Genomic DNA, 922,746 nt, shown 5'->3' on the forward strand with positions numbered 1-922,746 from the left:
GCGCAACCATTCCCTATTACCTGGACCCCGCGACGGACTTCAAATCGTACCTCGAGCGGTACATCACGGGCGCGCAGGCGCGCTCCGCGACGCCGGTGCTGGTCACCCCGCCCCCGCGGCGATCGTGCTCCGGGGACAGCCACGAATTCGGCAACGGCCTGAGCGCCTATGCGAAGGCGATGCGCGAGCTCGGGGACGAGCTGGACGTGGCCGTCATCGATCTCAACGCGAAGACGCTCGCCCACTTGAACTCGATCGGATGCGTGGCGGCGGGCGAGGACTTCTTCCTCGTCCGGGCGGACGGCTCGGTCGACGGCACCCATTTCAACGAGACCGGCGCCCGGGTCATGGCGGGCCTGGTGGCCGACGGCACCGAGGACGCCGGCCTGACGCTCGCGCGGTACCGGAAGTGACGGGACCGACGCGCCTGTACAAGCAAGTTCGCATGGAAAGTTCCTTTCAGAGCACGCGGAACGCGAGGCGATCCGCGAAAGGTCCTCGGCCTCCAGCGCCGGCGGCCCAGCGGCCGGTGACGCTCGGAGACCGAGGATCAATGAATGACCTCCATGGTTGCCCGAGCCGCTCGAACCCAATCACGAAAGCGACGGGCGCCGCGTATTCCCGGTGGGTTGGAGTTTTGCATGCGAGCGTCACGCGCGACGGCGCCTGGGCGACGCCGATCTGGGCATCCGACCTACGTCAGGACAGCGCGCGGATATCCATCGTGATGTCGCCCATGACGTCCGCGTAGCGGAGCGCGATGTCCTTGGCGTCGTCCAGAGACGGCACATCGACGATGACGTACCCGCCGATCAGCTCCTTGGCTTCGGCGAACGGCCCGTCGAACACCTTGTGCTTGCCGCCGGTCGACACGATCCGAGCGCCCTTCGCGCTCGGCTGCATTCCCTCGGTCGCGAGCAGCACGCCGGCCCGGGTCATCTCCTCGATGAGGCCACCCATCGCCGCCATCAGCTCCGGCGCGGGCGGCGCGTCGCCTCCCGCCTCGTCGTGGCAGTGGACCGCCATGTACCGCGTCGTCGTGAGCCCCTCGGGCTTCGGCGCCACGCCGAGATCCCACATCTCCGTCACAGGCCGGATGTCGATGTCGACGTCGCCGATCAGGGCGGCGAACCGCGACACCCAGCCGATCGCCTCGTCGAGCGACGTGACGCGGAGGACCGCGAAGCCGGCGGGCACCGCCTTCGCGCCGCCGAAGGGCCCTCGGGTGACGGTGCGCCGGCCGCCGGCGAACTGGAGGCGAACGCCCTCGGAGCTGGGGCGGAGCCCATCGCCGCCGCGCAGCACCCCCGTCTTCACCAGGTCCCCCATCATCTGCCCCACACGCGCGATGAACTCGGGGCTCGGCATCGCGCCGGCTTCGGTCTGTGCGTTGGTCCTGTGCATGATCATGAAACGCATGTCCACATTCTCCTTGGTATGGGCCGACAGGGAGCTCATGAGCCGCCGCCGTCCAGCTCGACGCTCTTCTCTCGAGGTCTCCCGGAGCGGTGGCCCTCACGCGCCGGCGTGCTCGCTGCGGCCGTGCTCGTTCGTGCCCTCGCTCCGGTCCCTGGCGCTGTCTGCTCGTGTACTCTTCCCACGGGGTCGTTACCGGGAGGAAGCCCGGCGTTCAGCAGGGCGACGAACGGAGGCGCGCCGGATCGACACGCGGGAGCATTTTTTTTTCGTGCCGCCGCGGGGACGCGCCCGGGCGCGCCGGCCGTCCCCTCACGGGCCGCGCGCCTCCACGGCGGCGCTGGCCGCGGTCAGGCCGCCAGCCGATGCTCGATCTCGATCGGCGTGAGCGGCGGCGGCTGCTCGTCGATGACGAGCGCGCTGCCCGGGTGCTGGCGGACGAGCTCCTCCGTGGACTCGATCGCTTCCTGCATCGTGCCGTACGGGAGCGAGCGGGTGACGTATCCCTCGGCCGCGACCACCCAGCCCCAGCCGTCGGGGTCCGGCATGACGTGGTATGTGAGCCTCTGTGTCATGGTGTGTCCTCCCTCCGGGAGGGTGAGCTCGGCGCGCGCGAGCAGCAAGAGGCCTTCGCTCGCGAAGGCCCTACCCGTGCCGGCGCTGCATCTCCTTGAGGGCGAGCTTCGCGATCGCCCTCAGGGTGTCGAACACGCCGCGGCCGCTCGCCGCCGCGGCCTCGAACTCGGGCGCCCCGTCCGGGTTGAGGAGCTCCCGGAGCTCCGCGACATCGGCGATGCCGTCGAGATCGCGCTTGTTGTACTGGATGACGAACGGCAGCCGGCCGGGCGAGCGGCCCTCCTCGGCGAGGTTGTCCCAGAGGTCCGCCATCGACTCGACGTTCGCGTCGAGCCGGGCGCGCTGCGAGTCCGCGACGAACACGACGCCATCCAGCCCCTTCAGGATGAGCTTCCGGCTCGCCCTGTAGAAGATCTGGCCCGGCACCGTGTAGAGCTGAAGGCGCGTCCGGAAGCCCGACAGGCCCCCGAGATCGAGCGGCAGGAAATCGAAGAACAGCGTGCGATCACTCTCGGTCTTGAGCGAGATGAGCCGCCCCTTGGCGGCCGGCACCGTCCGGTCGTACACGTATTGAAGGTTCGTCGTCTTGCCGCAGAGACCGGGCCCGTAATAGACGATCTTGCAGTAGATCTCCCGGCTCGCATAGTTGATGAACGCCATCGGCGTGCTCCTCCAGAGTCGACGTTCGAGGGGAGGCAAGGCCCGTCCCCGCATTGAAAACGAAGGCGACCGTCATTCATCGCCTTGGAAGCGATGGAGACCGTCGTGAAGCGCATTGGAAACGAAGGCGATCACCGGCCGCCGCCCGACGCGGCGGCCGTGGTCGACTCCTGCGCTGGGAGGGAGGCGGCGGCCGCTCTCCCCACGATTTCATGCGCCGCGCCGGGGGCGCCGCGGCTCGCCCACGGCGCGCCGCGCGGCGCGCCCCGCTCGCTGCTCCCCGGCGCTACGTCACGCGCGGCCGGCGGCGAGCGGACGCGCCGCCGCTGCCGCCGCGAGCGGCGCCGCGCCGGTGGCGATCACGAAGACGCGTCGGCGATCGCGTGGAGGGCCGCCACGAAGCCCTCCAGGGAGGCGTCGCGCGCGTCGCTGTGCTTCACCAGCCGCTCGTTCACGGCGATGAGCTCCACCACGTCCGGGCTCGCGCCCGGGACCCGCCGGAGCTCGTGCACGGCGCGGCTCACCCGCGACGGCGGGTCGAGGCACGCGAGCGCCGACAGCGCCGCCGTCGCGCCCGCCTCGCGGCCCGCCGCGAGCGCCTCCCGCGCCATCCCGAGCAGCACAAGCGCGAAGGCGACCTGGATCGCCTCCAGAAAGCCGCGGGAGATCTCCTTGCCGCCCTGGCTGGCCTCGCTCCACGCGAGCGTCACGAGCTCGCCTATCTCCGAGAAGGCGCGCCTCGACATCAGCGTGGAGAGCGTCTCCAGGCCGTGTTTGTCCCACGCCGCCCGCGTCGTCAGCTGGCGCGCGAGCCAGGAGAGCACGGCATACGCGTCGTCCCCCGCCCGGATCGCGCCGAGCGCGATGTCCATCAGCGCGGCCCGCGCCACGCCGTGCGCCTCGAGCCAACCGAGCAGGTTCGCCCGCTCCGCGCCCCGCGGCGTCCGGCGTGCCTTCTCGAGGATCGCGTCCCGGAGCGCCGGGGGAAAATGGAGGATATCGACGCTCCAGTCCTCGTCCGAGCCGCGCGCGCGCTCCATCGCCAGCGCGGCCAGCGCGTCGTCGTCGAGCGAGAGCGCCCCGGCCCGCCTCGCCGCGAGGATCTTCGGGACCGGCAGATCGCGCAGCGCGGGGCGCTCGCCGTTCAGGCCGTCGAGCTCGTCCCCGTCGAGCAGCGGCGGCAGCCCCTTGTGGACCTTGGGCGCGAGGATGAACCCCGAGGGCCACTGGACAGGCTCGCGCCGGCAACGCTCGAGCACGCGCTCGTAGATCGCCGCCGGGACCTTGCCGCGCACGAGATCCGACAGCTCGATCCACTCCTCCTCGTCGAGCACGAGGCGCGGCACGCCCAGCACCTCGTGCTGGAAGTGCGCGGGATCCTGGATCGCGAGCCGCGCGAGCTGCCGGATCACCGGCCCGCTGAAGCCGCTCTCGCAGCGCGCCCTCCAGCGCAGGAGATCGGATGTCCCGAGCTCGTCGATGTGCTCGGACAGGAAGGCATGATCGTCTGGCTCCAGCGACGGCTGACGGAGCACATGAAAGAACGCGACGGGACGGGCACGGCCCCGGTGCGCGCGCACCAGGGCCTCAATCTCCGCCTTTCGCATGGCGTGACCTCATCACCCGAGACCCCATGTGGGATCAGGGACACTCTCAGGTCCATCGTCGCCAGGCGCGAGCGCGGCCCGTCATGACTCGTCGGTCGGTGGAATGACGGATCCTGTTCCTGACCGGTATGCCCAGGGTAGCGCCGGCGCGCCCGCTGTCAACGCGCTCGTCGCTACCCTCGCTACTCTAGCTACTCTCGCTACTCGATTACTCGATGCGCTGCCCCCGCCGCGGCTCCCGGCCGCGCGCGGGCGGGTCGACGTCGCGCGAGAGCGGCAGCTCGACGGAGAAGGTCGATCCCTCGCCGATCTCGCTCGATACGCTCACCCGCCCTCCGTGCGCCTCGACGATGGTGCGCGTGATGTAGAGGCCCAGCCCGAGCCCGCCGTAATGACGCGACGAGACGCCCCGGCGATACCGCTCGAAGACCTGCTCTCGCACGTCGGCGGGGATGCCGATGCCATGATCGGTCACCGAGAGCCGGGCGGTCTCTCCGTCCGACGCGATGGTGAGCTCGAGCGGCTTGCCCCCGCCGAACTTGATCGCGTTGCTCAGCAGGTTGGTCACGACCTGCTCGAGGCGCTGCGCGTCCCAGCGGCCGACGACCGGCCCGGCGGCGCGCACGTCGAGCGCGCAGCCCGCCCGCGCGAGCTGGTCGTCCAGGTACGTCGTGACCTCTCCTACGATCGCGCGGAGATCGATCTCGATCGGATCGAGCTCCAGGCGCCCCGCGTGGATGCGGGAGACGTCGAGGAGCATGTCGACGAGGGCGACGAGGCGCTTGGTCTGCCGCTGCGAGAGATCGACCGACGCGCGCGCCCGCTCGATGCCCTCCGCGCCGCGCGAGAGCTTCTTCTCCATCGAGTGGACGGCGAGCTGCAAGCTGGTCAGCGGCGTCCGGAGCTCGTGCGAGGCGACGGAGAGGAACTCGTCCCGCGCGCGGACGGCCTCCTCCGCGCGGGCGCGCGCCCGCTGCTCGTCCGCGAGCAGGCGGTCCCGCTGCTGCTCGGCCTGCACGCGCGTCGTGACGTCGCGGAAGCTCCAGACCCGCCCGACGATGCGCCCGCTCACGCGCTGAGGCTGGGAGTAGCGCTCGAAGACCCTCCCGTCGTCGAACGTCAAGGTGTCGATGCCGCTCGCCTCGCGGGGGTCGTCGACGCTCCTCGTCATCCTCGCTTCCTGGAGGAGCTGCTCGGAGTCCGCGAGCTGATCGAGGCAGAGCGCCAGGCGGTCGTCCTGCGAGAGGAGCACCTGCTCGGGGATACCCCACATCTCCCTGAACCTGCGGTTGTGCCGCACGGGGCGGCCCGCGTCGTCGACGACGAGGATGCCGTCCGCCGTCGAGTCGAGCGTGGCCTCGAGCAGCGCGTGCGAGTGGCGCAGCATCTCCTCGGCGCGCTTGCGCTCGGTGACGTCCGTCGCGATGCCGCACACCGCATAGGACCGCCCGTCCGGATGGCGCAGCGGGAACTTGAGGGAGAGGAAGGTGTGGATGCCGTCGGGGGCCGCGACGTACTCGTCCCTCTCGATGGGGTGGTCCTCCCGCAGCGCGGCGAGATCGTTGGCGCGCACCGCGTCGGCGATCTCGGCCGGGAACAGCTCGTGGTCGGTCTTGCCGAGGATGTCCTCGCGGCTCACGTGCACGACGTCCTCGTAACGGCGGTTGATGAGCAGGTACCGCCCGTCCGGGGCCTTGACGAACACGACGGCGGGCGTGTTGTCGAGGATGGCCTGCAGGAGCGCGTTGCTGTCGTGCAGGGACGCCTCCGCGCGCCGGCGCTGCGCGTTCTCCTGCTGGAGCTCGCCGTAGAGCCGCGCGTTCTCGAGCGAGATGGCCGCCTGCGACGCGAGGACGTCGAGGACGCCCAGCTCCGCGGTGGAGAAGGCGCCCGGGACCAGGTTGTTCTCGAGGTAGAGCAGGCCCACCGCCTCGTCCTGGCGCACGATGGGCACGCCGAGGGCCGAGCGCCGGCGGCACGACGCGCCGCCGAAATAGGGATCCATCGCGAACCGGTGGGGCACGGCCGCGTCGGCGATCGCGATGGGCTTGCGGGCGCGGACGACGGCCGTGCAGAGCGACAGGGGCACCTGCGACGGCGCCGCGAGGTGGCCGGCGGGGCCGAAGGCGTGCTCTCCGTCGCCGCTCGCCTCCACCAGGACGAGGCCCTCCGGCGATGAGAGGAGCAGGCAGCCGCGCTGCGCGCCCACGTGCTCCATGGCCACGAGCAGGAGCCGGGCGTGCAGCTGGGGCAGGACCAGCGCGCTCGAGATCTCCTGCGAGGCCTTCAGAATACCGAGCATATCCAGGTATTTGACGTCGCCACCCCCGGACGCGGGCCGCCGCGCGAGCTCGGGGTGCTGCTGGAGCAGGGCGCAGACCTTCGCCCGCGCGCCCCAGGCCTCGTAGCTGTCGCGGGCGCGCGCGAGGTAGGCGCTCGCCGCCGTGTCGAGCCCCCGCTGCTCGTAGAAGCGCGCGCAGAGCTCGCTGGCGAGCGCCTCGACCTCGATGAACCCGCCCGCGCGGGCGCCGTCGAGGGCCTGCTCGTACCCGCGCTCCGCGGCGAGCTCATCGCCCGAGAGGCGCGCGAGCTCGGCCGAGACCAGGGCCGCCTGGTGTGCGAAGTTCTCCGGGGACGCGTCCGCCAGCGCCGCCAGGTGGGCGAGGTGCGCGCGCACGGCCTCGAGGCAGGCCGGCGGGGGCGCGCGGGCGTGGCCGGCGGAGCGCGCGAGCGCCGCGTAGAAGTGGACCTGGGCGGCGCCGAGGAAGCGGCGCGCGGCGCTCAGCAAGGCGCCCGCGCGCTCCGCCGCCCCGGCGGCCTCGGCCAGATCGCCGAGGAGCACGCGCGCCTGCAGTTCGAGGAGATGGCCATAGAACGCCCTGATCGGCGCCCTCCGCGCGAGCTCCTCCGCGGAGCACCCCGGAGGGCGGCCGGGCGTGGATGGGTCGCGCAGCCGCGCGAGCAGCCGCAGCTGATCGCGGAAGATGTCCTGGTCCACCGGGACGCAGGTGCGCTCGGCGAGCGCGAGGCGCCGCGAAGCCTCCTCGGCGACGTCGTCGAGGGAGTCGCCGACGAACAGCCGAAACGCGATGAGCTGGTGGCCGAAGTAGCAGGAGAAGGCGTAGTTGCCGGCGGAGATCGCCGCGTCCAGCTCGCGCCGCGCGAGCTCCAGACAGCGTCGGACAGGCATCTCCAGGTAGCCGAGCAAGACGATGAACGTGAAGCTCGCCCTGGGCCTGTAGGGCGAGAGCTCCTCGCGCTGGGCGAGCCGGTAGCCCGCCTCGCCGAAGGCGAACGCGTCCGCGGGGCGCCCGCGCCGCTCGGCGAGGACGAGCCCGAAGGTCGCGTAGGCGGCCGCGGAGCTGCTCGTGTTCCCGTGCGTCAGCGAGAGCTCCACCGCGGCGCTGGCGGCGGCCGCCATGACGTCCCAGCTCGCGTGGTAGGCGGGCTGATACAGCGTGGCGGCGAGATCGCAGACGGCCCGGGCCCGCGGGTCGGTCATGGGCGGCAGGTCCGGGAGGGCGGCGATGGCGAGGGCGCCGCCCTCGAGGCGATCCAGGACCGCCGCGACGGCGGCGTCCACCGCGGCGGCCTCCGGGTGGCGCGGCAGGGGGAGCCCGCAGTTGCCGAAGCCCGCGACGCAGCTCTCGACGGCGGCGTCCATCGCGCCTCGCGCGACCTGGATCTCGGCGAGCAGGGCGTACACGGTCGCGGCCACGCAGCGCCCGGAGGCGCGCTCGCACAGCGACGCGCAGATGCGCTCCGCGGCCGCGAGCTCGCCGGTCGCGAACCGGCACTGGGCCAGCGCGAAGTCGAGCTCGAACGCGAGCCCGGCGCGCGCCGCCTCCCCCGGCGCGCCCGCGAGCAGCTCGGCGCCCAGCAGGAAGAACCCGATGGCCGCGGCGTGGTGGGTCGCGGCCTGCGCCTTCCGGCCCGCGCGCAGGTTGAGCTCGGCGGCCCGCGTCCGCTCCTCCGGAGACGTGATCCGCGGCGCGCCGCGGGTGATCTGGCGCACGATCTCGAAGAGCTGGGCCTCGACGCGGTCGGGCGGGAGGCCGTCGAGCAGGGCGCGCGCGGCGGCGAGGTGCGCCTCGGGCCGCTGCTCGGCGGGGGTGAGCTCGTAGGCGACCTGATGGATGCGGTCGTGCAGGAAGCGGATCTCGCGGTCGATCCGGGCGATGAGCCGCAGGGCGAAGGCCGCCTGGAGGCGCTCGATGACGGCGTCTTCCGGGCAGCCGAGGAGGAGCGCCAGCGTCGTCAGATCCGCGGCGTCGCCGAACACGGCGAACCGCCGCAAGGCGTCCTGCGTGCCCGCGTCGAGGCCGCGGAGGTTCGCGGCGATGATCTCGGCGACGTCGTCCGAGCACCTCTTCGCCCGGATCTTCTCGAGATCCCACCGGAACGCTCGGGCGGTCGTCGAGAAGCGGATCAGCCCTTCCTGGTGGAGCGTGCCCGCGAGCTGCGCGACGAACAGCGGATTTCCCCCTGTCTTCTCGTGGAGGCTCGCCGCGAGCGGGGCGACCTCCTCCCGGGGGGCGCGCAGCGAGTCGGCCACCCACGAGGTCACCGCGTCGGCGGACAGCGGGGCGATCGCGATCTCGGTCACGGCGACGTCCTGCTCGCGGAGCCGGCGGATCATCCGGCGCACCGCGTGGGAATCGGGGACCTCGTTGCTCCGGTACGCGCCGAGGATCAGCGTGTGGCGGACGCCGGGGTCGGTCGCCCAGCGCTCGACGACCTTCAGCGTCTCGGCGTCTGTCCACTGGAGATCGTCGAGGAAGACGATGAGCGGCTTCCCCGGCCGCGCGAGCGCGACGAGGAGCTGGCCGAGCGCCAGCTGGAACCGCGCCTCGGCCTCGGGGGGCGGGATCTCGGGCGGCGGGCTCCGCTGGCCGAGGATCCGGGCGAGCGCAGGGAGCATGCCGGCCAGCAGCGGCGCGTTCGCGCCCAGCGTCCCCGCGAGGCCGCGCTGCAGCTCCGCGCGCGACGCCTCGCCCTCTTCGAGGGCCTGGACGAGTGCGCCGTCCAGCGCCGCGAGGAGCGCCTCGCACGGGGCGTGGCGCGGGGCCGCCTCGCACTTGCCGCCGGTGAAGCGCGCCGCGGGCGCGCGGACCGACTCGCCCAGGCGATGGACGAGGCGCGTCTTGCCCACGCCCGGCGGGCCTGAGATCAGGACGAGCTCCGTCCGGCCATCGCGCCCGACGCGCGCCACCGCGCCCTCCAGCCGCGCGACCTCGCCGGCGCGGCCGTACAGCCCGGGGGCCAGCCGCAGAGGCGGCGGCACGTCGGCGAGGCCCGGCTGGAACGGCGCGATCCGCCCCTCCGTCCGGAGCGCCTCGCGGCACCGGACGAGATCGTGCTGGAGGCCGGCGGCGCTCTGGTACCTGTCCTCGGGGAGCTTCGCGAGCAGCTTCAGGACGAGCTCGGCCACGGTCGAGGGCAGCCCGGGCACGGACACGAGCGGCGACGGGGGGACGACCGCGGCGTGGCAGTAGAGCCATCCCAGCAGATCGTTCGCGGAGAACGGCAGCCGTCCGGTGAGGAGCTCGAACAGGATCACCCCGAGCGAGTAGAGGTCCGACCGGTGATCGATCGCCACGCCGAGGCGCCCGCCCTGCTCGAGCGACAGGTACGGCCAGGTGCAGGGGGACGGACGGGCCGATCGGGGGCTACACCGGCCCGGCGAGAGCGACCAGGGGCTGAACCCGGTCAGCTTGATGGCGTCGCCGGGCAGGAGCATCACGCGGTGCGGGGTGAGGCCGAGGTGGACGATCTGCCGCCCGTGGATCGTCGCCAGCGCCCCGGCGATGCCGGTGGAGAGCCTCAGGAACCGGCGGAGATCCATGGGGGTGCCCATGAGGCGGGCGAGCGGCGTCGCTCCGCCGTCCTGGAGGACGAGCGCGGGCTGGCCATGGAACGTGCAGATCCGCGCCGCCTCCATGGCCACGTCGCAGCCGACCAGCCGCGTCGCCTCCAGCTCGCGCCGCAGCGCCTCGTACTCGGCCGTCGAGGGGTGAGCGACCTTCAGGGCCTTGACGAGGACGCTCCGCCCCGCCGGCTCGCGCGCCCGGTAGAGCGCGAAATCCGGCCCTTCGTCCAGCACGGCCTCCGCGAGGTATTCGGTCGCTGTCTGCATGGCTCTGGCGTGCTGGGCGTGACACACGTCTCCGGGGCGCGGCTGCGCTCGAAAGCGCCTGCGCTGCGCTGCCGACCGACAGGCAGGATCGGTACCAGCGGTGAGCGGTCGGCGCCACGGCGGTCCAGGCGTCCGATGATCGGCTCGACGCGCCGGCCGCGGCGTGGCGGCCGGCCAGGGCGAGCCGCGTATATCGCAGCGCAGCCGGACGCTGTCTGCCGAGCTCGGCCTTGAGCGGACCCCTCACCGTATCGTCCGCTGGCGCGCGAGAGCGCGAGTGATGGGGGGAGAGACGACGGGAGAGGAAGCGGGGGAGACGTCAGGCCACGAGGGCCCCTGGCCCCGCGGGAACGCGCGAACTCGAGAACAGCGCGTTCATTCGTCCGCGGTCGTCCACGGTCGTCCAGGATGTCATCTGCTTGCGTCATCCCGCAATCGATTGCGCTTCCATTCCAGTCGTGCCAACTCCATTGAAGGGGACGCGCCGGACCTCTCAGCTGAAACCAGCGGCCAGGTAGCAGCTCTTTTTGGCGGTGCAGCTCGAAGGGGAGACGGCAGGTCACGCTGGCGTACAAATTGCGAGCCTTCACGCCAGACGCCCACGCTGAATGCGCCTCCGGCCCTCCGGGGGGCAAGCGCCGTGGAAGGATTCGTTCTTCATGAAAGCAAGGTTGGGAACAGCCATGATCGATCAACGACGAGCGGTCAACCGCAGGATGTTCTTGCAAGGGATGACCCAGTTCGCCTCGGTGGCCGCCGCGGCGCCCGCGCTCGGTTCGGACCCATGGAGAGGCGCATGCTCGACGACGCTCACCGCGGGGCGGCCCGAGGACGTGAGCATGAGCTCGGAGCGGCTGGAGGACGTCTTCGCGCGGATCCAGCGCCGCGTGAACGACGCCCTGTTTCCCGGCGCCACCGCGCTTGTCGCGCGGCGCGGGGTCATCGTGGGTCACCGGGCCTTCGGCAGCAAGGTCCCGGGCGCCGACGAGCCGGTGACGCTCGACACGATCTTCGATGTCCAGTCGATGAGCAAGGTGCTCTCGACGGCGGCGGCGGCCCTCGCGCTCGTGCAGGAGCGCGTGATTCGGCTGGACGCGCCGGTCGCCAGGTACCTGCCGGAGTTCGCCGCCAACGGAAAGGCGGCCGTCACCGTCTACGACATGCTCCGTTACTCGTCCGGTCTGCCGCTGGACAACCAGTGTTTGGATGAGGACGTCGAGACGGCCTGGTCCATCATGGCCGAGACGCCGCTCGAATACGCGACGGGCAGATCGGCGCTGTACAGCGATCTCACCTACCGCCTCCTCGGCCGCATGATCGAGGCCGCCGCGGGGGAAGATCTCGACGCCATCGCGAGAGAGTGCGTCTGGCGTCCTCTCGGCATGAGCGACACGATGTACAACCCGCCTCCGGAGCTCGTCGAGCGCGTCGCGGCCACGGGGTACTCCGCCCGCCGGGGGTGCCTCGTGCGGGGGCAGGTGCAGGACGAGCAGGACTTCGCGCTGGGCGGCATCGCCGGCTGTGACGGCGTGTTCACCACCGCGCTCGATGTCGCCGTCTTCTGCCAGATGATCTTGAACGGCGGCGCCTATGGCGGCGCAGAGGTCCTGCGGCCCGATCTGGTCCGGCAGATGAAGAAGAACAACACGCCCTACGTGACGGAGGCGGAGACCGACACGTCGCCCATCAACAACCTGCTCCTCGCCCCGAAGGGCCTCGGGTGGGAGATGCGGACGCGGCGCTTCTCGAGCGGCGGCATGCGCCTGTCGCCGCGCGCCTTCGGCAAGGCGGGCGGCGCCGGCACGTTCATGTGGGTCGATCCGGATCTCGAGATCATCGGCGTCCTCCTGACCAACCACGGGCTGCCGCAGCCGTTCGACGAGCTCGGCTGGAACCGCATGCTCGACAACGTCGGTTGCACCGAGTTCTTCGACGGCATCATCAACGCCGTGCACCGCTGAGCGCCGTCGCGGGCGAGCGGCCGCCGCGACAGGCGAGGATCTCGGGCGAACGCCACGCCTCCAGGTCGTTCAGGCGGCTTCCACGGGGAGCGGCTCCTCCGGCTCGACGGCGGCGGCGGCGGCGAGCGTCCGGCGCAGCAAGGGGCCGATGGTCAGGCCCTGCACCACGATGGAGACGACCACCACGACATAGGTGATGGTCAGCACCATCTCGCGCTCCGGAACGAGCGTGCCGTCCGCGAGCTTCCCGGGGATGGAGAGCGCGAGGGCCACCGAGACGCCGCCGCGCAGGCCGCCCCAGGTGAGGATGCGGATCGCCCCCGGGGTGAAGACCCTGCGCCTCTTCATGAGGCTCACCGGCAGCGCGACCGCGATGAACCGCGCGAGCAGCACGACCGGAAACGCGAGGAGCCCTGCGAGCAGCGACTGGGCGTCGAAGGCGACGATCAAGAGCTCGAGGCCGATCAAGACGAACAGCACCGCGTTCAGGATCTCGTCCATCAGCTCCCAGAAGTCGTCCAGGTGCTCGCGGGTCTTCTCGCTCATGGCGCCGGCGCGCGCCTCGTTCCCGATGAAGAGCCCGGCCACCACCATGGCGATGGGGCCGGAGACATGGATCGCGTACGCCAGGGCATAGCCGCCCGCCGCGGTCGCCAGCGAGAGCAAGACCTCGACCTTGTAGTCGTCGACCTGCCGGAGCATGGCGAGCGTCACGAAGCCGAGCGCGAGGCCGTACAGCACGCCGCCGATCGCCTCCTGGACGAACAGCAGCGAGAGCCGCTGCAGATCGAGGCCCGACGTCCCCGACGCGATCTCCAGGAGCCCGATGAACGCCACCACCGCCACGCCGTCGTTGAAGAGCGACTCTCCGGCTATCTTCATCTCGAGCTCCTTGGGCGCCCCCACGTGCTTGAGGACCCCGAGCACCGCGATGGGATCGGTGGGGGAGATGAGCGCGCCGAAGAGCAAGCAGTAGACCGGCCGGATGTGCACGCCCATCAGCGTCATCAGGGCGTAGGTCATGCCGCCCACCAGCACGGTGGACATGAGCACTCCCCCGGTGGCCAGGATGCCGATGACGACCCGCTGCTTCTTCAGATCCGCCAGGTTGACGTGCAACGCGGCGGCAAACAGGAGAAAACCGAGCATCCCCTGCATCAACGTCTTGTTGAAGTCGATGCCATGGAGGTGCTCCTTCGCCTCGGCCTCCACCTCGGGAAACAGCTCTCCGATGGCCACCATGACGAGGGACGTCGTCATCGCGATCAGCATCAACCCGATCGTGGTCGGCAGCTTGAGGACCCGATGGTTGAAGAAGCTGAAGATCGCAGCGAGCGAGAGCAGCGCTGCCGAGACTTGGAATAGATCCATGCTCCCAGGCTTACAGGCGGACGCGCGCCGGCTCGAGCGAGGCGCGGAGACGTCCGGATAAAAAGTTGCACGTCAAAGTTTCACCGAGGGAGAAGGAAATCCAAGCCGACTCGAAATGTCAAGCCTCGATCGCGGGACCTGCGCCGGGCTGCTCGAAGGCCGGGGGCGCGACAGAGAACCCCGCCCTGTCGAGGCGGCACGAACGACGCTACTCCTTCCGCTGCAGCCGGCCCGAGCGACCTTCACGGCGGCATGCGCCTGTCGCCGCGCGCCTTAGCGCGCCTCGTCCCTTCCCGGACGTCTGACGACGTGTGTAGACCTCCCGCGGACGCTTTACACCGTCCTACCGAGCGGCGAAATGTGCGTGTTGCTGCGGCAGCTTCACCTCCAGCCTGGTGATGAGACGTGCGCCTCGTCGGCGCCTGCGGCGCCGTTCGCGCCTCCGAACCTGTGGTCGGCGCCGCAACCGCGCGCGGTGAGCGCCGTAGATGGGTCGTCGGCCGCGGGGCGATGGCGGTCCTTCGATATTGCCGGTATCCTGCTGTGCAATGGCTCGTTTCCTGTAAAGGCATCATCTGAACCCGAAGAATCACGGTGTGCGTCTCGCGAGCCGTGCGACGCTGGCTCACGACGTTCCCGTGGGGAGGAGAGCATGAGCGAATCAGCAAACATCGATGACCCGGGCGCTGCCGCGCACACAGGGGAGATCTCGCGCCGCTTCTTCTTGCGGGCGTTCGCCGGGGGTGTGGCGGCCCTGTCGGGCGCATGTGATGGGATGGCGCCGGTCGATGCGCCTACGGCGGAGGCGCTGTCGGAGCTCACGCGGGCGAGCGGGGGTCAGCTGGCGGATCTCATCCGCCGGAAGCGGGTGTCGTCGCTCGAGGTCGTGGAGGCGCACCTGGCGCGCATCGCGAAGATCAATCCGCGGCTGAACGCCGTGGTGAAGCTCCGCGCCGACGAGGCGAGAGCCGAGGCGCGGGCGGCGGACAAGGCCCTGGCGAGAGGCAAGCCGCTCGGCCCGCTGCACGGCGTGCCGATGACGATCAAGGATTCCATCGATACCGCCGGCGTCGTGACGACCGGCGGGACGAGCGGGCGAACGAATTTCGTTCCGGCGGAGGACGCCACCGTGGTCCGGCGCCTCAAGGAGGCGGGGGCGATCCTGCTGGGCAAGAGCAATACGCCCGAGATGACGTGGTCTTACGAGACGAACAACGCCGTGTACGGGCGCACCAACAATCCGTATGGCCTCGACCTGTCGCCGGGCGGCTCCAGCGGGGGGGCGGGCGCCATCGTGGCCGCGGGCGGCTCGCCGTTCGACGTGGGGAGCGACACCGGCGGGAGCATCCGCGTGCCGTCGCATTTCTGCGGGATCGCCGGGCTCAAGCCGACCTCCGGCCGCATCTCGCGGACGGGCCATATCGTCCCGGCGGAGGGGCTGCTCCAATCGTTCACCGTGCTCGGGCCGATGGCCCGCTCGGTCGACGATCTCTGGCTGCTCTTCAGCGTCCTGGCGGGGCCCGACTGGCGCGACGCGGCGCTGATCCCGGCGCCGCTCGGCGACCCGAAGCACGTGCGGCTGAGGGATCTGCGGATCGCGATGCACACCGACAACGGGATCGCGGCGCCGGACGCGGCGGTGCGCCAGGCGGTGGTGGACGCGGCGGCGGCGCTGGAGGCGGGCGGCGCGCGGGTGGAGTCGAAGAAGCCCGACGCGCTGAGCGACGTGCTCACGATCGACGCGGATATCTTCCGGGCGGACGGCAGCGCCTGGTTGAGGCGGCTCCTGGATCTGGCCGGGACCACGGACCCCGGCGCCGAGGTGGACGCCGCGCTCGCGAGCGAGCCGCTGTCGAGCGGTGAGCTGACCGCGGCGGTCGAGCGGCTGGACGCGTGGCGGGGGCGGATGCTCGGCTTCATGAAGGATGTCGACGCCATCGTCTGCCCGCCGTGTGTCCTCGAGGCGCTGCCCCACGATGCGTGGGTCGAGCACGGGGCCTACGCAGGATTCAGCTACTCGTTCGCTTACAACATGACAGGGTGGCCGGCGGTCGTCGTGCGCGCGGGCACCTCGTCGCGAGGAACGCCGGTCGGCGTCCAGATCATCGGCCGCCCCTTCCGCGAGGATGTCGTCCTCGCCCTGGCCGGCCACATCGAGCGGGAGCTCGGCGGCTACAGAGCGCCCGCGCTCTGACGGGAGCGCGGTCCACGCTGCCGCGGCGGGCCGGGTGGCCTCCGCGGGCTCCAGCCCGACCCGTGTCGGGTTTCCGCATGTCTCGACGGGGCTTGTCCCGACGACGCTCCGGACGAGGGGGACGCGGCTATCGGGGGACCAGCACCGACACGCTGTGGGCCGGCATCGCGTAGGTGAAGGCGTTCGTGGCGCGCGGCGCGATCGGATCCGCAGGCACGAGATCGGCCTTGGTGGACGTGAGTTGCCACGCGTCGATGGCCGTGTAGCTCTCGTGGGCGGCGAGGGTCACCGCGGCCGTGAGCGGGGCCGCGGTCTTGTTGATGGCGACGAGGACCATGCGGCTCGGATCGGCCTCGTCGATGCTCGCGTACACGGTGGCCTTGGCGACGTCGCTCGTCTCGGCGCGGACGGACGTATCGCCGAAGCGCGCGCCCTGCCCGTCGTAGCTCGTGAAGGCGCGCACGCCGGCCCGGAGCATCGAGACCTCTTCGCCGGGATCCCAGATCGTCGCGAGGAACACGCCCTCGCGGCCGAAGACGCCGAGGGCGTCGGCCTGCGCGATCGCGCCGGAGATGTGGTTGCCGCCGCCGTAATTGTACTCGGTGATGCCGATGGCGGTGCCCGGGTAATGGGCGTCGATGAGCCCCTGGAGCCAGGGGATGAGCGTGATCGGGCCCTGCACGACGTCGTTCGCGATCCAGCTGTCCTCGACGAAGGTCGGGTCCCAGAGCGAGCGCGGCGCCTGGACGCGGGCCTCGACCGACTCGGGGGAGGCGTCGGAGCCCGTGATGCGCTCGCCGTTCGCGTAGATCTCCGTGTACCAGTGCAGGTCGAGCACGTCGACCAGGCGGCGCCCCTCGCTCATCTCGGCGGCCTTCATGGCGTCGAGCCAGTGCTCGATGAAGTTGCCGTCCGCGTCGGGCGCGTCCTGGAGGCTGACATAGCCCGAATACCCGTAGGAGACGAAGCCGGTGACGAGCGCGTTCGGCGCGACGTCCTTGATCGCGGAAGCGAATTCGATGTTCTTGTCGACGAGCTCGGCGTAGCGCACCGGCTCCGGGTGGATGCGCTCGTGGGTGTGGTTCCAGAGGTCGGGCTCGTTGTCGAGCGAGAACAGGACGCTCGCGACGTCGCCTTCGAAGGCGTCGGGGAAGGCCTGCTTCATCCAGGCGACGAACTCGTCCTGGTACACGGCGTTGTCGTCGAGATCGGGCGACGAGGAGAAGGGAGCGCCCTTGCGCGCGATCGTCGGATGAAAGCGGGTCTCGAGGTAATTCCGGGTCTGATTGACGTCGCCGCCGCCGTCCTTGTCCGCCGCGACATACCCGCAGATGGGGATGGTCGCGATGAAGGCGGCGCCGTGCGCCAGCGCGCCCTCGGCGTGCATGCGCACCGCCTCCCCGGGGACATCGCCGTTCGGGCTGTTCCCGGCGAGGTGCGCGTCGTTCTGGTGCATGTAGTCCGAGCCGGCGTTGGAGGCGTTGTTCTCCCAGTTGTACGCGGTCATGCGGTTGCCGCCCATGCGCACGACGGTGGTGCCGCGCTGCTCGCCGTCCAGGTCTTCGGCCCAGTTGGCGCCATAGATGAGCCGGCTGATGGGGCGCACATCCCGATCGGCGCGCACGGTGAAGGTGACATCACCCGGCCCGGGATCACCGGGCTCGACGAGGTCCGCGGGAGGATGGCCGCCCGACCCGCCCTGACCGCTGCTGGCCGTGCCGGCGCCGCCGCCAGCAGCGCCGGCGCCAGCAGCGCCGGCGCCGCTGGCCGCGCTGGTGCCGCCGCCCGAAGCGCCGGCGCCGCCGCTGCCAGCAGAGGGGGTGTCGGCGTCGTCGCCGCAGGCGAGGAAGGCGGCAGATGCGAGGAGGAGCAGCGTGGCGTGCAAGACGGGAGCATGTCGAGAGAGCATGCGGTGCATGGTAGTCCATCCCTCCGCGGGATCGCGGCGCGTGCTGGCGTGGTCAGACCTGGATGCCCGCGAGCGGCGACGTGACCCGCCCCGCGTCGACGCCGAACTCCGTCACGTTCAAGCCCATGATCTGGGCGATCGTCAGGAGCGCCTTGCTCAGGTTGTCGCCGGGGAAGTTGCGGTGCTCGTCGCCGCGCAGCCGCCCTCCGGCCTTCCCGGCGAAGAGCACCGGCCATTCCGTCCTCGTGTGCACCTTGCCCCACGCGGTGTCGGACGTGACGTACACGAGCGAGCTGTCGAGCAGGTTCGAGCTGCCGTGCGGCGTGCTCTTGAGCTTCGTCAAGAACTCGTTCAGGCAGCGCATCGTGTACATCACGCCCTTGTCGACGCGAGGCTGGCTCGATTGATCCCCGGCGTCCCCGTGGCAGATGGTGTCGTGAAAGTCGTCGTTCATGTCCTGCGCGAGGTGCCGGTAGTAGACGTGCGCGGCGGGCAGCGAGAACATGAACGAGAGCACGCGGGTCCTCTCGCAGGCGAGCGCGAGCGCCGAGAGCTCGACCATGGCGGAGTTCACCGCAGGGGGCGCCTCGCTCTGCGCGTCCTTGCCGACGGTGGGGGCCGTCGGGCTCTTGCACGCCGACGTCGAGCCGCCGCCGGACGGCATGCTCTCGAGGCGCTGCTCGATGGCCCGGATCGACTCGAGGTGCTCGTCGATACGATGCCTGTCGGCCGCCCCGAGCCGCTGCTTCAGGCTCGCGCCGTCCTGCATGACGGAGTCGAGCACGCTCTTCCGGACGTTCGCGAGCTTCGCGGCCTGCTCCGCGCCGTCGTCGCTGGGCTCGGGCAAGCCGTTCATGAACAATCGGTTGAACACGGCCTTCGGATCGAACTCCGCGTTGTTGCGCGCGTTCGGCCCCCTGTGCGAGACCGTATGCAGCGAGTCCTGAGGGCCGTTCGGCGTCGCCGGCGTCACCCCCACCTCGAGAGAGCGGTACGGCGCCCCCTCCGAGATGGCGTTCGCGACGACCTGGTCGATGGACGCGGCCCGCACGGCGTTCCCGCTGAGCGGCGCGCCGGTCGTGGCCCCCGCCGATCCCGTGGGGTGCTCGACGCCGGAGACCACGAGCTTGTTCTCGAGGCCGCTGATCACCGTGAGATACGACTTGAGGTCCGCGAGCGGCTGGAGCTCGGGGCTGAGGTCCCAGGCCTGACCGGAGCCCGTGCGCGTCGGCTTCCAGCGACCGGGCAGCGTGCCGTTCCCGAAGAACCACGTGACGTAGAGCGGCGAGACCGGGGTCTTCGTCTGGGCGTGCGCCGTGCCGCTCTCGTTCAGCATGATCTCCAGCAAGGGGAGCGGGATGGTGACGGCAGCGCCCGTCGCCAGAATGCCCCGGAGAACAGTTCGTCGGCTCAAAGCTTTGTTCGTCATGGGGGTACCTGCGATCAGGGTTGGGGGGCGACGGACGAGAACGCGTCGTTGGTCACGACGTCGAGGACCAGCTCGCGCAGCTTGTATCCCGACCCTTCGAAAGAAGCGGTCAGCGCGTCCAGCACGCGCTTGTCCACCTTTCTCTCCTCGTGACCCGCTGCATACATGTAGTACTTGCGGACGAGGCACTCCGCGACCGAGGCGCTCTCGCTGAGGGTCACGCCGAGCGCGCGCGCGTCGGCGACCGGCACCCCGTCGAACTCGCCGCTCGGGTCGATCGGCAGGCCGTGATCGGTCGTGCGGAAGCGGCCGATCGCGTCGAAGGTCTCGAGCGGCAGGCCCAGCGGGTCCATGAACGAATGGCAGCCGGCGCAGGCGGGCTCGGTCCGGTGGATCTCGAGGCGCTGACGCTTCGTCAGGGGCTTGTCCGCGGGCGGCTCCGGGAGCTCGAGGGCGACGTCGCCGGGGGGCGGCGGGATGGGCGTGCACATGAGGGCGTCACGCATGAACTTGCCGCGCAAGGTCGGAGAGCCCTCCTTCTGGTTCGCGAACTGCGAGAGGAAGCCCGCTTTGCTGAGGATCCCGACGCGCGGGCCGTCCGCGGGCAACGAGCGGACCTCGAAGGCGGCCGAGCCGAGGCCGGCCGTGTCGAGACCGTAGAGCTGGGCGAGCTCGGTGTTGACGACGGCCTTCGTTGTCGAGAACAGCTCGAGCGCGCTCGCCTGATCGTCGAACGCGAGCACCTCCCAGGTGCCTCGCATGTCGCGGATCATCGCCGCTTGCAGCGCGGGGCTGTACTCCGGAAAGAGCCCCGCGTCCTTTGCCTGCGTGCTGATCCGATCGAGCCGCATGTACTCCTCGGCGAAGGCGCCGACCGCCTCGCGCCCCGCGGGCGCCTCGAGCAGCCGCGTCGCCGCCGCGCGGATCCCCTCCACCGTTCCGAGCGCCCCGCTCGCGGCCTGATCGAGCAGCTCCTGGTCTGGCAGGCTGTTCCACACGAGGAACGCGAGCCGGGACGCCATCTCGTAGCCCGTCAAGCGAAGCGAGCCGTCGGCGCTCGGAGCGCCGAGCTCCGGGCGATACAGGAAGTTCGGAGACGTGAAGAGGGCCACCGTCGCCCAGCGGGCCCCCTCGACGGCGCTCTCGAGCTCGGCCGCGGCCTTCGTGGCGACGGCCGCGAGCCGGTCGACCTCGGCGGCCTCGAGCGGGCGGCGCCACGCGCGACGCCCCTGCGCCTCGATGAAACCGCGCACGCACGCGTCGTCCTCCGCGCCGCTCGGCGCGCAGCCGATGAACTGGTCCCGCCTCGCGGGATCCGCGAACACCGCGTCGACGGCGCCCTCGATGGCCGCGTGGTACTGCTCGACGCCGCGCTCCGAGGTCACGACGGTCGCGGCGCCGATGACCGCAAAGTTCCCGTTCCAGCTGTCGGCGTCGAGCTGATGGATATCGACCTCGACGCCCAGCATGTCGCGCACCGCGTTGCGGAACTGCGTTCTCGTCAAACGGCGCAGCATCCCGGCCGCGGGTTGGAACTGCGGCGGGTCCGAGCCCGTCGGTGATCCGTCGCCGCCGACATCCGGGTCCGTCGGTGATCCGTCGCCGCCGACAGAGGATGACCCAGCGCCCTCCGTCGTGTCACCCAGCGCGCCCGTGCACGCGGCCGCGAATCCGAGCGCGCAAACGGCGGCGACTTCTCTTGAGAAACGGAGCTCGTGCCAGGACGGCTTCTTCATCTTGCTCTCCGATGATGCGACGGGGTGACCCGGCGGACCGTACCGAGGATTCCTCGACCCCCGTCGAATCGACGCGGTCTGTGGCGTCCTCCGGTGGCTCACCCTCGGTAAGAACACCAAGCACCATCGCTCGGCCATCGCTCTCGCGGGGGCCGGGCGAACGGAGCTCCAGAATCGACAAGGACTCGATTGGTTGACGAAGGGCGCGGCGCGCAGGGCGACCCGCTCATGCGCGAAGCAAAAGGATACCGCTTGAACCAAATGTGAACGATCACATGGCCGAGGTCAACGCCAATCGACCGGTCCGCGCAACTCCGCGAGGCCGAGGGAGGGCAGGGCTGGCGAGCTCCTCCGGGCTCCTCCGGATCACTGCGTCAACAGGGCGGGCGCCGGCCCCCTTGAGCCGCCAAGACGTCACAAGACACCAACGGAAATCTCGGCGTCCCACGGCGCCTCGGCGGTTCCATCCGTCCGGCAGGGCGGGGGAACTCCCCACCACGCGCCGACGGGCGCGGGCGCGCCGTGCCCCCTTCAGTCGGGATCGAGCGCGTATACGGCCGTGGTCGTCTTTCGCCCCGTCAGGTTGCGCTCGCCCAGCGCGCGCAGCGGGAAGGCGTCGCCGGCGAGGTTCCGGGTCGCCTCGGAGACCAGCACCTGGTTCGGCGCCGCGATCGCCTCGAGCCGCGAGGCGACGTTCACCACGTCGCCTATCACGGTGTACTCCATCCGCTTGTCGGAGCCGATGTTGCCGACGATGGCCTCTCCGGAGTTCACGCCCACGCCGAGGCGGACCTCGACGTCGTACCGCTCGCGCCACTCCTCGTTCGCCGTCTCGAGGAAGCGCATCATGTCCTCCGCGGCGGCGAGCGCGCGCCGCGCGTGATCCTCCTGCGCGATCGGGGCGCCCCAGACGGCCATGACGCAATCGCCGATGAACTTGTCGACCGTGCCCCCGTGCCGGAACACGATCTCGGTGAGCATCGAGAAGAGCTCGTTGAGGAGGGCGACCATCCGCTCGGCGTCGCGCGACTCGGCGAGCGGGGTGAAGCCGACGACGTCGGCGAAGAGCACCGACACGGCCGCCCGCTTGCCGCCGAGGGCGAGCGGGTGCTCGCCCCGCACGATCGCGTCGACGACGGCCCTGTCCATGAACCGGCCGAGATCGCCGCGGAGCTTCGCCTCCCGGGCGATGTCCGCCTCGCCCTGCTCGAGGTCCTGGGCCATGCGGCCGAGGGAGGTCGTGAGCTCGCCGATCTCGTCGCGCCGCCCCCGCAGCGCGTCGCCGAGCGCGATGTCGCGCCAGCGCCGGGCGCCGATGAGCCGCGCCTGCGCGACGAGGTGCAGGATCGGGCGCGTCACGTGGCGGGCGGTCACGAGCGCGAGGGCGAGCGCGAGGACGAGCGCGCCCGCGGCGACGGCGACGCCGCGGCGCCGCATCTCGTCGAGCGCGGCGAAGGCCTCCGGCTCGGGGCGCCAGATCGCGACCGCCCAGCCGAGGTCGGGCACCGTCTCGATGGCGCCGATCATCCGCTGGCCGCCCTCGTCGTGCGGGGCGAGCACGCTGAGCCTGTCGTTCAACCCCGCGCCCGGGGGGAGGTTGTGCCAGATCGGCAAGGACGAGACGTCGCTGCCCGGCGCGACGCCCGGCACCCCGAACGCCGCGATCGCCTGGCGGTCGTGGCCCGCGATGAGCAGGCGCACCGCGCGGCTCCCGAGGCGGCGCCCGGCGATCACCTCGAGGTCGAGCCCGAGCATGTCGAGCGGCACCTCGGCGACGACGTAGCCGGCCGGGCCGGCCGGGGGAGCCGGCGCGGCGCCGGCGCCCGCGTCGGCGGCGGGCCGCACGCGGGCGACGAGGAGGCCGCGGGCCGGCCCGACCACGCCGAAGCCGACGCCGCGCTCGTCAGCGAGCTGGCGCAGCGCTGCCGGCGCTGCGGGGACGTCGGCGTCGGACGACGCCTTGCGGATCAGGGTGCTGATCCCCGCGCCGGGCACCTCGAGCCGCACCGCGTCGACGAGCCCGCGGGTCGCGACGAGGGCGCGCACCGACGCGACCGCGTCCTCGTCCCGCATGGCGCCGCCCGCGGCGTGGCCGAAGATGGCCGCCGCCGCGACGGCATCGCTCTCGACGTCCCGGACGAGCTGGATCGAGGCCGAGGCCACCTCGGAGAGGATCGCCGTCTGCAGTCTCTCCTCGGAGGTCCGCACGGCGCGCCGGTTCACGTCGATGAGGAGCGTCACGGCGACGGCGACCGGGACGAGGCCCATCGCCGTGAAGAGCGCGATCGCCTTCGTCTTGAGCGAGAATTCCCTCACGCGGAGGCCTCCGCGGGCGACGCGTCACTCAAGAGGACCGTCCTTCCAGCCGGCCGCGCCCTCGTCGGTGCGCTTGCGGATCTGGAACTCCACCCTGCGGTTCTTGGCCCGGCCGTCGCGGGTGCGGTTGTCGGCGAGGGGGCGGCGCGCGCCGAAGCCGCGCGCCTCGAGGCGGCGGGCGTCGATGCCGTGCGCGGTCAGCCACGCGACGACGGCGAGCGCGCGGCGCTGCGACAGGCTCAGGTTCGCCTGGGCGGCGCCCTGGTTGTCCGTGTGGCCGTCGACCGCGACCCGTGCGATCTCGGGGTGCTCCTCGAGGACGGCCGCGACCTCGGAGAGCAGCTCGAAGCTCTCCGGCTCGATCTCGGCCCGGCCCGTCCGGAACTGGACCTGCTGCAGGATCACGATCTGCGAGCCCTCGATGCGTACAGCGAACGGGCAGCCGTGCGTCGCGCGATCCTCGCTCGGCTTGCCGCGCTCGTAGGGGCAGGCGTCCGCGGCGTTGGGGATGCCGTCGCCGTCCGTGTCCGCGGGGCACCCGTGCCTCGACGCAGGTTGGGAGCCGGCGTTCGCGGCGGTCTCGGCCGTGATCCCAGACCCCGCGCCGCCCGGTCCCGCGTCGGCGGCCGCGCTGCTGACCCCCGGCACGTCCGGGCAGCGATCGTCGACATCGTAGATCCCGTCGTCGTCCCGGTCCGGCGGGCAGCCGCGGCGGAACGCCTGTCGGGCGCCCGCCGCCGCGGCCGGCGGGCGCGCCTCGCCGATGACCCGGGGGCAGGCGTCCTCGGCGTCGGGGACCGAGTCCCCGTCGAAGTCGGCGGCCGGAGGCGCGGCCGGCGCCGCGCCGCGCGCGCCCTTCGTCCCGGTGGACGCGCCGGCGACGGCCGAGGGGGCGGGGGCAGGGGTCGCCGGCGGAACGACGTCCGCGGCGACGCCTATCCCCGCGAAGAAGCGCGCCTTCGGCGTGCCGGGGAGCCGCCCGAAGCCAGGGCCCGCGCCCGCGTCGAGCGTGAGGGGGCCGAGCGACCAGCGCGCGGTGAGCAGGAGCTCGGCCCCCGCGCGGCCCGGGACCTCGAGCGCCGACCCCTCGCCGGCGGCGGCCCAGACGGAGAGCTCCGACCCGAGCTGCAGCGGCCCTCTGCGGACGCCCGCGCCCGCGGAGAAGAGGACCTCGCTGCCCGTCAGGCTGTCCGCCGAGGCCTTCTGGAACCGGCCCCCCGCCGAGGCCGACCAGCGGAAGCCGGGGTGCTCGGCCCCCACGATCACCCGCGGCGCGTAGCGCACGGCGCCTGCGCCGGCGAACGCCGCCTCGTCCCCCGTCGGCAGCCAGACGGAGAGCCCGAGCGCCGCCGCCGGCCGGAGCCCCTCCTGGGGCAGGAGCGTCACCCTCCCTCCCGCCTGGAGATCGCCGAGCGTGGCGCCGCCGGCGGGCGCCGTGACGCGGATGCTGCCGAGCGCGCCGGACGCGCCGCCCTGGTCCAGCACGAACGGCGCGTCGAGATCCAGCTTGATCCGGCGCAGGAGCTCGACGCTCGCGAGCGCGTGGAGCATCGCCTGCCGGCCCACCCACGTTACCGACCCGGCAGGCGCAGTCCCGCGCAGGCTGAGGGGTTGATGAGAATAGGAGAACAGAAGTCCGACCGCGGGCCGGAGCTCCCCCGATACGCCCGCAGAAGGGACAGTGGATAGCCCGTCGCCCGCGGGCGCGGGAGCGAGCCTGTCGAGCGCTGTGGCCTCCTGCGCTGCGGCCGTCATGGAAGCCGTGGCCGCGGCGACGAGCAGCGGGGAGGCCAGGAGGGGCGCGATGACGCGCGCCGGCCAATACGCCATCGGTCTGCTCGTATCCTATCGCCTGGTCCCTTGCAACGCCGATCTCGATCCGGTAGCGTGCCGCTGCCGTGGTACCGTCAAATGGCCAGTCCGTCGCTATCGCGGTGCTCCTCGGCTGCGCCACCCACGCTGCGATCCACGTTGGATACGTCGGCGTGGCGAGCGCCAGAGAGCCGACGCCCGGATATCCGGAGGCGGTCATTCAATGGGGCGTGCAGGCGGGAGAGACGTGCGACGACATCGCGGCGGTCCTCTACGGCTCGTCCAGGCATGCAGGGCTGATCCAGCGGTACAACCGCGTCGCGTGCGGCCCGGGCACGACGCTCGCCGAGGGGCTCACGCTGGTCCTCCCGGCCGAGGTGACGTCGATCCCCGACGCGAAGCTCCGGTCGATGCACCCGGACGTGCGCGCGCGCCCGGCCGGCGGCGCCTGGTCGCCCGCGGCTCAGGGGATGCCCCTGCTCACGAACTCGAGCGTGAACACGCTGGATGAGGGGAGGGCAGATATCGAGTTTGTGGATCGGACTCGGGTGCTCCTCGCGCCGAATACGCTCGTCGTCATCTACGGCACGGCGAGCCGAGCGCGGGTATCGAAGACGCCGCCCGCGGCCGTCGAGCTCGCGGACGGCGAGGTGAAGGCCGCGCTCGCCGCGCTGCGGGGCCAGTCGGTCGAGGTCGCCGCGAGCGGGGGCGGCCGCGTGAGCGCGTCGTCGCGGGACACGGTGGTGCAACGGCGCGGGGAGCGCACGACGATCGCGGTGTTCGACGGCAAGGCGGGCGTCACATCGGGCGGCCTCTCCGTCGTGGTCCCGAAGGACCACGGCACCCGGTTCGTGGGCAAGGCGCCGCCCGCGCGCCCGCGCCCGCTGCCGGCGCCGGTCGAATGGACGACCGCGGACGCCGCGCAGATCGCGCTCGCCCCGGAGGGGCTCGGCGTCCTGTCGGCGTCGTGGAAGCCGGCGCCGGCCGCGGCCGGCTACCGCGTCGAGATCGCGCGCGACCCGGAGTTCAACGATCTCATCGCCCGGGAGGAGGTGAAGCCGGACGTGCTGTCGTTCCGCGCGGAGAAGATGCCGGCGGGCGCCTATTTCCTCCGGGTCCGGGTCGTCGATCGCGAGGAGTACCTGGGGGTGGGCGCGGTGCGCAGGTTCCACCTCGTCGCCGCGCGGGCGGCCGGGGGCGTCGTCCCGGCGGCGCGGGAGATCACCGCGAACCCGTACGGGATCATCGAGCTCACGCCGTCTCCCGCGCTCGAGCTCTCGCTCGACGACGGCCCGTTCGGCCCCGTCCCCGAGCGCATCGATCTGCTCCAGCGCGCCCCGCGCGTGCTCCGGCTGCGCGAGCGCGGCAGCGCCGCGGCGGAGCGCGGGCACGACGCGGCGACGTCGCTCCCGGTCCGGTACACGAAGGTGGGCGCGGTGGTCTCGGCCGCGCGCGGGGTGACCGCGGCGCCGGGCGGGCCCGCGCTCGAGGCCCGGGTCGAGCTCGAGGGGCTCGCCGGGGTCGACGTCGCGCGGCGGGTGGCGCCGCGGCTCTTCGCCCACCTGCCGGGGGGGGTGCGCTCCGTCGCGCTCGCCGGCGGCGATCGCGGCGGCGCCCTGACGGCGCGGATCCCGCTGCCCCGGGAGGCGCTGCGCCCCGGCGAGCCGCTGCGCGTCCGGCTCGACGTCGCCGACGGCCGCGGCGGCGTGATCGGGACGAGCGACGCCGAGCTGCCCGCCGCGCCCGAGGCGCCGCGCGCCGCGCCTCCGCCTGCGCCCCCGGCCGCGCCCGTGCTGGGCGCGTACCTCCCGCTCCTGCCGATGTCCGGGGTGGCCGACGGGCTCTGGCTCGCGCCGACGCCGCCCTCGGTCGCCGCCGTCGGCGCGGCCGCGGCGCGCTCCGGGGGCGGCTGGGTCGCCGCGGGGCAGGTGCGCGCGAGCGGCGCGATCGGCCCGCTGGGCCTCGACGTCGCGCTCCGCTCGAACCCGGCCGGTGCGGGGGATGGCGCGGGCGCGGGCAGCACCGGCTGGTTCGGCGCGCGCGCGCGCGTCCTGCGCCTCGGGCGCTCGGAGCTCGAGCTCGGCCCCACGCTCCGCCTGGGCGTGCCCATGGCCGACGGGAGCCCGCCGCTCCGCATCGAGCCCGGGATCGCGTTCGGCGGCGCCGCGGGCAGGCTCACGTGGGTGGCCGATGTCGGGGCCCGCATCCGCGCCTCGGGCGACGGCGCGGCGGTGGGGGCGGGCGACGGCGCGGGCGCGGCGGCGGGCGGCGAGCCGGCCACGCCGGACGTGCAGGGCTTCCTGCTGGCGGGGGCGACGGCGGATCCGGCGCCGTGGCTCCGGCTGCACGGCGCGCTGGATCTGCACCTCGTCCACCGGCAGATCAGGGCGGACGACGTGCTCGGCGGGCTCTCGGCGGGCGTGGAGGCGGGCGGCGCGCTCTTCGGGGCGCTGTCGGTGCGGGTGAGCCCGTGGCGCGACGAGGGCGAGGGCCCGGTGACGGCGCAGATCGCGGTGGGCTTCCGCGAGGCGTCGCCGTGAGCGCGGGCGACGGCGAGCGCCAGCCGCCCGACGGGGACCCCGAGCGCACCGTGCTGAAGGGCCAGCGGGCGCCGGACGGGCGGGCGCCCGCGCCTCGACAGCGCGCCGACCGCTTCGCGGCCGCGGAGACGCTCCCCTCGGAGGAGCCCGGCGCGGGCGCGGCGCAGCGGGCGCGCGCCGGGCGGGTCCTCGGCGGGAAGTACAACCTCGTGCGGCTGCTCGGCGCGGGCGGGATGGGGGAGGTCTACGAGGCGGAGCACGTGCTCCTCGGCGTTCCGGTCGCGGTGAAGACGATGCACCCGCACGTCGCGATCCTCCCGGAGAGCCGGCGGAGGTTCTTCCGCGAGGCGCGCGCCGCGTCGCGGCTCGTGCACCGGAACGTGGTCAAGGTGCTCGACCTCGGGGGCGACGAGGACGACGGCGACGGCTCGATCTACCTCGTGATGGAGCTGCTCAAGGGGCAGTCGCTCGGCGCGCTGCTCCGCGCGTCGCGCGAGCTGCTGCCGCTCGCGGAGGTCGCGGCCCTCTTCGCGGACATCCTCGACGGCGTGGGCGCCGCGCACGCGAGCGGCATCGTCCACCGCGACCTCAAGCCGGAGAACGTGCTGCTCGCCGAGCAGGACGGCGGGCGCGTCGCCAAGGTCGTCGACTTCGGCCTGGCGCACCTCGACGACCCGCTCGACGCCGGGCCGACGCTCACCTCGAAGGACATGGTCGCGGGCACGCCGGAGTACATGAGCCCGGAGCAGTGCCGCTCGCTCGCGGTGGGCCCGAGCACCGATCTGTACGCGTGCGGCTGCATCCTGACGGCGCTGTTGCAGGGAGGGCCGCCGTTCGTCGGTCTCCCTGCGGTGGAGCTCATGGCGATGCACATGTTCTCGATCCCGCCGCCGCTGCGCCGGCCGCCCGGGGCTCCGCCGGTCCCGCCGCTCCTGGAGCGGCTCCGGCTGGATCTCTTGGCGAAGCTGCCCGAGAAGCGCCCGGAGAGCGCCGCGGCGGCGCGGTCGCGGCTCGACGAGGCGATGTCGCGGGAGGCCGAGGCGCGGCGGCTGCCCGCGCGCAAGGCGGACGCGCCGCCCGGCGACCGGGCAGAGCGGGCGCAGGCCTGGCCGGACGGCGAGACCGCGCAGCTCGCGCCCGCGCCGGAGCGCACCATCGCGCTGCTCCGGCTCGCGCCGGCGGGGCAGGGGCTCAGCGAGGCGTGCGAGATCGGGCTCGACGCGCAGGGGATCCACCTCGCCGAGGTGCCGGACGCCGCCGCGCTGCTCGAGGCGGGGCTCGGCGTGGCGGTGATCGACGCGGGCGCCGACGTGGAGGGCGCGTGCGCGCTGCTCGAGGCGCTCGGCCGCGCGGCGCCCGGCGTGCGCACCGTCGTGTGCGCGTCCGGGCTCTCCTCGGACCGGATGAACGCGCTCGTGGCGGCGGGCGCCGCGGACGTGGCGCGTTATCCGGTCGCGCCGGACGCGCTGTCTCGGAAGATCGCGCGGGTGGTGCGCCGGGGGCGCTAGCCACCCTCGCCGCGCCGCTTTCCTTGGCGCCTTTGCCGACTCCGCGCTCTGTCGCCGGTCGGAGACGCGGCGACCCGGGGGCTCAGCTCGTTCACACCATCGGGCGCGAACGGCTCGAGCGCGGTGCGTGAAGGGCAGAGGCCAAGCCGCTCGTCAGTTTGCCCCTTTCTCTGTTCTCTTCTCGTCGGCCGCTTCGAAAAGACGAATCTGGTCGGCCTGGGCTCTCTTGAATGAGGGGCGATCCGTCACACGGGTTACATAGGCCTCGGTCGCCGGCCGATCGCCGAAAGCGCGGACCTTCGGGACCCGTAGCACATCCGCCATCAGCAGGTCTGCGACGGTGAAGCGGCCGGCCGCGAGCCACTCTCGCTCGCTCAGCACCTTTTCGAGCTGGTCGAGGCGCTTGCCCATCCATCCGGCGAGTCGATTGTCCTCATCGCCGCATATTTCCAGGAACCACCATGGTACGGTGACCATCTCGATCGAGTTGAGCGCGGCGATCGTCCATTGCAATGTTTCCGCCTCTCCGGCCGGATCAGGCGGCATCAGCTTGTCGCTTTTCCGGGCCAGATGCAGCAGCCCCGCGCCGCTTTCGAATATATCCAGCTCTCCGTCGTTCAGGAACGGAGCTTGGCCAAACGGCTGGCGCGCGAGATGATTGGTCTCGCGACCATCGAACGGGATCGTTTTGACCACGTAGATGAGGTCGGCTTCCTCACACGCCCATCTCAGCCTCAGATCACGCACAAAACCACGAGGGCCTTCAGGCACCCAGTCGTAGGTCCAGATGATCAGTTCGCTCATCGCAGCAAGTCTTTCCTGGTTCGGTCGGCTGGGAATGCCCGTCAACGTGGTGTGAGCAGTATTGCACGGCCGAGTGAACTCATTGGATCTGTTGGTTTTATAGGCGGATCAGTGGATCGTACTTTTTGTACGTTGTGTCAACTGCCGGTCGTTGGCAGAAAATTCTTGACAGGTCGGAATGGCTTTGCGCGGGCTACCCTCGCACAGATCGCATCCCCTTCTGCTTCATGTCCGACGAGCACAACGGGGTAGCGACGGATGAGGACGGCGATGTCCGCCCCGAGATCACGCGCTGCTATTCCGGCTTCCACGAGGCATCTTGGGAGAACGAATAGGCGTTTGCGGAGCTGCGCCGGGACCTCGCCGCCGCTGCTGCTCAGGCGCAGTCCGGCAAACGCCTGTCTCACCGGACGTTGGCACATACAGGAGCCTGTCTCACCCGGCATTGGCACAGATTGGTCCGTGGAAGTGGCCCAACGTGGTGCACCAAAATCAACTTCCTTCCCCCGAACGCGCCGAGACCTGCGGGCACCGACTTGGACTCACCGCGAGGGCGCGCGCAACATTGGCAGATTATTCTGCCGTCGTGCTCGAACGTACCGCGACAGCAATGTCTCGGGGCGCGCGCGGTTCGCTGAAAGCACCGCGTGAACGCGAGCTTCAGCGCCTGGCACGTCGTTTGCCATTGGGTTCGCACAGGTGAGGGCTCGCGCGCGCAGGCGATCGTGCCTCGCGCTCGCGACGAGAGGAGCGAGCAGCGCGATGAATCGGCGGATCGCAACGTGGTGGTGCGTCGTGGTGTGTTCGATGGGGGTTTTGACGGCGCGCGGGGCGCGCGCAGAGGAATCCGCGCGCGCTGCGCCGCGAGAGGAGACGGCGCCGCGCGACGAACCCGATCGCGCGGTGCTCGGCTCGGCGTTCGTCGATCCCGCGGGGTTGTTGCTGTTCGGCCCGCGTGTGGGCGCGGAGCTCGGCGGTGAGCGCTGGACAGTGGGCGCGAGCGCGCGCGTTTTCCACTGGGGTCTGCTGAGCCGCGCGTTGTTCCTCGAGGAGGGGTGGTCGTTCGCTTTCAGCTATGGAGTCGCGCTGCGCGGGCGCTATTATCTTCAGCCCGCGCAGCGCGGCCTGCACCTCGGCGTCGCGGTCGAGCTCCTGGGCAGCAACGTCGAGCACGCCGCGGAGCGCATGGTGACGCGCTCGTTCTACGGCGTGCCGCACCTCGAGGTGGGGTACCGCTTGCCTTTCGGCAGCTTCTACGTCGACGGCAGCGCGGGCGCCGGTTACGCCTTCCAGCTCGCGTCCCACATCGAGGATCTGCCGGGCGGCAGCTCTGCGCAGTTTTACGAGCCCGTCGACGAGAGCAACGTCTACGCGACGGCAGCGCTCGATCTGGGCCTGCGCTTCTGAGGGAGCTCGTTGAAACAGGTCGACGTGGACCGGCTCGAACGAGACGCCGAGCTCGTAGGCGACGGCGCGGACCTTGCGGCAGCTGGGAGGAAACGCGAAGTCGTACAGTTTCATGGTAATCACAGCCTGCGGGGCGCGGGTGAAGCGAGACCCCCGCTGGTGCTCCGGACACCGAAGAATGCGCTTGCCAGGCCGATCTGTGAGGGCATCATGGCCACCTGATCCCCCGGATTCGCCCCGAGGGCCGCAAGCATGCCTTCGCAGACCCTCTCGACCAAGCTCGCCCCGCCGGCCGGTGAGCAGCCGAAGGCACAAGCCATGGAGCCCTGGCTCTTCCCGGTGTTCTTCCTCTCGGGCTCCGCAGCGCTGGTGTATCAGGTCGTCTGGCAGCGCGCCCTCTACGCGATCTATGGCATCGACATCCTGTCGGTCACGATCGTCGTCACCGCGTTCATGCTTGGTCTCGGCCTCGGCAGCCTCGCGGGTGGGGCGCTTTCCCGCCGGTACCCGCAAGCTGCGGTGACGCTGTTTGCGCTCTCCGAGCTCGGGATAGGCCTCTACGGCGCGCTCAGCCTTCACCTCTTCGCCCTCGTTGCAGAGGTCACGCACGGCATTGGCCATGTCGCGACGGGTGGGGCGGCCTTCCTGCTCGTGGCGCTCCCGGTCATGCTGATGGGAGCCACACTTCCCCTCCTGGTCGCGCACGCCACGTCGCGATCGCGCAACGTCGGTCGCTCGCTGGGTAACCTGTACTTCACCAACACGCTGGGCGCTGCGTTCGGTGCCTTTCTGGCGGCGCGCTACCTGCTGGGCGGGCTGGGCCTCCGGGCCACAGCGGAGGTCGCCGCGGCGCTCAACGTATTTCTCGGTGTGCTCGTGATGGTTCTGCGCCGGGGGCGTCGCGGCGAGCCATGAGGCTCCTCGTTGCCGTCCTCGTCGCCACGTTCGGCGGTTATCTCGCGCTCTCGCACGAGGTCCTCTGGGTCCGGGTCTACGGCTTCACGACCGAAGGCGCTCCGGACGCCTTCGGCTTTCTGCTCGCGGCCTACCTCGCCGGTCTGGCCGGCGGATCGCTCCTCGCCGGTCGCTACTGCCGGAGCGCGGCGGCGCAGCGCTCCGGACAGCTCTACCGGGTGGGCGTGGTGATCTTCGCCGGGGCGCTCGCGGCCTTCCTCGTGGCCCCCGCCGTCGCCCACCTCGTCGGCCGGGGTGTGGAGCCGGCCTCGACGCTGCCTGTCTTCGCGCTCGCCAGCGCCTGCCTCGGCGCGGGGTTCCCGCTCCTGTGCCACTTCGGGATCCCCGCGGACGAGCTGGCCGGCGCGCGGCTTTCCTACGTCTATGTCGGCAACATCGTGGGCTCGACGCTGGGCAGCCTGGTCACCGGCCTCGTGCTGCTGGATGTCTTGACTCTGCGCGAGCTGAACGTGGCCCTCGCGATCGCGGGCGCCGCGATCGGCGTGATGCTCATGCTCTCCGCGTCGACGACGGCGCGCTCGCGCGCGTTCAGCGGCGCCATCCTGGCCGCCGCCGTCGCGTCCTTCGTGGGGTCGGCGCCAACGCTCTACGGCGACCTCTACGAGAAGCTCCTTTACGGGGAGGAACACCGCGAACACGGTCGCTTCGCCCACGTCATCGAGCGTCGCGAAGGTGTCGTCACGGTCTCCCGGTCGGGCGCGGTGTACGGCGGCGGATCCTACGAGGGCATCACCAACGTCAGCCCGCTGCCTGAAAAGGACGAGAACCGGGTGCTGCGGGCCTATCTGGTGTCCGCGTTCCATCCCCGGCCGCGCGACATCCTCATGATCGGCCTCGGGTCCGGCTCCTGGCTTCAGGTGCTGGCGAACGACCCCGACGTCGAGCACCTCACCGTGGTCGAGATCAACCCCGGGTTCGTCGAGGCGGCGCGGCGCGCGCCCGTCGTCGCGAGCGCGCTGGACAACCCGAAGGTGGAGCTCCTCATCGACGATGGCCGGCGCTACCTGGGGCGGACCTCGCGGCGCTTCGACGTCATCGTCGAGAACACGATCGTGTACTGGCGCTCGTATGCCTCGATGTTGCTCTCCCGAGAGATGATGGATCTGTCCCGCCGGCACCTGAAGCTGGGTGGTGCGCTCTACTACAACACCACGATGTCCACCGCGGCTCAGAAGACCGGGGCGACCGTATTCCCCCACGCCCTCCGCTACCAGAACATGCTGATCGTGAGCGACGGTCCGATTGCCATCGACCGCGCACGCTTCGAGAGGAAGCTCGACGCCTGGCGTGTCGACGGCCGCCCCGTGCTGCCCGCCGGCAGCGGCGCCGCGCAGCTCGATCTGCTGAAAGAACAGGACTGGCGCGGCGGGCCCACCTGGGAAGGCCGGGAGTCGATCCTGCTGCGGACGCAGGATGACCCGATCATCACCGACGACAACATGGCGACCGAATGGTGGGCGTTCGGCACGTACCCCTAGTACTACAGCCGTACTTGGTCCGAGGTGCGGCTGTAGACATCAAAATCGTCGAGAAATCCGTGCCCGTCCGCCCGTCTACAGCCGCAAATGGACCGCAAGTACGGCTGTAGTACTAGAGGACCGATCAGGTTGATTTTGCGATAATTCCGGTCGCTTCGATGCAAGGCTCGATGGTTTCGTCGGGCCATGATCTCGTCCGCGTCCGGAGGTGCACGGATGGAACGATGGTTGCCGCCGGTGGAGCTGTCGCGGCAAGAGCAGGCGCTGATGAAGCGGCTGACGCGCGTGAGAGCACTGTTCGGCTTTCTCAGGCTGCACCGGCACGAGCTGTTCGATGAGACGTTCCAGGAGCAGCTGGAGGGCATGTACCGGACGACGGGGGCAGGCGAGGCGCCGCATCCACCGGCGCTGATGTGCATGGTCACGCTGCTCCAAGGCTACGTCGGCGCATCGGATGCCGAGGCGGTGGAGTTGTGTGTCGTGGACCTGCGCTGGCAGATGGTGCTCGGCTGCCTGGCGCGGTGACGCCGCCGTTCTCGCAGAGCGCGCTGCAGGCGTTCCGAGAGCGGATGGTCGCGCACGAGATGGACCGGATGCTGCTGGAGCGGACCGTGGCGCTTGTTCGGTCCGGCGCGATGACGGAGGGCGAGAGGCGTGCGGTGTCCAAGGCGCTGCGCGTGGCCATCGATAGCCGCCCTTTAGCGGGGGCCGGGCGGGTTGAGGACACGATCAACCTGCTCGGCCACGCTGCACGCAGCATAGTCCGCGTCGTGTCGAAGATCACGGAGCGTCCGCCCGAGGAGATCTGCCGCAAGGCGGGCATCCCGCTGCTTCTGGCTCCCAGCATCAAGGCCGGGCTCGACCTGGACTGGAGCGACCCGAAACAGAAGGCGGCGGCGATTCAGATCCTGGAGCGGCAGGTCTCGTCGTTGCAGCAGTGGGTCGACCGCCACATGGACGACGTCGTCGAGCAGCCGCTTCGCATCTATCTGGATGCGGTCACCCAGGTTCGAGACCAAGACCTGGAAACAGTCGAGGATGGGACCGTACGCATCCGGCAAGGCGTTGCGCCTGACCGCCGTGTCTCTATTGAAGACGCTGAAATGCGCCACGGCCGCAAGAGCCGCTCGAAGCGGTTCGACGGCTACAAGGAGCACATCGCACGCGACCTTGACCTTCCCATCATTGTCGCCTGCGCGGTCACGCCCGCGAATCGGCCCGAAGAAGAGGGAGCCTCGCCGATCGCCAAGGACATTCAGCGTCAGCGGCTGCGCATCGTCGAACTCCACATCGATCGCGCCTACGTGAACAGTCCCGTCGTTGATGACGTGCTCCGCGCGAAGGGCCGGGTGTTCTCGAAGCCTTGGGGGCAGCGGGCTCGCAGCCCCGACTTGTTCAGCAAGCGCGACTTCAAGATTGACCTGCGTACCAAGACGATTACGTGTCCGGCAGGGCAGGTCGAAGTGTTCGAACCGGGCGACACGGTCGAGTTCGATCCTGAGGAGTGCGGCGCGTGCCCTCTCCGAGCCAAATGCACTCAAGCCGCGTCGGGACGAGGCCGAACCGTGTCCATCGCCGAGGACGAGGCGCTGCAGCGCAAGTTCCGGAAGCTGCAGCAGACCGGGCCAGGACGCGCCGTGCTCCGGCAGCGCACGGCTGTGGAGCATGCGCTCGCCCATATCGCGGCGCGGAAAGGACACAGCGCGCGCTACATCGGCGCCAGGAGAAACCTATTCGACCTCCGGCGCGCAGCCGCCATCCAGAATCTCGAGGCCGCCCAGCGGCTCATCCAGGAGGCGGCATAACCTATCGAAACTAGACGATCTTCAACATGTTTGTCGTCCTAGTACTACAGCCGTACTTGCGGTCCATTTGCGGCTGTAGACGGGCGGACGGGCACGGATTTCTCGACGATTTTGATGTCTACAGCCGCACCTCGGACCAAGTACGGCTGTAGTACTAGGTTGCGACATCCTCGAAGAACAGGGCGCGCCAGACGCAGCCAGCCGGGCTCATGTCACGAGCCCGTCCTGAAACGTGATGCTGCCGAGCACGAAGGTCTGCTCGGTGTACCGCCTGTCACTCGTTCCAGTTCTTCCACTCGTTCCAATTCTTGGACTGAGTCTGCCACACGCCCTTGTTGTTGTAGTCGCCACCGTCTTTGAGGAACGCGTCCTTGCGGGAGTTCTCCCCGCCGAGGTGCCAACGCATCCAAGCAACGTTCGCTCCGGCGCCGTCCCAAGGCCCCGAGCCGTGACCACCGCCCTTCATCTTGCCGAGCCAGACTGGCCCCTTGTTGCCGGCGTTGTTGAAGTCACCCTCGGCGTTGGGCGCCTCTTGACCCGTTTCACCGTAGATGATGCCGACAGGGATCTTGAGATTGACGAGGGCGTTGTGCTCGAAGGAGCCGCTGTTGTTGAGCAACGCGGTGGAGACGCGCTTATCGGTTTGAGCCGCCGCTTCCGACGACAGCCCGCCCATCGAGTGCCCGAACACACCAACGCGGTCGAGGATCAAGCGGCCGTACATGGGGCTGTTCTGATCGGCGTCCTGAGCCTCCAGCCAATCGATCGCCGCCGACATGAGCACGGCGTTGCCCGTCGACTCTCGAATACCGACGAGGACGAAGCCGTGCGAGGCCATGCGCGTCAGCAGCTGTAGGTAGTCGCGAGGAGGGGTACCTCCGCCCGGACCCCAAATGGCCACCGGGTGCTTCTTGTTGGGCTCGGTGGTGAGCGTCGTCGGCCTGACGAGAATGTGGCCACCGCCGCTGAACGAGAGGTCCTGAACCGTCGTCTCGAGCGGTCCGTTAGCGTTCACATTGTCACCCGCCAGCACCACTTCGGGCCCATTGACCTGGCCGCCGCCGCCGCCGTCGCCGCCCGAGCCTCCGTTCCCGCCAGACGTCTCCCCGCCGCCGCCGGCAGGCGCTCCTCCGCTCGTGGCCGAGCCGGAGGCGTCGGACCCTCCGGCCGTGCTCTGCGAGCTACTCGAGCCCGAAGGCAGAGGCCCTCCGGTGGTGCTCGCCTGCGCGCCGCCCGAGCCGCTCACGCTCCCTCCAGCGCCCGCAGGGGCTCCGCCGCTCCCCCCAACGTCGCCGTCGTCATTCGAGCCGCCGCAAGCGCCGACGATCATGCCCAGCGCGGCCAAGGTGAAAGCCAAACTCGATCTATTTTTCATAACAACACCGTATTCCCTCGAGCGATCGAAGAAATGCACTCCATTCGCGTCTCTCCGCGGTTCGAGTCGCTGGTAGCCTGGTGTGCCCCCGAGGCGTCGCCCTCGACTCGACCCACGCTATAAATCTTTATCGCAGCCCGGATGCGGCAGCGCCCGGCCCGGCGCCGGCCGGGCGAGGTTGCGAGATGCAATCACGACGCGGGGCGAGCGCAGGGCTGCCTGAGCCGACGGCAGAATACCCAGCTTGAAGTCGAAATGGTCCAGGTTGAACAGCCGATGGGACCGGTTCCCCGCGAACCGCAGGCAAAGGTCGTGCAAGCCATCGGCCGGTGTCATGGAACAATTCGATGTTTATCTGACCTTGCGATCCTCCCGCGGTGCTGACGGGGCACGTGTACACGGGTCTTCGGGCGCCCACGGACCCAGGCGGCACGCCGTCGATCGTCGAAGCAAAAGGATGCCCCTCAAGGAGGAAAGTGAACGTTCACATTCCCGATGTCAATTCCAATCGACCGGCCGCGGCTGTGCTCGATGCCGAGGGAGGACGAGGCGGGCGGGCCTCCCTCGAGGCGCCGCGCCGGGTCAGGGCTCGTTCGGAGCGCCGCGTTCGGAGGGCGTGCGGCGCAGCTGGCGCGCGGGGACATCTCGACGGTAGCTCACGGTGGTGATTTCGCTCACAGCAAGTCAGCTGACATGTTAATTTTATTGGATTATTTCACGGGCGAGATTCACAGGGCAGATCATGTCCACTCGACCGACCCGGAGGCGGGAGAGGCTAAAATTTCTTGACATCCGCAAAGGCGCTTGGCAGTTCCTGCCCGCCGGAGGTCTCGAGGTCGACCGCGCCCGGCCAACGAGGCGACGCGACGAGGCGGAGGCGCTCCCGCCCGCTGCGCGCGGAGCCCCGGAGGCGACGCACGCTGCTCGTGCGGGCCTCGATGATCAGCGAAGAGTCGAGGTGCGCCGCCCGCCGATGATCAACGTGCCAGGTTCACCAGGTGACGCGGTAGGTACAGGAGTCGGCGCCGCGCTTCCGCGACGGGCGGGACTCGTCGAGCACGACGTCGATGCGCGGCCTGACCCCGCGCGACGCCGCTCGCCGCGCCGTGCCGAGCAGGACCCCACGATCGAGCTCCGAGGGATAAGGCGTATCGCAGACCATGATGATCTGGTGCTTCTCCGGATGACAGCGATAGTGGCCGATCCCCTCCCGCATGACGCCGGTCGCCGGATCGAACATCACCTCTCCGTCGAGCCTGTGATTCATGTGGTATGCCACGTCGATGAGCTGGAGGGCATCCACCATGGTCGGCGGCATGGCCGGCCACACGGCGTGATCCACGATCGCCTTCCCGATGCCGAGCAGCGTGTGGTCCCCGGTCGCCTGGGCCACGCCCTTCAGCAGGTCGAGGAGCATCTGGAGAGGGTACCACTCGCTCGCGACCAGCTCGGACACGCCCAGCGTCGAGAGCACCTTCTTCCCGATGTCTCCGTGCGCCCCGAGCGCCGTGGCGACCGACGCGAAGGTGGCCCCGGGGCCCTCGAGCCCGGGATGAGGAGAAACGTATTGAACCATATCCGATGGTGGTTGAGGCGCTCCTTCCGCCGATGACCGACGATATCGAACATCGCGCGACACCGCAAGACGCCCTGCTCCTCGCCCGGCTGCCTGCCCGCACGCGCGTTCGCGCTGCTGTCGTCGGCGTGGACGTGGAGGTCGATGTAGGAGGACGACCCCGTCCACCCTCGCTGCCGGCGAGGACGATCTCCGGCGCGGGGCCTCAGGCGACCAGGGGCCGCGAGATCTCGCCGGCCTGCTTCGCCTGGACGATGGCCCGAGCGAACCACAGGTACTCGTCGAGGAACCTGTCGGCCGCCTTCGCGACCTGCTCGCTCCTGAGCTGGAGCGACTCGTCGAAGGCGCTCTGGACCTCCGGGACGAGCAGCTTGAGGGGCAGCGGGAACGCTCCCAGGCTCAGGATCACGTGCTGGAGCTGCGTCGAGGCGTTGATGCCCCCGAGCTTCCCCGCGGAGACCGCGACCACGCCGATCGGCTTCTTGTCGAACTCCTCCCAGAAGTAGTCGAGGGCGTTCTTCAGCACGCCCGAGAAGCTCCCGTGGTATTCCGGCGTCACGAACACGAGCGCGTCCGCCCTGCGGAGGCGCGCGCTCAGACCCTGAACCGTCGCCTGGAGCTGCGGGGGGCGACCCGACCGGTCCTCCAGGATCGGCAACGGCGTCTCCGCCAGATCGATGAGATCGGCCTCGGCGCCCCGCTCCCGGAGCTTCCGCTCCAGGTGATGGGCGATCTTGTGCGACTGTCTCCCGCTCCTCACGCTGCCGGTCAAGATGGCTACCTTCATGGTGGTGCTCCCCGGGAGGACGTTCTCCCGATGGGACGAGGGTAAGCCCGGGATGTCCGCCTGCTGGAGGCGGCGCCAATCCATTGGACAATGGTCAATCCGTCGTCAGGGGTACGCCCCACGCGGGCGCGCGCGCCGCGGGCCGCGCCGGCGCGATGCAGCGTGTGCATGAGGTCCATGGCGCATATGAATTGGTGCGCGCCTCACGAGGAAGTAGATCCCCCTCGCTGAGAACGGGACGAGCGTGCCACTCAGCGGTCCTTGCTCGTCGGGCGTCAGATCCTTGCTCGACGCCGGCCAGGCATCGAGACGTCGTCATCGGGCCCGCCCGGTGATCCCCGCTCTGCCTCGAACACTTGGGAGCTTGTCATGAGAGCGAACCACTTCATCATTGCTGCTGGCTTTTTGTCCGTGGGGGCCGCCGCGGGGTGCGCGGCGCCCGCGCCCGCCGGGGAGGAGGCCGCCGGCGAGGCCCGCTCCGAGGTCATCTATGGCCAGGACGACCGAGAGGAGCCCTTCACGTACGCGGATCCCGCCTGGGCCGCGCGGGCGCTCGACTTCACCGTGGCGCTCGTCCCCGCGTCGGCCGTCGACGACTCGGACCCGAACGACATCCAGATCGCCGGGCCCACGTGGGCGGGGCGCGACGGCGTGTGCCCCGACGAGCGCTTCGCGTCCCAGCCGGCGCTCGCCGACTGCAGCGGGACGCTGATCGACGAGGACCTGGTGCTCACGGCCGCGCACTGCATCAACAACTGCAACAATAGCCGCTTCGTCTTCGATTATGCGATGACGCCGTCCGGCCAGCTCGGCCAGATCACCAGCGATGACGTCTACAGCTGCGTGGATTTCGTCAGCTATTACCAGGACCGGCGGGGAGCGGACTACACGGTCGTGCGGCTCGATCGGCCGGTCGTGGGGCGGACGCCCGCCGCGGTGCGTCTGTCGAGCGATCCCCTGGCCATCGGCACGCCGCTCGTCGTGCACGGCTTCCCCCGCGGGTTGCCGCTCAAGCTGGCCGACGGGGCCGCGATCCGGAGCAACGCGCCGAGCCTCGACTTCTTCGTCGGCAACCTGGACACGTTCGTGGGCAACTCCGGATCCGGGGTGTTCGACCTGAACACGAAGGAGCTCGTGGGCATCCTGGTGCGCGGCGAGCGCGACTTCGTGCAGGACGGCGACTGCGTGCGTCCGTTCACCTGCGCCGACGACGCGTGCCGCGGCGAGGACGTGACCTATGCCTTCCGGGCCATCCAGGCCATGTGCGAGCGCACGGCCTCGGACCTGTGCTCCTGCGGCGACGGCGCCTGCGGCCCGCTCGAGAGCCCGGCGTCGTGCGCGAGCGACTGCTCTTGCGGCGACGGCGTCTGCAGCAGCGGCGAGAGCACCACGTCGTGCCCGGCGGACTGCCAGCTGGAGGTGCTGTACGACTCCCACGCGCCGCAGCCGAGCTGGGTGACGCCCGGGATCCAGGTGCGCAACACGGGGAGCGAGAGCGTGTACCTCGCGGGCTCGACCGTGCGGTACTACTTCAGCCAGGAGCCGCCCGGCTCGCTCGAGGCGACCTGCTGGGGTTGCTCGAGCGAGCTCGAGATGAGCTTCCACGAGGTGCCCGGCGGCGGCTGTGCGGGCGCGACCCATTACCTCGACGTGCGCTTGCCGTTCCTCTCGGTCGATCCCTCGTCCACCACCGACCGGTTCAAACTCGCGTTCCACGCGTCGAGCTGGCAGCCGTTCAACCAGTCGAACGATTACTCCCACGCCGGGGGCAGCTGGAACTGGGCGCCGAACCCGAAGATCACGATGTACCGGCTCGGCTCCAGGGTCTTTGGCGACGAGCCCTGCCCGGGCCTCTTCATCCCGCCCGCCCGCTGACAGCGGCTCCTCGTCCGACCCGCCTACTGCTGAGGAGCGCCTTGTCACGGCGCTGCGACGTCGAGCTTCGTCACGATATTTCCGCCCCAACCGGTCGAATTCACGGCGCTGGCGTCTTGCCCCACAATGGCGACGTTTCCTTCAGGATCCACGGCGAGGCCCTGCACTCTGCTGATCTCGAGGCTGAGGATGTGGTGCCACGAGATATGCCCATCCCTGTCGAGCCGCACGACGAACTGCCGCTCAGGTTCGTCCTCTGCGCCGAGCGCCGTGCCGTCGGCGTCCAGGGTACCGGTGACGCTGCCCGCAACGAAGGTGTTCCCGAGGGCGTCGACGCCGAGGCTCACGGCTCTGGATGCGAGGCTGCCCTCGATGAGTCGGCTCCAGAGGTGGCCTCCACGAACATCGAATTTCGCCACGAAGGCATTGTCGGATGAACAATTCGCGCCAACCAGCGGTCCGCCGCCGAAGTCAAAGTCGCAGTGCGCGTTCCCGGCGAGGATCACGCTTCCGTCTCCGTCCACCGCGACGCCAGCAAGGCCCTGTTGGGAGTCCGAGGCTGATCCATGATGGAGAGGAGCCGTCAATTCCTGACTCCAGAGATCGTTTCCCGAGGCGTCCAGCCGCGCGAGGAGGAACCGCGCGAGTTTGCCTGATCCGTCTTCGACGATGTCCGAATCGTCGGCCGCGAGCACAATTTGCCCTGAAGTGTCGACGGCCATGATGGCGCCTGGCGTGTACCTGCCGCTGCCGCGGGGGGAGAACTTGCTCCAGACGAAATGTCCCATCGCATCGAGCTTCGCCACGTAGCCGCTCGTCGGGTCGTAGTCATTCTCTATCCGCGGTAGCAGACCTCCCCCGAGATCGAGGTCCCCGTAGTATCTTCCCATGAACACCACGCCGCCCGTCGCCGGATCCACCGCGATGGATCGGATGTTCCAATCTGCTTGATGCCCGGCGTTGAGGCGCTTGCTCCAGAGGGGGTTGCCGGCGCTGTCGAGCTTGTCCAGGAACATGTCGAACCAGGACGAGGTCGAGCGCCAGCGTACGAGGAACATGTTGCAGTCCGCGTCGAAAACGATGTGCCTGCCGGCCTGCGGGTTCGAATCATCGCCGAAGAGCTTGCTGAGGGTGTGGTTGCCCGCGGCATCGTACTTTGCCAAGAGGGCGTCGTCGTATTCCGAGGACCCGGGCATGTCGACGTCCGACACCGTGTACCCTGTCATGCCGAGGTTGCCGGATGGATCAAAGGCGATTCCAGTGATCGCCAGCGGAGAGGTGCCGCTCGTCGCCGCCCAGTCGTCCAGGCTGAAGGGATGGGAGGCCACCGGCGCGCCGCACCTGCTCGACGAGCCGCCCGGGCCGCCAGCGCCGCCAGCGCCCGAGCCATCCGGGTCGAGCGGCTGCTGGTCGGGGTCGAGATCACCGATCGGCACGCGAACGATGCCGCACCCAGACGTGGTGGCTGAGAGAGCGACCGGGAACCACAACAAGGAGAGTGCTAGCCGCGAAAGTCGCATGATCGAGGATCCTCCACTGCCCGGCGATCTCTCTCCCGGCGCTTTTGATCATGGAATCGTATTCGAACAGCGACCCACCTTGATCATGCGCGGCGCCTGAGCGGAGCGCGGGCTCCGCGCGACGAAGGCGCACGCGTGCGACGCGGCCTCCGCGACGTGCCCTCCGGCCACGAGGGCGTCGACGCGGAGGACGTCGCGCTCGATGGCGAAGCTGCCCCCTGGAAAGCGCGCCGCGTGCTCGGCGGTGAGGCGAAGGGCGAGCGGAACGTCTCCACGCTGGAGGGCCGCTCGTGCGGCGTCGATGAGCCGTAGCTCGTCCGACAGGACGAAGGTGGGGGCCGCGGGGGGCGGCGCGACCTGCTCACCGCGGGGTTCTCGTGGAAGGGGGTCGACGGCGGGGACGGCCGTCGCCGCAGGAACGGATGCGGGGACCTGGCGCGCGAACCCGATCCCCTGGGGCGCGGGCGCCACGTTCGTGGTCGACGCCGCTGCGCGCGGGGCGGGCTCCGCGGCAGGGGCGACGGCGGGCTCCGCCTTCGCAGGCAGGGCGGGCTCCTCCTGCGTGGCCTCCTGCGTGGCCTCCTGCGTGGCCTCCTGCGTGGGAGAAGCGGCCGCCGGCGCCACGCCACCGACCTCCGCCGCGCGAGGCGGGCGAACGGGGGCTGCGGACGCGACGGCGTCCGTGTGATGGGTCGCCGCCACGTACGCGCCCCCGAGCACGAGGGCGACGGACGTGACGCCGATGGACGCGACGAGCGCCGCCTTCAGGCCGAGCGCGTGAGCGGCCTGCGCCGCGATCCCCCCGCTCGCCTTGGCCGCACCGACGCCGAGCTTCGTCGTTGCGACCGCGGTCGCGGTCCCCGCCGCGGCAGCCGCGAGAGCCTTCGCGCGGAGCGAGGAAGGCGCCTTCGCCGCCCTCCCGGCGCGCAGAAGCGCGCGGTCGAAGTCGTCGTACGAGCCGCTCACCGCCGCCTCCCGCCGCTCACCGGCAGACCCCTCTTCAGTTGCTCCGTCGCTCGCTTCCACGCTTCACGGGCGCGGCGGAGTCGCGACGCCACGGTCCCTGGCGGCAAGTCCAGCAGATGGGCGATGTCCGCCATCGTCTCTTCTTCGATCTCATGGAGCACGAACACCGCGCGAAGCCCGTCGTCCAGCGCCTCGAGCGACGCGTCCAGCAGCCTGCGCGCGCGCGCCTCGTCGAGGCGGCTGTCCGGTTGCTCGCCTGCCGGCGCGGAGGGCTCTCCCGTGAGCTCTTCGTGACGTGCTCGCCGGGTTCGCTCGCGGCGGACCATGTGAACCGCGACCGAGACGAGGTACGAGCGCTCTTTGCCGGGAAGGATCGCGTCGAGGCGCGACGCCGCCACCACGAACGCTTCCTGCGCAATGTCCTCGGCCGCCGCCTCGCCCACGCCCATCCGGCACGCGAATCTCCACAGGAACTCGAGGTGCGACGCGAGCTCTTCGAGGCGCGCCTCGCGAGCGACGTCGGTGGTGGACTCACCGGGGGAACGCGCCTGCGCGTCGACGAGTCCGCCCAGAGGGCGAGCCAGGCGGATGGCGGTGGAACCGGGGGCGTCGTCGGTGGTGGTGATCACGAGGGGCTCGTCCCAGGCGATCCACGAGGTCCCCGTTTTGATCACGGAAAGAGCACCCCGACGGAAAGCGCAGCGTCAAGCCGCACGGCGGGAGCCTGATAGGCCGTCCCGCCGTGCACGTAGTAGAACTCGTCCCGAAGGAGGGGCAGCGCGGCCCCGACCTGCCATTCCACGAAGGACCATGCGCCGAGCAGCGCGCGCATCCGTGCGCCGGCGCCAGCCTCGATCCACGGGCGCCATCGGCTGTCGACCTTCGGCGCTCCCTCCCCCGAGGCGAGCAACGCGCCCACATCGAGCATGATGTAAGCACTCACGAAGACGTGATCGCCGAGGGATGCGCCGAGCGGCGCCAGCGAGGCACGAACGGTGAGCCAGGTGAGGTTCACCGCCGCTCCTCCTCCGAAGACGGTGCGCGGCAACGTGGCCCCCATGCCGAGCTCGGCCCATGGCAAGAACAGCCGACCCGATGCGAACCCGCCCGAGAGCCGCGCTCCTGCCGGCCCTTCGTGGAGCGGCGTGGCGACGAGGCCGAGCGCCGTATACAGCTTCGTCGCGGGTGTGGTCTCGCGAGCCGTGGTTCGCGACGATCTCGCCGGCGGCGCTGTGGAGGTTGCGCTGAGCTCGCGGGCTGTGTCTTGCGACGGTCTGGCCGGCGGCGTCAGGGAGGGTGGCTCGGCGCGGGGAGCTTCGACCGGGGCCAGCTCGTCCTCGCCGGCCATCGTGACGACCAGCCCGAGCGCAGAGACGGCTTCTGCGCAGGAGTCTGCCACGATCGTGCGCGCTTCGATGGCGCCGTGCGCGCCTTCTCCCGTGATCACGAGCGTCACCGCGCTCGGCGGCTCCGCTTCGCGCACATGGACCCGGAGCCGTACCGGGGAGTCGGCGTCCACGTGCCCTCCGCGCAGCGCGGCCGCCGCCCGCACCGCGTCGAGCGTCACGCAGCGCTGCTCATCGAGCTCCACCGCGGCCCCCACGTTCGCGGCGTGGGCGGCCTCCGCTCGTACCAGGACGAGCCATCCCACGACTGCGATCGCGCCCTGGCGGACGGCATTGCGGAGCGCGCGCACCCGACGAGGATCGCTCGGCGGGGCGGAGACTTTCTGAGGTCGAGGTGCCACGCGCCCGGAGGATAAGACGAACAACACCGCTCTTGCAGCATCGGGCGTTCGGACGGCCTCTCGATGTTCGTGTTCTCACCCGCGAACGAGGCAAGCGCGCGCCATCGCGCAGCTGGTTCAACGGTCCGGAACCTGACGACGATCCGAACAACGACCCGCCGGTGAATAAGGCCTTGTCTTGCACGGGTTGTCACTCGCATTGACGAGCCGCTGACAAGCGGCTCCGACGCCAGCGGCGGACGCGCGGGTGCCCGGGCGGGCGGGGCTTGGCGGCCGACCGAGGTGCGGCGGATGGAACAGGAACACGATCTCGCCGGTGGCCGCGACGCTTGACGACGGGGGGCCGGTCTCGATGTTGCGCGCATGGGGCGACCATCCACCGGGCGACGTCCGCAGTTCCCTTCCACCGTGCCACGACCGGTCCGGGCGCGCGCCGGGCGCACACCGACGGAGCGGACCCCGCTGGCGATGCGGACCTTCGGCGTCGGCGTCGACGAGCCGACGAGGGCGCACGTGCGCCAGACCCTCGGGGCGAAGCTCGGGCGGTTCGCGCGCGACATCGAGCGGCTCACGGTGCGCTTCACGGACGTGAACGGGCCACGCGGCGGCGTCGACGTCGCGTGCGACGTGAAGGTCGTCCTGAGCGGGCACCCGAGCGTCGTCTACCAGATGCGAGGTCGAGAGCCGCGCGAGACGATCGACAGGGCCGTCCCGGGGATCGTACGGGCCGTGCAGAGCGCCCTCGAGCGCGCGCCGCGCGCCGCGTCGCGCGCGCCGGCGCGCGGCCCGAAGCCCACGGCGCGAGCGGCGAAGCGCAGCGCGGCGGCTCCGGCGCGGCGCAATCATCCATCACCCGAGGGCAGCTTCATCGGGCGGCGCGTGGGGCGCAGCGAGGAGAACCTCGAGCGCGCGCTGGAGCGGCCCGAGAAGTCGCGGCGTGACGTTCCCGTCGACACGGCCGCTCCGGGGCAGAGCGCGACCGACCGGAAGGCGGGCGGCGGCTCGACGGCGCGGCGCAACACGATGCGGAGGACACGGAAGGCCACCGCGACGCTCGAAGACTCGGCGCAGGACCGCCCGTCGCGCAAGTCGACGCGCAAGAGCGCCAATCGCGCGAAGCAGGGCTCGAAGCTCCAGCGGCGCGCGGTCCGGCAGGCGACCAGCCCGAGCACCAGGGCCGCGAAGGCCACCGCCCGCTGATCACGCGGTGCGCTGCTGGCCGCCCTCGGCCGTGAAGCCTCCCGCGAGCGCCAGGCACAATGTTCTCGCCGGCGCGCTGGCACGGGCGATGCTCGAGGCGGACGCGGTCCCGGCCACCTGGTCCTCGCGCGGCGGGTGACCGACGGGACACGCGTGCTCCACGAACCAGAGAGGTCTCCCATGGTTGCTCCGCTCGGAGAGTCCACGAGGTCGCTTCGCTTTGCGCAGGTCGACTTTCACACCGTGCGCGAGAACCGCGGTTGGTTCCTCGCGATCGGCGTGGCCACGATGGTGCTCGGGGTGCTCGCGTTCGTCATGCCGTTCGTCGCCTCCCGGGTCACCGCCATCGCCCTCGGCTGGTTGATCGTGCTCGCCGGCGTGGCCGAGGGCTGTCACGCCATCCAGAGCCGCGGCTGGGCCGGCGCCCGCTGGGAGCTCGTGAGCGCCCTGGTGCAGGTGGCGTTCGGGCTCCTCCTTGTGGTCGCCCCGATGACCGGCAAGCTCGCGCTGATGGTGATCGCCGCGGCGTACTTCATCTCCGAGGGCGCGCTCAAGCTCATCCGCGCCTATCAGCACCGCGGGCTGCGGGGCTCGGGATGGCTCGTGTTCGACGGCATCCTCGCGTTTGGGCTCGGGATGCTGATCATCACCGGAGGCGTCACCACGGCCGTGCGGGTGCTCGGCTTGCTCGTCGGGATCAGCCTCCTGACCGGCGGTATGTCGATGATCCTGATCGCGCTGGGCGGCGCTCGCGTGCTCGACACGCGAGCGTGAAGAGGCGACCTCCGCGCCGCGCAGAAGGGCACACCCCTTGCTCGGGGCAAGGAGCGCGGGGAGCGCGAAGGGCAGGTTGGCAAACCGGACACACTCTTTGATCATGTCGCGTCATGTCGCAAGCAAGGAAGCTCATCCAGGATCTCGCGGCAGGACGCTACGACGCCCGCCTGCGAGGAACACGGAAGGTGTGCGCCGTGCAGCTCAGCGAGGACGAGCGCGTCGTCGTGGAGATCGCCGACGGGTCCTTCGGAATCGCGCCCGAAGGCGCGATCGAGGACTGCCAGCTCTCCTGCTCGCTCGACGATTTCCTGCGGATCTTTCGCGGTGAACAGAACCTGATCACGGCGATCATGCAGGGCCGCGTCGGCGTGCGAGGAGACCTGGGCGTCGCCCAGATGTTTCAGAGCGTCTTCTCCCCGGGAGATCAACAGGCTCCGGAAGCGACGCGCTGAGCCACCGTCATCGGAGGGGGCCCATGGAACGGCAAGTGAGCATTCTGGACGGCGGCACGTTCGTCGTCAGCGATCTGCGCGGCAACATCGAGCACTCCGTCAGCCGGCCGCTCGGCCTCTTTCACCTCGATACGCGCTTTCTCTCCGAATGGATCCTGACGATCGACGGCGTCGTCCCGGCCGCGCTGTCCACCGACGACGTGCAGTACTTCCAGGCCCAGTTCTTCCTCGTCCCGAGGCCCGCCGCGATGTACGTCGAATCGACCCTCTCGATCGTCCGGAGCCGGTTCGTGGGCGACGGCTTCCACGAGGACCTCCTGCTCATGAACCACGGCAAGCTCCCCGTCGAGCTCGAGGTCCGCATCCAGGCCGGCGCCGATTTCGCCGACCTGTTCGAGGTCAAGGACATGCTCCCGAAGAAAGGGGAGCGCTATCACCGCATCGAGGACAATCGGCTCGTCCTCGGCTATCGACGCGAGCGCTTCGTGCGCGAGACGTGGATCTCCGCCTCGCAGCCCGCGCAGATCGATCCGAGCGGCTTGACCTTTCGGGCGAGCATCGCGCCGCACGGCCGCTGGAGCACGTGCCTCGACGTCGTGGCGGCGATCGACGGCCTCGAGGAGCGGCACACCCGGGTGAAGTACGCCCACGGCGAGAGCCACGCGCGCCCGAACATCGGCATCAGCCTCGAGAGCTGGATCGACCACGCGCCGCGGCTCCTCACCGCGAACGAGACGCTCGCCCGGACGTACGAGCGGAGCCTCATCGACCTGGCCGCGCTGCGCTTCTTCTCCAAGCTGATGCCGGACGCCGCCATTCCGGCCGCCGGTCTACCGTGGTTCATGGCGGCCTTCGGCCGCGACAGCATCATCACGAGCCTGCAAGCGCTGCCGTTCGTCCCCGAGCTCTCGCGCTCCACGCTCCGCTACCTCGCGCGCCGCCAGGGCAGCCGCCGGGACGACTTCCGCGACGAGGAGCCGGGAAAGATCCTCCACGAGGTTCGCTGGGGCGAGCTGACCGCCTTCGAGGAGCGGCCGCACTCCCCCTACTTCGGCTCTGCCGACGCGACGCCGCTCTTCCTGATCCTGCTGGACGAGTACGAGCGCTGGACCGGCGACGCGGAGCTCGTCCTGTCGATGGAGCACACCGCGCGCGCCGCGCTTCGATGGATCGATGAGTGGGGGGACCGCGACGGGGACGGCTATGTCGAGTACGACACGCGCAACCCCGAGACCGGCCTGGAGAACCAGTGCTGGAAAGACTCGTGGGACTCGATCGTCTTTCATGACGGATCGCTCGCGCGGCGGCCTCTCGCGTGCTGCGAGATCCAGGGCTACGTCTACGACGCGAAGGTGCGCGGCGCCCGGCTCGCGCGCGAGTTCTGGCGGGACCCCGAGCTTTCGGCGCGCCTCGAGCGAGACGCGGCCGAGCTGAAGCGTCGATTCAATCAGGACTTCTGGCTCGACGATCGCGGGTTCTTCGCGCTCGCGCTGGACGGCCAGAAGCGCCGGGTCGACTCCTTGACCTCGAACATCGGTCACTTGCTCTGGAGCGGTATCGTCGAGACATCCAAGGCCGAACGCGTGGTGGAGCACCTCCTCGGACCGCATCTGTTCAGCGGCTGGGGGGTGCGCACCATGGCCGACGACGAGGGCGGGTACAACCCCATCGGATATCACGTGGGTACGGTCTGGCCGCACGAGAACTCGCTGATCGCGCTCGGGCTCCGGCGTTACGGCTTCAGCGTGGAGGCCGGGCGCGTCGCGACGGGCAACCTGGCCGCGGCGCCCTTCTTCCACTACCGCTTGCCGGAGGCGTTCGCCGGGTATCCACGAGAGCTCACCAGCTTCCCTGTCGAGTATCCGACCGCGTGCAGCCCCCAGGCCTGGGCCACCGCGGCTCCCTTGCTCTTTCTGCGCGTCGTGCTCGGGCTGGAGCCGATGGGCAATCGCCTGTTCGTCGATCCGGCGGTCCCCGCCGAGTTCGGAGAGATCCGGCTGCTCGACATCCCCGGGCGCTGGGGCAGGTGCGACGCCTTCGGTCGAGCGCGCCCTGAGTCGGGGCTCCGCGCGGCGTGAGTCGCCATGGCGGCGGCCAGCTCGTGGCCGTCGCCATGGATTCGCGGGATCCGCGCAGGCAGCGTCAGGCCGCGCTGCGCGCCGCGGGGGGGCGCTCCGGCGGCGCCATGAACTCGGGACCCACCGGGTCACGCACGGCGCCGGTGAGCACGGCGTCGATGTGGGCGCGGGCTTCGTCGTCGAGGCTCCATCCCATCACCTCGTTGATCGGCGTGAGCTCCTCCGGCCGTCGAGCCCCCCAGAGAGCCACCGAGACACCCGGGTGGTCGAGCACCCAGCGCACCGCGAGCGCGAGCACGCCCCGAGCGTAGCGGCCGCGCGCGAACCGATCGAGGCCCCTCACCGCGTCGAGGTACTGCGCGAAGCGTGGAGGTTGAAACTTCGGATCGGTCTTCCTGAGGTCGTCCCCCTTGAACTCGGTCTTCTCGTCGATCGCGCCGCTCAGGAGCCCGCGGCAGAGCGCGCCGTAGGTGAGCGTGGCGACCCCGTTGTCGCGACACCAAGGCAGGATGTCCCCCTCCGCCTGCCTCTCGAAGAGGTTCAGCGGCGGCTGCGCCGACGCGATCGGCGCGACAGCGCGGAACCGCTGCATGGCGTCGATCGAGTAATTGGAGACGCCGATCGCGCGGATCTTGCCTTGACGCTGGAGATCGAGGAGGGCCTGGGCCGTCTCTTCGTAGGGCGTCTGTGGATCCGGCCAGTGAACCTGATAGAGATCGATGTAGTCGGTGCGCAGACGCACGAGCGAGAGCTCGACCTCCTCCAGGAGCTGCTTGCGCGTCCCGTTCCGGAAGAGCGCGTTGCCGCGTCGCTCGAGGCCCCCTTTGGTCGCGAGGACCACCCGCTCGCGCTGGCCCCGCTCGGCGATGGCCCGTCCGACGACCTCCTCGGAGTGCCCGAACCCGTAGGCCGGCGCGGTGTCGATCAGGTTGATCCCGAGGTCGAGCGCCGCGTGGATCGTGCGGACCGACGCGTCGTCGTCGGCGCCGCCCCATTGATACCCGCCCATGGCCCAGGTCCCGAGGCCGACCCGGCTCGCGGGGATCGGCACGTCACGAATGTTCGTTTGCTCCATGGTGCTCCTTCTCCGTTTCTTCCGATCGCCGCCGGCGCAAGACGACCCGCGCGGGAGCCCCGTCGAGCCCCTCCAGGCGTATCGGCAGGGCGACGAGGTCGTACGAGCCGGGCTCGACGCGCGATAGGTCCAGCCCTTCGATGATAACGACGCCCGCCGCGAGCAGGACCCGGTGCGTCTCGGCCCCGCCATCCATGCCTCCGATCGACAGGTAGTCGATCCCCAGGGCCCAGACGCCGCGCTCGACCAGGTGATGGGCCGCCTCCGGGGACAGGTACGTGTAGTCGGAGCGAAACCGCTCTTCGCTCCAGCGCCGGGAGTTCTTCGTCTTGAAGAGGAGTCGATCGCCGGGGTGGATCTCGACGGGCTCGAGGTGGGCCGGCTGGATGCTATCGATCTCTCCGAGGTCGAGGACGCGCGCGAGGCCGATCAGCCGGTCGAGCGGGACGCGATCGATCCCCGCGGCGCGGACAATGAAATGAACCGGAGCATCCACGTGCGTGCCGGTGTGCACGCCGAGCGAGAGGCGTGAGACGGTCGCGGGATCGCCGCGCTCGAGGTGCTCCGTCTGGACGATCTCTACCGGAGGATTGCCCGGCCAGTGCACCATGCCGTCACGGATTGGCACGCTCACGTCGACCCACGGCTCCTGGGCCTGGTTCGGGGCTGATTGTCGCATGGACGCGTCCCTCCACCCCATCCCCAATGCATCCGCCGTACCCGCCGGCGCCGGCGAGGCGGCGGCCTCAAGCGGCCATGAGGTTCACGGGCGACATCGGCTCCTGTCCGGACAGGACGCGAACGACCTCGCTCGCCGCGAATCGTCGGACGAACTCGATCGACTCTTCCGAGTAATAGGCAGCGTGGGGAGAGATGACGACGTTCTCGAGCGAGAAGAGCGGGCTCGTCGGCCTCCAGTCCCGGCGCTTCGCCGGCTCCTCGGCGAGGTCGTCGAGCCCGGCCCCCGCGATCCACCCCTCCTCGAGCGCCCGGTACAGAGCGCCGTCGTCGATGATCGGACCACGGGCGGTGTTGACGAGGATCGCTGTCGGCTTCATGCGCCGGAGCTCGCGTTCCCCGAAGAGACCACGGGTCCCCTGGGTCAGCGGCGCCTGGAGGACGAGGTAGTCGGAGCGCTCCAGGAGCTCGTCGAAGGACACGGGATCAGCGCCGGCGGCGCGGATCTCGCCCGCGTCGAGAAAGGGGTCGTGCGCCGTGATGTGCACACCGAAGCTCGCCATCCTCGCGGCGACGTTTCGGGCGATCGCGCCGAACGACAGGAGCCCCAGGGTCGCGCCCCGCATCCGGTGGATCGGCCGGCCATCCTGCCAGGACCAGGATCCGCCGCGCGTGGCGCGATCGTACGCGGGCAGCTTGCGGGCGAGCGTGAGCAAGAGCGCCACGGCGTGGTCGGCGACCTCGTCGGCGCACCAGTCGTTCGGCGCGTTGGTGACGCGGATCCCACGGCGGGTCGCCGCCGCGACGTCGACGGTGTCGACGCCGGTGCCGTACCGAGCGATGACCTGACAGCGCCGGAGCCCCGAGATGGCTTGCCCCTTGACCTCGGCGTACTGCGTGAGCACGCCGACGGCGTCGCGCGCGACGGCCACGACGTCCTCCTCGGTCTTGCACTGCGCGGCGACCAGCTCGAAGCCGGCCGGCTCCACGAGAGAGCGCTCGATGTCGACGTCGCCGAAATCGTAGTCCAGCACGACGACCTGCCCCGTCCGTTCCATGCTCATGGTCCTTACCTCCGTTCCCGTGCCGTTCAGTGCGAGTGGCGAGGCAGCCCGCGAAGCTGAACGAGGTGTTGGTACCGAACGGCCGGCTCGAAGCACGCGCCCGTGGACAGGGGGCCGACCGCGTTCCGGTAGATCTCCTGCCATGGCGTCTGGCTCTCGAGCTCCGGCAGCTTCAGGGACCTGCGGCGCTGCTCGATCTCGTCGTCGGAGAGCAACACGTCCACGCGACGCCGGCGCAGATCGACCCGGATGCGATCCCCCGTCCGGAGCAGCGCGAGGCCGCCGCCCACCGCGGACTCGGGCGACGCGTTCAGGATCGAGGGGCTGTCCGAGGTGCCGCTCTGGCGGCCATCGCCGAGCGTCGGCAGGGATATCCCCGCTCGCACCAGCGCGTCGGGCGGATCCATGTTCACGACCTCCGCGGAGCCCGGATAGGCGATGGGCCCCGTGTTGCGCATGACGAGGATGCAGCGCTCGTCGATCCCGAGCGACGGATCGTTGATGCGAGCATGGTAATCCTCCGGCCCCTCGAAGACGATGGCCCGCGCCACGAAGACATCGGGATTCGCGGGGTCCGACAGGTAGCGGTCGCGGAAGATCTCTCCGATGACGCTGCTCTTCATGACGGCCGAGTCGAAGAGGTTCCCGCTCATGACGAGCAGGCCGGCGGCGCGGAGCAGAGGATCTTCGTACGACCGGATCACGTCGCGGTTGGCGACGGCGGCGCTCGCCACGTTCTCCCCCACGGTTCGTCCGGACACGGTGAGCGCATCCCCGTGGAGACGGCCCGCGCGGAGCAGCTCGTTCATGACGGCGGGCGCCCCTCCCGCGCGATAGAAATCCTCTCCCAGGAAGCGCCCGGCGGGCTGGCAGTCGACGAGCAAATGGACGTCTTGCCCGACCCTCTGCCAATCGTCGTTCGTCAAGTCGACCCCGACGTGGCGCGCGATGGCGTTCATGTGAATGGGGCAGTTGGTCGACGCGCCGATCGCCGAGGCGACCGCGATCGCGTTCTCGAACGCCGCCTTGGTCATGATCGCGCTCGGCGTCAGGTCCTCGTGCACCATCTCCACGATCCGGCGCCCGGTCGCGTAGGCCATCTGCGCCCGCTCCCGGTAGGGCGCCGGGATCGCCGCGCATCCGGGCAGCGACATCCCGACGGCCTCGGCGAGGACGTTCATCGACAGGGCCGTTCCCATCGTGTTGCAGTGTCCCACGCTGGGCGCCGCCGCGGCGACCATGTCCATGAACTCCCTGTAGTCGATGCTGCCGGCCGCGAGGAGCCGGCGAGCCTCCCAGATTACGAGCCCCGAGCCGGCGAGCCTCCCGCGGTAATATCCGTTCAACATCGGCCCGCCCGAGAGCACGATCGCGGGCAGGTCGACCGTCGCCGCCGCCATCAGGCAGGACGGCGTTGTCTTGTCGCAGCCGGTCGTGAGGACGACGCCGTCGAGCGGGTATCCGTGGAGCACCTCCACCAACCCGAGGTACGCGAGGTTCCGGTCGAGGGCCGCGGTGGGCCTCTTGCCTGTCTCCTGGAGGGGGTGCGCCGGGAATTCCAGCGGGATCCCGCCGGCGTCACGCACGCCCTCCTTGACCCGGACGGCGAGGCTCAGATGATGGCGATTGCATGGCACGAGGTCGCTCCCCGTCTGGGCGATCCCGATGACGGGGCGGCCGGACTGGAGCTCTTCACGGGTCAGCCCGAAGTTCAGGTAGCGCTCGAGGTACAGCGCCGTCATCTCCGGATTGGTCGCGTCGTCCCACCACGCCTGGCTCCTCAGCTTTCGCTTCTGGTTCATCGCTGTCCTTCCCGGCTCCCGGTTCCTGGGCGAGGGGGCGCCACGGCCTACCCGGCAGCCCGAAGCCCTTCATCGCGCGCCGCCGTTCCGGCCTCCGCGATGTGGATCACCGTCTTCGCTCCACCACCCCCTGCGCGCAGCCAGGCCGGCGCCTCGTCGAGCGAGATCCGCCGCGCGATCACCCGGCGCGCGGCGTCAGGAAACAGGATCAGGAACTGCTCGAGCATCCGGACGGCTGCCTCGTAGGACTTGCGGCCGGCGTTCACGGTCCCGAACATCAGCTGGTTCTGGAGGACGAAATCGCGCATCAGACCGGATGTGTCGAAATCCATCGCGGGCCCCGGCGCAGGGATGCCGGTGAGGATGAACGCGCCGTTCGCCGCCAGCGCGGGGAGGGTCTTGAACGCGAACGCCGGCACGCCGACCGCTTCGACGATCACGTCGAACCGCCCGTGGCGCCTCACAAGCCCCGCGACGTCGGTGGACTCGCTCGATACGTAGTCGGCGCCGATGCTGCGCACGAAGAGCGCTTGATGGCCGTCCGCCGGCTCCCTCGAATACACGACCGTTCGATACCCGTTCGCGACCAGCCCCATCGCCGTGAGCACGCCGATCGGTCCGGCGCCGAGGACCAGGCCCCGCGGTGCGTCGTCCTCCCAGGGCAGGCGCGTCAGGGCGGCGTCCAGCTGGGCGAACGCTTTGGCCACGACGCTCAGCGGCTCGACGAGGACGCCGAGCTCGCCGACCCCCGGAGGGACGGGGACGAGGTAGCGCTCCTCCTCGACGAAGAGCTCGGTCATGAAGCCGCCCGCCCCGGAGATCCCGCGCTCGATGAACTCGCCCGTCGCGCAGAAGTCCTGGTGCCCGACGCGGCAGGCCGGGCACTCGATCCTCGTGCAGGGCCGGCGCACCGTCGGCACCACGAGATCTCCGGGACGAAGGCGAATCATGCCCTCACCCGTCTGCACGACCTCGGCGAGCGCCTCGTGTCCCAGCACGAGCCGGTCCGTCCCTGCCGGGGCGGACCCGTACGTGAACGCGGCGATCTCTCGGTCGGTCCCGCACAGTCCGACCGCGAGGGTGCGGAGCAGCGCGTGCCCGTTCGCCAGCCGCCGAGCCTCCGGTCGGTCTTCCTCCTCGACGAGACACACAACCCTCTCGGCCATCAAGGCAGCGACCGACTTCACACGTCCCCTCTTCCTGCGAGCACCTGCTCGCTCGTCGTCGTGCGTGCCAGGCAGGGCACGCCGGCGCCGGGTCCCATGGGTCGTTCGTCCGGGGGCGGCAAGCCCGTGGCGAGCACTCGCCGGGGACCTACCGCTCGAGAGAAGGCGGCCGCGTCCCGGCGGGCGCGGGGGCGGTGAGCTCTCCCGTGTGATCGCGTTTGACCGGATTCGACCTGACTCGGCTGGCCGCTTGCTGCCGGCTCTCCACGAGATGCATTATTGGACGGGCAGCAACGGGGCCACGCCGCGGTTCTTCACGAGCACGACAAGGAACTTCGCGGGCTTCTTGGTGCTCGCGTTCCGGCCGACGGTGTGGATGTCGTTGGGCCCCTCGTAGAAGGTCTGGCCCGGGGTGAGCGTCACCTCCTTGCCGCCTTTCACGCCCATCACGATCGAGCCCTCGAGGACGTAGATGAAGCCGTGGGCGTCGTGACGGTGCACCGGATCGGCGGCGCCGGGGGGGTAGTCGACGAGGAGCATCATCAGCTCCTTGCCTGGGATGTTCGCGAGCTCCTTCGTCAGGAGCGTCGTGACGACCGGCTCGGGCGCGGCGACCGCGGGGCGGGCGAGCAGGCCCACCGCGACGGCCGCCACGGCGGCACTGCTCTTCACGAACCGCGACGTGCGAGAGGCGAAACGGAGATTCTGGAGCATGGGATCCTCGTGGTCGGTCAGGGAGACTCGTCGATCGCGAGCGCCTTCTGCGCGGCCGTGTCGGCGCGCATGCGTTCGCTGAAGCGGAGAAGCTTGAGGGCAGCGAGGAACCGACGCGGCGTGAAGATCGGCTTGAAGGCCCTGTGCATACCGGCATTGAGGAACGCTGCCCAGCGCATCACCTCGTCGCGAGCACGCGGCGTGCCGTCGCGGAGGAGCCGCGTGTCGGGGAACGATCGGCGCGTGAGCACGCGCCGCGCATGTGAAAGAGCTTCACCTGCGCCGCCAGGCACCGGAGCCGGAGAACGATCCCATCGAATCATGACGGGCTCGTCGCGCGCCCGAGCCATGAATGCGCCGCGGGGGCCCGGTGCTCCGCGCTCATGGCACATTTCCGTCAATGGTGGCGCAACCTTCGGCGCGCGTGACGGTGTGGACTCGATCCGCGCGGCTTCGCCGGGCGCCAACCCTCACCCCAGGGCGTCGCCTGAGCATATACTCGGTGGCGGAGGTTCGGTCATGCCGGTGCGTGGCACGCGGGTTTGGTATTGGGCGCCGATAACGGCGGCAGCGCTCGTCGCGGCAGGCGGTCCATTGGCTTGCGGTAGGGTGCTTCTGGACGATCCAGGCGCCGCGGGCGGCAGGGAAGGGGGAAGCTCCTCCGAGGTCGGCGGTTCCGGGGAGGCCGGGAACACGGCGTCAGGAGGAGGTGTTGGAGCGAGTGGCGCGGGCGGGACCACGGGCAACGGCTCCGGCACGGGTGGCCCGTTCGGCTCGACCGGGTCGAGCGACGGCGGCGCGGCAGCGAGCTCGGGCGGCATGGGCGGCGGGGCTCCGGAGGGAACCGGCGGGAGCGCGGGGGCGCCCGCGGAGCTGGACTGCGCCACGGCGCGGCCCATCTCGAGCTCGCTCGATCTGAAGTACCAGGTCGACGTCGACGAATTGCCGCTCATCTCGGAGGTCCAGGGGGACCTGACGCTCAGCGAAGGGGTGAACCGGCTGCACCGCCTTGGCTGTCTACGGCGCGTCACGGGCACGCTCACCGTCCGGTACACGCGTAACCTGCCCACGCTCGAGGGGCTCGAGCGGCTCGAGTCCATCGCGGCGGGGTTGACGATCGTGAACAACGATACGCTCGCGAGCATGGCGGGGCTTGAAGGCCTGAAGGTGGTGGATGGCTCATTGAACATCCATTCGAACCTCCGCCTCGCTGACCTGGGCGGACTCGAGAGTCTGACGACGGTGCGCCATGGCATCCAGATCGAGAACAACCCCGTCCTGGCGAGCCTCGCCGGGCTGCGCAACCTGACCGGCACGGGCGCGGTGGCGCTCAAATCCAACCCGGCTCTCAGGAACTTGCAGGGCCTCGACGGCGTGAGTGAGCTCGCCAACCTGCTCGTCATCGGCAACGCGAAGCTCGAGAGCCTCGAGGGGCTCTCGGCGCTCGAGACGATCTACCAAGATCTCACCATCGGGAGCAACGACGTCCTCACGTCCATCGATGGACTCTCTGCGCTCCGGGCGATCGAGCAGAATCTCACCATCTCGAACAACCGGGAGCTCACGAGCCTCGATGGACTTTCTTCGCTCGAGCGGATCCACTACGGTCTCGAGATCACGACGAACCCGAAGCTCCCCACCTGTGAAGCGGAAGAGCTCCGTGAGCGGACCGGCGTTCCACGAGCGTCCGTGATCAACAACGACGACTCGGCGACGTGCCCCTGACCCGGGGCGTGGCGCGCCGTTGCGCGCGGGGCTGCGCAACTGCGCGGGCGTTCGCTCGACGCGCCTGGTGAGCGAAGGGCACCGCCGCGCCGTCTACCTGCGCAGGGGACGTTCCTGCCGGGTCTTGCCCGTCAGCGCGCCGTCCTGCGCCACCACCGCGTCGCCCAAGCTGGCTGACCGGCATCGCTTTGAGATCTGTTTAAGGAGCGTCCCCGCACCCCGCTCCCATCGTTCCTCCGTACGGCGAAAGCGCCCGCCGAACGGAGGACCTCATGCCCCGCTCCATTGTCGCTCCTTTCCTCTATGCCGTCGCTCTCCCCGCCGCCCTTGCCGCCTGCGGCTACGTCGAGATCGCCCCGTACGGCACCTCGGGTGGCAGCTCAACGACTGCGCCCGCCTCGCGACGGGCAAGGTCGTCTGCTGGGGCAGCGATGGCTCCTCCTCGCACGCCGAGCCGGTCGAGGTGCCCGGGCTCGACGATGCGATCCAGGTGAGCGCCGGGTACTCCCGGTACTGCGCGCTCCGGCAGGGCGGCAGGGTCGTCTGCTGGCGGTTCTCCGCGGGGGCGAACCGTCGCGATCTGTCGCGTCCCCGGGGATTGGGGGAGAGCGTGACGACGCCTCGCTCGAGCCCAGGCGAGGTCTGAGGTAGGCTTCCCCGCCCATGAGCCTGCTGCTCTCGATGACCTCTTGCCCCAACTGCGGCGCGCCGCTCTCCGTCGAGCCGGGGCTGCGCAACGTCATCTGCATCTTCTGCAACACGAGTCTCTTCGTCGAGCGGCCCGCCACCGGCGCCGCCGTCGCGCAAATCAGGGCGCAGAGCGTCTCGAAGGACGACATCGAGCGCGTCAAGCAGCTGCTCGTCGACGGCAAGCGCGACGAGGCCATTGCCCACTATGCGCGGGCAGCGTCCGTGTCCAGAGACGAAGCCGAGCGGGCCGTGGAGAGCGTGTTCCTCTCGGCCTACTGGACGCTCGTCCGTCACATGCCGATCAACGGCTTCGGCTTCTTCCTCCACGCGGTCTTCGTCTTCGGGGGCGCCGGGATCGCCGCCTGGGCCGCAACACAGGCGGTCGAGTCGCCGGCGTACCTGGCGCTCGTCGCGGCGGGGGGCCTCTTCGCGATTCTACAGCTCGCGCGGTTCCTGCGGCACCTCGCCTCCACCCTGGTCGCATCGTTCGGCTCCCTCGGCCGCGGGCGCGTCCTCCGTTGCTCGGTGGTGCGGGAGTTCGTGAAACAAAATGGCTTCCTCGTCGTGGTCGTCTTCGAGGTCGTCCCCGACGACGGCAGTCCGGCCTTCGTCGACCAGGAGACCCTCCTCGCCGGCGAGGAGTCTCTTCGGAAGCTCTCGCCGGGCAACGTCGTCCGCGTGCGCTTCGATGGCGCTCGCAAGCGCGTCTTCCCGACCACCCCCGTCGCCGTGCTGGCGACGGGGGTCTGACGCGGGGCGATCGCCGAAGAGCCGCACGGGGTACGGGCGCGCCCTGCAGCACCTCGGCGTGCTGGAGAAGGCCGAGCTCGTGATCATCAAGCGGGAGGGACGCCATCGCTGGAACTACCTGAACGTGCTCCTCATCAAGCGGATCCACGACCGGTGGATCAGCCCCCACGCCACCGCCGCGGTCGATCTCCTCGAGCGGCTGAAGCGCGATCTGGAGACGTGACGCGGGAGGCCCCGCGTCACGACGGCGGGACGACGGCGGTGGCGGGCGTAACCACCACCTTCCCCCGCGCGCGACGGCTCTCCAGATAGCGGACCGCCTCCGGTACCCCGCTCAAGGGATAACGCCGATCGAGCACCGGCCTGACCGTGCCCGCTTCGATCAGCTTCGTCAGGGCGATGAGATCGGCGGCGCTCGGACGCGACGCGTGCACCTTCATCGCCTTCGACCCGGACCATCGCCCCAGGAGCGCGACCCGCAGAAACGCCCCGGTGGTTCCTCCGACGAGCACGTACGTGCCGCCATCGCGGAGCACGCGCCGGTAGTCCGAGACGGATCGGTAAGCCGCCGCGTCCACGATCAGCTCGTACTCGTGCCCGCTCCGGGTGACGTCCGCGCGCGTGTAGTCGACGACGTGATCGGCGCCCAGCGACCGCACCAGCTCGAGGTTCCTGGTGCTGCACACCCCTGTCACCTCCGCGTTCAGGGCCTTCGCGATCTGGACAGCGAACGTCCCCACCCCTCCGGAGGCGCCGTTGACGAGCACCCGCTGCCCGGCCCGAGCCCGCCCGCAGTCGCGGAGCGCCTGGAGCGCAGCCAACGCCGCCAAGGGGACGGCCGCAGCTTCCTCGAAGCTCACGTTCGACGGCTTGGGGGCCAGCGCCTGCTCCGACGTGCAGACGTATTCCGCAAAGCCTCCCCACCCGTGAGCGGACAGATCCCCGAACACCTCGTCGCCCACCCGGAACCGGGTCACGTTCTTCCCCACCGCCTCCACCCGACCGGCGATGTCGGCGCCGGGCACCCGGTGCTTCGGCGCGAAGAGCCCGAAGCCGAGAAACCGAACGAAGAACGGATCCGCCCGCATCATGTGCCAGTCGGCCGCGTTCACCGACGCGGCCTCGATCCGCACGAGCACACCGTCGTCCCTGAGCGCGGGCATGGGGATCTCCTCGAGCCGCAGGTTGTCCGCCGAACCGTATTCGTACTGAACAATCGCCTTCATCGCATTCTCCCGGGGCGAGCCCCTTCGCCGCCCGCTGCGATGGTGGTTCCGGACGCCGGACGCCGCCGCTCCACGCAGGAGCCTTTCAGCTCCCAGCGGGAGGACCGTGCCTCGAGCCGGCCCCTGGCAGCGCCTACCTCTCGTGGCGATGCTCCCCGCACGCCCCCTCGCCGTCCGCGGCAGCGAGCGTCGCCCCCAGGGCGCTCAGCCCACCGTCGACGGGGGCACGCCGAACCGCTTGCGGAACGCGGCCGCGAACTTGCTCGGGTTCTCGTACCCCACCCGCTGCGCCACCTCGGTCACGTTGCACGCCCGCTGGCGCAACAGGCGATGGGCCTCTTCCAGCCGGTGGTTCCGGAGGTACGCGAAGACCGGCGCGCCGAAGAGCGCGCGGAACCCCGCCTTGAGCTTCACCTCGTTCAGCCCGGCGTGCCGGGCGAGCTCCGGGAGCGTCGGCGGGTCCACCATGCGCGCCAGCAGGGCGTGCCGCGCCCGCTCGAGCCGCGCGACGTCGTGCTGCGAGAGGAGCGGCGACGCTGCGCTCTCGCTCTCCTCCAGCTGATCGACCATGGCCGCCATCAGCTCGAGCCCCTTGGCCTCCAGGTAGAGTTGCCGGGAGAGACCCCTGGCGTCGCAGGCCAGGATCTCGTCGAGCAGCCGGTACAGGGTCGGCGACATGGCGTGCGTCGCGCGCGGGTAACCCCCGGTGTGGGCCACGATCCGCTCGAGGGGCGCAGGCAGGACCTGCGAGCCCAGGAGCTCGCGGAGCCGCCATGCGTCGATGGTGAGGCAGAGGCTGTCCTGATCCTGACCGAGGGTCGACTCGTCCCATTCGCACACGAGCTTCAGCGGCCTCTTCACCTGGCCGATGCGGAATATCCCGCCCCCGAGGAGAAAGCCGTCTCCCTCGCTGCTCCTCACCCGCATGTGCGGTCCCCGCGACAGGACGAACTCCAGCCCCGTCGGCGCGTGGTCGATGACCATCCCCGACGCCCACGCCCACCGGTACCGGGAGGCGGAGAGGGAGATGCCGGAGCGCAGCGTGGAGGCGCTGATGAGGCCCGTGTTGCCCTGCAGGTCCCAGCGCACCTGGCGCTCGAACGGGGTGGGCGTCTCGATGGGTGCGGCGCCCTGGAGGATCCCCGCCGCGAACGTCTCGAGATCGCGCTCGCTTCCCTCGATCCTCATCGCCTCCATGCGGACGTTTTAGCACGCGCCGCGCCCGGCTGGCTGCCGGCGAGGGACCAGCTCACCCTCGGTCCTCGGGCGATGCGCTGACACGCCGCGACCGCGTGGGCGCCCGGGCGCTCACGGGGGAGCCTGCCGGTGCTGGATGGCGTGCTCGGCCGCCATCCTCTGGCGGATCGCCTTCGGGCGCCGAGGGGGCGATCTGTGCGATCGCGGACGGGCAACCTTCGCTCGCCGGGCGTGCTCAGCCCGCGCTCCGGAAGATGACGGCGGTCCCGAGCGCCGCGCTGGCTGGAACGAAGATGTCCCCGGAGGCCGACTCCCTCAGCGGGAAGCCGTTCTCCTCCAGCAGCTTCCGCGCGGCGCCGACGTCCCGCACCGCGACCGCGTAGGCCACGAAGGCCGGGAGCGCGGGGGCGCGCTCCCCCGGCAAGATCGCCTCCAGATCGGAGTCGGCGACGAGGGTGATCCGGGAGCCTTCGAGATCCAAGACGCGCGTCGGTCCGTCGGCGCGGGCGCTGCGGCCAGTGTACTTCTCGTAGCGGCGCTCGACCTCGGGCAGATCAGCTTCGGCCACGCAGAGCACGGAGTCGACGAGGTCCACCGCGCCGTTCGGATGATCCATGTGCAGCTGCGTCTGCAGCAGCTCCGCCTGCAGGTCCTCCGCCATCGCGATCCTCCCCTCGGGGACGCGGCCTGACCCGGCCTCCTCCGGATCGCCGCTGTCGAGCTCGAGCAGGCGGATCGGCGCCATCCGGAGCCCCTCCGCGGTCTCCACCGGCCGCTGCACGGTGTTGACGCCCCCGTGACGGACGCCCTCCGCGCTGAGGCGGCCGGCGAGGGCGGCGGCGTCGGGCGCGCCGAGCACGAGGATGTGCAGGCCCTGGAAGCGCGCGAGGCACGCGGCGATCCTGGCGACCGTCGCGCGGATGGCCTGCATGATCCGCGGCAGGTGCTCGGGGGGAGCCTGGAGGGGGATGATCTTCGCGCCGGCGGGGATCCGGGCGGAGCCGTCGTCGCTGACGCAGGTCATCAGCTCGACAAAGCTGCGCGGGAAGTCGGCGTGGGTGTTCGCCGCGCCGAACGGCCGGGGAGGCTCGCCCTCCGCGGGCGACAGCGCGGGGTAGGCGGGCGGCGACAGATGAAAGCCGAGGCGCCGGTAGAGCTCGAGCCCCTCCTCCATATCGCTCACCACATGGCCTACGTGATGCAGGTGATTGATGTCACGACTCATTCCAGATCACCTCCCGTTCAGATCGCCGTGGAAGACGTAGCCGGTGTGCAATGGTTCCATGAACATCTTGACGAGCGAGGCGCTCACCTGGGCTCGCCTCTCGCCGTTGTCGAGGCCGCGCCCCACGCAGCCCGAGAACGCGACGTAGATCGTGCCCCGGCCGGCGGCGTCCTCCACGATGAGCAGCGCGTCGGCGGGAGGGGGAGCGGGCGGGTGCAGGCACATCTTCGGGTCGGCGTCGGGGTTCGGGCCGGCGGGCGCCTGGTTCAGCGCGGCGGCCAGCGCGGCGGCCTCAGCCCCGGAGAGGCGCGCGGAGGACTGGAGGGCGTCGCCGTGCTCGCCGTAATAGCAGACGGCGATCGAGGTCGGATGGGCGGGCGACAGCGCCGACCGCGCGCCCGGGTGCGTCGCCTCGGGGCGCCTCGACGGGGGGCGCCTGTCGGGGCAGCCGTTGTGGTCGACGCCGGCGAGCTGCACGCTGTCGAGGATCCGGCGCGTGACCTCGGGGTCATGGGTCCGGACGGAGATGAGGATCTTGCGCGAGGGGATCCTCAGCCAGCCGAAGTAGCGGCCGTCCGCGCCCCGCCCCTCGATGCGCTCAGCGCTCACGCCGCCTAGCGACACCTCGCGGTGCGCGAACGCGGGGTCGGCCCCCACGGCGCTCGGCGCGTCGAGCCCGATCTCGGCGACCTCCTTGGTCGGCTTCTCCGGCGTGAGGCACTGGCGCTGCGCCCCCATTCCACGGACGACCGTGGGCCTGTCGCTCATGTTGCAGCCGTAATCGTTGACGGCCCAGTGGGCCGAGACCGAGATCTGCACGCCGAGCGAGCTCTCCTGCCGCCACGCCGCCGGGGCGGCCGGCGGCGGGGGCGTGGCCGGAGCGGCGCTGGAAGGCGCCGGTGCGGGGCGCTCCGGGGGGCGCTCCGGGGCCGGAGAGGCGCCGCAGGCGGCCGATGCAAGCGCGATAAATGCTGCCGCGAGCCCCCGCCGCGTCAAGGAGACCGAGGCAGGAGCGTACGGGCCCCCGATGCCATGACAGATGCATCGACGAGGAGGTCCCGCACGCCGCAGCTCGCGCCAGCGCGGCGGACCGCACGCCAGCGCCGCGGCGCTCACGCCCGCGCGAGGCGACGGCGATGACATGCAGAGGATGCATGGCGGACATGCGGATCCCGATTTTGAAAATGTATTTACAATGCTCCAGATGTCCGTCGGATCCTCCGGGGATTTTGGGCGGGCGTGACGACGGATCGCACCGCCTCGGGAGGCATGGGCCCAACGCGGGCCCAAGGGCCAAACCCCGGGCCTGGGGAGCTCGCCGTCCCGGAGCCGCCCTGCCGGCCCCGGGACGGCGAGCTCCCCGTCCGGGCCCACCGTCCAGCTCCGCCCGTCAGAAAAACCTCGTGATCACGAGGCGTTAGTGTAATTCAAAAAAGATCGCCCCGCGTGTCGATCGCGTGGTCGCCCGTTCGTCGTGACGGTGGAGGCGGGGCCGAGCGGTCGACGCCGCCGGGGCGCTCCTCTTCGAACCGGAAGGAAACTCGACGATGCGATTCATGATCACCGCGGCACGGGCGACCGACGACGCGAAGCACGACGCACAGGCAGCGGAGGATGCGCCCCCGGACGAGGAGCTGTTCGCCGCGTACATGAAATACAACGAAGACATGCAGAAGGCCGGCGTGCTGGTCGCGTCCGAGGGCCTCAATCCCGCCGGGGCGCGCGCGCGCGTCGGGATTTCGGGGGGGAAGCGCGTCCTGCTCGACGGGCCCTTCGCCGAGTCGAAGGAGCTCGTCGGCGGCTTCTACCTGATCGAGGTGGGCTCGAAGGAAGAGGCGATCGCCTGGGCGCTGCGCTGCCCCGTCGGGCTCGGGAGCGCCGAGGTGCTCACGATCCACCAGATGACGGAGCTCTCGGACATCCCGCCGCGGTTCAGGGAGATCATCGCCGAGGTGGCGCCGACGTGGAGCGTGTCCTTCTCGAGGGCGCAGTAGGCCGGGCGGCGGTCTGGGCCGATGGGCGTTCGATTTTTCTCCCCCGCGTTTTTTTCAGCGATGAGTTTCCTCGGGCAGCGGGGTCTATGGGGTACAGCCGGTCGGGATCATGACGCCGGCTGTCGCCGGGGACGGCGGCGGCGCTCGGGGCATGCGGCCTTCGTCGCCGCCGCGACCGGGAAGAGCGGTTCGAGCCGCCGGATGAGACGCTGCACGAGCTGTCACGAAGGGAGAAGGAATATGGTCATGAAGCGCGTCTTGATCGCGATGTGCCTGTTCGTCGCTGCATGTGGGGGTGAGGAGGACGACGCGCCCGTCGCGTGGGAGGACATGAGCTTCGATCAGCGCTTCGCGTTCATGGAGGATGTCGTCCTGCCGGAGATGAAGGAGACCTTCGTCGCGTTCGACGCGAAGTTCGAGGGAATGACGTGCGTGACCTGTCACGGCAGCGGCGCCGCCGACGGGACCTTCGCGATGCCGAGCCCCGACCTCCCCCCGCTCCCCGCCACCGAGGAGGCGTTCGCCGAGTACGTGAAGGATCCGGAGATCGAGCGGTGGGGCACATGGATGTTCGAGACGGTCATGCCTCGGATGGCCGATGTGCTGCAGATCGCCGCGTACGACCCGATGACCAACACCGGCGACTTCTCGTGCAATGGCTGCCACACGCTTGAGGGAGTCGAGCAGTGAAACCGCCGGGCACGCCGCCGGCGGAGATGCAAACGTAGCGGATGGGTGGGTCTCGACGTCGAGCGTGAAAGGTGAAAGGCTCCGGCGGCGACAGCTCAATGCGCTCGGCAGGCAGATGCTCGGGCAGCTTTTGCCCTCCGCGCGGGCGGATGTGACGCCCCTTGTCCCCGCCTCCGGATGAGCTGCCCGGCGCTGTCCGGGGCAAACGGTGATCACGTGATCACGAGGGGCGGTGAGCGTGAGCGCCGAGGAGGCTCCGGGTGAGCGGCCCCCGTCGACGAGCAGCTCGTGCAGCGCCTCCTTGAGGTGCTCCTCGTCGACCGCCGTGCCGCGCCCCGCGTCGCGCGCCGCCCACCGCCTCGGCGCCCCGCAGAGTTGCTCTCTCGCACGCTCGATCTCCTGTACCCTGCGGGCATGCGACCTTTGGTCCAGGGGCTCGCCTCCGCCCTCGCGCTCTCCTGTTCCAGCGGCACCTCGACCGAACACGCTGCTCCACCTCCCACCGCCGCTTCCACCCCTGGCACCAGCCCGACCATGACATCGAGCACATCTACCTTCGTCGATCTCGTTCTGACCCTTCCCACCGGGCTCACCCTCCAGGCGGATACCCGCGAGGAGGTCTCCTCCCTCATCCCGGGGAGCCCCGCCGTGGAGCACTTCCGGAGCTACCAGGACGCCTCCGGACAGGGCCTCTATTTCTTTGCCTGGGAAGGTGCACCCACGCGCGACCGAGGCCCCATGAAAGCCGTGGAGACCTGGAAGGTCCAGGTGGGCGCCGCCGATGCCACCGTCAGCCGCACCAGCCACTTCTTCGGCCATGAAAGGGAGGTCCTCGTCGCCCACGTCGAGGGGCCTCCTCCCGCGCGCCGCAGGTACATGATCTACACCACCCGCCTCGACCGCGCCGTGTTCGATGCCCTGCTCGCGGCCATCCGTTTCTCCCCCAGGTGATCGGCGATGCCCGAGATGCGAACGGAAGATGCGCGCGCGTTCCACGAACACGGACCCAAACACATGCGGAGAGCGGCGCACTGGCGGCCGTGGCGAGGATGGGATCCCCATCGGCGCCACCGCCAGGAGCACGCGCCGGAGCAGGCCGCCGTCCTTGCCCGTGGTCGCGGTGCTCACGAGGACCGTGCCGGGCTGGACCGTGCGGGGCGTCGAAGCCTGCATGGTCAACCCCGGACCAAGGCCCGGACAACCCTCGGCGTGGCTTCGGCAACGCCGCGCGCGTGGGGGAGCGCAGCGTGCTACAGAACCGGTCATGAGCGGCGATCGCGAGCAGGAGGCGGGGAGCTCGGCCTCCGGGACGGCCGCGCGGCGCTCCGGCTGGGTGGAGGCGAGCGACGTCGAGCGAGAGGTCAAGGCACCAAAGCCGATCCACGCCTTCGGTCACGTCGTCGAGCTCATGGTCGTCCTTGGCGTCGTGTGGGGCATCGTCTCTGTCCTTCTGCGAAGCTGCCAACTCGTTGATTGGTGAGGTGTCGCCCAGGTTCGTCCCTGGTTCGCCGCTCCCGCGCCTTCCGATCGGCTGCGCCCTGACGCTCCCGGCCCGCGGCGCGGCGCCGGCCAGGGCGCCGCGGTAGCCGGCGCGCCGGCGAGCGGTGGTGGCCGGCGTTGCCGCCGTGGCGGCCGGCGTGCCCGCCGTGGCGGCCGGCGTTGCCGCCGTGGCGGCCGGCGTTGCCGCCGTGGCGGCCGGCGTGCCCGCCGTGAGCGCCGGCATGACTGGCTGGACCGGCGCCGCGCTACCCGTGGGCGGGGGCCTGGTCAGGGGAGGCGGCGTCGGGCGTGGCGCTGCAACTGCTGAGGAGCGCGGTGAGGGCGGCGCAGGAGGCGGCGGGGCGAAGGTGGCGGTGCATCCGCGCTCCCTACCAAGAACCGCGGGCCGGAGTCCCCTGCGGGGCGCTGTCGCGCAAGTTGCGCAAGCTCTACCCCATTTGAGCAAGCCCCTGCCCGATCCGGACCGCCCGGGGACCGCGGAAAGGCGTGAACCCCGCAAAAGCCGCGTGGCCCGACTCCTGCCAAGGGAACCACGCCTCCGCAACACGGCGACGGACCCCCGATGGCGCGTCGCCGAGGCGTCCTCGACACGGCGATCGCCGCGTCGAGCAACGCGTCGATCCTTCGCTTCGACGCTGCGCATGTCGCCGCCGCGGAGGGAGGTGCTCGTGCATTGCAACCGCCTCGCCGGGAACGGCGCGGCCCCACGGAGAGACATCATGAACGTTCAGCGTCGTATCAACAATCATCGATTCGCCTCCGCGCTCTGGCTCGCGCTCTCGATGGCCCCGTTCGCCGCGGGCTGTCAGGTGGAGGTGGCCGACGAGGCCGTCGAGCCGATCGCCTCCGAGGCGCAGGAGGCGAGGGCAGGCGGCACCATCTCGGTGGCCCTCTGCGGCGGCCTGCTCGGCCTCACCTGCAAGCCCGGCTTCTTCTGTGATTACGAGATCGATGCCATGTGTGGCGCGGGCGATCAGTGGGGCGCCTGCACGCCCATCCCGAAGATGTGCACGAAGGAGTACGACCCTGTCTGCGGCTGCGACGGCAAGACGTACGGCAACGAGTGCGCGGCGAACGCGGCGGGCGTGTCGGTGGCGTCGCTCGGCGCGTGCGGGGCTCCCGAGGAGCAGGCGTGCGGCGGCATCGCCGGCCTCGCGTGCGAGCGCGGGTTCTTCTGCGACTACGGCCCGGAGGCCCAGTGCGGCGCGGGCGATCAGACGGGCACCTGCGAGCGCATCCCGGAGGCGTGCCTGGACGTGTACGACCCGGTCTGCGGCTGCGACGGGAAGACGTATGGCAACGCCTGTTACGCGAACGCGGCGGGCGTGTCGGTTGCGTCGTCCGGCGAGTGCGGGGATGTCGGGGAGCAGGCGTGCGGCGGCATCGCCGGCCTCGCGTGCGAGCGCGGGTTCTTCTGCGACTACAGCCCGGAGGCCCAGTGCGGCGCGGGCGATCAGATGGGCACGTGCGAGCCCACCCCGCAGGCCTGCCTCCATGTGTACGATCCGGTCTGCGGCTGCGACGGGCGGACGTACAGCAACGCCTGCACCGCGAACGCGGCGGGGGTGTCGGTGGCGTCGCGCGGCGCCTGCGACGCGCGCCTGTGAAGCGCGGCGCCTGCGACGCGCGCCTGTGAAGCGCGGCGCCTGCGACGCGCGCCTGTGAAGCGCGGCGCCTGCGACGCGCGCCTGTGAGTGGGCGCTTTGGGCACCCTCTGCCACACCGGCGGTGGAGCGGATGATCCGATCGACGCACAGCAGGGCGTCGGCCCCTCGATTCTCCTGAATCGAGGGGCCGACTGCGCCTCGCACCGCGCTGAAAGCCAAAGAAGCGCACGCTCGCGCACCCGTCGCGCCACCTCGCTGTCATCGTCCTTTGAAGGCGGCGGCGCATCGTGGAAGCGCACGCCCATGGCGGTCTTCTCGAAAACGCCGTCGATTGCCAGCGTGTGAAAATGGACGTGAACGTTCAAGCTCGAGCCGAATCTCTGAAGGAGGGTGGCGGGTCTATCTGCGGCCCGCGCGACCGCCGAAGCCCGCGCTGCGCAGGTGCAGCGCGGGCAGCGCGGCCGGCTGCCTGGTAAACTCGCAGGCGATGGAACTCACGCCCGCCTTCACTTATCCCGCGCAGGTGCCCGTGCTGCTGCGCCAGCAGGGCTATGCGGTGCTCAGCCCGCAGGGCGTCGCCGAGCTCACGGGCTGCGACCTGGGCGAGCTGCATGCGCTGCGGCCCTCCTGGGACGACCTGCCGCCGGACCGCTACCTCAAGGACGGCGGGCGCTACCGCAGCCGGCGGCACTCGTGCTTCGTGGTCGAAGGCGGCGCGGTGCGCCAGGCGCCGCGTCGCGCGCACTGGCAGCCCGTCGAATACAACGCGCTGCACGGCGGCATGCAGCGGTGGTTCGAGCCGATGCAGCCGCAAGTGGTGGATCCGCCCGCCTGGGCGCGCCTGCTGCGTGCGCTCGGGCAGGTCGCTTCCGGCCGCAAGGGCGAGCAGCCCTGGTTCGTCGAGGCGCACCAGTTCCGCATCGATACGCAAGGGGGGATCGGCCGCCCCACGCCGGAAGGCGCGCACCGCGACGGCGTGGATCTCGTGGCGGTGTTCCTCGTCGGGCGTGAGGGCATCAAGGGTGGCGAGACGCGTGTCTTCCAGGCGGACGGGCCCGCAGGCCAGCGATTCACGCTCACCGAGCCGTGGAGCCTGCTGTTGCTGGACGACGAGCGCGTGATCCACGAGACGACGCCCATCCAGCCCGCCGGCGAGCTCGGCCATCGCGACACGCTGGTGCTGACGTACCGCGCGGGCGGCTTCCAGGGCGCCTGATCATGCTCTCCCGACGCACCTGCGCTGCCGTCCTCGCCTCGCTCGCCGCGGCCCGCTGCGTCCCCGCCCCGACGCTCGCCCCGGCTCCGGCTCCGGCGGCCGCGAGCGGACCTCCTCCCGCTGCCCCTCACCGCCCTCCGCCCGAGGCGACCACCGCCAACGCCGGCGCGGCGCGCTGCCAGCTCCGCGGCCCCTCCGATCTTGGCGCCCTGGCCGCCGGAGGCGCCTTCGCCCTGGGCTTCGGCGACCGCGGCGGGCTCGCGGTGTGGGCCGGCCCTGGAGGCGCACGCGCGAGGCCGCTCACCGCATTCGCGGAGCCGGTGGGCGCCGAGGTCGCGCTCGCCTTGCCGAAGGACGCGGCGCCGCGGGAGGTGGTGCCCGTCGCCGGCGGCTTCGTCGTGCTCGCCCAGCGCCTCGCGGTGCGCCCGCTCGCCTGCGCGTCGCGCTGCGTCGACGCGACCTGCTCCTCGTGGCCGGCGGGCACGCCGCAACCGCACGTCTGTTCCCGGCCCTGCTGGCGCCCGTGTCCCGGGCTCGAGCCGGTTGGCCTCGTCGCCCAGCGCACCGACTCCGCAGGATGTGCTCTCGGCGCGTGGGTGCCTCTCCAGGGCGGCCCCTTCGACATCGAAGCCGTGATCCCCGGGACGGACCGCGCCTTCGCGCTCGTCACGGGCAAGGACTTCATCTCAATCCACGTGCCGGCCGCACGCGCGCCGGCCGTGCGCTCGTGCGCCGCACGCGCGCCGGCCAGCGACGCTCTCGAGGTGACAAGGAGCGAGCTGCCGGCCGCCGACTACGCGCTTCCCGTGCGAGGCTCCGGCCCGCCGACCCTCCTGCTCCTCGACGAGGGCGGCGCGCTGCGCGTCGTCGGCCCCGGCGGCGTGCGCTCGGTACAAGGCAACTTCACCGACGCGCTCTCCGGGCGGCTCCTCGACGCCCGCCTCCAGGCCCGCTGGGGGCCCGACGGCAGGATCCACGTCGCGCGGCAGGTCTGGCTGATCTCCATGGATACCGTCCAGTACGCCGTCCTCGACGCCATCGACGCTCCCGGCGCGGCCAGCGCCGGCGGCGCCCTCGACCACCTCGCGCTGCGCCTCGACGGCGCCGCCGAGCGCGGCGCGCTCCGGACGCCCTTCGCCGAGTACGTCGAGCCACACGGCGAGCGCGGGCGCTTCCGGCGGCGAACGTGGCTCCATCGCACCGTCGGCGAGGACATCGACCTGCGCGCGGCCGATCCGGACGCCAGCGACGCGCGCGCGCGGGTCGCCTGGTCCGGCGAGGCCTTTGCGATCACCTACGCCGTTCCGCGTGGAGGCGTCGCGGCGCTCCGGGCCGTTGCCGCCGACTGCTCCGGCGCCAGCGCAGGCGGCAATACCGCGGAGACGCAGGCTACGCAGGACTGACCAGGACCCGAATCGACGGCGCCCTCCGCCCGCTCCGCCCGGGTCCGAAGTCCGGCGTGGGCTCGATCCGCCGGACGTGGACCGTCGCCTCGACGTGCGCGCCGAGATCGTCACCCTCGCTCCCGGAACGCTTGCAGCGGCACCACGGGTGCGCTGGGCGGCAGCCCGTCCTCGTCCTGCCCCGGCCGGACCGACGAGCGCAGGAAGCCCCGCGACGTCCGCCATCGCCTGCAACGCGCCCTGGCCGAACACAAATCCTCCCGTCGCCGGCCGGCGAAGACGCGCCGGCTCGATCCGGTTTTGTTCGGCGCTCCAGGAGCTGCACTGACACTCTCACAAGAACCGTCTCAGGGGGGCCAGCTCACGATCTGCGCGAGCATGCGCTCCTCGGGAACGACGTCGCGGCGAGGTGCCGGCAGCGCGCCTGGATCATCCGAGGCGCGCGGCCGCCGCAGGCGCTCGAAGGCCGCGAACGCCTGCGAGCGGTTCTACGAAACGCGCGCCGGATAACCACTTGTTGAACGAAACCGCGCTTCGCGCGGTAGCAGTCAAGCCGCGAGCTCTTACTTGAGCCCAGGTGATTCGTGCAGCAGCGTTCCGAGCGCATCTTCTGGAACGGTGAAGTCGCTGCCGGACTCTGACGGTCTCCACCCTCGCTGCAATGCATACTCGATGACCCGTCGTACGAGAGCCGATGAGACGACGGTTTCTTGATGAGGGGTGAGCAGGGAGACGACGCCGTTCCCGCAAGGAACGGTCACCTCAGCGTGGTGGATGGGCGTGCGATAGACCGGCACCCACGCGAGCAGCTTCTGACCACGACCGCCTTCATGCTGAACGACGAGGGTGAGCCTGCGGGCCCTGAGGACATCGTCCCATGCGGAGGCGTTCTCAATCCAACGCTCCGGCTCGGTAACGAGCCATCGGTAGCGCTCGTCGTCGATCACAATTGTCCGGGCTCGGCGAGGAAGACCCATGCCTGCGAAGTCTACTCGAACAGGCTGCGTCGCGCCCGAGGCTTGAAACAGCGGCGTCCTCCCTGGACGGTCGAGCCGCCAAACACAAACCGCGCGTCCGCTGGCGCCGACTGGATCTCGATCAAGCCGGCGCGATCCCCAGCCACCGGCACCGCGGCAGCCAGCTGGGCCTGCTTCGACGCGCGCGCCCGCTTCGGTGACTGTCTGCGCTCGAGACCGGTTTCTCTGGCTGGATTTCCGACGTGCGGAACGATGGAGCCATCGCTCATCTCGCGCTCCGGCGCGATCCTGTTGAAGCGGTCGGAACCGAACGTCCCTGAGCGTCAGCGAAGGACACCGCGGCCCGCCTACCTGCGCAGGAGGCGCCCCTGCCGGGTCTTGCCCGTCGGCGCGCCGTCCTGCGCCACCACCTCGCCGGTGATCAGGACGGCGCGGATCCCCGACGGCGGCGCGTCGGCCCGCCGCGGCGTCGTGTTGTCCGCCACCGTGGCCGGATCGAACACGACGAGATCCGCCCAGTGCCCGGGCAAGATGCGCCCCACGTCGCGGAGCCCGATCCGCTCGGCGGGCAGCGAGGTCATCCGGCGCACGGCCTCCTCGAGCCGGAACAGGCCGACGTCGCGGCTGTAGTGGCCGAGCACCCGCGGGAACGTGCCGAACGACGCCGGGTTGTGCTGGCCGCGCCGGGTGAGGATCGCGTCGGTCTCGAACGCGCAGAGCGGGTGCGAGAGCACGGCCCGGAGCGGCTCGTCGTGCGCATCGACGCCCGAGTACGTGTTCAGGAGGACGCGCGCCTTGCCGTCGCTCACGCGGGCGACGTGCACGTAGGCGTCGAACTCGCTCCCGCCGAGGCGCCCCGCGATCGCCTCGAAATCGAGCCCCTCCAGCGCCGCGAGCTCCGGCGCTCCGCCCCAGAGCAGCCGGATGTCGGCGTACGAGAGCCCGAGGAGCCGCCGGAACATCGCGAACTCCCGCCGGAGCCGGCGGAGGACGGCCGGGTCGTCGATGCGGGCGCGGAAGTCGTCGAGCACCCAGGCGGGGAAGAGGGCGTTCACCGTGGTGTTGCCGACCGTGTAGGGGAACGCGTCGAAGGCGGCGTCGACCCCCCTGTCCACGGCCCGCTCGATCGCGCGGAGCACCCAGGGCACCGTGGGCCACGTCCGCCGGCCGATGAAGATCTGGTGCGAGAGCTGGATCTTCGCGCCGCTCTCCTCGGCCAGGCCGAGCAGCTCGCGGACGGAGCGGAGGTTGTGCGGCGGGCCGAGGAGCAGCGGCCTGTAGAACGGCGATATCCATGTGTAGGCCCGGCCGTGGACGGTGAACACGCCTCCTTCGTCCGCCACCGCCCGGAGGAGGGTCAGGAGCTCGTGCCTTCGCGCGAAGACCCCGGGCGTGTAGGCCAGCCCGGCGGAGAGCCCGAACGCGCCCTCGCGGAGCGACGCGCGCGCGAGCGCGCAGAGCGCGTCCATCTGCTCCTGGCTCGGGGGAGCGGCGCTGTTGCCCATGACCGCCTGGCGGAGCGTGCCGTGGCCGACCAGGAGCGCCGCATTGACGAGCAGCCCGCCGGCCTCGAGGGCCGCCAGCAGCTCGCCCATCGAGCGCCACCGGTAGGCGAGCGCTCCGTCCTTCAGGATCTCCGCGGAGTGCTCCACCAGCGGAATCGACGCCTCGGTGACCGGGGCAGGGGAATGACCGCAATTGCCCGCCACCACGGTCGTGATGCCCTGGGCGACCATCGGCGCGAGGACGTCCTCGTGGTCGGGCAGCGCGAGCAGCCAGTCGACGTGCGAGTGGATGTCGATGAAGCCGGGCGCGACGGCGAGCCCGCTGGCGTCGAGCGCCCGCCCTCCCGCGAGCGCGCCTGGCCCGGCGATCGCGGCGACCTTGCCCTTCTGGATCCCCAGGTCCGCCACGAAGCGAGGCTGGCCGCTGCCATCGAGGATCGTTCCCCGCGAGATCACGAGATCGAAGTCCATCGGCACGCCTCCTCGAGGAGCTCGCTCGCCGGCCACGCGGGACCGTGGGAAGCCCACCGGACCGGGGCACGGCCGTGGAGCGGAGCATGAGCTCCGCGCGGGCCGCGCGCCCCCCGATCCGGGCTCCGTGGAGCTCGCGTCCCGGCGGCCGCGCCCTTCGGGCCGCTGCCCTGCCAGCATGAGCCCGTGTGCTCGTCCGTTCGCGCTCGCGCCGCGCGCCCGTCGCATGAGCCCGCCGGTGTGCAGCCCGAGCCCAGCGACCTGCCCCGGCCGGGTCCAGGCCGCGTCGCGCAGTGCAGTTCGCTCCGGGCGACCCCGCGAGATCGCCTGGCCCCGCGATTGTATCCGCGGCTGTCGCAGTCCTGCTGCGGGTCGACTCGACCCGCGAGAGACGGGGGGAGTCCATGGATCGAGCAGCGAGCGCGCCGCGAGGCGGGCGTCTCTCTCTGCGCCCGCTCGCCGAGCGGCCGCGGTGCAGCATCGTCATTCCCTGTTACAACGAGGAGCGCTACATCGAGGACGTCCTCCGCTGCGCCCTCGAGCAGCGTTATCCTCCAGAGCTCCTCGAGATCTTCGTGGTCGACGGCGGCTCGACCGACAGGACGCGGGAGCTCGTCGGCCGCGTCGCGGCGGAGGATCCACGGGTGACGCTCCTCCACAACCCCGACCGGATCCAGGCCGCCGCGATGAACATCGGCATTCGCCGGGCGCGAGGTGAGGTGATCGTCCGGATGGACGCCCACGCCGACTACGCCGGCGACTACGTGGCTGCGTCGGTCGCGGCGCTCCGGAGGACCGGCGCCCTCAACGCGGGCGGCGCGGCGCGGCCGCGCCACCGGAACGGCTTTCAGCGGGCGCTCTGCGCCGCGCTCTCGAGCCCCCTCGGCGTGGGCGGCTCGGCGTACCGGGACCCGTCGCGCGAGGGGTTCGTCGAGTCGGTGTTCAACGGGGCTTTCCGGCGCGAGGCGTTCGAGATCGCCGGCCTCTACGACCCGGCCGCCATCACCAACGAGGACGCCGAGCTGAACCAGCGCATCATCGAGGCTGGCGGCGCGGTCTACCTGTCCCGGGAGATCGTCGCCTATTACTACCCGCGGTCGTCGTTCGCCGCGCTCTTTCGGCAGTATTTCGCGTATGGCAAGGGGCGCGCGCGCACGCTGCTGTGCCGCCGCAGGTTCCTGTCGCTCCGGCCGGCGCTGCCGTTCTGCATGGTGACGGCCGGAGCGCTGCTCGCGCTCGCGTCAGCGCTCGCGCCGGCGGTCCGGCCGGCGCTGGCGCTCGCCTCGCTCGCCTATGCCGCGCTCGTGATCGCGGAGTCGCTCCGGCTCGCGCGGCGCGCCTCGCCGCGCGATTTCCCCCTGCTGTGCGCCATCTTCCCCGCGGTGCACGCCGCGCACGGGCTCGGGTTCTGGGCCGGCCTGCTCCGCGGCGCGCGGGACGGCGCTGGCCGGCGCGAGGCCGAGCGCCTTCCGGCGCCGTGAGCGCGAGCAGCGCGGGTGATCCCCGGGTTCAGCGGCCCGGACGCGGCACGAGCGGCGGCGCGGCGCGTTGATCGCCAGCGTTCGCTTTGGTATGTTCGCGCCGTGAGCGTACGCGGGACGTCGTTTGCATCGTTCTCCTCGGTCGCGGCCGAGCTCATCGAGCTGTCCCGCTTTTGCCATGAGCGCGGCTGGACGCCGGCCACGAGCGGCAATTTCTCCGCCCGGCTCGGCGACGGCTCCCTCGCGATCACGGCGTCCGGGCGGCCCAAGGGCGCGCTCGGCGTGTCGGACATCGTCGTCGTCAATGCGGACGGCCGCCTGACCGGGCCCTCGCCGGCCCGCCCGTCGGCCGAGACGGCGCTGCACTGCCAGCTTTACCGGCACTCCAGCGAGATCGGCGCCGTCGCGCACACCCACTCGCGGGCGGCGACGGTGCTGTCGCGCCGGTGCGCGCAGGAGGGATACGTGACCCTCTCGGGCTACGAGGTGGCGAAGGCGCTCTCCGGGATGACGACGCACACCGCCACGGTGCTCCTCCCGGTCTTCGTCAACACGCAGGACATCCGGAGGCTGGCGGAGGACGTCGATGCGTTCATGTCGGCGCATCCGCCCGTGTACGGCTACCTCATCGCAGGTCACGGCCTGTACACGTGGGGGTCGGACATCGCGAGCACCATCCGCCACATCGAGGCCATCGAGTTCATGCTGGACTGCGCGCTGCTGGAAGGGGGGCTATCATGAGCCGATTGCGGGTTTACCGGGAGAGCGACCCGACGAGGGCCGACGAATACACGACGCTCGAGGACATCGCCCGCGTCGCCGCCGAGGCGCAGATCCGCTTCGAGCGCTGGTCCGCCGAGCGCCCGCTGCCGCCGGGGGCGGCGCAGGAGCAGGTGCTCGAGGCGTACGCGGGGCCGGTGAAGCAGCTCTCCGAGGCGTGCGGGTTCGTGACGGCGGATGTCGTGTCGGTGTCGCCGGGCACCCCCAACCACCCCGAGCTCAGGCGGAAGTTCCTGGACGAGCACATCCACACCGAGGACGAGGCGCGCTTCTTCGTCGAGGGGCGAGGGCTGTTCTGCATTCATCACGGCGAGCGCGTGCTCTCGTTCCTCGTCGAGAAGGGTGATCTCATCAGCGTACCGGCCGGGACGCGGCACTGGTTCGACATGGGGCCGGAGCCCTCGTTCACCTGCATCCGGTGGTTCTCCGACCCGAAGGGGTGGGTCGCCGAGCACACCGGGTCGGACATCGCGTCGCGCTTCCCGCGGCTCGAGGCGTGAGCGTGGCGGCGCTCCCTGCGCGCGCGGTGCTGGTCGACATCGAGGGGACGACGACCGACGTGCGCTTCGTGCACGACACGCTGTTCTCCGTGGCGCGCCGGGATCTGGCCGCGTACGTCGCGGCGCACGCCGGGGGCCCGGAGGTCGAGGCCGCCCGGCGCGCGGTCGCGCGCGAGCGGGGCGAGAGCGAGCAGGCGGTGAGCGACGGCGAGCTCGCGGCGGCGCTGCTCGCGTGGATCGACCAGGATCGCAAGGAGACGACGCTGAAGGCGCTCCAGGGCAAGATCTGGCGCAGCGCCTACGAGTCGGGGGGGCTCCGGAGCCACGTGTATGCGGACGTGGAGCCGGCGCTGCGGAGATGGCGAGACCTCGGGGTGACGCTCGCCGTGTTCAGCTCCGGGTCCGTCGAGGCGCAGCAGCTCCTCTTCCGGCACACGACGGCCGGCGATCTCACCGGCCTGTTCACGGCGTTCTTCGACACGACGACCGGGCCGAAGCGAGAGGCGGGGGCCTACCAGCGGATCGCGGAGGCGCTCGGGCTGCAGCCGGGAGAGGTGCTGTTCCTGTCCGACATCGTGGCCGAGCTCGACGCCGCGGCGGCCGCCGGCATGCGCACGGTGCAGCTGCTCAGGCCGGGGACGGCGCGGGACGCGGAGAGCCGCCACGCCGTCGCGGAGCGCTTCGACGACATCGCGCCGTAGCTCGCCCGGCGGCGGCTCGTTCCGCTTGGCGCGCGAGTGACCTCGCTGACATCCTTGGCGCGCATGCTTCACGGCAGACTGCTCGCCGGCCGGTTCGAGGTGGTCGAGCTCGCGGGAACGGGAGGGATGGGCGCTGTCTACCGGACCGTGGACCGCGCGAGCGGCGATGTCGTCGCCGTGAAGCTGCTCGGTGAAATCGACGCGCAGGCGGCGGCGCGCTTCGGTCACGAGGCGCGGGCGCTCGCCACGCTCGATCACCCGCACGTCGTGCGTTACGTGACGCACGGGGTGGCGCCCACCGGGGAGCCTTATCTGGCGATGGAGTGGCTCTCCGGGGAGAGCCTCTCGGCCCGGCTGTCGCGGCGACCGCTCGACGTGGAGGAGAGCGTCGCGCTCGTGCGCGCGGTGGCGGACGCGCTCGGCGCGGCGCACGCGCGCGGGATCGTCCACCGCGACATCAAGCCGAGCAACCTGTTCCTTCCGGACGGGGCCGCCGACCGGGTGAAGGTGCTCGACTTCGGCATCGCCCGGCTCTCGGGCGCTTCGGCGCGGCTGACGCGGACGGGGGCCCTCGTGGGCACCATCGGCTACATGGCCCCCGAGCAGGCCAGCGGGGAGCGCGCGCAGCTCGACGCGCGCGCGGACGTCTTCTCCCTCGGGTGCGTGCTCTTCGAGTGCCTGACGGGCCGTCCGGCGTTTCACGGGCGGCACTTCATGACCATCCTGACCAAGCTCCTCCAGGAGGAGCCGCCGCGGGCGAGTGCGCTGCGGCCCGAGGTGCCGCAGGCGCTCGACGAGCTCCTCGCGCAGATGCTGGCCAAGCGCCCGGAGGGGCGCCCGGCCGACGGCGCGGCCGTGGTGCGCCGCCTCGACGCGCTCGGCGCCTCGACGGCGGGCGGCGCTCGCTCCAGCCTGGCCGCCGTCGAGCTCGTGACCGCCGCGGAGGTGTGGCTCTGCTCGATCGTGGCCGTCGGGCCGCCGGACGTCGGCGCGCCGGCGTCGACGGAGATCGTGCCCGCCGGTCGATCGCAGCGGAGCGCGGTCGCTGCCGTCCGGCGCGAGGCCTCGCCCCTCGGCGCGGTCGTGCAGGAGCTGGCCAGCGGGGCGGTCGTGGCGATCCTGGCGGCGGGGGCGGGCGCGGGCAGCGCGACCGACCAAGCGGCGATCGCGGCTCGCTGCGCGCTGCGGATCCGCGCGTCGGTCCCCGGAGCCAACGTCGTGCTGGTGATGGGGCGCGGCGAGTCGACGGGGCGATCGCTGCTCGGCGAGGTACTGGACAGGGCGGCCCTGCTGCTCGACGACGCGGCCGCCCGGGGCCGCCCGGGCCGCCTTCGCGTCGCTGTCGACGCCGTGACGCGGGCCTTGCTCGACGCGCGTTTCGAGGTCGCGGAGCAGGACGGGCTCTCCTGGGTGGAGGCGGAGCGCGAGGTCGCCGACGGCGCGCGCAGGCTGCTGGGCAAGCCGAGCCCCTATGTCGGGCGCGCTCGGGAGCTGCGCAGCCTGCTCGATCTCGTCGAGGAGAGCTTCACCGAGCCGCGCGCCACGGTGGCGCTCGTGACCGCGGCCGCGGGGGTGGGCAAATCGCGCCTGCGTCACGAGCTGGTCCAGGCGCTGCGGCCGCGCCATCCCGAGCTCGTGCTGGGCGTCGGCAGCGGCGACTCCATCGGCGCGGGCTCCGCGTTCGCGATGCTCGCCGGGTCGCTCCGGGGCGCGCTCGGGATCGCGGCCGGCGAGGCCCCCGAGGCGCAGCGGGAGAAGCTCGCGCGGGCCGTGGGCCAGCTGTTCGCGGGGGAGCAGCTGCAGCGCGTGGCCTGCTTCCTCGGCGAGCTGCTCGGCGTTCCTCTCGCCGACGGCGGGCCGATGGTGCGGGCCGCGCGGCAGGACCCGGCGCACATGGCCGACCGGATCCAGGAAGCCTACCTGGACTACGCGCGCGCCGTGACGAGCGCGCGGCCCATGCTCGTCGTCCTCGAGGATCTGCACTGGGGCGATGCGCCTTCGGTGAAAATTTTCGATCACACGCTACGGGCCCTCTGCGAGCGCCCGTATGCGGTGCTCGCGTTTGCGAGGCCCGAGGTCCACGAGCTCTTCCCCCGGCTCTGGATCGAGCGAGGGCTGACGCAGATCCGGCTGCGCGAGCTGTCCGCGCGGGCCGCCGAGCAGCTCGTGCGCGGCGCGCTGGGCGCGTCGGTCGCGCCGGGGACCGTGGCGGCGATCGTGGATCGGGCCGCGGGAAACGCCTTCTACCTGGAGGAGCTCGTCCGGGCCGTGGCCGAGGGGCGCGGCGGTGCGTTGCCGGAGACGGTGCTGGGCATGGTCGAGGCGCGCCTCGCGGCGCTCGATCCCGAGGTGCGGCGGCTGCTCCGGGCGGCGAGCGTCTTCGGGGATGTGTCGTGGATCGGCGGCGTGAGCGCGCTCGTCGGCGCGCGCACCCTGGCGTCGGGGCCGAGCGACGCGGACGCCTTGGCGGAGCTCTTCGATCGCGAGATCCTCGAGCGCCGCTCGAGCTCGCGCTTCGCGGGGCAGGAGGAGATCGCGTTCCGTCACGCGCTCCTGCGGGAGGGGGCTTACGCGATGCTCACCGAGCGCGACCGGGCGGTCGGGCACAGGCTCGCCGGGGAGTGGCTGCTCTCGGCCGGAGAGCAGGATCCGATGGTGCTGGCCGAGCACTTCGCGCGGGGCGGGGACGGGCCGCGCGCGGGGGGGTTCTACCTGCGCGCCGCCACCCTGGCGCTCCACGGGGCGGACGTGCAGGCGGCGCTCGCGCGGGTGGAGAAGGGGATCGCTTGCGGGGCCGAGGGCGAGCGGCTGGCCGAGCTCCACCTGCTCCGGATGAACGCCTTCACTTGGACCGACGACGCCGCGCGCGCCCACGCGAGCGCGCTCCAGGCGCTCGAGATCGCCGCGCCCGGGAGCCTCGCTTCCTGGCGTGCCCTGAGCGGCGCGATGTACTGCGTCGCGCTCTGCGACGACCGGCGGGCCGTGGAGGTGCTGATCCCGCGCCTCCTGGCCGAGGAGCTCCCCGTCGACGTCCTGAGCCCGGAGCTCGCGACCCGGATCGTCTTCAGCCTGCTCTGGGACGGGAGGACGGCGCTGGCGGAGCGGATCGTGCGCCGGCTCGAGCACGTCATCGCGCCGGCCGTCGAGGGCGATCTCCATGCGGCCCTCTGGATCGAGCTCACCCGCGGCTTCTGGCGCTGCCATGCGGCGCGGGACCTGTGGGGAGCGCTCCAGGCGAACCTCGCCGCGGCGCGGCGCGCCGAGTCCCTCGGCAGCGGGCTGTTCGTCGCCTGGGCGTGGATGCTGGTGGCGATCGATTACACGAGGCTCGGCGACATGGCTGCCGCCGATGGGTACCTCGATCGCGTGCTCGCGACCGAGGGCCTGCTCGACTACGTGTTCACGACCTCGGTGACGTGCCGGATCCTCTCGCTCCTCGAGCGGCGCAGGATCACCGAGGCGGTGGAGATGTCCAGCAGCCTGCTCCAGCACATGCTCGCGCGCGGCCATCGCAGCCGGAGCGTGATCCCGCGGCAGCTCCTCGCCGAGGGGCGGCTGCTCCTCGGCGATCTCGCCCAGGCGGAGGAGGAGCTCTGCGCGGCGGGGGATCCGGCGGTGATGGCGCCCTTCGCCGGGGCCGTGCATCTCTCGTTGTTCGCCGAGATCCGGCTGCGGCAAGGGCGGACGGAGGAGGCCTGCGCGATGGCCGGCGAGGCGCTCGCGCTCCAGCGGCAGGCCGGCACGGTCTTCCTGATGCGGCAGGAGGTGATCCCTGCGCTGTACGCCGAGGCGCTGCACGCGAAGGGCGACGCGGAGGCGGCGCGCGCGGTCGTCCGCGAGGAGCGCGCAGCGCTGCTCGCTCGCGCGGGCAGGATCGAGGAGCCTGCGCTCCGGAGGAGCTTTCTCGAGAACGTATCCGCGAATGCACGGACTTTGGCGCTCGCGCGGGCGTTGCTCGGGGAGTGAGCTGTCAGCAGGCTGCAGCGGAGCCAGCGGGGGAGGGCGTGCTGCGCGGGGGGGCGGCGGGGCTGTCCCACAAACTCGCGCCTTTTGGGGGGCTATTGCCTTGTGTGCGGGAGGCGAGATCGGGGGGCGACCGGCTGCGCTGCGGGCCGGCGCTCGGGGTTTGTGGGGGGCCTGCCCCGCCGCCCCCCCGCGCAGCACGCCCTCCCCCGCTGGCTCTTTCCAGGGGGGCCGCCAGATCGAGGTGCTGTAAAGTGACGCGCGGTTGGGCGCGTGAAGAGGGATGGAGGCATGAAGGAGCTGGAGAATTTGAGACCGCCTGCGGTGCTCGAGGAGATCGAGCGGGCCACCGCGGAGATCGGGTTTGCCATGGCCAGTGACAGGCAGACGGGCTCGATGCTGCGTACGCTCGCCGCCGCCAAGTCGGGCGCTTTCCTCGAGCTCGGGACCGGCACGGGCATTTCTACGTGCTGGATCCTCGATGGCATGAATGCCAGCTCCACGCTCGTCTCCGTGGAGCACGACGAGAAGGTCCAGGCCGTGGCACGCCAGCACCTCGGAGGTGACCCCCGCCTCACGCTCAAGAACATGGATGGCGAAGCCTTCTTGCTCTCGGTCCGGGGGCAGCAATTCGAGCTCGTCTTTGCCGATACATGGCCGGGCAAGTACTACGCACTCGACGAGGCGCTGAGCCTGATCAAGCCCGGCGGGCTCTATGTCATCGACGACATGCTCCCTCAGCCCAACTGGCCTGATGACCACGCTCCCAAGGTGGCAGCGCTGATCGCCGCTCTCGAGCGACGCCAGGATCTCGTGCTGACCAAGCTCTGCTGGTCGTCAGGGCTCATCATCGCGACCAGGATCGGTCGCGGCTAGAGCGACAAACCGGTTGAAACCCCAGAAAAGAGCAGGAATTTGAACCGCCAAGCGCGCCAAGGACGCCAAGAACAAAACACAATCTTGGCGTCCTTGGCGCCTTGGCGGCTCATTTCTCGCTCGATCAACGTGATCGGTGTCCTAGAGAACGACGGCCCCTCTGAGGAGCTGCCGGCAGGTCCAGCGACGGCTGTCACAGCAATCCTGCGCCGGCCCAGAGCCCGGGCTCGTACGCCACGAGCGCGTCCACGTCGTCCGAGGCGAGCACGAGGAAGCTCAGCGGAGAGAAGCCGAGGAACAGGTGCGAGGTGATCGGGAGCTGGATCCCCCACCCGAAGCGAGCGCCGAAGGCGCCCACGCTCTCGAAGTAGGGGGAGTCGAAGAAGATGCGGTGGTAGCCCGGCGTGATCCCGACCGACATCTCGACGTGCGACCCGACCCCCATCACGAGCCGGAGCGGCACGCCGACCGCGAGCTGGTTGACGTCGGTGGTCGAGACGGTCCGGAACTCGGCGCCGACCTCGAAGCGGCGCGTCTCGCTCAGGCGGAGGCGCGCGAGGACGTCGAGATCCACGGACATCCCGTCCTTCACCGTGAAGCGCCCCGGCACGAAGTAGCCGGAGATCCCGAGCGAGAGCGCCATCCGCCGCGCGTTGGCCTCCGCCTGATGACCCGTCGCGGGCTGCTCCGCTGCGGGCCCCGGCGACGTATCCGGGGTGCGCCGCTGCGGCTGCGCGGCAGCCGCGGGCGAGGGAGGGGGGGCCGCGGGGTATCCGCCCGCCGGCGGCGGGTAGGGGTAGGCCGGGGGAGGGCCTCCCGCCGGCGGCGGGTAGGGGTAGGGCGCGGGGTATCCGCCCGCCGGCGGCGGGTAGGGGTAGGGAGCGGGGTACCCGCCCGCGGGCGGCGGGTAGGGGTAGGGCGCGGGGTACCCGCCCGCGGGCGGCGGGTAGGGGTAGGGCGCGGGGTACCCGCCCGCCGGCGGCGGCGCGTACGGCTGGGCCGCGGCCTCGCCCGCGGCGAGGCTCACGGAGGCGAGCGCCACCAGCGCGGGCGCCACGGCGGCGGCGCGCCGCGCGCCGCGGGCCCGACGCGCCAGCACGACGGCCGCCGCGAGCCCCAGCAGGAGAGCAAGCGAGACGAGCTGGCCGGTGCTGAGCCCCCCGTACACGCCACGCCCGGCGTCCCCGCGGAGGAGCTCGATGAAGAACCGGCCCGCCGCGTAGAGCGCGAGCCATGTCCCGAACGCGCGCCCGTCCCGGTGCCCCCGGACGAGCCAGAGGGCGGCGAGCGCGCTCGCCATCGCCCCGAGCGCCGCCTCGTAGAGCTGCGTGGGGTGCACGGGCAGGCTCGGCGCGCCGAGGGGCACCCAGCCGGCCGCCGCGTGGTCCGCCGCCGCGGGGCTGCCGGCGGGGAACCGGACGCCCAGCGCGCCCCCGGTGACGCGGCCGTAGTCGCACCCCGCGAGGAAGCACCCGGTGCGCACGCAGGCGTAGGTGAGCCCGAGCCCTGGCACGAGCCGGTCGAGGAACGGGAGCACGGCCGCGCCGCGGCGGTGGAGGACCAGGCCGGCCACGGCGACGCCGGCGATGAGGCCGCCATAGGCCGCGCGGCCGGCGTGGAGCATCGGACCCCACGAGCCCCTCGCCACCGCCTCGGGCGCGGCGCGCAGCGCCTCGAAGACGTAGCCACCCAGGAGCGCCGCGACGTAGCCCGAGAGGAGCGCCCGGCCCTCCACGGCCACATCCCCCCGATCCCGGCGAACGAGCCAGAAGAACGCCGCGGCCCCGAGGAGCCCCGCGAGGGCGACCATCATGGTGTAGGTCGGCGCGAGCCACGGCGGCAGGCCGTGGCTCGCGAGCCAGAGCACCACCGCCCGGTTCAAGGCCGCCTCCGGATGTGCAGCAGCATGTAACCCGCCGGCAGGAGCAGCCAGAACGCGGCGCCGAGGGGCACGGGCGCGCGCGGGAGGCCGCCTGCGGGATCGCGCCGGCCGGCGCTCAGCCTGCAGCTCGAGTTGCTGCCGGTGGAGGGATCGCCGTCCTTGCAGTTCTGGTTGCAGTCGCTGCAGTTCTGGTTGCAATCCCTGCAGTTCTGGTTGCAGTCGCTGCAGTTCTGGTTGCAACCCGCGACGTCCTCGTTGCAGCTGTCGCAGCCGCCGCAGCTGCCGCAGCCGTCGCTGCTCGACGTGCCGCTCGGCGCGCTCGGGGTGACGGCCGGGACCGTCGGGCTGCCGTACTGGAGGCAGCGATCGAGCACGGCCATGCAGCCCTCGTCCCCGGCGAACGCGAGGGCGCCGTCGCGCCCCGCGACCGGCAGCGCGGCGCACGCGCCGCTGCCCGCGGAGAGGACGCACTCCTTGACCCCGTCGATGCTCAGCAGCGCGAGGATGCAGAGCGCCTCGGCGTTCAGCGCCCCGGCGTTGACCCAGGAACACTCCGCCTGGGCGTCCGCGAACGCCGGGTCGGTGCGGTCGTGCTCGCACTGCCCGGCCACGGCGCAGGTGCATACGTCCCGCACCTCGGCGGCGCACGCCGCGACGGACGAGGGGAGGTGATAGGGGTTGAAGCGCACGGATCGCGGCTCGCTCCGAGGCCACGCGGGCATCGCGGCGCCGCCCGAGGGCGTGGGGAGCGCGGGCGCGTCCTCGGGCGAGAGGGCGCTCAGCGCGACGAGCCACGCGGCGTTGACGTAGACGGTGTGATCCCGGGCGATGACGCCCGCGGGCAGGCCGGTGACGCGGACGAGGGCCTGCGCGTCCGCGCGCCGCGCGAGCTCCGCCAGGATCTCGCCCGCCCGGCCGCCGAGCGCTGCGTCCTCCAGCGGCGCGGTCTCCGGCGACGCCGGTGGCCCCGCGAGGGGAGGCACAGGTCGATCGAGCGGCGCCTCGGGCTCGTGCGCACCCGCGATGGGCGTGACCGCGCGGAGCACGAACCCGTCCTCGGACGGCTCGAGCGCGCCGAGGACGATCGCGTCCTTCCCCATCTCGTCCCGCGCCGCGTCCGCGCTGCGGACCAGCGCGGGGACGCTCGCGATCTCCGCGCCGTCGATCGCCGTCTCGTCCCCCGGCTCGCCGTGCGCCTCCTCCAGCCGCACCGCCACGTCGCGCAGGACCTCTTCCGGCAAGGCGGCGAGGACCTCCGGCGTGGCGCTCAGCGCGTCGCGCAGCGGCAGGTCGTCGTACGGCGGTGTCTCCGCGGCGCACGCGCCGAGCGCCGGGAGCGCCAGCAGCGCGACAGCACGGAACATCGTTCTCTCGATGAAGGCCTTGGTTCGCATGCCCCTCCCTCGAACCCATCAGGCGCGCGAAGCCCGACACGGTGCGCCCTGCTCGATCGAGCGAGCGCGCATCAGGCGGGCGAGGCGCCTGCGACCACGGTACCAAAAGATCTCCCCGCGAAGATCGCCGTGATTCAGGGGGGACCGATGGAGCCCTGTGTGCGAGCCGGTGCTCGGTGTTCCCGCCATGGCGTCCATCCCGCAGGGAGGGGGGCTCAGCGCTCGACCCGCCGGCGCGACCGGCCGCGCTCGGTTCGCCGGTGCACGCACCGCGCGGGCGCAATGTCGCCTGGAACGCGGCTCGCGCCGGGGCTCTGGGAAAGCGCCGTGCGCATCCGGGAGCGGCGGGGAGACACCCTCGCTCTCACGGCGCGCGACGTTGACGTGAACGAAGGTGTCGAATCGAATCCCGCAGGGTCGTCCTCGTGCTGATGGCGAGTCCCGTCCTGCAATCGCCGCCCCGCACCCGCCTCGTGGAAGAACACGACCACCCCGCTGAAGCGCGGGAACCTCACCTCGCGGGCAGTCGCCATGGTACACGGTTCTCCGCCGGCTCAGGTCGCTTTTCGAGCGTGCCACGCGCGATCGAGGCAGGTCGGCATGGCGCTCGGGGCACCCGACCCTGATCGGGCAACGACGACGAACCATTCCAACGAACGGAGAGATCGATGATCGGATATGTCACGCTGGGCACGAACGATCTGGAGCGCGCCGCCCGTTTCTACGACGCCTTGCTGGGCGAGCTGGGCGCGACGCGGCTCTGGCAGCTCGAGCAGATGATCATCTGGGCGGTGAAGCCGAACGCGCCAGCGCTCGCCGTCACCCTGCCCTTTGACCGCCAGCCGGCCACGGTTGGCAACGGGGTGATGGTCGCGCTCGTCGTCGATAGCCCGGCCAAGGTGGACGCGCTCCACAGGAAGGCCCTGGAGCTGGGCGGCAAGGACGAGGGCGCGCCGGGGCCGCGCGGACAGAGCTTCTACGGCGGGTATTTCCGCGACCTGGACGGCAACAAGCTCAACTTCTTCACCATGGTGCGCTGAGCTCCACCGCCGGCCCCTCGTCCGCAATCGGCCCCGCGCAGCGCCGCGAGGCGGCCGTCGCGCAGCGCACGGCGCCACCCGGTGGCGTGATGAAGTGGCGGGAGAATAATTTATTGACGCAGCGTCGCCTTTCCGAGGGCTTTCGCTGCGCCGACCGGCCTTCGAGGTGCGCCCCGTGCCTCAGCGTGACAGGCGCGCCGTCAGGTAGTGGCGCATGGACATCGGCGCTCGGCCGAGCAGGCGCTCCAGGGTCGGATCCACGGCGGCGAACTCGCGCTCTCGGCTCGCCGCGAACATGCCCAGAAACAGGTCCGCCCGTTGTTCGGGGACGCCGTGAGACACCATGTCTTCTCTGAACGCTCGATCGCTGACGGTCACCCGCGTGATCGAGCGCCCGACGAGCTCCGAGGCGATCGCCGCGATGTTCCCGAGATCGAGGGCCGCGGAGGCGGTGAGCGGCGGTGTCACCCCGTCGAGGCGCGCCTCGTCGGTCAGCGCGATCACCGCCGCGTCGGCCAGGTCGGCGTGCTCTGTCCACGAGACCGGGCCGTCCTCTGGCGCGACGAGCTTGCCCGTCTCGAGCGCCCGCTCGAGGAGCATGAGCGCGGACGCTGCATAGAACCCGTTGCGGAGCGAGGTGAACGCGACCCCTGACCTTTGCAGCGAGGCCTCGGTGGCCGCGTGGTCGCGCATGGGCTCGAAGCGGGACGCCGGGTTCGAGCCCATGTGGCTCGTGTAGAGGACGCGGCGGGCGCCCGCCGCGCGCGCCGCTTCGAGCGCGGCTTCATGCTGGCGCACCGCGGCCTCTCCTGTGCTGTTGATGGAGACGATCAGGACATGCGAGGCGCCATCGAATGCGTGGCGCAGGCTCGCGGCGTCGTCGAAGGCCCCCCGGCGCACGCGGACGCCGCGCTCGGCGAGCGCGCTGGCCTGCTCCGGGTCGCGGACGCTGACGCCGAGCCGGGCGGCGGGCACGCGCTGAAGGAGCCGCTCCATGATGGCTCGGCCGAGGTGACCGTTGGCTCCAGTGACGATGATCATGACAATCTCCTCCTGCGCTCGGCGCAGCGACCCTGCGCGGTCCTCCCAGGCATCACGCGGGCGCGGCGCACCGTGCTCCGCGTGGCCCGGTGACGATGGGCTTCTTCACGTCGTCGAGCCTAGCGGCGGCCACCGGAGCGCATTAGTGTGCCTGGAGGGAAGGAACTGTTGCCGTGGACGCACGAATCGATCTGGACCTGAACGACGCCGCGCTCCTCGTGCGCGTCGTCCGGACGCGCAGCTTCTCGGCTGCAGCCCGCGAGCGCGGCGTGCCGGTCTCCACGGTGAGCCGGCGCATCGCGCGGCTCGAGTCCGCGCTCGGTGTCCGGCTCCTCGAGCGAACCACGCGGCGGCTGGACCTGACCGAGGCCGGGCGCGCGTACTTCGGCCACGCCGAGCGGGCGATCGACGACCTCGCGAGAGGCACGCATCATGTCCGCGAGCTCCAGAGTGAGCCGCGCGGGCGCGTGCGGATCGTGGCGCCGGTCGCCCTCGGCGCCGCGGTGGCGAGCGCCGTTTGCGCGTACCTCGCGAAGCACCCCCGCGTGTCGGTCGACCTCGAGATCGATTCACGCCGGGTCGACCTCCTCGCCGGGGGCTTCGACATCGCGATCGTCCCGGGCCACGTGGACGACACCACCGACTTCGTGGCGAGAGAGCTCTGGCGGGCGACGCGGAAGCTGCTGTATGCGAGCCCGAGTTACCTCGAGGCGCGGGGCGTGCCCCAAAGGATCGAGGATCTCGCGCGTCATGATTGCATCGCGGTGCACGCGACGGACGGAATGGCCACGTGGACGCTCGGGCAGGGGCGCCGGAGGCGACGCGTCGCCTTCGAGCCCCGCTTCTATGTGAGCGAGTCCTCCGCCGCCTACCGCGCGACGCTCGCGGGCGTCGGCATCGCGATGCTCCCGGAGGTGTTCTGCGCCGAGGACGTGGCCGCGAAGCGCCTCGTCCGCGTCCTCAAGGGCTACGAGGCCGAGGCCGGCGGCGTCAGCCTCCTCTATCGCGCGCATCGCGCCCTGACGGCCGCCGTCCGGACCTGCATCGACCACCTCCTCGGGGAGCTGCCGGCGACCGACCCGGCGCGCGCCGGGCGCGGCCGCCGCGCGTAGGGGCGTCTTTGACCGGGGGCAAACTTGCGAAACCGACGCCGATGTCGGCCGTAGCTGGACCTGACGGCACGATCGCTCGCCTGGGCGAAGGAAGCCGCAAGGGAGGAGTCCATGATCCATTCCAGAGTAGGCCTGGTGTTCTCGCTCTCGACGCTCGCCCTCGGACTTGTGCAAACAGGTTGCGGGAGCCCCGACGTCGAGCCGCTCGATGACGTTTCGTCGACGTCCGAGGCGCCCGCCGCGCGTACCGGGTTCATCGCCCTGACCCCGATCTCCGCGGACAGGACGCCAGTCCTCCATCACCTCGCCGGCGAGCTCCAGGCGACGCCGGCGCAGGGCGCTCTGGACGCGCTCCGCTCCGGCGACGCCGAGCGCAGCGACCTCCTTCGCCGGACGGGCGCGGTGATCGCCGACATGGACGAGCTCCGTGAGGCGGATCTCGCGATGTACCGGTCGCTGGTCGAGGCCGCGAGCGAGGCCGGGGTCCCGTTCGTCTTCGAGAATGTCCGCGATTCGGCGCGCATGGCCGCGGTGTTCGGCTACGGCGTCGCGGGCGACGTGGCGATCGTGGAGCCATCGCGCGGGGGAACGAAGTTCGACATCAAGCTCTACGGGAACATCGAGACGACGCCGGTGAAGTCCCCCTCCGCCACGATCAAGGTGAGCCACGAGGCCGTTACCTTGTTCCCCGAGGAGCTGGCGGCGCGCGCGCCGGACCGTGAGCACGCCGGACAGGCCGCGGAGGGCGCCCCGCCCACGGCCGGTCCGTCACGCGAGGACGTGGCCACGCAGGTGGCGGCGCGCATCCGCACGCTCGCGGCCGCGCCCGTCGTGCAGCCGTTCGCTCTCTCCGTCGCGAGCTCGGCCCCCCCGGGCACCTACCGCCAGTTCATCGTCAACGGCTCCGCGTGGTGGACCGTTCCCGGCACCTCGCAAGTCGCGACCCTGGATCTGAGCTACGAGGTCGAGCTCGTCGCTTCGGCCACGCCCGACAACAAATTCATGGTCGTCACCGGCGTGGGCGCGGGCGCGAACCCGGGGCCGCTGAACACGAACGACAAGTTCAACCGGGGCTATTACCAGCAGCAGTTGGACGTCCGGGTCGTGCCTGGCAGCACGGCGCTGAGCCCGTACGCCCACGTGCCCAACTCCCCGAACGGGCAAAACTCGTTCACGCGCTCCGTCGGCTGCAGCGTCGGCGCGCAGGGGGGCACCGACGCGGCCAGCGCCAGCTTCTCGTGCAGCTTCCAGGACAGCGCCACCGTGTCCTTGTCCGACTTCACCGCGATCGATCAGAGCACGGGGCGGACGTCCGCCTGGAGCTACCGGATGACCTCGGCGCAGGGCTATCCGTACTGGAACCCCGTCGACCTCGTCGACGATTGGACCGGAACGCTCCACACGCTGCCGTTCCTCGCGGTCTCGACCCTCCAGCCGACGTATCAGACCGTCTATTCCGCGCCGAGCGCGTTCAACGGCAAGGTGCCCCTCTCCGTCACGCACACCCAGGTGCTCCAAGGGATCTACGTCGATTGGTACTTCTTTTACGCAGAGGCGCATCCTCAAGGCTACTCTGTCGCCGCCGAGCTCGCCACGACCGTGGACTTCGGGAGCGTGAGCAGCACCAACCCGGCGGTGACCTTCACCAACCAGAACAGCGGCCTCAACATGGACGTCTATTACTCGGAGACGACGCCGCTCTCGCCGATCATTCAGTGGCCTGCGACCGGCGGTCCCAACCAGAGCTTCGAGCTCATCCCGACGGGAGACGCCGATGGGAGCGTGTTCATCAAGCCGAAGCACAGCGGGCTCTGCTTCGACATCCCTTACTCGAGCCTCGAGGACGGCGTCGGGCTCATTCAATACACCTGCACGGGCAACCCCAACCAGAAGTTCGTCCTGCGGCCGGTGGGCGCTTATCGGTCGATCATGAACGTGAACAGCCAGAAGTGCCTGAGCGTCGAGGATGCCAGCACCGCGGGCTATGCGCGCATCGTCCAGGAGCCCTGCAACACCGCGCTCCCTGAACAGCTCTTCCTCCCGCGCTGAGGAGCGCGCGCCCCTTGCGACATGTCCGCGCAGGATGGCCTCTCCGGGCGAGATTGGCTCGCGCCGGAAGCGACGGATGAGTCGCTCCCGGCGCGCACGGGGTTCGTTCACGGCGTCGGGCAGGAGCTGTCGGTGCAGGCCGCGCCGCCGGCGCAGCCGCAATCGAGGTTGCCGCCGCAACCGTCGGCCGACCTCGAACACGGCCCCGGCGAGATCCGTCGCGGCCGAAATCGACTCGAAGCGCGCCTTCCGCCGCGCGAGAGAATCCATGATGAATTTGATGCGCCTGTAACCTGTACGTGGCGCGCGCCTCGGCTCGGCGCTGGCCGCTCGAGAGATGATGGGGTTCCCGCGTCGGCTCCCTGGCGTTCCGCTGCATGGACCATTGCGTGAAGGTCGGCGAAATTTCCGAGTCCACGGGCAGTCCAGTCTTGACCCCAAAAAATGACGGCTTCACATGGTGTGGAAGGCGCTATCGAGCGTTCCATTCAACACCCGTCGGTCACCGGCTCCAAGGGGGGAGCGCATGCCGGATGATCCATCACCATTCGAAGCAGTGAAGTAGGTTTGATGCTATCTCACTCACAGGCGGGCACCGGCCGTGCTCAGCCGATGGATGCGGGAGGCAGCATGCCGCTGAACAGCTATGGTGTATTGAAGGGTACAGTGATCGATCGGCGTTTCGCGTCGGGAGCGAACCCGCACTACCAGATCCACGTCGTGGACGACACGATAGACTATCGCATCGCGGTGAATGTGCAGTCGCAGGACGGCTCCCAGGTCGAATATGTCGTCAAGTCCCATTTTGCGCACCCGCTGCTTCGAGATCTCCACGAGCTGAAGCCGGGCTTCCATCCACTGGAGAGCAAGCCGGGCGGGCTCGGGCTCGACTTCATCCGGGGAAACCTCCTGGATCGGACGGAGTTCGTCCCGCTGCCATTCTCCGCCCCGGGCCCTGACAACGACCTCAACGAGAAGCTCGACCACTACGTGCAGCGGGCGATGGCCGACGAGACGGCGCTCCTGTACGCCTTCGGGGAGCGCTGGGGCCCGGAGAACGGGAAGAAGGACAAGATCTTCGGCTTCCTGCCGGGAAACGGCATCCACGATATCCACATGAACCAGGGCAACGACGCCCGCTTCAAGAAGGACGACGGTGTCTGGCAGGACGGCGGCCTCCTCATCCACTTCCCGCGTGGGGACCAGTGGGTCGCGATCTTCCTGAAGTTTCAGACGCAGGCGTGGCACACCGACGACAAGACAGGGCACACGCTCGACATCCCGGTATCCGGACCGCCGTCGGACGTGGCCGGAGGAGGCGGTGGGCTCCCCACGGTGGAGCAGCCCGACGGGATCGTGCGGATCGTCGCCGCCCTCGTGAACGACACGCGCACACCCGAGCGAGAGACCGTGACGTTGTTGAATACGTCGAACCGGAAGATCGACCTCGCTGGCTGGTCGCTGGCCGACAAGGCCAAATCGAAGATGGCGCTCGCCGGAGAGCTTCAGCCCGGCGGGCTGACGACGGTCGTCGTCCAGGCTCCGATGGTCCTCTCCAACAAGGGCGGGCTCATCACGCTGCTCAACGCCGAAGGGCTGAAGGTCGACGGCGTGTCCTATACGAAGCAGCAAGTGAGCAATCCGGGTTGGACGATCGTGTTTTGATGCCACGCGGTCCTTCGCACGTGGCGAGCGTCAACGAGGCTGTTACCAGCCGTCCATCGGATTGACGCAGCGGCGCGCGGAGGGCGGAGGGAGCGCCGTTCAAGCGTTCTTCCGCCGCACCGCCCCTCCGGTGCCGTTGACATGCCGAGCAGCTCATCGTAGCCCTTGATCCGGGCGTGCGTCGGTGCGAAACCTCGACCGCCTCGACTCACCATGGCGGGTTGCGCGCGGAGTGGCATCGGCCGAAGCGGCGCTCGCGCAGGATGACGGCAGCGGCAAGATGCTGTCGGTTTACTCCATCGACCTGAGCCGGTGAGCGCTTCGCGTCCCGTCCGGCTCGCTGTGCTTGTCGGCGGCGTCTTCGTGCTCGGCGGCGGCGCCGCCCTTTGTCTTGGAGGGCTGCGCGAGGGCGGTCATCCCGAGGCGGATCGCTTCACGGCCGCCGCGGCGCCCTCGCCGCCGTCGCGCCCCGGGGCGCCGCCCCCGAGCGGCATGGAGGCGCGGGCGCTCGGCTTTCGCCTGCTCACGCTCGCGGATCCCGGGGAGGTCCTCGCCGGGATGGATTCACTCGCGCGGGCGGCCGAGCAGGGAGACGTCGAGGCGCAGGTCTCGCTCGGAAGGATCTACCTGAAGGGGCTTCTGTCGGTCCCCAGGGACGCGGCGCGCGCCCGCGCCTGGCTGCTGCGAGCCGCCCCCTCGCACCACCCGAGCGCCGCGTATTTCCTCGGCGTGATGAGCCAGAACGGCGATGGCGTGATGGCGGACCCTGCGGAGGCTGCGCGCTGGTTCGAGATCGCGGCGCGCGGAGGATCGCCGGACGCGATGTTCCTGCTCGCCAATGCCTATCGCGCGGGCGCGGGCGTGCCAAAGAATGACGAGAAAGCCGTGGAGCTCTACGAGAGCGCTGGCGAGCAGGAGCACCCCGCGGCGCTCCAGGCGCTGGCGATGGCGTATCGCTATGGTGAGCTGGGGCTCGAACCCGACGAGGCCGAGAGCCGCCGGTACACGATGGAGGCCGAGCACGCCATCCAGCACCGGCAGGCTCCTCCGTGATCGGTCATCAAGCCCAGGCCAGGGAGATTCCCGCTCGCCGCCGCCCGGCGCGGCGGCGTCCGGCGTTGCACCGCTCGGCGCGGCGCCCCGACGGCACGCCCATCGCTTGACGCCCGAGCCCCACGGCCGTGCCCGGCGGCGCCCGCTGTGCACGGCGTGGCCATCGCCCTCCTGGGCCACGGCCTGAACCCGCGGCGCGGCGCGTGGCATCCTCCGTGCTCTCGCCGCCGCCGAGGCGCTGGCGCTCGTCGCCGCGCCGGTCAGGAGCTCGCATGCCGCTGCGGATCGAGGACTATGCGTTGCTAGGGGACACACAGACAGCGGCGCTGGTCGGACGCGATGGCTCCATCGACTGGCTGTGCCTGCCGCGCTTCGATTCGGCCGCCTGCTTCGCCGCCCTGCTCGGCACGCCGGAGCACGGCCGCTTCCGGATCGGGCCGAAGGACCCGGCGCCCCGCGTCGCACGCCGCTACCGCGAGGGAACGCTCGTGCTCGAGACCGAGTTCACCACGGCCGAGGGCGCGGTGCGGCTCGTGGACTGCATGCCGCTGCGCGGGAGGGCGCCGGACGTCGTGCGCGTCGTCGAGGGCGTGCGCGGCCGGGTCCCGGTCTCCATGGAGCTCATCATTCGCTTCGACTACGGCTCGATCGTGCCCTGGGTGCGGTCGAGCGGCGGCGCGCTGCGCGCGGTGGCCGGGCCCGACGCGCTGATCCTGCGCGCGGGGGTGCCGGTCCACGGCGCAGGGCTCACCACGATCGCCGAATTCGATGTCCACGAGGGCCAGCGCATCCCCTTCGTGCTCACGTGGCACCCGTCGCACGAGCCGCCGCCCGAGGCGATCGACGCCGAGCGCGCGGTGGAGCACACCGAGGCGTGGTGGCGCGCCTGGTCGAGCCGCTGCGCCCACACGGGACCATGGAAGGAGGCGGTCGTCACGTCGCTCCTCGCGCTCAAGGCGCTCACCCACGCGCCCACGGGCGGGCTCGTCGCGGCGCCGACGACCTCGCTCCCCGAGTGGATCGGCGGCGTGCGCAACTGGGACTACCGCTACTGCTGGCTGCGCGACGCGACCCTGACGCTCTACGCGCTGCTGCTCGGCGGCTACAGCGAGGAGGCCGCGGCCTGGCGCGACTGGCTCCTGCGCGCCATCGCGGGCGACCCCTCGAAGCTCCAGATCCTCTATGGCATCGCGGGCGAGCGGCGGCTCCGCGAGATCGAGCTCCCCTGGCTGCCGGGATACGAGGGCTCGCGGCCGGTGCGCGCCGGCAACGCCGCGGTCGAGCAGCTCCAGCTCGATGTCTACGGCGAGGTGATGGACACGATGTACCAGGCGCGCCGATCCGGCCTCGCCCCGGAGCCGGAGGCCTGGCGCCTCCAGCGCAAGCTGATGGACTTCCTCGAATCGAGCTGGCGCCGGCCCGACGAGGGCATCTGGGAGGTGCGGGGCGGGCCGCGCCCCTTCACCTACTCGCGGGTGATGGCCTGGGTCGCGTTCGATCGCGCCGTGAAGACCGTGGAGCAGCTCGGGCTGGACGGCCCGGTCGATCGCTGGCGCGCGCTGCGCGAGGCGGTGCACGCGGAGGTGTGCGAGAAGGGGTTCGACCCGGGCCGCGGCACGTTCACGCAATCGTATGGCAGCCAGGAGCTGGACGCGAGCACGCTGCTCATTCCGCTCGTGGGCTTCTTGCCGTCCGGCGATCCGCGCGTCGCGGGCACGGTGCGCGCCATTGAGCGCGAGCTCGTGCGCGGGGGCTTCGTGCTCCGCTACTCGACCGGCCCAGGGAGGACGCCCGACGGCCTGTCCGGCGCCGAGGGGGTCTTCCTCGCGTGCAGCTTCTGGCTCGCGGACTGCTATGCCCTCATGGGCCGCGCCGGCGAGGCGCGGGCGCTGTTCGAGCGGCTGCTCGCTCTGCGCAACGACGTCGGCCTGCTCTCGGAGGAGTACGACCCAGGGAGCAGGCGGCTGCTCGGGAACTTCCCCCAGGCGTTCAGCCACCTTGCGCTGGTCGGCTCCGCGTTCAACCTGACCCCGGGCCGCTCCGGTCCCGCGCATCAACGATCCCGTTGACGCTCCGAGGAGAGGAAAGGAGAGCTGGATGCTTGCGCAACTCCGGGGACAGGACCTCCACGGACGGCGCGACGTTGGTGCCCTTGGCCTCCAGGGTCCGCACGAAGCGAACGATGTCGAAGTCGCCCTCGCCGGGGAGGGGGCGGCCGTCGAGGCAGTCCTCCTGGAGGTCGCCTCGGGGCGCGGACTGCCCGTCGCACAGCTCCACGCCCGTGATGTGCCGGATGGCTCATTGTGGCGCAAGCTGGTCCGATGGATCGGCTGCACATGGCACGCCTCGGAGCGCAACGACGTGATCTCCGCGGAGGCGCTCTGGCACGCAGCCTGCTCAGACCCGGCGTCATGCGAACAGCGACGTTGTTGACGGCCGTGGGGTTGTCAGCCCTGGTGGGGTGCAGCTCGGGCCGGGGCGGGAACGCGGGAGGGGGCGGTTCGGGCCAGGGTGGGGGCGGCTCGGTCGAGGCGCCCGTCGAGTGCTTCGAGGTGAAGCCCGGCTGCGTGGTGCCCTCGGAGGTGACGCGGATCGAGAATCCGGACGTCTCGGCGGAGGATCGGGGGTCGCTCTCGCGCAATAACGCGAGCTTCGCGCTCGACCTCGGCCGCGCGCTCCACAGCTCGACGACGAACGTCGTCTACGCGCCTTTCAGCATCTCGACGGCGCTCGCGATGACGTACGCGGGCGCGCGGACGACGACGGAGCAGGAGATGGCCGCGGCGATGCGATTCGAGCTCCCCCAGGAGCGGTTGCATCCGGCGTTCAACCACGTGGACCTCCAGCTCCGGAAACACGCCGAGGAAGGCGGCTTTCGGCTCCACACGGCCAACGGGATCTGGGCGCAGATCGATGTCCCCCTCGAGAAGCCGTTCTTGAATGTGCTCGGCGAGAGCTACGGCGCGCACGTGCGGCTCGCGGATTTCGTCACCGCCACGAAGGAGGCCGAGGGGCTCATCAACGCGTGGGTGAGCCACCGGACGGAGGGCAAGATCCCGAAGCTCCTCGATGAAGACGTGACGCCGGAGACGGTGGCCGTGCTCGTCAACGCCGTCTACTTCCACGCCCAGTGGAAGACGGCGTTCGTGAAGGACGCGACGCAGCCGGGGACGTTCCTGCGCGGCGACGGCTCGAGCGTCACCGCCCAGATGATGAACGGCAGGCATCAGGGGAGCTACGGCGACGGCGACGGCTGGGAAGCGGTGGGGATCCCGTATGCGGGGTCCGCCGTCTCGATGTTCCTCGTGCTGCCCGCCAAGGGGACCACGGACGCGTTCGAGGAGTCGCTCGACGGCGCGGCGCTCGAGGCGATCATCGACTCGACCTACCAGCAGCCGGTCGACATCACGATGCCGAAGTTCTCGTTCGGCACGTCCACCTCTCTCAAGGGAGCGCTCATGGATCTCGGCATGGAGGTCGCCTTCGGCGACGAGGCCGACTTCACGGGCATCGTCGCGGGCATGAAGCTCTGGATCCATGAGGTCATTCACGCGGCGAGGATCGACGTGGACGAGGCCGGGACCGAGGCAGCGGGGTCGACCGGGGTCATCCTCAATTCCTCGGGCTCGGGTCTGCCGGCCGCGCCTGCGGCGATCGTCCTGGACCGCCCGTTCTTCTTCTTCATCCGCGACGCGTCGACGCAGGCGATCCTCTTCGCGGGACGCGTCAACGACCCGACGGCGCGCTGAGGATCGGGGGAGAAGGAAGTCCAAACGTCTCGGAGATGGCAAGCCCTGAGTCGATGTCGTCCAGCAGTTCCTCCCCGATCGCGGCGTTGTCCGTATCTCGTGCCGGCAGGGTGAGCAGCGCGAAGAATGCCTGATAGTGGAATCCTGGGGCGGAAGCCTCCGCGGAGTGCCTTGCATTCTGGCTATCTCCGGCCGCTCTCATTGTCCTCTGCCTACCGCGATCAGCCCTCTGTGGCTGTCCAGCGAAGGCGCGGAGAACGCGCTGAAGCCGCTCCTCGAAGAGGCCGTCCCGCTCCGTCAGGAAATCGTGGGCGCTCCAGAACGTCCAGTCCCGGCGGCGCTCCTCGGCCGTTCGGGTATCGGGCACTTCGACGTCTCCAGGATGGCCGTACAATAACCCGTCGAGGAAGTTCCAGGCAGCGATGTCGTCCAGCGCTACGGCCGTCGAGGCGCGAGCGTGGGCAGCTCCGCGATGTGCGGGCTCTTCAGCATGCCATTGCCCGGCTCGAGGAGCAGCGCCCGCGCCTCGCCGGCGCGCGTCTCGTCGGGTACGTTCATGAAGGCCCGCACCGCGTAGAACGCGAGGTCGTCGCAATGCTCGGCGAGCGGAGAGACGCGTACGAGGCGCGTGGCCTCCACGCATTGAACGGCGCGCGCGAGGTACCACTCGCCCGCGCGTGCATACGCGACCGAAGGAGGCACATCCAGCGTCTCCGGAAGCGTGCATCCACCCCCGCGTTCCACGGCGCGCTCGATCTTGTAGAGCAGATAGCACTCGCTCGGGTGACGCCGGTCTTCGCCGCGCTCGCAGTAGTGGCGCTGGAGGATCGGCAAGCGACTGACGAGCTCGTCATGACAGCTCGGCCGGGGAGGGTCGATCTGGCTTCCAAGCAGGTTCAGGCCCGCGAGGTAGAGCATCGCGGCGACGATGCCGGCGTCCTCGCGGGGGTGCGCGATCGCGATCTCGCCGGCCACCCGCGTGGCCTCCGGCCACTCTCCAGCGCTCCACAGCGCGCGCGCCCGCGCCAAGGCGCGTAGGGCCGGGTCGTTCTCCTGATCCGGGCGGGCGGCGAGGAGGCGATCGGCGTCCACGAGGAGCTCGGTCTGCTCCTTGGTCGGGCGGATCGGCCTGGTGTTCGGGGTGGTGGCGGGCAGCGGGAGGTCGGTGCAGCCCGCCGATGGAAGGGGCTCGGCGGCGGGAGGTTGGGGCGGTGGCGTGGCCTGCGTGACACGGCGCAGGTCGGGGCCACGCCATGGCTGGACGGCAGGCGGCGCGGGCGCGCATGCGGCGATGGAGGCGAGCAGCAGGCGGGCAAGGAGGGGGCGCGGTGAGATCGGCACGAGCGTTCGTCCCGTGTGGGAGGGCACGGCTTGGGTTGCCGGCAGCGTCGCGACGGCGCGGGGCGCGCTCGTCCGAGGCTCTCGATCACCGAGCGAGCCAGGCGCTGACAGGGGCGATGACGCGCTCGCCGAACGCCTCCTTGTCCAGCGCAGCGCCGAGATCGACGCGGAGATAGCGGTAGGTGCAAGGGCGCCCGCCGGCGTCGAGCTCGTGATCGTTTCCGTCGTAGATGGTGTCCTCCTGCCCGCTCAGGGACGACCAGATCTGGTTCCACGGCAGGTTCCGCACGGAGGAGCGCATCAGGCTGATCTGCAGCTCGGAGCCCGCCGCTCGCGCGTCGCCGAAGCGCGTCGGATCCGGCTCCCCACCGCCGTCGCGCGTGAAGCCCGTGTCCGACACCACCTCGAGGACCACGCTCCGCGAGGTGCTGGCCGATGACTGCCAGACGAGCTGGAGGCGATACCCGGGCAGGAAATCCCAGGCCCAGTACTTGCGGCGAAAGAACTCCGAGGTCGATTTCGGGTGACGCGAGAACAGGGACGGGTCCCAGCGCTCGAACGCGAGCCCGATGCCCGCGAGCGCGTCGGACAGCTCGGACAGCCGATCGAAGACGCTGCGCTGAACCTGGTAGACGAGCCGATAACTCTGCCTCACGAGCGCCATGTCCATGCCGCCGTCCCCCGCGGTCGTCTCGAGACTTCGAGGCGTCGCGGCGGCGGCGGGCGGGGCGGGCGGGGCGGGCGCCGCCTCGGTGAGGAGCGAGCGGTGTGCGACCCGGGTGACGGGAGGGACCATCACCTCGACCTCGTCGGCGAGGAATGCGAGGGGCCCGGCGGGGGCGGGGGACGGGGCGGCTGCCACCTCGAGGCGCGCGGTGGGCCGAGGGGCGCCCGCCATGAGCGGCGGCGGCGTGGTGGGCTCCCGGTTCCCGGCGGTCCCGAGCGCGTGGACGAGCGCCACCAGGGGATCGCCGAACTCCTCGAACGTCAGGAACTCGATGCAGCTCAGGTCCCTCAGGCGCCGCTGGGTGTCGCGCAGCTCGCGCGCCCGGACGAGCATGTAGTGCGGCCCCGCGGCGCCGCCGAAGGCCTCGTGGACCCACGCGATCTGGTTGCCGAACATCGCGTCGTCGAGGCTGAAGCCGACGAACAGGAACGTGCGCGCCGCAAGGAGGTGCCGCAGCGCCTGCAGCGCGCCGCGGTAGCGCACCTCGTCCTCCTGGCTCGGGTACAGCTCGCGGTAGCCGTCCGGCGTCAGGATCAGCCGCTGCGGCTGCTGGATGAAGCCGTGCAGGTGCCAGACCGTCGGGCGATCGATCTCGTCGCGCAGCATGGCGGACAGCTCCGCCGTCGCGTCGACGCTGATCTGCACGAGATCGTTCGGATCGTCGAGCGCGTAGCGGAGGATCTGATCATAGTTGGTCGTGATCACCAGCCTGCTCGGCAGCTGCCAGACGGCGCGCGCGAGCGACAGAGATCCGGTGTCGATGCGATTGCCCGGCGGATCCAGCACCTGGCGGAGGTAGCGGTACCAGCCCGCCCCCATGCCCTCGCGCGCGTGCCGGGCCGCCTCGAAGTAGTCGGGCATCCGCTTCTCCAGCAGCCCTTCCACGACGTTGGCCTCGGGCCGCTTGCCGTCCTCGCGGAGGCGCGCGGCTGCCCCGAGGAGCAGGTCTCCCCAGCTGGGGAACATCCGCTTCCCGTTCCGGTCCAGCGCGGCCATGGACACGCCGGCGCCGACGAAGGGCACGACGAACCGGTCGCGCAGCGCGTCCTCTAGCGTCTTGGGAATCGCGATCACGGCGCGCGATGTTGCCGGTTCCGGCCCCGCGCGACAAGCCGTGGGCGCGTCGGTGCCGCGCGCGGCCGCCGCTCAGCTCATTTCGAGGAACGGCCGATCGGGATCCTCCAGGGACCCAATGATCTCCCACGTCACGGAGACCCTCAAGGATCTCCATAGCGAGCCCAGTACCTGTCGATGGCGGTCTTGATCTCGTCGAACGGAAAGTCCGCGCCGTGGGCCTGCTGGAAGGCGACGAGGAACGCGAGGATCGCGGCGCCTTCAGCGCGGGTGACGCCGTCGAAGCGCTCGTGGAAAATGGCCGCGGGGTCACCGGAATCGAACCACTCCAGCTGCTGCTCGCGGAGAGACTCGACCATGTCCACCGGAAGACCGAGCGCCGATGGAGGCCGAGCGAGGCGATCGAGCGCCTCCACGACGTCCCCGCGGGAAGGTTCGGTGAGGGCACCCAGGAGCTCGGAGGCAAAGACGCTGACAGCGTCATAACGTTCGAGGGATGCGCTCAGGAACGCCGGCAGAAAGTAGAGGAACGCCTCCGACGTGAGCAGCCATAGATTGCCTTCGACGACGGTTCGCAACTCGTAATCCGTGAGCTCCGTCGACCGCCTCGTCGCGAGGAGCTCGCGCAAGCGGTCGCTCTCGTGACGACCATCCGTGGGTCGCATGAGCCGATCGGCCGAGGGCTGGACCCGCAACGCGAACGCATCGAAGAACAGCTCTCTGAGGTTCATGTCACAAGTACCTCGCTGGATCCCCTGCGCTCGATGCGCCTTCAGGCGAGCGCCCCCTGGAGGACGCGGAGCAGCGCGCCCAGCGCCGCCGCCGCCTCGACGATGACGGCGGATTCCGCAGCGGCGGCGAGCAACGCGGCGATGACCTCCACGAGCGCGATGAGCGCTGCAACGAGCGCGGCGATCAACGCGAGGGCCACGACCGTGGCCACTGCCATGGCCGCTGCCGCGATGACCTCACGCGCACGTTCAACGACGACCGCCATGGCCGTGACCAGCGCCGGCGAACAGCCGGAGGTGGAGAAGAACTGCTGGCAACGGTTCACCATGTTGATCTTGTCTTGCACCTGCTGGCGATGACCGGTGTCTCCGCCCCGGAAGCAGGTGGTATCCAGCGCGATGCGTGAGGCGATTTCCGCAGTGATGGCGGCGATCTTGAGCGCCAGTGTGAGACAGTTGTCACGCGCGGAGCAGGCGCCGAGCATGCCCACAACCGCCTTGGCCGTCTCGACCGAACCCCGCAGCCCGAGATACTGTGCCCAGCCGCAGTCACCCGGTGGCGTCATGCCGTCACCCGGCCAACGTTGCACCAGGTCACCGGCCATCTCCGCGCGCGACTCGATGCTCAGGGCGTGTCGCCCGCCGTCCTCACCCGCCGACTGGCGTTGAACGCGCGGCGCTTCCCCCTGCTGCACGACGTGGGTCAGCTCGTGAGCGAGCAGCTGGCGCCCTGCGTACGTGTGGGGACGATATTGGTCCCCTCGGAAGACGATATCGCTGCCTCTCGTGAATGCGTAGGCTCCGACCCTGCGCGCTGCTGCGTCCGCCGACAGATCGGTGTGGATCCGTACCCGGCTGAAATCCGCGGCGAAGCGAGGCTCGAAGAACGCCCGTTGCTCATTCGTCAACGGCTGTCCGCTGCCAGTCACACGCGCTGCAGCCCCTACGTCCGGCGCTGCGTCGGCGTCCGCCGAGAGCATGGGCTTGGTCTGGATCGGCTTCTCGTCGTCTTCTTCCGCGCATTCTGCACATTTACGTTGAATCGCGGTAGGTAGCAGGCCGACTTGCGTCGGCTCCTCCATCCTCATCACCTTCTCGGCCACCTCGTCCGCCTCGCGCTCGCACGGGTCACCCGGGGAGCTGATGGTCGCCTTGCGCTGGATCGGCAGCGGGGCGATGCGGGCGAAATCGAACCGGGGACCGGGCGCGACAGGCGGAGATGCCTCGCCCGCCACGCCTGCCTCCGAAGCCGGGCGCTCGACGCGTGACCAGAGAGCGCTCGCGGGAGCGGGCGAGCTCGCCGCGACGTGGCGCCTGTTCTCTCCGGTCATCTCGGACGAAGCCGCCGCTTCGGCGCTGGTCGACGTGGCCGACCTGAACCAGAGCGGGTTCACCGGCGGGGCATGCGCCGGGCGCTGCGACGCACGCTTCGGGGCTGGAGAACGCGCCAAAGAAGGACTCGGCTTCCGATCGAACGTGAACATGAGGGAGCTCACCTCGTTGCGGTTGACCGGAGTCTACCACCTCGTGGTGGGCGTGCCCACCGCGACGCGCCTGCCGCGAGCGTGAGATCGCGGGCCGCAGTCGGCTCCGCGGGGCCGAGATGCCCCCAGCCCCCGCAGGGCCGCGGTCACGGGTGCCCACGGTCACCTGCGCCACGGCTCGTGTTCGCTCAGCTCAGCTCATCTCCAGGAACAGCCGATCCGGATCTTCCAGGTACCCGATGATCTCATATGCAAAGGCCGCACCCACGTGCCCATCGATGATCCGGTGGTCGAACGACAGCGACACCAGCATCACCTCGCCGATCACGATCTGCCCGTCGCGCACCACCGGCTTCTGCTTCATCTGGTGGATACCCAGGATCGCGACCTCCGGGAAGTTCAGTATCGGCGTCGCGAACAACCCCCCTTGCTGGCCGAGCGACGTGATCGTGAACGTCGAGCCGCCGAGATCCTCCGGCTTCACCCGCCCCGACTTCGTGTCCTCGCCGAGCCGCGCGATCTCCTGCGCGATCTCCAGCACGCTCCGCCGATCCGCGTCGCGCACCACAGGCACGATGAGCCCGGCCTCGGTCGCGGACGCGATGCCGATATGATAGCTCTTCTTGACGACGATCTCCTGCGCGGCCTCGTCGAAGGCGCTGTTCAGCATCGGGTGCTTCTTCAGCGCCGCGACGACGGCCTTCACGAAGAAGGGCAGGAAGGTCAGCTTGACGCCCGCCTTCTCGGCCAGCGGGCGCAGGCGCGCGCGGCGCTCCTTCAGCGCGGAGACGTCGCACTCCTCGACGAAGGTGAAGTGCGCCGCCGTGTGCTTCGATCGCGACATCGCCTCGAAGATCCGCTTGCGCACGCCCCGCAGCGGGATGCGCTCGTCGCCCGGCGCCGAGGGCAACCCCCGGCCGCGCTCCCCCTCGGGCCGCGCCGCCCCGTGCCCCGGCTCCTCGTCCAGCTGGCCGGGCCCCGCCGCCGTCGACTTCGGCGCCGCCTCGGGCAGCGCCGGGGCCGCCCGCCTGGGCGCCGCCTCGGGCAGCGCCGGGGCCGCCTCCTCGGGCGCCTCGAGCGCCCGCACGTCGTCCTTCGTCACGCGGCCCGCCGGGCCGGTCGGCGGCACGCGCCGCAGGTCGACCCCGAGGTCGCGCGCCAGCTTGCGCGTCGCGGGCGTCGCGAGCGGCTTCTCGTTGAAGTAGGCCGCCGCGCGCGCCCCCGCGCCGATGCTGCCGTTCGCCCACGCCGACCGCGCCGGCGCCACCAGGTTCATCCCGGGGAGGTCCTCCCGGATGTCGCCGACCGCCGTCGCCGCCGGCTCGGCAGCCCCGGACTTCGCGGCCGCCGCCGCCCCCGAAGCGGGCGGCGTCGCCGCCGCAGGCCGGTCGTCGACGTCGAACACGACGAGCACCGAGTGGACCGGGACGACCCCGCCCACCTTGCCCCGCGTCTCCACGATCCGGCCCGTGCGCGGCGACGTGATCGTCACCGTCGCCTTGTCGGTCATCACCTCGACCATCGGCTGGTCCTCGGCGACCATGTCGCCCGGCGACACCAGCCAGGTCACGATCTCGCCCTCGGTGACGCCCTCGCCGATGTCCGGAAGCCTGAACTCGTACTTGCCCATGCGTCAGTACCTCGCCGTCTCCAAGATCGCCGGAAGGATACGATGGGACAGAGGGAGATACTCGTTCTCGAGGGTGTACGGGAACGGGGTGTCGAAGCCCGTGACCCGGACCGGGGGCGCCTCCAGGTGGAGGAACGCCTTCTCGTTGACCAGCGCGACGAGCTCGCCCCCGAGGCCGCAGGTCTTCGGCGCCTCGTGAACCACGATGAACCGGCCCGTCCGCTTCACCGACTCGATCACCGTGTCGATGTCGAGCGGCCACAGCGTGCGCAGGTCGATCACCTCGCACTCGACGCCCTGCGCGGCCGCCTGGTTCGCCGCGTCGAGCGCCTCGTAGAGCATCGCGCCCCAGACCACGAGCGTCACGTGCCAGCCCGGCCGGACCACCTTCGCCTGGCCGAGCGGGACGGTGTACTCGCCCTCGGGGACGTCGCCCTTCGCGGCGCGGTAGATGCGCTTCGGCTCGAAGAACAGCACCGGATCCGGATCCCGGATCGACGAGAGCAAGAGCCCCTTCGCGTCGGCCGGGTTCGACGGGCACACGACCTTCAGGCCCGCCACGTGGATGAACTGCGCCTCGGGCGACTGCGAGTGGTAGTGCCCGCCGCGGATGCCGCCGCCGAACGGCGTCCGGATGACCAGCTTGGACGGGTACTCTCCCCCCGAGCGGTAGCGGTACTTCGCCAGCTCGGACACGATCTGGTCGTACGCGGGATAGATGAAATCGGCGAACTGGATCTCCGGGATCGGCACGAGCCCGTAGAGCGCCATCCCGATGGCCGTCCCCACGATCCCGTTCTCCGAGAGCGGCGTGTCGATCACCCGGTCGTCCCCGAACTCGTCGAACAGGCCCTGGGTCACGCGGAACACGCCGCCGACCTTGCCGACATCCTCGCCGAGCACGACGACCCGCGCGTCCCGCCGCATCTCGTGGCGTAGCGCGTCGTTGATCGCCTGGACCATGTTCATCTGAGGCATGCTCTTCGTCTCCGTCTCTCGGCCAACAGGTGGGGGTACAACCTCACCGGCGCCCCGGCCCCCCGGGGGTCCCGCCGATCACGGGCAGCGGCGCCACCCCCGCCGCGCCGCCGTCCGGCGAGCCGCCACGCCGACGCCGCCGTCCGCGCGGCCTAGTGGCCGCCGTGGCCCTTGGGCCTCGGGCCCGCCTTGAGCTGCTCCCGCTGCTCCACGAGGTGCCAGGGCGGCTCCGCATAGACGTCCTCGAACATCGAGTCGAGCGGCGGCGGCGGGACCTTCTCCGAGACCGCGATGCACGCCTTGACCTCCGCGTCGACCGCCGCCTCGATCTCGCGATCCTGCGCCTCCGTCCAGCCCTGGGTGCGCTCGACGTGCCGCCGGAGCCGCGCGATCGGGTCGAGCCGGCGCCACGGGTCGAGCCATGCGTCGGGGCGGTACGCCTTCGGGTCGTCGCTCGTCGAGTGGCCCGACAGGCGGTACGTCATCGCCTCGATGAGCGTCGCGCCCTCGCCGCGCGAGGCGCGCGCGATCGCGTCGCGCGTCACCTTCACGACGGCGAACACGTCGTTGCCGTCGACCCGCACCCCGGGGACGCCGTAGGCCGCGCCCTTGCCCGCAAACGTGTTGCTCGACGTCTGGCGCTCGGTCGGCACGCTGATCGCCCAGCCGTTGTTCCGGCAGAGGAAGATGACCGGCACCTTGAACACGCCAGCGAAGTTCAGGCCGCTGTGGAAATCCGACGAGCTCGTCGCGCCGTCGCCGAAGTAGGCCAGCGTGACGAGCTCGTCGCGCTTCAGCTTGGCGGCCCACGCGAAGCCGACGGCCTGGGTGATCTGCGTGCCGATGGGCGAGCTCACCGAGCCGAAGTGGCCCTCGCGGTAGGTGTAGTGGTCCGGCATCTGCCGCCCCTTCACCGTGTCGTTCGCGTTGCCGAACATGTTGTCGATGTACCGCTGGAGCGGCAGCCCTCGCCAGAGCGCCGCCCCGAACTCGCGGTAGCACGGGAACACCCAGTCCTGGGGCCGCGTCGCGGACACGCTGCCGAGGACCGTCGCCTCCTCCCCCTGCGAGCCGATGTGGAACCCGATGCGCCCCTGGCGCTGCAGCGCCACGAGCCGCTCGTCGAGCAGGCGCGTGCGCATCATGGCCTTGTAGAGGGCGATCACCTCCGATGGCTCGAGCTTCGGATCGTGCGCGGGGTCGAGCGAGCCGTCGTCGCGCAGGACCTTGATCACGTCGTCGGCACACGTATCGAGCGGGTGCCGCGCGACGGCAGCCTGCGGCTCGAGGCTTGCCCCTGAGACGTTCGGCGGGCGGTCGGTGGAGTACGTCGCGGTGCTCATCGGTTCGCGGGACACTAACCAAAGGCGCTGCCCGAGACCAGTGCCCAGACGCGGCGTACGCTCATTCGCTTTACGCGTGACGTTGAGGTGACGTTGACTCGTCGCAGCGATCAGGCTCGGGGTTTGACTCGCCGCGGCGAGCTCGAACCCGCTCGCGCCCTGATGCGCGTCTCCCGCCGTACGCGGCGGCGCTGATGTCCACGCTAGACGTTCACGGGCTCGGCTGCCTGCGCGAGGGCCTCGTCGACGGCGGCCACGTCGAGCTTGAAGCCGCGCGCGAGCTGCTCGAGCACGCCGTGCTCGTGCGCGCTCACGCCGCCGGAGGCGTGCGCCATGGACGCCGCCACGCGGAGCACCTCGCGCTGGTGCTCGGTCCGCGCGATCGTGCGGGCGACCATGCTGATGCGCTTCTCCAGCCCGTCCTCGGCCAGCATCTCGCCGAGATCGGCGAGGAGCGCCTCGATCTGCTTCTCGTGGACGAGGTTCTGGCAGGCGCCGGTGACGATCGCCTGGAAGCGCCCGCGCTCCTCGTCGTCGAAGTGGCCGTCGGCGTTCGCGACGAGGAACGCGGCCTCGATGATCGTCTCGAAGAGCGCCACCGCGGCGGGATCGAAGCCGGTGGGCATCGTGATGTCTTCGATGGGAGGGCGCGCGCTGTAGGCCCTCGCGGCCTGGGCCAGGATCGACGCCACGCGCACGCGGGGCGCCTCCGAGCCGAGGCGCGAGGCGCCGGGAGTGATGCCGCCGGGGCGCCTGTTGATGGGAGCGGACATCGTGGTGTTGGACCCTCCTGCCGAGCAATACGCTCGGCCAAACGCCGAGAAGCGTCAAGGCGCTTGCTGAGCGGCGCTCTAGCGGCGGATGAGGGAGGCCGCGGGGACGAGCCGCGCGGGGCTCGCCGACGCCGGCGCCGGGGCGACGGGCGGGCGGGGCTCGTCCGGGTCGAGCTCTGCGGTGAGGCGGGCGGCCTCGCGGCGCGCCACGGCGAGGCGCTCCTCGAGGAGCGCCTCGACGGCCGCCGCGCCCGGCGAGGCGGGCAGCGCCGCGCCGCCTCGGTCCATCAGGCTGCGGACGAAGACCTCGGCCGCCTTGTAGCTCGACCGGACGAGCGGCGCGCTGGCGGCGTAGAGGAAGCCCATCTCGAGCGCTGCGCGCTCGAACGCGGCGAAGGTCTCGGGCTCGACGAAGCGCTGCACGGGCGCGTGCTTCGAGGAGGGGCGGAGGTACTGGCCGATCGTCACGATGTCGACCCCGGCCTCGCGCAGGTCGCGGAGCGCCTCCAGGACCTCGTCGTCGGTCTCGCCGATGCCGACCATGATCGAGCTCTTGGTGAGCCGCCGCGGCGCGGGCGCGCCGGCCTCCGCGGCGTCGGCGGCGAGGCGCCGCTGGCGCTCCTTCGCGCGCCGGAGCACGGCGAGCGACTGGTCGTAGCTCGACCGGACGTCGCGGATGACGCGCGTGATGCGGCGGACGACCTCGACGTTGTGGGCGAAGACGTCGGGCCCGGCGTCGACCACCATGTCGACGGCGCTCATGTGGCCCTGGAAGTCGCCGACCAGCGTCTCGATGAGCAGGTCGGGCCGGAGGGCGTGCAGGCGGCTCACCGTGCGGGCGACGTGCTCGGCGCCGCCGTCGAGCAGGTCGTCGCGGTTGACCATCGTCATCACGACGTACTGGAGCGAGAGCCGGGCGATGGCGCGGGCCACGTGCTCCGGCTCCCGCACGTCGACCGCGCCGCGCGGATCGCCCGTCGTGACCGCGCAGAAGCGGCAGCCGCGCGTGCACACGTCGCCGAGGAGCATCACCGTCGCGGTCCCCTCGCGCCAGCACTCGCCGACGTTCGGGCAGCGCGCCTCCTCGCAGACCGTGTGGAGATCGAGCTTGCGGAACGTCTCCTTGAGGTGGTGGTACGTGTCACCCCCGGGAGCGCGGACCTTGAGCCATTCGGGTTTGGGCGAGAACTGCGCCATCAGGGGTGTCCTTAGCCCATGCGGCGGGGGAGCGCGAGGGGGAGGCGCGCTAGCCGGCCGGCGCAGCCGGCGGCACGGAGCGGCTGATCTCGCGCGTCGTCAGCTTGCCGCGCTCGGTGAAGACGGCCGTGACGAGCTCCGCGGGGGTGACGTCGAAGGCCGGGTGCCGGACGGGCACGCCGGGCGGGACGACGCGGCGGCCGCCGACGACGGCGAGCTCGTCGCGGCTCCGCTCCTCGATCGGGATCGACGCGCCGCTGTCGGTGGCGAGGTCGATCGTGCTCCACGGGGCGGCCACGTAGAACGGGATGCCGTGGTGGCGCGCGAGGCAGGCGAGGCCGTAGGTCCCGATCTTGTTCGCGACGTCGCCGTTCCGCGCGATGCGGTCGGCCCCGACGACCACGGCGCCGATCTCGCCCTTCTGCATGAACCACGCGGCCATCGAGTCGGAGATCACCTCGACGGGGATGCCGTCCCGCTGGAGCTCCCAGGCGGTGAGGCGGGCGCCCTGGAGGTACGGGCGGGTCTCGCACGCGAGCACGCGGAGCGCCTTGCCCGCCTCGATGGCGGCGCGGATCACGCCGAGCGCCGTGCCGTAGCCGCCGGTCGCGAGCGCGCCCGCGTTGCAGTGGGTGAGGACCGTGCCCGACTCCGGCAGGCGCGCCGCGCCGGCGCGGCCCATCTGGTGGCAGGCGGCGACGTCTTCCCGGTGGATCTCGCGGGCGAGCTCGGCGAGCTCCCGCGCGCGCTCCTCGCCGCGGCGCCCGGCGTTCTGCAGGGCCGCGGCGATCGCGCGCCGCACCGCCCACCCGAGGTTCACGGCGGTGGGCCGGGTCGAGGCGAGGTGCTCCCCCGCCGCCCGCATCGCGGCGACGTAGCTGGAGGCGCCCTCGTCGCGGGCGGCGCGCGCGGCGAGCGCCATCCCGTACGCGGCGGCGATGCCGATGGCCGGGGCGCCGCGGACCGCCATCGTCCGGATGGCCTCGGCGACGCCGGCGGAGTCGGTCAGGGTGAGGTAGCGCTCGCGCTCGGGCAGCTCGCGCTGCTCGAGGAGGAACACGCGGTCGTCGCCCTGCGCCAGCTCGACGGCCGAGTAGTCGGCGCCGGAGAGGGCCGCGGCCGGCTCCCAGGGCGGCGCCGCCCGCGCGCCCTCGCCTGGCCTCGGTGTCTGCTCTGCTTCGAAGCTCGTGCCCATTCAGCGCCTCCCGTTCGAGCGTGACGGCTCCCCTGGCGATCCGTCGTCCGGCCCCCGCGCCTCGGCGCTCGCGGCGAGCCGGCCGCGGATCTCCTCCGCGACGGTCGCGAAGTCCTCCGCCGCGTCGGCCTTGCGGCCCGCAAGGTAGGCGCGCAGCGCGTCGGCGGCGAGCAGCGCGAGGCTCGCGTTGATCCCGCGCGCCGTGAGCGCCTCGATCACGTCGCCGTTCTTGAGCAGCGTCTCCAGGTCGTCGAAGACCGCGGCGAGCTCTGGCCCGGGATCGACGCCGCCGCCGGCGGCGGGTCGCGTCTTCTTGTCGTCCTCGCGGGTCACGGGTCGCGCCTCATGGTTTCGTGCTGGTCGCCTTGGGGATCGCGGTGAAGGGGAAGTGCGGCGGCTCCACGCCGGGCACGCACTGGTACTTCGAGAAGTCGGTGACGCCCTCCTCGCGGAGCAGGGCCTCGTCGATCCACGCCTTGCCGCGGCGGGCCGACGGCTCGCGCGAGAGCAGCGCGAGCGTCGCGTCGGCGAGGATATCCGCCTTGCGCCAGAGCTCCGGGCCGCCGAGGCCGAAGTTGATCGTGGCGAAGCTCTCGATCGCGGTCGCGGGCCAGAGGGCGTGGGCCGTGATGTTGTGCTCCGCGTACTCGCCGGCGATGGCGTCGGCGATCATCGTCATGCCGAACTTGGAGACCGCATAGGCCCCGTGGTGGGCGCAGGCCCCGGCGTCGACGGGGGGCGACATCATGATGATGTGGCCGTATTTTTGCGCGATCATCTGGGGGAGGACGGCCTGCGAGAGGGCGAACGACGCGCGCACGTTGATGCCCATGATGAGGTCGAACTTCTTCATGGGTGTGTCCACGACGTCGGCCCACCAGAGCGCGCCCGCGTTGTTGATGAGCGCGTCGATGCGCCCGAGGCGCTCGACGGCCGTGGCCACGGCGCCCCTGCAGGCCTCGTCGTCGCGGACATCGAGCTTGATGGGCAGGGCGCGGCGGCCGAGCTGCTCGACCTCGCGGGCGACGTCGTGGATCGTGCCCGGGAGGCGCGGGTTCTCGGCGACCTCCGTCTTCGCGGCGACGACGATATCCGCGCCTTCTCGCGCGCAGGCGAGGGCGACGGCCCGTCCGATCCCGCGGGAAGCTCCTGTGATGAAGACAACGCGGTCCTTGAGGCGCATGGTCGGCGGTCATAGCACAGGAGCCGCCGCGGGTGCGGCCTCGCGGTTCGCAGTCGAGCGGCCGTGCTGCGGGGTCGCCGCGTGATCATCAGGGCGTCAGGCCGTCGGGCCGTCAGGCCGCCTTTCCACGAGCGCGGCAGCCGGCATGCCGGGCGGATGAGATGGCGCGCGCGTACGGCGGGAGGCCACATCCACCACCACCCCGCGCATGACGCAGGGACGAGCTCTGCCGCGGACGTGAGCGGGCGAGGGCGCTCAGGCGAGCGGCGTGGCGGTGTGGCGTGGAGCGGGGGAGTCGCGCGGAATTTCATGGGCGTTCGATTGACCTGCTGCTGACATGCGGCCTGTGGCGGCGCGCGTCGACGCGCGATCCACGGCGGGCGGAGGCGGAGGCTCCCAGGGTGTCGTCGCCCCCACGGGCTTCCGATCGCGGTCTGTCGCCGGACACGGATACCCACCCTTCGGACCAGGGGAGATGTTGTGTCCTGATGGCTCCATGTCTCACACCGTCCTTGCGTGAAGAAATCCTGTGTCGCCGAGCTCCGGGAAGCTCGGTTTCATGGGTCTTGAAAAGATCCAGCGATCCGGCGGCAAATCATGCGTGCCAGCGTGTTTCGTATCTGGACATGCCAGCGGTCAGGTGACACCGTGTCGTGAGCGAATCGAAGGGAGGCGCTGCGCTGCGTGGGATCGCGCTGTGCGCTACTCCGCCCCCTGAACAACGCTGTACTGGGGTGGCCCGTCGAGGTGTCGTGTGCCCCGGCGTACGTGCTGGCGCGAGCCGCGACGCAGGGGCGGGCCGAGCTCGGACGGGCCCAGAGAACCAAGGAGCATGCATATGAGCGCTTTGCACAGGACGCTTGTCCTCGCCTTCATCGCTGGCTGTTCTGCAGTCGGCTGCCTCGCCTCGACCGAGGTCGGCGAGGAGCCGTCGGCGGAGCTGTCGGACGACCAGTCCTCGCCGCTCGCGGGGGCGGTCTGCGATACCGCGCCGGAGGGCTCGGATGTGGAGCTCTCCTGTCCTGCCGGCGAGGTCATCACGGCGATCCAGTTCGCGAGTTATGGCAGGCCGCGCGGCGTCTGCGGCGGCTACGCGGCCACCTCGTGCAACGCGCCGACGTCGAAGGCCGTCGTGGAGCGCGCGTGCCTCGGAAAGGCGAGCTGCGCCGTGCGGGCGAGCAACGCGACCTTCTCCGGTGATCCGTGCAGGAGGACCGCGAAGCGGCTCTACGTGCAGGCGGCGTGCGGCCCCGCGACGCCGGGCAGCGGCGCGAGCGGCTCGACGAGCGGCGCGGGAGGCGCGGGAGGCGCGGGAGGCGCGGGCGGCGCGGGCGGCTCGACGAGCAGCACCGGGAGCTCGGGCGGCTCGACGAGCGGCACCGGAGGCGCGGGCGGTTCGACGGGCGGTGAGGTCTGCGGCAATGGGGTTTGCGGCGCGGGCGAGGACTGCTCGAGCTGCTCGAGCGACTGCGGCGCATGCCAGATGTGCAGCGGCGCCGGGCCCAGCACGACTCCGCTCGACACCGAGGAGCAGGCGTTCCTCACCATCATCAACCAGTATCGCGCGCAGAACGGCCTCGGGGCGCTCTCGGCCTGCACCTCGATGAACCGCGCCGCTCAGGGGCACAGCGAGGACATGCGCGATCAGAACTATTTCTCGCACACGAGCCTCGACGGCCGGACGCCCTGGACCCGCATGTGCAACGCCTGCTACGAGCTCGGCTGCGGGGGCACCGCCATGGCCGAGAACATCGCCGCTGGCAACTCGACGGCCCAGGCGACGTTCACCCAGTGGAAGAACTCGGACGGCCACAACAAGAACATGCTCGGCTCCGCCTACAAGGTCATCGGCATCGGGCGGGCGACCGGAGGCGGGACCTACGGGTCCTACTGGACCACGGTGTTCGGCGGCAGCTCCGAGGCGAGCTGCAAGTAGGCCAGGCACCCGCGGCGGCGGCCGCCTGCTCGCAACAGCGTGTCACGCGTGAGGCGTTCTGCCATGGCGTGGCGGCGCGACCCGGGAGCCGAGATGGCCTGGGCCGCGCCGCGCTCCGCGGCCGGAGAGCAGCGGCCGAGTGGCGGCCTGCTGATTGCTTCACACCGGGACGGTGGAACAGCAGACCTCCGCGAAAACACATGTCATCTATCTCCTTGGTCCATACCGAATTCCCGGCTTCCACGGAGAGCGCAACGTGCGTGTCTACCTGCCCGACGAGGGGGCGCGTGACGGGCGGCCATCGCCTGTGCTCTTCCTGTTCGATGGGCAGAACGTCTTTCACGACGACCCCTCCTACAGCGGAGGGTGGCACCTTCACGAGGCCGTCCGTGACCTCGCGGATCGAGGTCTCGAAGCGCCGGTCCTTGTGGGGATCGATCACGGCGGGCCCGAGCGGCTGACGGAGCTGTCGCCGTTCCAGGGCGACGGCAGCGAAGGAAAGCTCGACGGTCTTCTGGGCTGGCTCACCTCCGAGATCGTGCCGGCCGTACAGGAGCGCTTCGCGGTGAGGCGCGACCCGGCCAGCACGGCGATCGGCGGCGCATCCATGGGGGGCCTCGCCGCGCTCTATGCTCATTGGCGTTGCCCCGGCGTGTTCGGGGCCGCGCTCTGCATGTCGCCATCGCTCTGGTTCGCCGAGCGCAAGATCTTCGACGTCCTCGCATTTCTGGCCGTCCCGACGAGCTCGAGGCTGTACGTCGACGCCGGCGCTCAGGAGGACGGGGGCTCGGTGCTGCGCGACGCCGCGCGGCTGGTCGAGCAACTTCGCCAGCAGGGTTACAGGGAGGACAACCTGCTGTTCTGCCTGGACGAGGACGGGACCCACTCCGAGGACGCGTGGCGCCGGCGCGCCCCGGGGGCGCTGCAGTTCCTGTTCACCGGGGCCGCCAGGGAGCCGCAGGATGGCGTCGGAGCGCCGGAGGGATCGCAGCAGGCCGCCTGATCTCCTGCGCTTCGGCGCTCTTCGCGCCGGCGGGCCAGGCCCGACCGTCCCCTACCGCCGCCCCTTGCTCCGCTTGCGCGTCCCCTGGACGATGCGCGCCGCATAGCGCGGTATCGGGGCGGTCGCGCCGAGCGCCGCGGACAGGCGGTCGACCTCCGCATCCGAGAACGATGTCTTCCGGAGCGCCGCGATCGCGTCCGCCACGACGTCGCGCGACTCGGGGCGCTCCGCCTGCGTCTTCTCCTCGAGCCAGCGCACGACCTCGGGGAAGCGGCCGGCGAGGGCCGCGATCTGCGCGGGCATCCCCTGCCGGAGGAGGCGCAGCCCCTGCAGCCGCTCGTCCGCGCGCGGGGAGCGATCCGACAGCACGAACGCCTCCTCGAGGCGCTCGACCACCTCCGCGCCCGCCGAGAGCCTGGCGAGCAGCGTGCGCTCGGCGAGCGCCTCGAGCGCGACGTACGCCTGCAGGTAGCCGTCGGTCCAGGACGAGAGCTCGCCGACCACCGCGTCGCCGCGCGCCGCGATGACGGCGCGGAGCGCCGCCACCACCCCGTCGCGCACGACGCGCCGCGGGTCCTCGGCCAGCTCCTCGAGCGCCTCGAGCGGATCGAGCCCGCCCTTCCCGCGGCGCCCGCCGCCCGCGCGCGGCGCCTGCCCCGCTCCGCCCGCCCGCGCCGCGCCCTGCACCGCGAGCGACGCGAGCGCCTGCGCCGCCACGATGAGCGCGTACTCCTCGGCGGTCGCGCAGAGCGCCCGCACGAGCCGCTCGGCCGGCGCCCCGCGGTCCGCGATCGCCGCGCCGACCGCCCGCGCGAGATCCATGTTTACGCGCGGCAAGGGGGCGTTCGGCCCGAGGTCGGGGCCTGGCGCGCGCACCCCGCCGCGCCGGGCGGGCAGCCCGGAGCTGCGATCGAGCAGCGCGAGCAGCTCGGCCGGATCGCCGAGCTGCACGGCGCGCTCGATCGCCGCGTCGATCTTCGGGTTGCGCAGCGCGCCCGGGGGAGTCGCCCCCCGGCGCATATCCGAGGTGTCAGCCATTCAGAACCCCAGGGAAAGACCGACCTCCGGGGAGAGGACGGTGGTCACGGCAGGCAAGGTGAGGCTCGTGCGGAGCGCGAGGGCCTCGATCGGCGCATAGGCGACGCCCGCGCCGACCGACGCGAACCCCTGGCCCGCTTGTGCGTGCGGACATCGGCGCGCAACGTAGCCCACCGGTGTGTCAGCGAGCGCCAGAAAAGCTTGGGGACGGGAAGCCCGCTCACCCGATCCTGGAACACGCCACACGCAGGAGGGACAAATAATCCACAGGTTGTTCCCAGGTTGTGGAAATCCCGTGGGACCCTGGCAACTCCGCGGAGCTGCCCGTCCTGCGCCGATCGCGGGGCGGCAGCCCCTCCAAGCCCCGGCGCCAGCCGAAGCCAGCCCGGGCATGGACGCGCCGCCCACACCGATGCAACTGATTTTTCTGCGATTTCTGGCGCTCCGTGGCCCGGCGCGCCTCTCAATTTCCGGGCGCTAAACTCCCTCCTTCGGAACCAATCTGCAACCCAAAAATCACGTTCCCGAGCCCGGTTTGACAGTCCACATGCTTGTCCACAGATTGGCCACCTGATGGCCCCAGACGGCGCGCAGGTTTCGTGTCGGATGGGGGGCGCCGGGCGAGTTCTCGCTTGTCTTTCGGGTGGCGATCGACATGCGATTGACAAGCTCGCGATGACCTGGGTGGGGGAGGCAGCGGGCGCCGGGGCTCGGCCGGCCGGAGCGCCCGGCGAGCGGTCCATCCGGCGGCCGTCCGGGTGAGGCGGCCGGCTCGGCTCGCTGCGCGCGACGTCGCTGGGCCGCGCGGCGCCGCGCCCGGCGTGCTAGCGGGTGCGCATGCGCGTTCCGGAGATCCCCGAAGAGACGGCGTCGCCCCTGCGCGCCGGCGACCCGCCGGCGCAGGTCGCAGGGCACCCGCTGATCCGGAGGAGCGCGCGCGTCCCACGCTGGCGCGCGCGGCTCGCCGACCACGACGCGGCCTCGCTCGCGGAGCTGCTCCGCCGGGCCGGCGGCACGGCGTCGGCGGCGCGCGCGGTCTCCGGCAAGGTGGTGCGCCACGCCTTCGGCGCCGAGCCGGGCGCGCCTGCGCCGGCCTGGGACGCGCGCGCGCTCGCCGCCCTGGGCGTGGGGGCCTGGGCGCACGAGGCGCTGCTCGCGCTCGATCCGGCGCCGTCGCTCGAGATCGCCGAGCGGGCGCCGGCGCAGGACGACACGCTCCGGCTCGTCCTGCGCGCGGGCGACGGCGCGCTCATCGAGTCGGTGCTGATCCCGGGGCCCGCCCGCACGACGCTCTGCGTCTCGAGCCAGGTCGGCTGCGCCCGGGCCTGCTCGTTCTGCGAGACGGGGCGGCTCGGGCTCGAGCGCCAGCTCGCCGCCGGCGAGATCGTCGATCAGGTCCGGATCGCCCGGGCGCTCGCGGCCGAGCGCGGCGGCGCCCCCCTCAGGAACCTCGTCTTCATGGGGATGGGCGAGCCGTTCGATAACCTCGGCGAGGTGCTGAAGGCCATCCGGCTGCTCACCGATCCGCGGGCCTTCCGGTTCGCGCCGTCGCACGTCACCGTGAGCACCGTCGGGGTGGCGGACAAGATCGAGCCGTTCTTCCGCGACGCGCGCGCCGAGCTCGCCGTCAGCCTCAACGCCCCGGACGACGCCCGCAGGCAGGCGATCATGCCCGTGAACGCGCGCTTCTCGATGGCGGCGCTGAAGGAGGCGATCGCGCGGGCGCTGCCGCCGGGGCGGCGCGTGCTCTTCGAGTACGTGCTCTTCGATCGCTTCAACGACGCCCCGGAGGACGCGGATCTGCTCGCGGCGTACGTCGCCGGGCTCCGGTGCCGGGTGAACGTCATCCCCTGCAACCCCGGCCCGGATCCGGCGCTGCGCCCGCCGTCCGCCGCGCGGCTCGACGCCTTCGTGGCGCGGCTGTCCGGCCACGGCGTGACGACGCTCGTGCGGCGGCCGCGGGGGCGCGACGTGGGCGGCGCCTGCGGTCAGCTCGCGGGCATGGCCCGCCTCAGGCAGCCAGAGCCAGCGTGAGGGCGGCGCCGCGGGCGAGCGGGGCCCCGACGCGGAGCGCCCCATGGCCCGCCGCGAACGTACGGGCGATCTTCCCCGAACGCTGGTCCATCCGGACGAGCACCGCGCGCTTGCCCGTCTCGCCGGTGTGCCCGAGCGTCGCGAGCAAGGAGAGCAGGTCGGTCCATACCCTGTCGCGCCAGCGCCTCAGCAGGAACATCACGACGCTCGAGACGGCGCGCTCCACGTCCCGGCTGAAGGTCGCGGTCCGGGCGAGCGGGCAGCGATAACGAGCGCGCAGGATCGCGAAGATTTCCGGCATCGCCGCCGCGAGAATTTCATTCACAAGGTCGTGGTCGTGACGGTAGCGGTCGAGAAGCCGGGCGTCCTGCGCCGCGCCGTGCTGGACGATGTTCCGGTAGAGCCCGAGGGCCAGGTCGTAGTTGATGTGCGCGTTGATGCCGAGCAGCCCGTGCACCGCCGCCGCCGGCCCGCCCGCGCTGGCGCACTGGAACGCGACGTCCCACGCCTCGATGCCCGTCGACCGCCCGTCCAGCGACGCCGCGAGGGCCGTCAGGTAGTACTCGCAGAAGATCCCCGCCAGGCGCGAGATCCACGCCGGCTCGAGGAACCGGCCATCCGATCCGTCGACGATCGCCTCTTTCACGCGGCGCGTGATCACGGCGTAGACGTCGGGGAACACCGCCCGCGGGTCGTTCCTCTCGCGCAGCCGCGCGGCGACCGTCTCCAGCGCGATCAGCGCCTCGGAGACGTTCGCCGGCGTCATCGTCACGCCCTGCAGGACGGGATGACGCGCGGTGGACACCGCGGGACGGGACGCAGCCAATGACCGCGTCTGCTTGCTCCTCATCGCCAGGGGTCGATCCGAAGTAAGGGTCTTCATGGCTGCGCTGAGCGAGCGAATTCAAGGATCGTGCCCGTATGTCCGGTCCGCAGTCGTACACAGCCACAGGATGTATGAGCGCGCGCAGCGCGGAGCTCGAGCGCGCGATCGGCGCCTGCATGCTCGTTCGCCTGCTCTCCCTTCACGTCGGATTTCCCGCGAATACAGAGGAGAACGTTCGCCCGTCGGTCCAGGGCGAGGGGGCGAGGCTCCGGTGGCGCCACACGGCTACCAGCGGCGGTCTCGTCGGGTGGTGCCCGCGTCGACGTCGTGTCCCGACGCGGTGAGAGCGCAGGCCGGCGCACCAAAGTGCCCCATGGGGCAGATTGTGACGCGCGGACGGGTTCCCTCGAGGCAAAATAAGGAATCCCCCGACGCCGTGCACACCTTGGCAAACCGGGTGCGGCGGTGTGTGCTGGACTGCGCGGGCGTTTTCGGGTTTCGGCCGGCCGGGTGATGCGCCGTATCCTGGCGCGGAGCGCTCCGCGCCTGCGCGCGGCCCTCGACGCCGCCTGGCGGCGGCGAGGGCGGTTGCGCTCCTCCGCGGATGGCCCTGCCGAGCACCATGAGCTTCCTCAAGATCGTCTGTTCCGAGCCCAGAAACGACCTCGCCTCCTTCCTCCAGTCGCTGCCGATCGAGCCCGCGGGGCCGGCCATCGCGCTCGTGATGGGCACCGCGGATCTCGCCTATCCGCTCGTGGCCGCGCGGACCTTCCTCGCGTCGGCGAGGGAGGTGGGCGCGTCGCACCTCCTCTGGGTGGCGCCGTACTTCCCTCCCTCGAGCCGGGTGGGGCAGCAGATCCGCGACGCCGAGGCGTCCGTGCGCGCCTCCGGCCAGGCGGTGACCACGGTCTGGCACGGACCTCTGCTGAGCGCGCTCAACCTCTGGCGCGAGGACATCCGGCTCCGCCGCACGCTGCCGCTGCCGCTGGGCGGCGGCGCGTTGCCCTGGGTGGCGCCCGCGGACGTGGCCCGCAGGGCGATCCGCGCGCTGGAGCAGCCCGCCGCGCCGGCGCCCGTCGTGTGCGGCCCCGCCGCGTGCTCGGGCGCCGAGGTGGCGGCCGCGCTCTCCCGCGGCCTCCGCGCCGGCCTGACGAGCGAGCGCTTCGCCTGGCGCCGGTTCGAGGAGATCGATCGCGACCACGACCGCAAGCTCAGCGAGGATGAGCTCCTGCCGTACCTCACCGGCCTCGGGATGCGGGCCGACGAGGCGAAGGCGCTGCTCCTGGCCGCGGACACGACCGGGGACGGGACCATCGACTTCGAGGAGTTCACCGCCGGGCTGCGGGGGCGGCTCGACAACCTGGTCCAGCAGCTGCTGCGCGAGGACTCGTTCGAGCTCCGGTACGTGGACACCCCGGCCGATCGGGCCGCGGCGGCGCTCGTCCAGGCGGGCCTGCGGAAGGCGGCGGCCGAGGCGCTGATCGAGGGCTGGGCGAGCCTGGCCAGGGAGGGGATCCCCGCGGACGTCCGCGGGTCCGACGAGGCCTGGCTCGAGCTGCCGCCCGCGAGCGTCGATGCCTGGGCCGAGCGGCACGCGCTCGATTTCGTCAACGTCCACCTCCTGCCCGGGCAGGGGCTGCTCTCCCGGCGCGAGGGGGTCGTCGAGAGCAGCGCCGCGATGGGCGCCCTGGCCGGCAAGGAGGCCGCGATCTCGAAGATCGTCGACGGCGCCGGCCGAATCCTGTCGCTCTCCCGCGCGCTCGACGGGAGCGGCGTCTCGGCGCGGTGGCTCGACGCGCCCATGGAGAGCCTCCGGTGGGTGCCGTGCGGGGATCGCGACAAGCGCCGCGCGCTGCTCCTGTCGAGCGGGCAGCTCACGGGGCTGCACGTCGAGGGGGAATGGAACGACCTCCCGTCGGCGATGCGGCTGCTCATGGCGCGCGGCCCGCTGCCCGGCTGGCAGCTCACGACGTTCCGGGAGCTCGGCGAGCTGAAGATCGATCAACCCGCGGCGCTGTTCGAGCCGAACGAGGTCGTGTGCAACTGCGCCGGGGTCAAGCGCGGGCAGATCACGAGCCTCATCGAGGCCGGGTGCGCGACGCCCGCCGAGCTGTCGGAGCGGACGCGGGCGGGCCAGATCTGCGGCGGCTGCGCCCCGGCGCTCGCCGAGATGTTCGGCGGATCGAGCCTCCAGCAGGCCGAGGTGAAGGCCGCGCGGGAGCTCTCCCCCGGGATCTTCCAGATCACGCTCTCGCCGGTCGGCGGCGCGCCGGCGGCGTCGGTGCCCGGGCAGCACGTGCTCGTGCAGGGCTACCTCGATCGGCGCTGGGTGGCGCGCGCGTACACGCTCTCGGCGCCGGCGCGCGCCGGCGGCGACTACGAGATCACGGTGAAGCGCGAGGAGCTCGGGGTGTTCTCGCGGTGGCTGTGCGAGCGCGCCGCGGCCTCGCTGCTGCGCGCGTCGGCGCCGAAGGGCAGCTTCGTCCTTCCGGCGCCGCCCGTGGAGCGGGTGGTGTTCCTCGCGGGCGGGATCGGCGTCACGCCGGCGATGGCGATGCTGCGGGCGCTCGACGGCAGGGCCGGCCGCCCCGACGCGCGGGCCTTCCTCCTCGACTGGTCGGCGTCGCGCGCCGCGGATTTCGCCTATTTCGAGGAGGATCTGCGGGCGATCGCCGGCCGTACGCCCGGCGTCGCGTTCCGCCTGCGCGCGACGAAGGCGGAGGGGCGGCTGTCCAGGGAGCAGGTGGCCGAGCTGTATCCTTACCGGCCGGGATCGCGGGCGCTCGTGTGTGGCCCCGATGCCTTCATGCGCGACGCGCAGGAGCACCTGCGCGCGGTGGGCTGGCCGCCGGACGCCATCCAGCGGGAGCTGTTCAGCTCGAACGTCGACACCGCCGGCGAGGTCCGCCCGACGCCGCTCCGGCGCGCCGGCGCGGCGCGGGCGGCTGGCGGCGTGTGTCCGGTCGAGCACGGGTCGTTTCACGTGACCCCCACCGCGCCCGAGGCGGTGCCGACCGAGGCCGAGGCGTTCCTGCGCCAGTGCTACGCGGAGCTCGGGGTGCCCTCGGCGGTGGAAGAGCGCTGGCAGGAGGTGCGGGCGAGCCTGGAGAAGCACGGGACGTACACGCACCTGCCCGACGAGCTCGCCTATGGCGCCCGGCTCGCGTGGCGCAACAGCTCGCGCTGCATCGGGCGCTTCTTCTGGTCGACGCTCCACGTGCGCGATCTGCGCCACCTGAAGACGGAGGAGGAGATCTTCCAGGCGCTCGTCGAGCACCTCGATCTGGCGACCAACGGGGGTGACATCCGGGCGACCATGACGGTGTTCAGGCCGGGTGAGCCGCGGATCCGCATCTGGAACGGCCAGCTGGTCCGCTATGCGGGCTACCGGCTCCCGGAGGGCGGCATCCTCGGCGATCCGGGGAACGTGGAGCTGACGGACCAAGCGCTCGCGCTGGGCTGGCCGGGCGGGGAGCGGACGCGCTTCGACCTGCTGCCGCTGATCATCCAGATCGGCGAGGGCCGGCCGAAGTGGTTCGAGCTGCCGCGGGAGAAGGTGCTCGAGGTGCCGATCGAGCACCCGCGGTATGCGTGGTTCGCCGAGCTCGGGCTGAAGTGGCACGCGCTGCCGGCGGTCTCCAACCTGGCCCTCGATCTCGGCGGGATCCAGTACACGGCGGCGCCGTTCAACGGCTTTTACATGGGCACCGAGATCGGCGCGCGCAACCTGAGCGACGTGACGCGGTACGACCAGCTGCCGCTCATCGCGGATCGCCTCGGGCTGGACCGGACGCGCAGCGACACGCTGTGGCAGGACGCCGCGCTGGTCGAGCTGAACGTCGCGGTGCTGCACTCGTTCCGGCAGGCCAAGGTGCGGATGATGGACCACCACACGCTCTCGGAGTACTTCAAGAAGTTCGAGCAGCAGGAGCGGCAGTGCGAGCGCCCGGTGTACGCGGACTGGACGTGGATCGTCCCGCCGATGTCGGCGTCGACCATGGCGGTGTTCCACACCAACATGGAGAACAAGATCCTGAAGCCGAACTACCTGTATCAGGACGATCCGTGGAAGGAGCGGAAGGGGTAGCGGCGAAGGCGGGCGCATCCACGAGTCGCCTGAGTTCCTCCCTGGCTGAGAGAGGTCGTGCCGAGACGCCCGGCCCCCGGAGGGGGTGCTCGTCGCGCGGGCGCGGGGTGGGGCCCCGCCGAGCTCGCCTGAGCCCTCTCGCGTGCTTCGGCGTATGGTGGAACTCGAAACGGGAGGCAAGCGCGCAGCCGCCCGACCCCGACGGGACGAAGAGCCGTCCCTACCGCGACCGTTCAGAATATCCTATTGAGGGCGCGTCAGCTGCCAGTAGCCATCCAGCTCGCTGGACATGAAGGAAATGCGACGGTCGCTGCCGCACAAAGTCTCCCATCTGTTTTTTACCCTATCGGAAATGGTCACGTGATTCCAGACGGTCCGATCCAGCAGGAACCGTCCACGGGCAATTGCGGCGCTGATGGTGTCGTAGCCATGCGCCCGGATCACGCGGCGAGCGCTGTCAAAGTCTATGAGAACTCGTTGCTGCGGAAGATTCGCCCCGATCGCGAGGCTGATGATGCGATCCGCGCACTTCACTACCTGTTGAAGACGTCCACCCCGATCATCTCGCTCGTCATCGAAAATGATGACATAGCCGTCGAAAAGGCTCTTGGTGACCTCTCCCCCGTGCTTGCTTACTTCCTCTGCGATGATCAGGTCGTATTCGCGGAGGCGTCGCTCTTCCGCGGTGCCAAGCTTCGTATCCTCGAGATCTGTTATTATCACGTAAGCGTTAAATTGACGGTCATTTCGATTGATAGGCAGCCACGTCCATCGTCGGTGCTTGGCCTCTCGCTCGAGGGGCTCCAGTCTGTTGACTAGATCTCTCGTCTTCTCGGGAGACATCGGCAGGCCAGAGGTGACTTCGCCATTCCTCCCTCGGATCAGCTTATACGCTTCTCTGAGGTCCGTGGAAGGATTCCTGATAAAGCATTCTTCAAGCTCGGGCTGGTCATGATCTAGGACGTGGATGAGCACCGCGGTCATGCTCTTGTCAACAGCTCGCTGAATGTGCTCTTGCTTTCTCTTCAGATCAGATCGGAACTTCTGCCAGCGCTTCAAATCTGCAAATGACCTCAAGAAGTAGGTGTACTTGACGCCGGTGGCAAGGTTCTGAACCATCGTGCGTTGAATCTCCTCATGCTTGTCGCCGAGGAAGTTTGGCGTTACCACCCAGAACGCCCTCAGGGAGGGATCTACCGCAGCCTTACGGGTTCCATCCTCCCAATCCGCGAGCTCTGGCACTGTCTTGAACGGCCCCAAACGCGTCGCCGGTGTCTTCCATATACCCACTGATTCCTCGACGATTACCTTGACCCTTACGTCGGAGAGCGCGCGTCCAGTCGCTTGAGCAAGCTTTCTCTGGAGGCGCAGGCGCTTCGCATTCAGCTCTTCCCGCTCTGGAATCTTTGGAGCGAAGCTGTTGGAGCGGTACGCCCATATGTCTGAACGCTCAAACAAGAACCAGCCGCCGATGTCGATGCCATTGTCGCCGCATATCTTGACGATGGCGTCCAGCGAAAGGGGCTCCCTCTTGTCGTCGGCGCCCTTCAAGATGTCGACCATGTAGTGAATCTCGACGCGGAACGATGTCTTGCGGGTGTCGAACCGTACCGCTCCTTGTAGTCCCTTCAGCTGAGGGGAGTCTGATCCTTCAGCGTCGTCTGACACGACCGCCACCACGCGCTCAAGCTCGACGACGATCCCTTTGATGTTCTCGAGCTCCGCCAGCGTCTCTTCTACCAGCGTCGCGATATCGTGCTTGTTGTCGTCGAGAAGGCTGGTCGTAAAATACTCCAAGGACTCCTGGTCGACGCCGGGCGTATGAATCTCATAGGTGTCCTTGAGCTCGTCTCTCTGGGGGCCTCTGGAGAACCGCGACACGCGCGTGATCTTTGTGGGTATTTCGCGCTCGTTGAAGCGCTGCGCCCACGCCTCAATCAGCGGCAGCGCTGTGCCCCCATCGATATGCAGGTGCATCGTGCCTATTCTTCGAAAGAATCCTTCGTAGAATAGCCTCTTGTTTGATCTGTGACGCATCGCGGGAGCCGCGAGAGCGCTGGTGTCCCTGTCGGGAGGACTCTGTTCTTGCAAGGTTGCGGACACCACGACGCCGGCCGCCGGTACGGCGGTTTCCTCGGGCGACATAACCAGGCGAATTTTCGTCGCGTCTTCTCCCTTGCGAACCAAGAGCCTCGGGATGTCCGATGAATTGGCTGGCGCGTCTGCGCTCAGCTCGACCTGGGAGAGCCCTAGCTCGAACGCTTCCGCGACAGTCCTTCCGAAGGCCAGCGCCTCGTAGAAGCCCGCTGCAAATGCGATCGCAGACGCGTCGGGCACCGCACGCGACATCCCGACAACACACGGGATCCACTCCACGATCGCTTGGGCCTGGACCTCCGAGTAACAGGCGTTGAGCACCACGCAGCAGATCTTGTCTTTGAGTTGCTTGAAAACCCGCGAGAGCGTCGCGGGCGGGATCGCGCGACGGCTCCGGTCTGCTTCGTTCAGAAATACCAGCTCGCCGGTCATCGACCCGTGTCCACTAAAGTGGACGACTTCGGGGCGGGCATCCATGAGCTCATAGGGAAGATCTATGGCGCGTAGCGCGGGAGCCACTTTGATGTCGAACAACTTCCGGTACTCCGCCCGCCGAATACGCTGGCCGATCTGCCGTAACTCTTCGTCGAGCTGTAGCGCGGCTGTGTCCGACGGGTTAGCGGACAAGAAGAGGATCTTGGTGACCGTCGACGTGCGCATCGACTCCTCCAATTCACGTGGCATAGCGCGCGGGATGCGTAGCCATGAACGTGGCCGAATCGCGGAACAAGGAAATCCGAAAAGTCTCGTCGTGTCAAGCGCGTCGTCGGACTATCCGGTGGATGCGGGCACCGATTGCTCGCCGGGTACTACAGTCGTACTTCGGCGAGGCAGTCGGCCCCATCCTGCCGCCGCAGGCCCCCCCAGGTCGGCGGGGCTCGTGCATGGCCACCGCCGAGAGCGTGACGTCTGCGACCAGGCCGCAACTGGCGTTGCAGATGGTGCAGCGGGCCCTGGAAGCAGGCATGCCTGCCGCCTAGTGCTCTGATACGATTCTGTTGAACCAATCGGACACGAAGATTCGTTCGGCGTCGCGAACGGTGAACGTCCAAGCGCTCTTGCGGCGAGCTCGGTCCGCAGCGGCGTTGATCGTTCCTAGATCGACGGCCGGACCGACGTCTTCGGCCTGGGCGCCACGATGTTTCGGCTGCTCTCCGGTCGCGCGATCCACGGCCACGTGGCCGATGCGCGCCTGCTCATCGCCGCGGCGACGGAGCGGGCGCCGTCGCTCGCGCAGTGCGCGCCGGACGTGCCCTCGGAGGTGTGCGACGTCGTGGATCGCGCCCTCGCGTTCCACAAGGTCGAGCGTTACCCCGACGCCGCGACGATGCGCGCCGACGTCCGCGCGGCGCGGGCGGACCGCCTGCCGCCGTACGTCGTGGCCGTCGAGGAAGGGCGGATCCCGGCGGGGCCCCGCTTTCTCGTCGCTGAGGGAGCCCACCTCGCGAAGGGCGCCCTGCGCGTCAGCGGCCGCGGGAGCAGCGGAGCCGGCCGTTGTCGTTCTCGATGTCTCCTCTGCACCTCCTCCAGTCCACCATCCGTGTATTGTGGAAGTTGCCCCTCCGATCCTCGCAGCGGGCGAACAGCGTGCCTCGCTCCGTCCGGACGTTCCTGCACGTCTGGAGATAGGAGCCGCGTGGCGGACGATCCCTGTCCTGGGCTTGCGCCACATCGCTGCTGGACAGCACGGCGGACAGCGAGAGCGCGCCGAGGATCAGCGCGCCGAGCGTATTCTTCATGGTTCCCCCCTGGCACATCGCCCCGCAGAGCGATGCAGTTGAGGGTTTTCTAGGGCGCGCGCTCCGGAGGCGCAATCCGGCTGGAACCGCGGCCTTGAGCCAGAGCCAGAGCGTTCGAGCCGCAGAGACACCGCGGTCGCAGAGGGGAGCGGAGAGCCGGAGGGCTGGTCTTTCTGTGCTCTCGAAGCCCTGATTCTCTGTGTCGCCATGGATCGAGCGCTCTGCGTCTTCCAGCGAATGTCGGCCTGCTCCTGCTCTGGCACGCGGGCGGCGCACGCAGATGCCGCGTCTATCGCGCTGGCATGTGATATGGCGAGATGGCTAGAGCGACAAACGGGTTGAAGTTGCCTGAAAGGCGCGGAATTTCGAACCGCCAAGACACCAAGAGCGCCAAGAAGAGAATTTTCTCTTGGCGTCCTTGGTGCCTTGGCGGTTTATTTCTCGCTTGATCAACGTGATCGCTATTCTAGAAGGGGCACGGAATGACGACATCGCGCAGATCCTGGTCGGAGCCTGGCCTCCGCGCGCAGCTCATGGCGCTCATGGACACGGTGTTCCCCGGTCTGGTGCAGGTCATCGAGCGGGCGCGCGCGCTCGGCGCCGCCTGGGAGGACGTGACCACGCCGTTCGTCGCCTCGGCGGACGGCGCGCCCGTGAGCCAGGTCAGCGTGCTGTGCCTCGCCATGGTGCTGGAAGGGAGACCGACGGACGTGGGCTGCATCCACGCGGTCTGCACGCACCCGGCGCACCGCCGGCAGGGGCATTTCGCGTCCGCCATGCGGGCGGCGCTCGTGTTCTGTGACGAGCGGTACCCGGCGGCGCTGCTCTGCACGGCGCAGCCGGAGCGCTACGAGCCGTTCGGCTTCCGGGTCATCGACGAGCACAAGGTGGTCGCCGGGGCCGCGCCGCGGCTCGACCGGCGGGCGATGCGGCCTTTCCGGCTCGCCGACGAGGAGGATCGTGCGATCTTCCGGCGGCTCGCGTCGCGCCGCGCGCCTGCCTCGACGAGGCTGGGGGTCACCGGTCCGGCCGCGGTGTTCGTGGTCAACGAGCTGGATCGGCCGCTGTTCTACGCCGAGGATCTCGATGCCGTCGTCTCCCTGGAGATCGCCGGCGACGTCCTGTGCCTTTACGACGTCGTGGCCGCGGAGCTGCCGCCGCTCGACGAGATCCTCCGCCGGCTGCCGGCGCCGGTGCGGCGCGTGGAGCTCTTCGCGTGCCCGGACGCGCTCGGCGTGGCGGGGACGGCGGAGCCGCACGTCTTCGTGGACGGGGACGACGCCGTAGGCGGCGCGGGGCGGTGCGGCTGATGGTGCGCGGGCCCTTTCCGGAAGGGCCGCTGATGCTGCCGCGGCCGTTCCGGTGCTGAGGAGCGCCGGCGGCGGCGCTCAGCGCAGGGCCTGCTGTGCGCTGGACGCCGCGAGCGCCTGACCGAGCCACCGCTCCAGGGTCGCGAGGTCGGCGCACGCCTCGATGTGCGCCGCATCCTCCGGGGTGAGCGCGAGCTGCCGGTGCGCGAGCACGCGGCGCAGGGCCGCGCGCGCCTCGTCGAGGCGACCCTCGAGGCGGCCTTCATGGCGGCCTTCGTCGACCAGACGCTGCTTCATCTTGGGATTGGCCGTGAGCAGGACTTCCAGGATGCGGTCCTGGCGCGCGTCGATCTCGGGATCGCCGGTCCTGGCGAACCGCCACAGGAGCTCCTCACGGGCCGTCGTCGACATGGGCAGGTACTTTAGCATGGACAGCACCCATTCAAGCGGCCGGCGCGGCGCCACCCAGCGGGCGAACTCGTCGAGCGGCTGCCCCGAACGGGCGACCAGGAACGGCACCAGCTCGTCGCACAGCGGGAGCTCGTTCGCCGCCACCCACACGAAGCAGCGCCCCAGCGGCTCCACCGCGTAGCAGCCAGGCGCGAAGCGAACGGGATGGCGCGCCTGCCTCAGCCACTCCGGTACGTGCGGCGCCGCCAGCCAGAGCGGCGTTTCACCCGGCCAGGACGGAGCCCGCTCCTCGACCCGCTGCACCTGCCTGGCCTGCCGCCGAAGCAGGGCCCGCTCCACGGCGGTCATGTCCAGATGGTCCCCCGCGAGCTTCAGCTCCAGCACGATCTCCTCGTACGCCTGCGCCGCCGGCCACGGGGGCGGCAGGTGCGCGAGGAGCCACGGGCGGTGAATCGCGAGCAGACCGTCGGTCTGCACCTTCTCCAGCCGTATCTCGGGTGGATCTCGCCACATCACGGCTCCTGCCGTGACCCGCTCTGTCTCTTCGGCAAACGTCCGCTTCGCGAACAGGTCCGGCTGACCCATCGTGTTGCGGGAGGTAGCAGACACGGAGCGCTGCAGCCAACGTCCTATGCAGGCGGCAATCGCACGGATCGCCGTCCGAGGACGATCCTCGCGATGCCGCCGCTCGAAGCACGATGAAAGGTGCAATTCTCGAACTAAAACCGAGCTGTCTCCGTAAAGCACCTGGCAGGTGCGTTGCAGCCGGTATCTCGCCGTCAATGGCCTCGCGGATCCGCTGAGAGCATGTTATGCACGAGGGCGTGCGCGTCTTCTTCACGATCGCGATGTCCGTCACGTCGGCTGCCGCCGGCTTGAGCAGCGCCGGTTGCGCGGACGAACACGTCCCCGCCTCAGGAAGCCAATCCGGCGGCGGCGGGGGTCTCGGCGGCAGCGGCCTCGGCGGCAACGGTCCCGACAGCGGCCCCGGCGGCAACGGCCCCGGTGGCGGGGGCCTCGGCGGCGGCGCGGAGGCGTCGTCCGCAGCCAGCAGCGCAGAGGTGTCCAGCTCGGCCGGCGCCGGGGGAGGGGAGGAGGGGCGGCTCGACAGGTTCGGGATAGCGATGCTGCGGCCCACGCTGCCTTCGGGCAAAACGTGGTTCTCGACCTGGGACAACGGCGTCGCGCGCACCTTTTCGGGGATCGACCCGGCCGATGCCTGGTTCGACGCCGACCACGGCGATGCGTCCTATGACACCGACGGCCAGGGCATTCTCAAGATCAGCGGCCGCGTCCCGCGGATGTACGTGCACGACCCCGCGCTCGCCGACTCGTGGCGCGACGTCGAGGTGACGATGTATTTCCTGCGGGCAGCCGACGACGGGACACCTTATGGCGGCCTCGTCGCCATGACGCGCACCAACCACGGCACGATCGGCGACGAGGACGTCAATAAATGCGACACGCGCGGGATCGCCGCCCGTATGCGCTACGACGGCAAGGTCGATTTCGAGAAGGAGACGAATCACCCCGCCTCCTCGGCCATCCTCGGCAAGACGTACTGGGAAGGCGGCATGCCGGAGCAGGTATGGATCGGGTACAAGCAGCTCGTCTACGACCTGCCGAACGGCGATGTGAAGCAGGAGCTCTGGATCGACGAGACCGACGGCGCGAGCGGAGGCACCTGGGTGAAGATCCACGAGCACGTCGACCAGGGGACCGACTTCGGCGTGGGAGGCGAGCCCTGTCGGCCGGGCATCGATCCCGCAATGAGGCTCACGCGGGCGCCGACACGGGAGGGCTCGGAGACCGGCAAGCCCAACATCAGCGTCTATTTCCGGAGCGACGGGGTAGGCCCCGACGGGCTCCTGTACAAGAAGGGCAGCGTCCGCGAAATCGTGCCCTGACGGCGCCCGCGCACGAACGCATGAGCGCACGAGCGCGCGATGGAGAGCGCGAGCGGCCGGTTCCTGCGGGAGCGCCGGGGTGGCTGGGATATGCTCGGCGGCGGATGTCCAGCTCGCCGCCGAATCCCTCCGGAACCCCGCTCGGGCAAGGCGCCCGCCTCGGTCCCTTCCGGCTCGTCCGGCAGCTCGGCAGCGGCGGGTTCGCGCCGGTCTGGCTCGCCGAGGAGATCTACGAAGGCAGGAAGCTCCGCGACGTCGCCATCAAGCTCTTCTTCGTACCCGAGCAGCTCGCGGGCTCCCCCGACGCGACGGCGGCGTGGCGAGACACGATTCTCGACGAGGCGCAGGCGCTCTGCCGGGTCGAGCACCCGAACGTTGTGCGGTTCTATTCGTTCCAGCGCGACGACGCCCTCGGCGTGGTCGGCCTCGTGATGGAGTACGTGGCCGGCACGAGCCTCGATGAGCTCGCGCGCGAGGCAGGCCGCCTCCCCGAGCGCGCCGTCCTCGAAGCGGCGTCCGCCGTCGCCTGGGCGCTCTCCGCGGTGCACACCGCCGGGCTCGTCCATCGGGACATCAAGCCCGCCAACGTCGTCCGCGGCTCGGGCGCCTACAAGCTGATCGATTTCGGGATCTCCGGGGGAAACGCGCGGAGCTGGGTCGAGCGGGGGCTCGCCGCCCCCGCCGGGGCGCCGCCCACCGTGGCGGTCGACGGATACTCCGGCACGGTGCTGGCCGAGGAGCCGGCGGGCGCGACCGTGACCTTGAGCGTGCCCGCGGTCGCCGGCGCCGTCCGGGAGCTGGGCTCCGTGCTCGCGGGCACACCCGGCTACATCGCTCCAGAGTGTGCCGTCGGCCAGTCTGCCACGCCCGCCAGCGATCTCTACGCGCTCGGCGCCCTGATCTTCCGCCTGAGGACCGGCAGCCTCCCCGCCGAGCTCGAGCAGCGCAGCGGGGAGACCGCGCACTGGCTCCTCGTGCCGCGGCGACCGGCTCCCCCGCTCGAGGCGCTCGTGCCCGATCCGACGACGGCGACCGGCCTCCTCTCTCGCCTCACGGCGACGCTGGTCGCCCTGGATCCTCAGAGCCGCCCCCGGCACGCCGATCAGGTCGCGCGCGAGCTCGATCGCATCCTCGCCGCGCTCGATCCCGAGCTCGCCCCGCCAGGGAGCAAGGAAGGGTCGCAGCCGCCACATCGCGGGTCCGACCTGTCCGCGCGGCCGCCGCCCGAGGATCGCCCCGCGCGGCCCTCGCCGGAGGATCGCCCCGCGCGGCCCCCGCCCGACGGCCGGCCGCCGCTCCTCGGGCGGCGAGCCGAGCTCGACGCGATCGCGCGCGCTGCGCAGGCCGCGCAGGAGGGCCGCGTGCGCGGGATCGTGGTGGGCGGCCACCAGGGGATCGGGCGCAGCCGGCTCCTCGACGCCGCGGTCGAGCGCACCGGATGGGACCTGCGCCACGTCGTCCGGCTCCGGTGCCTGCCCGAGCGACGGAGCCCGTTCCATCCGCTGCGCCGCGCCGCCGAGGAGCTCGGCGAAAGCGACCTCCCCGAGCTCCGCGCGCTCCCCGCGGCGCTGGAGCGGGCGCTGTCTCCGGCGCTGCTCCCCTCCGCGGACGAGGTCGCGCACACGGTCGAGGCCATCGAGGACGCGCTGCTGCGGGCGAGCGCCCGCGAGCCGCTGCTGCTCCTCGTCGACGATCTGCAGTGGGCCGACGCGGCGACGCTGGAGCTGATCAAGCTGCTCCTGCGGCGCGCCGCCGCGGAGGGGCAGGGCCGGCTGCTCGTGGTGGCGGCCGCGCGCAGCGAGCCGAGCCGGCCGGCGCCCCTGCGCGCCCTGCTGGGCGAGGTGCGGGCGCGGGTGTGTCCCGGGGTGACCTACCTCGGCCTCGCGCCGCTCGACCCCGAGGCCGCCGCCGAGCTCGCGCAGGCGGTGGGCCGCGGCCTGCATCCAGAGGGCACGCAGGGCGGGGCCGCGGCGCTCGTTGTCCCGCTCGCCCCGCTCGCGCCCGCGCTGGAGCGGGCCGTGGTCGCGACGTCCGGAGGCGTGCCCTTCTACATCGTGCACGCGCTCATGGCGTGGCACGAGAGCGGCGCCCTGGCGCTCCGCGACGGGACCCTCTGCGCCGCGGACGACCGGGCCCTGCGAGGGGAGGTCCCCGGCGTGGCCGATCTGCTCGAGGCCCGGGTGGCCTCGTTCGCCGCCGACAGCGCCGCCGAGCGCAGCGCCCTGCGGACCCTCGCCGCGGTGGCGCTCTGCGGCGGCGGGCTCGGCGTCGACGTGCTCCTGCGCGTCGTGGGGGACGACGAGCGCGCCGAGGCGGCGCTCGAGGCGCTCGGCGGGGCGGGCGTGCTGACGGCCGCCGGCGACGCGCAGGAGTACAGCTTCCCGCAGGAGATGCTGCGGCAGGCGGCGCTCCACCTGACGCAGCGGCGGCCGTGGTTCCAGCGGCTGCACCGGGCGCTGCTCGACGCGCTCGCGGAGGGCGCGCAGGGGCGCGTGGACGCGGGGCTGCTCGGCGCGGGCTACGAGCGGCTCGGCGCGGTGGCCGAGGCGCGCCGCTGGCTCGGCCGCGCGATGGCCGAGGCGGCCGCCGCAGGGCTCTTCGAGGAGGCGGCGGCGTTCGCGGATCGGCTGGCCGCGCTCGCGGCGGATCCCGAGGCGCGCGCCGGCCTCGAGATCGACGCGGTCCGGGCGCTCATCCAGGGGCGGAAGCTCGAGGAGGCGAGCCGGCGGCTCGCGCGCCTCCCGGAGCACGCCGTCGTGGCGCGCGGCGGGCCGCTCGACGTGCGCCGGCGCATCCACCGGCTCGAGGTGGCGCGCGGGCTCAGCGAGGCGGGGGCCGACGATCCGGGGCTGCTCGCCGACGCGGACGCGCTCGGCGAGGCCGCGCTCCGCTGCGAGGCGCGGATGGCGCTCGCGGGGGTCGCCGCCGGGGATCGCGCGATGGAGCTCGCGGGCGAGGCGGTGGAGCTCGCGGCGGGCGCGGGCCCCGCGGCCGAGCTCGCGGCCCGCGTGCTCCGGTGCGAGCTGAACTACGCGCAGAACCGCCGCGATCACGAGCTGCTGGAGCGCGATCTCCAGCGCGCGCTCGCCATCGCGGCGCCGCTGGCCTCGGCGTGGCACAGGGTCCACATCGGGGGCGATCTCGCGGTGCTCGAGGCCGAGCTCGGGCGGACCGGCGTGGCGATCGACCGGCTGCGCAGGCTCGTCGCCGAGGCCGAGCAGCAGGGGATGCGGGGCCAGCTCCGGCTGCTCCTCCAGAACCTCTCGGCCTTCCTGATGCGCGAGGGGCGCGCCGCCGAGGCGGCGGAGGTCGCGCGGCGGACCGCGGAGCTCGCGGCGCAGGACGGGGACCCCGCGCTCCGCGCGGCGGCGCTCTCGCTCCTTTCGGCGGCGCTCACGCGGGCGGGCCGGCCCGCCGCCGCGCTGGAGAGCGCGGATCAGGCCGAGCAGCTCCAGCGGGCGCGGGGGGACCGATACCACGCGCTGACGCTGCTCCGGCGCGCCGAGATCCAATGGGAGCTGGAGCGGGTGGGGGACGCCCTGGAGGACGCGGTGGAGGCCCGGCGCGTGGCCGAGGAGCACGGCGACGACAGCATCGCCGCCGGCGCGCGCCTCTGGGCGGCGCTGCGCCGCGCGCAGCTCGGCAAGCTCGAGGCGGAGCGCCGGCGGCTCGTCGGGGAGGTGCGCGCGTCGAGCCCGCGCGTGATCGGCCTATTGCGGGGCCTCCTGCCGGAGATGGCGGCGTGGCTCGACGAGGGGTGATCGCATCGCCGGCTCGGGCGCCACGGGCGGATCGAGAAGGCGCGTGACGACGCAATGGCAGACGAGAAAGCGCCGGAGCGCGAGCACAACCAGGGCGCGAGAGCAGACGGAGAACGAAGCTCCGGCGCCGCCCGCCGCGTCGCTGCTTTCGCCGCCGCGCTCCCCCGATTGACTCTCCACGATGACCTCCATAGCGTCTCCAGCATGGATTTCCCGCTGGCCAATCTGTTCTTCGTGCCTTCCGAGGATGCGACGGCGTTCGGCCGGCGTCTCCGTGCTGCCGCCCAGCAAGCGCCGATCGTCTTCGATACCGCGTTCGGGATGCCGATCCTGCTGCGCAAGTCTCACATCACCACCGCATATCGCGACACAGCGACCTTCTCGACACGCATGTTTCAGGCCGGCATCTTGAACGGCGGTCTCGCTGCTATGCAGGGAGACGAGCACGCCAGGATGCGGCGCGTCTACAACATGTTCTTCCTCCCCCGCGCCGTCTCGCAGTACGAGGAGAGATTCGTCCGGCCGATCAGCGAGCAGGTCGTCGATCGGCTCGCGGGCAAGCCCCGCGTCGATCTGCTGGAGGACTTCGCGATGGAGCTGCCGCGGCGGGTGATCGGCGAGCTGTTCGGCTTCCCGGCGGAGAAGCTCCACGAGACCGACGAGCGCGTCCGGGCGATGCTCCGCGGCCTCGTCCGCATGCACGACCCCGCCGCCGTGGCCGAGAGCCAGAGGGCCTACGGGGAGACGCTCGGGTTGATCACGGAGGTCGTCGAGCGCGAGAGCAGAGACACCAGCGACACGTTGCTCGGCGAGATCCTCCGCACCCTGAAGGCAGAGCACATGGACACGATCGAGGCCAGCCGGCAGATCGTGCTGAGCCTGATACTCGGCGGCTATGAGACGACCAGCTGGCTGGTCGCCAACACCATCCATGCCCTGCTCGCGCACCCGGACACGCTGGCGCGGGTCCGGCAAGATCCTTCGCTGCTGCCCGCCGCGATCGAGGAGGGGATGCGCTGGTGCCCGAGCTCCTTTGGCGTGCTGCGAATGGTCGAGCGTGACGTCCGGCTCGACGATCAGGCGCTGAGCGCGGGAACGGTCGTCTGCCTCGCAGGCATCGCCGGCAACTATGATGAGACCGCCTATCCCTCGCCCGAGGTCTATGACATCGATCGCAAGCCGCTGCCCGCAGCGAACGTATTTGGCGGCGGCGCCCACTTTTGCGTCGGCGCGCCGCTCGCGCGCATGGAGGCGCGGGTAGGCCTCCAGGCGCTGCTCGCGCGCTTCCCGGGCCTCCGCGCGGTCCCCGACGAGCGGCCGACCTTCATGTATGGCGCGAAGGACTCCGTCGCGCACGGGCCGGACAAGCTGCCTGTGCTCCTGCACTGAACCCGGCCTGGAGCCGATCGAACGACCCTGCACGGGCTCCTCGCGCGCACGCGGCGCAAGCAGGCGTCGCCCGCACCTTCGTCGCGCGCTGCCTCCGAGGTCGCCGGGCGACACGCGAGGACGTCAACGACCTCGAGGAGCGGCTGCCTTCCTCGAGGCGCTGCACCAGCTACCTGAGCACGAGGGCGAGGTGAGCATTGCCCACGATATCTTCGAGATGTCGATCGAGGACGTGGCCGAGCAGCAAGACGCGCCGGTCCCTATGTCTCAGGAAGGTTGTCGCCTCCTCGACCTGGCAGTTACCGCTCGCTCACGCCAGCGCGTCGGCGCGCTCACCACGAGAAGCGCAACGTGACCTCATCCGCGTCTGGCGCGTCGAACGACCAGCCCATCTGGGTTGCGTCGACCTGCTTGCCGATCACCTGCTCCAGCGCGCGGCCGGCGAAACCGACGCACAGCGGTCCGAGGTGCTCGAACCCTGCGACCTCGGTCACGAGCAGCGTCGCCTCGTTCCGCTCGATCTGCGAGCAATCCACCCGCAGCGTCCCGCCGACCATATCCTGCGCCCAGAAGTCGGGGAACTTCCGGAGGAAGAGCCGAGCGTTCATCACCCTGAGAAGCAGCTTCATCAAGGTGTTCGCTTCCTTCTCGAAGACCGTCCGGCCGCACCTCACGACGTCCAGGTAGCTCTGCGATGGCTCGTTGTGGACCTGGACGATGCCGCGCAGCACCTCGACGTAATAGGCGCGAGGGTACCACGCCGTGCTGGACATGGTGGCCAGCGCCCTCCTGAGCTCCTGAGAGAGCCCGTGACGAACCCGGCGGACCCCAGCCTCGTCACACAGCACGTCCGAGTAGGCTGCTGCATTGAGAATCAGAGAGCCCCGGGTCATCGGTTCTTGCATACATGCGCTCTCGTGGAAGATATCGCTGACACAGCAGAAGAAGAGAGCGACGGGTCGCCTCCGTCAAGGCGGCTCGAGCGCGTAGGTAAAGGAAGCCGGATCGCAGCGCGAGGAAGTGTGGCGCGGCACACCGAAGTGGCGGGCCTCGCCGAGCGCGGAGAAAGTCCTCGGCAAGATCGAGGCGGAGCGCCGGCGGCTCGTCGGGGAGGTGCGCGCGTCGAGCCCGCGCGTCATCGGCCTGTTGCGAGGCCTCCTGCCGGAGATGGCGGCGTGGCTCGACGGGGGGTGATCACTTCACGGCTTGGGGGCCGTCGTGCCCGGGTTGTAGTGCACGATGATGCCGCGGTCCTGATTGCACTTCTGGGCCTTCTCGTCCCACACGCAGCCCTCCGGGCACGGCTGCACGCTCGGATCTCCCGTGGGGCAGATCTCGGCCTCACCTTCCTTGGCGGCGGGCTGCTCGGGCGCCTGCGCGCCTCCGCAGGCAGAGAGCACCCAGGTCAGGACGGGGAGCACCAGAACGATCGCCGATCGACGCATGCAGACCTCCACGAGCCCGCGATGGGTGGGCTCCGGCGTCGACGTCTACCAATTCCCAGCCCTGCGGGGCCAGCGCTTCCGCGCGGCCAGGACGAGCGCCGCGGCGAGCGCGGCGAGCGCAGGCGGAGCGCTCGGGCCGCCCTCGCCGGCCGCGCAGGCGCACCCGCGCGGGCTTGCTGCCACGCGCGCGAAGGACGGCGCGACCTGCCTGCCGTCGAGCGCGGCGCCCTCGCCGGAGGTGATGAAGCCGGCCCACGCGTGCGGGTGCGGGCGCTCGCGCCGGATCTGGAGCTGCGCCGACCGCAGCGCCTCGCTGCGCCCTCCGCCGCGCGCGAGCGCCGCGTAGTACGACGTCATGAGATCCCGCGTCGCCATGTCGCCGACCTTCCACAGGCTCATCACCTGCGTCTCCGCCCCGGCGAGCAGCAGCGCGCGGCGGAGCCCGTAGACCCCGTCGCCGCGCGGCACCTCGCCGAGGCCGGTCTCGCAGGCCGAGAGCACGACGAGCTGGGTCCCGTGGAGGTCCAGCGAGGAGATCTCGAGCGCGGTCAGGATGCCGTCGTCCTCGTCCGAGCTGCTCCGCCGCGCGTTGGCCCCGGCCAGCGCCAGGCCCGAGCGCAGGAGCGGGTTCTCGCGAAAGGCGCGGCCCTCGATCTCGGCGCCGCGGGTGTTCCCCGGATCGGCCGGAGAGCCCTGGTCCGGGAGGAAGAAGCCGTGCGTCGCGATGTGCAGCACGCGCGGCCGCTGCGCCCGCTTGAGGGCCTCCTCGGTGGCCGACGGGCCGGTCAGGACCGTCGCGCTGGCCAGCGCGCTCCGCACCGCCTCCGCCTCGCGCTCCGTGCCCGGCAGGGGCGGGAAGCGCGCCCCGGCGAGCTCGGCGGAGCGCAGCCCGCGCGTGGCGCCGTCGTCCGGCGCGAGCTCCGAGAGGCTGCCGAACGCGGGATCGGCGATGACCAGCACGCCTCCACGCGGCGCTCCGGCTCGCGGCGCCACGGTGCCCGCGGCGCGCAGCAGATCCCGCCCGCTGGTCAGGTAGGTGAACGAGGCGCGCTCGATGAGATAGCCGCCCTCCTCGTCGACGAGCGCGGCGAACGGGACGAGGTTCAGCGCGCCGTCGGGGCTGAGGAGGACCCAGCGCGCGGCGCCGAGGGCGCCCCGGATCGGCTGCATCACGAGCGCGTCGAGGCGGCGCGCGCGCTCCCGGGGGTCTCGCTCCGGGTTCGAGAGATCCCGCGAGAGCTCCGCGGCCGCCGCGTCGATGGCGGCGGCGTCCCCGAGATCCACCCCCGTGACGTCCCCGCGCCGCCCGACGACATAGGCCGCGTAGCGAGGCTTGCCCCACGTGGGCCTCACCGGCGGCCCGAACGCGTCGTGGGGCCGGTACTGGACGATCTCGACGAGCGCCGCCCCGTCCGGGATCGCCGCCTGCACACCCTCGACGGTGATCGGCGGGTCCTTCGCGTCCGCCGGGCGCGCGGCGCGCGTCCGCGCGGCGAGCTGGAACTCGAGCCGCTGGTGCTCGGCCTCGAGCTGCTGCACCTCGCGCTGGTGCTCCTCGGCGGGGATGTCGATCGGGCCGCGCGTGATCGCGGTGGACAGCTTCGCGTCGAGCTGCGTGAGGGCGTCGAGCAGCGCCCGGCCCTCGGCGTCGAGGCTCCGCCGCAGCGACGCGAAGCTCTCGGCGATGGCGTCGAGCGCCAGCCCCTTGCGCCGGAGGATCGACCGCAGGGCGAGCCGCGCCGCGGCCTGGTCGCGCGGGGCACCCTGGAGGTGCAGCGAGAGGGTCGCGTCGGTGTCGCGCTGGACGAGGCCCATGTAGAGGCGCTTCTGCCGCTCGGAGCCCCTCGCCAGGTTGGCCCGGGCGCTCCGGTCCTGGAGGCCGGCGGCCCGCTCGCGCGTCCGCACGGCGACGGCGGTCCGGCCCTGCGCGACGTACAGGTTCGCGAGGTGCCCCAGCGCGCGGACGATGGCCGGGTGATCCGGCGCGAAGAGCCGCTCGCGGATCACCAGCGCCTGGAGGAGCAGCGCCTCCGCGCCGGGATCGCCTTTGCGGGTGAAGAGCACGCCGAGCTCCTCCATCAGATCGGCGCGCACCGCGCTCTGCGCCGGGAGCGCGGGCTCGAGCCACGGGCGCAGGTCGAGGAGGCGCCGCTCGGCCTCCTCGACCTGCCCGCGCCGCAAGCTGAGCTGCGCGGCGCGCAGATCCGGGAGCGCGTAGACCCACGGCGCGCCGTCGCCGGCCTTGCGGAGGAACGAGCGCATCGTGTCGAGCATCTCCGCGAAGGAGCGCAGCGCGCGCTGCTCCAGGTACAGCCGCGCGAGCGAGTCGAAGGCATAGAACTCGCTCCAGCCCTGGAGGAGCGGCAGGGCCCGCTTCAGGAGCTCCTCGGCGCTCTGGAGGTCCCCGAGTTCCAGGTAGACGTTGGCGAGCTGGGCATGGAGCATCCCTTCGGCGTTGAAGGAGGGCTGCTCGCGCGTCAGCTCCCGCACCAGCAGCGCCTCGGCGCGCGCGTGGTCGCCGTAGGCGATGTAGAAATCCGCGAGTCCTCTATCGGACTCGGAGGTCGCTTCCAGCAGCGCAAAGTACCTGTCGGCGAGGGCGGCGGCCTCGGCCAGATCGTCTCTCTCGACGGCCGCTCTCCAGCGCTCGTGGGCCGCGGCGACGTCCTCGCTCGCCGGCTCGGCGGGGCTCGGCTGCGCCGCGATCGGCGCGGGCCGGGCCGCCGAGACGAGCGCCGCCGCGGCGAGCGAGAGGAGCCGCCTGCGGCGGCGTGCGCCGCGCGACGTCGGCGACCCGGGCGAGGCGCGTTCTACCGAGCGGCGGGGGCGAGGATCGACGTCGCGGTCGGCGCGCTCGGGGCGGCGGGGTGGCATCGCGCAGCAGCGTAATCTGCCCCTGCGCGCCTCGTCGACCGTTCGGCTAGGCTCGCCGCCCTCGTCGCCCATGCTCCGCTCTCGACTGATGATCCTCGCCGCCGCGGTCCTCTGGTCCACCGGAGGGGCGGCCATCAAGCTGATCTCCCTCGACGGGTGGCAGGTCGCCTCGGCCCGCGCGTTCATCGCGGCGCTCGCGCTGGGCCTGGCCATGCCGGCCGCGCGCCGCCTCCCCTCGTGGCGCACGCTCGGCGTCGCGGCGATCTACGCCGCCGTCATGGTGCTGTTCGTGCAAGCCACCAAGCTGACGACGGCGGCGAACGCGATCTTCCTGCAGTCCACCTCGCCCGTGTACGTCCTCTTGCTCAGCCCCTGGCTGCTGGGCGAGCGGCCCTCGCGCGGCGAGATGATCGCGGCTCCCATCTTCATCGTGGGCCTCGCGCTCTTCTTTCTGGACCAGCTCTCGGCGGGGCAGCTCCTCGGCAACGCCCTGGCGCTCCTCTCCGGGCTCGCGTTCGCGCTGTGCATCATGAGGTTCCGCGCCGCTCCGGACGACAACCCCGCGGTGCTCGTCTGGGGCAACGTCCTCGCGTGGCTCGGCGCGCTGCCGATGGCCCTGGGCGGCGCGGCCCGCCCGGGGCTCGTCGACCTCGGGCTCCTCGTGTTCCTCGGCGCGGTGCAGATCGGCGTGGCGACCGCCCTGTTCAGCCGCGGCATGCGCCACACGCCGGCCGTGGAGGCCTCGCTGCTGGTGCTCCTGGAGCCGGTGCTCAACCCCGTCTGGGCGCTCCTCCTCGTCGGGGAGCGCCCCGGGATCTGGTCGACCGTGGGCGGCGCCGTCCTCCTCGGCGCCACCGCCTGGCGGGTCCTGCTGGCGGCGCGCGCCACGCCGCAGCAAGCGCCGGCGCCGAGCAGAGGAGGATGAACGCCGACGCGTGAACGCCGACGGGAGGGAGGAGGCTCGAGCCTGGCTGGATCAGGCCCGCCGCGGAGCGCGGCGAGCCGCTGGGACGGCGTCGCGGCCGCCTCGCGCGGCCGCGGCGCGCCTCACTTCGCTTCGACCTTCACGTTGGCGTTCGCCTTGAAGCTCGCCTTCCCGCCCGCTCCGCCGCCGTCGTCGTCCGCGGGCACGGTCGCCTTCAGCTCGAACGACGGCGGGGTGTTGGGATCGCACTCCGGCGGCGGCCCGAACCCGTCGGCGTTGAACTTCCACGACAGCGACCCCGAGGCCGAGGGATCCTTCCGGATCGCCTTGATCTCCACCTCGTGCTCCCCCGCGCGCGCCGGCGTGCAGTACGAGAGCAGGTAGAAGCGCTTCATGTGCGCCTCGATCTTCGCCGCGATCTTGTCGAACGACTCCTTGACCTTCGCCTGGTCCGCCGCGAGCTCCGTCCCGTCGCGCCCGATCTCGTCGAGCCGCGCCTTCTCGATCTCGGCGCCGACGCCGACGACGAAGATCTGGTAGTTCTCGTACTCTTCCTTCTTGAGCTCGTTCAGCATGTCCTCGCGGCTCACGCGGTTCGCGCGATCGGTGCCGTCCGAGAAGACGACGAGCGTGCCGAACTTGAGGGGACGACGGTCCTTGTCGAGCTGCTTCTTGAGCTCCCGGATGCCCTCCACCACGCCGCCGTGGAGGTTCGTCGACGTGTCCTTCGGCTTGTAGCTCCGGAGCCCCTCGAGCCCACCCTGGACCGAGCCCTGCGCCTCGGTGAACGGCACCACCGAGTGGATTTTTACCTCTCCGTCGAACGCGTAAACGCCGACCTTCTGGCTCTTGCCCACCCGATCGCTGAACGACTGCGCGGCGTCGACGAGGGCGTCGGCCTGACCCGACTCGGTGATGCTGCCGCTCATGTCGACGAGCAGCATCGTGTACATGACCGCCGCGACCTCGGGGTTCTGGATGGTCTGCTTGCTCTCGAACTTCGAGACGAGGTCGCCGTCCTCGTAGATCTCGAAGTCCTCGGCCGTGAGGCCGCCCACCGGCTCGTCCTCGCCGGCATCGACGCTGAAGAACACCCAGACGTTGTTCGGCTTCTTCTGGGCGGAGTTGATCCGGGTCACGCGCAGCCCGCCGCCGCACGCCACGCTCGACAGAGCGAACAGGGCAGCGAGCAGGATCCGGAACGCTGGAGAACAAAGGAGGATTTTCACGCGCGCGATTAGCGCGCATCGGACGCCGCGATGTCAATTCGATGCCGCAGGCGGCCCTCCCCGCGGCCGCGCCGGCGGGCGGGCACGGCCGCACGGCCGCGCCGGCGGGGAGGGCGGCGCCCCACCCGAGGCGCTGCCCGCGCGGCCGCCTCGCCGATCGTGCAGGGAGGCGCTCGCGCTGGTTTACTCCGGGAGGGAGACCGCCGTACATAGGCCCGCGCGCCTCGAAGACCCCGCGCGTCGCCCCCGGGCGCTCAGCGAGTTGGTCTCCCCGGGCCGATTTCCGTTACCCTGTCGCCGCATGGCACGCATCCTGATCGTCGAGGACTCGCCGGCAATGCGAGCGTACATCCGCTCGACGCTGGAGGACCGCGTGCTGGGGCTCGCGGGCGACGTCGACATCGTGGAGGCCGTCAACGGCTTCGACGCGCTCCGGCTCCTGCCGCGCGGCGCGTTCGACCTCGTGATCACCGACATCAACATGCCCGACATCAACGGGCTCGAGGTGATCCGCTTCGTCCGGCAGAGCGACCGCTACCGGCACGTCGCGATCCTCATCATCTCCACGCAGGCGACCGAGCGCGACATCCAGCGCGGGCTCCGCCTCGGCGCCGACCGCTTCCTCCCGAAGCCGTTCACGCCGGAGGCCCTGCGCGACGCGGTGGTCGCGAGCCTCGAGGCGCGGGCCGAGGCGCCGCAGGCCGGCGCCTCCCCGTCCGCTGACGGCGCCGCCGGCGCCGACGATCGCGCTTCCGCTGCCTTCCCGCGCGCGGAGGAGCCCGCGGCTCGCACCAAGCAGCCCGGCTCCGGCGAGGGAGGCGGCGGCTGATGGTCGAGAGCGGCGATCGGGCGCGCGAAGAGTTCTTCTCGGAAGCGCAGGAGATCGTCGAGGGGCTCGGGCGCGACCTCCTCGCGCTCGACGAGGCGGTGCGGACCAACAAGGTCGACCCCGACGTCATCAACGACGTCTTCCGCGCCGTGCACACCCTGAAGGGGCTCGCCGGGCTCTTCGGCGCGACCCGGATGGCCACCCTCTCGCACGAGCTCGAGGAGCTGCTCGACAACCTCCGCCTCGGGCGCATCGAGGTCAGCGCGTCGGTCCTCGACCTCCTGTTCCGCAGCGTCGAGCTCTACGGGCGCATCCTCCAGAACGAGAAGGACGGGCGCGACGCGCCGATGCCCGAGGTCGACGACCTCCTGCGCCAGCTGCACCAGGACGCGGGCCCGAGCGCGGCCGGCCTCCCCGACGACAACTACGATCTCGATCCGGGGCTGCTCTCCGTGCTCACCGAGTACGAGGAGCACCGGCTGCGCACGAACATCGCGAGCGGGATGACCCTGTTCCGGCTCCGCGTGCAGTTCCACCTCGCCACGATCGATCAGGCCCTCGACGACCTGAAGATCACCGCGAAGCCGTACGGCGAGATCATCACCTACCTGCCGACCGGCGCGGGCGCGGATCAGGACTCGATCGAGCTCGACATCCTGATGGCCTCGCGCGCGCCGCTCGAGGAGCTCCAGCGCGCGCTGCACCAGGCCGGCGCCGCCGTCGAGGAGATCCCCCGGCGCAACAACAACGGCCACGGCCGGGTCGCCCCGCCGGGCATGCCGTCGATGTCCGCGGCGCTCCGGGGCGGCGCGCCGACCGGCGTATCGCGGGCCGTCGACCTGACCGGCTCGATGTCGGCGGCGAGCCCGCCGTCGAGCGCGCGCGGCAACCGCAAGGGGGAGCTCAGCTCGATCCGCTCCGTCGCGCAGACGGTGCGGGTCGACATCCACAAGCTCGATCGGCTGATGAACATCGTCGGCGAGCTCGCCCTCGTCCGCTCCGCGCTCGGCCGCCTCGTCGAGCGGCTCCGCGCGGCGCCCACCGAGCGCGAGCTCTCCCTCGACCTCCACAGGCTCCAGCGCACGTTCGACCGGCACCTCGCCCAGATGCAGGCGGGCATCCTCGAGGTCCGGATGGTCCCGCTCGGGCAGGTCTTCGACAAGCTCGCGCGCGTCGTCCGCCAGATCAGCCGCGACGCCGACAAGCTCGTGAACCTCGTCATCACGGGCGCCGAGACCGAGGTCGACAAGCTCATCGTCGAGGAGCTCAGCGACCCGCTCATGCACATGATGCGCAACGCCATCGACCACGGCATCGAGTCGAAGAGCATGCGCGAGGCGGTGGGCAAGCCGGCGGTCGGCACGATCGCGCTGAACGCCTTCCAGAAGGGCAACCACGTCGTCATCGAGATCGAGGACGACGGCAAGGGCATCGACGTCGACAAGCTGCTCGACGCCGCCCTGCGCCGCGGCGTCATGACCCCGGAGGACGCGCGGACGACGAGCTACCGCGAGGTGCTGAACCTCATCTTCCAGCCGGGTATCTCGACCAAGACCGACGTCAGCGAGCTCTCGGGGCGCGGCGTCGGGATGGACGTCGTGAAGACGAACATCAGCAAGCTCGGCGGCGTCATCGACGTGCACAGCGAGCCCGGCATCGGCACCAAGATGACGGTCACGCTGCCGATCACGCTCGCGATCATCAGCGCGCTCATCGTCCGGGTCGCCGACCGGCTGTTCGCGATCCCGCTGACCAACGTGCAGGAGGCGGTCGCGCTCGACGAGGCCACGGTGCGCCAGATCGACGGCCGCGAGATGATCACGCTGCGCAACAGCACGCTCCAGCTCTGCTACCTGGCGCGGCTCTTCGGCCTGAACGAGGAGGAGGAGCTCAGCGCGCGCATCGCCGGCCTGCTCGGCGGCGCGCGCGGCGGCTCGGCGGCGCGCGCCGCGGTCGGCGGCGGGCGCCGGGGCGACGGCGGCCGCGCGACGCTCGGGCTCCAGGGGGGCAGCAAGCGCAAGTACATCGTCGTCGCGTCGGTCGGCGCGCGCAGGCTGGGCCTCGTCGTGAGCACGCTCATCGGGCAGCAGGACGTCGTGATCAAGGCGCTCGGCCCGTCGCTCTCCTCGGTGCGCGGCTTCTCCGGCGCCACCGAGCTCGGCGACCAGCGCATCGCGCTCGTCCTCGACGCCCCCGCGCTCATCGAGGAGATCCTCCACGGCGGGGACCGGCAGCGCAGCGATCCGCGGAGCACCCATGGCTAACCTCACCCGAAGGCCCGCCCGGATACCGGTCTCGAAGCGGAACTCGCGCGCGCAGGCGAGCGGCCCGCGGACCGAGTACCTCGCGTTCACGCTCGCGGGCGACACCTACGCCGCGCCCGTCTCGCTCGTGCGCGAGATCCTGAAGCCGCCCCCGCTCACCCCGGTGCCGCGCGCGCCGGACTCGACGATGGGCATCGTCAGCGTGCGCGGGCAGCTCGTCACCGTCATCGATCTCCGGCGGCGGATGCGGCTGCACGAGAGCGCGGCGCAGCGGCGGGCGCGCATCCTGCTCGTCGACGCGGCGAACGGCGAGACGCTCGGCCTCTTCGTCGACGAGGTCCAGCAGGTCTACCGGCTCGCCGACGCCGAGATCGAGCACGCCGCGACGGCGCTCGGGGGGGACGTGGCGGGCTACATCGCCGGCATCGCCCGGCCCATGCACGGGGCGAGCGCGTCGGATGGCACCCAGGGCGAGGCGCAGCCGCGCGTCATCATCCTGCTCGACCTGCAGGCCATACTCGCGTCCTAACGGACGATTCGTCCGCGCCCGGGCGGCTCGTAGAGCCCGGGCGCTCGGAGGCTCAGATGCCGTTGACTGGAGAGCGCAGCCGTCCCGACCCGCAGAAGAGCCTCGTCGGCTTTGTGGTCGGCGACGTCCACTACGCGATCGACATCACGCGGGTCCGCGAAATCGTGAATCCGCTCGAGGTGACCACGCTGCCGCACACGCCCCCCGAGGTCGCCGGCGTCGCGAACCACCGCGGCGAGGTGGTGCCGGTCATCGAGCTCCGCGTGCGCTTCGGGCTGCCTCCGGTCGATCCGACCCGCAGCACCAAGTGGATCCTCGTCGACGTGGGGACGCATACGGTGGGGCTCGTGGTCGACGCGGTGACGGAGGTCTTCGGGACGAGCGGCGATTACCGGCCGACGCCGCCGGTGGGCGGCAGCAGCGATCTGCGCGGCATCACGGGGGTGACGACCCACGACGAGCGGATGATCTTCGTGCTCGACGTCGGGCGCTTCATCGAGCTCGCCCTCGCGCTCGCCGCGTCGGGCGCCCTCCTGGAGGCCCCGTGAGCCGCGCGTTCGACGATCCGGGTCCGTTCGAGGGCCCGCGCGCGGGCGACGCGGGCTCCTGGCCGGCCGAGCCCGAGTCCATCTCGCCCAGCGTGCGGAGCACGCCGATGCCGATCGCGGTCATCGCCGCGGCGCTCTCCGCGGACGACGCCGAGGAGCGCCGCCAGGCGGCCGCGCGGCTCGGCAGGGCCGACGTCGTCGAGGCGTTGCCGCTGCTGCTCCGCGCGCTCGGCGATCCCGACTGGCGCGTCCGCAAGGAGGCGACCTACGCCTGCCACCGGCTGATCCAGGCCGCGCCCGCCTCCGCGCCGGCGCAGGCCGCCGAGGGGGAGCGGCCGGCCTCACCCGGCGCCGGCGTGGAGCGCGAGCGGCCGTCCGCCCCGCAGCTCCTCGTCGCGGCGCTCCTCGACGCGCTTCAGAAGAGCGAGGACGTCGGCCTCAGGAACGCGGCGATCGAGGTGCTCGGCTACTGCGGCCGCGACGCCACGCCGGCGCTCGTCGACGCGCTCGGCGCGCTCGCGGGGGACGAGCGCAAGCTCGTCGTCGACGCGCTCGGCCGCACGCGCGACCCGGCGGCGCTCGATCCGCTCTACGCGGCGCTCGCCGAGCAGGACGACAACCTGCGGCAGAGCGCGATCGAGGCGATCGCCGGGATGGGGCTCATCGCGCGCGAGCGGGTGACGGACATCCTGTACGAGCGGCTCTCCGATCGGGATCGTTTCGTGCGGCTGACCGCGCTGAACGGGCTGAACGGGCTCGAGGCGCCGGTGCCGTGGCGGGTGCTCTCGTCGCTCATCGACGACCCGATCCTCCGGCCGGCGGCGCTGGTCGCCGCGGCGCTCGCGGAGAGCCCGGAGGCGCCGCGGGCGCTCTGCGCGGCGCTCGCGACGGCGCGGGGCGGCGCGTTCGCGCAGCTCGTCCGGGCGCTCGCGCGGCTCGCCGAGGGGCCGCTCGCGTCGCACGCGGTGGACGCGCTCCGGGCGGCGCCGCCCGAGGTGGGCGCGCGCCTCGTGCAGGCCGCCTCCGCCGCGCCGGGCTCGGTGGGCGCGGAGCCCCCGTCGTGGCGCGGCCTCGGCGCGGATCCGGTGAGCGGGCGCGCCCAGGCGCTCTTGCTCGCGGCGATGGCGCGCGCCCCGGGCGCGGCCGACGCCGCGGTGCAGGCCATGATCGAGCCCGCGCTCGTCGAGACGGCGCAGCGCGCGCTGGGGCTGCTCGGCGCGGAGGCGCTGCCCTCGGTGCTCTCCTACCTCGAGCGCCACATCGATCCCGACCCGGATCTCTGGGAGGGCGTCGACGACGCGACGGCCGCGCTCCTCGACGGCGCCGTGGCGATCGCGGAGCAGGGCGGGCGCGAGGGCGCGCTCTCGGGCGAGCGGCCCGCGATCGACGCGACGCTCACCGAGCTGCTCGGCGCGGTGCGGCGGTCGGTCCGGAGCCCCTCGACGCTCGTGGCGACCAGCGCGCTCTACGGGCTCGCGAAGATCGGGGCGGCGGTCGACTTCCCGCTCATCGTGTCGCAGACGCGCGCGATCTCGCTGCCGGTCGCGCGCGCGGCGGAGAGCGCGCTCGCGGGGCTCACGGAGCGCTACCCCGAGACGGCGCGCGAGCTCGCGCGCGGGCTCGCGCTGACGGAGGAGACCCACCTCGCGGCGGCGATCGTGATCGAGGCGCTCGGCGACGCGGAGCCGGAGGAGATCGCGTTCCTCACGAGCGCCGCGTCGGCGGGGGACGTGCGCGCGCGCCGCGCGGCCGTGACCGCGATCGCGGCGGCGGCGGGCGTCTCTGCGCTCGACGTGCTGAGCCTCTCCCTGGCCGACGAGGAGCGCGAGGTCCGGCTCGCCGCGGCGCGCGCGCTGGGCCGCCTGTACGCGTCGCTCACGGACCGAGCGAGCGACGAGCGGGCGCGCGCGCGCGAGCTGCTCGGGCTGGTGCGCGCGTCGGGGGAGCCCGATCTCATCGCGGCCGCGGCGCAGGGGGGCGCGCCGTTCCGCTCGGATCCCCCCTGGAGCGACGCCGCGGAGCGGCTGAGCGCGCCCGTGGCGATCGACGGCGGTGAGGCCCCGGCGTCCCCCTCGGGGATGACCGGCGGGCCGCCGTCGGGGAAGGTGCTGTGAACCGGCGGCGGGACGACGAGATCCGCCTCTTGCCTGACGAGTTCCAGAGGCTGCGTGACCTGTTCAACAAGCACTGCGGGCTCCAGTTCGGGCCCGAGGCGCGCACGTCGATGGAGCGCCGGCTGCGCGAGCGGGTGGTCGAGCTCGGGCTCTCGTCGTTCGCGCAGTATTACGAGTACCTGCGCTTCCACAGCCGCGGGCGCGCCGAGCTCGACGAGGCGCTCGAGCTCATCACCGTCAACGAGACGTATTTCTTCCGCGAGGACTACCAGCTGCGCGCGCTCATGACCGAGCTCGTGCCCATGATCGTCAAGGCGGGGGGCGCCAGGGGCCGGCTGTCCATCTGGAGCGCGGGCTGCTCGACGGGCGAGGAGGTCTACTCGATCGCGATCGCCGCGCGGGAGTCGGGCGCCGCGGAGCGCCGCGAGGTCCGCATCTTCGGCAGCGACATCTCCCGCCGCTGCGTGATCGCGGCGCGCAGGGGGGTGTACGGCGCCTCGTCGTTCCGGGCGACGCCGCCCGAGCTCAAGCGGCGCTACTTCGTGGAGCGCCCGGACGGGTTCCACGTGGCGGACGAGCTGCGGACGCTCTGCCAGTTCGGCCACCTGAACCTGCTCGACTCGTCGCGCGCGGCGGTGGTCGGGCGCGTGGACGTCATCTTTTGCCGCAACGTCCTCATCTACCTGGACGAGGAGTCGCGGCGCCGCGTGATCGACATCTTCTACGAGCGCCTCTCGTCCGGCGGGTTCCTCCTGCTGGGCCACTCCGAGTCGCTCCTGAACGTCACGACCGCGTTCGAGCTCGTGCACCTTCGGGAGGATCTCGTGTACCGCAAGCCGGCGGCCACGCTGCGTCTGGGGATCCCGGAGATCTCGCCCGATCGGGGCGGCCCGGAACGGGGCGGCGGGGAGGAGGGCGGATGAGGCGCCGACGAAGTCGAGGCTGCGCAGGCGACGGTTGGTCCCATGGCGCTCCGGGTGGGGTAGAATGAACCTCCGGCGGAAGGTTTTGCGCTCATGACATTCGCTCCCCTGCGCGTGCTCGTCGTCGACGACTCCGCGTACAACCGGCGCAACATCGCCGAGATCTTGAGCGGAAGCGACGAGATCGAGGTCGTGGGCAAGGCCGGTGACGGCGACGACGCGCTCCGTCAAGCCGCGCAGCTCCGGCCGGACGCGATCACGCTGGATCTCGAGATGCCGCGCATGGACGGCTTCACCTTCCTCCGCATCCTGATGGCGAGGCAGCCGACGCCCGTCATCATCGTCTCGAGCTACAGCCACAAGGAGAACGTCTTCAAGGCGCTCGAGCTGGGCGCCGTCGACTTCGTGGCCAAGCCGGACCGGCAGTTCACGGCGGACGCGCAGATCCGGCGGGAGATCATCCAGAAGGTCCTGCTGGTGCGCTACCTCCGCCCCCGCTCTCCGATGCCTGCCGCGCCGGCCCCGGCGCGGCCGGCGCAGCCTGCGTCGCCGCGCGCGGTGCAGGAGTCGTCGCGGCTCGGCGTCTCGCTGCGCCACCTCGTGGCGGTCGGCTCGTCGACGGGCGGGCCCACGGCGCTCCTCGAGATCTTCAACCGGATCCCGGATCGTTTCCCCGGCGCGATCTTCATCGCGCAGCACATGCCGGACAAGTTCACCCGGACGTTCGCGGAGCGGCTCGATCGGAAGGGCGGCCTCCGGGTGGTCGAGGCGCAGAACGGCGAGCAGGTGGTGGCCCGGAAGGCCTATGTGTGCCCGGGTAGGATGTGCATGGAGATCGCGGTGACGCCGGGCAGCGGGGTCGGGTTGAGCGGCGACATCCGGATCCGGGTGGGGGCGCCGGCGCCTGGGGATCGGTACGTTCCGAGCGCGGATCGGCTGCTCCGGAGCGTGGCGCAGGTGGGCGGCAGCCGCGCGGTGGGCATCATCCTGACGGGGATGGGCGACGACGGGGTGAACGGCGCGCGGGCGGTCCGCGCGGCCGGGGGCACGGTGGTGGCCGAGAGCGAGGACTCGGCGGTGGTCTACGGCATGCCCGGGGCTGCGGTGCGGGCCGGGGTCGTGAACGAGAGCCTGCCCTTCACGGCGATCGGCGATTTCATCGCGCTGCTCTCCTAGCGGCGGTCACCCGCTTCGGATACGGGCCCATCTCGACGTTTTCGGTGCTCAGCGCACTGGAGTGCGCTTCCGCGCCGAAAACGCCGATCTGGGCCCGTCTCCTGTGCGGGTGACCGCCGCTCCAGAGCAACAGGCGGATTGAAATATTCTGTGGAGGAAAGAATTCGAGCCGCCAAGGGCGCCAAGGGCGCCAAGAGAGAGCACAAAATCTCGGCGTCCTTGGCGCTCTTGGCGTCCTTGGCGGTTCATTTCTCGGCTGATCCATGGGATCGGCGCTCCACGGTGGGCCGGGTTCCGGTGGGCTGCCAAAGTTGACCCCTCGGGCGCATCGTGAGACAGGTCGGTCCCTGACATGCGGATCCGACGCGCCGCACGCAGGCTTGTATGTCTTGGCTGGTTGGCCGCCCTCTCGGGCGTCGCTTTCGACGGCCTTGCAGCGCCTCCTTCGGAGGCAGCAGCGCCTGCGGCCGGTGCGCCGAAGGCCGACGCGGCGAAGGCTGAGCCGGCAAAGACCGACGCGGCGAAGGCGGAGCCGGCGAAAGCTGAGCCCGCGAAGGCGGAGCCGGCGAAGGCCGACGCGAAGAAGGACGGGTCGGCCGAGGGCAAGGCAGAGAAGCCGGCGCCGGTCAGGGTGGCGGCCGTGTCGGGCGGGAAGGGCGGCGCGAAGAGCGCGGCCAAGGCGCCGGCGAAGGCCGCCGCGCGATCGAAGCCGTCGAAGAAGGGCGGGGCGAAGATCACGCGCAAGCCGGGGGAGCCGGGCGCGCCGGACGAGGCGGCGCGGCGGGTCATCGCCGGCACAGCGACGCCAGCCGGGGCGAGCACCGGCGAGTCGCCCGAGCTCCGCACGCTGCGCGCGATCGACCTGGCGCTGTTTCCCGGCGCCACCCCGAGCGCCGGGCCCGCGTGGCCGGTCGACGGCACGCTCCTGCTCGGCGCGGGCGAGCCGCGCCTCGAGGTCTCCGGCCTGCCGCCCGCGGGCCTGCCCGCCCCGCCGGCGGAAGCGGAGGAGACCCGCGACATCTCCTGGCTGCGCCAGCTCGAGCTGCCCGAGATCCCGGTCCGCTGGGACGGCCGGGTGGTGCGTTACCTCGAGTACTACAAGGACGACCCGCGCGGCCGCTCCGCCGTGGTCATGTGGATGAAGAAGAGCGGCCGCTACGGCGCCGCCATCCGCCGCGTCCTCCGCGAGCAGGGGCTGCCGGAGGATCTGCTCTGGCTCTCGCTCGTCGAGAGCGGCTTCGACCCGACCATCCACTCCCCGGCCGGCGCGGCAGGCCTCTGGCAGTTCATGCCGGAGGGCGCGCGCATCTATGGCCTCACCGTCGACCGCTGGGTCGACGAGCGCCTGGATCCAGAGCGATCCACCTTGGCGGCGGCGCGGTACCTCTCGGATCTGCGGCGGCGCTTCGGCGGCTGGGAGCTCGCGTTCGCGGCGTACAACATGGGGTACGGAGGGCTGCTCGCGTCGATCCGGAAGTACAACACGAACGACTTCTGGGAGCTGTCGCGGCTCGAGGCGGGGATGCCGCTCGAGACGGCGCTCTATGTGCCGAAGATCCTCGCGATCGCGATCGTGGCGCGGAACCCGGCGGTGTTCGGCTGCGACGACGTGGAGCTCGATCCGGCGGTGACGTTCGACAAGATCTCGCTGGGCTCCGGGGTGTCGCTGCAGGCGGTGGCGGCGGCCTCGGGCGCGGCGGCGCCGGAGATCGAGGCGCTCAACCCGCAGCTCGTGGCGAAGCGCACGCCGCCGTCGCCGGTGGACGCGAAGGAGCAGGCGCGCTGGGAGGTCCGGGTGCCCGCGGGGGCGGGGGCGCGCGCGGCGAAGTCGATGCCGAAGCTCCTGGAGCGCGAGCCGAAGCTCGAGCGTTACCTGGTCCGCTGGGGCGAGTCGCTCGACGACATCGCGACGTTCCGGCGGACGACGCGGTGGACGCTGCAGACGTTGAACGGCCTGCGGGCCGGCGAGCCGGTGCGTCCCGGGGCGCTGCTGTTCGTCCCGGCGGCGGAGGGCGTCGGGGCGGCGGCGGCCGAGCACCTGCTCGCGAGCGGCGCGCCGCTGTCGTCGGAGGGGAAGCCGGTCGTGGTGGTCCCGGCGCAGCGCTTCTCCTACGAGGGGCGCCGGCGGGTGTTCTATCGGGTGGTCGCGGGCGACGCGCTGCGGGATCTGGCGGCGGTGCTCTCGGTGACACCCGACGAGATCTGCCGCTGGAACACGCTGGCGCCCGGGGCGTCGCTCCATGAGGGGATGACGCTCCAGCTGTTCGTCCCGAGGTCGCAGCGCCACGACGGCGTGTTCTTGCTCGACGAGAGCGGCGCGCGCGTCATCGAGGTCGGCTCGGAGGAGTTCTTCGCGCACTTCGAGGGGCTGAAGGGGCGGAAGCGCATCGAGATCGCGGTGCGAGAGGGGGATTCGTTCAGCAAGATCGCGAGCCGGTACGGCCTCAGCGTCGGCAGCCTGGAGCGGATCAACCAGCGCTCGCGGCGGAGCCCGCTGATGCCCGGGGATCGGCTGGTGGTGTACGTGCCGACCTCGCGACCGGACGACCCGGCGCCGGTCGAGCCGCGCGAGGATGAGGTCCGCGTGGCGTCGGCTCAGGCCGCGGGCGCGGTGGACGACGGCGACAAGGCGGCGGCCGAGCCGGTGAAGCCGGCGGTGCTGCTGACGCCCGTGGCGCCCGTCGAGGCGGGCGCGGGCGAGGGGAAGCCCGGCGGCGCGGGGCAGGCGGGCGCGGGCGACCTGGCCGGAGCGAGGCCGGAGGAGAAGAAGGCCGCCGAGGGCGAGAAGAAGGCCGCCGGGGGCGAGAAGAAGGCCGCCGGGGGCGAGAAGAAGGCCGCCGAGGGCGAGAAGAAGGCCGTCGAGGGCGAGAAGAAGGCCGCCGAGGGCGAGAAGAAGCCGGCGGCGGGCGGAGTGGACGACAAGAAGCCCGCGGGGCGCGCCGCCGCCGAGCCGCAGCCGGCGGGGCGCGCCAAGGGGGCGCAGGACAAGGAGACGCCCGCGTCTGGCGCTGGCACCGCGCTGTGAGGTCCGGGTGAGCTCGGGCTGCCAGGGGGCGAGACCCCCCGCGTCGTGGTCTCAGGTCTTGCCAGAGGGCGTCGCCCCGGTCTCGTCCCGCCCGTGGACGCCGGCGGGCGGGCTTGTCGCCTCCACGGCGGTGAACGGTTCGATGATCTTGTAGGCGTGCGACGCCCCCTTGGGGACCGTCCAGGAATCGCCCGGCTCGAGGCGCACCATCTGCCCCTCGATGAGCAGCTCGGCCCGTCCAGCGATGACGAACCCCACGGTCTCGTAATCCCGCGCGGTCGGCTGTTTGGCGTCGCCTGGCGGCTCGCGTTCCCAGAGCCGCATCGAGACCTGGATCCCGGAGGCCAGGTATTTTTGTCCCATCTGGCCTGTCGGAGAGCGGCCGGAGGAGACCTTCATGACGGTTGTGTCGCTCATGTGCGCCTCGCTTTCCTCCTGGAGTGATCCGTCGGATTAGGCGACGAGCGTGGGTCCGGTCCTGGATGGATCGAATCGGGCTTCTCCCTCTTTCCTCGTCGGTTTTCTTCGTGCGTTCGTCCTTGCAGGGAACGTATCGCGCCAGGGAGAACTGCTGTAGGATGCCCCGCATAGGAGGCTGTCCCGTGGACCTGGGGACCGGATGTCACGTCGCACGGGCGCGGGTGGATGACGGATCGCGCGGCGCGAGCGCTGGGCGGTGGGGGCGTCGCGGGGGCGCCGTGGCTCGCCTCGCGCTGCTGGTCGCGGCCGTCCGTGCGCGCTCCGTGACGGGGGGGCGTGCCGCGCTTCCGGAAAGCCGATGATGCCCTCGCCGAAGAGCTCGACATTGCTCGCGTCCGGTGTGCTGATCGACAAGAAGTACCGGCTCCTGCGCCAGATCGGCGAGGGGGCGATGGGCGTGGTCTGGGCGGCGGTGAACGTGGCGACGGCCCGCGAGGTGGCGCTGAAGCTGATCCACCGGCCCGAGACCGAGTTCCGGCTGCGGCTGCAGCGCGAGGCGCGCAACTGCGGGGCGCTGCGGCACCGGAACGTCATCGACATCTACGACATGGGGGAGACCGAGGCCGGGGAGCCGTTCCTGGTGATGCAGCTGCTCACGGGGGAGACCGTGGCCGAGCTGCTCGCGCGGCGGCGCCGCCTCGACCCGCCCGCGGCGGCGTCGATCGGGCGAGACGTGGCGAGGGGGCTCGCGGCGGCGCACGCGATGCACATCATCCACCGCGATCTGAAGCCAGCGAACATCTTCCTGCACCGCGAGCCGGACATGGACGAGCCGGTGGTGAAGGTGCTCGATTTCGGGGTCGCCAAGAACCTCTCGGTCAACGACGGCCTGCACACGGTGCAGGGCGGCGCTGTCGGGTCGCCGCTCTACATGAGCCCGGAGCAGGTGAGGGCCGAGCCGAACGTCGATCACCGGGCCGACATCTGGGCGCTCGGCGTCGTGCTGTTCGAGATGCTGACGGGCATGCGCCCGTTCCAGGGGGACGCGCAGGCGGTGTTCATGGGGATCTTGACGGGCGAGATCCCCACCGTGTCCAAGTACCTGAGGCGGGTGGACCAGGGGCTCGTCGACCTGATCGCCCGCTGCATGCGCAGGGATCGCGCGGACCGGATCGGCTCTGCAGCGGAGGTCGCGGCGCTGCTCGATCGGTACGCGGAGCGCGGCGTGGGGTCGGGCAGGGACGCGGCGCTGCGGCAGTCGTCGCCGGAGGGGCGGGGGGCGCCGGACGAGGACGTGGACGGCGGCTGGGAGGAGTCGCAAGGCGGCACCGTGGCGCTTGCGGCGCAGCCTGGGTTGGCGCTCGCGGCGCAGCCTGCGTCGGTGGCGTACCCCGCGTCGGTGGCGAACCGGTCGGGGAGCGTCGAGGGGGGCGCGGGAGCGCTGCCGCTGGCGCTGCTCGGTGGGGGGCCGCGGGCCCCGGTGCCGGTGCAGGAGTCGCCTGAGGCGCACAGGTCGTCGGGGCCGGGACAGGGGGCTGCGGGGCCAGCGTCGGGCATGAGCCGCGCGGCGGATGGGGGGCCAGCGTCGGGCGCCGGCCCTGCGGCGGGCGCGGTTCCTCGGCGTCCGGGCAGCTCGGGCCAGCACCTGGCCGCGGCGTCCGTGGTGCGCGCGCTGCGGGACGAGGACGTGGCGACCTTGCCCCTCACGCGGCGGAACGCGGAGGCGGCCGGGGCCGCTGGGCCGCGCGCCGGGTCGGGGACCTATCCGGCGGCGGGGCCTGCCGCCGCTGCGCCCCGGCCCCCGTCGTCGTCGGTGGCGGCGTTTGCAGCGCCGGAGCCGTCCCAGGCGAGCGCGGTGCAAGCCGCTCCGGCGCAGCCTGCGCCCGTGGCGGCGCCGCAGCAGGGCTCCTGGGCGATGACGGTGCGCATGAACGCGCCGCCGATGCCCGAGGCAGGGGCGGGGCCAGGTGGCCTCGGCCCTGCCGGCGCGCTGCCGCCGGGAGGCATCGCCGCGCAGCCGAGCTGGAGCTCGGCGCCGGCCGCGTGGCCCGGCCCGGAAGCGGGCGCGAGCGCCTCGGACTCCAGGTCGGGCGCGACCACGGCGACGGGCGCGCCGCGCCAGGCCGGGAGCTCGTCGACGACCCCGCTCGTCTCCAACCATCCGTCGGTCCATCAGGTCGGGGGGCACCAGGCCCAGGACGCTCAGGAGCGGGCCCCGCACGGCGGCGAACCGAGGCGCAAGCGTACGGCCGCGACGCTCGCGATCGTGGCTGCTGCGCTGTCGCTGATCGTCGTGGGGATGCTCATCTCGCTGAGGTCGCCGGAGACGTCGTCGGCCGCGCCGGAAGTGTCCGGGAGCGCGATGCCGTCGGTGGACCGCGCCGGAGGAGACACGGTCGCCGCGCCGGAGCGCGGGGGAGCGCCGCCGCGGAACGCGGAGCCCCCGGCGCCGTCCGCGGACGCGCCGCCGGGCTCCTCGGCGTTGACGCCGCCCGTGCCGCCTGCGCCGAGCGCCCCTCCGGCGAGCAACACCGCGGGGGCGTTGCCGGCGGGCGACGGCGCAGGTGCGTCGGCGCCTGACGGCGGCGCGGGCGCGGCGCCGGGGACGGCGAGCGACGTGAAGCCGGGCAAGTCGGCGCTCGCGGCGCCTCCCGCGACCTCGCAGCCGGCGACCTCGCAGACCGCGAAGGCTGCTCCATCCGCCGCCTCGTGCGAGCACCTCAGGTTCTTGGACAGGAAGAAGTGCGAGGCGAAGCGCAAGAAATAGACTCGGCCTCTCCGCGGCCCGCGCCGCCTCTTCCGAGATGTCGCCACGGTCGCGACGCGACTCCTGGGTAGCGGCGAGGTGGCGGCGACGATCACGCGCGTTGAGCGCGTGCCCGCACCGGGAGCGCCGGAGCCGGCTTCGCGCTCTGCGAGCCCGGTCAGCAGCTTTTCTTGACGGTGCGTTGCCTCACCTGCGACACTTCTCCGAAGCACCGTCGACCTGCTGCCACGTCCGTCTTCCAGCGAGACCACCCCATGCAGTCCCCTTCGGCTCCTGCCGCGCCGCCGCCAGGTGCGCTCATTTGCGGCAAATACCGCCTTCTCCGGCGGATCGGCGAAGGGGCGATGGGCGTCGTCTGGGCGGCGCACAACGAGGCTACGTCTCGGGAGGTCGCGCTCAAGCTGCTGGTGCGGCCCGACCCGGAGCTCCGCGTCCGGCTGCTGCGGGAGGCGCGCGCTTGCGGCGCCGTGAGCCACCGGAACATCGTCGACATCTACGATGCTGCCGAGGCGGAGAACGGCGACCCGTTCCTCGTCATGCCGCTGCTCTCCGGCGAGACGCTCTCGTCCTTGCTCAAGCGCAAGCGCAAGCTGGAGATCCACGATGCCTCGCGCATCGCCCGGGACATCGCGCGCGGCCTCTCCGCCGCGCACGAGCGGGGTATCATCCACCGCGATCTGAAGCCGTCCAACATCTTTCTCCACACCGAGCCTGGCGAGGGCGATGCCATCGTCAAGATACTCGACTTCGGCGTGAGCAAGTTCCTCGCGGGTCCTCAACAGGTGAAGACCGCGACAGGCATCCTCATCGGGTCGCCGGCGTACATGAGCCCCGAGCAGGTGCGGGCGCAGAGCGATATCGACACGCGCGCGGACCTCTGGGCGCTCGGCGTGGTGATGTTCGAGATGCTCACGAGCAGGCGGCCGATCCAGGGCAAGGCGCATGAGCTCCTGAGAAACGTGCTGGACGGCGAAATCCCGGCGGTGTCCCAGCTCGTCTGGCAGATCGATCCCGGCCTCGATGCGCTGGTGACGCAGTGTCTCCAGCGCGATCGCGAGAAGCGACCGCGCTCGGCGGCCGATGTCGCGGCGGCGCTCGAGCCGTTCGTCACGCCGCCGGCGCCGCAGCGCGTGCCCTCGAGGCCGGGGTCGTCGCCGGAGCTGCGGCACGAGATCCCGCAGCAGCTCGGGCGAGGGTCGTGGGGTGAGGCCGCTCCTGGGCGGTCGCCGACGCCGGCGACCGGGACGCCGCTCCCGGCGGCCATGGCGCATCTGCAGGCCCCGCAAGGACACCCTCCTGGGCGGTCGCCGACGCCGGCGACCGGGACGCCGCTCCCGGCGGCCATGGCGCATCTGCAGGCCCCGCAGGGACACCCGAACACGCCGGTGTCGGGGCCGCGCGGGGCGGTCGCGTCGCCGGGGCAGCCGGCGGCGGGCGCGTGGCCGGGGCAGCCGGCGGCGGGCGCGTGGCCGGGGCAGCCGGCGGCGGGCGCGTGGCCGGAGCAGCCGGCGGCGGGCGGGGCGGCGACGCCGGGGCATCGGGAGCGGATGGCGAGCAATCCTCTGGGGGACCGCGGGACCATCAAGATGTCACCGGAGCAGGCGGCCGCCTATCGATCAACGGCCAGCGCGTCCAGCGCGTCGCTGGCGCGTCCGGCCGCTCCCCTCGGAAAGGCGCTGTCGCTCGGCGGCACGGTGCCGCTCGATCCGCTCCCCGAGCCGAAGAGGCCGCCGCCTGCGCCCGCCCGCTCGCCTGTCGTGTGGATCGCGATGGCCGTGGTCGCGGCGGCGCTCCTCCTGGGGATCGGCATGGCCGCGGGGTATCTCTTGCGCCGCAGCGAGGTGGAGCGCCCGAGGGATCCCGGCGGAGAGCGTGCTACCTTCCGCGCCGCCCTCTCGTTTGCGCTAGGTAAAGCGACCTCGCCCATCGCGGCGACGCGCCTCGACCCACCCTGCTGAGCTCGATGTCCACCTCTTTCACGCAGATCGCTGCCGGCCTGGTGATCGCCGAGAAGTACAAGCTGGTGCGGCGGCTGGGCGAGGGATCCATGGGCGTCGTGTGGGCGGCGCTCAACCTGTCCACGTCGCGTGAGGTGGCGTTGAAGCTGATTCACCGCCCGGACGCCGAGCTCCGCCGGCGGCTGCAGCGCGAAGGGCGCAACGGCGGGGCGCTGCGGCACCGCAACGTCATCGACATGTATGACATGGGGGAGACCGAGTTCGGCGAGCCCTTCCTGGTGATGCAGCTGCTCACTGGAGAGACGCTCGCGGAGCTGCTCGTGCGCAGGCGGCGGCTCGACGCGGACGTGGCGGCGTCGATCGGGCGAGACGTGGCGAGGGGGCTCGCGGCGGTGCACGCGCTGCACATCGTCCACCGCGATCTGAAGCCGGCGAACATCTTCCTGCACCGCGAGGCCGACGCGGACGAGCCGGTGGTGAAGGTGCTCGATTTCGGGGTCGCGAAGAACCTCGCCGTGAACGACGGCATCCGCACGGCGACGGGCGGCGCGGTGGGATCGCCGCTCTACATGAGCCCGGAGCAGGTGAGGGCCGAGCCGAACGTCGACCACCGGGCCGACATCTGGTCGCTCGGCGTGGTGCTGTTCGAGATGCTGACAGGCATGCGCCCGTTCCAGGGGGACGCGAGGGCGGTCTTCACCGGCATCCTGACGGGGGAGATACCGAAGATCTCCCGGTACGTGCGGCGGGTGGACCCGGGGCTCGTGGAGCTCGTGGCGCGGTGCATGGCGCGCCACCGGGACGAGCGGATCGGGTCGGCCGCGGAGATCGCGGACCTCCTCGACGGGTACACGGCGTCGGGGGCGGGCGCGAGGGCGAGCTTCGCCGTCGGGGGCGGGGGCGCTGGGGGCGGCGGGCAGGTGGCGGCGATGGAGGCGCCTGCATTTGCCGGCGGGGCGGCGGCAGGGGCGGCGGTGTCGCCGACGGGGAGCGGGGCGCCGGTGGCAGGGGCGGCGGTGTCGCCGACGGGGAGCGGGGTGCCGGTGGCAGGGGCGGCGGTGTCGCCGACGGGGAGCGGGGCGTCTGCGCCGGAGTGGAACGCCGAGCTGACCCAGAGGCTCGAGCCGGAGGCCATGGCGAGCGCCGAGGCGGCGCTGGGCGCGTCGCCCGCATGGGGCCACGGTGAGCCGGGGAAATCGACGACCGCGCCGCTCGTGCCGGGCCCGGAGGCAGGTCGAGGTGCGCAGCCGTCGCCCTGGGCAGCGCGCGCAACGCCGGTGCCTCTGCAGGCGCCGCAGGCGCCGCCGCGGCGGCAGGCAGGCTGGAAGCGCCTTCCAGGCCCGGCCATCGCGGCGCTCGCCGCCGGCGCGGCTGGCCTGGTGGGCGCAGCGCTCTTCGTCGCGTTGCGCTCGCCGGCGCCCGCGGAGAGCGCAGCCGGGATCGAGGCGCTGCCGGAGGCCGGGATCGAGAGCGCCGCGAGCGCGGCAAGGCCGCCGGACCCGCCGCCCCCGCCTGCGACCGCTGCGCCTCAGGCTTCGGTGGCGGCTGAGTCGCCCACGGTGGATGAGCCGGTGGATGCCGGCGGGGCGAACAGCGCGCCGGACGCGGGGCCGGCGGGCACGGAGCCGGCGTCGGTGGAGCGGAGCCAGCCGGCGGTGGAGGCGCCGAATCCACCGGCGGCGGCGCCGGCGGTCGCGGCGTCGCCACCTGCTGCGGCGCCCGCGCCGGCGCGGTCGGTGGTTGCGGCGCAGCCCAGGATCCAGCCTTCGGCGCAGCCTGCGCCTGCGCCGCCGCGGCCTGCGCAGACAACGACGGTCCGGCGGCAACCCGTCGATCCGTGCGCGGGCAAGACAGGGTTCATGCGGACGAACTGCCTGCGGGACCAGGCGAAGAAGAAGGACCCCTACGCTCCCTGAGCGGTGTTGCGCGCGGGGGAGCCAGGCATCCGAGGAACTGAGGGCGCATCTCGCCTTCGGCAGGACAGCAGACCCGAGCTTGGCGAGCCCTGGCTATTGGCCGGCCATCTTGGGCTTTGAAAAAGCGGTCGTAGGCGTCGGACGATCGGTTCGAACGTTCGAAGATCGGTGGAAGGCTTCAGAAATCGGTCGGAGGCTTCGAACGACCGGTGCGAGGCGTCCAACCATCGCGGCCCCGCAGCCAGAAATCGAGGCGGGGTAGCGGACGGAAGTTATCGATGGCGCGCATCCCTGGAACCAGGGCGGGTTTCAATCGAACGATGTGCGATGTCCCTGCGAGGCCGTCGAACGTCTGTCGGAGCAGACCGAGGCGGAGATGCCGGCGGGGCATCACGGCCCTGGCGCAGGTGGTGGAGACGCGAAGTCCAGGAGCGGGAGCGCTAGCCCTGCGTCGCCGTCCTGCGCGACGGCGCTGCCTTCGCCGCCGACGCCGGCCGGGCTGAGCTCGATTGTGGCGCCGTCGAGCGACGGGATGGTGTCCGACGTGCCCAGGAAGGCGATGCCGAGGGAATGGCCGCCATGACCGCCGCCGCCCTTGCCGCCGGTGCCGCCCTTTCCTCCCCGCTCGCCGGCACAGGCATCACGCACGAAATTGGTATTGTCATCGTTAAAGATCTGGCCCTTTCCGCCCGACCCGCCGTTCCCACCCAACCCGCCGGTCTGGCCGGTGTTGCCGTGGCCGCCTCGGCCGCCCTTGCCGACGATCAGGCGGACCTCATGGAACGTGAGTTTTGCGTCGAGGCTCACCAGAGCGATGCTCGACCCCCCTGGAGCGCCACCCTTGCCGCCTGCACCGCCGCAGCCGCCAGCGCCGCCGTTGCCGCCGCTGGCGCCGCCGTCGTTGGTTCCAGGGCACTCGGTACTCCCGCGGGAGCCTCCGCCACCCCCGCCGCCCTGGGCGGTCTTCCCGCGTTGGCCATCACCGCCGGGTGTACCGCCGTAGCCGGTGCTGGAGAGCTGGCCGATGCCGCGTGCCCCCGCGCCAGGTGTGCCAGGGTCGCCGTCGCTACCCCTCCTGCCCGCGGTGCACGTCGCGGTTGAACTATTGTATCCCCCGGCGTTGTCGTTGTTCTTCTCGTCTGGATAACCTATGTCACCGGAGGTCCCGCGGGCATCCCAGCCATTTCCTCCCCGGCCGCCGCGCGAGTCGTCGGTGGTATCCTGGGTGGTGCCGCAATCGTTCGTCTCCGGCTGTGCTGTTGCCACCAAAGTTGCCGAGCAAGCGGGATTGCCGTCGCTGCCGTCGGGTGCCTGTTCGCGCGGCGAAGGAGGTGCGGCCCCCGAGGCCCCGGCAGCTGCATCCCCTGCCTCGAGCACACACCGGACCAGGTCGACCTTGCTGCTATCGGCGATCGCTGCGATGGCGGAGGTCCCCGCGTCCGCCTGATCGATCGACGGAGCGACGATATGGAGATCCTCCAAGTGTACCGTGCCGCCGACGACGCGCATCGTCAGCGGTACCGCGCCGGGCGTCGCACTCAGCGTGGTCTTCGGTTCATCCCCCCACCGCCAGTTCGCGGCGCAATCGAGCGCGCCAAAGACGGTCACGCTCGAAGTCACCGTGAGCGTTTCCTTGAACTCCTCGGCGCACGCGTACACGCGTCGCGCGCTCTCGTCCTCGATCTGCGCGGCGCGCGCGATGGCCTCGGCGAGCGTCTTCACCGGCGCCTCGGGCGTCCCGCTCCCGCCGTCGCTCGCCGTGGCCGACACGAACACGCCGCAGCGCGCGTCGGCGGTCCAGCCCTGGTCGCTGGGCACGCACACCAGGGGCGGCGGCCCTCCCCCTGCACCTCCTGAGCCTGCGGCACCCCCGGTTCCAGCGGCGCCGCCCGCCCCTGCTCCGCCGGTTCCGGCGGCGCCGCCCGCCCCGACGCCGTCGTCTGCCTCGCCACCCCTCCCGCCTTCGTCTCCACATCGATGCAGCTCGCTGCAGTCGGGGCCGAGGCAGCTCGTTGTCTGGCTCGCCACCGCGAACGACGCCAGGACCAGCGTCGAGGCCCCGCGCGCAGCCAGCCGTATCCCTCTCTTGATGGGTCGGTTCATGGGTTCCTCGACTCAGAAAGCGCCGCCGGCGACGATCCCGCCGCCGCCTGGCAGCACGAGCGGTGCGAGGCGCACCTGGTGCTCCGGCTCGCTCGGCGCTGCAGCGAGCCAGACGTAGCCGAGCGTCCCGATCGCGCTGGCGCCTGCGCCGATGAAGCTCCACAGAGCCAGGTTGCTGAAGAGATATTGATCGTCGACCAGCGAGCGCAGCTCGCCGCACTCCTGCGTCTGGCTGAAGCCAGCGGGGTACCTGCAGTCGACGGCATCGCCCTCCATGGCATCGACCACGCGCCACTGCCGCTTCGCGTCGCTCGCTTTGCCGTTGGCGACGAGCGTGAACACGACGCCCGCGACCACCCCCGCGCCCGTCGCGGCCCCGCCGCCGACGAGCGCGGCGCCGCGCACATCCATCCCTGCGTCTTCGCGCGCGTGGCGCGAGGTGGCTGGCGTCGCGACCGCCGGCGCGGGGGGCGGCGCCAGATCGAGGGTGACGCGCTCTTTCCCCCCCTCGCTCAACCGGATCGTCTTCGTCACCGGGCGCTGGCCCCGCACGGTCGCGGTCACCGTGTGCTCGCCGGGGTCGCGCTCCACCGGCCCGGTCTGGACGACGCGCTCGCCGTCCAGCGTCACTTCCACCGCGCCCGGCGCCACGCCCGCGACCGCGATCTCCAGGGTCGGGATGCGGGATGCGAGCGCGGTGAGCTCGACCCGGGCCTCCGCCTGGGCCTGCTGGAACTCCTGCGGAGCGCTGGCGGCGAGCGGCTCGTCCACGACGCGCTGGTAGAGCAAGCGCGCCTCGAGCAGGCGGCCAAGCCGCTCGCAGGAGCGCGCCGCGAAGAGCAGGAACGGCGGCGCGTGGACCTGTGCGTCGGCGTCGCGGAAGGCTGCGAGCGCCTCCTCGTAGCGGCCGGCGTCGAAGTGCTCCCAGGCCTTGTCGGCGAGCGCTCGGGCCGCCGCCCTGGTCTGCGCGGTTGGCGGGGCCGGCTGGGAAACCGCAGTGGCCGGCACGGCCGGGAGCGCGAGCACGAGGAGCAGAGCCAGGCGGAGTCGTCGGCGGGATCGCATGGCGGAGAGGTGCATGGGAGCCGTGGGCGGTCGAGTTGAATTTCAGCGTGTTGAACAGGGCCGTCGGAGCTCTGCGCGGATGAGGGCAGAGGGCAGAGCGAGGCGGAGATGCAGGCGGGGCCTCACGGCCCTGGTGCAGGTGGTGGAGACGCGAAGTCCAGGAGCGGGAGCGCTAGCCCCGCGTCGCCGTCCTGCGCGACGGCGCTGCCTTCGCCGCCAGCACCGGGTGTGCCTAACTCAATGATGGCGCGGTCGAGCGACGGGATGGTGTCCGGCGTGCCCAGGAAGGCGATGCCGAGGGAATGGCCGCCCAGACCGCCGCCGCCGTCGCCGCCGTTGCCGCCGTTGCCTCCCCGCCCGCCCCCACAGGCATCACGAACGGAATTGTTGGGGCCAAAAATCTGGCCCTCCCCGCCCCTCCCGCCGTTTCCACCCAACCCGCCAATCTGGCCGGTAGCGCCGTTGCCGCCCCTGCCGCCATCGCCGGCGATCAGGCGGACGTCCTGGAACGTGAGTTTTGCGTTGAGGCTCACCAGGGCGATGCTGGACCCCCCTGGAGCGCCGCCCTTGCCGCCTGCGCCACCGCAGCCACCAGCGCCGCCGTTGCCGCCGCTGGCGCCGCCATCGTTGGTTTCAGAGCATTCGGTACTCCCGCGGGAGCCTCCGCCACCCCCGCCGCCCTGGGCGGTCTTCCCGCGTTGGCCATCACCGCCGGGTGTACCGGCGTAGCCGGTGCTGGAGAGCTGGCCGATGCCGCTTGCCCGCGCGCCAGCTATGCCAAGGTCGCCGTCGCTACCCTTCCTGCCCGCGCTGCACGTCGTGGTTGAACTATTGTATCCACCGGCGTTGTCGTTGTTCTTCTCGTCTGGATAACCTATGTCACCGGACGTCCCGCGGTCATCCAGGCCATTTCCTCCCCGACCTCCGCGCGAGTCGTCGCTGGTATCCGTGGTGGTGCCGCAATTATTCGTCTCCGGCGGTGCTGTTGCCACCGCGGCTGCCGAGCAAGCAGGATTGCCGGCGGTGCCGTCGGGTGCCTGTTCGCGCGGCGAAGGAGGTGCGTCCCCCGACTTCCCGGAGGAGGCATCCCCTGCCTCGAGCGCGCACCGGACCAGGTCGACCTTGGAGTGATCGGCGATCGCTGCGATGGCGGAGGTCCCCCTGTTTTCCTCGGCGATCGACGGAGCGACGATATGGAGATCCTCCAGGTGTACCGTCCCGCCGACGACGCGCATCGTTAGCGGCACGGCTCCGGGCGTCGCCCTCAGCGTGGTCTTCGGTTCATCCCCCCACCGCCAGTTCGCGGTGCAATCGAGCGCGCCAAAGACGGTCACGCTCGAAGTCACCGTGAGCGTTTCCTGGAACTCCTCGGCGCACGCGTACACGCGCCGCGCGCTCTCGTCCTGGATCTTCGCGGCGAGCTCGATGGCCTCGGCGAGCGACTTCACCGGCGCATCGGGCGTCCCGTCGCCGCCGTCGCTCGCCGTGACCGACACGAACACGCCGCAGCGCGCGTCCGCGGTCCAGCCCTGCTCGCTGGGCACGCATACCAGGGGCGGCGGCCCTCCCCCGGCACCTCCGCTCCCCCCAGCACCTCCGCTGCCGCCCGCGCCCGCGCCCCCGCTCCCCGCGGCACCCCCGGTCCCTCCGGCGCCCACGCCTCCCGCTCCCCCTGCGTCACCCCCGCTCTCGCTGCAGAACATGGGCTTGTGCTTGCAATCGTCGTGGTTCGAGTACGGGAAGCAGCCAGCCAGATCGAGGCCGGCGGCCGTCGTTCCGAGGACGAGCAACGCGGCGGTACGGGCAGTCCGAGGCATCAGCCATTCTCCATCGTCTTGAGTTCAGGTCCCGGTCGTCAGAACGCCCCACCCACCGAGAGACCCACATCGTTGATTCCCACCCTGGGCGTCACCTGCACGCGCGCCTCGGGGCCGCTCACGAGGGCATAGATCAGCGTTCCGAGGCCGACCGTCCCGGCCCCCGCGAAGCTCCAGAACGCCACGTTGCTGTAGAGCGCGCTCTCGTCGACCGCTTGGCTTTGCTTTGTACACGACGCTGGAGCGGGCCGGGCGGTGCACGGGTTCCGATCTCCGGCGAGCAGCGCGGTCTTCTGCGTCTCGGCATCTCCGGCCCTGTTGTTCGCGAGCACCGTGAAGAGCACGCCCGCCGCGGCGCCAACGCCGGTCGCGACCCCACCCGTGACGAGCACCGCCGTCCTCCCGCTGCCCCGCGGCACCTCGGGAGCCGGCAAGCCGATCTGCTCCGCGCCGGCGCGCGTCGCGTCGGGCGCCGGGGTGCGCTGCAGATCGAGGACCACCGCCTCCGTCCCGCCCGCGGTCGCCTCGACCGAGCGCGTTTGCAGGACATACCCGTCGAGCTTCGCGCTGACGTCGTGTCGGCCCGGATCGAGGAACACGGGATCCGCGAGCGGCGCTCGCCCGACGATCGCCCCGTCGACTGTCACCTCGGCCCCGTCCGGCGCGACGCGGACCGTGACCGCCGCGACCTGCGCCCGCGCCTCCTGCAGCGACGCCTCCGCGCGCTGCCGCTCCTGGACCTTCGTCTCGGGGGCCTCGCGGAGGTAGCGCGTGAGGTACTCGGCCGCATCGCGGGGCTTGCCCACCCGGAGGCAGGCCACGCCCAGGTTCGAGGCGATCTGGTAGTGCGGCTTCAGCCCCCACGCCGCGAGGAACGCCGCGTGCGCGTCAGCCCACTTTCCCGCGTTGGCCGCCTTCACCCCGTCTTCGAAGAGCTGGCGCGCCCTGTCCGTCAGCGCGTCGCTCTCCTGCGCCTCGGTCCGAGGGGGCGCCGGCTGTGCTCCGGCGGCAGGTGCCAGCAAGGCGACGGCGATGCTCAAGGTCCACAGCAGCGGGCGGTTCGTCGTCATAAGGAGTCCAGCGGTGCTCCAGGGAGCTGCGGTTCGGAAGACGCGTACAGCCGTACTTTACCCACCCTGGAGCACGAACCGTACTTCTTCCGCGCCGTGACGGAAGCTTTTGTCCACCCGTTCCACGCAGGGCGTGATGGTGCAGCGGCTCCGCGGCGCGCCGCCCTGCCGCCGTTGCTGCGCGGCGACGGCCTCGGCTCAGGGGCTTCCCGGGAGGAGCAGCATGCTCTCGGAGCGCCGGAGACCGCTGCTCCCCTTCCTTCGACTTCCCTCAGATCCCCCAGCGCGGCTTCGCTTGCTTCGACGTCTGCGGCGGGCTGGGGGTTGCCGGCGGAGACGGTCGCCGAGGGGGCGTGCTCTGGGGGGCGGGGCCGCTCGGGGGCTGTGTGCCGGCGGGTGACCCAACAGGGCCGCGATCGTCGCTCGGCGCGCCCGTGCGACCCGCTGCCGGCGCGCCGGCGCGAGCGGCCGCCGGTTCACTGGGCGGCGTGGGGTCTTGCGCTGACGGCTCTGAGGCGGTGTCCGAACCCGCATCCGTCGCCGGCGCAGACGGCACCACGAGAGGTGCAGCGGTCGACGTCTCTGCAGCAAGGCGACTCGCAGGGGACGCGGACGGGGCGTCGCGGGTGGTGATCTCCGGGCCGGAGGCCGCGAGCTCGGCGGTCGCCGGGGCGTCTGCGGGAGACGGAGCCTCGGCCTGCCCGCCATAGTACGCTCCGAGCGTCACGCCGAGCCCGCTGACGGCAGCCGCGGCGCCCGCGGCGATGAGCCATGTCGTCCACGCGACCGAGCGCCGTCCGCCGGACGGTCTGGCGGGATCGATCGTGCCGGTCAGCGTGCCCGCCGAGACAGAGCCCGCCAGCGGCGCCGGGGAAGAGGCGAGCGGCCCGCCGGGGGTCGTGCCGCCCGGACCCGGCGGCATTCCGGGCAGCGGCGTCGCCGCCCCTGGAACGAAGCCGGTGGGGGGCAGGGGGAACGGTCCGTGCGCATCCGAGACGGACGACGCGAACCGCGGCGCGCCGGCGATGCGCGCGAACTCGTCGACCAGCTCGCGGACGGTCTGGAACCGGTGGGCCCGATCGCGCGCCAGCGCCCGGTGGAAGAAGGCGTCGATGGCCGGGGGCAGGCCGGGGGCGAGCTGGGTCGCGGAGGGGATCGGGTCGACGAGGATCCTCGTCATGACCTGCGCGAGCACATCGCCGGGGAAGGGGAGGTATCCCGTGACCATGCGGAACAGGATGACCCCGAGCGCCCAGAGGTCGCTGCGCGCGTCGACGTCGCGCTCGGCGCGGAGCTGCTCCGGGCTCATGTAGTGGGGCGAGCCCATGACCTCGCCCGTCGTGGAGGCGTCGGCGACGAGCTTCGAGGTGGTCTCCTTGGCGATGCCGAAGTCGAGGAGCTTCACCATGTCCTCGTCCTCGCCGTCGACGCGCGCGAGGAAGAGGTTGGCGGGCTTGAGGTCGCGATGGACGAGGCCGGCGTCGTGCGCGCTGCGCAGGGCCTTGCCGGTCTGGGCGAGGATGCGATGCGCCTCCAGCAGCGGGAGGCGGCCGCGCCGCAGGAGGCGCGCGTTGAGGTCCTCGCCCTGGAGGAGCTCCATGACGAGGTACGGGACGCCCTCGTGAATGCCGAAGTCCTGCACCTTCACGACGTGCGGCGTCCTGAGCAGGGCGGCCGCGCGCGCTTCGCGCTCGAAGCGGGTGCGGAACGCGGGCGAGCTGGCGTAGGCCGGGTCCATGAACTTGACGGCGACCGGCGTGCCGAGCTGCAGGTGGTGCGCGACCCAGACCGAGCCCATACCGCCGCGGGAGAGCGGGCGCTCGAGGCGGTACTTGCCGATGAGAACGGAGCCGGCGCCGAGATGCATGGGCGGGAGTTCGGGAGGAGGGAAGAGGCTAGCGGATCCGGACGCGGGGGAGGAAGAGGATGAAGGCGAGCGAGGGTGGATCGGATGGCGGCCGCTGGCGGAGGGAGGCGCGGGGCAGGCGGCAATGCTGTGGCGACCGGGATTCTCCCGATGCGGGCATGGTGGACGGAAGCTCCGGCGCGCGGCCGATGCTGAGGTCAGGGGTGCTGACGACGTGCCTGTGCTCCTCTCGGTGGAGCGGTGACACATCTGGAAGCGGGCCGCGCCGAGCGACGCCGCTGGCGGGATCGCGGGGTTATTGGGGGAGCGCGAGACGCACGAGGGGCCATCGATGGGGCCATGGCGTCACGGGGAGGCGAAATCGAGCGTCGGCTCCTTGGCTCCGGGGGCGCCGTCGCCGCTGTTCCCGTCCCCCTCGCCGCCGAGGCCGGGCTCGCCCAGCTCGAAGCGGAGGTCGTTCGCGTCCATGGGCGGCGGCTTGTCGCGAAAGGCGATGCCGATGGAGTGACCGCCGCGGCCGCCGCCGCCGCGGCCGCCCTGACCACCCTGACCGCCGCGGCCGCCGTTGCAGGCGTTGTCAAGGCCGGAGGAGTCCGGCGGTGGCGGTGCCACGCCCCCCACGCCGCCGTTGCCGCCGTCGCCGCCGGGCTGTCCTGGAGCGCCGTCGCCGCCCTTGCCACCGCGGCCTGTCTTCATGGTGACGTCGTGGAGCTGGAGGGTGGAGTCGAGGCTGATGAGCGCGATACTGGCGCCGCCGGCGCCGCCCCCGAGACCGCCCTTGCCACCGCAGCCGCCCGCGCCGCCCGAGCCGCCGCTGGCGCCGCCGACTCCCTTGGCATTGGGGTCGGGGCAGGAACGCCCGGGGGAGCCACTGCTGAGAACACCGCGAGCGCCACCGCCGCCACCGCCACCCTGCGCCGTGGTTCCGGGCATGCCGGAAACGCCGGATACGCCGGTGTAGCCACCTTGTGAGAGGGTGCCGAGAGCCGTGGCCCCGGCGCCTGGCCCGCCGGGCATGCCATCTGCGCCGGCCTTGCCGGGGGCGCAGAGAGTTCCCCCTGCCGTGTGTCCGGCTCCTCCATTGGTCGAGCCTCCCGGCGTGCCATCGCCGCCGCTGCCACCGCTGTTCGGCTGTCCTACTCCGCCAGCGCCGCCGACGGAGACCTCGCCCCCATCTTCGCAGTTGTTGACTGGCTCGGCACCGCCGGCGGTAACAGAGGCCATGCACCCAGCTTCACCTGGGTTCCCATCGTCACCGCGCGTGGCGCTGTTCGGGTCCTGGCTTTGAACGGCGCCAGGCGCGGCATCACTTGCCTCAATCGTGCAGCGCGTCAGCGAGACCGTGATACCATCGGCCACGGCCGCGATGGACGACGCTCCGGATGTCAGAACCGATTCAGCAAGGACATGCACGTCCTCCATCCGAACCACTCCGCTCCCGCGCATCGTGAGAGGGATGGTCCCAGCCTCGGCCGTCAGCGTCGTCCGCTTCTGCTCGCCGATCCATCCCCAGCCGTTCTCGCAGTCGAGTCCACCGAACAGCGTCACATTCGCCTGGATCTCGACCTTCTCTTCGAACGTCTCGGCGCACGCATACACGTTCCTCTTCGTGGCATCGGGGAGGGCGGTCGCGAGGGCGATGGCTTTCCCCAACGACTTCACCGACGCGTCCGGCGTCCCGGCGTTCTCATCGGCTCCATCGACCCTCACGAAGACCCCACACGACTCGTTCGCCTCCCAGCCTTCGCCCCCCCCTGGCACACAGTGCGGCGATGGATCCGGCGGCCCTCCTGCCGTTCCGTCCGACTGGCAGTCCTCCCGCAGCTCATCACTCAAGTCAGTGCACGGGGGGTGGTTGCATTGAGGCCCTATCGCTCCCATGGCCATCGTCCCCAGGAAGATCGCAGCAGCAAGATGGGCGCGACGACGCATAGTACGGCCTTCTCCGTTCGAAGTACGTAAGCTCAAAACCTTCCGCTGAACGAAAGCCCGGCAGTGCCCGGTCCGAGGAACGGCGCCACGTGTGTGCCCGGGACCGTCTTCTGAGGCTCAGCGTTCATCGTCACCAGCCCGTAGACCAGCGTGCCAACCCCGACCGTTCCCCCCGCCACGAGACTCCAGAATGCGACGTTGCCCAGGTCGATCTCGTCGTACACTGCGTCTTTAAGGTCGCTACACCTGGGAACGTCCCCCTCGGGGCATCTCTTCTCGTCGCCCCATTGGGCTTTCAGCTCGTTCCTGACCTCTTCCGCGTGATCGGCTCGATTGCCGGTGAGCACCGCGAAGACCATGCCTGTCACGATGCCGGCGCCCGCCACGACCCCGCCCGCGACGAGCAACGGCGTCCGCAGCTCAATTGGCGTCTGGAAGTTGCTGTGCGGCGTCCTCGCTGCCGGAGACGGAGATGCGTCTGGGCGCCCTTTCGCGGTCGGGGCAGGCGCCCGCTTGTCTTCCGGTCGTTCAACGATCGGCAGCGCATCGATCGCAGCCTGATCGAGCGCGATCCGTTCTCTCGCTCCCTCGGTCAGGTGAACCGTCTTGGTCAAGGAACGGCGCCCGGGCGTGCGGACGACCAGAGTGTGATCGCCGGGATCGCGCTGCACAGGGGTAGCGAGCTGGATGGGGAGGCCATCGAGCGTCAACTCCAGCCCGGCAGCAACAGTTCCCGTGACGGTGATTTCCACGGTCGGGGTGCGTGCTTCCAGCTCGGCGAGCTCCTTCATCGCGCTGCCTTTCGCCTCCGCGAAAGCAGACGGAGCGCCGGGCGCGAGCTTCTCGTCCACGACGAGCCGATACACATCGCGCGCCTCGAGGAAGCGGCCGAGCTTGACGTAGCAGCGCGCCACCATGAGCAGGAACGGGGACGCGTGCGCTTTCGCCTCGGCCTGACGAAACGCGAGGAGCGCCTCGGCGTATCGCTGCGCCTCGTAGTGGGCCCATCCCTGCTCGGCGAGCGCGACGGCGGCTGCCTTGCTCTGTGCCAGCGCAGGACCGTCCTGCGCCGCCGCTGGCGAGGCGCAAAGTGCGCTGAGAAGTAGGCACACTCCGGTCGAGCGACATCTCATCGCATTCTCCAACTCAGGAAGCACTTCTGTGGATGGTGAAGTCGTGTACCTATACGCTCCAGGCGATTCGGTTCTCTACGTTGATGCGTCCAGGCTTGATGCTGATGCGTCATGTAAGGGCAGACAGTGCAGTGGATATCTGGCCATGGACATCAGCGCGCTCGGAGTGGGACGATGGCGATGTTTGCGAGACTACGTCGGGCCGCCAAGTTCCATCATCGCAGTGACTTTCCTGCCGACTGCGTGTCATCATTGGAGGCTAGCGATCGAAGCATCACCACACGCCATACCTAGTTCAAAGGTCAAATGGCCCGTGGGTTCTAATCATCTGATTGAGAGGTGGTCGAGCAAGGCGTATTTTTGGCAAAATCCCAGCACTCTTGGACGAGGCCGTTTGCACCTGATGCACCGTTGTTCGGAGCAGTGCCCGCCCCTGGGCCGCCCGTACCCGCATCGCCGGGGGTGAATGAGCCTGGGCTGATTACCCGCAACTCTTTCCCGCGGAAGGCGATGCCGAGCGAGTGACCGCCATGGCCACCGCCGCCCGGGCCGCCATTGCCGCCCGGCCCACCGCGCCCGCCCGCGCAACTCTCCTTGGCATCACCCCACCGTTCCCCAACGGCGCCACCTAAACTCCCGTTTCCACCTAGCTGGCCTTCTCCTCCGGGGCCGCCGTTCCCAGCATCACCAGCAACAAGGCTTACTCCGTCGAGAGAGACCGTCGCATCGACAACAACAAATGCGATGCTGGAGCCTCCGGGATGCCCCCCGTCGCCCCCTTGACCCCCACAGCCCCCGCTGCCACCTGCGCCGCCGCTGGCGCCGGGCAGCAAGACCTTGACGGTACCTGAACACGCCGCAGAGGTCCCCCTGGCGCCGCCTCCGCCGCCCCCGCCTTGACCTGGCTTGCCCGTGCCACCTTGCTGTGCGAGCACCCCGGTGTAGCCATTCGCATCGACGGTGCCCAGGCCTTCGGAAGGACCGGCTGGCTTACCGGGATCACCGGCGGCGCCATTCTTACCATCAGTGCACGACTGGTCAGCCGTTTCTTTGGTTCCTCCTGCTCCTTCGGCCGGCTCGGATGTGGCCGGCTTACCGGACGTGCCGTCGCCGGCATCGGCGCGCTCGGGATTTGTAGTAGTACCCATCACGGTACCGCCATCGCCCCCTTTCCCTCCTTCGGATTCCCCACCCGCACACCGTGTGATTGGACCCGCTGGCCCACCGTGCGTAGCTCCTGGGCTGCATACCGCCAGCCCCGGATCGCCATCAATGCCGTCAAGCGTCGAATCGTGCGGGATGGTGCGCGCCTGCGCTCCACTCTTGGCATTGCCGGCCTCGAGCCTGACGTTAACGATGTCGGCCGTCCCGCCGTTCGTCAGCAGCGCGGTCGACGACTTCCCCGGAGAGTCGGCGTCCGCAGCGACGACGTTGACGTTTTCGATCCGATTGTCGCCGCCGTTCAGCGTGAGGGCAATGGCGTCAGCCCCTCCCCGGAGCGTCGCCTGTGCGTCGCGTGACCATGTCCAGGCTCCGTCGCAGGCCGTGAAGCCGCCGTAGATCTTCACTCCGTCAGTGAAGGTCACGCCGGCCTGCTCAGCATACGTCTCTCCCATCTCGCCGCAGACATAGACCCGCTTCGGGCGCTTGGCGGCGGCCTCGGCGAAGGTCTGGAACGGCTTCTCCTTGCTGCCGGTCCCACCGGCGGCCGCGCTCGACCTCACGAAGACTCCACAGGATCCATCGGGCGACAACTTCTTGTCGGCGAGATCACAGTTTTTCACCGGGTCGGGTTGGCCACCCGTACCACTTCCGGTGGTGCAGCCAGCAGGGTTTTCGCACCCCGCGGCTGGATCATAGCTGTCCACGCATCCGACCGTCTGGGCGCCCATGGCTGCTACCGCCAGAAAGAGCACAGCAGCGAGACGGGCACGATGACACATTTTGAATCTCCTCTGTTCCACGTACCCCAGCTCAGAACGTTCCGCTGATCAGGAGCCCGGAAGCCCCCGTTCCCAGGAGCGGCACCACCTGTACGGTTGGACGGGATTCGGCCGGCTTCAACGTCACGAGCCCGTAAACAAGCGCGCCAGCGCCAATGGCCCCGCCCGTGACGAAGCTCCAGAACGCCGCATTCGTAAGATCGACCTTGGCGAGGACCGTGTCCTTCAGCTCTGCGCATTTCGACCGGTCGATGTCAGGGCACAAGGCGAACCCGTCACCTTCCGTGACCAATTCTTGCCTCATCTGCTCGGCGTCACCCGCCCGCCCGTTGGCCATCACCGTGAGCACCACGCCCGCCGCTACACCCACGCCGGCCGCAAGCCCACCGCCCACGAGCATCGCCGTCCGCACCTTGTCGCGCGGCGTTTCCAACCTCGGAGGAATCGACGCGTGGACGCTCCCTCCGATTTGGGCGGATGGCACTCGCTCTAACTGCACCGCCACCGTCTCCGCACGGCCCGCCACCGCCGCGATGGGATGCGTCGCAGGCGCGTATCCCTCGAGCTTCGCCCCGATCTCGTGCTCGCCCGGTGCCAAGAACACCCGATCCGCGAGCGGCGCCTTGCCCACGACCGCCCCGTCGACCGTCACCTCCGCCCCTGCCGGCGTCACCTGCACCGTCACGGATGCGACCTTTGCGAGCGCCTCCTTCAGCGACGCCTCCGCGTTCTGCCGCTCGTTCACCTTGGTGGCCGGCGCCTCGCGCAGATACCGCGACAGGTACTCTGCTGCGTCGCGGTACTTGCCCAGCTTGAGGCACGCGACCCCCAGATTCGACGCGATCTGGTAATGTGGCTTGATCGCCCACGCCGCGAGGAACGACGCGTGCGCATCGGCCCATTTCCCCGCCGCTGCCGCCTGTCTCCCCTCTTCGTAGAGCTGTCGCGCCTTGTCCGTCAGCGCGTCGGTCTCGCCGGCGGCGGCCGCGGTGGACGGCTGCTGCGCGCCCGCAACCTGCGCCGTCAACGCCACGGCCACGCTCCAACTCCACAGAAGCGGTCGCTTTCTCATCGTCGGAGTCATCAGAACTCAGGCTTCCCTTCGGGGAGAGGCGGCACGGCAGTGCTCGAGGGCGGCACCTTACCCCCTCGGGGCTTCGGGTCCAAGCGCCCCGGCGCAGCCCCACCTGCCTTGGTGTTCCTCGTTCGCCCCGATGGCTGCGTCTTCGGCTGCGGCTCATCCTGCTGCGGCTGCTCCTGCCCCGCCTGCGGCTTCGCCGTCGCCTCCGGCCGCGCCGTCGTGGCGGGCGAGCCTGTCGTCGCCGCCGCGCCGGCCTCGGCGCTCGGCCCTGGCGCCGCCGCGCTCCCCGCGGGCGGCGCCACGCCCGGCCCCGTTGCCTCCGGCGTTGCCGTCCCCCCGCCGGGCGCCCCTTGCGACACCAGCACCGCGACCATCCCCGCCACGGCCACGAAGCCGAGCCCCGCGACGGCCCAGATCCACGTCCGCGACGACGCCGGCTTCTCCACGATGACCGGGATCTCGTCGCGCTCCTCCCCGCCGACGCCCGGCAGCGGCGCCGCCGCCGGCGCGCTCCACGCCCCGCCGCTCGCCGCCCGCCCGGCCCCGCTGCTCGCCGCCTGCGCCGGCACGGCATTCCCCGCCGCCGCCTGTCCCATCCGCACAGGCCCCGTGCCCCCGGCCTCGATCCCCGCCGCCAGCGCCGCGCTCCCCAGCAGCTTCTCCGAATCGATGACCAGCGTCCCCTTCGGCCCAACCTGCTGCGACACCGGCCCCGCCGGCCCCGCCACGCCCTTCTGCGACGGCGGCATCGACCCCGGCGCCCGCCGCTCCTGCAGCGCCACCCCCGGCATCGCGCCCGCCACGCCCACCGGCCCCGTCCCGCCCTGCTGCGCCGCGAACCGCTCGCGCCATCCGCCGCCGAACTGCGGCTTCTCCTCCACCTCGGCCAGCGGCCGCGCCCCGAACATCCTCCGCGCGATCTCCCCCTCGTCCTCCGAGACCTCCTCGATCCGGAGCAGCACCCCGTGCCGGTCCTCCATCGTGACGTCCCGCTCCCTCACGAAACGCACCGATACCCCGCCCGGGATATCCGCCTCCCGCCCGCTCGTGATCGACGTCCACTTGATGTTCGACCGGTACAGCACCGTCGCGATCCGCGCCGCCGCGTGCGCGATCGCCCCGAAGGGCTCATCCGGCTTGTGGACGATCACCACCCGCTTCGGCTGCGCCCCCTCGTCGGCCACCCAGTCCCACGTCGCGCCGCTCCGCCGCAGGTACGGCAGATCCCCGAACTCCTCGACATACCGCTCCAGCACGTGCGCCACACGCTCCGGCGCCTCCCGCACCGCGCCCGTGTACTCGCGGTAGAACATGCCCGCCGACGAGTTCAGCTCCGTCGCGTTCATCACGTGCCGGTAAAACGTCGCCGACGCCTCGAGCAGCGTCGCATACCCGAGGTCCCGATCCACCGCGACGATCCCGTGCGCGAACGGCGGGTTCCCCCGCCCGGCATGGTCGACCGCCCCGCCGATCCGGAAGCCGAAGATGAGCCCCACCGCCCCGTGGCCAGGCTCGTGCTGCGTGTCATCCCTCGATAGATTGCCAATCGCGAACGCGTGCGTCGCCCCCGTCGCAGGCTCGATGTACTTCATCAGCCGCGCCAGGTGGCTGAACTGCGTCGTCGTGAGGGGCCCTTGCGGCACCTCCGGGCAGTACATGAAGTCGATCTGGTGCCCCGGGATGTTCCCGTGCAGCACGTGATACCACGCCGCGTCCGCCGGCGCGCGGTACCGCGGGATCACATACCCCGAAGCGCCCTCGCTACCGTACATTGGGCCTGACCTGCTGCGGCACCGGCGGGGCAGGGAGCGCCGCGGTCCGCGCCAGCGCCGAATGCCCGCTGATGTCCTGCTTCATCCGCTGCAGGAGCTGCGGATCATACGCGTTCTTCGGGAGGATCTTCTCCACGAAGTGCGAGAACAGGTGATGCGTGCTGTGCCCGTAGCTCGCCGACCCGACGAGCACGCGAATGTCGATGTTGTTCTTGTACCGCTCCAGGCTGTCGATGAGCGTCTTGTAATACCCGCGCGCCTCCCGCTCCACCTCGGCCGGCGTCCCGGACAGAACATCGGACTTGTTGATGAAGAGCACAACCGCCTTGCACGAGGCCAGCGTCTTCGGGCTGAAGAAGAACTGCAGCGACTGCGGCTGAAACTCCCGGAGCTGCTCCTGGATCCTCGACGGCTCGATCTTCTGACCGTCCTTGCCCGCCAGATCCACGACCATCAAGAGCCCATGGATCTCCTCCATGATGAGCTCCTGCTGCGCATCCACGATGTGCTCGCCGCCCCAGTCGCCGATCTCGAACACGTGCTCCGTCAACACCTCTTTCGTGAGGACGTGGCTGACGGTCCGCTCGTAACGCTCGATCTTCGTCCCCTGCAGCGTGCCCAGATCCACGAGCGGATTCGCCCACTTGAGCGTGAGCGACGTCTTGCCGGTCCACTTGATGCCGAGCGTCAGGATCTTGTACCGCTTCTGCGTGATCTTCGGCCGGCTCTCGAGCTCGCTCTTGTACCAGTCGATCTCCTTCTGCTGGGCGTCGAGCCAGTCGACCTTCTGGCGATCGTCGCTCCTCGCGATCTCGAGCGCCTGCTGGAGCTGCCCGTACTGCGACCGCATCTGATCCAGCTGGCCCTTGGCCTGCCGGAGCGCCTCGATGTGCTGGTTCGCGTCCTGGAGCTGCCGCTTCAGCTGCGTGGCCTGCATCAACAGGAACACGGCGCCTGCGCCGCACGCCACCGCGATCAACCCGAGCACTATCGGTAGAACAACCTGCATGGCTTACAATCCTCGCGCCCCGCCGGGCGGGCTATCCCACCCTGTCCTGTCCCGCGCGGCCGGAAGAACGGCAAGCGCGGACCGGCCTGAATCCTGAGAAACGCATCAGACCACGGCTCGCCGCAGCGTACAAGTCCGAGGTAATCCCCAGCACGAGCCATTACTTCATCGTCCGCCACCGGACGCCACCGGACGCCATGTCCCCATACACAGGACCCGCGCCCTCGCGCCGCTCCCGCTACCGGCCTGTCCCGATCACCTCGCGCCACCGCCCTTGCGGGTCACCCGCGGCAGCGCCGTCCTCGTCTCCGGCGCGAGATCCAGCGTGTCCCGCTCCCCGGCCGCGAGCCGCAGCGCGCCCGCATACGCGATCATCGCCCCGTTGTCCGTGCAGCTCGCGAGCGGCGGCACGAACAGCGCGAGGCCCCGCCGCTCGCACGCCGCGGCCATCTTCGCGCGGAGCCCCTGGTTCGCCGCGACCCCACCGCCGAGGACCACCCGCCCGATCCCCTCGGCCCGCGCAGCCCGCACGGTCTTCTGCACGAGCGCGTCGACAACGGCCCCCTGGAACGCCGCGCACAGGTCGCGGAGCGCCTGCCCCTCCGGCCGCCCCCGCTTCGCCACATGCCGTGCGACCGAGCTCTTGATGCCGGAGAAGCTAAACTCCAGCGACTCCTTGCGCGCCATCAGCGCCGGCACCGCGTCCGCCGCGGCCGCCGCGTCGCCCCCGGCCGCGAGCCGATCGACCACCGGCCCGCCCGGATACCCGAGGCCGAGCAGCTTCGCCACCTTGTCGAACGCCTCGCCCGCCGCGTCGTCGCGCGTCGCGCCGAGCTCCCGGATCGCGCCGAGCGCCGGGCCGTCCACCCGGTAGATGGCCGTGTGCCCGCCCGAGGCGAGCAGCGCCACGTACGGGAACGACGGCCGCTCGCGCTCGTCGGAGAGCGGCGCGCCGCCCCGCCGCAGGAACACGGCGAGCAGGTGCCCCACGAGGTGATCGACGCCCACGAGCGGCTTGCCCGCGGCCCACGCGAGCCCCTTCGCGGCCTGCAGGCCGACGAGCAGCGCCCCGGCGAGCCCGGGCCGCGACGTCACCGCGATGCCGTCGAGATCCGCCGCCGAGACGCCCGCGCGCGAGAGCGCCTCGCGCACCACCGGGACCACCGCGCGCGCGTGATCGCGGGCCGCGACCTCGGGCACGACGCCCCCGTAAGGCGCGTGCAGCGCCACCTGGCTGCGCACGACGTCGGAGAGGACGTCGCCGCCCTCGGTGACCACCGCCGCCGCCGTCTCATCACACGATGTCTCGATCCCTAGAACCCGCATGTCCCTGTCCGCCGCGTCAGCCTGAAATTGCCAAACACCTGCCGCTGCCCCGCCGCATCCGCCTCGTCCGGCGCGAGCGGCGCCCGGCCAGGCCGGAGCAGGCGCACCTCGACCGACGCGTCCGTGCGCAGCGATAGCACCGCGAGCATGGACTCCGCCTCCGGCTCCGACACGTCGACCGCGTAGATCGCGTTGCGCTCCCGGCCCTCCCCGAACTCGAGCCGCGACAGCGGGTCGTGGGCGAGCGCGCCGATCGGCCGCAGCGGCGCGCCGTCGAGGAGGCGCCGCTCGGCCGTGGCCCCGTCGGGCGCCTCGTAGGTCCACAGCGCGCCGGGCGGCTCCGGCCCGTCGAGCGCGTCCGCGTCGAGCGTGAGTCGCATCTGCACCCGCGGGCTCAGGCCGGCGCGGAACGCGCCGCCCAGCGTGATCGCGCCGCAGTACGCCTCCCCGTCGGCCGTCGAGAACCGGCTCAGGTCGTCGCAGCCGGCCGCCCCGCCGGCGCTCATCGCGCCGGCGAGGGCGAGCGGCGCGAGCCGCAGCGCGCGGCGCCGCGGCCCGGGCGGAGAGGCGCGGCTCAAGGCGCGGCGCTCCGCATCAGCTCGGCCGCTGTCTGGCGGACGCGCGGCTCGGGATCGCTCGCCGCGAGCTGCCGGAGCACCGGCGCCGCCGCCGCGCGGTCCGCGGAGGCGAGGGCGCGGGCCGCCGCCTCGCGCACCAGGGCGTACGCGTCGGCGCGGGCCGCCTCGCCGAGCGTCTCGGCCACCTGACTCGGCCTGCCGCCGCCCGCGCCCCCGCCCGGCGCGCCGAGCCGGCCCAGCGCCTCCGCCGCGCGCACGCGCAGCGGCCAGCTCGACGAGGTCCGCAGGAGCTCCGAGACGGCCGCGATCGTCGGCCCGTGCCGGACCGCGCCGAGCGCCGCGAGCGCCGCGCGCCGCACGCTCTCCTCGGGATCGCCGAGCGCGTCGACGACCGCGGCCTGCGCCTCGGGCTCGGGCCGGGTCGCGAGCAGCTCGACCGCGCGCGTGCGCACCTCGATCGCCGGGTGCCGCACGAGCGCCACGAACCCGCTCACGACCGCCGCCGCGATCCCTTCCACGGCGGCCTCCACCTGCCGCCTCGGCTCCGGGGCGAGCGCCGCGCGCCCGTCCGTGAACGGCGCGAGCCCGAGCGCCGCGACGCCCTCGCCGGCGCCGCGATCGCCGCCTGCCCCGCCCGACACGGCCGCGCCGCGCGACAGGATCGCGTCCGCGACGACCAGGGCGCGCTCGGGCGACGTCGCGACCGCGGCGACCGCGGCCTTCTGCAGCGCCGGGCCGAGCGCCACGAGCGCGGCCGCGCGATCCTCCGGGCCGGGCGGATCGGGGTCGAGCCCCGCGAGCACGCCCTTCACCGTCAGCGCGCCGTCCGGCACCGGCAGCGGCTCGCGCGTGCGCGGGTACGCGCGCCGCGTGAGCGCGACCGCCGCCGACACCGCGGCGGCGCGCAGCCCCTCGTCCGACGAGAACGCGCCGGCCGCGATCGCCTGGGCGGCCCCGCCCGCGGCGACCGCCTCGGCCTCACCGGCGCCGCCGCCCCTGGGGTCCGCGCCGCCGCCGCCGAGCCGCGCGAGCGTGATCAGCGCCGCGCGGCGGAGCTCCGGCTCGCTCGAGTCGGCGAGCGACATGAACAGCGCGGGCCCCTCGCCGCCGCCCGCGAGCTCGCCCAGCGCGCGGACCGCGGCGGCGCGCGGCACGGAGCCGGCCTCGGGCGCCCTCGCGACCGCGGACAGCGCCGCGGCGTGCTTCCGGTCGTGCGTCAGCCCGAGGCCGACCGCCGCGAGCGCCCGCACCTCCGGCGCCGGCGACGACAGCAGCCGCGCGAGCAGCGCCACCGCCTTGGCCGCCGGCCGCCCGCCGCCCGCCGCGAGCCGCGCCACGCCCCAGGTCGCGGCGACCGCGACCGCGTCGTTCGGCAGCACGCTCGCCGCCGCGTCGCGCGGCGCGAGCATCTGCTCGTAGCGCTCCAGCATGGCCGGGTCGCGCAGCGCGCCGCACGCGATCATCGCGCGGGCGCGCAGGCCCTTGTCGGCCTGGCCGACCGCGAAGTTGTAGAGCGCCGGCCCGGCGCCCTTGTTCTCGACGTAGGCCAGCACCTCGATCGCGATCTTCTGCTGCGACTCCTTCTCGTCCGCGAGCGCGTCGAGCAGCGGCTTCACCGCGCGGGCGCCGATCTTCGCGAGCTCCGCGCGCGCCGCCGCGCTCGCCGCGCGGCCCTCGCCGCGGACCTTCTGCATCAGCGGGAAGGTCATCGCGCCGTAGAGCTCCACGAGCAGCCGCCGGTAGAGCGGCTTCTGCGGGTTGCCGACCGCGACCGGCAGGAGCTCGCGCTCGAGCACCTCGAGCGAGCCCCTGCCGAGGTTCACCTGCATCGACATCCGCGCCGCGCGCGCGACGAGCTCCTCGTCGTTCGACGCCCTCACCACCCGGCGGAAGAGCCGGTCGGCCTCGTCGGCCTGCCCCGCGGTGAGCAGCAGCTCGGCGAGGTCGAAGTACACCGGGAACAGCCGGTCGTTCTTCGCGAGCGCCTGCCGGTACTCGGCGATCGCGCGCGGGAAGTCCTGCCGCCGGCGGTACATGTCGCCGAGCTTCTGGTGGCCGCTCGCGTCCTCGGGCGACAGCTCGACGGCCCGCGCGGCGTACCGGATCGCGTCGTCGTCGCGGTACAGCTCCGCGGCGTACTGCGCCATGCGCTGGTAGAACTCGCGGGCCCGCTTCGGGTTCACCTCGACGAGCTTGCCCAGCACGTCGATCGCGCCGAGGAGGTTCTGCTGGAGCACGAGCACGCGCTCCAGCGCGAGGAGCGAGTCCTCGTCGCCCGGCGCGGCCTGGACCAGCCTCCGGAGCGTGGCCTCGGCGTCGGGCAGCCGGTGCAGCTTGCGCTGCACCTCCGCGAGCAGCCGCCCCGCCTCCAGGTCGGGCGGCGCCGCGTTGAAGCGCGCGCTGAGCGGCGCGACGCGGCTCGGCAGCTCGTGGGTGAGCGACCAGAGGCTGACGATGTGGGTGCGCGCCTCGCGCGCGAGCAGCTTGTCGTTGCGCGCCCCGGCGAGCAGCTGCTCCCAGAGCTCGCGCGCCTCCGCGTAGCGCGGCCCCGCGTTGCCGAGCGCGCTCGCGGTGCGCTCCAGCGCGATCGCGAGCGCCTTCTTGTAGCGGCTGTTCGCGGGCTCGAGCTGCGCGGCCTCCCGGAGCGCGGCGAGCGCCTCCGCCACCATGTCGTGGTCGAGGTACACCTCGCCGAGCGTGGCCGCGGCGCGCGCCCGGCTCGGCACGACCTGCTTGATGCGCGCCCAGGTCTCCAGCGCCTTCTTCTTGTCGCCGGCCTGGAAGTACCGGTCGCCCAGGTCGACGAGGTGGCTCGGATCGCCGCCCGCGGCCGCGGCGAGCCGCTGGAGCACCTTGAGGGCCCGGTCCTTCTCCTCCACCCGCTCGTAGAAATCGGCGACGGCCGCGAGCGTCTCGGCCTCGTCCGCGACGCGCCCCTCGAGCTGGGTGAGCAGCGCGAGCGCCTTGGGCCGGTCGCCCCGCTGGATGAGCGTCTCGCACAGCTCGAAGACGAAGTCCGCGTTGCCCGGGGCCGCCTTGATCAGGAGCTCGTACTCGCGGATCGCGGCGTCGAGCTCGCCGGCGGTCTGCAGCAGGTGGACGAGCCGGAGCCGCGTGTCGATGTGCTTGCCGTCGAGCGCGAGCGCCTTCCTGTAGATCCCGATCGCCTTGTCGACGTCGCCGGTCTCCTCGTACAGGGCGCCCAGGGTCGCGAGCCGCTGGAAGTCCTGCCCCTTCTCGGCCTCGAGGATCGCGATGAGCTCCGCGAGCTTGCCCTCGGCGCGGAACGCGTCGGTCATGATGAGCAGGATCTCGGCCCGCACCCCGGCGGCGCTGCCGGCGATGGCGAGCGCCCGCTTCAGCACGGCGAGCGCCTCGTCCATCTTCTTCTGCCTGGCGAGCGACTGCCCGAGATCGCGCAGCGCCGGCGCGAGCGCCCGGTTGTCGCCGGCCGCGGCCTTCACGAGCTCGCGGAACTCGGCCTCGGCGCGCGCGTGGTGCCCGCGCGCGGAGAGCTCGCGCCCGAGCTCGGCCTTCACGAAGAGCGAGCCCTGCGCGTTCTTCACGAGCGCGTCGTGCTGCGCCTTGGCCGCCTCGAAGTCGGAGAGGTCGAGGCAGAGCGCGAGCAGCGTGCGCCGGGTCTGCTCGACGTCGGCGGGGACCTTGAGCAGCGGCAGCGCCTTCTCGTAGTGCCCGCGCGCGCGGGCCTTGTCGCCGCGATCCGCCTCGAGCTGGGCGAGCGCCAGCATGGCCGCCGGGTCCCCGGGCCGGTCCGCGATGGCGGCCTCGTACGTCTTGATGGCGTCGTCGTAGCGCCCGTCCTGCTTGTAGACGCCGGCGAGCACGACCTTCGAGGCCCAGGCGTCGGCCCCGGGCTGCGCGGCGCGGCGCTCGAACTCCTCGACGAGCTTCTTCAGGTTCCCGTCGCGCTCGCGGTAGAGCTGCGCGAGGCGCTGGAGCGGGAAGGGCGCGCTCGGCTGGCTCATGACGATGGCCGTGTAGCGCGCGATCAGCGCGTCGCTCGACGGGCCGCCCCGTTTCCCGTCGCCGGTCTCGGCCGGCTCCGGCTTCGCCTGCGGCGGCTTCGCGGGCTGCGGCCGCGCGGCGGGGCCAGGCTTGCCGCCGCCGGGCTTCGGGGCCTTCGGCCTGGGCCGCTTGCCGCGGCCGGACGGATCGAAATCCGCGGCCTCGGCGTGCGGGATCGCGAGCGTCGCGGCCGCGGGGATCAGGACCGCGAGGCAGCCGGCCAGAACGTGGGATCGCACCTGGGTAGGGTAGACCGACCGTGCGCGGCGGGCCACGCGGAGCAGCGGCGGCGCCGGGAACGGGCGCGATCGGGGCGGCGCGGACGCGGGACATGCGAGGCCGCTGAGCTCAGCTGGCGACTTTCCAACCGTTCCCGCGGCCGCGCCGCTTCGGAAAGACACTGAACATCTCCGCGCTCTGCCCGGATGAGCGGCGACACTGCGAGCACATGCTCCTCGAGAGATCTCGGAGGAAGACTGCCGTGGCTCGCTGAGAGGGCTGTCCGATGACGTCGCGCGCCATCACGGCCGCAAGGCGGTCATCGTGAACGACGACGACGACACCCCCCATCCAGTCCGGTTACCTGAGCGGCTTCCTGGACGAGGTGACGCTGTTCTTCCGGAGCTTCTTCTCTGCCGGCGCCAAGGACCGACGCGCGTCGGGCCAATCGACTCGGGCAGACGTGGGGTACATCGTCGTTCGTATGTGGTGAGGCGCACAACCTCGGATCCGCCCTCGCCGCGAGCTCACCGCGCTGCGGTCCCTGACGTTGCCTTGCTTACAGCACAATTTGCTGAAGGGGAGCGCTGCAGTTCTGGATATCCTCGGTCGCTGCGATGAGCTCGTCCGAAGCACCCCACAGGCGAGCGCTGCGGCTCTCTGAGTCGTCTCAGGGGTACCGCTGATGCGCGCTGGTGACATCGTCGCCGACCGCTTCGAGATCGAAGGGCACGCGACCTCCGGCGGCATGGCGCAGATCTTCCGCGCCCGCGATCGGCTCACGGGCGAGCCGGTCGCGCTGAAGATCCTCCAGCGCACAGGCCCGCAGGAGTCGCACCGCTTCCGCCGGGAGGCCCACGCGCTCGCCGCGCTCCGCCACCCCGGCGTCGTCGGGTACATCGCCCACGGCACGACCGAGGGCGGCGAGCTCTACCTCGCCATGCAGTGGCTCTCCGGCGAGACCCTCGCCGAGCGCTTGCTCCGCGAGCCGCTCGCCGTCCCCGAGAGCCTCGCGCTGGGCGTGCGCGTCGCCTCCACGCTCGGCGCCCTCCACCGGCTCGGCATCGTCCACCGCGACCTCAAGCCGAGCAACCTCCTGCTCGTCGGCGGCTCCATCGACGACGTCACCCTGCTCGACTTCGGCGTCGTGCGCGTCGCGGAGGGAGGCCAGGAGCTCACCATGCCCGGCGTGATGCTCGGCACCCCCGGCTACATGGCCCCCGAGCAGGCGCGCGGCGAGGTCGCCATCGACGCCCGCGCCGACGTCTTCGCCCTCGGCTGCATCCTCTACCGCTGCCTCACCGGCCGGCCCCCGTTCGTCGGCAACGACGGCCTCTCCGTGCTCGTGAAGGTCCTCCTCGAGGATCCGCCGCGGCTCCGGGAGCTCCGCGGCGAGGTCCCGGCCGCGCTCGACGACCTCGTGACGCGCATGCTCGCCAAGGCCCCGCGCGACCGCCCCCGCGACGGCGCGGCCGTGGCCGCCGAGCTCGGGTCGCTCGGCGATCTCGCGCCAGGCTCGCGGCGCGGCCTCCCCCTGCCCATCGGCGGCCCGACGCCCGAGCTGACGACCGGCGAGCGCCGGATGATCTGCCTGCTCGTCGCCCGCGACGGCGCGCTCGACAGCGACGCTACGCGGTCCGAGGGCGAGGACGCGCTCCGCGTGCGCGCGCTCAGCGCCCTGGCCGAGCGCCACCAGGGCCGCCTCGAGATCATCGAGGCGCGCTCTCCCGTCGTCGTGCTGTCCGGCCCCGTCGCGCCGACCGACCTCGCCGCCCGGGGGGCGCGGTGCGCGCTCGCGATGCAGGTGCTGCTCGGCGGCGCGCCCGTCGCGCTCGTCTCGGGGCGCGCCGAGATCACCGCCCGCTCTCCCATCGGCAAGCTCATCGATCAGGCCGCCGCGCTGCTGGCCGCCGACGAGGCGCGGATCGGCGTGGTCCGCATCGATGAGGTCACGGCCGGCCTGCTCGGCGCGCGGTTCGATCTCGGGTCGGATCACGCGGGCCACCTCCTGCGCGGCGAGTGCGACGACCTCGAGGCGGTGCCGCGCCTCCTCGGCAAGCCGACGCCGTGCGTGGGCCGTGACCGCGAGCTGTCGCTCCTGGAGGCGACCTTCGCCCAGTGCATCGAGGAGCAGACCCCGTCCGCGGTGCTGGTGACGGCCCCCGCCGGCATGGGCAAGTCGCGCCTGCGCGTCGAGCTGCTCCGGCGCCTCCGGGCGCGGGACGAGCCCATGGCGGTCTGGATCGCGCGCGGCGACCCCATGAGCGCCGGCTCTGCCTTCGGCCTCCTGGCCCAGGTGCTCCGCCGCGCGCTCGGCGTCGCCGACGGTGCGCCGGCCGCGGCGGTGCAGCGCAAGATCCGCGAGCGCGTCGGTCGCCACGGCGAGCGCGGCGCCCACGTCGCGCCCTTCCTCGGCGAGCTCGTGGGGACGCCCTTCCCGGACGAGGCCAGCGAGGCGCTCAGGGCAGCGCGGCGGAGCTCCGTGCTCATGGGCGATCAGCTGCACCTCGCGTGGGAGGAGTTCCTGCGCGCCGAGTGCGCGGCGCAGCCGGTGCTGCTCGTCCTCGAGGACATGCACTGGGGCGACCTGCCCACGGTCGGCATGATCAACAGCGCCCTCCGCAACCTGCGCGACGCGCCTCTCATGGTGCTGGCGCTCGGCCGGCCCGAGGTGCGCGAGATGTTCCCGAAGCTGTGGGCCGGCCGCGGCGTCCAGGAGATCGAGCTCACGGGGCTCTCGCGCCGCGCCAGCGAGCGGCTCGCGCGCCAGGCGCTCGGCGGCGCCGTCACCGAGGAGATCATCGGCACGCTGGTCGAGCGGGCCGACGGCAACGCCTTCTTCCTGGAAGAGCAGATCCGCGCTGCCGCCGAGGGGCGAGGGGCCGCGCTGCCGGAGACGGTGCTGGCGATGGTGCAGGCGCGGCTCGAGGCGCTCGATCCCGAGGCGCGGCGCGTGCTCCGGGCGGCGAGCGTCTTCGGCCAGAGCTTCCGGCCCGCCGGCGTCGCCGCGCTGCTCGGCGGCGCCGACGCCGAGGTGGCGGTACGGCTCGCCGAGCTCGTCGAGCGCGAGGTGATCGTCCCGAGGCGGCCGCCTGGCCGGGGCGGCGCGCCTGGTGAGGGCCTCTCCTCCACGTCGTCCGCGCGCGGGGGGCCCGAGCGCGAGGCCTCGCCGGCGTGCCGTGCCGGGGCGCCCGAGCCCGGCCCTCCGATCGAGGCGGGCGCGGACGACGCCGAGCACAGCTTCCGGCACGGCCTTGTGCGGGAGGCGGCGTACGGGGCGCTGACGGAGTACGACCGGCGGCTCGGCCACCGGCTGGCGGGCGAGTGGCTCGAAGGGGAGGGGAAGGGCGACGCGGCGCAGCTCGCGGAGCACTTCGAGCGCGGCGCCGAGCCGGGGCGCGCGGCGGCGTGGTACCGGCGCGCGGCGGAGCAGGCGCTGCGCGGCAACGATCTCCTCGCCGCGATCCGCCACGCCGAGCGCGGCCTTGCGTGCGGCGCGACCGAGGCAGAGGCGGGCGGGCTGCTCCTCGTCGACGCGGAGGCCCGCGTGTGGCGTGGCGATTTCGCCGTCGCCGAGCAGCGCGCGCTCGACGCCGTCGCGCTGTTCGAGCCGGGCTCGCCGCCCTGGTACTCCGCCGTGACCTGGGTGGTCACGGCCGCTGGCAAGCAGGGGGCCTTCGATCGCGTGGAGTCCTGGGTAGCGACGGCGCGGGGCGCGTCGCCCCGCGAGGGCGCGCTGACCGGGAGGGACATCTGCCTCGTCGAGGGGGCCAACTGGCTCGCCTTCGGCGGCCGCTACGCGGTGGCGGACGGGATCATCGAGGCCCTCGAGCGCAGCGGGGAGGAGGAGCGGCCGCTCGACGTCGAGGTGCTCGCCAGGCTCTACGAGGCGCGCGCCATCCGCACCATGACCTCCGGCGATCTCGGCGCTTGCCTCGACGGCATCGAGGCGGCGCTCGAGGTGTTCGAGCGGAGCGGCGATCGCCGCAACGCGTGCTCGCTGCGGGTGAACCTGGGCGCCATCACCATGGAGCTCGGGGACTACGAGGGGGCCGAGGCCGCGCTGCGCGCCGCGCTCCGCGCGGCGGAGCAGATGGAGCTCACGGATCTGGCCGCGGTCGCCCGCACCAACCTGGGCAACGTGATGAGCGCCCGCGGCAATCTCGACGAGGCCCGGCGGGTCCAGGCCGAGGCGATCGCGACGTTCCAGCGGCTGGGCGATCCGCGGGCCGAGGGGATCGCCCGCGCCTACCTGGGGAAGGCGGCGCTGCTCGGCGGCGATCTCGGCGCCGCCGAGGCCGAGGCCCGCGCGGCCGCGGAGCTCCTGCGGAGCGCGCCGCCGATGCGCGCGGCGGCGTGGGCCCTCTGCGCGCGGGTCCTGCTCCGGAAGGGCTGCGCCGAGGAGGCGCTCGCCCTCTCCGGCGACGCGCTCTCCCTCCTGGAGTCGCTCGGCGCGGTCGAGGAGGGTGAGTCGCTGATCCGGCTCGTGTGGGCCGAGGCGCTCTTCGCGAGCGGCCGGCAGGCCGAGGCGCTCGACGCGCTCGCGCGGGCACGCCACAGCGTGATGTCCCGTGCCGGGCAGATCTCGAATCCTCGCTACCGGGATCGGTTTCTGTCTGCGCTCGACAACGGCGAGACGCTCGCGCTCGCGGCGCGCTGGCTCGGCGACAGAGACGTTCCATAAACTCGCGCTCCGTCGCACGTGGGATTCCCTGCTCGCGGCTCTTCCAGGAGCCGTGTGTTGCCCACGAGCGCGCCTGAACGACCGCTCTCTCTCCGTTCTCACGACGTCACCGCAGGCGCGGAATTTTAGGGTTCCTCCGGAAAAGTCGTTGAGGAAACTCCTGATGCGTGTTTCAGTTGTGTGGAGGGGGCTATGCAGGACCGTTTCAAACTCGCAATCTCGTTCCTGGGCCTGGGCCTGTCGTGCGTCGGTCTCCCGGCTTGTAGCGGCGAGGCTGACCCCCTGGAGGCAGCCGGCGGCACGGCGGAGCAAGAGATGGTGACGCGGAATGCGTTCACGAAGGAATCGCTCGTGGAGAGCGCGTTCGCGACAGACACGCTTGCTACGGAAGCGCTCACGGGCAACCCGCTGACGAGCGACGCAGTCGCGAGCAGCAGCGATGTCATGAGGGCGCTGCGCGATCCTCTGGCTCGCGAGTTCTTGACGTACGTGGCGAGCTGCGCGCTCCCGGAGGGGCAATCCGTGCAGGTTTCGCTGGACGGCGAGACCTATACCTTCGGAGGGAGCATCGGTCTTTCCCCCGAGTGGGGCCGAGCTCATGGTCAGTGCAACGCCCGCTGTCAGGGGTGGCTCTCCGCCTGCATGCTGGCCAGGATCAACCATGTCGGGGAGAGCGTGCCCCTCTCGATGCGCGGCAAGCACAAGGCCCTTGACTCGGATCAAGCGGAGCGGGATGCCTTCCCTCGGCGGGAGGCGGCCTATTTCGGCGACCTCTTCGCGCCGGAGCAGCGCCGGTTCGCGTGCAAGTCGCCCGGCTCGACGCTCATCAGCCGCGTGTGCGGCGGGACGGGCGTCGACACGCAGGGCTGCATCGTCGACGTCCTCGGCGACTGCGACGACATCTGCGGCGCTCCGACGTCGGACGGCAGCTTCCCAAACTGCGTTGGTGGTGGCCATACGACGCCGACGACGGTGACCGTCTTCCGGGAGTAGCGGGTCCGGGTTTCCGTCGCGTGCGCCTCGTCGGTGGCGCGCGGTGCGGCCGCGGGCTCCTCTCGGCTGCGCTCACCAACGCGTGATTTTCCGGCAGCAGCAGCCGAGTCGGCCCCTGACCTGCGCCGCCGCGCGCCGGCGCGGCGCGCGTTCGCCTCGGGCTGGCCCGCTGCGGGCGCCTCCCCGCGACGGCTCGCCGCTTTCGTACTATGGTCGCGCCGCCATGGAACGAAGGCTGCCCGCTCCGCTCGCCTGCCTGCTGCTCGCCGCCTGCGCCTCCTCCGAACCCCGACCGAAGGAGCCGCTCGGCCAGATCCCGGAGGCGACGACCACGGCGAAGCCCGAGTGGCTTCCCTTCCGCATCCGCGCCGGCAAGAGCGTCGCCGCCGATCCGCGCGAGAAGCACTTCGCCGAGCTCCGGCAGCTCACCTTCGGCGGCGAGAACGCCGAGGCCTACTGGTCGCCCGACGGCAGGAAGCTCGTGTTCCAGTCGACCCGCGACGGGAACACGTGCGACCAGCAGTACATCCTGGATCTGGAGAGCGGCGAGGTGCGCCGGGTCTCGAACGGCCAGGGCAAGACCACCTGCGGCTACTTCCTCTTCCCCGCGCCCGCGACCTCCGCCCAGGCGCGCGTCCTGTTCGCCTCCACACACGCCGCCGGCGAGGCGTGCCCCCCGAAGCCCGACCACTCGCAGGGGTACGTCTGGCCGCTCGACGAGTTCGACATCTACACCGCGAACGCCGACGGCTCGGAGCTCCGCCCCCTCATCCAGGGCAAGGGCTACGACGCCGAGGCGACCGTCGCGTTCGACGGCTCGCGCCTCGTGTTCACGAGCACGCGCGACGGGGACATCGAGCTCTACACCGCGAAGCTCGACGGCTCGGACGTCAAGCGCATCACGAGCACGCCCGGCTACGACGGCGGCGCCTTCTTCTCCCCCGACGCGACCAAGCTGGTCTGGCGGGCGAGCCGCCCCACCGGACCGGCGCTCGACGACTACCGCGCGTTGCTCGCCAAGGGGCTCGTGCGCCCCAGCGCGCTCGAGATCTTCGTCGCGGGCGCCGACGGGCAGAACCCGCGCCCGGTGACGAGGAACGGCCGCGCCAACTTCGCGCCCTACTTCCTCCCGGACTCGCGGCGGATCCTCTTCGCCTCCGATTTCAGCACCCCCCAGGGCGCCCGGGGCATGCCCAACTTCGACCTCTACCTCGTCGACTCCGACGCGCCCCCGGCGGCGGACGGCGTGCCGCCCGTCGAGCGCGTGACCTTCTACGAGGGCTTCGACAGCTTCCCGATGTTCTCTCCGACCGGCGAGCACGTCGTCTTCGCCTCGAACCGGCACGGCGCGAAGCCCGGCGAGACCAACCTGTTCGTCGCCCGCTGGGTCGAATGACCGCGCCGCCGTCGCGGACCCGCGCACCGCTCGCGCTCGCGTCGGCGTGCGCGCTCGCGGGCTGCTCGGGCGCCCCGGCGCAGCCGCCCCGCGCTGCCGAGGCCACCCTCCCGTCGACGGACGCCGCCGGCGCGGCCTACACCTCGCCCGCGCGCTGGAGCTACCATCCGGCGGCGCCCGACGCCGCGGTCGCGTGGGCGCCGTTCGCCGGCGCCGGCTGCGTCGTCGTCGCCCAGGGAGGGCAGCGATGGACGGTGACGCCCGATCCACGGACGTCCACGCCGCCGAGCGCCGCCGGGCCCGCTGCGCAGGCCGCGCGCTGCGCCGGCCAGGGCAGGACGAGCGCCTCGCCCGCGCCCGAGGAGCTCACCGCGATCGTGCGGCGCTCGCCGGCCTCCTGGATGTTCGTCGGCGCGAGCGGCGCGATCTACGAGGCCTCCTCGCCGCTCGGCCAGCTCACGCGGGCGCTCTCTCCGCCCGAGCCGCTCCTGCAGGTCGCGGGCGCCGGCGGCTCGCTGATCGGGGTGACCCGGGGCGGCGGCGTGCTCCGGTGGCGCGAGGAGCTCGGCTGGAAGCCGGTGCTGCTCGACGGCGCCGCGGGGCAGGGCGGGGCCCCGCCGCGCGCCTTCGGCGTCGCCATGGCCGACGGCGGCCGCGCGCTCGTGCTCGCGCTGCCGGAGGCGCTGTTCGCCAGCGAGGACGGCGGGGCCACCTGGTCGCGCGCGCCGCTCCCGACGATGGGCCTCTCGCGGGTCGGCGCCCTCGGGGGCGAGCTCCTCGCCGAGGGGCTCCTCGCGTCGGCGACCTGGGATCCACGGCGCACGCCCGCGTTCTCCCGCAGCACGGCGACGCTCCCGCGGGCCGACGTCGAGCTCGACGTGACGGCTCCGCGCGCCCCGTCCGCCTCCGCCGTGTCGATCGGGCGGGCGGCGATGAGCGGCGATCGCTACGTCGAGGCGGTCCGCCCGGAGGACGCCGGCGCGCCGTGGCTCCTCGCGAGCGGCCCCATCGAGGGGCCGCTCAAGGAGGCGGCCATGCCGGGCACGGGCGACTGCGGGAGCATCAAGCTCGGCGCGAACGGCCGGCACGTCGTCGCGGTGTGCGCCGAGCCGGACGGCGATCGCGTCGTGGCGCGGGTGCTCCGCAGCGACGATGGCGGCGGCGCGTGGTCGCCGGCCGCCACGCTGGAGACGCCCGACATCGACCAGGTCGGCGTCGCGGTGGCGCCCGATGGCGTGGCGCTCCTGACCGGCGTCTGCAAGCCGAGCGACGGCGCGGACAGCTGCAAGCCGACCGCGCCGCTCCTCCTGTCCCACGACGGCGCCCACGACGACGATCGCGCCGCGGTCGCCCTCACGGCGGCCCCCACGCTCAGCGCGCCCGCCGTGCTGCCCGCGTTCTCGGCGGACGGGCGCTCCGCGTATTTCCTCGGCTTCCGTGGCAAGGACGAGCGCCTCGCGCTGTTCGTCTCGCACGACGGGGGCGAGACCTTCGCGCCGCGCCCGCTCGACGCGACCGCCGCGCTGCCCGCCCCGCAGGCTGACGGCGCCGAGGACGAGGACGAGGAGGGCGGGTCGGGCGACGGTCCCTCGCCGGAGGGGTTCGACGTCGTCGAGGAGAGCGCCCTGCGCCCGGCGGAAGACGGCGCCGTCGGCCTGCTGCTCTCGGAGCGTGGCTCGCTCACGTACCTGACCGCCGACGAGGACGGCCGGGTCCTCACGGCGACGACCCCGCCGGCGGAGGGCGCGGCGCTCGCCGGCTTCGGGCGGCGCGTGCTCGCGCTCGCGTCGCGCGCGCGAGACAGCGGCGATGACGTCGCGGCGCTCTGGGAGTCGCTCGACGGCGGCGTGAGCTGGGCGGAGCTCCCGGAGATGCCGGCGCTCTCGCGCGAGGTCTCCGAGGCCCAGCTCGCCATCACATGCGGCGGAAGCGGCTGTCTCTTCGGCGACGTGGCGACCCGCGTCGGCTGGGGCGGCCAGGCCGACGGCGCGCTGCCGCGCGCGCCGGATCCGGCCCCGCGCGCGCAGCCTTCCGCGCGCACGCCCATCGTCTGCGAGACGCTGCCGTCCTCGAAGTGGACGCGCGTCGACCATGTCGACTCGAGCGGCCTCGGCCTGCCCGACGGCGACGAGCTCTTGCGCGGCCGGTCGGTGTGGTCGTTGCTCACGCGCGCCCCGAGCGGCGCCGTCGACGTCGTCTCCGCGATGCTCCCCGAGTCCGGCGCCGGGGAGGCGCGGGTCGTCACCCGATCGCTGCTGCCCGCGGTGCCGGCGGGGCTCGGGCGAGCGCGGGTCGCGACCAACGTCACCTCCCAGATGGAGGGTTACGCCGTGGCGCGCCTCCGGATCCCGGGCGGCGCGGCGGCGCCGGGGACCCCGATGCGCAACGTCGAGGTCGCCTGGGAGAACTGGATGGATGGCACCTCGGGCCGCGGCACGATCCCGGACGCCGGCCCGTTCGAGCTCGGCGACGTGAAGGTCGTCCCCGACGCCGCGCGAAAGCCGCGCGCGGGCGCCCGGCCGCAGGCCGGCCCGGGGGGCGCGGCCTCGCGCCGCGCGCCGCCCCCCGACGACTTCTTCGATCCCGCGCTCCTGTCCGTCTCGCTGCGCGGGCTCTTCATCCGGCCGCACTCCGGCAGCGCTCAGTCGGCGCTCACGTTCTTCTACGAGCCGCCGGGAAAGCTCCAGCGCTTCGACTTCCCGTCCTGGCCCGCGTCGGGCCTTCACGGCAGCCTCGACGTGCGCGCCGATGCGGTCCTGGCGGACGGCCAGCCCGTCGGCGTGGGGATGGTCCGGCAGGCGTCGAGCGGCCCGATGGTCGGGATGCTGCTCGCCCACCGCCCGGCGCCTCCCGCCGGCGCGTCCGCCGCGCCGGGCCCGGGCGCCGCGTGGGCGATCGACGCCGTCTCGGTCGCTCCGCCGGCGGACCGCGATCGGATCGTGCACACCGACTGGACCTACGCTGGACGGTCGATCGGCGTGGCGACGCTTGTCGCCCACCCCGGGCACGCGGCCGCGTGGTCGATCTTCCAGCCCTTCCGCGGGGATGGCACGCTCGGCCCCGCGCTGCCGCTGCCGACGCCGTTCGACCTCGGAGACGCGCCGCGCCCGTGCTCTGCCGCCGAACGCGCGGCGACCGCGCGCCAGGAGGCGCCGCTCTTCCTCGGCAGCACGGCCTTGTTCCCGGGCACACGCCACCCCGTGCTCGTCGTGGACGCCGCTGGTCCCTCCAGCCCGCCCGAGGTCACGGTGCTCCTGACCTCCACCACGGTGCTCCACGGTACGCCTGCCGCGCCGTGTGTTGCGGGCTGGGACGCGCGAGCGATCGGGCGGGCGCCCCGCTCTGCGATCATCCCCGGCGATCTCGCCCAGGCGTGGTTGTTCCGGGCCGCGGCGGGCTCGGCGGCCGCCGTGGGCGGATCGAGCGGCCCGGCCGTCGAGCTCCGCCCGATGGTGTGCCGCTTCGATCCCGGCGCGGAGGTCCCGGAGGCGGTATGGAGTGAGCCGGGCATGGCGCGGCCCGCGCGTTGAGCGACGGCGGAAAAGCAAAAACGACGAATGAAACGAAGCTGACGGTGAGATGAAACGATCCCGGATCCTGGCTCGCGGTAACCTTCTAGCGACTCGCGTGTGCGCTTCGGCGCTTGCGTTCGCGGTCCCTGCGGCGATAGCCTGGCCTGCCTAAACGGGAGGCGGCATGATCCGGAAGCGACGGCGGTTCGAGCTCAGGAAGACGCTGTTCCTGCTTCCGAACCTGATCACGCTCTCATCGATCTTCTGTGGCTTCGACTCGATCCGGCGCTCCGCGACCGCGCAGTCGGAAGATGATTTCTACCGCGCCGCGCTGCTGATCGTCTTCGCGATGTTCTTCGACACCCTCGACGGGCGTGTCGCGCGGATGACGAAGACCCAGAGCGCCTTCGGCCTGCAGATCGACTCGCTGGCCGATATCGTCTCGTTCGGCGTGGCGCCGTCGATGCTCGTGTATCAGTGGACGCTGCACCGCTTCGATCTCGCGGGGCTGCTCGTGTCGTTCATCTTCACGGCCTGCGGCGCGGTCCGGCTGGCGCGCTTCAACGTCCTCTCCATGGGGGAGGCGGGCAAGCCCACGAAGCCTTCGAAGTACATCGTCGGCCTCCCGATCCCGGGCGCGGCGGGCATCCTCGTCTCGATCGTGGTCGCGAACCACGCGGCCGCCGGCGAGATCGGCGGCGAGCGCTACGCGTCGGCGATCCTCGCCACCACGACCATCTTGTCGCTGCTGATGGTCTCGACCATCCGGTTCCGCTCTTTCAAGGATCTCCGGCTCAACGTCCGGACGGTGCTCTTCGTGGCGTTCGCTATCGGGTCGAGCGCGGTGATCTCGACGCAGCTCCAGCCCGCGTTCGTGCTCGTGTGGTTGCTCGGCTTCTACGTGCTGCTCGGGATCTTCGAGTCGCTCTGGCACCTGCCCGCGCGGCTCCGCGGCCTGCGTCGGGACTCGGTGCCTCCGCCCACGGTACCCCCTGCGGCCTGAGGCACCTGCGGCCGGCGCCTGCGGCCTGAGGCGCCTGCGGCCTGAGGCGCCTGCGGCCTGAGGCACCTGCGGCCTGAGACACGTCGGCTCGGGCTCACCCCTGGTGGCCGGCATCTCGACCCAACCGCTCCGGCTCATTTTTGAGTAGACTGCGTGCGATGAAGAACCGCGTGTTCTTTCCGCAGGCCGCGCTCGACGACTGGATCGCGAGCGACCGCGTCGATCTGAACAACGACGAGCTTCTGATCAAGACCGAGGGCCGCCGCTACAAGATCATCGAGGCGATCCGCGTGCTCCGCGAGGTGACGGGCTCGGCGGACATCCACGAGGTCCTCGGCAGGGTCAAGACGCGGGCGTTCCTGCGGGAGCTCGGGGCGGAGATCCTCGAGGGGTCCATGATCATCGGCGACAACGCCTACGACGTGATCCCGGGGTTCATCGGCGCCCCGGTGGGCACGTTCGCCGAGCACCGCAAGGCCGCCCCGGCGGGGACCGCGACCAGCAGCAGCCCGACGAGCGACGAAGAGCTCCTGGCCGCGTTCCTCACCAGCAAGATGTAGCGGCGCCGCGCCCGGTCGCTTCCGCGCGCCACACCGCGGTGGCGAGGCGCTGCCGATACGCCCTCTCGCGCCCGCCTCTCCCGGTCCCGGCGCATCCGCGCTGTCAGGCCTCGGCCTACGAGAGAGTACGCTCCCGCCTCTGCGGCCGGCGGGCCATCCCCGGTGAGGCAGGCTATAAAGGGGGCCATGCCCGAGGTCATCTCCGGGATCAGCTTCGCGCTCGCCCTGCTGTTCTACAGCGTTGCCAGCGCGCTCTTCTTCCTCGACGTCGCCCGCAGCCGCGCCCGGCTCCCCTCCACGGGCGACCTCGCGGGCCTCTTCGGCGCGGGGGCGCGCGTCCACGACCCCGGCGCTCGGCCGAGCGCTGCGGTCGCCGCGTCCGCCTCGCGGCACGCGCCCTTGCTGCTCGGCCTGGGCGCCCTCGGGCACGCGACCTACGTCACGCTCGCCAGCTTCGTCGCCCGGGTCTGCCCTGTGCACTCCGTTCATTTCATGCTCTCGGTCGCGTCCCTCTTCGCGATCGCCGTTTACCTCGTCGCCCGCCATCGCTTTCGCATCGACGCGCTCGGGCTCCTCATCGGGCCGCTCGGGCTCGCCTTCCTGCTCGGCACGTTCTTCCTCGGAAAGCCGCACCCCGAGCCGAAGCTCAGCCCGCTGTTCATCGCGGCGCATGTCATGGCGAACCTGCTCGGGATCGCCCTCTTTCTGCTCGCCGGCGCCTCTGCCGCGCTCTACCTCGTCCAGGAGAAGCGGCTCAAGCGGAAGCGGCATCTCGAGCGCATGGGCAACCTCCCGCCGCTCGACACGCTCGACCGCGCCGTCCATCGCTTCCTGAGCGCCGGCTTCCCCTTGCTGACGCTCGGCATCGTCACGGGCACGTACTGGGCGCACCGGCTCGAGATGGGCAACGCCGACGAGGTGATGCGCGCCATCTTCGGCTACGCCACATGGCTCCTCATCGCGCTGGTGCTGCTCTTGCGCGCCGCCGCCGGCTGGCGCGGCCGCCGCGCGGCGTACGGCACCATCGCGGGGCTCGCCTGCGCCGGGGCGGTGCTCGTCATCTATCTCATCCGTCCCGCCGCGGGGCTCGGAGGCTAGCGCAGGTGATCTTCGTCGGGCTCTCCCACAAGACCGCGCCCATCGAGGTGCGCGAGCGGCTCGCGATCGGGCGGGATCGGCTGCCCGAGGTGCTCGCGCGCCTCACGGCTCACCCTGCCATCGGCGAGGCGCTCGTCCTCTCCACCTGCAACCGCGTCGAGATCTACGCCTCACCCCGGCAGCAGGCGCCCGCGCCGCCCCGCCCCGGGAGCGCTCCGCCGCCGTCCGACGAGGAGCTCTCGCGCAACAACGAGGCGCTGCGCGCCGCCGTCGCGACCCTCGTCGGCCTCGGCGGAGACGCCGTCCGGGGCCACCTCGCGGGCCGCGTCGGGAGCGATGCCGTCCTCCACCTCTTCCGCGTCGCCGCGTCGCTCGACTCGATGGTCGTCGGCGAGCCGCAGATCCTCGGACAGATGAAGGAGGCCATCGAGGTGGCCCGCGGGGCGAAGACCCTCGGCGCCCGGCTCGGCCGCGCGGCCCACCGCGCCATCAAGGTCGGCAAGCGCGTGCGCACGGAGACGGCGATCGGCGCCGGGCAGGTCTCGGTCTCCAGCGTCGCCATCGATCTCGCCCGCCAGATCTTCGCCGATCTCGCCGGTCACACCGCGCTGCTCATCGGCGCCGGCGACATGGCCGAGGCCGCCTCGAAGCTCCTCGTCCGCGCCGGCGCCCGCCTCATCGTGGTCAACCGGAGCCCGGACCGCGCCGCCGCGCTCGCCCGCGAGGTCGGCGGCGAGCCTCGCCCCTGGGCCGACCTCGAGCGCTCCGTCATCGACGCCGACATCGTGATCTCGTCGACCTCGAGCCCCAATTACGTGGTCACGCCCGACCTCGTCCGCCGAGCCCGCAAGGCCAGGAAGGGCAGGAGCCTGTTTCTCATCGACATCGCGGTCCCGCGTGACATCGACCCCGCCGTCAACAAGCTCGACAGCGTGTACCTCTACGATGTCGACGACCTCTCGCAGATCGTGGCGGAGTCCGTCGAGGGGCGCGCCGCCGAGGCGGCGCGGGCCGAGGCGATCGTCGCGGACGAGGCGCAGGCCTTCGAGGCGTGGACGCTCGAGCGCGCCCTGACGCCCACGATCGTCGGCCTGCGGGCCCGCACGCGCTCCATCCTCGTGGCCGAGGTCGAGCGCAGCCTCTCTGGCAAGCTCCGGCACCTCGGCGTGGCCGAGCGCCAGGCCCTCGCGATGATGATCGACGCCGCCACGAACAAGCTGCTCCACGTGCCCACCACCCGGCTCCGCGCGATGGCCAGCGATCCTCGCGTCGCCGAGCACGTCGACTCGCTCCGGGAGCTGTTCGACATCGACGGCGCGCCGCCCGAGAACGCCGCCGCCTCGGCGCTCGCCGAGGGGGAGCTGCGCGGCGCGGTGGACGGGCCTCCCACGCCTCGCTCCGCCCGCGGGGCAGCGCCTCCCGCCTCCGGCGCTCGAGGCGGCGGCTCGCCCCGGCACGCCGATCCGCGCCCCCAGCCTGCAGAGGACAACGGCGTCTACGCGCGGCAGCCCGGCGGGCGCCCCGCCGAGGCGGGCGTCATGGCCGTCGCGAATCCAGCCGCGGCCGTGAGCGCAGCTGGGCTAAAGGGAGCGTGATGCCCACGGAGCTCACCCTCGCCACGCGCCGCTCGGCGCTCGCCCTCGCCCAGTCCCGCGCCTTCGCTCGTTCCCTCGAAGCTGCGGTGCCCGATCTCTCCCTGCGCGAGCTCGAGGTGGTGACCTCGGGCGACAAGACGCAGGATCGCTCGCTCCAGGACATCGGCGGCAAAGGGCTGTTCATCAAGGAGCTCGAAGAGGCGCTGCTCGACCGGCGCGCCGACTTCGCGGTCCACTCGATCAAGGACGTCCCCGCCGAGATCGCCCCGGCGCTGTGCCTCGCCTGCATCCCCGCGCGGGAGGACCCTCGCGACGCGCTCGTCACCCGGAGCGGCGCCTTGCTCGCGGAGCTGCCGGCGGGCGCCCGGGTCGGGACCTCGAGCCTCCGCCGGGCGGTCGCGCTGCGCGAGGCGCGCCCGGATCTCGTGATCGAGCCGGTCCGTGGCAACGTCGACACCCGGCTCCGCAAGGTGTTCGACGGCGTGTTCGACGCCGTTGTGCTGGCGCTCGCCGGCCTGAAGCGGCTCGGCCTCGAAGCCCGCGCCACGGAGGTGCTGTCGCCCGAGGTGTCGTTGCCCGCCATCGGACAGGGCGCGCTCGGCATCGAGTGCCGCACGGCCGACGACAGCGTGCGTGACGTCCTCGGGACGCTCGCTGACGCCGAGACCACGATCTGCGTCTCTGCCGAGCGAGCCGTGATGGCCGCGGTGGAAGGCAGTTGCCGGACGCCGGTGGCCGCCTATGCGGTGCGGGACGGCGGCGCGCTGTGGCTTCGGGCGCTCCTCGCCGAGCCCGACGGCTCCCGGTTGCGAAGGGCGGAAAGGCGCCTGTCGTGGCCCGGAAACACGCTCGAAGCCGAGCGCCTCGGGGCGGACCTCGGGGCGGAGCTCAAGAAGGGTTGAGGCGTGTAACTCGACTGGAAGGCTGCCACGTCCAGAACATCTTCTAGAATGGAATTGACAAGGGATCTCCGTACCACGCCGGGATGAACGGCGGTTTCCCGCCCCCAGCGCTCCATGCCGGGCTACGTCGCCCTCGTCCTCCACGCTCACCTGCCGTACGTGCGTCACCCCGAGCACGCCCGCTCCCTGGAGGAGCGCTGGCTCTTCGAGGCGCTCTGGGAGTGTTATCTCCCCCTGCTCGGGGTCCTCGATCGCCTCGCTGCCGACCGCGTCGTCGCCCCGCTGACCCTCTCCGTCTCGCCGTCGCTCCTCGCGATGCTGCGCGACGAGCTGCTCCTTCGCCGGTTCGAGGACCACCTCCGCCGGCTCACCGCGCTGGCGGCCCGGGTGGAGGCCCGCTTCGCCGGGAGCGGCTTCGCCGAGGCCGCCGCGTTCTACCGCGCGCGGCTCGCGGACGCGGCGAGCTCGTGGGAGGCGCTCGGCGGCGATGTCCCGGGCGCCCTGGTGCGCCACGCCGGGGCGGGCCGCGTCGAGCTCCTCACCACGGCCGCGACGCACGCCTACCTACCCGGACTGCTCGCCACGCCGGCGTCGATCCGGGCGCAGCTGCGGCTCGGCCGCCGCGCCTTCGCGGCCTTCACCGGCGCGCCCGAGCCTCGCGGCCTCTGGCTGCCCGAGTGCGCTTACGCGCCCGGCCTCGACGCCGATCTCGCGGCGGCGGGCGTCCGCTTCACCGTGCTCGACGCCCACGCGCTCACGCTCGCCGCGCCGCCTGCGTCCGCGGGCGCGTCCGCCCCGGTGCTCTCGCCTGCCGGCCTCGCGTGCTTCGGGCGCGATCGCGACAGCGCGCGCGAGGTCTGGTCGCGCGACGCCGGCTATCCGGGTCACCCGGTGTACCGCGAGTTCTACCGCGACGTCGGGCTCGACCTGCCCGAGCGCGAGCTCGAAGGGGAGGTCGGTCCCGACGGCACCCGGCTCATGACCGGCCTCAAGCTCCATCGCGTGACGGGGCCCGGCCCCGACAAGGCGCCGTACGACCCGGCCCGCGCCTCCGCGCAGGCGCGCGCGCACGCCGCGGATTTCGTGGCCCGCCGCGAGGCCGCGCTCGCGTCGATCCGCGGCGTGAACGCCCCGCCCATCCTGGTGGCCCCCTACGACGCCGAGCTCTTCGGCCACTGGTGGCTCGAAGGGCCCGAGTTCCTCGAGCACGCCCTGCGCCGCCTCGCGGCCTCGGATCGCGCCGTTCCGATCGCGCTCGGCGCATACCTGGAGCGCCATCCGCCCGTCGAGGTCGTGGAGCCTGCCGCCTCGACGTGGGGCGAAGGCGGGTTCGGCGCATTCTGGACGGGCCCGAGCGCGTCCTCGCTGTGGCGGCACGCGCACCACGCCGAGCGCGCCGTGCTGGGCGCGCTCTCGCGTTTCCGCCACGCGGGCGGCCTGCCGGGCCGCGCGCTGGACCAGGCGATCCGCGAGCTCCTCCTCCTTCAATCGAGCGACTGGGCCTTCATGATGTCGGCCGGGGAGATGGCTTCCTATGCCGAGGCGCGCGCCCACGCCCACGCGACCCGCGCCCGCCGCCTCGCGTCCCTGGCCCAGCAGCCCACGGCTTCGCCCTCGGACGTGGCGTGGCTCGACGCGCTGTGCGCGCTCGACCCTTTCCTCGTCGAGCTCTCGGGCCCTGCGCTCCGAGGCGCCTTCGACCCGTGGCGCTGAGCCGGCGTTCCTCCGCGCCGCTCGCCTCCGGATCTACCGCGCTCCAGGGGCAGATCTCTTTCCGGTAAAGAAGGATTAAGTTGTGTTAAAATGTTGTGCGAAGGTACTTCGCATGATCGCCGACCGTCCTCGCCACGGCGGTCGACTCCGTGGGAGGGCGTGTGCGCCCCGCGGCGGTGCCCTGGGCGCCTCTTTTCGGGAGGGTGACCCGCGATTCACCCGCCCATTTCATCGCCGGCCGCCGGCAGCGCGACCCGGCGCCCATCTCCCAGCACGTTTTTCGCGGCCATGGCGGCATGAAGTGCGAGAGGGACGGAGACCTTGTCCGGAACACCCCCTTGATGACCGGCCGGTCAGCACCCTAGTGTGTTGCCCGCCAGCTTTGCTCCTGGACCGCACCGGCAGGCGCTGGCAAAGAACCGGTCGGACTCCCCATGACACATCCTCCTTGCGGACCCGAGCGCCGTTTCGCTCGATGGGCTCTCGGCGCTCGTAGCGCCGCATCGAATCACTCCCGCGCCGCCGTCGTCGCGGCGCTGCTCGCTGCGCTCGCGGTGCCCACATTGACCGGGTGTCGCCGCCCCGAGGCGGACGCGCAGCCGTCGCCGGCGCGCGACACCGCCGCGCCACGCCAGAAGCCCGCGGTGCGCTTCGGGAAGGTGACCGTGCGCCCGCTCGCGCAGACGCTGGACATCAGCGGCACCCTGGTCGCCGACGAGACGAGCGAGGCGGCGACGCAGGTCGGCGGCTTGGTCGTGAGCGTCGCGGTCGACGTGGGCGCCCGGGTCAAGAAGGGCGATCCGCTCGTCGTGCTCGACGCGCGCAACGTCGCCCTCCAGTCGCAGGCCGCGTCCGCGGCCGTCGCGCAGGCGCGGGCCAAGCTCGCGCTGCAGGACGGCGCGTCGCCGAAGGGCATCGATCCCGACCAGGTCCCGGAGGTCCGGGCCGCGAAGCAGAGCATGGAGCTCGCGAAGTCCGAGGCCGAGCGCGTGAAGCAGCTCTACGACCAGGGCGCCGTCCCCCAGTCGACCTGGGACGCGGCGCGCACGCAGGCCCAGAACGCGGCCGCGCAGTACGAGGCCGCGGTCAACGGCATCCGCGCGACGGTCGCGGCGCTCACGTCCGCGCAGGCGCAGGCGGGGCTCGCCTCGAAGGCGGTGTCCGACACGACGGTGCGGGCGCCCTTCGACGGCGCGATCGCCGAGAAGCGGATCAGCGTCGGCGAGTACGCCAGCCCGGGCCGCGTCGTGGCGGTCGTGGTCCGCGACAACCCGCTGCGGCTGCGCATCGACGTGCCCGAGGCGGACATCGCGCACATCGAGGTGGGCAAGCCGGTCAGCGTCTCGGTCGCCGCCTTCCCCGACCGCCTGTTCCCGGGCGTCGTGAAGCGGATCGGCGCGAGCCTGAAGGCCTCGTCGCGCACCCTGCCCGTGGAGGCCGAGTTCGACAACAGCGAGGGCAAGCTCCGCCCCGGCCTCTTCGCGCAGGGGCAGCTGACGCTGACCGGCGAGTCAAGAACGGCGATCCTCGTCCCGGAGTCGGCGGTCGGCACCTCCGGGACGAGCGCCCGCGTGTTCGTGAAGTCGGGCGATCGCGTGACGGAGCGGCTCGTCAAGCCTGGTCGCAAGGTCGAAGACCTCGTCGAGGTCGTCGGTCCGCTCTCGGAGGGGGATGAGGTCGCGATCGACAAGGTGAGCGAGCTGGCGGACGGCATCGAGGTCGCGGCGGCGCAGTGAGCCGAGCGCACGCGCGCCTCATTACTGAAGAAAGGTAGCGACCATGCAATGGCTCGCGGCAATCTGCATCCGTAGGCCGGTCTTCGCCTCGGTGATCGTCCTGCTCCTGACGGTGCTCGGGGCGTTCTCCTACTTCGGCCTCGGCGTGGACCGGTTCCCCAAGGTCGAGTTCCCGTTCATCGTCGTGACGACCGTCCTCCCCGGCGCCGCGCCCGAGGAGGTCGAGACGGAGCTCTCCGACAAGATCGAGTCGGCGGTCAACACGATCAGCGGCATCGACGAGCTGCGCTCGGCCTCGGTCGAGGGGCTCAGCCAGGTCATGATCTCCTTCCAGCTCGAGAAGGACGTCGACGTCGCCGCGCAGGAGGTGCGCGACAAGGTCGAAGGCATCCTCGCGGATCTGCCGGAAGGGATCGACCCGCCGGTGGTCGGCAAGCTCGATCCGGACGCCGCGCCGATCCTCACGCTCGCCGTCTCGTCTCCGAAGGCGGACGTCCGCTCGGTGACGGAGTTCGCCGACAAGACGCTCCGGCGCGAGCTGGAGTCGCTCGCCGGCGTCGGACAGGTGCTGCTCATCGGCGGCCGGAGCCGGCAGATCAACATCTGGATCGATCCGGAGAAGCTCGAGAAGTACTCCCTGACCGGCGGCGTTGTGGCCCAGGCGCTGGCGAGCCAGAACGTCGAGATCCCGGCCGGCCGGATCGAGCAAGGGGGCAGGGCGCTCACCCTGCGGACGCGCGGCCGCGTGCAGTCGGTCCAGCAGATGGCGGACATCGTCCTCGCGAACCGCGACGGCTACTCCGTCCGGCTCGGCGACGTCGCGGAGGTCCAGGACGGCATGGCGGAGCCGGAGTCCGCCGGCTTCCGCGGCCTCGATCCTGCCGTGCTCCTCAGCATCCGCAAGCAGAGCGGGACGAACACCGTCGAGGTCATCGACGGGCTGAAGGCGCGGATCAGCGAGGTGGAGAAGCGCCTCCCCGAGGGGTACAGCATCGCCATCGCCCGCGATCAGTCGGAGTTCATCAAGAACTCGGTCCACGCGGTCAAGGAGCACCTCGTGCTCGGCGCGGTGCTCGCCGCGATCATCGTCGCGCTCTTCCTCGCGAACGCCCGCAGCACGCTCATCTCGGCGATCGCCATCCCGACGAGCATCATCTCCACGTTCGCCCTGATGAAGGTGGCGGGCTTCACGCTCAACGGGATCACGCTCCTCGCGCTGACGCTGGCGGTCGGCATCGTGATCGACGACGCGATCGTCGTCCTCGAGAACTGCTACCGCTGGATCGAGGAGAAGGGCGCGAGCCCGTGGGAGGCGGCGCTCCAGGGCACGAAGGAGATCGGCCCCGCGGTGCTCGCGACGACGCTCTCGCTGGTCGCCGTGTTCCTCCCCGTCGCGTTCATGAGCGGCATCGTCGGCCGCTTCCTGAACTCGTTCGGCCTCACCATGGCGTTCTCGATCCTGGTCTCGCTGATCGTGAGCTTCACGCTGACGCCCATGCTGTCCGCGCGATGGCTGAAGAAGCCGGAGAAGCACGACGCCGGTAGCTCCAAGGAGTCGCGCTTCTACGGGCCGATCGAGCGCGGCTACATGGCGATCCTCCGCTGGTCGATGGCGCACCGCTGGGTGATCGTGCTCGCCTCGCTCCTGGCGCTGTTCTCGATCCCGGTGCTGGGGGGCATGGCCAAGTTCAACTTCCTCCCGATCGAGGACGAGTCGCAGTTCCAGGTCAGCATGCGCGCGCCCGAGGGCGTGAGCCTCGACGGGACGCGCGTCATCGCCACGCGGATCGCGTCGGACATCGAGAAGCTCCCCGGCGTGCTCTACACGCTGACGACGATCGGCGACGATCCGCAGAAGACGCCGAACCTCGCCACCATCTACGTGAAGCTCAAGCCGGCGGATCAGCGCGCGCTGTCGCAGCAGGACCTCATCGATCGCGCTCGTCGCGAGCTCACGCCGCAGTTCGATGCGGAGAAGCTCCGGGCGAACATCGGCGTCGTGCCCGCCTTCTCCGGCGGTCAGAGCACCCAGATCGCCTATCAGGTGCAGGGCCCCGACCTCCAGAAGATCGGCCACTACTCCGACGCGCTGCTGCAGAAGCTCAAGGCGATCCCGGGCGTCGTCGATCCGGACACCTCGCTGCTCGTGGGCAAGCCGGAGATCCGCGTGGTCATCGACCGCAAGAAGGCCGCCGATCTCGGCGTTCAGGTCGGCGACGTGGCCAGCACCCTGCGGCTCCTGGTCGGCGGGTACAAGGTGTCGACCTACAACGAAGGCGGGGAGCAGTACGAGGTGCGCGCGCGCGCGCTGTCGAGCTTCCGCTCCGACAAGGAGGGCCTCGCGAAGATCACGGTGCCGTCGACCAAGCTCGGCGCCGTGACGCTCGACAACGTGGTGTCGTTCACCGAGGGGACGGGCCCGTCGCGCATCGAGCGGTACAACCGGCAGCGGCAGGTCATGCTGACCGCCAACCTCGAGGCGGGCTACTCGCAGCAGACGGTCATCCAGGAGCTCGACAAGGCCGTCGCGGAGATGAACCTCGCGTCCGGCTACTCCGCTGGCCCCGTCGGCGCGTCGAAGGAGCTCATCAAGATGATGAAGAGCTTCCTCGTCGCCCTCCTCCTGTCGCTGGTCTTCATGTACCTCGTGCTCGCGGCGCAGTTCGAGTCGTGGCTGCACCCGATCACGATCCTCCTGTCGTTGCCGCTGACGGTGCCGTTCGCGTTCATCGCGGTCATCATCTTCCGGCAGTCGCTCAACATCTTCTCGCTGCTCGGCATCGTCGTGCTGTTCGGCGTCGTGAAGAAGAACTCGATCCTCCAGATCGATCACACGATCAAGCTGCGCGAGCATGGCTTGCCGCGGGCGCAGGCCATCCTGGAGGCGAACCGCGACAGGCTCCGGCCGATCCTGATGACCACGCTCGCGTTCGTCGCCGGCATGATCCCGCTCGTCGTCTCGAGCGGCGCGGGCTCGGGCACGAACCGCGCGACCGGCTTCGTGATCATCGGCGGGCAGACGCTGGCGCTCCTCCTGACGCTGCTCGCGACCCCGGTCGCCTACTCGCTGTTCGACGACGTCTCCTCGTGGCTCAAGCGGATCCTGCCCTTCATGCGGGGCAACGACGATCAGGGCGAGCCGCGCGGGGCGGGGGAGGGCGGCGTCGCTCCGGCGGGGGATGGGGTCGTCGCGGCGGGGCACCGCGGCGCCGCGGCGCGCGCCGCCGTCGCGCACGACGCGGGCCGGCCCGCGTCGGCGCAGCTCGACTAGCGGCACCCCGACCGCGCTCCGGGGCCGCGGCGCGCCGCGCCCGGCCCCCTTCGCTACCGCGGCGAGGCGCCGCTCACTGCGCTTCGCCGTGGACCTTGCGCAGGATCACCTCGAGCAGCCCGTCGAACGCGTCGCGCATCGCCCAGGCCTGGGCGGCCTCGTCGTCGAGGCCAGCCGCCTTGCGCCGTCCCTCGACGAGCGCGTTCCTCGGGCCCCTGCACGCAGGGCCGAGCCGGCGCTCCATGTCGAGCGAGGCGCCCGCGTAGACGTGATAGCAGGACGCGAAATCCCCCTGGTTGTAGAGGGGCGAGCCGACCTGGATCGCGCCGTCCATCGTGCGCGCCAGCACGAGCAGGTCCCCCTCGGTGCAGCCGCGGAGGATCGCGAGCGCGTGGTGAGGCACCGAACGCTTGACCGCCGGCAGCCCTTGCTCTTCCTCGGCCGTCTCGGCCGCGAACGTCGAGAGCGGGACGGGATCGGGGCGCACGAGCAGCCGCTTGAGGTAGTCGGCGGGCACGCCGAAGTTGAGGTTCTGCCCCTGCGTCGAGACCGCCGCGGCGACGCCGATCACCTCGCCGTGGTCGTTGAACAGCGGGCCGCCCGAGGAGCCTGGCGCGATCGGCGCGGAGATCTGCAGCAGCGTCAGCTCCGGATCCACGACGCGGACGGCGCTCACGAGGCCGTTCGACACGGTGTCCGCGAGGCCGAGCGGATGGCCGATCGCGACGACCGGATCGCCGGGGCGGACCGCGCCGCTGTTGCCGAGGGAGAGCAGCGGGAGCCTCCGAGGCGCGTGGATCCGGACGATCGCGAGATCTCGCGCCTCGTCGAACGCGAGCACCTCGAGCACCGGGTGCTCGCTCTGATCGGAGAGGACGACCTTGAGGTCCGGCATCCCGGCGACGACGTGGAAATTCGTCGCGATCCAGCCGTCCTCGCGGACGAGGAAGCCCGCCCCGAGCGAGCCGTCGCCGCGGATCGTGACGACCGCCGGCATGGCGCGCGCCGCGATCTGCGCTGGCGTCATGGCCGCGGGCTGTGACGCGGAGATCGCCGGCTGGCTCGCCGAGCTCGCGGTGCAGCCGAGCGCCGCGAGCGCCGCCGCGGCGACGAGCGCCGAGACGCGCGGCCAGACGCGCCGCCGCGGGGGGCGGGGGCGCGATGGAGGAGCGGCGGAGGAGGGCCGGTCATCGTCATGGAGCTCGCCTGGCAGGCTGCGGTGGTTCATGTCGCTCCCCGAGGCCGCCGCGTGAGCGGCCTCCCAACAGCAAGCGTAACGAAGACCCGACGGATCGTCTCGCGCGCCCGGAGAAAATCCGGTCGTGGCCGCATATGCTGTCGCGGTGAGCCAAGACCACGACGCGCGCGATCCCATCTTCGCCCTCAGCGACGAGTTCGTCGAAGCCTTCGCTGCCCGCTGTCCTGCCCATGCCACCCTCGCGGGCATCCCCTGCGACGAAGGCGCCTGGAACGACTGGAGCCCGAGCGGCGCCGCGTCCTGGGCCTCCACGGTCGCGTCCTTCCAGGAGCGGCTCCGCTCGCTGCCGCCGCCGCGCTCCGGGGCGGAGGCGCGGTGGGGTCGCCTCGCACGCCGTGTCATGGCGGATTACCTGGATGAGCGGCTCGACGATTTCCGTCACGGCGAGCACCTGCGCGATCTCAACAACATCGAGTCGGCGTTCCAGCACCTCCGGATGGTCTTCGACCTCATGGATGTCCACAGCGCCGCCGGCTGGGAGGCCATCGCGTCGCGCCTGGAGGGCCTGCCGCGCGCGTGCGACAGCTACCGCGCTTCGCTCGAGGAGGGGCGACGGACGGGCCAGGTCGTCGCGCGCCGCCAGGTGTTCGCCGTGATCGAGCAGGCGCGCTACCAGGCGGGCGACGCGTCGTTCTTCCTCACGCTGCCGGCCGCTCACGAGGCGTCGGGTTGCGGCGCGGGCGCCGGCCGCGCGCGCGTCGCTAACGGCGTCGAGCGGGCGCGCGCCGCGTTCGGCGCGCTCGCCGGCTACCTGGAGCAGACGTACCTGCCGAGCGCGCGCGCCGCGGACGCCGTGGGAGAGGAGCGCTACCTGCGCCTCGCGCGCCGCTTCCTCGGCGCGAGCATCGACCCGATCGAGACCTACGCCTGGGGGTGGTCCGAGGTGCACGCCATCGAGGCCCAGATGGCGCGCCTCGCCGGCGAGATCCTCCCCGGCGCGTCGCTGCCCGAGGTGATCGAGCTGCTCATGACCGACCCCGCCCGGTGCGCGCAGGGCGCCGACGAGTTCCTCCGCATCATGTCCGAGCGCCAGCGAAAGGCGCTCGCCGATCTCGACGGCGTCCATTTCGACATCCCGGCGCCCATCCGTCACATCGAGGTGAAGCTCGCTCCGCCGGGCGGCGCGCTCGGCGCCTACTACGTGCCCCCGAGCGACGGCTTCAAGCGGCCCGGCACCGTCTGGTATGCGCCCGGCGCGAAGCAGGCGTTCCCGCTCTACGAGGAGATCACCACGGCGTACCACGAGGGCTTTCCTGGCCATCACCTGCAGTGCGCGCTCCAGGTGCACCTCGATGACCGGCTGAGCCGACTCCACCGCTTCCTGGTGACGAACTCCGGCCACGCCGAGGGGTGGGCCCTCTACGCCGAGCAGCTCATGTACGAGCTCGGTTATTTCGAGCGCCCCGATTACGTGCTCGGGATGCTCGCGGGCAAGCTGACGCGCGCCTACCGCGTCGTCCTCGACATCGGCATGCACCTGGAGCTGCCGATCCCCCGGGACGCGCCGCTCCACGCCGGCGAGCCCTGGCGCTACGAGATCGCCGTCGAGTACCTCCACCGCCGGGCCTTCCTCCCGCTGGAGCACGCGCACAGCGAGGCGACGCGCTATCTGGGCTGGCCGGGGCAGGCGATCTCCTACAAGGTCGGCGAGCGCGTCGTCCTGGAGCTGCGCGACACGCTGCGGCGCCGCCACGGCGAGGCCTTCGATCTGAAGGCGTTTCACGCCAGGGTGATCGGCTCCGGGTCGGTCGGGCTCGATCACCTGCGCGAGATCGTGCTCGACGACGCCGCGCCCTGAGCGTGCGTCGGACACGCGCTCGTCGGACAAGCGCCGCCCGCCCGCTTCGCGCCTCGACGCGCGGCCACGCGCGTGCCAATCGACGCGGGTGAGCGCTCCCCCAGCGAACGAAGCCCCCGAGGCGCGGCCGGACGGCTCGGACCTCTGCACCGCGTGTGGCCTCTGCTGCACGGGGCTGCTCTTCGACGTCGCGCCGCTCGAGGAGCACGAGCTCCCGCGGGCCGAGAAGCTGCGCCTGCCGCTCGCTTGCAATCGGTACCACGACGCCTTCAGCCTGCCGTGCCCCTGCCACCTCGACCGGAAGTGCACCGTCTACGAGGCGCGCTTCTCCGTGTGCAGCAGCTACGAGTGCGGCCTGCTGCGGCGCTGCAAGGCGGGCGAGGTGCCGCTCGGCGAGGCGCTGTCCCGCGTCGAGCGCGTGCTGCGCCTGACGGACGACGTGCGCGCGCGGGTGCCGCCGCTCGTGCCGCCGCGCCCGCTCTGGGACGAGGCCCGCGAGCACATCCGCCGGCGTGACGCCGAGGACCCGTCGCCCGCGTGGCAGGGCGAGCGCGGCGCGCTCGTCGCCGCGCTCGGTGAGCTCCGGATCGCGTGCAGGGAAGGGCTCGATCCGTAGCGCCGGCGCCTCGCGAGGGCCGCGGGAAATGGTCTTTCCCATGTCGGGGTCCAATCCGCGGGGCGCTCCAACGTGCTTTGGAGATCTCCCTCGCTCTGTCCTGCAAAGATCTCCAGGGCCCCCAGGACATCGACGAGCGCGGAGACTCCCATGCTTCGTCCAGGCCGAGCGTGATCCGCCCTCGGCTGCGCGCGCCGCGCCCTCGTCGACATGCTTGTCTCGGCCTCCCGGCGGCCGGCTCCACGCCGTATATACGACCCATGGAACCGACGAGCCGCCGGCTGACCAACAAGTATTCTGCCATCGCTGCAGTGATCAGCTTCGTCACTCAGCCCATTCCCGGCGCAGATGAGTTGATCGTGGTTCCCATTCATTACGCCTTCTCCGTGTCGCTGACCCGGCGCCGGGGCGTGCCGCTCCGCAGGGCTCCGTGGCTTCAGGTGAGCAAGATCATCTGGGGTGGAGCGGCCGTAAGGCTCTTCGCCAACTTCACGCTCGGCCTCGTCCCGGTCGCCGGTCTCTTCTCCAATGCGGTCACCGCCGTCGCCTTGACGGAGTTCCTGGGCCGCTACCTCGACGCCGCGCTGAGCAGCAAGGCGCCGCCTCCCGCGGTCTCCCTCAGGGCCATCCGGGATGCCCTGCGGAGCCCAAGGCGAGCGCGGAGCGCTCAGCGGTCGTGGCTCAGGATCCGCCGCGCCGTCCGCGAATCCGTCCCTGCGCCGACTCCTGGTTGAGGCGCCTTGTCCCGCTGGACGGGAAGCTCGGAGCTCGCGCGGCCTCGGGGCGCCCGGCGGTCGCGACGCGGTCCACGGCCAGGGAATCCGCGGCGCCGGGTCATCCGCCGCACCCTCGCCCTCCTGCGCGCCGCGTTGACGAGCGCGTCGCCTGCGCGCCCGCCGTGGAGCCGCCTCGGCCCGCCCGCGCGCGGCGGTCTCGCCTGGCGTCTCTCCTGGCGATCGCCGCCCAGATCGAATAGATCCCCGGCCATGCTCTCCGAGACCCGCGAGAAAGTCCTCGACATCAAACGGCGCTTTGAGGCGCTAAGGGGGCATCTTTGACGTCCCCAAGCTCGAACGGATGCTCCAGGATCTGACCCAGACGACGCTGTCGTCGGGGTTCTGGAACGATCAGGAAAAGGCCCAAGCCGTCCTCCGCAAGCGCGCCCAGGTCGAGTCGAAGCTCGAGGTGGCGCAGCGGCTCGGCCGCGAGATCGAGGATCTCGCGGAGTACCTCGAGCTCGGCGCTGCCGAGGGCGACGAGGGTGTCATCGCCGACGCCGACGCGCAGGCCGACGCCATCGCCGGGCGCCTGCGCAAGGTCGAGCTCGATCGCATGCTGTCCGGCCCCGCCGACCGCGGCAACGCCATCGTCAGCATCCACCCGGGCGCCGGCGGCACCGACGCGAAGGACTGGGCGTCCATGCTCCTCCGCATGTACCTGCGCTTCTGCGAGCGCCGCGGGTACAAGACGGAGATCATCGACTACCAGGACGGCGACGAGGCGGGCATCGACGCCGTCACCCTCACGGTGAGCGGCGACGCCGCCTACGGCTATCTGCGCTCCGAGGCCGGGGTCCACCGCCTCGTCCGGATGAGCCCGTTCAACGCCGATCACACCCGCCAGACCGCGTTCGCCGCCGTCGAGGTCACCCCGGACAGCGACGACGAGATCAACATCCAGGTCAACGAGAAGGACATCGAGATCACGACGATGCGCGCCGGCGGCAAGGGCGGGCAGAACGTGAACAAGGTCGAGACCGCCGTTCGCCTGCGGCACATACCGACCGGACTCAACATCGTGTGCCGCGCCGAGCGCAGCCAGCACCAGAACCGCGCGATGGCGATGAAGGTCCTCAAGGCGAAGCTGTACGAGATGGAGCTCCAGAAGCGGGAGGCCGAGGTCCAGGCCTACAACGCCGCGAAGAGCTCCATCAACTTCGGCAGCCAGATCAGGAACTACGTCCTCGCGCCCTACCGGCTCGTCAAGGACGTGCGCACCTCCACCGAGGCCACCGACGTGGACGCCGTCCTCGACGGCGATCTCGAGGGCTTCATCGAGGCCTACTTGCTCGCCGCGGCCGGCGGTTCGCTCAGGAAGGGCGGCTCCGTCGCGGAGGACGACGCTCCGTGAGCCAGCAAAAAGACAGACCGAACGACAAGAAGACCGAGCGGCTCGTGAAGGAGGCCGCCGAGGCCGCGCGCGCCGAGGAGACGCTGATCGCCACGCGCAAGGCGAAGGCGGCCCGCCTCCGCGCGCGCGGCGACAACCCGTTCGCCAACGACGTCACGGAGGGCGAGCCGCTCGTCGAGCTCGCGGCCGTCCGCGCCCGCTTCGACGGGGCGCGGGCTGCGGCCGAGCCGAGGCCCGAGGGCGCGGCGCCCGAGCGATCCGCCTCCGCCGCGGCGGATCGCTACGATCCGGCGCGCGTCGAGCCGGTCCCGTTCCGCGTCGCGGGCCGGGTCCTCTTCGTGCGCTCGTTCGGCGGCGTCACCTTCGTCCGGCTGCGCGACCGCACCGGCGAGCTCCAGCTCTACTGCGAGCAGGGGAGCCTCGCCGATTTCGAGCGGCTGGAGGACATCGATCTCGGCGACTTCGTCGAGGCCCACGGCGTCGCGATGGCGACGCAGAAGGGCGAGCTCTCGATCCGCGCGGGGCGCCTCCGGCTGCTCACGAAGGCCTACCGCCCGCTGCCGACCAAGACGAGCTTCAAGGACGTCGAGTCGCGCTACCGCATGCGGTACGTCGATCTCGTGGCCAACCCGCACGTCGCGGGGGTCTTCCGCGCCCGCACCGCGATCGTCGCCGCGCTGCGCGGGTTCCTCGACGCGCGCGGCTTCCTCGAGGTCGAGACCCCGACGATGCACACGCTCGTCGGCGGCGCGGCCGCGAAGCCGTTCAAGACCCACCACAACGCGCTCGACCTCGAGCTCTTCATGCGCATCGCGCCGGAGCTCTTCCTGAAGCGGCTCGTGGTCGGCGGCTTCGAGCGCGTCTACGAGATCGCGCGCTGCTACCGGAACGAGGGGCTGTCGACGCGGCACAACCCCGAGTTCACGATGCTCGAGTACTACCAGGCGTACGCGACGTACGAGACGCTGATGGACGCCACCGAGGCGATGCTCCGCCACGTCGACGCCCGCCTCGCCGAGCGGCTCCCGGCCGAGCACGCGGCCTGGGCCGCGCAGCGCACGTACTCGCTCGAGCGCTTCGAGCGCGTCCCCATGGCCGAGGGGATCGCCCGCGCCCTGTCGAAGTCGGGCCTGCCGGCCGACGTCCCGCAGCGCGTCGCCGCGGACGACGCCCCGATCAAGGAGTGGGCGAAGGCGGCGAAGGCGAGCGGGCGCGAGATCGACTGGACGAACTTCCGCGCGGGCGCGAAGAAGTGCGAGTCGCCGGGTGAGCTCGTCTTCTGCGCCTACGAGTACGTGGTCGAGCCGTTCCTCACGAGGGACTACCGCACGGAGGCGGGCGACAAGAGCGTCCCTGTCTTCATCATCGACTATCCCTTCGAGGTCTCCCCGCTCGCGCGCAAGAAGGACAGCGATCCTTCGCTGGTCGACCGCTTCGAGCTCTTCATCGACGGCCGCGAGCTCTGCAACGCCTTCAGCGAGCTCAACGACCCCGAGGACCAGGACGCGCGCTTCCGCGCGCAGGTCGAGAAGAAGTCGCGGGGCGAGGAGGAGACGATGGATTACGACGCCGACTACGTCCGCGCCCTGGAGCACGGCCTCCCGCCGACGGCGGGCTTCGGCATGGGGGTCGATCGCCTGACGATGCTCCTCACCGGCGCGACCTCCATCCGCGACGTCATCCTGTTCCCGCTCCTCCGTCCCGAGACCGACGCGTGATCGAGCTCTCCAGGTCGTTGCAGGCCGCGCTCCTCGCCGCCGTCGCTCTGGGCATCGTCCTGCTCGCCTGGCGGGGCTACACCCGCTTCGACAAGAAGGGCGAGCTGGAGCCGCGGCGCCCCGGCGTCGTGCGCGTCGGGGTCGTGGTCGCCCTCACGGGCGCCAGCCTGCTCGCGCTCACGCTCGTCGCGTCCAGCGGGCGCGCGAAGGGCCTCGCGCCCATCGGCGCCTTCTTCGCGAGCAATACGGAGAGGATCGCCCCGCTCGTCGCCACGCTGATCGTGGGGGGTGCCCTTCGGCTGTTCCGGGCCAGGACGGCTGCGGACAAGGGCCGGTGGCTCTCCGGCAGGTGGGGGGCCAAGGCCCGCGTGGGGCTCCGCGTGCTCGGCGCGATGTCCCTGCTCGCCGCGCTCGCGATCGTCGTCCTCTGGGTCGCGGTCCTGCCCATCCATCCGACCTTCAGGTGGATCCTTGGAGGCACCCTGTTCGGCGCGGGCGCGGGCTATCTGGTCGCAGGGAGCCGCCCCGTCCGCAAGGGGCTCTATCGCGCGCTCGGCTGGTGGTGGGGCGCGCTCGTGGGCGTGGCGTTCGGCGTCACCGCGACGCTCACGGCCAGGATGCCCGTCGGGAAGGGCGCGTCGTTCAATTCGACGGATCAGATCATCCGCTTCACCGCGCTCGTCTCGAGCGTCGTCTTCCTGTTCTTCGTGCTGTCGGCGCTCCTGCCGCTCGCCCTCGACGCGCTCGAGCGCCGGAGCTTCGTGCCCCACGTGGCCGCGCGCCACGTGCGCGCCTCGAAGAGCGGCTTTCTCACGGTCATCTCGGTCCTGTCGATGGCCGGCGTCGCGGTCAGCTCGTGCGCCCTGTGCTCGGTGACGAGCATCATGGGCGGCTTCGGCGCCGACCTGAAGCGCAAGATCCTCGGCAACAACGCGCACATGGTCGTCGACGCCTCCCGCCCTGGCGGCTTCGGCAACTGGGACGACAAGCTCACCCAGGTGCGCGTCGCGCTCGCGCCCTACGGAGGCGCCGCGACCCCGGTCGCGGCCGGCGAGGCGATGGGCTCGAGCGCCTCGAACACCGCGGGCGCGCTCGTCCGCGGCATCGATCCGGACACCATCGGGCAGGTCATCGACCTCGCCAAGAACATCGAGGTCGGCAGCTTCGACTACCTGCGCGATCCCGAGAAGCTGACGAGCCTGCCTCCCGAGGAGATCATCGGTCGAGGTCCGGGCGGGGAGCCGTACTTCAAGGGGCCGGACTTCCGCCAGCCGACGGACGTCGACCCGTCGGTGCGCGACTACCTGAAGCTGCAGACGCGCGTGTACCCGGGCGTCATCATCGGCCGCGAGCTCGCGAAATCGCTCCACGTGCTCGTCGGGGACGAGGTGACGCTCCTTTCGCCGATGGGCGAGCTCGGCCCCACCGGCGTGATGCCGCGCTCCCGCAAGTTCCGCGTCGCGGCGATCTTCTATAGCGGCATGTACGAGTACGACGTCACGCACGCGTACGTCTTGATGGAAGAGGCGCAGAGGTTCTTCAGCCTCGACGACAAGATCACCCACATCGACATCCGGGTCCCGGATCCCGAGCGGGTGCAGGAGGTCCGCCCGGCCGTGGAGGCGGCCGTCGCCGCGAGCGCCGCGCTCGACGAGGCGCCGGAGGGAGGCAAGCCGCCGCCGCAGCTCCGCGTCCGCGACTGGATGGAGATGAACAAGAACCTCTTCAGCGCGCTCAAGCTGGAGAAGATAGCGACGTTCATCATCCTGTCCATTGCCATCGCGGTCGCGAGCTTCTGCATCGTCTGCACGCTGCTCCTCATGGTGACCGAGAAGGGCAAGGAGATCGCCGTCCTGAAGGCGCTGGGCGCCTCGGACAACGCGGTGATGCGCGTGTTCATGCTCGAGGGCGTGATCATCGGCGCCATCGGCACGATCTACGGTGTCGGCACCGCGCTCGCGGTCTGCACGGGCCTGTACTGGTTCGGTGTCCGGCTCGATCCGGACGTCTATTACATCGACCGGTTGCCCGTGAACGTGAACCTCTCCGACTACGCGATGGTCGCGGTCGCGTCGATGCTCATCTGCACCATCGCCACCATCTACCCGGCCCGCGCCGCCTCGAGGCTCTCTCCGGTCGACGGGCTCCGCTACGAGTAATCACTCCATGTCCACTCCGCTCGTCGTCGTCGAAGACCTCCGCAAGACGTTCGTTCACATGGGCCGCGAGCTCCACGTGCTCTGCGGCATCGACATCGTCATCAACCAGGGCGAGGTCGTGGCGTTCGTGGGCCCCTCGGGCGCCGGCAAGAGCACGTTCCTCCACTGCATCGGCACGCTGGACCTCCCGACGAGCGGCCGCATCCGCCTCGGCAACGACGAGCTCACCGGCCTGCCGGGCTCGCGGCTCGCGGCGATCCGGAACCGGACGATCGGCTTCGTCTTCCAGTTCCACCACCTGCTCCCCGAGTTCAACGCGGTCGAGAACGTGATGATGCCGGGCCTCATCCAGGGGAAGACCCGCCGCGAGATGGAGCCGCTCGCGCGCTCGCTGCTCGCCGAGGTCGGGCTCGCGGCGCGCGCGACGCACCGGCCGGGGGAGCTGTCGGGCGGCGAGCAGCAGCGCGTGGCCCTGGCGCGGGCGCTCGTCCTGTCGCCGAAGCTCCTCCTCGCCGACGAGCCGACCGGGAACCTCGACACCGCGACGAGCGACTCGATCCACCAGCTGTTCTTCGAGATGAACCGGAAGCACGGCACCACGGTCGTGGTGGTCACGCACAACCTCAGCTTCGCCGAGTCGATGCCGCGCGTGGTGACCATGCGCGACGGGACGATCGAGAGCGATCGCATCGGCAGCGAGCGCGCCGCGGCCCTCGGGTACCGCGACGGCTCAGCCGGATAGCCGCTCGCTCAGCAGCTCGGCCGCGCGCAGCGACATGGCCATGATGGTCATCTGCGGGTTCACGCCGAGCGACGAGGGGATCGCGCTTCCGTCGCACACGTAGAGCCCGGCGACGTCGTGCGCCTGGTGGTCCGGCCCGAGGCACGATGACCGCGGATCCACCCCGATACGGCACGTCCCGAGCGGGTGGAACGCGGCCACGTCGAGGTCCCCGGCCTGGATCTGCCGCGCCTTGAGCCGCTCCAGGTCCGCGGGGCCGTTCACCTCGTCGCAGCCGGCGACGAGCGGCAGGACGCGCTGCGCCCCCGCGGCCAGGAACACCTCGCAGAGCAGCTCGACCCCGCGCTGCATCCTGGCGACGTCCTCCCGGTTCATCGTGTAGAGCACGAGCGGCGTGCCGCCGATCCCGGGCCTCACCTCGCCGCGGCTCGTGTCCTTGATCATGAACCCGAACGTCGCGAGGTGCGGATACCGCTCCATCAGCTCCGTGTAGCGATGTCCCGTCCAGGGCACGGCCAGCGCGGCGACGTCGAACGGGAGCGAGCCTCCCTCGAACATCAGCCCTTCGTCGGCGAAGTGGTCGATCTGGTAGCCCTGCGGGATGCCTTGCCACTGATCGATCCGCTCATCGAAGAGCGCCATCACCTTCGACGCCGGGTGGATCGAGAGGTTCTTTCCCAGCGCGCCGCTCGACAGGCACGCTCCGCTCCGGCGCAGGAGCAGCGGCGTCATCAGCGCGCCGCCGGCCACGACGACGGCCTCCGCCCTGACCACGAGCCGCGGCCCCCGCGCTGCGCCGCTCGCCGCGCGGCCGCCGTGGCCTCCGGCCCTCGTGTCGCCGCCGAGCACTGCGGTCGCCCCCCGCGCGCGGCCCGCCACGATGTCGATCGTCCTGACCCGCGCCGCCGTGATGAGCTGCGCGCCCCGCTTCAGCGCCTCGGGCACGTAGCTCACGTCGGTCGAGCGCTTGGCCCCCGTGGGGCAGCCGAAGCAGCAGATCCCCTGCCCATCGCAGTCCGGCGCGTTGCGCTGGAGCGGCCCGTGCCGCAGCCCGAGCCGCTCCGCCCCGCGCCGGACGATCGGCCCGATCGCCCCGAGGTGAAGCGGGTCGGCCGGGGCGACCTGGAGCATGCGCTCGACGCGCTCGTAATAGGGAGCGAGCCCGCCGGACGAGAACTCCGCAGGGAGCCCCATGCCGTCGCGCCACGACGCGAAGGTGCTCTCCGGAGCCCGGTAGCAAGTCCCGGAGTTGATCACGGTGCTCCCTCCGACGGCGCGCCCGGCGAACACCGGGATATTCACGTTGCCGAGCGTCATGTCGAGCCCGTGGTCGCGGTACATCTCCCGGTAGGCGCGCGCGGGCCGTCCGGTGAAGCTCGAGCGGCGGTGGAAGTCGCCCTCCTCGAGCATGAGCACCGCATGTCCGCGCGACGCGAGCTCGTAGGCCGCGGCCGCTCCGCCGGCGCCGGTCCCGATCACGAGGACCTCGCACTCGAGCTCCAGGTCCTCCTCGACCTCGCGCCCGTCGGTCACCTGCGCGAGCCAGCGCGGCGCCTCGTCGCGCACCGTGGGCAGCTCGTAACGGCAGCCGACGTGCTTGAACATCTCGGGCCGGTCGTAGTGGACGAACCGGAGCGGCGTGAGCGCGGCGCGGAGCAGCGAGCGCAGCGTCCGCGCCCGGCTCTGCTCGAAGCCGCGGAGCACCTCCATCCGCTCCTCGAGCGGCAGCGCCGACAGCGGCCTGAGCCGGAAAGGAAGGGGAGCGAGCTCTATCGCCCACAGCGCCGCGCGCACCCCCTGCGCCAGGTGCGGCGGGATCGAGCCGAGCCAGGCCGCGAGTCGGCTGGCGGTCGCGGCGCCCGCGCCGTCGAGGAAGCGGCCGGGCGGCATCGCCGCCTCGGCGAGCGCGGCGGCGATGCGCATCTCCCGCCCAGAGAGCCTGGCCTCCGCGCCGCCCTTTGCCCCGGGGGCCCTCTCCGCGCCGGCATCCTCCCTCGGTGTCCCGGGCCAGCGTTCCCTCCGCTCCAGCGCGGGCAAGCGCCCGAAATCGAGGTCCAATCCAAGGGTCATGGTCCTCCGAACCGCTCGTGAAAACTTCTGTTAATTCTGTAGCAACAGAATCGTCACGGCGCAAGGCGGCCTGATCCGGTGGACGTGGCGCGCAGGCGGGCTGAGCCGCTGCTCTCGCGTGCTGGACATGGCGCAGGCGGGACGATCCGCTGCTCTTCCGCGCGCTGGACGACGCGGAGCACACGCGCCCTGTCACGGCATCGGCAGGACCCAGATCGGCGAGCGAGGCTGGAGCTCGAGGTGCTTCCAGGCGTCCACGGCGATCGCCATGCCGAGCTCTCCCTCATCGCGGAGGCTCGCGGCGACCGCGCGGAAATAAGGGGCGTCTGGGCGCTCGATCGCGAGGATGCCCTTCGGATCCGACGGGCTCGGGGTGAACGGGCGGCCCGCCTTCGCCCGGCGCGTATCGCTCACGAGCGAGATTTCGTCCATGCGGGCGGTGAAGTGCGGCCCTCCGTCGAACGGATCGACCCTGTGGGCATAGCGGAAGCCGACGCGGCGGAGCAGCTTCTCCACCCCCCGGGTCTGCGCCCCGACCTTCCCGATCACGCGCTGCGCGTCCTCGGGCAGCAGCGAGGCGTAGATGGTCCCCTCCGGGAAGAGCCCCTTGATGAACTCCTTGTTCTTCTTGGAGAGGAGATCCGCGTCGGCATAGCTCATGTCGGTGAACTTGCGCCCGAGCGCTTCCCAGAGGTGGCTTGTCCCGTCCGGCTCGAGGGGGGGCATCAGCTCCGCGAGGATCTCGTCCTGGAACAGCGCGGAACGCGCGGCCATGTAGAGGAAGCGAACATAGGAGATCATCGTGCCGAGCCGCTCGGGCCCTTGCCGGTACTCCGGCATGAGCACGAGCCCGCCGATCTCCGTGGGGCCGTTGTACGAGTAGCCGATGCGCAGCACGGTATGATGGAAGTGCTTGTCGATCGTGGCCGAGTACTTCTCCTCGTCGAGCACGTCGAAGAAGATGTAGGGGACGCCGCGCCGGCCGAGCTGCGCGATGATCATCGACGTCCCGACGATCATGCCCTTGTCGCCCTTCGTCAGGTCGACGAGGACGAAGACGTATTGGCGGAGGCGGGGATCCTGGATCGCCCCGTTGAAGCTCCTGTGGCTCTCGGCGACGATCTCGTGGATTGCGTCACGGTTGTTCGGCAGGTTGACCGAGTTCAGGTGGCGCGCGACATAGAGGAGCTGTTCCTCGTCGCCGGTCACGGCTGCGCGTATCTCGAACGAGACCATCGCCGGAAGCCTACGCGTGGGGCCCGTCCTTGGCCATTGCTCCGGAGGCCGCGCGCGCGGCCCAGAGCGGCGATCGCCGCGCGCCCTGGCCGGCCGGGCAGCGCGAGCCTGGCGCGGGACGTCGCGCGCGTCAGCCGAGCTGAGCGCGCGACGCTTCGTCCGTGGCGTCGGGCGGCGGCTCCGCGCGTCAGCCGAGCTGAGCGCGCAGTGCTTCGTCCATGGCATCGAGCGGCGGCTCCCGCCCGGTGTACAGCCGGAACTGCTCTGCTGCCTGGTGGAGGAGCATCCTCCCGCCGTGAACGGCGGTCGCTCCGCGCCGGCGCGCCGCCGCCACGAGCTCCGTGATCATCGGTTTGTACACGATATCCATCACAAGGAGACCTTCCCGCAACACCTCCTCCGGGACAGGGCTTCGTGCATCGACCTCGGCCATGCCGAGCGACGTGGCGTTCACGAGGACGCCGTGGTCGGGCGACAGCGCCGCTGCGTCGAGCGGCACGGCCGCCCCGCCGACCGCCGCCGCGAGCTGCCGCGCCTTCTCGAGATCGCGGTTCGCCACCGTGACGCTGGCGCCGCGCTCCGCGAGCCCGAACGCGACCGCGCGCGCCGCGCCGCCGGCGCCGAGGAGCAGCACCCGCGCGCCCTCGAGCCGCGTCACCTCCTCGAGCGCCCGCACCGCGCCGATCCAGTCGGTATTGTAGCCCCTGAGGCGCCCGTCGTCGTTCACGATGGTGTTGACCGCGCCGATCCGCTCGGCGACGGGATCGAGCTCGTCGAGCAATGGAATTACCGCCTGCTTGTAGGGCATCGACACGCCGAGGCCGCGGATCCCGAGCGCGCGCATCCCGCGCGTCGCGCCTTCAACATCGGTCACCGCAAAAGGGATATAGGTAAAATCGAGTCCCAGCGCGCGGTAGCCGGCGAGGTGCATGGCGGCCCCTGTCGTTACCGGATGACGCGACATTGATCCGCAGAGTGTGAGGCGGCCCAGAGCTTGGGAGAGTGGTGCAGTCGATGAAGTGCAGCCGTGCATGCAGCGAAGCTGGCTTGTCTCGCGCGCGGATGCTAGCCCCGCCAGAGATGAGCGAGCCCAGCGTTCCCCGGCCGGCGGTGGAGGCCGCGGCGGCGTGCCTCCAGCCTGACAAGGCCGGACTTTTCATGCTTCGATCCGAGCGCGCGCTCGCGCGGCGCGCCTACCAGACGGTCGCGCCGTTCGGGCGGAGCCTCCTCAAGATCCTCGCGGCGCTCGCGATCCTCACGCTGGGTCGCTCGACCCTCGCGGACCAGTACCACGTGCCCACCGGCTCGATGTGGCCGACGATCGCCCCGGGCGACCGCATCCTCGTCGACAAGGTCGCCTACGGGCTCCGCGTCCCGCTCACGGATCATTACCTCTTCGAGCGCAGCGGGCCGAGCGCCGGCGACGTGGTGCTCTTCGCGGATCCGCGCGGCGGGTCCACCCTCCTCGTCAAGCGGGTGATCGCGCTCCCGGGCCAGACGGTGATGCTCCGGCAAGGCGTGCTGTACGTCGACGGTGCGGCGCAAGCCCTCGAGCAGCTCGGGGACGGCACGAGGGTGGAGCACCTCGGCGGCGTCACTCACGCGGCCGGCGAGCCCGACTTCGACGCGTTCGGTCCGGTCGTCGTCCCGCCGGACCACCTCTTCGTGATGGGCGACAACCGCGCCGCCTCGCTCGACAGCCGGGCGATGGGGGCTGTGCCGAGGGAGCTGCTGCGCGGCCGCGTGCTCCGCGTCGTCTATCACCATGACGCCGCGGGCTTCGATCTGTCCCGCGCGCTGCGGAGCGTCGACTGAGCGGCTGCTCTAGGCTTCCCCGCTTGCCACCATCTCCCTGAGCTCATCGCCGCTCAGGGTCTCGACCTCGTAGAGCCGGGCGGCGACGCGCTCGAGCGTCGGCCGGTGCCCCTGGATCAAAGCGCGCGCCCGCGCCTCCGCGTCCGCGAGGATCCGCGCGACCTCCGCGTCGATCGCGCGCGCGGTCGCGTCGCTGCACTCCCGCGGCCCTGCGCCGGACGGCATCGCGCCCTGCGCTTCGCCGAGGAACGACAGCGGCCGGCGCGGCTCGAGCGCCGAGAGCCCGAGCCCCTGGCCCATCCCGAGCTCGCGCACCATGCGACGCGCGAGCTCGGTCGCGTTGAGCAGATCGTCCTGCGCGCCGGTCGAGAGGTCTCCGACGGCCTCCTCCTCGGCGACGCGCCCGCCCAGCAGCACGACCAGCCGATCGAGGATCTCCTGCCGGCTCCACAGGTAACGATCCTCGCGCGGCTGCTGGATCGTGTACCCGAGCGCGCCCGGCCCCCGCGGCACGATGGACACCTTGCGCACCGGATCCTGCGTCGGCAGCAGCGAGGCGGTCAGCGCATGCCCCACCTCGTGGTAGGCGACGACGAGCTTCTCGCGCGCTCCGAGCCGCCTGCCACGGCGCTCGAGCCCCGCGAGCCCGCGCTCGATCGCCGCCTCCAGATCGCCGTGTCCCACCGCCTCCGCGCCGCGCCGCGCGGCGAGCAGCGCCGCCTCGTTGACGATGTTCGCGAGGTCGGCGCCGACGAGCCCCGCGGTCTGCGCGGCCACGGCGTCGAGATCCGCGCCAGGATCGAGCGCCACCTTCCTCGCGTGCACCGCGAGGATCTCCTTCCGTTCGGCGAGGTCGGGCCGGTCGATGTGCACCCGGCGATCGAACCGCCCTGGCCGGAGCAGCGCCGGGTCGAGGATCTCGGCGCGGTTCGTCGCGCCGATCACGACCATGGCCGTGTGCGCGTCGAACCCATCCATCTCGGTGAGGAGCTGGTTGAGCGTCTGCTCCCGCTCGTCGTGGCCGCCGACGGACCCGCCGAGGCCGCGCACCTTGCCGACCGCATCGAGCTCATCGATGAACACGAGGCAGGCCCCCTTCTCGCGCGCCTGCGAGAAGAGGTCGCGCACGCGCGCGGCGCCGACGCCGACGAACATCTCCACGAACTCCGACCCGCTTGCGCTGAAGAAGGGGACGCTCGCCTCTCCCGCGATCGCCCGAGCGAGCAACGTCTTGCCCGTGCCGGGCGGCCCCACGAGGAGCACCCCTCTGGGCATCCGCCCGCCGAGCTTCTCGTAGCGCTCGGGCGCTTTTAGGAAGTCGACGATCTCGCTGAGCTCCGTCTTCGCCTCGGCGTTGCCGGCGACATCGCGGAACGTCGCGATCGCGCCCCGCTCCTCGTAGAGCCGCGCCTTGTGCTTGCCGAAGGCGGTCGCGGCGCCCGAGATGGTCCCTGCCGTCGTCGCGCGGCGCGACGCGAGGTGGCCCATCGCCGCCAGACCGGCGAGCGGCAGCAGCAGCCAGAGGTACGGCGGCAGCCCCAGCTCGTCCGCGACGCGCGTGTACGGGATCCCTCGCCGGTCGAGATCGGCGAGCAGATCCTTCTCGGTCTGCTCGATGCGCCCCGTGCGGTAGCTCTGCGGCGCGCGCGCGCTCAGGCCGGACACCGCGCGTCCGATGTACATGTCGTCCCGGATCTCGATCTCGGCGAGCTCTCCGCGCTCCGCGAGCGAGCGGAAGCGCGCGTACGGGATCCGGTCGTCGGACGCCGCCATCACCTGAAGCAGCAACGCCGAGCCGAGCACCAGGACGAGAACAATCCAGAGCGACCGCATGCTCCCGCCTCCGCACGGACAGGCGAAATGGCCGGCGAGGCCGACCTGTCGTCACGGTGCGCCCTGCACGGAGCCTGCCAAGACGGCCCGTGCACCCTCGCGGCAAGCGCGGCAAGCGGACGGGGCGCTCGATCCGCGGCGCAGCGCCGAGCGCGCCCGGCGCGGCATGGACGCCCGGCGCGAGCCGATCAACCCTCGCTCCATGGGGAGAGCTCTTTTCTTGATCGTGGTCACGGGTCCGTTGTCGACGTTGCTGCTCGGGTGCGGAGGGGCCTCGCCGCCTCCGATCGAGCAGCCCGAGCCAGCGCGGTCGGAGGAGCCGTCGCTGACGGCCGAGCCCACGAGCGATGCCGCCCAGGGCGCCGAGGCGCCGGAGGCAGACGCGGAGCCCGGCGCCGCGGCGCCGGCGCCGCCGCGTCGCGACGACTCGGTGCCCGACGACTACGCGCTCATGCATGGCGACTGCGTGGATCTGGGCAAGCGGCTCACAGTGCTCACGCGCTCGGAGCAGGTCGCGGCGCTCAGCGCCAAGCTCACGGCGGAGCAGCGGGGCGAGACCGAGAAGAAGATCGACGCCGTCGCGGCCACGCTGGGGGAGCAGTACGCGCAGTCGTGCGAGCAGAACGTCGGCAAGAGCGTGGATCCGAGGTCGCTCAAGTGCGCGTTCGACGCGCGGACCGTCAAGGCGTTCGAGGCATGCCTCAACGCGCCGCCGCCGTCCAAATGACGCACCGGCGACGCGGCGAGCGGCGGATGACGGCGCGCTCGGCGGAGATATAATGGCCGTCTCCCATGGACGCTTCGCTCCTCGATGACCCCTGGATCGCCGCTCAGGTCGACGCCGCCGTGGCGCCTTACGTGGGGCGCCTGCCCGCGCACGAGATCGCGTGGATGCGCGAGCAGCTCGTGGAGGTCTTGCTGCACGACGAGGAGGCGAGCCGCCTCCTTCGGCGCGCGCATCCGCGCGAGGTCGACGAGAGCGGCGAGCGGGCGTTCGGGGTGCTCGGCGCAGCGGGGCGCGCCAAGGCGGGATAGCGGTGCGCACTCCGGAAGACCGGCTCCTCGCCGAGGGGCTCGACCTGCTTCAGCTGGTCGCGAAGCGCATCGCGCGCCGCCTGGGCCGCCGCATCCCGGTGGAGGACCTCGTCGCGCTGGGGCACCCGGCGCTGCTCGAGATCGTGCGGACGCACGATCCGAGCCGATCCACCTTCGAGGCCTACGCCAAGCGGAAGCTCCGGTGGGCCATCTTCGACGGCGTCCGGAGGGAGACGCGCTGGCGTTCCGCGGCCGCGCGGGCCAGCGCGCTCGCTGCGTCGGCGCGCTTCGCGGAGGGACGCGGGGCGGACGACGACGCCGACGCGCCTGCCACGCAGGAGGCCTACGCCGCGCGGCTCGGCGATCTGCTCGCCGGGCACGCGGCCGCGATGGCGCTCGGCCTGCTCTCGAGTCACGGGGACGTCGCCGCCGTCCCCGACGCCGCGGACGACCCGGAGGAGCGCGCCTCTCGCGCCGAGCTCGCGCAGGCCGTGCGCCACGCCGTGCGCGAGCTCCCGGAGCGCGAGCGCACCCTCGTGGAGCGCCACTACTTCGAGGACGAGCGCTTCGATCAGATCGCGCAGGATCTCGGGATCAGCAAGAGCTGGGCGAGCCGGCTGCACAGCCAGGCGATCGAGCGGCTGTGCGAGCTGCTCCGCACAGCGCGCTGAGGCGCGGGCGCCTCGCCGCCCGCCGGCGCATGCCGGTCAGCGCTGCCGGCTCTGGAACGAGCGGAGATACGGGGCCCGCTCGTCGTCGCTGACCGGCTCGTTGCTGATCACCCGGTGGTCGCGCGGCAAGAAATACACGAGCCGGACCGTCATGTGGTCCTTCGCGACGGTCAGCTTCCCCTTGCGACGGAGCTCCGCGGCCTCCTGGAAGCTCTGCGCCTTCGGATCGTAGGCGATCATGTGCAGATCGGACCCGAAAGGCGCGGGCAGCTCTTCCACCTCGACGATCTTGTAGATGCGGATCCCTCCGCTCTGCTCGGCGGCTGCGACCACGGCGCCGATCACCAGATCCTTGCCCGTCGGATCGGAGGTCTCGGGCACCGGGGGGGTGCGGTCACATGCAGGCGCGAGCGTCAGGATGCCGGCGCACACGGCGGCGAGCGCGATCGACCTCATGGGCGCTGAATAACATCGATGCCACCCGGCGCAAGCGGTGACCGCGCTGTTGCCCGGGTTGCGTTTTTGCGCGGGTTGCGCGGGTTGCGCTCTTACGCGGGTTGCGTGGTTGCGCAGTTGCGCGGTTGCACGGATTGCGCCGGGGCCTGCAGGCCGGGTGGGGGTCGCGGGCGTTGGTGGCGCGCTGCGACGTCGTCCGCCGCCTCGCGGCGGGGTCGTGGTAGACGGCGCGTTCGACACGGTGATCGGGAGCGATCCCTGGAGGAGTGCGATCATGCGACTCGAGGACACGAAGTTCGTCGTCACAGGTGCTGCCCAGGGGCTGGGTCGCCACTATGCGCTGCGGCTCGCGGAGCTCGGGGGCCAGGTCGCCGCCGGCGACATGAACGAGGAGGGGCTCGCGTCGCTCGTCGAGGCGAGCAAGGGGCTCGCCGGCAAGGTCCACGCGCGGGCGGTCAACGTGGCGGTGGAGGCCGAGGTGGAGGCGTTCGTCCGCTTCGCGCACGAGGCGATGGGCGGCCTGAACGGCCTCGTGAACAACGCGGGCATCCTGCGGGACGGCCTGCTCGTCAAGAAGGACCGCCAGACGGGCGCGGTCGTCAAGCTGAGCGCGGCGCAGTGGCAGGCCGTCATCGACGTCAACCTGACGGGGGCCACGCTCATGGTCCGCGAGGTCGTCGCGAAGATGATCGAGACCGAGCAGAAGGGCGTCATCGTCAACATCAGCTCCATCGCGCGCCACGGCAACCGCGGCCAGTCGAGCTACACCGCTGCGAAGAGCGCGCTCGCGGCGAACACGAAGACCTGGGCGCTCGAGTTCGCGCCGTTCGGCATCCGCGTCGGCGCCGTTGCGCCTGGCATGATCGAGACGCCCATGACGCAGGGCATGCACCAGAAGGCGCGCGACGCCTTGGTCGCCATGATCCCCGTGGGCCGCATCGGCGTACCCGAGGACATCTGGCAGGCCGTGCGCTTCGTGATCGAGTGCGAGTACTTCAACGGTCGCTGCATCGACGTCGACGGCGGCCTCACGATGTGACGCCGCCGCGCGGCCGACCGCCCCGCGGTGGGCGTGCGTTCGCGCCTCGCCTCCCGGCCGCGCTCGCGCGGCGTCGTCTTCCGCCGGTCTCACCGCCTGCATCCCTGCCCGATCCCTCTTCCATCGACGCTCCTCTGACGCTCGACCGACCGAGCGCTGCTCGGCGCGTTCGATCGCGCGCTGCTCGGCGTGCTCGAGCGAGCGCTGCTGGCTCGATCCACGGGGATTTCCGACCTCGATCCGACTCGGTGATCCGCCCAGGCGACATTCCCCTTGACGCTCCGATATTGAAAGCTATGTTCAATATCAATCCCACCCGTTACGTAGCCGGGGGTCTGCATGTACGTCTGCCTCTGCATGGGCGTCTGTGATCGAGAGATTCGTGAAGCGATGAGCGAGGGCGCCTGCTCTGTTTCGCAGGTCATGGAGTGCACGGGCGCCGGTACGCGGTGTGGCTCCTGTCGGCCGACGATCGCCGAGCTTGTCGGCGAGCGCGATGGCGCCTCGACGCCGCGTCGCCTGGTGATGGCGCCGGTCTCCAGCGCAGCTTGATCCTCCGGATTGACCGGCAACAGCCTCGATGCCCTGGTTTCCGTCGGAAGCGACGGCGGTGGCGCCTGTTTCCTTAGAAACTTCTTGCGCACCTCCGCGGACCTCGCGCATTTGTGCGGGGCGCTGGCGTCTTAGCCGGCGTCCCCCGCCTGACAGGGGCGGGGTCCGCATGACAGGCATGAGCGTGAGAGGGGTCCGATGAAGGGTGCAAAAGACGTCGTTGATGCGTTGAACGAGGTGCTTGCCGGAGAGCTCGTTGCGATCAACCAGTATTTTCTGCACGCGAAGATGTGTTCGCACTGGGGCTTCGTCACGCTCGCTGCGCACGGGCGCGCCGAGTCGATCGACGAGATGAAGCATGCCGATGCGATCATCGAGCGCATCCTCTTCCTCGATGGGCTGCCCAACCTGCAGCGCCTGGACACCCTGCACATCGGGCAGAGCGTGCCGGAGCAGCTCAAGAGCGACCTCGATCTCGAGTACCACGCGGTCAAGCGGCTCAACTCGGCGATCGCCCTCTGCCGCGACAAGGGGGATCGCACCAGCGAGGATCTCCTGGCCAAGATCCTCGAGTCCGAGGAGGAGCACATCGACTGGCTCGAGACGCAAATCGGGCTGATCGAGAAGCTCGGCGAGACCGCCTACCTCGCCCAGCAGATCCGCGAGTAGGGTAGGGTGAGGGCCGTCCCTCGCGCAGGGAGCGTTCCCCGTGCACCTTCTGGCGGCGGAGGTCGTGCTTGACGTACGATGCTCTGGACGCATGTCCAAGGGCGCCGCGGACGACCGTGCTCGCGCGCTTACGCGCCAGCGCGGCACGTCGGTCGTGATCGTCGCGCCGCGCTCGTTTCCCGGAGGAGGATGAGCGCGGCGGGGGAAATCCATGTCGAAGATTCTTGTCGTCGATGACCAGCGGAACATGCGGACCACGCTCGCGATGATGCTGCGTGGCGCCGGGTACGAGGTCGATGAAGCCGCGGACGGCAGCCAGGGCGCCGATCTGGGCGCCAAGGGGGCGTACGACGTCGTGCTCACCGACCTCCGGATGGGCGGCTTCGACGGGATCGGCGTCCTGCGCGCGGTGAAGGAGTCGAACGCGAACACGGAGGTCATCGTGATGACCGCGTACGGCACCATCGAGAGCGCAGTGGAGGCGATGCGGCTCGGCGCGTTCGACTACATCCAGAAGCCGTTCTCGGAGCAGGAGCTCCTCGTGAAGGTCGAGCGCGCGATCCAGAACCGGAAGCTCACCGGCGAGGTGCAGCTGCTCGCCAGCGAGTTCAAGGAGCGTTACCGGTTCGAGAACATCGTCGGCCGCTCGCAGGCGGTCCGCGAGGTGCTCGGCCGGATCGTCAAGGTCGCGCCCACCGACGCGACGGTGCTCATCACCGGCGAGAGCGGCACCGGCAAGGAGCTCGTCGCCAAGGCCATCCACGCCAACAGCAAGCGCGCCGACCGCCCGTTCGTGCCGGTCAACTGCGCCGCCATCAGCGAGACGCTCCTCGAGAGCGAGCTGTTCGGCCACGCGCGAGGCTCGTTCACGGGCGCGATCTCGGCGAGGAAAGGGCTGTTCGAGGAGGCCGACGGGGGCACGTTCTTCTTCGACGAGATCGCCGAGACCCCGCTCACCTTCCAGGCGAAGCTGCTCCGCGCGATCCAGGAGAACGAGATCCGCAGGGTAGGCGAGAACAAACCCATCCACGTCGACGTGCGCATCATCGCCGCGACGAACCAGGAGCTCCTGACCGCGGTGTCGGAGAAGCGGTTCCGCCAGGATCTCTACTACCGGCTGAACGTCGCGCGCTTCGTGCTCCCGCCGCTCCGCGCGCGTCGCGAGGACATCCCGATCCTCTGGGAGTTCTTCCTGGAGAAGTACAACCGCAAGATGAGCTGCCGCGCCCGCGCCGCGGACGGCGTCATCGAGGCGCTGACGCAGTACGACTTCCCCGGCAACATCCGCGAGCTCGAGAACATGGTCGAGCAAGCGGTGGCCCTCTCCGGCGGCGGCGTCATCAGCGTCGACGACGTGCTGCCCGCCGCGGTGCAGCCGAAGCGCGCGCCCGAAGCCGGCGGCAGGCTGCTCGCCGACGTCGTCGACTGCGCCGAGCGCCAGGCGATCGAGGCCGCGCTGCGGGAGTGCGACGGCAGCCGGGAGCGCGCCGCCGAGGTGCTCGGGATCAGCGCGACCACGCTGTGGCGCAAGATGACCCGCCTGACGATCACGTATCCTCCGGGCTGAAGCGGCGCCGGTCTGTCGAGCGCCTCCCGTCGCCCACCGGCCGGGCTCAGCAGCCCGTTCCCACGGCACACAGCGACCTCAGGCGGACCGCGCTCGACAGGCCGTGCTCCCTGGGCACCGCGACCTGCTGCCCATCGAGCTCAGCCTGCATTCCTCCGTTCGGGTCGTATGGATGTGGCCGCTCGATCCGAGCAAACCACCTGACTCAGCAGCAAATCAAGGGAGCTAGCCCACGCGAGCTTGCATATTTGCAATGATGCAGCGTCGGGATTTGCCTTAGTGCAATGAGGCGCCTGATGTAGACTGTGCTCTTCTGTTTCACTTTAGCGTCGGCAACCGCAACGCGTCGATTCGGGAACTTGGCCCGGTGATTGCTAGACAGGTAGGCGTATTGGATGGCGGCGCTCGCCGCAGGAGGACGCTTAATGGCCCGCATGCTGATCGTGGACGGTGAGAATTCCCAGCGTCGCGCTCTTTCGGCAGGGCTAAGCGTCGAGGGGTTCGAGGTCGTGTTCGCCGCCTCGTTCCAGGATGCGCTGCTCACCCTCGGCTCGTCCCCGATCGATGTGGCGATGATCGATCTGATGATGCCGGACCTGAACGGCCTCGAGCTCGCGCGGCACATCCGGCATGCGTTCCCGAGGGTGCGGGTCGTGCTCTCCAGCGCGTATCACCTCTCTGCGCGCCAGGTCGAGCGCGCCGACTGCGGCGCGGTGGCCTTCGTCCCCAAGCCTTACCAGGTGGGCGAGATCTGTCGCTTCCTCCGCGCCAAGACGAACGTGCTCACGCCCGCGTCGTGCTAGTAGCGCGGCGTGCGCTGCGAGCTGCTCGACTACGAACTCCCTGAGGCGCTGATCGCCTCGCGGCCCCCCGAGGAGCGCGACGGAGCGAGGCTCCTCCTGGTCGATCGCGGCCGCAGAGCGGGCGAGGTGGAGCACGCGGCGATCCGCGATCTCGACCGGTACATCGAGCGCGGCGCGCTCGTCATCGTCAACGACACGAAGGTCGTCCCCGCTCGTCTGTTCGGGAGGAAGCGCGGCACAGGCGGGCAGGTCGAGCTCTTCCTGCTGCACCGGCTGGACGGGGCGCCGGCCGGCGCGGAGGACCTCGGCGGAGGGCCGCAGGAGAGCGCGCCGCGGTCCGAGCGCTGGCGGGCGATGGGGCGCGCCTCCAAGCCGATACGCCCGGGATCGGTGCTCGATATCGAGCGCGACGGGGCGCTGGTCGCGGAGGTGCTGGAGCGCGCCGAGGACGGCGTGCTCACGGTGCAGCTCTCCTCGCCCGCGGGGCTGTCCGTCGCCGCCGCGATCGACGCGTACGGGCACGTCCCGCTCCCGCCCTACCTCGGCCGCGGCGACGACGCGTCCGATCGCGAGCGGTACCAGACCATCTTCGCCCGGGTCCCAGGAGCGGTCGCGGCGCCCACGGCGGGCCTCCACCTCTCGCCCGGCCTCGTCGAGCGGCTCCGCGCGAACGGGGTCGAGATCGCGAGCGTCACGCTGCACGTCGGCCTCGGCACGTTCCAGCCGGTCACGGTCGACGATCTCGACCTGCACCCGATGCACGCGGAGGTCTACTCGATCCCGGACGCGACCGCGGGCGCGATCGCGGGGGCGCGCGCGCGCGGCGCGCCGGTGATCGCGATCGGCACCACCGTGGTTCGCGCGCTGGAGTCGGCCGCCGATCCGGCCCGCGCAGGCCTCGTGCGGGCGCAGTCCGGGGAGACGCGCCTCCTCATCCAGCCGGGCTATCGGTTCCGCGTCGTCGACGCCCTGCTGACCAACTTCCACCTGCCGCGCTCGACGCTGCTCGCGCTGGTGTTCGCCTTCGCCGGACGCGAGCGCACGCTCCTCGCGTACCGCGCGGCGATCGACGCCGGCTACCGCTTCTACTCGTATGGTGACGCCATGTTGATCCGTGGGGTGGACGCGCCATGAGCCGGACGCCTGGCTTCTCCTTCTCCGAGCTCGCGAGGGACGGGCATGCCCGGACGGGCGTGCTCTCCACGCCGCACGGCGACGTGCTGACCCCGACGTTCATGCCGGTCGGCACCCAGGGGAGCGTGAAGACGCTGACCCCCGCCGAGGTGGCCGCGACCGGCGCGAGGATCGTCCTCGGCAACACGTACCACCTGTGGCTCCGCCCTGGCCCCGAGCTCGTCGCGCAGCTCGGCGGCCTGCACGCGTTCACCCGCTGGCCGCACGCGATGCTCACGGACTCCGGGGGCTTCCAGGCCTTCTCGCTCGCCGAGCGGCGCACCCTCGTCGAGGACGGCTTCGTGTTCCGATCGCACCTCGACGGCGCCCGCAAGGCGCTCACGCCCGAGGTCGCGATGGAGGTGCAGGGGCTGCTCGGGGCCGACATCGCGATGCAGCTCGACGTGTGCCCGCCAGGCGGGGCGCCGCGCCCGGAGGTCGAGGAGGCGTGCCGCCTGACGACGCGCTGGGGGAAGCGCTGCCTCGCCGCGAAGCGCCCGAGCCAGGCGCTCTTCGGCATCGTGCAGGGCGGCACCTCGGTCGCGCTGCGCATGGCGCACGCCGATGAGCTCGGCGCCTTGCCGTTCGACGGGCTCGCCCTGGGCGGCTTCTCCGTGGGCGAGCCGATCGCGATGATGCACGAGGTCGTCGCGCAGATCGGGCCGCACCTCGACCCGACGCGCCCCCGCTACCTCATGGGCGTGGGGACGCCGATCGACCTCGTGCACGCCATCGGCGCCGGGGTCGACATGTTCGACTGCGTGCTCCCCACCCGGAACGCGCGGAACGGGCAGGCGCTCACGCAGCACGGCAAGATCGTCATCAAGCAGGCCCGCTACAAAGAAGATCGTTCGCCGCTCGATCCGACCTGCGCTTGCCCGACCTGCACCGGCGGATACAGCCGCGCGTACCTGAGGCACCTCTACATGGCCGGCGAGATCCTGGTGCTGCGCCTGCTGACGGAGCACAACCTCCACCTCTATGGCCGCCTGATGCGAGAAGCGCGGGCGGCGATCGCCGAGGGGAGGTACGCGGCGTTCGCTCGCGCGTGGCTCGGCGCGAGCGACGCCGGTAATGCAAACGACGCGAACGAGACGGTGGGCGCAACCGAGTCGACCGAGTCGACCGAGTCGACCGAGTCGACCGAGTGACCCTACATCGTCGCCATGGCCTCTTCGATGCGTTCGCGGAGCGGGCGCAGCGGGCGCCGTCGCGCCGCCGGCGCATCGCCCGCGCTGCCCGGAGGGTTCCGGAGTAACATGGGCGGATGGTGAGCTCTCGCCTCTGGCGTCGGGACGCGCGCTCGGATCCGCGCGCATCGGGCGGCGTCCTGGCCGCGCTCGACCCGGCCGTATGCCCGAGCCGCCGGCGCACGAGCCCGAGCCGCTCGTGTCGGTCGGATGGCCGCCTTCGCGCGCGGGTCGCGTGCTTGCCCGCGCATTCCTCGTCCATTAGCCTTCGAACTCGGCCCGCGGAATGACGCAAGACGCCAACAAGAAGCCGCTCGGACGCATCCTCCTGCAGCAACGGGCGGTCACCCAGCCCCAGCTCGAACAGGCGCTCCTCGAGGCGCGCGCGAAGGGGGTGCCCCTCGCCACGAACCTCATCGAGAGCGGCACCGTCTCCGAGGTCGCTGCGCTGAAGGCCCTCTCCGAGCAGAGCGGCGTTCCCGGCATCGATCTCAACCAGGTCTGCATCAAGCTGAGCGACCTCTCCATCCTCCCCCGCGAGATCGCCGCCAAGCACAAGCTCCTTCCCGTGCTCGTGCGCGAGGATCGCATCCTCGTGGCCATGGCCGCGCCCGCCGACAAGAAGGTGATCGACGAGCTCGAGTTCGTGACCGGCAAGCGCGTCTTCCCGTACATCGCGCTCGCGGGCCCCCTCGTGCGGACCATCGCGGCCGCCTACGACATGAAGGAGCAGGGCGAGCCGTTCTACGTGGGCGCCAAGTGCCCGCCCGAGGTGCTGAAGCGGGCCGGGCTCGGCTCCACGGCGTCGTCCGCCTCCGAGGCGCCGCCCGCGCCCCCGCCCGCCCCTTCACAGCCTGCGCAGCCTGCGCCGCGCCGGCCTGCGTCCGCCGTGCCCCCGGGGACGGCGGCCCAGGCCCCGGTGGCCCAGGCTCCTGCGGCGCCTGCTCCCAGCGCCGCCCCGCCGCCGCCGCGGCCCGCGCCGGAGCGCCCGCGTGACGACGCGGAGATCTCGTTCGCCGATCTCACCGACGAGCCGAGCCCGCCTGCTGCCCCGTCGCCGGCCCGGCTCTCCTCGGCGGGGCCGCCGCTCGTCGTCGACGACGCCATGCGGAGGGCGGCCGCGGCCGACGAGCTCACGGACACGGATTTCGGCACCGCTGACCGCGATCTGTCCGTCGTCGAGTCGCTCCCGGGCGCAGGCAAGGCGCCGCAGGGCGATCAGACGACGATCCTGGTCGTCGACGACGAGCCGGAGATCCGGAAGCTGCTCCGTCGCATCTTCGAGGAGCGCGGGTACCGCGTGGAGGAGGCCGATCGCGGGCTCCTCGCGCTGCGCATGGTCAAGGAGAATCCGCCCGACGTGATGATCCTCGACGCCATGCTGCCGGAGGTGCACGGCTTCGACATCGCCCGCCGCATGAAGGGCACCCAGCGCTACGGCCACATCCCGATCATCATGATCTCGGCCGTCTACCGCGGGTGGCGGTTCGCGGAGGACCTGAAGTCGAGCTACGGCGTGGAGGCCTACATCGAGAAGCCCTTCCGCGTCGCCGACGTCGTCGCCGCCGTGGAGAACGCGCTCCAGGCGCGCTCGATCCGCGGCGATCAGGACCGGATCTCGGCGGAGGCGGAGCGCCTCCTCGCCGCGGGGATCGCGGCGTATCGCGCGGGCGATTTCGACAAGGCCGTGCGGCACCTGCGCGAGGGCACGGCGATCGACCCGCTCGCGTACCGGCTGCACTTCCACCTCGGCCTGCTCTACGGCAAGCAGGGGCAGCTCTACGACGCCATCCAGGAGCTGGAGACGGCGCTGCACATCAACGGCAAGCACTTCCCCGCGCTGAAGAACCTCGCCGTGCTCTATCAGAAGGCCGGGTTCCGCAACAAAGCCATCGAGACCTGGGAGCGCGCGCTGGGCGTCGCCCCCGATGACCCGACGCGGCAATCGATCAAGGAGCACTTGCTCGGGCTGCTCTGAGCGCCTAGCCCATGTCGTCTGGGGCCAAGCTGTCGTAGACTGCGCCATTCCACCGGCAGGCGCGTCCTTGGATGAAATTCATCTGCGATAACTGCAAGGCCAAGTACCAGATCGGTGACGAGAAGGTCGCCGGCAAGATGGTGCGGATGCAGTGCCGGCGATGCGGGCACCTCATCCAGGTCAGCGCGAGCGTCACCGAGAGCTCCGTGGCGCGTGCTCTCCCGGTCGAGCCGCCGCGCGAGGCGGGCGACGAGGCGCACGCCGCCCCTCCGAGCGACGAGGCGCCGGCGGTGGACGGGGGCGCGGCGAGCCCGTTGAAGCCGCCGCTGGCTTCGTCGCTGGGCCAGGGCGCCGCGCCGGCGCCGCCCCGGCCGACATCCCAGGCCCTGCCGCGCCCGGCGGGCGCTCCTCGACCTCCGGTCGCGCCGCGCGCTGTCCCCGGACCGGCGTCGAGCCCGCGTCCGGCGACCGCACCGCAGGCGGCCCCTGCAGCCCGGGCTGTGCAGCCGGCGCCCGCAGCGCCGGCTCGTTCCCCTGCGCCTGCCGCCAGGGCGGCGGAGCCCACGCCGCCGGCGGGGGCCGCCGGCGCGTTCACGCGCGCGATGTCCAATGACCGCCCGCTCGGGAAGGCGCCGGCCGTGCGCGCCACGTCGAGCGAGGACTGGTACGTGGGGGTCGGCGGCGTCCCGCTCGGTCCGGTGCGGCTCTCGGTCATTCGCGACAAGGCGCTCGCCGGCGCGGTGGACGGCGAGTCGCTCGTCTGGCGCGAAGGCTTCGATGAGTGGCAGCCCCTCAAGAACTTCCCGGAGCTGCTCGAGATCGTCACGCAGGCTCAGTCCACCCGCCTGTCCCCGCCCGCGCGTCGCATCAGCACCACGGGCTCCTCTGTCGGTCAGCTGCAGGCGTCATCGGCGAAGGCGCCCGCCTCGTCGAGGGTCCCTGCGCTCGGGGGGGCCGCGCCCGCGCGCCCGGCGACGCGCGAGCCGGAGCCTCCTGGCCTGAACGAGCAGGCCCCGGCGGTCGCCGCCTTCACCGCGGCGGGGACGCCCGCTGTGTCGGCCCCGCTGCCCGCGCCGGTCGCGTCAGCTACGTCCGTTGCGTCCGTTGCGTCAGCTACGTCCGTTGCGCGCGTCACCCCGGTCGCGCCAGCAGCGAGCGCGCCGGCCGCATGGCCAGGTGCGCCGGCAGGCGCCGGGCGGACCCACGCCGCGGGCGCTGCGCCGGTGGAGGTGCTCGCCGATCCCTTCGCGGCCGATCGGACGGCCCCCGCCGCGTTTGCGCCCGGAGCCGAGCTGGCCGCGTCCGCCTCGACCGAGCTCGCCCGTGGGGCCGGCGGCCTGGGCGGGTCGCCGTCTGCGGCGTCGCCCGCGGGTGGCCTGGCCGCTGGGGTAGCGCGCTCTGCGACGGCGCCAGCAGGCGGAAGGCTGACCGCGGGGGGCTCGCCCGCCGCGGCAGGGGCCCTCTCCGCCGCGGAGCCCGCACCTCTGGTGGCCACGCCCGGCAGCCTGGTGGAGACGGTCGCGCCAAGGCGGAGATCGGGCATGAGCCCGCTCGCATACGCCTTCATCGCCATGGCCGCGGCGTTCGGTGGCGTGTCCGCTTTCGTCCTGCTCTCCCCGAAGCCGCAGCCCGTGCAGGTCGTGACCGCCCCCGCGCCGCAGAGCCAGCCGGCCGATTTGCCCACGGCGGCCCCGCCGCCGCCGCCGCCCGTCGAGCCGGACGCACCTGCACCGGCCGAGACGGCTTCCGCCCGGCCAGAGGTCGCTCCGACGGGCAAGGCGGGCGGCGTCGCGAGCCAGCGCCCTCCGCCGGACAAGCCGGTCGCTCCATCGGCCTCGGCTCAGCTCGACCGGTCCGGGTTCGGCGCTGGGGTCCCCGGCCCCTCGTCAGGGCCGGGCAGCCAGGGGGCCAGCGCCAGTTTGACCCCGCTTTCCCAAGGGGAGATCTCCGGCGTCGTCGAGTCGAACCGCCCCAGCGTCCGCCGCCACTGCTGGCAGCCCGCCCTCGACGCGCGCGCCAGCAACGCGGCCAGCACCGCCAGGGTCTCCGCTTCGGTGGTCATCGCCGCGTCGGGCGCCGTCCAGTCCGTCTCGGCCGGCGGCTCGGAGAAGGATTACCCCGGCCTGGCGAGCTGCATCGCCTCCCGGATCAAGTCCTGGCGGTTCCCTCCTTCCTCGGGTTCCACCCCCGTGACGATTCCGTTCGTCTTCGCCGCGCAGTAAGCCCGCTGCTCAGCGAAGAGGCACCCCTGCGGCGCGAAGGCCGCTCGATCGGGCGCTTCGCTTTACGTCTGCCCAGGCAGGCGGTAATCGACGCGCTCATGGCAGAGCGCAAAGTCCGAATCCTCGTGGCGAAGCCCGGCCTGGATGGCCACGACCGCGGCGCCAAGGTCGTCGCCAGGGCGCTCCGCGATGCGGGCTTCGAGGTGGTCTACACGGGCCTGCACCAGACCCCCGACATGATCGCCTCCGCCGCTGTGCAGGAGGACGTCGACGCCGTGGGGCTGTCGATCATGTCCGGAGCGCACAACACCCTCTTCCCCGCGGTTATCGAAGCACTCCGGAGCCGCGGGGCCGAGGACATCGTGGTGTTCGGTGGGGGCATCATCCCGGACGAGGACATCGCGCGGCTCCAGAACGCCGGCGTGAAGGGCGTCTTCACCCCCGGGACGACCCTGAAGAGCATCGTGGAGTGGGTCCAGACCAACGTGACCCCCCACAGCTGACCGCCGCCGCGACGCGCGTCCCCACTCTCCCCCACCGCAGCGCGCGTCCCCGCTCTCCCCCACCGCGGCGCGCGTCCCCACTCTCCCCCACCGCGCTCCTTCCCCGTCCTGTTTCGCCTCAGCCGCAGGCTCGCTGAGCCCGTCCGGTAACCCGGCTACGCACCCGTTCGCCCGGCCGCGAATCGACGTGCTCAGGGCGGCGATCCGTCTTGCTTGCTTTCCGTCTTGCCAGCGTCCGCCCGACGCGTTCCAGCCTACCTCCGAGCGGCTCCCCACTTCCTCCCACGGCACTTCCCGGAAGCCATTTGTCGATAAATCGCGCTGTTTTGTGAGGTGCGACCTTGAGGGTTTATGTCCTACATAGGTGGCGGATGAGGTCCAGAAATCTCCCAAACTGTTGACACTCGGCACCTCACTCCGTAGCGTGGCGGAGCTTCGTGGGAAGAAGTGGCAGAGAATGTCACGACGCGGCGTGCGCCCGGTGGAGCAACGCGTCGCCAACCCCTCGGCGGGACGGACCAGCCGGAGCTGGGGTCGATGAGCACGATGTTTCGCGGTCACTTCGAGCACGCGATCGACGCGAAGGGGCGCACGAGCCTCCCTTCGCGCTTTCGGGACGTGCTCGCGGCCGCGAACGACCTGCGGATGGTCATCACCCCGGCCCTCTTCGACCCCTGCCTGCACGCGTATCCGATGAAGGCCTGGGAAGAGCTGGAGGCGAAAATTGCAGCACTTCCACAATTTGATTCGAACGTGGTCGCCTTCCGACGCCGTTACCTGTCCGCGGCCGTCGAGTGCGACCTTGACAAGCAGGGCCGGATCCTCATCCCGCCGTCCCTCCGCGAGCACGCGGACCTCACGAAGGACGTGCTGTGGGCGGGCATGGGCCAGACGATCGAGCTCTGGTCGCAGGAACGGTGGAAGGCCGCTCAGCAGATGAGCGAGGTCGAGCTTCAGAGCTTCAAGAACGCAATCGCGGAGCAGTTCCGCCTATGAACGTCGTCAATGTAGTCCCCATGCACCTGCCTCCTCCGCCGCCGCGCCCGCGCGGCGAGCAGCACGTCTCCGTCCTCGGCCGCGAGGTGCTCGCCGCGCTCTCGCCGGTCAGCGAGGGCGTCTACGTCGACGCCACGCTCGGCGCCGGCGGCCACACCGCGACGATCCTCGAGACGCCGGGCGCCCGGGTCATCGGGATCGATCGCGACGAGCGCGCCCTCGCCATCGCGCGCGCCCGGCTCGCCCGCGCGGGGGATCGGGTGACCTACGTTCACGGCGAGTTCTCCGAGATCGAGCGGCACCTCGCGGCCCTCGGCGTCCCGCAGGTGGACGGCCTCCTGGCCGACATCGGCGTGAGCTCCATGCAGCTCGACGACCCGGGCCGCGGCATGAGCTTCCGCGCGGAGGGGCCGCTCGACATGCGGATGGACTCGAGCCGTGGCGAGACGGCGCTCGAGCTCATCGAGCGGCTCAGCGACGAGGAGCTCGCGGATCTCATCTACCGCTACGGCGAGGAGCGCCGCAGCCGGAGGGTCGCGCGGTGCATCAAGCAGGCGGCCGACAGCGGCGAGCTCGTTACGACGCTCGACCTGCGGCGCGCCGTGGTGCGCGCCGTCGGGCCGGCGCGCATCGGCGGCGTCGATCCGGCGACGCGCACGTTCCAGGCGCTGCGCATCGCGGTGAACGGTGAGCTCGACCAGCTCGAGGCGCTGCTCGAGGCGGCGCCCAGGATCATCGCGCCGGGCGGCGTGCTCGCCGTGATCTCGTTCCACTCGCTCGAGGACCGCATCGTCAAGCGCGCGCTGCGCGAGCCCGAGGTCTGGGAGCCGCTGACGAAGAAGCCGGTGACCGCGGGCGACGACGAGGTCGAAGGCAACCCGAGGGCCCGCAGCGCAAAGCTCCGCGCCGCGCGGCGCGTGGGCGGGGCGGAGGCGCTCGCGTGACGCAGCAGCGTCCGTTCCTGATCCTGTGGACGCTCGCGGTGGCCGCGACGGTGGCGGCCTTCGTCGTGCACCTCGCGCTGCGAGGGCGCACGGTCGATCTGGGCTACAAGCTCGGGCGAGCGCGCGCCGAGCAGGCGCGGCTGCGCGAGGTCAAGCGGGTGCTCTCGCTCGAGGCGGCCAGCTACGAGACGCCGCAGCGCGTGGAGATGGTCGCCCGCTCGCTGCTCGGCATGACGCCGCCCCCGCCCGAGCGCGTGATCCCGGTGCGGGGCTACTCGGCGCCGGCCGGCGAGCGCGAGCCCGAAGGCGAGGAGTCCGGCAGCGCGCCGCCGAGCGGAGGGCGGCCGTGAAGAACCTCGATCCCCGGCGCGCGCGGTGGATCCGCATCCGCATGGGGCTGCTCTGCGGCCTCATGGCGCTCGGCCTGGGCGGCGTCGTGTCCGGCGCCTACCGCATCGAGGTCGAGGACGGGGACGCGTGGTACGACCTCGCCGAGCGGCAGCGCCAGCGGCGGCTCCACATCACGCCGAAGCGCGGCACCATCTACGACCGGAACGGCGCGCCGCTCGCGGAGAGCGTGGAGGTGCCCAGCGTCTCCGTGGACGCGGTCGAGATGCTCCGCGGCATCGAGGAGAAGTACGTCCCGATGCGGATCCAGCAGTACGCGGAGCGCATCGCGCAGGCGCTCTCGCTGCCGCTCGAGGACGTCGTGGAGAAGCTCGGCCGGCGGCGCCGCTTCGCCTGGCTCAAGCGCCGCATCTCCGAGCAGGAGGTCGAGAACGTCCGCGCGCTCGGGGACAGGACGCAGCGCTACCCGGTGCGCGGGCTCGTGATCGAGGGCGAGGGGCGCCGCTTCTACCCGAACCGCGAGCTCGCCGGCCCGCTGCTCGGCTTCGTCGCCACCGACGGCGAGGGCAAGGAGGGGATCGAGCTCAGCCTGGAGCACGAGCTCCGCGGCAACGCGTCCGAGGTGCGTGGGCTCCGCGATCGCTCGGGCCGGCTCATCTTCTCGGAGGGGATCGAGGACGAGCAGGCGCTCGCCGGGCACAACGTCCACCTGACGATCGACAAGGGCATCCAGTTCACCGCCGAGCGCGAGCTCGAGGCGGCGATGAAGACCTACGAGGCGCTCGGCGGATCGATCGTGGTCGTCGATCCGGAGAGCGGCGAGATCCTCGCCATGGCGAGCGCCCCGGGCTTCAACCCGAACGACTACTCGCAGAGCGATCCGGGGGCGCGGCGCAACCGCTGCGTCGTCGATCGCTTCGAGCCCGGCTCCACGATGAAGGTGTTCGCCATCGCGAGCGCGATCGCGGCGAAGAGCGTCTCCCCCAGCGCGACCATCTACTGCGAGGAGGGGAACATGGCGATCGACAACGTCGTGATCCACGACACGCACATTCACAAGTGGCTGACGGTGCCGCAGATCCTCGCCCAGTCGTCCAACATCGGCACGGCGAAGATCGCGCTCGGGCTCGGCGAGCAGCGGCTCTACGAGGGCTTCCGGCGGTTCGGCTTCGGGGACCTGACCGGCGTGCCGCTGCCGGGCGAGTCCGTGGGCGTGCTGCGGCCGCGCGGCCGCCCCTGGGTCCAGGTCGAGACGGCGGCGGCCTCGTTCGGGCAGGGGATCAGCGTGACCACGCTCCAGCTGGCGATGGCCACGGCGGCGATCGCCAACCACGGGCGGCTGCTCGAGCCGATCCTGGTCAAGCGGGTCACCGACGGCACGGGCGTCACGCTCTCGGAGCCGTCGCCGCGCGTGCGCCGCGACGCGGTGCCGGCGCCGATCGCGCGGATGATGTCGGAGATGCTCGTCGCGGTGACGGAGGGGAACGGGACCGGCGTCGAGGCCGCGATCCCGGGGTTCCGTGTCGCGGGGAAGACGGCCACCGCGCAGAAGATCGATCCCGCGACGGGCAAGTACACCGACACCCACTACGTGGCGTCGTTCGTCGGGTTCGTCCCGGCCGAGCGGCCTCGGATCGCCATCGCGGTGGTGCTCGACGAGCCGATGGGCGGCACGTACGCCGGCGGCTCGGTCGCGGCGCCCGTCTTCCGTCGGGTCGGTGAGATGGCGCTGCGCTACCTGGGCGTTACCCCGCGCGGGAGCGTGCCGATGAAGCTGTCGGAGATCCGCGAGCAGTCCGGCGAGGACCTCGCGGCGAGCACCTACCAGGTGCTGAGCGAGGCGCGCGCCGCGGCCGCGCCGATCTCGACGGGGGTGGTCACGCCGTCCGCGCCGCTCAAGGCGGGGGAGCTGCGCGTCCCCGATCTGACGGGGCTGCCGCAGCGCGAGGCCGTGAAGAGCGCCGCCGCGCTCGGGCTCGATCCGAGCGTCGAGGGCACGGGGCGGCTCGCGCGCCAGGAGCCTCCGCCCGGGACCGTGCTGCCCAAGGGAGCGCCCCTGAAGCTCATCTTCGAGCCCCCCACATGACGGAGCACGATCACAAGGAAGCCAGCCTGGCCGAGGTCGAGCTCGCGCTCCGCCTCGGCGACGTGCTGCGCGAGATCCCGGGCGCCGCGCTCTCTCCGGCGGGCGCCGAGGACATGGTCGTGACGGGCGTGCACCTCGACTCGCGCAAGGTGGGGCAGGGGGACATCTTCGTCGCGCGCGCGGGCGCGCGCGCTCACGGCGAGCGCTTCATCCCCGAGGCCGTGGCGCGCGGCGCGCGGGCGGTGATCGTCGCCCGCGGGAGCGCGGCCGACACGCTCGGCGCCGCGCGCGTCGAGGTCCCCGACGTGCCGCTCGCGCTCGCCCAGGCCGCCGCCGTGGTCTACGGACACCCGACCTTCACGCTCGAGGTCGTCGGCATCACCGGTACGAACGGCAAGACGACGACGGCCCACCTCGTCCAGGCCTGCATCGATCGGTGCGGCGGCCAGGCCGGGATCGTCGGGACGCTCGGCTACCGCTTCGGCGATCTCGATGTCCACGCCTCGCACACGAGCCCCGAGGCGGACGAGCTCGCCCGCGTCGCCGCCGCGATGGTCGCCCGCGGCGCGACGCACCTCGTGATGGAGGTGTCGTCGATCGCGCTCGCGGCGAAGCGCGTCGACGCGGTCCGGTTCCGGATCGCCGTCTTCACGAACCTCACGCAGGATCACCTCGACTACCACGGCACGATGGAGGCGTACGCGGCGGCGAAGGCGCGCCTGTTCGTGGATCTCGGCCCCGGCGCCGCGGTCATCAACGTCGACGATCCCTTCGGGCGGCAGCTCGTCGAGATGCTCGCCCCCGGCGGGCTCTCGCGCCCGACCGCGGCGACGCTCGCGCGCTACTCGGCGGAGGTGGGCGCGGGCCCGGACGCCGCGGAGATCGCCCCCGTCGAGCTCGCGCACAGCGCGAGCGGCACGTTCATCCGCGCCCGCACGCCCGCCGGCGAGGTCACCATCCGCTCCCACCTGCTCGGCGCGCACAACGCGTCGAACCTGCTCGCCGCCCTCGCCGTGGCCTACCTGCTCGGGTTCGACGTCGGTGACGCCGCCGCCGCGCTCTCGTCTCCGATCCAGGTCGCGGGCCGCCTGGAGCGCTGTGATGCCCCCGGCGCCGACGACGTGATCGTGCTCGTCGACTACGCGCACACGCCGGACGCGCTGGCCCGCGTGCTCGCGAGCGTGCGCGCCCTCGGCGGCGGGCGCGTCCTCTGCGTCTTCGGGTGCGGCGGCGACCGCGATCCGCTGAAGCGGCCGCAGATGGGCGAGGCGGTCGGCCGCGCCGCCGACGTCGCCATCGTCACCAACGACAACCCGCGGAGCGAGGACCCGCGCGCGATCGCCGACGCCATCCTGCCGGGGCTCGCCGCCGGGCGTGCGCGCGTCGTCGTCGAGCTCGATCGGGCGCGCGCGATCGAGCGCGCGGTGCTCGACGCCGAGCCGGGCGACGTGGTCCTCATCGCCGGCAAGGGCCACGAGCCGTACCAGATCATCGGCGGCGTCACGCTGCCGTTCGACGATCGCGACGAGGCGCGGCGCGCGCTCGCCGCGCGGCGCGCGCGCGCCCTCGGCGAGCGGCCGTCGCACGGAGGTGCGGGGTGATCTACGAGCTCTTCTACCCGCTCAAGTTCCACTACGGCTGGCTGAGCTGGCTCAACGTCCTCCGCTACATCCCGTTCCGCACGATCATGGCGACGATCACCGCCATGGTGCTGACGTTCGTGCTCGCGCCGTGGTTCATCCGCGAGCTCCGGCGCAAGCAGATCGGGCAGGTGGTCCGCGCCGAGGGGCCGGAGACGCACAAGATCAAGGCGGGAACGCCGACGATGGGCGGCGCGCTCATCCTGCTCTCCCTGCTGCTCCCCACCGTGCTGTGGGCCGACCTCAGGAACCCCTTCGTCCTCGCGACGACGGCCGTCACCGCGGGCTACGGCGTCATCGGCTACCTGGACGACTTCCTCAAGATCAAGCGGCGGAACAGCGGCGGCCTGCCCGGGCGCTACAAGCTCATCGGCCAGGTGCTGATCGGCGGCGCGGCCGTGGCCTACACGTTCCTGCTCGCGTCCAAGCTCCCGCCGGACTGGGCGGAGATCAGGACGCGGCTCGCGATCCCGTTCGTCGCGTTCTCGAAGTACCCGATCGAGCTGCCGCTCTACGTCTACATCCCGTTCGCCGTCTTCGTCGTGGTCGCCACGTCGAACGCCGTGAACCTCACCGACGGCCTCGACGGCCTCGCGATCGGCCCGGTGATCATCAACGCGGGGACCTACCTCATCCTCGCGTACATCGTCGGCGCCTCCATCGCGAGCTTCTCGCTCGCGACCTACCTCGACATCCCGGCGATCGCGTCGGCCGGCGAGCTGTCGGTGTACTGCGGCTCGGTCATCGGCGCGGGGATCGGGTTCCTCTGGTACAACACGTACCCCGCCCAGGTCTTCATGGGGGACGTCGGGTCGCTCGCCCTCGGAGGCGGGCTCGGGATGCTCGCCGTCTTCACCAAGAACGAGCTCCTGTCGATCATCCTCGGGGGGATCTTCTTCATCGAGACGGTCAGCGTCATCACGCAGGTCCTCTCGTTCAAGCTCACCGGCAAGCGCGTCTTCTTGATGGCGCCGATCCACCACCACTACGAGAAGAAGGGGTGGGCGGAGCCCAAGATCATCGTCCGCTTCTGGATCATCTCCATCCTCCTGGCGCTGGTGTCCCTGGCGTCGATGAAGCTGCGGTGAGGGCATGATGGACGTCCGCGGGCGAACAGTGATCGTCGTGGGGCTCGGCCGGAGCGGCGTCGCGGCAGCGCGCCTCCTGAACGCGCGCGGCGCGCGCGTGATCGCGAACGACGGCGCGCCGCGCGAGCGGCTCTCCGCCGCGGCCGCGGCCCTCGAGGGCGAGGGCGTCGTCCTCGCGCCGGGAGGGCACGATCCGGCGCTGTTCGACGGCGCCGACCTCGTGGTCGTCTCGCCGGGCGTGCCGTCGTTTCCCGCGCTCGACGCCGTCGCTCGCTCCGGGCGCGAGGTCATCGGCGAGCTCGAGCTCGCGTCGCGCTTCGTGTCGGCGCCCGTCGTGCTCGTCGGCGGGACCAACGGCAAGAGCACGACGACGGCGCTCACGGGCGCGATGCTCGAGCGGGCCGGCCTCCGGACGTTCGTCGGCGGCAACTTCGGGACCCCCCTCGCCGAGGTCGTCGACCAGACGTGGGACGTCCTCGTCCTCGAGATCTCGAGCTTCCAGGCGGAGCGCGTGCCGACGCTGCACGCGCGCGCCCACGCGCTGCTGAACATCACGGACGATCACCTCGACCGCTACGCGAGCTTCGCGGCGTACGCCGACGCGAAGGGCAACCCGTTCGAGCGCATGACGCCCGACGACGTCGCGGTCGTCCCCTTCGGCGACGAGCTCGTCGCCCGCCAGGCGGCGCGCGGGCGCGCCCGCGTCGTGACGTTCAGCGCGCGCGACGCCCGCGCCGACGTGAGCGCCGCGGGGGGCGCGATCGTCGATCGCGTCACCGGCGCCCGCTACCCGCTGGATCGCGTGCGGCTCGCGGGCGCGCACAACCTCGCGAACGCCTGCGCCTCCGCCGCGCTCGCCGCCGCGCTCGGCGCCCCCGCGGCGGCGATCGGCGACGCGCTCTCGAGCTTCGAGGGGCTCGCGCACCGGACCGCGCTCGTCGCGGACGTCGGCGGGGTCCGGTATTACGACGACTCGAAGGGGACCAACGTCGGCGCCTCCGTCGCCGCGCTCTCCGGCCTGATCGAGGCGAAGGCCGTCCTGATCGCGGGCGGGCGCGACAAGCTCGGCGACTACGCCCCGCTCGTGTCCGCGCTGCGGGAGCGGGGGCGCGCCCTCGTCGTCCTCGGCGAGGCCGCGGACCGCATCGCCGCCGCGGCCGCCGGCGTCCTGCCGATCGCGCGGGCGGGCTCGATGGCGGAGGCGGTCCTCGCCGCGCGCTCCCTCGCCCGGCCGGGCGACGCGGTGCTGCTCAGCCCCGCGTGCTCCAGCTTCGATATGTTCCGCGACTACAAGGACCGCGGCGACGCCTTCGTCCGCGCGGTGCGCGAGCTCCAGGGAGCTGCCGGCGGGGCCGCCGGGGAGGTGGCGTCGTGACGTCGTGGAGCAGCGCGTTCGGCGCGCGCGCCGACGCACCCAAGAACCGGCACGTCGGTCCCCCCGACCAGGAGAAGGCGGCGCCGGGCGGGATCGCGGCGGCCGCCGAGGCCTTCTGGAAGGTGCGATCGAGCCCGTCGGGCCCGGTCGACGCGCTCCTCGCGGCGGTCGTCACGGCGCTCATCGGCTTCGGCGTGGTGATGGTCTACAGCGCCAGCGCCGTCGAGGCGACGGTCCGCTACAAGGACGCGCAGTTCTTCCTCAAGCGTCAGGCGGTCTACGCGGTCCTCTCGATCGCCACGATGTGGATCACGAGCCGCATCGATCACCGCCGGCTCAAGGTCCTCACGTACCCGGTGCTCATCACCGTCACCGGGATGCTCGTCGCCTGCGTGGCGGGGCTCGGCCACAAGGCCGGCAACGCCTACCGCTGGATCTCGCTCGGCCCTGTCCACGTGCAGCCGGCCGAGGTGGCGAAGCTCGGGATCGTCCTCTGGCTCGCCTACTCGCTGTCGAAGAAGGCCGAGCGCATCAAGTCGTTCTCCGTCGGCTTCCTCCCGCACCTCCTCGTCGTCGGGCTCTTGATGCTCCTCTGCCTCAAGCAGCCCGACTTCGGCAGCGCGGTCGTGCTGCTCTTCCTGACCTTCACGCTGCTGTTCGTGGCGGGCGCGCGCGTCCCGTACATCGCCGCGTTCTCCATGCTGCTGGCGTTCGCCGGCGCCGCGCTCGTTCGCTTCAGCGGGTACCGCTACGCGCGCTACCTCGCGTGGATCGACATGGACAACAACCGCGCGGACCTCGCCTACCAGCCGTTCCAGTCGGTCATGAGCTTCGGCTCGGGCGGGCTCTTCGGCCTCGGCCTCGGGCGAGGGCTGCAGGTGCTCTACCTGCCGGAGGCGCACACCGATTTCGTGTCCGCGATCGTCGGCGAAGAGCTCGGCTTCGTCGGCATCGTCGGCCTGTGCGCGGCCTACCTCGTCATCGTCTCGCGGGGCGTGAAGATCGCCCTCGAGGCGGCCGACGACTACGGCAGCTTCATGGCGTTCGGCATCGCGACGCTCTTCGGGGTGCAGGCGATGACGAACCTCGCCGTCGCGATGGCGATCCTCCCCACGAAGGGGCTCACGCTGCCGTTCCTCAGCTATGGCGGCTCCTCGTTGCTCGTGAACGCCGCGGCCGCGGGCATCCTGCTCAGCATCAGCCGATCGCGGACCGTCGTGGCCCCCGAGAAGCGCGGCGAGGCGGGCGCTTCGCCCGTCCCGCACGCGCCGAGCGCGTCGGCCGTGGTCGCCGCGTCGGCCGAGGAGGGCGGCGCATGGTGACCGTGCTCATCGCCGGAGGCGGCACCGGCGGCCACGTCTTCCCGATGATCGCCGTGGGCGACGCCGTCCGCGCCGCGGCGCGCGACGAAGAGGCGCGCGTCGTCTACGTCGGCACCGCGCGCGGCATCGAGGTGCGCGTGATGGGCGAGCGCGGCGACAACCTCGAGCTGCTCCACGTCCTGCCGCTCCGCGGGGGCGGCCTCTCCGGCTTCGTGCGCGGCGCTGCTCGCGCGGGCAGCGTCCTCCCGGAGGCGAGGCGGCTCGTCGAGCGGCTCGACGCCCGCGTGGCGCTCTCGCTCGGCGGGTACGCCGGCGGACCGGTCTCGCTCGCGGCCCGCTCGCTCGGCGTTCCGGTCGCGATCCTGGAGCCGAACAGCGTCCTCGGGCTGTCGAACCGGCTGCTCGCGCCCATCGTCGATCGCGCGTACGTCGCCTTCCCGGAGACGGCGCGCGCGCTGCGCCCGAGCACCGTGCGCCTCTTCGGCGTCCCCCTCCGGCGCGCCTTCGCCCGCGCCCCGTACGCGCCGCGCGAAGGCGCGCTCCGCCTGCTGGTCCTCGGCGGCAGCCAGGGCGCGCTGGCGCTGAACGACGTCGTCCCCCGCGCGATCGCGCGGGGCCGCGAGCGCGGCGCCGACCTCGAGGTGGTTCACCAGACGGGCAGGGATCGCGAGGCCGCGGTCCGGGCGCTCTACGCCGAGCTCGGCCTGGCAGGGCGCGCGCGCGTCGTCCCGTTCATCGACGACGTGGCGGAGGCGCTCGCCGCGGCCGACGTCGTGATCGCCCGCGCGGGCGCGTCGACGCTCGCCGAGCTCTGCGCGGTCGGGCGCCCTTCAATCCTGATTCCGTACCCGTTCGCGGCCGACAACCACCAGCTGAGGAACGCGCAATCGCTCGAGCGGGCCTCCGCCGCGGTGGCGATCGCCCAGGGCGACGCCACCGAGCTGCGCCTCGCCGACGAGATCGCCCGGCTCGCGGCCGCGCCGGCGCTCCGGGCCCGCATGGCGGACGCGGCGGCGGCCTTCGCCACGCGGGACGCCGCGGCGCGCGTCGCCGCCGATCTGCTCGAGCTCGCGCGGGCCCCGCGCCACCGCGCGCTGCGCTTCCCCACCCTCGGAGGGCGGGCGGCGCGCGCTGGCGAGGCGCAGCGCGGCGCCGTGACGAACCAGGCTGCGCCGCTCGGCGCTGGCCTCGGCTGGGAGGAGGCAGGCTGATGTTCCGCGGTCGCGTTCGCCACGTCCATTTCGTCGGCATCGGGGGCGTCGGGATGAGCGGCCTCGCCGAGATCCTGCGCTCGCTCGAGTTCGAGGTCTCCGGCTCGGATCTCAAGGAGAGCTCGACGACGCGGCGGCTCACGTCGCTCGGCGTCCGGATCGACATCGGCCACCGCGCCGAGAACGTCCGCGGCGTCGATGTCGTCGTCTACTCGAGCGCCATCCGCCCCGAGAACCCCGAGCTCACCGAGGCGCGCGCGCTCGGCACCCCGGTGATCGGGCGCGCGGAGATGCTCGCCGAGCTGATGCGCGTGAAGTACGGCGTCGCGATCGCGGGCTCGCACGGCAAGACCACCACGACCTCCCTGGTCGCCACCGTCCTGCGCGCCGCCGGCCTCGATCCCACCGTCGTCGTCGGCGGCAAGATGGCGGCGCTCGGCACGAACGCGCGGCTCGGCGCCGGTGACCTGCTCGTCGCCGAGGCCGACGAGAGCGACGGATCGTTCCTGCGGCTCACCCCGACGATCGCGGTCGTCACCAACATCGACCCCGAGCACCTCGATCACTACGGCACGCACGAGCGCATCAAGGACGCCTTCGTCGAGTTCGCCGCGCGCGTCCCGTTCTACGGGCTCGCCGTGCTCTGCCTCGACCACCCGCACGTCCAGGATCTGCTCCCGCGCATCCCGCGCCGCCACGTCACGTACGGCGTCTCGCCGCAGTCGGACTACTCGGCGCGCGGCATCCAGTTCCGCGGCCTCGAGACGAGCTTCAACGCGTACCGCCGGGGGGAGCCGCTCGGCGGCTTCACGGTGAAGATGCCGGGCGCGCACAACGTCCTCAACTGCCTCGCCACCATCGCGGTCGCGGACGAGCTCGAGGTGCCGCTCGACGTCACCAAGCAGGCGCTGGCCACGTTCGGCGGCGTCGCTCGCCGCTTCACCGTCGTCGGGTCGATCGGCGGCGTCACGATGATCGACGACTACGGCCACCACCCGGCCGAGATCCGCGCCACCATCGACGCGGCCCGCCGGGCGTTCCCCGGCGAGGATCACCGCGTCGTCGTGGCCTTCCAGCCGCACCGGCACACCCGCACGCGCGATCTCTTCGACGAGTTCACGCGGGCCTTCAACCAGGCCGACGTCCTGCTCGTCACGGACATCTACGCCGCGGGCGAGCCGCCGATCCCCGGCGTCACCGCGGAGCGCCTCGTCCAGTCGATCCGGGAGCACGGCCACCACGACGCGCGCTTCATCGCCGACAAGACCGACCTCCCGGAGGCCCTCGAGAAGATCGCCCGGCCCGGCGACGTGGTCATCGCGCTCGGCGCGGGCGACGTGAACGCGTGCGTGCGGGGGCTCAAGGCGCGGCTCGAGGCGAAGTCGCCGCCGCAGGAGGGCAGCTCATGACCGAGCGTCCCAGCGCGCCCCCGCCGAACCGCCGCCGCTCGATGCCGTCGGTGCCCGCGGCGCCGCCGGTCCGGGCGGCCTCGCGCGGCTCGAAGCCCGAGCCCGTGGCGGCGGTGCCGCCGAAGAACGAGCGCGTGCGCGCGCCGACCCCGTCGTCGCACGAGTCGCCGGCCCCGCCCGCGACGAGCGTCTCCGTGCGCCCGCCGCGCCCGACGGCGAAGGACGGCGCGCCCCCGGCGGCGCGCCCTCGGCGGCCGATCGCGCGCCACCTCCGCGCGCTGCAGCTGCTCGCGGGCGCCGCCGTCGTGCTCGTCGCCTCGACCGCCGTCGCGTGGGGCGCGCGCCGCTACATCGTGTCGAGCCCTCGCTTCGCCGTGCGCACGGTGCTCGTCGACGGCGTCCAGCGCCGGACCGCCGAGCAGGTGGCCAGCTCCGGCGGCATCGAGGTGGGCAAGAACATCTTCACGCTCGATCTCGATCTCGCCGGCGCCTCGATCGCCACCGACCCCTGGATCGAGAAGGCGACGGTCACGCGCAGGCTCCCCTCGACGATCCACGTCGACGTCGTCGAGCGGGAGGCGCAGGCCCTGGTCGCCATCGGTGGCGATCTCTACCTCGCGACGCGCGACGGCGAGCTCTTCAAGGAGCTCGCCGGCGACGACCCCGTCGACCTCCCGATCGTCACGGGGATCACCGGCGAACAGGTGGCGCGGGATCGCCCCGGCGTCGTCATCGCGGTCCGGCGCCTGCTCGACGTGGTCGAGGACCTGGAGCGCGCCGGCGTCGCGCGCCGCTATCCGACCCAGGAGCTCCACGTCGAGCGGGACGGGTCGATCGTCGTCACCATCGGGAAGGAGGCGATCTCGCTCCACCTCGGGCAGCCGCCCTACCGGGACAAGGTCGCCCAGGCGTCGCGGGTGCTCACCGAGCTCGCCCAGCGAAAGGCGAGCGCGTCGGTGATCTTCCTCGACAACGACGCGCACCCCGAGCGCGTCGTGGTGAGGATGAGATGAGCGCGGTCGGGCACGCTCTCCGCGCCGGCGATCGCCGAGCAAAACTTGGCCGGTGCTGCTGGCTCATGGCAGCGTCGTGCCCGCCTTACACGCGTATGGGGCCCGTCCCCGCATGAGGTGGTGCACGCAATGAAGAGCCGGATGGAGACTACTGAGATCGTCGTCGGACTCGACATCGGGACGACCAAGGTCTCGGCGGTCGTTGGCGAGATCGACGCTGATGGGATCACCATCCTCGGGGTGGGCAACGTCCCGTGCCGCGGCCTGCGGAAGGGCGTGGTGAGCAACATCGACTGGACGGTGCGCTCGATCGCCGAGGCGATCGAGGCCGCCCAGACGATGGCGGGCGTCGAGATCCGCACCGTGTATGCCGGCGTCGCGGGCAGCCACATCCGCTGCCAGCAATCCGACGGCGTCGCCGCGGTCTCCGGCGGCGAGGTCACGCGGCTGGACGTCGAGCGCGTCCTCGAGGGCGCGCGGGCCATCCCCGTCGACGCCGATCGTCAGATCCTGCACGTCCTGCCGCGCGAGTTCACGGTCGACAACCAGGACGGCATCCGCGACCCGGTCGGGATGAGCGGCGTCCGGCTCGGCGTGAAGGTGAACCTGATCACCGCCGCGACCTCGTGCGTGCAGAACGTCGTCCGCTGCGCGGAGCGCTGTGGCCTCACCGTGGCCGACGTGGTGCTGGAGCCGCTCGCCAGCGCCGAGGCGGTGCTCTCCGAGGACGAGAAGGAGATCGGCGTCGCCATCATCGACATCGGCGGCGGTACGACGGACCTGCTCCTCTACGTGGACGGCGGAATCGCGCATGCCAGCGTGATCCCGGCGGGCGGCAACAACGTGACGGCCGACATCGCCGCCGGGCTGCGCACGCCGATGGGCGAGGCCGAGCGCCTGAAGCGCAACGCCGGCTGCGCCCTGGGCCGAATGGTGGGCGACGAGGAGGAGATCGAGGTCCCCGGCGTCGGCGGGCACCTGCCGCGCAAGGCGGCGCGCCGCGTCCTGTCGGACATCATCGAGCCGCGCGTCGAGGAGATCTTCGCGGTCATCCGCAAGCGGATCGAGGACACCGGGATGCTCGAGCAGCTCTCGGCCGGCGCGGTGGTCACCGGCGGCGGCGTCCTCATGGAAGGGATGACGGAGTTCGCCGAGGAGATCCTCGGGATGCCCGTGCGCCTCGGCGTGCCGGTCGGCGTGCGAGGCATCACGCAGCTCGTGGCTGGCCCGCAGTACGCGACGGGCGTGGGCCTCGTTCAGTACGGCGCCAACGCACTCGCGCAGGCGCGCGCGCTCACGCCGGTGACGCTCGACGCCGGCCACGCCGGACGCGCGGAGATCCGTCGCGAGAAGCTCCGCGAGCGCGAGTCGCGTCGAGATGTCATCGAAGAAATGCCGATTGAAAAGAGGTCGAGCGGGAGGTTCTGGAACTGGCTTCGAGCAGCATTCTAGGCATGACGTGGCAAGAGAAAGTTGTTAGAGAATTGGGTTTGAGAGGGTCCGATAGCGCACTGGCGATCCCTCTTGAATTCGAAGTCAAGAGGGTTTGAAGCGCGGTGTTCGAAGGGGAAGAGGCGCCCCTCCGAATGCCGTCCGGAGCGAGGACGTCCTCGCGCACTGAGGGTTCCGCGCCGCTCGACCTTTGCGGGGGTCGGCGCCGGGCCGAGCGGCTAGCTGTACTTCCCCGGGAGGAGTTCATGAGTTTCTCCATCGAGTTTGCCGACGAGCACACCGGGTACGACGCCCGGATCAAGGTCATCGGTTGTGGCGGTTCTGGCGGCAATGCAGTCAACACGATGATCAACTTCGGCCTCGAGGGCGTGGAGTTCATCGTCGTCAACACCGACGCCCAGGCGCTCGGATCGAGCCTCGCCCCGACCAAGCTCCACATCGGGGCGAGCGTCACGCGCGGTCTCGGCGCGGGCGCCGATCCCGAGAAGGGCCGCAAGGCGGCGCTCGAGGACGTGACGCGCGTCAAGGAGTGCATCCAGGGCGCCGACATGGTGTTCGTCACCGCGGGGATGGGCGGCGGCACGGGCACGGGCGCCGCGCCGGTCATCGCGCAGCTCGCGCGCGAGGAGGGCTGCCTCACCGTCGGCGTCGTGACGAAGCCGTTCTTCTTCGAGGGCAAGCAGCGCTCGCGCCGCGCCGAGCTCGGCCTCGCGATGCTCGCGGAGCACGTCGACACGCTCATCACGATCCCGAACCAGAAGCTCCTCTCGCTGGGCGACGAGGATCTCTCGTTCGTCGAGGCGTTCCGCAAGGCGGACGAGGTGCTCTATCAGGCGATCAAGGGCATCAGCGATCTCATCACGCAGAACGGGATCGTGAACGTCGACTTCGCGGACGTGAAGACGGTGATGTCGAACATGGGCCGCGCGCTCATGGGCACCGGCTGCGCGAAGGGGCAGGGCCGCGCTCGCCTCGCCGCCGAGATGGCCGTCAGCTCGCCGCTGCTCGACGACATCTCGGTCGAGGGCGCGACCGGCGTGCTCATCAACATCGTCGGCGGCCCCGACATGCGGATGCGCGAGATCGAGGAGGCCGCGACGCTCGTGCAGGAGCAGGCGCACGAGGACGCGAACATCATCTTCGGCGCGACCATCGACGAGAACATGGGCGAGATGATCAAGGTGACGGTCATCGCGACCGGCTTCGACCACCTCGTCGCCGAGGTCCCGCAGCAGCTCGCGAGCGCCGCGCAGCCGCGCGCCACCGCGCACTCCATCGGCGCGTCGCTCGCCGCGGCGGCCGGGCCGATGTCGGGCCGCTCCGCCCCGAGCGCTCCTCCCATGCCCATGACGCAGCGCCAGCCGCACCGGCACGAGGAGGTCGCGTATCCGACCACCCGCCGGCCCGCGCCGCAGGTCCAGGCGGCAGGCGGCAGCCCGCGCGACCGCGCGAGCTTCGTCCCTCCGCTCGACTCCGACTGGGACACGCCCGCGTTCCAGCGCCGGGGCCAGTAGCAGCACCGCCGCCCACGCGGAAGAACTCCCGGTGCGCCGCCACCGCGGGCGTTCACGCTGTATTACGCGTTGACAGGCGCGCACGACGACTTATGGTCAGCCGGCGCCTGTGCCCGCTGTCGGGCAGGATCGACGCGGCGGTCCACGATTCATGAGTGAAAAGCGCGACTTCTACGAAGTTCTTGGCCTCGCGCGAGACGCGACGCCTGACGACATTCGCAAGGCCTATCGTCAGGCTGCGTTGAAGAACCACCCCGACCGGAACCCCGGCGATGCGTCGGCGGAGGCCCGCTTCAAAGAGGCCACCGAGGCGTACCAGGTCCTCTCCGATGAGGAGAAGCGCAGTCGGTACGACCAGTTCGGGCACGCCGGCCTCGAGGGGATCGGCGGCGCGGCCGACGGCGACATCTTCTCCCACTTCCAGGACATCTTCTCGGAGTTCTTCGGCGGCTTCGGGGGCGGGCAGCGCCGGCGGCGCGGGCCCGCGCGCGGCCAGGACATCCGGGTTCAGCAGCGGCTCTCGCTGCGGGACGCCTTGCTCGGCTGCAAGCGGGAGGTCGTCCTGCGGACGCCGGTGGCGTGCGACGACTGCTCCGGCTCGGGGGCGAAGCCAGGGACGAAACGCAAGCCGTGCGGTACGTGCGGCGGCGCCGGGCAGGTCTCGACCTCGCGCGGGTTCGTGATGTTCACCCAGACCTGCCCTGAATGCTCGGGCGAGGGGTCGGTCGTCAAGACGCCGTGCGCCACCTGCAAGGGGTTCGGGGCGGTCGAGAAGACGCGGAAGGTCGTCGTCAATTTCCCGGCCGGCATCGACGGCGGCCAGCGGCTCAGGGTGCCGGGCCAGGGCATGCCGGGCGCCCAGGGCGCGCCGCCCGGCGATCTGTACGTCGACGTCGATCTGGCCGCGGACGAGCGCTTCGAGCGCGACGGGCTCGACCTCATCACGCGGGCGCCCATCTCCTTCGCCGACGCGGCGCTCGGCAGCACGGTCAAGATCGACCTGCCGGACGACACGGTCGTCGACGTCGAGGTCCCGGCGGGCGTGCAGCCCGGCGAGGTGATCTCGGTCAAGGGCAAGGGCGCGCCGCGGATCGATGGTCGCGGCCGCGGAGCGCTCCAGGTGGTCATCCAGGTCGAGGTGCCGCGGAACCTGTCGCCCGCAGCGCAAGAGCTGCTCCGCAGGTTCCAGGACGAGGTCGCCAAGCACCAGCCGGCGGCGAAGGCGGCGACCGCGTAACAGCGCCGACGCCCGGCGAGCTGGCAGGATTTCTCGCGAAAGGCGCGAGCCTACGCCGCGCTCAGCGCGTCGTGCCGATCCAGGCGCCCGCGCACGCGAGGCTGAAGGCGATGGGGGCCAGCGCGGCCGCGAACACGACGGCGACGGGGGCCGCGAGGCCGAGCAGCACCAGAGAGCCCAGGATGGCGAGCGCCGCCGAGGCAGCCGGCTCGAGGACGCTGCCCGTCGACGAGGCCCGGGCGACGAGATAACCGGCCAGGGGGAAGGCGGCGATCGCCGCTGCGACGAGCAAGAGGAGCGGCGCCGCCGCGGCGGCCGAGGCGTCGCCCCGGTCCACCGCCGCGAAGTCGACGCCGAAGCGATGGCCGAGCGCGATCGCGATCGCGAGCGCGGTCGTCATCACCCCGACCGTGACGAGCGCGCCGAAGGCGATCCACGTGAGCGTCACCGGTCGTTCGGTGCGCCTGAGCGCCTCACGCAACGTTCCGAGCGACGGCGGAGCGATGCGGGGGAGGAAGCGGCGCTCCCTGCGCTGCGAGCTGTGCGGCGACGCGCCTCGGCGGAGCAGGTCGCGGGCGGCGAGGAAGGTCACGAGGCCGGTGCCGAGGAGCACAGGCGCCGCGATGACGAGCGCGACCGGGCGGCACGCAAAGACGATGTAGTCGTAGGCGCCGTTGAGCACCATCGCGCCGAGCCACGCGGCGTTGAAGCGGCGGCCGCCGAGCGGCCGCGTGCGCTCGCGGCCCAGCGCGTAGCCCCAGAGCGAGGCGAAGAAGAGGTGCGCCGGCACGGCGAGGAGGGCCCGCGCGATGTCGAGCGGCTCCAGCGGCCGGCCCCACAGGTACACGGCGTTGTGGGCCGACACGAACCCGAGCGCCGCGGCGGCCGCGTACACGAGCCCGTCGAACGGCTCCTCCACGGCGCGCAGCCGCGCGATCGGCGCGACGGCCGCCACCTTGAGGCCCTGCTCCAGCGGCGCCGTGACCACGAAGATGTAGACGAGCGTGACGGCGTCGAGCGCGCTGGCGGACTTGTCGAGGCCTTGCCAGCGCTGGAGGAACGTCTCGATGAGCAGCGCCGGCACGAACGCGAGCGCGCCGAGCAGCGCCGTCCCCACCGCGAACCGGCGCCTGCCATAGAGGCGCTGCGACCAGACGAGGAGCGCGGCCAGCCCTCCGAGCGGCGCTGCGACGGTGGCGAGCCAGAGGAGCGCGGCGGCGGCGTTCATGGGCGCGAGGGGCGGGGCGGTGGAGCTGGCTTCGCTGCGGCTAGAAGTGGAGCCCGGCGACCGCGGTCAGGGCGAGCGCCGAGCCCACGCTGGAGCCCTCGGCCGCGAGCAGATCGGCCTTGGCTTGCTGGGGCGCGGCGGCTCCGCCCTTGATCCCTTCGATCGCGGCCGCGGAGAGCCCCGGCCTGGTCAGCGCCAGGAGCTCCCAGCTCGCGTTCGCGCCGATCGAGAAGACCGGCGACAGGTAGAGGTCGAGCCCACCGGAGACCCTCCCGTAGAAGCCGCGGATCGCGATGGCGTCGGCCGCGCCGCTCACCGCGCTCTTGACGCTGCCGAGGCCGGCGTAGCCGAAGCCCAGATCGACGTGCGGGTCGAGCTTCCCGAGCGGCAGGTGCATGCCGACCTCGCCGCCCAGGGTGAAGAGCTGCCAGTCGCTGAAGAACCCGACCCGCCCGCGGGCGCCCAGCGTGAAGTACAGGAGCCGGACGCCGGCCCCCGCGCCGATGACGCCCCCGTTGGCCGCGCTCGAAACGAACCCGGCCGTGAAGTCGTCCTCGTCGATGTTGAACGTCTGGAGGCCGACGTTCTCGTAGCCTCCCTCGACGTTCAGCCAGACGATCTCGAGGCCGCGCCCCGAGTCCCGCTCCTTGGCCTCGTCGAGGCGCTGCTCTGTGCCGTCGGGGGCGGCGGGCTCCGGCTCGGGCGTGGTCATCGGAGGGGGCGGCGCCAGGCCTCCGGCCTGCATCGATGGATCGTACGGGTTCGGCTGCGCGGCCGCGGCGCCGGCGGGCGAGGCGGCGCTGGCGCCGACGCTCGGCGACGTCCCCGGGAGCGGCTGCCCCTGCTGTGCCAGGGCCGCGGACGTCATGGAGGCCGACGTGAGAACGGTGAGCAGGCAAAGCGCGCGACGAGCGATCATTCGTCCTCTTCCTGGCTGTTCCCGTCGAGCCCGTCGGTTCGACCCTTCGATTCCAGGGTCTCGGCGTCCCCTGTGGATGAGACGGGCGGGCCAGGCACCCGGTAGCCACCGTCGAGCCAGTGGCCGAGGTCCACCAGCTTGCACTGGGGCGAGCAGAACGGAAAGACCGGGTTCTCGGGCCTGGGCCCCGCCGACTTGCGGCAAATCGGGCACCTCGCGCCTGCCAAAGCTCCCATGCGGCGTAACGTAGCAGCGTCCACTGCGGGCATGTAGCCCGCGCTCGGTGAGCCGTGGACCCGCGCTCGCCGGCATGGGCCCGCGCTCGGCGGGCGTGCGGCCAGCGCTCGGCGCGTGTGTCGCCCGCGCTCGGCGCGCTGGGCCGAGGTCGCCGGAGCGATGCCCGCTCAGCGCGCCGGGACCGCGAGGTAGCGGGGCGCCCCGTGGCGCCGTACCCGCAACAGGAGATCCTGGTGTGCCGCCGCGCCCAGGCGCGCGGTCAGGTCGGCGCCGCCCCGCACCGGCGCGCCGTTCAGCTCGAGCACCACGTCGCCCACCTCGAGGCGGCCAGCCGCGGGGCTCCGAGGCGCGATCGACTCGATGCGCGCTCCTTCCAGGGCGTCGCTCGCCAGCACGCCGAACGGCGGCTGCTCGGCGCCCCTCGGCGCGCGATCCTCCAGCGCGCGCCAGCTCGACGACGGCTCGCGGGGGGCCGACGGATCGAGCTTCATCGTCGCGCGCCGGTCCGCGCCGTCGCGCTTGTAGACGAGCTCCACCTCGTCTCCCGGCTTGGCTCGCCGGAGCATGCGCGCGAGCTCGCGCGCGTGCTCGACGCGGCGCCCCTCGACCGACGTGATCACGTCGCCCGGCCTGAAGCCCAGCCGCGATCCGGGGCCCTCCGGCTCGACCTCCGTGATCAGCGCGCCCATCCGCCCTGGCAGCCGGAGCACCCGCGCGAGCTGCGAGGTCACCTCCTGGAAGCTGATCCCGATGCGCCCCCGGTCCACGCGGCCCGTCTCCCGCAGCTCGGGCAGGATCTCGAGCACCTCGTCGATCGGCAGGGCGAAGCTGATGCCGCGGCCATCGGCGTGGATCGCCGTCGCGATGCCGATCACCTGCCCCGTGGCGTCGAAGAGCGGCCCGCCGCTGTTTCCCGGGTTGATGGCGGCGTCGGTCTGGAGGAAGCCGTCGAGGTTCCCCGTGCCCATGGGCCTCGACGTCGCGCTGATGATGCCCCGGGTCACGGTCGGTCCGAGCCCGAACGGGCTCCCGATCACGATGACGCCGTCGCCAGGCCGGACCGGCGCGCTCGATCCGAGGGAGGCGACCCGCAGCGACCCCGCTCCGAGCAGCTTCAACAGCGCCACGTCGAGGGTCGGATCCCGCCCGACCACGGTCGCCTCGAAGGCGCGCTCGTCCGAGAGCTGCACCTCGATGCCGAACGCGTCGCCGATCACGTGATCGCTCGTCAGCACGAGCCCTTCTTCGGCGATCACGAACCCGGATCCGATCGCCCGCTCCACCCGCTGCGCACGGCCCTCGAACGGGAGCGCCGGGCCCGCGCGCCCGTCTGGAAACGAGGGCGCGCGCAGGGTGGTGATGGTCACCACCACCGGCCGCACCTGCTCGATCAGCGCAGGCAGGGGCATCGCGCCGCGGGCCGCTGGCGGCTCGGGCGGCGATTCCGCGCGCGGGACCGAGCACGGCGCGCTCACCGGGCCGCGGGGCGATGGAGGGGGCGAGAGCGCGGCTGCCCGGTCGTTGCAGGCAGCGAGCGGTGCGGTCCCGAGGAACCCGACACACGCCCATGCGGCAGCGCGGAGCCGTCCCACGGCCCGGACGTAGAGCCTCGAGGCGCGACCGCAAGCGCGCAAGGACCGGCCGCTGGAGAGCGCTCCGCGCCGCGGCCGAGCTGCTCCGGGGTCCGGACGAGGCGGCGCGCGCGCGGCTCGCTGGCCGCTCAGCCAGGAGGCGCGCCTCGCGCGGCCTCCGTGCGCACCACCTGGACGACGACCTCCACCAGGCGACCGCCGGGCTGGACGAACGTCGCCTTGCCGCGCCCCCCTTCGAAGCGCCACGCCAGATCGGCAGGAGCGCCCGTCTCTCCCGCGCCTTCGCCGACGCGGACGACGGCGCTCACCTCCAGCGTCTGCTTCCCTGCCGTCACGGCGCCCCGCGCCACCGCGAACGTCCCGCCGCCGAGCAGCGCGATCGTCCGCTTCGCCAGGTTGCTCAGGTGTCGCGCGGGCTCTTCCCCTCCGGGCTCCGGACGCCACGTCGCGATGTGCCCGGCGTCGTCGATGTCGATCACGAAGCGCGCCTTCCCCGCGCTTCCGGGCGGGAGCGTCGCCCAGATCGGATCCGCCTGGCACGCGGGCGGGATGGCCCTCGTGAAGGCGCGCCCGAGGTTGCGCACAGCGCTGGCGCCGGCCGCCCCGAAGTCGCCCTCGCCGTCTTCTCCGGCGCCAGCGCTCGTCCGCGCGGCGGCGGAGCGCGCCGGTGCGCCGGCTTCCCCGTTCGCCGCGGGCTCCCGGCGTCGCTCTGCGGGCCGCGGCGTCGCCTTGGGCCGGGGCGCCACATTCGGCCGAGCCGCCGCCTGGCCGCGCGGCGCGGCCGCCACGGGCGGCGCCGGCTCGCCGCCGGCCTCAGGAGGGCGCTCTGCCGGCGCCGTGGGCCGGCTGGCATCGGCCGGAGCGCGCGCCGCTGGCATGCTCGTCGGCTCGCCGCGCTCGCCGGCCTCGTCGCGCCCGCCGCGAGCGTCGCTCGGGCGCGCCGCGCCACCGCTGCCCGGCAGCGCGGACGTGAGCCCGGTCCAGAGATCGATCGGCTCGCGCTCCGCCGCTGGCTCGGCGGGATCGCTGGCGGGCACCTCCGGCCCGAGCCGCGCCGAGCTCCACGCGCCCAGATGGACGAGCGCCGATACGAGGAGCGCCGGCAGCATCGCTCGTTGATCGCGCATCGGCTCGCACCCCGCCCTTCGGCCCAGTCGGACGCGCAGCGGCCCCAGCGCCTCGCCGAAGCTCGTTGCCCTTGGCCCGAGGTTCTGCCAGACAGCATCGCGGCTGCAACGTTCCCGAGCGCGCCTTGAAGCTCCTCGCCCTCTCGACCTCGACCCCGCGCGGCAGCGCCGCCCTCTTCGAAGCTGCGGACGTGGACCTGCACGCCGTGGCGGCGGCGTCGCGCGGCGGCGCGCGCTCCACCGCCGGCCTCGCCGCGGCGCCGGCGGCCGGCGCGCGGCTGCTCGCGGCGACGACCTACGCCGACCTGCACGGGCACGCGGAGCGCATCTTCGGAGCCGTCGACGAGGTGCTCGCCGCCGCAGGCCTACCGGCCGCGGCGGTGCAGGCGCTCGGCTGCGACGTGGGGCCCGGCTCGTTCACCGGGGTCCGGGTGGCGGTCGCGGCGGCCAAGGGCGTCGCGCTGGCGCTGGACGTCCCGGTCGCCGGCGTCACCTCGCTCGAGGCGATGGCCGCCGCCGCCTTCGCTGCCGGCGCGGCGAGCCCCGGCGATCTCGTGGTCCCGCTGATCGACGCCAAGAAGGGCGAGCTCTTCCTGGCCGCCTTCGACGCGCCCGCGGCGGCGCCTTCGATCCCGCCGCGCCACCTGCCGCGCGACGCGGCGTTCGATGTCGTGGCCGAGCTCGCCGCGGGGCGCCGCATCGTCGTCGTCGGCGCCGTCGCCGAGGAGATCGAGGCGCTCCGGCCGCTCGCCGCGCGGGGCGACGCCCTGGATTTCCCTGACGCGGCGTGGATCGGGCGCCTCGCGATCGACCGGCTCCGGGCGGCCGCCGCGGGCGGCGAGCGCGGGCCAGCGGCGGCCCCGCACGATCCGGCGCTCCTGGAGCCGCTCTATGTGCGCGCGCCGGACGCGAAGCCGGCCGAGCTGGGATACACTCCGCCCCGATGATCAGCTCGCCTGAAGGGGACGGCGTCGCACCCGACGCGGAGCGCGAGGCCTCGAGCCCCAGCGACGCGGAGCGCGCTCCGTCGCCCGCCGCGGCAGCGGACTCTGCTCGTTCTCCCTCCGCCACCGCCGCGCAGCGCGACGAGCCCGCCGCCCTGTCCGCCCCCGTGGAGTCGGCCGAGCCGGGGCCCGATCCCGAGCGGCTCCGCGCCCGGTTCGGCCGCCCGTTCGAGGCCGGTGACGTCATCTTCCGCGAGGGTGAGCCCGGGACCGAGGCGTACCTCCTCGAGGAAGGGCGGGTCCGGCTCATCAAGAAGGTCCGCGGCGCCGAGCGCAGCCTGATGGTCCTGAAGCCCGGCGATCTGTTCGGCGAATCCGCGCTCCTCGGCGGCGCGGCGCGCTCGTCGACGGCGATCGCGCTCTCTCGCGGGGTCGCGCTCGCGCTCGATCAGGGCACGCTGCAGAACCTCGTCGAGCGCAACCCGGCCGTCGCGATGCGCATCATCAAGCAGCTCGTCGGTCGGCTCCGCGACGCGGAGGACCAGATCGAGATCATGATGCTCACCGACACGCAGTCGAAGGTCGTGAACGCGCTCCTCAAGCTCGCGCAGCACTCGCGCGCCACCGGCGGCGCCGCGTCGAACGGGGCCTCGTTCGCGATCTCGCCGATGGAGCTGTCCACCCGCGTCGGCCTCGACGTCGACACGGTGAAGCGCGCCGTCCAGCAGCTCCGGGAGGGCCAGTACCTGCGCGTCGCTGACGAGCGCCTCGAGATCCCCGATATCGAAGCGCTGCGGAGGTTGTTCGGCCTGCTGGGTCTCAAGGACGAGATCCGTGGCGAACAGTGACGAGCAGGAACCGCCTGCGCCACCATCCTACGCCGACCTGACAATTGCTGGAAGCCGAATCGGGATCCTGAGAACGCGCCGCGTCTTCCAGGGAGATTCGCAGGTTGACGTGACAAGCGGCCTGGTTTACTCAGGGTTCCCCGCAGGGCAGGCGAAGTCCCGTCCTGACAATGTGCCGCGCCGCGGCATCGATCGGCAGCGGATTCAAGATCGCACATGACCTCGCAGCGACACAGGACAGCAGCGACCCGCGCGGGGTGCATCCGCGGCGCGGCTGCTGTCCTGTCGATGGGGTCGCTGTTGTCGTTTGCGTCCGTCGCGTCGTTTGCGTCCGTTGCGTCCGTCGCGCCTCTCACGCTCGCGTCGTGCGGCGGCGCGCAGCCCTCGGCGCAGACGAGCGACGCGCGGTCGCTCGCGGAATATGATCTCGCGCGCGACGCGTTCCAGCGCGGCCGCCTGCGCGAGGCGCTGGCGCACGTCGAGCAGGCGCTCTCGCACGACGAGGACAACGCCGAGGCGTCCTATCTCGGCGCCTTGATCCTGCTCGGCTTCTGCGCGGGTGATGCGCAGTCCAGCGACTGCCGCTTCGACAGCGCCGAGAAGATGGCGCGGCGGGCCCTCGAGGCGAACCCGGAGATGCGGGACGCGAAGAACGCGCTGGGCGTCATCCTCGTGCATCAGCGGCGCTACGACGAGGCGATCGCGGTGCTCAAGCCGCTGACCGAGGACATCCTGTACGCCTCACCGGAGAAGTCGTGGGGCAACCTGGGCTGGGCGTACCTGCTCAAGGGCAGGAACGACGAGGCGATCGACGCGCTACGCCGCGCGGTTGCCGCGCAGCCGCTCTTCTGCGTGGGGCAGTACCGGCTCGGCCTCGCCTACGAGAAGCGAGGCGAGCTCGATCTGGCGCGCGAGGCCCTGACGAGGGCGGTCGAGACCGACCAGCCGGAGTGCACGCGGCTGCAGGACGCGTTCGACGCGCGCGCCCGCATCGCCGAGAAGAGGGGGCTCGTGGACGACGCGCGCGCCGATCTCGAGCGGTGCCGGGAGATCAACGCGACGACGGCCGTGGGGCAGCGCTGCGCTGCACAGTTACAGACGTTGCAATAGGGCCTCGGCGCGCCGCTCTACGAGAAGTACAGAGGGGTGCGCTAGGGGGTTGAGCAACGGTTCTCAGGGTGAGTAGAGTGACGACCGAATGACGATGGGTGGAATGGGATGGAGTCGATCGGACGCTACCTGAGACGCACGCGTGAGGCCCGAGCCATGAGCGTGGAGGAAGTCGCCCGCGCCACGCGCATCCCGGTGATCTCCATCGAGCGAATCGAGGCAGATCATTTCGACGACCTGCCCGGCGAGGTGTTCGTTCGGGGGTTCTTGAAGGCGTATGCTCGCGCGGTCTCGCTCCCGATGGAGGAGGTGTTGGCCCGATACACGGCGAGCCGCCGGATCGCGCTGGTGACACCGCTGCCCATCGCGGCGCCCGCGCGCCGCACCCAGAGCAGGCGCTTCGGGGTCGCGATCGCGTTCGTGTTGCTGCTCATCCTCTTCACGCTGGCGCTCAGCATCGTGCTCAGGCCCCGCGGCCACGACATGCCGCCGGAGCTGTCGGAGGGCACGCTCGCGAGGGCTCGTACCTCCCTCTCGGCCTGAGGGCCAAATTTTCGCCGGGCGCTCGCGCGCGGTTCGCGCCATAACCGCCGGTACCTGCCATGCCTCGATCGGTTCGCCCGCGGACGGAGCGCCTCCGGACCGGGGCGCTCCTGGTCCGGCGTGTACCTTTCGGTGAAGCCGACCTCCTGGTCGGGCTCTTCACCGAGCAGGGGGGGCTCATCTCTGCCACGGCGCGCGGCGCGCGCCGCTCGGCCAAGCGCTTCCCGGCGCTCGAGCCGATGCACCTGCTCCGCGTGACCCTGGAGATCCGTCCGGGCGCGGAGCTCGCCCAGCTCACGGAAGCGGCGATCGAGCGCCCGCGCCTGCGCCTCGCGGCGGATCTCGGGCGCCTCGAGGTGGCCGGGCGCGCGCTGCGCTGGGTGCGGGAGATCGCGCCGGCGCACACCGCCGAGCAGGCGGCGTGGAGCGAGCTGAACCAGCTGCTCGACCGCCTCGACGAGGTGTCCACGCCTCCTCCCCAGGCGCTGCTCGCGGAGACAGGCCTGCGCCTGCTCGTCGCCTTCGGCTGGGGCCTCGAGCTCACGCAGTGCGTCCGTTGCGGGCGCGCCTGCGACACGACGCAGTCGGCCTGTGCCGACCCGGCGCGCGGCGGCCTCGTCTGCCGGGCCTGCGGCGGCGGACCCGTCGTGCTGCGGCCGGAGCCGAGGGAGCGGCTGCTGGCAGCGATGCTCGGCGGCGCGCCGATCCCGGAAGAGGACGTCCCGCTCGCGCTCGACCTCGTCGAGGGCGCGCTCACCGCGCACGCGAGCGGGAACTAGAGCGGCGGGCACCCGCGTCTAGCGGTTCGGAGTCACGCCACGGCTCGCCAGAAGCGGGTCATCGCGCGCGGTGCTTCGGGCGGCCCCTCGATCTCCACGTAGGGCCGGCCTGGCGCGGCGCGAGGGAACGAGAAGCTCCCGGTGTTCGCGTAGCCGTCGCCGAGCGCCTCGCGGTGCGTGTGGCCGAAGACGACCAGCTTCGCGCCGGTCGCCCTCGCGACACGGCCGGCGCTCTCGGCCAGGCGCTCGGCGACCGTGCCGGCGTAGCGGTTGTGCCCGCTCGCCCAGCTCGCGCCCATCAGCAGCGCGCCGAGCCCGAGCGCCGCGGCGCCGGTCCCCCGCGCGCCGAGCCCGAGCGCCGCGATCCCGGCGCCCATCGACAGCGTCGCGATCACGCGATCGAAGTACAGCCGCGTGAACGTGCGCGCCGCGCTCTCCAGGGTCGGCGTGGCCCCGAGCCCGACGAGCGCGTCGGCCATCGCGCGCGGCACTTCGAGCTCGTGCGCGAAGCGCTCCATGGCCGCGGCGCCCACCGTGGCCTCGCCTCCCGCGCGGTAGAGCGGTCCGCTCTTCAACATCGCGCCGAGCGCCGCGTGGAAGTAGCGGTAGATGACGTAGGGCGCGCGAGGGCCGTACCAGGTGAACGCCGACAGGAACAAGCTGAGCGGCGTCTGATCGTTCGCCTGCAGATAGCGGTGCGCGCCGGTCGGCGCGATGAACTCCTCGACGAAGTGAACGCCGAGGCTGCGCTCGCCGACCACGAGCGGGTGAGCCGGGGCGTTGTCCGGATCGTACAGGTGGCCGTGCTCCAGATGGATCGCCCCCTCTCGGAAGAACCAGGGCGTCGTGCGGATCCGCGACCGGGGCTCGCCGGTCACCTCGAGCGCCTCCGCCAGCGCCACGGGGAAGTCGGGCGCCCCGACCTCGGCGTCGTGATTGCCACCCGCCAGCCAGAGCTCGCCGCCGCGGTCGAGGTGCTCGGCGAGCGCCGCCCGCGCGGTCGGGTGCGCGAGCAGCGCCTCGCGCAGCGCACGCGGCCGGGGCATCCAGGGCGACTCGGAGGAGAGATCGAACAGATCGCCCGCGACCACGATGCGTGCCCCCCGGTGGGCCTCCACGAACCGGGCAAGATCGGCGGTCACGTCGCGCGGCGTCTGGCGCACGAGATGGAGATCGGCGAGCACGACCGTGCGGCGCTGCGTCATAACCTTCCTTATCCATCACGTCCGTCCGGGCGCTGCAACTCGCCGCCAGCCGCGCGATCTCGGCTGGTGGCCATGTGGAGGAGGGCCGCCCACCGGGCTCAGCGCTCGTCTGTCGCATCCGTGACGGTCGCGTCGCGGCCCGATGTCGCCGCCGGGACGCGGCGCTTCATCGCTTCATCGCTTCATCGCTTCATCGCTTCATCGCTTCATCACCGTTACCGTTGCCGCGCGGCCCTGGCACGGGCTCGACGCCTGCGCCGCTGCGTCCCATGCAAGCGGGCATGGAAGGCTCGGCGCGGACGCGACCCTCGGCCCAGCGGGCGAACGGTGGACTGCTCGCAGAGATCACCCGTGCCCTGACGGGCAAGGACATCGAGGCCCTCTCCCGGATCTACGCGGAGGACGCCGTGATCGAGGAGGTGAGCAGCCGCGATCCGCCGGCCCACCCCAGCGTCACCAGCGGGAGGCACGCGATCCTGGAGCGGCTCAAGAGCGACCTCTTTCGCGATCCGATCTCGGGCTGGGAGCGCCAGCTCGACTCGATGGAGATCCTGGACGGAATCGAGACCGACGAGGGGCTGGCGTACACGGAGGTGCGCGTCTATGTGGCCGGCGATCGTGTCGTCGCGCAGCACCTGGCCCGCAAAAAGAACGGACTCATCGGCCACGATCGTGTCGTCGTCGCCTGGGACGCGGACTGAGCCAGCGCCAGCGAGCGGCGGCCCTCACGCGCCTGCGAGGGCTGCGCTGCTCGCGCGGCGCCGATGCTGCGCTGCTCGCGCGGCGCCGACGCTGCGCTGCTCGCGTGGCGCCGATGCTGCGCTGCTCGCGCGGCGCCGATGTAGAGTAACGCCGTGACCACCGCCGTCCTCCTCAGCTGCCACGGCACCGTCGAGCGGCTCGACGATCTGCCCGCATTCGTCACCAACATCCGCCGCGGCAGGCCGGCCCCGCCGGAGGTGATCGACGAGGTCCGCCGCCGCTTCCAGGCGATCGGCGGCTCGCCGCTCATGCGCATCACGCAGGCCCAGGCGGACGCGCTCGCCGCGAGGCTCGGTCTCCCGGTCGCCATCGCCGGGCGCCTCTGGCACCCGTACCCGGCCGAGGTGCTCGGCGCGCTCCACCGCAGCGGCGTGAGGCGCGTCGTCTCGCTGCCGCTCGCGCCGCAGTCCGTCGACGTCTACCACGCCGTCGTCCGCGACGCGGCCGCCGAGCAGGGTGGCATGGAGGTCCGGTGCGTGCCCGCGTGGGGGCTCGAGCCGGCGCTGATCGACGCCTTCGTCGAGGTGATCGACGAGGCGCTCGCGCGCATCCCCGAGGAGGGCCGGGCGAAGGTGGCGGTGATCCTCTCGGCCCACAGCCTCCCGCAGCGGATCATCGCCGCCGGAGATCCGTACGAGCGCCAGTTCCGCGCGATGGCCGCCGAGGTGGAGCGCCGCATCGCCGCCCGCGGGAACCCGGTGCTCGTCGCCTTCCAGAGCCAGGGCATGACCGGCGACGCGTGGCTCGGTCCGGATCTGCGGTCGACGTTCGACGGCCTCGTCGCGCGCAGCGTGCGGGAGGCGCTGATCGCGCCGATCGGCTTCGTCGCGGATCACGTCGAGACCCTCTACGATCTCGACGTGGAGGCGCAGGTCTTCGCCCGTGAGGCGGGCCTCGCGCGGCTCTCCCGGGCGCCGGCCGTGAACACGCGGCCGCGCTTCATCGACGCCCTGGAGGCGCTCGTCCGGCGCGAGCTCGCGCAGGCCGCGCCGTAGGCGGCGCCGCGCCGGCTCAGCGCTCGCTGATGCGGCGCTTGCGCGGGAGCCTCGATACGCTCGCGCGGAGGAGCCCCGGGGCGTGCCTCGAGAGCGACACCCCGAGCTTGCCGTGGGCGGTGACGATCACCTCGGCGCGCCGCGCGATGATGCCGTCCATGATCTGTCGCGCCGCCGTCTGCGCCGGCATGACGAGCCAGCGCGGCACGGGATCCGGGGCGCCCTCGTGCAGGTTGCCCGCGTTGTCGATCCGGCGGATCTCGCTCGCCACGTACCCCGGCGCGACGTGCGTGACCGCGACGCCCTCGGCGTGGAGCTCCGCGCGCAGCGTCTCGGCGAGGGCGCGCACTGCGAACTTGCTCATCGTGTAGGCGCCCACCGCGGGGACCGCGAGGTAGCCGAGGACGCTGCCGACGAGCGCGACGCCGCCGCGCGATCGCTTGAGCTCCGGCAGCGCGGCCTTCACGGTGCGCAGCGCGCCGAACACGTTGGTCTCGAACTGCCGGCGGAAATCGTCGAGCGCGAGCTGCTCGACGCGCCCCGCCACGCTGAACCCGGCGTTCGCGACGGCGATGTCGAGCCGCCCGAACGCCTCGCTCGCCTGCGCGACGGCGCGCTCCACGTCGCCGTCGCGCGTGACGTCGCACGGGGTCGCGAGCGCCTCGCCGCCGGACCGCCGGATCTCCGTCGCGAGCGCCTCGATCCGCTGGGCCCGCCGCGCCGCGAGGACGACCCGGCCGCCACGCCGGGCGACCTCCCGGGCGAGGGCCTCGCCGATCCCCGACGACGCGCCCGTGATGAGAACGACCCGCCCGGCGAGCTTGCTTGCCATGGACGCCCGCATACCACGATCGCGGGAGCGCGCGCCCTGGCGCGCCCGCGCGCGCTCGCTCATGCTCGGCCTTTCGCCGTTCGGTCGCACCGGTGGTGTCGGTTACGATGGCCTGACCCGGCTCGACCGGGCGCCGCGTCTCAGCGTCTCAGCGTAGGTTTGCGTTCGTCTTGCGTAGGTTTGCGTAGGTTTGCGTTCGTCTTGCGTGCGGTCGTGCACGATTGACGAACGGTCGCGCACGGTTGCGCACGGGGTGACATGCGAAGCCACTCGATCCGCCGCTCTCTTGCCGCTCTCCTCGTCGCCGCCGCCTGCGCGGCCACCGCTCCCGCCTCCGGCGAGCCGTCCCCCTCGCTTTCGCGCGCGGAGGCGCTCCTTGCGCAGGGCGACTACGCGGAGGCCGAGAAGGTCGTCCTCGGCCTCCAGGGCGGGAAAGATCGCGCCGCGGCGCTGCTCGCGAAGGCGCGGATCGAGCTGCTCACGGGCCGCTACGACGACGCGGCGAAGACGGCGAAGGCCGCCGCCGCGCTCGGCAAGGAGGCGCGGATCGCCGCCGCGCCGCTCCGGGCCGAGGCGCTCGCGCGCCGCGGGAAGATGGTCGAGGCGATCGCGGCGGTGCGCGAGGTGGAGCGGGAGGACGAGGCCCGCCGCGCGCGGCTCGTGCTCGGCGAGCTCCTGATCGAGTCGGGCAAGCGGGGCGAGGCGCGCGCGCCGCTGATGACGATCATCGACGACTACAACGACGACAAGATCACCGCGAGCGACGCGGAGGGGCTGTCGCTCGTCGGGCGCGCGGCCCACCTGCTCCGGAGCGCGCGCGACGCGAACGACGCGTTCAACGCGGCCGAGAAGGTCGGCGGCAAGCAGCGGGTCGAGACGTTGCTCTGGCGGGCCGAGCTGTTCCTCGACAAATACGACCCCGGCCACGCCGGTCAGGTCGTGAAGGAGGCGCTCAAGCTCGCGCCGAAGGATCCGCTTTGCCGCGTCGCCATGGCGCGCGTCAAGCTCGAGAGCGCGATGGACTTCGGCGGTGCCGACAGCGAGGTCGCGCAGGCGCTCTCCGTGAATCCGAACCTCGCCGAGGCGTATTTCGTCCGCGCCGGGCTCGCGCTCCGCGACATGGACATCGACGCCGCGGACGCCGCGGCCGACCGCGGGCTCAAGGTGAACCCGAACGACCTCGCGCTGCTCTCGATCAAGGCGGCGGGCCGCTTCCTCGCCGACGACGCGGCCGGCTTCGAGGCCATCAAGGCGAAGGTGCTCGGCCTGAACCCTGAGTTCTCGCGGTTCTTCCAGATCGTCGGCGAGTTCGCGGAGTGGGAGCATCGCTACGACGACATCGTCAAGATGATGGGGGAGGCGACGCAGGTCGATCCGAACGACGCGAAGGCGCACGCCACGCTCGGCCTGAACCTGATCCGCGCCGGCGACGAGAAGAGCGGCGTGCTCTCGCTCCAGAAGGCGTGGGACAAGGACCGCTTCAACGTGCGGGTCTTCAACACGCTGAACCTCTACGAGAAGGACATCGCGACGCAGTACGTGACCGTGGAGGGGCAGACCTTCCGCGTCCGCTACCACAAGCAGGAGCGCGCGATCCTCGAGCGGTACGTGCCGCGCATGCTCGAGGAGGCCTGGGGCTCGATGGTGAAGCGGTACGGCTTCACGCCGAAGGTCCCGGTCTCGATCGAGCTCTACGCGTCGACGGAGAACTTCAGCGTCAGGACGAGCGGCCTGCCCAACGTGGGCATCCAGGGCGTCTGCTTCGGCCAGACGCTCGCGGCGTTGAGCCCGGCGGCGGGGGAATTCAACTGGGGGAACGTGCTGTGGCACGAGCTCGGGCACGTCTTCGCGATCCAGCTCTCGAAGAACCACGTCCCGCGCTGGTTCACCGAGGGGCTCAGCGAGTACGAGACGATCGTGCGGCGGCCCGAGTGGCACCGCGAGGAAGATCCGGCGCTGTTCGCCGCCCTGAAGGGCGGGAGGATCCCGGCGGTCGAGGGGTTCAACCGGGCGTTCACGCACGTCGACAACATCGAGGACGTGACGATGGCTTACTTCGCGGCGAGCCAGATCGTCGTCTTCATGGCGGGCGAGTTCGGCTTCCCGAAGGTGGTCTCGATGCTGCCCCGGTGGGCCGCGGGCAAGCGGACGCAGGAGGTGGTGAAGGAGTCGCTCGGGATCAGCGCGGAGGAGCTCGACCGGCGCTTCCGCGCGTGGCTGAAGCCCCGCCTCGAGCGCTACGAGAAGCAGTACGTCCCGGATCTGCACGCGCCGCCGCTCGACGAGGCGCGCAAGGCGGCGGCGCGCGCCCCGAAGGACGCGAAGCGGCTCGTCGAGCTCGCGCTCGCGCTGTTCGAGGACGGGCAGCGCCAGGAGGGCGAGGCGGTGCTCGCCGAGGCGCTCCGGGTCGACCCGAAGCAGCCCGACGCGACCTACCTCAAGGTGCGGGCGGCCTTCGCCGAGAAGAAGCCCGACGAGGCGGCGAGGCTCTTGAGCAAGATGATCGCCGACGGGCACGACGGCTACGTCGTGCGGATGAAGCTCGCGGATCTCGCCGAGCTGAAGAAGGACGCGGCGAAGATGAAGGCGAACCTCGAGGCGGCGTCGCGCCAGGATCCCACGCAGGCCGAGCCGCTCCAGGGGCTCTACGATCTCGCGCGCCGGCAGAAGGACGCGGCGGGCGAGCTCTCGGCGCTGCGCCGGCTCGCGCTCCTCGACCAGCACGATCGTCGTGTCTGGCGGCGGCTGCTCCGGCTGCTCGTGGAGCGCGGCGCGTGGGAGGAGGCGCGCAAGGTCGGCGAGGGAGCGATCTTCGTCGACGTGGCGAACCCGGAGATCCACCGGCTCTATGCGCGGGCGCTGGCCCGCACGGGGCGGCACGTGTCGGCGATCTACGAGCTGAACAGCGCGCTCCTGTCCGGGCCGAAGCCGGGGGACGCGGCGGAGATCTACGGGGAGCTCGCCAAGGCGTACGCGAAGATGAAGCGGGACGACTACGCGAAGCAGGCGCTCGAGTACCAGAAGACGATGAAGGGAGCGTCGCCGCCTGCGCCGCGGGCGATGCCGGATTGAGGTTCGGGGCTTGGGGCGAGGTGTGAGCGGGGAGGGGAGGGCGGAGATCCCGGCTGCACGCGCCGGAGGGGGTCTCCGCGCGGCAGGGCGCGGGGGGGCGCTCGGCCATCCGCCGAGGCGGGAGCGCGGAGCTTGCGCTGAGAACACCGCCCGGCATGTCTCCCTTCGGGCCTTGCCACCTGGGACGTTTCGTCGCGCGCCACACAAGGCGCGCCTGAGAGGTGGAGCCCGCTGGGACCCTATGGCACCTCGGTCGGTGCTCGCCGCGCCCACCCGCGCCCTGCCGCGCGGAGACCCCCTCCGGCGCTCGCGTGGTGCCAGGTCAAAATCGCCGCGCGCTGGGTGAAGATGCGCGGGGTCCGCCCCGCCGGCGAACCGGGAACGGTTAGGAGGAGGCAGCGGAGAGCCTTCGGCGAACCGGGAACGGTTAGTGAGGAAGCAGCAGGAAGCCCTCGGTGAACCGGAAACGGTTAGGAGGAGGCAGCTGGGGAGCCCTCGGTGAACCGGAAACGGTTAGGAGGAGGCAGCTGGGGAGCCCTCGGTGAACCGGAAACGGTTAGGAGGAGGCAGCTGGGGGCCCTCGGTGAACCGGAAACGGTTAGGAGGAGGCAGCTGGGGAACCCTCGGTGAACCGGAAACGGTTAGGAGGAGGCAGCTGGGGAACCCTCGGTGAACCGGAAACGGTTAGGAGGAGGCAGCTGGGGAGCCCTCGGTGAACCGGAAACGGTTAGGAGGAGGCAGCTGGGAGCGCTCGGTGAACCGGAAACGGTTACGGGGAGGCCGCTGGGAGCCCTCGAGGAACCGGAAGCTGCGCCCCCTGCTTCCGTACCGCGCGCGCAAGGAGGGGCGCCTTCCGCGCAAGGCCCTCCAGGCTGAGCTCACCCTCGCAGTACATCCGGTACCACTCCTGCCGGAACGAGACGACGTTCTCGCCGTCGCCGAGCTTGAGCCGCTTCAGCATCGTCTGCGCGCGATCGCGGACCTCCGGCGGGCAGCGGTCGGTCAGAACCATCTGGCAGGACGGCAGGATGATCTCGAACCAGCCGTCGCCGACCTCGAACGGATCCAGGACCTGATCGGCGCGGAGCGCGCTCTTGCTGCTGTTGATCCATGCCGCGGCGTACCGAAAGTTGGTCCACTCATAGGCGAGGCTGGGATCTTCATCTCGCGAGACGAAGTGGTCGATGGTTCCTGGCGTCGAGAGCCACATCGCCGTGTAGCCGCATAGATCCTTGAAGGCGGCCCGCAGATCGCGCGCAGCGCGGCGCCAGTACCCCGGCGTGCTCCTGGCGCCGCCCCTGGCGAGCCAACGCTGGCCGGGTTGTCGGACGTTGATGTTGAAGTCCGCGGGCTCAGGCGGGCGCTCGAAAGGGATCATGCGCCGGCCTGCTCCCGGCGCACGATCCAGCGCGGCCAGAAGCGATCCTGATCCGGCAAGAGGCGCACGAGCTCCCGATGGATCTCCTCCTCGCTCCGGAGCCCCTCCGGTAGCGCGCCGGTCTCGCCGCGCATGAGCGCCTCTGCAGCCTCGATGGCGCGCTCCGCCTCGATCGAGCGCCCCTGCTCCAGGCCGAACACCGGCGATGTGAGCCAGCCGATCGCATCGCCGCGCTTCGCCCATGGGAGCTCGCGCACGGTCACGTCGGCGCCGTCGAGCTCGAACACGAACAGCTTGTCCCTGGTCGGCTTGAAGTGCGGCTCCATCGATGCGAGCACGAGGGGCGAGTGCGTCGTCAGCAGCACCTGCGGGCGCATCGACGGGGAGAGCCCGCTCAGGGCACCGAGGAGCGCGGGGACGATGTGGCGTTGCCACCTGGGGTGCAGGTGCGTCTCGGGCTCCTCCATCAGCACGACGATGCGATCCGAGGGCTGCCAGCCGATCAGGCGTGACGCCTGCACGTGCTCCGACCAGGACCACGCGATGAGGTAGGAGAGCGCGAGGATCCGCTTCATCCCGGCGGACGCGTGGACGATGGGGATCGTGCCGTACGGAAGCTCGACGGTCGGGAACTTGCGCACGTCGTCAAGGTAGAGCCGCACCGGCTTGCCGGGCTTCATCGTCTCCTCGGGATGAGAAAGCTGATCGAGCACGCGGCAGAGGAGCTCGAACGGGTGAGCCCCGTCGTTGTCCGCCGCCTCGAGCTGCCACGTCACCCAGTCCTGGACGAGCCCGTTGCAGACGGGTTTGCCCTCGTGAACGAGCCCGTCCCAGAGCTGTCTTTCCTCGAAGAGATAGGGCTGGGGATCGGGCGAAGGCGATGACGAGAGCCGGTACAGAGCGCTGCCCATCGAGGGAATATTTCGACAGGGATCCCAGACGGAGCACGCGCCATTCGTACGGACGTGGAGCACGGGGACCAGGCCGCGCACCCACGAAGAGATGACCACCCCGGAAGGAGTATTGGTCCAGCTTCGGCCCATGTCGCGGCCGAACCTGTCGCGCCACTGTTGAGCAACACGATCGTACTTGCTTTCGAACTGCTTGAACTTGGTGCCCGGCTCGGCTTCCCCGGAGATGCGCGCGCTCGCTTCCTTACCCGGCTGCGGCAGCACGGGCCGCTCCGTCCACGTTCCGGTGAGCGCCCACCAGGCGACCTCCAGCACGAAGCTCTTACCGAGCCCGTTGTCGCCGGTGAGCACGTTGAGCCGCTCGCCGAGCTCCAGGTCGAGCCGGTCGGCCGGCCCCACGCCTTCCACGTGCAGCGATCGCAGCATCGTGGTTCCGCGTACCACACCCGCCGCGGTCCAGGCCATCGCGCTGCCTGTGCGCCCGTCCTTCGACGCCCGTAGCGCCGAGGGGAGGGTCTGCGCGGCGGCCGCGGGTGGGCGCGGCGAGCACCGACCGAGGTGCCATAAGGTCCCAGCAGGCTCCACGTCTCAGGCGCGCCTTGTGTGGCGCGCGACGAAACGTCCCAGATGGCATGGCCCGAAGGGAGACATGCCGGGCGGTGTTCTCAGCGTAAGCTCCGCGCTCCCGTCTCGGCGGATGGCCGAGCGCCCACCCGCGGCCGCCGCGCAGACCCTCCCCTCGGCGCGGCCCCCCGGAAGGACCGCCTCCCTCGGCGCCCTATTCGTCCTCCGCCTCGCCCTTGTCCCCCCGCAGCCCGAGCGCCTTGAACTTCTTGTACAGGTGGCTCCGCTCGAGCCCGAGCCCCCGGGCCGTCGCGGCCATCTGCCCTCCGTGATGGCCGAGCGCCTCCTCCAGGATCGCCCGCTCCGCCTCTTCCGCGAGCACCCGGAACGGCACCCCCGGCCGGAAGAGCCCGCCCTTCATCGCGGCCTGCTGCCCTCCGAGGCAGACCTTCACGTCGCCCTCGTCGATCGTCTCGTCGGGCGTCAGGATCACCAGCCGCTCGATGATGTTGCGCAGCTCCCGCACGTTCCCCGGAAAGCTGTAGGCGACCAGCACGCCCATCCCGCCGTCCGTGAACGCCATCCCGGGCCTATCGTTCGCCTGCGTCGCGAGCGCGAGGAAATGCCGCGCGAGCTGCGGCACGTCCTCGCGCCGCGCGCGCAGCGGCGGCAGCGACAGCGGCAGCACGTTCAGCCGATCGTAGAGATCCGGCCGGAACTGCCCCTCCCGGCACGCCGCCTCGATGTCGCGGTTCGTCGCGGCCACCACGCGCACGTCGACCTTGATCGTCTCGTGCCCGCCCACGCGCTCGATCTCCCGCTCCTGGAGCACCCTGAGCAGCTTCGCCTGCATCGCGAGCGGCATGTCCCCGACCTCGTCGAGGAACAGCGTCCCGCCGCTCGCGCGCTCGAACTTGCCTCGCCGCTGCTTCGTGGCGCCCGTGAACGCGCCGGCCTCGTGCCCGAACATCTCGCTCTCGATGAGCTCGCTCGGGACCGCGGCGCAGTTCATCTTCTCGAGCGGCCCCCGCGCCCGCTTCGACGCGCCGTGGATCGCGCGCGCGACGAGCTCCTTGCCGGTGCCGCGCTCGCCCGTCACGAAGACCGTCGCGGTCGCCTTCGCCGCGCGCGCGATCTGCTCGCGCAGGTCGAGCATCGCCCGGCTCTCTCCGATGAGCTCGCCGACCTGGCCGGTCTGCGTCCGCAGCGCCTTCGCCTCGGCCTCGGCGCGGACGAGGCGCAGGGTGTTCTCGAGCACGAGCAGCAGCCGATCGGTCGAGAGCGGCTTCTCCAGGAAGTCGATCGCCCCGAGCCGCGTCGCGCGGACGGCGGCGTCGACCGTCGCGTGGCCGCTCATCATCACGACGGGCAGCTCCGAGCCGGAAACGCGTATCCGCTGGAGCAGCTCCACGCCGTCACCGTCGGGCAGCGAGACGTCGAAGAGCGCGATGTCGTAGCTCCGCTTCGCGAGCTTTTCTTCGGCCACCCCGACGCCGCCGGCGACGTCGACCGTGTAGCCCTCGAGCGACAGCGCCTTCTGGAGGGTCGTCAAGATCGCCCGCTCGTCATCGAGCACCAGCACATGTCCGCGCGGCATGTCTGCCACCGTAGCGCGGAACCGCCGCGGCCGATGCCCGCGCTCCGGCGGAGCGCGGCAGCGGGAAGCGGGACGCGGGACGCGGGACGCGGGACCAATGACGCCTGCCCAGCTTCCGCGACGCTCCACGTCGGCGCGCGTGGAGAAAGGAGGATCCGGCTTGCGCGCGCTATGGTAGCTTGGCCCAGGATGTCTCCCGACGGTCTCGCGACGGCGGAAGGAGATCTGGAGCGGACGCCGTTCGCTCATCTTTTCGTCTATGCCGTCGAGCATCGGCTGACCGGCGCGCTCATCCTGGTGGAGCCCACGGGCGCCGATCACACGCTGCGGATCGTCCGGGGGAACCCCGTGAAGATCCGTCCGAGCGACGGGTACGCGCGGCTCGGGGAGATCCTGCTCGAAGAGGGGGTGATCACCGCCGAGATCCTGGCCGAGGCGCTCGCGACAAGGGGCCTCCTGGGGGACGTGCTGCTGCTGTCGGGGTGCGTCGACGCCGCGACCATCGACTGGCTCGCCCAGGTCCAGTTCGTGCGGCGGATGGTGCGCCTGTTCGATCTGCCCCCGGAGACGAAGTACCGCTACTTCGACGGCCTCGACGCGCTGGCCGAGTGGGGGGGAGATCCCGCGAAGGTCGATCCCCTCGCGCTCCTCTGGGCGGGGCTGCGCGATCACGGCGAGCGCTCGACGCGCCTCCAGCGGACCCTGGAGCGGATCGGGGCCGTGCCCCTCCGCCTGCACCCCGCCCTCGAGCCCGGCCGCTTCGGCTTCCGCGAGGGCGAGCTCGCGGTGATCGAGGCGCTGGAGAGCTCCACGCCCACGCTCGCCGCGCTCCTCCGATCCGGGGTCGCGCCGGAGCCGACCGTGCGCAAGCTCATCTACGCCCTCGCGATCACCCGCTACCTCGATTTCGGGACGGGCGTGCCCGTGGGCGCGGAGCTCTCGTCGAGCGTGCCGCCCGCCAGCGCGGCGAGCCTGTCGCTCGGGCGCGTGCAGCTGCGCGCGACCGTCCATCGCGTGGGCGCGGCCGCGCCGGATCCGGCCGGCGACGGGGAGCGCGCGCCGGTGCTCGCGCGCGGCCGCCGCCGGGATCGCCCTTCCTCGGAGCCGTCGCCCATCTCGATCGTCGCCGGCGCGTCACCGCTCAGCGGAGGCTCGCTCTCCGCGGCGGTGGCCGCCGAGCTCGCCAGCGCCGCCGGCCTCGACGTCGGCCGCGCGGCGAGCGAGCCGTCCGAGACCGTCCGAGACCGCGAGCCGTGGGGATCGCTCGCTCCGGCCGACGAGGGCGCTGGCGGTCCGCCGCGTCCCGAGGACCCCTGAGGCGAGCCACCCGCTATATAGGCCGCCGCGATGCCTGCGCCCGCGCGACGCCTGCTCCCCGCTCAGGTCCACCTCCCCTCCGGCGGCGTGGCGCGCCTGTCGGACGCCGCCGCGCGCGCTCGCGCTTCGTCCGTCTTCGGCGCTCCCGCAGGCCGCGGCGGCGAGCGCGCATCCCTCGGCAGGTGCGCGCTCGACGTGCAGGTCCTCGCGGGCCCGTCGGTCCTGGCCGACGCGCGCGGCGCGCCGCTGGATCCTCTCGGCCTCCCGCTCACCGACGCCCATGTCCTGCGCGCGCTCCTCGCGTCTGCCGGCGTCGTGCCCGAGGCGCCAGGCGCCTACACCTGCGAGAACTGCAGCGCCCCGTTCGAGGTCGCCCCGTCGGGCCTGCTGGAGATCGGGCCGTTCACCGATGGCGAGCTCGACGATCCCGAGCTCGATCGCCCGTTCGACTTCGGCGTGTCGCACCCGATCCCGGCGCTGCGCGTGGGTCGCTCCGTCTGCCGCGCCGTGCGGCTCGTCGAGCGCACCGTCGAGGAAGCGATGCCGCTCCTCCGCCTGCCCGACGACGGCGTCCTGCGCGTCACGCCGTCGCTGGTGGTGGCCATGGGGATCGCGGCGCTCGGCCGCGAGCGCCGCGCGCCGGTGATCGCCGACGCGCTCGCCAGCGCTCCCGACGAGGCGTGGGCGGCGATCGTCGACCTCTACCACGAGGCGCGCTACCCCGCGCGGCTCCTCGCCGTCTACCGCTGCCAGGGCTGCGGCGCCCGCAACGATCTCGACGTGCCGCTCGATCGGGAGCTCGCGCGCGCCCCGCTGCGCGCTGCTGGAGTGGACGGAGCGGACACGGACGAGCTCGGGGAGCCCCGCCCGACGAGGCCAGGGGCGAGGGCTCGGGCGAGCGCCTCGAGCGCCTTTCCGGATCTCGACGGCTTCGAGGCGCGCGTCCGCGCCGCGGCGGGGCGCATCTACGAGGCCCGCGGCGTGCGGAACATCGATCTCTTCATCGACGCAGGCGTGCCGGCCTGCGACGACGGAGGCGAGCCGCTGCTCGGCTGCTACACGCCCGGGACACCCGCGGATGCGCTCGGGATCGCCCATCCTCCGGAGATCAGGATCTTCTATCGGACGTTCCGGTCGGAAGCCCGCGAGGATCCCGGCTTCGACATCGACGCGGAGATCGAGGAGACGATCGACCACGAGGTGACACATCACCTGCACCATCTGGCTGGCAGCGATCCGCTCGACGACGAGGAGCACGAGCAGATCACGCGCGAGGAGCTGCGCCGGGTGGGCCACGCCGAGGCGGTGCGGCGCGCCCGGCGCGGCGCCCTGTCGGACGTCGCCGGCTTCGTGCGCGCGACGTGGCCGGCCTGGCTGATCGCGGCCGTCGGAACGGCCCTCGCGTGGTGCGCAGGCGGGCGCTGACGTCCAGCGCCGCGCGGGGCAAGCGCGACCGTGCGCCCGCCGCTTTCTTCGAAGCGGGAGGATGAGCTGTCTATACTGCCGGGACAGCAAGAAGATGTGCCGGGGAATACCGGCTCCTCGAGCGCGCTGTGCTTTTGCCGAGGATCGTGAAGACGAAGAGCTCGCCGGCCCGCACGGCCGGGTCCACCAAAGCGCCACGTCCAGCCAAGCGGGGTGGCGGTGCGCAGAACCGCCGGGGAAGTCCGGATGCGGTCGAGAAGCGCCGGGCTGCGCGCCGGTTCAACGAGCTGCTCCTGGGCGGCGGCGGCCGCGCCGGAGACGGCCGTACCGAGCGCCGGCGCCGGCGCCTGCTCGCCGAGCTGGCCGAGGGGGTCGCGCGGCGAGGCAAGCGCGCGCTCAAGCCGATCGACGTGCTGTCGCGCGTCGAGGAGCTCCTGGCGCTGGGCGAGCCGCTCGCCTCGATCCGCAAGGCGTACCCGCCCCCGCCCCCGGTCGAGGTGACCGCCGAGCTCGTGGAGGGCCTGAGGCACCTCCACCGCGCCTACGGTTTCTCCGCGGACGTGTACCGGTTCGTCGGGCTCGACGCGCACGCGCTGCGGAAGGCCGGGGTGCTGCGGGGCGGCGAGCGCGGGGACGAGCGCGGGGACGAAGAGGGGCGTGTCCGCCGAGGCAGCGCGCCGCGGGGCAGCTTGACCTTGCCTGCCGGCGCGGGGATAACCCGCTCCGATGCGCGCGAGAACGCTGAAGCTCCCCCTCGGCGCGGCCGCCATGGCGGTCGTGTGCGCGGCGTCGACCGGCCTGTCGCTCCGCGCTGAGGCCCAGCCAGCGGCCGCCGCGGACGCCCCGGTGGCGCGCGTCGGCGACGCGGCGATCACGGCGTCGGAGGTCGAGCGCAGGCTCGCGCAGGTCCCGCCGTTTCAGCTCCAGACCTTCGGGCGTACCCCGGAAGAGATCCGGAAGAACTTCGTCAACCAGGTCCTCGTGCGCGAGCTGCTCCTCGCCCAGGGGGCCGCCGCGCAGAAGCTGACGGAGCGCGCCGACGTGCAGGATCGCGTGCGCGGCGTCCTGCGCTCCGCGCTGCTGCAGCGGATCCAGGCGGAGGCGGCGGCGAGCTCCCCGGTGACGGACGAGGAGGTCCGCGCCTATTACGAGGCCCACCGCGACAGGTTCAGCTCCCCGGCGATGGTGGCGCTCTGGCGCATCCTCGTCGCGACGCGCGGGGAGGCCGAGGCGATCCTGGCCGAGCTGAAGAAGGACCCGTCACCCCAGCGTTTCAAGGAGATCGCCCGCGAGAAATCGCTCGACAAGGCGACGAGCATGCGCGGCGGCGATCTCGGCTTCGTGGCGTCCGATGGCACCACGTCCGAGCCGGGGCTGAAGGTCGACCCGGGGCTCCTCTCGGCTGCCGCCGGGGTGAAAGACGCGGAGCTCGTGCCCGAGCCCGTGCCCGAGGGCGATGGCTTTGCTGTGCTGTGGCGGCGCCAGAGCAGGAAACCCGTGAGCCGCTCGCTCGAGCAGGAGGCGCCGTCCATCCGTCAGATCCTCGCGCACGGCAAGGCGGAGGCGCAGGTGAAGCAGCTCCTCGATCGCCTGCGAGCGCAGGACGTCTCCGGTCACGCCCCCGAGATCGTGGACCTCATCGACATCACCTCGACGGGGGATCTGCAGCCGAAGAGGCGCCCGGGCACCCTCGCGAGCGGTCGGCGTCCGGGCGCGCCTCCGCCGTCGCCCGTGCCGCGTCACGACATGCGCTGAGTCGGCCGGCGCGCACGGATGGGCGCTCGACACCCGCGGGCGCAGCGCCGCCGAGGGCGACACCCCCGAGGGCGCTGACGGCGTGTCAGCTGAAGGCGATGGCGAGCGCGATGGCGGCGAAGCCGGAGGCGATGGTGAGCGCGAGCGCGGCGATGCTCCCGGCGCGTCGAGCGCGCTCCGCCGCGTCGGGGTGGAGCGCGTAGACGCCCAGGAGCAGCGCCATGGACGCCTTGCCCGGTACCCGGAGCGAGGCGGAGAGGACCTGCTCGGCTCCCTTGGTGCCGCCCGTGATGAGCATGGCCAGCGCGCCGAGCGGGCCGGCCATGAGATCCCAGCCGCACGCGTAGAGCCCGAAGCGGAGCGCGCGCCGGCGCTCTGGCCGCGCGCCCTGGCGCCGTGCCCCGAGGTCGAGCGCGGCGCCGTGCAAGGTGTGCGCGAGCACCATCCACACGGTGACCGCCGGAACGCCGATCGCGAGCCACTGGAGGGCGCTCGCGCGTGCGGCCGGGTTGCGAGCCAGCTCCAGCGCAAGGCTCGGCAGCGCCAGCGCGATGAGGGGCAGGAGGGCGGCGATCATCGACAGGATCGCGAGCGTCTCCGCCAGCAGGGCGAAGCGCATGGCCGCGGGGAGCGCGCCGTCGGGGATCGTCGCGAAGAACGTCTCGGCTCCCAGCGTGGTCGCCCTCGAGGTGGCCCAGAGCCGCGACCAGACCCCGCCGATCGGGCGCTCCCACGGGACGATCGCGACGACCCCCGAGCCCTCGTCGCTCGCCGCGGAGCACCCGGCGCAGTCGGGCTGTCCGCAGCACGCGCAGAGCACCGCCGCGGGGACATCGAACGTCTCGTCGTCCCGCGAGAGCTCACGGCGTACGCTGGCAGATCGCTTGGCCATTGCGCACCTTCGAGCAGCGGACAAAGGCCACTCCCATCAAGGTTACGTCGCACGGGCGAGCCTGTCGACCCGAGATGCCACCTGCCGCGCGCTGCTCAGTGCAGCACCTCGTCGCCCCGCCGCCGCTGCCCCGTGGGGAGGTCGTCGATCCTTCCTCCGAAGAACGCGGCGGTGAACAGCGCGAGCAGCGCGATCGCCCCGGTCGCGTAGAGCCCGTAGCCCCACGTGAAGCGGACGGGACGGAGCAGCGTGCTGCCCGGCGTGAACATCAGGCGCATCGCGACGGTGACGAGGGCGACCGCGGCGAGGAAAGCGACGGCCACGCGGGCGCCGCGCATCTTGTGGATCGACCTCCGGGTCAGCGCGAGCGGGATCATCACGAAGAACGCGACCGCCGGGGCCCACATCCAGCCGAGCCGTCGCGCGAGCCCGAAGCCGCTGAGGTCGCGGAGCTCGGGGGCCGTCTCGTGGATCCACGGCGCGAAGAACGCCGCGAGCCCGAGGAGCGCGAGCGCGAGCAGGGCGCCCCGGCCGCGCCCGGCGTAGGTCCACGGGAGCGGTTCCATGTGCGGCGGGAGCGGCTCGTCAGGCTCTTCTTGGAGCGCGTCGTACGAGGGGGGAAGCTTCGCGAGCGCCTCCAGCCGGAGGCCGCAGGCGGGGCACGTGGACGCCTCTTTCGCCTCGAACATCTCCCGGCAGAAGGGGCAGGCGTGAAGCCCGGTCATCGAGGCGGGAAGATAGCGCACGGCGAACGGCGCGCGGGGCGGGGCCGCATTCCGGGGTTCCACCGGGGCGGGGCTTAGCCCATAGTTGCGTCCCATGGGCAAGCGTGATCGGCTCTCGGACGATGAGATCGCCGGGTTCGTCGCTGCTCACCCGGGCTGGGTGCGAGCGGGCGAGCAGATCGAGCGGAGCTACTCGTTTCCGGATTACGGGACCGGCGTTGGCTTCGTGATGAAGGTCGCCCTCCTGGCCGAGCGGCGCGATCATCACCCGGAGATCGTGCTGTCGTGGGGCAAGGTGCGGGTCGCGTGGTCCACGCATGACGCTGGCGGTCTGACCGCGCTCGACCTGGAGCTGGCCGAGCTGACCGACCGCTTGAGCGCGGGCTGACGCTGCGCGTGGGCAAGGTGCAGGGGATGCTCCCGAGCGAGCTGCTGCAACGTCTGGATCTGGGGCTGGAGGGGGACCTGCCGCACCTCGAGGAGGCGCTGACGCATCCGAGCTTCTCGAACGAGCAGCGAGGCGGCCGGCGCGTGGACAACCAGCGCCTCGAGTTCCTGGGGGACGCCGTGCTCGGCCTGTGCGTGACGGAGCTCCTCATGGAGCGCTTTCCGGGGGCGAGGGAGGGGGAGCTCTCGATGATGCGCTCCGCCCTGGTCAACACGGACGCGCTGGCGGCGTGGGCGCGAGGGATCGAGCTCGGCGCTGCGCTCCGGGTCGGGCGCGGCGCGGAGGTCGCCGGGGAGCGCGACCAGACGAACGTGCTCGCCGACGCCACCGAGGCGCTCGTCGCGGCCCTGTACCTCGATCGCGGCTTCGAGAGCGCGCGGGCGCTGAGCCGGAAGATCGCCGCGAGCCCGCTCGCGCAGCTCGCGAGCGGCAGCCTGCTCGGGCGTGACGCGAAGAGCGAGCTGCAGGAGCGCGTGCAGGCGCGCGGCGCTGCGTCGCCGCGCTACCGCCTGATGGGCACGGAGGGGCCCGACCACGACCGCGCGTTCCTCGTCGCCGTCGAGGTCGACGGCCAGGTCATCGGCACCGGCCGGGGCCGGTCGAAGAAGCTCGCGGAGCAGGCGGCCGCGCGCGCCGCGCTCCTCTCGTGCGCCGCGCCGGAGCCCGCGGCCGCCGCATCCGATGGACGGGCAGCCGCCGAGACCCTGCGAGGTGCGCCCGAGGGCAGGGGGGGCCCGCCATCCGGCGCGGCATCCTCCGAGCAAACCGTGAACGACCGAGGACCCAGTCGATGATCCGTCACCTGATGCTTGCTTTCACTTTCGCGCTCTGCTCGCTCTTCGTCGCGCTGCCGGCCTGGGCCGGGAGCTACCTGGACAGGGCGAGCCTGCTGCTCGACGAGGCGCGCAGGGAGGGCGACATGCTCCTGCCCCGGACCCATGACAAGGAGCTCGTCATGGTGGTGCATGCGCTCGCGGAAGCGCGCGCCCTGGTGGCGCGCAAGATGGAGTGCCCTAGCTCCGTCTCCAAGGCGCACCCGCACCTCCTGCTCGTGCTCGAGAACAGCGAGCGCGCCGCCGACGCGGCGGCTCAGGGCAACTTCAAGAAGTTCATGGAGCACCTCACCGTGGCGCGGAACGAGGACCGCGCATTCCGCGCGCTCCTCGCCGAGCTCGGCTACGCGCTGCCCGATCTGAGCGCGAAGCGCTGAGGAGCGCAGCGAGCCGCGTCCGCTCGAAGCGGGTCTGCGCCGGGGGGCTCGTGGCGAGCGTCCCCGGCGCAGCGGGTCTCAGAACATCGCGCCGAGATCGATGCCGAGGGTCCACTGCGACCCGAGCCCGGCGAACTTGTTCTCGCCGTCGATCTCGTTCGCCGCGCCCTGGTTCGCGTCCTCGGGGCTCACGATGTCGGTGATGAAGTGCGCGCCGAGCTTGACCATCTGGAACCGCAGCTGCGCGCCGAAATGGAGCCGGTGGCGGTTCATGCGCACGGCGTCGAACACCACGGTGTTGTTGAAGTCGGCCTGGGAGCCGCCGTCGCACACCGGCTGGCCGTCGTGCGGGAGCGGCTTGCCGTCCTGCCCCTGCACCGGGTTGGCAGGCGAGTTCACCCCTCGGAAGTTGCAGAAGTTCACGGCGTCGGTGTTCGGGGTGAGATCGATGAGCCCCGAGTCTCCGAAGATCCGGAGCCACTGGTAGCCGGCGTAGGGGGTGATCACGACCGTGCCGGCGATCGGCAGGGGCTTCGAGATCACCGCGTCGGCGCCGGCCACGGTCAGCTGGAACTCCTCCGTCCCGGTGACGCTCCGGACGCTGCCGCCGACGGCGAGCTCCGGGAGAATCGCGGGGAGCCCCCGGCGGAACCCCTCGAACAGCGACCAGCGGACGTCCGCCCCCGCGCTGACGAGGCTGGTGTTGGCCAGGAACCCGACGGCGCCGGTGAGCTCGAACCCGAACGGAAAACCCTTGCGGACCTTGAGGGAGTAGTGCTGCAGGAAGGAGTCCGGGCTCCGGTTCTCGATGGAGAAGTTCTTGCTGGTCGGATCCTGCGGCCCCTGCGTGCCCTGCTTCCAATAATCGGCGTCGCTGTCAATCTTCGTGTAGTTGGCCTCGATGCCGATCTCGAACCCGCCGTAACCCGTGGTCCGCGCCGAGTGCATCGCCGACGGCGCCACCGCGAAGCCGTACTGCGCGATGAGCTTGGCGAACGCGGCGTCGTCGGTCAGGCAGCGTTGATAACGGGAAGCGGGGTTGTAGTAGAGGCCACCCGCCGGCCCCGTGATGCGGCAGGGCACGGCGGCGCCGCCGAGGCTCGGCTCCGGGTCGCGCACGAGCCGCGCGAGCGCCGGATCCATGACGTCGGCGGCTGCGAGCGAGGAAGACGCCACTCCTGCGAGGGCAATAGCCGAAGCGATCCAGCACGATGCGCGCATTCCGTGTCTCCGAGGCGGGAGGCTACGTGTCCGCTCGTACAGCCGTCAAGCGAACAGAGGGGCCTCCGTCCGTTCGGTTCGCGTTTTCCGCGCGACCGCGTGGGCCGGCTATCTGTCGAGGCGGCGCTGGCGAGCCAGGCGGCGCGCGCGATCCCTCGCTCGGGGGTTGCGGCGCGCGGTCGCGTCGCGGAAAGAGAGGGCGTGCTCAACGATGGTCGCCCCCGGCTCCGTGCGGCGCCGCTCGATCCGCCGTTCCGGATCGTGCTGGTGGAGCCGGAGATCCCGCAGAACACAGGCAACATCGCGCGGCTCGCCGCTGCGACGCAGAGCCCCTTGCATCTGCTCGGGAGGCTGGGGTTCCGCATCGACGAGCGGAGCGTCCGCCGCGCGGGGCTTGACTACTGGCACCTGGTCACGCTCGAGCAGCAGCTCGACATCGCCCACTTTCGCCACCATCACCCGAACGCTCGGCTCCGCCTCTTCAGCGCGGTGGCGCCGCGGAGCTACCTCGACGCGGACTTCCGGCCGGGCGACGCGCTGGTGTTCGGCAAGGAGAGCGTGGGCCTCGACCCCGAGCTCCTCGCGCGGATGCCGGACGACGTCTTCGGCATTCCCACGCTGGGTCCCGTGCGCTCCCTCAACCTGGCCAACGCGGTGTCCATCGTCCTGTACGAGGCGCTCCGCCAGGTGGGCGCGCTCGCCAGCGCCGCGCCGGGGTGACGGCGCGTGCGCGCAGGCGCGCGCGACATCCGGGGAGAGCGCGATCCGCCGCAACGTCACCCTGGGGGCCGGCGGCCGCGCGCCGTGGACGTCGGCGACGCGTCGTTCTAAGGAGAGGGCCGCATGGTCATGCACCGGCAACCCGCGCGACAGGACGCCCGACGGCCGGCCGCGCGCTTCGTCCAGGCCGGCGTGGCGGTCGCGCTCTCGGTCGCGGCGCTCGCCTCCGCCGGATGCAGCAGGCGGCCTCCGAGCGGCACGCCCGACGGCGCCGTCCGGGAGCTGGTCGCTCGCCTGCGCCAGCTGCACGGCGACCCGGCTGACGCCAAGGCCGCCTTCGAGCTGCTGTCGCGCCGCGCTCGAGACAACCTCGCGTCGCGCGCGCAGCGCTACAGCGCCGCGACGGGCAAGGCGATCGCGCCCGAGGCGATGATCACGCCGTCCCGCTTCCGCTTGCGCTTCGAGCCGCAGCGCTACTCTGCGCAGATCGCCGGCGCCCATGCCCTCGTGGACATCGCCGGCCTGCTCCCGGGAGAGCGCGTCCAGGTGCCCTGCGTCTACGAGGACGCGGGGTGGCGCGTCGATGTGGCGCTGCCCGCGCTCCCTCCCGTGCAGAAGCGACCGGGCAGCGATCTCTGAACGCGCCCGCACCGATGGTGCACGGCGTTTTTGGCCCACAAAAGCCCGGAGGCCGGCAGTGCCGGCCTCCATCGGCAGCGGCCGCAGGGCCGCTAACCATGAGGTAACGCCTTAGTTGGCGAGAAAGATCGCCTCGATCTCGGTCTTCACCTGCTCTTCCGTCTGACCTCGGGCGATCGCGATCTCCTTCACGATCAGCGTCCGGGCGGTGTCGAGCATGCGGCGCTCACCGAACGAGAGCTGCTTGTCCGTCTTCAAGCGATAGAGGTCGCGTAGCACCTCGGCGACGTCGTAAATAGAACCCGTCTTGATCTTGTCCATGAAGCCGCGGTACCGACGGTTCCAGGTCTGATTGTCGAACGCGATGGTACGCTCGCGGAGGATGTCGAAAATTTCCCGGATTTCCTGTTCAGAGATGACCTGGCGAAGGCCGACCGCGCTCGCGTTGCTGACTGGAACCATGATCTTTCGATCCGTGTCCAAGATGCGGAGAACATAGAATCGCTGACGGTTGCCAGCGATGTCCTTCTCCTCGATGTTGACCACCTCGGCCACGCCTTGGGCCGGGTAGACGGCTTTGTCGCCCACCTTGAACTGGATCTCCGAACGAGCCTGCATATCGTCTCCTTTGCCTTCCACCCCGCCGTCCTTTTAGTTTTTCGTCTGCCTCCCGAAATCCCTTCGAGGGGCGTACGCTGCACATGCGGTTGAACCTGGACCCGCAGAACCGACACACACCGTCACGCATTCCGAGAAAAATTCCGAGAAAAGAGCCATGAGCCGCCGCTCGAGACCGCTGTGCGAGAAGCAGGAACGCGAGCACCCTCCATGACCCGCGAGAGGTCGGTGCTCTGGCGTGCACGGCGGAATCTTGACAAGCGGCGGTGGAAGCGGACGGTTGCGGGCGGAAGGGATTGAAGTTGGGGGAACGGCCCTCTTGAAAAAGGGCCGGTTTGCGCCAGGCGCGCGCACTCTAGTGAGCCGGCCGAGATACGTCAACGAAAATCCCCGGGGTTGAGCCATCGTGGCGTGATCACTCTGGTTTTTCCTCGGGGTCGGGCGGGGTGACAGTGTGTACCGATGGAGGCATCGGCGTGGGTGCGCGCCGGCTCACCCGCCTAGTTTAGGGCAGAGCGGGCCTCTCCGGGAGAGGTGGCGGACCTGACCTGGGTGGGATGACTCGAAAATGTGACGGACGCGACGGACGTCGGGCGTTTCGTCCGTCCGGCCTTCAAACGAGCCGGGGTGCTCAGGCGGCGCTGAGGCGCTCGGCGAGCCCCCAGCGGACGCCGCGATCCGAAGCGACGAGATCGACAGGAGCTCCGGCGAGCCGCGAGGCCCACGCGAGGATCTCCTCGATGAGCACGCTGCCGGCCACGATGACGTCCGCGCGCGCCGGATCCAGCGCGCGCAGCTGCCTGCGCGCGGCGAGCGGCAGGGAAGCGAGGCGGGACGTGATGTCCAGGATCTCTGCCCCGGATACCCGCGCGCCATGCACGCGGGCGCCGTCGTAGGGGGCCACGTCGCGCACGAGCGCGGCGAGGGTCGTCACCGTGCCCGCGACGCCGACCAGGGTGGGCGCCGCGAGCTGGGGCACGGCTGGAAGCGTCGCCAGCGCCGCCCGGACGTCGGCGCGGACGGCCTCGAGGTCCGCGGCGGCCGGCGGATCCGTGCGCACGTGGCGCTCGGTCAGGCGGACGCTCCCCACGTCGAGGCTCACCGCCTGCTCCACCGCGCCGCCGGTGCTGCCGACGATGATCTCCGTGCTACCGCCGCCCACGTCGACAACGATCGTGGGACCGCGGGCCGGCAGGTCGAGCCCCGTCAGCGCGCCGGCGTACGTGAGCTCCGCCTCCTCCGGCCCGGAGATCACGCGCGGCGCGACGCCGATGAGCTCGCGGGCGCGGGCGATGAACGTCTCGCCGCCGGCGGCGTCCCGCATCGCGCTGGTGCCGACGGCGTCCACGCGCTCGACCCCCCGGGACCGGAGCTCCTCCCCGTAGCGGGCGAGGCAGGCGAGCGTGCGCTCCACGGCCTCGGGCGCGAGCGCGCGCGCAGCGTCGACCCCCTGGCCGAGCCGGGTGATGGTCGCGCGCTCGACGAGCGCGACGAGCTCACCCCCGCGGCGCTCGGCGATGAGCAGGAGGACCGAGTTCGTGCCGATGTCGATGGCCGCGACGCGCATGCACCGAGCCTTACTGGGTGAGCGTCTTCAGGTCGAGCATCTCCTCGACGTTCGGCAGCACCACGAGCTCGCAGCGCCGGTTGGCCTGCTTGTTCTCCGGGGTGTCGTTGGGCTTCACCGGGTCGGTGTCGCCGTAGCCGGAGGCGCTCCACCGCTCGGGCTTGAGGCCGCCGCCGCCCTTGTCCTCGGGCTGGAGCAGGAACGCCAGCACCTCGCGGGCGCGCATCACGCTGAGCCCCCAGTTGTCCTTGAAGCGGCCGCCGGCGAGCGGCGCGTTGTCCGTGTGCCCGGCGACCTGGAAGGAGCGCGCCGACAGGCCGGAGTCGTTGCGGATGACCTCGGCCACCTTGAGCAGGATCTCCTGACCCTCCTTCTTGAGCGTCTCCCGTCCCGAGTCGAAGAGGACGTCGCCGGGCAGCTGGATGACCATCCGGTTGTTGCGGACGGTCACGCTGAGCCCGAGCTTGGTGAGCGCCTGGAGCTTGTCGCGCAGCACCTCGAAGCGCTTCTTGATGTCCTCGAGCTGCTGGGCACGGCGGCGGAAGTCCTCGAGCGCGCGCGCCTGCTGCTCGAGGTTCGCGTTCAGGTTGGAGATGTCCACGCCTGCTGCCTTGAGCTGGGACTTGAGCTGCTCGATCCGGGCCGCCGCCTCGTCGAGCTCGCTCTTGGCCTTCTTGTTCTGCGCCTGCTCGGCGCTCAGCTGGGTCTTCAGGCCCTCGATCTCGCGGACCTTCGCCTGCATCTCCTCCTCCGAGTAGCCGCACCCGAGCGCCCCCGAGCCCGCAAGGAGCGTTGCGCCAAGCAACAACCACGACGTCGAGCGACGAACCAACATACCTTTCCTCCTAGAGCAGCCTAGAGCAGCGCGGCGCTCGGCCGTGAGGGGCGCCGCGCAGGCGGCGCGACCGTAGCGAGGCGAATGGCGCCGCACAAGGCTCTCTAGAGCCTGCGCAACGCTGGAGCTCCGTGCGACCATGAGCGCACCGGCGCCGTTTGCCGCGCCATGCAGGCGCGCGATCGCCAGGAAGGAGCGCGAAGGGCCAAGACAGACATCACGTCAACTGTCAACAAAAATCAGTCGTACGGTTCGGTCTGGTTGCTTCACCACGGCCTGCTCCGACGTTTACCCTCGCAACGCTTGCGGACCAGTTTGCCTGGAACACACGGGATACATCAGTTTAGGGCCTGCAAGATTTTCCTTGACCATCACCATGCGTGGCAATATACGTCGTGCAACATCTGTTGCCTCGGTAAGGAAACTGTAGCGGAGAGGACGTTCGGCGATGTCCGCCGTGCCGTGCCGGGGCGAATGCAGGAGGATTTCCAATGGCTGCTAAGAAGACCGCGAAGAAGCCTGCGAAGAAGGTGACGAAGTCGGCCAAGAAGCCGGCCGCCGCGAAGGCCGGGAAGGTCGCGAAGAAGCCGGCGCGGAAGGCAGCGAAGAAGGCCGCCCCGAAGCGCGCCGCCGCCAAGAAGACCCCGAAGCGCGCCGCCGCCAAGAAGCCGGCCGCGAAGAAGGCCGCTCCGAAGCGCAAGGCGAAGGCCGCCGGCAAGCGGGCGGCTGCGCCGAAGAAGGCGGCCGCTCCTCGAGGGCGCGCCGCCGCCAAGCGCGCGCCGGCCAAGGGCGCGAGCACCCGCGGCGCGCGCAAGAGCACGCCGGCTCCTGCTCCTGCGAGCACCGGCCCGTCCGACGAGTCGGAATAAGGCGACACGGCAGCGCCTCGGGTCTTCCAACAGAACGAGGCGCAGCGAGCCGACCCGCCGGTTGCGACCAGATAATCCGTCTTACAAGACCATCGGGGGGTGAGGACGCCGCGGATCCGGACGCGCGGGTCCAGGCTGGAGGCGCGCGCGGGTGGACGATGTCCCCGCGGCTGCGCCGCCGCCTGGGGCCGAGGTGGCCGGCATTGGCGTGCGGCGCGCTGCGCCTGTTCGCCCGGGTGCCGGAGCGGCGGGTGAGGCGCGTGCGCCCCCCTCAGAGACGGCGGATTGCAGGGGGGCTTCCAGGATCTGCGAGCGGCGCTCGAGCCCTCGCTGCGCTCTGAGGACGCGGCGGCGCGGCCCGCGAGGGGCGCTCAGGTGCGCTCGCCGAGGTAGAGCCGGAGAGCGCGCGCGGCGCCCTTGCGATCGAACGGGACGCCGGCGAGGTCCTCGCGTTTCGAGATCTGCTCGAACAGCTTCATCAAGAACTCGAAGAACGCCTCGCACTCGCGGATGGCGGCGTCGAGCCGCTGCGGATCGAGGAGGTCGCTCTCCTCGAGCGCCGTCATCGCGGAGACGAACGCGTCGACGTGGGGGTAGTCGCCCACCCGGAGCAGCGGGTAGCCCATCGCCCGGAAATACGAGAGAAACTCGCGCACGAACGCGAAGCTCGCGATGCCGGTCCATCGATCGGGCGCCGGGCCGGTGTTGCGCGCCTTGCTCGCGAACGCGCGCGAGATCTGGGCGAACATCCACACGTCGCGCCGGAGGCGATCGCTCGTCGCGCGCCGCGCGGCCTGATCGTCGAAGACGCGGCCCTCCTCGAGCTTCGCGCCGAGCGACCTGCCGAGGAACAGGATCGCGTTCTGCAGCGCGGGGCGGAGGCCGTGCGAGACGGCGCGGAGGCGGACCCGGTACTCGGACTCGCTCACCAGCGCGTCGGCGGGCGGGAGGTCGTGCTCGAAGGCGCGGCGCATCTCGAGCCGCAGGTTCGCGGCGAGCCCGCTCAGCGCGGCCTTCGTGGAGAGGAGGCGGTGCCCCTCGGCGGCGAGCTCGTCGTGGCGCGCGACGATGTCGCTCGCGGGCACGCGCAGCAGATCGCGCTCGAAGCTGTCCGCGAGCAGCGCGCCCGCCCGGCGCCGGAGGTAGTTCGAGAGCGCGCGGGCGTCGCTGCGCAGGACCGCGAGCACGAGGTACCCGCGCCCCGCCACGCGGTGATCCGAGTGATCGAGCGCGATGGCGTCGAGCAGGCGGAGGTACCTGAGCATCCTGAACAGCGCGAGGAACGTGAGCGCCACGAGCCGGTGCGCCTGTTCGCCGGGCACGCGGTGGATGAGCTCGAGCACCTGCGTCGACGGGATGCGATCGAACTCCGGGCGAAACTCGAGCGCGTGGAGCGGGTTGAAGAACGTGCTCTGGGCGATCTCGCGCATCGCCGTCGCGAGGTGGGCGTAGAAGAGCCTGAAGCTGACCCTCGGCAGCCGGAGCAGCCCGCCCGCGACCTCGATGAGGTTCGTGAAGCCGTGCCGGAGCACGAAGAGGCTCGACTCCGGCGACTCCTGCGCCATCGTCGCGTGGAGGAGGCGCGTGCGCGCCGTGTCCTCCGGGAGCACCGTCTCCAGGTAGCGCTGGAAGACGAAGGCGCGATCGCGATCGCCGAGCATGGTGCGCGTCAGCTGCACCACGCGCGCCATGCCGTCGCGGGCGTGCTGGAGGTGCTCGCGGAAATCGTGGCTGACGATCGTCTGGCGCCGCCCGGCGCCCGGGTGGTTCCGCGGGTTCGCGAAGCAGGCGACGCCCTTCAGGAGGATCTCGAGCTCGAAGAGCGTCTCGTCCTTCTTGTCGGCCGCGAGGCGCGCGAACCAGGCCTCGCGCGCTTGCTGCTGCTCCCGCCTCAGGCCGCGCGTGTCGCGGAGCAGCTCGGCGTAGGCGTTGCGGCCCGGGTGGCCCGAGCCGCGCAGGATCCCCGAAGCGTCGCTCGACACTGGCGTGCTCCTCGCAGGCGGCGGGCTGCTAGTAGTTGCGTCGCTTGAAGTCGAAGGGGTAGGTCAGCACGGTCTCCTTGCCGCTCGGCGAGCGCGCCCAGGTGATCGACTTCGCGAGCTCCTCCATGCAGGACTCGACCTGCGGCGCGGTCACGTCGCTCTTGTCGCGCACGATGCTCGCCTCCTCGAAGGTCCCGTCGGGCTTCAGCTTGAGCTGCCACGTGATCCTGCCCTGCGCGCCCGGGTGCTTGCGGGCGTAGAGATCGAAGCAGCAGCGGAAGCCGTCGCGCCTCGCCTTGATCGCGTCGACGAGCGGCTGCAGGCGATCGCTCGATCCGGCGTCGGCGGAGGTCGTCGCGTTGTTCATCACGACCCCGCCGTCCGGCGGATCGTTCGTGATCTCGGAGGCGATGACCTTGCAGTCCTCGACGGTCTCGGGGGCCTTCTTGCGGCTCGCAGGCCGGTCCGGCTGCGCGGGCGCGGCGGCGCCCGGGTCCGCGGCGCCAGCGGCCGTGGCGCCCGGGTCCGCGGCGCCAGGGGACACCGGCTGCGAGGCAGGAGGCGGCGAAGGCGGCGGCGCGCTGTCAGGCGGCGAAGGCGGCGGCGCGGCGCCGCTCGAGCAGGCCGCGAACAGGGCCGCGGCGAGGAGGACTCCGGTGAACACGGCGCTGGCAGTGGCGCAGGGACGCATGGCGCGCATACTAAACGGTTCGGCTGAGCGGAGGCGAGGCGCCTTGCGTTTTTCTCCCCTCGCGCTGGCAATCTGGGCTCTCCTCGACGGCCGTCTTGAAGATCCCGCTGTGCTTCACCGTGGCCGCCGCCGTCGCCGTCCTCGCACCGGCAGGCTGCGATCCCATCGCGGAGCCGCAGCTGTGCGGCCAGATCCCCCAGGGAGGGTGCCCGGTCGGCCGGGGGGGCACCTGCGACGATGCCGCGTGTCGTGCGCTCTACGACTGCGTCGAGGGGGCCTGGACGGAGGCCGCGGCCTGCGATTCCGCCGGTGAGCCTGCCGGGGACGGGGATGCGGGCGGCGGCCCCGGCGCGTGCGAGGTCGTGACGCTCGATCGCAGCGGCGAGGCCGCGGGTTGCTCGCCCGCCCTGCAGCAGCCGGACTGCCCGGCGGACGCCGCGGAGACCTGCGTGGATACCGCGTGCTGGACCGGCTGCATCGACTTCTTCCTCTGCACCGAGGAGGGGTGGAGAGCGATCGCCTACTGCGACGAGCAAGGGCGCGTGAACGTGGCGCCGTGAACGATCGGCTCGTCGGCGCCAGCCCTCGGCGCCGAGGAGAGACCCACGGGGGAGCGCGTCAGCCGGCCCTGAGGAAGGGGCTCCACTCGTCGAACGAATGCGGCAAGCCGATCAGGATCTGCATCGTCGCCGACCACCGCGGCGGCAGAGGCTGGCGGATGAGCCGCATGCTGGCCTCGTCCGGCGTGCGCCAGCCCTTGCGGAGGTTGCACGTGCGGCACGCGGTCACGAGGTTCTCCCAGGTGTCCTCGCCGCCGCGCGACCGGGGGAGCACGTGGTCGATGTTGAGATCGCGGACGGGCGGGCGGCGCGCGCAGTATTGGCACTGGTGCGTGTCGCGGAGCATCACGTTCTTCCGCGTCAGCCGGATCGTCGGGCGCCGCATGCGGTCGTACCGGCGGAGGTGGAGGACGCGCGGCACGCGGAGCGAGCCGCCGACCACGGGGAGGCCATCGTCCTTCTCGCGCACCGGCAAGCTCCGCCACGCCGAGAAATCGTGGAGATCGCCGACCTCGTCGACGGCGAGGGCGGCCCCGCCGAAGAGCAGCAGGAAAGCGCGACGCGCGGTCGTGATCTGCACAGGCTGGAAGAAGCGGTTCACCACGAGGACCGGGAGATCGAGCGGCTCGGTCCTACGCTCGCAGCGGAACCCTGAAAAACCGTCGCCGAGATCGAGCTCCTCGTGAGGAGAGCCCCCCGGGACTGTAGCTACCCCGTCCGGCACGCTGGGCAGTGTAGCAACGAAAGCTCCGGTGAACATCCGGCGCTGCACGGCGGCGTTTCTGCTGGATCTCTGCCATTGCCGCGCGGCGGATCCGGCGCGACGCCGCGCCCTGAGCCGTCAGGGCATCGCCTCGAAACCCCCCGCGCCCGCCCCGTCGAAGCTCGGCGCGCCGGAGCCCGGGCGTCATGGGCGAGGCGCGCCGCGCTCGACGTTCCGCGCGGATCGCTTTCGATCGGGCGCCGTATTCGCTAAGACGCGTCCATGTCGAGGGACGGTCGTCTCCTGGGTCGAGCCGCCGTGGTGGGGAAGCAGGTCGGATGACGGAGCAGCGCGAAGGGGTGGGGCCCGAGCGGGCGACCGGCGCGGAGCCCCCTGCCGGCTCGCCATGGGATGATCCGATCGAGAGCGCGCCGCTCGTGTTCCTCGATCTCGAGATGACGGGCCTCCGCCCCGAGAGCGATCGCGTGATCGAGGTCTGCGCCGAGCGGACGCGGGGGGATGCGTGCGAGGACGCGATCACGTCGCTCGTGCGGCCCGAGCCGGGCGTGTTCGGCAACGCGCACGTGCACGGCATCGATCCGCGGGAGCTCGCGGGCGCGCCCACGTTCGCCGAGCTCTGCGATCGCATCGACCAGGTCACGGAGGGCGCGGTGCTCGTCGCGCACGCGGCCGCGTGGGACGTGGCGTTCCTCGAGGCCGAGCTTGCGCGGGCGGGCAGGGCGAGGCGCCTCCCGCACTACCTCGACACGCTCGTCCTCTCCCGCCGGGCCTTCGCCCTGCCGAGCCACAGCCTCGCCTCCCTCTGCAGGGAGCTCGGCGTGCACCGCGAGCGCGCTCACCGCGCCGAAGACGACGTCCACGCCCTGCGCGCCGTGTTCCGCAAGATCGTGGAGGTCCTCGCGCCGCGGACGCCGCGCGACCTGTGGCACGTCCGGATCGGCGAGCGCCACGCCCGCCCGGCGCTGGTGGCAGCGGCGGTGCGCGCGGCCGAGCATGCCGCCACCGTGCGCGTGAGGTACCGTCCGGCGCGCCGGGGGCCGGAGGAGCTCGTCGTGTGCGTAACGGGGGTGCGAACGGACCTCGACCCACCCCGGGTTCTCGGCTATCTGCTCCCGTCGCGCAGCCGTCGCGAGCTACGGGCCGATCGCATCCTGGCGATCGAGCCGATTTCGCCGGGAGAGCTCGGGCCGGACGGCGTGCCGCAAAGGGCCTGAGATCCACGTGCGAATCCACTCGAACCGAACCTCGCCGACGAGAAGCTCCCTCGCCGTCCGCCTCGGCGGCCTCCTGACCGCGACCTTCCTCGCCTCGTGCTCGAGCATGATCGGCCCGGAGTCCGCCCGCCCGCCGGCGGCCGAGAAATGGCTCGCCCGCGCTCGACAGGAGTTCCAGTCCGCCGACGTCGAGAACGCGCGCGATGCGGTCTCGAGGGCGCTGACGATCGTCCCGACCGACACGGAGGCCCGGCTGCTCGCGGGGCGCATCGCGCTGGCCCGGCTCGATTACGCCGAGGCGCTGCGCCTCCTCAAGGGCGTCGCCGGCTCCGAGGCCGCGGGGCTCCGCGGGCGCGCGCTCTGGTACAAGGGCGATCTCGACGCCGCCGCCGACGAGCTCGAGGCGATGCTCGACGATCCCGATGTCGTCGACGAGTGGGCGAAGTCGATCGCCAAGCTGGCGAGGCGCGGCGCGGGGCGCGCGCCGTTCACGGTCTCGGGCGCGCTCCTCGCGGCGATCGAGATGCAGCACGTCAGCCCCGCGGCCCCGTTCTTCGTCGTCCCGCTCGAGATCGACGGCGAGTCGGCGCTCGCGATGGTGTCGACCGGCACGGGCGAGGTGGTCCTCGACAGCAGCACGCGCAAGGAGCCGAGCTGGGTCTCCCTCCGCTTCGGCAAGAAGCTCGAGATCAACGACGTGCCCGCCCTCACGCAGGACCTGTCGGGCGTCTCGAAGCAGATCGGCGCGCCGGTCAAGGCGCTGCTCGGGGTGAACCTGCTCCGCCGCCTCAACGCGACCATCGACTACAGCGGCTGGCAGTTCGTCGTGCGCAGCTTCTCCCCGCCGGCGCCGCCCGACGCGACGCGCGTCGACGTCGCCTTCATCAAGGGCGGCGGCATGGTGCTGCGGAGCAGCCTCGGCCCCGACAAGTCGGTCCAGGGGCCGCTGCTCATCGACACGTCGATGACGTTCCCGATCGCGCTCGACAAGGAAGGCTGGAAGAAGGCCGGCTTCGAGGCCGATGGGTTGAAGCGGGTCGAGCAGGATCCGGAGCAGAAGCTGAAGCAGGGCGTCGTGCCGATGCTGCGGCTGGGCGCGCTGGAGATCCCCAAGGTCCCGGGCGTGTACGGGGCGCCGCTCCAGGCGGTCGAGAAGCAGCTCCAGCTCGATCTGGACGGCGTGATCGGCGCGGGGCTGCTCGCCTACTTCCGTGTCACCTTCGGCGACGGCGGTCGGCTCATGTGGATCGAGGACGACACCGCCGTGAACAAGGTGCTCCGGGGCGGCGCGCCGGCGCCCGTCGATGAAGGGCAGGCTCCCGCCGCGCCGCCAGCAGACGGCGCCGGTCCAGCAGGCGTGCCCGGCTCCCCTGCGCCCCAGGGGCCCGCGCTCCAGGCGCCGCTGACCCCCCCCACGGCACCCCCCGCGGCCGCTCCGAGATCGACTCCGCCTGCGGCCGCTCCGAAGTCGGCGCCGCCCGCGGGCGCTCCCAAGCGGACGCCGGACCAGTGAGCATCATGTCCAAGGATCTGTTGGCGGTTTACGCGGGGAGCTTCGATCCGATCACGTTCGGTCACCTCGATCTGATCCAGCGGGCGTCGAAGCTGTTCGGTGAGGTGATCATCGCCGTCGGCCGGCATCCGACGAAGCACCCGCTGTTCACGTACTCGGAGCGGCTGGAGCTGCTGCGCCAGACCACGAGCGAGGTGACGAACGCGCGGATCGACTCGTTCGAGGGGCTCCTCATCCAGTACTGCCAGCGCGTCGGCGCGCGGGTGATCGTCCGCGGCCTGCGCGCGGCGACCGACTTCGAGTACGAGCTGCAGATCGCCCACGCGAACGCGGACATGCTCCCCGGCGTCGATACCGTGTTCCTGCCGACGCGCACCCACTACGGCTTCGTCTCCGCGTCGCTCGTGCGCGAGATCGCGAGCCACGGCGGCGACGTCAGCCACTACGCGCCCGCCGCCGTCTGCGACGCGCTCCGGGCGAAGTTCGGCGCCGCGAAACCCTGAGCGCCCGCGCGCTCAGTAGGTGCCGAACGGGGTCGGCATCAGCAGCAGCACGAACAGGAGCAGCGTCACCACGGCGATCACCTTGCGCGCCGGCGACAGCTCGCCGGCCTCCGTGGGAGGGTGCTCCCGCCCACCGACGTGCAACATCAGGTGGACCAGGCCGAACCACGTGAGCCACGGCATCCCGTTCGCGACCGCGGAGATGAGCGCGTCGGACAGCCCCTCCGCGATGAAGTGGCGCGTGAAATAGGCGACGTTGCCGACGAAGAGCGCGAGCATCAGCCAGTGCGCGGCGCGGCTGTAGCGGTCCTGCTCTTTGCCGAACAGCGCGTACGCGACGTGCCCTCCGTCGAGCTGGCCGACGGGAAAGAGGTTGAACGCCGTGATGAGCAGCCCGGCCCACCCCGCCATCGCCGTGGGGCCGAGGAAGACGTCATGGGTCTCGGGGATCGGGCCGACCGCGAGCCGCCTCAGCAGGAGATACAGGAGGCTGCGCCCCTCCTGCAGCGCAGGTCCGGAGCTCGCGTGCACGTCCGAGTGCATGAGGCCCACGAAGAGGACCGGGAGCGCCACCGCGAGGCCGGCCAGCGGCCCGGAGGCGCCGATGTCGAGCAGCGCGTTCCGCGACTTGATCCTGCCCTTCATCGAGATCACCGCGCCCATCGTGCCGAGCGGGCTCACCACAGGGAGCGGGATGAAGTAGGGGAGCGACGCCTCGACCCCGTGCGCGCGCGCCGCGAAGTAGTGCCCGAACTCGTGCGCGAGCAGGATCGACAGGAACGGCACCGCGAACGGCCACGCCTGCGGCAGCGCCTTCACGAACGAGAGCGCGCTGTCGTCGTCCGGCGTGATCGGGGTCCAGAGGGTGCCGGCGACGAACACCGAGACGACCGTCAGGCAGAAGAGCGCGAGGTTCTTCTGCCATCGCAGCGGGGGCGGGCGCGCAGCGGCTGCTGCGCTCGGCTCTGCGGAGCTCGTCGCCGCGGGCGTGAGCTCGGCGTCGAGGTCGAGCGTGCTCGGGGTGGAGGATCGACGGTCGTCGGTCATGCGGCGCCTAGCGTGGCCGCCTCCTCGTCGCCGCTCAAGCGATCCACGCGCGCCTGCGCTCAGGGCGGGCAGCTCGCCGCGCTCTGGGAGCGCGCACGCCGCGCTGCTGGGCGGCGCGCGGCCCTGCGGTGGCGGTGTGCTGCTCGTCTGGGGCCCCGGGACCCTCGACCACGCCCGCTGCAGGCTCGACGAGGTCTGCGCGCACACCGATGACTTTGCGCGTCATCTCGCTGCGCCACGGTCCTCACTGTGGCGTCGGCTCGGTCGGTGGAAACGGTCGCGGCCGGAGCGCTGCGCTGCAGCGGGGCGCGCGACGCGGCCGCCCGATGGTACGGGCGCGAACCTCTCCTGGCTGCGCGCAGGCTGGCCAGCGCTCTCTTCTGCGCCGCCGTCGCGTCCGTGTGCCCTCCGTGCCCTTCGGCAGGCGCGACTGCGCTACGATCGATCCCATGCCTCCCGCTCGCGTCGCCGCTGAAGCGCTCGTGGGCAAGCTCCTCTGCGACAAGTACCGCGTCGTTCAGCTGCTCGGCAGCGGCGGGGTCGGGCACGTCTACCTCGCGGATCGCGTCGGCAGGCCGCGTGAGGCCGCGACGTCGCGCGTCGCGGTCAAGGTCCTCCGGGCAGAGCTCCGCGACGATCCGCTGCTCGTCGCGCGGTTCGAGCGAGAGGCCGGCGCGGCGTCGCGCGTCCGTCATCCCAACGTCCTCTGCGTCGATGCGCTCGAGCGCGCCGGCGACGCGCCGTGCTTCGCGATGGAGCTGCTCGTCGGGCTCGATCTCGCCGACACGCTGACGTTCACCCGAGCGCTCGTCCCGTCTCGCGCGGTCCGGATCGCCGCCGACCTCGCCTCGGGCGTCGACGCCGCCCACCGCGCCGGGGTGATCCACCGCGACGTGAAGCCGGAGAACGTGTTCCTCGTGCACGCGGCCGACGGGCGCGAGATCGTCAAGCTGCTCGACTTCGGCTTCTCGTGCATCCAGGGCCAGGGCGCCGAAGGCGCGCTGCTCCCCCGGGTCGTGGGGACGCCGGAGTACATGGCGCCCGAGCAGGCGCAGGGCGCGCCGGCGGCGCCCGCCGCCGACGTCTACTCCCTGGGCATCGTGCTCTACGAGATGCTCGCGGGCCGTGTCCCTTTTCAGGGCCCGTACCCGGCCATCGCAGAGAAGCACGGGCGCGAGCCGCCGCCGCCGCTGCACCGGGTACACCCGGGGCTGCTCATCTCGCGCGAGCTCGACGCCGTCGTGCGCAAGGCGCTCGTGAAGGACCCCCGCGGCCGGTTCGCCTCCATGGCGGAGCTGCGGCACGCGCTGCTCGCGACGCCCGAGGCCCGCGCCGGGACCTCGTCCGCCGTTCCGCCCGACGCCGGCGCGCCGCCGCCCCCCGGCGCCGGGCACTGGGGCACCAAACCGTGAAGCCCGCTCGCTCCGGAGGCTTCCGTCGGCCCCCCTGCGCCTCGGCTTTGCTCTCACGGCGAAGCCCTGCTAGACGGCCGTTACCATCTCTTGTTCCGGGCGACAGCCGGATCCGCTCGTCAGGTCGACACCGGCCGCGGCGAGCGAGCCGGCGTGGTTCGGAGGTCCGCGGGCGCGGGCCTCATCTGCGCGGGTCGGTTCTCCAGCGAGTGCTGGAATCCCAGAATCGCGCGCCAGTCGTCCTCCACTCCCTCCAGGCTTTGCCTGGCGCTTTCTCGGTTGCTGACTATGGGTCGCGCGACCCCATCACCTGATAACGGCACAGCGGCGTTTCACGACGCCGAACTCCCGATGTACGAGAGCCGCAGCGCCTCCGGGCCACGCGCTGGGCCCGAGGGCGAGCTCATGCCGACGGATACAGGCGCCCTCGACGAAGATCCGTTCCGCGTCGAGCTCGTCGACGAAGACATCCCCACCCCGCGGCGCTACCAGGTCGTCTTCGACGAGGCGCGGATCGATCCGGACGTCCAGAAAGTCGTGCGACGCCTCGTACGCCACGGCTTTCAAGCCTACCTGGTAGGCGGCTGTGTGCGAGATCTGCTGCTCGATCGGCGCCCGAAGGATTTCGACGTCGCCACCAGCGCGCGGCCGGAGGAGGTCCGCGAGCTGTTCCGCAACTCGCGCATCATCGGCCGGCGGTTTCGCCTGGTGCACGTCCTCTTCCAGGGCGGCAAGGTCATCGAGGTGGCGACCTTCCGCCGCAACCCGAAGGAGGACTCCGACGACGGGAGCGAGCTGCTCATCCGCAGCGACAACGCGTTCGGCGTCGCGCACGAGGACGCGCTCCGCCGCGACTTCCGGATCAACGCGCTCTTCTACGACGTGGAGGCGCGGCAGATCCTCGACTGGGTCGGCGGCATGGAGGACGTGCGCCGCCAGGTGGTCCACACGATCGGCGATCCGGAGACGCGCTTCCGCGAGGATCCGATCCGCATCCTGCGCGCGCTCAAGTTCGCTGGTCGGCTGGGCTTCGCGATCACCCCCGACGTCTACGATGCGGTCGTCTACTGCCGGGACGCGCTCGCGCTCGCGGCGCGCCCGCGCCTCTCGGAGGAGATCCTGCGCCTGCTGCGCGGCGGCCAGGCGCGCCGCACGATCTACCTCGCGTGGGAGACCGGGGTGCTCGACGTCCTCCTGCCGGAGGTCTCGGCGCTGCTCTACGACGATCGCGGCGACGACGGCCCCGGCCAGCGCCTCTGGCGCGTGCTCGACTACGTCGACCGGCGCACCGCGGCGGATCGCCCGCTCGACGACACGGTCCTCTGGACGCTCTTGCTCCTCGAGCCGATGAAGGAGGCCTGCGACGGCGTCCGCGACCGCGCGGCGGCGGTCGCCGATTTCCTCGAGCCTCTCATCGACCGGCTGGCCATCTCCCGCCGCTACGCCGACGGCATGCGGCGCATCGTCGCCGTCCTGCCGAGGCTCGCGGGGGGTCGCGCTGGCCGCTTCGCGCGGACGGACATCTTCCAGCCCGCCCTCGACGTGCTCGCAGCCGAGCTCACCGCGCGCGGAGAGTCGACGGAAGCGATCGACCGGCTGCGCTCCGCCCCGCACCCGCGGCGCCAGCACGCCGACGCCGCGCAGTTCCGGCGCTGACGGGTGATCGACGTGGGCGACGTCGGCGCCGCCGGCGCGATCGACGGTGGCCGCCGGGCAGGTAGCTGGCGGCAACCGACCAGCCGCCGTGGAACATCACCGGGGTTTCTGGTTTCATAAGAGGCCCCTGATGTCCTCTCCGGCCGCACGCCTGCGCCCTGCTGCTCCCCCGGCTGTCCCCGTGTCCAGGCGCCGGTTCGGCGGCTCGGCGCGCACCCTGCTCGTGTTCGCGCTCGCTTGCGCCGTGTCGCGGCTCGCCGACGCGCAGGCGTCGCTCCTGCACGAGTTCATCGCGCCGGATCCCGCGGAGGACGTGTCGCTCGCCACGACGACGCTCGACGGCGGGCTCCCCGCGGCGATCCAGACGCCGAGCGGCCTGGCCACGGCGCCCGATCCGCAGCGCCCGCCGTCGAACCAGCAGCAGGTCTACAGCAACGTCGGATCCGACGCCGGCCCCGACGCGTCCTACGAGCCGGATCGAGACACCCGCCGGCCGAACGTCGAGCGCTACGACGATCCGTTCTCCCCCGCGACCGCGCCGTTCAAGCGGCTGCAAGCGTACGACGCCGTGAGGGCGGACTACTCGCTCGTCGTCCGAGATCGGAGCCTGAAGACCGTCAAGGCGGACAGCGCCGTCTCTGCGGGCGACGAGGCGTTCTACGGGGACATCGCGGTCGATCTCGTGCCCAACGAGCCGGTCCGGATCCCGACGGTCGGGCCGGACACGCGGCTCGTGCGGATGCACGTGAACCCCGACACCCCGGTCGTCGTCCTGCGTGACGGCGCCGACAACTGGTTCGTGCGCGGCACGAAGAGCGCGCGCGTCCGGCTCATCGTGCAGCTCGCCATCGCCCGCGCGACCTTCGGCAGCGAGTTCGCCGACGTCGGCTGGAGCAAGCTCGAGCCCTTCCGCGGGCCGCAGGAGGCCTCCCACGAGGCGGCGTTCAGGCAGGTCGCTCAGGCGATCGGCATCTCGTCCGCGATGCGGCCGCGCGACGTCGTTCAGAGGATGGTCGAGTACTTCCGGTCGTTCGCCCCGTCGGACGACCCGCCCAAGGGGAACGGCGACATCTACCTGGATCTCGCGCTCTCGCGAAAAGGCGTCTGCCGCCACCGCGCCTTCGCGTTCCTCGTCACGGCCCTGCACATCGGGATCCCCGCGCGGATGGTCGTCAACGAGGCGCACGCCTGGGTCGAGGTCTTCGATGGCTCGCTCTGGCACCGCATCGACCTCGGGGGGGCCGCCCTCAACATGGACCAGGAGGTCGATCCGAGCCGCCCGCCGCATGTGCCGCCGCCGGATCCCTACAGCTGGCCGGAGCAGCGCGACTCGGGCCAGGATCTCGCCGACCGCACGCGCGCCGAGCAGGCGCAGCCGGGGCCCGCCGGCCCAGGGGCCGGGAGCAGCGGCGCCGCCGTGCCGCCGCCCCCTGCGCCCACGCCCGCGAGCGATGCGGCCGGGCGCGCGGCGGAGAGCACCGACGTCATCGTGACCGCGCTGGACAAGGACATCCGCCGCGGCTTTCCCCTCCACCTTCAGGGACAGGTCAGCAGCGCCGGGGCGCCGTGCGGGCACGTCCGCGTCGACGTGATCCTGACGGGGACCGCGGCGCCGCAGGGCGTGACGGTCGGCTCGCTGTCGACCGACGACCGCGGCCGGTACGACGGGGCCGTCGTGATCCCCGGCGATTTCGCGCTGGGCGAGTACGACCTCGCGGTCGCGACGCCGGGCGACGTCCGCTGCAAGGCCGGCCGCACGGAAGCCGCCGCCCCGTGAGCGACGCGCCGGCATGCGCCCTCTCGCCCCCGCGCGTCGCGGTGGGCGCCGTCGTCATCGATCGCCGGCCGGATGCGCCTGACGCGCCGCGCGTGCTCGTCGTCAAGCGCGCTCGTCCTCCCCTCGAGGGCGCCTGGTCGCTTCCGGGTGGGCGCGTGGAGCCCGGAGAGCGGCTCGCGGACGCCGTTGCCCGCGAGATCCGCGAAGAGACGGGCCTCGACGTCCGCGTCGGTCCCCTCGTGGAGGTCGTGGAGATCGTGGCGACTCCCTATCATTATGTGATCCTCGATTATCTGTGCGAGTCGATCGGAGGCGCCCTCTCTCCAGGAGACGACGCCTCCGAGGTGGCCCTCGTGCCCGTCCCCGAGCTGCCGGCCTACGGCCTGACCGACGTCGCGCTCCGCGTGATCCATAAAGCCCTGGCGATGGCGGCCGCCGGCTGAAACGGCGCGATCCAGGGAGCCCCCGACTTGGCGCGGCCATGGCGCAGGTGGGATGTCGCAGAAAGGGCGACTCTCCCTGTAGAACTTCCATTGTTGGACAGTAGCAACGTTATTTTGCTGCCCTGGCGCTCACGACAATCGCCGGTGGCAGCGCTAGGTTGGATGTGGGGGCAGGGGTGAGCGCTGGTCCGGCGATCACGAGGGGATTGGTGGTCGTCGTGGTGGCGACCCTGGTCTCTTCTCCTCTCTGCTTCGCGCTGCCTTGCAACGATGGCGCTGGCCTGTTCGCGCTGCCCGCGCCGCGCGCCGCGCGCGTCTCGCGCGTCGCGGCGCCTCCCGGCGTACCCGAGGCCTCGGGCTGGCTCCCGGCGCGGGTCGCGCGCGCCCTCTCAAGGACCGTCTCGTGGGTGGCGCGTTCGGGTGTCGCCCCGATGTTCCTTGGTCTGCACGGGTTCGGTGTGACCGTGTCCGGCGAAATGTGATGAACGCGGTTACCGCGGCTGCAACATGCGATTCGCTGCTCTGCTGAGCGATCGGCGATCACGGCGAGCGCTGGTCGCGCCCGTCGGCTCGAATTCGCGCTGTGTGGTGACCGCTGAGTCTGGATTGCGGCGCTTCTGGAGACATCGTAGACCGGGGAGTCTATGAGCCCGACGCGGAGAGCGAGGAAGGAGGAGCAGAAGGAGGAGCGGCGGCGGTTCATCATCGACGCAGCCTGGCAGCTGTTCCAGGAGACCCCCTATCCCGAGGTCACCATGGCTCAGGTCGCCGAGCGCACCAGGCTCGCCAAGGGCACGCTCTACCTCTACTTCACCACGAAAGAGGAGCTCTTTCTCGCGGTCGTCGATCAAGAGCTCGCGAAGTGGTTCCACGATGTGGATATCCATCTGACGCATTTCTGCGCCTCCCGCGGTGACGCGAGCGCGGCGGGCCCTCGGCCCTCGCGGGCCCGCCGCGGCGCGCCCGGGGCGCCTGCCGAGGACGCGCCGGCGAGCGTCGCCTCGATCCTGTCGACGACCCTCGCCGCGCGCGACGCGATGACACGGTTGCTCGGCATCCTCCACAGCGTGCTCGAGCAGAACGTCAGCTACGAGGCCGCGCTCCGCTTCAAGCTCTCTCTCCTGGGTCACGTCGAGCGCACCGGGGTGCTGCTCGAGCGGTGCCTGCCGTCGCTCGCTCCCGGCCACGGCGGCCCGACCCTCATCCGGATGTACGCCCTGCTCATCGGGATGCGCCAGGTCTGCGATCCCAGCGACGTGATCCGCGATATCCGCAGCCGCCCCGATATGGGCCTCTTCCGGATCAACTTCGGCGAGGAGATCCGGGCGTCGTTCGCGCTCCTCCTGAGCGGCGCGAGCGCGCCGCCGCTCGCGCCCGGGCGGCTCGGCGCCCCGGCGCTCGGCGGGTTGAGCTCAGCGGAGCGGCGCCGCCCGGAGGGGTGAGAGGCGCGCGTTCACCACGGATCCCGCGCCGACATGGGCGGCAGGTGATCGGCGAACGGCTGGTTGAGGATGCGGGCGATGACGGACTTCCACGTGGTCATGTCGTTCTCGAAGTCCTCATGCCGCCGCGCCTCGGAGCCGTGGGGAGGGGGCCTCGTGTTGGGCCCCTTGATCCACTCCGCCCTCGGAAACACGACGGGCCGGTCGTCCTTGGTCTCCGTGAGCAGCGAAAGGACGTCGGCGTTCTCCGGATCGAGGAGCCCCGCCTCCATGCCGAGCAGCGAGACGCCGCTCGTGCCGGGCACCCGCGGGCGCCGCTCGAGGGCGTTCGACACCAGGTAGAGGAGCGACCTGCCGTACACCTCGCAGTGGTCCTGGAGCTCCGCTTCGTCCGTGAGCGTGAACAGGGCGAACCGGCGCACCATGCCGCTCTTGATGGGCGGCATGTACGTGTCGCGGAACGCGTCGATGGCGCTCGCAGGCGCGAGCAGGGAGAGCGACTCGATGGGGAGCCCGAGCCCGAGCTGACCTCGCATCGGGCCGCCCTCGATCTTCTTGCCCTTCTCCGAGGTGACCAGCTGGACGAGCGGCGCGAGCAGGAACGTGCCGCTCGAATGGGCGACCAGGTGGAGCTCGATCTTCGGATCGCCGTCCATCAGCGACGCGAGGCGGCCGATCATCTCGCGGACGCCGCCGTGGTCGGCGTCCATCGTCGCGTCGCCCGCGGCCAGCTTCATGCGGTCCCACTCGGCCTTGCCGCCCATGCGGCGGACGAGCGGCTCGAGGGCGTCGTCGCGCCGATCGATCATGAACCCGAACGCCCTGGGATCGTAGCCGTCGTGGCGGCGCCCCTCCGTGGCGCGATGGAGGATCTCGAGGAGGCGCGGGTAGTGGTCGGTCTCCCAGAGGAGCTCGATGGGGTAGATCTCGTGCCCGAGCAGCTTCGGCCGGAGGCGTGACATCCGGTTGATCGCGTCGATCTGCCGGCGCAGACCGCCGCTCGCGATCAGGACGAGCCGGCGGCGCTTCCATGTCGCGGTCGCGCTCAGGAAATCCTCTTCCATGATGATACGGACGTCATCCGACGACGTGCCGTAGGCGCCGCGCTGCTGGAGCTGGCCGTGCATGTCGACGCTGATGAGGTGCGGACGCAGGCTGGCGAACGTCCGGCTCGTGGACGTGAGCGGGCGGAGCGAGCGCGCCTGGTTCAGGCGGATCGGGACGCCGAGCCGCCCGACCCACGCGTCGAAGCCGTATTGAAGCCAGTCGTCGTAACAGAGTCGACCGAAGCCGCCCTTGCCCCAGCCGACACCCCACGAGTTCTGCAGCCAGAAGCCCTCCGCGTCATACCCGATGATCGCGAACGCGTGACCTCCCCAGGGGGCGATGAAGGGGTTCGTCTTGTCGACCGTCGGGATGATGCCGTTCCCCTGGGTCCCATAATACCAGCCGTTGAACGGGATCAGCGCCGAGGCCGCGATGATCCCGACCTCCGCGAGGGCGCTGTGCATCGCCGGGAGGTCCCTGTGGTTCACGCGTTGATACAGGCCGAGCGGCCGGAGCATCGCGTCCACGGCGCGCTCCGGCGTGAGCGTGCCGTGGAGATCGTTCGCGTCCCACGGCCAGTGCTCATAGGAGCAGATACCGTGTTTGTGCCAGCCCTTCATGGCGCCCCTCAGGCTGGATCCCCTCGCGTCGTCCTCGCCGGGGTACTCGTCGTAGCGGCGCGCCATCGTGTACACCATGTTCTGGCTGACGAGGCTGCGGTCCGGCGAGACCCGGCGTCTGCGCAGCAGGTAATGCGCCACGGTGGCGACCGTGAAGCCGGTGCAGCCGTTGTTCTTGCCCTGGTCGAGCACGGGCACGCCGTACTCCACGAAGCGCTCCGGGGGCATGATCGGAGGCACTTCCACCATCGTGGGGCGATAGAGGGTGTCGCGGAAATCGAGGACGTCAGCGCGCGCGTCGGTCGTGATGTCCCCGTGACGCCCAGCGAAACGCTCGGAATCGATCATGGTTTCTGATCTCGTGAAGTCGCTGAGTGTCGCACGGGCGGCGCGCGGGGCAAAGTCGGCGCCGCCCGCCCTCCCTCGGGCGAGGCTGCTCGTGCTAGCGTCGCCCGGGGCGGCGCCGCCAGCGCCGTCCGGAGGTGGGATGAGCGAGGACAGCCGCGCAGGGGGAGGCGAGGGCGCGCAAGGCGCCATCGAGGCGGCGCTCGAGGCCGAGGTGCTGCGGCGGCTCGCGTCGTTCCGGGCGCGGCTGGGGCGCGAGCTCGGCGCGCTGTTCGATGAGCTCGCCGCGCGCCTCAGGCTGTTCGAGGGGGAGCCGGGCGAGGGCTACTTCTCGCACCCGACGGCGCTCCCGGTGCTCGAGCTGCCGCTCTGGGTCGCGACGCGCCCCGGCGGGCCGGCGCTCGCGCTGGACGCTGGATCGTCGGCGCTTCCGCCGCTCGCCATCGACCTCGCCGAGGCGGCAGCGGTCGGGTACCTGCACGTCCGGATCGAGGACGACCTGCTGGACGAAGGGGTCGGTGAGCCTGGAGCGACGGTGCTCCTGTCCGGGGCGTTGTTCGCTCGCCACCAGGCGTTGCTCGCCCGCTCGCTGCCCGGCGGGAGCGCGTTCTGGGACCTCTTCGAAGAGGTCTGGCTCGGGTATGGCGAGGCGATGCTCCTCGAGCGGCGGCTCCACCGCGCTGCAGGCCCGCGGGACGGCGCCACGTTCCGGCGGGTGCTCGCCCGCTCGCGCCCGCTCGTGCTCCCGGCCGCGGCGGCCCTGTTCGCGCTGTCGCAGGCCGAGCACCTGGACGCGCTCGAGGAGTTCGTTTCCGCCCTTGTTGCAGCGCATCAGCTGTTCGCGGACCTGCTGCACGCAGAGAAGGATCGTGGGTTCGGCAACACAACGTATGTGCTCTCCCGGCTCTGGGCGCTCGCCGAGGCGGACGCGGCGTCGCCGAGCGGGGCCGACGTTTCCGACGGCGGGCCTTGTCGCGCTCAGGAGATGCGCAGCGCGGCGGCCCTGCGCGCGCGGCTGTTTGCGCGCGGCGGCTTCGACGCCATCCTGGAGGAGGCGCGTTGTGAGCTGGCTCGCGCCGAGGTCGCCGCGGCGGCCCTCGGCCTACCGGAGGCTGCGCGGTTCTGCAGGGAGCGCGAGCAGTACATGGTCGCGATCCAGCGGCGGGTATTCCTCGCGTTCTTCAGCGCGCTCGCCGGCGAGCCCGCCGTCGCGCCGCGGTGAACCGGTGTGTCGTGCGCGGACGCTACACTCCCCGAGGACGCGCGGACGCCCCTGCTTGTACTTGCTCGCCGTTTGGAGGTCTCCTAGCCTCCCGAGCGAGAAAGCGAGGAGTCGTGACGTCGAAGAAATCAGAGGCAGAGCTCATCGGTCGTGCCGTCGTGGATTCGAGCTTCCGCCAGCAGCTCCTTGCCGATCCCGAGCGCACCATCGAGGCGGAGGGGTACGACGTCGGCGCGGAGACGCTCCAGCGCATCCGGGATGCCGCGACCTCGACGCCCGAAGCGGTCGATGCGGCCATCTCGGCCGCGGCGCGTGAGGGCGGAGTCGGTATGTGACGCTGTCCCCTGCTGGAGGGGTGACCGCCGTCTGGCCATGGCTCGACCCGGGTGACCGGGCTGTGTGCGAGCGCGCCTGGTCGGCGCACCTGTCATCCGAGGGGGCGCTTCAGCGCGGTGAAGCGGCGTGGGGAGCGCTCGCGCTCGAGCGCAGCGTGGGCACACCGCCGGGGTACAGCATCCCGTGGGCCAGCTGGGCGCTGCGGCTCTGCGGGCGGGTGTCCGCGCGCGACGCAGCCGCGGACGCCGCCGTGGCGGTCGCCGCGGTGGCCGCCGGGGGCATCGAAGGCGCTCCTGACGCGCTCGCGCGGGGCGCGCTCGCCGCGCGTCTCCTCGCGCGGCACGCGGATGACGCGCGCGCGCACGGGTGGCTCCTGGGCCTGGCCGACCTGGCGGAGGCTTCATGGCGCGAGAACCCGGTGATCGAGATCGACGGCTCCGGCGTCCTGGCGGCGCCCGCCGCCGCCGGCGCGCGCGAGGCCGTGGCCCTCTGGACGGCGCCCGCGCTCGTCGCGGGCGACGATCTCGCGCCCGCCCGTCGCTTCGGAGAGGCCGTGGCCGAGCCGATCTGGCTGCTGGACGGGCTCGTGCGCCTCTGGATCGATCCGATCGCGCCTGACCTCGCGGCGCCGACGCTCACGCCGCTCTTCGCGCTCTGGCTGCGCGGCGCGGGGCTCGCTCCGCCGCTGCTCCGCGCGCTCTCGGGCGAGCGCGCGTCCCGCGTGCGCCGCGGCGAGATCCACGGCCTGCTCGCGACCCGCCCGTACCGCGCCGCGCTCGCCGCGCGCATGCAGGAGACGCTCGCGTCCGCCCGTGAGGTCGTGGCCACGTCTCCTCGGACGAGCCCGAGCGCGCGCGGCCTCGCCGAGGCGCAGCGCGAATTTCTCGAGGCGCTCGGCGAGCGCCTCCGCTTCTTCGAGGGGCTGATGTCTTTCCGCGATCTCCTCGGCCCCGGCGCGTCGCTCGGGCCGCCGCGCGCGCTGGGCGAGCCGGCGCCGCCCGACGAGGCGCGCGCGGATCTGCAGGCGGCGGTCGCGTTCCTCCTGGACGCCGCGCCGTGGCGCGAGTCCTGGGAAGTGCAGCGCTTCGGCGTGCTCGGGTCGAGCGAGCAGCCGGTCGGGCACTGGTTCGTCCGGGCGACGATCCTGAGGGCGCTGCTCGAGATCGGGGAGGTCGGGCGCGACGTCCGCGCCGACGCCGCTGCGTTGCTCGAGGAGATCCCGGCGGGAGAGCTCCGCTACTTCACCGCGTTCCGTGACGTCCCGCCGGACGCCGACCTCCTCGGCGTCGTGCTCGAGCTGGTCGCCGAGACGGGCGCCGCGAAGGAGCGGGCGGAGTCGTGGATCGAGGTCATGCTGGCCAACGTGGGTGACGACGGCGTCGTTCCGACCTGGTTCTACCGCGGGCCCGCGGGGCCGACCACGCCGGGCGTGGCGTGGGCCGGCGACGACTGCGCGACCGTCCGGCTGAACCTGCTCGTGGGCCTGCTCTCGTTCGACGCGGAGCGGTTCGCGCGGCTCATCGACGCGAACGCGCGGCGCGTGCTCGACGCCGCCTCGGAGGGCGGCTTCGAGGGCGCTTGCTTCTACGACGCCTCGTACACGGACCTCGCGTTCCTCCGCTTCGCGCGGCTCTACCGGGGGAGGGCGGGGGGCGCGCGGTGGGCCGACGAGGTCGCGGCGGTCGAGGCCGCGACGCTGTCGCGGATGCTCCGATCGCAGCGGCTCGACGGCGGCTCCGGGGCGCCGCTCTGCACGGCCGCGTGCCTCGAGGGGGCCGCGATGAAGGAGCGGCCCGATCCGCTGCTCCTCGAGCGAGGGATGCGCTACCTCGGCGAGCGCCAGCTCGTGGACGGCTCCTGGCCAGCGGAGCCGCTCTACCGGGTGCCCATGAAGCGCGGTCGCGAGGGCCACCACCAGGGCAGAGCGCTGACGACCGCGCTCTGCGCGCGCGGGCTCGCCGCGGCGCGGTCCCGGCTGCGGCGCGCAGGGGGGCGGCGCACATGAGCATCGAGAAGTCGCCCGAGATCGTGCGGATCATGGAGGCGCAGGAGATGCGCGGCGAGCAGATCGTGAACCACATCCGGTTCGCGTTCGCGCTGCTCAGCGCCGCCACGCTCATGCACGTGTGGACGATCAACACGCCGGCCGCCAACCAGATCTTCGCGATCCTGACCGGCGGGTACCTCGCCTACTCGCTCGTGCTCTACGCGTTCTTCCGGCTGCGCCCCGGCGTCTACGCGGGCTGGCTCAAGTACGTGAGCATCTTCGTCGACCTCGCGCTCCTGACGCTCACGGCCCTGGGGAACGCGAGGAACCACTCCGGGATCATCGAGTACTTCACGAGCTACCTCGCCACCGTCTACGTGCTCTGGAACCTGATGTCGGGCTTCCGCTACAGCCTCGCGGCGTGCCTGTACTCGGCGGGGCTGTCGGCCCTCTTCAACTCCGTCGTGCTCGCCGTCACGGTCGGCTCCGGCGCGATCCCGATCAGCCCGGTGTCCGTCTACGGAGAGAACGCCATCAACATCGCGGACCAGTGCCAGCAGATCCTCTTCATCGCGCTCCCCGGCGTCGTCGCCGGCATCATCGCGCGGATGTCGCGCAACCTGGTCGTGCGGGCCGAGGTGGAGTCCATGGCCCGCCTCCGGCTCGAGCGCGAGAAGCAGGAGCTCGGCCGGTACCTGTCGAAGGATCTCGTCGACTTCGTCCTGTCCGATCCGAGGCGGCTCAAGCTGGGAGGCACGCGGCGGCACGTCTCGGTGATGTTCACCGACATCCGCAACTTCACCCCGCTCACCGAGTCGGTCGAGCCGGAGGCCGTGGTCTCGTTCCTGAACGAGTACTTCACGGAGATGGTCGAGATCGTGTTCCGCTACGGGGGCACCCTCGACAAGTACATCGGCGACGGGCTGATGGCGGTGTTCGGCGCGCCGCTCTCCGTCGAGGACGCGCCGAAGCGCGCCGTGATCGCGGCGATCGAGATGGTCCGGGCGCTCGAGCGCATGAACCAGCGGAAGCTCCTCGGCTGCGGCGAGATCCAGATGGGCGTCGGGATCGCGACCGGCACCGTCATCTCCGGCAACATCGGCTCACTCCAGCGCATGGAGTACACCTGCATCGGAGATACAGTAAACACGGCCGCGCGCCTCGAGCAGTTCAACAAGGAGCTCGGCTCCAAGATCATCATCTGCCAGACGACGTACGCGACCCTCGACGACTGCGTCCCGGCGCAGCCGACCGGCGCGCTGAGCATCCGGGGCAAGAGCCGCCAGGTCCACCCCTACATCGTGGACCACATGGAGCTGTCTCCAGCGCGCCTGAGCGAGCTCCGGAGAGAGCTCCTCTCGAGGGCCCGCCCCATGGAATCGATGCCGCCGCGGGCGCCGGCCGCCCTGCGCGGGAAGGAGTAGCCGGAGGCTCGCGGCGCGCCGCGCGATCGGGGCGGGGGGGTCACGAGGGCGTGGCGCGGAAGCGCCGGACGCGCGCCGAGCCGGGGCCGCCGTCCTGCGTCGACAGGCCGAGCGCCGTGCGCGCCGGCGCGTGGAGGCGCTGGAGGACGCGATCGAGCAGGCGGAGTGCGCCGTCGCTCATCTTCACGCCGCGCGGCGAGCGGTAGCCGAACGCGACGCCGTCCACGACCTTGTAGGCGTTCTCGGTGGGTGAGGCGGGGCGCATCTCGACGACCAGCGCGCCGTCGCGCGTCTTCATGATGACGACGATCTCGCCCGGGCGCGCCGAGGCCTCCACGAACGTCCACCCGCCGGAGGTCGCCTCCTTGATCCCGAGCTCGAGCACGCGCTGCAAGTCCTGGCCCGCCGGCGCGAGCGTCGTCGCGCCTTCGACCCGGATCTCGGCGCCCGGCGGGACCACGCCGCTGCCGAGCGGCATCGCGGGCCGTCGCATCTCCCGAGGCCCGGGGAACGACCACATGTCCGGCGTGATCTCGCCGCCTTCGCGGTAGGCCATCTCGATGAGGCGGCTGCGCTCGCGAGAGAGCGCGTCCTCGGACCAGCCGAGGCAGGAGCGCATCATCAGCGTGAAGGGGTCGAAGCGGAGCTCGAACGAGGCGGGCGCGCGGACCATGAGGTCGTCCGGAAGGACGAGGCTGTGGAAGATGCGGACCTTGCACGGGAGCTCGCGCGCGCGCTCGAGCGTGCGCCGGAACGTGATCGGACCGTCGCCCGGGAGGCCGAGGAGGATGTCCACCTCGATGTCCGTGAACGTCGAGAGCTCCTCGATCACCTTCGCGAACCTCGACTCCCTGAAGGGGCGCTGCGTGCCGTCGCCCGTCTCCTTGTTGAGCGGCGGCAGCCGCGCGTCGAGCGACACGCGCGCGACGCCGCGGAGGAACTCGAGGTGCTCGTCGTGCACGTGCTCGGGATCGATCGATGCCGTCAGCGTCGCCTGCTTGAAGAAGCCGACCTGCTTCTCCGCGGCCACCAGGTTCCGGAACGCCTCCGTGCTCAGGTTGAGCGGGGCGTCGACGATCTGCGCGCCCGGCGCGCCGGCGGCGCGGAGCGCGCTCAGCTCCTCGACGAGGTAGGCCTCGGAGAAGACGCCGCCAGCGTCGCCCGTGGAGACGCCGCACGTCGCGCAGCTCATGCCGCCCCCGCGGCAGATCTCGAGTGGGACGATGCGATCGGTCGGGAGCAGCTTCATCCGGATCGGCGAGGGGAGCGCGTCGGGCGCCACGTAGAGGGGGTCGCCCGTCGAGACCCAGCCGCCGGCGGTGGACACGTGCAGCCCCGGCACGGCGCGCAGCGCATCGGGAGAGCGCTCGCTCAGCCGGACGATGTCCCGGAACGTGAGCTCGTTGCCGTGCACGAGGGCGTCGATGCAGGCGGTGGCGTCGCGCCAGGGCGCGAGCGCGAACATCGCGGGGCGCGCGAGGGGCCCCCAGAGGGCGATCGTGCGCCCCGGCCGGTTGCGCTGCAGGTGGCGCGCGATCTCGATGAACGTGGGGAACGACCAGACGTGCGCGGCGAGGCCGACCACGTCCGCGTCCACGGTCTCGACCTCCGCGACCCACGCGTCGAGATCCCTCGTCTGCGCGTCGATCACGTGGATCGGCACGCCGGCGAGGTCCGGATCGGCGAGCAAGGAGGCCTCGACACGACGGACTCCATGGCTGGACGGCGCTCCCCCACCGTCCGGCATGGTTGGCTCCATCGCGAGTAGCGCGACGCGGCGTTCGCCAGGCATCCATGAGAGTCTACCAGGGTGTCTCCCCTGTCGGGGAGTCCGTTCGCGCTCTCTGTCTGCTCTCACTCCCCGCCCCCCGGTCGGTTCCTGGCGCCCGGAGTTGCTCCTTCTGCCCGGAGTTGCATCCGGCGCGCAGTCGGGCTTTCATACTGCCCTGGGCGGGAGAGGGGGAACGGAACGTACCGGATCGGCAGACAGCGGCCGACTGTCGGGCTGCGCACTTGGTGGCGTGTCGTACGTGTGGCGCACCGCGGCGAGCGCTCCGGTGTGTCCGGGCGATCCGTCATACCTACCGGGAGCATCACCGAGGTTGCTCGCGCTGCGCTGGCTGCTGGCCAGCGGAGGCTCGGGCAGCGTCGAGCGCCCATCCCGTCCTCCCCACCATGGGGAAGAGAGGGCGCGCTGCCCTGGCGAGCGACCCCCGCTACTGAAGAAAGCCGAGGGGAGCCATGTGTGGCAAGCACGTGATCCTGGTTGCGGAGGACGACGTTGACACCGCGACGATGCTGGAAGAGCTCCTGACCCTGGAAGGGTACGAGGTCGAGCTGACCGCCACCGCGCGCGCGGTGCTCGATGCGCTCGCGGAGCGGCGCTTCCACGCGGTCCTCCTTGATCTGACGATGCCAGGCATGACGACGGACCGGTTCGTCTCCGAGATCGAGGAGCTCGGTACGCCCTCGCCCCTCATGATCTTCTCCGCCCGCCTCCCCCACGAGATGCAGGCGATCGCCGAGCGGCTGCACGCGGCCGCGCTCATCCCGAAGCCGGTGGACATCGACGTCCTGCTGGGCACCCTCTCGAAGGTGGTGCTCGGCTCGCTCGGCTCGCTCGGCTCCACTGATATCGACCGTTGATGCTGCCCGTTCGGACCGCAGCGCGAGCGCCTCGGTCCGTCGTTCCGGCGGACGCCGGGCTGCTGCGCCCCCCGGCACCGGTGGTAGGATCGCCGCTCATGACGTGGTGGATGGCGACCAAGCCGCGCTGCGCTCACCCTGGCTGGCCGCAGAGCGGGCACAGAGCGGCTTCGCCGGAGCGCCACCGTGCTGTAACATCGGGCTCGGCCGCCGACGATCGATCGCCGTGATGCGTACGCCCGTTCCCGCCTGCCAGAGCTGCCGGCTCAACCAACGTCGACCCCGGCGTGGTTGGTTGGCCGCGCGGGCGACGCGGGAGCGGGCTCCGAGGCGCCTTTGCGGCGCTGATTGCCGGAGAGAGACGTAGAGAGACCTTCATGAGCCCCCTTCCTCGCAGAAAGAGCCTCATCAAGCGGAACCCGAGCAGGGATTCAGGGCTTTCCCTGTTTCGCCGTGACGTCAGGCTTTCGCATAGTGGTTGATGCACCGTGCCTGCCACTCCCTTGAAGAGGATCCTCGTTGTCGATGACGATCCGGATATTCGAGAGACCCTCGCCGAGCTCCTGCAGGAGGAGGGGTACGCCGTCGCGTCGGCGGCGCACGGCGGCGAGGCGCTCAGCGCGCTGAGAACGGATCCGAGACCCGGGCTCATCCTGCTCGATCTCATGATGCCGATCATGGATGGCTGGCAGTTCAGGGCGGAGCAGAAGAAGGATCCGGAGCTCGCCGCGATCCCGGTGGTGATCATCTCGGCGACGGGCCGCGACGAGTTCGTGTCCTCGCTCGGCGCGGCGCAGTTCCTCAAGAAGCCGATCAACCTCGAGCAGCTGCTCGCCGCGGTCGAACAGCACTGCCGGTGACGGCGCGCCTGTTCGTCTACGGCACGCTGATGCGCGGCGAGCGCGCGCACGCGCTGCTCGGGCGCGCGCTGTGCCTCGGGCCCGCCCGCACGGCCCCGTCGTTCGAGCTCGCCGATCTCGGCGCTTACCCGGCGCTCGTGCGCGGGGGCTCGGTCGCGGTCCTCGGGGAGCTGTACGAGCTGGACCCGGAGGCGCTGCCCTCGCTCGACCTCTACGAGGACTGCCCCGACCTCTTCAGGCGTGAGCCGATCGAGCTCCATGGAGGCGCGCTCTGCGAGGCCTACCTGATGCCCGCGGGGCAGGCGCTTGGGTGGCCTCGGATCGCCACGGGGGACTGGCGGACACGGCGGCGATGAGCGCGTCAGCCGGGGCCGGCGCGGCGCGCTGGCCGCAGCCCGGGTGGACCGGCCGGGTCGATCTCGGGCGCCGTCCTGTCCTCGACGACGAGCAGCAGGGCCGGGAGCTCGCCCTCGTCGGCCTGGAGCCGGAAGGCTGAGAACGAGAGCGTCCTGCGGCCGGCGTGCGCGAGCACGGCCTCGAGGCGGAAGTCGACGAGCGCGGCGCGGCGGTGGAGCACGTCCCGGAGCTGCTGCTCCAGCTGCGGGGTGTTCCATCCGGCATCGATGGCCGAGAGCGATCGTCCCTCGATGTCCCCGAGCGGGACCATGAACTGCTCGCAGTAGCGCCGGGTGACCGCCCGGATCCGGAGCTCCCCGTCGAGCAGGAGGAACGGATGGCGCAGCACCTCGAAGACGGCGGAGAGGCCGTCGCGCGCGCCCGCGAGCTCGCGCGCCGCGCGCCTCGGCGCCTCGCTCTCCAGCCAGCAGATCACCGCGCCGTCGACCTCGTCGTCGGTGGTCCGGGAAGGGCGCGCCCGCATGAGATAGCTGCGCCCGTCGCGGTCCTCGACGCGCCGTTCGACGGTGCTCATCGTGCCGAGCACCTCGGCGACGACCGGCGCGATGTCGGCCACGCTCCTCGACTTCACCTCGAGGATGGACCTGCCCACGTCGCTCGCGGCGAGGCCGAGCAGCTTGTCGGCGGCGCCGGCGATCCGGCGGATCCGTAGGTCCGCGTCGACCATCAGCATCGGGATGTTCATGCCGCCGAGGAGCTTGCGCAGCTCGTCGTTGGCGAGGCCGAGCGCGACGTTGCTGCTGCGGAGCTCCTCGTTGACGGTCGTCAGCTCCTGGTTCGCCGACTCGAGCTCGTCGTGGGCGCCCTCGAGCGCGTCGTTCACCCTGTGCAGCTCGTCGTTGCTCGCGAGGATCTCGTCGTTCGTGCACAGCAGCTCTTCGTTCGTCGCCTCGAGCTCATCGATGAGCGACTGGAGGTACTCCCTCGTGGTCACGAGCTCCCTGCGGAGCTGGACGATCTCCAGATCCTTCTGGGCGTCGCTCGGGGCGGGATCGCTGCCCGGCCGGTCCGGCCGCGCGGCGCCCGACTCGGAGAAGGTGACGAGGAAGCAGCGCCCTTGCGGGAGCCGCACCTTGAGCGGCCAGACCTCGACGTCGACGTACCGGATCTTCTCGTCCTGCCTGACCTTGAGCTGCTCCTTGCGGGCCATCGCCCCCGAGTTCATCGACGCGTCGATGGCGGCCCGGATGCCGAGGACGAGCCCCTCTCGGGCCATCTTGAAGAGGTGGAGGCTGGCGTCGCCCGGTGACGGCTCGAGGTAGGGCCCCGTCTTGCCCCGGAACTGGACGATCTGCATCTCCTCGTCCACGACCACGCCGGCGGGGGCATAGCGCGCCATGACGATGGCGTCGGCCTCCTTGCGCACCGCATCCATGCCGAACCCCTCGGGCTCCCGCGGCCTCTCCGGCGCCAGCGCGACCACCGGCGCGCCGGGCAGAGCAGGCGCGGTGAGGGCGAGCGGGTGGGCCGCCTCCGACGCGGCGCGCTTGCAGAAGATCCTGTGGGTCCTGTCCACGACCCCGAACAGATCGGGCGCCGTGGTGAGGCTCTCGGACGAGCCGAGGAGCAGGAAACCCGTGGGCTTGAGGGCCTGGTGGAACGTCTGCAGCAGCCGGCGCTGCAGGCTCGGCTCCAGGTAGATCATCAGGTTGCGGCAGCTCGTGAGATCGAGCTTCAACAGGGGCGGGTCGGCCGCGGCGTTGTGGCGCGAGAAGATGCACAGATCGCGGACCGATTTGTTGACCTGAAAGCCGCCTTGTACCCTGACGAAGAAGCGGCGCAGCCGGCTGGGAGAGACGTCCATCGAGATGCTCTCGATGTAGATCCCGGACCGCGCCTGCTGGATGGCGGCCTCGCTCAGGTCGGTGCCGAAGATCTGGATGGCATGATCGGTCGCGTCGGCTTCGAGGAACTCGAGCAGCGAGATCGCGAGAGAGTAGACCTCCTCGCCCGTCGAGCAGCCCGGCACCCAGATGCGAACAGGGGAGTCCTGCGGCCTGCTGTGCATGAGCACCGGGAACACGTGGGTCTTCAGCGCGGCGAAGGCGCCCGGATCGCGGAAGAACGTGGTGACCTTGATGAGGAGGTCCTGGTAGAGATCCTCGATCTCGCCGGGGTGCGCCCTCAAATGATCCAGGTAATCCTGGAGGGTGGCGAGCCGATGGAGCGTCATTCGCCGCTGGATGCGCCGCCTCAGGGTGCTCTTCTTGTACTGGCTGAAATCGACGCCCACCGCGGCGTGGAGCAGCCTGAGGAGCTTGCTGAGCTCGGCGTCCATGCCGAGGGGCGCACCCTGCCTGAGCCATGGAGCGAGCACGTGCCCGGGGCGACCCATCCGCACGAGCTCCGCCGCGATCTCCTCGACGCTGAGGACGAAGTCGACGCCTCCCGCCGCGATGGCGCTCCGCGGGAGCGCCGGCCGCTCCGCGCCGCGCGGGTTCTCCGCGAAGGTGACCCCGCCCTCGGCCTTCACGTCCTTCAGCCCCAGCGCGCCGTCGCTCCCGGCGCCGGACAGCACGACGGCCACCGCGCCCGACCCCAGCTCGCCCGCGAGCGAGCGCAGGAAGAGATCGCCTGGGCCCGGGCTGCCCTCGCCCCGCGGCGCGAGCTCGACGCGGAGCCCCGCCAGCGTCGCCTGCGCCTCCGGGGGCAGGACCTGGACGCGACCCGGCGCGAGCTTCGTCCCCGATCGGAGCTCGGCCACAGGGAGAGGGCTGCTCTGCGCCACGAGCTCGAGGAGGGGGAGCTCCCCTGGATCTGCGCTGTAGATCAGGACGAGAGAGAGGCTGGTATCTCTGCTCGGCAACCGCCGGAGGAGCTCCGCGATCGCGCCGCGCCCGCCGGCCGAAGCGACGACACAGACGACGGGAAAGCGCAGCTCACCCTCGGCGCGCGGCCCGCCCGCTGCGGCGCTCTCGCCGGCGTCCTCGGGCGGGACCGGCGTGCGCCCCGGCGCGGATGCCCTGCCGGCCTGGGGCGCGGCGTCGCTCGGGCCCGGTGCCCCGAGTTGCGTCCGGCGTGACTTCTTCTGTTCGGGCATTGTTGGCTTGAACGGTTGGGCGCTCTCTCACGCGTCTCGCGGCGGCGAGAGCCTGACAGGGACTAAGCCAGGGTTCCGGTGGGCGGTCGTTCAACGATGGCTGTCGTCGTCCATGTCGCGCATGGGACACGGCGCCGCACGGTCATCTCACCCTATCAGCGCGCGCCTTCCAGGCGCTTCAGGAGTTGCTCGAGCCGCTCGATGATGTGTGCGGATCGGTCGGATACCATTCGGGCAGAATCGTTGAGCCTCGTCAGTGTCATTTCATCCATCCTCCCGCCGGGCTGGAGCCTGGTCATGGCCTCCAGCGCGGCGTCGTGGCGCGCTCGGGCGACCTGGGCTGCCGCCATCGCGCGGCGCAGGCGTGCGCGCGGCGGCTCCAGGCTCTCGACCCCGGACCACCTCCTCTCCGGTGAGACGTGCCGCGCCTCGCCCTCGGCTTGCGCCAGGTGAGCGGCGGGCGCCGCGAGCAGCGCGGGAGCCTGCGTTCCTCGCAGCGATCGATCCGCCTCGTCGTTCCCGGCGTCCTGCGTGCGCTCCGTGCGCTTGCCATCGGTCGGAAGGCGGAGGTTGACGCTGATCTGCTGATCCTCCGCGGGCCCCCCGGCGTCCTCCCACCCCCGTTCGTCGACGATCTGCTTCGTCGCGTCGTTGACGAGGAAGACCTGATCGGCGTCGTGGAACCGCTCTGCCCGCAAGGCCTGCAGCGCAGACCGGGCGGTCTCGAGCGAGCGGATGTGCTTCGTGAGCGCGAGCCGCCTGCCCCGGAAGCGAACGTAAATGCTGTAGCTGGTCTGGGGCGCCATCTCCATCGCCTCGTGGGCCCGGTCGCGTCATGCGGTGTCTGCGCTCTTCTGGATAGCAGCTTCCGGGGTGCAGCTCGCCATGGCGCCGGGCCGAGCGGGCGGGCCCCCGCTCCATGAGACTCTCACGGATCTCGCGCCGTGAGCCCAGGGCGCGAGTTCTCGGCGCGCGTGCTGCTAGCGGTCTCACGCCTCCGGTACCGCCGTCAGCAGCACCAGCCTCCCGGCGGTCTGCTCGGCTGTTCTGCAGGCGGTGCGCACGAGCTGCCACTCTGCCTTCACGAGCTCCGCCATGAGCGACCTGTCCTGACACAGGGCTTTGCTCAGCGACTCCTCGGCGTCTTCGCCGAAGGACAGCACGCGTATCGCGATGGCGAGCGCAAAGTCCTTGGTCAGCCGGACGCGCAGGTCGACGTCCGGCGTGGAGACGTGGAGCGCGTGCTCGGCGAGGGCGACGTCGATCCTGTCCGCAATCGACCTTGCGGTGTCCGCGCGCCACTGGATCGAGCGGCAGGTCTGCCGGAGCAGCTCCTGGATTAACCGTCTATCACGACCCGTCTGGTTGCCCATTCCGCCCCCCTCGACAGTTCCGTTCTTCTGCGGAGAGCCGTCCAGAGAGTGCCTGCGACCCGCCAGAGCGCGCGACGGTCAGCCTGGCGCGATTGAACGAGCAGGACCGCTGCGCTCCTCCCGAGTTGCCCGAGCGGTTCCCCCTCCGGCTCCCCGCTCCACCCCCTCACTGTCCCGCCGAAAATCCCGTTGACTGCTAGCTGTAGCTCAGCTGCTGCCCGACCGACCGCTAGGGCGATATGGAATCGCTCGTCAGGGATTCCCTGTAAGCGGCCCTGGCACCGCTGAGCTTCCGGCCGTCTTATTAAGGCAAAGCCCTACACCCAGGTTATCTAGGTGACCTAGTTCACCTAGATAACCTGGGTCACCTAGGTTGCCTTGGCCTTGGAGCGCCGGCGCTCGCTGCTCGACGCTGAGGCAGGCGGCGGGTCGGCGGTCTGCCGCGCGCTGCGCGGGGGGGCTTCCATGACCGACAGGTCAGCGACGGCGCGCACCTCCGGGGCGAGCAGGCCGTGCGTGAAGAGCTGGAGCACCTGCGCGGCCCAGGCGGCGATGTCTGGCCTGGACGGCGCGTCGATGAGCTTGCGCACCAGGCGATCGAAGGCGCCGGAGATGAGCGCGGCGATCACGCTGGGCTCCAGATCGCGCCGGTAGAGGCCGATGTCGATCGCGTACCGGACGCGGCCCTCCACCTGCCGCGCGACGCGCTGGGCAAACTCGTCGATCAGGTAGGCGTACGGGGTCCCACCGCCTCCCGCCAGCATCATCCTGAGGAGCGCCCGGTTCTGCCAGCAGAACTCGAGCACCTCGAGGTCGTGGGCGAGGACCCGCTTGAAGTACTCGTTCACCGACGCTCGCTCGGCCTCGAAGACGATGGGCGGCGGCTCCACGCAGTCGGCGAGGCGCGCGATGAAGGTCTCGACGATCTGCTTGAAGCAGTCGTCCTTGCTCTGGAAGTGCAGGTAGAACGCGCCCTTCGAGACGCCTGCGCGCTCGGTGATGTCCTCGACCCTCGCGGCGGCCAGGCCGCGCTCGGTGAAGGCAGCCTCGGCGGCGCGGAGCAGCTCGATCCTGGCGCGGCGATCGGCAAGGCGGGGCATTCTGACTGGTCGGTCAACGTCGGAGGACCGGGGCACTATGGGAAGGCCGCCGGAAGCCGTCAAGACGCTCGTCGGCCGCGCTCCTCGCGACGCGGCGCGTTCGACCGCGCCGCGTCGCCCATGGCACGAGCGATGCTGCTGAGGCGGTCATGACGACCGTGGCGAGACGAAATGCAGCAGGGCGCGGCGTCGGCGAGGCGACGGCGGCGGCCCTCGTCCCCAGCCCTCCTTCGTTGCCGAGCCTGCGCGAGGCCGCCGCGCGGTGCCGGGCGTGTCCGCTCTGGGAGCGCGGGACGCAGACGGTGTTCGGCGAGGGCGCGGCGCGATCGGACGTGCTCCTCGTCGGCGAACAGCCGGGCGACAAGGAGGATCTGGCCGGCAAGCCGTTCGTGGGCCCGGCGGGGCAGCTGCTCGATCGCGCGCTCGAGGCGGCGGGGATCGAGCGGCGCCGGGCGTACGTGACCAACGTGGTGAAGCACTTCAAGTGGGAGCCGCGCGGCAAGCGCCGCATCCACATGAAGCCGGACGCGCGCGAGATCCGCGCGTGCCTGCCGTGGCTCGCCGCGGAGATCGCGGTGGTGCAGCCGGCGATCGTGGTATGCCTCGGCGCGACGGCGGCGCAGGCGCTGCTCGGCGGCTCGTTCCGGGTCACGCGCGAGCGCGGCAGGATCGTCGCCTCGCCGCTCGCGCCGCGCGTGCTGGCGACCGTGCACCCCGCGTCGATCCTCCGCGCGCCGGACGAAGCGACGAGGCGAGCCGAGCTCTCCCGCTTCATCGAGGATCTCACCGTGGCGGCGCGCGCGCTCGGCTGAGCCGGCGCGTGCCGCCTCCTCGCGAGGCGCGCTCTCGATGGAGTAGGATCCGCCCGCGATGACGATGAGCCCACGACCGGTCCCTGCCGCAGGGCGCCCCGCGTCCTCTCCGATGGCCGAGCGCGCCCACCTGGGGAGCTCGAAGAAGATGTGGCCGCTGATGCTGGCGGCGCTCGGGGTCGTCTACGGCGACATCGGGACGAGCCCGCTCTACGCGATGAAGGAGTGCTTCAGCCCCAGCAGCCCGCACCACGTCGCTCCGACGCCCGAGAACGTGCTCGGGGTGCTCTCGCTGATGTTCTGGTCGTTGATGATGGTGGTGACCGTCAAGTACGTGACGTTCATCACGCGGGCCGACAACGAGGGCGCGGGCGGCATCCTCGCGCTGCTCGCGCTCGTCCCGAGCGGCGATCGCAAGGGCGAGGGCCGCGGCCTCCTCGTGCTCCTCGTCCTCGTCGGCGCGGCGCTCCTCTATGGCGACGGCGTGATCACGCCTGCGATCTCGGTGCTCTCGGCCGTGGAGGGCCTCGAGGTCGCGATCCCGAAGCTGGACCCTGCCGTCGTGCCGATCATCACCTGCGGTGTGCTGCTCGCCGTGTTCCTCGTGCAGAAGCGCGGCACGGCCGGGGTCGGGTCGATCTTCGGGCCGGTGACGCTCGTGTGGTTTGTCACGCTCGTGCTGCTCGGGGCCAAGGAGCTCATGCGCAGCCCCGGCGTGCTCCGGGCCGTCTCACCGACCTACGCGGTGAGCTTCTTTGCCGAGAACCAGCTGCATGGCTTCCTGATCCTCGGCGCGGTCGTCCTCTGCATCACGGGCGGCGAGGCGCTGTACGCCGACATGGGGCATTTCGGCCGCGTGCCGATCAAGTACACCTGGTACACGATCGTCTGGCCCGGGCTGCTCATCAATTATTTCGGCCAGGGCGCCAAGCTCCTCGCGGACCCCACCGGGGCGGCGAACCCGTTCTATGCGCTCGTCCCGTCGTGGGCGCTCTACCCCACGGTGGCGATCGCCACAGCGGCGACGGTCGTCGCGTCCCAGGCGCTCATCTCCGGGGCTTTCTCGCTGACCCAGCAGGCGGTGCAGCTCGGGTATTTCCCGCGTGTCACGGTGGTCCACACGTCGAAGGACGAGGCGGGGCAGATCTACATCCCCGAGGTGAACAGCGGGCTCCTGATCTCGTGCATCGTGCTGGTCCTCTCCTTCAAGAACTCGAGCGCGCTCGCGGCTGCCTACGGCATCGCCGTCACGGGGACGATGGGGATCACCACGGTGGTCTATTACGTGGTCACCCGGAAGACGTGGGGTTGGCCGGTCTGGAAGTCGCTCCCGCTGGCCGGGCTCTTCCTGGTGATCGATCTCGCGTTCTTCGCGGCGAACAGCGCCAAGTTCTTCCACGGGGGCTGGGTGCCCATCGTGATGGGCGCGGCGATCTTCACGGTGATGACGACATGGAAGACGGGGCGCAAGCACCTCGCCGCGGCGATCAAGTCGGCGATCTTGCCGCTCGATATGTTCCTCGAGGACGTGAAGCGTGTGAAGCCGCACCGGGTGCGCGGGACGGCGGTCTTCATGGCGTCGAGCCCGGAGGGCACGCCGCCGATCCTGCTGCACCACGTGAAGCACAACCAGGTGCTGCACGAGCAGGTGGTGCTCCTCTCGATCCAGGTGACGAACGTGCCGGAAGTGCCGGCGGAGCGGCGCACGACGGTGATCCCGCGGGGGGAGGGGATCTACCAGGTCACGGCGTGTTACGGCTTCATGCAGACGCCGAACGCGCCGTCGGTGCTCGAGGGGTGCAAGCGGCACGGGCTCGACATCGATCTCGGGAGGACGAGCTATTACCTCGGCAGGGAGACGCTGCTGACGACCGGGCGCTCGAAGATGTCCCGGTGGCGCAAGGGGCTGTTCGCCTTCATCTCGCGGAACGCGCGGCCGGCGACGGCGTACTTCGGTCTGCCGCCGAACCGCGTGGTCGAGCTCGGAATGCAGGTCGATTTTTAGGGCGGGCGCGGGGCTCAGGGCCCCGTGTACCGGGCGCGCGGCCTCAGCATGTACCCCGCTTCCCGCTGCTCGAACGCGTGGGCGATCCAGCCGGCGGCGCGCCCCACCGCGAAGAGCGCCGCCGCCGTGCCGGCCGGCAGGCCGAGCGCGGCCGCGATCGCGACGAGGCCCAGGTCGAGCGACGGCGGATCGAGGCCGGCGTCGCGCAGCGCGTCGACGAGCGCGAGCACCGTGCGCAAGGCCGCGCTCTGCGGGGCGAGCGCGCGGGCCGTGTCGAGCAGCAGCTGGGCGCGGGGGTCGCCCTCGGGGTAGAGCCTGTGCCCGACGCCGGCGATGGGCTCGCCGCGGCGCAGCCGCTCGTGGACCGCGGCGGCGGCGCGCTCGGGCCGGCCTGCCTCGGCGACCAGGGCCTCCACCCGGTCGGTCATGCCGCCGTGCCTCGGGCCGGAGAGCGCGGCGAGCCCCGCGCTGACGCAGGCGTAGAGGTCGGCGCCGGTGGAGGCGGCCACCCGGACCGCGAACGTCGAGGCGTTCAGCTCGTGATCGGCCGAGACCAGGAGCGCGCGGTTCACGGCGCGCTCGGCCTTCTTCGAGGGGTTCGCGCCGAGGGCGATGAGCAGCCGCCGCGCCGCCCCGTCGGCCTCGAGGGCGTCGGTCGCCCTGCGCGCGTCCCGCCCGAGGCCCACGAGCGCCGCGAGCGATCGCACAAGGGCCCGCGCCCGCGCGCGCTCCGCGTCGCCCGTGGGGATGCGCCCGTCGCCCGAGGGCGCGCCCACGTGGCGGGTCGCGTCGTGCGCGCCGAGCGCGGGCACCACGAGCGCGAGCGCGACGAACGGCGGCGCGCCCTCCGGCAGGAGCGCCGCGAGCTTGGCCGGGCGGACGCTCAGCCGGCCTGGCCGCGCCGCCGGCGCGCCCTCCGCCGGCAGCTCGCCGGTCCAGAGCAGCTCGGCGACCGCCTCGAAGGGCACGTCGTCGAGCGCCAGCGCGACCGCCTCCTTGCCCCGGTAGACGGGCCCGCGCGGGCCGATCGCGGTGAGCGCCGACTCGAGCACCGGCTCGCCCCACCGGAGCGCCTCGGCGGCGACCGGGCCGTGGCCGGCGCGCGCGTCGTGCCGCGCCTTGAGCCGCTCGATGTCCGCCCGGAGGTAGAGCCGCGCGCGCCCTCGCCCGCCGGGCACCCCCCGGAGCACGCCCCGGCTCGCGTACGCGTAGAGCGTCTCCCGCTTCACGCCGAGCAGCTCCGCCGCCTCGGCGCCGGTCACGTACGCCGAGGGCCGCTGATCCGAGTCAGGTAGATCCACCATGAGCGCCCATCAACGTTGCATCCATCCTGTCTTCCGATGCACGAGGCGCCGGCGTCGCGCGCGCCGGTGACATCGGCGACGTCGGCGACGTCGCCGACATCCATTCCTCCTAGCACCGCCCTCCTCGGCTTCCTCCGGGATTCTTCCTCGACGCGCTTCGAGGCCGTGCATGGTTGATTGTACAATCAAGGTTGATCAACCTCGTGCGGTGCCCAAGATGTCGTCAGCGGAGGTGATCGGGATGAGGGATGTGGCGGCGCCGCTCGCGAGCGGCCTGGAGGGCGTGGTGGTGGCGGAGACGCGGCTCTCGGAGGTGGACGGAGAGCGGGGGAGGCTCACCCTCGCGGGCCACGACGTGGAGGAGCTCGCCGGCGGCGGCGGGGTGACCTTCGAGGACGCGTGCGGGCTGCTCTGGGGCGGCGCGCTGCCCGGGGCGGCGGAGCGGGAGTCGCTCCGGCGAGCGATCGCCGAGGGGCGGACGAGGGCCTTCGCGCTGCTCGGGCGGCTCGGGGACGCGCTCCAGGCGGGCGACGGGATGGATGCGATCCGCGCCGCGGTCGCGCACCTCTCGGGCGACGTCCCGCCCGCGGCGATCGCCGGGGCGGTGGCGACGTTCGCGGCGGCGTGGGCGCGGCGCCGCGCGGGGGAGGCGCCGGTCGCGCCCGATCCGGCGCTCCGGCTCTCGGCCGACTACCTGCGCATGGCGCGGGGGGCTGCGGCGAGCGAGGCCGAGGCGCGCGAGCTCGACACGTACCTCGTGACGGTCTCGGATCACGGCATGAACGCGTCCACCTTCACCGCGCGCGTGGTCACCTCGACGGGGTCGGACGCGATCTCGGCGGTGGTCGCGGCGATCGGCGCGCTGAAGGGGCCGCTCCACGGCGGCGCGCCCGGACCGGTCCTCGACATGCTGGACGCGATCGCGGCGAAGGCGGGCGAGGGCGGCGCGCCGCCCCCGGGCTGCGCCGAGCGCTGGATCCAGGCCGAGCTCGCGGCGGGCCGGCGGATCATGGGCATGGGCCACCGGATCTACCGGGTGAGGGATCCGCGGGCGGCGGTGCTCGAGCGGGCGATCGAGCGGCTCGAGCGGACGGCAGGCGGCGCGCGGAGCGCACGGCTCGCGCTGGCGCGTGAGGTCGAGCGGGCGGCCGAGGCCGCGCTCCGCGCGCGGCACCCGGATCGCCCGCTGCGCGCGAACGTCGAGTTCTACACGGCGGTGCTGCTCGACGCGCTCGGGCTGCCCCGCGCGCTCTTCGCGCCGACCTTCGCGGTGGGCAGGGTCGCCGGCTGGTGCGCGCACATCGACGAGCAACGGCGCGCGGGGCGGCTCATTCGCCCGAGCTCACGCTACATCGGGGGCGTCCCCGGAGCGGCAGCTCCGCCGCATTGAGGCGCCGGGCCCGCCGCGCGCGGCGAGGCTGCTTGCAGGAGCGCTCGTCGTCGCCGCCGGCCACGAGGTCGACCTGCCCCGGTCGGACTTATTGAAGAGTCCGTGACGGCATTCGCTTCACCCCCGTCGTCCTGCCATCCTCTCCGCACAGAAATTGCCGGAGAGGCCGTTCCACAGCCCTGGAAGGACAAAAGGAGAACGCGCCGGGCGCGGGTAGGACGTTGTTCGTCCTGCAAAGTTGGCAGCCTCGCGGGGGCACTGTTATCGTGTTCAGTATGTCGTCCGCCGCTCTTGCCGCTCCGCTTGCCCGGGACCTCCTCCGCCATACCCTCCCCGAGTTCGAAGCGCGCGCCAAGACGCTCCCGCTCGGCCTGCGGGAAATCAACGACGCGCTCCCGGAAGGGGGGCTGCCGCGCGGGGGGGTGGTGGAGCTCGCCGCGCCGCGGGGGCTGGGGCGCTCCACCTCGCTCGCCCTCTCCGCGTGCGCGTCGGCGCAAGCGGAGGCGCGGCTGCGCGGGACGAGCGCGACGGCGGGGGCGTGGTGCGCGTGGATCGATCCGAGCGGCTCGCTCTACGCGCCGGCGGTCGCGCGCGCGCAGGTCGATCTGAGCCGGCTGCTCGTGGTGCGGCCCCCGCCGGAGGTGCTCGCGAAGGTCGCGGTGCGGATGGCGATGAGCCGGGCGTTCGCGGTGCTCGTGATCGACGTGGCCGGGGTCCCGGGGGCCTTCGGGCAGGGCGCGGGGAAGGGGGAGCGGAGCGCGCCCGGGGCGGGGCGCCGCGAGGAGGACCTCGCGCGCTGGGTCAACGTGGTGCGCAAGCTCGCCCTGGCGATCGAGGGGAGCGACGGGACGATCCTGCTCCTCACCGATCGCCAGGCGGCGCGGCCGATGCCCTTGCCGGTCGCGATGCGGCTGGAGCTCGAGCAGGTCGCCGAGAACCGGTTGATGGTCCGCGTCGCCAAGGACCGCCGAGGGCGCGTGACCTCGCCGACGCCGGTGGTGCTCGGGGAGCGGCCCGGGGACAGGGCAGAGCGGACGGCGGGCGGCGAGCCGCGGCCCGCGCTGTCGCGGGCATGAAGGAGGAGGGGCGATGGCGGTGAGGCGCATTGTGGCGATCGTGCTCCCGCAGCTCGCGTGCGAGCTGGTGAAGCAGCGCGGGCCGGTCTCGCCGAGCGGGAAGGCGCCGCTCGCGGTGATCCTCGGGGGCGAGGAGGACCGCCGCGCGGCGCTCGCGCCGCAGCCCGAGCGCGAGCCGCAGGCGCCGGCGGCGGTGATCGACGTGGTCGACGACGAGGCGAGGCGGTACGGGGTGAGGCCGGGGCAGAAGGTCGTCGAGGCGGCGGCGCTGGTCGCCCACCTCGCGATCCACCGGGTGACGTTCGCCGAGATCGACGCGGCGCTCGGCCGGGTCGCCGAGGTGGCGCTCGGGCTCGGGGCGACGGCGGCGATCCAGCTCGGCGAGCAGGGCGCCCCGCGCGCCGGCGCGGCGCGGGCGAGCCGCGCTCCCGAGCGCGCCGCGAGCGAGGCGCGGAGCCCGTGGGGCGACGGCCCGTACGACACGGTGTGGCTCGACATCACCGGGGCGTCGCACCTCGTCGGCGGCGAGGAGGCGCTGCTCGGCGAGCTCGGCGAGCGCGTCGCGGCGCTCGGCCACCGGGCGCGGCTCGCGATCGCCGACGGGCCGCGGCTCGCGCAGGCGCTCGCGCGCTTCGGCGCGCACGCGGACGGCGGGGGAGGGGCGGAGGCCCCGATCGCGCCGCCAGGAAAAGGGGCGCAGGCGATCGGGCCCTTGCCGGTGCAGGCGCTCCCGGTCGAGCGCGAGGTGGCGAGCTTCCTCGTCCGGCTCGGGGTGCTCCGCGTCGAGGATCTCGCGCGCCTTCCGCGGGCGCAGGTGGCGGCGCGGCTGGGGCCGCGGACGGCCGACGTGATGGAGCTCCTTGCCGGCCGCGATCCGGTGCCGCTCCTGCCGTTCGAGGTGCCCCGGCTGCTCGAGGAGGAGGTGCTCTTCGACGAGCCGATCGAGAGCGCCGAGTCGCTCCTGTTCGTGCTGCGCGGCATGACGTCGCGGATCGCGTCGCGGCTCGCCGCGCGCGGGGAGGCGTGCGGGCGGCTCAACGTGGCGATCGCCTACGATCGCTCGATCGCGCGGCTCCGCCTCGGCGAGCGCGAGGACGACGGCGCCGCAGCGCTCCTGGAAGACGACGGGCGCGGCCCTTCGCTGCGCTTCCACGTCGACATGCCGGTGCCCCTCTCGGACGCGGGCGATCTGCTCCGCCCGCTGAAGGCGAGGCTCGAGCGGATCGAGCTCGCGGCGCCCGCGGTGGGGGTGCACGTCATCGCCTCGCGCATCGCGCGGGCCCGCCGGGTGCAGCTCGATCTGTCGCGCGACCGGTCGGTCGATCCCGACAGCTTGCCGGCGCTCCTGGCCGAGCTCTCGGCGGAGATCGGCCAGGAGCGGGTGGGCATCCTGGAGATCGCCGACGCGCACCGCCCCGAGGCGCGCTCGCGGCTCGTGCCGGCCTCTGGCGAGGCGGCCATGACGCGCGCGTCCGCCGCGGCCCGCGCGCGCGCCGTGGCGGATCGGGGCGCGGCGGAGCAGGCGGAGGGCGCGGACGCGCCGGCGCTGGAGCCCGCGCGGCTCCTCGCGCAGCCGATCCCGCTCGGCCGGGTGGGGCGCGGGGCGATCGTGGCCGTCGATCGGCACCTCTACGCGATCGAGCGGCTCTCCTTCGTGATGCGGATCGACGCGGTGGAGTGGTGGACGCCCACGCCGGCGTCACGCGATTACGCGCGCGCCTGGCTCGTCTCGGGCTCTCCGTCCGGCAAGGCCGCCCCGGCGCGCCTCGGCGAGCTGCGCCCTCCTCGAGACGGCGCGAGCGCGAGCTCCTGCGGCGAAGCGTGGATCTACGTCGACCGCGCGACGGGCGAGGCCTTCCTGCAGGGGTGGTGCGAGTGAGCGCCGGCGCGTCGGTCCCGTTCGTGGAGCTCTGCGGCCGCTCCTGCTTCTCTTTCCTGGAGGGCGCCTCGCACCCCGAGGAGCTCGTGCACCGCGCCAAGGAGCTCGGCCTCGAGGGGCTCGCGCTCTGCGATCGCGACGGGATCTACGGCAGCGTGCGCGCGCACACGGCGGCGAAGAAGGTCGAGCAGCGGGTGATCGTCGGGGCCGAGCTGACGCTGGGCGCGCCGCGCGGGGGCGCCGAGCGCGCGCCGGAGGTCCGGCCGTCGGTGGTCCTCCTGGTCGAGGACAGCGAGGGTTACGCGAACCTCTGCCGCCTGCTCACGATCGCGCACGCCGAGTGCGAGAAGGGGATGGCGAGCATCTCGGCGGAGGCGATCGCGGCGGCGCAGCGGGGCCTCTCCGCGATCGTGCCGCTCGATCCTCTCGTGCCCGCGGGCGTCTCCGGCGCGCTCCTCGGCACGCTGCGCGACGCCTTCGGCGAGCGCGCGCTCGTCGCGACATGGAAGCACCTCGACCGCCGCGACGGCGAGCGCGTCGCGGCGGCCCTCGCGGCGGAGCGCCGCTACGGCCCCTGCGTGGTGGCGACGGCGCGCCCGCTCTATCATCACCCGTCGCGCAAGCCGCTCGCGGACGTGCTCGCGTGCATCCGGACCAAGACCACGCTCGATCAAGCGGGGACGCGGATCGCGCCGAACGCGGAGGCGTACGTGCGCTCCGGCGCGCAGATGGCGGCGCTGTTCCGCGATCATCCGGCCTGGGTCGCGCGCACGGTGGAGGTCGCGTCCCGCTGCCGCTTCTCGCTGTCCGAGCTCCGCTACAGCTTCCCGAGCGACGCCCTCTGCATGCCGGGGGAGACGTCGGATCAGGCGCTGCGCCGCCTCACCGAGGAGGGCTGCCGCGACCGTTACCCGGAGGGGGCGCCGCCTCCGGTGCGCGCGCAGATCGAGAAGGAGCTCGCCTTGATCGCGAAGCTCGGCGTGGCGCCCTATTTCCTCAGCGTGCAGCAGGTCGTGAAGATCGCGCGCGCGCGGCAGATCCTCTGCCAGGGCCGCGGGAGCGCGGCGAACAGCGCGGTGTGCTTCGTGCTCGGCGTGACGGCGGTGGACCCGGCCCGGTCGAGCCTGCTGTTCGAGCGCTTCCTGTCGGAGGAGCGCCACGAGCCCCCGGACATCGACGTCGATTTCGAGCACGAGCGCCGGGAGGAGGTGATCCAGGCGATCTACGAGATGTACGGGCGCGACCGGGCGGCGATGGTCTCGGAGGTGATCGCCTACCGCGGCAAGAGCGCGCTCCGCGAGGTGGGCAAGGCGTTCGGCTTCTCGGCGGATCAGGTCGATCGGCTGAGCGGCCTCGTGCATCACCACGAGGCGGACATCACCGAGCAGCGGGTCAGCGAGGCGGGCCTCGATCCGGATGACGTGCGCGTCCGGCAAGCCGTCATGATGGCGAGCGCGCTCGAGGGCTTCCCGCGCCACCTCTCGATCCACGTGGGCGGCTTCGTGCTGTCGTCCGAGCCGCTGCACAAGGTGGCCCCGGTCGAGCCTGCGCGGATGGAGGGCCGCACGGTGATCCCGTGGGACAAGGACGATCTCGACGATCTCGGCTTCTTCAAGATCGACGTCCTGGCGCTCGGCATGCTGACGGCGATCCGCAAGGCGCTCGGCTTGATCCACTCGGACCGGTACGCCGGGCTCGCGGGTCCCTTGGTCCACACGGCACGGGACCCCGCGTTCGCGGGTCCCTCGGTCCACATGGCACGGGACCCTGCGCCCGCAGGGGTCTCGTTCCATGCGGGCCGAGGCGCCGCGTTCGATCCGATCGCGGCGCTCGCGCAGATCCCGCCGGAGGACCCGGCTGTCTACGAGGCGATCGGCCGGGCCGACACGGTGGGGGTGTTCCAGATCGAGAGCCGCGCGCAGATGGCGATGCTCCCGCGGCTGAAGCCGAACAAGTTCTACGATCTGGTGATCGAGGTGGCGATCGTGCGCCCCGGGCCCATCCAGGGCGGGATGGTGCACCCCTACCTGCGCCGGCGGACGGGGCAGGAGCCGCCGGTGTCCCCGCACCCGTGCCTGGATCCCATCCTGGAGCGCACGCTCGGCGTTCCGCTCTTCCAGGAGCAGGTGATGCAGATCGCGATGGTCGGCGCGGGCTACACGCCGGGCGAGGCCGACCAGCTGCGCCGCGACATGGCGGCGTGGAAGAAGCACGGGCGCCTGGAGCGGCACCGCGGGCGGCTCATCCAGGGCTTCGCCGAGCAGGGGATCTCGGCGAAGTTCGGGGAGATGCTCTACCAGCAGATCCAGGGCTTCGGGGAGTACGGCTTCCCGGAGTCGCACGCGGCGAGCTTCGCGCTCCTCGTGTACGCGTCGGCCTGGCTCAAGGTCCACCACCAGGCGGCGTTCACCTGCGCGCTGCTCAACGCGCAGCCGATGGGGTTCTACAGCCCGTCGGCGCTGGTGCAGGACGCGCAGCGGCACGGCGTGGAGGTGCGGCCGGTGTGCGTGGTGCAGAGCGCGTGGGACGCGACCCTGGAGCCTTCCGCCGAGCCCTCGGCGGGCCCGGCGCTGCGGCTCGGCATGCGGCTCGTGAAGGGGCTCGGCGAGGCGGCCGTGGCGGCGATCGTGGCGGCGCGCGAGGAGGCGCCGTTCGCGAGCCTCCCGGATCTCGTGAGGCGCACGGAGCTGAAGAAGAACGAGGTGGAGGCGCTCGCAGAAGCGGGCGCGCTCGCCGCGCTGGTGCCTGCCCGGAGAGAGGCGCTCTGGCGCGCGCGCGCCCCCCGCGTGGAGGGGTTGTTCGAGGGCGTTCCGATCGAGCAGGACCGGGACGTCGGGCTCCCTCCGCTCAGGCCGCTGGAGCAGCTCGCGCTGGACTACGGGCGCGTGGGTCTGTCGCTGCACGACCACCCGATGCGGCACGTGCGGCGGGCGCTCAAGCGGCGGCGCGGGGCCGGGCGCGTGCGGACCGCCGAGGAGATCAAGGCCGCGCGCGACGGGGAGAGCGTGCGGGTCGCCGGGATGGTGGTCGGACGCCAGCGGCCGGCGACCGCGAGCGGCGTGACGTTCATGACGCTCGAGGACGAGACCGGCGTGGTCAACGTCATCGTCCAGCGGCAGGTCTTCGCGGAGTACGAGCACGTGGCGAGGAACGCGGCGCTCCTGCTCGTCGCCGGGCGGATCGAGCGGCAGGGCGAGGTCGTCCACGTGCTCGCGCGCGAGCTCGATCGGCTGGAGCTGCCCAGCGGCGAGGAGATCGCGCTCAAATCGCGCGACTACCGGTGAGCGCGCGCCGGCGCCGCGCTCCCGGAGCGCGGGGCGATCGGCGGCGCGGCGCGTGAGGAGAGCGCGCGCTCGTCAGAGGGGCGGCGACGACCTCGCCGACGCGAGCGCGCTCGTCAGCGAGCGGCGACGACCTCGTCGACCAGCGAGAGCAGCGTCGCCGCGTCGAACGGCTTCAGGAGCAGCCGGGCGTTGACCTGCTGCAGGAACGCCTTGCTGCGCTCCGTGAAGGCGCCGCCGGTCAGGAACACGACACGGCGCTGCTGCTCGGGCGCGTGCTCGGCGAGCGAAGTGTAGAAATCCATCCCTGTCATATCGGGCATCATGAGGTCGCACAGGATGGCGTCGTAGCGCTCTCCGGCGCGGATCCGGCGGAGCGCGTCGCGCGCGCTCGCTGTCGCGGTCGTCTCGTGCCGTGGCTCGAGCGTCCCCGCGATCGCCCGCGTGAGCAGCGGCTCATCGTCGATGATGAGGACCCGCTGCCGCTGCGCCGCCTCCGGCGCGAGCGCGTCGAGGCCGCCGTTCTCGCGCGGCCACCTCGACGCGGCGGAGCCGGGCGCAGCGGAGGCGCGCGCCTCGCTGGCCGCGGCGGCGGGGAGGAGGAGGCGGAACGTGCTCCCCTTGCCGGGGCGGCTGTCCGCCTCGATCCGGCCCCCCAGCGCCGTGACGATGGAGTGGCAGATCGCGAGCCCCAACCCGAGCCCTTCGCCAGCTTCCTTGCTCGTGTAGAACGGCTCGAAGATCCGAGCGAGCGACTCCGGCGCGATCCCCGCGCCCGTGTCGCGCACCTCGACGACGACCGACCCCTCGGCGTCACAGCGCGTCGAGAGCTCGATCTCGTTCTGCTCGGCGAGCCCCTCGGGGATGGCCTGCGCGGCGTTCACGATGAGGTTCAGGAAGACCTGCGCGAGCCGCGGCTCGTTCGCCTGGACGGGCGGCACCTCCTGGAAGCTCCGGACGACGCGGGCGCGGTGCCGGATCTCGTGCATCGCCATGTGGACGCAGGCGTCGAGCACCCGCCGGGGGTCGACCGGCCCGCGGCGGTCCTCCTCGGCGCGCGAGAAGCTGTGGAGATCGCGCACGATGAGCCGCACCCGCTCGGCGCCCTCGCGCGCGTCCTCCAGCAGGCTCAGCACGTCGGAGAGCTCGCTCGATGGAGCGCGGCCGTCGCCGTGAGAGCGCGCCCAGGGGCCGCCGCGCGCCGCGCTGTTCCGGCGATCGAGCGAGCCGATGCGCCGGATGGCCGCGTCGACGTTCGTGATGACGAACGCGAGGGGGTTGTTGATCTCGTGGGCGACGCCGGCGGCCAGCGTGCCGACGCTCGCCATGCGGCCGGCGCCGATGAGGCGGGCCTGCGTCTGCGCGAGCGCCTGGCGCGAGGCGGCGTCGCGCGCGGCGCGCTCGCGGACGACGGAGAGCCGGGCCCGGGGGCCCGCGCCGCCACCGCCCGCGAGCAGGAAATCGCTCGCGCCGGCCGCGAGGATGCCGTCGATGTCCCCGTCGCGCTCGGTGATCGCGAGGACGAACACCGCATCGCCGCCGGGCTGCGCCCGCACGCGGCCGCAGAACGCGGCGGCGCTGGCGGGCTCGCTCCAGTCGACGGCGAGCACCGGCGGCGCCTCGCCCAGGCACCGCTCCAGGGCATGCGCGGGGTCGGAGGTGACGCCGACGTCAGGCACGTGGCGTCGGATCAGCGCTTCGAATCGCTCGCTCGCCGCGGCGCGCCCGCGGAGGAGCAGGATGGCGGCCGGCTCCGCGCAGCCCATCGACGTCCTCTCAGCTGTCCTTCGAAGGCCCGTTTCAGGTGTCCTTCGAAGATCCTTTACCGCATCTCCATCCCGGCGTGCAGGCATGGTGATCCGTTCCGCTGCGCCTGCCAGGCATCTCGCCGCGTCGCCGGTCTCCGTCGAGCCGCTCGCCAGCCCGTCGGCTCGCCCGCTTCGCGCGGCTATCGAGGGCCGGACGTAGCGTCGTCGTCCGGATCGCCGTCGTCGGCGACCCTCGTCGCGCCGTCCGTGAGCGGCGGGTACAGGCTCTCGACGAACTTCCCGGAGAACCGCCCCGCGAGGTGTGCATCCATCCGCGCCATCGCCTCGCGCAGCCGATCGATCTCGTCCGAGAGCGCTGCCTTGAGCGGCTGGCGCTGCGCCTGTTCCATCCAGGCGAGCTCCACGAGCGCCTCCTCAAGGTGCGCGCGCGCCGCACCGCCCGCCTCGCCCGCGTCGGGTTCTCCGACCAGGTACTCCGCGACGCGCACGCGCCCGCGGTAGCGGACCCGCGTCCGCTCGAGGAAATCCCGGTACGGCTTCACCGCCCCGCTGAGGGCCTGCACCGCCGCCGCGAGCGCGCTCGCCTCGCCCCGGAGCGCCTCGCGATCGGCGCCGGAGAGCGCCGTGTTGTGCTCGACGTGGGCCTCGAGCGTCGCGAGCACCTCGCGGGCCCAGCGGAGGTGCCGGAGCCCCGAGGCGCTGCGCGACAGGCGCCGCCCGAACCCCTCCCCCGCGCTCACGCCACCGCCGCCGCCGGCGCCGCCTCGCGCTCCGGGCGCTTCGCCGTCTCGTTGATCTTCACGCTGACGAGCTTCGAGACGCCGGGCTCCTGCATCGTCACGCCGTAGAGCACGTCGACCGACTGCATCGTGCGCTTGATGTGCGTGATGAGGATGAACTGCGAGTGGCTCGTCATGCTCCGGATCGCCTCGTTGTAGCGGGCCACGTTCGCCTCATCGAGCGGCGCGTCGACCTCGTCGAGGATGCAGAACGGCGACGGCTTGAACTGGAAGATCGCGAAGATGAGCGACACCGCGGTGAGCGCCTTCTCGCCGCCGCTCATGAGCTCGATGTTCCCGAGCTTCTTGCCCGGCGGCTGCGCCAGGATCTCGATCCCCGTCTCCAGCATGTCGTCGGGGTTCGTCAGCCGGAGCTCCGCCTGGCCGCCGCGGAACATCTTGGGGAACAGCGTCTTGAAGCGCGCGTTGATGCCGTCGTACGTCGTCTTGAAGAGCCGCTTCGACTCGCGGTTCATCTGGGCGATCGCCTTCTCGAGGTCGTCGAGCGCCTTCTCGAGATCCGCCTTCTGGCCCGAGTAGTACGTGTACCGCTCCTCGGCCTCGGCGTGCTCGCGCACGGCGTCGAGGTTGACGGGGCCCATGCGGTCGAGCAGCTCCGTCAGCTCCTGGATGCGCGCGCGGTGCGAGGCGTCGGCGGGCGGCCGCTTGTGGTAGTCGCCGACCACGCGGGCGAGCTCGAGCCCGCGGAAGCGCTCGCGCACCCCCTCGATGAGGTGGTCGTGCTCGACCCGCAGCCGCTCCAGCGCGAGCTCGTGCTTGCGGAGCCGCTCCGACACCTCGGCCAGCTCCTGGCGCAGCCCGCGCAGGTCGGCCTCGCGCACCCCGTGCGCCTGCCGCGCCTCGTCCAGCGAGCGCCGCGCCTCGGTCAGCGCGGCCTGCGCCGCGTGCGCCTCGGCGACGGCGCGGACCAGCGCCTCCCGCGCGATCATGATCGTCGCCGCGGCCTTCCCCGCGCCCACGGCGCTCTCCGTCCGCTCCTGGTCGAGCCGGGCGATCCGGCCCCGGAGCTCGTTGCACGACCGCGTGAGCCGCTCGACCGTGCCCCGCGCCGCCGCGGCGCGCTCGCGCACGCGCGCGAGCTTCACCTTGCGCTCGGTCACGACCGACTGCTGCCCGAGCACCCGCTCGCGCCACTCGGCCGCGACCTGCTCGGCGTGCTCGAGGCCGGCCGCCGCCGCCTCGCGCGCCGCCCGCCCCGCCTCGAGCTTGTCGCGCGCCGCTTGCTGCTCGCTCCCGCCGGCGTCGAGGTTGTCGGCGAGGTCCTCGAGCTCGGAGCGCACCACGCCCTCGCGCTTCTGCGCCGCGGCGAGCTGCTCCTCCGCGCGGCGGAGATCCTTCTCGGCCGTCACGAGGGCGAGCTCTCCCTCGTGCGCCTCGCTCCGCGCCCGCTCCAGCGCCGTCCCCACCTCGGTGATGCGCAGGCGGAGCTTCTGCTGCGCGTCGAGCAGCGCCGTCACCTCCTCCGACTTGGTCGCGACGAACTCGTGCAGCGCGCGCATCTCCCGCTTCTGCTCGATCATGCCGGCCGCGACCGCGTCGCCCGAGCCGCCGCTCACCACGCCGTCCTCGCGGAGGACGGTGCCGTCGAGCGTCACGAGCGTGCACCCCGCGCCCTCCGCCGCGAGCCGCGCCGCGACCTCGGCGGAGGCGACGACCACCGCGTCCCCCACGAGCGCGCGCGCCAGCGCCTCGTCCTCGGGCGCGAAGACGAGCCGGTCCACGAGCGGCCCGAGCACGCCCTCCCCGCGCGGCGGTCGCCGCGTCGCGCCGGCCACGAACGAGGGCCGCGCCGCGATCACGCTCGCCCGCCCGCGGTTGTTCTTCGACAGATCCGCGAGCAGCGCGATCCCGCGCTCGACGTCGCTCACGACCGCGCACTGCAGCCGGTCCCCGAGCAGCCCCGCGAAGGCCGCGGTCAGCTCGGCCGGCGCCTCGATCCGGTCGGCCACGAGCCCGAGCAGCGCCGGGTCCTTGGTCTTGAGGAGGTTCTTCACCCCGGCGCCGACGCCCTCCAGCCGCGCGTGCAGCTCCTCGAGCGCGCGGAGCCGGTTGCGCCGCTGCCCGAGCTCGTTCTTGGCGTGCTCCACGGTGCGGTCGCTCGAGACCGCCTGCTCGCGCAGGGACTTCATCTCGACATCGAGCCGCGACCGCTCGTCTGCCGAGATCCGCTTCCCCTCGGCGAGCTCCGCCACGTTGCGCGTCAGCGACGAGCGCCGCCGCTCGAGCTCCTCCGACTCGTACATCAGCCGCCCGAGCTCGTCCTCGAGCTTCGCGCGCCGCTGGCTCATCTCCGCCATGCGCCGATCGAAGCCGGCGAGCGACGCCTCGGCGGCCGCGACCGCCGCGGTGGCCTCGGCGGCCCGCCGGCGCAGGGCGCCGACCTCGTGCTCGGCGGTCCGCTCTCCGTGGCGCAGCTCCTCGAGCCGCTCGTGCTGTTCGAGCGCGAGCTCGCTCTCCCGCGCCTCTTCCTCGTCGACGCCGGCGAGCTGCGCCTCGAGCTGCGCCTTCTCTGCGCTGAGCTCCTCGACCGTCTTCTCGAGCTCTCCCTGCTCCTTGGCCGCGGTGACGAGCCGCTCCTCGAGGTGCCGCAGGCGGTCGCGCGCCCGCGCGATCTCCGCCTCGTGGGTGCGCACCTGGTTGTCGGCCGCGAACGCCTCGTTCTGCGCGCGCTCGGCCCGCTCCTCGCAGGCGAGGGCCTCGAGGCGGGTGACCTCGATCTCGGCCTCGCGCGCCGAGAGCGCCGTGCGCGACGCCTGCTCGCGCTCCGCGTGCGCGGCCCTGCCGAGCGACTCGTGCTGCGTGAGCACCGTGATCTCGAGGAGCTTGTGCGACGCCTCGTGGAGCACGAGGTCCTCCAGCTCCTTGCGGTAGTTGACGTACCGCTCGGCCTTGGCCGCCTGGCGCTTCAGGGACGCGAGGTTCCGCTGGATCTCGGAGACGATGTCCCCCACGCGGAGCAAGTTCTGCCGCGTCTGGTCCATCTTCTGCTCGGCCTGCTTCTTCCTTGCCTTGTATTTCGTGATGCCGGCGGCCTCCTCGATGAGCATCCGCCGGTCCTCGGGGCGCGCCGAGACGATGAGCCCGATCTTTCCCTGCTCGACGATGGAGTAGGCCTTCGTGCCGACGCCGGTGCCGAGGAAGAGGTCGGTCACGTCCTTGAGCCGGACCTGGGTCTTGTTGATGAGGTACTCGCTCGTCCCGTCGCGGAAGAGCCGGCGCGTCACCGCGATCTCGGCGTAGTCCCGGTACTCCAGCGGCAGCTGCGACGCCGCCGTCGGCTCGCTGTTGTCGAAGGTGAGCGTCACCTCGGCCATCCCGTGCTGGGCGCGGGTCTCGGAGCCGTTGAAGATGACGTCCGACATCGACTTGCCGCGCAGGTGCTTCGCGCTCTGCTCCCCGATCGCCCACCGGATGGCGTCGACGATGTTCGACTTGCCGCAGCCGTTGGGACCGACGATGCCCACCACGTCCGTGTCGAAATGGACCACCGTCCGATCGACGAACGATTTGAACCCGCTGATCTCGAGCTTACGAATGCGCATGACGTCCCCGGAACCGGCCGGGCGGGCTTAAACGTATCGTCACAGCACGCCACGTACCGTCACAACTGGCGTCTCGGGGTCTACGTGGGCTGGCGCCGCGCGGCAAGAGCGGAATCCTGGCTCCTCAACGCGCACCGAGGACCAGGTCTTGCGCATCCCGCTGGTACAGCGATGTCCGAAGCGCAAGGTGTGCTTTTGGCAGCCGCCTTGACAGGTGGCTAACGTGGCCATACTCCTCGGGTTGTTCCGAGGAGTAGAAACGTCATGCCCACTTACGAGTACGCCTGCACATCTTGCGCGCATGAATGGGAGGCCGAGCAGTCCATCAAGGAGGCCGCGCTCTCGGAGTGCCCGTCGTGCCTCAAAGCGACAGCCCGGCGGCAGATCTCGCGCGGCACGGGCTTCATCCTCAAGGGCAGCGGCTGGTACTCCGACCTCTACGCCTCGGGGTCGAACAAGCCGCCCGCGAAGTCGGACGGCGGGTCGGGCAGCTCCTCCGGGTCGGAGGGGGCGAGCTCGGACTCCGGGTCGAGCAGCGCCTCGCCGGCGAGCGGCAGCACCAAGAGCGACTCCAGCGCGTCGTCCGCCTCCTCCGCGGCGGCCTGACGCCAGCTCGGCGAGCAGCGACGGGGGGGTGGCCAGCGCGGCGCAGCGCGCGGTGGCGCCGTCGTGGTGCGCCGGCAGCGCTGCGTGCCCACCGGCGCCGGGCGCGGTGCTAGGGTGCCCTGGATGGATGAGAGAAAGCGACTTGAGGAGCTCCGCCGGCAGCTCACGGAGCTGGATCAAGAAATCCTTCGCAGCATCGAGCGGCGGGCTCGCATCGCGCACGAGCTTGCCAAGCTGAGGACGGGCACGGCCCGGTTCGCCCCCACGGCCGACGCCGCCCACGTGCAGGCGCTCGAGCGCGCCGTGACGCCGCCGTTCCCGCAGCGCGCGGTGCGGCCGATCTTCGTCGCCATCGACGCGGCCTCGCGCGCGTTCGAGGTCGCGCCCCGGGTGGCGTACCTGGGGGCCGAGGGCGACTATGGCTGGACCGCGGCGCACGATCACTTCGGGATCGGAGGCGAGTTCGTCCGCGCCGACAGCCCCCTCGCCGCCATCGAGGAGGTCGCGCGCTCGCGCGCTGACTTCGCGGTGATCCCGTACGAGTCGCTCAAGGAAGGGCCGATCTTCCCGACGATCCAGGCGATCGGCGGCGCCGATCTCAAGGTGGTCGGCGAGCGCCAGCTGGTGCAGGCGCTCGACCTCGTGAACCGGACGGGCAGCCTCGCCGACGTCGAGCGGGTGTACTCCTCGCCCCAGGATCACGTGGCCTGCGTGAACTACCTCGAGCTCCAGCACCCGCGCGCGCTGGTGCTCGACGTGCGGGGCCCGCAGGCCGCCTGGGATCTCGCGGCGGAGAACGAGGGCAGCGCCGCCATCGTCCCCCGCGGCTTCGCGGGCGGGCAGGAGCTCAGGGTCGCCCGCGAGAACGTCGGCGACGAGGGGGAGCTCCGGATCCGCTACGCGGTGCTGTCCCGGCTCCCCTCGCCGCGCTCGGGCCACGACGCCACGGCGATCCTCTTCAGCGTCCACGATCGGCCCGGCGCGCTCCACGACATCCTCCAGCACTTCAAGGAGCGCAGCTGCAACCTCCGGCGGGTCCACTCCCGCCCCGTCCCCGGCGAGGGCTGGGACTACGTGTTCTACGTGGAGGTCAGCGGACACACGACCGATCGGGCGCTCGTCGCGGCGCTCGAGGGCGTGAAGCGCGAGACGAAGATGCTGAAGATCATCGGCTCCTTCCCGCTGGAGCGCCCCGACCCGCCGCACGAGCGAGCTTGATGGCGAACGAGATCATGCGGACGCTGTTTCATTCCCGAGGCGCAGCCGCCCTGCGCCGCGCGGCGGGCGCGATCGCGATCGCGGCGCTCGCCCTCCAGGCGCTCGGCGGCTGCGGCGGCGCCGACGACAGCCTCGCGCTGGTCGGCGGAGAGAAGATCGACGCGACGGCGATCGATCGCGACCCCCTGGCCGTCCTCCCGAGCGGCGCGGTGATGCTCGGTTACCTCGACGCGGCGGCCATGTTCACGTCCGCCCTGGGAGGCGAGGTCAACCAGATCGTCACGAGCCTGCTCCCGCTGGGCCCCGAGTCGAACTTCGTCCCGTCGCGCGACATCGTGAAGGTCTACGGCGGTCTCTACGCCATGCAGGGCGCGGACTTCTGCGCCGTGATGCAGGGCAACTTCGACGTCGACGCGATCCGCCGCTCCGCCGACGCCAGGTCGGTCACCGTCATCGGCGCGCCGCTCGTGAAGACGCGCTACGCGGACAACGATCTCTTCACGGCCGGCAACGTCGGCTTCGTCGTGCTCACGCCGCACACGATCCTCACCGGCAACGAGACCGGGATGCGGCGGGCCCTCGATCGGCTCCGCTCCGGCAAGCTGACGCGCTCCGTGCCTTCGTGGATGGTCGAGCTGCTCGGGACCAAGGGCGCGTCGTTCGCCGTGGCCGGCGATCTCTCGAGCCAGGCGGCGGTCGCGTCTGCGGCGGGGCAGTTCCCCTTCCTCGCGGGGCTCCAGTACGTGCGCGTCATCGGCAACTTCCAGCCGCCCGGGGTCAACTTCGCCGGCGCCCTCACGTACACGGACCCGCAGAGCGCGGCGAACGGCGCCGTCGCGCTCCGCAACCTCGAGCAGATCGCCAGGATCGCGACCCTGCTCTCCTCGTGGGGCTTCGGCTACGGCTCGGTCCCTCCGATGCAGGTCGCGCAGCGCGAGAGCGACGTCGCGTTCACGCTGCCCCTCGGCGAGGGGATCGTGCGCATGCTCCTCCGCACGGTCGCCGACACGGCGCGGAGCGTGGCGCTCGTGCGCTGACTCAGGCCTTGCGGAGCGGCGCGCGCGAGGGCGGCGCGGCGTGGGCGGGGTCGTCCGGCCACGCGTGCTTCGGGTAGCGGCGGCGGAGCTCCTTCGCGATGGCGGGATAGTGGCGCGCCCAGAACCCCGACAGATCGGTCGTGACCTGCACGGGGCGCTGGTTCGGCGCGCACAGGTGCAGCACGACAGGCACCCGTCCACCGGCGACGCGCGGCCCCTCCGCCATGCCGAAGAAGTCCTGCAGCCGGGACGCGAGCGACGGCGGCGCGCCCGCCGTGTACTCGAGGCGCGCCCGCCGGCCGCCGGGCAGGACGATCGACTCGGGGGCGAGCTCGGCGAGCGCTCGCGCCTTCGCCGGGCCCAGCGAGGCCTGCACGGCGCTCGAGAGATCGGCGTCGCGGAGCTCGGCGAAGCTCCTGCGCCCGTCGCAGAGCGCCTCGAGCGTGGCGAGCACCGCGTCCTCGTCCACGTCCGGTAACGCTGCGTCGGGGCAGTGCGCGCGCACGAACGCGACCCGCAACAGCCAGCTATCGAGGGCGTCGCCCTTCACGAACGCTCGCCACCCCTTCGCCCTCGCCTGCGCCGCGAGCTCCCGCGCCGCCGCTTCCGCCAGCGGACCGCCGGCGCCGGCGGCCGGCCGCGCCTCGTCGAGCACGAGGGCGTCGTACGACAGCCGGCGAACGACCTCGACGCGCTCCGCGGCGGCGTTCCACGTCGCCTCCGTCGTGTCCCGGATCGCGTCCGTGAAGAGGTCGAGCAGCCAGTCGGCCTCGATCGCGCTCGCCGCCCGGACGACCGTGCGCGCCGAGCGCCCCTCGCTGCGCTCCTCGATGTCGACAGCGACCACGAGATCGACCTCGTCGATGACGCTCGCCTCGGAGAGCGCGGCAGTCCCGCCGGCGGCGAGCACGACCTCCCGTCCGGTCCGACCCGTTGCGCTGGTCGGCCGGCGGAGGCGCCCGACCCGGTCGGGGTATCCGGAGAGGATCGCGATGCGCTGGGCGATCTCGCGCGCCTCGACGGTCTCCGGCGGCGCGGCGCTGCGGTGATCGGCGAGCCGCGAGAGCTGCTTGCGCGTCCGCTCCACGGTGAGCGCGCGCGCCGGGTCCACGCCCAGCCACCGCAGGCGGTCCGCCGCGAACCGCGCGCGATCCGCCTCCTCGAAGGCCTGGAGCGCGGCGAGCAGGTCGGAGCTGTGCCGCGCGTCGCTCCTCCGACCATGGGGCTCCCGCGCGCCCGACGGCGCGCCGAGGTCGCGCTCCGCGACGAGCGCCGCGAGGGTGCACCCGTCGCCGGCGACGCCGCGCCGCTCGGCCTCGACGATCATCCGCGCCTGGCGCGGGTGCGCCGGGAAGCGAAGCATCCGCCGTCCGGTCGGCGTCACGTGCCGCCCCTCGTCCAGCGCGCCGAGCCGCACGAGCAGCGCCTCGGCCGCGGCGAGCCCGGCGGCGGGCGGCGCCTCAAGCCACCCGAACGCCTCGAGATCCGTGACCCCCGCGGCGCAGAGCTCGAGCACCGTCTCCGCGAGGTCGAGCCGGCGGATCTCGGGCGCCTCGTGCTCCGGCCGCGAGGCGAGATCCCCGCGCGTGTAGAGCCGGAGGCAGCGGCCGGGCCGCGTCCGCCCGGCGCGCCCCGCGCGCTGCGCCGCGGAGGCGCGGGCGATGGGCGCGACGCGGAGCGTCGGCAACCCCGACCACGGCGCGTGCGCGGCCACGCGCGCGAGGCCGCTGTCGACGACCGCGACGACGCCGTCGATGGTCACGGAGGTCTCGGCCACGTTGGTCGAGAGGATGATCTTTCGCCGATCCGCGGGGCGCACCGCGCGATCCTGCTCCGCCGCGGACAGCGAGCCGTGGAGCGGAAGGAGCAGCAGGTCTTCGCTCTTCGCGATGGCTGCGCACGCGTCCATCGCCCGCCTGATCTCCGCGGAGCCGGGGAGGAACACCAGCACGTCACCGTCGAGCCCCTCCTCGATGAGCTGCCGCACCGACGACGCGACAAGGCTCTCGAGCGTCCTGTCGCCCCAGTGCGCCGGGCCGCGGCGGTCGCCCGCGGCGTGGGTCGACGCGCTCACCCGGGCGCTCGGCAGGTACTCGATCGCGACGTCGAACATCCGCCCCTCGGCGCGCAGGGTCGGCGCCACCGAGGCTCCGGCCGACGTGGTGTCGTGGCCGCGCTCGGCCTCGGCCGCCGGGGCGGGCTGCGCCTCCGGCCCGCCGAGGAACGCCGCGATCGGCCCGGCGTCGAGCGTGGCGGACATCACCACGAGGCGGAGATCGGGCCGCGCGCCGCGCTGCAGGCGCCGGAGCAGCGCGAGCGCGACGTCGCCGGCGAGGTGCCGCTCGTGGAACTCGTCGAGCACCACGGCGCTCACGCCCCGGAGCTCGCGATCGACGAGGAGCCGCCGCGTCAGCACGCCCTCGGTCACGAAGCGGACGCGCGTGGCCGGGCCGGACGCCTCTTCGAAGCGCATCGTGTAGCCCACGGTCTCGCCCACGCGCTCGCCGAGCTCTTCGGCCACGCGCCGCGCGGACAGGCGCGCCGCGAGCCGCCGCGGCTCGAGCACCAGGATCTCGCCGCGCTCCGCGAAGCCCGCGTCGAGCAGCGCGCGCGGCACGCGCGTCGTCTTGCCCGCCCCGGGCGGGGCCTCGAGCACCACGCTCGGGCGCGCGCGCAGGGCGGCGCAGAGATCGGGGAGGATCGGATCGATCGGCAGCGGCTGCATGGCTTCGGCGTTCTCCGCGCGACGGGCGCGCGGCAGCGGAGCCTAGCAATCCTTGGCGCGCGCGGACCTGTGATACTCGTCGAATTGCCGTGAGCGCATCGACCGATCCGACCCATCTTTCAGCGACCGCGCTCGCCACGCTCCTTTCGGCGCGCGAGATCAGCTCCGAGGAGCTCACGCGGGCGCACCTGGCGCGCATCGAGGCGCTCGAGCCGCGGCTCCGCGCCTTCACCCAGGTGCTCCGCGACGAGGCGCTCGCGGCCGCCCGCGGCCTCGACGAGGAGCGCCGTCGCGGGGACGTCCGCGGCCCGCTCCACGGGCTCCCGATCACCGTGAAGGAGTCGCTCGACATGGCCGGCATGGCCTCCACGCTCGGCGTCGCTTCCCGCAAGGGGCACCGGGCGACCAGCGACGCGACGGTGACCGCGCTGCTCCGGCGCGCGGGGGCCGTGATCCTCGGGCGCACGAACGTCTCGCAGCTGCTCCTGTACAACGAGGCGCGCAACCCGCTCTTCGGGCAGACGGCGAACCCGTGGAGCCTCGATCACAGCCCGGGCGGCTCGTCCGGCGGCGAGGCGGCCGCCATCGCGGCGGGGATGTCGCCGCTCGGCATCGGCACGGACATCGGTGGCAGCATCCGCGTCCCCGCGCACTGCTGCGGCATCGTCGGCCTCAAGCCCACGCTCGATCGCTGGACCAACAAGGGGAGCAACACGGCGCTCCTCGGACAGGAGGCGATCCGCGCGCAGATCGGGCCGATGGCCAGGAGCGCCCGCGACGTCGCGCTCGTCATGTCCGAGCTCGATCCCGCGTCGATGGCGGAGCTCGACGTGCGCGTGCCGCCGCTCCCGATCGTCGAGCCAGGGAGCGTCGAGGTGGCGCGCCTGCGCGTCGGGTTCTACTGCGACGACGGGCTGGTGCCTCCCTCGACCGCCGTCGCCCGCGCCGTCACGAAGGCGGCGTCGGCCCTGCGCGCGCGCGGCGCGACGGTCGTGCCGTTCACGCCGCCCGGGATCCCCGACGCGGTCTACGCGTACTTCGCGGCGCTCTCGGCGGACGGCGGCGCGACGGCGCTGTCGCTCCTCGACGCCGGCGAGGACGGCCGCGAGGGGACGGACATCGACGTCTCGCTCCGCTCGCTCCGCACGATGGCCTCGCTCCCGCCGCTCGCGCGCCGCGCCGCCGCGCGCGTCGCTGGTCTCGCGGGCGAGCGGCGGCTCCAGCGTCTCCTCGAGGTCACCGGGCCGAAGTCGGTCTCGGAGTTCTGGCGCACCACGCACGCCCTTCGCGAGGCGCGCGCCGCGATCGCGTCGGCGATGCGCGCCGAAGCGCTCGACCTGCTGCTCTGCCCGCCGTACGCCACGCCGGCCCTGCCGCACGCCGCGTCGCGCGACTTCGTCCTCGCGGGCAGCGCCGCGATGCTGTGGAACCTCACGCAGTTCCCGGCCGGCGTCGTCCCCGTGACCCGCGTGCGGCCCGAGGAGGCGCGCCGCGAGCGGCCGCGCGACCGGCTGGAGAAGCGGGCCGCCGAGGTCGATGCGAAGAGCGTGGGCCTGCCCGTCGGCGTGCAGGTGGTCGGCTTCCCCTTCACCGAACACATGGTGATGGCCGCCATGATCGCCATCGAGGACGAGCTCGCCGGCGAGGCCGATCGGCCCGTCACGCCTGTCTCACCGCCCTCGCTCGCCGGATGACGCGGCGAACGCCGGGAGCCGGCTGACCAGGACGACACCGGAGCTCGATGACGCCGCCGCGCGGTCGCTGTCCGGCGCATCCACAGTCGACAAAAGCTGAAGCCCTACAAAGCCGAAAGGTCCGCCGGAGAACCTCTCCGCCGGACCAGTCGGGGCGAGTGGATTCGAACCACCGACCCCTTGACCCCCAGTCAAGTGCGCTAACCAGGCTGCGCTACGCCCCGAGCCACTCCGCCGCCACGTTTCGGTGCGGAGCGAGGGCGCACCGTAGTCGAAGCCTTGGGAATTGCAAGGGCATCGCATCGAGGATCGCAGACGCGCTCCAGACGGGGCGTTTGGCGCTGGATGCAGCCGGGCGCGGGGCGCGGATCGTCCGACGAAAACGCCGGGGCTCTCCGTGCGACGTCGCGGGCGCGCGATCCGAGCGGCGCCATCAGATGCCGCGGAGCGCGGCAGCGAGGCCCTGCGCCGTGCTGTCCGCGACGAGGATCCCGTCGTCGCTCCTGGCCCATGCGACCACGTCGCCCGCGTCGCAGGCGATGACCGGCACGCCGAGCGCGCGCGCCTCGCGGATCACCGTGGGGGCGGCCTCGTGCGATGAAGGGTGCAGCAGCACGTCTGCTGCGCCGATCCATGCGAGCGCTTCCCTCCGCGGGAGCGTGCCCGTGAAGCGCACCGCCGCGTTGCCGTCGCTCGTCGCCGTGACGCCCGCGCCGCGCGAGCTCCCTGCATCGAGGTCGCCGCGGCTCGCGAGGCGCTCGAGCGCGCCGCGCTCTGGACCGTCTCCGACGACGACGAGGCGCAACCCGGGTCCAGCGGCGCGCACCGCCTCGATCGCGAGCTCGACCCGCTTCGTCGGGATCAGCCGGCACGCGACGACGGCGAGGCGCTCGCCGGGGCCCTTCACGATCTCGCGACGGAGCGCGGCAGCGCGCCCCGCCACCGGCGGCAGATCGAACACGGGGGGCTCGACGCGCGAGGCGAGTTCCAGCGCGCGCGCCTGCTCCGGAGCGAGCGAGCCTGCGAGCGCGTCGCGCAGCGCGCGCGCCGCGAAGACGAGGCGCGCGTCGCGCCGGAGGAGCGCGCTCACCACCGCGGCGCGAGCCGCGCGCGGCGCGCGGAGCAGGAGCCGGACGTCGGCGCCGTGCGCGTGCACCTCGAGCGGCGTGCGCGGAAGCGCGAGCAGGAGCGGCCACGCGCACGGGATGATCCAGTGCGCCACCGCGCGATCGACCGGCCCGATCTCACGGAGCCGCTCGAGCACGCCGGCCGCGAACGGCGCCACGGAGAGCAGCCGCAGGGGCGACTCGCGCGCGCGCGCCACGGCGCCGGGCCACGCGAACAGCGCGCCCCCGCCTGCCCGATGGACGACGAGCCGGCCGTCCCGCGAAGGTGGATCGAGGATCGAGCCCCCGGCGGCGATCACGCGGACCTCGGCGCCGCTGCGCGCGAGCGCCTCCGCCGACGACCGCACGAAATGGCCGGAGGGATCCTCGTCGCTGACAGGATAGGACGTCGTGACCACCACGGCGCGCATCGGGACCTCACCAGGCTGGGCGCGGCGCGGGCACCGCCTTCGCGTCGCTCAGGCGCGCAGCCGCGGTTGCATCACGCTGCCGGGGCAACTGCTGGACGAACAAAATGACAAGACGCAGAGCACGCCGCGGACGCTCGAATCAAGCGTCCGTGTGCGTCTTCTGCGTCTTGGCCGGCTGCTCTTGCGCGAGGTGGGGTCGCTCTAGGCGACCATGTCCATCTTCGACCGCTTCCGGCGGCGACGAGCGGCCTCCGAGGCCTTCTTCCGGCGCTTCACGGACGGCTTCATGTAGTGCCGACGGCGCTTCAGCTCGCGGAGGATCCCCTCGGCGGCCATCTTCCTCTTGAGATGTTTGATGGCGCGCTCGATACCCTTGTCGCCCACGGCGACCTCGAGCGGTTTGCACTGAATGGCGTCTGTCGGCATGTCTCGAAGCGTCCTCTGCTGGGGAAAAAACTGGCCCACTCGGCGGGCGAAATGCAAGCCGGCGGGGGCCGGCAGCGCGGGGCGCGCACTATGGCAGAGGCCTTCTAGCCTCGCAAGACCTCCCGGTCGTCGCGCAGCACGACGTCACGGCGCGCCGTCCGGGCGGTTTCGCCTGTCCCGCCAGGCCCGCCTGATTCGTCTGATCCGTCTGATTCGCTGATTCGTCCTGCTCGTCTTGCTCGTCAGGTTTCGCCGGAATCCGCAATTCGCGCCAGATTTCTCTGGCTGTCCGTCGGTAATTATTAGGTCTTGCACCTGAGAAACTTTCTAAGTACACATCTCGCTGTGGCCACCTCCCGGACAGGTGCTGCAAAGGGGGCGGCGTCCCGCGATGTCCGGGGGCGCGCAGTCGGCCTCGAGCGCAGCGTGGTCGCGGAGGATACCCGGATCGCCTCCATGCTGGCGTGCGTGCGAGCGTCGGGGCTCAAGCTGACGCCGCAGCGCCTGGCGATCGTGCGCGAGCTCGCGGCGGATCCCACGCATCCGACGGCGCAGGAGCTGTTCGAGCGGCTCCGGCCGGCGCTGCCGACCATGAGCTTCGCCACCGTCTACAACACGCTCGACGCGCTGGCGTCCGCGGGGCTGTGCGCCGCGCTGTCGCTGTCGCCGGGCGCATCGCGCTTCGATCCGAACATGGCGGCGCATCATCACGCGGTCTGCGATCGATGCGGGCTCGTCCGCGATGTGCCGTGCGAGCCGCCCGCTCCATCCGCCGAGCGCTCGGACGAGATCGCCCCCGCGCCTCTCGCTGCCGCGCCCGGCTTCGAGGTCCGCGCCGTCGAGCGGATCTACCGGGGGCTCTGCGCTGCCTGCGCGAAGGGCGCCCGGGGTGGCGAAGGCGCGCGCGGCAAAGCGCGAGACGCCGGGCGAAGCGCGGCGAACAGTCGACTCCACCCTGCGGGGGATCGAGGGGCGCGGCGCCCTGGACGTGTCTAGCGGATCCACCGCGCCGCCGAACCGACCCGCGCGGGCACCAGGGACTCATCATCCCAGCCGTTCAACCGAAGGAAGGAGAGCGAACCCATGACAACCAAGCAGCTTACGGGCACGAAGACGCACCAGAACCTGAAGGACGCGTTCGCCGGGGAGTCGCAGGCCAACCGCCGCTACCTGTACTTCGCAAAGGTCGCCGACGTCGAAGGTCGCCCCGATGTCGCCGGTCTCTTCAAGGACACGGCGGACGGCGAGACCGGCCACGCGCACGGCCACCTCGACTACCTCAAGCAGGCGGGCGACCCGGCGACCGGCTTGCCGATCGGCAGCACGGAGAAGAACCTGAAGGCCGCCGTCGCCGGCGAGACCCACGAGTACGAGACGATGTACCCGGGCTTCGCGAAGGAGGCCCGCGACGAGGGATTCGAGGACATCGCGGAGTGGTTCGAGACGCTCGCGAAGGCCGAGAAGTCTCACGCCGGGCGCTTCACGAAGGCGCTGCAGTCGCTCGACTTCTGAGATCGACGACGCGAGAGCGCGAGCGCTCCGGGGCGCGCCGAGCCGACGGCGACTCGACCCGGGGCGCGCGCGCCATCGCGGCCCCGACGGCCGTCCGGCGCCGGGCCGCGCGGCGAGCCGTCCCTTCGCGCCGTACCCCATGTTGACGATGTTGAGAGGAGCCGACCAGTGAGCGTCATCCGGCGTGCACCAGACCGTCCACCGGCGACATCGCCGAACGACGAGCGATATCTCGAGCCCCGCGATCTCGAGGCAGAGCTGCGGCGGACGTTCCAGATCTGTCACGAGTGCCGCATGTGCGTCGGGTATTGCGGCTCGTTCCCCGAGCTCTTCGCGCGCGTCGACAGGGACATCGAGGCCGGCGTCGCCGAAGGCGCCGAGGCCCTCACCTACGATGACTTCAAGGCCGTCGGCGACGAGTGCTGGCAGTGCAAGCTCTGCTACATCAAGTGCCCGTACACGGCCGACGAGCACGCCTACGAGCTCCTCGATTTCCCGCGCGTGCTCGCGCGAGAGCGCGCGGTGCGCGCCCAGCGGGAGGGCATCCCGCTGGTGGACAGGATCCTCGGCGAGCCGCAGCTGATCGGCGAGCTGGGCTCCGGCGCCGTCGCGCCGCTCGCGAACCTCGTGCAGGCGAGCCGCCTGCTGCGCAAGGTGCAGGAGAAGGTGACCGGGATCTCGTCGGAGTTCCCGCTCCCGGAGATGGCGCGCAGGCCGTTCTCGTCCTGGTTCGCGGAGCACGGCGCCGCGGCCGGCGCCGGCAAGCAAGGCGACGTGGTGCTCTTCGCGACCTGCTACGGCGAGTACAACACGCCCGCGGTCCCCGAGGCGGCGGTCCGCGTCCTCGAGCACAACGGCTACGCGGTGCACGTCCCTGGCTGCTCGTCGGCGGACGATCCGCGAGACACCCCTGCGGGGGCGCTGACGTGCTGCGGGATGCCGAACCTCGACGGCGGCGATCTCGCGGCCTTCACCGCGAAGGTGAAGCACAACGTCGCGCTCCTGCTCCCGCACGTGCGCCGGGGGAGGAAGATCGTCGTGATCGGCCCGACGTGCGGCTACACGATGAAGAAGGAGTGGCCGGAGTACCTGCAGACGGCGGAGGCGCGCGAGGTCGCGGCCGCGACGGTCGACATGATGGAGTTCCTCGTCCTGCTCGGCCGCGAGAAGAAGCTCAACCGCGAGTTCAAGAAGGGGCTCGGCACGATCGCGTACCACGCCGCGTGCCACCTGCGCGCGCAGAAGATCGGCTTCCCGGGCGCCAGGGTGCTCGGCGTCGTCCCCGACACGGACGTGCGCGTCATCGAGCAGTGCTCGGCGGTCGACGGCACGTGGGGGATGAAGGCGGCCCACTACGAGACCGGGCGCAAGTACGCGTCGAAGCTCGTGCGCGGCGTCGCCGGCGCGGACGTCATCGTCAGCGACTGCACCCTCGCGGGTCTCAGGATGGTCAAGGAGAACGGCGCGAAGGTGCTGCACCCGGTCGAGGCGCTCGCCCACGCGTACGGGCTCGGCCCGACGCCGTGAACCTCGGTCCGACGTCGTCAAGGAGAGGAGCGTCATGCGTCCCATCGATCGCAACGAGGTGCTCGGGATCGGCGAATACGAGGCGATCCGCGAGCGATTCCGCAGCCGCATCATCGAGGAGAAGCGGCCCCGCCGCGTGCGGATCGGAGACCACCTGACCGCGGTGTTCGAGAACCGCGACTCGGTGCTCTTCCAGATCCAGGAGATGCTCCGCACCGAGCGCATCACGAGCGAGAGCGGCATCCTTCACGAGATCGAGACGTACAACGAGCTCATCCCGGGCGCGGGGCAGCTCAGCCTGACGCTCTTCGTCGAGATCCCCGATCGAGCGCTGCGCGACCGGATGCTCATCGATCTGGTGGGCCTCGAGGACGCCGTGTCGATCGAGATCGACGGCGTCGCCGCGCGGGCGCTCGGCAAGCGCGAGGGATCGATGGAAGACCGCACGACGGCCGTGCATTACCTCAAGGCGGATCTCCCGGCCGAGGCGCAGGCCGCGATCAAGGCGAGGAAGGCGGCGGTATCGCTCGTCGTCGGGCACCCGCGCTACGCGGTGAAGGCGCCGCTCGGGAGGGCGACCCTGGAGAAGCTCGCCGAGGACCTGTCCTAGCCGCGATGGTCTCCCTCGATCGCCCGATCAAGTTCGAAGACGTCGACGCCGCGAACATCGTCTTCTTCGCGCGCTTCCTCAACTACGCGCACGAGGCGATGGAGCGGTTCTTCGCGCCGCTCGACGGAGGCTACGCAGGGCTCATCCTCGAGCGGCGGATCGGGCTGCCGGCGGTGCGGGTCGAGGCCGACTACGCGGCGCCGGTGCGTTACGGCCAGGCGCTCCGGATCGAGACGTCGGTCGTCCGTATCGGCCGGCGGAGCGCCACGCTCCGGTACCGCATGCACCGCGCCCATGACGGCGTGCTGTCGGCGGAGCTACGGCACACGGTGGTGACCACCGACCTCGTGCAGCTGGTGTCGGTCCCGATGCCGGAGGACGTCCGGGCCCTGCTCGGCGCTCACCTCGATCTAGAGCAGGCGCCCTCCAGCGCCGGTCAACCGGCGTGAGCGCTCGGCCGGCGCGCCCGCGGGCGCGGGCACGGACGAGGACCGAACCCGAGGCGAAGGCGCGATCGCTGCTGAAGCGGCGCGTCGAGCTGACGCTCCTCCGCGACAGGGCGCATTACGACGCGCTCGTGATGGGCGCCGTCGCGAACGCGCGCGTCTCCGTGTGGATCGCGACGGCGAACGTGAAGGAGCTGCGCGTGGAGGCGCCCATCGGATCGAGGGCGCGGGCGCGCGGCCGGTACATGTCGTTCCTCGACCTGCTCGACGCGCTCGCCGCCCGGGGGGTCGAGCTGCGCCTGCTGCACGCCGGGGTCCCGTCGCGCGCCTTCCGCGCCGAGCTCCGCCGGCGGCCCCGGCCGCCGATCGAGATGCGGCGCTGCCCGCGGGTCCACCTGAAGATGATCGCCGTCGACGGCGCGCTCCTCTACCTCGGCTCCGCCAACCTCACCGGCGCCGGGCTCGGGGCGAAGGGCGAGGGGCGGCGGAACTTCGAGGCGGGCGTGCTCACCGACGACGACCTCCTGCTCGACGAGATGCAGGCGACGTTCGAGGCGATCTGGACCGGCGCCGAGTGCAAGGGCTGCAGGCTCCGGCCGCTCTGCCCGGGGCCGCTCGACCAGCTCGACAAAATTCCGTTGCGCTGACGGTCCCGATGGCCGATGAGCAGCGCATGAGCACCGCGGGACCGGACCCCTCCGACCTCGATCGAATCGCCAACGCCGCGCTCGCGCGTGTGGAGAGCGGGATGCTGCTCGGGCTCGGCACCGGGCGGGCGTCCGAGGCCTTCATCCGCCGCCTCGGGGAGCGCGTCCGCCGAGGGCTCCAGATCAAGGGCGTCGCCACGTCGGAGCGCTCGGAGGCGCTCGCCCGCCGCGAGAACATCCCGACGGTGTCGCTCGAGGAGGTCGAGCGCCTCCACGTCGCCGTCGACGGCGCCGACGAGGTGACGCCCGATCTCGGCCTCATCAAGGGCCTCGGCGGCGCGCTCCTCCGCGAGCGCGTGGTCGCCTACGAGGCCGCGCAGTTCATCATCCTCGTCACCCCCGAGAAGCTCGTCGAGAAGCTCGGCTCGCGCGTGCCCATCCCCATCGAGGTGGTGCCCTTCGCGGTCACGACGGCCACGCGGCACCTGACCGCGCTCGGAGGCAAGCCGTCGATCCGCAAGAACGCGGACGGGTATCCCTTCCAGACCGACAACCACAACTGGATCCTCGACACCGCGTTCGGTCCGATGGACGCGCCCGCAGCGGTCGACGCGCGCATCCGCAGCATCCCCGGCGTCGTCGACACGGGGCTGTTCCTCGACATGGCGACCCTCGTGCTGGTGGCGGACCCGGGCGCCGTCCGCGAGCTGACGCGGCAGCGCTAGCTCCGCGTCTCACGGATCCCGTCGGGGATCGCTGGCACGCGAGGCCAGGGAACACGGCCTTCGGGCGGGCGGCGCCAGCGCGGCGCCCGCCCATGGCGGGATTGATGACAGGCGGAGCTAGCGCGCGTGGCGATCGAGCCTGCGGGCCAGGTCGTCCAGCGCGAGGTTGCCCGGAGCCCCGAGCGACACGCGCGCGCGGAGGCTCGCCGCGGCGTCGCCGGCCGGCAGCGCCGCGATCTCGGCCGCGACCTTGCGGTAGGCCTCGCGGAAGGGGACGCCCTCCACGGCGAGCTCGACGGCGCGATCCGTGGCGAAGCACTCCGGCGTGATCGCGCGGGCCATGCGCTCCCGGTCGAACGCGAGTCCCTCGACGAGCCGCGGCAAGAGGCGCGACGTCGCGAGCGCCTCGTCGAGCCCGCGCATCGTGGGGCCCTTCGTGAGCTGGAGATCGCGGTGGTAGCCCGACGGGAGCGCCACGATGGACTGCACCTCGGCGAGCGCCCCCTGGACGACGGAGCACGCCGCGCGCATGAGCTCGACGACGTCGGGGTTGCGCTTCTGGGGCATGATCGACGAGCCGGTCGTGAACGCCTCCGGGAGGCGGATGAACGCGAGCTCGCTCATCGCGAACAGGCTGAGATCCCACGCGAGCCGGCGGCTCACGGCCATCACCTGCCACGCGGCGGCGAGGATCTGCGCCTCGATGATGCCGCGCGACGTCTGGGACGCGAGCGGGTTCAGCGCAACGCCGGCGAACCCGAGCTCGCGCGCGACGCCGACGCGATCGAGCGGGAGGTTCACGCCGAAGCCCGCGGCGCCCCCGAGCGGGCAGCGATCGACGAGCGCCCGCGTCGCGCGCACCACGTCGATCGCGTCGGCGAGCCCCTCGACGAACGAGGCGGCCCAGTAGCCGACCGACGACGGCACCGCCCGCTGCAGGTGCGTGTAGCCGGGCATCGGCGTCTCTGCCTCGCGCCTGGCGAGATCGAGCAGCGCGCGGGCGCCCGCCGCCGCGTTCTCGGCGAGCTCGTCCAGCGCGTCGCGCTCGTACAGGCGCGTGGCGACGAGCACCTGATCGTTGCGGCTCCGGCCGGTGTGCACCTTCTTGCCCGCGTCGCCGATGCGGGCGACCAGCGCGGCCTCGATCGCGCTGTGGCCGTCCTCGTCGTCCTCGGTGAGCCGCAGCTCGCCGGCCTCGTTCTGGGCCGAGAGCACCTCGAGCTCGCGGACGAGCGCGTCCCGCTCCGCCTCGCTGAGCACGCCGATCCGCGCGAGCCCGCGGACGTGCGCGATCGTGGCCCGCAGGTCGTACGCGAGCAGGCGCTGATCGAGCTGCCAGTCGTCGCGCGAGGTGTAACGCAGCATTTGGGCGTCGGTCGCGCCCCCTTTGTCCCACAGTCGTACGCTCATTCAGCTCCCCAGGCTCTCGTCCACGAGAGCACGGATCTCGGCAAGCTTCTTGGCCTTGCCCTCGTCCAGCGATCGCGGCTTCGCCGCGCCGGCCGCGGGCGCGAGCTCTCGCTCGAGCTCGCGCAGCTCGTCCTCCGCCGTCCGCGCCGGCCGGCGCCTGCCGAGGCCGAGCGCGCGGGCCAGCCAGCTCCTCGACTCGCCGATCGCGTAGTCGTCCGCGGCGATCCGGTCCGGCGCGGCGCGCAGCATGCGGACGAGCGCGGCGTTGGAGCTGGCCCAGACGGCGGACTCGTCGAAGTGGGCGCGCGGCGTCACGTCGAGGTGCCGCGCGGCGATCCGATCGGGCACGTCGTGCAGCCGGCAGTAGACGGCGAGCGCGAGCGCGAGCTCGTCGACCGGCATCTTGGTCGCCGAGTGCACCTGCACGCCGCCGCAGCCCTTCGCGTACAGGTAGGAGCCGTTCGTCGCGAGGACGCCGAAGCCGAGCAGCACGGCGGCGAGATCCACCGCGGGCTCGCGGTCCGACGGCGCGAGCGCGTCGAAGGCGCCGGCCTCGCTCAGGAACATGTACGCCACGGCGCGCACGAACGCCGTCGTGAGCACCGTGGGGTTGCGGAGCTCGCCCGCGGAGAGCGCGACCCGGTACCCGCCCTCGCCGCGCGGGGCGACGCGCTCCAGCTTCGTGTCCAGCGCCATCCCGCCGCATGCGCCGCTCGAGCAGCTCACGGTGCTGGCCTGCCCCTCGGGGGTGACCACCGCGAGCTCCACCGGGACATCCTGGAGCCCGGCGTGCTCCTGGACCCGCAGCATCAGGGCGGCCACCGTCCTCGGCGAGCCGTCGAACGCGTCCGGGAAGAACTCGGCCGTCGGCTGCACCAGCCCGCGCACCGGCTCCGCGCCGTGCTGGAGGAGCGTTGCGGTCGTACGAAGGATCCAGCGGATCTGCGGTTCGTCCGGGAGGTCCATACAGCTACTGTATGCCACCGCTGCGCGGCGGTCGCGCGGTAGTTCCCAGGTAGCTTCAGCAGAAGGCCGGCCGGGCGGCAACGCCCGGCTCGGGGACGCGAATTTTGGCGTTTTTTTGTCCATGCCACTTCCTTTTCGACGGCGGTCGGCGACCGCGTAAAGTTGTGCCCCCATGACGGAAGAGGCGAAGGGCATCTCCGAGAGGAAAGCGGATCACATCGAGCTCTGCGCGACCGGCGACGTCGGGTTCCGCGCCAAGACCACGCTGCTGGAGCAGGTCGAGCTGATCCACGACGCGTTGCCGGAGCTCTCCCTCGACGCGATCGACACCTCGGTGCTGCTGCTCGGGAAGCGGCTCCGCGTCCCGCTCCTGATCGCGGCAATGACCGGCGGGACGGAGCGCGCGCACGCGATCAACCGGGAGCTCTCGCGGATCGCCGAGGAGCGCGGGTACGGCTTCGGGCTCGGGAGCCAGCGGGCGATGCTGAACGGCGACGCCTCCGCCACCTACGAGGTCCGCGCGCACGCTCCGACCACCCTCCTCCTCGGGAACATCGGCGCCGTGCAGGCGCGATCGCTGTCGACGGAGGCGGTCGCCGATCTCGTGGCCCAGGTCGGCGCCGACGCGCTCTGCGTCCACATGAACCCCGCGATGGAGCTGGTCCAGCCGGGCGGCGACCGGGACTTCGCCGGCGCGCTGGACGCGATGGGCCGGCTCGCGAGCGGCCTCAGCGTGCCGGTCGTCGCGAAGGAGACCGGCTGCGGGATCGGTCCGGGGACGGCGTACCGCCTGGTCCGGGCGGGCGTCCGCGACCTGGACGTCTCCGGCGCTGGAGGCACCTCCTGGGTCGCCGTCGAGGCGGCCCGCGCCGAGGGGGCGGCCCGCTCCCTCGGTGAGGCGCTGCGCGAGTGGGGGGTGCCCACGGCCGCCTCGGTGCTCATCGCCCGCGCTATCCGTCCTCGCTTCAAGACGATCATCGCGACCGGGGGCATCACGAGCGGCCTCGACGTCGCTCGAGCGCTCGCGCTCGGCGCGCATGCGGCCGGGATTGCGCGCCCGGTCCTCCAGGCGTTCGTCTCGGGGGGACGGGACGCAGCGGTGCGGTACCTCGAGAGCGTCGAGGCCGAGCTCCGGGCGGTCATGCTGCTCGTCGGCGCGCGCGACGTCGCGTCGCTCCAGAAGGCACCCGTGCTGCTCGGACGGGAGCTGCGCAGGTGGACCCGGTTGCTGAAGCAGATGAAGCGGATGGAGAGGGCGTAGTCGTGGCGGTCGGGGCAACGGGGGTAGGGGGGCCGAGACGGCGGGGTCCGGTCCCCGGGGTAGGGACGGCGGGGCCGAACCGACGTTGTCGGCGGGGACGGCAAGGCGCCCAGCGGTCGCTGTCCTTGGCGGGGGCGCCGGGCACGCCTCTGGCCCGCGCTCGACGCTTCCGTCCGGTCAGCCCCGCATGATACGGTCCGAAGCTCTGGAGAACCCCGGGATAAAATGACGGAGAAAAAAGGGCGTCCGAGCGATCGTCCCCCCGAGGACCTGAAGAAGGAGCGCGATGCCTTCATTCAGCAGTTCTTCCGCAAGGGGGCGCAGCTGACCGAGGAGCTCCTCCGCGAGAACGAGCGCCTTCGCGACAAGATCTCCGAGCTCGAGTCGGAGAACGGCAAGCTCCGCGCGCACCTCGCGAGCGACTCGGCCATCCGCGATCTGCTCCGCAAGATCGAGGAGCTCGAGCAGGAGAAACGCGACCTTGTGACGCAGTCGGTGCGGATGGTGGCGGCCTCGGACCGCTTCAACAGCCGCTACTCGGAGGCGGAGGGAGAGCTCGCGAACCTCGCGAACCTGTACGTCGCGCTGTCGCAGCTGCACGCGGCGCGCAACGTGCGCCATGTCCTCCGCAACCTGAAGGAGCTCCTGGCGCAGTTCCTCGGGGCGGGCGCCTTCTCCGTGTACCTGGCGTCTCCCGATGGTAAAGAGCTCGTCTCGATCGCGAGCGAAGGCGTCGCGGTCGAGGAGATCGCGCGGATGCCGGTGACCGAAGGCGTCGTCGGCCAGGCATTCTCGAAGGGGGAAATCTTCTTCGACGAGACCAAGGACGTCTCCAAGGGGAGCATCGAGGATCCCGCTGCAGTGATCCCGCTCGACTTCAACGGGCGCACCGTGGGTGTCATCGCGATCTTCAGCACGCTCCCGCAAAAGACGGAGTTCGTGAACGTGGACACCGAGCTCTTCAAGCTCCTCGGGGCCCAGGCCGCCCCCGCCCTCATCAACGCGCGGCTCTTCACCGACGCCGGCCGGAAGGTGCCTGGCGTCCAGGCATTCCTGGACCTGGAGGACTGATCATGGCCGAGTACTCGTGTCTGATCGTTGAAGACTCGCCCATGATGCGGCAGCTCTTGGTCTTCGCGCTGGCGCGCGTGAAGAACCTCCGCGTCACCGAGGCAGACGATGGCGTCGACGGTCTCCGCAAGCTCGCCTCGACCAAGTACGACGTGATCATCACCGACATCAACATGCCGATCATGGACGGGCTCAAGCTCGTCAAGCGCGTGCGCACGGATCCGGTCCACAAGGACACCCCGATCATCATCATCACCACCGAGGGGTCTCAGGAGGATCGTCAGCGCGCGTTGCAGCTCGGCGCGAACGCGTACATCACGAAGCCCATCCAGGCCCCGCAGGTCATCGCCAAGGTCAAGGAGCTCCTCAAGATCGACTGAGGCGCGCGCCGGCGGCCGCGCCCCGTCGCCCGCGTCCTGCGGGCGCGCGATTCCATGCACCGGCCGCTCGGGCGGCGCGGCGCCCCGCCGCGGCCGTGCGGGTCGGCGCTGCGATGAAGCCGCGCTCCGCTCTACGGCTTCGGGCCGAACTTCAGGAGCACGCGGTTGCGGCCGGTGCGCTTCGCCTCGTAGAGCGCCTCATCGGCCGCCGCGATGAGCTCCATGCCGGTCTGCACCGCGAGCTCGGGGTGCGCCGCGACGCCGACGCTGATCGTCGTCGGCATGCGAACGCCCTCGTGCTCGAAGACCGACCCCTCGATGAGGAGGCGCAGCCGCTCGCCGAGGATGCCCGCGTTCTCGAGCCCCACGCCGCGGCACAGGATGCCGAACTCTTCACCGCCGTAGCGCGCGAACACGTCCTCGGTCCGCACCGTGTGGCTCGCGATCTTGGCGATCCTCGCAAGCACGTAGTCGCCGGCGAGGTGCCCGAAGGTGTCGTTGATCCTCTTGAAATGATCGACGTCGAACATGAGCAGCGACAGGTGCGCGCCGTGCCGCCGCGCATAGGAGACCTCGGTCTCGAGCCGATCCAGGAAATACTTCTTGTTGAAGGCCTTGGTGAGGGCGTCGCGCAGCGCGGCGTCGTACATCTGCTGCTGAAACGACTCATCCAGGTGGTCGTGGTAGGTGAACTTGAGGATGGTCGTCGAGCCCAGGCGGATCTTGTCGCCGTCGTGCAGGGCGACGCGCGTGATGTGCTCGCCGTTCACCATCGTCCCGTTCGAGCTGTTGAGATCCTCGATCAGCACCTGGCTGTCCATCTGGAGGAGGCGCGCGTGGCGCCGCGAGATGCCGTCGTCGTTCAGCCGGATGGTCGCCCCGGATGCCCGGCCGATCACGATCTCGGCGCCCTCGACCCGGTACATCTCGCCGACGTTCGAGCCAGCGAGCACGATGAGGTAGGCGCGGTCCTTCGGCGAGCGCGCCGGGATCTCCTTGTGGAGTTCCCCAACGTTGGCCACCCGCGTGGCCTCGAAGTCATCGTCGGGGAGGTAGCTGCCCATGCTCCCTGAGGATGATCCTAAATCCTTGAAATAGGTTCAAGCGGGAGGGCATGGCACAGGCGATGTTCCCTGTCGGGTAGGGTGCGTGACGGAGCGTCATGCGTTTCGCGCGTTTCGCGCGGCTCGAGCGTTTTCCGCCCTTGCGCGCGCTCCCGACGGAGCGCTCCCGCGCACCTGCGCGCTCACGCAGCCCTGCCGAGCGGCACCACGAGCTGCTCGACCCAGAGCTCGCCCGCCCGGAGCTCGACGAACGTCGCGTCGGCGTGCCCCGCGCCATACGCGGAGACGGCGCCGCTCCGCACAAGCTCGTCAAGCTCGCCATGCTCGCCAGGCGCCCGCGCGCCGGCGCGCACGTGATCGACGGTGCCCCGCAGCGAGCACGGCGCTTCGCCCACCGAGCCGACGTTGATGATGCGCACGCCGCCCACCATCCGATCGAACGGGACGTGGGAGCCACCACAGATCACGACATCCGCCGGATCGTCGCCGAGCAGGGAGAGCACCTCCTCATCGGTCATGTCGTGAGAGATCGGCTCGAGCGGATCCGCCGGGGAGCCGTGGACCAGGACGAGCTCGCCGCCGTCCTCGAGCGGCAGGCGGTACGTCGGGGCGAGCCGCGCCAGCCGCGCAAGGATCAGCTCGCCGAGCTCGGTGCGCGTCTGGGACAGGCGATCGAGCCGCGCTCGCTCGTGCTCGCTCCGCGCCCTGACCTTGTCGAGGTCCAGCGTCGCCAGGGCGCGATCCGATACGCCCTGTACGCAAACTGCCTTGGCCTGGGTGAGCCGGCGCCACGTCTCGAGCGGCTTCGGGCCGGGAAAGCAGAGATCTCCGGCGACCAGGAGCTGGGTGTACCCTCGGCGCTCGGCCGTGGCCAGGACCGCCGCGAGCGCGTCGGCGTGGCCGTGAATATCCGAGACGCAGAGCAATCGCACCCGGCGAGCATAGGATCTGAGAGCGACGCCGCCAAGGCGCGAGGTGGGGCCAGGTGGCGATAAACCGGCGGTCGGGCCCTGCGGAACCGCCGTTCACGCCCCCACGGTCTTGCTAGCCTCCCGCCATGCAACAGGTCTCGAGGCTCCTGGAGATCGCGAGCGCGATCGATGAGCAACGCGTGAAGGACCGCGCGGAGCGGCTGTCGTCTCGGCTTCGTCCCGGGACGATGGCCTTCGCCATCGCGGCGCTCCTGACGGCCGCCTACCCCGCGATCGGGGCGATCATCGAGGCGAATCCGGACATCGTGGAGCGGCTCGCGGCGGAGGGCCACCAGACGGCGCGCGATCGCGCCACGTACCTGGCGCGGATCCGGAGCCGCGTCGGCGACGTCTCGGACACGGACCGCGTCCGGCGGGAGCTCCGGCGCGTGGCGCGCGAGGAGCGGATCCGCGTCGCGCTGCGCGAGCTGCTCCCGCCGTCGGCCGGCGGCGCGGACATCGACGTCACCGCGCGCGAGCTCACCGCGCTCGCCGAGGCCACGATCGAGGTCGCGCTCGCCGAGGCCGTCTCCGCCGTGACCGCGCGGTTCGGAGAGCCGCGCACCGCGACGGGCGCTCGCTCGAAGTTCGTCGTGCTCGGGATGGGGAAGCTCGGCGGCGACGAGCTCAACGCGGGCTCCGACGTGGATCTGATCTACCTCTACGACACGGACGACGGGCACGTGGGCCTGCCCGGCGATCGCGCCGTCTCGGTCACCCTGCACGACTTCTGGGCCCGCGTCGCGCGCCGCCTCACGTCGACGCTCGAGGAGGTCACGGAGGACGGCTTCGTCTGGCGCGTGGATCTCCGGCTCCGCCCCGAGGGCCGGAGCGGCCCGCTCGTCAACTCCCTGGCCGCTGCCGAGCGCTACTACGAGTCGTTCGGCCGCCTCTGGGAGCGCGCCGCGCTGCTCCGCGCCCGCGAGATCGCCGGCGACCTCGACTTTGGCGCCGAGGCGCTCGAGGTGCTCGGCCCGTTCGTGTGGCGGCGCCAGGTCGATCCGCAGCTCGCCGTCGACATGATCGAGCTCGTCGATCGCGCTCGCGCGGAGCTCCCGCACGACGCGTCGCGCGACCTGAAGCTCGGCCCGGGAGGGATCCGCGAGGCGGAGTTCTTCGTGCAAGCCCTGCAGCTCATCTGGGGCGGGCGCGAGCCCCGCGCGCGCGCGCAGGGCATGCTCGACGGCCTGCGGCGCCTGCGCACCCTGGGGTACGTGACCGACCGGGAGGGGCGGGAGCTCGTGGAGGGCTACCTCGCGCTCCGGCGCGCGGAGCACGCGGTGCAGTCCGCGACCGGCGTGCAGACGCACCTCCTCCCCGACAGCGAGGCGGAGATCGCGCGCCTCGCGCGGACGCTGCGCTTCGAGGACGCCGCGGCGTTCCTGGCCGACACCGCGCAGCGCCGGGGGCGCATCAAGGCCCGGCTCCTGTCGCTCCTGCCGAAGGGGAGCGCCCGGCCGTCGCGGTGGATCGACGCGATGGCCGCGCTCGACCACGGCGATCGCGACGCGTTCGCCGAGGCGCTGGCGAAGCACGCCGTGCTCGTCCTCGGCGGCGAGCCGGCGGCCGCCGCCGGCGGCGCCGCGCCCGAGCTCGCCGCGCCGCCGGAGCCGCACGCCTCGCTGACGGCGCGCTTCCGCGACGTCGCCGACGATCTCTTCGAGCTGTCCCGCCACCCGGACGGCCTGCTCGGGGCGCGCAGCCGCGAGGCGTCCTCGTCCCTCGCGGAGACGCTGCTCGCCGCGGTGGTCGACGCCGCCGATCCGGAGCAGGCCGCGCGCTTCCTCCGGCTGTGCTTCTCCCGCATCAGGCACTCCTCCGTCTACGCGCGCATGCTCGGCGACGAGCCGCGCGCGCTCCGCAGGCTCGTCGAGGCGCTCGGGTCGAGCGCGTTCATCGGCGACGCCATGGTGAGGTACCCCGAGCTCGTCGACGCCGTCCTGTTCGCGCGCGGCGCGCCGAGCGCCGAGCTGATCCGACACACGATCGAGGCCAGCCTCAGCGAGGCGTCGCCGGACGAGGATCCGGAGGAGGCGCTCATCGGGGCGCTCCGGCGCGCCAAGGCGCGCGTCACCATCGAGGTCGGCCTCGCCGACCTGAGCGGCGAGGTCGGCACGCGCGAGGCGACGCTCGCGCTCTCGGATCTGGCCGACGCGTCGCTCGAGGCCGCGACGCGCTTCGCGCTGGGGACGCCGCCGGGCGAGCCCGTGCGAGGGCTCGCCGTGATCGCGATGGGCAAGCTCGGCGGCCGCGAGATCGGCTACGGCTCGGATCTGGACGTCTTCTTCCTGTTCGACCCGGCGTGCGCGCCGCCCGGCGAGCAGGGGGCCGCGTCCGACCCCGGCACGTACTACGCGCGACGCGCGCGGCAGATCATCCGGCTCATCTCCATGTCGCACGCGGCGGGCCCAGGCTACGAGCTCGACACGCGCCTGCGCCCGTCGGGCAGCCAGGGGCTGCTCGTCACGTCCGTCGACTCGTTCGCTCGCTACCACGGCATCCGCGGCGCCGACGCCGCTTCACCGGCGCCCGCGGAGCCGGAGTCGTCGCCCGGCGCGCGGCACATGCGCGCGGCGATCTGGGAGCGGCTCGCGCTGATCCGGGCGCGCGCGTCGGCCGGCGATCCCGAGCTCGGGGCGGAGGCGATCGCCATCGCGCACGAGGCCGCGTACCTCCAGGCGGACGACTTCGATCGGATCGCCGAGGAGATCCACCGGCTCCGGCTGCGCATGGAGCGCGAGCTCTCGCACGAGCGCCGCGGCCGCCGCGACTTCAAGCTCGGGCGGGGCGGCCTCGCGGACATCGAGTTCGCGGTGCAGCTCCTGCAGATCCGGCACGGCGCCGATCCGCGCGTCAGGACCACCGAGACGCTCGCGGCGATCGACGCGCTCGCCGCGGCCGGACACCTCTCGGCCGGGCACGCCGAGACGTTCCGGGACGGCCACGCGTTCCTGCGCAAGCTGGAGCAGCGGATCCGCATCGTGCACGCGGACGCGTCGCAGCTCCTCGAGGAGGACGCGCCCGGGGTCCCGACCCTCGCGCGTCGGACGGGCATCCGGGGCCGCACCGCGGCCGAGGCCGCGCGCGAGCTGCTCGCGCGCTACGGCGCGATCACCGAGCGCGTACGCCGGGCGTACGAGGCCATCGTCGCGGGCAGCGCGGCGCCTCTCGGTGAGGCGAGCGAGGCGCGAGAGGCGAGCACGGCGAGCGCGGGGGAACCGGGGGAACCGGGGGAACCGAGGGAACCGAGGGAACCGAGCGGAGACGAGCGCTGAAGGTTGCCGTTGACCCTTGTCGGACGCGGTGGAATGCCAGGCGTTCCGATGACCACCCAGAGCGAGCAGAGCGCACGCCCGTCCGTCGGGCACCGTCATGTCACCGGGACGAGCTCCCTCGATAGCCTCGTCGGCGCGCACCCGGGTACGCTGAGGCAGTTCTACGAGGCAGGGAAGCCGGCGGATCCGGCGGAGCTCGGCGATCTACCGCGAGGGCGCCTGCTTGCCCTGCAGCCGACGGCCGGGATCCACCTGGCGACCCGCCCGCTGATCACGGCGCTCGCGTCGCGCTGGATGCCCTGGAAAGGGAACGAATTCGATCATGGCGGCAACTCCGGCACGAACGTGGTCTTCGGGAGCCGGATCTGCCGCTTCAAGGCGCAGCTGATCCCTTCGGAGCTCGACGGCCAGCCGACGCTCGCGCTGACGTATGGCGAGAAGGCGTTCGGCAATCCCTGGCCGGTGAGCGCGGTCAAGGACGAGCTGCGGACCGTGGAGCCCGGGCTCGCGATCGGACCGATGCTGCTGAAGTGGCACGAGCGGTGGCACGCCGTGCTCTGGTTCGGGCTGACCCGCGTCGATCCTCAGTAATCGGCCGGACGGGCCCGAAGTGGGCTCAGGCGGGCCGGAGGCGCGAGCGGCGCTCGTCGCGGGGCCTCGCTCGCGGCGCAATTGCGCGACGCGCGAGGCCAGAGCGCAACGCGCTCGTCGCGAATCATCGATCCGTCAATCCTTCTTGTCATTGCGTCACGCACCATGTCGGACGCACGGAGATCCACTGTCCGGGCCGTCCGACCGCGCGACACGCATGTCCTTCGCGGACGCGGTAGTCAGAGGTATCAGGGCTCGCCCTAATAACCCATCGCTCCATTCCTGCTCTTTGCTGGACATACTTCCCGATTTCTACAGTCTGGCATACGATAGAGACTGGGCGGCAGCAGAGCACCTTTGCTCGCGTCGCCGGGAGGCTCGAAATGGTGACTTGGTCGGGCAAGGCGGGAGTCTTGATGGCTGCGATCGCTGTAGCACCGGGCGTCATGGCTGGCTGCTCCTGCGGAGATACCGGGGGCACGGCGCCTGTAGCATCCGGCGGCGCGGGGCCTGGCGGTGGCGGTGGAATCGGCGGTGGAATTGGCGGTGGCTTCGGCGGCTTCCCGGCGATCGCCAGCGGGGGCGGTGTCGGAGGCGAAGGCGACTGCGAGGGCCTCGAATGCCAGCAGGTCGAATGCGAGAACGGGGCGAAGACGACGGTGAGCGGCACCGTGTACGACCCCTCGGGCAAACTGCCGCTCTACAACGTGATCGTCTACGTCCCCAATGCGCCGCTCGAGCCCATCCCCGACGGTGCGACCTGCGATCAGTGCAGCGCGACGCTCTCCGGCTCACCGCTCGTGACCGCGCTGACCGATACGGAAGGAAAGTTCGTCCTGGAGGACGTGCCGGTCGGCGAGAACATCCCGCTCGTCGTGCAGGTGGGCAAATGGCGCCGCGAGATGACGCTCCCCGTGGTCGAGCGATGCGAGGACACGGCGACGGACGCCGGGATCATCCGGTTGCCGCGCAACCAATCGGAGGGGCACATCCCGAAGATCGCGCTCACGACGGGCGGCGCCGATCCGCTCGAGTGCTTGCTGCACAAACTCGGGATTGATGAGAGCGAGTTCACGCCGGAGACCGGGACCGGGCGGATCAACCTGTTCGCCGGCCGCGGGGACGTCGATCACGAGGTGACGACGCGCTATGCGGATCGCCTGAATCAAGGCGCGGAGTTCACGCCGGCCACGAGCCTCTGGGGGACCGTCGACGCCCTGAGCCAGTACGACATGGTGATCCTCGCCTGCGAGGGCGACCCGCACCAGGAAGACAAACCCGGGCCCGCGCGCCAGGCCATGTTCGATTATACCTCGCTCGGCGGGCGCGTGTTCGCGTCCCACTGGCACAACGTCTGGCTGAAGCGGGGGCCGGCGCCGTTCCCGGACACGGCGGTCTGGGACAACGACGTCACGGACCCGGAGAGCCCTCTCACCGCGCTCGTGGACACCACGCTCCCGAAGGGGCAAGCCCTCGCGGAGTGGCTCGTCAACGTCGGCGCGTCGGACGTGCCCGGCCAGATCGTGATCAACGGCGCGCAGCATACGGTGAGCGACGTGACCGAGGACGTCTCGACCCGGTGGATCTACTACGACGAGCCCGAGCCGGCGGGGGTCCAGTACTTCACATTCAACACGCCCGTCGACGTCCCGGAAGATCAGCAGTGCGGGCGTCTCGTGTTCACGGACATCCATGTCTCTGCGGCGGACCTCACGGGCCCGCCCTTCCCGGAGGGGTGCTCCACGGAGGAGCTGAGCGCTCAGGAGAAGGCGCTGCTCTTCATGCTGTTCGACCTGTCGTCCTGCATCGTGCCCGACGACGAGCCGCCGCCGATCCCCATCCCGCAGTGACCTGCCTCCCTCGCGTCCCTGGCGTCCGCCGCGCCGCCGGCGCCCGCGCGCCGGCCCCGGAGCCCCGCCGGCGCTGAAGGACGCATGTCGGTGTTCTCCTGAACTACGTCGTCTCCATCCCGAGCTGCCCCGCAAACGATCCTTGATGAGGGGCGGAGAGCGTCCTCTCCGCTCGATCCGGCGAGCGCCGCGCGTCATCGGGGGTCGCCTTCGTTCCTCTCCGGGATGTCCTGTTGCTATCCGCCTCGCCTGAGCGCGGGAGACCACGAGCCGGGGAGCCTCTGTGCTCCATTGCGCGCGCCGGCGGCGGGACACGCTGCCGCGCTGCGCAGCCATTTCGACGCGCCGCGCTCCGCGTGCGCCTCGGAGATATCGATTGAGCGGTCGGAGGCGTACGAAGACGTACGAAGACGTACGAAGACGACAATCATGACGACAGCCGAGACAAGAGGCTGTCGCGGTGGGAAGCACCACGCAGGTACGGAATGTCATCCATGCATGGTCCGGGGATCCTGCTAGGATGAATCTCGCCCGCAGTGCGGGGTTACATCCAGAGCCTGGGTCGCTGGTCTTCGGCTCGGCAGAAGGAACATTCCTACGATGGTCCAGCATCGCCCTAAGCCAGCGGCTGCATGTCGGGCCATCGAGCGTTGGCTTCGCGAGGGCGGTCGTGCTCCTCGGTTGCGCGGGGCGTCGCAGGAGACCGGGCGCACGGAGGCGCTTCCGCTGCAGGGCGAGATGGGGGGGATGCGCGGAGTGATGGAGGGCGATGAAGTTCAGGTCTGTCCTGCGCCGCCGCCGCCGTCCTCGCGCCGGTACCTGTTCAGCCGGCGCGGCGACGCGGGCTGCCCGCTCTGCGCGCGGCGCGCGCGGTCGACGATGCCAGGCCTCGGCGGGGCGCCGTATCCCTTCCTGACCGCCACCTGGGTGGTCCTCATGGTCGGCGAGCCCTTGCCGTCACCGCCCTGATTACGCCCGGCGCGGCGTCGTGCGCGTCGGCCGCGCTGCAGCGCCCGGGCACGGCGTCGTGCGCGGCAGAGCGGCTGACGCGCACGACGCTGCGCTCCGGGAGCGTTCGTCGCCAGCGCGGCGGAGCGGGCGCGCGCCCTCCTCTCCCGTTGGCAGCGACGGTGGCTGGCGCGCCGTTGCGCCCGGAGGTGGGGGCCTCGCGCGGAGGCTCGACGGCCGAGATCTGCCGGCGGCCTCGTGGGATGCTTGGGATGGGAAAGGTGCGGCTGGGCGCTCCGCGGCGAGCGGCGCGCCCGACGCTGCAGCTCAGCTGGCCGCCGACCGCTTGCCGGCGGTCGCGCGCTTCTGCCCCGCCCTCTGCGCGCCCGGCTGCGCCGCCTTCGTTCGCCGCGCGGCTCCGCGCCCGACGCGGGCGCTGGCCGACGGCTTCCTCATCGCTGCTGCGCGCTGCGGCGCCGCGCGCTTCGCGCCCGCCGCGCGCGTCGTCTTGCGCCCGCCGGCCGGCGTCGCGCCCGCCGCGCGCGTCGTCTTGCGCCCGCCGGCCGGCGTCGCGCCTGCCGCGCTCCGGCCGCGTCTCGCCGCGCTACCGGTGGCGGTCCGCTTCCTCGTCGTGGCCGCCCTCTTGGCCGCGCCGCTCTGCTGCCGGCTCGTCTGCCCGGCGGTCGCCTTCCTCAGCGCGCTGCTGGTCTTCTTCTTCTCCGCCGCCGCGGTGCTCCGCGCCGTGCCCGGCCGCGCCGCGGCGCTCGCTCCTGACTTGCTCGCTCCCTTCTTCGCCCGGGTCACCCGCCGGGTCGACGCAGCGGCCATCCGCGCGCCGGCAGCGGACTTCGTCCGCCTGCGCGGAGCCTTCCGGCCCGCCTCGCCCTGGGATATCGCGGGCGCAGCTTGCTCGCGCTCGCCGCTCTGGACCCGCTTCCTCTGCTTGGACGTATCCTTCGATGTCTCGCCTCTCGGCATTGAGCCCTCCCCCCGAGCTCTCTCGACATGAGCTCGCTCGTGGACTCATGGTGCCACAGCCTTCCCTCTTTCCCGGTCGGAAAGTCGGCGGGAAGCACCGGAATCGAAATCAGGATCCGCTGTAGCCAACCCCGGCGGAGGCGCCTATTGCGCGTCAGGCTCTCGGCAAATCCGCGCTCCGGACGCGCGCGAGGCCCGCTCCCCTCGCGCCGCCATCGCGCCCCGCGCCGCGCGTCAGAAGCAGGTGCCGCCGCCGCAGCTCCTGCCCACGCAGCGCAGCAGCTGCAACGTCTCCGGGCTGTGGATGCACTGGAATCCGCAGACGGCGGGGCCGCTCCCCTCGTCGAGGCAGCCGAAGAAGCACGCGACGTCGTCGGCGCAGGTGGGGCTGAGCAGGCACTGGCTCAGCTGCGCGCAGCAGCGCTCGGCCACGCATCCTCCGCAGCCCGTCCCGTCCGATGGGCAAGCGGGGCCGCCGCAGAGGCCGTTCTGGCAGCTGCCGTTGCAGCACTCGCCGGAGTCCGCGCACGGCTGGCCGTCGCGCGTGCACGGGGGCCGGCAGACGCCGTCCTCGCACGCGCCGCTGCAGCACGCCTCGCCGGACGCGCAGCGGCTGCCGTCTGCGGCGCACTCGGCGCAGACCAGCCCGCAGAGCCTGGGGACCTCGCCGACGCAGATCTCGTCCCAGCTGGTGGTGCAGCAGAACGGGTCGAACCGGCAGAGCTCGGCCGCGCACCCGCCGCAGTCCGCGGCGAGCGGCGCGCCGATCTCGCAGGGCGCGTGCGAGCACGCCGCGCCCCCGCACACGCCCTGCGCGCAGACGCCGGAGCAGCACGCGTCGGCCGAGCCGCACGCGACCCCGTCCGAGCGGCACCCGCCGCAGATGCCCGCGTTGCAGCGCCCGGTGCAGCAGTCCGCGCTCTGGCCGCACATGGAGCCGTCGGCCGAGCAGCCCTGCCCGCAGAGCCCGCCGGCGCACAGGCCGGCGCAGCAGTCGCCCGGGGCGGCGCACGGCGCGCCGTCCCGCGCGCAGCTGTCGCCGCCGCAGATCCCCTGCGCGCACGCGGCGCTGCAACAGTCCGCCGCGCCCTGGCAGGGGAGCCCGTCCTCCCGGCACACCGGCGGGTCCGGGGGCGGCGCGTCGGGGGCGCCCCCTGCGCCCGTGAGATCGGGCAGCCCGACGAGCTGCTCTCGGGAGCCGCACCCGACGGCCAGCGCCGCGAGGACCACGAGCACGAGGAGCACGAGGAGGGAGCGCGCTCGGAAAAGCACGGCGCGGAGGCTACCACGGCGGCAGTTCACGACGGGCGGGCGTGGCGGTGGGGCAACGGCGGGGACGTGGGGAAGTGGAGATGGAGATGTCGAACGGAAGCGGGGAAGCGGCGCCGCCGGGGCGGGAGACCTCGGCGGCCCGCCGAACGTGCGGACCCGAGGCCGCTTCCGATGCTACACTCGCGAGCGTGTCGTTGAAGATCGACCAGGATCACGGGCGCTTCCGTCAGATCGTTCGCGGCCGCATCCGCGAGAACCTGCGCAAGTACATCTCGCAGGGCGAGCTCATCGGACGAAAGGGGAAGGACCTCGTCTCGATTCCCATCCCTCAGATCGACATCCCGCGCTTCCGCTTCGGCGACAAGCAACGCGGCGGCGTCGGGCAGGGCGACGGCAACCCCGGCGATCCCGTGGGGGGCTCGGACGACAAGCAGCCCGGCCAGGGGCAAGCGGGCAGCGGCGAGGGGGACCACCTCCTCGAGGTCGACGTCACGCTCGAGGAGCTCGCCGGCATCCTCGGCGAGGAGCTCGAGCTGCCCGACATCCAGGACAAGGGCAAGAGCAAGATCTCGAACGCCCACGATCGCTACTCCGGGATCCGCAGGGTGGGCCCCGAGTCGCTGCGCCACTTCAAGCGGACGTACCGCGAGGCGCTGAAGCGGATGATCTCGAGCGGGACGTTCCGCCCGTCGGCGCCCGTCGTCGTCCCCGTCCCGGACGACAAGCGGTACCGCTCGTGGAAGACGATCACCGAGCCCGTCGCGAACGCGGTCATCATCTACATGATGGACGTCTCCGGGTCGATGGGCGACGAGCAGAAGGAGATCGTGCGCATCGAGTCGTTCTGGATCGATGCGTGGCTGACCCGCCAGTACAAGGGCCTCGAGTCGCGCTTCATCATCCACGACGCGATCGCCCGCGAGGTCGACCGGGACACGTTCTTCCACACGCGCGAGTCCGGCGGCACGATGATCTCGAGCGCCTACAAGCTGTGCTCGCAGATCATCGACAACGACTACCCGCCGGACGAGTGGAACATCTATCCGTTCCACTTCTCCGACGGCGACAACTGGTCGATGGACGACACGCTCTCCTGCGTGGACGTGCTCAAGACCCAGATCCTGCCGCGGGTCAACATGTTCGCCTACGGGCAGGTCGAGAGCCCGTACGGCTCGGGCCAGTTCATCAAGGATCTGAAAGAACACTTCTCGCAGGACGATCGGGTGGTGGTGAGCGAGATCAGGGACAAGGACGCCATCGTGGGCAGCATCAAGGATTTCCTGGGGAAGGGGAAGTAGAGCGGTATGAGCAAGTTCGCCCTGAACACCGCGCTTCCCCGCTACCTGCGCACCGAGAAGGAGCGCATCGAGAAGATCGCCCAGGACTACGGGCTCGACTTCTTCCCCGTCATCTTCGAGATGCTGACGTACGACCAGATGAACGAGATCGCCGCGTACGGCGGCTTCCCGAGCCGCTACCCGCACTGGCGGTTCGGCATGGAGTACGAGCAGCTCTCGAAGAGCTACGAGTATGGCCTCTCGAAGATCTACGAGATGGTCATCAACAACAACCCTTCGTACGCCTACCTCCTCGAGGGCAACTCGCTCACCGACCAGAAGCTCGTCATGGCGCACGTGTACGCGCACGTCGACTTCTTCAAGAACAACTTCTGCTTCCGGTCCACCGATCTCGACCATCGCGGCCCGATCCTCGACCCGGTGCGGAAGAGCGAGGCCTACGATCCGGACCGCAAGTGGATCGACAAGATGGCGAACCACGGCGCGCGCGTGTCGCGCCACATCGAGCGCTACGGCATCAACAAGGTCGAGGCGTTCGTCGACCACTGCCTCTCGCTCGAGAACCTGATCGACCCGTGGGCCCCCTTCACCGGCCGCCCTGTGGCCAAGGAGGACGAGGAGCCCACGGAGGAGCCGATGGACACCTACAAGCTCCGGGCCAAGGAGTACATGGACTCCTTCATCAACCCGGAGGAGATCCTCGCGGCGCAGCGGAAGAAGCGGCAGGACCAGAAAAAGCCGGAGCGCAAGGTGCCGGAGCGCCCGGAGCGCGACGTGCTCAAGTTCCTGCTCGACCACGCGCCGCTCGATCGGTGGGAGCGCGACGTGCTCGAAATCATCCGCGAGGAGACCTACTACTTCGTCCCGCAGCGCCAGACGAAGATCATGAACGAGGGGTGGGCCTCGTACTGGCACTCGAAGATGATGACCGAGAAGGTCCTCGATGCGTCGGAGATCATCGACTACGCCGAGAACAACGCCGGTGTCATGGCGACGGCGCCGGGGCGCTTCAACCCCTACAAGGTCGGCGTGGAGCTCTATCGCTACATCGAGGAGCGATGGAACAAGGGCCGCTTCGGCCGCGAGTGGGAGGAGTGCGCGGACCTCGACGCGAAGCGCACGTGGGACATGCGGCTCGGCCTCGGCCGCGAGAAGATCTTCCAGGTGCGCGCGCTCTACAACGACGTGACCTTCATCGACGAGTTCCTGACGCCGGAGTTCGTGATCGAGCAGAAGATGTACACGTTCGGCTTCTCGGGGCGGAACGACAGGTTCGAGATCGAGAGCCGCGAGTTCAAGGAGGTGAAGGAGAAGCTCCTCTTCCAGCTGACGAACTTCGGCGACCCGTACATCCGTGTCGTCGACGCCAACTACGGCAACCGGGGAGAGCTCCTGCTCGAGCACGTGCACGGCGGCTTCGACCTCCGCGCCGACTACGCGCGCGAGACGCTCGTGGCGCTCGTCCGGTGCTGGAAGCGGCCGGTCGGTGTGGCGACGAAGATGGATAACAAGCCTGTGCTGCTCCGGTACGACGGCAAGGAGCACGCGATGACCCCGTACAAGCTGTGAGCGCCTGCGGAGCGATCCGCCGGCTCGGCGTCCTGCTCGCGCTCGCCGGCTGCGCGCCGGCGGCGCCAGCGTCGCGCTCACCGGCGCCGCGACCATCGGCGGAGGCCCCTGCGCCGCCCGCCCGGCTCGATCCGACGGCGAACGCCGCGCCCGCGCCGCCTCCGGGGAGCGGCGCGGCCCCGGGCGCGGCGGGCGCGCCGGTCGGCTCGGGCGTCCCGCTCGACGCGCCGTCCACGAGCGAGGCCGCGGCGGCGAGCCCTCCTCCGCGCGTCGCGCGCGGCACCGGCACGCCGGCGGACAGGAAGCTCGAAGAGGGCGACGCCGCCTATGCGAGCGGCGATTTCGTCGCTGCCGAGAGGGCCTATCGCGCGGCCGCGCAGCTCGACAGGAAGGACGCGGCGGCGATCGTCGGCGCCCAGCGCGCGGCGATCGCCAGGGCAGGGGTGTCCACCGACTACAACGGGGCGCCGGGCGACAGGACGCTGCTCGCCGCGCTCCCGGAGCTGAAGCGCGCGGTGACGCTCGAGCCTGACCACGCGCTCGCGCACCTCGAGCTCGGCCGCGCGCTCCTCGTCCTCGGCCGCGCCGATGCGGCGCTCGGTGAGCTGACACGTGCCGCGGAGCTCGCCCCGAGCGACGCCGAGGCGCACTCCGCGCTCGGCGTCGCGCACCTCGCGCTCGGCGACTTGCAAGACGCTGTCCGCGAGCTGACGCGGGCGGCGGAGCTCGCCCCCGGGGACGCGGAGCGGCAGGCGAACCTCGGGACAGCGCTCCTCGCCGCGGGGAGGACGGCCGACGCGATCCGCGCTTACGAGCGCGCCGCGAGGCTCTCGCCGGCGGACGCGCGCCTGCAGAACGACCTCGGGACGGCGCTCCTCGCCGCGAACGATCCCGCGCGCGCCGTTCCGCACCTCGAGGCGGCTGTGGCGCGCGACCCGGCGCGCGCCACCTACCGATCGAACCTCGGGTATGCGCACCACCTCCGCGGCGACCTGCAGAAGGCGACCGCGCTCTACCGCGAGGCGCTCAAGCTCGACGACAGGCTCGGCAGCGCCTGGATCAACCTGGGCAACGCCCTTGCGCAGTCGGGCCAGCTGAAGGACGCGCGCGCAGCGTACGAGAAGGCGCGCGCCATCGATCCCACGGATCCGCGCGTGAAGGCGGTGATGGACGAGCTCGACGCCATCGAGCGGCGCGGCGCTCCGCCGCGGTGACGCTGACGCGCCGGGCGCGTGCGCCTCAGCGGCGCTGCGCGGCGCGAGCCCGCGGTCGGGCGCGCGCTGCGCTCGGAAGGCGGCGCGCTGCCGCGCCGGACAGCGCGGCGGTGAACACACGTGGCCCGCGCAGTTGATTGTCAAGCTGAATCGTTGCCGTGTCCGACCCCGCGTGCCGCCCAGCCGCCCGCGCCGGAGGCGAGGGCGCTCCTTGGCCGAGCGGCGCCCGGCAGCAGGATCGGGCGCTGCAGGACCATCGATGTCGTGAAGCGCTCCCGGACGCGAGACGACACCCGACGCCGGCCGCGGGCGCTCGTTCGTCGCGGCGCGGCCGAGAGACGCCGACTTCCGCGCGATGGGCCGCATACCGAATCCGCGTCCGAGAGGCGGACTCGGGTCCGGCGTGCGATGGGCTAGGCGGTAGGTGGGCGCACGGATCTCCTTGCACTCCCGCGGCGACTCTCGGGACCGAACGATGCCTGAGCGCGCCTTCGCCTCGCGCAGGAAAGGGTTGACAGAAGCGACGCACGTTCGATTACCTCTCTTCTGCAGCTCCAGATGCTCTGATGGTCAACCACTGTGCGCTCGATCAAGACGAGCGGGTGTACATGTGGTTCGTATTACAACCAAACCCCCTCCGCAGCGAGTGCTCTGTGGACAAAATGTCTGGCGGCCGTGGTGACTCCATGACGTCGCGTCCGGAGAGGAGCGGAGCTCATTTCGCCCGGATAAGTGCGAAACGAACGAGCCGAGCCGCAGGCTGCTGGAGACTGTCCCACATCGATTTACCTGACCGTAAGATCAGTGTAGATCGAAAAATGCGATTCGTATTACAAAAATGTTGCGACGTGGTGGCATGCCTGGTGCAACCGATCGGGCGGGCGCTGACGTTTCTGCCGTCTGAAGTCCCGATGGGGCTCGCTGGAAACCTCGCGATGCACTCGACGGGGCACCCCGAACCCGGGTAACCTCGTTCGTGCCTCACTCGTCAACCAACCCCCGAGGCTTTGATGTCCGTTTCCAAGCAGGCCGACATAGCCCCGACGTTGAGACCGCCGCCGGCTCCTTTGGCGGACGGTATGATCATCTCCGCGAACTTCTCCGTGGGTGGTTTCAGCAAACGTTGGAACCACTGTCATCAGCTGGCCAACTTTCTTGCGCGATATGCCAGTGCCAACGAGGACGACCCCGAGCGTCATGCAACCTTGTTGTCGACGTTCTTCAACGAGCTGCTCGAAGCCGTCTTTCGGAATCACGGGCCATGCGGCGAAATACAGATACGGTTCCGGAAGAGTCAGAGTCATATCTTCGTCGAGGCCGAGGTTCCGGTCAACGAACAGAGCGCGAAATTCTATAATCACGCAGTCCAGCTGGTCAATCAGCCCGATCCGATGTCCTGGTATCGAGAGCAGCTCGAGAACGACGTCCCGGACGATGACGCGCAGGCGCTTGGGCTTCTGGAGCTCGCGGTCGTGTACGGCTCCAAACTCAGCATCACCGAACCCGCTGGCGGGGGCCAGCTTGTGCTGGCCATTCAGTTCCCGTTCACTGAGGTAGACGAATTATGACTGCTTCGATCGGTCGCGAATCCGTCGTGCCGCCTTCCTCCTCGAGCGGCCTCCCGTCGTGGCGCTCGCAGGTCACGTTCAGCATGCGCGTCGACCAGACGGATCAGGAGGTCGCGCTGTCAGGCATGTTGCGGCCTTTTGGCGCCGATCAGATGAGGGCCATCCGCGGTACGCTGGAGACGGCAGCGAAGAGCGCGCGGGGCGAGTTGTGCTTGGACTTCAAGCGTCTCAAGTACATGAACAACGTCGCGTTCCTCGAGATCAACAGGTTCGTTCGCTGGGCGGTCGAGGCGCGTCCCAACCTCAAGATTAAGCTCATCATTTCGAGCGTCATCCCCTGGGCTATCCGCAAGTTCCAGGTGATCGCGGAGATCTATACCAACGTCTCTGTCGAGATCTACGACATGGCGTTCTATCCGATCCAGCGCATGCTGGAGGACGCCGAGTTCATCGACGTGCTCCGGCTGCAGGAGCGGATCATCTGGGAGCACGAGCGCAAGATACTGCCGCACCACGGGCTCATGCCGGGGATGAGGATCGCGGACATCGCCTGCGGGCTCGGGTACTTCGCGGTGATGCTCCAGAAGGACTTCAAGCCCGAGTACTTGGTCGGCGTCGATCACTCCCGCCCATCGCTCCGCTATGCGCAGGAGATGGCGAAGCGGCTCGCCATGGAGGACGTGGAGTACCAGTACGGCGATGCCGCGACGCTCCTCCTGCCGGACAACTCGTTCGATTTCGTGGCATGCCGCCTCGCGCTCCAGGTCTTTCACCAGCCCGAGATGATCATGCAGGAGCTGTATCGCATCTGCAAGCCGGGTGGACGCATTTACATCACGAACGAGATGATGTCGTGCAACTACGGGTGGCCCGACCACGAGCTCATCCGCGCGACCTACCAGCGCATCCTCGAGCTCGGCAAGATGGTCGGCATGGATCTCGATATAGGGATGAAGACGCGGCAGGTGCTGACGGACGCCGGCCTCGAAGACCTCAAGATCAACCTCATCGACATCACCAACATGAACACGGACTGCTACGACTTTGCCCGGGTCGTGGAGAGCTGGATCAACGGGACGAGCCAGATGGCGGCCACCGCGGGCACCCTTCCGGAGTTTCACCAGGAGATCTCGGCCGGTCTCAAGGTCCACATGGCGACCATCACCAATCCGAAAGGACTGGCGTCGTGGCCCATCTACGCGGGCTCGGGCCGCAAGCCAGTGAAGATGATGTAGGACGTTTCGTGGAACCGTGGTCGTTTCAGTGGGAGATACTCATACGTGACCTCGCCTGCTGATGAGACACGGAAGGAGCTGCGGCGGCGTGGCTTCTTCTTTGGACTCAAAAAGTTCAATACGAAGTTCATGCTGGTCACCGGGTTCAGCGTGCTGCTCGGTGCCCTCCTGAACGTCCTCGTAGCTCGGCAAGGTCTGCATGAGCTCAGTCAGAAGTCCGCCCGCGAGATTGAAGGCGGGCTGAACGAGGCGAACCGCGAGTACCTGACGAACCACCTCGGCGACACGGCGCAGCAGGTCAACCTGAAGCTGGGCCACGCCTATGCCGATCTCAGGATGCTGGCCGCCATCATGCAGACGATGGTGGACCAGGGCGACCAGCTGGACGAGCTGCACAAGAAGGTCGCCAGCACGGATTTCTTCCGCGACAAGCTCGTCTACAACTCGAAGAGCAACTGGTGGCAGAACGGCCCGGACGAGCCGACCGTCGTCGGCGTCTGGGGCTACCTCGGCAAGGACGGCCAGATTCTGCCTGACGTGCAGCGAGCGGTGGACAGGACCGCGCTGCTCGACCTCATCCTTCCGTCGTTCCAGAAGTACGGGGCTGATAAGCTCCAGGTCTATTACGCCGACAGCGCGGAGCAGCCGTTCGTCCGGGTGGCGCCCTACCTCGACATGGGGGGCACGTTCGATAAGCTCTATCCGGGGCACAACGAGAAGAGGTGGTACGACTTCTTCTATCCCGGCCTCGTCGAGAGCTGGAGCGAGTGGCTGAAGGAGCCTGGGGGGCTGGAGAGCCGTCCCGTTCAGACGACGGTCACGGCGCCCTACGACGACGCGGGCGGCGGCGGCATGATCATGACCGCGTTCCATCCAATCTGGAGCAAGGGGCGCGACAAGTTCGCGGGCGCGCTCGGGCTGGACCTGACCCTCGCGCAGCTCGTCGCGTCGATCAAGGACGTCCGCCTGGCGAACGCCGGCTTCGCCTTCCTGACCCAGGCGGACGGCAACGTGCTCGCCGTGAACGACCTTGGCGTCACGACGCTGCGCCTCCGGGCCGAAGGCGGCGCGGGGCAGAGCGAGGGGGTGGGTGTCCTCCAGCGCCGGCTCAAGGACAGCAGTGACCCTGCAGTTGCGATGATCGCGCTGCCCAGCGACGATAACGTAGATTACCATGAGCGGATGATCGCCGGAGAGGCGTACATCATCGCTCTCCAGCGGCTCGCTCCCGTGAACAGCTGGGCTGGTCCAGGCGCGCGGATCGAGTCGCAGCAGTGGACGCTCGGGTTCGTCGTGCCGAAGAAGGAGCTCTACGCGTCGCTCCTCGCATCGCAGCGTGCCATCGAGGAGAGCCGGACCAGCATCGTCACGAAGCAGATCCTCGTCACGATAGCCTCGTTCCTCGCGCTGATGCTCGGCGTCTACCTCGTCTCCCGCAAGATGACGGGCGCCCTCGTCGCGCTCTCGACCGGCGCGACGCGGATGCGGGAGGGCGACTACGGTGTTCGCATCGACGTGAACTCGGCGGACGAGATCGGGCAGCTCGGCGTCGCGTTCAACGACATGGCGAGCGAGATCGAGGCCTACACGAACAACCTCGAAGAGCTCGTCGGCGAGCGGACGCGGGCACTCGAGAAGGCGAACGAGGAGATCAGCGAGCTGAACGCGAAGCTCGCGCAGGAGAACATCCGGCTCGGCGCCGAGCTGAACGTCGCGCGGCAGCTCCAGCTCATGGTGCTCCCCGCGCCGAGCGAGCTCCAGGAGATCCCGGGCCTCGACATCTCGGGCTACATGGCCCCTGCCGACGAGGTCGGCGGGGACTACTACGATGTGCTCCGGAGCGATGGGCTCGTCAAGATCGGCATCGGCGACGTCACCGGCCACGGGCTGGAGAGCGGCGTCCTGATGCTCATGGTCCAGACGGCCGTCCGGACGCTGCTCGCGGCAAACGAGCGGGATCCGAAGAAGTTCCTGAGCATCGTCAACAAGGTCATCTACCAGAACATCCAGCGCATCCGGTCGGACAAGAACCTGTCCTTGACCCTGCTCGACTACAGCGACGGCGAGCTCCAGCTCACCGGCCAGCACGAGGACCTGATCATCGTCCGGAAGGACGGGACCCTCGATCGTGTCGAGACCATGGGGCTCGGGTTGCCGATCGGCATCGACCTGGATATCAGCGATTTCATCGGTAGCATCGAGGTGAAGCTGCAGCCCGGGGACGTCGTGACGCTCTTCAGCGACGGCATCACCGAGGCGGAGGACTCTTCAGAGGAGCAGTACGGAATCGACCGGCTGTGTCAGGTGATCTCGCGAAACCACCAAAGAACCTCGCGGGAGATCAAGGACGCTATCATCGAGGACGTCTTGGCGCACGTAGGCTACAACAAAATCCATGATGACATCACTGTACTTGTCATTAAGAGGGTATGAGCAAGGGGGAGACTGGGCATTACCATGAGCGAAATCATCGGCGTCTACTCTTTAGACGATTCGTTCAGCGAACACATGTCGCTGACGTTGTACCCCGACTCGTTCGCGGTGAGATGGAGCCTTTGTAACCTGACGGCCAATTTCATGGCCGAGTACTTCGGCGAGCTCTTTCCGGAGATAGACGGCGAGGACAGGCTCATCAGCCGAGACGAGGTTTCCGGCGCCATCGGGTACGTTCTGAACGAGCTGGTTGAGAACGCCGTCAAGTTCAATCAGCACGGTGACATCACCGTGACCGTGGGTATCGGGCGTGAGGACCTGGTGTGCCTCGTCAGCAACCAGATCACGAACGCCGCCGTCCCCTCGCTTCGTGAGAAGCTCCTGGAGCTCACGCAGGAGGACCCTGGGGAGCTCCTGCGTCGGCAGGCGGAGGCGAACGCCGAAGACGCGGAGAACGCCGGGTCGGGGCTCGGGTATCTCATCATCATGAATGATTACGGTGTCAGTCTTGGTTGGAAGCTGGACCCGATCTCGGTCAACAGCTTCAGCATCAAGACGATGGCCAGGATTCCTATTTTGAATGAAAGGTCGAGAATGGAAATCAAAGGTGGTAACTACCGGGTTTGGTACGATCCCTCTGAGGTGGTGGTGTACCTGGAAGGAATCCTTCGTCTTGGCGGCACCACCGAGTACGCCCCCATCGAGGAGCTGCTCGACAAGGTCCTGGCCACGAACCCTCCCACCATCACACTCGACGTCAGGGCGCTGAACTTCCTGAACAGCTCCGGGATCAACGTCCTCTACAAGTTCGCGATCGCCACCAGGAAGAAGGGCGAGCTCCAGCTCATCGTCCGCGGGTCGAAGTCCATCCCGTGGCAGGGGAAGTCGCTGCCCAACCTCAAGAAGTTCAATCAGAACTTCGAGATGATACTCTGTGATTGAGATCGGATGGGTTCGTCCGTCCAACCCGAATCGCGTCCAGGTCGAGCCATGACTGCACCCAAGGACATCAGCTCGATGCACTCCAGAGGCTTCCTGCAGAAGCAGAGCAATCTGGATGCCATCAGGGCGATCGTGAAGGAGCGGCAAGCGTGGAACACCTTGCTCCGCGAGGAAGGGAACTTCACAGACTTCATGGAGCGTTGCAGTGCGCTGCTGGAGTACGTCGACAAGCTGAAGCTCGACTTCGACGACCTCTCCCTGGTGCACGAGGCGATCCTGGAACACGCGACCAGCATCGAGAACGAGCTCGAGGGGTACAACCGGGCCATCGACGACGATCTCGCGGTGGCGCGGCAGGTCCAGCGCGCCCTGCTGCCGGAGGCGAGCGGGGCCATCGCCTCCTCGTTCGACATGGCCATCTTCCACAAGCAGCTCGCCCAGGTCGGAGGAGACTACTACGACTTCTTCTACCTCCCCGGCGAGCGCCACGCGATAGGTGTTTACGATATCTCAGGCCACGGAGTATCGTCGGCGCTCATCATGGCGTTTCTGAAGGCGCAGTTCGCCCACGCTACCAAGCGGCTCGACAGCCCTGGGGCGATCGTGGACTGGGTGAATCGGAGCGCCTACTCGTTCCTCCGGGAGGTTCGCCGGTACGCGACGGTGAACTTCGTCATGTTTACTGACCGATTCCTCCGCTACGTCTCGGGCGGAGGGTACGGGCTCCTGGTCCGTCGCGGTACGCCTCGCTCGTTCAACCGGGTGAGCAACTTCATCGGTCTGCGCATCAAGCCATTTCACGAGTTCGAGCTGCCGTTCGAGGAGGATGACGTCCTCGCCTTGTACACAGACGGGATGTTCGAGGCGCAGGACGCGAGCGGGGAGATATATTCCGTGCAACGTCTCAACGAAATCGTCGTCAAGCACAGCGAGGAACCGGTGCAGGTGATCCTCGACCGGTGCATCGAGGACTACACGCGGTTCCGGGTGGCGGACGCCGACGACATCACACTGATCATCCTGCGAAGGTGCGCCTGATGAAGCCCGAGAAGAATCATTCGCAGACGTCGGTCGGTGCATCGATATATATCTCTCCGATCGATCACATCACGGGCGACGTGGCCGGCCTGCTTGCGAACTTTTTGGACGCGCTTCTGGTGAGGTTCTATCCCAGACGGATCTGCCAGAAGGTCAACGTGGTGGTCACGGAGCTGGTCACCAACGTGCTCCAGCACGGGACCGAGCGTGAGAGCGAGGTGCGGCTCGATCTGAGCATCGATCCGGATCGATTGCTCATCAAGGTATCCAACCGCGTTACGCCGGAAGAGTACCGGACCGTCAAGGCGGTATTCGACGAGATCTTCGCCGCGGAGGACCCGAGAGAGCTCTTTGCCAGGACGGTGCGCGAGCGGCGCAACGATCGACGCAGGGGCGGTCTAGGGCTCATTCGGTTGACCGCCGAGAATAAATTCCATCTCTCGACGCAGTACGTCGATGGAATCCTCGTCGTCCAGGCTACTTTCCCTTGAAAAGGCTGCGTATGTTTTCCACGAAAGGTCGCGTATGAAGGCTCTCAGCTATGGAGAAATCACGGATGGCGGGCTGAGCGTCTTTCAGTCGGTCGCCCGGCTCGATGACGACAACCGCCTCGTCTTGACCTTCGAGGGCGCTATCCGGATCGACAACCCGTACCGGTACCTGTCGAGCTACCTGGACGAGCTGGCCCGAGTCCTCCCGCAGCACCCGATCACGTCCACGGTGATGGATTTCGTGAAGATGCGGTTCTGCAACTCGAACGGCTTCTACGTCATCATGGATATCGTGGACGCCGTGTACAACCTGGTGCCCGGCCGGGTAACCGTGCGGCGGATCCTCGACGATGACTGGCAGCACGAGACGCTGCCCATCCTGCTCAACCTGAACGAGGAGCACGTGGCCGCGCGGACGACGTTCGAGGACGTCAAGGAGACCTAAGCGTGGGGGTGTGGGCTGGGGAAGGCGACCGGCGATGGGCACACCTGCGAACGAAGCGGACGTAGAGAGGTTCTTCGCTGTCTGTCCCGATCCGCTGTGTGTTCTGCGGAGCGATGGATCGTTCCTGCGCGTGAGCGGCGCCTGGGAGCGGACGCTCGGCCTCGGGACCGAGGATCTCGTCGGCCGGAGCCTCCTCGATCTCGTTCACCAGGACGACGTCGTCGCGACCCGGGAGCAGATGGAGCGGCTCCGCCAGGGGCCCGTCACGCTCGGGCTGGAGAACCGGTGCAGGAGCAGGAGCGGCCTCTACGTCTGGCTGTCGTGGTCGATGCTCTCGGTGCCGAGCGAGGGGCTCGTGTACGGGTGGGCGCGCAACGTGGGCAAGCAGAAGCGCCTGGAGCGGGCGCTGATGCAGCGGATCGAGACCAAGATGCTGGTCGCGTCGATCTCGGCCCATTTCATCAACGTGAAGCTTTCGGACGTCGACCGCGGCTTCCACTTGGCGCTCGCGGAGCTCGGCAAGGCGCTGCGCGCCGACAGGACGAGCCTGTTCCTCCTGGCGGAGGACGGGCGGCGGTTCCTGAACACGCACGAGTGGTGCGCCGACGGGGTGCCGTCGCTGCGCGCGGAGCGGGGAGTCGTGTCCAGGGACGTGTATCCGTGGCTCGTCGAGCGGCTGTTCCGCCTCGAGGTGTGCGACGTGCCGCGCGTGGCCGATCTGCCGGAGGAGGCAGCGAGCGAGCGGCGGGCCTTCACGGAGCTCGGGATCGCCTCGTTCGTCCGGATGCCTGCAGCGTACGCGGGGCGGCTCGTGGGCGTCGTGGGGCTCGACGCGGTGCGATCGACCCGCGCGTGGGACAAGAGCGTCCGGGCGCTGCTCCAGGTCATCGGTGAGATGTTCGCGATCACGCTGGAGCGCATGCGCGCCGAGGAGTCGCTGCGCGAGGTGGTCGAGCAGCAGGAGTCGATGCGCGCGGTGATCTCGCGGCAGGAGTCCGCGATCGAGACGCTGTCGACGCCGATCATCCAGGTCTGGGACAGCGTGCTCGTGCTGCCGCTCGTCGGCAGCATCGATCGCCACCGGGCGACAGAGATCACGGAGAAGCTGCTGCGCACGATCGTCGAGACGAAGTCGCGCTACGCGATCGTCGAGGTGACGGGGGTCGAAGAGGTCGACTCCACGACGGCGCAGCACCTCATCAGCATGCTCCAGACGATCGAGCTGCTCGGCGCGCAGGGGGTCGTGGCCGGGGTCCAGCCGCAGGTGGCGCAGACGGCCTCGTCGCTCGGCGTCGAGCTCTCGTCCGTCCAGGTGCATCGGGACCTCCAGGAGGCGCTGAGGTGGTGCATCCGGGAGCTCCGGTCAGACCGGGCGACAGGGAAGCGGCGGTAGATCCGACTTCGCGCCGCGTTCTCCCACCACCGAACGTTTACGTGGACGTTTACGTGGTCGTGGTCGTGGTCGTTCACGGCCTGTCGTTGACGACCACGGCGACGACCACGACCACGTAGACGTCCACGACCACGCAAACGTCCACGTAAACGTTCACGACCACGTAAACGTCCACGTTGGTGACCGGGCTTGCGGTGGGGCAGCGCCCGCTCGGTTGGCGGGGGGCGCGGGAGCTTGACGCACCCCCCGGGAGCGAATATTTCGTACACGAAGCATCGTGACAGCGACCCTGCCGCCGCCCGAGAGGCCGGAGATCGACGCCATCGTGGAGATGATCATCTATCTCTACACGGAGTCGCGCAGGCTCACGAAGGGCATGGCGAGCGGGTTCGGCCTCACCGGGCCACAGCTCACCATCCTCAAGCTGCTCGAGTCGTTCCAGGATCTCTCGCTGTCCACGCTGTCGGAGCGCATCCGGGCGCAGAACAGCACGGTGACCGGGATCGTCGATCGCATGGAGCGAGAGGGGCTCGTCCGCCGCGAACGCTCGAAGGCCGACCGGCGCGTCGTCCACATCCGGCTCAGCGAGAAGGGGGCGCGGCTCGCCCGCGAGATCCAGGTCGAACCGATGGAGATCTTCCGGAGCGCGCTGCTCAGCTTGAGCTCGACCGATCTGCGCGATCTGCTCCGGATCCTGACGAAGCTGCAGAAACAAGTGGTCTCGCGGGTCGGACAGGGCCGGACAGAAGAAGAGCGACGGCGCTGAGGAAGCGAAAGGGAGGCAGGGGGCATGAGAGAGAAGCCGACGTTCACCGGGGAGCCGAGGGATCCGAACGGACGAGATCCCGATATCTGCGTGGTGACCTGCGCGCTGTCAGGGGTGCTCGCCAGCCGTAAGCAATGCCCCGCCATCCCCTATACACCGGTCGAGATCGCCGAGGAGGCGAAGCGGGCCTACGACGCGGGGGCGGCGGCGGTGCACATCCACGCGCGCAACGACGACGGATCACCGACGTTCTCTCCGGCCGTGTTCGCGCGGATCAAGGATGAGGTGCGCCAGCGCTGCCCGGTGATCCTGAACTTCTCGACGGGCACCCTCCTCGACGACGTGAGCGAGCAGTGCGCGACCCTCCGGGAGAGCCGCCCCGAGATCGCGGCGCTCAACATGGGCACCATGAACTACTCGAAGTACTCGCGCGCGCGGAAGACCTTCGATTTCGATATGGTGTTTCCCAACACGTACGCGAAGATCAGCAAGCTCCTTGGCGCAATGAACGAGGCCGGGACGAAGCCGGAGCTCGAGTGCTTCGATACGGGGCACACCCAGGGCACCTGGCCGCTCGTCGACATGGGGCTGCTCAAACCCCCGCTCCAGTTCTCGTTCATCGTCAACGTGCTGGGCGGCATCCCCGCGCACGTGGAGTCGCTCCAGCTCCAGACCAGGATCATGCCTCCCGGCTCGGAGTGGGAGGTGATCGGGATCAGCCACGGGCAGTGGAGGATGCTGGCGGCGGCGCTCGTGCTCGGCGGCAACGTGCGGTGCGGGCTCGAGGACCACTTCTACCTGCCGAGCGGCGAGATGGCGCGCAGCAACGGAGAGCTCTGCGAGGTGGCCGTGCGCATGGTGCGCGACGTCGGCCGCAGGCCGGCGACGGTCGAGGAGGCCCGGCAGATCCTGGGCCTTCACGACGGCGGCGTGGCAGGAGGGGCGGCCTCGTGACGGAGCGCGCGTACACGGTCATCCAGGCCTTCTCGGCGGGGGGCGTCCTCCGGCTCACGCTGAACAACCCGTGGCGCAAGAACGCCATCGGGCCGGCGATGGTGAGCGAGCTCCTCGACGCCCTCGCGGCGGGCGCGGCGGACGAGGCGGTGCGCTGCGTGGTCCTGACCGGCGCGGGCGACGCGTTCTGCGCGGGCGGGGACTTCGCGCAGATCGCGGGCGCCGAGGGGGCGCCGCCGCCCGAGATGAAGGGCGATTACGCGGACCTCCTGCTCGCCTTCGCGAACTCTAGCAAGCCGATCGTGGCGCGGGTGAACGGCCACGCGCTGGGCGGCGGGCTCGGGCTCGTCGCGGCGTCGCATTTCGCGATCGGCGCCCGCGGCGCCAAGCTCGGGACGCCGGAGATCAACGTCGGCCTGTTCCCGATGATGATCATGGCGGTGCTCCAGCGGCACGTGAGCCGGCGCAAGCTGCTGGAGATGATGCTCCTCGGGCAGCGCCTCGACGCCGACGAGGCCGCGCAGTGCGGACTCCTCAACAAGGTGGTCGAGCCGGGCGCGCTCGACGCCGCGGTCGACGAGGTGACCTCCGCCATCGCCTCGAAGAGCCCGATCGCGGTGCGCCTCGGCCTCGAGGCGTTCGCGGCGCAGGACGATCTCGACCTCGAGTCGGCGCTGCCGCTCCTGCGCGAGCGGCTCGCCGGCTGCCTCGCGACGGACGACGCGCGGGAAGGGCTCCTGGCCTTTCTGGAGAAGCGAAAGCCCCGCTGGTCGGGCAAGTAGGCGCGCCGGGGCGCGCAGGGAGAGGTGGCCCGTGAACATGCGAGAGCTCGTGAAGGACCTCGAGGCCCGCCGGGAGCTGGTGCGGCGGATGGGCGGCGAGGAGCGCGTGGCGAAGCAGCACGCGCGCGGGAAGATGACGGCGCGGGAGCGGCTCGCGGCGTTCTTCGACGACGGCGTGCACTTCGAGGTGGGGATGCACGGCACGCAGATGGGGCTCGCGGCCGGGCCGGACGGGAGCGACCGGCCGCCGGCGGACGCGGTGGTCTGCGGGTTCGGCAAGGTCGACGGGCGGATGGTCTGCGCGGCGGCGTACGACTTCACCGTGAAGGGCGGCAGCATCGGGCAGACGGGCGAGGAGAAGGTGACCCGCCTGCGGCAGATGGCGCTCCGCGGCCGCTGGCCGATCGTGTGGTTCATCGACTCGGGCGGGGCGCGCATCGATCCCGGCTCGATGCACCCGGACAGCATCTCGCTGTTCGCCGGCTCTGGGCACCTGTTCCGCGAGCAGGTGCACATGAGCGGCGTCGTGCCGCAGGTCGCGGCCATGGTGGGGCCCGGCGCCGCGGGCACGGCGTACATCCCGGGGCTCGCGGACTTCGTGCCGATGGTCAAGGACGTCGGCTCGCTCGCGCTCGGCGGCCCGGCGCTCGTGCGGGCGATGACGGGCGAGGACATCTCCGAGCAGGAGCTCGGCGGCAGCAAGGTGCACACGACGAAGAGCGGCGTCGGGGACGCGGAGTACCCGAGCGACGCCGAGTGCATCGCCGCGGTGAAGCGGTACCTGTCGTTCTTCCCCTCGAGCTGCGACGAGGAGCCGCCGCGCCTGCCGGTCACGGATCCGATCGACCGGCGGGAGGAGTCGCTGCTCGACCTCCTGCCGGAGAGCCCGCGGCGCGCCTACGACATGCTGAAGCTGATCGACGCCATCGTCGATCACGGCGAGCGGTTCGACCTGAAGCCGCGGTGGGCGCGGTCGATCATCACCTGCCTCGCGCGCATCGGCGGCCAGCCGGTCGGCGTCGTGGCGAACCAGCCGACCCAGATGGGCGGCATCCTCGACGTGGACGCGTCGGACAAGGCCGCGCGCTTCATGCAGATCTGCGACGCGTTCAACATCCCGCTCGTGTTCCTGCAGGACGTGCCGGGGTTCATGATCGGCTCGAAGGTCGAGCACGAGGGGATCATCCGCCACGGGGCGAAGATGCTGCACGTCATGGCGGCGGCCACGGTGCCCAAGATCACGGTGGTCGTGCGCAAGGCGTACGGCGCGGGCTACTACGTGATGTGCGGGCGCGCGTACGAGCCGGACCTCATCGTCGGCTGGCCGACCGCGGAGATCAGCGTGATGGGGCCGGAGGGGATGCTCGGGATCGCGGCGAGGAAGATGTTCGGTGACGCGCCGCCGCCGCCGGAGGTGAAGCAGGGGATGGTCGACGCGATCCAGAAGAACATCGACGTGATGAAGGTCGCGGGCTGGGGCCTCATCGACGACGTGATCGATCCGCGGGACACCCGGAGGGCGATCGCGTGGGGGCTGGAGCTCGCGCGGAAGAAGCGGGTGGAGCGGCCGGAGAAGAAGCGGGGGATCCTGCCGGTGTAGGGAGCCAGGGACGGGGTGCTCGGCCTCAGGGGGTCCCAGCCGCGCCTCGGCGCATCCCTGTCGTTACTCGTCGTGAGCCTCGTGTTCCGGCGCCTGGCTGACCTCGGGCTTCGGCGTCGGCACGGCTCGCGGCGCGGCCGCGTAGAACGGCTCTGGTGCGCTCTTCACGCGAAGGAGCGTCGTGTTCTTGGCGGGGACGACGGCGGTATACGCATCCAGGCCCAGCGCGGTGCCCGGCTCGTTCGCGTGCAGCGTGGCCGTGACCTCGTAGAGGCCCTCGCGGTTGAACGTGTCGGCGGGGCAGACCTCCCGGAGGAGGAGCGAGACGTCGGCCGATGCGCCGGGCTTCAGCGTCCTGAAGAGATCGCGCGGGATCGCCCCTGTCGGCGGGGCCGCCGTGCATATCGTCTCGCCGTTCGGGCCGGCCACGTGGAACTCGAGCATCCGAGACCGGATGGCGACGGTCATGGGGCGCCTGCCAGCGTTCTTGGCGCTCACCCGGACGACGATCGAGCGAGGGCTCGCCGCGTCGGACCAGGGCTCGCTCGTGAGCTCCAGACGAGGCGCGTTGGCGTCCACGATCGGCTTGCTCGGCGGACCGGCGCCGTGGCCCTTGTCCGGCGAAACGCGCTTGTCCGGGGACTCGCCAGCTGGCCTGTCCGCGGACGTCTGGGCCGCTTTGTCGTCCGTGGGGTGAGCCGCTTTGTCGCCCGTGGCCTGAGCCGCCTTGTCGCCCGTGGCCTGAGCCGCCTTGTCGCCAGGAGACTGAGCCGTCTCGTCCGCCGGAGAGGCTGGCTCGGCGCCGCCGGCATCGTCCGCGGCGGCCTCCTTCGGGGGCAGCCCGTAGCTCAGCACGACGGTGGGCGCCGCGAGGCCGGGCGCAGGGGCGAACGCCGGCGGCTGGTCCGTCGACTCCGCAGCGAACGGCGCCGCCGGCGGCTTCTTCGACCACTTGGGCGGCGGACCCCAGCCGTACCAGGTCCTCACCACCGAGCCGCCCGCGAGCGCCGCCTCGTCCTTGCCGAAGCAGAGCAGGCGCGGGTCGAAATGCTCCATGTACGACTGACCGGGCGCCAGCAGCAGCGCGCGCCGCTCCGGGAAGCCGCTCGGCTTGAGCCCCGCGGGCGCGGCGCAGCGGACCGTCTTCTTCGTGCGCTTGTTCGGCGTGTCGACCTCCAGGCGCAGCAGCCGCACGTCCGCCGGGATGCGCATCGGCCGCACCCCTTCGTTGTCGATCCGCAACGTCCATGGCCCGTGAGGCGACGGCGCGATGAGCCACAGGCGCGCCGGAGCAGGCGGCAGCGGCGGGGACTCGGGCGCCTTCTTCTTCGCGCTCGCCTTGGGCGCGCCGACGCTCGCCTTGGGCGCGGCGACCTTGCTCCCGCCGGGCGGCGGAGCGGCGCCAGCCTTCGGCCCCTCCGCGGGCACGGCGGAGCCCGGCCGTTCGGTCTGCTGCGCGGGGCTCGACTTCTCCTCCGCGAGCGCAGGGCTCGACGCGAGCCCCATCACGGCCGCTGCAACAGGAGCGATCGAGGTGAACAGACAGGCGATCCGGACGAGACGTGTGCGCATGGAGGATCCGTTCGGGAGCGAACGCTTCCGCTTTCTTTCCGGGGGCGTCAACCTTAGCGTAGCCAGCGAGCCTGGCCTCCTCCGGAGCGCTCAGGCGCTCTCCCACCGCTCGAAGCGTGGTCATGCGCGGCCTGTACGCCATCGTCGACACCGACTCGCTCGCGCGCCGCGGGCTCGATCCTGCGGCGTTCGCCGAGGCCGTCCTCGACGCGCGCCCCGCGGCCATCCAGCTGCGCGACAAGCGGGGCGGGGCGGCCCAGACGCTCTCGCTCCTCCGCGCGATCCAGCCCCTGGCCGCGCGCGCGGGGGTGCCGCTGTTCGCGAACGACAGGGCGGATCTCGCGATCCTCGCCCGCTGCGACGGCGTGCACGTCGGCCAGGACGACCTCCCGGTGGCCGCGGTTCGCAGGCTGGCGCAGCGCGCTTCCGTCCCGCTGCGCGTCGGGCTCTCGACCCACACGTCCGCGCAGATCGAGGCCGCGCTGCGGGCGTCGAGCGAGCTCCGCGACGCCAGGGATTCCGGCGATTCCCTCGAGCGCCTCGACTACGTCGCCATCGGGCCGATCTTCGCGACCTCGAGCAAGGAGCGCCCCGACGCCGTGGTCGGCCTCGAGGGGCTCGCGTCGCTGTGCGCCCTGGTCGAGCGGGTGCGTCCCGGGCTCCCGGTCGTGGCGATCGGCGGCATCTCGCTGGAGAGGGCGGCCGAGGTGGGCGCGCGCTGCTCCGTCGCCGCGATCATCGCCGCGCTGCTGCCGGATCAGGGCACGCCCGCGCCGCGCGCCCTCGAGGAGGTGAGCGCGCGGGCGCGGGCGCTCCAGCAGGCGCTCGCGCTGGCGGGCGCGCGCGCGGCGCCGGCGGACAGGGGCGCGCGATGAGCCTCACGCTGCTCGCGGCGGCCGCCGCGGTGGCCGCGACCGTGGGCTACATGGCGTCGCGCCGCGAGCGGGAGGCGCCGGGAGGGAACGGCGGCGAGCGCGCGCGAGGCGCGCCGGCGGCGCCCCCGGGGGACGCGCCGTGGCACGAGCTGCCGCTCGCCCTCGGCGACGTGGTCCTCGCCGGGAGCGAGGAGCGCTGGCTCTCGGGCGCGATCGTCGCGCGCGAGCGGGGCGAGATCGTCGCCGCGGTGTTCCTCGCGCCCGAGGGCGGCGCGCACGGGGCGGTCGTGGCCTTCCCCGCGCCTCGGCGCGAGATCCTGTGGCTCGCGCCCGCGGCGGCCGATTCGCCGGACGAGCCGCCGGCGACGCTCGAGATCGCGGGCGCGACCATGCGGCGGCGGGCGCGGCTGCCGGCGGCGCTCGAGCGGTGCGGGCAGGGCGCGCCCCCCGTGGGCGACGCAGGGATCATCGCCCTCTACGACGGCCCCGGGCGCGACGCGGCCGTGGTGCTCGCCAGCGAGGGGCGGATCCACGCGTGGGCCGGGCGGCGCATCGAGGACGGCGGATACGAGCGGCTGGGCGGAGGCGGCGAGGGCTGACGCCGGCCCGCGCGGCCACGCGGGCGCGCGGCGCCTGTCAGCCGACGACGCTGCGCAGCTCCGCGATCAGCGACGCCATCGCGAGGCTCGGCGAGGCGTTGCGCTCGAGCTGCGCCACGGCGCGGGAGACCGCCGCGTAACGCCGGGCCGACAGGCCTGCGTGGCGCGGATCGGACGCGACCGCGGCGCGGGCCTCGCGGGCGAGCGCGGCGCTCAGCGCGCGGAGGTCGTCCTTGAGGGCGCCCTTGTCGCGGTCCACCGACTCGGCGAACGCGACGGCGGGCCCGAGGTCCCGGGCGGCCGCGGCCTCGAGGACACGCTTTACAAAGGCGTCGCGCGAGGCGGTCTGCTCCTCGTCCGCGAGATCGAGCGCCGTGGACGCGCTGCCGGCGGCGAGCTCGACGGCGAGGTCGTGCCGCCCCTCGGGCACGCCGCGATCGCGGAGGATGCGGCGGATGAGGGCCTCGGAGAGCGGGGCGAAGCGCACGGGCAGGGTGCGCGAGCGGATCGTGTTGAGCAGGCGGTCGCCGCGCGAGGTCAAGAGGATGAAGTGGGTGCCGGGCCGCGGCTCCTCGAGCGTCTTGAGGAACGCGTTCGCGGCGCCGACGCTGAGGTCCTCGGCGTCGCGGACGATGAACACCCGAGCGCGCCCCTCGTGGGGCGGGTAGGCGGCGCGGGCGAGCACGATGGCGCGGACCTGATCGACCGAGATCTCGATCAGCTCGTCGCGGCTCCGGCCGATGACGGCGGCGGGGTAGAAGTTCTTCGCGACGATCTGCACGTCGGGGTGGAGCGGCGCCGCGGGGCGCCCGTCGGAGCGCGCGGCCGCGCGCCGGCACGCGTCGCAGCGCCCGCAGCCGAGCGGGTCGCCCCCCGTGCAGACGAGCGCCTGGGAGAGGGCGACGGCCGCGAGCTCCTTGCCGACGCCCGGCGGGCCCTCGAAGCGGTAGGCGTGGTGCACGCGGCCCGCCTCGAGCGCGCGCACGAGCGTGCCGACCGCGGTGTCCTGGCCGAGGATGTGGGAGAACGGCACGGCCCGCTATCTAGCACGACCGGGGGTCGACCTGGTCCCGGTCCGCGCAGCGCGCGAGGCCGCCCGGTGGCGGCTTCCTTCCCGCGCGCCATCCCGCGCGTGATGGCGTCCTCCTCATCGTCATTGCGCGCGGCGATGATAGGTTGCCGCGCATGCGCGTCCTCGTGCTCGGCGGCACTCGATTCATGGGTCATTTCCTGGTCTATCGCCTGCTCGCGGCGGGCCACCAGGTCACGCTCCTGAACCGCGGCGCGACGCCCGACGCGTTCGGCGATCGCGTCGCGCGGGTCCGCTGCGATCGCGCGGCCGGCGATCTCGCGCAGGCGCTCGGAGGTCGCGAGTTCGACGCCGCGGTGGATTTCACCGCGTACACGGCCGCGGACGGCCGCGCGGCGGCCCAGGCGCTCGGCGGCGGGCGCATCGGCCACTACGTGATGATCAGCACCGGCTCGGTGTACCTCGTCCGGGAGGCGTGCCCGCGGCCGTCGCGCGAGCGCGACTACGACGGCCCGCTCCTCCCTGAGCCCGCGGGCGAAGAGGACCGCGCGGCGTGGGCTTACGGCGTGAACAAGCGCGGCTGCGAGGAGGAGATCGCCGCCGCCTGGCAGAGGGACCGCTTTCCCGCGACCGTCCTGCGCATCCCGATGGTGAACGGGGAGCGCGATCCCTACCGCCGCCTCGATCGGTACATCGTCCGCATGCTCGACGGCGGTCCGCTGCTCGTCCCGGACGGCGGTGGACACGCGGTGCGGAACGTCTACAGCGGTGACGTCGTCAGGGCGATCGTGAAGCTGCTGCTCGTGCCGTCGACCTTCGGCGAGGCGTACAACCTCTGCATGGACGAGACGCCGACGCTCACCGAGCTGCTCGAGCTCATCGCCTCGCAGCTCGGCGCGCCGGCGCGGCTCGCGCCGATCCCGTCGGCGGCGATCAGGGCCCGCGGCATCGATCCGGTCGCGATGTCGCCGTTCAGCGACCGCTGGATGTCGATGCTGGATCCGGCGAAGGCGAGGGCGGAGCTCGGCTTCCAGCACACGCCGCTCCGGCGCTGGCTGGAGACGGTGATCACGTCGCTGCTCGCGAACCCGCGTTCCGAGCCGCCGGACGGCTACGAGAAGCGCGCCGAGGAGATCGCGCTCGCGGCGGAGCTCGCCGGCGCGGCGGGGGGTGGAGGGCGCTGACCCTGCGCGGGGCGCCTTCGCCCGCGAGCGGATAGAGAGGCAGGCGGGCGCCCTCGTCGAACCGGCGTCCGCTTGCTGCGAACCATCGGACGGAGGGAGATCTCGCGATGCAGGAGTTGCAACCCAAGCGGGTCCTGGCGGCCATCGACGCCTTCCTGAGCACGCCGCTCGACGCGGCGCTGTCGCGGCACCGTGAGGCCGATCCGGCCGAGCGCGCGCTCGCGCTGTTCCACGAGGTCGCCGCCGCTGTCCCTGCCTATCGCCGCTTCCTCGCGGAGCACGGCGTGGACCCGGCGGCGATCCGGACGCCCGCGGATTTCGCGACGCTTCCGGTGATCACGAAGCAGAACTACGTGCTCCGGCACCCCATCGCGGATCTCTGCCGCGGGGGGCGGGTCGAGCCGTGCGACATGATCGCGGTCTCCTCGGGTTCGACCGGAAAGCCGACGTTCTGGCCGCGCTCCGTCACGGACGAGCTCCCGGTCGCCCGGCGCTTCGAGCAGGTGTTCCACGACGGCTTCCGGGCCGACACGCGCCGCACGCTCGCGGTCGTGTGCTTCGCGCTCGGCTCGTGGGTCGGCGGGATGTACACCGCCGCGTGCTGCCGTCACCTCGCGGCGAAGGGGTATCCGATCACGGTCGTCACGCCGGGCAACAACAAGGACGAGATCTTCCGCGTCGTGCAGGATCTGGGGCCGGCGTTCGAGCAGGTCGTCCTGCTCGGCTATCCGCCGTTCCTGAAGGACGTCATCGACACCGGGCGTGCCCGGGGCGTCGACTGGGCGCCTTTCCGGATCAAGCTCGTGATGGCCGGGGAGGTGTTCAGCGAGGAGTGGCGGACCCTGGTCGGCGAGCGCGTCGGGTCGACGTCGCCCTGCTACGACTCGGCCTCGCTGTACGGGACGGCGGACGCCGGCGTGCTGGGCAACGAGACGCCGCTCAGCGTCGCGATCCGCCGGTTCCTCGCGGGGAGGCCGGACGCCGCGCGCGCCCTGTTCGGGCAGGACCGGCTCCCCACGCTGGTGCAGTACGACCCCGCGGAGCGGTTCTTCGAGCAGCGCGACGGGATGCTCCTCTTCTCGGGCGACAACGGCGTCCCGCTCGTCCGTTATGCGATCCTCGACAGCGGGGGCATTACCTCGCACGCGGACATGATGGCGGCCCTGGCCGGCTTCGGCTTCGACCCGCGGCGGGAGCTCGACGGGGAGCGCGGGGCCAGGGAGCTCCCGTTCGTCCATGTGTTCGGGCGCTCGGATTTCACGGTGTCGTACTTCGGGGCGAACATCTATCCCGAGAACGTGGTCGTGGGCATCGAGCAGCCCGGCGTGAAGGAGTGGGTGACGGGGAAGTTCGTGCTGGAGGTCCGCGAGGGCGCGGACAGGGATGTGGTCCTCTCGGTGGTGGTCGAGCTCGCGCCGGGGGAGGGGGAGAGCGAGGCGCGGCGCGAGGCGGCGGCGCGGTCGATCGAGGAGCACCTCGTCCGGCTGAACAGCGAGTTCAGGAGCTACGTGCCGGCGGGGAAGCGGGCGCCGCGGGTGACGCTGAGGGCGGCGGGAGATCCGGAGTACTTCCCGCTCGGGGTGAAGCACCGGTATACGCGCAAGCCGGGGGGGTGAGGGCATAAGCGGTACAGGCACCTCGCGTCGTTCTCTGCACAATTCCTGAACTGTGCCTGGAACACCTGGGCCTGCGGCCGGGCCGGGCTGTGTTCATGTTTCGTTGCAAAGCGCCCAACAGAACGCCGCTACGTCGGGAAATCGCTCCGATGCCTCGAACTCGATGGCTCGCTCAAGCACCTTCCTCACCGCATCGCTGCACGGAAGCTGCTCCAGCACCCGCGCCGGATAGCGCATCATGATCGGTGGCAGCTCCGCTCCGTGCAGACAGAACACCGCCGTCATGCCGAGCCCGTACACGTCTGCGCGCGCGTCTGCGTCCTGCGGGCGGTGCATCAGCTCCGGCGCCGCATAGAGGAACGTCCCCAGCGCGCCGCTCCTCGTGCCGCCCGTCGTGTCGCGCGCCCAGACCAGATCGAAGTCCGTGATCCGGGGCAGCCCGTCCGCGTCGAGCAGGATGTTTGCCGGCTTCACGTCCCGGTGCACGAGCCCCCTCCCGTGCGCGAACGAGATCGCCTCTCCAGCGCGGAGGAGCATCGGTATTACCCGCTCTGCTGGCAGCCGCTTCCCGATGACCGCGCTGTGCACGTCCTCGCCATGGACGAGCTCCATCACGAAGTAGTGCCAGCCGCTGTCCTCGCCCTTGGGATCGAGCATGCGCACCACGCCGGGGTGGTCGAGCTCGGCCATCGCGCGCGCTCCCCGGAAGAACCGCTCCCGGCGGATCTCGTCGCCCGCGAGGTTCGGGTGCAGCACCTTGATCGCCACGGGCAGGTCGCCCCGCCCCGCGTCGAGCGCGCGCCACACGGTCGCGAACCCCCCTCGACCGATCCGCTCGAGCAGCAGGTAGCGGCCTTCGCCGAGCTCCTCGCCCACGTGCAGCTGGCCGCCTTCCCGGCGTTTGCGCCGGAGGTCGAGGATCTCCCCGTCCACTTCCGCCGTGCTCGCACCGGCGGCCTGGAGCTTCACCCTGCGCTGCTGCGCTGCCGCAAGCCTCTTGTCGATCGCGCGGATCGCGTCCTCGGCCTCGCGCAGGGTGGAGGCGAACGTGCTGGGCGGCTCTGGCTTTTTGACCGGTGCCTCCGGCCGCGCGCTCGCAGCGGCTTCTTCCACCGTCGCGCGGATGCCTCGGACGACGTCCCTCCACGCTTCATCCGGGTTGGCCCAGCTCGTCACCGCCCCGCCGTCCCGCGGCAGCGCCTGGAGCTCCGAAAGAGCGGTGCCCTCCAGGTCGCACGCGCGCACCAGGATGGGCACCACGCGCGCCGCCCCGCTGCGATGCCGCTCCAGCGCTCGCCCGAGCTCTCGCTCGTAGCAGCTGTCCGAGGCGAGGAACGCCTCGCTCACCAGCAGCAGCACCACCTCGGCGGCGGAGAGCTCCGCCGCGATCGACTCGTCGAGCACCGCGCCAGCGCCGAGCCGGCCGCGGTGCCAGGTGCTCACCAGGCCCTGCCGCTTGAGGGAGGCGAGGTGCGCCTCGAGCGCTTCGAGGTGCGACCGATCCGCGGGGGCGTAGGAGATGAAGACGTGGACCGCCATGCGCAGAGGAGCGTCGCTGCGGCGGCGAGCTCGCTCGCGTCTCGGCCGCCCGCTCCGCGCCGATCAGGCTATCAGACGCGGCGCTGCTCCTCGACAGCGCGACGATGGCTCGTCCGCGCGGCGGTGAGGCGCCCGCTCTCTCTCGCTGGTAAAGGGCTGCCCAGCACCCATGCTCAACACCTCCCCCCCGCTCATCGTCCTCGGCTGCGGCTTCACCGGCGCGGTGGTCGCCGGCCTGCGGAGGGCGTCCGGCGGCCGCGTCGTCGCGACGACGCGCTCGCCGGAGCGCGCCGCGGAGCTCGCGCAGGCGGGCATCGAGGTGAGCGTCCTCCCGGCGCTCACCGCCGAGGCCGTCGACCGGCTCGTCACGGACGGCGCGGACGTGCTCGTCGCCTTCCCGCCCGACGGCGCGACCGACGCCGCGATCGCGCCTTCGCTCCGCCGCGCGCGCGCGATCGCGTACGTCTCGTCGACCGCCGTGTACGGCGACGCGAGGGGGCGCATCGACGAGGCGACGCCCACGTCGGCCGACGGCCCCCGTGCGGCGGCGCGCCTCGCGGCCGAGGACGTGTACCGCGCGCGCGGCGCCGTGGTGCTGCGCGCCGCGGGCATCTACGGCCCGGGCCGCGGCTTGCACCAGCGGCTCTTGCGCGGCGACTTCCGCATGACCGGCGAGGGCGATCGGCAGGGCAGGAACGTCGTCTCGCGCATCCACGTCGAGGACCTCGCGCGCCTCGCGCTCGCGGCGCTGGAGCGCGCCGATCGCGCCGCCCCCGGCGAGGCCTTCCTGGTCGCAGACGACGCGCCCGTGCCGCAGATCGAGGTCGTCCGCTGGCTCTGCGCGCGGCTCGGCCTCGCGCTGCCAGCCGGGGCGCCGCGGGAGGATCTGCACGAGACGCTCCGCCACGATCGCGCCGTGGACAACGCGAAGATCAAGCGCGCCCTCGGGATGGCGCTGCTCTACCCGAGCTACATCGAGGGGTTCGAGGCGTGCCTGGCCGTCGAGGCCGAGGCGCCGGCCCCCGCCGCGGGTGAGCGCGCCCCGCTGCACCGCGGGTGAGCCGCGCTGGCATCGCGGGTGAACCGCCGCGCGGCCGCGCCGTTCGCCGCCCGCGCTGTCACGCCTCGTCGTCCGCGCTGCCTTGCGGCGGCTCCTGCGGCTCCGTCGCGTCGAGCCGGTCGAGCTCGCGGAAGAGCGCGTCCAGATCGAGCGTCAGCCCCTCGCAGCCCGGAACCTCCCGGAGCACCCCTCCGGGCGCGGTGAGGCGGCGCTGGTAGAGCCCGCCGCGCGCGAGCTCGTGGATCTCCAGCGTGCGGAGCTGCGGATCGAGCACCCAGTACCAGCGCACCCCGAACGCGGCGTACTCCTCGAGCTTCTCGACGCGATCGCGCCGGCTGTCCCGCGGCGAGGGGGAGACGATCTCGACCATGAGGTCCGGCGGTATGCCGACGGCGCCACGGGCCGGGGGCCTCCGCGACGTCGGGAGGAACGCCGACACGTCGGATTTGCGCCCGCGCCGCGGCTTGAGCGCGTACTTCACCTCGGAGCCGAAGACGAAGCCGCCGCGCGGGATGAGCCAGGCCCGCAGGGTGTGGATGAGCCAGGCGACGGCCAGCTCGTGGACGCAATCGGGCATCTCTTCCTCGACCAGGCGGCCATCGATGAGCTCACCGGCTTCGTCTTCCGGCAGCGCTGCCCACTCCGCGACGGACAAGAGGCGGGCTGCCTGGGGCTCAGGATACGGGCGCTGGCTCACGCCTGGAAAAGTACCATCACCGCGCGCCTCGTGCCGGGTCATGCGCGGGGTCGCGGGGTCACGCGGCGCGGCGACGCACGATGCCCAGCGAGGCGTCCATGCCTGCCGTGAAAATCAGGCATCGACGGACGGGATGGCCACGACTAGGGTCGAGGCTCTTGGAGGATCGTTGGATGAAGCTTGGGTATTGGATGGTGCTTGCACTTGCGGCTGCCGCGGTGGGCGCGGGTTGCGGTGATGACGAAGGCGCGAGCAGCGGCGTCGGGCCAGGCGGCTCGGGCGGGGCCGGCGCTGGAGGCGCTGGAGGCGGAGGCGCTGGAGGCGGAGGCGGAGGCGCCGGAGGCGCCGGCGGAGAGGGTGGCACGAGCGACGGCGGGAGCGGCGGGCAGCCCCCGACGCCGCGGTGCGAGCCGTCCGACCCCGCGCTGGCCGATCGCGACGCGGACGAGCTGTACGCGGCGGAGGAGGTCCCGCGCTTCGACTTCTACCTTCCGGAAGAGCGCTGGGCGGAGCTCAAGGAGAACGCCCGCGACGAGCGGTATGTCGAGGCCGAGGCCTGCTACAAGGGCAAGAGCCTGGGCGTGGTCGGCCTGCGGTTCAAGGGCGGTTACGGCACGCTCGACATGTGCTTCGACGGGGAGGGGAACCTCACCTGTCCGAAGCTCAGCATGAAGGTGAAGTTCGACGAGTACGTCGGCGGACAGCGCTTCTACGCGCAGAAGCGCCTGAACTTCCACTCCATGATCTGGGACCCGACGAGGCTCCACGAGCGGATCGCCTATGGCCTGTTCCGGGAGATGGGCGTCGCCGCCCCGCGGAGCGCGTGGGCGACGCTGCGCGTGAACGGCGAGTCGCAAGGGCTCTTCTCGATGGTCGAGGACGTGGACGGCCGCTTCCTGGACCACCACTTCTCCGAGGCTCCGGACGGCGATCTCTACAAGGAAGCGTGGCCGATCTCGGACGACGCCGGCTACTTCGCGGAGCGGATCGAGACGAACGAAGACGTGGCCACGCACGAGCGATTCGTCGCGTTCTCGACCGCCCTCGCGTCCGCCGAGGGCGCGGAGCGGCTCACCGCGCTGTCGGAGTGGACGGACATCGAGCAGCTGCAGCGCTACATGGCCGTCGACGAGACGATCGTGAACTGGGACGGCGTCACGACCTACTACGCCAACGAGGCGGGCGCCGCGTTCAACCACAACTTCTACTTTTACGACGAGCCGTCCTCGGGCAAGTTCCACCTCATCCCGTGGGATCTCGATCAGACCCTCGGCCCCAGCACCTACTTCGGCCACGTGCCGCGATGGACGGAGACGCCGGCGGACTGCAGCGCCGTGGTCCCGGTGTTCATGGGCTCCGAGCACGTGCGCCCGCCGGGCTGCGACGCGCTGTTCGCCGCCTTGAACCAGGACGCGGCGGGCTACAAGGCCGCGCTGCAGGCGCTCTATGAGGGCCCGTTCAGCGAGGGGCGGCTCGAGGAGCAGGTCGACAAGTACGCGGCGCTGATCCGCACCGCCGTCGAGGAGGACCCGCTCGGGCCCGGGCTCGCCGGGTGGGAGCCCGCGGTCGAGCGCCTCAGGAACGAGCTGCCGATCCTGCGAGAGCGCCTGGGCCGCTTCGCCGACGGCACGCCGCTCGCGCCGTTCTCGTTCACCGCGACGGGGATCAACGACTTCGAGGCCGCGGACACGCTCGGGCTGTACGTCGGGACGGTGCTGTCCACCAACAACGCGTCGAGCGCCGTGCAGGGCCTTTCGCAGGAAGATCCGCTGAACGGCGCACAGAGCATGCTCCTCCGCTTCGACTTCCGCGACGAGGCGTCTCCCTGGGGGCAGTACGTCTACTTCGGGGTGCCTCTCGCCGAGGGCATGATCGACGCGACGGCGCTCGAGGGGGTCCGCTTCTGGGCGCGGGCGGAGGCGGCGCGCGGGATGCGCTTCGACGTCGAGAGCCCGGCGCAGAGCGAAGGGCTCACGGGCGTTCGCCACGGATGGGACGTGCGGCTCACCGCGGAGCCGACGCTGATCGAGCTCAGGTTCGCCGAGATGGCGCTCCCCGGCTGGGCCATCGATCAGGGGCGCGACCCGGGCGACGACGTGAACGACGTGCTCCGGTCGATCGTCGGCCTCTCCTTCAGCGCGGAGATGAACGGCGTCCGCGCGAGCGGCTTCCTCGGCAAGGACAAGGTCGACTCGGGCACCATCGAGATCGACGACGTCGAGTTCTTCGGGCCGACGTCCGAGTCACCCTGAACGACGGATACGGAGGCCCGGAGCCGAGCGCCCCGGGTCTCCGCCCCTCCTGCGGCGCAGCCCGAGGCTCACGGCGAGGAGCAACGCGGCGACGCCGCCGGCGGACGGCGCGTCGCCGCCGAGGCTGCAGCTGCAGCCCGCCGACGCCCCGCTCCCGCTCGCGTCCCCGCCCGCGCCGGTGGAGGGAGCCCCACCCGAGCCTGAAGCGGCGTCCCCGCCCGCGCCCGATCCGGCGTCGCCTGCGCCGACCGAGGCGGCCGCGTCGAGCGTCGGACCCGCCGCCGTCGTCGTGGCAGGAGCCGGCGGCTCCTCCGCGCACATGCCGGCCACGCACCGCTCGCCCGCGGGGCACACGACGCCGTCGCAGAGGTCGACGCACGCCCCGCCACGGCACGTGGTGCCCGCGCCGCACGCGACGTCGGCGCACGCGGCCTCGACGCACCGCCCGGTGTCCGCGGCGCAGCGGTCCTCCGACGGACAGCCCCGGCAGCCGCACTGGACCACGCAGACGCCGCTCTCGCACACCTCGCCCGCGCCGCACGTCACGCCGTCGCACGGATCCAGGCAGCGGTCGCCGCGACAGGTCTGGCCGTGCGGGCACACCACGCCGTCGCACGGGGCGCGGCACACGCCATCATGGCACACTTGGCCGACATCGCACTTCGCGTCGACGCACGCCTGCTCGACGCACAGGCCCTCCACGCACACGAGCCCGGGATCGCACGGGAACTCGGCCGAGCCGCAGCGGTTCACGCAGCGGCCGCGGCTGCACACCTGGTCCTCCGGACACGGCGCCTCCTCGTCGACGATGTCGTCGCAGTCGTTGTCGATGCCGTCGCACTGCTCGGTCTGGCTACCAGGCTCGACGATCGGCGTGCAGATCGCCTGTCCCTGCGCGTCGCAGTCGGAGATGCCCGCGCGGCACGCGCCCACGTTCTCTTCGACCTCGCACGGCCGGCCGGCCGCGGGGCACGTGATGCCGGAGAAGCGGAACAGGAAGTCCTCGTAATCGAGATCATTGCCGTTGACGCCCGCGCTGCCGGCGGCGTTCTGGAAATCGAGATCCTCGAACCCCAGGTAGAACGTGTTGGCGAGCTGGTTCGACCTGTAGATGAGATCGGAGTACCAGGGCCCCGGATTCTCGCACGCCGTACACTCCACGTTGAACCGGTGCTCGGTGTAATGGTACTGCGTGGCGTTGCCGTTGCCGGTGCCGTTCGGGTTGGGGATCAGCACGAAGCCGATGAGGCCTCCCGCGTAGGCGGGGTTCTCCCGGATCGAGACGGCCGTCAGCTCGCGCTGCTCGGGGGACGGCAGGGAGCCCGAGAACGGAAAGAGGATCTGGATATCGCTCTCCGGCGCCGGCGTGCTGAGGTTGTCTCGGGTGTCGAGCGGGACGTACAGCGGCGGGTCGCCGCTGTCGCGGCCGTCGTCGACGTTGTACCAGCCGACCGCGAAGTTGGCGCCGCCCCCCTTCTCGATGTACTTGCCGCTGAACTCGCAGAGCGGCGAGAACACCTGGGGCTCCACCGCGGCGTCGGCCACGACGTCGATCATCTCGTCGAGCATGTCGTTCTTCGCCGAGCCGTTCAGCAGATCGCTCAATCGGCTCGTGATCACGGGGACGACGGTGCCGTTCGGCTGCACCACATCCGCGCGCGCCGCCCCGCCCGTGCCGAGCGCCACGAGGAGGGCGACACGCCACGCGAGAGAAGACGGTTTGTTGGGGGTCGACCAGCGCATAGGGCTTCTCCTTCCGACAGGACACGTGAGTCCGGATCGTAAATTGGACTCGAGTTTTGCTCTCCTGTCCAGACGACGCGCGCGCCCGCTCGAACTCGATAACGACGGATGTGGAGGACCAGCCCACGTGAGAACACTTCGTGTCTGTGCGCACGAAGACGGGCAATCCACTTTTTCCAGTGCGCTGGATGACGGGTGATGTGATGACGAGGCGGCGCACGGCGCCGGCTCTGCGACGCCGTCAGCGTTCTTCCGCGTTCTTCAGCGTCTTCCGCGTTCCGCGAGCCAGTGGCCGATCGAGCCGGCAGGCTCCGCCGTGTCACGATGCGCCGACGGCGGCGGCGCTCACGCCGTGCCGTCGACGCGCGCCGCGCCAGCCGTCCGGGCCGAGGCCGCTCAGCCGTCCTGCTCTGCCGGTTCTTCCCGCTTGCGCGCGAGCGCCGCGAGCTCGCGGACGAGCTCCGGCACCCCCTCGCCCGTCGCGGCGCTGATGAGGTGGAGCTTCACCTTCGCCTTCGCGAACCGCGCCTTGAGCTTCGGGTAAGCGTCGCGCACCTCGGTCAGATCGGCCTTCGTCAGGACGACGATCTCCGGGCGCTCCGCGATCTCCGGGCTGAACTTCTTGAGCTCCTTGCGGAGCGCCCGGTAGTCGGCGAGCGGCTCGCGGCCCTCGCCCGGGTCGAGCGTCACGAGGTGGAGGAGCGCCCGCGTCCGCTCCACGTGCCTCAGGAACTGGATGCCGAGCCCGACCCCCTCGCTCGCGCCCGGGACCAGCCCGGGGATGTCCGCGATGACGAAGCTCGATCCGCCCGCCCGGACGCCGCCGCCGATCTCGACCATGCCCAGGATCGGGGTGAGCGTCGTGAACGGGTAGTCGCCGATCTTGGGCCGGGCCGCCGAGACGGCCGCGACGAAGGTGCTCTTGCCGGCGTTGGGGAAGCCGAGCAGGCCGACGTCGGCGAGCACCTTCAGCTCGAGGCGGAGCTCGCGGGCCTCGCCCGGCTCGCCCGGCTCGGCGCGCCGCGGAGCCCTGTCGTGCGGCGACTTGAAGTGCAGGTTGCCGCGGCCCCCCTTGCCGCCGCGGGCGACGATGACCCGCTGGCCGTGCTCGGTCACGTCGGCGAGCAGCTCGCCGCTCTCCGCGTCGAAGATCTGCGTCCCCACGGGGAGCTTCTCGACCCTGTCGGCGCCGGCGCGCCCGTGGCAGTCGCTCCCCATCCCGTGCTCGCCCCGGTCGGCCTCGAGCGTGCGCGCGTAGGTGAAGTCGAGTAGCGTGGACAGGCCTCCGTCGCCCACGAAGACGACGTCCCCGCCGCGGCCGCCGTCTCCACCCGCGGGGCCGCCGAACGGGATGTACTTCTCACGACGGAATGCGATCGCTCCATTGCCGCCATCCCCGGCGATCACCTTCAGACGGCACCGATCGACGAACCGCATGACGGCGGCTCATAGCATACAATTTAGGAAAGACCCCAAAGCGGAAGGGCGCCCCGCGCATCGGGCCGCCCGCCGGACCGCTCGCCCAGGAGACCCCAGGTGCCCGCTCGAATCCTGATCGTGGACGACAACACGAGCCTCGCCGGAAACCTCCGCGAAGTCCTGGAGGGCGCGCGCGAGCTCGACGTGGAGGTCGCCCTCGCGCCCGACGGCAAGCAGGGGCTCGCGGCCGCCCGGCGCGACGGGTTCGACGTCGCGGTCGTCGACGTCAAGCTCCCGGACGCGAGCGGCCTGGAGCTCATCGCCCCGCTCCGCGCCGCCGCCCCCCACGGCGAGATCGTCCTCGTCACCGGCTTCGCGACCGTCGACGCCGCCATGGCCGCGCTCCGCGCCGGCGCCTTCGCCTTCATCCTCAAGTCGTTCCGCCCCGAGGAGCTCATCTCCACCGTGGCCCAGGCGATCGAGAAGATCTCGCTGAAGCGCGAGCGGGAAGAGCTCGAGCGCCGGTACCGGGCGATCATCGACGCGGCGGACGTGCTCATCCTCGGCCTGAACGCCGGCGGCAGCGTCGCGCTCTTCAACCCGCGCCTGTCCGCGCTGACCGGCGTGTCCTGCGACGCCGCGCTCGGCATGGCGTTCTGCGAGGCGCTCGTCGACGAGCCCGATCAGCGCCGGTTCAACCAGTCGTTCCTGAGCGTGGTCGAGGGCGACGCCGCCGCCGAGGTCGAGGTCGGCGTCCGGGACGCGGTGGGCGCGATCCGCCGCGTGCGCTGGCACCTCTCCGGCGTCCGCGGCGGCGGGCGCGGCGGCAGGACCGACCTCGTCTACGGCATCGGCATCGACGTGACCGAGCGGCGCGCCCTCGAGCGGCGGGCCGCCGACGCCGAGGCCCTGAACGCCATGGCCCCGCTCGCCCTCGGGCTCGCCCACGAGATCAGGAACCCGCTGAACGCCGCGGTCCTCGAGCTCCACCTGCTCAGCCGCGGCATCGACCGCCTCTCCGACGAGGCGATCCGCGAGCCCATGAAGCGGCGCGTCGGCATCGTCGAGGCGGAGATCGCCCGCCTGGGCCGGCTCCTCGGCGAGTTCCTCGAGCTCGCCCGTCCGCGCGCGCCCCACCGGGAGCCCGTCGATCTGGCCCGCGTCGTGCGCGACGTGCTCGACCTCGAGGAGGAGGCGTTCGCGAGCCACCACGTCGAGGTCGTCCGCGATCTCGCGGACGACTGCTTCGCGCTGGGCGACGTCGAGAAGCTCAAGCAGGTGGTCTTGAACCTCGTCGTCAACGCGCTCGACGTGATGCCCGACGGCGGGGTCTTGCGGGCGTGCGCGTCGGGGGATGCGCACGAGGTGTGGCTGTCGATCGGGGACACGGGGCCAGGGATCGCGCCGACGATCCTCGCCGAGATCTTCGATCCGTTCTTCACCACGAAGGCGGCGGGCACGGGCCTCGGGCTCGCGATCGTCCGGAAGATCGTCGACCAGCACGCGGGCCGCGTGGATGTCGACGCGCACGCCGCCGACGGCACGACGGTCCGGGTGAGGCTCCCCCGCTTCGTCCCCGAGCCCGTCGAGCGCCCGATCGGCTCGTCACCCCCCCGTGGCGCTGGCGCCTGACGGGGCCCGGAACGCGCACCGCCGAGCGGCGTTCACCCCACGATGCGCATGGGGGGCTTGAGCGGGAGGGGGGGCTTGGAGCCAGGGGCGGAGGGGATCGCGGAGGGGGCGGGCTTGGGCACCTCGCCCTCGAGGGCGGCGAGCGCGACGAACAGCCGGTCCATGCCGTAGTCGAGGGCCACCTCGCGCTGGAAGACGTGGGCGACCTTGATGAGGCGCAACGACGTCTGCTTGCCGAGGTCGATCTCGCGCTCGAGGAACGCCTCGAACGAGCCGTAGCCCTTCGCCTGATACAGCTCCTGCTGCTGGATCTCGGCGAGCACCACCCCGATATCGAAGAACCCCTTGTCGAGCCGCTTGCGGAGCGTGCGGATCTTCTGGGTCTGGTTGTGGAGCTCGGCGATCTTCGCCTTGATCTCCTCGGCGCCGCTCGGCACGCGGATGGTCGCCCGGGCGCTGCCAGGGGGCGCCGGCTCCGCGGCCCGGGCCCGCGCCTCGGCGGCGTGCTTCGCGGCGTGCCGCGCAGCCCAGGGCGCAGCGCCACGGAGGCCGAGCTTACGCTTCGACGCGCTCGACGCCGATTTCGAATCTTCCTTGATTACCGGATTCACGGGCTTCGCAAGCTGAGCTTCTGCGCCCCCCTTGCTGCTCGAAGAGGCCTTCTTCTTCATACCCGTCGCCTTCTCGGAGCTGCCCTGCTTTGTGATCTTCGGCATGTCGCTGCGTCCCCCGCTGGGTACGAGATCGTCGCGGCCCTTCGCCTCAAGCGCGCGCCGCCCGCGCGGCGGTAAAGACCCGCACGGCTGTCAAGCCCAATTGGCTCACCAGGTCGTCGCCTTACCAAAAAATCGACCACCCCGTCCACTAAGTTTCGGGGAGGCTCCTCGCTTTCCCGAAGGGCAGCATGACCCAAGATCGGTCCGAGAGCCAAAACCAGCGAGCATCGCACGCTATCGGTCCTCCCGGAAAGCTGGTCGTCGGCCGGAGCCCCTGGGTCGCGCCGGCCACATCGGTCCACAATCGCCGACCCCGGCGGGCTCGGCGCTGTGGCCCGGCGAAGGCCGCCTCCGCGACGCCTGTCGCGCGCTGGCCGCCTGCCGGGCGGTTGGTCATCCATCATCAGCCATCCCGCGCGACCCCGCGTCATCCCGCGCTCCAAGCGCAGGGGTGGGTCGTGGTAGATCCCGGTGATGACCTCTCCGCCCGCCGGTCGCGGCCCCACCGATGACGCCCCCAAGGCCGTGGTCGCTGATGCGCCGCGTCGTGCGAGCGAAATACCGCGAGGCGCGGCGAGCAGCCGGATTGCCGTGGTGGTGAACGGCAACGCCAAGAGCGTGACGGCGGAGGTGATCGAGACGCTCGATCAGATCCTTGACACCGGGGATCTGTTCGTCTCGCGGCGGGTGGAGGAGAGCGAGGGCATCGCGCGGATCCTGGTCGACCGGGGTTACGGCACGATCCTCACGGGCGGCGGCGACGGGACGTTCACGGTGGTGGTGACGGCCGTCGTGAACGAGGCGAAGCGGCGCGGGCTGCCGCTGCCCCGGTTCGGGCTGCTGCGCCTGGGGACGGGCAACTCGCTGGCGTGGGTGCTCGGCGCGTCCGGCGGCGCGGGCGCGAAGCCCGGGCTCGCGGTCGACCTCCAGCGGCTGCGCGCCGAGGCCGGGAGCCGGAACCTGCGGCTGGTGGAGGCCGAGGACATCCTGTCGCCGTTCTGCGGCTTCGGGATCGATGCGGTGATGCTCCGCGACTACAACGCGGTGAAGTCGGCGCTCGCGCGGGGCCCGCTGAAGCGGCTCGCGCCGGGGCCGGTGGCGTACGCCGTCGCCGCGACGACGCGGACGATCCCGAGCTACCTCGTGCGGCGAACACCGCACTGCCGCATCATCAACGAGGGCAACGACGCGATCCGCGTCGGCGAGAAGGGGGCGATGCTGGGGGCGCCCATCAAGAAGGGCGGCGTCATCTACGAGGGGCCGGCGAAGATCGCGGCGCTGTCGACGATCCCGTATTACGGCTTCGGCTTCCGGATGTTCCCCTATGCGGACGATCGCCAGGACCGGATGCAGCTGCGCGTGTCGGTGGTCTCGCCGTTCACGTTCGTGCGGAACTTCTCGAGCATCTGGAGCGGAGAGTACGACGACCTGGAGACGGTGTTCGATTACTTCGTGGACGAGGTCACCATCGAGATGGACCCGGTGACGAGCTTCCAGATCGGCGGCGACGTCCGCGGAGAGCGATCGCGGGTGCGCGTGCGCCTGACCGAGCCGATCCGGATCGTGGATTTCTACGCGCCGCCGCGCGGATGAGGCTCACCCGCCCGACTGGGCGCGAGACGACACGGATTGGACCAGAGTGGCACGACTCGCCTCGTGCTCATGGCGCAGGGTGGCACGTTGGGGCGCTTCGGGGACTCCTGGTGCCATGACTCCCGGGGTTTTCGCGGGATGAGCGGGGGGCGAGCGGCTGGCGCAACGCTTGCTCCGGGTCTGTGCCATGAACATCAAGCTGACCATTCTTCGCTCCGGTTCGGTGGGAATTGCCTCGCTTGCGCTCCTCCTCGGCGTGGCGTCGATCGGCGCTGGATGCGCCGCGCAGGTGACAGAAGGGGAAAGTGGTGAGGGCACCGACGAGGGCGCGCTCGAAGGCGAGGAGCTCGAAGGCGAGGAGGCCGAGGCGGCCTGTGAGATCGGCGAGTCGCGGAGCTGTACCGTCAACGGGACGCAGGGCTTCGAGCAGTGCGAGAACATCGACGATGTGGCGACCTGGACCGGGTGCCAGGCGGGCGGCGGCGCCGCCAGCACGCCGCTCGTGCTCTCGTTCGAGGAGCGGCCGGTCGAGTACGTGACCGCGATGAGCGGCGCCTTCGATCTGAGCGGGCTCGGGGCCACGATCGCCACCGACTGGCCGACCGCGGCGACGCCGTGGCTCGCGCTCGATCGGGACGGCAACGGGGCGATCGACGGCGGCGAGGAGCTGTTCGGCTCGGCGACGGTGCTCTCGAGCGGCGCCCGCGCCGACAACGGGTTCACCGCGCTCCGCGAGCTCGACACCGACGGAGACGGCCGGATCACGGCGCGGGACGAGGCGTGGTCGCGGCTCGTGCTCTGGAGCGACCGCGACGCGAACCGCGCGTCGAGCGCCGGCGAGCTCGAGCCGCTCGCGTCGCGCGGGCTCGTCGCGATCGAGCTCTCGTATGGACGCGATCGGCGCTGTGACGCGCGCGGCAACTGCGAGATCGAGCGGGCCTCGTTCACGTTCTCGGAGGGCGCCTCGACGCGGACGGGCGCCGTCGTCGACGTGCACCTGCGCTGGCAGTGACGCCGCCGCGGGGGGCGGCGCGGCGCCGCCGGGCGATCAGTCGTAGTACTCGTTGCCCAGGTGGGTGATGAGGTCCTCCCCCATGAGCCAGCGCATCGTGTTCTTGAGCTTCATCGACTGGATGAAGAGATCGTGCTCCGGGTACAGGGCCGGCGCGGTCATGGGGCTCTTGAAGTAGAAGCTGAGCCACTCCTGCGTGCCGCGCAGCCCGGCGCGCTGCGCGAGATCGAGGAGGAGCGCCAGGTCGAGCACCAGGGGCGCGGCGAGGATCGAGTCGCGGCAGAGGAAGTTGATCTTCACCTGCATCGGGTAGCCGAGCCAGCCGACGAGATCGATGTTGTCCCACCCCTCCTTGGCGTCGCCCCGAGGGGGGTAGTACTCGATCCGCACCTTGTGGAAGAGCTTGCCATAGAGCTCGCCGTACACGTGCGGCTGGAGGATGTGCTCGAGCACCCCGAGCTTCGAGACCTCCTTCGATCGGAACGCGTCCGGGTCGTCGAGCACCTCGCCGTCGCGGTTGCCGAGGATGTTCGTCGAGAACCACCCCGCGACGCCGAGCATCCTCGCCTTGAGCCCCGGGGCGATCACCGTCTTCATCAGGGTCTGGCCGGTCTTGAAATCCTTGCCGGCGATGGGGACCTCCTGCTTGCGCGCGAGCTCCCACGCGGCCGGGAAATCGACCGTCAGGTTCGGGGCGCCGTTCGCGAACGGGACGCGCTCCTTCAGGCAGGCCCACGCGTAGATCTGGGAGCTCGAGATCGCCGGGTGGTCCTCGGCGAGGCCCGCCTCGAAGCGCGCGACGGAGGAGTGGACCTCCGCCGGCGCGATATAGACCTCGGTCGATCCGCACCAGACGGCGACGGCGCGCGCGGCGCCGCTGTCGCGCAGGAAGTCGCGGATATCCTCCCGGACCTGCTCGACCATCGCGGCCTTGCTCGCGCCCTTCTTCACGTGGTTGCCGTGGAGCCGCCGGACGTACTGCGGGTAGAACACCGCGGGCATCGGGCGGATCCGCTCGAGCTCCTCGCGGACGGCGTCGAGGTGGCGGTGCTCGAGCACGTCCGCGTGCCGCGCCGACTCGTAGGCGTTGTCGGGGAAGATGTCCCACGCGCCGAACACCAGCTGATCGAGCGCCGCGATCGGCAAGAATTCCTTGATCCTGGGCGCGCGTTCGTCGGTGCGCCGGCCGAGCCGGATCGTGCCCATCTGGGTGAGCGACCCGATGGGCGCCGCGAGCCCGCGCCGCGCGAGCAGGGTGCCCGCGATGGTCGTCGTGGAGACGGCGCCCAGCCCCGGCAGCAGGACCCCGAGCTTGCCCTCCGCGGTCTTGATCTCTTTCGGCTGCTTCACGTGATGTGTTCCCCCCGTGGTCGTGGGCGCTCGCCGGGCGAGGGCGGACATCCGCCGGCGCCGTGGGCGCGGCGAGCGCGATGTCGGTCGAGGCCGCGCGGCGCTGCGACCCGCCGGGAGCATGAAGCTCGAACGCCGCGATCACCACGGGCCGGCGCGCGCGTGATGGCGTTTCCCGCGGGCGCCCTTCGCGCATTTCCGGCGCTCCCTTCCTCTCGGCGCCTCGGACGGCGGCATGAGGTGCTGGCACGAGGCGGGGTGTTCGCGACGCGCCGGGCTACCCCGGCGGGCGATCAAGGGGAGGGGCGCGGGTAGCCGGCGGCAGGGGTCATCGCCTCGATCCAGGCGCGGATCGCGGCGACGGCCTCCTCGTCGACGCGCCGGGTCGCGAGCGGCGGCATCTGCTCGGGCGGCGCGCCGGGCGCGTCGCGCCGGGACATGCTGCGGAGCACGGCGCTGCGATCCGGATCGAGGGGCCTCAGCCGGTCATAGCGGGCTCCCGGCGGCGCTCCGGGCGGGCGGACCTTCGCGGGCTGGTTGATCGCCGTCTGGTAGACGCGCGTGCCGGGCACGTCGCCCACCCGGCCGGCGGCGTCGATGTCGAGGCGCATCTCGAAGTGCGTCGCGACGCCGAGCGGGTGGTGGCAGGAGACGCCGCAGTTGACGTGCAGCAGGCCGAGGGCGCGCCGCTCCGTCGCGGTCCCGGGCACCTCGAGCGCGGCCGCGTCGGGGAGCGGGCCGCCCGAGGTCGTCGACAGGAGGCCGCGCTCGACGAGCTCGGCATACGTCAGTCCGCCGGCGCCCCGCGCGGCGAGCTGGATCGCCTCGAATCCAAGCGGGTTGTCGGTCTTGCCAGCGTGGCAACGGAGGCAGTCGACCTGCGCCGGGATCGCGTAGTCGGCGGCGCCGGGGACGTGGGGGACACCGGCCTTCACCTGCGTCGCGCTCGCTCCGTCCTCCGACCAGACGTAGGTGGCGCGCGTCCAGCGATCCTCCGCGGTCTTCCACAGGAACCTCGTCTCGATACGGCGGCTCGCGCCGGAGACGGGCAGACGGAACTCCTTCCACAGCTTTGTGCCGACAGGAAAGATCCAGTCGTTCATCCGGGAGGCATCGATGGTCGCGCCCAGAGGGAGGTAGATCCAACGCGTCTTCTCGGCGCCGTCGCTCCAGAGCTCGAAGGCCGGCTTGAACTCGCGGACACCCGCCGCGATCGTGCGCGCGCCGGGGTCGCTGTAGAGCCCGGTGCAGCGGAGATCGTGAGGATCGGTGTCGCCGTCCTTGCAAAGCGGCAGGCCTCCGCGCGCCTGGGCCGCGCCTTGGCCGGGGCGATCGCCTGTGCCGGCCGCGCGCGTGGTGCCCGCGGCCGCCGGGACGGTCTGGGCCGGTGCGGTGGGGAGAGGTTCCGGCCGGGGCGCCTCCTGCGCGCCGCAGCCGCCGCAGCCGGCCAGCAGCAGCGACGCGGCCACGGCTTGCCAGGCGCGGCCTCTCGTGGTGAAGGTGGAGAGGGAGGTGCCCGCTTGCCCGAGAGACCGAGCCACCGGCGCGTCGTGGGGCGCGCTGCCTATCTGACGAGAGCGTGCCATCGGACCGCCTGGTACCTCCTGCTGGCTGGCAGTGTAGCCGCCTGCGACAGGCGTGTGCAGGTCGCGGGGCCGCCCGAGGAGCCTCGCGAGGGCGGCCCTCCCGGCCAGGCCGCGGCGGGGAGCCCGGTCCAGGTGGCTCAGGGGAGCACGGGGGCGCCTGGCGCGGCGCTCGCCGCGCAAGACACGCCGGCCGCGCAGGGGGCGCCCGCCGCACAAGGCGCCCCCGCGGCGCAGGGGGCGCCCGCGAGCGCCGCGGAGCTCGCTCGCCCGGCGAAGTGCGGGGGCGTCCCGCAGCTCAAGCTCACCATGGTGGCGAGCGGGCTCGATCAGCCGACGTATGTCGCCGGGCCGCCCGGCGATCCGTCGCGCCTCCTCGTGCTCGAAAAGACCGGGGTCGTCCGGCTCATCAAGGGCGGCGCCGTCCAGCAGGCGCCGTTCCTCGACGTGCGATCGCGCGTGTTCTTCCCGGCGCCGAACGCGGAGGGCGGCCTGCTCGGGCTCGCGTTCCACCCGGACTACGCGAAGAACGGGCGCTTCTGGCTCCACTACTCGTCGGCCCCGCGCGGCAACGTGGTGATCGAGGAGTGGAAGCGCGCGGCGCAGGGCGGCGACTCCGCCCATCCCGAGCCGGTCAGGTCGCTGGTCGACGTGAAGCACGGCGCCTGGAACCACGTCGGCGGGATGCTCGCCTTTGGCAAGGACGGCTATCTCTACGCCGCGATCGGCGACTCCGCGCGATCGCCGAGCCCGGCGGCCGATCTCACCTCGAAGCTCGGCAAGATCCTCCGCATCGACGTCGATCAGCCGGGCAAGGCGCCGGCGGGCAACATGACGAGCGGTGACCCGATGATCTGGGACTACGGGCTCCGGAACCCGTGGCGGTTCAGCTTCGACCGGCTCACCGGGGACATGTACATCGGCGATGTCGGCCAGAAGAGCTGGGAGGAGATCCTGGTGGAGCGCCCTGGCCAGGGCAGGAACGATTATGGCTGGGAAGCGATGGAGGGCGCCCACTGCTACCCTCCTGGCGCGACGTGCAAGCCGCGCGGCGTCCCGCCCGTGGTGGAGCACCCGCGGAGCGAGGCGGGCTCCATCGTCGGCGGCTATGTCTACCGCGGGGCGAAGATCCCGTGCCTGCGCGGCCGCTACCTGTACGCCGATTACGTGACGGGCCGCTTCTTCTCCTTCGTGTGGGACGGCAAGGCAGCGACCGATCCCGTCGAGCTGACCTCGGCGTTGAACCCGAATGGACTCCCGTCCTCGTTCGGCGAGGACGCGGCCGGGGAGGTTTACGTGGTGATGTTCAACACGGGGCGCGTCTACCGGCTCGATCCGGGGTGAGGTGGCTCCACGGCCGCCGGCGTGCCGCCCGCTTCCTCCGGGACGGGCTGTCGACCTGGCGGCGACGAAGGGCTCCGCCGCAGCGCCGCGTCGAGGAACTCGCGCACGTCGCGCTCGAGCCGACGGTGGAACGCCTCGCGATCGAACCCGGCGCGATCGATCGCGGGCAGGAAGTCCGGGCGCCGCATCTGGGGAGGAAACGGGCTGAGGAACGAGTGATGGTTCGCGTTCTCGACGACCTTGAACGTGACCCGGGCCGGGTCGGGGACGAGGTCGAGGACGAGCTGCCCCTGCCATCTCGGCGCGATGCGGTCGTGCTCCGCCACGAGCAGGAGGATGGGCGCATCGACGTCCTTCAAGGCGTCGTTGGGCACGAACCAGCACGCCGCGGGGGCCATCAAGACCAGCGCCTTGACGCGCGGGTCCTTCGTGACCGCGACCCTCTGCCCCGGCCCCGTCCAGGGCTGCCCGCCCGCGAGGGCGAGCGCGGTGTAGCCGCCCATCGAGTGCCCGATGACGGCGATGTCGTCGCCCAGCAGGCGAGGCCCGAGCTCGGCGTCGGAGAAGACAGCGTCCACCGCCAGCCGGGCGTGCCGGGGCCGGCGCTCCAGGTTCTCGACCGCCTCGGTCAGGGACCGATCGTTGCGGTTGTCCCCGGGGTGCTCGGGCATCGCGACGACATAGCCGCTCTGCGCGAGGTGGGACGCGAGCGTCCGATACGCGAGGGGCGTCCCGCCGCCGCCATGCGAGATGAGCACGAAGGGGAAAGGGCCGCCGTGCACGGGCGCGTTCCTGGCGACCTCCAGCGAGTAAGGCCCCATCGATACGACCTCGGCAGGGACGTGCGTCGGGTACATCACGAGGACCGGGAACGAGAGGTCGTTCACCGGATCTCGAACGGTCAGACTGCGGCTGCCAACGGATCGACTCATGCTCGTTTCTCCGGACGGTGTCGGGGGGACGGGAAGACCAGGGACGATGCCTGCCTGGCTATCAGAAGCTCACTGGCGCGACCAGGCCCACGTCGATGATTCCGCCGTTCGGAGCCGCCACGCGGGTTCGTGGTAGCGTCGTGTGCTCCGATCGTCGCGGAAGGGGGCGCAGTCGCGTGAAAAGGGGCGGCTCCAGTGCGCACGAGCAAGAGATCGAGATGGAGCGCGCACGCGCACGGGAGACGGGGGACGCAATCCAGGTCATGAACGCTTACGAAATTTTCAATTACTCCCTGGCTTTCGCCTCTCGTTTAATTTTCGCTGAAGAGGGTCTGCTGAATCAGGGGATTCCTTAGCGTAAGCGTAAAGACCGCTCGGCGGCGTGGGACGTAGAAGCTCGCCATGGAACGGCGGGCTCGCGGCGGGTGAGCGCGCGCCGTGCTACCGTCGCTCGCGGCGGCTCGCGATCGGAGCCGCGCCGCGGGCCGTGGAATGAAGGCACGAGGCACACGGGGGCGCTGGGAGGGGATTGCCATGCTCCGGGTTCGACCCGCGATGCAGCGAGGAGCGCGATGACGCGCGTGGAGAGCTGGTTCGGCATCGCGCGTTCGCTCGCGATGTATTACGGCGTGCCGCTCCGCGCCGGCCGGATGGCTCGCCTTTACGGGCAGTTCGTGACGCCGGGCTCGCTCTGCTTCGACGTGGGCGCCCACGCGGGGAATCGCATCCGCACGTTTCGCCGTCTCGGGGCGTGCGTCGTCGCCGTCGAGCCTCAAACCGCGTTCGTTCGCCTGCTCCACGGCTTCTATGGGCGTGACCGGGACGTCGTCGTCCTGCACGCCGCGCTCGGTCGGGCACCGGGACGAGCGCGCCTCTTCGTCAGCGAGCGAGCACCGACGGTCACGACGCTGTCGCGCTCCTGGATCGACAAGGTACGGAGAGATCCGTCGTTCCGGGGCGTGAGATGGGCCGAGGGCGCAGAGGTCGAGGTGCGCACGCTCGACGCGCTGATCGACGAGTTCGGCGTCCCCGCCTTCGTGAAGATCGACGTCGAAGGCTTCGAGGCCGAGGTCCTCTCGGGCCTCTCGAGGCCGCTGCCCGCGCTCTCCTTCGAGTACCTGCCCGCCGCGCGGGAGATCGCGCTCGAGTGCGTCGAGCGGCTCTCCTCGCTCGGAGAGTACCGCTATAACTGGTCCCGCGGAGAGAGCCTCGTCCTCGGCGAAGCGGCGTGGCTCGACGCGGGCGGCATCCGCCGCTTCCTTGCGTCGCTGACCCTCGGATCGGGATCGGGCGACGTCTACGCCCGCCTCGGTGGCTGGACGCCTTCATCGCCCGCACCCGCGCCGACGAGCTCATCGTGAGCTCGCCGATCTTCGAGCAGCGTCGACATCCCTCATGACCAGCACGTCCGACGGCTGTCCGGAGGTGGTGGAGGACCTCGGTGGAAGTCCGGCGGGCTTGCCCGGAGGTGGTGGAGGACCTCGGTGGAAGTCCGGCGGGCTTGCCCGGAGGTGGTGGAGGACCTCGGTGGAAGTTCGGCGAGCTTGCCCGGAGGTGGTGGAGGACCTCGGTAGAAGTCCGGCGGGCTTGCCCGGAGGTGGTCGACCACCGTCCCGCGAACGAGCCGGACGGAGAGCGCTGCGTGCCGAGGCAGCGCTTCACCCGGCGCGGGCGAGCTCGTCGCGCACCGCCGCCGTGAGCTCGAGCGAGCGCACCCGCGCGGCGTGATCGAAGATCGGCGAGCTCACGATGAGCTCGTCGGCGCGGGTGCGGGTGATGAAGCCGTCCAGCCACCGCCGCACGGTCTCGGGCGAGCCCGCGACCGAGCAGGCCAGCGCCTGCTCGAGACCGGCGCGGTCCAGAGGGCTCAGGTCGCGCTCGAAATCGTCGACCGGCGGAGGAAAGGGCCCCGGCCGGCCGCGGCGCAGGTTGACGAAGGCCTGCTGGAGCGAGGTCCACAGCCGACGCGCCTCCTCGTCGGTGCCGGCCGCGACCACGTTGATCCCCAGCATGACGCGGGGCTCTGCGAGCTCGTCCGAGGGGCGGAACTCCCTGCGGTACAGCGCGATCGCCTGCGTCATCTGGCCCGGCGCGAAGTGCGAGGCGAAGGCGTACGGGAGGCCGAGCGCCGCGGCGAGCTGCGCGCCGAAGAGGCTGGAGCCGAGGATCCAGATCGGCACGCGGAGCCCGGCGCCGGGGACGGCCTGAACCAGCTGGCCAGGCTCCGCCGGGCGGAAGTAGCCCATCAGCTCCAGGACGTCCTGGGGGAAGCCGTCCGCGTCGCCGGCCAGGTTGCGCCTGAGCGCGCGGGCGGTGACCGGGTCGGAGCCCGGAGCGCGCCCGAGGCCCAGATCGATGCGCCCAGGAAAGAGCGACGCCAGCGTGCCGAACTGCTCGGCGATCACGAGCGGCGCGTGGTTCGGCAGCATGATCCCGCCCGCGCCGACGCGGATCGTCGAGGTGCCGGCGGCCACGTGCGCGATCACGATCGACGTCGCGGCGCTGGCCACGCCGGCCATGTTGTGGTGCTCGGCCAGCCAGTAGCGGTGATAGCCGAGCCGCTCGGCGTGGCGCGCGAGATCGAGCGCGTTGCGGAGCGCCTGCGCGGCGTCTCCGCCCTGGACGATCGGAGCTAGGTCGAGAACGGAGAAGGGAATCATGTTGGACACCTCGCCAGACTGTTGCACGCCACGGACGGTTGCGGCAGCGCCCGGGGACCGGCGCGGCTCGTGCGCGGTCTCCGCGCTTGATCACAGCGAGGAGGCGCCCCCGCCAGCGCGCGCCCCCGCCGGCGCGCCCCGCGGCGCGTCGCCCCGCGGCGCTCGAGCCGTCTGGAACGCCATGACGCGGCCGCGCCCGCTGTATTACGCTCGGCTCGTGCGCCGTTCGTCCTCGCCGCTGCGCCGCCTGCCGCAGGTCCTGCTCGTCGTCGCCGCCTCGGCCGCCGCGGTCGCGTGGCCCGGGGGAGCGGCCGCGACCCTCTGGCCCAACGTGCCGGAGCAGATCGCGCGCGCGCTCACGTCGGGCGACGCCCTGGAGCGGCGCCTGGCCGCGACCCGCGTGGGCGAGCTCGCCCCGGAGACGGCGATCAGGCTGATCCAGCGGGGCATGAGCGATCCGGACGTCGAGGTGCGGCTGCACCTCGCCGGGGCGGCCGTGCGCCTCCGGATGCCGCGCGCGGGGGACCTCGTGATCGAGTGGCTCGGCGAGGGCGACGCGCGCCTGCGGCTCGCGGCCTGCGACGTGATCCGCGCGGCGCCCACGGACCGCTCCGTCGTCGCGCTCGGCCGGGTGCTCGGCGATCCCGACCCGCACGTCCGCCTCGCCGCCGCGACCGCGATGGGCGCGGCGGGGCTCCCGGACGCTGTCTCGCCGCTGCTCGGCCACCTCGACGACACCGCGCCGGAGGTGCGCGCGGAGGTCGCGCGCGCGCTCGGCCGGATCGGCGACGCGCGCGCCGTCGTGCCGCTGATCGGCAAGGTGCAGGACTCGGTGCCGGAGGTCCGCAAGGCCACGGCGCGCGCGCTCGGAGAGCTCGGGGACCCGCGCGCGGTCAGCGCGCTCTTGCTCGCGCTCCAGGACGCATCCCAGGACGTGCGCGTCGAGGCGGTGACCGCCCTCGGCCGGCTGCGCTCGGACGACGCGACGTCGGCGATCGCCGATCTCGTCACGGCGTCGCCGGGGGCCGCGGGCGCGTTCCCGGGGGCGCGGCCGTCCGACAGCGCCACCTCGAGCAACGACGTGCGGGAGGCGGCGCTCCGGGCGCTCGGCCGCATCGGCTCCGACGCGGCCGTGAAGGCGCTGCTCGCGGCGCTCGCGAAGGACAACCCCGCGGCGCCGCGCTCCGCGGTCCGCGACGCCCTCGTCAGCGCCGGCGCCGCGGCCGTCCCCGCGCTCGTCGCCGCGCTCGCGGCCGCGCCGTCGGCCAACGCCGCGGCGGGCGCCGCCCTCGTGCTCGGCGAGCTCAAGGCCAGGGAAGCGCTGCCCGCGCTCGCGCGGGGGATGCAGCGGGGCGTCGTCCCGCTCCGCCACGGGCTGCGCGCCCTCGGCGCGCTCGGCGATCCCGCGGCGCTGCCCGGCGTGCTGGAGCTGCTCGGCGACGGCGACCCCGCGGTCCGCGCGGAGGCCATCCGCGCCGCGACGGCGCTGCTCGATCCAGCGCGGCCCGACGGGCGCGCGGTGGACCCGGCGCGCGCCCTGCTGGTCGACCCGGCGACCGCGCCCGACGAGAAGCTCGCCCTCGTCCAGCTGCTCGGGCGCACCGGGTCGCCGCGCGCGCAGGCGGCGCTGCTGCCGCTCGCCAAGGCGCGCTCCACGCCGCTCCGCCTCGCCGTGATCGAGGCGCTCGGGGCCGCGCGCGCTGCAGGGCAGCTCGGCGCGGCCGTGGACGCCGCCCTGCTCGCGGCGCTCGACGACGAGTCGGCCGACGTGCGGCTCCGGGCGGCGATCGCGCTCTCCCGCGTCGCCGGCCCAGGGAGCGCCCGGCCGCTGCTCCAGCGCCTCACGGTCGCGGCGGAGCAGGACCGCGGCGCGCTCGGCATCGCCCTCTCGGGCGCCCTGTCGCGCGCGGACGACGCGGGCGGCGCGAGCGGCGCGAAGGCCGCGCGCGACGCGAGCGGCAAGGGCCTCGTCCACGAGGTCGCGGCCGCGATCGCGAGCGCGCCGGACGCCGCGCGCGACGCGCTGATCGAGGGGCTCGGCCGCATGCCGGGGCAGGCCGCGGGCGCCGCGCTCGCGCGGATGGCCTCGGCGGCGCCCATCGACGATCGCCGCAAGATCGCCGAGGCGCTCGCGGGGCACCCGGAGGCCGCCGCCGCGCTCCGCAAGCTCGCGGGTGATCCGGATCCCGGCGTCCGCGCCAACGCGGTCTGGTCGCTGGGCGCGGCGGGGGACAAGGACGCGCTGCCGCTGCTCGTGCCGCTCCTCAAGGACCCGGACGTCGCCGTGGCGGGCAACGCGGCGGGCGCGATCGGGCGCGCCGCCGGCCGCGCCGGGCAGCCGGCCCGCGCGGCCGCGGCGCTCTGCGCGGCGCTCCCCGACGCGCGCCCCTACGTGCGGGCCAACGCGCTCGCGGCCCTCACCGTGGCCGGCGCCCGCTGCGACGGCGACGCGGCCCGGGACCTGCTCGCGCGCGACCCCGCGGAGGCGGTCCGCCTCGCGGCCGCCGACCACCTCGCGCGGAGCGGCGCCGACGACGATCGCCGCGCGCTCGCCCGGTGCGCCGCCGAGGACAGGAACGCCGCGGTCGCCGGGCGCTGCGCCCGCGCCGCGCCGCCCCGCGCGCCGGCCGCCGGCGCCGAGGACGTCGTGGTCTTCGTCGTCCCGTTCGACGCGGGCCGGGGCGGCTCGGTCCGCGACGCGCCGGCCCCGCGCGCGCCCTTCGCGCTCGTGCGCGCGGACGGGCTCATGCGCCTCGGCGTCGCGGACCGGCGCGGAGAGCTCTTCGAGCGCGGCGCTCCCCGAGGGCCGATCCGCCTCACCGTACCGGCCCCGCTCGTGAAGTGAGCCCGCGCCCGCCGCGCTGAGCCGGACACCATGCGAACCCGACCCGACGTCGAGCTCCGGATGTCCAGGACCGTGCACCCGGGCGACGTCGTCCTCGTCGAGCTGGTGCTCCGCTGCCGCGGGAGGACGCCGGTCGACGCGATCGAGCTCCACTTGGAGGGCATGCAGGTCGCCCGCGTCGAGGAGCGCGTCCTCGTGCCGCCCCACTTCCTCTCGCTCGTCGCCCGCGTCTCGGGGCCGACGACGCTGCCGGAGGGGGAGCAGCGCTACCGCGCGAGCTTCCCGGTCCCGGCCGACGCGCCCTGCTCGTACCTCGGCACGCGCGCCGAGATCCGCTACGGCATCACGCTCTCCATCGCGATCCCGTGGTGGCTCGACGTCCAGGAGTCCTACGAGGTGCTCGTCACGCCCCGCCCGGTCACGCGCCCGGCCCGGTCGCCGGCCGCGGGGACCACGGCGCGCGGCGACAGCCCCTTCGTCGAGGTCTCGCTCGACGATCGCGTCTTCGCGCCGGGCGACGAGATCTCGGGGGCGGTGGCCCTCGGCAACGTGCAGGGCCGCGGCGTGCGCGGGATCGAGATCTCGCTGGTCGGCGTCGAGCGCCTCCTCAGCGCCGACCGCTCCGCGCCGAACCGCGCGACCGAGGCGCACCGCTTCACCGCCTTCCGCCGCGCGGACAGCCGCGACGAGGGGCGGGAGCTGCCCTTCCGGTTCAGGATCCCCCGCTCCGTCGCGCCGTCGTTCGACGCCGGCTGGGTCGCCCTCGTCTGGGGGCTCGAGGTGCGCGTCGATCTCGCGCGCGCGGATGGCGTCGTCCACACGACGCCGCTCGTGCTCGGCGTCTTCGACAGCCCGCCCGGCCTCGGCGCGATGCGGCGGCAGATCGGCTCCGGGAGGTGGCGCGCCGTCTGGGAAGCCGTCGGCGCGCGCCACGGCCTGTCCCTCGACGCGCTGGAGCTCCGCCTCTCGGGCACGCTCTCCGGGGCCGCGGCGTCGGTGTGGATCGACGCCGGCTCGTCGTCGAGCGGCGCGCTCGTGGGCGAGCTGCGCTGGCCGTCGTGGGGGCTCGACCTGGAGGTCGGCGTGAAGCGCTTCCTGCTCGCGCTGTCGTCCGAGGACGACGAGGGCTTCGGCCGCCGTTACCGCGTGCGCGGGCGCGATCCAGGCCAGGTGCGCGCCGTGGTCGCGGGGCCGCTGCGCCGGGCGCTGCTCGCCTTCGACGACGTCCGGCTGGACGACGAGCACGTGTCGGTCCGGTCGCGGACGCCGGGCCACGATCAGCCCTGGCTCGGCGCGTTCCTGGAGCACCTCGCCGCGCTGGCGGCCGAGATCGGCGCCGCGAACGCGCGCATCCCGCCGCCCACGCCGATGGCGGGGATGCGCGCGGCCTGGGAGCGGTTCGCGGCCGAGGTCCACGGCCGCTTCGAGGTGGGCCGCATGCGCATCCGGGACGCGCAGGTCGACGGCGCGACGTTCCACGTCGACACCTGCTTCGAGCGCGGCCCCCACCCCGAGCGCTCCGAGATCACGCTGGTGGTCGATCCGCCCCTCGACGCGGCGCTCGATCCCGACGATCCCGAGCAGCTGCGCGCCGCCCCGCCCAGGGCGCGCGAGGCGGTCAAGGGCCTGCGGGCCCGCGCGCGCGCTCTCCGGATCGCCCCGCACGCCATCGTGATCACGCTGCCGGCCCCGCTCGAGGACCCCGCCACCCTGCGCGATCTGCTCGGCGAGCAGCTGCACGTGGCGGCGCTCCTGCGCGGCCCGCGCGTCGCCCGCCCGTACCGCTGAGCGGCGAGGAGCGGGCGCCCGGGCGGGGGCTGCGGCGACCGCGCTGGAGCGCGCGGCCCATCCGAGGACGCGCGGGTCGGAACGCGAGCGCGGGAAGGCGAAAGCGCGGAACCGGGAATCCCCTTACGCGGCGCGCGGCTCGCTGATTTCCACACAAAACGCTGGCGGATCCGGGCTAGAGTCCCCGCCCATGCTCGACAAGCTTTCTCGCGAAGAACGCCTCCAGCTGATGAGGTTCATCTGTTCGTTCGCCTGGGCCGACCTCCAGGTGCGCGACCAGGAGCGCGCGTTCGTGCGCAAGATGATCCTGCGGCTCCACCTGGACGCGGAGGAAGCCAAGCAGGTGCGCGGCTGGCTCGAGGTGCCGCCCGCGGCCGACGACGTGGATCCGATGAAGATCCCGCGCGCGCACCGGCAGCTCTTCCTGAACGCCGCGCGCGAGATGATCTCGTCCGACGGCGAGATCGGCGAGGAAGAGCGCGAGAGCCTGAGCCTCCTGGATCAGCTCACGCGCTGAAGCGGGCGGGGGGGCGACGGATGACGAACGACGGACGGACGATGAGCCGGTGAGCGGTGGAACGATGAGCACGATGGCGCAGGGAGGGGCCGGCGAGGGCCGGACCCCGGCGGAAATGGGAGCGAGCTCGGCCGAGAAGCCTTGGGTCGGCGTGATCATGGGCGGCAAGAGCGACTACGAGCACCTCGCCGTCACGAGCGAGCTGCTCACGCAGCTCGGCATCCCGCACGAGGTGCGCGTCGTCTCGGCGCACCGCACGCCGGACCGGATGTTCGAGTACGCGAGCACGGCCGCGGAGCGCGGGATCGAGGTGATCATCGCCGCCGCCGGGGGCGCCGCCCACCTGCCCGGGATGGTCGCCGCGAAGACGGTGCTGCCCGTCATCGGCGTGCCCATCCCCGCCACGGCGCTGAACGGGATGGACGCGCTGCTCTCGATCGTCCAGATGCCGAAGGGCGTCCCCGTCGCCACGATGGCGATCGGCAAGCCCGGGGCGGCCAACGCGGCCCTGTTCGCGGCGGCGGTCCTGTCGGGCAAGCACCCGGAGCTCCGCGAGCGCCTCGCCGCCTTCCGCGGCGCCCAGGAGGCGGCGGTGCTACGCGACTCGGTCATCGTCTAGCTCGTCAGGCCTCGTCAGGCCTCATTTCGCTCCCCCTCGACCAGGTCCTCCGGAAATGCCCATCGCTCCCGGCTCCACGCTCGGTATCCTCGGTGGCGGCCAGCTCGGCCGCATGACGGCGCTGGCCGCCCGCACGCTCGGGTACAAGGTCCACGCCCTCGATCCTGACCCGGACTGCCCGGCTCGTTCGGTGCTCGATCGCTGCATCGTCGCCTCGTTCGACGACGTGGCGCAGGCGGCCGAGCTCGCGTCGCAGTGTGACGTGGTGACGCTCGAGATCGAGAAGGTCGCCACGGACGGCCTCGTGGCCGCCTCCCGGTTCGCGCCGGTGCGCCCGTCGGCCGACGTGCTGACCATGGTGCAGGATCGCGGCGTCCAGAAGGGCTGGCTCTCGCGCAACGGCTTCCCGGTGGGGCCCTTCCGCGAGGTCGCGACGAGCGAGCAGCTCCTCGAGGCGACGCGCGCCATGGGCGGGGCGTGCTTCGTGAAGTCGTGCGTCGGCGGGTACGACGGCCGCGGCCAGCTGCGGCTCTCGGGGGACGCGCGCTTGGACGATGGCGGCGGCGCCGGCGGCACCGGCGGCCTCGAGCGCGAGGCCGCGTCGCTCTTCGCGTCGCTCGGCGGCCAGCGCTGCGTGGTCGAGCAGGCGCTCGACCTCGAGGCCGAGCTCTCGGTGCTCGTCGCGCGGAGCCCGAGCGGCAAGCTCGCGGTCTACCCGCCGGCGCTGAACCACCACGTCGACCAGATCCTCGACTGGTCGCTGCTGCCGGGCCCGCTCTCGGCCGCGGTGACGGGGCAGGCGGTCCAGATCGCGCTCGACCTCGCGGTCGGCCTGCGCGTCGAGGGGCTGCTCGTCGTCGAGCTCTTCCTGCTCAAGGACGGCCGCCTGCTCATCAACGAGCTCGCCCCGCGGCCCCACAACAGCTACCACGCCTCCGAGGTCGCCTGCGCGACGAGCCAGTTCGAGCAGGCGGTCCGCGCCGTCTGCGACCTGCCGCTCGGCTCGGTCGAGATCGTCCGCCCCGCGGCGATCCTCAACCTGCTCGGCGACGTGTGGCTCGGCGGCGCGCCGCCGCCGTTCGAGGCCGCGCTGGAGATCCCGGGCGTCCGGCTCCACCTCTACGGCAAGCGGGTAGCCCGCCCCGGCCGCAAGATGGGCCACCTCTCCGCCACGGGCCGCACGCCGGAGGAGGCGCTCGTCGCCGCGAAGCTCGCGATGGCCCGGCTCTCGGCGCAGGCCGGGCTGCCGCTCCCCGGGCGCTGACGCGCCGCCGGCGGGCCTCCGCCGGCGCACGACGCTCTCCACGGCCGCCGATTTGTGAGCCGCCGATGAGCCGCGGCGCAACTGCTCACCCGGGACCAGCGTGACGGGTAGGGGGTGGTCCTACTTGCTCATGCTTGGCTTCGCTTCCCGCGGCTCTGGGGCTCCGCTGTCGTGTGACGCGACGGCGGCACCGGGGCCGCGTGCAGTGTGCTCGGCAGAGTCAATCGTCTTCACTGCCAGTGCGGAGCGCGCTCACGGCGTCTTTGTCTTCATGGCGACCAGGCAGCAGCTGATCCGACAACACCCCATCCCAACTCCAACGATCATCTCGTAAGAGGCGCCGCTGTGGCATGTTCACATCTCATCGGCTCGCGACCGTGGAGACTCCGGCCGTGCCCCTGCTTGCAACCCTGTCGATCATGGGCGGCGGCGACCGCCCGCGGAGAAGCAAGTCGATGAAAAGAATCTCATTCATGGTGTTCGCGTGTGTGGCGGGCGGGCTGGGCAGCGTGTCGTGCGGGGGGGCGGACGCGGGCGACGGCGCCGCGCAGGGGAACGAGCCGCAGTTCTCGGTCGACGCTCAGGGCGGCGTGTTCACCTCGGACGACGGGTTCAAGATCGACGTGCCGCCGGGCGCGGTCAGCGCGGCGACCGACATCACCATCGAGCGCGTCGAGGGCGCGCGCGAGGGCGGGGTGGGGCCCATGTACCTCCTCGGCCCGGAGGGGCAGACGTTCGACAAGCCGATCACGCTCACGCTGCCGATCACCGTCGAGCTCGAGGCGGAGCTCGGGGAAAACACCCTCCTCGACGCCTATGTCTTCACCGCGCCGGCCGGCTCCGATGACTTCACGCGGCTCGGGCGTCATGACGCTTCCCCTGCCGGCGTCATCACGGAGACCCCTCATTTCTCCCGCTTCCAGGCCGGGATGGTCCCGCCGGCGGTGATGGCGAGCCAGCACGCCTACCCGATGGCGCTCGCCGCCGACGAAACCTACCTCTACTTTGCGAGCGGCGGCACCGAGGCCAATGCGCCCGCGGACTCGAACGACGGCTACATCTATCGCGTCAAGCCGGGCACGACCGAGGTGGAGGCGATGACCCCCGCGGATCCCGACCCCAAGGCGCTGTGGGTCAACGCCTCCCACGTGTACTGGGCGAGCGGCGGAGACAACGATCCGGTCATCCCCTCGGCGCTCAAGCGCGTCGACAAATCGACCCTGGGGATGGAGACGCTTGTCGAGATCGGCTACGTGCTGAGCGTCATCGGAGACGAGTCGTCCGTCTATTTCGGCGATGGCGACGGACACAACATCTACAAGATGCCGCTCGACGGCGGCGAGCCCGTCGTCCTCGCGGAAGGCGCCGGGGCGCCGGAGCACCTGGCGCAGGACGCACAGAACATCTACTGGACCGGCGGCGCCACGACGAACAAGGTCTACAAGGTGGCGAAGGCGGGCGGGGACGTGACCGTCATCGCCGAGAACGAGGGCGAGCCGGCCGGGATCGCGGTGGACGCGCAGTTCGTCTACTGGGCCAACGCCGGCGACGGCGGCGTGTACAAGGCGCCGATCGCCGGAGGGGCGAAGACGCTGATCTACCAGGGCGGCTCGATGGCGGGGCTGGCCCTCAGGGGCTCGACGCTCTTCTCGACGGACATGAGCCGGAACCGCAGCGTTCAGGCCCACGATCTCGTGACGAACCAGACCACCGTGCTCGCGCTCGGCCAGCACTTCGCCTGGCGCATCCTCGCCCCGGAAGGTCAGGACGTGTTCTGGACCAACGGCGGTGACTACCGCTTCGAAGGCGAGATCGTGTCCTACAGCGCTCCTTGAGCGCGCGTCCGGCGGCGATTGCGGGCAGCAGGGGCGAACGCGGCGGAGGGAGCCCGTTCGCCCTCACCGCATTGCACCGGAGGTGGCCTCGAGAGCCTGTGGCGAGCGCTCCCGAGCCCGCTCGCCAGGGCGCGCTGCGCCGCCCCTCCACGCCGGCGTTGGCTGCTTTGCGCGTTGACCGTGTCCGGCGTCCTGGCGTAGTTCTTCTCATTCGATGCAGATCACGCTCCCGAGGGCCCGGCTCCAGGTCGCGCTGCTCGCCGTGATGGCGGTGATCGCGGGCGCCGGGCTCGGCGTCGAGGTGCTCAAGCCGCTCCTCCACCTGAGGAGCCAGAGCGGCGTCGTCCCGTTGTTCTCGCTGAGCTACGAACAGAATGTGCCCACGTGGTACACCTCGTCACTGCTGTTCGTGTGCTCACTCACGCTCGCTGTCATTGCCGTCGGCGCGCGGGGCACGGGCAAGTTCGTGAAGCACTGGTGGGGGCTCTCCGCGGCGTTCCTCTACATCTCGCTCGACGAGGTGGTCGAGATCCATGAAGCGGCGAGCTCCTGGCTCGATCTGGGCGGGATCCTGTACTTCAGCTGGGTGATCCCGGCGGCCGCCGCGGTGGCGGTGTTCGCGGTCGTCTACCTCCGGTTCCTCTCGCACCTCCCGCGAGATACGCGGAATCGATTCCTCCTCTCGGGCGGGATCTATGTCACCGGCGCGCTCGTCCTGGAGCTGCCGCTCGGGTACTGGACCGAGCGGGCCGGGAGCGACAACCTGATCTACGCGCTCATCGACTTCGTGGAAGAGTCGATGGAGATGCTCGGCGTGAATCTCTTCCTGCTGTCGCTCGTCGATCACCTCGCCGTGCAGGGGTGGACGATCGGCTTCTCGCCAGCAGCACCGGAGCCGCGGCCCGCGGCGCTCGAGCATCCCACATGAGCGCACGGGCCGAACCCGCGTCCGCTGCGCTGCTCGGTCTGGGCCGGGCCGCGTACATCGTCGGCCCCTTGTATGACTGGGCCTTCTTCCTGCTCCCGCCGCTCTTCGCGCTCGCCGCGGGCGCCCTGATCGCGGGGACGCCGTTCGCCGACGCGACGTTCAGGCTTCATGGGGAGAAGGTCACGTGGGCGGGGCTCTTCATCGGCACGCTCATCCACGGCCACCTCGCCGCGGTGCTCCTCCGGAGCCACGGCAACGCGGATGTCTTCCGGCGGCACCGGCTCCGCTTCCTCGTGGCGCCGGTCGCCCTGTTCGCCGCGATGATGCTGTCCATGTGGGCCGTCGCCTGCGTGTCGGTCCTCGTGGTGTTCTGGGACGTCTACCACTCGGCGCTCCAGACGTTCGGCCTCGGGCGCATCTACGACGCGCGCGCGGGGAACGCGCCGGCGCTCGGCCGCCGGCTGGATCTCTGGCTCAACCTCGTCCTGTATGCCGGCCCCATCCTTGGCGGCGCGACGATGCTCCTCCACTTCCAGAGCTTCGACGCCTTCGAGGGCGTGGGCCCCGCCTTCTTCACCGCCGTCCCCGCGCTGATGACGTCGAGCCACCGCGTCATCAGCTGGGCCGTCATCGCCGCGGGCACGTCGTACCTGGTCTATTACGCGCTCGCTTACCGCGCGATATGCCGGCGGGGCTATCGGGTGTCGTTCCCCAAGGTGTGGCTGCTCGTCAGCACGGGCCTCTGCTCGATCTACACGTGGGGTTTCAACCCCTGGGGACAGGCCTTCTTCATCATGAACCTGTTCCACGCCGTGCAGTACCTGGCGCTCGTCTGGTGGTCGGAGGGCGGCCGCCTCCGCCGCCGGCTGCGCCTCGACGCGCTCCGGGCCGGAACGCCGATCGCGGTGGCGCTCTTCCTCGGGGGCGTCCTTGTGTACGGGGTCTGGGCCGAGCTCGCGCCGGCGGACGACCGCGCGCTGTGGTCGATCACGCAGACCGTCGCGCTGATGCACTTCTGGTACGACGGCTTCATCTGGTCCGTGACGCGCAAGCAGGTATGAGGCGATCGCGCCTTCGAGATGTTACCAGAGAGGGGTGTATGCGAATCCAACGTTGTCTCCGGTCCATGGTCGTCGCGCTCGGGGTCGCCTCCGCGGCGCTCGTCTCGTCCGCTTGCAGCAAGTCACCGCAGATCACGGCGGAGAGCATGGAGGACAACTGGGCGCTGACGGAGCAGCACGAGCCCGGGTCCGTCGTCATGACGGTGGCCCAGGACGGGCAGGTGACGGCGCTGGTGAAGGATCGCGACGGCAAGCCCATCGCGGCGGATGTGTCGGGCAGCGTCTCGGTCAACGTGCCTGGCAAGGGCGGAGCCCCCATGAGCGCGGCGCTCGTGCCGGAGCCCAAGTCGGGGGGCGTGCTGCTCGCCAAGCTCCCGCCGCTCGAGGACGACCTGACCGAGGTCAGCTACGAGCTCAAGGTGAAGGGCGAGCCGTTCAAGGGGGTGCTGCACGTGCCGCGCGGCGGGACCCGGGAGCTCCAGGAGAGCGCCAGGGAGCACCAGACAACCCAGCTCGACGGGACCAAGGGGCCGAACGGGGGCGTGCTCCAGCCGGTCGGAGACGACATCGTGGAGATCGTCGCCGACAAGGAGAGCGGCGATCTGCGCGTGTACGTGCTGGATCTCAACCTCAAGCCGGTGCCGATCGGCGAGCGCGAGATCAAGCTCGCGATCCAGACGGCGTCGGGGCCTGACGTCATCGTGCTCGCGCCCGGGCCCGATCGGCTCTACTTCACCGGCAAGCTCGACGTGAAGGTCAATCCGACCAAGATCACGGTGGTGCTCAAGGAAGGCGGGCACACGCACGTGGTCCTCTGCGGTTACCGTCCAGGCGCGGTGATCGTTGCCGGCCCGAGCGCGCCCGTGATCGGCATCCTGGTGGCGACCACGTGGGCCGTGAAGGTCGACGTCAAGCCGACCGTGGTGGTGCACGACGACGATGACGACGGCCGAGTCCTCGTCATCCACAAGCACAAGCACAAGCACAAGGGCAAGGGGAAGGGCAGGTGGCACTGGAAATGACGGGGGAGGAGGGCGCCGCGCTCGGACGGGGCGCGCCGACGCGGTAAGGTGGCGGCGCGGCGCGCCCGCGCCTCACCCGACGGAAAGCCCTCTCCCATGACCGAAGCGCCCGAGCTCCCCGACCTCTCCCCCGACGACTGCCACCCCCGGGCCGCCGCTGCCCTCGCCGACCCGTTCTTCTGGTCGCTCACCGACGAGACCGCCCCGTTCGGCAACGAGACCGCGCACGAGACCCTCACCGCCTTCCGCGACTTCCGCGACGAGCACCCGAAGAAGAGCCCGATAGAGCTCCTCGACGCGCTCCTCGAGCGCTGGGAGGTCGGCAATGCCGGCTGGGATGCCGTGGACGCGGCCGAGGTGGAGGCGCTCGGCGAGGAGGACGAGTACGGCCTGCTCACCCGCGACGAGGCGATCCTCGCCCTGGCCTTCAGCCAGATCGTCGTCGAGGGCAGGCTCGATCCGGAGGTCCGCCGCCGCGCGCTGCTGGCGCTGGCCCGGCAGGCGCTCCCCGCGCTGCTCAGCGCGTACGAGGGGCGCGCCCTGGAGAGGGCGCTGCGGATCGACAGGATGAGAGGCGTGCTCTCCGCTCGCTGGGATTAGAGCGACGGTCACCCGCTTCGGATACGGGCCCAGATCGGCGTTTTCGGCGCGCAAGCGCACTCCGGTCTCAAGATCCTACACATCTCGCTTGATGTGTGCTGGGCGACGTGATCAAAGCTGCGGATGGGTTCACCTGCAGCAGAGCACGCAGCGGCACTCGCCGAGGAGATGAGCGACGCGCACTTCGGCGATGCGCGGCTTTCGAAGCGCCAGACCAAGCTGGTGCAGAAGCTGGCGCAGGCGCCGGACAAGAGCTTCCCCTCGCTCTTGTCCGACAGCGAGCTGGAGGCGGCGTACCGTTTCTTCGGCAACGACGCCGTCACGCCCGCGGCGATTCTGGCTCCGCATGTGCGCGCCACCCTCGCGCGCATGGAGGCCGAGCCGGTCGTGCTCGCCATCCATGACACCACGACCCTTTCCTTCCGCTCGGACGGCCAGCGGCAGGGGCTCGGACGGCTGCGCTCCTCGGGGCAGACGTTCTTCGCCCACTTCACGCTGGCGGTCAGCGGCGATGGAACGCGCCGCCCGCTCGGCGTGCTCGATCTGAGCACGCACGTGCGCGACGACGGCACGACGGACAACGAGCACGACCGCTGGGGAGAGCAGGTGGAGCGAGTCGCGGTCTTGGGCGCTGCGCCGCACGATGTGGTGCACGTCATGGACCGCGAAGGCGACGACTACGGCCTGTTCGCGCAGCTTCTGAGCGCAGGGCATCGGTTCGTGATTCGGCTCGCGCACAATCGCCTCGTCGAGGCTGACGCCCTCGGAGCGGAGGCCAAGCTCGAGCAGGCGCTCGCGCATGTTCAAGCGGTGGCCGTGCGCGAGGTAGAGCTTTCGCCGCGGCCGGCAGGCAATCGCAGCCCTCAACAGAAACGGCTGCATCCTCCGCGTGCAGGACGCTTGGCCAAGCTCGCCCTTGGAAGCACGCGCGTGACCCTGCGGCGACCGAGATCCCAGCCGCGCGAGCTGCCTGCGACGCTCTCGTTGCGGGTCGTACGCGTCTGGGAGATCGAGCCGCCGCCGGGCGAAGCGCCGGTCGAGTGGGTGCTGCTCACGAGCGAGCCGGTCGAGTCCGTCGAGCAGCTGACGCAGCTGGTCGACTGGTACCGGGCGCGCTGGATGGTGGAGGAGCTCTTCAAGGCCCTGAAGACCGGATGCGCCTACGAGAAGCGCCAGATCGAGGACCTGCACGGCCTGCGCAACGTGCTGGCGCTCTTCGCGCCCATCGCCTGGCAGCTATTGCTGCTGCGCAGCGAGGCTCGGCGCGCTCCGGAGCAGCCCGCGACCGCCGTGCTCACGCCCACCCAGCTCGAGGTGCTGCGGGTCTTCGCGCGCAAGCCCCTGCCCGAGAACGCCACGGCCCGCGATGCCTTCCTGGCAATCGCCGGGCTCGGCGGACACCTCCGGCGAAACGGCGAGCCCGGCTGGCAGACCTTGGGCCGTGGCTACGAGCAGCTGCTCACCCTCGTCCAGGGCTGGAGCGCCGCGAGGGAGGTGGGGAAAATATGATCAATCCTGAGACTCCGGTGCGCTTGCGCGCCGAAAACGCCGATCTGGGCCCGTCTCCTGTGCGGGTGACCGCCGCTCTGCTGCCGCTCTGCTCTGGATGGTGCAGAGGTGGGCGGAAACCGCCGTGGAGCGGGGGGCAGGTTCGTGCGCTACGGGAGCGCCCAGTCCTGCGCGTCCTGCCGGCATCCAGGCCCGCAGTCTTCGCCGTTCGGGTACCATGTCCGGTACGCGGGGGTGAAGCTCCGCTCTCCGAGGAGCGCGCCGTCCCGCCGCACGACGACGTCGACGCGCGCCGGCGTGCCACGAATCGAGAGCTGCTGGGTGAACTGCCCGGGGGCCGGGACGCAGCTCTGGGAAACGGCGTCGCCGCGCCTCGTCTCCGTGCAGATTTCCACCGCATTGACCGAGACGCTGACGGTCGGGCTGCACTGGACGAACACGCCGCTGCCGCCGACGTTCGGTGTGTTCGTCCAGCTGTAGGCGCACGACACCGCGTTGCCATCCACCGCGAGCTCCAGCGTGTACTCTCCCGCTGCCCAGCTCTTGTTCGCCGTCGCGGCGGTGATGGTGAAGGTGTCGCTACAGGCCATCTCGGTGCATTGCTTCTGGTTCATGATGCAGCCGGGCATGGCGGAGGTCATGGCGAATCCGGCGGCGAGCGCTGCGGTCGTGCGCGCGCGAGACCCGAGCGGGACGAGGGAAAAAAGAGACAAGGACATGGGGGGGCATCCTCTCTACGGCGGAACCGCCGTCGATGAACGGGCTGGCGTAGCAATGGGCAGGCCGCCTGCGCGGGCGCCAGAAGGCGGCTCTCCTGACGCCTTGTGCCAGGCGCCCGCCGAGCGGCATGACAGGTGTGTCAGGGCAACGAACCCGCGGCTCGGCGGATGGACGCCCCGGCGCCGCTGGCGCAGCGCGCCTCCAGACCGCGCGGCGGCGCTTCGAAGGGGGCTCCCGCCGGTGCGGATTCGGGTACCGTCAGGCCTTCAGCTGGTCGCGCGTCCGAACGCGAACGCCCGTCCTGCCAGGAGGTTTGCACATGAAGAAGACCTATACAGGGAGCTGTCACTGCGGCGCGGTCCGCTTCGAGGCCGACATCGACCTGAGCGCTGGAACCAACAAGTGCAACTGCTCGATCTGCACCAAGACGAGAAACTGGAACGTGATCCTCAAGCCGGACGCGTTCCGGTTGCTCGCGGGTGAGGACGCGCTGAGCGACTACCAGTTCGGCATGAAGGTCGGGCACCACCTGTTCTGTCGACACTGCGGCGTGCGCTCGTTCGGGCGCGGGCATGTCGAGGAGATCGGCGGCGACTATGTGGCGGTCCAGCTCGCTTCGCTGGACGACGTGGATCTCGCGGAGCTCATCTCCGCGCCGATCCGGTACGCCGACGGACGCAACAACGACTGGGGCGCGCCGCCGGGAGAGACCCGGCACCTGTGACCGTCGCTGCCGGTGGCTGCGGCGGACGGAGGCCCATCGACGGAGGCGCCGCCGCACGCCGGCGCCCCCGCCGCGCCGTCTTCACCCGTCTTACTTCGCGACCTCTCCCGTCTTCAGATCCAGCTTGAGCTCCCGCACCACCTCCGGCGTGGCGCACACGATCTGCGGCGTCGAGCCCTGCACATCGGTCTTGATCCGCTCCTCCAATTTCTTCGCGAGATCCCAGGTCGGCACGAACGCGGCGAAGAACCGCTGCCCCATGTCGCGCGTCACCACGAAGCGCGCCGGCGAGAACTCCGTGCGTCCCTTGAGCGCCTTGCGCGTCAGCGGGAAGTCGTAGTCGTCCGGCGCCGTCTTGCTGAACGTGTAGAGCACCACGAGGTTCTGCGGGCACTTCGGCCCGCCGGGCCTGGGCAAGGTCCGGTTCTCCTTGGGCTTCGGCGGCGGCCCCTTCTGGAGCTGGATGGTCCCAGGCGCCGCGCCCGCGGCCTCGCTGGCGCCGCCGTGCTTCAGGATCGCCCCGCCGGCCGCGACCCACACCGCGCCGTCGCTCCCCACGGCCACGTCGCGGGCCTTCACCCCGTCGGGCAGCGGCGCTTGCTCCCAGGCATCTCCCTTGCGCGCGAACAGCGCGCCGTCCGTGAGCGCCCACAGCGTCCCGTCCGGCGCCGCCGACGCGGTGAGCACGCGCGCGCCCTTCGCCGGCGGGTCGATCTTCTTCACCTTCCCGCCCTGGTAGCGGAGCACGCCCCCGTCCACGATCCACGCCTCGCCGTCGCCTGGGCCCGGCAGGATCAGCGTGCGCACATCGTCGGCGCTCTGCTCGTCGGAGGGCGCCGGGATGGGCAGGATGGTCGAGCGTTTCTCGCCCGGCTTCCAGACCTCCAGGGCGCTCTCCCCTTTGCAGTTGAGCCCGTAGCTCAGCGCGGTCCCATCGCGCGTCGCCCCGAATGCCTCCGGGCGGACCTCGGTCTCCGAGTAACGCGATGCCCCTTCGAAGTCGAACCCGCGGCACTCCCCCTTCCTGGGCGCCGGCGTGATCGTCAGCCCCACCCTGGGCCCGCGCAGCGTGACGAACCGCGAGGGCCCGATCATCGTCGGCCCCACCAGCCCCACGAGCGAGCTGCCCATGCTCGCCACCCCGGTGAACCACTGCCCCGCGTCGCTCACGCGCTGCACCCAGCCCTTCGCCCCCAGCGCGTAGTGCTCGGCGACGCCGGTGCGGCCCGTCGTGCCCGTCGCGATCAGGTCGAGCTGGTCGGGATAGCGCCCGTGGACGCCGATCACGGACACCCACCACCCCGGCAGATGCAGCCGCTTCGGGAACTCGATCTTCCCCTCCTTCAGCACGCCGACGGCGGCGGCCACGGCCTCCTGCTCCCCCTCGAGCATCGTCAGGTTGGAGGTCGACACGAGCAGCGCCCCCTCCACCGGGTGCAGCCGCAGCTCGACCTCCTCCGGGATCTGCGCCACCGGCGCGAACGCCGACTTCGGCGGCGGCTCCGGCTTCGCCTCCTCGTCCGCCTTCACCCCGCCCGGCGCGCCCGCGGTGCTCGATGCGCCCGCCGCGCCTGCCGCGCCTGGCGCCTGCGCCACGGCCTCAGCGCGCGGCCCGTCCGCGGCCTGCGGCGCAGGCGCCGGTGCGCACCCTGCCATCGCCATCACGAGCCCGCCCAGCCCCCTCCACGCCCTTCGCCCGATCATCGCCCGTCCTCCTCCTGGCACGGCCGCGCCGGACTGCCGCGCCGCGCTCCCATGCTCTCATCCTCGACCCGCCGGCTGCCCGGCCGCTCACCACCCCGGACCGCGCGCCGCGCCGGCCTGCTCCCCCTCGCGCCGATCCCTCGTCCGCTCATGGCGCGAGCCTCCCCGACGCGACCCGGATCTCGCCCTCGATCTCCGCGTCGCGCAGGTCCACCCCGTTCGGGTGTGCCACCCTCTGGTAGGCCACCTGCCACGCGATCGTCCGCGCCTCGCCGGCGGCCCCGACGTCGAGCTCCACCGTCACGGGCTCCGCGTGCACCCGGTCGTCGCCCACGAGCTTCCGCCCGATCACCCCGGGCCGCAGCGCGAAGTGCCGCGTCAGGTAGCGCTCCGCCTGGCCCAGCACCAGCTCGTCGGGCCCGAGCGCCTCGGCCGACACCTCGAGCCTCCGGAACAGATCCCCCGTCGGGAACGCGTGCCCCGCGTTCGCGGGCGCGAGCGTCACCGCCACGCGCGTCGCCGAGAGCCGCCGCGCCGTCACCGCCACGGCGCTCCGCACGAGCGCCTCGTCCCGCGATCCCGCGAACCCGTGGCCGCGCCGCCCCCCCGGCCCGCGGGGCATGTGGCACGCCGCGCAGGGCCGGTCCGCGGCCGGCGACGCGCGGTGCTCGATGACGGTCGACTGCATCAGCTCCGCGGCCGACCGCCCCCGCGCCGTGGGGAACGCGAACTCGTGGCAGGCCGCGCATGCGTCCGCGCCCCCGAACCGCGCGTCCCGGATCACCGCGTGCGGCGCCGCCGGCGGCGCCCCGCGCCCCGCCCACGGCGCAGCGAGCACCGGCGCCACCGCCTGCGTTGCGAGCTCGCCCTCGCCGTCGGTCGTCACGTGGCACGTCACGCACCCCACGCCGAGCGCCCCGAGCGCCTCCGGCTCTGGCTCTTCCGGCCTCGCCTCGGGCGCGTGGCACGCCCGGCAGAACGGCATCGGCTCGATCGCGAACGCCCGCCGGTAGGCCGGCTCGGTGTTCGCCCGGTGGTGGAGCGACGCGCGCCACTCCCGCGCCACCTCCTCGTGGCACCCCTCGCAGGCCCGGTTCGCGATCACCGCCGCCCCGAGCCGTGCCCGCGCCGGCCTCGGCATGGGCACCCGCGCCGCCTCCGCGGCCCCGGGCAGGGCGCTGCCGGCCGGCGCCTCGACGCCACCCGCGGGCCGCGCGGGCGCGTCCGGCGCGGCAGCGCACGCGCCAGCGAGGGCGCCCGCGACCAGCAAGCCGAGGCCAGGTGCACAGCGCTGCACAGCGATGAGTGCGACTACAACACTCCCGACGCTGCGTCTGCCCGGATCTCACGCCCATCGCGAGCATGGCGCGCGTCGACGGCGCGTGCGTGACCACGGCGCCCGACGCGCACCTCTGCGCGAAATGCGGCGACGGCGCCTGCGGCGCGGGTGAGAACGACTGCAATTGCCCGGGCGACTGCGGTGGATCCCGGCCCTGAGCGACGATCGGATCATCCGGCATACAGGCCGCGCGCGCGGCCGCACAGGCGCACGAGGCCGAGCAAGCCGTCGATGGTCGGCGTCGGCACGCCGGTCAGCTTGCCTATCTCGTGGACCACGGTCACCAGCGCGTCGATCTCCAGCGACTTGCCGGCTTCCGCGTCCTGCAGCATCGATGTCTTGAACGCGCCGAGCCTGCGCGTGACCTCCATCCGGTCTTCTCCGCTCTGCGCGATCGGGCAACCGATCCTCTCGCCGATCGCCGCCGCTTCCTGCATCGCCTGGAGACAGAAGCCGCGCACCAGCGGATCGTCCAGTATCCGATCACACGTCGCACCGGTGAGCACCGACACCGGGTTCATCGTCATGTTGCCCCACAGCTTGTACCAGATGTCGGTCCGGATATCGGCGCTGGCCTCGGCCTCGAAGCCGGCGCGCCGCAGCAGCTCGACCAGCGCGCCCACCCGGCCCGAGGGGCCGCCGGCCGGCTCGCCGAGCAGCAGGCGGTTGCCGAGGCCGACGCGCACCAGCCCCGGTTCCGGGCTGGAACCCGACAGATGCACGACGCAGCCGACCACCTGGCGGAGCCGGATGGCGCGCGGCACGACGTCGCCCGGGTCGAGCGAGCGGAGCCGGGCGCCGGCATACGGCACGTTCTCGGGCGCGAAGAACCACCACGGCACGCCGTTCATCGCGGGGACGACGATCGTGTCCTCGCGGAGCAGCGGCGCGACGCGCGCGGCGACGTCGGCCAGCGCGGTGGCCTTGACCGCGATGATCACGACGTCCTGCGCGCCGAGCGCGGCCGGATCCTCTGCAGCGCGGATCGGCACGCGGGTGATCTCTCCATCGACCTGCAGCAGCAGGCCGCGCCGCTGCAACGCGGCGAGGTTCTCGCCGCGCGCGACGGCGCTGACGTCGCAGCCGGCCGTGGCCAGCCGGGCGCCGAGCAAACCGCCGATGGATCCGAAGCCGTAAACAGCAATCTTCATGATGTCCGTGCATCCTATCGCCGTGGACCGCCGGCTGCCTCCTCGCCCGCCGCCGCCGTTCACGGCGCACCGCGGCGCGCCGGTCCTTGGCCTGCGCGGAGCGCGCGATCGAGGCGCTGCGCCGCTCGGCCACCTCGGCCCTTGCGGCGGGAGGCGAGCTGACGATGATGAGCGGGCCCGATCGGCACACCAGCCGGGGGCGCGTGGAGGCTCTTGCTTATGAAGGTCAGGTACTCGCTCGTCGTTTCTTGGATCGTGCTCGTTGCGGCGGCTGGCTGTGGCGGCGGCGACGACGACCCGCTCCAGTCGGAGGGCGGGGGCGGAGCCTCCAGCGGCGCTGGGGCCGGCGGGTCGAGCGGCTCCGCGGGCAGCGTGGGCGCCACGAGCTCCAGCAGCACCAGCGCAGGCAGCGCGGGCAGCACGGGCAGCGCGGGCGCGGGCAGCGCTGCGGCGACGAGCGGCAGCGGGGGCGACGCGACGGGGAGCGGCAGCGGCGGGGCCGGGGCGGGCGGCGCCGGGGCGGGCGGCGGTGAGGACGTGTCGGCCGTCTGCCCGGGCGGCCCGTACGCGGCCGATCCGGTGCCGGCGAACGGCAGGCCGCAGCTGGTGAGAGGGGGGTTCACGTACGTCGAGGGCCCGGTCTGGGTCGCCGAGCTCGGGGCGCTGTTCTTCTCGGAGATCAACATGCAGGCGCAGAACGCTCCGCCCCTCAACGGTCCGAAGGCGAAGATCCACAGGCTCACGCCGCCGGGCGCGTTCGAGGTGTTCGTCGAGAACAGCGGGACGAACGGGCTGGGCCTCCACAGCGACGGGAACCTCATCGCATGTACCCACGACACGCGCAGCATCTCCGTGTTCGATCTCGACACGAAGGCGCGGCGCGAGGTCGCCGGCTCGTACATGGGCAAGCGGTTCAGCTCCCCGAACGATGTCGTCGTGCGGAGCGACGGCAACGTCTACTTCAGCGATCCCGATTTTCAGCTCAGCGGCGGCAGGCCGGAGTTGCCGACAGCAGCTTACCGCGTGTCCCCGTCCGGCGCGGTGAGCCTCATCGGCACGCTGGAAACCCCCAACGGCGTCGCGCTCTCGCCGGACGAGAGCGTGCTGTACGTGACCGAGTTCACCCCCGGCCGGATCCGTCGCTATACGCTGAGCGCCGACGGAGCGCCCGGCGCCTCGTCCGAGTTCGCCGCGAACCTGCCGAAGGCCGACGGCCTGGGCGTCGACTGCGCGGGCAATCTCTACATCGGGTGGCGTGACGGCCTCGAGGTCGTCGCGCCGAGCGGCGCGAGGCTCGGCAGGATCACGGGGATGGGCGAGGTGTCGAACGTCGCGTTCGGCGGGGCCGATCGAAAGACCCTTTACATCACGGCGGGCGCGTCGCTCTACGCGATGGAGATGAACGTCCCCGGATATCCTTACTGAACTTCGCTGGACGCAGACCGCCGGTGCTCGGCCGCACCGGCGTTCCAGCCGCGAGCGTCCGGCGGCTTGTCCCCGCGCGCGAGCACGCACTCCAGGAAATCCGCGATGGATTCACGGACGCGGAGCTCTCAGCGGGTGTTGGCGCTTGACCGGCCTGGCGGTCCGGCGTAGGTCACGACGTTCGAGAGCTTGAGCCGGTGTGCATGGGAGTGGTTGTCGCCGAAGCGCTCGCCGCGCAGCACATTGAGCGCGACGCTGAAAGCAGCCTCGCCGCAGCGCTCGCCCTGGCGACCACGCTGCACGCGCCGGGGCAGCGCGAGCGCTATCGGCGTCTGCTCGACTGCGCGATCGAGCAGGCGGATCGCGCGCTGGCCGCCGCCGAGCAGGAGCGCGCCGCTCTCCAGGAACATGAGGTCGCCGCAGGAAGAGAGCGAATCCTCGCGACGGCGGTGGGCGCCCGTTCGACGCTGGCGAGGGCCCACGCGGCGCGGGCGGCAGACGCGCTCCACGGAGCGGGCCAGCTCTCGTTGAGCGCGCAGCGCGCGCCGACGCGCGACGCCTGCGACGACGGCTGGCGGCGCGTGGAGGCGATCGTGGCCGGCGCAGAGGCCTCGGCCCGCGCGGCCGCGATCAGCGCCTCGGAGATCGAGGGCGGCTCTCCGCGGTCCAAGGTCGCCCGCGCGGCGCGCGCGGCGGCTCAGGAGGCCGAGGTCGCCGCCCGCGCGGCGCGCAGGATCATCGAGGAGCGAAACCACGCGTATACGTTCCACACGGACGGCGGCTTCTCGTTCGGCGAGGGGTGGTACGTCGCCGCGGCCGCCGTCCTCGCGGGCACGGCGATCCAGGTCGAGCCAGGCAAAGCGGGGACGGCGCAAGCCGAGGCGTTTCTCCGCGATGCAGGCCTGAGCGATCACCTTCAGGCGTACCGCTCGCGCCCGCGCGCGGTGAAGCAGACCACGGAGATCGTCGCCCGCGCGTTCAAGGTCGATCCGTCCTCCGCCCAGGGGAGGCTTCGCGCGGCGTTTCTGGCGGACGCGCCGGTTCCGGGAGCCGTGATCGCCTGGGTCGATCGTAGGCTCGCGGAAGCGCGGGCGGGAGCGTCATGCCGGAAGAAGGTGCTGCTCTGGATCCGCGAGGGGACCCACCACCCGCACCGCAACACGACGCTCGCCGAGCTGCTCGAGCTGACGGACCTCGTTCAACGCACGGGGCTCGTGCCTGTGCTGACCGGCGACGCCCTTCGAGACGCACGCGTCCCCGAGGGCGCGATCGACATGACGCTCTTCTGGAAGGACCCGACCTTCCGGCAGCTCGACATGCGCCGGGCGCAGCTGCAGTTCTTCGAGCACCTGAAACGAACGCACGGCCTCGTCGGCCAGCTCGGCGTCACGACCGCAGGCATGGACGGGCCCGCGCTCATGGGGCTTCCCACGATGTACCTCACCGAGGCGTCGAACGTGCGTATGCGGGAGTGGGTCGGCGCGGTGCCGGGATACCAGGAGATCGTGCGCGAGGGGGGATATCTCGAGCGCGTCCGCCATGTGTTGTCCGAATGGGCCGCGGCTCCGTAGGCGAGGCGTCCCCTCGAATTTTTCGGGAAGATTCACAGGGAGGCGGGGAGGCGGGGATAAGGAGAGTAAAAAATCAATCTCCCCGTCTCCTCGTCTCCCTGTTCAATTCCCCATGAAAATGCCAACAAGGTGAGGGGATCTGTCAGGAGGCGCCGCCAGCGCCGCCTCCGCCGCCGGTGCCTCCCGTGCCGCCGGTGCCGAGCGGGGTGTCGTCGCCGCTGCAGTCCTGATCGATGCTGTCACCTGCCACGTCCGTCGCGCCGGGGTGGATGTCCGGATTGCCGTCGTCGCAGTCCTCCTCGGGCCCGTAGCCCTCGCATGTCGCCTGGTAGCCGTCGCCGTCGCTGTCGGTCGCGGGCTCGTCGCACGGGGGCATGCCGTAGCAGGCCATCAGCGTGACAGCCATCATGCCGCCCGACGCCGCCGCGAGCAGCCGGCCCGCGATCCCGTGGCGCGCCTGCGCGCAGCTGGCGCGCTCGGCCGCGGGCGTCGCGCCGCAATGCGGGCAGGCGGAAGCGCCGGGGGGCAGGAAACCATCGCAGCAGGGACAAGCGCCGAGGGTGAGCATGAGGATCTCCGCCTTTGGGCCATGAGGCCGAGCCCTGGCTCACCTCGGAAGGCCGAGCCAGGGAGGTCAAACCGTCCCATTCTATGGCAAGCCGCCTCGGCGACGCACAAGGAAAATGAAGGGGAGTGGCGCAGCGCCCAGCGTGCGCGTGCTCGTGCTCGTGCGCGTGCGCGTGCACGTGCGCGTGCACGTGCGCGTGCACGTGCGCAGGTCATCATCCATCCCCCGCGCGATCGAAAGTGCACCGGAGAGCAGGAGCCGGCGGCGGAGTTCGCGGTAGGCTCCGGCATGGCCCTGCGCCGTCTCGATGTGGTCCCCGGCGAGTACTTCCCGGCGTACGTGGTCTGGGAGCTGACGCTCCGCTGCGATCAGCCCTGCCGGCACTGCGGATCCAGGGCAGGGGCCGCGCGGCCCTCGGAGCTCGGCACCGACGAGGCGCTGGGCGTGGTGCGGCAGCTCGCGGCGATGGGCGCGCGCGAGGTGGTGCTCATCGGCGGCGAGGCCTACCTGCACGACGGCTTTCTGGAGATCATCGCGGCGCTCAAGGCCGCGGGCGTGCGGCCGACCATGACGACCGGAGGGCGGGGGATCACGGCGGAGATCGCGGCGCAGCTGAAGGAGGCCGGCCTGCACAGCGTCTCGGTCAGCGTCGACGGGCTGGAGCGCGCCCACGACCTCATCCGCAAGGCCCCGGGCAGCCACGGGAGCGCGCTCGCGGCGCTCGGGCACCTCCGGAGCGCGGGGCTGCTCACCGCGGCCAACACCAACCTCAACCGGGTGAACCAGGGCGACCTCGAGGCGCTCTACGACCTGCTGCGGGAGCAGGGGATCAAGGCGTGGCAGGTGCAGATCACCGCGGCGCTCGGCCGCGCGGCCGACCGGCCGGCGATGCTGCTCCAGCCCTACGATCTGCTCGACGTGCTCCCGCGCATCGCCGAGCTGAAGCGGCGGGCCTTCCGCGACGGGATCACGGTGATGCCCGGCAACAACCTGGGCTACTTCGGCCCGGAGGAGGCGCTCCTGCGCTCGCTGCGCGAGGGCGGCCGCGACCACTTTCGCGGCTGTCAGGCCGGGAAGCTGGTGCTGGGGATCGAGTCCGACGGCGCGGTGAAGGGCTGCCCGTCGCTCCAGAGCGACGCCTACGTGGGCGGCGACCTGCGCGGGCGCGCGCTCCAGGAGATCTGGGACGAGGCGCCGCGCCTCGCGTTCACGCGGGCGCGCACGGCCGACGATCTCTGGGGCTTCTGCCGGAGCTGCGCTTTCGCGGAGGTGTGCATGGGCGGGTGCACCTTCACGGCGCACGCGCTCTTCGGGCGGCCGGGGAACAACCCGTACTGCCACTTCCGCGCGCGCACGCTGGCCGCGCAGGGCAAGCGCGAGCGCCTCGTGCCCGCCGAGCCGGCTGCGGGGAGGCCGTTCGACAACGGGCTGTTCGAGCTCGTGCTGGAGGATCTCGACGGCCCCGATCCCGGGCTCGATCCCGCGGAGCAGCTGGTCCAGCTCACGCGCAAGCCGCGGCCCTCCAGCTGAGTTTGCTAAGGTTCCGACATGGTCCGACCGGTCACCCGCCGAGCCTTCCTCCACGCCAGCTGCTGCGCTGCGGGGATTGCCGCCTTCGATGGAATCGCCATCGAACCTTCCTGGCTCGATGTCGCCGAGCACGATGTCCCCATCCCCCGGCTCCCGGCCGCGCTCCAGGGGTTTCGGATCGCTCACCTCTCTGACATCCACCTGCGCGCGCTGGGCAGCGTCCACGAGAAGGCCATCGAGGCTGTCCGTGGGCTGGCGCCTGATGTCGTCGTGCTGACCGGCGACGCGATCGAGGGCGAGGGCTCGCTCGGCGCGCTGGAGGAGCTCTGCCGCAGCCTCGCCGCGCCGGGGCGTGAGGTCCTCGCCACTGTCGGCAACTGGGAACACTGGGGGCACGTCCCCTTGCAGAGGCTGAGCGAGGTGTACGCGCGCGCCGGAGCCAGGCTCCTCGGGAACGAGTCGGTGCTGCTGAAGCGCGGCGTCTCCATCGTCGCGACGGACGATTTCTGCAGCGGGAACGCCGACCTGCGCGCCGCCCTGGCGAACGTGCCGTCCGCTCCGGCTCGGCTCTTTCTCACGCACGCGCCCGGCGTCTTCGAGACGCTCCCTCCTGGCGCGCCGCGCTTCGATCTGGGCCTCGCGGGGCATACGCATGGAGGACAGATCCGAGCGCTCGGAACGGCGGTGTGGGTTCCGCCTGGATCAGGCCGATTTCGCTCGGGCATGTACGACTCGGCCCATGGCAGGGTGTACGTGAGCCGCGGTGTCGGCACAAGCGTCCTTCCTGTGCGGTTCACATGTCGGCCAGAGCTCCCCGTGTTCCGGCTGATCGCCGGGTGACGTCCTGCCCGACGACGGATGGACGACCCGCGCGGCACGTCACCCCGGAGCGTCATGCCGCCGCTCGTCCCGCCTTCGCGCCAGCTGCGAGCTCCTCGCCCTGGCTGCTCGGGTCGGGCTCTGTCCCGCCCGTCTTCCTCAGCGCAGGTGTGCCATGGGGCTGCAGAAAGACGACGCAAACTCGACGTCCTGAATCTGCTCGACGCCGACACCCTCCCCGTTGCGCGGCTGGCCCAGGGACTCCGGGCGCACCCAGCACATCAGCGTGTACTGGCCCTCGAACTCCGCCGAGGCGTCCTGAGGCGAGATGTTCGCAATCCCGCTGACGGTCCGGTTGCTCTCCAGCGAGAAGGACAGCGTGCCGGATTCCGAGTACCGACGCTCCCCGGCCTCCTGGAGGGTGACTGTCCCCATTCCCTCCGACAGCGGCTCGATGCGCAGCTCGACGGTCGCCCCGGAGACCTGTTCAAGGGAGAGCCCGAAGGTCGCAGACCACTCCCGTCCGTCGGCTGCCCGGGCGCCGATCGAGGCTAGTGCCGTCGGCCCGCCGTTCTCGAAGAGCTCAAGGCGCATCGGACCCCCCTCGAAGAGAGAGCCATCGCGCATGGTGACGCGGAGATCGGTCGGCTCCTCATAAGGTGGCTCCCCCACGGGATCAGGAAGGTCGCCGAAGCATCCGAGCGACGAAGCGCTGGCAAGAAGGGAGACCGCCACCATGACTGGGGACTTCAAGCGAGTGCGCATGCGTCACCTCCGCAACGAACCTCGTTGTGCGCCAATGGTAGCATTGGTCGCGATCGCTCTCGATCGGCAACGTCGTCGGATTCGTGCACCTAGGGGAGAAGGAAATCCGAGATGACCGGGGGGTGAACCGCCCGGGGGCCGTCAGTCGCGCTTCGGTTCTGCGGAGAGCGCGTTCAGGCGGCACGCGACCGACAGCGAGAGCCCTACCTCCAGCAGCGAGATCGGCCGCTGCTCGATGGCCCCCGGCGGCGCGCAGTCCACCAGGAGGAGCGGCGCCGACGCCGCCTGCGCTGCCTCCGCGAACGATCGCGCCCTCCGGAGCCATTGCTCGGTCAGCTGCGCGCGGTGCCCCTCAGGCTCCTTCACCTCGGCCCGAAGCTGCCCGAAGGTGGCCCCGCGCCGCCCGTCCTTCGCCGCCTGCACCGCGGCGCTCACCTCGCGCCTGACCTGCGCCACGGCCGCGGCCAGCCGGCTCCTCGCCCAGAAGTCGAGCTCGGGGGCGAGGCGCACCTCGATCACGCCGTCGACGGCGGCCGATACGGCGTCGCCGTCGCTCTCCGCCTTGTCGGTGAAGACCGTGCTGAATGACGCGCCCAGCATCTTCACCGTGGATGCGCCGCCGGTCGCCTCCTTGAACTGCCGCTCCAGGTTCTCCACCGCGGCCTGCGCCGCGGTGAGGGCGCGCTGCGGATCGGCGTCGGTCTCCTGGAGCGCGAAGCCGAGGACGAGCACGTCGGGGCGGACGACCAGATCGGCCTGGACCGAAGCCCGGCTGGGCAACGCCGGCGCGGGCAGCATGCTGGGCATGCTCGCCGACGTGGAGCCCAGGCTCGCCGCGTAGGAGGGAGAGAGGGCCGCGCCGGGCGCCGCCCCGGATGCGCCCCCGCAACCGGCCAGCAGGGCGAGGGCGAGGGCGAGAACCGCGGTTCGCATCGGGGGCCGACGCTAACACGCGCGTCGAAACACAGCAATCGTACGGCCGGGTTGGATCTGCTGTGCACGATCTGGAAGGCGTGCCGCCGTGTCATCCGCGATGTCGACGCGGACCTTCGGCACGGGAGGCGTGAGGCGAGCGCATGGCGCGTGCGTGCGCCGGGTCATCGACGTGGAGCTTGCTGCCTTTTATCCCGCCCGCCCGATCACCGTGGGGCCTTCTGGGCATATAGGACGGCCACTTTCTGACGCCTGCTGCAGGCACCGCCAAGGGGTTGCACCCCTGGGATGGAGGATTTTTGTGATGAACAGGGCACGCGGTTCGACCGCCGGCATATTGCTCGCGTTTCTCCTGGTGGGGTGTGGTTCTTCGAGCGGCCCGGAAGAACCCGAGAGCTCGGGCGGCCCGGGTGCGGGGGCGGGCAGCAGCGGGAGCGGGAGTGGAAACGCGAGCAGCAGCGGAGACGCGAGCGGGAGCGGAGACGCGAGCGGGAGCGGGAGCGGGAGCGGGACGACAGGCAGCGGCGCGGGGACGGGCGGTTCGGACGGTGCGGGCGGCGATCCGGGCGGAGGCGGCGGCGGCGGCTCGTCTTCCGGTACCGGTGGCGGTGAGCCCGACGTGGTCGAACCCACGTTGATCACCTCGGGCGCGAACGAGTACTGGAAGATCGGGACGCCGACGGAAGTGACGAGCGGCAATGCCGACGTGACCGTCGACGATGCGGCAACGCAGCAGCGTTGGGATGGCTTCGGCGGCTCCTTCAACGAGATGGGCTGGAACATGCTCTCGATGCTCGGCGAGGCCGAGCGGCAGCGAGCCATCAAGCTTCTCTTCGACAAGAGCGAGGGCGCAGGGTTCGTCTACGGGCGCATCCCCATGGGGGCCAGCGACTATGCGATGGACCGCTATAGCCTCAACGAGAAGAAAGATGATTTCACGATGGAGAGCTTCTCCATCGCGCGGGACAAGGAGAAATTGATCCCGTACATCAAGGCGGCGCTCGCCGTGAGGCCCGGCCTCCACCTCTGGGCCAGCCCCTGGACGCCCCCCACCTGGATGAAGAGCAACGGCGCCTTCGATGGTGGCAAGATGAAGGACGACGCGAACACCCTGAAGGCGCATGCCCTGTACTTCGCGAAGTTCGTGGAGGCGTACGCCGCGGAGGGCATGACCATCGAGGCGGTCCACCCCCAGAACGAGCCGACCTACGAGACGAGGTATCCGAGCTGCGGGTGGACGGGGCAGCTCATGGCCAAGTTCATCGGCACCTACCTCGGACCGACGTTCGAAGAGCGCGGGATCAAGGCGCAGATCTTCCTCGGCACGATGTCCAACGACGCGGCAGACCCGCAGATCCTCAGCGCCGTGACCGGCGATGCCACCGCGATGAAGTACGTCAAGGGCTTCGGGCTGCAGTGGAACATGCGGGGCAGCGTGAACGGCCTGAAATCGCGGAATATGCCGATCGTGCAAACGGAGCACCAGTGCGGCAACTACAACTGGAACCCTCCGGGCGTGCCGGTGTTCAACCCGGACACGGCGGCGAACGATCACGCCTACGGGCAGGAGAGCTGGGGGCTCATCCGCGACTGGATCAAGGCGGGGGTGAACTCGTACAGCGCCTGGAACATGGTGCTGGACCCGGTGGGGAAGAACATCGACTCGCAGCGGCCGTGGCCCCAGAATGCGCTCCTCAACGTGAAAGCCGACACGAAGGAGCTGGTGCTGACCCCTGCCTACTACGTCTTTCGCCACGTCTCGCAGTACGTCGATCCTGGAGCGATGCGCGTCAACACGACCGGCGGCGACGCGCTGGCGTTCAAGAACCCGGACGGCAGCATCGTCACGGTCATCTACAACTCCGGCAGCTCCGCGAAGACGACCACCCTCGGCGTGGCCGGCAAGAAGCTCCAGTTCAGCGTTCCTGCCCGCGGCTGGGCCACCGTCAACTGGAAGTGAGGCGCGGGCGACCCGGCCCGGGTCGACCCATCGCGGCCCGGACCTGTCGACAGCCTCCCGGGAGAGATGAAACTCAAACCGGAGGGTGTCGACAGCCTCCCGGGAGAGATGAAACTCAAACCGGAGGGTGTCGACAGCCTCCCAGGAGAGATGAAACTCAAACCGGAGGGTGTCGACAGCCTCCCGGGAGAGATGAAACTCAAACCGGAGGGTGTCGACAGCCTCCCGGGAGAGATGAAACTCAAACCGGAGGGTGTCGACAGCCTCCCGGGAGAGATGAAACTCAAACCGGAGGGTGTCGACGCTCCGGAGCGCCGCCGCGCTCGGTCTTGCGAGCCTCCGGCCCCGGGGCGTTATGATCGCCCTCCATGGACGCCGCTTCCTTCCTCGCCGACATCGAGCCGCTGACCCATTACGACCGCGTCCGACGCGTGGTGGAGCTGGGCCGCGCCGCCGCGCGCGGCGACGCCGGCGCAAGCGCGCTCCTTGGCGCGCTCTGGAGCAGCGCGCAGCCCTACGAGCGGCTCCTCGCGCTCATGAGCGTCTACGGCTCGGGCGACGGCGCGCGCGTCGTCGCGGCCGTCTCCGATCCGTCCCGCTCCGTGCGGCGGCGCGCAAGCCGCATGGTCGCCCGCTTCTGCGACGACGCGCAGGCGCTCGCGGCGCTCGGCGCCCTCCTCGAGCGGCGCACCCTCCGGCGCACCGTCGCCCAGCTCGCGCGGCGCAAGCGCCAGGCCGCCGTGGACGCCTTCCTCGGCGCGCGCATGCAGGCGGGGCGCGATCCGCTGATCGTGGATCTGCTCCCGTTCGGCTCCGAGGCGCTCGTGTCGGCGCACCGGCGCGCCATCGACGAGGCGGGCGGCCCGAGCTGCATCGATCGGCTCGGCGTGAGGCACCCCGCGGCCGCGGCGCGCTGGTTCGGGGAGGCGATCGCCCGCTCCAAGTCCCTCGACGTCCGCCTGCGCTACCGCCTCGCGCCGCTGCTCGTCCCGCTCGCCCGGCGCGCGCCCGACGCGGCGCTGCCGCTGATCCAGGCCCTCTTCGAGCGCGGCGAGGAGCCCTCGTTCCTCGCCGGCTCCCTGCACCTCCTGGCCCGATCGCGCCCGGCCGCCACGTTCGACCTCCTCAAGGTGCGCCACGAGAGCGGGCGACCCGCGCGGCCGCCCGGCGTCTTCGGTGTGGTGCGCTTCGACAAGGGCGCGCCCGCCCTCGGCGCCGAGCGCCTCGATTACCTCATCCGCCACGCCTGGGGCGCGCTGAGCGACGGCAAGCTGGGCCCGCGGTGGTTCCTGCGGCTCGGTCCCGACGACCAGAAGGCCGTGCTGCGGGCCTTCCTGCTCGGAGGGGCCGGGGGCTACGGCGCCTTCCTGTTCCGCTACGTGAAGGCCGAGTCGGCCAAGGAGCAGGTGCTCCGGGAGCGGGCCTTCGTGCGCTGGTCGTGCGCGGCGCAGGCCACCGACGGCACGATCGCGCCCGATGTGCTCGACGCGCTGCCCCGCGACCTGCGCGAGCGCGAGGCGAGGCGGCACCTCTCGAGCTGCCCGTCGCTCGTCTCGAAGCCGGACCGGCGGATGAGCTACGCGCGCCTCCTGTCGTTCGCCGAGGCCAGGGAGGTGCTCGCGCCGCTCCTCGGGCACCCGGAGGGCGACGAGCGGGCGAAGGCGCAGGCGCTGCTGATCGCGAGCGTCCTGCACGACCGGGGCGCGCTCGCGGACGCCCTCGCGAACGTGCGCGCCCGCAAGTTCGAGCAGGATCCGGTGCGGCGGGCGATGATCGGCGCCCTCGCCGCGCTGCCCCTCGGCCGGTTCGCGCAGGAGCACCTGGAGGCCGCGGGCGCCGTGGCGCAGGACGCGCTCGACGCCGCGGATCTGTCCCACGCCACGGCCTCGGCCGTGGAGCGGCTCGTCGTCCGCGTGTTCCGCGTCGACGGGGCGTGGGGGGCGCGCTGGCTCACGAAGATCCTCGCGGTGCGCGGCTCGGTCTCGACGGAGGGCCTCGGGGAGGAGCTGACCCCGGCGGAGGCCGAGCGGCTTACCCCGGCGCTCGCGCAGCTCGCGGGCGCATGGTGCACCGGCGAGCGGGCAGGGGCGGTGCTCTCGCTCGCGCAGAGCCTCGGCATCCGCCTCAAGGTGGTCACGCCGCTCCTCGAGGCGCTCGAGCGGCTGTCCCGCGAGCTCCCGTTCGTCGGCGTCGCGGCGGGCGCGCTCGGCCTCCTGCGCGCCCACGACAGGCCGCGGTTCGCGCGGCTCGTGCCCGCGCTGCTGCGCGAGGACAGGAGCTTCGTGCTGATCGCGACCGTCGCCCGGCACGTGAGCCAGAAGCGCCAGGATCTCCTGGACCCCCTGCTCGACCGGGCGCAGCCCATGACCGGCAGGTTCGCGACGGGCAAGACGCGCTGGGTGCTCGACTTCGGCGGGGGCCACGGCCGCTGGACGGCGAGGCAGCAGGAGAAGTACGCCGCCGGCCTCCGCGCGCTGCTCGGCGACGAGACCAGCGATGTCCCCACGCTGCGGTTCGCGATCTCCGCGCTGGTCCGGCTCGCGTACGCCGACGCGTCGGCGATCACCCCGTTCGCCTCGGATCCGAGGCCGCCCCTGCGCGAGATGGCCATCCGGGGCCTGCCCTGGCTCGACGCCGGCCAGGGCGTCCCCGTCCTGATCGAGTGCCTGGGCGATGATCGCGCGCGCTGGGCGATCTACGCGCTCCGGAAGGCCTTCTCCGAGATGTCCCGGGAGCGGGTGCTCGCCGAGCTCCGGGCGGTGCCGACAACGAAGGTGACCGTGGCCAAGGAGGTCGTGCGCCTGCTCGGCGAGCTGGGCGGCGACGACGCCTACCGGGACCTGCTCCGGCTGGACGCCCCGAAGACGCACCGGGACGTGAGGATCGCGCTGCTCCGGGCGCTCTGGGACCACCTGGACAAGCCCGAGACCTGGGACGTCTTCGGTCGCGCCGCCCGGGATCCCGACTGGATCGTGGCCTCGAAGCTCGCGGACATCCCGCTCGGCAGGCTATCGACCGAGGCCGAGCGGCGCGTGGTGGACCTGCTCGCCGCGATCCTCGGGCGGGCCGAGCCGGAGGCGCGGCTCGACCTGCTCCGGCGCGGCGCGTACCTGCCGCTCCGGGACGAGGCGCGGTCGCTCTTCCGCCGGCTGCTCGAGCACATGGCCGCGCCCGCGCCCGAGGAGGCGGCGGAGGCGCTGTCCGCCGTGCTCGCGAGGATGCAGCCGGGCGAGGTCGCGATCGTCGTCCAGCGGCTCGCGGAGCTCTTGCCGCAGCGCCGGCACCTCATGGCGTTCCTGCCCGCGCTCTCGGCGCGGCTCGGCCCGTACGCCGCGAAGCACTGCGTCGCCGTCGCGGAGGGGCTGCTCGCCGCGCTCGAGGCGGACGCCCTGGCCGTGCCCCAGTACCTGGGGCTCGCGGCGCGCCTGCTCCCGTGGAAGGCGCTCGGGCAGGCGCTCGCAGAGCTCGGCCGTCGGGATCTCTTGCACCACGACGCGATGGTCGCCGCGATGTCCGCGGTGCGCGGCTGCGTCCACCCGTCGCAGCTCGAGCAGGAGCTCCGGGAGAGCCCGGATCCGCGGCTGCGTCGGCTCGCGCTGGAGGCGCTCGTTCAGGCGGCGTCGCCGAAGAACGGCTGGACGGCGGAGCGGCGCGAGCTGCTGGCAGAGCGCTACCGGAAGGACCCGTCCCCCGCGGTGGCGGGGCCGGCGTCGTTCATCATGCCGCCGTGAGCCGGCTGCTCCTCGGTTCGGCGCTGCCTGCGGCGGGCGGCGTCGGCCTCTGGTCAGAGACGACCTGGTTCCGCATGTCAGAAGTCCCGCCAGAGCGGTGCCTGGTCGCGCATCATGGGATCACACCGGGTCGAGCCTGGCGAGCATCACCGAAGTCCAGAGCGACATCCGGTCGAGCCTGGCGAGCGTCACCGAAGTCCAGAGAGACACCGGGTCGAGCTTGGCGAGCGTCGGCACGCCCCCCGACGGCCGTTCAGCGCTCCTCGACGAGGAGAATCCGGTGCACGAAGAACGGCGCGTGCTCCTTCACCCGCGCATCGGAGAGGGTCCGGAACGCCTCGGCGTCCGCGCGCTCGCGGAAGAGCCCGTGCTCGTTCAGGCGCGGCCCGTAATCCCGGCGAAGCGCTGTCACGTCGGTGTCCGGCAGGAACCCGCAGTTCGACAGCCCGCTGATCAGTCCGCTGTCGGCCACGTCCCAGCCGAGCAGCCTCCACGCCGGGTCGATCTCCGCCGGCTGGCAGGGGATCTCCAGCGCCCGCGCCCGTTCGTCGTGCTCGCTCACCGCCAGCGCGATGATCGCCGCTGCTCCATCACAGCGGCGCCGGAGCGCACCGAGGTCCGAGAAGTAGTCGGGGGCCAGGCCATCCGTGGTGAGGGCCGCGGGGACCGCCGGCCAGACGAGCCGATCCACCGACAGCACGCGCGGCAGGTCGGGTCGGAGCAGGTAGCGCTCGCGCCGGTCCTGGGTCCACTGCGGGTCTTCCGCGTCCAGGCGGAGGCGCGCGTCGAACCCATAGAGGACCACCGGGCTCAGCATGGCGCTCCTGGCACCCCGATCCCGCAGCACCCGCCGAACATCCGCCTCGGCCCGAAGCATTGGCAGGTGACCGGGTTCTGGTTGTAGACGTAGTAGTGCCAGTGGTCGCCCGGGCACGGGAAGTGGGGTGTGCTGGGAGGGACACGGTCGATCTCCGGCCCCGGCGGCGCCGGGCACGGCGGGCATGTCCGCGTCGCCGCATAGATGCCCACGCCGACGACGATGGCCCCGAGGATGACCCAGCCGATGGGGCCGGCCTCGACAAGAACGAGCGCGCCTGCCTCGGCCTGCCGTTGGATCAGCTTCGCCTGGGCGCTCCCAGGGCCGATCGCCGTGATCGCGCCGGCGCTCTCTCCCCCATCCACGATGCTCGCCGCCACGCGATCCGCCTCGCGCTCCAGCGGGTCCTCCGGCGTGGAGACCTCGACGCCCTTCCGCTGCATCTCGCGCTGGGTCTCGCCAGGCTCCGCGACCGGGGCGCCGCCGGCGGCTGTGGTCTTCGCCTTCTGCTGCTCGGCCGCCTCGTGAATCTTGGCGATGACGGCCGCCTTCTGCGACTCCGTGCCGCTCGCCCGGACGTTGCGCAGCGCGTGGAGGGTGCCTGCCGGGCTGGCCCCGTCCTGCCCCGTGGAGGCGCTGCTGACGCGCCCCTCGAGCACCCGAATGACGTCATCGAGCTCCCGATCCGACGCCGAGGGCGCGGCGGCCTCCGGCGCCGTGTCGCGCTGGAGCGTCCCTCCCCCGATCGACGCGGCCCCGCCCTGCTGCACCACGTGGGTCAGCTCGTGCGCCAGGAGGCGCTGGCCCTCTGCTGTCGACGGAGCGTACTGCCCATCTCCGAACACGATGTCGCTCCCGATGGTGTACGCCCGCGCCTGCACCCCACGTGCGGCCGCGGCCGCCTCCGTGCTCCGATGGATGCGCACCTTGCTGAAATCGTGCCCGAACCTGGGCTCGAAGTGGGAGCGCACCGCGCTCGGCAGGGGCTCCCCGCCGCCCCGGGTGACCTCCACCGCCCTCTGGGTACCCAGCGCCCCTTCCTCGCCCCGGCCGTCCTTCGAGCGCTGGAGATTCTTCTTCTCGTCTTCCTCGCACTCCGCGCACTTCCGCTGGAGGCGCCCCGCCGGCGGGGCGGTCGCGGGCTGGCCGCCGATCGCCCGCTGGAGCGCCATGCCCTGCGCTTGCGGCACGAGCGAGATGCGCGTGAAATCGAAGCCGCAGGATGGGCTCACCGGGGGTGCCTTGGCGGCATATCGAGGCGTGGGCTCCGAGGAAGTGAAGCGAGCGGCAGACGGACTCCACTTCTGGGCGAACGTGAACATGGGAGCTCCTTGCTCGTCTCGGATCCGCCTTCGCGTATCTGTCAGGCCGCGGGCACGGAAGGTTGTACGCCCGCCCGGCGGGGGCGGCAACAGCGGCCGCGCTTCGCCCGCGCCCGAGGAGGCGGCGGAGGCGCTGTCCGCGGTGCTCGCGACGATGCAGCCGGGGGAGGTCGCGATCGTCGTCCAGCGGCTCGCGGAGCTCTCGCCGAGGCGCCGGCACCTCGTGGCGTTCCTGCCTGCGCTTTCGCAGCGGCTCGGCTCGTACGCCGCGAAGCACCACGTCGCCGTCGGCGAGGGGCTCCTCGCGGCGCTCAAGGCGGACGCCCTGGCCGTGCCCCAGTACCTCGGCCTCGCGTCGCGCCTGCTCCCCTGGAAGGCGCTCGCGCAGGCGGCGTCGCCGAAGAACGGCTGGAACGCGGACCGGCGCGAGCTGCTGGAGCGCTACCGGAAGGACCCGTCCCCCGCCGTGGCGGGGCCGGCGTCGTTCGTCATGCCGCCGTGAGGCGGAGGGCGGCGGGCGCGCCGTCTGGCAGGGCTCACCTCACGACGACAGCGCGGCCATCGACGGTGTAAATCACCGCCTCTGCCCCGGCGACGTTGGCCTCCGGTGACGTCTGTTCGATCGGCCGGCGACGAGCCGCCTTCTCCTTCGTCGAGCGCACGAACGGCCAGAAGAGCTGCTCGGTCCAGGGCTCGACCGGCGCGCCCTCGGGGAGCCCGAAGCCCTCCTGGCGCGCGTGCGGGATCATGAGCGTCCCATGGATCCAATCGAAGCAAATGAGGGCGGCGCCATAGTTCTTCGTGGCATTGCCGAAGCGGCCGACCCCGTGGTGCACATGGTGCGTGTCGGGCAGCGAGACGATGCGCTCGAGGATCCGCATGACAGGGCGCGTGGAGCGGCTCCGCTGGAGGTGCAGGTCCCAGCGGAGATCGCTGTGCTCCGCCAGCACGATCATCGTCCTGAAGGCCAATCCCACGATATAGGCGCCAGGGTGGCCGAGCCAGACGACGAGCGGGGCCATCCACGTGCCCGGCAACAGGACATGCCAACTCCAGTTCTCCCGGTACGTGACCGCGATGTTCATGTTGCGCGGCACGTGGTGCGGCTTGTGGATCCGCCAGAGCCAGGGCAGCTCATGGCTCTTGCGGTGTACCCAGTAGATCCCGTATTCATCGAGGAGCACGTAGATCGGGAACACCAGCCAGGAGCTCACGCCGGCGAGCGCGCCCTCGGAGGCGGGCCAGAGCGCCCCGAGCGCCCAGGTCACGGCGACGAAGGACGCGCCGCGGATCACGAGGTAGGCGCCGACGGACACGAGGCTCGCGCCGAGCTCCCGCATGGTGAGCACGCCTGTGCGCCGATACAGGCCGAGCGCGAGCTCGAGGGCGGCAAAGAGCGCGAGGAAGACGAGGACGAACACCGTACCGTGGAGCATGAGAGCTCTCCTTTCGAGCGTCGTGGCCTGGCTCAGGCGACCGCAGCGGCGGCGCGAGCCACCGAGCCGCGGTCCAGGAATCTGTCGTGATGCAAGTGCATCCGCGGGATCTCGCCGCGCAGCACGTCGAGCACGGCATCGATCATCCCGGGCGGCCCGCACACGTAGGCCGCGCAATCGGCGTGGCCCGCGGCGACCTCACGCAGGTGGTCGGTGACGTGCCCCTTACGCCCTGTCCAGCTCGAGCCTTCGGGCTCGTGCGAGAGCACGGGGATGAAGACGAATCGACCTCGCCATCGCGCCTTGATGGAGGCGATGGCGTCGAGCGCATAGAGATCCTGCCGGGTGCGCGCGCCGACGACCAGCGTCACGTCGCGGGCGAGCCCATCCGAGACCCCCTGCTCCAGGATCGCCTTGATCGGAGAGAGCCCCGTGCCTCCTGCCACGCAGAGGAGCGGCCGATCGGCCTCGTGATAGCGGAAGCTGCCGTGGGGCCCCGAGAAGCAGAGGCGCGCGCCCGTGCGATCGGCCCCGAAGAGCCAACCGGTGAAGGCGCCGCCCGGCACGTGGCGGATATGAAAGAGCGCCCTGCGCGGCGAGGCCCGATCCGGCGCCTCGGCGAACGAGTAACAGCGCGGCTCGCCGAGCCCCGGGACGCCGGGGACCGTGAGCTGCGCATACTGCCCGGCCACGTAGCGGACGTCCGAGGCGAGGTCGACCTCGAGCGCGAGGACGCTGGGCGCGAGCCGCGTCACGCGCGCGACGCTCGCGTCGATCTGCGCCGGCGCTCGATCCGTCGAGCGCCCGCGGCCCACCCCCGGGACCTCGACCGCCACGTCCTCCGACACGGCCAGGCTCTGGCAGGCGAGCACGAAGCCGGCAGAGATCTCCTCGGGCGCGACGTGGCGCGAGATATCGCTCTTGAGGCGGATATGCCCCTTGATGAGGCGGCACTTGCACGTGCCGCACTCGCCCACGCCGCACATGTGTGGAAGCGGGATGTTCCCGCGCACGGCTGCGCTGAGCAGCGTTTCTCCTGCCTCGATACGGGCCGAGCGATCGCTGCCCAGGAGTTGGAGGGTCCCGGCTCGACCCCTCGTCCGGCCGCCGAATGAGATGGCTTTCACGATGTCGTGGCTCCCTGTTGCACGTGGCTTCATGGAGGCGGCAACCGAAAAGCCCAATCAGCAGATGGTATGAGGCAGATTGCCGGCGTGAATATTCCGCGGAATCCATGGCCGCCCGCCTCTATTCCGGCCGAGCCCGCCCGCATGGGACGCGTCAGACGCGGCCGCAGAGCTCGATGAGGGATCGCCGGAGCCACTCGTGGGCCGGGTCGCCGTCCTGACAGGCATGCCACATCATGAACAGCGGGATCGGCTGGATGGGGAGCGGACAGCTCACCACCCGCACGGGGAAGTGCTGCTCGAACAGCCGCGCCAGGGGGAGCGGCAACGTGCAGACGAGGTTCGACTGCGAGACGATGAACGGCATCGAGAGATAGCGGGGGACCTGCACCCGCACGCACCGGGCTCGCCCAACGGCGGCCTGGATTTGCTCTGCCAGGTTGGTCTGGCCCTCGCGCGGCTCGATGATCACGTGCTCGAGCGCCATGTACTCGTCGAGGGTCAGCGAGGGTCCGACGGTGGGATGATCCTGGCGCACCAGAGTGACGAACTCGAGGTCGAGCACGCGCGTTCGCCGGAACTCCTCGCCCGGGATGGCGATGTGATCCAGGACGAGCTCGATCTTGCCGAGCCGCATCTCGTTTTGCAGCGAGGTCCCGGGCTCGCGACAGAAATCGAGCCGGACGCGGGCGCCGAGCTGCTCGAGCCACTGCAGAAAACGAGGCAAGAGGAGGGCCTCTCCGATGTCGGTGATCCCCAGCCTGAAGGTACGGCTCGCCGTGCAATCGAAGGCGCCGGTGTGGGCGAGTGATGCCTGGATCAGGTCGAGCGCCTTGCGGATCGGGCCGGCGAGCGCGAGGGCGCGCGGCGTCGGGGCCATCTCCTTGCCGCGGCGCACGATGAGATCGTCGTTGAACAGCAGGCGCAGCCGGTTCAGCGCGCTGCTCACGGCCGGCTGGGTCATGCCGAGGCGCTCGGCCGCCCGCGTCACGTTGCGCTCGGTGAGCACGGCGTCCAGCACGGTGAGCAGGTTCAGGTCCACGGCGCGCAGGCGAGGCAGCGGCGGTGCGTTCATGCGGGGAGGGTAGCGCTGCCCCGACAGACACCCGCCGCCGAGGGCCCGAGCGGCGTGCGTGTACGGTCCATGAGGGAGATCCCCGAGACCTCTTGGGCACCGGGAGGTAGCGGCCGGCGCCTACGGTGGCCCGGGCGCGGCCTCGATGCCGCCCTGCCCGACGCCCGGGGGCGGCGGCATCGCCGCGGCCACAAGGGCCACGCGCGCCCCGCGCGAGAGCCCGAGGGTCACCCGGGTCCCCGCGGGCACGCGGAGCAGGGGCCCGACCAGATACCCCAGCTTGCCGGTGACATCGTGGCCGTCCACCGAGACGATCACGTCTCCCACCTGCAGGCCCGCCGCCGCGGCCGGACCGTCGCGGCGCACCTCGACCACCTTGTGCGGCCGCATGGCCACATCCATCGGCGACCGGGGCGGCTCGACCGCGAACCCGAGATCGCCGGGAGGCTCGTCGTGCTTCATCCGGCGCTTCGCCATGAACAACCGCCCGACGTCGGTCTCCGCGCCCGGCTGCACATCGACAGGGATCATCGCCGCATCGAACGCCGAGCTCATCGGATCCGCGGGCATGAGCATGAGCGCGAGGGGACCTCTGGGCACGCGGTCGAGGTGAAAATGACCCGCTCCGTCGGTGACCTCGTGCTGCTGCACCGGCGAGGGCGCCATTCCGCCGGCGCGCGGGTACGCGTGCACCGTCACCCCGGCCATGGGCGCGCCGTCCTCCAGGGACACCACCTGACCCCGGAGCGCGACGCGCCCGGCGAGCGTGAGCACCACCCCGCTCCGCTGCTCCCCCTGCGCCAGCGTCACCTCGCCCGTGGCCGTCCCCTCCGGGGCGTCGGCTGCAAGTTCGTACCTGCCCGCCGGCAGGTCGCTCATCGTCCAGGCCCCGTCCGTGAACGAGAAGGACTCGTTCCGGAAGAACGGCACTTCGCGGCCCGTGACGCGGATCGTGAACTGATCGGGCGGCGCGCCGCCGGGGCTGGAGACGGCGCCGGAGACGGTGCCTGTCTCCTGGATCGTGAGCGTCACGGTGCGGCCGACCTCGACGTGCTCGACGGCGGCGCGGCCCCCTCCGCGGCGCTGCGCCTGGACGGTGTACGTGCCCCGGCCCAGGTTCCCGATCACGAACTCCCCGTCGGGATCGGTGAGCACCGGCGCGTAGGGCCCCATGCTCTCCGGCGGCGGGGGCGGAGGGGCCGGGGCGCCCGGCTCGCCCGCGCCCTCGGGCTCCCGCTGGACATTGACGAACGCGTCCGCCACCGGCCTGCTGCTCCCGTCGACGACGCGCCCGTGGATCTCGCCGTTCTGGCGCTCCACGACCAGGCTCACGCGCGCGGCCGCCCCTGCCTTCACGGTGACCGCGACCCCGGGGTCGCCGCCGCCGGCCTGACCTGGCGCCCTCATGGGCATACCCCCCTGCATGGCCCAGATCCGGTATGCGCCCGGCGCGACCCCCTTGATCACGAATGTCCCGTCCGCGAGCGACTTTCTCGGAGGGCCGCCCCACCCGGGCTGCTGCGCGCTCAGCATGACGTCCGCGCCTGCAACGGGACGGCGGTCCTCGTCGGTCACGGTGCCCTCGACGCGACCCCCGCTGTCCATCACGAGGGTGATCTCGGGAGCGCCCTCATCGACGAGCTCGACCATCACCGGTTCGGGCGGAATGTGATCGTTCGAGTGCGCCATGACCCTGTGTTTGCCAGGGAGGAGCCCCCGGAGCACGAAGCGGCCGTCGTCATCGCTCTGCCCGACGGGGCCGGGCTGCATCGGCTGCATCCCCCCCATGTCGGTCGGGCTCGCGTGGACCATGGCGCGCACGGGCTTGTCGTCGCGGTCCACCACCCGGCCGCGGAGCGACAGCCCGGCGCGGACGGTCCACACGAGTCCCTCGATGTCCGCCTCGCCGACCTCCACGGCGGGGTAGGCCGGCTCCGACGCGTGATCCTGGCAGAGCACCACCACCTGGTACGAGCCGGGCAGCACCCCCTCGAAGCGCGCCGAACCGTCGGCTCCGAGGACCGTCGGGAGCCAGCCGCTCCCCTCGTGAAACAGGGTGACGGAGCCGCTCGCGCAGGGCCCGCCCCCGGGCGCGACCTCCACGCGGCCGGCCACGCTGCTGGCGGGGTGCATCTCGATCACCACCTCGCTCGCGGTCTGGCCGATCCCGAGCACCACGCTCGCGCGCGCCTGGCCATGGCCGCCCGCGGCGCGCGCCGTGGGCTTGTACCGCCCGGGCGGCAGGCCCGGGATGCGGAAGCGCCCCTCCGCGTCGCTCGACACGGGTTTCACCTCCCCGGGGCCCCACCGCTGCGCCATCCCGGGACGGACCGTCGCGCCGGCGATCGGCGCGCCCGACCCCGCCTCGACGACCCGCCCCTCGATCACCGAGCCGGGCGTCATCGAGATCTCGAGCGGCGGCCCCGGCGCCATGCCGTGCTGCGACCCCTCGGCGTACCCGTCGGCGGTGGCGCGCGCCAGGCAGTATCCCTCCTCGGTCCACGCGGAGAAGGAGCCATCCGCGTCGGAGCGGGTCACCGCGGCGCCCTGGTGCGACCCCAGGAAGCCATGAATCATGACGAGCGCCCCGGCGATGGGCCCGCCGCTGACGTCCTTGACGTGGCCCCGGACCTCGACGCCGCCGCGGACGAGCGTCAGATCGACGCCGGTGCGCGCCTCTCCCTGGCGGAGATCGAGCCAGCGGGCGCGGTCCGGGGCAGGGGAGGTGTAGCTCGCCGGGCGGTGGCCCGGCGCCGAGGCGAAGATCGTCCAGCGCGCGGGGGAGAGATCCGCGATCTGGTAGCGGCCGTCCTCTCCTGCGGGCGCGCACGTCGGCTCGCCCAGATCGAACGGCGTCAGTCCGCTCGCTCCGCCGCTCGCGCTGGCGCACACGAGCGCTCCGGCGACGGGCGAGCCGGCCGCATCGGCGACCCGCCCCGCGATGCTCCCGAGCGTCGGCGGCGGCGCGTCCCTCGCGCGGAGGCGCCGCGCTCCCCGCGTCGAAGCGGCGCTCGCCGGAGGCGCGGGGCCTTCCGCCGGCGCGTCTCCGGCGCGGAGCCACAAGAAGAGGCCCAGGATCCCCGCCGCCGCCAGCCCGAGCACGGCAAGGGCAAGCCACCGTCTCGCTTCCGCTCTCTTCATGGCCTGACTGCCCCTCCTTCGTCCATGGCCCCCTGCCGCCGGGATCATTAATCCATCGCGCGCACGCGCGGCGGGGCCTCGTCCCGGGGAGCAGGATGACGGCGCGTTAGTACCTCGCGCTCGCGCCGCCGTGGCGGGGCCGGCGCCGTTCGTTATGCCGCCGTGAGGCGGCGCGCGGCGCTACGGCGAGCTCGAAACGCCATCTCCCTCGAATTGGTCCCATCCCTCGGGGGGGTCGGGGATGCCGAGCGCATCGAGCGCGTCGCGCGCATTTTTCTGGATCGCGGTCGGTACGGTCGTGGCGGGCGTCCAGGCGGCGAAGAGATCACGGAGCTTGAGGGCATAGGGTTCGGCGTTGATCGTGCCTTGATTCCCCTCCGCTTGAGGGGATTGCTTCGTCTCCGCGATCACCTCGAGATAGGCATCGATGCACCGGAGCACTTCTTCACGGCTCGGAAGGCTCTTCGCCCTGGCGATGACCCGGGGCGCAGCGAAGGCAGCCATCGTGTTGGCGAACCCCGCGGTCACCGTGGCGTGCTTGCGTGTGCGGTCCATCATGGCCTGGAGCTGCGCGGGGGCGGGGTCGACACGCGCGGGCGCTCCTGCCGCTCCTCCTTGAACGGTCTCTCCGCCTCGGCTGCCCGTCGCCTCTCCCGCGCCGTTCGCGCTGCGCGATTCGGGCGGCTCAGCCGCGGCCGGCGAGCTGTCGCCAGGGGCTCTGCACCCTCCCGCGAGCACGGAGAGGGCAGCGGAGAGCGCGGCGGCGCCGGCGATGTTCATCGAGTACGTGGTCGGCATGAGGGGCTCCCGGATCTGACTCGCGTTTCGCTCTTTTTGTGGGGAGTCAGCGGACGTGAGCCTCAAAATTTGGCCGAGATCAAGACGTTCGAGCGAATTCCTACCAAGTTCTTCCCCGGCCGGAGAGGTGGAAGATCGGCCGCCCGTCGCGCGCTCGAAGCCGAAACCAAGGCTTTCCATAGGCCACAAGAAGGGCGAAACCCGAGTCTGAATCAACGCTTGGATTGTTTCGGCGGCCACTGGCCTTTGAGGATGGCCGGCACACCCTCCGGCCAGAGAAGCGAGTCCTCGTACTTGATCCCGTCTGCCTCCGGGTCTTCGTGTGCATCCCACCCGCACGCGGGCGGCTTGATTCCTTCATGTTCGATGAGAGCCCGGGAAATGTCCACCATCTCCTGGGCCAAATCAGGCTGCGTCCAGTGCTCGAAGAGCTCGCGCAGTCGCATCGCGAGCGGCAGGCGGCGCTCGTAGTGTACGGGTTGAAACTGCGGCGCCGTGTGGTGGCCGCCCTTCTTCACGTAGGAGATGTAGAGGTCCAGCATGCGCAGGATGTGCTCGCGAGGAGGTACGCGGCTGAACGTCCTGTAGATGCGCGGTGAGGCGAACGCCCATATCCAATAAGTGGCGTTGATGGCGTCGGCCGTGTCCTCGGTGTTCTCTCTACCCTCGCCGCTCATAAGTGTTAGTGTATCTTTCTCTTCTTTTTTTCTTTGAGGTGGTCTTCGTTTTTTTTTTTTTTGCTTACCAGTAGGTGCAGTGCTTTTCGCCGGGCCCAAAGTGCGAAACCAGGATGAATGCTCCAGCGACATGGTTGCCGTGCTTAAGGCAGCCGTAAGCACACACGGACTTGAAGACGAGGTTTCCGAGCCCCCACGGGCACCAGGGGCATGCGCCTTTGTCGCAATATGTCACCATGCAGAATGCCTGCTCGCCGTTGCTCAACGGACACTCGGTGGTCTGGGGGCACGAATACGGCTCATCGAAGCACGCGAAGTTAGGGTAGATCCCGTCGTTCGCGGCCAGCGTGACCGCCTCCGGCGTCTCCATCCAGGTGCGCGCCGCGTCCCAACCGGTCAGTGCGTACTGCTCGGTCAGCGATGCGATCGCCCCTTCATCCACGGCCGCTGGATCGAGCACCTGGGATTCGACGAGGCTCGCGACCATCACCGCCGCGTAGGAGGTCGCCATGGTCTTGAGAGCGAGCTCCTGGGGATCGACATTCAGCAGCTCCTCGTACGCCTGTTCCTCCGGGGACAGCGGCTCGTCGTCGACGCCATCGGTCGCCGAGCCGCCGCCAGGCTCACTGTCCTCGTCAGGGCGCTCCGCCGGGTCGTTCTCCGCGGGCTCGTCCTCTATCTCCTCTCGATCCGCCGGTCGTAGGTGGATGGTGCACGCCGGAACCAGCACGGCAAGGATCCCCCCGGTCATCCCAAGCGCGAGCGCTCGACGCGTCCGCACGTGCATCTCGTCCTCCTCAGGGCGGCGGACTCTATCGAGGCTCGCTGAGCGCGTCCATGGACGCCGCTCCCGACGGACGTGTCAGGGGTCTCCTGAATCTCCGCGCCTCTTCGTCGCCGAGCGCGTGAGTAGCGGGGCCGGCGCCGTTCGTCACGCCGCCGTGACGCGGTAGATGGCGGGCGGGCCATCCACCGCAGCTCCTCACTGGCAGGCGGTCCCGTCGGCCAGCGCCGCGCACTCGTCCGGGTTCTCGAACGCGCGGCTCACGTGGAGCAGCCGGCAAGCGACCGTGTCGCCGCCCTCGGCGCTCGCGACGGAGTAGCCCGAATCGTGGGCGGCGCCCGTCATCGCGCTGCACTCGTCCTGGCACGCCGCGCCCCAGCCCTCGTACGCCTCGCCGAGGGTCGGCTTGCAGGCCGCCTCGAACAGCGTGCAGTACGACACGCAGTTGCCCGTCACGCCCGAGCCCGGCTCGTCGGCCCCGCAATGGCCGTCTCCGCCAGGCCCCGTGTGCGGGCAGTGGGTGGTCGGCGCCAGCATGGCGCTGTAGGCGTGGTACTTGCGGCAGCCCACGGTGTTCTCGGTCCGGTCCTCCGTCGTGCCGGGAGGGAGCGCCAAGCAGACAAGGAGGCATTGCGTTCTCGACTCGTAGACGGCCAGATCACCCGTGCACGACGTCATGGCCGCCCGGCAGAAGTCCTCGCAGCTCGGCGTCGTCCCTGCCGGATCGCCGCAGGGCTGCACCGGCGTCAGGCTCGCGTGCGGGCAGTGCTCCTCGGGGTCCACCGTCGCGGAGCTCACGTGCACGAGGCGACACTGCAGCGTGTCGCCGTCGTGGTTCTCGATGACGTCGAACGTATCCACTTCCTTGAGCCCGGCGCACATGGCGACGCACTCCTCCTCGGTGGCGACCTCGAGCGTGCACGCCGCGGCCCGCAGCGCGCAGTAGCTCTCGCAGTTGCTCCCGCACTCGCCGTCGCCGCCCGGGCCCGCCGCCCGACAGTGCACCCCGACCTCGCCTGTGGCGCCGGCCAGCTCCGCCTGGCGGGCGCGGCACGCGACCGTGTTGCCCACGGGCTCCAGAGGATCGCCCGCCGGGAGCAGCGCGCACACGCCCTGGCAGGTCGCCAGCGTGGCGTAGACCTGGTGCTCTCCCGTGCAGCTCTCCATCACGTCGGCGCAGTACGACGCGCATTGCTCGCTCACGGGCGCCTGCCCGCCCCCCGTGTCCGAGCTGCCCGGGTCGAAGGAGCGGTCCTCGATGCCGGCGATGGCCTGGCAGCCGAGCCACGCGAGGCTCGAGAGCGGGGCGAGCAGGGCGAGCGACAGGAGCCCTGTCATGCGTCTCATTCGAACGTACCTCCCACGCGCAACCCGACGTTGCGCGCGTCCACGAACGCCCCCACCTGGACGGGCGGGGCCTGCCTCGGCGCGACGACGAACACGAGGACGGCGCCGCCGATCGCCGCCGCCGCCCCGAGCCCGAACGCGACGTTCGACACGGTGGCGGCGCTCTTGGCTTCCTCGGTCAGCGTGACGCCGCGCTCGTCCTCACACGTGTTGCCGCCCTTGCAGTAGCTCTCCGCGTCGCTGTTCTTCGAGATGGCCTTCACGCCGAAGAACGTCCCGACGCCGAGCCCCACGACGCCCGCGCCGCCCACGACGAGGCCAATCAAGCGCGCCGTGTCGCCCCCGGACGCCGCGGGCGCCGGCGCAGGCGCAGGGGCGCCGCGCGCCGGCGCAGGGCCCGCCGCCTCGGGAGGCGGCGCATCGCGGGGCGCAGGCGGCGGCCCCTCGATCCGCTTGAGCGCCGGGACATCGACGCTCGCAGGGCCCTTCTTGTCGCCCCCGAGCTTCACGGTCGCCGTCCAGGTCTCGTGGCCCGGGGCGCTCGCCTCGATCGCGATCTCGCCCGGATCCACGGGGATCGCGACGCCGAAGACCGCGGGATCGACCGCCTTTCCGGCGGAGCGCACCTTGAAGCCCTCGATCGCGAGGTTCTCCGCGGCGACGCCGATGCTCAGCTTCGACAGGCCCGGCTCCAGCCGGGCCGCCCTCGCCTGCGCCTTGCGGGCGCGGTCGGCCTGCCCCGCGGCCTGCGACTCCGACATGGCCTGCCGGAACGTGGCCCAGGCGCTCGCCGTGCGGCCGGTGTTCTCGTAGCACTCGGCCAGGTAGAGGAGCGTGCCGATGCCTGGATCGATGCGCTGGCTCTGCTCCAGCCTCGGGCACGCCTCCGCGCTGCGCCCCTGCTTCATCAGGTCGAGCGCCGCGTCGAAGAGCGCCTCCGCCGTCGCCTTGTCGGCGGCGCTCGGCTCCGCCCGCGCGGGGAGCCCCCCGGCGAACAACGCCGCGCACAGACCCAGGCCGACGCAGTGTGCGATGCTTCGCTGACGACGTTTCGTACGCCTCATACGTCCCGTGTTCTCCTCCAAGCTGGCCACGACGAGCCTCGGGGCCGTCGCCGGATCGACGCGAGCGCCACGCTCAGCGCCGCCCGCCGAAGTCGCTGATCGAATTGCTCCGCGTCGGCTCCGGGCGCGCCCCCGCGTCGGGCTGCGCGCGCCCGACGGGCCGGGCCGTGGCGGTCGCCCGAGGCGCGCTGGGCTGCGCGGCGAGCGGCGCCGCCGGGCCGGAGGACGCCGTCGGCGGCGGCGCGGGCGCGCTGGAGGAGGCCGCAGGCGCGGTCGGGGCTGGAGAACCGCCGGCCACCTCGGGCGCGGCGCCGGTGGCGCCGGGAGCCTCGCGCGCGTCGCCCTTCACCGTCGCCTCGGCGGCGGGCGCCGCCGTGGCCTCGGCGGTGGGCGCAGCCGTGGCCTCGGCGGTGGGCGCAGACGCGGCTGCGGGGGGCTGTCCCTGGTCGGTGGCGAGCCCGGAGCGCAGGAAGAACAGGGCGCCGAGCGAGGCCCCTACCAGCAACGCGCCGGCGGCGATGGCCAGGGCGACGCGGGCCCCGTTGCGGACCGTTCGCACCGGATGGCCCGAGTTGCTCCACGAGTTGACCGTCGGCCCCGTCTCCGCGTTGGGCGAGGGCGGCACGAAGGACGGCGTGCCCGGCGCGAAGGGCGGCGTGCCCGGCGCGAAGGGCGGCGTGCCCGGCGCGAAGGGCGGCGTGCCCGGCGCGAAGGACGGCGAAGACGGCGAGGCCGGCGCGAAGGGCGGGCCCCCGTGCGGTATGGACGGGCGCGATCCGGTGCCCTGGGCGCCCCCGCTCGGCACGCCGGCCTGGAGGAGCGACGGCCGCGCGAGGTCCGAGGAGCTGCCGAGCATGCGGCGCGCCCGGTCGACGTGCATGTGGCCCGTGGCGGGGCCGAACGGGAGCAGCGCGGCCGCCAGATCGCCGACGTTCGTCCACCGCTGCTCGCGCTCCTTGGCGAGGCAGTGCATCACCACGGCGTCCAGCTCGCGCGGGACGTCGGGGCGCAGCTGGGCGACCGGTGCAGCGTTCTCGTAGAGCAGCGCGTGGAAGAGCTGAGCGACGGAGTCGCCGTCGTACGGAGTCCGCCCGGTCAGCATCTCGTACAGGATCACGCCGAGAGACCAGATATCCGCGCGCGTATCCACGTCCCGCGCGGAGCGCACCTGCTCGGGAGACATGTAGAGCGGCGACCCGAGGAGCGACGCTGTCTGGGTCAGCGCGACCTGGTCGCGCGATATGCCGAGCAGCGACTTCGAGATACCGAAATCGAGGACCTTGATGACCCGATCGCCGTCGGGCCGGAGCGAGAGGAACAGGTTGGCCGGCTTGAGATCGCGGTGCACGATCCCCGTGGCGTGCGCCTCGGCCATCGCGTCGAGGGCCTGGAGCATGTACCCGACGGCCTCCATCACGGGCAGCGGACCGCGCGCCCGGATCTCGTGGGCGAGGTCGTTCCCCTCCAGGAACTCCATCACCATGTAGGGCATCCCGCCCTCCAGCGAGCCGACATCCAGGACGCGCGCCACGTGCTCGCTCTTGATCCTGGCCAGCGCGCGCGCCTCGCGCCGGAACCGCTCCGCCGGGTCGCCGCCGTCCGACCGCAGCGAGTGCAGGAACTTCATCGCGACCCGCTGCTCCAGCTCCAGGTGCCACGCGGCGACGATCGTGCCCATCGCACCGGCGCCAACGATCTGCTCCACGCGGTACTTGCCCGCGAGGACGTCGCCCACAGCAACGGGAGCCATCGCCATGGGCCCTAGGCTAGCCGAGATCCACGAGATCACATACTTCGGCGCGCCGCGATCTGCGCGCAGGGCGGAAATCCCTCGTCGACGCTTCCGCTGCGGCGGCGCCGTGCGTCGGGGCGCGTGGTGGGCAGGCATGACACCCGCGCCGGCGAGATCTCACCGGCGTTCCAGCGCGACGCCCTCGACGCAGCGCCAGCGCTCGGTCTGCCCCGCCACGGCCCACAGCTCGAGCCGGTCGGCCCACCACACCTCGTGGGCGAGCGCAAGCACCCGGGGATCCGCGGCGAGCTCCTTTCGGCGCGCGGCCGGCAGCTCGCCGTACACGAGGCTCACGTGCGGGCGAAAGGGGGCCTCGTTCGCGTTCGCGCCGAGCGCCGCCCCGGCCGCGCGGCGCAGCGCCGCGAGCGGCTCGGACGGCGTCACGTCGAGGAACACGCACTGGTGGCGGGTGCCGCCGGTGGCGGGGCCGCGCGCCTCGAGCGCGACGGGGCGGAGCGCGCCGCCGTCGCCGCGCAGCCCGCCGAGCTTCGCGGCCAGCGCGCCGCCGTCGCCGCGCAGCCCGCCGAGCAGGGTGAGGTGAGGCGCGAACGCCGGGCCCCCCGTCTCCCGGGCGAGCGCCTCGATGAGCTCCTCGAGCCGCGCGGCCGGCGCTCCGCCGGGGATGAGCCACAGAGCGAACGCCGTCTCATGCGCCATGGCCGACACCCTTTGCGCCGCCGCGCCTCGCGGGCAAGCCGCCGGGCGCCGGAGCTCGCGTGAGCGCCCCGTCCGGCTACGGCCCGCTCAGGGCGTGCGCCGGGTGGCGGCTCGCGGCGGATGGCTCGGATCGAGCAACGAGACGCTCCTCAGCCGAGCGCCGCGCGCAGGCTCCGGTAGAACGCGTCCGCGGCCCCGCCCTCGGGGATGCCCGCCGACCCGCCATCGTTCAGCTCCACCAGCATCCAGCCGCCCCCTTCCTTCTCGGCGACGTCGGCCGCGTAGAAGCGACTGCGCACGCGGCCGAGAACGGGCGCGAGCACGTCGGCGCTCGGCGGCTCACCCGGATAGTCACCGTCGGCCCAGTACGGTGCCGCGTAGAACGGCCGGCCGTCGAGCACGAAGAAGCGATGCTCGTTCACCAGCGGCAGCCTGCTCTTCGGGTGCAGCCCGATGCGTCGCAGCTCGACGAACTCCCGGAAGACGAGCCCGCCGACGACGTGGTCGTCCTGGAGGCGGAGGAAGTTGCCCACGACGCGCCGCACGTTGGCCTCGTCGTCCGCCGCCGGGATGAAGCAGGCGTCGAACCACTCGTGCTTGCGGGACTTCACATAGTCCTTGAGGATCACGGCGCCCGCTCCGAACGCCTCTCGCACGTGAACGACGACGGCCTCGAGGTCGAACGTGGAGCCCGGGATCCAGATCGACCGCGCTGTGTGCTCGGCGCCGCCGATCGCCTCGTACCACTCGGGCAGGTGGTAGCAGTGCTGGTACGCCGCCGGCTCCGTGATCAACCGCCGGCCGCGCGCGGCGACGACCTCGCTCATGCATCGGTAAGCATCGAGGCCCAGGATCCAGCCGCGGTAGAGCACCTCGCCCGGGCCTTCCGGCACCCGGCGGAGCTTCACGTCGCCGCCGAGGAACACCTCGAGGTCGATGAGGCCGACGTCGAAGCCCGCGCTGGCGGCATGCCGGGCTTCCTCCTCGAAGGCGCTGTCCGGCGCGGTCGGGTGCAGCGGGCTGCTCGGGAAGAGGACGAGCGGGGCGGGGAGCATCTCGCAGACTCTATCCGACTTCAGATCGCTCGTCCGTGGCTGTCGAGCTCAGCTCTGGGCTGCTCCCTCGACATCCATCCACGTTCCGCACATGGTGCAGAGCTTCGCCGAGGGATCGAGCAGGAAGTCACAGTTCGAGCAGTGCCTCTTTCCATCGGGACGCGGCGGCATGGGCGGGCGGGTCGACGGCGGATTCCAGTTCCACACGATGGGCTCCGGCGGTAGCCAGGGCGGTGGAGCTCCCTCCCAGCCGTTCAGCGCGATCGGCGCGCCCGCCTTGTCGCCCGGTACGCAACGCAGCGCCGGCCCGCCGAGCTGGTCGCGCCGCGCCCAGAAATCGCCGTTGCTCATCCGGGACCGCAGCTCCGTGCCGTGCACGCTCGAGGGCAAGAGCGGCCGGTGCGCACCCGCCTCATCGCGGTAACGGACCGGCTGCCCGTCGGGCTTCAGGGCCGAGCCAAAGGCGATGTGGTGATCGACCTCGACCGTCGCCCGGAGATCGGGCGGGTTGCCATCGTGCGCGTCGAGCGCGGGCGCGAACAGCCACTCCGGGTACCTGGGCTCGTACCACCACAGGAGCGGCTCGGGCTGGAGGTCGCCGTTCCAGCAACAGACCGCCACCGGCCAGCCGGGGTAGTAGGCCTCGAACGCCTGAAGCATGCGGTCGTTGAGCGCAGGCCGCTTCGGCTCCGGGACCTGCCCGAGGACGGAGAGCACCGCGCGCGGCGACTCGGCGAGCACCACCGCATAGCTGCCCACGTCGAAGACCACGGCCCGGGCGGCCCCGACCGCGGCGAACGGCGGCGGGCCGTAGCTTGGCGGGATCGGCCGGCGCGTCGCCTGGCGGATGTCCTCGAGGAAGGTGCGGAACGGGCGCGTGTCGACCGCGTTCTGCGGGCCGATCCGCGTGGCCGGGATCGGCAGGATCATGGCGTTCGGGCCGGAGGTCGACGCCGTGTTCTGGTAGGCGAGGACGTGGACGTAAAGGCCGTTCCACCGCGCATCGCCGGCATAGAGGAGGGTGCTGGAGAGCCTCGCGGGGGAGAAGGTGCAGCACATGGTCGCTGCAGGATACACGAAGAGGAGCCTTTCACCCCATCGTCGGCGGATGAGCCGCGGGCGCCGCGGGCGCCTGTCGGATCCATCGGAAGGCTGGGTGGCGTCAGCGTGCACCTCGGCGTGCACCCGCGAGTTGTCGCGTGAGATCGGCCGCTGGCACTTCCTTGCACCCGCTGGCGTTTTGCCCCGCCCAGAGCGGCGAGAAGTCGCCGCTGCCCTCGCTTTCGGCCTTGGCGCGCAGGGGGGTGATGGCCGATGTCGCCAAGGGAAAAGCTGGCACGGCGCCGCTCATCGGCCCAAGCTCCCTCATGATGCGGTTCACGATGCCCCGAGCGGGCCGCCCGGTGAATACATTGGTGAGCGCCGTGATCCTGGCTGCGCCGCTCGCGAGCGCCGCGCGATGGACCCTGCTCGTGGTGGCCTCGGGGCACAACAGGTAGGCCGTCCCGATCTGCACGCCGGCCGCACCGAGCGCCATGGCCGCTGCGACACCCCTCGCGTCCGCGATGCCGCCGGCGGCGATGACGGGGATCTTCACGGCGTCCACGATCTGCGGCACCAGCGCGAAGGTGCCGAGCTGTACGCCGAGATCGTCGGACAGGAAGCTGCCGCGATGACCGCCCGCCTCGATGCCCTGGGCGATGACCGCGTCGACGCCGCGCGCCTCCAGCCAGCGCGCCTCGTCGACCGTCGTGGCAGAGGACAGGATCTTCGCGCCCGAGCGGCGCACCCGCGAGAGCAAAGCCTCCGAGGGCAGGCCGAAGTGAAAGCTCACCACAGCAGGCCTGATCTCGTCGAGCACATCCGCGGCCTCATCGCTGAAGGGCAACCGGCCGGGGCCGGTCGGGATGGCGCTTGCGTCGACGCCGAGCTCGGCGAAGTACGGCGAGAGCCGGGCACGCCAGATCGCTTCTTGCTCGGCGTTGGGCTCGGGCCGCGTGTGACAGAAGAAGTTCACGTTGAACGGCCTCGTGGTCTGCGCTCGGATGGCCGCCAGCTCCTTGCCCAGGGCGTCCGGTTTCAGCATGGCGCCGGGCAGCGAACCGAGCCCACCAGCGCTGGAGACGGCGACCGCGAGCGCGCTGCCCTGCACGCCGGCCATGGGGGCCTGGATGATTGGAAGATCGATTCCAAGGAGCTCGTGCAGCGTCGTCATGAGAATCTCCAGATCCACTGCCGAGGCAGAGTCCAGCTTTTGTACTTTTTCGCCCAACAAAGAGCGTTCGGCCGTGGGATCTGAGCATAAGCGAACGGCCCATCGGTGGCAACGCCGGGTTGGGCGGCACATGCTCACCTGCACGATGCGCTAGTCGTTCCTCTGCCAGTACGAAGGTCGACATGAGGTGTCGGGGATGAGCGTGGCTCGGGGATTCGGGCCTGGATCTCCGAGGGCGCGCTGGACACCGTCAGCTCGCTCGCAACGAACCGGGGCATCGCTCTTGCGGTAGGACTGAGAGCTGGTTTCATAGTCGAGGTGCCACGTGACGGACCACGTCGAGCCATGAGTCCTTGCGAGCCAATCCGGGGCGCCAGTCGCCAGATGCTCGGATTCCAGAAAATAGAGCCGCTTCCATCCATGTTTCGATTCAGGCAGAGGCACTACATGGCCAACGCCGTCGAACACGGTGCGAACGCATGCCGGAGGCTCCTGGGACACGACCACGCGCGTTCCCATTTGTGTTGGCGACGCGCTGAATGTCACCCTGTGGTCCTCGCGGCCGTCCGCGTTGATGTCGCCGATCGACTCGACGCTGGGCGCTTCGCTGTCGAACGGAAGAACCCCAAATAGCGCGTCTTTCGCGGCGCATGACGCCTCCGCGAGATACCGCGCCTGGAAGAAGACGGCACAGTTGCTGATGTCTCTGGGGGCACCCACGTCTGGCCAGCTGAACCCAAGTTGATAAACGCCCGCCGGCAGCTCGATCGTGCGCTCTTCCTCGATCCTCGTCAATTCCGTGCTGCCTTGCCGAAGTGACGGCGTGATACCCGTAGCAGGGCACCCTGGCGCCTTGAGCCACACCAATGCTCGTTCGCGAAGTCGGAACGCGTGGGAGCCAGGGCTGCTCGCGACAGCGGTGATTTGCAGGCTGACAACGTCTTGCGCGGCAGCGCTTGGCGGGCCTGGCTGTTCCGATGCTGGCGAGCTATTATTTGATATTTCTTGGGCGGGGGTTGGCGGTCGAGTTGCAGAGCCGTGGGGCAGCGGCGACGGGCCATTTCGGGCACATCCGGCGTGCAACAGAAATATCACGAGTGGCGGTGCTTGTGTCGCTTTCATGCGCAGGTTGGTTAGTTTGTCTAACTATCAGTCGATTGGTCGGCCGAGGCCGCGGGACGAGGTCTGTCCAGTGGACAGTTCGGTAAGTCGTTCAACATGGTCGTGGAGCAGAGCCGTCCGACCACGGCTCGCCGCCGGTGTGCGGGTTCGACTGGCCTTGGCGATATGTTCGAGGCAGGTCGCGGGGGGGGGCAAGGACGAAGTGCCGGCGGCCTCCGCTCCGAGCAGGCAGCCGACGAGCGTGCCCCCGATGTTGATGCCGAGGCTGGCCCAACCTTGCCGGAACTGTCGTGGCCGCCGTGGATGGGCGGGCCGCCCAACGCCAGACACGGCCGAGAGTTCCACGGTTTCCGATCCGCGGCGTGCGCGGCGCGGCTACACTGCGCGGCCCGTGGACTCCGTGATGGACCGCATCGAGGCGACGGTCGCCTGGCTCCGGCAGCGCCGGTGGGCGCACCTCGCCGTGGTGAACCTGCGCATCCTGATCGGCTTCGCGTTCCTGCCGGCGGGGCTGAAGAAGATCCTCGGCGAGCCGTTCACGGATCCGGGCAATCGCGGCCCGTTCCACGAGTTCTTGCACGCGTTCCACGCGACCGGGCACTTCTACACGTTCGTGGGCGTGGTCCAGCTGGTCGCCGCGACGCTGCTCATGACGCAGCGGTTCGCGACGGCCGGCGCATTCTTGGCGCTGCCGGTGACGGGCGCGATCCTGGCGTTCTGCTGGAGCACGGCGGTCGTCCCGACGGCGAGCGTGGTCACGCTGATGTTCGCGGGCCTGGTCGGGCTGGCGCTGTGGGACGTCGAGCGGTGGCGCGGCGTCCTCGACGCGCCGGACGCCACGCCGCGGGCCGCGCGTGCCTCGTCACCAGCGCCGATCGACCTGCGGCTGTGGAGCCTGTGCGGGGCGGCCATCCTGGTGGCGTACCTCGCGACGTGTCTGCTCAGCGGCGGCATCTACCGGCCGCGCGGGCCCGCGTTCGATGAGCCGGGGTTCTACGTGCTGATGGCGCTGCCGCTGTTCCCGATCGTGACCGCGCTCATCGATCGTCGCCGGCGCGCGAGGCGCTGACGCCCCGGTCAGGGCGTCGATCGCGTCGCGCACTGCATGAACGCGCTGTTCTGCCTCTCCCGGAACCTGACGGCCGGCCCGCCGTGCACCGTCGGGTTGTTCGGTGTGCCGCTCATCGTGCCGCAGTAGAGGTGCCCTTGCAGCGGTGTCATGCTCCGGCGGCACCCTCACGAAGCCGCTCGAGGCAACCGCTACGACGCCAAATCTCCCGCGCGCTCGGTCGAGAACGGCAGCTCGACGCAGAAGGTCGAGCCCCGGCCGACCTCGCTCGACACGCGAATTCGGCCGCCGTGCGCCTCGACGATGGTGCGGGTGATGTAGAGGCCGAGCCCGAGCCCCCCGTAATTCTTCGACGAGACGCCGCGGCGAAATCGTTCGAAGAGCTGCGCCTGCACTTCGGCCGGGATCCCGATCCCACGGTCCGTCACCGAGAGCCGCGCGATCCGATCTCCCCGGGTGATCGCGATGTCGATCGGCTGGCGCTCCCCGAACTTGATCGCGTTGGTGAGGAGGTTGGTCACGACCTGCTCCAGGCGGTGCGGGTCCCACCGGCCGATGACCGGCTGCTCCGCGCGCACGGCGACCGCGCTGCCTGACTGCGCGATCTGATCGCCGAGGTGGGCGACGACCTCGTCGACGAGCGCGCGCAGCTCGACGGGCGCTGTGTACAGCTCGAGCCTCCCCGCCTGGATCCGGGAGGCGTCGAGGAGCATATCGACGAGGTCGGTGAGGCGCTTGACCTGGCGGCCAGAGAGGGCGACCGCGGAACGCACGCGCTCGACGTCCATGCCCCGCGCGAGCCTTTGCCCCAGCGATTGAATGGCGAGCTGCAGGCTGGTGAGTGGGGTGCGGAGCTCGTGCGAGGCGATAGAAAGGAACTCGTCCCGCAGGTGCACGGCCTCCTCCGCTGCCGTGCGCGCCCGCCGCTCGTCCAGGAGGAGCTGATCGCGCTGCTGCTCGGCGCGCACGCGCGCGGTGACGTCGCGGAAGCTCCAGACCCGCCCGACCACGCGCCCGCCGAGGCGCTGGGGCTGCGAATAACGCTCGAAGACGCGCCCGTCCGCGAACGGGATGGCATCGAAGCTGGACTCCTCGGGCGAGGCATAGAGAGCGCGGATCCTCTGCAGGAACGCCTCGGGATCGAGGACCTGGTCGCTGGCGAACGTACGGAACGTGTCGTCCGACCCGGTGGAGAGGATCTCGTCCGGGATGCGCCACATCGCCGCGAACCTGCGATTCTGACGCACGACGTGCTGCTCGTCGTCGACGACGAGGATGCCGTCCGCCGTCGATTCGAGCGTGGCCTCGAGGAGCGCGTAGGAATGGCGGAGCACCTCCTCGGCGCGCCGTCGCTCCGCGTTCTCCTGCTGCAGATCCGTATAGAGGCGCGCATTCTCGATGGAGTTGGCCGCCTGGGCCGAAAGGAGCCGGATCACCTCGACGCGATCGGGGGTGAAGGCAGAGCGGGTGAGGTCGTTTTCGAGATAGATCACGCCGGCGAGGCGGCCCTTGTAGACGAGGGGCGCGGCGAGCGAGGAGCGCGGCGCTCCGCCGGCGCAGCAGGGATCGCGCCCGAACGGCCCGTCGATCGCGAGGTCGTCGAGCAGGACGGTCTCGCGCGTCCGCGCCACGTACGTGACGACGCTGGCCGGCAGGTCCTCGCGGCCCTCGAGGGGCGCCGCGCCGAGCACGTGGACCGACGCATCCCGGATGTGGTGCTCGGCCTCGACGACGAGCCGTCCGTCACGCAGGAGCAGGAGGACGCCGCGCCGCGCGCCGGCGTTCTCGACCATGATGCGCATGAGCGCGTCGAGCAGGCGGTCGAGGACGATCTCGCCCGAGATGGCCTGGGAGGCCTTGAGCACCGAGCCGACGTCGAGCGCGGCGCCGGCCTGCGGGCTCCTCTCGCCGCGGAGGCTCTCGCCCGGGACGAGGTCGGGGTACGCGTGCTCGATGCGCCGCATCGCCTCCGTCGCGCCCCAGCGGCCGTACGCCCTGTGCGCCTTGGTGAGGTAGGCGCCCGCGATGGTGGTCTTGCCGAGCGCGCGGAAGCAGAGGCCCGCGAGCTCGTTGCCGAGCGCCTCGTCGTGGAGATAGCCGCCGCGCTGCGCGAGCGCGATCGCATCGTCGTAGCGGTCCCCGGCGGCGCGCACGTCGCCGCGGGCGCGCTCGAGCTCGGCGAGGAGGAGGGCGCGGCGGTGCGCCACGTTCTCCGGGCAGAGGTCCGCCCAGCGCGAGAGTTTTTCGGCGGAGACCTCGGCGCGGGCGAGGAAGAGCGCGCGCTCCTCCGGGGAGACGACGTCCGCCGCCTGCGTGAACGCGATTCCCGCGTAGCAATGGAACGCGGGGTTGCCATGCCAGGCCGCCACGGCCGGGATTTCGATGTGCGGCAAGAGCGCGGCGCGCGCCGCTTCCTCGAACGCCCCCTGGAAGACGCAGAGGACGACGATGTAGAAGTGGGCGAAGAAGGAAGAACGAGGCCTGGTTGTCGATGCGGCGGGACTCCTCGATCACCTCGTCGATATCGACCCACGCCCCCTTGAGCGTGGCGGGGCGCTCGGTCTCGACAGAGAGCTGGTGCGCGATCTGTCCGACCGCGCCGACCATCCAGGTGATGGCATTGAACTCGTCGAGCCTGCGCATCGGCTGGTAGCCCTGCGCCTCGGCGAGGAGGTCGGAGAGCGGGAGGCCGCGGAGGAGGCTGTTCGTGATGCCATTGACCGTGTTGTAGAAAGACCAGATGTACTGGCCCGTCTCGAGCCCGGCGTGCACCCCGGCGACCAGCGACGCCTTGCAGGCGGCGTAGCCCTCTCGCCAATGCTGCACGAAGGCGCCCCACATATTGCGGAGCATCGCCTCGGACTTCTTGTCCGTGTAGCGGTCCGCGAGGTCGATGGCGGCGCGGCCGAAGCGGTAGCCGAGCGCGATGTCGCCGCGGGCGCAGAGGAGCATCCCGAAGTTCATGCAGCCGAAGATCGAGTTCTTCGAGAGCCCGTGGCGCAGCGTGTTCTCGAGGATCTTCGCGACCGTGATGCCGAGGTTGTTCGTGGCCAGGAAGTAGCAGGGGAGAAAGAGCTCCTGGAGCACGTCCTGCATGGCGAGGATCTCCGGGTCCCCGAGCGGCGGCAGGCCTGGCAGCGCCTCGATCGTCCTTTCCCGGACGAGATCCATCGTCGCCCGCACCTGGGCGTCGAGCAGGACGTCGTCCGGGAAAGGAGGCAGGTCGATCCCGAACGGGCGCAGGGCCTCGAGCCCCTCCGCGAGCGCGGCTGGCAGGTCGTTCTTGAGCACCTGCACGTTCATCTTGAGCCGAAGCACCTCGGTGCGATCGAGCCGGCTCGCGGCCCGCTCCAGGCCATCGGAGAGGATCGCGAGGGCGTCGTCATGCCGGCCGCAGAGCGAGAGCATCAGGGCGGTTCTCTTCGCGTACTCGAGGCGGAGCGGGTACTGTGACGCCCAGGCGTCCTCCGGAAGGCGCAGGAGGCCGAGCTGCAGGTAGCGCAGCGCGGCGCCGAAGGCGGCCGAGTCCTCGGCGCGGCAGGCGGCCTCGAGGCTCATGCGGGCGAGGTGCAGGCGCTCCGCGGGGTCCGACACGAGGTCGCCTGCGCTGTTCAGGTGGCCGACGACGTCGAAGAGGCTCTGGCTCTCCGAGAGGTCCAGCTTGCCCGCGAGCAGCCGGCCGATCCGGAGGTGGAAGGCGGGTCGGTCCGCCTCCGGGATCATCGCGTAGGCGCCCTCCTGGACCTTGTCATGGGCGAAGCGGTAGCCGCCGCGCCCGGCGATCACGAGCCCCTCGCTCACGGCGGGATCGAGGCGGGCGTACGCGTCTTCCGGCGAGCACTCTTTCACCGCGGCGAGCACGTCGAGGTCGAACCGGTTGCCGATCGCCGCGGCGAGGTTGAGCGCCTTCACCGTCGCCGGCGGCAGGCGCGCGATGGTGCGCACCATGAGGTCTGCGACGTTGTCCGTGTACCCGAGCGCGTCGATCGCCGCGAGGTCCCAGCGCCAGCCTGATCCGGCTGCGTACGCGAGGACGCCGTGGTCGTGCAGCGACCGGACGAACTCCTTGACGAAGAACGGGTTGCCGCCGGTCTTCTTCTGCACCGCATCGGCGAGCGGCCCACAGTCGCCGCGCTTGAGGCTATCCGACAGCATCTCGAGCAGGTGCGCGCGCGCGAGCGGGGCGAGGACGATGTCGTGCACGACGAGCCCGGCTTGCTTGAGCTCCTCGATCGCCAGGACGAACGGGTGCCCGGGCGATACCTCGTTGTCACGGTAAGCGCCGCAGAAAAAGAGCGCATCGAGCGAGTCGCCGGCGAGGAGCGCGCGGATCAGCCCGAGGCTCGCGGGGTCGATCCACTGAAGATCGTCGAGGAACAGGACGAGCGGGTGCGTGCGCCGCGCGAACACCGAGACGAACAGCAAGAAGCACCGGTTCAGGCGGTTTTGCGCCTCGATCGGGCCGAGCGCCGGGACGGGCGGCTGCGGGCCGATCACGTGGCAGAGCGACGGGATGACGTCGCAGACGACGTGCGCGTTCGGCCCGAGCGCCTCGAGGAGCGCGCTCCGAAAGCGGAGGATGCGCGCATCGCTCTCGGTGAGGATCTGCCGCACGAGGCCGTCGAACGCCTGGATCACCGCGCCGTAGGGCGCGTCGCGGTTGTATTGGTCGGATTTGCCGCTCGTGAAATAGCCCTTCTGCCGCGCGAGCGGCTTCAAGATCTCGTGCACGAGCGAGGACTTCCCGATCCCCGAATAGCCGGAGACGAGGACGATCTCACGGCTCCCCTCGAGCGCGCGCACGAACGCGGCGGTGAGCGCCTCGATGTCATGCTCGCGGCCGTAGAGCTTCTGATGGATCCGGAAGAGGTCCTGACGATCGCGCTGGCCCGCGACGAAGGGCTCGATCGTCCCCGTGCCGCGCAGGGCCTCGCGGCAGCGCTCGAGGTCGGCGAGCAGGCCCTCGGCGCTCTGGTAACGCTCCTCGGCGTTCTTCGCGAGCAGCTTGAGCACGACGTCGGAGACGGCCTCGGGGATGGTCGGATCGACGCGGGACGGCGGCGCGGGCGCGAGGGCGAGGTGCGCGTGAATGAGCTCCATCGGGTCCAGGGCCTCGAAGGGGCGCTGACCCGTGAGCATCTGGTACAGGATGACGCCGAGCGCGTAGAGGTCGGTTCGGTAGTCGACGCCGCGGTTCATGCGGCCTGTCTGCTCGGGGGAGACGTAGGGCAGCACGTCGGTGATGACCGCCGGCGCGTAGAGCCGTTCGTGCGCGTGGGTGACCTCGGCGTCGACGCCGAAGCCATTGATCTTGACCGCGCCGCGCGCGCCGACGAGCACGTTCTTCGGGCGCAGATCGCGGTGGACGAGCCCGGCCGCGTGCACCGCGGCGAGGCCTTCGGCGAGCGCGGCCGCGAGTTCGAGCGCCTCGCCGACAGGCATCCTGCGTGACGGGCGCGCGGCGAGGATCCGCGCGAGATCGCGGCCCGGGAAGTCCTCGAGGACGACGATCAAGGAGCCGGCGAGCGCCTCGACGCCGCGCGGCGCGACGAGGCGGGGCGATGCGATGCGCGCGATGCGCTCGTACTGGTGCTTGAAGCGCGCGATCTCGGCGCCGGTCGCTCTTTCCGCGCGCAGGATTTTCAGCAAGACCGGGACGCCGTCGACCTCGCGGCATGCGCGGTACAGGGTAAAGTCGGCGGTTTCCTCGATCTTCTCGCGGAGCGCGTAGCCTCTCTCGACGATCATCGAAAACCTTGCTCGCTCGTTCGTCAATGCGACGCACTACAACCAGTCAGCTATATATTCCAAAGGGTGTGACTTGGCACCGGCGGACGTTGGCCACGCCCAGCTCGTGCGACTCTTGGGTGTGCAGGCGCGTGAGGTCGTCAGGAAACTCCGAACGCCGCTCTGGAGTCCGGGCGCTCGGCGCGCCCGCGACATCGCCGCCAAAAGCCACGCTGGCAGCGCAGCAGCGCGTCTTCGACCGCTTTCGGCACGAATACAGTGACCAGCGTCCGCACGAGGCGTTCGGCCAGAGCACGCCGGCTTAGCGCTACACGCCTTCGCGCCGCTCGAGTCATCTCACCTTCCCGGGCGCGGCTCCAGCCGGAGCCACACGCCGCCGGACGTGCGCAGCGTGGTCGCGAAGTGCAGCCGCGTCGTCCGCCCCGGCACCGCGCTGATCCGGTAGCGCTGGAGGAGGCGGGCGAGGATGAGCTGCCCTTCCATGAGCGCGAACTCCTTGCCGACGCACTGCCGCTGCCCGATCCCGAACGGGATGAACGCGAGCGGGTGCCGGGCGCGCGCGTGCTCGGGCGTGAACCGGCCAGGGTCGAAGCGCGCCGGAGCCTCCCAGTGGTCGGGGTGCCGGTGCAGGACATAAGTCATGACACCCACCATCGTGCCGGCGGGGATGTGGAAGCCGTCGATCTCGTCGTCCTCGATCGCGGTGCGAGGTATCCAGTACGCTGGCGGGTAGAGCCGGAGCGCCTCCTGGACGACCGCGAGCGCGAGCGGGAGCCTGGGGACGTCCGCGAAGCCGGGCCGCCTGTCGCCGAGCGCCTCGTCGACCTCCGCCGCGAGCGCCCGCAGGAGGTCGGGGTGCTCGACCAGGAGGTGGAGCGCCCACGCGAGGGCGACCGAGGTCGTCTCGTACCCGGCGAGGAACATCGACACCGCCTCGTCCCGCAGCTGCTGATTGGTCATCTGCTCGCCGGTCTCGGCGTCCACCGTGGCGAGGAGGATCGAGAGCAGATCGCCGCCGCGCCCCGGCTGCGCGCGGCGCTGCGCGATGAAGCGAAACACGTGCTCGTCGATCGCCTTCGCCGATCGCTCGAAGCGGCGCCGCCCGGGGGCCGGTATCCAGCTCGGCAGCGCCCGGAGCGCGGCCCCGAGGAGCATGTAGTCGAGCGCGTACCGGAGCGAGCCGCCGACGGCGTCCGCCTCCTCCTTGGTGATCCCCGAGCCGAACATGGTGTTGAGGATGACCTTCATCGTGATGTGCGGGAGCTCCCGCTCGGCGTTGACCGGGCGCCCCGCGGCGGCGGCCGCGCCGAAGCCGGCCATGCCGTCGTCGATCGCCTGCACCATGAGGTCGCACATCGCGGCGAGCCGGTCCCGGTGGAACTCCGGCTGGATCATCCGCCGCTGCCGCAGCCAGAGATCCCCCTCGCTCGTGGGCAGCCCATTGCCGATGAGCGAGCGCACGCTCTCCCATATCGCGCCTCCCTTGCGGTAGTTGCGCGCGTTGTCGCGCAGGACGTGCTGCGCGTGCCTCGGGTGGTTCAGCGCGACGAGCCGCGCGACCCCGAGATCGATCGTGTACAGATCGCCGAGCTGCTCTCTCGCCGAGAGGAGGTAATCGAGCCGATCCTTGAGCAGGTGCGGGAGCACGCCGACGAGCGGAAAGCCGCGCGTCGACGGCGGCGTGCTCGCGCGGGCGGCGGCGCCGGCGGCGGCGCGGGCGGGTGTGCTGGAGAGAAGATCTGGCTGCATCATGGCCTCGTCAAGGTAAGGGGCGTATCCGCGCGAGGGGCGGTATCCGAGCCGCTCGCCGGATGGAGCGCCCGCTGCGCTGATCGGACGAGCGTACATGAGCCCGGACCCCGGCGACGAGACCTTGGAAAGACGCCTTCCCGGCGTGCCTCCCCCCACCGCCCACAGTGTGGACGCGCGAGGTACACGCGACTCCGTGAGCGTCCGAAGGCCGATGTCCTCGGACGGTGGATTCCTACGCTGTCACACCACAGCGAAAGGCGTCCTCGCGAGAGCGGAACTAGCGAGCCCAGCGCACGAAGAGCGGGCTGGTCCAGACCTTGGCGTCGCCGATCTCGCGCCCGAAGAGGTACACAGGATAGGCGGGCGCTTGCCCATCGAGCGCCGGCGGTGCAGCGCTCCAGGGCACCGTCAGCTCGCCCGTGAGCTCCAGCGGCAGCGCCGCGTCCGTCACGCGCTCGACCGCGACGAAGAGGCCCTCGCCGCCGAGATCGAAATGAACCCGGCCCTTGTCGAGCAACGCTCCTCCATTCACTTCGAGCTGCGCCGCCTCTCGCCAGGGCTGGCCATCGAAGCCGCTCACGCGCACGTCGAGCGTGAGCTGGGCGTGCCGCAGCGAGAGCAGCCGGAGATCGAGCTCGTCCGCGTCGCCATGGGTGGTGCTCCGGACCTCGAAGCGCCCGTCGGACAGCGCACGCACGCTCTCCTCGGGGTGCTCGAAGCCGCGCGCCGTCCAGTCTTCGACGGCCGTGCCGCTCACACGCAGCGACAGCGCGTAGTCGGCCCAACGATAGCGATCGCGCACGCGCGCGCCGCCCCAGCGCACGCGCAGCCGCTGCGCGGCGTAGCCGAACTCGCGGTGCAGGTCGCGCTCCCAGACCACGCCTCGGTGATCCTTGAGCGCGACGTACTCCCAGCCAGAATGCCCGAGCACCCGGTAACGCACGGGCAGCGGCCCCGCGTGCTCGAGCTCGTCGCCCTGCACGTGCGCGCCCGACGCCAAGAGCGCGACGTTGCGCTCGCCGGTCGTGGCCCACGTTCGGCGCTGGCGCAGGGCCAGGCCGATAGAGGCGCGATCGAGCGCCGGGCTGAGCACGCCGGTGAGGCCGCCGCGCACGCCGAAGATCGACGCGCCGGGAGCGCCCCCGCCTGGCCGCCCGCGATGCTCGTCGCCGGAGGCGCTGGCGCCGAGCCGGTAGCCGCGCGCGAGCGCCTCCGAGAACAGCCACTCGAAGTGCCCCCAGGACGACGAGAGCTCGCATAGCCGCTCGAGCTCCGTGTGATGGTAGTCGAGGCTCGCGCGACGACCGCCCACGTGAGGGATCAAGAGAAAGCGCTCTGGCGCGTCCTGATATGCCGCGTAGAGCGCGGTGAGCGGCCAGCGGCCGGGCTCCGGCGCTGCCCCGCGCATGTGCTCGTGCCACTCGAACGAGCGCAGCGATCTGCCGCTCGCGTCGTTCGGGAAACGCACCTCGCCGGAGAGGAAGACGACGTTGTGGTCTCCTCCCACGGCGCTGTTGCCGCACCACTCGGTGCCCGGGAAGCACACGAAGCGGCCGTCCTCGTGGAAGCGCGCTATGTCCGCCAGCGCCGAGCTCCAGTCGCGATCCGTGATCTGGAAATCGTTCACCGTGTAGCCGAGCACGTCGAGCCCAGCGAGGTCACGCGCAAAGCTCAGGTTGGAGGCGGTGGAGTTGGTGCCGACGGTGTCGTGCGCATGCACGTGTAGGTCGGCGAAGTACGGGCGCTCGCTGGGCAACTCGCCGATCGAGAGCGGAACGGACGAGACCCATGTCTCCTCTCCGCTATCGACGCGCACCTCGAGCCGGTAGTTCCCCGCCTCCGAAGGCCGGAGCTCGTGCCGCAGCGCGCGCGCGCCGGCCACCCACGCCACCGTCTCGCTCGCCGCCGCGCCGCCCTTGAGCGAGAGGCTCACCCGAGCCACCGCGAGGGCGCACGGGTTGCCCCAGGCGTCGTCGAGCCGCACCACCACCGGCACGCTCACGCCGGGCCGAGCCGCGCGCGGCGTGAGCACCCGCAGGGCGTGCGGGCGCCCGGCAGCGACGCGGAGCACGATGTCGCCGGGGACCGCCGCCAGCCGCGACGTGCCTGTCACGTCCACGTACGCGCGGAACCTGAAGCCGTCCTCCACGAACGTCTGCACGCGCGTGCCGGCTCCGCCGTGCGAGCGATCTCCGAGGCGCACCTCGATGCGATCACCGGGGCGCGCGAAGCCGTCGACGAGGTCCACGATGACCGCCTTCTGGTACGGGCGCTCGTGTCCCTTGGTGTCGTACTTGACGGCCAGGCGCCGGAGCGTCGCCGGGCTCTCGCCGGGGAAGCTCGCCCTCGGCACGAAGCGCGCACTCAGGTAGTCGCGCCCTCGCGGCTCGTGCGTCTGCAGCTCGCCCCAGTCCGAGTAGAACTTGAATGTGATCTTCAGCCGGCCGCTGTCGGCGATACCCGAAGCGCCGATCTCGTAGACCAAGAGGATCTCTTCCACGGCCCCTGCGCGCACTTCGCCGTGCGAGGCGCTGAGCGAGCCGAGGAACGGCAATCCCGCGAGATACGCTTCGAGCCCCTCCGGGGCGATCACGGTGGTCGCCACGGCTCAGTACACGAACTCGGCGCGGCGCTTCGTCAGCCCGAAGTCGACGAGCTCCTGCGCGCGCCGATCGGCGAAGGCCCTGAGCTCGGGCGAGACGGCGACCGAAAGCTGCTTGCCCGCGGCATACAGCGGGTTCTCGGCCGAGATCTGCTGCACGAGCGAGGGATCGAGGCGCAGATCCTCGGCGAACCACTCCGCCGTCCGCCGAGGGTTCGCCGCCACGAACAGCGCTGCTTCCTGGATCGCCGCCGCCAGTCGCTCGCGCAGGCCGGGGTGCTCCGCGAGGAACTCCGTGCGTGCGATGGCCCAGAGGTGATGCGGCCAGCGCTGGATCACCCGCGCGCCCTTCTGGCTGAACTTGAGCAGCTGCGGCTGGCGCAGCAGCACCGCGTCCGCCTGCCTCTGCTCGAGCGCGGCGGGCTGCGCGTTCGGCGGCACGTTGACGACCGTGACGTCCGCTGCCGGGTCCAGCCCGGCCTCCCGCAGCGCCGCGAGCAAATCGACCTGTGAGTCCGTGCCGAAGGCGACGGCGATGGTCTTTCCTCTCAGATCCGCGAGCGACCGCGCCGGGCTGTCGGCGGGCACGACGAGGCCGTGGCCGGACTCGCCCACGGCGGCGATCACCGTCACCGCGCCCGGTTGCTTGGAGAGGTAGGTGGCCGTGGGCACGAGCGACGTGAACGCGACGTCGAGGCTCTTCGAGACCAGGGCCTCGATCTGCGGCGGCCCATACTGGAAGAAGGCGGCCTGCACCGCGATGCCGTGCGTTTTGCCGATGTCCGTCTTGCCCAGGACCTTCGCGACCTCGCCGTGCAGCGCGGTGGGATAACCGACGCGCACGGCCAGCGGCTGGGCGCTCGGGACCCGGGGCCACGCGAGCGCCAGCGCGACGGCCGAAAGCGCCGTCAGCGCGGCGATCCAGCCGAACTTTCTCGCTCCTCGACTCATGATTCTCTCTTTGTTCCGCTTCGTTCGAAGGACCTTCAGCCCGCCTTCTTCCAGGGGAAGATCCGCGCTTCCAGGCTGCCGAGCGCGGACGTCATCAACGCCCCGATGATGGCGATCATCGACATGCCGACGAACACGCGCGGCGTCTCGAGCTGGAGCCGGTTCAGCTCGATCATGTGTCCCAGCCCGGAGCGAGCGGCGACCAGCTCCGCGGTCACCACGGCCATCCACGACTGACCGAGGCCGATCTTGAGGCCCGTCCACACGTGGGGCAGCGACGAAGGCAGATAGACGAAGCGCAAGAGCGACAGCCGGCGCGCGCCCAGGCAGCGCGCCGCGCGCAGGTGCTGCGAATCGACCGCGCGAGCGCCGCCGAGGGCGTTGAGGAAGATCGGGAAGAAGGCCGCGACGGCGGTGACGAAATAGCTGGGATGATCGCCGAGGCCGAACCACAGGATGGCGATGGGCACCCAGGCGATGGGCGGGATGGGGCGCAGAAGGGAAAGCACCGGCAGGAGCAGCTGGCTCAGCGAGGGAAACGACACAACGAGCAAGGCCAAAGGCACCGCCGTGAACGCCGCCAGCGAGAAGCCGCTCAGCACCCGCTTCAAGCTGGCGGCGACGTCGACGAGCAGCGTGCCGTCCTGCACGACCTCGCGAAAGCCGCGCAGCATGGCCCAGGGCGAGGGCAGCAGGATCGCGTTGTCGAGCCACAGCGACGCCGCGCCCCAGCCGCCGAACAGCAGGGCCACGCCGGCCAGCGCAAGACCCGACGCGCGCGCCACGTCCCAGCGGACCGGGCGCCCGGGAACGGGCGCGGCGAGCAGGCTGGACTCGGCGTCGCTCGTCACGGCACGACCCTCGGGCCATCGAACGTCTTCGATCTCGCGTCCCGGATCAGCCTGACGAAGATGGGAGTGTGAGGGCGCACAGCCATGGCATGAACGGCCGAGGCGCGCTCCGAGATGAGGACGAGGGACATCAAGTGTCTTTCGATCGTGAGACGAAGTCCGACAACGCAATCCCACGCCGCCGGCGCCGCTCACGCGCGCTCGGTCAGGCGCGAACGTCGGCCGCGCGAGCTCTGCATCGGCTGGTGCTGGCAGCGGACATGCCAAGAACGTGCCAATGACAAAAGTCGCGCGCGACGGGCGATTTCTCCGTCGCCGCGGGGCGACGCTGCTTCCATAGCAGCAGCGGATCAGCAACGCTGCTGCTCTGGCAGCAGCGGGGAAATCGAGAGACAGAGGCGGCATGGCCGAGCGCCGGTCACCGGATCACCCAAGGCCCGGTGAGGTCGCGTTATCGCCGCGAGCCGGAGAACGACACCACACGAGACGATCCGGATAGACCGTTGCGCGTGTCCTCCGGTATGCTCTGAGCATCCGTATGGCCCGCTCCAACGCTCCGTTCTTCATCGTCGGTAACGAGCGCTCCGGCACAACGCTGCTCATGGCGATCCTGGGGCATCATAGCCGCCTCGCCGTGCCCGAGGTCGCCTGGTACTACCCGCGCTTCCGTCCCTACCTGCACACGTACGGCGATCTGACGCGGGCGGAGAGCTTTCGCGCGCTCGTCTCCGAGATGATCTTCGGGCTGAAGACGCCGTTCTTCGGGCTGGACCTGAACCCGAGCACGATCGTGCAGGAGCTCGTCGCTCGCACCCGGCGAAACACGTTCGGGGAAGCGTATCTCGTCATCCTCGAGCGCTACGCAGACGCGGTGCAGAAGCCGCGCTGGGGCGAGAAGACACCGCACAATCTGTTCTACGTACGCGAGATCCTCGAGGACTTCCCCGACGCGAAGTTCTTGAACCTCGTGCGAGACGGGCGCGATGTCGCGGTGGAACAGCTCCGCTCGGCGTTCGGCCCCCGCAACGTCTACGCCGCCGCGCTGATCTGGCGCCGCTCGCAATCCATCGCCGAGCGCTGGGCGCGCACGCTGTCCAGGTCGCAATGGCTGGACGTGCGCTACGAGGAGCTCGCCCGTGAGCCCGAGCGCGTGCTCGAACGGGTGGCGGAGTTCTTGGGTGAGGACCACGAGCCCGAGGTCCTCGAGTTCCACCGGGGGGAGATCGCGCGCCGGCGCGCGCAGACGCGCGACCACCGGGCCCTCGGGGGTCCGGTCTCGACGCAGTACGTCGGCATCTACCGGCAGTACTTGAGCCTGGAGGAGCAAGGCGTGTTCGCTGCGGTCGCCGCCGACGCGCTCGAGCGCGCAGGGTACGAGGTCGGGGTGAGCCCGCGGCCCATCTCGGGCGAGGAGGCCGCGCTCTTCCTGGAGCTCGATGCCCGCATCCGCGCCGCGACCCTCGACGCGCCCGAGGGGCATGTCGTGTACGAGAGCTACAACGATTGGCTCGTGGATCAGCGCGAGGAGCGCCGCCGGCGTGGCCTGTGGACGCGCGACGCCGCGCCGCGCCCGTTCGGCGCGGAGGAACCCCTCTTCGACTGGGACGAGGAGTTCATCGCAGGCCAGCGCGCGCCTCGAAAATGGAAGGACTACTTCGCCGTGAAGCGTCGCTACCACGGCACGGGCATCGTGCTGTGACGCAGGCGGCAATCGATGGGGCGCTGGCAGCCGCGGGCGAGCGCGCCGCCCTGGCGAATCGCGCGGGCGGCGCCATCGAGCTCACCGAGGTATCGGTGCGGTTCGGCAAGGCCGGGCGCGAGGTCACGGCGCTCCAGCGCGTGAGCCTCACGATCGCGCCGGGGCAGTTCGTGGCCGTGCTCGGGCCGTCCGGCTGCGGCAAATCGACGCTGCTGAACGTGATCGCCGGGTTCGAACGACCACGGGCGGGCTCCGTGCGGGTCGACGGCGAGCTCGTGACCGAGCCCAGCCCGCGCCGCCCGGTGGTGTTCCAGCAGCACTCGCTGTTTCCGTGGATGACGGCGCTCGACAACGTCGCCTTTGGCCTCAGGATGGCCGGCGACGCGGCGGCGCGCGAGCGCGCGCGGCACTACCTGGCGCTCGTGGGCCTGTCGGATTTCGCCGAGCATTACCCGGAGCAGCTGTCGGGGGGCATGCAGCAGCGCGTGGGTATCGCGCGGGCGCTCGCCGTGGAGCCCGCCATCTTGCTGATGGACGAGCCGTTCGGCGCGCTGGACGCGCAAACACGCGCGTTGATGCAGGAGCAGCTGCTCGGCCTCTGGGAGCGCTGGCGTCACACCGTGGTGTTCGTGACCCACGACATCGACGAGGCGATCTTCCTCGCCGATCGCGTGGTGGTGCTGGGGGTCAAGCCGAGCGGCCTCAGGCGGATCGTCGACGTCGACGTGCCGCGGCCGCGGAGCCCGCGCGCGCGGCTCGATCCGACCTACCAGGCGTTGTATCAAGAGCTCTTCGGGCTGATCCGGGAGGAGAGCTCGAAGACGTTCGATGGCTCGAGGGCTGCGTCATGACGAGGGACGGGCGGCCGATGGCCTGTGTCCTCGGCGCTGGCGTTCTGCGCTATCACGTCGTCGCGCGCGCCGCGAGGTGCCGCTCGATGTGGCCTATCGCCGCCGCCACGCCGTCCTCGCCGCGGATCTTGCGTCCGAGCTCCTCGGCGCGCTGCTTCATGCCGGCGTCGGTCGCGGCGGTCCGGATCGCGGCCGCGAGCGCGTCGGCGGTGAGGCGTGGCCGCGGGATGGCGCGCGGGCCGACGCCGAGCTCCTCGACGCGGCGCCCCCAGAAGAGCTGGTCCCCGAGGTGCGGGACGACCACCGCGGGCCGCCCGGCGCGCAGGCACGCGGCCACGGTGCCTGCGCCCCCGTGGATCACCGCCGCTGCGACCCGCGGATACAGCCAGTCGTGCGGCGCGCCGTCGATCCGGAGGATGGTGTCGGGCAGCGCCGTGTCGCCGAGCCCGGCCCAGCCGGAGAGCAGGATGGCGCGCTGGCCGCTCCGCGCGACCGCGTCGACGAGGAGCCTCGTCGTGGCGCCGGGATCGTGGGACGTCATGCTGCCGAAGCCGAGGGCGACAGGCGGCTCGCCCGCCGCGAGGAACCGCTCGAGGGCCTCGGGCGGCCGGTAGTCGCCGCCTTCATCGAGGAACCAGTAGCCCGTCGTGTGGTAGCTGGGCGGCCAGTCCGGCGGGTGCGGGACGACGTGGGCGCTGTAGGCGTGGACGACCAGCATGCGGCGCAGCGCGGCCATGTACGCGCGCCGATCCTGCGGCGGCAGGCCGAGCCTCTGCCGCACGCGGGCCGTCACGCCGCCGTACCAGCGCCACACCGTCGGCTCGATCAGGAGCTTGCCGAACAGGAGGTTGAGCAGGCTGTCGCTCCGCGGGAAGGGCGCGGCGACCGCGGTGGGCCCGTGGCGCGTGGCCAGGATGGAGGGCTGGAACGGGATGCTGACCTGCACCGCGCCGGAGGCCTCGGCGATGGAGGCCGCGTACGTGTCCGAGGTGAAGCTGCTCAGGATGAGCTCGGCGCCCTCGCACGCGCGCAGGGCGTCGTCGGTCATCTCCGCGCCGAAGCGATCGATGAGCCGCTGCAGGATCCGCGACTGGGCCATGGGGTTCGTGCCGCGCGACACCCACTCCCTCCCGAGGTCGCTCTCCATGACCTCGACCATGTCGACGCTCCCCGGGACCGCCGTGAGCCCGTGCGCCTCGATCCAGGGCTGGAAGCTCTTGCCGGCGAGGACGCTGACGGCGTGGCCGCGGGCCGCGAGCGCCTTGCCGAGCGCGATCGTGGGCTGGACGTCGCCCCGGGTGCCCAGGGCGAGGATGGTGGTCTTCATGGGGCCGCCTCGCCTCAGAGCGCCTTCCAGGACGCGTCGCCCGACGGCAGCCGCGGCGGCTCGACCGACAGGATGTAGTCGACCCGGCGGTTGCGGGGCTCGTCCACCTGGTCCGCTGTCTTCACGAGCGGCGCCGACTCGCCGAGCCCCTCGAAGGCGATGGAGAGCTTCACGCCGCGGCCCTTGAACCAGGCGGCGATCGCGCGGGCGCGCTTCCGCGACAGGGCGAGGTTGTGCTCCGCGCTGCCGACCGTGTCCGTGTGGCCGACGATGAACAGCGTGATCTTGCCGAGCTCGCTGGTCTTCGCCACGACCTCCGAGATCTTCTGGAGGCTCGCCTCCAGCTTGGGCACCTCGGGGGCGCGGATGACGTCGGAGTTGGTCTCGAACTGCACCTCTTCGTGGGGGATGCTCACGTTCCAGGGGATGATCGCGATGCCCGCCCAGTACCCCGCGGTGTCGTGGCCGTAGACCTCGATGCGCGCGACGGGCTCGTCGCTCGAGGGCGACCAGGTCACGGCGAGCGGCGAGCCGGCGGCGGCCCCGCCGAACGGCTTCTCCTCTTCGGCCAGGACCGCGCCCGACTGCCCGAGGACCTTGATGCGCACCTTGCTGGCGGCGCGCGACAGCTTCACCTCGATCTGGCGGCCCTTGAGGTCCACCTTGGACCTGTCGATCGTCACCTCGAGCGCGGGTGGCCTCGCCGGGGCGCTCTGCGCGGGCGGGGGCGCGGGCGAGGGGCCGTCGGCGCGCGCGGCGGCGGGGGCGAGCAGGGAGGCGGCAAGGAGCACGGCCGGGGCATGGCGCATGGGGATCCCCATCTCTGGAGGGTGAGGGAAATGCGGGAAGACGTCCCCGAGCATACCAAAGGGCGCGCGTGGTGGAGCGGCGGGGTGACCTGCTGTGTGTTCGCGGCGCGAGCCGCACTGCGCGCCGGCCTGCACCGGTGTAGGGTTGTACGGTCGAGCGCCGAGCGCGCTCCGGCAACGGGGCCGGAGATCCTGCTGAACGGCGTTCCACGTCACATGGCAGTCACCATTTTCGACCTCTTCAAGATCGGTATCGGGCCCAGCAGCTCGCACACGGTCGGGCCGATGCGCGCGGCGCGCATGTTCGCGGTGGATCTCGACGAGGCGGGCCTGCTCGCCCGCACCGCGGCGGTGTCGGTGGAGCTGTTCGGGTCGCTCGGCGCCACCGGCCGCGGCCATGGCAGCGACAAGGCCGTGATCCTCGGGCTCATGGGCGAGACGCCGGACGGCGTGGACGTCGAGCGGGCGGGCGCGATCGTCGAGGGCGTGCGGCAGAGCGGCCGGCTGTCGCTGCTCTCCCGCCACGAGATCGGCTTCCAGGTGAAAGGACACCTGGCCTTCCTGCACCGGAGCCTGCCGTTTCATCCGAACGGCATGCGCTTCACGGCGCTGGACGAGGGGGGCGCGCCGCTGCGCGCGCGCGTGTATTACTCGGTGGGCGGCGGCTTCGTGGTGAACGAGGCGGCGGCGAAGGGGGAGAACCCGATCGAAGCGGACACGACGCCGCTGCCGTATCCGTTTCACAGCGCCGCGGAGCTGCTCGCGGCGTGCGCGGCGAGCGGCCTGTCGATCAGCCGGGTCATGCTGGAGAACGAGAAGGTCTTTCGCCCGGAGGCGGAGACCCGGGCGGGGCTCCTGCGCATCTGGGGGGTGATGCAGGAGTGCGTGCGGCGCGGCTTCCGGGCGGAGGGCGTGTTGCCCGGCGGCCTCAAGGTGGTGCGCCGCGCGCCGGCCCTGTACCGCAAGCTGATCGAGAGCCCCGAGGCGGGGCTCCGGGATCCGCTGACGGCGATGGACTGGGTGAGCCTCTATGCGCTCGCGGTGAGCGAGGAGAACGCCGCCGGGGGCCGGGTGGTCACGGCGCCGACGAACGGCGCGGCGGGGATCATCCCGGCCGTCCTGCACTATTACCGGCGCTTCGTGCCGACGTCGACGGACGAGGGCGTCATCCGTTTCTTGCTGACGGCGGGCGCGATAGGCATTCTCTACAAGGAGAACGCGTCGATCAGCGGCGCGGAGGTGGGGTGTCAGGGCGAGGTGGGCTCCGCGTGCTCGATGGCCGCGGGCGCGCTGGCCGAGGGGCTGGGCGGCACGCCGGAGCAGGCGGAGAACGCGGCCGAGATCGCGATGGAGCACAACCTCGGGTTGACGTGTGATCCGGTGGGCGGGCTCGTCCAGGTGCCGTGCATCGAGCGCAACGCGATGGCCGCGATCAAGGCGATCAGCGCGGCGCGCATGGCGCTGCACGGCGACGGGGCGCACTTCGTGAGCCTCGACAAGGTGATCAAGACGATGCGCGACACCGGGGCAGACATGGAGTCGAAATACAAGGAGACGGCGCGCGGGGGGCTCGCGGTCAACGTGCTCGAGCTGCCGGTGGAGGTGGGGGTCAATCTGCCGGAGTGCTAGGATCGCGGGGGCCAGGTGCGTGGCCGCGCGGATCCGAGCCTCCTCGCGATGTGCGCGGCAGGCCCCGGGATGCCGTCACGCCGAGGCGTAGAACCAGCCATACGAGCTCGTACAGATCCGCCCCGTCCAGCGCCGGACCGACGTGGGAGAGGTGGTTGATTCCTTCACGGCGCGCTCCGGCGCCGTGCCAGGCGCGCGTCGACGGACCAGCGCCCCGCGCCGACGATCACGAGAAAGAGCGCGCCCAGCAGCATCGCCCAGTCCGTCCTCGCCTCGTGGGCCATGCTCAAGAAGCCGTAGTGCGGCAGCTTGCGCACGTGGAAGCCGAGGATGTCTCGGCCGAGCAGGATCGGAAGCTTGGTCGATGCCAGCGCCACGACCATGTCGATGACGAGCAGAGCGGCGGCGAACCGGGTCAGGAGCCCCGCGAGCACGAGCGCCCCGCAGACGATCTCGACCACCCCGACGAAAGGCCCCATGGCTTCCGGCCAGGGGATGCCGATCTTGACGAACCGTCCGGCGCCGAGCTCCGCTGGATAGATGAACTTCTGGAGCCCTTCGGACAAGAAGACGGCCCCGACCGAGAGGCGGACAAGGAGCGTCGCCGCAGGCGCCTCGGAATCGAGCATCTTGCGCAGATGTTTCATACGTTCGTTCCAGCCCTGTCGAGGGAGCGCGGATGTGGATCTTCCAGAGTCCCACCCGGATCTCACGATCCGCCGTCCAGATGATGGTTCGAAGCGCGTAGACGATCTTCGCAATCCCGTCAATCTCGACCCGCTGCCGTACGGACGCGGCTTTCAGCCTTCCGGCTCGGTCCTACAATCGAACCCGGCGCCTCCGCATCGGCCGGCTCGGCGCTCCTTGGTATCGTGATCCATGGCTCAAATCGCCCGCATCGCAGGTCACGGGATGGAGCCAGCTGCTGCGCCCGTGACCGGCGCCTCCAGGGGAATGGACTGCTCGATCGCAGCACACGCGTGGAGGGGCTGAAGCACGGGTAGCGCGCTGGGGCGCGCTGCGGAAGGGAGGCATCGCCCATGAACAACGACGGATTGTTGCGACGGACGCTGGTGCTCGCGACCAGCAGCATCGGCATGAGCGCCGTCCTCGGCGCCTGCGCCCGGCCTGGCGCCGCGGCCCGGGAACCGAAACAGGACGGTGGCGCTGGGGAAGGCGACGAAGTCACCCCCGGTGAGGATCTGATGCGAGAGCACGGGGTCCTGCGCCGGGTCATGTTCCTGTACGACGAAGCAATCCGGCGCCTGGACGGGCACGAAGAGGTCCCGGAGGACGTGCTCCTCTCGGCTGCGGGCGTCGTGCGCCGGGTGATCGAGGACTATCACGAGAAGCTCGAAGAAGACTTCCTGTTCCCCCGCTTCGAGAGGGCCGGCAAGCACACCGAGCTCGTCGTGGTGCTCCGGCGCCAGCACCAGGCCGGGCGCCTCGTGACCGCCGACGTGCTCACGCTCGCGAGGGAGCCGCTTCGCGAGCAAGCCGCTCGCCGCAGGCTCGCCGACAGGCTGCGCGCGTTCAATCGGATGTACCGGCCGCACGCGGCGCGCGAGGACACGGTGCTCTTTCCCGCGCTTCGGGCGCTCGTCGGCGGGAAGGCGTATGCCGAGCTCGGCGAGCAGTTCGAGGACAAGGAGCACCGCATGCTCGGCGAGGGGGGCTTCGAGAAGGCGGTCGCCGAGGTCACCGAGCTCGAGGCGGCGCTCGGAATCGCCGACCTCGCGAGCTTCACGCCCACATAGGGGGACGGTGCGACGGGAGGACCCGGCCTTCGCGACCGCCGCGCAGCGATGTGGCCGGCGGCATGATCGTCGACCATAATGTCCACGTGTTGTATGTCCGCCACGTGCCGGGTCCGCCGCTTTCGGCGCACGTCGCCGAGCTCTGGTACCTTTCGGCTGCTCCGCCTCACGCGGCCGAGCGCATCCTGCCCTCCGGTACCCTCCAGCTGGTCGTCAACCTCGACGAGGACGAGGTTCGCATCTACGACGGCCCCGCGATTCGCCGCTACTCCGGTGCGGTCGTGTCGGGCGCGTACCAGTCCTCCTTCGGCGTCGACACACGCGAGCACGCATCGATGGTCGGGGTCCAATTCCGCCCCGGCGGCGCGTGGCCGTTCCTCGGCGCGCCGCCCGGCGCGCTGATCGACACGCACGCCGACCTCGTGGACCTCTGGGGGTTGCGAGCGGCGGAGCTCCGTGAACGCCTGTGCTCGGCGCCAGAGCCGCGCGCTCGCTTCGCGCTGATCGAGCGCGCGCTGCTCGACCGCCTTTCGGTTGCGCGCCCCGGTCATCCCCTGGTGCCGCACGCGATCGCGGCGCTCGAGGGAGGCGAAAGGCGCGTCGCCGACGTGGCGGCCGCGCTCGGCATCAGCCACCGCCGGCTCATCGACGTGTTCACCGCCGAGACCGGCCTCGCCCCGAAGGCCTTCGCCCGGATCACACGCTTTCGGCGGGCGCTCTCGCAGGCCGAGAGGGAGCGCGAGCCGGACTGGGCCCGGCTCGCTGCCGTGTCAGGGTTCTGCGACCAGTCGCACCTGATCCGCGAGTTCGTGGCGCTCTCCGGCAATTCGCCGACCGCGCTCGTCGCCCACTCCTCCCGCGAACGCGTCAAGTTGCACCACATCGCCCTCGCCGCGCCAGCCGCGCCGGATGGGCCGCGCGGAAGGGACCGGCAACACGCGCGAGATCGAAGGTCCTGACCCGATGACCGCGAAGGAGCAGCGCGGCGTCGGGACGCGCCGCAGCGCACCGCATCGCGACAGACGACGAGCCCGGTCGCTTCCAGTCCGTCCTGCTAACCCGCCGATGCCTCGTGAAGCTCGACCGGGTTGCCGTCGGGATCTTCGAGCTGAATCTGCGCGCCCCCGACGCCGCGTTCGATGTCGTTTCGGAAGGGTGTGCCGGCCGCGCGGAGTCGCTCGATGAGCGCGGCGAGGTCGTCGACGTAGAGGACGATGCGGTTCCAGCCGCCGGCGACCTGAGCGCGGCCGTCGGGCATGGGGCGCGCGCCGGAGCTGCCGGGGCCGCTCAGGAGCAAGCGCAGGTCACCGCGGGAGACCGTCGCGAACGCCGTGCCGGACTGCAGGTCGAGCGTGAAGCCGAGTTGCTCGGTGTAGAAGCGAACGGCGCCATCGACGTCCGTGTTCTGGTAGCGGACGACGGCCGAGGTGGCATCGGGGCCTTCCAGGGCCGAGGTCGATTCCTCCGGCGCCTCGTGAAGCTCGACCGGGTTGCCGTCGGGATCTTCGAGCTGAATCTGCGCGCCCCCGACGCCGCGTTCGATGTCGTTTCGGAAGGGTGTGCCGGCCGCGCGGAGTCGCTCGATGAGCGCGGCGAGGTCGTCGACGTAGAGGACGACGCGGTTCCAGCCGCCGGCGACCTGAGCGCGGCCGTCGGGCATGGGGCGCGCGCCGGAGCTGCCGGGGCCGCTCAGGAGCAAGCGCAGGTCACCGCGGGAGACCGTCGCGAACGCCGTGCCGGACTGCAGGTCGAGCGTGAAGCCGAGTTGCTCGGTGTAGAAGCGAACGGCGCGATCGACGTCCGTGACCTGGTAGCGGACGACGGCCGAGCTGGCATGGGGGCCTTCCATGGCCGAGGTCGATCCGGTGGTACGGGACATGCAGCCTCCGAGAGAGAGAATGACCAGGATGAGGATGATCTTGAGGATGATCTTCATGCGCCGATTCTGTTGCCCGCGCGCGGCGCCGTATTGGACAAATTGGAAGCCACGGCGGTGCAGGCCCTCGTGGGCATGCGCCGCACCGAGCGCGGGTGTGGACGACCGCTTTGCCTGGATGGTGAGCGACGCCGCCGCGTCCGGCGCGTAGCTCCACCCACCAGCAGTCCGGCCAGCGTCATCCGGCCGCACCGACGGGGGTGTGCTGCTCCCTGCCGAGGGGCGCCACCTTCAAGCGCTCGAAGGAGCGCTCGGCATCGCGCTCTTCACGCGTCCCTCACGGCACGCTTACGGTATCACGAAAATGACCGAGAGATCATCCACGTAGAAGGCGCCCGTGGAGTTCGCGCCCATCCAGGCTCTGACCGCGCCGAAGTTCCGCGCCTGGTTGAGGAAGTAGCTCGGGATCGCGACGTCGAGGCTGCCGGACGCCGCCCCCAGGAGGGTAATGGTCGCCGTCGCCGCGCTCGCGCTGATGTTGAACGTCAGCTGCACGCTGAACACCTGCCCGCGCTGATACGTCCCAAAGGTCAGGTTGCTGTCGTCGTTGACGCGCACCGTCCCGTTCGTGAGAAAGTCGAGGTGCAAGAAGCTGTTCAGGTCGCTCAGCGGCTGGTTGAAGCCCTCGAACTGCAGCGTCGGGACTCCGCCGTCCGCGCCTGGAATGAAGAGCCTGGCGGTCGCCATGTATTGTCCATCTCCCCGGAAGGCGCTGAAGCGACCCTGGATCGACGTCACGTCGTTGAAGCTCGGGTGCTGAATGAGCACCCACTGATCGTTGGCCTCGCCGGCCGGAGAAGCGGCCACCACCACGTTGCCGTTGCCGAGCGCCGCCGCGACGGTGCCGACCGCTTGCTGTGAGCCCGGCGGCTGAGATGCGGTGTCCTGGTTGAACCCGGCGCTGAGCAGCGTCTCGGCGGTGCAGCCTGTGAGCAGCGCCGGCGCGGCCAGGAGCGGCAGACCCAGGATCGTGCGCCGAGAGACGAGGAGCGATTTGCCGGTCGCATGATCTTTGGCGCGAGCAGACGCGATCGTTCGATTGAACGTCATGTTCATCTCCGTTGGGTGAAATCGGCCCACGCACGACGTGCATGGCTCCGTGTTCGAAGGGGCGTCGTCGCCGAGAAGCGGCGTACAGCGACAGGTTTCGCAAGCGTCATGCCACGGCGAGCGGGTCACGCACCCCCCGACGAGCCCCCGTGTTCGCGCCGAAAACGAGGCTCATCGCTCCCCTGATCTCTAGAGAAGAGCACGGGGCTGCCGAGCTCCCTGTCTCGCTGAAGGAGACACCTGTTCCCCCGGAGGACCAGCGCGCGCAGGGATGGCCTGCGCCTGCGGAGGAGAGCTCCGCGCCGAGCGAGGCGCTCGCCTGCCGGACGACCGCCAGGCCGCCCCATGAGACCGTGAGCTGGAACAAGACATCAACCCAGAGAAATTTCCGCCCCGGATGCCGTCGATGTGGGGCAGAATACGCATCGACAATGGCGCTCCGCGGCAAGCCAACCGCCCCACCATCAACGAGCTGGATCCAGGTGCGCCATCGGCATCGACGAAGGTGATCGACAACACCAAGCGGGCCGGACCCAGCGCCCAAGCGCGGCCGGAGTTCGCATCGTGGACGCCGCATAGGCCAGCTGTCGGAGACCCCGGGCGGCGGCGAGCGGGCGCCGGGAGAGGTCGGCGCACGAGCCTTGCGCAGCAGAGATCATGGTTCGAATTTGCTTTACGCTCGCAACCCAGCCTGAGATGCTATGCGCTGCGACGAAACAATGCACGACAGGCGCATCGTTTCGAATGCGCAAGCATCTTGGAGGGGTAATATGCCGATCTCAGTGACAGTCAAAGGCAAGACGTACGAGAGCGACGGTCATTACCATGCGGAAGAGGTCATGTTCGCTTCCGTCAAGCGTCAAGGGAACCTCGAGGTGGAAATGAACGGTTGGCCGTGCACGGGCGAACGGCACCACAATTGCCATCAGCTCTTCCTCGACCAGTCCTCGACCCGCACGATCACGGTGACCATCACGGACGATCATGCCGGCTACGCCGCGAACCATGGGCGCAAGTTCGGGGAGAAAGGGACGATCACCTACGCCAATGGCGTCGCGACCTACGGCTAGAGCGGCAGACAGCTAGAAGAGCGTCAATCCTCCGCCCACCATCGCGGAGACCGCGCCCTTCGGCCGGAGGCGGCCCGTCCCATCACGCCTCCACCCCGTACCTGTCCAGCCACTGTTTCAGGCGCAGGTAGCTCCTGAAGACGATGAGCGCCGCCGAGCGCGTCTTGTTGTGGTTCGCTTCCTTCATGGCCCGCTCCAGGTAGCGCAGGACGGCGTGGGTGATGGTCTCTCGAGGCTGAAGCCGTCGCCGTGCGGCTGACGCGCGTCTTCGCGACGAGGATCCAGATGGCCGCCATCGCCGGCGGCTAGCCCTGGCTCGATCGGGACGCGCGATCCGCCGGGTACGGACGCACGTTCCCCTGACGAACCCTGCGTCGGGATCACAAGCTGATCTTCAGCTGTCTGCTCGCGTGCCGTCCCGAGCGGCGCAGCGTCGCAAGGGGGGCGATTCATGAGAGCGCCGCGAGATGTGGTCGTGATGATCGCTCGTCTGGACGTGTCGGCTTTCTCCAGGCCGAGGCTGGACTCCAGGGATGATCCGGGCCTCCGGGTTCGCACCTCCGAGACTCCAATGGTGCAAGCATAGCGAGGACGGTGCCTGGGGGATCGCCCTCGGGGCACGCTCGACCCGGGAGATCCTCTGGGTCGAGCGCTGCCGCGATCCTCTTGCCCGCGACGTCCTGGATGCGGTCCGGAGCCTGAGCGGATCGAGCGACGACTGGCGTCGCTTCAGGGAGGTCCTTGGTCGAGGTCGCCAGCGACGCTTCAGAAGGCCGGGTAGCAGCTCTTGCCGTCGGTGGTAATCGGCTTGTCCTCGGGCTCGGCCTTCGTGAGGTCGATGGCGTGGAGATCCGTCACGTCGTCATGGCGCAGGCAGTAGACGAGGGACGTCGCGTCGGGAGAGATCGTGACGCTATCTATGTAGGTGTCGGGCTCGGCGAGCACGAGGGGGGACATCGTGGCCGTGGCCATGTCGTAAACCAAGAGGGCGCTTGTGGCTACCGTGGTGTCGTCGGCCGGGATGTTGATGGTTCCGACGAAGACAAAGCCGCTTCCGTCGCCGAGCCAGCTCGCCGGCGTGAGGGAGGGCTGCACCTGGCCTGCGCCGTAGCCCTCGTCCACGAGCTTCGTGGGGCTGGTGCCACCCGCTCTCGGATAGAGGAAGATGCCCTGATCCTCCGAGTTCACGCACACGCTGTGAATGAGGAGGACTTCGCCGGTGGCCGGGTTGACCGAAGGTTCTATCACCGTGCAGCTCAACACCGTGGGGAAGGGCTCCGGCAAGCCACCCCCCGCCGGCACGCGCCACGGGAACGAGCCTCCTTGAAGGCTTGTTCCCTCGTACCACCAGCTGCCAAAGTCATAGAGAATGCCGGTGCCGTCAGCCGTGAACATCGGTGCGTCCACCGAGATTTGGAAGTTCGTACGGCCCGCGCCGTCGTTGGGAAACACCGGCGTGAGGCGGCGGAAGTCGGTCCCGTCGGTGGCGAGGCTCCAGAGGCGGCGGGTCGCGAGGTGGGTGTCGTTGTCTTCCTTGGTGGGGCCGTAGAGCGAAGCGAGGACGATGCGGGTGCGGTCGGGCGAGAGGGTGTGGCCCCAGATCTCCCAACCTTCGCTGCCGTCGCCGCGCAGATCGGTGACCACGCGCTCGGCGCCGGTCGCGAAGTCTCGCGCGATGAGCTGATCGTGATCGGCCGTCTCCGCGCGCACGTAGAGGAACGTGCCGGCGGGGAGGGCACCCGCGCCGGTGGACGAGCCACCGCTGCCGGAAGCGCCGGCGCCGCCCGATGTGCCGGTGGTGCCGGAGGAGCCGCTCGGACCAGCACCCCCGGCGCCGGAGGTGCCCGCGCCGCCGGACGTGCCCGCGCTGCCGGAGGTGTCCGATGTGTCGGCGGACGACGCGGTCTCGATTGTGCACGCCGACGTCGAGCTCGCGGCGATCGCAACGAGACTGAGAACTAGCCACCTGTTCTTCGTTGGAATCATGCGACCAGCCTAGCAAACTCTACTCACGCGCATTCGTCTTTCAATCCGGCTGGATCTCAGGCTCGACCAGGTGCGCTCGACGCCTCCCCGGCGTTCGCCCTCAGTCCTCGATGCGCAGCACGAGCCCCGCTGGCGGCATGTTCACGCCGAACCACGCCCGGCCCCGGAAGGTCACGGCGCCAGCGGGTAGCGAGTCTAAGCGGGTTCGCAAAATCAAGCCCGCTCGCCCCGCCGTTACGGTTGACGTAAGGGCCGAAGGACGGTCCGCCCAAAGTTCTCGACTTTGTCCGCGATTTCGCACGGATAGTCCGCGTGCGGGACATCATGACCGGCCCGCGACGACGCCTGCGTGTTCAGCGTCTCGGTCCGGTGACCCTCAACGCCCACACGCACGAGGCCAACGCACTCATGAGGCTGTGACCAACCATCTTGACGCCCGCCACCCGAAGATCCGGATGCGGGAATTCCGCACGTCCGGATCTGTGGGGGGCGGGGGGTAGTCGACCCCGGCCTACCCGACTAGGGGATTTCGGGGTCGGTGTGCCTTCTCCACTCGTTCCGCGCGCTCGAGTTGGCGGTCCGGGCGGCGAGCTCGCGCTCCACGCCGGTGATGGCGGGCATCTTGCGATGGCGCAGCTCCCCGGGAAGGGTGATCTCCACCTGAGTTCGTGCTTCACGCAGCGTGCCGGGCCATCCGCCGGCGGCGGGGCGGCCTTCTCGATGGAGGTCTTGACGCCAACGCCTGGCCCACGCCTGGCCCAGCGCGTTTGCGCTCTGCTCGATGAATCGTTGCCGTACGGTCGCCTGCGCCGAGCCGTCTTGGTCGGTTGCTGGCTCTGACGGGGCGCTCTCGGCGCCCTGGCTCGGCGCTGCGCGCTTCACTCGGTGACCGTAGGCTGAGGCCCCGGGACGATCCCTGCGATGTCCGGATCCTGTCCCGGCGTCCCGCTGACGCCGGAGCCCTTTTCCATGCGGCGCGCGAGACGGTTCGCGTCTTTCTCGCGCTGCTTCTCTTGCCGTTCGCGTTCCTTTTGCCGCTTCAATGCTCCTTGCCTCTGCATGCGAAACAGGCCTTTCGGCGCCTCCGGGCGCGTTCTTCAGCACCTCATGGTGCGTCCTGAGTGCGCAGGCGTGGCGGCGCACGAGCGCCGCCACGCCGCGCCCGTGATCAGTACCGGTCGCGACCGCCGCCGCCGAAGCCGCGCGCCGGACGCTCCTGGGCCTCGTTGACCTTCAGCGTGCGGCCATCGAGCATGGCGCCGTTCAGCTGCGAGATGGCGCTGTTCGCGGCCTGGGCCGTGCCCATGGTCACGAACGCGAAGCCGCGCGGCTGTCCCGTCTCGCGGTCGGTCGGCATCGCGATCTCACGGACCTCGCCGGCCGCGGCGAACGCGGACTCGAGGGTCTCGCGGGTGGTGTTGAACGAAAGATTTCCTACGTAGAGACGATTTCCCATGCCACCCTGCTCTTTTACGGCTTTCTGGTGCGCTCTGCGGCGCTCTCGGCCTGCCATCCGACGAAGCCGTGATGGATCGAATGGAGACGTGCGGCGCGGAACTCCCGCGCGATCACACGGTGCGTCGTCCAGTCGTCCGAGCGAGCTGCAATCTCCCTCACGAGAGAGGGAAGAGGGAAAGCGTCGTTATAGAGGGCCAGGGACGGTCGTGAGGAGGGCATCCTAGCCCGGCGCATCGTCGTCCGCAAGCGCGCCGTTCCGTCTTACGTCACCGAGCCTGCCGCCGACCGCAGGCGGCAGGCGAACAACGAGGTTGCATCGGGGCGAAATGGCCCATGTCCGCGCGCCGTGCACCTCGGCCCCGGACCCTGCGAGGGCCCGCCGTGAGCTGAGCGGGGGCCTGGCGCCCGCGCCCTCGCGACCGCGCGGCGTGCTGAACGTGCCCGGCCCCGGCGCGAGAACGTCAATCTCACTTGTATGCCGCGGACGCATCCGACTGCCAACAAGCGAGCTCCTTGAAATCGGAGCAGCTCATCGGCGCGATGTGGGTGATCATCGCGTCGTGTCCTGAAGCGGACCCCGAGCGACCGCTGTCGGCCTTACGGCCCTGGGATGTACGCACGGCTCGATGGGCTCGCCCGGTGCCGCTCGAGGATCGAGAGCGCTCGCCCCGGGGTTCCGCGCGGTCGCGCCGGCGCTACCGAGGGGGGGGCGCCTTCGAAGCGCAGCAAGTGAACTTTGCGTGGCTCGACTCGTAAGCGGCGCAGCGACCATCGTACCCGGGGTCGAACGCCGCGAGCTCCGCGCCGTCGCTCGCGCACGTGGCGTAGGCCCGTTCCTTGAGGGCGCTCGCGTCGATGCACGAGGTGCCGTCGCCCAGAGAGCCACCCCAGCAGGCCTCCGGCGGAGGAGGCGGGGGCTCGACGCCGCAGCACTCGAAGACGGCCTTGCTGGTCTCGTTGCCGGTGCAACGCGGGTTGTCCTGCTCGTAACTGAAGGAGGTGAAGCTGGCGCCTGCGCTCACGCACGTCGCATAGGCCCGATCCTTCATGGCCGTGCGGTCGACGCAGGAGAGGCCGTCGCCCAGCTCGCCCTTCCAGCACGTGCTCGGCGGAGGAGGCGGCTCGTTACCGCAGCACTCGAAGACGGCCTTGCTGGTCTCGTTGCCGGTGCAACGCGGGTTGTCCTGCTCGTAACTGAAGGAGGTGAAGCTGGCGCCTGCGCTCACGCACGTCGCATAGGCCCGATCCTTCATGACCGTGCGGTCGACGCAGGAGAGGCCATCGCCCAGCTCGCCCTTCCAGCATGCGCCGGACGGAGGAGGCGGCGGAGGAGGAGGAGGCTCGCTACCGCAGCACTCGAAGTAACCCCAGGTGGTCTCGTGGGCCGCGCAGCTCGGGTTGTTCCGCTCGTAATCGAAGAAGGTGAGGTCTGCGGCCGAGCGCGAGCACGCCGCATAGGCCTGTTCCTTGAGCGCGGAGGGGTCGACGCAGGATCTGCGATCGCCGAGCTCGCCCTTCCAGCACGCGCGCGGCGGAGGGGGCGGCGGCGTGGAGCCGCAGCACTCGAAGGTGGCCTTGGTGGCCTCGTTCAGACCGCAGCGCCCGGGGTCCGGCAGGGCGTCGAGCCAGGTGAGCCGGGCGCCCGCGCTCACGCACATCGCGTAGGCCCTATCCTTGATGGCGCCCATGTCGATGCAGGAGGACCCGTCGCCCAGCTCGCCCTTCCAGCACGAGTTCGGCGGCGGCGGAGGCGGCGGCTCGCCGCCGCAGCACTCGAAGACCACCTCGCTGCTCTCGTGCTCGGCGCAGCTCGGGTTGAGGGTGTCGCTCACGAAGCTCGCGAGCTCCGCGCCCATCCTCGCGCACCTCGCCTGGGCGTGATCCCGGAGCGTGGCCGTGTCGTGGCACGTGAACCCGTCGCCCATATCCCCGAGCCAGCACGCCGAGGGCGGGGGGGGAGGCAAGCGTCCCCCGCCGCCCTCCGACCCCGGGTCCTCCCCGCCGCCCGCCCCTTGATCCACGTCCCCGCCGTTCCCGCCCTCCCCGCCCGTCGAGCCCGCTGGTGGATCGGGATCCGGCGCCAGGGTGATGGTGCACCCGGATCCGACGAGGAGACTGGATATCGAGACGCTGAGCAATAGACCTATCGCAAGGGAAGTCCGCATCGTGATCCTCCGTGAAAGCCGGCGTTGCGCCGGACAGCTCCGAACGCGCGCCGCTCGTGCTCCGGTCAGCGCGCCCTCTCCGTCGTGTCGCTCTCCATCTACCAACCGCGACGAGGCCGGCGGTTTCCTCGGGCGGGCGATTTCGCGATCAGAAGGGGCAGCAGGTGTAGCTCAGGCTCGTGGCGGTGGCGTCGGTGCAGGCGACGTGTTTGTCCCCGAACACGCGACGGAAGAGATAGTGGCCCTTGCCGTTGCAGAGCGCCGTGGCCTCGGCATCCAGCCCCTCGTACGGCTGGCATGCCTCACCGAAGTCGATCTCGCTCGTCCAGCACGACGGCGAAGGCAGCGGGTCCCCCTGGGGGCAGCACTCGTAGTAGACCCTGGTCGTCTCGTGGTCACCGCAGTCCCGGTCAGGCTGCTCCTGATCGAGGGAGCGGAGCTCCGTGCCCCTGTCCCTGCACATCCTCCAGACCTCGTCCTTGACATACGTCGTGTCGAAGCACGTGACGCCGTCGCCGAGCACCCCTTTCCAGCACGTGGTCAGCGCCATCCTCCCGCACGTGTACTCGGCGTCGAGGTAGCTCCCTTGAGCGCAGGGATCGAGCAGCGTCAAATCCGCGACGATGAGGCCCTGCGCCTCGCACTGCGCCCTGGCCTCGCGCCGCAACGCGTCCGCCGTCTGGCAGAGCGCCTCGTCCCGCGGGGCGACCGGATCTTCGGTCGCGGGTCCTTCGGCGTCCGGGGCACGGGGGCCTTCTCCGCTCTCGCCCTCGTGCGCGGCCGCTTCCGCGGGGACGCCTCCGGCGCCTCGGCGCAGCGCGGCGTGAGGCCCGCGCTGCGCGAGAGGAGATAGCCCTTCCGGCCCATCAACCCATCTCCGGCCCAGCGTCTGCGGAGGGGTCAGCGGCTCGACGCGCCCGCGCGCCGGCGGAGGCGAGGCGCGGTCGACAGGGAGCCGGCCGTCGTCCAGGAGCCCTGGGGTGTCGTTCGCGTCCCGCGGCGGCACGGCGCTGCGCGGCACGGGCGGCGCCGGAGCGAGCCGGCGGGGAGGTTCCTGGAGGAGCGGGGCGCGGATCCGGGGAGGCGGCGCTGTCGGGCCGTGGGCCGGCGTGCGCTCCTGGAGCCCGGCGTCCGCGGGAGGCGGATCGCCCACGAGCCCGATCGCCGGCTCGACGGGGCGCTCTGTGAAGATCGAGCCGGGGGTGAGGCCCTGGAGCGCGGCGCCGAGGGCGACGATGCTGGCGCTGGCGCCCAGCGCCAGCACGAGCGAGCGCCCCCCGCTCCCGCCCATGAAAGGCCGCCGCCCGCGCCGGTCGAGCTCCGCGACGAGGCGCGCCTCGAGCCGAGGGGACGGCTTCACCGAGGCGAGCTGCTCGTCCACCTCGCGCAGCAACGCGAGCAGATCACGGTTTCGCGTCATGGCCCACCTCCCATCCGGCGTCGCGGAGCTGCGCAACCGCCTTTTGAATCAGCTTGCAAACGTATCCCTTGGAGTGGCCGAGTATCTTCCCGATCTCCTCCTGCTCCTTGCCGTCGAGATAAAACATCGAGAAAGCGACCTGTTCTTTGGGAGGCAGCGTGCCCAGCGTCTCCAGCGCGCGGCGCAGATCGTCGCGCGCGATCGTCACTTCATCGAGGGGGCTGCGCTCGTCCTCGCCTTGCCCGAGGAGCCAGCGGATGGGCGGGAGCGCCAGGAATCGGTCCCGGCGCAGGCGGTTCAGGCAGCGATTCGAGGTCGTCCGGTACAGCCACCCCTCGAGGTTGTCTCGCTCGGTCAGGGTCTCGAGCGCCTTCATCAGGTCGAGGAAGACGTCCTGCGTCACGTCCTCTGCCCAGGCCACGTTGCCGCGGCCGTAGCGGAGCGCGAGGCGGTACACCAGACGATGGTGGTTGCGGTAGAGCGCGCCGATCTCGTGCGCCTCTTCGCCGGAGCGCTGCGTCACGGCGGGGGGGAGCTTCCGCTCCGAAGGCACGGCGATGTCGTCCGGTGGAGCGCTCCGGCCTCCGTCCGCCGGAGGGGGGAGCAGCTCCTCCGCCCGGGTCTGGCCCTCGAAATGAGGTCGCGCGGCGAGGTTCACCGGCGCCTCCGAGCGAGGGTCCCGTCCGCCGTGAAGCCCCACGAGCCGACCAAGAGTTGCGCCATCTGAGACCCTACACAATCGAGGTCGGCGCTGGTTTCCTCTCGGCGGTCTCAGGCGCCGATTTCCCCTCCACGGGGTTCTCCTGGTACCCTCCTGCAACGTCCGCGGTAGAATCGGCGAACGTCACGAGAACCGCTCCGGATCGGCGTCGTCGGGCCCTCGAGGCTCCGCGAGCGCGCCTTGCTCACCCGGCGCGCAGCGTCTTCATCGCTCCGGCCCACGCGAGCAGCTGGTCGAGCAAGGTGCCGACGGACTTCTCGTGGCGGGGGCGGGGCTTGAACACGCTGAAATTTTCGAAGTCGTCGAACAGAGAGAGCATGACCTGCGAGCGCACGTCCGCGATCTGGAGCTCGGCCATCACGAGCCGGAGGTGCTCGACGGCGCGTGAGCCTCCCGCGCTGCCGTAGCTCACGAAGCCAGCCGCCTTGTTGTTCCACTCCTTGTACAGGTAATCGATCGCGTTCTTGAGCGCGCCCGAGGTGCCGTGGTTGTACTCCGGCGTGACGAACACGAAGGCGTCGAACGAATCGATCTTCGCCGCCCACGCCTTGGTGTGAGGCTTCGTGTACTGTCCCATCGACGGGGGCGCCGGCTCGTCGAGCAACGGCAGGTCGAAATCCTTGATATCGACGAGCTCGTAGTCGGCGCCGCCCTTCTTCGTCGCCACGTCGTGCACCCACTTCGCGACAGCCTCGCCGTTGCGGCCCGGCCGCGTGCTCCCCAGGATGATCGCCACCTTCAACATGTCTTCTCTCCGAGGCAGTAGCCCCTCTCCGCTCGAGCCAACAGGCGGCGTGATGCGCATTCCCACGACGCCGCGGTGGAGAGGAGGGGGCTCACGAGGTTGCTACCAGCTCGAGGCTACTACCAGCCAGGCAGGCTTCCCGCCAGCCAGGTGTCGCGGGAGCGCGCGATCCCTGGGCCCGTACCGCCGCTCGCGCGGCCGCAGGCGCCACGGGGGTGAGCCCTGGTACGGGCAGGCGGGCCGCGCCATGGGACTTGCCGCGGTATCGTCCAGGCTCGTCCCGGGGGTGGGCGTGAGACGCGCGTGCCCGTCGGCGGCAACGTGGTCGTGTCCCGCACGCGCGACGGCGGCAAGGTCTGGGACGTGCTCCGCAATGAGCTGCCGCAGCGCCACCCGTACGACCTCACGTTCCGGCACGCCCTCGACATCGACGACAGCGGCGATCGCCTCGCGTTCGGGTCCACCACAGGGTCGCTCTGGATCATCGAGGATCAAGGCGATTCATGGCAGCTGATCTCAAGCCACCTCCCTCCGATGTATTGCGTCCGGTTCATGGCATGACACGGCGCGCGCCGTCGCGATCGCGGCGCCGCGCTGCCTGTCTCCTGCGTAGACACGCGCCGGCGTCGGAGATTTGCTTGCGCCGTTTGTAATTTGTATTTACTTGCGGCCTTGGTCCGTTCGTGAACAATCTGCTCGACGGCGCGGTCGAGATGATCGTCAATCCGGGCGATCGCCGCGGTCGCGTCGAGACTCTTCCTTTTGGCCGTGGCGGCGCGTGATCGAGGGGCAGCCTCGCGCGCGCCGCCGGCAGTGGAGATCAAGAGCCATGACCGACAAGAAGCAAGGAGCACCTTCGTCCAGCTCGACCCGTACCCGCCGCCAGGTGCTGAAGCAGGCGGTGGGCCTCGGCGCGGGGCTGGCCGCCACGAGCTTGCTCGGTGGCGAGGCGTCGGCGGCGCCGCGCATCCGCTCCGGGACCTTCACGACGAGCGACGGGGTCGCCCTCAACTACCTGGAGGCGGGGAGGGGGAGGCCGCTGCTGCTCCTGCACGGGTGGTCCCAGTCGGCGGCGCTGTACAGGGCGCAGATCCTCGCCTTCTCGCGGCACCACCATGTCTTCGCGCTCGACTGGCGCGGACATGGCGCGTCGGAGAAGCCCGAGCACGGCTACCGCATCGCGCGCTTCAGCAGAGATCTTCACGAATTCATCTGCGGGATGAGGTTCAAGCACCTCTCCGTCCTCGGGCATTCGATGGGGTGCGGCGCGCTCTACAGCTACTGGGATAACTACGGGGGTCGCGACCTGGACCGCCTGGTCCTCGTCGACGTGGGCCCGGCGATGACGGCCTGGCCCGACTGGTCCGCGGAGGAGGCGGCCGAGGCGGGGGCCCTGTTCACGCCGCAGTCGCTCCACGAGACGGCCGCCGCGCTGCGCGGGCCCGACGGGATCGCCACGACCTACGGGCTCGTGGCCACCATGTTCACCCCCGGCTACCCGGCGGATCAGCTCGCGCTGGTCGTCGAGCAGAACCTGAAGCTCCCGCGCGAGTACGCCGCCAAGCTGCTCGTGGACCAGGCAGAGCAGGACTGGAGGGACGTGATCCCGCGGATCGACGTGCCAACGCTCGTCGTCGGCGGAGAGGCGAGCATCTTCAACCCCATCTCCCAGCAATGGGTCGCCGACCAGATCCCCGGCGCCGAGCTCATCCTCTTCGGCGCGGACGAGGGGGGCAGCCACTTCATGTGGCTCGAGAACCCCGAGAAGTTCAACGAGGATGTCCTCGACTTCCTCGGCTGAGCTGCGCTGCGCTTGAGCGGCTGCCGCGCGCAGCTGCGCGGCTGCACTGATAGCGCCTCTCGTTCTCGCCGGGTTGCTGCGAGCGCCTGCCGTTGCCCCTGCGCTCCCAGCCTGGTATGGGTAGGGTGGCTGCCATGAGCTGGACCGAGGATGACCAGAGCAAGCTCGACCGCCTCCGTGACAGGGAGCTTTCCGGCACCCTGACTCAGCCCGAGCAGGAGAGCTCGCGGCGCTGATGGCGCGGATCGAGGCGGAGGAGGCGGCGGTGCTTGTCCCGGAGATGGCTCGGTTGCGTGCCGAGGCCGGCGAGCTGGCGGCCGAGCTGGCCAGCGTCGAGGGCGAGAACGAGATGCTCGATTGACCACGGGCATATCGATCCAATCACCTCGTCCCCGGCAGTTCTAGCCGGGCGCGACCACTGCGCCCGTCCCGGCGCCGCCGCTGGCCGCATTGGACATCCCGCGAGAGCGCGGGCATCGTGGCGGCCATGAAGGTCTTCGTTACAGGGGGCTCGGGGATCATCGGAGGCCATCTCGTCGAGGGACTCGTGCGCGCCGGTCACGAGGTGAGCGCGCTGGCGCGCTCGCCAAAGAGCGCCGACGTCGTGCGACGGTATGGTGCGGCGCCGGTCGCGGCCGACCCACTGTCTCCATTCGCCCGCGCCTCGTCTGGGGTCGAGCGTAGCTCGCCCACGGGTGGTGGTGTACTTTGGCCGAAGGTGGCGTCTTTTGAACCGCCAAGTCGCCAGAAGACGCCAAGAAAATCATAAAAATCTTGGCGTCTTCTGGCGTCCTTGGCGGTTCCATCATTCCGGCAGGGTAGGGTAAGTACCCCACCACCCGCCCCGGATGCCCTGCAGCTCGCGTCCGGTCGCCCGGCTGCTCGCCAGGCGCGCCGCGCGCGGCGCGGGAGCGTGCCAGTGCCTCGGCGCACTCACGCCTGCGAGGTTTGGTGGTAGAGTGACGTTCTCATGCCGCGATCACCGGCACGATGAGGCCCCGCCGCCCGGCGCTGCATGAGCGCGCGGGCGGCCCCGACAGACGCTGAGCCGAGGAGACCCACGTGAGCGCTCGAATTCCCCTGCAGCCTTTCCCCCGAGGCTGGTTCCAGGTCGCCACCTCGGACGAGCTGTCCACGGGCGGGCCCATTTCGCTCCGCTGCTTCGGGCAGGATCTGGTGCTGTTCCGGACGCAGGACGGACAGGCCAGGGTCCTCGACGCCCACTGCCCTCACATGGGCGCGCACCTCGGGGTGGGGGGCCGCGTCGAGCAGGGCGGCATCCGGTGCCCGTTCCACGGGTGGGTGATCTCCGGCGAAGGGAAGTGCGTGCACATCCCTTATGCGGACACGATCCCGCCGAGAGCGAGGATCCGCGCCTGGGAGGTGCGGGAGCTCGACGGCCTGATCCTTGTCCACCACGCGCTCGGCGGCGAGCCCCCCGCCTTCGAGATCCCGCCGCTCGCCGAGGCGCGCTCGACGGAGTGGTCCCCGAAGCTGAGCAAGCGCTGGAGGGTCCGGACGCATATCCAGGAAAACCTCGAGAACATCGTGGATCCGGCCCACTTCGTGACGGTGCACGGCATGCTGGTGCCGCCCCGGACCGAGATCGAGATCGAGGGCCACATCATCCGATCCAGGTCGGCGGTGAAGCAGAAGGGCCCGGGAGGGCAGGTGGTCGACGGCACGATCACCTGGGAGGGCCACGGCATGGGGTACGGGACGATCCGCTTCACCGGCATCGTCGAGCTCCTCTTCGTGAACACGGTCACCCCGATCGACGACGAGTTCGTCGACATCCGCGTCGCCTTCTGGCTGCGCAACGACGGCGCGCAGCGCCTCGGCCAGGCCCTGGCGGCGGAGGTCTGCCGGCAGATCGAGGAGGACATCCCGATCTGGGAGAACAAGATCTACCGCGCTCAGCCCGTCCTGTGCGCCGGGGAGAAAGGCATCATGACGTTCCGCAAGTGGAGCAGCCAGTTCCTCTGACGCGCGGGGCGCGGCGGCGGCCTCTATCCGAGCAGGGCTCTCGCATCTCGGGTGAGCTCGACTTCTAGCCGATCCCGATGGCCTCTGTTCCGGATCCCTCCGCGAGGGCAGACTGAGGCAGGTCCCCGCGTGCTCGTGCCCGCCCCCAGCTCGCCCCTCTCCGGCATCGGCGCCGTCGGCGTTGGATTCCGCCCCGAGCTCGCCGCCGACTTGCTGTCCGCGCCCGGCGCGGTGGACTTCGTCGAGGTCGTCGCCGAGGCCTGCTTCGCGAGCCCGGCCGCGCGGCGCGAGGCCTCGGCCATCGCGCGCATCTGGCCGGTGGTGCCCCACGGCGTGAAGCTCTCGCTCGGCAGCGCCTCGGGCATCGACATGGATCGCGCGCGCCGCCTCGGGGCGCTCTGCCGGGAGCTCTCGGCCCCGGTCGTGAGCGAGCACGTCGCGTTCGTGCGCGGCGGCGGCCGGGAGATCGGCCACCTCACCGCCCTGCCGTACACGCTCGAGGCGGCGCGCGCCGTCGCGAAGAACGTCGCCGCCGCCCGGCGGGCGCTCCCGGACATCCCCCTGCTGCTCGAGAACGCGGCGTGCACGCTGCGGTTCCCGGGCGACGCCCTCGGGGAGGGGGACTTCTATGCCGAGGTCGTCGCCCGCACCGGGTGCGATCTGCTTCTCGACGTCGGCAACGTCTATGCGAACGCCGTCAACGCCGGCGTCGATCCCGCGGAGCTCCTCGGTTCCTACCCGCTCGAGCGCGTGGCGATGATCCACATCGCCGGCGGCGTCGTGGAGCACGGCTTTTACTTCGACACGCATGCCCATCCGGTCCCCGCGCCGGTGTTCGACCTGCTGGCCCAGGTCGTCGCTCGCAGCGGGCCGCTCCCGATCCTCCTCGAGCGCGACGGTGACTTCCCGCCCTTTGCCGCGCTCGCGGCCGAGATCGCGACCGCGAGGGCGATCGCCCGGGCCGCGCCGTCCCGACCGAGGTTGACCCGACCCACGTTGGCCGGGCCCACGCCGGCCGAACCCACGTTGGCGCCGACCCGACCGAGGTTGGGGTTGGCGCCGTCCCGACCGGGGTTGACCGACTCTCGCGCCACCTTGCTGCAAAATTCTCCTGATGTTTCACCTTTCGAGGCGTCGGCGCTCGCCGAGGTCCAGGCCCGCGTGGCCGAGCTGCTCACCTCGCCCGTCGATCCGCCGCCGGAGGCCGTGGCCCCGTTCGACGCCGGGGACGTCGCCCGGTCGCGCGCGATCCTCCAGCGCAAGCGCGTCGACGACGCGCTCCCGCTCCTGCCGCGGCTCTCGTCTCACCGCGAGGCGGCCGTGCGCCTGGGGGCCCGGTGCGTCGAGGCGTCGCCGAGGGCCCCGAGCCTCACGGCGGTCGCCGACGCGCTCCGCATCGCCGCGGCTGCAGCGGACGACGCCCGGCTCGCGCCCGAGGCGATCGTCGACCGCCTGCTGCTCCGCGCCCGCTTCGTCGGGCCTGCGGGCGACGGGAGCGTCAGGCCCAGGCTCCTGCCGTTCATTCGGCGAGAGCGGCTGCCGGGAGGTCGGGTAGTCTGGGCGATCAAGGGGATTGGCTCGAGCGCCGAGGTCCGGCTCGTCGAGCCGCGAAGGTAGACCATGAACGAGGGATCCATCGCCACGGGGAGCGCCGTCTCCAGGTTGCCGGCGCCGGTGCAGGCGCGGCTCGTCGAGCTCAAGGAGAGCCTCGAACGGACGCTCGGCGACGAGCTTTCGTGCCTGCTCGTGTACGGGAGCGCGGCGCGGGGCGGCTACCGCGACGGGCAGAGCGACGTCGATCTGATGGTGGTGCTCAAGGAAGCCTCCCGCCAGAGCCTCGACGCGATCGCCAACGCGCTCCAGATCGCGCGCTACGCGGCCCGCATCGAGGCGATGATCCTCACCGCCGCCGAGATCCCGCGGGCCGCGGACGTGTTCCCGCTGCTCTACGACGACATCCGCCGGTGCCACGTGCTCCTCTCCGGCAGCGACCCGTTCTCGGCGCTCGTGATCGACGGCAAGAACCGCCGCCTGCGCGTCGAGCAGGAGCTGCGCGAGGCGCAGATCCGCCTCCGGCGCGCGGTGGTGGACGGGATGGGCGCGGACGACGCCCTGAAGGGCGCGGTCTCCCGCAAGGTGAAGCAGATCCGCGGCCCGCTCCACGCCCTGCTCGGCCTGCACGGGATCGAGGGCGACGACGATCTGGGCACGGTGCTCGCCGGAGCGGGCAAGCTCCTCGGCGTCGACGTGGCCCCGCTGAAGCGCGTCCACGAGGCGCCGGGCGCGGCCTACGCGGCGCTGGCGGAGCTGCTCGCGCGCGCGGTCGATGACGTCGACCGGCTGGAGCACCCGGAGGCGGCGCGATGATCCACGAGATCTTCGACTTCTTCCCGTTCAACATGGCGTCGGGGCCGGCGTTCCTGCTCTTCTATCTGGCGCTCTCGGTCTCTGGCCTCGTCGTCGCCATCCTGGTGCGCAGCGCGGTCGGCGCCTCCCTCGATCGCTCGGCGCAGCTGCGCGGCGCCGAGGCGGTCACGGGGGCGCCGGGGGGCGCGCCTTACCGCTCCCCGGCCTACGCGCATGCGCCGCAGCGGCAGCGGCTCTCGGCGGGGTGGATCCCCCAGCCGGACGAGTACTGGGCGATCGCGTACCTCCGCGACGGGAACAAGGGCGTGGCCGCCACGCTGATCGCGGTCGCGATGGGCGCGGGCTGGCTCGTGCCCGCGGGGGACGCGAAGGACGCGCCGCAGGCGCTCCACCTCCTGGTCGGCTCGCCCCCGCCGGACCGGGTGCTCGCGGCGTTCTTCAGCTCGCTCTCGTCGAGGGGCGCGCACGGCCAGCAGACGGTGACGCTCTCGATCGATCAGGTGCGCGCCTCCGCCGACCAGATCGCGGCCCGCTTCGAGCAGGAGATCCGCATCGATCTCGCCGCCGCGGGGATGCTCCGCCCGCGGGCGACGATGACGGCCCTCTCGGCCGTTGTGTGGGCGGTCGGCGTCGGCCTGCTCGGCGTGGGGCTGATCCGCGCCATCCGCGCGGAGGAGCTCGACCGGCCCTACTCGTTCCTGGTGGTGGAGATGATCGCGCTGCTCGTCGCGACGTGGATCGTGTCGCGGACCGCGAGCGCCTACAGCACCATGAAGTCGGACTACCTCCGGTGGCTCGACGACTCGACCGTCTCGCTCCGCTCCGACGTCGCGAGCGGCCGCCGCCGGGAGGCGGTGGACATCGGCTTGACGGTCGCCGCGAGCGGCACGGCGGCGCTCGCGATGTCGCCGCTCTTCGGGCCGATGGTCTACGCGATGACCCCGCCCCCCCCGGTCTCGACGGGGGGCGGCTCGTCCGGCGGATCGAGCTGCAGCTCGTCGAGCTGCGGGGGCGGCGGCGGCTGCGGCGGTGGCGGCGGCTGCGGCGGTGGTGGTGGCTGCGGCGGGTGACGCCCGCTTCGAGGTGCTCGACGCCCTCGGCCTGTGCCGCCTCACCCGGCGCACCGGCGATCTCGACGGCGCGGTGCCGCTCCGGGTGGCGAAGGCGTGCGTGCCGCTGCTCGAGGGCAACGCGTTCGGGCTCCAGATCACGCTGGCGCGGCCGATCGAGGTGTGGCGGCGCCTCGGGTCGCTCCGCGCCGAGCCAGCGGGCGAGCACCGCGAGGCGCTCGCCCGCGCGCACCGCGTCGCGCTGACGCGGCTGGTCTCGCAGGGGTTCCTTGCGCCGGAAGGGGCATGGCACCGGGCGCTGCGCGGCGGCCTCGCCTGGACGTGCCGGAAGGGGCTGGGGCCGCCCCGCCTGCGCCTGTGGACGGGGCTCCTGGTGCGCCCCGACCCCGGCCTGTGGCTGCGCGTCGCGGGGGCAGCCAACCGCCGGAACGCGCTCATCGAGGTGAGCGAGGCGTACCTCGCCGACGACGGCGCGTTCGTCCCGCTGGTGGTCGAGCTGCGCGTCCGCGACGAGGCCCCGCAGCGCCTGCAGCTCGAGGGGGAGATCGGCTGCATCGCGCCCGTGCTCCCCGACGTGCAGATCGAGGCGTGCTCGCTCGCGGACGCGCCCGAGGTGGGGCGGACGCACGCGGAGTTCTACGACGCGAAGTACTTCGCGGTGAAGAAGGGCCAGGTGACCCGCAAGTACCGGCGGCTCGTGGCGGGCACGGCGGGTGGGCGGAACGCGAGCGCGGGCGAGGGGAGCGCGGGCGAGGGGAGCGCGGGCGAGGAGAGCGCCGGTGAGGGGAGCACAGGCGAGGGGAGCGCGGGCGAGGAGAGCGCAGGGCCGGCGCGCGTGCGGCTGGTCGTCGCCGGGCCGGCGGCGCCGGAGATCACCGAGGTGACCGAGGTCACGACCGCGGCCGGGCCGGATCCGGTCCCCTGGCGCGGGGGTGCTCGGCGGCTCGCGTCGATCGTGGTGAGGAACGCCGTCCCGTTCCGCGCGACGTTCGACGGGCACACGCTCGCCGTCGCGCCGGACGCCCCGCGCCTCGCCGACGGGGCGGCCGCGGTGGAGCGCGCGTTCGCGCGGACCTTCGGCGACGATTTCCTCGCCGCGAACCGCGGGGCGCTCTGGTACCTGACGAAGTACTTCACGCCGCACCCGCCGGGCGAGCCGCACTTCTTCGTGAAGCCCTGGGCCTTCACCCGGACGCCGCCGGGCTGGTCGAGCCTGCTCGACGGTGTCCACGGCGACGGCTACGACGTGATGCGGGGCGTGGTCGCCACCGACGCCTTCTTCGCGACCCCGGCGGTGTTCCACGTGCGCCGGCTCGGGGCGCCGATCGAGGTGCCCGAGGGCGCGCCGTTGCTCCGGATCGTGCCCATCCCGCGCGACCTGCTCCGGGCCGGCTTCCGGGAGGCCCGCTTCCGCGATGCGTGAGCGGAATGGACGGCGCGGCCATCTGGCCTGGTTCTGCTGGATAAATAAGATGATTTTCCCCTTCGAGCGCCCTCGCGGAGCGCGCGCATGAGCGAGCGATGGATCTGGCCCGGGCCGGAGGGCGGCCCGGCGAGGCTCTTCGACGAGCTCGCGGCGCGCGGCTTCTCGGTCCTCCGTGGCGACGCGGCGCTGGCGCCGGAGGAGGCCGCGCGGGCGCCGTGGAGCTTCGCCGAGCGGCTCCTCGGGGCAAGGCCGCTCCTGGTGGAGCGGCAGCCGATCAAGGCCGTGCCGGGCGGCAGGTCGTTCGCCGCGAGCTCCGCGGCGGCGCCGCTCCACACCGACAGCCAGTGCTTCGCGGGCGCGCCCCCGGCGGTGCAGATCATGGCCTGCGTCAGGCCGGCGGAGCGCGGCGGCGGCTGCCTCCTGCTCGACGGCTGGCCGCTGCTCTCGGCGATCGAGCGCGCCGATCCCGAGCTCTTCCGCGCGCTCTTCACGGTGTACAGGCGCATCCCGTTCGTCTTCGGCGACTTCTTCGGGCCCACCGTGTCGCTCCGCGGCGGCGCGCTCGCGCTCACGCACGCGCCGGTCGTGCCGCCGGGGGACGGAATCGCCGCGCGCCTCGCGCGGTTCGTCGAGGCGTCGCGACGCGAGGTGATCGAGCTTTCGCTCGGCCCGGCGGACATCCTGGTCGTCGACAACCGGCGCATGCTGCACGGGCGGCGGGCGTTCGAGGGGGCGCGCGAGTTCGTGAGGCTGCTCGTCTGGACGGAGGCGCGGCTCCCGTCGCCGCCGGCGTACAACGCGCTCGCCGCGGAGGTCGCCGGGGCCGCCGCGCGCCGGCTCACCGGAGCGCCGCGGGCCACGCGGCGGCGGCTCGGCCTGGGCGCGCCGCCGCCGCCCGAGGCCCGCCGCCGCCTCGGCCTGGTCCTGGAGATGCTGCGCGGCGTCCCGCCGGGCGTGCTTGCCGCGCGCGCGGGCATCCCCGAGCCCGAGCTCTACCGCCTCCGCGACGCGGCGCTCGCCGCCGCGGAGGAGGCGCTCTCGGGCGACGCGGAGGGCGCGGACGACGGCGCGCTGGCGGAGGCGCTCGGGCGGATGAGCCGCGGGTGAGCAGCGCTTGCGCCGGGGCGAGGCGCAAGCGGAAGCGGACGTCCTCTTCTGGAGCTCCCTCCCCATCCACCAGCGTGCCGAGGTCACCTGGAAGCTAAGTCAGGAGCTGTTCGAGCTGGCCTTCCCGGGATCCGCCCATGAACGAAGACTTCCTCGATCTGATTTCCGCCCTGTGCGCCGTTGACGCGAAGTTCTTGGTGATCGGGGCCTACGCCGTCGGCGTGCATGGCCGCCCGCGCGCGACCAAGGGCGTTGGTGCGGCGCGGCCGCCGGGATAGATTCTCGAGGCATGGCGTCACGTCCTCTCGGAGCGGCCGCGCTGTGCGGGATCGCCCTTGGCTGCGCGGCGTGCAAGCCGGCGGCGCCGCCGCTGCCGGCGCATGTCCGCATCTCCATCGACGGCGCCGTCATCAGCCCGGCCAAGGCGGACGGCCGTCAATGGGACGGCATGGGCGCGGTCCCGGCGGAGGCGCTCACCGCCATCGGCGGCCTGCTCCGCACGAAGCACCCTGTCGCCGCGGCCGCCAGCGTGGCCGGCTTCGCGGCGGAGGCGGCAGGGGCGGGGACCGAGCCGCCGGAGCCCTTCGGCTCGGCGGAGCTGTTCGTGGGCGGCCGGTCGCTCGGGAGGCGAGCGCTGGATCGCCCGGGGCAACGCGACACCTGCACGCCCGGATGGAAAGGCCCGCCGACCTGGTACCGCGTGCCGCTCACGCCGGATGTCCACCTGAGCGGTGAGCTCATCGACAGGGATCTCGTGAACGACGACTTCATCGGGCGGTTCGCGATCCACCACGGTCACCTCGTCGAGGCGCTCCGAGCGCGCACCGTCTATCCGGTGGCGGTCGATAACCAGGCCGCCGGACAGGTGCTGTTCGTCTGGATCGAGGTCTGGCCGGAGTAGAGCGGCGGTCACCCGCTTCGGATACGGGCCCACCTCGACGTTTTCGGTGCTCAGCGCACCGGAGTGCGCTTGCGCGCCGAAAACGCCGATCTGGGCCCGTCTCCTGTGCGGGAGACCGCCGCTCTGCTCTGCATGGTGCAGAGGCGGGCGGAAACCGCTGTAGGGCGACAAACGGGCTGAAGCTGCCTGAAAAGCGCAGATTTCGGACCGCCAAGGCGCCATAAGACGCCAAGATATTTTTATTCTTCTGGCGTCTTCTGGCGTCTTCTGGCGGTTCATTTCTCGCTTGAGCAACGTGAACAGTATTCTAGGGCAGCGCGGCGGGCACCGCTTCGACCCGCGTGCTGACGACCCTCCGGCGCTGCGCGCCGATGTTCGCGAGATCGAAGAGAAACGTCAGCTTGGGCAGCTTCACGCCCGGCGACGGCGCCAGATGAGGCGACCTGAAGCGATCGTCCAGCGAGTCTTCGCGGATGATCGACCTGCCGTCTCCAGGTCTCTTCGTCGGCGTCGGGATCCCGTGCGACGTCCCATCCGGCATGACGACCCGGCTGGTCACGTGGACCGTCACCCTGCTCCCGGCGGCAAAGTCGCCGTTCATCGCCAGCGCACGCGCGGAGAAGCGCTTCAACACGGCCTGGGCGACGCGCCGGAAGTCGTCGCCGTTCCCCGTGTTTGCCTCCAGGAAGCGCACCGAGACCAGCCGTCCCTTCGCGCCCAGCGTGAGCTCGAACGAGCTCTCGGAGTCCGGCGGCACGGCGGATGACGACACCTCCTCCGCGACAGCAGAGGCGAGCACGCCCGCCGCGGGGAAGACCAGGACCGGCTGCCGCCCGTCCTTGGCCGCGTCGCTCCGCGCGGAGCGCTCAGGGACGGGGCGCACCGGGGCGAGGGGGCGCTCGGCAGCGCGGGGACGCACCGGAGGCTCCACCGGCAAGACACCTGGCAATGCCCAGACCGGCGCGCCGCCGAGGCCTGGAGGTGCCGCGGCGGTGGGAGGCGCGTCGGGCGCGCCCGGCGGCGCGTGGGCAGCGTCCGGCGGCGCATGGGCGGCGTCTGGCAGCGCGTGAGCCGCGTCCGGCGGCGCGTGATCGTGGGTCGCCGCGCCGGAGCGAGATGCTCGCGCAGGAGGCGCCTCGGACAGCGCTCGGCCGCGCTCTCTCGGCGCGGCACGCGAGAAGCCGGGATCGACGCCCGTTGCCCGGGCGAGGACCTGGCGGGGCTCCGTCGCTCGGGCTTCCGGCGTCCTGGGTTCGTCCAGCAAGACATCGGTGTCCAGCACCAGGAGCGGCTCGAGCTGGTCGCTCGCGCCAGCCCGCGCCGGCGCCTCGAGGCCCTCCGGCACGAGCACACGAGCCGCGATGACGCCGCCCGCGTGGAGGAGGAATGCTGCGAGCAGAGAGAGGGAGCCCCGACCGCGCACTGGCCGGCGCGAGGGTATCACGTGGGCGCGCTTCCGATGGCCTCACACCGACGTCGGAAACTGGCTCCGTGCGCCGCATCGCGCGGGCGCTCCAGCCAGTTCTGCGAGGCGCCCGCTCGAGCTCAACCGTTTCTTATCCAGGCATCAACGGCGCCGCCTTCACACGCTGTGCCCTCCACGGGCCCGCCATGGCGCATCCGTCGTCTTCTACGCTGTGCAAGCGTCGAGCGACGCTCGGCCGCTCAGCCTCGATTCCTTCTTGCTCGCGCTCTGAAGAGGAGGGCTCCGATCGCCGCAAGATGGATCCCGAAGCGCCAAGGCGGCGTTCCGGGCTCGGACCCGGGGACCGAGACGCTGCAGCTAGAGTCTTCCGTCGCGGGCGCCCCCTCGTCGGTGCCGCCGCTCGCGCTGCTCGAAACCTGCCCGCCAGTCGTTGCAGAACCGCCTGTCGTGACGGCACCACTTCCGGGCACGCCCCCGCCGTTTCCGCTTCCTTCCCCTGCGCTACCGCCGTTGCCGCTCCCGTCCCCTGCGCCCGCGCCGTTGCCGCTCCCGTCCCCTGCGCTACCGCCGTCGCCCGCGGCCCCGCCGGCCCCTCCGGCGCCATCCGCCCCACCGGCCCCACCGCTGCCCGTCGTGCCCCGGTCGAGGAAGATGCGTTGGGCGAAGTTGTAAAAGCTGCGGTTCCAGACCGTCTTGGTATGGCCTTCGTTCGCCTCGATCTGGTAAATATGGTCGATGTTGTTCTGATCCAGGAAGTCGTGATAATTCTGCTATTGCCGATCAGGTTGTCTGCGCTGCCGCAAGAGATGAAGATGAGCTTCACGTTGTTCTTGACCGCAGCCACATCCTTGATGGTCTGACTCGGCTGCTGGGTGTTGGGCGCAGCCGAGTACGGTCCGATGTAATGGAAGACATCGGTGTTGGGGAACCCGAAGTTGAAGGTCTGCCCCCCGCCCATCGACAGGCCGGAGATGACCCGCGAATCGGCGTCGGTGGCGGCGGAGTAAGTCTTCTCGACCCAGGGGATCAGGTCGTTGAGCAGGACGTCCCCGAAGTTCGCGAAGCGCGCGAAATCGTCTCCTCCGTCCATCTTGCCGCTGGGCATCACGATGATCATGGGTTTGGCCATCTGCTTCGAGTACAGATAGTCCATGATATTGTCGGCATTGCCTTCGTTGCTCCCCTGGCCGATCCAGGAGACCTCATTGCCGCCGATTCCATGATGCAGGTAAACGACAGGGTATTTCTGGCTCGTCGAATACCCCGGCGGCATATAAACCGTCACCTTCCGCATTCCGTAGTTTCGGGTCCGATAGCTGACGGAGACGTCCAGCTTCCCATGGGGAATGCCGGCGTCCTTGGTATCGAAGCCCCTGGGCGGAAGGGGAAGATCAGCGGTGTCGCTGGCATACACCGCGGCGGGGAGGACGGAGATGACCGAGAACGAAAGGACAGCAGGCCAGTTTTTAAAGGGCATGAGGACCTCCAACGTGCGTAAGAGTCAAACTCGAGTTCCATGGCCCGCGCTAGTTCCATGGTCCGCGCTACAAGTGCTTTGGCGCGTTTTGCATTGTGACCGTGGTGTCCCAAGCAAGCGGCACGTGCCGACGCACGGGTCGCGCAGCGCGCTGCAGGTGGCATGCAAAACTACGCCTCAGGCGTTCCGAGGGGCAACAGGGCGAGGAAATCCAAAAATGCTACGAATCTGACATCCCCATGGCCTCTGCAAGAGGCCGGTCCCGACAGGCAGGTTCGACCGGCAGGAGGACTTGGTCGTGAGCGCCGCGTACGCCGTTGCAGCAGGTCAGGACCCTTTCAAGAGCGCCCGGGAGCAGGCAGAAGTCATGGAGAAGCATCTTCGGTCATCCGAGTCGATGGAGAGCACGCATGCCGAGCTGGAGGGGTTCGTCGTCGACGAGGGGCGCGAGTACCAGCGGCGGCTCCTCCAGGCCCACCTCGAGCTTCGGGCCGAGCGCGAAAGGCCCGTGGTGGTCAAGGGCGCGGACGGCGTTCAGCGCAAGCATCGACGTCTCAGCAGCAGAGCGCTCATGTCGGTCGTCGGCGAGGTCGATGTGCCACGCGTGGCCTATCAGGCGCCGGGCGTCCCCGGTCTTCATCCGATGGATGCGGCGCTGAGCCTGCCGGACGAGCTCTACTCGCACAGCGTCCGTCGCTACGTCGCCGAGAGCGCCGCCCGCAGCTCGTTCGATGAGGTCGTTGAGGGATTGAGAAAATCGACCGGCGCCGCGGTGCCGAAGCGCCAGGTGGAGGAGCTCGCGGAGCGCGCCGCGCAGGACTTCGATGCGTTCTACTCCAGCCGCGCCGTCGAAGTCGAGGACACTCAGGCGCTGCTGGTACTCAGCTTCGACGGCAAGGGGATCGCGATGAGGCGCGAAGACCTCCGACCTGCGACGCGCAAGGCTGCGGACGCCGGGAAACACAAGCTCACCAAGCGCCTCGCCAAGCGCGGGAGGTGATCTCGGCGGCGTTTGCTGAAGGCCTGCGTCGCGATCCGGAACGCCTTCGGCGGTGGGTGGTGCTGGTCGATGGCAACAAGGACCAGATCACCCTGGTCAAGCGCGCCGCGAAGAAGGCATGCATCGAGATCACGATAGTCCTCGATATCATCCACGTGCTTGAGTATCTCTGGAAGGCCGCGCACTGCTTCTTCGCCGATGGGACCAAGGAAGCCGAGCAGTGGGTGACGTGCCGGCTGCACGAGCTGCTCGCGGGGCGCACGGCCGGAGCCATTGCCAGCACCATCCGGCGCCACGCCAGCAGCCGCGTGGTGGACATGGGGACAGCGGTGACGCTCGATACCTGCATCGGCTACCTTGTGAAGCATCGGACGCTCTTGCACTACGATCGCGCGCTCGCAGCGGGGCTGCCCATCGCAACGGGCGTGATCCCCCCGTGTCAGAGAAGTTGTCGCCCGGTCTGATCCGCTTACGGAGGATCAGGTCACCGTTGTCGGGGAGCGGAGACAGGCTTTGAGGTGAGAGAGTACTCAGAATCCTTCAAACGAAAAATCGTCCAGCGGCTTCTCGCTCCAGGAGGACCGACGGCGGTGGCGCTGTCGGTCGAGACGGGGGTGCATCAGACGACGCTCTCGCGCTGGCTTCGCGATGCTCGTAGCCTGGCGCCGATGTCCGACGACGCTCGCCGCTCCGCCGCTCCGCCCCCTGCCGTTGCTCGCCGCCCCGAGGACTGGACCCCGGAGCAGAAGCTGCGCGCGATGACGGAGACGGCGGGGCTCTCCGAGCGTGATCTCGGCGAGTATCTCCGCCGCGAGGGGCTGCACGAGGCGCAGCTCGCCGAGTGGCGCAAGGCCGCGCTGGAGGCGCTGGGCGGGCCGGCGAAGGCAGGTCACAGCCCGGCCCCGTCACGGCGCGTTCGGGAGCTGGAGAGGCAGCTGCGGCGCAAGGACAAGGCGTTGGCCGAGGCGGCGGCGCTGCTGGTACTGCAAAAAAAAGTCCAAGCAATTTGGGGGGACGGGGACGACGACACGGATCCGGAGACCGACAGGTGACGCTCGAGCTCATCGACGAGGCCGTGCAGGCCGGCGCCACGCTCGAGGCGGCCTGCAGCGCGCTCGGGCTCAGCGCGCGGACCGTGGCCCGCTGGCGAGCAGAGGCCGGCGGCGAGGACGGCCGAGCCGGACCGCGTCACGCCCCGGTGCACAAGCTGACCGACGTGGAACGGCGGCGCATCGTCGAGACGGCCAACAGCCCCGAGTTCCGCAACCTCTCGCCGAAGCAGATCGTCCCGCGTCTGGCCGATCGTGGCGTCTACATCGCTTCGGAGTCGAGCTTCTACCGCGTCCTGCGCGAGCAGGGGCTGCTGGCGCACCGCAATCCGGCTCGACCGGCGAGCGCCCATCGTCCTCGCGAGTTCGTCGCCAAACGACCCAATCAGGTGTGGTGCTGGGATATCACCTACCTGAAGAGCGCGGTGCGCGGAGCGTTCTACTTCCTATACCTGGTGGTGGACGTCTACAGCCGCAAGATTGTCGGCTGGTCGGTCGAGGCCGAGGAGTCGATGCTCGCTGCCGCTCGCCTTGTCGAGCAGACCTGTGGCCGCGAAAACGTGGGCTCCGGCTGCCTGGTGCTGCACGCGGACAACGGCGGCCCGATGAAGGGCTCGACCATGCTCGCCACCCTCCAGCGCCTCGGCGTCGTGCCCTCCTTCAGCCGCCCTCGCGTCAGCGACGACAACCCCTACGCCGAGGCCCTGTTCCGCACGCTCAAGTACCGGCCCGAGTACCCACGACGCCCGTTCGCCACGGTGGAGCAGGCGCGCCACTGGGTCGAGCGCTTCGTCGCCTGGTACAACAGCGAGCACCTGCACAGCAGCATCCGCTTCGTCACGCCCGACGATCGCCACCGCGGTCGCGACGGCGCGTTGCTCGCCGCCCGCCACGCCCTCTACCAGCGGGCCCGCCGCAGGACGCCCCTGCGCTGGACCGGTCAGACTCGCAACTGGACACCGATCGGCCCCGTGACCCTCAACCCCCACACCCACGACGCCAAAGCACTCATGAGGACCTGACCGATTCACTGGACAACTATCTTGACACCCACCGTGATCGAGGGCGCATGCCGCCATCTCGTCAAGGATCGCATGGACCGCACCGGGGCTCGCTGGTCGCTCCGAGGCGCAGAGGCGGTGCTGCGCCTCCGCTCGCTGCGCTCGAGCGGCGATTTCGAAGCCTACTGGGCGTTCCACCTGCAGCAGGAGCATGACCGAACGCACCGTGCACGTTATACAGAGGGCGATGTTCCCTCACCGCTGCCGCCGCCTCGACCCAAGCTGCGCCGGGTGAAATGAGCAAAACGCCATCGTTCCAGAAGAGCCGCACCCGTCGGATTTGGGCCGGTGAGGTCCCCCTTTTGGCGCCTTCACCGAGGCGCTGTCGAGAGAGCTCCACTTCCAGCGATGCCGCGACGACCGTCATACAGGATGCCGGCCATCACGACTCGCGCTGAGACTGGAGGGCGACCTCCCTTCGGCTTCGGCGGCTCCGCTCGTATCAGCGGCTCGATCCGACGCCACAGAGCGTCGGGCACGTCGGCAAACTTGGCTTCCACAAAGCACTGTAGCTCACACTCGATCCGACCTTTCAAGAGGTTTTAGGCTCGACTCTTGGCAGCCTAGAACTGACTGAAGAACTTCCAAACCTCTTGCGGTTGCCAACGTTGACCACCCTCTCGCGGCGGATCAGGCGTGTGCGGTCCCACGAAGGAGCAGAACTCGACCGGATAACCCGTCGTGCAGCCCATGAAGTTGGTGCACACGTGGTTTCCGGTGGCCCTTGTCGGCTCCTTCCAGGTGCAACCGTTCAGCCCGGCGTACGTCTGCGCCATCGAGACACCGGCACTGTACTGAAGGACGTTGTCGTCGGTGCCATGGGATGCGTAGAAGGCGACCGCTTCGCTCGGCTTGCAGTTGCCGGCACTGAGCTGCGCCATTCCGTTGTAGACGGCGACGGCGCGGACACCCCAAGTGCCGGTTCCATCGAGTGGACGCGAGCAAGCCGTCCGGTAGGACATGCTGCCGCCGTAACTCCAGCCGTTTGCGAAGATCTTGCTCTTGTCGATACAGAAATTTTGCTCGACCTGCTCTACCACGGCGTCCGCGAGTGCCACGTTCGAGCCGCTTGAGTCGGGCCACCCGCAGCCGCTTTCCCCGTTGCCAGTCCCGGTGCACGGCGTTCCGTTCTTCTCCCCATTGGGAGCCACGAAGATCGTGCTGCTGGCGGCGTCGGCGATGTCCTTCAGCCAGTAGTAGTTCTGCTGATACATCTGCTTGTCGTTTCCATCGAGCTGATGCCAAGCGATGACCAATCTGTACGGCTTCTTATTGTCGTAGTTGGCCGGCACGCTCAGGATGTATCGACGTTGCCGATTCGCCGCCGTAATCGAGATCGGGTTGCCGTTATTGTACATGCTGGCGTCAATGGTCGGCGTTTTGCCGCACCCGGCGGACAACGTACCCGTGTCCGAGCCTCCACCAGCGCCACCACCGGACCCGGCCCCGCCGGCTCCGCTACCACCTGAGCCAGCAGCCCCGCCCGTGTCCGAGCCGCCCGTGCCCGAGCCGCCCGTGGCCGAGCCGCCCGTGTCCGAGCCGCCCGTGGCCGAGCCGCCCGTGGCCGAGCCGCCCGTGGCCGAGCCGCCCGTGTCCGAGCCGCCCGTGCCCGAGCCGCCCGTGGCCGAGCCGCCCGTGCCCACGGCACCGGTGCCTGCGGAACCATTGGGAGCGCTACCTCCAGAGCCCTGCGTGTCGCCCGAATCGGACGAGCAACCGACGAGCGCCGAGGCACACGCGAACGAGGTGAGAATGACGACGAGGGAAGCGCGGTTCATTAGGCCTCTCTATAAAGGGGACGTACGGGTTTACCTACCGCTTGTAAGTACCGGAGTCACGGTCTAGAAATTTATTCCTTCGCTGTTCGCTCCCTCGGTCCGATCCGCGGGTGAGCACGTGGGCGCTCGTGGGCGACGCCGAGCTGGCGCGGGCTGGATGCACTCCGCCATTCGCGAGATGCTGCGAAACCCAAAGTACGTCGGCGAATTCTCGTTCGGTCGACGGAGGTGGAATTTGTCAACGCGGATGAGACAGCGGTCACGAGAATCCTAACTCGGCACGCGCTCTCGTATCGCCGGTGGCCGCGGCGGGCTCGTACCTCGGTACAACGTCGCACGGCTCACTCCCAGCGCGGCGCACGCGGCGACCACCGAGACCCCAGGCTCGGCGAAGTCTTCCACCAGGTCGATCAGCTGTCTCCGTGCGGATAGGACAAGCAAACGCGTTCCGCAAAGTCAAGATTCTCGGAGCCGTTCCTGGCTCGTGCAGTCCGACTGTACGAGCTTATCGACAGAACGGGCCTTATGCGATCAGACAGGCCTTCCACTCGTGAAACGCCTGCGATTACCGCGACGTCGCACCAAGCGGAAGGCATCCTACCGTATAGCTGTACACTACTGGCACCAAGCGGAAGGCATCCTACCGTATAGCTGTACACTACTGAGCTCGTCCAAACGGCCGCCGTCGCGGTTCGCGGCGCGTCGTGATGGCCGGCGCACGCACCTCAGGGCAGACCTCCCCCCGGCCACGTCGTCGAGCAGCGTCCCTCCCCTTTCAGTTTCGTCACGCGGGGTCCGCCGGGTACCGCGCGCGGCACTCCAGCGGCTCGGCGAACAGACCGAGGTGGCTCAAGATCTTCCTCGCCGTCGCCTTGTCCGTGATCGCGGCCATGAGTCGCATCCGCCCGCTGCATCGCGGGCACGCGAGAACATCTACTGCGTAAGTCCGCCGCAAAAGCTTCGCCCATTCGACGCGAGGCGACGTCGCCAGAAGGAGCCCATCCAGCAGCCGATCAAGATGCTGGACCGAGATCCCCTCCGACACGAATCCAACATCAGCCCACGGCAGTACAGCGCCCAGCGCAGTCGACACCCGCTCGCGCTCGACCGCGCCATGCACCATCGTCAGCAGCGCCCCAACCGCCACGTCCCGAGCGCCTCGCTCCGACACTGCCGACGGCGCCGCCTCGCTTCGCTCGTCTCCTCTGCGCTACGGCGTCTCCATGCCTCTCGCCGGCCCCTTCGGCGCCTGCCTCGCCGGCAAGGGCGTGATCGTCGTCGTCGTCTTCTTCTTGTCATCGCTGCCCGCGCTATCAGCTCCGGCGCGCTGCTCGCCCTTACGCGCCTTCCCCGTCGCCTTCGGCACCACGAGGCTGCGTTGCTTCGCATGCGGCGCGAGCACACCGTGGTAGCGCACCAGCGGATGGCGCGGCGGCGGCACCAGCGCGGCGAGCCTCGCGAAAAACACAATCGGCGTCATCACCCGATGCGTTCCTTTTCGCCGCGGGTATTTCACCTGATAGGCCACCCGACCGTCGCGGAGGATGCTGAGCCGCTCCAAAGCGAAGCAGGGACGCGCGCAATACCGGACGAGCCGCTCGCGCCCCTCGTCGTCGTAGCCCTCGATGCGCACCGCCGCCTCGACGTTGAAACCATCGAGCTCCACCGTGAGCGGCCGACGGCGCTTCGCCTCGAACCGCGCATGAGCCAGCGAGGCGAAGCGGTCCGGATAGTCGGGCTGGTACTTGAGCGTCTTGAACTGCGACTCGGAGAAGGCGTTGTCATCGCTGACGTGAGGCCGGCTGAAGCTTCGAACGACGCCGAGCGAGCCGAGGAGCTGAGCGAGCCCCTCCGACCTCATCGCGGAGCCGCGGTCGGTGTGCACCGTGAGCGAACCGGGCTCGACGCCGTGGCGGGCGACCGTCTCTGCGAAGAGGTGCTCGGCGAGCTCCGCGCTCTCGCGCTCGGCGAGCAGCCAGCCGACGGTCATGCGACTGAACAGGTCGAGGACGACGTACAGGCAGTAGAAGACCCCGGGCAGCGGCCCGCGCAGCTTGGTTATATCCCACGTCCAGATCTGGTTGGGGGCTGTGGCGGTGAGCGTCGGCTTGGCATGCTTCGTCGGCCCACGCTGCGCGCGTCGCTCGCCGCTCTCGCCGGACGCCGCGAGCAGGCGGTACATCGTACGGATGGAGGCAAGGTAGACGCCGCGCGACAGCAGCGTCGCGTAGACCTCCGGCGGGGGCTGGTCGACGAACTCGTCGCTGTGCAACACATCGAGCACGGTTTGCCGCTCGGGGTCACTGAGACGGCGTGGGCTCGGAACGGGCCCCCGCAGCGCGGGTGGCCTCGCGGGCTGGGTCTGCCGGTAGAGCGTAGCGCGGCTGACGCCGAGTGTCGCGCACGCCTGCGCGATGGGGACGTGCGGGTCATCGAGCTCTTCGATAACGTCCATCAGCGCTCTTCGTCGCTCGTGAGGTTGATGCCCAGAATGGCAGAGACTTTTTTTGGGAGATCGATGAGCTTCTCAGCGAGCGCGAGCTTCTCCTCGAGTCGGGCCGAGCGCTTCTCGAGCTCGGCGATGCGCCGGTCCTTCGCGTCCTGCTTCGGCTTGCGGCCGGGCTTGCGCCCGCGAGAGCCTCGCTGCCGTGGAGAGCGAGCTGCTTGCGCCACGCCGTCAGGAGGGAGCTGTAGATGCCCTCGCGGCGCAGCAGCGCCTCGATATCGCCGCGCTGGGTGCATGCGGCCGCCTCGCGAACGATGCGCAGCTTCTCCGCCGCCGAGAACTTCCGCCTCTTGCCCGCCTTCGGCATGGTCTCGACGGCGACGCCACTCGCGCGAGGAGCAGCGCCCTGCGCCGCTGGGGCAAGGGTAGGATCGACGGATCGGAGATGGGAAGGCTTCGGCACGGGTCAGGTCCATTCTCCGCCCTCTCACCACAGATTTCCAGGGGGAGCCTGTCTCACCCGACGTTGGCACAGAGGGCTTGCGCCCGCTCAACGGGAACAAGGGGCAGTTTGCGTTTGATGGCAAGGCGGTGTAACCGAATACGCGACGCCGCTGCTTGAGCATGGCGGCAAGGTGGCTGCGCCCTCGGCGGAGCTGCGAGAGGGCGGTCCCGATCGGCATCCCGAGGCTCCGGGCGATCTCGCTCACCTGCTCACCGCCGCCGACGAGGATCAACACCCAGCGCTCCCACTGATGCACCTCCCAGAGCAGGTCCACGATGGCGCGAACCTCTACCTCGCCGTAGGGAGACGGCGCCCGCTACCGACCGGCGACGTAGATCAGCGGAACGGCGACCTCCAGGCGGCAGACCCCGTCGTGGGACTTGCGGCCTGGTGGACGGCGACGGCGTTCAGCCGGCCGCGGTGGCGTTCAGGATGGGCTCAGGATCGCGCGCGGCGCGCGCTGGCGAGGTCGACGACAGGCGCAACGTGGTTGGGCTGCTGCGGGGCGCTGAGGAGCGCCGAGAGGGTGCGAGCGGCGATCTGCGCGGTCGCGAGGTCGCCACGCTACGTGGGCAGCGGCGATGGTCTGCGTGAGGGTCGTGACGAGCACCTGGCGCGGGCTGCTCGCCGGGGGCGTGATCGGGGCTGCTTCGGGTCGGGGAGGGGTCGTCAGCGCGGTCTGCTTCACAACCGCTGAGGGCATCGCCGGAAGCGTCACGGAATCGTCCGGCCGACCAGAGATCGCGGGGTTAGCGCCCACGATCGCCGAGTCGACGCCGGCTTCGACCCCCTCGAAATCCGCTGAAACCCGCCCCATCGCGTCCTCCCGCTCCCCCTGGAAAAGTGACGCTGTACCAGGAACTTTTCCGTGCGGGCACGCGTGCCAGGGGCGGCTCGCGCCCCACACGCCGCGTTGCCTCCCTCGGGGAAAGCGGTCAAGGGACAAGGAGTCCGCGGGACATCCAGGTCGCAACCACAGGCTTCGTGCCCTCCCAGGCGACGAGGGCCTGCTTCGTGAGGTCGATGTCTGTCCGTTTTTCGCCACCCTTGCCCTAACTGGGTTCGGAGCGGGGGACGAAGACATGGCAGGCAGGGGGGGAGACGTTCCGCGCTGCCAGCGATGATCTCGTCGTCGAGGGAGATCTTGTCCTTCGAGAGGTTCTCCTCCCGGTGTATGCTGCCGGTCGCCGCCCGTGGGACTTCGGGGCGATTTCCGATCCCAGTCTGGAAACTGTCGTAGGTTGATCGCCCCACCATTCCCCGGGCGGCTCTTTGCCATGCCCCCCGCCCCTCCCGCGCCCCCCGCACGCTTCCACACCGAGCGCGTCGAGCGCGAGGACCTCGTCATGTTCATCAACGCCTGCTTCGCGTGCACCGGGCAGGCCGAGTTCTATGGCACCTCCGGGGGCCAGGCCGTCTCCATCGAGTTCCTCCACGAGTACATCCTCGGCAATTACCGCCGCCTCTACGCGCGCACGCTCGCCGCCGGCATCAACCACTTCAACCAGGCGCGCATCGCCGTGAACCTCCTCGCGACCGGCGCAGAGACGCCCGCTCCCGACCGGCGCGAGGAGGGCTCGCTCATCGCGGCGGCGCTCCGGGAGCTCCCGCCGCAGCGCGCGCTCCGGGCGCTGCGCGAGCTCCGGGAGCGCCGCGTGAACAACCGCCGCGCGCGCGCCGTCATCCGCGGCTACCTCGCCGGCCGGCCCGACCCGGGGTTCGACGCCGTCAAGTACCGCGCCCACCTCCGCGCGCTCGCGGTGCACGTTCACCTCCAGCTCCCCGGCGAGATCGGGCCCTTCCTGTTCGAGCCCGGGCGCCGCGCGCCGTTCGAGACGCCGCTCCTCGAGCGCGCGCGGCAGGCGCGTCATGCGAAGGAGGCGATCTTCGACCTGCCGCTGACCGTCGCCGAGGGGCTCGCCGCCGCCCGCGGCGTCTCCCGCGAGGAGCTCCTGCGCCGCGCCGCGCCGCGCATGACCGAGGGCGAGCGCCTCCGGCTCCAGCGGGCCGCCGGGCGCGAGGACGTCGACCTCGCCGTCGACCTCGGCCGCGCCCCGCTCACGCGCGTCGCGCTCTATGCGCTCTCGCTGCCCGAGGAGGCGCGTCGCGAGCGCCGCGACGAGCTCCACGCGGCGCTCGAGCGCGCCGCCGCCCGCGCGCTCAGGAAGAGCCCGGCCGCGCTCGGGCGCGTCGCCGCCGTGCTCGACCGGAGCTACTCGGCGTCCGGATCGAGCGAGAAGCGCCGCCGCCCGCTCGCCGTCGCGCTCGGCGTGAGCTACCTGCTCCGCGCGGCCGCCCGCGAGTACCGCGCCTTCTGGACCGCGCCCACGCCCGACGAGATCCTCGTCGGCGCGCGCGGCCAGACCGATCTCGCGACGCCGCTGCTCGACGCGCTCGCCTGGCTACCCGACGTCGTGGTCGTCCTCTCGGACGGCTTCGAGAACGACCCGCCCGGCGCCGCCGCCGAGGTCGCCCGCTGCTTCCGGGCGCGGCTCGATCCGGGGCAGCGCACGTCGATCGTCCACATCAACCCCGTGTTCGACAGCGAGCGCTACGCGCCCCGCGCGCTCGGCCCGTCGATCCCGACGGTCGGCCTGCGCGACGCCGAGGACCTGCCGACGGTCCTCGGCTTCGCCCGCTTTGCCGAGGGCACGGCGCCGCTCGCGGAGCTCGAGCGCTACCTCGCGCGGCGCGCGGCCGCGCTGCTCTCGCGGCACGTCCGGGCGCCGGGCGCCGCGGAGCCAGCTGCGGATCCGGGGCCGGCAGACGTCGCGGAGCCGGCAGACGTCGCGGAGCCGGCAGACGTCGCGGAGCCGGCAGCAGCCGCGGAACCCGCAGAAGAGGCGCCGTCCGCGGCGCTCGAGGTGCCCTGATGGCCAAGGCGCCGGCCCTGCTCCGGTCGCTCTCGCTCCGGGGCCTCTCCGCGACGCACGCCCAGGTCTTCGCGGGCGTGCGCCTGGTCCCGCTCCTCCGGGACGCGCCGCGGGACGACCTGCGCATCGCCGGCCGCAGGCACGCGGACGCCTGGTCGATCGTCGATCTCGGCGATGACAGGGCCTACTGCTCCTACGTGCCGCACGCGCTCGTGATCGGGTGGACCGAGGACGGCTCGCCGGTCGCGTCCTACGGCGCGGCGCTCGCGGGGCCGGAGGTCCGGAACCCGCTCAGCAAGTGGGGCTGCGGCGTCCAGCTGCTCCACCGCATGGCCCGGCGCGAGGCGCGCGGCGAGGACCCGGCCGAGCGGAACCGCCTGCGCCTCTTGCCGCTGCACCTCGCGATGGAGGGCTTCCTCTCCCTGCACTTCAACGCCCCCGAGATCGCCTGGTCCGAGTACTCGCGGCGGGCCATCTCCCGCGGCCTCGACCCGCGCACCGAGGTGTCGCTCTCCGGCCGGGCGATCCCGAGCCTGGAGGACGCATTGCGCGTCTTCGAGATCCACGAGGGCCAGTGCGGCGTCCTGCTCTTCGTCGGCGAGCTGCTCGCCTCGGTGTTCGTTGTGTCGCACCCCGACGACTACCGCGCGCTGCACCGCACGCTGATCGAGGACTTCTACGAGCAAACGCTGCTCTACGCGGCCCGCCACAACGGCGACAGCCAGGCGCTCGAGCACACCTTCGACGCCGCGCAGATCGGCTCGCTCGACGACCTGCGGGCCGCGCTCGGCCGGGCGCGGGCGGAGGCCGGCGCGCTGCACGTGGACACGGCCGCGGGGCTCCTCGGCCGGCCGATCGCGGCGGAGCGCGTGTACCGGGCGGGGCCGTTCTCGCTTCAGCGGTTCATGACCGAGCTCGATCCGTCGCTGGACAACCACATCGGCGAGGCGATCGTGCGCGAGGACGGCACGCTGGAGTACGCGAAGACGTACCGGCTCGCGGCGGGGCAGGTGAGGCGCGCCCGGCTCCTCCAGCAGCTCGCGGCGCACGGGTGGAACCTGAACGCCACCGCGGCGGCGCTCCGGACCACGCGCGACCAGCTGATCCGGCGGATCGAGGGCGAGGGGTTCGGCTACCTCATCGCGGAGCACGTGCTCAAGGCGGCGCTGAAGCGGACGAGGTGAGCGCGCCGTTACCGGCTCGTTCACGTGCGGGCGCGCGGCCGTGGTCGCGCTGCTCCCGTACGGCATCGACAACGACGCGATCTTCTCCATGTGGGGCCGATCCGCGCCATCATCCGCCTGAGATGAGCCTGCAAACCACCCGCGACACCTGCCTTGCCCGCGACGCAAGCGACCCGCTGCGCCACCTGCGCGACGAGTTCGCGCTGCCGGACGGTGTGATCTACCTGGACGGCAACTCGCTGGGCGCCCGCCCCAAGGCGTCGCTGGCCCGTGCCAGGGAGGTGATCGAAGCGGAATGGGGCGACGGCTTGATCCGTAGCTGGAACACGGCCGGCTGGGTGCACCTGTCCCGCCGCCTGGGCGACCTCCTGGCTCCGCTGATCGGCGCCGGCAGCGGCGAAGTGGTGGTCACCGACACCACGTCCATCAACCTGTTCAAGGTGCTGGCCGCCGCCCTGCGCCAGCAGCAGAGCACCGCGCCCGAGCGCCGGGTGCTCGTGTCGGAACGCGACAATTTCCCCACCGACCTGTACATCGCCGAGGGCCTGACCGAGCTGCTGAAGATGGGCGGCGGCGCAGCCTACGAGTTGCGCCTGATCGACTCGCCCAAGGAATTGCCCCAGGCGATCCGCGACGACGTGGCGGTGCTGATGCTCACCCATGTCAACTACAAGACTGGCTACATGCACGACATGGCCGGCGTCACGGCGCTCGCGCGCGAAGCCGGCGCGCTGACCGTGTGGGACCTGGCGCATTCCGCGGGCGCCGTGCCGGTGGACCTCCACGGCGCCCGCGCCGACTTCGCCGTCGGCTGCACCTACAAGTACCTGAACGGCGGACCCGGGGCGCCGGCCTTCCTGTGGGTGCCGCCGCATCATCAGAACCGCTTCTGGCAGCCGCTGTCCGGCTGGTTCGGCCATGCCCGGCAGTTCGCGATGGAACCCGCCTACACCCCCGCCGACGGCATCGGCCGCTTCCTGTGCGGCACCCAGCCGATCACCGCGCTTTCGCTGGTGGAGTGCGGGCTCGCCATCTTTCGCCATACCGACATGGCGGCGCTGCGCGCCAAGTCGCTGGCGCTGACCGAGCTGTTCATCCAGCTCGTGGAAGCCCGCTGCGGCCAGCATCCGCTGATCCTGGTCACCCCGCGCGACGCCGCCCGCCGCGGCAGCCAGGTCAGCTTCGAGCACCCGCACGGCTACGCGGTGATGCAGGCGCTGATCGCCCGTGGCGTGATCGGCGACTACCGCGAGCCGCGCATCATGCGCTTCGGCTTCACCCCGCTGTATACCCGCTTCGTCGACGTCTGGGACGCGGTGGAAGCGCTGCGCGACCTTCTGGAGAGCGGCGCCTGGGACAAGCCGGAGTTCCACCAGCGCGGCGCGGTGACCTGATCCGCCCGTAGCCTGGACGGGAAGCCGGGGACGCGCTGGCCCGGCGCTCGCGGCCCTCTGCGATCGGGTAGAATGGGAGCGTCTGAATCGGGCGCTCTCGGGCTGCGGGCGAGACATCTCTGAGGAGCACTGCTCATGGGCAAGACGGCCAAACTGTTCTCGGTTCCGAAAGAGCGGCAGATGGAGGCGCTCTGCGCGCGCAGCGCCGAGATACGCGACGAGTTTCGAGCGTGCTTCTCCGTGTCGCCCGGATACCCGAAGACGCACGAGGAGCCGCGAGAAGGCGAAGCGCCCCACTTCGACGGGCTCTGGGTCTTCGGGGATGGGCCCGGCGTCGTGGTGGACGACACCGGCGCGCACGTCGAAGCCGAGCTCCTCTGCAATCGCGCGCTCGGGGAGCGCTCCTACGTGCAGTACGAGGTCCGCATCGAAGCGCTCGATCTTCGGTACAAGGGCGATTACGCGCCGTATTACAGGAATCGCGGCAGAATCCTGAAGCACATCGGAAAGCGCCTCGAGCTCTTCTGCGCGTACTCGCTGCTCGAGCTCCACGAGCTGGTGCAGCGCCGCGGGGTCGAGGAGACGACGCTCGGCGCGCTCTTCTCGCCCAGGCACGTGAAGGCCGTGCTCATGGCGTTTCGCGTGCCGATCCGCTTCACCGGCGACCTTGGTTGAGGTGCCGCCCGGCGCCTCGCGACGCGCGGCATGTCGATCTCGGCCCGTCGCCGGGCACGGCGCGCCGGGCGACGGCTCGTCATCGACCGGGTGTTCTGGCAGGATTTCTCTAGGCGCGCGCGCTCACGAGCCAGCAGGCCGCGGTGAAGCGGGCCGCGCCCTCCTGGACGTACGCGTCGAAGGCAGCGCGAACCGCCTGGGCCGTCCGGGCGCGCGTCGGCTCGTCCGCGTCCCGCAGCGCCTGACCCACCGGTCCGAGCCTGGTGACGTAGGCGAGCAGGTCCTTCTCAGCGATGCCGCTCGGCTCGTCGATCGGGCGAATGTCGATGTCGGTCCAGCCGCTCGCGTCCAGGATCCGCTGCACCCGCTCGCTGTCCGCGAAGGCGAACGGGCCGGGGGCGTCCGGGTCCGGGACGCGCAAGCTCGGCAGGAGCGGGGCGGCAGCGCGCGCGGCCTCGGTCATGAACGGGTTCTCGTCGGCGCTGCGCCATGCCACGAACGAGAGCTTCGCCCTGCGCCGGGCGGCGCGCCGGATGTTGGCGAACGCCGCCGCGGGATCGTCGAAGAACATCACGCCGAAGCGCGAGATCACCGCGTCGAACGTGCCCTGCTCGAACGCATGGGTCTGCGCGTCCGCCTGGACGAACGCGGCGGACGCCAGCCCCTCGGCGGCGGCGCGTGCCCTGGCGGCCGCCACGAGCGGCCCGGAGATGTCCACGCCGAGGCAGAGGCCCGCTGGCCCGAGGCGCCGCGCCATGGCGAGGGACGTGGCGCCCGCGCCGCAGCCGACGTCGAGGACGCGCCCGCCCTCGCCGGGGAAGCCCTCGTCGATGAGCGGCGCCACGAGCGGCGCCAGCATGCCGTCGAGCACTTCCTGCAATTCCACCCAGGTGCGCCCGCTGGCCTCGTTCCACAGCGTGGCCTGGTCGCGATTCGGCTGATGGGCTTCGGACATCGGAGTCTCCTTCGGTTTGCAGTCGAAACTCATGTGCCGTAGTCTGCAAGCTCAAGTCGACTTGAGGTCAAGCGTGAAACAGCTGGACATCGCGGAGGTGGCCCGGCGCTCCGGCGTGCCCGCCTCGACCCTGCGGTTTTACGAGGAGAAGGGGCTGATCGCGTCCACCGGGCGGCGGGGCTTGCGGCGCCTGTTCGACCCCGGGGTGCTGGAGCGCCTGGCGCTGATCGCGCTCGGCCAGGTGGCGGGGTTCTCGCTGGACGAGATCGCCCGGATGTTCTCGCCCGACGGCCGGCCGCGCATCGAGCGAGAGCGGCTGACGGCCAAGGCCGAGGAGCTGGACCGGACCATCCAGCGCCTGGTCGCCCTGCGCGACGGCCTGCGCCACGCGGCGGCGTGTACCGCGCCGAGCCACATGGAGTGTCCGCGCTTTCGCAGCATCGTCCGGCTCGCCGGCGGCGCCGGTCGTAGAAGGACGCGGGGACGGGCTCGTCGGGAAGCACGCCTACGACGGGCGGCGCTCTAGCACGGAGCGCGCGGACGGCGGGATGTCATCGTCTACAGCGCGCTCGCGTCGGTGGCAGCCCCTGGGAGAGCGAGCCAACTCGTGCGGTCCAGAGGAGGGGCGTAGGCTCAGGTGCCGAGCGCGATCCAGTTGACGTCGACGCCGTGCACCTGGCTGCCGAACCAGGTGCTGAGCAGCACCGTGAAGCCGGCGCGATCGATGTGGCGCGCGCGCACGCGCACGCGCACCGCGTCGCTGCCTTCCACGTCCAGACCGGCAATGCCGATGTGCACGACCGGCGGGCTATTGAACTCGCGCTCGAACTCGACGCGCGCCGAGAACTCCCGATCGATGCCCTCGCTGGGCGGTCCGAGCAGGTTCCAGTGCGGCTGCGCCTTGCCAAAGTGGTTCGTGCCGGCGAGCATGTGCAGAGGGGTCACGGCGGTCGTCATGGCGGCGCATCGGAGTCGAGGCGCCGAGCCGGGTCAATCGCCTTTGCACGACGCCCCTCCCCGAGCCGGTGGACGACACGCGACGGAAACTCGGGAGATCACCGGAGCGCCTCGTGAGCGCTCTCGGCGCGCCGCCAGGTCGTGCTCCGCGGTGGATGCTCGGCAAGCGATGAGCGCCTGCCCATGCTCGCGCTCGGCCGAGGCCCATCCGGCTCGATGGCGTGTCGTGGTCAACTTTGCCCAGAGAGAGTCCACATGAATGCGGGAAGATCATTCGCATCACGGAGACCCCCGAGCAGGGTCCCGATTGAGCACACCGACCCGTGGCAGCCCCGTGAGGTGCGCGGTGCGCGTGCTCGCGATCGCGCCGTCCGGCGGCGCCGCGCTCGTGCGGCTCAAGGAGGTGCTCGCGGGCCCGATCGCCGCGGGCGAGGTCGAGTGGCTGGCGCCGATCGAGGGGCAGGCCGCGCAGCTGCCCTGGCTCTTCGATCGGCTGGGCCGCGAGCCGATCCCGCACGTGCTCCACTTCGTCGGTCACGGAGGGGTGAAGGATGGCGCTCCCGTCCTGTGGCTCGCGGACAAGGACGGCGACGAGCGCTGGCTGCCGGTCGAGCTCCTCGGGCAGCAACTCAAGGCCGGCTTCCTCAGCTTTTTCCGGCTCGTTGTGCTCGAGGCGTGTGAGGGGGCCCGGCCGTCGACGTTCGCGTCGGCCGCGGAGCTCCTCGCGCGGGCTGGCGCGGACGCTGTGGTCGCCCACCTCTGGCCGGTCCAGGCCGACGTGGCCAGGGCGTGCTCGGAGCGGCTCTACAGCGCGCTCGTCGGCGCGAGCCTGACCGTCGGGTTCGAGCCCAGGATGCAGGGAGAGAAGTTCCTGGAAGCCGGTGGTGAGGACGCCGCCTCCATTTACCGGGGCGTCGAGCGGCAGCGCTGAAGAGCGCGCCATCCACGATGACGCCCACGCAACGGCCACCCGTGAGCGCGCGTCCCGTTCGGAACCCCACCCCCGCACGTCGCGCCGATCCCATGGAAAATTGATACGACTCATCGGAATGCCACCGGCGCATCCAGCGCGCATTGCCTTTTCGCTCACGATTTTCTCACGCCTGCTGCCGGCCACTCGACTCGGGTCTTGCGGTAGGCTGCGCGCCCATGCCGAGGCCGAAGCCCCGAACCACGAGAATCACGAAGAAACCCGAGCTCCGTCCGATCGATCGAGCGACATGTTGCGTGCCACGGCCCATCCGGAAGGCGCCATGACCCCGGTGCAGAACAGGTATTGTGAACGCCTGGGCATCGCCGTTCCACGGGTCGACGACGTCGCAGCGCAGGGGACGGCGAAGCTGTTCCACCTCATGATCGTCGCCCTCCTCGAGCGAGGCGCCCCCATGACCCTCGACGAGATCGCGGAGCACCTCGAATCGGCGGGCGTGCTCGCCGAGACCGGCGATCTCGCGTATTCGCTCAAGAGGGCGTGGCACGGCATGGCGCCGGTGTACCGCGATGCGACGGGCCAATTCGGTCTCGACCTCGACGCCTTTGCGCTCCGCATGCTCGTGCGGGCCATCGGCCTCTTCGAGAACCGCGCGGCGCCGTCGCCCCCCGCGCGGACACCTCCCGCGCCCGGCGACGACGTCCCGCTGTCCGCCGAGGAGCTCGACGCGGCATTCCGCGATCGGTCTATGACGAGCCTCTCCTGGGTCCGCCAGGCCGCGGCCGTGCTCGACGCACGGCAGACGGCGATTCACGCCGGAGCTCCTCATCGCCGGCACCACCGGAATCGGCCGGCCGCTCGGCGACCTCGAGAAGGTGGCGGGCTACCTGGTCGAAGGAGACCATTCGAAGCTCGCGCGCCGGCTCGAGAGCGACGTCAAGGCGCTTTACGCATTCTACCATTACGGTGTCCTCCAAGGCTTCGTCCGGCTCCGCTGGGGCTTCATCGACGAGGGCTTGACCGCCGAGTGGGCGCTGCCCGGCGACGTGAGCCTCTACCGGCAGCTGAAGAGCGCCAGCGAGACAGGCACGCCCATCGATCTGGTGATCGGCGTGGCGCCTGGCTGGGCCGATCCCTGGTCGCGAGCGCGGCGCGTCCGCATCCTCGAGCTCCGCTTCAACGATGTCGTCGTCGAGGAGGAAGGGCGAGCGGCGTTCGCGATCGCACGGCACGAGATCCAGGCCGTTCGCCTGGCCCCCGAGCACACCGAGCAGAGCGCGACGCAGGATAGAGCGTGGCGCGAAGAGAGAGGTTGAACCACATCCCTACCGCGCATTGACCCACCCGCATGCCCCTGGCACCCTGCTGCCGCCATGAACGCTGCCCTCCCCAGCACCCTGGAGCTCCTGCTCGCGGACGCCACCGAGCTCCGCCCCACACTCGCGGCGGGCCTGCCCGAGGTGACGGCGGGCATTGCGCCGCGGCCGGCGAAGACGTCTCGTCGCGTGGACGCGCTCGTGCGCGAGATGCCCGACGCGGATCCCAACGATCTCGCCCTCCAGCGCTGGTCGGTGATCGCGCCCGAAGGCGCGCTGGGCGACGAGGCGCTCGAGGCGATCGCGCCGCTCCTCCGGCTCCGGGAGGCGGAGCAAGGCGCTCCGGTGACACCCTACCGCGTCGCGCCCGGAATGGACATGGCGGAAGCCTTCCGTTGGAAGACCGATGTGCTGCGCGACGAGTCGATTCCGGAGGAGGAGAGGCCCCGGTATCTGCTCCTCCTCGGGGATCTCGACGCCGTCTCACCCGAGCTCCAGCATGTCCTCGCGAACGGCGCGTTCGTCGGCCGCCTCCACATCGCGGGCGCCGACGGCAAGCCAGATCCCAGCGGCTATGCCGCGTACGCAGACAAGGTGGTGCGCTGGGCCAAGGCGCCCTCTGGCCACGACCGACCCGATGCGCTGTTCTTCGTCGCGGACGACGGCACCGCCGCTACCCAGCTCGGCCGCAGCCTGCTCATCGCGCCTTGCGTCGCGATGGCGCAGAGGCAAGGCAGGCGACCGTCCCCGGCCGCGAACGTCGTCGAGGTCCCCGGCGCCGACGGCACAGACGATCTCCTCCGCGCGGGGAGCACGCCAAGGCCTTCCGTGCTCCTGTCCGTGAGCCACGGGCTCGGCCGGCCCCGCGGCGGGTGGGCCTCCGTCGATCAGCAGCGCGCGCTCCAAGGGGCGCTGCTCGTCGGCGCACAGGGCAGCTCCGCGCCGCTGCTCACGGCGGACATGCTGCAACACGCGCCCTTCCTCCCAGGCGGCCTCTGGTTCTGTCTGGCCTGCTTCGGGGCCGGGACGCCGAAGGAGAGCGCGTTCTATGCCTGGCTCTCGCTCCTCGCGCGCGAGGGCGCCTACAGCGGCCAGGTCCAGCGGGTGCTGGCGAGCTTGCCTCAGGGCGGCGAGCGCCCGTTCCTCGCCGCCCTGCCGCAGGCCGCGCTCCGGAATCCTGAGGGGCCGCTCTCGGTGATAGCGCACCTGGATCTGGCCTGGACCTTCGGCTTCGTCGATCCCGACAGGATGACCCAGAGCCGCGCTTCCCGGATCTTCAGCAGCCTCCAGGCCATGGCCCGCGGCAGCCGCGCCGGCGTGGCGCTCGACGCGCTGATGCGCTCCTACCGCGAGGTCAACGATGAGCTGCTCGCCGGCTACCATGCCGAGGAGGACGCGCGCGTGTGGAACCGGCCTTCCCCGGTCGCTCCCATGCAGCGCGGCAGCGCGTTCATGCTGCGCAACGATCTGCGGGGCTATGTGCTCCTCGGCGATCCCGCGGCCCGGCTGCCCCTGACGGGGAGCCAGGCCCCGCACCCGGCAGCGCCGTAGTCGGCAATCGCGCGCCGCCGCGCGTGTCGCTCTCCTGGCTCCTGCAGGTGCGAGCACGCCCACGCCCACGACGTACGCTACGGCCGTCGATGCGAACGCCGTGGACGGGCAGAGTCCTGCGCCCTCATTGTCTGTCGCTCCACATCGCGGACCAGGCCCGGTCCGTCCAGCGCCCCTCGCCCGCCCGACGCCCGGCCCAGCCCGCTGGTCCGGCGGGCGCGTCACATCGGCTCTTGAAGGTCCTTGTAGCTCGGCAGCGCGCCGAAGTTGAACCCGATGCCGAAGTTGTAGACGAGCCCCGGCCCCTCGAGGCTCTTCATCATCGTGAGCTCCGGGTGGATCGCAAAGCTGTCGGAGGTCCGGAACTGGAACCCGAGGCTGCCCCGGAGGAGGAGGCCATCCGCGGTCGAAGCGGCCTCACCGTCGTCCGCGATATTGCCCGAGGCGAGGCCGTAGGTGACGCCAGGGGTCACCACGATCGAGAACCAGTCCGTGGGGTTCACGCCGAGCATCACCGGCGCGTGGAGGTAGACGATGTGGACCGACGCCTCGTCGGACGAGAGGTAGAAGTACTGCACCCCTGGATCGACGGCGAGATCGAAGACGCCGCGGACGGGGTTCACCTTGAGATCGACGCCGAACGAGCTGAGGTTATGGACGTGGGCGCCGACGTCGAGGATGTCCGTCAAACCGGAACGGAGCTGATACGAGGGCAGCGTCGGCAGGAACCCGCTGGTCGTCCTCGTCCTCGCCTCCGCCTGGCCGGTCTCCGGATTCTCCACGAGCTCGGCGGTCTCGCCGATGTAGCCGAAGCTCTCGAGCGACACCGAATGCGCGATCTTGCCGGGCGCCACGGTCCGCGGGGTTCCGTAGGAGTTCGGGTTGGGGCAGCCCGAGAGCAGGGCGCCGAAGAGCAGGACGGCCGGAAGCGCGAGGAGACGAGCAGATGGCTTTCGCATAGCCGACCATCCTATCCATTCCACACTCGCGATGTCCAGGCACCTCGCGGAGAAAGCAGCATCGCAGCGGCATGGCCTCACGCGGGGTTTACGCGTGGTTCTCGCATGGTTCGCGCATGGTTCGCGCACGCCAGGTGCCGCCCGTTCGGCGCTGTCTGGGGGTGTCCTGAAGCAACGTGGGAGCGCTGTTGTCTCGTCGCGCAACGGCCGTGATGGGTCGATTCGCCGCTCCCTTGTCGGGATCGGGCCATGGAGCGTATACGTCGGCGGCATCCCGCTCCTTCCTTACCACCCGCGACGGCGTGACCCTGCGGTCCCTCGAAGCTGGCAGAGGCCTCTGGTCATGAACCCGGGATGGTCACAGACGGCGATCATGGTCGCGCAGCAAGTCGAGGCATTCTCGCGCCACCACCACGTCATCGCGCTGGAGTTGCGAGGGCACGGAGACTCGGACAAGCCGTTGTACGGCGACCGGACGGCGCGTGCCGAGCCGGCGCTCGACCTCGACATCGTGACGGGGCGAGTCACGGTGCGAGACGAGGTGAGAGGCGCTACCTGGGCTACCTGGACGGTCGGCGCGCTGGTGGCGCTCGTGGGGGCACCGTCATCGGCATCGTGGCCGGCGCCGCGGTGGCTGGGCATCGTGACCGCGGTGAAGCGGCTGCTCGGGAAGACGCACGGGGAGCACGCGGACATGGGCGGGGCCTCGCCGAGCAGGCGGGAGGTTATGTCGGACATGGGCCGGGGCCTCGCCGAGCAGGCGGGAGGTTATGTCGGACATGGGCCGGGGCCTCGCCGAGCAGGCGGGAGGGTATGTCGGACATGGGCCGGGGCCTCGCCGAGCAGGCGGGAGGGTATGTCGGACATGGGCCGGGGGCTCGCCGAGCAGGCGGGAGGGCATGTCGGACATGGGCCGGGGGCTCGCCGAGCAGGCGGGAGGGCATGTCGGACATGGGCGGGGGCCTCGCCGCCGGCTGCACGGAGGCGTGGCGCTCCGATCGGAGGGCTCCAGATCGAACGACCAGCGCCCTTGCGCTACGTGAGCACGGGGCGCGCGTCGTGGGGGCCCGCCTCGCCTACAGGCGCCGGTTGATTGCGCTCCAGCGCCTCGATGCGCCCGAGGAACGCGCGCCCCTTGGCCGGATCCGTCATGTACACGAACGCCGCGAGCCCCTTGAGCTGCGCGAGCGTCTCGCCCTTGCCCGGCCTCCCGAGCTCCCGGTTGCGGATCGCCGCGCGCAGCGCGCGCACCCGCTCGCGCGGGACGCGCGCCGCCGGCGCTCCCTCGCTCGCGTGGTTGACGACGAGGCCCGTCACCTTCTGCCGGCTGCCCTTGCGCATCACCACGGTCTTGCTCGGATGCAGCCGGAAGCCCTCCGAGCTCAGGATCTCCCGGAGCCCGCGGAGCAGCGCGCCCACCGGCGCGCGCGGCCGCGCGGCGCCGGCGAGGCCAGGCGCCTCGGTCGCGCGGAAGGAGAACGTGAGATCGTCAGCGTACCGCGTGTAACGAAGCCCCAGCTTGCGGGCGAGGCCGGACGCGCGGCGATCGAGCCGCAGGCAGATCGCGTTCGTGATCGCCGGAGAGGTGGGCGCGCCCTGCGGGAGCACGCGCGGGCCCGTCGCCACGTAGAGCGTCTGCCCCCGGAACTGCACGACGTCCCGCGGCGCCTCCGTCGAGAGGAGCGCCACGAGCGTCGCGGGACCCTCGGCCACGCCCGCCTTGCGGAGCAGGCCTCGCACCCGGCGCCACGTGATCGTCGGGAAGAAGTCCTTGATGTCCACCTTGACGATCGTGTCGGCGCCGGCGTGCGCGGCGGCGTTCGTGACGATGGATCGGCTCGCCAGGAAGCCGTGCGCCGCGGCGTGGACCGGCAGCTTCTCGAACAGGTTGCGGAGCGCCCAGCGCTGCGCGCGCTTCAGATCCCGCTTCGGCGACGAGATGGTGCGCGCGCTGCCGTCGCGCTTCGGGATGTGCCACCGCCGGTAATGGGTGCCCGTGTCGACCTCGCGGTGGTACGCGAGCCAGCGGAGCCGCGGGATCGACAGCCCCAGCGCGCTCGCGAGCTCAGCCGCGCCCGGCAGGTCGGGGAGCCCGTGCGCCCGCGCGCGCTCGCTCAGCCCGGGCACATCGAGCCTGTCCGGCCCGACACGGTCGCTCCAGTGCACGCCCGCGCCGAGGTGGTTGACGTGCGTGGCGACGTAGGCCTCCCAGGCCAGGCGGCGCAGCGAGCGGCGCTCCCGGGCCTCGACCTTCTTGCGCTCCTTCCACTGCGCGCGCTCCCGGTCGGACATCGCCTTGGGATCGCCGGTCGCGAGGGCGCCCTTCGACGTGAGCTCCGCGCTCACCCACGCGTCGATCCCGCCCGCCTCGTCGATCGCCTTCCAGCGGGCCACGCGCTCCTCGTGGGCGAGCCGGCGCGCTTCCGCGCCTGCGGCGGCGTGGAAGCGCGCCGCCGCGCCGCCGGGGGCAGGCGGCGTCGTGATGGGGAGAACGACGGGGGCTCGGGCTTGAACGGTCGCGTCGATCTTCGCGGTCATGTCTCGGTGGGAGCGTGGTGGTGAGTCACGATGGGCGCGATCTGTCCTCAGGACACCGGAGCGTCGATCGCTGTCTCATGTCGCCAAGAGAGGCTCCAAGCGCATCACCTTCATCGCTTGGTGCACGGTAGCCTCACCGGTTCTCCGGCTAGACGAGCCCTACGGCGTCGGGAGAAACGGCGTTTGCGAGGTTGTCTCAGCTCTCCCGACGCCGTAGGGCTCGTCTAGCCGAAGAGAACCAAGAACAGGCTACCTTGCGGAGAGTGACTGGCGGTTCCTCCAGAGCGGCGCGACGCCGCTCCTACGCTCGAGGCGTGGAGGCTGGTGCGTTCAGAACCTCTCCTGGCAACACGAACAATCTCTTTTTCTTGACCTCCTTTCCTCTCTCATGCTGACGACGCGTCGGCGTCCACGAACCCGGAGGACGTCAATGCATCCAGTCTCTTGAAATACGCGTCGCGCGCTTCGCCGTCCGTGTCAAACCAAATGCGCTGGTGTCGAGGCGCTTCGGCGCGCGCCCCCCACGACAGGTGTACTACGCGGTCGTCCAGGGAGACACGGTAGACGACCTCCGCGCCCGAGGCCTCGCGGCGCACGTACGTGCGCGTCTCGGCGCGGATGAGCGACCGCCCCTCGGCCGTCTGGCGCAGGGCGTCCCGCTCGGCGCGCTCGCGGGCGTAGGCGACGCGGAGCGCGATCATGTGCTCGCACGGACCTTCGCGGAGGCCGCTCCGGCGGAACGTGGGGCAGCTGCACCACGCGTCGGAGACGCGGCCCTCGAGATCCATCGTGAACCGCGGCGCGAAGTCGCGGTGCGCTTCCCGGTCCGCGACCTCTCCGTGGATCTCGGTGCCCTCGCCGGCGATCTCGTGCACCTTGGTCGGCCTCACCGCGCCGGGCGCGCCGAGCAGGCGGTGGGCCGCGGCCTCGCGGGGCGAGCTGTAGCGGATGTCGCGCTCGTCCACCGGATCGGCGAACAGCTCGCGCGGGCGGTAGACGCGGCGCGCGACGTCGTAGAGCACCCGGCCGCGCAGGCACTCGAGCTGGAGCGCCGCGCGGGCGTCCTCGGCGCCGCCGCCGGCCGCGAGCGACGCGAGCGGGAGCGGCCCGCGCTCGCGGAGGAGGGCGAGCTGCCTGCCCGCGAGCGCGTCGAGCGCCGCGCGCGCCTTGTCGCCGCCTTTCCCCTCGCGAGGCATCAGGGCGTCGAACGAGGCGGCGCTGGCCCAGCTGCTGTCGGTCCAGCCCGTGAGCGCGATCGTCAGCGTCGCGCGGCCCAGATCGAGCACCCAGAAGACCGGCAGCCCGGGGCCCCGGAGCTCGGCGCGCACGCGCTGCACGTGCGGCAGGAGCCGCGACAGCGCGAGCAACCGCTGCCGGCCGAAGGTCCGGACCACGCGCGGCGGGCCCTCGTACGGAGGGCCGTGGCCCTCGATCAAGATCTCCCAGGGCTCCAGGATGAGGCGCGGCGGCTTGCCGGGAACGAGCTCGAAGCGGAGGCCGCGGGGCGGCTTCTTCGCCTTGCGGGTGCGGAGCACGAACAGCGCGTTGTAGAGATCGATCGGCGCGAGCTCGCAGGAGACCGCGGGCAGCGTCGCCGCCGACTGCACCTGCAGGAAGCCGCGGAGCCAGGTCGTCGGGACCTCGATCGAGCGCTCGATCGGCGCGGAGCGCGCCGCCGCGGCGTCTGCGCGCGCCGCCCCGGCGTCGAGCTCCACCTTGGCGTAGGCGCGCAGGCGATCGATCTGCTCGACGATGCGCGGCGAGAGATCGACGAAGGCGGTGCCGTGAGCCGCCTCGCGGCCCTCGAAGAGGTCGCTGGAGAAGGCGAGCCGGGCGTAGGCGCTCTCGTCGCGCGAGAAGACCTCGATCGAGACCTCGTCCGGGTGCACGGTGAGCACGGGATCGAGCGCGCCGGAGGCCCTCGGCTTCGCGGCGGAGCCGTCGCCCTGGGTCGCCGCGTCGTCGGGGAAGGCGCCCTCCAGGAACGCCTTCTGCGCCTCCCAGATGGCCGCCGTCGCCTTCTTGCCCTGCTTCATCAGGTAGGCGAGGTACGCGGTCCGATCCCGGCCCTTGTACCGGAGATCGCTCTCCAGGATGGTCGCCAGCGCGGCCATCGCGTCGCGGAAGAGCGCCGCGTCGCGGACGGTGCCGCGCACGCCGACCGGGCCGCGGGCGCCGTCGAGGGAGAGGCGCACGCTCGAGTGGAGCGGGGCGGCGGCGAGCTCGCTCGGCGCGGCGTACCGGAGGAGGATCGGGCGGGCGAGTGCGGCCGTCATGCGTTGACTCCTTCGGGGGTCTCGGGCTCTCTGGACGAGCGCGCGGCCGCGAGCCGCGCCGTGCGGGGATCCGCCGCCTTACGCTTCGCGCGGCGGTACGCTCGGTACGCGGCCTTGCGGACGGCGACGTCGGCCTTCTCTTTGGCCTTCTCCTTGTCGAAGGCGAGCGCGGCCAGCGCCTCGAGCGCGCGCTCGCCGCCGGCGCGGCCGAGCGCCGCGATGGCGTCGAGGCGCGCGGAGGCGTCGCCGCCGCTGCCCTGGGCGAGCGAGATCAGCGGGGCGAGCGCGGCGGCGTCGTGGCGCGCGAGGATCGACGGCAGCGCGAGGCGCCGGCCCGGCTCGGTCGCGGCGAGCGCCGCGAGCGCCTCGGGCGAGGCGACGCGCGCGGTCGGCCCGAAGGCGACCGGGTCGAACGGCCTCACCGCCACGGCGATCGCGGCCGAGCCGTCCGGCGCGAGCGCGGCGAGCGCGGCCGACGCCGAGGCCCGGACGCCGGCGTCCATGTCCTTGAGGGCCGCCGTGAGCGCCTCCACGGCGCCCGCGGGCGGCGCGGCCCCTCCGGACCTCGCGGCCGACTCGAGCGCGCCGAGGGCGCGCACGGCCTCGCGGCGGACCTCGCCGGGGGCGCTGTCGTTCGAGAGGAGCGCGCGCAGCGCGGGCGCCATCGCGGCCGCGCCGGCGCGCCCCGCGGCCCAGAGCAGCTCGCGCCACGCAGCGGCCTCGGCGCTGCGCTCGTCGCCGTGCGCGGCCGACCAGCGCTCCGCGGTGCGCTGCGCCGCGGCGGCGAGCGCGCCCGCGAGGGCCCCGCGATCGCCGGCCACGGTGCCGGCGGCGATGAGCCGCGCGGCCTCCTGCCGCGCCGGGGCGCGCTCGTCCTCGAGCATGCGCAGGAGCGCGGCCACAGGCAGCGCGCCGCGGCGGAGCAGGCCCATGGCGAGGCGCTGCCGCAGGTCCTCGTCCTTGAGCGCGGCGAGCCGGGGCAAGAGCTCGGCCGGGTCGGCCTCCGCGGCGAGGTAGCTCGCCGCCGGGCCCGCGATGTCGTCGTACTCGCTCCCGACCGCGAGGAGCTCGACGCGCGTCCGCTCGCCAGGGAAGAGCTTCTCCAGCGCCTTGCGCGCGTTCTTGCGGACCTCGCTGCTCCGCGCGTCGAGCGCGCGGGCGAGCGCGGGCTCGGCCGCGCCGTCGCCGAGCAGGCCGAGCTCGTTCACCGCGACGACGCGGAGCCTGTCGGGCGTGTCGCCGGCGCGCACGAGCTCCTCGAGCAGCACGCGGGCGCGCTCGCCGCCGATCCAGCGCACGCCCTTCGCCGCCGACTCGCGGAGATCGATGGAGTCGGCGTGGAGCGCCTGCTCGACGCGCTCCGAGGCGCGTTTGCGGAGCTCGGCGCTCCCGAGCTTCGGGGCGATGCGACCGAGCGCCTCCGTGGCGGCGGCTTGCATGCTGGGCTCGACGGAGGGGGCGGCGGACGCCGACCCCCGACCCACATTGACTGCCGCTTCCTTGGTGCCGCCGGCGGCCACCGCCTCGAGCTCCTCCAGCGCGCGGGCGTCGCCGAGCGTGCCGAGCGCGAGCAGCGCGCGCTCCCGCTCCCCGGGCTCGCCCGCGCGGACGACGAGCAGCAGCGGCCGGAGCGCTGACGCGAGGCCCCGCTGGGCCACCCCCTCCGCGGCGGGCAGCACGAGCTCGCGCGTGCCCGCGCGCAGCACGGCCTCGAGCGGCCCCGAGGGCGCGCCCTTGTCCTTGACGCGCTTCGCGTACGACGTCACGGCCGCGACGCGCGTGGGGAGATCGCGATCGGCGAAGAGCGCGACCAGGAGGTCGTTCTGCGCGGGATCGTCGCCGAGATCGAGCTCGCGCGCCGCGGCGAGGCGGAGCGCCGGGTCCTTGGCGCGCGCGGCGGCGGCGAGGAAGGCGAGCGCGAGCGCCGTCTCGCGCTTCTCGCGCTCGCGCCCCTTGTCGACGATCTCGAGGCACGCCTTGAACGCGGCGCTCCGCACCTCGGGCACCTCGTCGTCGAAGCGCGCCGCGAGCGGGCCGGTGGCCGCGTGGTTCCGCGTGCTCCCGAGCGCGCCCGCCAGCGCTTCGCGGTCCGTCGGCGTGGCGGCCTCGTCCATGCGCGCCGCGAGCGCCCGCACCGCCGCGTCGCTCGCGAGCGCGACGAGCGCTTTGCGCGCGCGCGTCGAAGGCGCGCCCGCGCCCTCGCGCAGGAACGCCGCGAGCACGTCGACCGCGCGATCGTCGCGGCTGCGGGCGAGGAGCTCCGCGGCGCGCAGGCGCAGGTCGTCGTGCTCGCTCTCCATCGCGCGGCACAGGGCGGGCACGATGCGCGGATCGCTCGACGACGCGAGGCGCTCGAGCACGCCGAGGCGGAGGTCGGCGTGCTCGCTGCCGAGCGCCGCGAGGAGCGGGTCGAGGCTGCCCTTCGGAGAGAGCCGCTCCAAGAGCTCGAAGGCGTAGCGGCGCACGTCGGCGAGCGGCAAGCTCAGCGCGCGCACGATCTCGGGGCGGGCGTCGCCGCCCCGCGCGGCGATCTCGTCGAGCGCGGTCCGCGCCACGTCGGCCGACGCCGACGCGAGCCCGAGCGCGAGCGGCTCGCCCGCCCCCGCGGGGAAGAGCGCCTTGAGCCCCGCGAACGCCGCCTTGCGCACGAGGTGGTGCGGGTCGTCGAGCGCCCGGACGAGCGGCGGGACCGCCGCCGTGCTGCTGACGTGCCCCTTGGCGCAGACGTCGACGATGCGATCGATGGCGTCGCGGCGCGTGCGGTGCGCCTCGTCGTCGCCCGCCGAGACCTGCCGGAGGAGGCCCATGTACGCGCCGAACGCGAGCCAGCGCAGCCGCCGCTGCTCGCCCTCGGGGACCGCGTCGCCGGCCGGCTTGTCGCTCTGCTTCTGGTTCTGGCCGCTCTGCCCGCTCGGCTCGGGCTGCGCGAAGAGGCGGCGGAGCCACCCCTTCGCGGGCTTCGTGTCGCTCTCCTCGGCGGCGCGCGGGGTCGTGTCCGCCACGACGTGGGCGCCCGCGGGGCGCAGCGCGGCCACGCGCTTCGCCTCGCGGAAGTACTCGACCGGCTTGCGCCGGATGCGGAGCACCTGCGCGGCCGCGTAGCGCTGCTGCGGGTCGTCGCTGGCGAGCGCCTCGGCCAGGCCGACGAGGATGCGCCCGCGCGCGACCTCGGGCGGCCAGTCCTTCATGCCGGCGGGCTTCTCGCCGTCGGCCGCGCGGCCCTGCTCCGCCGTGTCGGGGCGCGGGGGCATCAGCGCCTCGATGAGGTGGGCGAGGTACAGCTCCGGATCGGTGCGGAGCTCCAGCGCGCGCGCCGCGGCGAAGCGCACGTCGGAGCGCTGCGACGAGAGCGCGCTCGTCAGGAGGTCCGGCGGGTCGCCGCGGCGGAACGCCCTGAGGTCGCGCGCGAGCACGATCGCGAAGACGATCTCCTGGACCTCGCGCGAGCTGTCCTCGAGGCCCTGCAGCATGCCGCCGTAGCCCTCGGGCCCGAGCGCCGCGAACGACATGATCGTCGCGACGCGGATGGGCGGGTGCTCGTGGCGCAGCGTGCCCGTGAGCACCGGCAGCGCCCGCACGTCGCCGAGCCGCGCGAGCCCGTCGGCGGCCCACGACCGCACCGCGACGTCGGCGTGGCCCATGGCGTCGAGCAGGTAGCCCTCCTCGCCGCGGCGGGCGGCCATCGCGAGCCCGCGCGCGGCCTGCTCGCGCACGTCGGGGTACTCGTCCTTGAGCAGCTCGGTGGCGAAGTACTTGACGAGGCGCGGCGAGCCCAGCGTCGCCAGCGCGGTCGCGGCGCGGGCGCGCAGCGGGCCGAGGACCTGGATCGGCATCTGCGCGGAGGGGACCGCGAACGCGGATCCCCGACCCGCGTTCAAGAGGGACTGATCGGCGAGGAGCGCCCGCATCGGGCTGATCAGCTGCTCGTCGCGCCGGACGGCGCAGAGCTCGGCCGCGCGCACCCGGAGGTCGAGGTGGCTCGACTGGAGGCCGATGTGGAGCGGCCCCGCCTCGCCCGGCAGGAGCTTGTCGAGCGCCTCGATCGCGGCGATGCGCGGCCCCGCGTGCTCGTCCTCGAGCAGCTTGCTCAGGGCGCTGCGCGCGGCCTCGCCCACCGGCACGCGCGTGGCGAGCAGCCGGAGCAGGGCGCTGCGCGCGTCGTCGCCCGCCGGCAGGTGCGCGGCCCCGCGCGCGCCGCTCTCCCGGACCGAGGGGTGGATCGACGCCATCGCGGCGAGGTGCGGCTCCGCGGCCTCCTTGCCGCGCAGCTTGACGACGGCGTCGTACGCGGCCTGGGCCACGCTCGCGTCGCGGTCGCCGATGGCCGCGTGCAGCCGCTCCGCGGCCCACGGCTGCTCGCCGTGCGCCTTGAGCTCCTCGACGGCGCGCAGGCGCAGGTCGGGGAAGCGCGCGAGCTGGGCGCGGTCGAGCGCCGTCTGCGGATCCGAGGCGTGCCACGACCAGAGCGTCCGGAACGCCTCGCGGCGGACCTTGGGCGACTCGTCCTCGATCGCGTCGGCGAGCAGCGCCTCGGCCTCGGGCGGCCTCGGTCCCTTGCCCTCGCCGGCGAGCGCCACGAGCCGGTCGAGCCCGCGGACGCGGATGTCCTCCTGCGACGAGCGGAGCGACGCCTCGGCGACGGTGAGCGGGGCCGACGGCTGGAGCCGCGCGTAGGCGTCGTGCGCCGCGGCGCGCACCGCGCCGTCCGCGTCGTCGAGCATCCAGATGAGGCGCTTCTCGGCGCGGGTGTCCCGGAGCTCGGCGAGCGCGGTCGCCGCCTGCCGCCGCAGCGACGGGTCCTGCTCGCGCGTGAGCTGCAGCAGCGCGCCGAGGGCGCGCGTGTCGCCGAGCTGCGCGAGGCCGCGCGCCCCACGCACCGCCGTGTCCGGCGTGCGGCACGCCATCGCGGTGAGCAGCGGCTCGAGGTCGGCCTCGGCGAGCTCGGCCCCCGGGCTGCCCACGCCGGGGATCCGGGCGCGCGCCGCCTTGATGGCCGCCTCGTCGGCCGCCTTCGCGCCGTCCTTCGCCCCATCCTTCGCGTTCGCCGCGGGCTTCTCCGCGCCGCCCGCGCCGGCGCGCCGCAGGACCTCGGCCGCGCGCCGCGCGATGTCGATCGCCGCGCGGCCGAGATCCTCGTCGCGCGCCTCGAGCGCGTGGGCGAGCGCGCGCCGCTCGATCACCTTCGCCGCGAACGCGATGCGGCGCACCTCGGCGTCCTCGTCGTCGAGCGCGCGCGCCGCGATCGGCGCGAACTCCGGCGCCGAGAGCCAGCCGGCGAGCGCCGCCCGGATGAGCGCCTCGACCCGGAGGTCGGCCGGGCCGCGCTCGAACGCGGTGCGGAGCGGCTGCGGGCCGTCCGGGTGGATCTGCTGGAGCTGGTCGAGCGCCGTGAGCCGCACCGACGCGTCGCGGCCGGCGAGCTTCTCGGCGATGAGCCCCGGGATGAGCGGTGAGCTGCCGTAGAGCTTCCCGAGCTCGAGGAGCGCCCGGCGCTGGACGTCCGCGGCGCGGGCCTCGAGCGCCGCCCGGAGCGGGGTCAGCGGCGTGTCGCGCTCGATCGCGCGGAGCGCCTCGAGCGCGGCCATGCGGACGTTCGGGCTCTCGTCGTCGAGCGCCTCGCGCAGCTTCGCGCGCGCGCCGCGGCGCCTTTTTTCGCCGAGCTCGCGGGCGGCGAGCGCGCGCACCTCGGCGTCGCGGTCCGAGCGGAGCACGGGAAGCGCGGCCTCGAGCGCCTCGGGCTCGTCGAGCGAGGCGAGCGTCTTGACGGCGCTCTCGCGCGCCGGCCGCGCGCCCGAGAGCGCCTGGGCGAGGACATCGAAGCCGTGCGCGAGCTCGGCGGTGCCGTCCGCGGGCGCGCCGGCGGCGTCGATCGGGAAGCGCCATACCGTGCGCCGGTCCCCCGCGGCGAAGACGGCGCCGAGCCCGTCCTTCGCGTCCGCGCCGCCGCGGCCCGCCTGCCCGCGCGCCCCTTTGCGCGCGGCGGCCGGCGCGAGCGCCAGCGCGTGGAGCGCCAGCGCGCTCGTCTCCAGCGTGCGCGGCTTGCGCTTGTCCTCGAGCCGGTGGATGCGGATCGCGCCATCCGCGCCGGCGGACAGCAGGCGGTCGCCGCTCTCCTTGCCGTCTTCCTGCGGCGGCGGGGTGGGCAGGCACAGGAGCGCGCGGACGCCGCCCGCGTGACCGCTCCCGTCCGCGCCGCGCACCTCGCACTCGACGTCGCCGACGAGGTACCAGAGGCGCACGGTGCCGTCGTCGCCGCCCGACGCCAGTCGCCCGTCGCGCGGCGTGAACGCGAGCGCCGTGACCGGCCCGTCGTGGCCCGGCATGGCGCGGACGGCGCCCGTCGACAGCGTGACCACGCGGACGATGCCGTCGTCGCCCGCCGCCGCGCAGAGCTCGCCGGCAGGATCGAAGGCGACGGCGCGGAGCGGCGCCGCCGAGAGCGCGAACGACGCGATCTCGACCGCGGCGCCGGGCTGCGGGGCAGGGGAGCCGGCGGCCTCGCCGACGCGAAATACCCGCAGCGCGCCGTCGACCCCCACGGTCGCGAGGCGCGCGCCGGCGTTGAGCGACACGCCCGCGGCGATCGCCGTTGCGCCGCCCGGGTGCGCGTCGATCGCCCGCCCGTCGGCCCCGCCGCCCGCGAGGAGGCGCAGCGCCCCGTCCGAGCACGCCGCCGCGAGCAGGTCGCCCGCGAAGGCGAGGCCCAGCACGTGCGCGGGCACGTCGATCGAGCGCACCGGCTTGTTCGCCACGTGATCGAACAGCGTCACCTGGCTCGCGCTCGCGGGGGATGGCGTGGTCTGCGTCCCGCGCGCCTCGCCCGGCGCCGGCGCGCGCACGCCGCCGACCGCGAGGAGCCGCGGGCCGATCGCGAGCGCGCGGACCTTCTCGTAATGGCCGATCGCGTGGCTCATGCGGTCTCCTGTCCGACGCTGGGGGGCGCTCGGCGTTCGCCGGTCGCTTGTCCGACGCTGGGGAGCGCCCGGCCATCGCCGGCCGCTTGTCCGACGCTGGGAAGCGCCCGCCTATCGCCGGCCGCTTCGAGGCCTTCGATCTCGAGCCCCGGGTGCGCGTGCCTGAGCCGCAGGAGCGCCGCCAGGCACGCCTGCCACTCGCCCTTCGCGATCGACCCGGTGAACTCGGCGATGACGGGGGCGACGAGCGCCGCGAACGCCGCGTCCTCGACCGCGAGATCGCGCACGACCTCGATCACGTGCCGCTTGGCCTCGCTCGCCGAGAGGCGCCTGCGCGAGCCCGCGTCGTCGCCCGGCTCCGGCGACCGCCCCGCGGGGATCCCGGACAGCACGTACCGCAGGAAGCGCCGGAGCGCCTCGACGTCCGCGAACCGCCCGGCGTCCTCGGGCAGCTCCGCAGCGGGGCGCGCGTCGTCTCCGCGCGCCGCGCGCGGCTTCCAGCCCGGCGGCAGATGGCGAGGCCGGTGCTTCTCCCAGAGCATCCGCACGGCGAAGAGGCGCACCTCGCGGTCGGCGCTCTGCATCAGCCAGCCGAGGCGCTCCGGGCCCCCGAGCCGCGCGTAGTGCTTCAGGATGAGCGAGAGGCCGAGCTCGCGCGCGCTCTTCTTCAGGCTCTCCGTGAGCGCGAAGACCTGCGCCGGATCGAGCTCCTCCGGCGTCAGCGCGATCGCCGGATCGGCCGACGGATCGCCGACCTTGCGGAGCGCGTCGAAGGCGATGTTGCGCACCTCCTTCGCGTCGCTGTGCGCGAGCTCGTAGACGCGGGTCTGGTAGCCCCACGCCCGGAGCTCGGCGCGCGTGATGAGCGCGGCGAAGCGCCGGACGTCGTCCCGCTTGTCGGAGAGCGCTGGCCAGATGCGCTCCGCCGTGAACGCGCCTCGCTTGAGCGCCGGCTTCAGCTCGAGCTCCTTGGCCTCGCCCTGCTCGGGCCCGAGGACGGGGTGGTGGCAGCGCAGGTACGTCTGCGCGAACGCCCGCATCGGCTCGGGCTCCTTCTCGCCGAGCGCGAGCGCGAACAGCCTCGCCGTGCCCGCCTCGCGGTCGCCGCGGCCGCTCGCGTCCTGCCCCGCGTCGAAGTCCTGCGGCTTCATGTGCGAGAGGAGGTACCGGCGCGCGAAGCCGTTCAGCGTCGGATCGGCGCGCCGCGCGAGCGCGAGCAGCCAGGGCAGCGTGAGCTGCCGCGGCGACACGATCTTCGGGTTGCCGAGCACCTCCAGCGCGACCGCGCGCGTCTCGGCGCTGAAGACGAGCCCCTTCAGGCGCTCGACGCCCTCGGCCGTCAGGTCGGGCAGGGCGTCGGCCTTCTGGAGCCAGGTCGCGACCGTGGACCCGAGGCGCTTGCGCGTGAGCGCGCCGAGCAGCCACGGCGTCCCGATCGCCGCGATCGGGTACTTGCCGAGCGCGTCGAGCGCGGACTTCGTCGCCTGGTAGTCGTCCTCGTGGCGCGGGTCGTCGAGCACGCGCACCCAGAAGCCAGCCCCGGGCTCGCCGGGCCGGTACTTGGCCTTGAAGTACGCGGCGGCCCATTTCTTCTGCTCGGACTCGCCGTAGAGCATGTCGATGAGGAAGCCCTCGGGCAGCTCGGCGCGGTCGAAGCTCTCGCTCAGGGCCTTGCTGGCCCACGCCTCGGTCTCGCTGTGCGTGAGCAGCCGCCCAAGGAACGCGTGGCCGAGCGCGCGCGGGCTCTTGCCCTGGAGCGCCGACGCCGCGAAGGCGCGCGTGTCCTTGTGCTCGGAGTCGAGCAGCGCGGCGAGGCGCTCCGGGTCGAGGTCCGTCGCGTGCGCGCGGGCGTACTCGATCGCGAACGTGCGCGCCTTCGCGCTCGGGGAGCCGAGCAGCGCGAGCGCCGCGTCGTGCAGCCCGAGGCCCCGCAGCTTGCTCTGGTGGAGCTCCGGCGAGCCGAGCAGCGTCTCGATCAAGAAATCGTGCGCGCTCGCGAGCGGCCGGTACGCGAGCCGCGAGAGCCACGCGGGTGTGACGCTCCGCAGGGTGTCGGCGAAGTCCTTCTTGAGCCCCTGGATCGCGAACTTGGCCGGCGGGTCGGCCTGGCAGGCCGAGAGCAGGAGCATCAGCGGATCGGGCGATCGCTTCCACGCCTCGTCGAAGGCGCGGTGCTTCACCATGTCGTTCGGCGGGACGTTGCCGTGGAACGAGCGCCCGTCGTACTTGCCCGTGCCGTGCGCCCAGACGTGGTTCGCGACCCAGAGGTCGCTGAAGCTCGTGCCCGGCGCGTAGTGGCGGAGGACCTCGACCGCGAACTGCGGGTAGAGCTCCGGCGTGCTCCGGCCGAGCTCGCGCAGGAAGCGCCACGCGCGGCGGCGCATGTAGATCAACGTCCCCCTGGAGACCTCGCGCCGCCGGCTGCGGGAGAGCTCGACGTCGAAGCGGAAGGCGAGCGCCCCGAAGAGCTCCGCGTCGAGCCGCGCCTCGGCCAGCTTGTAGATGCGCTTGAGCCCGCCCCACGCGCCGAAGACCAGCGGCGCGCTCGTGGCGATGTCGCGCAGCGCGCTGCGCCCTGCGTCCGTGCCCTCCTCGTAGATGCGCACGAGCAGGTCCGCGAGCTCGAGCCGCGGCGGCGGCGCGGCGTCGACCTGCGCGAGGAAGCGCTTCCACGCGTCGGTCGACTGCTCTCGCCGCTGCTCGGGGGAGCGCATGCCCTGCGCGCGAGAGAGCAGCTGCAGGAACGCCGCGAAGGTCAGCGCTCCCTCGCGCGGCGGCGTCTCCGGTCTGGGATCCGGCTGCTCGAGGTACGCCTCGACGGCCTCGGCCAGGGTGGGTGAGCCGCTCGTGGCGAGCTGCTTGACGTTCGCGATGTCGATCGGGTTCGGTGAGCTCGTCAAGGCGCCCTCCCGCGGCGGGATGGCCTGGGAGAATCGCGAGCCCCGCGGTGCAGGTCAAGCCAGAGTCGATCTGACGATGACGGAAGCGCCGTCGCTTCCCCGCGGTGTGCGCCTGTGGGTGGGGCGTGTTCGCCGATGCCGGGGTGCCGCGCGGCGCCCGGAGCGTTGCCTCGTGGCGCGCGCCGCACGGGCAGCTCAGGTCGCGCAGCTCAGGCCGCGAAGGTCAGTCAGCGCAGCTCAGGCCGAGCAGCTCACGCCGCGCGCATCCGCGCGACCCGCTCGGCGACGTGCGGGTCGCCGCCCGCGTCGATGCTCGCGAGGAGGTCCTTCAGCGAGCGCCCGCGGTGCGCGAGGTGCGCCTCGAGGTGCGGCGAGAGCGCCTTCCAGCGCCGCGCCCACCCGGTCTCGGCGCTCATCGAGCCGTGGTGTGGCCGATCGACGAGCAGGGCGCCGAGCCGGAGGCCGAGCTCGGGATCGTCGAGCTCCTCGAGCTGACGCTTCAGGAGGGCGAGCGCTCCGGCGGCCGGGGAGGTCGCCGGCGGGGCCTTCCAGGTGTCGCGCACCGCGCGCGCGAACGCCGCGGCGTCGAGCTCCGAGAGCAGCTCGATCGCGCGCACGAGCGGCAGGCGATCGCGCGCGCTCGGCGCGACGACGCGGTCGAGGAGCGCGTCCAGCGCGGCGGACAGCGCCCCGTCGGTCGCGGGATCGAGCCCGCCGAGCGACTCGAGCGCGCGGCGGGCGCGTCGGACGGCGCGCCCGAGCACCCAGCTCCGCCGGCCGCGCGCGGCCGAGACCGCGGCGAGCGCGTGGACGGCCGCCTTGCGCCGCGCCTCGGTGGCCTCGCCGGGCTGGACGCGCGGCGGCAGATCGAGCTTCGGCGGCTGCGGGGGCGCGGCCGCGCTGGCGCCGGCCGCGGGGGTGCCGCCGGCGGGCGCGCCGCCCCCGGCGGCGGCCACTTCCTGGTAGCCCTCCCTGAGCTTCTCCGCGATCTTCTTGTCGCACTCGCGCTGCGCGGCCTCCGCCGTGGGGAACGCCTTCTCTTTGCGTTGTCCGGCGGTCCCCAGCCGCCCGTAGACGACGATGAAGGTCGTGTCGTCCACGTCGGCCATCCAGAACTTGGCGCTCGTCCCCTGCACGAACTCGAACCGGCGCATGCGGGCGACGATATCACGTCGCGCTGGCGGCGCGCCTCAAGAGGGCGGCGGCGAGGGCGGCTGGCGGATCAGCACGAACGGCGCGACCACGAGCGACAGGAAGCGCAGATCGTGCTGCTGCGGCCAGCGCGCGAGATCGGCGGCCGTCGGCTTGGTCAGCTTGCCCGCCGCGATCCAGGCCTCCACCGCGGCCGTGTCGTTCGCGGCCATGGCCTCGCCGACGTCCAGGAGATCGAGATCGGCGGCGACGACGATGACCGCGTCGCGCGCTGTATGGGTGCGGAGATCGGTCCAGAAGACCTCCCCGAGCGTCTTGGCGAGCTGTTCGCGCATGGGGGCAGCATAGGCCCCGGACAGCGGCCGCCAAGCCTGCGCGCCGCCGTCCGGGCAAGGAGGGCGGCCGCCGGCCGTGGCGGTCCGGGCAGGCGGCGCTGCCCGAGGCTCCAATCGCGCCCTACCAGCCCATGTTGTGGTGGACCCAGCAGTCGATCTGCTCCCAGCCGACCCGCGCCTTGCGATGGCCGTTCAGGATGTGGCCCGTGTCGGGGACGATCGCGGTCGTGACGCTCTCGGCGCTGGCATAGAGCGCCGCGTCGGAGTCCGCGTACGCCGCCGGCTGCAGCGCGTCCGTCTCCCCGAACTGGATGAACACCGGGCTCGTCACCTCGTCGATGCCGGCGAGCGTCGGGTCCTCGGAGACGGCGAGGAGGCTCATGAACTGCCCGCGCGTGAACGTGTCGGCGATGGTGGCATTGTCGAAATCGATGAGCGCCGGGGGCGCGTTCGCGGTGTCGTAGAAGATGGCGGTGCGCATCTCCGGCGGGATCGCGATATAGGGCGTCTGCAACAGCGCGGAGATCGCCTCCGGGGGGACCGGGATCGGGTGCGGCGTGAAGGCGAGGCCGGTGTTCACGAGGACGTCGGCGTCATTGTAGGTGCTCTGAGCGAACGTGTTGATGATGGCGCCGTTCGAGTGACCGACGAGCGCGACGCGCGTGAAAGGCGTTTTGTAGACGCCGCCAGGCGTGCGCATCTCGGTGATGATCTGATGGACGCTGTCGGCGGTCTCTGCCAGATCGAGGAAGTCGCCGTCGGGCCGGCTGCTCTCTCCGGCCCCGAGCATGTCGAGCGCCAGGACGGCGTATCCCTCCTTCGCCATGTGCCGGGCATAGGAGTAATCGTGTCCGCCGAACGACGGGAGATCCCAGTACTCGTGCGTGTAGGTCAGGCCGTGGACGAGCACCTGAAGGGGGCGGTACTTGGTCTGACCCTGATAGTAGAGGTATCCGACGACATCGTACGTGTTGCCGTCGGAGAGGGTCACCGGGAACACCAGGCGCTCGACCTTGGTGGGCTGCCTCGACGACGACGCCTCGGCATCGCCCGAAGAGAGCGCGGCGGCCGCGAGCGTCGCCGAGAAGAGTACCGTGCTGAGTGCGCGATAATACAAGTTCATGAATTGACCCTCATGGTTACGGCAGGTGATTGGAGGTGAGGCAACGTCTATCGCGGTGCGATATCCCGTGGTCTCTCAGCTCCAGCGCCGCCACGCCATATTCGCAAACATTGGACCAGAAAGCGTCTACGTCAACAGGATAGCGCACGATCTCCGCCCGCGCCGCCGCTTGCCGCCATTAACCGCCATTTCGAAGCGCTGTTTGGTCTCCTGCGCGTTGACCGTGGGCTCGCCGGGCCCTCGCGGCCCGTCGTGAGGAGCGGACCGCTGCACGAGTCTTTGCGTGATGCCGCAATGGTTTGCACGGGGGTGACGCCGGCTGCCGGTCCCGGCACATGTGCCAGGGAAAGCGTCATCACGACGACTTCTGTGCTGGCGAACAAATCTCCCCGTGCTTTACCGCTCTTGCCGGACGTCATGGCCAGGAGACGCCATCGCGGCACGGAAGTCGTCTGATGAATCTATGCGGGATTTTTGTGACTCTGCTGCATTGCGCTCGCGGGTGCACGGCCGATCGCGCCCCCGCGGGGGATCCCGGCGATCGTCGGCGCGGCGCGGGCGCGCAGCCGCGGTGCACCTGGTGAGGGTGAGCGCTGCTCGCGGCGCGATGACGTCAATGCCGCTCAGAAGGTCGCTTCGGCGCCGATGCTCGGTAGGGTGATGGGGCCGAGCGTCTGCGGCTCGCATCCGTGCAGGAGCGAGCACTCGTATTGCAGCGTCTTTTTTCCAGCGGTGGCGTTGAGCACCTCGACCGTGAGCGAGACGGTCCGTCCTTTGCGGAGGATCCACCGCTTCTCGAGCCGCAGGTCCAGCCGGAAGAACGCCGGAAGCCGCTCCGGCAGGCTCAGCCGGCGGACCACCTGGGCGAGCCGCTCGCGCAGCCGCTCGCGGCGCCGGATGTCCTGCTCCGTGTCGGGGCGGTCGTCGTTGCCATCCGGGCGCTGACCGTCGACGCCGTCGTTGTCCCACAGGTCGTAATCGACCGTCATGGGAATGCCGCTGTAGAACACCGCCCTGCCCCCGAGCTTCCAGCCGCGGCCCACGTCGACCGCGGCCGCCATGTTGAGCACATGGCGGCGGTCGAACGCCGAGTCGAAGGTCTCCCGGCCGACATGGCGGATCGAGCGGGAGAGGGTGTAAGACACGAACCCTCCGATGCGCTTCGACAGGCTGCGGTGCGCGTGGATCTCCAGCCCATGGGCGCTGCCGGCGCCGCGCAGCTCGGCCCGCTGCGCGAGGCCAGCGTCGGTGCCGGGAGGCCGGTTGCCGAGGGCGTCGCTCAGGTCGAAGAAGCCGCTCCGGAACCCGGTGATCGTGGCCTTGATCTCCCCGGGGAGGCGGAGCTCGACGCCGGCGCTCGCCAGCAGCCCCGTCTGCACGCCGCCGCGCAGGCCGCCCACCTGCATGCCGGGCACCGCGCCGAGGAAGCTCGGCGGCTGGTGGGTCACGCCGAAGGCGCTCAGCAGGGCGACGCGCGGGGTCGCTTGCAGCCGCGTCGCGAGCCGCGGATCCACCGTGGCCCTCGTCGCGCCGCCGGACGCGAAGAGGTCGCCGCGCAGGCCTGGGACCACCTCGAACCCGGGCGCGGCGCGGACGACGACGTCGGCCCAGAGCCCCGCGGCGAGGTCCTCCCGGCTCGTGAAGAGGCGCGCGAGCGCCCTGTCGTTCCGGGTCGGGAAGTCGCCGTCGTTCTCGCGGATGTCGATGTCGAACCGCTCCAGCTGCGCGTCGACGCCGGCGCGTGCCGTCAGCCGCTCGGAGACCGGCGCGGACAGCTCCACGCGCGCGCCGAGGAGCCGGGCGCGCCCGGCCCGCTCCCCGTCCTGGTTCTCGCTCTCCTCGTGGCCGAGCGTGATCGCGTGCCGGAGGCGGCCGCCGCGCGCGAAGAACCTGTCGTACCGCAGGTCGAGCCGGTGGAAGTCGCCGGCGAGCACCACGTCCGTGTCGCCGTCGTCCTCGATCTGGGCGAGGTAGTCGTGCGACCCGAAGGCGAAGAGGCCGACCCGGTCGTACGGCGAGGCGTCGTAGGTGACGCGCGCCTGGTAGTCCCAGTAGCCGAGCTCGACGCCGGGCGAGAAGAGCGCGAGCAGCGCGCCCGGGTACGCGTAGCGCCCGCCGACGAGCGCGGTGCCGCGGCCGTCGGCCCAGGGCGCCTCGACCAGGGCGCCCGCGTCGAAGAGCCGGAGGTTGGCCTCGCCGTGGAGCAGGCGCGCCGGCTCCCGGGTCTCGCCGGCGATGACGCCGCCGGTGTAGCGCCCGAAGCGCGCCGGGAAGCCGCCGGGGTAGAGATCGACCCGCTCGACGAGCGCCGGGTGGATCACGCTGGGGCCGAGCGCCACGTGATAGAGCAGCGGGACGCGCACGCCGTCGATGAAGTAGCCGACGTTGCCCGGCGGCGCGCCGCGCACGAAGAAGTACGGCACGCCGGACGCGATGGGCGTCACGCCGGGCATCGCCTCGATCGCGCGGAAAGGATCGCCGAACGCGCCGGGAACCTGGCGAACCTCCTCGCGCGTCATCGAGGTCGTCATCGGCGCCCCGCGTTCGCCCACCACCACCACGTCGATGGCCTGCGCGGCAGCCGGCGGCGAGGGCGGCACCGTCGCGATGCTCCCGCGGGGCGGCGAGGGCGCGGCGGGCGCCGCGGGAGGCGCGGCGGGCGTCGCGGCGCGAGGATCGCGGAACCTCACGGGGAACAGGATGCGCGCGCCGATGGGCCGCCCGTCGCGCCGGGCGGGCTCGAACCGCCACGACGGCGCCGCGCGCGCGGCCGCGCTCGCGAACGGCTCCTCGCCCTCCACCTCGACCGCGCCCACGGTACCGTCCGCGTACACCGTGATGCGGGCGACCACGGTCGCGTCGCCGACGCCGCCGGGCGGGTAAGGCGGTTCGGTGGGGCCGAGCGGCGACGGCATCGTGACCCGGGCCCCCTGCGTGGCCTCCGCGAGGGCCGGCTCCTGCGCGGGAGCCGCCGTGGCCTCGCCGTCGGTGAAGGCCACGAGGGCGCCGGTCGCCGCGGCCACCGCCACGGCCGCGGAGCCGCGCGTCCTCCGGCGTCGCAGATCGCTGTGCTCCGGCTCCTCCATCGGCGCTCCGGAAACCATGGAGAGTCGCGGCGGCACGCTCAAGCAAAACGTACCGACGCGCCTTTCGGGCCGAGCGCCGCGCGCCTCGCCGAGGTCGCGCTGGACGACCGCGCCGTCCCTGCCGTAGATAGCTGGCAGCGCCGACGTGGGCTCGAACAGGAAGCGACAACAGAAGTCCTGGGGTTCGCGCGTGCTCGTCGCGCTCCTCGTGACCGGGCTCAGCGCGGTCGGGGTCAAGTGCGGCCTCGAGCGCGCGCTCGAGGAGCTCGGCCTCGACCTCGGCGGCGACCGCCCCTCCAGGCCATCGCCGACGCCCGGCCGATCCGGCAGCGCCTCGCCGCCGAAGGGCGCTCCGCCGAAGGGATCTCCGACGAGCGGCGCGCCCTCCTCGCGGCAGCCCGCGCCGAGCCCGCATCTCGAGCTCGGCGTCCCGGCCCGCACGGGAGCGCGCGCCGCGCGGGCCGACGCGTCCGACGATCACCTGATGATCAAGCCCCAGTACGCCCTCTCGTACAACCGATCCAGGAACGGGGCGAACTGGGTGAGCTGGAGGCTCGACGCCGCGTCGTTCGGGGACGCGCCCCGCCATCGGGGCAAGTTCCTGGCCGACAGCGCGCTGCCGGACGGCTGGTACCGCGTGCAGCACGACGACTACACAGGCTCCGGCTTCGATCGAGGCCACATGGTCCGCTCCGAGGAGCGGACGCGGAACCCCGACGACAACAAGGCGACGTTCCTCCTCACGAACATCCTGCCGCAGCGGCACGAGCTCAACGCCGGTCCGTGGCTGAGGCTCGAGGAGGCGTGCCAGGAGCTCGCGCAGAAGGAGCGGCGGGTGCTGTTCCTGATCGCCGGCGGCCTCTTCGACGAGCGCGAGCGACCGGCCGCCACCATCGGCAAGGACGTCGCCGTGCCGGACGCGTTCTTCAAGGTCGCCGTTGTCCTCGAGCCGGGGCAGGGGCCCGGCGACATCGGCCCGGCGACGCGGGTCATCGCGGTGGTGATGCCGAACGAGACGGGCATCCTGGACCAGAGCTGGGGGCAGTACCGGACGACGGTGGACGAGATCGAGCGGCGCGCGGGCTACGATTTCATGACCGCTCTCCCCGAGGCCGTGCAGCGGACGCTCGAGGCGCGCGTCGACGACGGGCCTGCCGGCGGTCGCTGAGCGGCGCGCTCAGGTCTCGACGACCTTCGTCACGAGGCCGAGCCACGCGCCCGACGGATGGCGGCCGACGACGTAGACATCGATCGCGACGCGCCCGACGCGGTAGACCCGGACGTCGGTCAGGTGGCGCTCCAGCAGGTCCACGAGCCGCCGGTACCGTCCCGCCTCGGCCAGCGCCGCGTCGCCGGCGTCCCCGGGCACGTCGATCACGGGCGCGAAGAAGTCGCCCGCCGTCGTGACCTCGACCGGCGTCGCCGCGCCGAGGCCCTCGGCCGCGAGCAGCGCGGCCGGCGAGGACGCGTCCCCGCGCGACCGGAACGGGCGCAGCTCGTGATCGGACTCGCTGGGGAACAGCAGGCCCTGCGCGGCCTCCGCGAGGGATGCGAGGAGCTCTTCGGGCGACATGGATGAGGCCTGCATGCGGATCTCCGGGCGGCTGCTCGGCGAGGGCAAGCTCGCCGTGGGGTGATCATTCCACCGTGAAGCCAGCGGAGAAACCGCTTGCTCCCTGGGCTTTGGCGATGGTACCCGGACCCGCCCGCCCTGCGGATCCGATCCACCCTTCCGCTTTCCTTCGCCGCGTTGCATGCTCGGGCGAGACCCGAGCAAGGAACAAGGATTCAAGGTGCCATGTCCAAGATGAAGCTCAAGCCCGGCGTGATCACTGGCTCCGCTCTTCAGGAGCTGTTCGAGTACATGAAGAGCGTCGAGTGTGCGCTGCCGGCCGTGAACGTGATCGGCTCGCACAGCACGACCGCCGCGCTCCAGGCGGCCCGAGAGGCCAAGTGCCCCATCATCATCCAGTTCTCGAACGGCGGCGCCCACTTCTTCGGCGGCAAGTTCCTGGACAACAAGGGTGAGAAGGCCGCCATCGCGGGCGCCGTCGCGGGCGCGCACTACGTGCGGAACCTGGCCGAGGCCTACGGCGTGCCGGTCATCCTGCACACCGATCACGCCGCGAAGAAGCTCCTGCCGTGGATCGACGGCCTGCTGGAGCACGGCAAGAGGTTCTTCGAGAAGAACGGAGAGCCCCTGTTCTCGTCTCACATGCTCGATCTGTCCGAGGAGCCGCTCCACGAGAACCTCGAGATCTGCCAGAAGTACCTGCGGCAGATGGCGGCGCTCAAGATGACGCTCGAGATCGAGCTCGGCGTCACGGGCGGCGAGGAGGACGGCGTCGACAACAGCGGCATCGACAACTCCAAGCTGTACACCCAGCCCGCGGAGGTGCTCGCCGCGTACGACGCGCTGAAGCCGATCGGCAACTTCACGATCGCCGCGTCGTTCGGCAACACGCACGGCGTCTACAAGCCGGGCAACGTGCAGCTCCGGCCGCCCATCCTGAAGAACTCCCAGGACGCGATCCAGAAGGAGCGCAAGACGGGCCCGAAGCCTGTCGACTTCGTGTTCCACGGCGGCTCCGGCTCGTCGCGCGAGGAGATCCGCGAGGCGGTGTCCTACGGCGTCATCAAGATGAACATCGACACGGACACGCAGTGGGCCTTCACGCAGCCCATCAAGAAGTACATGGACGACAAGGGCGCCTACCTGAAGTCGCAGCTCGGCAACCCCGAGGGCGAGGACAAGCCCAACAAGAAGTACATCGACCCGCGCGGCTGGCTCCACCTCGGCGAGAAGGCCGTGGCGGCGCGCCTCGTGGACGCGTGCAAGGACCTGAACTCGTTCGACAAGTTCGAGTTCTGATCCGCGGCGGAAGCGAAGGCCCCGCTCGCGCGGGGCCGGAGCGACGCCTGTCTCGCCACGCCGCGGCGACACCGCGGCGTGTCGATCATCCCGCAAGCGGCTGGCTGCTCACGAGGGCGACGGGTGCGCCGCGCTCAGCGAGCGGGCCGGCGCCGTCACGGCAGGGCGGCGGCGAGGCAGCCGGGAGAGCGGCAGGCCGAAGAGGCCGAGCGCGGTGAGCTCGATCCCCAGCACGGGCAGGAAAGCGAAGCCCGAACCCCCGGTGGCAAGGAACTGCACGAGGGCGATCGGGGCCGCGACCGACAGGAGCGCTGTCGGGTACGTGACGCCGTGAAGCAACGCGAGCAGCACGCCGACGATCCCCACCGTGAGACAGCCGTCGACGCTGGGGGTCATGTCCAGCGCGCCCGGCGTGCGCAGCGCGGCGCGGATCCACAGCAGGGAGCCAGTCCCCAGGAGGACCATCGCGATCGGCAGGTTGGCCGAGGAGCGGGTCGTCATCTTCGGTATCTGGAAAGCCATGGTTCCGGCCATGACAGCACGCGATGTGCCATCTCGGCTCCCGGGCGGCGGCGGGCCGGCCGGCGCGCCGCGCGATGCAGGGAGTGCGGGGCGGCGCACGCCTTGCGCGTCACGAGCCCCCCGGTCCCATCAGGGCGAGGGCGGGCCGGGCTCCTCGCCGGCGCCGGGCTCGCCAGCGTCAGGGCGCTCGTGCGTTCGTGGTGGACGCGCCGGCTCGACGGGAGCGAGCCGGATGCCCAGGTTCAGGAGCTTCACACAGTCCTGCTCGCACGTGGGCCGCCCGCCGGGGAGAAGCGAGCAGTGTGCGACCTCGACGGACTCCTCGGAGCGGCCGTCGACGACAAGTCGACACCGCACGGGAGCCCCGGTCCGTGGACAGACCAGGGGAGTCTCCGAGGTGTGGTAATGCCGCCGGGCGAGCAGGCTTCTCGTCCCGACGAGCAACGCCACGACGCCTCCAGCTGCCGCCAGCAGCACGACGAGCCAGTCTGCCATCGCGACCCCCTGTGAAGAGACCTGCGGCGCCCACCGCAGCACGTACGATGCAGCAAGGGGTGCGCCATGCGCTTCGCCGGGGCGTGGGCCAGCCGGCGCGGCAGGGCCCGTCCCTCGTATCGTCGTGGATGCATTCCGCGCGCCTCTCGGCGCAGGGCGTGCGCCCCGGAGCCCGGGGCGAGGAGCAGCAGCCCGCCCGCCGCCGAGCGACGGCGTGAGGAGCCGTGAAGAAGCATGAGAATCGACGGCAACAGGCGCGATCCGGGTGCGGTCCCGGCGGCTCGCCGTGGCGGCGCCGCGGGTCGACGTCTTCCGGCTCGCCGATTGCAAAAGGCCCTTCATCGGCAGATGGCCGCGGGAGGAGGTCGCCATGGCCTGTCATCTGGAAGAATCGGACAAGCTGGTGTGGATCGAGGTCGAGGGGGGTGGCACCGAGCCACGGACGGTGCGCTGCCCGCGGCGGGCGGCGACGGTGGACGCGCGGGAGTGCTTCGCCTGCCCGCGCTACGCGACGCTCGCGATCCATCCGAGCGGGAAGAAGGTCTATCTCGTCTGCGAGCCGTTCGACGAGGAGCCGAGCGAGCCCTCGTAGCGGCGCGAGCGCCGGGAGCGCCCCTTACGACCTCCCGTCCCCGACGGCTGCGTTCACGCGGCGCGGGCGCCTCAGATCGCGCAGCTTCTCCAGCTCGAAGAACCCCGCGAACGCCACGCCGAGCAGCGGGTAGGGGAACAGGATCGCCATCGTGAGCAGCACGCCGAGGTGGAAGAGCCACGCGGCGCTGCAGAAGACGACCGCGACGCGCCGGCTGAACAGGGCGAGCGGCGCGCCGAGCTCCATCGCCAGGCTGGCGAGCGCGAGCGGCGGGAACAGGAACCGGTAGCGGACGAGCGCGCCGCCGAGCGGAGAGTGCGTGTCGCCGAGCGCGATCTTCCGGACGTTGTCGTAAGCGATGTAGTTGCGGAGGATGTCGCTCGTCGCCCAGTCGAGGCCGCTGTTGCGGAGCTTCGTGACTCCGGCGATGAAATACGACATCACCGTGATCGCGCAGAAGAGCCGGATCGGCCAGCCATAGCGGCCGTCCGGCGCCGGCGCCGGGGTGCCGGCGCGGCGCGCCGCGCGCGCGTCGAGCGAGTGCGCGTCCGCCGCGGCCCCGAGGCCGAGCGCGATGACGTGGAGCGCGAGGAGGTTCTCGGTGTGGAACACCATGCCCCAGGAGCTCCGGTAGCTCAGCACCCAGAGCAGGAGCGCGCCGAAGAGGGGCCCGGCGACGCGGAACCGGTAGCCCGCCACGAACGCCGCGCCGGCGGCGATCGCCGCGCCAAGGAGGCTCCGCACCGCCCAGAGGGGGAGCGGCGCGGACAGCACCGAGACCACGCCGACGGGCCTGAAACTCTCCAGGGGCAGGTGGCTCACCCGCTGGAAGTGCACCGCGCGGACGCAGAGGTACACGAGGGCGAAGCCGCCGACCAGGAGCCGCAAGAGCGCGAGCCGCTCGGCGGGCGCCTCGGCGAAGAAGGCGCGGTCGAGCCGCGCAAGGAGCCGCTTCATCGCGCGCCCACCTTGCACGTCGCGTGGAGCTTGGCGTCGATCGGGGCCTCCTGCCCCTCGAAGAACGCGACGGCATCGAAGGTGTCGGTCCGGATCTCGACCGCGACGACGTCCGCGTAGCGGTCCTCTTGCGCGACGCGCGCCGCGATGCCGCGGCAGAGCGCGCGGGCCGCGCGGGCGCCCTGGCGGATGCTCTGCGCCAGCGTGGCCTTGGCCTGCAGCACCTCCTCGCTGCCCACGAGGCGCGGCGGGATCGGCCGCCGCCCGCCCCGGGAGTCCACGCCGACGGCGCGCTCCACGGCGGTCCGCGCGTCGTGGCGGCCCCACGAGAACATCGGGTAGGTGGACAGCGGAAAGCTGTCCACCGGAGGGCGGCGGAACAGCGGGGCGAGCATGAGGAGCAGGAACGCGGCGGTCACGCCGTACGCGTACGCCCGGCGCTCGCCGAGGCGAGCGGCCCCGCGCGGGCTCGATCCACCGCCGGCCCCGGCGCCCACGGCGCCGCCCCGCGGGCTCGGTCCTCCGCCCGCGCCAGCGCTCGCGACGGCCTCTCCCTCGCCGCCCGCGCTCACAGAGGCCCCGCCGCCGGCGCGCTCCGCCCTGGCACGAGCCCGAGCATCCGGCCCCCATGGCCGAGCGCGGCCCAGGCGTGCTGCACGTAATCGATGCGGATCCGGGGAGACGCCATGCTCTCGCTGAAGCCCCCCTCGATGATCACGTCGCGGCTGCAGGCGAAGCAGGTCGCGGGCGACCACTGCTGCCGCACGAGGAACCCGAGCACCCGCCGCATCAGCGCCTGATCGGAAGCGAGGTCCTCGCCGCGCGCCTCCTTGACCGCCATCGCCGCGGCCAGCGCCTCGCCGAACCCCGCCGTCGCCGTGTTGTGCGGCGGCAGCACGTTGCCGAACCCGTACCCTCCCACGAGATCGGGCGTCACCTCGCTGTCCTCGTCGAGCACGAGCCGCGACTTGAACGCCACGTAATCGAGGCAGAACCGCTCGTAGTCGTCGCGGCGGTGGTGCCCGAGCGCCGCGCGCGCCGCGAGGCAGTGCCAGTTCTCCTCCATATACACGAAATCACTGGCGAAATGGTCCCAGTAGCGGTTCGCGTAGTAGTCCATGGCGCGATCGACGGCGGCGCGCACGGCGGCCGCGGGCGGGTACTCGGGGCTCGGCTCGCGGGCGGCGAGCGCCTCGAGCAGCGTCAGCGCGAGCACCGACTGGCCTCCCTCGTAGAGCTGCGTCGGGCCGAGGACGGGCGCGACGCGCGCGAGGTCGAGCTGCGGCGCGAAGCCGCCGTCGTCCCGCTGCGTGGCGAGCACCATGCGGGCGAGCCGCCCGATGAGCGCGTCGTGCGTGCCGTGCGCGTCGCGGCACGAGAGGAACGTGACAAGGCTCAGCGCCGTGGGGTTGAGGCCCGCGATCGTCCCGGGGCTGTCCTTGGGGTAGAAGAGCGCGCCGACGGAGTCGCCTTCGCCGGCCTTGCGCTCGAGCTTCGCGAGCAGCCCGAGCGAGCGCTGCACCACCTTCGCGAGCTCCGGCGACGTGGGCGCGCCCTCGGCGCCGACCCCGAGCTCGCACAGGGCGAGCGTCGTGCCGGCCTGCCGCGCGATCGAGAACCCGTCGAACGAGGCGCGCCCGGTGAACGGGTCGACGATGTAGCGGAACATGCCGTCCTTCCGCTGCGCCCCGAGGATGTAGCGCTGGGCCGCGGCCGCCGCCTGCTGCGCCGTCGCCTCGGTGAGCGGGACCGACGGCTCTCCGATCCGCGACAGGAGGTGGAGCGCGCCCTCGGCGTCGACGGCGTAGCTGAGCGTCTCGACCCGCACGAGGCCGTCCCGGAGCGCGGCGCCGCCGGCGGTGGGGCCGCCGGGCGGCTCGGGCTCGCCGAGGGCGCGGCGCAGGACCGCGAGGTCCACGCCGAAGCGGAAGTCGGGGACGCCGGCCAGCGGCGCATTGGTGTTGAACGCGTCGAGCGCGATGAGCTGCCACGGCATGAGGCACCGCTCCGCGAGGCAGAGGCCGTCGAGCCCGGGGCGCAGCGACAGCCCGTCGAGGCCCGGGCCGGGGGAGGCGAGCGGCTGCGTGGCCGAGACCACGTCGATCTTGAGCGGGCCGCGCAGGGCCTCGGCGAGCGCGCCGCGCAGCGCCGCCGCGGCGTCCTCGCCCGGCGCGGGCTGGAGGCAGCGGGTCGCGACGGCGGCGCGCTCGGGGTCGCGGCCGGGGGCGAGGTGGGTGACGACGAGGGTGGGGCGGCCGGGCTCCGGGGGCGCGGCGCACGCGGCCGGCGCCGTGGTCATGAGCGAGGGCGCCTTGGCCGGCGCCGGCGGGAGCGCGTCGAAGGAAGAGAGCGCCTCGCGCAGCGCCGCCCCGGTGCGCGACGGCGCGCCGCCCGGCACGGGCACGACGTCGGCCTTGGCGACGCGGTGACGGAAGAGCAGCGAGAGGGCGGCCAGGACGAGCAGCGCGGCGAGCGCGGAGAGCGCGGGCGAGGGCCGGCGCTTCGCGCGGAGCAGGCGGAGGCCGCCGGTCGAGGCGACGCCCCAGCACGCGAACGGCAGCGTGAGCAGCGTGACGACCGCCCAGACCGCGAGCAGCGCCGCCGCGATGCCGGTGCCGAGGCCGCGGTTCAGCGAGGCGACGTAGACGGCGGAGGAGAGGAGCCCGAAGCTCAGGAAGGCGAGGTAGCCGAGCGAGCAGAACGACGTCACGCGGAAGGCGCGCGGCGCGAGCGGGTGGGCGAGGAGCGAGAGGACGGCGGTCGCGGCGTGGAGCAGCGCGAGCGCGGCGGTGACCACGGCGAAGAGCGTCCACGGCCGGAAGGGGAGGGAGAGCGCGGCCCAGGCGAAGACGGGGGCGTGCAGGGCGCTGAGCAGCCCGACGGCCCAGTGGCGGGGCTGCGGGGGCGTGGAGGCGGCGCCGCGGCTGGCGAGTGTGGGGGATTCGGCCGGGGGGGCGCTGTCCTGGAGCGGCTCCGAGGGCGGGGGGGGATCGGTGTCGGGCGCCTGCATGGTGCGGCGACGCTTAACACGGCGCCTGGCGCGCACGATCACCGCCGTCGCTCGGCCGCGGCGTGAGGGGCGGGCGGGCCTCGTCGCGCTTGCGCGGGGCGGCGACCGCGGGCCCGGGGCCGAGGCGCGCGGTCTCCACGCCGAGGGCGCTTCGGAGGGCGAGATGCGTGGAGCCTTTGTTCGACTCAATCGGTGGCGCAGTGGATGAGGGCGCCGGCGTCCGCGCAGATCGCGGGCATCTCTGTTCCCCCGTTCCTGCAGGAGAGCCAGGCGACGTCGGCGAGGTGGTGGAGGCCGACCACCCGGCCCGTGCCGGCGTCGATGATCGGCGACCCGCTCGAGCCCCCTTCGCTGTCGCACGAGTAGCCGATCTGCGATCCGGAGAGCGTGCCGGAGTAGGTCTGATCGAGCGCGTCCACCTGGCAGCGGAGGGTATGCGCGTCATCCCTCCAGAACCCGATCTCTTTCGGGCGCCCAGCCGGGTGCTGGATGAAGTTGATGGGGTTGCCGACGCGGGGTGCCTTCGTCGTCGGGGTGAGCACGCCCCAGGTCGTCTGAGGGTTGCCCGGCAGCCCTATCAGCGTGTAATCGAGGCCGCCTCTGGAGCGGGTGCGGGTCCGGCTGTTGGTCTTGAGGAGGGAGCCGCCCACGAGGCCCTCGCCTGCCGCCACGGCCGCCGCCGTCGAGCTCTCGCAGGCCGTTCTCTGGTAACCAAAGCGGGTCTCGAGGCTGTTCGTCTCCTCCTGGGTGCTGATGCAATGGTTGTTGGTGATGAGCGTGGTTCGGTACTTGTCCTCGGTGGCGATCAGCCAGCCCGTGCACAGGTACATGCCCGTGCCGCGCGCGAAGAGCAGCCGCGCCACGGGCCTCTGCTGAACGTCGAGCTCCGGGTGACACACGATGGGTTCGCGACCCTCCGTGGCACACACGATATCCGGTGTGCCTCCGCCGGGCCTCCTCGCGAGGGCGACGCTGCCCGGCGTCGCCTCGCCCGATGTCACAGGATCCGGGGCGACCGCGATCGTCCCGTGGCCGATGTCCGCGATCGAGAACCCGTGGCCACCGCCGGTGCTGCTGTGCAGCTCGACGATCGCCGTCTCTCCGTCGATGGCGAACGCCCAGACGTCGCCGTCCCCGTTCGGGCCGCGGTCCTCGTACCGGAACGACTGCGCGCCGTCGGGGCTCGAGACGGTGACATAATCGCCCTTCGCGAGAGAGAAGTCGTTGAAGTGCACGCGCACGAACGTTGCGCCCGGCGAGGTGATCGCCTGCTTCCAGCCACCCGCGTACGGGTGGGACGTCTCGGCCGCATACGCGATGACGTCACCCGCCCGGAGCGGCTCGGGCGCCGTCTCGAGCTCCTCTGGGTCGTCGGTTCCGCCTGCGCCGGGAGCGTCCACGTTCCCAGCACACCCCGTGAGCGCGAGGAGCGACCCAGCGACCAGCATCTTTCTGTTCATTACAACCCCCCTTCGTCCAGAGTCACCGCATGGAAGCGGCGCAAGCGGACGAACCGCATAGGATAAGAGAGGATGGCGAGCCTGGCAAACACGCCGGCCCGCCGAGCGCCGGGGGTGTCGAGGTGCGGCTTGGGGTGCTAGGCCTCGAAGATCTCGCGCACGCGGCCGAGCTCTGCCGGCTCCACGAGCACTTCGAGCCTGTCGCCGGCCTCGAGGATCGTCTGGCCTCGGGGCACGACCGTCCCGCCCTCGCGGTGAATCGCGCGAATGAGCACGCCGGCGGGCAGGCCGAGCTCGGCGATACGCTTGCCGACGACGGCGGCCCCGGGCGCGAGCTCGAACGCGCGGGTCCTCGGCTCTGTGCCGGCGAGGGTGTGGGTCGTCGGATCGTAATGCGCCGCGAGCTCGTTCACCACGGTCTCCGGCGAGAGGGGCGTGTTGGTCGTGTAACCGGCGCGAGCGAGCAAGTGCGTCGCCACGGGCATCGTCAGCGCAACGAACGCGATGATGACGATGGCCCGGGTGGTGACGGCCGGGTCGTAGAAATGAAGGGCGGACGCCGAGATGATGCATGTCATCCCGAACACCGAGGCCTTCGATGTCACCTGGAGGCGCGTGAACAGGTCCGGCATGCGCAGGATGCCCACGGCCGCGAGCAGCATGAAGATGCATCCGACGACGAGGAGCGCGCCCTCGACGATAGCGAGGATCACGGCGCCTCCCCCTGCCGCTCGAGGTAATACGCGAACGCGATGGTGCCGAGGAAAAAGATGAGCGACAGCACCATCACCGCATCGAGGAGGACGCCGTGATTGGTCACCATCGCGTAGAGGGCGATGCCCCCGCTGCCGACCGTCGCCATGAGGTCCATGGCGATCACGCGGTCGGGGAGGCTCGGCCCGAGCAGGAGGCGGATGAACGCGACGACGAACGCCACCGTGACGACGGCGATCGCGACGAGCAAGAGCGGGGTCATCGGAAGAGCTCCTTCACGCGGCGCTCGAGGTCGCTCTTGATGGTCGCGCGCAGCGCGTCGGCGCTGTCCACGAACATCGCATGGACGAAGAGGACCGTGCGGTCGCCCGAGACGTCGAGGCCAAAGGTGCCGGGCGTCAGGGCGAGGAGGATCGTCAGCACGGTGATCTCGAAATCGGTCGTCAGATCCAGGGGGACCGCGACGATGCCGGGGCGGCTCTTTCGCCTGATCGAAATGACGTCGCGGGCGACCCTGAGGTTCGCCCGCACCATCTCTTTCGCATAGAAGAGCATGAACGACAGCACCCCTGGCAGCTTCTCGAAATAGGTCGTGGGGCCGATCAGGCGCCGGAGCCAGAGGAGCAAGAGGTACCCGAGGAGGAAGCCGAAGACGAGGCCCCCCGCGGTGGCGCGGCCGGTCAGGCCCACCCAGACGATCGCCAGGAACAGATTGAGAACGAGGGCTCTCATGGGTGACCCTCCCCCAGCACGGCGCGCACGTAGTCGGTCGGATCGGCGAGCTGCGCGGCCGCCCGCCGGACGACGGCGAGGAGCGGCTCGGGCGCCATTCCGAGCGTGACGCCCAGCGCGGTCAAGAGGACGACCGGCACGTACAGGAGCGCGCGACGCCGCGTCCCGCTCTCGCGCGGGGCGAGGTCGGCCCCGGCGGGCGCGGGCTTCCAGAAGGCCTCGTTCCATATCTTCGTCATCGAAATGAGGGTGACGAGGCCGACGGCGAGGCTCGTGGCGACGACGGCCGCGGCCCCGCGCGAGCCGACCTCGAGCCCCGATCGCACCAGGATGAGCTTGGCCCAGAAGCCTGACAGAGGCGGCATGCCGGCGAGCGAGAGGGCCGTGACGAGGAAGCAGGCGGAGAGCCCGGGGCTCCGCGCGAGGAGCCCGCCCTGGAGGTCGAGAGGGGCGTCTCTCCCCCCGGATCGCATGATCCCGCTGATGAGGAAGAGGTTCGACTTGATGATGGCGTGGTGCAAGACGAAGAAGATCGCCCCCGAGAGGGACGACAGCGTGAACAGGCCGAGGCCCATGACCATGTAGCCGACCTGGCTCACGCTGTGAAACGCGAGGATCCGCCGGACCTCCCGGTGGGACACCGCGCCGAGCACGCCGACGGCCATGGTGAAGGCCGCGATCCCGAGGAGGAGCGCGTGGGCGGCTCCCCCGTCGCTCACGAAAAGGAGGGTGAAGCTGCGCACGAGGGCGTAGACACCCACCTTCGTCAAGAGCCCCGCGAACAGCGCGGTGACCGTCACGGGGGGCGTGTGATACGAGTCCGGCAGCCAGAAGAAGAGGGGGAAGACAGCGGCCTTGATGCCGAACGCGACGAGGAAGATCATCGCGAGGGTGAACCGGATCGGCGGCGCGAGGCTCGGCAGCTTGAGCGAGAGGTCGGCCATGTTGAGGGCGTGCACGGATCCGTAGAGGATGCCGAGGCCGGTGAGGAAGAGGGCGCTCGAGATCAGGTTCATCGCGACGTACTTGATCGCGCCCTGCATCTGCGGTCGCTCGTTGCCGAGCACCAGGAGGACGAAGGACGCGATCAGCGTCACCTCGAACCAGACGTACAGATTGAAGAGGTCGCCGGTGACGAAGACCCCGTTCGTCCCCATCAGGAGCACGTGCATGAGCGGGTAGAACCCGTGCGCCCGCCGCCCGCGGTCGATGTCCGACAGGGAGTAGATCGACGTGGCGACCGCGATGACGCCCGAGAGCAGCACCATCAGCGCGGAGAAGAGGTCGGCCACGAAGGTGATGCCGTACGGCGCGGGCCAGCCCCCGAGCTGGGTCGATTGAATGCCTCCCCGGTGCACGGCGCGGAGCAAGGCGAACCCGACGGTGAGCTGAAGGACGCTCCCGGCGAGCCCGAGCGCGCGCTGCCTCCCCACGCGCCGGAAGGAGAGGAGCGAGAGGGCCGCCGTGGCCAGGGGGACGAGGACGGGCAGGACGAGGAGCACCTTCATGGGCGGGTCGATTCGAGAGAGTCGATGTCGTCGCTGCCCATCGTCCGATGAACGCGATGAAGGAGGACGACGGCGAACGCGACGACCGCGAAGCTGATGACGATCGCCGTCAGGATCAGCGCCTGGGCCACGGGATCGGCCGGCGGCGCGTGGAAGGCCCCCTCCCCCTTGGGGATCAGCGGGGGACGGCCGCGGACGACGCCGGCCGCCGTGAGAATGAGGAGGTTCGTCCCGTGCCCGAGCAGCACGAGGCCGAAGGCGAGCTTCACGATGCTGCGCCGGAGCATCAGAAACAGCCCCGACGCATAGAGCCCGCCGACGACGATCGCGAGGACGACCGTCATGAGCTCATCTCCGCGGCCATGAGGAGGATCATGAGCACCATGCCCATCACGGCGGCATACACGCCGACGTCGAACAGCACCGGCGTCCCGACCGCGACGTCGCCGAGCCCCGGCACGGGGACGGTCGCCCACACGCCTTGCAGGAAGGCTCCGCCGGCCACGAGCCCGACGACGCCCGAGAGCAGGATCGTCGAGAGCCCGAGCCCCATGAGCGTCTGGGGCGCGACGCGGAGCAGCCGCCGCGTCGAGGGGACGTCGTGAGCGAGGATGTGGAGCGAGAACGCCGCCGCGATGATGAGCCCGCCGAGGAACCCGCCCCCGGGCTCGTTGTGACCGCGGAGGAGCGCGTAGATCGAGACGATGATCAGGAGCACCATCAAGACCGGCGTGGCCGTGCGCAGGATGACGGAGGGCATGGCTCAGGCGCCCTTCCGCGCGCGGGTCGCGAGCAGGGCATAGACCCCGATCCCGGCCACGCAGAGGACCGTGGACTCGCCCAGCGTGTCCATCGCCCGGAAATCCACGAGGATCACGTTGACGATGTCCCGCCCGTGGGCCTCCGGGTATCCCTTCGCCACGAAGAACTCGCGCAGGATCGGCTCCGGCGAGAGCGTCGACGACATGAGGATCAACAGGGTCACCGTGGCCCCGAAGATCACGGAGACGATCGCGTCCGGGATCCACACGCGCGCGGGGGATCGGGGCACGAAGCGCGGCAGGTGGTGCAGGACGAGGACGAAGATGACGACCGTCAGCACCTCGACCATGATCTGCGTCAGCGCGAGATCGAGCGCGCTGAAGACCACGTAGACGAGCATGACGCAGAGGCCGATCGCGCCGAGCGCGGCGACGACGGCGAGGCGCGATTGCGTGCGCGTCGCCATGGCCGCGGACGCGAGGATCACGCCGGCGAGCACGAGCTCCGGGAGCTCCACCGTGAGCGACGGGATCGTGAAAGGGAGGCTCCGGAGCAGAGGCGTCCCGACGAGCACGACCGTCGTCAGGGCCGTGATGAGCAGATAGCGGCGCAAATGCCCCGTCTGGAGCTGCCCGGTCAGCCACTCCGCGAACCGGAGGAGCCCCGCGAAGGCAGCGTCGTACACGCGCGCAGGGCCCCAGGCTCCGAGCCGCGCGGCGGCGTCGAGGAGGCGCCCTTCGCGGCCGGAGAGGGCGCGGAAGAGCCCGAGGCCGGCGAGGAGCGTCGCGACGCTGAGCCCGAGTACGGGGGTGAGGCCGTGCCACAGGTGCAATTCGAGCGGCGCGGGCCGGGCGAGGATCGCGGTCGCCGCCGCGCTCGGGAGGTCGCCGAGGAGCCGCGGCGCCACCCCGAGGACGAGGCTCGCCGCGGCGAGCGTGGCTGGCCCGAGCCACAAGGACAGCGGCGCTTCGTGGGGGAGCGCGGGCGCCGCCGGAAGACCCCCGAAGAAGGGGCGATAGGCGACGATCAAGCTCACCACGACCAGGAGGGCGCTCGACAGGACCGCGGCCCCGGCGAGGACCGCCGTCATCGAGGGCGGCCCGAGGACGGCCTCGTAGAAGAGCTCTTTCGACAGGAAACCGAGGAGGGGCGGCGCCCCCGCGCTCGATATCGCCGCCAGCACGGCCGCCGTCGCGGTGATCGGCATGAGCCGCGCGAGGCCCCGCAAGCGGGTGACGTCGCGGGTCCCTGTCTCGTGGTCCAGGGTCCCCGCGGTCATGAAGAGCGCGCCCTTGTACAGCGAATGCGCGACCAGATAGACCACCGCCGCGGAGACGGCCGCCCGGGTCCCGATGCCGAGGAGCATCGTGAGCAGGCCGAGCACGCTCACGGTCGAATAGGCGAGGATCCGCTTGAGGTCCTTCTGCGTGACCGCGAGCGCCGCGCCCACCACCATCGTGGCGGCGCCGAAGCCCGTCACGACGAGGTACCATTGTCGCGTCGCGCCCAGCGTGGGATGCAGGCGCGCGAGCAGATAGACGCCGGCCTTCACCATCGTGGCCGAATGCAGGTAGGCGCTGACCGGCGTGGGCGCCTCCATCGCCCGAGGGAGCCAGAAATGAAAGGGCACCTGCGCTGATTTCGTGAAGGCCCCCGCGAGGACGAGGAGCAGGATCGGCAGGTAGAGGGGGCCTTCGCGGACGACGTCGCCCGAGAACCGCGAGATCTGCGTCTCTCCCGTGACCACGACGAGGAGGACGAGGCCCGCGAGCATGGCGAGCCCGCCGCCGCCCGTCACGAGGAGCGCCGTCAAGGCGGCTTTGCGCGCCTCCGGCCGCTCGTGGTCCCACCCGATGAGCAGATACGAGCTCACGCTCGTGAGCTCCCAGCACACGAAGAGGAGAATGACGTCGTCGGCGAGCACGAGGCCCGCCATGGATCCCGTGAACAGGAGCAGGTAGGCGTAAAACCGCCCGAGCCGCGGGTGCGAGCGCAGGTATTCGCTCGCGTACACGAAGATGAGCGCGCCGATGCCGCAGATGAGCCCGAGGAACACGAGCGAGAGCCCATCCAGCCTCACCGCGAGCGCCACGCCGAGCGACGGGATCCACGGCAGCGACGCGTGATGGGCCTCCCCCTCGGCGAAGGGCCCCGGGACGAACGGCGCCGCGGACACGAGCACCGCGAGCGGGAGCGCCGCGAAGAGCCAGCCGGCCGGGCGCCCGAGCCCGCGGTAGAGGGCCGGCGCCAGCAGCGCTCCGACGAACACGCTCAGGACAGCCCACAGCATCGCGGCAGGTTCCCCTTCGATGCCGGCGAGGGGCCGAGGCGTTCGGGCCTACGGCCTGCCGGGCGGGCTCGACGCGCTGCTTGCCCTCGTTCCCGCGGCGCCGGCGAGCGCGATCGGGCGAGCGCGCCGTGCCGAGCAGCCCGCCTCGTCGCGGCCGCGCGCTCGATGGATCTGCCGCGATGCGCGGCGGGCGCAGAGCATCGGAGGCGGCATGGATGCGCAGCGCGCCAAGGCGAGGCCCGCCGCCCGCCGCCCGCTCGCGGCGCTGCTCCTCGCAGCGCCGCTCCTCCTGGTGAGCTGCGGCCGGGCGCCCGCCGCCCGCCGGGTGGAGCCGCGCGTGCGGGCCGTCCTGGAGGCGCACGGCGCGCCTGCGCGCCCGGCGCCGCCGCCCGCGGAATCGGTCCCGCTGCTGCTCGTCGCCGACGCCGCGCCGAGCGCGCCCGCGCCCCTGAAGCGCCCGCCGGGAGCGGCGCTGCCGGCGCCGGAAGCCGTCGTGTCGGCGGCCGTGCCGTTCGCGCCGGGCGCGCTGCGCGACGTCCGGTTCATCCGCCTGCGCGACACGCGCGGCGCCGCGGTCCCGCTCCGCGCGAAGCCGCTCGCCGTCTGGCCCATGGGCCGCTCGATCCGCAGCGCGCTGCTCGTCTTCCGCGCGGCGCTCGCGCCCGGAGAACGAGCGATCTACACGCTGGATTTCGGCGCTCCTCCGCCATCGTCACCTTCGCAGCGCGCCGACGGCCCAGCCCCCCCGGCCCCCCGGCTCGCCCAGGTCCCGCAGCCCTTCCAGGTCCCTCGGGCGGCCGTGCTCGACGAGGCGCTCTTGCCGAACCCGGACGGCCCGATCGCGGCGGTGCTGCCGCCGTCGTGGTACGCGGCGAGCCTCGTGTCCGGGCCGCAGCTGCCGGCCATGGACGATCGCCGCTTCCCCGGCTTCGAGGCCGGCATCGAGGGCGCGCTCGCCCGCATGACGCCCGCCTACGACGCGTACGGCGTCAGCTGCGCGGCCCCGTACCGCACGTACTACGACGGCCCGCACGCGCTCTACCAGCGCTTCCTCCGCAACGGCGACGCCGCGCGCTACCGGCGCGCGCGCGCCGAGGCCGTCTGGTACCGGCAGCACGAGCTCAGGTTCTCGCCCGATCGCCGCCTCGCGGTCCACGTCTGCGAGCGCGACGACTGGAGCCCGGCGGCGCCCCTCTCCTGGCAAGTCCTCCGGCGCATGCTCGGTCAGGGGATGGTCGACGACTACCTGCTCACCGGCGATCCGGCGGCCAGGGAGGCGGTCCTCGCCATGGGCGAGGCCCTCCGGCAGAACCAGGCCGCGCTCACGGGCGGAAGGGAAGACGTACTGCGCGTGACCGAGCGCAACATGGCCTGGGTGATGATGACCCTGTCGAGCTACTACGCGCTCGACCCGAGGCCGGAGCTCCTGTCGACGCTGCGCGGGCTCGCGGATCGCACGGTCGCGTGGCAGCGGCAGGGCGCGTCGGGCGCGTTCGAGCACGACCTGACCCGCGCCGACCCGTCGGAGTGCGAGCGCGGCCCGCGCGGCGGCTCGCCGTTCATGACCGCGCTGCTCGTCGACGCGCTCATGGACTACCACGCGCTCACCGGCGACCCGCGCGTCCGCGAGGTGGTCGCGCGCGCGGCAGGCTGGCTCGCCGAGCGCGCCATCACCTCGGACGGGCGCGCGTTCCGGTACCTGTGGGGCTGCGAGACCGACGCGTACGACGACAGCGAGACCGCCGACCTCAACCTGCTGATCGTGCCCGTGTTCGGCGCCGCCTACGCGCTGACGCGCGAGCCGCGGTGGATCGAGGTGGGCGACGCGCTGGCCGACGTCGGCGTGAAGGAGATGCTGGTGAAGGAGCCCAAGCACTGGAACCAGGCGATGCGCGCGTTCGGGCGCTACCTGGGGTACCGGGCGGCGCTCCCCGGCGCGGCGAGCGAATGGCAGCGATCTGCCGGTCGTCAATAATGGCCGTTCCTGCGCCCGGTCGCGGCGTTGTTGCGGGCGTGATTGCCGCTTTCGTGCAGGCCCGCCACGCCGTCGCCGGCCTGCCGGAGCGCATAGCCGATGCCGCTCTGGAGCGTCCCCTTGGTCACCACGGCGCCGAGATCGACGCCCAGATCGATGAGCGTCTGCGCCAGCTCGGCGCGGATGCCGGTGATCACCGTCTTCGACCCGAGCAGCCGCAGCGCCGTCGCCGTGCTCATCAGCGTGCTCGCGACGGCCGAGTCGAGCACCGTCACCCCGGTGACGTCGATGATGACGACCTTCGCCCGGTTCACCTGGACGCCGTTCAGCGCCGCCTCGAGCGCCTGCTGCGCTCGCGCGGAGTCGATCGTCCCGATGAGCGGCATCACCATGATATGATCGGTGATCGGGATGAGCGGCGTCGAGAGCTCGGCGAGCCGGGCGCTCTGCGCGTCGATGACCTCCGCCTGCAGCGCGGCGCGCTCCTCCTCGGCCCGGGCGCGCTCCTCCTCGGCCCGGGCGCGCTCCACGAGCTCCCGCTGCAGGCGCTCGTTCGTCTGGCGGAGCTCCTCCGTCTGGCGCGCCACCTCGGTCTCCAGGCGCTCGTTCGAGCGGCGGAGCTCGGACGTCATGTCCGCCAGGTGCCCGTAGAGCAGGGCGTTCTTCACGGCCACCGCCGCCTGGGAGGCCAGGAGCCCGAGCGTCTCCAGCTGCGTCGCGAGCAGCGGCTCCGGCGCCGCGTCGCCCTCGATGTAGAGGACGCCGATCAGCTCGCCCTGGCACAACATGGCCAGGCAGAGGATCGATCTCGGCCCCTTCCCGGCGAGGTACTGCGCGTCCTCCGGGCGAGCGTCGCGGCCCGTGTCCCAGACGAAGACCGATTGACGGGTCCTCGCGACCTCCTCCACGAGCGACGCCGCGAGATCGGCGCCCGGGCCCACCGGCGTCGAGAGCCCGAGCACCACCGTGTCCGGCTCGCTCGTGATCGACGCCTCGATCACCAGCCCGGACTCGCGCGAGAGGACGAGGACGCACTTCCGCGCGCCGGCGTGCTCCAGCGTGAGCCGCATCAGCCGGTCGAGCACGTCGTCGAGGACGATCTCGCCAGAGACCGCCTGCGCCGCGCGGATGACCGTCGCCATCTGCGCCTGCGCCTGCGTGAGCCCCTCGAGCGCGCGCTCCAGCGCGACCGTGCGCTCTCCCACGCGCCTCTCCAGCTCCTGCGTGAGCCGCTGCAAGGCCGCCTCCGCCGCGATCCGCTCGTCCACCTGCGCGGCGAGGCGCATCGTCAGCCTCCTGAGCTTGGTGTGCACCCGGACGCGCGCGAGCAGCTCCTCGTCCAGGAACGGCTTGGCGAGGTAATCGACGGCCCCGAGGTTCAGGCCCTTCACCCGGTCCGCAGACAGGTCCGTGCTCGCCGTCATGAAGATGACGGGGATCGCGGCCGTGGCCGGGTCTCCCTTCAGCCGGCGGCACGTCTCGAATCCATCCATCCCATCCATCTTCACGTCGAGCAGGATGAGATCCGGCATCCCCTCCCGCGCGAGCCGGAGGGCGCGCGCGCCGTCCACCGCCACCGCGACCTCGAAGCCTGAGCCCGTCAGGGTATCGGACAAGAGACCGAGGTTCCTCGGGTTGTCGTCCACGATGAGTATCGTCCCGGCTTCACTGGCATCCATCGTTCTACCCTCCAGGTCGCGCGCGCTCCCCCTGCCACGACCAAGGCGCGCGCCGTCCAAGCAACGTCAATCGCGTAGGTGCATCTTGATGAAATCTTCCACGGCTTCCATCTTGAAATCCTGCATCAGGCGGCGCAGGTGCCTGCAGAACGGCGCGAGCGTCGGATCGGCGCGATCGAGCCTGTCCAGGTGCTTCTGGAGCTGGTGGAAGAGCCCCCTGTGCGCGAGATCGAAGAGGAGCCGCAGCTCCTCGGCGGCGGGGACGAGCACCGGGAGATCTGCGCCGCCGGGGAGCTCGGGTGAGCTCGGGTCGCGGGGGGCGCCGGCGGGCGCCTCGCCCATTGCGCCAGGATCGCCCTGCTGCTCGTAGATCCACGAGAGCCCGAGGTGCCGCTGGATCTTGTCGTAGAGCTCCTCCAGCTGCAGCGGCTTCGGGAGGAAATCGTCGGCGCCCGCGGCCAGGCTCTTGTCCTGATCGGAGAGGAAGACGCTCGCGGACGACGCGAAGATCTTCAATCCTGCTCGATCCGGCGCCTTCCGGAGCAGCTGGATCATCTCCCAGCCGTCGAGCTCCGGCATCGCGAGGTCCGTGATCACCAGGTCGAACTCGCGCTCCGACGCCGCCGCGAGGCCCTCCTTGCCGTCCGTGGCCTCGGACGTCTCGAACCCGACGGACTGCAGCATTTTCACCAGCACCGCGCGGTTCTCGGGCTGGTCGTCGACCACGAGGACCCGCCGCCGCCTGCCCTCGTAATCGACGATCGCCGACGCGGGCCGGAGCGCCGTGGCCTGGGTTCGCCGGGGCGACTCGGCGAGGATCACGTCCATCCAGAACACGCTCCCCTTGCCGGGCTCGCTCCTCACCTCGATGGAGCTGCCGAGCAGCTTCATGATGCGCTGGCTGATCGCGAGCCCGAGCCCCGTCCCGTCGACGCGGCGCTTGCCGTCGCTGGCTTGCTTGAACGGGAGGAAGATCTGGTCGAGCTGATCCGGGCTGATGCCCGTCCCGGTGTCCTCGATCTCGAAGCGCACCCGGTGCGTCCTGCGCGGTGCGCTCTGGTTCGCGGCGGAGTCCGGCGCGGAGCCGTACGGCGGGCGCGGCCCGTCGCCCAGCCGCTTGATCGTGAAGGAGACGCGGCCCTTCTCGGTGAACTTCACGGCGTTGCCGAGCAGGTTGATGAGCACCTGCCGCAGCCGCCGCTCGTCGGCGACCACGTCGGTGGGGAGCTCGGGATCGGGCGTATACACGAGCGCGATGCCCTTCTCCTCGGCGCGGATGCGGCAGATCTCGGCCGTCGATCGCAGGAACGAGGGCAGGTGGAAATCGTTCGCGTGGGCCTCCATCGCCTGCGCCTCGATCTTCGCCAGATCGAGGACGTCGTTGATCAACGTGAGCAGGTGGGCGCCGGAGCGATGGATGACGTCGATCCCGCGCAGGTCCTGCTCGCTCAGCCCCCGCGAGCGCCGGAGGATCTGCGCGTAGCCGAGGATGCCGTTGAGCGGCGTCCTGAGCTCGTGGCTCATGTTGGCGAGGAAGTCGCTCTTCGCCTTGTTGGCGGCGTCCGCGGCGACCTTCGCCTCCTTCAGCTCGGCCGTGCGCTGCTCGACGCGGTGTTCGAGCTCCTCGAACGACCCCTGGATCTGGCGCGCCATCTGGTTGAAGGCCTCCGCCAGCGTGCCCATCTCGTCGTGGGACCGCACCTCGACCGCGGTGTCGAGCTTCCCGCTCGCCAGCTGCGACGCCGCCTGGGCGAGGCGGGTGATCGGCCTCGTCAGGACCTGCGACATCACGACGGCGACCGCCGTGACGATCGCGGCGATCAGCGAGGCGAGCAGCAATGCGTCGCGCGTCGTCCTCTCCTCGATGGGCTCGAGGAACGCCGCCTCCGGCCGCACGAACGCCACGGTCCACGGAGGCTTCTTCATGCCGTCGAAGGCGCTCACGCGCGCGAGGGCCACCGCGCTCATGGGGGCGTCCCTCCCGGCCATGCGGGCCTGCAGGAAGCGGCTCGCCGTCGAGGTCGCGTCCTGCTCGCGCTCGAACCGGCGCAGCCCCTCGTCGAAGGCCTGCACGTCGGTCGACAGCTCCGCGGCCGGCCTGTCCGGCAGGCGCCGCTCCGCCTTGAGCCGGCCTTCGAGCTCGGGGGCGAGCGGCACAAGCGACTTGAACACGAGCTCCGGGGAGCGCCCGTGCGCCAGGCGGACGTGGTGCTCGTCGAGGAGGATCGCGAACGCGTCCGACGCCTCCAGGAGGCGCGTCTGGGCGAGGATGATCCGCTGGACGGCGGACAGGTTGTAGGTGCACCGGAGCACGCCGATCGTCCTCTTCTTGTTCAGCGCGTCGCGGACGGGGCTGCTGAAGACGAGCTGGGGCACGTCGCCGGCGAACACGACCGACGACGCGTACGGCAGGCCCGTCTCCACCGCGCGGACGAAGTAGTCCCTCCTGGATTCGTCCCTCTCCGCGGGCGCCTGCACCGTGTCGAGGACGTTGTGCCCGCGCTCGTCGAGCAGCGCATAGGAGAGGATGTTGATCGTGTCCTTCCGGATGAGGCCGTGCAGCGTCCTCGACGCGAACGCATGCGCCTCGCTTCCGCTCCTCCGGGCCTCGTCGTCGAGGCTCAGGTAGCTCGTCAACCCGGGCAGGCGAGCCTCGACGCGGACCGCGTCCAGGTTGCTCTCGATGAAGTCGTCGACGCTGGTCGCGGCCTGCGACGCGGCCGCGGCGAGCGCCTGGTTGGCGCTCTCGGTCAACACCATCTCGTTCGTCCGCTTGTTCAGCAGCGTGAGGATCGAGAGCGGCGCGAGCGCGACCGTCAAGAGCGCCACGATCAGCTTCATGCGGAGGGTGATGAGCGGGGCCTGCTGCTGCATTGCGCGACTCATGGCGTTCGTCGAACCTCCGTGGCGATGCTCCCAGGTGCTCCGCGGGCCGCGGCGGTCACTCGCGGCTCGTGGCGGGCGGCAGGAAGGACGAATCGAAGATGTTGTCGAGGTCCGGGCGGCGCCCCAGCTGCCCGTCCTGGACGAGAAAATCGACGTGCTTGTTGACGAGCGGGGCCAGCGACGTGGGGTCGTTGTTCGGGGCGAACCTCCGTCGGACCTCCTCCAGCGAGAAGAGCTCGTACCCGTCCGTGCTGATGTCCGAGGCCGGGATCTTGAGCGCCTTCGCGATGATCTCGTTGCCCTCCTGCGGGTGGGCCTTCCAGAACTCGACGGCCTGGAACCACGCCCGGATGAAGGCGCGGACGTCGTCGGGCCGGTCGCGCAGCACCGCGCCGCGGAACATCGTGAAATCGGCGAAGAGCCCGGGCGTCTCCTTGCTCGAGAAGATCGCCTTGGCGCCTGCCTTCCCTGCTTGCGTCGCGTAGGGCTCCCAGGTGTGCGCGGCCTGGATGGTGTTGTTCGACAGGAACGGGATGACGTCCGTCTCGCTCGCGTTGACCAGCGTCACGTCGTCGATGGCGAGGCCGCTCCTCTCCAGCATCTCGCTGACCAGCATCTCGCCCAGCGCGCCGGTCTTGGCCGCGATCTTCTTCCCCTTGAGATCGGAGATCGTCTGGATCTCCGGCCGCGCCATGATGACGTCGGCGCCCGCTGTCTGGCCCAGGTAGAGGACGACCCGCGCGTCCGGCTCCTTCGCGAGGATGCGCACGACGACCTCCATGGTCCACGGCAAGCCGTCGACCTTGCCCGCGGTGAAATCGGAGATCATGCCGTAGAGATCCGGGTTGAAGACGAGCTCGACGTTCACCCCTTGCTGGTCGAAGAAGCCCTTCTCCTCGGCGATCGACTGCGGGAAGAACCCGACCCAGTAGCCGTGGCTGACCCGGAGCGGCGGCCGCGCCTCCTTGCCCCGATCGCCGAGCGGGGGATCCGGCTGGCACGCCGAGGCGAGGACGGACAGCGCGGAGACCGCGAACCAGCCGATGGTGCGTCGCGCAGCCGATGTCTTCATGGTCTCTCGGGGCTCCTTATCGGGGCGTGTCCTGCGGGCCGCGCGCGCCGCCCGGCGGCGCGACAGCGCGGAATGCGCGCCGATCGCCGCGCGCCGTGCTCCCGGCGCCGAGACGACGGCCCGGCTGCGAGGCCCCCCTGCATGTTGCGCAGCCTACCATGAACCGCCGCGGCGCCGCGACGCTCTGCGACCGGATCACGGCGATCCGGGGGGCCGTCTCGAGGTCGCCCGCGCCGTCTGCCCGGCTGGACTGCCTCGCACCGTCGCGAGACCTCGGTAGGTAGCTCGGCGCAGGTGTGCCGAAGGCATCGATTGCTGAAGCAAAGGCATTGCGATATTGCAATGCGAGCCGGCCACGCCTACCCTTTAACTCAGCCTTCGCGCCTTATCGTCTGCTTGCCATTCGAAATCAGTTGAAGAGAACCCCACTCATCGGAGGTGACTCATGGACTCGTACTTTGTCGTGCGCGATGTCCTCTCCCGTCTCGTCGCGGCGTCGGCGCTGCTCGTCGCCCTCGCGGCCGGCCGATCCGCCGAGGCGGCGTCGTCTTTCACCCTCTTCGAGAGCGGCCATGTGCGTCCGCTCGCGCTCTCGCCCGACGGAAAGCTGCTATTCGCCGTGAACACGCCCGACAACCACCTCGAGGTGTATCGGGTCAAGGATCAGGGTATCGAGCACCGCGCCTCCATCCCCGTCGGCCTCGAGCCGGTGGCCGTCGCGGCGCGGAGCGATACCGAGGTCTGGGTCGTCAACCACCTGTCGGACAGCGTGAGCGTCGTCGAGCTGACCCAGGGGGCGCGCTCGGGCCGGGTCGTGCGGACCGTGCTCGTCGGCGACGAGCCGCGGGATATCGTGTTCGCGGGTCCTGGAAGGCGCCGCGCGTTCATCACGACGGCGCACCGCGGGCAGAACATCCCGTTCGATCCCCAGCTCACGACCCCCGGCGTGGGCCGGGCGGACGTATGGGTCTTCGACGCCGATCGCCTCGGGTCGACGCTCGCCGGCGTGCCCCTCACGATCGTCACGCTGTTCAGCGATACCCCGCGGGCGCTCGCGGTGACGCCGGACGGCAGCAAGGTGTATGCGGCGGCCTTCCACTCCGGGAACCGCACCACGGCGCTCCACGAGGGCATCATCCCGAACGGCGGAGAGGCGGCGGGGGGCGTGCCCGGGCCGGCCACCAATGTGGAGGGGATCCCGCACCCGGAGACGGGGCTCATCGTCAAGTTCAATGGTTCCCACTGGGTGGACGAGCTGAACCGGGTCTGGGACAGCTCCGTCCGGCTCTCGCTGCCCGACAAGGACGTGTTCGTCATCGACGCGAACGCGAGCCCGCCGAGGCAGCTGCCCGGCGCCGCCGGGTTCTACACCGGCGTCGGCACCATCCTCTACAACATGGTGGTCAACCCGGTCAGCGGGAAGGTGTACGTATCGAACACCGAGGCGGGGAACGAGAAGCGCTTCGAGGGGCCCGGGATCTTCGCCGGCCAGACGGTACGAGGCCACCTTCACGAGAGCAGGATCACCGTCCTCGGCCCGGCGGGCAGCGTCACGCCGAGGCACCTCAACAAACACATCGATTACGACGCGTGCTGCGCCCCGGTCCCGAACGCCGAGAACCAGAAGAGCCTCGCCCTCCCGCAGCAGATGGCGGTCACGAAGGACGGCAAGACGCTGTACGTGGCGACGATAGGCTCGTCCAAGATCGGGGTGTTCAGCACCGCCGCCCTGGAGAACGACACCTTCGTGCCGAGCGCCTCCAAGCAGATCCCGGTGCCCGGCGGCGGCCCGACGGGGCTCCTGCTCGACGAGGCGCGGCGGCGCCTCTACACGATCACGCGCTTCGACAACGCGATCTCGATCCTCAGCACGACGACCAAGTCCGAGATCGCGCACGTGCCGATGCACAACCCGGAGCCGCCGAGCGTGGTCGCCGGCCGCCGGTTCCTCTACGACGCGTCGTTCGAGTCGAGCCACGGCGACTCGTCGTGCGCGAGCTGCCATGTCTACGGCGATTTCGACAGCCTGGCCTGGGATCTCGGCAATCCGGACGGGGTGGTCGCGGACATCCCGGGGCCGTTCGAGTCACACCCGCTGGACTTCGGGATACCCGACACCCACCACCCGATGAAGGGGCCGATGACGACGCAGAGCCTCCGCGGGATGGCGAACCACGGGCCCATGCACTGGCGCGGCGATCGCACCGGCGGCGATGAGGAGCCGAGCGCGCACCCGGACAGCGGGACGTTCGACGAGGTGACGGCGTTCATGGAGTTCCAGGCCGCGTTCACGGATCTCCTGGGGAGGAGCGAGTTCATCCCCGAGGCCGACATGCAGGCGTTCGCCGATTTCATCCTGCAGGTCACCTATCCGCCCAACCCGATCCGGGCGCTGGACAACTCGCTCACCCCGGCGCAGCAGGCCGGGCGCAGCTTCTTCTTCAACAACGTGTCCGACTTCAGCGAGGAGGGCACCTGCGTCTCGTGCCATGTGCTCGACCGCCACGGGAACGAGGAGTTCGGCGTCGATGCGCCGGGCTTCTTCGGCAGCGATGGCCGGTACACGTTCGACCTGGAGACCGAGGCCTTCAAGTCGCCGCACTTCCGCAATCTGTACCAGAAGGTCGGCATGTTCGGGATGGCGAACAACGATCTCTTCCCGGGCAGCGACGCGCACGTGGGCGACCAGGTCCGCGGCTTCGGCTTCAACAACGAAGGGGGCGTCCCGACGCTCTTCCGGTTCGTGAGCTCGGCGACCCCCGACATGGGGTTCAACCAGTCGCCGCTCACCCCGGGCGGGTTCCCGCCGGGGCCGGAGGGGGAGGTGATGCGGCGCGAGGTGGAGCAGTTCCTGCTCGCGTTCGACAGCAACCTGGCGCCGATCGTCGGGCAGCAGGTGACGCTCACCCGCCACAACGCGGCCGCGGTCGGGCCGAGGATCGACCTGCTCCGCGCGCGGGCTGATGCAGGGGAGTGCGATCTCGTGGTCAAGGGATCGCACGACCATGAGACGGCGGGGTTCCTCTACGTCGGCGCGGGCCTGTTCGTCGGCGATCGGCTCTGCGACGCGCCGATCCGCGATGCGGCGCTGCGGCACCGGGCCTCGCGCAACCGGGGCGAGCTGACGTACACGTGCGTGCCGCCGGGATCGGGGGTGCGGATCGGGCTGGATCGCGACGGCGACGGCTTCCGCGACGGCGACGAGGAAGACGAGGGCAGCGACCCGGCAGACCCGTCGAGCACGCCCTGAGGGTCGCGCCGCGCCCCTCGCTCGCGCGACTGCCCACATCATGACTACGCTGCTCGTCGCTCGGCGCGGCCCGGCGACGAGCAGCGCGAGGGGCGGCGCTACCCCGCCGGCCGGAGCCGGAACGCGCCGCAGTCGGGGTGTTCGATGCGTCCGGCGAAGAGCGAGCCGTCGAACGCGAGGTCGCCCTTCATGCCCACGGTGACGTAGTTGGGCGGGCGCTCGAGCCAGGCGCCGGGCGAGAACGACGCCGTCCGCGTCTCGGCGTCGTAGCGGCCGCTCATGAGGTATTTGCCGGCGGCGCCGGACTCGGCATGATGAAAGCCGAACACGGCCTTGATCCTGTCGCCCTTGACCTCCAGGATCCGGAACGTCATCTCGGTCGTGCCCTGCGGGCAATCGTAATCGCCGATCCAGGTCCGTGTCCGCTGGAAGGGGTTGTCGCCGGGGAACTCTTCTGGCACCCAGCCGTCGGCCGCCGTTGTCGTCGCCGCCGGGGGCGGATCCTGGAGGACGATGTAGACCGTCTCGGGGGCGGGCGGCGGCTCCGGGGCGCGCGGCTCGGCCAGCGTGGGCGCGGGGCCACACCCGGCCAGCAGGAGGGCCGCGCATGCGGCGCAGCGCAGGGCCGAGCGCCGTCGGGGGGCGGGGGCGTTCGCGGTACCCATGCGCGGGAGGGTACCATGGAGAGGGCCGAGCGCGGAGCGTGCTTCAGCGGCGGCAGCCGATGCGCTCGGTCGCGACGACGACATCGTCGTAGAGGATGGTGTGTGTGTCGGAGACGGTCATGCCGAGCTCTTCCATCTCCGCCCGCCGGCGCGCGTCGGAGTCGCGCTCGTAGTAGGCGTCGAGCATGAAGCTCTTGAAGCGCACGTCATCGCTCGATCGGAAGTCGAAGCCACCGAACGGCTCGGGCGGCGTGCACGCGCTGAAGTCGCACCCTCCCGTGTGGAACTGGGCGCGGAGCCAGGTGCCGTCGGGGTAGCCGGGGCGGTAGTCGCCGATCGCCACGCCGTCGATCCAGAACGCGAGCGCGCCGTCGCTCTGGCCGACCGTGTTGGCGCGCGCGTGCATCTCGACGCAGAACCATCGGTCGCGCGGGAACGGCGCTTGATCCGGCGGCTGGAAGACGTTGCCGTAGTAGTACGTCGTGCCTTGATCGCCGGCGCAGCCAGGGGTGGCGGTCCCGTCGTTGCAGCGCCCGGAGCGCATCTTGTACCAGTAGGCGTAGAAGTTGAAGACGTCGTCGGTGGTCGTGTCGAAGTCGAACCAGAAGCCCTCGTCTCCGGGCGGCACCGTGTTCGCGAGGCCGCTGCTGTCCCAGCTCTCGGTGCCCGCCGCCATGCGCACCCAGTGGTGCGGGTTCGGGGCGAGCTCGGGGAAGCGCACATGAAAGCGCCAGTAGAGCACGTCGACGCGCTCATGGGTGACCCACGTGGACGACGAGATGTACGTCTCCTCCGCCAGATCGGCGGTCGTCACGGTCGAGCGGAGGTAGCCCTGCCCGGCGTGGGCGGTCGCCGCGTCGGCCTCGATGTGCAGATAGCGCGTGTCCGCGGTGGGCCCGTCCCAGCGCCCCCAGCCTTGCTCGAAGTCGTCGTGGAAGAGCACGGCAGGGTCACCGGCGAGCCCCACGTCGTCCGGGTAGCGCTCGCTCAGCGTGCCGGACGGCGACGTGTCGCCGCCACCCCCGCCGCCATCGCTCGTTCCGCCGCCCCCGCCGCCATCGTTCGTTCCGCCGCCGTGCGGGCCCGCCGAGGATGTGTCCGGCTGTGCGCCGCCGTCACCGCCGGAGCTCGACGTGGAGTCGCAGGCGGCGAGCAACAGCGCGATCACCAGGGGAAATTGCAGAGGGTTCTTCATCCTTCCACGCTATCCGCTGCTCCGCCGCCTGCGCGAGCGCCCGAGGAAAAAATGCGGAAGACCCGGTGGCGGGCGGTGTAGGTTCTCTGCCCGGCGAGCCGAGGTCGGGACCCGGGGAGAGAGGACCTGACACACACGTCGGCGCTCGCGAAGCTGACACCCACGGCGAGACGAGGGCTGATCGCGGCGCTCGCGGAGCTCCGCCGCGATCGGGAGCCGTGCGCGTGGTATTCGAACCGCGAGGGCAATCCCGGTCTGTCGCGGCCCGAAGCGCCGCCGGTCGCCGCGGCCTGTTGGGCTACCCCGTGCTCGCCGATGGGCGATGTGATCATAGCTTCTGAGCGCCTTGCAGTTTCCCGAGTCCGCGATCGAAGGTTCCAAGTGGAACGTGGCCCGCTGCGCGTGCGACTTCGAGGATCAGACAATCCGAGAAGCCCAGGCCGGGGTGCTCGCGGAACTGCGCGACAGCCGCCCTTACCACGTCGGCGTCCTGGACCACCATGCAGTTGTGGTCCAACAGCATCTCTACTCCGTTCCCGATCTGCTCCGGCGCGACGCCGTACACGGAGTCCAGGACCCAAACGGCTTCCATGAGCACGAGATGGGAGATCCATGCTCCTGTTTCCACGAAGGCCTCGGCAGCAGCGAGTTGCTTCGCGTCGTCGCGTGCCAGCAAGCGAACGAGGACATTCGTGTCAACGGCGCGCATGGCGGGCCCTCATGCGCTGCCTGATGCCTTCCTTGAGATCCTCAAGGCTTCGCGGGTGGGGATCCCGCGAGAACAGCGCCTGGTGAAGGTCCTCGAAGTTGTGCCGACCAACGCGCCGCACGGTGATTCGATCACCTTCGGCATCCCATTCCAAGATCGATCCTGGCACCAGTTCGAGGCGCTTGCGCACCTCGGCGGGAACCGATATCTGCCCCTGAGCCGTTACCCTGGATTGCGCGAGCTTCATGCTGGCACAGTACCACGGTAATGAACTCCGAGCAAGGACGGTCGCTCGGCCCGTCGATGAGCCCGGCCGGTGGCGACGACCCACATCCTCCCGATAGAACATCGGACGGAATGCCTCCGAGGATGCCCCGATCGTCCCGCCCCAGGGCCTCCGCCGGCCCAACGCCCCGGCAATCACTCGCGGAGCGAAGCGACGCCGGGCTCATCGATAGGCTGGGCAGATCCTTCCTGCGCGTGATGCGGATAGCTCATCTCTGCGCCGCCGCGCGGATGTGTGTGAGAGCGTCGGGCATCGTGTCGAAGATGCAGGCCGGACTGACAGACATGGCGCCAAGATGGTCATCTGCACCTGGTGATCGAATCCACGCGGTGGGACCGCTCCGCTGGACGAGGGGAGCGAGGAACGGATGGAAAAAGGTGCCCATCGATCGGAAGTTCGAGAAGTCGACGATGAGGGGCTCATCCGCAGGGATAGCAGAGAGCACCTCGCGAAGGCCGTCGGCCACATCGGGGCTCCAGCCCAGGCGTCCGAAAATCCGGAGAATACGCGGCGGCCCCGGCCGCACTTTGACGGGGAGCTCCGAGCCACGCAAGTAGCCGAACAGGTTCTCCAGCGCTGCTACGCTTCCGGGAAGGCGAGCGCGTTCCCACGCCGCTTCGAAGAGGAGCCTGGCGAGCTCGACGCCTGGACCACCGCTTGCCATATGAACATTGAAGTCGTGCTTGCGGCCGTCGCGGAAGCACCCTGCGACCCTCAACCCGTCGAGCGCCCGGGCTTCTCGCTCCGCACCGTCGACCGAAATTGCCCCGATCTTGCGCCAAAGCTCCACGGCATCCTCCGCGCGCACGACCATCTGCTCCTGGTGAACTGCGAGAGCCTCTGGCAGTCGCTCGGCAGGGAGGCTGTTCGCAAAATCGGGGTCCCAGGCGAGGTAGGCGGAGCGCCAGAGGCTGACGCTGGCCGCCGTGATCGAGAGCACGGTCTGGTCGTCGTCAAGGACGAGGGAGAGAACGGCCTCCGGGTCGAACGAGGGCTGGTAGACAACCTGGACGAGCTTGTCGACGGTGGCAGACGCGGAGTCGCCGAACTTCACGCCGAGGACGCCGGCCACGGTCTCTCCGCGATATCCACGAAAGAGGATCGGCAAGACGGCCGCCGTGTTGACGAGCCTCACGTTCCCTTGCTGCATGTGCGAGCGCGAGTAGCGGAGCTTGCCTTCCTCCAAGGCCGAGAGCTCTTCACCGACCGATTCCAACAGCGCGGCCGCCAGCACGTAGTTCTTCTCCGCGAACATTCGCCCGGCGAGCCGCCGCCGATCCTCGGCAGGCAGCGCTGAATATCCATCCTTGTACGCCGACGGCTCGCTCATCCGATCTGCTCCATTGCACATGGCACCTGCGCCTGCCCCCGCTCACGTCCCTTGATGGCCCGCAGCCCCCCTCGCGCCCCGGAGCTCGCGCGGAGGGCGGCCGAACCAGCGCCGGAACGCGTGGCTGAACGCGGTCGTGTCGGAGAAGCCGAGCCGCAGCGCCGTCTCGGTCACGCTGCTCCTCGCCAGCAGGTCGGCCGCGCGGTCGCGGCGCATCTCCTCGACCAGCTTCCGGAAGCTCGTCCGCTCGACCTCCAGGCGCCGGCGCAGCGTCCGCTCCGTCGTGCCGAGGGAGCGAGCCACGTCGTCCAGCGTCGGTATCCCGCCCTCGGCGCTCGAGAGCGCGCGGGCGAGCTGGTGCCGCACGCCGTCCGCGATCGACGGCGGCGCGAGCTGCTCGCAGAGGGCGCTCACGCTGCGACACAGGTACTCCCATAACCTCTGGTTCGCGCCCGCAGGCACCATGTCGAGGACCTCGCGGCGGAACACCATCCCGTCCCAGGGCGCGTCGAACCGCACGGGGCAACGGAAGAACTCCACGTGCGCAGTCCGGCGCGGCGGGGCCGCGTGGCGGAAGCTCACCTCCAGCGGCGTGAGGTCGTCTCCCGTCATCTGCCGCAGACAGCCGAGGTTCTGCGCCAGCGCGGTCTCGTTGGAGAGGCGGTGCCCCAGCGTGAGCGGCCGCAGGCGATGCCACCGCACCTCGGCGCGCTTCGCGGTCTCGAACGCCTCCCACCGGCCCGAGTCGGTCAGGAGCGCGCTGTACCGCGCCGCGGTGTCGAACGCATGGCGGATGGAGGGCGCGCTCATGATGGCGAAGCCGAGCACGTGCAGGTCTTCCACCCTCGCGCGCTGCGCGACGCGGATAGGCAGCGACGGGTCGTCCAGCGTCTGACCCAGATAGGTCCACAGATCGAGCAGCCGGTCGATCTCGATGCGCCGGTCGGGATCGGCGGCGAGCGACGGCAGGCGCGCGGCGCGCTCCATGGCGCCCAGCCGGATGCCGTCGCGGAGCCCGAGGTCGACGACCAGCCTGGCCACGGACGTCATCACGGTGGGCAGCGGGCGGTGCATGCGCCCACGATTATGCAGGATCCGCACCGGCGGTCGCTCGCGGGTGTTCGCCGCGGCGCGAGAGCGCGGCGGCGCGAGCGCGCTCTGACGCGCCGATCAGGGCGCAGACACCGCGGGCGTCAGGGGCTGGTGAAGCCGAGGAGCCCGTGGCCGACGAGGAGGGTCGCGCTGTTCGGGGGCAGCGAGGCAGCGTTCGTGGGGCCCGCCCATCCTTCGCGCATCAGCGCCGTTCGGATGCGCGAGATCGGGGAGACCTGGTGGGCCTCCTGGAGCAGCTTCATCGCCTCGGCCGGGATGGTCAGCGTGCCGTCGCCTCCCAGCGCGACGCATTGAATCTCGACCTGCTTGCGCGCGGGCGGGGGCATCGCGAACGGCGACGCGCCCTCGACGTCGCCGTCGGTGCTGGTGAGGCGCACGATCGTGGCCTGCGCCGGCCCGCAGCTGCCGCCCGGGCCGCCGCAGCCGAGCGTCAATGGGCTGCCGTCGAGCGGCACCGCGACGAGGGCGGCCGCCGACGCCGTGTCGGGGGTGAACGCCTCGCCGGCCACGATCGGCGCGCTGTCGGGGAAATCGAAGGCCATCTCGCCGCCGGGCGAGATGCCCACGACGACCTCGTCGCCGCCCTCGATCGGGTCGACGGGGTTGTTCGGAACGGGCCCCGCCCCGGCGAGCACGGTGTACTCGGCCGCGAAGGCTTCCTCCGCCGCGTCCTGGTTGACCACGATCGCTGTCGTGCTCGACTCCACGGCGACGATGGGGAACGCGCCCTGGTTCTTCGCGTTCGCCGCGCCGGTGACGCGCAGGTAACGGCCGACATCCGCTGCGGAGAACGTCGCGCCCTCGATCGTGTAGGCCGCGGTCCCCGCCTGCCCCGGAGCGACGCCCGCCTGGCCGGCCCCAGTCGACGTCGGGCACACATAACCCGAGCCAGCAAAGCGGCACGCGAGGGGCCCGCCTTCGAGGCCGGCAATCGTGATCTCGCCTTGATCCGTCAGGGCCGGCGGCGGGCTGTCCTCCGTGTCGTAGACCCACGCCTTGCATCCTTCGACTTGCCCGGGCATCTCCTCGTAAGCAGGTGGCCTGGACGCGGTGAACAGGACTTGCACCGTGAGGCCGTGGCCCGCCTGCGGCGCACCTTGAATCGATACATCCTGGATCGAGATGATCCCGTTGTGCGTCGCGACCGGGCAGCGGACCGAGCCGCCCTCGCCGGAGCTCGATGAGCCGCCTTCACCGGAGCTAGAGGAGCCGCCGTTGCCAGAGCTCGATGAGCCGCCCTCGCCGGAGGCCGACGAGCCGCCGTGCCCTGCGCTCGTCGAGCTGCCGCCGGCGCCATCCTCGTCCGACATGGGGCAGCCCCCTGCGACCGCGAGGGTGGTGGCGAGCGCGAGGGCCATTGAGCCCCTCCTTGAATTTCGCGAGAGTTCCATTCGATTGATCATGGCTTTGAGCCTCCACGCGTCCGGCGAGGCGCGACGCGCGCCTCCGCGGCTGGACATGCGGCAGATCTAGCGATTGGCCTCAGGGGCGGCCTGGTCGCGCCGGCCAGGGAGTTGGTCGAATCGGCCAGCCGATCGCCTCCCGACGCGCTCCGCTCGCCACGTCGAGGCCTTGCCCGAGCTTCCCCGAACGATCCCTCGCGACGAACGCGCGCAGCGCGGACGGCGGGTCGAGCGAGCCCCCGTTCGGGTGCTCCTGTGCGCCGCGCCGTGCAAGGTGGTCGCGGCGTTCCTGGTCGATCGGTGACCGAACGCGGCGCACACCCGCGGACGATGATCAACCCGCGCGGCAGCCGCTCGGAATGCCGCCCGTGGCATATTGACCGCGTCTGCCCGACTGGGTACGACTGGGTTCGTGCCGGGTGAACCTGAACAACGAACGCTATCCGCCACGGGCGGACAGCGGTATCTGGACAAATCAGGCAACGGCAGCTTTTTGTTTCTGATCGCGGACAGCCATCGGCCGCTCGCGCCGTCGGCGCGCATCGCCCTCGATGACGTGGAGGAGGTCGTTATCGGCCGCGGCAATGCCCGGAGGCTGGAGGTCGCGGACAGCGGTTCACGCCGGCGCGTCGAGATCCGGCTCGACGACCCATGGCTCTCGTCGAGGCACGCGCGGATCATGCGGGTCCTCGGCCGGTGGTGCTTCGAGGATTGCGGCTCCAAGAACGGCAGCATCCTCAATGGGGCGCCGAGGAAGCACGCCGAGCTCGCGGAGGGCGACGTGCTCGAGCTGGGCCGCACGTTCTTCCTCTACCGCGCGGCGATTCCCCGCGGCGCCGAGCAGGTCACTCTGCTGGAAGCGTCGAGCCTCGCCGCGCACGTCCCCGGGCTGCTCTCCCTCATCCCGTCGCAGCTCGAGATGTTCGATCAGCTCAGGGTGGTGGCGGCCTCCACCATCCCCGTGTTGATCCAGGGCGAGACGGGCACCGGCAAGGAGGTCATGGCGCGCGCCATCCATTCGCTCTCGGGCAGGCCGGGCGCGTTCGTGGCGATCAACTGCGGCGCGCTGCCGCGGGATCTCGTCGAAGGCGAGCTCTTCGGGCACAGGAAGGGCGCCTTCTCCGGGGCCACCGAGGATCGCCCCGGGCTCGTGCGCAGCGCCGACCGCGGCACGCTCTTCCTCGACGAGATCGGCGACCTGCCCCTGTCCGCCCAGGTGGCCTTGCTCCGCGTGCTCCAGGAGCGCGAGGTGCGCCCCGTGGGCGGCACGCGCTCGATCCCCGTGGACCTTCGCGTCGTGGCGGCCACCCACCGGCCGATCGAGCGCATGGCGGCGTCGGGCGACTTCCGCTCCGACCTGCTCGCGCGCCTCTCCGGTCACGCCGTCGAGCTCTCGCCGCTCCGGGCTCGCCGGGAGGATCTCGGCCTCATCCTCGGCGCGATCCTCCGGCGCGCCGACGGAGAGGGCGCCGAGCACATCCAGCTGCACCCGCGCGCGGCGCGCGCCCTCGTCACGTACGGCTGGCCGCTCAACGTGCGCGAGCTCGAGCAGTGCATCACGACCGCGGCGGTGCTGGCGCAGCGGGGCACGATCGAGCTCGATCACCTGAACAGCGCCCTGAGGCGCAACGCCCTGGGCGCCGCGGAGCAGGGGGACGATCCTGCCCGGCCCGAGGAGCTCAAGGCGCTCCTGCGCGCGCACAGCGGCAACATCGCCGGCGTGGCGCGCGCCATGGGCAAAGCCAGGATGCAGATCCATCGCTGGTTGAAGCGCTACGAGATCGACCCCGATGACTTTCGCCACTGAGGTGCTGCGCCGCGGCCGCGGGGTGAGGCGGGCATGACGCCGGACACCGTCGTCGCGGCTCGCTACCGCGTCCTGCGCCGCCTGGGCGCGGGCGCGATGGGCGCCGTCTACGAGGTGATCGACCTCCAGACGGAGCGCCGGCGGGCGCTCAAGGTGATGCACCCTCACACGGTCGGGCGCGCCGACCTGAGGGAGCGATTCGCGCTGGAGGCCCGCGTGTCCGGCCAGGTCGACAGCCCCGCGCTCGTCGACGTCGTCGACGCGGGCGTCGATGACGCCACCGGGACTCCATTCCTCGTGATGGAGCTGCTCCGGGGGGAGACCTTGAGCGAGCGGCTCGCGCGCGTGGGCGGCCACGCGCCGGAGGAGGTGCTCGTCTATCTCGCTCAAGCCGCGCCGGCCATCGACAAGATGCACCAGCTCGGCATCGTCCACCGCGACCTGAAGCCGAGCAACCTGTTCCTGGAGCAGCGAGAGAGCGGCGCCCCGCGCATCCGGATCCTCGATTTCGGCGTGGCGAAGGTGCTGCGCGAGGGCGCGACCCGCGGATCGACCGGCGCGGCCGGCACGCCGATCTACATGGCGCCGGAGCAGTTCCAGAGCGGCAGGATCACACGAACCGCCGATATCTACGCGCTCGGCATGATCGCGTTCACGCTCCTCGTCGGCAGGCCCTACTGGGAGGACGAAGTGGGCATTGGCGACAGCCCCGTCGCCTTCGCGCTCGTCGCGCTGCAGGGCCCCAAGGAGCCTGCGTGCGAGCGCGCCGCGCGGTACGGCGTGACGTTGCCGCCCGCGTTCGACGCGTGGTTCGCGCGCGCGACGGCGCTCGCGCCGGACCAGCGCTTCCCGACCGCGGGCGCCGCCGTGGGGGCGCTCGCGCGAGCGCTCGGCGTGCCAGGCTACGATCTGCCCGCACAGCAGGCCGCCGGGGCCGAGGCGCGCGAGGGGACGCCACCCGCCGGCGAGCAGTCGACGTGGACCGACACGTTCCAATCCGACGGGCATCGGGGCGGGAGCGAGGGCGTGGGACGAACGGACCCGGTGGCCGCCGGCGCAGGCGGGCCCGGCCCCGCGCCGCCTCGCTCCGAGCCCGAGAGCGACGCACCGAGCGCGAGCTCCGCTCGGCAGCCGCGGGCCATCGTGCATCGGTCGCGCCGGTGGCGCTGGATCGCAGCCTCGAGCGTCACGCTGGCCGCCATGGGCCTGGGCGCCGTCCGGTGGGCGTTCCCTCACCGGCAAGCGCCTGCTCCTCCTCCCACCGTCATGCGATCTCCGCTGGAGCCCGACAGCACGGTGCTCGCCTGTCCGATCCTGGAGGCCTCCGGTGTCGAGGAGCCGGCCGGGTGGCTGGGAGCGGCCGCGGCGGCGACGTTGTGCGAGCGGGCTCGGGTCCTCCTCGGAGGCCGCGCGGCGCGCACGCTGGTCCCTGCGGAGCTGCTCTCGCTCCCACGGCCGCCCGCGGACACCGCTCCGATCGACCCCTATGCCGGGCCGGAGGCTCGCGCGCAATCGCTGGACGCGGCGCGCAGGAGGGGAGCGGCCTATGTGGACGGGGCGATCGTCCTGGAGCCGTCCCGCGCCTTTCGGCTCACGGTCACGCTGCGGGCCGCCGACGGCAGGGAGCTCGCGTCCTCGGTCGGCAGGGCGAGCGCGCTCTATGAAGCCGTGAGGAACGCCATGGATCCCTGGGTCGATGCGGGGGCGTTGCCAAAGGCCCCGCGCCTCGACGACGCCGTGGCCGATTACTCGAGGGCGCGCACGGTCGACGGGGCGCTCGATCTGCTCGACCTGACGCTGGCCATGACCCACAACGCCGGCGGGCTCCGACAGGAGTGCGCCCGGTTCGAGGCGCGCGGCGGCGGGCTCGCGGAGATGGGGCCAGGAGAGCGCTTCCGCTGCGCCTACACGCTCGGCGAGCCCGCGCCTGGGGTCGCGCTCCCACCGGCCAGCGCCGACGCCTCACCGGGTGAGCTCGCCGCGCGCGCCCGCGTCGCTCTCATGATGCGGCGTACCGTCGAGCCGACGGCGGTCGCGGAGCTCCAGCGCATCCATGATCGCGAGGCGTCGGCCTGGGGACGCTCGACGCTCGCGGCGACGATATCCTGCCTGCTGCCGTCGCCCGATGAGAAGCGCGCCACGGAGCTGACGACGCTCGCCAAGGACATGGCGTTCAGCGCGGTGCAGGCCGAGCCGAAGAACCCGATCGGGGAGTGGTGCGCGCCCTGGGTGCAGCTGGCGACGGTGACGCACGGGACCCCGAGCGCGGCGAGCGCGTTGCAGGGAATGCGGGCCTGGATGCCCTGGGAAGCGTATGGGTGGCTGTTCGAGGACTCCGGCCCTGCAGCGGCCGAGGCTCCCGCGCGGCAGGCTCGCGCGCGCGCCCTCGCGTTCGCGCGGCGCGCCTATGTCCTCTCGCCCCTGGACATGAATGTTGCCGACACGCTGGTCGAGCGGCTCCTCCAGGAGGGAGCGCGCCAGGAGGCGCGCGGGATAGCGCTCGCGGTGGGCCAGGGAAGCCAGGTGCTGCACAAGGTCGGCAGCGAGCTCCTCCTCCTCCGCGTCGAGGCGAGCGAGGCCGGCGTCGGCGCCGCCCTCGAGCGGGCGAGGCGCGCGATGGCCATTTCCCCTGGCGATTCCGGGTTTGTTCGCGTGCAACGCCTCCAGATCGCCTGGCGCGCGCTGGAGCTCGCGCTCGTCCTCGGGCGCGAGCGCGAGATAGCCGACCTCATCGTCTCCCGCTTCCTCGACCCGGAGCCACCCCTCCTCGAGGGCACCCACATCAGCGTCCCGCTCCGCATGGGAGCCGTCTGCGCCCGCGCCAGCCGGGCGGCGTCGCGGCGTTGCTTCGAGCGGCTTCGCGAGCTCCGGGTCAGGTTCCCGGAAGGCGAGCTGCCGAACACGGAGAGCTTCATCACGGGCGCCGAGCGTCACGCCCGCGGAGACCGGAGGGCCGCCGCGCTGGCGTGGCGCCCGCTGCTGCAGGAGCCTGAGCCGTTCGTCGAGGTGCTCGGCGACGCCATGATCGCGACGTATGAGCTCGAGGGGGAGCACGAGCTCGTGGACCGGCTGGAGCAGGCGATCCCGGACGACAGCGAGGCCCTGAACGGCGCGAGCCTGAAGACGGTGCGCGAGGCGGAGCGCGCGGCGAGGCGCGGGGACAGGAAGAGGGCCCTCGAGCTGGCCCAGCAGGTGATCAAGGCCTGGTCGGCGGTGGACGCCCCTGTCCCGGCGGTCGAGTCGATGAGGCGGCTCGCGGCGAGGCTACTTGAGTGAACGGTCGATCACCCAGTCTTTGAACGAAGGGCACTCGGAATCGCTCCTGAGATCGCATGGATGGTTCAAGTAGACCGTGACGGGGTATCTCCAGTGCGCGCCCGCTTCATCGCACGGCGTGTAGATGGCTCGCCTGCCGCCAGCAGACCTGGTGCATGCGCCCGGGTTCCCATTGAAAGGCGAGCATGGCTTCGGCTCATGGACGAAGCACTGCGCAGCCGCATCGGGCGCAGGGAGCGCGCAGAGCCTGTCGGCGAGGTTCGCCGCCCCTTGATCCCAGTCCTCGCCGTAACACGCGTACTGCTTGTCGAAGAGCACCCCGTCGGGCCGAGCATCACTGGGCACCGAATCGAAGATATTTCCATAGAACGCGCCCTCGCGGTACCTGAATAGCTCCGCCTCCTTCGCCGGATACCTCACGCCATCGCCCTCGCCCTGCGAGCCCTCGGATTTTACGTCGATCGCAAAATTCCGCTCCGACAGCATCACGCTGAAGTACCCGACCTGTTCGAAGGTGGAATTCGCCTCATCAACCATGCCCGCGCCAGCAGGGCCATTCGCGGGGCACGTGAACTCAACCGTATCGCCAGGACCGTCGAGCGCGTCGCTCTTGATGTGCTTGATGTACCTGCTCCGAGGATCTGCCGCAGCGTAGTCCACATGGTTGCATCCATGGATGCCCGCGCAGACACGCACGAACACCGGAGATGGGCGGGCGTGGGCCGAGTTGAGCTTGAGCTTGACCGTCCTCGGCCCGGTACCGTCTGACCTCTGGGCCAGGCACTGCCCGACGTAGCGCGCCGACCACCCGCAGTCGCTCGTCGCCTGATTCGGTCTGCCGACAGGGTTGCAAGCAGCGAAGCTCTCGATCGTCGTGGCCTCGCCTGTGCTGGTGTTCCTCTCTCGAGACCTGGTCTCGGCGGGGACCTTGTCATGGAGCGCGACGAGATCCCCCGGGCCGCGCATGGATACGACGACCACCTTGTTGAGCGCGTTCACCCGGGCGAGCACGCCGGCGGAGACCGCTTGCAGGCATTCCGGGGATGGAAGGTCGTTGAACCAGTCCCCGAGCGGTCCCCCGCTGGCGCATGCTCCGATCTGCCCGTTCCACTCATAACGCTGGTTCCCGACGCGGGCCGACACCTTTTGGCCTTCCTTCAGGGCAAACGATACGATGTAGTGCATCAGCTGAACGGCGCGGGGCTCCAGCGTCGGGTCCTGCGTGCTGAAAGGCTTGACATCGTCGAGCTTCAGGCTGTTCAGCTTGCTCACCTTGAGGCGCTCGAGCAATTCGCTGTTCGCGCGGAGCGCCTCCGCGCTGATGCCGTTCTTGGGCATGCCGTTGTGAGGCAGCTGCCCCGGGGGAGCGACCGGCTCTGTTGGCCCACCCGTGGACGCCGGCGTCACAGGCCCTTTGGGGTTCACCGTGACGATGCATCCGCCGCACCCCAGGAAAGAACCCACGCCGATGCAGGCCAGCGCCATGTACAAACGGCTTACGGTCACAGGCATTCTCCTTCTCCTGAACTCGAGACGCGAGGTGAGCGCCCCTCGCGGGCGCGCATCCTTGCACGGACGCGCGGCGGTTGGCCAGCTGGCCCCATCGATGCTGAATGGTTCTTGCTGCCGCCAAAGCATCTTTCGTGCCACGGTGTACGCTGCGCGCCGTTGCCCACCAGCGTGGCTGGATGCCTGGTTCTGACCGCGGGCGGCACGTTCTTCGTCCCATCGAGGCAGCGCCGAGCGGCGCGGTGAGCCCCGCCTGGCGCGCCCGGCGCCTGCGATGAACCGGGGTGTTACGCCGGTGATACACCGTGTTGCGCTGCGCAGAAACGCGCCGCGCACGTGTCCCCGCAACAGGTCGGGCGCCCCGCTGTTGCACCGCGCGGCGCAACAGCGGGGCGTCACAGGACGGCGACGGTAACCGATGCGCCGGGGCGGCGGTCCGTTTCGGCGTGACAAAGGGCCAGCTCCGGCCACGCGCGAGCGTCCGTCCGGTTGGCACCGGAGCTGCAATGCCGGCAAGCGTCTGCCCGACCGGGCGGTCAGGCGCCCGGACAGCCATCACTCGGCCCGGGATCCGTGGCCAGGGGCGGGGGATACGTCCAGCTCTGCGTGAGGATTGCAGACGTCTGGGTCTTCTCGTCACGCGCGGGCGCCTTTCGCGCCGCGCGCACCAACGACCAGCGATGGAGAATTCCATGAAGAATCGATCGATAGGCGCGGCGTTGACCTGCGCCCTGCTGTTGACCGCCTGCGGCGCCGAGCAGGAAGAGCCGGAGCTCGCCGGATCGAACAGCGACCCGCTCATCGTGGCGCCCTCCAAGCGGGCGCCCAAGGTCGATCAATTGTACCTGCGGCTCGCGTCGGATGGCGTCGGGGTGCTCTCGCTCGAGTTCGCGCCGAGCGACCGCAAGCGGGTGATCGAAGAGAACAGAGGCGCGGCGTTCGAGATGAGCCTCGATGCGCGCGAGAAGGCGGTCACCTTCAACGACTCGGGAATAAAGCCAGATCTCAAGGCCGGAGACGGCTTGTTCTCCGCCGCGGTCCCCATCGACCTGGAACGGCTGAGCCAGATCAACAGCGAGATCTCGAAGCTCAAGACCCGCACGCTCCAGACGTTCGAGCCGGGGTCGCGTTTCGCCGCCAAGCCCATCGAGATCTCGCAGACCAGCGCGATCGACATCGAGGCGCTGAAGAAGGGCGCGACCATCCGCTTGCCCAACCTCGCGGAGCTCGGCCCCTTGCGCGCGCTCGGCGGCGTGACCACGGCCGCCATCAACCCGCAGAAATCGCTGCTGATCCGCTCGCTGCCGGTGATCGAGGACCCGGCGCGCACCATGAACCCGTGCGACTCGATCGCCGCGAACGCCCCGCTCAAGAAGTGGACCTTCGGCTACCTCATGGAACAGATGGCCATCGGGTCCGGGCTCACCGCGAGCCAGTTCGTCGAGCAGTGGCTGGCTTCCTGGCGCACCCAGCAGATCGTCAACGCGAGCTCGGGCAGCCTGGTCCTCGATGCGACGAGCGCGGCCGCCGCGGCGAACGTCGACAGCATGATCATCAACCCCTGGCGCCAGAGGAGCGGCGGGGGCGCGTTGAACCTCAGCATCGCGCCGTTCCGGCTACAGGCCATCCTCTATCGCCCCGACCTAGCGCAGAGCTCGCCCTACCTCGGCGGGGCTGCCGGCAACAACGGAGGCGAGCTCCGCTTCGTGTTCGGCCTGATGGAGGTTCGCGACGGCAATCGGGACGGCGACGCCAGAGACGGCGTGGACACCTGCCAGCCGATCGAGGCCGCGGCGATCTTCGAGTACGGAGTGCCCATCACGAGCTGCGCCGGCATCAAGGATTGGGCGAACAAGTGGGTCAACCTGAGCGCCTTGCTCCCCGGTGACCCCGCCTACGGCACGGCGCTCGAGGCGCTGACCGAGCAGGTGGTGAGGAACGGCGCCGCGCCGGGCAACCCCAACCAGAACGCGCTCAACCAGCTGCGCACGAACGAGATCGATCTCACGGGGATCTGGCAGATGCGCGAGTTCGTGATCCGCCCCGGGGGCGGACCTCTGCAACAGACCACCACCAAGAACAACCCCCGCGAGCACCAGGCGAGCTTCACGTCGGTTCCGGGCACGACCCCGGCGCCGATCGATCTGAACGGCACCGACGCGCTGCTCGCGGAGATCCTGGCCTCCATGAGCCCCGGTTACACGATGCCCGAGGCCCGCGGGGGCGTGCCCTTCATGGGCGGCGCGTCGACCTACAACGCCGGGACCTTCTGGGACCACCCGGACCTGGAGACGCCGGCGGAGCTCGAAGCACGCTTTCGGTTCTCGTCCAACACGTGCAGCGGCTGCCATACGGGCGAGACGGACACGCTCTTCTACCACATTCGCCCCGCGGGGCCCGGCGGCGTCCCCAGCATCTCGGCCCTCCTGCAAGGTCCGTTGACGGTGACGGACAATCGTGGGCTCAGCCATTCGTTCGCGGAGATGGACAACCGCAAGCAGGCTCTCGCGAGCCTCGCGAACCAGTCGTGCTCGTTCCGCGTTGGAATCCCGCCCTTCCAGGTGTTGCGGCTGCCGCTGCTGAGCGTCCACTGAACCGCGATGAGCGCGGGGCCCGCGGCGACCGAACGGCGCCCGGGCCCCGCGCGGGCAGAACAGGGCCGTGCCGTTCCCTCATCCCTGAACGGAGATCGCCATGCCAGCACGACTTCGCCACGTCGCTTCGATCTTGGCCCTCGTCCTCTCGATGCCCACCGGATGCGGCAACACGGTCACCCGCGCCCCCGCGGGGAGCGGCGGCGCAGGCGGACAGGGCACCGGCGCCGCGGGAACCAGCGGACAGGGCACCGGCGCCTCCGCGGGGAGCGGCGGCGCGGGCGGAGAGGGCACCGGCGCCGCGGGAACCGGCGGACAGGGCACCGGCGCCACGGGGGCGGGCGGCGCCACGGGGGCCAACTCGGGTGATTGCCACACCGACGCGAACTGCCCTGGGTCAACCTGCGTCGACATCACGCCAGGCGGGTTCCGCGTGTGCAAGACCAACTACCCGCCTGCGGAGACGTGCGCACGACCGGACTTCGACGAGTGCTGCACGACCGAGGATTGCGGGCCGGGGAGCACGTGCCTTGCCGCGCCCCTCTTGCCCTACTGCGGCGGCCCTCCGCCGCTCGAGAACAACGTGTGCGCAAAGGATCTGTGCTCGAGCGACGACGAGTGCCCTGGCGGCCTGTGCGCGCCGGCGGGCACGCTGAACAACAAGGTTCGCGCGTGCGTGAGCGCGCGCTGCCGGCTCGATGCGGACTGCGACGCCGAGCCCGGCGGCATATGCGCCACCGTGCGGGATCCATGCTGCAACCAACCCGAGGGCCTGTTCTGCGTGTATCCGGGCAGCGGCTGCCGCAGCAGCTCGGACTGCGGGCAGGGCGAATATTGTGGGAGGGACGCCGGCGGTGCAGCGCGCTGCATCGTGGGAGACGTGGTTTGCCCGGCCTGAGCGATCAGGCGGACGGGCGGCGGGTATGACCCGCTGGTCCTCTGGCTCCGCGGCGCTCGTCCGTGTCTCGCCTACCGAGGCGCGGGCGAGGGCCGCCCCATCAATGAGTCACGAATTTGACGGGAGTCGTTTCATCATGAACAGCAAGATCAAGGTTCTGGACGAGAACACTTCGCAGCGGTTCGACTGGGCCGATCGCCACCGCAGCATCGAGCGACGGGAGCAGTGGTTCTATCTGGACAGGTCGCGCGACGATCGTGAGTTCTCCGGCTTCATGGATCGCGCGCGCAGGCACAAGCGCAGGATGATCGGCGAGCAGCGCGAGACGGCTCGCGATCTCGCCGGCTATGGTCCGGCCGGGGCCGGATCGCCCTGGTACAACATCGGACCCCGCAACGTCAATGGACGCGTCAAGAGCCTGGCGGTCCATCCCACCAACGCGAACATCGTCTATGCGGGCGCCGCGAGCGGCGGCGTGTGGAAGAGCACGGACGGCGGCCAGTCGTGGCGTGCGCTGTGGGACGAGCAAGAGACGCTGGTCATCGGCTCGATCGCCGTGGCCCAGAGCGCGCCCGATACCGTCTACGTCGGCACCGGCGAGTGGACTCCCGGGTATGCTGCCGCGGGCCCCGGCGAGGGGGTCTATGTCTCCACCGACGGCGGAGCTACCTGGACGCGGCGCGCCGCGGTGCTGGCCCGCCGCGTCGCGCGAGTGCTGGTCTCTCCCACGACGGCCACGACGGTCTACGTGGCGGGGGACCAGGGTTTCGAGCGCTCGACCGACTCGGGCACCAGCTGGGCCACGCTGCGCGCCGGGCAGATCTCCGATGCCGTCATCGATCCTACCAACGCGGACGTGATCTACATCGCCGTGCGCAACGACGGCATCTACAAGAGCACCGATGGCGGGGGCACCTGGAATCTGCTCGGCAACGGGCCCACGGGCGCGTCTGCCGACTGGCTCAAGCTGGCCCTGGGGACGAGCGGCGCGCACGGCACCGAATTCGTGGCCGCCAAGCGCTCCGGAGCTCTGTACACGAGCACGGACGGCGGCGCGACGTGGACCGCGCTCGCCGGTAGCCACGGGTCGGCCCCGCACCATACCTGGGCCAACCTGCTGGCGGTCGCCCCTGACGACGAGGCCATCTTGCTCGCAGGCGGCGTCTCGGCCCAGCGCACGGCCGACGGCGGCGCCACATGGTCCAACCTCGGCGTCCTGCACGCCGACCATCACATCGCCGTGTTCGCACCGTCGAACACCAGCGTCGTGTATGCATGCAACGATGGCGGGCTCTATCGCTCCACCGACAAGGGCGCGACATGGAAGAAGGCCAGCGACGGCATGGTCGTGACCCAGTTCTACGACGTAGGCGTATGGGAGACCATCAGCACGGTGGTAGGGGGCGGAACCCAGGACCAGGGGACCACGATGACCACGGGAGGCCTGACGTGGCGACACATCCAGAACACGCACGACGGCGGGTATTTCGTGATCAGCCCCACTGACCCGCGCACGATGTACGAAGAGTACCAAAACACCGTGATCCACAAGTCGACGGACGGCGGCAACACGTGGACCCTCAAGACGGGAGGACTGGTGGGGAGCAGCCCGTGGACGGGCGTCATCTGCATGCATCCTACCAACCACTCCATCCTCTACACCGGGACGGATCGCGTGTTTCGCACCACGGACGGCTGCGCCACGGACTGGGCGCAGTCGAGCCAGAGCCTGGCCGGCTCGGTGACGAGCATCGCGGTCGCAAAGTCCAACCCGAGCCGGGTTTACGCGGCCGCGGGCGGCCACATCTACCGCAGTGACGATGGAGGCGCGACGAACCCGTGGACGGACAGGACGAGCGCCGCGCTGCCGAGCGGCCGGACGCTGCGTGACATTGCGGTCTCGGCCACGAACGCCGACCGCGTGCTGGTCTGTTACGGCGGGGTGTCGGGAAGCCCGGCCGCGAGCCACGTGTTCCTGTCCACCGATGGCGGGACCACCTGGGCCGACGTCAGCGGAAATCTGCCCAACATCAACACGAGCGCCGTCGCGTTCGACCCCAACGCCGCCGATACCTTCTACGTGGGCAACGACGTCGGCGTGTTCCGCACGACCGACGCGGGGGCCACCTGGATCGCGTACGACAACGGAATGCCGAATGTCATCGTCACCGACCTGGCGGTCGACGCGGAGGACAATCGACTGTATGCGGCCACCTTCGGGCGAGGCATGTACAAGCTCGACATCACCCCATCGGCGTCGAGGCCCGCGGTCGACCTGTACCTGCGCGACAGCGTGCTGGACACGGGGGAGCGCTCGCCGTCACCGTCGGGCCACCCGAACCCGGCCGATGGCGGCGATACGGTCCACTTCTGGGAGAGCCCGGACATCAAGGTCGAGGTCACGCCTTATTACGCGCCGGACGCGGTGTTCGACGGCGTCGAGTTCGACGAGGAGGTCGCGCACGACGATCCCATTCGCGGCCAGGTGGCCCGCTTTTACCTGCAAGTCCACAACCGGGGGTATGAGAACGCCACCAATGTCCGGGTGCGCGCCTTCTTCGCCGATGCCTCGCTGGGCCTCCCGGCGCTGCCGAACGCGCTGACACCACCCAACTTCGATCTCGCCTCCTCGGTCGACTGGAAGCCCGTGGGGGCGGCGAAGACCATCGCGGTGCTGGAGCCCAATCGACCGGTCGTGGTCTCGTGGGACTGGGAGGTGCCGGCCACGACGGCCACCCATAGCTGCCTCCTGGCGGTGGTGTCGTCGAACGAGGATCCGATCACGACCGCCGAGACGAACGCCGACACCCTGGTCCGCAGCGAGAAGCGCGTGTGCCTCAAGAACCTGCACGTGATCGACAGCCCTGGTCCGCGGCCAGCGCAGTCGCTCGTGACGGTCAAGCTCCACAACGCCGAGAATCGAAAGAGCATCGTCGACCTCGTCGTCAAACCGGAGGGGCTCGGGGTCCGCGGCGTCCTGGGCGTGTTGCTCGAGCGGGTGAGCTTCGTCGATCCCGTGGGCGCCCTGGTGAATGCCACCAAGATCCCGCTGCAGGACGGTGAGAATGTGGGCGAGTGGTACCGGAAGCCCGGCGACCGCGTGAAGCTGGATCGCACCGAGCTCCTCAAGCGGCTCGACCGGACCGTGCTCTACGATCTCGACCCGACCCGCACCTCGGAGATCCGAGGGATCGAGCTCGGGGCGGGGCAGACGATGCAGGCCGTGATCTCCTGCAAGGGTACGCACAAGATCCCTTATGGCGCCACCCAGCGGTTTGCCGTGATGCAGCGCCAGAACGGCAAGATCGTGGGCGGAAGCACCTTCGAGATCCGCCTCCGGCGGGCCAAGGCGCTGCACCCGGTGTCTCGGATCCGCATCATCCTCGAGCGAGTTCGGATCCTGGACGACCAGGATCCCTGGCTGAAGGGCCGGGGCGAGATGAGCTTTCGTTGTTGTGTGACGCTCGGCTCGGGGGCTGGCCGGCGCCACACGGCACGGCTGCCCGAGGCCGGCGTGGTGAAGATCTCGGACCAGCCAGGCCGCAACGAGCACCGCTTCGACGCCTGCATCTTCGACGGTTATGTGGCCGAAGCTGACGCCATGCTCCTGGAGGTCTTCCCCACCGAGCACGACTGGCTCGATCGTGACGACCCTCTGTGTGCCTATCGCCGCCAGTTCAGCCAGCCGCCCGAGACGTGGGTCGGGAACTATCGCCCCAATGACGAGGGTCCAGGTGACGCCGAGCGCCGCCCGGGCTGGGAGCTCGACTACCGCATCGAGTCCCTCCCTCTGAGGTAGGCCGCGAGGAGGCGAAGGTCGAGGGCGCCGGGCCCCGCCCCAGAGACTGGGATCGGCGAGGGGCGTCACGGAGGCATCCGTTCGTAGGCGTTGCGCGCCCTCTTGGCCCCGCTGGCAGGTCGGACCAGCCCGAGCCGCTTGACGACCGGCGTTCCTGGTTTACATTGAGCCCCGCTGCTGCGGTGTGCGACCCCCTCGTTCGCGCACCGGGTCCAAATCGGGGGAGAGTGAGCCGCGGCCCCGTCGCGTGATCGCGCCGGCCGCGTGCGTCTTCGTGGATTGGACAGCAGCATGGTTGGCAAATTGCATCTCGATGCGGTGGTGCGTCGCCTGGATGGCGCGACGGCCCGCATCGACAATCCGTTCGGTATTCCGATCACCCTCGTGGCCAGGGAGGATGTCGTCGTCGAGGCCGACGGCATCGAGGAGCTCCTCCGGTTCGCCTCGCTTGAAGGCACGCTCCGCGATCTTCAGACCTGGGAGAAGGCGGGCAGGATTGCCCCGTTCTGGGGCGGCACCGCCGGCGAGATCCGCTCCATCGTGCTCACGCCCGACTTTCACAAGGGCGCCGGCATCCCCGTGGGCACCGTCGTGGATGCCCGCGGGTTCGTGGTGCCGCAGGCCGTCGGCAACGACGTCTGTTGCGGCATGCGCCTGCTCGCGACGGACGTGGACCGGGACGAGCTCGCGCCGCACATCGGCGCCCTGAAGCAGCGGCTCCGCGCGATCTTCTTCCAGGGCCAGCGCGATATCCCCATGTCGCCGCGCCAGCGCGCGGCGATGCTCCGTGACGGCCTGTCCGGGCTGCACGAGACGGCGGCGGACAACGCCCGCACCGGCCTGTGGGCCCACTACGATCCTCGCGCCCAGCGCGCGGATCTCGATCGCGTGCACTTCCACGGCGGGCTCCCCGCGCGTGGGACGTTCGCGTTCGACGCGTACATCCAGGCGTCGGGCCGCGCGGACGGGCGTGACATCCAGATCGGCACGGTCGGCGGCGGCAACCATTTCGTCGAGATACAGGCCGTCGACGAGCTGGTGGACGGCGCGACGGCGCGCTCGTTCGGGCTCTCGAAGAACGCCGTCACGATCATGGCCCATGCGGGCTCCGTCGGGCTCGGACACGCGGTCGGCGGCTATTTCAACGAGCGCGCCCGCGCGCTGTACCCCGCGGGGGTGCCCCATCCGGCGCACGGCTTCTATGTGCTGCCGGCGGTGGGCCCCCACGCCCACGAGGCCTCCGTCTACCTCGACGCGATGCGGAACGCCGCGAACTTCGCGTTCGCGAACCGCCTCTTCCTGGGCCTCATGGTGGTGCGGGCGATGCGGGAGGTCCTTGGCCGTCACGTCACGAGCACGCTCGTGTACGACGCGCCGCACAACCTCATCTGGGAGCCCGACGGGGCCGAGCCGCGCTACTTGCACCGCAAGGGCGCGACGCCCGCCGGGGGACCCGATGGTGAGGGCGGAGCGTTCTCGTACACCGGTGACCCGGTGATCATCCCCGGCTCGATGGGCGACTCGAGCTGGGTGCTCGCGGGCGCAGGGCACGCGGCGCTGCTCGCGAGCGCGTGCCACGGCGCGGGCCGCAGCCTCACGCGCGGCCGCTCCGCGCACGCGGACGAGGACGTCTACCGGCGCGCGGTCGAGAAGCTGCACGTCGTGACGCCGCTCGACCCCGACGCGCCTCACGTGCGGCGGCGGCGCGACATCCTCGCGAAGTACCACCAGCGGATGAAGGAGGAGGCGCCGTATGCCTACAAGCCCATCACGCCGGTGGTGCGCTCCGTCGAGGAGGCGGGGATCGCGCGGCGCGTGGCGCGCCTCTGGCCGCTCGTCACGGTCAAGGGATGAGGGCACGAGCCGGACGACCGCTCCGCCCGCGAGCGGGCGGCTGAGGTGCGCCGGCTCCTGGTTCCACCGGCCGAGCGCCTACCGGCGCCGACGCCCAAGAACGAGCGCAGAAGCGGCCAGCCAGAGAGCGGCGGCGAGTCCGCCGCCCCCGGTGCTCGCGCCCGCCCGGCAAGCGCACGAGCCGTCCGAGTCGTCGCCGGTCGCGTCGTTCCCACCGGAGGGTCCGGCGCTGCCGCCGTTGCCCGAGCCGGCGGAGGCGGTCGTTCCGCCGGTGCCTCCGGTGACCGAGCCGCCGCTGCCCGAGGTCGTGGCCCCGGCGTCGGCGCTGCCGCCGGTGCCCGAGGGCGCGCCCCCGGCGCCGTCGCTGCCACCGCTGCCGCCCGCTCCCTGGTCCGAGCCGCCGGCACCGCCTCCGCCGCCGTCGCCCCCGCCCGGCATGGTGGGCCCGGTGAACCGCCACCAGTTGAACTTGAAGAGGTCGCCGCCGCCACCGACGAACTTCAGGAACAGGTCGTGTTTCCCGCTGCCCCCGCTGACCGCACAGGTCTTGGTGGTCCAGGACGACGCGCCCGAGACGTCGCACGTCCCGAGCAGCGTGCCGTTCTGGCTGTCGAGGCGGAGCTCGATCTTCGCGTCGCTGGCTGCGGACGACACCCGAGCCTCGAAGGACGTCACGCCGTCCAGGAAGTCGACGTTCTTCACCTTGATGTAGTCGCCGTTGCTGATGGACGAGACGTTCATGCCGGCGCCGGTGTCGGTGCACACCTCGGTCTTGAGCCCGGACGAGAAGGCGATGGTCTCGGCCTCGACTTGCTTGAACGGATCCAGCGTGGCGATGGCGGGCGGTCCATTCGTGGACATCGTGAGGGCCGGAATGCTGCCGTCGGCGCCGTACGTGAACTCCTCCACGCAGACCGAGCGCTTGAAGTCACCGCCGCCCGGCAGTGCGCTGTTGTGATAGAAAAAGTACGAGTGCCCCTTGTAGTCGACGATGCCGGCGTGATTGGTGTAGGTGCGGCCAGCGCCCATGATGTCGCCGCGGAAGGTCCAGGGCCCGGTCGGACTGTTGCTGGTCGCGTAGCTGATCTTCTCGGTCCCGGCGATGGCGGCGTAGACGAGGTAGTACAGCGACCCTCGCTTGTGGAGCCACGGCCCCTCGGTGAAGCCGTTCAACGGCACCTCGGTGATGCTTCCCGAGGTGCTGATCATGTCCGAGTTCAGCTTCACGTGCCGGAGCTTGGCATTCCCCCAGTACATGTGGGCCTGTCCATCGTCGTCGACGAACACCGTCGGGTCGATGTTGCCGCCTCCGGGCGCCACGGCCAGCTCCTTTCCCAGCGGATCCATGAACGGGCCTGCCACATTGTCCGATACGCCAACGCCGATCTTCGCGCCGGTGTTGTTGTTCAGCGGCACGTACAGATAGTACTTGCCGTTCCTGGCGATACCCTGCGGCGCCCACGCACTGTCGGTTCCCCACTTGAAGCTCTTGTAGCTCGCCACCGAGCCGTGGTCCCTCCAGTTGACCATGTCCGTGGTGGAGTAGAGCCTCCAGTCGTTCATGGTGTAGAAGTTGTTCACCGAGACGTCCTCGTCGTGGGACGTGTAGAGGTACAACGTGCCTTCGTGCACCATGGGGGCGGGGTCGGCCGTGTAGAAGGTCTGCACGATCGGGTTGTCCGCCCGAGCGGGGGAGGGGATCGCGGCGACGAGGCCCAGCGCCATCGCCGACAGGGTCATTCTTCTTGCTCGGTAGAACGTTGTATTTAAGCGCACGTTGAATCCTCTCGCGAGCGAAATTGCCGGCGCCCCGCACCCCTGGTGCTGACTCGACGGAGGCGCCATCCAATGAGAGGCAGCCCACGCAAAGGCACGCAGGACGACCCCCCAGGGCAAAGCACAAGTATACCCTTTCGAAATGTGAACGATCACATTCCTGGTGTCAAACCCAATCGACCGGCCCGGGCGGGATCCTCGATCCCGAAGGGAGGACAGCGCTGGCGGGCTCTTCCGGAGCGCCGCGTCACGGGGGCGGGCGGGCGCCGGACCGCGGTGATCGCAGGCTCGATGCGCTCGATGCCCACCTGCGCATGGACGGCTGGCGCTTCGATGCCGGCCTGCGCACGGACGGCTGGCGCTCGATGCCGCAGGCGGCCGGCGCCCCGGATATCGCCTCTTGTGCGCGACGACTCGAGCGCGCGCTCCGGCCAAGAGCTCGCCCCATCACCGGCCGATTTGGTTTGACGTCGTTCATGTGAACGATCACATTTGGGGCTGCGATGGGGTTGTCGAGCTTGCCCTTTGACCGGATCAGGAGACGCCAGATGTCGATAAGTAGGAAGCTGATGGGGGCCATGATCATGAGCGTCGGCATTGGCTCTGCCGGCGGTTTTGCGGGCGCAGCATGGGCCGCGGGCGCGAAGGCGGACGTCCCCGCGTCGGTCGCCGAGGGGAAGGATTTTGGCTGCGGCGCAAAAGGACAGAAGGCCTGTCCGATGCAGGGCTGGATGAAGACGGTGATGCAGTCGGCGACCACGAGCGGCGACGGCGCGAAGATCGCGTCGGCGCTGGACTATGTGGCGTCGAAGCCGCCGCCCGGGATGCCGAAGTGGGTCGCGATATCGAAGGAAGGCGCGGAGAAGGCCAGGAAGGGCGATATCGACGGCGCCAAGGCGAGCTGCAAGGTCTGCCATGATCTGTACAAGGCGGAGTACAAGGCGAAGCTCCGTGATGCCGCCTTCTGAGGCGCCGCGCTCTGCTCTCGCCTTTGTCGAGCGACAGTAAACCTGGCACCCCCTCCTTCCCGCTGACCCTGAGCCAACGCTCGAACACGTGCAGCACGACGCGGGCACGCTCGTGCTGACCCCCCGAAGCTCGCGGTCCTTCAAACAACGCGCATGCCGCGGGGCCCGAGCTCGCGACCGCTGCCCGGGACCGGCAGAGCGCCCGCGATGCGCAACCACGCGCGAAGGTGAGCGAGGTTTCGCTCAACCACGCGCGCAAGTGAGCGAGGTTTCGCTCAGTCCCCATCGCGACGAAGGAGGCAGCGTCACAGGCAGGCGTCCGGCGGCCCCGGCCCACTGCGAATGGCCCGAGGATGCGGGGGGTTGATGCGCGGGCACCCGCCTTGCTCTGAGGGAGCAGCAAACCTTCACAAGGAGCTGCTCAGATGAAGAACACCGTTCGCGCCGGGCTCGCCATCCTGTCTCTTGCCTCCGGCCTCCTGGCCGGCTGCGTCGTGGCCCCCGAGGAAACGACCACTCCGGAAGAGACGACCGACGTGACAGAGGCGCTCGTGAACAACGGAGGCGGCGCCGGTTCGCTCGGTTGGTGGTGCAGCGACGACGGAACCTGCACGTGCGAGGGTGGAACGCTGTCGTCAGACTGCTGGGGGCTCTCTCAGTACTGCATCGACAGGTTCGAGTGTCGCATCAATCCACCGTACCTGTGCTATTGCCACTGGAAGCTCGTGCGGCAACACCCTGGCGTCAAGGCGACGACCGGGATAGTCGGGAACGGGACAGTCGGGACGGCGATCAGTCCGTGAGTGCCCGCGCGGCGGCAGGGCTCGCCTGGGCGGACTCGGATCACCTCCATGCTCGTCACCTGCTCGGCGAGGGGATCCGCGCCTTCTCCGCGCGCGCCGCCGCCCCGCTCCGGCTGCTCACGCCGACCTGACGCGCGCAGGATCCACGAACCGGCGTGTCTGCGTGAGTGGTCTGCTCGAACGACGGCCACTCGAGCAGGTCGCCTCGCGGTCGCGTCCTCGGAAAGGGGAGGCGACGCCTCTTCGACTTCGGTCGTCCTGGTCGACGGCGCCCTTCATCACGAAGGCTTGGCCGCGTCTTCGGGGAACGACTCCGGCGCCGGCAAACGAGCGAGAGGCTCCCCGATGGGCGGCGGAGCGAGGTGCCAGCTCAGGACCCCCAGTACCGCCACGGCGACGTAAATGACGAGGAAGACGCCAAGCCCGAAGACCACGCCCTTCTCCGAGGCATAACCGAGCACCGGAAACACAAGCGAAAAAAAGAGCTCGCGCACGCCGATGCCAGAGACGGAGATCGGCAGCAAGCCGAGCAGGCTTGCGACGGCGAGCAGGCAACAGATATCGAAAAAACCAATGGGAGCCCCGAGCGCGCCAGCCAGCCAGTAACCTTGGAGGAAATTCAAGAGCAGCGCGGAGAGCGAGAGCAAGAGCGCGAGCCCGACGTGATGCGCCCGCTGCGCCCGAAGCGCGGCGAGGAAGCGCTCGAACCCCTCGCTCGAGAAATCACCGGGCAGCCGCCGATACACGGCGCCGACCGCGCGACGAGCGAGCGGACGATAGAAGAGGACAAGCGGCCCGAGCGCGACGAGGCCCACGCCGAGCCAGGTGATCTTCGCGAGATCCCCGGCGATGACGCCGGAGAAACGAGCGATGCCGACCGCGACGAACGCGAGGAGGACATAGAGATCAAAGAGCCTGTCGAGCACGACGAGCGCCATCCCCTCGGCATAAGGCATCTCGATGTCGTGCCGGAGATACTGGACCCGCAAGACATCGCCCACGCGCCCCGGGGTCATCAGGCCGACGTAGACGGTGGCGAGGAACGACGTCCAGGCCCGCGCCCGAGGGAGGCGGAGCCCACGCGCCGCGAGCAACACATCCCAGCGGAGCACCTTGAACCATAAAACGCCGAGGTTCGCGGCGAGGGCGAGGAGCAGAGGCGCGACGTCGGCCGCGAGCAAGGCGTCGAGCGCGACGCGCGAGTCGCGCATACGAAGGAAAACGAGCACGAGGAGCAGCGGCCCCACGAGCTGAATACCGAGCCTGAGGAGCCTCCTCCGCGAATCCTTCGAATTCTTCGGCGCCACGGGCCAAAAGCCCTACTCAGGGTCCTTGCGACCGAGGATGCAAAGGTTGATCATGAGCCGGGAGACGACCTGAAGATGCTCGTCGAAATAACGAGAGAGCTCGTGGAGGCCAAACTGGAACGGGAAGAGGTGCAGCCCCTTGCGCCGGATGATCTTGACCCCCCCGTCCCCGAGAGGACGCGCGAGCGACCCCCACGTGCTGAAATTCTCGTGGCCGTCAAAAGCCCGAAGCTCGAGGCGAGACGCGAGGCGGACGACAGGCTGCCACAAGAGATTCGGCGTGCTGAGCGAGAGATACCCGCCGGGCTTGAGCACCCCCGCCATTTGCCGGAGGCAAGCCTGCGGATCCGGGGTATGCTCGATGCACTCGGACGAGAGCACGAGATCGAATCGATCGCGGCCGAATTGATCGACGAGGCGGAGCGCGTCGGCGACGACGGCCTCGCAGCCGACCCTCTTGCGCGTGGCCTCGACGAGGTTCGGGCCGAGATCACAGGCCGTGACGATGGCCCCGCGCTTCGCGAGCGCCTCGCTGAAGTACCCGAGGCCGCAGCCGACGTCGAGCGCGTGTTTGCCGCGGACCATCTCGTCCGTGAGAAACTCGCCGACGAGCGTCTCGACGCGGCGCCGCGTATCGTACTGGGAGAGCGCTTTCTCGAAGCGATCACCGAGCCGGTCGTGGGAGTATTCTCGTTGATCGGGCACGCGGCTTGACATCGTCATCCCTGCTCATTCGCGAACTCGAGGGGCGCCTCCGTCCGTGCGTTCTTCTTGGCCGCAGCGGACGTCGCGCGCCTCGGGCGCTCTTCGGGGGTTTGTTTGAAAACGTAAAGGGGCCTGCCCTTCACCTGCTCGAATATACGCGCGAGATATTCACCAATGAGCCCCGTGAACGCGAGCTGAAGCCCGCCCAGGATGAGCAGCGTGCCGAGCAGCGAGCTCCAGCCGGGCTCCGTGTCGTGCAGCCATAACGCTCGCCCGATGACGTACACGAGGTAAAGCGCCCCGAGCGCGGCGATCCCCACGCCGACCCGGGTCGCGAGCCGGATCGGCGCGACGGAGAATGCGAAGACGGCATCGAGCGCGAGCCGCAGCATCTTCCGCAACGAATACTTCGAATGCCCCGCAGCGCGAGGCGGCGCGACGTACGGGAGGTACGCGCGGCGAAAACCCATCCACGCGACAAGGCCCCGGACAAACCGGTGCCGCTCGGGCATACCGGCGAGCACCTTGCGCGCCTTGCGCGACATCAAGCAGAAATCAGCCGCGCCAGGCTCGATCCGGGTGTCGCTGAGCCAGTTGATGACCGTGTAAAACCCATCCGAGCTCAGCCGCTTGAAGAGCGTGGCGTCGTCCGTGCTCCTCCGGACGGCCGATACGACGTCATGCCCCGCCCGCCACGAAACGAGCATCTCCGGGATCAGCGTCGGCGGATGCTGGAGATCCGAGTCCATCACGATCGTCGCGTCCCCGCGCGATTTCGCGATGCCCGCCGAAATGGCCACCTGATGCCCGAAATTGCGGGACAACGAGTACACGAGCACCCGCTCGTCCCGGTCGGCGAGGGCGTTGAGCACGTCGAGCGTCGCGTCGCTGCTGCCGTCGTCGACGAGCAGGATGCGGTGATCGATGTCCTTCAGCGAAGAAAGAACAGCCTTCAGCGCGTCGTAAAATGCGCCGATGACCTCTGCTTCGTTGTAGCAAGGGCTCACCACATAAAGCACAGGCTTCTTGACGCTCATCAGGCGCGGCTCGCGCATGTACCCGCGCATGCTACCCGATAAGCTTGCCATGTCAACGGCCAATCACGGACCCCGAGGCCTCACCGGAGCCCGCCCGGGCACGCCTCGCCGCCTCCGCGCGCCCGCTCTTCGCCTCCGCGTGCCCGCTCTTCACCTCCGCGTGTCCGCTCTTCACCTCCGCGTGTCCGCTCTTCAGCAAGTCCGAGAGGTGTCTGCCGTCCGGCCGAGCCCGTCCTCCCAGCGCACGCCGGGCTCGTATCCGAGCAGCTCGAAAGCCCGAGAAAACTAGGCGAGCGAGTGATGCACCTCCCCAGCCCTCGGGCCCTCGTGCTCGATCGGCAGCGGCCGGCCAGGCTGCCGCTCGAGCTCTCGGCGAAGCGGAATGCGTCAATGTAATTGAGACACCAACTGGTCGGCAGACACACAGAACGCACGGCTCGTGCTGAGCACGTCGAATCACGGCGCCAACCAGGGCGGCGAGGAGCACATTCGCCGCGAGCATTGCGTGCACGCCGACGGCAAGCTGGCCTTGCAGTACAAGCCCGGTCGCATGTCGTGTGAGCCGTTCCGCGAGTACAACACCCAGGGCAACGGCGTCTACGGGCGGTCGCCGCGGTCGAACGAAGAGTGGCAGTCGTTCAGCGACTCATGCCCTGGCGACATCATCGACACCCGGAACGTCCCGTGGGGGGGCCGCGAGCGCCGGCATGCACGAATTCGTGATCGACGTCCCTGACGCGACCTTCGTCGACGGCGACGAGCTGGTCCCCACGCTGGGCGGCTCGAGGACGCACGGATGATCCGCGTCTCGCGAAGCGCCTGGGCCTTTCCGGACGTCACGCCGCCCCGCGCGACCCGTCGCCGAAGAGCAGCGCGCGGAGCGCCTCGGCCTCCCGCTGCGCCCGCGCCACGATGGGCAAGAGCCCCACGAGGCACTCGACCGGCACCTCGCGCACCAGGATCACCCCGTTCTGGCTGCGGAACACGCGCACGCCGCGCGCCCGGAGCCTCGCCGGGCTGATCTCGAGCATCACGTCGACCTTCGCGCGCTTGCCCACCGCGCTGCCCAGCGCGTCGGTGCAGTGGACGTGCGTGCGCGCCGCCGGCCGGATCCCGTCGCGCGCGATGCCCCTCACGGCGTCCACGCTGGTGCCGTGCCAGATCGACGCGTCGCCGTGGACCTCCTCCCACGACGCCTCGAGGCCCGCGAGCGTCACCGGCATCCCGTCGCGCGAGTGCCCTTGCGAGGCGCGCACCCGGTCGCCGCGGATCTCGAGGCGGTTCTTCGTGTTCTTCTCCACCACCTCGTCGAGCACCGGCCGGGAGATCCGGAGCGCCTTGAGGACGTCGTCCACGGCCACCCAGCCGGCGTCGTCCATGGCGACGCCCTGCGAGGGCGCCGCGTGGCGGAGCAGCCAGGAGAGCTTCTTGCTCGTGTCGGTCAAGCGATCGCGGCCCATCGTCAAGCTCCATTCTCGTCTCGTGAACCGGAGCCGCGGCCCGCGATTCGCGCGGGCACGCAGAGGCCTCCGGGAGGTCCCTGGACGGAGCAGGGACCGGGACCGAAACCGTGAAGGGAATCGGCACGAGGAAAGAATAGACGCCCGGTTATCATCCGGAAGAAGTATTTCTGGAGTCGCTATCGCGTTTCGCGATAGCGTGCCGCCATGCTCAACCTCGACTGGCTCGGCGCCTTCGTGGTCTTCACCGAGCACCTCAACTTCACGCGCGCGGCGCGGGCGCTCCACGTCTCGCAGCCTGCGCTCCACGCCCAGATCGGCAAGCTGGGCGAGGCGCTCGGCGTCACGCTCTACCAGCGGCGCGGGCAGCGGCTGGAGCTCACGGCCGACGGCAAGCGCGTCGCCGCGTTCGGGCGCGAGGTCGGCGAGCGGACGCGCTCGTTCCTCGACGTGCTCCGCCACGGCGAGAGCCGGGAGCCGGTGGTGCTCTGCGCCGGGGAGGGCTCGTACCTCTACCTGCTCGGCGAGGGGATCCGCGCCTTCTCCGCGCGCGCCGCCGCCCCGCTCCGGCTGCTCACGCGCGACCGCGAGGGCACGCTCGAGGCCGTCGCGGCGGGCGAGGCGCACCTCGGCGTCGCGCCGCTCGAGGGGGCGCCGGACGGGCTCGCCGCCGATCGCCTCACCGAGGTGGCGCAGGTCCTTGTCGTCCCCGACGGCCACCCGCTCGCCCGGAAGCGCCACATCCGGCTGCGCGACCTCGAGGGGGCGCGGCTCGTCGTCCCCGGCCCGTCGCGGCCCCACCGGGCCCTGCTCGCGCAGGCGCTGCTCTCGGCGGGTGTCCGCTGGGAGCCGGCGGTCGAGGCGAACGGCTGGGAGCTGATGCTCCACTTCGTCCAGCTCGGGGTCGGCATCGCGGTGGTCAACGCCTGCTGCCGCCTCCCCCGCGGCCTCGTCGCGCGCCCGCTGCCCGAGCTGCCGCGCAAGGTCTTCTATCTCGTCCGCCGGCGCGGCGGCGAGCTCCAGGGCGCGACCGCGGAGCTCCGGGACGCGCTGCTCGCACACGCCGCGGCGTGGCAGAGAAACCATGCGGGGGGCGCGTCGGGCGCGTCGGGCGCGTCAGGCGCCGCCCCGACGGCGCCCGCGCGCCGGCGCTGAGCCCCGGCATCGCTCTTCTTGCCGCCTGCCGGCTCTGCCGGTCTCCCTCCCGGGCTCTGGCTCCCGGGCTCAGGCCGCCTTTCTCGACTTCTGCTTGCTCTGCTTCGCCTTCTTGCCGCCGACGTCGTCCGGGCGGCTCACCAGCTTCGAGAAGTAGCTCGGCTCGCCGCTGGCCTTGGCCTCCTGGTACACGAAGGCCAGGTTGGACGATTCGAACTTGTCGAAGAAATCGTCCCACGAGATCTCCTCCAGGGTGTCTTCCCCGCTGTACCCGGGGAAGTCGATCCGGAGGACGCCGGGCTCCCCCTCTTTCTCGGTCCGCGCCACCGTGGCCGGGTGGCCGCCGCGCGCCTCGACCCACGCGCGGATCTCGTCATGGTCGATGGTCATGTGGGACGCGTGGTCGCCTTCGGCGCCTCTCGGGCGGGCCTGCTTCCCGCGAGGACGCTGCTCGGCGCCGCCGGGCTCCTCGTCGATATCGAGCTGGACCTCCACCTCGACGTCGAGCTCTTCCTTCTCACGCTGCTCTCTCGCGCCCCTGGCGCCGCTCGCCTTCTCGGAGCTGCCCTTCGCCGCGCGCGGCGTCGACTTGCCCTTCTGGACCATGTCGTCCGGGCGGCTCACCAGCTTGGAGAAGTTGCTCGGCTGCCCTTCCGCTGTCTTCTCCTGGTACACGAAGGCGAGGTTCGACTCCTCGAACTTGTCGAAGAAGTCCTCCCACGAGATCTCCTCCAGGGTGTCTTCCCCGCTGTACCCCGGGAAATCGATGCGGAGGATGCCAGGCTCGCCGCCCGCCTCGGTGCTCTTCACCGTTGCCGGGCGGCCTCCGCGCGATTCGGCCCACTGGCGGATCTCGTCATGAACGATGGTCGTCTTCGATGAGCTGGCCGACATGGTCTTCCCTCCTGTGCTCGTGCATCGATGGCGCGGGGAACGGCAATCCGCATGCCAGAGACCGATGAGAAGATCCGGGCACGCGATGGCCGACCTCGGCCATACGGCAGCTCCCTGGACCGAGCGCGGCGCGCCGCGGAGCCCGTCGCGCTGCCGAACGACCGCGCCGCCGTGCATGCGGCGCGTCGCGGTCACCAGGCGGAGACCGTGGTGAAAGCAGGGGAGCTCTGCTGTGGTCGACGATGGGCTCGGCGATGCGATTTGCCCCGCCTGCGGCGAAATGCTGCCGGCTGGCGGAGGTCCTCATCGGAGATCGCGTTTCCCTGGATCCGAGTGAACCTGAAGCAGACAGACCGGCAGACTGCCTGCTTGAATGCTGTGACAGACAGACTGCCTGGCTGACAGCAACAGCCCGACACGCGACGCGCGGCGCCCTCACGGAGGCCCACGCGTACGCCGTGAGGGCATCCCGGTGGCGCTCGCCACGGAACCAGGCGTCCCCAGTGTAGCTCGCGCTCGATGCAACCCACGTGCGCCGGGCCAACCCGGTTGGGCGGCCGAGAGATCGCGTGAGCGCGTGTCGACGTGGGGGAGCCGGTCGTGCTACCTAGTATCGAGCGCCGCGATGCGCGCGCTGCCGAGGCCGAGGACGTGACCGCCGCGCACCATCTGCTCCTCCGGGTCGCTGTGATCGCCGTCGCCACGGCGACCGCCGCGACGGCGGGCGCGCGCCCGCCGCGCCCCGCGCCGGCGGCCTCGCAGGCCCACCCGCCGCGCTCCGCGCCGGCGGCCTCGCAGGCCCACCCGCCGCGACGTGCGCCAGCCCCCTCGCCGGGGCGGCCGCCGCGCCCTGCGCCGGCGGCCCCGCAGGCCCTCTTGCCCGCGCCGGCCGCCCCGCAGGCGCCCCCGGCTTCGCTCGCCCCGCCGGCCCTGCCTTCCGCGGCTTCCCCCGAGCCCGCGGCCTGGCGCGCGCTCGTCGTGGGCGGCGGCCCGAGGCCGCCCATGAACCAGGTGGCCATCGAAGGCCACATCCGGTACTTCCAGTCGCTGCTCCCGGCCTGGGCGGAGCGGCGCGTCCTCTTCGCCGACGGGCGCCGGGGCACGCGGAGCGTGCAGTTCCTCGACGGCGACCAGACGCGCTACCGCGCGCCCAGGCTGCCGCGCATCGACGGGGCGACCACCCGCCCCGGGTTCGACGCGATCTGGCGCAGGTTCGTCCACGCGCGCCCCGCCGACCCGTTGCTGCTCTATTTCGCCGGCCACGGGAGCCCGGATCCAGGGCACGACCTCGACAACAACGTATTCGACCTCTGGGGCGGCGGAGCGCTGTCCGTGCGCGACCTCGCTGCCCGCATGAAGGAGCTGCCCGCCAGCACTCCCGTCGTCCTCGTCATGGCCCAGTGCTACTCCGGCTCGTTCGCGAACCTCCTCTTCGAGGGCGGCAGGCCCGACGGCGAGCTGGTCGAGCGCGACATCGTCGGCTTCTTCGCGGCGACCCGGGACCGCCCCGCGTCGGGCTGCACGCCCGAGATCGACGAGGCGGACTACACCGATTTCAGCAGCTTCTTCTTCGCCGCCCTCTCGGGCGTCGATCGCCTCGGGAAGCGCGTCGACGGCGCCGATTACGACCGGAACCAGCTCGTGGGGATGAACGAGGCGTTCGCGTACGCCCTCCTCCACCAGGAGACGGGCGACGTGCCGGTCGCGACGTCCGATGTGTTCCTGCGCCGCTTCGTCAACAAGCCCGATCACGAGACCATGGCGACGCCCTATTCCAGGGTCCTCTCGTGGTCGACCCCGGCGGAGCGGGCCGCGCTCGAGGGGCTCTCGGACGCGCTGGGCCTCCACGGAGAGCACCGGCTGCGGGCCGCCTACGAGCGCGAGTTCGGGCCCCGGGCGGGCAGGAGAGACGTCGAGGACGTGGACTCGGCCCACCGCCTGCGGTTCATCCGGCTCGCCAAGAGCGTGGTGCTCGCGCGGACGCTGCGGCAGAGCGGCCACCGCGCGAGGATCGAGCGCTTCGAGCGGCTGCGCGCCGCCGAGGCGCGCAATCCGCTCGTCGAGGTCAGGGCGGCGAGCCAGGCGCGACAGGACGGCCGGCGGCGCGCCGCCCGGTGATCCCGGGCTGGCCCAGCCCGCCCGCCCGAGGCGCTATCGGACCACCGGACAGCCGCGCTCGCCGCGGGGCGAGGCGCGCGTCATCGCCCGCGGCTCTCGTCCCGCAGCATCGCGATCAGATCGGTCGCGCCAGGGTCGATTCCCATCTGTGTGAGCAGGGTGGTCACCTGACCGCGGTGATGGGTCTGATGATTGAAGAAGTGCCCCACGGACCACCAGAGCGGAGAGGTGTAGACCGTCCCGCTCCGCGTGTACGTCAGGTCGCCCGCGAGCGCCCGGTCATCGATCTCGTGCACCCAGGCGAGGATATCCGCGTCCGTCCTGGCGCGCTCGCGGGAGAGATCGCCGAAGTCCGCGTAGAGCTCCTGCGAGAGCGCGGTGATCTCGATGGCCTTCCCGCTCGGATCGCGGGAGACGAACCGCTCCGCGCCGCCGGTGAAGCGCCCCATCCACGTGCGGTCGGCGAGCAGGATATGGTTCAACGTGCCGTGGATCGACCGGAAGAAGGCCCCGCGATCGCGCTTGCGCTCCACGTCGTCGAGCTCGCCGACCAGCGCAAAGAGCCTGTCGTTCATCCACCGGTTGTAGCGAGCCAAGGCGCGGTACTGGTCGATCCAGCTCATGAGCGACTCCTCATTGTTCGAGAGCAGGCGCGAACGCTACCACGCCCGCCCCCGACGGCGAAACCGGGCCAGCACCGCCGCTGTCACCCGCGGCGTCGCGGCCGGCGCGCTACCCCCGGGACCGCGCGCCTCGGGCGCATCGCCGGCAGCCGTAGAGATCGCGCGCAGCCATCGAGATCGCGCTTGCTCGGTCCGTTATGGCGGACTATTGTCCTTGATAGCAGACGCGTGGCGCTCGGGGAGAGACCCTCCATTCGGACCCGTCTTTCGCCGATCTCCACCTCCTCTCCCAAGGAGCCATGATGGTCAGCCTTTCGCTCGATTCAGCTGTCCTGGCCGAGACGTATGATCGCGTCAGCGATCGGCAGTTCAACCACGGAAAGCTGCTCATCGAAGATCTCCAGATTTCTCCGGGCGAGCGCGTGCTCGACGTCGGGTGTGGGACGGGCCGGCTCGGGGCCTACGTCGCGGATCTGGTCGGCCCCTCCGGCGCGGTGGCCGGCGTCGATCCGCTGCCGCTCCGGGTCGAGCTGGCGAACGAGAAGCGCCGGCCGAACTTCCGCGCCAGCGTCGGGCAGGCCGAGGATCTCTCCCAGTTCGCCGCCGGGAGCTTCGATGTCGTGTTCCTGAACAGCGTGCTCCACTGGCTGCCCGAGAAGCTCGGCCCGCTGCGCGAGGCGCGCCGGGTGCTCGAGCGGGGAGGGCGTCTCGGCATCAGCTCGGCCGCCAGGGAGCGCCCGCACGAGCTCGAGCAGGTGATCGAGGGTGTGCGGTCGTCTCTCGGCGTGACCGCCGCCGCGGAGACGCTCGGCAGCACGACCTACAAGGTGACCTCGGACGACCTGACGAGCACCCTCCTGCTCGCCGGCTTCGAGGATCCGAGGCTCCAGATCCGCACCTTCACGGACCATTTCGCGGACACGGACGACGTGATCGCGTTCTACCTGGCCAGCTCGTTCGGCAACTTCCTGTCCAACCTCGATCCGGCGGAGGCCGTGCGGGTCAAGGCGGCGCTCGCGGCCGAGCTCGAGCGCCGCCGCGCGCCGGAGGGGATCCGGCTGCAACGTCACCTGATCTTCGCCGTCGCGCGCGCCGGCGGCTGACCGGCCGCGCCGCGGAACACAACATCGAGGCGGGGGCCACGCCCGCCCGGGGGACGCCGGCCGCTGCGGGCTCCCGAGGTGCTTCTCCGGCACCACCGGAGCAGCAGGCGCTGCGCTCGGAGCAGCAAGCGCTGCCTCCCGAGCAGCAAGCCGGAGCCGCCGCGATCGACGCGGCGGCGCTGGCATCTCCGGGCGATTCGGGCACAGCCCCTGCATTCGGCCGCGCCGCCGCCGCCCTGCCTTCCGGACATCCTTCCCCACGGGGCGGCGCGAGGAGCTCGCCCATGGAGTATACCAATCTCGGTTCGACTGGTCTCAAGGTCTCGCGGATCTGTCTCGGCGCCATGACCTTCGGCTCGCCCAAATGGCGGGATTGGGTGCTCGACGAGGCGGCGAGCCGCCCGCTCATCAAGCGAGCGCTGGACCTCGGTATCAACTTCTTCGACACGGCCGACGTCTACTCGCTCGGCGAGAGCGAGTCGGTGCTGGGCCGCGCGCTCAAGGATCTCGGCCCCTCGCGCGACAGGCTGGTGATCGCGACCAAGGTCAACGGCCCCATGGGCGACGACCCGAACCAGCGCGGGCTCTCGCGCAAGCACATCAGGCACTCCATCGACGACAGCCTTCGCCGGCTCGGCACCGATTACGTCGACCTCTATCAGATCCACCGCTTCGATCCGAACACGCCCATCGAGGAGACGCTCGACGCGCTCAACGAGGTCGTCAAGGCGGGCAAGGCGCTCTACCTCGGCGCGTCGTCCATGTTCGCGTGGCAGTTCGCGAAGACGCTCCACGCCTCGGACAGGCTGGGCCTCCACCGGTTCGTGGCCATGCAGAACCATTACAACCTCGTTTACCGGGAGGAGGAGCGCGAGGTGATCCCGCTCTGCAGGTCCGAGGGCATCGGGGTCATCCCGTGGAGCCCGCTCGCGCGCGGGTTCCTGGCGGGCAACCGGGGCAAGGACGGGAAGGGGGAGACGGTCCGCGCGAAGAGCGATGAGTTCGCCCAGCGGCTCTATTTCCAGGACTCCGACTTCACCGTCGTCGAGAAGGTGACCGAGATCGCCGCGAGGCGCGGCGTGCCGAACGCGCAGGTGGCGCTCGCGTGGCTGCTCCAGCAGCCCGGGGTGACCGCGCCGATCGTCGGAGCGACCAAGCTGTCGCACGTCAACGACGCGGCCAAGGCGGTGGAGCTCAAGCTCGACGCCGAGGAGCTGCGCGCGCTCGCCGAGCCGTACCGGCCGCACCCGGTGCTCGGCCACAGCTGAGCGCGCCGCCGAGCCCCGCCCGCGCTCGCCGTGCGGCCCGCGCCGGAAGGCGACCTGCCCGACCCGGACGGTGCGCATCAGGTGAACACCCTGGCGCGGGGGGCCCGTGGTCCTCCCGAGGTAGCGCGCGCCGGTTGCGTGGCCGCGCGCCTCTGCGAGGATACGGCGCCGGCAGGGGCGGGGAGCCCGGTGAGCGCCCGCGCGCTCGACGACGATCGAGGAGCGTTGAGCCCGCCGCTCGGGGGGCAGGTGAGCGAACGACTCGACGTAGAGGTGCTGAGCCGCCGCGAGGAGCTCGAGGCGCTGCGGGAGCCGTGGAGCGCGCTGTGGCAGCGCTGCCCGGCGGCGACGGCGTTCCAGCGGCCGGAGTGGCTGATCCCGTGGTGCCGCGCGCTCGGGCCCGAGGAGGTGCTCGCCCTGGTCTTCCGGTCGGACGAGGGGCTCGTCGGCCTCGCGCCCCTCGCGGTTCACCGCATCGGCGACGAGCGCGTCGTCGCGCTGCTCGGCGCCGGGATCACCGATTACAACGATGTCCTGGCCGCGTCCGGGTACGAGCGCGCGGTCGCGGACGCGGCGCTCGCTTGCCTCGAAGAGCGCGCCGACGCGTGGGACGTCGCCGATCTCCACGACCTGCGCGCGTCGTCGCCGCTGCTCCTCGCCGAGGCGCCGCCCGGCTGGTCGGACGAGGTCGAGAAGCACGAGGCGTGTCCGGCGGTGACGATCCCCGAGGGCGCCGCGCCGGACGAGCTGCTTCCGCCGGGGATGCGCGCGCGCGTCGCCCGCGCGCGGAAGCGGCTCGCGCGGGCCGGAGACCTGCGCCTCGACGTGGCCGACGCGGCGAGCGTGGACGAGCTGCTCGACGCGCTGTTCGCGAACCACAAGGCGCGCTGGCGCTCGCGCGGCGAGGGGGGCGTGCTCGACGAGGCGCTCCGGCCGTTCCACCGCGAGGCCGCGCGCGCGCTGTGCGCGCGGGGCGCGCTGCGGCTCTTCGGCCTGCGGCTCGACGGGCGGATCATCGCGTCGCTCTACGGGTTCGCCGAGCGCGGCGGGCTCGCGTCGTACATCACCGGCTTCGATCCGGAGCTCGCGTGGTACAGCCCGGGGCTCGTGATGCTCGCCAGCGCGATCGAGCACGCGGCGCGCGAGGGCGCGCGGACCGTGGACTTCCTCCGCGGCCGCGAGCCGTACAAGTACGACTGGGGCGCCGTCGACCGCTGGACGTTCCGCCGGCGGCTGCGGCGCCGGGGCGCGCGCGGGGCCGGGCGAGAGGTCGGGGAGGGCGATGGCGCGGTGCAGGCCGTGATGTCCGGCGAGGCGTCGCCGGAGGTCGGCCTGGTGCGGCTGCTCGGCGCCGCGGGGGACCTCGCGGCCGCCGCGCGCGTGATCGACGCCGCGCACGCCGCGGGGCCGGCGGCGGGGGAGGGGGCGGCGCGACTCGAGGCGCTGCGCCGCTGCCTGGACGAGCGGCGCGCCGCGTGCGCGACCGTGGCGGCGATGCTGGGCGCGCACCGGGACGCGGGGCTCGCCGGCGCGGACGCGCGGGGGGCCTGTCGCTCCGCCGCGCGGCTGTTCGACGAGCTCTGCGAGCGCTCGGAGGAGGCGAGCGTCGCCGCGTACTCGCTCGGCGATCCGGAGATCCTCGAGCGCGCGACGCGGGAGGTGGTCGAGCTCCTCGAGCGGTGGGGCGCGATCGGGGAGGACCGCGCCATCCTGCAGATAGGCTGCGGGATCGGCCGCTTCGAGGCGGCGCTCGCGCCGAGGGTGCGCGAGGCGTGGGGGCTCGACGTCTCGCCGCGCATGATCGAGGCCGCGCGGCGCCGCTGCGCGGGACGCTCGAACGTCGTGCTCGCGGTCTCGTCGGGCGTCGATCTGGGCGGCGCGCCGTCGGCCCGCTTCGATCTCGTGTACGCGGTCGACTCGTTCCCGTACGTCGTCGCCGCGGGCGCGGAGGTCGTGGATCGGCTCGTCGCGGAGGCGCGCCGGACGCTGCGGCAGGGCGGGGAGCTCGTCGTCCTGGGCTACTCGTACCGCGGCGACCCCGCGCGCGACGCGGCCGACGTCGCGCGGCTGGCGGCCCGCCACGGGTTCGACGTCCTCGCGAGCGGCGAGCGGGCGTTCTTGCTGTGGGACGCGCGGGCGTACCGGCTGCGGAGGATCGAGCACCGGTGAGGCGCGCTCGAACCGCGACGTCACGCGGGAGATCGACAGAAGGCCGACCGCGGACGAGGCCTGTCGGAATCCTGCCGGCCCGGCGGTCAGGCGAGGAAGAAGCGCTCGCGCGCGCACGTAGCAATCGACACAAGGTGCTTGCCATGAAGACATCGATCCACGGTGCGTTTGCTCTCCTCCTGTGTTGCCTGACCCTGCCCGCCTGTGCCGCCGTCGAGCTCAACCCGGGCGCCGAGAAGGTCATCGTCACCAAGCAGCCGGCCCCGCAGGGGTGCCGGTTCCTGGGGACGGTGGTCGGGGAGCAGGGCGGCTCCGTGTCTGGAGCGTTCACCAGCAATGCGAACCTGCAGGAGGGCGCGGTCAACGACATGAAGAACAAGGCCCATGGCCTGGGCGGCAACTACGTGGTCCTGGAGAACACGAACGCAGGGACCACGATCTCCGGCGACCGAGACAGCATCTCTGGCCAGCAGACCGACGTCACCCACATGGGCAACGCGTACAGCTGCCCGCCGCAGCTCGTCGGCCTGTAAGACGCCCCGATCTCGCGAGGTCGCCGCGGCGATGGTCCGCAGCGCGAGGCTCCCGAAGGCGCCGCCGGCGGGGGCCTCATGGCCTCTGGGCCGCGCGGCCCAGAGGCCGCCGCCGGGGAGGCGCGCTCGACCAGGTGAACCGATCCGAAGCGGTCCGACCGCAACGCGGCGGGCCGGGGCTCATCCAATGTCGACGAAGGGCCGGTGGAGCGTCGCCTGGGCGGGGTGCCCGCCGGTCGACCGCGGCCTGCGCCAGCCGTCGGGGTGGCCCCACGGCCGGGCGCGGCCGCCGCAGCGCCTCGGTCCGCGCCGAGGGGGCCTGCCGCAGGGGGAGATGAAGAGATGGAGATGTCGTTGTCCAGGCGTACGGCCGCAGAGTTTCTCGGAACGTTCTGGCTCGTGCTCGGCGGCTGCGGGAGCGCCGTGCTCTCCGCGGCGTATCCCAGGCTGGGGATCGGCTTCCTGGGCGTGGCGCTCGCGTTCGGGCTCTCCTTCCTGACGATGGCCTACGCGGTGGGCCACATCTCGGGCGCGCACTTCAACCCCGCCGTCACGCTCGGCCTGATCTCCGGCGGGCGCTTTCCCACGCGAGACCTCCTGCCGTACATCCTCGCCCAGATCGCCGGCGCCATCGTCGCCGCCGGGATCCTCTATGCGATCGCCAGCGGCGCCGCTGGCTTCACCGTGCACGCAGGCTTCGCGTCGAACGGCTATGGCGGGCGCTCGCCCGGCGGATACTCGCTCTTCGCGAGCCTCCTGGCCGAGATCGTCCTCACGTTCGGCTTCGTGATGGTGGTCCTCGGCGCGACCGATCACGGCGCGCCGCGCGGGTTCGCGCCGATCGCCATCGGGCTCGCGCTCACGGTGGTTCACCTCATCGGGATCCCGGTCACGAACATGTCGGTGAACCCGGCGCGCTCCACCGGTCCTGCCCTGTTCGTCGGCGGAGGGGCGCTGTCTCAGCTCTGGCTCTTCTGGCTCGCCCCGCTCGCCGGCGGCGTTCTCGCGGGCGTGCTCTATCCGGTGCTCGTGGGCCCGAGGCCGGGCCGGGCCGTCGTCACGTCGCCGCCGGTCGTCTGACGAGGCCGAGGAAGGGACGAGGCCGACGGCCGGGATCAGGCCGGCCCGGCGCCCGGCTCTCCGGCCCCGCGCGCCGTCGAGATTCCACGCACGGCATCGTGCCACCTATGCTAGGGCTCGCGCCCCGAGATGAGGACCAAGACCGGGCCCGGGGCGCCCGAGGCCGAGGCCGACACGGACGCTGCCGCCGGCGCGGAGGACGAGATCACCGCCGACGCAGACGGCGAGGCGAGCTCCGGCGCGGAGGGCGCGGACGGCGAGGAGAGCTCTCCGCGCACCGCGCGGCCCGAGGCGGCCGGGCCGGCGCGGCCCTCGCCGCGGCAGAGGCTGGCGCCGCTCCTCCGCGAGCTGCCGGCCGCGCTCATCGCGCTCGGCGTCTCCATCTGCTTCGGGCTGAGCTACGGCGTCAACTACGGCGTCAGCAACCAGACGGCGTACATGCTGGGCGCGCTCCGGCTGCTCGATCCCAGCGTGCTCGCGAAGGACTGGTACGCGACCGGCTCGGCCAACTACCACCCGGCGTTCTCCTACGTGGGCTGGCTGCTGCTCGCCATCGACCGCGGCGGTGCGGCGGTGGGCTGGGGCCTCGTGGTCACCGCGGCGCTCGGCGCCATGTGCGTGTACTGGCTCGCGGTCGAGCTGCTGAAGCAGCGGCGCCTCGCGCTGGCCACCTTCCTGCTGGTGATGGCGATCGCCTTCGTCACCCGCACCGACAGCGTCGCTGTCAGCTACATCTTCGATTTCACCCTGCAGCCCTCCACCCTGGGCAGCCTCTTCCTGCTCGCGGCGCTGCCGCCCCTCGTGGCCGGCCGCACCCTGCTCTCGGGCGTGTTCCTCGGCCTGAGCGGCCTGTTCCACGCCAATTACCTCGTCCTCGGGATCGGCACCTTTGGCCTCACCCAGCTCCTGCTCGGCTGGAGGGACGGCTGGAAGGATCTGGCGCGGCGCATCGCCATGCAGGTCGGGCCGTCCATCGCGGTGTTCCTGCTCCTCTCCCCGCTCATCCTCCGCTCGGTGCGCTCGCCGGACGCGGCGTTCGCGCAGGAGATCCTCTTCAACATCCGCGCGCCGCACCATTACGTGCCCACGACCTTCAAGGGCGGCTTCTTCCCGGTGGCGGCGTGGCAGATGCTCGGCCTCGGCGCCGGCGGGTGGCTCTTGCGCGGCCGTGAGGGGCGCGGGCGCCGCCTCGGCGCGGCGGTGCTCGCGATGGCGATCCTCATCTGGACCGGGACGCTGCTCACCACCTGGGTGCAGATCCCGCGCGTCGCGCAGCTCTTCGTGTGGCGCTTCGCGCCGTTCCTCGACCTCCTCATGCAGCTGCTCGCCTGCGCGGCCTCGGCGAGCATCGCGGTCCGCCCCTCCCTCTTCCGGCGCATCCCGGCCGCGGGCCTCACGCTGGTGCTGGGCGGCTTCGTCGCCCTCGCCATGCTCGACAAGGAGGGGGATCTGGCGCGGCCGCTCTTGCTGGTCCTCGCGCCCGGCGCCGCGGGCGCCCTCGTCGGCGCGGCGGCGTCGCTGCTCGAGCGCCGGCGCGTCCATCTCGCCCCGGCGCGCGCAGTTCTGTTGCGCTTCGGCGCTTATGTGATCGTCGCCTACGCGGCGTTCGCCTGCCTCCGCTCCGGCGTGTCCAAGGTGAGGGGCTACCAGGAGCGGTCCAACGTGATCAAGGGCATGCGCGGGCCCGAGGCCGACATGTACGCCTGGATCCGCGCCAACACCTCGAAGGACGCGGTGTTCCTCACGCCGCCGCAGCTGGGGGGCTTCCGGCTCCTCGGCGAGCGCGCCATCGTGGTCGACTGGAAGAGCAGCGCCTACGTGCCCAGCGAGCTGGTGGAATGGTACCGGCGGCTGGAGGACGTCTCCGGGCGCAAGGGCTTCCGGCGCCCGGACGACCTGTCCGACGGCTACGCGGATCTCGATGCCGCCCGGCTCGGCCCGCTGCAGAAGAAATACAAGCTCGATTACGTGGTGGTGGCGCGCGGCCGGCAGAGGGACCTGCCGGGCAAGGTCGTCTATCAGAATTCGCGCTTCGTGATCCTCGACCTGGCCGGCTGAGACGTGATCGGGGCTCGAGGCTCGCCGCGGGTCGCGTGGCCGTCCGGGCGAGCTGCCGAGCTAGCCGCCGAACCGGTCCCACGCGAGCTTGGCCGTGAGCGTGAGGCCGAGCGCGACAACGAACCACCGCACCTTCCTGGGCTCGATGCGGCGGGCGACCACGGCGCCGGCGAGCGAGCCGACCACCGCAGCCGCCATCATGATCGGCGTGGCGACCGCGTCGACCGCGCCCGCGAACAGGAACGCGAGCGCCGCCACGCCGTTGATCAGGCTCGCGAGCACCGTCTTGATCCCGTTCAGCCGGTGGATGTCCACGTCGCCCGCGAACGAGGAGAGCAGCGCGAGCATCATGATGCCGATGCCGGCGCCGAAATAGCCGCCGTAGACGCTCACGAGGAACTGGAGCAGGAACACGAGCCACGGCCGGGAGGGCAGCGCGAAGCGCTCCGCGCCGGGATCCGCCGCGGGTGATGGCGCCGCGGAGGGCTTCGCCCGGCGCAGGTTCTGCCAGAGCAGGAGCAGCGTCGCGACGAGCACGAGCCCCGGCACCGCGGCGTCGAACACGCGCTGCGGCGTCACGAGCAGGAGCGCCGAGCCCACGACGCCGCCGAGCAGCGAGGGCAGGAACAGGACGCCGAGGACCCGGTAGTCCCGGGAGAGCTCCCGGCGATACGCCCACGCCGACGCGAGCGACGCCGGCGTGAGCGCCACCGCGTTCGTCGCGTTCGCCGCGAGCGGGGGCAGCCCCGCCGCGATCGCCGCGGGGAACGACACCAGCGTGCCGCCCCCGGCCACCGCGTTGATGGCGCCGGCCACGGCGGCGCCGCCGGCGAGGAGTGCCGCTCTGGTCAGATCCACGGCGCGAGATCGCCCGAGCCCCGCCGGCCTGTCAACCGCCGCGCTTGAGGGGGCGGGCGCGGCGCCCCTAGGATGGAATGGCGGCCGACCCTGCGGTCGCTCCTCCTCGGAGAGCCGAGCGACATGCCGCGATCCTTCCCGCACCTCCCCGCCGCGCTGCTCTCCGCCATGGCGTGCGGCGCGCTCGCGAAAGCGGCCGCCGGCGAGGGGCAGCCCGAGCGCGCGCGCGTCTGGGTGGCCGACGACGGCACGCGCGTCCGCCGGGAGGACGTCGGCCTGCCGCTCTCGCGCGGCGAAGGGAACGCGCTCTTCCGGCCCGGCGAGCCGATCCGGCTCGGCGCGCTCCGCGCGGAGGTCGTCGCCTTCCAGGTCGTCGTCGAGGCCGGCGCCGAGCCCGTGCGCGGCGTCACGGTCGAGCTCTCCGCGCTCGACCCCGCGGCCGGCCCGGGCGCGCCGGCCAAGGCGCCGCCGGCGCCGCAGCAGCCCGCGCAGGGGCAGGGAGCGGCGCCCGCGGGGACGATCTCGATCCGCCGCTTCGTCGAGCACTACGTCGAGATCACGCGGCGCTCGCGCAACGAGCAGCGCCCCCGGGAGTCGCTCGGGTGGAGCCCTGCGGCGCGGCCGCCCGACGACGCGCACCTCGGGTTCGTCCCCGACGCGCTCATCCCGGTCGAGCTCGCGCCCCCCTGGGCGCCGTACCCGCTCGAGGTCGGCGCCCGCGAGACCCGGGCGGTCTGGATCGATCTCCACGTCCCGGAGGGCGCCCTCCCCGGCGCTTACGAGGGGAGGGTGGTGGTCGGATCCGCGTCGCACGGCGAGCTCGCGTCGCTCGAGCTGAAGCTCGACGTCGCCCCGCCGGCGCTGCCGTACGGCGCGGTCGACTTCATCGCGTTCTACGACGCCGACGAGGTCGCCGCGCGGGTCGGCGACGGGCCCGCCGTGGAGCAGCAGCTCTGGCAGCTGCTCCACGAGCACCACGTCGACGGCTTCGCGTCGGTCCGGAGCCCCGCCGAGGTCGAGCGGCTGCGCGCGGCGATCGACGGCTCGCTCTTCACGGAGGCGCGCGGCTACCGGGGGCCGGGCGCGGGCGTGCCGCCCGGGGCGGTGGCGCTCGGCGCCTATGGCAGCTTCGGTGATCCCGGGGAAGCGACCCTCCGCCGCGTCGAGGCGGTCGCGGATCTCCTCCCGCCGGCGGTGGACGACGTGATGCTCTATGCGATCGACGAGCAGTGCGAGAGCCCCCGCGGGCCCGGCTGGCGCCGGCTGATCCGCGGCTCGCGCCTGTCGTCGCGCGTCCTCGTGGGGCACTCGTGCGGCGAGGTCCCTCCGGTGGAGCAGGACGTCGACCTCGTGCTCACGCCGGCGAACCGCTTCGACTCCACGTGGGCGCGGGCCGCGCGCGAGGCGGGCCAGCGGCTCTGGGTGTACAACGGCGCGCTGCCGAGGACCGGCACGTTCATGATCGACGCGCCGCTCACCGGGCTCATGGCCGACGGCTGGATCGCGGCCTCCCACGAGGTGGACCGCTGGTTCCTGTGGGAGACGGCGTTCTGGCACGACGGCAACCGCGGCGGCAAAGGGCCCATCGACCCGTTCACGGTCGCCGAGAACTTCCACAACCGCGACGGCGACGCGTGCCTCGGCGACGGCATGCTGCTCTATCCCGGGACGCAGCGGGGCGCGTTCTCCTCCCGATCCGTCGGCTTCCCCGGCGTGCTCCCCTCGATGCGCCTGAAGAGCCTTCGCCGCGGGATCCAGGACGCCGGCTACATCGCCCTCGCGAGGTCGGCGTCGCCCGGCGCGGTGGACGCGATCGTCAAGGAGGTGATCCCGGCCGCGCTCGACGAGGCGCTCGACAGCGCGCCCGCCGCGTGGAGCAGCGACGGCGCCCCGTTCTTCAGGGCGCGCTCCGCGCTGCGCGCCCTCATCCCGGCGGACGCCTCGCTCGACGCCGCCGGCGTCCGCCGCGCGCTCGCCGAGGCGGCGGCGGCCCGCCGCGCGCTCGTCCCGCTCCCCCGCGCGGGCGGCGAGGCGGACAGCGCGGGACGGGCCAGCCCGTGGCCGTTCGGCCGATGGAGCACGACGGCGCGGCTCATCGCCGTCGCGGGGCTGGGCGCCGCCGTGCTCGCGCTGGTCATCGGGCTCTACCGCCGGGGGAAGCCGGGGCGGGGGGCCAAGGGGCGCTGACCGGCGTACGCCTCACTCGCCTGCCTGGAATGGCGATCCCGTTGATCAGGCGAGAAATAAACCGCCAAGACACCAAGGACGCCAAGATAAGATTCTCTTCTTGGCGCTCTTGGCGCCTTGACGGTTTGAAACTCAGCGCTTTCCAGACAATTCAGCCCGTTTGTCGCTCCAGCGGCTGAGCCAGTATCCCACGAACCTGCACCCCGCCATGAAGAGGGTTCTATCGCCGGCGGACGGAGCGGCGTTGTGGGCTCGTCGGGCTCACGACGAGCGCATGATGAGCTGCTGAGTCGCCTTGCGCTCGCCCACGACGGCGACCACCGTCTCGGAGGCGAGCCCCGCCGCGCCCTGCGACGTGCGGCGGATCGTGCCGAGCAGTGCGAACCAGCCGAGCTGGCTGCTTGAAAGGGCGCGCTCGCTGATTCCGTCCACGCGGGCCAGCGCCTTGCGCGCCACCCGGAACACGCTGCGATCGATCCCCTCGATCAGGTCGAGCGTGGCGCCGAGCCGCTCCTGCGTCTCGACCCGCACGTCCTCGAGGAAGCCGAACCCCGCGCGCACGACCTCCTCGACGACGCCGAGGCTGCCATCAACCCAGGTGGAGATCAGGCCCTCTTGCGGAACGCTGAGCTTCGCGCGATCGGAACCATTGCTGCCGGCCGCGGCCTGGCCGGAGATGCTCTCGTCCATCTCGAACCCCCTTCCTCAAAATGGCTCGCAGGCATTCGCCTGCTGCGAAGCCACTATCAACAACCGAGTTCTCGGATGGGTTATCACAGGGCAACAAAGGCGTGAACTCTTTCTTTGTCATCTCGTCATCGCGATCGTGCCCTCTGGTGCTCTGGTCGGCTGCGTCCGTTGCATCGTCGCATCTTGCGTTCGTTGCGTCGGTCACGTTCGTTGCGCCGGTCACGTTCGTTGCGTCGGTCACGTTCGTTGCGTCCGTCGCGTCTGTCGCGTCCGTTCCCGGAGCCAGACGTGCCGCGCGGAGTGAGGCCGTGGCGGCGCCCTCCCAGGCGTCCTGCCGAATCCGCTCCGTCTCGGCAAATTCACTGAAAATACGCGATAAACGGCCAGCGCGTCGGAGACGTAAGCTGGCGGCCACCGAAGACCCTTGGTCCTTGGCAGGCGCGCCCCGGCTGGGTACGGTCCCGCGGTGCCCACGAGGCCCACGAAGATCGAGCGATTTCTGAGGGGAGCCACCTTGTCCACGCTGCTTGCCGCCTCCTGCGTCTCCGGCGCACCGCACGGCGAGGCGCCCTCCGCGCCGCCACCCGCTGAGCTCTTGGCCTTCGATCTGCAAGAAGGCCAGATAGACAACCACTTCTTCCGTCGTGGTCATATCGCCGCCCATCTCTTGACGACGTCGGGCGTGTCGCCGCGGCTCATCGTCGCTTTTCCGGCAGGGAACATGGGAATCGCGGTGTGGTTCGATTCTCTGCCCGCGCCGGTCGAGCTCTCGGTGGAGGGGGACGTCGCTGGCGTGGAGCGCGTGGAGCGGCCCGGCGTCATGCGCGGCGTGTCGGCGCTCCTCGCGAGCGAGGCGCCGGTGCTGCGTGTCCATCGGGTGCTCCTGGGGAGTGTCCGTACGATCCGCGACGTGGGGCGCGACGCCGAGGTTCCGGCCTGGCTCCGGAACGACGTCGAGGCGTTCGCCTCGCAGCGGGGAGCGGCGATCGCCGTGCGGCGGACGATGCTGGACGGCGATCATCACCTCGAGCTGCTCATCGAGCCGCAGGACGGCACGACGGCCGCGCTCGGGGACGACGGCGGGATCGAGCTGGCGGCAGGGCCGAGCGGCCTCCGTGTCCGGGTGACGGCGCTCTCGGACGAGGCGCCGCTCACGCCGGTGCCCCTCGAGGAGCTCGTGACCGAGCGCGCCAGCGACGATCCGCGCCACCGCCAGGCGCTCGCCTTCCTCGCGTACCGGGAGAAGCTGCTGGCCGGGTCCTGGCGTTTCCTCACGTACTTCGGCCGGGACACGTTGCTCGCGGTGAGGATGCTCCTGCCCGTCCTCGAACCGGCGGTGATCGAGGCGGGCCTCGGCTCGGTCCTCGATCGGCTGAGCCTGGCCGGTGAGGTCGCGCACGAGGAGGCGATCGGCGAGTACGCCGCGCTCATGCACCTCGATTCGGGCATTCCCGGGGCGCTGCGCGAACCTGTCTACGATTACAAGATGATCGACGACGACTTCCTCCTCGCGCCGGTCGCCGCTGAATATCTCCTCGGCAGCGCGGCCGGCCGGGAACGCGCGGCCGAGTTCCTGTCGCGCCGGACGCCGGGGGGCGACACGTACGCGGAGGCGCTCGCGCGGAACGTGGCGCTCGTGCTCCACCTCGCCGCCCCCTTTGCCGAGACGGGGGATCCGATGAAGTTGATCGGGCTCAAGGCGGGCACGAAGGTGGGCGAGTGGCGTGACAGCCAGGAGGGCCTGGCGGGCGGCCGGATCCCCTACGACGTGAACGCCGCGCTGGTTCCGGCCGCGCTCCGCGCGTCGGCGCGGCTGCTCGCGAGCCCGCTGCTCGGCGCGGACGCGGAGCGCGCCGGCCGGGCGGAGCGGCTCGCGCGCGCGTGGAAGGACGCCGGCGTGTTCTTCCGCGTGGAGCTGCCGGAGGACGAGGCCAGGCGGCGCGTGTCGTCCTATGCGGCGTCGCTGGGCCTGGACGCGGCGCCGGCGCTCGCGTCGCTCTCGGGGACGCTCTCGTTCCCTGCCGTCGCGCTCGACAGCGAGGGGAAGCCGATCCCCATCATGCACTCCGACGACAGCTTCGTCCTCCTGTTCACGGAGCCGCCGCCCGCTGCGCTGGAGGAGATCGCGGGCCGCCTGATCCGCCCTTTCCCGGCCGGCCTGCGGACGCCGGTGGGGATCCTGGTCGCGAACCCCGCGTTCGCGCAGGATCCAGCGATCCAGAGGGATTTCACGTCGGCCCACTACCACGGGACGGTCACGTGGTCGTGGCAGCAGGCGATGCTGGCCGCGGGCCTCGAGCGGCAGCTCGGCCGCGGCGATCTGCCGCCCCGCGCGCGGGGCGCGCTGGAGCGGGCGCGGAGCGCGCTCTGGGAGGTCATCGCGGCGACGCGCGAGGCGAGCACGCGGGAGCTCTGGAGCTGGGCCTTCGAGGGCGGCTGTTACAAGCTGGTCCCCTTCGGCGCGGAGCGATTACACCACGACGAGTCGAACGCGGTGCAGCTCTGGAGCACCGTGTACCTCGCGGTACGCCCCTGAGCCGAGCGGCGGCTCGCGCTCAGGCCTTCGCGCTGGCGATCAAGTCCATCAGCGATCGCCGCTCCCCGCCACGATCGGCCCCTTCAATCGCCCCCAGCTCGACATCCGGCCGGATCCCCGCCCCGTGGATCGGCTCTCCGCCCGGCAGGACCATCCTCGCCGCCGGCGCGAGGACCGGCGCGCGATCCTCCGGATCCGCCGCGACCCTCAGCGCCGTGCCCTTTCCGTACGTGCGCTCCCCCGCCACGACCGCCCTCCCGTGCCACTGGAGGCAGCCGGCGAAGAGCTCCGCCGCCGACGCCGTCCCGCCGTTCACCAGGATCCACAGCGGCACACGGCGCGGATCCCGGTGGCTCGACCGGTACACGATCTCGTCGCCGTCCGCGTCGATCGCCCTCCCGAGGACGCTCCCCGGCTCCAGGAAGTCGCCCGCGAGCTCGAGGAACGCCCTCAGGTCCCCACCGGGGTTGTCGCGCAGATCCAGCACGAGCGTCTCCAGCCCTTCGGCCTCGAGCGCCCTCACCGCCGTGTGGACCCGGGCGGGCACGTCCAGCGAGAAGGTGCGGATCTTCACGTACCCGACCCCCGGCTCGAGCTGGACGCTCTCGACGGGCGACGCGCCGCCGCACGGGTGGAGCGACGCGACGAGCGCGTCCAGATCGGCCAGCATCGGGGCGCCGGCGGGCCGCGCGCCGCCGGCGCTGCCCGCGTTGTACGTGATGAAGACGTTGGTCACGCTCGGCAACACCTGGACGCCGATGAAGCAGTTGTAATTGTTGCCGGACCTCGGAGAGAGCAGCGACGTGGCGGGGGCATAGTTGATGAAGACCCGCACGTTGCCGAACGTGTACTGGCCTGTTCCCATGAAGGTCCAGTGCAGCGTGCCCAGCCAATCGCCCATCGTGAGGATCGCGCGCGCGAGGAGGCTCAGCGCGGGCCCCATCGAGAACCACACGTTGATCGAGAACGGGAACTTCACCGCGTTCAGGTCGAAGTTGGGGAACGGGAACGGGCCGAGCGCAGGCGACAGGCACACGTCGGGGTACCCGGCGCTCATGCCGGTACACTTGTTGTTCGCAGGGAGCATCGCGCCGGCCTCCTATCCCAAGAGGATCTGCTTGCCGTTCACCGTGACCGTCTCCTCGGTCAGGATCGTGGCGTTCTTCGCCTTCGTGAAGGCCGTCTTCTCCACGACCGTGTGCGACTCGCTCGCCTGCACGCTCAGCAGCGCGCTCACCCGCTGGACCATCGAGGTGAACCTCTGGACCACGGCGTCGGCCACCATCCGGATCTTGCCCGCCTCCACCTCGAGCTCCGGCCCCCGGATCGCGACGCCCTTGTCCCCGGACAGCGAGAGCTCTCCGTCCCTCGCGTGCACCGCCACGTCCCCCTGGAGCGACAGCACCGTCCGACCCGCGCCGTGGAGCACGCCGATGGCGTAGTAGCGCTCCTCCCTGCCGATGACGAGCAGCGTGTCGCCCACGGCGGGCTCGTAGGGCAGCGCGAGCGCCATCTCGACGGCGACCGGCTGGCCGCCCGGCAGCTCCACCGCGATCGCGCCCCCCTCCACCGCCGTGACCCGGCCCGGGCCCAGGTACTCCCTCGGGAGCGCCGCGGCGCCCTCCTGGCCCGCGTCGCCGGCCGCCGCGCCCCCGGCCCGCGGGAGGCCGATCCGAAGCACGTCCGCGCCGCGCGAGCCGTGCGCGCCGTACGCGCCGTACGTCCGAAGCGCGTGCTCCTCGCCCGCCGCCGCGTCCACCCGCACGGCCGCCGCGCGATCGCTCTCCTTCATGGCTCCCATCGACATCGCTCCTCCTTCATTGCGAGCGCCGCTCGGGCGGCATCCATGCTTCGGCCTCCAGGCGATCCACGTCCGTGCGCCTCGCCGTGGCGAGGTTGGCATCGAGATAACGTGTCTTCTCGTCGCGGACGTGGTGCAGGTTCGCCCAGTGCAGGTCCGCGCCGGTGAAGTCGGCGCCCGAGATGTCCGCGTGCGAGAGATCGGCGTGGTGCGCCTTGACCCCCACGAACAGCGCATCGGCCGCGCGGACCTCGTGCATCACCGTCTCCCGGATGTCGGCCCCCGCGAGGTTCGCCCCCGAGAGATCGGCCTTCACGAAGATCGCATTGCGGAGCATCGCCTGCGTCAGCCCGGCGCCGGCGAGCACGCCCTCGCCGAAGAAGGCGGCCTTCGCCATCGCGCCCGCCAGCGAGGCCTGCCGCAGGTTCGCCCCCTTGAAGTTCGCGTTCGCCAGGAGGGCGCCGTCGAGCCGGGTCCGCTCCAGGTTGCACGAGGTGAAGTCGCAGTTCGACAGGTTGCACCCCGAGAGGTCCATCCCCGAGAGGTTCCCGAGCGCGAAGAAGCACCGCGAGAGGGTCAGCCCGGAGAGCGACAACCGCGTCAGGTCCACGCCGGAGAAGTCCACGCAGTCGAAGATCGCCTTCTCGAGGGTGATGCCCTCCACGACCGCGGTCCGCAGCGTGGTCTGCGAGACGAGCGCGCGCGTCAGGTTCGCGCCCGTCAGGTCGGCCCCCTCCAGCATGCAGCGCACGAGCCGCGATCCGGACAGGTCGGCGCCCGAGAGATCGGCCTCCTTGAAGACCACCATCTCGAGGTCCTTGCCCGAGAGATCCGCGCCCGGCAGCCGCGCCCGGTACAGCATGCACGACCTCAGCGTCGCGCCCCGGAAGTCCGCGCCGGTGAGGTCGCAGCCCGCGAGCACCGTCTGGTCGAGCGTCGCGCCCCGGAAGCTCGCGCCCCGGAGATCCGTGCCCTGGAGCGACGACAGCGTGAGGTTCGCGTTCTCGAAGCTCACCCCGGCGAAGTCCATCCCCTCCAGCGCCGCGCCCGCGAGGTCCGCCCCGGAGAGGTCGAGCCGGCCGAGGCGCGCGCCGTCGAACACCGTCTTCGTGAGCTTCTTCGGGAGCACGGCCTCCCGGAGATCGGCCTTCAGGAACACCACCGTGTCGAGCTCGGCGCCCGACAGATCGGCCCGCGTCAGGTTCGCCTCGGTGAACGACGAGCCCTCGATCCGCGCCTGCGACAGCGAGGCGCCCGAGAGGTCCGCCCGCGTGAACGACGACTGCGAGACGGTCACCCCGTCGAGCGCCGCGCCCGACAGGTCGGCGAGGTCGAGCCGCGTGCCCTTCAGGGTCGCCCCGGACAGCTCCGCCCCCGCGAGCTTCGACTCGGCCAGGTTCGCCTCCTGGAGCCGCGCGCCGCGCAGGTTCGCCCCGGTCAGCTGCCCGCGGACCAGGCTCGCCCCCGTGAGGTTCGCCCCGGCGAGGTTCGCGCCCGAGAGGTCGCTCTGGGCGACGGCCGCGCCCTCGAGATCGGCGCCCGACAGGTCCGCGCCGCGGAGCGCGCACCAGGCCACCTTGATGCCGCGGAGATCGGCCCCCGAGAGGTCCGCGCCCTCCAGCTGCACCCGCCCGAGCTTCACGCCGCGCAGCCGCGCCTTGCGGAGGTCGGCCCCCCGCAGATCCATGTCGCCGAGCGTCCTGCCCTCGAGCGCCTCGCCCGCCTGGAGCAGCGCCCTCAGCTCGTCCGGGGTCATCGATCTCGCTCCAGCGTCGACTTCTTCAGGTTCGCCCCCCTGAAATCACAGCCGGATCCCGAGGTTTCGTAGAATTTTGCATCGTAGAGGTTCGCGTCGACGAACTTCGCCTCCGGGACCCGCGCCCTGAGCAGGTCCGCCTCGAAGAGGTTCGCCCGCGTGAAGTCGGCGCGCGTGAGGTTTGCCCGGTCGAACCGGGCGCCCCGCGCGTTGGCCCCGAAGAAGCTCGCGCCTTCGGCCGTGGCCTCGCTGAAGAGGGTGCCCGTCAGCACGGCGAGGCTGAGATCCGCGCCGGTGAGGGTCGCGCCCATCCACACGCTCCCGTCGCCCCGCGCGCCCGTGAAGACCGCGCCGGTCAGGTCGGAACCGGAGAAGCTCGATCCGGTCAGGGTCGCGCCCGCGAACGTGGCGGAGGCGCCCTTGACCTTGGACACGAAGCACCGCGTGAGCGACGCCTGCGACAGGTCCGCGCGCTCGAGCACGGTGTCCTCCAGGAAGGCCACGGCCCACGCCGCCCCGCGCGCGACGGCCCCCGTCATGTCCGCCCTCGAGAAGACGAGCTGCGACCCTTGCGTGCCCGAGAGATCGGCCTCCATGAGCCGCGCGCCGTCGAACGTGGCGCCCTCCAGCGTGGCGCCGCGGAAGACGGCGCGCTCTGCCCGGGCGCTCTGCAGGGTGGCGAGGCTCAGGTCCGCGCCCGTGAAATCGGCCTCCCTCACGTCGGCGTCGAACAGCACGGCCTGCTTGAGGATGGCGCGCGTGAGCCTGGCGCCCCGGAGGTTGGCGCCCGTGAGGAGGGCGCCCGTGAGATCCGCGCCGGTCAGGTCGCGGCCGCTCAGGTCCTGCTCGCTCAGGTCCTGGTCGCGGAGGTCGCTCCCGGGCCCGATCTGCCCGGGCGGCCGCGGCGCGTCCATGGAGAGGCCCATCGACGCGAGCTTCGGATCGCCGGCGAGCTTGTCCCACGCCGCGAGCGCCGGGACCTGCGTCCCGCGCGCGGCCGCGAGCGCCTTCGCCTCCTCCACCGCCCGCGCGACGCGCCGGAAGGCCGTCCGGAGCGCCGCGTCCATCAGCACGGGCGACGCGCCGGAGCTCATCGGCGGCAGGGCCTGCGAGGCCTTCGGCAGGTTGCGCAGCGCCTCCGCGATGACGCTGCCGAGGACCTTCCCCCCCGGCAACGCGACGGCCGAGAGCCCCGCCATCGCCCGGCCGATCCTCTCCTGCTGCGGCTTCGCGACGTCGCCGAGCCGCGCCTTGAGCAGCGCCGACAGCGGGTCGAGCCCCGCCGCATCGCCGCCGTCGCGCGGCGCCGCGCCGTCGCCCTTCTTCTGCAGCGCCCCCCACTCCTCCTTGAGCTCCGGCGCGAGCTGCTCCTCGATCTCGAGCGGATCGGCCTCGAAGCGCGCGAGGAGCTCCCGGTAATGCTCCTCGGGCAGCGCCGGGCCGTCGAGCGGCTCGGAGGCGACGAGCGTGGTGACGCGCGAGAGGTCGTCGTCGGTCACCTCCGTGAGGCCGCGCCACGTGAGGAACAGGGCCCCCTCGTCCAGGTTGGCGAGCAGCGTGTCGAGGTGCATCGGCACCTCCCGGAACCCGCGCTCCGCGTCGTTCGCGAAGACGCGGATCCGGAGGCCCGGAAGCCGCGACCGGAAGACCTCCGCGTCGGGGTGGAGGTTCTGGAACAGGAGCTCCTCGTCCCCGCGCAGGTAGGGGAGCCACTGATCGGGCCGGGCCGAGTTGAAGAACGTCCAGTCGAAGTCGTCGGCGAAGTACGGCGCCCGCTTCTCGCGGTACGCCTTGCCGTAGTTCTTCCCGACCCGGGCGCGCCGATCGGGCCGGTTCGGCGACAGGGGCCCGAACCCCGCGGGCGCCGGCCGATCCGAGCGCGACAGCAGCAGATCGTCCGCGCCCTCGACGTTGGGGAGCTCGCGCGTCCCGTGGCCCCTGCCCACCGGGTTGAGCGGGTGCCCCGGCCCTCCGAAGCTGCGCCGATCGCCGAGCGGCATCCTGTCGAACGGCACGGGATCGCTCATGGCGGGCCCGAGAAGGCCATCCATCCACACGCGCTCGCCGACCACGCGCAGGATCTTCGACCAGGACCCGACGCCGAACCGCACCGGACACTCGGTCATGCGCGCCTTGCCCGGCGTGTGGCACGTGCCGATCAGGAGCACGTCGGCGTGGGGCTTGAAGTCCACGAGATCGCTCGGGTACAGGCACTCGCCGGTCTGCTCGTGATCGTCGTCGTGGAACACGTCGCCGCGCAGCGTCTCCTGCGCGAGCGCCGGGTGGCCCTCGGGCACGGAGAGCGGCGCTCCGGGCGTGAGGATGAACTTCGCCCGGACGATCAGGGTCATCTCCGGCTGGGGCGGCCTCCGCGAGGTGACCTTGCTGCCGAAGAGGAACGGGGTGAGGTTCTTGTTCGCCATCCGTGAGGGTCGCCGCGCTTGCGCGTCACGTCATGAGGTGGACTGCCGCGATGTTCGTGTGGACGGGCACGACCTTGCCCCGGTCCAGGGTGACCTTCAGCTTCTCCGGCCCCATCGAGAGCGTGGGCCCGATGCTGGCGTCGAGCGACGCGGCGACGGTGACGGACGCCTCCAGGCCGATCGTGGCGCTCGCCGAGATGCCGCCCGTGAAGCTCACCTCCGCGCCGAGCGTCGCCTCGATCATCCCCCCCAGGACGACCTCGTTGACCATGCCGAGGTTGATCGTCGTCTCGATCCCGTCGACGACGGTCTTGCTGTTGCCCTGCGTGTAGGAGTCCGCGTCGCCGTACTTCTCGTCCTTGGTGTCGGCGTGGGTCTCGGAGATGATCTTGCTCGCCTTCGTCGTATTCTTGATGATGTCGGCCTCGGTGTGGTCATCGATGGTCCCGGTGACCGTGGTCGAGGTCGTGATCGACCCTGCCTTCATGGTCGACTTCGACGGTCCGTCGATGGTCGTCTCGTCGGTCATCGACGTGGCGTGGGTGGTCGACACCATCGTATCCGCCCAGGTCTCGTTGGAGATCGAGGGCACCCGCAGCTTCGCCGAGCCGGTATAGGACGAGATGCTCTTGGCCCACGTCCTGTCGACGATCGTGGGGTTCTCCCCGAGGACGCCTGAAGACGGGAGCCCCCAGGGGTCCGTGATCTCGTCCAGGTTGCGCGGCGGGCTGTCGCTCCCGGTGACGCTCTCCAGCTTGCTGCCGTAATGGAACTCGAAGGCATCGCCGTGGTAGGTGGTGTGCACCTCGCCCTTCACGGTCTTCTCGCGCAGGCGCTTCTCGCCGCGGGGGCCCTGGATGAAGTCGAACTCGCCCGACCCGTGGAAGGTGATGCTCTTCTCGTTGATCTGCCCGTCCTCCGCCTTCCAGCCGCCCTCGAACTCGCGGCGGCCGAGGACGGTCATCTTGTACGTGCCCCCGATGACCTCGATCTTGTCGCCCCGCGTGGTGATGACCCGGTTGCCGTCGGTGTGATCTCGCCAGGTGTACTCGTCGCCCTCGGCCGCGCCGATGCGCAGGTACGACGACATGCCGTCGCCGAAATCAGGCACATGGAGGATACCGTACTTGCCATCGCCGGCCATGGGAGCTCCGTATCCGGTGGCGCGTGGAGCGTTGTGCTCGCGCCCTCAAACGAAGAGGTGGAACGCCGAGACGATCTTGTTGGCGAGCGCGATCTCCGTCTTGCTCATGTGGAGCTCCACGCCCGCCGGGCTGATCTCGAGCCTGGGGCCGGCGGAGACGTCGATGGTCCCGGTCAGGCTGAAATCCGCCTTGAGCCCGACGGTCACGTCGACGATGCCGCCGGCCGTGAAGGTCACCTCCGCGCCGAGCGTCGCCTCGATCATCCCCCCCAGGACGACCTCGTTGACCATGCCGAGGTTGATCGTCGTCTCGATCCCCTCGACGACGGTCTTGCTGTCGCCCTTCGTGTAGGAGTCCGCGTCGCCGTACATATCGTCCTCGGTGTCGGCGTGGGTCTCGGAGATGATCTTGCTCGCCTTCGTGTAGCTCTTGATGATGTCGGCCTCGGTGTGGTCATCCATGGTCCCGTCGACCTTGGTGGAGGACGTGATCGACGCGGCGCGCATGGTGGATTTCGACTCCCCCTTGACGGTCGTCTCGTCGGTCATCGAGGTGGCGTTCGTCTTCGTCACCATCACTTCCGCCCAGGTCTCGTCCGTGATCGACGGCACAGGCAGCTTCGCCGAGCCGGTATAGGACGCGATGCTCGTGGCCCACGTCCTGTCGACGATCGTGGGGTTCTCCGTCGGGATCGCCTGGGGCGAGGGCGGATTCTTGTCATCGATGAAATCGTCGGTGACATTCAGCGTGGGGAACGTGTCCGTGCCGGTCTGACTCTCCTTGATCTTCCCGAAGTAATAGTCGTAGACGTCGCCGTGGTAGAGGGTGCGCACCTCGCCCTTGATGGTCGTCTCGACGACCTTCCACGTGCCGCCGTAGTTCTGCACCCACTCGATCGTGGTGCCGCCGCCGAAGGTCTCGCTGACCTCGGTGACGTGCCCTCCCGACACGTCCCAGCCCGCCTGGTGCTCCCCGCGGCCGAGGATGAGCAGGCGGTAGTTCCCCCCGATCACCTCGACCTTGTCGCCCTTCGTGGTCGAGATGCGGTTGCCGTCGGTGTGATCGCGCCAGCCGCCCTTCGTGTGCAGCTTCGCGGTCTCGGCCTTTCGCTCGCCCACAGGCACGAAATCGGGCGAGCCGTCCCGCTTGCGGTCGTCGTCGGTGAACGTCTGAATCCGCTCGGCGAGATCGTCGCCCGCGCTCTCGCCGAGCGGCGCGGCGGCCCCGAGGCGCAGGTAGGACGGTTCCCCACCATTCAGATCCGGTACTTCGAGGAGCGCGAACTTGCCTCCGGACACTGGAGCCTCCGAGCGTGATGGACGACGCAAGGCGTCGCCGTGTCGCGGACCGCACAATCCTATGTCAGCGGACGCCGCCCGTCCAGAGCGACGGTCACCCGCTTCGGATACGGGCCCACCTCGACGTTTTCGGTGCTCAGCGCACGGGAGTGCGCTTGCGCGCCGAAAACGCCGATCTGGGCCCGTCTCCTGTGCGGGTGACCGCCGCTCTGCGATGCACGTAGCAGAGGTGGGCGGAAATCGCCGTGGAGCGCGCGGCGAGCGGGCCGCGTGGCTCAGGAGGCCTCGGCGGGGCGCTGCGCCACCGACTCGGGGGCTTGGTGCGCGATGGCCCAGACGAACTCCGGCAGCAGCGCGAGGGAATGTGGATCCTGCGTCACGCCGATGAGGCCGCTGATGAACTCCATGGGGTGCTCGCGCCTGCTCCCGTCGATGAAGCGCAGCTGGGCGCTGGTCAGGCCGGGCGGCAGCTCGGAGAGGCCCGGTCCCTGCGGGTTCCCGAGGCCCCCGAGCGCGTCGCTCCGGGCCTCCGCCGTCCGCCATCGCTCGTGCCAGCTCTCGAAATAGGGATTCGGCGCGAAGTAGTCGTTGGGCCACGCGCGCAGGTAGGGAAACAGCACGTGGATCCACCCGGTCAGCTCGTCGGCCGAGCTCTCGTACCTGAAGAACGCACGCCAGAACATCGTGTCGGCGCGCCCCTCCGCCGAGGCGGCGATCTGGTCGAGCACGGGCAGGAGCGCGCGGGTCCACCGATCTTGCCCGACGGAGCCGAGCATCGCCACGCGCTGGCGCACCCAGCGCCAGTCGTCGGACGTGCCGAGCAGGTACACGCGCGGGATCCCGCGCTGCGGGAACACCATGTCGCCCGGGAACGGCGGCTCCCACGCGTAGTGCGGCGCGAGCGGGGTCGCGACCGTGAGCTCCGACGACACCCGCTCGACAGGCCCCGTGGTGGAGAAATTGGAGGTCACGAGGTCCCGCAGCGAGCCGACCCGCGCCGAAACCTGCCTGGAAAAGTCCGGAAACAGAGCTGGCCACGGGTTCACCTCGCCGAGGGTGAAGTCCGGGCGATCGACGACGAGCGAGAACTCGTGATCGTCGGGGAGGAAGCGGCGCCGATGCTCGTCGTTCGCGGCGAGGTGGAACGTGAAGCCGCGCGCCAGGCAGAGCCAGACCACGTCGGGCGAGAGCACGAGGGGATAGCGCTGGGTGAAGGCGGTATAGGCGGCCTGGACGAGCGGGTGGAGGTCCGTGCGTCCCACGAGGGGCAGGCGGTGGCGGTAGGAGGCCTCGATCTTCGAGACGAGCAGGCTCTGCACCGCAGCTTCGCTATCGAATCCCGGCAACGGCGCCGTCGCGGGCTCGACGTCGGCAACGGCGATCGTCGTGACGTTCATGAAACCTCGTCCTCCCCAAGGCTGCGCGGCGCGCTCGTGATCGTTCGCTGTCCTTCGTACACGAGCGTGCGGCGCGCGACAACGGGCCGCGCGCAGGCGCCCACCGCGGCATCGCCGCATGGGGCGGAGCGCGCCCGGGCGCGGCCCATGTCTGCTGCCCGGCGTGAGCGCTGGGGCCCGGCAAGGTGCCTGTTCCGAGGCATCGATTGGTGATGGGTCGTGATCGGTCGTGCTCCGGGCCCGCCGGGAGGCGTGCGCGGTCGTTCTTCCCGACCTCTGAGAAGGCAGGAGTTCGTTCTCCTGTTTTCCTTCCCACGGCGCGCGCAGCCAGGTCGACGGCGCTGTTGCTCGGCGCTGGCGTCGCAGCCGAGCGCGTCATTCGTCGCAGCCGAGCGGTTTGTCGTCGGAACCAAGCGTTTTCTCTGGATCCGGGCTGCTCTTCGCCGTAGCCGAGAGCTTTTCATCTAGATATTGGCTGTTTTTAACCTGATTCGAGAGACGATTCTCTTGATCCAGGCTATTGTTAGCCTGAACCGAGAGTTGAATCTCTGGATGTGGGCTTCGATTAGCCGGAATGGAGAGGATTTTCTCTGGATTCGGGCTGCTGTTCGCCGGAAGCTACACGATGTCGGCGCGCCGTTCACGCCGCGCCGGGCCCTCCGTGCGCGCGCGATGCCGCTGGAGCGTGATTTTTTTGCGGGCGGCAGATGCCCGAGGGCTTCGCCGTGGCGGTGTTGCATGTCCGAGGTGAATGGTGCACGACTAGGCGCTCGTGCAGCCGCGGCGAAACGCCCTGAAGGAGGAGCGCAGCAGATGAACTCACGCCAGGCGAGTCCCCTCGGGGCGAGCGTATCGGCCAGCCCGAAGCTGGCGCTGCGGATCGACTTTCTCAAGAAGGTGTACGGGCTCTTCACGGCGAGCCTTGTCGTCTCCTCCCTGGGCGCCATGTGCGCGCTGTACATCGGGGCGCCGGACGTGGAGGAGGGGACGCTGCGGCGCGAGATGCCGCCGCTGGTCGAGCTCTTCGCGCAGCACCCGATCCTCTCGATCGGCGTCGTGTTCGGCGTGATGTTCGGCGCGCGGGCGGTGCGCAAGATCCCCGGGGTCAACGTCCTCGCGCTCTTCGGGATGGCGGCCGTCCTGGGCGTCACCGCGGCGCCTGCGCTCTACATGGCCCAGGCGGCGGCGGGCCTCGGCGGCACCCTGTCGTCGGCCCCGGTGCGGGACACCTTCATCCTGACGGTCCTCACGTTCGGGAGCCTCACGCTGGGGGTCTTCCTCTCGAGGGAGGACCTGTCGTTCATGGCCAGCGGGCTGGTGATGGGCGCCATGGTCGTCCTCGGCGCGATGCTGCTGAACATCCTGCTCGGGAGCACGCTCCTCGGCCTCGCGATCGCCAGCGTGTCCGTCCTCGTGTTCGGGGGATACGTCCTTTACAACACGTCGCGCCTGCTCCACTCGAGCGAAGAGGACCCGGTCGGCGGGGCGCTCGATCTCTACCTCAACTTCATCAACCTCTTCTCGTCGATCCTGCAGATCCTCTCGGGCCGCCACGTTTGAGCCGGCCGCGTCGCGTTCACGTCGCGGCGCGCGCCCGTCTGCGCCCGACCGCCCTCGGGTCTCTCGCCCGGGGCGGACGGCTGGAGGGCGGCTTGACGCGCCATTTGGGCCGGGTAAGAACGCGCTGACCATGAGCCTGCAGCTCCTCGTCACCGCGCTTGCCCTCTCCCTCTCCTCGCTCTCATCGCTCTCCTTGCTCGCTTGCAACAAGCCCGCCGAGGAGGCGCCGGTGGTGGCGGCCGCCGAGCTCGCCGCGCCGGCGGACGTCAAGCGCGTCGACATCGCGGTGAACGACAGCGGGTTCTCCCCGTCGACGATCGAGCTGAAGAAGGGAGAGCCCGTGGTGCTGCGCTTCACGCGGACGACGAAGAGCGAGTGTCTGAAGGCGATCGCGATTCCCGATCTGAAGATCGAGAAGGACCTGCCGCTGAACACGCAGGTCGAGGTGGCCATCACCCCGCAGAAGGAGGGGAAGATGGTGCTTCAGTGCTGGATGGCGATGGTCAAGGCGACCATCAACGTGGTCGGCTCGTGACGCGGCCGCGCCCGCTGCGAGACGCGCGCGCGCGCCGTCAGAGCATGAGCCAGAGCTCGGCGTCGTAGCGCTTCGCGCCGCCGCCCGCGTCCTGCGCCGCGCGGCGCCCCCCCGAGGCGGGCTCCCCCGCGCTGCCCGGCGCGTCGTCCCGGCGCGCCCCGTCGCCTCGAGCGCGCGCGCCGGCGTGGGCCAGGTCGATGCCGGAGGCGGCGCAGCGGGCGACGGCGAAGCCGAGCATCTCGCGCACGTCGCCCGAGCGGAGCATGCCGCGCGTCCGGTGGCGCGCGATCGCGGCCGCGCGCTCGACGCACTCGGCGCAGGGGGCCACCTCGGATCGGAACCTGAAGAGCAGCGTCCCCTCGGGCCACCCGAGCGCCGACGCCTCGATGCTCACCACGACGAACTCGCCGTCGCGGACCACCCGGGTCCGGGCCGCGCTCGCGCTGTCCTCACCGGCGCCGTGCGCCTCGCCTCTCAGCAGGAACCAGTAACGATCCATGAGGCGCTCGACGTCGCGCGGCTCACCGTGAGCGATGATGTCTGTCATCCCTGACCTCCGATGACCCAATGTGAGGCCCGCTCCTCCGAACTTCGACGCCAGGGAGAGACAGGAAATGTCCGCTCAGAAGGACAATGTCCGAGCGGGCGAAACGCGACGTGACGCGACGTCACGCGACGTGATGCGGCGCGTCTCGGCTTGATGTTGTCTGTATTACCGTTGTGGCGGTGGTTTTCGCTTCCCTTTGGGGGCCCCCGTGAGTAAGCTCTGCGCCCCCCAACGTGCCCGGCGGGAAGCCGCCCCGGTTCTTCGCTCCGAACCGGCTCGTGACGAGGCGCGCCGAGGGGATCGCTCTCGCGGCGCGCCGCGCGGAGCCTGTTTCAGCCACCCCAGACGGAGCGAGCAAGGCGATCCCATCATGAATCAGCATCCCGGCATCATCGGCAAGAAGATCGGCATGACGCAGATCTTCAACGAGACGGGCGAGGTCCTGCGCTGCACGGTCGTGCAGGCGGGCTGCGTCGTCATCGGCAAGCGCACGCTCGAGAAGGACGGCTACAGCGCCCTCATCCTCGGCCTCGGCGAGCGGGCGGAGAAGCACACCACGAAGCCGGTCGCGGGCGCGTACAAGAAGTCGGGGCAGACGCCGAAGCGGATCGTGCGCGAGCTGCGCTGCAGCCCGGAGCACGCGGCGAAGTACGAGATCGGGACCACGCTCAAGGTCGACGAGATCTTCGAGGTGGGCCAGCGGGTGGACGCGCAGGGCCGCTCGCGCGGCCGCGGCTTCAGCGGCGTCATCCGCCGGTGGAGCTTCGCCGGCGCGGTCAACTCGCACGGCACGCACGAGTACTTCCGCCACGGCGGCTCGATCGGTACGAACATGACCCCCGGCCGCACGCTGCCCGGCCTGAAGATGCCCGGCCACTACGGCGACGAGACGGTGAGCGCGCTCAACCTGAAGATCGCGAAGCTCCTCCCCGAGGACAACCTGATCCTCATCGAGGGTCCGGTCCCCGGCCCGAAGAACCAGGTGGTGACGATCCGCGGCGCCGTGAAGAAGCGCGGCGGCAAGGGGATCGTGCCGGTGCAGCAGCCGACCAAGAAGAAGGGCGGCTGATCCCGGCCGCCGGCGGGGCAGCTCCCCTGAGCGAGCGCCCCGCCGGTCGTGCCCGCCGAGCGTCCCTCCGTGTCGCAGAAGCCGAAGAACCCGTACAAGCGGCCTGACGCCTTCACGAAGGCGGCGAAGGCGCAGGGCTACCCTGCGCGCAGCGTCTTCAAGCTCGAGGAGATCGATCGCCGGGTGCGGCTGCTCCGCCCTGGCCAGCGGGTGCTCGACCTGGGCGCCGCGCCGGGGTCGTGGTCGATGTACGCGGCGCAGCGGATCGGCGCGGGGGGCAAGCTGCTCGCGGTGGATCTGTCGCCGATCACGGCGGCGTTCGGGCCGCAGGCGACGGTGGTGCAGGGGGACGCGCTGTCGCTCACGAACGAGGCGCTCGCGCAGTTCGCGCCGTACGACGTGGTGCTGTCGGACATGGCGCCCGCGACGAGCGGCAGCAAGATCGCCGACCAGGCCCGGAGCTACGAGCTGTTCATGCGCGCCGTGGCCGTGGCCGAGGCGCTGCTCGCGCCGGGCGGGGCGTTCGTCGGGAAGATCTTCATGAGCGAGGACTTCGTGAAGGCCCGGGACGCGCTGAGGAACCTCTGCGAGGAGGTCCGGAGCATCCGGCCCGAGGGGACGCGGGCGAGCAGCGTGGAGATCTTCCTGGTGGGGCTGAAGCGGAAGGCGGCGGGGAAGACGGGGTAGCGGCGTGCCACATCGGCCACCAGCGTGGTCGTGAAGGTGGTCGTGGTCGTCGACGGCTCGGTCGTGAACGTCACTCGACCGCCTGGCGACGGGAGGGCCCTTGGCCGTCAATCCGCTCTGAGCACCTGCCGATATCCCCTCAGAACGCGTTGTGTCCCGTGATCGCGTTGCCGAGGATCAGGCAATGCACCTCGTCGGTGCCCTCGTACGTGTACACGCTCTCCAGGTTGAGCATGTGCCGGATGACGGGGTAATCGAGCAAGATCCCGTTCGCGCCGAGCACGCCCCGCGCGGTCCGCGCGATCTTGAGCGCCCAGCCCACGTTGTTCCGCTTGCAGAGCGAGACCTGCACCGGGCTGATGCCGGTCGTGTCCTTCAGCCGCCCGAAGTGCAGCGCCATGAGCTGCCCCTTCGCGATCTCCGTCGCCATCTCGACGAGCTCCGACTGGATGAGCTGACGCGACGCGATCGGCTGGCCGAACTGGACTCGCTCGCGCGCATAGGAGACCGCCGTCTCGTAGCAGGCGCGCGCGGCGCCGAGCGCGCCCCACGCGATGCCGAAGCGCGCCTGGGTCAGGCAGCCGAGCGGGCCCTTCAGGCCGACCACACCCGGCAGCACGTTCTCCTCCGGCACGCGCACCTCGTTGAGCACGATCTCCCCGGTCGGGCTCGCGCGCAGGCTCATCTTGCCGTGGATGAGCGGGGTCTCCAGCCCCTTCATCCCGCGCTCCACCACGAAGCCGCGGATGGACTCGGCCCCTCCGTCATCGACCTTGGCCCACACAACGCAGAGGTCCGCGATGGGCGCGCTCGTGATCCACATCTTCGTGCCCGTCAGCACGTACGCGCTCCCGTCCTTCCGGGCGCGGGTCTTCATCGAGCTCGGATCCGACCCGCTGTCGGGCTCCGTCAGGCCGAAGCACCCGATCAGCTCGGCGGCGGCCATCTTCGGCAGCCAGCGCTGCTTCTGCGCCTCGGAGCCGTACTTCCAGATCGGGTACATCGCCAGCGAGCCCTGGACGCTCACGAAGCTGCGCAGGCCGCTGTCGCCATATTCGAGCTCCTGCAGCGCGAGGCCGTAAGCGACCGAGTTCATGCCGGCGCAGCCGTAGCCGGTCAGCGAGCCGCCGAGCAGGCCGAGCGCGGCGATCTCGGGGATCAGGTCGGTCGCGAACTCCTCGCGCGCGAACAGGTCCGCGGCGCGCGGCAGGTACCGCTCGCGCACGAAGCGACGGACGGCGTCGCGGATCATGCGCTCTTCCTCGGAGAGCAGCGGATCGATCGCCATGAGCTGATCGAGCGAGAGGGGCTCCTGGATGGCCATGGAGCGAGCGTGTAGCGTGCCTGCGCGCGGCGCGGAAGGGGCAGCGCCGGCGGGCCGCCGGCTCAGGGGCGGATGGAGACGAGCGTGCCCTTCCGTAACGAGAGCGCGCCGTGCCATTCGGCCGGGACCTCGGGGGTCGTCCACTCGAACAGCCAGGCGGCGTCGAGCGGAGAGAGGTTCACACAACCGTGGCTGCGCGGGGTGCCGAAATCGTCGTGCCAGTAGGCCGCGTGGAACGCGAAGCCCTCCGTGAAGTACTGGACGAAAGGCACGTCGCGGAAGTCGAACGGATCCTCGTCCTCCTCGTCGCCGTCCATCGTGACCGTGACGTGCTTCGTGTGGATGCGGAACAGCCCCTGGATCGTAGAGCGCGTCGTCTTCGGGTCGCCGAGGCCGTCCGCCCCCGTCGAGACGAGCGTCACGTAGACCGGGCGGGTGCCCTCGTAGGCGACGAGGCTCTGCTTGTCGATCGAGACGTCGATCCACTTCCGTCCGCGCACCGCCCACGCGGGCGTCCTGGGGAGCGGATCGACGCGCACGACCTCGTCCGAGCGGACGAGCGAGCCGTCCCGCGCCTCGAGGTAGTCGAGGCCGCCGAGGCGCCGCGAGGAACCGGACAGCGGGATCGCCTCGCGGAAGCGGAGCGGGGCGCGGGTGACGCCGCCGCGCTCGCCCGGGACGAGGCGCGCGGCGTGGCGGCGCCTGGCGAAGGCCACGGGCAAGGTGACGCCCTCAGGGAGCGCCAGCCCGGCGAAGGCGCTCGGCCGGATGACGCGGGTGCGGTCGAGCGGCAGGACGGCGAGGTCGGTCGTCAGGCCGAAGCGGCGCCCGTCGTGATCGAACGTCGAGAGCAGGGCGAAGCCGGAGCGCGTCCGGGCGCGGCCCAGGACGAGCGCGTCGGGAGCGCGGCGATCGCCGGCGAGCCTGGGCGCCGGCCGCCCGTAGAGCAGGACCGAGGGGGTCGCGTCCGGAGGCGGCGGCGCGACGAAGTCCGGCGCGCGCGCGGCGGTCGCGGCGCGGAGCAGGTGCCCGGCGAGGTCGGGCTCGGCGCCGCGCTGCTCGTCCTCGTTCGGAAGGCGCGCATAGAGCGGCGGGGTGGGGGAGCGAGACATCACGTACGTGTAGGGCAGACCGCCGAGCAGGGTTGTCGCGTCCCCTGCCTGCGTCGCAGTAAGTGCGTTTGCGCCCGGCTGCGTTGCGGCAAGTGCGTTTGCGCCTGGCTGCGTTGCGGCAAGTGCGTTTGCGCCTGGCTGCGTTGCAGCAAGTGCGTTTGCGCCCGGCTGCGTTGCGGCAAGTGCGGTCTCGCCTGGCTGCGTTGCGGCAAGTGCGGTCTCGCCTGGCTGCGTTGCGGCAAGTGCGGTCTCGCCTGGCTGCGTTGCAGCAAGTGTGGGCTCGCCGGCCTGTGTCATGGCAGGCGCGGCCTCGCCACGAACGACCGGCAAGGTGAACGAAGCGAACCGGCGGACAGGGCGGCGCGACGATGCCTCGACCGCGAGGTCGTGAATGTTGAGCGTCGCGCTGGCGCCGATGCAGACGTAGCCGTTCGGCTCGATGTGGTACCAGCCGTCGGCGCACGACGTCCTGCCGGACGGCTCCGGCCTGCGCGCGACCACGGCGCCGGCGCGCAGGTACCCGATGCGCCGGCTGGTCCAGCGCGGTTCGGCGAAGATCCACGTCTCCCTGGCGATGCTCGCGAGCTCGTGGACCTCCTCTTCGGCCGCCGTCGGCGAGGTGGCGGGGGGAGGATCGATCTCGGGCAGCTTGTCGGACCCGTCATCGACGAGCTCCGGCGGCAGCGCCGGCAACGCGAGCGGGTCGCCGCCCGGCGCCGCGGCGAGCGCGCCCGGCGCCGTCGCGGCCTCCTCGCCGGGCGGCGCGGCGTCCTCCGCGCGGGCGGCGGAGGGCGCCGGGGCAGCGACGGCCGGCGCGGCTGCGGCGAGCGGCGCGGTGACGGCGGAGGCGGGCGCAGGGGCCGGGGACGTCGCGGCGGGCTCGGAGGCAGGGCGCGGGCAGCTCACGCTCAGCGTCGCGAGCGCCATCGCCGGCAGGAGGAAAATGCCTCTCACGCGCATGGAGCGCGCGTATCAAGGGGCGCCGGCGAGGGCCAAGTTCAAGGGGGGGTCATTCAGGAGAGCGGGAGGGCACGGGAGCGAGCGGCTCGCCGGCAGGAGGCGCCCGCCTGGGAGGCCCGGCAGGGCCGGCGGGCGCCTTGGCGCGAGGTGCGCGGCGGACCCGCGCCCGCCGGCTTCACCAGCGCGGCGCGCGTTCGCCTCGCCGGGCCGCCGGCCGGAGCGGCGTCACGGCATGGGGAGGTCACGCGCGCACGTCGCCGTGACGTAGTAGCGCCGCGAGGTGCCCGCGTAGGAAGCCCGAAAGTCCGTCGTCTGCTTGTATCCGGCGGCCAGGAAGCTGCCGCCGTGCATGAAGCGCGCGCTCGAGCTGTTGTCGAGCCGCGAGCAGTCGTTGCAGGGCATCAGCAGCTGATAGTTGTCCGAACCGTCACGGGTGGCCTTGTACGCGTTGCCGGCCAGGTCGAGCTGCCCCCACCGCCCGGCGCCCTGGGGGAACTTGCCGACGTCCGTGAGATCCGTGTGCGCGCAGGGATAGTTGCTCGGGTACGGCTCACCCAGGCAGCGGTTCGTTCCATCCCCCGCGACCGTGCCGTCGCCCTGGCAGCACCAGGAGGCATACCGTGTGACATCCGTGGAGCCGTCCTGGTTGACGCCGATGATGCTCTCGACGCTCGAGCCGCCCCAGGGGAACATGCGCTGCTCGTCGCCGCCGGCAGAGGCGTAGTTGAGCTCCGCCTGGGTCGGCAGCCGGCCGCCGTCCCACGCGCAGAACGCGAACAGCTCGTACCACGTCGCGCAGACGATCGGCTTCTTCTCCTTGGCTCCCGGCGTGTCGCTCCAGGACGGCCATCCATAGGGATCGCAGATGAGCGCCGTCTTGAGCGCGCCCGTGTTGGCCGCGAGATACGTGTTCCACGACGGGTCCCAGCCGCTGTTCGCGATCTTCGGGTGCGCACCCGCGCCGGCGGCCGGCGGGTTGGCCTGGGTCGGGCCGCCGGTCTGCTCGAGGTACTGCCGGAAGCGCCCCACCGTGACCGTGTACTTGTCGAGGTAGAAGCTGCTGACCGTCGCCGGAAGACCCGCGTTGTTGAGCCGGTTGAACGTGCCGCCCGGGACCGGAAGGGTCGAGCAGCAGTTATCGCCCCCCTCGACGCCGCAATTGGCACCTGCGCCAGGAGTGCTGCTGTTGCAGCTGATCGGCAGGCCAGGCACGCCGCCCCCGCCTCCGCCGCCTCCGCCGCCCGCGCCGCCCGCGCCGCCGGCACCCCCCGCGCCGCCCGCGCCCCCGGCGCCGCCCGCGCTGCTGGAGCTCGACGTCGTCGAGGAGCTGGAGCTCGACGTCGTGGAGGAGGTCGTCGAGGAGCTGGAGCTCGACGTCGTGGAGGAGGTCGTCGAGGAGCTGGAACTCGACGTCGTGGAGGAGGTCGTCGAGGAGCTGGAGCTGCTCGACGTCGCCGTCGTGCCCCCCGTCTCGCTGTCGTAGCAGACGCGGAGATACGGCCGCCGATCCAGCGAGCTCTCGCTCGTTCGGATGTGGGTGCGATTCAGGGTTTGCTCGAAGAACACGCCGTTGTTCGGGACAGCGCCGTTCACCCAGCTCTGCACGGTGCTGGTGAGGCTGAGCGTGTGGTAAGTATACGTGTATCCCGAGCTCGCCGTGAGGGTCCCCAGGACGGTGGGATCCCAGGCGGTCGAGTGCGAGTTCCACGTCACGGTGTTCTCGTCCCAGGCCGTCGTGACCCGGTGCACGCGCATCACGTCGGGCGTCGAGGCGCCGATGTTGAGGTAGAGATCCGCCGAGACGATGGTGGCGTCGGCAGGGATCGAGGAGAGATCGAACGCGATCAGCCCACGCAGCTGGGAGCCGGAGCTCTCGCCAGCGTACATGTCGGCTCCGGTGGGTGTGTAAGTGGGGTAGGTCGAATTGATGAGGGCATCCTTGACCACGCCCGTCGTCCCCGTGCGCTGGAGAGTCACACAGACCGTCGCGGCCTGCTGCGCCTCACCGAGCAGCTCGTCACCTTCGTCTTGTGCGCCGACGCACCCGGCGAGCGCCGCGCCGGAGGCGGCGGCGAGAGACGCCAGGAGCAGATGCCGAGACCCTCTCATGATCGTTCGATTCCTCATGATGCTCTCCGATCCGCGTCGTCGGGCCAGCTCCGCCCGCGAGGCTGCGTGTGATGCCGTCGCGCAGGAACGCCAGAGAGCGCCCCCGCCAAAACCACCATCTGCCTGCGCGCCGTAAAGCATCACCTTCATCAGGTCAGCCGTCGGATCGTTCTGGCGTCAAACAGCGCGCGAGGAAAACGATACCGTTGTACGGCTTGGAATTGAATGCGTCAATTGGGAATCGAGGTTTGTTGTCAAAAACCTGTTGACGTTGCTTGTGATGTCAGAGCAAAACTAAGCATTATTGATCGCGAGCTGGGTGATTGTCGAGCGCCGCGAGGTGCATTTGTGGTGTTGCTCACGTTTGCGTTGTGCGCGTGCCGCGCGACATGAGCAGCCACATCAGCTTGAACAGCCTGATCCGCCTGATCAGCTTGCCAGGGCGCGTGAGTCGATGGCGGATTCTGCCGTTCAGGCGAGCGTGAGGGCGTGGTGCTGGGGCAGAGATGCCTGCTTTTGTCTACCTGAGCGCTCGTTGGTTTACCTGCTGCTTTTTCGTGGCGCGGGTTCGTGGCCGGAAACGCTGGAGAGGCCTTCTTCGACCTCGGTGACAATCATCGTCGCGAGCAGATCGAGCAACGCGCGGCCTTCGTCCTCGGATGCCTCGCGCGGAGATCCCGTGTAGGCGGCGTCCATGCCCAGCGCGCGGAAGCTCTTCGCTCCTGCCTTGATGCCCTCCGACAGGCTCAGGCCGACGTCCGGCAGGGCCTCGGCGATGTCTTTCCGGACGAGCGCGGAGGCCGCGGCGAGGACGAGCGAGGTCTCGTAACGGCCCGCGTGGCAGGCGCCGCTCCGGAACTCCGCGGAGAGCGTCCGCGCCCAGCGGCGCGCGAGCGGGCACGCGACCGAGGCGCGGCCCAGGGGCAGGCCGCTGGTGGCGGCGCGCACGGCGCGGTCGTGCTCGGGCTCGAGGTGGTTGTTGATGAAGCAGACATGCGACAGGCCGGCCGACAGGTAGGCCTCGGCGACGGCGCGCAGAAAGGCGGTGAGCGCGGGTGCCGGGATCGAGATCGCACCGGCGAAGCCCGCCGCGAAGTCGGTCACGCCATAACCGATGGGCGGGGCGAGGAGCGCGGCGACGCCGCGCGCCCACAGCCGGCGGCCGGCCTGCTCGGCCGCGGCCTCGCCGATGAGCGTGTCCGTGCCGAGCGGCAGGTGCGGGCCGTGCGGCTCGACCGACCCGACCGGCACGAGCGCGACGCACGGCGCGCCGCCCGACAGGAGCGCGGCGAGCTCCTCGGTCGTGAGCTCCGCGAGGCGCGGCGCGGCCTGCATGGGCTACAGGCCCGCCGGGTTCTCGCCGGCGGCCTCGCGCTGCCGGAGCGCCTTGCGATCGACCTTGCCGCGATCGTTCCTGGGGACGTCATCGACGAAGGCGACCCAGCGCGGGTACTTGTGCTTGCTCAGGCGGTCCTTCACGAAGGCCTTGAGCTCCTGGGCGAGCTCGGCCCTCCCCTCGCCGGTGGCGACGCGGCCGCGCGCGTCGTCGCGGACCACGATGAACGCCTTCGGCTTCACGAGGCCCGCCTCCTCGGCGCCGATCACGGCGGCGAGGCTGACGGCCGGGTGCTCGGTCAGGCACTCCTCCACCTCGACCGGCGCGACCCAGACGCCGCCCACCTTGAGCAGCTCGTCGGCGCGCCCGCTGAACCAGAGGTAGCCCTCGGCATCCATGCGGAAGAGATCTCCGGTGCGGCACCAGTGGCCGTGGAAGGTGCCCCAGCTCTTCTCGCGATCCTGGAAGTAGCCGAGCGCGACCGAGTCGCCCTTCACCCACATGACGCCGGTCTCGCCGGGCGGGAGCTCGGGCGCGCCCGGCCCGGCCGCGTCCGAGGGGAGGATCTTGATCGTGTACCCCTCCACGACACGGCCGAGCGACCCCGGGCGCACGTCGCCGGGGCGGTTCGTGCAGTAGATGTGGAACATCTCCGCGGAGCCGATGCCGTCATAGACGTCGGCGTGGAACCGCGCGCGGAAGCGCTCGAGGAGCGCCGGCGGCAGCGCCTCGCCCGCGGACAGGTGGAAGCGGACGCTGGAGAGGTCGAGGCGCGGCGCGCCGCGCGCCGCGCGGGCATCGTCGTCATCGAGCAGCTTGCCCATCATCGTCGGGACGTTGGTCACCACCGTCGGGCGATAGCGCTCGATGTACCGCGCGAGCGACTCCGGCGTCGGCCGCTCGACGAAGAGGCCCGACGTCGCGCCGACGGCGAAGGGGAACATGAGGTTGGTGCCCGTGGCGTAGCCGAAGAAGAGGCGCGGCACCGAGACGGTGATGTCGTCCTTGCGGTAGCCCACGGTCGCCTTGGCGTAACGCTCGGTGTTGAAGGCGAAGTCGCGGTGCGTGTGCATGGCCGCCTTGCTCCTGCCGGTGGAGCCGGACGTGAAGAGCCAGATGGCGATGTCGTCGCGCCGGGTGGGGCGGGGGCCCGCCGGGGCGCGCTTCGCCGCGAGCGCCGCGCGCCCCTGCGCGAGGGCGCCGCGGAGCGAGGTGCCCCGCAGCGCCGCGAGGGCAGGCGAGACCGGGAGATCGGCCTCGAGATCGCCGCCGGTCGGGACCTCGGGCACCAGCACGACGGTGCGGACGTCCGCGGCCGCGAGCGCGCCTTGAAGCGCGAGCGCCTCGGCCACGCGCGGGATCGTGACGACCGCCGCGGCCCGCGTGTACTCGACGAGGTGCGCGAGGTCGGGCGCGGGCGCCTCGGGGTTGCCCATCGCCACGACGGCGCCGTGGCTCAGCGCCGCGAAGAAGGCCCAGACGAACGCGGGCGAGTCGTGCAGGACGATGAGCACCCGCTGCTCGAGCGCGACGCCCTCGACGGCGAGGTGCGCCTGTAGCATCCGGACCTTCTCGGCGACGTCGGCGTAGGTGTGCCGCTGATCGCCGAAGAGCAGCGCGACCTTGTCGCCGAGCCCCTCGCGCAGCCGATCGAACAGGAAGTAGTCGGCGAGGTTGAGCTCGTCAGGGAACGTCGGTGCGGTCATCGTCACGCCTCCATCGCGGCGCGGTGAGCCGCCGCTTTCCGCCCTCCGTGGTCGCGACCCCCGGCTCGTCGAGCCCCTCGCGATCCCAGAGCTGGCACGTCACGGGTCGGTGGCGCTGATCGAGCGCCTCGCAGTAATTGGAATAGATGCAACGTCGGACCTCCCCGCTGCGCCCGAGCCGCACCTTCAGGAACCAGTCGGGATCCGCGAGCGTCTGCCGTGCCGCCCCGATGAGATCGGCCTCGCCGCGCGCGAGGATCGCCTCGGCCTGGGCGAACGTGCAGATCCCCCCCGCCACGACGACCGGCGTGCCGAGGCCGGCCTCGCGCAGGGCGCGCCGGATCTGCGCCTGCTTCGGCACCTGCCGCCCGAACGGCCCCGCCGCGTCCGAGAGCGCGGTCGGCATGCACTCGTACCCGCTCGGGCCGGTGTAGGGGTACGCGGCCTCGCCGACCTTGGGCTGCTTCGCGTCCTCGAACTTGCCGCCGGTCGACAGCGAGAGGAAGTCCATGCCGGCGCGCGCGAACGCGAGCGCGAAGAACGCCGCGTCGTCGACCCGGCTGCCCCCCGCGACGACGTCGTCGCAGAGGAAGCGGCAGCCCACCGTGAAGCGAGCGGAGACGGCGGCGCGCACCGCCGCGTAGACCTCGAGCGGGAGGCGCGCGCGGCGCTCGCGATCGCCGCCGTAGCCGTCCGGGCGGGTGTTCAGCGCGGACAGGAACGAGGCCATGGTGTAGGCGTGCGCGTAGTGGAGCTCGACCCCGTCGAAGCCCGCCTCGCGCGCCCTCACGGCGGCCTCGGCGAAGAGGCCCGGCAGCGTCCGAGGCAGGTCGCGGATGTGAGGGAGCGCGACGTCGGTGACGCGCTCGCGCTCGCCGAAGCGCAGCGCCTCGAGCTCGCGGGGCGCGAGCACGGCCTCGAGCCGCGCGTCGTCGAGCGCGAGCAGCCGCTCGCGCACCTCGCGCTCCGGCGCGTCCCGGAGCGGCGGCTCCCCGAGCGCCTCGGACAGGGCGCGCCGGTGCGCGCCGGTGATCTCGAGGAACTCCCGCAGGAACCTGTCCTTCGCCGGGCGCCTGCGGATGCGGAGGAAATCGATGAGCTGCAGGAACACGCGCGTCCTGCCGGCGCTCCGCGCGCGGACCGTCCGGACGAGCTCCCGGAGCCCCGGGACGAACCGATCGTGTCCGGCGCGGAGCAGCGGGCCGCTCGGCACGTCGCGGATCCCGGTCGCCTCGACCACCAGGGCGCCGGGCTGGCCGTCGGCGAAGCGGCCGTACCAGTCGAGCACGTCCCGCGTGACGACGCCCTCCTCCGTCGCGCGCCACGGGACCATCGCGGGCACCCACGAGCGCTCGGCGAGCTCGAGGCCCGAGGCGAGGCGGAGCGGCGAGAAGAGGCGCGCGCGCGCCGCCTCACCCGCGGTCTTGGGCTCCTCGCGGGGCAGCGCGTGGCGGATCCTCTCCGGCGGCTTCCACATGGCTACCGCGCCCCGTCGCGAGCGCGCTCGTCGGCCGGGGGCTCCGCAGCGGCGCGCTCGAGGATGCCCTTCGCGATGATGAGCTTCTGGATCTCCGTCGTCCCCTCGTAGATGCGCAGCGGCCGGATCTCGCGGTACAGCCGCTCGACCTCGGTCCCCTCGATGACCCCCATGCCGCCGTGGAGCTGGACCGCGCGGTCGATGATCCGCTGCGCCGCTTCGGTGGCGAACATCTTCGCCATGGCCGCCTCGGTCGAGACGCGCGCCGCCGCGCCGGCCGCCGCCGTGTCGCGCTTGTGGGCCGCGCGGGCGACGAGCAGGCGGGCCGCGTCGAGCTCGGTCGCCATCTCGGCGAGGTACGCGCGCACCATCTGCTGCTCGGACAGGGGCGCCCCGAACTGCCTCCGCCGCGTGACGTGCGCGATCGCCTCGCGGAGGGCGCGCGCCGCCATCCCGTTCGCCGCCGCGCCGACCGAGATCCGGAAGGCGTCGAGCGTCTGCATCGCGAGCTTGAAGCCGCCGCCCACCTCGCCGAGCCGCGCGCTGTCCGGCACGCGGCAGCGCTCGAAGCGGAGCCGGCCGATCGGGTGCGGGACCGACATCGGGAGCGGCTCCGAGGCGACGCCCTCTGCGCCGCTGTCGACGAGGAACGCCGTGATCGCGGCGCGCCCGCCGTCGCGCGGCGGCGCGCCCGTGCGGGCGAAGACCACGAGGTGGTGCGCGAGCGGCACGTTCGAGATCAGCACCTTCTCGCCGTCGAGGACCCACCCGTCGCCATCGCGGCGCGCCTCGGTCCTCAGCGAGGCGACGTCGCTGCCCGCCTCGGGCTCGGTCAGCGCGAAGGCCCCGATGCGCCGCCCCGAGAGCACGTCGGGCAAGATCGCGCGGCGCTGCGCGTCGCTGCCGGCCAGCACGATCGGGTACGAGCCGAGCCCTTGCACCGCGAAGATCGCGTCGGCGAGCGGGGCGACCTGGCCGAGCGCCTCGCGGATGAGGACCAGCGAGCGCACGTCGACGGCGGCCGCGTCCGCGGGGCGGCCGCTGCCGCTCGGCGCGCCGCCGAGCGCCTCGGGGACGAGGTGCGCGTAGAGCCCGAGCGGCTCGCCCATGCCGCGCGCCACCGCGGCGGCGTCGTGCGTCTTGGCGAGCCGCGCGAGCGGCGCGAGCGCCTCGGGCGTCAGCCGCGCGGCGAGCGCGGCGTGGCGCTCCTCGAAGAAGACGGGGAGCTCGGCGGAGGAGAGCGCGAGCCCGCTCATACGCGGGGCGTCTCCTGGCCGGTGGACCGCGGGGTGGGGGGCGCGTCGGCGTCGCCGGGCGCGGCCGGCGCGTCGCCCAGGTCGGCGCCCTCGAAGCGCGGCGGGCGCTTCGCCCTGTTCGCCTCGTGGGCCTCGCGGAAGTCGGGGTGGGCCATGCAGATGGCCTGCGCCTGCGCCTCGGCCTCGATCGCGGCGGCGAGGGGCATCGTGCGCTCGCTCTCGAGCATCTGCTTGGTGATCGCGTGCGCGAACGCCGGCCCGCGCGCGAGGCGCTCGGCCCAGCCGCGCGCCACGCCCAGCGCGTCGCTGTCGGCGACGACGCGGTTCACGAGGCCGATGCGGAGCGCCTCGTCGGCGCCGATGAGATCGCCGAAGAAGAGCAGCTCGGCGGCGCGCCCCTGGCCGACGATGCGCGGCAGGAGGTACGAGGCGCCCATGTCGGCGCCGGACAGGCCGACCTTGGGGAAGATGAACCCGAAGCGGGCGCTCGCCGCGGCGATGCGCAGGTCGCAGGCGGCGGCGATCACCGCGCCGGCGCCGACGGCGACCCCGTTGATGGCGGCGATGACCGGGCGCCGGAGCTCGCAGATGCTCTGGATCAGCGCGCCGGTCGCGCGGGTGAACTCGAGCAGCCCCCGCGCGTCGCGCGCGAGCAGCTCGGCGATGATCCCCTCCACGTCGCCGCCCGAGCAGAAGCCGCGCCCCGCTCCGGTGAGCACGACCGCGCGCGCGGCCGAGCGCTCGAGTGAGCGGAACGTGGCCGTGAGCTCGCCGTAGACCTCGAAGGTGAGGGCGTTCAGGCGGTCGGGGCGGCTCAGCGTGATCTCCGCGACGCCGCGGCTGAGCTCGAGATGGAAGGAGCGGGGTGTGAGGGTCATGGGCATCTCCTGGGTCCGGCGGGCGCCGGACGCGAGCGTCGCGCGATCAGGGCTTCGTCCGCGTGCGCCGCGGGGGGCTCCGCGCGCTCCGCTCGGCGTGCGCGCGGGCGCTGCCGGGGCGCGACGGGACGGGCATGTCCGGCTCGCGGAGCGTGGTGCGCAGCTTGTCGAGCAGCCGCGTCAGCGTGGAGAGCTCGGCCGGGCTCAGCCCGGAGAACACCTTCGCCACGCGCGCGGCGTGCCGCCGCTCGGCGTCGCGGAACGCGCGCTGCCCCTTGGCGGTCAGGTGCACCCGCCACGCGCGGCGGTCGCTCGGGTCGGCCCGCCGCTCGACCATGCCGTCGCGCGCCGCGCGATCGACGAGCCCGGTGAGGTTGCCCGCCGTGACGAGCATGCTGCGGGAGAGCGACGCGAGCGTCTGCCCGTCGCTGCGCACGAGGTTCGCGAGGAGATCGAAGCGCGGGAGCGTCATCTCGTGCTCCAGGTCCTCCCGGATGGCCGCGAGCGCGCGCTTGTGGACCGCGAGGATGCGCACCCAGGCGCGCACGGCGGCCTGGTCGCCGCGCGCGCTCTCCGGCGGGGGGACCACGGCGAGCGGCCGCCTCGCCGGCGCCCCGCGCCTCACGGGCCGCCCCCGCCGCGCGCGTCGAGCGCCGCGACGGCCTCGATCTCCACGAGCGCGCGCCGCTCGACGAGCCCCGCGACGCCGAGCAGGGCCATCGCGGGGAAATGCTTGCCGAACCGCGCCCGCCACGCGGCGCCGATCGCGCGGAGCGAGCCCCTGTACGCCTCGAGATCGGTCACGTAGACGGTCATGCGCGCGACGTCGCCCGGCTCCCCGCCGGCGGCCGCGACGATCGCGAGCACGTTGTCGAGCGCCTGGGCGAACTGCTCGGCCAGATCGTCGCTCCGGAACCGCCCGGACGCCGGGTCCCACCCGATCTGCCCCGCGATGTGCAGCGTCCTGCCGCTCGTCACGACGCCGTTGACGTAGCCTCGCGGCGCAGGCCACCCGGCCGGCTGCACGATCTCGAGATCGCCGTTCACCGCATCACCTGCCCCCCGTCGACCGGGATCGCCTGGCCATGGATGCTGCGCGCCTCGTCGCTGCAGAGCATCGCCACGACGAGCGCGACCTCGGCGGGCTCGACCATCCTGCCCTGGGGCGACATCGACTCGAGCGACCGCCGCGCCGCGTCCTCGCCCCGCCCGGTCTTCTCGGCGATGCGGGAGATCGCCTCGTCCGCCATCCTCGTGTTCACCCACCCGGGGCAGACGCAGTTGATGGTCACCGGCGTCCGGGCGATCTCCAGCGCGATGGCGCGGGTCATGCCGACCATGGCGTGCTTCGACGCGCAGTACGCGGTCGAGTAGGCGCACCCGACGAGCCCGGCGGTCGAGGCGACGTTGACGACGCGCCCGAAGCCGCGCGCGATCATCTTCGGGATCAGGGCGCGGCAGAGCGCGAAGGCGCCGGTCACGTTGACCGCGAGCATGCGGTCCCAGAGCGCGTCGCTGGTCCTGTCGAACGGCGCGCTCTCGGCGACGCCCGCGTTGTTGACGAGCACGTCGATGCGCCCGAGCTGGGCTTCGAGCGCGGCGATCGCCGGCGGCGCGCCCTCGCGATCGCCGACGTCGAGCCGGACGGCGACGCCCCCGACGGCCGCCGCCGTCTCCTCGATCTCGGCCTGCGTGCGGCCTGCGACGGCGACGCGCGCGCCTGCCTGCGCGAGCCGCTCGGCGATCGCCCGGCCGATGCCGCGACCCCCACCCGTGACGAGCGCGATCCTGCCTTCCAGGGACATCCGGAGCACCTAAATCATATATATATGAAGCACAGGCCGAAGTCACCCTCGTCGGCGCGCGCCGCGGCGCCCGCTCGCTGAGGTCGGAGTCGGCCACCTCGCGACGGAATGCGCGATCGGCCCCGTTTTCCTCGCTCTCCTTGATCTCCTCGCTCCTCGCTCGTCTGGCGCTCGCCGCGCGCGCCGTACGCTGCGCGTCGTCGTCTGGAACGTGGTCGGTGGAGAGCATGTGACGAAGATCAGAGCGGCCGTGGCCGAACGATCTGCGCCGCGAGGGCGGCATGGTCCGGCTCGACGGCTACTCCGCTACTCCGGCCTCGCCGGGGCGCGGAGCACGAGATCCACCCCGCGATCTCGCTCGCGCAGTCGATCGTCGACGTGGTCGATCCGATCCACTACGCTGCGCGCCTGTGCGTCGCGCCCCGCGACGGTTTCGCGGCGAAGAGCGTTTACATGACCGAGAGCATCGACCCGGATGGCACTGGCGACACGTTCGCGCCGCCTCGCGGCACCGAGATGCACGCCGTGGCGAGGGGCTTGCCGCTGCAGCCGCCGGCGGGCGCCGTGAGCGCGGCCGGCGCGCTGGCGTCGCGCGTCGCCGCGCTGCTCGCATGCGCCGGCGTGGAGGCGCGGCCTCCGGCGGCAGGGGCGGGCGCGTGGTCCCTCGCGCTGGCCGAGCCGCCGGATCTCGCGGCGCTCTACGCGGCGGCGGACGGCATCGCGCTCCCGGACGGCACGCTCCTCCTGCCGCGCGGCGACGTCGCGCGGGCGACGGCGTGGCTCGCGGAGGAGCGCTCGCTCGACTGGGCGCGCGACCTCCTGGTCATCGGGGAGCGGGAGGATCTCGTCATCGTGCTCGACCTCGACGTCGCGGGCGCGCGCGCCGGGGGCGGCGTGCTCGAGGCGCCGACCGACGGGCTCGCCTCGTTCCAGCGCGTCGCCCGCTCGGTGGTCGGCTACCTGGAGCGGCGCCTCGGCGTCGCAGGGGCCGAGGCCGCGGCGCCCGAGGTGCGGGCACGCGAGGCCGCGGCGCGCCGCGACGTCCCGGCGCTCGTCGAGGCGCTCGCGGAGGAGATGTACCCGGGCGCGGAGCGGCAGGTCGCGCACGCGGCGCTCACGCTGGGCGGGCTCCTGTCGGAGCGCGGGGACGAGGCGGCGCTGGACGCCTTCGCGCGCTCGGTCGAGGCGCGGGTCGCGGCGGCGCCGCGGGGCGCCGCGGGGCCGGAGCGGCTCGCGGCGTGGCGCGCGTGCGAGATCGTGGCGCGAGAGGCGGGGTCGGAGGCGATCGCCGCGGCGTGCGCGGCGCGGGCGAGCGGCGGGGGGTAGGCGAGTGGCGCGGGGGAGGCGAGCGGCGCGGGGGTAGCGGCGGGGGCGGCGCCTCGACGCTCAGCGGATCGCGCTCACCGTCGGCCGCGGTTCCGGAGCATCGCTCGCCACGCGCGCACGACCGTCGTCTGGTCACCCTTGCGCACCATGAACTCCGTCAGCTCCGCGGTGTCGAGCCCCGGCAAGAACCGGCTTCGCTCCGTCTCGGCGTAGCCATCCGGGCCGAGGAGGTGGATGGAGAGCTTCCCCTTCTTCAGGAACCAGACCTCGGGCACGCCGAGCCCCGCATAGACGGAGAGCTTGTTGATCGTCCCGCTCTTCTCGATGATCTCGATCGCGAGCTCCGGGATCTCCCCGTCCTCGACCGTCCCGAGCACATAGCACTCATCCGGCTCCACCCCCCGCTGCGCGAGCCTCTTGCGGACGGTCATGCTGCCGTACCCGCTGAGCGGCAACTCCGCCTCCTCCGCGTAGGCCTCGACGAGGCGGGCCAGGATCGTCTTCCGCCCCTCGTGCGGTCCGCCCGGGCTCATCAGCTCCAGCACTCCCTCGCAGTACGTCACCCGCACGCCAGCCCGGTCGCCGAGGGCGGCCAGGATGGCCTCGTACTGCTCCCACGAGACGTCATGAACGACGAAGAGCTGGTCTTCCGAGCCGTCCGCCGCGACAGCGTCGGCGGCGCCGGCAGGGGAGGCGAGGAGGGGTGCAGCGGCGGCCATGACAGCGTGCTCCTCCGGGGAGTATCACCGCCGGGCTGCGCCCTGGCAACCGCCGATCCGAGCGCCCGCGCACCGCTTCCCCGCTGGACGGCCCTGACGCGCGCCACGGCCTCGCCGGACGCTGCCAGGGGCGGGCCCGGGAGCCGCGCCTTCAGAACACGCGCCCCAGCCCGTCGAGCGCCGCGACGCGGTAGGCCTCGGCCATGGTGGGGTAGTTGAACGTCGTGTTCACGAAGTACCGGATCGTGTTGTGCGGCGCGGGTTGCGACATGATCGCCTGCCCGATGTGGATGATCTCCGCGGCGTTCTCGCCGAAGCAGTGGATGCCGAGCAGCGCGAGCGTCTCGCGGTGGAAGATCAGCTTCAGCATCCCGACCTGCTGGCCCGTGATCTGCGCGCGCGCGAGCGTCTTGAACGTCGACTTCCCCACCTCGTAGGGCACCTTCTCCGCCGTGAGCTCCCGCTCGCTCTTGCCCAGCGACGAGATCTCGGGCGTCGTGTAGATGCCCGTGGGGATGTCCCGGACCAGCTTGTCGTCGGCGTGGCCGCAGATGTGGCTGGCCGCGTACCGGCCCTGGTCGTAGCTCGCGCTCGCGAGCGCCGGGAAGCCGACCACGTCGCCGACCGCGTAGATGTGCGGCTGGCTCGTCTGGAAGGTCTCGCTCACCTCGATCTGACCGCGCTTGTTCGGCGTGATGCCGACGCTCTCCAGGCCGAGATCGGCCGTGTTGCCCGACCTCCCGTTGGCCCAGAGGAAGACCTCGCTCCGGAGCTTCTTCCCGCTCTTCAGGGAGAGCACGACGCCCTCCTTCGTGGCCTCGACCGCCTCGTGCTCCTCGCCGTTCAGGACGCGGATCCCCTTGTCGCAGAAGTGGTACCCGAGCGCGTCGGTGATCTCGTCGTCGAGGAACTCCAAGAGATGGGAGCGCGTGTTCACGAGGTTCACGGCGACCTGCATGTTGCGCAGCATCGACGCGTACTCGCAGCCGATGACGCCCGCCCCGAAGATGGTGATGCTCCGGGGGGTGTGATCCATGCGCAGCAGCGTGTCGCTGTCGAAGACGCGCGGGTGGCTGAAGTCGATGTCGGCCGGCCGGTACGGGCGCGAGCCGGTCGCGATGACGAAGCTGTCGGCCGTGTACCGCCGGCGCTGGCCGCCGTCGCCCTCCACCTCGATCGTGTGCGGATCGACGAACCTGGCCTGCCCCGGGACGAGCTGGACGCGGTTCCGGTCGTAGAAGCTCTCCCGCAGATCGACCTGCTCGTCGATGACGCGGTTCGCGGTCGCGAGGAGCTCGGCGAACGGGTACTCCGGAACCACATCCATCCGCTTGTAGATGGGGCTCTGGTTGATCAGGTTCATGTGGTAAATCGCGCGGCGCAGCGCCTTGCTGGGGATCGTCCCCCAGTGGGTGCAGCCCCCGCCGACCCGCGTGTAGCGCTCGATCGCCGCGACCGATTTGCCGTGCTTCGCGGCCGTCATGGCGGCGCCTTCGCCGCCCGGCCCCGTGCCGAGGATGATGAGATCGAAGTGCGGGGTGGTCACCATCGAGTTCCTTGCCTCCGGCGCGCCGAGCGCGCGCGTGCGCCGGGAGAAGGCTACTCGAACTGGAGCGGCTCGTCGTCGTCCCCGACGCCGAGCATCTCGAGGATCTGCCGCACCTCCATCGCGGCCTCGACCTCCGGGCCCGCGTCCAGGAAGCCCTGGAGGTGCTTCCGCGCTTGCGCGCGGTTGCCGCGGGCCGCGTACGAAAGCCCCATCGCGTGCATCGCCTCGCCGTCCTTCGGGAACCGGCGGAGCGCCTCCTTCGCCTGCGCGATCGCGCCCTCCGTGTCGCCGAGGCGACGGAGCGCGTGCGACAGGCCGACCCGCGCCCCGAGGAAGCTCGGCGCGAGCCGCACGGCGGCGCGGTAAGCGTCGCGCGCCGGCTCGAGCTGGCCGAGCTCGTAGAGCGCGTGCCCGAGCAGGTTGTACGCGTACGGGTTCGACGGGGAGGCCTTGATCACGTCGCGCAGCGCGACGAGCGCCTCCTGGACCTGCTCCTCTTGCAGGAGCTCGGCCGCCTCCTCGACGGCCTCCCAGTGGGCGGCGTCGATCGATTCGTCCACCACGGCTCTGAGCACCATGGCGCGCAGTCTAGCCAGATTCGGCGCGCCGTCCTGGGCTCCTTCGTGGTACCGGCCGGGCGGTGAGGCGCCCGCCGCGGATCCGGCTGCTCTTGTGGCACGCGAGCGCCGCGATCCCGGTGCTCGGCGCCGCCGCGGCGTTCTACGGGCCCGCGCTCGCCAGGACGGGCGGCGTCTGGCCGGCGCCCCTCGACGACGTCTACATCCACTTCGGGTTCGCCCGCGCCGCGGCCCTGGGCCACCCGTTCTCGTGGATCCCGGGCAACGGCTACTCCTCGGGCGGGACCAGCCTGGCGTACCCCCTCGCCTTGGCGCCCGGGTACCTGCTCGGCTTTCGCGGCGCGTGGCTCGGCCTCTTCGCCGCGCTCCTCGCGTGCGCCGCGCTGCTCGACCTCTGCCGGTCGCTCCGGCGGCTCCTCGAGCCGCGCGGCGGGCCCGGCGCCGCCTCCTCCCGCTGGGTCGCCTGGGCGGCGCCGCTCTTCATCGTGGCCGTGCCGCTGCTCGACTGGAGCTGGTTCTCCGGGATGGAGGTCGCGCTGCTCGGCGCGGTGATGGGCCGGGCGCTCGTCGCGGTGCGGCGCGCCGAGCTCGCCCCGCCGGCGCAGCGCCCGGCCGAGCAGCTCCGGGCAGGGCTCCTCGCCGCGCTACTCGTCGCGACGCGGCCCGAGGCCGTCGCGCTCGCGGCGCCGCTCGCGGTCGCCGTGGCCCACGCGGCGGGCTCGCTGGGCGCGGCGGCGTCGCTCGCGCGCGCGTCCTTGCCGACCGCGCTGCTCCTCGCCGCGCAGGCCGCCGCGAACCGCGCGCTCACGGGGGAGTGGAGCGCGGCGGGGGCGGTGCGCAAGCTCATCCTGTCGAACCCGTACCCGGCGCCGCTCGAGAAGGCGCTGGAGGTGATCAAGAACCTCGCCGCGCTGCGGGTGCAGGCGCTGGAGAGCGCGCTGGGCGGCCCGTCCTACGCCTTCCTCTTGCCGCTGCTCGGCGCGATCGCGGCGCTCGATCGGCGGACGCGGCGCCTCGCCGTGCCGCTCCTGATCGGCGCCTACGGCTCGCTGCTCCTCGTCGCGCTCAACGCGACAGCGCGTTACCAGAACCTCCGCTACGCCGCCCCGGCGCTCGCGATGCTGCTCGTCGCCGCGGCCCTCGGGACCGAGGCGCTCGCGCGGCGGGGGCGGCTCGCGGCCGGCGTCGCCGCGGCGCTCGCGCTCGCGGCCCTCGCGGCGCCCTCGACGTGGTTCGCGCGGCAGATCGACCACTTCGCCCGCTCCTCGGCCAACATCGCCGGGCAGCAGGTCGAGGTCGCGCGGCGCCTCGCCGCGCGCGCGCGCCAACACCGAGCGCCGCGGCGGGTGCTGCTCGGCGACGCGGGCGCGATCCCGTACCTGTCGGGGATCCCCGCCATCGACGGGCTCGGGCTCGGCGGGTACCGGGGGATGCCGTTCGCGCGGGCCTCGGTGCACGGGATCCCGGCCGTGGTCGAGCTGATCGAGCGGCTCGACGCCGCCGAGCGGCCCGACGTCTTCGCCCTGTACCCCTCGTGGTGGGGCGGGCTCGCGGACGTCTTCGGCCGGCGCGTCGACGCGGTGAAGATCGAGGACAACGTGATGTGCGCCGCGGACGAGAAGGTGATCTACGAGGCGGACTGGTCGGCGCTCGCGCCGCCGGGGGAGCGCCGCGACGGGGCCATCGACGAGGTGGACATCGCCGACCTGGTCGACGAGCGGGCGCACGGCTACGCGTTCCCGTCGCCGCGCGGCGGCTGGGTCGTCGGCGCCGTGCTGCGCGACGGGAGCGATGGCGGCGGAGCGCCGCGGTTCGACGCCGGCAGGATCATCCCCGAGGGGCGCGAGCAGTCGTTCGCGATCGGAGCGGCCAGCGGGGCCGCTCCGATCGGAGCGGCCGCCGCGAGCGCCCGCGGGCCCGCCGTGCTCGCGCTGCGCACCGACGGGGGCGGCCCGATCGCGATCGGCGTGGCGGTCGAGCGCGTCGCGGACGAGGCGCGCGCGGTCGAGCGCGCCGCGGACGAGGCGCGCGTCGAGGTGCCGGAGCGCCCTCTGGACCGCTGGTCCGAGATCCGGGTGCCGCTGCGCGACGTCGCGCCGGGGGACCTCGTCCGGATCCGCGCGCTCCGGGGGACGTTCCGCAGCTTCCATATCTGGCTGCTGCGGCCGTGATCGACCTCCTTGCCGCCCGCGCTGCATCCTCGCGGCGCGCGCCCGCGACACAGCGCGTCGCGAGCCACGAGGACGTCGCGCGACGGATCCATGGTAAGAGCCACCACGTGGCGAGGTGGTTCCGTGCGTCGGCCTTCGCGGCGACAGCTGGCAGGGAGGTGGCCTCGTTCGCGAGGCAGGCGGTCCTCCTGCCGTACGACACCCTCGCGCCGGTGATCCCCGACGGGGCGCGCGACGGCGACGAGGTGGTGGTCATCCTCCACGGGCTCTTCGCCTCCGCCGGCGTCCTCCGGCCGCTGCGCACGGCGATCGAGCGCCACGCCGCGATGTCTCGCGCCTCGCGGGCGCGCGGTCGGACGGACCCGGCGCGCGCCGAACCGCCGTGGTCGGTCCACACGGCGACGATGTCCTACGCGCCGGGGCCCGGCGTCGAGGCGCTGTCGGCGCGCCTCGCGGCGCTCGTCGCGGCGCTCCCGGACGGGGCGCGCTTGCACCTCGTCGGCCACAGCATGGGCGGCATCGTGTGCCGCTTCTTCGCGCAGGAGGTCGGCGATCCGCGCGTCGTGCAGACCATCTCCATGGCGAGCCCGTTCGGCGGCATCCCGCGCGCAGGGCTGCTCGGCTTCGGCGGCGCGCGCGATCTCGACGCGTCGAGCCCGGTGCTCCGGCGCGTCCTCCTTGGGACGGCGCGGTCGAGCGTCCCGCACCTGTCGATCGTCGCGGGGGCCGACACGCTGGTCCGCTCGCCCATCGCGCACGCGCTGCCGGGCGGCGAGGTGCGGGTGATGGAGGGGCGGGGGCACAACACGCTCCTCTTCGACCCGGAGGTGGCCGCGCTCGTGGCGCGGCACATCGTCGCGCGGCGCGGCCCCGTGCGCTGACCTATCCCCGCTCGGCGCTTCGTGCTAGCTCGCTCGCGTGCGCTCGCCCATCGCCTGCCTCGCCGCCGTCGGGGCCTTGCTCGCCCCGCTCGCTTGGTCCTCGCCTTCGCGCGCGGACGCCTCCGCGTGGACCTTCGTGGGCGCCGGCGCGATCGGCTGGAAGCAGGGAGAAAGCGATCTCGTCTTCGACGGCGCGCTGTCGTGCGACGTCGGCGTCGGGACCACGCCCGACGCGCCCGTCATCGTCGGCGGCCTGATGCGCGCGACGCCGATCCTCGACAGCGGCATCGATCTCGCGCTGCTCGCCCGGGTCGCGACGCGCGGCTTCCAGGCTGGCCAGCTGGGCCTCGCCCTCGACGCGGGCGGCTACCGCCGCTTCTGGGGCGCAGGTTCCACGGGCGTGGCCGGCGCGCTCACGCTGGGGGCGCCGCTCGGCATCAGCCTCTCGCTCCAGGGGAGCTACGGGACCGACAAGGCGATGGCGTTCGCCGCCATCGCGGGCATCGACCTGCTGCGCCTCACCGTCTACCGGCAGTCGCTCCTGCCGGTGTGGCCGAACCCGTTCCCCGCGCAGCAGAGCCGAGACGTCGCCTGGCGCTGAGGGGCGCGCGAGCGTCTCTCCGGACGCGACGGGAGAGCCATTCAGGCGGGCAGGGGGCAGGCGAGGACCGGGCGCGCGACGCGCATTGGCGCCGCGGACGCCGGTTGACCGGCGAAGTCGTGCCCCGGTAGGGTGCGACCAGGGGGTGTCATGGCTGTCGTCGCCGCGCTCGCCATCCTCCTCCTCGCGTTCTTTCACGTTGCGCCCCGCCGGATCGGAGGTCACGCGCGGAGGGTCGACGAGATCGCGACGGCGAAGCCGGTGCTGGACTTGGTCGCCAAGGGGAGCGAGCCGGTCGACGGCGCGCGGTCGATGACCGAGCTGCCTGCGGCGGCGCGGCACTACGTGGAGATGGTCGAGAAGAGGAGACGGGCGTGCAGGTCGACGTCGTCTCGGTCGGCGCGGATCGCGACGCGAACACCGTGCGGCACAACGCGTTCGCATGATGCGGCAGCGCTGAGGACGCGCGGCCTGCGCGGGCGCCCCGCCGCCGAGAAGTTCCTCGCTGGGGGCGGCGCGGGCGGGTGTGGGGTGCCCGCGGGCACGCGGCCGGCGCTTGTCCGTCGATGACGGCTTAACGCAGCCGTAGCCCGCGGTAGCTCATTCTGGATCGGAGGGGGCCACGCTCGAGAAATAGCGCTCCTGCTTGACCCAATCGAGGATCAAGCGCCGAGCGATGGACCGACCATTGGCCAGATGATAGGCGACCCATGCATCGAGGCCGCTGGCGGTCCGGTCATTGCGATCTGGCCAGCTCTCACGGCTGCCGGGGCTGCTGCGCACATGCTCCTCCAGCTCGCGCTTGATCGACGCTGGGTCTACATGCTCCCGAGCGAACAGCGACTCGAGATAGTCGGCGAATGTGGTGCATGACTGATGCCCCGTGGCCCGCAGTCGCTCGACGATCTCGGCATCGGATAGCGAGAGAACCCAGACCTCCTCGGGGCCATAGTGACTGGTGAATTCAGCCAGGATCTCATCGACCGTCTTGCACATCTGTCACCCGCAGCGTTCATTGCGCAGTACATTGAAGAAAACACTCGCCGCCACGATCCCCGACCTTGTCGTGACTACACTCCTCCATACAGCAGACGATGCGATCGCGGCCGGACTTCGACTTGCAGCGCTTGATCTTCTCCTTCCATTCGTCGCCCGGTTTCCGGTACTCGGGGCACATCCCGAATTTATCCTTTGGCTTGGGATTGGATCCGGACCCATCCCCTGACTTCGACCCGCCCCCACACACCACCGAACCGAGCGGACCATTGCAAAGCCGTTCGCGCTCCTCAGCAAGGCAATCACTCAGGCTGCCTCCGCGCGCGAGGCACTGCCCGAGCTCGATAGGGCCATAACCGTTCGGGTCGGTGAAGTTGACCGGATCGTTGAGCACGTACCCGTACAGGTTGGCGTCACCACCATCGAACAGAATCGGGTCCTTCGCCGTCCACCTCCCCACCTCCGCGTCGTAATCTCTCGCCCCGAAGCGCACCAGCTTCGTCTCGGCATCGTACAATCCACCGGCGAAGCCGAACGGCTGGAAGCCTGGGTTCGTGTCTTGGAGGACGCGGCCGAACTCATCGTAGTCGATGCGCTGCGCGACTGCCCCGGTCGCGGTGTTCACGACCAGACGCGGACTGCCGCGATGGTCCGTCAGGATCCGGTAGGTCGCCCCGCCCTTCAGGACGAGATCCGGCACGTTGCGGTCCTGGCCGTAGACGAACTGCGCCACTACCGCACCCGTGGGGCCGAGCTCCGCCGCGGGCTGCAGGTCGTCTCGGTAGAGGAATCCCTGTACCATCACGCCGTTCTTCTTCTTCCAGATCCGGTGATTTTCGCCGTCCACCAGGTATTCGATCACGTCGCCGCTGCCCAGCACCACCTGGCGGAGGTTGCCGCGTGCATCATACATCAGGGTCGTCGTCGCCGCCGTAGCCGTGTCGGTCACGGTCGCGAGGTCCCCCGTCGGGCTCACCCCGTAGGTCGTGCTCCCGTAACTCAACAGCCGGTCCTGGTCATCGTACACGCCGATCGCTGTCCCCGACGACGACGTGTGCGCCAGGCGGTTTCCGTTTACATCGTAATTGTAGTGGGCTGTGAGCACGCCGTTGCGGTACACGTCGGTGAGGCGGTCGTTGAGGTCGCGGACATACGCGTACGTCGCCGTGTCCCCTTGTATCGTCTCCGTGAGGCTCTGAATGCGCCCCAGAGCGTCGGGCGTATACGTCACCTCGTACACCGTCGACCCGTTCGCCTGCGCGACATAGGTCGCCACGGCGCCGTACGCGTCGTGGGTGACCCCGTCGGTTACGACGCCGATCGTGCTCCCGGTGTACATCCCGTTGCCGGGGTGCCGGGAGAGCGTGAGCCCGCCCGCTTGGGTGAGGAGGCCGTCTGCGTCGTAGTCGAAGTTGATGGTCGCACCGCCGCCCACCGTCTCCGTATCGATGCGGAAGTCGTTGTCGTAGGCCCACTGCACACTCGCGGAGCTGCCCCCGAACCCGGTTCCTGTCCACGTCAGACCGGTCAAGAGCTCGCCATCGTAGGCAAAGTTGAGCGAGATGCCTGAAGGACCGGAGACGGTCGTCAGACTTCCAGTCGTCGGATGATAGCCGTAGCCGATGGTGCCCATCCCCAGCGGCAGCGCCACCTGGCTGAGGCGACCCGTGGACGGGTCCCGCGTGTAGACCGTCGCGGCCTCACCCGGCCGCGCCGAGCTCGTGAGCATGCCGTCCAGATCGTAGGACCACGAGGTATCCCCGGGACCACCGCCGACGGCCGGCGCCAGGTACTCCTCCAGGAGATCTGCCGGCGTATAACCGAATGTGTGCGCCGGCCGGTCCGGCGGCGTCACCGTGTGGACGAGCCCGCCGGGATAGTAGCTCGTTCCGATCACCTCGTCGTCGGCCCTCGTCACCTGCGTGGCGCGGCCGACCGCATCGTGAAGGAAAGAGACGGTGTTGAGCAGTGGATCGGTTGCCGTCGTGAGCCAGCCGTTATCTTCGTACGTGTACGTCCACGTCCTGGCTCCCTGGGTTCGCGCGCTCAAGCGACCATCCGGATAGTACGTGAAATCCATTGGCAGGATCGCGGGCACCGCGATGCGCTGGGTGCGCCCCTCGGGGGTGAGGGTGACCGTGGACTGGCGCCCCGCAGGGGATGTGTGGACGGTCGCCCTCGTAGCCTTGTTGAAAACGAGAGAGGAGGCGCGCCCGTTGATCGATATGGAATCGGTCAACGAGCTCACGCTCAGCGCGTTGGTCGGCTCCGTGAGGACCACCGAGCGCGATCGGGTAACTTGCCTTGTTCGTCCAAGGGGGGTCGTCGTGACCTCGCTGCTGACCAACGGGGACTGCATGCCGAAGCGCGGCTCCCCCTTCACCTCGACGGAGGTCACGGTGCCGTCTGGCGCCGTGGTCGTCCTGGCTCCGCTCGTGCTGATCTGCTCCACGCTCGAGAGCCCGTCCGATCCCGTGCGGATGCGTTGCTTGCTTCCGTCCGGGAGCGTCGCGACCTCGTACCCGCGGGTCAACCCCATCGCGGTCGTGACCGTGACACGGTGGCCGTTTGGCGTCTCGGTCCGGGTGAGCTGCTTGTAGCCGCCCGCCGGATCCTCGTCCCTGATGAGGCGTCCTTTCGCGTCGAACTCGAACTGGTGCAGCCGGCCGAGCGGGTCCTCGAGGGACTGGAGCAGCCCGCTGTTCGGATAATACGAGAGCGTCGTCGTCTCGTTCGCCGGATTCGTGACCTTCCAGAGGTAGTGCTCGGCGTCGAGGGTGAGCGCGGTGCTCTGCCCGGTCGGCGCGAGGATGGCCGTCGGGTAGCCGTCTGCGTTGCGCTGGATGGTCGTGACCTGCTGGTCGACATCGGTGATCGTGCTCAACCGCCCCTTGGCGTCATAACCGAATTCGTAGCGCACGGTGCCGAGGAGAGTGTCATGAGTGACGAGGTGCTTACCCTGCTGGTCGAAGATGTACACCTCGGTCCCGTCATCGCTCGCGATCGCGAAGTGAGCCGCTTGGATGCGCGGGAGCGCCATGTCGACGCGGCCGATGTAGAAGGAGCTGCCGCTGCCATCGATGAACATCAGGCGGTCATCTGGAGTAACGGCCAAATCGGTCACTTGTAAGAACCAGGCCGCGGTCGGAGGGCCGCCAAGACCGCAAGCATTGCAATTCCAAGGGCGAGGAGCTCGGTTTCCGGCGAACGTGGTGAGTACCCCATCGGGCGAGATGCGCCGGATGAGATTGTCCTGCAGCAGCTCGCCAGACTGCGCGGCGAAGTACACGCTGCCGTCCTGTCCGACCGCCAGTGAGTCGGGAACACCGATCGAAGCCGAGATCGCGGGCACCCCATCCTCGGATGTGGTCGTCTCGGCGGTGCCCGCGATCTTGTTGATAATCCCACTGCGATCGATCCGCCGGATCCGGTAACCATCCCACGGTTGTCCGGAGGACTCCGAGATGTATATCGATCCGTCCGGCCCAAGCGTCATGTCATAGATCAAACGGAATCGGGCATCGACAGCGGGGCCGCCGTCGCCGGAGCTGACACTAGCGTTGGTGTTCCATGAGCCTGCAACCGTCGTGATGATCCCATCTGGCGCCACCTTGCGGATAGAATTGTTGAATGCCAGGTAGAGGTTGCCGTCGCTGGAAACGTCGAGGCCATACACGGAGCCCGAGGAGCCGGAAGTGGCGAGCACACCGTCGGGCGGTCGAGTGCCTAATAGACCGTTGCCTGCGACAGTGGTGATGATTCCATCGGGCGAGATCTTACGGACGCGGTAGTTGCGCTCGTCGATGAAATAGATGGTACCGTCGGGTCCAATCGTGAGTCGCCGAGGCTCGTTCAATAACGCCTGTGTCGCAGGCTGGTTATCTCCATTGAATCCGGCCTGCGCGTTGACGCCGGCGATCGTGTTGACGAAGCCGTCGGGCGAGATTTTGCGGATGCGATGCATATAACGCTCGGAGTAGTAGATGCTTCCATCCGGACCGACGGCGATTCCGCGAGCGGCAGCAATGGGCACTCTATCGGCGCGGACTCCCTCAGCGGTGGCGCTGCTCGCAGGAGGAGGTGGATAGCCGGCGATGCGCTGGAGCATGGCAACCATGGCTCGGCCGGTGCGACGCGAGCCGTCGCCGCGGTAGAGCATGGACATGCCGGGATCGAAGACGTGATGATGGCTCAAGCTGAACCCGCCGAGGGCAGACGTGCTGTTGGTCCACGCTCCGAGCGTGCTCTCCCAGCGTCGGCCCAGGGAGATCTCCTTCCGAGTGCGGTTCCCCGTGATGATCGCGTCGGCGGGCGCTCCGAAGGATCGCGGACCGCCGCCACCGCTCGACGTCGCTCCCTGCGCGGCCGGCACAGAGTAATAGCCTTCGTAGACGTAATTGATGTCCACTGTGACCGGCTGCACTCCGGGAACCACACGCCCGAACATATCCCTTCCGTCCCACTCAAACGTGTACTGCTCGTTCGGCGAGCAGGGACAGTCGACGCGCGTATCGAATGTTTTCCCCGCCACGGTGACCTCGAACTCGATCCGCTCGAGGTTGGGGGGCACGGCCGACGTCGTCAGTGGAATCGCGAGGCGATTCCGGTTGAGTCCCTCTGTGCGATCGCTCTTGTAGTGGAGGTCGAACGGCGTCCCGACGATGGGTAAGCGCTCCCCGAGCCTCTGGCTCTCGCATTCGATGATGGATCCGCACTCGAGGCTGGGGTCGTCCGGATCGTCGTCGTCGTCCTCGTCGTCGTCCTCGCCGCCACCATCGCCGTCGCCGCCACCATCGCCATCGCCGTCGCCATCGCCGTCGCCGTCGCCGTCGTCGTCGCCGTCGTCGTCGTCGTCAGGAACGGGCGGCGCCGGAGCGCCAGGGGGCGGACCGAACGGCCAGTTGCAGTCCCATGGGGTGAAGTGCGTGACCAGGGATCGCCAGAGGCTCGTCCCGACCGCATACTGCGCGCCGAGCTGCTCCAGCTCCTCGGCGCTGATCCCGAGCGCGCCGAGCTCGCTCGCGTCGTCGGCCGCGCCGTCACCGTCGATGTCGACCGACGCTACCCCGCCGCTCACGTCGACGATCTCGATGACACGCCCGTCGTTCGCCGGCACCCACGCCCCTTTCTCGGCGTCGTAATAGCCGAGCGGCACGTGCATCCCGACCGGGAAATCGAGGAAGTTCTCGACATAGAACGGGATCGGCTGATTGAACTCGACCTTCGTCGCCCCGGCGGCCACGGCCTCATCCAGCCCGAGCTCCACCGCGTACGTGTACCCGCTGGTCGGCGGCAGGGTCCCCGGCATCGCCTCGGGGCCGTTCGGGCCGACCGTGTACTCGGTCGCGCGCACGTGCACCTCCGCCGGCAGCGCCACGGTCATCGTCGCTCCCGGCGGGCCGCTCGGGTCCGGCACGGTCATCGTCCCCGTCGTGCCCGAAGGGAAGAGCAGCGTCGCCTGGCGCGTGCCGCTCTCGTCCGTCTGGACGCTCCCGCGCGCAACCTGCGCTCCGGCCGCGCTGCCCAGCGCGACGGGCGTCACCACCGGATCGCTCTCGATCAGCACCACGTCGGGCGCCTCGGACCAGCGCTGCCACTGGGTGCCCACCTGCCGCTGCACCGGCAGATAGCCGGCCTTCTCATACTTCATCGTGAGCGGCTGACCTCCTCGCACGACCAGCTCGAACGCTCCGTCCGCGCGCGTGAGGACCTGCCCGTAGCTCTCCGCGTCTCCCGCACCGTAGTGCAGCACGCTCACCTTCACGCCCGAGATCGGAACGCCCGCTCGCGTCGCGACCTTGCCCTTGACGACCGCCACAGAAGCCGGGGCGATCGCCGCCGTCACACCCGTCTGCGGCGCGTTCGGCCCCTGGTAGATGCAGCCCACGGCATCGATGAGCCGCGTGGCTACGGTCGGATCCAGCGCCGGACAGGCGACGTGCGTCACCGCGCCGGTCGCCGGATCGCACGTGTCGATCGTGCTCGGGTCGCTGTCGTCGGTCGCGATGGGCGTGTGCAGGATACCCAGCACCGGATCGCAGGTATCGGTCGTGCACGCGTCGCCGTCGTCGAGCGTGCCGGTGCAAGTCGGCGCGGTCGTGTAACAGACCTCGAGGCTCGGCCGCTCGGACGCGTTCGGGTCTTCGCTGCTCCGGAAGGAGGTGGTGAGGACCGGCGCCTCTTCCAGCAACACGCCGTGATTCGGCGTGGTTCCCGCGAGCCACGCCGCGGTGAGCGCGGTCAGATCGGCCGAACGCATGCCGGCGCCGGGCAACGACTGAAATGACGCCGCGATCGCCGGGTCGAAATCGGTACCGTTCGCCAGGCTCTGCCAGGTCACTGTCGGCTCGGTCCACGGCGAGAGGATCCGGTGGATGTTGATGGTGCTGGAGCTGGTATCGTCCCGGTAGATCTGCCGGAGGCGCAGCGTCGCGGAGACGACCTGCGCCGCGGGGGGCACCGGCGAGAGGTCGAAGCGGAGGACGGCGTGCCGCACGCCGAAGCCGGCCAGCGTGCCCGTGCGGAGCAGCACGGTCGAGTCGGTCCAGGTCGGGTACGTCTCCCAGATCGTCGCGTCCTCAACCGCGCCGAGCGCACCGCGCTGGATTGTCACGCACGTCGGGTCCTCGGTGCCCGCCGCGAGCTTCGCGGTGCCGTGCAGCTCCTCCTCCGGTGAGCTCGAGCTGCACGCGGAGCCGGTCGCAGCTGCGCTGAACAGGACACCCCCCATCAGCAGGGAGTATTTCCGCCAAGGTATGCGTGAGAGCCTGATGGATCCTAGCGGTCGAAGAAATGATGGCTCGTGATGTCTCACTCAAGAGCTCCTTAACTGAAGCGGAGGGCTGCAGCGCGTCACCACTGGACGATGGACGCATTGAACCGCATAGCGCCAACGACCAAGCGCTGTCGCGCTGCGCCCTGTTATTGGATTTTTTGCGATGGGCGGCATTGAGCCGACCAGGGCAGGTGGCGCACCTTAGGGGGCCGTCAGGGAGCTCCACATTCAAAAAAAACTGGGGTCCACGCTTTGTCATGCGAAGCGAGTCCGAATGTCTTGGCGCCGCATCCACAGGCACCATCGAATTTGCCTGATCGCGAGTTCAGTAAAGGGTGCTGAATGTACGTCGCGACCGGCAGCCAAGCCCGGTGGAGTCGCGGCTGAAGGCGATCCGGGGTCTGGGCTTCACGGGCGTGGCCGGCGCGCTCACGCTGGGGGCGCCGCTCGGATCAGCCTCTCACTCCAGGGGAGCTACGGGACGGACGACGCCGTGGCGTTCGGCGCCATCGCGGGCATCGACCTGCTGCGTCTCACCGTCTACCGGCAGTCGCTCCTGCCGCTGTGGCCGAACCCGTCGCCCGCGCAGCATAGCCGAGACGTCGCCTCGCGCTGACGAAGGCGGTGAGCGCTCCCCCGCGTTGAGATCGCCTTCCCGGGCGCCCGAGTCGCCCGTTTCAAGCCTTGAAACGGGCGACCCGGTCGCCGAGCGAGCGATTTCAAGCCTTGATCCGCCCCGCTGGCCGGCCGAGTCGGCCATCTCAAGGCTTGATCCGCCCCGCTGGCCGGCCGAGTCGGCCATCTCAAGGCTTGAAAGGGCCGACTCGGCGACCGAGTCGCCCGTTGCAACGCTTGCATCAAGCGTTGCAGCGGGCCGCAGGGCTCACCTGTCCAGCGACGGCCACCAACGGGGCGGTAGGCCCCCGGCGAGGGAGCTCGGCACACCCTCCCCCAGCCGCCCCACGCTCCGCTCAGCCGCCGCCCCCCCTCGGCTCGGAACCGCCTCCTCCGCTTCAGGCCGTGAACCCCGCGAGCCCCTCGACGAGCCGATCGAGATCCGCCCGGCTGTGCCGCTCGGTCACGGCGACCAGCAGCTCGTCCCGCCGCCGCGCGTCGATCCGCCCGAGATCCAGCCCCGCGATGATCCCCTGCTCGGCCAGCGCCCGCGTGAGCCGCCCCGCGTCCCCGCCGCGGACCTTCACGACGAACTCGTGGAACGTCGGCGCCGACATCGGCAGCGAGTAGCCGTCGAGCCGCGCGATCTCCCGCTTCAGGTGCTCGGCCTTCGCGAGGCACTGCTTCGCCGCCTCCACGAAGCCGCGCTTGCCCAGCATGCACATCCGCATCGTGACCGCCGTCGCGCAGAGGCCGCTGTTCGTGCAGATGTTGCTCGTCGCCCGCTCGCGGCGGATGTGCTGCTCGCGCGTCGCGAGCGTCAGCACGTACCCGCGGGTCCCGTGTTTGTCGACCGTCTCGCCGACAAGCCGGCCGGGCACCTGCTGGAGGTACTTGCGGTCGTTCCGGCACGCGAACAGCCCGACGTTGGGGCCGCCGTACTGCGGCGGCAGCCCGAGCGGCTGGCCCTCCGCCACCGCGATGTCGGCGCCGAGCGCGCCCGGCGACTCGAGCAGCGCGAGCGCGTACGGGTCCAGGGTGACCGTGATCAGCAGCGCGCCCTTCTGGTGGCACACCTCGGCCACCTTCCGGATGTCGCCCACGACGCCGAAGAAATTCGGATAGCCGACCACCACGCAGGCGGTCGTCTCGTCAATCGCCCGCGTCAGCGCCTCGACGTCCGCCGTGCCGTCGCGGCCGACGTCGACGCCGACCAGCGACGCCTTGCCGGCCCCGATGCCGTGCACGTACGTCTCGACCGTGCCGATGTAGTCGGGGTGCACGCCCCCGGACAGGACCGTGCGCTCGCGCCCCGTCAGCCGGCGGGCCATCAGCACGGCCTCCGCGAGCGCGCTCGCGCCGTCGTACATCGACGCGTTGGCGATCGGCAGCCCGAGGATCTCGCTCACGATCGTCTGGAACTCGAAGATCACCTGGAGCGTGCCCTGGGAGACCTCGGGCTGGTACGGCGTGTACGCGGTGTAGAACTCGCTGCGGAGCAGCAGCTGATCGGCGGCCGGCGGGAAATGGTGCTCGTAGGCGCCGGCGCCCAGGAACGAGAGCATGCGCCCTGCGCGGTTCTTCTGGGCGAGCTCCTCGAGGTGCCGCATGAGCGAGGCCTCGTCGAGCGAAGGCTCCATCGAGAGCGGGCGCGTGAGGCGCGCCTCCTTCGGGATCGCGCTGTAGAGCTCCTCGAGCGACGACAGGCCGACGGCCTGCAGCATCTCGCTGATTTCCTCGGGTGTGTGGGGCAGGTAGCGCATGGTCTTGTGCAGCGGGAAGCGGGAAGGGTGATGCGGAACGCGGAGGGGCGCGGCGCTCAGTGCGCCGCGGTCTTCAGGAGCTCAACGTACGCGTCGGGATCCATGAGCGTGCCGAGCTCGCCCTGGTCCGAGGGGACGACCTCGATCATCCACGCCTTGCCGTAGCAGTCGTCGTTGACGAGCTCGGGTCGGCTCTCGAGATCCGCGTTCACGCGCTGGATCTTGCCGCTCACCGGCGCGAACAGATCGCTCAGCGTCTTGACGCTCTCGATCGTGCCGAACGCCGTGCCCGCGGTGATCGTGTCGCCCGGCTTCACGTCGAGGTTGACCAGCGTGATGTCGCCGAGCTGCTCGACCGCGAAGGCGGTGATCCCGATCACGACGAGATCGTTCTCCTGCTTGGCCCACTCGTGGTCCTTCGTGTACCGCCGGTCCGTTCGGACATTGTCGCTCGCCATGTGACTTCTTCTCCCTTTGCCAACCTGGATCTCTGGTCGCCGCGCGCGGTTGCTCGGATCGGCCCGCCGCGGCGCGCCTCGGCGCGGGTCAGGCCCGCTTGTAGAACGGGGTCTTGACCACGACCGCCTCGACCGTGCGCCCGCGGCAGTCCACCTGGAAGGCGGTCCCTACCGCCGCCATCGGCGCCGGCAGGTAGCCGAGCCCGATGTTCTTGCCGACGGTCGGCCCCGGGCTGCCGCTCGTGCAGACGCCGACCTTCGCGCCGCTCACGTCGAGCAGCGGGTAGCCGTGGCGCGCGATGCCGCGCCCCGTCATCTCGAAGCCGACCAGCTTGCGCGCGGGGCCCTCGTCCTTGATGCGCTGGAGCGCGGCGCGCCCCACGAAATCGCCCTTGTCGAGCTTCACCACCCAGCCGAGGCCCGCCTCGATGGGGTTCGTCGTCTCGTCGATGTCGTTGCCGTACAGCGACAGGCGCGCCTCGAGGCGGAGCGTGTCGCGCGCGCCGAGGCCCGTCGCCTCGAGGCCGAGCGGCCCGCCGAGCTCGACGAGCGCGCGCCAGAGCCGCTGCGCGTCGGACGGCGAGCAGAAGATCTCGATGCCGTCCTCGCCGGTGTAGCCGGTGCGGGCCACGGTGCAGCGCACGTTGGCGAGCGTCGCGTCGCGGAAGTGGAACGGCGCGAGCTCGCGCAGCGCGGGGCCGTCGCCGCCCGCGAGCGCGACGATGTCGAGCGCCTTCGGCCCCTGGAGCGCCATCATCGCCGTGCGATCCGACGCGTCCTCGAAGCTGCAGTGGCCCTGCGCCGCGGCCCTGATGTGCGCGGCGATCTTGTCGCGGTTCGACGCGTTGCAGACGATGAGCCACTGCCGCGCGTCGATCCGGTACACGATGAGGTCGTCGAGGATCGTTCCGGCCTCGTTGCACGCGCACGTGTAGAGCGCGTGGCCGTCTTCCAGCTTCTTCACGTCGTTCGTGACGAGGTAGTCGACCACCTGTCCGGCGTGCTCGCCGCTCAGGATGATCTCGCCCATGTGCGAGACGTCGAACAGCCCGGCGGCGGTGCGCACCGCCTTGTGCTCTTCGGTGACGCCTTTGTACTGGACCGGCATCTCCCAGCCGGCGAACGGGACCATGCGGCCGCCGAGCTTGATGTGCTCGTCGTAGAGCGGCGTCCTTCGGAGCGGAGCGGTGGGGAGCGGCTTGGTCGACACGGCCGCGATCTACTTCGAAAGGTCGGAGATGTCGACTGGCGCCGACGGGCGCAGCGGCCCCGCGGCGCCGGAGGTCGAGGCCGCCGCTCTCGCGCTCACTCGAGGCGGGTGGGATCGATCACCTTGCCGGCCGGCGTGAGCCCGCTGCGGCGCCAGCGCTCCTCGACCGACAGGCCCTGCTCCGCGGGCGCCCGGGTCTCGTCGCGGATGACGAGCTCGGAGATGTGCGCGCGCGAGACGACCTCGATCCGGATCATCCGCTGCGGCGCGCTCTTCACGGTGGCGCGCGAGAAGATCGTCTTCGCAGGCCCGGTCTCGACATTTCCGGCGAGGACGCGCGTGCGCACGTAGTTCGCCACCCGCTCGGCAGGGATTTCCCCGACGGCGAAGACGGCATCGGCGAAGCGCGCGCGCACCTTCATGCGGCGCGGGATGGGCAGGCCGAACGCCTGCTCGGCCCCCTCGGCGAGCTCGCCCGGCAGCGCCTGGTCGACCGGCGGCTTCGGGGCCGCGGCCTCGCTCGCCTGCGGCGCGGGCGCCGGCGCGCCGGCGTCGCTGCGGCAGGCGGGCGCGGCCGATGCGCACGCGACGAGCGCGGCGAGCGCGCCGGCGGCGCGCGACAGGCCGGCTCGCTTCATTCGATGAGGGTGGCCCACGAGTCGATCTTAACGACCTTGCGCGGCCGCTGCAGCGTCCTCGTGCTCGTTCGCGTCGCGCCCCCCTGGGCGTCCGCGTCGCCGGCGGCGCCGGTGTGGAACACGAGCTGGTACTCGGGCGGGGTGGAGTGCCGGACGATCGTCTGCGGGCCGAAGTAGTCATCGGTGTACTCCGCCGTCTCCACGCAGGTCGGCTTCTGGGTCACGGCCACGCCGAAGACGATCGTGCCCGGCGACTGCAGCTCGAAGCGCTCCGGAGGAGCGGCCGGATCGACGACGAGGCAGCCGTTCGGATACGCCGGCGAGTCCGTGTTGCCGAGCAGGTAGTCGACGCCCCAGATCGCGCCGCGCCCGTCCGCGCACGCGTAGGTCCCGGGCGCGACGGGCCTGAACGTCGCGAAGTACGCGCAGCCGTTGAAGAGGGAGATGGGCCCGGTCACGCGCTCGCCGCCCGTGAAGGGGACGACCCAGTTCTCGCTGAAGCGGAGGCTTGTGTCGTGCGGTTTCTCGGTGATCGACCAGACCCGCGTCTCGATGGCGCCGCTCGCCGTGAACGCCTCCTGATCGCCCGTGGAGAACAGGATGACCTTGTTACCGAGCGGATCGGTGCTCACGATCGGCGTCGTCTGGATCGGCTGGCTGCGCGCCGCGCTGTCGGTCGGGAACGAGTACGCGTCCCAGGCGAGGTCCACGGTCCAGTCGTCCGGGTTGGTGCTCGTCAGGCTGACGCGCCAGAGCGTCCCGTCGGCATCGCCGACGTAGATGCGCTCGGCGACCTCGCCGACGCCCGCCGGGAACGGCACGGGGACGCCGGTGATCGGAGAGTCGAAGTCGACCCGCGTGGTCCGCGAGGCGATCCCGCCCGGGGCCTCGTCGACGCGGCCCCGGAACGTGCGGATGATCTCGCCCGTGTCGAGCCGGACGATCGTGAGCGAGCGCGCCGGGCCGACGGGGCCGCCGGTGCCCGCGCTGCCCCAGCACCGGACCGAGTCGCGGACCGCCAGGGTGCCCGTCGGATGGAAGAGCGGGGGCGTCGCGTTCTGCCGGTTGCACGCGGGCTGGCTCGTGTCGAGCGGGGCGGAGCCGCCGGGCAGGATGGCGACCGCGATCTCCTTGATCTGAGCGCCGTCCTGCATCTCCACCATGCCGATCGCCGGCGTCGGCGTCGCGTCGCCGAACAGCGGGGTGCCGCTATCGTCCGTGGAGAGCTGCCAGAGGAACTGCGGCGCCTTCGGGTCCGTCACGTCGAGCGCGTAGTAGAAGCTGCCGCCCGCGCCGCCGCTGGCGACGAGCACGGTGTTCCAGGTCGCGTTGGCGCTGCTCACCTGCGCCGACGTGCGCTCGAAGACGACGTTCTTCACGACGGGCGCGCCGTCGAGCAGCAGCGATTGCTGGTTGAACGTCGCGAGCAGCCGGGGGAGCACGTGGGGCGGCAGGAACGACCAGAGCTCGTTGTTCTCGACCTTGTCCACCTTGAGCGCGTCGTCCGCGTCTGCCGCGGTCACCTGGAAGGCGTGCAGCTGCCCGTCGGTCGTCGCCGTGTAGAGCACGAGCGGCCGGGTCTTCTGAGCGGGGCTCTCCGCGAAGGCCCGGTAGGACTCGTCGGGGATGTAGTCGTTCGGCGGCCCCACGACGACCGGCGTGGAGTGATAGATGCTGCCGAGCACGTTGCCCTCGCGGGAGGCGACGCCCGAGGGCATCGGCGCGCCGACCTCCCACTCGATGAGGCGCCGGGCGCAGTCCGCGGCGTTGGTCGCCTGCAGCCCGCCCGAGCACTGCGGCGGGACGGGCGCGCTGGGATCGAGATCGAGCGCGCGGGACGCGCTGGAGAGAGCGGTCGCGAACGCCGTCGCCTGCGCGGGCGCGCCGCTGCCGGTCATCGTGCCCGTGTAGCTGCCCAGCCCGTCCGTGGCGACGTCGGCGGGGCGGATGCTCCGGCTCGACCAGATGCGCTGCGTGGTGGTGTCGAGGTCGCCGATCACGGTGAAGAACCGCCGCGGCTGCCCGGTGTTCGAGCTGACGTTGGCCGCGAAGTCATCGCCCTTGCCGGGGTCGATGTCCTTCAGCTGCGTCGTCATGACGCCGCTCACGGTCTCGCAGACGAAGCGCTTGCGCTCGAGGTTGCCGCTCCAGAGCGAGCCGTCCGGCGGCGGGCTGAACGAGGAGGCGAACTGGTAGGCGACCCCCGCGTCGGTGTTGCCGTTGTTCGCGGTCGTGGTCGCGTTGGCGAAGACGGGGAGGGTGCGGCTCGTCGAGTTCGCGGCGATCTGCGCGAAGATCCGCGACATCACCGCGGAGAGCTCGTTGGCGTCGTCCGGGAAATAGCCGCGGTCGGTCCCGCCCTCGATGGCGATGCGCGAGAGCGTGCAGCACGCCTTGACCGCGCCAGCGGCGTTGTCGCAGCGCCCGGCGGGCAGGAAATCAGCGCTGGAGATCGTCGCGCAATTGAACGTCGGATCGCCGAGCTCCTGCCGCGCCTGGGTGGTAAGGCCGAACCCGACGGTATACGTCGACACGCGCCGGTTCGGGTTGACGTGGGAGTTGAGCGACTGGGCGATGACCTGAGGCTCCTCGTAGGGACAGCCCGTCCCTTCGGGGCCGGGGCCGGCGTCCTGTGTGCAGGTCGGGCGCAGGTCGAGGTTCGGCTCGCCGTCGGAGATGAGCACGATCGAGGTCTTGCGGCAGCCGCCGCTGATGAACGGATCGTCGCGCGGCCCGAGCGGCCGGCTCTTCCAGGTCGAGGCGTCGTTGAGGATGTAGTCGCGCGCGTCCGACAGCATCCCGGCGAGCGGCGTCGCGCCGTAGGGGCGCATCGCGATGAGCGCGTTCTGGATGCTCTCGTTCACGCTGCGGATCTCGGTGGTGTCCGCCGTGTAGGTCGGGAAGGGGATGAGCGGCCCTTCCCAGAGCGGCGCGGCCGGGTTCCTGGCGCCGACCTCCATGTCCGCGGGAGCGCAGGCGGGCGGGTTGCCCCGCGCCGGGTATCCTGGGCCGGGCTCGAACCCGAGGAAGTAGCTCCACATCCCCTCGATGCCGCCCACGGGATCGGGAGCGCCGGAGAGGAGCCCGGTGCTCGCGTCGGGGAGCGTGTCGAATGTCATGAGCCCGAACCGGATCCGGTCCTGATAGACGTCGAGCAAGCCGGAGTTGAGCTGCGTGAACGGCGTCGTGCAAGGAGTGGCCGCGTTGTCCCAGCGATGCTCGCCCACCAGATCGTAGGTCGCTCCCGGGCCCTTCGTGCAGTGGCCCGAGATCATGCGATGGAACGGGATGTAGTAGTTCCTGTCGTAGGGCGGCTCTCCCCCGAGGCTGAACTCGTTGACGAACGCGGTGCTCGTGCGGGGCTGCGCGACGCAGCTGAAGTCCTGGATCGGGCCCGTGAGCGACTCGACGAGCTTCATCCAGCGGCTCTTCAGGGCCTCGGAGGCGGGGGGAGTGCCTGGGTTGCAGTCCGGCTCCCCGCCCGCCACCGTCTTCTCCATCGAGCCCGACGTGTCGACGAGCAAGAGCACGTTGGGCAGCGGCGGCTCCACATCCATGGCCTGCGCGCGCGCGCGCCCCGCGACGAGGCCGACGGTCGCCGCGGAGCTCATGGTGACAAGGACCTTCGTCAGGTTTCGCATCGTGCGCTCCGGTTCGTCACTTCGAGCAGAGGATATCGGCAACGACGGACATGGATTCCTGGCTGCCCGCCGTCGCGATGGCGGAGCCGTCGGGCCAGGCGATGAGCCGCGCGCTCATGGTGACCGTGCAGTAATCGACGCTCACCGGGTTCGGGCCGCCCATGTCGCTGCCGGCGCGGTTTCCTATCGCAGGCCTTATCTTATCAGTGATCTCCACCTTGGCGATCCACTGGACGTCGGCGCGACCAAGGCTCCCTGGCGTCTCCGCCGCGGGCGGCTCCAGCAGCTCTTGTGCCGCGTCGAACGTGTGCGGCAGGAGCGGCCAGCACGCGTCGGTGATGACCGAGCAGCTCGTCGACCTGGGGATCATCTCCAGGCCGCCCTTCTGCTCGATCTCGGCGATCGCGAGCTGCATCGCGTACTCGGTGAGATAGTGGGTCTGCGTCATCCGGCGCTCGTGGCCGCTGGCGATGGTCGACAGCGTGGCCGCGTGGGCCGCGAACAGGCCGATCGCGGTGAGCATCGTGATGACCAGCACGACGATGAAGACGGCGGCGCCCCGCTCGCGGGAGCGCCGTCGGGACCGGGCGATGCTTGTGTTCACCATGGGACGTAGGCCTGGTTGGGGAGCGCGATGTCGGCGTAGAGCGTGCGCATCCGGGCGTAGACCGGCGGCGATCCGGAGGGCGCCGTGTTGCCATAGGTGTTGGCGCCCGCGGCGATGCCGGGGATCAGGAACCTGAGCCTGCGGCCATCGGAGGCCGGGGGTATGGGGACGGGGAGGCCGACGTCGCGATCGGGCGCGCGGGTGCGGGTCGAGAGCCGGACCTGGACCGACCGCACGCGCTCCGGCGTGCCGGGCGGTCCAGCATCGATCGCGGCGGCGGTGCTGTACACGAGCGCGTTGTCGGTCGCCATGATGGGATACCGCGTGATCTGCGGGTTGGTCACTCCAGGGACGGTGCTCTCCTGCGCGACGGAGATCCCGAACTTCAGATCGACGGCGTACTCCGCGATGAGCTCGAGCGTGCCCGGGAGCTCCCTATCCTCTTCGTCGAGCTCGACCCGCACGAGCTCGGTGCGGCCGTTGTCGCCGGTGAGCGTCCCGAGCTCCGTCGTGATGGGCGCCACGAGAGGGTCGTAGGCCGTCCCCTTGTCGACGAGGCTCCGGATGTCGTAGCGGACGCGGGAGACGACGTTCACCCATCCTCCGTCGCCGGTGGAGCCGCCGGGGGTCACGCCGCAATCGGCGAGCCCGACAAGCGTCGGCAGGCCGGGATCCGCCTTCAGCATGATGCGGATCTCGAGGGGCGGAGTGCCGACCACGTTGACCTGATCGATGACGCCGTACAGGAACTTCTCCTGACCGCGGACCATGATGCGCAGGAAGCGGTGAGGCGCGAAGATCTGGGTCAGGCTCTGCCCGCCGCCCTGCGCGCGCGCGAGCGTGCGCTGCACGGCGGAGCTGTTCGGGTTGAGCTCGACGACCCAGTCGCCCGTCTCATCGCTGATCTTCCTGAACTCGAACAGCTCGGTGCTGTTCAAGCTGCCGCCGATGATGATGGAGTCGGGGTGCAGCCCGTTGGCGATGCTCTGGCTGAGCTCCGACCCATGGAGGACCTCCGACCCTTGGCGCAGGATCGAGATCCCGGCGAGGCGCCTCAGGCCGTCCCCCGAGGCTGGGACCTTGCAGACCTCCGGGTCCTCGCGGATGTTGGGCGACGAGAGATACGCGGCGCGCTGCAGGTCCGCGGTGAGCCGGTTCAGCCCGAGCGTCGCCGCGAGGTGCGAGGCGGAGGCCCTCGCCTCGTTCTGGAAGAAGCGCGTCGCGTTCTTCGAGAGCAGGAAGGCCGCCAGCGACACGACGAGGCCGGCCGCCATCGCCACGAGCAGCTCCACGAGCGTGAAGCCTCGCTGTCCTGAGGCGCGCGCGCGCGGGCGGGTGGTGCGTCGGCTCGTCGTCATCGCCTGTCCTCGCTCGTGTTCCGGAGCACGCCGGTCGTCAGGTAGACCGCGCCGAAGCGCCCCGGGTTTGTGTCGACGGCGAGCGGGGCGATCCCGCAGTCGATCGGGTTCCCGTTGCGCTCCCAGACGACGCGGATCTCGGCGCGGATGAGGCTGTCCCAGATCGGCGTGCCCGACACGGGATCGGTGAACTGGCGGAAGCGCACGTGCGTGCAGAACGCGGACTCCCACGTGTCGCCCGCGTAGATGTCGGCCCCGAGCACGTCGGCGCTCGGCGACCCGAGCGCGGTGATCTCCGTGGGGGTCACCTTCGTGAACGGGGCGGTGGCGCTGAGCGCGAGCCAGGCGGTGTCGTCGTTGATGTCGGGCACCCGCATGGGATCGTTCCACTGGAGCGCGTCCACCCGCAGCCGCTCTGCCCAGGTCATGGCGATGCTGTTGGCGATCGTGAGGTTGCGCGCGTTCGTGTTGCTGATGAGCGTCGCCTTCTGCAGCGCGAGCACCCCGGTGGCGCCGATCGCCAGCACGCCGAGCGCCGCCATGACCTCGATGAGCGTGTAGCCGCGGCTCGCCGCCCTCCTCGCACGCGCCGCGCTCACAGCCCGAGCCTCGCGACGCCGTTCGGCGGGACGAAGACCGACCGCTGGAGGCCGGTCCTTGTGTTGGTCACGTTCACCCGGAGCGCGCCGAGCAGCGGCGCGAACGTCCCGGCGGGGTTGTAGCGGACGAACGTCCGCCCCCGCGGCGTGAAGCAGACGTCGGCGTTGTCGCTTGCCGCGCCGGTGGGATCGAGCAGCTGCATCGCCGCCAGCTCGATGCCCTCGGTCTGGAGCGTCGTGACCGGCTCGGTCTGGGCCGGGTCCATCCAGTTGGTAACGCTGAGGCAGCTCGTCGCGATCAGAGAGCCGGCGGCGATGTTGTCGACGTGCGCCTGCCGCACCTGGAACGCGCCTGTCGAGGCCGTCCACCGCACGAGGACCGCCGCCCCGCGCCCGATCGCCTGGTAGCGCGCGAGCCGGTAGATGCCGCTGATCTCCATCGCGGCGCGGTTCACGCGGCGATCGCGCATGCCGCTCACGAAGCTCGGCGACGCCGCGGCGGCCAGGATGCCGATCAGGACCACCACCGCGAGCAGCTCCGGCAGGGTGAAGCCGCGCGCGCCACGGCGGCGCAGCGCGCGCTGCCCCGGAGCGCAGGCCCGCGATCGATCGGAATCACGAGGAGGAGGTCGCGAACAGGAGGGAGGACGCACCAAAGGATCGGCAAAGGCAAGCTGCATGCCCTCGACATGCGGCGCTAAGTGATGGAACTTCATGAAGAATCTCTCAAAGCGATTCGCCGCGGGCGCTAACGATTGCGGCGCTATGAAAAAAGGTGCAAGGCGAACAGGCCATGCGATTCCCGCCCGAAAGGTGTTCACCGAGAGGCCCATTGGACCACAGCGTGCCAGCTGCGACTCGCGCGACGCGCGCGTGCCCCGGGGGGCCGTTGCGCCCCCGTGCGTGGCGCTGCGCGCTGCTCGCCGGCGCGCTCGTGGCCGCGCTGTCTTCGGGCTGCAGCAAGAAGGAAGAGCGCCTCGGCGCGCCGCCGCCGCCTCCGCCGGCCGCGAAGCCGGCCGCCTGCGCCGGCGGCGGGGGGACGATCAGCGACGCGGCGAGCGCGCCGTTCTTCCCGCGCACGACGGGCGGGTTCTGCCTCGACCCGAACGGCGGGGAGAAGACGTTCGGCGAATCGGCGCCCCTGCCGCTCGACAGCATCTGCGACATGTTCGACGGGGAGTGCGAGATCTACAAGGGATTCGGCGTGCGGCGCGTGGTCGAGGCGCGGTACGTGAGCGGCGAGGGCGGCTCCGCGACCGTCGACGTCCACCTCTCGAAATTCGGATCCACGGAGGGCGCTTACGGGATGTTCACGAAGCGCACCGTGGGCGATGGCGACCCCGCCGACGAGGCGACACCCCGCACGATCGAGGGGGGCGGCGCGGCCGCGATGGGGGTCGGGAACGCGTACCTCTGGCGCGGGCAGTACCTCGCCGAGATCACCTACAACGACGAGGCGCTGGCCGAGGCGGCGCTCAAGTCGTCGAGCGAGAAGGTCCTGCCTGGGCTCGTGAAGGAGATGGGCGCGAAGCTGCCCGGCGAGCCGTCGCTGCCGCCTGCCGCGGAGGCGCTGCCCAGGGACAACATGATCCCGCTCGGGATCCGCTACGAGACCAAGGACGTGCTCGGGGTGGATGGCGCCGGGCCCGGCGCGTTCGGCTACTACAAGGAGGTCGACAAGCGCTACCGGGTGGTCGCGATCGTGCGCGACGACGTCGACCAGGCCAAGGACGTGCTGTCGACGCTGGCGAAGCTGCCAGGCGCGGCCAGGGAGAAGGGCATCGGCGACGGCGCGGTGCGCCTCATGAACAAGGACGGCGAGGGCTCCGCGACCGAGTGGGTGTTCGCGCGCGCCGCCAAGACCGTCTACGGCATCGGCGACGAGGCCCGCGTGCTCCGCAACGGCATGACGGCCGACGAGCACGCCAAGCTGACGCTGACCAAGGAAGAGAAGACGGCGAGGCTGAAGAAGCTCGTCAGCGCGCCGGCGCGCTGATCGCAGCGGGAAGGGTCGAGCCGCCCGGGGCTCGCGACGCTGCGGCGCCGCGGCCCCGGCGGCGCCGCGCGCTCACTGCGTGCGGAGGATGACGTGGTAGCCGAAGGGCGTCTCGACGAGGTCGCTCACCTGGCCGACCTTGATCTTCTCGAGGCCCGCCTGGAACTCCGGGACCATCGCGCCCTTCGGGAACTTGCCGAGGTCCCCGCCGCGCTTGTCCGCCCCCGGCTCGTCCGAGTACTCCTTCACGACGTCCGCGAACTTGCTCGGATCGGCCTTGGCCTTCGTCATGGCCTCGGTCGCGCGGGCCTTGGCTTCGTCCTTCGTGCGCTCGACGGTCGGAGGCGCTCGGCGGCTCCCCTTGTACATGACGAGCAGGTGCTTCGCGCCGAACATCTCCCTCGGCGCCTGCGCCGACTGCGCCGGGCGGGGCGTGGGAGCGGGCGGCGGAGCGGCGGCGGTGGCGTGCTCGTGCTCGTCGGGCTCCGGGGCGACGGGGGCCGCGAGGCGGGCGAGCGGCGTCTTGTTGAACATGCCGACGAAGCCGAGGAGCCCGATCAGCACGAGCGCGCTGAGCACGGCGTGCGGCGCCCACCAGTACGGATCTTCGGGCTCGGCGCCGTCGTCCTCCGCGTCGTCGTCGTCGTCGTGCGCGTGGCCGTGTCCACGGCCGCGGGCCGCGGTGGCCTTCGCCTCTTCCTCCTCGTCGTCGTTGCCTTCGTCGGTCGACCCGGCCTCGTCGTCGAGGTCCTCGTCGTCCTTGGCCCTGTCCTTCTCGCTCGTCTTGCTCATAACGCTTCCCTGATCCGGGCCTCGGCCCTTAGCACGCGGCCACGCCGGCCGTCAGCCGATCTCCGCCCACGCGCTCGTGAGCACCGGATCGGGGCGATCCTTGACAGAGGTGACCACCGCGACCTTGCCGCCGGCCAGCGCCCAGCCCCGCGTGATGAGGGTGTCGCCCGGCCACACCGGCTTGCGGAACTGCGCGCCGTATGCCCGCAGCCGGCTCGCGTCGCCGCCCGCCGCCTTCTGGATGATCGCGCGCGCCGCGAAGCCGTACGTGCAGAGGCCGTGCAGGATGGGACCCTGCGTGAAGCTCGCCTTCGCCGCGACCTCCGGATCGGCGTGCAGCGGGTTCTCGTCGCCCGAGAGCCGGTACAGCAGCGCCTGCTCGGGCGCCGTCGCCTGCTCGACGACCCAGTCGGGCTCGCGGTCCTTCGGCACGGGGGCCTCCGACTCGGCGTGCGGCGGGCGCGGCCCGCCGAAGCCGCCGACGCCGCGCACGATGATCGACCACACCGTGTCGAAGAGCGGCTCGTCGTTGAGCGTGGTCTTCGTCTCGACGATCACCTGCGCGAACTTCTTGAGATCGTAGATGCCCGCCAGCGTGGCGGTCGTGAACAGCGTCCCGCTCGTCGGGAGCGCGCGGTGCACCCGGAGCGTCTGCCCTCCGTGGACGATGAGCGCCAGCTCGGCCCCGGCCACCTCGAGCGCCTCGAACACGGTCCCCTGGGAGGGGATCACGCCGAACGTGGGGTAGACCTTCATGCCTCCCGGCGCGCCCTCGTACAGGTACTCGAGCTCCTCGCGCTTGGCGCCGATCCCGAGCGCGTAGGTGGCCAGGGTCTTCCAGTTGAAGGTGAACGCGCTGGGCTGGGTCGTGTAGCCGACCTTCGAGAGATTCAGCGGCATCGGGGGCTCCTCGCAGGATGGAAACGGCCGGGCAGGCGTACCGACCTGGCGATGTCGCGTCAACTGCCGGCCGCCGAGCGGAGCGCGGCGTCAGGGCGTGAGGCGCCGCGGGCGGCGCCTGGCGCGGCGTCAGAGCGCGAGGCGGTACGCGATCAGGACGCCGATGTTGAACATGTCGACGCGCTCGGAGAGCGAGGCGAGATCCCCGGTCGGGGAGACCTTGCGCTGCTCGGGGAGGAACCAGCTCGAGTAGCGGATGTGGCTCCCGACGCTCCAGTTGTCGGCGAAGGCCCAGTCGCCGCCGATCGCGAGCCCCGCGGCGACACCTTCGGTGCCGAGCGTCGCCGCCCTGGGCCCGACGTACGCCGTGTCCGAGTACGGGTTGCGATCGGCCTCGACCGACCACGAGTCGTTGACGACGACGCCGCCGATCGTCACGCCGGCCCACCACTCCGAGCTGCGGATGCGGAGGGCGTAGTAGCGAAACAGCCCGTCGAGCATGAAGTAGCTGCGCGCGTGATCGCGCTCGAGGCTGGGCGCGCCGCGCGCGGCGTCGGAGGTCAGCGTCGCCGCCCAGAAGATGCCTGCGCCGAAGCCGATGTCGCGAAAGCGGTAGAGGTTGTGGATGCCGAGGGAGACGCTCGTCTCGCCCTGCTCGCAGGCGCCCGGAGACAGCGACACGGGGCAGACGTCGGCGCCGGGGAGCGTCATCACGCCGCTGCTCACCTCCACCATGGTGTAGGGGAAACCGCGCTCGCGCGCGGCGACGGCGCGGCGGGCGGCCCTGCTCTCGTCGGCCCGGCCGGGGGCGGAGAGCAGGAGCGCGGCGAGCGCGGCGGCGCACGCAGCGCCGCGCGAGCGCGCGCTCGTCGCTCGCGCGCTGCCACGCCCCACCAGCGCTGCCCGGCCGCCCTGCCCGGCGCGGGCGTTGGCGGGCGCTTGCGACGTCGGGTACCGGCCTCCTGGACTCACCTTCTCTGGATTATAACCAAGGACCCGTCGACGAGGGGAGCGGCGAGGCGGCGTCCGCGGGCAGCGGCGGCGGCGAGGGCGGCAGGATCGGCGCAGGTGCGGCGCTGGCCGGCGGCGAGGCGGCGCGCGTGCTGTCGGGCGAACCCGCGCCGCCCGGCGTCGGGGACGGCGCCTGCGAGCCCCGGGGGGCGGGCGCCGGCGGCTGGCCCTGGGGAGCGCCGCGGACCTCGGCCGGCGCGGGGCGGCGCGGCGCAGGCTTGCGGTCCAGGCCTGCGGCCTGCGGCCCCGAGCTCTGTGGAGCAACCTGAGGTGGCGGCGCCGGGGCGGAGCCCGGCGGGCCGCCGGAGAGCTCGGCGACGAGGTGCTGGGCGGTGGTGAGCGCCGGCTGCAGCTCGAGCGCGAGCTTCGCCAGCCGGATGGCGCCGGCCTTGTCGCCCGCGTATTTCCGCCCGAGGGCGTCGGCGACGATGCGCTCGGACGACTCGCGGCGGAGCTCGGCGAGGCGCGCGTCTCCCGGCCACCGCGCGAGCGCCTGCGAGACGATCTCCTTGACGTTCTCGCGGGGCGGGGTGTCCCAGGCGTGCCTGCCCATGCAGTCGCGCGCGCGCTCGATGTGCGCTTCGAGGGTGTCGCGCGCGGCCGGCCCCCCGAAGGCGCCGAGGTGCCGCCCGCCGAGGAACACGACGAACCCCACCGCGCCGGCGCACGCGAGCAGGGCGGTCGCGCGCGCGATCATCGCCCGACGAGGGAGCGGCCGCGCCGCGGACTCGACGCCTTGCATGGTCGACGGGACGGGCGCGGCGTCGCGCATGGGATCGATGCCGAGGCCGATCGCCGTGCGCGCAGGCTCGTCCTCCGCGCCGCCGTGGCGAGCGGCGCTCCACGATGCGCGAGCTCCGGCGTCGAGCCGCTCCACCGGTTCGGCGAACGCGCCGCCGAACCGCGCGCCGCTCGAAGGCCGCTCGGCCTGGGACGGCGCTGCGAGCGGCGTCGTCCAGGAGGGCGCCGAGCTCATCGAGCTGGACGAAGCGCGCTCGACGCCGCCGGAGGACGAGCGCTCCTCCTCGCGGCGGTGCGACGCGGGGTCGCTCTCGCGGCGGTGCGACGCGGGGTCGCTGTAGCGCGCTGCCTCGGCCCCCGGGAGGCGGGGATCGAGGTCGCCGATGTGGGCGCTCTCGAGCGTCGGCGCGGCGATGCCGCCGATCTGGGCGGCGAGCGCGGGGGAGAGGTCGAGCGATTTGGTGCGCGACTTCGAGGCCAGCTTCATGACCGCGCTGGCGCGCAGGAGCCCGGGCTGGGCGGCGATCTCATCGGGGTCGAGCCCGCTCGCCCGGACGGCGAGGGCGAGGTCGCGGCCGAGGGCGCGCGCGTCGGGGGCCCGGTCCGAGGGCTTCTTGGCGAGGTTCTGCATCACGATCCGCGCGATGGGCTCGGGCACGTAGCTGGAGCGCGCGATGCTGCGCAGGTCCGCCGGCGGGGCGTGCGTGTGCTGGACCAGGAGCGCGACGGGCGAGTCGCCCTCGAACGGGGCGCGCCCCGCGAGGCACTGGTACAGCATCGTCGCGATGGAGTAGACGTCCGCCGGCGGACCGACCCGCTGCCCTTCGGCGCCTTCGGGCGAGATGTACTTGGCGGTGCCGAAGATGAGCCCCGCCTGGGTGGTCATCGCTTTGTCGGCCCAGTCGAGGCGGGCGATGCCGAAGTCGAGCACCTTCACGTAATCCGGGTCCTCGCCGCGGCGGACGAGCATGATGTTCTCGGGCTTGAGATCCCGGTGGACGATGCCCTGCGCGTGCGCCTCGCCGACCGCGTCGCACACCTGGAGGGCGATGTGGAGCGCCCTCGGGAGCGGCAGCGCCTCGCTCTCGCCGCCTGCCCCTGCCGCGGCGAGCGCGGAGAGCAGCGAGATGCCGTCGAGGTGCTCCATGACGAGGTAGAGCTCCCCGCCGATCCGGGGGTCGGCCGTGGGGGGCACGCTCCCGGTCATGAGGACCTGGACGACGTTCGGGTGGACGAGCCGGCTCGAGATCTTGGCCTCGCGGTGGAAGCGGCTCACGAGCTCGGCGTTGCTGCTGAGCTCGCGGTGGAGGATCTTCACGGCCACGTCGCGCTCGATCCCGGCCTGGAAGGCGCGGTAGACGCGGCCCATCGAGCCGATGCCGATGAGGTGGCGGGTCTGGATCTGCCCCCCGAGCGTGATGCCCACGTACGGGTCGCGCTCCGCGGCGCCGAACGTGGGGCTCTTGCGCGAGCTCGCGAGCGGGGTGCCGTCGCGCGGGCAGTAGAGAACGCCCGCGTCGTAGCGCTCGCCGCACGAGGGGCAGCTCTTCGCGGTGGACGGCTCCATCGACGGCGCTGATCCTAGCACCGCTCCCGCCATAAATTCTCGGACGGAGCGGCGTTTCGGCGCGCCGCGGCGCCCGAGGACGCTCGGACGTGGACCGACCGGCGCCTTGCGACTACGGTCGCGGCGTGAGCGGTTCCAAGGCGGGTGCAGCACGGGCGCGCAGCGGGAAAGGGCGCGGCAACGCGGGTGCCACCCCTGCGCCCGCCGCGCGCCAGGCCGCCGCCTCGCTGGCCCGGGAGGCCGCCTCGCCGCCCCGGGAGGTCGCCTCGCCGGCGGCCGATGCGGGGCCGCGCGAGGGCGAGTACGTCGTCACGCTCCCCACGTTCGAGGGGCCGCTCGACCTGCTGCTGCACCTCATCCAGCAGCACGAGCTCGACATCCTCGACATCCCCGTGAGCTTCGTCACGGAAAAATACCTCGAGTACCTGAAGATCATGCGCTCGCTCTCGATCGACCTCGCGAGCGAGTACCTCGTGATGGCGGCGACGCTGACGCACATCAAGTCGAAGATGCTCCTGCCGAGCGTGCCTGCGGGGCAGGACGACGACGGGATGCCGGGTGAGGAGGAGGATCCGCGGGAGGAGCTCGTCCGGCGGCTCCTGGAGTACCAGAAGTACAAGGTCGCCGCGGCCGACCTGGCCGAGCGCGGGACGCTCGGGCGCGACGTGTTCACGCGCGGCATGAGCGAGAGCGAGGTGCCGAAGGGCCCGGCTCCGTTCGCGCCGACGGCGATCTTCAGCCTGCTGGACGCGTTCGAGCGCGTGCTGAAGCGGACGAACGTCCAGATTGATCATGAGGTCGTCTTCGATCGCATCAGCATCACGGATCGCATCGTCGAGCTCACGGAGAAGCTCTCCGCGCGGCGCGCCATGCGGTTCGAGGATCTGCTGCTCGACAGCGTCTCGAAGGGGGGAGTGATCCCTCGCTTCGAGGTCGTCATCACGTTCCTGGCCGTGCTCGAGATGTGCAAGCTGAAGCTCATCCGGGTCCATCAGACGGACCCGCTGGCACCGATTCACATCCAGCTCGCGGTAGCCGATGGCGCGCCGGTGGCGGATGACGGATTCGAGGACGGCGCGCCGGCGGCGGAGCGGATCGAGACAGCGGGGAGCGAGGATGCAGGAGCACCGCCTGCTGCCGCAGAGGGCGAGGTCGCGGAGGCCGTCGAGGTGGAGCGAAGCGAGCCGGCTGGGCCGGAGCTCGTCGAGTCGGCCGAGCAGGCGCGCGGAGAACTGTCGGAAGCGGAGCTCGCGGGGGCGCCGAGCGGCGCACCGGAGAGCCTGGAGCCGGTCGAGCCCCTGGAGCAGGTGGAGGACGTCAGCGTCGCGGAGGCAGAACCGGAGCCCGCGGAAGCAGCAGAGGCGTCGAGCAGCGAATCGGCGTGGTCGGAGCTGGTCGAGCCCGTGGAGCAGGTGGAGGACGCCAGCGTCGCGGAGGAGGCAGAACCGGAGCCTGCGGAAGCAGCGGAGGCGTCGAGCAGCGAACCGGCGTGGTCGGAGCTGGTCGAGCCTGTGGAGCAGGTGGAGGACGCCAGCGTCGCGGAGGCAGAACCGGAGCCCGCGGAAGCAGCGGAGGCGTCGAGCAGCGAACCGGCGTGGTCGGAGCTGGTCGAGCCTGTGGAGCAGGTGGAGGACGCCAGCGTCGCGGAGGAGGCAGAACCGGAGCCTGCGGAAGCAGCGGAGGCGTCGAGCAGCGAACCGGCGTGGTCGGAGCTGGTCGAGCCCGTGGAAGAGAGGAACGTCGAGGCGGGTGACGCGGACCTGGCGGAGCCCGTGGAGCCACCGATCGGCGAACCGACGGGCCCGGAGCTGGCCGAGCCGGCTGAGGAATCGAGCGGCGAAGCATCGGGGACGGAGCTTCCCGGGACGGCGGAGGAGACGAGCCATGCGCACGACCTCGCAGGGGGCGAGCCTTTGGTGGACGCGATGGAAGCCGATGCCAGTCCGGCTCCGGAAGAGGCGGAGCGCGGCGATGCGGTTGTGGGCCCGAACGCGCACTCGACCGCAGAGGACTTCGCAGCGCCGCCGACAGAGGTGGATGAGGTAGACGCAGGGAGTGGCCGTGACGGTGGCTGATGCCGCGGCGAAGCGGCGGCGCATAGCGAAGACGACGACAGGTCAGGGCGCGTCGGCGCGGCTGCGGGCGGCGGCGCACGCATGGCTCGGCGAAACGAAGCGGCCGAGGGGCGGGAAGAAGGAGCCGCGCGCGCCGAAGACGGCGGGGCAGGGCACGCCGGCCAAGGCGAGCGCGCAGGCCACGCCGGCGCGGCTGCGGGCGGCGGCGCACGCATGGCTCGGCGAAACGAAGCGGCCGAGGGGCGGGAAGAAGGAGCCGCGCGCGCCGAAGACGGCAGGGCAGGGCACGCCGGCCAAAGCGAGCGCGCAGGTCACGCCGGCGCGGCTGAGGGCGGCGGCGCACGCGTGGCTCGGCGGAACGAAGCGGCCGAGGGGCGGGAAGAAGGAGCCGCGTGCACCGAAGACGGCGGGGCAGGGCACGCCGGCCAAGGCGAGTGCGCAGGTCACGCCGGCGCGGCTGAGGGCGGCGGCGCACGCGTGGCTCGGCGGAACGAAGCGGCCGAGGGGCGGGAAGAAGGAGCCGCGTGCACCGAAAGGGACACGGCACGATCCGGTCGCTCGCTTCCGCGCTGGTGCATGGGGCCAGCTCGGCCATCCGGCGCGCCGCGCCGACGTTCCTGTCCGGAGCGCAACCACGGCGCCCGGGCTCTCTGCCGTCGCGCGCAAGCACCTGAAGGGGGTGTTGGAAGCGCTCATCTTCGTGGCGGAGCGACCGGTGCCGGCGCGTGATCTCGCGCGTTCGGCGAACGCAGAGCACCGCGTCGTGCGAGAGTTGCTGGCCGAGCTCGTCGCGGAGTACGACGGACGAGGATTTCGTCTGGACGAGGTCGCCGGAGGGTACGTCTTTCGAACGAGCCCCGCATTTGCGCCCTTCGTTCGCGAGGTGACAGAGCAGAAGCCGGTCAAGATGTCTCGCGCCCAGACCGAGACGCTCGCGATCGTCGCGTACCGGCAACCGATCACGAGGCCCGAGATCGACGAGATCCGCGGTGTGGATTCCGGCGCGGCGCTCAAGTCGCTCCTGGAGCGTGACCTCGTGAGGATCCTGGGCAAGAAGGACGAGCCTGGGCGCCCGATGCTGTACGGCACGACGGCGCAGTTCCTCGAGTTCTTCGGTCTGAAGGCGCTCGGCGAGCTGCCCACCCTGCGCGAGTTCACCGAGCTGACCGAGGAGTCGCGCCGTGCCTATGAGCGTGAGCTCGGCGAAGAGCCGCCCGAGACGGGGGTGGTGACATCGGGACAGGAGAGCTTCGCCGGCGCGGAGGGATCGCTCCGGACGAGCGTCGCCAGTGCAGGCGAGAACCTATCGGAAGACGTCGGCGCGTCGTCTGCTGCGCCGCGGGAGGGAGAGGTCGCGATGGAAGCAAGGGAAGACGAAATGTCCGAGGAGATCTCTGTCGTGGAAGCGGACGCAGCGCTTGGTGAGCCTGCTGAAAAGGACGCATTCCAGCACGCCAACGACGTCGCGGAGGAACGGCGCGACGAGGATGACGAAGACGACGAGGACGAGGACGAGGACGAGGAGGACGACGAAGACGACGAAGACGACGAAGACGACGAAGACGACGAGGACGAAGACGAGGAGGACGACGGAGACGAGGACGACGAAGACGACGAAGACGAGGAGGAGGACGACGACGACGAAGACGAGGACGAGGACGAGGAGGACGACGAAGATGATGAGGACGACGAAGATGACGAAGACTGAACGTTCGCCCTTGTCTGAACGTCCAGCGCGTCGCCCCGTCGTTCACGGCGGTGGAGCATCCGTCGGATCCGGATAGGCCTCGGCCAGCTTCGTTGCGGCGCTCCTCAGCTCGGGGTGGGCGAGGAGCTTGCGGAAGAGCCGCCAGAGCTCGGGATCGGCGAGCACCTGGAGCGGCGAGGCGGCGACCTGTCTCCTCTTCTTGCGGGGGATCGCCTCCGGACCTTTTCGTCGCAGCTCCTCCATCATTCCCACGAAGCGCTTCGTGGGAAAGAGATCTCCGTGCTCCCACGCGAGCACGGTCTCCTGCTCGATGCCCAGCGCTCCGGCGAGCTCGCGGGCCGTGCAGCCGAGCTCCTGCCGGAGCTTCTTGATGTCCTCGGGGGCCATGCGGGGCGAGGGTAGCGGCCTCGAAAAAAGAAAGCGACGTCGAGCAACCGGCAGCGAGCTCCCGCCGAACTCCGCGTCATGACCCATCGTTGCCCGCTTCGCCCCTCGTGGACTCCCCGCGCGCTCCGCGCGCTGCCGCTCGCGCTCGCGCCGCTCGTGGCCTCACCCCTGTCCTGCGCGCCGGAGCTCGTCGTTCCCCCGCAACTCGATGAAGGCGGTGACGAAGAAGACGCCGAGGTCGCCGGCCCCGCAGACCCGGGCCCCGAGCTCCAGATCGAGCCCGCCGCGCCGCTGGACGCCGCGCCTCCGGTGCTGCGGGCGCGCGTGCTCCTCCCCGGCGCCGCTCTCGGGAGTGTCGACCCCGCCCGTGCGCTGGTCGTCCGCGGCAAGCTCAGCGCGGCGCACCTCCGGCAGATAGAGCGAGGCGAGCTGTCGACGGCGCTGTCGGAGCGCGTCGTCCCCTCGATCGCCTGGCTGAACGGGACTCCCCCTGGCGACCTCTCGCTGACCGTGGCGCCGCTCGCCCCGCTCGCCCCCGGGGAGACCTACGCCATCGCGAGCGGCAGCCCTGTGTTCTCGCACCACATCCAGATCGCCACGGAGGGCTCGCCGCCCGTGCTCTCACGGCTCTGGCCGCCGCCCGACGCCGGCGCGACCCTCGGCCTGGGGGTGTGGTGCGGTGACGCGCCCCTCCCGGAGGTGGTCGCCGCGGCGACGCTCGCGCCTGGCGGACCGGCGGGCGAGCTGCGCCGCGGCGCCGTCGACGACATCGGCGCGCGCTGCCTGCGCTTCGAAGGGGAGCCAACCGCCACGGCGCCGCCCGGGGCCGACGGCGTGCGCCTCGTGGGGCCTCCCGTCGCGCTCCCGGGCGAGCCGACGGCTGTGAGCCTCGATCCGCGTCCGTTCATGCTGGAATCAGAGCCGCTTCCCGCCATCGCGGTGGCGTGTGCGCCGGACGAGCTCGCGCTCGGGCCAGGCTGTGCTCGGGTCGCCGACGATCGGATCCTCGTTCGTTCGGCGGATGCGCCGCTGCTCTGGGCGATCGCGGGCGCGGGGTTCGACGAAGTCTTCGCGGTGCCGCCGGGCGAGCCGTTCGTCCTCGCTCCCCTGCCGCCCTCGAGTCCCGTGGAGCTCGCCCTTGCGATCGTCGACAACGCCGGGGTCGTGGAGCGCCGGACGTTCTCGGCCATGACGCTCGCGCCCATGCCTCATGTGATCATCAACGAGGTGCTGGCGAACCCCGTCGGGCCAGAGCCAGGGCAGGAGTGGGTCGAGCTCTACAATGACGGTGATGTCCCTGCTGAGCTCACAGGGGTCGTACTCGCCGATGTGGGTGGTGAGACCGAATTGCCCCCTATTTCGTTCATGCCCGGCGCGTACGCTCTGGTCGTCAACGAGGACTACGTTTCTGATGATGAGCTCGACCCTCCGCCTCCTCCCGAGACGCTTCTTCTCCGTGTCCCCAAACTTGGCAGCCACGGGCTGTCGAACTCGGGAGAACCGCTCAAATTGAAGGATCGAGGAGGTGTTGTCTTGTCCAGGTCGCCCGCCGCGCCCGTGCCAAAGCCGGGAATGAGCCTGGCCCGCGTCGCTCCGCACGCTCCAGACGGCTCGGCTGGCTCCTTCGCGACCAGCTGGCCGACGCCCGGTCGCGTGAACATAATGAACCAGGAGATCCCCTGAAGGATGGGGAGTTTGCCTCCGCGCGGGGCGAACTCGCCATGGGGCTGAGAAAATTCGAGCAAAGCGGGTGACGGACCCGTCTATGAGAGCTAGGTTTCAATCGAGTAGACAGACGGGTGGGGGGGCCGCCACCTGAGGAGACGCTGCCGCGCTGTGAACGCGAGCTGTGCGGCAGGTGCCTTTCGCGTGGAGTTCGGCGATGGCTGGTGTTCGTGAAAAGCTGTTGACGGCATCGGACCTCGCAGCCTTGTGCGAGGTCGACTTGAAGACAATCCATAACTGGGTAGATCGGGGGAGGATTGCCCATTTCCGTACGCCGGGGAGACACTTGCGCTTCAAGGCTGCGGACGTGGCCGAGTTCCTCCGTGCATGGGGCTATTCGGTGCCCAGGGAGCTCGCCAAGGCGACCTCCAAGTCGATGATGGCCATCGGCACCAAGGATACGATGGCCCACGTGGCGCGAGCCCTCGGGGAAGGCGTGCCCATCCGGCACGCGAGCCACCCGTATGACGCGCTGATCTTCGCGGGGGCGGACCCCGCGGACGTGTACATCGTCGACGTGCGGGCGGTGGCCAGCGACGTGGACGTCCCCTCCCTCTTCGAGGCGCTCCACCGAGCGAACTCGCAGGGGACCTTCGTCGCCTTGTCGGATGAGCCGATCAGCCTGCCGTCGTTCGTCGGCCGGATCGGCCGGAGCGACGCGCAGCAGCTGAAGGGCTTCCTCGTGCCCGAAGCGGCCGCGCAGACGGCGACGCCCCTCCAGGCGGCGAGCGGTCCGGCGTCGGAAGAGCCGCCGCGGAGCCTCGCCGCAGGCGGGTCCTCGCGCTGAGCCAGGGCCCCGGCCGTCCTACGCCCAGCAGAAGAGGCTGGGCTAGGACGGCCGGTCGCGCCCGAGGAGGCTCCGCCAGGAGCCGCAGCACTGCAGAGCGAGCCGCTGAGGTCAGAACCCCCTCCTGCAGCACAACCCGGGGCCGGTTGATGGGTCGCTCGCAACCCCGCTGTCGAGTCCGCTTCGGAGTCTCCTGGAAGAAGACGCGCCCGAGGAGCAAGGCCCCTCGGACGGAGGCGCTTCAGCTTCCAGCGATGGTCATGGAGGAGACCCGGAACGTCGGTGAGCATGTCGACGTCCGGAGATCCAGGTCATCCCCGACGGCGTCGATCCGCTGCAAGAGCTCGTCGAGGTTCAGCGAGATGGTTACCTCACTCACCGGATAGGCGAGCTCTCCATTCTCGATCCAGAAGCCGGACGCGCCCCGGGAAAAGTCGCCGGTCACGGCGTTGAAGCCGAAGCCCATCATCTCGGTGACATACAGCCCGCGCGGCGTGGAACGCACGATCTCCGCCGCCGGCGTGGAGGTGGGCTGGAGGAGGAAGTTCGACGTGGACGGCCCGACGCCGCCGCCAGCGCCGCGCGAGGCGCTGGCGGTCGGCGGGCGCTTGAGCTTCCGGCCGCTGTAGCTGTCGCAGAGGTAGATCTTCAGGATGCCTTGCTCGACAACGACGTTGCGCCGGGCGAGGAGGCCCTCGCCGTCGAACGGGCGCGAGCCGGGCGCGCGCGGGATCAGCGGGTCGTCGACGACCGTGATGAGATCGCTGGCGATGCGTGTCCCCTCGCGGCCGACGAGGTAGCTCGACTTGCGCCAGATCGAGCTGCCCATGATGCAGGAGCCGAGCAACCCGAGCATCGACCGGGCGACGTCCGGGTCGAAGACGACGGGCGCCTCGCAGGTCGCCACCTTGCGGGCGCCGAGCTTGCGCAGCGTCCGGCGCGCCGCCTCGCGGCCCACGGCGTCCGGGGCGTCCAGGTCGGCGAGGTGGCGCCGGCCGGTGAAGTAGAAGCCGCGGCGCTTCTTGTCGCCGCTGTCGTCGGCGATCGGGGAGACCACGAGCTGCGCGTACGAGCCGGCGAAGCCGCCGCGGAACCCGCCGGACAGGACGAGGGCGAAGGCGCCCGCGCTCCGCGAGAACGTCGCGCCCTCGCTGTTCGTGATCCGCGGGTCGGCGTCGCGCGCGGCCTGCTCGCCTCGGCGCGCGATGTCGATCGCCTGCGCGGCCGTGACCTCGCCGCCCGAGGGATCGTAGAGATCGAGCGCGGGAAGGGGCCCCTTGGCGATGAGCTCCGGATCGGCGGGGCCGGCGAACGCGTCCTCCTGGGAGATGTCGGCGAGCTCGAGCGCGTCCGCCACGAAGCGATCGATGCCGCGGGGCGTGAGGTCGGACGTCGAGGTCAGCGCGACGCGCTGCTTCTTGATGATCCGCATGCCCAGGCCCTTGTGGACAGCCTCCTCGACGAGCTCGGGCTCGCCGAGGCGCACCTTCGTGGTGAGCTCGGAGCCGGAGCGGGCGATCGCCTCCGCGACGTCGGCGCCGCCCTTCCTGGCGCGCGTCACCACCTGCTCGGCGAGCTCCATGAGTTCCTCGACCTGCTGCTCCACGCGGGCTCGTTCGGACATGGGGCGACAGGGTGGTGGAGCGGGCTGGCTCCGTCAACGCGGTGACGTGGTCGCCTCCCCCGCGCGCACCAGGGGCGCCTCAGCCCCGCGCGCACGAGGGGCGTCTCAGCCCGGCCGGTTGGAGCGCCCGCCGCTGCCGACGCCGAGCCGCCGCTGAGGGCGTGTCGAGGCGGGCCGGGGCGGAACGACCTCAGGCGCTGGCTCACTCGGGACGGCGCGGGGGCGCGCGCCGGGGGAGGGCTCGGCCTTCGGCGCGCCGCCCGCGGGCTCGCGCCGGAGCAGGGCGCTCACGGTGACCGCGAAGCCGGCGGCCAGCATGGTGTACATCCAGAGGAGCGCATAACCGAGCGGACCGCCGGCGACCGGGTGGACGCCGAAGTCGCCCTCGACCTGCCGGTAGGTGCCGTCGAGCGCGAGCCGCCGGGACAGGGCCAGGACGGCGACCAGGGCGAGCGACAGCGGCGCGCCGGCGAGGACGGCGAGCGCGCGGACCGCGCGCTGCGCGGTCCACCTGCCGCCAGCGCTCCCGGCGAAGCGATTCGCGGCCGCGAACCCGGCGGGCACCGAGGCGGCATTGACGAGGACGAGCACGAGGTCGACGGCGGACGGGATGCGGCGCGTATCGACGAGGTACGCGAAGCTCCAGTCAGGGGCGAACACGAGGAAGTACGCGCAGACCGGCGCGAAGACGAGGCAGGCGAACAGGGAGACGAGCGCGAGCGGCCGAGCGCGCGCGCCCGGCGCTGGCCGAGGCTCCGACGCGCGCAGCGCGCCCAGGCGGTGAGGGGCTGCAGCGCTGAACCAGGCGAGCAGCGCACCGAGAGCAAAGCCGACGAGGGGAGCGACGAAGGCGGGCACGCGGCGCCGAAAGTAGTCCTGTCGCCCCCTCCTGAGCAAAGTGCCTGGACCTTTTCCTGACCAGGGCGGGATCGAGCGGCCCACACCGGGGCTCTTCCGGGCGCGGCTTGGCAGGCTGGGCGGAACGTTTGCTCTGGGAACGCCGCCGCGCTAAGCGGCTGCGCACATGGAGCCGCGCCTCGTCCGGGAGATGCTTGAGCGCGTTCGGACCGGCGAGCTTGCCGTCGAGGAGGCGCTCGATGCCCTCCGAGGGCTGCCTTTCCGGGACCTGGGCGTCGCGACCGTCGATCACCACCGCGCGCTCAGGCAGGGCGTCCCCGAGGTGATCTTCGGCGAAGGGAAGACGCCCGAGCAGATCGCCCTGATCGCCGGGGAGATCTCGGGGGCGGGGCAGAACGTGCTCGTGACCCGGGTCGACGCCGCGAAGGGCGCGGCGGTCTCGGCGCTCTTGCCCGCGTTCCGTTATGTGCCCCTCGCGCGGACCGGCAGCATCGAGGTCGCGCCGCCGCCGAAGCGCGCCGCCGGGGCGGTCGCCGTCGTGACCGCGGGCACGAGCGATCTGTCGGTCGCCGAGGAGGCCATCGAGACGCTGCGCGCCGTGGGCCTCGAGGCGAAGCGGCTGTACGACGTGGGGGTCGCGGGGCTGCACCGCTTCCTCCATCGCGTCGAGGAGCTGCGCAAGGCGTCGGCCGTGATCGTGGTCGCGGGCATGGAAGGCGCGCTGCCCAGCGTGGTCGGCGGGCTCGTGGCGGCGCCGGTGATCGCGGTGCCGACGTCGGTCGGCTACGGCACTGCCCTGGGCGGCTTCACCCCGCTCTTCGCCATGCTCACGTCGTGCGCCTCTGGAGTCGCCGTGGTCAACATCGACAGCGGCTTCGGCGCGGCGATGGTGGCGCATCGCATGTTGCCGAAGGAGTAGCTCGGAACGAGCGCGACCGCGGGAGCGCCGCGCCGCGAAGGCGCCCGGGGAACGGAGAAGGCGAGAGATGGGACACGGGCACGATCACGACCACGCGCACGGGGATGCGCACGGGGGCCATCACGCGCACGCGCACGCGCACGCGCACGGAGACGAGCACGACCACGGGCACGACCACGCGCACGCGCACGCGCACGCGCACGCGCACGCGCACGGAGACGAGCACGACCACGGGCACGCGCACGGAGACGAGCACGACCACGGGCACGCGCACGGAGACGAGCACGCGCACGGAGACGAGCACGACGACCGGCACGCGCATCACCACCACGCGCACGACCATCCGCGCGCGCCGCTCCTCGAGGAGGGCGCGGGCACGGGCAAGGTCCTGTTCTTCGACGCCTTCAGCGGGATCGCGGGCGACATGACCATCGCCGCGCTGCTCGATCTCGGGGTGCCCCTCCTCGTCATCGAGCGCGCCGTCGCCGCGCTGCCGCTCGATGGGTTCCACCTGCACCGCGGGCACGCCCATCGGAGCGGCATCGTGGCGACCTCGTTCGACGTGCACGTCGAGGCGCCGCAGCCGGAGCGCACCTACGGATCCATCGACGCCATGCTCGCCGCCGCGCCGCTCGATCCACCGGTCGCCGCGCTGGCGCGCCGGATCTTCCGGCGCCTCGGCGAGGCGGAGGCCGCCGTCCACCGGATCCGCCTGGAAGACGTGCACTTCCACGAGGTCGGCGCCGTCGACGCGATCGTCGACATCGTGGGCGCCGCCGCCGCGATCGTCCACATCGGGGCGGAGGTCGTCGGATCGCCGCTGCCCATGGGGCGCGGGTTCGTGAAGGCGCGGCACGGGATCCTCCCGCTGCCGCCGCCCGCGGCGGTCGCGTGCCTCCGCGGCGTCCCCACCTACGGCGTCGAGCTCGACGCCGAGCTGGTCACGCCCACCGGCGCGGCCATCATCGCCACGCTGGCGACCCGGTTCGAGCGCTGGCCGACGTTCGCCCCCGATCGGATCGGCTTCGGCGCCGGCCAGCGCGAGCTGCCGGACCGCCCCAACCTGCTGCGGGTCGTGCTCGGGACGCGCGCGGGTGGAGACGAGAGCCTCGGCAGCGCGTCGCACGTGATCGTCGAGGCGAACGTCGACGATCTGACGGGCGAGGTGGCAGGGCACGCGATCGAGGCGCTGTTCGCGGCGGGCGCGCTCGACGCCTGGGCGGCGCCGATCACCATGAAGAAAGGGCGCCCCGCCCTGACGATCGCGGCGCTCGCGGCCGCCCCCCAGGCCGACGCCGTCGCGACGGCGCTGCTCCGCGAGACGACCAGCATCGGGCTACGGAAGATCCCTGTCGCGCGCACCGAGCGGCCGCGGCGGATCACCACGGTGCAGACGGCGTACGGAGCCATCCGCGTGAAGATCAGCGAGGGGCCGTTCGGGCCGCCGCAGATCAAGCCGGAGTTCGATGATTGCGCCGCGGCGGCGAGGACGCACGGCGTGCCGGTGCGCGAGGTCGTCTCGGCGGCGCTGTCGGCCGCCAAGGGGTGACGCCGCGCCGCGCAGGGTGCTGCCGCGCGGCGCCGAGCTCGCCGAGCGGCGCGGCGTCACCCTGCGGCAGCGGTCAGTCGGGGCGCTGGATCGGGAGCGCCTCGGCCTCCCACGAGAGGAAGCCGCCCTCGAGGAACGCGACGGGCACGCCCTCCTCGGCGAGCTTCGCGGCGACGTCCTTCGATTTGTCGCCGGAGCGGCAATAGAGGACGGGCGCGCCGGCCAGCATGTGGAGCTCGGCGAGCCGGCCCTCGATCTCCTCGATCGGGATGTGCACCGCGCCCGGGATGTGGGCGCGGCCGTAGGCGGGGGTCTCGCGCGTGTCCACGGGGACCACCTGGCCCTCCCGGATCAGCTGCGCCAGCTCGGCCGCCCGGATGGCGCCCTCGGCGCGCGGGAGGAACGGATCGAGCAGCTCGCGGAGCTGCTTTCGGTTGAGGACGCCCTGCTCGGCGGCCACCGGGCGGCCTCGATGAAAGACCATGAACGTCGGGACGGCCTGGATGCGCAGCGTGGTGGCGATGCGCTTCGACCGGTCGATGTCGACCTTGACCACCTTGGCCTTGCCTTCGAGCTCGCGCGCGATGGCGTCGACCTCCGGCGCGACCGTCTTGCACGGTCCGCACCAGGTGGCGGTGAAATCGATGAGCACGGGCAACTCGCTGCGGAGCACCTCGCGCTCGAACTCCTGCTCGTTGATCTCGGGAACGGCCATGGCGGGCGAATTCATAGCGGGCCTTTCCTGCGAGATCGAGCGGCGCGAGGGCTCCGCCGCCGAGATCGCGGAGATGAACGCGATTTCAGCGCAATTTCGGCGCGCGAGAGCGCTGCACGGCCGGCGGCGCCTGCGGACGTGCGGCCCGCGCGCCCCGCCCCGTCAGCGCGGGACGCGCGTGCGCACGGTGCGTGTATCGATGGAGTCGCGCAGGGCGTCGGCGATGAGGTAAGAGCCGCCGACCGTCGCCAGGAGCAGCACGAAAGGGAAGACGAGCAGCCGGATCTCGCTCGGGTGCCGCGCCGCCTGGCCCAGCGTCTCCCCCCACGAGGCCACGCGCGCGGGCGCGCCCATCCCGAGGAACGAGATCGCCGCCTCGAGCAGGACGACGGACGCCACTCCGAGCACCGAGCTCACGATCACGGGGCCGAGCGCGTTCGGGAGGATGTGGCGGTAAAAGACGCGCAGCCGGGTGCTGCCGAGCGCGCGCGCGGCCATCACGTACTCCTCGCTCGACGCGCGCAGCACCTCGGCGCGCACGAGGCGCGCGATCTCCGCCCAGCGGACGAAGGCGACCGCGAGCACCAGCGACAGCGCGGAGGGCTCGCGCTCGATCGCCCGCACGATGGCCACGACGAGGATCGCCGGGAAGGTGTCGACCGTCTCGACGAGGCGGACGAGGCCGTCGTTCCAGACGCCGCGCAGCGTGCCCGCGAGCCCGCCGAGCACGACGCCGAGGAACATGCCCACGAGCACCGCGCTGAGCGACAGGCCGAGCGCGGTGCGCGCGCCGTAGATCAGCCGCGCGGCGAGATCGCGGCTCTCGAAGTCCGTGCCGAGCGGGTGATCGAGGGACGGCGACGCGTTCGGGCCGGCGTCGGTGCGCTGCTCCGGGCCGTAGCGGATGGGCGGCCAGATCGCGAAGCCCTCGAAGCGCACCCTGAGCTCGGCCTCGGTGAGCGACTCGAGCGCGGCGCCCTCGGTGATCGCGGGCAGGATCTCCGCGCGGCCCGGCCGGAAGCAGGCGATGGGCGCGGGGGCGGCGAGGAGCTCGGCGAAGATGGCGAGCAGGGCGAGGACGCCGAGCAGCACGGCGCCGATGGCGACGCGCTTGCTGCCCACCATCCGGCGGAGGAACGCGGTCGCGTGGGTCATGCCTCGCTCCTCCGCGAGAGCACCGCCGGGCCGAGCCGCGGATCGACGAGCACGTAGGCGAGGTCGGTCGCGATCACGCCGAGCGCGGCGATAGCCGCGGCGCCGATCGAGATGGCCATGAGCCAGCTCACGTCGCGCGCCTGCACGGCGAGGAGCGTGAGCTCGCCGAGCCCGTGGAGCTCGAAGACGCGCTCGACGACGAAGGCGCCGCCGAGCGCCATCGGCGGCTCGAGCATGGCGAGCGTCACGACCGGGAGCACGGCGTTGCGGAGCCCGTGGACGGCGATGGCGCGCGCGGCGCCGGCGCCTCGCGCCCGCGCGGCCCGGACGAAGTCCTGCGTGAGGACCGCGACGAGCGCGGCGCGCTGCTGCCGCGTCGGCGCGGCGACCAGCGAGAGCGCGATGATGCACGTCGGCAGGAGCAGGGACCGCGCGCCGCCCGAGAGGAGCGCGGCGGCCACGGCCACGACGGCGGTCGGGAGGACGGCGGCGGTGAGCACGGCGGCCGCGATCGCGGAGTCGCTCCGCCGGCCCTGCGAGGCCGCGCTGAGCGCGCCGAGCGGGATCGCCACGGCGTAGGCCAGCGCGATCGCCCCAAAGACGAGCGCGAGGGTGACGGGCGCGCGCCGCGCGAGCTCGTCGAGCACCGGCTCTCCGGTCGCCGCGACGCCGAGCCGGTGGGTGACCGCGCCGAGCGCCCACTTGCCGTAGCGGGTCTCGAGCACGGTCGCCGCGAGCTGCGCCGGGCCGGAGAACACCTCGAAGTCGCTGCGGTACACGTTCCAGAACGACCTCCACCGCGTGACGCACGCGCGGGCCTCCGCGAGGTCGTCGCCCGGGGCGATCCGGTCGTCGATCTCCGCGATGTGGGCCGCGACGTCGACGAGGGCGCGCGCCTGCTCGAGCGTCGCGGCGTCGCGCGGCGGCTGGAGCGCGGCGATCACCGCCTGCAGGGCGAACGTGTCGAGCTCCAGCAGCTCGGCGGCGCGCGACGCGGAGCCGTAGCGGACCAGGCGCCGCACCGCGCTCCGGACCGACGCGCTCCGGAACTCGATGCCGCGGTCGTCCCAGAAGCGCGTCCAGAACGCGACCGCGTGCGCCGGGTCCGCGGCGTCGTCGGCCCGCGGCAGGCCCATCCGCGCCGCGACGGGCGCGAGCGCGAGCGCGACGCGGGTGCGCGGCTCGGGCGCGAGCGCGTCGAGCGGCAGGATGTGCGGCAGCGCGGCGCCGCCGAGGCGCCGCAGCTCGTCGGCGGCGGCCGCCGCGTCGTCGCCGCCGGCCGCGATGGCCTGCGTGGCCGCGAGGGCGCGCAGGCGCACGTCGCGCGGCTTCAGGTTGATGAAGCGCGGCAGGTCGAGGAAGCGCTCCCGGCGGAGCCGCGCGAGCTCCGCGCTGGAGAGCGAGCTGGCGAGGAGCGGGTCGTCCGTCGGATCCGGGACGAAGGAGAGCACGAAGAAGGTCAGCAGCGAGACGCCGACGAGGGTCGGCAGCGTCCAGAGGAGCCTGCGGAGCGCGTGGCGGAGCATCTCTCTCGGCCGGGAGTCAGCGCAGGATGGCGTCGAGCAGGTCGATGCGCATCCCGAACTTGTAGGGGGAGGCCTTTACCACCTCCATCTTCTGGCCAGAGATCGTCTCGTCGTTGCCCTCGAGGTACCCGCCGGCGTTGATGCCGATGACCTTGCCCTGGCCGTTGAAGATGGGGCTCCCGCTCATGCCGCTCGTGCTGCGGGCGTCGTGCTGGATCAGCCAGGCCTCCGCCGCGGGCGCGGGCCGGCCGTTCGCGCCCGTGATCCGGCCGATGTTGGCGGCGAGGAACGTGGCGACGGGGTTCGCGGTGTCCGTGAGCCGCTCCGGGAAGCCGATCAGGTACACGTCGTCGCCGGCGCCGGCCGCGGCGAGCTCTTCCCGCGTCGCGAGCTCGAGCACGGCGGCCGCGCGCCCCGCGATCGTCACGGTGCCGATGTCCGGGGTGAGCTGATCCGCGCTGTCGCGGTACTGCGGGTGCGTCCGCATGCCGGTCACGGCGAAGCTTATCTGGCCCCGGCCCTCGTTCTCGAGCGCCGCGATCGTGCCGCCGCGGCGCTTGGCCGCGGTGATGCAGTGGGCGTTCGTCACGAGGACGGAGGGCCGCACCGCGAACGCCGTGCAGAACCCCTCGCGCCCGGCGGCGAGCATGAAGATCCCCTTCCTGGAGCGGTCGTGGAGGTTGCGCCCGAAGTTCGCGTTCGAGGGGTGGAGCGTCCCGAGGCGGCGCTCGATCTCCTTGCGCCGGGGGTCCTCCGGCGAGAGGCCCGCGAGCTCCTCCCGCAGCTGGCTGATCTCGTCGTGGGAGGAGCGGTTGTAGACGATGAGCGCGGCGAGGCTCGCGAGCGCGATCACGAGGAGCGCGGCGAGGATGTAGGTCGTGCGCCGCTGGCCTGCCGTCGCGGCGTGCACCTCCTTGTGGAGCATGGCGTTGATCTCGACGGTGCCGCGGGGCTTCGCGCGTCCCGTGGCGGCCGCGACGGCGGAGGAGATCATCATGGCGATCGTCCGCTCGCCGACCCGCCGAGCTCCGGCCGGCGGCGCCACCGGGACGTGCCCAGGGGAGGCGGCAGCGGGCGCGGGGTAAGCGGCGGGCGCGGGGTATGCAGCGGGCGCGGGGTAAGCGGCGGGCGCGGGGTATGCAGCGGGCGCCGGGTATGCAGCGGGTGCCGGGTATGCAGCGGGCGCCGGGTATGCAGCGGGCGCGGAGTAGCCCGCAGTAGGCACGGGGTACGCGGCGGGCGCGGGATGGCCCGTCGCTGGCGAAGGGTAAGCCGCGGCAGGAGAGGGGTGATGCGCCACGGCGTGCGCCTGCGGCGGACCCGACGTGCGGCGCTCGACGAGCTCCAGCCGCACCCGCGGGCCCTTGGCGCCGAACGTGATCTCGTCGCCCGACGCGATCGGGTGCCGCTTGATCCGCTGCCCGCCCGCGTAGGTCCCGTTGCGGCTGTCGAGGTCGTAGAGCACCCAGCCCGCCGCCTCGAGGCGCGCCTCGGCGTGGTGGCTGCTCGCGTCGCGATCGTGGTTCGGGTCGAAGACGACGTCGTTGTCCGGCGCTCGACCGAAGCGCACCGCGCGCCGGTCATGGATCTCCACAGAACCGGCGTTGCGCCCGAAGGTATGTACGACGCGCAGCATCACGGCGCCGGGACCCCCTGCAGCAGATCGATCCGCATCCCGATGCGGAACGGCGAGCTCTGCGTCACCGTCGCCTTCCGGCCGTCGATCGTGACGTTGTCCTCGTCGTCGATGTGCGCCGCGTGGATGCCGATGACGTGCCCGTACTGGTTGAAGATGGGGCTCCCGCTGTTGCCCCCGCGCGTGACGGCGTCGTGCTGGATCAGGACGGCTCGGTCCGGCGTCGTCGCCTCCTCGTCGATGCCGGTCACGCGCCCGATGCGGCCCTCCAGGAACGTCGCCGAGGGGCTCAGCGGGTCCATCAGGCGACCGGGGAAGCCGATGACGTAGGCGTCGTCGCCCGGCCCGATGGCCCGCAGCTCGGCGTCGTTCGCGAGCTTCACCGTGCGCGTCGCCTTGCCGGCGATCCGGAGCAGGGCGACGTCCGGCGAGCCGGCGCCCGCCTGCCCCGGCTTGTACGCCGGGTGGGCCGACATCGCGACGATGGGGAAGCGGATCTTCCCCATCGAGTCGTTCTGCGTGACGATCGAGGTGCCGCCGCGGGCGCGGCAGTCGCGGACGCAGTGAGCGTTCGTCGCGAGCAGATCGGGCGCGATGGCGAACGCCGAGCAGCAGCCGCCGATGCGGTTGTCCACCTTGTAGCCCATCACGTAGAGCGCCAGCCTGTTCTGCTCGAAGATGGCGCGCCCCGAGAGCACCTGCTCCGGGATCGCGCCCGACGGGCGCGCCGCGGGCGCGATCCCGAGGCCGACCTCGCGCGCCAGCGCGTCGGCCGCCTGGCGCGACCGGTACGTGACCACGAACGCCACGGCCACGGCGACGAGCGCCGCGGCGACGCCTAGCCCGAGGATCAGGTTGTGGCGCGACACCCTGCGCCTCGCCTCGTCCGCCTTGGCGCGCACGAGCGCGAGCGCCTTCTCCTCGCGCCGCATCGCCTGCACGACGGCATCCTTGACGATGCGCTGCGCGGTCTCGACGTCGACGCGGCCGTCCGCGTCCGGGCGCCCGGGGGGCCACTCTTCCTGCGGGGCGGCCGGAGTCTGCCGGCCACGCTTGTCGTTGCTGCGCAGCATCGCGGTGGGGGGCGCGTGCGCTACGCGTACCCTAACGAAGCAGGTAGTAGCCGGCGATGGTAACGCACGCGACGGCGCTCACGATCATCAAGATCACCAGCCACTGCGGCGCGCCGTCGGTCGGGATCATGATCGGCTCGTCGCCCTGGACGGGCGCGCGGGCGTTGCGCTCGTCCAGCGCGTCGTCGGCCGGCAGGGGCGAGGCGACGTGGTCGTAGTCGTCCCCGTCGTCGTCCATGTCGCTGTCCGCGCCGCTCAGCCACGATTTCGGCGAGGGGGGGCGCTGCGAGATCTTCTTCTCGTCGAGCTCCTTCACCTTGCGCGCCGGCTCGGACGCGGCGGCGTTCTGGGCCAGGAGGTGCTCGGGCAGCGCGTACTTCTGGTAGCGGAGGTCCTCGATGTCCTCGAGCTCCGGCAGGGCGAGCCCGTCGCCGTCGAACTTCGCGACCACCACCGTGATGTTGTCGTGCCCGCCGGCCTGGTTGGCCCGATCCGTCAGCACCTTGCAGGCCTCGATCGGATCGTCGACGCTCCGCAGCACCTCGCGGATCTCCTCGTTCCGCACCATGCCCGAGAGCCCGTCGGAACAGAGCATCAGCGTGTCGCCCCGCTTGAGCTCCACGAAGGTGAGGTCGACCTGCACCGAGTCCGCGGTGCCGAGCGCCTGGAGGATGATGTTGTTGTGCTCGAAGGTCTCGGCCTCCTCCTCGGTGAGCTGGCCCGCCTCGATGAGCTGGTTCACGAGCGACTGGTCGCGCGTCACCTGCACGAGCCGATCGCCGCGGAGGACGTACGCGCGGCTGTCGCCGACCTGGCCGAGGAACAGGTGATCGTCCATCAGCGCGGCGATGGTCGAGGTGGTCCCCATCCCCCGACGGGTCCGATCGAGCTTCGCCTCGCTGAAGATCCGGAGGCCCGCCGCCTCGATCGACTGCACCAGCCGCGCCGCGAGCTCGTCGTGGTTCTCCGGGGGACCGGCGGCGCTCATCCGCTGGTAGATGATGTCGACCGCGAGCTGGCTCGCGACCTCGCCGGCAGCGGCGCCGCCCATGCCGTCGCACACGCCGAGCAGGGCGCCCCGCTCGCCGACGACCTGGTAGCGATCCATCTCCATCAGGCCGCGGCTCGCCTTCGTGAGATCCGCGACGATGAAGTTGTCCTCGTTGTGCTCGCGGACCTGGCCCACGTCGGTCCGGCCGAACAGCCGCAGCACGACCTCGGGGCGACGCGGCTCGTCGGGCGGTGTCGCCGCGCCGTCCATGCCGTCGGGGCGCTGCCCGCCCTCGTCCGGCTCGCCACCCCCCGGCGCCTCGCCCGCGAAGCGCCCGGCAGCGCCGCCGTGGGCGGCCTCCGCGGCAGGGGTCTCGTCGAGCGCGCCGTCGTACGGCGCGGCCGCGAGCGAGGCGTGCGCCTGAGCGGCGGCCGGCGGCGCATCGGGGGTCACAGCGTCTCCGAGGTCGTCCGACCGTGCGGCGCTTCCATCCGCGTCCTCCTCGCGCGACCCGCCCGCGGTGAGCCGCACCCGCGGCGGCGGAGGGAGCTTCCGCCCGACCTTCTCCGGGCTCGATGCGCTGGGCGCCTTCACGGGCTTCACGGCGATGCCAGCCTTCTGCGCGGCGTTCGCGGCCGGACGCGTCTTGAGCGGCGGGGGCTTCCAGTTCACGGGCTTGCCTGCTTCCACAGACCCCGCCTTGCCGGACTCGAGCGACGCGGCGCCGTGCGGGGAGTCATGAAGCGCCTTGCCGGCGTGGCTGCTCGAGTCGGTTCCTGCGGACGTCGCGCCGGGGAGCCCCTCGACTTCCAGCGCCTCGGTCGGCGTTTCGCGGACGGTCTGGTCGCTCATCGGGGGAGATCCACGCGGAACAGGTGCTGCCCGATGCGCACGAAATCGCGATCGAGGAGGCTGACGTCCTCGCGGATGGCGACGTAGGTCCCGTTCGACGAGTCCAGGTCGCTGAGCGTGAACTCCCCCGTGGCCGGGTTCCTCCGGATGGCGGCGTGGCGTCGCGAGAGGAACGGATCGGCCGTGAATACGATGTCTCCCGTCTCCCGTCCGATCACCGTCTCATCCCGGTAGAGGTGGTACACGTCCCGCGTCACGCCCTCCACCGTCCGCTGGCAGAGCCTCGCCCGGCGGTGGATGGCGGGCGAGCCAAACAGCAACGTTCCATGCTGGATGGCATGGCCGAGGCCTCGCTCGCCGTCGTTCACGGTCTGAAACTGTAACACCTCGAGGCCCAGGAGGAGCAAGTCGCCATCTCGGAGGGGGTGCGTCTTCCGGATGCGGAGGTAGATGCGGTTGACGCTGCCCAGGTCACGGAGAACCCAGGACCCTTCCTGCGGGATGATCCGCGCGTGCCGCGGCGAGACGTACTGGTCGTCCTCGAGGACGATATCCCCCTCGGTTCGGCCGATGTCGATCTGCGGGCCCGCGAGGGGGAAGCTCTTTCCCTCGGTCCCGTCTTCGACGATCACGATGAGCCTGCCCTCGAGCGCTCGGGTCGGCTGGGTGTCAGCCGGAACCCACGCCGGCGGGCGAACCGAGAGGGACGCGCGCAGCGGCGCGAGCGGCCGCTGGGAGGCCGGCGGCGCGCTGCTCGCCTCGGCCGAGATCGGCCCGGCGGGCTCGGCCGTCTGCGGGGGCCGCTGCGGGTCGCGCCGGGCGTCCGGGGCGAGCGCGGGCGCGGGCTGCGGGCGTTCGGAGGCGGCCCTGGACGGGCGCTCGGAGGCGGGCCGCTCGCCCTCGAGGGGCGCGCCGCAATACTTGCAGAACCGCGTGCCCGCCAGGCACTGACCGCGACAGCGCGCGCACTCGACCGGCGGGACGGGAGCCCGCTGCGACGACGCGATGTCGACCACGGGCGAGCCGACGATCTTGTCCGAGTTGCTCCCGCTGGCCGCGGGCGGGGGCAGCCGCGCCGGGGGCAGGGCGACCGGGGGCAGCGGGGGCGGAGCCGGCCTGGCCGGCGCGCCGGCCCGTTGATGCGCGTCTCCGGCGCCGGAGCGCTCGTCGCGCGCCGCTGGCGGCGGCGCGGCCTCCGCGGGCGGCGCGTGCCGGGGCGCGGCGGGCGTGGCGTCGTGGAGACCTCGCGCGGTCGTCCCGATCTCCTCGTGGGGCGGGGGCGCCATATACGGCGCGCCAGGGGAGAGCGCGGCGCCTGGCTCGCCGCGCTCTCCCCTGGCGCGCTTCGACACCTGGCTCAGCGGCTGCGGGGCGCCCGCCGGCGCTCCGCCATCTCTCCTGTTCAGCGCCGCGCCGCACGTCACGCAGAAGCGGTAGCCCGGAGGGTTCTCCCCGTTGCAGTTCGCGCAGGAGAGCCCCAGGAGCGCGTCGGTGATCGAGGGCGTCGCGGGCGGCGCGGGCGCGTCACCCCGCTCGGTGACCCTCGGCCCTTGCAGGGCTGGCACCATCTGGATCGCGCTGTCCAGCGCGCCAGCAGCCGGCGTCGCGGCGCCCTCGCGCGCCGGGCGCGAGGCGCCCTCGGCGCGGCCGTGCGCCGCCGGCATCGCCGGTTCCGTCCTCGCCGAGCTGAGCGGGCTGAAGGAGAACACGGGCGCCTCCGGGCGAAGGCGCCCCGGCGCGCCGCGAGGCCCCGGCGCCCTGGCGGCCGCGCGGGCGTCGTTCGCCGGCGGCGCCTCGGCCTGCGCGGGCGCCGGCAGGGCCGGGAGCGACACCTGCGGCAAGCCGCTCGGCGGCGTCGGCGGGACGACCCGCGCCTCTCGAGCCTTCAGCCGTCGACCGCAATCCTGACAGAAGGTCAGATCGCCAGCGTTGTCGCGGCCGCACACGTCGCAGATCACGCTGCCGAGGGGACCGCGGAGCGACGGTCGAGTCAAGTAGCCGGTGCGTTCTCTCGAGCGGACAGGGGGACCGCTCAGCGCCGGCCGACCTCGGTCCGCACCTCGAGAAGGAGCTCGAAGCCGACGAATTGCGCGATGGCGGTGGCCCGCTCGTAGTTGGCCGTGTCCCTCCAGCCAGCGAGCAGCACCGGCCGGTACACGCAGCTGACGCCGAGCACCGCGCGGCGCGAGACCTCCAGCTCGACCCCGACGCCGCCGAAGATGAGCGCGCCGCCCGTCTCGACGCCCCACTCGTTCCCGTAGGCGACACCGCCGATCCCGGCGGAAAAGTAGGGAGCCGCCCGGTAGCCGATGTCCGGCAGGTACCTCATCTCGGCCCGGAGCTGCTGGAAGATTCCAAGCCGGTAGAGGTTGCTCGAGTCCATCTTGGTGAACTGGTACGCGCCGCCGAAGTACCAGGGGCCTGGCGAGCGGTATCCGCCGCGGATCGCGAGCCCGCCTCCGCTGCCCAGGATGCACGCGTAGAGGGGCCCCGAGCGCGGGCAGGCGGCGCCAGGATCGAGGCTCATCTCGGCCACGAGGGCGACGCCGTACTGCACGTACTCGACGTGCAGCGGCGGCGGCCGGGAGGCGAGCTCGACGCGCGGCTTGACGGCAGGCGATGGCTCCTGCTCGGCGGCGGCCTCGTCCCCCGCCGCGTCGAGCCGAGCGCTCCCGGCGGACGAGGCGCGGACGTCCTCGGCCCCATCGCCGGGGCCTCCGCCCGTCCGTCCGCCGGCGGGAGCGCCTGGCGCGGCGCCGTGGAGGGCGCCCTCGGCCTGGAGGTGCGGAGGCGCGGCCCGCGCTGTCAAGGACAGCAGGGCGCTGGCCGCGATGGTCGCGGCCCAGAGCGCGCCGGGCGGAGATCGCAAACGCACGAGTTGTTTGAGATACGCGAGAGATCTGCCGCCGGCAACGCTCCTCCGCCACGCGGGCGCGGGGGCGCGCCGGCGCCGACCTCCGACGTGTGGGCGCGCGCGCGGCCGCCTGGGGCACCTCCGCGCCTCTACGTGCCCGCCGCGCCCGCCGCGCCCCGTTCGCGTCTCGCGCGCCTCCCCAGGAAAAGACGCGACGGAAGGGGGAGGCGAGCGGTCTCTTGAAGCTCGACACCATACGCCGCTTGACGGCAGCTGCGAGGGTCGCCTAAACGAAGCCACCTTCATGGAGATTCACCTCGACAAGCGTGCCGTAAAGCAGATCCGCCTCTCTGCGGCGGATGCCGTTGAGGAAGGCGACACCGAAGCGCTGCGCGAGGACGTCCTCGAGGCGTTCTCGGAGGAGCAGGTCGAAGAGATCGAGCGTCGTCTGGACAGCGGTGATTTTTTTGAGTTCTTGACCGACGTGCTCGACGAGTGGGGGGGCGACGACGTGGACGAGCTCTTCGAGCTCCTCGAGACCCAGCTCGGCGACATCGGCATCGATCTGAAGTACGAGCCGCGCGAGGACGACGACGACCTCGACGAGGCCGACGATGACGACCTCGCCGACGACGAGGACGAGGACGGCGACGACGACGACGCCGAGCTGGAGCCCGAGGACGACGAGGACGACTGAGCGCGGTCGGCGCGCCGCCGCCGCCGCGGCGCGCCGCGCGGAGTCCCCGCGTCAGGGGTCCTTCGCGCCGTCGAGCTCGCGGAGGATGTAGTCCGCGCACGGGCGAGGCGCCGCAGGGAGCGACGGACATATCGCGTGCGCGCAGCGCGCGTAGCGCGAGTCGGGGAGCTCCCGGGCAATCCGGGCCGCGGTGGCGCACGCCTCCTTGCTCCGCCCCTCCTCGCGCCACAGCTTCGCCTCGGCCCAGAGCGCGTCGTCGCGCAGGATGGACGCGGGGTGGTCCGTATAGAGCTTGCGCAGCTCGCGGCGCGCGGCCGCGCGATCGCCGAGCGCGTCGCGGTAGAGGCGCGCGATCTCGAGCTGCGCGTCGTCGAACTTCTCGCGGTCGTAGCTGCCGGTGACGGCCGGCTCGCGCGCGGCGAGCATCTCCCTCAGGTAGCCGATGGCCTCCTCGGGGCGCCCGAGGGACGCGGCGAGCTCCGCAGCGTGGAACAGGGCGTCGTCCGTCAAGCTGCCGACGGGGTACGGGTGCGCGCGCGCGGCGGCGACGAGCGCGCGCAGCGCGGCCTCGCGATCGCCGCTCCGCTCCAGGAGGAGCGCGGTGTGGTAGGCGACGTCCTGATCGAGCTCCGTCCCGCGGAGCGCGGGGCCGTGCTGCCGCAGCCACGCGAGCGCGCCCGCCGCGCCAGCGCGGTCTTCTTCGCGCTGGATGAGCCGCTTCAGCGCGTTGCGCGCGAGCCCGTGCGACGGGCGGCGCAGCGTCGTCGCCAGCAGCATCGCGTAGCCCGCGTCCGCGTCGCCGTGCTCGATCGCGAGATCGGCGAGCTCGAACTCCGCGCGCTCCGAGCGCGGCCCGCGCGGCGAGTCGGCGAGCAGCCGCTCGTACGACGCGCGCGCCTCGCCCCACGACTCCGCGCGCTCGAACGAGCGCGCCTGCATGAGGCGCGCCTCGTCGCGGTCCTTCACGCGCAGCGCCTGCGACGCGGCGTCGTCGAACGAGCGGGCCGCCTCGCGGTAGCGCCCCGCGTGGTAGGCGCGCTCGCCGGCCGTCATCGCGGCGAGGTAGGCGTCGCCGCGCGCCGGCGCGCACGAGGGGCCGATCAGCGCGGCGATCGCGATCGCGAGGGCGAGCGCCGGCGCGGGGGCGTTCGTGGGGCGGCGGCTCATGCGCGCGCGCCCTCGGCGCCGCGATCGCGCGGCAGCGCCAGCACCTCGGCGAGCGCCTCGGCGAGGGCGCTCGCCGCGGGCGCGACCTGCTCCGGCGCGAGATCGAGGTGGGTCACGGCGCGGACGGCGCTCCGGCCCGTCGCCCCCACGAGCACGCCGCGCCGCCCGGCGGCCTCGACGAGCCGCTCGGCCGGGATGCCGGGCGTCTCGATGTAGAGGATGTTCGTCTCGGGCTCCTCGATCGTCGCGGCCGGCGCGCCCGTCGCGGACGGCGCCGCCGCGCGAAGGGCCGCGGCGCGCATCGCCCGCGCGATGGCGCGCGCGGCCTCGTGGTCCTCGGCGATGCGGCCCTGGTGGTGCGCGAGCGCGTACAGGGCGGCGGCGGCGAGCACGCCGGCCTGCCGCATGCCGCCGCCGAGCATCTTCCGGAAGCGCAGCGCGGCGCGGACCACGTCGGCGCTGCCGCACAGCGCGGAGCCGACGGGCGCGCCGAGGCCCTTCGAGAAGCAGACGCTCACCGTGTCGAACGGCGCGGCGAGCTCGGCGGGTGTTCGACCGGTGGCGACCGCCGCGTTCCAGAGGCGCGCCCCGTCGAGGTGCAGCGCGAGCCCGTGCGCGCGCGCGACGGACGCGATGGCGAGCACGTCCTCCTGCGGGAAGACCCGGCCGCCCGCGCGGTTGTGGGTGTTCTCGATCGCGACGAGGCGCGTGCGCGGGAGGTAGTACTGCGGCGGCTTGATCGCGTCCTCGACGTCGGCCGCCTTGAACAGGCCGCCGCGCCCGGCGAAGACGAACTGCACGCCGCTCCAGGCGGGCGCGGCGCCGCTCTCGTAGAACGCGCAGTGCGCGCCCTCGCCCGCGATCACCTCGTCGCCGCGCTGCGTGTGGCAGAGGAGCGCGATCTGGTTGCCCATCGTCCCGCTCGGCACGAAGAGCGCCGCCTCCTTGCCCGTGAGCTCCGCGACGCGCTCCTCGAGCGCCCGCACGGTGGGGTCCTCCCGGTACACGTCGTCGCCGACCTCGGCCGCGGCCATGGCGGCGCGCATGGCCGCGGTCGGTCGGGTGACGGTGTCGGAGCGGAGATCGATCGTCGCTTGCATCCTGGAACCTCGGCTGTCGGCGTCGGCCGACGTTGTAGCACCGCGCGGCGCCGCGCCCGCTACGCGGGGCTCGCCGCCGCGAGCCGCGGGAACCGCTCGGCCATCCGCCACGCGATGCGCGTCGCCATCGCCATGATCGGCACCTGCGAGTTGACGCCGATGCTCGTGGGGAGGATCGAGCCGTCGGCGACGAAGAGCCCCGGCAGCGCGAAGCACTCGCCGCTCTGATCGACGATCCCGCGCCGCGGATCGTTCGCCACCCGCGCGCTCCCGAGCGGGTGGAACGCCATGCACTCGATGCGGCGCGCGTCGATGGCCGCGCGCTCGGCCGCGCGCGCGGCGTCCATCGACGTGACCGGCGGCGCGCCGAGCAGCGCGGTGTAGACCTCGCGCGCGCCGGCGGCGAGCGCCATCTCGCTGAGGATCGTGATGGACCGGCGGAGCCGCGCGAGGTCGCGCGGCGCCATCGCGTACGAGACGAGCGGCTCCCGGCCGGGGCCGGGGCGGACGCGGCCGCCGCCCTCGTCGTGGATCATGGCGCCGAAGACGGCGCAGCGCGACAGCGCGGCGGCCCGGCGCCGCAGCGCGGGCCCGACGCCGGGGAGGCCCGCCGCGAGCACGTTCACCGCCGAGTAGACGCCGACGAGCTTGATCCCCTCGGCGTCGAAGTGGTCGGAGTAGACGCTCTGGAGCGCGCCGTCCCAGCCGTTCAGCGCGTCGTCGAACCGGGCGACCACGCGCACCGCGGGGTGCAGCGTCACGCCGTCGCCGAGCCCGGAGCTCGCCCCGAACGCGCCCGCCGTGCGGAGGAGCAGCGGCGTGTGCAGCGTGCCGCACGCGGCGACGACCGCCCTCGCGCGCACCCGGAACCGGCGCGGCGGGGCCCCCGGCTCGCCGCCGAGCAGCCTCCCCTCGACGCCGACGGCGCGCCCGCGCTTCACGCTGATCCGCTCGACCAGCGCGTCGGCGACCACGCGCGCGCCATGCGCGGTCGCCGACGGCAGATAGGCGACGTCGACCGAGCGCTTCGCCCCGGCGGGGCAGGTGAAGTTGCACCGGCCGTTGCCCTCGCACGCGTCGCCGGTGTTGCGGCGGAGCGGGCGCATCGGGATGCCGAGCCGGCTCGCCCCCTCGACGAGCCGCGCCGTCGAGGCGGAGCGCAGCGCCTCGGGGACCTCGCGGACCTCTAGCCGATGCTCGACGCTGTCGTACGCCGCCTCGAGGGCGCGCTCCGACAGCTCGTCGAGGCCGAGGTCGCGGGTCCACCGCGCGTGGACGCTGCCCGGGATGCGGAAGCACACCCCGCCGGTCACCACCGACGATCCGCCGACGGCGCGCCCCAGCGTGAGCGAGATCATCGGCGTCTGGCCCACGCCGAACGCCGTGAACAGGCCGGCCTCGCGGAACAGCCGCCGCACCGACTCGCTGGGCTTCCAGCGCTGGTAGTCGTCAGGGCGAACGTAGGGGCCCTCCTCCAGCACGATCACGCGCCGCCCCGCCTCGGCGAGCAGCGCGGCGACGACCGCGCCGCCGGCGCCGGAGCCGACCACGACGACGTCGCACGGCTCGTCGAACCCCGCGGGCAGGTCGCGCCCGCTGACGATCGGCTCGCTCGACGCGATGCCGCCGCTCACGCGCCGCCCCCGGCGCCGAGCCCGGGCAGCCTGCGCCGCGCCGCGGTGCTCTCGCGGTCGAAGCCCGTCAGCGCGAGCTCCGCGCCCTCCTCGAAGGCGGCGATGCACATCGGCACCTTGAAGGCGAGGAGCAGCATCGCGAGGAGCCCGGAGCGGCTCGACTCGAGCGCCTCCAGGTACGCGAGCCGCCGGCCGAGCGAGAGCCGGCTCATCCGGCCGAAGGCGCCGATCACGAAGGGCGGCAGCAGCTCGAGGCAGGCCGCCAGCAGCGCGAAGCTGCGCCGGGTCTCGGGGCTGCCCTGCCCGAGCGCGAGATCCAGCGCCGCGACCGCGCGCTCGCACACCTCGGCGCCCGGCGGGGCGAGCTCCCCGCGCGCGTCCTCGTCGCAGAGCATCGCCTCGGCGGCGGCCCACGCGACGCGTCGCGCCCACGGCGAGAGCCCGCGCCCGGCGCGCTCCCGCCGCTCGATCCCTCGCGCGGCGCGCTCGGGCGCGCTCTCTCCCCCGTCCTCTTGCATGGCCGCGAGAGCCTAGCCCGGATCGACGCAGCGCCGAGGTCGAAGGCGGCGCGCGACGGGGTCGGGTGATCCCGGGCGCTTGGCGCGGCCACGCGGATGGGCTTTCGCGTGCCATTGCAGAACGACATCCCGGCGGTCCGCTGGAGGCGCGCGCCGTGCCGCGTCGAGCGCTGCGCCGCGGCGCGCTCTTCGCGGCCGCGTGTGGGCTGGCTGTCCGCCGCGGATCCGGTTCTGGTATTGAGCAGTGCGGCCGGGGGAGCACGGAGGAACGATGGCGGAGCGATCGCTGCAGCACCGGGATCCCGATAGCAAGGACGACGAGACGCTGAGGAGAGAGGCGCGCGTGCACCTCGCGAGCGAGCCGGCGCTGCAGCTCGTGGCCGAGCTGATCGCGCGGCTGCGCGAGCTCGATCTGCCGTGGTGGACGCCGGCCAAGCTTCGCGAGCAGTTCGGCGCGGTCGAGCGGATGGGCTGGTTCCGCGAGCGCAGCGACGTGCGCCAGCAGATCACGACGTCCCTCACCGGCCTCTCGCCCAAGGCCGCCCGCCGCAAGACGCCCGACTTCCAGGGCGCGCTCATCGACTCCGTCATCGACGAGGGCGACATCACCCCGCGCGCGTTCGAGGACGCGTTCGACCCGCGCGATCTCGCGGTGTACGGCCCGGCCGGCGGCTACTGGCAGTTCTTCCGGGACTCGATGCCGTGGGATCAGGACACGCCGCAGCTCCAGGAGATCGTCGCCTGGCTGCTCAAGGCGCTGCTCGCGGATCGTAGCCCGTTCGAGGGCATCGGCAGGACGCCGATCCTGACGCCGTGGGACGTGCGCACGGCGATCGACGGTCGGCTGTGGCAGACCCGCATCCCGCTCGAGATCCGCGTCGCCATCGACAACGCGCGGCTCAAGCAGGAGCGCGAGCGCCCGGGCGTGCCGTTCCACGCCGACGGTGAGCTCGCGATCGCCGGGCCGGACGTCATCGCCGCGAACATCCCGCCGCGCGACATCCTCCCCGTGGTGCAGCTCGCGCAGAAGGCGATGCGCTTCGACGGGCCGCGGGCCGCCACGCCGAGGGCGGCGGCGCCCGTGGAGCTGTCGTCCGGCCGCGGCGGCGCGCCCGCTGCCGCTCTGCCGGGCGGGGCAGCCGCGCCTGCATCGGCGCCGGGGGTCTCCGCTCCCGTGTCGAAGCCGGCGGCGTCGGCCTCCGGCGGTCCCGTGTCGGCTCCGGCGGCGTCCGCCCCCGTGTCGTCCGGCGGCGGGCCCGCGTCGGCGCCTGCCTCCGGCTCGTCCGGCGGCGCGCCCGACGCGGCCCAGGCCGGCAAGGCCGCCGCGAGCGCCGCGCCCTCCGGGGCGGCTGGCTCGCCGCCGGGGGGCCTCGCGGCGTCGGTGAGCAGCCCGCCGGCCGGCTCGGCCGGCTCCTCCGTAGGGCCGAAGGCCGCCGGCAGCATCACGCCGCCGAGCGCGATCGCCGCGAGGCCGCTCGCAGCGGCGGGCGCCGCGGCCGCGGTCTCACCGCTGGGGGGGGAGCCGTCGCGCAGCAGGCTCCCGAGCGACCCTGGCACCTCGTCGTCGGCGCGCGCATCGACGCCGCCCCCTCCGGCGGTGCGCGCCTCGACGCCGCCCGCGCCCCCGGCGGTGCGCGCCTCGACGCCGCCCGCGCCCCCGGCGGTGCGCGCCTCGACGCCGCCTGCGCCGAGCGCCTCGCCGGACGGGGCCAAGGTCGAGTCGCTCGACGACCTCGAAGAGGAGGACGACGACGACGCCGACGGAGACAGCGGCGTGCCCGAGAGCGAGCGCACGAATCCGTGGGCGACCTCGGGCGACGGGAAACCGAAGGACGACCTCGACGACATCGGCGACGTCGAGTCGGTGAAGTAGCGCCGCCGGAGCGCGGAGCGCCGTCCGCGAGCGGGTGGCGCGCCGCTCCGTCATGGCGCCGCGCCGCGCTGCCCGCGGCGATCTTCATGTTTCTTCACACGCGCTCCTGAACATCCTTCACACGCGCTGCGCAGCTTCGAGGTGTCCCGGAGCCGCGCGTCTGCGGCTCCGGTCGTTGCTGCCCGGGGCGGCGCCCGCGTTCGGACGAACCGAAGCCGCGCGCACACGCCCCGTGCACGGATCGACGGCGGAGACGCTCACGGAGGGTACGCATCATGTTGGGATTCGTGGTTGGAACGGCCTGTCTGATAGGCCTCGTCATGACGTTGAAGCGCGGCTGCAGGTACGACTGCGGGGCGCCCTGGGGCGCTGGGCCGCGCTTCTTCGGGCGGCGCGGGTTCGGGGGGCACGGCTTCCGCCGTCGCTTCTTCCTGTCCTTCCTCTTCGATCGGCTCGGCACCACGCCGACGCAGGAGAAGGTCATCGTCGCGGCCATCGACGAGCTCCGCTCCGCCGCTGAGGCGCAGCGGAGCGAGATCCGCAGCACGCGCGCGGACGTCGCGGCGGCGATGCGGAGCCCGAGCTTCGACGAGACGCGCCTCGGCGAGCTCTTCGCGCGCCACGACACGGCCATCGAGTCGCTGCGCAGGGCCGCGGTCGGCGCGCTCGGGAAGGTCCACGCCGTGCTCGAGGACCGCCAGCGCGAGCAGCTCGCCGATCTCATCGAGATCGGGCCGGCCGCGTTCCGCGACATGTGGTCCGGCAGGGCCGGGTGGCGCGGCGACGATCCCTACAGGACCCACGGCCGGTGGGCGTGAAGGAGGGCGATGAGACCATGATGCGACGCCAGATCACCATCGCGCTGCTCGCGCTCGGCACCGTCGCCGGTTACGCCTCCGGCTTCTCCTCGCTGCGCTGCCGGGCGGAGGCCCGCCGAGACGCCTTCCAGCGCCACGTCGCGTCCATCTGCGTGGACGCCGCGCGGGAGGCCGAGCGCTCCTGGCCGCGGGGCGCCGCGCGCGCGGTCCACGCGCCCGCGGCGGCCGACGCCGACACCGGCGCGGTCCCCTGAGCTATACAAGGGGTGAGCGGCGGCCGGTCGCCGCCGCACCTGCCCCCCGGGTCCTTCCATGGCGCTGCGGCTCCTGCTCATCGACGACGACACCCGGCTCCACGCCTTGCTCGCGAGCTACCTCGAGCAGAACGGGTTCGCGGTGACCGTCGCGTGCGACGGCGCGCGCGGCCTCTTGGCGCTCGCCGCGGGCACCTTCGACGCCGTCCTGCTCGACGTGATGATGCCGGGCATGGACGGCATCGAGGTCGTCCGCCGCATCCGGCAGAAGAGCTCGATGCCGATCCTCATGCTCACCGCCCGCGGCGACGAGGCCGATCGCGTGGTCGGCCTCGAGATCGGCGCCGACGACTACATCGCGAAGCCCTTCAGCCCGCGCGAGCTGCTCGCGCGCCTCCGCGCGGTGCTCCGGCGGGCCACGCCCGACGCCGCCGGCGAGCGGATCGTGGCCGGCGACATCGCCATCGACGTGCCCGGCCGCGTCGTCACCGTGTCGGGCAAGCTCACCGATCTCACCGGCATCGAGTTCGACATCCTCGTCGCCCTCGCGCGGCGCGCTGGCCGCGTCGTCGCCCGGGAGGCGCTCCTCGAGGAGGCCGGCCGCGGCGACGTCAACGTCGGCGGGCGGACGGTCGACGTGCACATCTCGCACCTGCGGCAGAAGCTGTCGGACGACCCGAGGTCGCCGAGGCTCATCAAGACGGTGCGCGGCGTCGGCTACGTGCTCGCCAAGGACCGCGTGTGAGGAGGAGGTACCGGTCCTGGCTCTACGAGAACGGGCGCAAGGTCTCGATCGGCCGCTTCCTGAGCGCGCGGCTGCACCGCCGGATCTTCATGTGGTTCGGCGCGACCATCCTGATCACCGCGCTCGCCGCGGTCGCCACGATCGGGGCCATCGATCGCGTCGGCAACTCCGGCTGGCGGCGCGAGCACGCCCGCGCCCAGTCGTTCGTGGCCCACGAGTTCGAGCGGGTATGGGCCGATCCCGCGGCCCGCGACACCCTCGCCCGCGCGTTCGCCGAGGATCTCGAGATTGACCTGGAGCTCGTCGACGCGAGCGGGCGGCGGCTCGCCAGGTACGGCCAGCCCTGCCGGGCGCAGACCCTGGTCGCCCCGGTCCGCGACGAAGGGGGGCCGCTCGGCTCCGTGCTCCTCTGCCCCGCGCGCGGCCGCTCCGGCGGATCGCTCCGGTTCGCCCTGCCGCTGCTCGCCGTGGCCATCGTCATGTGGGGGGCCTCGGGCCTCATCGCGCGCCGCCTCGCGCGCCCGCTCGTCGATCTGGCCCACGTCGCGCACGAGATCGGCGCCGGCAAGCTGTCGAGCCGCGTCCGGCTCGACTGCCACGGGCAGCAGGGTGAGGTCGGCATCGTCGCCGAGGCGGTCAACGACATGGCCGCGCGCATCGAGCGCCAGATCGCCGACCAGAGGGAGCTCCTCGCCGCCGTGTCGCACGAGCTCCGCACGCCGCTCGCCCGCATCCGCCTGCTGACGGAGATGGCCCGCGAGGGCGGCGGGCCGAGCGCCTGCGTGCTCGACGACCTCGACCGCGAGGTCATGGAGATCGACGCGCTCGTCGGCGACCTCCTGGCGAGCTCGCGCCTCGACTTCGCGGCCCTCACCGTGGCCCGCCTCGACCCGGCCGAGGCCGGGATCCGCGCCCTGGAGCGCGCTGGGCTGGATCCGACGCTGCTGGAGGTGGTCGAGGGGACGCCGGCGCTCCAGGCGGACGCGACGCTGCTGGCGCGCGCCCTCGCCAACTTGCTGGAGAACGCGCGCGCGCACGCTGGCGGGGCCGAGCGGCTGCGGGTCCGTCCCGGCGGCCAGCACGGCGTCGTCTTCGAGGTCGAGGATCGCGGGCCCGGGTTCGCGGACGGGGAGGAGACGCGCATCTTCGAGCCGTTCTTCCGGCGCGAGCGGGCGCAGGGCGGCGAGAGCGGCGCCGAGCGCGGCTCGCTCGGCCTCGGCCTGGCGCTGTGCAAGCGCATCGCCGAGGCGCACGGGGGCCGCGCGTTCGCCGAGCGCCGCGAGGGCGGCGGGGCGCGCGTCGGCATCGAGCTCGCGCTGCGTCCACCAACCAGCGCCGCGCGCCCACAGGGACGCGACAGGGAAGCAAACGGAGCAGGCAGAGCAAACGGAGCAGGCAGAGCAAACGGAGCAGGCAGAGCAGACGGAGCAGGCAGAGCAGACGGAGAGGCCCGCCCTCGCCGCGCGTAGCGTTCCCGCTTGACCGCGCGATGGGGCGAGTGCGACGCTCCCCGTGCTCGCGACCATGCGAATCCTTCTCTGCGAAGATCAGGACGCGATCCGGCGCATGATCGAGGCGCTGGTCGGAGCGAGTGGTCACGAGGTGATCGGCGTGGGCACCGGCCGCGAGGCGGTCGAGCGCGCCCTGACCGAGCCCTTCGACGTGCTGCTGCTCGACCTGATGCTGCCCGGGAGCATGGATGGCTTCGAGGTCTGCGAGCGCCTCCGCGCGCACCCGGGCACCTCGAGCCTGCCGATCATCGTGATCAGCGCCCTCGACGATCACGAGGCGCGCGCCCGCGCCTTGAAGCTCGGCGCGACCGCCTACTACGCCAAGCCGTTCCGGCCCCTCGAGCTCCTGGAGCACATCGGCGGGCTCAAGGCCGCGCGGCGGGCCTGAAGCGGGGCCCCGCCCCGACGGGAGCCGTTCGTCCGGCGCGACGCGCGACGCGCGACGCGCGACGCAACGGAGCGCTGGAAGATGGCGCCCGTTTTGACTACACCCGGCCGTCATGCACACTCGGTGGCGTTGGGTCACGGCTTCGACGCTCGCGGCGGTCGCCCTCTCGGGGCTCGCGGGCTGCGAGGGGGAAAAGAGCAAGGCGCAGGTCGCCGCCGACGCCGGCGCGCTCGACGCCGGCCCGGCGCTGCCCGTCGTCGGCGGCAAGCTCGGCGCGGAGCTCGCGGAGGCGGCGTCGGGCAGCACCGAGAAGAAGGGGCCAGCGGCGGCGCGCGGCGCGGCGGGCGGGCCGCCGGAGAGCGGCGTGTTCTCGGCGTCCGAAGCGGCCGCCGCGCTGCCGAAGGACGTGCCCTACAAGATCGAGGTCATCGGTGACGGCAGCGAGCCGCGGGCGAAGCTCGCCCCGAAGATCGACCCGAAATCCGAGCAGAAGCTCGACATCACGCTCGGGCTGCGCATGGGCGGGCCGCAGGGGCTGCCGAACCTGGAGCTCGGCGTGAGCTTCAAGGCGGAGAAGCCGGCGGACGCACCCAAGGAGGGCGCGGCCGCGCCCGCGGCTCCGACGAGGGTGATCGCGAAGATCACGTCGGCGACGCTCGCCTCGATGTCGATCGGCGGCCCGCCGAAGCAGCTCGCGGACGCGCTCGCGAAGCTGAGGGGGAGCGCGCTGCGGTACGAGCTCTCGCCGGCGAACGTGGTCGGCAACCTCCACTTCGAGCTCTCCAAGGACGCCGATCCCGGGCTCCAGCCGCTGATCGGCGCGCTCGGGGAGGCCATCACGCTCCTCACGCCGCCGCTCCCGGACAAGCCCGTCGGCGCAGGCGCCTACTGGATGGTCACCGATCGCGTGGTGGCGTCGGGCGCGCAGCTGCCGGTGCTGCGGTACCGGGTCTTCAAGATCGAGAAGGTGGAGGGAGGCGTCGTCTCGTTCAGCGTGGACACGCGCCAGTACGCGGAAGGGGCCGACCTCAAGCTGCCGAGCCCGAACGGGGAGGTCACGATGACCATCGACCGGCTCGACTCCTCGGGCAAGGGCACGCTCACCTGGTCGCCGTCGAGCTTCGCGCCCGGCGTGGCCGACGCCTCGCAGCGGCTCCAGGCATTGCTGGTGCCGCCCGGCGCCACCGGCCAGCAGGCCGCTCAGCGCAGCGTGGCCCAGGTGGAGCTCACCGCGAAGTTCGCGTCGCCGGCAGCGCCGTAGCGCCGTCCCGCTGAGCGGGCGCGGCAGCTCTCGCCAGGGCCACGCCGTGCCGCCCGGGGCACACGGAGCGGCTCTCGCGCATCGGGCGGTGTGAGCGCAACGCCCTGGCGGCTGTGCACTTCCGTGCGAGCGTTCGCGCCCGCATCTCCCGCCGCGCGGCCGTGCTGCCTTCCAGGACGCAGGCGTGCGTCCCGGTCGCTGCCCGCGAGCCATGGAAACCATGGCAGCCGCGGCCAACCCCGGAGCGGCGCCGCGGCGCCGGGGGGTTGGCTAATCCCATGCATGAGCGCCCGTGCGGGGAGGCGTGACGGCTGTCCGCCCCGGCTGCCAGAGGCGGGGGAGCAGACCGAGCCACGGTGCAGACGCATGACGTACGGGTGCGAGCGGAACATGCGCGGATGCAGCCTCGAGGCGTACATCGAGGAGCCGGGCCTCACGGAAGGGCAGCGCCGGCGGCTGCGGCTGTTCCAGACGGTGGAGGAGGCCGTGAGCCGTCGCGTGGAGCGGCTGTGCACGTCCAGCGAGATCGAGGTGACGGACGCGGCGATCCTCGTCGTGTCCCCGGCGGCGCGCCGGGCGTTTTTCCGGATCGACGCGCGGGGCAGCGCGGAGGCGCCGGGCGCGAGCGTCATCGTCGACCACCGCGCGCGGCTCCACGAGTTCCTGCACGCCGTGCTGCCGCCCGTGGACGAGGCGCCGTTCGATCCGTACGTCGACCTGCTCGCGCCGTCTCCGCCCCAGTGCGTCCGCGTGCTCATCGTGGACGAGGACTCGCTCACGGTCCTGAATTACGGCGCGTTCGTGGTGGTGAACCTCGACCGCAGGGAGATGCCGAAGGCCTAGCTCCCGCGTCGGAGGTCAGAAGCGCACGGTGAGGCGGAACGGATCGAGGGCGGCGCGCGGCGGGGGCTGCTTTCGCGGGGCGCCGGCGTGATCGCGGTCGAAGACCATCACGAGCACGCCGACGCCCGCCGCGAGGAGACCGGCGCCGGCGACGATGTCGCCCGCGAGCGCCTGGGCGCGCGCGGCGTCGGCCGCGTCCCCGTCCCGCGTCGGTGCGTCCGACGCGCTCGCGACCCCGAGCAGCCCGATGGCCGCGCCGGCCGCCACGGTGGTCAGACCGCCGGCGAGCAGCACGATCGGCACCACCCGGCTCGGCGCAGCGTCGGGCGCGGAGCTCGGCGGGGCGCCGCGCAGGACCGGTCTGGCCGGAGCGACGCTCGCTGGAGCGCTCGTCGAGGACACCCTCGGCCCGGCGGGCGCGGCCGGCGCGACGACCTCGCGCTCGAGGCTCAGCACGACGACGGCGCGGCTCCCCGGCGCCGCTGCGACGCTCCGCTCGGCCTCGCGGTAGCCCGGCGCGCTCGCGCTCACCGTGTGATCCCCCGGGTTGACCGGGCGCGGGCGATCGAGCGCCGCCGCGGGCACCACGACGCCGTCGATCTTCACCTCGAGGCCGACGGCGTCGCCCGGGGAGAGCCGCAGCTCGAGCGCCGCGACCTTGTGCTCGAGCTCCTGGATCGCCTGCCGCGCGAGCTTCTCGTACCCTTTCGTCGCAGGCGCGGACGGCTCGACCAGGAACGCGCGGAAGCTCTCGAGCGCCTCGACGAGCTGCCCCGTCTGCTGCTGGGCCACCCCGAGGCTGTAGAGGGTGATCGGCGCGCGCTTGATCGCGAGCGAGCGCTCGTACCGCTCCCGCGCCTGCTCCCAGCGGCCCTGCCTGGCGAGCTCGGAGGCCTCGATGAAGATCTCGCGCGCGACGGCGACGTCGGCCGCGCTCTGGGCCGCGGCGGGCGCGGGCGCGGCGAGCATCGCGGCCGCGACGAGGAGCGCCAGGACGCCCGAGGGCGCGCGCGTCCGCCGCGGCGTCACGGCCTGAACCGCTCCCCGTCGGGCACCAGCGCGAACCCATCGAGCCCGGACCACAAGATGAGCTCGGTCCCCGTCCACACGCCCACGCCGTAGGCGTGCTGCTTGCCCGCGGCCGACATGTTCGCTCCCCACGCCATCGTCATCGGATCGTAGAGCTTCCCGTCTCGCCTGAGCGTCACGCCGCTCCGCCCGCCGGCGACGAGGGCGTGCGCGCCGGTCCACCCGGTCCAGCCGGTGCGCCGCTCGACGCGGCTGCGCTCCGACGGGGCCCCCTTGTCGTCGATCCCGCGCCACGCGTCGGCCGCCGGATCGTAGATCGCGCCGCCCTTGCGGGCGACGCCCTCCTGGTCCTGGCCGCCCCAGACGAGGAGCCGATCGCCCATCCAGACCGCGAACGCCTCGGTCCTCGGGCTCGGCGCGCCGGCGCTGGGCAGCGACCGCCAGACGTCGGTGGTGGGGTTGTAGGCGTACCCCTCGTTCGTGGTCGCCTCGCCGGCCTCCCCGCCGAACAGGTAGAGCTCCGTGCCCGACCAGGCCCATGCGACGCCTTCGCGCGCCGGGGCCGCGCCGGCGCTGGAGGCCGGCGTCCATGCGTCGGCGATCGGGTTGTAGAGCCCGCCGCCGGCGACCGGGGCGCCGCCCGCGGAGCCGCCCCAGATCAGGAGGCGCGTGCCGGTCCACACGCCGATCGGCATCCGCCGCGCCGCGGGGGCGTTGGTGGTGCTCATCGCGCGCCAGGTCCGCGCCGCCGGGTCGTACACGCCGCCGGTGGACAGGCCGAGCGGGCTCGCGAACGAGCCGCCGCCCCAGACGAGCACCCTGGAGCCCGTCCACGCCGCGGTCGCGAGCACGCGCGGCGAGGGGGCGCCCTCGTTGCCGATCGTCGACCACGTGTCGCGCGCCGGATCGTAGAGCGCCCCGTCGCCCACGTCCCCGACCAACGTGCGGCCGCCCCACAGGAAGAGCGCGTTCCCGATCCAGGTCGCCGCGGCCATCTGCCGCGGCGCGGGCGCGCCGGTCCTCGTCATCGGGGCCCACGCGGGCGTGCACTGGCCGGTGCGGCACTCGCGCCCGCTCAGGCAGGCGTTGCCGCACGCGCCGCAGTGCTCGGCCGAGCCCAGGCTGACGCACTTGCCCTCGCAGGCCACGAGGCCGCCTCCGCAGGGCGGGATGCAGGCGCCGCCGGAGCAGATCTCGCCCCCGCTGCAGTCCGCGCTGGTGCAGCACTGGCGGCACGCGACGAGGCTGCAGCACTGCTCTCCGTCGGCGCAGCCCGTGCTCTTGCACCTCGCGCCGCCGTCCTCGCACACGTCGGCGGTGCAGCCGTCGCCGTCCGAGCAGTCCTCGTCCGAGCAGCAGGCGCGGCACGCCGTGCCGCAGTCGCGCGGCGTGAGCGCACCGCACGCGCACGCGCCGGAGACGCACACGGCGCCCGGCTTGCAGGTGGTGCTGCACGCGCCGCAGTGCCGCGGATCCCTCGTGAGATCGGACTCGCAGCCCGGGGCGACCGGGTCGCAGTCCGCGAAGCCCTCGTCGCACACCAGCTCGCCTCGGTCGCAGCGCTGGTGCGGCCCCGCGGCGACCCCGCACGCGCCGCAGTGGAACGGGCTGACCTGCGTGTCGACGCACGAGGAGTCGCACGCGGCGAGGCCGGCGGCGCAGCCGGCCGCGCACGCCACGCCGTCGCAGTAGGCCGCCTCCGGCGCGCACCGCACGTCGCACGCGCCGCAGGTCGTCGGGTCGATGGTGATCGCCTCACAGCCGGGCGCGCCGTCGCAGTCGAGGCGCCCGCTCGCGCAGGCGCAGCCGCCGACGCCATCGCAGATCATGCCGCTCGCGCAGGCATCCCCGCAGGCCCGGCAGTCTGCCTCCGTCCCGAGCCTGGCCTCGCAGCCGTCGTCGGGTGAGCCGTTGCAGTCGGCGTATCCCGCAGCGCACCCGCACACGCCGCCCCGGCACTCCATGTTCGGCCCGCAGGTGACGCCGCAGGCGCCGCAGTTCGCGGGATCCGAGGAGCCGTCGATCTCGCACCCCGTGTCGTGGAGGTTGTCGCAGTCGAGGAGCGACGGCGCGCACGCGCACTGCCCCTCGTCGCAGATCGCGCCCGAGGGGCAACGGAGCGAGCAACCGCCGCAGCGCTCGGGATCGCTCCTGAGATCGACCTCGCAGCCGTTGGTGACGACGTTCCCGTCGCAGTTGTCGAAGCCGAAGACGCACTCGGACGAGCAGTGGCCACCCACGCAGAGGGTGTGCGGGCACGGCACGCCGCACGCGCCGCAGTGCGACGGATCGTTCAGCACGTTGGTGCACGACCCGCCGCAGCACGACTCCCCGTCACCGCACGCGTTGCCGCAGGCGCCGCAGTGCTCCCGGTCCATGTCCAGCGCGACGCACGCACCGCCGCAGCAGGCGCCGTCCGGGCAGTCGGGCGCGCAGCCGCCGCCCGTCGAGGTCGCGTCCTGGCCGCCCTCGGAAGGTTTGTCGGAGAGGGCGCTCTCCGCGAGCAGCGAGCAGGCGCCGGTGAGCACGGCCAGCGCGAGCAGCAGCGGCCAGCGCGCGCCGGTCGTGGGCCTTCGATGTCGCGTCTCGCGCGCGGGGCTTTCCTGGGAGGACATCGCGACGCTAGAAGTTAGGCCGGGCCGGGACCGGCAAGGCAGCGCCAGTGGTCTTCGCGCCCGCCCGTGAGGGCGCGGTGCGCCGCGCGCCGGTGCTCCGGGGCGGCGGCGCGGGCTCCCGCGCGTGGGCGCTCGCGGTGGGGCTCTCGGCCGGTCCGAGGCGGGCCACGCCGGCCGAGGGCTGCGGCTCGGCGGTGCGGGCTGGCTCGGGGCGGCTCTCGGGCGCGGGGCCCTGCTCGGTCGATCGTGCGGCGGCGGCCTGAGGCTGGCCCTGCGACGCCGCGGGCGCGGGCTCGGCGCTGCCGTCCCGCGCGGTCATGGCGCGCAGGGAGAGCAGCGCGGCGCCGAGGATCACGAGCGTCGCCAGCCCCGCCGCCGCGACGACGGCGACGCGCCGCCGATCCCCGTTCGGGCGAGCGGCCTCCTGGTGGACAGGGTGTACAGCGACCTCCTGGTGGTCCTCGCTGCTCCTCTGCGCCCGCGCCGCCGGCCGCTCGGAGATGCGCCGCTGCTGCGCCCGCACCGCCGGCCGCTCGGAGAGGGGCCGCTGCTCGCCGTCGCTCAGCCAGTGCACGGCGAGCGAGGTCCCGGTCACGTCCTCCACGACGCCGTTCTCGGTCGCCCAGCGCGCGAGCGCGACGCCCATCTCGCGCATGGTCCGCCACCTGTTGAAGCGCTCCTTCCCGAGGCCGCGCGCGATGATGGCCCACAGCGCCTCGTCGCCCACGCCGAGCGCGGTGATCGGCGTCGGATCCTTGACGAGGATCGCCGCCACGAGGTCGTGGTAGTTGCCGCCCTGGAACGGCTTCTGGCCGGTGATCGTCTCGTAGAGCACCACGGCGAACGCCCAGACGTCGGTCTGCCCGTCGACGTCGGTGATGCCGCGCGCCTGCTCGGGCGACATGTAATCGGGGCTGCCGAGCACCGTGCCCGCCTTCGTCATCTCGCCGCTCGCCGTCTCGCTCCACACCTTGGCGATGCCGAAATCGACGATCTTCGGGGTGATGTCGCCGCGATCGTTCTTCACGAGGAAGATGTTCTCGGGCTTGAGATCGCGGTGGACGATCCTGCGGTCGTGCGCCGCGGCGACGGCGCTCGCGATGGGCAGGAGGATGCGGAGCGCCGCGGTAGGCGAGAAGCGCTTCCTGCGCTCGATCGCCTCGACCAGCTGCTCTCCCCGGAGCACCTCCATCACGATGTACGGGTCGCGGTGCTCGGACTCCCCGAAGTCGATCACGCGGACGATCGACGGGTGATCGATCCGCGCGGCGGCGCGCGCCTCCTGGTGGAGGCGCACCGTCGCCTCGGTCGAGTTGACCTCGCGCCGGATGAACTTGATGGCGACGTCGATGTTGAGGACGTCGTTGTGGGCCAGCCACACCATCCCCATGCCGCCCTCGCCGAGGACGTAGCGCAGGCGGTATTTGCCGCCGATCACGTCGCCCTCGCGGTAGATGCGCCGCGCCGCCTTCCCCGGAGCGGGCGACGGCGCGCTGGCCTCCGGAGGCGGTGTCACGAGGGACGGATCGATCAGCTCCGGGTCGAGCGAGTCCGGAGCGCTGGCGCGCGGGAACGCTGCCGAAGAGGCGAACGAGCGGCTCGCGCTCTCGTGCCGCGGGGTCGAGTCCGTCGACGAGGCGGGCGCGGAGGAGGAGCGCGGCGGCATGGAGCGAACGCAGTCTAACTTTGCTGGCCTCTCACAGCCATGGTCTCGCGCACCCGTACGTCGCTGCCTGCCCGCGCGCCGCTGCCTGCCCGCGCGCCGCCGCGCCGTCGGTGCATGGTCAGCGCGTGATCCATGCATGTTCAGCGTACGATTCCGCAGGGATGCGCGCGCTCCCCGCGGCCGCCTACATCGTGCGACGTGCGCCGGGCGGGGCGATGGCCGGACTTGTGCTCCACGAGGATCTTCACCCGCGGGCCGATGCGCACGGTGAGCGGGCCCGCGTGCTCGTGCACGTCGCCGTCGCAGACGTAGTGGACCACGCCCGACCTGGCCTCGAGCACCGCGCGCCGGGCGATCTTCTCGAACGTGTGCGCCTCGCCCATCGGCCGCGCCCGCCAGATGTCGGGCAGCTTCCTGACGAAGCCGAGCGCGGAGGTGTGGATGCCCAGCATGTGGAAGCTCTCCGGGCGCTCGTCGTGGCGGTGGAACGGGCGGAACCCGAGGCCGATCTGGTCCACCGTGCCGGCGGCGACGGCGAGGTAGTCGCGGTCCGGGAACGCCGAGCCGTCCTCGAAGTGGACGCGGCCCTGCCAGCGCGCGGCGACCTGGGTGCCCGTGTTGAGGAGCACGGCGGCGCTCGCGCGGGCGAGGACCTTCGCGGCCCAGAGCGCGCTCCGCTCCTCGCTGCGGTTGTACTCGGCGATGAAGCCGTGGACGCAGCCGGTGCCGAAGATGAAGCCGTAGTGGGCGCCGATCTGCATCACGTGGCGCTCGACCCAGCGCAGCGGGTGCCGGCCGCGGTCGGTGTAGCGGGCGATGAGCCCCGCGAGCAGGCCGTCGGGGCGCCCGCGGGGGACGCCCACGGCGTTGGCCACGGTGTTCATCGTCCCGCCGCGCAGGAAGGCGATCGGCGGCAGCGGCTCGTTCTCGTAGACGTCGAGGAAGCCGGTGATGGTGACGTGGTTCGTGCCGTCGCCCCCGGAGATGCCGAGCACGTCGATGGAGAGCTTCCTGAAGTCCTCCGCGATCCGGGCGAGGTCCTCGCGGGAGCGCGCGGCGCGGACGACGCCGTGGTCGCCGAGCGCGCGCGCGAGCCGGACCGCCGCGCGGGGATCGCTCAGGTTCTGGCGCGAGCGGGGGTTGATGATGACGCCGATGCCGCCCATCTAGCGCCGGCCTCGCGGCGACTTCCACCGCGGGTTGAGGTGGACCCGCACGACGTCCGCCATCAGGCCGAGGTGGGCGCAGTGATCGGGTTTGTCGTCGCCGGTGTACCCGCGGACGTGGAAGTCGCCGCGGTCGAAGCGCCGGATCATGTCGAGGCCGAGCACGTCGGCGCGGGAGGAGCCCCTCGGCTTGCCCCGCAGCTGCCGCACGATGAAGTCCGCCGTCTCCGCCGTCGACGCGTAGCCGGGCGGCAGGATGGAGGAGTGGCTCATGAACATGAACGCCTCGCCCGCCGCGGCGCGCCTCGCGAACGCGATGAACGGCTCGAGCTGCGCGACCTTGAGCTTGTGCTGCTGCTCGTCGGCGTACCCGGCGTGGAGCGAGTCGAGCAGCACGAGGGCGTCGACGCGCTTGCCGGCCGGCTGACGCAGGATCTGCTCGACGGCGCCGTAGCCCGCGCTCCACGACGAGAGGCCGAGCTTGCGGATGTAGGCCTTCTTCTTGCCGGTCTTCTTCGCGACGGCGCGCTCGATGCTGTCGAGCAAGTTCTCGAAGACGTACGGCGCCGAGAACGCGCTCGAGTACGCGCCCGAGCCGATGCCCAGATCGATGCCGACGAGGACGGCGCCCTCGGCGGTCTTCACGAACTCCTTCCGGAGCGCCTCGTGGCCGTGGAAGTGGATGATGACGTCGAAGCCGCCGCGCTTCGTGACCCCGCCCCGGTGGGGCATGATCATCTGCCCGATCGAGGGCGCGCGGGACCACCGGTCGTAGACGCCCCAGCCCGGATCGGGCGTCATGCACGGGTTGATGTCCCCGCGGCGCTTCTTGGAGGGGGTGGCGCGGCTGCTCGTCGCCCCGGGCCTGTCGCGCCGCGCCGCGCTGCGCTCGGCCGGATCGCGCGCGTCCGAGGCCGCGCCGCCGGCGCCGCCCGCGCCCGACGGCGCGCCGGCCCCGGCGGCTCCGTCCGTCGGGGGCGCGCCGCCCTCCGCCGGAGGGCTGTCGGCCTGCGGCGCGGCGGCCGGAGGGCCATCGGCCTGCAGCGAGGCGGCGTGCGTCGCGGGCGGAGCATCGTCGGCCTGCGGCGCGGCGGCCTTCGGAGCGGCCGTGTCCTGCGCCGCTGCAGGGGGCGCGGCGAGCCACCAGGTGGCGGCGAGCAGCGAGAGGAGCGCCCATCGCCCGGACGGCCGGCGGGCCTGCAGGGGGTGTCTCATGTCGGGAGCGCCTCCATTCCATGGAACGGCGTGCGGATCGAGCGCTCGGTGCAGGGCCGTCGCCGCGCTGTGTTCGCGGGGACACCCCGCGGGAGTTCCGTGGTCGTGCAGGGGGCAGGCGCGCCCCCCGCGCCGGCCGGCGTCACCCTGGCGGCGTCACCCTGGCGGCGGCTTCCCGTGGGTGAGGGCGGCGCCCGCGTCGGCGGCGGCGAGGATGCGCTCCTCGGCCTGGGAGGCGAGCTTCTCGACCGCCGCCGCGGCGTCGGCGGGGGGCAGCGAGCGGAGGAACTGGATGAACTCGAGCTCGAGGCCGGGCTTCACGCCGCTCAGGACGAGCACGATGGGGATGGCCGGCTTCTCGACCTCGGCGAGCTCCGTGGTGCGGGCGCGCCAGCGGCCCGCGCCGAGGGCGAGGCGGAAGGCCCACTGCGCGCCGAGGCCGATGAGGAGGCCCGCCATGACGCCCGCGACGAACAGGTCAGCGTCCCTCGGGGCGAGGAGGGCGGCGGAGAACCCGCCGATGGCGGCGCCGATCACGAGGCCGGGCTCGCCGCTGTTGTGCGCCGCGGCGGTCTTCAGGATCTCCGCGGCCTGCATGCCCGGGCGCCCGCTGCGGACCGCGTCGCGCAGCGGGAGCAGCGTCGCGAGGCGGCGCATCGAGGCGGCCCGCACGCCCAGGTAGCTGATGAAGAGGGCGCAGACCGTCAGCCCGACGCCGACGCTCACGGCCACGCGCCGCGAGAAGACGCCCTGAGGCAGCGGCTCGCGGACCATCGCGGTGAGCGCGCGATCCCGGTCGCGCTCCGCGTTCGCCTTGAACGCCGCCTCGGCGTCCTTCGTGGCCTGCGCGACCTTGTCGGCCTGGATGTCGGCGACGAGCGAGAGCAGCTGCTTCGCCGCCTCGAACTGCTCGGCCTCCGCGGCGCCCGGCGGCGTGATCGCGGCCGCCTTGGCGATGGCCTCCCAGGCGGGGATGGCGTTCACCCGAGCCCCGAGGAGCGCCTCGGTCGCCTCCCGGCAGCCCGCCAGGGTCTTGACCTGCTTGTAGAGCGGCTGGGCGGAGGCCCACGCGCCTTGCTTGTCCGGCTCCTTGGGCTTCGGCGGCGGCGGCGCGTTGCGGGGCGGGCGCCCCTTCGTGGACGTCGCCGGCGGCGGCGGCGCGGGGGGCGCCGCGCCCGGGTCGGGCATGCGCGCCGATTTCGCGGCCGCCTTGAACAGGTCGATCTCGACGATCAGCTTCTCGCCGGCGAGGGCGCACGCCCGCGCGGGCGCGACGCGGGCCTCGGCCTCCTCGGCCTGGCGCCGCGCGCCCGGGTCGGGGACGAGCCTGCCCTCCACGGTGACGAGCCGGAGGACCGCCACGGCGATGCACAGGACGAGGATGGCCGAGGCGATGAAGGTGGCGCGGACCTCCTCGCGCCGGGTGTACTCGTTCACGCTGGCTCCCTCGGAAAGACCGGAGATGGCCAAGGCGCCGGCCGGGTCGGCGCGAGGTCGGCGCGCTCGAGCGCGGCCGCACGGCCGGAGCGGCACGAAGCGCCACGATCGGCGTCGCCGCCGTGACGGCAGGGGGACACCGAGGGAGCGTGAGCCCGTCGCATGCAGTTCACCGTTTAAACCAGATGCCGGACCGATACCACAGCGTCGCTCGCGATGGAGTCCGCTGCGTCCTCGCCGCCTCGCGGCCTCACGGCGTCGTGTTTGCCTCCACGATCGGGCGCGGCGGTCGGGTGTCCTGGAACTTGCTCCGTCCCGGGGCGCATCGTGTAAGGGTGCGGAGAAGGCGTGGAGGCTGCCGTTACATCCCACAAGCCCGTCGAGCCCGCGGTCCCGGCGCGCGCCGCGCTGCCCGAGCCGGGAGCGGAGGCGCCGAGGCGTGACGCCTCCTCCTCGGAGGCGCCCGGTGAGCCGGCGTCGTCCGGCGTGGCGGCGTCGTCCGGCGTGGCGGCGGGAGGGGCGAGCCGGGGCCTGTGGATCTCGTCGACCTACTTTGCCGAGGGCCTGCCCTACGCGATCGCGCACAAGGTGGCGGGGGAGTTCTTCACGGCGGCGGGGGCGAGCCTGGAGATCATCGGGCTGACGTCGCTCTACGGGCTCCCGTGGAACCTCAAGTTCCTCTGGAGCCCGCTGGTCGACCTCCACGGCAGCCCGCGGCGCTGGCTCGTGGGGGTCGAGATCGCGCTCGCCGCGATCGTCCTCGGGCTCGCTGCGGCGGCGGACAGCGGCGCGATATGGCTCGTGGCGGCGCTGTTCGGGGCGGTCGCGGTCGCCGCGGCGACGCACGACATCGCGGTCGACGGCTTCTACCTGCAGGCGCTCGACAAGGACGCGCAGGCCGCGTTCTCCGGGCTGCGGGTCGGCGCGTACCGGCTCGCGCTGCTCGCGGGCGCGCTGCTTGTCGCGTTCGCGGGCTGGGCGTCCTTTGGCGCGGCGTTCGCCGTCGCCGCAGGCGGGCTCGCGCTGCTCGCGATCGCGCACGCCGCGGGGCTGCCGCGCCCGGCCGCCACGCCCGGAGCCGGCGCCGCGCCAGGAGCGACCGGGCTGCGGCGCTACGTCGAGCCGTTCCGTGTGTACCTGCGGCAGCCGCAGATCGCGTCGAGCCTGGCGTTCATCCTCTGCTACCGAGCAGGGGACGCGCTCATGTTCGCGATGTCGTCGCCGCTGCTGAAGAGCCTCGGCCTCGACACGGCGGCGCGAGGCAACGTGGGCGGGGTCGGGACGGTCGCCTCGATCGCCGGCTCGATCCTCGGCGGGGTGATCATCAAGCGGTGGGGGCTCGCGCGGACCATCTTCCCGATCGCGCTCGTGCAGAGCCTGGCGATCCTGCTGTACGTGGCGCTCGCGTGGGCGAGGCCGGCGCTCCCGTGGGTCGTCGCGCTCGTCACGCTCGAGCAGCTCGCCGCCGGCGTCGGGACGGCGGTGCTCGCGGTGTTCCTGATGCGGCGCTGCGTGGACGGGTACAAGTCGTCGCACTTCGCGATCGGGTCGGCGCTCATGTCGGTCTCCGCGACGTTCGCCGGCAGCGTGAGCGGCTACCTGGCTGCCAGCGCGGGGTTCACGGCGTTCTTCGCGATCGCGTTCGCGGCGTCGATCCCGGGGGTCGTCCTGTCGCGCCTGGTGCCGCGGGACTAGCATTGCTGCGGGAAGCTGCCCCGAATCAGCAGAAGAACCGCCAAGCGCGCCAAGGCCGCCAAGAGAAGAGGGGGAGGGCCATCCCGGCATTCCCCCTCTTCTTTTCCCTGTGTCCTGGTTTCTTTGCGCCGTTGCGTTGAACTCTCTGTCCCGTGTCCGGACCTCCGGCGGGTGGAAGCCGGTAGATTGGACTCGTCCGCGCGATCCCGATGCAAGAGCCCACGTCCGCCCTCTCCGAGCCGAAGGCGCGCGCCGACCGCGCGCTGAGCCTGACCTCCCTCGGCCTCCTGGCGCTCCAGGCCGCGCTCGACGCGCCCGCGTTCCCGCGCGCGACGCTCGCCGTCGCGGCGGCCGCGGCCCTGGTGGCGCTGCTCGCGGCCCGCGTGGCGCAGGGGCCGGCGCGCGCCGTCGCGGTGCTCGTGGCGTGCATCGTGGTGGCGATGCGCCTCGGCGTCGTCTGGCAGCTCGCCATGATCCTGGCGCTCGTGGCTTACGGCGGCCTCGCACGGCTCGCGCCCGCGCTGCGTCCGCCCGACGGCTGGCGCGCGGCCGGCGGGCTCCCGAAGCGCTGGACGGCGCTCGTCGGCGGCGTCACGCCGGTCGCGCTCGTCGGGTGGCTCGCGCTCGCCCGGCCCGACCTCCGCGACATCACCGGGTCGGAGCTGCTCCAGGTGTCGACGCCGGTGCTCCTCGCGGGAGGCGCGGTCTTCGCCGTGCTGAACGCCACGCTGGAGGAGGTGATCTGGCGCGGCGTACTCCAGCCGAGCCTCGCGGCGACGTGGGGCGCGCGCGTCGCGGTGGTCCTGCAAGCTGCCTCGTTCGGCGCGCAGCACGCGCACGGGTTCCCGCGGGGGCTGCTGGGCGTCTTCCTGGCGGGCAGCTGGGCCGTGATGCTGGGCCTCCTGCGGCAGCACGCCCGCGGGCTCCTCGCGCCCGTGCTCGCGCACATCGTCGCGGACGCGACGATCGCCGCCCTGGTAATCGGCATGCTCCGCTGAGCGCGTCAGGGCCGGAGGCCGAGCAGCTCGAACGCGCTCAGCAGCGCCGAGCGCGCCCACGACCCCCGGCCGCGGGGCGCGCGCCGCGAGGCGGGCAGATCCCAGAGCCGCTCGAAGTGCGCCGCGAACGCGGCGACGAAGGCCGGATCGCGGGTCTCGAGGTCGGTCTCGAGCCACGCGCGCGAGAACGAGTTGGGCGTGAAGTTGGCCTGGCCGCCCACCAGCATCGGCCGAGCGCCCAGCCGCGCCGCGGTCTTGAGGTGCATCATCGCCCCGCCGCGCGAGTCGTGCACGCGCAGCGCGAAGCGGTCCGGCCACCGCGCCTCAGCCTCGATCGCGCGGGTGATCCCGTGGTGGTTGACCAGGCTGCGGATGAGCCACGCCGCCGCGGGCGGCAGCGGGAGCGCGTCGATGGAGTCGATCAGCACGCGCACCCGGGCGCCGCGCGCCGCCGCGCGCTCGAGCGCCTCGAGCATCGGCAGGTCCGAGAGGTACGTTGTCGCGACGAGGAGCTCGTCGCCGGCCTCCGCGCCGTCGAACAGGTCCGTGAGGCGCTCGCGGATCGCCTCGTGCTCGACGAGCGCGCACGTCTCGTCGTCCGTGGCGGTGAGCGCGCCGGGCGGCGGGAGAGGGACGCGCAGGCCGCCGGCGTACCCCGGCACCGGCGCGAGCGTGGGCGCCGGGGAGGCGCCCTCGGTCCCGAGATCGTCGGGCCCGCGCGCGGCGTCTGCGACGAGCGCGTGGAGCGCGGCGCGGCCCTCGGCGCCGATCGCCTGCGGAATGGTGAGCGCCTCGCCGATCGCCGCCATCGCGACGCGCCAGAGCCGGCGGGCCACGGCGCCCGTCAGCCAGAACAGGTTCTCGTGCCAGTCGAACGCCGCGTCGATGAAGTTGTGCGACGTGATCGCGCCGGCGCGCCCGCCGTCGATCACCAGGTTCTTCCGGTGATCCTCGACGTTGTGCAGCACCTGCCAGCGGTTCTGGTGCTCGACCCAGTCCTCGATCGGCACGCGCCCGCGCGCGTGGTCGAGGTGGAAGTTCATCCGGGGCAGGAGCCGGCGGCGCCGATCGAACCGCGCGCCGAACAGGCAGGCGTTCAGCACGAGGACGCCCGCGTCCGCGAGGCGACTCCGCACCAGCGCGCCGCGGCGGCGCGTCAGGGCGGGGTTCGCGGGCGTGTTGCTGTCCAGGATCACGACGACGGTCACGTCGGGCCGCGCGCGCCTCTTGGCGATGAGCCAGTCGGCGACCGTGTCGGCGTAGGGGAACGCGCCCGGGCGCGGCAGCAGCGTGGTCTGGTCGCCGTTCGCCGCGAAGAGGTACATCTGCAGGACGACGCTCCGCTCGGCGGCCTCGATGAGGTCGCGGCACGCGGAGAGGATGCCGTGGCTGTCGCCGATGTACGCGAGCCCGGAGCTCACGCGGGATCCGTGCGCAGCGCGCGCCGCAGCGCCCAGCAGAGGGGCCGCGCCCCCGCGAGCCCGCGGCCCTCCAGCTTGCGCGTGAAGCTCTCGGTGCCCCAGCGATCGGACTGCGTCGGGGCGCGCGCGCCGAGTCGCCGCCGCTGCGCGGCGTCGAGGCCCAGCTCGCTGCCGGCCGAGGCCACCAGGCGGCGCCAGGCGTCGCCGACCACGCCGTCGACGTACACGAGGAAGGGCAGCGCGAGGGCCGTCTGGATCGCGGCGAGCCAGCGCGGACAGCGCTCGTTCAGGTGCAGCAGCACGCGCTCGTCGATGGCGACGTGCGGCGCCTCCTCGCGCGCGTGCAGGGCCATGATCTCGGCGACGAGCGCCGCGCTCTGATCGGGCCGGGCCTCGATCGCCCGCGGCACGAAGAGCGTGATCTCCTCGAAGTACCACGCGAGCAGGAAGAACGTGCCCGCCGGGGCGAGGCGCAGCGCCGCGTCGTCGCCCCGGCCCCAGCGCAGGAAGCGCGGCGGGGCCGCGTCGGTCGGGTAGAGATCCGGCCGGAGCCTGTGCAGGAGCCGGCGGAACATCTCCGCGTGCGTGCGCTCCTCGGCGACGAAGCGGGCGACGACGGGCGCGGACAGGTACGGCGCGCGGTGGGCCGACCGCTCGAGGTACCGGATCACGTAGCCCTCGAAGTGGATGAACAGCTCGCACGTGAAGCACGCGAAGAGCCGGTTGATCGCGACGCGCTGGCGCTCGGTGAGCCCGAGGCCCGCGACGTCCATGTAGTGCGCCTCGGGGATCACCAGCGCTTCGGGCGGGATCGGGCGCGTCCAGTCGATGCGGTCCCAGCGCCGGCGCACCGCCGCGTCGAGCCGGTCCTCCCTCGCGGCGGCCTCTCCGTCGTGGGGCGGCGTGCGGGGGCTGCCTTCGTGGCCGGGGAGCCCGGGATCGGCGGAGAGCTGGAGTCTCACGATGGCACCGTCCTCTCGGTCGACGCGACCGGGCGTTCGTCTGCGGCCGCGGGCGCTGGGCCGGCCGCGGGCGCTGGCGGCGACCACGTGGGCAGCTCGCACAGCCCGCCGCCGAGGAAGAGGTGGTGCCACAGCTGCGTGGTGACCACGGCGGTGTAGCTCCCGTCGGCGACGATCCGCCGCGGGGCGAGCGCGGGCAGGATCCGCTGGAAGCGCTGCTCGCGCGCGACCTTCGCGGGCGAGAAGTAGCCCGTCTTGCGCAGCGACTCGGGGCTCACGAGCTGCGCGATCCAGCGGGGCTGGGGCCCGAGCGCGCAGAGCGCGTGGGCCTTGAACATGCCCTTGGGCGGGTCGGCGATGTCGCGCGGGAGCACCCGCCGCGCCACCTCGCGGAGGAGCCACTTCTCCCGCAGCCCGCGGAGCTTGTACGCCGGCGAGAGGCCGCTCGCGAGGTCGACGAAGGCCTCGTCGAGGAAGGGGTAGCGGTGCTCCACGCCCGAGCGCATCGCCGCGCGGTCGCCCTTGCCCACCAGGAGGTGTCCGGCCAGCATCAGCTTGTACTCCACGTAGAGCGACCGATTCAGCGGATCCCAGCGGCGCATCCGCGCTGGCGCGATGTCGAGCTCGGAGAACGGGTCGTGGCCCGCGACGCGATCGGCCATCGTATCCGAATAGAACAGCCAGCGCGCGCGGGAGAGCGGTTCGTACAGGTCGAGGAGGCTCGGGCGAACGTCGCCGAAATGGTCCTGGAACATGGGCGCGGGTGTGCCGGGCGCCGCGAGCTCGGCCAGCGTGCCGCGGATCGCGCGCGGCAGGGCGGGGTGGACGCGGGCGAGGCGCTCCATGGCGCGGTGGGTCTTGTGCCAGACGTAGCCGCCCATCGCCTCGTCCGCGCCCTCGCCCGTGAGCACGACCTTGAACCCCCGGCGCGCGGCGCGCTCGGCCAGGAGGAGCACGCACCCGTCGGCCGTGTCCATCACGGGGCCCTCGGCGGCCTCCACGACGCGCGGGAGGGCCTCGAGGATCTCCGTCGGCGAGGGCACCAGGGTCTCGAGCCGCGCGTGAAGGCGCGCCGCGCTGCGGGTCGCGCGGCGGCGCTCGTCGGGCCCGGCGCCGTCGAAGCCGACGGTGAACGACGCGATGGGCGCGTCGCCGCGGGCCTCCCGTGCGAGGCCGAGCACCAGCGTCGAGTCGAGCCCGCCGCTCAGGTACGTCGCCACCGGGCCGTCGGAGACGAGGCGGCGCTGCACGGCGTCGCGCAGGCAGGCGCGCGTCTCCTCGATCAGCGCGTCGAGCGAGGCGACGCGCCGCTCCTCGCCCTGGGCCGGGAAATCCAGGTCCCAGTAGCGCCGCTGCTCCACCGCGCCGCCCTGCGCGCGGAGGTAGTGCCCGGGCCAGAGCGAGCGCACGCCGCGGAAGCACGTCCGCTGCGTGCCCGCGGCGAACAGCGAGAAGACGTGGTCGATGCCCGCCGGATCGACCTCGGGGCGCACGAGCCCGCTCGCCAGGATCGCCTTGATCTCCGAGGCCCAGAGGAGCCAGCCGTCCGCCTCCGCGTAGTGGAGCGGGCAGATCCCGATCCGGTCGCGGCCGAGCAGCAGCGTGCGCGCCTCGCGATCCCAGAGCGCCACGGCGAACTGCCCGCGCGCGCGGGAGAAGGCGCCCTCGCCCGCGTCGAGGTAGAGCCCGGGCCACAGCTCGGTGTCGCACCGCGTGCGCTGCGTGTGCCCGCGCGCGGCGAGCTCGCGGCGCAGCTCGGCGTGGTTGAACAGCTCGCCGTTGTACGAGGCCCACACGCGGCCGCCCGCGTCGGCCATCGGCTGGCGGCCGCCCGCGACGTCGACGACGGCGAGGCGCCGCGTGGCCATGGCGATCCCTGGCTCCGAAAAGGAGGCGCCGTCGTCCGGGCCGCGGTGCCGCACGCTCGCCGCCATGCGGTCGAGGCGCGCCGGATCGAACGTGCGTCGCCCGGCGAGATCCAGCGCTCCGACGATGCCGCACATGATCGAGCGCTACCTCCCCGTGTCCCCGAGCAGATGCCGCCGGAGCCAGCGCCAGCCGAGCCGCGGGCCGAGGCGCACCGCGACGGCGCGCACGAGCGGCCGGCTAGCGCGCGCGTACGCGGCGTATCCGCGCCAGATCCGCAGCGTCGCGCGCTCGATCGCGAGCGCGTCGCCGGGCGCCGCGCACGCGTCCATGAACCGGGCGATGGCCTCGATCGACCACGCGGTGTGCCCCGACGCGGCGTTGTCGATCGTGTTGTGCAGGTCGAAGAAGTACGGGTCGATCCGGTGGCGCCGCAGGAGCGCGGCGGCCATCGCGTACCCGCGGCCGATGCCGGCCATTTCGATCGCCAGGTTGAGGCCGAGCAGCTCGGGCAAGAGCTCCGTGGACCCTTGCGCGAACGCGAGCCAGAGCGCGGGCATCGAGAACGCCTGCGGGAGGAGGTCGGGCCGTTCGATGAACGTTCGCGCGTCGCACGGCGGCAGCGTCACGCCCTGCTCCGCGAGCGCCCTGCGCAGCACGTTGCCGTGGTGCTGGGCGGGCACGCCCGCGCCGAGCTCGTCGCGGTAGATCCGGAGCAGGAGCGACGCGACCGGCGTGTGGAACGCGCCGGGGGCCGTCATGCCCTGGAGCCAGGCGCCGTCGATCACGGCCGCCGGCGCGAGCTGGGTGAGCAGCCAGACGGCCTCGCCGCGCGTGATCTCGCGCGCGATGCCCGCGTCGTCCGTGGGCCGTGTGGGGTCGCGCGCGGGGTGTGGGGCTGCATGCGGTCCCACCGTGGACCGCGCGTGGGCGTGCCCTTCCTCGAAGATCTGCTCGCGCAGCCGCGCGTCGACCCAGCGCGAGAGCCCCGCGGCGGACCAGGGCCAGCGCCCATCCGCGGCGAGCCGGGCGGGGGACACCTCGCTGTGCACCTCTCGGAGCATCGCTTCGACGTGCGCCCGCGCGAGCGCGCCCGCCTCGCGGTCCACGTCCCCGGGCCCGCGGGCGCAGAGCAGCCGGTGGTACAGCTCCGGCAGGGGGAGCTCTGCGCGCACCTGCGCGCGAGGGGGGGATCCGCCTCGGCGATCCACGTCGATCGAGGGTCCCTCGCGATCGGCGCGCGGCGAGCCCTCACGCTCCTCCGCGCCGCGCGTCGCGCGGAGGGCGGTCGGAGGCTCCGGCGCCTCGATCAGCGCGCGGATCCAGGCGCGCATCACGTCGACCTCGGCGTCGGTGAACACGCCGAACATCGGCCCGCCGAATTGCACGGAGCGGGTGACGAGCGGGCTCTCGTCGGGCCTCCCGGGGACGATCCATGGTGAGCGCGCGAGGCGCTGGAGGATGCGGCGCGCGTCGAGCTGCACCGGATCGAGCGCGTCGTCGAGCGCCTGTCCGTCGAGCCGTACGCGGCCGTGAAATCCGAACGCGTGGCGCGCCTTCGCCTCGACGAGCGCCAGCATCGCCTCCCACGCGGACGGCGCGACGGCGGGCCGGAGCGAGGCAAGCCACGCGCGCCGCGCGGCCCAGAGCGACCAGGCGCCGCGCCACACGCGCGACCAGTCCGGCGCCCCGCCCGCGGCGTGCGCCTCGAGGCATCGTCGCGCGAGCTCACGGGCCCGGCGGGCCGTCTCCGCGCCCTCCGCGTGCTCCGCGAAGTACAGGCCGTCGCAGCGCGCGCGCGACGCGGCCCGGCGCACCGCGGCGGGCGGGCCCAGCACCGTGGCCGCCCCGTGGTGGCCCAGCGCCTCGGGCAGCCCCGCGTCCCCGAGCTGCGCGGCGCGGAGCCCTGGGATCGCGAGCGCGAAGTCCGCTTCGGCGAGGCAGCGGGAGCGCTCGAATGCGGGGCTCCCGAGATCGGGCAGCGCGAGCCCCGCGGCGGCCAGCGCGGCGCCGTACAGGGCGCCGTGGTGCCGCGCGGGGTCGCCCTCGCCGCACTCGAGATAGAACGCGTCGAGGCAGGCCGCGCCGAGCGCTCCGTCCGCGCGGCGCACGCGCACCGCCGCGGCGAGCCAGCACCCGTCGAGCAGCGCGGTCGGCGCATAGCCGAGCAGGACCCGCGCCGGGTCGACGCCCTCGTCGCCGGGGGCGCCGCATCGCTCGTCCTCGTCGTGGAGCGCGGTCAGGGCCGCCCAGAGCGCGTCGAGGCTGCCGGGGGCCTCGGCCTCCGGCACGGGCTCGCCCGCGAGATCCTCCGGGGCCGGCTCGCCGGCCCGCAACCTGCGGTAGATCGCGCGCGGCGACGCGTCCGGGGCGCGCGACCGAGGGCTCGCCGCGCGGTCCGATGCCGGGGTATGAAGGGCGTTCATACGACCGGACGACGCAGGCTGCCGGCGCCTACCCGCATCCGAACGACGTTATGCGGGCGCGCGACCGGCGTCCACACAGGGCACGGATCTCACGTGAGCCGCTGCAGGAGCCCCGCGAGCCCCAGCGCCACGAGCACCCACCCGAGGCCGCGCACCAGCCGCCCGTGCCATGCGCCGAGCCGCTCTCGGTAGCGCGCCAGCAAGCGCCCGAGCGTCGCGAACCAGGTCACCACACCCGCGGCTGCGCCCACCGCGAGCGCGGCCGCGTGGGCCGGCGCGACGGCGGGCGCGAGGGCAGGGTACGCGCGGAGCACGGCGCACGACGCGATCCACGACGCCAGGAACGACGGGTTGAGCGCGACGAGGACGAACCCGGTCAGGAGCGCCGATGTCGCGCGCCCGGAGGAGGGCGCCTCGGCGGCGCGTCGCGGCGCGAGCGCCAGGGCGAGGCCCATCGCCACGACGAGCGCGGCGCCGCCCGTCCGCAGCGCGCGATCGATCGCGGGGTGCGCCTCGATGACCCACCCGAGCCCGCGCGCCGCGGCGAGCGCCCAGAGCCCCTCCGCGAGGGCTCCTCCGAGGGCGAGCATCAAGACGCGCCGGGGCTGCCCCGCCAGCGCGGCGGCCACCAGCAGCACGGCCAGCGGCCCCGCCGCCGGGATCGAGCCGAGATAACCGAGCAGGAACCCCACGACCAGCGCGAGCGCCATGGTTCATCCGAGGCGAGGTGTGCGGCGGTGAGCTGCAAAGGATCGCCCGCGGCGCGGGGGCGAGCCGCGGTCGTCAGGCGGTTTCAACTGGTCGTCGCCTTAGCGTAGCGCCAGCGTGAACGCGAGCCCGAGGCTCACGCGCAGATCATGGACCGCCTGCACATCCAGGGCGGGCGGCAGCAGCCGGTACTCGCCCTCGATCACCGCGGCGATCGGTTGATCGTCGATCGCGGCCAGGATCCTCTCGACGTGCGCGGCCGAGCGCACGAGGACTCGCCAGCGCTCTTCGCTCGTCCAGTGCGGGACGACGTCGCCTCGACCATCGAAGACCGTCAGCCCGTCGCCGCTCTGGAGGCGCAGCCGCAGCGAGCCCGCGGTCATGGGCGCGATCCGGTGGACCACCCTGGGCTCACCGAGCGTGCGGCGCGCGGGCGCGGCCCTCGGAGAGGGGGACTCCGCGTAAGCGTCGATGTCGTAACGGACCCCGAGCCCGATCTCGAAGCTGCGGCCCGGCTCGCCCGTGCGCCATGGATCGAGGATCGCCGTGGCGCGCGCCACGCCGACCCGGATCAGCGGCGCCGACGATCCGTCGCCCTGGCGCCGCGGGATCGAGGGGATGCTCACCCGGCCCACCTCGGCTTCCACGCCGATATCGAAGGGGAAGGGGACCGCGATAGGCGGCGACATCGGCAAGACCACCCGCGGCGATTCGTCGTGCCGCAAGAACGACGCGCCGTACAGCGCCGCGTCGAGCGCGGGCACGCCGTCGAGCGCCTGCCCCGCCGGAGACACCCGGCCGGCGAGGACGCGGTGATCCGACTGCCAGATCACGCGGCCAGGCCCGGAGCCCGTCACGCTGCGCGCGCGGTAGGAAAGGCCCGCGTCGATCTCGGGCTCGATCGCGATCGACCCGCTCGCGCCCCGGTGCAGCGCGGACGCGACGCCGAGCCACACCCGGCTCGCCGGGTCGAAGCGCACGCGGAAGCGCCGGCCCTCCTCGGAAACGGCGGTATCGCCGCCGCCCGCGCGCTCGCTCTCCTCGCGCGCCGGCTCGGCGCGGCCGGCGCGCGGGGAGAGCGCCGCGGCCGCCGCCATGACGAGCAGCGCGGCGAGGCGCCGAGCCGTCACGGGTCCTCGAAGGCGGGCATCGGCTCGAACACCCGTGGGGGAGCCCAGAACGACACCCGCAGGCCCGCGGCGGCCTTGACCTCCACGTCGCGAATGTCGCTGTCGAGGTCGTTGCGGCTCACCCCCATCGCGGCGAGCCGCAGCGAGATGGGCTGATCGTTGATCGCGAGGAGGATGCCCTCGTAGGCGATGGTGGCCTCGAGTCGGTTCATTGCCTCTCCCCTCCCGCTCCCGGCCGCGATGTTCGGGCGCCGGTAGGTGAACGCGGTCGAGAGCGCGTGGAGGCCGCCCTCGCCGAGGCTGAAGCGCGATTTGAGGGCGCTCGTCGGGCCGATGTACAGAGCGCCTGTGTCCAGGCCGTCGTCGATCTCCGATCGATGCTCCCAGTACTCCCCCAGATCGGCGCCCGCCTCGAGCCGGATGTGGCTGTACATGTCGTTCGACTGCCACGGATGCCACGCGAGGTGGACCTCGCCGAACTCCACGTCGAGCGTGTCGCGGCGCGCGGGAGGGCGGTCGTTCACCGACACCACTCGGAAGCCCCAGCCCATCCGCGGCGAGATCGGGTGAAGCCGCGGCTTGCCCACGAAGGTGCTGAGCCAGTGGGCCGGCCGCCGGTGCAGGTGCTGGTAATCGTAGCTGAAGAGCACCCCGGAGAGCTCGAGATCGTCGAACGTGGCTGTTCCCTCGAGGATGCGCATGTCATGGCGGGCGCGGGAGCGCGTCGAGAGCACGCTCACGTGGATGCCGGCCTCGGCCCTCCCGCGGCCCAGGGGGAAGCTCGCGGGCACGGGGAGCCCGTTGTTTCCATGGAACGTCGGCAGCCAGGACGCGCCCAGGTAAAGCCGGTTCAGGAGATCGAACTTGACCTGAAATGCCTTGCCCTCGGCCGAGCGCGCGTAGCCCGGCGGCGCCTCGGGGATCGCGGCGACGAGGCGGGCGCCGCGCGCGGTCAGGGCCCGGTAAGCCTCGGTGTCTTCCACCACGTTGCACGGCTGCACCTTGTCGAGCGCGCCGCCGTCGTGGGCCAGGCGATCGGGCGCGACGAGGCAGCGCTCGCCTTCCGGGCCTGGCTCGCATTGAACGCGCACCGCGCCGCCGTCTGGCGACTTGATGCAGCGAACCGGCTTGTCCCAGGAGAGCTGCGGCGGCTCGCCGGGGCGAGCAGGCGCGGACCAGAGCATCGCCGCCGATAAGGAGGCGAGCAACGCGTGAATCCGAGGCAGACGTCGTCTCAAAGCACCCTCACGAGGCAAAGGAGCTGTACGGCGGCAAAGCTGTCCACGCTGTATGCGAGCGCTTCACCAGGCGCTTCGCGGGCGCCGGAGGCGACAAAGCACGCGTCGTGCCCTGCGACACAATGCCGGAGCGCGCGCCGCGTTTCCGAAAATTCCGAGAATTCCGAACGTACCGACTTCTTCGCGGGGGCGAGGTGCGAAGCGATCAGCGCAGCGACCGCTGTTTGGGGAGCAAGGCGTTACCCAGGCGCGCAGGGTTCTTCACAGCCGGCTGCGGGCGCTTCGCCATCGGCGGTCGCGGCTTGGGTCGTTGGACCCGACGCGAGGGGTGCGGGTGCGAGTCGACATTCTAGAGCGACAAACGGGTTGAAACCGCCAGAAGACCGCGTCTCCGCGCCGCGCCCGGAGGGGTCGAGGCACGCAGCCGTGCAGGAGGCGCAGACTCGGCTGCTCCTCATCGTCGACCCCGCCGTGGCCGACCTCGGAGAGCGCGCCAGGTTGATTGTCGATGAGCTCGAGTCGGCCCTCGAGTTCCTCTTCGACGACGACATCGACGATCCCCGACGGCGACACCTCGGCCGCCGCGACCGCGCTCCGCAATCAGCTCCTGCACCTCATGGTCGAGCGCGTCGGCGCGATCCGGAAGACGGCGGCGCACGTCTTTCCGCCGCCACCCGGAGATCGTCCGGGAGGCCACGAGCGCCTATGAGCGGCGCCGCCGCGCCGCAACTCGGCGGGAAAAGGCCCGCAAGGCCGCAGCGGGCAAGGCGGTGGACAATCGATCCGGCGCAGCGCCTCCGCCTCCGCTCGCGGCGTCCGCGAGCTCGGCCGGCGCTCAGCCCTCGTAAGCTCCGCCGTCCCGCCCGCGCCGCGCGCCCCTTCCGTTCTGCGGTGCGCCCCTCCTCCGTGACAACTTGACAACCGCACCCGCTGGCCGGGCGTGTCTCCGCAATCCATGCTCCCGCCCGCTTGCGCCCCGCCCGCGACCGGCGCAACCCTCGGGCTCATGCAGACCCGCGCGCGTCACCCGCCGCTCCCGCGCTCCACCGGGCCGATCCTGGTCGCCGTGGCCGCGGCCCTCTCTCTGTCCGGGCCGAAGCCCGCACCCGCAGCGCCGCCCGAGGCCACGTCCTCGCCGCCGAAGTCCGCGCCGGCCGCGGCTCCGAAGGCTGCGCCACCGGCGGCCTCGGCGCCCGCGCCAGCCGCGGCCCCGGCTTCCGCGGTGGCCGCGGCCCCGGCTTCCGCGCCCACCGCGCCTCAGTCCGCGGCCTCCCAGCCGCCGAAGCTCGACATCCCGTACACCAAGTACACCCTCAAGAACGGCCTCACCGTGATCCTCCACGAGGACCGCGCGCTGCCGATGGTCGCGCTGAACCTCATGGTCAAGGTCGGCTCTCGGTTCGAGGAACCTGGGCGCACCGGCTTCGCGCACCTGTTCGAGCACCTCATGTTCATGGGCACGCGCCGCGTCCCCACGAAGCAGTTCGACGCCTGGATGGAGGCCGAGGGCGGCTGGAACAACGCGTGGACGAGCGAGGACCGCACCGCCTACCACGAGGTGGCGCCGGCTCACGCGCTGCCGCTCCTGCTCTGGCTCGAGGCCGATCGGTTCTCGTCGCTCGCGGACAGCATGGACCTCCCGAAGCTGAACGCGCAGCGCGACGTCGTGCGCAACGAGCGCCGCCAGACGAGCGAGAACGAGCCCTACGGCAAGGTCGACCTCCTCTTGCCCTCGCTGATGTACCCGGAGGGGCACCCCTACCACCACCCCGTGATCGGCTCGCACGAGGACCTCCAGGCCGCGACCGTCGACGACGTCACGACGTTCTTCCGGCGGTGGTACGTGCCGAACAACGTCTCCCTCGTCGTGGCCGGCGACTTCGATGCGCAGAAGACGCGCGATCTCATCGAGCGGTTCTTCGGCGGCATCCCGGAGCGGCCCGTCCCCGCGGCGACAACGCCCTCGCCCGTGAAGCTGAGCGGCGTCGTGCGCGAGACGATCGAGGACAACGTGAACCTCCCCAAGGTGATCATGGCCTGGCACAGCCCCGCGCACTTCGCGCCGGGCGACGCCGAGCTCGACCTCCTCGCCACGGCGCTCGAGCAGGGGAAGGCGAGCCGCCTCTACAAGGCCCTCGTCTACGACAAGCAGCTCGCCCAGGAGGTGAGCGCCGTGCAGCACTCCGGCGATCTCGGCTCGACGTTCACCGTCGAGGCGATCGCGCGGCCAGGCGTGCCGCTCGAGAAGGTCGAGGCCGCCATCGACGCCGAGCTCGCCAAGGTGCGGGACGCGAAGCTGAGCCGCGAGGAGCTCGATCGGGCCAAGAACCAGTACGAGACCGCCTTCGTGACGGCGCTCGAGTCGGTCGCCGGCCGGGCGTCGATGCTCAACCGGTACGAGACGTCGAAGGGCCAGCCCGGGTTCGTGGAGCAGGATCTGAAGCGCTACCGCGACGCGACCGCGGAGTCGCTGCAGGCGTACGCGAAGAGCACCCTGGACCCGAACGCCCGCGTGATCCTGCGGGTCGTGCCGAAGGGCAGCGAAGAGGCGAAGAAGGCGGTGACGAAATGAGAGCGAGACACGCAGGCGCGATGATCGCGCTGGTCGCCGCGGCCCTCGGCTGCGAGCCGAGGACGCCGGCGCAGTCCGCCGCCCGGGCGGAGGCGCCGCGTCCGAGCGCCCCGCCGGCGGCCGCGGAGCCCGCGGACCCGCTCGGGCCCAAGCCGGAGCTGCCGAAGCCGCAGCCGTTCACGCCGCCGGCGCCGGTGGTGCTCGACGGACCGAACGGCGCGAAGGTGTGGCTGCTCGAGCGCCACACGCTGCCGATCGTGTCCGTATCCATCGGCGTCGCGTCGGGATCGGCGGACGATCCGAAGGGCGCGGCGGGGCTCGCGCACATCACCGCGGACATGCTCGACGAGGGCGCGGGGACGCGGAGCGCGGTGGAGCTGTCCAGCGCGATCAACGACCTCGGCGCGACGCTCTCGGTCGGGGCGCGCGCCGACGGCAGCGTCGCGACGCTCTCCGTGCTGAAGAAGAACTTCGACAAGGCGTTCTCGCTGCTCGCCGACGTTGTCGCGCGCCCGCGGTTCGAGGCGAAGGAGTGGAAGCGCGTCAGCGAGCTCTGGCAGAACGACCTCAGGAAGCGCGGAGACGACGCGACGCGGGTCTCGGGGCTGGTCTCGATGGCCGCGCTCTACGGGCCGGGCACGCCGTACGGGCACCCCGTCGACGGCCTGGTCGCGGACGCGAAGTCGATCGGGCTCCCGGCCGTGAAGGCGTTCTACAAGGCGGCGTGGCGCCCGGACCACGCGGTGATCACCGTGGTCGGCGACATCACCCGGGACGAGCTGCAGCAGGCGCTCTCGCGCGATCTCGGGACGTGGTCGGCAAAGGGCGCCACGGCGAGCGCCGCGCAGTCCACGAAGGGCGCGGCGGAAGCGCAGGGCGCGGCGGCCGCGCCGGCGTGGAAGCCGCCGCGGCTGGTGATCGTCGACCGCCCTGGGGCCCCGCAGTCGGTGATCGCGGCAGTGCGGGAGGGGGTCGCGGCGAGCGATCCTCGGCGGCCGATGCTCCAGCTGATCAACTCCGCGCTCGGCGGCTCGTTCACGTCGCGCCTGAACCAGAACCTGCGCGAGGATCACGGCTGGTCCTACGGCGCCGGCTCGACGTTCACCGAGACGAGGCTGCCGGGCGCGTTCGTGGCGCGGGCCTCCGTCGTCACCGAGGCGACAGGGCCCGCCCTGAAGGAGATGCTCGCCGAGCTCGCCAAGATGGCCGACTCCGGGCTGACCCGGGACGAGCTGGCGAAGGTGCAGGCGCAGGACCGCGCGGAGCTCGTCTCCGCCTACGAGACCGTGAACCGCACCGCCCAGCGCCTCGGGACGCTGGCGCGGCTGAAGCTGCCGGAGACGTTCGACGGCGACGCGAGCAAGGCGCGGCAGAGCGCGACGCTGGCGAGCCTCGCGGAGCTCGCGAGGGCCGTGGATCCGAAGACGGCGACCGTCGTTGTCGTGGGACCGCGGCAGGAGATCCTGCCGCAGCTCCAGGGGATCGGCCTCGGCGAGCCGGAGGCGTGGGACGTCGAGGGGCAGCCGATCCAGCCGAAGAAAGAGCCCTGAGCGGCGCGCGCCGTGGCCGGGCGCTCCTCCCGCCGCGCGGGCAGCGGGGGGAGCGGGCGGCAGGATCGCGCCCTCAGGGCGCGGTCGGCTCGAAGTCGATCGGGCTGCTGGGCGCGCCCTCGTGCAGGACGCCGTCGCCGAACCAGTAGACGAAGCGGGGCTCCTCCGCCCCGTCGAGGTAGGCCTCCAGCCGGACGATGGCGCCCGGGGTGGTGGCAAACGTCATCGCGTCGATGTCCGAGCCGGTCTCGGCGTGGAAATACGCGACGCCGATGTCGACGAGGCGCGTCGCGTCCGTCTTCTCGATCTCGATCCCCGCCAGGTCGATGAGCTCGGACGCCGTGTCGACCGAGGCATAGAGATCGAAGCTGCAGACGACCTTGGAGGTGTTGGTGTCGCAGGTCGTCCAGAGCGTCCACGTCCCGCCCTCCGTGTACTCGACGAAGATGCCGACGCCCTCGCCCGGCTCGGTGCTCAGGGTGGCGTCCGTGTCGATGGCGACGAGCCGCACGTCGTTCGCGGGCGGCGGGGGAACGGTGTCGTCGTCGCCGTTGTCCCAGTCGTCGTGGACGTGATGGCCATCGTGGTCGCCGTCCTCGTCGACGATGATGCAGCCGGCCGAGGCGAGGGGCGCGGCGACGAGAAGGAACGACCACAGCCCCCGTGAACGACGCTTCACAAAGTCAGCGAAAAGAGTCATCGGATCTGCTCCTGCTCGTGGACGTCGCAAGACGTGGACCAAGGGCTATCTCGACCGCGGGCGACCGGACGCCGGCGCGGTCTTCCCCGGAGCCGGGCCTGACGGAAGGTGGATCCTGGGGCGCGGCGGGGACGACGGCGCGCTCGGGAGCGCGCGCGGCTTCGCGGCCGGCTGCGGCGCCGGCGTCGCCTGCGGCAGCGGCCGCGGTGCCGTGGCCGACGGCGATCGGTGCGGGAGGGCACGCGTGGCGGCCGGCGTGCCGACGGCGCGCGGCGCCGGGGCGGCCGGCGGCTCCGGGGCAGGGGCGGGCGACGGCGGCGTGACCGTCGGCCGCGAGGGCCGGTGCGATGGGCTCGCGCCGCTGCGGGGCAGCGCGCCCGCGCCGGAGACGCCCCGCGCGGGGAGGCCGGGCCTGGCGATCGGGGCCGGCGCGTCGCCGCCGGGCGTCCCCCGCGGGTGCAGCGGCGTGCGCAGCGCAGGCGCCGCGCGACGGTCGTCGCCTGCGGGCGACGCCGGACGGCGCGCCGGCGGGGGCGCGAGGCGTGCGCTCGGCGTCGTGCTCCTGCGCGAATAAGCGAGGGCGCGAGGATCCGGCCTGTCGCGGTGCCTCGGGGCGGCCGAGGAGGGAACGCCGGCCTCCGCGAGCGACGGCGACGCCGGGCGGTAGCCGCCAGGACGGATGCCGTGGGGCGGGCTCGAGCGGCTCGCGCCCCCGTCGCCGCGCGGGCGGACGTCGGCGCGCCCGGGCCTGCTCGCGGTCGGCCGCGCCGGCCTGTAGGTGTGCGAGTGCGCGGCGATGCGCCGGACGACCTCGCGATCGCGGACGACGTGCGTGTGGACGTGGCGATGGAACACGTGCGTCGTCGGGCAGAAGACGTACGCCGCGGGGGGAACGGTCCACAGCGAGACCGCGACGCCGCTGCTCCAGTAGTAGGTGGGCGGCATCGGGGCCCAGCCGACGTAGCCGGCGTCACCGACGCGCCAGACGACCCACGCCGGGGCGTACGTGCGCCCCGGGATCCAGGCCCAGCCGTGGGAGGAGATCCAGACCCAGCGGCCATAGTGGAAGGGGATGTGGCCCCACGCGTAGTCGCTGACCCAGAGCCACTCGCCGTCGTCGGTCAGCGCCCAGTGGCCCGCTGTCTGGTAGGGCGCGAAATCCGGGCCGACCACGACCGCGGAGGGCACCCAGACCGTGCCGTAGCCCGGGGTGTCGATCCAGGTGCCGTACGCGGCGAGCGGCTGCTGGAACTCGACAAGGGCGCTCGGGTCGGTGTCTTCGTACTCGTCCGCCTCGATCTCGGCGTTCACGCGGACGTCGACCTGGACCGACGGGGGCTCGGCGGGCTGGGCGGCGGCGCTTGCGGGCGCGGCGATGAGCGCGGCGAGCAGCGGCAGGACGCCGCCGAGCCGGCGGAGCCGGGCCCCGGGGATGCCCGGCGCCGCGGGGGCAGGGCGCAAGGGGAAAGCGGACAGCGGGAAAGGCATCGGCAGCATGATGGGTCCTTCTGGAGGGGGGTGCCAGGGAGAGGTCGGGCTGGCCTCGGGCGCCCTCAGATCTCTTCAGACGTCCCTGCGCGCCCGACGTTGCACATTGCAGGCCACCATCCGGAGCGCCGCGCTGGCGTGCCCGACCGAGGTTGAGGGGCACCCGGCCGAGGTTGAGGCACGGGCACCCGACCGAGGTTGAGGCACGGGCACCCGACCCAGGTTGAGGCACGGGCACCCGACCCAGGTTGAGGCACGGGCACCCGACCCAGGTTGAGGCACGGGCACCCGACCGAGGTTGAGGCACGGGCACCCGACCGAGGTTGAGGCGTCGGCGCTCCTCAATCGAGATCGCTGTCGTCGAGCGCCGGCGTCTCGTCCCCCGGAGGCGGCGCTCTCCCGGGCAGCGCCGGCGGCCTCGGGAGGAGCGACAGCCGCGCGTGCGCGTCGGCCAGCTTGCGGTCGGCCTCGCGCAGGCGCCGGTTCAGCACCCGGATCACGGCGTCCGCGATCTCGGCCGTCTCCCGAACCGCCTCGTGGAAATCCTCGGCGGAGACCCGGAGCAGCTCCGTGTCCTCGGTCACCACCGCCGTCGAGGCCCTCGGCTCGCTGTCGAAGAGCGACATCTCGCCGAACACGTCGTTCGCGCCGAGGCGCGCGATCTCGCGGCCGTCCAGCGTGAGGCTCACCTCGCCCGAGATGATCGAGTAGAGCGCGCCGCCAGGCTCGCCCTGGCGGAAGATGACGTCGCCCCGGGCCAGCGACACAACGAGCGAGCCGCGCGCCAGCGCCACCAGATCGTCGCCGGCCACGCGGGAGAAGAGCGGAACACGCTGGAGGAACAGGACCTTCTCGATCGTCGTGTACATCTCGTCCTCGGGGTCGATGCCGGTGCCGCCGGTGACCGCCCAGTATCGTGCGTAACGGGCCACCGCGGGATCCTCATCGGCCCGAAGCGCGTCCAGCCGCTCGCGGGCGCCCGGCGGCGACGTGACGGCGACCGCGATGGCGGCCGCCTCGCGGACCAGCGGGTCCGGATCGTAGGTCGCGGCGAGCGCGTCCCCGGCGGCGCCGGAGATGGAGTTCCGGGCGACGGCATCGAGCGCGAGCGCGGCGCTGTAGGGGTCGCCGCGCACGATCTCGTGGCGGATCCAGGAGATGATCCCGGCCTCCGGCGGCAGGGGCCTCCGGGGGAACGCCGCGGACAGCTCGAGCAGCCGCTCGACGAGGGAGACGAGGCGCTCGCGCAGCGGGCGGTCGAGGAGCGACTCCAGCACCTCGAACGCGTTGGCCCGCAGCGCGGGATCCGGGCCGAAGACGTGGTTGCGCACCAGGGCGACGACCTCGCGCGGGTAGGCGAGCTCGCACAGCCGGAGCACGCGGATGAGCCCCTTCCGCAGCCGGCGGAGCAGGTGCTGATCGAGCAGCGCGCCGGCGACGCGGGGGCGCGCCGCGATGTACGCCTCGCGCGTGCGGACGTGCTCCAGCGTCTCGTCGTCGATGCGGGCGCGGATCACGCGGAGAGGCGCCGGCGGCGCGCGCAGCGCGAGGCGCAGGCGCGACGCCGACGCGAGCACCTTCTGGCGGAGGGCCTCGTTCGGGTGGTCGATCCGGGCGAGCAGCACGTCGAGCGCGTCGTGGCTGCAGAGCCGCGCGAGCACCCGCGGGATCGCGAGCCGCACGGCCCGCGGGGTGCCGTCGTCGCCGAGGCGCGCCGCGAGCTCGGGGATGGCGTCGTCGCCGAGCGCCTCGATGGCCCGGGCCGCGGCCGGCGCGAGGGCGCGCTCGGCGAGCGCGTCCGCGAGCAGGGGGAGCAGGCGCGGATCGGCGACGCTCGACGAGGCGCGCACGGCCGCGCGCCGCACCGCGGGGTCGGGATCGCCGATGAGCCGCGCGAGGGCGCGCTGGAGCGACGCGTGGCCGACCAGGCCGAGGATCCGGGCGGCGGCGGCGCGATCGCGCGGCGACGGGCTGTCGAGCAGCGCGCGCAGCCGCGGCGCGCCCTCGAGCATGCCGTCCAGGCCGCAGTAGCGCAGGAGCGCGGCGATCGCGGCGGCCCGGAGCGCCTCGCCGCCGGTCGCGTCGGCGGCGCGCGGCGCGGCGCCCTCCCGCGCGAGCGCGAGCAGCTCGTCGTGGGCGTCCTCCCGCAGCAGCGCGGCGAGCGCGGCGACGGCGGCGACGCGGACGTCGGTGTTCCGGTCGTGGATCGCCGCGCGGGCGATGCACGCGCCCTCCTCGTGCTCGAGCTCGGCCGCGAGGCGCACCCCGAGCGCGCGCACCCTGGCCGAGCCGTGGCGCGCGAGCGCGGGCACGGCCTCGCGCACGAGGGTCGGGTCGAGCTGCTGGAGCTGCTCGACCGCGAAGAGCACCTGCACCATGGCGCGGCTGTAGAGCGCCTCCTTGAGGATCGCGCGCGTCTGGGGGCCGTACGCGACGCTGTCCGGCTCGATCTGGCGGCGCATCAAGGTCCGGCGCATGGCGTCGAAGTAGCCGCGCCGCACGAGCGGGAGGAGGGCGATGGACGCGACGCAGAGCGGGAGGGAGTAGACGCCGATCCACGCGGCCTCCTCGACGAGCGCGGCACCCGTCGCGGCGGTGGGCGCCACGGCGAGCAGGATCAGCGCGCCGAGCCCGTAGCCGAGGGGCTTGGCGATCGTGGAGACGAGCGTCCGCACCCGCTCCCGCAGCGCCGGCTGGAACGGGAAGAACAAGAGCTGCATCGTCGCGTCGTAGATCGTGAGCTGCAGCGCGTTGTCGCTCAGCTTGAGGATCGCGCCCCAGGCGAGCGACGGCGCCGCGAGCAGCGCGACGGTGCTCGCGGTGAACGCGGCCGGCATGGCGAGCAACCCGCCGAGCACGCCGTGGCGCCGGAGGACCCGGGGGGTCGCGACGAGCTGCACGAGGAGGCCGACCACGCCGACGGCGCCGTAGAGGAACCCCATGAACCGGGTGAGGTCGTCGACGTGGGGGTAGGCCGTGAGGGCGATCGCCTTGAACTGGTAGTCGCCGATCGTGAGGACCGTGAAGAGGAGGAAGGTCAGCAGCGCGACGGTGAGGGCGTAGCGCGATCGCCACACGTCCATGCGCGGAAGGCGGGCCTGGAGGAGCTCCTCGTCGCCGGACGGGGGGCGCCCGAGCGGGTGGCGCCGCGCGAGCGCGGTCGTCAGCGCGGCCATGGCGAGGAGCGCCGCGATGAGCACGAACAGGAGGTTCTCGGTGCCGATCCACCGGACGACGGCGCCCGTCGCGAAGCCGCAGGCGACGGTGCCGACGACGCGCCCGCTGCCGATCAGGCCGAAGAGGCGCTTGGCGCTGCGCGGGTCGTGCAGGTCCTGAGCGACGGCCCAGACGAGCACGGCGGTGAAGTTCGCGATGATCTCGGACCAGATGTAGAAGACCAGGATCGCGGCGCGCACCTCCTGGCCGATGAGGACGCGCAGCAGCGCGAACGTGGCGGCGCCGAAGAGGGCGAAGGCGACGCACAGCTGGGCGCGCGGCAGGTGGCGGGCGACGCGGTCGTACGCGAGCGCGGCGACGGCGGAGGCGACGCCGTAGACGATCCACATCGGCGCGATCCAGGTGACGGGGAACCTGGTGAGGAAGAGCGCGTCGCGCGCGGAGCGGCCGACGACGAAGAGGAGGGCGGCGAGGAAGAGCAGGCAGAAGAGCAGCGCGGTCCGGTGCAGCTCGACGCGGGTGAGGGGGACGCCGAGGACGGCGGTGTGGGCGTCGGGGGCGGCGCCGCTCGGCTGCAGTCGGCTGGGCCGGCTCGAGGTCGGGCGCACCGACGGGGTGGCGCCGGACGCGGGGGACGCGGGCGCGCCTTCCGCGCGCGCGCTGGGCTGGCCGGGCTGCCCAGCGCGCGACGGCTCCGGCGCCGCGGCGCGCTCCTTCGCCCTCGGCTCTGCCTTCGAGCCCGGCTGCGGGGGAGCGGCGTCGGTCGAATCCACGGGCCTCACGCTAGCCGAGCTCTCTCGAAGAGCGCGTGTTTCGGGCCACGCAGCTCGTCCGCCGGCCCATGGCGCTGCGCGGCGGTCCGCTCACCCTGCTGCTCCGCGGCGTCGATGCCAACTTGTCAGGAACGCACGGCGACCATGGCCAGCTCGTCATGCGGCGCGCCTCCGAGCCTCCGAGGTGGGGCGTCGAGGACGCCTCCAAGGACGCCTCCGACGGGACCGCGGGGCCTTTGAGGGCGCGTTCGACGCGGCATCCGGCGTGGGCGCACGCGGGCGCACGAACGATTTCCCCGCCGTTCGAAGGGCTGTGCGGGGCATTTGCGGCGTGGTACGAGCTGTGCTGAAAGGACGCGCCCATGGACACGACAAGGTATCTCGTGCGGCCACGGCCGCGAGGGCGGCGGCACCTCCCCCGGCTCTGCGCGGTGGCCCTCGCGGCGGCGGCGCTCGCCGGAGGCGCGCGACAGGCCGGCGCGACGGTGACCATCAGCAGCCAGGTGGTGCGCACCAAGGTCACTCGCCCGGACGCGCAGAACCCCCTCTGGATCAGCCATGAGGACTGCGTCACCGGCAACGATCTGCAGCTCACGCTCACGCTGACCAACCCGACGGGCAGCGATAGCCTCGAGGCGTGGGTCACCCAGTCGACGGATTGCACCCAGGCCGTGAACCGCCAGGCCGACGGTTACTGCAAGCGGCTGGATCTGCCGCTCGGCCTGGCTGACACGGTGCCCGTCACGCTGCCGGCAAAGGAGCTCGCGAAGGCGCTCCTCGACGCCGACGAGTGCGAGGTCACGTCGCGGACGAGCACCGAGGCGGTCAAGATGACCGTTTACTTCCTGCGGCTGTCCACCACGGATCAGAGCAATCCGGATTTCGCGACATGGGAGCAGACCAAGGTGGACCTCCTGGGCCCGAAGCCGCCGACGAACGTGCAAGCGCACTCCGGCGATGGGCGTATCCTCGTCGATTACACGCAGAACGAGGCCGATGAAGTGCTCGGCTACTATCTCTACTGCGACAATGGCGGGCAGTCCTCGCCTGACTCGAGCGGGGCAGGGGCAGCCGGCGGAGACGACGGCGCGGCGGGAGCCGGCGGCGGGGCAGCCGGCGGAGGCGGCGGCGCGGCGGGAGCCGGCGGCGGAACGACGAGCGGCGGCAGCTCCGGCTGCCAGTCGTCGCTCCTGGTGCCGGGGGAGATCCCGGACTCCGCGCAGCAGTGCGGCAGCGTGGGGAGGGCCAGCCGTGGCGAGGCCACGGAGAACATCGTCAACGGCAGGTCGTATGTCGTCGGCGTCGCGGCCTATGACCAGGTGGGCAATGCCGGGCCGCTGTCGGCGATCTCCTGTGCGACCGCGACCGACGTCGACGGGTTCTTCGAGCAGTACCGGGACGCCGGCGGGCAAGCCGGTGGGGGCTTTTGCAGCATCGAAGGGCCGGTAGGGGCGGGGCGGTGGGCCGCTGCGCCGCTCGCCGCCGTCGCGGCCGGCGCGGCGCTCGGGTTGTTGCGCAGGAGCCGTCGTCGACGCCACGCGCGCGCGCACGCGCGTTCCTTCACGCAGGAGAGCGAATGAGCTGTCATCTCCGTCATCAGCTGGTCGCCGGCCTCGCCGGCGGCGCGGCGCTCCTCGCCGCCTCCGTGGCCGGCGCGCAAACGAGCTACGGGACGGGCGACTGGCGGCAGCACGATCGCTCGAGGATCCAGCGAGAGGAGCGCTATGCGTCTCCTCAGAGCTTCGCGTTCGAGCTCCGCTTCGCCCCGTACTCTCCCCAGGTCGACGAGGAGTTCTCCGGCGCGGGCCCCTACGGGAAGACCTTCGGCGACGGCCAGAATTTCTATTTCGGGGTCGAGGTCGACTGGCTGCCGCTCCGGATCCCGTACGTCGGCGCGATCGGCCCAGGGCTCGGCTGGGGGTACACGTCGGCGTCGGCGAAGGCCTTCGTGGCGGGCAGCGACGACAGGGCCGAGGCAGAGGAGACCTCGCTCTCCATCATGCCGATGCACCTGTCCGCCGTCCTCCGCGCCGACGAGCTGATGCGCAAGACGGGCGTCCCGATCGTGCCTTACGCGAAGGTGGGCCTGGGGATGGGGTTATGGACCACGACGTCGGGCCCTGGCACGCCGAAGCCCGATGGCGTCCGGGGCGAGGGCGTCACGTGGGGCACGCACCTCGCGTTCGGCGGGATGCTCGCGCTCAACTGGCTGGACCGCCGCTCGGCCTCCCAGCTCGATGAGACGACGGGCATCAACCACACGTACCTGTTCGGCGAGTGGATGTTCGCGAACCTCGACGGGCTGGGCTCGCGCCCGCAGATGCACGTCGGCACCTCGACGTGGGTCCTGGGGCTGGCCTTCGACATGTGAGGCGCGGCGCCGCGCGCGCGGCGCGCGCCGCGTGGCGCCGGCACGCGCTTCACGGCGCGCTGCCTTCGAGCGGCGCGCCGCCGTCGTCTTCCTCGATCACCGTCGTTCCCTTCGGCCGGGCGGTCGTCGCGCGGCGCGGGGGGCTGTCGCTCGCGAAGGCCTCGACGGTCTCCTTGGTCGGGGCCCCGAAGATGGGCACGACGAGTTCGCGCGCGGCGCCCTCGCGCTCGTACGTGATCTTGAGCTCGCTGGCGCTGGCCAGGGCGCGATAGGCCGCGAACAGGTCGTCCGGGCGCTCCAGGGGCGTGCCGTTGACCTGGGTGACGATGTCGCCGGTCTTGAGCTCGATGCTGCTCCAGTCCGCGGGCAGCGCGAGGATCTTCCAGCCGATGAACGCGCCCGCCCGGACGACCTCCTCGACGGGCACGCGCCGCAGGATCCAGGGCGGCCCCTGCAGCAGCACCCGGTCGACGTCGGCGCGGGCGAGCTGCCCGGCGGGCACCGTCTGCTTGGGCGGCGCCGCGCTCTGCGCGCGCGGCGCCGGAGCCGCCGCCGGGGCGGCCATCTGCGGCCCGCCGCACCCTGCGACGACGGACAGGGAGAGACATGCGCCGAGCAGGAGTCTTACGGGCGTCGACATCGGCGGGACTATGCGCAGCGGACCCGAGGAGGCCAAGTTCGATGCGCGGCGGGTGCGACGACGGAAGCGATGGCGACGCGAGGATCCAGCTGAGCCGCAGGGCCGGGGCCACCGAGGCCGCCCGGCTCGCGAGGGGCGAGGATCGTCGGAGAGGGTCGGGGAGGCGGGATTTGAACCCGCGACAACGAGCACCCAAAGCTCGTGCACTACCGGACTGTGCGACTCCCCGGGCAGAGCGCGTCCGCGAGCGGGACCATAGACGAGGCGCCCTGCCGGGGCAAGACAGGTCGCACCGATGGCCGAGCGCGTCGAGCGCCCGGCGCCGGCCGATCGAACGCCTGGCGTCGGCGAGGCGTCGGTCGCGCGGCGTCCGCGTGGCTTTTCAGGTGCGTCGCCGCGTGAAAGGCGCTGAAATGAGGGCGCAATATGGGCGGGACGGTCGCGGCTCTGTCGGTCCATCACCTGGCCGTGGTCGTGCGCGACCTGGTGCGGGCCGAGGCGTTCTACGCGGGCGTCCTCGGATTGCCGGTGGTGCGGCGCTGGACGGACGAGGCCGGAGCGCCTCGGTCGGTGTGGCTCGAGCTCGGGGGCGGCGCCTTTCTGGCCGTGGAGCGGGCGGGCGCCGCCGGGCCGATGCGCGCGGACGAGGCGCCAGGCTGGCACTGTGTCGCCCTGGGGATCGCGCCGTCGGAGCGGGAGGCGTGGCGCCGCCGGCTGGCCGCGGGCGGCGTGGGCGTCGAGCGGGAGAGCGCCTACACGATGTACGCGCGCGATCCCGACGGGAACCTGGTGGCGCTCAGCCACTACCCGCACCCGCAGGCGGGGCCGGGCTGATGATGGCGCGGACCGTGTGCAGTGCGCGTGGAGCGCCGTGGTGAGATGATGGAAGGTCGGGCGGCGCGCCAGGGACCTGGAAGCTGCTCGAGGGCCTGCGCGTCGAAGGGGAACGAACGAGCCGGAGGGTTTCGAGATGCCGCGTTCAACGTCCGATTCCATGTCGCCTGATGCGCCCGTGCCGCTCGTGTTTCCCTGCGGGGCGATCGGGCTCGTGGGCGGCTGGATCACGGCCGACGTTCTCGAGATGGACGAGCTCGTGCCCCGCTTCCTGCTCGCGGGTGTGACCCCGATCGTCGCGGCGCTGCTGGGCCACTACCTGACGTCGCGGATCGGAGGCGTCTGGGGCGATGGATCGATGGCGTTCGGCGCGGGCGATGCGCCGGCGGACGGCCTGCCGTGGGTCGACGCGCCGGGGAAGTGGACCCGGCGGGGGCCGTTCGTGGCGGGCGTGCTGGCGCTGTGGGCCATCGTTGTGGCCGGCGTCGTGAACGGGATGACCATCGGGCTCGTGGCGGGGCCGGCAGGGATGATCGTCGGCGCGGCGTTCGGCGCGGTGTTCGCGCTGCCGTTCGTTCCGGCACTCGCGGTGGTGCTGATCGCGGCGAATCGTGTCGGGCGGGCGCGCGCCGGCTCGATCGTGGCGCGCTCGGATCGGCGTGCGGTGTGGGCGGCGACCGCGGCGGTGATCGCGGTGGCGCTGCAGCTGGGGTCGGGGCTGCCGGAGGCGGCGGCGCCCGACCTGGGGCGCCTCGTGGCGGCGATGGGGTTCGCCGTGGTGGCGGGGCTGTGCGCGCTGGACGCGCTGGAGATCGCGAGGGTGCTGAAGCTGCCGCGGGAGCGGAGCGGGGCGGGGGACGAGGTCGCGGAGCGGATCGCAGCGGAGATCGAGGCGGGGGCGGCGGGAGCGGAAGACGACGGCGGAGCGGGGAGCGCTGCGCGGGCCGGGGGGAAGGGGACGGGGGAGAGGATCGACCTCGGCCTCGGGGACGAGGTGCACGTCGAGGTGGTGAGGCCGACCCACGCCTACCGGGGGGCGCAGCAGATCGCCCGGGTGGTGCGGGGGAACCGCGAGCGCACCGTGGCGGCGCTGCGGGCAGGGCTGATGCGGGGCGCGGGCGCGCTGGTGGTGGGGGCGGCGCTCTGGGGCGAGGTGTGGAAGTGATCGAGGCGCGCGGAGGGCGGCGCCCGGCGGAAGAGCGCGGACTGGCGGCCGGCGGAGGAGCGCGGGCCGGTGAGGCGCGGCGGAAGAGCGGGCTGGACGAGGGCGTGGCTGGGGATCTGGCTTGATGCGTGAGGCGAGGTGTGCCAGGTTCCGGCGCCCGTAGCGGCTGTCGCCCCTGCCCCCGTAGCTCAGTGGATAGAGCAGCGGTTTCCTAAACCGAAGGTCGCAAGTTCAATTCTTGCCGGGGGTGCTCGAAATCCTGAGGGATTTTGGCTCCGCATCAGATGGCCGAGCAGGCCGCGGGCAGGAGGCTCCGCGGCGTCGCTCGCTGGGCGCGTGTCGGGGACCGCAGCGTGGCAGGGCCGACTCGACCAGGTGGCGGTCAGCGAGCGGCAGCAGGAAGCTTCGTCATCCGCTGGACGGACCGCGAACGAATGCGGCTGCCCGCCGCGAGCGATGATGCGCGCGGGGGCCGACGACCTGTGCCTGCGCACCTGGTGGGACCAGTGGCGCAGCTCGGGGAGGGGGCCGGACACGCCGGGGGAGGCGCCGTCGTGGTGCTGAAAAATTTCTAGTTGGGAAGCTCTCGAGAGGCTCCGGGGAGAGTTTCAACTCTGGGCGGCGGCTCTCGAGAGGCTCCATATCGCCACGCTGGAGCTCCTACGTCGCGCCACGGAAGCCGGCTACACCGGCAAAAAGACCGCGTTCTACGCCCTTGTCGCTGCTGCCCGCCCCAAGCACGCCCCGCCCATCGTTCGCTTCGAAGGCCTGCCGGGCGAGTTCTCGTAGCACGACTTCGGGGAAGTCGTGGTCACGTTTGTCGATGGCCGCAAGAAGCGCGTCCGCTCCTTCGCTTCGCGCCTGAAGCACTCGCGCTTCGCCGCCGTCGATCTCGTCGACAACCAGGGCATCGAGACCCTCGTCCGCAGCCTCGCGCGCCACTTCGTCGCCTTCGGCGGCTTACCGCTCATAGCCGTGTTCGATCGATCCAAGACCATTGTTAAGAAGAGCGGCAAAGGCCGCGCGCTTGAGCTCTTCAATGCCACGTTCGCACAGGCGATCGTCGACCTCGGTGTCGGCGTCGAGATGTGCGCACCCAGGCGCGGTAACCAGAAGGGCACCGTCGAGCGGCTCGTGGGCTGGGTGAAGAGCTCCTTCTTCAAGCCGCGCAAGTTCCAGGACGAGGCCGACCTCGAGGCCCAGCTCGCCGCGTGGCTCGTCGAGCCCGAGCATCGCGCCTCGACGATCGCCCCCCGGGTATAGCGTCTCGCGACGCGCCTCCCGGGCCAGACCAACGCCCGGACGGACACGTGTGCCCACGGCACGCCGATGCGCCCCGTAGCGCGCTCGGCGCCGCCCGGACCACGCTCTTTCGACCCAGGACCGAGCCATCACGACGCTCGCGGTCCCATCCGTTCGGTTTGCTGCGCTACACGTCTTCGCGCTGCGATCCGGCTTCTTTTACCTACGGTGCGCCAAGCACAGCTTCGATCAGGAGGATGCCATGTGAAGTCCACACCAACTGAAACCTGATGCGGTGGGTGTCAAGATTGTTGGCCGTTGATTTGGTCACATCCTCGTGAGTGCTTGAGCCTCGTGCGTGTGGGGGTTGAGGGTCACGGGACCGATGGGAGTCCAGTTGCGAGTCTGGCCGGTCCAGCGCAGCGGCGTCCTGCGGCGGGCCCGCTGGTAGAGCGCATGGCGGGCAGCGAGCAGCGCGCCATCGCGCCCTTGGTGGCGGTCGGCGGGCGTGATGAAGCGGAGGCTGCTGTGCAGGTGCTCGCCGTTGTACCAGGCTACGAAACGCTCGACCCAGTGGCGTGCGTGCTCCACGGTGGCGAACGGGCGGCGTGGATACTCGGGCCGGTACTTGAGGGTGCGGAAGAGGGCCTCGGCGTAGGGGTTGTCGTCGCTGACGCGAGGGCGGCTGAAGGAGGGCACGACGCCCAGGCGCTGGAGCGTGGCGAGCATGGTCGAGCCCTTCATTGGGCCGCCGTTGTCCGCGTGCAGCACCAGGCAGCCGGAGCCCCCGGCTTCGCGGCCACAGGTCTGCTCGATGAGACGAGCGGCAGCGACCATCGACTCCTCGTTCTCGACCGACCAGCCGACGATCTTGCGGCTGTAGACGTCCACGATCAGGTACAGGAAGTAGAACGCTCCGCGCACCGCGCTCTTCAGGTAGGTGATATCCCAGCACCACACCTGATTGGGCCTCTTGGCGACGAGCGCGCGAGGACGATGGGCGCGTGCCGGTCGAGCCGGATTGCGGTGCGCCAGCAGCCCCTGCTCGCGCAGGACGCGGTAGAAGCTCGACTCCGAAGCCAGATACACGCCGCGATCGGCCAGGCGCGGGACGATCTGCTTGGGCGAGAGATTGCGGAACTCGGGGCTGTTGGCCGTCTCGACGATGCGCCGGCGCTCGGCCTCGGTCAGCTTGTGCACCGGGGCGTGGCGCGGTCCGGCTCGTCCATCCTCGCCGCCGACCTCCGCTCGCCATCGGGCCACGGTGCGCGCGCTGAGCCCGAGCGCACCGCAGGCGGCCGCGAGCGTCGCGCCGGCCCGCATGGCCTCATCGAGGAGCGAGAGCGTCACCTGTCGGTCTCCGGATCCGTGTCGTCGTCCCCGTCCCCCCAGATGGAACGGGCTTTTTTTGAAGTGCGAGGAGTGCCGCGGCCTCGGCCAGCGCCTTGTCTTTGCGCCGCAGCTGCCTCTCCAGGTCCCGAACGCGCCGCGACGGGGCCGTGCCGTGCCCGGGCTTTGCCGGCCCTCCTAGAGCCTCCAGCGCGGCCTTGCGCCACTCGCCGAGCTGCGCTTCGTGCAGTCCCTCGCGGCGGAGGAACTCGCCGAGCTCCCGCTCGGAGAGCGCGGCCGCCTCTGTCACCGCGCGCAGCTTTTGCTCCGGGGTCCAGTCCTCCGGGCGGCGAGCGGCGGAAGGGAGGGGAGGCGCAGAGCGGCGAGCGTCGTCGGACACGGGCGCGAGGCTACGAGCATCGCGAAGCCAGCGCGAGAGCGTCGTCTGATGCACCCCCGTCTCCGCCGACAGCGCCACCGCCGTCGGTCCTCCTGGGGCGAGGAGCCGCTGGACGATTTTTCTTTTGAAGGATTCCGAATACTCTCTCACCTGAAAGCCCGTCCGGGGGGTCGCTGCGTGCAAGGTGAAGCCATCGAGCGCAGCGCACAGCGGCTTGTCGTACGCGAGCGCGCTCGGACAATACGACGAGAGCCCGCGGAGCCATTGCGGGGCGACGACGTGTGGCGCGGCTCTCGTCCCGAGACGGCGGAGGCACAGAGCGCGGCCTCGGGCTCGTCGTCCTCCTCGACGTCGTGCTCGCTCTCGAGATGTCCGTGCCGCCGGAGGTAACGGAGCATCCGCCCGACGGCGTGCTCTAGGACCTGACCGACCTCGCGCGTTCGCAGGTGACCGAGTTCGTTCCACACGAGCTCGGTGCCGTCTTCGTGATAAGCCCCGTCGAGGAAGACCACGTGCAGATGCGGATTGAGCCGCATGTCGCCGGACGTGCGTTGCACGACGGTCACCGCGCCGCTCTTGACCGCGCCGCACGCGCCTCGGCGCGCGGCGCGCTCTTCGTAGAACCGCTCCACGCTCTCGACGAAGATGCGGGTCAGCACGCCGAACAACGCCCCGTCCTGGGCGAGCCTGCGCCGCCACGGAAACGGAAACGTCAACACCCACGGACGGTGCGCCACCTCGGGCAGGACGTCCTCGATCAGGTTCGCCGCCGTGGCACACATGCGTCGGCCCAGACACGACGGGCAGAAACCGCGTCCTTTACAGCTGAAGGCGACCAGCCGACTCTCTTCGCAGCGCTCGCACCGGAGCCGCGCGAACCCGCGGCAGAGCAGCCCGCAGTCGAGGTAGGCTTCAAGCTCCTTCTTCGCGTGCTTGGGTATCCGGACGGCGATGGCGTCGTCGTCGATGGCCCCGTACAGCGTCTCCACGTTGTCGCGCACGATCTCGTAGAGCGTCGTCTTCTCGCGGCGACGGCGCTCGTAGACGGCAGCTTAGCTCGTTGGCATCCTCGGCGACGTCGAAGCGCTCATGTTCTCGCGCAAAAAGCGGGAACTATCATCAGCGGGATCGACCTTGCGGACTCCATGTTTCTATGATGCCTAGCCCCTGGTCGCCGCAGTTCGGGTGGCAGGAGCTGGAGCCACGAACGGGATGACGAGCTCCAGGTTGACAGCGACAAGCGTGTGACCTGTCTCACGCGAGGGCGGTGGACTCATGCCCACCGAGGCGTGCGCGCGACGTCGACGGCACACTTCACGGCCGGCCCGTCCAGCAATGCACGAGCGGACCTTCCGCGCGGTGGGTCGTGATCAGCTGGATTTTCCGGTCGATCATCCGGCCACAGCCGGGCGAGCATGGGACGACCCGCAGGCCGCCCGCTCCGGGGGCCCCCGCCAATGGCTCACCCGATCCCCCCAAAATCGAAACCACAACACGAAGGCTGCTCGAGGAGGTCGAAGCCGGAGTCGCGACGGAAATGAAATGTTTCTTCTCGGCCCGCCTCCGCGGAACGGAGATCCGCGTTCCCAAAGACGGCGAATCGTGAGGGCGGGCGCGGGGAAGCCGCTCCCGTGGTAAGATGGCGATCATGCGCCGCGTGACGATCGTCCCGATATTGGTCGCGCTCGCGGCCTGCTCGAGCGCCCCTTCTCCCGAGGGAGTGCAGCCGCCCGCACCGCCGCCGCGCGCGACCTCCGCGGAGCCTGCGCCGAGCGCCTCCGGGGCGCGCGCAGCGCCGGCGGCCGCACCGAGCGCGGCGCCTGCGGCCGAGGCACCGCAGCACCCGGCCCCCTGCCCGGAAGGCGCGCTCCCGCCGCCGGCAGCCCCGTGGGCGGTGTTCGTGCAGGACAAGGGCTGCATGGCGCTGTTCAACTACAACCTGAGGAATCCCGAGCCCGACGACGTGATCGCTGTCGAGGTCTACGACACGCACCGGGTCACTGGCGCCGACGTCGCGCGGCTCCGCTACACGCAGTACATCGGCAAGGAAAAGCAGGATGTGAGCTATCGCGAACACCTCCCGCTGCACGTCGCCGTGACCGCGAAGGGGCTGTACGTGCTCGACGCCGAGGCCGACGAATCCGTGGTTACCGCGGCGCTGAAGAAGCCGCCCACGTACACGCATCCGCCGAGAATCGTGAAGCCCACGAAGGGAAACAATTACAGATATGTCACGGTGGTGAAGACGCCGCGCGGCGAGGTCACCTGCTTCGGGCACGCGCACCCGCGCGACGGATCGTGCGAGGACACGTGCACCGGCGAGGTGTGCATTTCGCCGACGAAGGGGGTCGTGTCGCTGGGCGGAACGGCGTCGCCGAGCTTCGAGTTCTTCGCGCAGGAGGGCTTCGACGGGCGAGAGTGAGGGGCGCGCGTCGAGGCGCAGCGCCTCGCGCCGGGACGGCGATCGCACGGCCGAACGAAGATCACCGCCGAGTCCACGCCTCGACCTCCGCGGCGCGGAGCGATCGGCGCGTCGAGGACGCGAGCGCACGGGAGCCGTCGCACTGCATCCGCGCCCCGCGACGGCGTCACTTTTTGTTCCCTTTCTCCTTTTTCTCTTGCTGTGCTTTCAGCTCTTCCCGGAACACGTCGTGGAAGCCTTCGGGGTTGTATTCCCAGTGCCACGGCTCGTTCTGGAACGGATACCAGCCGTAGGCCGCGCCCTTCATGAACAGCCACTTGTGCGCCGACGCCTCGCGCATGTCGACGACGTTCTGCATGGGCACCGTAGTCGCCTCGGCATACGATTGCGTAGCCGTGCTGCCGTCGGACTTTTGATAGCTGTAGCTCAGCTTCAAGTCGATCGCGATGCCCAGGGAGTGCACGGAGAACGCCGCCACCGCATTGCGATTGTCCGCTTTTTCTGCGTTGCTCGCCGCCGTCTCGGGCGAGCGATAAGCATCCAGCACGATGAGGGCAACGCCGTCCTGCAGCGCGGCCTCGCGCATTTGCAGGAAGGACTTCAGCGCAAGCTTGTTGAGCTGTTTGCCCTTGGGCTGCGTGGGGGTCTGCCCGTCCGGGAGTGGGCCGGGAAAATTGGGCACCGGCTGCAGCTGGCTGTCCACGTAGCGGCGCATCGTCTTCGTGAACTCCGCTTGGGTGACCACCGGGGCGCTTCCTTGGTTGGCGCGGCGTTCCGGACGAATGGCGTTCAGATCGTTCATCATCTGCGTTGCCCGACCTTCATTCGGACCGGTCGGATTGCCGGGGTAGTCCGCCTTATCCCAGGCGAACTCCCGATAGCGCTCGCGCTGCTTCGGCGGCAACAGATCAAGGCTCGACGTGCTCGGGTCGGTGATGAAATGATCTTCGATGGCGGCGACGAGGACGGCGCCTTCCGTCGGCAACGCCGCCTTTTGCTTGGCGAAGTCCTCCGTGCCGATGTTCTTCATCGCGGTGTTGTAGGCGGCCTCGACCTTGGGGAACCGACTGCGCTCGAAGATCACGGTCTCCAGATAGTCGAGCTGCAGCATCGTGCCGTGATGGTTCCAGATCGTGAAGACCTCGTTGTTGAGCGCGGCGCTCACCTCGGACTCGATCAAGGGCGCGCCGCTCTCTTGCCGCAAGCGAGCCGCGAAATCGCTGCCCGCGTCCAGCTCCAGTCTGAGCTTGAGGGTGTAGTGAGGTGTCCGGCCGCGTTCGGTGTGGTCGTGCTCATCCAGCGAGCTGCGCTGGATCTGCGCGGCCGAACCGCCGGTGAGCTGCGGTGCGCGGCCGCTATCGAGGAGGGACCCGGCGACATGGTCAGCTTCGCGCTCCGCCGCGGTGTGTTTCGGCCCGACCTCGCGCCAGTCGAGGCTCACCCCTCTGGGCGCTCGGCTCTGTTGAACGACGTGCGCAAGCTCGTGCGCGAGCAGCGATCGACCATGCCTGGTGTCCGGCCGGAACTGGCCCTTGCCCAGGACGATGTTGCTGCCCGCGGTATATGCGAGCGCATCGATGGCCGCGGCCGACTCGGCGGCCCGCGCGTCAGCATGCACGCGCACGCTGCTGAAGTCATGCCCGAAGCGCGGCTCCATGAAGGCGCGGGTCGCTGCGTCGAGCGGCTGCCCGGGTGAGCGCAGCACTTCCTGCACGACAGGCGGGGCTGCAAATCCCTCCCCCTCGTGCACGCTGCGAAGCGGGGATGCCGTCTGTGCGCCCGAGGTCGGGCTCCGGCGCGACGGGCTGAGTTGCTGCCAGCTCGGGTTCACCGGAAAAGTCTTCCGCGGGTGCGCAGGAGCGGGCGAGGCTGCGTGTCGCGGCCCGGCCGGAGCAGGCTTGGGAGTGAAGCAGAACATGGCGGTCTCTTCCTCTTCAATCCAACCGCCTCCAAGGTATCAGCGGCGCTTCGCGGTTTCAACGCCTACTTCGCGCCACTTCCGCTCCGTCAGTCGCAATCCAGATGACCACATCCGGGCGCGTAGGTAAAAGAAGCCGGATCGCAGCGCGAAGAAGTGTAGCGCGGCAGAGCGAAAGGGTGGGGCCGCGAGCGTCGTGATGGCTCGGTCCTGGGTCGAAAGAGCGTGGTCCGGGCGGCGCCGAGCGCGCTACGGGGCGCATCGGCGTGCCGTGGGCACACGTGTCCGTCCGGGCGTTGGTCTGGCCCGGGAGGCGGCTCGACGCGCTCCTTTGCGATCGGGGGTCGCAGCACGTAACGCAGCAGCGCCTCCCTCGCCGCGGCATGGTGCGCACCGGCGCGCGTCGCTGCGTGCAAGGTGAAGCCATCGAGCGCAGCGCACAGCGGCTTGTCGTACGCGAGCGCGCTCGGACAATACGACGAGAGCCCGCGGAGCCATTGCGGGGCGACGACGTGTGGCGCGGCTCTCGTCCCGAGACGGCGGAGGCACAGAGCGCGGCCTCGGGCTCGTCGTCCTCCTCGACGTCGTGCTCGCTCTCGAGATGTCCGTGCCGCCGGAGGTAACGGAGCATCCGCCCGACGGCGTGCTCTAGGACCTGACCGACCTCGCGCGTTCGCAGGTGACCGAGTTCGTTCCACACGAGCTCGGTGCCGTCTTCGTGATAAGCCCCGTCGAGGAAGACCACGTGCAGATGCGGATTGAGCCGCATGTCGCCGGACGTGCGTTGCACGACGGTCACCGCGCCGCTCTTGACCGCGCCGCACGCGCCTCGGCGCGCGGCGCGCTCTTCGTAGAACCGCTCCACGCTCTCGACGAAGATGCGGGTCAGCACGCCGAACAACGCCCCGTCCTGGGCGAGCCTGCGCCGCCACGGAAACGGAAACGTCAACACCCACGGACGGTGCGCCACCTCGGGCAGGACGTCCTCGATCAGGTTCGCCGCCGTGGCACACATGCGTCGGCCCAGACACGACGGGCAGAAGCCGCGTCCTTTACAGCTGAAGGCGACCAGCCGACTGTCTTCGCATCGGTGGCACCGGAGCCGCGCGACCCCGCGGCAGAGCAGCCCGCAGTCGAGGTAGACTTCGAGCTCCTTCTTCGCATGCTTGGGTATCCGGACCGCGATGGCGCCGTCGTCGATCGCCCCGTACAGCGTCTCCACGTTGTCGCGCACGATCTCGTAGAGCGTCGTCTTCTCGCGGCGACGGCGCTCGTAGACGACGCCCGTGCTGCGAGCCGCGCTGGCCACACGGCGCCGACACCGCACGCCGCACGCCACGCGGTGAGGGCGCGTTTTCGCCGCGAATTTCGACAACCCGCCGGGCTATCGCCCATGGCGGCGCCATGGCGGAGCGGCGGGCCGGGGGCCGGCGGGCCGCGACGCTCGCTGCCGCGGCGGCGGAGGCGCTCGCCGAGCCCCCGGCTCGCGCTCGATATATCGGCGCGCGAGAACGCAGAGCGCGAGCGCGCAGCGTTGCAGGAGGAGAGCCTCCGGGTGCAGCAGAGCCGACTAGCGGAGCTGTCCACGCCGATGATCCCGATCACCGAGCAGGTGATGGTCATGCCTCTCATCGGGACTATGGATGAGCAGCGTGCCAGGCACGTGCTTGAATCTGCGCTCTCTGGCGCCGAGGCGCATGGTGCGCGTGCCGCCTCCGTGCCAGCATGCAGGAGCCGCTTCGCCACTCGTTTTCCCTCCGCTCCCCGTGGCGTCCGCAGTTCCGCCATGGCGTCGCCATGCAGCATCGCGGCGAGAGGGTCGTCGCCTGCGCACGCCGCCGCGCTTGCCTCCCGGCACAGGTCTGGTGCTTGCCGGCATCACTTTCCGGATGTCTCCGGGGCGCTTCGGCACGCAACCGCCGCGCGCGGGCGATCCCAGTAGAGCCTGCGGGCACTGGCGAGCGGCAAGGCTCCGGCAGCGAGTCGACGCGAGCGGCGGGCTCGACGTTCGGCCCAAGCTTGCTCACCCCTCCGGTGTCACCGGCAGCCCGAGCAGCCGACCGATCGCCGCGTGAACGACCCGGGCCGCCACCTCATCCCCGAGGGCGACGGCGCGGCTCAGGGTGCTGGCGAGCGAGGCGACCACCGCAGCCCGACCCAACGGCTCGGTCACGGCGAGCTCCCCAAGCCCGGGGCTCCGCGGTGGGGCCCGGGTTGGGCCCATGCCGACCAAGGGGGTGCGATCCGTCGTCACGCTCTCCCCGAATCCCCGGGGAAGCGACGGATCGCGACGGTTCGCCCCCGCGGGACAGTCCCGCCAGGAAGCTCTATGGGTTCGCGCTCGCCGAGCCGGGGAGCCTCTTCACGCTCCGCCTCGCTGCCGCGCGGACGCCCGACCTGCGGCGCCGCGCGCTCTACCTGCGCCACGCGTCCGACGCGGTCCGGCACGCGCGCATGTTCCACGCCGCCGTCCGCGGCAGGCCCGGCGGTGCGCGGCGCCCGCCGAACCTGCACGCCGATGCCGAGGACATCCACGAAGCGCTCGGTGAAATCGGCTTTCTCGCGTGGCGCCAGAGAGCGCAGATTCAAGCACGTGCCTGGCACGCTGCTCATCCATGGTCCCGAGGCATGACCATCACCTTATTGACGCTCACGATGGTTGATGCTCGATCGCGCAGGCTGTTCGATGGCCATCGCGGAGGTGTGCGCTCCCGGTCACGGCCGTGATGGTCGGCCCATCCCGCGGCCGTAGCTGCCGGAGTGCTCAGGCGCGTCAAGGGTGCCCGCGCCGGGGCGCCGCGGCTACGCCGCCTTTGGCCCGCCCTCCGCGCTCCGGCGACCGTCCCGTGCGGGCGATGGGCGAACGGAGCCTCCGGCGGGGGCTCCGGGCACCGGATGGCCATCAACCAGCGCGAGCGAAAAAGGGCCCAGGACCATCATCTAGCCAGTTCGGTAACACACCTGCTCGGTGATCGGGATCATCGGCGTGGACAGCTCCGCTAGCCGGCTCTGCTGCACCCGGAGGCTCTCCTCCTGCAACGCTGCGCGCTAGCGCTCTACGTTCTCGCGCGCCGACATATCGAGCGCGAGCCGGGGGCTCGGCGAGCGCCTCCGCCGCCGCGGTAGCGAGCGTCGCGGCCCGCCGCCCCCGGCCCGCCGCTCCGCCATGGCGCCGACATGGGTGATAGCCCGGCGGGTTGTCGAAATTCGCGGCAAGAACGCGACGACCAACAAACACCCGAAGCGCTGGGGGGCGGTGCTGCACGACGATGATCTCGCAGACGCGATCGTCGATCGGATCCTGCATCGTGGGCGGCTCTTGCGGCTCGACGGGCCGTCGGTGAGGACCAAGCACTTGCCCGAGGGCGAGCTGCGGGTGGATGATCAGGAGCAGGCTGGGCGCAGCAGATTTTCCGGACTGGCTGCCGCAGATTTTCCGGAACCCACACGGTCTTTCTGACGAGCGCGACGGCGCCCGCCTTTGCCGTAACCCGGTATATATCCGACAGGACTCGCTCCTCCGCCGAGCGCGTCCAGCGAAACCTGTCCGCGCGTCGCCGCCGAAGCCGTCGCTGCCGGCCTTCGATGAACCGCGCGGCGCCGCCATGACGACTCGCAGCACGAGCGTTCGGCGCGATCCGGTGCGCCCGTAGACGACTTGACGTCCTCGACGAAATCTGTTGCCGTGCTTGCCGTCTTCCGGATCGTCTGGGCCTGCGCAGTTGTGGGGAGTCATGCGGCAGTCCGTTGTTGAGGGGACCGGTGATCTGGGGGCGCGGCGCGCATGTCGCCCGCCGCGATAGTGCAGCTCAAATCGTTTGTGCTCGCGGCACAGGCTTCGGTGTCTGCCAAGGCCGTCTCGCTGCGCCGGTCAGCCCCGCCCATCCCAAGGAGGAGTTCTCGATGCCCGTCACACCGACCTATCCTGGCGTCTACATCGAGGAGGCCCCGAGCGCCGTGCGCACCATCGCGGGCGTCGGCACCTCGATCGCCCTTTTCGTCGGCCGGGCTGCCCAGGGCTCGCTGGAGAAGCCGACCCTGTGCCTGAGCTACGCCGATTTCGCGCGCGCTTACTCCGAGGATACCCGCTACGGCGAGCTAGCGCAGAGCGTGCGGCTGTTCTTCGAGAACGGCGGCTCGCAATGCTGGGTGCTGCGTATCGCCCACAACGCCCAGGCGGCGGTGACCACCCTGAAGAGCGAGGCCGACAGCGACGTCCTCAAGCTCACCGCCAAGAGCCCGGGGCTCATCGGCAACACCATCCGGGCGGCGGTCACGTACAGCGGCCCGCGCCCCGAGGCGACGTTCAACCTGGAGCTCTTCCGCTGGGACAAGGACTCCACGGGCGCCCTGGTCCGGCGCGACGTCGAGCTGTGGACGAACCTCTCGATGGATCCCAACTCGCGCCGCTACGCGCCGACGCTGGTGACGCAGTCGTCGAAGCTCGTCAAAGCCGAGCTGGCCGGCGCGCACTCGGCGGGCGTGGGTTACTCGCAGTCGGGCCGCCCGCTCGACTTTCCGAGCGCCGCCGACGACGCCGCCTTCAACCAGGTGTGGAATGACGCGCGGGGGGCCGGCACGGACCTTCGCATCAGCGTCGACGGCGGCGAGCTCGTCAACGTCGAGCTCGGCGGGATCCCGGCCATCACGGGCGCCGACTTCGGCGCGCGCCAGAACAACCTGGCCACGGAGATCGAGCAAAGGATCAACGCCAAGCTCTCGCCGACCAAGACGGTCAAGGTGAGCTTCGTAACCGGCCCGGAGAGGGCGACGGGCAGCGTCACGTCGCTGCTCCGCATCGAGTCGACGGGCGCGGATGTGATCATCCAGCCCGCGGCGGATCCGGCAAAAGACCTGACCGCGGCGCTCATGCTCGGCGAGCCGCAGGGGGGCCTCGAGGTCGGCGCCTGGGCCGCCACGCGACCCGCGCCGACCGGCATCAGCTACAAGGCGCTCAGCGCGCTCACGACCTTCGCAGGCGAGACGCAGGGCGCGATCTCGAAGATCACCATCGATGGCAAGGACGTGGATATCGGCTCGCTGGTGACGGTGGTGACAACGCCCGCCGGGACCGGGCGCATCTTCGTCGACGGGAGCTCGAGCTCGAAGAATGGGAACAGCGACGGTGTGCGAGAGAAGCTCGGGCTCATCGTTTCGCGGTTCAACGCCAACGCCGCGGCCGCCGGCGTGCCTTACCGGGCCGAGCTATGGGGCCTGCGCCTCGCGTTCATCGCGGCGGACGGCTCAGACAATGTCGTGCCGAAGATCTCCACGGGCGCGGGCGCGGGCGGCACCAACCTCGCGACGAGCTTCAACAAGAACGTGCGTTACGCTTCGCTCGGCGCCGGCGGCCTCGGCTCCCAGACTCCCGGCCAGGCGGGCGACGACGGCGACCCGCCGCAAGATACGGACTACCAGGCCGCTTATCTCATCGCCGACAAGGAGATCGACCTCTTCAACCTCCTGATCTTGGCCGCGAACAAGGACAAGGACGGGGCCCCCGTCGCGCGCACCGGGTTGTGGGGGCCGGCGAGCGTGTTCGCAGCGAAGCGACGGGCGCTCCTGCTCGTCGATCCGACCGACACGTGGACGAACACGGTCCCCGCCACCGACAAGAATGTCGGCGTGGACGCGATCCGAATCGGGCTGGTGAAGGCCAACGCGGCATTGTTCTATCCCTCCGTTGTCGTCAGCGAGGGCGGGCTCAACGCGACGGTGAGCCCGTCGGGCGCGATCGCCGGGCTCATGGCGCGCATCGATTCGAGCCGCGGGGTGTGGAAGGCGCCAGCCGGGATGGAGGCCGATCTGCGCGGCGTCGTCGGGCTCAGCCAGCGCTTCTCCGACGGCGAGAACGGGGTGCTCAACCCGCGCGCGGTCAACACGCTCCGGGTGTTCCCGTTCGGCATCGTCAACTGGGGCGCGCGCACGCTCGACGGCGACGACGCCTTCGGCAGCGAGTGGAAGTACGTGCCGGTCCGGCGCCTCGCGCTCTACCTGGAGGAGAGCCTCTACCGTGGGATGCAGTGGGCCGTCTTCGAGCCGAACGACGAGCCCCTCTGGGCGCAGATCCGCCTCAACGTGGGCGCCTTCATGCAAAGCCTCTTCCGCCAGGGGGCCTTCCAGGGCCGCTCGCCGCGCGAGGCGTACTTCGTGAAGTGCGATCGCGACACCACCACGCAGGACGACATCAACCGCGGGATCGTCAACGTCATCGTCGGCTTCGCGCCGCTCAAACCCGCCGAGTTCGTGATCATCAAGATCCAGCAGATGGCCGGTCAGCTCACGGCCTAGGAAGAATCGAGGAGGGACCGACCATGCCCCAGTTCAGCGTGAATGCGCAGCGGTTCGATCCGTACAAAAACTTCAAGTTCCGGGTGAAGTGGGACGGGCGCTACGTCGCCGGCGTGAGCAAGGTGGGCGGGCTGAAGCGGACGACCGAGGTGGTGAAGCACCGCGAGGGCGGCGACCCCAGCACGACGCGCAAATCGCCGGGTCGTACCGAGTTCGACGCCATCTCGCTCGACCGCGGCGTCACCCACGATACCGAGTTCGAGAAGTGGGCGAACAAGGTGTGGGCGCTCGGCGCGGGCCTCGGCGGGGAGGTGTCGCTCAGGGACTTCCGCAAGGACCTCATCATCGAGGTCTACAACGAGGCCGGCCAGCTCGCGCTCGCTTACAAGGTGTATCGCTGCTGGGTTTCGGAGTACCAGGCGATGCCCGATCTCGACGCCAACGCCAACGCCGTCGCCATCCAGCATATCAAGCTGGAGTGCGAGGGCTGGGAGCGCGATCTCGAGGTCGCCGAGCCGACCGAGCCGAGCTTCACGATCCCGAGCTGAGGATGCGCGGTCTATCGAGCGCTGGAGTCCTCCTGGCCTGGGAGGCCGGGCTGGAGCAGCACCCTCTGGACAGGGCGCTCTCCGTGCTCGGGACGGCCCATCCGGAGCTGGATCGCGGGGCGCTCGCGGCGCTCACCGTCGGCCAACGCGACAGCCTGCTGATCGCGCTGCGCCGGGGCACCTTCGGCGACTCGCTCGGCGGGTTCGCCGAGTGCGGCGCGTGCGGCGAGCGGCTGGAATTCGCGCTCTCCGCGCGCGATTTCCCGGTCGCCGCCGCGGTGTTCGAAGGTGAGGCGGAGATCGATGGACTCCGGATCCACTTCCGGCTGCCCACGAGCCGCGATCTCGCGGCCGTCGTGGGCGCGCGCTCGGTCGAGGCGGCGCGGCGGATGCTGCTCGAGCGCTGCGTGCTCGAGGCGGCGCAGGGCGATGCGCCGATCGACGGCGCATCGATCGCGGAGGAGGCGGTGCAGAAGCTCGCCGAGCGCATGGCCGAGCTGGACGCGGCGGCCGATCTGACGCTGGAGCTCGCGTGTCCAGCGTGCGGACACGCGTGGGAAACGGTGTTCGATATCGAGAGCTATTTCTGGGCCGAGATCGCGGCGCAGGCCGGGCGCCTGCTCGCGGAGGTCCACACGCTGGCCAGCGCCTACGGGTGGGACGAGGCGCGCATCCTCGGCATGAGCGCGGCGCGCCGGCAGGCGTACCTGGATAGGGTGGCCGGATGAGCGATTTCCTCGGCCGGCTCGCGGGTCGCACGGTCGGCGTCGCGGATGTGGTGAAGCCGCTCGTGGCGTCGCGGTACGCGCCGGATCCGCGGCGGCCGGCCGCACCGTCGCCGTTTTCCATCGCGGAAGAGCGAGCGGTCGAGACACCTCCGGCATCGCCGTGGAGCGAGGTGGAGGGCGAACAGGTGGCGGGTGATGCGCCGCTCGTCGAGCGGACGGCGCCGGCGCGCCACGGCGAGGTGATGAGGCCCGCCGCGGTTCAGGCAGGCGAGGGCGCGATCGAGCCAAGCGCGCTGCTCTCCGAGGTGGGCGAACGCCCGCGCCAAAGCGCGGAGAAGTGGACCTCACGGCCGGCGTCGCCTGCTACGACCTCGGCGGTGCGCGCACGGATGGCCCCGACGGCTCCTCCGCTGTCGTCGATGGCGTCCAGCGCGCCGGCGCAGCCTGGAGCGGCGCCCGCGGCGGCCCCTCCGCTGTCGTCGATGGCGTCCAGCGTGCCGCGGCAGCTCGGTCCAGCGCCGTCGATGGGGGCGGGTCCCCCGGCGTCCTCGCCCGTTCCCAGCAGAGGCCTCCCGGCGCATCACTCGGGGCCCGCGATGCCTGCGGCCGTGTCGGCTACCCGCGCCGCCACGGCGGCGCGCCCAACGGCGGCGCGCCCAACGGCGCCGCACGGCGACGCGAGCACGCCCACGCGAGGCCGGACCGAAGCGGTGATCGGCCCGCAGGCCGCGCTCTCGCCCTTCGCCCCGGAGGCCGAGGCGCTGCTCGTCCCCGACGCGCAGCTGGTACAGCACGCCCCGCCCCTTGGGCGCGCCACGCCCCGCGCAGGCGGCGCGACCTCCATCGAGAGGGCCGAGCCGGGAGCGCAAACGGCGGATCCGAGCGCTCCCACGACGGCTCCCGCGCCCGCGCAGGCTGCGCCCACCATCCGCGTGAGCATCGGCCGCATCGAGGTCCGCGCCGCGCCGCCGCCGCCTTCCCCCGCGCCCAGCCCGGAGCGACCGCGGCCGCCGCTCCTCGGTCTCCAGGACTACCTTGCGCAGCAGGGAGCGCGCCGATGAGCAACTCGCTCGCGATCGCCACCGTCACCGCCACGCTCCAGCGGCTGGTGAGCGCGGCGCTCGACGTCGCGGCGGACAGCCTGAAGGTGTCGCCCGGCACGCTCTCGGTGAGCACCGTCCGGCCGACCGTGGGCACGGCCGGGCTCACCAAGAAGGGCGTCAACATCTACCTGTTCCAGGTCACGCCCAATCCCTCGGCGCGCAACGACGATCTCCCGACGCGAAGGTCCGGCGGCGAGGCCGTGCAGCGGCCGCGGGTCGCGATCGATCTGCACTACCTCTTCAGCTTTCACGGGTCGGACAAGTTCTGGGAGGCGCAGCGCGCCCTGGGGATCACGCTTCAGACGCTGCACGCGCGCCCGGTGCTCAGCCGCGAGATGATCGCCGCCACCATCAGCGCGCTCGGCGACAGCGAGGGGTTCGAGTTCATGAAGACCTCGAACCTGGCCGACGCCATCGAACCCGTCCGCATCACGCTCGAGACGCTCAGCCTGGAGGAGATCTCGAAGATCTGGTCGGTGCTCTTCCAGACGCCGTACGACCTCTCGGTGGTCTGCCGCGCCTCGGTCGTCATCGTCGAGGCGGAGGAGACGCCGGCGCCCTCGCTCCCGGTCCACGCCGTCGCGGTGCGCGCGGTGCCCTTCGCGGCGCCATGGGTCGGCGAGGTGACGAACGCCGCGCGCCATGTGCCCATCGTCGGCGACAGCACGCTTTCCGTGCGGGGGCGCGCGTTGCGCGGCGACGTCACGCAGGTCGTCATCGACGGCGTGCCCGCGCCGAACGGGCCGGATTTTCTGGGCGACGCGGAGCTCCGCTTCGATCTCGGCGGACTCCCGGCCCCGCTCGCGGCCGGCGTGCACGGGCTCCAGGTCGCGCACGCGGTGCAGGTTGGCGAGCCGCCGTCCTCTCGGCTCGGGTCGTCGTCGAACGTGGTCCCCTTTGTGGTGCACCCGCGCGTAACCGCCGTCGCGACGGGGCCCCTCACGACGAAGACGGTGGCCGGCGAGACGCTCTGCACCGGCCGCGTCACGCTGACCTTCGGCGCAGCCGTGGGCCGAGCGCAGCGCGCGGCCGTGCTCCTCAGCCGCGTCTCGCCGGCCGCGTCGCCGCGGGCCTACGCCTTCGAGGCCAAGCCGCGCCCGAGCGGGCCAGCCGATCCGCTCACCACGCTCACGATCGACTTCGACGTCGCTGACGTGAGCGCAGGGACGTATGCGGTCCGCGCGCAGATCGACGGCGCAGACAGCGCGCTCGTCGCCGCGGCCGAGGACTACCCGAGGGTGACGCTCTCATGACGGGCGAGCCGTGGATCCGCGCGAACCAGCGCGCCTTCAGCGCGGCGCTCGACGAGGTGCGCTCGCTGCTCGAGCGCCACGCGCGGTCGCCGGGCGGCGCCCCCCGCCCGGACGAGGCGCCCACGCCAGCGGGGGAGGCGTCGCCCGCGCAGGGCAGCCCGCCGGCCCTGGATCTCGTGTGCTCCGCGTTCGGGCTCTCGTCGTTCGAGCGCCGCGTGCTGGTCCTCTGCGCGGGGATCGAGCTCTGCTCGGATTTCCCCGCGCTCTGTGCGGCGGCGCAGGGCAATGCGCGCTCCACCCACGCGACCTTCTCGCTCGCGCTCGCCGCCTTTCCCGACGCGCACTGGAACGCGCTCGTGTCGTTCGCGCCGCTGCGCCGCTACCGGCTCATCGAGCTCGATCGCGGCGCCGGCCTCACGTCGGCGCCGCTGCGCATCGACGAGTGGGCGCTGCACTGGCTCACGGGTACGCCCTCGCTCGATGAGCGGCTGCGCGACCTTGCGCAGCCGCTCATCGCGGCGCGCGATCTCGTGCCGACGCACCGGCGCATCGCCGAGCGTATCGCACGCCTCGCCGAGGGCCCGGCCGCGGCCGCGGTCATCCAGCTCTGCGGGGCTGATCGCGCGACGCGGCGCGAGATCGCGGCCGGCGCGGCGGCGCTCCGCGGCGGCGGCGTCGTCGCGGTACGAGCGGCGTACCTGCATGCCGCCGATCGCGACCTCGTCGCCTCGCTCCTGGAGCGGGAGGTGTTGCTCTCAAGCGGCACCATCCTGATCGAGATCGACGACGACGAGCCGCCCGAGGCGCTCCGCGCCGTGGCCATGCTCGCGGATCGTCCGGCGTTGCCGGTCGTCGTGAGCAGCGCCGCGCCGGTGCGCGCCGGCGCGCGCCCGGTGATCCGCGTCGACGCGCACCGGCCGGCCCGCGCCGAGCAGCGGGCCTTGTGGCAGGCCGCTGTCGGCGCCGAGGACGCGGAACGCTCCGGCGAGATCGAGCGCGTCGTGCAGCAGTTCGATCTCGGCCGCGAGGCGATCTTCGCCGCCGCCGCCTACGCGCGCAGCGACCTCGAGAGCGGCAACGGCGACCCGCGGCTGTCGCTGTGGAGCGCGTGCCGCGCCCAGATCCGCCCGCGCCTCGCGGATCTCGCGCAGCACATCCCGACGGTGGCCGGGTGGGACGACCTGATCCTGCCGCCGGCGCAGATCGCGCTGCTCCGCGAGATCGGGGCGCACGTGCGGCACCGGGCCTGCGTACTCGACGACTGGGGCTTCGGCAAGGCCACGCGCGGGCTCGGCGTGAGCGCGCTCTTCGCCGGCGCGAGCGGCACCGGCAAGACGATGGCGGCCGAGGTGCTGGCCCGCGAGCTGGAGATGGATCTCCACCGCGTCGACCTGAGCCAGGTGGTCAGCAAGTACATCGGCGAGACGGAGAAGAACCTGCGCCGCGTCTTCGACGCCGCCGAGGACGGCGCCACGGTCCTGCTCTTCGACGAGGCCGACGCGCTCTTCGGCAAGCGGAGCGAGGTGAAGGACAGCCACGATCGTTTCGCCAACATCGAGGTCAGCTACCTCCTCCAGCGGATGGAGAGCTACCGCGGCCTCGCCATCCTGACGACCAACATGATGGAGGCGCTCGACGACGCATTTCTCCGGCGCATCCGCTTCGTGGTGCAGTTCCCGATGCCCGACGCGGCGCTGCGCCGGGCCATCTGGCAGCGCGCCTTCCCGCCGGCCACGCCGACCGAGGGGCTCGACTGCGGCAAGCTCGCGCGGCTCGACGTGGCCGGGGGCAACATCCGTAACATCGCCATCGGAGCGGCGTTCCTCGCGGCCGAGCGCGGCGAGCCCGTGCGCATGGGCCACGTCCTCCGCTCCGCGCGGACGGAGTACGCCAAGCTCCAGCGGCCGATCACCGAGATCGACCTGGGAGGCCTCTCGTGAGCCAGCGCCCCTCCGTCGAGCTGCACATCGACGAGCTCGTGCTCGACGGCTTCGCCCCCGAGGCCCGCCGCCACATCGGCGATGCGCTCCAGCGTGAGCTCCTGCGGCTGCTCCGGGAGCAGCCGCTCTCCACCGCGATCGCGGCGTACGACGGGCTCGGTCGCCTCGACGCCGGCACGTTCAACGCCGACCCGGGCGCGAGCCCCGAACAGATCGGCGCCGCCGTCGCGCGCGCCGTCCACGGGGGGCTCCAGCGATGATCACGGTCACGGCCACGCGAAAGGAGGGAGCGCATGTCGTTCCCTGGTAGCCCGAAGGTCTTCAAGGGCGCGATCATCGGGCTCGACCCGTTCAACCCGGTCGCGAGCACCATCGTGTTCCAGTACAACCCGGACACGCTGACGCGCACCATCACGCCCAACGCCGTGGGCGGCACCAACCCGGGCGAAGCGTTGCGGCTCAACGGGCCGCCCAACGAGACGATCTCGCTCACGGTCGAGATCGACGCCACCGACCAGCTCGAGCAGGGCTCGCAGCTCGCGACGAGCGTGGGCCTCTACCCGGCGATCGCGTCCCTGGAGATGCTGCTGTACCCCAAATCGGCGCTGGTGATCGCCAACCAGGTCCTCGCCGCGGTCGGCATCATCGAGGTCATCCCGCCGGAGGCGCCGCTCACCCTGCTCGTCTGGGGCCCGAAGCGCATCGTCCCGGTGCGGCTCACCAACCTGACGATCACGGAGGAGGCGTTCGATCCCGCGCTCAACCCGATCCGCGCCAAGGCGACGCTCTCGCTGAAGGTGCTCACGTACCAGGATCTCGGGCTGCTCAGCGTGGGCGGCGCGCTCTCGATGGCGAACCAGGTGATCAAGGAGGCGCTCGCGACGATCAACGGCGTGGGCGCGGTGTCGGGGGCGCTCTCGTTCAGCGTCGGCGGGTAGGCGGGTCGAGGAGGCTGAAACCATGTTCGATGCGAACAGCCGCTATGCGAAGGTCGAGGAGGCGACGATCGCCGTCGCCGACGGGGGCGGCGAGCCGCGGACGGTGCGCTACAAGCGCCGGCGCTTCATCCCTCAAGGCGAGGGCGCGGTGGTGCTCCTCGAGCACACGGTGCGCGACGGCGATCGCCTCGACAACATCACCGCGCGCTACCTGGGCGATCCCACGCAGTTCTGGCGCGTGTGCGACGCAAACGGCGCGGTCCGGCCGGACGAGCTGACCGAGGTCGCCGGGCGCCGCATCAAGATCTCCATGCCTTCGCCCTGAGGGAGCCCGCCGTTGTTCGCGAGCCTGCTCGGAATCCGCCTGCTCGTCTGGATGGGCCGCACCATCCCGGCGCCGCCCCCTCCCGGCCTCCTCGACACGCTGGGTGAGGTGGAGGTGACGAACGACGCGCGCAGCGGCGACGGCTTCCGCCTGACGTTCACGGTCACCAAGGGCCTCCTCGATTACGACGCGATCACCGCCGGCGCGCTGGAACCCATGACCCGCGTGGTGATCGCCGCCGTCATGGGGGTCGTGCCCGAGGTGCTGATCGACGGCGTGATCACCCACCAGCAGCTCGCGCCGAGCCAGGAGCCCGGCGCCTCGACGCTCACGGTGATGGGTCACGACCTGCGCACCGCGCTCGACCTCACCGAGCGCAACGCCAAGTACGAGAACCAGCCGGACTTCATCATCTTCAACCAGCTCATCGCGCGCTACCCGCAGTTCGGGCTCGTGCCCGTGGCGATGCCGACCACGAGCATCCCCATCATGCTTCAGCGCACCCCGCGGCAGGCGGAGACCGATCTCGCGTTCATCGAGCGGATGGCGCAGCGCAACGGCTACGTGTTCTACATCGAGCCCGTCACGGTCGGGGTCAACACGGCCTATTTCGGGCCGCCCAGCCGCGTCGGGCTCCCGCAGCCGGCGCTGACCATGAACATGGGCGCGGACTCGAACCTGAAGAGCCTCTCGTTCAGCAACGACGCGCTCGCGCCCACGGGCGTCGAGGGCACGTTCGTCGAGCCGTTCACCCGCACCGCGCTGCCGATCCCGCCGCTGCCGTCGTTGCGCGTGCCGCCGCTCGCGTCGTCGGCGGCGGCGCCGCTCCGCACACGGCTCGCGCGCGACGCCGCGCACCAGGGGCCGACCGACGCCGCGCTGACGGCGCTCGCCGCATCCATGAACGCGGCCGATCCGGTGCGCGGGCAGGGCGAGCTCGACGGCGTGCGGTACGGGTCGGTGCTGCGCGCGCGGCGGCTCGTGGGCGTGCGCGGCGCAGGCTTCGCGCACAACGGCAACTACTACGTCGAGCGGGTCACGCACCTGATCCGACGCGGCAGCTACACGCAGCAGTTCAGCTTGAGCAGGGAAGGCACCGGCGCGCTGCTGCCGGTGGTGCGGCCATGAGCAGGACCTTCTACGGAAAGTACCGAGGCATCGTCTCCGACATCCAGGATCCGCTCATGCAGGGCCGGATAAAGGCCCGCGTGCCCGCGGTCCTGGGCGAAGACGAGAGCGGTTGGGCCCTGCCGTGCGCGCCCTTCGGCGGCAGCGGCGTCGGGTTCTTCGCGCTCCCGACGGTCGGCGCGGGCGTGTGGGTCGAGTTCGAGAACGGCGACCCCGACTACCCGATCTGGTCGGGCGCCTGGTGGGGCTCCACGGCCGAGATCCCGCCCGATCTGCTCGCGCCTCCGTACAAGAAGGTGATGCTCAAGACCGAGGGCGGGCACTCCATCGTGCTCGACGACACCCCGGGCATCGGCGGGATCACCCTGAAGACCTCGGGAGGGCAGAAGGTCGCCATCACCGCGACGGACGTCACCATCGACAACGGCATGGGCGCGAGCATCGTGCTCCAGGGCCCGCAGATCACGATCAAGGCGACCTCGATCCAGCTCGACACGGGCGCCGGCGGGAGCGTGAAGCTCACCGGCCCGCAGGTCTCGGTCAACGACGGCGCCCTGGAGGTGCTCTGATGCCCGGGCCGGTCCTGCACGTCGGCGCCACCGTGCTCTGCGTGCACGGCGGCCAGGCACAGGCGACGTCGCCCAACCCGCGCGTGCGGGTGGGCGGCCAGCCCGTCGTCACCCAGCCCGGGCCGCACGCCATCGCCGGCTGCGCGTTCCCGCCGCCGCCACAGGCGACCGGCCCTTGCGTCACCGCCATGTGGGTGACGGGCGCGACGCGCGTGCGCGCCGGCGGGATGCCGCTCCTGCTCCAGGACAGCCAGGCCGTCTGCGCGCCGACGGGCACAGGGCTCAGCGTGGTCGCCTCCCAGATGCGTGTGAGGGCGCAGTGATGAAGCTCGATTACCCCTATCACTTCGACGGGCGCGGGCGCACGGGCGTCACCGGCGATGACGATCACATCCGCGACCTCATCGAGCAGGTGCTCTTCACCATCCCCGGCGAGCGCGTCAACCGGCCGAACTTCGGCAGCGGCCTCCTGAGCCTCGTCTTCGGCCCGAACGGCGACGCCATCGCCGCGGCGGCGCAGGTCTCGGTGCAGGGCGCGCTCCAGCAGTGGCTCGGCGATCTCATCCAGATCGACGATGTCCGTGTCGAGAGCGAGGACGCCACCCTGCGCGTGACGGTCCGCTACGTGGTCCGCCGCGATCAGCAGCGCCGCGTGGCGCAGTTCTCGAGGGGGGCACCGTGACGGCCGGGGCGGTCTTCTCCTGCTGCGACGAGCGCCGCCGCGCCGCGGTCGAGGCGCACGGCAAGCTCAACGGGATCGACTTTCTCGAGGTGATCGATCGAGCCGCGGCGAACGTTGCCGATCGGCAGCGCGAGCTCCACGTCCGTTTCATCAAGGCGCCCGACGCGGCGCTCGAGCAGGCCGTCGGCAACGGCGATCTCGAGGTGCGCATCGACGGCGGCGTACGCGTCACCCAGATCGGCGTCGCGTCGGCCGAGATCAAGGCGGTGGGCGGCGAGAAGGTGCTCGTGGTCCGCGTCACCGAGCCCGGCGACTACTCCACGTACACCCTGCGGCTCTGCGATCGCGACGGCGACCCTTACGTGAAGGACTTCGATCCGCTGCTCTCCGCGATCGATTTCTCCTTCAAGGTCGAGTGCCCGAGCGACTTCGACTGCGCTCCGCCGCGCGTCTCCCGGGAGGCGCGCCGCGAGGCGCCGGCGATCGACTACCTGGCCAAGGACTACGCGAGCTTCCGCCGCCTGATGCTCGATCGGCTCTCGCTCCTGCTCCCGGGCTGGCGCGAGCAGAACCCGGCGGACATCGGGGTCACGTTGGTCGAGCTGCTCGCCTACGTCGGCGATCACCTGAGCTACCAGCAGGACGCGGTTGCCACCGAGGCGTACCTCGGCACGGCCCGGCGGCGCGTCTCCGTGCGGCGCCACGCCCGGCTCGTGGACTATGCGATGCACGACGGCTGCAACGCCCGGGTGTGGATACAGATCCGCCTCACCAGCGACGCATTCAACATCAAGCTGCCCCTGGGCACGCGCGTGTACACGGACGTTGCCGGGATCTCCCCTCGCGTCGCGCCAGACGGTGTGGATCCGCGCAAGCTGGGACGCGACGAGCAGCGACTCCTGGAGGCGGGCGCAGCGTGCTTCGAGACCGCCGAGGAGGTGGTGCTCTTCGACAAGCACAAGGAGCTGCCCTTCTACACCTGGGGTCAGCGCGCGTGCTGCCTGCCGCGCGGCGCGACCGAGGCGACGCTCGCCGGCTGGCAGCCCGACCTGAAGGAGGGCATGGTGCTGATGTTCGAGGAGGTCGTCGGCCCGCGCACCGGCCAACCCGCCGACGCCGACCCCGCGCACCGCCACGCCGTCCGCCTCACCAGGGTCGAGAAGGGCAGCGACCCCCTCGGCGGCCAGTTCCTCGAGTCGCATAGCGATGCGGCCCTCGACGTCACGATCATCGCCTGGGACGTGGCGGACGCGCTCCCGTTCCCGCTCTGCATCTCGGCGCAGCTCGACGGCGGCGAGTACCTCGACAAGGTCAGCGTGGCCCGCGGCAATATCGTGCTCGCGGATCACGGCGTCACCCTGTTCGACGAGCCGCTCGATCCGGTGCCGTTTCCCGATCTGCGCCTCGCCCCGCCGGCCGCGAGCGGCTGCGATCGCTGCGAACCCTGCGAGCCTTGGGTCCCACCGGCGCGCTACCGCCCGTACCTCGCCGCGGGGCCGATCACGCAGGCGGCGACGATCACGCTGGTCGAGGGCAACGAGCGCCGCGTGACCGGCTTCGACCCCAAGGCGCCGGCCGCCGCCGCGATGACCTGGACCATGGATCAGGTGCGGCCTGCAGTGTTCCTCCGGATAGACGACGCCTGGGACTGGTACCCGCAGCGCGATCTGCTCTCCAGCGACGCCTTCGCGCGCGATTTCGTCGTGGAGGTCGACGACGACGGGCGCGCGGCCCTCCGCTTCGGCGACGATCGCAACGGCGCGCGCCCCGCGCCGGGCACGACCCCCGTCGCGCGCTACCGCGTGGGCAACGGCGCCGTCGGCAACGTCGGCGCCGAGGCGCTCGCCCATGTGGCCACGAGCGACGATCGTATCGAGGGCGCGCGCAACCCGCTCCCGGCGAAGGGCGGCGTCGATCCCGAGAGCGTGGAGCGCGTCCGCCAGGTGGCTCCCTCCGCGTTCCGCGTGTCCAAGCGCGCCGTCACGCCCGAGGATTACGCCGCCTTCGCCGAGCAGCACCCCGAGGTGCAGCGCGCGGTGGCGACGCTGCGCTGGACGGGGAGCTGGCGCACCGTCTTCATCACCGTCGATCGCCTGGGCGGCCGCGCCATCGAGGCCGACTTCGAGGCCAAGCTGCGCGCCTTCCTGGAGCCTTATCGCATGGCCGGGCAAGACATCGAGATCGACGGCCCCACGTTCGTGCCGCTCGAGCTCGACCTGCACGTGTGCGTGAGCCCCGATCACTTCCGCAGCGACGTGAAGGCCGCGCTGCTCGAGGTCTTCTCCAGCGGCGAGCTGCCGAGCGGGGGGCGCGGCTTCTTCCACCCGGACAACTTCACCTTCGCCCAGCCCGTGTACGTGAGCCGTATCTACGCCGCGGCGCAGTCGGTGCCGGGCGTGCGCGCGGTCAGGATCGACAAGCTCCAGCGGCTCGGCGTCGCGGATCGCACCGCGCTCGATCGCGGCGAGCTCTCGCTGCGCCGCCTGGAGATCGCGCAGCTCGCCAACGATCCGAGCTTCCCCGAGCGCGGCGTCCTGCGCCTTGGCATGGAGGGCGGCCGATGAGCGTCGACGTGGGTACCGGAGGAGACAGCGGCTGCTGCGAGGGCACGGGCGTCGTCACGCCGATCGTGATCGAGAACCGACCCGGCCTGCCGGCGATCGCGTACCGCGTCGGGGTTCACTCCGACTTCCTCCAGAGCATGCTCGCCAGCCTCACGGACGCGCGGCGACCCGTGCTCGGCCGCCTCCGCACGCGCGAGCCCGACGATTTCACCATCGCCCTGCTCGACGCCTGGGCCGTCGTCGCCGACGTGCTCACCTTCTATCAAGAGCGCATCGCCAACGAGGCCTACCTGCGCACCGCGACCGAGCGCGTCAGCGTGATCGAGCTCGCCCGCCTCATCGGCTACGCGCTGCGGCCTGGCGTGGCGGCGAGCGTCGATCTCGTCTTCACGCTCGAGAGCGCGCAAGGCGCGCCCCCGGTGGTGCCCATCCCCAGCGGCACCCGGGTCCAGAGCGTCCCCGGCCCGAACGAGCGGCCGCAGACCTACGAGACGGTCGAGGACATCGTCGCGCGGCCCGAGCTCAACGCGCTTCGCCCCATCCTCACCGAGCCGCAGTCGTTCCCGGCCGGCCTCAAGGAGCTCTGGCTCGACGGAGTGGCCACCGGCCTGAAGCCCGGCGATGCCATCCTCATCGTCGGTGAGGAGCGCGAGGGCGACCTCTCCAGCGAGCGCTGGGATTTCCGCCGCCTCGTCTCCGTCACGCCCGAGCCGCCGGCGAATCGAACGCACGTGACCTGGAGAGAGGGCCTCGGCTGGAAGCGCGGGAAGAGCGCGGTGCTGCCCGCCGCTGCGGGGGTGAAGGTCTTCGCCTTCCGCCAGCGCGCCGGCGTCTTCGGCGGCTCCGCCCCCGACTGGCGCAGCCTACCGAACCGCGTGAAGGCCGCATACCTCGGCGACGTCGAGAAGACGGTCAATGAGAAGAGCGGCGACGTCGACTTCTTCGGCCCCATCCCCGCCGACTGGCCCGACCTCGATCTCGCGTCCATCGCTCAGTCGTTCGTGCCGAGCACGGAGCATGGGCTCACCGCCGCGTACTACAGCAATTCGGACTTCTCCGGCCGCCGCGTGCGCCGCATCGATCCCAGGGTGGAGTTCGACTGGGGCACCGGCAGCCCGCACCCCTCGATCGGCGGCGAGACCTTCTCCGTGCGGTGGATGGCGTGGCTCAGTCCCGAGAGCACCGGCAGCTACACGTTCCACGCGGTGGCCGACGACGGCGTCCGCGTCTGGGTGAACGGGCAGCTCATCATCGATTTCTGGAAGAACAACGCGGGTACTCCACAGCAGAGCGTGCCCATCTACCTCGCGAAGGGCCGGCGCTACGCCATCCGGGTCGACTACTACGAGAACGAGGGCGCCGCGCGCATCAAGCTCCAGTGGTCGACCGCGGAGATGGCGGAGACGGTCATCCCGTCGCGCGTGTTCACGCCGCTCGATGTCGACACCATCCACCTCGACGGCCGGTTCCCCTCGATCACGGAGGGGAGCTGGGCCGTCGTCGCCACGCCCGAGTACGAGGAGCTCTACGCCGTCACCGACGTCGCCGACGACGCACGGATGGCCTTCACGCTCTCCGCGAAGACGACGCGCCTCACCCTCGAAGGCGAGAACCTCCGCGAGGTGTTCAACGACCAGGTCCGCCGGATCACGGTCTACGCACAGAGCGAGGAGCTGAAGATCGCGCCCCGGTCGCGCACCGATGCGGTCGAAGGCACCACGGTCCTGCTCGACCGCCTCATCTCCGATCCCGGCGCTGGGCGGCGCATGATCATCGCCGGCACCGACGTCAGCGGCGCGCCCGCCGCCGAGATCGTGAAGCTCGTCTCCACCGATCGGGTCGGCGACCTCACCCAGCTCACCTTCGCGTCGATCGCGGGCCATTACCGGCGCGACGCGGTCGCCATCTTCGGCAACGTCGCCCCGGCCACGCACGGCGAGACGACCCCGGCCGAGGTGCTCGGCAGCGGTGATGCGGGCCAGGCCTACCAGAGGTTCAAGCTGCGCCAGGCGCCGCTCACCTACGTCAGCGCCGACGTCCCGAGCGGCGGGGCGACCACGCTCGAGGTCCGCGTCGACGACGTGCGGTGGCACGAGGTCCCGACCCTCCTCGGCCGCGGCCCGAAGGAGCGCGTCTACGTCACGCAGACGGACGAGGTGGGCAAGGTCACCGTGCAGTTCGGCGACGGCCGCGCGGGCGCGCGCCTCCCCACCGGCAGCGAGAACGTGATCGCCCGCTACCGCAAGGGCATCGGCCGCGAAGGTTTGGTCGCGGCCGGGCAGCTCAGCCTCCTCCTCACGCGCCCGCTCGGCGTGCGCAGCGTCGTGAACCCGCTCGCGCCCTCGGGCGCGGCCGATCCGCAGTCGATCGAGGACACGCAGCAGAACGCCCCGCTCAGCGTGCTCACGCTCGATCGCATCGTCTCGCTCAAGGACTATGAGGATTTCGCCCGATCCTACGCCGGCATCGCCAAGGCCCACGCCGCGTGGACGTGGAACGGCGACGCACGCGGCGTGCTCCTCACGGTCGCGGGCGTCGACGGTGACGCCGTGCTCTCCAATACCCGGCTCTACGACGGCCTCACCAAGGCGATCAAGGACGCGGGCGATCCCTCCGTGCTCTTCGACATCAAGACGTACACCTCGACGACGTTCACCGTGAGCGCGGGGATCGGCGTCGACGCCGACTTCGAGGCGGAAAAGGTGCTCGCCGCCGTGGTCGCGGCTCTCCGGAGCGCCTTCTCGTTCACGCCGCGCGCCTTCGGCCACGGGGTTTTCGCCAGCGAGGTGATCGCCGTCATCCAGCGCGTGCCGGGTGTCCGCATGGTGGACCTCGACGCCATCGTTCGGGTGACGGGCGGCCTCCACGAGCAAGATCGCGCCGATTTCCTCCAGGCCAGGGCGCCTGTTGGCGGCGAGCTCGCCGACACCGCCGCGCCCGCAGAGCTCCTCACCCTCACCACGCTGCCGCTCACCGAGCTGAAGGTGATCGCATGAGCTTCGACGCCGACACGCTCTACAAGCTGCTGCCCGAGATCCACCGCCTTCGCGACGCGGAGCGGGACGAGCCGCTGCGCGCCCTGCTCGGTGTGATCGCCGATCAGGTCGCCCTCCTCGAGGAGAACCTCGCCCAGCTCCACGACGACCAGTTCGTCGAGACGAGCGCGCCCTGGACGCTGCCCTACATCGCCGATCTGCTCGGCGTCACGGGCCTGCCGAGCACCGGCATCGAAGGCCCGAACGCCCGTGCCGAGGTCGCCAACACCATTGCCTACCGCCGGCGCAAGGGCACGGTAGCGGTGCTGGAACAGCTCGCACGGGACGCCACCGGCTGGCCCGCGCGCGCGGTGGAGTTCTTCCAGCTCGTCGCTACCACGCAGCACCTCAACCACCTCCGCCCCGAGAACACGAGCTTCATCGGCGTCCGCGACGCCTCGCGCCTCGAGTACCTCGGCACCGCCTTCGAGCGCCTCGCACGCCGGACCGACCTCCCGCACTCCGTCGATGTGCGGCGCATCCCCCCGCGAGACGGCGCCCGCGTCGCGCCCCTCACCCCGCCCGGCGGCGTGCTGGATCCCGCGCTCGACGCGCTCCCGCTCGCGGGCGTTGGCCGTTATGGCATTCCCAACGTCGGCCTGTTCCTCTTCCGCCTGCGCGCCCAGCCCCTCACGCGCGTCGAGGCATCGAAGGTCGACGCGCGCTGCTTCCGCTTCGATCCGCTCGGCGCGGACGTCGCTCTCTTCAACAACGCGCGCACGGAGCGCGAGCTCACGCACCTGGCCGAGCCCGCCAACGTCCCCGGCCGCATCAGCCGGCGCGAGCTTCACCGCGATCTCACCGCTGCTGGCAGCGACGCCGACGGTTACTACGGGCGCAGCCTGAAGATCGAGACGATGACGCCGGGCGACGAGCCCGCGCTCATCGATCGCACCAAGGTCGTGGCCTGTGATCTCTCCGACTGGTCGCGCGAGCCGCCGCTCGACAAGACCGTCGCCGTCGATCCCGCGCTCGGCCGCATCAAGTTCCGGACCGCCCCCACCGCCTCTGTGCTCGTCAGCTACCACCTGGGCGTCACCGCCAACCTCGGTGGCGGCGAATACACGCGCAGCACCGCCGCGAGCCCTGGCGCGCGCACCGTCATCCGCGTCTCCAAGACCGGCCCGATCCACACCCTCCAGGACGCGCTCAACGCGCTCCCGCAAGCCGGCGGCGTGATCGAGATCGACGACAGCGCTCGCTACGAGGAGAACCTCACCGTCCCCTCGTTCCCCTCGCTCGAGATCCGCGCCGCCGACAAGCGTCGTCCGACCCTCGTGATCCTGGGCGGCCCGCTCATTCTGCGCGGCGCGAAGGACGGCGAGATCACCCTCAGCGGCCTTCTCATCGCCGGCAGGGCCGTCCAATGCGACGACCCGATCCGCCTCCTTCGCATCGAGCACACAACGCTCCTGCCCGGCATCGCCCTCGGGGCCGACGGCAAGCCCACGAGCCCCGGCGCGCCGAGCCTCACCGTCTTCGGCGCCAACACCGAGCTCGTCCTCGACCACGCCATCGTCGGCGGCCTCCGCGTCGTCGACGAGGCGAAGGCCACCATCACGGCCAGCATCGTCGATGCCTCCTCGGGGTCGGCGGTCGCCTACGCTGCGCCCGGCGACAACGGCCCCAAGGGCCCCGGTGGGTCGCTCCGCGTCGTGAGCAGCACCCTGATCGGCAAGATCCACGCTGCGGCCATCGAGCTCGTGTCGAACTCCATCCTGCTCGCGTACCGCGAGCCGAACGAGTCGAACGACCCGAACGATCCGAACAACCCATGGCCGTGGCTCGAGCCGGTCCGCGTGCGCCGCCGGCAGGAGGGCTGCGTGCGCTTCTCCTACGTCCCTCCGGGCTCGCGCGTCCCGCGGCGCGCGCACTGCCAGCCCGCGTCGGAGGCCGACGCCGCGCGCGTCCGGCCCATGCTCGACTCGACACGCTACGGCGATCCGGAGTATGGCCGACTCAGCCTCAAGTGCCCCGACGAGATCCGCCGAGGCGCCGATGACGGCTCGGAGATGGGGGTTTTCCACGAGCTCTACCAGCCCCAGCGCGAGGATCACCTTCGCGTCCGGCTCGATGAATACCTCCGCTTCGGGCTCGAAGCGGGGATTGTTTACGCGACGTAGCTGATCCGGAGAACAGCGATGAAGGGCGATTTCAGCCGGCGGACATTCGACCCCACGAGGCATTACCGCAGCCTGCTCATGCAGCAGGGCCGCGTGCAGCTTGACGCGGACTGGAACGAGCAGGCCGAGATCGTCGCTCACCGCGTCGAGACCGAGGCGCTCGATCTCATCGGCCGCGCGGGCGGTCCGATGCACGCCGCCGGCTTCCGCCTCGTGACCGCGACAGACGCGCTCACCGACGACGAGAAGGCCATCCCTGGCAACGCCGCGCCGCCGGCGATCACCGCCGGCGCGCTCGCGATCACCGCCGGCCGTTACTATGTCGACGGGATCCTCTGCGAGAACGACCAGAGGATCCTGCTCGACAACCAGCCGGATTTTCCGGCCGCGGCGCCGAGCTCGAACGGGGTCTACCTCGCGTACCTCGATGTCTGGCAGCGCCATATCACCGTCATCGAGGAGCCGCACCTCCGCGAGGTCGCGCTCGGCGGCCCCGACACCGCGACGCGCATCAAGACCGTCTGGCAGGTTCGCCTCGCCGACATCGGGGCTCTCGCGTCCCCGAACTGCAAGAGCGCCTTCGAGGCCTTCCTCGCGGCGCATCCGCCGCCGAACGGCACGATGGCCGCGTTTTGCACCCACGAGGCGCGCAGCTCCGACCCCTGCATCGTCTCCCCGAGCGCCGGCTATCGCGGCCTGGAGAACCAGCTCTATCGCGTCGAGATCCACGAGAACAGCGCGCGCAACCCCGCGACGAACGCGCCCGCCGTCCAGGCCACGGTGAGCACCGACCGGCGATCCATCCAGATCTCGACGGCCTCCGCGCTCTTCGCGGCCGTGCAGGCCCGGCTCGTCGCCAAGGAGAGCGCCGCGGTCGAGATCTTCACGGACAAGGGCTCAGCCGTCGTCTTCGCGATCAAGGTCGACGCAGCGACGGGCACGCTCACGTTCTCGGGCGGTGTCGGGAAGGACGTCATCAACGAAGACCAGCCCAGGGTGCGCCTCGTCGACGCCGTCTTCAAGTGGTCTCGCGACAACGGCTCCGTGGTGACCACGATCAACAAGATCGACAAAGACAAGCTCACGGTCCACGACGTCGGCCGCGACACCATCCTTGGCTTTGCGCCTGGCCAGTGGGTGGAGATCACCGACGAGCGAAAGGAGCTCCGAGGTGAGCTCGGCGAGATCGTGCAGATCAAGGAGACCGACGGCAAGCGCACGATCACGCTTGCCGCCGAGCCCACGCCGCTCGGCGGCAGCTCTGGCGTCAACCACGGAGCCACCGCCAAGCTGCGCCGCTGGGACGGCATCGGCGCCATCCGCTTTAGCTCCACCGACTGGATCGAGCTGGAAAACGCCGTCCAGGTCCAGTTCAAGAACACCCGCTTTCAACGCGGCGACTACTGGAACATCCCCGCGCGCGCCGCGACCGCCGACGAGCGCTCCGGTCAGATCGACTGGCTCCCGGAGAAGTCGCACAAACCGGCTGTCGGCGTCGAGCACCACTACGCCGCGCTCGGGCTCGTCACCAGGACGAGCGACACCGCTGTCTCGGTCCACGACTGCCGGAAGCTGTTCCCGCCCGTCACCGAGCTCACCAGCTTCTTCTATCTCGGCGGCGACGGTCAGGAGGTCATGCCCGATCTCACCCTGCCGGCCGCCCTGTCGCTGCTCCCGGCCGATCTCGTCGTCGGCGTCTCCAACGGCCAGTGGCCCGTGAAGGGGGCGCGCGTGCGCTTCAAGATCCTCCACGAGGCGCGACCCGACGGCGGCTCGATCCCCGGCGCCGGCGCGCTCGCGCCCGCCCCCACGTACACCAACGTGGGGGCCGCGAGCGATCAGGAGATCGTCCTCGAGACGGCCGCCGACGGCACCGCCCGCGCGCGCTGGTCGCTCGGCGCGTCGGCCGGCAACCTCTACCAGGTCCGGGCCGAGCTCCTCGACGTCACGGGCGCGCTCCGACACCTGCCCATCACCTTCACCGCCAACCGCAGCGTCGCCTCCCAGGTGGCGTTCGATCCCGGCCAGTGCGCCGCGCTCCAGGGCAAGAAGACGGTGCAGGCCGCCATCGAGCAGCTCGCCCACGAGCCTGTGCTGCGCCTCCTCTCCGGCGACGGCCAGGACGCGATGCCGGGCCAGGTCCTGCCCCTGCCGATCCAGATCGAGGTGCGCGATCACTGCGGTCCGCTCGTCGATGCGCAGCTCAATATCTCCGCCCCCGGTGCCCTCGCCGTGAGCTCCGCCGGCGTGGGTTCTGGCGCCGGTCCCGCCACGCTCACCCTCACCACCGACAACAACGGCGTCGCCGCGTTCTCCTGGCGCCCCGACCCGGCCGGCGCGCCGGTGCAGCGCGCGCGCGTCACCCTGACGAACCCCTCGCGCGTCCCCGGCCCCGCCGCGTGGATCGAGGTCACCGCCAACCTGAGCACCGCCGCGCAGGTCGCCTTCACGCCTGATCCAGGCTGCCGCCTGCTCCAGGGCACCTCGACCGTGCAGCAGGCGCTCGAGCGCATCTGCAGCGACGGCGCTTGCCGCGAGATCATCGTCACGCCCGAGTCCAAGCTCAAGGAGGTGTTCGACAGCATCGGCGAGAAGGAGGACGCTCACGTCTGCTTCACGCCCGGCACCTTCCACTTCGAGAGCCCCGTGTTGATCGGCGGCAAGGGCCACCTCAAGATCTCGGGCGCCGGCGAGGCCACGTTCCTCGACGCCGGCAATATCGAGAAGGCGCTCGTCTTCATCGAGTGCAAGAGCGTCCTCGCGCGTGATCTCTCCGGTCGCGCCGGCGTCGCCCAGGTGCCCGAGAAGCCGGGGGAAGAATCGCCGCCTCGCCACCTCAACGGCGTGCTTACCTTCCGCGGCACCGATCGCGTCACGGTGGAGAACGTCCGCCTCCAGTCCGGCGCTGGCCCGGTGCGCGCCGCCTCGGCCATGACCGTCGTCGACGCCGAGGACGTGCGCGTCCGCGGATCCACCTTCCTCGTCGAGGACGCGCAAGTCGGCCTCCTGCTCGTCGATGTGAAGCGCGCCGAGGTCGTCGACAACGTCGTCAAGGTCGTCTCCGGCAAAGTCGAGCTCGGTTGGCTGATGCAGAACCCTCGTTATCGCGCCGGTCTGCGCAGGCTCGTGCTGGCCGGACTCCAGCCGCCGTCAGCGGAAGGGGTGGAGCAGCCCAGCGAGAAGACGATTCTCGAGCGCCTCGAGCGCCTCGACCCGAAGCGCGCCAAAGAGCTATTCGCGCTGATTCGGCCGCGGTCGCTCCGGACGCCGCAGGCTACCCTGCTCACGGTCGCGGTGCTGAGCGGGCGCGACTGGCCGACATTGCTGAACACCATCTCCGAGCCCTCGAAGCTGTCGCTCGCGGAGCTGAAGGGGGCCCTCGACGGGCACATCGACGCGGTCTTCGGCGCCCTCGCGGGCCTCCACGTGACTCCGCCGGTTCCCGTCGCGGAGTTGCCCGGCTTTAAACACCTGTACGACTTGCTCGCCGACGAGCGCACCAGCATCGCGGCGCAGGGCATCGTGGTCGCAGGCGAGCACGCGGGTGACGTCCGCGTCCGCGACAACACGGTGCGCGGTGCCCTCCAGGGCATCCACGTCGGCCTCAGCCACGCGCCCAGGGACGACGGCGGTCCGCGCCGCGATGCCATCCAGCGGCTGCTCGTCGAGGGCAATACCGTGTACGTACACTTCAGCCTCGACGAGCAACGCGACCGTCACGGCATCTTTGTCGGCAACGCGCAGAGCCTCGTCATCGAGAACAACTTCGTCGTCGTCGAGCGCACACCCCTCGCCGCCGCCGGCTACATCGAGGGCATTCGCGTCTTCGGCGATCAGGGCGGGATGTGCATCATCCGCCAGAACCACCTGGTCGACTTCGACTGTGGCGTCCGGGTCCAGGCCACGAACCCCGGGCGCCCGCCGCGCCTCTGGCGCGTCGCCGACAACTTCGCCGAGTTCGCGGTCGACCAGGAGATCACCGACCCGAGCCCGTTCGAATGAGCCGTCGGGCGCTGCGGCCCTTGACCGCGCGGCCCGGATTTCATAAGCTCTCCCTGCTTAAACCAGCGTGCTGCAAACAACGTCACTGTATGGTCGCCTCTGAGTGTGTTGGTGCAAACTGGTGCAGGATGAGGGGCGGTTCGAGTCCGTAGGCGGGAGAGGTTCGCAAGAGCATCTCGAGTTAGCGTACGAAAAGGAAAGGCAAACCGACCGTCGCTGTATGGTCGCCTCTGAATGTGTTGGTGCAAACTGGTGCAGGATGAGGGGCGGTTCGAGTCCGTGGGCGGAGGATTGGGAAAAGCGAGGTGAACGCCTCGCTTTTCTTTTTTGCTTCGGGTTCATTGCGGCGGCTCTCCCACCGCAGCCACACCTGGGTGCGGGGCAGCGACGGAGGGGTTCGCCCGCTCGGCACCCGGATCCGGCCGGCCTCGAAACGGCCGGGCGACACCTCGACGAGATCTCCAACCGATAGAACGAGTCGGGCTTGGCCTGCGCCGTTCACGGCCTGACCGTCACGCGCGAGTCCAGCTTCGCCGACTTGCGGCGACGGCCTCGTGTGGAACGAGTTAGGTCATTTGCAGACGCGCGATGTCGGTGAGGTCCTCGTGAGCGCTGTCCGGCGCATGGCGCGCAGCTGCCACTACCGAGGCCGTGGCGCTCGGCTGCCGCAAGTACAACTGTAGTACTACGCAACTATCGCAGAAAGCCGACCTCGAGGACGCTGGCGCCGGGAATGGCGGTCGGATCGGCTTCACCGCGCACCACCTTGGAGAAGAGATTGCGATCTACGTGTCCAGAAATCCTCAGGTACACCGTCCACAAGTCGTGAACGGGCGCTGCCCCAGGCAATATGTCGAGCGCGAAGACCGTATCGTTCGCGTTCAGCACAACGGGTGGGGGACGGCCGCCCACGTCCTCCACCAAATGCACGTCCTCGTCGCGCAACCAGGTCGGTCGCTTCAACAAGCGGGCGACGTCGGCGACGGTCGAGCCAGCGCGCACATGGCGCTTGAACAGCTCGAACACCGCGACACGGCGCTCCGATGCCCCCCTCGTCGCATCGTTCGCGATCACCACCAAGGCGTCGGCGGATTTGTCCTTCGTCGCGTTCACGATAATGAGCACCGCTCCGCCGACCGCTGCAAGTCCCAGCGCCACGAGCATCAGTCGGCGATTCATCCCTCTCATGTCCCTCGGTGAAAGTTGTTGCCATCGCAGCAATTCCACTCGCCTGACTTGCGACGAGTCAGCGTGCTGATATACAGGTTCGTCGGGTCAGTCCTGGTCGATAGCAATCCGTTGGCGTCGGGAACACCAGTGCGCGAGAACCCAGCGGCGGGATCCAGCGCTCCGACGAACCCAACGTTCCCTGTCATGCTCCACCTGCCTCGGGTCCCCGGTCTTGTCGCGCGGTGCCAGAGATCAGCCCCGCCATCGCCAACCACGCCGGCCGCGTCCACCGGCCACGCCTCCCAATAATGCGGCGTGTTCGGCGGCGTCATGCTCGTGCCATCACAGCGTGTGATGCTGCCGGTATTCGTAATCTCCTGGACGATAAAGCCGTTGCGCCCGGTCGTCGACCAATCCTCGATCCAGTCGAAGGCGCGACAACTTCCAAAGGTCGGCCCCGTGGTCGTCGAGGCCGATACCGTGAACTGCGGCGGCCCGACGAGCGAGCCAAACCCACCGCCGATATCTTGATCGTCTCCGTCCTTTTCGCCGAGCGCGCCCGGCATGCCGCCCAGGTCCGTCCTGCTTGCCGGCTGGCCAGAGCCATCATGAAGCGACCGGGTGTCGCTGCCCGTCGTCCGCTCGCCGGGCGCAGGAACGGGCGGAACTATCGACATCTTGCTAAAATCCCAGCCGAAACGTGCGGTTCGAGGCGCCACGGTGACTCCCTGGGTGAGCGACGTTCCGGTCGCCCGATGATCCGCGCAGCACGCGCTGCGCGCAGCCCTGGGGTGAGCTGTCACCGTTGGAGTCGACTTCGACCTCTGGGCAAAGGTGCGCATCGCCATCTCCGCTTGGGTTTCCAAAACAGTACCGTCCCTTCGCTGAGATGTAAAGGGAGAGACCCGCCGCGCGCGGAGCGGGGGCACACGCGGTACCACCGACGGCACCGCTGGTCCGTCCACAGTCCACGGCCAATCGGTGGCGCGCGGCCTCGTCGGTGCCCCAGTGGATGCGCCTGCGCGCTTCCCGCGCGCAGCGTCCGCGCCGCCTGCGCGTTCGTCTGCCGTGTCCTCTGCGGGAGCCCTTTCGTTACCGATCACTCAATGTGCCGACCGAACGCGGCGATGTCGTCTTTCCAGTGTCACTCGACATGAGCAGCTTCCGGAGAACCCCTCTTGCGGTCGAGGCAGCGCCAGAGCAAGGGCCACCCGCGATCGACGAGGTTCGCGCAAGGTTCGGGGCAGGTGAGGGGCAGGCGCGGAACCTCGGAGCCGATGAGGAGCCGGTGCTGCCGGTCCGCGTACCCCGATAAATTCCCATGTCCTGCGGGTCCGATTGCGCGCTACGATCTCACAGCTCCTCACCATCGGCTGTCATCGATCCACGGAACGGCATGCGCAGGCTCGCGGAACGGCAACGTCAGGCTCCGGCCCAGAGCCGCACCTCCGCGCCGCTCGCCGCGCTGGAGCGCAAGGCGGACCACGCCGCCGAACGGGTGCTGGCCACGGACGGGCCGTTCGCGGCGAGCGCCGGGTCGTTCGCGACGAGCTCGCCGCGGACGGGCGCGGAGGAGGGCGCGGCGCGGGGCGCCGCTCACGGAGCGTCGCCGGACGTCGTCGCCGAGGTCGGGTCGGCGGGCCGTCCGCTCGACGACGCGACGCGCTCGTTCATGGAGCCGCGCTTCGGATTCGAGTTCAGCCGGGTGCGCATCCACGCGGACGAGCGCGCCGCGGCCTCCGCTCGTTCGCTCGGCGCGGCCGCGTACACCGTCGGCGACCACGTGGTGTTCGGCGCCGGCCGCTGGGCGCCCGGCACGACCGCGGGCAAGGAGCTCCTGGCGCACGAGCTCGCGCACGTGACGCAGCAGGCGTCCGGCGAAGCGCCCTTCGGGGCGCTGCAATGCAGGCCCGAGGACAAGCTGCCTGCGCTCGAGTCGACAAAGACCTGGGGCGACTACTCCATCGCGCACTTCAAGATGGGGGACCTCAAGATCATGCTCGGCGAAGGCGTCGATGCGAAGGTGGACCGGGCCGTCTTGCCCGGGATCGTCAAGGTCATCGAGGACGCGAACGCCTTGATCACGGATCCGGCGTTCAAAATCGCCGGCTGCGCGATCACCAACACGACGAGCCGGCTCGTGTATTACCAGAAGAAGCCGCTGCTCCTGCTCGACATGACCCATGTCGATCTCGAGACGGCGGTGCACGAGGCGAGCCACGCGGTGTTCCTCTACTACATGAAATCCGGCAAGGCGCCGGCCGCCGCCGCTCCCAAGATCGTCGATCTCTACCTTCGACTCGCCGCGACGAAGGACGTGGAGGACGAGGAGCGCCCGAGCTCGGGTGGCGTGAGGAAGGCGAGCCATCCCGCCGGGCTCTGGATGGTCGATCCGTCACAATGGTCGAAGACGTTCACCAGCGAACATCCATGGGACGACGCCGACGAATTCTTCGCGAGCGCGCGCGCCGCATGGCTGACCGACCGGAAGGGCCTGAGGAGCGCGATCGACAAGTTCACGAGGCTCGATCCGGCCGTGAAGGCGCCAGCGGCGGAGCTGCTCGAGCTCTTGAACAACCTCGCCGGCGGCAAGACCGGAAAAGCGCTCTCCACGACGGCGGAGACCAAGGCCCGGGCGGAGCTCGCCGGCATCTCGGAGCCTCGCACGCTCGAAGACACGCTGGATTCCATGATGAACCAGCTCCTCAAGTGGACGCTCGATCCGAGCACCATGGGGCCGAAGACGCGGCCAGCCAAGCCTGCGCTCGAAGGCCCGCCGTGACGCGTCGCCGCGGCTTGCTCAGCGGTCCCGCGCGGTCGACCCGCGCCCACCGCAGGCCGACCTCGTGCTGGGACATGATGTGCCCGTCGCGCATCCGAATGCGGGGGGATCACAAGCTGGAAGACGCCTGTGATCCGGCGTGAGCCCAAGCATCGCTGAGCGCGCCGGGCCGGCACGAGCTTGACAGCGGCGGACGGGTGAGCGTCTACTCGCTTCGCGAAAGGAAGCCCCGTGGCGATCTTCACGCGAAGCACGCAAGCGACGCCCTCGCTCGTGACCAGAGCAGCTCCGGCAGGTCTGCGCGCTCCGGCCGTCGAATCGAGGTTTGCCGGTTCGTCGCGGGCAGACGTGTCGACGTACGATGAAGTGAGGCCCACGAAGGCGTCGCGGCTCGGCTTCGATTTCAACCGTATCCGCGCGACCGCCGGCGCGGATGCCGCGCCCCCGGGCCTGATCCAGCGCAAGTGCGTGAAATGCGAAGACGAGGACGAAGCGAGCGCCGGCGCCCCCGTGCAGCGATATGCCGCCGCGACGGACCGCTCCACGGCGGCCCCGCCGATCGTGGGCGACGTCCTCGCGGAGCCCGGCGAGCCCCTCGACCCGGGAGTACGCGGGCGCATGGAGGCCGCCTTCGGCCACGACTTTTCAGCGGTTCGCGTCCATACCGACGCCCGCGCGGACGCCGCCGCTGGGGGCATCGACGCGCTCGCCTTTACGTCGGGCGCGCACATCGTCTTCGGCGCCGGGCAATACGCCCCGCGGAGCCGGGCTGGCCAGTGGCTGATCGCGCACGAGCTCGCCCACACGGTCCAGCAGCGCGGGGAACGCGGCCGCCCCGCGCGGCGGCCCGCGGTGGGGCCGGCCGGCGGCGCGCTCGAGCGCGAGGCCGACGCCGCCGCGGACGCCGCGATGGCCGGTCGCTCCGTGAACATCCGTGGAGTGAGCGAGCCAGCCCTCCAGCGCTTCGCGCCGTGCCGTTACATCCTCGACGCCGCCGAGCGGGAGTTCGTCGCCGAGAGCGACGTGCAGGCCAACCTCGCCGTACCGATGCGCAGCCTCGGGCCGTCCGAGCGCGAGTTCCCGATCCCCGCCGGCAGCTTCTCGGCCTGGCGCGACGAAGACCGCCGCCGCGGGACGGTACGCAGCCAGCAGATCGGCGGCCGCGCCGGCAGAGGCTCCGCCGATATCGCCCTGATGCAGGGCAGCGTCATGGAGGTGCTCGAGATCAAGCGAGGGCAGTGGGACCTGATCACCGACGCCGAGGCCCAGGCGCTGAACTACGTCGAGAAGGGCAAGCAAAACCTGCCCTTCCTCACCAATCGATGGCAAGCCCGGGGGCACGCCGGCGTCACGGTGAGCGACGTCCGCATGATGCCGATGAACCGCCTGCCCATCACTTCGCCGGCGCGGATCGGCAGCGTGCCAGTCTCCATCGCGTGGTGCAGGGACGGGCTGGTCTCCTTCAAGGCCATCGGCAACCAGGACCCGGATATCTACGCGTGCGGCACCGACGTGCCGGGCACGAACCGCTTCATCGACGGCCTGCTCGGGCGCGCCGAGGGCGCGCTCGATCGCTATTTCGAAGACACGGTGAACCCGCGGCTGGACCGGGCGATCCAGACCATGCCGATCCGACAGGCGATCGTGCTCGCGCTCCGCGACCCCCGCACGCGGGAGATCGTCCAGCGAGCGCTCGGCGCCACGGGCTCGTTCGTCCTCGATTGGCTGCCCGTCGAGCAGCTCGCCGACCTGGTCGAGAGCCGCCTGCAGGGCGCGCTCGATCGCCAGATTCGCATCGTCGTGCGCCAGTTCAAGGACCGGGTGATCGGGGAGTTGAGGACCCGAGCCAGGCAGGCGCTGCGGCAGTGGCTCCAGACGAGCTTGAACGCGCTCTGCGCTGCGGCCGCCGCGGGGGCCGCGATCACCGCGGCCGACGTGCTCCGCGAGCTCCGGCGCCGATTCGGGCAGATCCTCGCCGACGCGCTCCCGGCCGCGGTGAAGGCGGTCGCCTTGGCGCTCGCGCGCGAGCTGCTGAGCGAGCTCGGTCGGGCCTTGCTCGACGTCCTGCGCGGACTCGCGATCGTGGTGGGGATCGTCGTCGCGGCGATCGTCCTGTGGGAGGTCGCCGCGGTGATCGCCGCGGGGGCGACGCTCGCGGAAATCGGCGCGGCGATCGCCGGCCTCCTCAGCCGCCTGATCCCGCTCATCCCCGCCCTCGCCTGACAGAGCCGGCGCAGATCCTCGCGCCGGCCGCGCCGGGGTGATCGCGAGACGGGCGCGCGGTGAATCGCTCGCGAAGCGAGCGATCGCGGGGCCACCTTGGATCAGGCGAACGCGACGGCGCGGCGCGCAAACGACGTTTGCGTCGTCGTGTTAAGCTGCGTGATGGACGAAGCGACGGTTCGAATGCTGTGGGACGAGGGCCAGGCCGCCGAGGCGATCGCGGGCGCGCGCGCCGCGCTGGTGGGCGCCCCCGAGGACGCGCGCCTCAGCGTGGCCGGGGCGCTGATCGCCTGCGCCGACGCGGCGGACTCCAGCCCCATGGCCGAAGAGGCGCACCGGGTGGCCGCCCAGCTCCGCGAGAGCGTCTGGGGCTCGGATCACCCAAGGAGCCCCTACGTCCGCCTTCCGCTCGCGGGCTGGCTCCAGCGCGTCGGTCGGTTCGACGAGGCGGAGCGCGAGCTCCTGGCCGCCCTCGCCGTCGCCGAACGACGGACCGAGGATCCGCGTCCCCTCCGCGACGTGCTCGTATGCCTCGCGCGGCTCGCCCTCGAACGGAACGACCTCGACGAAGCGGCGGTCCGCTTCCAATGCGCTATGGCCGCCGAGGAGTCACGGCCGCGCCCCGAGGCCATCGAGCTCCAGCCGCTCCTCGGCGAGCTCCACGCCATCTACGCGCAGCAAGGCCGCGTCGCAGAGGCTGCCTCGGCCATGGAGCGGCGGCTGCAACTCTCCAGGACGCTCGGCCGCCGGCCGAGCCTCGACGACGCACGCGACCTCCTCGCCCTCGCGGATCTCCGCGATAAGCAGGGCCGCTCCGGCGACGCGGCGGCCCTGCGCGAGCGCTCGGCGCGCATCAGCAGGGCGGCGGGTCGCAGGTGAGCTCGACCCATCCCGCCGCAAACGTCGAACCCCTCGCCCGCTGGTGACCAGCGTCCCCCCCCGCCCGAGGGACCCGGTCCGCCGTATGACACGGAGAGGAGCGAGCCTCCGTACCAGGATCCTCATGAGTCGAACCTGAGGTTCAGGCTTCGCAAGCCCGATGGTGCGCCTCGCAAGCTCGAGCTGATGGATGTCAACACGTCGGAGAAGATGGGCTGGAAGGCAAAGATCACGAGATCGGATAGAGATGGTGGTTGAAGAGGAAGTGAAGGGATCGCCCGGCCGCGGCCGACGCCCTGCCAAGACGCGGCGGGCCGACCGATGCGCCGCAGCGGGCTCGGCCGCGCGTCGGTCGACCGCGCTTGCCTGAAGCTCGCGTGTTGGTGCGCCCCTTGCTGAAACCCCGGCTCCCCGGAGGACATCTCATGACCGAACGCAAAGACCCCGCGAAGCCGTCCAGAGAGCCGGCGCAGACCGAGAAGGGCGCGGGCAGCGCGAAACAATCGATGGGCGGCCCGTCGGCGAAGCCGCGGGCGGCACGGCCGAAACGCAGCCTCCTCGAGCGCGCGGCGACCGCGCTCGGCAGCGGGACGAGCAGCGAGGACGCCGCGGTCCGCAATATCGCGGCAGCCGACCGCCTCGACGCGAAGATCGACGCCACGGAAGCGCTCGTCGCCGCGATCCCCGAGAACGTGAACAAAGGCGCCGAGTACGCGCTACGCGGCAAAATGCCACAGCCGCCGCAAGGTGCCACGGCGAAGCCCGAGAACCTCGACGCGACCGCGAGCACGATCACCGAGAGCAACGAGTCCGAGAAGAACGGCGCCAAGGCGGCGCCGGGCGAGAATCCGAACCAGGGGCCTCTGCAGAAGCATCGGGTCGACTCGCTCGGTCGTGCGCTGACGACGAACCAGGGCGTGCCCGTCGGGGACAATCAGAACTCGCTGCGCGCGGGGCTGCGCGGCCCGACGCTGCTCGAGGACTTCATCCTGCGCGAGAAGATCACGCACTTCGATCACGAGCGCATCCCCGAGCGCGTGGTGCACGCGCGCGGCTCGGGCGCGCACGGGTACTTCGAGTGCACCGAGGACATCACCTCGCTCACCAAGGCCGCGCCCTTCGCCAAGGTCGGCAAGCGGACGCCGGTCTTCGTGCGCTTCTCGACGGTGGCGGGCGAGCGCGGCAGCGCCGATACGGTGCGCGACGTGCGCGGCTTCGCCGTGAAGTTCTACACCGAAGAGGGCAACTGGGATCTGGTCGGCAACAACATCCCTGTCTTCTTCATCCAGGACGCGATGAAGTTCCCGGACGTGGTGCACGCCGTCAAACCCGAGCCGCACCACCAGATGCCGCAGGCGTCGAGCGCGCACGACACCTTCTGGGACTTCATCTCGCTCATGCCCGAGTCGATGCACATGGTCATGTGGCAGATGAGCGACCGGGCGATCCCGCGAAGCTTCCGGACGATGCAGGGCTTCGGCGTGCACACCTTCCGGCTCGTCAACGCGGCCGGCGAGGCGACGCTGGTGAAGTTCCACTGGACACCCGTGCTCGGCACGCACTCGCTCGACTGGGACGAGGCGGTGAAGATCGCGGGCGCCGACCCCGACTTCCACCGCCGCGATCTCTGGGAGGCCATCGAGGGCGGCGCGTTCCCCGAGTACCTCTTGCAGATCCAGACGTTCACGGAGGCCGAGGCCGAGCGGTGGAGCTTCGACGTGCTCGACGCGACCAAGATCGTGCCGGAGGAGCTCGCGCCCCTGCGCACCGTCGGCCGCCTCGTCTTGAACCGCAACCCCGACAACTTCTTCGCCGAGACGGAGCAGGTCGCGTTCTGCACGCAGCACATCGTTCCCGGCATCGACTTCACGAACGACCCGCTGCTCCAGGGGCGCAATTTCTCGTACCTCGACACGCAGCTCACGCGCCTCGGCGGGCCGAACTTCCACGAGATCCCGATCAACGCGCCGGTCGCCGAGGTGCACAACAACCAGCGGGACGGGTTCCACCGCCAGGCGATCAACCGCGGTCGCGTGAACTATGAGCCCAACTCGCTCGCCGGCGGCTGTCCCTTCCAGGCCGGCGCGCGCGGCTTCGCCTCGGTCGCCGAGCGGCTCCTGGCGCAGCAGGCCGCGACCGAGCCGAGCAAGCTGCGCGCGAAGCCCGAGAAGTTCGCGGACCATTACACGCAGGCGCGCCTCTTCTGGGCGAGCCAGACGCCCGTCGAGCGCCAGCACATCGCGCGCGCCTTCCGCTTCGAGCTGACGCGCGTGCAGACGCAGGCCATCCGCGAGCGCATGGTCCGGATGCTGCGGAACGTCGACGAGGGGCTGGCGGCGCAGGTCGCGGCCGACCTCGGCATGCCGCTGCCCGAGCCGCTCTCGATGGTGGCGCCGCCCGTCAAGGACCCGGAGGTCGCGGTGTCGCCGGCCCTGTCGCTGTTCGCCCGGCCCGGCGATGGGCGCATCCTCGGCCGCCGCGTCGCGCTCGTCGTCGCCGACGGCGTGAGCGGGGCGGAGGCGGGCGCGCTCTACGAGGCGCTGCTGCTGGCGGGCGCGGTGCCCCGCTACGTCGGCGCGCGCCTCGGGGTGGTGCGCACCGCCGAGGGCGACGAGCTGCCGGTCGAGGTCACGATCGAGGCGGCCCCGAGCGTCCTCTTCGACGCAGCGGCGCTGCTGCCCGGCAAGGGCGCCGCGGCGCTGACGCGCGACGGGCTGGCGGTCGAGTTCGTCCAGCTCCAGTACCGCCACTGCAAGCCGCTGCTCGTGCCAGCGTCGGCCGCGCCGCTCGCCGAGGCCGCCGGCGTGAAGGCGGCCGCGGGCGCCGACCCGGGCCTGCTCGTCCTGCCAGACGACGCCGTGGGTGCTGCGGCGCCGGCGTTCGTCAAGGCGATCGCCATGCACCGCGCGTGGCAACGCCAGACCGAGCCGCCGGCGGTGTGACCCCGGCTCAGCGCTCCTCGACAACGACGTCGACGTCGCCCTCGACCCGCAGCACGTCGACCTCGACAGCGTCCCCCCGCCTCCTCCGGAACTCCAGATCGACGCGGCCGTCCGCCACGGCCAGCCCGCGCACCGTGGCGCGGCGAACGAGCCGGGGCAGGATCGGGCGAACGACGCGCAGGCGCCGCTCGAAGCCCTCGGGCTCGAGCCCGAGGAGCGAGGCGAGCATGTACGGGACGGCCCCGGCGGCCCACGCCTGCGGGTGGCACGCGACGGGGTAGCGGACCGGAGCGCCGTGCTCGGCGCGCGGGAAGCCGCAGAAGAGCTCTGGCAGCCGGTACATTCGATAATGCATGGCGGCCCTCACGATGCCGCCGAACACGGTGCGTGCCTCGCGGTCGAGGCCGTAGCGGCGCAGCCCGGCGGCGATCAGCGCGTTGTCGTGGGGCCACACGGTCCCGCGGTGATACGACATCGGATTGTAGGCCTTCTCGTCCGCCGCGAGCGTGCGGATGCCCCAGCCCGAATACATGCTCTCCGACAGCAGGCGCTCCGCGCATGTCCGCGCCCTGGACGGGTCGGCGATGCCCGCCCACAGCGCGTGTCCGGCGTTGGACGAGCACACCGCGGCGCGGTGGCCGCCGGCCACGAGCGCCAGCGCATACACCCCTCGCTCCGGGAGCCAGAAATCCCGGTCGAAGCGCTCCTTCAGGTCTGCGGCCTCGCGCCGGAGCCGCGCGGCCGTCTCCGCCTCGCCCGCGCGCTCGAACAATTCGGCCAGCTCCGACTTGGCGAGGTACACATAGGCCTGCACCTCGACGAGCGCGATCGGCGGCTCCGCGATCTGCCCCTCTTCATTGACGATCCCGTCGCCGGAGTCCTTCCATCCCTGGTTGACGAGACCCGATTTCGAGGTCGAGTCGTAAGCCAGGTAGCCGTTGATCTCCGGGTGAGCCTCGGGGCTCGACAGCCACCCGAGCGCCGCGTCGACGTTCTCCCTGAGCTCGTGGAAGACGTCGAGTCGACCTGTCCACGCCGCGTGCCGCGCCATGAGGATCAGGAACAGGGCGGTCGTGTCGACGCTCCCGTAATACGGTGTCTCGGGGATCTCGCCGACCCGCGCGAGCTCGCCGACCCGGAGCTCGTGCAGGATCTTGCCCGGCTGCTCGTCGCGCCACGGATCCCGCTCGCGCGCCTGGAACCTCGCGAGCAGCCGCAGCGTATCGACGGCGACGGTCTGCTGGTAAGGCAGCACCTCGAGCGCCGTGATCAGGCTGTCGCGGCCGAAGAGGGCCGTGAACCACGGCACGCCGGCGGCGAAGAACGTGTCGTGATCGAGCGGGGTCCGCAGGAGGAGCAGGTCGGCGAACGACCGCGCGAGGACGCGATTGACGAGCAGGCTGTCCGTCTCGACGTGGGCCCTCTGCTGCACCTGCGCGGCGAGGCGCTCCTCTCCCCGCCGCTTCGCCGCTGCGACGTCCGCCCCCGAGCACGAGGGCGCGGGCCGATCGGCGGGCGTCCCGCCCGAGGACTCCGAGAGCGAGATCACGAGGGAGATCGGCTGGCTGTGCCCGGGCGGCAGCCGGACACGGAAGAGCGCGGAGGTGCCCTCGATCGCGTCCGGCCGGCAGCCCCAGCGGATGGTCACGGCGCGCTGGAGGCCGTCGGCCCCATCGTACGAGAAGCGCAGCTCCTCGTCGCTCGCCGCGGGGGCGTGGTGCTTCCCCAGCGCCTCGGGCATGAGGCCGCGGACCGCGTAAACGTCCTCGAACTCGGCGCGGAAGGTCAGCTTCACCTCGAGGTCGACCGCCGAACGAGCATAGTTGTGGACAGTGATGTTCTCGTGGACCGCGGTCGCGTCGGCGTCGATGACCCGCTCCCACCGGAGGCCGACGTCGTGCTCGGACATGATGTGCCCTTCGCGCATCAGGATCCGGGGGTTCGCGAGCCGGAAGACGCCTGCATGGTCGGCTTCCGCGGTCGAGGCGAGCACCTCGGGCCGGACGCCGTCCAGCTCGACGGTATAGCCGTTCAGGAACCGGCAATCATGGTAGTAGAGGCCAAAGCCGTGCTCGCCACGCAGGGGGATCGCGCCGCTCTGCTCGGTGACCAGGAAGACGCCGCCCTGCTTCAGGACGATCGCATCCGCGATGCTCTGCGCCATCGAGGAGGTGCCCTGGGTGAGCACCTTCTTCTTGCGCTCCTGCCGTTCGCTCGGTGAACGCTCGCCCGTCCCGGCGTCCGACCGCGGCCGGCGCTCGCTGCCCGGTTCTGCATGGCGAGTCGACTCATGAGCTCCCATCCCAGCCCCCTTTCGCGATTGCTCGCGATCCCTTTGCAATTCGTTGCGATTGTCGTGCCTCCGCCCGCCGCCCTCGGTGGTCAGCGCGCGTCCCGGCGCGAGCGCCAGCGCCCCGCACGCCCCTGCCGGCGCGCGCTCCTGACCTCCGTGGCCAGGCGTCCAGGAAGAACCCTCCGGGTAAACCGTGCAGATGTTGTCCTTCGCCGCGAGGTACACAGGTTGCAAGTTGTCGAATTGTCGAATTGTCGAATTATCGAATTGTCGAATTATCGAATTGTCGAATTGTCGAGTTGCCTTGGCGCTGGGCGTGTCGTGCGGCGCTCGGGGCCGGGCGCATGCAGATGCGCGCTCGAGAGGGGGTAAGCTCATGAGGAAAGACCAGGGCGCATCGGGCAATGCTCGGCGAGCGAGGCGGCGGCGGGCGCCGCGCCTGCCCGGCGCCGGCGCGCTTCGCGCCGCGCTCCGGCGCGGCCGATCGAGCGATCTCGCCAGGCGCCGTCTCATCGCCGTCGCCTCCCTCGCGGGCGGCGCCAGCATGGCGGTCGTCTCGCTGTTTCAGCTCGGGATCATCGAGCACTTGCCCGATCCTCCGCTCCCAGGGTTCGACTCGGACAAGGTCACGAGCTCCGATATCGCGTTCGGGCTCACGCTGCCGGACGCGCCGCTCTCGCTCACCAGCTTCGCCTCCAACCTGGCGCTGGCCGGCTGGGGAGGCGCCGAGCGCGCCAGGGACACGCCCGGGATCCCCGTCGCGGTGGCGGCCAAGGCGGCCGTCGAAGCGGCCGTGTCCGGGTGGCTCTTCGTCCAGATGCGGAGACGGGAGAGGGCCTGGTGCGCGTACTGCCTCGTCGCCCTGACGGCCAACATGGCCATCTTCGCGCTCTCGCTCCCGGAGGGGTGGAGGGCGCTCCGGAACGCGCGATCGCGGTCGTGACAGGGCAGCGCAGGGCGGCCCGGCCGCCGGAGCCCGCCGCGCCGGGGTTCCTCGGCGCGCGCGGGCTCGAGGCTCAGCCTTCATCACAGCGCCGGCGATCGCGCTCCGCGGCGCCGCGCGAGCCGCCCGAGCAGCCCCACCGCCGCGAGCGCCGCGGCCGCGACGCCCGCCGCCGGGAGCCACCGTTCGCGCCGCCGCGCCCGCCGCCGCTCGGCCGCGAGCCGGCGACCGCCCGCCCAGAGGAGCGCCGCGCCCGCCGGCGCCGCGGCGAGCGCCGCCACCGTCGTCCGCGGCGTCACGTAGACGTCCGCGGGTCCGGGCAGGTAGGCGCGCTCGGGGTAGTCGCCCGCCGGCCCCTCGGGGCCGTGCAGCGCCGCCATGCGCACGACCTGGGCGACGTGCAGCGCCTGCCTGTCGGTCGTCTGCTTGATCTGCTCGCGGCAGCTGAAGCCGTCGGCCACGATCAGCGCGTCCGCCGGCGCCGACCGGACCGCGGGCAGGAGCACGCGCTCGCCGCACCGGATCGAGACTTCGTACTTGGCGCCCTCCTCGAAGCCGAACGCGCCTGCCATGCCGCAACAGCCCGAGTCGAGGAGCTCGACGTCGAGGCCCATGCCGTGGAGCACGTCGCGCTCGGCGTCCATCTCGAGGATCGCCTTGTGATGGCAGTGGCCGTGCACCACCGCGCGCCGATCGAGGCGCGGCAGCCCGCGCCCGCCGGGCGAGGGACGGCCGGGATCTCCCCCCGCCGCCCCCTTCAGGAAGTCGCCGAACATGTGCGTCTGCTCCCGGAGCTTCGTCGCCAGGGCGTCGTCGGGGAAGAGCCCGTGGAGCTCGTCGCGGAAGACCGAGACGCAGCTCGGCTCGAGGCCGACCACCGGCACGCCCCGCTCGATCGGGTCGCGCAGCGCGCCCATCACGTCCCGCAGCAGGCGCTTGGCCGTCTTCAGGAAGCCGAAGTCGTAGAGGGGCCGGCCGCAGCAGACCTTCTGCTCCGGGACGATCACCTCGTAGCCCGCCCACTCGAGCACCTCGGTCGCGGCGATCGCGGTCTCCGGGAAGAAGTGGTCGTTGAACGTGTCCGGCCAGAGCACGACCTGCGGTCCGCCGGCGTTGCGCCGCGGCCGCCCCTGGAACCACTGTCTGAACGACGTCCGCGCGAACGGCGGGATGCTCCGCTCGGGCGCGATGCCCGCGATCTTCTTCGCCACCGCCGCGAGCGCGGGCGTCTGCGTCACGAGGTTCGCGAGCCCCGGCACGAGCTGCCCGAGGCGGGCCCACCAGTGGATGAGCCCCATCGTGTAGGCGGCGCGCGGCCGCAGCCGTCGCGCGTAGTAATGGGACAGGAACTCCGCCTTGTAGGTGGCCATGTCGACGTGGACCGGGCACTCGCCCTTGCACCCCTTGCAAGCCAGGCACAGGTCGAGCGACTCCTTCACCGAGTCGTCGCGGAAGCCCCGGAGCTCGCCCCCCTCCAGCATCTCGAAGAGCAGGCGCGCCCGCCCGCGCGTCGCGTGCTCCTCTTCGTGCGTCACCATGTAGCTCGGGCACATCGTGCCCCCGTCGTGGCGCCGGCACTTGCCCACGCCCACGCAGCGCAGGGTCGCGCGCGTGAAGTCGCCGTCGTCGTCCGGGAAGCGGAAGTGCGTCTCCACGGCGGCGGGGCGGAAGTCGGCGCCGAGGCGGAGGTTCTCGTCGACGCGGTACGGGTCGACGACCTTGCCCGGGTTCATGCGGAACGAAGGATCCCACGCCGCCTTGAAGCGGCGGAACGCGGCGATGAGCTCCTCGCCGTACATCTTCGGCAGGAACTGCGCGCGCGCCTGGCCGTCGCCGTGCTCCCCGGAGAACGAGCCGCCGTAGCGGACCACGAGATCGGTCGCCTCGTCGAGGAAGCGGGTCCAGTTGCGGATGCCCTCGGGCGTCGTCACGTCGAAGTCCACGCGGCAGTGCACGCAGGCCTGCCCGAAGTGGCCGTAGAGCGCGGGCTGGTAGCCGTGGCGATCGAACAGCGCGCGCAGGTCGCGGAGGTACCCTCCCAGGTTGTCGGGGTGCACGGCCGAGTCCTCCCAGCCGGGCCACGTGTCGGGCTCGCCCGGGACGCGCGCGGTCGCGCCGAGGCCGGATTTGCGCACCTCCCAGAGCGCCTGCTCCTGGTCGGGGTCGTCGTACAGCTTCATCGACGGCGGGTTCGCCCCGCGCCCGAGGGCCTGCATGGCGTCGCGCGCCCGCGCGTCGGCCTCGTCCCGGGTGTCGCCCCCGAACTCGGCCAGCAGGAAGCCGCGGCCCTCCGGGAGGTAGCGCAGGTAGCGCTCGTGCAGCCCCTTCTTGCGCATGTCCTCGATGAGCCGGTGGTCGATCCCCTCGAGGGCGATCGGCCCGCAGCGCATCACCTCGGGGACATGGTCGCCGCTGGAGAACACGTCCGGGTAGCCGATCACGAGGAGCGACCGGAACCTGGGCCAGCCCACGAGGCGCAGGGTGGCCTCGAGCACCGTGACGCACGTCCCCTCGGTGCCGACCAGGGCGCGCGCCACGTGGAAGCCGTTCTCCGGCAAGAGCTCGTCGAGGTTGTAGCCCGACACGCGGCGCGGGATCCGCGGGTAGCGGGCGCGGATGAGATCGGCGTACCGGTCGCGGATGGCGCGCAGCTCGGCGTAGATGCTCCCGCGCCGCCCGCCCGCGCGGACGATGGCCTCGATCTCTTCCTCGCTCGTCGGCCCCACCCGCAGCCGCAGGCCGTCGTACGTCAGCACCTCGAGCTCGTGCACGTTGTCGGCGGTGCGCCCGCCGAGCACCGAGTGCACGCCGCACGAGTTGTTGCCGATCATCCCGCCGAGCGTGCAGTACTCGTGGGTCGACGGATCCGGCGCGAAGGTCAGGTCGAGCTCGTTCGCGGCGTTGCGCAGGGTGTCGAGCACCGTGCCCGGCAGCACCCTGGCGCGCCTGCTCGCGGGGTCGAGCTCGAGGACGCCGCGCATGTACTTCGAGAAGTCGAGCACGACCGCGACGTTGCACGTCTGCCCGGCGAGGCTCGTGCCGCCCCCGCGCGCGAGGATGGGCGCGCCGTGCCGGCGGCACGCGGCGACGGCGGCGATCACGTCGTCCTTGTGGCGCGGCACGACGACGCCGATGGGCAGCTGCCGGTAGTTCGACCCGTCGGTCGCGTAGAGCGCCCGGTCGCCCGCGGTGAATCGCACCTCGCCTTCGACCGTGCGCGAGAGCTCGTCCGCGAGCGCCTCCACCTCGGGGTCGGCCGCGGGCGCGAGCCGCACGCGCCGCTCGCCGGGGAAGCGGATCACGCCGCGATCGATCTCGCGCTGGACGGCCTCGGCCGGCCTGCCCTCCGCCGGGGCCTTCTCTCGCTCCTGCCTCTGTTCCTGTTCGACGTGCTGCATGATCTCTCCTCACACCGCGAAGCGCTCGGCGTCGGCGCGCCGGAGCGAGATCCCCATGCCGGAGCGACCGAGGTCCGGGGCGAGCGCGCCGCCCGCGGGCGCCGCCGCGCCCTCGAAGAGCATCCGCTCGATGCGGACGTGGTCGTGAAAGAACTCGATGTGCGCGAGCCGCTGCACCGCGCACGCGGGGTGCAGGTGCAGCGAGGGGGCGCAGTGGCACGACAGGTCGAGCGAGCGCGCCTCGCACAGCGCCGCCGCGGCGAGGAAGCCGGTGATGCCGCAGCGGCTCGCGTCCGCCTGCAGGACGTCGACGGCGCCGGCGTCCAGCATGCGGCGGAAATAGACGAGGTCGTAGCCGTACTCGCCCGCCGCGATGTCCATGCCGGCGGGCGCCCGGTCGCGCAGGAGCCGCAGCCCGTCGAGATCGTCCGAGGTCACGGGCTCCTCGAACCAGCGCACGCCCTCGCCGGCGAACCGCTCGGCGAAGGCGAGCGCCTGCTTGCGGGAGTAGGCGCCGTTGGCGTCGACGAACAGGGCGGCGTCCGGGCCGATGGCGCGGCGCGCGGCGCGCACGCGCGCGAGATCTGCGTCGGGGTCGCGCCCCACCTTCATCTTCACGCGCGGGATCCCCACGGAGACCCAGCCGCCGAGCTGCTCCGCGAGCTCGGCCTCTGTGTACGAGGTGAACCCGCCGCTGCCGTAGATGGGCGCGCGGTCGCGCGCCGTGCCGAGCAGCGTCGCGAGCGGGAGCGCGAGCAGGCGGGCCTTCAGGTCCCACAGCGCCGCGTCGACGGCGGCGATCGCCATCTGCGCGATCCCCGGCCGGCCGAGGTTGCGGACGCTGCTCACCATCGCGGCCCACGCGCCAGGGACCGCCATCGCGTCGCGCCCGCGCACGACGCCGGCGAGCCGGTCGGCCACGAGCCGCGCCGTCGCGACGTCGGCGTACGTGTAGCCGAGCCCGCGCTCGCCCCCGGCCGACGCGTGCACGACGACCAGCGTCGTCTCGCGCCACGCGAGCGTGCCGTCCGACTCCGGGCGGTCGGTCGGGACGGTGTACGCGGCCACCTCGATGCGCTCGATCGGGACCGACGCGCGCTGCTTCTCTTCGGCCATCGTCAGCCCCGGTGCGGGATCCAGCTCTCGATCATGTCGCGGTACGCCTGGCGGACGATCCCGCGCCCGCCCGGGTCGCCCCGGAGCAGCGCCGACGTGAGCATCTCGGCCTGCTTCAGGGTGATGTGCGGCGGCAGCGGCGGGACCTCCGGGTCGGTGATCGCCTCCACCACGACCGGCCGGTCGACCCGGAAAGCCTCGTCCCAGGTGCGCGCGACCTGGTCCGGGCGGTCGATCCGCACGCCGCGCAGCCCGAGCGCCTCGGCGTAGGCCGCGTACGGGAAGTCCGGCAGCGTCTGGGACGCCTCGAGCTTGGGGTCGCCGCTCATGGCGCGCAGCTCCCAGGTGACCTGGTTCAGGTCGCGGTTGTTGAGCACCAGCACGACGAGGCGCGGGTCCTTCCACTCGCGCCAGTACTTCGCGACGGTGATGAGCGTGTTGATGCCGTTCATCTGCATCGCGCCGTCGCCGACCATCGCGACGACCGGGCGGTCGGGGAAGGCGAACTTCGCCGCGACCGCGTACGGCATCGCGGGTCCCATCGTCGCCAGCGTCCCCGAGAGCGAGGCCATCATCCCCGCCCGGATCTTGATGTCGCGCGCGTACCAGTTCGCCGAGGAGCCGGAGTCGGCGGTCAGGATGCAGCCGTCGGGCAGCCGCGGCGACAGGTCCCAGTAGACCCGCTGCGGGTTCAGCGGATCGGCGTCGTTCATCGCCCGCGCCTCGAGCACCTTCCACCAGTCGGCGACGCTCTCCTCGAGCCTGCGCCGCCACGAGCGGTCCGTCTTGAGCTTGAGGTAGGGGATGAGCGCCCGCAGCGTCTCGGCGCAGTCGCCGATCAGGTTGACCTCCATCGGGTAGCGCAGGCCGAGCATCCGGCCGTCGATGTCGATCTGGACGCCGCGCGCCTTCCCTTCCTCCGGCAGGAACTCCGGGTAGGGGAAGTTCGAGCCGACCATGAAGAGCGTGTCGCAGTTGGCCATCATCTCCCAGCTCGGCTTGGTGCCGAGCAGGCCGATCGCGCCGGTGACCCAGGGCAGGTCGTCGGGGAGCGCCGCCTTGCCGAGCAGCGCCTTCGCGACGCCGCACCCGAGGATCTCGGCGGCGCGCACGATCTCCGGCGCGGCCCCGAGCGCGCCCTGGCCGATCAGCATCGCGACCCGCTTGCCGGCGTTGAGCACGTCGGCCGCGCGCCGCAGGTCCTCCTCCTTCGGCACGACGCGCGGCGACGAGTAGCCGATGCCGGAGTGCACGGTCCCGTGCGCGTGCGGGGGCTGCTCGACGGCGTCGAGCTCCTGCACGTCCTTCGGGACGATGACGCACGTGACGGTGCGCTCCGCTTTGGCGATGCGCATCGCGCGGTCGATGAGGTGCCGCATCTGCGCGGGAGAGGACGCCATCTGCACGTATTCGTGCGCGACATCCTTGAAGAGCGTCACGAGGTCGACCTCCTGCTGGTAGTGCCCGCCGAGCGCGGCGCGGTCCTGCTGGCCGACGATGGCCACGACCGGTTGATGGTCGAGCTTCGCGTCGTAGAGCCCGTTCAGGAGGTGGATCGCGCCGGGCCCCGAGGTCGCCAGGCACACGCCGACCTCGCCGGTGAACTTCGCGTGGGCGCACGCCATGAACGCGGCCATCTCCTCGTGCCGCACCTGGATGAAACGGAGGTCCGGAACGCGGTGGAACGCCCCGACGATCCCGTTGATGCCGTCGCCCGGATAGGCATAGACGCGCCGGACACCCCACGCGACGAGGCGTCTCAGCAGGAACTCGCCGACGGTCTGGGCCATGATTCCCTCACTGCGAGCTCGTACGTGAGCTCGACCCGGCGCGGCGTGCGACAAACGTGCCGCCTCGCCGCGCCGCGCGCTGCGTGCCGCGGCTGCGCGTGCGAGCGTGCGCTAGGCGCGCGGGCAGGGCGCGGGCAGGCAGGGCGGCGCGTCGCTCACGTGAGGGCTTACGTGAGGAGGCGCCGCCATGGGCTCGCGCGCCGCGCGGCGGCCCTGCGCGCGCCGAACCCGACCACGGCCGCCGCGCACAGCGCGAAGGCGCCGAGCGACCCGCGATGCAGGTCGAGCCAGAGCTCCGGGCTCGAGGGCTTCGAGCGCCGGTCGAACGGGCCGTGGGCGCCGAAATCGCCCTGCACGGGCGCCCACAGGTCGTCGGGGCGATCGGGATCGGCGGGCTCGTCGGTCAGCTGCCGCGTGTACCCGACCCGGGCGAGCCATCGATCGAGCAGCCCGGGGATCACGCGGTTTCCCCAGATCGCCTTGACCGTCGGGAAGCCGACCATGACGTCGCGGCGGTCGTGGTGCGCGGCCCAGTAGAGCGCGTCGGCGGCCACCTCGGGCTGAAAGATCGGCGGGACGGGCTGTGGCTTGTAGGGGAGGCGCGACTTCGACCAGAGGAACTGCGGCGTGTTCATCGCCGGTAGGTGCACCATGCTCACGCGCACGCGGCTCTTGTCGTGGAACAGCTCGCTGCGCAGCGACTCGGTGAAGCCCACGATCGCGTGCTTGGACGCGCAGTAGGCCGACTGGAGCGGGATGCTCCGGTGAGCGAGCGCGGAGCTCGCCTGGACGATCGTCCCGTGATCGCGGGGGAGCATCCGCGCGAGCGCCGCGAGCGTCCCGTGCACATAGCCGAGGTAGTTGACCTTCATGACGCGCTCGTACTCCTCCGGTCGCGTCTCCTTCACCGGCGAGAAGACCGACGTCATCGCGACGTTGATCCAGGCGTCGATCGGGCCGAAGCGCTCCTCGACGGCCGCGGCCGCGGCCTCGACCTGCGCGAAATCGGCGACGTCGGTCGGCAGGACGAGCGCGGTCGCCCCGGCGTCCTCTGCTTCGCGCCGCGCCCCCTCGAGCCCGTCGAGCCCGCGCGCGACGAGGCCGATGCGCGCGCCTTCGCGCGCGAACCGCCTCACCGTGGCGCGCCCGACGCCCGCCGACGCCCCCGTGATCACCACGACCTCTGGCCGCCTGCCTCCGTCCATTCCCATCGTGCTCTCACCTCGCCCACGGCGTCAGGCAACGTGAATGCCACCCGGCGCGGCGCATCGGCGCGAGCTCACGGCCCGCACAGCTCCGGGTCCGGCGGCGGCGCCGGGTACGCGTCGGTCGCCGTCTTCGCGAACTGGCACGCGAGATCGTCCGGCTGACACCCTGCCTGGGAGATGCAAGCGCCGCTCTCGTCCGTCCCCTGACACAGGCACTCCTCATCTCCCGGGTCGCAGATCTCCACGAGCTCCATCATCCCTTCGTCCTCGTGGTTCAGCTTGTGGCAGTGGGCCACGAACTGGCCCGTGAACCTCCGGGGGTTCATGATCACGTCGCGCGGCCCGTCCTCGACCTGGACCCACATCGTGTCTCGCCAGTGGGCGAAGTTGGGCTCCTTGTTCGATTCGTTGGGGCACACGAGGAACGGGTTGATGTGGATATGGAAAGGGTGCCCGTCGAACGCGCGGATCTCCCACCGCTCCGAGCTCCCGACGGTCATGACCCGATCGCTCCGGTAGCCGCGGGCGCGCCGCTCGTCGAACTTGCGGCAGCTGATGTTCGGATCCGGGCAGATGCACACCGGCGCGTCCGGATCGACCTCGTGCGGGTGGTCTCCCGGGTCACAGGACATGAGCGCCACATCGCTGCTGAGATCCGGCGGCTTGCTCCCCGGCGTGGGCACGAGGAGCACCACCTTCTGGTGCACGGCCTCGACCGAATCGCAGCTCACCTCCATCTCCTTCCCGTCGACCGTGCCGGTCCACGACGTCGGCGGCGCGAGCGCGGCCACGTCCGCCTCGGCGGGCAGGTTCACCTCGGTGGGCTCGCCCGCGCTCGGATCCACGTCGACGATCGCGATCACGCTCCCCAGGAGATCGTTCGGCCGGCGGCCCACGAGGCAGAGCGTCTGCTTGCCTTCAGGCATCTTCACCATCACGTCGGCGCGGTAGCCGGGGGAGACCCACACCGTGTCGCTCCTGTAGAGCTGCGGGAGCGTCAGCCCGTCGCGCGCGATCTGCGTCGTCTCGATGGGCGCCTTGTCGAAATCGGAGCACGAAGCGTCCTTCGCGACGTGGAGCTTCATCCCCATCTCGTCCGGGCTTCCCGCGTAGACCATGCGCCAGCGCTCCACCTGCCCGGGCGGCGTCGTGAGCCGCGGCCTGAGCTTGCCGTTGATCAGCGTGGCCCGGAGCGACTCGACAGCGAGGAAGTCGGTCACCGACAGGTTGTCCTCGGTGCAGGCCTCTCCCTCCTTCAAGGGCACCGTGTTCTGGTGATCGATGGGCACCTGCGTCATGACCATCACCCGCTCTCTGGCCCTGGCGATGCCAGGCAGCTCGTCGAGCGCGCCCTCGATGATGAGCGCCCCGGCGGCTCCATCCATGACCTGAATGGCCGTGGAGCCGTGGATGTGAGGGTGGTACCAGTCCGTGCCCTCGTGGTGGATCCCGTCCTCGTCCAGGTCCCAGCGGTACCGGGCGCTCTCGCCCGGCCCGACCTCGTGCAGCACGTGGTCGCCGAAATACCGCCCCTCGGGCGCGCAGCCGTCCCCCACGCACGGGTCCGCGGGATCGTCCGTCGCGAAGTTGGGCTGCACGTGCAGGCCGTGGCCGTGCAAGTTCGTCAGGTTGAAGTCGTGGCACGACCTGTTGCCATGGCCCATCATGCTCGCGATCTCGCGGAAGTCGCTCTTCGTGAAGTCGTTGTGCAGGGTCACGTGGACCTTGCGATCCTCGCCCTTCGGAATGCGGATCGTGGGGCCGCTCGTCATTCCGTTGTACGCACGGAGGCAGAACCGGCGCCCGTCGATCTCGACCTCGCTCGGGCCGAAACGCAGCTCGTACGCTCCATCCGCGCCCGGCTGGAGCTCGGGGGGGGCCTCGTACGTGGACGTCGTCTGCGGCGTCGTGCTCGTCGTGCTCGTCTCCTCGCCTCCGCCGCAGCCCGCGGGCGCCGCGAGGGAGAGGGCCAGCGCCGCGAGCGAGCCTGTGCGCGTGAGCGCGTGCGAATCGTCTCGTGCCATCAACTTGTCTCCTCCTTTCGCGACACTATCGAGCGGCGCCGCATGTGGATGGCCGAAGACGGTCACCCCTGGCTAGAATGCGGACAGTGGCAGGGTGTATGGACCTCGAAGAGCTTCGCGCCTTCCTCGCCGTGGTCGAGGCCGGCTCCTTCCTGGGCGCGGCCCGCGCGCTCGGCTCGTCGCGCACGACGCTCCGGCGTCAGGTCGCGTCGCTGGAGGCGCGCGCCGGCGTCCTCCTGCTGGAGAGCGTGCGGAACGGCGTCGTGCCGACCGAGGCCGGGCAGGTGCTCGCCCGGAAGGGGCGCGGCATGGTGCAGGAGGCGGCCGCGCTCCTGGCCTCGATCCGGGAGGTGGGCGACGCGCCCTCGGGCACCCTGCGGGTCATCCTGCCCGTCGGGCTGCCGCCGCACATGATGACGCCGCTCTTCGCGGCGATTCGCGGTGCGTATCCGAGGCTCCACGTCCACTGCCGCTTCAGCAACGATCCGCTGGGGGAGGCGCTCACGGACATCGACATCGCTGTCCACTTCGGCGAGGACGCGCCGAGCGGACACTGGATATCGCATGTCGTCCTGCGCGTCCGCGAGTGGCTCATCGCCAGCCGCGCGTACCTGGAGCGGCGCGGCACGCCGCAGACGATCGACGATCTGAAGCACCATGAGCTGTTCGCGTGGCAGGCCCCGGGCGAGGACGCCCGCACCTGGCGGACATGGCGGGGCGCGCCGTTCACCGTGGCGCCGGCGCTCATCGCGACGGACATCCACTTCATCCGGCACTGCTGCATCTCCGGCCTGGGCATCGGCCTCGTCCCCGACGCGCTCGTGCCCGACCCCGACGTGGGGCCGGACGTGCTCGTGCCGGTGCTGCCCGACGTGGTCGGGCAGGAGCGGCCCGTGCGGCTCAGCGTCCCGGGGGCGCTGTCGGAGATACCGAAGATCAAGGTGTTCATCGGGCACGTGCGGGCGTCGCTCGGAAAGCTATAGAGAGCGGCGATTTCGAATCACCACGGCGCCATGAGACGCCAAGATATTTGTTGTTCTTATGGCGTCTTGGTGGTTTGTTCTCTGTTGAACAACGTGATCGGTAATTCTAGGAGGCCGACCCCGCCTGAACGCAGTGGATAGCGATCCCTAGGGGGCGCGACCCCGCGCGAACGCAGTGGATTGCGGTCTGGAGGGTCCCGGACCCCGCGCGAACGCAGTGGATTGCGGTCTGGAGGGTCCCGGACCCCGCGCGAACGCAGTGGATTGCGGTCTGGAGGGTCCCGGACCCCCCATCTGGCACAGAAATGAGCGCCTTCAGGGGGTAGTTGGCACAAAAATACGCAAATTCAGGCGCCGTCTGGCACAAAATCCCGCGAAAAATCGCTCCGCAGAGCGCTTCGAGGGGGTCCGGACCCCGGTGTGTCGCAATGCATTGCGGTTGTGCCGGTGCCGGACCCCCCTCACTTGGCACAGGTCAGGGCCGCCTGGCACAGTCCTCCCCCGCCGGAGACGCGAACTGACCGTGCACGCCAGGCAGAACGGACGCGCCTCTCAGCCCGCGCCCTCTCCCTGCCGCAGATCCTCGATCAGCGCCTCCACCACCCCCTCCTCGTGCACCGCGCGCCGCTCGTCGCACATGGCCGCGCAGAGCTCGTCGTCCCAGGCCGCGGCCACGGGCACCCCGGCGAGCTCCGACCCCTTGGGCGCCGCGCGGTAGTCCGCGGCCCCATACCGCCAGGGCAGGGCGCCGTGCCTCCCGATCACCACGTTCCCGATGCGGATGCCGCCCCAGTCGAAGTCGCCGTGGTACCGCAGCGTCGCGCCGGCGCCGCGGAGCCGCTCCAGGAGCAGCCGCGCCGCGGTCCGGACCTGCCCCTCCACGCAGACGAGCGGCGCCCCGCGCGGCCCGAGGCGGTCGGCCGCCGCCGAGAGGACCGCCGGGTTCTCGCAGACGAACACCTCTCGCCCCGCCACCTCGAAGCACGGCGGCGCGCGCCGGAGCTGCCGGACCGAGAGCCGGCAGGGCTCCCCCGCCGCCGCGTGCATCGCCAGCACCCGCCCGGCGAGGCTGTCCGGCGCCGCTCCCAGGTTGAGCACCAGCACCGGGGCGCTGAGGTCGTCCAGCAGCACGCCCGCGCGGTCCCACGCCTCCCGCCGCTCCGCCGCGCGCTCCCAGCGGGTCACCCCGGAGAGCGCCGCCGCGAACCGGATCACCAGCGCGCCGAGCGGCGCGCCTGCGTCGAGCGCATGGCTGTCCCCGGTCACCGCCGCCGCGAGCTCCGCGAGCGGCAGGCCCTCGGCCGGCAGGCGGCGCACCACCGAGACGGCCTGCCGGAGCAGATTCCGCGCCGCCTCGACGTCGCCGCACGAGAGCCGCCGCACGAGGCCGGACCCGCGAAGATCATCGAGCCACACGCCGACCTCGGGCCGGCCATCGCCCGACGCCGCGGCCTCGTCGAAGACCGCCTGCCAGCCCGCCTCGATCCGCGCCGCCTCGGCGCGACGGTCCACGAACGGCCCCGTCAGCGCCTCGACCGCCGCCTCCACGCCCGCGCAGAGCTCCGCGTCCCGGAGGAGCTGCGCCAGCTCGTCCAGCGAGACCCGCAGCGCGCCGCCGTGGGTCACCCGGCCGAACAAACGCTCGACCGCAGCGCGCTCTGCGGCCGTTGGGTCGCGGCGCTGCACCACGGCGCCCCGCACGGGCTCGCCGCGCTCCAGCCGCCGGCGCGCCTTGTCCACGATCCACCCGAGCTCCCGGGCGCCGAGCACCGCCCGCAGCCGATCGCCGCTCACGACAAGCCGATCGCCGCTCACGAGGGCCCGCCGCCGCTCACGAGGAGCCGATCGCCGGTCACGAGGGCCCGCCGCCGCTCACGAGGGCCCGCCGCCGAACAGCGGCCCCGTCACGCCGTCGGGCGGCGGCTCCGGCGGCGCCGCCGCGGCGGCCGAGCGCACCCGCTCCCGCCCGTTCCACACCCACCGGGTCACGCCGACCGCGTCGATGCCGGGCCTCACCGTGAGCTGGTGGATCGACAGGCCGGGCAGCGTCGCGTAACACCCCCACTCGCGCTCGCTCGTCATCACGAAATCGAGGTCGAACGCGGCGAGGAGCCCCATGCACTTCGCCCGCATGTCGGGGTCGATGCCCACGAACGCCTCGTCGAGCAGGATGAGCCGGGGGGCGTGCGGGTGCGCGCTGCGGTAGTGCGCGGCCGCCGCGGCGAACTGCGGGATCGTCAGCGCCAGCGCCTTCTCGCCGCCAGACCCCGTCCCGTAGGTGCGCCTCGTCAGCCGCTTCCACGCGCCGTCCTGGTGGCGCTCCACCGCGAACGCGTGCCACCCCCGGTAATCGAGCGCCGTCGAGAGCTGCTCCTGCCAGCTCGCCGCCTCGCCGCGAGAGCGCACCTCCTCGATGCGCTCCTTCAGGAACCGCGCGAGCAGCGCGCGGTCGCCCGGCGACCAGGTGCCGCCCGCCCGCAGCAGCCGATGCCGGGCCTCGAGGAGCCCGGGCGGGCCGTCGACGAGCGGCGCCCACGAGAAGCGGAGCCTCATCCCGGTGCTCGTCGGCCGCGCGGCGAGCTCCTGGTTCATGTCGCGCACCATGGCCTCGCACCGGTGCAGGAGATCGTGCAGGTGGCTCGCCACCTCGCCGATGAGGTGGTTCTCCAGCACCTCGCGCTCGCGCGCGTCGAGCACCGTCCGGCGGTGCGCCACCTCGTCGGCCAGCATCGCCTGGAGGTCGTGCACGGCCCACGTCCGGTCCTGGAACGGCACCGTCACCGCGACGAGGCCGTCCTCGCTCGTCGTCTGCGGCCCATAGCCGTGCGGCAGGAGCGCGTCCCGCAGCGCCTCGACGTGCCGGAAGATGCCCCGCTGCAGCCGCTCCCACGCCCTGTCGTCGTGCTCGACGTCGCCGCTCGACGCCTCGATCCGCCGCGCCACCTCCACCGCCCGCGTCGGCGACCACCCGGCGGCCCCCTCGCTCCCGGGCTCGACGTCCGCCATCTCCAGCACGGACAGGAGCCGCGCCCGCGCCATCGCCGCGAGCGCCTCGACGTGCCCCGCCCGCTCGCGCGCCGCGCGCTCGAGCCCATCGCGAAGCGGCTCGATCTTCGCCTGCGCGCGCGCCTCGGCCACCCGCGCGTCGCCGTGCGCGCGCTGCGCCGCGCGGTGCTCCGCGTCGCGCGCCTCGCGCCGCTCCCGCGCCTCGGCGAGCTGGCGCAGGATCTCGTCGACGAGCGCCCCGGTCGTCCGCTCCAGCGTGTCCCGGTGCACCTCCGCTTCGTGGAGGCGGGAGGCGGCCCGCTGGCGCGCCTCGGCGCGGGAGACGGCGCGCCCCTCGGCGAGCCGCGCCTCCTCCTCGGCCTTCTGCGCGCGGCGGAGCGCGGCGGCGGCGCCGCGCGCCGTCGGCCACATCGCCGCCGCGGCGTGGACCAGCGCCGCGAGCGCGGCGTCGTGCCGGTCGAGCGCCCCGACCCACGCCGCGAGCCCGAGGTCCGCCGCGGCGCGGTCCCGCTCCGCGAGCGCCTGCGCCTCGCGCTGCCGCCGCGAGAGCGCGCGCTCCTCCTCCTCCGCGAGCGCGGCGCGGGCGTCGACCACGGCCGCCTCCGCCGCCTGCTCCGCGGCCAGCGCGCGCCGCAGCGCCGCGGAAGACGGCGCGCTGGCCGCCTCCTCGCGGGCGACGCGCGCGCGGCGATCGAGCTCGGCCCGCGCGGTCAGGGCGGCCGAGCGCGCCGCCGCCGCCTCGCGGAGCGCCTCCTCGATCGCCGCGAGCCGCCGCTTCCGCGCCGCCTCGCGCGACGCGTGGCCGATGTGCTCCGCCTCGGCCTTGGCAGAGGCCCCGTGCAGCGGGCCGAGCGCGAAGCCGCCCGAGACGTCGGCCCAGATCCGGCCCGCGCCGCGGCCAGCGCCGATGCGCGCCAGCACGGCCCGCACCACGTCCGGCGGCACCGGCGGCGCGCCGGCCGCTCCCTCGGCCGCGAGCGCAGGCGACGCGCGCAGCCAGCGGCCGAGCTGCTGCTCGAGCGGGAGCGCCTGCTCCCCGGCGGCCGAGAGCGCCGTGTCGAGCACCCCCTCGGCCAGGAGATCGCCTCCGGGCGTCACCCAGGCGTCGAGCAGCCCCGCGGCCTCGAGCGCGGCCTCGAGGCCCGCCCGGCCAGCCGCGTCGAGCTCGGGATCGAAGTCGCACAGCTGCCACAGCGGCGCTCCAGGGCGCCCCTCGCGGGCGCCCGGCGCGCGCGACGGCGGCGGCTCTGGGCCACGGTGCGCGCCGCGCTCGAGGGCGGCCCGCTCCTCCTCGAGCGCGCGCCGCGCCTCCTCCGCCACGGCGAGGGCGCGATCGGCCTCGGCCCGCGCCGCGGCGAGCCGCCCCAGGGCGTCGGCGAGCGCGCGCTGCGCCGAAAGCGCCGCGGGGCTCTCGCCGTCGCCGTGCTCGGTCCACGCCGCGACCGCGTCGGCCACGTCCTCGACGTCCGCGCCTCCGATCGGGAGCTCCGAGAGCCCGCGCGCCCACGCGCGCCACGCGTCGACGAGCGCGTCGGCCTCCGCCTCCCGCTGTGCGAGCGCCGCGGCCGCCCGCTCCCGCGCGCGCTCGAGCCGCGCGGCCGCGCCCTCCAGCGCCGCGTCGGCGCGCTCCCGCGCGGCGCGCGCCGACGCGAGCTCGCCGTCGAGCTTGCGCAGGTGCGCGACGCCCCGGCGGCGCTCGGCCACGGCCGCGTCGAAGCGCGCCTGCGCGCCCGGGAGCGCGCGGCCGCCCGGGTCGGCCTCCCAGCCGCCGGGCAGCGCCGGCGGGGGCAGGCCGACCTCCGCGCCGGCGCCCTCCGCCGCGGCGACCGTCGCCGCGAGCGCGTCGCGCTCGGCGCGCGCGCTCGCGGCGGCCTCCTCGCGCTCGCTGCCGCGCCGATCGGCCTGCTCGACGGCCCGGCGGTGCTCGAGCTCCGCCTCCTTCGCGTCGTTCGCCGCGGCCTGCGCCGCCCCCCGCGCCTCGTCGAGGGCGCGCGCCTGGTCCATCTCGGGGCGCCGGCTCAGGGTCTCGACCTCGCGCGCCGCGCCGCGCGCCGCGCGCTCGGCCTCCTCTTCGCGCGCGGCCGCCTGCTCCCCGGCGGCCCTGGCCTCGTCGAGGCCCGCCTCCGCCGCCCGCAGCTCCCGCATCACGGCCTCGTACGCGGCGTGCGCGCTCCGCACCGCGGCCGCGCGCCGCCGCGCCGCGACCCTCACGTAGCGCCGGTACTCGTCGAGGAACGCCGACGACGCCGCGCTCGCCGCGGCGAAGCCGTCGAGCGCCGCGCGATCGGCCTCGAGGCTCCTGAAGGACTCGGCCAGATCGGCCACGACCGCGGGCGGCACGGGCGGCAGCGCGCTCGAGAGCGCCCTGGAGAGCTGCGCCTCGTCGAGCTTGCGCGACAGCTGCGGCTGCCGCAGCTGGATCAGGAGATCGAGCAGCGCGCCGTACCGGTCGCCGAGCTGGAAGAGCCGGCGATCGACGGCGGCGCGGTAGGCCGCGGCGCTCGTGAACACCTCGCCGCTCCCGCCGAGCTCCGCCTCCAGCCGCTCCCTTCCGATCGCGGCGCCGGCGCTCTGCAGGAACAGATCGCGCCCGACGCGCTTCGAGGTGACGAAGAGCCACTTGCCCGCGAGCCCGCGGCCCTCGACCGCGTGCAGCCCGCAGCCGAGCGTCAGGTAGTGCTCGGCCCCGTCGTCGTCGCGCCGGCCGAGCTCGATCCAGGTGTAGCCGCGCCGCTCGTCGTAGCGGCCGAGGAGCAGGTTCCACTCGACGCGCTTCGCCGGGTCGGCGTCCGGCTCCAGGCGGTGGGGGCTCACCTCGCCGTCGAGCAGGAACGGCAGCTGCAGCGCGAGCACGCGCGACTTGCCGCTGCCGTTGTTGCCGCGCAGGAGCAGCCGGCCGCCCTCGAAGACGAACTCCTCGCTGTCGTAGCGGTAGAGGTTGAGCAGCCCGCTGCGGAGCGGCTGCCAGCGTCGGGTCACGGGGGAAGGCAGGGTCATCGCGTCTTCCTTGGCGTCCTCGCGCGCGGCGCGCCGTCGGCCCGGCCGGCCGGAGCGCTCAGTCCGGCCAGCGGCGCTCCGGAGCGCGGCGCGCCCGCCGGTCCCGAGGGGCCGGGAGGGGCGACGACGGCGTACCGGGCGATGGCGGGGAGCGGCGCGATCCCCGCGGGCGTCCAGCGCAGCAGGCGGAGCGCGGAGAGCCGATCGAGCGCCCTGTCGGTGAGCTCGACCTCGGCGCCCGCGCCGAGCGCCGCCTTCCTCCAGCGCCCGCGGTGCTCGTCGACGAGCTCCGCCACGCGCTGCTCGACCGCGGCCCGGCCGACGAGCCTGCCGTCGCGCGCGCGGCCCGCGAGCCACTCCGCCACGAGCAGCGTCAGGTGCCCCTCGGTGCCCTCTTCCGGCATCGCCAGATCGCTGAGCTCCTCGTCGGGATCGACCATCGCCAGCCCCTCGCGCCGCACCTCGGCGACGAGCCCTGTCGCCCGCTCGATCTCGTCGACGATGAAGGGCCGCTGGGTCGTGAGGTACGCGCGCTCCTCCGGGCCGAGGTCCTCGTAGTAGACGACCGGATCGTCGAGGAGCCTCCGGAAGAGCCGGGCCCGCAGCGCCTGATTGCGGGCGTCGTCCGTCTCCGGGGCGAGCTCCTCGACGATGCCGGCGAGCCGCGCGGCGAGGTCCGCGGCGCCGGTCGCCTCCAGCGTCGAGGGCCCGCGGCGTACGTTCAGCATGGCGGCGACGGCGGGCCGGCTCACGCTGTAGAGCACGTCGCGGCGCTGATCGGCGATGAAGCCCTGCTCCTCGCCGGCGACGCGCGTGAGCACGCGCAGATCGAGGAGGAGGCGGACGACGTGGACGAGATCGCGCCGCTGGTCCTGCACGTCGAGCTCGAAGGCGCCGGCGCGGGTGAGCGCCGGGTCGTCGGCGAAATACCCCACCATGCGCTCGGCGAGCCGCCCGAGCGTGGTCTGGCGGTCCTCGCCCTCCAGCGCGAGCAGGGCCAGGCAGAGCAGCACGTAACGGCGGCGCGTGAACGGGGTGCCGTGGTGCGGGTCGAGCGCCGGCCGCGTGCCGTCGGCGAGATCGGCCGGCGTCTTGCGCAGGCGCGCCTGCTCGGGCTCGACGAGCAGCGACCAGCGGGGGTAGCGGGCGAGCCAGGCGCGGAGCGCGGCCGCGTGCCGCCGCACGAGCAGGAACGACGCGGCGTGCGCGCCTGCGGCCGGCAGGAGGGGGTGGCGCAGGAGGGCCCGCAGCGCCCTCTGCTGCTCGTGGCGCTCCTGGGCCTCGAGGGCGCGCGTCATGGGCGCTCCGCGGGCGAAGGTCCCGGCGGGGCGGGCGCGCGGTGCCAGGACGGGGCCGCGTCCTCGGGGGCGGGCGCGCGATGCCGGGACCCAGGCGCTTCGTCCGGGGCGAGCGAGCGGAGCGTCAGGAGGTGATCCGGTCCGCGGAAGATGCCCGATGGCGTCTCCACCGTCGCGACCTGGCCGTCGTTCGTGGGGACCAGGGAGATGGCGATCGCCCCGTCGGCCGAGGTGGTCTCGCCGCCGCCCGCGGCGAGCGCCTCGCCCAGCCAGTCGAGGAGCATCTCGAAGGCCAGCGGATCGAGCCGGCCGAGCTCGGAGAGGCGCGTCGGCCGGCCTGTGGCGAGCCGGGCGCGCGCGTCGGCGATGGCGCGTTCGTCCTCGTCCTCGTGCGCGAGCAGGAGCGCCTTCTCGCGGGAACGGTCGATCACGTCGCTCGGCCGCCCGGGCCGCGCGTGCCGGCCGGTGGCGCGGAGGCGCGGCGAGATGCGGAGCGGCGGCGCGTCGAGCCACGAGCGGCCGGCGGGGACCGGCGCGGCCTCGCGCTCGGCCATCGCCTCCTCGTTGACGAAGAGGTGCCGGGTCGAGGAGAGGGCGAACGCGGCGCGCCAGACGCGGTGGGCGTCCGCGTCGCTCGGGGCCTCGGCGAACCACCGGGCGAGGGTGCGGAGATCGGCGGCGCGGTCGCTGCGGGTGAAGCGGCGGTCGTGCAGGCTCGCGACGGCGGAGAGCAGGGCGGGGATGGCGGCGCGGGCGCGGGCCCTGAGCTCCTCCGCCTGCGACGGCGCGCCCGGCCGGCCGATGAACCAGCCGCGGACGCCTTCGATCCGCGCCTCCCACCGCGCGGCCGCGGCCCGCTGGTCGGCCTCCTCGCCGTCGAGCGCGTCGGCGACCTCGCGCCTGCCGGCGCTGTCCGCGAGCCGCTGCGCCGCCGCGCCGTCGACCCGGCCGAGGAGCTCCGCGATGTCCGCCGTGGCGATGACGAGCTGGCCGACGAAGCGCTCGAGGTAGTCGATGAGGCGCTGCTTGTACGCGAGGAAGCTCGCCACGCCGGCCGCGTGCAGGTCGATGCTGCGCTGGAGGCTGCCCATGAACGCCTGCGCCTGCGTGGTGAGCTCGCCGAAGCGCGCGCGCAGCGCCGAGAGCGCGAGGTGGACCGCGCTGTCGTCGAGCTCCGGCCGGGAGAGCATCTGCGCGACGCTCTCCAGCAAGGTGCGGATGTCGTCGAGCGCCGCGGCCTGGAGCTCGCCGCGCTGCGCGAGCGCCTCGAAATAGGCGTCCACCGCGCGCTCCACCGCCTCTCCCTGCGGGGTGAGCTGGTACAGGAAGCGCGGTCGGTAGAACTCCTCGACGGTCGCGACATCCGCCGTGTCCAGGTGGGATTGCAGGTTCCCCCATTCGCAGAGCTTCTGGAGCGCCGCGTCCACGGCGGCCGGGTCGAGGCCGGTCTCCCGGACGGCGCGGAGGACGTCGGCTGGCCGGAGGTGCAGCACGAAGCGCTCCCGCGCCTCCACGAACGAGCGCATGATGGCGCGGTAGAGCGCCGCGTTCTCGGCCGTCAGGTAAGAGAAGGCTGGAAGCTTGGCCGGCGACTCTTCCATGATGACCGCACGCTCGCGCCGCGGGGCGTTGGCCCGCCATCGAACGCCGGCGCTACCTACTACCCGCGTCGCGGGGCCGTCAACGGAGGGGCGCGCGGCAGCGTCACGAAGCGCGCGCGGAGTGCATTGCTATTTGCCCGGTTGAATTCTCATGCACGGTGTTCTTTTGTTGCTGGGGCTCCCCGTCCGGAGGAGTTCGGATCGAGCTGGCCGTCCATCGAGCGACAGCCGAGAGGGTGCCATGGCGAGACATCACCGGAAGATCGCGATCTCGTGCGCGGCCGCTGCGATGGCGGTGACCGGCTTCGCGGGAACGGCGCGCGCGCAGGTCGCTGACGCGGTCTACGAGGACGTGAGGGACGTCATCGAGGATCTGATCCAGCGGGAGGTCGCCGAGGCGGTCGCCCCCAACCTGGTGTGCCAGACGGCGCGCCTGGCGAGCGCGGATCATCACCTGCAAGAATACGCAGGGATCGTCGACAAGCTCGAAGACGCGGCGGCGGGCCCGGAGAGGGAGGCGCTGGAGAAGAAACGCGGCGAGCTGAGGCTCGGCATAAAGAGCGGGTTCCCGATCCTCACCTATTTCCCCCTCACGCTCCAGCGGGTCTTCCGGCGGCAGTTCAGCGCGATCCGGACGAGCGTCACGGACGAGGTCGCGGGCTTCGCTGGGCACATGGTCTATGTCGGGCTGACGTCGAACGAGGGCCAGATACGAAGGCCGCAGGGGACGCAGAGCATCGAGCTCCTGCACAAGTTCGCGAGCGCCGACGACGCTCGCGCCGAGCGCGCGGCGCCCAGCAAGCTGACGTGGACCAGGCTCGACCCGCGGTCGCTGAGCCTCTGTGTCTCCGTCCTCAAGGAAGATCTCGCCGTCGGCGTCACCGGCGCTGGGGCGCAGTCGCCGCTCGAGCGGGATTGCGGCGCGAGCGCAGCGTCGGGGACCAGCTACGCCTGTGAGCTCGCGTTCGCCGTTCGCGCCATTCTCCAGAGGAAGGACGCCCTGGCGGAGGAGCACTTCATCAGGGCAGCCGCCGTCGTGGTCGGGGCGACCGCCGCGCAGGCCCTCGAGGTGACGGACGACGCCGTGAGGAGAAGGCTCCTGGACGAGGCGGTCCTGGTCACGAGAGACGTCCTGCGGGGCGGCAAGAAGCTCGACGAGATCCTCCCTGTCCTCTTGTCCGCCGCGTCCGCCGCGTCCGCCGCGTCCGCCGCCGAGGCAGACGCAGCCGCTCGTGCCCGGGAGCTGCGCTCGAGGTTGAGCAACCTCGAGCGCCTCCGGGTCCAGTGGAACATCGGCACGCGGGGCGGCGCGAACAACCTCGAACTCGTGAGCTTCGTGAACGTCATCGGCGCCGCCGGCGGCGCGCTCCGCGATCTCTGTGACAAGGACCTGATCGGCCAGGTCTGCGCCCAGATCGAGCGACAGTCCTCGGCGCTGACGAAGATCGGCGACCTCCAGGCGGACCTCTGGCCGGCGATCCGGCTCGCCAGCCAGGGCGAGTACGGGGAGGCAGCGAGCCGCGCGATCAGGACGTTCTTCTCCTCGCGGCCCGGAGGCGAGGGGGATCGGGTCGAGATCTACCGGCGCTTCGCCGAGGCGGTCATCGTCTACGTCCTCGCGACGGTCGACGACAAGATGCCTTCGGACGCCGACCGGGCCGCGTTCCGGGAGGCGTCCGTCGAGGTGCTCCGGGAGCTGGGCACGGGGGGCGGCATGGATCGCCCGTGGGGTCACGCCTTCTACAGGCCCGACATGGCGCTGCGCGTGTCGTGGAGCCCGAGCTACATCGACGGCGAGGGCGGATCGCCGAGGATCGTGCCGTCCGCGAACACCATCAACCTGCGCGGCGTCGTGCGTTATACGGATGCCTATTATTTCGCCCTCCAACCCTCCTTCATCGACCTCCTCGCCCCGCTGAGCGAGCTCGCGCTCCGGCGCTCGGAGGCGGTCGAGTACGAGGATTCGGGCCGTGTCCTCCTGAACGCCGTGACCCCTCGGATGGAGGTGATGATCGGCGTGCCCGCCCTCTCGAAGCACCTCGTCGTCTCCGGCGGCGCTTCCCTGCGCCTTTCGGCGCCCTTCAAGAAGAAGGATCAGGAGGGGTGCGACGGCGCCTGCTATCGCTACAAGTTCCTCTGGAACAAGAAGGACGATGTCGTCTCGGACCCGGCTGGGCTCGGGTTCATCGAGTTCGGATTCGGGATCAAGTACCTGCTCTGAAGCATCCCCTCGAATTTTCGGGAGAATTTGCCCCAGCGTTGCGCAGGTACACCTCCCCACAAGGGAAAGTGGCAGGCAATCACACGGCACGAACGCGTGATCGTGATCGTCATCGTGATCGTGATCGTGATCGTGCGCGTGATCGTGCGCGTGATCGTGCGCGTGATCGTGCGCGTGCGCGTGCGCGTGCGCGTGCGCGTGCGCGAGACACGTGGCTATCGACACATCCTTGTCAGCATGGCGGCGAAGCGTGACAGAAGGCGCTTGCCTTGCTCGACGTCCCGTGGTCCAAGAGTGGACGGTCGGTGTCGGACATGCCCGGTACATCGACGGGAAGGTCTCGCGAGTTGCGCGCTTTCGCGCACGCGCACGCGCACGACCACGCGCACGACCACGACCACGACCACGACCACGCGGGACCGGGAGGTCTGTGCGGCTCACACCCCAGGTCGTTTATGCAGCGTCGAGCCTGAACCTGCCTTCTGGCAAGTCTCACCTCGGGTGCCTTCCTTTGTTCGTCGGAGACACCTGGTCTTGCAACCACTTCGACGCACGAGAAGGGCACTTGTGCTCGTTCTTCTTGCGGGAAGAGCGTCTATTTATGCAATATGCAACCTGGGGTTTCACAGGGAGTCGAGGAGGCGAGGAGTAAAATCCAAAATCTCCCCGTCTCCCTGTTCAATTTTCCGCTGAAGATGCATGGGTGCAGGCGAACTGAAGCTGTTTACTTGACAGTTGTAGTGTCTCGATGCAGGATGCGCCTCGTGATGACGTACAAGCTCGACGAGCTCGCGGGCGAGGCGGGGGTGGCGCCGCGCACGGTGCGGTACTACGTGCAGCGCGGGCTCCTGCCGGCGCCGGAGTTCCGCGGGAAGGACACCTCCTACGGGCGAGAGCACCTCGCGCGGCTCCGCGCCATCAGGGTCCTCCAGCAGGCGCACTTGCCGCTCGAGGAGATCCAGGCGCGCCTCGCGGGCGCGGGCCTCGACGAGATCGAGCGCATCGCCTCGGGGGCGCCCCCGCGCGTCCTTGAGGCGCGATGCGCCGCCCCGGAGGAGGCCGCCGCTGCGCCGCGCGCCTCGAGCCCGCCCGCCGCCGCGCCGCGCGGCGCGCGCTGGGAGCGGGTCGAGATCGCCGACGGGGTGGAGCTCCACGTGCGGACCGACGCCCCCGAGAGCTCGCGGCGCATCGCCCTCGATATCGAGTCTCGCTACACAACCCTTGCCCCGAAAGGCTCGCGATGAACCCCTCCCACGATCCTTCGCACCCGTCGCCGATGTCGTGTCTTCGCACCTCCGAGGGCCACCCGGTCCCGCTGCTCGGCGTGTCCCTGTCGGGTGAGGTCCTCGGCGGCGCGGCGCGGCTCGTCGTGCGGCAGCGCTACCGGAACGAGGAACGCCGGCCGATCGAGGCGATCTACACCTTCCCGCTCCCGGGCGAGGCGAGCATCGCCGGCTTCGCCATGGAGTGCGCCGGCCGCAGGCTCGAGGGGGAGGTCAAGGAGCGCGAAGCGGCGTTCCAGGCCTACGACGAGGCCATCGCCACCGGCCACGGCGCGGCGCTGCTCGACGAGGAGCGGCGCAACGTGTTCACGGCGAGCGTCGGCAACCTCCTGCCGGGGGAGGAGACGGTCGTCGAGGTCGCGTTCGTGCAGGCGCTCACGGCCGACGAGGGGGCGCTGCGGCTCATGATCCCGACCCTCGTCGCGCCCCGCTACATCCCCGGCGCGACCGGGGGCGACCGGACCGCGCACGGCGTCCAGGAGCCCACGGGCGACGTGCCCGACGCCGACCGCATCTCCCCCGAGATCGCGCGGGTCGACTACGGGATCACCGTGGATATCGTCTTCGATCTCGGGCGCGACGTCGCGATCGAGAGCCCCTCGCACACGCTCTCGGTGCGCCGCGAAGAGGGGTATCGCCAGCGGGTCTCGCTACGGAACGACAAGGCCGCGCTCGATCGGGACATCGTGCTGCTCGCGGCAGGCGCGCCGGGCGTGCAGGCAGGCGTTGTGTGCGACAGGACCCCTGGCCAGGAGGGCACCTTCGCCCTCACCGTGGTGCCGGACCTCTTCGACACGCATGCACACACGAAGCGGGCGTCCTCCCGGCGCGACGTCGTGTTCGTCGTCGACGTGTCGGGTTCGATGCAGGGCGAGTCGCTCGACCAGGCGAAGCGCGCGCTCCGGCTGTGCCTCCGCCACCTCGCCGAGGGGGATCGGTTCGGCGTGATCGCGTTCTCCAGCGATTTCCGGGCGCTCGAGCCGTCGCTCGCCCCGTTCACGCAGGCGACCCTGAAGGCCGCTGACGCGTTCGTCGACGGCCTCCGCGCGGACGGCGGGACGGAGATGCTGAATCCGCTGCTCGCGGCCGTGGGCATGCTCGGCGACGCGGAGCGAGACCGCGTGGTCGTGCTGCTGACGGACGGGCAGGTAGGCAACGAGGCGCAGATCGTCGATCGCGTCGTCCAGCAGGGCAAGGGGGTGCGGATCTACACGTTCGGCATCGGCACGAACGTGAGCGATGTGCTGGTGAACGATCTCGCGCGCCGGACGGAGGGCGCCGCGGAGTTCATCCACCCGGGCGAGCGCATCGACGAGAAGGTCACGGCGCAGTTCGCGCGGGCGACGGCGGTCCGGGTCACCGGGCTGGAGGCGCGCTTCGAGGGGGTCGACGTCGGCGAGCTCGCGCCGGCCGAGCGCCCGGCGCTCGTCGACGGCGAGCCGTGGGTGGTCTACGGCCGCTACGGGCAGCCGGGGATGGGGCGGCTCTCGCTCCGCGGGACCCTGCGCGGGGAGCGCTTCCACCTCGATGTGCCGGTCGAGCTCGCGGCGGAGGCGTCGCGGCCCGGGCTCGAGGCGCTGTGGGCGGGCGCGCGGGTGCGGGAGCTGGAGGAGTCGGAGCGCGGGCTTTCCGGCAAGCGTGCCGAGGCGATGCGAAAGCGCATCGTGGACCTCGCGGTCCGGCATCGGGTGGCGTCGAAGCACGCGTCGTTCGTGGTGATCGAGCGGCGGACGGGCGACCGGCGCGCCCACGGGCAACCCGAGGCGCGGCCCGTGCCGGTGAGCGCGCCGGCGGGGTGGGGGATGTCGAGCCACCGCGGCCCGGCGGCGCCGGCCGCGGTGTACGCCGCGATGCCGATGGGCGGGGGTGGCCCGTGGAAGGGCGGCCCGGGCGGCCCCGTCGTCATGAGATCCAGGGCCCCCGCGCCTGCTGCCACGGCGGGCGCCGCCCCGCCGAGGGCGGCGCCCGCCGTGGCCGGTCTGCTGGCGCGCGCCAAGCAGCTCTTCCAGCCGGGCGAAGGCGCCGCGGCCGTGCGCGGCCCGGCCGCCGCCGCGCCGGGCGGCCCCGCGTCGCCGCACCACGTGCCCCCGCCGGCTCCGGCCCCGGTCGCCGCGCCGGCGCCGAGCGCCGTTCCAGGTGGGGTCTCGTCCCAGGGGGACGGCCTGGGGCGCCTCTTCGAGGAACAGCTCGCGTCCGGGCTGTGGGAGCGCGGCGACTCGACCGATCTCGGCCGGCTCTCCAGCACGGCCCTGTGCCTCGCGGCGTGCCATGACCAGGGCGTCGACTCGGCCCACCCCATCTACGGCGCCCAGATCGCCAAGGCGATCGAGGCGCTCTGCGCGCTGGCCGCGTCGCTCCTCCAGCGCGGCGGCGCCGACGGGGAGGTGGCCGCGGCGCTCGCGGCGGCCTACCTCGTCGCGGGCGGCCGGCGGCTGCGGGCGCAGGTCCGCGACGCCGTGGCGGCCGCCGCGCCCGAGGCGGTGCGCGCGCTGCTCGGCGAGCTCGGGGACGCCAAGGCGCTCAGGCTGAGGGTCGAGGCGCTGCACGGCGCATGACAGGCTCGCCGCGGCCGGATGGTCGCGGCAGTCCTCGCGCCGCGTTCACGGATACGTATCGTCCCCGCCCTTCGTGCCGGCTCCCGGGCGGGCCGCGCCAGCCGGTGCCGCGCCAGCCGGTGCAGCCGGTGCCGCGCCAGCCGGCGCCGCGCCAGCCGGTGCCGCCGGTGCCGCGCCAGCAGGGCGAGCGGGGCCCTCCGGGAGCTGCGCTGTCCCCTCGATCACGATCTCCACGCGCGGCTCCTGCGGTTGCGCCGGGGCGCCGCCGCCCGCGTCGGCAGGCGGCAGATCGGCGAAGCTCGCCAGGCTGAGCCGCGCGAGGGGCACGCCGGCCTCCTTGGGCTGCGCCAGGAAGAGCAGCACGGCGCGCGCCTGCGCGACCGTCACGTCCCAGCCGTTGCGCCACGCCACGCCAGGCGTGCCGCTCGCCGTGTGGCCGACGACCTGGTAGGCGAGGCCCTTGAGCGGCTCGTTGCTGCGGATGATCGCGGCGATGTCCCTCAGCACCTTCTCCCCCGCCGGGGAGAGCGCGTCGCGGTTCCCCTTGAACAGGGCCCGGCTCGGGATCGAGATGACCACGCGGCCGTCGCGCGGCGCGACCGTGACGTCTCCGGCGGCGACCGGCAGGAACGCCCTGAGGACGTCGCTGTCGCGCTCCGACGCCGGGCGGGCCCCGGCCGGCTCGCCGCGCGGCGGCGTCGCGCCCGGCTCGACGTCGAGGCCCGAGATCGGATCGTTCGCCCAGTGTGGATCGGCCGCGGCGCCGCCGCGCGGGCCCTGCTCCTCCAGCTGGCGGACGCGCGCCTGGCTGGCCACGAGCTCGCGCTGGAGGCGCTCGGACCGGTCGAGCTGAGCTTGCCATTCGAACTCGGTGTAGCCGCACCCGGCGAGGAGCGCAGACGCGACCAGCGCGGCCAGGCCGCGCCCGGCGAAAGCGGCCCGGAGGGCGCGGGGAGGGGAGGCCTCGGCGCGCCTCTTCGCGCTCACCTCTGCGACACCCGAAACAGGCAATTGCACTTTGCAGGCTCCTTCTCGCCGGATCATCCGGACCCATCCTTCTCGCGCCGGTGCGCTGAGCGGGCGGGAGCCTATCCGAGCGGCGGTGATCCCACAAGGCGCGGCCGGGCCGGGGCGCGCCCCGGCCTCGAAGACCTCGGCAGGGGACCGGGCTGAGGGACCGGTCCGCTCCGGGATCGATCCGCCCGCGCGCGGTCCCGCGCTCGTTCGCGATGCGGGTGAGCCTGCCTACGACAGCCGCTCGTGGCCGGCGCCGTTCGGCAGCGAGGCCTGGTGCATTTTCCTGCGGTGCTCGAGCTCGGCAGAGATGAGCCGCACGAGCTCCGTCGAGAGGACGATCGCCTCCCGAGGACCATATCCATGTTTGCTCAGCTCCCGCGCGACCGACTTGGCCAGGATCTTCATCGCCGAGTCGATCTCTCCCGGCGTCTTCGATGTCGACGTCGAGAAGAGGCTCGTGGTCATCTGGGTGTCGGCGCCTCGCCCCTGGCCGTCCTCGGGCGTTCGGCGCAGCGTCGGCTCGAGCTCCGGAGGCGCCGCGCTCCGGAGCGATGGCCGATCGAACGCGTGGCTTTCGTGGTTTTCGGCCGATGCGGGCGTCGTCGTGCTCGTCGTGCTGTCCGTATGCAGCGATCTCATGTTGTGCGCGCTCACGGTGGAACCCCGTCTTTGTTTAACGGTTTTCTCGCCTTCGTCCTTTGTTCCCGCGCGAGAGGCGCTGTTCATCTCGAGCTCATGCCGCTCGTCGCCGCGGCAGACATTGATGGATTTACGTCGCGAGACGAAGCTGACGGCAAAAGCAGGAATGGCACCTGCCGGGGTGGTGTGGAGGCGGACCACGTCGGCCCCTGACCCCCACGATAGCAGGGCTCCGATGAAGGGCATCACTTCATCGGTTGTTCGCGCACGAACACCCATGTTCGCGCGCCGCCGGCGATGCGCGGCGTCTCCCGCCGCCCACGCTGCTCAGGGATCCTCACGTGGCCTGGCGAGGTCTCGTGCCGCCGTGAACGATCTGGGCCACTCGACACACCGGGGCTGGCGCACGATGACCGCGCGTTCAGCGCCTGACATGGAAAACGCCGGTCGACGCCGAGGGGCGCTCGCGCGAGGCTGCAACTCTGAACGTGCGCGCCAACGCTCCGCCCGCAGGGCGCGCCGTCCGCGGTGCGCTGCGAGCGCGAGAGATGGCTTGCCTGGGGCAGACGCGGGTGCGTCTGGCGCGCTCGCAGCGCGGGGCGCCGCCGCCCGCCCTGCGCTCCGCCGGGGAGCGCGGACGCACGCGTGCACGGATGACGAACAATCGACGTTGAGCACGGATGGCGAATCGGATGTTCGCTGGTTGGACAGGGCTTGTTAGGAAATGCGCGCCTTCCATTGACGATGTGTGTTTTCTGCGGTACTCGATGGAATCGTTGGCGGCCCGACGCTGCGGCGCCATGGGCGTCCGGAGGGAATGCCGGGCTCGTGGAGCCGGCGGCGCGGTCGATCGACGCGACGTCCTTGTTTCCGTGTGCCGCTCCATGGCGCCGTTCGCTGCGGCTCGGCCCACGCCGGACGTTCCGAGTTCATCTTGTGTAGGGGGGAAGTATGGCCACACTGTGCAGGCCGGAGGTCGCGGTTCCGGAGTTCATCATCACGCGGGAAGATACGCTGAAGCTGGCGGAGCAGCTGCACGCGAGAAACCCGCAGCTGAAGCTCGTGCTGCGGCTCATCAACGGCACCGGGGTGCAGAAGCGGCACATCGTGCAGCCTCTGGAGCAGGCGCTCGCTCACCCTGGTTTCGAGATCCGAAATAGAATTTACGAACGGGAGGCCAAGCGACGGGTGCCGCCGGTGGTACGGCAGGCGCTGGAGAACGCCGAGCTCACGGCGCGGGACATCGACGCCATCATCTTCGTCTCGTGCACCGGCTTCATGATGCCGTCTATGACGGCCTATCTGATCAACGCCATGGGCTTCCGGCACGACACGCGGCAGATCCCCATGGCGCAGCTCGGCTGCGCGGCCGGGGCGGCGGCCATCAGCCGCGCGCACGACTTCTGCGCGGCTCACCCGAAGACCAACGTGCTCATCGTGACCTGCGAGTTCTGCTCCCTCTGCTACCAGCCGACGGACGATGACGTCGGATCGCTCCTGTCCGACGGCCTCTTCGGGGACGCGGTGGGCGCGGTCGTCGTCCGGGGCAGCGGAGGCACCGGCATCCGGCTGGAGCGGAACGAGGCTTATCTCATCCCGGACACCGAGGAGTGGATCTCGTACGCCGTCAAGGACACCGGGTTTCACTTCCGGCTCGACAAGCGGGTCCCCGGGACTATGAAGCCGCTCGCCCCCGTGATGCACCGGCTCGTCGCGAGCCACGGCTGGGACGTGGGCAACCTCGACTTCTACATCGTCCACGCGGGCGGTCCGCGCATCCTCAACGATCTGTGCAAGTTCCTGGAGGTGCCCCAGGAGGCGTTCCGGTACAGCAGGGCCACGCTGACGGAATACGGCAACATCGCGAGCGCGGTGGTGCTCGACTCTCTAGGACGCCTGTTCGCGGACAGGCCGATGCCCGACGGCGCGCGCGGCGTGATCGCGGGGTTCGGCCCGGGGATCACGGCGGAGATGGCCGTCGGTTCCTGGGTGAACGATCACGGCCAGAGCAGGGGCGGAGCGCGTTCGTCCGCCGCCGCGTGACCGCGGCCCTGTCGCTCCTGCCATGTAAATCGTGTGAGAAGAGGAAGGGAAGGCTGATGACCAACGCATCGCTCAAGACGCCGTCGCTGAAGTTCACGCTCGGAGGTGACCGTCCCGTCTGCCGCATGGGGTATGGCGCCATGTACCTGACCGGGCCGGGCTACTGGGGGCCGCCGGCCGACCCGGACGCGGCCGTCCGGCTCCTGCGGCGCGCCGTCGACCTCGGGGTCAACTTCATCGACACCGCCGACGCCTACGGCCCGGACACCAACGAGCAGATCATCCGCCGCGCCCTCCATCCGTACCCGGCGGGGCTCGTGATCACCACCAAGGGCGGGCTGCTGCGCTCCGGACCGGAGGACTGGACCGTCCAGGGGCGCCCGTACATCGTCCCGTGCGGGCGACCGGCGTACCTCCGCCAGCAGGTGGAGATGAGCCTGCGGAACCTCGGGCTAGAGCGCATCGAGCTCTATCAGCTCCACCGCATCGACCCGGCCGTACCGCTGGCCGATCAGCTCGGCGAGCTCGCGCGGCTCAAGGAGCAGGGCAAGATCCACCATATCGGCCTCTCCGGGCAGCCCGAGGTCACCGTGGAGCAGCTCGCCAAGGCGCGCGAGATCACCGAGATCGCCGCCGTGGAGAACCTGTACAACGTCGCGGACCGCTCCGGGGAGAAGGCCCTGCGGTACGCCGAGCAGCACGGCATGGCGTTCATCCCGTGGTTCCCCATGGGACACGGCGACCTCGCCAAGCCCGGCAGCGTCCTCTCCGGGCTCGCCAAGGAGCGCGGCGCGACGCCCGCCCAGCTGGCCCTCGCCTGGCTGCTGCACAGGTCGCCGTCCATCCTCGCCATCCCCGGCACCTCGTCCATCAAGCACCTGGAAGAGAATTGTCGCGCGGCGGACATGAAGCTCGACGAGAGCGAGCTGGCCGCCATCGAGGACGCGGCCGCTGCCGCGAAGACGTGGCGTCCATCGACGTCGGAATCGGGGTCCGCCCACACGAAGGAGATGCCATGAGCACCCTGCAGCAAACCAGCGCCGCCCACCCGAACGTCCAGAAGCTGCGCACCCTCTACGCTGATCTGTCGCGCATCGGGGAGTTCGTCGCCGACGACATGGTCCTGCATACCGCGCACCGGGAGCTCTGCCGCGACAGGGCCGCCGGCCGCGTCGTCGGCAAGGCGGCCACCGCCGCCCACGAGCGCGAGCTGATCCGCATGACCGGCGGCACCCTGCGGATGGACGTGCAGCACATCTTCGCCAACGATCACTTCGGCGCCGCGTTCGGCGTGCTGCGCGCCCACCTCGGCGGCGCGAGCCTGGCGATGCCGTTCTGCGGGGTCTGGCGCTTCCGCGGGGGCCTGATCACGGAGCACTGGGAGAACGCGTACGACGTGGCCTCCGTGATGGCGTTCCTCGGCGACGAGAGCGGCGCCCCGCCCGCCTGAGGCGCCGAGGCGCCGCGCCACGAGGCCTCAGCGGGGGTGCGAGGCGAGGCGCAGGGCCGCGCCGCGAGGGCCTCGCCCCCACCCTTTGTCGTTCCCGCCATCCGCCCGGATCTGCTACTGCTGCGCGCCGCGCCGGTGCCCTCCCGGGCACGGCGAGCTCCCCCGGGGAGCGCGCTCGCCGCACGTCAGCCATGGCTCAAGGTTACCTCTTCCTGATCATCGCCCTCGTCTTCAACGCGACAGCGAACATCCTGATGAAGCTGGCGTCGCGGCGCGTCCCCTCGATGGAGGGGTTATCCCTCGTCGAGAAGGGCCTCGCGCTCGTCAAGAACTACCACCTCGTGCTGGGGCTCGTGCTCTTCGCGTCGAACATCCTGTTCTACGTCCTGGCGCTCAAGCGCATCAACCTGTCGATCGCCTATCCGATCATGTCGTCGGGCGGCTTTCTGCTCATCTCGGTCTTCTCCGTCTACTTCCTGCACGAGACGCTGACGGCGCTTCAGATCGGCGGCATCGTCCTGATCGCGGCGGGGATCGCGCTGCTCGCGTACAACATCACCTAGGCCTCCGGCCGGCCTCCGCGGCGCGACGTCGGACCGCCGGACCGGCTTGCCGGTCCGCCCGCCCTCGGCGTAGGGCCGTGGTACGGTGGCGCGCGCCTCGCGCCCGAACGCCCTCACCCCGGAGACCGCCGCCATGCGCAGCCGAACGCTCCCGCGTGCCTTGCTCGCCGTGCTCCTCGCGACGCCCCTCGCGACGCCCCTCGCGACGACCGCGTGCCACGGCGCCCGGAAGGACGCCGCGCACCCCTCGCCTGGCCGGGCCGGCGCCGCCTGCGGGCGCGGCGATCCGATGACGCGGACCGAGCTCTTCTTCGGCCTGGACCGGTTCGAGCTGCCCCCCGTGACGCAGGCAGAGTGGCAGCAGTTCGTCGACACGGCAATCACCCCGCGCTTCAAGGACGGGCTGACCCAGTTTGATGTCGACGGCCAGTACCTCGCGACGACGGGGAAGCTGATCCGCGAGGACAGCCGGCTGATCATGCTCCTCCACGACGGCGGCCAGGTCGCCTCGGACGCCATCGACGCGATCCGCGAGGAATACAAGGTTCGCTTCAACCAGGAGTCCGTGCTGCGTGTCGACGAGCCCGTCTGCGTCGGCTTCTGACGCCTGGAACTGCTGCTGAAGGGGAGCTCCGCCCGCCGCGGGGACAGCGCGTGTCCCGCGCGCGTCTGTTCAGAACACCGCCTGTGCTCCCTCCTCGGCGGGCGCCTGATCGCGAAGATTTCTTGACCCGAGGGGGGTTGGGAGACAGAGTTTTATCACGAATACCAGGCTTCGGTCTGGCGCATGGCCGCGCGTTGCATTACGTGCATCCGCCGGCGCGCTCGTGCCTGGCGTTCACACGATAAGCGTTCGACGCGAGCGCTCCTGCTTGGCTCCAGCGGGAGCAAGGAGATCCCCGTGCTGATGAGGCTTCGCTGGCGGTCCGGATGGGCCATGGTGAGTGTGGCTGTCCTTGGGTGCTCGGGCGCCGATGCGCCTCCTACGGAGGAGGAGAGCGTCTTGGAGAGCCAAGATGAGTTGCGCTACGACTTCCATGCACCCGCGTCTGGAAGGACGGTGTTCGCGGACGTCGTGGCCATAGATCAGATGTTCGTCTACGATCGTCTCGGCGCGTTCAACCCTGGGGGCATGGTGTACGCGCTCCGCCGGGACGTGGTGGCCGCCGATCCGTCGAAGCCCATCGGTCCTGGCAACGCGACGCTGCGGCCGGGCAAGCGCCCGAGGCCCCTCGTCCTGCGGGTCAACGCCGGCGACAGGCTCTCCATCTCGTTCACCAACTGGCTCACGCCCGCGACCGGCGCGCTGCCGAGCACCTCCGCGTCGACCCGAGACGCCTCGATCCAGGTGGTCGGGCTCCAGATCCGGAACATCGACGCGCTCGCGGGCGACGTCGGGAAGAACGAGAGCTCGCTGGCCGCGCCCGGCGAGACGCGCAAGTACGAGCTCTTCGCCGGCCGCGAGGGCACGTTCCTCATGCACAGCGGCGGCGCCATGGTCGGCTCGGAGCCTGGGCCGGGGCGGCGGATCTCCCAGACGCTGTACGGCGCTGTCACGGTGGAGCCGCCGGGCGCGGTCGCGTACCGCTCGCAGGTGACGGCCGCCGAGCTCTCGGCCGCCTCCCTGCACCCCTCGAACCCGGACGGCACGCCGCGCATCGACTACAACGCGGTCGACGCGTCCGGTCAGCCGATCCTGAAGATGATCGACGACGCCGGCGAGATCGTGCACGGCGACGTCAACGCCGTCATCGCGGGCTTCGACGAGACGGAGGTCGGCTCCCCGGTCTCCGAGAACATGGGCTATTTCCGCGAGTTCACGGTGCTCTTCCACGACATCCTGAGCGTCGTGCAGCCCGTCGCGGAGTACCAGGCGGACCCGCGCTACAACGGCGTGCGCACCGGCTTCGGCATCAACTACGGCGCCGCCAGCCTGGGCAGCGCCGTCTTCGCCAACAAGCAGAGGATCGGCCCGAGCAAGCGCTGCGAGGAGTGCAAGTTCGAGGAGTTCTTCCTGAGCTCGTGGGTCAACGGGGATCCGGCGCTGAACATCGATCGGGACGACGCCGGCAACGCGACGGAGGCCCTCTATCCGGACGACCCCTCCAACGTATCCCACGGTTACCTCGGGGATCCCGTCCGCATCCGGAACCTCCACGCCGGCCCCAGCGAGACGCACGTCTTCCACCTCCACGGCCACCAGTGGCTGCGGTCGCCGGGCAACGAGAAGAGCGCGTACATCGACTCGCAGACCATCGGCCCGAGGGCCGCCTACACGTATGACATCACCTATGGCGGAGGCGGCAACCGCAACCTCTCCGTGGGAGACGCCATCTACCACTGCCACCTGTATGCCCATTTCGCGCAGGGCATGTGGGGGCTCTGGCGCACACACGACGTCTTCGAGGCGGGCACGCCGGACCGCTCGCTCCCGGACGGCGAGCTCGCGGCGGGGACGCCCACGCCCGCCGTCGTGCCGATCCCCGGCGTCGCGCTGGCGCCGATGCCGACCTACGAGCGGACGTCGGTCAGGACGGCCGGCGGGAAGACCGTGGCGCGCGACCCCATGCCGGGTTATCCGTTCTACGTCGCCGCGGTCGCGGGGCACCGGCCGTCGCAGCCGCCCCGCGACATGGAGCACGACGGCGGGCTCCCGCGCCACTACATCGCGAACGTCCCGCCGGGGGGCGCGGCGGTCGGCGGCCGCGGCCTCTTCGACGTGCAGCTCTCCAAGGCCGACGTGCAGCTCTTGCCGAAGGACGGCACCCCGTCGGAGGTGGCGGCCGCCAACTTCCACGCGGGCGCGTTCCCGGGCGCCGTGCGCGCGCCGGAGCGCTACGGCTTCCCCGTCAAGGGCTACCCCGCCTTCACGGCGGCCGGCAAGCCGGCGCTCTTCCTCGTGAACGGCCAGCCGCCTGCCGCGGGCGCCCCCTTCGCGGACCCGTGCCCGCCGAACGCGCCGGTGCGCACCTACCGCGCGGCCTACGTCCAGACCAACGCCCCGGTGAACCGGGCCGGCTGGCACGACGCGCAGGCGCGCATGATCGTCCTCGAGAAGGACGTCGAGGCCACCCTCGACGGCACGAGGGCGCCGGAGCCGCTGTTCATCCGCGCGCAATCCGGCGAGTGCGTCGTGTTCCACGCGACGAACCTCATCCCGGCGGCGCTCGCGGCGGACGACTTCCAGATCTTCACGCCCACCGACGTCATCGGCCAGCACATCCACCTCGTGAAGTTCGACGTCACCTCCTCGGACGGCGGCGCGAACGGCTTCAACTACGAGGACGGGGCCCTCGCGATGGAGGAGGTGGTGGCGCGCATCCAGGCGGCCAACGCGCTCGGCGGGGCGCTCGCCGCCGGCGTCAGGAGCGGCGAGCCCGGGGCGCGCGTGCGGCTCGAGGACCCGAGGCGCCACCCGCGCATGACCACCCCGTCGCTCGGGGCGCAGACCACGACACAGCGCTGGTTTGCCGATCCGATCATGAGCGAGGCCGGCCAGGACCGCGCGCTGAGCACGGCCTTCACCCACGATCACTTCTCGGCCTCGTCGCACCAGCACCACGGGCTCTACGGCGGCCTCGTCGTCGAGCCGGCCGGCTCGATCTGGCGCGATCCGGAGACCGGAGCGCTCTTCGGCAATCGCAGCGACGGCGGGCCGACGAGCTACCGCGCCGACATCCTGTTTCCCCCGGGCGACCACCGGAGCCCGTTCCGCGAGTTCAACCTGAGCATCGCCGATTACGGCCCCGTCTACGACGAGTGCGGCCGGCCGGTGAACCCGTCGTCACAGGCGCCGGCGCCGCTGCCGGTGGCCATCACCCATGGGCCCTCCACCCCCGACGCGATCTCGTGGCGTGACTCGGGCGTCGGGCTCATCAATTACCGGAACGAGCCGATCCCCCTCCGGATCGCCGAGCGCAACTGCAGCACGCGCGCGGTCGTCCAGAAGAGCGGCGACGCCGGCGCCATGCACAACGTCTTCAGCTCGCGTGTCCACGGCGATCCCGCGACGCCGCTGCTGCGCGCGTACGAGGGCGATCGCACGCTCATCCGCCTCACCCAGGGCGCGCAGGCGGAGCAGCACGTGTTCACCGTGCACGGGAAGAAGTGGCTGAACGAGTCGACCGATCCCGACAGCGGCTACGCCAACGGGCAGGCCATCGGCGTCTCGGAGCAGGCCGACCTCGCGCTCGACGCGGCGCCCCTCTTCCGGAAGAACGCGGCGGGCGGCGCGGACTACCTCTATGCGGGCGCGCCGACGGACGATCTCTGGGAGGGGCGGTGGGGCATCCTGCGCGTCCACGGCGAGCGGCAGACGGATCTCCTGCCGCTCTCGGGCGCGTCGCTGCCGAGTGGCAGGCACCGGAAGGACGAGGTGTGCCCGCCCGAGGCGCGGAAGAGGGCGTATGTCGTCCACGCGATCACCGCGAAGGGCAACCTGCCGGGCGATCGCCTCACGTACAACCCGACGTACGGGCTCCACGATCCCAACGCCATCCTGTTCGTCCTCAAGGAGGATCTGGCCGCCCTGCGCTCGGGCGCGCGCCCGCCCGAGCCGCTCGTCCTGCGCGCGGCGGCCGGCGAGTGCGTCGAGGTCACGCTCGTCAACGACCTGCCCGAGGATCTGCCGAAGTCGCCTCACTGGAACTACAACGCTCCCATCGTCGACGGGTTCAACGTCAACCAGGTGAAGCCGTCGAACCGCGTCTCGCTGCACGCGCAGCTCGTGGGGTATGACGTCACGGCGAGCGACGGCGCGAACGTGGGCGAAAACCCCGATCAGACGGTCGAGCGCGGGAAGCAGCGGACGTACACCTGGTACGCCGGCGACATTTCCGTGACGACCCGGGGCAACGTCCGCTGGCAGCCCGTCGAGCTCGGCGCCGTGAACCTCAAGGACATGGCGGACGTGGTGAACCACCCGATGCATGGCGGGATCGGCGCGCTGATCGTCGAGCCGGAGGGCGCCGTCTGGTACCCGAGCCGGGACTCGCGCGCGGCCGCCCAGGTGAAGTACCGGGACCAGAACGGCTCCGAGATCTGGTTCCGCGAGTTCGTGCTCCTCTACCAGGACGAGGTGCCCTTGCAGTCGGATCAGGCGGCTTTCCTCTGCCTCAACCCGGCCCTGGGCTGCGGCGCCACCCTCGCGAACGTCGCTGGCCCTCCCGATCCCGACTTCACTGGCCACAAGGCGTTCAACTACCGCGCCGAGCCCATCTGGGCGCGGCTCGGCGTGGGGCCGGACGCGCCTCTCGGCACCCGCCCGGGCCTCGACGTCAGCGGCGTCTTCAGCTCGGCGGGGCGCGGCGATCCGGCGACGCCGATCTTCACGGCGGGGCGCAATGACCGCGTGCGCTTCCGCGTGCTGCAGGCCTCGGGGCACCGGCGCCAGCACTCGTTCGGGCTCTCGAACACGGAGTGGGCGTACAACCCGTGGGCGCAAGGCTCGGGGTCCCGGTACCAGGGCCGGAACAGCAAGAGCTTCGCCGTGAGCGCGCACGGCGGCATCGGCCCGATGACCGCGTGGACGGTGACTCCCTACTTCAGGTCGGGCGGCATGTTCGATGTCCCCGGCGATCGCCTCTACATGGACCAGTCGAACGCCATGCTCACCGGCGGGCTCTGGGGCATCTGGCGGGTCACGCCGTGAGCGGGAGGAGGGGCCTGTGATGCGACGGATCTCGATGGACGGCGCCTCGATGGGCGCGCGCGGACTCTGGCTCTCGCTGGCCTGGCTCAGCGCCTCGACGGCGCTCGGCTGCGGCCGGAGAGAGGCGCTCCCTGCCTCGCAGGACCCGGGGGCCGAGCGGCCGGCGCAGCTCGCGCCGCCGGCGCAGCCCGAGGAGCCCGAGGAGCCCGCGGCTCCCCTGCAGGAGAGCCGGGTCGAGCGCGATGGGCTCTCCATCGCGTTCGCCCTGCGGCCGCTGGATCGCGGCCAGCAGGGCGGGGGGAGCGGCCTCGGGGCGGCGCCGGCCGCGGCGGTGGCGGGCTCCGACGTCGTGGCCGAGTTCACCATCACCGACGCGTCCACGGGCGCGCCGGTCCGTGGCCTCACGCCCCTCGGCTGGATGTCGCGCCGCGCCGGGGCGGACGGCGCCGCCGCGGCGCGCTTCTCCGGCGGCGCGCCCGTGGCGAGCCTCGCCAGCGGCGCGGTCGACGCCGCGCCGGACGAGGCGGCGTGCCGGGGGAAGATCAAGAGCTTCATGGCGGGCCTCCTGTCCGTGCGCCCCGAGGTCGACATGAACGCCTACCTCCTCTGGACGCTGAACCAGGACAACACTCTCTCGGCCATCAACCCGCAGGTCGCCCTCGCCAGGACGCAGCTCCGGAGCGTGGTCAGCCTCGCGGGCCGCGGCGTCTCGTTCGTCATGCACCCCGACCGGGAGAGCCTCTACGTCACGCTCCGGGGCGGGCAGGGCCTCGCCGTTGTCGACACGCGGCGGGGGCTCGTCCGGACGAACGTCCCCGTCGGCCAGGATCCGTCGCGCGTCGTGGTCGCCCCCGACGGGCGCACGGTCTGGGTGGGCAACGACGGCGACGGGACGGTGAGCGTGATCGACGCCCGCTCGACGGACGTCCTGAAGACGCTCCCGGTCGGCCCGGGCCACCACGAGATCGCCTTCACCGGCGGCGGCCGCGCCGCGTGGATCACGAGCCAGCAGGGGGAGTCGGTGGCCGTGGTGGACGGCGAGACGCTCGAGCCGCTCGGCGAGATCGCGGTGGGCGAGGGGGTCGTCTCCATCGCGGCGAGCGATGAAGCGGGCGTGGTCCACGCGGCGAACGCCGCGCGCGGCGAGGTCGTGATCCTCGACGTCGCGCGCCGCGCCGTCGCCGGGCGTGTCGCCCTGAAGCCCGGGCTCGGCGCGCTCCAGTTCGACCCGCGCGGGCGGTTCTCGTTCGCGCTGAACCCGGCCGCGAACGAGGTCGCCGTCCTCGACGGCGCGACGGGCGCGGTGGCGCACACGCTCACCGGGCTGGCCGCGCCGGACGCGGTCACCTTCACCGGGTCCTTCGCCTACATCCGCAACCGGGGCGCCGCGCGGGTCTCGCTCGTCGACCGGTCGGCCCTCGGCGGCCCGGCGGCCCCGCCCCTCGTCGACATCGCGGTCGGCCAGGGCCCGCCTCTGGCCGCCGCGGCGCCGCCAGGGCCGGCCGCGCTCGCCACGCCCATCGCCCCCCTGCCCGAGGGCAACGGCGCCCTCGTCGCGAGCCCGGCCGACAGGGCGCTCTACGTCTACGTGGAGGGCATGATGGCTCCGATCGGCACCTTGCCGAGCTACGGCCGCGAGCCGCGATCGATCCTCGTCGAGGACAGGTCGCTCAAGGAGGTGCGTCCGGGCGTGTACGCGACCACGGTGCGCCTCGGCGAGGGGGGGCTCTACGACGTCGAGCTCCTCCTCGACCGCCCGCGGACGGGGGTGTGCCTCGAGGCGACCGTGGCGCCCGCGCGCTGCGCCCCGGGCGACGGCGAGGCCGACGCGTCCGGCTGCGGGGGCGATCCCGTGAAGGACATCGCGATCGCGCCGCTCTTCGAGCCCGACCTGCGGCTCGCGGCGGGCGAGCCCGCGACGCTGCGCTTCCGCGCGACCGCCGGCGAAGGGGGCCCTCCGCTCGACGCGCTCGACGTTGAGGACATCGAGGTGATGGTCGTCCGGTTCCCGGCCGGGTACCGCTTCCGCGGCGCGCCGCGGGCCGAGGGGGACGGCACGTTCTCCGTCTCGTTCACCCCGCCCGCCCCGGGCCAGTACCGCTTCCTCGCCGCCCTCCCCGGGCGCGGGGCGCCTGTCGGCGCGCTCCCGTTCGTCCCGCTGCGGGTCTCCGCGCGCGGCGCCGGCGCGCGGGTCGGAGGTGCGCGATGAGGCCCGGGGCGGCCCTCGCCGCGGCGGCTCTCGCGCTCGCGATCTCCTCGGCCGCGCGCTTCACGCCCGCGGAGGGCAAGGCGCCGCGCGTGGAGCGGATGAAGATCGGCGGCGTCTCCCGGGAGGACGACGCCGCCGCGGCGCGGTACTTCACCAACACCGAGCTCGTCGACCAGCACGGCCGCGCGCACCGCTTCTACGACGGGCTGCTGCGGGGCCGGAAGGTGCTCATCAACTTCGCCTTCACCTCGTGCAAGGGCGTCTGCCCCACGATGACGGCGAACCTCGCGCGCGTGCAGGCGCTGCTGCGGGCGCGCGGGCAGGCGGTGACGATGCTGACGATCACGGTCGACCCGGAGAACGACACGCCGGCCGCGCTGAAGGAGTACGCCGCGAAGTTCAAGGCGGGCGAGGGCTGGTACTTCCTGACCGGCACGCCCGAGAACGTCGCCACGGTGCTGAAGCGCCTCGGCGGCCAGGTGCGGCGGCCCGACGAGCACACGATGACGCTGCTCGTCGGCGACACGTCGACCGGGATGTGGCTGAAGGCGTTCGCCACCGAGGAGCCCGAGGCGCTCGCGCGCGCCGTCCAGCACCTCAACGACCCACGGTGAGGCCGACATGCGTTTCCTGTCGCTCGGTGCATCGAAAGCGCTGGTCCTGGCCGGCGCGCTCGCCGCGGCCTCGTGCGGCCGCGGGGGCGCGCCTCCCGGCGAGCACGCCGCCCCCGCTGCCGCGGGGCCGCCTGGGCGCCCTCCGGACGTCGCCGCTGCCGCGGGGCCGCCCGGGCTCTCCGCGGACGGCGCGGCGGAGGTGCGCGCCTCGCCGGCGACGGGCGTCGAGGTGCTGGACGAGGAGCTCGTAGATCAGGACGGCCGCCCCGTCCGTCTGCGCGAGCTCGCCAGGGACCGGGTGCTCGCCGTCAATTTCATCTTCACGACCTGCACGACGATCTGCTCGCCGATGACGGCCATCTTCGGCCGGCTCCAGGCCGAGCTCGGCGGCGCGCTGGACCGGGACGTGCGGCTCGTCTCGATCTCGCTGGACCCCGCGATGGACACGCCGGAGCGGCTGAACGCGTACGCCGAGAAGTTCGGCCGGCGGAAGGGCTGGTCCTTCCTGACGGGGCGGCGCGAGCGCGTGAACCGGGTGCTGGACGCGCTCGGGGGGCGCGCGCCCATCAAGGAGCGGCACGCGCCGATCACGCTCATCGGGCGCGAGGCGGAGGGCCGCTGGACGCGGGTCGAGGGCATCGCGCCGCCGGGGCGCCTCGCGGACGAGGTCCGGGCGTTCCTTCCGCCGCGAGGGGCAGCGGCGCGGAGCGTGGGTGGTGGCTAGGCTGGGGGCCCGTTCCGGGAGGGCGCGGCTCGGTCTCCTGGCCGCGGTGCCGGTGGGGATCTGCGCGGTCGCGGCGTGGGCGCTCGGCCGCGACGAGCATGCGCCCCGGGCGTACGCGCCTGCGGCGGGCGAGGCGGCGTCGTGCGAGGAGCTCTCGCCGGCCGCCCGGCGCGGCAAGCGCATCTACCAGCGCGGCGCGACCGAGGACGGCCGGGCCGTCGAGGGCGCGATCGCCGGCGGCGCCGCGGCGCTCTCCGGCCGTGAGGCCGCCTGCGCGGGCTGCCACGGCCCCAGCGGGGAGGGGACGACCGAGGGGGGCGTCACGGCACCGCCGCTCGCGGCGGAGCGGCGCCTGGCGGCCAGCGGCGAGCGGGGTGGGGGAGCAGGGCAGGGCAGGGGGACAGGCGACGGGGCGATGACCGCCGCCGCCCTGGTGACGGCGATCCGCGAGGGGCGAGGGCCCGCGGGGCAGTGGCTGAGCCCGGTGATGCCGCGGTACCGCCTGGCGGAGGCGGATCTATCGGATCTTGTTGAATATTTGGATTGTGTCGGCCGGGATCTGGATCCTGGCGTCACGGCGGGCTCGGTGGCGCTGGGCGCCGCGCTGCCGCTGACCGGGCCGGATGCGCCGGCGGGCGTGGGCGCGCGCGACGTGCTGATGGCGGCGTTCGCCGAGGTGAACGCGCGGGGCGGCCTCTACCGGCGGAGGCTCGAGCTGCGCGTGGAGGACAGCGCCGGCCCGGCGGGCGATGCCGGGGCGACGGCGCGCCTCCTGGACCGGGGCGTGCTGGCGCTGGTGGGGAGCGCCTTCGACGGGGATCCGGCGCTGCGGGCGCGCCTCTCGGAGGAGCGGGCGCCGCTCGTGGGGCCCTTGGCGCTGGCGGGCGCACCGGGGTTGGCTGGCGGGGCGGGCGCACCCGGGTTGGCCGGCGGGGCGGGCGCACCCGGGTTGGCCGGCGGCGCCCCTGGCCGCGCGCGGGATGTCGCGGCGGGGGCCGACGACATGGTGTTCCAGGTGTTGCCGGGGCCCGACGTGCTCGCCCGCGTGGCGGTCAAGCACCTCGCCGGTGCTCCGGCGAACGCGGCTGCGGCCGCGCTGGTCGTGCACACGCGCGACCGCGCTGGCGAGGCCTGGGCGTCGGGCGCGCGCGAGGAGGCCGCCCATCGCGAGCTCCCGCCGCTCTCGGCGCTGCCCTTCGAGCCAGGCCGCCTCTCGCCGCGCGACGTCGCCGATGCGGCGCGTGCGCATGGAGCGAAGGCGGTGCTCTTCTGGGGCCCCGGCGCGGAGCTCGCGAGCGCTCGGGCCGCGCTGGACGCCGCCGGATCGGCCGTGCCGATCTACGCCTCTGCGGGATCGATCGCCGGCCACGCCGGGGCGCTGTCCCGCGATCTCGCCGGCCGCGTGCTGTTCCTGTACCCAGGCTCCCTGGGCGAGCGGGAGCGGGCCTCGGAGGACGCGCTGCGGGCCTTCCTGCGCCGGGCCGGCGTGGCGCCGGGGCCGCTCGGGATCCAGGCGAGCGCCTACGTCGCGGCGCAGATCGCGATCGAGGCGCTGAAGCGCGCAGGCGCCCACGCGACGCGGGAGGGGCTGATCGCGGCGCTCGAGCGGCTGCGAGACTTCGACGCAGGCCCGGCGCCGCCCGTGACCTTCGCCCGGAACCGCCGGACCGGTGTCTTCGGAGCGAGCCTTCTCTGGATGGATCCGACGTCCGACACCACCGTGCGAGCGTCGGAGTGGATCGAGGTGGTCCCGTAAGGCGGGGCCATCCCGACATCGGTCCTCCCTGCCCACGCACCGTGCTCTCGTGGCCAGGGCGAGTGCAGCCATCGCGCGCGTCCTCGCCCGGGCCGATGAGCTCAGCGACCCAGGGTGATGCGAGCCTCCCCGGGCTGGTTCCCCATGCGGGGTCGCGCTAGGCTCGGCGCCATGGGTGATCCCGCCACGATGCGGAACATGAGCACCGCGGAGTACCTGGCGTGGGAGCGGAGCCAGCCTGCGAAGCACGAGTACCATCTCGGCGAGGTGTTCGCGATGGCGGGTGGCAGCCCTCGGCATAACTTGCTGTCAGGCGCCATGATCGCGGAGCTTCGAGCGGCCGTTCGCGGCAAGGGGTGCCACGTGCTGACGTCCGAACAGCGGATCTCGGCCGAGCAAGGGCAGCGCTACGTCCATGCGGACTCGGTCGTGGTGTGCGGCCCCATGGACACGGAACCTGGCACGAACGATGTCCTCACGAACCCGTGCATCCTTGTCGAGGTCGTCTCGCAGAGCACCGAGCCCTACGATCGCGGCAAGAAGTGGGCGGCGTACCAGCGCCTCGCCTCGCTGACCGACTACGTGCTCGTCTCGCAGACGTCTGCGCGGGTCGAGCACTATCGTCGCGAGGCGGATGGCTCCTGGCGCTACCGGGTGCTGGAGGCCGGCGACACACTGACGCTGGCGAACGGCGCTACCATCTCGATCGACGCGGTGTACGAAGGCGCGTTCGAGCTCGCCGGCGACTGACGTGGGCGGAGGCCGCGCGCCCGTATTCGCCACGAGGCCGGCCTACCGGTAGCCACCGTGGCTGTTGCGCGGACCGGAAGACCGATCCCAGAGGATCGAACACGTCAAAATTCAACCGCAAGGGGCGCAAGGGACCAGAGGCGCGATGGGTTTTGTCTTCCCCTTGCGCCCCTCGCGCCCTTGTAGGTTGTCTCCCCTGCTGTTGATTTCTTCGGGGATTCCAACGCGATCGGCGCTCTCGCGGCGCCCTTGTCTCCGCGTCGCGGTTCCGCTGTCCGTCACCGCTGCCGCTCCTCCTCGTCCTCGTCGTCCTCGTCGTCGTCGAACAACGTGCCTACCTTCAGGACGATCGCATCGAACGGCTCGGGCCTGACCCGATCCTCCCGCTCGGCTGCCAGCACCAGCAGATATCCCTCTGTCGTCCACCGGTAGACCATGAGCGTCTCCATCTCGGGGTCGACGATCCAGTAGTGGGGCACCTTGCAGCGCTGGTATGTTCGAAGCTTCTTGAACAGATCGTTGCGGCTGTTCGACGGCGATAGCACCTCACATACCCAGTCCGGCCGTACCCGGATGGGCACCTCCCGAGGCAGCTCCGGTAAGCGCTCGCGCAGCCACCCCGTCACATCGGGACGGTAGACCTCGTGGGTTTCCAGCTCGACCTCGACCTCGGTCGCGAACCACCACCCTCCAGGCCAGCGGCCGCCGGGCCGCCGGTCATAGGGTCCGCTGATCCGGCTCCCGATCCGGAGCTGGGCGCGCCCGTGCGGGCCGCTCGGCATGGCCTTGCGAACGAGCTCGCCACCGATGACCTCGTGGAAACGCTCGCGCTCGGGGATGGCCAACAGATCGTCCGCGGTGGCGAGGCGACGGGCGGAAACGGCTCCGGACATGCCCGCAGGATAGCGCTGGCGGCTCTCGAGGGCACCACAGGCGTCGCCGACACGTCCCTGCGACCGACCAGAAGGCGAGGGAGCCTGGCCCTGACGAGCTCGCCCGGGGAAGCTCGTCGCAGCCCTACGGGAGCCAGCTCACGGGAGCCAGCTCGACGCGTGCTCGCGCGCGAACTCCGCGAAGGAGCGCGGCCGAGCGCCGGTCACGTCGAGCACCGCATCGCTCGTCTTCGGCCCCCGACCTTCCTGATGGAAGCGGAGCATCGCCGTGATCCCGTCGACGTGCTCCTGGGATACCGCATAGGGCAGCATCGCCGCGCGGAACGCCTCCGCCGAGATCGACGCGAAGGTGACCTTCCGGCCGGTCGACCCGGAGATCTCGGCGACCATCGACGCGTACGAGAGCGGCTCGGGCCCGCACAGCGTCAGCGCCTGGCCCTCGAAGCGGTCCGATGACAGGCACTCCCTTCCATGTTCGTCGCCGCGCCGTCGATGCGCTCCACGAGATCGCGCGCGGATGCGCCGAGCAGATCGTCGAGCGGGTGGTGGTCGGTGAGGGCCTCGGCGAGCCCGTCGAGCTTCGCGTACCTGCCGACAGCCTGCAAGGCGGAGAGGCGAGAGGTGGAGACGATCAACCTGATGGTTCGAACGACTGATCCCCATCTCTCGTCTCCCCGTCTCCCCGTCTCCCTGTGAATCTCTCCTTTTCCCCTCCGCCGAACGGGCAGCCGCTCAAGCCTTGAGGGCCTCGAACTCGCCCGGGCTGTGGATCCTGGCGGGCTTGGTGCCACCGCCGACGAAGTCCTCCGTGCGGTCGTACATGCCGAAGTGGGTCACCTCGCCCGAACCGCCGAGCTTCGCCCGCGGGCTCACGTCACGGCCCGTGGGCTCACGTCACGCGCCTCGCGAGGATCACGGCATCGACGCCCGTCCCCGCGACCGCGCGCGGCCGCTCCTCGGCCACCACGCGCTCCCACCCATTCGGATCGAGCCCGGCGGCCGCGCTCTCGACGGAGACTTGCACCTGGCTCGCCGCTGCCGTCGGCTTTCCCGTCGCGGGATCGATCGGACGGTGGCCGACCATGAACAACGCGCCGCCCGGCGCGACCCCGCTCGCCATGCGCCTCACCATGTCTTCCACCGATCCCGCGACATGAACATAGAGGCACACCACCAGATCGAAGTGGTCGCGCGGCGGCGTCCACACGGCCAGATCGCCCTCGACCCACGCGATGCGCTCGGCGATGTCCGCTCCCAACGCCTCGGCCGTCGACTGACCATGAGCGAGCGCGCTCGCGGAGAAATCGACCGCCGTGACTTTCCATCCGTGTGCGGCGAGCCACAGTGTCTCCGCTCCATGACCGCAGCCCGCGTCGAGCGCGCGCCCCGGACGAAGGCCGGCGACCTCGGCGATCAGGTGCGCGTTCGGCGGACGCTGCGCGACCTTGTCCGGGTGCTCGCGCAGCGTCTTTGTCCAGAGCTGTTCCCAGTATGCGCGGTCGAAGGTCATGCGCAGCAGGTTACGCTGCTGCGCCAGCGTGGTGCAGGCAAGTTCAACCAGCCGAGCCGTGCGCGTCCTCGCACGAGCAGGATCGCGCTATCCTCCGCCGGAGAGCCGCGCCGCGAGCTTGCCGAGCGTCTCCGGGGTGCCGCGGACCGTGACGGAGACCTCGTCGCCGTACTCCTCCCGGACCACCTGGAGCCGATCGCGCAGCTCGGCGAGCACGCCGTGGCGATCGTAGGGAATCGATACGGTCTGCTCGACGAGGTGCTGCGCGAAGAAGGCCTCGATCCGCGCCCGGAGCGCGTCGCCGTCCCGGTGATCGAGGGCGCTCATCAGGAACGCGCCCGGGTGCTCGCGGGCGAGCGCGTCGCGCTCCTCGCGACCCAGGCGGTCCGCCTTGTTGAGCAGGAGCAGCGCCGGCGTCTCCGCGGCGCCGATGTCCGCGAGGACCTGCTCCGTCACGCGGATCTGCGAGCGGAACGCTGGATCGGCGGCGTCGACCACGTGGAGCAGGAGCCACGCTTCCCGCGCCTCGGAGAGCGTGGAGTGGAACGAGGCGACCAGCGCATGGGGCAGCCGGTGGATGAACCCCACCGTGTCGGCGACGAGCACGGCCGGCGTCGCCGGGGGCGAGAGCTGGCGCACCGTCGTTCCGAGCGTCGCGAAGGGCCTGTCCTCGACGAGGACGTCGCTGCCCGTCAGCTGGCGCATGATCGACGATTTGCCCGCGTTGGTGTAGCCGACGAGCGCCACCCGGAAGCTGTCTGCGCGGGCGAGGCGGCGCTGCTCGGCGCTCTCCTTGAGCTGCTCGAGCTCCCTGCGCACCGCGGCCAGCCGGTCCCGGGCGCGCTGCTTGGCGAGCTCGACGTTCGTGTGGCCGCGGGAGGCGCGGCCGCCGCCGCCCTCGCGATCGCCGAGCGTGTGATCGTCGCGGATCCGCGGGAGCTCGTACTCGATCCGGGCGAGCTCGATCTCGAGCCTCGCCTCGCGGGTGCGGGCCCTCGACTCGAACACGCGCAGGATGACCGCGGTCCGATCGAGCACGTCGACGCCGAGCGCCGCCTGCAGGTTCCGCAGCTGGCCGGGGCTGAGCTCGTCGTCGGCGACGACGACGAGGCGCTCCGCCGGCTCGGAGGCCGCGCGGTCGGCCCGGCGCGCTTCCGGTCCCCTCGGCACCTCGCCTGTGCCGCCTGTGAGGGCGGCGAGCTCGCGGAGCTTTCCCTCGCCGAGATACGCGGGGGACGAGCGCACGCTCCTCTTCTGGACGACCTCCGCGACGGCGGTGATGTCGAGGCCGAGCAGCAGCTGCTTGAGCTCGGCGAGCGATCGATGAACATCGGCCTCTGCGGCCTCCGGGAGCTGAACGGCGATGACGATCGCCTTGTGAACAGGGGAATTGCGGCACGCGCGGGTTGAGCGCTTCGATGCAGGCATGACACGACCTCCGGCGAACACGTCCGAGGAGGCCGTCGAGCGCTGAGCAGGAGCAGATGGCGGCGAGGGCTACCGGATGGCGTCCCCCCGCGTCCGCGCGCGCATCACGCCCCCGACCTCCGACAAGGGTTCAGGGACGGGTCGACAGCGCGGCAGACCAGCGCGCCTGCGCGGAACGCGCGGGGCGCGGCGTGGGACGCGCTGTCCTGCTCAGCGCAGCCGGAGGGAGGCGGTGGCCATCGACCGAGCCTATCGTATCCGGTGACCAGGGACAACCGGCGAGCGCGCCCGCCGCACCAGCTCGGATGTCCTCCAGGAGGAAGTCGAACAGCGCCGTTCCGGTCCTGGTCCGGATGTCGCGCTTCAGCGCCTCGATCGCCGCCTGGCTGCGCTCGATCAAGCCCGCGACGATCGCGGGTCGTCCTCGACCTCCGCGTCGACGTGGGGTCGGTCACCCCGGCGGCGGCCGGAGCCGGCTTGCCTTCGCCCCTCCCGCTCGGTAGCGTCGGTCCCGGGTAGATTCTCGTGCCGGCCCCGATCGTCGTCGACATCGCGTCGGGCCCTGCCGTGCATGGCGAGCTCCCGGCGCTCCTCATCGAGGCGTGCTCCCGCGCCGCCGGCGGCGGCGGGTGCGCGCTCGGCGACCCGAAGCGCGCCGGGACCCCGGTCCGGGCGCTCGCCGTCGTCTGGCTGGACGGCCCGGACTACCGCCGCCTGCGGGTCGACGTCGCCTCCGTCGGCGCCCCGGAAGGCACGCTGTGGTCGCGCGAGATCGAGTTCCGCGAGGAGGATCCGGTGCCCGACCGCTACCGCACCGCGGGGCTCCTTGTCGCGGCCCTGGCGTCGGAGCGCGCCGGCGCCCCGGCGTCGCCCGAGCCGACCGGCGCGGCCGCGGCCGGCATCGAGCCGGCGGCCGCCGCGCCGCCGCCGCGCCCGCTGGGCTGGTTCCTCGCCGCCGGCGGGCTCGTCGGCAACGGGCTCGATCGTGGCCCCGCCGGCGTCGTGGGCCCCGCCCGCGCCGGCGCCTGGGTCATGGCCACGGCGCTCGACCGGCGCTCGGGGTTCTTCGGGACCCTCTCGGCGTCCTATGCCACGGCCCTGCGCGAGCCGGCCCCGGGGCTGTCCGTCCAGTGGCTCGCGCTCGGGGGCGGCGGCGGCATCGCCGCGCCCATCGCGCCGCTCGACGCGCTCGTCCGGGCGAGGATCGAGGCCGCCGCCGACTGGGTGATCGCCTCCCCGGGCGACCCGAAGAAGCCCGAAGAGACAGGGCACGGGTGGGCCATCGGGACGCGCACGGCGATCGACCTCGTATGGCCGGCCGAGGGCAGCGTGGCCCTCCTCGGGAGCGCCGAGGCGTTCGTGCGGATCCATCAGACCGACCTCCGCGTCCGCCCGAAGCCCGAGGCGACGCTGCCGAAGGGCGGCGTCACGGGGATGCTGGGGGTGCAGCTGCGCCTGCGCTGATTCCGCGTGTCAGAAAACTCGCCAGGATTCCGCCACGGTGTCGAACCGTCGCGATCCGTTACTTTCGGCGGGATTTCGGGAGGGCGTGACGACGGATCGCACCCCCTCGGACGGCATGGACCCAACCCGGGCCCAACCGCCGAGCCCTGGGCCCGGGGAGTTCGCGACGGTCGATCCATCGCCTCGAGCCGCCGTGGTTGCGTCGCTCGCCGCCACCCTGAGCCGAGCCGTCGCCCTCGGGGACGCGGAGGCAGCCCGGGTCGTGCACGAGGCGATCGGTCAGCTGCTCGGGCTGCCGGTGGCACCGGAACGGTGAGCAAGCTTGGGGCTCGGTGATCGGGATCATTGGCGTGGACAGCTCCGCTAGCCGGCTCTGCTGCACCCGGATGATCTCCTCCTGCAACGCTGCGCGCTCGCGCTCTCGCGTTCTCGCGCGCCGACATATCGAGCGCGAGCCGGGTGCCCAGGACGGGGTGTTGTTCGGCGTGCTGACCCGCATCTTCGTCGAGAGCGTGGAGCGGTTCTACGAAGAGCGCGGTGCGCGCCGAGGCTTCAGCGGCGCGGTCAAGAGCGGCGCGGTGACCGTCGTGCAACGCACGTCCGGCGACAATCGTGCGACCGACTTGATTCAGTCACCCGTGCGCTGTATCGAGCCGTTCATGGCGCGAAAAGGCTTCGTCTTGTGTTTCGTCGTCGTCGCAGCGACGCTTTCTTGCGGCAAGTCCGAGGACGACGCCTCCGAATCGGGCAAGGGAGGGTCGGCGGTGGCGAGCAACGCCGCCGGGAGCGGCGGCAGTGGAAACACGTCGAGCGGGGGTTCCGGAACGGGCGACGCCGGGTCATCCTCGCAAGGCAACCCGGATCCCATCCTGTGCGGCGGCGCCTACCCGAGCGAGTGCGCTGACGGCAAGTTGTGCCTCTTCGATTCCGGGTGCGGCACGGTCGGGCATTGCGTGCGAAAGCCCGAGGGGTGCGACGGCAACTACGCGCCCGTCTGCGGCTGCGACGGCACGACGTACAGCAACGACTGCGAGGCGCGCACGGCCGGAGTCACGCCGAACGGCGGCGGCGAGTGCGGGTCGCTCTTCGATTGTGGCCCATACCGCTGCGACCCCGGGAGCTACTGCGTCGACAAGGCCGACGACGCGGACGGCCCCTGGCGTTACGCGTGCATCGCGTTGCCTTCCACCTGTAACGGCGTTGCCTCTTGCGATTGCGTCGCCGACGTGGGCGGCTGCTTCACGGGCTTCACGTGCATGCCGAGCGGTGGCAGCATCACGCTTACTTGCGAGTGACGCATCACCTTCCTGGCGGAAGAGGCTCGCTCGGCCCAGGACCGAGCCATCACGACGCTCGCGGCCCCATCCTTTCGGTTTGCTGCGCTACACTTCTTCGCGCTGCGATCCGGCTTCTTCTACCTACGCGCCGATTCCCCGGTGGCGCCGATGATCCAGAATCTTTTGGGCGTGTTATCGCGTAGGCGGCGGACGTCTTCCGCGACGTCCCGGCCGACCGGTGGGACCTGCGTTGCTCGAGGGGTACATGCGCGGCCGCCAGTTCGTCGTGGGCGACGGCGTCACCGTCGCCGACTTCGTGCTCGCCTACACGCTCGACTGGGGCAACGAGGTCAAGCCGCTGGGCGATTGCCCCGCACTTCTCTCTTACATGGAGCGAATGTACGCTCGCCCCAACGCGCCGCCGCGCATCGCCCAGGCCCTGGCGAGCATCGCGGCCAAGTAGGTCGCCCTCATCGCCCAGGGGCAATCCACGTAGACGCCGTCGCATGGCGCACATCGACGGCCGAGAGCGTCGCCCGCGCGTTCTCGTTCAGCGCGCCGTCGGGCTGCCTCCGGGGCGCGAGGAACTGCCAGAGGCTAGCTGTGCTAGCCTGGCGGCGATGGCCGACGTCAAGGACAAGTTGCTCGCCGTAGCGTACCGGGTACTCGAGAGCGAAGGCCCAGCGGCGCTCACGACGCGGCGGGTGTGCGAGGAGGCCGGCGTGACGATGCCGACCCTCTACCACCACTTCGGCAACCGGGACGGGCTCGTGGCTGCGGTCCACGCCGTCGCGCTCGAGAAGTTCATGGCGAAGAAACGGGCGCTCACGCCGACAGACGACCCCGTCGCGGATCTCCGCAGGGGCTGCGAGCACGTGCTCGAATTCGTGCAGGCCCACCCCTCCGTCACGGCCGCGTTGATGGCGCGCGGCATCGAGCAGCCGTCGATATTCGAACCCAGCTACGCCCTGATGCGGCACCGCCTCGAGCGTTGCGCCAGGGCGGGCGCCCTGCGCGTGCCGATCGAGCGCGCTGCCGAGCACGTCTGGGCCGTCGTCCAGGGCCTCGCGCTCAGCATCGTCGCGAGCCCTTCCGGCGCACCACCGAGCCGCGCCACCTCGGCGGGGGCGCTCGACGCGGTGTTCCAAGCGATCGCCGACCAATTGTAGCGACGCTATAGACAATCCGTGTAGCGATGCTATAGATGATCCTGGAGGGCGCGCCGGAGCGGGCCCGAACAGGAGCGATTCGTCATGGCAGAGACCGTGTTCGTCACCGGAGGCAGTGGCTTCGTGGGCCGCGCCATCGTCCGTGCGCTCATCGCGCGTGAGTACCGCGTCCGTGCCCTCGCGCGAAGCGCCGCCAGCGCTGCCAAACTCGCCGCTCTCGGCGCCGAGCCCGTCCGCGGCGACCTCCACGACGCCGCCGCGCTCACCGAGGGCTGCACGGGCGCCGCGGTCGTAGTGCACGCGGCCGCGTCCCTCACCTCGGCCCTGCGCTGGGGCGAGCACGCCCGCACCAACGTCGAGGGCACCGGCGGCTTGCTCGCAGCGGCGCGCGCGGCCGGCGTCCGCCGCTTCATCTACCTCGGGGCTGCGTCGGTTGTCATCGAGGGCTCTCGGCCGAGCGAAGGGGACGAGGACGCTCTGCCGCCCAGGGTCGACCGCTCCTTGCCGTACAGCGCGACGAAAGCGCTCGCCGAGGCGATGGTGCTCGAGGCAGACAGCCCCGCGATGCGCACCGTGAGCCTCCGCCCACCGATGATCTGGGGCCCGGACGCGCAGACCCTTGATATCATCGCGGAGGCCTTCCGCGCCGGGCGCTTCGCCTACGTCGGCGGGGGCAAACACCTCTACAGCGTCGCCCACGTCGACAATGTCGCCGAAGCGGTGAGCTGCGCAGTGCGCAGTGACGTCGGCGGGCGCGCGTATTTCGTGACCGACGACGAGGTCACGCCGATGCGCACCTTCTTGGCGGAGCTCATGGCGACGCGCGGCGTGGACGCGAAGGCCTGGTCCGTACCCTTCCCCCTGGCGGTGCTGTTCGGGTGGCTCCTCACCAACCTCTTCGGGTGGTTCGCGCCGCGACGGCGCCCACCGCTCACCCTCGAGGACGTGCGGCTCCTCGGGCAAACGCTTCACCTCTCGTCTGCTCGGGCGAAGAAGGAGATTGGCTACCGCGCCGTGCGGAGCCGCGCGGAAGGCCTCGCCGCGCTCCGGGCCCATGGCAGCGCCGTTCGGCGGAGCGGCGAGAGCCCCGCGCTCGCGCATTGAGGCGCGGTCGGTGCCTGTACTGGTTCTCCGTGAGGGTGACAGCGGCTGGCAGAGAATAAGAGAGAAGATGGAGAAGGCAAGAGGGCGCACGGTGGCGAGAGCTAGCTGCCATCGCGCCGAGGAGAATGCCACCGCGCTCGCTTCGGGCAACGTCGCGCCCTCGCCATCCTCGCGGTGCTCGGCAAGCGCCTGCGGGCGGCTGCGGGCGGCTGCGGGCGCTCGGTTGCCCTGCATTGCGCGCGGCGGCCCCGCGACAGCGCTCCGGCGCTCGCTCGCCGGCGCCGCGCTGGCAGGCGCGCTCGCCTGGGGCTCCCCCGCCCGCGCCGCGGAGACGCAGAGCCTCGCCGAGGCGGGGATAAGCCCCAACCTCGCCTGGGCCGCGTCGCAGCTCATTCCGAGCCCCACCTGGCACCTCTACGCCGACGACACGCGCTTCGGCCTGCGCTGGCAGCTCACCCCGCTGCTCTACTCCTTCGGCAGAAATCGGAGGCTGTCTCCCTGGCGCAGCCTCCTCGCCGAGCCGCTCGCGCGGCATGCCGGAGCGCTCGAGATCCATGTCACGCCCGAATACCTCTTCTCCGGCGCCGGCATCGAAGATCACGTGCAGCTGACTGGCGGTGTGCGCGCCTACTTCCCCCTGCTCCACCGCGGAGAGTACCTCTCCTGCTCGCTCGGCGGCTCCGCCTTCACGCTCGGCGGCGAGGTCGCGGCGGCGTACGAGGCCGGCCTCTACACGCTCTTCGGTGTCATCGGCGTGCAGGTCGCCTACTCTCCGACGCGCGCGCTGCGCGGGACCACGTTGACGCTCAACCTCAGGTACTTCTGACCCCATGCTCCGCGCGGCAAGCTCCACCGCTCTCATGGCGCTCCTCGCCGCCTCGGCGCTGTCCTGCAACAGCATGCCGGGGCGCATCCTGTCAGGCAACACGGGCGCGCTGTTCGGCGGCCCGGCGCCCGTCGCCAACAAGGTGCGAGAGCCCTACCGCAAAGACGCGCGCCTGGCCGTCCTCTGGGTCGGCCACGCGACGGCGCTCGTCCAGATCGACGACAAGCAGATCCTCACGGATCCGGTCTTCACCTCGACCGTGGGCCTCCTCTCCGCGCGGCTCGTCGAGCCGGGCCTGGACCCGGAGCACGTGCCGCCCCTCTCGGCGGTGCTGGTCTCGCACACGCACTTCGATCACCTGTCGCTCGGCTCGCTCGAGATGATCGAGGAGAAGACACCGGTGCTCTTTGTCCCCCGCGGCGCCCTCCCCTACGTGCCCGATTTCGCGTTCGACACGATCGAGCTCGCCACGTGGCAGCGCTGGGAGCACGACGGGCTGCGGATCACCGCCGTCCCGGTGAAGCACGGGGGAGGCCGCTACGGAGTCGACATCGCCCTCGGCTGGGGTGGATTCACGGGGTACGTCGTGGAATATCATGGGGTCACTGTCTACTTCGGCGGGGACACCGCTTACGATCGCAAGGTGTTCACGGAGACGCGGGCGCGGTTCCCCGCGATCGATCTCGCGCTGATGCCGATCGCGCCGATCGGGCCGCGCGATTTCATGCACTCGCGCCACGTGGACCCGGCAGAGGCGCTAGAGGCCTGCGAAGAGTTGGGCGCGAAATGGGTGGTGCCGATCCATTTCGACACGTTCATCAACTCCTCGGACGAGCCCGGCCAGGCGCTCTCCGAGCTCAAGCGCGTGATGGTGGCCCGGCGGATCGCGCCTGGGAAGGTCCACATCCTCGCGCCGGGAGAGCAACGGATCTTGCTCGGCCGCTAGGATCGAGCGCCGGAGGGAGGTCGCTCCTACGCGCTCGCGAACGGCAACACGAGGCTGAACGTCGTCCCGACATCGAGCTCGATCCGGACGTCGATCATTCCGCCATACAGCGTGACGAGCCGCTCGACCATGCTCAGGCCCAGGCCCGTGCCGGAGCCCTGCCTCCACCATCGTCCTCTCCCCGCACCACGCTCGGCAGTCACCCCGGCGGCTTGCACCTCGCTGCATGAAGCGCCGTCTCTCCCCAGCCGCCACGTCCAGCGCATGCGTCGAGGCCGCGCGCAAAGAGGCCTTCGACACGGCCTTCTGCCTCTCTACCGACGCCACCGGGGTCTCCGTCCAGCCTCGGCCTATCCAGGAGCGCAAGGACAAGAAGCCTGGACCGTGCCGCAAAGGACACTTCTTCGTCGTCCTCGCGGACAAGATCACGTCTTTTGCGAGTACCAGCCCAAGCACACCAGCGCTGCGGCCTGCGAGATGTTCCGCGGCTTCTCGGGGTACATCCAAGCCGACGCCCACGCGCTCTACGACGCCCTGTTCCGCGGCACGTCCCCAAGGGGCGCTCGTGCCGACGAGGGACGTGGACCGCCGCCGACCGAGGTCGGCCTACTGCGCCCTCGAGAAGGACACGCTCCACGTCGGCGCCACCTCGGCGATGATCTCCCTGAACCGCGGCGGGATGTCCGAGAGCTCCGTCATCTGGTGGATCGTGAGCACCTCGGCGCTCCCGAGCCCGACGGGGCAGCGCAGCGCCCAGGCGATCGCCTCTTCCTTCGAGCCCACCTCGATCAGGTAGAAGCCGCCGACGAGCTCCTTCGACTCGGCGAAGGGCCCGTCGAGCAGGACGCGCTTCCCCCCCGAAATCCCGACGCGCGCGCGCGCCCCTGCGGGATTGAGGCCCTCGGACGCGATCAGCACGCCGGCCTTCTGCATGTCTTCGTTGTATTTCATGTACGCGGCGAACAGCGCCTCGTCCGGGGGCGCATCCGCCGCTGCCTGTGCGTCGTGCTTGGCGTCGTCGGTCGCCCGTGTCGCGGTGATCATGAATCGCATCGTCGAGTTTCCTTCCGGTTCGAAGAGGAGCGCCCCGGCGGCGTCGACCGCCCGGCCCCGCCTCCACCGTCACGACGAACGGGCGACCGCGCGATCGACACGCGGGGCGATCTTTTTTAGATTACACCTAAGACTTCGTAGTCACGAGGTTTTCTTCTGGCGGGCGGAGCTGGACGGTGGACCTCCTCTGGGGAGGGCTCGGGCTGCGCGACCGTCGGGTGCGCGCGCTGCTTTCGGCGACGCCGCCCTCCGACCGATGAGAGCACAAAAACAGCTGGCAGCTCGCCGAGGCGGCCGGCGACCCGACGCCGTACGCGCTGCAGCACCTGCTCGGTCGTGCGCGCTGGGATGCAGGCGCCGTGCTCGATGACCCGCGCGCCTACGTCGTCGAGCATCTCGGCCATCGCACGGGCGTGCCGGCGCTCGACGAGACGGGCTTTTGAAGAGGGGCACGCGGTCGGCCGGCGTACAGCGGCAGTAGCTCTGCCTGCTTATCCTATCCTGAAATTATAAACTCAACGTCTGCTCGTCCGCTACGTCCTCCCGCCACTTTCGTTCGGTCAACGTGGGCGAGGTGCGCTGCGGCGTTTGGTCCAAGCTTGCTCACCCCTCCGGCGCCACCGGCAACCCGAGCAGCCGACCGATCGCCTCGTGAAGGACCCGCGTCGCCACCTCATCTCCGAGGGCGACGGCGCGGCTCAGGGTGCTGGCGAGCGAGGCGACCACCGCAGCCCGACGCGACGGCTCGGTCACGGCGAGCTCCCCAGGCCCGGGGCTTGGCCCTTGGGCCCGCGTTGGGCCCATGCCTCCCGAGGCGGTGCGATCCGTCGTCACGCCCTCCCTGAATCCCCGGGAAAGCGACGGATCGCGACGGTTCGCTTCCGCGGAATCGTCCCGCCAGGAACACCGCTCGATGACGACCGGCCGCCGGAAAATAAGCGGCCCGTCCGAGGGGCGTACGTCAGCAGCCGATCTGAAGTTGCGGGAGCTTAACTGACCGGCATTGGATCTAGGTCGATGCTCGGCGTCCCACCGAGGGGATCAATTGGGCCAATTGTAATCGTCTACGTACAACAATTGGTAGATGGGATCGCCCGTGGTGACGCATGGCTTGAGGACCACATTGGTCGGGGTAGCGCTCCCGTTGACGTCGAGGCATTGACCATTGGTCACGTTCTGCAGTTTGAACGCGCTCGAGCCGGGGGAGTCGCCGACGACGGTCCACATGAATTCATTGCCGGTCCCGCAGGCCTTGACCCGCACGTTGGAAGTCGTACCGTCGCGGTAGGCGCATTCCGTGCCCCCATCGGGGTTCCCGTTCCGCAGCCGGAAGATGCCCGTGCCGAAGGCTTCGAGGTGCCAGCGGGTCGCCGGTTGATCGGCGGAGGAATAGGCGGCTTGCAATTGGGGATCTGTTCCGGCGGGGCGGCTCAGGATGGCGGGATTCCCGCCGCGCAAAAAGAACACCGCATTGGATGTATACAGGCCGTGGATATGGCCGAACACCAAGGTGGAGCCGAGGGTTTGCCCCGATCCCCCCGTGCCGTCATCCCTGCTGCGCACGGTGAACCCCTTCGCGGTTCCGTCGAAGGGGATGAGATCGGCGAGGAAGCGCGCGCCCGAGCTCGTGGTGGGGGCATAGCCGCCCACGCTCGAGCCCACCCAGGAGGGGCTGATGGTGTAGGTCGCGGTGCCGTAGCCGGTGGTCGCCGCCGCGGTGATTTCCTTGATCATGGGATAGGTGAAGCAGCTGTCCCACTGGGGAGGGCAGGCTTTCACCCCGATCGCGTACGACTTGAGCGGATTGTCATGGGCCGGAGAGCTTCGGGCCCGGGCGCTGGCGCGCCAGGCCCTTCCGTTCGGGCCGTCCACCGGCCGCGATTCCACCAGGTACGCATCGGTGGCGGCGGTGATGCTGTCGGCCGGGTTGGTGCTGAGGACGTGCGCGCCTCCGCCGATCAGGAAGTAACCATCGTCGGAAAACCAGGACTCCGGGGTCTCGACGGTATAATTGGACGGGGGATTGACGGCGCTTGTCACGTTGTCCCTGCCTTCGGTGACCGCGGGCGTGAAGGCGGTACCGGCGGCATCGACGAGCTGCATTTGGATGACATAGGCCTGCAATTGATGGGTCGCGCCGGAGGCCCTCACCACCCAGGTCGATTTGTCATCGATCCCAAGGCGCGGGGGCGAATGGCCCGCAGGGCCCGTGCAGCCGAAGGAGTTGGCTGCCGTGAAGGAGAACGGGCTGGGAAAGGATGCCTGCAGCATGGCGCCGGGGTTGTTCTCCCCCAGGATCTGCGCGCCGCCCCCGATGCGGACCCAGCCATCGTCGGCGGTGCAATAGGCGCAATTGGTCGTCGCAGCCGCGGTGGGATCGCAGGTCTTCACCCGGATGCGGATTCTTCCGCTGCCGTCGGTGAAGTCCGTGTTCGTCATGGCGGCCGCGGTAACGAGGGTGTCCTCGGGTCCGGCGGGGGAGCCGTTTTCATCGGTGACTTGGCATCCGGTCAGCAGCCCGCCGGCCAGCAACGAGCCGGAAAGGGCGATGCGGATCCCGCGGCGCCCGGCCAAGGTCATAGAATGCAGCATGATCATAACTCCTTGGAAGATTTTACCATATATCGATGCGGTGTTGGTGGCGTCCGCGGGATCGGAAGCCTCGCATGGTGCGGAGGCGCGGCCAACGGCGGCCGCTCACGCCTCGGTTCGCGCGATGGCGTTTACTCTTCCTAGTCTCTTACGCTGATCAAGCAGCTCGACCTGAACGGCGCCTCCGGAGGCGCGTACAGTACCAATCTCCACGACGCCGACTCGGCCGCCTTCCGTGCCGAAGCGGATTTCTTGCGCGTCAGTCCCCAGCGCTTCGTCGGAAAAGCCGTCGCTCGGATCCGCGGCGCTACACGCCACGGTGGCCAGACCGAGCAGCGCGCTGACCGCGCCCGTGCGACTTCATGCAATCCCAAGGTCTACCATTTCGCTGAAACCATTCGAAGCCTTGATATTCTTCATTGGTGTATCGCTTCGGTCAATGTGTTTGGGCTCCGCTCCGGTGCTCGTGGCACGCAGATCGACACACGGGTTCTGTCGCCGATGCCCGTGAGCCAAACGATCGGCGCGGCTCGGGCTCGTGGCAGCCGTGTCGCCTGCGCGCTGGCTGCCAGGTCTGCCGGGGCGCTCGTCGTCCGGAGGCCCGATGCCTCGCGGCTGTCGTGAACGACGGTCCTCCTCGGCCGCTGCCCGGAGGTCCTCGCACGCCTCGTGCCAGATTCAGCAATGACCTGGGTCGTCCGGCCATCACGCTCCGTGTGGAAAAGGCACGGCCGAGCTGGAAATGCGGACCGATGCGCCGCTACCTGTCACGGGTTGCACCGTGACAAGTCACGGGTTGCACCGTGACAAGTCACGGGTTGCACCGTGACAAGTCACGGGCGCGGATGAGCTCGTAGCCATCCATCCCGCGCATCCCGATATCGCTCACGAGCACGTCCGGCCTCTCCAGCTCGAGCAGTCTCAGCGCCTCTTCCCCTGATCCTGCGAGCCTGACGCGCGCCTTGCGTTCTTCGATGTCGGTGCTCATCGCGTCCCGCGTCGGGCCGGTGAAGAAGCCGGTCACGTGATGGTCGGTGTTCACCCTTCACCGCCGGCATCTCCGCCGATCACCGCTGCTACCGTACGGCGTCGCCGCCGCTCCGCGCGGGCGCGAGCTCCGCGATGACGAACAGTTCGAGCGGCGGCGGCGCGATGCCAGCCCGGACCGCAAGGTCGCGCGCCGTGTGCGCGGCGCGGAGCTCGAAGCCCTCCGACGATACGAGCGTGCGCAGGTGCTCGAGGTCGTCGAGTCCCCGGCACAGCATCGAGCGGAGCGCGCGCTTGCGCAGCCATGCCTCCCCAGGCACCCCGGCGTCGCGCGCCGGCGTGGCCGCGGCGCCGTCGCGCAGGTAGAAGTCCATGAGCACCACGCACGAGCTCAGGCGGCTCGCCACGCGGCGCACCTGCCGCAGCAGCCCGCGCAGCGCGGGCTCGTCGAGGTAGCCGGTCAGCCCCTCGGAGACGACCGCCGTGCGGCGGTCGCGCAGCGCCGCGCCGAGCGCCTCGCCGAGGTCGGCCTCGCGCAGGTCCGCCGCGACGAGGACGAGCTCGCCGCGCGGCTGCGCGGGCTCGAGCAGACGCCGCTTCGCGTCGATCACGGCGGCCTGGTCGACCTCGATGTACACGACCGGACGAGCCCTTGCCCACTCCGCCCCGCGCGGCGACAGCCCCGCGGCGAGCTCGATCACCTGCTCGGGGGCGATCTCATCGAGCAGCGCGCCGAGGCCGAGGTGCCGCGCGGCGAGCAGGAGGCTCGTGACGCTGTGGTCGCCGCGCAGGCCGAGCATGCTCCCGCCCCAGCGCGCGGCCTGGTGGAGGACGCGCCCCCTCAGGGTGTCGAAGCGCGCTGCGCCCGGGACGCCCAGCGACGCCCACACCGCGGCGGTGAAATAGGCGCTCCAGGCGAGCGCCGCGTTCTCTCGCGCTCCGCTCAAGAGCGCTCCTCCCCGGAGCGCGACGCCGCGAGCCACCGCCTGGCCGCGCCGCGGACCATCTGGCCCGCCGACGAGAGCCGCTCGAGCTTCGGTCCTCTGCCCAGCGAGCGCACCATCCCGCGCGCCAGATCGAAGAACGCGCGGTCGTAGGGGAACCACCAGAGCTCGCGCGGCGCGGTGTTCTCGTCGACCGCGAGCAGCCGCGGCCTCGTCATCGCCTGCACGACCGCCGGGCCGTTCTGCACGCCGTAGCCCGAGATCCCGCGCCCGGTCCACACGGCTTGCGGCGCCGCGGCCGTGAACATGTGGTTGTTGACCGTCGCCACCCCGACCCGGAGCGCTCGCGCGAGCGCCGCGCCCCGCGCGACGTCGCGCGTCCACACGCTCCCCGTGAGGCCGTAGGCGCTCTCGTTGGCCGCGCGGATCGCCGCGTCCGCGTCCGGAACGGCGACGACGGGGATCACGGGCCCGAAGGTCTCCTCGCGCAGCAGGTCGAGCGACGGGTCGACGCCGGTGAGCACCGTCGGAAGGTAGCAGTTGCCACGCCGCGCACCGCCGCAGCGCACCTGCGCCCCGGCCGCGATCGCCTGGCTGACGTGCGCCTCGACGCGCGAGAGCTGCGTCGGCGTGGCCATCGGCCCGATCTCGACCGTGCCCGGCGCGGTGCCGTCGTCGCCCACGCGGAGCCGCTCGGCGACGGCGACGAGGCGCCCGACGAACGCGTTGAAGACCTCGGATTCGACGTAGACGCGCTCGACCCCCGCGCAGCTCTGCCCGGCGTTGACGAAGCCGGCCCAGGCGATCCCGTGCGCTGCCCGATCGAGATCCGCGTCGCGGAGCACGACGGCCGCGTCCTTGCCGCCGAGCTCGATCTGCGCCGGGATCAGGCGCTCCGCCGCGGCGCGCGCCACCGCCCGCCCGCCCACGACGCCGCCGACGAAGACGATCTGGTCGACCTCCTCGACGAGCGCCGCGCCGGCCTCGGCGCCGCCCTGCACGAGGCCGAGCAGCGCCTCGGGCAGCGCGTCCGACAGGGCGCCGACGAGCGCCGCGCTGGTCCGGGCGGCGTGCTCGGACGGCTTGAGCACAACGGCGTTGCCCGCGAGGAGCGCCGGGACGAGGTTGTGCACCGGGATGGAGACCGGGTAGTTCCACGGCATGATGAGGCCGACCACCCCGTGCGGTAGGCGCTCGACCCGCGCCTTCTTCCGCGGGAACATCACCGGGTTGAACGCGACGTCCTCGGCCGGGAGGAAGTCCTCGGCGCGCGTCGTGTAGTAGCGAAAGACCTCGGGGGTCGAGCCGAGATCGACCCCGTACGCGTCGGCCATCGGCTTGCCCAGCTCGCGATGGAGCTCCGCCGCGATCCCGTCGGCCTTCCCCATCAAGCAGCGCCCTGCCTCGGCGAGGAGGCGCGCCCGCTCCGCGATCGGCCGCGCTGCCCACGCCGCCTGCGCCTGCCGGGCGCGGCGGACCACGTCCCGGATCCCGTCGGCCGTCGTCACCCGCACGGGACACAGCGGGGCGCCGTCCAGCGGTGAGGCGCCGTGAATCCACCCATCGTGGATGATCTCGCCCATGGGACTACGCAGCTTGCCCGCAGAGAAGCGCGGGCATCAGGCGACGGCAGCCCGGCATCCTCGACTTCTGGATGTGCGCGGCGAGCGCCTTCCGGAAGGAGCCGCGGGGCAGCGGCTTGTGGCGATCGAGCGCCCGGAGCAGCGGCACGACCGTGGCGAGCACGCCCGCCGTGTGCCACCAGTAGCGCGCGGTCGCGCGCAGGTGCGCGGACCGGCTCGACTGGGCGAAGAAGCCCTCGAGGTAGGCGAGGTCGTACGCGGTGTGCGCCTCCTCGTCGCTGGCGAGGCGCCGGAACACCGGCTCGAGCGGCGGGTACGACAGGCGCGGCGCGGCGACCTTGTAGAAGGCGCTCATCACCACCTCGAAGGCGAGGCAATCGACGGCGAACTCGAGCACGCCGTGCGGGACGGCGACCTTGCGGAGCATCATCTTCATCAGCCAGCCCGGCAGGCGCGCGCGCTTGACCACGTCGGGGTAGGCGCGGCTGAAATCGAGGAGCGCCTTGCACCAGAGGTTGGCGTGCATTTGCTCGTCCTTGAGGTGCCGGATACCGTGCTCGAAGAACGACTCGAGATAGCCGAGATCGTCGCGCTCCCGCGCCAGGTCGAGCGCCGGGAGGACGGGGAGGACGCCGAGCGCTGCCGATTCGACGATCGCAAACCATGTGATCAGGAGACACGTGGCGTCCGCTTCGGCCTCGCTCTCGAACGCGAACGACATCGGCTCACGGATCGAGACGGTCTCTTCGGCAGCTCCCATTTCCGGATCGTCGCTTTCCCTCTTCGTCGAAGAGAGCATCGGAGTTGAGCTGCCCGCAAGGTACTCGACCAACCACCCTGCCGCAAGCCAACTTGCCGGAGGACATGCGCCGGCCGTCGTCGACATAGCTTCACCGCGAGCGCTGGCGCTCCATGCGCAGCGCTTTGGACACCGCGCGCCGCTCGCACGCCGTCATGGCGCCGGGCTGAACAAGCGCCGCCGCCCGCTCCAGCAGCACCCGGTCCATCTCGTGCGCGACCATCCGCTCCCGGGACGCTTGCGGCGCGCCCCGCGAGAGCGCGGGGCCATAGGAGAGTTGGACGTCCGGGTTGCGCAGCTCCTCCTGCGCGAGCCCGTGCACTCGGGCGAGCGCGCCAGCGTCGAGCCCAACGGCCCCTGCGGCTCCGAGGACGCTCCGCGACGCCTTCACGCCGACGCGCAGCGCGCGCTCACCTCCCGGCTTGACGAGCGGGTCGATCCCCGGACGAGAGCTCACGGGGCAAGGCCTGCGCGACACTGCCGAAGATTGCACGGCCTGTGAGCGACATCAAATGCTCTTGCCCGCGCTGCCCACGTCAGTCACATCAGCCCACGTCAGCCGTCTTCACGCATCGAAGATCCTGCTCCCGCGACCGATCGCGATCATGGACCTCACCCGCGCGGCGAGGTCCTCAGGGGAGGTGAATGCGGGCTGCGCGCGGTAGAGCTCAAGCGAGCGGCGCGCGGCGCGGATCTCGCCGAGGGCCTGCAGCGCCTCGAGAGAGGTCCGCTCCGTGGGCTTCGCGTGACGCAGGCCGCGCGGGTTCAGACGCCCGAGCGCGACGTTGTGGTTCACCTGGAACGCACAGCGACACGGATTCGCCGGATTCGCGACGCCGCAGTGCTTCGACACGAACGCGTCGAGCGCCGCGCGCGCACGGGAGAGTCGTTTGCGGAAGGCAGCTTCGGTGATGCCGAGCGCGTAGGCCGCGTCGGCCGACTCGAGCTCGCAGATGCCGCCGAGCACGAAGGCGATGCGCAGCGGCCTGTCGAGCGCCTGGAGCATCGCCTGGGTGCAACCGAGGAATACCTCTTCCTCGAGCAGACGCGCCTCGGCGCTCTCGAGCGCCTCCGCGCCGATGGCGTTCGGCGCCTTGGCGAGATCCTCGTCGACGAGCTGCTCGAAGGTCAGGCGGCGGTACGTCGCGCGTGCGCGGAGGAGGTGTCGGCACGCGACGCGGTACGCCCACGTCGAGATCGAGCTCTCGCCCCGGAACGTGGAGAGCTTTGTCACGATGAGAATGAGGATTTCCTGCGTCGCGTCGCGCGCGTCCTCGGGGTGGCCGAGGAACCTGCGCGCGAGGCGGAACAGCGTATCCTGCAGGCCTCGCACGAGCGCTTCGAGCGCCTCTCGGTCGCCCGCGCGGGCGCGGATCGCCAGCGCGTCGAGAGCCGCCTCGCTCATGACGCCACCGGTTGCGCGCGCGTCGGCGGAGCGAGGGTATCGAGCCAGCCTGCGAGCGCGTCGGCGATCTCCATCGGCGAGTCCTCCTGAGGATAGTGCAGGCCGCGCACCGTGACCTCCCGCTGGTTCGGGAACCTGCGACAGATTTCGCGGAGCTCCCCCGTGAGGATGCGGCCCGGCTCCGCGTTCACGAACAGCTTGGGCACGCTCGATGCCGTGAGCCACGCGACGTAGGCGTCGGCGAGCGCGCAGATCGCCTTCGGCTCTCCGTCGAAGGGCAGCAGTCGCGGCCACGAGAGCGTCGGCCGCCGCCCCTCGCCCGGCACGAGGAACGGGCGCCGGTACTCGGCGCGCTCTTCGTCCGAGAGCGGACGCAGCATGCTGCCCTCGGAGATGGTCCGCTCCAGAAAGACATTCTGCTCGAGGACGAGCTCCTCGCCCGCATCCGAGCGGATCGCCTCGAAGAACTCCCTCGCGGCCGCGGGCCACTTCCCGAGCGGCATCGATCCGACGATCGCCTCCATGTATGCGACGCCGCGCACGCGGTCCGGATGCCGCCGAGCCCAGTCGAAGCCGAGCGCCGACCCCCAGTCGTGCACGGCGAGCACGACGGGCTCCGCAGGCACGACCGCGTCGAACCAGGCGTCGAGGAACCTCGCATGCGTGGCGTACCCGTAGGCTTGCCTGCCCGTCTCCGGCAGCTTGTCCGAGTCGCCCATGCCGATGAGGTCCGGCGCGAGGCAGCGACGCCGCGCCGAGGTCGGCCCAAGGATGTTCCGCCACAGGTACGACGACGTCGGGTTCCCGTGGAGGAACACCACCGGCTCGCCCATCCCCTGGTCGACATAGGCCATCTCGTGGCCCTCGATGCAAACGCTCTTCTTCGAGCTCGTACCCATAGGTTCCCGTCCTTCCTGGCCGTACGCGCGCGGCGTCCAGCGTGTCTCTCCGGTTCGAGACGGGGAACCCTGTCCGTGTGACCGGAAATCGTCCTCCTCGCAGCGAAGGGCGGATCCTGCCAAGCGGCAGGAAAGCAGACCGCTGATGCGGACACCGCCGTCCGGTTCGGCTTGAGCCCGCCGGCCGGGTTCGGGACCGACTACGCGGGAGTCGCCGCCCAGGTCGGTGACGGGGTGACCGGCTTCGCACCTGGCGACCGGGTGTTCGGCGGCGCCCTGTCCCGCGCGGTCGCCGACTTCGTGGTGGTCGACCCGACCGGGGGCATCGCGGCGAACGAGGCCCATCACACCCCCGACGGCGTCGACGACCGCACCGCCGCCACCCTCACGATCGCCGGACGCACGGCATCCGCCGCCCTGGCCGTGGTCGAACTTGGGCTGGACGACACCGTGCTGATCGGCGGCGCGGCAGGCGGAGTCGGGGTATTCGTCGTCCAGATTGCCCGGATCGCAGGGGCGCGCGTGATCGGGACGGGATCGGCGACATCGGCCGATTTCCTGCGCGCTCTCGGAGCCGAGCCGGTCGCCTACGGCGACGGCCTGGCGGACCGGGTCCGTGCCCTCGCTCCCCGCGGTATCACCGCTGCGATCGACCGTTCATGGAACGGAGACAGCGCACGCCGCAAGGGCGCTCGGCGTCCCTGACACGCGCATCACGACCATCGCCGCCTAGGTCGATGGGATCACACCAACCAACGGCGCCAACGCCTGACCAGGACAGACGGGCCTCGGCCACTTGACCGCCTGGCGACGACGATCGTTCCTTCCATGCACCTCCCGGCGCGGACGAGATCATGGCCCTCCGAATCTGTCGATCCTTCCATCGGATCGCTCGGAATTCCCCAAAAATCAACGTGATCGGTATTCTGGTCAACAACGCTGCAAGTTCGCAGGAGCACCCAAACGATGCCCCACAGAATGGAGAGAAAGACCACGAGCTCGACGGTCCAGTCGATGATGTTGATCAGCCTCGGTGCCCTGATCTCTCGTTCGATGTCGCTCGCCTCTACCCTCTCTGGACGTCGCGCGGGCGGGCCAGAGGCCGAACTCCCCGTTTCCTCTTGCTCGCGCTCGCCGTTCATGACCAGCTTCGTAGCAAGCAGAGGGCGTTCGGCTGGGAGCGCGTGAAGGAAGCGCTGCGCCGCGACTGGGAGCAGACCAAGGCGGACTTCACCAACAACAAGGGGCAGGAGCTCAACCAGGACGTCGACGACACGGTGCAGCAGGCGCTGGGGCGCGGCAGCGCCGTCGGCTGCAAGTGCCGGTCAGGCGCCTCTTGCTGACCGGCAAAGCTCCTCCAGAGCGAGGTATGTCGACGCAAGATGCCCAGGGGGTCCTCGATCCTCGTTAGCCGGCCCCCTCTTCACGCCGGAGGATCTTCGGCTGGTTCCGATCGTGCTCGAAGATCTTCAGCAGTCCGTCCCAGAGCCGGGCGATCGCCTGGTCGGCCAGGTCGAGGGTGACGTTGACCTCCTGGTCGACACCGAGCTCCTTGGCGGCGGCGGCGGAGAGCGTCAGATCGAGAGTGCTCCCTCGAAGCCGGCACGCCTCGATCCCAGCGTAGGTCGTGGCGTCCGTGTGAGTCGAAATGGAGTACGTGTCCTGCCCCAGCTCTCGGTCCTGATCATCGAACGGGTCGAGCCGACGCTGGACCTCGATCCGCTCACCCTCGCCGTCGGTCGACGACGCGAGCACGACGACGTAGGCGTCCATCTCCGGGACGGCGAGCGCTTCACCGGCTCGTGCGTGGAGCGCGGTCATCTGGGTCTGGCCTCCGTGGTCGTCGCGTAACAGGACGCGAGCTCCCGGTCTGAAGAGGGTACCCACCCCGGCAGGAAGCTAACGTGCCGAACCTTGCAGCGCGGGCACGTGGCTAGCTCGAAGTCATCTCGAGTCGAAGGCTGGCAGAGCAGCGGGCTGTACGACACGCACAAGGGCGGCATCTGTTCTGCGAAGTGGACCATTTTGGGGCTCTGACCATCCGTCGATTGGCCGACCGAAGCCGCCGGGCCAGGTCTATCCAGATGGTCGCCGTCCGTGATCTCCTCCGATCGAAAATCTCACGGTTCGGCTCCGCGCCGCAAGGCCCAAGCGCTGTCCAGCGCCACAGGGTAGATCCATCGAACAGCCGCGGCAGTCGCCGCCTCTCCGACGCATCGCCTTGTCGGGCCGAATCCGTCCATCCTCAGGAGAGCACTTCGGTAGCCGTCTTCGCCCCGAGGACGTTCTCGATCCAGCGGTCGAGGGTCGCGACGTTTGTACATGCCTGGATGCGCGCTCTCTCGTCCTCGGTGAGCACGATCCCTGCACGCGCAAGCAGCCGCAGCAGCGTGTCCCTCTTGCCCTTGAGCTCGCCCTCACGCATGCCCTTGAGCTCGCCCTCACGCATGCCCTTGAGCTCGCCCTCACGCATGCCCTTGAGCTCGCCCTCGCGCATGCCCTCGAGCTTGCCTTCACGCATGCCCTCGAGCTTGCCTTCACGCATGCCCTCGAGCTTGCCGCGATCGACGAGCTTCTGCACGAACGGGGGAAAGGTCGCCTCGCCTTCGATCTGCCGTTCCATGACCAATGCCTCCAGAGCCTGTCTCATCGGCTCACGCAACCCGTTCCAGATGAGCTGAAAATAGACCATCGCGTGCGCCTGGTCGAGCCGGCCGAGGGCAGCCAGCGCCGCCTGCACCACGGTGAGCCCACTCGGCCCGTTGCCGTGCGCCACCGCCGACAGCACCGCGAGCTCCGTCTCCTTCTCCGCGTCCGCCGGGTCGGTGATCTCGGGGACCACCGCCGGACCGAGCACCAGCGGCGCGACGTGGCCGCGGCCCAGGCCGAGGTCGATGTTCTCCGCCGCCCACGCGGCCACGCCGGCGTCCGGCGCGACCACGAGGACGATCGTGCCGCAGCGCTTCCTGGCGCGCACGACCGCGACGTACGCCGGCCACGAGTACTTCTTGCCCGGGTCCACGTCGCGCTGTACCTCGATGACGATCGCCATCACCAGCGCGTCGCTCTCGTCTCGAAGCTCCAGCACCAGATCGGCGCGGAACTCCACCGGGATGAGCTGGTCGAGCGACGACTCGACAACCGCGACCGCGGCGTGCGGCGGCACCTCGACGTGGAGGAGCATCGCGAGCAAGCGGGGCGCGAGCTCCGGGTGCTCGCGGAACATCTCGACGAGGGCGTTGTGCTCGAGCGTCGGCATGACGCTCGGCCTCGAGCACGCCCCATGCCGGCACGAAACGCCGGGGATATGCGAGCGGAGCTCCAGCTCAGGGGGTGGCGGCGCCATGGCGGACGCAGGCGGCCAGCGACGCCGGATGGGAGGCGGACCGGGCCGGCGGCTGCGGCGGCCGAGGCGGCAAGGGGGCGGGGGTAACGGAGCATCCGCCCGGCGGCGTGCTCTAGCGCGACAAACGGGCTGAAACCCCAGCAAAGAGCAGGAATTTGAACCGCCACGCGCACCGAGGACGCCAAGATTGTGTGTGTTGTTCTTGGCGTCCTTGGCGCCTTGGCGGCTCATTCTCGCTCGATCAACGTGCTCGGTGTCCTAGCGGAGCTCCGCCGGGGGCGGCTCCGGTGTGGCCCAGCGGGGCGCCCTCCGTCGCGTCGCCCGCGGTGAAGGGCCCGCGGCATCACCGATCGGGGTCGGCGCCTGGCCCGGCGCGTCCTCGACGGGCCCATCACGGTTTATCCTGGGTGACACGATGGGTGTGTGTCGTTCCCTGCCGCTCGTTCTGGTTCTCGCCGCGTCCGGGTGCCGCGACCGCGCGCCGGATCCCTCGGCCGTGCTCCAGCCGGCGCCCGAGGCGCTCGCCTCGGCGCTTGCCGGCGCCGGCGCCGCGGCTCCGGCCGCTGCGTCGAGCGACGCGGCCGTCGCCCCGCTCGCCTCGGACGGCGCCGCGGAGCTCGCCCCCGCGCCCAGCGGCTCGGCCGCCGCGCTGCCCGGGTCATCTCGCGTCGAGGCGGCGCCGGTGGATCGCGAGGCGTACCTCGGCGCCCTCGGCCAGGGCCGCGCCGCCGCGCGCCAGGGCCGGTACGCCGAGGCGATCACCGCCTTCGACCGCGCGCTCGCCGCGATGCCGCACGAGCCGCGCGCCCTCGCCGAGCGCGGCCACGCCCGGATGCGCCTCGGCGCGGACCTCGACGCGGCCGCCGCCGACCTGCAGCGCGCCGAGCAGCTCGGGCCCGACGACAAGCTCGCCGCCCAGATCTGGTACAACCTCGGCCTGCTCGACGAGTTGCGCGGCCAGGCCGAGCTGGTCCGCGCCGCCTTTGCCCGGTCGTTCCTCCTGTCGCCCACGGCCGCGGCCAGGACCAAGGCGGGCCCGGCCCGACGTGGTGCACGTGACGGTCGAGGCGGAGCTCCGCGCCTGGAAGAGCGCGGACGAAGCGGCGGCCGGCGCGTGTGACCCCGGGCGGCTCGAGACCGAGGATCTCCTCTATGACGCGAAGACGAGCCGGGAGCTCGCGCGGCTGAGCCGCGCGGGGGGCCGGGACGCGGCCAGGGTGAAGCTCGCCGGGCGCATGGTGGAGGTCGCGGCGGGGACCTGCACGACGACCGTGCCGCTCGACGTGCCCGCCGCCGGCGCTGGGAGGCCGGCGGGGCCGAGATGAGGGGATGAAAGGGCAATCGGGTCGCGGCCGGACTCGACGCGAGCGGCGAGGGAGGTCGCCCTCACTCCCAGCCGGACATGCCGTTCGTGTCGCGCAGGATGGCGTGGACGGCGTGCACCTGACCGCCGGACATCTTGATCATATGCATGTCCAGATGCCCGTCCGTCATGAAGTCGAAGATGGTGAGACCGATGGCGATGCCGCGCACCTCGTCGGCCAGGATGACGCGCGGGATGAAGGCGCCGCCGGACCCAGGATCGCCGGCGCTGCAGGAGGCTCCGGCGCCGCAAGCGAAGTTGCCGCCCCCGTTCTCCAGGCGCCTGCAGTCTCCCGTGACGTTGCAGACGCCGGAGGGGAACGCGCGGAAGTACTTGTCGATCCAGCTCGTCAGCTCTTCCCGGGTGGCCCGCTGGGCCTCCGGGACCTCGTCGTGCCAGCCGATGTCGTCCGCGATGGAGATGATCGCGGCGGGATTCGAGGCGACCGCGAAGGATGCCGTGTAGTCGCCCGGGCGGACGACGATCGTCTCGATCTCCGTCATCTCCGAGCCCTCCACCTTGATGCGGAGGGCGACGGGAAGATCCCTCCCGCCTTCCGGGATCACCGCCTGCGCGCCGACGCTGCACGCCTCGGTATCCAGGGCACGCTGGGAATGCTTCACCTCGCCAGCGTTCTTCCAGAAGTCCGTCGTGCCGATCTCGGCCTGCACGGCGTTTTCGGTGAACTTCACGCCTTGTGCCAGGGGTAGGCTGGAAGGATCCCCGGCGGCGAGGGCGGCGAAGTAGTCGTCCAGGAGGCCATCCAGGAGCTCGCGCGTGCAGCCGCCACCCGGAGCGCCGCCCGACCCCGACGCTCCGCTGGTGGCCGCTCCGGATCCACCACCGCTGGAGGTGCTGCCGCTCGACCCCGCGCCCCCGGTCGACGTCGTGCCGCCGCTGGCGCCGCCCGATGAGGCGCTGCCGGTCTCTTGCGGCGTGCCGCCGGCGCTTCCCGCGGAGCTCTGGCCGCCCGAGCCCACCGCGCCGCTCGAGGCTCCACCACCTCCGGTGCCGCCCGTGGCGTCACCGCTTTCGCCAGAGCCGCAAGCGCCCAGCGTCAGGGCCATGGCGACCCCGAGAGAGAGGAACGAACTAGGGTTCATGCGTCTACCTCCGCGCTGGATCAAAGCTCGCCGGCGAGCGTCGGCGGTGTCCAGTCGATGTGATCCATGTGGTTGGGCTTGTTGGGCAGGTCCGTGGCGAAATTGCCCGTCGCCGCGGCGTTGTTGCCCTTCAGGAACTTGTCGACCATGGCGTTGAGGGATGCAGTGTACTGCGAGCGCCAGCTGCAGTGGCTCCCACCTGCGCCCGTGTAGGCGATGTGGTTTCCGACGCCGAGCGCCTCGAAGATCATCTTGCCGACGTTGGCGGTGACCCACGCCGAGTTCCGATCGAGCCCGTTGTACATGGTGCTCGGGTTGTCGACGATGTAGAGGCCGCGCGGCGCGATGAGGCCCATCATCTCGTGCATGTCGACGGGCAGCTTGTTCGTGTTGTCGGCCCCAGCGTTGTTGCCCGTGGTGAACTGGCCGAGCGCCACCTCCGAGAGCCAGCGGACGTAGCTGATGCCATGATAGGGCCATTCGGAGCCGCTGTAGCTATCGAGCACCTCGACGAGGCGCAGGCCAATCGTGCCCCCGAGACCCGACTCCACCGGGATGGTCAAGGCGATGCGGTTGTCGAGCACGCCGGCGACGAAGGCACCCTTGCCCCAGCGTGAGCAACCCGTCACACCCACCCGGCGCGGATCGATGACGCCGGGGTTCTGCTCCAAGACGTCGAGGACGCGGCTGATCTGCCAGGCCTGCGCCGTGAGGTAACCCGCGGGATGGTCCGAGCCGTACACGCTGTAGAACGGCCCGTTCTTCGCGCCGCTGGTGCCCGTCGACTCGATCGCGGTGAAGGTGATCGTCGCGACGCCGCTCGGAACCGGCATGCCGCTCAGGCCGCCGTAGCCGATGATGGCCGGGGCGGGCGCCGTCGCCCCGTTCATGTTCACGGTGAGGTTGAACGAGCCGCTGCCGCCGCCATCCTTGACCTCGACCGTGATCCTGCTGGTGCTCACGGTACCGGACACGGATCCCTTTGCCGGAACGGGCTTGTCGCCGTAGATGAACTTGTACGCTTGCTGGAGGATCTCTTCGCGCCGGCAGGCCCACTCGCTCTTGCTCGCGATGCGGCTGCCGTCCATCTTCTTGAATGGGTCCGGCAGCTTCGAGTTCGCGGTGAGCGAAGCGACGCTCGGCATCGGTCCGACGGTGCACCCGGCTCCAGGGTTTTCCACCTCGCCCCACTCGGCGCTCCCGGCGTTGCCGCCGTCGCCGCTGCCCCCGGTACCACCGGTTCCCGGCGCTCCGCCCGTTCCGGCCGGGCCCCCGCCACCGGTGCTGGCTTCGCTCGTCGTCGCGTCGCCGCCCGTCCCGGTCGGGGTACCGGTCGAAGAGGACGGTCCACCAGTTCCCGTCGGCGTCCCTCCGGTGCCGCTGCCGCTGGCGCCGACGCCTCCCGTGCTGGCTGCAGGGCTTCCTCCTGAACCGCTGGGATCCTCCGATCCGCCTTCGCTGCCGCAGGCGGCGAGCATCCAAGGCAGCACTGCGAACAAAGCCAAAGAGATCGTGGGACGTGCAGTGCGTAGACGCATGTTGAGCGCTCCTCGTGAAGTGTCGTGAAACAGGATCCCGCTGGGGTCGGGCGGTGGGATGGCGGACGAGGGCCCGACCCGCGAGTGCCGCCGAAGTTATTCCCCACTTTGCCGGTCGTCTTCAAGCTGATTTTGTGCTACTTTTCGTAACGTCCGTGCGCTGCGCGTACCGCTCAGATGGACTGTTCTCGGCTCTTGCGAAATGTCGATTCTTGCGAGATGCGCACGGACGTGTCGACTGGCGCACGCTGCGATTCGCTGTTTCGATGGATTCACGAGAGTCAGCTCCTCGATGTTCGTGGCACTCCTTACCCTGCCAAGAATGACACCCTCGCGCCCGCCGACGCCGCCGTGGTCAGGCGGCGCAGCCATAGAACATCCCCCGATCAAGCCGCGCCCCTTCGGATCAGGGCCCGCAGGCGCGGCGAGAGGGCGCGGCCCGAGAAGAAGAGGTCGCGGAACCAGCGCTGCGCCGGGTCGTCGTCGTGGCGCTGCGACCACACGGCGACGACCTGGGCGGCGGGCAGCGCGAAGGGGGGCGCGAACACCCGAAGCCCGAAGAGCTCGCGGGCGCGCTGGGCGACGCTGCTCGGGATCGTGCAGAGCAGGTCCGAGCTGCGCACGGCGAGGGGCGCGGACATGAAGTGAGGCAGGCGCAGGGCCACGCGCCTGGTCTTGCCGAGGCGGGCCAGGGCGCGGTCGACGGCGCCGCCGCGGTGGCCTTCGACGCTGACGAGGACGTGGCCGAGGGCGACATAGGTGTCGAGATCGAGGCGGCGCTTGATCGCCGGGTGGCCTTTACGGGCCATGACGGCGAAGGGATCCTGGTAGAGCGGGGCGCGGCGGAGGCCGGCGGCCGGCACCGGCTGCGAGGCGCCGAACAGGGCCAGATCGATGTCGCCGAGGACCAGCGCGGGGGTGACGTCAGGGGAGAAGCGCTCGATCTCCAGGCGGACGAAGGGGGCGTGCTCGCCCAGGTGGTCGAGCACGTCGGGCAGCGTCGTGAGCTCGAAGTAGTCGATGGTGGCGACGCGGAAGGTGCGCGCCGAGGTGCGCGGATCGAAGGGCTCGGGGGAAGCGAGGGCGCGGCCGAGGTGCTCGAAGGCGGCGGGCAGGGCCGCGCGGAGCTGGAGCGCGCGCGGCGTGGGGGTGAGACCGCGGCCGAGGGGGACGAGGAGGGGATCGCCGAAGAGCTCGCGCAGGCGCGCGAGGGAGTGGCTCATCGCCGACTGGCTGACGTGGGCGCGGCGCGCCGCGGCGCTGACGCTGCCCTCGACGAGCAGCGCCTCGAGGGCGGGGAGGAGGTTCAGATTGATGCTGCGGATATCGATCTCGCTCATACCTGGCATGAGATACATCCCATTTTCCTCATGGGTCCAGCGACGCATGCTGGGCGGCCTATGAGAGCGTGCGATGTCGAGGTCATGGTGACGGGGGGTACGGGATTCATCGGGCGCTGGCTGCTGGCCGAGCTGACCCGGACGAAGGCCGTGGCAGCGCCGGTGCGCCGGGCGCGGCAGCGGGCCGCCGAGCTTGCCGCGTTCGTCGACGCGCACGGCGGCGATTCGCGGCGGCTCCTGGTGGTCGAGGGCGATGTCGAGGCGGCGTCGCTCGGTCTGTCGGAGCGCTTCGAGCAGGTGCGCGACGTCTATCACCTGGCGGCGCGCTTCGCCTTCGGGCTCGGCGTGCAGGAGGCGCGGCGCTGCAATGTCGAGGGCTCGCTGCACGCGGCCGAGTGGGCGCTCGGGCGGCCGCACCTGCGGCGCTTCGTCTACCTCGGCGGCTACCGCATGATGCACGCGGGCGCCCGGTCGGGCGCGGAGAGCGCGCTGACGCAGCGAGCGCGGGACCGGCTCTACCGCCAGCACGGCGCGTACGAGGGGTCGAAGCACGAGTCGTTCCTCGCCGTGCGCCGCTTCGCGGCCGAGCGCGGGCTGCGCTGGACGGCCGTGCATCCGAGCAGCGTCATCGGCGACTCGCGCACCGGCGAGACAACGCAGCTCACGGGCGTCGGCGAGATGGTCGAGCAGCTCTGGCGGGGCCGCCTGCCGGCCCTGGTCGGCAGCGAGCGCACCTTCCTGCCGCTGGTGACGGTCGACTACCTGGCGCGCTTCCTGGCGAGCGTGCCCGAGCGCCCGGAGACCGCGCAACAGGACCTCTGCGTCCTCGATCAGGCGACTCCGCGGCTGCCCGCGCTGGTCCGCGGCATCGCCGCCCACCTGAGGCGCAGCCCCCCGGCGTGGGTGCTGCCCCTCGGCCTGGTGCGCCTGTTGCCGGAGGCGCTCACCGGGGTGACGCGAGAGAGCCTGTCCTTCCTCGCCGAGGATGCGTATGACACCAGCGCGGCCGACGCCCATGCCCGCGCGGTCGGTCTGGTGATGCCGCCGATCCACGCCAGCGTGGAGCGCTGGTGCGACTACCTGGTGGCGACGCGCTTCCGCGCCACACCCGGGAATGCGCCCGGCCGATCCGCGCGATCATGACCGTGATCCCGCTGATCACGATGGTGATCGGGGTGATCACGATGCGCTGATCCGAGCGATCACGATGCGCTGATCTCGGTGATCACGATGGGGTGAAATCCCCAGCACCGCGAGCGCGAGCCCTCCTCCACGGGGGCCGGGCAGCTCGGCGCTACCACGCCGGACGAGCGGAGGTGAACGGCCCGCCCCGCGCGAGGCCGGCCGTCGCTGCCTCAGCTACAGCTCATACGGCTCAGTGGCAGCCGGGCGACCGGTTGTGGAATCCCCGCGTGCTGCAGGGGCCCGCCGTGGTGGACTGCCACGAATCATTGTAGATCGCGTCCCGCTGGAGCTCGGCGTCGTCATTGCAGTTGTGCTGATTATTGCCGCTGTCCCAGGCGTATTCCGTCGAGCAACCGCCGCTCACCTGGCTCGTCGAGCCCGAGGGTTCGGAGTAGAAATAGCGCGTGTGTGTGCCGTCGTCGGGCCGGAACCCGCTCATCGTGCAGTGCGTGTTCATGGAGGACGCGCCGGCGCAGGCGCCGTGATTGCAGCTGGCCGCGGTGAAGACGACGTTGGTCGACGACGACCAGCCGCGGAGCAGGACCGCGGTGTGGTCGCCGAGGCCGAGCGCAACAGCCTTGTTCCGGATCTGGTAGTCCCAGTTCACGACCGCGCTCCCGCCGAACTCGAGCCCCTGCGGAGCGAGGGCGCCCCCGCCGATCACCGGCGCTTCGTTCGCGGGGATCTCGGCGCCCGGCTTCTCGGAGAGGCCGTCGACGCCGAGGCCGATCTCGATGCCCGCGAGCCGCAGCTCTGCGAGGCCCTCTGGCAGCTCCAGCGCGCGGAACGCGGGGACCGCGTCGCGCATGAGCCGGATGTCCGCGAGCCGACCCGCCTCGTCGAAGCCCTCGACGCGCGGCATCGCCCAGCTCGCGTCGATGAAGGCATCGCCGCCCATCTGCATCCTGAACGGCTGCCCGTTCGCGTCGAGGACCTGCGCGTCGATCTGATAGGTCGGGAGCTCGGGGTTCGCAGCGAGCTCCTCGGGCGTCGGAGGCGTCTCCATCTTCGGGCCGAGGCGCATATCATACGTGATCGTGCGGCCGTCCTTCTCGAACTTCAGGACGAGCTTCCCGGCCGCCTCATCCATGTCGACGATGCTCAGGCCATGAGCGACGGGCGCGGATTCGAGATCGTCCACGGCCGGATCTCCCACAGGGCCACAGGCGACCGCGAACGACATGAGACCAAGTGCGCCCGATGCCGCGAGCGTGCGGAGGTTCATCATAAAGATAGTTCCCTTCGTGCTGATGAAATGAAATGCATCGCGTCCTCCGGCGCCGAGATGGCCTCTCGCGCCGAGCGGCACCGCTGGAACGACGAACGACGAACGAGAGGAGCCCTCCGCCGGAGCAGCCGAACGGGCTGCTGCGACCATCAGAGCCGCGCTGCGATGCTGCAGTGCAGGCCGTGAAGCGCCGCTGCCGGTCTGCCGCACAGCGAGCCTCTCGCCGTCACCGAGCGTTGGAGCTCCTCTCGTTCAGGTGCCGCGACCGCGCATGAGCAATGGCTGTTCCATGAAGTCGCCCGGGCGCCGTGATCTCGAAATTTCGGCCAAAACCTGCGAACGAGCGGCGCCTAGACGAGCCGTCGTCAGACTCCTACGCTGACGGCCGAGCGCAGGCGGTTGCGCGGGTGCGCGGGATCTTGCGGCACTGCGCGGGCACTTGCGACAGAACGCGGGCCGCCTTCTTCGCCGGGAGTGCCTTCACGGCGTCTTCGGGCGCAGGGCGCGGACCCGTTCCTTCAGCCAGCCGTCGATCGCGAGGTCGATCTCCTCGAGCACGCTCTCCCTGGTCCGCCCCGCGGACTTGAGGAGATCGAGAGCGTGCTCGCCGCGTGTTGCTTTACCGTGTTCTCGATGCGGCCGAGCGGTGAGAGACGTACTCGTGCGTCTGCGCCGCGGAGCACTGTTCGCCTCGTGATGGAAGCTGGCGAGCACGCCGCCTGTCCAGCCGCTCGCTGCCATGCCGCGAGCACCTGCTCGGGAGAGACTCAATGAGCGTTCGATTCGGATCCATTTATCACGTTGCTTGCGACCATGCATCGAGGGGCCGCTTTCACTCCAGCGGACTGGATCGCCGCCTCGATCTGGTAGCGACCGCTCGGCCCCGCAGGGAGACGACCATGTGGCCAAGCCAGATCGCCTCGTCGACGAGCTCGGCGAAGGCGTCGTCGCCGTGTGGCGGAATGCCGCAGTGAGGCACGCGTGCGGTTCGCGCGTGGACGGGGATGACAGGCGATGAGGTGCGCTCATCGGGCGCGAGCGCGTTCACGCGAAGCTCCTTCCGCGCGTCTCTCTCGACGAACGCTCAGTCCGCACGCCTGGACCGCGCTTTGCAGTTATACAAGACATGCTGCAAGATATTCATCAGCACGCTGCGTTCATCGTGGGAGTCATGGGGTTCTCGCTGACGCTCGGCTGCGCCGGCGAGCCTGGAACAGCCGAGGCGCTCGGAGAGAGCTCCGATGCGTTTTCAACGGCGCCGGGTGAGCCGAACCACGAAGAGATCACCAGCGCCGCGCTGGCGTTCCTGAAGCCCGCGGTGATCAGCGCCCTGAAGATCGGCAATGTGTCGACGGACGCCGAGCTCCACTTCAGCAATGCTGCTCACTTCGATGACTGCAACTTCAGCGGAGGAGCCGCATTCATCGCCGAGAAGCAAGCCGAGGCGGTGGCAGCGCTGGGCCCGGGCCTCGCGCAGCTGGGTGGTGATGCGCTGGCGTTGCTGGCGTTTTCCCGTTCGCTTCACGCGGTGCAGGACTTCTACGCACACACGAACTGGGTCGAGCTCGGCGGCGACGTCCTCGTGGACCAGTCGTTCACGGCGTTCCCCGCGCTCACTCCGTACTCCGCGGTGCCGTCGACGGGCTTCATCGTCGTGCAGGGCCAAAAGCCGAGGGGGGCGTCGGTGACTCGCGACGACGATGCGCCGTACCCGGAGTACGCGATCGTGACCTTCCGCCAGCGGCGGACGACCGCCCATGGACTTGTCTCGGGCACGGTCGACTACGAGCCAGGCGACGACTGTCCGCCCCCGGTGGCGATGACCCACGACGAGCTCAGCAAGGACAAGACCTCCTTGACCGATCGCGTCGAGCAGCACCTCGCGGCGAAGTCGCTCGCGATCCAGCAGACGCGTCATGAGTGGTGCCGGCTCAACCAGCTCGCGCACGATGCGTGGGGCGACGCCGGGACCGCGCGCCTCGCGGCGTGGGTGGCCGACCCGGGCTCGGCGCCCGACTGCACCACCGAATGAGGCGGAGGCGTCCTGGCGCGCCTTCGCCTGTCACCACCTGTCACAAGGCGAGCGCACGGGGTGGCTCTGTAGGGCATAGGCGTTCGTGGGGCGCGCCGTCGACACGCCCTCGCTCACGTTCCAGCACGACCGCATCACGTCCGAGTGCAGTTCCACGCCTGCTGACCTGCCGGGAGGCGGCCGTCCCGCGGCCGCCTCCCGGAAAGCGGACGCGTGACTCGGATCCATCAGGCCGGCGTGCTCTCCCGTACCGGCTGTGGGGCGCCGGGACGCCGTCGACTCCACGCTGTTCAGCTTCGGCTCGACGGGGCACAATGCTCGTCATCATGAGGATGGTCTTCCGGGGCGGCGCGGCGTACGGCCCGAACGGGCGGTTCGGCGCGTGGGTGGTGAGCGTCGACGCCGGGGGGAGCGTGACGCTCGCGGGCCAGGCGCTCGGGGAGGAGATCCACCGGGGACCGGAGCCCCTGTCGGAGTCGGAGCTGGCGGCGCTCGATGGGTTGCTGCGTTCCGCCGCGACGGTGGACACGGCGTCGAAGCGAATGGGCATCCCGGGGGAGGCGCTGGTTGGTTTCGACATCGAGACGCCTTCCGGGCGCCGCGAGATCCGGCGATGGCACCGGGAGGCGCAGGAGCAGCCGCCGCTGGCGGGTCTGCTGCGCTGGCTCGACGAGGTGATCCAGGCGCGGACGGGGCGCTTCGCGGCCTTCGGGAGCTGACAGGCAGCGGGGCGCACCACGGCGTCGTGAACGGCGGCAGACTGGCTCACGACGGCGCCGCCATGACAGCGGCCGACGTCTCCGGCGCACGATCCAGCGTGAGCTCGTCGGCCACGCAGCGTCGACGTCGCGGACGCCACGTTCCCCCTCCGTTGGTCGGCGGCGCAACACCGCAGGTGGCATGCTCGATGCCTGCTTCTTGCGAGCGTGACCAATTTTAACGATTCGCGAGGAGGCCTGGTGCACGGCGATGATGCCTGTCGAGGCTCGGCCGCGGAGGGACGGCCGCCGGCGACCGCCTACATCAACCGCATTGCCACGGCCGTGCCGCCGCACGACGTGCACTCCTCTTTTGTCCGCTTCGCGAGCACGCTCTTCAGCGACGAGCGCAGCCGCGTGCTGTTCGGGCGGATGGCGGACAAGGCGCAGATTTCACACCGGTTCTCCGTGCTGGCGCCGAGCGCCGAGGTGGGCGGCGCCTCGATCGACGCGGGGCGGTTCTACCTGCGCGGCGGCTTCCCGACGACCGCGGACCGCATGCGTTTGTACGAGAAGCACGCGCCGGAGCTCGCCGCGCAGGCCGTCTCCGGCCTCGACCTCGGGAGCGCGGCGCGCCGGATCACCCATGTCATCGTGACGTCGTGCACCGGCTTCTCCGCGCCGGGCATCGACCTCGAGCTCGTCGAGCGCTTCGGCCTCGATCCATCGGTCGAGCGCACGATGATCGGCTTCATGGGGTGTTATGCCGCGATCAACGCGCTGAAGCTCGCGCGGCATATCGTGCGCTCGGCGCCCGAGGCGCGCGTGCTCGTGGTGAACGTCGAGCTGTGCACGCTGCACCTGCAGGAGGCCGTCGCCATGGATCAGATGCTGTCGTTCCTCCTGTTCGGCGACGGCTGCGCCGCGGCCGTGGTCAGCGCCGAGCCGAAAGGGCTCGCGCTCGACCGGCTCCACGCCGTCGTGGTGCCCGGGACGCGCGAGCTCATCACATGGAACATCCGCGACCTCGGCTTCGAGATGTTCCTGTCCGGCCGCGTGCCGGGCGCGATCGACCGGGGGCTCAGGGCCGCCGCGGGCGCGATCCTCGACGGCGCCGCGCCAGGCGAGATCGACCTCTGGGCGGTGCACCCCGGCGGGCGGTCGGTGCTCGACGCGGTCGAGCACGCGCTCGAGCTCGGGCCCTTGGCGCTCGCGGCGTCGCGCGACGTGCTCGCGCGCTTCGGCAACATGTCCTCGGCGACCATCATGTTCGTGCTCCAGTCGATCGTCGCGGACGCGCGGCCGGGCATGCGCGGGTGCGCCATGTCGTTCGGTCCCGGTTTGACCGCCGAGACGGTGCTGTTCCATACGGCCTAGACCCATGGGCGCCCTCGACTTCTCGCGTCGATCCACGCTCGACGAGCTGATGGATACCCAGCCCGTCGACTTCGAGGATTTCCGCGCTTGCCTCGTCGATCTGGCGCAGGTCAACCGGCTGACGCTCGCTCACCGGCCGACGTTCGCGTTCCTCGAGCGCCTCGTCGCGCGCGGCCTGCCCGAGAACCGGCCGCTGGAGGTGATCGACGTCGGCAGCGGCCACGGCGACATGCTGCGGCGGATCGACGCGTGGGCCAGAGCGCGCGGCATCGCCGTCTCGCTCACCGGCGTCGACCTCAACCCGTGGTCGCGCCGGTCGGCCGCCGAGGCGACCCCGCCGGGCCGGCCGATCACCTGGGTCACCGCCGACGCCTTCGCCTACGAGCCGCCCGGCGGCATCGACGTCGTGTTGAGCTCGCTCTTCACGCATCATCTCCCCGATCCGGTGGTCGTCCGTTTCCTCGCCTGGATGGAGGCGAAGGCGCGGCTCGGCTGGTTCATCAACGATCTGCACCGCCACCCGCTGCCTTATCACTTCTTCCGCCACCTCTCGCGCCTCGCGGGCTGGCACCGCTTCGTGCAGCACGATGGCCCGGTGTCGATCGCCCGCGCCTTCTCGGCGAGCGACTGGCGGCGTCTCATCGCCGAGGCCGGGCTCGACCCGCGCGCCGTCGAGGTTCGGTGGTGGATGCCGTTCCGGCTCACCGTCGGGAGGCTCAAGGTCCCGTGAACGACGCAGTGGTCGTCGGAGGAGGCCTGGCCGGGGCGGCGGTCGCGCTGCTCCTCTCGCAGGCGGGGCGCGAGGTCGCGCTGATCGAGCGCGAGGCGTGCCCGGCGGACAAGGTCTGCGGCGAGTTCCTGTCGCGCGAGGCCGCGCTCTACCTTGCGTCGTTCGGGCTCGATCTGCCGGCGCTCGGCGCGGCGCCCATCGAGGCCGTGCGCCTGGTCGAGCGCGATCGGGTCGCGGCCGCCGCGCTGCCGTTCTCCGCGCTCAGCCTGTCGCGCCGCGTGCTCGACGAGGCGCTGCTCGCGCGCGCCGCGGCGGCGGGCGCGTCGATCCGGCGGGGCGTCCGGGTCCAGGCGCTCGCGCGGGCAGGCGCGGGCTGGGAGGCGCGGCTCGAGGACGGCAGCGCGATCGCGGCGCGCGCGGCGTTCCTCGCGACCGGCAAGCACGACGTCCGGGGCCTGAGGCGGCCTTCTGGGCTGCAGGACGATCTCGTCGCCTTCAAGATGCACTGGCGGCTGTCGCCGCGGCAGGCGGCGGAGCTCGACAGGCACGTGGAGCTCGTGCTGTTCGAAGGCGGTTATGCCGGTCTGCAGCCGGTCGAGGGCGGTCGGGCGAACCTCTGCCTCCTCGTCCGCAAGGGCCGCTTCGCCGCGCTCGGGCAGCGCTGGGACCGCCTCCTCTGCGCGATGCGCGAGGGGTCGCCGCACCTCGACGCGCGGCTCGCGGGCGCGGAGCCGTGCCGGGCGCGGCCGCTCGCGCTCTCGGCGATCCCGTACGGCCATGTCCAGCGCCGCGCGGACGGGATATGGCGCCTCGGCGATCAGGCGGCGGTCATCCCCTCCTTCTCGGGAGACGGCATGTCGATCGCGCTGCACAGCGCGCGGCTCGCGGCCACGGCGTACCTCGAAGGGGCGAGCGCGGAGGCGTTCCAGCGCCGGCTCTCGCGCGACGTGCTCGGGCAGGTGCTGCTCTCGACCGGCCTCTCTCACGGCCTCGTGCGGCGGCCCGGCCAGGCGGCGCTCGGCGCGGCGGCGCGCCTTTGCCCGGGCCTCATGGCGGCCGTGGCCGGGCGCACGCGCGTGTCCGAGGCTGCGCTCGTGCGCGGAGGGCTGCCGGCCGCCGCGCTGCAGGGCGGGCGCGGGCCGCGCTGGGCGACACGCTAGAGCGACGAGGATTCCGGCCGGACGCCTCGCTGGCGAAGCCAGGGGGCGGCGCGGCGGCATCGCGGAAGATCCTCCGCCGTTCAGCCTGCTTTCGGGCGGACCGGCTACTGTGCATGAGCATGGGAACCGCCGAGCCACACCCCGCAGGCCGCCGGCTCAGGCTCGTCTCCGCCCAGGGCGGTGGGGGGCAGCCCGCGCCCGCGCCCGCGCCCGTCAGCGACGAGGAGATCCTGCTCGCCTTCCAGCGGGGCGAGCGAGGGATCGGCCTGCGGCTCTACGAGCACCTGCTGCCCGCCGTCGACCGGACCCTGTACCGGATCCTGGGTTGCCGCGAGCAGGACCACGCCGACCTCGTGCAGGCCGCGTTCGAGCAGATCGTGAGCACACTTACCAAACACCGGTTCGCGGGGGAGTGCAGCCTGGCGGGCTGGGCGTCCGTCATCGCCTGCCACGTCGGGCTGAGCGCGCTGCGCGCCCGACGGCGCGAGCGGAAGGTCATCGATCGCACGCCGGGGTCGCCGGAGCCTGGCGCCGGGCCCGAGCCGCCCTCGCAGGGCGCCGACCCCGAGCGCGAGGTGAGCGCGCAGCGCGATCTCGAGGCCCTGCGCCGGCACCTCGCGGCGATGGACGGCGACCGCGCGACCGCGCTGCTGCTCCACGCCATGGGCTATTCCCTCAAGGAAATCGCTGACTTGACCGGTGTTTCCGTGGCCGCGGCCCAGTCGCGGCTGTCGCGGGGGCGGCGGGAGCTCCAGGCGCGCTTTGAACCCGAGGCGGCGGCGCGACGCGACCCCGCTCGACCCGAGGAGCCACGATGAAGCAGGACGACGTTGACACCACCCCGGAGGATCGCGCCGCGGCGGCTGGCGTGGACAGCGTGGAGGCCTCGCTGCGGGCGCTGGTCGAGCAGCCGGTGCCGGCGCTGCCCAGGGTCCAGGCGAGGTACCTCCAGCAGCGGATCGCCGGCCGCATCGACCAGCTCGTCGCCGACGCGGCGGAGCGGCGCGCCCGCGCCGCCCGGCGGCAGCGGGCCGCCCTGGCCGCGGCGGCGCTGGCGGCCGCCCTGACCGCGGCGGCCGCCGGCGTCTTCCTCGTGGTCCGGGCGCGCGACGCCCCGCCCGCCGCGGCGCAGGTGACGGCGCTCCAGGGCGCGGTCGAGATCGCGGCCGGGGACGCGATCCGCTCGCCGCCGTCGCTCGCCCTCGTGCCGCTCGCGAGCGACGAGCAGCTCCGGACCGGCGAGGGCGCGCGGGCCAAGGCGTCGCTCGCGACGGGCGCCACCGTCGAGGTCGGGCCCTCGACGCGCGTGAGGTTCGCGCCGGTGGGCGCCGGGAGCGACCGCGCGGGCGACGTCGTCGCCCTCGAGCAGGGCAGGATCGCCGTCGATGTGCCGCCGCTGCCGGCGGGGACGAGCCTGTCGGTGCACACGTCGGACGCCGTGGTCACGGTGCACGGGACGCGCTTCTCCGTCGAGCGGCGGCCCGACGCGGCGGGAGAGCCCGCCGAGACGCGCGTGTCGGTCGTGGAAGGCCGGGTCGCCGTGCACCGCGGCGAGGTCGAGCGCTTCCTGAGCCCGGGCGAGACGTGGTCGTCCCGCGACGAGGAGCGCCGGTCGGACCGCCCCGCCGAGGGACGCCCGGACCACGCGCCCGCGCCGCCCCGCGACCTCGGACAGGACAGCGCCGCCGGCGAGGGCGGCACGGGCGACGGGGCCGGCGAGGGCGGCGCGGGGGAGCCGCGCGCGCCGCGCGACGCGCGCCAGGCCCCGCCGCGCGCCTCGCTCACGGCCGAGAACGAGCTGCTCCAGGGCGCGATGGCGGCGCGGCGGCGCGGGCAGCCGAGGCGGGCGATCGAGCGGCTCGATCTCCTCCTCGGCCGCTACCCGGACTCGCCGCTCGCCGAGATCGCCCGCGTGGAGCGCCTGCGCGCGATCGAGATGCTCGGCGACAAGGAACGGACGGCGGCCGAGGCGCGCCGGTACCTCAAGGACTACCCGCAGGGCTTCGGGCGCGAGGAGGCCACGTCCGCCTCCCGCCCCGGCGGCGCTCGCCCCTGAGCGCCCGCGCGCGAGGCCGTCTCGATTTTTTGACGAATCCCTGCCTGCTCCCGGCGCCTCCGGCGACCTTCACTTCATCGAGGAGATCATCGCGCCGGCGATCGGGTTCGCCGGCTGCGCTCCAGGTCGTGCTTGCTTTCGAATTGGGAGGATCTCGATGCGTTCATTCGCGTTGACGGGGTGGTTCTGTGGTGGGCTGTTGTCGCTCGCGGCCTTCGGCGCGGGCTGTTCCCTATCGGGCACAGGAGGCGCAGACGGCCGCATCGTCTCCGGGGAAGACTGCGTCCCGTCGGACGGCGAGGGCGGCGCGCCGGCGCCGAGCTTCCCGGGGGCCGGCATGTCGGGCGCCGGCGACTCCATCACGGCGGATCTCGATCCGCTCTCGTGCGGCGCGAGCGCCCGGGGTGTCCCCGTGGACGGGACCGCCCAGGTCGACTGCTATTACACGAACAACAACCCGACGACCCCGATGGCCTTCGTCGAGCGGGTCGTCGAGATCGCCGAGAGCGAGGAGCTCGTGCACGTGCGGCTGACGCTCAACCCCGCGTTCGTCGACAACACGTATGGCGAGACGGCCATCGGGTGGGGCGGCGGCGAGGAGCCCGCCGGCCCGCAGCCCGGCGGCCCGAAGCCCGGCGACGGGCCGAAGCCGAAGGGGCACGGGGGCCACACGTTCAAGGATCTCGTGGGCAGCGACAAGGCCCAGTTCCAGCTGACGAACGGGAAGGGCGAGCTCGTGCTCGACTTCTACGTCGACTACCTCTCGGCCGACGAGGCGAGCCCCTCGGGGTATGCGTCGCTCGGCGTGCTCGGCGGGGAGGGCAAGATGCTCCTCGGAGACGCCGGCGCCGTCGTCGCGGCGACCACCTCGCTCGACCGCGATCTCAACGCGTGCGGGTACGGCGCGTACCTCGAAGACTCCCCGGAGACGGACGAGAACTACACCCCCAACTCGGAGGCACCGAACTGGGATTACCGCGTTGTCTACGACGTGTGGGTGAGCGCCTCGGCGTTCGGCGCTGCCGGCTTCGGCGACGCGACCATCAGCTATGTGCACGCCTCTCCGAGCAAGTACCCGTCGGATACGGTCACCGTGACGCCGGGGCCGTGCCCCACGCCGACGTGTGAGGGCGACGACCCGCCCGCCGGCGGCGGCGGGGGCAGCGATGCGGGCGAGGATCCGGGTGAAGGCGGGGAATGCAAGGAGTCGGGTGGGGAGTGCACGGCCAGCACGGACTGCTGCTCGGACAGCGACGTGTGCGTGAGCGGGGTGTGCAAGCCGATCTTTATCCCGCAGTGAGCCGGTGATGTCCCCGGCGCCGGCGCGGCCGCGCCAGGGAGGCGCTGGCGAGCGAGGTCATGGTCCTCGCATCCGGTCGCCGGAGGGGAGCCCGCAGCACGAGAGGCTCGGGCTCCTGGCGTGACGGGTCGGAGGCGCAAGACGCTCGACGGTCAGCGCGCGGCCAGCGCGAGCGGGCAGGCGCGCAGCTCCTCATCCCCCCGAGTTATCCGGGAAGATTCACAGGGAGGCGGAGAGACGGGGAGTAAAATCCCATCAATCTCCCCGCCTCCCCGACTCCCTGTTCAATTTCTCTCTAACAATGTGGACTGGCGTCCCCCGGCGCCGTCGCCGCCGCGGCTCGCGGAGGAGGCTACTTGCCCAGCAGGGCGTTCATCACCCTGTTGTAGGTCTCCTTCTTCCCATACTGGTCGTTGAAGAGCAGCGACTGCGAGCTTTGCCCGTTGCACAGCGCCCCGCTCCAGCTGTTGAGCCACGACCTGCCGTCGTTGATCCCCCAGAAGGTGATGGCCGTGCACTTGGGCTCCTTGAAGCAGGCCGCGACGATGTCGTGGTAGTACGCGAGCTGCTCCTCCGCCGTGACCACGCCGCCGCAGCGGTTGATGTCCATCTCGGAGATCAGCACCTCCAGGCCCAGGTCGGTGAAGCGCTTCAGGTTCGCCGCCACGTCCGCTCCGGTGGCCTCGTTGTTCGGCGGACCGATGTGCATCTGGAACCCGACGCCGTCGATCGGGACCCCCCGATCGACCATCCCCTTGATCATGTTGTAGACGAAGTCGACCTTCGCGTTGCGCGCGTCGATGCTGTAATCGTTGTAATAAAGCTTGGCCTTCGGATCCTGCTCTCTCGCGATCTGGAAGGCGAGGTCGATGTACGATTCCCCGATCTGGTTGTAGAACACCGTGGGCCTCATGCGGGGATTGCCGACGCCGGTGTCGCTGTCGGTCTGGACGGCCTCGTTGACGACGTCCCAGTGATCGAGCCGGTCCTTGAAGTGCCCCATGACCTGGGTGATGTGCCTGCGCATGGCGGCCTCGACGTTGGCCTTCCCGGTCATCGAGCTCATCCAGTTAGGCAGCTGGCTGTGCCACACCAGGGTGTGGCCCTTGACCTTCATGTTGTTCTGGCGCGCCCAGTTCACGATGTTGTCCGCGGCGCCCCAGCTGAAATTGCCCGCGCTGGGCTCGAGCGCGTCCCACTTCATCTCGTTCTCCGCCGTCACGTAGTTGTGCTCGGCGGCGGCGACGCGCTTGTAGTCGTTGTTACCGAGACCACCGCCGGAGATGGCCGCTCCGATCAGTATCGGGGGGTTCGCCTTCTCACCGGCCTCCCTCAGCGTGCTGGCGCTCGCCGCAGGGACTCTGGCGCTGGCGCCGCCGCCCGTACCATCGCTGCCGCCCGCGCCCTCGCCGCCGGTGCCGCTGCCGGTCGTCGCGCCGCCGCCGCTGCCGCTCGTCGCGCCGCTGGTCGCGCTCGTCGGGTCGCCGCTGCCGGTCGTCGCGCCGCCGCCGCTGCCGGTCGTCGCGCCGCTGCCGGTCGTCGCGCCGCCGCCGCTGCCGGCCGTCGAGCCGCCGCTGGTGGTGGTGCCGCCCGTCGCGCCGCCGCCGGTCGTCTCCCCTCCATTGCCGTCACCGCTGTCCGAGCAGCCGGCTGCACACAGGAATGCCGAGAGGAGAAGTGTGAAGGGTGCTGATCTCATGCTCGCATGCTCCAAAGTAAAATGTATTTACTAACTCACGCGACCTGGTGCCTTGATCATCCGCGGGTCCACGTCGCGCGCGGGCGGCACCCGAGGTGGTGCCGAACCGGCAGTATATCGGCCGCTGTCTCCCAAGCATACAGCTTCACGAGGCGGACCCGAAGGATAAGGGGCTCCGGAAGCGAATTCCAGGGCCGTTCGAGAATTTTGACATGGGGATAATGTGCGCCCGAGACCGAGTCGGTAGGGCGCCCCACACGCGGCTCGGCGTGCTCCTGGGGTGCACCTGCTGCTGGGGCGCACCTGCTCCCCGGAACGAGCAGGAGGTCGCCGCAGACCTCGACGATCGCGCGACGAAACGTCCTTTGGCGCCGGCGTTCAGAGGCAGCGGGGAGAGGGGAACGTGATCTTCACATTCCGGATCTCCTGGCGCGCGGTAGCGTCTCCCGTGCCGGCGGCGAAGCCATAAAAGAACTTCGACCCGACGGGGAAGCCGGGGATGGAGACCCCCTGGAGCTGGCTTTTGCCGTCGATGATCAGGCTCACCTTGCCTTGGTTGAGCTCGATCTGCGCCGTATGGAACGCGCCGTCGCCGAGCGCGACGCCGCTCGTCCCGTGGCCCAGCGAGCCGAGGACGCCCTCGTCGCAAGGCTGCGTGAGATCGTCCACGCCCACGTGGTTATTGTTGGGATCCGTGCAATCGAGGTTGTGGTAGGTGTCGATCTCGACGCCGTAGCCGGCGAGCCCGGCCATACCGAGGCCGCCGCCGGGCTCGCCCACGGCCGTCTCTCCTGTCGTCTGGAGCATGAACCCCATCCCGTCGCCGTCGCCGAGGCGGAACTCGAACGTCGCGGTGAAGGCGTCGGCGGCGAGGGGATTCCAGTAGATGATGGTGCCAGCCTGCCCGCGTCTGGCCTCGGTGAGCACGCCAGACCGCCTGTCGACATCCCAGAAGGCGTCTCCATTGAAGGACCACCCCTCGGGTGGTGAGGCCATGTCCGCGGCGAGGCTCACGCCGCAGGCGGTTCCAGCGGGGCACGTGCCCTCGTCGGTCTGCCCATCACAATCGTTGTCGGCGAGGTCGCACGCGTCCTCGGACGCCGGCACGACGTCGCCGGTGCACGGACCCCAGGTCGTGCCGGAGCAGACCTGAACGCCGGCCTTGCACGCCCCGACGCCCTGGGTACCCGGAGGGCCCGAGTAGCAGCCACGTTTTTCCCCCTCCACACAAGGGCAGCCCTCATCGACGCTCCGATCGCAGTCGTTGTCGAGGCCGTCGCACACCTCCGGCGCCGGGACACACCGGGGGCCTGGCGCTTCCGGGCCTGGCTCCTCGAGGCCTGGCTCCAGGAGGATGTCGCTCCGACCGCCGCACATGGACACGGCGGCGGCGAGCGCCGGAAGCAGGAAGAGGGCCTTTGCGCGCGCTCGCCGGCCTGCGCCTGCCGCCGCGTGTGAAGAGCGGAGTGGCTGTGAAGATTGCATGTACTCTCGATCCTCGGCGCGACCATGGAGCGTGTGGATGATGCAACACCCTCGCGCCAGCACGCCTGCGCGGCAGCCTACCAGATCGAGGCGAGCGCACCTCCAGGAATCCGGGGGGGGTGAAGGTCCGGATCCTGCCGCACACGGCGCGCCGAGCCCTCTGCCGGGCGTTCGACCGGCGTGCGTCTCGACGAGCGGCGCCGGTCCGTGGCATGGATGGGCCTCATGGCCGAACGCTCCATCTCGATCCCGATCGTCGATAGCAGCCCTGTCTCGGGCGTCATCCACGCCCCGAGGACGCGGGCGAAGCGCTCCGGCGTGGCCGTCGTCCTCGGCCATGGCGCCGGCAACGACATGAACGCGCCCCTCGTGGTCGACGTCGCCGGGCGGCTCGCGGCGCGCGGGCACACCGTGCTCCGCTTCAATTTCGTCTACAAGGAGCTCGGCCGGAGGGCGCCCGATCGGCAGCCGCTCCTCGAGAAGGCGTTCGAGGCGGCGATCGAGAGGATGCTCGAGGACCGGCCGGAGCGCCTCGTGATCGGCGGCAAATCGATGGGCGGGCGGATCGCGTCGCTCCTCGCGGCTCGCGGCGTCCGCGCGGACGGGCTGCTGTTCCTCGGCTATCCGCTCCACCCCGCGGGCAAGCGCTCCCCGCTCCGGGACGCGCACCTGCCCGCGATCCCCGCGCCGCTCCTGTTCCTTCAGGGCACGCGAGACCCGCTGTGTGATCTCGCGCTCCTCCGGCCCGTCCTGAAGCGCCTCGGGGAGCGGGCCAGCCTGCACGTGATCGAGGGCGGCGACCACTCGCTCGATCTGCTCAAGTCCGCGGGGCGGACCAGGGAGAGCGTGCTCGAGGACATCGACCTGGCGATCGATGGTTGGCTGAAGGCGCGGGTCCTCGCGCAGCGCCAGAAGGCGCCGTGACGGGGAGTGCCCCCAGCCTGCCGGAGTGATGGAGGCGCCGAGGCGCCAAGCACAGAAACCTATCCTGGCGTCCCTGGCCCCTTGGCGGCCCCCGATTCGGCGCTTCTCTGGCGGTGTCAACCGGGTGGTCGCTCCAAGCGCGCCCGGCCGATGAGGCCGGAGGGGGGATATGGCGGTATCTCGCCGATCCTGCGACATCGTCTCATCGGACTCGGGGCTGGAGCGCTGGGTGCGCACCATCGTAGGATGCTCTCCGGCCGAACGCAGAGCTCCCGCTGCGTGCCAGGAGAGCGCGACCATGCTCGACCAACTCGAACCTCCGTCCCGAGCTGCCCCACCCTCGGCGCGCAAGCCATCGCCGCGCGCCCGTGGCTATCCGGTGGTGGGGCTCCTCCCGGCGCTGGCGCGCGACGCGCCGAGCCTCCTCCGCCAGCTCGCGCGGCAGTACCCGGGCGAGCTCATCGAGCTCGATCTCGGGCTCACCCGGGCCTATCTGGCGACGCACCCCGAGCAGGTCCAGTACGTGCTCCACGACAACTGGCGCAACTTCGGCAAGGAAGGCGGGATGTGGAAGCCGATCGGGCGGCTCCTTGGCAACGGCCTCGTCACGGCCGGGGGCGACGAGTGGCTCCGGAACCGCCGGCGCATGCAGCCGCTCTTCTCGTCGCGGCAGCTCGCGGGCCTGGTCGATCGGATGTTCGATGTCGTCGAGGGCGACCTGCCGCGGCTCGAGGAGCGGGCGCGCGCCGGGGCCGTCGTCGACATGGACAAGGAGATGATGCAGCTCACCCAGCGCGTCATCCTGGCGACGATGTTCGGCGTCAGCATCACCCCCCGGGAGGCCGACAGCCTCGGCGAGGTGCTCCTCGTCGCGATCCAGGCGCTGAACGCGAGGATGTTCCTTTATTTCATGCCCGATCGCCTGCTCCCGGGCGAGCGCGCGCTCCGGGACGCGATCGCCAGGATCGACGAGGCCATCCTGCGCCTCGTCCGCGAGCGCCGCAGGAGCAAGGAGGAGCGGGACGACCTCCTCTCGCTGCTCCTGCGCGCGCGGGACGAGTCCGGCTCCGGCATGGACGACCGCCAGCTCCGGGACGAGCTCGTCACCATGTTCATCGCCGGCAACGAGACGACGGCGATCACGATGACCTGGCTCTTCTACCTGCTCGACAGGAACCCCGGGATCGAGCGCAAGCTGCGCGCGGAGATCGAGGAGGTCGTCGGCGACCGGCGGCCGACGGCCGCCGACCTGTCGAGGATGGAGTACACGAAGATGGTGATCCAGGAGGCGATGCGCATGTATCCACCTTCCTGGCTCGTCCCGCGCACGGTGAAGGAGGACGACCAGATCTGCGGCTATCCCGTGCCTGCCGGCGCGACGGTCATCCTCAGCCAGTACGTCATGCACCACGACCCGGCGTTCTGGGAGGCCCCCGCGGAGTTCGACCCCGAGCGCTTCACGCCCGAGCGCTCGGCCTCGCGCCCGCGCTACTCGTACATGCCGTTCGGCGGCGGCCCGCGGCAGTGCATCGGCAACCTGTTCTCGATCATGGAGGCGCAGATCGTGATCGCCGTCCTGCTAAGGCGGCTCCGCATGCGCCTCGTGCCCGGTCACCCGGTGTCGCCCCAGGCGGTGGCCACCCTCCGGCCGCGCCACGGGCTCAAGATGACGCTCCATGCCGTGTGACGGGGCCGCCCGCGACGAGCGGCGGCCTCGATGAGCCGATGAGCCGATGAGCCGCCGCCGTCGTCGCGCTCGCGGCGGGGCGTCAATTGATGATGGCCGGGTCCTCGATCGTGAAGCACTCGACCGACGACGCCGCGTATTTGATCGCGTTGTACCAGAACTGCGAGATCTGGAAGACCTGGGCCGCGGATCTCTCGTAGCAGGGGCTGTTCGGGTCCGTGTACATCTGCGGATTGAGGCACGCGGCCGTCCCGCGCCACTGGCCCGAGTAGGTCACCCACTCGTCGCCGAACGCGACGACATGGCCCTTGCCGATCTCCTCGTGCACCGCGAAGTTGTTCCTGCCGTCGGTGCTGTCGACGGTCGCGGTCGTCGATTTGATCGAGCGCGCGATGTAGGCGCCCACGCTCCGGATGTTCCTGCCGAGCGGCGTGTCCTGGTTCCAGGTGCCCACGCTCGTGGGGAGGTCGCCGCCGAGCGGCAGCGAGCCGCCCCAGCAGTTGCAGTTCGCGCAGCCGTTCCGCGCGGGATCCAGGAGGCCGTCGGCGTTGAACTGGATGTCGGTGAACGAGAGGAGCTGGTTGGTCGCCGTGATGTCGTGGATGGTGCATCCCTGCCCATTGCACTGATAACCGCTCAGCGCGATGAGGCCGCCGCCGTTGTTGACCCAGTCCTTGAGCGCGTTCACCTCGTCCGGCGAGAACTGCCACGGCGCCCCGTCGTCGTTCTGGGCGCCCTTCGTCACCATCCACTGGAGGAGGATGACGTCGTACTTGGCGAGAAACTCCGCCGTGAGCGTGGGCTTCTCCCGGTTGTAGTTGTCGACCTGGGCCGTGCTCTGCGTGTTGAGCCAATCCTGGAGCGCCGTGGTGCTGTCGCTGCTGCACGGGCCCCAGACGCCTTCGCGGCCGATCGACGCGATGTTGATGCAGGTGCAGTTGCCGGCGTCGTCGCAGGTCGTCTGGTGACCGGCGTCGGGCGGCGGCTCGCCGCCCGGTCCCGTGCTCGTCAGCCCGATGTCGCCGCCGATATCGTCGCCGGTGCTGGTGGTGCTGACGCTGCTGCTGCTGCTGCTGCCGCCGGCGCCGCCGGCGCCCTGGCCGACCGCGCCATTCCCCGTGGTGTTGCCGTTGCCGCCCGATGAACAGGCGATGACGGGCAGCCAGAGCGCTGCGAGCACAGCGCCGCAACGCGTCGCGAAATGAAGTCTTGTCATGATGCCTGAGACTACCACTCCCCGCGCCTGGCCGGAGATCCAAAATGGGGGAGGCTCTCCACCCGAAGCGCTACAGGCTGCTTGATTTCCAGCTCCAGCCGCGCGAGCACCTTGCGCGACGGCTCCGGCGTGAGAGTCGCCCCATGCTCTACCGGCCGGACAGGCGCGAGCGCGAGCAGCAAGGATACGAGGGGTGGCGATCGGCCCTCGCAGTGTCTTGGGCGCAGCTATGCGCACGTGTGGCCGCGGGTGCGTGTGATGTGGGCGAAAGAAAGCGGTGCTAGGGGAACGGTCGGGAGTGCGGGCGCCGGAAGCGTGCTACGCGGTTTCGTGAGCTCTCGTGGGGCTTGCGTTCGCCACACAGCGTTAGGCGTCGACGCGCCGGGTCTGCCGGGAGAATTGAAGCTCTCTCCGGAGGGGGTCGACACCTTGCCGGAGAGTTGAAATCCAATCTGGATGGTGTGGATACCCTCAGGGGACAATTGAAATCCAATCTGGAGGGGTCGACACGCTCCGGGGATAATTGAAAATCAGCCAGGCAGGTGTCGACATCTGCCGGGAGAGTTGCAATTTAACCTGAAGTCTGCAGGTATTCACCGCGCTGGATGATTCAGCTGTGGCTGTGTCCTGCGCCGCTTGCTGAAGCTTCCTGGGCTACGGCTCGCCCTCTGCTCCAGCCTGCTTCTCCTCCGCGGCGCGCGCCTCATTCAGCGCGAACAGCCGGTCGATCAGCGCGTCCTCGAACGCGCTCCGCGCCTGCCGCTCTCCCGGGGTCGCGGGCTCCGCGTACGGGGGGACCTCCACGCCGTCGAACCCGTAGGCCGCCAGGACGGCCCGGTCCATCTCCTCGTGGAGGCAGCGCAGCTCGACGATGCTCGGTTCCTTGCACCTTGGGTCCTTGATGAGGTTGTACGTCTCCGTCAGCCCCAGCCGCGACGCCAGCATCCACCGCGCGCGGGCCGCGTAGAGGCGCTCGCCGGCGGCCTCGACGCGGCCGCCCTCGGCGAGGTGGTCCGGGCGAGGGAAGGGGAACGTCTCCACGCAGTCCGACGGCGCGTACCGGAGGCCCTCTCCCATCGTCGAGGAGAGCAGCCGTGCCCACGTCTCGTGCGCGCGCGACTGGAGGACGGCGAAGCGCGCGTGGTCGTCGATCGCGAACACACAGAGCTGATCCGAGAACGTCCGGCCCGCGGGCTGGAAGGCGAAGCACAGGTGCTTCGTCACCCGCGCCGCGACGAGGCACCGCTCGAGCGGCGCGATCGTGCGCCGGAGCTCAGGCCGCGTGTTGGCGAACTGCCACCAGCGCGCCCGGTGGCCCGCGTCGATGCCGGTGCCCTTCAGGCGATCCCGCGCCGGCTTCACCCGGGTCCGCACGATCGAGAGCAGCGCGGGCCACCGGCCGGCCTCCTCGAGCCCGCGCTCGCCGAAGTCGATCACGTGGCGGTGCGGGCTGTGCGAAGGGGACGAGTTGACCTCCTCGCCGCCGAGGAACGGGCGGAGCACCTCGCCGGCCGCAGGATCGCCCGCGAGGAGCGCCCGCGCCTCGCCGTCGGTCAGGACGAAGCCGTCGCCCCGGAGGAAGCAGCCGATGAAGCACAGATCCCGGCTGGCGCCGAGCGGGCGCGGGTCGGGGCGCTCGGGCATCGCGCGCAGGTGCGAGTTGATGTGGCCCACGGGCACGCCGTCGAGCCGTGGCGGCGGCACGCCGTCGCCCGGCGACATGCCCAGCGCGAGGTGCACGACGGCGACGTGGACCGCGGCGTCTCCCGGCCACGGAACGCTGCGCACGGCGTTGTAGATGATCGCGCCCCCCGCCTCGACGAGCGGCCTGAGGCCCGAACGCCGGGTGTCGCCCTGAGCTATCGTGTTCGTGGCGATGAGCCCCACCGTCCCGCGGCGCCCGAGCAGCGCGGCCGCGCGGCGGAAGAAGTGGGCCGCCAGATCGGTGTTCTTCGTGGCGCCGTGCAGCCGCTCGAGCCACGCGGCGTAGAGCTCGCCGTGATCCGTGGAGATCCGCTTCCCACCCAGGAACGGCGGGTTCCCGACGAACGCGCCGAGCCGCGCCGGCCGCGGCTCTCGGGCGCCGCCGGGCTCGTCCGGGTGCGGCTCCTGGAACACCTCCGGGAGCTCCAGCGGCCAGTGGAACGCCGGCAGCGGCGGCGGCCCCCCGGGCGCCCCCTCGCGGAGCGCCCGCTGCATCGACAGGAGCTCTTCCGAAGGCGGCCCGCCGCCGCGGAGCCATGCGATCGCGAGCTCGGCCCGCCGATCGCGCTCCTTCAGCCGGTCGCGGTCCTTCTCGTGCGCGAAGAACGCCCCCACGACGAGGTCGCCGAGCAGCCGCGCCCGGGCGATCGCCTCGTCCGCCTCCTTGGCGAGCCGCGCTCGCCGGCGCGCGGCGCCGGCGTCGCCGCCTTCCGGGACGTCCGGCCCTCCTGGGATTCGCAGGCTCGCCGGGAGCTGCGCTTCGACGCCTTCCGGGGCATCCGCCCCTCCCGGGTTTCGCAGGCTCGCGGGATGCTCCGCCTCCTCGGCGAGCCGCCGCCGCAGCTCGAGCGCCCGCGCCACCGCGGCATCGATCTCCTCGCAAAACGGCCGCGCCGGCGCCGCGGGCTTCCAGTGGAAGCCGCGCAGCTGGGCAAGGTCGAGGCCGACGAGCGAGTCGCCGTGCCGGAGGGCGTGATCGACGAACGTGAACGGCTCGTCCTGCGCGCGCGTCACGAGCCAGAGCGACAGTCTCGCCAGGCTCACCGCGAAGGGGTTCTTGTCGGCGCCGTAGAGGCAGCGCCGCGCGACGAGCCGCCGCGCGTGGCTCACGGCGCCCTCTCCCGGCAGGGCGAGCCGCGCGGCCGCCGCCGCGTCGCCGCGCGCGGCCTCGCGCGTCCAGGCGGCCACCACCTGGTCGGCCAGGTACCGGCACGCCTCCATGAGGAACGCGCCGGAGCCCATCGCCGGATCGCAGATCGCGAGCCGGAGGAGCGCCTCGGACGCGGGCTCCTCGCCCAGCTGCCGGAGCAGCGGCTCGAGCGTCCGCGCGACGATCGGCGCGGACAGGCTCCTCGGGGTATAATGAGAGCTCGTCCGCCGCCGCTCGGCGATCGGCTGGAGGAACAGCCGCCCCGCCTCGAGCACGTCGGTGTCCCTCGCGCGCAGCGGTCCGAGCGCCTCGAGGACGCCGGCCGCGGTCTCCGCGGCGACGAGCGCCTCCCCGAGCCTCCCCGCCTCCCGCCGCGAGATGCCTGCCCGCTCGGCGAGCCACGCCGCCCGCCGCGCCGCCGGCTGCGCGAGCGCCTCGGCCGCGCCCACCCAGATCCTGTCGGGCCGGAGGCACACCGTCGGCCCGGCGGCGCGCTCGACCCGGTAGCCCATGAGCGCCTCGTAGAGGCCGCCGAGCTGCTCGACGTCGATCGCCCGGTAGGACAGCGGGCGCCCGTCGAGCACGAGGAGCCGCTCGAGCACCGCGTGCACCGCGCCGTCGTCCACCGACGGCGCGCGCGGCGCGCGCGCCGCCGCGGCGTCGTCCGGGGCCGCGCGCTCCAGGAACGGGTATCGCTCGGGGTCGAAGAGCTGCCCTCCCCGCGCCGGCAGGGTCAGCTCGGGGCGGCGGAGCCCGTGGAAGACGGCGCGGAACAGCGCGGTGAGCCGCGCCCACGCCCCGAAGCGCCGCCGCGGCGCGCCCGGGCGCGCGCCGCGCTCCGCCGCGAGCTCCTGGAAGAGCGGGCGCACGCCGAGGTGCGCCGCGTAGTACGGGTCCGAGGCCGGCAGGAGCCCGCGGTCCTCCGCGTGCAGCAGGAACACGAGCCGCAGGATCGCGGTGAGCAGGCCGCCGTGGAGGTGCTCCGGGCCGCGGGCGAGCGCGTCCTCGAGCGCGCCCGACCCGTCGCGGTCGGCCGCGTCCTCGAAGCCGCTGAGCAGGATACCGAGCGCGTCGAAGGCCCGATCCGCGAGCGCGCCCGCGACGTCTGCCTGCTGCGCCCTGCTGTCCCCGGGGACGGGCTGATCCATGCCGAGCGCCCGGAGTGTACGCGAGCGCGGCGCGCTTTGCTGCAGGTTCTACCTGCGCGCGGCGTTCAGGGCTTGATCTTTGCCGCGAACGCTCGCGTGACCGCCGGCCTCGCCTTGATCGCCTGCTCCCAGCGCGCGAGGTTCGGATAGGGATCGAGCGCTACCCCCATGCGCGCGGCCCCGGAGATCCACGGAAACGTGGCGATGTCCGCGATCGAGTACTCGTCGGCGAGGTACTCGGACTCGGCGAGGCGGCCGTCGAGCACCTTGTAGATGCGGTCCTGCTCGTTCTGATAGCGCTCGATCGCGTAGGGGATCTTCTCGGGCGCGGCGCTGCGGAAATGGCCGAGCTGGCCGAGCATCGGCCCCACCGCGCCCATCTGGAACATCAGCCACTCGATGACGCGCGACCGGCCCGGCTCGCTCGCGGGCAAGAGCTTGCCCGTCTTCTCGGCGAGGTAGATGAGGATCGCGCCCGACTCGAAGACGGTGACTGGCCCGTTCGGGTGGTCGTGATCCCGCAGCGCGGGGATCTTCCCGTTGGGGTTGATGCGCAGGTACTCCGGCGTTTTCTGCGCGCCGGATCCGATGTCGATCGGCTTGATCTGGTAGGCGAGCCCGAGCTCCTCGAGGAGAATGATGGGCTTGTAGCCGTTCGGCGTGGTCCACGTGTACAGATCGATCATCTGGTGCTCCCTCCCATCGGCGGTGCCTCCGGCACCCGTCCCGGCAGCTGCGGGGATGGTCCCCGGGTGACCCGCGGAGGTCAAGCGAGGGCTGAACGGTCCGCGCGCTGCGTGTCGATTTCACCCGAACGAACTCGCGCAAGCGAGGCGCCGTGCGCGCCCAGCACGCCGCCGATGTCGCGGCTGGCGCCGTAGGTGTCCGGAAACTCCTGATGAGGCGGCTGCTGTATCAGCCTGGCGCGATGCCTCCGGCTGCGCGCCCGCCGCGCCCTTCCGGGCGCCCCCGGCCCGCCGGAAAGGCGGCGACTGCGCCCGGTGCTCGACGGATCTATCCTGTGGCGCCGCACCGCATTTGGGCCTTGCGGCGCAGAGCCGGTCTGTGAGATTTTTTGTGGGGGAGGCCTCAAAAGGCGACGATCTAGACAGAGCTGGTTCCGCGGCTTCGGTTGACCGATCGACGGATAGTTGGGCAGGCAGAACGGCCGTGCCAGAGCAATATGACCATCTCCACCGGAATGCTCCTTTTGACCGTTCGCGAACTCCGAGAGGCGCTGAGCGCGCTTCCGGGCGGCGCTGTCATCGGGCTCACCCGCGACGGTTCGACGGTAGAAACGCTCGACGCACTCCACGCGGTGACGGTAGTTGCGGTTCAGCCCAGTCTCCTCGTGCTGGGCCCGCCGCCTGCTGATGCCGGGCGCCTCTTCGAGGCCGTCTCCGAGGGCGACCAAGAGCTCGTTCGCAAACTGCTGGCCGATGGCGCGGATGTGAACGCACGCGACCCTCGGTCCCCTATGTTCGACGGCGAAACGCCGCTCATTCTGGCGGCAGGCGCTGGTCTGATCGACATGCTTCGTGTTCTGCTCGAAGCGGGCGCGGATGTTAACGCTCGCTCTGCGAGCGGATGGACCGCGCTGATGCGAGCCTGCAATGCTGGAGCGACGGAGGCTGCACGTCTCCTCCTCGATGCCGGCGCTGACCCGCGGCTCATCAACGATGAGGGGTACACGGCGCGCGGGCGGGTTCCCGGCACCTCGCCGGAGCTCAAGGCGCTCCTCGAACCTTGGGAGGCTGCCCAACCCGGCAAAGCACCCGGCGGCGCTTCGCGCGGCGGGTGATTGCCAGGCCGCTGGGTTGCTCGAGGTCGAAGATGCTGAGTCTCACGAGTGCTCGATGGTCAGAGCTGGAGCACGCATACGGTGCTGCTTCAGATGTTCCAGAGTTGTTGCGAAAACTCGATGGCTTGCCCGCTGCGGAGGGAGAGCAAGAACCCTGGTTCTCACTTTGGAGCTCCCTGGCGCACCAAGGGGACGTTTACTCGGCTTCTTTTGCCGCGGTCCCCTACGTGGTGAAAGCCTTGGCATCCGCTCCGGCTTCTGCCGATTTCACGTACTTTCAGTTTCCGGCTTGGGTGGAGATCTGTCGAGCTAAGAAGAGTATTGCAGTTCCAGAGGATCTTGCCCCGGCTTACTTCGACGCGTTGTCACAGTTGCCATCTCTTATTGCGGCGGCGGCGTCAAGACCTTGGGACGCTGGCTTCCTTTCGTGTGCCTTGAGCGCCCTTGCCGCTTCGAAGAGCCAGCCGGCCGTTGCGGAAGCGGTGCTCGAGCTGTCCCCGGAAACGGCGAACGAGTTCATGGAATGGTTGGGCAGCCGCTAATCGACCAAACAGCGCGCTGCTGCCGACGCGCGAAGTCCGAAGGCGAGGAGCCAGCTAACCAGGTCGTTGCTGCTGATGTGGCCCTCGCTCCGCTCGGGACTACGCAGAAGAACGCCAGTCGTCAGGCACACACGGCAACCCCGCGGGAGGTCCTCGCATGCCCTTCGAAATCCCACCGCGGCTGCTCGAACGCCTGCGCGCTCGACGTTTTGAGCAACGTCAGCTGCGGGCGACCCGCAGCGCTGCCCGCGCGCCGCGCGAGCAGGCGGGCGGCAACTTCATCGATTCCATTCGACATGTCTTCTCTGGAGCTTCTTCCGTCGATCAGGCGGCCGGGCGGTACGTCGCGGCCATGAGCTCTTGGCAGGACGAGGTTGAAGACGAGTACGACGCGTTCCTGCTCGACCCCGGCATGGGACCGATGACCTACCTGACCTCCGACGGCCGCGTCCTCGAGGACCTCCGTGGCTGGGACGGCGATGAGATCGTCGAGGTCGGCGGTTTGCACGCACATTCCGCGCTGATCGTCGGCGCCCGGAAGACGGGCATCGTCGAGCTTCTCGAGCTGATCCCGCCGCCTCCTCCGGGGTCGTCGGTCTGCTCGACGTGCAACGGCAAACGCGTGGCTGAACCGGCCCCCGGATTCGGCATGGAGTTCCCCTGCAACGAATGCGACGCGCGCGGGTGGATCGATGCTGGCTGACTCCGGGATGAACCCGACGAGCAGCTCCGTGGCTCCTTTCCGGTGCGGCGGACGCCGTCGCGCTCGACATGGGCCGCAGGGCGGAGCCCCGGAGCCCCCGCCCCCGGAGCTCATGCCGTTGCGATTGCGAGCCGGCGCGTGGCGCCCTTGACCAGAGGGCCGGTTTGCTCTTCGCTTTCCCCGACCATGAAGCTCGTCATCCGCTCCGCTGGCGTCTGGGGGCATCCCAATCTCCGGACGTGGGCGCCCGACGATCCCGACGCGTTCGCCGAGCTCGTGATGCTGGACATCGGGCCCAGAAAGGGGGCGGGCGCGGATTCCTTCACCCTCAGGGTGGCCACGCCCGCCGGGCTGGACCGGCTGGAGGCACGCGATGGAATCCTGGCCACCCGCCCCCTGCTCGTGATGCGCCGGTACGACTTCGACGATCTCTGGCGCTGGCTCGAGCAGACCGTCGCGTCCTGCGAGGCCGAGACCTGGCCGGCCTGCGTCGAGAACCTCCGGCGCTACTTCGCCTGGGAATACGAGAGCTACCGCGAGCCGTGACACGGCGCGCGCTCTCCTGTTCGCCCCCCGCTGGCCGCCGCAGCGCCGGCGTTCGGCGCGTGCGGCGGCTCCGCCGGCCCGGCCGCCCAGCCGGCGCTCGCGGCCCCCGGAAAGGCGGCGAATGCCGCCGGTGTCAGGCGCATCTACGCGACCGCGCTGGGCAGCATTTGGGCCTTGCGGCGCAGAGCCGGTCTGTGAGATTTTTTGTGTGGGGGCGGTCCTAACACTACTGCGAGAAGTCGGAGGGGGAAGCGAACCGCCATGACGCCAAGGGCGCCAAGAAACCAGGGAAATGAGAGGGGAAAGTGCCGGGACGGCACTTCTTCTTCTCCCTTGGCGATCTTGGCGCCATGGCGGTTCTTCTTTGCGCCGCTCGTCCGAGGATAGAGAAATGAGGCTGACAATCTTTCTGGAGGAGTACGCGAAGCACACGGCGCTCAACATCGGGCAAGTGATGCAAGGCGTGCGGTACTTCCACTCTCATCCGGACTGTGATGATGTCGCGCCGCGAGGGACGTTCAAGCACTGTTTCTTGTCGATGTCCCTTCGGGCGAGGCGAATCGCGAACGACCTCTTCTTCTCGGTGATTCCACCTCACTGGCATCACACGCCAGAGGAGCTCCGCGAGATGCGACCGATCCCGATCAAGAAGTGGTTCTTCTATGGATATTCAGCCTGGCAATTTGACGAGTCCGGGCAGGTTAGAACCGACCTCGACGGAAGAGAGGATCGAAGATGGGATCCGCGATGCCAGAAGCCACAGACTTGACGGGTCGAGCGCCTGACGGCGGTCTGCGGCGGACGGCGCTTCGCACGGCCGCTGAAGCCGAGCGTCGGGCGGACCGACGTGACGTGCGCTCGAACGCGACGCGGCGCGAGCGAGGGGACCCACGGTAGGAGGACGGGGAGCGTAGAGGTGCCCAGGGAGACGTGCGAATGGCCAGATGGGCCTGGTGGCGCTGGAAGGAGGTGCTTGCCGCTTGGTACAACCCTACAAGCTCGGGTCGCTGGCACCCGATAACCGCTGGGTCGAGCATCGATACCCGGACGCGTGGGATCTCCAGCGCACTACGGGTCCCGATCGCCTGGTGCTCGCGCCGGCCGAACGCCAGATCGACCTCATCCTCGATCTCCTGCGACCGTTGCCGGCGCCGTTCGGTGTTCTCCACGTGCTCGTGGTGTCCCGCTGCGGCAACGCGACTGCGCGGCGGCAGGAATCAGCCCCGATGCAGTTGCGAGATGTGGCCGGCTTTCTTCGCGAATTCGAAGAGTTCTTCGAGCGCGATGGCCGCCATCACGTTTGGGTCACATCGTTGCCCTCGCAGAGCACGATCGTTTACGACAACCACAACATTGTCTACGCGTACGGCCCGATCGAGCAGTTTGTCGGCCATGCTGAGGCGCGCGGCCTGGCACAGCGCGCGATCGAGATCCCTGTCCCGCACCATCACTGCTTCAACTCCGAATATGACGATGCGGAGGCGGCGCTGCTCGATCGCTTCGATTGGCTTGAGTTTCCGCTCCAGCCTGGAGACGACCCGTGATCGCGGTGGCTCTCGGTGTCGCCGGCGCTGGCCGACCTGGGCCTGCTGCCGATGAGAGGGTGAGCACGCGTCCCCGCTCGCGGCAGAGGCCCCGTTCGGCAGGAAAGGGGAGGCGATGCTTTCATGGGCTGAAGTGAAGCGGCTGATCTCGCAGATCGTCGGCCCGCGACTTGCCGATCTCGGGTTCCACAACCCAGGCCGAGCCATGTGGCGGCTTCGCCCGTACTTCGTTGACGTTGTCTGGTTTCACTGCCCTCGCGCCGGCATCTTCCAGGTCGAGTTTGGCTGTGGGCTGCGCAACGCCGTCCGAAACAATCCGGCTCCCTGGCATTGCCAGTTCCGCACGCAGCCGGCGCATTCGTTCAACTGGGAGGAACTACCCTGGTCGTTTCGCCTGTCGGAATCGGAGCAGGTCGAGGTCCTTCGGCTACTCGCCCCTCGGGTCGTGGCAGCCGCAAGGCGGTGGTTCGCTCACTTCGACACGATCGACAGCGCCATCCGCGCACTGGAGAGCAATCCATTGTCGGGGCCGCGGAATGTAGCGCCCTGCGCCCCAGGTAGTCCCGCCTACAACGAAGCGATGTTCGAGCTGCGCGCCGCGGCGGCCGGTGTGGCCGGACAACCCGCTGCGGCGGACGAGGCCGGGGCTGTGCACCGCCCTCGGCGCTGAGCGCGAACGTTGTCGCTCACGATGAGCCGGCCCCCGCGGGCTCGCCCTGCGGCGGCGCGCCCGGCAGCGCCGCGCGGGCGCCGCCTTCGGCCTCGAACGACGCGGCCGCGAAGAGCTCCTCCGGCGAGAGGATCCGGTCGATGTCGAGCAGCAGAAGGAGCCTTTCGCCCACCTTGCCGAGGCCGACGAGCTGGCCCTGGCGGGCCCGCGTGCCGAACGGCGGCGGCGGCTCGATCGCCGCCGCGTCGAGGTCCACGACGTCGCCCACGGCGTCGATGAAGAGGCCCATCCGGGTGAGCTCGCCGTCGAACTCCGTCTCGACGATGAGGATGCAGCTCCGCCGCGTGATCACCGACGCCGGGAGCCCGAGCCGGACGGCGAGGTCGATGACCGGGATCACGCGCCCCCTCAGGTTGAGCACGCCGAGCACGGCCTGCGGCATCCTCGGCACCCGGGTGATCGCGGTGATCTCGACGATCTCACGCGCGCGGAGGATGTCCAGCGCGAGCTCGTCCCCGCCCACGAAGAACGAGATGTACTGCGACGATCGAGGCTCCGGCGCGGAGCTCACGGGACCTCCGCGCGCGCGGAGGCGGCCCGAGCCGCGCCCCGCGGCGGAAAGCGCTCGAACTCGGCGTCCTCGTGCAGCGCCGCGGGGGAGCGCAGGGCCCCGTTCGTCCTGGCCCGGGCGAGCGTCGCGAGCACCGCGGCGCCGTTCGAGGCGCCCCGCGAGGCCGCGGAGCCCTCCCGGGAGGGCAGAGGGAGGCGCCGCGCGTCGCCCGCGCCGGGGGCGCGCGGCACGCGGGTGCGCCCGGGGAACGCGAGCTCGTCGCCCACCTGGAAGAAGCGCAGCATGCCCGAGAGCGCGTCCGCCTGGGCCGCGAGCTCCTCGGCCGTGCTGGCGAGCTCCTCGCTGATCGCGGCGTTGCGCTGCGTCACCTCGTCGACGCGGCGCATGGCGCTGTTCACCTGGCCGACCGCGTCGGCCTGGCTGAGCGAAGCGGTCGCCACCTCCTGGGTGAGCGTCGAGGTCTGCCGGATCGAGGGCGCCATCTCCTCGAGCAGCTGCCCCGAGCGATCGGCGACCTGCACGCTCGTCGACGCGAGCGCGCCGATCTCCTTGGCGGCGGCCTGGCTCCGCTCCGCGAGCCGGCGGACCTCGCTCGCGACCACGGCGAAGCCGCGGCCGTGCTCGCCGGCCCGGGCCGCCTCGATCGACGCGTTCAGCGCGAGAAGGTTGGTCTGGTACGCGATCTCCTGCACGATCGAGACCTTCTCGGCGATGTCGCGCATCGCGGCCACGGTGCGCTGGACCGCCGCGAGGCTCTGGTCCGCGGCGGCCGCGGCGCCGGTGGCGAGCTCGCCGGTCTGCTGGCTGCTCTCGGCGTTCTTCTGGATCGAGCCGCTCACCTCCGAGAGGCTCGCCGACGTCTCCTCCACCGCGGCCGCCTGCTCGCTCGTGCCCTGCGACAGGTTCTGCGAGGTGGCCGAGATCTGCGTCGAGGCCGCGGCGAGCGACTCGGCGCCCGTGCGGATCTCCAGGAGGACGGTCGAGAGCTTGTCCGCCATCTCCCCCATCGCCTCCTCCAGCTGCCCGAGCTCGTCGCGGCCCGCGGCCACGCCCCGGTGCCGCAGATCGCCGTCGGCGATCCGCCTGGCGAGCCCCACGGCCGAGCTCAGCGGGCCCGTGATGCTGCGCGAGACGAGGACGCTGACGAGCACGCCGACCGCCAGCGCCACGAAGGCGATGAGGCCCATGTCCCGCGAGGCGCGCTGCGCGTCGCCGCTCAGGGACGCCTGCATCGCCTCCATGTGCCTCGTGCTCGCCTGGGCGAGGCCCTCGGCCGATTCCTCGAACCCGTGGATCTCGTCCTTGTAGCCGGCCATCACGGCGTTCGCCACCTGGGCCGCGGGCAGCTGCCCGGCGAGCGTTTCCTGCATCACGCGGCGAAAGCCGACGACGTAGCTCGCCAGGTCGCGCCGCATCGCGGCGACCGACTCCCGGTCGTGGGGCAGCGTCACGAGGCAGTCGAGCTCGTCCAGCCGGCGCTGGATCTGCGCCTCGAGCTCGTTCCATTTCTCCTGATACCCCTGCTGGACGGGGCGATCGCCCATGCTGAGGAAGCAGTCTTTCTCGTAGCGGCGGAGCTCCATGAGGTCCCGCTCGATCTGCATCGCGATCGCGAGCTCCCGGACGTCCGACACAAGGATCTCGTGCGTCTTCTCCGCGACGGAGGTCAGGCCGAGGTGCCCCGAGATCGCGATGGCGATCATGAGCATCGCCATGAACGCGAGCGAGAGCGAGAGACGCAGCGCTATCCTGAGCCGGTTCATCGTGTCCTTCCCTCCGGATTCATCGCCCCTCCCCGCCCCTCCGAGGGGGGAGCCCGCCATCGATCCCTGAGCGCGAGCTCGCCGCCGCCGGCGCGGCCGCGGGTGAGGTCGTGCATCAGCGCGTCCACATCGAGGATCAGCGCGAGCCTGCCGTCGGCGAGGACCGTGGATCCGGTGATGCCCCGGGTGCGGCGGAAGAGCCGGCCGAGCGGCTTGATGACCGTCCTGCCCTCGCCGTCGAGCGAGTCGACGACGAGGCCGGCCTGGCCCCCCTCGTGGGCCACCACGACCACGCTCTCGCGGGCCGGCGCAGGCCCGGAGAGCCCGAAGAGGTCGCGGAGCCGCACGCACGGCAGCGCGCGCCCGTGCACGTGAAGGACGCCGCCCGGGCCCGCGGCGAGGGCGCCGCGCGGGAGCCCGACGCAGGCGACGACCGCGCGGAGCGGGATGACATAACGCTCGCCGGCGGCGCTCACCGAGAAGCCCTCGATCGTCGCGAGGGTGAGCGGGAGCCGGAGGATCAGCGTGGTGCCGACCCCCGCGGCGCTCTCGATCCCGATCGAGCCCTCCAGCGACTCGACGCGGCGCCGCACCACGTCCATGCCCATCCCCCGGCCGGACAGGTCGGAGACGGTCGTGGCGGTGGAGAAGCCAGGCTCGAATACCAGGTCGTAGAGCTCGCTGTCGGAGAGCGCGTCGGCGTCCGGGCACCTGCCCTGCGCGCTGGCCCGCGCCGCGATCTGGGCGCGGTTCATCCCCGCGCCGTCGTCGGAGACGCGGAGCGCGATGCCGCCGCCCTCGTGCGAGGCGCGCAGGGTGATGGTCCCGCGCGCGTCCTTGCCGCACGCCTTCCGCACCTCGGGCGGCTCGAGGCCGTGATCGATGCCGTTGCGGATGAGGTGGGTCAGCGCGTCGCGGAGGCGCTCGATCACCGCGGTGTCCACCTCGACGTCGCCGGCCACGACCACGAGGCGCGCGAGCTTGCCGTGCGACCGGGCGAGATCGCGCACGGCGCGCTCGTACTGCCGGAACCAGGGGCCGACAGGCACCATCCGCGCGCGGCGGATCGCCTCCTCGAGCTTGGTGTTCAGCCGATCGAGCTCCTCGAGGCCGTCCCGCAGCGCCGCGCCGACGGCGCCGCCCGCGAGCTGGACCTCGCGCGCGATCCGGTTCCGGGTGATCGCCACCTCGCCGATGAGATCGACCATGCAATCGAGCTTCTCGACGGTGATGCGGACGGTCTTCGCGCCCGGGCTCCGGTCGCCCTCGTCCCCGGCGCTCGAGGTGGCCCCCTTCGGCGTCGAGGGGGTGCCCTCGCGCTCGGTGCGCCGGGCGCTCTTGAGCCGCTCGAGCACGCTCGCGGGCAGCGAGGTCGACCCAGGCGGCTCCTCTCCGCCGTCCATCTCCGCGAGCTGGCGGCGCGCCGAGTCGACCGTCTCGAGGAGCAGCGAGACCACCATGCCGGTCACCGGCAGCGTGCCCCGGTGCAGATCCTCGATCACGTCCTCGGCGGCGTGGGTGAGCTCGCTCAGCCCGTGGGCGCCGACGGAGCTGGCATTGCCCTTCATCGTGTGGGCGACGCGGAAGATGCGCTCCAGCAGGTGGCCGGCGTCGGGCCGCCGCTCGAGCTCGAGGAGCGCGCTCTCGAGCTCGTCGAGGTGCTCGGCCGTCTCGGCGGCGAACATCTGCATGAGCGCGGCCCGCTCGGTATCCATCGCGATCACAGGGGCTGGATGGCGGCGCTGCCGTCGTCGGTGCGGAAGATGAGCTTCCGGCCCTGGCTGCCGCCCGTGTCCTGCTGGACGACCCGGATCCCGGCGGCGCGCAGCACCATGAGCCCGACCGCCACGTTCTGGTGTCCGAGGTGCGAGTCCCGCTCCCGGAAGGCGGAGATCATGCAGGCGCCGCCGACGATCCGGGCCTGGAGCGAGCGGGGCGGGGCGCCGAGGGCCGCCAGACGATCGAGGAGCTGCTGAAAGGCGGTGTCTCCGAAGCGCCCGAGCGGCAGCGCGAGGTTGGGGCAGCTGGGGAGCACGTAGTGGTTCATGCCGCCCACGCCGAGCGCCGGCTCCCAGAGGCAGATCGCGACGCACGAGCCGACGATCGTGGTGATGATCGTCGGCTCGCCCGACGCGACGACGTTGCCCGGCGTGAGGTAGTGGGGCTGCGGGCTGCTCGGGGGGGGCGCGCTCAGCCGCGCTCCTCGAGCGCCGTACCGCTGTGACGGGGGCTTGAGCATCGTCATCGCATCTCCAGGGCGCCGCAGCGCTCCCGCCCCGCGCAGAACGGCCCGGCCGCCAGCGTGCCGAGCGCTTCGAGGAGACCCTTGTCGATCGGCCCGAGCTCGGGTTTCTGCGAGAGCAGATGGAAGACCGCGATGACGCCGACCACGCGTTCATCCATCGTGAGCGGCACACAGGCCATGACGTCGCCCTCGCCGCGCGCGCAAGGGGCCTGGGGGGCGGCCGGGTCGCTGCCGAGCGCGGCGCCCTGCCGGAAATACGGCTCGATCCGCCGCGCCACGCGCCCCACGATGCCCTCTTCCGGCGCCAAGAGGACGGCGGACGACGGATCGACGCCGTAGGCCGCGACGACCCTCGCCGCCCCGCTGCCGTCGATCTCGAAGACGGCGATCTCCTCGGAGCCGACGAGGTTCGCGATGATGTCCTGGAGGGCGCGGCACGCCTCCTCACGGGTCCGGAGCGGCAGGAGCCGGCGGCTCGCGACATAGAGGCTCGCGAGCTGCGAGCGCTGCTGTTCCTCCGCGGCGCATCGATCGGCGGCGAGCGCGAGCGCCGCCTCGGCGCGGACGGCGCGGGCCTCGAGGCGCCCGCGGGCCCTCCGAACCCGGACGAGCAGCCGGCCGAGCGCGCGGGCGCGCCGGGCGAGCCGCTTCTTCTGCCCTTCGAGCGCGCTCACGTGCGCTCGTGACGATCGCTCGCGGCGCGCCGCGCGCTCCACCCCGCGTTCCGCTTGTCCATCACGCGACATGTCGGTCTTCACCTCATTCGCCGAGACAGCTCTTGACCTTCTCGAGGAGCTCCAGGGAGTCGATGGGCTTCGTGATGTAGTCGGAGCAGCCACAGCGAAACCCCTCTTCCCTGTGCGAGACCTCGCCTCGGCTCGTGACGAGGACAATGGGCGTCTCCCGCGTCGCCTCCTCCGAACGCAGCCTCCGGCAGGCCTCGAATCCATCCATGGCCGGCATGATCACGTCGAGCAGGATCAGATCAGGTCGCTCGGCGAGCGCCCTGGTCACCGCCGCGCTGCCGTCCTTGGCCGTGACCACGTCATAGCTCCTCCGGAGGATCATCTGCTCCATCATCAGGACGGTCTCCGAGTCGTCCACCAGCAGGATCTTCTTTCGAGACACCACCACCTCCCCTCGCAGGCTACGAAGTCCACTCGAGCGCTCTCCGGTGCGGCTCGAACGCCCCCTCTCCCCAAGGGGCGTCGCCTTTGTCCAAGGTACGCTCGGGTCACGCCTCAAGTAAACATCAATCGCGGCAAGAACACTCGGACATACAGCATCTTTTCAGTGGGCCGGCGGGCTGGCGAGCCGGCGGGCTCGCGGGGTCGGCCCGCCGGCCTCGACCTTCTCGACAGCGCGGGTGCGAGGGCCGGACGCCACGGCGAGAGCGTTGGTGTCTGGCGGAGGCGCAAAGACCCTTTGGAAGGTGACGCAACAAAGCTCCGCGTGTTGTACGACCGTTTACGACATGGGCGGACACGCCAGAGCTCCAGGCTCCCATGGGTCGGGAGACGGTGTTCTCTGGTGAGCGCAGGCGGTCAGTTGTAGTGTTCGACGTGGACGTGCCCGCGCGTGCGTCGTGGCCAGATCGAAGCGCGGCGAGCCGTCAGGGGCGGAGGTGATGGAGCAGGCGCGCTTTGCGTCGCCTCAGGGCAGTGGCCTGGCAGCGCTGGCTCTCTCGGCGAGCTGTCGAGTCGCAACGTCGACTTCTTCGATCGTCATGAATGATCCCGCCTCATGGCGCGACCGGCTCCCAGCGGGCCAGCGGCCCTCTGGGAATGACGCCTCCCGAGAGGGGCACGCTCGATTTCACGGAGAACGCGCCGTCCAGCGTGTGCAGGACGCCCGGCCCCGGGCGGTGGAAGCGCGGATCGACGGCCAGTCCGCGCGCGGCCCACTCCTCTGGTGTGTAGACGACGATGTCCTCTCGATCCGGGCGCGTGAAGGCTGGAGCGTAGCCGCCCAGATGGATGAGGGGCACCGCTCCGCCCGCGAATCCGTCCTCGATCTGAAGCTCGATCGGGTCGTCCGCCGCGTAGATGACGAGCGCCCGAAACCGCGCCCCGGCCGCCACGCTGACCAGGGTCGCCTCCTCGAGGGCCAGGCAGAGGAACACGCCCGGGTTGTCCGCGGTGATCTGCACGGTCCGCGGGGCGCTGTCGCCGCCTCGGCCCAGATAGCTTTGCACCTCCAGCTTGTC

The 922,746-nt window shown here is 71.6% G+C and carries 722 protein-coding genes, 3 tRNA genes and 10 pseudogenes (2 of these 735 running past the window's edge); 379 read left to right on the forward strand and 356 right to left on the reverse strand.

Going from position 1 to position 922,746, the window contains the following annotated elements:
* On the forward strand, window positions 1–413 hold the end of the coding sequence (locus tag WMF34_RS07865; RefSeq protein WP_437992892.1) for a rhamnogalacturonan acetylesterase. The gene continues 595 nt to the left of window position 1, outside the view; 413 of the gene's 1,008 nt are visible here — the last part of the coding sequence; its start codon lies off the left edge, out of view; its stop codon occupies window positions 411–413.
* A 286-nt stretch (window positions 414–699) separates the two neighbouring features.
* On the opposite strand, the gene WMF34_RS07870 is transcribed toward WMF34_RS07865, so the two are convergent.
* The 5 genes from WMF34_RS07870 to WMF34_RS07890 form a co-directional block, all read right to left on the reverse strand.
* A complete protein-coding gene (locus WMF34_RS07870; protein WP_437992893.1) occupies window positions 700–1,419 on the reverse strand; it encodes a YciI family protein in 720 nt (239 codons plus the stop codon).
* Between the two features lie 347 nt (window positions 1,420–1,766).
* Window positions 1,767–1,991 carry a DUF2188 domain-containing protein gene (locus WMF34_RS07875; protein ID WP_012234126.1) on the reverse strand — a complete coding sequence of 75 codons (225 nt, stop codon included), beginning with the start codon at window positions 1,989–1,991 and terminating at the stop codon, window positions 1,767–1,769.
* A gap of 70 nt (window positions 1,992–2,061) precedes the next feature.
* Window positions 2,062–2,652, reverse strand: a complete 591-nt coding sequence (locus tag WMF34_RS07880) for a GTP-binding protein (RefSeq protein ID WP_012234127.1) — start codon at window positions 2,650–2,652, stop codon at window positions 2,062–2,064.
* A 359-nt stretch (window positions 2,653–3,011) separates the two neighbouring features.
* Window positions 3,012–4,259 carry a hypothetical protein gene (locus WMF34_RS07885; protein WP_012234128.1) on the reverse strand — a complete coding sequence of 416 codons (1,248 nt, stop codon included), beginning with the start codon at window positions 4,257–4,259 and terminating at the stop codon, window positions 3,012–3,014.
* Between the two features lie 208 nt (window positions 4,260–4,467).
* Window positions 4,468–10,395, reverse strand: coding sequence for a PAS domain-containing protein (locus WMF34_RS07890; RefSeq protein WP_437992894.1), 5,928 nt, complete (start codon window positions 10,393–10,395; stop codon window positions 4,468–4,470).
* 683 nt (window positions 10,396–11,078) lie between these two features.
* On the opposite strand from WMF34_RS07890, the gene WMF34_RS07895 reads away from it, so the two are divergent.
* Window positions 11,079–12,356 (forward strand): serine hydrolase domain-containing protein, encoded by a 1,278-nt coding sequence (locus WMF34_RS07895; RefSeq protein WP_012234130.1) that lies wholly within the window; start codon window positions 11,079–11,081, stop codon window positions 12,354–12,356.
* A gap of 69 nt (window positions 12,357–12,425) precedes the next feature.
* Here WMF34_RS07895 and WMF34_RS07900 read toward each other — a convergent pair whose 3' ends face one another.
* The gene (locus WMF34_RS07900) at window positions 12,426–13,727 is read right to left on the reverse strand and encodes a cation:proton antiporter (protein WP_012234131.1); all 1,302 of its coding nucleotides are present in this window, start codon (window positions 13,725–13,727) and stop codon (window positions 12,426–12,428) included.
* A gap of 652 nt (window positions 13,728–14,379) precedes the next feature.
* On the opposite strand from WMF34_RS07900, the gene WMF34_RS07905 reads away from it, so the two are divergent.
* Window positions 14,380–15,921, forward strand: coding sequence for an amidase (locus tag WMF34_RS07905; protein WP_437992895.1), 1,542 nt, complete (start codon window positions 14,380–14,382; stop codon window positions 15,919–15,921).
* Between the two features lie 127 nt (window positions 15,922–16,048).
* Here the strand turns inward: WMF34_RS07905 and WMF34_RS07910 are convergent, their stop codons facing one another.
* The 5 genes from WMF34_RS07910 to WMF34_RS07930 form a co-directional block, all read right to left on the reverse strand.
* Window positions 16,049–17,830: a glycoside hydrolase family 44 protein gene (locus tag WMF34_RS07910; RefSeq protein WP_437992896.1), complete on the reverse strand. Its 1,782-nt coding sequence runs from the start codon at window positions 17,828–17,830 to the stop codon at window positions 16,049–16,051.
* Between the two features lie 52 nt (window positions 17,831–17,882).
* Window positions 17,883–19,244, reverse strand: a complete 1,362-nt coding sequence (locus WMF34_RS07915; RefSeq protein WP_437992897.1) for a DUF1552 domain-containing protein — start codon at window positions 19,242–19,244, stop codon at window positions 17,883–17,885.
* Window positions 19,245–19,273: 29 nt separating this feature from the next.
* On the reverse strand, window positions 19,274–20,764 hold the full coding sequence (locus WMF34_RS07920; protein ID WP_437992898.1) for a DUF1592 domain-containing protein: 1,491 nt from the start codon (window positions 20,762–20,764) through the stop codon (window positions 19,274–19,276).
* A gap of 762 nt (window positions 20,765–21,526) precedes the next feature.
* Window positions 21,527–23,311 (reverse strand): adenylate/guanylate cyclase domain-containing protein, encoded by a 1,785-nt coding sequence (locus WMF34_RS07925; RefSeq protein ID WP_437992899.1) that lies wholly within the window; start codon window positions 23,309–23,311, stop codon window positions 21,527–21,529.
* Window positions 23,312–23,335: 24 nt separating this feature from the next.
* Window positions 23,336–25,141 (reverse strand): OmpA family protein, encoded by a 1,806-nt coding sequence (locus tag WMF34_RS07930; protein WP_437992900.1) that lies wholly within the window; start codon window positions 25,139–25,141, stop codon window positions 23,336–23,338.
* Window positions 25,142–25,296: 155 nt separating this feature from the next.
* Between WMF34_RS07930 and WMF34_RS07935 the strand changes: the two genes are divergently transcribed.
* On the forward strand, window positions 25,297–27,663 hold the full coding sequence (locus WMF34_RS07935; protein ID WP_437992901.1) for a FecR domain-containing protein: 2,367 nt from the start codon (window positions 25,297–25,299) through the stop codon (window positions 27,661–27,663).
* On the forward strand, window positions 27,660–29,171 hold the full coding sequence (locus tag WMF34_RS07940) for a serine/threonine-protein kinase (protein WP_437992902.1): 1,512 nt from the start codon (window positions 27,660–27,662) through the stop codon (window positions 29,169–29,171). Before WMF34_RS07935 ends, WMF34_RS07940 begins: the two co-directional genes overlap by 4 nt.
* A 153-nt stretch (window positions 29,172–29,324) precedes the next feature.
* Here WMF34_RS07940 and WMF34_RS07945 read toward each other — a convergent pair whose 3' ends face one another.
* The gene (locus WMF34_RS07945; protein ID WP_437992903.1) at window positions 29,325–29,975 is read right to left on the reverse strand and encodes a glutathione S-transferase family protein; all 651 of its coding nucleotides are present in this window, start codon (window positions 29,973–29,975) and stop codon (window positions 29,325–29,327) included.
* Window positions 29,976–30,782: 807 nt separating this feature from the next.
* Here WMF34_RS07945 and WMF34_RS07950 point away from each other — a divergent pair.
* The 4 genes and pseudogenes from WMF34_RS07950 (at window position 30,783) to WMF34_RS07965 (ending at window position 35,640) form a co-directional block, all read left to right on the forward strand.
* Window positions 30,783–31,382, forward strand: coding sequence for a hypothetical protein (locus WMF34_RS07950; RefSeq protein WP_437992904.1), 600 nt, complete (start codon window positions 30,783–30,785; stop codon window positions 31,380–31,382).
* 252 nt (window positions 31,383–31,634) lie between these two features.
* Entirely contained in the window at window positions 31,635–32,297 is a 663-nt protein-coding gene (locus WMF34_RS07955; RefSeq protein ID WP_012234142.1) for a hypothetical protein, read from the forward strand.
* Window positions 32,294–33,835 carry a spermidine synthase gene (locus tag WMF34_RS07960; protein ID WP_012234143.1) on the forward strand — a complete coding sequence of 514 codons (1,542 nt, stop codon included), beginning with the start codon at window positions 32,294–32,296 and terminating at the stop codon, window positions 33,833–33,835. The genes WMF34_RS07955 and WMF34_RS07960 overlap by 4 nt, the downstream gene beginning before the upstream one ends.
* Before the next feature lie 216 nt (window positions 33,836–34,051).
* A pseudogene (locus tag WMF34_RS07965) lies at window positions 34,052–35,640 on the forward strand (IS1182 family transposase).
* 274 nt (window positions 35,641–35,914) lie between these two features.
* On the opposite strand, the gene WMF34_RS07970 reads toward WMF34_RS07965, so the two are convergent.
* From WMF34_RS07970 to WMF34_RS07985, 4 genes are all read right to left on the reverse strand, one after another.
* Window positions 35,915–36,997, reverse strand: a complete 1,083-nt coding sequence (locus WMF34_RS07970) for a poly(ethylene terephthalate) hydrolase family protein (RefSeq protein ID WP_437992905.1) — start codon at window positions 36,995–36,997, stop codon at window positions 35,915–35,917.
* A gap of 135 nt (window positions 36,998–37,132) precedes the next feature.
* Window positions 37,133–37,351 (reverse strand): hypothetical protein, encoded by a 219-nt coding sequence (locus WMF34_RS07975; RefSeq protein WP_157906523.1) that lies wholly within the window; start codon window positions 37,349–37,351, stop codon window positions 37,133–37,135.
* 655 nt (window positions 37,352–38,006) lie between these two features.
* Window positions 38,007–38,591: a hypothetical protein gene (locus WMF34_RS07980; protein WP_437992906.1), complete on the reverse strand. Its 585-nt coding sequence runs from the start codon at window positions 38,589–38,591 to the stop codon at window positions 38,007–38,009.
* A gap of 205 nt (window positions 38,592–38,796) precedes the next feature.
* Window positions 38,797–39,378, reverse strand: coding sequence for an NADPH-dependent FMN reductase (locus WMF34_RS07985; protein ID WP_012234149.1), 582 nt, complete (start codon window positions 39,376–39,378; stop codon window positions 38,797–38,799).
* A gap of 369 nt (window positions 39,379–39,747) precedes the next feature.
* On the opposite strand from WMF34_RS07985, the gene WMF34_RS07990 reads away from it, so the two are divergent.
* The gene (locus tag WMF34_RS07990) at window positions 39,748–41,253 is read left to right on the forward strand and encodes a trypsin-like peptidase domain-containing protein (protein ID WP_437992907.1); all 1,506 of its coding nucleotides are present in this window, start codon (window positions 39,748–39,750) and stop codon (window positions 41,251–41,253) included.
* Window positions 41,254–41,297: 44 nt separating this feature from the next.
* Here the strand turns inward: WMF34_RS07990 and WMF34_RS07995 are convergent, their stop codons facing one another.
* Genes WMF34_RS07995 through WMF34_RS08010 form a run of 4 tightly spaced genes read right to left on the reverse strand, consistent with a single transcriptional unit; the run spans window position 41,298 to window position 45,390 of the window.
* Entirely contained in the window at window positions 41,298–42,773 is a 1,476-nt protein-coding gene (locus WMF34_RS07995) for a hypothetical protein (protein ID WP_012234151.1), read from the reverse strand.
* A 48-nt stretch (window positions 42,774–42,821) separates the two neighbouring features.
* A complete protein-coding gene (locus WMF34_RS08000; protein WP_437992908.1) occupies window positions 42,822–43,739 on the reverse strand; it encodes a hypothetical protein in 918 nt (305 codons plus the stop codon).
* The gene (locus WMF34_RS08005; RefSeq protein WP_437992909.1) at window positions 43,736–44,368 is read right to left on the reverse strand and encodes an RNA polymerase sigma factor; all 633 of its coding nucleotides are present in this window, start codon (window positions 44,366–44,368) and stop codon (window positions 43,736–43,738) included. Before WMF34_RS08005 ends, WMF34_RS08000 begins: the two co-directional genes overlap by 4 nt.
* Before the next feature lie 41 nt (window positions 44,369–44,409).
* The gene (locus tag WMF34_RS08010) at window positions 44,410–45,390 is read right to left on the reverse strand and encodes a hypothetical protein (protein ID WP_157906525.1); all 981 of its coding nucleotides are present in this window, start codon (window positions 45,388–45,390) and stop codon (window positions 44,410–44,412) included.
* A 504-nt stretch (window positions 45,391–45,894) separates the two neighbouring features.
* On the opposite strand from WMF34_RS08010, the gene WMF34_RS08015 reads away from it, so the two are divergent.
* The 4 genes from WMF34_RS08015 to WMF34_RS08030 all read left to right on the forward strand — a co-directional run bounded on the left by WMF34_RS08015 (window position 45,895) and on the right by WMF34_RS08030 (window position 49,993).
* The gene (locus WMF34_RS08015) at window positions 45,895–46,686 is read left to right on the forward strand and encodes a hypothetical protein (protein WP_437992910.1); all 792 of its coding nucleotides are present in this window, start codon (window positions 45,895–45,897) and stop codon (window positions 46,684–46,686) included.
* A 180-nt stretch (window positions 46,687–46,866) separates the two neighbouring features.
* Window positions 46,867–47,460 (forward strand): HdeD family acid-resistance protein, encoded by a 594-nt coding sequence (locus WMF34_RS08020; protein ID WP_012234156.1) that lies wholly within the window; start codon window positions 46,867–46,869, stop codon window positions 47,458–47,460.
* A 113-nt stretch (window positions 47,461–47,573) separates the two neighbouring features.
* Window positions 47,574–47,915 carry an SCP2 sterol-binding domain-containing protein gene (locus WMF34_RS08025; RefSeq protein ID WP_437992911.1) on the forward strand — a complete coding sequence of 114 codons (342 nt, stop codon included), beginning with the start codon at window positions 47,574–47,576 and terminating at the stop codon, window positions 47,913–47,915.
* Window positions 47,916–47,938: 23 nt separating this feature from the next.
* The gene (locus WMF34_RS08030) at window positions 47,939–49,993 is read left to right on the forward strand and encodes an amylo-alpha-1,6-glucosidase (protein WP_012234158.1); all 2,055 of its coding nucleotides are present in this window, start codon (window positions 47,939–47,941) and stop codon (window positions 49,991–49,993) included.
* A gap of 64 nt (window positions 49,994–50,057) precedes the next feature.
* Here WMF34_RS08030 and WMF34_RS08035 read toward each other — a convergent pair whose 3' ends face one another.
* The 7 genes from WMF34_RS08035 to WMF34_RS08065 all read right to left on the reverse strand — a co-directional run bounded on the left by WMF34_RS08035 (window position 50,058) and on the right by WMF34_RS08065 (window position 56,785).
* A complete protein-coding gene (locus WMF34_RS08035; RefSeq protein ID WP_437992912.1) occupies window positions 50,058–51,068 on the reverse strand; it encodes an aldo/keto reductase in 1,011 nt (336 codons plus the stop codon).
* Window positions 51,046–51,747 (reverse strand): cyclase family protein, encoded by a 702-nt coding sequence (locus WMF34_RS08040; protein WP_437992913.1) that lies wholly within the window; start codon window positions 51,745–51,747, stop codon window positions 51,046–51,048. The genes WMF34_RS08035 and WMF34_RS08040 overlap by 23 nt, the downstream gene beginning before the upstream one ends.
* A 67-nt stretch (window positions 51,748–51,814) precedes the next feature.
* Window positions 51,815–52,810 carry a C-terminal binding protein gene (locus tag WMF34_RS08045; protein ID WP_437992914.1) on the reverse strand — a complete coding sequence of 332 codons (996 nt, stop codon included), beginning with the start codon at window positions 52,808–52,810 and terminating at the stop codon, window positions 51,815–51,817.
* A 26-nt stretch (window positions 52,811–52,836) separates the two neighbouring features.
* Window positions 52,837–54,612, reverse strand: a complete 1,776-nt coding sequence (locus WMF34_RS08050; RefSeq protein ID WP_012234162.1) for an IlvD/Edd family dehydratase — start codon at window positions 54,610–54,612, stop codon at window positions 52,837–52,839.
* A gap of 47 nt (window positions 54,613–54,659) precedes the next feature.
* Window positions 54,660–55,799 (reverse strand): glucose 1-dehydrogenase, encoded by a 1,140-nt coding sequence (locus WMF34_RS08055; protein ID WP_437992915.1) that lies wholly within the window; start codon window positions 55,797–55,799, stop codon window positions 54,660–54,662.
* Window positions 55,800–56,054: 255 nt separating this feature from the next.
* Window positions 56,055–56,492, reverse strand: a complete 438-nt coding sequence (locus WMF34_RS08060) for a cupin domain-containing protein (protein WP_437992916.1) — start codon at window positions 56,490–56,492, stop codon at window positions 56,055–56,057.
* Window positions 56,493–56,509: 17 nt separating this feature from the next.
* On the reverse strand, window positions 56,510–56,785 hold the full coding sequence (locus WMF34_RS08065; protein ID WP_437992917.1) for a hypothetical protein: 276 nt from the start codon (window positions 56,783–56,785) through the stop codon (window positions 56,510–56,512).
* Window positions 56,786–57,101: 316 nt separating this feature from the next.
* On the opposite strand from WMF34_RS08065, the gene WMF34_RS08070 reads away from it, so the two are divergent.
* The 4 genes from WMF34_RS08070 (at window position 57,102) to WMF34_RS08085 (ending at window position 59,880) form a co-directional block, all read left to right on the forward strand.
* Window positions 57,102–58,217: a hypothetical protein gene (locus WMF34_RS08070; RefSeq protein ID WP_437992918.1), complete on the forward strand. Its 1,116-nt coding sequence runs from the start codon at window positions 57,102–57,104 to the stop codon at window positions 58,215–58,217.
* Window positions 58,218–58,707: 490 nt separating this feature from the next.
* Window positions 58,708–58,863, forward strand: coding sequence for a hypothetical protein (locus tag WMF34_RS08075; protein ID WP_437994624.1), 156 nt, complete (start codon window positions 58,708–58,710; stop codon window positions 58,861–58,863).
* A 17-nt stretch (window positions 58,864–58,880) separates the two neighbouring features.
* The gene (locus WMF34_RS08080; RefSeq protein WP_012234168.1) at window positions 58,881–59,657 is read left to right on the forward strand and encodes a hypothetical protein; all 777 of its coding nucleotides are present in this window, start codon (window positions 58,881–58,883) and stop codon (window positions 59,655–59,657) included.
* Between the two features lie 58 nt (window positions 59,658–59,715).
* On the forward strand, window positions 59,716–59,880 hold the full coding sequence (locus WMF34_RS08085; RefSeq protein ID WP_012234169.1) for a hypothetical protein: 165 nt from the start codon (window positions 59,716–59,718) through the stop codon (window positions 59,878–59,880).
* A 16-nt stretch (window positions 59,881–59,896) separates the two neighbouring features.
* Here WMF34_RS08085 and WMF34_RS08090 read toward each other — a convergent pair whose 3' ends face one another.
* From WMF34_RS08090 to WMF34_RS08105, 4 genes are all read right to left on the reverse strand, one after another.
* A complete protein-coding gene (locus WMF34_RS08090) occupies window positions 59,897–60,883 on the reverse strand; it encodes an NAD(P)-dependent alcohol dehydrogenase (RefSeq protein WP_437992919.1) in 987 nt (328 codons plus the stop codon).
* A 204-nt stretch (window positions 60,884–61,087) separates the two neighbouring features.
* On the reverse strand, window positions 61,088–62,071 hold the full coding sequence (locus tag WMF34_RS08095; RefSeq protein ID WP_049876201.1) for a helix-turn-helix domain-containing protein: 984 nt from the start codon (window positions 62,069–62,071) through the stop codon (window positions 61,088–61,090).
* A 244-nt stretch (window positions 62,072–62,315) separates the two neighbouring features.
* Window positions 62,316–63,305 (reverse strand): VOC family protein, encoded by a 990-nt coding sequence (locus WMF34_RS08100; RefSeq protein ID WP_437992920.1) that lies wholly within the window; start codon window positions 63,303–63,305, stop codon window positions 62,316–62,318.
* A 6-nt stretch (window positions 63,306–63,311) separates the two neighbouring features.
* Window positions 63,312–64,124 carry a hypothetical protein gene (locus tag WMF34_RS08105; RefSeq protein ID WP_437992921.1) on the reverse strand — a complete coding sequence of 271 codons (813 nt, stop codon included), beginning with the start codon at window positions 64,122–64,124 and terminating at the stop codon, window positions 63,312–63,314.
* Window positions 64,125–64,852: 728 nt separating this feature from the next.
* On the opposite strand from WMF34_RS08105, the gene WMF34_RS08110 reads away from it, so the two are divergent.
* The 5 genes from WMF34_RS08110 (at window position 64,853) to WMF34_RS08130 (ending at window position 69,096) form a co-directional block, all read left to right on the forward strand.
* Complete coding sequence (locus WMF34_RS08110) at window positions 64,853–65,299, forward strand: YciI family protein (protein ID WP_437992922.1); 447 nt, start codon at window positions 64,853–64,855, stop codon at window positions 65,297–65,299.
* 246 nt (window positions 65,300–65,545) lie between these two features.
* On the forward strand, window positions 65,546–65,989 hold the full coding sequence (locus tag WMF34_RS08115) for a hypothetical protein (protein ID WP_157906528.1): 444 nt from the start codon (window positions 65,546–65,548) through the stop codon (window positions 65,987–65,989).
* A gap of 534 nt (window positions 65,990–66,523) precedes the next feature.
* Window positions 66,524–66,940 (forward strand): hypothetical protein, encoded by a 417-nt coding sequence (locus WMF34_RS08120; protein ID WP_437992923.1) that lies wholly within the window; start codon window positions 66,524–66,526, stop codon window positions 66,938–66,940.
* 313 nt (window positions 66,941–67,253) lie between these two features.
* On the forward strand, window positions 67,254–67,469 hold the full coding sequence (locus WMF34_RS08125; protein WP_044964313.1) for a hypothetical protein: 216 nt from the start codon (window positions 67,254–67,256) through the stop codon (window positions 67,467–67,469).
* A 739-nt stretch (window positions 67,470–68,208) separates the two neighbouring features.
* Window positions 68,209–69,096 (forward strand): Kazal-type serine protease inhibitor family protein, encoded by an 888-nt coding sequence (locus WMF34_RS08130; RefSeq protein WP_437992924.1) that lies wholly within the window; start codon window positions 68,209–68,211, stop codon window positions 69,094–69,096.
* 317 nt (window positions 69,097–69,413) lie between these two features.
* On the opposite strand, the pseudogene WMF34_RS08135 reads toward WMF34_RS08130, so the two are convergent.
* Window positions 69,414–69,476 (reverse strand): annotated as a pseudogene (locus tag WMF34_RS08135) (transposase); the annotation flags it as partial.
* Between the two features lie 107 nt (window positions 69,477–69,583).
* Here WMF34_RS08135 and WMF34_RS08140 point away from each other — a divergent pair.
* Both WMF34_RS08140 and WMF34_RS08145 read left to right on the forward strand, forming a co-directional pair.
* A complete protein-coding gene (locus tag WMF34_RS08140) occupies window positions 69,584–70,312 on the forward strand; it encodes a 2OG-Fe dioxygenase family protein (RefSeq protein ID WP_012234178.1) in 729 nt (242 codons plus the stop codon).
* A gap of 2 nt (window positions 70,313–70,314) precedes the next feature.
* Complete coding sequence (locus WMF34_RS08145; RefSeq protein WP_012234180.1) at window positions 70,315–71,715, forward strand: hypothetical protein; 1,401 nt, start codon at window positions 70,315–70,317, stop codon at window positions 71,713–71,715.
* A 563-nt stretch (window positions 71,716–72,278) separates the two neighbouring features.
* Here the strand turns inward: WMF34_RS08145 and WMF34_RS08150 are convergent.
* The 3 genes from WMF34_RS08150 to WMF34_RS08160 all read right to left on the reverse strand — a co-directional run bounded on the left by WMF34_RS08150 (window position 72,279) and on the right by WMF34_RS08160 (window position 74,668).
* Window positions 72,279–72,662 carry a hypothetical protein gene (locus WMF34_RS08150; protein ID WP_437992925.1) on the reverse strand — a complete coding sequence of 128 codons (384 nt, stop codon included), beginning with the start codon at window positions 72,660–72,662 and terminating at the stop codon, window positions 72,279–72,281.
* A 41-nt stretch (window positions 72,663–72,703) separates the two neighbouring features.
* The gene (locus tag WMF34_RS08155) at window positions 72,704–72,961 is read right to left on the reverse strand and encodes a hypothetical protein (RefSeq protein ID WP_437992926.1); all 258 of its coding nucleotides are present in this window, start codon (window positions 72,959–72,961) and stop codon (window positions 72,704–72,706) included.
* Window positions 72,962–73,039: 78 nt separating this feature from the next.
* Complete coding sequence (locus WMF34_RS08160) at window positions 73,040–74,668, reverse strand: N-acyl-D-amino-acid deacylase family protein (RefSeq protein ID WP_437992927.1); 1,629 nt, start codon at window positions 74,666–74,668, stop codon at window positions 73,040–73,042.
* A 404-nt stretch (window positions 74,669–75,072) separates the two neighbouring features.
* Here WMF34_RS08160 and WMF34_RS08165 point away from each other — a divergent pair, with 404 nt between their 5' ends.
* The 6 genes from WMF34_RS08165 (at window position 75,073) to WMF34_RS08190 (ending at window position 82,969) form a co-directional block, all read left to right on the forward strand.
* Window positions 75,073–76,149 (forward strand): glycosyltransferase family 2 protein, encoded by a 1,077-nt coding sequence (locus tag WMF34_RS08165; protein ID WP_437992928.1) that lies wholly within the window; start codon window positions 75,073–75,075, stop codon window positions 76,147–76,149.
* A gap of 102 nt (window positions 76,150–76,251) precedes the next feature.
* Complete coding sequence (locus WMF34_RS08170) at window positions 76,252–76,890, forward strand: methylthioribulose 1-phosphate dehydratase (protein WP_012234184.1); 639 nt, start codon at window positions 76,252–76,254, stop codon at window positions 76,888–76,890.
* Window positions 76,887–77,429 (forward strand): 1,2-dihydroxy-3-keto-5-methylthiopentene dioxygenase, encoded by a 543-nt coding sequence (locus WMF34_RS08175; protein WP_012234185.1) that lies wholly within the window; start codon window positions 76,887–76,889, stop codon window positions 77,427–77,429. The genes WMF34_RS08170 and WMF34_RS08175 overlap by 4 nt, the downstream gene beginning before the upstream one ends.
* Window positions 77,430–77,431: 2 nt before the next feature.
* On the forward strand, window positions 77,432–78,130 hold the full coding sequence (mtnC, locus tag WMF34_RS08180) for an acireductone synthase (RefSeq protein ID WP_437992929.1): 699 nt from the start codon (window positions 77,432–77,434) through the stop codon (window positions 78,128–78,130).
* A gap of 63 nt (window positions 78,131–78,193) precedes the next feature.
* Entirely contained in the window at window positions 78,194–82,096 is a 3,903-nt protein-coding gene (locus WMF34_RS08185) for a protein kinase domain-containing protein (RefSeq protein WP_437992930.1), read from the forward strand.
* 288 nt (window positions 82,097–82,384) lie between these two features.
* The gene (locus WMF34_RS08190) at window positions 82,385–82,969 is read left to right on the forward strand and encodes an O-methyltransferase (protein WP_437992931.1); all 585 of its coding nucleotides are present in this window, start codon (window positions 82,385–82,387) and stop codon (window positions 82,967–82,969) included.
* A 193-nt stretch (window positions 82,970–83,162) separates the two neighbouring features.
* Here WMF34_RS08190 and WMF34_RS08195 read toward each other — a convergent pair whose 3' ends face one another.
* Entirely contained in the window at window positions 83,163–84,851 is a 1,689-nt protein-coding gene (locus WMF34_RS08195) for a prolipoprotein diacylglyceryl transferase (protein ID WP_437992932.1), read from the reverse strand.
* Entirely contained in the window at window positions 84,848–86,245 is a 1,398-nt protein-coding gene (locus WMF34_RS08200) for a hypothetical protein (RefSeq protein ID WP_437992933.1), read from the reverse strand. Before WMF34_RS08200 ends, WMF34_RS08195 begins: the two co-directional genes overlap by 4 nt.
* Before the next feature lie 668 nt (window positions 86,246–86,913).
* Here WMF34_RS08200 and WMF34_RS08205 point away from each other — a divergent pair.
* Window positions 86,914–87,285, forward strand: a complete 372-nt coding sequence (locus WMF34_RS08205; protein ID WP_437992934.1) for a VOC family protein — start codon at window positions 86,914–86,916, stop codon at window positions 87,283–87,285.
* Window positions 87,286–87,465: 180 nt separating this feature from the next.
* On the opposite strand, the gene WMF34_RS08210 is transcribed toward WMF34_RS08205, so the two are convergent.
* On the reverse strand, window positions 87,466–88,326 hold the full coding sequence (locus WMF34_RS08210) for an NAD(P)H-binding protein (RefSeq protein WP_437992935.1): 861 nt from the start codon (window positions 88,324–88,326) through the stop codon (window positions 87,466–87,468).
* A 173-nt stretch (window positions 88,327–88,499) separates the two neighbouring features.
* Between WMF34_RS08210 and WMF34_RS08215 the strand changes: the two genes are divergently transcribed.
* From WMF34_RS08215 to WMF34_RS08245, 7 genes are all read left to right on the forward strand, one after another.
* On the forward strand, window positions 88,500–89,438 hold the full coding sequence (locus WMF34_RS08215) for a LysR family transcriptional regulator (protein ID WP_437992936.1): 939 nt from the start codon (window positions 88,500–88,502) through the stop codon (window positions 89,436–89,438).
* 111 nt (window positions 89,439–89,549) lie between these two features.
* Complete coding sequence (locus WMF34_RS08220; RefSeq protein ID WP_437992937.1) at window positions 89,550–91,487, forward strand: RICIN domain-containing protein; 1,938 nt, start codon at window positions 89,550–89,552, stop codon at window positions 91,485–91,487.
* 630 nt (window positions 91,488–92,117) lie between these two features.
* Window positions 92,118–93,152 carry a DUF2278 family protein gene (locus WMF34_RS08225; RefSeq protein ID WP_437992938.1) on the forward strand — a complete coding sequence of 345 codons (1,035 nt, stop codon included), beginning with the start codon at window positions 92,118–92,120 and terminating at the stop codon, window positions 93,150–93,152.
* Window positions 93,153–93,336: 184 nt separating this feature from the next.
* Entirely contained in the window at window positions 93,337–93,468 is a 132-nt protein-coding gene (locus tag WMF34_RS08230) for a hypothetical protein (RefSeq protein ID WP_437992939.1), read from the forward strand.
* On the forward strand, window positions 93,465–94,205 hold the full coding sequence (locus tag WMF34_RS08235) for a tetratricopeptide repeat protein (RefSeq protein WP_437992940.1): 741 nt from the start codon (window positions 93,465–93,467) through the stop codon (window positions 94,203–94,205). Before WMF34_RS08230 ends, WMF34_RS08235 begins: the two co-directional genes overlap by 4 nt.
* Window positions 94,206–94,477: 272 nt before the next feature.
* A complete protein-coding gene (locus tag WMF34_RS08240; RefSeq protein ID WP_437992941.1) occupies window positions 94,478–96,274 on the forward strand; it encodes a glycoside hydrolase family 15 protein in 1,797 nt (598 codons plus the stop codon).
* 369 nt (window positions 96,275–96,643) lie between these two features.
* Window positions 96,644–97,954, forward strand: a complete 1,311-nt coding sequence (locus WMF34_RS08245) for a serpin family protein (RefSeq protein WP_437992942.1) — start codon at window positions 96,644–96,646, stop codon at window positions 97,952–97,954.
* Here WMF34_RS08245 and WMF34_RS08250 read toward each other — a convergent pair.
* The 13 genes from WMF34_RS08250 to WMF34_RS08310 all read right to left on the reverse strand — a co-directional run bounded on the left by WMF34_RS08250 (window position 97,932) and on the right by WMF34_RS08310 (window position 111,610).
* Entirely contained in the window at window positions 97,932–98,321 is a 390-nt protein-coding gene (locus tag WMF34_RS08250; RefSeq protein WP_437992943.1) for a hypothetical protein, read from the reverse strand. The two genes, WMF34_RS08245 and WMF34_RS08250, sit on opposite strands and share 23 nt — an antisense overlap.
* A gap of 68 nt (window positions 98,322–98,389) precedes the next feature.
* The gene (locus WMF34_RS08255) at window positions 98,390–99,295 is read right to left on the reverse strand and encodes a hypothetical protein (RefSeq protein ID WP_437992944.1); all 906 of its coding nucleotides are present in this window, start codon (window positions 99,293–99,295) and stop codon (window positions 98,390–98,392) included.
* An 85-nt stretch (window positions 99,296–99,380) separates the two neighbouring features.
* The gene (locus WMF34_RS08260; RefSeq protein WP_437992945.1) at window positions 99,381–101,096 is read right to left on the reverse strand and encodes an SIR2 family NAD-dependent protein deacylase; all 1,716 of its coding nucleotides are present in this window, start codon (window positions 101,094–101,096) and stop codon (window positions 99,381–99,383) included.
* A 143-nt stretch (window positions 101,097–101,239) separates the two neighbouring features.
* Window positions 101,240–101,827 (reverse strand): hypothetical protein, encoded by a 588-nt coding sequence (locus tag WMF34_RS08265; protein WP_012234202.1) that lies wholly within the window; start codon window positions 101,825–101,827, stop codon window positions 101,240–101,242.
* A 41-nt stretch (window positions 101,828–101,868) separates the two neighbouring features.
* Complete coding sequence (locus tag WMF34_RS08270) at window positions 101,869–103,311, reverse strand: eCIS core domain-containing protein (protein ID WP_437992946.1); 1,443 nt, start codon at window positions 103,309–103,311, stop codon at window positions 101,869–101,871.
* Between the two features lie 193 nt (window positions 103,312–103,504).
* Window positions 103,505–104,941, reverse strand: coding sequence for a dihydrolipoamide acetyltransferase family protein (locus tag WMF34_RS08275; RefSeq protein WP_437992947.1), 1,437 nt, complete (start codon window positions 104,939–104,941; stop codon window positions 103,505–103,507).
* A 3-nt stretch (window positions 104,942–104,944) separates the two neighbouring features.
* Complete coding sequence (locus tag WMF34_RS08280; RefSeq protein ID WP_012234205.1) at window positions 104,945–105,919, reverse strand: alpha-ketoacid dehydrogenase subunit beta; 975 nt, start codon at window positions 105,917–105,919, stop codon at window positions 104,945–104,947.
* Window positions 105,920–106,071: 152 nt separating this feature from the next.
* Window positions 106,072–107,262 (reverse strand): thiamine pyrophosphate-dependent dehydrogenase E1 component subunit alpha, encoded by a 1,191-nt coding sequence (locus tag WMF34_RS08285; RefSeq protein ID WP_012234206.1) that lies wholly within the window; start codon window positions 107,260–107,262, stop codon window positions 106,072–106,074.
* A 203-nt stretch (window positions 107,263–107,465) separates the two neighbouring features.
* Window positions 107,466–108,035: a tellurite resistance TerB family protein gene (locus tag WMF34_RS08290; RefSeq protein ID WP_012234207.1), complete on the reverse strand. Its 570-nt coding sequence runs from the start codon at window positions 108,033–108,035 to the stop codon at window positions 107,466–107,468.
* 78 nt (window positions 108,036–108,113) lie between these two features.
* Window positions 108,114–109,232: a lipoyl synthase gene (gene lipA / locus WMF34_RS08295; RefSeq protein WP_012234208.1), complete on the reverse strand. Its 1,119-nt coding sequence runs from the start codon at window positions 109,230–109,232 to the stop codon at window positions 108,114–108,116.
* A 49-nt stretch (window positions 109,233–109,281) separates the two neighbouring features.
* On the reverse strand, window positions 109,282–110,427 hold the full coding sequence (mtnA, locus tag WMF34_RS08300; protein WP_012234209.1) for an S-methyl-5-thioribose-1-phosphate isomerase: 1,146 nt from the start codon (window positions 110,425–110,427) through the stop codon (window positions 109,282–109,284).
* Window positions 110,428–110,760, reverse strand: coding sequence for a hypothetical protein (locus tag WMF34_RS08305; protein WP_012234210.1), 333 nt, complete (start codon window positions 110,758–110,760; stop codon window positions 110,428–110,430).
* A 10-nt stretch (window positions 110,761–110,770) separates the two neighbouring features.
* Window positions 110,771–111,610 carry an SDR family oxidoreductase gene (locus WMF34_RS08310; protein WP_012234211.1) on the reverse strand — a complete coding sequence of 280 codons (840 nt, stop codon included), beginning with the start codon at window positions 111,608–111,610 and terminating at the stop codon, window positions 110,771–110,773.
* 838 nt (window positions 111,611–112,448) lie between these two features.
* Between WMF34_RS08310 and WMF34_RS08315 the strand changes: the two genes are divergently transcribed.
* On the forward strand, window positions 112,449–113,546 hold the full coding sequence (locus WMF34_RS08315; protein WP_012234212.1) for a CAP domain-containing protein: 1,098 nt from the start codon (window positions 112,449–112,451) through the stop codon (window positions 113,544–113,546).
* 172 nt (window positions 113,547–113,718) lie between these two features.
* Window positions 113,719–114,549, forward strand: a complete 831-nt coding sequence (locus WMF34_RS08320; RefSeq protein WP_437992948.1) for an alpha/beta hydrolase — start codon at window positions 113,719–113,721, stop codon at window positions 114,547–114,549.
* A 51-nt stretch (window positions 114,550–114,600) separates the two neighbouring features.
* Here the strand turns inward: WMF34_RS08320 and WMF34_RS08325 are convergent, their stop codons facing one another.
* Complete coding sequence (locus WMF34_RS08325) at window positions 114,601–115,587, reverse strand: hypothetical protein (protein WP_437992949.1); 987 nt, start codon at window positions 115,585–115,587, stop codon at window positions 114,601–114,603.
* Window positions 115,588–115,761 carry a hypothetical protein gene (locus WMF34_RS08330; protein WP_157906536.1) on the reverse strand — a complete coding sequence of 58 codons (174 nt, stop codon included), beginning with the start codon at window positions 115,759–115,761 and terminating at the stop codon, window positions 115,588–115,590.
* A gap of 663 nt (window positions 115,762–116,424) precedes the next feature.
* Here WMF34_RS08330 and rlmN point away from each other — a divergent pair.
* Complete coding sequence (gene rlmN, locus WMF34_RS08335; RefSeq protein WP_012234215.1) at window positions 116,425–117,621, forward strand: 23S rRNA (adenine(2503)-C(2))-methyltransferase RlmN; 1,197 nt, start codon at window positions 116,425–116,427, stop codon at window positions 117,619–117,621.
* Here the strand turns inward: rlmN and WMF34_RS08340 are convergent.
* Window positions 117,599–118,447: a DUF5995 family protein gene (locus tag WMF34_RS08340; protein WP_437992950.1), complete on the reverse strand. Its 849-nt coding sequence runs from the start codon at window positions 118,445–118,447 to the stop codon at window positions 117,599–117,601. The genes rlmN and WMF34_RS08340 overlap by 23 nt on opposite strands.
* A 622-nt stretch (window positions 118,448–119,069) precedes the next feature.
* Between WMF34_RS08340 and WMF34_RS08345 the strand changes: the two genes are divergently transcribed.
* Window positions 119,070–122,534 carry a nitric oxide synthase oxygenase gene (locus tag WMF34_RS08345; protein WP_437992951.1) on the forward strand — a complete coding sequence of 1,155 codons (3,465 nt, stop codon included), beginning with the start codon at window positions 119,070–119,072 and terminating at the stop codon, window positions 122,532–122,534.
* A gap of 243 nt (window positions 122,535–122,777) precedes the next feature.
* On the opposite strand, the gene WMF34_RS08350 is transcribed toward WMF34_RS08345, so the two are convergent.
* From WMF34_RS08350 to WMF34_RS08360, 3 genes are all read right to left on the reverse strand, one after another.
* On the reverse strand, window positions 122,778–125,291 hold the full coding sequence (locus WMF34_RS08350; RefSeq protein WP_437992952.1) for a CHAT domain-containing protein: 2,514 nt from the start codon (window positions 125,289–125,291) through the stop codon (window positions 122,778–122,780).
* 316 nt (window positions 125,292–125,607) lie between these two features.
* A complete protein-coding gene (locus WMF34_RS08355) occupies window positions 125,608–126,072 on the reverse strand; it encodes a hypothetical protein (RefSeq protein ID WP_437992953.1) in 465 nt (154 codons plus the stop codon).
* Between the two features lie 22 nt (window positions 126,073–126,094).
* Window positions 126,095–126,370 (reverse strand): hypothetical protein, encoded by a 276-nt coding sequence (locus WMF34_RS08360; protein ID WP_437992954.1) that lies wholly within the window; start codon window positions 126,368–126,370, stop codon window positions 126,095–126,097.
* Window positions 126,371–126,852: 482 nt separating this feature from the next.
* Between WMF34_RS08360 and WMF34_RS08365 the strand changes: the two genes are divergently transcribed.
* Window positions 126,853–127,680, forward strand: coding sequence for a GNAT family N-acetyltransferase (locus WMF34_RS08365; RefSeq protein WP_437992955.1), 828 nt, complete (start codon window positions 126,853–126,855; stop codon window positions 127,678–127,680).
* A 78-nt stretch (window positions 127,681–127,758) separates the two neighbouring features.
* Here the strand turns inward: WMF34_RS08365 and WMF34_RS08370 are convergent, their stop codons facing one another.
* On the reverse strand, window positions 127,759–128,838 hold the full coding sequence (locus tag WMF34_RS08370; RefSeq protein WP_437992956.1) for a hypothetical protein: 1,080 nt from the start codon (window positions 128,836–128,838) through the stop codon (window positions 127,759–127,761).
* A 65-nt stretch (window positions 128,839–128,903) separates the two neighbouring features.
* On the opposite strand from WMF34_RS08370, the gene WMF34_RS08375 reads away from it, so the two are divergent.
* From WMF34_RS08375 to WMF34_RS08385, 3 genes are all read left to right on the forward strand, one after another.
* Window positions 128,904–129,998: a hypothetical protein gene (locus tag WMF34_RS08375; protein ID WP_437992957.1), complete on the forward strand. Its 1,095-nt coding sequence runs from the start codon at window positions 128,904–128,906 to the stop codon at window positions 129,996–129,998.
* A gap of 104 nt (window positions 129,999–130,102) precedes the next feature.
* Window positions 130,103–133,759 carry a protein kinase domain-containing protein gene (locus WMF34_RS08380; protein ID WP_437992958.1) on the forward strand — a complete coding sequence of 1,219 codons (3,657 nt, stop codon included), beginning with the start codon at window positions 130,103–130,105 and terminating at the stop codon, window positions 133,757–133,759.
* 204 nt (window positions 133,760–133,963) lie between these two features.
* Window positions 133,964–135,148: a cytochrome P450 gene (locus WMF34_RS08385; RefSeq protein WP_437992959.1), complete on the forward strand. Its 1,185-nt coding sequence runs from the start codon at window positions 133,964–133,966 to the stop codon at window positions 135,146–135,148.
* Between the two features lie 332 nt (window positions 135,149–135,480).
* Here the strand turns inward: WMF34_RS08385 and WMF34_RS08390 are convergent, their stop codons facing one another.
* Window positions 135,481–135,921, reverse strand: a complete 441-nt coding sequence (locus WMF34_RS08390; RefSeq protein WP_437992960.1) for a hypothetical protein — start codon at window positions 135,919–135,921, stop codon at window positions 135,481–135,483.
* Between the two features lie 247 nt (window positions 135,922–136,168).
* Here WMF34_RS08390 and WMF34_RS08395 point away from each other — a divergent pair, with 247 nt between their 5' ends.
* Complete coding sequence (locus tag WMF34_RS08395; protein WP_437992961.1) at window positions 136,169–136,342, forward strand: hypothetical protein; 174 nt, start codon at window positions 136,169–136,171, stop codon at window positions 136,340–136,342.
* 5 nt (window positions 136,343–136,347) lie between these two features.
* On the opposite strand, the gene WMF34_RS08400 is transcribed toward WMF34_RS08395, so the two are convergent.
* Together WMF34_RS08400 and WMF34_RS08405 are read right to left on the reverse strand one after the other, a co-directional pair.
* Window positions 136,348–136,593: a hypothetical protein gene (locus WMF34_RS08400; RefSeq protein WP_437992962.1), complete on the reverse strand. Its 246-nt coding sequence runs from the start codon at window positions 136,591–136,593 to the stop codon at window positions 136,348–136,350.
* Between the two features lie 45 nt (window positions 136,594–136,638).
* Complete coding sequence (locus tag WMF34_RS08405) at window positions 136,639–139,467, reverse strand: CHAT domain-containing protein (RefSeq protein ID WP_437992963.1); 2,829 nt, start codon at window positions 139,465–139,467, stop codon at window positions 136,639–136,641.
* 70 nt (window positions 139,468–139,537) lie between these two features.
* On the opposite strand from WMF34_RS08405, the gene WMF34_RS08410 reads away from it, so the two are divergent.
* Complete coding sequence (locus tag WMF34_RS08410) at window positions 139,538–140,392, forward strand: DMT family transporter (protein ID WP_437992964.1); 855 nt, start codon at window positions 139,538–139,540, stop codon at window positions 140,390–140,392.
* Between the two features lie 122 nt (window positions 140,393–140,514).
* On the opposite strand, the gene WMF34_RS08415 is transcribed toward WMF34_RS08410, so the two are convergent.
* Window positions 140,515–141,621, reverse strand: coding sequence for a VWA domain-containing protein (locus WMF34_RS08415; protein WP_012234227.1), 1,107 nt, complete (start codon window positions 141,619–141,621; stop codon window positions 140,515–140,517).
* A 301-nt stretch (window positions 141,622–141,922) separates the two neighbouring features.
* Between WMF34_RS08415 and WMF34_RS08420 the strand changes: the two genes are divergently transcribed.
* From WMF34_RS08420 to WMF34_RS08455, 8 genes are all read left to right on the forward strand, one after another.
* Window positions 141,923–142,450 carry a response regulator gene (locus WMF34_RS08420; RefSeq protein WP_437992965.1) on the forward strand — a complete coding sequence of 176 codons (528 nt, stop codon included), beginning with the start codon at window positions 141,923–141,925 and terminating at the stop codon, window positions 142,448–142,450.
* Window positions 142,450–144,714: a chemotaxis protein CheA gene (locus tag WMF34_RS08425; RefSeq protein ID WP_012234229.1), complete on the forward strand. Its 2,265-nt coding sequence runs from the start codon at window positions 142,450–142,452 to the stop codon at window positions 144,712–144,714. The genes WMF34_RS08420 and WMF34_RS08425 overlap by 1 nt, the downstream gene beginning before the upstream one ends.
* Window positions 144,707–145,243: a chemotaxis protein CheW gene (locus WMF34_RS08430; protein WP_012234230.1), complete on the forward strand. Its 537-nt coding sequence runs from the start codon at window positions 144,707–144,709 to the stop codon at window positions 145,241–145,243. The genes WMF34_RS08425 and WMF34_RS08430 overlap by 8 nt, the downstream gene beginning before the upstream one ends.
* Before the next feature lie 56 nt (window positions 145,244–145,299).
* Window positions 145,300–145,791 carry a chemotaxis protein CheW gene (locus WMF34_RS08435; RefSeq protein WP_012234231.1) on the forward strand — a complete coding sequence of 164 codons (492 nt, stop codon included), beginning with the start codon at window positions 145,300–145,302 and terminating at the stop codon, window positions 145,789–145,791.
* Window positions 145,788–147,905: a HEAT repeat domain-containing protein gene (locus tag WMF34_RS08440; RefSeq protein ID WP_437992966.1), complete on the forward strand. Its 2,118-nt coding sequence runs from the start codon at window positions 145,788–145,790 to the stop codon at window positions 147,903–147,905. Before WMF34_RS08435 ends, WMF34_RS08440 begins: the two co-directional genes overlap by 4 nt.
* Window positions 147,902–148,828, forward strand: coding sequence for a CheR family methyltransferase (locus tag WMF34_RS08445; RefSeq protein ID WP_012234233.1), 927 nt, complete (start codon window positions 147,902–147,904; stop codon window positions 148,826–148,828). The genes WMF34_RS08440 and WMF34_RS08445 overlap by 4 nt, the downstream gene beginning before the upstream one ends.
* 93 nt (window positions 148,829–148,921) lie before the next feature.
* Window positions 148,922–150,004, forward strand: coding sequence for a chemotaxis-specific protein-glutamate methyltransferase CheB (gene cheB, locus WMF34_RS08450; protein ID WP_437992967.1), 1,083 nt, complete (start codon window positions 148,922–148,924; stop codon window positions 150,002–150,004).
* A gap of 397 nt (window positions 150,005–150,401) precedes the next feature.
* Window positions 150,402–153,029: a transglycosylase SLT domain-containing protein gene (locus WMF34_RS08455; protein WP_437992968.1), complete on the forward strand. Its 2,628-nt coding sequence runs from the start codon at window positions 150,402–150,404 to the stop codon at window positions 153,027–153,029.
* A 51-nt stretch (window positions 153,030–153,080) separates the two neighbouring features.
* Here WMF34_RS08455 and WMF34_RS08460 read toward each other — a convergent pair whose 3' ends face one another.
* Window positions 153,081–153,446 carry a cupin domain-containing protein gene (locus WMF34_RS08460; protein WP_012234236.1) on the reverse strand — a complete coding sequence of 122 codons (366 nt, stop codon included), beginning with the start codon at window positions 153,444–153,446 and terminating at the stop codon, window positions 153,081–153,083.
* A gap of 361 nt (window positions 153,447–153,807) precedes the next feature.
* On the opposite strand from WMF34_RS08460, the gene WMF34_RS08465 reads away from it, so the two are divergent.
* The 3 genes from WMF34_RS08465 (at window position 153,808) to WMF34_RS08475 (ending at window position 160,090) form a co-directional block, all read left to right on the forward strand.
* Window positions 153,808–156,216, forward strand: coding sequence for a protein kinase domain-containing protein (locus WMF34_RS08465; RefSeq protein WP_437992969.1), 2,409 nt, complete (start codon window positions 153,808–153,810; stop codon window positions 156,214–156,216).
* 254 nt (window positions 156,217–156,470) lie between these two features.
* The gene (locus WMF34_RS08470) at window positions 156,471–158,174 is read left to right on the forward strand and encodes a protein kinase domain-containing protein (RefSeq protein WP_437992970.1); all 1,704 of its coding nucleotides are present in this window, start codon (window positions 156,471–156,473) and stop codon (window positions 158,172–158,174) included.
* Between the two features lie 5 nt (window positions 158,175–158,179).
* Window positions 158,180–160,090, forward strand: a complete 1,911-nt coding sequence (locus WMF34_RS08475; protein WP_437992971.1) for a protein kinase domain-containing protein — start codon at window positions 158,180–158,182, stop codon at window positions 160,088–160,090.
* Between the two features lie 390 nt (window positions 160,091–160,480).
* Here the strand turns inward: WMF34_RS08475 and WMF34_RS08480 are convergent, their stop codons facing one another.
* The 14 genes from WMF34_RS08480 to WMF34_RS08545 all read right to left on the reverse strand — a co-directional run bounded on the left by WMF34_RS08480 (window position 160,481) and on the right by WMF34_RS08545 (window position 183,051).
* Entirely contained in the window at window positions 160,481–161,812 is a 1,332-nt protein-coding gene (locus tag WMF34_RS08480) for a hypothetical protein (protein ID WP_437992972.1), read from the reverse strand.
* Between the two features lie 393 nt (window positions 161,813–162,205).
* On the reverse strand, window positions 162,206–163,258 hold the full coding sequence (locus WMF34_RS08485) for a tetratricopeptide repeat protein (RefSeq protein WP_437992973.1): 1,053 nt from the start codon (window positions 163,256–163,258) through the stop codon (window positions 162,206–162,208).
* Between the two features lie 122 nt (window positions 163,259–163,380).
* Window positions 163,381–164,760: a hypothetical protein gene (locus WMF34_RS08490; RefSeq protein ID WP_437992974.1), complete on the reverse strand. Its 1,380-nt coding sequence runs from the start codon at window positions 164,758–164,760 to the stop codon at window positions 163,381–163,383.
* 353 nt (window positions 164,761–165,113) lie between these two features.
* On the reverse strand, window positions 165,114–166,145 hold the full coding sequence (locus tag WMF34_RS08495) for a PEGA domain-containing protein (RefSeq protein WP_437992975.1): 1,032 nt from the start codon (window positions 166,143–166,145) through the stop codon (window positions 165,114–165,116).
* A gap of 271 nt (window positions 166,146–166,416) precedes the next feature.
* Window positions 166,417–168,012, reverse strand: a complete 1,596-nt coding sequence (locus WMF34_RS08500; protein WP_437992976.1) for a protein kinase domain-containing protein — start codon at window positions 168,010–168,012, stop codon at window positions 166,417–166,419.
* A gap of 345 nt (window positions 168,013–168,357) precedes the next feature.
* On the reverse strand, window positions 168,358–168,945 hold the full coding sequence (locus tag WMF34_RS08505; protein WP_437992977.1) for a hypothetical protein: 588 nt from the start codon (window positions 168,943–168,945) through the stop codon (window positions 168,358–168,360).
* Between the two features lie 1,031 nt (window positions 168,946–169,976).
* A complete protein-coding gene (locus tag WMF34_RS08510; protein WP_437992978.1) occupies window positions 169,977–171,077 on the reverse strand; it encodes a tetratricopeptide repeat protein in 1,101 nt (366 codons plus the stop codon).
* A gap of 320 nt (window positions 171,078–171,397) precedes the next feature.
* Window positions 171,398–172,969, reverse strand: coding sequence for a hypothetical protein (locus WMF34_RS08515; RefSeq protein ID WP_437992979.1), 1,572 nt, complete (start codon window positions 172,967–172,969; stop codon window positions 171,398–171,400).
* A gap of 82 nt (window positions 172,970–173,051) precedes the next feature.
* Window positions 173,052–174,053 carry a PEGA domain-containing protein gene (locus tag WMF34_RS08520; protein WP_437992980.1) on the reverse strand — a complete coding sequence of 334 codons (1,002 nt, stop codon included), beginning with the start codon at window positions 174,051–174,053 and terminating at the stop codon, window positions 173,052–173,054.
* A 50-nt stretch (window positions 174,054–174,103) separates the two neighbouring features.
* A complete protein-coding gene (locus WMF34_RS08525) occupies window positions 174,104–175,873 on the reverse strand; it encodes a hypothetical protein (RefSeq protein ID WP_437992981.1) in 1,770 nt (589 codons plus the stop codon).
* A complete protein-coding gene (locus WMF34_RS08530) occupies window positions 175,863–176,882 on the reverse strand; it encodes a hypothetical protein (RefSeq protein WP_012234248.1) in 1,020 nt (339 codons plus the stop codon). Before WMF34_RS08530 ends, WMF34_RS08525 begins: the two co-directional genes overlap by 11 nt.
* A 255-nt stretch (window positions 176,883–177,137) precedes the next feature.
* The gene (gene tsaD / locus WMF34_RS08535) at window positions 177,138–178,208 is read right to left on the reverse strand and encodes a tRNA (adenosine(37)-N6)-threonylcarbamoyltransferase complex transferase subunit TsaD (protein ID WP_012234249.1); all 1,071 of its coding nucleotides are present in this window, start codon (window positions 178,206–178,208) and stop codon (window positions 177,138–177,140) included.
* Entirely contained in the window at window positions 178,196–178,786 is a 591-nt protein-coding gene (locus WMF34_RS08540; protein WP_044964336.1) for a hypothetical protein, read from the reverse strand. Before WMF34_RS08540 ends, tsaD begins: the two co-directional genes overlap by 13 nt.
* Complete coding sequence (locus tag WMF34_RS08545; protein WP_437992982.1) at window positions 178,783–183,051, reverse strand: HEAT repeat domain-containing protein; 4,269 nt, start codon at window positions 183,049–183,051, stop codon at window positions 178,783–178,785. Before WMF34_RS08545 ends, WMF34_RS08540 begins: the two co-directional genes overlap by 4 nt.
* 665 nt (window positions 183,052–183,716) lie before the next feature.
* Here WMF34_RS08545 and WMF34_RS08550 point away from each other — a divergent pair.
* The 12 genes from WMF34_RS08550 (at window position 183,717) to WMF34_RS08605 (ending at window position 205,494) form a co-directional block, all read left to right on the forward strand.
* The gene (locus tag WMF34_RS08550; RefSeq protein ID WP_437992983.1) at window positions 183,717–187,715 is read left to right on the forward strand and encodes a protein kinase domain-containing protein; all 3,999 of its coding nucleotides are present in this window, start codon (window positions 183,717–183,719) and stop codon (window positions 187,713–187,715) included.
* Window positions 187,716–188,030: 315 nt separating this feature from the next.
* Window positions 188,031–188,708, forward strand: a complete 678-nt coding sequence (locus WMF34_RS08555; protein ID WP_157906546.1) for a hypothetical protein — start codon at window positions 188,031–188,033, stop codon at window positions 188,706–188,708.
* A gap of 223 nt (window positions 188,709–188,931) precedes the next feature.
* The gene (locus WMF34_RS08560) at window positions 188,932–190,104 is read left to right on the forward strand and encodes a PD40 domain-containing protein (protein ID WP_044964341.1); all 1,173 of its coding nucleotides are present in this window, start codon (window positions 188,932–188,934) and stop codon (window positions 190,102–190,104) included.
* Window positions 190,101–193,634: a hypothetical protein gene (locus tag WMF34_RS08565; protein WP_437992984.1), complete on the forward strand. Its 3,534-nt coding sequence runs from the start codon at window positions 190,101–190,103 to the stop codon at window positions 193,632–193,634. Before WMF34_RS08560 ends, WMF34_RS08565 begins: the two co-directional genes overlap by 4 nt.
* A gap of 166 nt (window positions 193,635–193,800) precedes the next feature.
* On the forward strand, window positions 193,801–194,619 hold the full coding sequence (gene pssA / locus WMF34_RS08570) for a CDP-diacylglycerol--serine O-phosphatidyltransferase (RefSeq protein WP_012234256.1): 819 nt from the start codon (window positions 193,801–193,803) through the stop codon (window positions 194,617–194,619).
* Between the two features lie 158 nt (window positions 194,620–194,777).
* Complete coding sequence (locus WMF34_RS08575; RefSeq protein ID WP_012234257.1) at window positions 194,778–195,179, forward strand: hypothetical protein; 402 nt, start codon at window positions 194,778–194,780, stop codon at window positions 195,177–195,179.
* A gap of 186 nt (window positions 195,180–195,365) precedes the next feature.
* Entirely contained in the window at window positions 195,366–196,277 is a 912-nt protein-coding gene (locus WMF34_RS08580; RefSeq protein WP_012234258.1) for a cytochrome C assembly family protein, read from the forward strand.
* 5 nt (window positions 196,278–196,282) lie between these two features.
* A complete protein-coding gene (gene hemA, locus WMF34_RS08585) occupies window positions 196,283–197,872 on the forward strand; it encodes a glutamyl-tRNA reductase (RefSeq protein WP_437992985.1) in 1,590 nt (529 codons plus the stop codon).
* Window positions 197,869–198,774, forward strand: a complete 906-nt coding sequence (gene hemC, locus WMF34_RS08590) for a hydroxymethylbilane synthase (protein WP_437992986.1) — start codon at window positions 197,869–197,871, stop codon at window positions 198,772–198,774. The genes hemA and hemC overlap by 4 nt, the downstream gene beginning before the upstream one ends.
* A 114-nt stretch (window positions 198,775–198,888) precedes the next feature.
* A complete protein-coding gene (locus WMF34_RS08595; RefSeq protein WP_437992987.1) occupies window positions 198,889–200,487 on the forward strand; it encodes a glycoside hydrolase family 57 protein in 1,599 nt (532 codons plus the stop codon).
* Window positions 200,488–201,041: 554 nt separating this feature from the next.
* Window positions 201,042–202,223 (forward strand): efflux RND transporter periplasmic adaptor subunit, encoded by a 1,182-nt coding sequence (locus WMF34_RS08600; RefSeq protein WP_231864747.1) that lies wholly within the window; start codon window positions 201,042–201,044, stop codon window positions 202,221–202,223.
* Between the two features lie 43 nt (window positions 202,224–202,266).
* On the forward strand, window positions 202,267–205,494 hold the full coding sequence (locus WMF34_RS08605; protein ID WP_012234263.1) for an efflux RND transporter permease subunit: 3,228 nt from the start codon (window positions 202,267–202,269) through the stop codon (window positions 205,492–205,494).
* Window positions 205,495–205,567: 73 nt separating this feature from the next.
* Here WMF34_RS08605 and WMF34_RS08610 read toward each other — a convergent pair whose 3' ends face one another.
* Window positions 205,568–206,722: a S1C family serine protease gene (locus WMF34_RS08610; RefSeq protein ID WP_437992988.1), complete on the reverse strand. Its 1,155-nt coding sequence runs from the start codon at window positions 206,720–206,722 to the stop codon at window positions 205,568–205,570.
* 115 nt (window positions 206,723–206,837) lie between these two features.
* Between WMF34_RS08610 and WMF34_RS08615 the strand changes: the two genes are divergently transcribed.
* The 7 genes from WMF34_RS08615 to WMF34_RS08645 all read left to right on the forward strand — a co-directional run bounded on the left by WMF34_RS08615 (window position 206,838) and on the right by WMF34_RS08645 (window position 215,915).
* Window positions 206,838–208,550 (forward strand): DUF885 domain-containing protein, encoded by a 1,713-nt coding sequence (locus WMF34_RS08615; protein WP_437992989.1) that lies wholly within the window; start codon window positions 206,838–206,840, stop codon window positions 208,548–208,550.
* Window positions 208,551–208,638: 88 nt separating this feature from the next.
* Window positions 208,639–209,166: a hypothetical protein gene (locus tag WMF34_RS08620; protein ID WP_012234266.1), complete on the forward strand. Its 528-nt coding sequence runs from the start codon at window positions 208,639–208,641 to the stop codon at window positions 209,164–209,166.
* A 359-nt stretch (window positions 209,167–209,525) separates the two neighbouring features.
* Window positions 209,526–209,900 carry a hypothetical protein gene (locus WMF34_RS08625; protein WP_437992990.1) on the forward strand — a complete coding sequence of 125 codons (375 nt, stop codon included), beginning with the start codon at window positions 209,526–209,528 and terminating at the stop codon, window positions 209,898–209,900.
* 252 nt (window positions 209,901–210,152) lie between these two features.
* Window positions 210,153–211,296 (forward strand): peptide chain release factor 2 gene (prfB, locus tag WMF34_RS08630; RefSeq protein ID WP_157907532.1). Its coding sequence is split into 2 segments (ribosomal slippage): window positions 210,153–210,221 and window positions 210,223–211,296, totalling 1,143 coding nucleotides; the frame shifts between segments, so codons are not numbered across the junction.
* Entirely contained in the window at window positions 211,293–213,014 is a 1,722-nt protein-coding gene (lysS, locus tag WMF34_RS08635; RefSeq protein WP_012234269.1) for a lysine--tRNA ligase, read from the forward strand. Before prfB ends, lysS begins: the two co-directional genes overlap by 4 nt.
* On the forward strand, window positions 213,011–215,173 hold the full coding sequence (locus tag WMF34_RS08640; RefSeq protein ID WP_437992991.1) for an FtsX-like permease family protein: 2,163 nt from the start codon (window positions 213,011–213,013) through the stop codon (window positions 215,171–215,173). Before lysS ends, WMF34_RS08640 begins: the two co-directional genes overlap by 4 nt.
* A gap of 7 nt (window positions 215,174–215,180) precedes the next feature.
* Window positions 215,181–215,915, forward strand: a complete 735-nt coding sequence (locus WMF34_RS08645) for an ABC transporter ATP-binding protein (protein WP_012234271.1) — start codon at window positions 215,181–215,183, stop codon at window positions 215,913–215,915.
* Here the strand turns inward: WMF34_RS08645 and WMF34_RS08650 are convergent.
* The 3 genes from WMF34_RS08650 to WMF34_RS08660 form a co-directional block, all read right to left on the reverse strand.
* Window positions 215,904–217,985: an FAD-dependent oxidoreductase gene (locus tag WMF34_RS08650; protein WP_437992992.1), complete on the reverse strand. Its 2,082-nt coding sequence runs from the start codon at window positions 217,983–217,985 to the stop codon at window positions 215,904–215,906. The genes WMF34_RS08645 and WMF34_RS08650 overlap by 12 nt on opposite strands.
* 192 nt (window positions 217,986–218,177) lie before the next feature.
* Window positions 218,178–219,221, reverse strand: coding sequence for an arginine N-succinyltransferase (locus WMF34_RS08655; protein ID WP_012234273.1), 1,044 nt, complete (start codon window positions 219,219–219,221; stop codon window positions 218,178–218,180).
* A 187-nt stretch (window positions 219,222–219,408) separates the two neighbouring features.
* Entirely contained in the window at window positions 219,409–220,152 is a 744-nt protein-coding gene (locus WMF34_RS08660) for a shikimate dehydrogenase (RefSeq protein ID WP_437992993.1), read from the reverse strand.
* Window positions 220,153–220,379: 227 nt separating this feature from the next.
* Between WMF34_RS08660 and lepB the strand changes: the two genes are divergently transcribed.
* Entirely contained in the window at window positions 220,380–221,036 is a 657-nt protein-coding gene (gene lepB / locus WMF34_RS08665; protein WP_012234275.1) for a signal peptidase I, read from the forward strand.
* Window positions 221,037–221,045: 9 nt separating this feature from the next.
* Here lepB and ftsH read toward each other — a convergent pair whose 3' ends face one another.
* Window positions 221,046–222,869 carry an ATP-dependent zinc metalloprotease FtsH gene (gene ftsH, locus WMF34_RS08670; RefSeq protein ID WP_012234276.1) on the reverse strand — a complete coding sequence of 608 codons (1,824 nt, stop codon included), beginning with the start codon at window positions 222,867–222,869 and terminating at the stop codon, window positions 221,046–221,048.
* Between the two features lie 202 nt (window positions 222,870–223,071).
* On the opposite strand from ftsH, the gene WMF34_RS08675 reads away from it, so the two are divergent.
* From WMF34_RS08675 to WMF34_RS08685, 3 genes are all read left to right on the forward strand, one after another.
* The gene (locus tag WMF34_RS08675; protein ID WP_437992994.1) at window positions 223,072–223,596 is read left to right on the forward strand and encodes a hypothetical protein; all 525 of its coding nucleotides are present in this window, start codon (window positions 223,072–223,074) and stop codon (window positions 223,594–223,596) included.
* Between the two features lie 65 nt (window positions 223,597–223,661).
* A complete protein-coding gene (locus WMF34_RS08680; protein WP_012234278.1) occupies window positions 223,662–223,904 on the forward strand; it encodes a hypothetical protein in 243 nt (80 codons plus the stop codon).
* A 2-nt stretch (window positions 223,905–223,906) separates the two neighbouring features.
* Complete coding sequence (locus tag WMF34_RS08685; RefSeq protein ID WP_012234279.1) at window positions 223,907–224,575, forward strand: sigma-70 family RNA polymerase sigma factor; 669 nt, start codon at window positions 223,907–223,909, stop codon at window positions 224,573–224,575.
* Between the two features lie 36 nt (window positions 224,576–224,611).
* Here WMF34_RS08685 and WMF34_RS08690 read toward each other — a convergent pair whose 3' ends face one another.
* The gene (locus tag WMF34_RS08690) at window positions 224,612–225,031 is read right to left on the reverse strand and encodes a hypothetical protein (RefSeq protein ID WP_044964354.1); all 420 of its coding nucleotides are present in this window, start codon (window positions 225,029–225,031) and stop codon (window positions 224,612–224,614) included.
* A gap of 274 nt (window positions 225,032–225,305) precedes the next feature.
* On the opposite strand from WMF34_RS08690, the gene WMF34_RS08695 reads away from it, so the two are divergent.
* From WMF34_RS08695 to dnaJ, 24 genes are all read left to right on the forward strand, one after another.
* The gene (locus WMF34_RS08695) at window positions 225,306–226,070 is read left to right on the forward strand and encodes an SDR family oxidoreductase (protein WP_012234280.1); all 765 of its coding nucleotides are present in this window, start codon (window positions 225,306–225,308) and stop codon (window positions 226,068–226,070) included.
* A gap of 339 nt (window positions 226,071–226,409) precedes the next feature.
* Entirely contained in the window at window positions 226,410–226,622 is a 213-nt protein-coding gene (locus WMF34_RS08700; protein WP_012234282.1) for a (2Fe-2S)-binding protein, read from the forward strand.
* Window positions 226,623–226,820: 198 nt separating this feature from the next.
* On the forward strand, window positions 226,821–227,291 hold the full coding sequence (bfr, locus tag WMF34_RS08705) for a bacterioferritin (RefSeq protein ID WP_012234283.1): 471 nt from the start codon (window positions 226,821–226,823) through the stop codon (window positions 227,289–227,291).
* Window positions 227,292–227,502: 211 nt separating this feature from the next.
* Window positions 227,503–228,858 (forward strand): sigma-54-dependent transcriptional regulator, encoded by a 1,356-nt coding sequence (locus tag WMF34_RS08710; RefSeq protein WP_012234284.1) that lies wholly within the window; start codon window positions 227,503–227,505, stop codon window positions 228,856–228,858.
* Window positions 228,859–229,253: 395 nt separating this feature from the next.
* Window positions 229,254–229,661, forward strand: coding sequence for a response regulator (locus WMF34_RS08715; protein ID WP_231864750.1), 408 nt, complete (start codon window positions 229,254–229,256; stop codon window positions 229,659–229,661).
* 9 nt (window positions 229,662–229,670) lie between these two features.
* A complete protein-coding gene (queA, locus tag WMF34_RS08720; protein ID WP_437992995.1) occupies window positions 229,671–230,795 on the forward strand; it encodes a tRNA preQ1(34) S-adenosylmethionine ribosyltransferase-isomerase QueA in 1,125 nt (374 codons plus the stop codon).
* Entirely contained in the window at window positions 230,792–231,985 is a 1,194-nt protein-coding gene (gene tgt / locus WMF34_RS08725; protein ID WP_437992996.1) for a tRNA guanosine(34) transglycosylase Tgt, read from the forward strand. The genes queA and tgt overlap by 4 nt, the downstream gene beginning before the upstream one ends.
* A gap of 325 nt (window positions 231,986–232,310) precedes the next feature.
* Window positions 232,311–234,002 (forward strand): response regulator, encoded by a 1,692-nt coding sequence (locus WMF34_RS08730; protein WP_012234288.1) that lies wholly within the window; start codon window positions 232,311–232,313, stop codon window positions 234,000–234,002.
* A gap of 71 nt (window positions 234,003–234,073) precedes the next feature.
* Entirely contained in the window at window positions 234,074–236,224 is a 2,151-nt protein-coding gene (locus tag WMF34_RS08735; RefSeq protein WP_437992997.1) for a GYF domain-containing protein, read from the forward strand.
* 98 nt (window positions 236,225–236,322) lie between these two features.
* Complete coding sequence (locus WMF34_RS08740; RefSeq protein ID WP_012234290.1) at window positions 236,323–236,727, forward strand: cobalamin B12-binding domain-containing protein; 405 nt, start codon at window positions 236,323–236,325, stop codon at window positions 236,725–236,727.
* A gap of 537 nt (window positions 236,728–237,264) precedes the next feature.
* Complete coding sequence (mraZ, locus tag WMF34_RS08745; protein WP_012234291.1) at window positions 237,265–237,723, forward strand: division/cell wall cluster transcriptional repressor MraZ; 459 nt, start codon at window positions 237,265–237,267, stop codon at window positions 237,721–237,723.
* Entirely contained in the window at window positions 237,720–238,667 is a 948-nt protein-coding gene (gene rsmH, locus WMF34_RS08750) for a 16S rRNA (cytosine(1402)-N(4))-methyltransferase RsmH (protein ID WP_012234292.1), read from the forward strand. The genes mraZ and rsmH overlap by 4 nt, the downstream gene beginning before the upstream one ends.
* On the forward strand, window positions 238,664–239,017 hold the full coding sequence (locus WMF34_RS08755) for a cell division protein FtsL (RefSeq protein ID WP_012234293.1): 354 nt from the start codon (window positions 238,664–238,666) through the stop codon (window positions 239,015–239,017). The genes rsmH and WMF34_RS08755 overlap by 4 nt, the downstream gene beginning before the upstream one ends.
* Entirely contained in the window at window positions 239,014–241,101 is a 2,088-nt protein-coding gene (locus WMF34_RS08760) for a penicillin-binding protein (RefSeq protein ID WP_437992998.1), read from the forward strand. Before WMF34_RS08755 ends, WMF34_RS08760 begins: the two co-directional genes overlap by 4 nt.
* Complete coding sequence (locus WMF34_RS08765; RefSeq protein WP_437992999.1) at window positions 241,098–242,702, forward strand: UDP-N-acetylmuramoyl-L-alanyl-D-glutamate--2,6-diaminopimelate ligase; 1,605 nt, start codon at window positions 241,098–241,100, stop codon at window positions 242,700–242,702. Before WMF34_RS08760 ends, WMF34_RS08765 begins: the two co-directional genes overlap by 4 nt.
* Window positions 242,699–243,829, forward strand: a complete 1,131-nt coding sequence (gene mraY, locus WMF34_RS08770) for a phospho-N-acetylmuramoyl-pentapeptide-transferase (RefSeq protein WP_012234296.1) — start codon at window positions 242,699–242,701, stop codon at window positions 243,827–243,829. Before WMF34_RS08765 ends, mraY begins: the two co-directional genes overlap by 4 nt.
* A gap of 4 nt (window positions 243,830–243,833) precedes the next feature.
* Complete coding sequence (gene murD / locus WMF34_RS08775; protein ID WP_437993000.1) at window positions 243,834–245,204, forward strand: UDP-N-acetylmuramoyl-L-alanine--D-glutamate ligase; 1,371 nt, start codon at window positions 243,834–243,836, stop codon at window positions 245,202–245,204.
* The gene (ftsW, locus tag WMF34_RS08780; protein WP_012234298.1) at window positions 245,201–246,526 is read left to right on the forward strand and encodes a putative lipid II flippase FtsW; all 1,326 of its coding nucleotides are present in this window, start codon (window positions 245,201–245,203) and stop codon (window positions 246,524–246,526) included. The genes murD and ftsW overlap by 4 nt, the downstream gene beginning before the upstream one ends.
* Complete coding sequence (gene murG, locus WMF34_RS08785; protein WP_012234299.1) at window positions 246,520–247,737, forward strand: undecaprenyldiphospho-muramoylpentapeptide beta-N-acetylglucosaminyltransferase; 1,218 nt, start codon at window positions 246,520–246,522, stop codon at window positions 247,735–247,737. The genes ftsW and murG overlap by 7 nt, the downstream gene beginning before the upstream one ends.
* Window positions 247,737–249,146 carry a UDP-N-acetylmuramate--L-alanine ligase gene (murC, locus tag WMF34_RS08790; RefSeq protein ID WP_012234300.1) on the forward strand — a complete coding sequence of 470 codons (1,410 nt, stop codon included), beginning with the start codon at window positions 247,737–247,739 and terminating at the stop codon, window positions 249,144–249,146. Before murG ends, murC begins: the two co-directional genes overlap by 1 nt.
* Entirely contained in the window at window positions 249,143–250,159 is a 1,017-nt protein-coding gene (locus WMF34_RS08795) for a cell division protein FtsQ/DivIB (RefSeq protein ID WP_012234301.1), read from the forward strand. Before murC ends, WMF34_RS08795 begins: the two co-directional genes overlap by 4 nt.
* 129 nt (window positions 250,160–250,288) lie before the next feature.
* Window positions 250,289–251,611, forward strand: coding sequence for a cell division protein FtsA (gene ftsA / locus WMF34_RS08800; RefSeq protein ID WP_012234302.1), 1,323 nt, complete (start codon window positions 250,289–250,291; stop codon window positions 251,609–251,611).
* 245 nt (window positions 251,612–251,856) lie between these two features.
* Window positions 251,857–253,125 carry a cell division protein FtsZ gene (gene ftsZ / locus WMF34_RS08805; RefSeq protein WP_012234303.1) on the forward strand — a complete coding sequence of 423 codons (1,269 nt, stop codon included), beginning with the start codon at window positions 251,857–251,859 and terminating at the stop codon, window positions 253,123–253,125.
* 151 nt (window positions 253,126–253,276) lie between these two features.
* Window positions 253,277–254,362 (forward strand): molecular chaperone DnaJ, encoded by a 1,086-nt coding sequence (gene dnaJ, locus WMF34_RS08810; RefSeq protein WP_012234304.1) that lies wholly within the window; start codon window positions 253,277–253,279, stop codon window positions 254,360–254,362.
* 61 nt (window positions 254,363–254,423) lie between these two features.
* Here the strand turns inward: dnaJ and WMF34_RS08815 are convergent, their stop codons facing one another.
* From WMF34_RS08815 to WMF34_RS08835, 5 genes are all read right to left on the reverse strand, one after another.
* The gene (locus tag WMF34_RS08815) at window positions 254,424–255,590 is read right to left on the reverse strand and encodes a PrsW family intramembrane metalloprotease (protein WP_012234305.1); all 1,167 of its coding nucleotides are present in this window, start codon (window positions 255,588–255,590) and stop codon (window positions 254,424–254,426) included.
* 40 nt (window positions 255,591–255,630) lie between these two features.
* Window positions 255,631–256,509, reverse strand: a complete 879-nt coding sequence (locus WMF34_RS08820; protein ID WP_012234306.1) for a hypothetical protein — start codon at window positions 256,507–256,509, stop codon at window positions 255,631–255,633.
* Window positions 256,506–256,745 carry a DNA gyrase inhibitor YacG gene (locus WMF34_RS08825; protein WP_080598804.1) on the reverse strand — a complete coding sequence of 80 codons (240 nt, stop codon included), beginning with the start codon at window positions 256,743–256,745 and terminating at the stop codon, window positions 256,506–256,508. Before WMF34_RS08825 ends, WMF34_RS08820 begins: the two co-directional genes overlap by 4 nt.
* Window positions 256,746–256,913: 168 nt before the next feature.
* On the reverse strand, window positions 256,914–258,155 hold the full coding sequence (locus WMF34_RS08830; RefSeq protein WP_012234308.1) for a S1C family serine protease: 1,242 nt from the start codon (window positions 258,153–258,155) through the stop codon (window positions 256,914–256,916).
* A gap of 311 nt (window positions 258,156–258,466) precedes the next feature.
* Complete coding sequence (locus WMF34_RS08835; protein ID WP_437993001.1) at window positions 258,467–259,465, reverse strand: hypothetical protein; 999 nt, start codon at window positions 259,463–259,465, stop codon at window positions 258,467–258,469.
* Between the two features lie 125 nt (window positions 259,466–259,590).
* Here WMF34_RS08835 and tsaB point away from each other — a divergent pair, with 125 nt between their 5' ends.
* The 5 genes from tsaB (at window position 259,591) to recO (ending at window position 263,689) form a co-directional block, all read left to right on the forward strand.
* Window positions 259,591–260,412, forward strand: coding sequence for a tRNA (adenosine(37)-N6)-threonylcarbamoyltransferase complex dimerization subunit type 1 TsaB (tsaB, locus tag WMF34_RS08840; protein WP_012234310.1), 822 nt, complete (start codon window positions 259,591–259,593; stop codon window positions 260,410–260,412).
* Window positions 260,409–261,257, forward strand: coding sequence for a Crp/Fnr family transcriptional regulator (locus tag WMF34_RS08845; RefSeq protein WP_012234311.1), 849 nt, complete (start codon window positions 260,409–260,411; stop codon window positions 261,255–261,257). Before tsaB ends, WMF34_RS08845 begins: the two co-directional genes overlap by 4 nt.
* Window positions 261,258–261,473: 216 nt before the next feature.
* A complete protein-coding gene (locus WMF34_RS08850) occupies window positions 261,474–262,367 on the forward strand; it encodes a tetratricopeptide repeat protein (RefSeq protein ID WP_012234312.1) in 894 nt (297 codons plus the stop codon).
* A gap of 108 nt (window positions 262,368–262,475) precedes the next feature.
* Window positions 262,476–262,910, forward strand: coding sequence for a helix-turn-helix domain-containing protein (locus WMF34_RS08855; protein ID WP_044964367.1), 435 nt, complete (start codon window positions 262,476–262,478; stop codon window positions 262,908–262,910).
* A gap of 59 nt (window positions 262,911–262,969) precedes the next feature.
* Window positions 262,970–263,689 carry a DNA repair protein RecO gene (gene recO, locus WMF34_RS08860; RefSeq protein WP_012234314.1) on the forward strand — a complete coding sequence of 240 codons (720 nt, stop codon included), beginning with the start codon at window positions 262,970–262,972 and terminating at the stop codon, window positions 263,687–263,689.
* A 32-nt stretch (window positions 263,690–263,721) separates the two neighbouring features.
* Here recO and WMF34_RS08865 read toward each other — a convergent pair whose 3' ends face one another.
* Window positions 263,722–264,894 carry a hypothetical protein gene (locus tag WMF34_RS08865; protein ID WP_437993002.1) on the reverse strand — a complete coding sequence of 391 codons (1,173 nt, stop codon included), beginning with the start codon at window positions 264,892–264,894 and terminating at the stop codon, window positions 263,722–263,724.
* Between the two features lie 281 nt (window positions 264,895–265,175).
* Between WMF34_RS08865 and WMF34_RS08870 the strand changes: the two genes are divergently transcribed.
* Window positions 265,176–265,595: a hypothetical protein gene (locus WMF34_RS08870; RefSeq protein ID WP_044964370.1), complete on the forward strand. Its 420-nt coding sequence runs from the start codon at window positions 265,176–265,178 to the stop codon at window positions 265,593–265,595.
* Window positions 265,596–265,748: 153 nt separating this feature from the next.
* On the forward strand, window positions 265,749–266,651 hold the full coding sequence (hemH, locus tag WMF34_RS08875) for a ferrochelatase (RefSeq protein ID WP_012234317.1): 903 nt from the start codon (window positions 265,749–265,751) through the stop codon (window positions 266,649–266,651).
* A gap of 16 nt (window positions 266,652–266,667) precedes the next feature.
* Here hemH and WMF34_RS08880 read toward each other — a convergent pair whose 3' ends face one another.
* On the reverse strand, window positions 266,668–267,483 hold the full coding sequence (locus tag WMF34_RS08880) for an SDR family oxidoreductase (RefSeq protein ID WP_044968100.1): 816 nt from the start codon (window positions 267,481–267,483) through the stop codon (window positions 266,668–266,670).
* A gap of 258 nt (window positions 267,484–267,741) precedes the next feature.
* Between WMF34_RS08880 and WMF34_RS08885 the strand changes: the two genes are divergently transcribed.
* Window positions 267,742–270,555 carry a tetratricopeptide repeat protein gene (locus WMF34_RS08885; protein ID WP_012234319.1) on the forward strand — a complete coding sequence of 938 codons (2,814 nt, stop codon included), beginning with the start codon at window positions 267,742–267,744 and terminating at the stop codon, window positions 270,553–270,555.
* A 769-nt stretch (window positions 270,556–271,324) separates the two neighbouring features.
* Here the strand turns inward: WMF34_RS08885 and WMF34_RS08890 are convergent.
* The 3 genes from WMF34_RS08890 to WMF34_RS08900 form a co-directional block, all read right to left on the reverse strand.
* Window positions 271,325–271,933 carry a hypothetical protein gene (locus WMF34_RS08890; RefSeq protein ID WP_437993003.1) on the reverse strand — a complete coding sequence of 203 codons (609 nt, stop codon included), beginning with the start codon at window positions 271,931–271,933 and terminating at the stop codon, window positions 271,325–271,327.
* Window positions 271,930–273,270 carry an AAA family ATPase gene (locus WMF34_RS08895; protein ID WP_437993004.1) on the reverse strand — a complete coding sequence of 447 codons (1,341 nt, stop codon included), beginning with the start codon at window positions 273,268–273,270 and terminating at the stop codon, window positions 271,930–271,932. Before WMF34_RS08895 ends, WMF34_RS08890 begins: the two co-directional genes overlap by 4 nt.
* A gap of 352 nt (window positions 273,271–273,622) precedes the next feature.
* A complete protein-coding gene (locus WMF34_RS08900; RefSeq protein WP_012234326.1) occupies window positions 273,623–275,005 on the reverse strand; it encodes a sigma-54-dependent transcriptional regulator in 1,383 nt (460 codons plus the stop codon).
* Window positions 275,006–275,194: 189 nt separating this feature from the next.
* On the opposite strand from WMF34_RS08900, the gene WMF34_RS08905 reads away from it, so the two are divergent.
* The 4 genes from WMF34_RS08905 to WMF34_RS08920 all read left to right on the forward strand — a co-directional run bounded on the left by WMF34_RS08905 (window position 275,195) and on the right by WMF34_RS08920 (window position 279,502).
* A complete protein-coding gene (locus tag WMF34_RS08905; protein WP_437993005.1) occupies window positions 275,195–276,322 on the forward strand; it encodes a hypothetical protein in 1,128 nt (375 codons plus the stop codon).
* Window positions 276,323–276,352: 30 nt separating this feature from the next.
* A complete protein-coding gene (locus WMF34_RS08910; RefSeq protein ID WP_437993006.1) occupies window positions 276,353–277,747 on the forward strand; it encodes a metallopeptidase family protein in 1,395 nt (464 codons plus the stop codon).
* 146 nt (window positions 277,748–277,893) lie between these two features.
* Window positions 277,894–278,562: a hypothetical protein gene (locus tag WMF34_RS08915; RefSeq protein ID WP_437993007.1), complete on the forward strand. Its 669-nt coding sequence runs from the start codon at window positions 277,894–277,896 to the stop codon at window positions 278,560–278,562.
* Window positions 278,474–279,502 carry a peptidylprolyl isomerase gene (locus tag WMF34_RS08920; RefSeq protein ID WP_437993008.1) on the forward strand — a complete coding sequence of 343 codons (1,029 nt, stop codon included), beginning with the start codon at window positions 278,474–278,476 and terminating at the stop codon, window positions 279,500–279,502. The genes WMF34_RS08915 and WMF34_RS08920 overlap by 89 nt, the downstream gene beginning before the upstream one ends.
* Window positions 279,503–279,587: 85 nt before the next feature.
* On the opposite strand, the gene WMF34_RS08925 is transcribed toward WMF34_RS08920, so the two are convergent.
* Together WMF34_RS08925 and WMF34_RS08930 are read right to left on the reverse strand one after the other, a co-directional pair.
* A complete protein-coding gene (locus WMF34_RS08925; protein WP_437993009.1) occupies window positions 279,588–280,394 on the reverse strand; it encodes a hypothetical protein in 807 nt (268 codons plus the stop codon).
* 95 nt (window positions 280,395–280,489) lie between these two features.
* Entirely contained in the window at window positions 280,490–281,119 is a 630-nt protein-coding gene (locus tag WMF34_RS08930; protein ID WP_231864751.1) for a hypothetical protein, read from the reverse strand.
* Between the two features lie 94 nt (window positions 281,120–281,213).
* On the opposite strand from WMF34_RS08930, the gene WMF34_RS08935 reads away from it, so the two are divergent.
* The 3 genes from WMF34_RS08935 to WMF34_RS08945 are packed head-to-tail and all read left to right on the forward strand — an operon-like array spanning window position 281,214 to window position 282,777.
* Complete coding sequence (locus WMF34_RS08935; protein WP_437993010.1) at window positions 281,214–281,507, forward strand: 4a-hydroxytetrahydrobiopterin dehydratase; 294 nt, start codon at window positions 281,214–281,216, stop codon at window positions 281,505–281,507.
* 26 nt (window positions 281,508–281,533) lie between these two features.
* Window positions 281,534–282,361: a ribonuclease III gene (gene rnc / locus WMF34_RS08940; protein ID WP_012234334.1), complete on the forward strand. Its 828-nt coding sequence runs from the start codon at window positions 281,534–281,536 to the stop codon at window positions 282,359–282,361.
* An 11-nt stretch (window positions 282,362–282,372) separates the two neighbouring features.
* Window positions 282,373–282,777, forward strand: a complete 405-nt coding sequence (locus WMF34_RS08945) for a hypothetical protein (RefSeq protein ID WP_437993011.1) — start codon at window positions 282,373–282,375, stop codon at window positions 282,775–282,777.
* A gap of 78 nt (window positions 282,778–282,855) precedes the next feature.
* Here WMF34_RS08945 and WMF34_RS08950 read toward each other — a convergent pair whose 3' ends face one another.
* Window positions 282,856–283,953 carry a hypothetical protein gene (locus WMF34_RS08950; RefSeq protein ID WP_157906555.1) on the reverse strand — a complete coding sequence of 366 codons (1,098 nt, stop codon included), beginning with the start codon at window positions 283,951–283,953 and terminating at the stop codon, window positions 282,856–282,858.
* A gap of 246 nt (window positions 283,954–284,199) precedes the next feature.
* Here WMF34_RS08950 and WMF34_RS08955 point away from each other — a divergent pair, with 246 nt between their 5' ends.
* Together WMF34_RS08955 and WMF34_RS08960 are read left to right on the forward strand one after the other, a co-directional pair.
* Window positions 284,200–284,718: a tRNA (cytidine(34)-2'-O)-methyltransferase gene (locus tag WMF34_RS08955; RefSeq protein ID WP_044968101.1), complete on the forward strand. Its 519-nt coding sequence runs from the start codon at window positions 284,200–284,202 to the stop codon at window positions 284,716–284,718.
* A 123-nt stretch (window positions 284,719–284,841) separates the two neighbouring features.
* The gene (locus WMF34_RS08960; RefSeq protein WP_437993012.1) at window positions 284,842–285,357 is read left to right on the forward strand and encodes a hypothetical protein; all 516 of its coding nucleotides are present in this window, start codon (window positions 284,842–284,844) and stop codon (window positions 285,355–285,357) included.
* A gap of 111 nt (window positions 285,358–285,468) precedes the next feature.
* On the opposite strand, the gene WMF34_RS08965 is transcribed toward WMF34_RS08960, so the two are convergent.
* The 3 genes from WMF34_RS08965 to WMF34_RS08975 form a co-directional block, all read right to left on the reverse strand.
* Window positions 285,469–285,975 carry a CarD family transcriptional regulator gene (locus WMF34_RS08965; RefSeq protein ID WP_012234339.1) on the reverse strand — a complete coding sequence of 169 codons (507 nt, stop codon included), beginning with the start codon at window positions 285,973–285,975 and terminating at the stop codon, window positions 285,469–285,471.
* 631 nt (window positions 285,976–286,606) lie between these two features.
* Window positions 286,607–287,542, reverse strand: coding sequence for a Ppx/GppA phosphatase family protein (locus WMF34_RS08970; protein ID WP_437993013.1), 936 nt, complete (start codon window positions 287,540–287,542; stop codon window positions 286,607–286,609).
* A 10-nt stretch (window positions 287,543–287,552) separates the two neighbouring features.
* A complete protein-coding gene (locus WMF34_RS08975) occupies window positions 287,553–288,377 on the reverse strand; it encodes an OmpA/MotB family protein (protein WP_012234341.1) in 825 nt (274 codons plus the stop codon).
* 491 nt (window positions 288,378–288,868) lie between these two features.
* Here WMF34_RS08975 and WMF34_RS08980 point away from each other — a divergent pair, with 491 nt between their 5' ends.
* On the forward strand, window positions 288,869–289,246 hold the full coding sequence (locus WMF34_RS08980; RefSeq protein ID WP_012234342.1) for a hypothetical protein: 378 nt from the start codon (window positions 288,869–288,871) through the stop codon (window positions 289,244–289,246).
* A 371-nt stretch (window positions 289,247–289,617) separates the two neighbouring features.
* Here the strand turns inward: WMF34_RS08980 and WMF34_RS08985 are convergent, their stop codons facing one another.
* The gene (locus WMF34_RS08985; protein WP_012234343.1) at window positions 289,618–291,228 is read right to left on the reverse strand and encodes a hypothetical protein; all 1,611 of its coding nucleotides are present in this window, start codon (window positions 291,226–291,228) and stop codon (window positions 289,618–289,620) included.
* 28 nt (window positions 291,229–291,256) lie between these two features.
* The gene (locus WMF34_RS08990; RefSeq protein ID WP_437993014.1) at window positions 291,257–291,919 is read right to left on the reverse strand and encodes an AgmX/PglI C-terminal domain-containing protein; all 663 of its coding nucleotides are present in this window, start codon (window positions 291,917–291,919) and stop codon (window positions 291,257–291,259) included.
* 95 nt (window positions 291,920–292,014) lie between these two features.
* Between WMF34_RS08990 and WMF34_RS08995 the strand changes: the two genes are divergently transcribed.
* Entirely contained in the window at window positions 292,015–292,479 is a 465-nt protein-coding gene (locus WMF34_RS08995) for a hypothetical protein (RefSeq protein ID WP_437993015.1), read from the forward strand.
* A 58-nt stretch (window positions 292,480–292,537) separates the two neighbouring features.
* On the opposite strand, the gene WMF34_RS09000 is transcribed toward WMF34_RS08995, so the two are convergent.
* A complete protein-coding gene (locus WMF34_RS09000) occupies window positions 292,538–293,239 on the reverse strand; it encodes an HNH endonuclease (protein ID WP_437977250.1) in 702 nt (233 codons plus the stop codon).
* A 281-nt stretch (window positions 293,240–293,520) separates the two neighbouring features.
* On the opposite strand from WMF34_RS09000, the gene WMF34_RS09005 reads away from it, so the two are divergent.
* Genes WMF34_RS09005 through coaD form a run of 3 tightly spaced genes read left to right on the forward strand, consistent with a single transcriptional unit; the run spans window position 293,521 to window position 296,433 of the window.
* Entirely contained in the window at window positions 293,521–294,417 is an 897-nt protein-coding gene (locus tag WMF34_RS09005; RefSeq protein ID WP_012234347.1) for a 3'-5' exonuclease, read from the forward strand.
* A gap of 7 nt (window positions 294,418–294,424) precedes the next feature.
* Window positions 294,425–295,930, forward strand: coding sequence for a tetratricopeptide repeat protein (locus WMF34_RS09010; protein WP_012234348.1), 1,506 nt, complete (start codon window positions 294,425–294,427; stop codon window positions 295,928–295,930).
* Between the two features lie 5 nt (window positions 295,931–295,935).
* A complete protein-coding gene (gene coaD, locus WMF34_RS09015; protein WP_012234349.1) occupies window positions 295,936–296,433 on the forward strand; it encodes a pantetheine-phosphate adenylyltransferase in 498 nt (165 codons plus the stop codon).
* Between the two features lie 12 nt (window positions 296,434–296,445).
* Here the strand turns inward: coaD and WMF34_RS09020 are convergent, their stop codons facing one another.
* Window positions 296,446–297,480, reverse strand: coding sequence for a site-2 protease family protein (locus tag WMF34_RS09020; protein WP_012234350.1), 1,035 nt, complete (start codon window positions 297,478–297,480; stop codon window positions 296,446–296,448).
* A gap of 449 nt (window positions 297,481–297,929) precedes the next feature.
* Here WMF34_RS09020 and WMF34_RS09025 point away from each other — a divergent pair, with 449 nt between their 5' ends.
* From WMF34_RS09025 to WMF34_RS09050, 6 genes are all read left to right on the forward strand, one after another.
* Window positions 297,930–298,892 carry a serine/threonine-protein kinase gene (locus tag WMF34_RS09025; protein ID WP_437993016.1) on the forward strand — a complete coding sequence of 321 codons (963 nt, stop codon included), beginning with the start codon at window positions 297,930–297,932 and terminating at the stop codon, window positions 298,890–298,892.
* Between the two features lie 405 nt (window positions 298,893–299,297).
* Window positions 299,298–300,548, forward strand: coding sequence for a polynucleotide adenylyltransferase PcnB (gene pcnB / locus WMF34_RS09030; RefSeq protein WP_012234352.1), 1,251 nt, complete (start codon window positions 299,298–299,300; stop codon window positions 300,546–300,548).
* Between the two features lie 130 nt (window positions 300,549–300,678).
* Window positions 300,679–302,325 carry a transglutaminase-like domain-containing protein gene (locus WMF34_RS09035; protein ID WP_437993017.1) on the forward strand — a complete coding sequence of 549 codons (1,647 nt, stop codon included), beginning with the start codon at window positions 300,679–300,681 and terminating at the stop codon, window positions 302,323–302,325.
* Window positions 302,322–302,768 carry an NUDIX hydrolase gene (locus tag WMF34_RS09040; protein WP_437993018.1) on the forward strand — a complete coding sequence of 149 codons (447 nt, stop codon included), beginning with the start codon at window positions 302,322–302,324 and terminating at the stop codon, window positions 302,766–302,768. The genes WMF34_RS09035 and WMF34_RS09040 overlap by 4 nt, the downstream gene beginning before the upstream one ends.
* A gap of 176 nt (window positions 302,769–302,944) precedes the next feature.
* Window positions 302,945–303,250 (forward strand): hypothetical protein, encoded by a 306-nt coding sequence (locus WMF34_RS09045; RefSeq protein ID WP_437993019.1) that lies wholly within the window; start codon window positions 302,945–302,947, stop codon window positions 303,248–303,250.
* 162 nt (window positions 303,251–303,412) lie between these two features.
* Window positions 303,413–304,210, forward strand: a complete 798-nt coding sequence (locus WMF34_RS09050) for a TetR/AcrR family transcriptional regulator (RefSeq protein WP_012234355.1) — start codon at window positions 303,413–303,415, stop codon at window positions 304,208–304,210.
* Window positions 304,211–304,221: 11 nt separating this feature from the next.
* On the opposite strand, the gene WMF34_RS09055 is transcribed toward WMF34_RS09050, so the two are convergent.
* Entirely contained in the window at window positions 304,222–306,225 is a 2,004-nt protein-coding gene (locus WMF34_RS09055) for a C1 family peptidase (protein WP_437993020.1), read from the reverse strand.
* A gap of 139 nt (window positions 306,226–306,364) precedes the next feature.
* On the opposite strand from WMF34_RS09055, the gene WMF34_RS09060 reads away from it, so the two are divergent.
* The 4 genes from WMF34_RS09060 to WMF34_RS09075 all read left to right on the forward strand — a co-directional run bounded on the left by WMF34_RS09060 (window position 306,365) and on the right by WMF34_RS09075 (window position 311,191).
* A complete protein-coding gene (locus WMF34_RS09060; protein ID WP_437993021.1) occupies window positions 306,365–307,444 on the forward strand; it encodes a geranylgeranyl pyrophosphate synthase in 1,080 nt (359 codons plus the stop codon).
* Between the two features lie 113 nt (window positions 307,445–307,557).
* Entirely contained in the window at window positions 307,558–307,779 is a 222-nt protein-coding gene (locus tag WMF34_RS09065; protein ID WP_012234358.1) for a Franean1_4349 family RiPP, read from the forward strand.
* Entirely contained in the window at window positions 307,776–309,785 is a 2,010-nt protein-coding gene (locus WMF34_RS09070) for a hypothetical protein (protein ID WP_437993022.1), read from the forward strand. Before WMF34_RS09065 ends, WMF34_RS09070 begins: the two co-directional genes overlap by 4 nt.
* Entirely contained in the window at window positions 309,782–311,191 is a 1,410-nt protein-coding gene (locus tag WMF34_RS09075) for an adenylate/guanylate cyclase domain-containing protein (RefSeq protein ID WP_012234360.1), read from the forward strand. Before WMF34_RS09070 ends, WMF34_RS09075 begins: the two co-directional genes overlap by 4 nt.
* A gap of 40 nt (window positions 311,192–311,231) precedes the next feature.
* On the opposite strand, the gene WMF34_RS09080 is transcribed toward WMF34_RS09075, so the two are convergent.
* Window positions 311,232–312,938 (reverse strand): oxidoreductase, encoded by a 1,707-nt coding sequence (locus WMF34_RS09080; RefSeq protein WP_012234361.1) that lies wholly within the window; start codon window positions 312,936–312,938, stop codon window positions 311,232–311,234.
* 494 nt (window positions 312,939–313,432) lie between these two features.
* On the opposite strand from WMF34_RS09080, the gene WMF34_RS09085 reads away from it, so the two are divergent.
* The 3 genes from WMF34_RS09085 (at window position 313,433) to WMF34_RS09095 (ending at window position 315,053) form a co-directional block, all read left to right on the forward strand.
* The gene (locus WMF34_RS09085; protein ID WP_012234362.1) at window positions 313,433–313,837 is read left to right on the forward strand and encodes a response regulator; all 405 of its coding nucleotides are present in this window, start codon (window positions 313,433–313,435) and stop codon (window positions 313,835–313,837) included.
* 488 nt (window positions 313,838–314,325) lie between these two features.
* Window positions 314,326–314,697, forward strand: coding sequence for a response regulator (locus tag WMF34_RS09090; RefSeq protein ID WP_012234363.1), 372 nt, complete (start codon window positions 314,326–314,328; stop codon window positions 314,695–314,697).
* Window positions 314,694–315,053 carry a gamma-glutamylcyclotransferase family protein gene (locus tag WMF34_RS09095; protein ID WP_437993023.1) on the forward strand — a complete coding sequence of 120 codons (360 nt, stop codon included), beginning with the start codon at window positions 314,694–314,696 and terminating at the stop codon, window positions 315,051–315,053. Before WMF34_RS09090 ends, WMF34_RS09095 begins: the two co-directional genes overlap by 4 nt.
* Window positions 315,054–315,058: 5 nt before the next feature.
* Here the strand turns inward: WMF34_RS09095 and WMF34_RS09100 are convergent, their stop codons facing one another.
* The 4 genes from WMF34_RS09100 to WMF34_RS09115 form a co-directional block, all read right to left on the reverse strand.
* On the reverse strand, window positions 315,059–318,154 hold the full coding sequence (locus WMF34_RS09100) for a CheR family methyltransferase (protein ID WP_437993024.1): 3,096 nt from the start codon (window positions 318,152–318,154) through the stop codon (window positions 315,059–315,061).
* A gap of 155 nt (window positions 318,155–318,309) precedes the next feature.
* A complete protein-coding gene (locus WMF34_RS09105; RefSeq protein ID WP_012234366.1) occupies window positions 318,310–318,960 on the reverse strand; it encodes a hypothetical protein in 651 nt (216 codons plus the stop codon).
* A 183-nt stretch (window positions 318,961–319,143) separates the two neighbouring features.
* On the reverse strand, window positions 319,144–319,527 hold the full coding sequence (locus tag WMF34_RS09110; RefSeq protein WP_012234367.1) for a hypothetical protein: 384 nt from the start codon (window positions 319,525–319,527) through the stop codon (window positions 319,144–319,146).
* A gap of 368 nt (window positions 319,528–319,895) precedes the next feature.
* The gene (locus WMF34_RS09115; RefSeq protein WP_012234368.1) at window positions 319,896–320,627 is read right to left on the reverse strand and encodes a TetR/AcrR family transcriptional regulator; all 732 of its coding nucleotides are present in this window, start codon (window positions 320,625–320,627) and stop codon (window positions 319,896–319,898) included.
* 149 nt (window positions 320,628–320,776) lie between these two features.
* Between WMF34_RS09115 and WMF34_RS09120 the strand changes: the two genes are divergently transcribed.
* Together WMF34_RS09120 and WMF34_RS09125 are read left to right on the forward strand one after the other, a co-directional pair.
* Window positions 320,777–321,439 carry a UdgX family uracil-DNA binding protein gene (locus tag WMF34_RS09120; RefSeq protein WP_012234369.1) on the forward strand — a complete coding sequence of 221 codons (663 nt, stop codon included), beginning with the start codon at window positions 320,777–320,779 and terminating at the stop codon, window positions 321,437–321,439.
* 58 nt (window positions 321,440–321,497) lie between these two features.
* Window positions 321,498–323,444 carry a potassium transporter Kup gene (locus WMF34_RS09125; protein WP_012234370.1) on the forward strand — a complete coding sequence of 649 codons (1,947 nt, stop codon included), beginning with the start codon at window positions 321,498–321,500 and terminating at the stop codon, window positions 323,442–323,444.
* 14 nt (window positions 323,445–323,458) lie between these two features.
* Here the strand turns inward: WMF34_RS09125 and WMF34_RS09130 are convergent, their stop codons facing one another.
* Window positions 323,459–324,748: a citrate synthase family protein gene (locus WMF34_RS09130; protein WP_012234371.1), complete on the reverse strand. Its 1,290-nt coding sequence runs from the start codon at window positions 324,746–324,748 to the stop codon at window positions 323,459–323,461.
* Between the two features lie 241 nt (window positions 324,749–324,989).
* On the opposite strand from WMF34_RS09130, the gene WMF34_RS09135 reads away from it, so the two are divergent.
* From WMF34_RS09135 to WMF34_RS09150, 4 genes are all read left to right on the forward strand, one after another.
* The gene (locus WMF34_RS09135; RefSeq protein WP_437993025.1) at window positions 324,990–326,138 is read left to right on the forward strand and encodes a citrate synthase; all 1,149 of its coding nucleotides are present in this window, start codon (window positions 324,990–324,992) and stop codon (window positions 326,136–326,138) included.
* 275 nt (window positions 326,139–326,413) lie between these two features.
* The gene (locus WMF34_RS09140; RefSeq protein ID WP_231864756.1) at window positions 326,414–327,214 is read left to right on the forward strand and encodes a recombinase A; all 801 of its coding nucleotides are present in this window, start codon (window positions 326,414–326,416) and stop codon (window positions 327,212–327,214) included.
* Window positions 327,215–327,227: 13 nt separating this feature from the next.
* Entirely contained in the window at window positions 327,228–329,093 is a 1,866-nt protein-coding gene (locus tag WMF34_RS09145; protein ID WP_437993026.1) for a DinB/UmuC family translesion DNA polymerase, read from the forward strand.
* Window positions 329,090–332,377 (forward strand): error-prone DNA polymerase, encoded by a 3,288-nt coding sequence (locus WMF34_RS09150; protein WP_437993027.1) that lies wholly within the window; start codon window positions 329,090–329,092, stop codon window positions 332,375–332,377. The genes WMF34_RS09145 and WMF34_RS09150 overlap by 4 nt, the downstream gene beginning before the upstream one ends.
* A 113-nt stretch (window positions 332,378–332,490) precedes the next feature.
* Here WMF34_RS09150 and WMF34_RS09155 read toward each other — a convergent pair whose 3' ends face one another.
* From WMF34_RS09155 to smc, 3 genes are all read right to left on the reverse strand, one after another.
* Entirely contained in the window at window positions 332,491–334,140 is a 1,650-nt protein-coding gene (locus WMF34_RS09155; RefSeq protein ID WP_437993028.1) for an ATP-binding protein, read from the reverse strand.
* 182 nt (window positions 334,141–334,322) lie between these two features.
* Window positions 334,323–334,883, reverse strand: a complete 561-nt coding sequence (locus WMF34_RS09160; RefSeq protein WP_437993029.1) for a hypothetical protein — start codon at window positions 334,881–334,883, stop codon at window positions 334,323–334,325.
* Window positions 334,880–338,485, reverse strand: a complete 3,606-nt coding sequence (gene smc / locus WMF34_RS09165; protein ID WP_012234379.1) for a chromosome segregation protein SMC — start codon at window positions 338,483–338,485, stop codon at window positions 334,880–334,882. Before smc ends, WMF34_RS09160 begins: the two co-directional genes overlap by 4 nt.
* Window positions 338,486–338,749: 264 nt before the next feature.
* Between smc and WMF34_RS09170 the strand changes: the two genes are divergently transcribed.
* The 3 genes from WMF34_RS09170 (at window position 338,750) to WMF34_RS09180 (ending at window position 341,346) form a co-directional block, all read left to right on the forward strand.
* The gene (locus tag WMF34_RS09170) at window positions 338,750–339,091 is read left to right on the forward strand and encodes an FmdB family zinc ribbon protein (RefSeq protein WP_012234380.1); all 342 of its coding nucleotides are present in this window, start codon (window positions 338,750–338,752) and stop codon (window positions 339,089–339,091) included.
* A gap of 123 nt (window positions 339,092–339,214) precedes the next feature.
* The gene (locus tag WMF34_RS09175) at window positions 339,215–340,309 is read left to right on the forward strand and encodes a bifunctional chorismate mutase/prephenate dehydratase (protein ID WP_012234381.1); all 1,095 of its coding nucleotides are present in this window, start codon (window positions 339,215–339,217) and stop codon (window positions 340,307–340,309) included.
* Entirely contained in the window at window positions 340,309–341,346 is a 1,038-nt protein-coding gene (locus WMF34_RS09180; RefSeq protein ID WP_437993030.1) for a hypothetical protein, read from the forward strand. Before WMF34_RS09175 ends, WMF34_RS09180 begins: the two co-directional genes overlap by 1 nt.
* A gap of 1 nt (window position 341,347) precedes the next feature.
* Here WMF34_RS09180 and WMF34_RS09185 read toward each other — a convergent pair whose 3' ends face one another.
* The gene (locus tag WMF34_RS09185) at window positions 341,348–344,071 is read right to left on the reverse strand and encodes an ATP-dependent RNA helicase (RefSeq protein WP_437993031.1); all 2,724 of its coding nucleotides are present in this window, start codon (window positions 344,069–344,071) and stop codon (window positions 341,348–341,350) included.
* 89 nt (window positions 344,072–344,160) lie between these two features.
* Between WMF34_RS09185 and WMF34_RS09190 the strand changes: the two genes are divergently transcribed.
* Complete coding sequence (locus tag WMF34_RS09190) at window positions 344,161–345,765, forward strand: amidase (RefSeq protein WP_437993032.1); 1,605 nt, start codon at window positions 344,161–344,163, stop codon at window positions 345,763–345,765.
* 149 nt (window positions 345,766–345,914) lie between these two features.
* Here the strand turns inward: WMF34_RS09190 and WMF34_RS09195 are convergent.
* A tRNA-Pro gene (locus WMF34_RS09195) sits at window positions 345,915–345,989 on the reverse strand.
* 209 nt (window positions 345,990–346,198) lie between these two features.
* Window positions 346,199–347,290 carry a glycosyltransferase family 4 protein gene (locus tag WMF34_RS09200; protein WP_437993033.1) on the reverse strand — a complete coding sequence of 364 codons (1,092 nt, stop codon included), beginning with the start codon at window positions 347,288–347,290 and terminating at the stop codon, window positions 346,199–346,201.
* Between WMF34_RS09200 and WMF34_RS09205 the strand changes: the two genes are divergently transcribed.
* Complete coding sequence (locus WMF34_RS09205) at window positions 347,283–347,507, forward strand: hypothetical protein (RefSeq protein WP_157906559.1); 225 nt, start codon at window positions 347,283–347,285, stop codon at window positions 347,505–347,507. The two genes, WMF34_RS09200 and WMF34_RS09205, sit on opposite strands and share 8 nt — an antisense overlap.
* Here the strand turns inward: WMF34_RS09205 and rpsU are convergent.
* Window positions 347,504–347,728: a 30S ribosomal protein S21 gene (rpsU, locus tag WMF34_RS09210; RefSeq protein WP_012234386.1), complete on the reverse strand. Its 225-nt coding sequence runs from the start codon at window positions 347,726–347,728 to the stop codon at window positions 347,504–347,506. The two genes, WMF34_RS09205 and rpsU, sit on opposite strands and share 4 nt — an antisense overlap.
* 426 nt (window positions 347,729–348,154) lie before the next feature.
* On the opposite strand from rpsU, the gene WMF34_RS09215 reads away from it, so the two are divergent.
* From WMF34_RS09215 to rpiA, 7 genes are all read left to right on the forward strand, one after another.
* Complete coding sequence (locus WMF34_RS09215; protein WP_437993034.1) at window positions 348,155–348,724, forward strand: Fur family transcriptional regulator; 570 nt, start codon at window positions 348,155–348,157, stop codon at window positions 348,722–348,724.
* Between the two features lie 87 nt (window positions 348,725–348,811).
* On the forward strand, window positions 348,812–349,240 hold the full coding sequence (locus tag WMF34_RS09220) for a rubrerythrin family protein (RefSeq protein WP_012234388.1): 429 nt from the start codon (window positions 348,812–348,814) through the stop codon (window positions 349,238–349,240).
* Between the two features lie 168 nt (window positions 349,241–349,408).
* Window positions 349,409–350,767 (forward strand): hypothetical protein, encoded by a 1,359-nt coding sequence (locus WMF34_RS09225; protein WP_012234389.1) that lies wholly within the window; start codon window positions 349,409–349,411, stop codon window positions 350,765–350,767.
* A 34-nt stretch (window positions 350,768–350,801) separates the two neighbouring features.
* On the forward strand, window positions 350,802–351,377 hold the full coding sequence (locus WMF34_RS09230; protein WP_437993035.1) for a DUF3501 family protein: 576 nt from the start codon (window positions 350,802–350,804) through the stop codon (window positions 351,375–351,377).
* A gap of 5 nt (window positions 351,378–351,382) precedes the next feature.
* Window positions 351,383–351,826 carry an acyl-CoA thioesterase gene (locus WMF34_RS09235; protein ID WP_437993036.1) on the forward strand — a complete coding sequence of 148 codons (444 nt, stop codon included), beginning with the start codon at window positions 351,383–351,385 and terminating at the stop codon, window positions 351,824–351,826.
* Window positions 351,823–352,470 carry a phospholipase D family protein gene (locus WMF34_RS09240; protein WP_437993037.1) on the forward strand — a complete coding sequence of 216 codons (648 nt, stop codon included), beginning with the start codon at window positions 351,823–351,825 and terminating at the stop codon, window positions 352,468–352,470. Before WMF34_RS09235 ends, WMF34_RS09240 begins: the two co-directional genes overlap by 4 nt.
* A gap of 26 nt (window positions 352,471–352,496) precedes the next feature.
* Entirely contained in the window at window positions 352,497–353,195 is a 699-nt protein-coding gene (rpiA, locus tag WMF34_RS09245; RefSeq protein WP_437993038.1) for a ribose-5-phosphate isomerase RpiA, read from the forward strand.
* Window positions 353,196–353,312: 117 nt separating this feature from the next.
* On the opposite strand, the gene argH is transcribed toward rpiA, so the two are convergent.
* Together argH and WMF34_RS09255 are read right to left on the reverse strand one after the other, a co-directional pair.
* Window positions 353,313–354,605 (reverse strand): argininosuccinate lyase, encoded by a 1,293-nt coding sequence (gene argH / locus WMF34_RS09250; protein WP_012234394.1) that lies wholly within the window; start codon window positions 354,603–354,605, stop codon window positions 353,313–353,315.
* Complete coding sequence (locus tag WMF34_RS09255) at window positions 354,606–355,571, reverse strand: hypothetical protein (RefSeq protein WP_044964392.1); 966 nt, start codon at window positions 355,569–355,571, stop codon at window positions 354,606–354,608.
* Between the two features lie 172 nt (window positions 355,572–355,743).
* Here WMF34_RS09255 and fni point away from each other — a divergent pair, with 172 nt between their 5' ends.
* The 3 genes from fni to WMF34_RS09270 all read left to right on the forward strand — a co-directional run bounded on the left by fni (window position 355,744) and on the right by WMF34_RS09270 (window position 358,283).
* Window positions 355,744–356,832 carry a type 2 isopentenyl-diphosphate Delta-isomerase gene (fni, locus tag WMF34_RS09260; RefSeq protein ID WP_012234396.1) on the forward strand — a complete coding sequence of 363 codons (1,089 nt, stop codon included), beginning with the start codon at window positions 355,744–355,746 and terminating at the stop codon, window positions 356,830–356,832.
* Window positions 356,833–357,057: 225 nt separating this feature from the next.
* Window positions 357,058–357,903, forward strand: a complete 846-nt coding sequence (locus tag WMF34_RS09265) for a GAF domain-containing protein (protein WP_012234397.1) — start codon at window positions 357,058–357,060, stop codon at window positions 357,901–357,903.
* 2 nt (window positions 357,904–357,905) lie between these two features.
* Window positions 357,906–358,283: a response regulator gene (locus WMF34_RS09270; protein WP_012234398.1), complete on the forward strand. Its 378-nt coding sequence runs from the start codon at window positions 357,906–357,908 to the stop codon at window positions 358,281–358,283.
* Window positions 358,284–358,414: 131 nt separating this feature from the next.
* Here the strand turns inward: WMF34_RS09270 and WMF34_RS09275 are convergent, their stop codons facing one another.
* Window positions 358,415–359,347: a GGDEF domain-containing protein gene (locus WMF34_RS09275; RefSeq protein ID WP_012234399.1), complete on the reverse strand. Its 933-nt coding sequence runs from the start codon at window positions 359,345–359,347 to the stop codon at window positions 358,415–358,417.
* Window positions 359,348–359,529: 182 nt separating this feature from the next.
* Window positions 359,530–360,279, reverse strand: a complete 750-nt coding sequence (locus WMF34_RS09280; RefSeq protein ID WP_012234400.1) for a metallophosphoesterase family protein — start codon at window positions 360,277–360,279, stop codon at window positions 359,530–359,532.
* A 125-nt stretch (window positions 360,280–360,404) separates the two neighbouring features.
* Between WMF34_RS09280 and glnE the strand changes: the two genes are divergently transcribed.
* The 5 genes from glnE (at window position 360,405) to WMF34_RS09305 (ending at window position 367,991) form a co-directional block, all read left to right on the forward strand.
* Window positions 360,405–363,593: a bifunctional [glutamate--ammonia ligase]-adenylyl-L-tyrosine phosphorylase/[glutamate--ammonia-ligase] adenylyltransferase gene (gene glnE, locus WMF34_RS09285; protein WP_012234401.1), complete on the forward strand. Its 3,189-nt coding sequence runs from the start codon at window positions 360,405–360,407 to the stop codon at window positions 363,591–363,593.
* A gap of 48 nt (window positions 363,594–363,641) precedes the next feature.
* Complete coding sequence (locus WMF34_RS09290; RefSeq protein WP_157906561.1) at window positions 363,642–364,184, forward strand: hypothetical protein; 543 nt, start codon at window positions 363,642–363,644, stop codon at window positions 364,182–364,184.
* 446 nt (window positions 364,185–364,630) lie between these two features.
* Window positions 364,631–366,034, forward strand: coding sequence for a carboxypeptidase-like regulatory domain-containing protein (locus WMF34_RS09295; RefSeq protein ID WP_231864757.1), 1,404 nt, complete (start codon window positions 364,631–364,633; stop codon window positions 366,032–366,034).
* A gap of 747 nt (window positions 366,035–366,781) precedes the next feature.
* Window positions 366,782–367,003, forward strand: coding sequence for a hypothetical protein (locus tag WMF34_RS09300; protein ID WP_437993039.1), 222 nt, complete (start codon window positions 366,782–366,784; stop codon window positions 367,001–367,003).
* A gap of 325 nt (window positions 367,004–367,328) precedes the next feature.
* Complete coding sequence (locus WMF34_RS09305) at window positions 367,329–367,991, forward strand: hypothetical protein (RefSeq protein WP_437993040.1); 663 nt, start codon at window positions 367,329–367,331, stop codon at window positions 367,989–367,991.
* Between the two features lie 203 nt (window positions 367,992–368,194).
* On the opposite strand, the gene WMF34_RS09310 is transcribed toward WMF34_RS09305, so the two are convergent.
* Window positions 368,195–369,232 carry a hypothetical protein gene (locus WMF34_RS09310; protein ID WP_437993041.1) on the reverse strand — a complete coding sequence of 346 codons (1,038 nt, stop codon included), beginning with the start codon at window positions 369,230–369,232 and terminating at the stop codon, window positions 368,195–368,197.
* A 188-nt stretch (window positions 369,233–369,420) separates the two neighbouring features.
* Here WMF34_RS09310 and WMF34_RS09315 point away from each other — a divergent pair, with 188 nt between their 5' ends.
* The 15 genes from WMF34_RS09315 to WMF34_RS09385 all read left to right on the forward strand — a co-directional run bounded on the left by WMF34_RS09315 (window position 369,421) and on the right by WMF34_RS09385 (window position 386,960).
* The gene (locus WMF34_RS09315) at window positions 369,421–370,530 is read left to right on the forward strand and encodes a DUF444 family protein (protein WP_044964401.1); all 1,110 of its coding nucleotides are present in this window, start codon (window positions 369,421–369,423) and stop codon (window positions 370,528–370,530) included.
* Between the two features lie 6 nt (window positions 370,531–370,536).
* Entirely contained in the window at window positions 370,537–372,099 is a 1,563-nt protein-coding gene (locus tag WMF34_RS09320) for a SpoVR family protein (RefSeq protein WP_012234408.1), read from the forward strand.
* A complete protein-coding gene (locus tag WMF34_RS09325) occupies window positions 372,096–373,313 on the forward strand; it encodes a tetratricopeptide repeat protein (protein ID WP_437993042.1) in 1,218 nt (405 codons plus the stop codon). Before WMF34_RS09320 ends, WMF34_RS09325 begins: the two co-directional genes overlap by 4 nt.
* Window positions 373,314–374,323: 1,010 nt before the next feature.
* Window positions 374,324–374,881: a hypothetical protein gene (locus WMF34_RS09330; RefSeq protein WP_012234410.1), complete on the forward strand. Its 558-nt coding sequence runs from the start codon at window positions 374,324–374,326 to the stop codon at window positions 374,879–374,881.
* 212 nt (window positions 374,882–375,093) lie between these two features.
* The gene (locus tag WMF34_RS09335) at window positions 375,094–376,116 is read left to right on the forward strand and encodes a methyltransferase domain-containing protein (protein ID WP_437716668.1); all 1,023 of its coding nucleotides are present in this window, start codon (window positions 375,094–375,096) and stop codon (window positions 376,114–376,116) included.
* Window positions 376,117–376,161: 45 nt separating this feature from the next.
* Entirely contained in the window at window positions 376,162–378,549 is a 2,388-nt protein-coding gene (locus WMF34_RS09340) for a SpoIIE family protein phosphatase (protein WP_012234412.1), read from the forward strand.
* Between the two features lie 24 nt (window positions 378,550–378,573).
* Window positions 378,574–379,491: a slr1658 superfamily regulator gene (locus WMF34_RS09345; RefSeq protein WP_012234413.1), complete on the forward strand. Its 918-nt coding sequence runs from the start codon at window positions 378,574–378,576 to the stop codon at window positions 379,489–379,491.
* 48 nt (window positions 379,492–379,539) lie between these two features.
* Window positions 379,540–380,529 carry a PP2C family protein-serine/threonine phosphatase gene (locus tag WMF34_RS09350; RefSeq protein WP_044964406.1) on the forward strand — a complete coding sequence of 330 codons (990 nt, stop codon included), beginning with the start codon at window positions 379,540–379,542 and terminating at the stop codon, window positions 380,527–380,529.
* Window positions 380,529–381,020, forward strand: coding sequence for an ATP-binding protein (locus WMF34_RS09355; RefSeq protein WP_231864758.1), 492 nt, complete (start codon window positions 380,529–380,531; stop codon window positions 381,018–381,020). The genes WMF34_RS09350 and WMF34_RS09355 overlap by 1 nt, the downstream gene beginning before the upstream one ends.
* A 34-nt stretch (window positions 381,021–381,054) precedes the next feature.
* Entirely contained in the window at window positions 381,055–381,465 is a 411-nt protein-coding gene (locus WMF34_RS09360; protein WP_012234416.1) for a hypothetical protein, read from the forward strand.
* A gap of 34 nt (window positions 381,466–381,499) precedes the next feature.
* The gene (locus tag WMF34_RS09365; RefSeq protein WP_012234417.1) at window positions 381,500–382,858 is read left to right on the forward strand and encodes an STAS domain-containing protein; all 1,359 of its coding nucleotides are present in this window, start codon (window positions 381,500–381,502) and stop codon (window positions 382,856–382,858) included.
* 277 nt (window positions 382,859–383,135) lie between these two features.
* Complete coding sequence (locus WMF34_RS09370; protein ID WP_012234418.1) at window positions 383,136–383,624, forward strand: MarR family winged helix-turn-helix transcriptional regulator; 489 nt, start codon at window positions 383,136–383,138, stop codon at window positions 383,622–383,624.
* 24 nt (window positions 383,625–383,648) lie between these two features.
* A complete protein-coding gene (locus WMF34_RS09375) occupies window positions 383,649–384,578 on the forward strand; it encodes a 3-keto-5-aminohexanoate cleavage protein (protein ID WP_437993043.1) in 930 nt (309 codons plus the stop codon).
* Window positions 384,575–385,360 (forward strand): enoyl-CoA hydratase/isomerase family protein, encoded by a 786-nt coding sequence (locus WMF34_RS09380; RefSeq protein ID WP_437993044.1) that lies wholly within the window; start codon window positions 384,575–384,577, stop codon window positions 385,358–385,360. The genes WMF34_RS09375 and WMF34_RS09380 overlap by 4 nt, the downstream gene beginning before the upstream one ends.
* A 37-nt stretch (window positions 385,361–385,397) precedes the next feature.
* A complete protein-coding gene (locus WMF34_RS09385) occupies window positions 385,398–386,960 on the forward strand; it encodes an acyl-CoA carboxylase subunit beta (RefSeq protein WP_012234421.1) in 1,563 nt (520 codons plus the stop codon).
* Between the two features lie 63 nt (window positions 386,961–387,023).
* Here WMF34_RS09385 and WMF34_RS09390 read toward each other — a convergent pair whose 3' ends face one another.
* Window positions 387,024–388,532 (reverse strand): hypothetical protein, encoded by a 1,509-nt coding sequence (locus WMF34_RS09390; protein WP_437993045.1) that lies wholly within the window; start codon window positions 388,530–388,532, stop codon window positions 387,024–387,026.
* Window positions 388,533–388,654: 122 nt separating this feature from the next.
* Between WMF34_RS09390 and WMF34_RS09395 the strand changes: the two genes are divergently transcribed.
* Together WMF34_RS09395 and WMF34_RS09400 are read left to right on the forward strand one after the other, a co-directional pair.
* Window positions 388,655–389,407, forward strand: a complete 753-nt coding sequence (locus tag WMF34_RS09395; RefSeq protein ID WP_437993046.1) for a thiamine phosphate synthase — start codon at window positions 388,655–388,657, stop codon at window positions 389,405–389,407.
* The gene (locus WMF34_RS09400; protein ID WP_437993047.1) at window positions 389,404–390,006 is read left to right on the forward strand and encodes a hypothetical protein; all 603 of its coding nucleotides are present in this window, start codon (window positions 389,404–389,406) and stop codon (window positions 390,004–390,006) included. The genes WMF34_RS09395 and WMF34_RS09400 overlap by 4 nt, the downstream gene beginning before the upstream one ends.
* A gap of 37 nt (window positions 390,007–390,043) precedes the next feature.
* Here WMF34_RS09400 and WMF34_RS09405 read toward each other — a convergent pair whose 3' ends face one another.
* Window positions 390,044–391,039, reverse strand: coding sequence for an ATP-binding protein (locus tag WMF34_RS09405; protein WP_437993048.1), 996 nt, complete (start codon window positions 391,037–391,039; stop codon window positions 390,044–390,046).
* Between the two features lie 152 nt (window positions 391,040–391,191).
* Here WMF34_RS09405 and WMF34_RS09410 point away from each other — a divergent pair, with 152 nt between their 5' ends.
* Both WMF34_RS09410 and WMF34_RS09415 read left to right on the forward strand, forming a co-directional pair.
* Complete coding sequence (locus WMF34_RS09410; RefSeq protein ID WP_437993049.1) at window positions 391,192–392,220, forward strand: NAD-dependent epimerase/dehydratase family protein; 1,029 nt, start codon at window positions 391,192–391,194, stop codon at window positions 392,218–392,220.
* 107 nt (window positions 392,221–392,327) lie between these two features.
* Window positions 392,328–393,836 (forward strand): phenylacetate--CoA ligase family protein, encoded by a 1,509-nt coding sequence (locus tag WMF34_RS09415; RefSeq protein ID WP_012234428.1) that lies wholly within the window; start codon window positions 392,328–392,330, stop codon window positions 393,834–393,836.
* 93 nt (window positions 393,837–393,929) lie between these two features.
* Here the strand turns inward: WMF34_RS09415 and WMF34_RS09420 are convergent, their stop codons facing one another.
* On the reverse strand, window positions 393,930–395,375 hold the full coding sequence (locus tag WMF34_RS09420; protein WP_437993050.1) for a protein kinase domain-containing protein: 1,446 nt from the start codon (window positions 395,373–395,375) through the stop codon (window positions 393,930–393,932).
* 169 nt (window positions 395,376–395,544) lie between these two features.
* Between WMF34_RS09420 and WMF34_RS09425 the strand changes: the two genes are divergently transcribed.
* Window positions 395,545–396,435 carry an NAD-dependent epimerase/dehydratase family protein gene (locus WMF34_RS09425; protein ID WP_012234430.1) on the forward strand — a complete coding sequence of 297 codons (891 nt, stop codon included), beginning with the start codon at window positions 395,545–395,547 and terminating at the stop codon, window positions 396,433–396,435.
* 58 nt (window positions 396,436–396,493) lie between these two features.
* On the opposite strand, the gene WMF34_RS09430 is transcribed toward WMF34_RS09425, so the two are convergent.
* Window positions 396,494–397,090, reverse strand: a complete 597-nt coding sequence (locus tag WMF34_RS09430; RefSeq protein ID WP_437993051.1) for a Uma2 family endonuclease — start codon at window positions 397,088–397,090, stop codon at window positions 396,494–396,496.
* A 215-nt stretch (window positions 397,091–397,305) separates the two neighbouring features.
* Here WMF34_RS09430 and WMF34_RS09435 point away from each other — a divergent pair, with 215 nt between their 5' ends.
* Window positions 397,306–399,384, forward strand: coding sequence for a CotH kinase family protein (locus WMF34_RS09435; RefSeq protein WP_437993052.1), 2,079 nt, complete (start codon window positions 397,306–397,308; stop codon window positions 399,382–399,384).
* Here WMF34_RS09435 and WMF34_RS09440 read toward each other — a convergent pair.
* Window positions 399,376–401,127, reverse strand: a complete 1,752-nt coding sequence (locus tag WMF34_RS09440; protein WP_437993053.1) for a hypothetical protein — start codon at window positions 401,125–401,127, stop codon at window positions 399,376–399,378. The genes WMF34_RS09435 and WMF34_RS09440 overlap by 9 nt on opposite strands.
* Before the next feature lie 396 nt (window positions 401,128–401,523).
* Window positions 401,524–402,564 (reverse strand): GTPase ObgE, encoded by a 1,041-nt coding sequence (gene obgE, locus WMF34_RS09445; protein ID WP_012234434.1) that lies wholly within the window; start codon window positions 402,562–402,564, stop codon window positions 401,524–401,526.
* A gap of 99 nt (window positions 402,565–402,663) precedes the next feature.
* On the opposite strand from obgE, the gene WMF34_RS09450 reads away from it, so the two are divergent.
* The gene (locus WMF34_RS09450) at window positions 402,664–404,178 is read left to right on the forward strand and encodes a hybrid sensor histidine kinase/response regulator (RefSeq protein ID WP_012234435.1); all 1,515 of its coding nucleotides are present in this window, start codon (window positions 402,664–402,666) and stop codon (window positions 404,176–404,178) included.
* Window positions 404,179–404,210: 32 nt separating this feature from the next.
* Here the strand turns inward: WMF34_RS09450 and WMF34_RS09455 are convergent, their stop codons facing one another.
* On the reverse strand, window positions 404,211–404,894 hold the full coding sequence (locus WMF34_RS09455; protein ID WP_012234436.1) for a hypothetical protein: 684 nt from the start codon (window positions 404,892–404,894) through the stop codon (window positions 404,211–404,213).
* 591 nt (window positions 404,895–405,485) lie between these two features.
* Here WMF34_RS09455 and WMF34_RS09460 point away from each other — a divergent pair.
* The gene (locus WMF34_RS09460) at window positions 405,486–406,487 is read left to right on the forward strand and encodes a diacylglycerol/lipid kinase family protein (protein WP_437993054.1); all 1,002 of its coding nucleotides are present in this window, start codon (window positions 405,486–405,488) and stop codon (window positions 406,485–406,487) included.
* Between the two features lie 223 nt (window positions 406,488–406,710).
* Window positions 406,711–407,499 (forward strand): calcium-binding protein, encoded by a 789-nt coding sequence (locus tag WMF34_RS09465; protein WP_437993055.1) that lies wholly within the window; start codon window positions 406,711–406,713, stop codon window positions 407,497–407,499.
* Window positions 407,500–407,535: 36 nt separating this feature from the next.
* Here WMF34_RS09465 and WMF34_RS09470 read toward each other — a convergent pair whose 3' ends face one another.
* Together WMF34_RS09470 and WMF34_RS09475 are read right to left on the reverse strand one after the other, a co-directional pair.
* Window positions 407,536–408,849: an inositol-3-phosphate synthase gene (locus WMF34_RS09470; protein WP_437993056.1), complete on the reverse strand. Its 1,314-nt coding sequence runs from the start codon at window positions 408,847–408,849 to the stop codon at window positions 407,536–407,538.
* 293 nt (window positions 408,850–409,142) lie between these two features.
* The gene (locus WMF34_RS09475) at window positions 409,143–410,435 is read right to left on the reverse strand and encodes a hypothetical protein (RefSeq protein ID WP_437993057.1); all 1,293 of its coding nucleotides are present in this window, start codon (window positions 410,433–410,435) and stop codon (window positions 409,143–409,145) included.
* A 54-nt stretch (window positions 410,436–410,489) separates the two neighbouring features.
* Here WMF34_RS09475 and WMF34_RS09480 point away from each other — a divergent pair, with 54 nt between their 5' ends.
* A complete protein-coding gene (locus WMF34_RS09480; RefSeq protein WP_437993058.1) occupies window positions 410,490–411,776 on the forward strand; it encodes a PQQ-dependent sugar dehydrogenase in 1,287 nt (428 codons plus the stop codon).
* On the opposite strand, the gene WMF34_RS09485 is transcribed toward WMF34_RS09480, so the two are convergent.
* Window positions 411,755–412,708: an alpha/beta hydrolase family protein gene (locus WMF34_RS09485; RefSeq protein ID WP_437993059.1), complete on the reverse strand. Its 954-nt coding sequence runs from the start codon at window positions 412,706–412,708 to the stop codon at window positions 411,755–411,757. The genes WMF34_RS09480 and WMF34_RS09485 overlap by 22 nt on opposite strands.
* A 572-nt stretch (window positions 412,709–413,280) precedes the next feature.
* Here WMF34_RS09485 and WMF34_RS09490 point away from each other — a divergent pair.
* Window positions 413,281–414,069, forward strand: a complete 789-nt coding sequence (locus WMF34_RS09490; protein WP_437993060.1) for an FkbM family methyltransferase — start codon at window positions 413,281–413,283, stop codon at window positions 414,067–414,069.
* A gap of 297 nt (window positions 414,070–414,366) precedes the next feature.
* On the opposite strand, the gene WMF34_RS09495 is transcribed toward WMF34_RS09490, so the two are convergent.
* Window positions 414,367–415,368 carry an LLM class flavin-dependent oxidoreductase gene (locus tag WMF34_RS09495; protein ID WP_437993061.1) on the reverse strand — a complete coding sequence of 334 codons (1,002 nt, stop codon included), beginning with the start codon at window positions 415,366–415,368 and terminating at the stop codon, window positions 414,367–414,369.
* Window positions 415,369–415,585: 217 nt separating this feature from the next.
* Here WMF34_RS09495 and WMF34_RS09500 point away from each other — a divergent pair, with 217 nt between their 5' ends.
* The 11 genes from WMF34_RS09500 to WMF34_RS09550 all read left to right on the forward strand — a co-directional run bounded on the left by WMF34_RS09500 (window position 415,586) and on the right by WMF34_RS09550 (window position 429,356).
* A complete protein-coding gene (locus WMF34_RS09500) occupies window positions 415,586–418,213 on the forward strand; it encodes a HEAT repeat domain-containing protein (protein WP_437993062.1) in 2,628 nt (875 codons plus the stop codon).
* Between the two features lie 30 nt (window positions 418,214–418,243).
* On the forward strand, window positions 418,244–420,001 hold the full coding sequence (locus WMF34_RS09505; RefSeq protein ID WP_437993063.1) for a hypothetical protein: 1,758 nt from the start codon (window positions 418,244–418,246) through the stop codon (window positions 419,999–420,001).
* Window positions 420,002–420,230: 229 nt separating this feature from the next.
* Window positions 420,231–420,518, forward strand: a complete 288-nt coding sequence (locus WMF34_RS09510; protein ID WP_437993064.1) for a TerB family tellurite resistance protein — start codon at window positions 420,231–420,233, stop codon at window positions 420,516–420,518.
* Window positions 420,519–420,633: 115 nt separating this feature from the next.
* Window positions 420,634–421,137, forward strand: a complete 504-nt coding sequence (gene purE / locus WMF34_RS09515; protein WP_173427451.1) for a 5-(carboxyamino)imidazole ribonucleotide mutase — start codon at window positions 420,634–420,636, stop codon at window positions 421,135–421,137.
* Between the two features lie 55 nt (window positions 421,138–421,192).
* Window positions 421,193–422,401, forward strand: coding sequence for a 5-(carboxyamino)imidazole ribonucleotide synthase (purK, locus tag WMF34_RS09520; protein WP_437993065.1), 1,209 nt, complete (start codon window positions 421,193–421,195; stop codon window positions 422,399–422,401).
* Between the two features lie 455 nt (window positions 422,402–422,856).
* On the forward strand, window positions 422,857–424,236 hold the full coding sequence (locus tag WMF34_RS09525; protein WP_437993066.1) for a DUF5050 domain-containing protein: 1,380 nt from the start codon (window positions 422,857–422,859) through the stop codon (window positions 424,234–424,236).
* Window positions 424,237–424,450: 214 nt separating this feature from the next.
* Entirely contained in the window at window positions 424,451–425,164 is a 714-nt protein-coding gene (locus WMF34_RS09530; protein ID WP_437993067.1) for a hypothetical protein, read from the forward strand.
* On the forward strand, window positions 425,161–426,225 hold the full coding sequence (locus tag WMF34_RS09535; protein ID WP_437993068.1) for a hypothetical protein: 1,065 nt from the start codon (window positions 425,161–425,163) through the stop codon (window positions 426,223–426,225). The genes WMF34_RS09530 and WMF34_RS09535 overlap by 4 nt, the downstream gene beginning before the upstream one ends.
* A 38-nt stretch (window positions 426,226–426,263) precedes the next feature.
* On the forward strand, window positions 426,264–427,247 hold the full coding sequence (locus tag WMF34_RS09540) for a hypothetical protein (RefSeq protein ID WP_437993069.1): 984 nt from the start codon (window positions 426,264–426,266) through the stop codon (window positions 427,245–427,247).
* Between the two features lie 96 nt (window positions 427,248–427,343).
* Window positions 427,344–427,847 carry a hypothetical protein gene (locus WMF34_RS09545; RefSeq protein ID WP_437870093.1) on the forward strand — a complete coding sequence of 168 codons (504 nt, stop codon included), beginning with the start codon at window positions 427,344–427,346 and terminating at the stop codon, window positions 427,845–427,847.
* Between the two features lie 168 nt (window positions 427,848–428,015).
* Entirely contained in the window at window positions 428,016–429,356 is a 1,341-nt protein-coding gene (locus WMF34_RS09550; RefSeq protein ID WP_012237105.1) for an IS4 family transposase, read from the forward strand.
* 149 nt (window positions 429,357–429,505) lie between these two features.
* Here the strand turns inward: WMF34_RS09550 and WMF34_RS09555 are convergent, their stop codons facing one another.
* Window positions 429,506–430,075: a hypothetical protein gene (locus tag WMF34_RS09555; RefSeq protein ID WP_012234455.1), complete on the reverse strand. Its 570-nt coding sequence runs from the start codon at window positions 430,073–430,075 to the stop codon at window positions 429,506–429,508.
* Window positions 430,076–430,395: 320 nt separating this feature from the next.
* Here WMF34_RS09555 and WMF34_RS09560 point away from each other — a divergent pair, with 320 nt between their 5' ends.
* Window positions 430,396–430,800, forward strand: a complete 405-nt coding sequence (locus WMF34_RS09560) for a GFA family protein (protein ID WP_437993070.1) — start codon at window positions 430,396–430,398, stop codon at window positions 430,798–430,800.
* Window positions 430,801–430,890: 90 nt separating this feature from the next.
* Here the strand turns inward: WMF34_RS09560 and WMF34_RS09565 are convergent, their stop codons facing one another.
* Entirely contained in the window at window positions 430,891–432,504 is a 1,614-nt protein-coding gene (locus tag WMF34_RS09565) for a hypothetical protein (RefSeq protein WP_437993071.1), read from the reverse strand.
* Between the two features lie 148 nt (window positions 432,505–432,652).
* Window positions 432,653–433,801 carry a multiheme c-type cytochrome gene (locus WMF34_RS09570; RefSeq protein ID WP_437993072.1) on the reverse strand — a complete coding sequence of 383 codons (1,149 nt, stop codon included), beginning with the start codon at window positions 433,799–433,801 and terminating at the stop codon, window positions 432,653–432,655.
* A gap of 65 nt (window positions 433,802–433,866) precedes the next feature.
* On the opposite strand from WMF34_RS09570, the gene WMF34_RS09575 reads away from it, so the two are divergent.
* Window positions 433,867–434,001 carry a hypothetical protein gene (locus tag WMF34_RS09575; protein ID WP_437993073.1) on the forward strand — a complete coding sequence of 45 codons (135 nt, stop codon included), beginning with the start codon at window positions 433,867–433,869 and terminating at the stop codon, window positions 433,999–434,001.
* 12 nt (window positions 434,002–434,013) lie between these two features.
* Here WMF34_RS09575 and WMF34_RS09580 read toward each other — a convergent pair whose 3' ends face one another.
* The gene (locus WMF34_RS09580) at window positions 434,014–434,994 is read right to left on the reverse strand and encodes a 2-dehydropantoate 2-reductase (protein ID WP_012234460.1); all 981 of its coding nucleotides are present in this window, start codon (window positions 434,992–434,994) and stop codon (window positions 434,014–434,016) included.
* Between the two features lie 219 nt (window positions 434,995–435,213).
* Here WMF34_RS09580 and WMF34_RS09585 point away from each other — a divergent pair, with 219 nt between their 5' ends.
* The gene (locus tag WMF34_RS09585; protein ID WP_437993074.1) at window positions 435,214–436,419 is read left to right on the forward strand and encodes an SMP-30/gluconolactonase/LRE family protein; all 1,206 of its coding nucleotides are present in this window, start codon (window positions 435,214–435,216) and stop codon (window positions 436,417–436,419) included.
* Window positions 436,420–436,622: 203 nt separating this feature from the next.
* Window positions 436,623–437,990 carry a hypothetical protein gene (locus tag WMF34_RS09590; protein ID WP_437993075.1) on the forward strand — a complete coding sequence of 456 codons (1,368 nt, stop codon included), beginning with the start codon at window positions 436,623–436,625 and terminating at the stop codon, window positions 437,988–437,990.
* A gap of 142 nt (window positions 437,991–438,132) precedes the next feature.
* On the opposite strand, the gene WMF34_RS09595 is transcribed toward WMF34_RS09590, so the two are convergent.
* The gene (locus WMF34_RS09595; protein ID WP_012234463.1) at window positions 438,133–438,558 is read right to left on the reverse strand and encodes a putative metal-binding motif-containing protein; all 426 of its coding nucleotides are present in this window, start codon (window positions 438,556–438,558) and stop codon (window positions 438,133–438,135) included.
* Between the two features lie 288 nt (window positions 438,559–438,846).
* Between WMF34_RS09595 and WMF34_RS09600 the strand changes: the two genes are divergently transcribed.
* Both WMF34_RS09600 and WMF34_RS09605 read left to right on the forward strand, forming a co-directional pair.
* Window positions 438,847–440,088, forward strand: coding sequence for a radical SAM protein (locus WMF34_RS09600; RefSeq protein WP_437993076.1), 1,242 nt, complete (start codon window positions 438,847–438,849; stop codon window positions 440,086–440,088).
* 18 nt (window positions 440,089–440,106) lie between these two features.
* Complete coding sequence (locus WMF34_RS09605) at window positions 440,107–440,928, forward strand: metallophosphoesterase (protein WP_437993077.1); 822 nt, start codon at window positions 440,107–440,109, stop codon at window positions 440,926–440,928.
* Between the two features lie 138 nt (window positions 440,929–441,066).
* Here the strand turns inward: WMF34_RS09605 and WMF34_RS09610 are convergent, their stop codons facing one another.
* On the reverse strand, window positions 441,067–441,645 hold the full coding sequence (locus WMF34_RS09610; protein WP_437993078.1) for a hypothetical protein: 579 nt from the start codon (window positions 441,643–441,645) through the stop codon (window positions 441,067–441,069).
* A 168-nt stretch (window positions 441,646–441,813) separates the two neighbouring features.
* Window positions 441,814–442,605, reverse strand: coding sequence for a hypothetical protein (locus WMF34_RS09615; protein ID WP_437993079.1), 792 nt, complete (start codon window positions 442,603–442,605; stop codon window positions 441,814–441,816).
* A 304-nt stretch (window positions 442,606–442,909) separates the two neighbouring features.
* Between WMF34_RS09615 and WMF34_RS09620 the strand changes: the two genes are divergently transcribed.
* The 3 genes from WMF34_RS09620 (at window position 442,910) to WMF34_RS09630 (ending at window position 448,296) form a co-directional block, all read left to right on the forward strand.
* Window positions 442,910–444,565: a glycoside hydrolase family 30 protein gene (locus tag WMF34_RS09620; protein WP_437993080.1), complete on the forward strand. Its 1,656-nt coding sequence runs from the start codon at window positions 442,910–442,912 to the stop codon at window positions 444,563–444,565.
* A gap of 66 nt (window positions 444,566–444,631) precedes the next feature.
* Window positions 444,632–444,973, forward strand: a complete 342-nt coding sequence (locus WMF34_RS09625) for a hypothetical protein (protein ID WP_437993081.1) — start codon at window positions 444,632–444,634, stop codon at window positions 444,971–444,973.
* Window positions 444,934–448,296, forward strand: coding sequence for a hypothetical protein (locus WMF34_RS09630; protein ID WP_437993082.1), 3,363 nt, complete (start codon window positions 444,934–444,936; stop codon window positions 448,294–448,296). The genes WMF34_RS09625 and WMF34_RS09630 overlap by 40 nt, the downstream gene beginning before the upstream one ends.
* A gap of 253 nt (window positions 448,297–448,549) precedes the next feature.
* Here the strand turns inward: WMF34_RS09630 and WMF34_RS09635 are convergent, their stop codons facing one another.
* Window positions 448,550–449,113: a hypothetical protein gene (locus WMF34_RS09635; protein WP_012234473.1), complete on the reverse strand. Its 564-nt coding sequence runs from the start codon at window positions 449,111–449,113 to the stop codon at window positions 448,550–448,552.
* The gene (locus WMF34_RS09640) at window positions 449,107–450,345 is read right to left on the reverse strand and encodes an eCIS core domain-containing protein (RefSeq protein WP_437993083.1); all 1,239 of its coding nucleotides are present in this window, start codon (window positions 450,343–450,345) and stop codon (window positions 449,107–449,109) included. Before WMF34_RS09640 ends, WMF34_RS09635 begins: the two co-directional genes overlap by 7 nt.
* 232 nt (window positions 450,346–450,577) lie before the next feature.
* Between WMF34_RS09640 and WMF34_RS09645 the strand changes: the two genes are divergently transcribed.
* On the forward strand, window positions 450,578–450,937 hold the full coding sequence (locus tag WMF34_RS09645) for a hypothetical protein (RefSeq protein WP_437993084.1): 360 nt from the start codon (window positions 450,578–450,580) through the stop codon (window positions 450,935–450,937).
* Window positions 450,938–450,971: 34 nt separating this feature from the next.
* On the opposite strand, the gene WMF34_RS09650 is transcribed toward WMF34_RS09645, so the two are convergent.
* The 15 genes from WMF34_RS09650 to WMF34_RS09720 all read right to left on the reverse strand — a co-directional run bounded on the left by WMF34_RS09650 (window position 450,972) and on the right by WMF34_RS09720 (window position 468,398).
* The gene (locus tag WMF34_RS09650) at window positions 450,972–451,871 is read right to left on the reverse strand and encodes a sterol desaturase family protein (RefSeq protein ID WP_437993085.1); all 900 of its coding nucleotides are present in this window, start codon (window positions 451,869–451,871) and stop codon (window positions 450,972–450,974) included.
* Window positions 451,872–451,903: 32 nt separating this feature from the next.
* Complete coding sequence (locus WMF34_RS09655) at window positions 451,904–453,031, reverse strand: 2Fe-2S iron-sulfur cluster-binding protein (RefSeq protein WP_437993086.1); 1,128 nt, start codon at window positions 453,029–453,031, stop codon at window positions 451,904–451,906.
* A 121-nt stretch (window positions 453,032–453,152) separates the two neighbouring features.
* Window positions 453,153–454,073: a LysR family transcriptional regulator gene (locus WMF34_RS09660; RefSeq protein ID WP_437993087.1), complete on the reverse strand. Its 921-nt coding sequence runs from the start codon at window positions 454,071–454,073 to the stop codon at window positions 453,153–453,155.
* A 120-nt stretch (window positions 454,074–454,193) separates the two neighbouring features.
* On the reverse strand, window positions 454,194–457,214 hold the full coding sequence (locus tag WMF34_RS09665; RefSeq protein WP_437993088.1) for a carboxypeptidase regulatory-like domain-containing protein: 3,021 nt from the start codon (window positions 457,212–457,214) through the stop codon (window positions 454,194–454,196).
* Between the two features lie 180 nt (window positions 457,215–457,394).
* A complete protein-coding gene (locus WMF34_RS09670; RefSeq protein WP_437993089.1) occupies window positions 457,395–458,228 on the reverse strand; it encodes a hypothetical protein in 834 nt (277 codons plus the stop codon).
* The gene (locus WMF34_RS09675; RefSeq protein ID WP_437993090.1) at window positions 458,225–458,821 is read right to left on the reverse strand and encodes a hypothetical protein; all 597 of its coding nucleotides are present in this window, start codon (window positions 458,819–458,821) and stop codon (window positions 458,225–458,227) included. Before WMF34_RS09675 ends, WMF34_RS09670 begins: the two co-directional genes overlap by 4 nt.
* Window positions 458,754–459,476: a hypothetical protein gene (locus WMF34_RS09680; RefSeq protein WP_437993091.1), complete on the reverse strand. Its 723-nt coding sequence runs from the start codon at window positions 459,474–459,476 to the stop codon at window positions 458,754–458,756. Before WMF34_RS09680 ends, WMF34_RS09675 begins: the two co-directional genes overlap by 68 nt.
* Before the next feature lie 195 nt (window positions 459,477–459,671).
* Window positions 459,672–460,820 carry a hypothetical protein gene (locus WMF34_RS09685; protein ID WP_437993092.1) on the reverse strand — a complete coding sequence of 383 codons (1,149 nt, stop codon included), beginning with the start codon at window positions 460,818–460,820 and terminating at the stop codon, window positions 459,672–459,674.
* Complete coding sequence (locus WMF34_RS09690; RefSeq protein ID WP_437993093.1) at window positions 460,817–461,884, reverse strand: tetratricopeptide repeat protein; 1,068 nt, start codon at window positions 461,882–461,884, stop codon at window positions 460,817–460,819. The genes WMF34_RS09685 and WMF34_RS09690 overlap by 4 nt, the downstream gene beginning before the upstream one ends.
* A 73-nt stretch (window positions 461,885–461,957) precedes the next feature.
* Window positions 461,958–463,634, reverse strand: coding sequence for a protein kinase domain-containing protein (locus WMF34_RS09695; RefSeq protein ID WP_437993094.1), 1,677 nt, complete (start codon window positions 463,632–463,634; stop codon window positions 461,958–461,960).
* Between the two features lie 159 nt (window positions 463,635–463,793).
* Window positions 463,794–464,333: a 2'-5' RNA ligase family protein gene (locus WMF34_RS09700; protein ID WP_437993095.1), complete on the reverse strand. Its 540-nt coding sequence runs from the start codon at window positions 464,331–464,333 to the stop codon at window positions 463,794–463,796.
* A 149-nt stretch (window positions 464,334–464,482) separates the two neighbouring features.
* Window positions 464,483–465,388: an ATP-grasp domain-containing protein gene (locus tag WMF34_RS09705; protein ID WP_437993096.1), complete on the reverse strand. Its 906-nt coding sequence runs from the start codon at window positions 465,386–465,388 to the stop codon at window positions 464,483–464,485.
* Window positions 465,389–465,436: 48 nt separating this feature from the next.
* Window positions 465,437–466,465 (reverse strand): hypothetical protein, encoded by a 1,029-nt coding sequence (locus WMF34_RS09710; RefSeq protein WP_437993097.1) that lies wholly within the window; start codon window positions 466,463–466,465, stop codon window positions 465,437–465,439.
* Between the two features lie 85 nt (window positions 466,466–466,550).
* Window positions 466,551–467,603 (reverse strand): NAD(P)H-dependent flavin oxidoreductase, encoded by a 1,053-nt coding sequence (locus WMF34_RS09715; RefSeq protein WP_437994625.1) that lies wholly within the window; start codon window positions 467,601–467,603, stop codon window positions 466,551–466,553.
* 150 nt (window positions 467,604–467,753) lie between these two features.
* Window positions 467,754–468,398, reverse strand: coding sequence for a hypothetical protein (locus tag WMF34_RS09720; protein ID WP_437993098.1), 645 nt, complete (start codon window positions 468,396–468,398; stop codon window positions 467,754–467,756).
* A gap of 718 nt (window positions 468,399–469,116) precedes the next feature.
* Here WMF34_RS09720 and WMF34_RS09725 point away from each other — a divergent pair.
* Window positions 469,117–469,794 (forward strand): hypothetical protein, encoded by a 678-nt coding sequence (locus tag WMF34_RS09725; RefSeq protein ID WP_437993099.1) that lies wholly within the window; start codon window positions 469,117–469,119, stop codon window positions 469,792–469,794.
* Window positions 469,795–469,802: 8 nt separating this feature from the next.
* Here the strand turns inward: WMF34_RS09725 and WMF34_RS09730 are convergent, their stop codons facing one another.
* Both WMF34_RS09730 and WMF34_RS09735 read right to left on the reverse strand, forming a co-directional pair.
* Window positions 469,803–469,946 (reverse strand): hypothetical protein, encoded by a 144-nt coding sequence (locus tag WMF34_RS09730; protein WP_157906572.1) that lies wholly within the window; start codon window positions 469,944–469,946, stop codon window positions 469,803–469,805.
* Between the two features lie 39 nt (window positions 469,947–469,985).
* Window positions 469,986–475,542 (reverse strand): annotated as a pseudogene (locus WMF34_RS09735) (AAA family ATPase).
* A 176-nt stretch (window positions 475,543–475,718) separates the two neighbouring features.
* Between WMF34_RS09735 and WMF34_RS09740 the strand changes: the two are divergent.
* Window positions 475,719–475,844 (forward strand): annotated as a pseudogene (locus WMF34_RS09740) (integrase core domain-containing protein); the annotation flags it as partial.
* Between the two features lie 34 nt (window positions 475,845–475,878).
* Here the strand turns inward: WMF34_RS09740 and WMF34_RS09745 are convergent.
* From WMF34_RS09745 to WMF34_RS09760, 4 genes are all read right to left on the reverse strand, one after another.
* Window positions 475,879–477,291, reverse strand: a complete 1,413-nt coding sequence (locus WMF34_RS09745; protein WP_437993100.1) for a cytochrome P450 — start codon at window positions 477,289–477,291, stop codon at window positions 475,879–475,881.
* Between the two features lie 280 nt (window positions 477,292–477,571).
* The gene (locus tag WMF34_RS09750) at window positions 477,572–479,899 is read right to left on the reverse strand and encodes a hypothetical protein (protein WP_437993101.1); all 2,328 of its coding nucleotides are present in this window, start codon (window positions 479,897–479,899) and stop codon (window positions 477,572–477,574) included.
* Window positions 479,900–479,902: 3 nt separating this feature from the next.
* Window positions 479,903–480,847 (reverse strand): ABC transporter substrate-binding protein, encoded by a 945-nt coding sequence (locus WMF34_RS09755; RefSeq protein WP_437993102.1) that lies wholly within the window; start codon window positions 480,845–480,847, stop codon window positions 479,903–479,905.
* A gap of 35 nt (window positions 480,848–480,882) precedes the next feature.
* The gene (locus tag WMF34_RS09760; protein WP_437993103.1) at window positions 480,883–481,893 is read right to left on the reverse strand and encodes an ABC transporter permease; all 1,011 of its coding nucleotides are present in this window, start codon (window positions 481,891–481,893) and stop codon (window positions 480,883–480,885) included.
* Window positions 481,894–482,236: 343 nt separating this feature from the next.
* Here WMF34_RS09760 and WMF34_RS09765 point away from each other — a divergent pair, with 343 nt between their 5' ends.
* On the forward strand, window positions 482,237–483,397 hold the full coding sequence (locus WMF34_RS09765; RefSeq protein WP_437993104.1) for a sulfotransferase family protein: 1,161 nt from the start codon (window positions 482,237–482,239) through the stop codon (window positions 483,395–483,397).
* Window positions 483,394–484,248 (forward strand): ABC transporter ATP-binding protein, encoded by an 855-nt coding sequence (locus WMF34_RS09770; protein WP_012234500.1) that lies wholly within the window; start codon window positions 483,394–483,396, stop codon window positions 484,246–484,248. The genes WMF34_RS09765 and WMF34_RS09770 overlap by 4 nt, the downstream gene beginning before the upstream one ends.
* 52 nt (window positions 484,249–484,300) lie before the next feature.
* Here the strand turns inward: WMF34_RS09770 and WMF34_RS09775 are convergent, their stop codons facing one another.
* Together WMF34_RS09775 and WMF34_RS09780 are read right to left on the reverse strand one after the other, a co-directional pair.
* A complete protein-coding gene (locus tag WMF34_RS09775; RefSeq protein WP_012234501.1) occupies window positions 484,301–485,575 on the reverse strand; it encodes a glycosyltransferase in 1,275 nt (424 codons plus the stop codon).
* Between the two features lie 14 nt (window positions 485,576–485,589).
* The gene (locus WMF34_RS09780; RefSeq protein WP_080599246.1) at window positions 485,590–486,384 is read right to left on the reverse strand and encodes an OmpA family protein; all 795 of its coding nucleotides are present in this window, start codon (window positions 486,382–486,384) and stop codon (window positions 485,590–485,592) included.
* 216 nt (window positions 486,385–486,600) lie between these two features.
* Between WMF34_RS09780 and WMF34_RS09785 the strand changes: the two genes are divergently transcribed.
* Window positions 486,601–488,013 carry an L-serine ammonia-lyase gene (locus tag WMF34_RS09785; RefSeq protein WP_012234503.1) on the forward strand — a complete coding sequence of 471 codons (1,413 nt, stop codon included), beginning with the start codon at window positions 486,601–486,603 and terminating at the stop codon, window positions 488,011–488,013.
* A 164-nt stretch (window positions 488,014–488,177) separates the two neighbouring features.
* Here WMF34_RS09785 and WMF34_RS09790 read toward each other — a convergent pair whose 3' ends face one another.
* On the reverse strand, window positions 488,178–488,660 hold the full coding sequence (locus WMF34_RS09790) for a DoxX family protein (RefSeq protein WP_012234504.1): 483 nt from the start codon (window positions 488,658–488,660) through the stop codon (window positions 488,178–488,180).
* Window positions 488,661–489,053: 393 nt separating this feature from the next.
* Here WMF34_RS09790 and WMF34_RS09795 point away from each other — a divergent pair, with 393 nt between their 5' ends.
* Window positions 489,054–489,770: a hemerythrin domain-containing protein gene (locus tag WMF34_RS09795; RefSeq protein ID WP_437993105.1), complete on the forward strand. Its 717-nt coding sequence runs from the start codon at window positions 489,054–489,056 to the stop codon at window positions 489,768–489,770.
* Window positions 489,771–489,832: 62 nt separating this feature from the next.
* Complete coding sequence (locus WMF34_RS09800) at window positions 489,833–490,729, forward strand: AraC family transcriptional regulator (protein ID WP_437993106.1); 897 nt, start codon at window positions 489,833–489,835, stop codon at window positions 490,727–490,729.
* Between the two features lie 95 nt (window positions 490,730–490,824).
* Here WMF34_RS09800 and WMF34_RS09805 read toward each other — a convergent pair whose 3' ends face one another.
* Both WMF34_RS09805 and WMF34_RS09810 read right to left on the reverse strand, forming a co-directional pair.
* A complete protein-coding gene (locus WMF34_RS09805; RefSeq protein ID WP_437993107.1) occupies window positions 490,825–491,898 on the reverse strand; it encodes a VOC family protein in 1,074 nt (357 codons plus the stop codon).
* A 96-nt stretch (window positions 491,899–491,994) separates the two neighbouring features.
* Complete coding sequence (locus WMF34_RS09810) at window positions 491,995–492,756, reverse strand: hypothetical protein (RefSeq protein WP_437993108.1); 762 nt, start codon at window positions 492,754–492,756, stop codon at window positions 491,995–491,997.
* 770 nt (window positions 492,757–493,526) lie between these two features.
* On the opposite strand from WMF34_RS09810, the gene WMF34_RS09815 reads away from it, so the two are divergent.
* The gene (locus tag WMF34_RS09815) at window positions 493,527–493,826 is read left to right on the forward strand and encodes a hypothetical protein (RefSeq protein WP_012234509.1); all 300 of its coding nucleotides are present in this window, start codon (window positions 493,527–493,529) and stop codon (window positions 493,824–493,826) included.
* Between the two features lie 765 nt (window positions 493,827–494,591).
* Here the strand turns inward: WMF34_RS09815 and WMF34_RS09820 are convergent.
* From WMF34_RS09820 to WMF34_RS09850, 7 genes are all read right to left on the reverse strand, one after another.
* Window positions 494,592–495,812 (reverse strand): hypothetical protein, encoded by a 1,221-nt coding sequence (locus WMF34_RS09820; RefSeq protein WP_437993109.1) that lies wholly within the window; start codon window positions 495,810–495,812, stop codon window positions 494,592–494,594.
* An 878-nt stretch (window positions 495,813–496,690) separates the two neighbouring features.
* Complete coding sequence (locus tag WMF34_RS09825) at window positions 496,691–496,873, reverse strand: hypothetical protein (protein ID WP_044964443.1); 183 nt, start codon at window positions 496,871–496,873, stop codon at window positions 496,691–496,693.
* A gap of 107 nt (window positions 496,874–496,980) precedes the next feature.
* On the reverse strand, window positions 496,981–497,268 hold the full coding sequence (locus WMF34_RS09830; protein ID WP_012234511.1) for an RNA recognition motif domain-containing protein: 288 nt from the start codon (window positions 497,266–497,268) through the stop codon (window positions 496,981–496,983).
* 697 nt (window positions 497,269–497,965) lie between these two features.
* Complete coding sequence (locus tag WMF34_RS09835) at window positions 497,966–499,435, reverse strand: hypothetical protein (RefSeq protein ID WP_437993110.1); 1,470 nt, start codon at window positions 499,433–499,435, stop codon at window positions 497,966–497,968.
* A 148-nt stretch (window positions 499,436–499,583) separates the two neighbouring features.
* The gene (locus tag WMF34_RS09840) at window positions 499,584–500,855 is read right to left on the reverse strand and encodes a hypothetical protein (RefSeq protein WP_437993111.1); all 1,272 of its coding nucleotides are present in this window, start codon (window positions 500,853–500,855) and stop codon (window positions 499,584–499,586) included.
* Window positions 500,839–501,513: an RNA polymerase sigma factor gene (locus WMF34_RS09845; RefSeq protein WP_437993112.1), complete on the reverse strand. Its 675-nt coding sequence runs from the start codon at window positions 501,511–501,513 to the stop codon at window positions 500,839–500,841. Before WMF34_RS09845 ends, WMF34_RS09840 begins: the two co-directional genes overlap by 17 nt.
* 247 nt (window positions 501,514–501,760) lie before the next feature.
* Window positions 501,761–502,321, reverse strand: a complete 561-nt coding sequence (locus WMF34_RS09850; RefSeq protein WP_437993113.1) for an NADPH-dependent FMN reductase — start codon at window positions 502,319–502,321, stop codon at window positions 501,761–501,763.
* 303 nt (window positions 502,322–502,624) lie between these two features.
* Here WMF34_RS09850 and WMF34_RS09855 point away from each other — a divergent pair, with 303 nt between their 5' ends.
* The 12 genes from WMF34_RS09855 (at window position 502,625) to WMF34_RS09910 (ending at window position 512,979) form a co-directional block, all read left to right on the forward strand.
* Window positions 502,625–502,882 (forward strand): hypothetical protein, encoded by a 258-nt coding sequence (locus tag WMF34_RS09855; RefSeq protein WP_437993114.1) that lies wholly within the window; start codon window positions 502,625–502,627, stop codon window positions 502,880–502,882.
* Between the two features lie 268 nt (window positions 502,883–503,150).
* Entirely contained in the window at window positions 503,151–504,122 is a 972-nt protein-coding gene (locus WMF34_RS09860; RefSeq protein WP_437993115.1) for an alpha/beta fold hydrolase, read from the forward strand.
* A 235-nt stretch (window positions 504,123–504,357) separates the two neighbouring features.
* A complete protein-coding gene (locus WMF34_RS09865; protein ID WP_437993116.1) occupies window positions 504,358–504,483 on the forward strand; it encodes a hypothetical protein in 126 nt (41 codons plus the stop codon).
* Window positions 504,484–504,609: 126 nt separating this feature from the next.
* Complete coding sequence (locus WMF34_RS09870; protein WP_437993117.1) at window positions 504,610–504,891, forward strand: NAD-dependent epimerase/dehydratase family protein; 282 nt, start codon at window positions 504,610–504,612, stop codon at window positions 504,889–504,891.
* Window positions 504,892–505,184: 293 nt separating this feature from the next.
* A complete protein-coding gene (locus tag WMF34_RS09875; protein WP_437993118.1) occupies window positions 505,185–506,108 on the forward strand; it encodes a Rieske 2Fe-2S domain-containing protein in 924 nt (307 codons plus the stop codon).
* A gap of 129 nt (window positions 506,109–506,237) precedes the next feature.
* A complete protein-coding gene (locus WMF34_RS09880; RefSeq protein ID WP_437993119.1) occupies window positions 506,238–507,725 on the forward strand; it encodes a DUF692 domain-containing protein in 1,488 nt (495 codons plus the stop codon).
* Between the two features lie 3 nt (window positions 507,726–507,728).
* Window positions 507,729–508,475, forward strand: coding sequence for a nucleotidyltransferase domain-containing protein (locus WMF34_RS09885; protein WP_012234521.1), 747 nt, complete (start codon window positions 507,729–507,731; stop codon window positions 508,473–508,475).
* Window positions 508,472–509,545 carry a hypothetical protein gene (locus WMF34_RS09890; RefSeq protein WP_012234522.1) on the forward strand — a complete coding sequence of 358 codons (1,074 nt, stop codon included), beginning with the start codon at window positions 508,472–508,474 and terminating at the stop codon, window positions 509,543–509,545. The genes WMF34_RS09885 and WMF34_RS09890 overlap by 4 nt, the downstream gene beginning before the upstream one ends.
* Window positions 509,505–510,968 (forward strand): hypothetical protein, encoded by a 1,464-nt coding sequence (locus WMF34_RS09895; RefSeq protein WP_437993120.1) that lies wholly within the window; start codon window positions 509,505–509,507, stop codon window positions 510,966–510,968. The genes WMF34_RS09890 and WMF34_RS09895 overlap by 41 nt, the downstream gene beginning before the upstream one ends.
* 87 nt (window positions 510,969–511,055) lie before the next feature.
* Window positions 511,056–512,078: a TauD/TfdA family dioxygenase gene (locus WMF34_RS09900; RefSeq protein WP_437993121.1), complete on the forward strand. Its 1,023-nt coding sequence runs from the start codon at window positions 511,056–511,058 to the stop codon at window positions 512,076–512,078.
* Window positions 512,079–512,215: 137 nt separating this feature from the next.
* The gene (locus WMF34_RS09905) at window positions 512,216–512,356 is read left to right on the forward strand and encodes a hypothetical protein (RefSeq protein WP_157906577.1); all 141 of its coding nucleotides are present in this window, start codon (window positions 512,216–512,218) and stop codon (window positions 512,354–512,356) included.
* Between the two features lie 11 nt (window positions 512,357–512,367).
* A complete protein-coding gene (locus WMF34_RS09910; protein WP_012234525.1) occupies window positions 512,368–512,979 on the forward strand; it encodes a hypothetical protein in 612 nt (203 codons plus the stop codon).
* 307 nt (window positions 512,980–513,286) lie between these two features.
* Here the strand turns inward: WMF34_RS09910 and WMF34_RS09915 are convergent, their stop codons facing one another.
* Window positions 513,287–513,898 carry a hypothetical protein gene (locus WMF34_RS09915; protein WP_437993122.1) on the reverse strand — a complete coding sequence of 204 codons (612 nt, stop codon included), beginning with the start codon at window positions 513,896–513,898 and terminating at the stop codon, window positions 513,287–513,289.
* 637 nt (window positions 513,899–514,535) lie between these two features.
* Complete coding sequence (locus WMF34_RS09920) at window positions 514,536–515,882, reverse strand: alpha/beta hydrolase-fold protein (RefSeq protein ID WP_437993123.1); 1,347 nt, start codon at window positions 515,880–515,882, stop codon at window positions 514,536–514,538.
* Between the two features lie 298 nt (window positions 515,883–516,180).
* Here WMF34_RS09920 and WMF34_RS09925 point away from each other — a divergent pair, with 298 nt between their 5' ends.
* The 4 genes and pseudogenes from WMF34_RS09925 to WMF34_RS09940 all read left to right on the forward strand — a co-directional run.
* Window positions 516,181–516,882: a hypothetical protein gene (locus tag WMF34_RS09925; protein WP_157906580.1), complete on the forward strand. Its 702-nt coding sequence runs from the start codon at window positions 516,181–516,183 to the stop codon at window positions 516,880–516,882.
* Entirely contained in the window at window positions 516,879–517,346 is a 468-nt protein-coding gene (locus WMF34_RS09930; protein WP_437993124.1) for a hypothetical protein, read from the forward strand. The genes WMF34_RS09925 and WMF34_RS09930 overlap by 4 nt, the downstream gene beginning before the upstream one ends.
* Before the next feature lie 54 nt (window positions 517,347–517,400).
* A protein-coding gene (locus WMF34_RS09935; protein WP_437993125.1) for an IS3 family transposase occupies window positions 517,401–518,953 on the forward strand; the annotation gives its coding sequence in 2 pieces (ribosomal slippage) (window positions 517,401–517,869 and window positions 517,869–518,953; 1,554 coding nt in all).
* Window positions 518,954–518,986: 33 nt separating this feature from the next.
* Window positions 518,987–519,232: pseudogene (locus tag WMF34_RS09940) on the forward strand (ISKra4-like element ISHoc2 family transposase); the annotation flags it as partial.
* 107 nt (window positions 519,233–519,339) lie between these two features.
* On the opposite strand, the pseudogene WMF34_RS09945 reads toward WMF34_RS09940, so the two are convergent.
* Window positions 519,340–519,471 (reverse strand): annotated as a pseudogene (locus WMF34_RS09945) (transposase); the annotation flags it as partial.
* 84 nt (window positions 519,472–519,555) lie between these two features.
* Entirely contained in the window at window positions 519,556–520,770 is a 1,215-nt protein-coding gene (locus tag WMF34_RS09950; protein WP_437993126.1) for an alpha/beta hydrolase family esterase, read from the reverse strand.
* A 118-nt stretch (window positions 520,771–520,888) separates the two neighbouring features.
* Between WMF34_RS09950 and WMF34_RS09955 the strand changes: the two genes are divergently transcribed.
* Window positions 520,889–521,044 carry a recombinase family protein gene (locus WMF34_RS09955; protein WP_373372284.1) on the forward strand — a complete coding sequence of 52 codons (156 nt, stop codon included), beginning with the start codon at window positions 520,889–520,891 and terminating at the stop codon, window positions 521,042–521,044.
* A 936-nt stretch (window positions 521,045–521,980) separates the two neighbouring features.
* On the opposite strand, the gene WMF34_RS09960 is transcribed toward WMF34_RS09955, so the two are convergent.
* Both WMF34_RS09960 and WMF34_RS09965 read right to left on the reverse strand, forming a co-directional pair.
* On the reverse strand, window positions 521,981–523,054 hold the full coding sequence (locus tag WMF34_RS09960) for a DDE-type integrase/transposase/recombinase (protein ID WP_437993127.1): 1,074 nt from the start codon (window positions 523,052–523,054) through the stop codon (window positions 521,981–521,983).
* A 145-nt stretch (window positions 523,055–523,199) separates the two neighbouring features.
* The gene (locus tag WMF34_RS09965) at window positions 523,200–523,583 is read right to left on the reverse strand and encodes a transposase (RefSeq protein ID WP_437769227.1); all 384 of its coding nucleotides are present in this window, start codon (window positions 523,581–523,583) and stop codon (window positions 523,200–523,202) included.
* 1,415 nt (window positions 523,584–524,998) lie between these two features.
* On the opposite strand from WMF34_RS09965, the gene WMF34_RS09970 reads away from it, so the two are divergent.
* From WMF34_RS09970 to WMF34_RS09985, 4 genes are all read left to right on the forward strand, one after another.
* Window positions 524,999–526,594, forward strand: coding sequence for a hypothetical protein (locus tag WMF34_RS09970; RefSeq protein ID WP_437993128.1), 1,596 nt, complete (start codon window positions 524,999–525,001; stop codon window positions 526,592–526,594).
* Entirely contained in the window at window positions 526,594–527,778 is a 1,185-nt protein-coding gene (locus WMF34_RS09975) for an ARPP-2 domain-containing protein (RefSeq protein WP_437993129.1), read from the forward strand. The genes WMF34_RS09970 and WMF34_RS09975 overlap by 1 nt, the downstream gene beginning before the upstream one ends.
* 128 nt (window positions 527,779–527,906) lie before the next feature.
* Entirely contained in the window at window positions 527,907–529,172 is a 1,266-nt protein-coding gene (gene kynU / locus WMF34_RS09980) for a kynureninase (protein WP_437994626.1), read from the forward strand.
* Window positions 529,173–529,307: 135 nt separating this feature from the next.
* On the forward strand, window positions 529,308–529,847 hold the full coding sequence (locus tag WMF34_RS09985) for a hypothetical protein (protein ID WP_012234541.1): 540 nt from the start codon (window positions 529,308–529,310) through the stop codon (window positions 529,845–529,847).
* A gap of 109 nt (window positions 529,848–529,956) precedes the next feature.
* Here WMF34_RS09985 and WMF34_RS09990 read toward each other — a convergent pair whose 3' ends face one another.
* Window positions 529,957–530,802: a class I SAM-dependent methyltransferase gene (locus WMF34_RS09990; RefSeq protein WP_437993130.1), complete on the reverse strand. Its 846-nt coding sequence runs from the start codon at window positions 530,800–530,802 to the stop codon at window positions 529,957–529,959.
* A 73-nt stretch (window positions 530,803–530,875) separates the two neighbouring features.
* Here WMF34_RS09990 and WMF34_RS09995 point away from each other — a divergent pair, with 73 nt between their 5' ends.
* On the forward strand, window positions 530,876–531,328 hold the full coding sequence (locus WMF34_RS09995; RefSeq protein ID WP_012234543.1) for a helix-turn-helix domain-containing protein: 453 nt from the start codon (window positions 530,876–530,878) through the stop codon (window positions 531,326–531,328).
* Window positions 531,329–531,435: 107 nt separating this feature from the next.
* Here WMF34_RS09995 and WMF34_RS10000 read toward each other — a convergent pair whose 3' ends face one another.
* Window positions 531,436–531,759, reverse strand: a complete 324-nt coding sequence (locus WMF34_RS10000) for an H-type lectin domain-containing protein (RefSeq protein WP_044964464.1) — start codon at window positions 531,757–531,759, stop codon at window positions 531,436–531,438.
* A gap of 307 nt (window positions 531,760–532,066) precedes the next feature.
* Between WMF34_RS10000 and WMF34_RS10005 the strand changes: the two genes are divergently transcribed.
* Window positions 532,067–532,690 (forward strand): CHAT domain-containing protein, encoded by a 624-nt coding sequence (locus WMF34_RS10005; RefSeq protein WP_157906583.1) that lies wholly within the window; start codon window positions 532,067–532,069, stop codon window positions 532,688–532,690.
* A 166-nt stretch (window positions 532,691–532,856) separates the two neighbouring features.
* Here WMF34_RS10005 and WMF34_RS10010 read toward each other — a convergent pair whose 3' ends face one another.
* On the reverse strand, window positions 532,857–533,504 hold the full coding sequence (locus WMF34_RS10010; protein ID WP_437993131.1) for a hypothetical protein: 648 nt from the start codon (window positions 533,502–533,504) through the stop codon (window positions 532,857–532,859).
* 61 nt (window positions 533,505–533,565) lie between these two features.
* Here WMF34_RS10010 and WMF34_RS10015 point away from each other — a divergent pair, with 61 nt between their 5' ends.
* Together WMF34_RS10015 and WMF34_RS10020 are read left to right on the forward strand one after the other, a co-directional pair.
* Window positions 533,566–534,006 (forward strand): hypothetical protein, encoded by a 441-nt coding sequence (locus WMF34_RS10015; protein WP_012234546.1) that lies wholly within the window; start codon window positions 533,566–533,568, stop codon window positions 534,004–534,006.
* Window positions 534,007–534,063: 57 nt separating this feature from the next.
* On the forward strand, window positions 534,064–535,557 hold the full coding sequence (locus tag WMF34_RS10020) for a hypothetical protein (protein ID WP_437993132.1): 1,494 nt from the start codon (window positions 534,064–534,066) through the stop codon (window positions 535,555–535,557).
* Between the two features lie 221 nt (window positions 535,558–535,778).
* On the opposite strand, the gene WMF34_RS10025 is transcribed toward WMF34_RS10020, so the two are convergent.
* The 9 genes from WMF34_RS10025 to WMF34_RS10065 all read right to left on the reverse strand — a co-directional run bounded on the left by WMF34_RS10025 (window position 535,779) and on the right by WMF34_RS10065 (window position 556,858).
* Window positions 535,779–536,516, reverse strand: a complete 738-nt coding sequence (locus WMF34_RS10025; RefSeq protein WP_437993133.1) for a hypothetical protein — start codon at window positions 536,514–536,516, stop codon at window positions 535,779–535,781.
* 1,035 nt (window positions 536,517–537,551) lie between these two features.
* Window positions 537,552–539,054 (reverse strand): reverse transcriptase family protein, encoded by a 1,503-nt coding sequence (locus tag WMF34_RS10030; protein WP_012234549.1) that lies wholly within the window; start codon window positions 539,052–539,054, stop codon window positions 537,552–537,554.
* Between the two features lie 386 nt (window positions 539,055–539,440).
* Window positions 539,441–541,330, reverse strand: a complete 1,890-nt coding sequence (locus WMF34_RS10035; protein ID WP_437993134.1) for an SWIM zinc finger family protein — start codon at window positions 541,328–541,330, stop codon at window positions 539,441–539,443.
* Window positions 541,327–548,244, reverse strand: a complete 6,918-nt coding sequence (locus WMF34_RS10040) for a HEAT repeat domain-containing protein (protein ID WP_437993135.1) — start codon at window positions 548,242–548,244, stop codon at window positions 541,327–541,329. The genes WMF34_RS10035 and WMF34_RS10040 overlap by 4 nt, the downstream gene beginning before the upstream one ends.
* Window positions 548,241–551,144 (reverse strand): hypothetical protein, encoded by a 2,904-nt coding sequence (locus WMF34_RS10045; RefSeq protein WP_437993136.1) that lies wholly within the window; start codon window positions 551,142–551,144, stop codon window positions 548,241–548,243. Before WMF34_RS10045 ends, WMF34_RS10040 begins: the two co-directional genes overlap by 4 nt.
* A 251-nt stretch (window positions 551,145–551,395) precedes the next feature.
* Window positions 551,396–552,298, reverse strand: a complete 903-nt coding sequence (locus tag WMF34_RS10050) for a WGR domain-containing protein (protein WP_437993137.1) — start codon at window positions 552,296–552,298, stop codon at window positions 551,396–551,398.
* 36 nt (window positions 552,299–552,334) lie between these two features.
* Window positions 552,335–552,631 (reverse strand): DUF2288 domain-containing protein, encoded by a 297-nt coding sequence (locus tag WMF34_RS10055; RefSeq protein ID WP_437298973.1) that lies wholly within the window; start codon window positions 552,629–552,631, stop codon window positions 552,335–552,337.
* 121 nt (window positions 552,632–552,752) lie between these two features.
* Window positions 552,753–553,754, reverse strand: a complete 1,002-nt coding sequence (locus tag WMF34_RS10060; RefSeq protein WP_012234555.1) for an alpha/beta hydrolase — start codon at window positions 553,752–553,754, stop codon at window positions 552,753–552,755.
* A gap of 623 nt (window positions 553,755–554,377) precedes the next feature.
* Window positions 554,378–556,858, reverse strand: a complete 2,481-nt coding sequence (locus tag WMF34_RS10065) for a TonB-dependent receptor plug domain-containing protein (protein WP_437993138.1) — start codon at window positions 556,856–556,858, stop codon at window positions 554,378–554,380.
* A gap of 172 nt (window positions 556,859–557,030) precedes the next feature.
* Here WMF34_RS10065 and WMF34_RS10070 point away from each other — a divergent pair, with 172 nt between their 5' ends.
* Window positions 557,031–558,008: a DNA/RNA non-specific endonuclease gene (locus WMF34_RS10070; protein WP_012234556.1), complete on the forward strand. Its 978-nt coding sequence runs from the start codon at window positions 557,031–557,033 to the stop codon at window positions 558,006–558,008.
* Window positions 558,009–558,017: 9 nt separating this feature from the next.
* Here the strand turns inward: WMF34_RS10070 and WMF34_RS10075 are convergent, their stop codons facing one another.
* Window positions 558,018–558,428, reverse strand: a complete 411-nt coding sequence (locus WMF34_RS10075) for a nuclease A inhibitor family protein (protein ID WP_157906587.1) — start codon at window positions 558,426–558,428, stop codon at window positions 558,018–558,020.
* Between the two features lie 210 nt (window positions 558,429–558,638).
* On the opposite strand from WMF34_RS10075, the gene fbaA reads away from it, so the two are divergent.
* Window positions 558,639–559,712: a class II fructose-bisphosphate aldolase gene (gene fbaA / locus WMF34_RS10080; protein ID WP_012234559.1), complete on the forward strand. Its 1,074-nt coding sequence runs from the start codon at window positions 558,639–558,641 to the stop codon at window positions 559,710–559,712.
* Between the two features lie 108 nt (window positions 559,713–559,820).
* Here fbaA and WMF34_RS10085 read toward each other — a convergent pair whose 3' ends face one another.
* Both WMF34_RS10085 and WMF34_RS10090 read right to left on the reverse strand, forming a co-directional pair.
* Window positions 559,821–560,234 carry a hypothetical protein gene (locus WMF34_RS10085; protein ID WP_157906588.1) on the reverse strand — a complete coding sequence of 138 codons (414 nt, stop codon included), beginning with the start codon at window positions 560,232–560,234 and terminating at the stop codon, window positions 559,821–559,823.
* Between the two features lie 129 nt (window positions 560,235–560,363).
* A complete protein-coding gene (locus tag WMF34_RS10090; protein ID WP_437993139.1) occupies window positions 560,364–560,729 on the reverse strand; it encodes a hypothetical protein in 366 nt (121 codons plus the stop codon).
* Between the two features lie 370 nt (window positions 560,730–561,099).
* Here WMF34_RS10090 and WMF34_RS10095 point away from each other — a divergent pair, with 370 nt between their 5' ends.
* Window positions 561,100–561,321: a hypothetical protein gene (locus WMF34_RS10095; RefSeq protein ID WP_012234561.1), complete on the forward strand. Its 222-nt coding sequence runs from the start codon at window positions 561,100–561,102 to the stop codon at window positions 561,319–561,321.
* 24 nt (window positions 561,322–561,345) lie between these two features.
* Here WMF34_RS10095 and WMF34_RS10100 read toward each other — a convergent pair whose 3' ends face one another.
* The 11 genes from WMF34_RS10100 to WMF34_RS10150 form a co-directional block, all read right to left on the reverse strand.
* Window positions 561,346–562,278, reverse strand: a complete 933-nt coding sequence (locus tag WMF34_RS10100) for an HTTM domain-containing protein (RefSeq protein ID WP_437993140.1) — start codon at window positions 562,276–562,278, stop codon at window positions 561,346–561,348.
* A complete protein-coding gene (locus tag WMF34_RS10105; RefSeq protein ID WP_437993141.1) occupies window positions 562,275–562,850 on the reverse strand; it encodes a hypothetical protein in 576 nt (191 codons plus the stop codon). Before WMF34_RS10105 ends, WMF34_RS10100 begins: the two co-directional genes overlap by 4 nt.
* Window positions 562,847–565,288 carry a hypothetical protein gene (locus WMF34_RS10110; RefSeq protein WP_437993142.1) on the reverse strand — a complete coding sequence of 814 codons (2,442 nt, stop codon included), beginning with the start codon at window positions 565,286–565,288 and terminating at the stop codon, window positions 562,847–562,849. Before WMF34_RS10110 ends, WMF34_RS10105 begins: the two co-directional genes overlap by 4 nt.
* Window positions 565,289–565,473: 185 nt before the next feature.
* Window positions 565,474–566,748: a trypsin-like serine peptidase gene (locus WMF34_RS10115; protein WP_437993143.1), complete on the reverse strand. Its 1,275-nt coding sequence runs from the start codon at window positions 566,746–566,748 to the stop codon at window positions 565,474–565,476.
* A 137-nt stretch (window positions 566,749–566,885) separates the two neighbouring features.
* Complete coding sequence (mnhG, locus tag WMF34_RS10120; protein WP_012234566.1) at window positions 566,886–567,461, reverse strand: monovalent cation/H(+) antiporter subunit G; 576 nt, start codon at window positions 567,459–567,461, stop codon at window positions 566,886–566,888.
* Window positions 567,458–567,724, reverse strand: coding sequence for a monovalent cation/H+ antiporter complex subunit F (locus WMF34_RS10125; protein ID WP_012234567.1), 267 nt, complete (start codon window positions 567,722–567,724; stop codon window positions 567,458–567,460). Before WMF34_RS10125 ends, mnhG begins: the two co-directional genes overlap by 4 nt.
* On the reverse strand, window positions 567,721–568,194 hold the full coding sequence (locus WMF34_RS10130; RefSeq protein ID WP_012234568.1) for a Na+/H+ antiporter subunit E: 474 nt from the start codon (window positions 568,192–568,194) through the stop codon (window positions 567,721–567,723). The genes WMF34_RS10125 and WMF34_RS10130 overlap by 4 nt, the downstream gene beginning before the upstream one ends.
* Window positions 568,191–569,702, reverse strand: a complete 1,512-nt coding sequence (locus tag WMF34_RS10135) for a proton-conducting transporter transmembrane domain-containing protein (RefSeq protein ID WP_437993144.1) — start codon at window positions 569,700–569,702, stop codon at window positions 568,191–568,193. Before WMF34_RS10135 ends, WMF34_RS10130 begins: the two co-directional genes overlap by 4 nt.
* Window positions 569,699–570,046, reverse strand: a complete 348-nt coding sequence (locus WMF34_RS10140; protein WP_012234570.1) for a Na+/H+ antiporter subunit C — start codon at window positions 570,044–570,046, stop codon at window positions 569,699–569,701. The genes WMF34_RS10135 and WMF34_RS10140 overlap by 4 nt, the downstream gene beginning before the upstream one ends.
* Entirely contained in the window at window positions 570,043–570,462 is a 420-nt protein-coding gene (locus WMF34_RS10145; protein WP_012234571.1) for a Na+/H+ antiporter subunit B, read from the reverse strand. Before WMF34_RS10145 ends, WMF34_RS10140 begins: the two co-directional genes overlap by 4 nt.
* A gap of 3 nt (window positions 570,463–570,465) precedes the next feature.
* Window positions 570,466–572,754, reverse strand: a complete 2,289-nt coding sequence (locus WMF34_RS10150; RefSeq protein WP_437993145.1) for a putative monovalent cation/H+ antiporter subunit A — start codon at window positions 572,752–572,754, stop codon at window positions 570,466–570,468.
* A gap of 211 nt (window positions 572,755–572,965) precedes the next feature.
* On the opposite strand from WMF34_RS10150, the gene WMF34_RS10155 reads away from it, so the two are divergent.
* Window positions 572,966–574,729, forward strand: coding sequence for a hypothetical protein (locus WMF34_RS10155; protein ID WP_437993146.1), 1,764 nt, complete (start codon window positions 572,966–572,968; stop codon window positions 574,727–574,729).
* Here the strand turns inward: WMF34_RS10155 and WMF34_RS10160 are convergent.
* The 3 genes from WMF34_RS10160 to WMF34_RS10170 all read right to left on the reverse strand — a co-directional run bounded on the left by WMF34_RS10160 (window position 574,723) and on the right by WMF34_RS10170 (window position 580,366).
* The gene (locus tag WMF34_RS10160) at window positions 574,723–576,408 is read right to left on the reverse strand and encodes a response regulator (protein WP_437993147.1); all 1,686 of its coding nucleotides are present in this window, start codon (window positions 576,406–576,408) and stop codon (window positions 574,723–574,725) included. The two genes, WMF34_RS10155 and WMF34_RS10160, sit on opposite strands and share 7 nt — an antisense overlap.
* Before the next feature lie 66 nt (window positions 576,409–576,474).
* Window positions 576,475–579,294, reverse strand: a complete 2,820-nt coding sequence (locus tag WMF34_RS10165) for an ATP-binding protein (protein WP_437993148.1) — start codon at window positions 579,292–579,294, stop codon at window positions 576,475–576,477.
* A 55-nt stretch (window positions 579,295–579,349) separates the two neighbouring features.
* The gene (locus WMF34_RS10170) at window positions 579,350–580,366 is read right to left on the reverse strand and encodes an ABC transporter substrate-binding protein (protein WP_012234576.1); all 1,017 of its coding nucleotides are present in this window, start codon (window positions 580,364–580,366) and stop codon (window positions 579,350–579,352) included.
* Window positions 580,367–580,811: 445 nt separating this feature from the next.
* On the opposite strand from WMF34_RS10170, the gene WMF34_RS10175 reads away from it, so the two are divergent.
* On the forward strand, window positions 580,812–583,616 hold the full coding sequence (locus WMF34_RS10175) for a hypothetical protein (protein ID WP_437993149.1): 2,805 nt from the start codon (window positions 580,812–580,814) through the stop codon (window positions 583,614–583,616).
* A 98-nt stretch (window positions 583,617–583,714) separates the two neighbouring features.
* On the opposite strand, the gene WMF34_RS10180 is transcribed toward WMF34_RS10175, so the two are convergent.
* The 7 genes from WMF34_RS10180 to WMF34_RS10210 all read right to left on the reverse strand — a co-directional run bounded on the left by WMF34_RS10180 (window position 583,715) and on the right by WMF34_RS10210 (window position 590,272).
* Complete coding sequence (locus WMF34_RS10180) at window positions 583,715–584,281, reverse strand: hypothetical protein (RefSeq protein ID WP_231864770.1); 567 nt, start codon at window positions 584,279–584,281, stop codon at window positions 583,715–583,717.
* Between the two features lie 43 nt (window positions 584,282–584,324).
* Window positions 584,325–585,476: a hypothetical protein gene (locus WMF34_RS10185; RefSeq protein ID WP_437993150.1), complete on the reverse strand. Its 1,152-nt coding sequence runs from the start codon at window positions 585,474–585,476 to the stop codon at window positions 584,325–584,327.
* Window positions 585,477–585,804: 328 nt separating this feature from the next.
* Window positions 585,805–586,185 (reverse strand): PIN domain-containing protein, encoded by a 381-nt coding sequence (locus WMF34_RS10190; protein WP_437993151.1) that lies wholly within the window; start codon window positions 586,183–586,185, stop codon window positions 585,805–585,807.
* Complete coding sequence (locus WMF34_RS10195) at window positions 586,172–586,432, reverse strand: AbrB/MazE/SpoVT family DNA-binding domain-containing protein (RefSeq protein WP_437993152.1); 261 nt, start codon at window positions 586,430–586,432, stop codon at window positions 586,172–586,174. Before WMF34_RS10195 ends, WMF34_RS10190 begins: the two co-directional genes overlap by 14 nt.
* A gap of 247 nt (window positions 586,433–586,679) precedes the next feature.
* The gene (locus WMF34_RS10200) at window positions 586,680–587,801 is read right to left on the reverse strand and encodes a hypothetical protein (protein ID WP_437993153.1); all 1,122 of its coding nucleotides are present in this window, start codon (window positions 587,799–587,801) and stop codon (window positions 586,680–586,682) included.
* A gap of 42 nt (window positions 587,802–587,843) precedes the next feature.
* A complete protein-coding gene (locus tag WMF34_RS10205; RefSeq protein ID WP_437993154.1) occupies window positions 587,844–588,875 on the reverse strand; it encodes an AraC family transcriptional regulator in 1,032 nt (343 codons plus the stop codon).
* A 119-nt stretch (window positions 588,876–588,994) separates the two neighbouring features.
* Window positions 588,995–590,272, reverse strand: a complete 1,278-nt coding sequence (locus WMF34_RS10210) for a hypothetical protein (protein ID WP_437993155.1) — start codon at window positions 590,270–590,272, stop codon at window positions 588,995–588,997.
* A gap of 538 nt (window positions 590,273–590,810) precedes the next feature.
* Between WMF34_RS10210 and WMF34_RS10215 the strand changes: the two genes are divergently transcribed.
* The gene (locus tag WMF34_RS10215) at window positions 590,811–592,124 is read left to right on the forward strand and encodes a sigma 54-interacting transcriptional regulator (RefSeq protein WP_437993156.1); all 1,314 of its coding nucleotides are present in this window, start codon (window positions 590,811–590,813) and stop codon (window positions 592,122–592,124) included.
* A 33-nt stretch (window positions 592,125–592,157) separates the two neighbouring features.
* A complete protein-coding gene (locus WMF34_RS10220) occupies window positions 592,158–595,400 on the forward strand; it encodes a serine/threonine-protein kinase (RefSeq protein WP_437993157.1) in 3,243 nt (1,080 codons plus the stop codon).
* Here WMF34_RS10220 and WMF34_RS10225 read toward each other — a convergent pair.
* Window positions 595,389–596,906: a hypothetical protein gene (locus WMF34_RS10225; RefSeq protein ID WP_157906591.1), complete on the reverse strand. Its 1,518-nt coding sequence runs from the start codon at window positions 596,904–596,906 to the stop codon at window positions 595,389–595,391. The genes WMF34_RS10220 and WMF34_RS10225 overlap by 12 nt on opposite strands.
* A gap of 695 nt (window positions 596,907–597,601) precedes the next feature.
* On the opposite strand from WMF34_RS10225, the gene WMF34_RS10230 reads away from it, so the two are divergent.
* The 4 genes from WMF34_RS10230 to WMF34_RS10245 all read left to right on the forward strand — a co-directional run bounded on the left by WMF34_RS10230 (window position 597,602) and on the right by WMF34_RS10245 (window position 606,054).
* Entirely contained in the window at window positions 597,602–599,503 is a 1,902-nt protein-coding gene (locus WMF34_RS10230) for a hypothetical protein (protein WP_437993158.1), read from the forward strand.
* Between the two features lie 100 nt (window positions 599,504–599,603).
* Window positions 599,604–600,401 (forward strand): hypothetical protein, encoded by a 798-nt coding sequence (locus WMF34_RS10235; protein WP_437993159.1) that lies wholly within the window; start codon window positions 599,604–599,606, stop codon window positions 600,399–600,401.
* 136 nt (window positions 600,402–600,537) lie between these two features.
* Window positions 600,538–604,200 (forward strand): WD40/YVTN/BNR-like repeat-containing protein, encoded by a 3,663-nt coding sequence (locus WMF34_RS10240; RefSeq protein ID WP_437993160.1) that lies wholly within the window; start codon window positions 600,538–600,540, stop codon window positions 604,198–604,200.
* A 291-nt stretch (window positions 604,201–604,491) separates the two neighbouring features.
* Window positions 604,492–606,054, forward strand: a complete 1,563-nt coding sequence (locus WMF34_RS10245) for an RtcB family protein (RefSeq protein WP_012234590.1) — start codon at window positions 604,492–604,494, stop codon at window positions 606,052–606,054.
* A 78-nt stretch (window positions 606,055–606,132) separates the two neighbouring features.
* Here WMF34_RS10245 and WMF34_RS10250 read toward each other — a convergent pair whose 3' ends face one another.
* The gene (locus tag WMF34_RS10250; protein WP_437993161.1) at window positions 606,133–607,794 is read right to left on the reverse strand and encodes a glycoside hydrolase family 43 protein; all 1,662 of its coding nucleotides are present in this window, start codon (window positions 607,792–607,794) and stop codon (window positions 606,133–606,135) included.
* 584 nt (window positions 607,795–608,378) lie between these two features.
* Here WMF34_RS10250 and WMF34_RS10255 point away from each other — a divergent pair.
* The 3 genes from WMF34_RS10255 (at window position 608,379) to WMF34_RS10265 (ending at window position 609,732) form a co-directional block, all read left to right on the forward strand.
* Window positions 608,379–608,798 carry a hypothetical protein gene (locus tag WMF34_RS10255; protein ID WP_012234592.1) on the forward strand — a complete coding sequence of 140 codons (420 nt, stop codon included), beginning with the start codon at window positions 608,379–608,381 and terminating at the stop codon, window positions 608,796–608,798.
* 425 nt (window positions 608,799–609,223) lie between these two features.
* Window positions 609,224–609,601, forward strand: coding sequence for a hypothetical protein (locus WMF34_RS10260; RefSeq protein ID WP_437993162.1), 378 nt, complete (start codon window positions 609,224–609,226; stop codon window positions 609,599–609,601).
* The gene (locus WMF34_RS10265; protein ID WP_437993163.1) at window positions 609,598–609,732 is read left to right on the forward strand and encodes a hypothetical protein; all 135 of its coding nucleotides are present in this window, start codon (window positions 609,598–609,600) and stop codon (window positions 609,730–609,732) included. The genes WMF34_RS10260 and WMF34_RS10265 overlap by 4 nt, the downstream gene beginning before the upstream one ends.
* A 147-nt stretch (window positions 609,733–609,879) precedes the next feature.
* On the opposite strand, the gene WMF34_RS10270 is transcribed toward WMF34_RS10265, so the two are convergent.
* From WMF34_RS10270 to WMF34_RS10280, 3 genes are read right to left on the reverse strand one after another with little or no spacing between them, the layout of a single operon-like run.
* Window positions 609,880–610,908 carry a lysylphosphatidylglycerol synthase transmembrane domain-containing protein gene (locus tag WMF34_RS10270; RefSeq protein WP_437993164.1) on the reverse strand — a complete coding sequence of 343 codons (1,029 nt, stop codon included), beginning with the start codon at window positions 610,906–610,908 and terminating at the stop codon, window positions 609,880–609,882.
* Window positions 610,909–610,920: 12 nt separating this feature from the next.
* Window positions 610,921–611,631 (reverse strand): class I SAM-dependent methyltransferase, encoded by a 711-nt coding sequence (locus WMF34_RS10275; RefSeq protein WP_437993165.1) that lies wholly within the window; start codon window positions 611,629–611,631, stop codon window positions 610,921–610,923.
* On the reverse strand, window positions 611,628–612,650 hold the full coding sequence (locus tag WMF34_RS10280; protein ID WP_044968189.1) for a glycosyltransferase family 2 protein: 1,023 nt from the start codon (window positions 612,648–612,650) through the stop codon (window positions 611,628–611,630). Before WMF34_RS10280 ends, WMF34_RS10275 begins: the two co-directional genes overlap by 4 nt.
* A 439-nt stretch (window positions 612,651–613,089) precedes the next feature.
* On the opposite strand from WMF34_RS10280, the gene WMF34_RS10285 reads away from it, so the two are divergent.
* A complete protein-coding gene (locus WMF34_RS10285) occupies window positions 613,090–613,386 on the forward strand; it encodes a peptide-N-glycosidase F-related protein (RefSeq protein WP_437993166.1) in 297 nt (98 codons plus the stop codon).
* 100 nt (window positions 613,387–613,486) lie between these two features.
* Here the strand turns inward: WMF34_RS10285 and WMF34_RS10290 are convergent, their stop codons facing one another.
* Window positions 613,487–614,110: an RNA 2'-phosphotransferase gene (locus tag WMF34_RS10290; RefSeq protein WP_437993167.1), complete on the reverse strand. Its 624-nt coding sequence runs from the start codon at window positions 614,108–614,110 to the stop codon at window positions 613,487–613,489.
* Window positions 614,111–614,317: 207 nt separating this feature from the next.
* On the opposite strand from WMF34_RS10290, the gene WMF34_RS10295 reads away from it, so the two are divergent.
* The gene (locus WMF34_RS10295; protein ID WP_437993168.1) at window positions 614,318–615,265 is read left to right on the forward strand and encodes a LysR family transcriptional regulator; all 948 of its coding nucleotides are present in this window, start codon (window positions 614,318–614,320) and stop codon (window positions 615,263–615,265) included.
* Between the two features lie 69 nt (window positions 615,266–615,334).
* Here the strand turns inward: WMF34_RS10295 and WMF34_RS10300 are convergent, their stop codons facing one another.
* A complete protein-coding gene (locus WMF34_RS10300; RefSeq protein WP_437993169.1) occupies window positions 615,335–616,159 on the reverse strand; it encodes a hypothetical protein in 825 nt (274 codons plus the stop codon).
* Window positions 616,160–616,759: 600 nt separating this feature from the next.
* On the opposite strand from WMF34_RS10300, the gene WMF34_RS10305 reads away from it, so the two are divergent.
* The gene (locus WMF34_RS10305) at window positions 616,760–618,277 is read left to right on the forward strand and encodes a hypothetical protein (RefSeq protein WP_437993170.1); all 1,518 of its coding nucleotides are present in this window, start codon (window positions 616,760–616,762) and stop codon (window positions 618,275–618,277) included.
* A gap of 80 nt (window positions 618,278–618,357) precedes the next feature.
* Here WMF34_RS10305 and WMF34_RS10310 read toward each other — a convergent pair whose 3' ends face one another.
* Window positions 618,358–618,900 (reverse strand): DinB family protein, encoded by a 543-nt coding sequence (locus WMF34_RS10310; protein ID WP_012234603.1) that lies wholly within the window; start codon window positions 618,898–618,900, stop codon window positions 618,358–618,360.
* 299 nt (window positions 618,901–619,199) lie between these two features.
* Between WMF34_RS10310 and WMF34_RS10315 the strand changes: the two genes are divergently transcribed.
* The 6 genes from WMF34_RS10315 to WMF34_RS10340 all read left to right on the forward strand — a co-directional run bounded on the left by WMF34_RS10315 (window position 619,200) and on the right by WMF34_RS10340 (window position 627,111).
* Window positions 619,200–620,003 carry a class I SAM-dependent methyltransferase gene (locus WMF34_RS10315; protein WP_437993171.1) on the forward strand — a complete coding sequence of 268 codons (804 nt, stop codon included), beginning with the start codon at window positions 619,200–619,202 and terminating at the stop codon, window positions 620,001–620,003.
* Window positions 620,004–620,287: 284 nt separating this feature from the next.
* On the forward strand, window positions 620,288–621,271 hold the full coding sequence (locus tag WMF34_RS10320) for an aldo/keto reductase (RefSeq protein ID WP_012234605.1): 984 nt from the start codon (window positions 620,288–620,290) through the stop codon (window positions 621,269–621,271).
* Between the two features lie 225 nt (window positions 621,272–621,496).
* Complete coding sequence (locus tag WMF34_RS10325) at window positions 621,497–623,440, forward strand: GNAT family N-acetyltransferase (RefSeq protein WP_437993172.1); 1,944 nt, start codon at window positions 621,497–621,499, stop codon at window positions 623,438–623,440.
* A gap of 143 nt (window positions 623,441–623,583) precedes the next feature.
* The gene (locus WMF34_RS10330) at window positions 623,584–623,973 is read left to right on the forward strand and encodes a DUF4156 domain-containing protein (RefSeq protein ID WP_012234607.1); all 390 of its coding nucleotides are present in this window, start codon (window positions 623,584–623,586) and stop codon (window positions 623,971–623,973) included.
* 348 nt (window positions 623,974–624,321) lie between these two features.
* Window positions 624,322–625,053, forward strand: a complete 732-nt coding sequence (gene aqpZ, locus WMF34_RS10335) for an aquaporin Z (RefSeq protein ID WP_437993173.1) — start codon at window positions 624,322–624,324, stop codon at window positions 625,051–625,053.
* Between the two features lie 129 nt (window positions 625,054–625,182).
* Window positions 625,183–627,111 (forward strand): DUF6798 domain-containing protein, encoded by a 1,929-nt coding sequence (locus WMF34_RS10340; RefSeq protein ID WP_437993174.1) that lies wholly within the window; start codon window positions 625,183–625,185, stop codon window positions 627,109–627,111.
* 60 nt (window positions 627,112–627,171) lie between these two features.
* On the opposite strand, the gene WMF34_RS10345 is transcribed toward WMF34_RS10340, so the two are convergent.
* On the reverse strand, window positions 627,172–627,969 hold the full coding sequence (locus tag WMF34_RS10345) for a sulfite exporter TauE/SafE family protein (RefSeq protein WP_012234610.1): 798 nt from the start codon (window positions 627,967–627,969) through the stop codon (window positions 627,172–627,174).
* Between the two features lie 123 nt (window positions 627,970–628,092).
* Here WMF34_RS10345 and WMF34_RS10350 point away from each other — a divergent pair, with 123 nt between their 5' ends.
* Window positions 628,093–630,156 (forward strand): hypothetical protein, encoded by a 2,064-nt coding sequence (locus WMF34_RS10350; protein ID WP_437993175.1) that lies wholly within the window; start codon window positions 628,093–628,095, stop codon window positions 630,154–630,156.
* A 261-nt stretch (window positions 630,157–630,417) separates the two neighbouring features.
* Here WMF34_RS10350 and WMF34_RS10355 read toward each other — a convergent pair whose 3' ends face one another.
* Window positions 630,418–630,846, reverse strand: coding sequence for a hypothetical protein (locus WMF34_RS10355; protein ID WP_012234612.1), 429 nt, complete (start codon window positions 630,844–630,846; stop codon window positions 630,418–630,420).
* A 514-nt stretch (window positions 630,847–631,360) separates the two neighbouring features.
* On the opposite strand from WMF34_RS10355, the gene WMF34_RS10360 reads away from it, so the two are divergent.
* Window positions 631,361–633,382 (forward strand): hypothetical protein, encoded by a 2,022-nt coding sequence (locus WMF34_RS10360; RefSeq protein WP_437993176.1) that lies wholly within the window; start codon window positions 631,361–631,363, stop codon window positions 633,380–633,382.
* Between the two features lie 19 nt (window positions 633,383–633,401).
* Here WMF34_RS10360 and WMF34_RS10365 read toward each other — a convergent pair whose 3' ends face one another.
* The 7 genes from WMF34_RS10365 to WMF34_RS10395 form a co-directional block, all read right to left on the reverse strand.
* Window positions 633,402–634,469, reverse strand: a complete 1,068-nt coding sequence (locus WMF34_RS10365) for a S41 family peptidase (protein WP_437993177.1) — start codon at window positions 634,467–634,469, stop codon at window positions 633,402–633,404.
* A gap of 12 nt (window positions 634,470–634,481) precedes the next feature.
* On the reverse strand, window positions 634,482–635,189 hold the full coding sequence (locus WMF34_RS10370; protein WP_437993178.1) for a DUF3540 domain-containing protein: 708 nt from the start codon (window positions 635,187–635,189) through the stop codon (window positions 634,482–634,484).
* 10 nt (window positions 635,190–635,199) lie between these two features.
* Window positions 635,200–636,939: a pentapeptide repeat-containing protein gene (locus WMF34_RS10375; protein ID WP_437993179.1), complete on the reverse strand. Its 1,740-nt coding sequence runs from the start codon at window positions 636,937–636,939 to the stop codon at window positions 635,200–635,202.
* Complete coding sequence (locus tag WMF34_RS10380) at window positions 636,936–639,362, reverse strand: DUF2169 domain-containing protein (RefSeq protein ID WP_437993180.1); 2,427 nt, start codon at window positions 639,360–639,362, stop codon at window positions 636,936–636,938. The genes WMF34_RS10375 and WMF34_RS10380 overlap by 4 nt, the downstream gene beginning before the upstream one ends.
* Before the next feature lie 25 nt (window positions 639,363–639,387).
* Window positions 639,388–640,506, reverse strand: coding sequence for a hypothetical protein (locus WMF34_RS10385; RefSeq protein WP_437993181.1), 1,119 nt, complete (start codon window positions 640,504–640,506; stop codon window positions 639,388–639,390).
* A 45-nt stretch (window positions 640,507–640,551) separates the two neighbouring features.
* Window positions 640,552–641,805, reverse strand: coding sequence for a hypothetical protein (locus WMF34_RS10390; RefSeq protein ID WP_012234619.1), 1,254 nt, complete (start codon window positions 641,803–641,805; stop codon window positions 640,552–640,554).
* Between the two features lie 275 nt (window positions 641,806–642,080).
* On the reverse strand, window positions 642,081–643,202 hold the full coding sequence (locus WMF34_RS10395; protein WP_437993182.1) for a DUF4419 domain-containing protein: 1,122 nt from the start codon (window positions 643,200–643,202) through the stop codon (window positions 642,081–642,083).
* Between the two features lie 813 nt (window positions 643,203–644,015).
* Between WMF34_RS10395 and WMF34_RS10400 the strand changes: the two genes are divergently transcribed.
* Window positions 644,016–644,762 (forward strand): Bax inhibitor-1/YccA family protein, encoded by a 747-nt coding sequence (locus tag WMF34_RS10400; RefSeq protein WP_012234621.1) that lies wholly within the window; start codon window positions 644,016–644,018, stop codon window positions 644,760–644,762.
* Between the two features lie 130 nt (window positions 644,763–644,892).
* The gene (locus WMF34_RS10405; protein ID WP_437993183.1) at window positions 644,893–645,297 is read left to right on the forward strand and encodes a cupredoxin domain-containing protein; all 405 of its coding nucleotides are present in this window, start codon (window positions 644,893–644,895) and stop codon (window positions 645,295–645,297) included.
* A 37-nt stretch (window positions 645,298–645,334) separates the two neighbouring features.
* On the opposite strand, the gene WMF34_RS10410 is transcribed toward WMF34_RS10405, so the two are convergent.
* Window positions 645,335–645,844 (reverse strand): hypothetical protein, encoded by a 510-nt coding sequence (locus tag WMF34_RS10410; protein ID WP_437993184.1) that lies wholly within the window; start codon window positions 645,842–645,844, stop codon window positions 645,335–645,337.
* Window positions 645,845–646,214: 370 nt separating this feature from the next.
* Here WMF34_RS10410 and rplC point away from each other — a divergent pair, with 370 nt between their 5' ends.
* Both rplC and WMF34_RS10420 read left to right on the forward strand, forming a co-directional pair.
* Entirely contained in the window at window positions 646,215–646,913 is a 699-nt protein-coding gene (gene rplC / locus WMF34_RS10415) for a 50S ribosomal protein L3 (protein WP_012234624.1), read from the forward strand.
* A 69-nt stretch (window positions 646,914–646,982) separates the two neighbouring features.
* The gene (locus tag WMF34_RS10420; RefSeq protein WP_044968202.1) at window positions 646,983–647,600 is read left to right on the forward strand and encodes an SAM-dependent methyltransferase; all 618 of its coding nucleotides are present in this window, start codon (window positions 646,983–646,985) and stop codon (window positions 647,598–647,600) included.
* Between the two features lie 139 nt (window positions 647,601–647,739).
* On the opposite strand, the gene WMF34_RS10425 is transcribed toward WMF34_RS10420, so the two are convergent.
* From WMF34_RS10425 to WMF34_RS10475, 11 genes and pseudogenes are all read right to left on the reverse strand, one after another.
* Window positions 647,740–648,924, reverse strand: coding sequence for an acyl-CoA dehydrogenase family protein (locus WMF34_RS10425; RefSeq protein WP_044964507.1), 1,185 nt, complete (start codon window positions 648,922–648,924; stop codon window positions 647,740–647,742).
* 62 nt (window positions 648,925–648,986) lie between these two features.
* Window positions 648,987–650,996 (reverse strand): L,D-transpeptidase family protein, encoded by a 2,010-nt coding sequence (locus WMF34_RS10430; RefSeq protein ID WP_437993185.1) that lies wholly within the window; start codon window positions 650,994–650,996, stop codon window positions 648,987–648,989.
* Window positions 650,997–651,221: 225 nt separating this feature from the next.
* Window positions 651,222–653,105, reverse strand: coding sequence for a DNRLRE domain-containing protein (locus WMF34_RS10435; RefSeq protein ID WP_437993186.1), 1,884 nt, complete (start codon window positions 653,103–653,105; stop codon window positions 651,222–651,224).
* A 540-nt stretch (window positions 653,106–653,645) separates the two neighbouring features.
* The gene (locus WMF34_RS10440; RefSeq protein ID WP_437993187.1) at window positions 653,646–654,440 is read right to left on the reverse strand and encodes a creatininase family protein; all 795 of its coding nucleotides are present in this window, start codon (window positions 654,438–654,440) and stop codon (window positions 653,646–653,648) included.
* A gap of 3 nt (window positions 654,441–654,443) precedes the next feature.
* Window positions 654,444–656,147: a benzoate-CoA ligase family protein gene (locus WMF34_RS10445; RefSeq protein WP_437993188.1), complete on the reverse strand. Its 1,704-nt coding sequence runs from the start codon at window positions 656,145–656,147 to the stop codon at window positions 654,444–654,446.
* Window positions 656,125–657,624, reverse strand: a complete 1,500-nt coding sequence (locus tag WMF34_RS10450) for an NADH:flavin oxidoreductase (protein ID WP_437993189.1) — start codon at window positions 657,622–657,624, stop codon at window positions 656,125–656,127. Before WMF34_RS10450 ends, WMF34_RS10445 begins: the two co-directional genes overlap by 23 nt.
* Window positions 657,625–657,626: 2 nt before the next feature.
* On the reverse strand, window positions 657,627–658,880 hold the full coding sequence (locus WMF34_RS10455) for an acyl-CoA dehydrogenase family protein (RefSeq protein WP_437993190.1): 1,254 nt from the start codon (window positions 658,878–658,880) through the stop codon (window positions 657,627–657,629).
* Window positions 658,877–659,851: pseudogene (locus tag WMF34_RS10460) on the reverse strand (enoyl-CoA hydratase family protein); the annotation flags it as partial. The gene WMF34_RS10455 and the pseudogene WMF34_RS10460, both read right to left, overlap by 4 nt.
* The gene (locus WMF34_RS10465; protein ID WP_012234634.1) at window positions 659,805–660,347 is read right to left on the reverse strand and encodes a MarR family winged helix-turn-helix transcriptional regulator; all 543 of its coding nucleotides are present in this window, start codon (window positions 660,345–660,347) and stop codon (window positions 659,805–659,807) included. The gene WMF34_RS10465 and the pseudogene WMF34_RS10460, both read right to left, overlap by 47 nt.
* A gap of 32 nt (window positions 660,348–660,379) precedes the next feature.
* Window positions 660,380–660,805 (reverse strand): RidA family protein, encoded by a 426-nt coding sequence (locus WMF34_RS10470; RefSeq protein WP_012234635.1) that lies wholly within the window; start codon window positions 660,803–660,805, stop codon window positions 660,380–660,382.
* Window positions 660,802–661,563, reverse strand: a complete 762-nt coding sequence (locus WMF34_RS10475; protein WP_012234636.1) for an SDR family NAD(P)-dependent oxidoreductase — start codon at window positions 661,561–661,563, stop codon at window positions 660,802–660,804. The genes WMF34_RS10470 and WMF34_RS10475 overlap by 4 nt, the downstream gene beginning before the upstream one ends.
* Window positions 661,564–661,941: 378 nt before the next feature.
* On the opposite strand from WMF34_RS10475, the gene WMF34_RS10480 reads away from it, so the two are divergent.
* Window positions 661,942–662,889: a hypothetical protein gene (locus tag WMF34_RS10480; protein WP_012234637.1), complete on the forward strand. Its 948-nt coding sequence runs from the start codon at window positions 661,942–661,944 to the stop codon at window positions 662,887–662,889.
* A 74-nt stretch (window positions 662,890–662,963) separates the two neighbouring features.
* On the opposite strand, the gene WMF34_RS10485 is transcribed toward WMF34_RS10480, so the two are convergent.
* The 3 genes from WMF34_RS10485 to WMF34_RS10495 all read right to left on the reverse strand — a co-directional run bounded on the left by WMF34_RS10485 (window position 662,964) and on the right by WMF34_RS10495 (window position 665,735).
* Entirely contained in the window at window positions 662,964–663,608 is a 645-nt protein-coding gene (locus tag WMF34_RS10485) for a Uma2 family endonuclease (RefSeq protein ID WP_012234638.1), read from the reverse strand.
* Window positions 663,609–663,759: 151 nt separating this feature from the next.
* Window positions 663,760–665,157: a Si-specific NAD(P)(+) transhydrogenase gene (gene sthA, locus WMF34_RS10490; protein ID WP_012234639.1), complete on the reverse strand. Its 1,398-nt coding sequence runs from the start codon at window positions 665,155–665,157 to the stop codon at window positions 663,760–663,762.
* Window positions 665,158–665,207: 50 nt separating this feature from the next.
* Window positions 665,208–665,735, reverse strand: a complete 528-nt coding sequence (locus WMF34_RS10495) for a tetratricopeptide repeat protein (RefSeq protein WP_437993191.1) — start codon at window positions 665,733–665,735, stop codon at window positions 665,208–665,210.
* 62 nt (window positions 665,736–665,797) lie between these two features.
* Here WMF34_RS10495 and WMF34_RS10500 point away from each other — a divergent pair, with 62 nt between their 5' ends.
* The 4 genes and pseudogenes from WMF34_RS10500 to WMF34_RS10515 form a co-directional block, all read left to right on the forward strand.
* Window positions 665,798–667,906, forward strand: a complete 2,109-nt coding sequence (locus tag WMF34_RS10500; protein ID WP_437993192.1) for a hypothetical protein — start codon at window positions 665,798–665,800, stop codon at window positions 667,904–667,906.
* 107 nt (window positions 667,907–668,013) lie between these two features.
* Window positions 668,014–668,787: a hypothetical protein gene (locus WMF34_RS10505; RefSeq protein WP_157906594.1), complete on the forward strand. Its 774-nt coding sequence runs from the start codon at window positions 668,014–668,016 to the stop codon at window positions 668,785–668,787.
* 37 nt (window positions 668,788–668,824) lie between these two features.
* Window positions 668,825–669,388: a hypothetical protein gene (locus tag WMF34_RS10510; protein ID WP_437993193.1), complete on the forward strand. Its 564-nt coding sequence runs from the start codon at window positions 668,825–668,827 to the stop codon at window positions 669,386–669,388.
* A 234-nt stretch (window positions 669,389–669,622) separates the two neighbouring features.
* Window positions 669,623–669,834 (forward strand): annotated as a pseudogene (locus tag WMF34_RS10515) (adenylosuccinate synthetase); the annotation flags it as partial.
* Between the two features lie 154 nt (window positions 669,835–669,988).
* Here WMF34_RS10515 and WMF34_RS10520 read toward each other — a convergent pair.
* Window positions 669,989–670,384: a hypothetical protein gene (locus WMF34_RS10520; protein WP_012234645.1), complete on the reverse strand. Its 396-nt coding sequence runs from the start codon at window positions 670,382–670,384 to the stop codon at window positions 669,989–669,991.
* Between the two features lie 16 nt (window positions 670,385–670,400).
* Window positions 670,401–677,114, reverse strand: a complete 6,714-nt coding sequence (locus tag WMF34_RS10525) for a DNRLRE domain-containing protein (protein WP_437993194.1) — start codon at window positions 677,112–677,114, stop codon at window positions 670,401–670,403.
* 538 nt (window positions 677,115–677,652) lie between these two features.
* Here WMF34_RS10525 and WMF34_RS10530 point away from each other — a divergent pair.
* Entirely contained in the window at window positions 677,653–677,775 is a 123-nt protein-coding gene (locus tag WMF34_RS10530) for a hypothetical protein (protein WP_437993195.1), read from the forward strand.
* Window positions 677,776–678,172: 397 nt separating this feature from the next.
* On the opposite strand, the gene gcvPA is transcribed toward WMF34_RS10530, so the two are convergent.
* The 9 genes from gcvPA to WMF34_RS10575 form a co-directional block, all read right to left on the reverse strand.
* Window positions 678,173–679,537, reverse strand: a complete 1,365-nt coding sequence (gene gcvPA / locus WMF34_RS10535) for an aminomethyl-transferring glycine dehydrogenase subunit GcvPA (RefSeq protein ID WP_437993196.1) — start codon at window positions 679,535–679,537, stop codon at window positions 678,173–678,175.
* 56 nt (window positions 679,538–679,593) lie between these two features.
* Entirely contained in the window at window positions 679,594–679,995 is a 402-nt protein-coding gene (gene gcvH / locus WMF34_RS10540; protein ID WP_012234648.1) for a glycine cleavage system protein GcvH, read from the reverse strand.
* Between the two features lie 88 nt (window positions 679,996–680,083).
* Window positions 680,084–681,205 carry a glycine cleavage system aminomethyltransferase GcvT gene (gene gcvT / locus WMF34_RS10545; RefSeq protein ID WP_437993197.1) on the reverse strand — a complete coding sequence of 374 codons (1,122 nt, stop codon included), beginning with the start codon at window positions 681,203–681,205 and terminating at the stop codon, window positions 680,084–680,086.
* A gap of 95 nt (window positions 681,206–681,300) precedes the next feature.
* Window positions 681,301–681,843 carry a hypothetical protein gene (locus WMF34_RS10550; RefSeq protein WP_437993198.1) on the reverse strand — a complete coding sequence of 181 codons (543 nt, stop codon included), beginning with the start codon at window positions 681,841–681,843 and terminating at the stop codon, window positions 681,301–681,303.
* On the reverse strand, window positions 681,840–685,484 hold the full coding sequence (locus WMF34_RS10555; protein ID WP_437993199.1) for a pilus assembly protein: 3,645 nt from the start codon (window positions 685,482–685,484) through the stop codon (window positions 681,840–681,842). The genes WMF34_RS10550 and WMF34_RS10555 overlap by 4 nt, the downstream gene beginning before the upstream one ends.
* Before the next feature lie 16 nt (window positions 685,485–685,500).
* Window positions 685,501–686,091, reverse strand: coding sequence for a hypothetical protein (locus WMF34_RS10560; RefSeq protein ID WP_437993200.1), 591 nt, complete (start codon window positions 686,089–686,091; stop codon window positions 685,501–685,503).
* Window positions 686,085–687,449 (reverse strand): PilW family protein, encoded by a 1,365-nt coding sequence (locus WMF34_RS10565; RefSeq protein WP_437993201.1) that lies wholly within the window; start codon window positions 687,447–687,449, stop codon window positions 686,085–686,087. Before WMF34_RS10565 ends, WMF34_RS10560 begins: the two co-directional genes overlap by 7 nt.
* Window positions 687,446–688,048: a type IV pilus modification PilV family protein gene (locus WMF34_RS10570; protein ID WP_437993202.1), complete on the reverse strand. Its 603-nt coding sequence runs from the start codon at window positions 688,046–688,048 to the stop codon at window positions 687,446–687,448. Before WMF34_RS10570 ends, WMF34_RS10565 begins: the two co-directional genes overlap by 4 nt.
* Window positions 688,045–688,881 (reverse strand): pilus assembly FimT family protein, encoded by an 837-nt coding sequence (locus tag WMF34_RS10575; protein WP_437993203.1) that lies wholly within the window; start codon window positions 688,879–688,881, stop codon window positions 688,045–688,047. Before WMF34_RS10575 ends, WMF34_RS10570 begins: the two co-directional genes overlap by 4 nt.
* An 11-nt stretch (window positions 688,882–688,892) precedes the next feature.
* Between WMF34_RS10575 and WMF34_RS10580 the strand changes: the two genes are divergently transcribed.
* Window positions 688,893–690,044 (forward strand): DUF6599 family protein, encoded by a 1,152-nt coding sequence (locus WMF34_RS10580; protein WP_437993204.1) that lies wholly within the window; start codon window positions 688,893–688,895, stop codon window positions 690,042–690,044.
* A gap of 72 nt (window positions 690,045–690,116) precedes the next feature.
* Here WMF34_RS10580 and WMF34_RS10585 read toward each other — a convergent pair whose 3' ends face one another.
* The 4 genes from WMF34_RS10585 to WMF34_RS10600 all read right to left on the reverse strand — a co-directional run bounded on the left by WMF34_RS10585 (window position 690,117) and on the right by WMF34_RS10600 (window position 695,055).
* Window positions 690,117–690,836: a peptidylprolyl isomerase gene (locus WMF34_RS10585; protein ID WP_437993205.1), complete on the reverse strand. Its 720-nt coding sequence runs from the start codon at window positions 690,834–690,836 to the stop codon at window positions 690,117–690,119.
* A 51-nt stretch (window positions 690,837–690,887) separates the two neighbouring features.
* Window positions 690,888–691,736, reverse strand: coding sequence for a MaoC/PaaZ C-terminal domain-containing protein (locus WMF34_RS10590; protein ID WP_012234659.1), 849 nt, complete (start codon window positions 691,734–691,736; stop codon window positions 690,888–690,890).
* A gap of 129 nt (window positions 691,737–691,865) precedes the next feature.
* Window positions 691,866–692,708 (reverse strand): hypothetical protein, encoded by an 843-nt coding sequence (locus tag WMF34_RS10595; RefSeq protein WP_437993206.1) that lies wholly within the window; start codon window positions 692,706–692,708, stop codon window positions 691,866–691,868.
* Window positions 692,709–692,718: 10 nt separating this feature from the next.
* A complete protein-coding gene (locus tag WMF34_RS10600; protein WP_437993207.1) occupies window positions 692,719–695,055 on the reverse strand; it encodes a serine/threonine-protein kinase in 2,337 nt (778 codons plus the stop codon).
* 125 nt (window positions 695,056–695,180) lie between these two features.
* On the opposite strand from WMF34_RS10600, the gene WMF34_RS10605 reads away from it, so the two are divergent.
* A complete protein-coding gene (locus WMF34_RS10605; protein ID WP_437993208.1) occupies window positions 695,181–697,130 on the forward strand; it encodes a segregation/condensation protein A in 1,950 nt (649 codons plus the stop codon).
* A gap of 42 nt (window positions 697,131–697,172) precedes the next feature.
* Here WMF34_RS10605 and WMF34_RS10610 read toward each other — a convergent pair whose 3' ends face one another.
* Entirely contained in the window at window positions 697,173–697,577 is a 405-nt protein-coding gene (locus tag WMF34_RS10610) for a hypothetical protein (RefSeq protein WP_437993209.1), read from the reverse strand.
* A gap of 235 nt (window positions 697,578–697,812) precedes the next feature.
* Between WMF34_RS10610 and scpB the strand changes: the two genes are divergently transcribed.
* The gene (scpB, locus tag WMF34_RS10615; RefSeq protein WP_437993210.1) at window positions 697,813–698,838 is read left to right on the forward strand and encodes an SMC-Scp complex subunit ScpB; all 1,026 of its coding nucleotides are present in this window, start codon (window positions 697,813–697,815) and stop codon (window positions 698,836–698,838) included.
* A gap of 42 nt (window positions 698,839–698,880) precedes the next feature.
* On the opposite strand, the gene WMF34_RS10620 is transcribed toward scpB, so the two are convergent.
* The gene (locus WMF34_RS10620; RefSeq protein ID WP_044964518.1) at window positions 698,881–699,225 is read right to left on the reverse strand and encodes a helix-turn-helix domain-containing protein; all 345 of its coding nucleotides are present in this window, start codon (window positions 699,223–699,225) and stop codon (window positions 698,881–698,883) included.
* Window positions 699,226–699,303: 78 nt separating this feature from the next.
* On the opposite strand from WMF34_RS10620, the gene WMF34_RS10625 reads away from it, so the two are divergent.
* Together WMF34_RS10625 and WMF34_RS10630 are read left to right on the forward strand one after the other, a co-directional pair.
* The gene (locus tag WMF34_RS10625; protein WP_437993211.1) at window positions 699,304–700,908 is read left to right on the forward strand and encodes a lamin tail domain-containing protein; all 1,605 of its coding nucleotides are present in this window, start codon (window positions 699,304–699,306) and stop codon (window positions 700,906–700,908) included.
* Window positions 700,909–701,107: 199 nt separating this feature from the next.
* On the forward strand, window positions 701,108–701,737 hold the full coding sequence (locus tag WMF34_RS10630; RefSeq protein ID WP_012234666.1) for a helix-turn-helix domain-containing protein: 630 nt from the start codon (window positions 701,108–701,110) through the stop codon (window positions 701,735–701,737).
* A 241-nt stretch (window positions 701,738–701,978) separates the two neighbouring features.
* Here the strand turns inward: WMF34_RS10630 and WMF34_RS10635 are convergent, their stop codons facing one another.
* On the reverse strand, window positions 701,979–703,361 hold the full coding sequence (locus WMF34_RS10635) for a TldD/PmbA family protein (RefSeq protein WP_437993212.1): 1,383 nt from the start codon (window positions 703,359–703,361) through the stop codon (window positions 701,979–701,981).
* A 105-nt stretch (window positions 703,362–703,466) separates the two neighbouring features.
* Window positions 703,467–704,219, reverse strand: a complete 753-nt coding sequence (locus WMF34_RS10640; RefSeq protein ID WP_044964521.1) for a hypothetical protein — start codon at window positions 704,217–704,219, stop codon at window positions 703,467–703,469.
* A gap of 166 nt (window positions 704,220–704,385) precedes the next feature.
* Here WMF34_RS10640 and larB point away from each other — a divergent pair, with 166 nt between their 5' ends.
* Both larB and larC read left to right on the forward strand, forming a co-directional pair.
* Entirely contained in the window at window positions 704,386–705,138 is a 753-nt protein-coding gene (gene larB / locus WMF34_RS10645) for a nickel pincer cofactor biosynthesis protein LarB (protein ID WP_012234668.1), read from the forward strand.
* A gap of 67 nt (window positions 705,139–705,205) precedes the next feature.
* Window positions 705,206–706,687, forward strand: a complete 1,482-nt coding sequence (gene larC, locus WMF34_RS10650) for a nickel pincer cofactor biosynthesis protein LarC (RefSeq protein ID WP_437993213.1) — start codon at window positions 705,206–705,208, stop codon at window positions 706,685–706,687.
* Between the two features lie 73 nt (window positions 706,688–706,760).
* Here the strand turns inward: larC and trxA are convergent, their stop codons facing one another.
* The 8 genes from trxA to WMF34_RS10690 all read right to left on the reverse strand — a co-directional run bounded on the left by trxA (window position 706,761) and on the right by WMF34_RS10690 (window position 717,510).
* The gene (gene trxA / locus WMF34_RS10655) at window positions 706,761–707,402 is read right to left on the reverse strand and encodes a thioredoxin (protein WP_044964524.1); all 642 of its coding nucleotides are present in this window, start codon (window positions 707,400–707,402) and stop codon (window positions 706,761–706,763) included.
* A gap of 162 nt (window positions 707,403–707,564) precedes the next feature.
* Window positions 707,565–708,557, reverse strand: coding sequence for an ABC transporter permease (locus tag WMF34_RS10660; RefSeq protein ID WP_437993214.1), 993 nt, complete (start codon window positions 708,555–708,557; stop codon window positions 707,565–707,567).
* The gene (locus WMF34_RS10665) at window positions 708,554–710,083 is read right to left on the reverse strand and encodes an ABC transporter permease subunit (protein WP_012234672.1); all 1,530 of its coding nucleotides are present in this window, start codon (window positions 710,081–710,083) and stop codon (window positions 708,554–708,556) included. The genes WMF34_RS10660 and WMF34_RS10665 overlap by 4 nt, the downstream gene beginning before the upstream one ends.
* Before the next feature lie 16 nt (window positions 710,084–710,099).
* Entirely contained in the window at window positions 710,100–711,677 is a 1,578-nt protein-coding gene (locus WMF34_RS10670; RefSeq protein ID WP_437993215.1) for a trypsin-like peptidase domain-containing protein, read from the reverse strand.
* A 41-nt stretch (window positions 711,678–711,718) separates the two neighbouring features.
* Window positions 711,719–712,792 carry a S1 family peptidase gene (locus tag WMF34_RS10675; RefSeq protein ID WP_437993216.1) on the reverse strand — a complete coding sequence of 358 codons (1,074 nt, stop codon included), beginning with the start codon at window positions 712,790–712,792 and terminating at the stop codon, window positions 711,719–711,721.
* A 31-nt stretch (window positions 712,793–712,823) separates the two neighbouring features.
* On the reverse strand, window positions 712,824–714,635 hold the full coding sequence (locus tag WMF34_RS10680; protein ID WP_012234675.1) for a Stp1/IreP family PP2C-type Ser/Thr phosphatase: 1,812 nt from the start codon (window positions 714,633–714,635) through the stop codon (window positions 712,824–712,826).
* On the reverse strand, window positions 714,632–716,629 hold the full coding sequence (locus WMF34_RS10685; RefSeq protein ID WP_437993217.1) for an FHA domain-containing protein: 1,998 nt from the start codon (window positions 716,627–716,629) through the stop codon (window positions 714,632–714,634). The genes WMF34_RS10680 and WMF34_RS10685 overlap by 4 nt, the downstream gene beginning before the upstream one ends.
* A gap of 38 nt (window positions 716,630–716,667) precedes the next feature.
* A complete protein-coding gene (locus WMF34_RS10690) occupies window positions 716,668–717,510 on the reverse strand; it encodes a hypothetical protein (RefSeq protein WP_437993218.1) in 843 nt (280 codons plus the stop codon).
* Window positions 717,511–717,793: 283 nt separating this feature from the next.
* Here WMF34_RS10690 and WMF34_RS10695 point away from each other — a divergent pair, with 283 nt between their 5' ends.
* Complete coding sequence (locus WMF34_RS10695) at window positions 717,794–718,186, forward strand: hypothetical protein (RefSeq protein WP_044964534.1); 393 nt, start codon at window positions 717,794–717,796, stop codon at window positions 718,184–718,186.
* Between the two features lie 51 nt (window positions 718,187–718,237).
* Here the strand turns inward: WMF34_RS10695 and WMF34_RS10700 are convergent, their stop codons facing one another.
* From WMF34_RS10700 to WMF34_RS10715, 4 genes are read right to left on the reverse strand one after another with little or no spacing between them, the layout of a single operon-like run.
* Window positions 718,238–719,353, reverse strand: coding sequence for a tetratricopeptide repeat protein (locus WMF34_RS10700; protein WP_437993219.1), 1,116 nt, complete (start codon window positions 719,351–719,353; stop codon window positions 718,238–718,240).
* Window positions 719,350–720,453: a low-specificity L-threonine aldolase gene (gene ltaE / locus WMF34_RS10705; protein ID WP_437993220.1), complete on the reverse strand. Its 1,104-nt coding sequence runs from the start codon at window positions 720,451–720,453 to the stop codon at window positions 719,350–719,352. The genes WMF34_RS10700 and ltaE overlap by 4 nt, the downstream gene beginning before the upstream one ends.
* A gap of 59 nt (window positions 720,454–720,512) precedes the next feature.
* Window positions 720,513–722,087 carry a GMC family oxidoreductase N-terminal domain-containing protein gene (locus tag WMF34_RS10710; RefSeq protein ID WP_437993221.1) on the reverse strand — a complete coding sequence of 525 codons (1,575 nt, stop codon included), beginning with the start codon at window positions 722,085–722,087 and terminating at the stop codon, window positions 720,513–720,515.
* A complete protein-coding gene (locus WMF34_RS10715; RefSeq protein WP_437993222.1) occupies window positions 722,084–722,605 on the reverse strand; it encodes a hypothetical protein in 522 nt (173 codons plus the stop codon). The genes WMF34_RS10710 and WMF34_RS10715 overlap by 4 nt, the downstream gene beginning before the upstream one ends.
* Before the next feature lie 271 nt (window positions 722,606–722,876).
* On the opposite strand from WMF34_RS10715, the gene WMF34_RS10720 reads away from it, so the two are divergent.
* The 8 genes from WMF34_RS10720 (at window position 722,877) to WMF34_RS10755 (ending at window position 730,298) form a co-directional block, all read left to right on the forward strand.
* A complete protein-coding gene (locus WMF34_RS10720; protein WP_437993223.1) occupies window positions 722,877–724,478 on the forward strand; it encodes a hypothetical protein in 1,602 nt (533 codons plus the stop codon).
* A 320-nt stretch (window positions 724,479–724,798) separates the two neighbouring features.
* A complete protein-coding gene (locus WMF34_RS10725) occupies window positions 724,799–725,296 on the forward strand; it encodes a Spy/CpxP family protein refolding chaperone (protein ID WP_437534739.1) in 498 nt (165 codons plus the stop codon).
* A 17-nt stretch (window positions 725,297–725,313) separates the two neighbouring features.
* A complete protein-coding gene (locus tag WMF34_RS10730; RefSeq protein WP_437993224.1) occupies window positions 725,314–725,550 on the forward strand; it encodes a hypothetical protein in 237 nt (78 codons plus the stop codon).
* 58 nt (window positions 725,551–725,608) lie between these two features.
* Window positions 725,609–726,295, forward strand: coding sequence for a response regulator (locus tag WMF34_RS10735; protein WP_437993225.1), 687 nt, complete (start codon window positions 725,609–725,611; stop codon window positions 726,293–726,295).
* Window positions 726,292–727,764, forward strand: coding sequence for a HAMP domain-containing sensor histidine kinase (locus tag WMF34_RS10740; RefSeq protein WP_012234685.1), 1,473 nt, complete (start codon window positions 726,292–726,294; stop codon window positions 727,762–727,764). The genes WMF34_RS10735 and WMF34_RS10740 overlap by 4 nt, the downstream gene beginning before the upstream one ends.
* A 55-nt stretch (window positions 727,765–727,819) precedes the next feature.
* Window positions 727,820–728,194, forward strand: a complete 375-nt coding sequence (locus WMF34_RS10745) for a response regulator (protein WP_012234686.1) — start codon at window positions 727,820–727,822, stop codon at window positions 728,192–728,194.
* 112 nt (window positions 728,195–728,306) lie between these two features.
* Complete coding sequence (locus tag WMF34_RS10750; RefSeq protein ID WP_437993226.1) at window positions 728,307–729,455, forward strand: hypothetical protein; 1,149 nt, start codon at window positions 728,307–728,309, stop codon at window positions 729,453–729,455.
* Window positions 729,456–729,845: 390 nt separating this feature from the next.
* Window positions 729,846–730,298 (forward strand): hypothetical protein, encoded by a 453-nt coding sequence (locus WMF34_RS10755; RefSeq protein ID WP_012234688.1) that lies wholly within the window; start codon window positions 729,846–729,848, stop codon window positions 730,296–730,298.
* Between the two features lie 15 nt (window positions 730,299–730,313).
* On the opposite strand, the gene WMF34_RS10760 is transcribed toward WMF34_RS10755, so the two are convergent.
* From WMF34_RS10760 to WMF34_RS10785, 6 genes are all read right to left on the reverse strand, one after another.
* Window positions 730,314–731,327: a hypothetical protein gene (locus WMF34_RS10760; protein ID WP_012234689.1), complete on the reverse strand. Its 1,014-nt coding sequence runs from the start codon at window positions 731,325–731,327 to the stop codon at window positions 730,314–730,316.
* On the reverse strand, window positions 731,324–733,942 hold the full coding sequence (locus WMF34_RS10765) for a Kelch repeat-containing protein (RefSeq protein ID WP_437993227.1): 2,619 nt from the start codon (window positions 733,940–733,942) through the stop codon (window positions 731,324–731,326). The genes WMF34_RS10760 and WMF34_RS10765 overlap by 4 nt, the downstream gene beginning before the upstream one ends.
* Before the next feature lie 7 nt (window positions 733,943–733,949).
* Window positions 733,950–735,608 carry a protein kinase domain-containing protein gene (locus WMF34_RS10770; RefSeq protein ID WP_437993228.1) on the reverse strand — a complete coding sequence of 553 codons (1,659 nt, stop codon included), beginning with the start codon at window positions 735,606–735,608 and terminating at the stop codon, window positions 733,950–733,952.
* A gap of 140 nt (window positions 735,609–735,748) precedes the next feature.
* A complete protein-coding gene (locus WMF34_RS10775) occupies window positions 735,749–736,774 on the reverse strand; it encodes a diacylglycerol/lipid kinase family protein (protein WP_012234692.1) in 1,026 nt (341 codons plus the stop codon).
* Complete coding sequence (locus tag WMF34_RS10780) at window positions 736,775–737,989, reverse strand: hypothetical protein (RefSeq protein WP_437993229.1); 1,215 nt, start codon at window positions 737,987–737,989, stop codon at window positions 736,775–736,777.
* Between the two features lie 156 nt (window positions 737,990–738,145).
* Window positions 738,146–739,426 carry a hypothetical protein gene (locus WMF34_RS10785; protein WP_012234694.1) on the reverse strand — a complete coding sequence of 427 codons (1,281 nt, stop codon included), beginning with the start codon at window positions 739,424–739,426 and terminating at the stop codon, window positions 738,146–738,148.
* 348 nt (window positions 739,427–739,774) lie between these two features.
* Here WMF34_RS10785 and WMF34_RS10790 point away from each other — a divergent pair, with 348 nt between their 5' ends.
* Both WMF34_RS10790 and WMF34_RS10795 read left to right on the forward strand, forming a co-directional pair.
* Window positions 739,775–741,121, forward strand: coding sequence for an MFS transporter (locus WMF34_RS10790; RefSeq protein WP_437993230.1), 1,347 nt, complete (start codon window positions 739,775–739,777; stop codon window positions 741,119–741,121).
* A 209-nt stretch (window positions 741,122–741,330) separates the two neighbouring features.
* Window positions 741,331–742,119, forward strand: a complete 789-nt coding sequence (locus WMF34_RS10795; RefSeq protein WP_012234696.1) for a CPBP family intramembrane glutamic endopeptidase — start codon at window positions 741,331–741,333, stop codon at window positions 742,117–742,119.
* Window positions 742,120–742,124: 5 nt separating this feature from the next.
* Here WMF34_RS10795 and WMF34_RS10800 read toward each other — a convergent pair whose 3' ends face one another.
* From WMF34_RS10800 to WMF34_RS10830, 7 genes are all read right to left on the reverse strand, one after another.
* Entirely contained in the window at window positions 742,125–743,540 is a 1,416-nt protein-coding gene (locus WMF34_RS10800; protein WP_012234697.1) for a phospholipase D-like domain-containing protein, read from the reverse strand.
* Window positions 743,537–744,502 carry a diiron oxygenase gene (locus tag WMF34_RS10805; protein ID WP_012234698.1) on the reverse strand — a complete coding sequence of 322 codons (966 nt, stop codon included), beginning with the start codon at window positions 744,500–744,502 and terminating at the stop codon, window positions 743,537–743,539. The genes WMF34_RS10800 and WMF34_RS10805 overlap by 4 nt, the downstream gene beginning before the upstream one ends.
* Complete coding sequence (asnB, locus tag WMF34_RS10810; protein ID WP_012234699.1) at window positions 744,499–746,505, reverse strand: asparagine synthase (glutamine-hydrolyzing); 2,007 nt, start codon at window positions 746,503–746,505, stop codon at window positions 744,499–744,501. Before asnB ends, WMF34_RS10805 begins: the two co-directional genes overlap by 4 nt.
* 9 nt (window positions 746,506–746,514) lie before the next feature.
* Window positions 746,515–748,794, reverse strand: coding sequence for an iron-containing redox enzyme family protein (locus WMF34_RS10815; RefSeq protein WP_437993231.1), 2,280 nt, complete (start codon window positions 748,792–748,794; stop codon window positions 746,515–746,517).
* A gap of 89 nt (window positions 748,795–748,883) precedes the next feature.
* Window positions 748,884–749,504 carry a LysE family transporter gene (locus WMF34_RS10820; protein ID WP_437993232.1) on the reverse strand — a complete coding sequence of 207 codons (621 nt, stop codon included), beginning with the start codon at window positions 749,502–749,504 and terminating at the stop codon, window positions 748,884–748,886.
* A gap of 99 nt (window positions 749,505–749,603) precedes the next feature.
* Window positions 749,604–750,632, reverse strand: a complete 1,029-nt coding sequence (locus tag WMF34_RS10825) for a hypothetical protein (protein WP_437993233.1) — start codon at window positions 750,630–750,632, stop codon at window positions 749,604–749,606.
* Complete coding sequence (locus WMF34_RS10830; RefSeq protein WP_157906601.1) at window positions 750,629–751,840, reverse strand: hypothetical protein; 1,212 nt, start codon at window positions 751,838–751,840, stop codon at window positions 750,629–750,631. Before WMF34_RS10830 ends, WMF34_RS10825 begins: the two co-directional genes overlap by 4 nt.
* Window positions 751,841–752,378: 538 nt before the next feature.
* Here WMF34_RS10830 and WMF34_RS10835 point away from each other — a divergent pair.
* The 3 genes from WMF34_RS10835 to WMF34_RS10845 all read left to right on the forward strand — a co-directional run bounded on the left by WMF34_RS10835 (window position 752,379) and on the right by WMF34_RS10845 (window position 755,992).
* On the forward strand, window positions 752,379–752,579 hold the full coding sequence (locus WMF34_RS10835; RefSeq protein ID WP_437993234.1) for a hypothetical protein: 201 nt from the start codon (window positions 752,379–752,381) through the stop codon (window positions 752,577–752,579).
* 297 nt (window positions 752,580–752,876) lie between these two features.
* Window positions 752,877–754,442: a M16 family metallopeptidase gene (locus WMF34_RS10840; RefSeq protein WP_437993235.1), complete on the forward strand. Its 1,566-nt coding sequence runs from the start codon at window positions 752,877–752,879 to the stop codon at window positions 754,440–754,442.
* A complete protein-coding gene (locus WMF34_RS10845) occupies window positions 754,439–755,992 on the forward strand; it encodes a M16 family metallopeptidase (RefSeq protein ID WP_437993236.1) in 1,554 nt (517 codons plus the stop codon). The genes WMF34_RS10840 and WMF34_RS10845 overlap by 4 nt, the downstream gene beginning before the upstream one ends.
* A 73-nt stretch (window positions 755,993–756,065) precedes the next feature.
* Here WMF34_RS10845 and WMF34_RS10850 read toward each other — a convergent pair whose 3' ends face one another.
* The 3 genes from WMF34_RS10850 to WMF34_RS10860 form a co-directional block, all read right to left on the reverse strand.
* Entirely contained in the window at window positions 756,066–756,671 is a 606-nt protein-coding gene (locus tag WMF34_RS10850; protein WP_231864780.1) for a hypothetical protein, read from the reverse strand.
* A 66-nt stretch (window positions 756,672–756,737) separates the two neighbouring features.
* Window positions 756,738–758,189 carry a DUF6600 domain-containing protein gene (locus WMF34_RS10855; RefSeq protein ID WP_012234707.1) on the reverse strand — a complete coding sequence of 484 codons (1,452 nt, stop codon included), beginning with the start codon at window positions 758,187–758,189 and terminating at the stop codon, window positions 756,738–756,740.
* A gap of 332 nt (window positions 758,190–758,521) precedes the next feature.
* Window positions 758,522–762,130, reverse strand: a complete 3,609-nt coding sequence (locus tag WMF34_RS10860) for a HEAT repeat domain-containing protein (RefSeq protein WP_437993237.1) — start codon at window positions 762,128–762,130, stop codon at window positions 758,522–758,524.
* A gap of 362 nt (window positions 762,131–762,492) precedes the next feature.
* On the opposite strand from WMF34_RS10860, the gene WMF34_RS10865 reads away from it, so the two are divergent.
* Both WMF34_RS10865 and WMF34_RS10870 read left to right on the forward strand, forming a co-directional pair.
* Window positions 762,493–763,710, forward strand: a complete 1,218-nt coding sequence (locus WMF34_RS10865; protein WP_437993238.1) for a hypothetical protein — start codon at window positions 762,493–762,495, stop codon at window positions 763,708–763,710.
* Window positions 763,707–764,501, forward strand: coding sequence for an MXAN_2562 family outer membrane beta-barrel protein (locus tag WMF34_RS10870; protein ID WP_012234711.1), 795 nt, complete (start codon window positions 763,707–763,709; stop codon window positions 764,499–764,501). The genes WMF34_RS10865 and WMF34_RS10870 overlap by 4 nt, the downstream gene beginning before the upstream one ends.
* A gap of 49 nt (window positions 764,502–764,550) precedes the next feature.
* Here WMF34_RS10870 and WMF34_RS10875 read toward each other — a convergent pair whose 3' ends face one another.
* Entirely contained in the window at window positions 764,551–765,141 is a 591-nt protein-coding gene (locus WMF34_RS10875) for a serine protease (protein WP_437993239.1), read from the reverse strand.
* A gap of 155 nt (window positions 765,142–765,296) precedes the next feature.
* A tRNA-Pro gene (locus tag WMF34_RS10880) sits at window positions 765,297–765,370 on the reverse strand.
* 197 nt (window positions 765,371–765,567) lie between these two features.
* On the opposite strand from WMF34_RS10880, the gene WMF34_RS10885 reads away from it, so the two are divergent.
* The 4 genes from WMF34_RS10885 to WMF34_RS10900 all read left to right on the forward strand — a co-directional run bounded on the left by WMF34_RS10885 (window position 765,568) and on the right by WMF34_RS10900 (window position 768,403).
* The gene (locus WMF34_RS10885) at window positions 765,568–765,975 is read left to right on the forward strand and encodes a VOC family protein (protein ID WP_012234713.1); all 408 of its coding nucleotides are present in this window, start codon (window positions 765,568–765,570) and stop codon (window positions 765,973–765,975) included.
* 160 nt (window positions 765,976–766,135) lie between these two features.
* A complete protein-coding gene (locus tag WMF34_RS10890) occupies window positions 766,136–767,140 on the forward strand; it encodes a hypothetical protein (protein WP_437993240.1) in 1,005 nt (334 codons plus the stop codon).
* Between the two features lie 177 nt (window positions 767,141–767,317).
* Window positions 767,318–767,390: transfer RNA gene (locus tag WMF34_RS10895), tRNA-Arg, on the forward strand.
* Between the two features lie 557 nt (window positions 767,391–767,947).
* The gene (locus WMF34_RS10900; protein WP_012234715.1) at window positions 767,948–768,403 is read left to right on the forward strand and encodes a DDE-type integrase/transposase/recombinase; all 456 of its coding nucleotides are present in this window, start codon (window positions 767,948–767,950) and stop codon (window positions 768,401–768,403) included.
* Between the two features lie 306 nt (window positions 768,404–768,709).
* On the opposite strand, the gene WMF34_RS10905 is transcribed toward WMF34_RS10900, so the two are convergent.
* Together WMF34_RS10905 and WMF34_RS10910 are read right to left on the reverse strand one after the other, a co-directional pair.
* Window positions 768,710–770,261 (reverse strand): IS3 family transposase gene (locus WMF34_RS10905; protein ID WP_437993241.1). Its coding sequence is split into 2 segments (ribosomal slippage): window positions 768,710–769,793 and window positions 769,792–770,261, totalling 1,554 coding nucleotides; the frame shifts between segments, so codons are not numbered across the junction.
* Window positions 770,258–771,112, reverse strand: coding sequence for a transposase zinc-binding domain-containing protein (locus WMF34_RS10910; RefSeq protein ID WP_437993242.1), 855 nt, complete (start codon window positions 771,110–771,112; stop codon window positions 770,258–770,260). The genes WMF34_RS10905 and WMF34_RS10910 overlap by 4 nt, the downstream gene beginning before the upstream one ends.
* Window positions 771,113–771,759: 647 nt before the next feature.
* Between WMF34_RS10910 and WMF34_RS10915 the strand changes: the two genes are divergently transcribed.
* On the forward strand, window positions 771,760–772,533 hold the full coding sequence (locus WMF34_RS10915) for a hypothetical protein (RefSeq protein ID WP_437993243.1): 774 nt from the start codon (window positions 771,760–771,762) through the stop codon (window positions 772,531–772,533).
* A gap of 166 nt (window positions 772,534–772,699) precedes the next feature.
* Here WMF34_RS10915 and WMF34_RS10920 read toward each other — a convergent pair whose 3' ends face one another.
* The 4 genes from WMF34_RS10920 to WMF34_RS10935 all read right to left on the reverse strand — a co-directional run bounded on the left by WMF34_RS10920 (window position 772,700) and on the right by WMF34_RS10935 (window position 777,040).
* Window positions 772,700–774,364, reverse strand: a complete 1,665-nt coding sequence (locus tag WMF34_RS10920) for an eCIS core domain-containing protein (RefSeq protein WP_437993244.1) — start codon at window positions 774,362–774,364, stop codon at window positions 772,700–772,702.
* A 145-nt stretch (window positions 774,365–774,509) separates the two neighbouring features.
* A complete protein-coding gene (locus WMF34_RS10925) occupies window positions 774,510–775,760 on the reverse strand; it encodes a transposase zinc-binding domain-containing protein (RefSeq protein ID WP_437993245.1) in 1,251 nt (416 codons plus the stop codon).
* Window positions 775,761–776,474: 714 nt separating this feature from the next.
* A complete protein-coding gene (locus WMF34_RS10930; RefSeq protein WP_437993246.1) occupies window positions 776,475–776,624 on the reverse strand; it encodes a hypothetical protein in 150 nt (49 codons plus the stop codon).
* Window positions 776,625–776,701: 77 nt separating this feature from the next.
* Window positions 776,702–777,040 (reverse strand): hypothetical protein, encoded by a 339-nt coding sequence (locus WMF34_RS10935; protein WP_437993247.1) that lies wholly within the window; start codon window positions 777,038–777,040, stop codon window positions 776,702–776,704.
* A 577-nt stretch (window positions 777,041–777,617) separates the two neighbouring features.
* Between WMF34_RS10935 and WMF34_RS10940 the strand changes: the two genes are divergently transcribed.
* The 18 genes from WMF34_RS10940 to WMF34_RS11025 all read left to right on the forward strand — a co-directional run bounded on the left by WMF34_RS10940 (window position 777,618) and on the right by WMF34_RS11025 (window position 801,680).
* Entirely contained in the window at window positions 777,618–777,911 is a 294-nt protein-coding gene (locus WMF34_RS10940) for an ATP-binding protein (protein ID WP_437993248.1), read from the forward strand.
* Between the two features lie 443 nt (window positions 777,912–778,354).
* Window positions 778,355–780,742, forward strand: coding sequence for a phage tail sheath family protein (locus tag WMF34_RS10945; RefSeq protein ID WP_437993249.1), 2,388 nt, complete (start codon window positions 778,355–778,357; stop codon window positions 780,740–780,742).
* Between the two features lie 23 nt (window positions 780,743–780,765).
* Window positions 780,766–781,290 carry a phage tail protein gene (locus tag WMF34_RS10950; RefSeq protein ID WP_012234721.1) on the forward strand — a complete coding sequence of 175 codons (525 nt, stop codon included), beginning with the start codon at window positions 780,766–780,768 and terminating at the stop codon, window positions 781,288–781,290.
* A 2-nt stretch (window positions 781,291–781,292) separates the two neighbouring features.
* Entirely contained in the window at window positions 781,293–782,018 is a 726-nt protein-coding gene (locus WMF34_RS10955) for a hypothetical protein (RefSeq protein ID WP_012234722.1), read from the forward strand.
* On the forward strand, window positions 782,015–783,079 hold the full coding sequence (locus WMF34_RS10960) for a hypothetical protein (protein WP_012234723.1): 1,065 nt from the start codon (window positions 782,015–782,017) through the stop codon (window positions 783,077–783,079). The genes WMF34_RS10955 and WMF34_RS10960 overlap by 4 nt, the downstream gene beginning before the upstream one ends.
* The gene (locus WMF34_RS10965) at window positions 783,076–784,374 is read left to right on the forward strand and encodes a DUF4255 domain-containing protein (RefSeq protein WP_437993250.1); all 1,299 of its coding nucleotides are present in this window, start codon (window positions 783,076–783,078) and stop codon (window positions 784,372–784,374) included. The genes WMF34_RS10960 and WMF34_RS10965 overlap by 4 nt, the downstream gene beginning before the upstream one ends.
* On the forward strand, window positions 784,371–786,314 hold the full coding sequence (locus WMF34_RS10970; RefSeq protein WP_437993251.1) for an ATP-binding protein: 1,944 nt from the start codon (window positions 784,371–784,373) through the stop codon (window positions 786,312–786,314). The genes WMF34_RS10965 and WMF34_RS10970 overlap by 4 nt, the downstream gene beginning before the upstream one ends.
* Entirely contained in the window at window positions 786,311–786,574 is a 264-nt protein-coding gene (locus tag WMF34_RS10975) for a hypothetical protein (RefSeq protein WP_012234726.1), read from the forward strand. Before WMF34_RS10970 ends, WMF34_RS10975 begins: the two co-directional genes overlap by 4 nt.
* A gap of 33 nt (window positions 786,575–786,607) precedes the next feature.
* The gene (locus tag WMF34_RS10980) at window positions 786,608–787,252 is read left to right on the forward strand and encodes a hypothetical protein (RefSeq protein ID WP_012234727.1); all 645 of its coding nucleotides are present in this window, start codon (window positions 786,608–786,610) and stop codon (window positions 787,250–787,252) included.
* 22 nt (window positions 787,253–787,274) lie between these two features.
* Window positions 787,275–787,577 (forward strand): LysM peptidoglycan-binding domain-containing protein, encoded by a 303-nt coding sequence (locus WMF34_RS10985; protein WP_012234728.1) that lies wholly within the window; start codon window positions 787,275–787,277, stop codon window positions 787,575–787,577.
* Between the two features lie 12 nt (window positions 787,578–787,589).
* Complete coding sequence (locus tag WMF34_RS10990; RefSeq protein WP_012234729.1) at window positions 787,590–788,705, forward strand: phage late control D family protein; 1,116 nt, start codon at window positions 787,590–787,592, stop codon at window positions 788,703–788,705.
* Window positions 788,702–789,274 carry a phage baseplate assembly protein V gene (locus WMF34_RS10995; protein WP_437993252.1) on the forward strand — a complete coding sequence of 191 codons (573 nt, stop codon included), beginning with the start codon at window positions 788,702–788,704 and terminating at the stop codon, window positions 789,272–789,274. The genes WMF34_RS10990 and WMF34_RS10995 overlap by 4 nt, the downstream gene beginning before the upstream one ends.
* Window positions 789,274–789,597 carry a PAAR-like protein gene (locus tag WMF34_RS11000; RefSeq protein WP_012234731.1) on the forward strand — a complete coding sequence of 108 codons (324 nt, stop codon included), beginning with the start codon at window positions 789,274–789,276 and terminating at the stop codon, window positions 789,595–789,597. The genes WMF34_RS10995 and WMF34_RS11000 overlap by 1 nt, the downstream gene beginning before the upstream one ends.
* Complete coding sequence (locus WMF34_RS11005; protein ID WP_012234732.1) at window positions 789,597–789,956, forward strand: GPW/gp25 family protein; 360 nt, start codon at window positions 789,597–789,599, stop codon at window positions 789,954–789,956. Before WMF34_RS11000 ends, WMF34_RS11005 begins: the two co-directional genes overlap by 1 nt.
* The gene (locus tag WMF34_RS11010; RefSeq protein WP_437993253.1) at window positions 789,953–792,520 is read left to right on the forward strand and encodes a putative baseplate assembly protein; all 2,568 of its coding nucleotides are present in this window, start codon (window positions 789,953–789,955) and stop codon (window positions 792,518–792,520) included. The genes WMF34_RS11005 and WMF34_RS11010 overlap by 4 nt, the downstream gene beginning before the upstream one ends.
* The gene (locus WMF34_RS11015; RefSeq protein ID WP_437993254.1) at window positions 792,517–795,516 is read left to right on the forward strand and encodes a putative baseplate assembly protein; all 3,000 of its coding nucleotides are present in this window, start codon (window positions 792,517–792,519) and stop codon (window positions 795,514–795,516) included. The genes WMF34_RS11010 and WMF34_RS11015 overlap by 4 nt, the downstream gene beginning before the upstream one ends.
* On the forward strand, window positions 795,513–797,678 hold the full coding sequence (locus WMF34_RS11020) for a hypothetical protein (RefSeq protein WP_437993255.1): 2,166 nt from the start codon (window positions 795,513–795,515) through the stop codon (window positions 797,676–797,678). The genes WMF34_RS11015 and WMF34_RS11020 overlap by 4 nt, the downstream gene beginning before the upstream one ends.
* Before the next feature lie 18 nt (window positions 797,679–797,696).
* Window positions 797,697–801,680: a DUF6519 domain-containing protein gene (locus WMF34_RS11025; protein WP_437993256.1), complete on the forward strand. Its 3,984-nt coding sequence runs from the start codon at window positions 797,697–797,699 to the stop codon at window positions 801,678–801,680.
* A 693-nt stretch (window positions 801,681–802,373) separates the two neighbouring features.
* Here WMF34_RS11025 and WMF34_RS11030 read toward each other — a convergent pair.
* Both WMF34_RS11030 and WMF34_RS11035 read right to left on the reverse strand, forming a co-directional pair.
* On the reverse strand, window positions 802,374–802,859 hold the full coding sequence (locus WMF34_RS11030; RefSeq protein ID WP_437993257.1) for a hypothetical protein: 486 nt from the start codon (window positions 802,857–802,859) through the stop codon (window positions 802,374–802,376).
* Window positions 802,860–802,864: 5 nt separating this feature from the next.
* Entirely contained in the window at window positions 802,865–803,569 is a 705-nt protein-coding gene (locus tag WMF34_RS11035; protein ID WP_437993258.1) for a hypothetical protein, read from the reverse strand.
* Window positions 803,570–804,246: 677 nt separating this feature from the next.
* Here WMF34_RS11035 and WMF34_RS11040 point away from each other — a divergent pair.
* The 4 genes from WMF34_RS11040 to WMF34_RS11055 all read left to right on the forward strand — a co-directional run bounded on the left by WMF34_RS11040 (window position 804,247) and on the right by WMF34_RS11055 (window position 811,676).
* Window positions 804,247–805,632, forward strand: a complete 1,386-nt coding sequence (locus WMF34_RS11040; RefSeq protein WP_437993259.1) for an eCIS core domain-containing protein — start codon at window positions 804,247–804,249, stop codon at window positions 805,630–805,632.
* A 366-nt stretch (window positions 805,633–805,998) separates the two neighbouring features.
* Window positions 805,999–807,855 carry an eCIS core domain-containing protein gene (locus tag WMF34_RS11045; RefSeq protein ID WP_437993260.1) on the forward strand — a complete coding sequence of 619 codons (1,857 nt, stop codon included), beginning with the start codon at window positions 805,999–806,001 and terminating at the stop codon, window positions 807,853–807,855.
* A 96-nt stretch (window positions 807,856–807,951) separates the two neighbouring features.
* Window positions 807,952–808,734: a hypothetical protein gene (locus tag WMF34_RS11050; RefSeq protein WP_437993261.1), complete on the forward strand. Its 783-nt coding sequence runs from the start codon at window positions 807,952–807,954 to the stop codon at window positions 808,732–808,734.
* A gap of 425 nt (window positions 808,735–809,159) precedes the next feature.
* Window positions 809,160–811,676, forward strand: a complete 2,517-nt coding sequence (locus tag WMF34_RS11055; RefSeq protein WP_437993262.1) for a catalase — start codon at window positions 809,160–809,162, stop codon at window positions 811,674–811,676.
* A gap of 7 nt (window positions 811,677–811,683) precedes the next feature.
* Here the strand turns inward: WMF34_RS11055 and WMF34_RS11060 are convergent, their stop codons facing one another.
* A complete protein-coding gene (locus WMF34_RS11060) occupies window positions 811,684–813,978 on the reverse strand; it encodes an amylo-alpha-1,6-glucosidase (protein WP_437993263.1) in 2,295 nt (764 codons plus the stop codon).
* A 367-nt stretch (window positions 813,979–814,345) separates the two neighbouring features.
* On the opposite strand from WMF34_RS11060, the gene WMF34_RS11065 reads away from it, so the two are divergent.
* A complete protein-coding gene (locus WMF34_RS11065) occupies window positions 814,346–814,912 on the forward strand; it encodes a vitamin K epoxide reductase family protein (RefSeq protein ID WP_080598833.1) in 567 nt (188 codons plus the stop codon).
* Between the two features lie 83 nt (window positions 814,913–814,995).
* Here the strand turns inward: WMF34_RS11065 and WMF34_RS11070 are convergent, their stop codons facing one another.
* The 5 genes from WMF34_RS11070 to WMF34_RS11090 form a co-directional block, all read right to left on the reverse strand.
* Window positions 814,996–818,310: an FAD-binding and (Fe-S)-binding domain-containing protein gene (locus WMF34_RS11070; RefSeq protein WP_012234752.1), complete on the reverse strand. Its 3,315-nt coding sequence runs from the start codon at window positions 818,308–818,310 to the stop codon at window positions 814,996–814,998.
* 9 nt (window positions 818,311–818,319) lie between these two features.
* A complete protein-coding gene (locus WMF34_RS11075; RefSeq protein WP_437993264.1) occupies window positions 818,320–819,426 on the reverse strand; it encodes an enolase C-terminal domain-like protein in 1,107 nt (368 codons plus the stop codon).
* A gap of 2 nt (window positions 819,427–819,428) precedes the next feature.
* A complete protein-coding gene (locus tag WMF34_RS11080; protein WP_437993265.1) occupies window positions 819,429–821,216 on the reverse strand; it encodes a thiamine pyrophosphate-requiring protein in 1,788 nt (595 codons plus the stop codon).
* Window positions 821,217–821,383: 167 nt separating this feature from the next.
* Window positions 821,384–822,421 (reverse strand): SDR family oxidoreductase, encoded by a 1,038-nt coding sequence (locus tag WMF34_RS11085; protein ID WP_437994627.1) that lies wholly within the window; start codon window positions 822,419–822,421, stop codon window positions 821,384–821,386.
* A 74-nt stretch (window positions 822,422–822,495) separates the two neighbouring features.
* The gene (locus tag WMF34_RS11090; protein ID WP_437993266.1) at window positions 822,496–824,448 is read right to left on the reverse strand and encodes a multicopper oxidase family protein; all 1,953 of its coding nucleotides are present in this window, start codon (window positions 824,446–824,448) and stop codon (window positions 822,496–822,498) included.
* A 98-nt stretch (window positions 824,449–824,546) separates the two neighbouring features.
* Here WMF34_RS11090 and WMF34_RS11095 point away from each other — a divergent pair, with 98 nt between their 5' ends.
* The gene (locus WMF34_RS11095) at window positions 824,547–825,431 is read left to right on the forward strand and encodes a LysR family transcriptional regulator (protein WP_044964570.1); all 885 of its coding nucleotides are present in this window, start codon (window positions 824,547–824,549) and stop codon (window positions 825,429–825,431) included.
* A 552-nt stretch (window positions 825,432–825,983) separates the two neighbouring features.
* Here WMF34_RS11095 and WMF34_RS11100 read toward each other — a convergent pair.
* Genes WMF34_RS11100 through WMF34_RS11115 form a run of 4 tightly spaced genes read right to left on the reverse strand, consistent with a single transcriptional unit; the run spans window position 825,984 to window position 834,333 of the window.
* The gene (locus WMF34_RS11100) at window positions 825,984–827,246 is read right to left on the reverse strand and encodes a TIGR02679 family protein (protein ID WP_437993267.1); all 1,263 of its coding nucleotides are present in this window, start codon (window positions 827,244–827,246) and stop codon (window positions 825,984–825,986) included.
* A 57-nt stretch (window positions 827,247–827,303) separates the two neighbouring features.
* Window positions 827,304–831,434 (reverse strand): TIGR02680 family protein, encoded by a 4,131-nt coding sequence (locus tag WMF34_RS11105; RefSeq protein WP_437993268.1) that lies wholly within the window; start codon window positions 831,432–831,434, stop codon window positions 827,304–827,306.
* Window positions 831,431–832,732, reverse strand: a complete 1,302-nt coding sequence (locus WMF34_RS11110) for a TIGR02678 family protein (RefSeq protein WP_437993269.1) — start codon at window positions 832,730–832,732, stop codon at window positions 831,431–831,433. The genes WMF34_RS11105 and WMF34_RS11110 overlap by 4 nt, the downstream gene beginning before the upstream one ends.
* A complete protein-coding gene (locus WMF34_RS11115) occupies window positions 832,729–834,333 on the reverse strand; it encodes a TIGR02677 family protein (RefSeq protein ID WP_437993270.1) in 1,605 nt (534 codons plus the stop codon). Before WMF34_RS11115 ends, WMF34_RS11110 begins: the two co-directional genes overlap by 4 nt.
* A 241-nt stretch (window positions 834,334–834,574) precedes the next feature.
* Here WMF34_RS11115 and WMF34_RS11120 point away from each other — a divergent pair, with 241 nt between their 5' ends.
* From WMF34_RS11120 to WMF34_RS11130, 3 genes are all read left to right on the forward strand, one after another.
* On the forward strand, window positions 834,575–836,554 hold the full coding sequence (locus WMF34_RS11120) for a hypothetical protein (protein WP_437993271.1): 1,980 nt from the start codon (window positions 834,575–834,577) through the stop codon (window positions 836,552–836,554).
* Between the two features lie 767 nt (window positions 836,555–837,321).
* Entirely contained in the window at window positions 837,322–837,798 is a 477-nt protein-coding gene (locus WMF34_RS11125) for a helix-turn-helix domain-containing protein (protein WP_012234763.1), read from the forward strand.
* Window positions 837,795–840,392, forward strand: a complete 2,598-nt coding sequence (locus tag WMF34_RS11130) for a VIT domain-containing protein (RefSeq protein WP_437993272.1) — start codon at window positions 837,795–837,797, stop codon at window positions 840,390–840,392. The genes WMF34_RS11125 and WMF34_RS11130 overlap by 4 nt, the downstream gene beginning before the upstream one ends.
* 45 nt (window positions 840,393–840,437) lie before the next feature.
* Here WMF34_RS11130 and WMF34_RS11135 read toward each other — a convergent pair whose 3' ends face one another.
* Window positions 840,438–841,409 (reverse strand): OmpA/MotB family protein, encoded by a 972-nt coding sequence (locus tag WMF34_RS11135; RefSeq protein ID WP_437993273.1) that lies wholly within the window; start codon window positions 841,407–841,409, stop codon window positions 840,438–840,440.
* Window positions 841,410–841,637: 228 nt separating this feature from the next.
* Entirely contained in the window at window positions 841,638–842,327 is a 690-nt protein-coding gene (locus WMF34_RS11140) for a hypothetical protein (RefSeq protein WP_437993274.1), read from the reverse strand.
* Between the two features lie 672 nt (window positions 842,328–842,999).
* On the opposite strand from WMF34_RS11140, the gene WMF34_RS11145 reads away from it, so the two are divergent.
* From WMF34_RS11145 to WMF34_RS11195, 11 genes are all read left to right on the forward strand, one after another.
* Complete coding sequence (locus WMF34_RS11145) at window positions 843,000–844,091, forward strand: type III polyketide synthase (protein WP_437993275.1); 1,092 nt, start codon at window positions 843,000–843,002, stop codon at window positions 844,089–844,091.
* 56 nt (window positions 844,092–844,147) lie between these two features.
* Entirely contained in the window at window positions 844,148–845,110 is a 963-nt protein-coding gene (locus WMF34_RS11150) for an aldo/keto reductase (protein WP_437993276.1), read from the forward strand.
* Window positions 845,107–845,541, forward strand: coding sequence for a nuclear transport factor 2 family protein (locus WMF34_RS11155; RefSeq protein WP_437993277.1), 435 nt, complete (start codon window positions 845,107–845,109; stop codon window positions 845,539–845,541). The genes WMF34_RS11150 and WMF34_RS11155 overlap by 4 nt, the downstream gene beginning before the upstream one ends.
* Window positions 845,542–845,732: 191 nt before the next feature.
* Window positions 845,733–846,104, forward strand: a complete 372-nt coding sequence (locus tag WMF34_RS11160) for a DMT family transporter (protein ID WP_437993278.1) — start codon at window positions 845,733–845,735, stop codon at window positions 846,102–846,104.
* Window positions 846,105–846,237: 133 nt separating this feature from the next.
* Window positions 846,238–846,708 carry a DUF3574 domain-containing protein gene (locus WMF34_RS11165; RefSeq protein WP_437993279.1) on the forward strand — a complete coding sequence of 157 codons (471 nt, stop codon included), beginning with the start codon at window positions 846,238–846,240 and terminating at the stop codon, window positions 846,706–846,708.
* A 399-nt stretch (window positions 846,709–847,107) separates the two neighbouring features.
* Complete coding sequence (locus WMF34_RS11170) at window positions 847,108–851,754, forward strand: copper oxidase (RefSeq protein ID WP_437993280.1); 4,647 nt, start codon at window positions 847,108–847,110, stop codon at window positions 851,752–851,754.
* A gap of 19 nt (window positions 851,755–851,773) precedes the next feature.
* The gene (locus tag WMF34_RS11175) at window positions 851,774–853,963 is read left to right on the forward strand and encodes a YncE family protein (RefSeq protein WP_437993281.1); all 2,190 of its coding nucleotides are present in this window, start codon (window positions 851,774–851,776) and stop codon (window positions 853,961–853,963) included.
* The gene (locus tag WMF34_RS11180; protein ID WP_437993282.1) at window positions 853,960–854,577 is read left to right on the forward strand and encodes an SCO family protein; all 618 of its coding nucleotides are present in this window, start codon (window positions 853,960–853,962) and stop codon (window positions 854,575–854,577) included. The genes WMF34_RS11175 and WMF34_RS11180 overlap by 4 nt, the downstream gene beginning before the upstream one ends.
* A 7-nt stretch (window positions 854,578–854,584) precedes the next feature.
* Window positions 854,585–855,301, forward strand: a complete 717-nt coding sequence (locus tag WMF34_RS11185) for an SCO family protein (RefSeq protein ID WP_437993283.1) — start codon at window positions 854,585–854,587, stop codon at window positions 855,299–855,301.
* On the forward strand, window positions 855,291–857,057 hold the full coding sequence (locus WMF34_RS11190; RefSeq protein ID WP_437993284.1) for a cytochrome c/ABC transporter substrate-binding protein: 1,767 nt from the start codon (window positions 855,291–855,293) through the stop codon (window positions 857,055–857,057). Before WMF34_RS11185 ends, WMF34_RS11190 begins: the two co-directional genes overlap by 11 nt.
* Before the next feature lie 171 nt (window positions 857,058–857,228).
* On the forward strand, window positions 857,229–857,807 hold the full coding sequence (locus WMF34_RS11195) for a Uma2 family endonuclease (protein WP_437993285.1): 579 nt from the start codon (window positions 857,229–857,231) through the stop codon (window positions 857,805–857,807).
* A gap of 278 nt (window positions 857,808–858,085) precedes the next feature.
* Here WMF34_RS11195 and WMF34_RS11200 read toward each other — a convergent pair whose 3' ends face one another.
* The 6 genes from WMF34_RS11200 to hflX all read right to left on the reverse strand — a co-directional run bounded on the left by WMF34_RS11200 (window position 858,086) and on the right by hflX (window position 861,638).
* Complete coding sequence (locus WMF34_RS11200) at window positions 858,086–858,700, reverse strand: Uma2 family endonuclease (RefSeq protein WP_437993286.1); 615 nt, start codon at window positions 858,698–858,700, stop codon at window positions 858,086–858,088.
* Window positions 858,701–858,838: 138 nt separating this feature from the next.
* On the reverse strand, window positions 858,839–859,090 hold the full coding sequence (locus WMF34_RS11205; protein ID WP_012234779.1) for a hypothetical protein: 252 nt from the start codon (window positions 859,088–859,090) through the stop codon (window positions 858,839–858,841).
* Between the two features lie 35 nt (window positions 859,091–859,125).
* The gene (locus WMF34_RS11210; RefSeq protein ID WP_193790783.1) at window positions 859,126–859,335 is read right to left on the reverse strand and encodes a hypothetical protein; all 210 of its coding nucleotides are present in this window, start codon (window positions 859,333–859,335) and stop codon (window positions 859,126–859,128) included.
* A 97-nt stretch (window positions 859,336–859,432) separates the two neighbouring features.
* Window positions 859,433–859,573, reverse strand: a complete 141-nt coding sequence (locus WMF34_RS11215; RefSeq protein WP_157906604.1) for a hypothetical protein — start codon at window positions 859,571–859,573, stop codon at window positions 859,433–859,435.
* Window positions 859,574–859,589: 16 nt separating this feature from the next.
* Window positions 859,590–860,210 (reverse strand): class I SAM-dependent methyltransferase, encoded by a 621-nt coding sequence (locus WMF34_RS11220; RefSeq protein ID WP_012234780.1) that lies wholly within the window; start codon window positions 860,208–860,210, stop codon window positions 859,590–859,592.
* Window positions 860,211–860,297: 87 nt separating this feature from the next.
* Window positions 860,298–861,638 (reverse strand): GTPase HflX, encoded by a 1,341-nt coding sequence (gene hflX, locus WMF34_RS11225; protein ID WP_437993287.1) that lies wholly within the window; start codon window positions 861,636–861,638, stop codon window positions 860,298–860,300.
* 525 nt (window positions 861,639–862,163) lie between these two features.
* Here hflX and WMF34_RS11230 point away from each other — a divergent pair.
* From WMF34_RS11230 to WMF34_RS11260, 7 genes are all read left to right on the forward strand, one after another.
* Window positions 862,164–863,102 carry a hypothetical protein gene (locus WMF34_RS11230; protein WP_437993288.1) on the forward strand — a complete coding sequence of 313 codons (939 nt, stop codon included), beginning with the start codon at window positions 862,164–862,166 and terminating at the stop codon, window positions 863,100–863,102.
* A 332-nt stretch (window positions 863,103–863,434) separates the two neighbouring features.
* Window positions 863,435–864,397: a hypothetical protein gene (locus WMF34_RS11235; RefSeq protein WP_437993289.1), complete on the forward strand. Its 963-nt coding sequence runs from the start codon at window positions 863,435–863,437 to the stop codon at window positions 864,395–864,397.
* A 220-nt stretch (window positions 864,398–864,617) separates the two neighbouring features.
* Window positions 864,618–864,842, forward strand: coding sequence for a glutathione binding-like protein (locus WMF34_RS11240; RefSeq protein WP_437993290.1), 225 nt, complete (start codon window positions 864,618–864,620; stop codon window positions 864,840–864,842).
* Between the two features lie 157 nt (window positions 864,843–864,999).
* Window positions 865,000–865,548, forward strand: a complete 549-nt coding sequence (locus WMF34_RS11245; RefSeq protein ID WP_044964581.1) for a TetR/AcrR family transcriptional regulator — start codon at window positions 865,000–865,002, stop codon at window positions 865,546–865,548.
* An 84-nt stretch (window positions 865,549–865,632) separates the two neighbouring features.
* A complete protein-coding gene (locus tag WMF34_RS11250) occupies window positions 865,633–866,652 on the forward strand; it encodes an NAD-dependent epimerase/dehydratase family protein (RefSeq protein WP_437993291.1) in 1,020 nt (339 codons plus the stop codon).
* Window positions 866,653–866,875: 223 nt separating this feature from the next.
* Window positions 866,876–867,478: a hypothetical protein gene (locus WMF34_RS11255; RefSeq protein WP_437993292.1), complete on the forward strand. Its 603-nt coding sequence runs from the start codon at window positions 866,876–866,878 to the stop codon at window positions 867,476–867,478.
* Window positions 867,479–867,512: 34 nt separating this feature from the next.
* The gene (locus WMF34_RS11260) at window positions 867,513–868,424 is read left to right on the forward strand and encodes an MBL fold metallo-hydrolase (protein ID WP_437993293.1); all 912 of its coding nucleotides are present in this window, start codon (window positions 867,513–867,515) and stop codon (window positions 868,422–868,424) included.
* A gap of 26 nt (window positions 868,425–868,450) precedes the next feature.
* Here the strand turns inward: WMF34_RS11260 and WMF34_RS11265 are convergent, their stop codons facing one another.
* On the reverse strand, window positions 868,451–868,627 hold the full coding sequence (locus WMF34_RS11265) for a sensor histidine kinase (protein WP_437993294.1): 177 nt from the start codon (window positions 868,625–868,627) through the stop codon (window positions 868,451–868,453).
* A gap of 403 nt (window positions 868,628–869,030) precedes the next feature.
* A complete protein-coding gene (locus WMF34_RS11270; RefSeq protein ID WP_012234792.1) occupies window positions 869,031–869,477 on the reverse strand; it encodes a YciI family protein in 447 nt (148 codons plus the stop codon).
* Between the two features lie 260 nt (window positions 869,478–869,737).
* Between WMF34_RS11270 and WMF34_RS11275 the strand changes: the two are divergent.
* Window positions 869,738–869,955 (forward strand): annotated as a pseudogene (locus WMF34_RS11275) (transposase); the annotation flags it as partial.
* A 125-nt stretch (window positions 869,956–870,080) separates the two neighbouring features.
* On the opposite strand, the gene WMF34_RS11280 reads toward WMF34_RS11275, so the two are convergent.
* The 9 genes from WMF34_RS11280 to WMF34_RS11320 form a co-directional block, all read right to left on the reverse strand.
* Complete coding sequence (locus WMF34_RS11280) at window positions 870,081–870,230, reverse strand: hypothetical protein (protein WP_173427414.1); 150 nt, start codon at window positions 870,228–870,230, stop codon at window positions 870,081–870,083.
* Between the two features lie 288 nt (window positions 870,231–870,518).
* Complete coding sequence (locus WMF34_RS11285) at window positions 870,519–872,075, reverse strand: RICIN domain-containing protein (RefSeq protein ID WP_044964586.1); 1,557 nt, start codon at window positions 872,073–872,075, stop codon at window positions 870,519–870,521.
* Window positions 872,076–872,880: 805 nt separating this feature from the next.
* A complete protein-coding gene (locus tag WMF34_RS11290; protein ID WP_437993295.1) occupies window positions 872,881–873,111 on the reverse strand; it encodes a response regulator in 231 nt (76 codons plus the stop codon).
* Between the two features lie 34 nt (window positions 873,112–873,145).
* Complete coding sequence (locus WMF34_RS11295) at window positions 873,146–874,003, reverse strand: class I SAM-dependent methyltransferase (protein ID WP_012234797.1); 858 nt, start codon at window positions 874,001–874,003, stop codon at window positions 873,146–873,148.
* Window positions 874,000–875,583: an aldehyde dehydrogenase family protein gene (locus WMF34_RS11300; RefSeq protein WP_437993296.1), complete on the reverse strand. Its 1,584-nt coding sequence runs from the start codon at window positions 875,581–875,583 to the stop codon at window positions 874,000–874,002. The genes WMF34_RS11295 and WMF34_RS11300 overlap by 4 nt, the downstream gene beginning before the upstream one ends.
* Before the next feature lie 4 nt (window positions 875,584–875,587).
* On the reverse strand, window positions 875,588–876,343 hold the full coding sequence (locus WMF34_RS11305) for a hypothetical protein (RefSeq protein ID WP_437993297.1): 756 nt from the start codon (window positions 876,341–876,343) through the stop codon (window positions 875,588–875,590).
* Between the two features lie 130 nt (window positions 876,344–876,473).
* Window positions 876,474–876,839, reverse strand: coding sequence for a hypothetical protein (locus tag WMF34_RS11310; RefSeq protein ID WP_437993298.1), 366 nt, complete (start codon window positions 876,837–876,839; stop codon window positions 876,474–876,476).
* Between the two features lie 108 nt (window positions 876,840–876,947).
* Window positions 876,948–877,787, reverse strand: a complete 840-nt coding sequence (locus WMF34_RS11315) for an RNA polymerase sigma factor (RefSeq protein ID WP_012234801.1) — start codon at window positions 877,785–877,787, stop codon at window positions 876,948–876,950.
* A complete protein-coding gene (locus tag WMF34_RS11320) occupies window positions 877,784–878,686 on the reverse strand; it encodes a haloalkane dehalogenase (protein ID WP_437993299.1) in 903 nt (300 codons plus the stop codon). Before WMF34_RS11320 ends, WMF34_RS11315 begins: the two co-directional genes overlap by 4 nt.
* Before the next feature lie 87 nt (window positions 878,687–878,773).
* Between WMF34_RS11320 and WMF34_RS11325 the strand changes: the two are divergent.
* Window positions 878,774–879,416: pseudogene (locus tag WMF34_RS11325) on the forward strand (zinc-binding dehydrogenase); the annotation flags it as partial.
* Window positions 879,417–879,429: 13 nt separating this feature from the next.
* Here the strand turns inward: WMF34_RS11325 and WMF34_RS11330 are convergent.
* Entirely contained in the window at window positions 879,430–879,828 is a 399-nt protein-coding gene (locus tag WMF34_RS11330; RefSeq protein ID WP_437993300.1) for a hypothetical protein, read from the reverse strand.
* 42 nt (window positions 879,829–879,870) lie between these two features.
* Between WMF34_RS11330 and WMF34_RS11335 the strand changes: the two genes are divergently transcribed.
* A complete protein-coding gene (locus WMF34_RS11335; protein ID WP_162143945.1) occupies window positions 879,871–880,029 on the forward strand; it encodes a hypothetical protein in 159 nt (52 codons plus the stop codon).
* Between the two features lie 64 nt (window positions 880,030–880,093).
* Here the strand turns inward: WMF34_RS11335 and WMF34_RS11340 are convergent, their stop codons facing one another.
* Window positions 880,094–880,507, reverse strand: a complete 414-nt coding sequence (locus WMF34_RS11340) for an Imm10 family immunity protein (protein WP_437993301.1) — start codon at window positions 880,505–880,507, stop codon at window positions 880,094–880,096.
* Between the two features lie 424 nt (window positions 880,508–880,931).
* Window positions 880,932–881,945: a hypothetical protein gene (locus WMF34_RS11345; protein ID WP_437993302.1), complete on the reverse strand. Its 1,014-nt coding sequence runs from the start codon at window positions 881,943–881,945 to the stop codon at window positions 880,932–880,934.
* Between the two features lie 583 nt (window positions 881,946–882,528).
* On the opposite strand from WMF34_RS11345, the gene WMF34_RS11350 reads away from it, so the two are divergent.
* Together WMF34_RS11350 and WMF34_RS11355 are read left to right on the forward strand one after the other, a co-directional pair.
* Window positions 882,529–883,152 carry a tetratricopeptide repeat protein gene (locus tag WMF34_RS11350; RefSeq protein ID WP_437993303.1) on the forward strand — a complete coding sequence of 208 codons (624 nt, stop codon included), beginning with the start codon at window positions 882,529–882,531 and terminating at the stop codon, window positions 883,150–883,152.
* Window positions 883,088–883,357, forward strand: a complete 270-nt coding sequence (locus WMF34_RS11355) for a hypothetical protein (RefSeq protein WP_044964601.1) — start codon at window positions 883,088–883,090, stop codon at window positions 883,355–883,357. The genes WMF34_RS11350 and WMF34_RS11355 overlap by 65 nt, the downstream gene beginning before the upstream one ends.
* A gap of 61 nt (window positions 883,358–883,418) precedes the next feature.
* Here the strand turns inward: WMF34_RS11355 and WMF34_RS11360 are convergent, their stop codons facing one another.
* The 3 genes from WMF34_RS11360 to WMF34_RS11370 all read right to left on the reverse strand — a co-directional run bounded on the left by WMF34_RS11360 (window position 883,419) and on the right by WMF34_RS11370 (window position 887,376).
* The gene (locus WMF34_RS11360) at window positions 883,419–884,498 is read right to left on the reverse strand and encodes a hypothetical protein (RefSeq protein WP_012234808.1); all 1,080 of its coding nucleotides are present in this window, start codon (window positions 884,496–884,498) and stop codon (window positions 883,419–883,421) included.
* A gap of 20 nt (window positions 884,499–884,518) precedes the next feature.
* Complete coding sequence (locus WMF34_RS11365; RefSeq protein ID WP_044964603.1) at window positions 884,519–885,643, reverse strand: glucuronyl esterase domain-containing protein; 1,125 nt, start codon at window positions 885,641–885,643, stop codon at window positions 884,519–884,521.
* A gap of 779 nt (window positions 885,644–886,422) precedes the next feature.
* Window positions 886,423–887,376, reverse strand: coding sequence for a LysR family transcriptional regulator (locus WMF34_RS11370; protein ID WP_437993304.1), 954 nt, complete (start codon window positions 887,374–887,376; stop codon window positions 886,423–886,425).
* A gap of 60 nt (window positions 887,377–887,436) precedes the next feature.
* Between WMF34_RS11370 and WMF34_RS11375 the strand changes: the two genes are divergently transcribed.
* Complete coding sequence (locus WMF34_RS11375) at window positions 887,437–888,519, forward strand: SDR family oxidoreductase (protein WP_437993305.1); 1,083 nt, start codon at window positions 887,437–887,439, stop codon at window positions 888,517–888,519.
* 232 nt (window positions 888,520–888,751) lie between these two features.
* On the opposite strand, the gene WMF34_RS11380 is transcribed toward WMF34_RS11375, so the two are convergent.
* From WMF34_RS11380 to WMF34_RS11390, 3 genes are all read right to left on the reverse strand, one after another.
* Window positions 888,752–889,702 (reverse strand): hypothetical protein, encoded by a 951-nt coding sequence (locus WMF34_RS11380; protein ID WP_437993306.1) that lies wholly within the window; start codon window positions 889,700–889,702, stop codon window positions 888,752–888,754.
* Between the two features lie 567 nt (window positions 889,703–890,269).
* Window positions 890,270–890,530 (reverse strand): hypothetical protein, encoded by a 261-nt coding sequence (locus WMF34_RS11385; RefSeq protein ID WP_437993307.1) that lies wholly within the window; start codon window positions 890,528–890,530, stop codon window positions 890,270–890,272.
* A gap of 91 nt (window positions 890,531–890,621) precedes the next feature.
* The gene (locus tag WMF34_RS11390; RefSeq protein WP_012234813.1) at window positions 890,622–890,837 is read right to left on the reverse strand and encodes a hypothetical protein; all 216 of its coding nucleotides are present in this window, start codon (window positions 890,835–890,837) and stop codon (window positions 890,622–890,624) included.
* A 78-nt stretch (window positions 890,838–890,915) separates the two neighbouring features.
* Here WMF34_RS11390 and WMF34_RS11395 point away from each other — a divergent pair, with 78 nt between their 5' ends.
* The 8 genes from WMF34_RS11395 to WMF34_RS11430 all read left to right on the forward strand — a co-directional run bounded on the left by WMF34_RS11395 (window position 890,916) and on the right by WMF34_RS11430 (window position 899,142).
* Complete coding sequence (locus WMF34_RS11395) at window positions 890,916–891,821, forward strand: hypothetical protein (protein ID WP_437993308.1); 906 nt, start codon at window positions 890,916–890,918, stop codon at window positions 891,819–891,821.
* 326 nt (window positions 891,822–892,147) lie between these two features.
* The gene (locus WMF34_RS11400; RefSeq protein WP_157906606.1) at window positions 892,148–892,540 is read left to right on the forward strand and encodes a hypothetical protein; all 393 of its coding nucleotides are present in this window, start codon (window positions 892,148–892,150) and stop codon (window positions 892,538–892,540) included.
* A gap of 240 nt (window positions 892,541–892,780) precedes the next feature.
* Complete coding sequence (locus WMF34_RS11405) at window positions 892,781–893,896, forward strand: type III polyketide synthase (protein WP_437993309.1); 1,116 nt, start codon at window positions 892,781–892,783, stop codon at window positions 893,894–893,896.
* Between the two features lie 4 nt (window positions 893,897–893,900).
* Entirely contained in the window at window positions 893,901–894,626 is a 726-nt protein-coding gene (locus WMF34_RS11410) for a methyltransferase domain-containing protein (RefSeq protein ID WP_437993310.1), read from the forward strand.
* Entirely contained in the window at window positions 894,623–895,786 is a 1,164-nt protein-coding gene (locus WMF34_RS11415; protein WP_437993311.1) for an NAD(P)/FAD-dependent oxidoreductase, read from the forward strand. Before WMF34_RS11410 ends, WMF34_RS11415 begins: the two co-directional genes overlap by 4 nt.
* Before the next feature lie 113 nt (window positions 895,787–895,899).
* The gene (locus WMF34_RS11420) at window positions 895,900–896,604 is read left to right on the forward strand and encodes an RNA polymerase sigma factor (protein ID WP_012234819.1); all 705 of its coding nucleotides are present in this window, start codon (window positions 895,900–895,902) and stop codon (window positions 896,602–896,604) included.
* The gene (locus WMF34_RS11425; protein WP_437993312.1) at window positions 896,601–897,842 is read left to right on the forward strand and encodes a FecR domain-containing protein; all 1,242 of its coding nucleotides are present in this window, start codon (window positions 896,601–896,603) and stop codon (window positions 897,840–897,842) included. Before WMF34_RS11420 ends, WMF34_RS11425 begins: the two co-directional genes overlap by 4 nt.
* A 157-nt stretch (window positions 897,843–897,999) precedes the next feature.
* Complete coding sequence (locus WMF34_RS11430; RefSeq protein ID WP_437993313.1) at window positions 898,000–899,142, forward strand: hypothetical protein; 1,143 nt, start codon at window positions 898,000–898,002, stop codon at window positions 899,140–899,142.
* 352 nt (window positions 899,143–899,494) lie between these two features.
* On the opposite strand, the gene WMF34_RS11435 is transcribed toward WMF34_RS11430, so the two are convergent.
* Both WMF34_RS11435 and WMF34_RS11440 read right to left on the reverse strand, forming a co-directional pair.
* The gene (locus WMF34_RS11435) at window positions 899,495–900,841 is read right to left on the reverse strand and encodes an endo-1,4-beta-xylanase (protein ID WP_437993314.1); all 1,347 of its coding nucleotides are present in this window, start codon (window positions 900,839–900,841) and stop codon (window positions 899,495–899,497) included.
* A 378-nt stretch (window positions 900,842–901,219) separates the two neighbouring features.
* Entirely contained in the window at window positions 901,220–902,326 is a 1,107-nt protein-coding gene (locus WMF34_RS11440; protein ID WP_080599252.1) for an L-type lectin-domain containing protein, read from the reverse strand.
* Between the two features lie 225 nt (window positions 902,327–902,551).
* Here WMF34_RS11440 and WMF34_RS11445 point away from each other — a divergent pair, with 225 nt between their 5' ends.
* Together WMF34_RS11445 and WMF34_RS11450 are read left to right on the forward strand one after the other, a co-directional pair.
* Window positions 902,552–903,250: an alpha/beta hydrolase family protein gene (locus tag WMF34_RS11445; protein WP_437993315.1), complete on the forward strand. Its 699-nt coding sequence runs from the start codon at window positions 902,552–902,554 to the stop codon at window positions 903,248–903,250.
* A gap of 298 nt (window positions 903,251–903,548) precedes the next feature.
* Complete coding sequence (locus WMF34_RS11450) at window positions 903,549–904,937, forward strand: cytochrome P450 (protein ID WP_437993316.1); 1,389 nt, start codon at window positions 903,549–903,551, stop codon at window positions 904,935–904,937.
* A gap of 82 nt (window positions 904,938–905,019) precedes the next feature.
* Here WMF34_RS11450 and WMF34_RS11455 read toward each other — a convergent pair whose 3' ends face one another.
* From WMF34_RS11455 to WMF34_RS11465, 3 genes are all read right to left on the reverse strand, one after another.
* Window positions 905,020–906,153, reverse strand: coding sequence for a hypothetical protein (locus WMF34_RS11455; RefSeq protein ID WP_437993317.1), 1,134 nt, complete (start codon window positions 906,151–906,153; stop codon window positions 905,020–905,022).
* A 654-nt stretch (window positions 906,154–906,807) separates the two neighbouring features.
* Window positions 906,808–910,155 carry a DNA methyltransferase gene (locus WMF34_RS11460; protein WP_437993318.1) on the reverse strand — a complete coding sequence of 1,116 codons (3,348 nt, stop codon included), beginning with the start codon at window positions 910,153–910,155 and terminating at the stop codon, window positions 906,808–906,810.
* Window positions 910,156–910,220: 65 nt separating this feature from the next.
* On the reverse strand, window positions 910,221–910,841 hold the full coding sequence (locus tag WMF34_RS11465; RefSeq protein WP_437993319.1) for a glutathione S-transferase family protein: 621 nt from the start codon (window positions 910,839–910,841) through the stop codon (window positions 910,221–910,223).
* 497 nt (window positions 910,842–911,338) lie between these two features.
* Here WMF34_RS11465 and WMF34_RS11470 point away from each other — a divergent pair, with 497 nt between their 5' ends.
* From WMF34_RS11470 to WMF34_RS11500, 7 genes are all read left to right on the forward strand, one after another.
* A complete protein-coding gene (locus tag WMF34_RS11470) occupies window positions 911,339–911,956 on the forward strand; it encodes an ankyrin repeat domain-containing protein (protein WP_049876235.1) in 618 nt (205 codons plus the stop codon).
* A 32-nt stretch (window positions 911,957–911,988) separates the two neighbouring features.
* A complete protein-coding gene (locus WMF34_RS11475) occupies window positions 911,989–912,498 on the forward strand; it encodes a hypothetical protein (protein ID WP_080598836.1) in 510 nt (169 codons plus the stop codon).
* 157 nt (window positions 912,499–912,655) lie between these two features.
* Entirely contained in the window at window positions 912,656–913,201 is a 546-nt protein-coding gene (locus WMF34_RS11480; RefSeq protein WP_437993320.1) for a hypothetical protein, read from the forward strand.
* Window positions 913,202–913,387: 186 nt separating this feature from the next.
* On the forward strand, window positions 913,388–913,747 hold the full coding sequence (locus WMF34_RS11485; protein ID WP_012234832.1) for an immunity 8 family protein: 360 nt from the start codon (window positions 913,388–913,390) through the stop codon (window positions 913,745–913,747).
* 391 nt (window positions 913,748–914,138) lie between these two features.
* Window positions 914,139–914,516, forward strand: a complete 378-nt coding sequence (locus WMF34_RS11490; RefSeq protein WP_437993321.1) for a hypothetical protein — start codon at window positions 914,139–914,141, stop codon at window positions 914,514–914,516.
* Between the two features lie 175 nt (window positions 914,517–914,691).
* Entirely contained in the window at window positions 914,692–915,291 is a 600-nt protein-coding gene (locus tag WMF34_RS11495; protein WP_437993322.1) for a hypothetical protein, read from the forward strand.
* 133 nt (window positions 915,292–915,424) lie between these two features.
* On the forward strand, window positions 915,425–915,961 hold the full coding sequence (locus WMF34_RS11500; protein WP_231864788.1) for a hypothetical protein: 537 nt from the start codon (window positions 915,425–915,427) through the stop codon (window positions 915,959–915,961).
* A 16-nt stretch (window positions 915,962–915,977) separates the two neighbouring features.
* On the opposite strand, the gene WMF34_RS11505 is transcribed toward WMF34_RS11500, so the two are convergent.
* The 7 genes from WMF34_RS11505 to WMF34_RS11535 form a co-directional block, all read right to left on the reverse strand.
* The gene (locus WMF34_RS11505) at window positions 915,978–916,532 is read right to left on the reverse strand and encodes a chemotaxis protein CheW (RefSeq protein WP_437993323.1); all 555 of its coding nucleotides are present in this window, start codon (window positions 916,530–916,532) and stop codon (window positions 915,978–915,980) included.
* Window positions 916,529–918,295, reverse strand: coding sequence for a methyl-accepting chemotaxis protein (locus tag WMF34_RS11510; RefSeq protein ID WP_437993324.1), 1,767 nt, complete (start codon window positions 918,293–918,295; stop codon window positions 916,529–916,531). The genes WMF34_RS11505 and WMF34_RS11510 overlap by 4 nt, the downstream gene beginning before the upstream one ends.
* Window positions 918,292–920,010: a chemotaxis protein CheA gene (locus tag WMF34_RS11515; RefSeq protein ID WP_437993325.1), complete on the reverse strand. Its 1,719-nt coding sequence runs from the start codon at window positions 920,008–920,010 to the stop codon at window positions 918,292–918,294. Before WMF34_RS11515 ends, WMF34_RS11510 begins: the two co-directional genes overlap by 4 nt.
* Before the next feature lie 5 nt (window positions 920,011–920,015).
* The gene (locus WMF34_RS11520) at window positions 920,016–920,540 is read right to left on the reverse strand and encodes a chemotaxis protein CheD (protein WP_012234838.1); all 525 of its coding nucleotides are present in this window, start codon (window positions 920,538–920,540) and stop codon (window positions 920,016–920,018) included.
* Entirely contained in the window at window positions 920,537–921,214 is a 678-nt protein-coding gene (locus WMF34_RS11525) for a GAF domain-containing protein (protein ID WP_437993326.1), read from the reverse strand. The genes WMF34_RS11520 and WMF34_RS11525 overlap by 4 nt, the downstream gene beginning before the upstream one ends.
* Window positions 921,215–921,299: 85 nt before the next feature.
* The gene (locus WMF34_RS11530; protein ID WP_044968285.1) at window positions 921,300–921,668 is read right to left on the reverse strand and encodes a response regulator; all 369 of its coding nucleotides are present in this window, start codon (window positions 921,666–921,668) and stop codon (window positions 921,300–921,302) included.
* Window positions 921,669–922,281: 613 nt separating this feature from the next.
* On the reverse strand, window positions 922,282–922,746 hold the 3' portion of the coding sequence (locus tag WMF34_RS11535; protein WP_437993327.1) for a hypothetical protein. 1,539 nt of this gene lie beyond the right edge of the window; only the last 465 of its 2,004 coding nucleotides appear in the window; its start codon lies beyond the right edge, outside the window; its stop codon occupies window positions 922,282–922,284.

Origin of the sequence: Sorangium sp. So ce145, assembly GCF_051525985.1 — a bacterium.
GTDB classification, from domain to species: Bacteria; Myxococcota_A; Polyangia; order Polyangiales; family Polyangiaceae; genus Sorangium; species Sorangium cellulosum_B.

What these genes read in the sequence shown, in the direction of transcription:
- WMF34_RS07870 (WP_437992893.1), bottom strand. Translation starts at nt 1,419, where the DNA reads ATGCGTTTCATGATCATGCACAGGACCAACGCACAGACCGAAGCCGGC.
- WMF34_RS07875 (WP_012234126.1), bottom strand. Translation starts at nt 1,991, where the DNA reads ATGACACAGAGGCTCACATACCACGTCATGCCGGACCCCGACGGCTGG.
- WMF34_RS07880 (WP_012234127.1), bottom strand. Translation starts at nt 2,652, where the DNA reads ATGGCGTTCATCAACTATGCGAGCCGGGAGATCTACTGCAAGATCGTC.
- WMF34_RS07885 (WP_012234128.1), bottom strand. Translation starts at nt 4,259, where the DNA reads ATGCGAAAGGCGGAGATTGAGGCCCTGGTGCGCGCGCACCGGGGCCGT.
- WMF34_RS07890 (WP_437992894.1), bottom strand. Translation starts at nt 10,395, where the DNA reads ATGCAGACAGCGACCGAATACCTCGCGGAGGCCGTGCTGGACGAAGGG.
- WMF34_RS07895 (WP_012234130.1), top strand. Translation starts at nt 11,079, where the DNA reads ATGATCGATCAACGACGAGCGGTCAACCGCAGGATGTTCTTGCAAGGG.
- WMF34_RS07900 (WP_012234131.1), bottom strand. Translation starts at nt 13,727, where the DNA reads ATGGATCTATTCCAAGTCTCGGCAGCGCTGCTCTCGCTCGCTGCGATC.
- WMF34_RS07905 (WP_437992895.1), top strand. Translation starts at nt 14,380, where the DNA reads ATGAGCGAATCAGCAAACATCGATGACCCGGGCGCTGCCGCGCACACA.
- WMF34_RS07910 (WP_437992896.1), bottom strand. Translation starts at nt 17,830, where the DNA reads ATGCTCTCTCGACATGCTCCCGTCTTGCACGCCACGCTGCTCCTCCTC.
- WMF34_RS07930 (WP_437992900.1), bottom strand. Translation starts at nt 25,141, where the DNA reads ATGGCGTATTGGCCGGCGCGCGTCATCGCGCCCCTCCTGGCCTCCCCG.
- WMF34_RS07945 (WP_437992903.1), bottom strand. Translation starts at nt 29,975, where the DNA reads ATGAGCGAACTGATCATCTGGACCTACGACTGGGTGCCTGAAGGCCCT.
- WMF34_RS07950 (WP_437992904.1), top strand. Translation starts at nt 30,783, where the DNA reads ATGGGGGTTTTGACGGCGCGCGGGGCGCGCGCAGAGGAATCCGCGCGC.
- WMF34_RS07955 (WP_012234142.1), top strand. Translation starts at nt 31,635, where the DNA reads ATGCCTTCGCAGACCCTCTCGACCAAGCTCGCCCCGCCGGCCGGTGAG.
- WMF34_RS07960 (WP_012234143.1), top strand. Translation starts at nt 32,294, where the DNA reads ATGAGGCTCCTCGTTGCCGTCCTCGTCGCCACGTTCGGCGGTTATCTC.
- WMF34_RS07975 (WP_157906523.1), bottom strand. Translation starts at nt 37,351, where the DNA reads ATGACACCGGCCGATGGCTTGCACGACCTTTGCCTGCGGTTCGCGGGG.
- WMF34_RS07980 (WP_437992906.1), bottom strand. Translation starts at nt 38,591, where the DNA reads ATGGTTCAATACGTTTCTCCTCATCCCGGGCTCGAGGGCCCCGGGGCC.
- WMF34_RS07985 (WP_012234149.1), bottom strand. Translation starts at nt 39,378, where the DNA reads ATGAAGGTAGCCATCTTGACCGGCAGCGTGAGGAGCGGGAGACAGTCG.
- WMF34_RS07990 (WP_437992907.1), top strand. Translation starts at nt 39,748, where the DNA reads ATGAGAGCGAACCACTTCATCATTGCTGCTGGCTTTTTGTCCGTGGGG.
- WMF34_RS07995 (WP_012234151.1), bottom strand. Translation starts at nt 42,773, where the DNA reads ATGCGACTTTCGCGGCTAGCACTCTCCTTGTTGTGGTTCCCGGTCGCT.
- WMF34_RS08020 (WP_012234156.1), top strand. Translation starts at nt 46,867, where the DNA reads ATGGTTGCTCCGCTCGGAGAGTCCACGAGGTCGCTTCGCTTTGCGCAG.
- WMF34_RS08025 (WP_437992911.1), top strand. Translation starts at nt 47,574, where the DNA reads ATGTCGCAAGCAAGGAAGCTCATCCAGGATCTCGCGGCAGGACGCTAC.
- WMF34_RS08030 (WP_012234158.1), top strand. Translation starts at nt 47,939, where the DNA reads ATGGAACGGCAAGTGAGCATTCTGGACGGCGGCACGTTCGTCGTCAGC.
- WMF34_RS08035 (WP_437992912.1), bottom strand. Translation starts at nt 51,068, where the DNA reads ATGGAGCAAACGAACATTCGTGACGTGCCGATCCCCGCGAGCCGGGTC.
- WMF34_RS08040 (WP_437992913.1), bottom strand. Translation starts at nt 51,747, where the DNA reads ATGCGACAATCAGCCCCGAACCAGGCCCAGGAGCCGTGGGTCGACGTG.
- WMF34_RS08045 (WP_437992914.1), bottom strand. Translation starts at nt 52,810, where the DNA reads ATGAGCATGGAACGGACGGGGCAGGTCGTCGTGCTGGACTACGATTTC.
- WMF34_RS08050 (WP_012234162.1), bottom strand. Translation starts at nt 54,612, where the DNA reads ATGAACCAGAAGCGAAAGCTGAGGAGCCAGGCGTGGTGGGACGACGCG.
- WMF34_RS08060 (WP_437992916.1), bottom strand. Translation starts at nt 56,492, where the DNA reads ATGCTCCAGAATCTCCGTTTCGCCTCTCGCACGTCGCGGTTCGTGAAG.
- WMF34_RS08080 (WP_012234168.1), top strand. Translation starts at nt 58,881, where the DNA reads ATGAGCCTGCTGCTCTCGATGACCTCTTGCCCCAACTGCGGCGCGCCG.
- WMF34_RS08090 (WP_437992919.1), bottom strand. Translation starts at nt 60,883, where the DNA reads ATGAAGGCGATTGTTCAGTACGAATACGGTTCGGCGGACAACCTGCGG.
- WMF34_RS08095 (WP_049876201.1), bottom strand. Translation starts at nt 62,071, where the DNA reads ATGAGGATCGAGGGAAGCGAGCGCGATCTCGAGACGTTCGCGGCGGGG.
- WMF34_RS08100 (WP_437992920.1), bottom strand. Translation starts at nt 63,305, where the DNA reads ATGAGTCGTGACATCAATCACCTGCATCACGTAGGCCATGTGGTGAGC.
- WMF34_RS08110 (WP_437992922.1), top strand. Translation starts at nt 64,853, where the DNA reads ATGCGATTCATGATCACCGCGGCACGGGCGACCGACGACGCGAAGCAC.
- WMF34_RS08115 (WP_157906528.1), top strand. Translation starts at nt 65,546, where the DNA reads ATGAAGCGCGTCTTGATCGCGATGTGCCTGTTCGTCGCTGCATGTGGG.
- WMF34_RS08120 (WP_437992923.1), top strand. Translation starts at nt 66,524, where the DNA reads ATGACATCGAGCACATCTACCTTCGTCGATCTCGTTCTGACCCTTCCC.
- WMF34_RS08125 (WP_044964313.1), top strand. Translation starts at nt 67,254, where the DNA reads ATGAGCGGCGATCGCGAGCAGGAGGCGGGGAGCTCGGCCTCCGGGACG.
- WMF34_RS08130 (WP_437992924.1), top strand. Translation starts at nt 68,209, where the DNA reads ATGAACGTTCAGCGTCGTATCAACAATCATCGATTCGCCTCCGCGCTC.
- WMF34_RS08140 (WP_012234178.1), top strand. Translation starts at nt 69,584, where the DNA reads ATGGAACTCACGCCCGCCTTCACTTATCCCGCGCAGGTGCCCGTGCTG.
- WMF34_RS08145 (WP_012234180.1), top strand. Translation starts at nt 70,315, where the DNA reads ATGCTCTCCCGACGCACCTGCGCTGCCGTCCTCGCCTCGCTCGCCGCG.
- WMF34_RS08155 (WP_437992926.1), bottom strand. Translation starts at nt 72,961, where the DNA reads ATGAGCGATGGCTCCATCGTTCCGCACGTCGGAAATCCAGCCAGAGAA.
- WMF34_RS08160 (WP_437992927.1), bottom strand. Translation starts at nt 74,668, where the DNA reads ATGGACTTCGATCTCGTGATCTCGCGGGGAACGATCCTCGATGGCAGC.
- WMF34_RS08165 (WP_437992928.1), top strand. Translation starts at nt 75,073, where the DNA reads ATGGATCGAGCAGCGAGCGCGCCGCGAGGCGGGCGTCTCTCTCTGCGC.
- WMF34_RS08175 (WP_012234185.1), top strand. Translation starts at nt 76,887, where the DNA reads ATGAGCCGATTGCGGGTTTACCGGGAGAGCGACCCGACGAGGGCCGAC.
- WMF34_RS08185 (WP_437992930.1), top strand. Translation starts at nt 78,194, where the DNA reads ATGCTTCACGGCAGACTGCTCGCCGGCCGGTTCGAGGTGGTCGAGCTC.
- WMF34_RS08190 (WP_437992931.1), top strand. Translation starts at nt 82,385, where the DNA reads ATGAAGGAGCTGGAGAATTTGAGACCGCCTGCGGTGCTCGAGGAGATC.
- WMF34_RS08200 (WP_437992933.1), bottom strand. Translation starts at nt 86,245, where the DNA reads ATGCGAACCAAGGCCTTCATCGAGAGAACGATGTTCCGTGCTGTCGCG.
- WMF34_RS08205 (WP_437992934.1), top strand. Translation starts at nt 86,914, where the DNA reads ATGATCGGATATGTCACGCTGGGCACGAACGATCTGGAGCGCGCCGCC.
- WMF34_RS08210 (WP_437992935.1), bottom strand. Translation starts at nt 88,326, where the DNA reads ATGATCATCGTCACTGGAGCCAACGGTCACCTCGGCCGAGCCATCATG.
- WMF34_RS08220 (WP_437992937.1), top strand. Translation starts at nt 89,550, where the DNA reads ATGATCCATTCCAGAGTAGGCCTGGTGTTCTCGCTCTCGACGCTCGCC.
- WMF34_RS08225 (WP_437992938.1), top strand. Translation starts at nt 92,118, where the DNA reads ATGCCGCTGAACAGCTATGGTGTATTGAAGGGTACAGTGATCGATCGG.
- WMF34_RS08240 (WP_437992941.1), top strand. Translation starts at nt 94,478, where the DNA reads ATGCCGCTGCGGATCGAGGACTATGCGTTGCTAGGGGACACACAGACA.
- WMF34_RS08265 (WP_012234202.1), bottom strand. Translation starts at nt 101,827, where the DNA reads ATGAACCTCAGAGAGCTGTTCTTCGATGCGTTCGCGTTGCGGGTCCAG.
- WMF34_RS08270 (WP_437992946.1), bottom strand. Translation starts at nt 103,311, where the DNA reads ATGTTCACGTTCGATCGGAAGCCGAGTCCTTCTTTGGCGCGTTCTCCA.
- WMF34_RS08275 (WP_437992947.1), bottom strand. Translation starts at nt 104,941, where the DNA reads ATGGGCAAGTACGAGTTCAGGCTTCCGGACATCGGCGAGGGCGTCACC.
- WMF34_RS08280 (WP_012234205.1), bottom strand. Translation starts at nt 105,919, where the DNA reads ATGCCTCAGATGAACATGGTCCAGGCGATCAACGACGCGCTACGCCAC.
- WMF34_RS08285 (WP_012234206.1), bottom strand. Translation starts at nt 107,262, where the DNA reads ATGAGCACCGCGACGTACTCCACCGACCGCCCGCCGAACGTCTCAGGG.
- WMF34_RS08290 (WP_012234207.1), bottom strand. Translation starts at nt 108,035, where the DNA reads ATGTCCGCTCCCATCAACAGGCGCCCCGGCGGCATCACTCCCGGCGCC.
- lipA (WP_012234208.1), bottom strand. Translation starts at nt 109,232, where the DNA reads ATGGCGCAGTTCTCGCCCAAACCCGAATGGCTCAAGGTCCGCGCTCCC.
- mtnA (WP_012234209.1), bottom strand. Translation starts at nt 110,427, where the DNA reads ATGGGCACGAGCTTCGAAGCAGAGCAGACACCGAGGCCAGGCGAGGGC.
- WMF34_RS08310 (WP_012234211.1), bottom strand. Translation starts at nt 111,610, where the DNA reads ATGCGCCTCAAGGACCGCGTTGTCTTCATCACAGGAGCTTCCCGCGGG.
- WMF34_RS08315 (WP_012234212.1), top strand. Translation starts at nt 112,449, where the DNA reads ATGAGCGCTTTGCACAGGACGCTTGTCCTCGCCTTCATCGCTGGCTGT.
- WMF34_RS08325 (WP_437992949.1), bottom strand. Translation starts at nt 115,587, where the DNA reads ATGGCTGACACCTCGGATATGCGCCGGGGGGCGACTCCCCCGGGCGCG.
- rlmN (WP_012234215.1), top strand. Translation starts at nt 116,425, where the DNA reads ATGCGCGTTCCGGAGATCCCCGAAGAGACGGCGTCGCCCCTGCGCGCC.
- WMF34_RS08345 (WP_437992951.1), top strand. Translation starts at nt 119,070, where the DNA reads ATGAGCTTCCTCAAGATCGTCTGTTCCGAGCCCAGAAACGACCTCGCC.
- WMF34_RS08350 (WP_437992952.1), bottom strand. Translation starts at nt 125,291, where the DNA reads ATGCGCACGTCGACGGTCACCAAGATCCTCTTCTTGTCCGCTAACCCG.
- WMF34_RS08360 (WP_437992954.1), bottom strand. Translation starts at nt 126,370, where the DNA reads ATGAAGAATACGCTCGGCGCGCTGATCCTCGGCGCGCTCTCGCTGTCC.
- WMF34_RS08365 (WP_437992955.1), top strand. Translation starts at nt 126,853, where the DNA reads ATGACGACATCGCGCAGATCCTGGTCGGAGCCTGGCCTCCGCGCGCAG.
- WMF34_RS08375 (WP_437992957.1), top strand. Translation starts at nt 128,904, where the DNA reads ATGCACGAGGGCGTGCGCGTCTTCTTCACGATCGCGATGTCCGTCACG.
- WMF34_RS08380 (WP_437992958.1), top strand. Translation starts at nt 130,103, where the DNA reads ATGTCCAGCTCGCCGCCGAATCCCTCCGGAACCCCGCTCGGGCAAGGC.
- WMF34_RS08385 (WP_437992959.1), top strand. Translation starts at nt 133,964, where the DNA reads ATGGATTTCCCGCTGGCCAATCTGTTCTTCGTGCCTTCCGAGGATGCG.
- WMF34_RS08390 (WP_437992960.1), bottom strand. Translation starts at nt 135,921, where the DNA reads ATGTCCAGCACGGCGTGGTACCCTCGCGCCTATTACGTCGAGGTGCTG.
- WMF34_RS08400 (WP_437992962.1), bottom strand. Translation starts at nt 136,593, where the DNA reads ATGCGTCGATCGGCGATCGTTCTGGTGCTCCCCGTCCTGACCTGGGTG.
- WMF34_RS08405 (WP_437992963.1), bottom strand. Translation starts at nt 139,467, where the DNA reads ATGCCACCCCGCCGCCCCGAGCGCGCCGACCGCGACGTCGATCCTCGC.
- WMF34_RS08410 (WP_437992964.1), top strand. Translation starts at nt 139,538, where the DNA reads ATGCTCCGCTCTCGACTGATGATCCTCGCCGCCGCGGTCCTCTGGTCC.
- WMF34_RS08420 (WP_437992965.1), top strand. Translation starts at nt 141,923, where the DNA reads ATGGCACGCATCCTGATCGTCGAGGACTCGCCGGCAATGCGAGCGTAC.
- WMF34_RS08425 (WP_012234229.1), top strand. Translation starts at nt 142,450, where the DNA reads ATGGTCGAGAGCGGCGATCGGGCGCGCGAAGAGTTCTTCTCGGAAGCG.
- WMF34_RS08430 (WP_012234230.1), top strand. Translation starts at nt 144,707, where the DNA reads ATGGCTAACCTCACCCGAAGGCCCGCCCGGATACCGGTCTCGAAGCGG.
- WMF34_RS08435 (WP_012234231.1), top strand. Translation starts at nt 145,300, where the DNA reads ATGCCGTTGACTGGAGAGCGCAGCCGTCCCGACCCGCAGAAGAGCCTC.
- cheB (WP_437992967.1), top strand. Translation starts at nt 148,922, where the DNA reads ATGACATTCGCTCCCCTGCGCGTGCTCGTCGTCGACGACTCCGCGTAC.
- WMF34_RS08460 (WP_012234236.1), bottom strand. Translation starts at nt 153,446, where the DNA reads ATGAGCGACACAACCGTCATGAAGGTCTCCTCCGGCCGCTCTCCGACA.
- WMF34_RS08465 (WP_437992969.1), top strand. Translation starts at nt 153,808, where the DNA reads ATGATGCCCTCGCCGAAGAGCTCGACATTGCTCGCGTCCGGTGTGCTG.
- WMF34_RS08470 (WP_437992970.1), top strand. Translation starts at nt 156,471, where the DNA reads ATGCAGTCCCCTTCGGCTCCTGCCGCGCCGCCGCCAGGTGCGCTCATT.
- WMF34_RS08475 (WP_437992971.1), top strand. Translation starts at nt 158,180, where the DNA reads ATGTCCACCTCTTTCACGCAGATCGCTGCCGGCCTGGTGATCGCCGAG.
- WMF34_RS08485 (WP_437992973.1), bottom strand. Translation starts at nt 163,258, where the DNA reads ATGCGATCCCGCCGACGACTCCGCCTGGCTCTGCTCCTCGTGCTCGCG.
- WMF34_RS08495 (WP_437992975.1), bottom strand. Translation starts at nt 166,145, where the DNA reads ATGACGACGAACCGCCCGCTGCTGTGGACCTTGAGCATCGCCGTCGCC.
- WMF34_RS08500 (WP_437992976.1), bottom strand. Translation starts at nt 168,012, where the DNA reads ATGCATCTCGGCGCCGGCTCCGTTCTCATCGGCAAGTACCGCCTCGAG.
- WMF34_RS08505 (WP_437992977.1), bottom strand. Translation starts at nt 168,945, where the DNA reads ATGCCCGGAACCACGGCGCAGGGTGGCGGTGGCGGCGGTGGCGCTCGC.
- WMF34_RS08510 (WP_437992978.1), bottom strand. Translation starts at nt 171,077, where the DNA reads ATGAGATGTCGCTCGACCGGAGTGTGCCTACTTCTCAGCGCACTTTGC.
- WMF34_RS08515 (WP_437992979.1), bottom strand. Translation starts at nt 172,969, where the DNA reads ATGGGCGCCCAGACGGTCGGATGCGTGGACAGCTATGATCCAGCCGCG.
- WMF34_RS08525 (WP_437992981.1), bottom strand. Translation starts at nt 175,873, where the DNA reads ATGTACGGTAGCGAGGGCGCTTCGGGGTATGTGATCCCGCGGTACCGC.
- WMF34_RS08530 (WP_012234248.1), bottom strand. Translation starts at nt 176,882, where the DNA reads ATGCAGGTTGTTCTACCGATAGTGCTCGGGTTGATCGCGGTGGCGTGC.
- tsaD (WP_012234249.1), bottom strand. Translation starts at nt 178,208, where the DNA reads ATGCGGGTTCTAGGGATCGAGACATCGTGTGATGAGACGGCGGCGGCG.
- WMF34_RS08550 (WP_437992983.1), top strand. Translation starts at nt 183,717, where the DNA reads ATGCGCGCTGGTGACATCGTCGCCGACCGCTTCGAGATCGAAGGGCAC.
- WMF34_RS08555 (WP_157906546.1), top strand. Translation starts at nt 188,031, where the DNA reads ATGGTGACGCGGAATGCGTTCACGAAGGAATCGCTCGTGGAGAGCGCG.
- WMF34_RS08560 (WP_044964341.1), top strand. Translation starts at nt 188,932, where the DNA reads ATGGAACGAAGGCTGCCCGCTCCGCTCGCCTGCCTGCTGCTCGCCGCC.
- WMF34_RS08565 (WP_437992984.1), top strand. Translation starts at nt 190,101, where the DNA reads ATGACCGCGCCGCCGTCGCGGACCCGCGCACCGCTCGCGCTCGCGTCG.
- pssA (WP_012234256.1), top strand. Translation starts at nt 193,801, where the DNA reads ATGATCCGGAAGCGACGGCGGTTCGAGCTCAGGAAGACGCTGTTCCTG.
- WMF34_RS08575 (WP_012234257.1), top strand. Translation starts at nt 194,778, where the DNA reads ATGAAGAACCGCGTGTTCTTTCCGCAGGCCGCGCTCGACGACTGGATC.
- WMF34_RS08580 (WP_012234258.1), top strand. Translation starts at nt 195,366, where the DNA reads ATGCCCGAGGTCATCTCCGGGATCAGCTTCGCGCTCGCCCTGCTGTTC.
- WMF34_RS08595 (WP_437992987.1), top strand. Translation starts at nt 198,889, where the DNA reads ATGCCGGGCTACGTCGCCCTCGTCCTCCACGCTCACCTGCCGTACGTG.
- WMF34_RS08605 (WP_012234263.1), top strand. Translation starts at nt 202,267, where the DNA reads ATGCAATGGCTCGCGGCAATCTGCATCCGTAGGCCGGTCTTCGCCTCG.
- WMF34_RS08610 (WP_437992988.1), bottom strand. Translation starts at nt 206,722, where the DNA reads ATGAACCACCGCAGCCTGCCAGGCGAGCTCCATGACGATGACCGGCCC.
- WMF34_RS08645 (WP_012234271.1), top strand. Translation starts at nt 215,181, where the DNA reads ATGTCCACTCCGCTCGTCGTCGTCGAAGACCTCCGCAAGACGTTCGTT.
- WMF34_RS08650 (WP_437992992.1), bottom strand. Translation starts at nt 217,985, where the DNA reads ATGACCCTTGGATTGGACCTCGATTTCGGGCGCTTGCCCGCGCTGGAG.
- WMF34_RS08655 (WP_012234273.1), bottom strand. Translation starts at nt 219,221, where the DNA reads ATGGTCTCGTTCGAGATACGCGCAGCCGTGACCGGCGACGAGGAACAG.
- WMF34_RS08660 (WP_437992993.1), bottom strand. Translation starts at nt 220,152, where the DNA reads ATGCACCTCGCCGGCTACCGCGCGCTGGGACTCGATTTTACCTATATC.
- lepB (WP_012234275.1), top strand. Translation starts at nt 220,380, where the DNA reads ATGCTTCGATCCGAGCGCGCGCTCGCGCGGCGCGCCTACCAGACGGTC.
- ftsH (WP_012234276.1), bottom strand. Translation starts at nt 222,869, where the DNA reads ATGCGGTCGCTCTGGATTGTTCTCGTCCTGGTGCTCGGCTCGGCGTTG.
- WMF34_RS08675 (WP_437992994.1), top strand. Translation starts at nt 223,072, where the DNA reads ATGGGGAGAGCTCTTTTCTTGATCGTGGTCACGGGTCCGTTGTCGACG.
- WMF34_RS08680 (WP_012234278.1), top strand. Translation starts at nt 223,662, where the DNA reads ATGGACGCTTCGCTCCTCGATGACCCCTGGATCGCCGCTCAGGTCGAC.
- WMF34_RS08690 (WP_044964354.1), bottom strand. Translation starts at nt 225,031, where the DNA reads ATGAGGTCGATCGCGCTCGCCGCCGTGTGCGCCGGCATCCTGACGCTC.
- WMF34_RS08695 (WP_012234280.1), top strand. Translation starts at nt 225,306, where the DNA reads ATGCGACTCGAGGACACGAAGTTCGTCGTCACAGGTGCTGCCCAGGGG.
- WMF34_RS08700 (WP_012234282.1), top strand. Translation starts at nt 226,410, where the DNA reads ATGTACGTCTGCCTCTGCATGGGCGTCTGTGATCGAGAGATTCGTGAA.
- bfr (WP_012234283.1), top strand. Translation starts at nt 226,821, where the DNA reads ATGAAGGGTGCAAAAGACGTCGTTGATGCGTTGAACGAGGTGCTTGCC.
- WMF34_RS08710 (WP_012234284.1), top strand. Translation starts at nt 227,503, where the DNA reads ATGTCGAAGATTCTTGTCGTCGATGACCAGCGGAACATGCGGACCACG.
- WMF34_RS08715 (WP_231864750.1), top strand. Translation starts at nt 229,254, where the DNA reads ATGGCGGCGCTCGCCGCAGGAGGACGCTTAATGGCCCGCATGCTGATC.
- tgt (WP_437992996.1), top strand. Translation starts at nt 230,792, where the DNA reads ATGAGCCGGACGCCTGGCTTCTCCTTCTCCGAGCTCGCGAGGGACGGG.
- WMF34_RS08730 (WP_012234288.1), top strand. Translation starts at nt 232,311, where the DNA reads ATGACGCAAGACGCCAACAAGAAGCCGCTCGGACGCATCCTCCTGCAG.
- WMF34_RS08735 (WP_437992997.1), top strand. Translation starts at nt 234,074, where the DNA reads ATGAAATTCATCTGCGATAACTGCAAGGCCAAGTACCAGATCGGTGAC.
- WMF34_RS08740 (WP_012234290.1), top strand. Translation starts at nt 236,323, where the DNA reads ATGGCAGAGCGCAAAGTCCGAATCCTCGTGGCGAAGCCCGGCCTGGAT.
- mraZ (WP_012234291.1), top strand. Translation starts at nt 237,265, where the DNA reads ATGAGCACGATGTTTCGCGGTCACTTCGAGCACGCGATCGACGCGAAG.
- rsmH (WP_012234292.1), top strand. Translation starts at nt 237,720, where the DNA reads ATGAACGTCGTCAATGTAGTCCCCATGCACCTGCCTCCTCCGCCGCCG.
- WMF34_RS08765 (WP_437992999.1), top strand. Translation starts at nt 241,098, where the DNA reads ATGACGGAGCACGATCACAAGGAAGCCAGCCTGGCCGAGGTCGAGCTC.
- murD (WP_437993000.1), top strand. Translation starts at nt 243,834, where the DNA reads ATGATGGACGTCCGCGGGCGAACAGTGATCGTCGTGGGGCTCGGCCGG.
- murG (WP_012234299.1), top strand. Translation starts at nt 246,520, where the DNA reads ATGGTGACCGTGCTCATCGCCGGAGGCGGCACCGGCGGCCACGTCTTC.
- murC (WP_012234300.1), top strand. Translation starts at nt 247,737, where the DNA reads ATGTTCCGCGGTCGCGTTCGCCACGTCCATTTCGTCGGCATCGGGGGC.
- WMF34_RS08795 (WP_012234301.1), top strand. Translation starts at nt 249,143, where the DNA reads ATGACCGAGCGTCCCAGCGCGCCCCCGCCGAACCGCCGCCGCTCGATG.
- ftsA (WP_012234302.1), top strand. Translation starts at nt 250,289, where the DNA reads ATGAAGAGCCGGATGGAGACTACTGAGATCGTCGTCGGACTCGACATC.
- ftsZ (WP_012234303.1), top strand. Translation starts at nt 251,857, where the DNA reads ATGAGTTTCTCCATCGAGTTTGCCGACGAGCACACCGGGTACGACGCC.
- dnaJ (WP_012234304.1), top strand. Translation starts at nt 253,277, where the DNA reads ATGAGTGAAAAGCGCGACTTCTACGAAGTTCTTGGCCTCGCGCGAGAC.
- WMF34_RS08815 (WP_012234305.1), bottom strand. Translation starts at nt 255,590, where the DNA reads ATGAACGCCGCCGCCGCGCTCCTCTGGCTCGCCACCGTCGCAGCGCCG.
- WMF34_RS08820 (WP_012234306.1), bottom strand. Translation starts at nt 256,509, where the DNA reads ATGATCGCTCGTCGCGCGCTTTGCCTGCTCACCGTTCTCACGTCGGCC.
- WMF34_RS08825 (WP_080598804.1), bottom strand. Translation starts at nt 256,745, where the DNA reads ATGGGAGCTTTGGCAGGCGCGAGGTGCCCGATTTGCCGCAAGTCGGCG.
- WMF34_RS08830 (WP_012234308.1), bottom strand. Translation starts at nt 258,155, where the DNA reads ATGCCCCTGCCTGCGCTGATCGAGCAGGTGCGGCCGGTGGTGGTGACC.
- WMF34_RS08835 (WP_437993001.1), bottom strand. Translation starts at nt 259,465, where the DNA reads ATGCGCGATCAACGAGCGATGCTGCCGGCGCTCCTCGTATCGGCGCTC.
- WMF34_RS08845 (WP_012234311.1), top strand. Translation starts at nt 260,409, where the DNA reads ATGATCAGCTCGCCTGAAGGGGACGGCGTCGCACCCGACGCGGAGCGC.
- WMF34_RS08850 (WP_012234312.1), top strand. Translation starts at nt 261,474, where the DNA reads ATGACCTCGCAGCGACACAGGACAGCAGCGACCCGCGCGGGGTGCATC.
- WMF34_RS08855 (WP_044964367.1), top strand. Translation starts at nt 262,476, where the DNA reads ATGGAGTCGATCGGACGCTACCTGAGACGCACGCGTGAGGCCCGAGCC.
- recO (WP_012234314.1), top strand. Translation starts at nt 262,970, where the DNA reads ATGCCTCGATCGGTTCGCCCGCGGACGGAGCGCCTCCGGACCGGGGCG.
- WMF34_RS08865 (WP_437993002.1), bottom strand. Translation starts at nt 264,894, where the DNA reads ATGACGCAGCGCCGCACGGTCGTGCTCGCCGATCTCCATCTCGTGCGC.
- WMF34_RS08870 (WP_044964370.1), top strand. Translation starts at nt 265,176, where the DNA reads ATGGAAGGCTCGGCGCGGACGCGACCCTCGGCCCAGCGGGCGAACGGT.
- WMF34_RS08880 (WP_044968100.1), bottom strand. Translation starts at nt 267,483, where the DNA reads ATGGCAAGCAAGCTCGCCGGGCGGGTCGTTCTCATCACGGGCGCGTCG.
- WMF34_RS08885 (WP_012234319.1), top strand. Translation starts at nt 267,742, where the DNA reads ATGCGAAGCCACTCGATCCGCCGCTCTCTTGCCGCTCTCCTCGTCGCC.
- WMF34_RS08890 (WP_437993003.1), bottom strand. Translation starts at nt 271,933, where the DNA reads ATGATCCCTTTCGAGCGCCCGCCTGAGCCCGCGGACTTCAACATCAAC.
- WMF34_RS08895 (WP_437993004.1), bottom strand. Translation starts at nt 273,270, where the DNA reads ATGCTGCGATCGCTGCACGTGGAAGGCGTGGGGCCGGCCGACCGGCTC.
- WMF34_RS08900 (WP_012234326.1), bottom strand. Translation starts at nt 275,005, where the DNA reads ATGCCGCGCGGACATGTGCTGGTGCTCGATGACGAGCGGGCGATCTTG.
- WMF34_RS08905 (WP_437993005.1), top strand. Translation starts at nt 275,195, where the DNA reads ATGTCTCCCGACGGTCTCGCGACGGCGGAAGGAGATCTGGAGCGGACG.
- WMF34_RS08910 (WP_437993006.1), top strand. Translation starts at nt 276,353, where the DNA reads ATGCCTGCGCCCGCGCGACGCCTGCTCCCCGCTCAGGTCCACCTCCCC.
- WMF34_RS08920 (WP_437993008.1), top strand. Translation starts at nt 278,474, where the DNA reads ATGCGCGCGAGAACGCTGAAGCTCCCCCTCGGCGCGGCCGCCATGGCG.
- WMF34_RS08925 (WP_437993009.1), bottom strand. Translation starts at nt 280,394, where the DNA reads ATGGCCAAGCGATCTGCCAGCGTACGCCGTGAGCTCTCGCGGGACGAC.
- WMF34_RS08930 (WP_231864751.1), bottom strand. Translation starts at nt 281,119, where the DNA reads ATGACCGGGCTTCACGCCTGCCCCTTCTGCCGGGAGATGTTCGAGGCG.
- WMF34_RS08935 (WP_437993010.1), top strand. Translation starts at nt 281,214, where the DNA reads ATGGGCAAGCGTGATCGGCTCTCGGACGATGAGATCGCCGGGTTCGTC.
- rnc (WP_012234334.1), top strand. Translation starts at nt 281,534, where the DNA reads ATGCTCCCGAGCGAGCTGCTGCAACGTCTGGATCTGGGGCTGGAGGGG.
- WMF34_RS08945 (WP_437993011.1), top strand. Translation starts at nt 282,373, where the DNA reads ATGCTTGCTTTCACTTTCGCGCTCTGCTCGCTCTTCGTCGCGCTGCCG.
- WMF34_RS08960 (WP_437993012.1), top strand. Translation starts at nt 284,842, where the DNA reads ATGGTCATGCACCGGCAACCCGCGCGACAGGACGCCCGACGGCCGGCC.
- WMF34_RS08965 (WP_012234339.1), bottom strand. Translation starts at nt 285,975, where the DNA reads ATGCAGGCTCGTTCGGAGATCCAGTTCAAGGTGGGCGACAAAGCCGTC.
- WMF34_RS08970 (WP_437993013.1), bottom strand. Translation starts at nt 287,542, where the DNA reads ATGCGCGTCGCGGCCATCGACATCGGCACGAACTCGGTCCTCCTGCTC.
- WMF34_RS08975 (WP_012234341.1), bottom strand. Translation starts at nt 288,377, where the DNA reads ATGTTGGTTCGTCGCTCGACGTCGTGGTTGTTGCTTGGCGCAACGCTC.
- WMF34_RS08980 (WP_012234342.1), top strand. Translation starts at nt 288,869, where the DNA reads ATGGCTGCTAAGAAGACCGCGAAGAAGCCTGCGAAGAAGGTGACGAAG.
- WMF34_RS08990 (WP_437993014.1), bottom strand. Translation starts at nt 291,919, where the DNA reads ATGCGTCCCTGCGCCACTGCCAGCGCCGTGTTCACCGGAGTCCTCCTC.
- WMF34_RS09000 (WP_437977250.1), bottom strand. Translation starts at nt 293,239, where the DNA reads ATGTTCACCGGAGCTTTCGTTGCTACACTGCCCAGCGTGCCGGACGGG.
- WMF34_RS09005 (WP_012234347.1), top strand. Translation starts at nt 293,521, where the DNA reads ATGACGGAGCAGCGCGAAGGGGTGGGGCCCGAGCGGGCGACCGGCGCG.
- coaD (WP_012234349.1), top strand. Translation starts at nt 295,936, where the DNA reads ATGTCCAAGGATCTGTTGGCGGTTTACGCGGGGAGCTTCGATCCGATC.
- WMF34_RS09020 (WP_012234350.1), bottom strand. Translation starts at nt 297,480, where the DNA reads ATGACCGACGACCGTCGATCCTCCACCCCGAGCACGCTCGACCTCGAC.
- WMF34_RS09025 (WP_437993016.1), top strand. Translation starts at nt 297,930, where the DNA reads ATGCCTCCCGCTCGCGTCGCCGCTGAAGCGCTCGTGGGCAAGCTCCTC.
- pcnB (WP_012234352.1), top strand. Translation starts at nt 299,298, where the DNA reads ATGCCGACGGATACAGGCGCCCTCGACGAAGATCCGTTCCGCGTCGAG.
- WMF34_RS09035 (WP_437993017.1), top strand. Translation starts at nt 300,679, where the DNA reads ATGTCCTCTCCGGCCGCACGCCTGCGCCCTGCTGCTCCCCCGGCTGTC.
- WMF34_RS09050 (WP_012234355.1), top strand. Translation starts at nt 303,413, where the DNA reads ATGAGCCCGACGCGGAGAGCGAGGAAGGAGGAGCAGAAGGAGGAGCGG.
- WMF34_RS09055 (WP_437993020.1), bottom strand. Translation starts at nt 306,225, where the DNA reads ATGATCGATTCCGAGCGTTTCGCTGGGCGTCACGGGGACATCACGACC.
- WMF34_RS09060 (WP_437993021.1), top strand. Translation starts at nt 306,365, where the DNA reads ATGAGCGAGGACAGCCGCGCAGGGGGAGGCGAGGGCGCGCAAGGCGCC.
- WMF34_RS09075 (WP_012234360.1), top strand. Translation starts at nt 309,782, where the DNA reads ATGAGCATCGAGAAGTCGCCCGAGATCGTGCGGATCATGGAGGCGCAG.
- WMF34_RS09080 (WP_012234361.1), bottom strand. Translation starts at nt 312,938, where the DNA reads ATGCCGGACGGTGGGGGAGCGCCGTCCAGCCATGGAGTCCGTCGTGTC.
- WMF34_RS09085 (WP_012234362.1), top strand. Translation starts at nt 313,433, where the DNA reads ATGTGTGGCAAGCACGTGATCCTGGTTGCGGAGGACGACGTTGACACC.
- WMF34_RS09100 (WP_437993024.1), bottom strand. Translation starts at nt 318,154, where the DNA reads ATGCCCGAACAGAAGAAGTCACGCCGGACGCAACTCGGGGCACCGGGC.
- WMF34_RS09105 (WP_012234366.1), bottom strand. Translation starts at nt 318,960, where the DNA reads ATGGCGCCCCAGACCAGCTACAGCATTTACGTTCGCTTCCGGGGCAGG.
- WMF34_RS09110 (WP_012234367.1), bottom strand. Translation starts at nt 319,527, where the DNA reads ATGGGCAACCAGACGGGTCGTGATAGACGGTTAATCCAGGAGCTGCTC.
- WMF34_RS09115 (WP_012234368.1), bottom strand. Translation starts at nt 320,627, where the DNA reads ATGCCCCGCCTTGCCGATCGCCGCGCCAGGATCGAGCTGCTCCGCGCC.
- WMF34_RS09120 (WP_012234369.1), top strand. Translation starts at nt 320,777, where the DNA reads ATGACGACCGTGGCGAGACGAAATGCAGCAGGGCGCGGCGTCGGCGAG.
- WMF34_RS09125 (WP_012234370.1), top strand. Translation starts at nt 321,498, where the DNA reads ATGACGATGAGCCCACGACCGGTCCCTGCCGCAGGGCGCCCCGCGTCC.
- WMF34_RS09130 (WP_012234371.1), bottom strand. Translation starts at nt 324,748, where the DNA reads ATGGTGGATCTACCTGACTCGGATCAGCGGCCCTCGGCGTACGTGACC.
- WMF34_RS09135 (WP_437993025.1), top strand. Translation starts at nt 324,990, where the DNA reads ATGAGGGATGTGGCGGCGCCGCTCGCGAGCGGCCTGGAGGGCGTGGTG.
- WMF34_RS09140 (WP_231864756.1), top strand. Translation starts at nt 326,414, where the DNA reads ATGTCGTCCGCCGCTCTTGCCGCTCCGCTTGCCCGGGACCTCCTCCGC.
- WMF34_RS09145 (WP_437993026.1), top strand. Translation starts at nt 327,228, where the DNA reads ATGGCGGTGAGGCGCATTGTGGCGATCGTGCTCCCGCAGCTCGCGTGC.
- WMF34_RS09155 (WP_437993028.1), bottom strand. Translation starts at nt 334,140, where the DNA reads ATGGGCTGCGCGGAGCCGGCCGCCATCCTGCTCCTCCGCGGGCGCGCC.
- smc (WP_012234379.1), bottom strand. Translation starts at nt 338,485, where the DNA reads ATGCGCATTCGTAAGCTCGAGATCAGCGGGTTCAAATCGTTCGTCGAT.
- WMF34_RS09170 (WP_012234380.1), top strand. Translation starts at nt 338,750, where the DNA reads ATGCCCACTTACGAGTACGCCTGCACATCTTGCGCGCATGAATGGGAG.
- WMF34_RS09175 (WP_012234381.1), top strand. Translation starts at nt 339,215, where the DNA reads ATGGATGAGAGAAAGCGACTTGAGGAGCTCCGCCGGCAGCTCACGGAG.
- WMF34_RS09180 (WP_437993030.1), top strand. Translation starts at nt 340,309, where the DNA reads ATGGCGAACGAGATCATGCGGACGCTGTTTCATTCCCGAGGCGCAGCC.
- WMF34_RS09185 (WP_437993031.1), bottom strand. Translation starts at nt 344,071, where the DNA reads ATGCAGCCGCTGCCGATCGATCCGATCCTCCCCGATCTCTGCGCCGCC.
- rpsU (WP_012234386.1), bottom strand. Translation starts at nt 347,728, where the DNA reads ATGCCGACAGACGCCATTCAGTGCAAACCGCTCGAGGTCGCCGTGGGC.
- WMF34_RS09220 (WP_012234388.1), top strand. Translation starts at nt 348,812, where the DNA reads ATGACAACCAAGCAGCTTACGGGCACGAAGACGCACCAGAACCTGAAG.
- WMF34_RS09230 (WP_437993035.1), top strand. Translation starts at nt 350,802, where the DNA reads ATGCGTCCCATCGATCGCAACGAGGTGCTCGGGATCGGCGAATACGAG.
- WMF34_RS09235 (WP_437993036.1), top strand. Translation starts at nt 351,383, where the DNA reads ATGGTCTCCCTCGATCGCCCGATCAAGTTCGAAGACGTCGACGCCGCG.
- rpiA (WP_437993038.1), top strand. Translation starts at nt 352,497, where the DNA reads ATGAGCACCGCGGGACCGGACCCCTCCGACCTCGATCGAATCGCCAAC.
- argH (WP_012234394.1), bottom strand. Translation starts at nt 354,605, where the DNA reads ATGAGCGTACGACTGTGGGACAAAGGGGGCGCGACCGACGCCCAAATG.
- WMF34_RS09255 (WP_044964392.1), bottom strand. Translation starts at nt 355,571, where the DNA reads ATGGACCTCCCGGACGAACCGCAGATCCGCTGGATCCTTCGTACGACC.
- fni (WP_012234396.1), top strand. Translation starts at nt 355,744, where the DNA reads ATGACGGAAGAGGCGAAGGGCATCTCCGAGAGGAAAGCGGATCACATC.
- WMF34_RS09265 (WP_012234397.1), top strand. Translation starts at nt 357,058, where the DNA reads ATGACGGAGAAAAAAGGGCGTCCGAGCGATCGTCCCCCCGAGGACCTG.
- WMF34_RS09270 (WP_012234398.1), top strand. Translation starts at nt 357,906, where the DNA reads ATGGCCGAGTACTCGTGTCTGATCGTTGAAGACTCGCCCATGATGCGG.
- WMF34_RS09275 (WP_012234399.1), bottom strand. Translation starts at nt 359,347, where the DNA reads ATGGGCAGCTACCTCCCCGACGATGACTTCGAGGCCACGCGGGTGGCC.
- glnE (WP_012234401.1), top strand. Translation starts at nt 360,405, where the DNA reads ATGCAACAGGTCTCGAGGCTCCTGGAGATCGCGAGCGCGATCGATGAG.
- WMF34_RS09290 (WP_157906561.1), top strand. Translation starts at nt 363,642, where the DNA reads ATGACCACCCAGAGCGAGCAGAGCGCACGCCCGTCCGTCGGGCACCGT.
- WMF34_RS09295 (WP_231864757.1), top strand. Translation starts at nt 364,631, where the DNA reads ATGGCTGGCTGCTCCTGCGGAGATACCGGGGGCACGGCGCCTGTAGCA.
- WMF34_RS09300 (WP_437993039.1), top strand. Translation starts at nt 366,782, where the DNA reads ATGCGCGGAGTGATGGAGGGCGATGAAGTTCAGGTCTGTCCTGCGCCG.
- WMF34_RS09320 (WP_012234408.1), top strand. Translation starts at nt 370,537, where the DNA reads ATGAGCAAGTTCGCCCTGAACACCGCGCTTCCCCGCTACCTGCGCACC.
- WMF34_RS09330 (WP_012234410.1), top strand. Translation starts at nt 374,324, where the DNA reads ATGTCCGTTTCCAAGCAGGCCGACATAGCCCCGACGTTGAGACCGCCG.
- WMF34_RS09345 (WP_012234413.1), top strand. Translation starts at nt 378,574, where the DNA reads ATGAGCGAAATCATCGGCGTCTACTCTTTAGACGATTCGTTCAGCGAA.
- WMF34_RS09350 (WP_044964406.1), top strand. Translation starts at nt 379,540, where the DNA reads ATGACTGCACCCAAGGACATCAGCTCGATGCACTCCAGAGGCTTCCTG.
- WMF34_RS09355 (WP_231864758.1), top strand. Translation starts at nt 380,529, where the DNA reads ATGAAGCCCGAGAAGAATCATTCGCAGACGTCGGTCGGTGCATCGATA.
- WMF34_RS09360 (WP_012234416.1), top strand. Translation starts at nt 381,055, where the DNA reads ATGAAGGCTCTCAGCTATGGAGAAATCACGGATGGCGGGCTGAGCGTC.
- WMF34_RS09365 (WP_012234417.1), top strand. Translation starts at nt 381,500, where the DNA reads ATGGGCACACCTGCGAACGAAGCGGACGTAGAGAGGTTCTTCGCTGTC.
- WMF34_RS09375 (WP_437993043.1), top strand. Translation starts at nt 383,649, where the DNA reads ATGAGAGAGAAGCCGACGTTCACCGGGGAGCCGAGGGATCCGAACGGA.
- WMF34_RS09385 (WP_012234421.1), top strand. Translation starts at nt 385,398, where the DNA reads ATGCGAGAGCTCGTGAAGGACCTCGAGGCCCGCCGGGAGCTGGTGCGG.
- WMF34_RS09390 (WP_437993045.1), bottom strand. Translation starts at nt 388,532, where the DNA reads ATGCGCACACGTCTCGTCCGGATCGCCTGTCTGTTCACCTCGATCGCT.
- WMF34_RS09395 (WP_437993046.1), top strand. Translation starts at nt 388,655, where the DNA reads ATGCGCGGCCTGTACGCCATCGTCGACACCGACTCGCTCGCGCGCCGC.
- WMF34_RS09400 (WP_437993047.1), top strand. Translation starts at nt 389,404, where the DNA reads ATGAGCCTCACGCTGCTCGCGGCGGCCGCCGCGGTGGCCGCGACCGTG.
- WMF34_RS09410 (WP_437993049.1), top strand. Translation starts at nt 391,192, where the DNA reads ATGCGCGTCCTCGTGCTCGGCGGCACTCGATTCATGGGTCATTTCCTG.
- WMF34_RS09415 (WP_012234428.1), top strand. Translation starts at nt 392,328, where the DNA reads ATGCAGGAGTTGCAACCCAAGCGGGTCCTGGCGGCCATCGACGCCTTC.
- WMF34_RS09420 (WP_437993050.1), bottom strand. Translation starts at nt 395,375, where the DNA reads ATGGCGGTCCACGTCTTCATCTCCTACGCCCCCGCGGATCGGTCGCAC.
- WMF34_RS09425 (WP_012234430.1), top strand. Translation starts at nt 395,545, where the DNA reads ATGCTCAACACCTCCCCCCCGCTCATCGTCCTCGGCTGCGGCTTCACC.
- WMF34_RS09435 (WP_437993052.1), top strand. Translation starts at nt 397,306, where the DNA reads ATGAAGCTTGGGTATTGGATGGTGCTTGCACTTGCGGCTGCCGCGGTG.
- WMF34_RS09440 (WP_437993053.1), bottom strand. Translation starts at nt 401,127, where the DNA reads ATGCGCTGGTCGACCCCCAACAAACCGTCTTCTCTCGCGTGGCGTGTC.
- obgE (WP_012234434.1), bottom strand. Translation starts at nt 402,564, where the DNA reads ATGCGGTTCGTCGATCGGTGCCGTCTGAAGGTGATCGCCGGGGATGGC.
- WMF34_RS09455 (WP_012234436.1), bottom strand. Translation starts at nt 404,894, where the DNA reads ATGCCGAAGATCACAAAGCAGGGCAGCTCCGAGAAGGCGACGGGTATG.
- WMF34_RS09475 (WP_437993057.1), bottom strand. Translation starts at nt 410,435, where the DNA reads ATGGCACGCTCTCGTCAGATAGGCAGCGCGCCCCACGACGCGCCGGTG.
- WMF34_RS09485 (WP_437993059.1), bottom strand. Translation starts at nt 412,708, where the DNA reads ATGAGTCGATCCGTTGGCAGCCGCAGTCTGACCGTTCGAGATCCGGTG.
- WMF34_RS09490 (WP_437993060.1), top strand. Translation starts at nt 413,281, where the DNA reads ATGACGCGCGTGGAGAGCTGGTTCGGCATCGCGCGTTCGCTCGCGATG.
- WMF34_RS09495 (WP_437993061.1), bottom strand. Translation starts at nt 415,368, where the DNA reads ATGATTCCCTTCTCCGTTCTCGACCTAGCTCCGATCGTCCAGGGCGGA.
- WMF34_RS09505 (WP_437993063.1), top strand. Translation starts at nt 418,244, where the DNA reads ATGCGAACCCGACCCGACGTCGAGCTCCGGATGTCCAGGACCGTGCAC.
- WMF34_RS09510 (WP_437993064.1), top strand. Translation starts at nt 420,231, where the DNA reads ATGAGGTTCATCTGTTCGTTCGCCTGGGCCGACCTCCAGGTGCGCGAC.
- purE (WP_173427451.1), top strand. Translation starts at nt 420,634, where the DNA reads ATGGGAGCGAGCTCGGCCGAGAAGCCTTGGGTCGGCGTGATCATGGGC.
- purK (WP_437993065.1), top strand. Translation starts at nt 421,193, where the DNA reads ATGCCCATCGCTCCCGGCTCCACGCTCGGTATCCTCGGTGGCGGCCAG.
- WMF34_RS09525 (WP_437993066.1), top strand. Translation starts at nt 422,857, where the DNA reads ATGAAAAGAATCTCATTCATGGTGTTCGCGTGTGTGGCGGGCGGGCTG.
- WMF34_RS09530 (WP_437993067.1), top strand. Translation starts at nt 424,451, where the DNA reads ATGCAGATCACGCTCCCGAGGGCCCGGCTCCAGGTCGCGCTGCTCGCC.
- WMF34_RS09535 (WP_437993068.1), top strand. Translation starts at nt 425,161, where the DNA reads ATGAGCGCACGGGCCGAACCCGCGTCCGCTGCGCTGCTCGGTCTGGGC.
- WMF34_RS09540 (WP_437993069.1), top strand. Translation starts at nt 426,264, where the DNA reads ATGCGAATCCAACGTTGTCTCCGGTCCATGGTCGTCGCGCTCGGGGTC.
- WMF34_RS09545 (WP_437870093.1), top strand. Translation starts at nt 427,344, where the DNA reads ATGACCGAAGCGCCCGAGCTCCCCGACCTCTCCCCCGACGACTGCCAC.
- WMF34_RS09550 (WP_012237105.1), top strand. Translation starts at nt 428,016, where the DNA reads ATGAGCGACGCGCACTTCGGCGATGCGCGGCTTTCGAAGCGCCAGACC.
- WMF34_RS09555 (WP_012234455.1), bottom strand. Translation starts at nt 430,075, where the DNA reads ATGTCCTTGTCTCTTTTTTCCCTCGTCCCGCTCGGGTCTCGCGCGCGC.
- WMF34_RS09560 (WP_437993070.1), top strand. Translation starts at nt 430,396, where the DNA reads ATGAAGAAGACCTATACAGGGAGCTGTCACTGCGGCGCGGTCCGCTTC.
- WMF34_RS09565 (WP_437993071.1), bottom strand. Translation starts at nt 432,504, where the DNA reads ATGATCGGGCGAAGGGCGTGGAGGGGGCTGGGCGGGCTCGTGATGGCG.
- WMF34_RS09575 (WP_437993073.1), top strand. Translation starts at nt 433,867, where the DNA reads ATGGCGCGCGTCGACGGCGCGTGCGTGACCACGGCGCCCGACGCGCAC.
- WMF34_RS09580 (WP_012234460.1), bottom strand. Translation starts at nt 434,994, where the DNA reads ATGAAGATTGCTGTTTACGGCTTCGGATCCATCGGCGGTTTGCTCGGC.
- WMF34_RS09585 (WP_437993074.1), top strand. Translation starts at nt 435,214, where the DNA reads ATGAAGGTCAGGTACTCGCTCGTCGTTTCTTGGATCGTGCTCGTTGCG.
- WMF34_RS09590 (WP_437993075.1), top strand. Translation starts at nt 436,623, where the DNA reads ATGGGAGTGGTTGTCGCCGAAGCGCTCGCCGCGCAGCACATTGAGCGC.
- WMF34_RS09595 (WP_012234463.1), bottom strand. Translation starts at nt 438,558, where the DNA reads ATGCTCACCCTCGGCGCTTGTCCCTGCTGCGATGGTTTCCTGCCCCCC.
- WMF34_RS09600 (WP_437993076.1), top strand. Translation starts at nt 438,847, where the DNA reads ATGGCCCTGCGCCGTCTCGATGTGGTCCCCGGCGAGTACTTCCCGGCG.
- WMF34_RS09605 (WP_437993077.1), top strand. Translation starts at nt 440,107, where the DNA reads ATGGTCCGACCGGTCACCCGCCGAGCCTTCCTCCACGCCAGCTGCTGC.
- WMF34_RS09610 (WP_437993078.1), bottom strand. Translation starts at nt 441,645, where the DNA reads ATGGTGGCGGTCTCCCTTCTTGCCAGCGCTTCGTCGCTCGGATGCTTC.
- WMF34_RS09615 (WP_437993079.1), bottom strand. Translation starts at nt 442,605, where the DNA reads ATGCGAACCGCGGTTCTCGCCCTCGCCCTCGCCCTGCTGGCCGGTTGC.
- WMF34_RS09620 (WP_437993080.1), top strand. Translation starts at nt 442,910, where the DNA reads ATGAACAGGGCACGCGGTTCGACCGCCGGCATATTGCTCGCGTTTCTC.
- WMF34_RS09625 (WP_437993081.1), top strand. Translation starts at nt 444,632, where the DNA reads ATGAAACTCAAACCGGAGGGTGTCGACAGCCTCCCGGGAGAGATGAAA.
- WMF34_RS09630 (WP_437993082.1), top strand. Translation starts at nt 444,934, where the DNA reads ATGGACGCCGCTTCCTTCCTCGCCGACATCGAGCCGCTGACCCATTAC.
- WMF34_RS09635 (WP_012234473.1), bottom strand. Translation starts at nt 449,113, where the DNA reads ATGCTGAGCCCGGTGGTCCTCTATGGGTTCGACGCGCGCCTCCGCCTG.
- WMF34_RS09650 (WP_437993085.1), bottom strand. Translation starts at nt 451,871, where the DNA reads ATGCTCCACGGTACGGTGTTCGTCCTCGTCTTCCTCGCGCTCTTTGCC.
- WMF34_RS09655 (WP_437993086.1), bottom strand. Translation starts at nt 453,031, where the DNA reads ATGAAGCCACGTGCAACAGGGAGCCACGACATCGTGAAAGCCATCTCA.
- WMF34_RS09660 (WP_437993087.1), bottom strand. Translation starts at nt 454,073, where the DNA reads ATGAACGCACCGCCGCTGCCTCGCCTGCGCGCCGTGGACCTGAACCTG.
- WMF34_RS09665 (WP_437993088.1), bottom strand. Translation starts at nt 457,214, where the DNA reads ATGAAGAGAGCGGAAGCGAGACGGTGGCTTGCCCTTGCCGTGCTCGGG.
- WMF34_RS09675 (WP_437993090.1), bottom strand. Translation starts at nt 458,821, where the DNA reads ATGTCGCTGGAGCATTCATCCTGGTTTCGCACTTTGGGCCCGGCGAAA.
- WMF34_RS09680 (WP_437993091.1), bottom strand. Translation starts at nt 459,476, where the DNA reads ATGCACGTGCGGACGCGTCGAGCGCTCGCGCTTGGGATGACCGGGGGG.
- WMF34_RS09685 (WP_437993092.1), bottom strand. Translation starts at nt 460,820, where the DNA reads ATGAGACGCATGACAGGGCTCCTGTCGCTCGCCCTGCTCGCCCCGCTC.
- WMF34_RS09690 (WP_437993093.1), bottom strand. Translation starts at nt 461,884, where the DNA reads ATGAGGCGTACGAAACGTCGTCAGCGAAGCATCGCACACTGCGTCGGC.
- WMF34_RS09695 (WP_437993094.1), bottom strand. Translation starts at nt 463,634, where the DNA reads ATGGCTCCCGTTGCTGTGGGCGACGTCCTCGCGGGCAAGTACCGCGTG.
- WMF34_RS09700 (WP_437993095.1), bottom strand. Translation starts at nt 464,333, where the DNA reads ATGGCGCATGAGACGGCGTTCGCTCTGTGGCTCATCCCCGGCGGAGCG.
- WMF34_RS09705 (WP_437993096.1), bottom strand. Translation starts at nt 465,388, where the DNA reads ATGCTCCCCGCCCCGCTCGTCCTCTTCCCGAGCAGCCCGCTGCACCCG.
- WMF34_RS09715 (WP_437994625.1), bottom strand. Translation starts at nt 467,603, where the DNA reads ATGACGACGCTGCACGAGCTCCTTGGAATCGATCTTCCAATCATCCAG.
- WMF34_RS09730 (WP_157906572.1), bottom strand. Translation starts at nt 469,946, where the DNA reads ATGACACCGCTGCAAGGGCACCTCTACTGCGGCACGATGAGCGGCACA.
- WMF34_RS09745 (WP_437993100.1), bottom strand. Translation starts at nt 477,291, where the DNA reads ATGCAGCCAGATCTTCTCTCCAGCACACCCGCCCGCGCCGCCGCCGGC.
- WMF34_RS09755 (WP_437993102.1), bottom strand. Translation starts at nt 480,847, where the DNA reads ATGAGTCGAGGAGCGAGAAAGTTCGGCTGGATCGCCGCGCTGACGGCG.
- WMF34_RS09765 (WP_437993104.1), top strand. Translation starts at nt 482,237, where the DNA reads ATGGCCCGCTCCAACGCTCCGTTCTTCATCGTCGGTAACGAGCGCTCC.
- WMF34_RS09775 (WP_012234501.1), bottom strand. Translation starts at nt 485,575, where the DNA reads ATGAAGACCACCATCCTCGCCCTGGGCACCCGGGGCGACGTCCAGCCC.
- WMF34_RS09780 (WP_080599246.1), bottom strand. Translation starts at nt 486,384, where the DNA reads ATGCGCCATGCCCCGGCCGTGCTCCTTGCCGCCTCCCTGCTCGCCCCC.
- WMF34_RS09785 (WP_012234503.1), top strand. Translation starts at nt 486,601, where the DNA reads ATGGCAGTCACCATTTTCGACCTCTTCAAGATCGGTATCGGGCCCAGC.
- WMF34_RS09790 (WP_012234504.1), bottom strand. Translation starts at nt 488,660, where the DNA reads ATGAAACATCTGCGCAAGATGCTCGATTCCGAGGCGCCTGCGGCGACG.
- WMF34_RS09795 (WP_437993105.1), top strand. Translation starts at nt 489,054, where the DNA reads ATGAACAACGACGGATTGTTGCGACGGACGCTGGTGCTCGCGACCAGC.
- WMF34_RS09800 (WP_437993106.1), top strand. Translation starts at nt 489,833, where the DNA reads ATGATCGTCGACCATAATGTCCACGTGTTGTATGTCCGCCACGTGCCG.
- WMF34_RS09810 (WP_437993108.1), bottom strand. Translation starts at nt 492,756, where the DNA reads ATGACGTTCAATCGAACGATCGCGTCTGCTCGCGCCAAAGATCATGCG.
- WMF34_RS09815 (WP_012234509.1), top strand. Translation starts at nt 493,527, where the DNA reads ATGCCGATCTCAGTGACAGTCAAAGGCAAGACGTACGAGAGCGACGGT.
- WMF34_RS09820 (WP_437993109.1), bottom strand. Translation starts at nt 495,812, where the DNA reads ATGATTCCAACGAAGAACAGGTGGCTAGTTCTCAGTCTCGTTGCGATC.
- WMF34_RS09825 (WP_044964443.1), bottom strand. Translation starts at nt 496,873, where the DNA reads ATGCAGAGGCAAGGAGCATTGAAGCGGCAAAAGGAACGCGAACGGCAA.
- WMF34_RS09830 (WP_012234511.1), bottom strand. Translation starts at nt 497,268, where the DNA reads ATGGGAAATCGTCTCTACGTAGGAAATCTTTCGTTCAACACCACCCGC.
- WMF34_RS09835 (WP_437993110.1), bottom strand. Translation starts at nt 499,435, where the DNA reads ATGCGGACTTCCCTTGCGATAGGTCTATTGCTCAGCGTCTCGATATCC.
- WMF34_RS09840 (WP_437993111.1), bottom strand. Translation starts at nt 500,855, where the DNA reads ATGACGCGAAACCGTGATCTGCTCGCGTTGCTGCGCGAGGTGGACGAG.
- WMF34_RS09850 (WP_437993113.1), bottom strand. Translation starts at nt 502,321, where the DNA reads ATGTTGAAGGTGGCGATCATCCTGGGGAGCACGCGGCCGGGCCGCAAC.
- WMF34_RS09860 (WP_437993115.1), top strand. Translation starts at nt 503,151, where the DNA reads ATGACCGACAAGAAGCAAGGAGCACCTTCGTCCAGCTCGACCCGTACC.
- WMF34_RS09865 (WP_437993116.1), top strand. Translation starts at nt 504,358, where the DNA reads ATGGCGCGGATCGAGGCGGAGGAGGCGGCGGTGCTTGTCCCGGAGATG.
- WMF34_RS09870 (WP_437993117.1), top strand. Translation starts at nt 504,610, where the DNA reads ATGAAGGTCTTCGTTACAGGGGGCTCGGGGATCATCGGAGGCCATCTC.
- WMF34_RS09885 (WP_012234521.1), top strand. Translation starts at nt 507,729, where the DNA reads ATGAACGAGGGATCCATCGCCACGGGGAGCGCCGTCTCCAGGTTGCCG.
- WMF34_RS09890 (WP_012234522.1), top strand. Translation starts at nt 508,472, where the DNA reads ATGATCCACGAGATCTTCGACTTCTTCCCGTTCAACATGGCGTCGGGG.
- WMF34_RS09900 (WP_437993121.1), top strand. Translation starts at nt 511,056, where the DNA reads ATGAGCGAGCGATGGATCTGGCCCGGGCCGGAGGGCGGCCCGGCGAGG.
- WMF34_RS09905 (WP_157906577.1), top strand. Translation starts at nt 512,216, where the DNA reads ATGAACGAAGACTTCCTCGATCTGATTTCCGCCCTGTGCGCCGTTGAC.
- WMF34_RS09910 (WP_012234525.1), top strand. Translation starts at nt 512,368, where the DNA reads ATGGCGTCACGTCCTCTCGGAGCGGCCGCGCTGTGCGGGATCGCCCTT.
- WMF34_RS09920 (WP_437993123.1), bottom strand. Translation starts at nt 515,882, where the DNA reads ATGCCCTTTAAAAACTGGCCTGCTGTCCTTTCGTTCTCGGTCATCTCC.
- WMF34_RS09950 (WP_437993126.1), bottom strand. Translation starts at nt 520,770, where the DNA reads ATGAACCGCGCTTCCCTCGTCGTCATTCTCACCTCGTTCGCGTGTGCC.
- WMF34_RS09965 (WP_437769227.1), bottom strand. Translation starts at nt 523,583, where the DNA reads ATGCCGAAGGCGGGCAAGAGGCGGAAGTTCTCGGCGGCGGAGAAGCTG.
- WMF34_RS09970 (WP_437993128.1), top strand. Translation starts at nt 524,999, where the DNA reads ATGCCCCCCGCCCCTCCCGCGCCCCCCGCACGCTTCCACACCGAGCGC.
- WMF34_RS09975 (WP_437993129.1), top strand. Translation starts at nt 526,594, where the DNA reads ATGGCCAAGGCGCCGGCCCTGCTCCGGTCGCTCTCGCTCCGGGGCCTC.
- WMF34_RS09985 (WP_012234541.1), top strand. Translation starts at nt 529,308, where the DNA reads ATGGGCAAGACGGCCAAACTGTTCTCGGTTCCGAAAGAGCGGCAGATG.
- WMF34_RS09990 (WP_437993130.1), bottom strand. Translation starts at nt 530,802, where the DNA reads ATGTCCGAAGCCCATCAGCCGAATCGCGACCAGGCCACGCTGTGGAAC.
- WMF34_RS10000 (WP_044964464.1), bottom strand. Translation starts at nt 531,759, where the DNA reads ATGACGACCGCCGTGACCCCTCTGCACATGCTCGCCGGCACGAACCAC.
- WMF34_RS10020 (WP_437993132.1), top strand. Translation starts at nt 534,064, where the DNA reads ATGAACGCTGCCCTCCCCAGCACCCTGGAGCTCCTGCTCGCGGACGCC.
- WMF34_RS10025 (WP_437993133.1), bottom strand. Translation starts at nt 536,516, where the DNA reads ATGCGAAAGCCATCTGCTCGTCTCCTCGCGCTTCCGGCCGTCCTGCTC.
- WMF34_RS10030 (WP_012234549.1), bottom strand. Translation starts at nt 539,054, where the DNA reads ATGACCGCGAAGATCGACGCGACCGTTCAAGCCCGAGCCCCCGTCGTT.
- WMF34_RS10035 (WP_437993134.1), bottom strand. Translation starts at nt 541,330, where the DNA reads ATGACGGCCGCACTCGCCCGCCCGATCCTCCTCCGGTACGCCGCGCCG.
- WMF34_RS10040 (WP_437993135.1), bottom strand. Translation starts at nt 548,244, where the DNA reads ATGAGCCACGCGATCGGCCATTACGAGAAGGTCCGCGCGCTCGCGATC.
- WMF34_RS10050 (WP_437993137.1), bottom strand. Translation starts at nt 552,298, where the DNA reads ATGCGCCGGTTCGAGTTCGTGCAGGGGACGAGCGCCAAGTTCTGGATG.
- WMF34_RS10055 (WP_437298973.1), bottom strand. Translation starts at nt 552,631, where the DNA reads ATGCGCGAACAGCTCGCCAAGACGCTCGGGGAGGTCTTCTGGACCGAT.
- WMF34_RS10060 (WP_012234555.1), bottom strand. Translation starts at nt 553,754, where the DNA reads ATGAACTTGTATTATCGCGCACTCAGCACGGTACTCTTCTCGGCGACG.
- WMF34_RS10065 (WP_437993138.1), bottom strand. Translation starts at nt 556,858, where the DNA reads ATGGTTTCCGGAGCGCCGATGGAGGAGCCGGAGCACAGCGATCTGCGA.
- WMF34_RS10075 (WP_157906587.1), bottom strand. Translation starts at nt 558,428, where the DNA reads ATGCAGGCCTCATCCATGTCGCCCGAAGAGCTCCTCGCATCCCTCGCG.
- fbaA (WP_012234559.1), top strand. Translation starts at nt 558,639, where the DNA reads ATGTCCAAGATGAAGCTCAAGCCCGGCGTGATCACTGGCTCCGCTCTT.
- WMF34_RS10085 (WP_157906588.1), bottom strand. Translation starts at nt 560,234, where the DNA reads ATGGCTTTCCAGATACCGAAGATGACGACCCGCTCCTCGGCCAACCTG.
- WMF34_RS10090 (WP_437993139.1), bottom strand. Translation starts at nt 560,729, where the DNA reads ATGGCAGACTGGCTCGTCGTGCTGCTGGCGGCAGCTGGAGGCGTCGTG.
- WMF34_RS10095 (WP_012234561.1), top strand. Translation starts at nt 561,100, where the DNA reads ATGGCCTGTCATCTGGAAGAATCGGACAAGCTGGTGTGGATCGAGGTC.
- WMF34_RS10100 (WP_437993140.1), bottom strand. Translation starts at nt 562,278, where the DNA reads ATGAAGCGGCTCCTTGCGCGGCTCGACCGCGCCTTCTTCGCCGAGGCG.
- WMF34_RS10110 (WP_437993142.1), bottom strand. Translation starts at nt 565,288, where the DNA reads ATGCAGGCGCCCGACACCGATCCCCCCCCGCCCTCGGAGCCGCTCCAG.
- WMF34_RS10115 (WP_437993143.1), bottom strand. Translation starts at nt 566,748, where the DNA reads ATGAACAGAAAGATGCTGGTCGCTGGGTCGCTCCTCGCGCTCACGGGG.
- WMF34_RS10125 (WP_012234567.1), bottom strand. Translation starts at nt 567,724, where the DNA reads ATGACCCCGCTCTTGCTCGTCGCGATCGCCGTCGTCACGGTGGCGTTC.
- WMF34_RS10130 (WP_012234568.1), bottom strand. Translation starts at nt 568,194, where the DNA reads ATGAGAGCCCTCGTTCTCAATCTGTTCCTGGCGATCGTCTGGGTGGGC.
- WMF34_RS10135 (WP_437993144.1), bottom strand. Translation starts at nt 569,702, where the DNA reads ATGAAGGTGCTCCTCGTCCTGCCCGTCCTCGTCCCCCTGGCCACGGCG.
- WMF34_RS10140 (WP_012234570.1), bottom strand. Translation starts at nt 570,046, where the DNA reads ATGACGGTCGTCCTCGCGATCGTCGTCGGCGGGCTCTATGCGTCGGGG.
- WMF34_RS10145 (WP_012234571.1), bottom strand. Translation starts at nt 570,462, where the DNA reads ATGCCCTCCGTCATCCTGCGCACGGCCACGCCGGTCTTGATGGTGCTC.
- WMF34_RS10150 (WP_437993145.1), bottom strand. Translation starts at nt 572,754, where the DNA reads ATGCTGTGGGCTGTCCTGAGCGTGTTCGTCGGAGCGCTGCTGGCGCCG.
- WMF34_RS10155 (WP_437993146.1), top strand. Translation starts at nt 572,966, where the DNA reads ATGGATGCGCAGCGCGCCAAGGCGAGGCCCGCCGCCCGCCGCCCGCTC.
- WMF34_RS10160 (WP_437993147.1), bottom strand. Translation starts at nt 576,408, where the DNA reads ATGGATGCCAGTGAAGCCGGGACGATACTCATCGTGGACGACAACCCG.
- WMF34_RS10165 (WP_437993148.1), bottom strand. Translation starts at nt 579,294, where the DNA reads ATGAGTCGCGCAATGCAGCAGCAGGCCCCGCTCATCACCCTCCGCATG.
- WMF34_RS10170 (WP_012234576.1), bottom strand. Translation starts at nt 580,366, where the DNA reads ATGAAGACATCGGCTGCGCGACGCACCATCGGCTGGTTCGCGGTCTCC.
- WMF34_RS10175 (WP_437993149.1), top strand. Translation starts at nt 580,812, where the DNA reads ATGGACTCGTACTTTGTCGTGCGCGATGTCCTCTCCCGTCTCGTCGCG.
- WMF34_RS10180 (WP_231864770.1), bottom strand. Translation starts at nt 584,281, where the DNA reads ATGGGTACCGCGAACGCCCCCGCCCCCCGACGGCGCTCGGCCCTGCGC.
- WMF34_RS10185 (WP_437993150.1), bottom strand. Translation starts at nt 585,476, where the DNA reads ATGAAGAACCCTCTGCAATTTCCCCTGGTGATCGCGCTGTTGCTCGCC.
- WMF34_RS10190 (WP_437993151.1), bottom strand. Translation starts at nt 586,185, where the DNA reads ATGCGCGCCGTTGACACGAATGTCCTCGTTCGCTTGCTGGCACGCGAC.
- WMF34_RS10195 (WP_437993152.1), bottom strand. Translation starts at nt 586,432, where the DNA reads ATGAAGCTCGCGCAATCCAGGGTAACGGCTCAGGGGCAGATATCGGTT.
- WMF34_RS10200 (WP_437993153.1), bottom strand. Translation starts at nt 587,801, where the DNA reads ATGAGCGAGCCGTCGGCGTACAAGGATGGATATTCAGCGCTGCCTGCC.
- WMF34_RS10205 (WP_437993154.1), bottom strand. Translation starts at nt 588,875, where the DNA reads ATGCACCGCCCGCTGCCCACCGTGATGACGTCCGTGGCCAGGCTGGTC.
- WMF34_RS10210 (WP_437993155.1), bottom strand. Translation starts at nt 590,272, where the DNA reads ATGGCCCTCGCGCTCGCCACCACCCTCGCGGTCGCAGGGGGCTGCCCC.
- WMF34_RS10220 (WP_437993157.1), top strand. Translation starts at nt 592,158, where the DNA reads ATGACGCCGGACACCGTCGTCGCGGCTCGCTACCGCGTCCTGCGCCGC.
- WMF34_RS10230 (WP_437993158.1), top strand. Translation starts at nt 597,602, where the DNA reads ATGAAGAATCGATCGATAGGCGCGGCGTTGACCTGCGCCCTGCTGTTG.
- WMF34_RS10235 (WP_437993159.1), top strand. Translation starts at nt 599,604, where the DNA reads ATGCCAGCACGACTTCGCCACGTCGCTTCGATCTTGGCCCTCGTCCTC.
- WMF34_RS10240 (WP_437993160.1), top strand. Translation starts at nt 600,538, where the DNA reads ATGAACAGCAAGATCAAGGTTCTGGACGAGAACACTTCGCAGCGGTTC.
- WMF34_RS10245 (WP_012234590.1), top strand. Translation starts at nt 604,492, where the DNA reads ATGGTTGGCAAATTGCATCTCGATGCGGTGGTGCGTCGCCTGGATGGC.
- WMF34_RS10250 (WP_437993161.1), bottom strand. Translation starts at nt 607,794, where the DNA reads ATGACCCTGTCGGCGATGGCGCTGGGCCTCGTCGCCGCGATCCCCTCC.
- WMF34_RS10255 (WP_012234592.1), top strand. Translation starts at nt 608,379, where the DNA reads ATGTCGATAAGTAGGAAGCTGATGGGGGCCATGATCATGAGCGTCGGC.
- WMF34_RS10260 (WP_437993162.1), top strand. Translation starts at nt 609,224, where the DNA reads ATGAAGAACACCGTTCGCGCCGGGCTCGCCATCCTGTCTCTTGCCTCC.
- WMF34_RS10275 (WP_437993165.1), bottom strand. Translation starts at nt 611,631, where the DNA reads ATGACGATGTCAAGCCGCGTGCCCGATCAACGAGAATACTCCCACGAC.
- WMF34_RS10280 (WP_044968189.1), bottom strand. Translation starts at nt 612,650, where the DNA reads ATGAGCGTCAAGAAGCCTGTGCTTTATGTGGTGAGCCCTTGCTACAAC.
- WMF34_RS10290 (WP_437993167.1), bottom strand. Translation starts at nt 614,110, where the DNA reads ATGGGCCGCGATCGCTTGACCGACACGAGCAAGAAGCTCTCCTGGCTG.
- WMF34_RS10295 (WP_437993168.1), top strand. Translation starts at nt 614,318, where the DNA reads ATGCTCAACCTCGACTGGCTCGGCGCCTTCGTGGTCTTCACCGAGCAC.
- WMF34_RS10300 (WP_437993169.1), bottom strand. Translation starts at nt 616,159, where the DNA reads ATGTCGGCCAGCTCATCGAAGACGACCATCGTTCATGACGAGATCCGC.
- WMF34_RS10310 (WP_012234603.1), bottom strand. Translation starts at nt 618,900, where the DNA reads ATGAGCTGGATCGACCAGTACCGCGCCTTGGCTCGCTACAACCGGTGG.
- WMF34_RS10315 (WP_437993171.1), top strand. Translation starts at nt 619,200, where the DNA reads ATGATGGTCAGCCTTTCGCTCGATTCAGCTGTCCTGGCCGAGACGTAT.
- WMF34_RS10320 (WP_012234605.1), top strand. Translation starts at nt 620,288, where the DNA reads ATGGAGTATACCAATCTCGGTTCGACTGGTCTCAAGGTCTCGCGGATC.
- WMF34_RS10330 (WP_012234607.1), top strand. Translation starts at nt 623,584, where the DNA reads ATGAAGACATCGATCCACGGTGCGTTTGCTCTCCTCCTGTGTTGCCTG.
- aqpZ (WP_437993173.1), top strand. Translation starts at nt 624,322, where the DNA reads ATGTCGTTGTCCAGGCGTACGGCCGCAGAGTTTCTCGGAACGTTCTGG.
- WMF34_RS10340 (WP_437993174.1), top strand. Translation starts at nt 625,183, where the DNA reads ATGAGGACCAAGACCGGGCCCGGGGCGCCCGAGGCCGAGGCCGACACG.
- WMF34_RS10350 (WP_437993175.1), top strand. Translation starts at nt 628,093, where the DNA reads ATGCCGCGATCCTTCCCGCACCTCCCCGCCGCGCTGCTCTCCGCCATG.
- WMF34_RS10355 (WP_012234612.1), bottom strand. Translation starts at nt 630,846, where the DNA reads ATGGACGAGAGCATCTCCGGCCAGGCCGCGGCCGGCAGCAATGGTTCC.
- WMF34_RS10365 (WP_437993177.1), bottom strand. Translation starts at nt 634,469, where the DNA reads ATGCTCCCTGCGAACAACAAGTGTACCGGCATGAGCGCCGGGTACCCC.
- WMF34_RS10370 (WP_437993178.1), bottom strand. Translation starts at nt 635,189, where the DNA reads ATGTCGATGGGAGCCATGAAGGAGAGCGATCGCGCGGCGGCCGTGCGG.
- WMF34_RS10375 (WP_437993179.1), bottom strand. Translation starts at nt 636,939, where the DNA reads ATGACCCCGGACGAGCTGAGGGCGCTGCTCCAGGCGGGCGAGGCGCTC.
- WMF34_RS10380 (WP_437993180.1), bottom strand. Translation starts at nt 639,362, where the DNA reads ATGGCGAACAAGAACCTCACCCCGTTCCTCTTCGGCAGCAAGGTCACC.
- WMF34_RS10385 (WP_437993181.1), bottom strand. Translation starts at nt 640,506, where the DNA reads ATGGCCGGCGATGGCAAGTACGGTATCCTCCATGTGCCTGATTTCGGC.
- WMF34_RS10395 (WP_437993182.1), bottom strand. Translation starts at nt 643,202, where the DNA reads ATGAACGTCACGACGATCGCCGTTGCCGACGTCGAGCCCGCGACGGCG.
- WMF34_RS10400 (WP_012234621.1), top strand. Translation starts at nt 644,016, where the DNA reads ATGAACTCACGCCAGGCGAGTCCCCTCGGGGCGAGCGTATCGGCCAGC.
- WMF34_RS10405 (WP_437993183.1), top strand. Translation starts at nt 644,893, where the DNA reads ATGAGCCTGCAGCTCCTCGTCACCGCGCTTGCCCTCTCCCTCTCCTCG.
- WMF34_RS10410 (WP_437993184.1), bottom strand. Translation starts at nt 645,844, where the DNA reads ATGACAGACATCATCGCTCACGGTGAGCCGCGCGACGTCGAGCGCCTC.
- rplC (WP_012234624.1), top strand. Translation starts at nt 646,215, where the DNA reads ATGAATCAGCATCCCGGCATCATCGGCAAGAAGATCGGCATGACGCAG.
- WMF34_RS10425 (WP_044964507.1), bottom strand. Translation starts at nt 648,924, where the DNA reads ATGGCCATCCAGGAGCCCCTCTCGCTCGATCAGCTCATGGCGATCGAT.
- WMF34_RS10430 (WP_437993185.1), bottom strand. Translation starts at nt 650,996, where the DNA reads ATGCGCGTGAGAGGCATTTTCCTCCTGCCGGCGATGGCGCTCGCGACG.
- WMF34_RS10435 (WP_437993186.1), bottom strand. Translation starts at nt 653,105, where the DNA reads ATGAGAGGGTCTCGGCATCTGCTCCTGGCGTCTCTCGCCGCCGCCTCC.
- WMF34_RS10440 (WP_437993187.1), bottom strand. Translation starts at nt 654,440, where the DNA reads ATGCAGGCCGCGCCGCGCCTCGCGGAGCTCACGACCGAGGAGCTCGCC.
- WMF34_RS10445 (WP_437993188.1), bottom strand. Translation starts at nt 656,147, where the DNA reads ATGACCGCACCGACGTTCCCTGACGAGCTCAACCTCGCCGACTACTTC.
- WMF34_RS10450 (WP_437993189.1), bottom strand. Translation starts at nt 657,624, where the DNA reads ATGTGGAAGCCGCCGGAGAGGATCCGCCACGCGCTGCCCCGCGAGGAG.
- WMF34_RS10455 (WP_437993190.1), bottom strand. Translation starts at nt 658,880, where the DNA reads ATGAGCGGGCTCGCGCTCTCCTCCGCCGAGCTCCCCGTCTTCTTCGAG.
- WMF34_RS10475 (WP_012234636.1), bottom strand. Translation starts at nt 661,563, where the DNA reads ATGTCCCTGGAAGGCAGGATCGCGCTCGTCACGGGTGGGGGTCGCGGC.
- WMF34_RS10485 (WP_012234638.1), bottom strand. Translation starts at nt 663,608, where the DNA reads ATGGCCGCCGCTGCACCCCTCCTCGCCTCCCCTGCCGGCGCCGCCGAC.
- sthA (WP_012234639.1), bottom strand. Translation starts at nt 665,157, where the DNA reads ATGGTGACCACCCCGCACTTCGATCTCATCATCCTCGGCACGGGGCCG.
- WMF34_RS10495 (WP_437993191.1), bottom strand. Translation starts at nt 665,735, where the DNA reads ATGGTGCTCAGAGCCGTGGTGGACGAATCGATCGACGCCGCCCACTGG.
- WMF34_RS10520 (WP_012234645.1), bottom strand. Translation starts at nt 670,384, where the DNA reads ATGTGCAAGACGGTCGATGAGATCCTGGCTGAATTCACCAGTCACTAT.
- WMF34_RS10525 (WP_437993194.1), bottom strand. Translation starts at nt 677,114, where the DNA reads ATGGGGGGTGTCCTGTTCAGCGCAGCTGCGACCGGCTCCGCGTGCAGC.
- gcvPA (WP_437993196.1), bottom strand. Translation starts at nt 679,537, where the DNA reads ATGCGCTACCTGCCCCACACACCCGAGGAAATCAGCGAGATGCTGCAG.
- gcvH (WP_012234648.1), bottom strand. Translation starts at nt 679,995, where the DNA reads ATGGCGAGCGACAATGTCCGAACGGACCGGCGGTACACGAAGGACCAC.
- WMF34_RS10550 (WP_437993198.1), bottom strand. Translation starts at nt 681,843, where the DNA reads ATGAAGCGAGCCGGCCTGTCGCGCGCCGCCGGCGCGCTCGCCGCGCTC.
- WMF34_RS10555 (WP_437993199.1), bottom strand. Translation starts at nt 685,484, where the DNA reads ATGCGAAACCTGACGAAGGTCCTTGTCACCATGAGCTCCGCGGCGACC.
- WMF34_RS10560 (WP_437993200.1), bottom strand. Translation starts at nt 686,091, where the DNA reads ATGGTGAACACAAGCATCGCCCGGTCCCGACGGCGCTCCCGCGAGCGG.
- WMF34_RS10565 (WP_437993201.1), bottom strand. Translation starts at nt 687,449, where the DNA reads ATGACGACGAGCCGACGCACCACCCGCCCGCGCGCGCGCGCCTCAGGA.
- WMF34_RS10575 (WP_437993203.1), bottom strand. Translation starts at nt 688,881, where the DNA reads ATGGGCCTCTCGGTGAACACCTTTCGGGCGGGAATCGCATGGCCTGTT.
- WMF34_RS10585 (WP_437993205.1), bottom strand. Translation starts at nt 690,836, where the DNA reads ATGAGCAAGACGAGCGAGAAGGACAGGGCCAAGGACGACGAGGACCTC.
- WMF34_RS10590 (WP_012234659.1), bottom strand. Translation starts at nt 691,736, where the DNA reads ATGCCGCTGAATCTCTCGAAGGTCGGCTACACGACCCAGCCCAGCGCG.
- WMF34_RS10600 (WP_437993207.1), bottom strand. Translation starts at nt 695,055, where the DNA reads ATGGAGCCGTCCACCGCGAAGAGCTGCCCCTCGTGCGGCGAGCGCTAC.
- WMF34_RS10620 (WP_044964518.1), bottom strand. Translation starts at nt 699,225, where the DNA reads ATGGCCCCCGAGGACATCAAGAAGCTCCGGCAGGAGCTCGGCTGCACG.
- WMF34_RS10625 (WP_437993211.1), top strand. Translation starts at nt 699,304, where the DNA reads ATGACCCATCGTTGCCCGCTTCGCCCCTCGTGGACTCCCCGCGCGCTC.
- WMF34_RS10630 (WP_012234666.1), top strand. Translation starts at nt 701,108, where the DNA reads ATGGCTGGTGTTCGTGAAAAGCTGTTGACGGCATCGGACCTCGCAGCC.
- WMF34_RS10635 (WP_437993212.1), bottom strand. Translation starts at nt 703,361, where the DNA reads ATGTCCGAACGAGCCCGCGTGGAGCAGCAGGTCGAGGAACTCATGGAG.
- larB (WP_012234668.1), top strand. Translation starts at nt 704,386, where the DNA reads ATGGAGCCGCGCCTCGTCCGGGAGATGCTTGAGCGCGTTCGGACCGGC.
- larC (WP_437993213.1), top strand. Translation starts at nt 705,206, where the DNA reads ATGGGACACGGGCACGATCACGACCACGCGCACGGGGATGCGCACGGG.
- trxA (WP_044964524.1), bottom strand. Translation starts at nt 707,402, where the DNA reads ATGGCCGTTCCCGAGATCAACGAGCAGGAGTTCGAGCGCGAGGTGCTC.
- WMF34_RS10660 (WP_437993214.1), bottom strand. Translation starts at nt 708,557, where the DNA reads ATGACCCACGCGACCGCGTTCCTCCGCCGGATGGTGGGCAGCAAGCGC.
- WMF34_RS10665 (WP_012234672.1), bottom strand. Translation starts at nt 710,083, where the DNA reads ATGCTCCGCCACGCGCTCCGCAGGCTCCTCTGGACGCTGCCGACCCTC.
- WMF34_RS10675 (WP_437993216.1), bottom strand. Translation starts at nt 712,792, where the DNA reads ATGCTGCGCAGCAACGACAAGCGTGGCCGGCAGACTCCGGCCGCCCCG.
- WMF34_RS10680 (WP_012234675.1), bottom strand. Translation starts at nt 714,635, where the DNA reads ATGAGCGACCAGACCGTCCGCGAAACGCCGACCGAGGCGCTGGAAGTC.
- WMF34_RS10695 (WP_044964534.1), top strand. Translation starts at nt 717,794, where the DNA reads ATGGAGATTCACCTCGACAAGCGTGCCGTAAAGCAGATCCGCCTCTCT.
- WMF34_RS10700 (WP_437993219.1), bottom strand. Translation starts at nt 719,353, where the DNA reads ATGAGCCGCCGCCCCACGAACGCCCCCGCGCCGGCGCTCGCCCTCGCG.
- ltaE (WP_437993220.1), bottom strand. Translation starts at nt 720,453, where the DNA reads ATGCAAGCGACGATCGATCTCCGCTCCGACACCGTCACCCGACCGACC.
- WMF34_RS10715 (WP_437993222.1), bottom strand. Translation starts at nt 722,605, where the DNA reads ATGCAAGAGGACGGGGGAGAGAGCGCGCCCGAGCGCGCCGCGCGAGGG.
- WMF34_RS10720 (WP_437993223.1), top strand. Translation starts at nt 722,877, where the DNA reads ATGGCGGAGCGATCGCTGCAGCACCGGGATCCCGATAGCAAGGACGAC.
- WMF34_RS10725 (WP_437534739.1), top strand. Translation starts at nt 724,799, where the DNA reads ATGACGTTGAAGCGCGGCTGCAGGTACGACTGCGGGGCGCCCTGGGGC.
- WMF34_RS10730 (WP_437993224.1), top strand. Translation starts at nt 725,314, where the DNA reads ATGATGCGACGCCAGATCACCATCGCGCTGCTCGCGCTCGGCACCGTC.
- WMF34_RS10735 (WP_437993225.1), top strand. Translation starts at nt 725,609, where the DNA reads ATGGCGCTGCGGCTCCTGCTCATCGACGACGACACCCGGCTCCACGCC.
- WMF34_RS10745 (WP_012234686.1), top strand. Translation starts at nt 727,820, where the DNA reads ATGCGAATCCTTCTCTGCGAAGATCAGGACGCGATCCGGCGCATGATC.
- WMF34_RS10750 (WP_437993226.1), top strand. Translation starts at nt 728,307, where the DNA reads ATGCACACTCGGTGGCGTTGGGTCACGGCTTCGACGCTCGCGGCGGTC.
- WMF34_RS10755 (WP_012234688.1), top strand. Translation starts at nt 729,846, where the DNA reads ATGCGCGGATGCAGCCTCGAGGCGTACATCGAGGAGCCGGGCCTCACG.
- WMF34_RS10765 (WP_437993227.1), bottom strand. Translation starts at nt 733,942, where the DNA reads ATGTCCTCCCAGGAAAGCCCCGCGCGCGAGACGCGACATCGAAGGCCC.
- WMF34_RS10770 (WP_437993228.1), bottom strand. Translation starts at nt 735,608, where the DNA reads ATGCCGCCGCGCTCCTCCTCCGCGCCCGCCTCGTCGACGGACTCGACC.
- WMF34_RS10775 (WP_012234692.1), bottom strand. Translation starts at nt 736,774, where the DNA reads ATGGGCGGCATCGGCGTCATCATCAACCCCCGCTCGCGCCAGAACCTG.
- WMF34_RS10780 (WP_437993229.1), bottom strand. Translation starts at nt 737,989, where the DNA reads ATGAGACACCCCCTGCAGGCCCGCCGGCCGTCCGGGCGATGGGCGCTC.
- WMF34_RS10795 (WP_012234696.1), top strand. Translation starts at nt 741,331, where the DNA reads ATGCAAGAGCCCACGTCCGCCCTCTCCGAGCCGAAGGCGCGCGCCGAC.
- asnB (WP_012234699.1), bottom strand. Translation starts at nt 746,505, where the DNA reads ATGTGCGGCATCGTCGGAGCGCTGGATCTCGCCGGGCGACGCACGTTC.
- WMF34_RS10815 (WP_437993231.1), bottom strand. Translation starts at nt 748,794, where the DNA reads ATGAACGCCCTTCATACCCCGGCATCGGACCGCGCGGCGAGCCCTCGG.
- WMF34_RS10820 (WP_437993232.1), bottom strand. Translation starts at nt 749,504, where the DNA reads ATGGCGCTCGCGCTGGTCGTGGGGTTCCTGCTCGGTTATCTCGGCTCG.
- WMF34_RS10835 (WP_437993234.1), top strand. Translation starts at nt 752,379, where the DNA reads ATGAGCTCGAGTCGGCCCTCGAGTTCCTCTTCGACGACGACATCGACG.
- WMF34_RS10840 (WP_437993235.1), top strand. Translation starts at nt 752,877, where the DNA reads ATGCAGACCCGCGCGCGTCACCCGCCGCTCCCGCGCTCCACCGGGCCG.
- WMF34_RS10845 (WP_437993236.1), top strand. Translation starts at nt 754,439, where the DNA reads ATGAGAGCGAGACACGCAGGCGCGATGATCGCGCTGGTCGCCGCGGCC.
- WMF34_RS10855 (WP_012234707.1), bottom strand. Translation starts at nt 758,189, where the DNA reads ATGCTGCCGATGCCTTTCCCGCTGTCCGCTTTCCCCTTGCGCCCTGCC.
- WMF34_RS10865 (WP_437993238.1), top strand. Translation starts at nt 762,493, where the DNA reads ATGGACACGACAAGGTATCTCGTGCGGCCACGGCCGCGAGGGCGGCGG.
- WMF34_RS10870 (WP_012234711.1), top strand. Translation starts at nt 763,707, where the DNA reads ATGAGCTGTCATCTCCGTCATCAGCTGGTCGCCGGCCTCGCCGGCGGC.
- WMF34_RS10875 (WP_437993239.1), bottom strand. Translation starts at nt 765,141, where the DNA reads ATGTCGACGCCCGTAAGACTCCTGCTCGGCGCATGTCTCTCCCTGTCC.
- WMF34_RS10885 (WP_012234713.1), top strand. Translation starts at nt 765,568, where the DNA reads ATGGGCGGGACGGTCGCGGCTCTGTCGGTCCATCACCTGGCCGTGGTC.
- WMF34_RS10890 (WP_437993240.1), top strand. Translation starts at nt 766,136, where the DNA reads ATGTCGCCTGATGCGCCCGTGCCGCTCGTGTTTCCCTGCGGGGCGATC.
- WMF34_RS10915 (WP_437993243.1), top strand. Translation starts at nt 771,760, where the DNA reads ATGCGCCGCGTGACGATCGTCCCGATATTGGTCGCGCTCGCGGCCTGC.
- WMF34_RS10940 (WP_437993248.1), top strand. Translation starts at nt 777,618, where the DNA reads ATGGCGCCGACATGGGTGATAGCCCGGCGGGTTGTCGAAATTCGCGGC.
- WMF34_RS10945 (WP_437993249.1), top strand. Translation starts at nt 778,355, where the DNA reads ATGCCCGTCACACCGACCTATCCTGGCGTCTACATCGAGGAGGCCCCG.
- WMF34_RS10950 (WP_012234721.1), top strand. Translation starts at nt 780,766, where the DNA reads ATGCCCCAGTTCAGCGTGAATGCGCAGCGGTTCGATCCGTACAAAAAC.
- WMF34_RS10955 (WP_012234722.1), top strand. Translation starts at nt 781,293, where the DNA reads ATGCGCGGTCTATCGAGCGCTGGAGTCCTCCTGGCCTGGGAGGCCGGG.
- WMF34_RS10960 (WP_012234723.1), top strand. Translation starts at nt 782,015, where the DNA reads ATGAGCGATTTCCTCGGCCGGCTCGCGGGTCGCACGGTCGGCGTCGCG.
- WMF34_RS10965 (WP_437993250.1), top strand. Translation starts at nt 783,076, where the DNA reads ATGAGCAACTCGCTCGCGATCGCCACCGTCACCGCCACGCTCCAGCGG.
- WMF34_RS10970 (WP_437993251.1), top strand. Translation starts at nt 784,371, where the DNA reads ATGACGGGCGAGCCGTGGATCCGCGCGAACCAGCGCGCCTTCAGCGCG.
- WMF34_RS10980 (WP_012234727.1), top strand. Translation starts at nt 786,608, where the DNA reads ATGTCGTTCCCTGGTAGCCCGAAGGTCTTCAAGGGCGCGATCATCGGG.
- WMF34_RS10985 (WP_012234728.1), top strand. Translation starts at nt 787,275, where the DNA reads ATGTTCGATGCGAACAGCCGCTATGCGAAGGTCGAGGAGGCGACGATC.
- WMF34_RS10995 (WP_437993252.1), top strand. Translation starts at nt 788,702, where the DNA reads ATGAGCAGGACCTTCTACGGAAAGTACCGAGGCATCGTCTCCGACATC.
- WMF34_RS11000 (WP_012234731.1), top strand. Translation starts at nt 789,274, where the DNA reads ATGCCCGGGCCGGTCCTGCACGTCGGCGCCACCGTGCTCTGCGTGCAC.
- WMF34_RS11005 (WP_012234732.1), top strand. Translation starts at nt 789,597, where the DNA reads ATGAAGCTCGATTACCCCTATCACTTCGACGGGCGCGGGCGCACGGGC.
- WMF34_RS11015 (WP_437993254.1), top strand. Translation starts at nt 792,517, where the DNA reads ATGAGCGTCGACGTGGGTACCGGAGGAGACAGCGGCTGCTGCGAGGGC.
- WMF34_RS11020 (WP_437993255.1), top strand. Translation starts at nt 795,513, where the DNA reads ATGAGCTTCGACGCCGACACGCTCTACAAGCTGCTGCCCGAGATCCAC.
- WMF34_RS11025 (WP_437993256.1), top strand. Translation starts at nt 797,697, where the DNA reads ATGAAGGGCGATTTCAGCCGGCGGACATTCGACCCCACGAGGCATTAC.
- WMF34_RS11030 (WP_437993257.1), bottom strand. Translation starts at nt 802,859, where the DNA reads ATGAATCGCCGACTGATGCTCGTGGCGCTGGGACTTGCAGCGGTCGGC.
- WMF34_RS11040 (WP_437993259.1), top strand. Translation starts at nt 804,247, where the DNA reads ATGCGCAGGCTCGCGGAACGGCAACGTCAGGCTCCGGCCCAGAGCCGC.
- WMF34_RS11055 (WP_437993262.1), top strand. Translation starts at nt 809,160, where the DNA reads ATGACCGAACGCAAAGACCCCGCGAAGCCGTCCAGAGAGCCGGCGCAG.
- WMF34_RS11060 (WP_437993263.1), bottom strand. Translation starts at nt 813,978, where the DNA reads ATGGGAGCTCATGAGTCGACTCGCCATGCAGAACCGGGCAGCGAGCGC.
- WMF34_RS11065 (WP_080598833.1), top strand. Translation starts at nt 814,346, where the DNA reads ATGAGGAAAGACCAGGGCGCATCGGGCAATGCTCGGCGAGCGAGGCGG.
- WMF34_RS11070 (WP_012234752.1), bottom strand. Translation starts at nt 818,310, where the DNA reads ATGCAGCACGTCGAACAGGAACAGAGGCAGGAGCGAGAGAAGGCCCCG.
- WMF34_RS11075 (WP_437993264.1), bottom strand. Translation starts at nt 819,426, where the DNA reads ATGGCCGAAGAGAAGCAGCGCGCGTCGGTCCCGATCGAGCGCATCGAG.
- WMF34_RS11080 (WP_437993265.1), bottom strand. Translation starts at nt 821,216, where the DNA reads ATGGCCCAGACCGTCGGCGAGTTCCTGCTGAGACGCCTCGTCGCGTGG.
- WMF34_RS11085 (WP_437994627.1), bottom strand. Translation starts at nt 822,421, where the DNA reads ATGGACGGAGGCAGGCGGCCAGAGGTCGTGGTGATCACGGGGGCGTCG.
- WMF34_RS11090 (WP_437993266.1), bottom strand. Translation starts at nt 824,448, where the DNA reads ATGGCACGAGACGATTCGCACGCGCTCACGCGCACAGGCTCGCTCGCG.
- WMF34_RS11095 (WP_044964570.1), top strand. Translation starts at nt 824,547, where the DNA reads ATGGACCTCGAAGAGCTTCGCGCCTTCCTCGCCGTGGTCGAGGCCGGC.
- WMF34_RS11105 (WP_437993268.1), bottom strand. Translation starts at nt 831,434, where the DNA reads ATGACCCTGCCTTCCCCCGTGACCCGACGCTGGCAGCCGCTCCGCAGC.
- WMF34_RS11110 (WP_437993269.1), bottom strand. Translation starts at nt 832,732, where the DNA reads ATGACGCGCGCCCTCGAGGCCCAGGAGCGCCACGAGCAGCAGAGGGCG.
- WMF34_RS11115 (WP_437993270.1), bottom strand. Translation starts at nt 834,333, where the DNA reads ATGGAAGAGTCGCCGGCCAAGCTTCCAGCCTTCTCTTACCTGACGGCC.
- WMF34_RS11120 (WP_437993271.1), top strand. Translation starts at nt 834,575, where the DNA reads ATGGCGAGACATCACCGGAAGATCGCGATCTCGTGCGCGGCCGCTGCG.
- WMF34_RS11125 (WP_012234763.1), top strand. Translation starts at nt 837,322, where the DNA reads ATGACGTACAAGCTCGACGAGCTCGCGGGCGAGGCGGGGGTGGCGCCG.
- WMF34_RS11130 (WP_437993272.1), top strand. Translation starts at nt 837,795, where the DNA reads ATGAACCCCTCCCACGATCCTTCGCACCCGTCGCCGATGTCGTGTCTT.
- WMF34_RS11140 (WP_437993274.1), bottom strand. Translation starts at nt 842,327, where the DNA reads ATGGGTGTTCGTGCGCGAACAACCGATGAAGTGATGCCCTTCATCGGA.
- WMF34_RS11145 (WP_437993275.1), top strand. Translation starts at nt 843,000, where the DNA reads ATGGCCACACTGTGCAGGCCGGAGGTCGCGGTTCCGGAGTTCATCATC.
- WMF34_RS11150 (WP_437993276.1), top strand. Translation starts at nt 844,148, where the DNA reads ATGACCAACGCATCGCTCAAGACGCCGTCGCTGAAGTTCACGCTCGGA.
- WMF34_RS11155 (WP_437993277.1), top strand. Translation starts at nt 845,107, where the DNA reads ATGAGCACCCTGCAGCAAACCAGCGCCGCCCACCCGAACGTCCAGAAG.
- WMF34_RS11160 (WP_437993278.1), top strand. Translation starts at nt 845,733, where the DNA reads ATGGCTCAAGGTTACCTCTTCCTGATCATCGCCCTCGTCTTCAACGCG.
- WMF34_RS11165 (WP_437993279.1), top strand. Translation starts at nt 846,238, where the DNA reads ATGCGCAGCCGAACGCTCCCGCGTGCCTTGCTCGCCGTGCTCCTCGCG.
- WMF34_RS11175 (WP_437993281.1), top strand. Translation starts at nt 851,774, where the DNA reads ATGCGACGGATCTCGATGGACGGCGCCTCGATGGGCGCGCGCGGACTC.
- WMF34_RS11180 (WP_437993282.1), top strand. Translation starts at nt 853,960, where the DNA reads ATGAGGCCCGGGGCGGCCCTCGCCGCGGCGGCTCTCGCGCTCGCGATC.
- WMF34_RS11185 (WP_437993283.1), top strand. Translation starts at nt 854,585, where the DNA reads ATGCGTTTCCTGTCGCTCGGTGCATCGAAAGCGCTGGTCCTGGCCGGC.
- WMF34_RS11195 (WP_437993285.1), top strand. Translation starts at nt 857,229, where the DNA reads ATGGGTGATCCCGCCACGATGCGGAACATGAGCACCGCGGAGTACCTG.
- WMF34_RS11200 (WP_437993286.1), bottom strand. Translation starts at nt 858,700, where the DNA reads ATGTCCGGAGCCGTTTCCGCCCGTCGCCTCGCCACCGCGGACGATCTG.
- WMF34_RS11205 (WP_012234779.1), bottom strand. Translation starts at nt 859,090, where the DNA reads ATGGTCGCCGAGATCTCCGGGTCGACCGGCCGGAAGGTCACCTTCGCG.
- WMF34_RS11220 (WP_012234780.1), bottom strand. Translation starts at nt 860,210, where the DNA reads ATGACCTTCGACCGCGCATACTGGGAACAGCTCTGGACAAAGACGCTG.
- hflX (WP_437993287.1), bottom strand. Translation starts at nt 861,638, where the DNA reads ATGCCTGCATCGAAGCGCTCAACCCGCGCGTGCCGCAATTCCCCTGTT.
- WMF34_RS11245 (WP_044964581.1), top strand. Translation starts at nt 865,000, where the DNA reads ATGGCCGACGTCAAGGACAAGTTGCTCGCCGTAGCGTACCGGGTACTC.
- WMF34_RS11250 (WP_437993291.1), top strand. Translation starts at nt 865,633, where the DNA reads ATGGCAGAGACCGTGTTCGTCACCGGAGGCAGTGGCTTCGTGGGCCGC.
- WMF34_RS11260 (WP_437993293.1), top strand. Translation starts at nt 867,513, where the DNA reads ATGGCGCTCCTCGCCGCCTCGGCGCTGTCCTGCAACAGCATGCCGGGG.
- WMF34_RS11270 (WP_012234792.1), bottom strand. Translation starts at nt 869,477, where the DNA reads ATGCGATTCATGATCACCGCGACACGGGCGACCGACGACGCCAAGCAC.
- WMF34_RS11285 (WP_044964586.1), bottom strand. Translation starts at nt 872,075, where the DNA reads ATGATCATGCTGCATTCTATGACCTTGGCCGGGCGCCGCGGGATCCGC.
- WMF34_RS11300 (WP_437993296.1), bottom strand. Translation starts at nt 875,583, where the DNA reads ATGGGCGAGATCATCCACGATGGGTGGATTCACGGCGCCTCACCGCTG.
- WMF34_RS11305 (WP_437993297.1), bottom strand. Translation starts at nt 876,343, where the DNA reads ATGGGAGCTGCCGAAGAGACCGTCTCGATCCGTGAGCCGATGTCGTTC.
- WMF34_RS11315 (WP_012234801.1), bottom strand. Translation starts at nt 877,787, where the DNA reads ATGAGCGAGGCGGCTCTCGACGCGCTGGCGATCCGCGCCCGCGCGGGC.
- WMF34_RS11320 (WP_437993299.1), bottom strand. Translation starts at nt 878,686, where the DNA reads ATGGGTACGAGCTCGAAGAAGAGCGTTTGCATCGAGGGCCACGAGATG.
- WMF34_RS11330 (WP_437993300.1), bottom strand. Translation starts at nt 879,828, where the DNA reads ATGAACGGCGAGCGCGAGCAAGAGGAAACGGGGAGTTCGGCCTCTGGC.
- WMF34_RS11340 (WP_437993301.1), bottom strand. Translation starts at nt 880,507, where the DNA reads ATGACCGCGCTCCACGCACGAGCCGGTGAAGCGCTCGCCGTCCCGGAG.
- WMF34_RS11345 (WP_437993302.1), bottom strand. Translation starts at nt 881,945, where the DNA reads ATGCCGACGCTCGAGCACAACGCCCTCGTCGAGATGTTCCGCGAGCAC.
- WMF34_RS11360 (WP_012234808.1), bottom strand. Translation starts at nt 884,498, where the DNA reads ATGAACCCTAGTTCGTTCCTCTCTCTCGGGGTCGCCATGGCCCTGACG.
- WMF34_RS11365 (WP_044964603.1), bottom strand. Translation starts at nt 885,643, where the DNA reads ATGCCGAGCGTCGCTTCGCTCACCGCGAACTCGAAGCTGCCGGACCCA.
- WMF34_RS11370 (WP_437993304.1), bottom strand. Translation starts at nt 887,376, where the DNA reads ATGAGCGAGATCGATATCCGCAGCATCAATCTGAACCTCCTCCCCGCC.
- WMF34_RS11375 (WP_437993305.1), top strand. Translation starts at nt 887,437, where the DNA reads ATGAGAGCGTGCGATGTCGAGGTCATGGTGACGGGGGGTACGGGATTC.
- WMF34_RS11385 (WP_437993307.1), bottom strand. Translation starts at nt 890,530, where the DNA reads ATGGCAGCGAGCGGCTGGACAGGCGGCGTGCTCGCCAGCTTCCATCAC.
- WMF34_RS11395 (WP_437993308.1), top strand. Translation starts at nt 890,916, where the DNA reads ATGCTGCAAGATATTCATCAGCACGCTGCGTTCATCGTGGGAGTCATG.
- WMF34_RS11400 (WP_157906606.1), top strand. Translation starts at nt 892,148, where the DNA reads ATGAGGATGGTCTTCCGGGGCGGCGCGGCGTACGGCCCGAACGGGCGG.
- WMF34_RS11410 (WP_437993310.1), top strand. Translation starts at nt 893,901, where the DNA reads ATGGGCGCCCTCGACTTCTCGCGTCGATCCACGCTCGACGAGCTGATG.
- WMF34_RS11420 (WP_012234819.1), top strand. Translation starts at nt 895,900, where the DNA reads ATGAGCATGGGAACCGCCGAGCCACACCCCGCAGGCCGCCGGCTCAGG.
- WMF34_RS11425 (WP_437993312.1), top strand. Translation starts at nt 896,601, where the DNA reads ATGAAGCAGGACGACGTTGACACCACCCCGGAGGATCGCGCCGCGGCG.
- WMF34_RS11430 (WP_437993313.1), top strand. Translation starts at nt 898,000, where the DNA reads ATGCGTTCATTCGCGTTGACGGGGTGGTTCTGTGGTGGGCTGTTGTCG.
- WMF34_RS11435 (WP_437993314.1), bottom strand. Translation starts at nt 900,841, where the DNA reads ATGAGATCAGCACCCTTCACACTTCTCCTCTCGGCATTCCTGTGTGCA.
- WMF34_RS11440 (WP_080599252.1), bottom strand. Translation starts at nt 902,326, where the DNA reads ATGCAATCTTCACAGCCACTCCGCTCTTCACACGCGGCGGCAGGCGCA.
- WMF34_RS11445 (WP_437993315.1), top strand. Translation starts at nt 902,552, where the DNA reads ATGGCCGAACGCTCCATCTCGATCCCGATCGTCGATAGCAGCCCTGTC.
- WMF34_RS11450 (WP_437993316.1), top strand. Translation starts at nt 903,549, where the DNA reads ATGCTCGACCAACTCGAACCTCCGTCCCGAGCTGCCCCACCCTCGGCG.
- WMF34_RS11455 (WP_437993317.1), bottom strand. Translation starts at nt 906,153, where the DNA reads ATGACAAGACTTCATTTCGCGACGCGTTGCGGCGCTGTGCTCGCAGCG.
- WMF34_RS11460 (WP_437993318.1), bottom strand. Translation starts at nt 910,155, where the DNA reads ATGGATCAGCCCGTCCCCGGGGACAGCAGGGCGCAGCAGGCAGACGTC.
- WMF34_RS11465 (WP_437993319.1), bottom strand. Translation starts at nt 910,841, where the DNA reads ATGATCGATCTGTACACGTGGACCACGCCGAACGGCTACAAGCCCATC.
- WMF34_RS11470 (WP_049876235.1), top strand. Translation starts at nt 911,339, where the DNA reads ATGACCATCTCCACCGGAATGCTCCTTTTGACCGTTCGCGAACTCCGA.
- WMF34_RS11475 (WP_080598836.1), top strand. Translation starts at nt 911,989, where the DNA reads ATGCTGAGTCTCACGAGTGCTCGATGGTCAGAGCTGGAGCACGCATAC.
- WMF34_RS11480 (WP_437993320.1), top strand. Translation starts at nt 912,656, where the DNA reads ATGCCCTTCGAAATCCCACCGCGGCTGCTCGAACGCCTGCGCGCTCGA.
- WMF34_RS11485 (WP_012234832.1), top strand. Translation starts at nt 913,388, where the DNA reads ATGAAGCTCGTCATCCGCTCCGCTGGCGTCTGGGGGCATCCCAATCTC.
- WMF34_RS11490 (WP_437993321.1), top strand. Translation starts at nt 914,139, where the DNA reads ATGAGGCTGACAATCTTTCTGGAGGAGTACGCGAAGCACACGGCGCTC.
- WMF34_RS11495 (WP_437993322.1), top strand. Translation starts at nt 914,692, where the DNA reads ATGGGCCTGGTGGCGCTGGAAGGAGGTGCTTGCCGCTTGGTACAACCC.
- WMF34_RS11510 (WP_437993324.1), bottom strand. Translation starts at nt 918,295, where the DNA reads ATGAACCGGCTCAGGATAGCGCTGCGTCTCTCGCTCTCGCTCGCGTTC.
- WMF34_RS11515 (WP_437993325.1), bottom strand. Translation starts at nt 920,010, where the DNA reads ATGGATACCGAGCGGGCCGCGCTCATGCAGATGTTCGCCGCCGAGACG.
- WMF34_RS11520 (WP_012234838.1), bottom strand. Translation starts at nt 920,540, where the DNA reads ATGACGATGCTCAAGCCCCCGTCACAGCGGTACGGCGCTCGAGGAGCG.